Source organism: Sphingomonas jaspsi DSM 18422, from assembly GCF_000585415.1.
Classification (GTDB): Bacteria; Pseudomonadota; Alphaproteobacteria; order Sphingomonadales; family Sphingomonadaceae; genus Sphingomicrobium; species Sphingomicrobium jaspsi.
On record NZ_KK073876.1, the window covers coordinates 1,809,279 to 2,548,011 of the forward strand.

Consider the following 738,733-nt stretch of genomic DNA (forward strand, 5'->3'; position numbering starts at 1 on the left):
AGCCAAAGCCGGGCGCGGCGTCGGGGTTGTAGCCCTCCATCTCGATCACCCGATAGTCGACGTCGAGGTTGAAGTGCCTGACGTACCAATGGCCCATTTCGCCCATGGTGAGGCCGTGGCGCATGACCATCGGCCCGGCGCCGACGAAGCTTTCCCAGCCCGGCAACAGCAGCGTGCCTTCAACCGGGCGGCCGGCGGGATTGGGGCGGTCGAGCACCCAAACCGACTTGCCATGCTTGGCCGCTTCCTCGAGCAGGTAAAGCAGCGTCGTAACGAAGGTGTAGATGCGGCAGCCAAGGTCCTGCAGGTCGAACAGGAAGACGTCGGCCGACGACATCATCTGTGCCGTGGGGCGGCGCACCTCGCCATAAAGGCTGAACACCGGGATGCCGAGGCGGGGGTCCACCTCGTCCGGGGTTTCCATCATATTGTCCTGCTTGTCGCCCTTCAGGCCATGCTGTGGGCCCATGGCGGCCGACAGGTTGACGCCATCTAGAGCAGCGAGGGCGTCGAGGCTGTGGACGAGGTCGCGGGTGACCGAGGCCGGGTGCGCCAGCAGGCACACGCGCTTGCCCGCCAGCGGGGCGCGTAGCGCCTTGTCTTCGAGCAGGCGTTCAATCCCCAGCTTCATTCGGCACTCACTCCATCGAACAACAGGTTGCGGACCGCATCCGCGTGGAAATCGGGCTTGCCCGGCGCGAATCCGGTCGACCAGTAGCGGATCTGCCCGTCGGCCTCCTCGATGACAGCGGTCAGGCCGACATGGGCGGGATTGGGAAGTTCAGCGTCAATCTTCGCTTCGAGCGTGAAGCCTTGGGAATCGCTGGTAAAGGCGATTTCGACCGACGCCTCGGCGTTGGCCATGCCTTCGCGGTATCCATCGAAGCGATAAGCAGCCCATTCGCCCGATGGCGACAGGTTGAACTCGAGATAAGACGCCGCCTCGCCCGCCACAAACAGTTCGCAGCAGGTCGTGCGCCATAGGTTGTCGGCCCGGGCAGGCGTCGCGGGGGCCGGGATACGCAGCTTGGCCGGATCGCCATCGACCCGAAACCGCGCCACCGCCCCGCCAGGCACACGGCGAAGTTCGGCGTCGATCGACTGGACCGTGCCGGGCGGCGTATCGGGATGGCGGACGAGCAGCGTCATGGGTGGCCCGCTATCGCCCGCCAATCGGCCCCATGCAAGCGCCCACTTGGGCGAGACGCGATGGCCTGCTAAGGCCCCGCGCCATGACGTTTTCCTCTTCGCTCCTAAAGCTGCTCGACGAGCGCGGTTACATCCACCAGGCTACCGATGGTGCGGGCCTCGACGCGCTGGCGTCGAAGGAGATCGTGACCGGCTACATCGGCTTTGACGCCACGGCGCCGAGCCTTCATGTCGGCAGCCTGGTCCAGATCATGATGCTGCGCCGAATGCAGCAGGCGGGGCATAAGCCGATCGTGCTAATGGGCGGCGGGACGACCAAGGTCGGCGATCCCAGCGGCAAGGACGAAAGCCGCAAGATGCTGAGCGAGGCGGACATCAACGCCAACATCGCGTCGATCCGTCGGGTGTTCGAGGCATTCCTCACCTTCGGCGATGGGCCGACGGACGCCGTTCTGGTCAACAATGACGATTGGCTGTCGAAGCTGGGCTATATCGAGCTGCTGCGCACCGTCGGGCCGCATTTCACCATCAACCGGATGATGACGTTCGATTCGGTCAAGCTGCGCCTCGACCGCGAACAGCCGCTGACTTTCCTGGAATTCAATTACATGATCCTCCAGGCCTATGACTTTCGCGAGCTGGCGCTGCGGCAGGGCTGCCGGTTGCAGCTCGGCGGGTCGGACCAGTGGGGCAATATCGTCAACGGTATCGAACTCGCCCGCCGTATGGACGGCGCCGAGCTGTTTGGCGTCACGACGCCCCTCATCACCACGGCCGACGGCGGCAAGATGGGCAAGACCGCCAATGGCGCGGTGTGGCTGAATGCCGAGCAGCTGAGCCCGTACGATTATTGGCAATTCTGGCGGAATACGGCCGATGCCGATGTGGTGAAGTTCCTGAAGCTGTTCACCGATCTGCCGCTGGAGCGGATTGCCGAGCTGGGCGCGCTGGAAGGACAGGCGATCAACGAGGCGAAGGTGGTGCTGGCCAATGAGGCCACCGCCCTGCTTCACGGTCGCCAGGCGGCGGAGGCAGCGGCGGAAACCGCACGCAAGACGTTCGAGGAAGGCGCGGCGGGCGGCGATTTGCCGACTGTGGCGGCGCCCGCCGAGGGGCTGGGCGTGGTCGCGGCGCTGGTGGCGCTGGGATTTGCGTCGTCGAACAAGGAAGCGCGGCGCGGGATCGAACAGGGTGCGGTGCGGCTGAATGGCGAGAAGGTCGGCGATCCCCACGTAATGACGGAGGCGGGCGACAAGCTGAGCTTCGGCGCCAAGAAGCATGGGTTGGTCGTCGAAGGCTAACCGCTCCTGAGCAGCCCAACCGCCGCGTCGCGTTCGAAGAGGTAGAGGCAAAGGCGCGCGGCTTGGCCGCGTTCCGACGCCAGTCCGCCGTCGCGGTCGAGGAGCAGGCGGGCGTCACCCTGGGCGGCGGGGGCCAATTCGGCCACGTCTTCGGGGCTGGCGACGCGGAAGTTTTGTTCGCCTGACTGGCGGGTGCCCAAGATTTCGCCCGGGCCGCGCAGCTTCAGATCCTCCTCCGCGATGCGGAAGCCGTCGTTGGTCTCGCGCATCAGGGCAAGCCGCGCCCTGCCCGTCTCACTGAGCGTCGGCCCGCGCAGGAGGATGCAGCGGCTCGCCGCCGCGCCGCGTCCTACACGGCCCCGCAGCTGGTGAAGCTGGGCGAGGCCGAAGCGCTCGGCCCCTTCGACGATGATCAGCGAGGCGTTGGGGACGTCGACCCCCACTTCGATTACGGTGGTCGCGACCAGCACGCCGATGTCGCCGGCGGCGAATGACGTCATGACGGCGTCCTTTTCCGGCCCCTTCATCCGGCCGTGGACTAGGCCGACCTTGGTTTCCCCGAAGCGCTGGCGGAGGACGCGGGCGCGTTCTTCGGCGGCAGCGGCGTCTACCGCCTCGCTCTCCTCGACCAGCGGGCAAACCCAATAGGCCTGGCAACCGGCGGCGAGATGGCGGCCGAGGCCTTCGACGACATCACCCAATTTCTGGTCGCTGATCACCAGCGTTTCGATCGGGGTGCGACCCGGCGGCATCTCGTCGATCTGGCTGACATCCATTTCGCCATAATGAGTCAGCGTCAGGGTGCGCGGGATGGGCGTGGCGGTCATCGCCAGCAGGTGCGGCGGGCGTTCGGCCTTTTCGCTGAGCAACAGGCGCTGCGAGACGCCGAAGCGATGCTGTTCGTCGATGACGATCAGGCCGAGGCGCTGGTAGGCGACATGCTGCTGGAAGATGGCGTGGGTGCCGACGAGGATGTCGATGCTGCCGTCGGCGAGGCCCATCAGGACACTTTCGCGCGCCCGGCCCTTCTCGCGGCCGGTGAGGATGGCGACCGAGACGCCGATGGGTTCGCACTGACGCTGGAGGGTCGCGAAATGCTGGCGGGCGAGGATTTCGGTCGGCGCCAGCATCGCCGCCTGTGCGCCGGCTTCGACCGCTTCGAGCATCGAGAGGAGCGCGACCAGCGTCTTGCCCGATCCAACGTCGCCTTGCAGCAGGCGCAGCATCGGCTTGTCCTGCGCCATGTCGCCGCGGATTTCCTCGACCACGCGGCGCTGGGCGCCGGTCAACTGGTAGGGCAGCTTGAGCGCGCCCGTGAGGCGCCCATTGCCCTGCAGCGGCACCCCGCGCTTCCGCCGCGCTACCTGGCGCAGCAGCATCAGGGCGAGCTGGTTGGCGAAAATCTCGTCATAAGCGAGGCGCTTGCGGGCCGAGGTTGCGAGCGGGTCACTATGCGCTTCGGCCAGCGCGGATCGCCATGCAGGCCAGTGGTTCTTCGCGAGCAGCGACGGTTCGATCCACTCGGGCAAGTCCGGCGCACGCTCCAGCGCGGCCAGCGCCAATTCGCGCATGCGCTTGTTGGCGATGCCTTCGGTGAGGCCATAGACCGGCTCGCGGATGGCGATGTCGCCTGCTTTGTCAGTCTCGATCACCTCAGGATGGACGATTTGCAACTGGTCGCCCCATGCGTCGAGCTTGCCAATGACGGTGCGGCGCTCGCCTAGCGGCAGCTGCTTCTTTGCCCAGGCCGAATTGTTGAAAAAGGTCAGCGTTACCGTATTTTGCGTGGCGTCGCTGGCATAAATCCTGAGCGGCGCCCGGCCCGCCCCGGCTCGCAGGTCGAACGGCACGACCTCGAGGATGACCATCCGCCCGGTCAGCGCATGGCTGACGCTGTCGACCCGCATTCGCTCGATCATGCCGGTCGGCAGATGATAGGCCAGATCGACCGCCCGGGTGAGGTCGAGGCGCGCCAACGCCTTGGCGATGCCCGGCCCGACGCCCTTCAGCGCTTCCACTTCGGCGAACAGGGGATTGAGAATATCGGGCCGCATCGTCACCCCGACCCTAGCGCGGCGGACGCCAACTGCCTACATGGTCCGCGTGGCACCTGCGGCGATTTTCGCCGGCGGGCTTATCGCTGTTGGAGAAGACATTTTGGACGACGTCCTTCGCGCCCTGAAATATCGCGCTTGGCACCGCGGCACGCGTGAGGCGGACATGATGATCGGCGGCTTCTTCGACGCGCACCATGCCGGCTGGGGACCGCACGAGCGGGCGCTGTTCGCCGCGCTGCTGACCGAGACCGACGTCGACATCATGGCCTGGGCCATCGGAACCCAGCCAGTGCCCGAACGCTATCAGGGAGCCATGATGGACGCCCTCCAGAAACTCGATTTCATCCGCATCGCCAAATGAGCGACCTGTTCACCCGTATCCTGTCGGCCAAGGAGCCGCTGACCCTGTCGCGGGTGCCGGCGGGCTTCCTGCCGTGGCTGTCGGCCGACTTGGCGCGCGCCGTCCATGGCAACAGCAAGGGTGGGCGCGCGGTGATCATTGCCGCCGACGAGGCCGCGATGCGCTCGCTCGCCGATACGGTGCCGGTGTTCGCGCCGGAAGTGGAAGTGCTGAGCTTCCCGGCATGGGACTGCCTGCCCTACGACCGCGCATCCCCGGCATTGCGCGTCATGGCAGAGCGACTGGCGACGCTGGAGAAGCTACAGGCGCCCCGCAAAGGTCCGCAGCTGCTGATTACTACCGCCAATGCCGTCACCCAGCGCATTTTGACGCCGTTCCGCATCCGCCAGCTGACGCGGCGGCTGGCCGAGGGCGAGCGGATCGAGCGCGACCAACTGGTCGATCTGCTTGTCGCCAATGGCTACCAGCGGACTGACGCGGTGCACGACGCGGGCGAATTTGCGGTGCGCGGGTCGATCGTCGACCTGTTCCCCGCGGGCGAGGAGCAGGCGATCCGCCTCGACTTCTTTGGCGACGAGGTGGAGACGATGCGCCGCTTCGACCCCGCCGACCAGCGGACGGTGGGGCAAGCGGGTTCGTTCACGCTGATGCCCGCATCGGAGGCGCTGCTCGACGAGGACACGGTCAAGCGATTCCGCGCCCGCTATCGCGAACAATTTGGTGCCAACGCAACCGGCGATCCGCTCTACCAGGCGGTGAGCGACGGCCGGCGGCTGGCGGGGATGGAACATTGGCTGCCGCTGTTCGAAGAGAAGTTGTCGACGATCTTCGACAATTTGGGCGCCGACGACGTCATCCTGCGCGATTCCAACGCCGACCAGGCGCTGGAGGCACGGGCCGAGGCGATCGAGGATTATTTCGGCAATCGCGAGAAGGCGATGGTCGCCGAGCCGGGCAGCTATCGTCCGCTGGCGCCGTCCGCGCTTTACCTGTCGAAAAAGGAATGGCGGGAAGCCGTCGCGGCGCGGCCGATCCATTTCGCCAGCCATCATCCGGAGCCCGAAGCCGATCGCGTCATCGACCTCGGCGTCGACGGCCCGCGCGACTTCGCGCCAGAGCGGGCGCAGCAGGCCAATGTCTACGAGGCGGTCGTCAAACACGTCGCCAAGCTACGGAAGGACAAACGGAAAGTAATCTTGGCGAGCTACAGCGCAGGCGCCCGTGAACGCCTTGCCGGCTTGCTCGAAGACCATGAGCTGAAGTCGCTCAGCCAAGTGCGGACGTGGCAGGAAGCGCTGGGGTCGAAGAGCGAGGCGACGCTGATCGTCCTGCCGCTCGACCATGGGTTCACCGCGCCGGACGTCGCCGTGCTGACCGAACAGGACATGCTCGGCGACCGGCTGGTGCGCCGTAAGAAGCGCCGCAAGAGCGCCGACGCCTTCCTTGCCGAACTGGCGACGCTGACGCCCGGCGACCTCGTCGTCCACGCCGACCATGGCATTGGCCGCTATATCCGTCTGACATCGGTTGCGGTGGGCAAGGCGCCGCACGATTGCGTCCAGCTCGAATATGCCGGCGGCGACAAGCTTTACGTTCCAGTCGAAAACATCGAGGTGCTAAGCCGCTACGGCTCGTCCGACAGCGAGCGGGGGACCCTCGACCGCCTCGGCGGCGAGGCGTGGCAGCGGCGCAAGGCGCGGATGAAGGAGCGCATCCGCGAAATTGCGGGCGAGCTGATCAAGACCGCCGCCATCCGCGCCACCCGCCAGGGCCAGGTAGCGGAGCCCGACAGCGCCTTTCCCGCCTTCGTCGACCGCTTCCCCTACGAAGAAACGGACGACCAGGACCGGGCGATCGGCGAAGTGCTCGAGGATCTGGGCGCGGGCAAGCCGATGGACCGGCTGGTGTGCGGCGACGTCGGCTTCGGCAAGACCGAAGTGGCGTTGCGCGCCGCCTTCGTCGCGGCGATGGCCGGCATGCAAGTGGCGGTGATCGCACCGACCACCCTCCTCGCCCGCCAGCACTTCACCAACTTCACCGAGCGCTTCAAGGGCTTCCCGATCGAGGTCGGGCGCCTGTCTCGGCTGGTAACGACGAGCGAGGCCAAGGCGACCAAGGAAGGCATGGAAAAAGGCACCGTCGACATCGTTATCGGCACCCATGCGCTGCTGTCGAAGTCGGTCAAATTCAAGAAGCTGGGCCTCGTCATTGTCGATGAAGAGCAGCATTTCGGCGTGACCCATAAGGAACGACTGAAGACGCTGAAGGAGGACGTCCACGTCCTCACCCTGACGGCGACGCCGATCCCGCGCACGCTGCAGATGGCGATGTCGGGGCTGCGCGAGTTGTCGGTGATCCAGACACCGCCGGTCGATCGGCTTGCTGTCCGAACCTATGTCGCGCCGTGGGACCCGGTCGTGGTGCGCGAGGCGCTGCTGCGCGAACATTATCGTGGTGGGCAGAGCTTCTTCGTCGCCCCGCGCATCGCCGACTTGGGCGAACTCGAGGATTTCCTGCGCGAGGAAGTGCCCGAGGTGAAGTTCATCACCGCGCACGGCCAGATGGCGCCGAGCGAGGTCGAAGAGCGGATGAGCGCCTTTTACGACAAGAAATATGACGTGCTGCTGTCGACCACCATCGTCGAAAGCGGGCTCGACATTCCTAGCGCCAACACGCTGATCGTCCATCGTGCCGACCGCTTCGGTCTCGCCCAGCTTTACCAGCTTCGCGGCCGCGTCGGGAGGTCGAAGACCCGCGCATACGCCTATCTGACGACGCCGCCTGACCGCTCGCTGACCGAAACCGCCGACAAGCGGCTGCAGGTATTGGCCAATCTCGACAGCCTCGGCGCGGGATTCCAGCTTGCCAGCCACGACCTCGACATTCGCGGCGCCGGCAACCTGCTTGGCGACGAGCAATCGGGGCATATCAAGGAGGTCGGGTTCGAGCTCTACCAGTCGATGCTGGAAGAGGCGATCCTGGAGGTGAAGTCGGGCAAATCGGAAATAGACCGCGCCGAAGGCTTCAGCCCGCAGATCAACGTCGAGGCGGCGATCCTCATTTCCGAAGATTATGTCCCCGACCTCGACCTGCGCATGGGTCTGTACCGCCGCCTCGGCGAACTGGACGACCGGCAGGGTGTGGAAGCCTTCGCCGCGGAATTGATCGACCGCTTCGGTCCGTTGCCACAGGAAACCAAAAACCTGCTGCATATCGTTGAAACGAAGATCAATTGTAAGAAGGCCTGCATCGCCAAGCTGGACGTCGGTGCCAAGGGTGCCGTGGTCACCTTCGCCGAAAAGGGCTTCCCCGATCTGAAGGCGCTATTCGGCTATGTCGACCGGCTGAAGGGTGCGGCAAAGCTGCGCCCCGACAGCAAGCTGGTGATCAGCCGCGACTGGCCCAGCGGCGAAGCGCGGCTCAACGGCGCGTTGCAGATTTCGCGGGGGCTGATGCGGACGCTGGCGGCCGCCGACGCGAAGAAGGAAGTCGAACCGGCCTAGGCGGCCTGCGGCAGGTGCGCCGCGACGAAGCGGGCCAGTTCGACCTCGCCCAACGCCTTGGACCCAAGGAAGCCTTGGTAGGCGTCGCAGCCCCATTGGCGGAGCAGGACAAGCTGATCGGGGCTTTCGACGCCTTCGACGACGACCTTCAGGCCCAATTCCTGTGCTAGGCGGATCATCGCCTTGACGATGATGCGGTCGCGGCTGCCGCCGATCAAATGGGCGATCATCGCGCGATCGATCTTGATCGCGTCGAGCGGAAGCGAGGCGAGATAGGCAAGGCTGGAATAGCCGGTGCCGAAGTCGTCGATCGCGATCCGCACCCCGGCTGCGCGCAGTTGGGAAAGGCGGGCCGCGACAGCGGGCTGATCGCCGACCAGGCTGGTTTCCACGATTTCCGCCGTGATGCGCTGCGGCGCGATGCCGGCGTCACGCATTTCCGCCAATAGCCAGCGGTCGAACCCCACCCGCTCCAGATCCTGGGGCAACAGGTTGATTGACAGGGGTAACCGCGCGAGGTCGCCGGTCCAGCGCGCCGCGACGCCAAGCGCCTTGCGTTGCAAGGTGCGCGACAATCGTTCGGAGAGGCCCGCGGCCTCCGCACGTGCGAACAGCTGTTCGGCACAATCCGCGCCCGACCAGCGTGCCAGCGCCTCGACCCCGGTTACGACGCCGCTGGCGATGTCGATCTGGGGCTGGAAACGCAGCTGGATTTCGTCGCGCTGGATGGTGCGTTCGAGCGCGCGATCCCTGACGGGTGTCGCGGGCATCTGGATCCCCCGATCCGATGCCCGCTTGCCCCCGTGTACAGTGCGAAGCCACTCTCGCATGGCCCGGGCTTAGGCTTGGCCATCCCGATCACCAATCCGACACTTGTGGCTGTGCCGGATCGGGACAGTAGCGTTTGCGGCTGGAGCCATTATGTTGGGGAGCGTGAATATCGCCGGACAATCGCCTGTCCCCGCCGAGCGGGACCTTGGCCAACGCGGCATCGCGCTGGTTGCGTCGGGCACCGAGGCGGCCCTGGCCGCAGAGGCGCTGCTGCGCCGCCGCTACCGCTGGGCCGACGAAGCGGATGCGGAAGTACTGGTCGCGCTGGGCGGCGACGGCTTCATGCTGCAAACACTACACGCAATGCTGGAAGACGGGGACGCACGGCCCGTATTCGGCATGAACCGGGGCACGGTCGGTTTCCTGATGAACGAATGGCGACTTGATCGGCTCGCCGAGCGGATCGAGGGCGCGAAACATATCAAGGTCGCGCCATTGCAGATGGAAGCGACCACGATCCGTGGCGAGACCTGGACCCATCCGGCGATCAACGAGGTGTCGCTGCTGCGCGAAGCCCGTCAGACGGCCAAGATCGAAATAAGCGTGGATGGCCGCGTCGTTATGCCTGAGTTAGTCGCAGACGGAGTACTGGTGGCGACTCCAGCAGGTTCGACCGCTTACAACTTGTCTGCCCATGGCCCGATTCTGCCGCTTGCGGCCAAGATGCTGGCTTTGACCCCGATCAGTCCGTTCCGACCGCGCCGCTGGTCCGGCGCAATCCTGCCGGACGACGTTGCCGTCAATTTTCGCATCCTTGAAGCCGAAAAGCGGCCCGTTGCGGCCGTTGCCGACCAGTTTGAGGTGCGCGACGTCACTGAGGTCGCGGTCACGCTTGATAAGTCGCGTTCGCTGACCTTGCTGTTCGACCCGGAGCATGCGCTCGACGAGCGCATCGCGATGGAGCAATTTGCGACATAAGGGTGTTGCAACGTCCGACGGACGCGTTATAGGCGGCCTCGCTCCGGGAAACCGGAGCCGCTCCCCGATAGCTCAGCGGTAGAGCTCTCGACTGTTAATCGAGCGGCCGTTGGTTCGAATCCAACTCGGGGAGCCATTTTTCCTTCATCGGGAAATCGAGAACGGCAGGTCGCCTGACCTGCCTTTTTTCGTTGCGCTTATCGCGCCCAGCCCTCGCGACCGCCGAGGAAACGGCCGATGACGTCTTCTCGCTGCGCCTTGCCGTCGGGGTCGGCTGCGGTCTTGAACCGGCACAGGCCATCGCCCCAGTCGGACGTCCGCATGCGTACGGGCGGGTCGTCCATCGCCATGCATCTCAGGACTGCGTCAGCGACCTGGTCGGCGGTTTGGTAGACCCCTTCGCGCTCGGTGTCGCCGGATGCCGCCCTTTGTCGCGCCGATCCCAGATAACGTTGCAGTAGCGGGCCATAGGTTGGATCATCCATCCGCCCGCTCGCTTCGAAATCGGCGATCACCGACTTGGCGAAGTCGCTGATGATTCCGCCCGGTTCGACGACCGTGAAAGCGATGTTGAAGGCCGGGCCGACATAGCTTGCCAGCGCCTCGGTATAGCCTTCGATCGCGAATTTGGCCGCGCAGTAGATTTCGTTGAAGGGCTGACCGACCAGCCCGCCGACCGAACCGATGTTGACGATATGGCCCCGACCCTGCTCGCGCATCCCCGACAGGACCGCGCGAGTGCAGCGGATGACGCCCATGACATTGGTTTCGAAGATGCGCCGGGCATCCTCGTCGCTGGCCCATTCGGTAGTGCGAACCGAGCCGAAGCCGGCGTTGTTGACGAGGACGTCGATCCGCCCCGCCTCGGCCACGGCGGCTTCCACCGACTGCCGGTCGCTGACATCTAGCGGCAGCACCTCCAGCTCGACTCCCGCCCTCGTCGCCGCATCGTCGAGCGCACCGCGCTTGCCGAGATCGCGCATGGTGGCGACGACGCGATAGCCTGCCTGCGCCGCCTTCACCGCAAGGCTGAGGCCCAGCCCCGACGAACATCCTGTGATCAACACGGTCTTCATCGCGGCGGCTCCTGTTCCTGTAGTGGTGGCTTACCCCTCGACGGCGGCCATCAGGCTGGCGTTGCCGCCAGCGGCCGTTGTGTCGATACAGGTCACGCGTTCGGTGGCGAAGCGGGCGACATAGTGCGGACCGCCGGCCTTCGGACCGGTGCCGCTGAGCCCTTCCCCGCCGAACGGCTGGCTTTCGACGACCGCGCCGATCTGGTTGCGGTTGACGTAGAGGTTGCCGGCGCGGACGTGCCGCTCGACATAGACGCGCGTGGTGTCGATGCGGCTTTGCAGGCCGCACGTCAGGCCGTAGCCGGTCGAATTGATCGCCTCGATCACCTTGTCGAGCTGCCCCGACTTCCAGCGGATGACGTGAAGGATCGGGCCGAAATGTTCGCGGTCGAGCTCGTCGAGACTGTTGAGCCTGACCATCGTCGGCGCGACGAAATGGCCGCGCCGGGCGCTGTCGGGCAAGGCCAGCTGAGCAATGAGGCGAGACTTCTTGCGGAGCGCCGCGAGATGTTTGTCGAGCGCAGCCTTGGCCTCGACATCGATCACCGGCCCGACGTCGGTACGCAAATCGGAGGGATCGCCGACGGTCAGGGCCTGAAGTGCGCCAGCGATCATGTCAAGCATCCCGTCGGCGACGTCGTCCTGCACGAACAGGACGCGCAGGGCCGAGCAGCGTTGGCCCGCGCTCTGGAATGAAGAAGCGACGACATCGCGCGTAACCTGTTCAGGCAGCGCCGAGCTGTCGACGATCATCGCATTCTGGCCGCCGGTTTCGGCGATCAGCGGCACGATCGGGCCATCGCGGTTGGCAAGTGAACGATTGATGGCGCGAGCGGTCTCGGTCGATCCGGTGAACGCAACGCCAGCGATCAACGGGTGCGCGGTGAGCGCGGCCCCCGCCTTGCCGTCGCCCGGGACCATCTGGACGACATCGGCCGGAATTCCGGCTTCGTGCATCAATTCGATCGCGCGGGCCCCGATCAGCGGGGTCTGCTCGGCGGGCTTGGCGACAGCGCTGTTTCCGGCGGCCAGCGCGGCGGCGACGGGGCCGATAAAGATCGCCAGCGGGAAGTTCCACGGGCTGATGCAGGCCCAGACACCACGGCCGTGAAGGCGAAGCTCGTTAAGTTCGCCGGTTGGACCCGGGAGCGGGAGCGCGGTGGTGAAAAGGCGGCGGGCTTCGCTGGCGTAATAGCGGAGGAAGTCGACCGCCTCGCGCACTTCGAGCACCGCATCGACCGGGGTCTTTCCGGCTTCGCGAATGCACAGCGAAAAAAGCTCTTCGCGGTGGGTTTCGAACAGGTCGGCGGCGCGTTCGAGCAACGCGGCACGATCTTCGCCGCCCAAAAGGTCCCAACTGGCCTGAGCTTTGTGCGCGGCGCGGACAATCCGGTCGACGTCCTTTTCGCTCGCCCAGACAACGTCACCAACCTCGCGGCCGGTGTCGAATGGCGAGACGATGGTGCAACGATCACCGCTGCCGCCGCCCGTCGGCGCGGCCGACCAGCGCTTCGATTCCAGTCCTTTCAGACGGACCATCAGCGGCTCACGAACCAACGGGTCGCTGAGATCGACCCCTGCGCTATTCTTTCGCCCGCCGAAAATGGCGTCGGGCAGCGGGATGATCGGGTTGCGTTTGGGCTCCAGCGTCGCGAGCTGTGCGACCGGATCGCGGACCAGCTCGTCGACCGGCACGTCATCGTCCGCGATGCGATTAACGAAGCTGCTGTTGGCGCCATTTTCGAGCAAGCGGCGGACGAGATAGGCGAGTAGTTCCTTGTGGCTGCCGACCGGGGCGTAGATTCGGACCGGGGTCGGGATTTCGCCGATGCCCTGCTCGAGTTTGGCCAGCTCTTCGTAAAGCCCTTCGCCCATGCCGTGGAGCCGCTGGAATTCAAAGCCGGGCTGTCCTTTACGCGGGCCAGCCATTGCCTTCACCGCGCCGATCGTGTTGGCGTTGTGGGTGGCGAAAGCAGGGTAGATGCAATCGCTCGCCGCCAGCAACTTCTTTGCGCAGGCGAGGTAGCTGACGTCGGTCGCAACCTTGCGGGTGAAGACGGGATAGTCGCTGAGCCCCGCGACCTGCGCCATCTTGATCTCGCTGTCCCAATAGGCGCCCTTGACCAGGCGCACCATCAGCTTGCGGCGGTGGGTGCGGGCCAGTTCGACGACCCAGTCGACCATTGGCACGGCGCGCTTCGAATAGGCCTGCAGCGCAAGCCCGAAGCCGCCCCAGCCATTCGCGAACAGGCTGTCGTCGGCGACCAGCGCCTCGATCAGGTCCATCGACAGCTCGAGGCGATCCGCCTCTTCCGCGTCGATGGTGAAGTGGACGTCGGCCTTGCTGGCCTGCATGGCGAGATCGCGAAGGACCGGCAGGATCGCGGCCTTGGCCTCCTCGGCGTGGCTCCATTCATAGCGCGGATGGAGCGCGCTGAGCTTGACGGAGATGCCCGGCGCGGCCTTGAAGCCGCCCTTGGCCTTCTTGGCGATGACGCCCAGCGCATCGGCATAAGCCTTGGCATAGCGGGCAGCGTCGGCATGGGTCTTGGCCGCCTCGCCCAGCATGTCGAAGCTATGGCTCCAGCCCTTCGACTGTTCGGGCGCAGCGCGCTTCAGCGCTTCATCGATGGTGCGGCCGAAAACGAACTGCTTGCCAAGAATCTTCATCGCCTGGCTGACGGCGGTACGGATCACCGGCTCACCGAGACGACCTACAGCGCGGCCAAGGGCAGCGCGCCAATTGTCGGTCTTGTCGTTGGCCTCGTCGAGCACCTTGCCGGTGAGGAGCAGCGAAAAGGTCGCGGCATTGACGAAGGTCGATCGGCTTTCACCCATCTTTTCCGACCAGTCGGGACCGGACAATTTGTCGTGGATCAGATCGTCTGCGGTTTCGGCGTCGGGCACGCGCAGCAGCGCTTCGGCAAGGCACATCAGCGCGATGCCCTCGTCGCTGCCGAGGTCATAGGCCTGCAGGAACGCGTCGAGCCCCGCCGCCTTGTGCCCCCGCACCGCCTTTACCAGCGTCCGGGCGATCGCGGTTGCTTCCGACTGCTGCCTCGGCTCCAGCTTGGCCTGCTCGATGCGCAGGCGCACAAGGGCATTCTCGTCGGGACGGTAGGCCTGACGAAGCTCCGAACGGTCGATCATCGATGGGTCCTTCCGGGCGCTTAGGCGGCCTGCCCGTGACAATGCTTGTACTTACGGCCCGAACCGCAGGGGCACAGCGCGTTGCGGCTCTCCGGCGCCGGCACCGCCTGTCCGTCGTCGCCGGTCGGCATATCCGGTCGCGCGATCTGCATCGGCGGCAGGCTCGACATGACGCGGCCGGTAGCGGCGTCGATGTCCGCGCTGTTGTCGTCGCCCGACAAGGGGTCGATGTGCTGGGTAATGAAATCGGGCAGCGCAAAGTCGCTGGCTGCCATCATTGGCGGCTCTTCGATCTGGATACGGACGCGCATCAGCGTCTTGGTGACGTCCTCGCGGATCGCGACCAGCAAGCGTTCGAACAGGGCGAAGGCTTCCTGCTTATATTCGTCGATCGGCTTCTTCTGCGCGTAGCTGCGCAGGTGGATGACCTGGCGCAGTGCGTCGAGCGTCGCCAGATGCTCTTTCCAGTGATGGTCGAGGTTCTGCAGCAGGATCGACTTTTCGACTTGGATCCAGCGTTCCGGATCGACGCCCTCAAGCTTCGCATTGAAGCTTTCGTCCGCCAGCGCCTGCAAGCGTTCGACGAGAATGTCCTGTTCGACCGCCTCTTCCTGCAGCCACTCGTCGATCGGCGGCTGAAGGTCGAGGACGTCATCCACCGCTTCCTTGAAGCCGGCGACGTCCCACTGTTCGGGATAGGTGCCCGGCGGGCAGAAGGCAGCGACGAGGCCGACGATGGTTTCGGCGCGGAAATCCTCGACCACGTCCGAGACATGGTCGCTGTCCATGATTTCGGCGCGCTGTTCGTAGATCACCTTGCGCTGGTCGTTCATCACGTCGTCGAATTCGACGACCTGCTTGCGGATGTCGTAGTTGCGCGCTTCGACCTTCTTCTGCGCGGTTTCGATCGCCTTCGAAATCCACGGGGAGACGATTGCTTCGCCGTCCTCGAGATTCTTGTTCATCAGGCGCGCGAAAGCGGTCTGCGGGCCGAAGATGCGCAGCAGATCGTCGTCGAGGCTGAGGTAGAAACGCGAAAGGCCGGGGTCGCCCTGACGACCCGAACGGCCACGCAGCTGGTTGTCGATGCGGCGGCTTTCGTGGCGTTCGGTTCCGAGCACGAACAGGCCGCCGGCCTCAAGCACCTTTTGCTTTTCCGCCTCGATCTGCGCCTTGATGCGTTCGATCGCCGCGTCGCGTTCCGGCCCTTCGGGCATATCGCCGAGTTCGTCCTCGACCAAGAATTCAAGGTTGCCGCCGAGTTTGATGTCGGTGCCGCGACCCGCCATGTTGGTGGCGATGGTCACCGCGCCGAGCCGGCCGGCCTGCGCCACGATATGCGCTTCGCTTTCGTGGAAGCGGGCGTTGAGGACGCTGTGCTTGATGCCTTCCTTCTCGAGGAATTCGGCGAGCATTTCCGACTTTTCGATGCTGACCGTACCGACCAGCACCGGCTGGCCGATGTCCTGCCGATGCTTGATTTCTTTCGCAATAGCCGCGAACTTGTCATTGATATTCTTGTAGAATTCGTCGTCTTCGTCGATCCGCTTGACTGGCACGTGGGTCGGAATGGACACGACGTTCATGCGATAGATGTCGAAGAATTCGGGCGCCTCAGTCAGCGCGGTGCCGGTCATGCCCGACAGCTTCGGATACATGCGGAAATAATTCTGGAAGGTGATCGAGGCGAGGGTCTGGTTCTCCGGCTCGATCTGCACGCCTTCCTTCGCTTCCACCGCCTGGTGCAGGCCGTCCGACCAGCGGCGGCCGTCCATCATGCGGCCGGTGAACTCGTCGATGATGACGACCTTGCCGTCCTTGACGATGTAATCGATGTCCTTCTTGAACATCACATTGGCCTTGAGGGCCTGGTTGAGGTGGTGGACCACCTGCGTATTGGTGATGTCGTAAAGGTTGCGCCCTTCGATCAGGCCGGCAGCCTCGAGCATGCGCTCGGCCTTTTCGGTGCCTTCTTCGGTCAGGACGACGCTGCGCTGCTTTTCGTCCTTGTCGTAATCGCTTTCCACAAACTGCTTCACGATCGCGTCAACGCCCATGTAGAGCTCCGACTTGTCGTCGGTCGGGCCCGAAATGATCAGCGGCGTGCGCGCTTCGTCGATGAGGATCGAGTCCACTTCGTCGACGATGGCATAGTTGAACGGCCGCTGGACCATCTGCTCGCGCGAATACTTCATATTGTCGCGGAGGTAGTCGAAGCCGAGTTCGTTATTGGTGGCGTAGGTGATGTCGGCGTTGTACGCGTCGCGCCGCTCATGTTCCTGCAGGTTCGGGACGATCACGCCGGTCGTCAGGCCGAGGAAGCGATAGACCTGGCCCATCCATTCGGCGTCGCGCTTGGCAAGGTAGTCGTTGACGGTGACGACGTGGACGCCCTTTCCGGGCAGCGCGTTGAGGTAGGTTGCGAGCGTGGCGACCAGCGTCTTGCCTTCACCGGTGCGCATTTCGGCGATTTCGCCGCGGTGGAGCGCGATGCCGCCAATCATCTGCACGTCATAGTGGCGCTGGCCCAGCGTCCGCTTGGCCGCTTCGCGCACCGTGGCGAACGCTTCGGGAAGGATGTCGTCGAGGCTCGCACCGTCGGCCAGTCGATTGCGGAAAATATCGGTCTGCCCGCGCAGCTCCTCGTCGGTCATGGCCGAAATGGTCGGCTCATATCCATTGATGGTCTCAACGATACGGCGAAGCTTGGCGACGTAGCGATCGTTGGCCGAACCGAAGATGCTTTTGGCCAGAGTGGCGAGCATGTGCGAAAAATTCCTCAAAAACCGGGACGCGCGAAGGCGACGAAAAGGGTGCCGCACGCGCGTGCGCAAGACGGGGCGCGATGTAGGTTGCGCCCCGCCCTTCGTCAATCGAATCTAGGGCGTTACGCCCGGCCTAGATCTGCGCTTCCAACCATTGCTGGATCTGACCGCGCGGGGCGGCGCCGACTTTCTGCGCGACGGCTTCGCCGCCCTTGAACAGCAGCATGGTCGGGATACCGCGAACCCCATATTTGCCCGGCGTTTCAGGATTCTCGTCGATGTTGATCTTGGCGATTGTGACCTTTTCGCCAAGGTCGGCCGCAATTTCTTCAAGCGCGGGGGCGATCATCCGGCACGGGCCGCACCATTCCGCCCAGAAATCGACCAGGACGGGCTTGTCGCTGTTGAGGACATCGTCCTGAAAGCTCTGGTCGGTAACGGCTTTGGTGTTCTGGCCCATGATCGGGTACTCCTTCAGAATATTCACTTCGCCCCTTCATATGGGGAGGTTACGCGCCCGCTCAAGTCGGGATCGACATCAGGGACGGTCCCGCAGTGTAAAGCAACGCCGCCTCGATACGCCGGCCGGGAAAAATGACCCGCAAAGCTTCGACATAGGTTTCAATCTGCAGGCGATGCGACGGCGACACCTCATCCAGCGATCCCGGTACCTGCCGTCCGGTCTTGAAATCGATCACCCGCACGCTGTCTTCGCCAATGCACAGCCGATCGACTGTGCCGGCAATCACCCGCCCATCGGGCAAGGTTGCGGCGAGCGGCGCTTCCCCTAGCGATCCCGACCCGAACAGTGCGGCATAGCGAGGATCGGAGAGGATAGCGCAAACCGCGTCTGCCATGGATTGGCGCGCCGCGGCGTCGTCGACCCCTTGGCGCTCCAGCCAGCGCAGCGCGGCCTCATGCCGTTGGCCCTCCGCCACGGCCGGCAACCGTTCGAACAAGATGTGCAGCAACGTTCCCCGGCGTGCCGCTTCTCGCATCGCGGGGGTCGGTGGCGGCATGACGTCAAGGTCGGCGACGATTTGCGACGGCGCCAACGGGCGTGGCGGGCGCGCCTCGATAGGCGCCGGGGTGCGAAGCCAATCGGGCACGGCAATCGGTTCGACCGACGTCCGCGGGCGTCCCGATCGTGCGGTAATGCCGGCCCTGCCCTCCCATACGAGCGCCTGTCCCCAGCCCGCCACTTCCTGCGGGCTCGCCCCAAGCCGTTCCAGTGCCTGCGCCGCTTTACGGTGCCAGCTGCCTTCCGGGACGTCGCGCCTGGGCTTCACGCCGGCAATGACCAACCGCTCCGCGGCGCGGGTGAGGCCGACGTAGGCCAGCCGCCAATGTTCTTCGGCGTCGACCTGTCTCTGGGCATCGAGTGCCTGTCGCAACAACGGCGCGCATTCGTCCTTGCGCGGTCGCAGCAGCGGCACCGAACGGCCTTCGCCGACATCGAGGTCCATGATCGACGAGGTGCCGCCAACCTTGTCCGGATCGTGGGTTGCGTCGGCAAGGATGACTAGCGGTGCTTCCAGCCCCTTCGCGCCGTGGACGGTCATGACGCGAACCGCGTCGGCGGGCGCGCTGGGGTCGCGCTTCACTTCGACGTCGCCTTGCCCGAACCAGGCGATGAAGCGGTCGAGCGACGGCGTTTCTTCGCGTTCGAAGGCGAGCGCGCTGGCGACCAGTTCTTCGATCGGGTCGCGCGCCGCCTCTCCCAGTCGTCGCAGCAACTTGCGCCGCCCGTCGAGCGAGCCCGAAAGGATATTCTCCAGGTAGCGGGCCGGCGTCACATAATCCGCCTGCGCCAGCCATTCGCCTAAGATGGCGTGGGCTTCGGCAAATTCGCGCCGCTCGTCGCGGCGTCGCTGGAGCGCGCTCCACAAATTGCCCTCACGCTCGAAAGCAAGGTCGTAAAGCGTCTGCTGGTCCCAACCGATCAGCGGCGAGACCAGCACATTGGCAAGGTTGAGGTCGTCGAGCGGTTGTACGGCAAAACCGACCGCGGCCATCAGGTCCTTGACCGCCAGCGGCTTATGGAGGTGGAGGCGGTCGATGCCCGCCACCGGCACCCCCTGCGCATATAGCCGCGCGACGATCAGCGATGCGAGTTCGGTGCGGCTACGCACGAGGATCAGGATGTCGCCGGCACTTAACGGGCGCTTGGTGCTGGCGAGCGTTGGCGCGGCGTCGAGCCACGCCCGCACCTGCCTGGCGATCGCGTCGGCATAGAGGCGAGTGGGTTCGTCGATCGAACCCTCTTCCCCTTCATCGCCAGCCGCGTCTCGCAGCTTTTCATCCAGCGCCGGATCATAGGCCGGCCACCATTCGACCCGACCTGGTCGATGTGCATGAAACGGCTGATGGCGGTTGGGCGGAGCCGCAAGGCCCATGGCCTGGTGCCCGACTTCATCGATCAGCGCATCGACCGCTTCCAGGATCGCAGGCGACGATCGGAAACTGGCATCGATCGACAGGTCACGGAATTCCCTTGTGCGTGCCTCGACGGCGTCGGCCGCCTCGACCAACTCTTCGGCGCGACCTGAGATTACGCCCTTAAATCGTTCATATTCCTTTGGATTGGTCCCCTGGAATCCATAGATCGCTTGCTTGTAGTCGCCGACCATGAAAATCGTGCGCCAACGCTCCTCCGCCTCCGGATTGCCGCTGAAGAATTCGCCAGCAAGCGCGTCGACGATGGCCCATTGATCGGCATTGGTGTCCTGCGCCTCGTCGACGAGGATGTGGTCGGTGCGCTGGTCCAGCTTGTAGCGGACCCAATCGCCCATGCCCGGCTGGTCGAACAGCCGGCGCGTCCAGCGGATGAGGTCGTCGAAGTCCGCCACCCCCATCGCCCGCTTCGCCCGGTCGTAGGCGGCGGCAAAGGCTTGTCCCGCCCGCAGGCCGGCGGCCTGCAGCGCCGCAAAACGGCTGGCGCCCAAAATCATCCGAACCTTTTCGAGCCATTCGGCAAAGTCGGCGGCCAGATCGGCATAGTCGCAGTCGGCCGCGGTCTGCTTAGGCTTGATCTGGCAAAGCGTTCCCTTGGCCGTCACGATATCGGTATGCAGTTTGGTGAGAAGCGCTTCTCGATTGCCAGCTGAAACGGAAAGAAATTGCGACAGACGGTCGGCGATTCCGAAGCCCTTCTGCGTCCCCCACGCCTTGTTCGCCGCGATCAGACGTTCGAACAGAGAACGATCAATTACATGATCGGACAATTGCACGGCGGCGAATTCGTCCGCGCCGCCCGCAGGCAGCCCGAGATGGTCGAGGAGCAGCGCCTCGATGCCGTCCCGCGGCCCCAGTTCCGCCATTGCCTCATGTGCCCTGGCCGCAGCCATCAGATAGCGTTCCGCCCCTTCTTCGCCGAGCCGGAGGCTGAGCGCCGAAACGTCGCGCGTCAGGCCTTCGTCGCCCTGCGCTTCGGCGTCAGCCAGAAGCCGTGCCAGCGTTCGCCGGGCCAGTTCGGCCTCCGCACGTCCCTCGATCGGGCGGCATCCGGGCGTCACGCCCGCTTCGGCCGGGAAACTGGCCAGCAGCGTCTGGGCGAAGCTATGAATGGTCTGGATCCGGATGCCACCCCCCGGCGCCTCCAGCACGCGGGCGAACAGGCGACGGGCGCGCTGCACGGCGGGCGAACTGTCGTCCTCGACCAGCGCGAACAATTCCTTTTTCAGATCGGCGTCGGGCAGGCGCACCCAGTAGGCCAGCCGCTCCCCGATGCGGTTGGCCATTTCGGCCGCGCCGGCCCTGGTGAAGGTCAGACAGAGGATGGTCGATGGCGGCGTCCCGCGCAGCAGCAGGCGAAGGACGCGCGAGGTCAGGACATGGGTCTTTCCGGTGCCCGCCGAAGCCGACAGGGCGGCATGCACCGTCGGGTCGGACGCAGCCTCCTGCGCGCCTTCAAGCTGGTGAAAGGGTTTCAGGCGACGGCTCATGCCACTCTTCCCTTGCTCGCACGTTCGGCATAGGGACGAAGCGACAACCCTGACACGAGGACGACATGAGCGAAGGCGAACGCAAGGACGAGGAACGGAGCAAGAAGCTGGTCAAGGCCGGTGTGGCCGTAGGCATCGGCTCGGCCGCGATCGTCGCTGCGCTGCTCTACGCGTCGAAGATCAAGAAGCCCAAGAAGGGTGGCGGCGGGCCGCAGGCCTAGGTCACTCACGGCCATACCACTCCTCCAGCCGCATCAGCTGGTCATAGTCGTCGTAAGGCGCGTAAGCCGGGTTGAGCTTGGCCTCGAACGGCTTCGTGCCCAGCAGATAGTCTTGGGCAGCCTCTGAAAACTGGGCATGGGCGCGTTGGTCGAACGCTTCCGGGCCGTCGGCTTCGTCCGGCTTGGCGCGATATCCCAATTTGCCGTTGCGCTTGGCCATCGACCAATATTCATGCGCCCCGACGGGTCCCGTCACGTCCGCGAAGCCGCCTTGCGACGCGATTAGCGCAAGCAGGCCCAGCTGTAGCGAAAAGCCTTCCTGCACCGCCTTGTCGCGCGGCGCCTGGCCTGTCTTGTAATCGACGATCGCCAACCGCCCGTCCGCCAACCGGTCGATGCGGTCGACCTTGCCGAACAGGGTGACGCCCGCGATCTCGGCCCGGCCTGCCTGCTCGGCGACGATCGGCCGGCGCCCCGACGCAAGGTCGCTCGCCATCTCTGCAGCGATCCACTCCACCGCCTCGCGCAGGCGCGGGCCCCACAAGGCGCGCACCATCGGATGGATGGTCGGATCGGACAGCATCGATTCGAGCCGCGGCATCAGCCGTGCCGGGTCCGCGTCATCTTCCTTGAACCAGTCTTCTAAGACCTTGTGAACGGCCGTTCCCTTCCACGCCGCATGCTGTTCGGCGTCGACCGGCTCTTCCTTGCGCAGCTTGAGGATGGCCTTGGCGTAAAAGGCGAAAGGGTCCGCCTTCAACCGATCGAGGTCGGTCACCACGATCAGCTTGGGCCGTGCCGACACGGGCGGCGATGGACGTGGGCGACCGACGGGTTCAACCGTGGCGCTGGCGTCGATTGCCCGGGCAAGCCGCTCGAGGCGCTGGTTCCGGGTCATGCCGCCCGTCATCGCCTGGAGCCGCAGCCAGAAGCGCGATGCGATGGTCGGCGACCGGCTGTCCCGCCGCGCCCTTGTCAGCAAGACGCGTGGTGCACCGAGAGCACTCATGAAATCATGCGCGGCCAAGCCGGTCCGAAATTCCAGCCCGGGCAGGCCGAGCTCGCGCCGGATGCGCGGTGCCAGCCAAGGATCGGGCGACGGCAATGCGGGCCACACACCCTCGTTCATCCCGCCCAAGATCATCAGATCCGCTTTTTGCAGTCGCGCTTCCAGCAAGCCCCAGATGAAGATGCGGGGGTGGCCGCCATAGGGTCGGCGGACCGGCATCGCGTCCATCAACTGCCGCAGGATCGGGATGAGGTCATCCGGTCCCAGTCCGATCGCCCGCGCGTCGCGCGACTGTTCGAGGCTCGCGAGCAATTCGCCGGCCATGCGCCCGTCCGGACCGCGCCACGCAGCGTCACCGGCGATGGCCTGGGCCTGTTCGCGCAGCGCGGTCGCGAAATCGGCGAGCGAACCGCCAGCGAAGGGCATCGCGAGATTGACGATCGACGGCCTCAGCGCCTGCCAGCCCGCCAGCGACTGCGGACGCTTACGAGTTGCTGCATAAGCTGCGACATGCGCATCGAGTGCATCCAGTCCCGGCGCCGGGCGCGGTCCCCGCAGTGCGAGGTCGACGGCGCGCACCCGTTCCAGCCAGCCGAGGCGGTCCGCACCTTCGCCGCCTACCAAGGGATGTTTGAGCAGCGCCAGCAACGGCACCGGCGACAGCCCTTCGACCATCACCGCCGCCAGCGCGAGCAACAGCGTGCCTGCCGGCGCCGACGACAAGGGCTGGCCCGCGCTATCATCCGCCTCGATGTTCCAGCGCAAAAGATGGGCGGAAACCCGTGATGCCAAAGTGCGGTCAGGCGTAACGAGCGCCGCAGTGCGGCCGGGCGTTTCGACCGCCTCACGAAGCGCGATCGCGATTGCCTGCGCTTCGGCGGCCGGGTCGGGAAATTCGGCAACCTGCACTCCGGTCAGCCGGCGTTCGGGAGGGGGCAGCCAGTTCCACTCGTCCGAAAAGTCGGCGGCGACCATGGCATGGGCAATCGCCCGTCCGCGTACGGCGCTGGACGCGGCGCGCCCGCCCCAACGCCAAACCTCGACCTCGTGGCGGGAAACACCGATCCGGTCGAGCAAGCGCTTGAGATGGAACGCTGGATGCGTTTCTTCGCCTCGACCGTCTGCGTCCGGCCCCAGCGCGTCCCATTCCTCGCCGGCCAGGCTGCGCTCGTCCGGAACGGCGGGTAGCACGACCGCGCCTTGTGCCAGTCGGCATACGCTTCCCAGCACTGAGGCAATGGCTGGTGCCGACGTCGTGATGCCCGCGGCGATGGTGAAACCGCTGGGAGGTGCACCTTCCCACCGCCGCGCCAAGGCGTGAAGCAGGCGGCTGCGCCGGTCAGCGAGGTCGATGAGCCCCCGCTCCGCAAGGATCGACGGCCAGCGTTTCAGGAGAGCGTCGAACCGGTCGAGCGCCTGCTTCCAGTGGCCGGCCAACTCCACGGTTTCGTCCACGACGTCGCGCAGCCTGTCTGGATCGATTTCCTCGACCGCGAGCGCATCCATGGTACGCGCCAGTTCGGCGGCAAGGCGCAGCGCCTCCGCCGCATTTTCCCCTTCCCGCCTCAATAGGCCGGCAAGCAGCAGAAGTCGTTCGGCCGGATCGATCGCTGGAGGGACGTCGTCGCCCAGTTCGATCGGGTCGAGCGCGCCGCCGATGCGCTCGCCGATGTCGGGATCGCCGATCGCGATGAGGCGCGGCAGGACCAGTCCACCGCCGCTGACGCGCACGAATGCCTCGGTCAGCGTCCGGACGGCCCGGTTGTTGGGAAGAAGAATTCTCCCTTCGGCGAGCGCGAGCGGATCGCCGGCGAAGCTGTTGACCAGCCCGGTCACCAAGGCGTCGGCGAAACTTCGGTGACCCGGGATCGAAAAGACCAGCGGCGCATCCACCGATCGGCGCTGGAACAGTCCGCCCTCACTCATGGGCCAGGGCGTGCTCCGTTGCTCCGATCGCTGCTGGGGTCCCTACGTCGAACCAAAGGCCTTGATGGACCGCGCCGAAGCAGCGCCCTTCCTCGATCGCACGGTCCCACAGGATGTTGGTCGAAAACGGCCCCGAGGGCGCATCCCGAAGCAGGCGCTTCGACACGATCTGGATGCCCGTATAGACGAACGGCGCCACCCTCCCCGTCTTCCGACGGGTCAGTCGGCCGCCCGCATCCATATGGAAGTCGCCCTGGCCCTTGTGATTGCCCGCCCGCGCCTGCGGCACCAGCAGCAGCAGCGCATCCATCTCCTCGTCGCGCCATTGCGATGCCAGCAGTTTCAAGGCGTCGGACGGGCCGTCGACCCAGAAATTGTCGCTGTTCACGACCAGGAACGGATCGGCGTCGATCAGCGGTTCGGCACGGATCATGCCGCCCCCGGTTTCGAGCAGGAGGTCGCGCTCGTCACTCACCGCAACCTCGAAATCGCTTGCCTTCGCCTTGAGGTGGGCCTCCAGCGCGTCGGCGAGGTAATGGACGTTGACGACGATCCGCGGCACCCCCGCCGCCCGCAACCGTTCGAGCACATGATCGATCAGCGGTTTGCCCGCCAGCTCGACCAGCGGCTTGGGACGTGTTGCGGTGAGAGGGCGCATGCGTTTGCCCAGTCCTGCCGCCATCACCATTGCTACCTGCGGAACGTCAGCCTTGACGTCCGGGCGGAGTGACAGCGCACGGCCTTTCCTGGTCACGCCAGTTCGCCCTGCCAGATCGCGCTGCGCTTGGCAGCCGGCACCTGCCGGTCGAACCATGCCCGAACGGGCTCCAGTCCCGGCTGGGCGAGGTCGCGCTCCAGCAAGCCCCACATCCGCGGCTGGAACTGTTTATAGTTGGCCTTGCCGTCACGTTTCCACAGCCGGCAGAATACGCCGAGGATTCGCGTGTTGCGCTGGGCGGCTAGCGCCCAATAGGCACGCTCGAACCGTGTGTCCGACCCGGTTTCGGCGACGTAGCGGTCGATCATCTGCCGTTCGATATCGGGCGACACATCGCGCCGTGCATCCTCGAGGATGGAGACGACGTCATAGGCCGGATGACCGGCCAGCGCGTCCTGGAAATCGAGCAGGCCGAACCGCTCGACACCCGACCTCCCTTCGACCAACATGACGTTCTCGGCGTGATAGTCGCGAAGGACGGTGACCGGGCCAAGTCCGTCATTGGCCACCGGCTCCAGCACCGCGGTCCACGCCGAGCGCCAGCCTTCTCGGTCAAGTCCGTCAAGCCCGACGGCGGGCGCGTACCAGTCGAGGAACAGGTCTAGTTCGGTCAGCCATTCGGCGAGGCCATGCGGCGGCAGGCCCTTCATGGGCGAATGGCGGTGCAAATGAACCAGCACATCGATGGCGGTCGCGTAAAGGTCCGCTTCTGCCGAAGGGTCGGCATCCAGCGTCTCGCGCATCCGGGCATCGCCGAGGTCGTCGAGCAGGAGGAGGCCGTGTTCGAGGTCGTCGGCAAGGATGCGCGGCGCGACGAGCCCGGCCTGCTCCAGCCATCGGGACATGGCGACGAACGGTCGGGGATCCTCGTGCGGCGGCGGCGCATCCATCAGAACCGCGCAGCGGTCGTCCGCGACGACACGGAAATAACGGCGAAAGCTGGCGTCGCCGGCGAGCGGGAGGATGTGTGCGTCCTGCCACCCGGCACGAGCAAGAAAATCGGCGGCGGCGGCAGGAGGAATCATGGGAGAGGCCATCGTCCTTCCCATGCCGCAGGCACTGTTGCTGTCAAGCGGCGAGCGCCATCCTCGTCCACCGCAATCGACAGGGCGAGCGCTTCGGGCCATGAATGCGGCCCGGCCCTTTCAGGCCATTCGACGATCAGTACGCCAACGTCGGCCGCTTCATCGAGACCCAGTTCGTCAAGTTCCGACGGGTCTTCGAGCCTGTACAGGTCGACATGCCATACCGGTGGCTCCACCATCTCATACGGCTGGACGATCGCAAAGGTCGGGCTCGGGACCTCTCCTCGATGATCAAGACCGCTCAACAAGCCTCTGACAAGCGTGGTTTTTCCTGCAGACAATCCACCGGCCAGCGTGACGACATCGCCGGGGCGAAGCTGCTTCGCCAGCGCCTCGCCAACGGCCAACATGGCAGCCTCATCCGCGACGATCATCTGGGTGCCCGCGGAATGCTGATGGTGACAGCCGTGCCCTTGCCCGGCGCCGACACCAGTTCGACGGTTCCACCATGTGCCTCGATGAACTGACGCGTCAGCGGCAGGCCGAGGCCAAGGGCAGCATCGCTACCGCCCTGCCCCGACGAGCGGTGGAAGCGGGCGAATACCTGCGCCTGGTCCTCGACCGGAATACCGGGTCCGTCGTCGGTGACGGTAATGATGGCATATTCTTCATTTCCGGCTGCCCGCAGCTGGATGAGTCCATGTTCGTCGGTGAAATTGACCGCGTTGCGAAGGATATGTTCGATCGATTCCCGCAAGCGTCGAACGTCGCCGATCGCCGTGCCCGTCGACGGTTCGATCGCCACTTCCAGTGTCTGCTCCTTTTCCTCGGCGCGAGGACGGAAGGCCTCGGCAGCCGCCCGGCAGAGCCCACCCAAATCGACCCGCTCGCGCTCAAGGATGACGCCCCGCGTGTCGCCCTGCGTCAGGTCAAGGACATCGTCGATCAGCTTCGACAGACGCGCGACCGATTCCAGAATGGCGTTGACATAGTCGTTAGCGGCCGGCGCCAGCTTGCCGGCATAGCCTGCCGCCAGCATCTCGGCGAACCCGCCAATGGACGTGAGCGGCGTCCTGAGCTCGTAGCTCATGTTGGCGACGAAGTCGGTCTTGACCTTGTCCGCTTCTTCCAGCGCCGTCGCCCGTTCGCGCAGCGCGGCTTCGATCCGGGTGGAATCGGTCACGTCGATCATGGTGAACAGCGCGTTGCCGTCCGGCAGCGGCACGGCCGCGAATTCGAAATGCCGTCCGTCGGTCATGGAAATGCGACCCGTCCCGGATTGCCGCCCGCTCGTCGTCGACCGCACCAATTCGCGCACTTGCGCCGCAGCCGTAGGGTTGGACAGCCGCTTGGCCATGGCCGGGACCAGTTCGTCGACCCGCGGATGCTCGGCAAGCCAGGCTTCGTCGAGGTCCCACACCTCGCTGAATCGGCGATTCCACAGGTAAAGCCGACCGTCGGAAGCGAAAACGCTGATGATTTCAAACAGATTGTCGAACGTCGCTGCGCGCACGCGAAGCAGCGTGTCGCGCGCCGAGGCAAGACGGACCTGCTCGGTCCGGTCTTCGAAGATGAGGCGCAGGCCCCCGTCAGGCAAGGGCTGGCCCACGACGCGCAAATGGTCGCCGTTGGCCAGGATCCAGTCCTCTTCGATCGCTTCTTCGGGCGACGTGAACCAGCCTCTGCGTTCGGCCTTCCACGCGGGATAGTCGCGCGCTTCGGGTAGGCGATTCATTTCGCGCATCCGGTCGAGAATCCGGTCGAATTCGGGATTTTCCGCCAGCCATTCAGGGTCCAGCTGGGCCATGATCGCAAAGGGCTGGTTGAAGAAGGCGAGATGGCGATTGCTGTCGAACTGCGCCGCGCCGGCGGTCATTCGGTCGGCCAGTTCGCGCTGCGATTCCTGGTGCCGCGCCAGTTCGTTGCGCGCGTCTTCAAGGTCCTGGATGTCGATCGCGAAACCCGCCACCGCGCCCGTAGGCAGCGGGACGTCGACGATCCGCAGCATCCGCCGTTCCTGGCCGATCGTCGCCGGTTGCACCCGGACGTAGGGTCGACCGACTTCCAGCGCCCGCTCCGCCCCGCCGCGCGCGCCTTCATGACCCACCGCATCGATGAGCTCACTGCCGCGTTCAATGACCTCGGCCGCGTCATTGCCTTCCACCGCAGCCACAAAGGCCGAGTTCACCAGCCCGAGCGACAGGTCCGGACCGCGATACCACATCGGGAAAGGCGCATTCTCGATGAGCTGGGTCAGCGCATCGAGCGCCGCCTCGGTTTGCCCGAGCCGACGCGCCAGCTTCGACCGCTCGGCATCGGCGTCGCTGATATCGAACAGCCACAACAGGATGGTGCCGGGCTCCATCGGTGGCGGCGCGAGCGAGGCACGAACTTCGACGGCGCGATCGCGTCCGACCAGGCGAACCTGGCGACGCACCGTCGTGCCGCCCATGCGCAAATCGTTGAGCGCTGCCGCGACGGCATCAAGGTCTTCGCGCACAATCCCGCCGGTAGGCGACGATAATTCGCCCACCCGGGACGGAACGCGGTCAAGGCCAAGGTCGCGGACCAGCAGGTCGTCGGCTTCAACCGTGTCGTCGGACCGGATGACCAGCGGGCGGGCGGGCGACGTGTCGACCAATGTCTTGAGCAGGCGGGCGGCGCCGAGCACCGATTGCGCGCGACGAAGACGGCGCGCTGCCATGACGGCCATCGCCGCAGCGATGCCGACCCACAGGATCGCCACCACGATGATCGCAGCCGCCAGGTCAGCGCCAACCTTCACCGTTGATGTCCCCCGAACCGCATCGTCCAGTCATAGGGCTGGCGCTGGCAAGGCGTAAAGAGCGGATGGCTCGCGCGGACCAAAAGAAAAGCCGCCCTGCTTTCGCAGAGCGGCTCCCCTTTTTCCTGACGGAAACCGGATCAGTAGTTCAGTCGGACGCCGGCATAGTAGTAGCGGCCGTAGGTGTCGTACGGATCGCCACCGGCGGTGCCGAGCAGGCCGTACGGCGGCTTCTTGTCGAACACGTTGTCCGCACCGACGTAGAAGTTGAACTTCTTCGCGATGTCGAAGCCGATCCGGACGTTGTGATACAGCGCCGACGGATACCACTTGCGCGGGAACGCATCGTTGTTCTGCGGATCCAGCGTCGCCAGCTCGCCGGCGGTGCAGGTACGGCCTGACGAACCGGTGATGCCCGATGCCGGGCAGACGCCCGTGTACTGGTGCTGCTGCTCCCACGTACCAATGGTCTGCTTGCCGATGAAGCGGGCCGAGTAGGAGAAGTCCACCACGCCGAGGTCGTAGTTGGCCGAGAAGTTGGCCGCCCAACGCGGATCGCCAAGTTCGCTCATCTGACGGTTCGGAAGGTCCGGACGCGTCGGATCGGTGAAGTTGTCGAGGCGCAGCAGGTGGTTGGCGATGAGGCGCAACGACAGACGCTGACCGTTCGAGAACGAGTGGCGATACGACAGGTCGAAGTCGATGCCCTTGGTCTTCTGCGCGGCGAAGTTGACGCCGCCCGAGATGACCGCCGGTTCGACGAACAGGCCGGTGGCCGGATCACGATTGACGGTGGCGCAGAACGGATTGTTGATACCGCTCGCGCTGTCGTAGCACAGCGAGATGATCTGCTGGGCACCGAGCGCCGAGATCAGGCTGTCGACCTGGATCTTGTAATAGTCGATCGTGAAGTTGAGGCCCGGAATCCAGCGCGGTTCGATCACGACACCGAGCGTCAAGCTCTTGCCGCGTTCTTCGACCAGGGTCGGGTTGCCGCCCGAAAGGAAGCCGGTCGACGCAGTACGCGCCAAGCAGTTCCGCCACGGATCACCGACGTTGCCCGGAGCTGCAGAGCCGGCGCAGGCAGCGACGGTCGCAGCATTGTAGGTCGTCGGGACGCCGGCCGCGGCGCAGTTGGCGGCGCGGTTCGGGTTGGCCGTGATGTTCGCTTCATCGCACGGGTCGCCGATGAACGCGAAGTTCTGCGACTGCGGCGAATAAAGGTCCGACTGGGTCGGCGCACGAACCGAAACGGCCTTGGCGGCGCGGAAGCGGATATCGCGAACCGGCGCGTAAATGGCGTCGAGGTTCCACGCCCACACACGGCCGGTGTTGCTGTTGTACTTCGACACGCGCGCCGCACCGTGGACGCTCAGTTCTTCCGCGAACGGAAGCTTCTTGAGCAACGGCACGTCGAGTTCGCCGAAGGCTTCCTTGACGGTCAGGTTCGGCGGATTGAACGGCTGAATCGCGTTGAGGAAGGTCGCGCCGCTAGCGGTCAGATCGTCGAACGCGCTGTAGGCCTTTTCCTTGCGATATTCCGAACCGATCGCGAAGGCGATCGGGCCGCCCGGCAGTTCGAACAGCTGCGACAGGTCACCATTGAGGGTGAACAGCGCGTCGAACTCGGTCGCACGTTCCTTACGGTGGCCCGTCACGTTGACGTAATCGAGCGCCGCCTGGCTCGGCTGACCATAGCCGAAGACGTTGATCGGAACGCAGGCCGGGTCGTTGTTCGTCGGATCGGCATCGGCATTGATGCGGCAGGTCGGAACGCCGCCCACCAGGACCGAGTCGATCGCGAGGTTGAAGCCGGCGTAATCGTTGCCGTCCTGCGTGAAGAGCAGCAGGTTGTTCAGCGAGTCCAGCTTGGTCTTGAGCTTGCCGTAGTTCAGCGAGAAGTCGTAGTGCCAGTCTTCGTTAAACGTACCTTCGAAACCACCGACGATGCGGTAGGTTTCGCGAACATGCTTTTCACCGCGACCGCCGAAGTCGATGTTGAAGCGCGCAAGCGGGATCGACTGCGTGTTGGTGCGGCCCGCCAAACAGCGGCCGGTGGACTGCAGAACGCCCAGCGCTTGATCGGTCAGGAACGCGTTGTCGCACTTGATCGACGGACCGCCGAGCGTGCCGGGAACGCTGGTGAAGAAGCTCGGCTGACCTTCCTGAAGCGCGTGGACGTTCACATACTTCGCTTCGATGTAGGGAACGAACGCTTCGCTGACTTCATAGTGCGCGAGCAGGTTGACGTCCCAGCGCTGCAGGCCGGCAGCGAGCTGGCCGGTGTTGCGCAGGGTCGAGCCCTGGCCGCCGAGGATGTTGGCCGAACCGCCGGCTTCGTAGTTGCCCGCCGGAACGTCAACGAACAGGTTGCCGTTGGCATCGAAGCGCAGGTACTGGCCCACGCCGACGCGAGCCACGGTGCCGCCGTCCGAGATCGAACCGTTCTTGACGCCGCAGACGAAGGCGGTGTCGAAGATGCCGTCCGAACCGAAGGGTTCGCCGCCGGTCGGTTCGACCGTCTGGAACTGGCAGCGGCCCGAATAGGCACCGGTCAGGCCGTCACGATCGCGGAAGTAGAGCGGATCCGACTTGGCCCATTCGGCCGACACGGCGACGTTGCCGCGACCGCCATCGAAATTGCGGCCGAAGGTGGCCGACACGAACTTGTTGGCACGATCGCCGCGCGACGAAACACCGTCCTGCGCCTTGACCTGGAAGCCTTCGAAGTCGCGCTTCAGGACGAAGTTGACGACACCGGCGACGGCGTCCGAACCGTAAACGGCCGAGCTGCCGCCCGTCACCACGTCGACGCGTTCGAGCAGGTCGACCGGGATGGTGTTGGTATCAACCAGATAGTCGCCCGGGGTGGCCGTGATGTGGCGCTTGCCGTTGACCAGCACCAGCGTACGGGCGGTGCCGAGACCGCGAAGGTCGAGCAGGTTGAGGCCGGCGGTGCCGATGAAGCGGGTCGAGTTGCCCTGGCTAAAGGTGCTGCGGAGCGACGGAAGGTCGTTCAGCGCGTCACCCAGCGAGACGTCGCCGGTGTCGGTCAGCTCCTGGACCGAAACGGTGGTGACCGGAACCGACGAGTTCAGCGTCGGGCGCTGAATGCGGGTGCCGGTGACGGTGATCGCCTGGCCGTCGCTCGTCGGAGCGGCGGTCGTTTCGGCCGGCGCTTCCGTAGCCGCGGGCGGCGTGCAATTTTCCGTCTGGCCTTCGGCGCAAACGGGCGTTTCCGCGTCCTGCGCAAAAGCCGGCGCGGTGATGCCTACCGTCAGCGCAAGCGCCGAGGTCGACAGAATCCAAGTCGATCGAAAACTCATGTTCAAAACACCCCTGAGATGAAATGCTGAGCGTTCAATGGCGAACAAGGCGTCTCAAGGGAATTTCAAATTTGGTCAGCGAGTCATATTACATTCACATGTTGCGCAGATGACACAATAAGGGGTTACGCTCCGTTTTGAAGCGTAACCCCTTGAAACTGTCCGGTCTTTTAAGTCGCAGATGCGATCAGTAGCGGTAGTGATCCGGCTTGAATGGACCCTGCGGCGTCACGCCGATGTAGGCCGCCTGCTTGTCGGTCAGCTTGGTGAGCTTCACGCCCAGCTTTTCGAGGTGGAGGGCCGCGACCTTTTCGTCGAGGTGCTTGGGCAGGACATAGACCTCGTTCTTGTACTGATCCGATTTGGTCCACAGTTCGATCTGCGCCAGCGTTTGGTTGGTGAAGCTGGCCGACATCACGAAGCTGGGGTGACCCGTCGCGTTGCCGAGGTTCACCAGGCGGCCCTTCGACAGGATGATCAGGCGCTTGCCGTCCGGGAAGGTGACTTCGTCGACCTGCGGCTTGATTTCGTTCCACTTCATGTTGCTCAGCGCGCCGATCTGGATCTCGCTGTCGAAGTGGCCGATGTTGCAGACGATCGCCATGTCCTTCATCTCGCGCATATGGTCGAGCGTGATGACGTCGGCGTTGCCGGTCGCGGTGACGAAGATGTCGGCGCGCTTGGCGGCTTCTTCCATCGTCACGACTTCATAGCCTTCCATCGCCGCCTGCAGCGCGCAGATCGGATCGATTTCGGTGACCAGGACGCGCGCGCCGCCATTGCGGAGCGACGCGGCCGAGCCCTTGCCCACGTCGCCGAACCCGGCGACCGCGGCGACCTTACCGGCCAGCATCACGTCGGTGCCGCGACGGATCGCGTCGACCAGCGATTCCTTGCAACCGTAAAGGTTGTCGAACTTCGACTTGGTCACGCTGTCGTTGACGTTGATCGCCGGGAACGGGAGCTTGCCCTGCTTGGCAAGTTCATAAAGCCGATGGACGCCGGTGGTGGTTTCTTCCGAGACGCCCTTGATCGCGGCGACGGTCTTGGTCAGGTAGCCGGGACGTTCGGCCAGGAACTTCTTCAGCGTCGCGGCGAAGATTTCTTCTTCCTCGTTGGTCGGGGTGAACAGCGCTTCACCCGCTTCGACGCGCGCGCCCCAAAGCGCGAACATGGTGGCGTCGCCGCCGTCGTCGAGGATCATGTTGCAGGTCTGGCCGTCGCCGTCCTTTTCCCAGTCGAAGATGCGGACGACATAGTCCCAATATTCCTCAAGGGTCTCGCCCTTAACCGCGAACACCGGCACGCCCGACTTGGCGATGGCGGCGGCGGCATGGTCCTGGGTCGAGAAAATATTGCACGACGCCCAGCGCACGGTCGCGCCCAGCGCGGTCAGCGTTTCGATCAGCACCGCGGTCTGGATGGTCATGTGAAGCGAGCCGGTGATGCGCGCGCCCTTGAGCGGCTGCGACGCGCCATATTCCGCGCGGAGCGCCATCAGGCCCGGCATTTCGGTTTCGGCGATGTCGATTTCCTTGCGGCCGAAATCGGCGAGCGAAAGGTCCTTGACGATATAGTCGCGGGTCAGCGTGTCGGCGGTAGTGGCCACGGGGCGTTTCTCCAGTCAGGTGGGGGGCGAATTTTGTAGCCCCGATGTTGCGCCGCCCCCTACCCAAGGGCGTCCGCAAAAGCAATGTCAGGCCGCGCCCGACTGACCCGTCAACAGGCTGGGGTCGATGCCCTCTGATTTGAAGCCGGCTTCCCACCTGTCCTGGACCGGCGTGTCAAACAATATCCGCTCGCCGCCGCCGGCCGTGAACCAGCCGTGACGGGTCATTTCCTCATCGAGCTGGCCCGGACCCCACCCCGCATAGCCGAGCGCCGCCACCCATTGCGTCGGACCCCGCCCCTCTGCGATCGCTTTCAAGATGTCGATCGTACCGGACAAGGCACCGATGCCGGGCACCGCGATCGTGTCCTGGCCGCCCCAATCCGCCGAATGGAGGATGAAGCCCCTGCCCGGTTCGACCGGACCGCCGTGGAGGACGGGACGCTCCGGCGCCTCGCCGGGGTCGAGGTCGAGTTGTTCCAACAGTCCGCGAAAGCTGATCCCGGCCCGTTGGTGACCAATGCCGATGCCGAGTGCCCCGTCCTCGTCATGCGCGCACATGGCGATGACCGCGCGTTCGAAGCGCGGATCGCTCATGCCTGGCATTGCCAACAACAGTTTCCCTGTCAGGAAGGGCGGTTCGTCCATTACTTCCTAGATGCGCTTGCCTCTGACCCCGCACAAGCCTTGAGACTGTCACGCACCGCGCCTATCTCCCGCCTCAGCAAAAAGGAGACACGATATGACGATCAAGGTCGGCGACCGCATTCCGGACGTCCAGCTCACCCTCGCCACGCCGGAAGGCCCGGTGCCGGTCAAGTCCGGCGATTATTTCGCCGGCAAGAAGATCGCGCTGTTCGCCGTGCCGGGCGCCTACACCCCGACCTGTTCGGCCCGCCACCTGCCGAGCTACGTCGAAAAGGCGGGCGACCTCAAGGCCAAGGGCGTCGACGAAATCGTCGGCACCAGCGTCAACGACGCGTTCGTCATGGGTGCGTGGAACAAGGATCAGGGCAGCCAGGACATCACCATGCTGGCCGACGGCAACGGCGACTTTGCTGAAGCGCTGGGCCTGACCATGGACGGCAGCAAGTTTGGTATGGGCAAGCGCAGCCAGCGCTATTCGATGATCGTCAACGACGGCGTCGTCGAACAGCTCAACGTCGAAGCGCCGGGCGAATATGCCGCCTCCAGCGCCGAAACCATGCTGGGCCAGCTCTAAGCGTCAAAAAGATGTAAAGATGCGACGCACGGCGGGACCATTGCCGCCCGCCGTGCGTTACCCCTGCTGAACCCCCGTTTCAGTAAGGAGTAACCCCGATGGCTATCACCAAGACCACGCGTACCCCGCGCAAAACCACCACCGCCCGCAAGTCGACGTCGCGCAAGACGACGACGTCGACCGCCGCCACACAGACGCTCGCCACCAAGGCGACCAAGGCCGTCAAGGCGCGGCCGAAGACGACTGCGGCAGTCGCCACCGGCGCCCTCGCCGCCGTTGCCGCCGCCGGTGCAGCCTATTTCTTCACCAAGACCGAGACCGGCAAGAAGGCCGGCAAGGACATCAAGGCCAAGGCCAGCCGGATCAAGACCCGCGCCAAGGAAGGCGCTTCGGACCTCCGCGAAAAGGCCGGCGACGTCAGCGACAAGGTCAAGGACGGCCTGTCGGAAACCGGCCAGCGCATCAAGGACGCGGCGACCCGCGTCCGGACCCGCGACGGCGTCGCGGAAAAGTCGATGACCGAAATCGCCGAGGAGGCGCTGACGCTGAAGGAAACAGGTCGCAAGAGCCGCAAGCCGGTCGATCCGCTGATCGAGGACCAGGTCAAGGCCGGCGCAATCGCCTACTAAACCGCCAACCGGTCCTGACAAGAAAAAGGGAGCGAACCGCGAGGTCAGCTCCCTTTTGTCATGATGGCGGTGACGATTACCAGCCGCACTGCTTCCCTTCGTTCTGCTTCTTCAGCCACGCCTGTAGCGGGGCGAAATATTCGAGCATGGGCTTGCCCGAAATTTCGCGGCTGCCCGTGAACACCTGCAGCGCATCCGGCCACGGCTTCGACGCGCCCATCGCCAGCATCTGGTTAAGCCGCGCGCCGACTTCCTTGTTACCGTAGAAGCTGCAGCGATGCAGCGGGCCCTTCCACCCGGACATGTCGCAAGCGGCCTTGTAGAACTGGAACTGCAGAAGGCGGGCGAGGAAGTAGCGGGCGTAGGGCGTGTTGCCCGGGATATGGTATTTAGCGCCCGGATCGAAGTCCGCTTCGCTGCGCGCGACCGGCGGCGTGATACCCTGATACTGCTTCTTCAGGTCGACCCACGCGGACTCGTAGGTGGCCGGCGTGATCGACCCGTCGAACACGCCCCAGCGCCATTTGTCGACCATTAGCCCGAACGGCAGGAACGCAACCTTGTCCATCGCCTGACGCAGCAACAGTCCGGTGTCCTTGTCCGCGCTCGGAACCTTATTGGCGTCGAGCAGGCCGATCTGGACCAGGTACTGTGGCGTGATCGACAGCGCGATGAAATCGCCGATCGCTTCGTGGAAGCCATCGTTAGCGCCGTTGAGGTAGAGATAGGGCTGCTGGTTGTACGCGCGCTGGTAATAATTGTGACCCAGCTCGTGGTGGATGGTCACGAAGTCGTCGCTGTTGACCTTGGTGCACATCTTGATGCGCAGGTCGTTCTTGTTATCGACGTCCCAGGCCGAGGCGTGGCAAATGACTTCGCGGTCGCGCGGACGCGTGATCTGGCTGCGCTGCCAGAAACTCTCAGGAAGCGGCGCAAGGCCGAGCGACGTGTAAAAGCCCTCGCCCGCCTTCACCATCTTGACCGGGTCGTAGCCCTTTTTCGCCAGCAGCTCGCCCGTGTCGAAGCCGAGATCGCCGGAGCCCTTGGGCGCGACGATGTCGTAGATGTTGCCCCATTCCTGCGCCCACATATTGCCCAGCAGGTCGGCGCGGATCGGCCCGTTCGCCGGCTGGACGGCATTGCCGTACTTCTGGTTCAGCTTGGTCCGGGTGTAGCAGTGCAAATCCTTGTAAAGCGGCTCCACCTCGCTCCACAGCCGGTCGTACATCGCCGAAAACTGTTCGGGCGTCATGTCATACTGGCTGCGCCACATCGCACCGGTGTCGGGATAGCCGAGCTCCTTGGCGCCCGCATTGGCGATCTGGACCATGCGAGCATAGTCGGCCTTCATCGGACGTCCGACATTTTCGTGCCACGTCTTCCACATCTCGGCCAGCTCGGCCGGATTGCGGTTGGTGCCCATCGCGGCTTCGACATCGTCGCCGGTCAGCACCTTGCCATGCAGCGAGGCGCGGCCCTTGCCGTAGGTCGAATTGAGCTTGGTCGCGATGTCGTTGAGTTCGGCCGCCGCACCCGGCGTGGTCGGCGCGGCGAGGACCAGTGCGCCGCGCAAGATGTTGAGCTTGCGGGCCGTATCGAAATCGAGGCCCGGGATATTGGCATATTTGGCGGCTTCGCTGGCGTATTTGACACCCTTTTCGGTCCCGATCGTGCCGAAATAGGCGGCCAGGGCGTCCGTATCGTCGGTGATGTAGGTGCTGTTCACCCACTGCGCCTGCTGGCTGATGTTCGACAGAGCGAGCAGGTCGGCCTCTGCATCGGCAACGAACTTGCGCGCGTCGGCGACGGTCGGCTGCGCCGACGCCGGTGCCTGGATTTCCTCATTCTGCGCCGACGGAAGCGGCCCGACTTCCCGGTTTTGCGGGGTCGTGGCGCAGCTGGCCAGCGCGAGCGCGGCGAACGAGACGGATACAGCGAATTTCTTCAAGGCGGCGGCTCCCTGTCCTGACTTGTTTTTGTTGGGGGCGAGGAGTGAGACGAATGTTCCGCAACGTCAAGGCGTTGTCCCGCCTTCCGTCGAAAAGCTCAGGCCGACAGGAAGTCGGCGATCGCGCGGCCGAATTCCGCCTTGGTTACACTCGACATATGGGTCCCCGGCACCGGCGCGTAGGTTGCGTTCGGCAGCGCCTCCGCCAGCCTGGTCGCCGACCCATTGTCCTCGTCTTCGGTCCCGCACACCACCAGCGTCGGCATGGTGAACGCAGCGAGCCATTCCGGATGGGCATTTTCGAACGCGGCGAGTAGGTACCCGGCAGCAACCCGGTCGATCTTCATCGTCTTCATGAACTGAACGGTGAACCACCAGGGATCGCCGCGCGTCGAGGTGTCGAAGTTGGCAAGCGTATCGAGGAAAAAGTCCTTGCGGTGGATCCAGCCGAGCAGGCCTTCCAGTCCCGCCCCGCCAAGGAACGCGCGCCGTGGCCGCAGCCCCTCACCCACCGCCTGCACCGTCGTGCGCGCACCGAGCGAAAAGCCGCCAAGGTCGAAATCGGTGAGGCCAAGATGCGCAACCAGTTCGCGCAGGTCGCGGGCCAGCACGCCCTTGGGGTAATGGGCTGCTTCATGCGGTTTGCCGCTGAGGCCGTGGGCGCGCAGGTCGGGCATGATCACCCGGAAGCCGCGCGAAGCGATTTCCGCCGCCGCGCCGAACTTCACCCAGTTTACGTTGCTGTCGGAAAACAGGCCGTGGACGAGAATGACCGGCCGTCCCTCACCCACCTGCCGATAGGCCAGATCGATACCGTCCGATGCTGTCCAGTGGTGAACGTCCACGCTCATTGTTGCGGCGTGACCCCGGCCTCGGCCCAACGGTCGACCAGCCGCTGATATTCGTCGGACCGGTGACGTGGCAGGTCGGTGGTGTCTAGCCAAGGCTCGTTGACGCTCTCGGCCGCGAAATGGCTGCTCGGCTTGTAGGGGTAAGGATCGTCGAAGCTGCCGACCGTCAGGTCCATCTTCGTCGTATCCTTGTCGTAGCGGAAGCCTAGCGAGGTGCCGCATTCGCGGCAATAGGGCCGCTGAGCGATCGGGCTGGACCGGTACCAGTCGGGCTCGGTCGCCCAGCGCACATCGGACTGTTCGAAACCCTTCAGTGCCAGGCTCACGTTCCCGCTGGCGCGCTGGCACATGCGGCAATGGCACAGGTAGGCGTCGTCGTCGCGGACCACTGCCTCATAACGGATACGGCCGCACGCGCAGCCGCCACCGATCGTCTCTTCCACGTGCCTCTCCTTATGCGGCCTTCTGGAGGTGCCTCCGCCCGAGCAATTCCGCGATCTGGACCGCGTTGAGCGCGGCGCCCTTGCGCAGGTTGTCGCTGACGCACCACAGGTTGAGGCCGTTGTCGACCGTCGGGTCGTCGCGCACGCGGCTGACGAAGGTGGCATAATCGCCAACGCATTCGACCGGCGTGACATATCCGCCGTCCTCGCGCTTATCGACCAGCATCACGCCCGGCGCCTCGCGCAGGATCTTCTGCGCGTCCTCGGCCGACAACTCGCGCTCGAACTCGATGTTGATGCTTTCGCTATGACCGACGAACACCGGGACGCGGACGCAGGTTGCGGTGACCTTGATCTTGGGATCGAGGATCTTCTTGGTCTCGACCACCATCTTCCATTCTTCCTTGGTCGATCCGTCTTCCAGGAAGCTGTCGATATGCGGGATGACGTTGAAGGCGATCTGCTTGGTGAACTTCACCGGTTCGTTGGCGTCGCCGACGAAGATGTTGCGGCTCTGTTCGAACAACTCGTCCATGCCGGCCTTCCCCGCGCCCGACACCGACTGGTAGGTCGATACGACAACGCGCTTGATGCCCGCCGCCTCGTGCAGCGGCTTTAGCGCAACGACCATCTGCGCGGTCGAGCAGTTGGGGTTGGCGATGATGTTCTTGGCCTTGTAGCCGTCGATCGCGTGCGGGTTCACTTCGGGCACGATCAGCGGCACGTCCGGGTCCATCCGGAAAAGCGAGCTGTTGTCGATGACGGTGCAGCCCTGCCCGGCCGCGATCGGCACATATTTGCGCGAAATTTCGGAGCCCGCCGCGAACAACGCGATGTCGTATCCGGTGAAGTCGAAATGTTCGAGGTTCTTGACCTTCAGCGTATCGCCGCTGTCGCCGAAATCGATGAGGTCGCCGGTCGAGCGCGGGCTGGCCACCGCAGCGACCTCGGCATAGGGAAACTGGCGTTCGACCAGGATGTTCAGCAATTCCCGGCCCACATTGCCGGTCGCGCCAACGACGGCGACCCGATATCCGCTCATGTCCATTCTCCAGCGGCCGCGCATCGCGGCTCGATCTTGGTTGCAAATAGGCCTTCGGCAGGCGGCTGCAAGCCCCGCTCCGCCCGAATGTGAAAGAGGCGCCCGGATCGCTCCGGACGCCCCCTTTCGCATATTCGTTGGGGTGAAGCCCTTAAGCTTCGCCACCCTCGCTGCGATGTTCCTTGCGTTCGGCGATACGCGCCGACTTACCGCGGCGACCGCGCAGGTAGTAAAGCTTGGCACGACGCACCGCACCCTTGCGGACGACGGTGATCGAATCGACGTTCGGCGAGTAGAGCGGGAACACGCGTTCCACGCCTTCGCCGAAGGAAATCTTGCGGACGGTGAAGTTCGAGCTGACGCCCTTGTTCGAACGCGCGATGCACACGCCTTCGTACATCTGGACGCGGCTACGCTCACCTTCGACGACCTTCACGCCGACGCGCAGGGTGTCGCCCGGACGGAATTCCGGAATCTTCTTGTCCTTGATGAGCTCGGCGATCTGTTCCGCTTCGAGCGTCTGGATCAGGTTCATTATTCGTCTTCCCAATCTTCATGCCGCGCACCAGAGGGCGACGACCTCGTAGCGCCACCGTGGCGCTCCAACAGGTCCGGCCGCCGTAGCCGTGTATCTTCGACTGCCCTGGCATGACGCCATGCGGCAATCTTCGCATGATCCCCCGATCGCAGCACTTCGGGGATCGTGCGCCCTTCCCAGTCAACTGGTCGGGTGTAGTGCGGATATTCGAGGAGGCCGCTTTCGAAGCTCTCCTCCTCTCCGCTCGTCGGCGCGCCCATTACTCCGTCGAGCAGCCGAACGCAAGCATCGAGCAACACCATCGCGCCAAGCTCTCCGCCGGACAGGATATAGTCGCCGATCGAGACCTCTTCGACGCCACGTCCTTCGAAGATCCGCTCGTCGAATCCCTCGAAGCGGCCGCACAGGATGATCGCGCCCTCTCCCGCCGCCAGTTCGCGCACGCGGGCCTGCGTTAGCGGCTTGCCGCGGGGGGTCATCGCCAGGATCGGGCGACCGTCAGCGACCGCATCGATCGCCGACGCCAGCACGTCGCAGCGCAGCACCATCCCCGCCCCGCCGCCCGCCGGCGTGTCATCGACCGTGCGGTGCTTGTCGATGGCGTGGTCACGGATGTTGCGCGCCTCCAGCGCCCATTTCCCCTCAGCCAACGCGCGCCCTGCCAGGCTTTGGCCGAGCGTACCCGGAAACATGTCGGGGTAGAGCGTAAGGACAGTAGCGCGGAACGTCATGGGCAGCGCCCCTAGCGGATGCGGAACATCTTCGCCATGCCCGGCATTGGGCGATGCATGGACAAACCCCTCGATTGCCTGGTGATTGGCGGCGGCCCGGCAGGGCTGACCGCGGCGATCTACCTGTCGCGGTATCATCTCGACATTTTGGTGGTCGACGGCGGCAAGAGCCGCTGCGCGTGGATCCCGGAAAGCCACAACCATGCCGGCTTCCCCGACGGCATCAACGGCAAGGAATTGCTCAACCGCATGCGCGAGCAGGCGCAGCGATATGGCACCAAGATCGCGGACGGACAGGTCACGCGGTTGGAGAAGCGCGACGACGGCCTCTTTGAGGCCGAATGGGGTTCCGGGCCGGTTGTCGCGAAAACCGTCCTGTTGGCGACCGGCGTCACAAACCGACGCCCGCCGATGGACACTGCGATCCACGACGAAGCGATGGCGGTCGGGCAAATCCGCTATTGCCCTATCTGCGACGGCTATGAAGTCACCGACAAGGCGGTCGGCATCATCGGCACCGGCCCGGGCGGCGCCGGCGAGGCGCGCTTCGTTCGAGGCTACACTGCCGACATCATGCTGATCGCTCCGGACGGTGCTCATGACCTGTCCGACGACGACCGCGCCTCGCTAACCGAAGCGGGGGTCAGGATCGTCGACGGACCCATCGACGTCATCGAACCCGGCGACGGCGAAATCAGCGTCACCCTTTGCGATGGCAGCAGGCACAATTTCGCCAGCATCTATCCGGCGCTAGGCAGCGACACCCATGTCAGCCTGGCAGAAATGCTGGGTTGCAAGCTCAGCAAGGACCGATGCATCGTCACCGACGATCATCAGCGGACCAGCGTTGAAGGTGCCTATGCGGCAGGCGATGTCGTCAAAGGCCTCGACCAGATAAGCCATGCCATGGGTGAAGGCGGCGTGGCATCGACCACCATCCGCAACGACTTGGCGAAGGTCGAACCGATCCGCCGTTAGGCGAGGAAGGCCGGGTCGAGGACGATCCGGGCAGCGACCAGGTCGGCGATGCCGTCGCGATACGGGATCAGGGCGCGCTTGCCGTCGGTCTTTTCGACTTCGAGCAGGTCGCCCGCGCCGAAATTCTCGACTCCCACAACCGAGCCCACCGTATTGTCTTGGCTGTCGAAGCAGGTCAGCCCGATAAGGTCGGCGTAATAATATTCGCCCTCTTCGAGCGGGGGCAGCGCGTCGCGATCGACCTCGACCAGCTGGCCGCGCAGAGCCTCTGCGGCTTCACGACTGGCGACCCCGTCGAAGCGGGCAATAGCGGTCTTTCCGCCGTCGCGGACGGACAGGAGCTTCTTGCCGCTGCCGCCAACGAATAGATTTTTGTGAGCGGCGAGGCTGTCGACGCTGTCCGCGAACAGCTTCAGACGAACCTCGCCCTTCACCCCATGGGCGCCGGCGACCGCCGCGAGCGCGACGCGCTGTGCTTCGGTCACCGGCTCCGACATGGGATTACTCGGCCTTTTCGCCTTCTTCGGCTTCGCCTTCGGCCGGAGCCTGGGCGCTTTCGCCGGTCACTTCAGCGGCATCGTCGCCGGCATCGGCGTTCGGCGTCGCTTCGTTGGTTTCGGCTTCGGCGGCCGGGGCCTCTTCAGCGGCAGGAGCCTCTTCAGCGGCAGCTTCTTCGGCAACCGGAGCTTCTTCGGCAACCGGAGCTTCTTCAGCAGCCGGCGCTTCTTCCGCCGGGGCAGCAGCAGCTTCGGCGGCTTCCGCTTCGGCGGCGGCCTTGGCTTCTTCGGCTTCCGCCAGCTTCGAGGCCTTTTCTTCCGCACGGTCCTTGGCCTTCTGGCCCGGTTCCGCCTTCTGCGGGTTGTTCTTGGCGGTGCGTTCCTTCAAGCCGGCGGCGTCAAGGAAACGGGCAACGCGGTCCGACGGCTGGGCGCCGACCGACAGCCAATGCTTCACGCGATCGGCGTCGAGCTTCACGCGCTCGGGCGAATCCTTCGCCAGCAGCGGGTTGTAGGTGCCGACCTTCTCGATGAAACGGCCATCGCGCGCGTTGCGGCTGTCGGCCACGACGATGCGGTAATAGGGACGCTTCTTGCTGCCACCACGGGCCAGGCGAATTGCAACTGCCATAGTCTTCTTCCTTCGTTAAATCGGTGTGATACGCTTATTTCTTGCCGAACTTGTCGAAGCCCGGCGGGAGGTTGAACCCGGCGCCGCCAAGGCCCGGGAGACCGGGCATTCCACCCGGAGATTGTCCGCCGCCAGCGCCAAGGCCGCCCAGCATCTTTTCCATGCCGCCTGCGCCGCCCATCATCGCGGCGAGCTTGCCGAAACCGCCCATTTTCTTGAGCCGCTTCATGGCGGTTTCCATGTCCTTGTGCATCTTCAGCAGCTTGTTGACGTCTTGGACGGTCGTCCCGCTGCCCTTCGCCACGCGGATCTTGCGCTTGGCGTTGATGATGTCGGGTTTGGCGCGTTCCTTGGCGGTCATCGACGACATGATCGCCTCAAGCCGCAGCAGCGCCTTGTCGTCGACCGCGCCGGGCTTGGGCATGCCCTTCATTCCCGGCAGCATGTTGGCAAGCGCGCCGAGGCCGCCCATCCGCTTCATCTGCTGGATCTGCATGGCCAGGTCGTCGAGGTCGAACTTGCCCTTGGCCATTTTGGCCGCGAGCTTCTCCGCTTCCTCGATCTTGACCGTTTCGGCGGCGCGCTCGACGAGGCTGACCACGTCGCCCATGCCGAGGATACGTCCCGCGACCCGGCTCGGGTGGAAGGCTTCGAGCGCATCCATGCCTTCACCGACGCCGGCGAACTTGATCGGCTTGCCGGTGACCGCGCGCATCGACAGCGCCGCACCGCCGCGTGCATCGCCGTCCATGCGGGTCAGGATGACACCGCTAAGGTCGACCTCGCCGGCAAAGCCCTTTGCGACGTTGACCGCGTCCTGTCCGGTCAGGCTGTCGACGACCAGCAGCGTTTCGACCGGGCGCGACGCGGCGGCAACCGCCTTCATCTCGCTCATCAGCGCGTCATCGACGTGGAGGCGGCCCGCCGTGTCGAGCAGCAGCACGTCATAGCCCTGAAGCTTCGCCGCCTGCAGCGCGCGTTCCGCGATCTGGACCGGGGGCTGGCCGGCGATGATCGGCAGCGTGTCGACCTCGACCTGGCGGCCGAGCACCGCAAGCTGCTCCTGCGCCGCCGGGCGGGCGACGTCGAGCGAGGCCATCAGGACCTTCTTGCGCTCTTTTTCCTTGAGCCGCTTGGCCAGCTTGGCGGTGCTGGTGGTCTTGCCCGAGCCCTGCAGGCCGACCATCATCACGACGGCCGGCGGATTGACGTCGAGCATGAGCTCGGCGCCCTGCCCGTCCGTACCTTCACCGCCCAGCATTTCGACCAGCGCGTCGTTGACGATCTTGACGACCATCTGGCCAGGCGTGACCGACTTGATCACTTCCTGGCCGACCGCCCGCTCGGTCACCTTGTCGACGAACTCGCGGGCGACCGGCAGCGCGACGTCGGCTTCGAGCAGCGCCACGCGCACCTCGCGCATCGCCGAACGGACGTCGTCCTCCGACAACGCGCCGCGGCCGCGGAGCTTGTCGAATACGCCCGAAAGACGATCGCTAAGGCTGTCGAACATCCAAATTCCTTTAAACAACGGGCATGCAAAGACGGAAACGCCGACGGGCGAAACCTCGCCGGTCAGCGTGGACCTGATCTGGGCGATCTCAGTCCGTCATCGATGTCATGTCCGTAAAGACGTGGCGGCCCTTACGCGCAGCGCCGTGGAAGGTCAAGGTCGCGCATCGGAACGCTTGGTCGCCTTCGTGCGTCGTTACGCAGCGATGTCATTGTCATGACAACATTATTAATCCATAGGCCGCCGCCCATGCTGCAACGTACATCCAACGACGCCCGGTCGGTAAAGCCGCTCAACCGCATCCAGGAAAATCTGGTCGCGCGTAACGAGCGTCGCCTGCTGAACTATCTCTGCGAACGGCTGCCCGCATGGGTCATGCCGGATCATCTGACGGGCCTGGCCGTATTCGCCGCTTTCGTGATCGGCCTTGGCTACATCCTTAGCTGGTATGATCCCAACTGGCTGTGGATGTCGGTCGGCTTCTATTTCGTCCACTGGTTCGGCGACAGCCTCGACGGCAGCATTGCCCGTTATCGCAAGATCGAGCGGCCTCGCTTCGGCTACTTCATCGACCACAGCATGGACGCGCTTGGCACCATGATGATGCTCGTCGGGATGGGCATCGGACCATATGTCCGGCTCGACGTCGCCCTGTTTGCGTTGACCGGCTATTTCCTCCTGTCGATGCACACCTTCCTCGCAGCCCGCGTTCTGGGCGAAATGAAGCTGTCGTACATCGCAGCCGGTCCGACCGAACTTCGCATGCTCCTGATCGCCATGACCATCGCCATGTGGGCGACGGGTTGGCGGGAAATCGCACCGACCGACGTCACCCCGTTCGACTGGCTGGTCGGCGGCGTAGCGACGATCCTGACCCTGTTGTTCGTCGGTCAGACGGCGACGACCGCCCGCCGTATCCTGCGCGAAGGCGAAGCCCCCCGCGCCTGAGCGGCGCTTTCACCGGTAGCTGAATTCAGGCTTTGGGCTTGCCCGGACCGCGTGGGCTTTTTGGACCGTTGCCGCTCGGCCGCGGGCCGCGTCCTTCCCCCGGGCCACGCCGACCAGGCGAACGGCGAATGTCGCGACGATCGGTGGGGCCACGACGTTCGCGTTCCGGCACGCGGTCCAGCGGACGCGACTGCTGCATCGTGGCCTTGGGGCCGACGGCATAACCTTCCTTCAACAACTGGGTGAAGGCCGAGCGCACACTCTGCGCAATCGAGTCCTGCACCGCCTTGGGCAGGTCGGCGAAGGCGGTGTTCGGGTGTAGCGATTGCAGGTCGCGCAGCATGACGTTGGGCACGCCCCCCGAACCCTTCTTCACCGCTTCGATCGCGTCGGCGACCGCGGCGAAGATGATGGATTGCATGACGTCGGTGGCGGCTCGCTGCACTTGGAAACTCCATTGATCGGTGCCGAGAAAGTAGACTCGGCGCGTGACGCCTCCTAAGTCGGCGCGCGTGATGCGGCAATTCCACAAGATGCACGGGCTTGGAAACGACTTCGTCGTGCTGGACGGTCGCGTCGATCCGATCGTCATGACCGACGCACTCGCCAAAGCATTGAGCGACCGGCACACCGGCATCGGCTGCGATCAGTTGATCCTGTTGTCGAAAAGCGATGTCGCCGACCTTCGAATGGACATCTGGAACGCGGACGGGTCGGGCGCAGAGGCGTGCGGCAATGCCTTTCGCTGCGTCGTCAAGCTCGCCGGCGCTCACACCATCGAAACCGAAGGCGGTATCGTCGAAGGATCTCTCGGCGAAGACACGGTCGAAGTTACCCTGCCCGCGCCGAGCTTCGGTTGGGACCAAATTCCGCTCGCCTATCCGCTCGACACCGCCGAGCTGCCGATGGCGTGGGACGAGCTGAAGCATCCGATGGCGATCAATGTCGGCAACCCGCATATCGTATTCTTCGCCGACAAGGTCGACGAACGGCGCCTGCGCGAACTTGGCCCCGGCATCGAAACCGACCCGGTCTTCCCCGATCGCATCAACGTCAACGTCGCCCGTGTCGAAGACCACGGATCGCTGACCCTCCGCACCTGGGAGCGCGGCGCGGGGCTGACATTGGCGTGTGGAACCGGCGCCTGCGCCACCGCCGTCGCGGCAATCCGGCAGAAGAAGGCAGCGTCGCCGGTCACCGTCCACATGAAGGGCGGCGACCTCATCATCGACTGGGCGGAAGGCCAACCGATCCGCATGCGCGGCCCCGCGACCCACGTCTTTACGGGCACCATCGACCTTGAGGCTTTCGCCTGATGGGCGCGGAGACGATCACGCTCGGCTGTCGCCTCAATTTCGCCGAGAGCGAGGCGATGCGCGGGCTGGCAGGCGACGATGCGTTGATCGTCAACAGTTGCGCCGTGACCAACGAGGCGGTGCGCCAGACCCGACAGGCGATCCGCCGCGCCCATCGCGAGCGACCCGAACGCAAGATCATCGTCACTGGTTGCGCCGCGCAGCTCGACCCCACCAGCTTCGCGGCCATGCCCGAAGTGGCCAAGGTCATCGGCAATGCCGACAAATACCGCGCCGACGCTTTTGCGAGCGAAAACAGGGTCGTGCGCAGTGACGTCATGACGGCATCTCCACCGCCCGTCGCCGCCGGCTTCCTCGCCAGGGTTCGCAGTTTCGTTGCGGTACAGACGGGGTGCGACCATCGCTGCACCTTCTGTTCGATCTGGCAGGCGCGCGGGGCGAGCCGGTCGCTGCCTTATGAAGCGGTGCGCGAAGCGGTCGTGCGCGAACTGGACGCCGGCGCGAAGGAAATCGTCCTCACCGGCGTCGACATCACCAGTTTCGAAGGCGGTTTGGGTCCGCTGTGCCAGCGCCTGCTAGCCGACCTGTCGAGTCTCAAGCGTCTGCGCCTTTCCTCGCTCGACAGTATCGAGATCGACGACGCGCTGATGGAGCTGGTCGCGGGCGAACCGCGCCTGCTGCCCCACTTCCACCTCTCGCTGCAGGCCGGAGACGACCTCATCCTCAAGCGCATGAAACGCCGCCACAGCCGCGCCGACGCGGTCGCCACCGTCGCGGCGCTCAAGAAGGCACGGCCCGATGTCACCATCGGCGCCGACCTCATCGCCGGTTTTCCGACCGAAAGCGAAGCGGCGGCGCAGAATAGCCGCGACCTCATCCGCGACTGCGACATTGTCGCCGCGCACATCTTTCCCTTCTCGCCGCGCCCCGACACGCCCGCCGCGCGCATGCCGCAGCTGGAGCGCGAGACGGTCAAGGCCCGCGCCGCGCGCCTTCGCGAAATAGCCGCAGACCATCGCAACCGCTGGTTCGATAGCCTGGTCGGCACCCGCCAGAAGCTGCTGATCGAGAACAGCGAGAAGGGCCACGCCGATAATTTCGCCCCCGCCCTTGTCTCCGGATCGAAGCGGGGCGACATGGGTTCGGCATCCATCACCGGTCGCGACGGCGACCTCCTCATCGGGATTTTTGAATGAGTTGGCTTGAGCGCCTGACCGGCGGCTTCAAAAAGACGGCGGACCGGCTGGGCGAGAATATCAGCGGCCTCACCACCAAGGCCGCGCTCGACACGTCGACGCTCGACGATATCGAAGAAGCGCTGATCGCGTCCGATCTTGGCCCGGAAGCGTCGAAGCGCATCCGCGACGCCATCGCCGCTCGCCGCTACGAACAGCTCGACGAGCGCGGTTTGCGGACGATCCTTGCGGAGGAAATCGAGAAGATCCTCGCCCCGGTCGCCAAACCGCTCGACGTGTGGGGCTTTCCGCGCCCGCACGTCATCCTGGTGATCGGCGTCAACGGCAGCGGCAAGACCACCACCATCGGCAAGCTCGGCCATTTGCTCAAGGAACAGGACTATGGCGTGCTGCTCGCCGCCGGCGACACCTTCCGCGCCGCCGCGATCGAACAGCTCAAGATCTGGGGAGACCGCATCGGCGCGCCGGTGATCAGCGGCAAGGAAGGCGGCGATGCTGCCGGCATCGTGTTCGACGGGGTCAAGCAGGCCACTGCCACGGGCATCGACGCGCTGATCGTCGACACCGCGGGGCGCCTGCAGAACAAGGCGCATTTGATGGACGAGCTCAGCAAAGTCCGCCGCGTGCTCGGCCGCCTCAACCCCGAAGCGCCGCACGACGTCATCCTCGTCCTCGACGCGACCACGGGGCAAAATGCGCTCAACCAGATCGAGGTGTTCGCACGCGACGCTGGCGTCACCGGTCTCGTCATGACCAAGCTCGACGGCACCGCGCGCGGCGGGGTGCTGGTCGCGGCAGCGGAAAAGTTCGGCCTGCCGATCCATGCCATCGGCGTTGGCGAAGGCGTCAACGACCTGCGTCCCTTCGATCCCCGCGCGGTCGCCCGCGCCATTGCAGGACTTTCCGAATGACCGCGGCCCCGAACAGCGAACCCACCGGCCTGTCGCGCCTCGCCATCGATCTCGGCCCGTTGCTGGTATTTTTTGCGGTCAATTTTCTCGGCAGCGGTTTCGGCCCGGCCAAGATCTTCATCGCAACCGGCGCTTTCATGGCCGCGATGATCGTGGCGCTGGTCTATTCGGCGATCCGTTTCCGCTACGTGTCGCCGCTGCTTTTGTTTTCGGGCGTGATGGTCGTCATCCTCGGCGGCCTGACGATCTACCTGCACGACGAAACCTTCATCAAGATCAAGCCGACCATCTACTATGCGCTGGTCTCGGGCCTTCTCGCCTTCGGGCTTGCCACCGGCCGCAACCTGCTGAAGGCCGTGCTTGGCAGCACCTATCCCGGCCTCAGCGAAGCCGGCTGGCGCAAACTGACCGTCAACTGGGCGATTTTCTTCGCCGTGATGGCGATGGTCAACGAAGCGGTCTGGCGCAATACCAGCACCGACTTCTGGATCGGCTTCAAAATCTGGGGCGCCATTCCCGCCACGCTGTTGTTCGCAGCCGCCAACGTGCCGATGCTGCTCCGCCACGGCCTCAACGTCGACGACCCCCAACCCACCGAGCCGGGACCCATCGAATGAGCGATCCGATCATCCGCATTTCCAAGCTGCGCAAGGCCTATGCGGGTGGGACGGAGGCGCTGAAGGGCGTCGACCTCGACATTCGCAAGGGCGAGATCCTGGCCCTCCTTGGCCCCAACGGCGCGGGCAAGACGACGCTAATCTCAATCGTTTGCGGCATCGTCACGCCGACGTCGGGCGAGGTGCTGGTCGGCGGCCATGACAACCAGACGCACTTCAAGCAGGCACGCTCGCTGATCGGCCTTGTGCCGCAAGAATTGACCACTGACGCGTTCGAGAGCGTCTGGTCGACCGTCCGCTTCAGCCGCGGCCTGTTCGGCAAGCCCAGGGACGACAAGAAGGTCGAGGACATCCTTCGCCGCCTGACGCTGTGGGACAAGCGCAATGCGAAGATGATGGAACTGTCGGGCGGCATGAAGCGCCGCGTGATGATCGCCAAGGCCTTGAGCCATGAGCCCGACATCCTGTTCCTCGACGAGCCGACAGCAGGCGTCGACGTCGAATTGCGCCGCGACATGTGGGATTTGGTGCGCCAGCTGCGCGCCGACGGGACGACCATCATCCTGACCACCCATTATATCGAAGAGGCCGAAGAAATGGCCGACCGGGTCGGGGTCATCAACCGCGGCGAACTAGTCGCGCTGGGCGACAAGGCCGAGCTGATGGCGCAGATGGGCCAGAAAACGCTCAAGATCGCGCTCGAACCGCCGCTGGAGGCATTGCCGGCAGGCCTTGAGCAATGGGCGCCGGCGCTGGAAGATGACGGCCATACGCTCTGCTACCGCTTCGACAGCCACGCCGAAAATACCGGCATCGCTGGACTGATGCGCACACTCGACAGCCTCGGCATCGGCTACAAGGATCTCAGCACCCACCAGTCGAGCCTGGAGGACATCTTCGTCAAACTGGTCCATTCAGGCGTGGGAGAAGCGGCATGAACTGGACCGGCATCGGCGCCATCTACCGCTTCGAAATGGCGCGGTGGAAGCGGACTCTGTGGCAGAGCGTAGTCGCGCCCGTCATCACCACGTCGCTCTATTTCGTGGTGTTCGGCTCGGCCATCGGCGGGCGGATGAGCGCGATGGACGGCGTGCCATACGGCAGCTTCATCGTCCCCGGACTGATCCTCTTGTCGGTGCTCACCCAGTCGATCTTCAATGCCAGTTTCGGCATTTATTTTCCGAAGTTTACCGGCACTATCTATGAAATGCTCTCAGCACCGATTTCACCGATCGAGCTGGTGACCGCCTATGTCGGTGCGGCCGCCAGCAAGTCGGTTCTGCTGGCACTGATCACGCTGGCGACCGCCTTCCTGTTTGTGCCGGTGACGATCGCCCATCCGCTGCTGATGCTGCTGTTCCTGATCGCGATTTCGGTGGGCTTCTGCCTGCTTGGCTTCACCATCGGCATCTGGGCGAAGAACTTCGAACAGCTGCAGGTCATCCCGCTGCTGGTCGTCACCCCGCTGACCTTTCTCGGCGGCGTCTTCTACGCCACCAGCTCCATCCCCGAACCGTGGCGCACGGTGACGCATTTCAATCCCATCCTGCATCTGGTCTCGGGTTTCCGCTGGACCTTCTTCGAGCTCGCCGACGTGCCGCTGTGGTCGAGCCTGGCCGTCATGGCGGCGGCCATCGTCCTGCCGCTGTCGGCGATCATCTGGGTGTTCAAGACAGGATATCGGCTCAAAAACTAAGGGCGGCAGCCTTTCGGCCACCGCCCTGCAGTCTGGTCGGGATAAACCGGTTCAGCTTTGCTGGTCGGCCCGGCTGGCGCCCTCGCCGTCAAGGTTCTGGCCGACGAAGTCCCAGTTGATGACATTTTCGAGCACGCTCTTTAGATAGTTCGGGCGCGCGTTGCGATAGTCGATGTAATAGGCATGTTCCCACACATCGAGCGTTAGCAGCGGCTTCATGCCGTGAACGACAGGCGTATCGGCATCGTGGAGCGAGGTAATCTCCAGCTTGCCGTTGTTGAGGATCAGCCAGCCCCAGCCGCTGCCGAAATGGTTGGTGCTTTCGGTGGCCAGCTTTTCGAGCAGCGCCTCATGGCCGCCGAAATCGCTGTCAATCATGTCCTTGAGCTTGCCCGAGGGAGCGGTCGACCGCGCCGGCGCCAGGCACTGCCAGAAGAAGCTGTGGTTCCAGATCTGGGCGCTGTTGTTGAACAGGCCCTTGTCGCCGGTGTCTTTCGCCTTCTGGATCACCTCGACCAGCGACGCGCCTTCCAGACCCTTTTCGCCCAGCATGCCATTGGCCTTGTCGATATAGGCCTTGTGGTGCTTGCCGTGGTGATAGTCGAAGGTCTCGGCCGACATAAATTCGCCCAGGGCGTGCTTGGCAAAGGGAAGGTCAGGCAAGGTGAATGGCATCGAACAGCTCCTTCGTTGATAGGTTGCTTACCGAACGCCCCTAGGCCGTGAGCGTTGCAAGTCAACGACCGACCCGCGTCGCAAGGGCGATCAGGCAGGCGCGGTAAGCGACAGTTCGTGGCGTTTCATGGCGTGGCGAAGCTGGTCGTAGCTGAGGCCAAGCGCCGCAGCGGTCGCCCGCTGGTTGTAACGGTTGCGCGCCAGCGCATCCTCCAGCAACGCCTTCTCATAATCCGCGACGGCCGAACGGAAATCGCTGGTGGTGGTCGGAAACGACGATGCGGCCACGTTCAAAGGTGCTGGCGCGTCGTTCGGCGCAGACGGCATGCTAGTCGCCGTGGGGGCAGAGGTCGGCGCCATGCTGGCCATCGGTGCCCATGGCGATGCGAAGGGGTCGAACTGGATTTCGTCGATGGCCCGTTCGGGATCCTCCGCGCGGTAAACCGCACGCTCCACCACATTGCGCAGTTCGCGGACGTTGCCGGGCCATGGGTAGGCCTCCAGTGCGGCCATCGCGCGATCAGAAAAGCCCGGCCAGTTCGGCCAGTCCAATTCGACCGCCATCCGCCGTCCGAAATGCTCGGCCAGCAGCGAAATGTCTCCCTGCCGCTCGCGCATCGGCGGCAGCGTCACGACTTCGAACGACAGGCGGTCGAGAAGGTCGGCCCGGAACCGCCCCTGCTCGACCAGGGTAGGCAAATGCTCGTTGGTCGCCGCGACGATGCGCACGTCGACCTTGATCGGCTTCGACGCGCCGATGCGCGTCACCTCGCCATATTCGACGGCGCGGAGCAGGCGGTCCTGCGCCGGCGACGACAAGGTCGCCAGTTCGTCGAGGAACAGCGTACCGCCGTCGGCCTCCTCGAACCGTCCGTGCCGCGTCTTGGCCGCCCCGGTGAAGCTGCCGGCCTCGTGCCCGAACAGCTCCGCTTCGATCAGATTTTCCGGCAGTGCCGCGCAGTTCATCGTTACCAGCGGCCCCGACCAGCGCTGCGAAAGGTGGTGGAGGCGCTCGGCGATCAGTTCCTTGCCAGTCCCGCGCTCGCCGATCACCAGCACCGGTCGGTTGAGCGGCGCGGCGCGGCTCGCCCGCTCGACCGCGTCGAGAAAGGCGAGGCTTGATCCGACAAATTGATTGGACCGATCCATGGCCCAACATGTGGTGGCAAATCCCACCATCTGGCAAGATTTTTCACACCGCCGTTGGTCGAAAAATCCCTGATTTTCCGGTTTTTCGACCTATTTTTGTTTTTGGCACATTTGCTGCAGAAGGAATTGCGCAACAGGGCGTCCAGTTTGGAGTCATTGAATGGGTATCTTCTCCCGTACTCGGGACATCTTCGCAGCCAACATGACCGAGCTGCTCGACCGTGCCGAAGATCCGGCGCGGATGATCCGCATGATCATTCTCGAAATGGAAGAAACGCTGGTCGAAGTGCGTGCCTCGGCGGCCCGCTCGATCGCCGACAGCAAGGAAATGAAGCGCGCGCTAGTGCGCCTCGACGAGCTGCAGTCGAGCTGGACCGAAAAGGCTCAGCTGGCCTTGTCCAAGGACCGCGAGGACCTGGCCAAGGCCGCGCTGATCGAACGCCAGAAGGCGGCGGACATGGCGCAGGGCCTGAAGGTCGAACTGTCGTCGATCGAGGAAACGTTGAAGGGCTATGAAGTGGACATCGCCAAGCTTCAGGGCAAGCTGCGCGAAGCCCGCGCCCGCCAGAATGCCATCGCGTCGCGCATCGAAAGCGCCGTCACCCGCGCCCGCACCCGCGAAGTGCTGAACGGCAGCCGCACCGATGATGCCTTTTCGAAGTTCGAGCTGCTTGAGCGGCGTGCCGACTTCGCCGAAGGCCGCGCCGACGCACTCGGCATGACCGGGCCCAAGAGCCTGGAAGAGGAAATCGCAGAGCTCCGCGCGACCGAACAGGTCGACGCCGAGCTGGAGGCCATGAAGGCCGCGTTGAAAGCCAAGGGGGCTTAAGTGGACGAAAATCTGATTCCGTTATTTGCCATCGTCACGCTGTTCATCGGCCTGCCGTGGCTGGTGTTCCACTACATCACCAAGTGGAAGACCGCCGCCACCATCAGCAGCTCCGATGAGAAACTGCTCGACGAACTGCACGATGCCGCCCGCCGGCTCGACGATCGCCTCTGCTCGATCGAACGCATCATGACCGCCGAAAATCCCAACTGGCGCCAGCAGTGCCTGCCGCAAGAGCGCCAGCGCCTGCTGAGCGATGGAGAATAAACCGATGCCGCAGCCCGCAAGCCGCACCAAATTCTACCTCGACAAGCGTCACGGCAAGGTGATGGGCGTGTGCTCCGGCATCGCCAACTACACCGGGATGGACGTGTCGCTCGTCCGCATCATGGTGGTCGGCGCCGTGTTCATGAGCGGCGGCAGCATCCTTCCGCTCTACTTCATCGCCGGCTACATCGCCGACGACGAACCGCGCGAACTGGCGCTGGAGAATAAGGAAGACAAGGAATTCTGGCAGGGCGTACGCCAGTCGCCGGCCCGCACGGCCCGCGACATTCGCGGTCGCCTGCGGGAAATCGATCGCCGCCTGGGTGACATCGAAAGCTATGTCACCACCGAAAACCGTAGCCTCGCTCGGGAAATCGAAGAGCTTCGCTGAACATAAATTTTGTAATGGGGGAATGACCGATGGACCCGGAAATGGCCCAAGCGTTCGACTTTCTGCTGCGGATCCTGCCGATGGTGGTGATCATCGTCGGCCTGTCGATCGGCGGCTCGCTGCTGCACACTTGGCTCAAGATCAAGAATGGCTACCCGCTGCAGAATGCGTGGGGAATGGCCATCCATCCGAAGAAGGATGAGGAAACGGTCGAGCGCATTCGCCTGCTGACGACCGAAAATGCGCAGCTTCGCGCCGAGCTCGGCTCGGTCAAGGATCGGCTCGAAACGGTCGAGCGGATCGTCACCGACCAGCCGCTGCGCCTGGCAGCCGAGATCGACCAGCTCAAGATCGGCAAGGGAGGGAATGCCTGATGCAATTCGGTGATGTCGTCGCGCTGCTGATCGTCGTCCTGATTCCGACGGTGTTTCTGTCGTATATGGCCAAGCGCTTCTTCGCGTTCCGCGAGCGGCAGCTGGACGCCGAAACGACGCTGGCGGCGGAAAAGGCGGCGCAATATGCTACCGCCAACGCGGAGCTTGAAGCGCGCGTCAGAGTGCTGGAAAAGATCGTCACGGACGGCGGACTCGAAACCGCCGCCCAGATCGAGGCGCTGCGCGCGCCTCGCCTCACGGTTGGAGACAAGGTGCAGTGAACCCGTTTGAATTCGTCCTGGCGATCATCATCGTCGTCACGATCGGCAAGATCGTCCGTTATCGCATGGGCGACCGCGACGCCTTCCGCCGCGATATTCGCGTCCGTGGACCGGGCATCCACCTGCTCGACGACCGTGACGATCACCCGGCGGAAACCGAGCGACTGAAAGGCGAGGTCCAGCAGCTCAAGGACCGCATCAAGGTGCTGGAGCGGATCGCGGTCGAAAAGGAAGACACGCTGTCGCGCCAGATCGAAGAACTGCGCGACCGTTAAAGGGGGATTGATCGTGGATCTTGGACCGCTCGTTCCGATTGTCGCCATCCTGTCCGGCCTCGGATGGGGTGTGATCGGCCTTCAGAAACGCAAACTGACCATGTCGGCCAACGCCTCAAGCGAAGAAGCAGAGGGGCTTCGTGCTGAAAACCGCAAGCTGGCCGAGCGCATCGCCGTGCTCGAACGGATCGCCACCGACAAGCCGTCGCGGCTGTCTGCCGAAATCGACGGCTTGGCCAGCCTTCCGCCCAGGCGCGAAACGACCGAGTAGCGGTGACAGGCGCGCTCCGGCGCGCTAGGCGCTGGGGCGATGACTGCCTTACCAAGCCTTTCCGACCTGGCCGACGAATATGAGTTCCTCGACAGCGAGGAGCGTTACCGGCTTCTGATCGATCTCGGCCGCAAGCTGGAAGAGATGCCCGACGCGCTGAAGACCGACGCGACCAAGGTCCGCGGCTGTTCAGCATCGGTGTGGGTTTACCCCACCACCCTTCCCGACGGTCGGCTGCATTTCCTCGCCGACAGCAACGCCGCCATCACCAAGGGGGTGGTGGCGCTTGTGCTGGCAGCGGTGCAGGACAAGCCGGCCGCCGAGGTGGCGGAGATGGACGTCGCCGGGGCGCTGGCCCCGTTCGACCTCACCCGCGAGCTTTCGTCGAACCGGACGCAGGGCATTCCCAACATGATCGCGCTGGTCCGCGACACAGCGGCGCGGCTGGCGGCGTGAGCGAAAAGCTGTCTCCCGAGGCCGACGCCGCGCTGCGCGACGGGTTCGACCCCGACCTGTTCTTCAAGCTGGCCAGCAAGGTCGGTCACGGCAAGGCGCTGGGACTTCGCTTCCGGCGCACCGACGGCCCGTTCATCGAGCTGGAACTGCCGTGGCGCGAAGAGCTGGTGGGGGTCGCGGACAGCGGCTATCTGGCGTCGGGCGCGATCATCAGCCTGATGGATACCTGCGCGGGCTCGGCCGTGTGGATCGCGCTGGGCGGGTTCCGGCCGCTGGTGACGATCGACCTGCGGCTCGACTATTATCGCCCGGCGCTAAAGGGCGAGACGGTGATCGCGCGCTGCAGCTGCGACAAGCTGACCCGCCAGATCGCCTTCGTCAGCGGCTTCGCGCACACCGGCGACCCCGATCGGCCCGTTGCGCGCGCGACCGGCAGTTTCATGATCAACCCTTGACGGGCTTGCGTTCCTCGGCCGTTTTCAGGACCTCATAGGCAGCCTGGATCGCCTGGAAGCGCTTGGCCGCTTCCTCGTCGTCGCGATTGGTGTCGGGGTGGTTGGCCTTCGCAAGCTTGCGGTACGCAGCCTTGATCGCGACGAAGTCCGCGTCGCTCTCCAGTTCCAGCACCGACAACGCCCGCATCTCGTCGCGGCTGCGGGTGCCGTCCCCTGCCCCGCCCCAGGCATAGTGGGCGCTCTTGCGATAGGCCGACGCGCTGCTTTCCTCGTCGGCGGCGCGGCGGGCCGCTTCCTCGGCAGTGAGGCCGGCGAAGTAGTTCCAGTTCTTGTTATACTCGGCTGCATGGGCTTCGCAGAACATCCAGCGGTCGGGGCTGTTGGGCGCCTTGGGCGCGGGCCGGTCGCCCGGCTCGTTGCAGCCTTCGCGGTCGCACAGGCGAACCTGGGTCGCGGCACGACCCTTGGCGCCGTAGGGGCGCCAGCGGGGAAAACCCCAATCGTCGGTTCGCGTTTGCCGAGCCATCACTTCCTCAACTAGTGACGCGCGGCCCGGTTCGCCAGCGCGTTAGAGACAAAAAGAGCCAGGGGACCTGTAAGCCGGGTTCTGTCCACCGCTTTCGCGGATGGGCGACCATTCCTCTAGGATGCGGATTGCTCCGCATCTCAAGCGACCAACCCGGGTGCCGGGGCCGGAACAGGCCCATTTGGCACCCCTATTCGGTCTTGCACCCGGTGGGGTTTACCGTGCCGCGAATGTTGCCACCCGCGCGGTGCGCTCTTGCCGCACCCTTTCGACCTTACCCGCCCGAAGACAAGGCGGTTTGCTTTCTGTGGCACTTTCCCTCGCCACCGAAGTGGCGGCCGGGCGTTACCCGGCACCGTCGTTCCGTGGAGCCCGGACTTTCCTCGCCTCACCGAAATGAGCCGCGGTCGCCCGGTCCCCTGGCCGGGATGCATATAGCGATGCTTCTTAAGTTCACAAACTGCTCACGAACGGCGCGTTTTTGCGCGGTGTGCGTGAATTTAAGGCATTGGGTGCGTCGCGGTCGCAGAATCCCACAGAAACTTGAATCCGACAGATTGGAAGAGCCAAGCTAAAATAGTTGCAAACTGACTGTGCTGTAGGACAGCATAAATCGAATGCAATCAAACTAGCTTCTGCGACTAGACTAACAGAAAGTCTGCTATCTTAATACTTTCCTTCACGAACATTTAGGTAGCATAAGATATGGAACCGGATTTTTCCGATGCGAAGGCGCTCCTATCCAGGGCAAAGAGGCATTACAACGATTTCAATCAAGCTGTGCACGGAAAAGGGCTCTCCACGCTTTGGAAGCACAGCGAGTCCTTTGACCCTCGTTCTTTTGAATGGTACTATAGCTTAACGATAGATCGACAGCGATTGATCGAAGCAAAACCGACACTGGCCGACGCCGCCAACAATGTTGTTTCCGCACTTGACCACGTGATTTCGGCGGTCGCAAAGCCACTCAACGCCAAGCGAGACGGGCTATATTTCCCGCGCCCTTCTCCACTGTATTTTCAAAAGGATTTGAAGGGCATTTCAAAGCGAATTGGCATAAAGTTCGCTAACGTAATCGATATCGTTCATCGGACCAGGTATGAACGTGCGCATGTACAGGCCGCTCGCGAAATTGCGAATTCTGGGAAACACTGGGAACTTCCACTCGCAAACGGTTCGCTCGTTGCGGTAGCTTTGCATTTGCCGACAGGTCAGAGAATTATCTCACTCCCAGAACACGCCTTCAGGGATCAGACGTCGCACGAATATTACCGGGATCGAATTCGCTTGCCTAATGTGGCCCGCAGCATTGTAATCGGCCAACGCGTGGAAGGGTTATCTAAGGATTTGCCTGCCAGCCCCGACAGCATATTTCCTTGCGCGTTTCGCTACGTAGAAGCCATCATTGACGCCATGGAGCGAGCGGCCTTTGGAGGCATAATTATTAAACACGGGGGCAAAGCGGTTGATATTTGAGGCGTTTGGAGGGTCTAACTACCGATGGCCCTAAGCCGGCAAGATTACTGCGGCCTCGGCAGCAGAAGCGCCAGCAGCTTCGCTCGGCACTCCCCGTCGATGATGCCGTCGATGAGGTCCGGGCGGAATCGCCGCTGGAAGGCGATCACCGCCTTTTGCGGGTCGGTGACTTCATAGCCGAAGCGTTCCAGCGCGAGCAGGAAGCCGGCGTCGGTCCAATAAGGGTCCATCAGGTCTCGCGTCGGGCTCGGCAGCGCCAACCGGCGCTTGGCCAGTTCCCACCAGGGGAAGAGTTCGCCCGGGTCTTCCTTGCGGGTCGGCGCGATGTCGCTGTGGCCGACGATGTTGCCGCGGGTGATGCCGTGGCGGCTCTTGACGTCGTTGACGAGGCCCATCACCGCCGCGACCTGTTCATCCGGGAATGGCCGGTAGCCGAATTCATGGCCGGGATTGACGATTTCGATGCCGACACTGGCGCTGTTGACGTCGGTGATGCCGCGCCAATAGCTTTTGCCCGCGTGCCAGGCGCGCTTGTCCTCTTCGACCAGCTGGACGATCTGGCCATCTTCCAGCACGCAGTAATGGGCGGAAACCTTGGCCTCGTCGGAGGTCAGCCGTTGCAGCGCGCTCTCCGCATCGACCATGCCGGTGTAATGCAGCACGATCATCGAGACCGGCAGCTTGCGCTCGTCGAAATTGGGTGAAGGGCGCTGCGTCACGTCCATGGCGCTGTAGGGCCATGAAGCGCGGTCAGGGTCAAGCCCTAGCGGTCGCCCGTCGTTCGATCGGCTGTTCGGGCAGGCGGTAAAGCCCGCGCGCCGACGGATCGGCTTCGAAGCGGCGGGTCTGGCCGATGACCGTTTCCCCTGCCCCCATCATCAGCCAGCCGTCCGGCGCCATCGCGTCGGCGATCCGGTCGAACACCTGCGCCTTGCGCTCTCCATTGAGGTAGAGGAGCACGTTGCGGCACAGGACGATGTCGAATTCGCGCGGGTGCGGCGCGGGTTCGAGCAGGTTGTGGACCTGGAAGCGCAGGTTCTTGCGCAGCGGTTCGATCGCGCGCCAGCCGTCGGGGGTTTCTTCGAACCAGCGGATCATCTGGGCGATGCCGAGGCCGCGCTGCACTTCGAACTGGGTATACATGCCTTCGCGGGCGCGCTTGACGGCGGCTTCGCTGACGTCAGTGGCCATGATGTCGATCGTCCAGCCGGTCCAGCGCATTGGGTCTTCGGCGAACATCATGGCGAGCGAATAGGCTTCCTGGCCCGTCGAACAGCCGGCCGACCAGATGCGAATCTTGCGGCTGGCGGCGCGGCGCTGCTGGAGTTCGGGAAGCGCGGACTTGGCGAGCAGGTCGAACGGCGCGCGGTCGCGGAAGAAGTAGGTCTCGTTGTTCAAGAGGGCCTCCACCACCTGGCTGGCGAGCGCGGGTTCGCGGCCCATCACCAGGATCGTGATCAGTTCGTCGAGCGTCGGGATGCCGCGATCGCGCAGGATCGAGGCGAGCGCAGTCTCGATCCGCCAGCGACGGTTCATCGTCAGCTGTTGTCCGGTACGGGCTTCGAGCAGTCCGGCGAGGATCCGGCTGCTGCTGTCACTTACTTGCACAGGGCCTCCTGGACCATAGACGCTACGCGACGCGCGATCTTGTCGGGCGGAAGGATGGCGCTGGCGAGGCCAGCGTCGGCGATCGAGCGCGGCATCCCCCATACCGCGCTGCTCGCCTCATCCTGCGCGATGACCGCGCCGCCCTTCGCGACGAGACGCCGCGATCCTTCCAGCCCGTCGCGGCCCATGCCGGTCAGCACGATGCCCAGCGCGGACGAACCCAATACGTCGCCGGCCGACGCCAACATCGGATCGACCGAGGGCATGCAGCCGCTCGACGCCTTCACCTTCGACAGGCGGACGACCAGCTTGTCGCCGATCTGGTCGACGATGAGGTGCGCGTCGCCCGGCGCGACGACGATACGATCGGGAAGCAGGCGCATGCCGTCTTCCGCGACCAACGCGTCACGGCCGGCCGCGGTCGCCAGCTGACGGGCGAAGACCTGCATGAACGGCGGCGGCAGATGCTGGGTGACCAGGATCGGAACGCCGACCGTCGGCGGTAGCTGGTCGAAGAAGGTCGCCAGCGCGTGGATGCCGCCGGTCGAGGCGCCGATCGCGATCAGGCGGATGCTGCCGTCCGACAGAGGGCGCAGCGCCATCGGCCGGGGCTTATCAAGGGTCGTGCCCGCCTCCCGAGGGTTGGCGGCGAGTGCGCGAAGCTTGCCCAGCAACACTTCGGAAAAGCGGCCGTTGAACCGGCCGGTGCCGGGCTTGGGCAAGGTGTCGGCCGCTCCTAACGCGAGGGCGGCGACAGTTTCCTCCGCCCCTTCTTCGGCGAGCGAGGAGACGATCAGAACCTGCGCGCCGTTGGCGGCCTTGAGGATGCCAGGGATCGACTTCAAACCGCCTGCGCCCGGCATTTCCAGGTCGAGCAGGACGACATCGACCGACACATGACCCAGCGCGATGATCGCGTCTTCGGCAGTCCCGGCGACGCCGACGATCTCGAAATCCGGGTCGGTGTGGATCATGCGCGACAGAACCGCGCGCGCGACCATCGAGTCATCGACGATCATCAGCCTGATCGGCCGGCGCGATGCGCTGGCGGGCCCGGCATCGCCGGTCCGCTTCGAGGCGAGAGCGCCCTTCACGCGGATCCGGTCAGGCGACGCCGACGAGTTGCAGCTTGATGTGGAGCGTTTCGCGGTCGAACGGCTTCATCACATATTCGTCCGCCCCGGCTTCGAGGGCGGCGCGGATGTGCGCCATGTCGTTTTCGGTGGTGCAGAAGACGACCTTGGGCTGGTCCTCATGCCCGCGCTGGCGCAAAAGCTTGAGGAATTCCATGCCGCTCATCACGGGCATGTTCCAGTCCAGCAGGACGACGTCCGGCATCTTGGCTTCGCAACGGTCGAGCGCTTCCTTGCCGTCACCCGCCTCGTCCACCTGAAATTCCAGGGTTTCGAGAATGTGGCGAGCAACCTTGCGGATCACCTTGCTGTCATCGACGATAAGGCAGGTTTTCATAGACTCTTCCGTTTCCAATCTTGGGACGGTGTTAGCGGATAAGGGTAACCAAGGGCTTAAGCCGCGCGTGCTTCGACGGACGGGCCGGCAATCAATTTTTCGATGTCGACCAGCAGCAGCGGGCCTTCATCGGTCTCGACCATGCCTTGCGACACGCGTTCCCAGCCCTGCTCCATCGGCGCGCGCACAGGCGCTGGCTCGGACAGGGCTTCGAACACGTCTTCGACGACGTCGACGGTCAGCGCGTAATGATGACCTTCGATCTCAACCACCGCGGCTTCATGGATTCCGGCGCTGGTAAGGTCGGTGGTGCCGAGTTCGAGAGAACGGCGGCAGTCGATAACGGTGAGGACGCGGCTGCGCAGCGCACTCAAGCCCGCGATGTGCGCCGGGGCGCGCGGCACCGGGATCAGCGCTTCCAGTTCGACCACGCTTTCGACCGCGGCGGCGGGCAGCGCGACGCGGCTGCCGGCGATGGAGACGATCAACAGAAGCTCGTTCATCAGGCCCTCCCCGCGCCCGCGGCCTTGAGCGCAATCAACAGGCCCGCGCGGTCGTAACGATAGATACTGTCGGCGCCGTCGGCGGCGTCCGGGTTGGTGGCGAGACGCAGCACCTTCCCTGAGCGATCGCCTTCGACCTTGGTGCCGTCGGATACGATGGTGATATCGGCATCGGCCTCATCGCTCTCACCGATGACGGCATAGCCCGCGGCCTCGACGATCGGGCGCAGCATGTTCTGCATCCAGGCGTCGCCTTCGGGCATGCGGCAGATCATCGTCCGGCGCGGCGCGGCCGAAGCGCCGACATGTTCGGCGAACAGCCAGTGCGCGTCGATCAGCTCGGCCGGCTCGCCGCCGATCAGCGCCACGCCATGGACCTGGCCCGGAACATCGGCGGGAATGACCTTGTGGTCGAGGGTCATCAGGTCGATGACCTCGCGGAAGGCATAGCCGATTTCGTGGACGCCGTCGTTGATGCGGAAGACGCGGACCTTGTCGCCGAATTCGGCTTCGTCGCGTACGCCAGCCAGCGGCAGAATGGTCTCGCCCAGCTGGACGCGGAGCTGCCCCGCGGCGTTGCGGATCGCATCGCGCGAAACTTCCTCGATACGGTCGACCACGCCGAGGCGCAGCGCGCGCCGTTCGCCGCCCAGCGAGCGGAACAGCAGGACCGGGATTTCATTGTTGTTGGCCGCAACCGGCGCGTCGGCGATGCGCGAGCTGCGTTCGGTCGTGTCGAGCTTGACCCCGCCCACGGCGGCGATGCCGGCCGGGTCGAACAGCAGGATCGGGCTGCCGTCGTCGGCCAGCGTGGTGCCGGCGTAAAGGCCGGTCGCCATCACGGCTGGCGCGGCGGGCTTTACCACCAGCTCTTCATGATCGTGAATCCTGTCCACCGCGAGCGCATAGACGTCCGCGCCGGCCGGACGGAGGACGACCAGCGTGCGGTCGTTGTCGGCGACATCGCTCGGCACGCCGAGCACATCGGCAAGGGCCACTTCGGGGACACGGCGACCGCGGATGGTCGCGATCCCTGCCCCACCCACGACATCGAGCGTGACGCTGGTACCGTTGACCCGCACGATCTCTTCGATCGACGAGCGCGGGATGGCGAAATGCTGGCCGCCGATCGAAACGGTAAGCGCCGGAATGATGGTCAGGGTCAGCGGCACGCGCAGCGTCATCCTGGTGCCCTTGCCCGGGGTCGAATCCACCTCGACCACGCCGCCGATCTTTTCGACGTTGGAGCGGACCACGTCCATGCCGACGCCGCGGCCGGAAATGGCGGTGACCTGCTGGGCCGTCGAAAGGCCCGCTTCGAAGATCAGGGCCAATTGTTCGGAGCGCGACAGGCCTGCCGCCGTATCACGATCGATGACGCCGTTCGCGAGCGCCTTTTCGACCAGCCTTTGACCGTCGATGCCCTTGCCGTCATCGACGATGTCGATGAGGATCTGGTTGCCCGACTGGCGCGCCGACACGCTGAGCAGGCCAATTTCGCGCTTGCCCGCCTTCAACCGGTCGCCCGGCGCTTCGATGCCATGATCGACCGCGTTGCGGATGATGTGGGTCAGCGGATCGCGGATCATCTCGATCATCTCGCGGTCCAGTTCGACGTCACCGCCGTCGATGTCGACCATCACCTGCTTGCCCAGTTCGCTCGACAGGTCGCGGACCATGCGCGGCAGGGCAACGAAAAGGTTCTCGATGCGCTGCATGCGGGTGCGGGTGATGGCATCGCGCATTTCGGCGATGATGCCCGACAGCCGTTCGAAGGCGCCATCGACCGCGACGTCGCCGGTCGATTCGCGCAGGCGGCGGGCCAGCTCGTTGCGGGCCAGCACCATGTCGCTGACGCCCGACATCACGCGGTCGAGCAGTTCGACCGATAGGCGGATGGTGCGCGGCGCACCGCCGGCGTTGCGGGGGCCATTGTCGACGGCGACCGCGACGGTGGCGACCGGGGTCGCGCCGTCGACGCCGGGTTCGAGCGCGTCGATCAGCGGTTGGTCGTCGCCAACCGGCATATCCTCGCCCGCGTCGATCGCGGCGATCATGTCGCCGATGCGGTCGATGACGGCGAGTACGGCGCTGACCAGCGCGGGATCGGGCGAGCGACGGCCGGCGCGGCAATCGGCCAGCGCGTCTTCGGCAGCGTGGCTGAGCGCCTCAAGTCGGGGGAAATCGAAAAAGCCGCAATTGCCCTTCACCGTGTGGACAAAGCGGAAAATGCTGTCGAGGCGGGCGCGGTCGTCGGGCGATGCTTCCCAGGCGACAATTTCCCCGCCCAGGGCTTCGAGCATTTCCCGGCATTCGGCCACGAAATCGGCAATCAGGTCGTCCATTGGCGATAAGCCTTCGCGTTCAAACGTTCGCGGACTTCTATGACGCCAAGGAGTTAACGCCCCGTTATCTGTAACGCGGTGACTTTAATTGGGCAGCGTGACACCGATCAGCAGCACTTCATCGGCGGGATCGTTGAGCTGGATCGAACCACCCGCCTGACTCGCAAGGCTGTGGGCCAGCCATGCCCCGGCCGCGCGCGGTTCGACCTCGCCGCCGCTGTGGCCTTGCGCGATAACTTCGCGCAGCTTGGGGTCGAGCAGGATGCGCGGACCTTCGGCGCGGATGACCATTTCGAGCGCGCCGTCGCGTTGTTCCGCGCCGACGTCGAGCCGGCCGCCGCGAACCAGCGCGTCGCCGGCGATCATGCCGAGATTGAGCAGAAGCTTGACCGCGCCCTTGGCCATTTTCTCGTCCGTGACCATCCAGCCGAGGTCGATGCGCTTGTCGGCGCCGTAGAGGCCTTCGAGCGCGGTGCGTGCCTCGCGCGTATCGATTTCATCGCCGAACCCGCCGCCCGCACCGAAGGCGAGGCGGAAGAATTTGAGCTTGTTGGCGCTCGCCCGTGCGCTTTCGGACAAGAGCTCCATGCAACGTTCACGCATATCCGGGTCCTGCTCATCGGCGAGCAGTTCGATACCGTTGTTGAGTGCGCCCACCGGGGAAAGCAGGTCGTGACAGAGCCTGGAGCAGAGCAGGCTGGCAAGATCGATGGCGTCCATGGCGGATTTCCATGCTTGTTTGCGGCGCGCGAGGCAAGTGGCGCCGCCCATTGAAACGGTCCGCAGCCGTCCCATATCGAGCATAATGTCGGGGGGTCGTCAGATCGTTGAAGTTGCGCTGGGCGCGGAGCAGGCCGGATGGCGGCTCGACCGCGCGCTTGCCGCGCAGGTGCGGACGCTGTCCCGCGAACGGCTGAAGGTGCTGACCAAGGCCGGCGCCCTCACCCGCGACGGCGAAGCGGTGCGCGATCCGGCGATCAAGGTGAAGGGCGACGAGCATTTCACGCTTGCCATCCCCGATCCCACGCCCGCTCATAACAAGGCGCAGGATATCCCGCTGGTCATCGCGTACGAGGATGAGCATCTGCTGGTCGTCGACAAGCCCGCCGGGCTGGTGGTCCACCCGGCGGCGGGCAACCTCGACGGGACGCTGGTCAACGCCCTGCTCCACCATTGCGGCGGGTCGCTGAGCGGCATTGGCGGCGTGGCGCGACCGGGCATCGTCCACCGCATCGACAAGGATACGTCCGGGCTGCTGGTGGTCGCCAAGCATGACCTCGCCCATGAAGGGCTGGCCAAGCAATTCGCCGACCACAGCATCGATCGCCGCTACCTGGCGATCGTATCGGATGTCCCGCGCTTTGCCGAAGGCGTCGTCGATGCCCCCCTCGCCCGCTCGTCCTACGACCGCAAGAAGGTCGCGATCGTGCCGGAAGGGCGCGGCAAGCGCGCGGTAACGCACTGGAAGAAGCTGACTAACCTGAAGGGTGCAGCGCTGGTCGAGTGCCGGCTCGAGACCGGGCGAACCCACCAGGTGCGCGTTCACATGGCCTCGATCGGTCATCCGCTGGTCGGCGATCCGGTCTACGGACGGACCCGCAAGGCGCACAAGGAGTTGTTGAAAGAGCTGAAATTTCACCGCCAGGCACTGCACGCGGCCCATCTGGGCTTCGTCCATCCGGTCACGAAAAGCCGTTTGTCGTTCGACAGCGCCCTTCCGCCGGATATGCAGCAACTGTTCAAGAGACTTGGTGTATAAGGGATAACAGGGTAAGGGACGCCGCTTGTGCGCCACTCACCCACTGGGAGTGAACGAAACGATGGCGAATGCGACGAAGGTTGTGTCGATCCCCGCATCTGGCGGCGAAGACGGGCTCAACCGTTACCTGGCCGAGATCAAGAAATTCCCGATCCTGGCGCCGGAAGAAGAATATATGCTGGCCAAGAGGTGGCGTGAGCACAACGACACGGATGCCGCCGCGCGCCTCGTCAACTCCCACCTCCGCCTCGTCGCCAAGATCGCGATGGGGTACCGCGGCTATGGCCTGCCGGTCAGCGAACTGATCAGCGAAGGCAATATCGGCCTGATGCAGGGCGTGAAGAAGTTCGAGCCGGACCGGGGCTTCCGCCTCGCCACCTACGCCATGTGGTGGATCCGCGCCTCGATCCAGGAATTCATCCTGCGCAGCTGGAGCCTCGTGAAGATCGGCACCACCGCCGCGCAGAAGAAGCTGTTCTTCAACCTTCGCCGGATGAAGAACCAGATCGACGCGTTCGACGAAGGCGACCTGAAGCCGGAGCATGTCCGCAAGATCGCCAACGACCTCGGCGTGACCGAGGAAGAGGTGATCAGCATGAACCGCCGCATGGGAATGGGCGGCGATACGTCACTCAACGCCCCGCTGCGCGATACCGAAGGCGAAGGCCAATGGCAGGACTTCCTGGTCAGCGACGAGCCGCTGCAGGACGAACTGCTCGCCGATGACGAGGAACGCAAGGTCCGGCACGAATTGCTGCTGGAGGCGATGGACAGCCTCAACGACCGCGAAAAGCACATCCTGACCGAGCGCCGCCTCATCGACGAACCCAAGACGCTGGAAGACCTGAGCCAGGTCTATGGCGTGTCGCGCGAGCGCATCCGCCAGATCGAGGTGCGGGCGTTCGAAAAGCTGCAGGCCGCGCTGATCCGCCTGGCGGGCGAGCAAAGGCTGCTTCCGGCGGCCTGAACCCGCGCACTCTGCGGTCCTCCCCTCTGGACAGAGCGATTGCGATGCGCCAGCGTCGCAGCCTCTGTCGGAGGAAACGCGCATGGACAGTCTGACCACCGAAATCCTCGCCACCAGCAACCGGTGGATGCAGGCCTGGATCGACAAGGACGGGACGACGCTGGAAGCCATCCTCGCGCCCGATTTCGCGCTCGTATACGGCGACGCCGCGACCCATCGCTTCGAGCGCGCCGCCTGGCTGGAACTGGCGCTGGGCGACTATCATTGCCATTCCATCACCTACCATAACGTACGCGTGCGCCGCATCACGGCCGACGTCGTCGTCATGTCGTCGATCGCCGAGATCGACGCCGATATCATCGGCGAAGAGCGGACGGGCAAGCTGTTCATCGTCGACTTGTGGCGCCGCAACGCGGTGGGCTGGCAAGTCTGCGCCCGCTACACCTCACGCGCCGGGGCGATGGAAGCGAGCGTGAAGGCGCTGATCGACCATTAGGTCCATCCTCGCCTAACGCCTTCTAATCGATAAGCCGACAACGCCGGTGCGGTAAGTCTTCCGCGTCAGCTGCGTAATAACCTAGCGTGTGCGCTTCGGCCGTTATGATTGAAAAAGCGAAGCCCGCCGGCATGTTTACGCCCGCTTTGTTTATTCAGCCGAATTGTCATAGCGTTGCGAGGGGATGATAGGCGGCGGCAGCCGTCAATGCAGGGGGGGCGCGTGTTGACGAACGACCGGCAAGGCGGACTTGCACGATTTTCGGACCTTCATCGCTGGATGCTGATCCCGATGATCATCATGCAGCTGGGAATCTTCTACGATTATTGGGGCGATTTCAGTGACAACGCCTGGCCGGTCCATATCCATTATTGGACGGCGACGCTTTGGTACCTGTTCCTGATCGTTCAGCCCTACTTCGCCACCCATGGCCAAATGGCGCGTCACCGCACCTACGGTATCATCGGCATGTTCCTGGCTGGAGGCGTCGCGATGACGGCGCTGGCTTCGCTCAATCGCGACATGATCAGCGCGGAACGATCGGCACAGTCACCCGAACAGTTCGGACCGTTCGAGCCGTGGTTTTTCTATGGCGTTGCCGTCATCGAATTCGTGATGATGGCGTCCTTCATCGTCGCCGTCATCCAGGCCATACGCCATCGCAAGTCGCTGGCCGACCACAGCTGGTGGCTTCTCTCGACCGTGTTCATCATCATGATGCCGTCGCTGGGCCGCGGTCTCATCTTTGTCGATGCGGCATTTCTCGGTCGAACGGGACCGGAGGTCGCGACACAGCCTATCTACGCGACGAGCGCCATCATTATCCTGCTGATCCTGTGGGCGGCCCGACGGTATGGCCGGATCAACCATCCCGCGACCTGGCTCGCGATTGGCGTCAACATCCTCAACGTCGCGGTCGAGCCGATCGGTCGCACGCCGTGGATCCAGCATGCCTTGCAAGCGATCATAAAGGCCTGACGACAAACCGTTAGGGGCGCACGGCGCGCCCCCCTTGCATTCTCCCCTCAAGAGTCCGACGGTCGACGTTTGGAGAGCGCCAGCCGCCTCCCGCGCGACTCGCGCCCCCGCCTGAGATCGACGGAGGAAGGAGAGTCGCATGCCTCAATCAGCACAAGGAACCCTATCCAACGGCACGAGGGTCATCGCGCTGGTCGGACCGGCCGGCGCGGGCAAGACCAGTCTCGCCGAGGCGCTGCTGTACGCCAGCGGGACCATCGACCGGCAAGGGTCGGTCGCCAGCGGATCGAGCATCGGCGACAGCAGCGCGGAGGCGCGCCAGCGCGGCGGCTCAACCGAAACCAATCTCCTCCATTTCAGCTACCTCGGCGACAAGTTCGCGATCATCGATGCGCCCGGTTCGGTCGGGTTCGCGGCCGATGCGGCGCGCGGTATCGCGGTCGCCGACGTCGCCATCGTCGTGGTCGATCCCGATCCGGCCCGTGCGGCGCTCGCCGCCCCGGCGCTCAGGACGCTCGACGAGCTTGGCATCCCCCACCTCATTTTCGTCAACCGCATCGACCAGGCGCATGGCCAGATCCGCGACCTGCTGACGGCGCTGCAGCCGATGAGCGTATCGCCGCTGATCGCCCGCCAGATCCCGATCCGCGAAGGCGACAAGATTACCGGCTTCGTCGATCTGGCGCTGGAGCGCGCCTTCCATTACGAGCCGGGCAAGCCATCGACGCAAATCGACATTCCCGCCGACCTCGCCGACCGCGAGGCGAGCGAGCGCACCCATATGCTGGAGCAGCTGGCCGACCATGACGACAAGCTGCTCGAACAATTGCTGATGGACGAAACGCCCGAAGCCGGGACGATCTTCGCCGACCTGGCGCATGAGACCGCCGACAACCTAGGCGTGTCGGTGCTGTTCGGCTCGGCGCACAATGGCTGGGGCGTGCGGCGGCTTCTGAAGGCGCTGCGTCACGAAGCGCCGGGGCCGGACGCGACCGCAGCCCGGCTGGGCGTCGATGCCCCTGCCCTCCATGCCTTCAAAATCTATCACGGCGGGTCGGTCGGCCGCCTCGCCTACGCCCGCGCGCTTGGCGGGTCGATCAGGGAAGGTAGCGATTACAAGAGCAGCGGGGGCGACCATGGCCGGCTCGGCGCGCTGTTCGGCGTGCAAGGCGACAAGACCATCAAGACCAGCGAAGCCGCCAACGGCGACATCGTCGCCGCGGCCAAGGTAGACGCGGTGCGTTCAGGCGAATGGCTCGGCGCGGGCAAGCTGCCGCCCCCGGTCGACGTGGGCCATGTCAGCCGCAATTGCGCGCTGGCGATCGAACCGGCCGATCGCAAGGACGATGTGAAGCTGTCGGGCGCGCTTGCACGCCTGATCGAGGAAGACAGCAGCCTGCTCCTCGAACATGACGAGGCGGCGCATGAAATCCGCCTCAAAGGCGTCAACGACGAACATCTCAAGACCACGCTGGCCAAGCTGAAGCGCCGTTACGGCGTCGAGGTGAAGCATCGCGCGCCGACGATAGGTTACCGCGAAAGCATCCGCCGCCCGGTGACCCAGCACGGCCGCCACAAGAAGCAGTCGGGTGGGCACGGCCAGTTCGGCGACGTCATCATCGAGGTCGCGCCGCGGGGTCGCGGCGAAGGCTTCGCGTTCGGCGAGCGCATTCATGGCGGCTCGGTCCCGCGCCAATATATCCCGGCGGTCGAGGACGGGGTGAAGGAAGCGATGGCCAAGGGCCCGCTCGGTTTCCCCGTGGTCGACGTCGGGGTGACGCTGACCGACGGCAGCTATCATAGCGTCGACAGCAGCGAACTGGCGTTCCGGCTGGCGGGGCGCCTCGCGATGCAGGAAGCGTTGGCCGCCGCGCAGCCGCACCTGCTCGAGCCGGTGCACAAGCTGACCATCGTCACGCCGTCGGCTGCGACCAGTCGTGCCTCGTCGGCTGTTGCGGGCCGGCGCGGACAGATGCTGGGCATGGGCCCGCGCGACGGCTGGACGGGATGGGATCGGATCGAAGCGCTGATCCCTGAAGCGGAGCTCGACGGGCTGGAGGCGGAACTGAGATCCTTGAGCCAGGGCCTTGCGACCTACGAGGCCGAGTTCGACCATCTGGCCGAACTCAACGGCACGCTGGCCGACAAGGTGGTGAAACAGCGGGTGTCGGAACCCGCCTGAGGAGCGCACGACGCGCGGAGGGGAGCGCGGCCGCTAGAGCGTTTCGACGCACATCAGCGGCCGCCACCCCGGCGCGCCATGCTCTTCCCCGAAATCCTCCGGAAAGGGTTCGCCGGCATGGATGCCGCCCTGCACGAAAATGGCGGCGAAGCCCTGTGCGATCGCGCCAGCCATGTCGTTGCGCAGGCTGTCGCCGACCATGACGACGGTGTCGCGTGGCGGATTGCCGGCAAGGGCCAGGGCCGTATCGTAGATCGGCAGATGCGGCTTGCCATACCATGCCACGCGCCCGCCCATGGCTTCATATCGGTCGGCCAGCGCGCCCGGACACACGAAGCGTTCGCCGAGGTGGACCACGACCCGGTCGGGATTGAGGCAGTGGAACAGGACGTCGCGGTCGAGCCAGTCGTGCATGGCCGCTTCATAATCGTCGACCGAATGGTGCCATTCGTTGAGACCGGCCGCGGCCAGTTCGGTCCAGCCCGTATCGACCATCCGGACGCCGCGCACCTCCAGATCGGCCCGATCTTCGTCGGTGCCGAGGAAGCCGACGGGGCGCACAGGGTCGGTGAGCGCACGGATGCCGGCTTCGCCGCTCGACGTCACCGCGTGGAAGCTTTCGCGTGCAAGTCCCTTGGAAAGAAGGGCGCGTTCGACCCGTTCGGCCGGACGCGGCGCGTTGGTGACGAGCACCACCCGCCGTCCCTCGCCCGTCCAGCGCTCGAGGCGCTCGCGGACGCCGGGAAATAGCGCACCGCCCCCGTGCAGGACGCCCCAAACATCGCACAGGATGGTGGTGTAATGCGGATCGAGATCGTCGAGGGTCATGCTGGGCCAACTGCCCGCCCGGGCGCCCGGTTGCAAGCACCTCGCCTTGACCTCGCCTGCCCGAGCGGCTTGGGTGGTGCAAACGATAACCGGAGGGGCGCTTTGGCCAAGAAACTTACCCGCTACATCCTGTTTGCGCTGGTGCTGGGCGTCATCGCGGGTTGGGCGATCAATGCGTCGATCGACAATGGCACGCCCGAAAGCGCGGCGCAGCTGAAGCAGATCGCCGAATATCTTGGCATCATCACCACCCTGTTCCTGCGCCTCATCAAGATGATCATCGCGCCGCTGGTGTTCGCGACGCTGGTAGCGGGGATCGCGCATATGGGCGACACGGCGGCGCTCGGCCGCGTCGGCGCCAAGAGCCTGGCATGGTTCGTCGGCGCGACCATCGTGTCGCTGACGCTGGGGCTGGTGCTGGTCAATACGCTGCAGCCGGGCGTCGGCCTCGACCTTGCCCTTCCGCCGGTCGACGCAGCCAGCGGCATCGAAAAGAGCGCGTTCACGCTGAAGGAGTTTATCACCCACGTCGTGCCGTCGTCCGCGTTCGACGCCATGGCGAAGAATGAAATCCTGCAGATCGTCGTTTTCTCGATCTTCTTCGGCGTTGCGCTGACCGCGGTCGGCGACAAGGGCAAGCCGATCGTGGCGGGCGTCGAATCGCTGGTCCACGTCATGCTGCAGGTGACCGATTATGTGATGCGCGCCGCCCCGGTCGCGGTGTTCGCCGCGGTTACCGCCGCCATCGCCGAACAGGGCCCGGACATCATCCTGACCTTCGGCAAGTTCGTCGGCAGCTTCTACCTTGGCCTGCTGATCCTGTGGGCCTTGCTGATCGGTGCGGCGTTCCTGATCGTGGGCAAGCGCGCGAGCCATCTGGTGCGCTACATTCGCGACCCGATTGTGCTGGCGTTCTCGACCGCCTCGTCGGAAGCCGCCTATCCGCGCACACTGGAAGCGCTCGACCGCTTCGGCGTCCCGCCCCGCATCGCCAGCTTCGTTCTGCCGCTGGGCTATTCGTTCAACCTCGACGGGTCGATGATGTACATGACCTTCGCGACGATCTTCATCGCGCAGGCCTATGGCATCGACCTCAGCCTGACGCAGGAAATCACCATGCTGCTGGTGCTGATGATCACCAGCAAGGGCATGGCCGGGGTACCGCGCGCCAGCCTGGTGGTCATCGCCGCGACGATGGGAATGTTCAATATCCCCGAGGCCGGGCTGCTGCTGATCCTTGCGGTCGACCATTTCCTCGACATGGGCCGCAGCGCGACCAACGTCGTCGGCAATGCGGTCGCATCGGTCGCGGTGGCGAAGTGGGAAGGCACGCTCGACCCGATAGAGCCGGCCGACATCGAGCCGCCGCACGCGCCGAGCCATATGCCGCCGCTGCCCCCGGGCGCGGAAGATTCGCTGAAGCGCTAGACCGGCTGGTCGATGCTTTTCGGCGGCTCGCTGAAATAGCGCGGGCCGTTTGCGGTGATGTGGAAGCAGTCTTCGAGGCGAATGCCGAACTGGCCCGGGATGTAGATGCCGGGTTCGTTGGAAAAGCACATGCCGATGTCGAGCGGCGTCGTTTCGCCATGGACGAGGTTGACGGGCTCATGCCCTTCCATGCCGATGCCGTGGCCGGTGCGGTGCGACAGGCCGGGCAGCTTGTAACCCGGGCCGTAACCCCATGACGTGTAGGCAGCGCGGACGGCATCGTCGACGCTGCCCGCCGGGGCACCCACCTGCGCCGCCTTCATCGCGATCTTCTGGCCCATCGCCATCTGGTCCCACACCTTGCGCTGATGCGGCGTGGGGTCCGCGCCCCAGACGAAGCTGCGGGAAATGTCGGACTGGTAGCCGTGGACGGAGCAGCCGCAGTCGAACAGGACGTTGCTGCCCTTTGCCACGACCTGCGGCTTGTGGCTGCCATGGGGATAGGCGGTCGCTTCGCCGACTAGCACCAGCCCGCTGTCATAATCGCCCCCGAGCGCGCGATGCGCTGCGCCGATCAACGCGTCGATGTCGCCGGGGCTCATGCCCGCCTTCACCCGCGGCCAGGCGTGGCGGAAGGCAGCAATGGTGATGTCTGAAGCCGCCTGCATCAGCGCGAGTTCCGCCGCCGTCTTGCGCATGCGCGTGGCGCGCACGACCGGATTGGCGCTGACGATGCGGGCGGCGGGCATTTGCCGGGACAGTCGATCCTGGATCCAGAAGCGGTTGGTTTCCTCCATGGCGATCGAATGGCCGTCGACCTTACGTTCGCGCAGGAAATCGGCGACCAGTTTCAGCGGCTCCTCGTCCTCGTTCCATGTGCGGATTTCGGCGGGGATGTTGAGGCTTTCGCTCACCGACGGCTTCTCGAAGAAGGGGGTGACGATGATCGGATCGCCCTCGACCGGGATGACGGCAGCCGTGAGCCGTTCCGAGCGCCACCACTGGACGCCGGTGAGATAGTCGAGGCTCGGTCCGGCCTCGACCAGCACGGACCCGATGTTGTTCGCCGCCATCAGTTTGCGGACACGCGCCAGTCGGTCGAGCCGCTCCGCCGTGCCGATCGGTGGCGGCAACGTCATGGGCGTCAGGTCGCCCGCTTCGGCAATGGCGGCGCGGGCGATGCCGGTGAGGCTGACTGCGGTCATGGCGGCGGTTCCGGCGAGGAAATGACGGCGGGTTGCGTGCATGGCGATGGCCCCGTTGATCGAAAATGCGCCTCGCCTTGTTGCATGCCCCGCCTCGATAGGCCAGCAGGCGGAGATGCACGCGCCCAATGCCCCGGCGACGCGGCTCGGCCCGCGCGAAATCATCGTCCTGCTCGCCGGACTAATGGCGCTCAACAGCTTCGCCATCGACGCGATGCTGCCTGCCCTGCCCGATATCGGTCGCGATTTGGGGATCAGCGAGGAAAATCGGCGGCAGCTGGTGATTGTCGCCTATATGTTCGGCTTCGGCTCTACCCAGCTGATTTGGGGACCGCTGGCCGACCGCTTCGGACGTAAACCGATCCTGCTCAGCGGAATGGCGCTCTACGTCGCCTTCGCCCTGCTGTGCGGCATGGCGACGAGCTTCGAGTTGCTGGTCGCCGCGCGCTTCGCGATGGGCGCATCGTCGGCGGTGACGCGCGTGCTGGTGACCGCGATGGTCCGCGACCTGTTTGAAGGCGAGGAAATGGCGCGGATCATGAGCCTGACCTTCATGGTCTTCATGCTGATGCCGATGATCGCGCCGACGCTAGGCCAGGGCATTTTGCTGATCGGGACTTGGCGACTGATCTTCGCCTTCCTGGCCGGATGGGCATTTGTGGCCGGGCTGTGGGCGATGTGGCGACTGCCCGAGACGCTCCACCCCGAATATCGGCGATCGCTTGATATTCGTGAAATCGGAAAGGCGGTGCGTCGCGCGCTGACCGATCGGCTGAGCCTCGGCTACACGCTGGCGATGACCGCGACGTTCGGCGCGCTGGTCGCCTATATCGCCACGATCCAGCAGATCATCGGTGAAACGTTCGGACGCCCGGACGCCATCGGCTGGACCTTCGCGGCGATTGCCGTGCCGATGGCGATCGGCAGCTTCACCAACGCCAGCATCGTCCGTCGCTTCGGCGTCCGCGCGGTCTCGCACTGGGGCACCGTCGCCTTCCTGTCGCTGGCGCTCATTCACGCCGGAGTCGCGACGTTCATCGGCGAATCGCTCATCGCCTTCGTCGTGATGCAGGCGCTGACCAACGGGATGCTCGCCTTTACCTCGGCCAATTTTTCGACCTTGGCGATGAGCCGGATGGCGGATGTCGCGGGGACGGCATCATCGGTACAGGGCGTGATGGGAACAGTGCTGGGTGCACTGCTCGGCCTGGTCATCGGCCAGGCTTACGACGGCAGCGAACGCCCGTTCCTGTGGGGCATGGCCGCCAGCGCGGCGTTGGCGCTTTTCATCCTGCTGGTCGTCGAACGCGGGCGGTTGTTCGCCCGGCCCGATCGCGCCGCCAGCGCCTGACCTTCACGCGCGACCAAAGAAAAGGGGCGCCGGAGAACCGGCGCCCGCTGGGGAGTGATCGAAGACGAAGATTTATTCGGCGTCGTCGTCGGCCGACGGACCGACCATCAACGCTTCGCCCACCTCGTCCTTCTTGCCGCGGACCGAATTTTCGATACGCAGCGCAATCTCGGGATTTTCCTTGAGGTAGGTCTTGGCGTTCTCGCGGCCCTGCCCGATGCGGATCGAGTCGAAGCTGAACCATGCGCCCGATTTTTCCACAATCCCGGCCTTGACGCCGAGATCGAGGATTTCACCGACCTTGCTGACGCCTTCGCCGTACATGATGTCGAATTCGACCTGCTTGAACGGCGGCGCGACCTTGTTCTTGACGACCTTCACCCGGGTGGTGTTGCCGACGATATCGTCGCGATCCTTGATCTGCCCGGTGCGACGGATGTCGAGGCGCACGCTGGCGTAGAATTTCAGCGCATTGCCGCCGGTGGTGGTTTCCGGATTGCCGTACATCACGCCGATCTTCATGCGGACCTGGTTGATGAAGATCACCATGGTCTTCGAACGGCTGATCGAGCCGGTGAGCTTGCGCAGCGCCTGGCTCATCAGGCGAGCTTGCAGGCCGACGTGGCTGTCGCCCATCTCGCCTTCGATTTCGGCCCGCGGGACGAGCGCGGCGACCGAATCGACCACCAGCACGTCGATCGCATTCGACCGCACCAGCGTATCGACGATTTCGAGCGCCTGTTCGCCGGTATCGGGCTGCGACACGATGAGCTCGTCGATGTCGACGCCAAGCTTCTTGGCATAGACCGGGTCGAGCGCATGTTCGGCGTCGACGAAGGCCGCGGTCCCGCCATTCTTCTGCGCTTCGGCGATCGCGTGCAGCGCCAGCGTCGTCTTGCCCGAGCTTTCCGGTCCGTAGATTTCGATGATGCGGCCACGCGGCAGGCCGCCGACGCCGAGCGCGATGTCGAGCCCCAGCGAGCCGGTCGAAATCGTCTCGATCTCGATCTTCTCACGGCTGCCGAGCTTCATCGCGCTGCCCTTGCCGAACGCGCGGTCAATCTGCGCGAGCGCTGCTTCCAAAGCCTTTTGACGATCCGTGTTCACACCATCTCCACTGGTTCCGACGACTTTCAGCTGCGCTGCCATGGTCCTGTTCCCTTCGTCAATCGGGAGCCGAGCTTCCCCCTTGAATGACCAAGGCGTATCCTATTTGTTCCATGAGAACAAGAGGAGAACTTCTGCGAAATTTCAGGCGGCCGCGCCATCCAGGACTTCGGCGATCTTCGCGCTGACACGGTCGATCGTATAGGGCTTGTCGATCATCGGCGAATCGACGAATTCGGCCGGCGGGCGATCGACGAAGCCGCCGCTGGCCAGGATGAAGCTGATCCCCTGCTCCTTGAGCGCCGTGGCTACCGGCCACACGCTGTCGCCCTTCAAATTGACATCGAGAATCGCGAGGTCGAATCCACCCTGCTGCGCGTGCGCGCAGGCCGACGGCACGTCTTCGCAGATCGCAACCACCTCATGACCCAGCGACGAGAGGAAGTCCTCCAGCATCATCGCAATCAGCGGTTCGTCCTCGACGACCAAAATTTTACGCGGGCTACCCATGGCGACTGAATAAGCGCACGCGTTAAACCTGTGAAGAATTATTTCGCAGCGAGAACCTTCCGTACCGCTTCGGCCAATTCCTGCACCGAAAAGGGCTTGGGAAGGAAGGCGACGTTGGCGATGTCTATCGACTTGCGCAGCTGTTCCTCGGCATAGCCGGACATGAACAGGATCGGGATGTCAGGACGGGTCTTGCGCGCTTCGCGAACCATCGTCGGGCCATCCATCAGCGGCATGACCACGTCCGAAATCATCAGCGCGATCTCGTCGCCGCGGTCGATGACCTCAAGCGCTTCCTCGCCATTGGTGGCCGTCAGCACGGTATAGCCGTGCCGGGTGAGTGCCCGTTCGGCGACCGTTCGCACCATCGGCTCATCCTCGACCAGCAAAATGGTGCCGGTGCCCCACAGCTCGTTTTCGGGTTCCGGTACCCGGGCCTTGGGCGCTCTGGCCTCGGGATCCTCCTCGACGCGGTGGACCGGCAGGTAGATGGTAAAGCGCGTGCCGTCCCCCACCTTGCTGTCGGCGAAGATGTAGCCGCCGGACTGTTTGACGATGCCGTAGACGGTGGAGAGCCCGAGACCCGTTCCCTTGCCCACCTCCTTGGTGGTGAAGAATGGCTCGAACACCTTGCCGAGGATGCTGGGCGGGATGCCGCTTCCGGTGTCGCTGATCGAGATGGCGGAATAATCGGCCACGGGCAGGATTTCGCTGCCGAGGTCGGCAACCTGTTCGGCGCGAACCGCATAGGTGTGGATGGTCAGCGTGCCGCCGCCCTTTGCGGCCATGGCGTCGCGGGCATTGACGGCAAGGTTGACGATCACCTGTTCGAGCTGGCCCGGGTCGGCGCGGACCGAGCCGAGATCGCGCCCGTGCTTGACCACCAGTTCGACGGTCTCGCCGAGCAGGCGCTTCAGCAGGTGCGACACTTCGCTGACCACGTCGGGCAGCTGCAGCACCTGCGGCCGCAGCGTCTGCTGGCGCGAGAAGGCCAGCAGCTGGCGGGTCAGGCCGGCCGCACGGTTCGAGTTGGACTTGATCTGCTGGATATCGTCATAGTCGCTGTCGCCCGGCGTATGGCGCATCAGCATCAGGTCGCAATGGCCGATGATGGCGGTCAGGATGTTGTTGAAGTCGTGCGCGACGCCGCCGGCCAGCTGGCCCACGGCCTGCATCTTGGTCGCCTGCGCGATCTGCCGCTTGAGCTTGGCTTCCTCGCTATTGTCCTTGAGCAGGAGCAGCACGGCCGCTTCGCCGAGACCGCGCAGTCCGGCGACGGTCAGTGCCACCGGTTCGCCAGGTTGATGTTTCAGTCGCACCGGCAAATCGGCCGAGGTCGCGGGTCCGCGAACGCTGCGGCGAACAGAATCCGCGACGGCGGCCTTGTCTTCCTTGACGACCAGGTCGCCGGGGTATGACGGCATATCGCCGCCCCCAATTCCGCCGGCCGTCCGGAAGGTCTTGTTCATGGTCAGGAAGCGCCCGTCTCGGTCGACCAGCGCCAGCCCGATCGGCAGCATTTCCAGCAGCACCTGGACGTTGGAGGAGGTCGCGACCCCCGCGCCTTCCTGCGCCTCAAACAGCAACAGCGTGCCCGCGCCGGCGTCGGCTGCGGGATCGAGCGGGACGTGGACGCCGCGCAGCGCCCTTGCGCCCTCCCCTTCCGAAAGCAGTCGCAACGTGCCGTCTTCATTGGTCGCGACCATATCGGTAAAGCGCGGCGGTTCGGATCCCGGCCGGATATGGCCGAGTGCCCGGTCCGCGAATAGCTTGTTCGCCGCCAGCAGGCGCCCCTCGCCGTCGATCAGCACCGCCAGCACGCCAGCTGCCGCCAGCCGCTCGCCGGTCGCACCGGCGACGCGCTGGGCCGCGATCGTCAGGAAATCGGGCTGGTCGGCTTCGTCGAACCGCCACAGCAGCATGTCGCCGCGGGCGCCCGACCGTCGTACCCGGACGCGAAAACTCTTGCCGCCATGGTCCCAGCCGTCGCTGTCCGCTTCGCCGTCACGCCACGCATCGTCGCGCAGCCGCTCGATCGCCTGGCCGCCGGTCGCCGCGACCGCCTCGTCGCCGAATGCGGCGCGATAGGCAGGATTGACCGACAGCAGGACGCCCAGCCGATCGGTCAGGGCGGTCGCCGCATCGGCCATTCCGATCGACGCGCCGATCAGCGACAGGTCGGGAAGATAGACGGTCTCCGTCTCGACCGCCTTGGTGCCGCGCCGGTCGATGACGAACGCCGCGACCAGCATCGCCACGAACCCGGCGACGAACAGGCCGCCGTAGATCGGTTCACCAAGGATGAAGAAGAGCACTGCCCCGCTTGCCGCGGCCGCCGCGACCAGCGCCGGCACCAGCCAGCGCCAGCCCTTGTCGAGCGGCTCTTGGTCAAGCGAGGTCAGTTGCTCGTACAGCACTCCTTACCAGATACGCACCCGCTGCGTCGGCGCAAGATAAAGCTTCTGGCCGGGCTCGACGTTGTACGCCTTGTACCACTGGTCGAAGTTGCGGACGACCGACACGCGCTGTTCGGACGGCGAGTGCGGATCGGTCAGCAGGCGCTGGCGAAGATTGGCTTCGCGATAATTGCGCCGCCAGACCTGCGCCCAGCCGAGGTAGAAGCGCTGGTCGCCGGTCGTGCCGTCGATCACCGGCGCAGGCTGGCCGCCGAGCGAATGGACATAGGCGTCATAGGCTGCCGATAGGCCCGCAAGATCGCCGATGTTTTCGCCCATGGTGAAAGCGCCGTTGACGTGCGCACCCGGGAACACTTCGTAGGCGTCATATTGCGCGCCGAGCGCCTTGGTCGCTTCCTGGAACGCCTTCACATCTTCCGGCGTCCACCAGTCGCTGAGACGGCCGTATTCGTCATATTTCGAACCCTGGTCGTCGAAGTGGTGGCTGATTTCGTGGCCGATGACCGCGCCGATGCCGCCATAGTTGATCGCCGGGTCGGCATTGGGGTCGAAGAAGGGCGGCTGGAGGATCGCAGCTGGGAAGACGATCTCGTGCATGCCGAAGTTGGCGTATGCGTTGATCGTCATCGGGGTCATGCCCCATTCCCAGCGACGGATCGGCCCGCCGAGGCGGCTGACGCTGTCCTCATGGCCCCATTCGGCCGCCCGCATCGCGTTGCCCAGCGGATCGCCGCCGACGATGTTCAGCGCCGAATAGTTGTGCCACTGGTCGGGATAGCCGATCTTGGTCACGAAATTGGCCAGCTTGGCGCGGGCGCGAACCTTGGTTTCCGGCTTCATCCAGGTCAGCTGGTCGATACGGCGGCCCATCGCCGCCACGACATTCTTCACCAGCGCGTCAGCTGCCGCCTTGGTTTCCGGCGGATAATAACGCTGGACGTAGATCTTGCTGACGTCATCGGCCAGCGCACCGACGGTGAAGTTGACCGCACGCTTCCAGCGGGCTTCCTGCTGCGGCGTCCCCGACAGCGCGGTGCCGTAGAAGCTGAACGATTCCGCGTCGAACTTCGACGGCAGGACCGACGCATATTGGTCGAGCGAGCGGACCAGCAACTGATCCTTGAGCACGCCCAGCGGGGCCGCCTTGACCAGCTTGGCGATCCCGGTGATCGCCGACGGCTGCGCCACGTTCACCTCGGGCGCATTGATGCCCATGACCTTCAGCATGGTCGCGAAGTCATAACCAGGCGCCGACTGCTGCAGCTTGGCGAAGGACATAAGGTTGTAGGTCTTGGTCGCGTCGCGGCTGTCGACCTTGTTCCAATGCGCCTTCGCAATGCCGGTTTCGAAGTCGAGGATCGCCTTGGCACGGGCAGCCGCATTTGCCTCGCCCGCGAGCGTCAGGACGTTGGTCAGGTGTTGCAGATACTTGCCGCGCACATCGACGATCTTCGGATCGGTCGACAGATAATAGTCGCGGTCGGGCATGCCGATGCCCGATTGGAACAGGCCGGTTACATAGCGGTCCGGATTCTTGTCGTCCTGACCGACATAGAAGCCGAACGGCGAGCCGATGCCGATGCGGTCGGCGCGGCCGTAAAGGTCGGCGAGGCCGGCCTTGCTCTTGAGCCCGCGCACCTGGCTCAGCCAGGGTTCGAACGGCGCGAGGCCCTTGGCGTCGATCGACGCGGTGTCGAGGTAGCTGTTGTAGGCGAGGCCGATCTTGCTCGACGGGTCTTTGGCCATGTCCTCGATGATGGTGCGGGTCCGCTCCTTCGACAGGTCGTCGAGGACGGTGAACATGCCGTAGTTGGACTTGTCCGCGGGGATCGCAGTTTCCTTGGCCCAGGTGCCGTTGGCATATTGATAGAAATTGTCGCCAGGGCTGACGCTGGCGTCCATGCCGGCCTTGTCGAAGCCGAAGGTGCCGTACGTCGGCTTGGGGGCTTCGGGCGCCGGGGCGGGCGCTTCGGCGACGGCCGGTGCGACCGGCTCGGGCGCCGGGCTGGTGGCGCAGCCCGCCAGCATCGTGGTCGCAGCAAGAAGGCTCAGATATTTCCGCATATTGTCATCTCCCCTGACAAGAAACTGGGACGTAATTTTTCAGTCCACGCGCCCGTAGCGCTGACGCCATTTGCGGCCGACCCACCAGCGCCATCCGACAAGCGACACGATATAGCCGACCAACGCCAGCCCGAGCCCGATCATGAACAGACCGCTGACCAGCGCTGGCGCTGCGTCGGACAGCAACCAGCCCAGCCATGCGCCGATGCTGGCGTGGCTCTCGCTCAGCCGGGCGTAGGCGTCGAGGTCGGCATGGAAGCCCATGCGGTTGCCGATACCGATGGCGGCGATCAGAAAGAATGGCGTCGTCGCCGGGTTGGACAGGAACGTCATGGCGGCGGCGATCGGGATGTTGCCGCGCATCGGCATGCACAGCAGCGCAGCGCCGACGATCTGCAGCCCCGGGATCATCAGAAAAATGCCGACGAACAGGCCCGCGAATACGCCGCGCGGCACGGACCGGCGCGTGAAGCGCCACAGGTCGGATCGACGCACCCGATGGCCGAACGGGCGCAGCCAGCGGCTTTCCATCACCTCCTCGCGCGTCGGCGCGTGGCGGTCCATGAACCGGGTCCAGAAATTCGCTTCTTTAGCCATGCTGTCTCAAGAGGCGGCCCTGTTCCCGCTTCCAATCCCTTTCCTTGATGCTTTCGCGCTTGTCGTGCGCCTTCTTGCCCTTGGCCAGCGCCAGTTCGACCTTCGCCTTACCCGCCCCGTTAAAGTAAATCGACAAGGGAATGAGGGTGAGACCCTGGCGGGTGATAGCGCCCTGCAGCTTGGAAATTTCGCGCTTCTTAAGCAGCAGCCGCCGCTTGCGCCGCGGCTCGTGGTTCATCCAGCTGCCCTTGGCATATTGCGGGATGTTGGAATTGACGAGGAACACCTCCTCGTCCTCGACCATCGCATAGCTTTCGGCGATCGATCCTTCGCCGGTGCGAAGCGATTTCACCTCGGTGCCCTGAAGCTCGATCCCCACTTCGAACTTTTCCTCGACGAAATATTCGTAATAGGCGCGCCGGTTGTCGGCGACGACCTTCACCTTGTCGAACGTCTTGATCGCGCCCTTGCTCACGTCGGCCTCAGATCAGCCCGGCATGGGCTAGCGCGGCGTCGATCGTCCGCTTTGCCGCCTCGGACGGCCCGACCAGCGGGAGGCGCAGGTCGGTGGGAAAAAACGGGCGCAACCGGTTGAGCGCATATTTTGCCGGTCCCGGGGATGAATCGGCGAACATCGCCATGTGCAGCGGATAGAGCCGGTCCTGCAACTCGATCGCCTCTTCCATCCGGCCTTCGCGCATCGCACGCTGGAAATCGGCACAGAGCCGCGGCGCAACATTGGCCGTAACCGAGATACACCCGACACCGCCCATGGCGTTGAACCCCAGTGCGCTATTGTCCTCGCCCGACAACTGGCAAAAGTCGGGACCGCAGGCGAGGCGCTGGGCCGTCACGCGGCCAAGATCGCCGGTCGCATCCTTGATCCCGACAATAGTCGGCAATTTCGCGAGCTCGCCGAGCGTGGCGACGTCGATGCTGACCACGGTCCGTCCCGGCACGTTGTAAACGACGATCGGCAGGTCGGTCTCATTTGCGATTGCGGTGAAGTGCGCCATCAAGCCGGCCTGGCTGGGCTTGTTGTAGTAAGGCACGACGACCAGGGCGGCAGCCGCCCCGGCGGCCTTGGCGGCGTGAACGTGGGCGATGGCGGTGGCGGTGTCGTTTGACCCGCATCCGGCGATCACCGGGACGCGACCGGCTGCCGCTTCGACCGCGACCGCGAACAGGCGGTGCTGCTCGTCGCTGCTCAGCGTCGCGACTTCGCCCGTGGTGCCGCAAGGAACGATCGCATCGGTCCCTTCCTGGATCTGCCAGTCGATGAAATCGCGGAATATCGCTTCATCGACTCGGTTCGCCGCAAATGGCGTCACCAGCGCGGGTATCGAGCCAAAAAACATGTTCTATTCCTTCCCGGGAACCCGACCGCCAGCTTTTCTATTGGGATCGGGCGATGTTCAGGTGCTGATAAGGACTGGGGTGGCATGATGTCCAGCATGAGGAAGATCAGTATTTTTGTCCCTCTGCTTCTGGCGAGCACAACCGCTGCTTCCGGCCAGACCATCCAGTTGCCGCAAGGACCGACCGCGTCCGCCCTCCCCGCCAGTTCCAGCCAGATCGATTGGGCCATTTCGGACTGGCGCCGGCTGCGGTCGAGCGACGGATATGCGTTCGCCGACTATGCCCGCTTCGTCACCGCCAACCCCGGCTGGCCGGGCGAGAACGGCCTGCGCAAGGCAGCGGAGAAGCAGCTCCGGACCGGTGAAAATCCACGCACCGTGATCGACTTCTTCGCCGCCAAAAAACCGGAAAGCGGTAACGGCTGGGCGAGGCTCGCGGAATCCTATGCCGCCCTCGGGCGCCCTGCAGACGCAGCTTCAGCGCTGCGAGAGGCGTGGGGATCGGGTGATCTCAGCGCCTACGACGAGCAGGCGCTGTTCGGGCGCTTCGCCAACCAGCTGACCAGCGCGGATCACGACCGGCGCGTCGACGCGCTGCTGTTCGCCAAGAAGATCGACGATGCCCAGCGCATGCTGGCGTGGAGCAGCGCTGCCCGGCGTCCAACCTTCACCGCCCGCATTGCCCTTTATCGCCGCGCTTCCGACGGCGAAGCGCAATATCGTGCGGTCGCCGGACAGGTCGCGACCGACGCCGGACTGTTGATGGATCGGCTGCGCTATCTGCGCGATGCCGGCGACGATGCCGGCGCCCGCTGGCTGGCGGCCCGACCGCACCAGTTCACCTACAAGCCCGCCGACCCTGAGCGCTGGTACGACATGCTGGTCCTGCTGTCGAAGAGTGCGGTCGACGCGCGCGACTACCAGGCGGCCTACGACATCGCTCGCCAGGTCGACGACGCGTTCGCGCCCGGGACCGAAATCAGCGGCCAGAGCTATGCCGTCCGCGACGATTATACGACGCTGACCTGGACCGCTGCGACCGCCGCCTTCGAACGGCTCAACCGCCCCGCCGATGCGATGGTGTTGTTCGACAAATATGCCAAGGGCGGCAAGTCGCTGCAGGTCGCGACCAAGGGTTGGTACTGGGCGGGTCGCGCCGCCATCGCCGCCCGCAACTATCCGGAATCGACCGCGCATTTCGAAAAGGCCGCGGCCACGCCCGAACTCTTCTATGGCCAGCTGGCGCTTGAAAGGCTGGGGCGCATCGTCCCCGCTCCTGCCGGCACGCCGTCGCTGCTGGTGACGGACGCCCAGCGCAAGGCGTTTTACGACAACCGCCTGGTCCGGGCGACGCGGCAGCTGGGGCAGCAAGGCCGCTACAGCGAGCAAAGCCAGTTCGTCCGCGCCCTGTCGGAAAGCCTGAGCAGCGACGCCGACCGGCTGCTGGCGACCGAACTTGCGACCTACATCTACCGTCCGGACCTGTCGGTGTGGACGGCGCGGTCTGCGCGCAATAACGGCAGCGCCTTCTACTACCGGGCGGCTTTCCCGACCCATTCGGGCAATCTGCCGTCCGGCCGCTTATGGTCGGTCGTCCATGGCATCACGCGGCAGGAATCGAGCTTCGATAAGGCCATCGTCAGCCACGCCGGCGCGCGCGGAATGATGCAGCTCATGCCGGGAACGGCCAGCGAGCAGGCGAGCAAATCGGGCCTAGGCTATGATTTTTCGCGCCTGACCAGCGACCCCAATTACAACGTCATGCTGGGCAGCGCCTATTTCCAGCGGTTGCTCGCGATTTACGACGGCAGCTATCCACTGGCGATCGCCGCCTACAACGCCGGGCCGGGCAACGTCCGCAAGTGGATCAACGCCTATGGCGATCCGCGGGGAAACGTCGACATCGTTAGCTGGATCGAGAGGATTCCGTTCATGGAAACGCGCGGCTATGTCCAGCGCGTGCTCGAAAATACCGTCGTCTACGATCGGCTGAACCCGACGCTGCCGGGGCCGCAGCCGGTCCACATCAGCGCCTATCTGGGCAAGAGCGGTCGTCCCGGCTGATGAGCGAGGAAGGCGGCCGCCCGCCGCGGTTCATCACGCCATCGGGCTTCGCGAGGATCCGCGCGGAATATGAGCAATTGTTCGGGGTCGAGCGACCCAAGCTGGTCGACACCATCGCCTGGGCCGCTGGCAACGGCGACCGGTCGGAAAATGGCGACTATATCTACGGCCGCAAGCGATTGCGTGAGATCGACCGTCGGCTGTCCTACCTCGCCAAGGTGATGAAGCAGGCCAAGGTGGTCGACCCTTCACGGCAGGAACAACGCGACACGGTACGGTTCGGCGCGACCATCGAACTGGCCGACGAGGATGACGAGCGGCGGATCCTGACGCTTGTCGGAGAGGACGAGGCCGACGCAAGCGCCGGACAGATCAGCTGGGTCGCACCGATCGCACGCGCCTTCGTCGGGGCGCGGGTCGGCGACGAGCGCACTGTGCGACTGCCGGCGGGCGAAAAAAGCTATGAGGTGATGGCGATCCGTTACCCCGGCTGATCGGGGTTCAGCCCGCGCGGCTGTGGCGGAAAGGGATCACCGTCTCCCCATCCGCAGGGGGCGAGGTCGGCATCGCCTTTTCCAGCGCCGCAGCGAGCACGTCGAGCGATTGGATACTGGCACCAGCTTCGTCATTGCCATTGACGACCGTCCACGGCGCCCAGCGAGTGTCGGTCTGGGCGAAAATATCGTCGATGATGGCGATCAGGTCGTCGCGTCGGCTCATCGCCTCGGCCGCGCCCGGCGACAGCAGGTGGTGCATCCACGGATCCGATTGCCGTTCGCGCATCACCGCCGCTTGGCGGTCGGCGGTCATGTGGAAGAATAGTTTGACGATCAGCGTGCCATGATCGCGCTGTTGCGCTTCGAATTCGTTGATCTCGTCGCAGGCGCGGGCGAACTGCTTGTCGTCGAGTTTGCCGTCGAGGCGCATCTCGGCGATCCGCCGGTACCAGCTTGGATAGAAAATGGCGGTGTTACCGGCACCCGGGAGGTTGGCCCAGTAAGGCGCCAGCCAGTGACGATCCGAATCGTGGTTTGCCGTGCGGCCAACGCAGACCGTGTCCACGTTGCACGGGTCCCAGCTGCCGACCATCCGGCGAAGGGCGGTCTTCTTGCCAGACCCCACCCAGCCTTCGAGGATGATGATCACTCGCCGCCGATTGACGATCTGGCTCAGCTGCGACTGGGCAAGGCGAAGCCGCAGCGACCGCAAAGTCGCCTCGGCGTCACCAGCGAATGGCGCCCCCCATTCAAATCGCGTTAACGACGTCGGCACCGTTGCTGGTTAACCGAAGGCGGAACGCGCTTCAACCGCCCTCATCGCCAGGGTCAAGCGAATGCGTCCCGTTGTGGCACGGAGGCCGCGGGCCGCTTACGCCTTCTTCGGCTCGTTGTCGGCGACAACGCGGATCGACAGTTCGCGAAGCTGCTTCATCGTCACCGGTGCCGGCGCGTTCATCAGCAGGTCTTCGGCCTTCTGGTTCATCGGGAAGACGATGACTTCGCGGATGTTCGGTTCGTCGGCCAGCAGCATGACAATGCGGTCGATGCCCGGCGCCGAGCCGCCGTGCGGCGGCGCGCCGTACTTGAACGCGCCGATCATGCCCGGGAAATTCTCGTCGACCTGCTCCTTGGTGTAACCGGCGATTTCGAACGCCTTGTACATGATATCCGGGCGGTGGTTACGGATCGCGCCGGAGGACAGTTCGACGCCGTTGCAGACGATGTCATACTGCCACGCGAGGATGTCGAGCGGGTTCTTATTTTCCAGCGCTTCCATCCCGCCCTGCGGCATTGAGAAGGGGTTGTGGCTGAAGTCGACCTTCTTGTTGTCCTCGTCATATTCGAACATCGGGAAGTCGACGATCCAGCAGAAGCGGAACGCGCCTTCTTCGATCAGGCCCAGCTGATCGGCGACGCGGGTGCGGGCCAGCCCGGCGAGCTTCGCCGCCTGCGCTTCCGGACCGGCGGCGAAGAAGATGCCGTCGTCCGGGCCGATGCCGAGCTGTTCGGCGATCTTGTCCATGCCTTCGGTGCCGTGGTTCTTGGCGATGGGGCCGCCCCACTCGCCGCCCTTGCGGGTGGCGTAGCCGAGGCCGGCGAAGCCTTCGCCGCGCGCCCAGTCGTTCATGTCGTCGAAGAACTTGCGGCTTTTCTCGGCCGTGCCCGGCGCGGCGACCGCGCGGACTACCATGCCCTTTTCGACCATGCCGGCAAACAGGCCGAACCCCGAACCGACGAAGTGCTGTCCGACATCATGGACGATCAGCGGGTTGCGAAGGTCGGGCTTGTCGCTGCCATATTTCAGCATCGCCTCACGGTACGGGATGCGCGGATATTCGCCTGCGGGCGTGACGTATTTTTCGCCCGCGAATTCGGCGAACACGCCCGACAGCACCGGTTCGATCGCCGCGAAGACATCGTCCTGCGTGACAAAGCTCATTTCGAAGTCGAGCTGGTAGAATTCGCCCGGGCTACGGTCGGCGCGGGCGTCTTCGTCGCGGAAGCAGGGCGCGATCTGGAAATAGCGGTCAAAGCCCGCGACCATCAGCAGCTGCTTGAACATCTGCGGTGCCTGCGGCAGCGCGTAGAACTTGCCCGGATGGACGCGGCTGGGGACGAGATAGTCGCGCGCGCCTTCGGGCGACGACGCGGTCAGGATCGGCGTCTGGAACTCGGTGAAGCCCTGGTCGATCATCCGGCGACGGATCGAGCTGATGACCTTCGAGCGCAGAATGATGTTCGAGTGCAGCCGCTCGCGGCGCAGGTCGAGATAGCGATACTTGAGGCGGATTTCTTCCGGATAGTCCTGCTCGCCCGCCACCGGCATCGGGAGCTCGTCGGCCTTCGACTGGATTTCGACACTACGCGCGAACACTTCGATGTCGCCGGTCGGCAGCTTGGCGTTGGTGGTGCCTGCCGCGCGCGCTTTCACGTCGCCTTCGATGGTCACCACACTCTCGACTCGCAGCGATTCGAGGATCGGCAGCGCCGGGCTGTCGCTGTCGCAGACGATCTGGGTCAGGCCATAATGGTCGCGCAGGTCGACGAACAGCACGCCGCCATGGTCGCGCTTGCGGTGGATCCAGCCCGACAATTTGACGGTGGACCCGACGTCGCTGGAGCGAAGGTCGGCGCAGGTATGGGTGCGGTAGGCGTGCATGGGTGATGGCTCGTCGGACAAAAGTTGCTGCGATGCGGAAAAAATTCGCGCCGCCGCTTCGCCTCTAGCCTATCCCTTTGTCAAGGCGCATGGTTCCCGCTAAGGCCCCCGCGACACATGAAAATCCATCCGCTAATTACGTCGACCGACGACCTGACCGCCCTGATCTCCCGTCTTTCCACGCACGACTTCGTCGCGGTGGACACAGAGTTCATGCGCGAGAACACCTATTGGCCCGAACTGTGCCTGATCCAGATCGCATCGCCCGAAGAAGCCGCGGCGATCGATCCCAAGGCCGACGGCATCGACCTTGCGCCGCTACTCGACCTGCTGGTCGACAATGACGCTGTGCTGAAGGTTTTCCACGCCGGCGGGCAGGACCTGGAGATCATTCACAACCTGTCGGGCAAGGTCCCCTTTCCGCTGTTCGACACGCAGATCGCGGCGATGGCCTTGGGCTATGGCGAGCAGGTCGGCTATTCCTCGCTGGTCGAAAGCATGTTGGGGCACAGCCTCGACAAGGGCGCGCGCTTCACCGACTGGTCGCGCCGCCCGCTCGACAAGCGCCAGATCGACTATGCCATCGCCGACGTGACCCATCTGTCGGAAATCTTTCCCAAGCTGGTGAAGAAGCTGATCAAGACCGGACGCGGCGACTGGCTGGATGACGAGATGGAGCGGCTCGCCGATCCGTCGAGCTTCGCCTTCCCGCCCGAAGATGCCTGGAAGCGGTTGAAGCTGCCGAGCCGGAATCCGGCGGTGCTGGGTCGCCTGAAAGCCTTGGCCGGCTGGCGCGAGACCGAAGCGCGGCAGAAGAATTTGCCGCGCGGCCGCATCGTCAAGGACGACACGCTGAACGACCTCGCCGCTCATCCGCCCAGGACGCAGGACGATCTCGGCAAGGTTCGCGGCCTCTCGTCGGGATGGCGGAGCAACGATATCGGCGGGCGCATGATGGCCGCGCTGGAAAAGGCGCAGCCGCTGTCGGACGAGGACCTGCCGAGCCGCGAACCGCGCCGTCCGGGCCTGACCAAGGACGCGGCATTGGTCAGCGACCTGCTGAAGCTGCTGCTCAAGATCCGCGCCAAGGAAGCCGGCGTCGCCGCCCGCCTGATCGCCCGCTCCGACGACCTAGAAGCGTTGGCTGCCGGGGTCCGGGGCAATTTGCCGATCCTCAATGGCTGGCGCTTCGAGGAATTCGGCCGCGACGCGCTCGATCTCGTCGAAGGCCGCCTCGGCTTCGCGACCGAGAACGGCAAGCTCAAGATGAGCCGCATCGCCGACTGATCCCGCTCCGGCGTTCAGGAACCCGTCACCCGCATAGACCATTATGCTCCCGATACGATGTGGGAGATGATGATGCGTTTTCTGGCCCCTGCCCTTATGCTTCCCCTGGCCGCCTGCATGACCACGCCCGACGCGGTTCCGGCGCATGAAGGCGTGTGCAAGAATGACGGCCTGTCCGCGTTCGTCGGGCAGCCTGCCACCGCCGAGCTCGGCGGGCAGATGATGGCGAAATCCGGAGCCACCGCGCTGCGCTGGGTCGCCGACGGCATGATGGTGACGATGGATTATCGTTCCGACCGGATTACCGTTCACCTCACCAGGGACAATCGGGTCGAAAGCGTCGCCTGCGGCTAGGTGAAGCGAACTTCGGCTTCGCGGCCCATCGCCTTGCCGAGCTGGTTGAGCCGCCGCTCGACCGCGTCAGAATACAGCTCGCGCTGCCTGGTCGGCATGGCAAGGACGATCTTGCCCTTGCTAAGGCCGATATCGGTCTTGCGCAGCAACGCTTCGGTCCCGCCGCTGAGCCGCTGCGCGAGGCGAATGGCCTTGCCCCAGGCGCGCACCCGCTCGTCCTCACCGGGACGCAGCAGCGAGGCGAGCTTGAGGCTGAATTCGCCATCGTCGCCGAACGCGCTGGCCAGCGCCCGTCCCAGCACCGCGCGGCCATGCGAATCGATGCCGACCCAATTGCCATGCACCGCCATGTCGACGGCGCGATCGGCGCGGTAATCGGGATGCGCATTCCAGGCGATGTCGCCGAGCAGGCAGGCCGCCAGCCGCAGCCGCTGCAGGTCCGGGCTTTCATCCGGGAACAGCGGGTCGAGCCATTGGTCGAGCAGCGCGCCATGGTCGCCGAAGCGGCCCAGCCGCTCGCCCACCTCCAGCGCGGCGGCCAGCAGCGGGTCTTCGGCCCGGGTCGGCGCGTCGAGGTCGCGGTAAAGAAGACCTTCGCGCAGCCCGAATGCGGACACCAGGATGCGCTTGGGCCCGAGCACGTCGCTCATCGCTTCGAGGATATTGAGCGCGGTCGGCAGGGTCGGCAAGCGGCCCGAGGAAATGCCCGTCAGCGACTTCAGCTCGTCGGTCGGCAGCGTGTCGACGATGGCGCGAAGGTCGGCGATCCGTTCGGGCAGGATGCGGTGGTGGTGGACGATCGGCAGCGGGTGGCCGAGCGTCTTCATGTCGAGCAACGCCAGCGCGCGGAATGACCCGCCCACCAGATACAGGCCGTGCCCCCGTGCGGCGTCCTTCAGCAAAGACCCCTTGAGGCCATCCCTGATCGCCTTGTCGAGCTCGTTCGTCGTCGACTTTCCGACCCGCAGTACGCCCAGCGGCAGCGATACCCCGTCTCCGGCCGCGCCGCGTGCGACGCCGATGAGTTCGAGGCTGCCCCCACCAAGGTCGGCGACGATGCCGTTGGCCTTGGGAATGGCCGAGATGACGCCGAGCCCGGACAGTTCGGCCTCCTCTTCCCCCGACAGGATGCGAGGCTTGAGGCCTACCGACTTGATCTGCTTGAGGAAATCGGGGCCATTGGTCGCGTCGCGGACCGCCGCCGTGGCGACGGTGTGCAGCGTTTTGAGCCCCATCTCGCGGCCAAGCTGGCGGAAGCGGGCCAGCGCTTGCAGCGTCAGCTCCATCGACGCCTGTTCAAGCCTTCCGTCCTTGGCGAGGCCGCGGCCGAGCGCCGCCATCACCTTTTCGTTGAACAAGGTCGAGGGCACGCGCGGCGTCCCCCCATAGGCGACGAACCGCACCGAGTTGGACCCGATGTCGATGATGCCGGTGGGGGCAAATTTCTTGACCGCCATGCGTCAGCCCCGCTGCGTCAGGCGCAGCTTGGGCACTGCCTTGCCTTCCAGCGCCGCGCCGCGCCCGGACAGCGACGGGTTGGTCATGAAATAGCGGTGCAGGTTGAAATGACGGCGACCGGGCTTTTCACGGACGTAACTGCCATCGCTCTTCAGCGACCAGCTTTGCTCATTGTCGATCATGTTGGCGAGCATGATCTGGTCGAGCACCTGCGCATGGACGGTCGGATTTTCCACTGGGATCATATACTCGACACGGCGATCAAAGTTGCGTGGCATCCAGTCGGCAGAGCTGATGAACACCCGGGCCTTGCGGTGCGGCAGCCGCGCCCCATTGGCGAACACGAAGATGCGGCTATGCTCAAGGAAGCGGCCGATGACCGATTTCACGCGGATATTCGACGACATGCCCGCAACCCCCGGACGAAGGCAGCAGACGCCGCGAACGATAAGGTCGATCGATACGCCAGCCTCGCTCGCTTCGTACAATTTGGCGATCACCTTCGCGTCGACCAGCGAGTTCATCTTGGCCCAGATTGCCGACGGCTTGCCCTCTTTCGCGTTGGCGATTTCGGCATCGATCAGCGCCACGATTTTCGACCTGAGGTCGCGGGGGCTGAGCGTCAGCAGCTCAAGCCCCTTCGGCTGGACATAGCCCGTGACGAGGTTGAACAGCTTGGCCGCATCGCGCGCCGCGCGCCGCGAAGCCGTAAAATAGCTGAGGTCGGTGTAAATCTTCGCCGTGACCGGGTGGTAATTGCCGGTGCCGAAGTGACAGTAGGTGCGCATGATGCTGCCTTCGCGGCGGATGACCATCGACACCTTGGCGTGGGTCTTCAGCTCGACGAAGCCGTATATGACCTGCACCCCGGCGCGCTCCAGGCGGTTGGCCCACATCAGATTCTGCTCTTCGTCAAACCGCGCTTTCAGTTCGACAACCGCCGTGACCGACTTTCCCGCTTCGGCAGCCGCGACCAACGCATCGATGATCGCGGACTGCTTGCCCGCGCGATACAGCGTCTGCTTGATCGCGACGACGTCGGGGTCCTCTGCGGCCTGGCGCAGGAAGGCCACCACCACCTCGAAGCTTTCATAAGGGTGGTGGACGATAAAATCCTTCGCCCGGATCGCCGCGAAGCAGTCACCGTCATGTTCGAGGATGCGTTCGGGAAAGCGCGGCGTGTAGGGCGGGAATTTGAGGTCGGGCCGGTCGACGTCGACCAGTTGGTCGAGGGCGGCAACGCCGATGAAGCCAGCGCTTTCCGCGATGAGCGCCGAATCCGCTCTGAGGCCATCGCGCACCATCGCTTCCAAGTCGGGCGGCGTATCGGCGGAAAATTCGAGGCGGATGACCCGCCCGCGGCGGCGGCGCTTGATGGCGCTGCGGAAATAGCGGACGAGGTCTTCGGCATCCTCCTCGACCTCGATATCGCTGTCCCGCAGGACCCGGAAGACACCCGAGGCAACGCGTTCGAATCCGGGGAAAATCTGGTCAAAATAGGCTTGCACGACGGCTTCGATCGCGACCAGCCGGATGCGGCGTCCCGGCAAGCGCACGAAGCGCGGCAAGGTCGACGGTATCATCAGCAGTTCGATAACCCGGTCCGCCTTCCGGCCCTGTCGAAGGTCGAATACCAGGCTGAAGCCGCCATTGGGGATGAACGGAAACGGGTGCGACGGGTCGATTGCCTGCGGGGTGAGGACGGGCAGCACCTGCTCGCGGAAATGGTCGGCCAGCCAGACTTTCTCTTCCGCCGAAAGCTGGTCGGGCGTCACCACCTCTACGCCCTGTTCGGCCAGCGCCTGCTGCAGCACCATCCATTCGGCCTGTTGCGCCACGACCAGTGCATCGGCTTCGATGCTGATGGCGTCGAGTTGCTGCGTCGCGGTCATGCCGTCGACCGACAAATCTTCCACGCCCTGCAGCTGGTGCGCCTTGAGCCCGGCCACGCGCACCATGAAGAACTCGTCGAGGTTGTTGCCGCTGATCGACAGGAAGCGGAGGCGTTCCAGCAGCGGATGCGCGACATTGGTCGCTTCTTCCAGCACCCGCCGGTTGAACGCGAGCCAGCTCAGTTCGCGGTTGAAGAGCGTCGCGCCCGCCATGTCCCTCCCCTTAACCATCGATCATCCCGGCGTCGATCAGCGCCCGCCTGACCGTCGGCAGGGTAAGCCGCGCCCGTTCCGCGATGGCGAAACGGTCGATCCCCTCCACCACGCGCTCGGCCGCCCAGTAGCTACGTTCGATTCGTGACGAAATGAATTTGAGTGCCTCGTCGGGGATATGGAGCCCGCGATCGGCGAACAGCAGCGTGATGATGGCGCGGAACAATTCGTCATCGGGTTGGGCGATGCGCGCGATCGGGGTCACCGCCAAGCGGGTGCGAAGGTCGGGCAATGCGATGTCCCAGGCCGGGGGCACTTCGTCGACGATCATGACGAGCGGCTTGCCACTGTCCTGCGCCGCGTTCCAGGCGTGGAACAGCATCTCCTCGTCCTGCGTGTCGGCACGGTCGATAATTCGTCCCTCGGTGCGGTGCGCAAAGGATCGGGCGAGCAGCGATCGGCCCGAACGCGGCGGACCGGTCAGCAGTGTCGCCTTGACCGGCCACAGGCTGAGCTTCTGGAAATGGTCGAACGCCTCGCGGTTGGCGTTACCGACGATGAATCGGCTGTCGTCCTCCACTTGCGGCCAGTCGAGCGGAAGCGCGATCTGGTCCGCGTGGCGGCTCATGGGGTGGCCGCCGCGCCGCCGCGCGAGATGCGCATCAATCCGCCCTCATAATCGACGCTCCACCCCGCCGCCGAAAGCGCCGAGCGCAACGTAGCGGCATCGCCGCGATAGCTGACGACGAGGCGGCTGGTACCGCCGAGCGCAAGGCTGGCTTCGGTAACGCCTTCGACGCCCGGGAGCGAACGCAACGACGACGACGCGGCGTTGAGGGTCGCTGCATCGGGTGAGGCCACCAGCAGCTGGACCTGGGTCACCGCCAATTCGGTCGTCGGTTTTTCTTCCTCTTCCTCCTTCACCGGGACCGGCGGCAGGATGATGAGCGACGAATCGCCGCGAACAATGCCCGCATCGAATGCCTGCGCGAAGAGTTGGTCCATCTGCCGGACGCCTTCGGCCATCATTCGCGGCAGGTCGGCGCTGTCCTTGGCCGTAAGGTCGAAACTTCCCAGCATCTGGCCGTCAGGACCGAAGCGACCGGTGAAGTGGGCCTTGGCAGGCCCGCCCGGATAGAGGCGGTCGACCTTCACCTCGGCGATAAGCACGTTTGCGGCGCCGTAAAGGTCGAGCAGGTTACGCCAGCTGCTGCGGCTGGGCCGGCGCGCCTGCGCGGCGTTGACCAGCAGCGGATCGACACCAAGCCCGCTGACGCGAACATAATTGATTGGGCTTTGGGACGTGCGGAACTGCGCCCATGCGCGCTGCCAACCATTTTTCAATTCGACGCCGGTTGCCGCCCCGCCGCTGAAGGTGACCGGGATCACCAGCATCGGCGCAGAGCGGCGCACGTCGCCCGACACGCCGAGCAACTGACCCGCTAGGCTGCGGTCGAACAGCACGCCCAAGGTCGCGATATAGCGGTTGGGTCCGATCTGTTCCTTTTCGACCACGATCGAGCTGACGAGGCCATCAAGCGTCGAATCGCTGAGCGAGGGCGCCTGGCTGACCGGGCGCTTGTTCACCTGCGCCCAAAGTTTTTTGAACCCTTCGCGCTGCGCGATGCGCCAGCCGGCATAGCGCGCACTGTCGGCGTCGGCGCCGCCGACATCCACTTCGATTCCCGACACTTCCAGCGTTCCGCTGCTGTCGATCGGAAGGATCCCACGGTCCCCCGATTCCATCTGCGCAACGACCACCCCGCCCATGGCGGCGAGGGCAAGCAAGGCGGCGGCGACGGCGATCCTGGAACGGGAAAACTGCATTGCCTGCGCTTTTGGCGACAATGGCGTGGAATTCCAAGCGCGATATGGCTAGGCGGTGCGCCTATGACCGACGAGCCGAACAACAAGCCGCTCACCTACGCCGATGCCGGCGTCGATATCGCTGCCGGAAATGCACTGGTGAAGGCGATCGGCCCGCTCGCCAAATCGACCGCCCGACCCGGCGCCAACGCCGAACTCGGCGGGTTCGGCGGGTTCTTCGACCTGAAGGCCGCGGGCTATGACGACCCGCTTTTGGTCGCGGCCAACGACGGGGTCGGAACCAAGCTGAAGCTGGCCATCGACACCGGACGTCATGACGGCGTCGGCATCGATCTTGTCGCCATGTGCGTCAACGACCTTGTCGTCCAAGGTGCCGAACCTTTGTTCTTCCTCGACTATTACGCCACCGCGAAGCTCGACAACGACGTCGCGACCCGCGTCGTCGCCAGCATCGCGCACGGGTGCCGAATCGCCGGCTGCGCGCTGATTGGCGGCGAGACGGCGGAAATGCCCGGCATGTACGAGGCCGGCGACTATGACCTTGCCGGCTTCTGCGTCGGGGCAGTCGACCGGGCCAAGGTGCTGACGGGTTCGAAGGTGCAAGTCGGCGACGTGCTGCTCGGCCTCGCCAGCTCGGGTGTGCATAGCAACGGCTTCAGCCTCGTTCGCAAGCTGATCGAGCGCAACGGCTGGAAGCTGGACCGGCCCGCCCTGTTCGACCAGGATCATCTGCTCGGCGACCTGCTGCTCGAGCCGACCCGCATTTATGTGAAAAGCCTGCTGCCGCTGGTTCGCGACGGATCGATTGCGGCGCTGGCGCATATCACCGGCGGCGGCCTGCTCGAAAACATCCCGCGCGTGCTGCCCGACGGTTGTCATGCGCTGGTCGACGCCGACGCATGGCCCCTGCCCCGCCTGTTCGCCTTCCTGCAGGCGGGCGGGGCGATTGAACCGGGCGAGTTGGCGCGCACCTTCAACTGCGGCATCGGGATGGTCGCCGTCGTCCGCGCCGACGATGCCGACCGCGTCGCTGCGGCGCTCGAAGCGGCTGGCGAAACAGTCCGTCGCATCGGCACGATCGAGGCGGGCGAGAAGGGCTGCACCGTCAAGGGTAGCGCGGACAGCTGGAGCGCCCGCGACGACTGGTCCGCCACCCACCATGGATAAGGCGCGCGTCGCGGTCCTGATTTCGGGCCGCGGCTCGAACATGGCGGCGCTGATCTACGCCGGCCGCGCCGACGATTGCCCGTATGAAGTCGTACTAGTTAGCGGCGACAAGCCCGATGCGCTCGGCCTTTCGCTCGCCGCTGCCGAAGGGGTGAGGGTCGCGCGACTGGACGCCCGCGCGCTCGGCGCCGACTACTGGGAAAAACTGAACCGACAGCTTGCGCAGGCGAAGGTCGACCTGATCGCGCTCGCCGGCTTCATGAAGATCATCCCCGTCTCCTTCGTCGACAAATGGGCCGGCAGGATCGTCAACATCCATCCGTCGCTGCTGCCCAAGTACAAGGGTCTGCACACGCAGATGAAGGCCCTCGACAATGGCGACAGGGTCAGCGGCGCGACCGTCCACCTCGTGACCTCCGAACTCGACAGCGGCGAGATCCTCGGTCAGGTTGAGGTGGCGATCCTGCCGAGCGACACCGCGGAAAGCCTTGAAGACCGCGTCCTCATCGCCGAGCACCAGCTCTATCCGCGGATTCTCGCGCGCTACGCTTCCCGTCCGTACGACGCGGCATGGATCGAGCAACAGGTCGACGCCCTCGCCGCGCGCCTTCCCGAAGTGATCCGCAAGTCCAACCATGGTGCCCCGGGATGGGGCGTGGGAAATGAAAAAGCGGCCAAGAATTTTGCGATCATGGCCGATCATTTCCATGGTGAAGAATCGGTCGGCCTGCTGGTGCGTGCGAGTGGGCCGGATGAGATGAACGGCCTGATCGAAGCCCAGCCTGAGATCTATTTCTGGCCCAAATATTATGGCGCGAGCGGCTGGTTGGGCATCCGTCTAAGCCGCCGCGACGTGGACTGGGATCAGGTCGCCGACTGGCTGGAGCGCAGCTGGCGCAGCAGTGCTCCGCCTCGGTTGACCAAGCTGATGCGGATCGCCGATCAATTTTGAGCGAAACGAAGCCCCGCGCCATCTGGACGACGCGGGGCTCAATTGTCAGCAATTTCTACGATTTAGTTGGCGCGGGCCGAACTGCTGGCGTCAGCCGAGCCGCTGGCGCTCACCGAACCGGTGACGTTGCCGGCGAGGCCCGACGCCGTGTCGCGGGCCGCACCGACGGTCGAGGCGGCGCGGTCGCGAACGTTGGTGACCGCCCCCGCTGCCCGATCACGCGCGGCGCCGACCGCGGTCGTTGCACGGTCGCGAACATTGCCGACAGCCTGCGTCGCGCGGTCGCGCACGCCGCTTACCGTGCCGGCGATCTGGTCGGTGCCGATCAACTGCGCGCTGGCCGACCCGTTGCCGCTGGCCGAGCCGTCGACCGACGAGCTGCCCGCTAGGCCGACCGCCTGACCGAGGCCCGACGCGCTGGCCGCGCCGTTGGCGATGCTGCTGACCGACCCGGCAAGGCCGGCATTGGCGCTGGCGCTGCCGCTGCGCGTGTCGATCGACCGGTCGACCGACAAGGTGCCTCCGAGCGTGTTGCCAAGGCTGCCGGTGGCGCTGCCGAGGGTCGAATTCACCGCGCCGCCGAGCGTACCGCCGAGGCCGCCGCTGCCGCCCAGAAGCTGTGCCTGGGCGGGAGCGGCGGTGAGGGCCGAACCGGCGATCGCAAGCGCGAGAATGTTGGTCTTGAACATGGTCAATCTCCTTTTCCGATGGGTCGATTTGCAACCCGTCTGATTAGGAGAACGGCACCGGACCGCCGCTTCATCCCGGCCCGGAAAATTATTTTATGCCGACCGACCTGGGCGCAATGCGGCACGACTTGCAGATGATGCCGTTGCCGACCTTACCTTTGCCCGGCACCGCTTCGCCCATCAGTGCGCCGACGTTGCCCACGGCCGCAAGGCGCGCCGCTACAAGCGGGGACGCGAAGCTGGTGCCGCGTACGACGGTGTAGCCCTTGCCAGGCAAAGCGGCGGCGAGATCGGCGCCCGGCGCGGCAAAGTCGAGATGGGCGGCGCGCCCCGCTTCGCGCAACGCCCGGTCGCCGCCATCGACCGCCGTGACGGCGATGACCCCGGGGTAGGCCGCCGGATACTGCGGCGGAGCGGCGGGACCATCGTTACCGACCGCCGCGACCACCGCGATCCCCCGTGCCCTGACGGCGTCGATCGCGCGTTTCAGCACGGCATTTGCTGGTCCTACCAGGCTGATGTTAATGACCGAGGGCCGCTTCGACACGGCCCAGGCGAGCGCGCGGACGATAACGGTCGCCGAACCCGCCGCCGCATTGCCGCCATAGACGTCGCCGACGAACAGATTGGCGCCCTGCGCGGCGCCGCGAAACACCCCGTCGCTGCCGACCAGCAACGAGCCCACCGCCGTTCCGTGACCGGTCGGTTGGGCCGGACCTGCAAAGCCGCGCTGTTCGATCGAAGCGCGCGACAGGCTGGGATGACTGGCCATTCCGCCATCGATCATCGCGATCCGCGTCCCGGGCCGGAACGGTACCGCCGCCGCCAGCTTCCCGGCTACCGGGTCGAGCGCACCGCCGGCTGGCTCGTAGATATGGTCGAAATCGAACTGCACGCCCGGCGCAATCTTTGCCACGCGCTTCGCCGCGTCGCGCACATTCATGCCCTTGGGCGGCGTCATCGTGACCATGTGAATGCCAAGTCCGTCGGCCTGCTCGTCGCGCACGGTACGGAAACCGGCAGAAGCGAGCTGGTCGAGGTCAGCAGCCTGGGGATCGATCAGAACCAGCGCAGACCGCCGCACCGGTGCGCCGTCGGGGTCGCGGTCGAGCGTATCCCTGTTAGACCGAATGAAGCTGTCGATGCGCAGGCGGCGCAATTCCAGCAGGCTGGACGCGCTTGATACGGCGGTGCCCAAACTTGGTGCGACATGGTCGAGCGATACGACCGGCGCATCCGCGCCCGATGCCGACGGCGATCCCGTAATCGGTCCGGTGACCGGGCCGGTCACTGCACCCAGCGTGCGGTCGACGGCCCCGCCGACCGGCCCCAGCAGCCCGCCGGTGCCACCGATCAACTGCGCCGACAAGGGGGCCGCCGCCGCCAGCAACATCGCGCCCAACCCATATTTTCCAATCTTTGACATCATCGAACCTTTTTCTATGCGTTTGGGGATGAAACGTCGAACCCGCGCCGTTTCATCCCCATGAGGAGCAATGACCGTCCATTTTTCGTTCGATCGCGAGCTGGAAAAGGTGTGGCCGCGGCTGCGCCGCTTTGCGCATGCGCTAACTCGCGATCCGGCGGATGCCGACGACCTGTCGCAGGCTGCCGCGGAAAAGGCGTTCCGCTCGAGCTCTCAATTCCAGCCGGGCACGCGTTTCGACAGCTGGATTTTCCGGATTTGCCGGACGGTCTGGATCGACACGGCGCGCTCGCGCACTCGACGCAGCGAACACGAAGCGCCGCCCGAAGCTGGCGAGCTGATCGGTCACGATCCCCGGTCGGCGACCGATGCGGCGATCGACCTGAAGACCGCGATGGCGGCGATGCAGCGCCTGCCCGACGAACAGCGCGAAGTGGTCGCGCTCATCCTGATCGAAGGTTTCGGGTACCGCGAAGCCGCGGAGATTCTCGATCAGCCAATCGGTACGGTTTCAAGCCGGCTCGTGCGGGGACGAAAAGCCCTGCTGAATCTTCTCGGCGAGGATAATTGAGATGACTGAAGGAGAAGAATTCTTTGCCTGGCTCGACGGCGAGCTCGATGGCGAGGCGGCGGACCGTGTGGCAGCGCGCGTCGCCGGCAGTCCGGACCTGGCGAAGCGTGCCGAGCAGCATCGCGCGCTGACAGCAGGCCTTCGTGGTGCGTTCGCATCGGCGACGGCAGAAGCCTCCCCCCCGCCCCGCTTCGAGAGCGCCGATGTCATCGACTTCAGCCAGGCCAAAGGCAAAGCGGCGAAACACGCCTTTGGCGTTCCACAGTGGGCGGCCATTGCGGCGACGCTGGTGCTGGGTGTCGTCGGCGGGGCGATGGTGACCTCGCGAGACACGGGGCCGGTCGTCACCCGCGACGGTCAATTGTACGCGGCCGCCGCGCTGGACACCGCGCTCGACCGGCAGTTGGCGTCGACACAAGGCAGCGACGAAGCGATCCGCATCGGCCTGACCTTCAAGGACAAGTCGGGCGTGACCTGCCGCAGCTTTAGCGGTCAGGCTGGCGATGGTCTGGCTTGCCGCGAGGGTGGCGACTGGAAAGTCGAGGGACTATTCGCGCCGAAGCAGGCTGGCGGCGATTACCGGATGGCCGCGGGCGAAGATCCGCGCCTCGCCGCCCTGATCGACGACCGCATCGACGGCGAGCCACTGGACGCATCGTCCGAAGCGGAAGCCCGGCGGCGCGACTGGCGCTGAAACCAAGCCCCACCGCCGTGCCGAGCAATTGCTTGGCAAAGCGTCCGAAATGCAGTTAACGTGACCGTTAACAAGGCTGGGGGCGCCTTCGCATGAATGTAGAGCGGGAAGCGGCTGCGACGGCGACAGGTTCGCCCACCGTATTCCTGAGCTATGCCCGCGCCGACCAGGCCGTTGCCGAAAAGCTGATCGCCGCCCTGCAGGGCGAGGGATTCAGCGTCTGGTGGGACGGCCTTATCGGCGGCGGTCATGAATTTTCGGAGAAGATCGAGCAGGCGTTGGGCGCGGCCGGGGCCGTGGTAGTGCTGTGGTCCGAACAGTCCAAACGGTCGCAATGGGTGCGCGACGAGGCCGGCTTCGCGCGCGATCACAATCGCCTCGTCCCGGTATCGATCGACGGCGCCGAGGCACCGCTCGGTTTTCGCCAGATCAACCGTATCAACCTGAAAAGCTGGAACGGCAGGGCCGACGGCCGCGAATTCCAGCTTCTGTGCCAATCCATCCGCTCACTGGTCGACGGGCGGCCGCTCGAGCGAACGCTGCCGGGTCGAGGCCCGACGCTGTCGCGCCGCCATGCGCTGCTCGGCGGCGGTGCGCTGGCACTGGCGGCAGGCGCAGGCGGACTGTGGTGGCTGCGCGGAAGTCCCGCCAGTGCGACCAGCGTTGCGGTCATCCCGTTCCGGAACCTCAGCGGCGACCCGGGCCAGGACTATTTCTCCGAAGGTCTTGCCGAAGAACTGCGCACCACCCTTTCCCAGGCCGAACAATTGCAGGTCGCCGCGCAGGCGTCGTCCGATACGTTCAAGGATGGACAGGCCGATGCGAAAACCATGGCTCGTTCGCTAGGGGTCGGCTTCCTTGTCGAAGGAAGCGTCCGCCGTTCGCCCGAGACCATTCGTGTGGCCACTCGCATCGTCGACGGCAAGAGCGGGCTGGATCGCTGGTCGCAAACGTTCGACCGGCCGGCGAGCGACAGCCTGTCGGTGCAATCCGACATTGCCGCCTTCGTCGCGGACGCCGTGCTGGCCGATCTCGACAAGGGTCTGCGACCGTCGGAACGGATCGGCGGCACCAGGAAGTCGGACGCCTTCGACGCTTACCTGAAAGGCACCGCGCTCTACCGGCTGGCGGCCGGCAAGGACAGCGACATGGCGGCGCTGGCGGCGTTCGACCAGGCCGTTTCGATCGATCCCGATTACGCGGCTGCCCACGCGGCACGGTCGCGCGTGCTGACGGTCATCGCCAACAATTACGCATCGTCAGACCAAATCCCCGCCTACTACGCCAAGTCCATCGACGCCGCGCGTACCGCCATGCGGATCGCGCCGGACCTGGCCGAAGGATATTCGGCGCTGGGGTTCGCGCTGTTTAACGGGCAGCTCGACGCCAAGGCCGCTGCTGTGCCGTACCAGCGAAGTTACGAGCTGGGCTACGGCAACGCGGACATCCTGTCCGCCTATGCCAACTTTGCCGGTCGGACCGGCCGCTTCGACGAAGCCCGAGAGGCAATCGCCCGGGCCGCCCGGCTCGACCCGCTCAATGCGACCGTTTTCCGCAACGCCGGGCTGATCGAATATTCGGCGCGCAGTTTCGAGGCCGCGGCAAGCCAGTTCAGGACCGCGCTGAGCATCAATCCGAAATCGAGCAACGTCCATGGCGCGCTTGGCGACATCGCCCTGCTGGGCGGCGATTTGGATGCGGCGCTCAGCCACTACGAACAGGAACGGGACCCGGCCACGCGGCTTCGCGGCATCGCCATCGTGAAGCGCCGGCAGGCCGACGACGCCGGCGCCGACGCGGCAATGGCCGCGCTCGTCAGGGAAGGCGGCGAGACCGTTCATTACCAGCAGGCGCAAGTCATGGCCCAGTGGGGCCGGATCGACGATGCGCTCGCCCATCTCGAAAAGGCCCTGGCGCTGCGCGACGCCGGGCTGGTCCGGATTCTCAACGACCCGTTGCTGGACCCGGTCCGCAAGGAAGCGCGCTTCGTGGAAATAGAACGGAGAATGGGTTTCGTGTGATCAACTGAGGGAGGATTTGATGCTGAAGAAATTGATGATGGTTGCCGCCGCTGGGCTGGCGCTGGCTGCCGCAGGGTGCCGCAATGGCGATGACCGGGTTTCGGCCAAGAGCGCGGATACGGAGCAGGCAACCGACGCGGACGCAGCCATACCCGCGGCCAACGCGGTGGCCAGCGACCAGGCCGATCGCGGCGGTTGCGGCGATCCACGCGCGCAAGATTGCAACAACGCCGAAGGCCGCACCAACCCCGACGATCGGACGAACCCGGACGACCGCACCAATCCGGACGACCGGACGAACCCGGACGATCGCACGAACCCGGATGACCGTTAAGCGTCACGGATTGCGAATGTCGGGTGCGCTGCGCCTCTACACCGTCCTGCTCGCCCTTGCGGCATGGCCGGCAGAGGCGCAGTCCCCTTCTTTGCCACCGCAATGGCAGTGGCTGGCCGCTGACCTGTTCGACGAGGAGCCCGCACGGCTGGCCGATGGCTTGTCGGGGATGACGCCCGCGGAGCAGCAGATATTCAGCGACTGGCTCAAATCGCTCGACGACGACATGCGGACGCTGGTGGTCGATCGATGGCTGGGCAACGGCCCGGGCATCGGACGGCGCTTCCCCCGCCTTGTCGCCCAACTGGATGCCGGGGAGCGGAAGCGTCTAACCGAATCATTCTACCCTACGGCGCTATATTCGTCGCTGGTGCGCGTCGACCTGCTGTTCGCACTGATGAAGTCCAGGACCGGCACCCAGATGCTTGAGCAGCTGCGGGGTCTGTGGCGGCTGGATGACCGCAATTCTGCCGCCAATCCCAAGGATATCGAAGAGGCGAAACGATATTTCGAAGAGCTGGACCGCATCGAGCGATCGCTCGATCCCGAATTCGCCATCTTCCGCCGGCCCTTGCCGATGGTCACGGGCGGCGAATTCGCGACCTTGAAGGACGCACCGTTCCAGGCCGAAATCTTCAAATCCGGCGCCAGCGCCACGCCGCTAAATCCGCGGGAGCGTCGCGAGGAGATTGCCAATTACGGACGCTCCCTGGAATCGTTCGAACGATGGCACGAATGCGGCGGCGTGCTGATCGCGCCGCAATGGGTGCTGACCGCTGCCCATTGCATCCGCACGCCGCGCCTCGGCCCCTATCTCGACAATCGCCGGGTGCGGACGGGAACCGATAACGTCGACGAGGGCGGCACGACCTGGAAGATCGATGCCGTGGTCCGGCACGGCGGCTACGATGCCGCGCTGCGGGTCAACGATATCGCGCTGTTGCGGATCGTCGCTGACGCAAAGACGAAGCCGAAGCGTGCTGCCGGCGCGAGGCCCGCCGTGCTCGCATCATCGGCCGACCCACCGCTGAAAATAGGTGAAAAATTGATCGTGACCGGTTTCGGCGTGACAGGGGTCACGCCCGCCGGCAGTCGCTATCGCGACGCGCAGGGCAACCCCAAGACCGCATCGTCGCAGCTGATGCTCGGACAATTGCGATACCTTCCGCCGGAAAGATGCAACGCCAACGCGGCTTTCAAGGCTGCGAAGGCTGCCATTTCGGCGGGCCAGATCTGCGCCAGGGGAAATGAAGCAGCCGACGCTTGCCAGGGCGACAGCGGCGGTCCCCTCGTCCGCCACATAAAGGGTCGCAAAATCGTCGTCGGCCTAGTGTCGTACGGCCTCGGCTGCGGGATGGACGACATTCCAGGGGTTTATGTCGATCTTCGTGCCTATCGCGGTTGGATCGAGGGGGCGAAGGTGGCCGCCAAGCACGGGCAAATCGTCGAATGGTCATCCCCGACCGCGCGATAAGGAGACAAAAATGACCAAGGCAATGACGGCGCTGGCGGTTGTGATGGCCTGGTCCCTGTCGCCGGCAGGCGCGCACACGCCGCCTCCTGATCAAAAAGTCGATTTCCTGGCCGGTACGGTGCCACCCGAACCCAAGCCCGTTACCGACTGGCCGCAAGTCTATGCGGAGTTGGAGCAGAACGAACAAGCGCAATGGAACGTGCTTCGCGCCGGCATGAGCGAACAGGAGCAACTGGCGGTGCTGGGCGTCGCCCATGCGCTTCCACTGGGAGGACGCGGACAGTTGTTCGCGCGGATCCTGGCCGCACCGCCGGCGCAACAAAGGGCGTTCTTTATTTTTCTTGTCCAGCTCAGCCCCGACCAGATTGAGGCGGTGGCGGTAAGGTCGTTCGATTTCGAGCGAGGCACGCTGGCTTGGCTTCTGGAGATTTCGACACGCAAGACCCCAGAACATCTTCGGTTCATGCTGTTCGATGCGCAGCAGCCGGATGGGCCGAAGCTCGAGTGGCCGGAGCAGCGCGAGGTCAACCTCTACTGGGTTCAAGTCCCGGCCGTCACCAATGCCGAACTCGCCCCCGACGTCAGCGCGCCTTGGCAGGCGCAAATTTTCAAATCCGGGGCCAGCGCCTCGCCCCTGACCCTGCTCGAGATGCGGCGCGAACGCGACAATTATGGCGATACGCTGCAGGACTTCGAACGCTGGCATGAATGCGGCGGCGTGATTATCGCCGAAGGTTGGGTGCTGACCGCTGCCCATTGCATCAAGACCCCCCGGCTGGGCCCCTACCTCGACAACCGCCGCGTACGCACCGGCACGCAGGATATCGTCGAGGGCGGCACCACCTGGCGCATCGCAGGGGTCGTCAAACATGGCCGGTACGACACCAGTTCCAAGGTCAACGATATTGCCTTGCTGCGGTTGGCAGCCGACGAGCAGACCAACCGCGGCGCCAATGGCAAGGCGAGCGCGGCGCGGCTGCCCGCGCCGCAAGATCCGCCCCTTAAGCTCGGGGAGGCCTTGGTCATCACCGGTTGGGGCGTGACCGGCGAAACCGCACTCGGCAGTAAATATCTCGACCGCTTCGGCAAGCCCAAGCGCGCGTCTCCTTTCCTGATGATGGGGAAGCTCAAGAACGTCGGCTGGGACGCGTGCAACGGCAATGCGCTGTACAAGAAGGTCGGCAGCCAAGTCGGCAAGGGCCAGATTTGCGCCCTCGGCAGCGGGCGCGTGGATGCGTGCCAAGGCGACAGCGGCGGACCGCTGGTACGCGACGTGCGTGGCCGCAAGACCGTCGTCGGACTGGTGTCGTACGGCATGGGATGCGGGCTGGACGATACGCCGGGCGTCTACGTCGACCTTGGCGCCTATCTCGGCTGGATCGCGGCGGCCAAGCGGGCGATGAAGCCGGGCCAGATCATCGAGTGGCCGCCGAAACTCGCCGCCAGATAGAAAAAGGCCGCCGCAGTTGCCCGCGACGGCCTTCCCTCTCCCGGAATTTCCTCCCGGTGATTTGCGTAGGATTAACCTACGATCTCTTCAGGCTTGAAGAAATAAGCGATTTCGATCGCCGCATTCTCGTCGCTGTCCGACCCGTGGACGGTGTTTTCGCCGATCGACAGCGCGTGGGTCTTGCGGATGGTGCCTTCGGCGGCGTCGGCCGGGTTAGTGGCGCCCATGATGTCGCGGTTGCGGGCGACGGCGTCTTCGCCTTCGAGCACCTGCACGACGACCGGTTCGCTGATCATGAAGTCGACCAGCTCACCGAAGAAGGGACGCTCGCGGTGCACGGCGTAAAAGCCTTCGGCCTGTTCCTTGGTCATGTGGATGCGCTTCGACGCGACGACGCGCAGGCCGGCTTCTTCCAGCATCTTGGTGACCGCGCCGGTCAGGTTGCGGCGGGTGGCGTCGGGCTTGATGATCGAAAAGGTGCGGGTGACCGCCATGATGATGCTCCGAAATGTCAGGGTGAACTGTTGGCCGCGCCCCTAGCCGCGCCAGCCGATAAGCGCAAGGCTCACGCCTTTTTCACCCATTTGCCGCCGTCGAGCGCCCAGTAATTGCGCTCGACGCCTTCGCGCCCCGCGAGGAGCTTCCACGCCTGGCGTGCGCCTTCCAGTGTCGCTTCATCGAACAAGTAGAAGGCGCGGTCGAAATGGAGCGCCGCCTCTCGCCATTCGCCGTCGGCGATCAGCAGGTTGCGCGCGTCGTTAGGCGCGACCGTCGCGGTCGACAGCAGCACCGGCTGGGCCGCGTCATCGCTGCCGCCCGCCACGCCGTGCGGCAGGAAACTGGTCGGGTCCTGGTCCCATAATTGGCGGTCGAGCCGGGCCAGCGTCGCTTCGTCGTCCGCGACCACCAGCAACCGCTGGCCGTCGTCGAGCAGGCGCTGCGCGATGCGGGTGATGACGCCGTCGGGCGCCGCCGCGCCAAGCTGGTAGAAATCGACCCTCACGCCTCACCCTTCCCCTTGCCCGACCGTCGGCAGCGGTCCGAGCAATAGCGGACATTGTCCCAGTCGCGCTCCCACTTCTTGCGCCAGGCAAAAGAAAGCCCGCATGCGGCGCAGACCTTGGTGGGCAGGTCCGACTTGCGCCGCATGCGGGGCATGGGGTTGCTTACCGTTCGACGGTGTTGGCGATGTACTGGTCGAGCAGGCGCACGCCATAGCCGGTCGCGCCCTTGCCGTAGGTCGGCTTGTCCTTGTCGCCCCACGCCATGCCGGCAATGTCGAGGTGGGCCCAGGCGACGCCCTTGTCGACGAAGCGCTGGATGAACTGCGCCGCGGTGATCGACCCGGCTTCGCGCGGACCAATGTTCTTCATGTCGGCGATCGGCGAATCGATCAGGCGATCATAGGCTTCGCCCAGCGGCTGGCGCCACAGCTTGTCGCCGCTTTCATCGGCCGCCTTGAGCAGATTCTTGGCCAGCGTTTCGTCGTTGGCGAAGATGCCCGCATATTCATGGCCAAGCGTGATGACCATCGCGCCGGTCAGGGTCGCCAGGTCGATGATGATGTTCGGCTTGAACGTCGCCTGCGTCCAGGTGATAGCGTCGCACAGGACCAGCCGGCCTTCGGCGTCGGTGTTGAGCACTTCGATGGTCTGCCCGCTCATCGAAGTCACAACGTCGCCGGGGCGCTGCGCATTGCCGTCGGGCATGTTTTCGACGAGACCGCAGATACCGACGACATTGGCCTTGGCCTTGCGCGCGGCGAGCGCGAGCATCGCCCCCGACACCGCACCGGCGCCGCCCATGTCCCACTTCATCATTTCCATGCCGGGTCCGGGTTTCAGCGAGATGCCGCCAGTGTCGAAGGTCACGCCCTTACCGACGAAGGCGACCGGGGTCTCGCCCGGATTGCCGCCGTTCCACTTCATGACGAGCAGCTTTGGCTCGCGCACCGAACCCTGCGCGACGCCCAAGAGCGCACCCATGCCGAGCTTTGCCATTTCGGCCTGGCCCAGCACCTCGATTTCAAGGCCGGTGCCTTCGGCGTGCTTCTTCACGCGCTCGACGAAGGTTTCGGGGTAGATGATGTTGGCCGGCTCGGTGACCAGTTCCTTGGTCAGCTCGACGCCCTTCACGACCCCGGCGTAGCGCGCTTCAAAGCGTTCGGCCGCACCTTCGCCGCCGCCGACGATGGTAATTTCCTTCAGCGTCGGCTTCTGCTTGTCCTTCAGCTTGGTCCGGTAAACGTCATAGCGCCAGCTGCGCAGCGCGGCGGCAAATCCGACGCGTGCCGCCGCATCGGCATCGTAACCGAGGCCGGTGAGGTCGATCACCGCATGGCTTTCGCCCGACGTCTGGAGGCGTGCCGCAATCGCGCCGCCCAGCTTTTCGGCGGCATCCGCAGGCTTCGCGTCGGCCCCGGCCACCAGCAGCCGCGTCCCGGCAGCGAACGTTTCGACGATCGCGCTCGCTTCGCCCTCGAACCGTGAGCGGGCCAGCGCCTGTTCGACATCGGCCTTGGCGGCACCGAGGCCGGCAAGCGACTGACGATCCTTGCCCGGCACGACCAGGACCAGCGCATGATCACCCGCGGGACGGGCGGCGGCGAAGCTGATCTTCATGAAATACCCTTTGAAAAGACAGTGTGAGAAGCGATTGGCATCCCCCTTAGAAGCTGCGCGCGATCATGGCAAAGGGGCACATCGGCCCAAAGGCGGATTGCGGGTCCAAGCGCAAGGTGTATTAGGCGAGACGAACCAACACTTTCGACCGGGCGGGACGTTGCGCGCAGTTCGTACTTTCGGGATTTGTGTCACCGCGCTGCCGCTGGCCCTTGGCTGGGCCGCCGTGGCCGATGCGCAGCAGGCCGCTGCGACGGTCGCCACGCCTTCGGCGGACCCCGTCGTCGATTTTGCCGCCGACGAAGTGACCTACGACAGTGACACCGACGTCGTCACCGCCAATGGCGCGGTGCGCATGTCGCGCGACGGCAATTACCTGGCTGCCGACCAGGTGACCTGGGACCGAAAGTCGGGCGGCGTCGTGGCGACGGGCAACATCGTCGTCGTCAATCCGCAGGGCGACAAGCTGGTCGGCGACCGCATCGACCTCACCGACGACCTGAAGGACGGCACCATCCAGAACCTGCTGGTCGTCCTGAACAGCGGCGGCCGCATCGCGGCGGACAAAGGCGTTCGCAAGGGCACGGTCACGACGCTCGAAAATGCGGTCTACACCGCCTGCCCGGTGTGTAACGGCAAGAGCCCAAGCTGGAAGATCAGCGCCGTCCAGGTCAGCCAGGATTCGGCGACGGGACGGCTGAAGTTTCGCGGCGGCAGCATCAACATCCTCGGCCTCAAGCTGCCGCTCCTGCCGATCTTCTCGATCGGTGACGGATCGCAAAAAGGTGGCGTGACCGGTGCTCTGCTGCCCAGCCTGCGGCTCGACAGCAATAATGGTGTCGAATTGAGCGCACCCTATTACTGGCGCTTCGACCGCAACCGCGACCTGACCGTCACGCCCCACATTTACACGGCGACCCTGCCCGCGCTGGAGGCGCGCTGGCGCCACCTGACCGACAAGGGCGCCTACCAGCTGGGCGGCTTCATCACCTACGGCGATATCGAGGACAGCGACGTCCAGACGATTGCGTCCACCGCCAGCAAGAATCGCGGCTTCCGCGGATATTTCGAAGGTAACGGCCGTTTCCAGCTCGACCCCTATTGGTCGATTACCGGGTCCATGCGGCTAGCAACCGACAAGACCGTGGCGCGGCGTTACGACATCACGCGCGACGTCACGCTGCGCAACTTCGTCAACGTCGAACGGATCGATTTCGACAGCTATGTCTCGATCGCCGGCTGGGCGTTCCAGGGCTTGCGGTCGGAAGACGTCCAGCGCCAGATCCCGATCGCCCTGCCCGCAATCGACGCGCGGTTCCGCCTTTCAGACCCGATCGCAGGGGGCCGCCTGCAATTGCAGGTCAATAGCCTTGCGATCCTGCGCCGCGACGGTCAGGATACCCAGCGTGCCTTCGCCAGCGCCGAATGGAACCTGCGCAAGATCACCGGGCTTGGCCAGGAGCTTACGCTGACGGCCTTCGCCCGTGCCGACGCCTATCACACGCGGCAGGCCGAACTGACCGATGTCGCGGTCTATCGCGGCGAAAACGGCTGGCATTTCCGCACCATCGGCGCGCTTGCCGCCGACATGAAGTGGCCGTTGATCGGCGGGCTGTTCGGCGGCACCCAGCGACTGACGCCGCGCATCCAGCTGGTGCTGACGCCCGCCACCAAGAACCTGTCGATCCCCAACGAAGATGCGCGCGCGGTCGACCTTGAAGACAGCAACCTGTTCGCGCTCAACCGCTTCCCCGGATACGACCGATGGGAAGACGGTTCGCGGGTGACCTATGGCGTGGAATGGAATTTCGACCGGCCCAACTGGTCGGTGCAGGCCGTGGTCGGCCAAAGCTATCGCCTGACCCGCCGCGATTCGATTTTGCCCGACGGCACGGGGCTCAGCGACCGCTTCTCGGACATCGTCGGGCGAACCCGGATCCGCTTCGGCCGGTTCATCGACATCACGCACCGCTACCGCGTCGACAAGGACAATCTCGCCGTCCGCCGGAATGAACTCGACCTCACGATCGGCACCGACAAGACCTTCGCGCAGGTCGGCTACCTTCGACTCAACCGCGACATTTCGAACGCGATCGAGGATTTGCGCGACAAGGAAGAATTGCGGCTCGCGGGGCGCTGGCAGTTCCGCAAATATTGGTCGGTGTTCGGATCGACCGTCGTCGACCTCAGCGATGCGGCGGAAGACCCGCTCAGCCTGGCCGACGGCTACGAGCCGGTGCGCCATCGCTTGGGCGTCACCTACGAAGACGAATGCCTGGAGCTTGGCGTGGCGTGGAAGCGCGACTATGAACGGGTCGGGGCGTTCCGCAAGGGCAACACCTTTTCGATCACTTTCGGGTTGAAAGGGATCGGTCGCTAAGCTGGTGTTCAGCCAGCAATGCTAAGGACCCGATGGTTATTCTATTGGCGAACAAGGAAAAATTGGTGGCAGTGACGAAATCATTCTCTTCGGCGCGTTTCCTGCGTTCGGCCTCGCTCGTGGTGGGCGCGGCACTGGCATCTGCGGCCGTCGCACAGGGCGGCGCGGCTCCGCAGCCCGCCCCCAATTCCGCGGCGAACCTCAAGCTGCCGGAAAATCCGCAGCTGTTCGGCACGACCATGCCGTCGGTCGTCAAAGCCCGCGTCCTCGTCAATAACGAGGTGATCACGCAAACCGACGTCGATCAGCGCCTCGCCCTGATCGCCATTTCCAACGGCGGCGAAATTCCGGCCAATGAAATCGACGCGCTGCGTCAGCAGGTGCTGGCCAACCTGATCGACGAAACGCTGCAGATCCAGGCGGCCAAGGCCGAGGAAATCGAGATCAGCGATGCGGATATCGATCGCACGGTGCAGCGGGTTGCCGGCAATGTGAAGCAGACGCCGCAAGAGATGGCCGACTTCCTGAAGGCGCGCGGCAGCTCGATCCGTTCGATCCGTCGCCAGATCATGGGCGAAACCGCGTGGCGCCGGCTGCAGTCGAAAAAGATCGAAAGCGGCGTCAACGTCGGCGAAGAGGAAGTGAAGTCGATCATCGACAAGCTCAACGCGTCGAAGGGTTCGACCGAATATCGCGTCGGCGAAATCTTCCTTTCGTCGACCACCGCCAACGAACAGACGGCGCAGCAAAATGCCGCGCGCATCTTCCAGGCGCTGCAGCAGGGTGGCTCGTTCGTCGGCTATGCACGCCAATATTCGGAAGCGTCGACCGCTGCCGTTGGCGGCGACCTTGGCTGGGTTCGCCCGGAGCAGCTTCCCCAGGAACTGGCGAGTGCGATCGTGACGATGCAGCCGGGGCAATTGACCCCGCCGATCAAGGTTCCTGGCGGCTATTCGATCATCGCGGTCCAGGACAGCCGCAAGATCCTCACGCCCGATCCGCGCGACGCCGTCCTGTCGCTGAAGCAGGTGTCGATCAGCTTGCCAAAGGGTGCGACTCGCACCCAGGCGGAGCCGATCCTGGCCCGCTTCTCGACCAGCGTCGAGAACATCGGCGGCTGCGGCGGCGCGGAAAAACTGGCCTCGGATTTTGGCGGCGAAGTTGTTTCGTCCGACCAGGTGAAGATGCGCGACCTTCCCCCTGCCCTTCAGCAGATGATGGCGAACATGCAGGTCGGTCAGGCGACCCGTCCGTTCGGGTCGATCGAAGAAGGCGTTCGCACGCTGGTGCTTTGCGGGCGCGATGTAAGCGACCCGACGGCGCCGACGTACGAGCAGGTGATGAACCAGGTTACCGAAGAGCGCGTCAACATGCGCGCGCGCCGGTACCTCCGCGACCTTCGCCGCGACGCAATCATCGAGTTCCGCTAGGATTATCGGTCCGATGCGGCCGATACCGAGACCATTGGCGGTTTCCCTGGGCGATCCTGCTGGGATCGGTCCGGAGGTCGTCGGAAAGTGCTGGGACAATCGCGACCGGTTCGCCCTGCCGCCGTTCGTCGCGGTAGGCGATCCGCGCAGCCTGTCGGCGGTGTGGGACGGCCCCATCGCGACCATCGACGATCCCTCGGAAGCAGATAGCGCCTTCGACGTCGGCCTGCCGATCCTGCAGATTCCTGCGGCTGACGCGGACATGCCGGGTCGACCGTCGACGGCGGGCGCGCATTGCTCGCTGGATTCGCTCGAACTTGCGGTTGGGCTCGCCCGTTCCGGTTCGGCGTCGGCGGTAGTGACCGGACCGGTGTCGAAGGTCCAGCTATACCAGATCGGCTTCAGCCATCCCGGCCAGACAGAATTCGTCGCGGAACGCTGCGGCATCGACCCCGGCAATGTCGCGATGATGCTGGCCGGGCCGACCCTGCGCTGCGTGCCGGTGACGACCCACATTCCGCTCAACCGGGTTGCAGCGGCCCTCAGCAGCTCACTGATCGAGGCGCGGGGACGGACGACCCTTCGCGGCCTGCAGCGCAATTTTGGGATCGAAGACCCGGTGCTGGCCGTTTCGGGCCTCAATCCGCACGCCGGTGAAGGCGGCGCACTGGGACGCGAGGAAATTGACTTGGTCCAGCCGGCGATCGACGCTCTTCGCGCCGAGGGCTGGCGTATCACCGGTCCGCATCCCGCCGACAGCATGTTCCACCCGTCCGCGCGCAGCCGCTACGACGCGGCGCTATGCATGTATCATGACCAGGCGCTGATCCCGCTGAAGGCGCTGCATTTCGACGAAGGCGTCAACATGACGCTGGGCCTGCCGATCGTCCGCACGGCCCCCGATCATGGCACCGCGTTCGACATTGCCGGACAGGACGCAGCCGATCCACGCGCCATGGCGGCCGCCATTCGCATGGCTGCCACGGCCGCCGAAACGCGCCTGTTCGCCGCCGCATGAGCCAGCCGCCGGAGCCGCTGCGCGACGTTATCGCCCGTCACGGCTTGCAGGCGACCAAGGCACTCGGACAGAATTTCATCCTCGATCGCCAGCTGCTGTCGCGGATTGCCGCGATTCCCGGGATCGGCGACGGCGACCGGGTCTACGAGGTGGGACCGGGGCCAGGCGGCCTGACCCGCGCCATCCTCGACACCGGCGCGTCGCTGGTCGCGGTCGAGCGCGACCGCCGCTGCCTCCCTGCGCTGGCGGAACTGGAAGCAGAATCTGACGGCCGTCTGAAGGTCATTTCGGGCGACGCGCTCGACGTCGACGAAAAGGCCGAGATCGGCCGTGGCGGGCATATCGTCGCCAACCTGCCCTATAACGTCGGCACGCTGCTATTGCTGCGCTGGCTGGCGGGTGACTGGCCGCCCTTCTGGTCATCGCTGACGCTGATGTTCCAGCGCGAGGTGGCCGAACGGATCGTCGCCAAGCCGAACAGCGAACATTACGGCCGGCTGTCGGTTGCCGCGCAGTGGCGTGCGACCCCGCGGATCGCCATGGCGGTTCACCGCAGTGCCTTCACCCCGCCGCCCAAGGTCGCCTCGGCGATCGTGCACATCGTTCCCGCGCCGCAGCCCGACGGCGTCAACCCTCAGGTCCTCGAAACGGTCACTGCCGCCGCATTTGGTCAGCGGCGCAAGATGCTGCGATCAAGTCTTAAGTCCGTTCCCGGCGCACTCGACGCGCTGAACACCCTTGGGATCGACGCCGAACGCCGGGCCGAAACCTTGTCCGTCGACGAATTTGTCGCCCTTGCCCGCGCGCTAAGCCGGGACTGAGCTCAGTTCTTCTTCGGTGTGTCGCTCGGCTTGGCCGCGGCCATGGCCGGGCCGCGCGTGATCGCGGCGTTGAGGCTTGCAGCCTGCGGGCACGCCGCGTTTGCGCACAGCTTCTGGATCTTGGCCAGATTGTCCTTGGCCCGGGCGGTGGCGCCGGCTTCGACCATCGCTTCACCCTGGACGGACAGTGCATCGCGATCGGTCGGCTCAAGCAGCAGCGCCTTGTTGGTCAGCCGGATGGCCTGGCCGAACAGCTTCTGCTTCATCGCGACCTTGGCCATGGCGATGAAGGCGGCGCGGTTCTTGGGATCGACCGCCAGCGCGGTTTCCAGCGCGTCGTCGGCTTCCACATACTTGCCTTGCGAGAGCAGGGTTTCGCCCTGTTTCAGCAACTGGACCGAACGCGGCGCGATCTGGTCGTCGGGGCGTTGTCCGACGCCGGCCACGGACAGGGTCGACGCGGCAAGGCCGAGGCAAAGGAAGACAGGCGTAAGGCGCATCAATATCTCCAAACTTCGCGCGGCTCTAGCATGGCTTGGTGAGCCGCGCGACGAAAAAGCCGTCGGTACCGTCGTGCCCGGGGGTCAGCAGCCTGCCCGGTCCGTCGGCCCTTCCGCCTTCGAAGCCGACATCCTGCACCGACCAAGATGAATGGCGTCCTAAGAAATCTTCTGCCTGTCCGGCCCCTTCGCGGCGCAGGATCGAGCAGGTGGCATAAACGAGCGCGCCGCCCGGCTTGACCAGTGGCGCGGCGATATCGAGCAGTCGCGACTGGATGGCGGCGACGCGGTCGAGCCGCTCCGGCGTCAGTCGCCAGCGGCCTTCCGGATTGCGGCGCCAGGTACCCGACCCGCTGCACGGCGCGTCGACCAGCACGACATCGCATCGGCCATTGAGATCTGCGAGTTGTTCGGCCTCCCGCCCGCCATCCATGAGGCGGGTTTCGATGACCGCCCCCGCCCGCTCGGCACGGGGCGCGAGCTGCGAAAGGCGCGGGCGGCTGGTGTCGGTGGCGATAATGCCCGCGCCGGGGGACGCGGCGGCGATGGCGAGCGCCTTGCCCCCCGCGCCAGCACACAAATCGAGTATGAGGTCGCCGACCTTGCCGAGCGCGGCGAGCGCGATCAGCTGGCTGCCCTCGTCCTGGACTTCGACCAGGCCGGTTTCGAACAGCTCATGATCGTCGATCCGCGTGTCGGGCGGCAGACGCAGTCCCCAAGGGCTTAACCGAGTGAGCTCGGCGCCCGCGATTTCCCCTGCCGCTGCCTCACGACTGGTTCGCGCGATGTTGACGCGAAGGTCGAGCGGCGCGCGATCGAGCAAGGCCGCCCATTCGTCGGCTGCGACCAGCGGTGACAGTTCGGACTCAACCCATGACGGAAGCAACCGCGCCGCCGTCGGGACATCTCCATCGATTGCGGCCGGCCCATGCGACGATCCGTCGAAGCGCTCCGCTAGCTCTGCATCGTCCTGCGAAAGCCCGACCATCGCCGACCGCCCGTTCGCCGGGCGGTCGCCCGAACGACGGATGGCGCGATAGACGAGCTCGCGCACCGCACGTCGGTCCTTCGACCCCGCATAGCGGCGCGTCTTGAAATAACGCTGGACGATCGCGTCCGCGGGTGGACCATCGTCGCGCGCCGAGGCGATGACCTCGTCGAGAATCTCGATCGCCGCCTGAGCCCTCGCCGAGGGGGTCATGGCTTAGCGCGTCGGATAATTGGGCGCCTCGCGCGTGATCGCCACGTCGTGGACATGGCTTTCGCTGAGGCCCGCATTGGTGATGCGGACGAAGCGGGCGCGCTGCTGAAGCTCCTGAATCGTCGTCGAGCCGGTGTAGCCCATCGCCGCCTTCACCCCGCCGACCAACTGGTGAACGATGTCGCGGACATGACCCTTGTAAGGGACCTGGCCTTCGATGCCTTCGGGGACGAGCTTGAGCTGGTCCTTGATGTCCTGCTGGAAATAGCGGTCGGCCGAGCCGCGCGCCATCGCGCCGACGCTGCCCATGCCGCGATAGCTTTTGTAGGCGCGGCCTTGGTAGAGGAAGGTTTCGCCCGGCGCTTCCTCGGTCCCGGCGAGCAGCGAACCGACCATGACCGTCGACGCGCCCGCCGCGATCGCCTTGGCGATATCGCCAGACGTGCGGATCCCGCCGTCGGCGATGACCGGCACGCCCTTTTTCGCGGCCGCATTGGACGCGGCCATGATGGCGCTCAATTGCGGCACGCCGACGCCTGCGACGATGCGGGTGGTGCAGATCGACCCCGGGCCGATGCCGACCTTGATCGCGTCGGCGCCCGCGTCAGCCAGTGCTTCGGCGGCGGTGGCGGTCGCGACATTGCCGGCGACGACCTGGACCGCGTTGGACAGCTTCTTGACCCGTTCGACCTGCGCCGCGACCTCCTTGTTGTGGCCGTGCGCAGTGTCGATGACGATGCAGTCGCAGCCCGCGTCGATCAGCGCTTCGGCGCGCTCAAAGCCCTTGTCGCCCACGGTCGAGGCGGCGGCGACGCGCAGGCGCCCCTGGTCGTCCTTGGTGGCGTTGGGGCTGGCGACCGCCTTTTCAATATCCTTGACGGTGATCAGGCCGACGCAATGATGCGCGTCGTCGACCACCAGCAGTTTTTCGATCCGCCGCTGGTGCAGCAGGCGACGTGCCTCTTCCTGCCCCGTGCCGAGCGGCACGGTGGCGAGATTCTCGCTGGTCATCAGCTCGCGCACCGGCTGGCGCGGGTTTTCGGCGAAGCGGACGTCACGGTTGGTCAGGATCCCGACCAGTCGGCCCGAATTTTCGACCACCGGAATGCCGCTGATCCGGTTGGACTTCATCAGGTCGAGCGCTTCGGCCAGCGTCTGGTCGGGCGTCATGGTAATCGGGTTGACAACCATGCCGCTTTCGAACCGCTTGACGGCGCGAACCGCGGCGGCCTGTTCCTCGACCGTCAGGTTGCGGTGGAGGACACCGATGCCGCCCAGCTGGGCCAGCGCAATCGCCATGTCGGCTTCGGTCACCGTGTCCATCGCCGCGCTCAAGAGCGGGATGTTCAGCGGGATCGCCTTGGTCAGCAGGGTGCGGGTGTCGGCACCGCTCGGCAGCACGCTCGATTCAAGCGGCTGGAGCAGGACATCGTCGAAGGTGAGCCCGAGGGGGATTTCGTCGTGGAGAAGGTCGGCCATGCGCGCCTTTGGCAGGGTCGGCGCGATTCGCCAACCCCTAGCCGTGCCGTGCCAGCAGTCGCCGAGCCGCCTCGACGTGCATCCGCTCGATCATCTCGCCTTCGAAGCGCTCGGCCCCACCCGTGGCGGCGTCGACCAGCCGGCGCGCGCGGTCGAGCTCGGCAGAACTCGGCGCCCAGACGGCGTGAACCGGCGTGATCTGGCCCGGGTGGATCAGCGACTTGCCGTCGAAGCCCAGCGCCCTGCCCTCCTTCGCCTCGGCCGAAAGACCGTCGAGATCGTCGAGCCTGTTCCAGACGCCGTCGATCACCGGAACGCCTGCCGCCCGCGCGGCCAGCACGCTCATCTGCAGGGCCGCCGCAATCGGCGAACGATCAGCACCGAACTCGATGCCGATGTCGGCGCGCAAGTCGTTCGTGCCGACGATCAGCATGTCGGCAACCCTCGCGATGAACGGCGCTTCCAGCACCGCCGCCGCTTTCTCGATCATCGCCGCCACCGGCTTGCCGGTCCCACGCTTCAACGCCGCGACCTCCTCGGCGTTGAGCACGGCGGGGATGACCACCAGGTCGCAGTTCGACGCCGCTACGGCCTCGGCATCGGCCTGGTGCCATTCGGTCCGGCTGCCGTTGACGCGGATCGCGACCGGCATCGGCCAATCGCTTGCCACCGCATCGACCGCCGCAGCCCGGGCCGCCTCCTTGTCCTCCGGCTTCACCGCATCTTCGAGGTCGAGCACGACGAGGTCGGCATCGCTCGCACGCGCCTTGTCGATCGCGCTCGGATTGCTGGCGGGAAGGAACAGCACCGCCCGTCTATCGAAAAGCGACAGCGTCATACCGATTTTCCTTCCCCTTGCCGTTCCGGCTTTGCATCATGCCCCGCAGTGAAGGGGGATGTCGAATGACCGAATTTCTGGCCGGCCTTGTATTTCTTGTCCTGCTGATCGTGATGATGAGCGTCAAGATCGTGCGGCAGGGTTATCGCTACACCATCGAACGGTTCGGCAAGTTCGTGCGGGTCGCGGATCCCGGGCTCAACCTCGTCACGCCCTTCGTCTATCGGGTCGGTCACAAGATCAACATGATGGAGCAGGTGCTCGACATTCCGGGGCAGGAAATCATCACCAAGGACAATGCCATGGTGGCGGTCGACGGGGTGGTCTTCTTCCAGGTGCTCGACGCCGCCAAGGCCGCCTATGAGGTAAGCGACCTTTATTCGGCGATCATGGCGCTCTCGACCACCAACCTGCGTACCGTCATGGGCTCGATGGATCTCGACGAGACGCTGTCGAAGCGCGACGAGATCAACGCGCGGCTGCTCGCGGTGGTCGACCAGGCGACCGAGGCATGGGGCGTCAAGGTCACCCGCGTCGAATTGAAGGACATTCGCCCGCCGCGCGACATCAGCGACGCCATGGCCCGCCAGATGAAGGCGGAACGCGAAAAGCGCGCCGCGATCCTCGAAAGCGAAGGCATGCGCCAGTCGGAAATCCTCCGTGCAGAGGGGGAGAAGCAGGCCAAGATCCTGCAGGCCGAGGGCCTGAAGGAAGCCGCCTTCCGCGAAGCCGAGGCGCGCGAACGCGCCGCCATGGCCGAAGCCAACGCGACCAAGTCGGTCAGCGACGCGATCGAAGGCGGCAGCACGCAGGCGATCAACTACTTCATCGCCCAGAAATATGTCGAAGCGCTCGGCAAGTTCGCGACCTCGCCCAACGCCAAGACCATCCTGTTCCCGGTCGAAGCGACACAGCTGATCGGCACGCTCGGCGGGATCGGCGAGTTGGCCAAGGAAGTCCTGAACAAGGATGCCCCCACCCCCAAGGTGATCAAGTCGACCCCAAAGGCGGGCGAATAGGGAATGGGATTCGACCTCCACGACGGCTGGATTTGGGGCATCGTCGGCCTCGCACTGCTGATCGCGGAAATCGCCGCGCCGGGGTTCTTCCTGATTTTCCTTGGCGTCGCCGCCATCGCGACCGGGCTGTTCACCCTGCTGTTCGACCTCGGCCTTGCGCCGCAGTTGGTGCTGTTCGTCATTTACACCGCGCTCGCCATCCTCGCTGGCAAGCGCTGGTATGCCGAGCCCGGCCATCACGACCAGTCGATCAAGCTCAACGACCCTGCCCGCCGGTTGGTCGGCAAGGTGGTGACCGTGGTCGATCCGGTCGATGACCATGGCGGCCGCGTGAAGGTCGGCGACAGCGAATGGAGCGCGCGCGGCGGACCCGCCGCGGCCGGGGAGCGCGTGACGGTCCATGCCGTCGATGGAAATTGCCTGATCGTCGAGCGCGTCACCGCGCTGCCGTCGAACTAGCCGGGAGAGTGAATGTGCAGACCAATGTGATGACGCGCCGGCAGGCGCTGGGTGCCCTTTCGGTCGGGGTCGCGACCGTGGCGCTGCCGGGTTGCGCGGCGAACCTTGCCGCAGGGCCGTTGGCGTGGAGCGACGTCTCGGTCGGCGCGCTGCTCGATACCATTGCAAACAATCTACTGCGCCTCTCGCCCGAAAGTGCGACCGGCCTCGCGCTCGACATCGGCGCCAATGCCGACCTTCGCTCGAAACTGGCAGACCGCAGCCAGGCTGGGCAGGACCAAGTCGCCGCCACCCTCCGCAGCGACCTTGCCTCGATCGAGGCGATCGACCCCGCACCCCTGTCCCATTCGGTCCGCACCAGCGTCGAGGTCGTCAAATCGGCCTACCGCACCAGCCTGGAAGGGTTCGCCCTGCCTTATGGCGACGTCGCGGTCGGCAGCTGGCGCAACACGCCCTATGTCGTAATCCAGAACGTCGGCGCCTATCTCGACACGCCGCGCTTCCTCGACAGCGATCATCCGATCAAGACCGCGGCCGATGCAGAGGCCTATCTCGCCCGCCTCGACAGCCTCGCCGTCCAGCTTGGCGGAGAGCTTGGCCGCATCCAGGACGCACGGGGCAAGGGCCTCATCCCGCCCGCCTTCCTGCTCGACAAGGCGGACAAGCAGATCACCGCATCGCTGAAGGGCGCGATGGACGGCGGCGGTCTAGTCGAAAGCCTCGTCCGCCGTACCAAGGCGGCCGGGATTGCCAGCGATTGGGAGGCGCGCGCCTCGGCCATCGTCAAAGGCAAGATCGCGCCCGCGCTTGAGGCGCAGACCGCCGAACTTCGCCTCCAGCGCCGCAGCGCCACCAACGATGCCGGCATGTGGGCGCGGCCCGGCGGCGACGCCTTTTACGCCTGGGCGCTCAAGGCTTCGACCACCACGACCATGTCGCCGGACGAAATCCACCGGATGGGCCGCGAACAGCTTGCCGAGCTCCAGTCGCGGATGGACGTGATCCTGCGCAAGATCGGCTACACCAGCGGCTCGGTCGGGGAACGGATGAACGCGCTCGCCAAGGACCCGCGCTACAAGTTCAGCGAAGGCGATGCCGGGCGAGCCGAGATCATGGCCTATATCCAGACTTACCTAGCCCGCTGGCGCGGCCTGACGCCCAAGGCGTTCAACACGCTGGTGCCCGGCCATCTGGAGGTGAAGCGCCTGCCGCCCGAGGAAGAGCCCGGCGCACCCGGCGCCTATGGCGGCGCGGGGTCGCCCGACGGATCGATCCCCGGCAAGTTCTGGATCAACCTGCGCACCACCGACCTGCACAGCAAGTACAGCCTGCCCGATCTTGCCGCGCACGAAGCGATCCCGGGCCATGTCTGGCAGGGCGAATATGCCAACCGCCTGCCGCTGATCCGCACGCTGCTGTCGTTCAACGCCTATAGCGAAGGCTGGGCGCTCTACGCCGAACAGCTGATGGAAGAGCTTGGCGGCTACGACGATTTCGAAGTCGGCAAGCTCGGCTATCTCCAGTCGCTCGCCTTCCGCGCCTGCCGCCTGGTCGTCGACACCGGCCTCCACGCCAAGCGCTGGACCCGCGAACAGGGCGTTGCCTTCTTCGTCGAGCAGAACGGCTCCAACCCGCTCGAAGTCGCCTCCGAAGTAGACCGCTACTGCAGCTGGCCGGGCCAGGCCTGCGGCTACAAGGTCGGCCACAGCGAAATCAACCGCCAGCGCGACAAGGCGATCGCCGCGCTCGGTGCGCGCTACGACCTCAGGGCGTTCGACGACGCGGTGGTCCGCGGCGGCAACGTCCCGATGGATGTGCTGGCCAAGAATGTGGACGAGTATATCGCAAGCAGCCGCGGATAGCGTAAGCGGAGCGCAGCGAGCGTCGCTATCCAAGAGACTGCGAGCGCGGCCAGCCTGTGCGGCCCCGCCGCGACAGGACTGACGTCATGGGATTTACTCCCGTGACGGCGCTGGCGCGAATGTCTGCTTTCGACCCGTTGCGGTCATTAGGATTGGCCATCAGAACGGCGGTTGAACTGACGGAAAGCGATCCATGAAGGAACTAACGATCCCGCCCGCCGCGCAAACTGACGACGAAAGCTGGGAGCTACTCCGAGCGTGGGTGGCGGACAAAGGACTGCATTGCTCATTGACGGTCGGCGTTTATGAAGCCGAGGGTATTCCTGAAGAGCAAGCCTGGGGAACAATATTGGCCGAGGCCGCGCGCCATATCGCGGATGGCCTGTCATCGCTCGGCTTGCGGGACAGCGGAACGGCATTGAGCGAAATACGCCGCAACTTTGAGGCCGAATTGGATAAGCCGACGTCCAAATGGTCAGGAAGCTTAGTCCAATAGCTAACGTCCGCTTTCCACCCATAGCGGACGTTTAGCTTTTCGCTGTCCTACAGCACCCCCTCCATGCCACCCTCCCGGCTCGGCTCTTTGACCCTGTAGGATTCGCGTTCGCGCACTGCGCCACGGCCACCCGAACGCCATTTTCTTAAGTTCACGCAAACCGCCCAAAAAGACGCATTACGGGCGCAAATAGTGAACTTACGGCAGCGCAGCCACGTCCGGTTCCACCCAACCCCGCCGCGCTTCCACGCTGAACAACCGCTCGCGACTCCAGAACCTCAACGGCCAGTCGCGCTTGCCCATTGGGGAGTGCAGCAGCTCGTTGACCAGCTCGTGCAGCGGTTCGGTGCGGTCGGCTTCGCGCAGGAACAGGCGGATACCGGCGAGATAGGCCTTGGTGATGGTGTCGTGGTAGCCCTGGGTATCGTCGTTTACCCCGCCGACGCTTTCATTGTAGCGGCGGATGAGGCCGGGCAGTTCGGTGTCGAGGTCGACCTCAGGATGCTTCAGCAACAGATAGGTAGTGGCGGCTAGGTGCGCCTCATGCGTCCATTCCGTCTTGGGCAGGTCGGCATGGAGCAGCCCCTCGCCCACGCGGGCGACAGCTTCGTCGGTTTCGAAATGGCGTACGGGATAGTCGGTCATGTTGGATCGGGCTTTCTTGTGGGAAGCGCCCGATCCGTCAATGACCGGGCAATTCAGGCGTTAGCGGCCACTTGGGGACCGGCTTGTCGCACCCCCTCGTCCACATGCGGTGCGAACTCGGCGAAATTTTCGACGAACAGGTCGACCAGCTTGGCCGCCGTGGCGTCATATTCGGCCTTGTCCGCCCAGGTTTCGCGCGGGTCGAGGATGCTGTTGTCGACGCCCGGCACCGCGACCGGCACTTCGAAGCCGAAGTTCGGGTCCTTGCGGAATGCGACATCGTTCAGGCTGCCGTCGAGCGCGGCATTCAGCAGCGCGCGGGTTTCCTTGATCGGCATGCGCTTGCCGACGCCGTACTTGCCGCCGGTCCAGCCGGTGTTGACCAGCCAGCACTGCGCGCCGCCGTCGGCGATCCGCTTCTTGAGCAGATTGCCATAGACGCTCGGCGGGCGCGGCATGAAGGCGGCGCCGAAGCAGGTCGAGAAGGTCGCCGTCGGTTCAGTCACGCCGATTTCGGTGCCCGCAACCTTGGCGGTGTAACCCGAGAGGAAGTGGTACATCGCCTGGTCGGGCGTGAGGCGCGAGATGGGCGGCAGCACGCCGAACGCGTCGGCGGTCAGGAAGATGATCGTCGACGGCGGCGGGCCGAGGTTGTCATCGCTCGTGTTCGGGATGAACTCGATCGGATAGGCGCCGCGGGTGTTCTCGGTCTTGCTGGCGTCGGTGAAGTCGAGGTCGCGCGTCACCGGATCCATCGCGACATTCTCGAGGATCGTGCCGAACATCTTGGTGGTCGCGTAGATCTCTGGCTCGCCCTCGGCGCTGAGGTTGATCATCTTGGCGTAGCAGCCGCCTTCGAAGTTGAAGACCGCCGTGTCCGACCAGCCATGCTCGTCGTCGCCGATGAGGGTGCGGCTGGCGTCGGCCGACAGCGTCGTCTTGCCGGTGCCCGACAGGCCGAAGAAGATCGCGCTCTTGCCGTCCTTGCCGATGTTGGCGCTGCAGTGCATCGGCATGACGCCCTGCGCGGGCAGCAGGAAGTTCAAGAGGCCAAACACGCCCTTCTTCATCTCGCCCGAATATTCGGTGTTGCCGATCAGGATCATCTTTTCGGTGAAGTTGACCGCGATCACCGTGTCGCTGCGACAGCCGTGACGGGTCGGATCGGCCTTGAAGCTGGGCAGGTTGATGATGGTGTATTCGGGGACATAGCCCGCCAGTTCGCTCTCGTCCGGACGGACCAGCAGCGTGCGCACGAACAGGTTGTGCCACGCCATCTGGTTGATGACGCGGACGTTGACGCGATATTCCGGCTGGCTGCCGCCGTAGAGGTCGGCGACGTAGAGTTCGTCCTGGCCCTTCAGTTCAGCAAGGAAGTCGGCCTTCAGGGTTGCCCAATGTTCCGGGCTCATTTCCTGGTTGATCGGGCCCCAGTTGATCGTGCTTTCGGTAGTCGCATCGCGGACGACGAACTTGTCCTTGACGCTGCGACCCGTGAACTTGCCGGTGTCGACCAGCAGCGCGCCGTCCTTGGTCAGCTGCCCTTCGCCGCGGCGCACCGCATCCTCGACCAGCGGAGCCGTGGTGAGGTTCCAGTGGATCTTGGCACCGGTTTCAATTCCCTGTGCGCCCAACTGATGCGCGGGAATACGCTCGCTCACATTGATTCTCCCGAATTTTGAACGACCTAGGCCTTGTTTCGACCCATCGCCGCATACGTATGCGAAGGGCCTATACAGGGGGGCATGGCAACCGTCAAAGCGGCTCGTCGCACCCTTGTTTCTCTCGCCACGCATGGGTATCGCAGGCATGCATGAGGGAGCGGGCATGAGCCATGTGATCGCGCTCGTCGACGACGACCGCAACATCCTGACATCCGTGTCGATCGCCCTTCAGGCCGAGGGTTTCCTGACGCGCGTCTACACCGACGGCCTGACCGCGCTGAAGGCGTTTGGCGACAACCCGCCCGACCTTGGCGTGTTCGACATCAAGATGCCGCAGATGGACGGGATGGAGCTGCTGCGCAGGGTCCGCGAGACCAGCGCCATGCCGGTGATCTTCCTGACGTCGAAGGACGATGAGCTCGATGAAGCGCTCGGGCTCGCGATGGGTGCCGACGACTATATTTCCAAGCCCTTTTCCCAGCGATTGCTGATCGCCCGCATCCGCGCCCTGCTGCGCCGTCAGGAGCTGGCCAGCGGCAACGGCCCGTCTGCAGCCGGCGACGACAACGAGCAAAGCCGGCTGATCGAACGCGGTCGACTGGTCATGGATCCGGCACGTCACAAGGTGATCTGGGACGGAAAGGACGTGACCCTGACGGTCACCGAATTCCTGATCCTTGAGGCGCTGGCCCAGCGCCCGGGTGTCGTCAAATCCCGCAACCAGCTGCTGGATGTCGCCTATCAGGACGACGTCTATGTCGACGACCGGACCATCGACAGCCACATCAAGCGCATCCGGCGCAAATTCCGCGGAGCAGACCCTGAATTCGATGCAATCGAAACCCTTTATGGCGTCGGATACAAATTCGGTGAGGAGTGACGAAGCGGACCTTGCCCTGACCTGGTCGGGGCGCTGGACGCTGACCCACCGCATTCTTGCGGTGAACGTCATGACGATCGCGCTCGTCGCGCTGTCGATCGCCTATCTCGATCGATACCGTAACCGCCTGGAAAAGGAACGGGTGCACAGGGTCGAGGCCATTGCCGATATGGCGTCGACCGCCGCCGGGCGGCTGAAGTCCGCCGACCGTGGCGCACTGATTGCGGCCTTTTCCAAGCGTAACGGCAGTCGCATTAGGATTTACGGCGCAGACGGACGGCTGCTCAGCGACAGTTGGTCCGCGACCGGACCCACCTACCAGCTGCGCGATCCCGAGACCCAGCGGTGGCAAAAGGACGCGGCCCGTGCACTGGACCGGGCATTCGATGCGCTGGTGGGCGAAAAAACCCCGGACATGTTCGTCGAACCACAGGTCGACCGGGCACAGGCCTGGCCTGAGGTGGTCGCGGCCCGGACGGACGGGCTGACCAGCCAGGTTCGGGTCGCCCCCGAACTGACCCCCGTCTTTTCCGCTGCGGCGCCGATCGGCGACGGGTCGACCCTGTTCGTGACCGACAATGACCGCAGCTTCACAGCGAATGTGCGCAAGCAGCGGCGCAACCTTGGACTTGCACTGCTGATGATCGCGGGGCTGTCCGCCCTGCTGTCGCTGTTCCTTGCCCGCACGATTGCCCGGCCGCTGCGGCGCATCGCAGAAGCGGCCCACCGGGTCCGGCTCGGCCGCGCCCGCGAGGTCCGCGTGCCGCGGCTCCCCTCGCGTCAGGACGAGATCGGCCTGCTCGCGCGGTCGGTCAGCGACATGACCCATTCGTTGCGCAACCGCATCGACAATATCGAGGCCTTCGCAGCCGACGTGACGCACGAGCTGAAGAACCCGCTCGCTTCGCTTCGCAGCGCCGTCGACAGCCTGGAACGCGTCGACCAGCCGGAGCTGAAGGCGCAGCTGATCGACGTCGTCCGGCAGGACGTGCTGCGGCTCGACCGGCTGATCGGCGACATCGGCGAAGCGGCGCGTACCGATGCCGAACTGGCCCGCGCCAGTTTCGTGCCGGTCGATCTTGGCGACCTGATCGGCCAGCTGGTCAATGCGTGGGAAACCCGCCGTGAAACCGGCAATGTTCGCATCGCCTTTGCCCGCCCGCGCAAGGGCAGCGCGATCGTCATGGGGGAACCGGGGCGACTGGCCCGTGCGATCGACAATATCATCGACAATGCCGTCAGCTTTTCGCCGCCCGACGGGCTGGTCGAAGTGGTGGCGACCCATGTCGGCGACGAAATCCGCATTCGCATCGACGACGAGGGGCCCGGCGTTCCCAAGGAGCTTCGCGAAGCCATCTTCAACCGTTTCCACTCGGTCCGTCCAGATGCCAGCAGCTTCGGACGCCACTCCGGCCTGGGCCTCGCGATCGCCCGCGCGATTGTCGAGGGGCATGACGGCCAGATCGACGTCGCCGACCGCGACGACGCGCCGTCCGGCGCCCGCTTCACCATCACGCTGAAGGCGGCGGACCGCAAATGAGCAGCGATCGCCTGAGCAGCGAGAACGTCCACGCCACCACGGTCGCCAAGAATGGGCGCGCGGTGCTGATCAGCGGACCCTCGGGAAGCGGGAAATCGGACCTTGCGCTCCGCCTGTTCGATCGGGGTTTCCAGCTGGTCAGCGACGACCGCACGCTGCTTCGCAAGGACGGCGCGCGACTGGTGGCGAGCGCACCCCCGACGATCGAGGGTCGATTGGAAGTTCGCGGCATCGGCATCGTCGACGTCGACCATCTGTCCGAAGCGGTCGTCGCGCTGGTGGTGGAATTGTCCCGCGATATCGATCGCCTGCCCGAACAAGGCGCCCAACGCACGATCCGGGGGGTCAGCGTCCCGGTGGTCGCCATCGATGCCCAGACCGCGTCTGCGGCCGCGAAAGTCGAGCTCGCACTCGATCGCAGAGGCCTTGCACTCTGATGCCTCGCGCGCGGCCGTCTCTACCTCGCCTGTTGCTGGTCACCGGCATGTCCGGGGCCGGCAAGTCGACGGTGCTCGATGCCCTGGAGGACATGGGCTGGGACTGCGTCGACAATTTGCCGACCGCGCTGCTCAACGATTTCGTGCATGGTGAACGTGAAGCGCGGCAGAAGATGCCGGTCGCGGTCGGGATGGACGTTCGCAGTCGTGGATTCGATCCCGCCGCCCTGCCCGACCTGCTGAAGTCGGTCGAGGGCGTGACCCCGGAAATCCTTTACCTGGACTGTTCGGGCGCCGAATTGATGCGCCGCTATGACGAGACCCGGCGCCGTCACCCGCTCGCCCCCGATCGCCCTGCCGAAGACGGCATCGCCCGCGAACGCGGCGCGACCGCGCAGCTACGCCAGATCGCAGACACGGTGCTCGATACGACCGACCTTAAGCCCGCCGACCTGCGCGACGAACTCAGCCGCCGATATGGCGGTGAGGTCGACCAGCCGGTGGTGACGATCAGTAGTTTCGGCTTTGCCCGCGGCGTATCTCGCACCGCTGACCTGGTGTTCGACATGCGCTTCATCGCCAATCCCCACTGGGTGGACGATCTGCGCCCGCAGACAGGCCTCGATGCGCCGGTGCAGCGCTATGTCCAGGCCGACCCCGGCTGGACGCCGACGATGGAACAGATCGAGACCCTTCTATCCGATTTGATTCCCCGCTATTGGGCCGCCGGCAAAAGCTATCTGACGGTTGCATTCGGCTGCACCGGGGGTCGCCACCGGTCGGTGGCGGCAGCGGTCGAAATGGCGAAGAGGTTGCACGGAGCGGGTTTTTCCCCGATTATCCGTCACCGTGACCTTGCGTCGCCGCCGAGTGATACAGTTGAAGAGCTACCCGCTGGACTGGGGCGTGCGGGCGGAGATGAAGCGGGTGTGTGAATGATCGGATTGGTATTGGTGACTCATGGCCGACTCGCGGCCGAGTTCATCACCGCAATGGAGCATGTCGTCGGTCCCCAAGAGGCGATCGAGGGCATTTGCATCGACGCTGACGACGATATGGAAATGCGCCGCAAAGACATTGCGGAGGCGATCGGCCGCGTCGATCAGGGCAAGGGCGTCATCATCCTCACCGACCTGTTCGGCGGCACCCCGTCGAACCTGGCGATCAGCCTGATGAAGAGCGAAAATGTTGAGGTCATTGCCGGCGTCAACCTGCCGATGCTGATCCGCCTCGAAGGCGCGCGCAAGGCGATGACCGTTCGCGCCGCCGTCGCCGCCGCGCGGGAAGCGGGCCGCAAATATATCTCCGTCGCCTCCGAAATCCTCGGCGAGGCCGCTGCTTGAGCGGCTGTTCGAAGACCATCCTGATTACCAACCGTCGCGGGCTTCACGCCCGTGCGAGCGCCAAGTTCGTCAACGCGGTCGCCGCGATGCCGGCCAAGGTCGAGGTCGAAAAGGACGGCAACCGCGTCACCGGCACGTCGATTATGGGCCTGATGATGCTGGGCGCAGCGATGGGCGACACCATCACCATCCATTGCGACGGCGAGGGCTGCGCCGAAGCGCTCGAGCAGCTCGCCGCCATGGTCGAGGACAAATTCGGGGAAGATTGACCGGCGCAGACAAGCCGGGGGCTTGCCGAGCAGGGCAATCGCGACGAAGGAGCGTCAATGCCCCGCCAGATCACCAGCTTTTCCAACGATACCGTCAAACGCATCCGCGGCCTTCGCGACAAGAAGGTGCGCAAGGCCGAAGGCATGTTCCTGGCCGAAGGGCTGCGGATCATCGCCGAGGCACGCGATTGCGGGGTGCTGCCGATCGTCATCGCCTATGCCACGCAGCCCGGCGGCCCGCATCCGCTGGCGCAAGAGATCATCGCCGAGGCTGAAGCCAGGGGCGCCGACATCATCGAGACGACCCCCGACATTTTGTCGAAGATGAGCGGCAAGGATAATCCGCAGGCGATCCTCGGCGTCTATCGCCAGCCCGACACCGCGCTGTCGGCCATCGACCGGTCGTCGTCGCCGCTGTGGCTGGTCGCGCAGTCGTTGCGCGATCCGGGCAATATCGGCACCATCCTGCGCACCGGCGATGCGACCGCGGCGGGCGGGCTGATCCTGATCGACGACCACGCCGACCCCTTTTCGGTCGAAGCGGTGCGCGCATCGATGGGCGCGATCTTCACCCAGAAGGTCGCGACCGTGCGCTGGGACGAATTCGTCGCTTGGCTGCGCGAGGGTCCGGGTCAGTTGGTGGGGACCAGCCTCAACACGACGTCCGATTATCTCGATGCACGGTACGAACAGCCCTGCTTCCTGCTGGTCGGCAATGAAAGTCAGGGGCTGCCGGCCGAATATGAGGCGGAATGCGACCTGCTGGTGAAAATGCCGATGCTAGGCCGCGCCGACAGCCTAAATGCCGCCGTCGCCTGCGCCGTCATGGCCTACCAGATCCGCGCGAGTTGGCGGAACAACTGACTTTTTGAGCCGTTTTTTGCGGCATGAAAACGATCCTCGCGCTCGCCCCGCTCGCCGTCGCCCTTACCGCCTGTGTGGGCTATCCCGGCCGCTACGAATATCCGCAGGGACCTCAGGATTATCCGCCGCAGGGTCCGTACCAGCCCGCCCCCACCGGTCCGTACCAGCCGGCCGGCGACTATCGCGCCGTCGGGACCGAGCCCTTCTGGGACCTCAACATCGGCCGCGACTTGGTCTTCACCGATCGCGGCAACAATGTCGAAGTCCGGCAGCCGACCCCGCCGGTCCAGACCGGCTTTGCGGGCGAAATGTATAACACCCAGCGTATCCGCGTGAACATCGTCCACGCCGAATGCAGCGACGGGATGAGCGATCGCCGTTTCCCCGACCGGGTGCAGGTATGGGTCGACGGGCGCCAGTACAACGGCTGCGGCGCGCCGACGGGCTTTTACACGTCGGTCAACGAGCGCGGCGACCCGATCGCGCCCCTGCCGAGCGGCCCGGTGCCGCAGCTTAGCCAGACCAACTGGCGGGTGGTCGCGATCAACGGCCGCCAAACGCCGCAGCGCGACTTTTACCTGAACTTCCAGCCCGACCGCATCGGCGCCAAGTTCGGATGCAACACGCTGGGTGCCGGCTACAGCCAGAACGGCAATATGCTGACCGCGGGCGCGGTAATGGCGACGCGCATGGCCTGCCCGGACATGAGCTTCGAGGACGCCGGATCGCGGGTCATGGCGCTACCGATGACCATTAGCGCGAACGGCCCTCGGCTCACGCTGAGCAATGCCAACGGATCGATCGACCTCGTCCGCAGCTAAGCGGCGGCGTCATCCTCGTTGGCGCTGGGTTTTGGCGCGGCCAGCTTGGTGAGCGGGCGCGGGGCGGTTTCGACCATCGGCGGCGACGGCATGTCCTTCGCGCTGCCTGCGCCTAAGCCCTCGAAGCGTTTGGCCTGGGTCAGAACCTGGCTTTCGAAGCTGCCGACCATCTGGTTGTAAGCCGAATTGGCGGTGGCGAGGTTCTTGCCGACCTTCTCCATATGCTGCGCCATCGTCGCAAGGCGCGAGTGTAATTCCTTGCCAAGGCTGGCAATTTCGTCTGCGGCTTCGTTGAGCTTTTCTTGCCGCCATACACTGGCGACCGTACGTGCGATGGCGACGAGGTTGGTCGGGGTCGCCAGCAGCACCTTGCGTTCGAATGCCCACTCCCAAAGCAGATGATCCTGCTCCAGCGCGGCGGTCAGGAAATGCTCGCCCGGGATGAACATGACCACATAATCGGCCGCGTCGTCGAATTGCGACCAGTAGGATTTGGACCCCAATTGCTGGGCATGGTTGCGCATCGACGCGACATGGGCGCGAAGGTGGCCGGCGCGCCGTTCGTCATCAACCTCTTCCGATGCGTCGAGGAAGGCGTTCAATGAGCATTTGGCATCGATCACCAGCTTACGCCCGCCCGGCAGGTTGACGATGACGTCCGGCCGCAGCCGCCCGTCGTCGGTCGTTACGCTCACCTCGGTCTGGAAATCCGAATATTCCACCAGTCCAGCCTGTTCGAGCACATTGCGAAGGCTCTGCTCGCCCCAGCGCCCGCGCGCCTTGGGCGAAGAGCGTAGCGCATTGACCAGATTGCGGGTCTCGTCGCGCACCCGCCCCTGCCCTTCGCGTACCTGTTCGACTACTGCGCGAAGCCCCGCATAATGGTCGACGCGTTCCTTCTCGACCCGCTGCAGGCCCTCTTCATATCGCTTCAACGTCGTTTCGACCGGAGCCAATAGCTCTTTCAGTTTGGTCTCGCTCTGCTTGTCCGCTGCCGTGAACTTCTCGTTCGCCTTGTCGAGAAAGTCCTTCTGCGCCTTCTGAAGCAGCTGGTCACCGACCTCGCGCATCTGCGCGATCAAGGCGTCCTTCGATTCCGCCAGATCCTTCATCCGCGCTTCGAAGTTGCGCGCATCGGCCTGGAGCGTCGCCAGCTCGCGCGCCGCAACGTCGCCCGTCGAGCGGGCCTCGTCGCGTTCCTTCACCACCGCGTCGAGTTGCATACGCAGCGACTCCGCCATCGCCTTGCCCTGTTCGCCCCCACGCGCACCCAAGAGCCAGCCGATCGCGGCTCCAAGGCCCAGCGCCACCAGCCCGACGATGATTAACGACGCGTCCAACCTTGCCTCCCATACGCGGAACGAAAAGCGAACCTACGCGGCTTTATCCGGCTGCTCAAGCGGCAAATCGGCGCTTGCGGAACTTGGCGGCAAGTGCTTCGCTGACGTCACAACAGGAGAGAGCCAACCATGTCCATTCGCAAGATGATCGCCCTTCACCCCGACGTCGTGAAGGATGGCCATGTGAACCAGGCGCTGGGCGATGCCGTTCACCATGCCATGTATTGCGCGAAGATGGCGCTGGCCTGCGCCGACGCCTGCGTCGCCGAAAAGATGGACATGAGCGTCTGCTATCGCTTCTGCATCGATTGCGCCGATGTGTGCGAGGCGACCGCCCGGCTCGGCTCGCGGCGTACCGGTTATAACGAGCACCTGCTGGTCGAAATGCTCGAACTGTGTGCCCGCGCCTGCGACCAGTGCGCGGCCGAATGCGAAAAGCACGACCATGGCCATTGCAAGCTGTGTGCGCAGATCTGCCGCGAATGCGCCGCCGATTGCCGCCGCGCGGCCGAAAGCATCAATCCGACGAGTTAAGGCTAGGCCGCGTAGAGCGGGCTACATTGCGGCCTGATCCCGTCAGGCCGCGTAAAGCCCGCGCTCCCTGCGGGTCTTGGCAAGTTTCTTGAGCACCATGTCGCGCTTCAGCTTCGACAGATGGTCGATGAACAGCACGCCTTCGAGATGGTCCATCTCATGTTGCAGGCAGACCGCGAGGAGGCCGTCCATGTCTTCCTCGTGGCTCTTGCCGTTCTCGTCGAGCCAGCGGACGCGGATATGGTCGGGGCGCATTACCTCGGCATATTGGTCGGGAACCGACAGGCAGCCCTCGGTGTAGGGCAGCTTGCTGTCCGAGCTCTCAAGGATTTCGGGGTTGATGAAGACCCGCGGCTCCTTTTTCACCGGGCTTTCGGGATCGTCGGGATTTTCCGGTTCGTGGAGGTCCATCACCAGCAGGCGCTTGGGCACGCCGACCTGAACCGCGGCGAGGCCGATGCCCGGCGCATCGTACATCGTGTCGAACATGTCCGCGATCAGCGCGCGCAGTTCGTCGTCGACCTTTTCCACAGGGGTCGAAATCTGGCGCAGGACGGGATCCGGCGTCTCGTAAATCTTCATGATGGCCATGGGGGCCATCTAGTCGTTCAGCGGGTGGGGTTCAAGCGACGGGACGCCTCGCGCGCAGGGCCTGCGCCAATGTGCCTTCGTCGAGATAGTCGAGCTCACCACCCACCGGCAGGCCGTGCGCGAGCTGGGTGAGGCGCACCGGATATTTCTCCAGCCGTTCAGCCAGGTAATGGGCGGTAGTTTGGCCTTCGAGCGTGGCGTTCATCGCCAGCACGACCTCGTCGATTCCGCCGGCCGCGACGCGGGCGACCAGCTTGTCGATGCTGAGATCTTCGGGCCTAATTCCCTCCAGCGCTGAAAGACGCCCGCCAAGCACATGATATTTCCCGGGAAACAGGCGCGATCGGTCGAGCGCCCACAGGTCGGCGACTTCTTCCACCACGCACAGCATCCGCTCTTCCCGACGCGGGTCCTTGCAGATGGTGCAGGGGTCGGTCGTGTCGACATTGCCGCAGATCGAACAGGTCGACAGCGTGTCCGCCACCGCCTGCAATGCCGCCAGCAGCGGCTCGAGCGAGCTTTCCCGCTTCTTCATCAGGTGAAGCACCGCACGCCGCGCCGAACGCGGCCCGAGGCCGGGAAGCCGGCTCAGCGCCTGGGTCAGCGCTTCGATCTGGTGCGATGCCATGGGCCCGACATAAGGGGATTGGCGGTCGGCGCAAGCTTGCCCTAAGGCGCACATCATGCGGATCGTGTTCATGGGATCGCCCGACTTCGCCGTGCCGACGCTCGACGCGCTGGTCGAGGCGGGTCATGAGGTCGTGGCCGCATACACCCAGCCCCCGCGCCCCAAGGGCCGCGGCAAGGGCCTGCAGCCGACGGCGGTCGAGATTCGGGCGCGGACGTTGGGCATTGAGGTTCGCTCTCCCAAGTCGCTGAGGAGCGATGCCGAACAGCAGATGTTCATCGACCTGGACGCCGACGTGGCGGTGGTTGCAGCCTATGGCCTGATCCTGCCGCAGCCGATCCTCGATGCGCCGCGCTACGGCTGCCTCAACGTCCATGGTTCCATCTTGCCGCGCTGGCGGGGCGCCGCGCCGGTCCAGCGCGCGATCATGGCGGGCGATGACACCACCGGAGTGACCATCATGCAGATGGAAGCTGGGCTCGATACCGGCCCGATGATCCTCTGCAACGCGGTGGAAATCGGCCGCAAGAACGCTGCGCAACTTACGGAAGAACTTGCCCATTTGGGCGCGCGAATGATGGTAACGGTCATCAGCCGCGTCGCCATCTATCCGCGCGTTCCCCAGCCGGATGAAGGCGTCACCTATGCCGCCAAGATCAGCAAGGAAGAAGCAAGGATCGACTGGTCGCGTCCCGCAATGGACCTGCAGCGACATGTCCAAGGCCTGGCCCCCTTCCCCGGGGCCTGGTTCGAGGTGGCAGGTGAGCGGATCAAGCTGCTGGAGGCTGAAGCCGTGAACGGAAGCGGCGCACCGGGCGAAACGATCGACGATGCGCTTACCGTCGCTTGCGGAAGCGGTGCGCTCCGGGCCATCGCCGTCCAGCGCGCGGGCAAGGGCGCCATGCCGGCCTCCGAGCTGCTCCGCGGCTTCCCTATCGCCAAGGGCACCATGCTCGCATGACTCGCTGGCGCCTGACCGTGGAGTTTGACGGCGGCCCGTTCATGGGCTGGCAGCGGCAGGACCATGGACCCTCGGTCCAGGGCGCGCTGGAAGAAGCGTTGCAGCGCATGACGGGCGAAGAGGCGGCCGTCCATGCCGCGGGCCGCACCGACGCCGGCGTTCACGGCCTTGCCATGACGGCGCACTGCGATATCGCCAAGAATCTCACCGAACATCGCCTGCGCGAAGGGATCAACGCGCTGGTTCGCCCTCACCCAGTGAGCGTGCTTGCGGTCGCGCCGGTCGCGGATGACTGGCATGCCCGGTTCAGCTGCATCGGCCGCCGCTATCTCTACCGCATCCTCAACCGCCGCGCACCGCCCGCACTCGACATGGGCAAGGTCTGGCATGTGCCGGTCGCGCTCGACGCCGAGGCAATGGCCGAGGGCGCTCAGCACCTCGTCGGACGTCATGACTTCACCACCTTCCGCTCAGTCCATTGCCAGTCGGCGAGCCCGCTGAAGACGCTCGACAGCCTGACGGTTGAGCGCGTCGGCGAGGAAATCCATATTCGCGCCGCCGCCCGCAGCTTCCTGCATCACCAGGTGCGCTCGATGGTCGGCTGCCTCGGCTTGGTCGGGCGGGGCCGCTGGTCGCCGGACGACGTTCGCGACGCGCTCGAAGCGAAGGACCGCCAGCGGCTCGGCCTCAACGCGCCGCCCGAAGGCCTCTATTTCGTCGAGGCCATCTATCCCGGCGCTTGAACTCTGGCGTCATCATCCAAATCTGCTAGAGCCGCGCCGCCTTGGCGCCAGTGAAGGAGTGACGATCGTGTTGCGGACGATGATGAAGGGCAAGATCCACCGCGCGACGGTGACCCAGGCCGATCTTCATTATGTCGGATCGATCTCGATCGACCAGGACCTGATGGACGCCGCCGACCTGCTGGAAGGCGAACTGGTCGCGGTGGTCGACATCACCAACGGCGCGCGGCTGGAGACCTACTGCATCCCCGCCCCGCGCGGCAGCGGCATTATCGGCATAAACGGCGCCGCCGCCCATCTCGTCCATGAAGGCGACCTCGTCATCATCATGAATTATGCGATGTACGACGAGGAAGAGCTGAAGACCCGTGTCCCCCGCGTGGTGCATGTCGATGGCGCCAACCGCATCGTCGAGATCGGCAGCGACCCGGCCGAGCCCGTCCCCGGCGCGACCGACCAGAAGCGACCCGTCCCGGTCGCGTGACCGACTAGACCCAGCCAAGCGCCTTGCACAGCGAATAGACGCTGGTCAGCGTCAGGACCACGCCGACCGCGGTCAGGATCGTCTTGGGTTGGAGGCGCTTGGCCATGATCGCACCGAACGGCGCGGCGATCACCCCGCCGATCAGCAGGCCAATCGTCGCCAGCGCAAAATCAGCGATGCCCAGCTGGCTGATGAAGGTGATCGAAATGGTCAGCGTCAGGAAGAATTCCACGCTGTTCACGGTCCCGATGACCTTGCGCGGCTCCGCACCCTGGACGAGCAGGTTGGACGTCACCACCGGCCCCCAGCCGCCACCGCCCACCGCATCGAGAAAGCCACCGGCGAGCCCGAGCGGTTCGACCACCTTGGCGGGCTTCATCTTGGGCGGGTAGAAGAGGCCGCGGTACAACAGCCAAAGGCCTACGAGCGTCAGATAGCCTAGCACGAACGGCTTCACGACCGACCCGTCGATGTTGGACAGGAGGTACGCACCCGCCGCGCCCCCGATCACGCCGGGTATGAGCAGGCGCAGGAACAGCTTCAGGTCGACGTTGCGGTGCAGGGCATGGCTGATCCCCGAAATCGCCGTCGTGAAGGTTTCGACGATATGCACCCGCGCCGATGCCTGCGCTGGCGCGACGCCCAACACGCCGACCAGCAGGGTGTTGGTGATAACGCCAAAGGCCATGCCGAGCGCGCCGTCGATCGCCTGCGCGATGAAGCCGACACCGATGTAGGGCAGGATTTCCGCCAACGTGTCCGCATTCATCATGGCACCTCGTCAGGAGTGTCGAATCACGTCGGTAGAAATGTAGCGGTAAAGCCGAAGTGAACCGCCTGCTAGCGGCTTGGGCTTCTATTGAGCGCTGCGTCGAACCAGAACGGCGCTATTCCGTCGCTTCGAGCGCCTTGAATTCCTCGGCCGCCAGGAAGCGTTCGGCGTCGAGGGCGGCCATGCAGCCGGTGCCGGCCGCGGTCACGGCCTGGCGATAGATTTTGTCCATCACGTCGCCGCAGGCGAACACGCCGGGAATCGAGGTGCGGGTCGAGCCGGTTTCGACTTTGAGATAACCGTCCTCGTCCAGCTCGAGCTTGCCCGCGAACAATTCGGTCGCCGGCTTGTGGCCGATCGCAACGAATGCGCCGTCGCAGTCGAGGCGGCTGATCTCGCCGGTCTTCACGTTGCGGATGTCGAGGCCGACCAGCGTTTCGGGCTGGCCGCCGCCGACGAACTCGGCGACTTCGCTGTCCCACATCAACTTGATGTTGGGGTGCGCGAACAGCCGGTCCTGCAGGATTTTCTCCGCGCGCAGGGAATCGCGGCGGTGGATCAGCGTCACGTCATGGCTATGGTTGGTGAGGTAGAGCGCCTCTTCGACCGCGGTGTTGCCGCCGCCGATGACCGCGACCTTCTTGCCACGATAGAAGAAACCGTCGCAGGTCGCGCAGGCGCTCGCGCCCTTGCCCTTCATATGCTCTTCCGACGGAAGGCCGAGCCACTTGGCCTGCGCGCCGGTGGCGATGACCAGCGTGTCCGCATGATATTCGCCGCTGTCGCCCTTCAGCTTGAACGGGCGCGACGAGAAATCGACCTCGTTGATATGGTCCCACACCATCCTGGTGCCGACATGTTCGGCCTGGGCCTGCATCTCTTCCATCAGCCAAGGGCCTTGGATGACGTCGCGGAAGCCCGGATAATTTTCGACATCGGTGGTGGTGGTGAGCTGCCCGCCCGGCTGGATGCCCTGCACGACGATCGGCGACAGACCGGCGCGCGCGGCGTAGATGGCGGCGGTGAGGCCGGCGGGGCCCGAACCGAGGACGAGAAGGCGGGTCGACATGATGTTGCTCATGAGCAGCCACTTAGGGCCGCCCATGAGCATCTGCAACGTGACTCAGTCGATCTTGAGGCGCAGGAAGCCCATCGCTCCGTTGGGGTTGCCGCCATACAACGCTTTGAGGTCGTTCGGGACGAAGTTGAAGGCATAGAGACCGCCCACGCCGAACTTCAGATTCTGGGCGATGCGGAAGTCGCGCACCAGGCCGATGCTCGCCTTGGCGACCGAGTATGCCTTGTGATCGTCGAGCAATTCGCGATTTTCCGTCTGCTCAACGCGACCGAACGCGGTCCATTTCTTCCAGTTCACCGAGCTTTCCAAGGCCCAGGCATCGTCCTTGTGGTGCTCGACCGTCTTGCGGCCCCAAGCGATGGTCGTCGACCACCAGCCGTTTTCGAATGGCATGGTGAAAGTGCCGCTGGCCGACAGACGTTTCTGGTCCACGCCGGGCTCAAGCTGCTCAGGCTCCTTGAACTTGCCCCAGCTGGCCTGCAACGCGAGCGTGCGGGTCGGGTTCACGCTGACCCGGACCGCAGTCGAATCGAGCGGGCCAGTTTCGATGTTCCAGCGACGCTGATCTGGCTCGCGACCGTTGAAGCGGCTGATTTCGAGCTTGGCAGGACCGGCCACCACGCCTGCGGTGAGGACACCGAAACTGATGTGGGTGGAATCGAGCCAGTGATGGCTGATCGGTGCCTCGGGCGAGGTGCTGATCGACTGGCGATGCATGAAGGCGGGCGGGCCGAACGCGGGTTCGCCAGGCAAGCCCCCATAGAGGAATACTGACGCGTTCTTGCCGATCGGCTGCGAAATGCTGGCCGACAGTTCCATGAAGAAATCATGCGGGTGCTGGCGATCGACCAGATGCTCGACGCCGTCGGCCGTCTCCCCGCTCGCCAGAAGCAGCGGATAACCGTGCTTGCCCATCAGCGGGTCGGGGCTGACCATCGCCTTGAACTGTAGCGTGCCGTCACCCAGCGGCCGCCGCGCCATGCCCATGAGCATCCCAGCAACGAACGTCTTGGAGTCGCCGCGCGGGCCCTCCTGCCAATCGGTGACGAGATTGAGTTCGCCGTGAACCATGAAGGTCCAGTCCCCGCTCATCAGGTGGATGCCGCCATGCTGCGACGTGTCGGGCTGCCAGGCCGTGCCCGACGCCTCGCGCGCCATGGGGTAAGCGCCAAGCGCGCCGCCCATCGACATGTGCATACCGCTGTGGACGTCCGGATTTTCGATCGGTTCGGACGTCACGAGGATGCCGGGGTCCGACACCTCTTGGGTCTGGTCGTGATCCATCTGGCCATGATCCATGGGCATCGCGCCCATGTCGTCATGGCCGGAATGATTCTGGGCAGCGGCGGGCGCCGCGAGCATCGTCGCCGCGAGCAGCAGAGAAATACGGGTCATCGAGTTTGAACTTTCAAGCAAAAGCGCGCGACCGCATTACGCGTCGCGAAAGGATTTGGTTTCTCGGATGCTCAAAAGGATCGCGGAGGCGGCGGGTCGGCCGAAACGGATATTCCGGTCGGCGCCGGAGGGTGGAAATAAGCCACGACGGTCGCGCGCGGTACGCCATGATCCGCCACAGCACTGCTCATCAGGACTGGCAAGGCGGCATTGCAGCAACCGTCCTGCTGGACGGTCTTGCCGTGCTTGATCATCCCGTCATGCCCGGCATCGCTTCGGTCGCAGTGCGATACTCCGCGATCCGGCATTGCGGTCGCGGCCACGACAGGCGATCCGGCGATGCCGACGAGCGCCATCAGCAACAGTAGACCGGCAAGGAAATGGCGCACGGGGCGTCCTAAAGAAGGAAGTAAGGCGTCGGATCCACGACGGAGGGCACCGACCGCGATGTCCGGCACTCCGGCTCCTTGCGGCGGATTTGCTGCGTCTGGACCGTGGCCGAGGAAGCGCGCGGCTGCTGGGCCTGCTCGCCCTTCGAACAGGTCGAACGGCGCGGCGCTTCGGCAGCGATCGAGGCCGCCGGAACGGCCGCCGCGACGAGCAATCCAAGGATGATGCGCCCCTGCATGGCGCTCACTTAACGGTTTAACGGATGAACCGCAAATGAATCGCGACGAGCGGGGTCTCTAGACCAGTCGCGACTGCTTGACCGCGGCACCGATGAAGCCCGCGAACAGCGGATGCGGTTCGAACGGGCGACTCTTCAGTTCCGGGTGGAACTGGACGCCGATGAACCAGGGATGGTCCGGCCGCTCGACGATTTCGGGAAGCTCGCCGTCGGGCGACAGGCCCGAAAACACCAGACCGCCCTTTTCGAGCGCGTCGCGGTAGTGCGCGTTGACCTCGTAGCGATGGCGGTGCCGTTCGCTGATCTCGGTCGCGCCATAGACGGTTGCGACATGGCTGTTGCCCTTGAGCGCCGCCGTGTAGGCGCCCAATCGCATCGTGCCGCCCAAGTCTGTCGCCTCGGTCCGCTTCTGCAGGCCTTCCGAGCTCATCCATTCGGTGATGAGGCCGACGACCGGCTCCGACGTTTCGCCGAATTCGGTGGTCGACGCGCCTTCGATGCCCGCGGTATTCCGCGCACCCTCGATGCACGCCATCTGCATGCCGAGGCAGATGCCGAAGAAAGGCACCTCGCGTTCGCGGGCGAACTTGACCGAAGCGATCTTGCCTTCGCTGCCGCGCTCGCCGAAGCCGCCGGGGACGAGGATGCCGTGGAGCGGCTCCAGCTCGGCGGCTAGGTCGACATCGTTCTTTTCGAAGATTTCGGCATCGATCCAGCGGATGTTGACCTTCACCCGGTTGGCAAGACCGCCGTGGACCAGCGCTTCGCGCAGCGATTTATAGGCGTCGGGCAGGCCGACATATTTGCCGACGACGCCGATGGTGACTTCGCCTTCCGGATGGTCGACCCGGTCCATGATGTCGGTCCAGCGCGTCAGGTCAGGGTCCGGCGCATCGGTAATGCCGAAGACCTTGAGCACTTCGTCGTCGAGGCCTTCGTTATGATATTGCAGCGGCACGTCGTAGATCGAGCGGGCGTCCAGCGCCTGGATGACGGCCGATTCCGGCACGTTGCAGAATAGCGCGATCTTGGCGCGCTCTGCCTTCGGGATTTCGCGTTCCGCCCGGCACAGCAGGACGTCGGGCTGGATGCCGTAGCTCGTCATTTCGCGGACGCTGTGCTGGGTCGGCTTGGTCTTCAACTCACCCGCCGCTGCCAGATAGGGTACCAGCGTGGTGTGGACGAAACAGGCCTGGCCGCGGCCCAGCTCGTTCTTCAGCTGGCGGATGGCTTCGACGAAGGGCAGCGATTCGATGTCGCCGACCGTGCCGCCGATTTCGCAGATGACGAAGTCGAGGCCGTCCGTGTCCGCCTGCGCGAATTCCTTGATCGCGTTGGTAACGTGCGGGACCACCTGCACCGTCGCGCCCAAATAATCGCCGCGCCGTTCACGCGCGATGATGTCGCGGTAGATGCGACCCGAGGTGATGTTGTCGCTCTGGCGGGCCGACACGCCGGTGAAGCGTTCGTAGTGGCCGAGGTCGAGGTCGGTTTCCGCCCCGTCGTCGGTCACATAGACTTCGCCGTGCTGATAAGGCGACATCGTCCCAGGATCGACATTCAGATAAGGGTCGAACTTGCGAATGCGCACGGAAAAACCGCGTGCCTGAAGTAGCGCCCCGAGGGACGCCGCGAGAAGACCTTTGCCGAGGCTGGAGACCACGCCGCCGGTGATGAAAATATACCGCGCCATGGGAGTCGGGCCTTAGGGGCGAGCGCCTGCCCATGGCAAGCGCCCGAATCAAAAAAACTTGCGAAAACCACTTGGGCGTCGGCGCGGAACCGACGAACCGACCCGTTACTGCGCCAGTGGAACGGCCGGTGCCGTCTCGTTGCCGGTGGGTGCCGCAGGGGTGGCGGGCGCGGTTTGGACCGGCTGGTCCTTCACCAGCGACGTGTCGACGCTCGTCGATTCCCGCGTCACGCCGGCAATGGCGGCCAGCAGGATCGACAGGGTGATGAAGGCTGCGCCGAGGATGGCCGTCGCGCGGGTCAGGAAATCCGCCGCGCCGCGCGCCGTCATGAAGCCCGACGACGAACCGCCGACGCCAAGGCCGCCGCCTTCGCTGCGCTGCATCAGGATGGCGGTCACCAGCAACAGGGCGACGATCGCCTGGACGACAAGAAGGAATTTGAACATCGAAACCGCGATCCTGAATTGAAGTTTGGCGAGCCCTTAGCTTTTGCGGGCGGCTTCGACAATGGGAAGGAAGTCGGCGGCTTTCAATGACGCCCCGCCGACCAGCGCGCCATCGACGTCATCGACGCTGAAAATCTCGGCAGCATTGGAAGCCTTTACCGACCCGCCGTAAAGAATGCGCACCGCCCCGCCCGCCTCGCCATATGCGGCAATCAACCGGCCTCGAAGCGCTGCATGCATTTCGTGGATGTCGTCGATCGAGGGGATCTTCCCTGTGCCGATCGCCCAGATCGGCTCATAGGCGATCGAAAAGTCGGTCGGATCGCCGATCGATCCGGGGATCGAAGCGTCCAGCTGCGCGCTGACCGTCGACACCGCCTGCCCCGCTTCGCGGATCGCATCCGATTCTCCAACGCACAGGATCACGTCCAGGCCCGCTGCCAGCGCGGCCTCCGCCTTCCCGCGCACGTCGGCATCGCTTTCGCCCTGCGCCTGGCGGCGCTCGCTATGGCCGACGATCGTGAGCGTCGCTCCCGCATCCAACAGCATAGCCGCGGAAATGCAGCCGGTGTGTGCGCCTTTGTCGGCCTGGTGAACGTCTTGGCCACCGATTGCGAAATCCGCGTGGCGCCGCGCCGCACGTTCGATCAGGGTTGCAGGCAGGCACAGTGCGACGTCGCAGCCATCGCCCGCCCCCATCGCAATCTCCCCGATCGCATCCAGATCGGCTGCGGTGCCGTGCATCTTCCAATTTCCAGCTACCAGCATCCGCCGCGCCATCCGCTCTCTCCCCTTCGCTCTTGCCCGGTCGTGGCCTAGCAACGCACGCCAATTACGCCAAGGCGTTGAACCTTTCGCCGCCCGTCCCTAAAGCGGCTGCTCGAAATTCAATTGAGCGAGATTGCCCCATCATGTTCGCCGCCATGCGCCGCCTGTCCAAATCCAAGTTCGGGACCGCGATTTTCGTCGCCTTCCTGCTGACGATCCTCGCCTCATTCGCGTTGGCGGACATGAACAGCTTCGGAAACAAGGGCGCCAAATCCGGGGTGATCGCAGAGATTGGCGACGAACAGGTCACCGACCGCGACCTCAGCACTGCATCGAAGCAGGCACTTAACCAGCTCCGTCAGCAAAATCCCACTGCCGACTATTCGGCACTGGCCACCTACTTCGACGACATCGTCAATGGCCTGATCGATGAGCATACCATCGCAGCGTTCGCGGCCGACCATGGCTTCGTCCTGTCGAAGCGACTGGTCGACGCCGAAATCGCCTCCAATCCCAACACGCGCGGGCTGGACGGCAAGTTCAGCGAACAGGCCTATGCCGCCTTTCTGCAGCAGGCCCAGCTGACCGACGCCGACCTTCGTCGACTGATCAGCAGCTCGCTGATCCAGCGCCAGATCGTCGCGCCCGCAGCGATTAACTATAAGGTGCCGCTCGGCGTCGCGCGTCCTTACGCCTCGATGCTGCTGGAAAAGCGTGAGGGCGAGCTGGGACTCGTAGCGATTGATCAGTTCGCGGCCGGCCTCAATCCCAGCGACGGCGACCTTCAGGCCTATTATTCGGCCAACCGCCAACGCTACCAGATGCCCGAGCAGCGGGTGCTGAAATATGCCCCGATCACGCTTGAGACGGTCAAACCGTCCGCGCCGACCGACGCCGAAGTCACTGCCTATTACAACGCCAACAAGGCCAGCTACGCCGGCAATGAAAGCCGCGTGATCAGCCAGGCGGTGGTCCAGGACAAGGCGGTCGCCGACGGCATCGCCGCTCGTGCCCGCGGCGGCCAGTCGTTCGCCGCGGCCGCGGCGCCTGCCGGCCTGTCGGCGGAAGACATCAGCGTCGGTCCGCAAACCAAGGCGGCCTTCACCGGTCTCGCGACCGCGCCGGTTGCCAACGCCGCATTCGCGGCCAATGCCGGCGCGATCGTGGGACCGATCAAGTCCGATCTCGGCTGGCACGTCATCAAGGTCGAATCGATCAAGTCCGCTGCCGGAAAATCGGTGGAGCAGGCACGTAGCGAAATCGTCGCCAAGCTGGCCGCCGACAAGAAGAAGGCCGCACTGAGCGAGGCGGTCGGCAAGATCCAGGACGCCATCGACGACGGCTCAAGCTTCGACGAGGCGGCCAAGTCGCTCGGCCTGCCGGTGACTACCACGCCGATGATCGACAGCGGCGGCAAGGATCGCAAGAATCCCGCTTACGTCTTCCCGGCCGCGCTTCAACCGGCGCTCAAGACGGGCTTCGAACTGGTTGCCGGGGACGATCCGGACGTGGCGACGCTGCCCAACGATGCCGGCTTCGTCCTGGTCGGCGTAGACACCATCGCCGATGCTGCCCCCGCGCCGCTGGCCGACATCAAGGACCGCGTTCGCGCCGACTGGATCAAGTCGAAAGCGACCGATCGCGCCCGCGCCGTCGCCGCCGCCATCGCCGCCAAGGTCGCCAAGGGTATGTCGATGACCGACGCCGTCAAGCAGGCCGGCGTCCCGCTGCCGCCGGTGACGCCGGTCAATGCGGTCCGCATCCAGCTGAGCCAGGCCAACGCCGACGCGGTGACGGCGCTGCGCATGCTGTTCGCCCTGAGCCAGGGCAAGAGCCGTATGGTCGCCGATCCGCAGGGCCGCGGCTTCTTCATCGTCAAGACCAACAAGATCGTTCCGGGGGATTCGAGCAACCAGCCGAACCTCGTCGCCCAGACCGCTGCCGAATTTCAGCAAACGGCAGGCGAAGAACTGGCGCGCCAGTTCGTGACCGCCATGGCCGCCGACCAGAAGGTCAAGCGGAACGAGGAAGCGATCAAGGCCGCCAAGCAGCGGATTACCGGCACGGCCAAGTAAGGCGGGGCGGGCGATGACCCCGCCCCGGCTGCTGCTGGTCGACAATGTCGACAGCTTCACATTCATGCTGGCCGATTACCTGCGTGTCGCCGGCGCTGAGGTTGAGGTAGCCCGCAGCGACGCACTGTCGGTCGAGGAAGCACTGTCGCAAGGCGACGACGGCATCGTCATTTCCCCCGGACCCGGTTCGCCGGACGAGGCGGGCATCAGTGTCGCACTCGCTGCCGCTTGCATCGACCGGCAAAAGCCGTTGCTCGGCGTCTGCCTCGGCCATCAGGCGATCGCCCGTGCCTGTGGCCAGTCGGTGGCGCGCACAGCCCCGGTCCACGGGAAAGTGTCCGTAATACGCCACGACGGCACCGGCCTGTTCGCCGCCGTGCCGTCGCCGATGAACGTTACTCGCTACCATTCGCTAGCCGTGCCGTCGGTACAGCCGCCGCTGGTCGCGAATTGCTGGGGTCCGGACGGATCGATCATGGCCATGCGCCACGTGGATGCGCCGGTGCACGGCGTGCAGTTCCACCCCGAAAGCGTGGCCAGCGACCATGGGCATGCGCTGATCGCCAATTTCCTCGCCATCGTCGCCCAGTGCGCTTGACGCGGAATCGAATGTTTCCTACACGTTCTCCGTTCGTTCCGTAACGGAGGGGCCGATGCTCACCGCGAAGCAACATGAATTGCTCAATTTCATTCACCAGCGCCTTGGCGCCACCGGTGTGTCGCCAAGCTTCGACGAAATGCGCGAGGCATTGGACCTGAAGTCCAAGTCGGGGGTCCATCGCCTGATCAGCGCGCTGGAGGAGCGGCAATTCATTCGTCGCCTGCCCAACCGCGCCCGTGCACTCGAAGTTGTGAAGATGCCGGAGCTGGCGGCGGCTGCTCCGGCGCCCGCGCCGAGGCCTGTCGTGCCTGCGGTGGCCAACGATACGATCGAGATTCCACTCCACGGGAAGATCGCTGCGGGCACGCCGATCGAAGCGTTGCAGGGGCATGAAGGCTTCGCAGTACCAGCCGCATTGCTTGGCCCGGGCGAACATTATGCGCTTGAGGTGTCCGGCGACTCGATGGTCGAGGAAGGCATTCTCGACGGCGACTTCGCGCTCATCCGCAAGGCCGACACCGCACGCGACGGCGAGATTGTCGTGGCGTTGATCGACCAGGCGGAAGCGACACTCAAGACGTTCCGGCGCGAAGGGTCGATGATCCGCCTCGATCCGGCCAACCGTCACTACGAGGCGCAGCGCTATCGCCCTGACCAGGTTACCATCCAGGGCAAGCTCGCCGGACTGATCCGCCGTTATTGACTGAATCGCCACGGATGGTCGGCCAGCGCGTCGGCCACCGTGACGATGCCGGGTTCGGACCCCAGATAGATGGACACCCCGCCGGTGCGTTCCAGCGCAGCGCGGTCGAGTTTCGTCCAGCGCGGCCGGCACCCTTGCGGCAACCGCCGTTCCGCGATCACCAGGTCGGCATCGGCACAGGCGGCGGTCAAGGTTGCCCAGTCGATCCGGTCCTTGCTTCTGATGGCCAGGATCCGCCACGCCTTCCCCGCCTTGACCAGATCCGAAATACAGGCATCTCGACTGCATCTGGCCATCGACTGTTGGTCCAGCGCCAGCGGGTCGCCATCGAACGCGACGGCTTCGCTCATCATATCGCGGACGAAATCGCCACTACGATCGCGCAGCAGCACCGGCACGCCATCGTCTCGCACGAGCGCGAGATGTCGTCCGTCCCCAGTGACCAGCATGTCCGGGACGGGTGACAGTCCGGCTGCAATGGCGCCCGCTGCAAGCGCCAACAGCCCCCAGCACCGAACGGCCCCCTGCCAAAGCAGCAGCCACAGCCCGCCGCCGACCATCAGTCCAAACGCCCACGTCGGCACGGTCGGTACCATCGTCACCGCCCCAGGCGCGGACCCAACGACATGGGCAATGTACAGGACAAGGTGCAACGACCAGCCGCAAGCGGCCCACAGGGGGCCACCAAGCCCGACCGCATCGAACAGCAGGGCTGCCGCTTCCAGCGGCATGACGACAAATGTGGTGAGCGGGATGACGACTAGGTTCGCAGCGACCCCATAAAGCCCGGCCTTGTGAAAGTGGAACATGGCGAGCGGAAGCAGGGCAATTTCGACCACCAGGCCCGTTGCGATCAGTCCCGCCACGCTTCGCGCCAACCGGAATGCAACGCTCTCCTCACGCGGGCCCAGGTGACGGCGCGTCCACGGCAGGGCATGAAAGGCGATGATCGCGGTCACCGCCGCGAAACTTAGCTGAAAGCTTGCCCCGACCAGCGATTCCGGGCGGACCGCCATGACGACCAGCGCGCCCACCGCAACCAGCCGCAGGCTGATCGCCTCCCGCCCCATCGCCATCCCGGCCAGGACGAGCAACGCCGCAATGCAGCTTCTGACGGTCGGCACCTGCATGCCCGTCATGACGGTGTAGGCGATTCCCGCCGCCGCACCGAACCCGGCCGACACCAGCACCAGGTTGACGCGCAGGGCCAGCCGCTGGCTCAGCGCGAGCAGATGGAGCGAAAGGAACATCGCGGCGCCGACCACCGCGGCGATGTGAAGACCGCTGACCGACAGCAGATGGGCGAGGCCCGACCGCCGCATGGCGTCGGCATCATCCTCGCCGATGCCGCCTTGGTCACCGGTGGCCAGGGCCGTGGCAATGCCACCCGCGCCGCCGTCGAGCCGCGACTGGATATGCGCGGCGAGCCGGTGGCGCAGGGCATCGACATCGTCTGTCTGGGCCGGCGAAAGGATGACCGGCGGGTCGAGCGCACGACCCACGGCGCCGATACGCCGGAACCAAAGGTCGCGTGCAAAGTCGTGCGTCCCGGGCAGCATCATCGGTGGCGGCGGCTGCAAACGCGCGCGCACCGTTACCAAGGCCCCCTCGCCCAGCCCGGGCGCCGACTTGTCGTCGGCCACCGTGATCCTGATGCGTTCGGGCAGCCCGGGGGCAGCAAGTTGGAGGGTCAGTCGGATGTCTTTTTCGGCGGGACGCGGCTCGACCTCGACGACCCGCCCGCTGACGGTCAGCACTTGCGGATGATCGAGCCGCACCGCAGCCACCGCATCGGCGCGCCACCAGACCAGCGCCAGTCCTGCGAGCGCTGCCGCGCCACCCATGGACATGCATCGTCCAAGACGACGTCCCGGCAGGGTGAACCCGGCGACCGCGACGGCCGCCATCACCACGCCGGCAGCACGCCATTGCTGAGGCGAGCCCAAGGCGAACCAGCACGCGATGCCAAAGCCGAAGGCCGCGACGAACCATAATGGCAGCTGCGTCCGTTCGCCTTCCAGCAGCAGTTCGATACGCGCGCCGATGCGAGCGATTTTCGCAGGCAAAAAGGTGCCGTGCGCCGGTGGAAGCGGCGCGACCACTGTGTTAGGGGCGCTCGTCCATTCCATTCGGCCCAGACAGACAAGAGGAAAGCTCGCTTGAGCGCAAGCCGCAAAATCGAGGGCGTCGTCACCCGCTTCGCCCCCTCCCCTACGGGATATCTGCACATCGGCGGCGCCCGCACGGCGCTGTTCAACTGGCTGTTCGCTCGCCATCACGGCGGCAAGTACCTGCTGCGGATCGAGGATACCGACCGCGCGCGATCGACCGAACCGGCGATCGACGCGATTTTCGACGGCCTCAACTGGCTGGGCCTCGGCGGCGACGAGGAACCCGTGTTCCAGTTCGTGCGCACCCCGCGCCATGCCGAAGTGGCGCAGGCGCTGCTCGACAGCGGCAACGCCTATCGCTGCTACCTGACGCCCGAAGAGCTCCAGGCCCGACGCGAGAAGGCGCAGGCCGAACGCAAGCCCTTCCGCATCGACAGCGAATGGCGCGACCGGACGCCGGGCCCGGACGAGGAAGGCAAGCCCTTCGTCATCCGCATCAAGGCGCCCAAGGACGGCGAAACCGTCATCGAGGACATGGTCCAGGGCGCGGTTACCGTCCAGAACGCCGAGATCGACGATTTCGTCCTTCTGCGCAGCGACGGCACGCCGACCTATATGCTCGCGGTCGTGGTCGACGATCATGACATGGGCGTCACCCACATCATCCGCGGCGACGACCATCTCAACAACGCCTTCCGCCAGCTGACCATCATCAAGGCGATGGGCTGGCCGATCCCCGCCTATGGCCATGTGCCGCTGATCCACGGCCCCGACGGCGCCAAGCTATCGAAGCGCCATGGCGCGCTTGGCGTCGACGCCTATCGCGACGAGCTTGGCATCCTGCCCGAAGCGCTGTTCAATTATCTCCTGCGCCTCGGCTGGGGCCATGGCGACGACGAAATCATCAGCCGAGAGCAGGCGGTCGAATGGTTCGACATGGACCATGTCGGCAAGTCGCCGTCGCGGATGGATTACAAGAAGCTCGAAAATCTCAACGGTCATTATATCCGCGAGGCCGACGATGCGCGGCTCGCCGACCTCATCGCGCCCAAGCTCGGTATCGACGCAGCCGGCCGCGAATTGCTGCAGCGCGCCATGCCCGAACTGAAGGCCCGCGCACATGACCTGAACCAGCTTGCCGAGGGCGCGGAGTTCCTGTTCGCCGCCCGCCCGCTCTCCTTCGACGAGAAGGCGGCGGCCCTGCTGACCGACGAATCGCGCGGCCATCTGGCGACCGCTCATGCAGCGCTTTCCGCGCTCGAGAGTTGGACGCACGACAGCACCGATGCTGCAGTGCGAAAGGTTGCAGAAGACCACGAACTTAAGCTAGGCAAACTCGCCCAGCCGCTCCGTGCGGCGCTGACGGGCAAAACGACTTCGCCGGGCATTTTCGACGTGCTGGTCCTGCTGGGCCGCGACGAAAGCCTTGCCCGGATCGCCGACCAGATGCTTGGAGCCCATTGAATGACCGACAAGACCGCCACGCTCAGCCTTAACGGCAGCGACAACAGCTACCCGGTACTCGAAGGCTCGGTCGGTCCCGACGTCGTCGATATTCGCAAGCTTTATGGCCAGACCGGTGCCTTCACCTACGATCCGGGCTTCACCTCGACCGCATCGTGCCAGAGCGCCATCACATACATCGACGGCGACGAAGGCATCCTGCTTCACCGCGGCTATCCGATCGACCAGCTCGCCCAACATTCGAACTTCATGGAAGTCGCCTATCTGCTGCTCCACGGCGACCTGCCGAGCGGGGACGAACTTAAGGAATTCGATTACACCATCAGCCGTCACACGATGGTGCATGAGCAGCTGGCCGCTTTCTATCGCGGTTTCCGCCGCGACGCGCACCCGATGGCGATCATGTGCGGCGTGGTCGGCGCGCTGTCGTCCTTCTACCACGACAGCACCGACATCACCGATCCGCAGCAGCGTCTGATTGCTTCGCACCGCCTGATCGCCAAGATGCCGACGATCGCCGCGATGGCGCATAAATATTCGATCGGCCAGCCGTTCCTCTACCCGGACAATTCGCTCAGCTACACCGGCAACTTCCTGCGGATGACGTTCGGCGTCCCGGCCGAACCCTATGTGGTCAACCCGATCGTCGAAAAGGCGATGGACCGCATCTTCATCCTCCACGCGGACCATGAACAGAACGCCTCGACCTCGACCGTCCGCCTGGCCGGTTCATCGGGCGCCAATCCCTTCGCCTGCATCGCGGCGGGCATCGCCTGCCTGTGGGGCCCGGCGCATGGCGGCGCGAACGAAGCGGCGCTGAACATGCTGCGCGAAATCGGGGACGTGAAGCGGATCCCGGAATATATCGCCCGCGCCAAGGACAAGAACGATCCGTTCCGCCTGATGGGCTTCGGCCACCGCGTCTACAAGAATTTCGACCCGCGCGCGAAGGTCATGAAGCAGACCGCGGACGAGGTGCTGAAGGAACTGAACCTCACCGATCCGGTGCTCGACGTCGCCAAGGAGCTTGAGCATATCGCGCTCAACGATCCCTATTTCATCGAGAAGAAGCTCTACCCGAACGTCGACTTCTATTCGGGCGTGATCCTCAACGCGATCGGCTTCCCGACCGAAATGTTCACGGCGCTGTTCGCCCTTGCCCGCACCGTCGGCTGGGTCGCGCAGTGGAACGAGATGATTTCGGACCCCGAGCAGAAGATCGGCCGCCCGCGGCAGCTCTACGTCGGCGCCACGCAGCGCGACTATATTCCGGTCGGTGAGCGCTAGGCGCTAGAGGCGCGGCAGGCTCAAGGTGAAACGCGCCCCTTCGCCGGGGGCGCTCTCCAGCGTCACATCGCCGTCCATCGTGCGAGCGAGCCGGCGCGAAATGGCAAGACCCAGGCCCGCGCTGCCCGGTGCGGATCCCTGTTCATAGCGTTCGAAGATGCGTTGCTGGTCGCGGCGGTCTATGCCAGGCCCCTGATCGGCGACCGTGACCTGCGCCTTGCCGCCATCCTCGTCGAACACGATGGCGACGGTCCCGCCCTGCGGTGAATGGCGGACCGCATTACCTAGAATGTTGACCAGGATCTGGAGGATCGCGCGCGGTTCGCCCCGCGCATCGAGTGCGCCTTCATGCTCCTCAAGCTCAAATTCGACCCCGGACGCGGCGGCGTCGGCCGAGACGAGCGACACGGCCTCTCGCGACAAGGCGACGAGATCGACCTTGTCGGCGGCGACGGCGCCCGGGTCGTCGCTCATCGATCGCAGGACCGACAGCAGGTGACGGCCGGCCGCGGCGATATCGCTGGCGTAGGCGGCATAATCGCTGCGCAATGGACCATCGCTCCGGTCGACGATGCGCTCGGCGGCGGCGATGATCTGGTCGAGCGGACTGCGCAGCGCGGCGTCGAGGGCCGGGTCCGAAGGGGCTTCGTCGACCGGCAACGAAGCGGGTCCGCCGAGATCGACCTTGATGTCGAACCCTTCGAAACGACCGGCCTCATTCGCGACGACGGTTCCCGACAGGCGCAGTTCGTCGCGGCTGTCCGACCTCAGCCGCGCCAGCTGCCCGTCGAAATCCTGCCGCGCACCCAAGGCGCCGAGCAATGGCATCGTCCCGTCTTCGTCTTCGACCAACTGGATAGCACGGGTAAGCGGCCGACCAATCTGGGCGTCGGGGCCGAACAATCGGCTAAGTTCCGGGTCGATCGATTGGACGCGCAATTCGCCATCGACCCTGACCATCCGTGCTACTTGATCGCCCGCCGTTTCCGCAGTTTCGAGGTCCTTCCCACCGGCGATCAGCGTCAGGCGCGGTCCTGCGGCAGGGCGGGCCTGCCAGCCTTCGATCGAAATCGCTACGCCGTCGATGTCGGGCACCGCTCGCACCCAAAGGTCTAGGTCTTCGCTCGCCGACGCTGCGATGACCGACCGCGACAGCGGCACGCCAAGGCGCAACGCGGTTCGGACGATGGCGGCCAGTTGGGGCAGCGCGATCGGCCTTCCCATCGCCGACCCGGCTTCCTCCTGAAGTCGGCGCAGCGGCGGATCGGCCTCGACCAGCCGACCGTCGCGATCGGTGCGACCGGTCACGGGAACGGTGTCGGACGGCCTGCTAGCCATTGTCGCGGTCCATCTGCAGGCAAGCCTTGCGGTAATGGGGGTCGAGACGCAGCCAGTTGCGATACCGATCGACATCGGGTTCGCCCAACCGGTCGTACCGTTCGATCGCGCGCTCGGCACCATCCTCGCCGGGAAGTCGGTCGAAACTGGCGATGATCTGGGCGGCGGTGGTCCGATCGCACTGCGCGATCCTGGCGAGCAACATCGCGTCGCCCGCCATCGCCATGTCCCAGGCATCGTCAAAGCTGATGCCGCCGCGTCGAGCCATCAGCGCACACATCAGCGCAATATCGCGACTGGCGGCGATCTCCCTGATCTTGTCGTCGGTGGCGCGCCCGCCGGCATCGAGCGCGCGGGCCAGCGCCTCGACCTTGGCCTCGATTCGCCGTCCTTCGTCGTGCTGCGCCAGAAGGTCGCGCGCGGCGTCCGCCAAGGCCAGGTCTGCATCGGGGTCGAGCGCCTCCCTGAGGCAGGCCGCAACGGCATACACGATCGCAACGGCGTCCTCGCCGGAGAGGTCGTCGAATCCGATTCCCATGCGGCCGAAGCGGTCGGTTCGATGTCCACGCGAAATGGTCAGGTCCATCGCAGCGTCGGCAATAGATGCGTCCGCATCGCTGACTAGCGACGCTACAAGCCCGGAACTATCGCGCGCTTGGGTACCGGCGAGGCGCTGTTCGTCGCTCCGCCGCAGGAGAAGGCGGACGAATTCGTCCGACTGAAACGACGCCGACGACAACAGGCGGGCATAGAGCAGGTCGCGGTGGCCCTCGGCCCGTGCCGAAAGTATCGCCGGGATCGCCGACAGCAGCTCGTCGGCGATCTCGCCGACGATACCGCGCGCCATCGCGCCCATCAACGCCCGCTCTTCGTCAGTCAGGCGGTGATCCGGATCCAGGAAGAAATCGGCCCGGGCGGCGGACAGCCGCCGTCGTCCCGAGCGGGGTCGCGCGGGATCATGGGTATGGACCGCCGCTTTCGCAGCAGGAGGCCAGTCCACGGGCATCATGCACCCGCTATAAAACGGATGAGGTTAACGCGGGGTCAATTGCGCTCGACGCGATGCCGAAGCTGCTGGACGATGAAAAAGCTGGTTGCCGCGTAGAGCGCGACCAGCCCCAGGTAGACGTTCCACCATCCGGCAAGGGCGAATGGGACGGCCAACCAGGCCGCGTTTCGCCAGCTGAGCAGCCATTCGCCGCCGTTGACGGCCGCGCCGCCCCGTTCGATCCGGGTCGCTTCGGCAAAGGCCGTGGCGGAGAGTGCGCATACCAGTGCCCCCCAACCTGCCCCATGGCGCGCTTCGAACCAACCGAGCGCCAGCAGCGCAAGGCCGGCGAACGGCCAAAGCGCCCGCCGCGCGACCATCGATGTCGGCAGCGGTCGCAAGCGAAGGGTCGCAATTCTCTGTGCGATGAGGTCGATCGGCGTGGCGGCCACCGCCAGCCCGACGGCAGCCAAGCCCCAACCGCGCGTAAAGCAAAAGGCCGCCGCAAGAAGCATCGCGCCCGCAACACGCACCAGCCAGGCCGGACGCACCGATGTCTCCATTAGCCGTTCAGTCGCAAATTCTTCGACGATCGGGAGGATATAGCGCCCTGCAGCATCTTCCCTTGCCGTTCGCGACGCGACGATCAAGCGCCGCTCGAACCCGGCCATTTCGTCCAGGTTGGCGGCAAGGAACGGGCCTCTGCCCTCACCGCTAACGGCGGGAATGAAGCGAGCGCCCGCCTGGACCGCGCGCCGCAACAGCGTCGATTGCAAGTCCCAATCCCCCAGCATGGCTGCCGTCGCGCCGACCTGCGCCGCTTCCACCCGCGCCAGACCCGCCCAGCGGTGCTGACCGTCGATCCGTTCGAAACTCTGATGATTTTCGTCGTCGGGCACCGTAACGACGGCGCTTCCGGCGTCGCTGACCAGGCCGCCAAGGTCGTTCATGTCGGGCGCGATGCCGTCTGCCAGCATGATCAGTTCGGTGCCTACCTCGAACCGGCTCGCCGCCTCATTGCCGTCGCTCACCGGCACCAGCGCAATGCCTTCGCTGCGCAAGCGCTCAAGCGCATCGTTGAGCGCGACGGGAATTCGCTCGACCAGAAGGATGATCGGCGATGCCCCTGCGGCCGCAAGGCAGCGCGCCTGATATTCGACCAGCGTGCGCCCTGCGAGCGGCAACAAAGCCCGCAGTCCGCCTGCGTCATCTTCCTGATAGGCCCCGATCAGGGCGCCGATCGCCATTCGTCCGTCTTCCCCGCTGCGTCGCGTAACATGCCCCGCATCGCCATAGGACAGGCGGACGCGACATTTCCACCCCGACTGTGGCCGTTTGTCGCTTTCGCATGTCGGCAAAGTTGGTAAACTCCCCGATCATGACCAGCAGCCCCAACTACGCCCATCGTCAGCCCGACACCGTCGAACCGGACGCCATCCCGGTCATCGAGGGGGAAGAAATCATGGCCGGACCCTCGTTCGACCATCGCAGCTGGGACGAAACGCGGATCGAGGACGGCGTCGCGCCGGCGGGTGCGCGCATGGTGCTGGGTTGGGGCTTGGCGCTGCTCGCGCTGTTGTGGGTCGGCTACGCCGCATGGTCCGGCGGCCGGGCCCTGGGCAGCGAACCGCTGACCAGCCCGGCGATCGCGCAGTGGATCGCAATCCTCACCGGCCCGCTGGCGCTGCTTGGACTCGTCTGGCTGATGTTCGGTCGCACGCGTCGCAAGGAAGCCGAACGGTTCACCCGCTCGGTCGTCGCGATGCGGACGGAGGCGCGGAACCTGCAGGACGTATTGGGCGCCCTGTCGCGCCAGATCGAGGACAATCACACGGCGCTTGGCGTCATGGCCGGCGACCTGATGGGTCTTGGCGACCAGGCCGCATCGCGGCTCGGCTCGGTCACGGCAGACCTCAACGAAGGCTCGCGCAAGCTGGCCGAACATAGCGCCGCACTCGACCGGGCGGCGGAATCGGCGCGCAGCGACTTCGGCATCATGCTGGCCGACCTGCCGCAGGCCGAAGCGACCGCGATGCAGATGGCCGCGACCCTGCGGGACGCGGGCCGCACCGCGGTCGAACAGACGAGTGCTTTCCAGGCGCAGGTAGAATCGCTGTCGTCGCGGACGCGCGAAGCCGACCAGATCGTCACCCAGGCGACCGAACGGCTGCTCGCCGGCCTCGCCAACATCGACACTGCCTCGGCCAGCGCCACGGCGCGCATCAACGAGGCAGGCACGGAATCGAACGGCGTGGTCGACGCGCTACTCGCAAAGGCGGCCGATGCGCTGTCCGAAATCCGTAGCGGCATCGACGCCCAGTCGGCCGCCGTCAGCGCGCTGCTCAGCCAGAGCCATGCGGGGATAGGCCGCGCCGGGATCGACGCCGCCGAACAGCTGGGCGAACGTATCGCGGCCGCTGGCGCCGGCCTTGACGGCCTCAGCGCCCGCATCGCCGAGCAGGAACGCGCTTCCCAACGGCTGATGGCCGATCTCGAAACCGGGCTCGCCGCGCTCGACGACAAGTTCATGGACCTAGCCCGCACGGGCGACGACCGCGCCAGCCACGTCCAGGTTGCGCTGGGCCGCCTGCGTGGGGAACTGGAAGCGCTGACCGGCGCAACGGCGACCCAGGACAGCACGATCGAAGGACTCAGCCAGCGCACGTCGTTGCTGCGCGACGGGATCGACCAGCTCGGGATCGCCCTTCAGGGCCAGATGGCCGACGCGCTTGGCGATGCCGAAACGGGCGCCAATCGATTGCTCGCCGCTGCCGAAGCGGTCAGGCCGCATGTCGACGCCATACGCCAGTCGTCGTTCGAAGCCGCTGATCGCCTTGAACAGAGCGTCGGCGGGGTTTCGGCTCAGCAGGAACAGCTGGCCCAGCTGATGACCAGCATCGACCTCGGCGTCGGTCAGGCGGAACAGCGGCTGGCCGAACTGTCGGCCTCGATCGCCGCCGCCGGCGCGGAAGCGCAGCGGCTTCAGGGCGAAACCGGCCCGGCGCTCGTCGCGGCGCTGGTGCAGGTTCGCGAAACCGCCACCCATGCCGCCGAACGTGCCCGCGAAGCCATTTCACGGGTCATTCCCGAAAGCGCTGCCGAACTCAGCGAAGCGACCCGGGCCGCGCTCGAACAGGCGGTGCGCGACAGTGTCGAAGCCAAGCTGAAGGAACTCGACCAAGTGGCGGCGCGCGCTGTAGAGAACGCGCGCGAGGCATCGGATCGCCTGACCCACCAGATGCTGTCGATCGGCCAAAGCGCCGCCGCGCTGGAAGCCCATATCGAGCGCAGCCGCGAAGCGCAGCGCAAGGACAGCGGCGAAGAATTTGCCAAGCGTGTCTCGCTGCTGATGGATTCTATGAACAGCGCCGCGATCGACGTGCAGAAGATCCTCAGCGACGAAGTCGATGAAAAGGCGTGGCACGCCTATATGAAGGGCAATCGCGGGGTCTTCACCCGCCGCGCCGTGCGTTTGATCGGGGGGACGGAGACCCGCGCCATCGCCCAGCAGTTCGAGACCGACGCCGAATTCCAGGAATCGGTCAATCGCTACGTCCACGACTTTGAAGCGATGCTGCGCCGGGTGTTGGCGGAGCGCGATGGCGGCATGATTGCGGTCACGCTGATGTCGAGCGACATGGGCAAACTCTACGCCGCCCTGTCGCAGGCGATCGAACGCCGCCGCTAGTTGTAGAAATCGAGGCTGTCGACGGTTATCCAGCCGAAGCTGTAATTGGCGACGTAAAAAGCAGTCAGCAGCGCGCCGACCAGTGCCGCCTTCAGGAGGTGACGGCTGAGGTCAAACCGGTGCGGCGCGCTGTCGGCCTGCCCCGGTACCTTTGTCTCGCCGACTTCATCGCTGGTCCTGACGCCGAACGGCAGCATCAGGAAAGCGGTAAATACCCAGATCAGGAAATAGATGGCGAGGACCGACGTCCACTTCATCGGTCGGTCTCGACCAGCATGACGTCGACCACCGGCTTCTTGCCCGTCCAGAGGGTGGCGCAGCGGCGCACGGCAAGGCGTACGGCTTCACGCACTTTTTCGACATCCTTGCCCGGCTCATAGGCGCGGGCGGCGGCATCGGTCGCATCGGCCAGGAAGTCGGCGCGATCCTCTTCGACCGGGACGCCGAACGGACGCAGCACGGGCTCGCCGATCCGCTCGCCATTGCGACCGATCGGCACGGCGACGGCGATGAAGCCGTTATAGGCCATCTTGCGCCGCTCGTTGATCGTAGTGCCGTCGGCGGAAAGGATGACGTCGCCGTCCAGCACAAGACGGCCGGTGCGCTCGACCCCGATCCGCTCGGGCCCGTCGGGGGCCAGACGAATGATGTCGCCGTTGCGTTGGACGATGGCGCTCTTCACACCTTGCTCCAACCCGAAGCGCGCCTGTTCGCGCATATGCCGCATTTCGCCATGGACCGGCACCAATATGTCCGGGCGCATGTAGCGATACATTTCCGCCAGCTCGGGTCGACCCGGGTGGCCGGACACATGGACGTGCGCCTGCCGTTCCGTGACCGTGATGACGCCAAGGTCGCTGAGCGCATTCATGATCCGACCGATGGCGATCTCGTTGCCCGGGATCTGCTTCGAGGAGAAGATAACCGTGTCACCCTCGGTGAGCTTCAGCTCATGGGTGCCGCCCGAAATCCGCCCCAGCGCTGCGCGCGGTTCGCCCTGCCCGCCGGTGGCGATGATCAGCAATTCATGCTTGGGCAGCCGCATCGCATCGTCGAACCGCACCGTTTCAGGAAAGTCGCGCAGATAACCCGTCGCCTTTGCGACCTTCAAGATACGGTCGAGGCTGCGGCCCGCGACGCACACTTTTCGCCCCGCCTCCTGCGCCACCTTGCCGATGGTTTCGAGGCGGGCGGCATTGGAGGCGAAGGTCGTCACCAGTACTCGGCCCTGCGCCTTCTTCACCTGCTCCAGCAAGCCGGCATGGACGCTGCTCTCGCTGCCCGATGGCGCGTCCTGGAAGGTGTTGGTGCTGTCGCACACTAGCGCTAGCACGCCTTCGTCACCAATCGCCTTCAACGTCTGAGCGCTGCTCGGCTGGCCGAGCACGGGGTTCTCGTCGAGCTTCCAGTCGCCGGTGTGGAAGACGTTGCCGAACGGCGTCTCGATCAGCAGGCCGTTGCCTTCGGGGATCGAGTGGGCGAGCGGAACATAGGTGACGCGGAACGGCGCCAGGTCGATGCTGCCGCCGCGTTCGATCACCTTGAGCTGCACCTGCCCGGTCAGCCCTTCTTCCTCCAGCTTTCCCGCGATCAGGCCCGCGGTGAACGGTGTCGCGTAAAGCGGCACCTTCAGGTCGGCGGCAAGGTAGGGCAGCGCGCCGATATGATCTTCATGGCCGTGCGTCAGCACGATGCCGACAAGATCGTCCATTCGCTGTTCGATGAATTCGAGGTCGGGCAGGATCAGTTCGACGCCCGGATAATCGGTGTCGGCGAAGGTCAGCCCAAGGTCGGCCATCAGCCATTTGCCGCGGCAGCCATAAAGGTTGACGTTCATGCCGATCTCGCCCGACCCGCCGAGCGCGAGGAACAGCAGTTCTTCTCCCGGCGTCACTGGCGTGAACCCTCCGCCAGCATGGCGAGGCCCTGGATCGTCAGGTCGTCCTCGATCGCGTCGAACGCGTCGGTATGCTTGTCGAACAGGATTGCGAGACCGCCGGTGGCAATGACCTTCACCGACCCGCCGATTTCCTTCTTGAGCCGGTTGAGCAGGCCTTCGATCATCGCGATATATCCCCAATAGACGCCGATCAGCATCTGGCTTTCCGTGGTGCGCCCGATGACGCGGTCGTCGGCCGGTGCGGCGATGGCGATACGGGGCAGCTTGGCGGCGGCGCTGACCAATGCGTCCAGCGACAGGTTGATGCCCGGCGCGATAATGCCGCCGCGGTATGCGCCGTCCGGTCCCACCACGTCGAAGGTCGTCGCGGTCCCGAAGTCGACCACCACCAGGTCGCCTTCGTGCCGTGCATGGGCGGCAATAGCGTTGAGCGCGCGATCCGCGCCGACGCTGGACGGATCGGGCACGTCGAGCGAGATCGGCCAGGTTGCGGCCCCCTGCCCTGCGACCAGCGGCGACACGCCGAAGTATTTCTTCCCCAGCACGTCGAGGTTATGGAGCGTGCGCGGCACGACCGACCCGACGATGATCTGGGTAACGTCGCCGCGGCCATAGCCTTCGAGCTCCATCAGCTGGTGCAGCCAGACGGCATATTCGTCGCCGGTCCGGCGCGGGTCGGTAGCGATCCGCCAGCGCGTCTTGATCTCGCGCCCGTCGACCAGCGCGAAAACGAGGTTGGTGTTCCCGACATCGATGGCAAGCAGCATGGTCCTAGCCCCTAGCGGGGGCGCGGCGGGAACGCTAGCCTGACGACGGAACGGGGGCGGCGAAATGGCGACGGCTTGGGCAGCAGACCGACGGCAGTGGTTTTACCTGGGGCTGGCCCTGGCCGCGTACATCGCAATCGCGATCGGTTTTTCCACCACCTATTTCGGACCGATGGCGCGCGGTGAACTCGCGGTGCCGCCTATCGTCCATTGGCACGGCCTGAGCGCCTTTGCCTGGGTGACCCTGTTCGCCACTCAGGCCCTGCTCGGCAAGCGCGGCGACATAAGGCTGCACAGGCGACTGGGGTGGGCCGGCATTCCGGTCGCGGTGGCCGTGTGGGCGACGGGAATCCTCACCAACGTCTGGGCGGCACGACGTGACCTTCCGAGCCAGGGCGTCGTGGCCGAAACATCGTTCATGGGCACCGTGACCGGACTCAGCATGTTCTTACTCATGGTCGTTGCGGCGACAGTACTGCGCAAACGGCCCGCCGCGCACAAACGCCTGATGGCGCTGGCGACGATTGCCGTGATGTGGCCAGCGGTTTTTCGGTGGCGGCACCTGCTGCCACCCGTTGACCGGCCCGATATCCTGTTCGGCCTGTTAATTCCGAACATTCCGATCGTCATCGCCATGTTTCGCGATCGCATCCGCTACGGCCAAGTCCACCCGGTCTGGCTGGTTCTCGCGCCGATCTGGTTTGTCGAACAAAGTATCGAAACGATGGTCTTCGATACGAACTGGAGCGCGCCCATGGGGCATTGGCTGCTTTCAGCGCTGCCCTAGCCCAGACTGACGTCGCCTACGCGGACGATTTCCACTTTGCCGTCCGCCAAGCACAATCGCATCGCCCCGTCTTGCTCGAGCCCGTCGAAGATCCCGCTCGTCCGCTCGTCTGGGCCGCTATGCACAGTCAGGGGCGTACCGACGGGGTGCGCCTTGGCCTCCCACGCCTTGGCGAGCGCCGACGGCTCGGCCATGCGCCACGCGCCGAGCAGCCGGGCGAAGCTACCCGCGAGCAGTGGCGCGAACGCTTGAGGCGTCAGGTTGCACAGGTCGGACAGCGAGGCGGTTTTGCGACCCTCGACCTCAGGCTGGACGGCCATGTTGACCCCGAACCCCGCCACGACCCGGTCGCCCGACCGTTCGAGCAGGATACCCGCCAGCTTGGCATCGCCGCGCATCAGGTCGTTGGGCCATTTCAGGCTGAGCGGCGCCGCCGGTGCGGCATGTTCGACAGCTTCGATCAGCGCCAATCCCGCGACCAGCGCCAAGCTCGGCGCCTCGGGATCGCCGGGGCGCAACTGCACCAGCGTCGATCCAAAGAAATTGCCGTCGAGGCTCTGCCAATGGCGATTGTGCCGCCCCCGTCCCGCATCCTGCGCCAGCGCAACCAGCCAGTCGCCTTCCACCGCGTCCGTCCGGGCGAGCAGGTCGCTGTTGGTCGAGCCCGTGCGCTCGACGATGCGGATCTTGCTCAGAAGAGGCTGCCCGCCGCGGATTTGGTGAGGTCACCGAGCGGACCGATCAGCAAATAGCCGAGCGGACTGACGAATAGCGCGGCCAGCGCGATCAGCGCCGTTTCGAGGCCATGGTCGCCTTTGGCGTAGGGCTGCGCGGGGGCGTCGAAATACATCACCTTGACGATCTTCAGATAGTAGAAGGCGCCGATGACGGTCCCGAGGATGCCGAAGACGGCCAGCGGATAGAGACCTTCGGCCACCGCCGCCTGGAACACGACCAGCTTCGGCCAGAAACCGAACAGCGGCGGGATACCGGCGATGCTGAACATGAAGATGGCGAAAGCCGCCGCGAGCGCCGGCTGGCGCTGCGACAGTCCCGACAGGCTGGCGATTTCCTCGACCGGCTCGCCCTCTTCATTCTTCATGCGCAGGATGCAAAGGAAGGTGCCGAGCGTCATCACGACATAGACTGCCATGTAGAACAGCACTGCCGCCGCGCCTGCGGTGCCACCGGCGGCGAGGCCGATCAGCGCGAAGCCGACGTTGTTGATCGACGAATAGGCCATCAGACGCTTGATGTTGGTCTGACCCCACGCCGCGATGGCGCCGAGCGCGATCGAAGCGAGCGCCGCAAAGGTCATGATCTGGCGCCACGCTTCGGTCGCGGGACCCATCGCGTCAAGGCAGACGCGGGTCGACAGCAGCATCGCCGCGACCTTCGGGGCGGAGGCGAAGAAGGCAGTGACCGGGGTTGGGGCACCTTCATACACGTCGGGCGTCCACATGTGGAACGGTACCGCGCTGACCTTGAACGCCAAGCCCGCGAGCGTGAAGACGAGGCCAAACAGCAGGCCGATCGAATTCAGCCCGTCGCGCTGGAAGGCGGCGGCGATTCCGTCGAACTGGGTTGTGCCGGTGAACCCGTAAAGCAGTGAAATGCCGTAGAGCAGGATGCCCGAAGCCAGGCCGCCGAGAACGAAATATTTGAGGCCCGCTTCGGCCGACCGGTCGTCGGTGCGCCGATAGGACGCCAGCACATAGGCCGCGAGGCTGTTGAGTTCGAGGCCGACATAGAGCGTCATCAGGCTAGTCGCGCTGACCATCACGCTCATGCCGGTGGCGGCGAGGAGGACGAGGACCGGATATTCGGCGGCATGTTCGAAATCGCGTTCGAACCAGTTGTGCGCCATCAGGATCGCGACGGCGGCACAGCCGTAGATCAGCACCTTGCCGAACGCGCCGAACCCGTCGGCGGCGATAAGGCCACCGAACAGTGCGCCGGCTTGGCTGGGCGCGCCAATCAACGCGGCGCCCGCAGCGATGAGCAGCGCGATCGCGGCCCAGCTGGTGAGGCCCGCGGCGCGCTTTCCACCGAACGCCGCGACCATCATCAGCACGATCGAACCGACCGTCAGGATGGCTTCAGGAAGGATGGCGGCGAAATTCATCAGTGCGCTTCCCCATGATGGGCTTCAGCTTTTGGAGAGGGTTTGCCTGCGGTCAGGTGCGCGTCGCCGGCCAGCTTGGCGCGCTCGAGACGCTCCAGCAAGTGACCGACGTCGTTGCGCATCGGACGCAGGAAGGATTCGGGATAGACGCCCATCCACAAGGTTGCGGCGGCGATCGGGCCCAGCAGCCACAGCTCGCGCATGTCCATGTCGGGCATGGCCGCTGCGTCGGCATTCTTCGGCGTGCCGTAGCAAATGCGCCAGTAGAGGTAGAGCATGTAAGCCGCGCCGAGGATGATTCCGGTCGTCGCGACGATCGCCGCCCAGCTCGACGCCTCGTAGGTGCCCATCAGCGACAGGAATTCGCCGACGAAGTTGCTCAACCCCGGCAGGCCGACGCTCGCCATGGTGAAGAACAGGAAGAAAAAGGCGTATTTGGGCATGTTGTCGGCAAGCCCGCCGTACCGCGCGATCTCACGGGTATGCAGCCTGTCGTAGATAATGCCGACGCACAGGAATAGCGCGCCCGATACCAGGCCGTGCCCGAGCATGACCATCAGGCCACCTTCGATCCCCTGCCGATTGAAGGCGAACAGGCCGAAGGTGACGAACGCCATGTGCGCGACCGACGAATAGGCGATCAGCTTCTTCATGTCGTGCTGGACCAGCGCGATCAGCGAGGTGACAACCACCGCGATGCCGCTGAGCACGAATACGAACGGCATGAACTGGGCGGACGCTTCGGGGAACATTGGCAGGCTGAAGCGGACAAAGCCGTAGCCGCCCATCTTCAGCAACACGCCGGCCAGGATGACCGAACCCGCCGTCGGCGCCTGCACGTGCGCATCGGGAAGCCAGGTGTGGACCGGCCACATCGGCATCTTGACCGCGAAGCTGGCGAAGAAGGCCAGCCACAGCCACCATTGCAACGACGGATCGAAATCATAGGCCATGAGCGCCGGGATCGAGGTCGTCCCCGCCTTGCCGATCATCACCAGCATGGCGATCAGCATCAGCACCGAGCCGGCCAGCGTGTAGAGGAAGAATTTGTAGCTCGCCTTGATGCGGTCCGCGCCGCCCCAGATGCCGATGATCAGGTACATCGGGATAAGGCCGCCTTCGAAGAAGATGTAGAACAGCAGCAGGTCCTGCGCCGCAAAGACGCCGATCATCAGCGCCTCCATCAGCAGGAAGGCGGACATATATTCGGGCACGCGCTTGTCGATCGCGCGCCACGACGCGCCGATGCAGATCGGCATCAGGAACAGCGACAACATGATCAGCATCAGCGCGATGCCGTCGATGCCCAGCGCATAGGTGACGCCGCCGCCGAGGGGCACGCTTTCGGTGAACTGCCACTGCGCGCCGTTGGGGTCGAATGCGACCCACATCGCAATGCCGATCGCCAGGTTGGCGAGCGTGGCGATCAGCGCGGTCCAGCGCGCGCCGTTGGCGCCGACGAACAGCGATACGATGCCCGCCGCAAGGAGCGGGATCGCGATCAGGATGGAAAGGATCGGAAGACCGCTCATTTGACCCACCAGAAGACCCAGGTCGCCGCGCCGATCAGGCCGAGCAGCATCACCAGGGCATAGCTATAGACATAACCCGATTGCAGGCGGGTCGTGAGGCGATTGCCGACGGCCACCACCGTCGCCGCACCGTGCGGGCCGAAGCGGTCGATGGTCTGTTCGTCCCCGCGCTTCCAGAAGAAGCGGCCGAGCGCCAGCGACGGCTTCACGAACACCGCGTTGTAGAGCTCGTCGAAGTACCACTTGTGCATCAGGAACTTGTGGAGCTGCGGGAACATGGCGACGAACGCGGCCGGTGCGTCGGGCTTTGCGATATAGTTGCGGTAGGCGATTGCGAGACCGGTCAGCATGACGACCAGCGGCGCCAGCTTCACCCACAGCGGCACTTCATGGCTGGCGTGGGCCAGATGTTCGTTGAACACCAGGCTGCCCTTCCAGAATTCGGCCGCGCCTTCGGGCGACACGAAATAATGTTCGAAGCCGAAGCCTGCGAAGACCGCGCCCACCGAAAGCACGCCCAAGGGGATCAGCATCGACCACGGGCTTTCATGCGGATGGTAACCCGCCGTGCCTTCGACCGTGGCGTGACCATGGTCGTGCGCGCTGTCATGATCCGACGATGCTTGCCCTTCGTCTTCGTGATGGTGGTGAACGGCGTGCTGGATGTGCTCGCTACCCGCCCAGCGCGCCTTGCCGAAGAAGGTCAGGAACATCAGGCGCCAGCTGTAAAAGCTGGTCAGCAGCGCTGCAAACGCGCCGATGAAAAAGGCGATGTGGCCATGGACGCTGCCGCTGGCGAAGGCGTTCTCCAGGATCGCGTCCTTCGAATAGAAGCCGGCGAAGCCGAATACGCCCATGATGCCGACGCCGGTGATCGCCAGCGTGCCCGCCATCATCGCCCAGAAGGTCAGCGGGATTTCCTTACGCAGTGCGCCGTAATAGCGCATGTCCTGTTCGTGGTGCATCGCGTGGATGACCGAACCCGCGCCAAGGAACAGCAACGCCTTGAAGAAAGCGTGGGTGAACAGGTGGAACATCGCCGCGCCATAGGCACCGACGCCCGCCGCGAAGAACATGTAGCCGAGCTGCGAACAGGTCGAATAGGCGATCACGCGCTTGATGTCGTTCTGCACCGTGCCGACGGTCGCGGCGAACAGGCAGGTCGCGGCGCCCACATAGGTCACGACGGTCATCGCTGTGCCGCTGGTTTCGAACATCGGCGACAGGCGGCAGACCATGAAGACGCCGGCGGTGACCATGGTCGCGGCGTGGATGAGGGCGCTGACCGGGGTCGGGCCTTCCATCGCGTCCGGAAGCCAGGTGTGCAGGCCAAGCTGCGCCGACTTGCCCATCGCGCCGACGAACAGCAGCAGGCAGAGCAGCGTCATCGTATCGACGGTCATGCCGGCAAAGCCGATGGTCGATCCCGCCATCGACGGCGCGGCGGCGAGGATCGCCGGGATGCTGACGGTGCCGAACACCAGGAAGGTGCCGAAAATGCCGAGCGAGAAGCCGAAGTCGCCGACGCGGTTGACGACGAACGCCTTGAGCGCGGCGGCGTTGGCCGAGGGCTTGTGGTACCAGAAACCGATCAGCAGGTAGGACGCGAGGCCCACCCCTTCCCAGCCGAAGAACATCTGCACCAGGCTGTCGGCGGTCACCAGCATCAGCATGGCGAAGGTGAACAGCGACAGGTAGGCGAAGAAACGGGGCTGCGAGGGATCCTCGCTCATATAGCCCCAGCTGTAGAGGTGGACGAGGCTCGACACCGTCGTCACCACGACCAGCATCACCGCGGTCAGCGTGTCGACACGAAGCGCCCAGTTCACGTCGAGATTGCCCGACTTGATGAAGGTCAGCACGTCGACAACCTGCGGCGAGGCATGCCCGCCGACGAACGACAGGAAGATCGGCCAGCTAAGCGCACAGCTGGCGAACAGGGCGCCGGTCGTGATCGCCTTGGCCGGCACTTTGCCGATAATCCGACCGCCCAGCCCCGCGACGATTGCCGCCAACAGGGGAAGGAAGACGATAAGCTTGATCGACAGGTCCATCAGCCGCGCATCCGGTTGACATCATCGACCGCAATCGAACCGCGGCGACGGAAGAAAATGACAAGGATCGCCAGACCGATCGCGGCTTCGGCCGCAGCGACGGTGAGGACGAACATGGCGAACACCTGGCCGGTGAGGTCACCGAGGAAGGCGCTGAACGCGACCAGGTTGATGTTGACCGACAGCAGGATCAACTCGATCGCCATCAGCATCAGGATGATATTCTTGCGATTGAGGAAGATGCCCAGCACGCCGAGCGTGAAGAGGATCGCGGCGACCGCGAGATAATGAGTCAGGCCAATCACAGCTTCATCCCCTCACCCACCGCCGGGTTCAGATTCTTGATCGCTTCATTGGGGTCGCGGTCGACCTGGCGCGCGACATTCTGCCCGCGCACGTCGCCGCGACTTCGGTGGGTCAGCACGATCGCGCCGATCATCGCCACCAGCAGGATCAGGCCCGCCAGTTCGAACGGGAACAGGTAGCGGGTGTAAAGCAGTTCACCCAGCGCGACGATGTTGGGCTGGACCGGGCCGGCGGCGGTGGCAGGCGCGGTCACGGGGCCCGCCTTCCACGCCGACACCGCGACGATGATTTCCGACAGCAACACCAGCGCGATGATCAGGCCGAATGGCAGGTTGCGGGACACCCCTGCGCGCAGCGTCGCGAAATCGATGTTCAGCATCATGACGACGAACAGGAACAGCACCGCGACCGCGCCGACGTAGACGATGACCAGCAGCATGGCGATGAATTCGGCGCCGAGCAGAAGCATCAGGCCCGCCGCGTTGAAGAAAGCGACGATCAGCCACAGCACGCTGTGGACGGGGTTGCGCGCGAAGATCACCAGCAGCGCGGAGCCGATGGTCATCGTCGCGAACAGGTAGAAGGCGATGAGAGCGATCATGGAAGTGCGCGGCCCCTACCGATACGCCGCATCGGCGGCAAGATTGGCGGCGATCGCCTGTTCCCAGCGGTCGCCGTTGGCCAGCAGCTTGGCCTTGTCGTAAAGCAGTTCCTCGCGCGTTTCGGTCGCGAATTCGAGGTTCGGGCCTTCGACGATGGCATCGACTGGGCAGGCTTCCTGGCACAGGCCGCAATAGATGCACTTGACCATGTCGATGTCGTAACGGGTGGTGCGGCGGCTGCCGTCCTCACGCGGTTCGGCCTCGATGGTGATCGCCTGTGCCGGACAAATCGCCTCGCACAGCTTGCACGCGATGCAGCGTTCCTCGCCGTTGGGATAGCGGCGCAGCGCATGTTCACCGCGGAAACGGGGTGACTGCGGCACCTTCTCGTACGGGTAATTGATGGTCGCCTTGGGCTTGAAGAAATACTTCAAGGTCAGGACGTGCGCCTTCACAAATTCCCACAGGGTGAAGGCTTTGATGGTGCGCGCGATCATGCGGCCACTCCGTAGCGGGTCAGCATCAGCCAGCCCGAAATGAGGAAGACGAATAGCAGGCTCAGCGGCAGGAAGATTTTCCAGCCCAGCCGCATCAGCTGGTCGTAGCGGTAGCGCGGCACGGTCGCCTTCACCCAGCCGAACACGAAGAAGAAAAAGCACATCTTCGCGATCAGCCACATCCATCCAGTCGACCATCCCAAAACCGGGACGTGATAGAGCGGCGCCCAGTCGATCGGCGGCAGGAACCCGCCCCAGAACAGGATCGCGTTCAGCGCACACATCAGGATGACGTTGGCATATTCGCCGAGCCAGAAGAGCGCGAAGCTCATCGACGAATATTCGGTCTGGTGACCCGCGACCAGCTCGCTTTCCGCTTCAACCAGGTCGAAGGGGGTGCGGAAGGTTTCGGCCATCGCGCTGATCAGGAACACGATCGCCATTGGGAACAGCAGCGGGTTGAAGCCGAAGCCGTTGAAGATGCCCAGCACATTGCCCTTCTGCGCCATGACGATGTCGGTCATGTTGAAGCTGCCGGCATACAGCACGACACAGATCAGCACGAAGCCGATCGACACTTCATAGCTCACCATCTGCGCGGCGGCGCGGATCGCGGAGAAGAAGGGATATTTGGAGTTGGACGCCCAGCCGGCGAGGATCACGCCGTAAACGCCGAGCGAGCTTGCCGCGAGGATGTAGAGCAGGCCTACGTTGATATCGGTCAGCACCACGCCGACGTCGAACGGCACCACCGCCCACACGATCAACGCGACTGTGAAGGTGATGATCGGCGCAATCAGGAACAGCCCCTTGTTGGCGCTGGTCGGGATGATGGTTTCCTTGAGGAAGACCTTCAGCCCGTCGGCGAAGCTTTGCAGCAGGCCCCACGGCCCGACCACGTTCGGCCCGCGGCGGAGCGCAATGGCGGCCCAGATCTTGCGCTCGGCATAAATCACCATCGCCACCGCCAGCATCAGCGGCAGGGCGATGACAAGGATGCCGATGATGGTCGCGAGGAACCAGGCTCCTTCGAAGCCCATGCCCCAGCTTTGGAACAGCGCGGTCATTCCGCGGCCTCCATGAAGTCGATGCCCTTGACCAGTTCGTCCGAACAGCGACGCATGGTCGGGCTGGCGCGGCAGATCGCGTTGGTAAGGTAGAAGTCGGCGATCGGATAGCTGACGCCGCCCGAGGCCTTGGCATCGAGCTTCGGCGGGTTCCAGCCGAGGTCGAGCACCGCGCCCTCTTCCGCGCCAAGCGCCGGCGTATCGGCGATCATCGCCGCGCGGAGCTGGTCGAAGCGGTCGAACGGCAGCGGCTGGCCGATGAGGTCGCTGAGCGCCCGCAAAATCGTCCAATCCTCGCGCGCGTCGCCCGGCGGGAAGGTGGCGCGTTCGCTGCGCTGCACCCGGCCTTCGATGTTGACGAAGGTGCCGTGTTTTTCGCTATAGGCCGCGCCCGGCAGGACCAGGTCGGCCATCGCCGCGCCCTTGTCGCCATGGTGGCCGATATAGACCTTGAACGCGTCGGCGAAGGCATCGGCGGGAACTTCGTCCGCGCCGAGCAGCAGCACCAGTTCCGGCTTCGCCTTCCTGACGTCGGCAAGACCGCCCTTCTGTGCATAGCCGAGCAGCAGCCCCGCCATCCGCGCGGCGGCGGTGTGGAGGACGTTAAAGCCGTTCCAACCGTCCTTAATGAAGGCACCCGACGTGGCAATCGCCGCACCCAGCGCCCCGGCACCGAGCGCACCCGGACCGACGATCATCACCGGTCTGGCCGCGCCCTTGACCGCGTCGGCCGCCGCCTTGGGCAGCTTGCCGAGCAGCGACAGGTCATCGCCGAGCCATTCAACCGGATAGCCAAGGTCGACGTCGGGCCCGATCGCGAATACCTTGGCGCCGCGACGCTGCGCCTTGCGCAGGCGGGTGTTCACCAGCGGCGCTTCCCAGCGGACGTTCGAGCCCACCAGCAGGACCACGTCGGCATTTTCGATCTCGGCCAGCGGTGTGTTGAACCGCACCGCGCCAAGCGAGGTCACGTCATAATCGAGGCCGGTCTGGCGGCCTTCGAGCAGGCTCGACCCCGCGCCCGACAGCAGCGCCTTGGCGGCATACATCGTCTCGGCATCGAGCAGGTCGCCGGCGATCGCCGCGACCTTCGAACCGGCCTTCTTGAACTGCTTGGCGAAGGCGTCGAGCGCCTCGCCCCAGGTCGCTCCCTGCAACTTGCCTTTGACCCGCATCCACGGGCGGTCGAGGCGGCCACGGACCAGCGCGTCGACATTGTGGCGCGTTTTGTCGTGCGCCCATTCCTCGTTCACCGCGTCATTGATGCGCGGCAGGATGCGCATGACCTGGCGGCCGCGCACGTCCATGCGGATGTTGGTGCCGACCGCGTCCATCACGTCGATGCCCGGGACCTTCTTCAGTTCCCACGGCCGCGCTTCGAAGCTGTACGGACGGCTCAGCAGCGCGCCGACCGGGCACAGGTCGACCAGGTTGCCCGACAATTCGCTGGTCAGCGCCTTTTCGAGGTAGCTGGTAATCTGGCTGTCTTCGCCGCGGAACAGCATGCCCATTTCCGGCGTCCCCGCGACCTCTTCCGAGAAGCGGACGCAGCGGGTGCACTGGATGCAGCGGGTCATCGCCGTCTTGACGATCGGGCCCATATATTTGTCGTCGACCGCGCGCTTGTTCTCGTCGAAGCGCGAGCTACCGCGGCCATAGGCCATCGCCTGGTCCTGCAGGTCGCACTCGCCGCCCTGGTCGCAGATCGGGCAGTCGAGCGGGTGGTTGATGAGCAGGAACTCCATCACCCCTTCGCGCGCCTTCTTGACCATCGGCGTGTCGGTGCGGATCGTCTGGCCATCGGCCGCCGGAAGCGCGCACGACGCCTGCGGCTTGGGCGGCCCGGGGGCGACCTCGACCAGGCACATGCGGCAGTTGCCGGCGATGCTGAGGCGCTCGTGATAGCAGAAGCGCGGGATTTCCTTGCCCGCCAGCTCGCACGCCTGCAGGACGGTCGCGCCCTGCGGAACCTCGATCTCGACGCCGTCTACGGTAAGCTTCGGCATTAGTTCTGAGCTCCATCGCCCTTGGCCGGCTCACCGGCCCAGGTCACGCCCTTCGACGCCATTGCCAGCCGGTAATAGGCCAGCGCCAGGCTGCCGCGCAGCGACGCGCGGTCGAAGGAGAATTTCTTGTTCGCGGGCACGCATCCCGGAAGCACCGGTGCCAGCGCCTTCAGCGCAGCCAGTTCTTCGGGGCTGCCCGATTTGGTGTCGTACACGGCCCTGACGCCCGCCGGGTTGGCGCGCACGACGCATTCACCGATCTGCTGGCCCGCAATGGCGCCGACCTTGCGGTCATAGCCCTGCTGCTGCCGCGCGATCGCTTCGGCATCGAGCGGCTTGCCCTTCGCATCGACGGTTTCGACCGGCCAGGGTTGGCGATAGGCCAGCGTCGGCATTCCCTTCAGCGCTTCGGCGGCGACCGCGACGGCCGGATCGCGCTTGATCAGCGTTTCCGCCAACAGCGCGCGATAGATATTGGCCTCGAAGCGCAGCGCCCGGATGAAACCCGCAGCGCGGGTGCAGTCGGCCGAAACCAGCTTCGATCCGGTGCCGATCAGCAGCTTGCTGTCCCAGTCCTCGACGACCGCGGTCGACGCCAACTGCGGCGCGGCCTTGACCGAGCATTTGGCATAGCTCTCCATCGCCTCGCGCGTTTCGGCTTCGCTCAGCTGATAGCCGTCCTGCCGCGGCGGCCTCGCATCCGCGCTCGCCGCCAGACTCGCGACTACCATTAAAGATATCAGGCGGGTCACTGGGCAGACCCCTTTTGCGCATTGCCCACGACGCGGGGCGCGTGAGCCAGACGATACAGATTCATAGCGATTGTCCCGCGCACGGCCGATTTGTCGAGTTTGAACGACTGGCCGGCTTCGACGCACGGACCGAAGGACGGCGCTAACGCTGTGAACGCTGCACTTTCCTCGGGAGTCAGAATTTTGGAATTGATTAGCTGATAGCTGGCCACGGGATTGGATCGAACCACGCATTCACCGAACTTTGACAGGTAGATAGCTACCAGCGCTTTCTGGCGGTTGAGCGCCAGTTCTTCCAACTCCGCCGCGCTCGCTTTGCGTCGGGGACTGGGCAGATAATCGCCTTCGACTAAGGGCGCATGCTGTATCGGCCCAGCATCGGCGATATTCGGTGCCCCATTGGTGAATTCCTTACGGATCAACACATCGGCGAAGGTGTAACGCAACGTGTCGCCCGGAAACCGCATGAGACTTCCTGTAGAATCAGCAGCTTGGAGCAGGCACCATCCGTCCCCGATCTTCGGGAAGATTTTTCGTAGATCATCTTTCTCGTAGCGCGGTTTGAGGACAAACTCCTTGGTTAATTCAGGCTGTTTCTTGACCACGCACTCGCCAAAACCAGCCTGAATGCGCCGAGCTTGATCTGCCGCGAATTCTTTTGCGTCGACTGGCCGCGACAAGCGCGATCCGATCGGCGTTTCACGCGTGAATTCGTCTTCCTTAGGCGCCAACAAGGCTGCCGCGAGCATGAGAATTACAGGCGCCATCACTCTGCCGCCTCCTGCATGCCGTTACGCTCGGCGATGCGGCGTTCTAGCTCGGGGCGGAAGTGGCGGATGAGGCCCTGGATCGGCCAGGCGGCGGCGTCGCCCAGCGCGCAGATGGTGTGGCCCTCGACCTGCTTGGTGACGTCGTAGAGCTGGTCGATGGTCGCGACTTCGGCGTCGCCTTCCCGCAGGCGCTCCATCGTGCGCCACATCCAGCCGGTGCCTTCGCGGCACGGCGTGCACTGGCCGCAGCTTTCATGTTTGTAGAAGTAGCTGAGGCGCGAAATGGCGCGGACGATGTCAGTCGACTTGTCCATGACGATGACCGCCGCGGTGCCAAGGCCGGAGCCGAGCGCCTTCAACCCGTCGAAGTCCATCGGCGCGTCCCAGATCTGCGCGGCCGGGACCAGCGGCACCGAAGACCCCCCCGGGATGACGGCGAGCAGATTGTCCTTGCCGCCGCGAATGCCGCCGCAATGCTTCTCGATCAGCTCGCCAAACGGGATGCTCATCGCCTCTTCGACGACGCACGGCTTGTTCACATGGCCTGAAATCTGGAACAGCTTGGTGCCGGCGTTATTCTCGCGCCCAAAGCTCTTGAACCAGTCCGCGCCACGGCGAAGGATGGTCGGCGTAACGGCGATGCTTTCGACATTGTTGACCGTGGTCGGGCAGCCATAAAGGCCCGCACCGGCCGGGAACGGCGGCTTCAGGCGCGGCTGGCCCTTCTTGCCTTCGAGGCTCTCCAGCATCGCGGTTTCTTCGCCGCAGATGTAGGCGCCCGCGCCGCGATGGACGAAGACGTCGAAGTCATAACCCGACCCGCAGGCGTTCTTGCCGATCAGGCCCGCGTCATAGGCCTCGGCCACCGCCTTGCGCAGCGCCTCGGTCTCGCGGATGAATTCGCCGCGGACGTAGATGTAAGCCGCCCGCGCACGCATCGCGAAACCGGCGATCAGCGCGCCTTCGACCAGCTTGTGCGGGTCATGGCGCAGGATTTCGCGGTCCTTGCACGATCCGGGCTCGGATTCGTCGGCGTTGATGACCAGGAAGTTGGGGCGGCCCGGGGTCGGCGCCTTGGGCATGAAGCTCCATTTCATGCCGGTCGGGAAGCCCGCGCCGCCGCGGCCGCGCAGGCCCGACGCCTTGACGATCTCGATGATCTCGTCCTGGCCGGTCTTCAGCAGCTTGGCGGTATTGTCCCAATCGCCGCGCGCCTGCGCCGACTTCAGGTCCGCGCCCTGGAAGCCGTAGACGTTGGTGAAGATGCGATCCTTGTCGCTAAGTGACGTGATGCCGCTCATTTGATCCGCTTCCCGCCCAGCTTGTCCTGAGCCAGCATGACAAGACCGACCGCCACGGCGACGATCAGGCCCAGCCACAAGATTTTGAGCACCAGGCTCAACACGACGATCGCGAGGATCACGAGAATGACGAAAGCGATCACCACTGCCCCCGATAGTCGTAGTTGCGTTCGGCCATCTTCTTGAGCGTCGTCGGGCCACCCTCGGGGCAGCTCGTCTGGCGGGCGATCTGCGGGCCGGGCTTGGGCGATTTGCCCTCGGCCAGCGCGTCGAGGATCGCGCCCATGCTCTCTTCGGTCAGGTCTTCGAAATTGTCGTCGTTGATCTGGACCATCGGCGCGTTGGTGCAGGCACCAAGGCATTCGACCTCGGTCAGCGTGAACAGGCCGTCGCCGGTGGTGTGGCCCTTTTTGAGGCCGCGCTTGAAGCAGGCCGACAGCACATCGTCCGACCCGCGCAACATGCACGGCGTCGTGCCGCACACCTGCACATGGTACTTACCGACGGGCACGAGGTTGAACATGGTGTAGAAGGACGCGACCTCCTGCACCCGGACCGGCGGCATATCGAGCTCGCGCGCGACGAATTCGATCACCGGGATCGGCAGCCAGCCTTGAGTCCCTGTCATTTCGCCGACTTGCCGCTGGGCAAGGTCGAGGAACGGAATCGACGCCGACGCCTGCCGCCCCGCCGGATAGCGCGAGACGATATCCTTCGCGGCCTTGGCATTGGCCTCGGTCCAGGCGAACCCGCCCCACTCGGCGCGGAGTTCGGGCGTATCAGGGGCGAAATTGCGCTCAGCCATTAGCGGTCGCACTCCCCAAAGACGACGTCGATCGCGGACAGGACCGCGGTGGTGTCGGCGAGCATGTGACCCTTCATCATGAAATCCATCGCCTGCAGGTGGCTGAACGCGGTCGGCCGGATCTTGCAGCGATAGGGTTTGTTGGTGCCGTCGGCGACAAGGTAGACGCCGAATTCGCCCTTGGGGCTTTCGGTCGCGACATACACTTCGCCTTCGGGGACGTGATATCCCTCGGTGTAGAGCTTGAAGTGGTGGATCAGCGCTTCCATCGACTGCTTCATCTCCGCGCGCTTGGGCGGGAAGACCTTGCGGTCAGTGGTGCCGATCGAGCCTTCGGGCATGTCGCGCAGGCACTGGCGCATGATGCGCGCCGACTGGCGCACTTCTTCGACGCGGACCATGAAGCGGTCGTAGCAGTCGCCCTTGGTGCCGACCGGAATGTCGAATTCCATCCGGTCATAGACTTCGTAGGGCTGCGCGCGGCGGATGTCCCACGGAATGCCCGCGGCGCGGATCATCGGGCCGCTGAAGCCCCATGCCAGCGCGTCTTCCTTGCTGACGGTGCCGATGTCGACATTGCGCTGCTTGAAGATGCGGTTGTCGGCGACGAGGCTGATCGCATCCTCGAAAATCGTCGGGAATTTGTCGAGCCAGTCGGAAATCTGGACCAGCACCTTTTCCGGAATGTCCTGGTGAACGCCGCCGACGCGGAAGTAGTTGGCGTGCATGCGCGCGCCCGACACCGCCTCATAGAGCTGCAACGTGTCTTCGCGCACCTCGAACAGCCACAGGTTGGGCGTCATCGCGCCCACGTCCATGATGTGCGCGCCAAGGTTTAGCATATGGTTGGAGATGCGGGTCAGCTCCGCCATCAGCACGCGAATATACTGCGCGCGCAGCGGCACTTCGAGGCCGAGCAGCTTTTCGACCGCCAGCACGTAGCTGTGCTCCATGCACATCGGCGAGCAGTAATCGAGCCGGTCGAAATAGGGCAGCGCCTGCGCGTAGGTGCGATATTCGATCAGCTTTTCGGTGCCGCGGTGAAGCAGGCCGACGTGTGGATCGACGCGTTCGACGATCTCACCGTCCAGCTCCATGATCAGGCGCAGCACACCGTGCGCGGCCGGATGCTGCGGACCGAAATTGATGGTGTAGTTGGAAACGGTCTGGTCGCCGGCGGTGGGCTTATCACCCTGCGGCGCGCCGACCATGACGTCTAGCGTCGTCGTCATGCGTCACCCTTCTTCGGCTTGGCCGGTGATTTCTTCTTGGCGGCGGGCTTGGGCTCGGCGGTTGCCGTCGCCTTGCCGCCCGCGCTTTTCGCCTTGGCGGCGGCGGGCTTGCGGGCAGCCTTGGTCGCCGCCTGTTCGGCAGGCTTTCCGGCGCCGGTATCCGCCGGCTTTTCGGTCACCTTCTTGGTACCCGGCCCGGCTTCGGCCTTGACCGACGGCGTGCTCGGCGCAGGCGCAGGCGACGGCGCGCCCGGGGCCTGAGGGACCGCCTTCTCGTCGCCCGGCAGAACATATTCCGGTCCAGCCCACGGCATCAGGAAGTCGAAGCTGCGGAAGTCCTGCGGCAGCTGCACCGGCTCGTAGACCACGCGCTTTTCGGCTTCCGAATAGCGCAGCTCGACATAGCCGGTTTGCGGGAAGTCCTTGCGCAGCGGATAGCCTTCGAAGTTATAGTCGGTGAGGATGCGGCGCAGGTCCGGGTTGCCGCTGAAGATCACGCCGTAAAGGTCGAACACCTCGCGCTCCAGCCAGCCCGCAACCGGCCACAGGCCCGTCACGCTCGGCACCGGCGTGTCTTCGTCGGTCAGCACCTTGATGCGGATGCGGTGGTTATGGGTCACCGACAGCAGGTGGTAATTGACCTCGAACCGCTCTGGCCGCTGCGGATAGTCGACACCGGCGATTTCCATCAGCTGCTGGTAGCCGAATTCGTCGCGGGCAATGCGGCAAGCCTCGATCAACGCGTCGCGGGTGACCGTGAAGGTCAGTTCGCCGACATGCTCCTTGGTCGCGACATGGCCCTTGCCGATCGCGGCCGCAAAGGTCTTCGCGAAGCCGTCGCGCGCCTTGATGAGGGGGGCGGGACTGCTCATCGGTCGATCGTCCCTTCGCGGCGGATCTTCCGCTGCAGCTGCATGATGCCGTAAAGCAGCGCTTCCGCGGTCGGCGGGCAGCCCGGGACGTAGACGTCTACGGGCACGATGCGGTCGCAACCGCGAACTACCGAATAGCTGTAGTGGTAATAGCCGCCACCGTTGGCGCAGCTTCCCATCGAGATGACGTATTTGGGCTCGCTCATCTGATCATAGACCTTGCGCAGCGCCGGGGCCATCTTGTTGCACAGCGTCCCCGCGACGATCATCACGTCGCTCTGGCGCGGCGACGCGCGCGGCGCGACGCCGAAACGTTCGAGGTCGTAGCGCGGCATGTTGACGTGGATCATCTCGACCGCGCAGCAGGCAAGGCCGAAGGTCATCCACCACAGCGAACCGGTCCGCGCCCAGGTCACGACATCGTCGAGCTTGGCGACGATGAAGCCCTTTTCGTCGAGCTCGCGGCGCATCGCCTCGAACCGCGCCTGCTGTTCGGGCGACAGGTCGAGCGACGGCACCTCGTCGGGGCGCAGGCCGACGGTCGGGTCGCGGGTCACTAGGCCGGAATCCACAGGGCTCACTCCCATTCCAGCGCCCCCTTCTTCCACGCATAGGCAAGGCCGAGGCCCAGTTCGGCGAGGAACAGCATCATCGCCGACCAGCCAGCCCAGCCGGTGCCCATCAGGCTGACCGCCCAGGGATAGAGGAATGCCGCTTCAAGGTCGAAGACGATGAACAGGATCGCGACGAGGTAGAAGCGGACGTCGAACTGCGCGCGGCTGTCGTCGAACGCGGGGAAACCGCATTCATACTCGCTCAGTTTTTCGGCATCCGGCTTATGCGTTCCGGCAAGGCGGCTGACGATCATCGGCAGCACGACAAACGCCCCCGACAGCGCCAGTGCGACCATCAGGAACAACAGGATCGGCAGATATCCGGCGGCGACTTGGGCCAAAGGGGGACTCCCGACAGGGCTAAAAGGTTCGCGCCCCTCTAGGACGCCCGCCCAGTCTGGGCAAGCGCCAGAGGCGTGAAAATGACTCGCAAAATGCGCTTAGCGCAGCGACCCGGCGAGCAGCTTGTGAAGCTTGCTGTGAAGCTCACTGTTGGCGGCAAGATATTCGCGGCGGTCAAACATCCGGTCCTGTCCGCGATAGTCGCTGACGAAACCGCCCGCTTCGCGAACCAGCAGCGTGCCAGCGGCCGTGTCCCAGATGTCGAGATCGTCTTCCCAGAAGGCGTCGAGCCGGCCCGCCGCGACCCATGCGAAGTCGAGGGTCGCAGCGCCCATCCGGCGCACGCCCGACACTTCGGGGCCGATCGCACCATAGATGCGTGCCCAGGTCGAAACGTTGCCACGCCCGAAATGGGGCATGCCGGTGCCGATCAGCGCCTCGTCGAGGTGGCGGCGCGCCGACACGCGCAAACGGCGGTCATGGAGCCACGCCCCCCGGCCCTTTTCGGCCCAGAAGCTTTCGTCGGTGATCGGCTGGTAGGTCAGCGCGTGGGTGATTTCCGGGTCGCCGTTGGGCTTCTTGTCCTCGACCGCGATCGAAATGGCGAAGTGAGGGATGCCGTGCAGGAAGTTACTGGTGCCGTCCAAGGGGTCGACGATCCAGCGAGGCTTGTCGGGGTTGCCCTCGATGACGCCCGCTTCCTCGCTAACGATGGCCCAGTCGGGGCGCGCGTTGCGAAGCTCTTCGATGACCGTCTGCTCGGCGCGCTTGTCGGCCATCGACACAAAGTCGGCCGGACCCTTCTTCGACACCTGCAGCTGTTCGACTTCGCCGAAGTCGCGGCGCAGGCGCGGCGCCGCCTTGCGGGCGGCGCGGGTCATGACGGTAATGAGGCCGGAGTGCGAAACCATCAGTCGGCGCGGCGCACGTAGGTCTGTTCGTACACGTCGACGACGATGCGCGTTCCGCTCGCGATGTGCGGCGGGACCATGATGCGCACGCCATTGTCAAGAATGGCCGGCTTGTAGCTGGACGAAGCGGTCTGCCCCTTCACCACTGCGTCGGCTTCGACGATGGTGGCTTCGATCGTGTCGGGCAGCTGCACGCTGATCGGGCGCTCGTCATACAATTCCATCACAACGTCCATGCCGTCCTGAAGGAAGGCCGCAGCGTCACCCAGCAGGTCGCGGTCGAGCGTGATCTGCTCGTAAGTGTCCTTGTCCATGAAAGTCAGCTGCTCCCCGTCGGCGAACAGGAACTGGAAATCCTTGGTGTCGAGGCGCACGCGTTCGACCGTTTCGGCCGAGCGGAAGCGGACGTTGGTCTTGCGGCCGTCGATGAGGTTCTTCATCTCGACCTGCATATAGGCACCGCCCTTGCCGGGCTGGGTGTGCTGGATCTTCACGGCACGCCAGATGCCGCCTTCATATTCGATGATGTTACCGGGACGAATGTCCACGCCGCTGATCTTCATGATGATCCGCCTATATGCCTGAGAGATGAAAAAGAGCCGGGACGGGCCGCCCCGTCCGATACGCCGCGCCCCCTAGCGCGTCGCGGGCGTTCCCGCAAGCAGCGGATAGGGATTGATCGGCGTGCCCTGGTACCATTTTTCGCCCGGGTTCATACGGTTGATCGCGAAATGGAGGTGCGGCCCGTCGGGCGATGCGTTGCCGGTGTGACCCACGAAACCGACCGGCGCGCCGCGCCCGATCTTCTGCCCCTCGGCCAGCCCGTCGGCATAGCGCTGGAGATGTGCGTAATAGTAGGTCCACAGGCCGTCGTCGGAGCGAACGTAGGCGCTGACGCCGCCCCCGCCGTTGGAAAAATAGAGCTTCTCTACGGTGCCCGGCGCCGCGGCCACGACCGGGGTGCCTTCGGCGGCCATGATGTCGATCGCGTCATGGACGCGCGCACCGCCGGCACGCGCCTGGGTGAACGTATCGACCAGTTGGTCGGCTTTGATGCCCGCGACCGGTATCGCCAGACCGGCGGGACCAACCGTCACGCTTTCCGCTACCGTGACTGCGGGGGCGCTGGCGGGCTGGACGATAGCCTTGTCGCCCACCGGCTCCACCTTGCCGTCGCGACGGCTGCCGGTGATGCCCTGGTAGAAAATCCAGAAAGCGCTCACCAGCACGGCGGTGACGATGATGGTGCCAAGACTGCGAAACATGGCGAGCTTAGGCGACGAATTCTGCCTTGAAGCCGGGCTTCAGCATGCGCGACAGGCGCAGCACATCCCAATTGGTCATGCGAATGCAGCCGTGGCTTTCCGACCGGCCGATCGTCTGCGGCTCGGGCGTCCCGTGGATGCCGTAATGCTCCTTGGTAAGGTCGAGCCAGGCGACACCGACCGGACCGTTGGGGCCCGGTGGCAATTTCTGCTCCGCCTTGCTGTCGTCAACGTCCCAGAACAGGTCCGGCTGGTAGTGGAACGGCGGCAGGTAGGCGTAGGTCGTCGCCTTCCAATCGCCGAGCGGCAGCGGATCGTGACCTGAACCGGTCGTCACCGGAAACTGTCCCACCAGGACCTCGTCCTTGTTGTACACCTTCAGGAGGCCCTCCGACTTGTCGACGACGATATCATCGCCGATTGGCTGGTCCGCATCGATGTTCAGCTTCTTCATCAGCGCGGCATATTCGGGCTTCAGGTCGCCGGAATAATCGGTGCGGCTCGCAACGACGTTGGGCAGGCGCAGTGTCTGACCGATACCGATCAACGCGGTCGGGCCGTTGAGCGCAATGATCGTGCGGGGCGTCGTGTGATACCGCTCCGCCACCTCTTCCAGCATGTTGCGGTAGGACATGGCCTTAAGCTTGGCCTGAGCCTCGGGCTTCTTGGGGAAGGGATAGACGTAATCGCCGCTGATATCGTCGGCGGTCAGCTTGACCATCACCGACGCAGGCACCTGCTGCCCAGCCAGCAAGGCATCGAGCGTCCGTCGATCCAGCTTATCGGTCAACGGCAGGTTGCGCGACTTCTGGAAGCCGTGGAGCGCGGCCTTGTAGACCATGCCATCCTTGCCATCGATCACGCCTGACGAAAAACCGGCGCGCGAGAGCAGGACCTGCGCATGGAACACGCCGCCATTGATTTCCGAACCGGGCATACCGGGCTGTACCCATCCCTGGTCGCCAGTCGGCTTGGCATCGGTCGCGGCGGGCTTGGCGGAAACATCCTGCGCGTCGGTGGGCGCGCTGGCGAACATCAGGCTAGCGCCTGCTGCCAAGGCGATGGACAGCGAAAACAGCGATACGATCGGGTTACGCGGCACTGGGCATTCCTCCTGACTCGATTTGTCAGGGTGAACGCGGCGATCGGCGAATTGGTTTCCCTGCCGTTCCGAAGATGGCGATCACCCGGCCATGGCCTCGGCAAATTCGCGGACCGCCCGTGCCGGATCGTCAGTGGCCCACACCGCATTGCACACCGCGAGGAAGTCTGCCCCCGCCGCGACCAAAGGTGCGGCATTAACGGGCGTGATCCCGCCGATGGCGACGCATGGAATTTCGAACAATGAGGCCCACCAGCTCAGGATCGATGGATGCGGACGATGCTCGCTGGGCTTGGTCAGCGTATCGTAGAAGGCACCGAAGGCGACATAGTCGGCCCCCGCCTCCCCCGCTTCCATCGCCAGGTGACGGCTGGCGTGGCAGGTGACGCCGATCTGCTTCGACGGTCCCAGGATCGCACGCGCCTCTCGCGGGTCGCCGTCCTTCTGGCCCAAGTGGACGCCGTCGGCATCCAGCCGCTTGGCCATGCTGACGCTGTCATTGACGATGAACGCGACCTCATGATCGGCGCAGATGCGCTGCAGCGGTTCGGCAAGGCGCGCGAGTTCATGGCTGTCGGCGCCCTTCACCCTGAGCTGGAATGCCGCCACCCCGCCGTCCGCGACGGCCGCCTTCAGCCTGTCGGGAAATGCGCCGCCCACGTCCTGCGGGCTGATGAGATAGAGCTGGCAGGGATGCTGCCGCTCGGGCGGGGAGAAGGCGCTGAGATCGTCGGCGTCGTCGAACATGGGATCGTTCATGCCGCGCTCATTAGCGGAAGGACAGGCTTCGTCCAATGAAGACCTTTGCGATCCTCCCAGCCTTCGCGCTCGCCGCTTGCGCCGCGACGCTGCCGACGCCCAACCCGACCGGCACGCCGACGGCAGGTTTCCAGCAAACGGCCACCGTGGGCTCCTTGCAAGTCACACCGGTCGCGCTCGTCGAGGACAGCCGATGCCCGATAAATGCGCGCTGCGTCTGGGCGGGCCACCTGACGGTCCGGGCCGAAATCCGCGGCGGTCGATGGAAGCAGGTCAAAGACCTGACGCTATCTGCGCCCCAGCCGGTTGCCGACGGCCAGATCACGCTGGTCGACGCGCTGCCGCAGAAGGTCGCGGGTAAGCCGGCCAGTCTGGCCGACTATCGCTTCACCTTTTCCTTCAGCGGCGGACTTTAGCCGGCGACCGACGCAGCAGCGATCTCGTCGATCGCTTCGCCAAGCGTCGCGTCGAATTCGGCATCGCTCTGCTGCGCGCGCAGGTCGCTCAACAGCGCGCGGCTGAAACTCGCGATCATGCCGCGGTTCTTGGCCAGCTCGGCGCAAGCCTCGGCACGGCTGAAACCGCCCGACAGTGCGACGACCTTCAGCACCTTGGGATGATCGACCAGTGGTGCGAACAAATTGGCTTCGGCCGGGATTGACAGCTTGAGCATCACCGGCGCCGACACATCGTCCAGCGCCTTGAGGATTTCGTCGCGCAGGATCACGTCAGACTGCGCGCGGTCGGCGCTCTTGATGTTCACTTCCGGCTCGATGATCGGGACCATGCCATGGGCCAGCACCTGCTCGGCAACCTCGAACTGCTGGCGCACCGCCGCCGCAATGCCTTCCGGGTTGGCGGCATTGATGACCGAGCGTTCCTTGGTGCCGAACACGCCCAGCGCCTTCGACCGCGACAACAACGCGTCGAGACCGGGCATCGGCTTCATCAGCTGGACGCCATTGGCTTCGTCTTCCAGGCCCTTGTCGATCTTGATGAACGGCACGATGCCGCGGTCGATCAGCGCCTGCGGGACCGACACGCCGTCGACGCTGCCGTCCATCGTCCGTTCGAACAGGATCGCGCCGATCACCTTGCCGCTGGCGAAGCTGGGCGACTTGATGATGCGGCTGCGCATCTGGTGGATGAGGCCGAACATTTCCTCGTCGGTCGAATATTCGCTCGCGTCGACGCCGTACCCGGCCAGCGCCTTAGGCGTCGAACCACCCGACTGGTCGAGCGCGGCGATGAAGCCGTCGCCCTTGGCAATGGTCGCACGCATCTGGTCATGATCGAAGGCCATCTGATTCCCCGCAAATTGGTTCGGCATACGTATGCGAAGCGGCTCTAGCGGGCGGGACATTGGGGCGCAATTGCTGCTTGACGATCATGTGGGCTTGGCGGAGCTTGCCACGAACCGGGAGGAACTACGATGCTGCGTTTCAGCCCTTTCGTCTTGTCCGCCGCGCTGGCGATCGCCAGCTCCGCCTACGCCGCCGTGCCGAGCGTGGGCGCATCGGCCGCCGGCAATGTCTTCAACCTCGACAATGGGCAAAAACTGGCAGTCGACGACCTCAAGGGAATGGTCGTGGTAGTCACCTATTGGGCGGAAGGTTGCAAGGCGTGCGACGACCAAGTGAAACTGGTCGACTATTATGCGCGAAGGACGCCGAACGTCGGGCTGGTGGCACTCCTTGCCCCGGTTGACGTAACGGCGCCCGGCATCGTCCGCGGCGCGGCGCGCGGGACCAGCCTCTACCCCGTCCGGTCCGTCGGCGGCTGGCTGGAACCGATGGACGCGGCGCCGACGACCTATGTCATCGACCGCCGCGGCCAGGTCCGCTTTGCCGGCACCGGCGTCATGAGCATCGAAAAGCTGAACGAAGTGCTGATGCCGGTCATCCGGGAGCCGCAACCGCCGATGTGAGTGGGGTCAGGCGCCGAGCGCCCCGACCCCCGGCAACACGCGGCCTTCCATCCACTCCAGAAATGCCCCGCCCGCCGTCGACACAAAGGTGAAGTCATTGGCCACGCCGGCATGATTGAGCGCCGACACGGTATCGCCGCCGCCCGCGACCGAAACCAGGCTGCCGTCCTGGGTCAGCGCCGCCGCCGTGCGTGCCAGCGCGACCGTGGCCGTGTCGAACGGCGGGATTTCGAAGGCGCCGAGCGGACCGTTCCACACCAGCGTCCGGCACGTCTTGAGCGCATCGGCCAGCGCCTCGACCGCGGCAGGGCCGACGTCGAGGATCATTTCGTCCGCCGCGACTTCGTGGACGTTGCAGGTCCGCAGGCTCGGCGGATTGGCCGCGAATTCCCTGGAGACCACCACGTCATAGGGGAGGTGGATGGTGCAGCCCGCTTCGTCGGCGCGTTCGAAAATGGCTTCGGCTTCGCCGATCAAATCTTTCTCGCACAGCGACTTGCCGACATCGACCCCGCGCGCGGCAAGGAAGGTGTTGGCCATGCCGCCGCCGATGATCAGATGGTCGACCTTGCCGACCAGATGGCCCAGCACCGCCAGCTTGGTCGAGACCTTGGCCCCGCCGACGACGGCCGCCACCGGCCGCTCGGGCGAGCCCAGCGCGGCTTCGAGCGCCCTCAGCTCGGCTTCCATTGCGCGTCCCGCAAAGCTCGGCAGCAGATGGGCCACGCCTTCGGTCGACGCGTGGGCGCGGTGTGCGGCGGAAAAGGCGTCGTTGACATAATAGTCGCCGAGCGCCGCCATTCCCCGCGCCAGCGCCGGGTCGTTCTTTTCCTCGCCGACATGGAAGCGGGTGTTTTCCAGGATGCCGACCGAGCCCGGCAGCATGATCGACACCGCGCGTTCGGCTTCGGGTCCGGCGCAATCTTCGATGAAACGCACCGACTTGCCGGTCAGTTCGGTCAGCGGCTGGACCAGCAGAGCGGTCGACATATCGGGCCGCTTCTGCCCCTTGGGCCGGCCGAAGTGCGACAGAAGCAGCACCTTGGCGCCCTTGTCCGCCAGATCGACGATCGTCGGCACGGCAGCGCGCAGGCGCGTGTCGTCGCTGATCGCGCCATCGACCATCGGCACGTTGAGATCGACGCGCACCAGCACGCGCTTGCCACTGAGGTCGCCAGGCAGGTCGTCGAGCGTCTTGAAACTCATTCGTCAATCTCCACGGCGACGCCGATGCTGATCGGCCCGCCTTCCAAAACCCGGGTCGTCACCCCGCCCCGCCAGTCGGGCGTCAGGGCGGCGCGAAGCCCCTCCGCTACCGCTTCCATCCGGTCGCATGGATCGGTTTCGCCGGTCACTTCCAGCACCGCACCGCCCTCGATCCGGATCAGCGCCCCTTTGCGCCGGGGCAGCTTCACGCTCTCGGTCAAAAGGTTGGCGCGCCGGTCCCACCAGTCGAGCCAGGGCTTGCCTAGCTCGTTGGTGGCGGCCTGCCAGTCTTCCAGCGCCATGACGGTGACTTCGCGCTTGTTGCGACCCTGTTTGAGCGCGCCGCGAAAGTCACCGCAGACCCCGAACCCGGGGCGGATCTCGCCGACCTCGAGCGTCTCCATCGGCGCCTTGGGCCGCTGGCGACGCGCAATGCCGATGAGCCGCCCCATCGGATCAGATCAGCTTGGCGATTGCGCCCGCCGTATCGACCATGCGGTTCGAGAAACCCCATTCATTGTCGTACCAGCTGACGACGCGAACCAGCTTGCCGTCGATCACCGCGGTTTCGAGGCTGTCGACCGTGGAGCTGGCCGGCGCGCCGTTGAGGTCGATCGAAACGAGCGGTTCATCGGTGTAGTCGAGCACGCCCTTCAGCGCGCCCTTGGCCGCGTCATGGAGGAGCTTGTTCACTTCTTCCTTGGTCGTGTCGCGACCCGGGGTGAAGGTGAGGTCGACCAGGCTGACGTTCGGGGTCGGCACGCGCACCGCCGACCCGTCGAGCTTGCCCTTCAGTTCGGGCAGCACTTCGCCCACCGCGCGGGCCGCGCCGGTGGTGGTCGGGATCATCGACATCCCCGCCGCGCGCGCGCGGCGCATGTCGGAATGGATTTGGTCGAGGATCTTCTGGTCGTTGGTGTAGGCGTGGATGGTGGTCATCAGGCCGCGCTCGATGCCGATCGCATCGTTGAGGACCTTGGCCACCGGTGCCAGGCAATTGGTGGTGCACGACGCGTTCGACACGATCTTGTGATCGGCGGTCAGCTTGTCGTGGTTGACGCCATAAACGACGGTCAGGTCCGCGCCCTTGGCCGGGGCCGAGATAAGGACGCGCTTGGCACCCGCATCGAGATGTTTCTGGCCGCCTTCCTTGTCGGTGAAGAAGCCGGTGCATTCCAGCGCGATGTCGACGCCCATGGCGGCGTGCGGCAGCTTGGCCGGATCGCGTTCGGCGGTCACCTTGATGCGCTTGCCGTTGACGATCATTTCGTCGCCCTCAGCGCTGACGTCACCCGCGAACGGACCGTGGACGCTGTCGCGCTTGAACAGCATCGCATTGGCCTTGGCGTCGGCCAGGTCGTTGATCGCGACCAGCTCCAGGTCATGGTCGTCGCGGCTCAAAATGGCGCGGGCGACAAGACGTCCGATGCGGCCGAAGCCGTTGATGGCAACCTTGGTGGTCATGCGATTTCCCTTACCTTCATATGGTCGAGCACCTTGGCGGTGATCTTGTCAGCAGTGAGTCCGAAATAGTCGTAGAGCGCTTCCGCCGGGGCCGACGCGCCGAAGCGGTCGATGCCGCATTTGAGGCCGTGAAGGCCGGTGTAGCGTTCCCAGCCAAACGTCGTGCCGGCCTCGATCGACACGCGCAGGATCTCGCGGTTCGACACGTCGGGCAGGACGTCTTCACGGTAGGCGGCAGGCTGGGCGTCGAAGGCTTCGGTGCAGGGCATCGACACCACGTCCGCACCAATGCCCTTGGCTTCGAGCTGCTTGGCAACCTCTACCGCCAGGCTGACTTCGCTACCGGTGGCGATGAGGATGACCTTGCGCTGCCCCTCCGCCGCCTTGAGGCGATACCCACCCTTGGCCGACAGATTTTCGCCCGCCGCTTCGGTGCGGAGCGCGGGCAGGTTCTGGCGCGACAGCGCAAGCAGGCTCGGTCCGTCTTTATCGAGCGCATCGGCCCAGCATTCCGCCGTCTCGACCGCGTCGGCCGGACGATAGACATGAAGGCCCGGCATTGCGCGAAGGCTTTGCAGATGCTCGATCGGCTGGTGGGTCGGTCCGTCCTCGCCAAGACCGATCGAATCGTGAGTCATGACGTAGACCGCCTTGGCCTTTTCCAGGCTGCCGATGCGGATGGCGTTGCGGGCATAGTCGCTGAACACCAGGAAGGTGCCGCCGTAGGGCAGCACGCCGCCATGCAGCGCCATGCCGTTCATCGCCGCGACCATGCCGAATTCGCGGATGCCGTAGTGGATGTAGCGGCCGCCGTAATTGGCACCGTCCAGCACGCTGATGTTCTTGGTCATCGTGTTGTTGGACGGGGTGAGGTCCGCCGATCCGCCGATCGTTGCATCGATCGCGGCGTTGATCGCGTCCAGCGCCATTTCGGATGCCTTGCGGGTGGCGACGGTCGGCTTGTCCGCGATCAGCTTGTCGAGGTGCGGCCGCAGCCAGCCGGAGTCGAGCTTGCCGGCCGTGCGGTCGAGGAATTCGTCCCTCTTGCCACTCGCCTCAAGTCGCTTGGCCCAGGCCGCCCGCTCGGGCGCGCCGCGGGCGCCGGCCTGCTTCCAGGCGGCGGCAACGTCCTCGGGGATTTCGAACGGCGGCAGGTCCCATCCCAATTCCTTGCGCGCGGCGGCGACTTCGTCGGCACCGAGCGGCGAGCCGTGCGTCGCGGATGTGCCCTGCTTGTTCGGCGCACCGAAGCCGATGATGGTGCGGCAGCGGATCAGGCTGGGCTTCTGCTCTTCCTCCAGCGCCTCTTCGATCACCTTGGACACCTTGGCGCTGTCCATCCCGTCGCATTCGAAGGTCTGCCAGCCCATCGCCTCGTAACGGCCAAGGATATCCTCGTTGCGCGACAGGTCGGTGGGTCCGTCGATGGTGATCTTGTTGTCGTCCCACAACACAATCAGGCGACCCAGCTTCAGGTGCCCTGCGATCCCGGCGGCTTCGTGGTTGATGCCTTCCATGAGGCAGCCGTCGCCGGCGATGACATAGGTGCGATGATCGACCAGGTCGTCGCCGTAAACGGCGTTGAGGTGGCGTTCGGCGATCGCCATGCCCACGGCCATTGCTAGGCCCTGCCCGAGCGGACCGGTGGTCGCTTCGACGCCGGGCAATTCCTGACTTTCAGGGTGACCGGCGCACGGGCTGTGCAGCTGGCGGAAGTTGCGCATGTCTTCCATCGTCGGCCGCTCGTAACCGGTGAGGTTGAGCAGCGCGTAGATCAGCATCGATCCATGGCCGGCCGACAGCACGAACCGGTCGCGGTCGGGCCATTTGGGGTCCGCGGGATCAAATTTCAGATGCTTGGTGAACAGCGCGGTCGCGGCGTCGGCCATGCCCATCGGCATGCCCGGGTGACCGGAATTGGCGGCTTGAACGGCATCCATCGCCAGGGCGCGAATGGCATTGGCGAGTCGGCGTTGAGTCGGCATGGAATCTCCCATTGGCTCGGCCGCCCCATGGGACTCGGCGTGCCGATGGTTTGGTGCCTATTGTCGCTGGGTGGTGCCGCGTCAACCTCGGCGGTGCTTGCAGACGCAGCCCTTCTTGAATAATCCTGTCAGCGATGGACCCTAAAGTGCTGGAAAATGCGATGGAACGGGCCGAGCGGGCGCTGATGCGGATCGAGCGGTCGGTCGAACGCGGGTCGATGGCGCCGAGCGCCGGCGGCCGCGACGACGAACTTCGCGCCAAGGTCGCCGACGCCCTCGCCGAACTCGACGAGATCATCCGCGAGGCGGCGGTCTGATGGCCGAGGTCGAACTCACCATCGCCGGTCGCCCCTACCGCGTCGCCTGCCGCAACGGCGAAGAAGAAAATCTGATGAAGGCGGGCGTGCTTGTCGACCAGAAAAGCCGCGAGGCGCTGGCCGGTCTTGGCACGCTGAGCGAATCGCGGCAGCTGCTGTTCGCAGCGCTGCTGCTTGCCGACCAGCTGGTCGACGGTAAGGAGGTCGAGCTGCCGACCGGACCTGATCCCGAACTGGTCGAAAAGGCCGAGCGGTTGGCGGAACGGTTGGAATCGCTGGCCGATACCCTTGAGCAAGCCGAGCGGGACGCCTAAGTAGGTCGTGACGGGTACTGCCTCGCACGAGCCGCTAACTTCCCTGAGGCGATTATCTCCACTTGGGGGCTGTCCCTGCGGTGGCCCTGGCCATTGTACATGGTCCCCACCTGATGCTTTCGGCGTCAGAGGACTTTAAGGCAAACGACCATGGCGGTCCCGTCACTTTCCCCCTCCATGTCCAAGCCCGAGCTGCGGGCAGCAATGCGCGAGGCGCGCAAGGCCTTCCTGTTGGGGCTAACGACGCCCGAACGCGTGACGATGGAACGGTCGCTCCATGCCCAGTTGAAGCCACTGCTCGAGTCGGCGCAGGTCGTCGGCGCCTATCTTCCGGTCGGCAGCGAAATCGACCCGCTGGGCGCCGAGTTCGACATGGAAAAGACGGCCTTTCCTGCCTTTTCCAGCGACCCGGAGGGCAAGATTTTCCGTTTCCGCCTCGGCCCGCCGATAGCTGTCGGGCCGCACGGCATTCCCCAGCCGGGTCCGATGGATCCCGAGGTGTCGCCCGACCTTGTCCTTGTGCCCCTCATCGCGGTCGACGGACGCGGAACACGGCTTGGACAGGGTGGCGGGCACTACGACCGCGCGCTCGCCCGGCTGAAGGAACGCGGCTCGCGCTTCATCGGTCTCGGCTGGCCAATGCAGCGGATCGACTTCGATCTCCCGCTCGAATCGCACGATATCGCCCTCGACGGTTACGCGTCTCCGGCCGGGCTGGAGATGTTCCGGTGAGCGAGCCGAGCTGGCGCAAGCCAACCGGTATTTTTGGAATCCTTGCGTATATCGCGATCTGGGCGATTGTTGTCGCGTCGCTGTCCGGCACCGTCGGCAGCTGGCCGATCCTGCTTCAGGCGCTGTTCTACCTGGCGGCCGGGATTGTGTGGATCGCGCCGCTCAAACCTGTGCTCAAGTGGATGGAAACAGGACGTTTCACAGACTGAAACGAACCGTTCGTCGACGGTTCATTGAAAATGCTGTATTGGGGCACCAATTCACCTTTCCCCATGAGCATGAGCCTCGCCTTGAAGCCCTCGCGGCCGCTGAGCGCCTTTTCGCGCGAGATCGCCATTTCGGCGATGCTCGGCGTGGCGGCGATGACCGCGCTTGCTGGCGTCAGCGGCGCGACCCCGCGGCTTCCCGGCTTCATCGCCGGGGAAGAACAGGTCGCGCAGGCCGAAGTCCCCCCGGCGCCGCCGCCGATGATCGTGCGCGACGTCGCGCCGGACGAAGCGGTCAAGCTCAACGCCGCGATTCCCGTGGCCAACGTCGATTTGTCGCCCGCCGCGCCGTTCACGCTCGGCGTCGCCAGTGACGAGACCCGGGCCCGCGCGATCGAATGCCTGACCAGCGCCATCTATTATGAAGCCGCGCAGGAAAGCGAGGCCGGGCAGCGCGGCGTCGCGCAGGTGATCCTGAACCGCGTTCGCCATCCAGCCTTCCCCAACAGCGTTTGCGGCGTGGTTTATGAAGGCTCGACCCGATCGACGGGGTGCCAGTTCACCTTCACCTGCGACGGATCGATGAGCCGCGCGCCTGTCCCGGCATTGTGGAACCGCGCCCGGCGCGTTGCCGAGCAGGCACTGGCCGGTTCGGTCTACGCCCCCGTCGGCAACGCCACCCATTATCACGCCAACTATGTCTTGCCCTACTGGGCCTCCAGCTTGGTCAAGACGCACGTCGAAGGCGCGCACATCTTCTATCGCTGGGCCGGAAGCTGGGGACAGCCGGCAGCTTTCACGGACCGCTGGAGCGGGCGTGAGGCAAGCCCTGCCCTGCTGCGCCAGGCAGCCCTCAGCGCACCGCACAACGTCCGGCCGATCGTGGCGCCCAACAGCGGCGCTGCCGAGCTGGCGCAAGCCGGCGCTACCGTCACGAAGGAAGGCGGCCGCGTCCGCGTTCGCTTCACGCCCGAGGCGCGCGCTGCGGTCGAAAAGGTCGCCGTAGCGGCCAAGCCCTATGTCGAGGAAGTCAGCGCGTCGGACAATCTGCGTTACGCGCTTGGCGACAGCAACGCGTCGACATCGTCCGAACCGGCATTCGGCAGCAAATAAGCAATAAAAAAGCCGCCGGCAGCGATTGCGCGGCGACCTAAACCGATGCCAGTTTCGCATGTGGAAAATGGCGCGAGTGACGGGGCTCGAACCCGCGACCTCCGGCGTGACAGGCCGGCGCTCTAACCAACTGAGCTACACCCGCTCTTGTGCGGTGGCGGCCAACTAGGAGAGCCTCCGCAACCTGTCAACACGCTCAGTCGTCTTTTTCTTCATCCTCGCCGACATGGGTCAGCGTTCCATCCTCGAACAGGAAGCCGGCGATGTCGGGCGTGCCCGCGGCCGAGAAGATCTGCTTGATGATGATCAGCAGCGGGACTGCCAGCAACGCCCCGGTCGTCCCCCACACCCACGCCCAGAAGGACAGCGACACCAGGATCAGCAGGGGATTGATGGTCAAGCGCTTGCCGACGATGAACGGCGTGATCGCATTCGCCTCGACGACGTGCAGGCCGATGAAAATCGCGGGCGGTAGCACCGCGGCCCAGGGGTCGGCGAAGGTCATCAAACCCCCGATGCCCAGCAGCAACGCCGATGCGATCGGGCCAAGATAGGGAATGAAGTTCAGCACTGCGACGATACCGCCCCACATCAGCGGCGAATCCATGCCCAAGACCCACACCGTCACCGCCGTCAGCGCGCCCAGCGCGACATTGATGAGGCTGATCGTGCCGATGTAGGTCGAGGTGGAATCTACTACCTGCTGGATGACCCTGGCGGTCGTCAGCGCACCTTCGAAACTGCCGCGGCTGGTGATGGTGCGCTTGCGCATGCCGGTCCAGCCGCTGAGGAAGAAATAGATCACCAGCAGCGAGAAGAAGAGTTGGATCGCGGCGTGCGGGGCGGACGTGGTGATGATCCCGGCCAGCGAATTGGGCGTCTCGACCCTGACCGTCCGGCTCTTGTCGATGTCTTGGACGATGTGATTGACGATCCGGTCGATGAACTTCTGAAGGCTGGAATAGAGGTCGAGCACCGGGGCCAGCGCATCGGTGACGCGGTTGATACGCTGCGGGACTAGCGCGACCCAGTCGATGGCCGGGATGACGATCGCCGCGATGGCGAAGGCCACGATGCCGAGGAAGATGATGACGCACAGCAGCGCCGCCAGTCGCGACGGCAAGCCGCGCCGCTCGAACCATTCAAGCAGAGGGACGAGCGCGATGGCGATCACCATCGCCGCCGTCACGGGAAGGAAGAATTCGGCGCCTTCGCGCAGCGCAAACGGCATGGCGATGACCAGCCCGATGCCGCCGAGCAATGTCAGCGACGCAAGCAGGCGTATCCGCTTGATCTCCAGCGGGTTGTCGGCGGACGAATCGCGATTGTGATCGACGGGCACGGTCATGGCGGCGACTGTATCATCGCCGCCGTGCCGCGCTAGTCGATGCGCAGTTTCCCGAGATTATTTCGCGAACGAAAAGGCCTTGGGACTCGCGCCATATTTGTTCGGGATGCTGCTTCCCTGCTTGGTGAGCAGGACGAGCAGGTTGGCGAACAGCAAGAGCGTGACGCCGACGAAGCCAAGCTGGATGATCCGGCCAATGAACCCGCCGAAGATTACGACAAATGGCATCGCGAACAGCAGTGCGAACGGAAGAATCGCTTCACGGCCGCTGCGACCCACGTCGTGGAGCCGGCGGACGGTGACTGCAACCTGCGGCATGAACAGCAGCAGGCCGGTCAGGCCGGCGATCGGGCCCGGCATGGCACCGAAGCCGAACAGCAGGCTGTCGACCAGCCGCGCGACCATCTGGGCGAGGACGCAGAAAAAGAAGAAATACCAAAATTCCTGGCGCGACGCGCGGCCGTTGAATTCAAAATATTTACGAAGCGTCATCATGGCCGATTGAAACAGCGGCATGGCATCCCCCCCTAACTCAGACCCAACCGAGGCGGAGACTGCCTTAAACCACTCTATTCAACAAGAGATTAACGCCGCGCCGTCTATCGAGCGACTGCGAAGGCAGGTGCGCGCAATGCCCGAATATGTGGTGCCCCCGGTCGGACTCGAACCGACACTTCTTGCGAAACTCGATTTTGAGTCGAGCGCGTCTACCAATTCCGCCACAGGGGCCTGTGGAGCGAACGGCCTGCTAGCCGAGCTTGCTCCGGCTTGCAATCAGTTGCGCGGCGCCTGCCTTCGATAGCTTAGCGCCTCCGCGACATGGATGCGCCCCACTTCCTCATTACCAGCCAAGTCGGCGATCGTCCGTGCGACCTTGAGCACGCGGTGGTAGCCGCGTGCGCTCAGTCGCATTGCCGCCGCCGCGTCGGCCAGCAGCTTTCGACCCCGCTCATCCGGAGTCGCGACCGCGTCCAGCAATTCCCCGTCAGCCTCGGCATTGGTGCGCACACCATGCCCTCGATAGCGGTGCGACTGGATGGCGCGCGCCGCTGCTACGCGCGCCGCTACGATCTTGCTGTCCTCGGCCGGCGGCGGGAGCGTCAGGTCGGCGGCGCTAACGCCCTGCACTTCAACATGGAGGTCGATCCGGTCGAGCAGCGGGCCCGACACCTTGGCCTGATAGTCTGCAGCACAGCGAGGCGCCCGGGCGCAGGCCAGCGCCGGATCGCCGAGATGTCCGCATCGGCATGGGTTCATCGCCGCGACCAACTGGACCCGGGCCGGGAAAGTCACATGCATATTGGCGCGGGCGACGCTGACCGTCCCCGTTTCCAGCGGCTGGCGCAGCGAATCGAGCACCGCGCGCTGGAATTCGGGCAGTTCGTCGAGGAACAGCACGCCAAGGTGCGCGAGGCTGATTTCGCCCGGCCGGACCTTTAGTCCGCCACCGACCAGTGCCGGCATCGATGCGCTGTGGTGCGGCGCACGGAACGGACGACGTCGCATCATGCGTCCGCCTTCCAGTTCGCCCGCGACGCTGGCAACCATAGACACTTCCAGCGCCTCGGCCGGCTCGAGCGGCGGCAATATCCCCGGCAGGCACGACGCCAGCAGCGATTTGCCTGCCCCCGGCGGACCGTTCATCAACAGATTATGGCCGCCCGCCGCCGCGATCTCCAGCGCGCGCTTGGCGACCTCCTGCCCCTTCACCTGCTTGAGATCGGGGCCGCCCACTGCCGGCTCCGCCTCGCCCGGCTCCGGCGGGCGAAGCAATTGCGTGCCCTTCAGATGCGATAGCAGGGCCAGCAGGTCCGGCGCGGCTAAAACCTCCACATTGCCCGCCCAGGCCGCTTCCGCGCCTTGCGACGCCGGACAGATCAGGCCCATGCCTTGCGACGAGGCACGCAGCGCCGCCAGCAGCACGCCCGGCGAGGGTGCGATCCGGCCGTCCAGCCCCAACTCTCCCACGGCCACATAGTGCGCCAGGCTTTCGGCATCCGCCGCGCCAATGGCGGCCAGCAGGCCGAGCGCGATCGGCAAGTCGAAATGCGACCCTTCCTTGGGCAGGTCGGCGGGCGACAGATTGACGACGATCCGCTTGGGCGGCAGCGCCAGCCCGATGGCGTGGAGCGCCGCCCGCACCCGCTCGCGGCTCTCCGCCACCGCCTTTTCGGGCAGGCCGACGATGACGAATGCGGGAAGGCCGGCGGCAAGCTGAACCTGGACTTCGACGGGACGGGCTTCGAGGCCGAGATAGGCCACAGTGGCGAGGCAGGCGACCATCAGCGGCCACTCCATACGCAAACGAACAAACACCCCCCTAGCTTCGGCCCGCCGACCTTACCGTTCGTCGAACAAACCGCAAGCGGGCCTTGCCGGGGCCGCAAGGCGCAACCACATCGCTTGCATGATCAGTCGCGATCAGTGGCGGGCGTTCGAACAACAGCCCTGGATGCAGTCGGTGGAGTTTGCCGTCGGCATCCTGCTGATCATCGCTTCCCCGCTGGCCGGTGTCATACCGGGCCCAGGCGGCATCTTCGTGTTCGCCGCGGGTCTGGCGCTGGTTCTGCGCACATCGATGTGGGCCAAGCGCCGCTATGTCCATTTCAAGCGCTGGCAGCCGAAGGCGGGGCGCTGGGCCGACTGGGGATTGCGTCGCGAGAGCGCCAAACGCCGCGAAGCCATCGCCAAAGAGCGAAAATTGGCCGAAACCGCACTCGAAACGCCCGAATCGCGTTGACTTTGGCACCGCTCGACAGTATCGGCGCCCCCAACGACGGCCGCTTCGGCGGCCCTTTTCATTCGATTTTTGAAGGCATGAGCCATGAAGCGCACTTTCCAGCCCAGCAACCTCGTCCGCAAGCGCCGTCACGGCTTCCGCTCGCGCATGGCGACGGTCGGCGGTCGCAAGGTGCTGAACGCTCGCCGCGCCCGCGGCCGCAAGAAGCTCAGCGCTTAATTACCCTCACGAAGCGTAGCGACTTCCTTGCCGCCAACCGCGGCAAGCGCGCGCCCATGCCCGGCTTCGTGCTGCTCGTCCGCCCGCGCGAGGATGGCGACGACATGATGCGCGTCGGCTTCACCGTCACCAAGAAGATCGGCAATGCGGTCGTCCGCAATCGCATGAAACGCCGTTTCCGCGCGCTCGCCCGCGACCTGCTTCCCGATCATGGCATTGCCGGCGCCGATCATATCATCATCGGTCGATCGGGCGGCATCGAGCGCGATTTCGCCAAGCTCGCCGACGAACTGAAGCGCGCCCTCAAAAAGGTTGCGGCATGATCGCCAGGGCCATGATCCTGATAGCAAAAGCCTGGCAGAAAGGCCCAAGCCGCGTATTGCCGCCCAGCTGCCGTTTCCAACCCAGCTGTTCGGCCTATGCGATTACCGCCATTTCCCGCTATGGGGCGGCGAAAGGCGGCTGGCTCGCGCTGAAGCGAATCTTCCGTTGCCATCCCTGGGGGGGACAGGGTCCCGACCCAGTTCCTTAAATCGAAGGACGAATTTCATCGTGAACGACAATCGCAACATGATTTTGGCGATCGTGCTGAGCGCCCTTGTGCTGATCGGCTGGTCGGCACTGTCGGAGAAATTCTTCCCCACGCCCAAACCACCGGTCGCCAAGACCGCCGAGGCGCCCACGGTCGACGCAGCGCCCGCCCCTGCCGCTGCTCCAGCGCCCAAGCTGCAGGATGTGAAGACGGTGCTGGCCGCGGGCCGGCGCGTCGCTATCGACACGCCAAGCCTGAAGGGCTCTATCGATCTCAAGGGCGCGCGGTTCGACGATTTGCTGCTGGTCAAGCAGCGCGTCACCGCCGACAAGAATTCCGACCCGGTGCGACTGCTGTCGCCGGCCGGCGCCGCCGACAGCTATTTCGCGCAGTTCGGATGGACCGGACAGGGCGTCGCCACGCCCGATGCCAACAGCGTCTGGACCGCCAGCGCGCCGACCCTCACGCCATCCAGCCCCGTCACGCTCAGCTGGTCGAACGCGACCGGCCAGACCTTCCAGCTGATCGTGTCGGTCGACGAAGGATATCTGTTCACCGTCAAACAGCGCGTCGCAAATAGCGGCAGCGGTGCCGTCGCGGTGCGCAGCTACGGCCTCATCAGCCGCGCCGACAAGAGCAAGGACACGTCTAGTTGGACCAACCACGTCGGCCCGATTTCCTATCTGGACGCCAAGGCCGACTATAGCGTCGACTGGAAGACCCTTGACGAGAACAAGGCCGGGATCACCCGGGACAGCAAGGGCGGCTGGCTCGGTTTCACCGACAAATATTGGCTGACTGCGCTCGTCCCCGCCAACGGTGCGCCAGTCGAAGCGAGCCTGCGCAAGAGCGACAGTGGCGCCTACCAAGCCGACTATGCCGGCTCCAACGCCATCATCGCGTCGAGCCAGGCCGTCAGCAGCGAAACCCGCCTGTTCGCCGGTGCGAAGGAAAAGAAGTGGCTCGACACCTACGAGACCGCGGGCATCACCAAGCTGTCGAAGTCGATCGACTGGGGCTGGTTCGAATGGTTCATGCGCCCGATCTTCGGCCTACTGCAGTGGCTGTTCCACATGACCGGCAACTTCGGCGTCGCGATCATCTGCCTGACCTTCATCGTGCGCACGCTGATGTACCCGATCGCCGACCGCGGCTTCCGATCGATGGCCGACATGCGCCGCGTGCAACCGAAAATGAAGGCGATTCAGGAACGCTACAAGGACGACAAGCCGCGGCTGCAGCAGGAAATGCTGAAGCTGTATCAGGAGGAAAAGGTCAACCCGGCGTCGGGCTGCCTGCCGATCCTGCTGCAGATCCCCGTTTTCTATGCGCTCTACAAGGTGCTGATGGTCAGCGTGGAAATGCGCCACCAGCCGTTCGCCTTGTGGATCCACGACCTTAGCGCGCCCGACCCGCTGACCCCGGTCAACCTGTTCGGCCTGCTGCACTTCACGCCGCCGGCGTTCCTCGCCATCGGCGTCCTGCCGATCCTGCTGGGCATCACCATGTACATGCAGTTCAAGCTGAACCCGCAGCAGATGGACCCGGCGCAGCAGCAGATCTTCGGGATCATGCCGTGGATCCTGATGTTCGTCATGGCGCCGTTCGCAGCGGGCCTGCAGCTTTACTGGGTGGTGTCGAACATCCTCACCATCGCCCAGCAGAAGTGGCTCTACTACCGCTACGATCACAAGCTGAACCCGCCCGACGCGGTCAAAGCCAAATGACCGACGGGCCGGACAACATCGCCGGGCATGAACTGGCCGAGCGCGCGCGCAAGTTATTCGCGGGGCCGATCGACTTCCTGAAGTCGGCCCCGAAGCTTGAGCATCTGCCCGATCCGATCGCGCCGGAAATCGCCTTCGCGGGCCGCTCGAACGTGGGCAAGTCGTCGCTGATCAACGCGCTGACCAACCGCAACAAGCTGGCGCGCGCGTCGAATACGCCGGGGCGGACGCAGGAGCTTAATTATTTCGACGTCGGCCGCGACCCGCTCGTGTTCCGGCTGGTCGACATGCCCGGCTATGGTTTTGCCGAAGCGCCCAAGGACATGGTCAAGCGCTGGCGCTTCCTGATCAACGACTATCTTCGCGGGCGTCAGGTGCTGAAGCGCGCGCTGGTGCTGGTCGATAGTCGCCACGGCCTGAAGGATGTCGACCGGGATGTCATGAAGATGCTCGACGACGCGGCGGTCAGCTACCACCTCGTCCTTACCAAGGCCGACAAGGTGAAACCGACCGAGCTCGAGAAGACGCTGGAGAAGATCCGCGTCGAAGCAGCCAAACACCCGGCCGCGCACCCGCTGATCATTTCGACCTCGAGCGAGGAAGGCTGGGGCATCGCCGACCTTCGCACCGCCATCCTGGAGGCGGTCGAGCAGTGAAGCTGATCATCGGCAACCGCGCCTATTCCAGCTGGTCGATGCGCGGCTGGCTGGCGCTCAAGCATGCCGGGATCGAATTCGAAGAACTGGTCGTGCCGCTGTTCGACAGCGAATGGGACCAGCGCCGCGAGGGCGAGGAATTCGCCGCTTCATCGGGAAAGGTGCCGGTGCTGTGGAACGGCGACGACGTCGTGTGGGACAGCATGGCGATCGTCGAATTCTGCGCCGAGCGGTCCGAACCCGGCCGCTTCTGGCCGACCGACGAATGGGCGCGCGGCATGGCCCGATCAATGGCCGCCGAAATGCATTCAGGCTTCTCGCACCTGCGCCGCGAATTGCCGATGAACGTCCGCAAGAATTTCGGCAGCGTGCCGCTCTCGCCCGACGTTGAGGCCGACATCGTGCGCATCCTCAACCTGTGGGCGCAGGCCCGCGCGCGCCATGGCGGCAGCGGCGATTATCTGTTCGGCGAATGGAGCGCGGTCGACATCATGTTCGCGCCGGTCGTGACCCGTTTCGTCACCTATGGCGTTCCCGTGCCGCCCTTTGCCGGCGCCTATATGGAAGCGGTGCTCCACCGCGCCGACGTGGTCGAATGGATCGAACTGGCGCAGGAAGAACCTTGGGTCATCGACCAGGTCGAATATTCGCCCGACGGCTGACTGGCGGCTTACGGCAGGCGCTTTGCCGGATAGGGCGTCCCGTCCTTGTGGAAGTAGCCCGCGTCCTCGAATTTCATGTCGATGTCCGAATAGGACCCGCCCCCTGCCCGATTCCCCGCGCTGATGGCGATGAAGACGCAATCGTCCTGGCCGCGGTTTATCATATGGTGCCCGTCGGTCGCACCGGCCTTCCATGCCGCGACATCGCCGGCGCGCAGCAGCGTTTCGCCTCCGTCCTCGACCAGCACGGCTTCGCCGGAGATCATCACCACCAACTCGTCTTCCGCCTCATGCCAGTGGCGCTGGCTCGACCATGCGCCGGGTTTCAGAACGACATGACTCGCCCCAAGCTCGGTCAACCCGGCCAGCGGAGCGATCCGTTTCCACCACCGCCCTTGCACCGGCTCGTCGAACGGCGGCGGGTAACCCGTCGCGTTGGACGCTTCGACCGACTCAAGATCGACTTTCGGCATTGGCTGCTCCTTGCTAGGCCCATGCCATGACCCACGCCGTCGATCCTGTCGAGCTTGCCCGCGCGCTCATCGCCTGCCCCAGCGTCACGCCCGCCCGCGGCGCGGTGTTCGACGTGCTGGAAGCGGCGCTAACCCCGCTCGGCTTCACCTGCCACCGCTTCGTGATGGGCGAGGCTCCTGACGGCCCGACTGAAAATTTGGTCGCGCTGCGCATAGCAGGCAACGGGCCGCATTTCGGCTTCGCCGGTCACCTCGACGTCGTGCCGCCGGGCGACGGCTGGTCGAGCGATCCCTTTGATCCGGTGATCGAGGACGGTGTCCTCACCGGCCGAGGCGCGGTCGACATGAAGAGCAGCATCGCCGCCTTCGTCGCGGCACTGGCCGACGGCCTGCCGGCACACGGCACGCTATCGCTGCTCATCACCGGCGACGAGGAAGGCTATGCCACCTATGGCACCCCGCGGATCATCGACTGGCTCAACCAGCGCAATATTCGCCCCGACATGATCCTGATCGGCGAGCCGACCTCGGTCGACCGCCTCGGCGACACGGTGAAGGTCGGGCGGCGCGGGTCGGTCAACATGTGGATCGACGTGCCCGGCCACCAGGGCCATGTCGCCTACCCCCACCTCGCCGACAATCCGGTGCCCAAGCTGGCGCGGATCGTCGCAGCGCTGTCGGCGATACACCTCGACGATGGCACCGACCGTTTCCAGCCGTCCAACCTCGAATTCACCGGTATCGACACACCGACGCACGCCAGCAACGTCATTCCCGGCATGGCCACGGCCCAGCTCAACATCCGGTTCAACAACCTCCAGTCGGGCGAGGCTCTGGTGAAGATGGTCGAAGAGGTCGCCAGGCGCGAATGCCCCGAGGCGTCCGTTCGCGCCCGCATTTCGGGTGAAGCCTTCCTGACCCCGCCCGGACCGCTGTACGACGTGGTGGCCGACGCCATTCGCGAAGAAACCGGTATCGACACCGACCTGTCGACCAGCGGCGGCACCTCCGACGGGCGTTTCCTGATCAAGCTGTGCCCGGTGGTCGATTTCGGCTTGCCCAACGCATCGATGCACAAGGTCGGCGAACATGCCCGGGTGGAGGACATCCGCACCCTCGCCCGCATTTATCGCCGGGTTATCGACAAGGTCTTCGCCTAAGTCAGGCGACGTCGCGGGCGTGCCGGTCGCTGTTGCGGGTCCAGCTGAGATATTCGTCCTCGAACATCGGCTGGGCGAAGACGAAGCCCTGGACGGTGTCGCAGCCCATGGTGCGCAGGATATCGGCCTGGGCAACGGTCTCGACTGCCTCCGCCACCACTTCGGCGCCGATGCCCTTGACCAGCTGCACCACGGCCTGGACGACGACGCGTGCCTTCTCGCTGCTTTCAATGTCGGCGATCAGCGACGGGTCGAGCTTCACGCGGTCGAGTGGCATGCTGCGCAGCCGGGCGATGTTGGAATAGCCGGTACCGAAATCGTCGATCGCCACGCTGACGCCGTCACGGCGCAGGGAAGCAATCTCCTCCAGCACTTCCGGCGAACAATGCATCGCTGCGGTTTCGGTGAATTCGACTTCGACCAGCGACAAGGGAACCCCGGCCTGCTCGAACGTCGTGCGGAGGCGGACGAAAAAGTCGGACCGGTCGAGCTGGCGCGGGCTGACGTTGAAGGCCAGGCGACGCGTCACTCCGTCCCGCTGCCAAACCGACAGCATGGCGGCGACTTCGCTCATCACCCAGTCGCCCAGCTCGGTGATGATGCCGGTCTGTTCGGCGATGGGGATGAAGCTGGACGGCTGCCGCATCCCTTCATTGGGATGGTTCCAGCGCAGCAGCGCTTCGGCCGCGACGATCTCGCCGGTCGTCAGGCTTAATTGCGGTTGCAGCGCCAGCAGGAACTCACCGCGCTGGACGGCTTCGCCCAGCGCCGCTTCGGTGTCGATCTTGCGTTGATGTTCGCTGGCGAGTGCTTCGGAGAACAGGCAATAGCGCCCGCCCCCTGAACTTTTCGCCTGATACATCGCAATGTCGGCTGCGCGCATGAGCGATTCGATCGCCACGCCATGGTCGGGGCAAAGCGCAACGCCGACCGACGCACCGATGTCGATGCTGTGGCCATGAAGCTCGAACGGTTCGGAAATGGCGAGCGCGATCCGGCGCGCGACCCGCTCCGCGTCGGCCTGGGCCGCGACCTCCGGGAAGAAGATGGTGAACTCGTCACCCGCCAGGCGGGCGAGCAACGGGCGCGGACCGCCGCGGTCGTCGATTTCCGCCGTCACCACAACCCGCAGGCGGTTCGCGACCATGACCAGCAGCTGGTCGCCGCGCGCATGGCCCAGGCTATCGTTGACGTTCTTGAAGCGGTCGAGGTCGACGAACAGCATTGCCGCCATCTGACCGTCGCTGCGACCCGCCAGCAGCTTGTCAGCTTCGGCCCGGAAATTCAGCCGGTTGGGCAGCGACGTCACCGGGTCGTACATGCCCAGCGCATGGGCATTTTCAATCGATGCGCGAACCTCGGCGAACAAGGTGTCTACCGCAGTGGCCAGCTTGGGCAACTTTTCGCGAACAACGGCGGGGGTCGGGCTGGTCAGGTCGCCCTGCTCGACCGCCAGCAAACGATCGCCCAGCGCGGAGAGCGCACGCGCGCCCTCGCTGTTGGGTCGTTCGGACGCGATATAGGCGACCAGCAGGCAGAACAGCCCGGCCATGATCGACGCCACGACCTGCTGGTTGAAGGTGGTCAGATAGAGAAACGCCGACAGCGAAAAGATGAACGAGGCCAGGCCCGCGAACCCTGACAGGATCGCGTTGCTGACCTTCTGCGCCGTTTCTGCCGAAAGCTTCGAAATGGTCCTCAGCCCTTCCCCGCCCGATTGCGGCAGGGTCAGGCTTAAACAGGTGAGGTTAAAAAAAGGTGGAGGACTCAGCGGCGGCGGAGGATGATGTAGAGACTGCCCCCGCCTCCGTGGCGACGGTGCGCACCTCGTACCGCCGCGATGCTGTCGGCGTGGCGGCTGTGGGCCAGCCAATCGTTAACGACAGCACGGATTTTGCCTCGCTGGATGGGCGGCTCGCCGCGCCGTTCATGACCGGTTACCAGCAGGATCACGCGGTCGCCTGTCCCGATCGCCTGCTCCAGCATCCGGTCGATCGCGGCCCACGCCCGGTCGAGGCTGTGACCGTGCAGGTCGAGCACGCGGTCGATCTCGACCCGACCGGAACGGATCAAACGGTCCCAGCTGCCGTCGAGCGTCGCGTGCTGGATCGGGCGAACGACCGGCCTGGCCGGCTCCGGCGCTTTCGGCGCGGGAAGTCGGCCCCTGACGAGTTTCGCCGTCGGCATCTTGACCGGCGCCGACGGGGCTATGGGATGATAGTCGGGATCCTTGCGTTCGCGCGACAGCGGGCGGATGGTCGCGGTCACCTTGGACCACAGCGCCTCTTCGTCAGCGTTGAGTCGACGCACCGCTCGCCGCCAGCCGCGCCGCACTGCCTTTCGGCAGCAACAGCAATGCCTTGCCCTTGCTCGACAGCTTTCCGGCAAACGCCTTGGCGGCATCGCCAGCACCCCAATAGGTGTCGAAGCGGTTTGCGCCCTTGATCGCGCCGCCGGTATCCTGCGCCACCCATAGTCGCTGCCCGGCGAACGCGTCGAGCTGGAGGAAGACTGGGGCGCCTAGCGGCACGAAGGCGGGATCGATCGCGACGCTGACCTGCGGCACGACCGGCACGTTGAGTGCGCCGAGCGGACCACTGCCACCGAGTTCGCGGAAGAAAACGTAGCTGGGGTTTTCCCGCATCAGCGATTTTCCGCCGTCAGGCTGCGCCCGCATCCAGGCGATGATGCCGTCCATTGTCGCGCCGCCCTTCGGCAGCAACGCCCGATCGCGCAACAGCCGACCGATGGCGACATAGGGCTGGCCGTTCTGCTCGGCATAGCCGATCCGCATTACCTCGCCGTTGGGCCCGTGCAGTCGACCCGACCCCTGGACTTGCAGGAAGAAGAGGTCGATCGGGTCCGCGACCCAGGCGATGGGCGTTTCAGCGGACAGCGCCCCGTCCTCGATCTCAGCCCGCGTGAAATAGGGCAGGCAGGCGCCATCGGCATCCACGCGACCGCGGCCGCTGGTGCCGTCGGGCCGGGTACAGCGGACCAGGCTGGCGGGCTTGCCGTAGACGGGTACGTCGAAACCCGTTTGCCGCGTCCGGACGCCCGGAATTTCCGATTCGTAATAGCCGGTCGAAAAGGCGGCGCCGTCGCCGACTTGGACCCAATCGAACCGGTCGGCGAAAAAGCGTGCCGCGTCGGCGTCGGCGACACTGGTCGCCTCGGCGCAGACCGCGCGCCAGTCGGAAGGCTGGGTCAGACCGCTCCGATCGACTTTGGACTGCAGCGACGCGCAACTCGACCGGAAGGCGGATAGCGCGGGCGCGGCGGTTGCGACGTCAAACGCGGGGGCTTGGACCAGCGTGACACCGGCCTCGGCGGCCGTCGCAAATGTCGGGGTGGGCGCCGGTTCGGCTGGCGCTGCGACCGGCGGCGTTACGGCCACGGGCTGCTCGACGCTCGGCGGAGTTGTGGGGCGCGTAGCGCAAGCACTCAACAACAGGGCGGCGCCAAGCGCGACCCCGCGAAGGAACGCGCTCACTCTTCTTCGTCGGTCTCGACCAGGATCCAGTTGGGATCGTTGGTCGACAGGTCGCGGCGGAAGGTCCAGCGATCGCGGGTCTGGACCGCGTCGGACAGCGACCCAGCAACCACGTCGCCGTCGGCATTACGGGTCACGGCGGCGATATCCGCCTCGAACCGTACGGTGACCATGGCGACGCGATGCTCAAGCTCGGCGGCGACGATGACGGCCTGCTCGACCGCAACCAGCCGGTTGTCGATGGTCAGGCCCTGCTTCTTCTGTTCATCGATCGCCGCAGCGAACGTCTCGTAGACATGGCCGTCGACGTAGGGACGTAGCGCTGCTGCATCGCCCTTCCAGAAGGATTCGAGGATCAGGCGATAGGCCCCCTTGGCACCTTCGAGGAAGCGCGCCACGTCGAACGACGGATCGGCCGCAAGAATGGCGCGAACGCCGGCACCGGCGAGGGGCAGATAGGCATAGTCGTCGGGATCGGACACCGGACGAACCGCGGCAGGCACCGACTGGGGCGTCGGTTCGACGCGCTTGTCCAAGGCATCGGGCTCGGTCGGCTTCAGGATCGGCTGCTGCTCATGGCCCGTGCGTTCGCCCAGCACGCGGTACAGCTGCAGGCCGATGAAGAGCGCGACGAGCGCAAGGACGATAATGGCAGTCAACGACGATTCCCGTTCGGCTGAGGATGTTTCGACCCTAACATAATGCGCTTAACGCTTGGATTCAAAGGTCGCTCCATCCTGTTTTCGCGCCATTGCGCCGTTTAGGCTGGGCTGCTAGTCGCTCGGGCCGAACGGCGCGACCGGATTCCGGCCCGCGTGACCGCACCCAACGCTTTAATTTCCCGAGGATTTCATGGCCGAACAGGACCCGATTACCCCCGCTCCCGAAAACAATGGCGACGACGCGCCGCAGGCGGCGACCATCGCGCATTATGTGAAGGACCTGTCGGCGGAAAGCCCGTCGGCCCCGACCGTCTTTCAGTGGACGGAACAGGCCGCGATCGACGTCCAGTTCGGCATCAACGGCACCAAGGTCGCCGACGACGTCCACGAAGTCGTGATGAAGATCGACGTCAAGGCGACCTCGGCGCAGGGCACGCACTTCATCGTCGACCTCAGCTACGGCGGCCTGTTCGCCTTCCGCAACATTCCGGAAGAAGCGCTGCCGCCTTTCCTGCTGGCCGAAGCGCCGCGCCTGATGTTCCCGTTTGCGCGCCAGGTTGTCGCCAACGCCATCCAGCACATGGGCTTCCCGCCTCTGCTGCTTGAACCGGTCGACTTCGGTGCCGCCTTCGCGGCGCAGCTTGAAGCCGAACAGACCGCCCAGGCTGCCGACCAGCCGGGCGGCGCGGGCGAACCGCCCGTCGGCAACGCCTAACCGTCCGCCCCGGCTCATCGCATGGCCAAGCAGGGCATGAACCTGGTAAAGGCCACCGGCACGATCGGTGGCCTGACCCTCGTCAGTCGCGTCGCCGGCTTCGGCCGCGAAATGCTGATGAGCCGCGTGATGGGCGCAAGCTGGCAGGCGGACGCCTTTTTCATCGCGTTCCGCCTGCCCAACACCTTCCGCCGCCTGTTCGGCGAAGGCGCATTCAGCGCAGGCTTCGTGCCGCTCTACGCGCAGCGGCTCCAGGGGCCGGAAGGCGAAGAGGGCGCGAAGAAATTTTCCGAAGAGGTGCTGGCGGTATTCGCACCGACGCTGATCCTCTTCACCCTCTTCTTCCAGCTGATCATGCCGCTCTTCGTCGCGGCGATCAGCGGTTATCACGGTGAAAAGCTGGCGCTCGCCACCTTCCTCACCCGGATCACCTTCCCTTACCTGATCCTGATCAGCCTGGTGTCGCTGTTCAGCGGCATCTTGAACAGCCTGTCGCGTTTCACCGCGGCGGCCTTCGCACCGGCATTGCTCAACGTAGCGATGCTCGCGGCGCTGATCCTCGACCGACGCGGCGGCGAAGGCACGGCGACCACGCTGGCGATCGCGGTCACGCTCGGCGGCGTGCTCCAGCTCGGGCTGCTGATCCTTGCCTGCGCGCGTGCCGGTATCGTACTTAAATGGCGGCGTCCCCGCGTCACGCCCGGCGTGCGCCAGTTTGTGAAGGTCGTCATCCCCGCGACGCTTGGCGCGGGCGTCTACCAGATCAGCGCGTTCATCGACACCTTCTTCCTCGCCCGCATCGGCACCGGCGCCCAGAGCTATTTCAACTACGCCGACCGCCTCAACCAGCTTCCGCTCGGCGTGATCGGCGCGGCTGTGGGCACCGCCATCCTGCCGCAGGTCAGCCGCTTCATCGGTGCTGGCGATCCCAAGGAGGCCGCGCATGTCCAGGGCCGCGCGATGGAGCTTGCGATGCTGCTGTGCATCCCTGCCGCGGTCGCGCTGGCGATCACGGCAGGACCGCTTGCCAGTGCGCTGTTCCAGGGCGGGCGCTTCACCGCCGCCGACGCCCAGCTGACCGGCATCACCCTGTCGATCATCGTCATGGGCCTGCCCGCCTATGTGCTGGTAAAGGTGCTGACCCCGGGCTTTTACGCGCGCCAGGACACAGCGACGCCGGTCAAGACTGCGATTGTCACGCTGGTCGCCAACGTCGTCCTCAATTTCGTCCTCATCCACCTCTACGGCATCGCCGGCCTCGCCGCCGCAATGGCGAGCTGCGCCTGGCTCAACTGCCTGCTGCTCTACGTCATCCTGCACCGCCGCGGCCATTTCACGATCGAAGGCTGGCTGGCGACGCGCATCTTCAAGCAACTGCTTGCCGGCGCGGCGATGGGCGCGGTGCTGTGGCTGGTCCAGACCAGCCTGCCCGGCTTCTTCACCGGCAGCGCCGGGCACCGCCTGCTCGGCGTTGCGGCGCTCGTCGGTAGCGGCATGGCGGTTTACTTCCCGATGGTCTGGCTGATCGGCGGGATGGACAAGGAAGACATTAACGCGCTGCTCCGCCGGCGCGGCAAGAAGGGCAGCGATTCAGTATGACGCAGATGCGCGTGGTGTCGGGCATCCAGCCGACCGGCGATCTCCACCTCGGCAATTTGCTCGGCGCGATCCTGCGCTGGGAGAGGATGCAGCATGAGGCGCCCTGCCTGTTCTTCCTCGCCGACCTCCACTCGCTGAGCGATCACATCGATCCGGCCGTTCGTCTCGCCAATCGCCGCGAGATGGCCGCGGCGCTGGTCGCCAGCGGTATCGACACCGACAAGTCGATCCTGTTCGCCCAGTCCGACGTGCCCGCGCATGCCGAACTGTGCTGGATCCTCAACGGGACCGCTCGCATGGGCTGGCTCAATCGCATGACGCAGTGGAAGGACAAGGCGGGCAAGAACCGCGAAGCGGCTTCGGTCGCGCTGTTCGACTATCCGGTGCTGCAGGCGGCCGACATCCTGCTTTATCAGGCGACCCATGTCCCGGTGGGCGAGGATCAGAAGCAGCACATCGAACTCACCCGCGACATCGCGATCAAGTTCAACAATGATTTCGACACCGAGCTGTTCACCGTACCCCAACCCTTCATCGGCGGCGGGACCGCGGCGCGCGTGATGAGCCTTCGCGACGGCACCAGGAAGATGAGCAAGTCCGATCCGTCGGACATGAGCCGCATCAACCTGACCGACAGCGACGATGCGATTGCGCAGAAAATCCGCAAGGCCAAGACCGACCCCGAACCGCTGCCCGACGATCCCGCCCTGCTGGCCGACCGGCCCGAAGCGAAAAACCTCGTCGGCATCATGGCCGCGGTGACGGGGCGCGACGAAGCCGCCTTGCTCGCCGACCATGCCGGCCAGTTCGGACCGTTCAAGGCGGCGCTGGCCGATGCGCTGGTCGCCATGCTCCACCCGCTGCGCGACCGGCTCGACGAACTGCGCAAGGACGAGGCCGCAATCGACGCGATTCTCGAAAAGGGCGCTGCTAAAGCGGCCGATCTCGCCGCGCCGACTCTTGCCGGGGCCTACCGGGCAATCGGCCTTAAACGATAGGACGGGTCGGCCAGCCGACTCATTCGTTTCATCGTCTGTTCAGAACGTCTCGTGCTATACCCTTAACCCGTAAGGGGATTTCCGACTCGGAAAGGGTGTCACATGCGTTTTTCAAAGATCGCCGCTGCTATCATGCTGGGCGTTTCGGCGGTCGGGCTTAGCGCCTGCGCCACCGGCTTCCCGACCAAGGTTTCGCGTTATCAGGCGATGCCGGCGCCGCAGGGCCAGAGCTTCGTCGTCGTCCCGGCCGATGCTCGCAACATGGGCGGGCTCGAATTTTCGCGCTACGCCGACATGGTCGCGGCCGGCATGCAGGCGCAGGGCTATGCCCGCGCTCCGTCGATCGATCAGGCGACGATGGTCGTCCAGGTCGGCTACGGGGTCGACCAGGGTCGTACCGAATATGTCGAGGATCCGTTCTACTACAGCCGCCGCGACCCGTTCTGGACCGGCTATTACGGCCGTCCCTACTATTCGCGCTTCGGCTATCGCTCGCGCCTGTCGCCCTTTTACTACGGTTGGGACGACCCCTTCTGGTACTCGCCGTTCGATCAGTCGATCCGCAGCTACACCAGTTACAAGAGCGAGCTGACGATGAACATCCGTCGCAAGGCGGACAATGCGTCGCTGTTCGAAGGCCGTGCGCAGGCGCGGTCGACCGACGATAACCTTGCTCGGATCGTTCCGAACCTGGTCGAAGCGATGTTCACCGGCTTCCCGGGCCGTTCGGGCGAAACGGTGCGCATCACCGTGCCGCCGGCGCCCAAGCAGGCGAAGAACTAACCGAATCGAGAGCGGGGTTCTCGAAGGCCCGTCGGACCTGATCCGGCGGGCCTTTTCGTTTCAGGCCGGGGTCCGTTCCAGTTCGACCACTTCGAAGCGGTAGCTCGTCCAGCCCCGTTGCCGCGCCGCATCGCCGGTCGCCGCCTTCTTGCCGTTCGCCTCGGCCAGCGACTTGGTATGGCCCCAAAAGACCTCGGTCTTGCCGTTTTCCAGTTCGGCAACGATCCGCCAGTAATGGGTGAAGGCGGTCGCGGTCGGGCCGATCGTCTTCACATAGCCGTCGGGCATCGTCGCGGTGAGCAGATATTTGCGCGCCATGGCTCGCGCTTGGCGCAGAGGGCGTGCTAAAATCAATCCATGTTTCTGGACTGTCCCCAATGAGCGTCGCCTTCCGCCGCGAAAGTGACGACGAACATCTCGAACCCAAGTTCGAACTGCCGCTCCCGCACGGTCCCAACTTGGTCACGCCGCGCGGCCTACGCCTGATCGAAGAGCGCAATGCCGCGCTTGAAGCCGCCTTGGCTGCGACCGACGACGACGAAGTTCGAAAAGCCCTGCTACGCGACGCCCGCTACTGGCGACAGCGGCTGGCGAGTGCCGAGGTGGCACCGCGCCCGGTGGGCGACCGCGTTGCCATCGGCACGCGCGTCACGATCGAATTGAACGGCAATTCACGGACGGTCGAGATTGTCGGCCATGACGAAAGCGATCCTGAAACGGGCCGGATCGCCTTCACCGCTCCGCTCGCCCGCGCGCTGATGGGTGCGGAAGTGGACGATGAAGTGGACTTCGCCGGGTCTGCCGATCCGGTTCTGGTCACCGCCATCGAAGCGGTGGCACGCGACTAGAGAAAAGGCCCGCCCGGATCGCTCCGGACGGGCCTCTCGACCAGTTGGGGACTGGAACCTCCTGAAACCCCGGCCTGCCCCGTCTCGCGATGCCTTGGCGGCATCGCCGGACTGGTCAGCCTTCCAGCTGACGCGTCAACAGGCGGATGTCGGCATCCAGTTCCGAATCCGCGGCACGAAGCCGTTCGATCTGCTTGACCGCATGGATGACGGTGGTGTGGTCCCGGCCGCCGAAACGACGTCCGATGTCGGGCAGCGACTTGGGCGTCAGCTGCTTCGACAGGTACATCGCCACCTGCCTTGGCCGCGCGACTTCGCGGGCGCGGCGCGCCGATGTCATTTCCGCCTTGCGGATGCGGTAATGCTCGGCGACCTGGGTCTGGATCTCGTCGATCGAAATGCGGCGCTGGTTGGCGCGCAGCACATTGGCCAGCACTTCCTCGACGAAGGCAACGTCGATGGCGCGACCGGTCATCATCGCATAGGCGGCGATGCGGTTGAGCGCGCCTTCTAGTTCGCGCACCGAATTAGTGATCCGGCGGGCGAGGAATTCGATCACGGGGCGGGACATGTCGACGCCCGGCAGCGCCGCCAGCTTGGCGCTGATGATGTTGAGGCGCAGCTCATAGTCCGCCGCATTGATGTCGGCGACCAAGCCCCAACTGAGGCGCGACAGGATGCGCGGCGCGATGCCGTCGAGGTCTTGCGGCGCGCGGTCCGACGTAATCACCAGGCGGCGGCCCGCGGTGATGATCTCGTTCATCGTGTGGAAGAATTCTTCCTGCGTCGAATCCTTGCCGGCGATGAACTGGACGTCGTCGATCAGCAGCAGGTCGGCGCTGCGCAGCTTGGCCTTGAAGCCGAAGGTGTCGTTCTCGCGCAGGGCACGAATGAACTCGACCATGAATTTTTCCGCCGACATCGACACGACGCGCGCGGCCGAATTGTGCGCCAGGAAGGTCTGGCCGATGGCGTGCAGCAGGTGGGTTTTGCCGCGCCCCGTGCCGCCGTGGATGAACAGCGGGTTGAACGCGACCTTGTCGGCCGTCGCCAGCGTCTTGGCCGCCGTCGCGGCGACTTCATTCGCTTTGCCGATGATGAAATTGTCGAAGCTGTAGCGCGGATCGAAATTGGGCGCTTCGGGATTGCGAACCTGCGGCGCGGTCGGGACCGGCTCTTCTTCCAGGATCAGCAGCGGCGACGGCTTGGGCCCGTCGGGCGCGGCCATAATCCGGACCGAACGGACGATCGGCAGCACCGTGCGCCACGACAGCGCGATGCGGTCGCCGAAGTGATTCTGGACCCAGTCGGCCATGAACTGGCTGGGCATGACGATGTCGAGTTCACCCGATTCGCCGTCGAAGGCGCCGAGTTCCGCCGGCTTCAGCCAGCCGTCGAACGTGCGAACGCCGCAGTCACGGCGCAAATTGGCGCGGATGGTTTCCCAGGCGGCTTCCAGCGGCGCCGGAATGGCGTGATCCGCAGCATGAGTGCCGGCATCGGAAGCACACAAATTTTCCCGATTGCCCTGCACTGGCGCGCGCCTCCCAAACCTACAAGTTGCCTAGACACGAGAAGTCGTGACCCGCGACACGAGTCGCGCGTTACGGGATACTCTCCGTCTCTAGCCCCCCGGGGCGGAATCGCCGCCGGAAGTGTTTTTTGAAAGCTGGAGGCCGCGGTTTCAAGGCCCGATTTTTCATGAAAGCGAAATAAATAGGATTGACACCGAAAAGTCGCAAAAAGCTGCGCTTTCGGCAGATTTCCGCCAATTTCCGCTAGCGGCAAAAACGACTCACGAACGAATCGCGGGAATCGTTAGACTTTTTTCAGTCGCCAAAATGAAACGGGCCCCCAGTCGCCTGGAGGCCCGTCCCGAAACAGTACGTAAACGCGGTTTTAACCGAGCGAGGCGACCGCCTTGGTCAGGCGCGAGAACTTCCGCGCAACCGTGTTCTTGTGCATCACGCCACGCGCAACGCCGCGAGCCATTTCCGGCTGGGCCTTCTTCAGCGCTTCGGCGGCTTCGTCCTTCTTGCCGGCGGCGATCGCCGATTCGACGGCCTTCACGAAGGTCCGGATGCGGCTGACGCGGGCGCCGTTGATTTCCGCACGACGTTCGTTGCGGCGGATGCGCTTCTTGGCTTGCGGCGTGTTCGCCATCGTTGATCCTTACAAAAACTGGTCTCAATGAAAATGCGGCGCGAAACCCGTGGGGTCGCACCGGCGTGGCGTCCCCCTAGCGAAACGACCGATTCGCGTCAACCGTCGGCGCTATTTCTGGCACTTCTGACAGAAGAAGGTCGATCGCCCGCCCTGGACGATCCGCTTGACCGTGCCGTCGCATCCACGTCGGCACGGCTGCCCCTCGCGATCATAGACGTCGAACTGCTTGGAAAAATAGCCCAGTTCCCCGTCCGGCGCGGCAAAATCGCGAAGCGTCGAGCCACCGGCACGTATGGCGTCTTCGAGCACTGCCGGAATAGCCTCGGCCAGCGCATCGAGCTTCGGCCGGCTGACCCTGCCTCCTGCCTTGCGCGGATCGATCCGTGCCCGGAACAGCGCTTCGCAGACATAGATATTGCCAAGCCCGGCCACCACGCGCTGGTCGAGCAGGAGCAGCTTCACCGCAGCCGACCGCCCCGCCAGCCGGTCCTTGAGCCATTTGCCGTCAATCCACCCGCCCAGCGGCTCCGGTCCCAGCCCCGAAAAGCCGTCCCAGGTTGCCACGTCGGCCGTGGGTACCAGGTCGAGCGAGCCGAACCGCCGCGGGTCGTTCAGGGCGACCACCCGGCCCTCGTCGGTCTCGATCACCAGATGGTCGTGCTTCTCCATCTCGCTCGGATCGACGCGCCATCGCCCCGACATGCCGAGATGAAAGATCAGTGTGTCGCCGCGATCGGTAGCGATCAGCCCATATTTGGCGCGCCGCGACAGGCCGGTCACCTTCGCACCGGTCAGCCGCTGGCCGAGGTCCTGCGGAATCGATCGCCGCAAATCTTCGCGGCGCGGCTCAACGCGGGTCAGCGTGCGTCCTTCCAGCACTTGGGCCAGACCACGGACGGTAGTTTCGACTTCGGGAAGTTCGGGCATGATTGAACCGCATATGGCGCGGCTCGTTCTTCCCCGCTAGAGGCAGGGCCCATGGACAAGGTGAACTTCGGCGACCAGCTCGTCACGCCAGAGGAAAAGACCCGCCGCGTCGGCGGCGTCTTCAGCTCGGTGGCGCGCAACTACGATATCATGAACGACCTCATGTCGGGCGGCATGCACCGGCTGTGGAAGGACCGCTTCGTCGCCAAGGTGAAGCCGCGGCCCGGTGAGAAGATCCTCGACATGGCCGGCGGTACCGGCGACATCGCCTTCCGCATGGCCGCCAAGGGCGCGCACGTCACCGTCAGCGACATCAACCCCGACATGCTGGAAGTCGGCATGGATCGCGCAAAGAAGCGCGGGATCGACGGCCTCATCTGGCAGGTCGAAAATGCCGAGACGCTTACCTTCGCGGACGCCAGCTTCGACGCCTACACCATCGCCTTCGGCATCCGGAACGTCACCGACATTCCCGCTGCGCTGAAGGAAGCGCACCGCGTGCTGAAGCGCGGCGGCCGCTTTTACGTCCTGGAATTCTCGACCAGCGAATGGCCCGGCTTCGGCGAGCTTTACGACCGCTATTCGGAACATCTGATCCCCAAGATCGGCAAGGTCGTGGCCAAGGACGAGGACAGTTACCGCTACCTCGTCGAATCGATCCGCCGCTTCCCGCGCATGGAAGCGTTCCGGCAGATGATCGCCGACGCCGGCTTCAAATCGACCAGCGTCGAGCCCATCCTCGGCGGCCTCGTCGCCATCCATGGCGGGTGGAAGATCTGATTTGACCGCCACCGCCACCCATCTATTCCGCCTGCTGAAGTGGGGCCGGACGCTGGCGCGCCACGGTGCGCTGCAGGGGATCGAGCGCGATCCCATGACCCCGGCCAACGTCCGCCGCCTGTGCCGCATCGCCCGCTTTGGCCTCACCATGCCGGCGAACCCCAACTATGCGGCGGCGCTACACGACATCGGCCCGGCCGCGATCAAGCTCGGCCAGGCCTTGGCGACCCGCCCCGACCTCGTCGGCGAAGCGGCAGCGGCCAACCTCCTGCAGCTGCAGGATTCGCTTCCCCCCACCCCCTTCCCCGCCGTTCGCGTCCAGATCGAAAAGGCGCTCGAAGCGCCGATCGAAGCGCTGTTCAGCAAATTCGACGAAGAACCGGTGGGCTCGGCCTCCATCGCGCAGGTCTATCGCGCCACCACCACCGAAGGCCGCGAGGTCGCGGTCAAGGTGCTGCGCCCGGGGATCGAGGAAGAATTCGACAAGGCGCTGGAAACCTATGAATGGGCCGCCGCCCATGTCGAGCTCTTGGGCGGCGAGGCCGAGCGACTGCGCCCGCGCATGGTCATCGCCTATTTCAAGCAATGGGTCCGCCGCGAACTGGACTTTACGCGCGAAGCTGCATCGGCGTCGGAATTGCGCGACAATATGATCGCCGAGCCCAATTTCTACGTGCCCGAAATCGACTGGAGCCGCACCGCGCGCCGCGTCCTGACGCTCGAATGGCTCGACGGCATCAAGCTCACTAAGCGCGACGAACTCATCGCCGCCGGCCACGACCTGCAACAGCTCGCGTCCACCCTCGTTCGCGCCTTCCTTCGCCAGGCGGTGGTCGACGGCTATTTCCACGCCGACCTTCACCAGGGCAATCTCTTCGCACTGCCCGACGGGCGGCTGGCGGCGGTCGATTTCGGCATCATGGGCCGCATCAACCGCCAGGCGCGGCTGTGGCTCGCGGAAATCCTCTACGGCCTCATCACCGGCAATTACCGCCGCGTCGCCGAAATCCATTTCGAGGCGCAATACGTCCCCTCGCACCACAACGTCGACGAATTCGCGACCGCGCTGCGCGCGGTGGGCGAGCCGATACGCGGCCTGCCGGTCAAGCAGATCAGCGTCGGCCGCATGCTCGAAGGCCTGTTCGCCATCACCCGCGATTTCGACATGCAGACCCAGCCGCACCTGCTGCTGCTGCAAAAAACGATGGTGATGGAAGAAGGCGTCGCCACCGCACTCGATCCTGACCTCAACATGTGGGAAGCGGCCGAACCGTTCCTGAAGGACTGGCTGCGCACCGAACTGGGGCCGGAAGCCTATTACGCCGACAAGATCATCGATGTCGTCCGCGCGCTCAAGAAACTGCCGCACCTCATCGACAAGATCGACGCCCAATACCCCGAACCCGGCGCCGCCCCCCCGCCGCCCCCGCTGGCGGAGGTCGAAGTGCTGCAGCCCAAGCGCGGATTGGGAACGGCGGTGACCGTGCTGCTATCCGCCGCGGTCGGCGCGGCGGCGACATTGATGGCGGTGAACTGGTTCTAGCCTATCGTCCGCTATCGAACCATTGCGGTCATGAGCCGGCGGGCGAGATCAGGCGAAAAAGCGAACGCAATAACGAAGGTCGAGCGAGACGCTTAATCCGCCGTCCAAATTCGTCTGTGGTGTTACGCACAATTCCGACGCCTTTATGGTAGCGGAATGGGCTTTCCGTTTGCGCCGCCGCCCGGAGAGCGCGTTCGGCAAACTCTCGCGCATCGGCTTGATGCCCTAGCTCGCTCGCAATCAACGCGTTGATGCCGTTCCAGTGGTATCGATCAAGCGGAAACTGGTGGTCCAATGGTTGGAAGCGATTTGCAAGAACGTCGAGCGCGTAATCGTATTCACCTGACAGGCGCTTCTCAGCCACCAACTTGGGATAGTTGGTTCGTGCTGGCGAGATAAGCCCAGGATGGGACTCTTCCCAACTCAACGCTCGCTTATAGGACGCAATCGCTTCGTCGATTTTGCCGAGGCAACAATATGCTCGCGCTTGAGTGCAAAACGCCATTGGAACATCGAACTCGTCGCCAGTCTCGAAATACTCTCCAATGAGTGCGAGGGCGGCGTGAGGGTGGCTGTCGGTTATGTAATCGGCTTGGATGCGCAAATACTGGGGGCGTGAACTCCGCGACCTAGACAGCTTTTCACGAAACGCGGCTTCCGTAGCGGCGCTCCATCCTTTGTTACGATACCATTCATCCCGGCCCACGAAGCTGGCTTACCAACGGGTCTGGCATTGTCCAGAGAGACTATCCGCTAGTTACCTCTTTCCACCCGTAGCGGACATTCCACTTTTGGCTGTCCTACAGCATCCTGGCTATGCGACCATCGTTGTTCGGCTTTTTGACCTCGTAGAATTCGATTCCGCGCGACGGACATAGGGCTGTCTCGGGCCGATTTCTTAAATTCACGGATATCGCCCAAAACGGCGTATTGCGTGAGCCGATAGTGAAGTTAAGCGCGCGAAATCACCGCCCCAAAATCTGCTCGACCAGTTCCTTCAGCTTGCCGAAGCCTGCCAGCGCTATGCTGCCGGGACCGTCGGTCCCTGCCGGAACCCAGCCCTTGCCGAAGCCGAGCTTCGCCGCTTCCTTAAGCCGCAGCGCGGCATGGCCGACAGGGCGCACTTCGCCGCTCAGCGCGATTTCGCCCATCACCACGGCGTCCTGCGGCACCGGCTGTTCGCTCAAGGCTGAAATCAGCGCCGCCGCAACCGCAAGATCAGCGGCGGGGTCGTTCAGCCGATACCCACCCGCAATGTTGAGATAGACCTCGCAGGTCGCGAAGCTGAGGCCGCAGCGCGCTTCCAGCACCGCCAGCACCATCGCCAGCCGCCCGCTGTCCCAGCCCACCGCCGCCCGCCGCGGCGTCGCGCCGCTCGCCAGCCGCACCACTAGCGCCTGGATTTCGACCAAGACCGGTCTCGTCCCCTCCAGCGCAGGGAACACGCTGGTGCCGCTGACCGCCTCGCCGCGCTGGGTCAGGAACAGCGCCGACGGGTTGGGCACTTCCTTCAGGCCAGCCCCTTCCATCGCGAACACGCCGATCTCGTCGGTCCCGCCGAAGCGGTTCTTGGCGGCGCGCAGAATGCGATACTGGTGGCTGCGCTCGCCTTCGAAGCCCAGCACCGTGTCGACCATATGTTCGAGCACGCGCGGGCCGGCGATGTTGCCGTCCTTGGTGACATGGCCGACCAGCACCAGCGCGGTGCCGCGTTCCTTGGCAAAGCGCACCAGTTCCTGCGCTGAGGCCCGCACCTGGCTCACCGTTCCCGGCGCGCCTTCGATGAGGTCGCTGTGCATCGTCTGGATGCTATCGATGATCAGCAGGTCGGGCGCATCGCCGCCCACCGTGGTCAAAATATCCCGCACGCTGGTCGCCGCCGCCAGCCGCACCGATGCCCCGCCCAGCCCCAGACGGATCGCGCGCAGTCGCACCTGGTCCGCCGCCTCCTCGCCCGAGACATAGACCACCTGTCGGCCCAGATTGGCGACATTGGCCGCGACCTGCAGCAGCAGCGTCGACTTGCCGATGCCGGGGTCGCCACCCAGCAGCGTCGCGCTGCCGGGAACGATCCCGCCGCCCACCGCCCGGTCGAACTCGGCGATGCCGGTCTGCATCCGCTCGGGCAGCGCAACGGCGGCGTTGAGCCCGACCAGCTCGATCGCCCGGCCGCCGCCCTGCAAATTATGCTTCGCGGCAAACGGCGTCGCATTGGCCGCCGCCTCCTGCACCAGCGTGTTCCATTCCGCGCAGTCGGGGCACTGCCCCTGCCAGCGGTGGGTCTCCGACCCGCAGGCCTGACAAACATAACGCGTCTTGAGCTTCGCCATGGCCCTTGCGTATCAGAACAAAGAGAGAACTAAAAGACCGCTTCGGCCTTTCCGCCCATCATCTGTTGCCGCACCAGCGGGATCGGCGGGCCGCCGTAGCTCAGGAACTGGTCGTGGAACTGTTTCCACGCCTTCTGGCCACCCTTGTCGGCGGTCCAGTCGTCGCGCAGCTTGCGGATCATCAGCTTGCCCATGGTGTAGTTGAGGTAGCCCGGATCATAGGTGCCGCGGGCCGCCTGCTGCTTGGCATTGCCTTCGTCCTGGTAGCATTGGTCGCGGAACATCTCGAAGCTCTGCTGCTGCGTCATGCTGCCGGTGTGCATGCCGATCGACGACAGGAAGCGGCAATCGCGGAGCAGTGCGTTGCTCAATTGCCCGATCATCGTTTCATCGGTGCCGCCGCCGACCCCGGCCACGCGCATCATCTCTTCGGTGTAATGCGCCCAGCCCTCGGCGAAGGCATAGCCGACGAACACCCGCCCGAAGAAGCTCTTCGACCGGTTGGCATGAAGGAAGTTGAGGAAGTGGCCCGGCCATACCTCATGGATCGAGGTGAACAGCAGGTCGGCCTGTCCGGGGACGAAGCCGTCCTGCATCTCCTTCGACCAGCTGGGGTCGGGCGGCGCGATGTAATAGACCGACGGCAGGTTCTTCTCATACGGCCCGGGGATGTTGATGTAGGCGAAGTTCTGCCGGTTGTAGGGCGGCGCTTCCTCGACCTTGGCTTCTTCGGGTCCCGGAATGGTGACGAGGTCCTTGTCGACCAGGAACTGCTTCAGGCCCGCCAGCTGTTCGCGCGCCCCGGCGACCGCGCCGCCCTTGGGCTTGTTGGCATTCATCTTGGCCATGCAGTCCGGGATCGACGCGCCCGGCGCGTAGCGACCGCAGGCCTGGGTCAGCAGGTCCTGGTTGGACTTGAGATCCGCTTCGCCGATCTTCTGAAGTTCTTCGACCCGCGTCGTCACCATTTCAGTGTCGGCCAGCATCCGCTGATACTTCGCCTTGCCCAGCGCGAAGTCGGGCTTGGCGGCAGCGCGCTGGCCTTCGACCCACGCAACAGTATCCTGCATGGCTTTGACCGCACCGTCCGACGCCGCCTTCAGCGCCGCCTGGTCTTCGGGCGTTCCGACGCCCTTCCACGCGGCCATGCCATCCCCGGGGAAATATTCGGCGAAACCGCCGAACGCGCTCTTGGCATAATCGACGAAGCTCACCGCCATCGGCGCCTTGATGTTGGCGCGCATCTGCTCCGCCGCGCGGGGGATGTTCTGCAGGAACTTGATGTAGGCCTTCAGCCGCGTTTCCGGCGGCGCGTAGGGCACGGTGACATAAACCGACGGGTCGAAAGCGCCGAGGTAGCTGGCGGGGTTGTGGTGGAACTGGTCGGCGCCTTCCGGGTCGATCCAGAACAACTGACCTTTCGCGACGGCGATCAGATAGTCGCGTTCAAGCTGCTGGTCCTTGTCGAGGGTCGACGCATCGAACGCCTGCGCGTCGGCGATCACTTTCTTCAACCGCGCGACTTCGCCGTCGAGCGCGGCCTGGCTGAGGTCGGCGATCTGTCCGTCATATTCGTGCCGCCCCTGCGAAACGGCAAAACCCGGATTGGCCTTGAAGCTGGCTTCGATGAACTGGTCGACGAAGCCCTTCCACGATGTCGATGCCGCGCCGGCGACGGCGGTGACGCCATTTTCGTCCGCGCTGCCCACCTTGCAACCCGCTGTTGCCAGCGCCAGTGCCGCTACGCCGATCGTCAAAGCTGCGCGCATCGCCATTCCTTCCATCTGTCCATTGCCGGAGTCGGACGCGAAGCTATCCACGGGAATGGGCCTGTCTGCAATCCGCCCCGTGCGGATGGGTGCGTTGCGCATCGCAACCCAGCGGGCTAGTCGACTCGCGATGAGCCTGCTTCCCGAACCGCTGCGCCTTCCCGCCTTCCGGGCTTTCTGGGTAGCACGGCTGACCGCGACAATCGCGCAGATGGCGATGGTGATCGTCATCGGCTGGCAGGTTTACGACATCGCCCGCGAAACCATGGACATGAAGGCGGCCGCCCTGCGGCTGGGCCTGATCGGGGTGGTCCAGTTCGTGCCGCTGTTTGCGCTCAGCCTTGTCGCGGGATGGACGGCGGATCATGTCGACCGGCGGTGGGTTGGTCGTGCCGCGGTGGCGCTGGAACTGGTCTGCGCAGCGACCCTGGCGATCGCAGCCTGGACCGACCGGACGAGCCTGCCGATCCTCTACGCAGTCGCGGCGCTGCTCGGCGTCGCCCGGGCCTTTGCCGGCCCGTCGCTGGGTGCGCTCGCTCCGAACCTCGTCCCGCAGAAGATATTGCCGAATGCGATCGCCCTGTCCTCGATCGCCTGGCAAAGCGGCACGATCGTCGGGCCGGCGGTTGGCGGCTATCTCTACGCTTGGAGCCCGGCCGCCCCCTACGAGGCAAGTGCGATCCTGTTCGGCGTATCGCTGCTGTGCCTTTTTCTCATCGGGCCGGTACCACGCCCCGAACAGAAGCGGAGCGGCGGTCCCTGGTCGCAGATCGGCGAAGGATTGCGATACGTGCGCCAGAACCGCCTGGTGCTGGGCGCGATCAGCCTCGACCTGTTCGCCGTGTTGCTGGGGGGTGCGACGGCGATGCTGCCGATCTTCGCGCGCGATATCCTGCACGCCGGCCCGGAAGGCCTCGGTCACCTGCGAGCCGCGCCGGCCGTGGGCGCGACTCTGACCGCGCTGTGGTTCGCGTTCAAGCCGCTGAAGTCGAACGTCGGGGTGAAGATGCTGACCGCGGTCGGCGTCTTCGGTGTGGCGACGGTGGTGTTCGGCTTTTCACGTTGGATGCCGCTCAGTCTGCTGTGCCTGGCGCTGCTCGGCGCGGCCGACATGCTGAGCGTCTATGTCCGTCAGTCGCTGATCCAGATTTACACGCCCGACGCCATGCGCGGTCGGGTCGGCGCGGTGTCGACCCTGTTCATTTCCGCGTCCAACGAACTGGGGGAAGCCGAAAGCGGCTTCCTTGCGGCACTGGTCGGGCCGGTGGTGGCCGTCGTCGGCGGTGGGATCGGCGCGGTCGCGGTGGTATTGATCTGGGCGCGGATCTTCCCAGAACTGCGCAACGCGCGCACTTTCGACCCGCCGGTCGATAATCGCCAGAAGGAGGCCTGACCCATGAAAGCCGCCAATATCCTCGAAACGATCGGCGGCACGCCGCACATCCGCATCAACCGGCTGTTCGGTAACGCCGAGGTCTGGATCAAGTCGGAGCGGGCGAACCCGGGCGGATCGATCAAGGACCGTATCGCCCTGTCGATGGTCGAGGACGCCGAGCGATCGGGCAAGCTGAAGCCGGGCGGGGTCATCATCGAGCCGACGAGTGGCAACACGGGTATCGGCCTCGCCATGGTCGCGGCGGTCAAGGGCTATCGCCTGATCCTGGTCATGCCCGACAGCATGTCGATCGAGCGGCGCCGCCTGATGCTTGCCTATGGCGCCGAGTTCGATCTCACCCCGCGCGAAAAGGGGATGAAGGGCGCGATTGCGAGGGCCGAGGAGATCGCGGCAGGAACCGAAGGGTCGTGGATTCCGCAGCAGTTCGAAAATCCGGCCAATATCGAAGCCCACGTCCAGACGACGGCAGAAGAGATATTGGCCGACTTTCGCGACAGTCCGATCGACGCAGTGATTACCGGGGTCGGAACGGGCGGCCACATCACCGGCACAGCCAAGGTGCTGAAACGGGCCTGGCCGAAGCTCAAGGTCTTTGCCGTCGAACCGACGCTGTCCCCGGTCATTTCGGGCGGCGACCCCGCGCCACACCCGATCCAGGGGATCGGCGCAGGCTTCATTCCCGTTAACCTCGACACTTCACTCCTCGATGGGGTGATACAGGTCGACCCGGAGGATGCGCGCGAAATGGCACGACGCGCGGCCCGGGAAGAAGGCATGTTGGTCGGCATTTCTTCGGGCGCGACCCTGAGCGCGATCGCGCAGAAGTTGCCGGAACTGGACGAGAATTCGCGGATTCTGGGATTCAATTACGACACTGGCGAGCGCTATCTCTCGGTGCCCGGATTCCTTCCCGAAGAATAGGGTCAACGCGCCACTAACTGCGTCCGTTTGACCATCCGTTAACTCCTGCCGCGATATTGGGTACCGCGAGGGGATCTTTACGGATGCGCAAGGCTCGGTTTGCGATCAGCGGCGATGATGAAATCAACGACAGGGCATCGCTTTCCGAGGCCCTGACGTTCGACGTCCGCGCACCGGAAACGATCGATGACGAGCAGCTGGCGCTGCACCGTGTGGCAATGTTCGATCTCGCGCCGGCCCTGCTGTTCGCCACCCATCTGGTTTGGGGAACTGCGTGCCTTCTCCAGCATCCCGACTGCCTTAAGGAAAGCCTGAGCAGCAACCCGATCCTGCCGGTAGGATTGGCGCTGGTTGCCGATGCACTGATGTTTGCTGTGCTACGCGTTCGCGGCCGATTCAGCATCGCTCCTCACCTGCTCAGCCGCCTGCTGATGGGATACATCGCCATCGGCGGCGCACTGTGGATGGACTATGGTCTGATCCTTGCGCGCAACGACATGATCGGCGTGTCGTTCATTGCGCTGGCCTTTGGCGCCGGACTGGCTGCTGCCACCATCGTTTCGATTTCCTCGCCGCCCATCGCGATCGTCAATGCGCTCGTCGCCATGGCCGGCGCGCTAGCGGTTTCGCGCGCGCCGCAGGCGTTGTTCGGGATCGGCTTTCTCGGCCTCATCAATATCGCCTACAGCATCGCCAGCGCGCGAACGGTCATCGCCAACGCCCGCAAGCGGCTGCGACTGGAAGCGCAGGCGCGCAAGGCGCTGCATTTCGTCGACGAGTTCGAAAATTCTGGGCGCGGATGGTTCTGGGAAACCAACAGCGCAGGCACGCTTTCCTACGTCTCCCGCCAGCTAGCGGACGATTTCAAGGTCGAGCCAGAAGAACTGCTCGGTCGACAATTCACCGACCTGCTGTCCGTCGACACCAGCGGCGACAATATGCGCGAGGAGCGGACGCTGGGTTTCCACCTGTCAGCCCGCTTCCCGTTCAGCGACGTTATCGTACGCGCCGCCAGTGACGAGGACATCCACTGGACCCTGTCGGGCAACCCGGTGTTCGACGAGCAGGGTCGCTTCCTTGGTTTCCGCGGCATCGGCACCGACCTTACCGAACAGCGCCGCAGTGAGCAGGAAATCACCCGCCTCGCGCGGTTCGACAGCCTGACCGGCCTGCCCAACCGCGCGCTGATGCGCCAGACGCTGGATGAGGCGCTGCGCAACGCTGCCAACCGCCGCAAGGGCTGTTCGCTGTTCCTGATCGACCTCGACCGGTTCAAGAACGTCAACGACACGCTCGGCCATCCGGTCGGCGACGCGCTGTTGCGCCAGGTTGCCGACCGCCTGAAATCGGTGATGGGCGAGCATGGGCAGGTCGGCCGCCTGGGCGGTGATGAGTTCAAGGCCGTCCTGCCCGGGACGGTCGAGACCGGTTTGCTTGAATCGTTGGCACGGACGCTGATCGAGCAGGTTAGTCGCCCATACATGATCGAAGGGCATCGTGTGACGATAGGCGCGTCGGTCGGTATCGCCATCGGCGATCCGGGCCGTTCCTGCGCCGATAGCCTCGTCCGCAACGCCGACCTCGCGCTTTATGCCGCCAAGGCCGCGGGCCGGGGCAAGCACATGTTCTACCAGTCGTCGATGCATACCGAGGCGACTGACCGCCAGGTGCTCGAGAACGACCTTCGCCAAGCACTCGACCGAAACGAATTGTGGGTCGCCTATCAGCCCATCGTCCGGACGGCGGGCGAGGAAATTGCCGGTTTCGAAGCGCTGCTGCGTTGGAACCACCCGGTCCGCGGCCCGATTTCGCCCGAAAAATTCATTCCGCTCGCCGAGGAATGCGGCATGATCGGCAAGATCGGGCAGTTCGTCCTCGAAACCGCGATCGCCGAAGCGGCGCGTTGGCCCGAACCCCTGCGGGTCGCGGTAAATCTCTCGCCCATTCAATTCAACGATCCCAGCATCTGCGATCGCGTGGCCAGCGCGTTGACCGCCTACGGCTTGCAGCCCGCCCAGCTGGAGTTGGAGATCACGGAAAGCGTTTTCCTGGCCGACAATGACGCCACTGACGCCACGTTCAGCAAGCTCAAGGCGCTTGGTGTGCGCCTTGCGCTCGACGATTTCGGTACCGGCTATTCCTCGCTCGGCTATCTCCGCAAGGCGCCATTCGACAAGATCAAGATCGACCAGGGCTTCGTCCGCGGCGCGGCGTCGACGACCAAACGCAACAGCGCAATCATCCGCGCGATCGTCACGCTGGCCGAATCGCTGGGAATGGATACCACGGCCGAGGGTGTCGAAACCCATGACGACCTCGAGCTCATCCGTGAGCTCGGCGTCAGCCAGGTCCAAGGCTACATTTTCGGCAAGCCCGTGCCAGCCGAACAAGCCCGAGAGCTGGCGAACCGGGTCACCATGGAAGCCGACGGATTTTCTGCCCAGCGCGAGCCGCGCCATCGCCTGATGCGGCGCGCCATTGCCGCGGTAAACGGCCAGCCGACCGAGATTCGCCTGCGCAACATTTCCGCCATGGGCGCGCTCGTCGAGTGCCCCCATGTCGTCGCTCCGGGCACGATGATGACGATCGACATCGTCGGCGTCGGCCCGGTCATCGGCACGGTGCGCTGGGCGCAGTCAGGCAAGTTCGGCGTTCAGTTCACCGAACATTTCGACCTTGCGAGACTGGCACCCAAGAAAGAGCGGACCACCAGCCCAATGCTGTCGCCCTGGCACGTCGGCCAGCAGCGCAGCGCGAGCTAAGGCTTACGCGACCTCGAACGCTTCGACCGGCAGCGCCATGATGCTGTCGGCGCCGGCTTCCACCTTGCGGCGCAGCGCCGAGGCAGCGACCAGTTCGCGGTCGGCGAAGAAGCGCGCCGTGGCGATCTTGGTTTCGTGATAGGACTTGTCCTCGCCCGCCTCGTCCTTGAGGCGGCTTGAGACGCTGGCCATCTTGAGCCACATCCAGCCTAGCGACACCAAGCCCATCAGCTGCATGTAAGCGTAGGAACCGGCCCCGGCGTTGTTCGGATCGGCGAGGCCGTTCTGCGCCAGCCACATGGTCGCGGCCTGCAGGTGGCCAACCGCCTTTTCCAGCGGCTCGACGATACCGGCGGGGTCACCGGCGGCCTTGGCCTCGGCAATGTCGTTGGCGACCAGCTCGAAGAAGGCGCGGACCGACCGGCCACCGTTCGCACCAAGCTTGCGACCGACGAGGTCGAGCGCCTGGACACCATTGGTGCCTTCGTAGATCTGGGCGATGCGGGCGTCGCGGACGAACTGGTCCATGCCCCATTCGGCGATATAACCGTGGCCGCCATAGACCTGCTGCATGTTGACGGCGACCTCGAAGCCGCGATCGGTGAGATAGCCCTTGATGACCGGGGTCAGCAGGCTGATGAGGTCGTCGGCGGCCTGGCGTTCGGCCTCGTCCGGCGACTTGCGCGACAGGTCGACCTGCAGCGCGCCCCAGAGGATCAGCGCACGGGCGGCCTCGTTGAACGCCTTGGCCTCCATCAGCATGCGGCGGACGTCGGGGTGGACGAACAGGCTGTCGGCCTTGGCGTCCGGATCGCGGTTTTCGGGCTTGAGCGCCCGACCCTGCCTGCGGTCCTTGGCGTAAACGACCGCGTTCTGATAGGCGACCTCGCCCTGCGCCAAGCCCTGCAGGCCAACGCCGAGGCGCGCCGCGTTCATCATGATGAACATCGCCGCGAGTCCCTTTTCGGCCTCGCCCACCAGCCAGCCCTTGGCGCCATCATAGTTGAGGACGCAGGTCGCGTTGCCATGAATGCCCATCTTATGCTCGATCGAGCCGCAGCTGACCGCATTGCGGTCGCCCAGCGAGCCATCGTCGTTGACGAGGAACTTGGGCACCACGAACAGCGAGATGCCCTTCACATTGTCCGGCGCACCCTCGATCTTGGCGAGGACGAGGTGGATGATGTTTTCGGCCAGGTCGTGCTCGCCGGCCGAGATGAAGATCTTGGTGCCGGTGATCGAATAGCTACCGTCTCCATTGGGGACGGCCTTGGTCTTGAGCAGGCCAAGGTCGGTGCCGCAATGCGGTTCGGTAAGGTTCATGGTCCCGGTCCACTGACCCGAAATCATGTTGGGGACGTACTTCTGCTTCTGTTCGTCCGACCCCTTGACCAGCAGCGACGCCACCGCGCCCTGGGTCAGGCCGTTGTACATTTCGAAGGCGTGGTTGGATGAGCCCATATATTCGGCCACCGCGGTCGCGATCGCGCTCGGCAGGCCCTGCCCGCCATATTCGACCGGCGCGTGGAGCGTGGTCCAGCCGCCGGCGACGAACTGGTCCCAGGCCTCCTTGAAGCCCGGCGGCGTGGTCACCGACCCGTCGGGATGGCGGGTGCAGCCCTTCTGGTCGCCGACCTGGTTGAGCGGCGCGAGCACCTCTTCACAGAAGCGGCCGCCTTCGGTCAGGATGGCTTCGACGAGGTCGGGGGTGGCATCGCCGAACCCTGGCAGGTTCGAATAATTCTGGATGCCGACGATGTGGTTCAGGACATATTGCGTGTCGCGGACGGGGGCCTTGTAGGTCGGCATCGCTGTTACTTCTCCTGGTCGAGGGATTGGACGAGGCTGATGAAGCCTTCGAGTTCGGTGATAGTGGCGTCGATGTCGACGCGCTGGCGCTTCAGCTTGTCGACCTGCTCCTGGCAGCGTTCGACGGTCTTCAACCGCTGGGTACGGCGGCCGTCGCCGATGTCGTAAAGGTCGAGCAATTCCTTGATGTCGGACAGGCTGAGCCCCACGCGCTTGCCGCGCAGGATCCACGCAAGGCGCGCCCGATCGCGGTCGGAGTACAGGCGCTGGGTGCCGCGGCGCTCGGGATGGATCAGCGCTTCGTCCTCATAGAAGCGAAGCGCGCGGGCGGTGACGTCGAACTCGTCGCACAACTCACCGATCGAATAATGCTCTTTCGTTGCAAGCATGTCAGCCAGTTAGTTTACGTTCACGTAAAGGTCAATATAGAATGCGGCGGCTCGCCAGATAGGGCGACAAATTGATGACAGGCCTGTATAGGCCCGCTCATTGGCTCCCGGGGATTCGCGAAACGATGCTCACCACTCACCCGTTCGACGACGACAAGTTGCGGGAAGAATGCGGTATTTTCGGCATTTGGGGCGCGGATAACGCCTCGCAGTATGTCGCACTTGGCCTGCATGCGTTGCAGCACCGGGGGCAAGAAGCGGCGGGCATCGTCACCCAGGACGGCAGTCACTACCATGCCCATCGCGCCATGGGTCATGTGGCCGGCAACTTCGACAATGACGACATCATGGCGCAGCTGGCCGGCAAGGTCGCCATCGGGCACGTCCGCTATTCGACGACGGGCGAGACGGCGCTGCGCAACGTCCAGCCGCTGTTCGCCGAACTGGCCAGCGGCGGGTTCGCCGTCGCGCACAACGGCAATCTTTCCAACGCGATGGCGCTACGCGACCGACTGGTGAAGCGCGGCTCCATCTTCCAGTCGACCAGCGACACCGAGGTCATCATCCACCTCGTCGCGACGTCGCTTTACGATACCGTCCTTGATCGCCTCGTCGACGCGCTGAAGCAGGTCGAAGGCGCCTATTCGCTCCTGATCATCACCCCGCTCGGCCTCATCGCGTGCCGCGATCCGCTGGGCATTCGTCCGCTGGTGATGGGCGAATTGAACGGCGCGACCATCTTCGCGTCGGAAACGGTCGCGCTCGATACCGTCGGGGCGACCTATGTCCGCGACGTCGAACCGGGCGAGCTCGTCGTCGTCACCGACAAGGGAGCCCAGAGCTTCCGCCCGTTCAAGGCGATGAAGCCCCGCCCCTGCATCTTCGAACATGTCTATTTCAGCCGCCCAGACAGCGTCGCCGAAGGCAAGTCGGTCTATGAAGTCCGCAAGAACATCGGCGCCGAACTGTCGCGCGAAGCGCCGGTCGAAGCCGATTATGTCGTGCCGGTGCCGGACAGCGGCGTTCCCGCTGCGCTCGGCTTCAGCCAGGAAAGCGGCATCCCCTTCGAACTGGGCATCATCCGGTCGCACTATGTCGGCCGCACCTTCATCCAGCCGAGCCAGGACGGCCGCAAGACGGGCGTGAAGCTCAAGCACAACGCCAATAGCGCGCTGATCAAGGGCAAGCGCATCGTACTGATCGACGACAGCATCGTGCGCGGCACGACCTCGCTGAAAATCGTGCAGATGATGCGCGATGCCGGCGCCAGCGAAGTGCATATGCGCATCGCCAGCCCGCCGACCGCGCACAGCTGCTTTTACGGCGTCGACACACCCGAACGCTCAAAGCTGCTCGCCGCCAACATGGACGTTGCGGCGATGCGCGAGTTCATCCAGGCCGACAGCCTTGCGTTCATCAGCATCGACGGGCTGTACCGCGCGCTTGGCGAAGAACGTGACGCGGCCAGCCCGCAGCGCTGCGACGCCTGCTTCACCGGTCTTTATCCGACCACACTGACCGATTGTCCGGCAGGCGCCAACGACCTGGCGCAGGAACAGGCGATGGAATCCAGCCTGCCCGTGGCCGCCACCCGATAGGACAAGTTGCATGACGGAATCGAAGCCCCTTCAGGGAAAACTGGCGCTCGTCACGGGCGCCAGCCGCGGAATCGGTGCGGCCACCGCCGAGGCGCTCGCCGCGCAAGGCGCGCACGTCATTCTCGTCGCCCGCACCGCACAGTCGCTGGAGCAGGTCGAGGATCGTATTCATGAAGCGGGCGGCACCGCGACGATCGCCCCCATGGATATCAGCGAGCGCGATAATGTGGCGAAGCTGGCCGAGGCGATCGGCGGCCGCTGGGGCAGCCTGGACATCCTCATCCTTAACGCGGCGATGCTCGGTAGCCTGTCGCCGGTCGAACATCTTGACGCCAAGGAACTGGATCGGCTGTTCAAGATCAACGTGCTCGCCAACCAGGCGCTGATCGCGGCGTTCGACCCGATGCTCCGCCGCGCCGAGCGGGCCGACATTGTCGGCGTTACCTCGTCGGTCGGCAGCGAACCGCGCGCCTTTTGGGGCGGTTACGGCGCGTCGAAGGCAGCGCTCGAGAACCTGCTGCTGACCTACGCCGACGAGACCGCTCACGCCGGCCGGATCCGGGTTCACATCGTCGATCCGGGCGCAACCCGCACGCGCATGCGCCAGCTCGCGTTCCCGGGTGAAGAGCCGGCTAGCGTCAAGCCTCCCGAAACGGTTGCGTCGGCCATCGTCGCGCGCCTATCGTCCGACGTCCCCACGGGCGAAAGGACGAGGGTCGAGGCATGATCGTGTCGCTGCTGGTCACCGCGCAGATGATGGCGACCGTTCCCGAGCAGCTGAAACCCTATACGATCGACGAACCGATGGCGCGGCCCGACGCGGCCGCGCTGGTTTGGGCGGACGAGTTCGACGGACAGAAGCTCGATCGCAAGAAGTGGAAGTTCGACACCGCCCATAACAAGAGCGGCTGGTTCAACAACGAACGCCAATATTATGCCGCCAACCGCCGCGCCAATGCGCGGGTCGACAATGGTCTGCTGACGATCACCGCCCGCGCAGACGGCAGCGAAGTCAAGGACAACCCCGACTATGGCGGGCAGCGCTACACGTCCGCCCGGTTGCTGTCGAAGGCGAGCTGGACCTATGGCTATTATGAAATCCGCGCCAAGCTACCCTGCAGCCAGGGCATGTGGCCGGCGATCTGGATGCTTCCGCCCGATCTTCGAAAATGGCCCGAGGACGGCGAGATCGACATCATGGAACATGTCGGCAAGACCCCCGGCGACGTCTATGCGACGTTGCACGCCCTGAACTATGTCCACACCAAGAATACGCAGCGCGGTTCGATCCTGAAGGTGCCATCTGTGTGCACCGAATTTCACACCTACCAGCTCGACTGGCGTCCCGACGCCATTCGCATCGGGGTCGACGGGAAGGCCTTCATGCGCGTCGCCAACGACAAGCCCGCCGAGGGCAAGGCGGCGTGGCCGTTCGATCGGCCGTTTCGGCTGATCCTCAACCTCGCGACGGGGGGAGACTGGCCGGGGGCGGTCGACGACAGCGCGCTGCCCCAGCAATTCCAGATCGACTACGTTCGCATCTATCGCTGATCGTCAGATGGCGGCGAGTGCGGCCAGTGCTCGCGCGCGCGCGTCGCGGTGGTCGATGATCTTCTTGGGATAAGTCCCGCGTTTATCGTCGGGCGGGTCATGGATATCGGCGTCGGGCAGGTGCGCCAGTTCCGGGACCCATTCACGGATATAGTCGCCCGTGTCGAACTTCTCCGACTGGGTCAGCGGCGCCATGATGCGGCTGAACATGTTGCTGTCGATGCCCGTACCCGCGACCCACTGCCAGTTGGTCGCGTTGGAACCGTAGTCGGCATCGACAAGGCAGTCCCAGAACCAGGCCTCACCCTCACGCCAGTCGATCAGCAGGTGCTTGATGAGGAAGCTCGCGGCGATCATTCGCACGCGGTTGTGCATCCACCCGCTGACCCACAGCTGGCGCATGCCAGCATCTACGATGGGATAGCCAGTCATGCCTTGCTGCCACGCCTTGAGCTCCGAGGGGGCGGAGCGCCAGCGCAAGCTGTCGAAGCAGTCACGGGCATTGCGCCTGCCGTAATCCGGATATTGCAGGATCACATTTTGCGCATAGTCGCGCCAGCCGATCTCGCCGAGGAACGTGCCGACCGATCCGCCGAGTCTGGAAACCTTGTGCCACACCCGCCCCGGCGAAATTTCGCCGAAATGAAGGTGCGGGCTTAGCCGCGACGTCCCTTCCACCGCCGGCAGGTTGCGCTGCTGTTCGTAACGCGCGGCTTCGTCGACGAAGTCGTCCAGCCGTGCCAGCGCGCCCTCTTCGCCCGGCGTCCATTCCTTGGCGAAGCCGGTCGCCCAGTTGGGCTTGGTCGGCAGCAAATGCCAGTCATTCAGCGCGTCGCTTGTGGGCCATGTCTTTGGAGCGGCGATGGCTTGCGGACGCGGATGCGGTTCGTGGGGCGGCATGCGTTCGCTAAGCGCGCGCCAGAACGGCGTGTAGATTTTGTAGGGACTGCCGCTGCCGGTCGTCACGCTGCCCGGCGGTGCAAGATAGTTGCCGTCATGAAGGCAAAGATCGAGCGTCTTGGCCACCGCGCATTCTGCATTCAGCCACCAAGGTTCGTAATGGTGCAATGCATTGACACGCCGCGTGCCGACCTCATGGGCGAGGGCGGTAAGCACCTCGTCCGACTTCCCGCGCCGCAGGATCAGCCGCGATCCCTTGTCGCGCAACGCCTTGTCGAGGTTGTCCAGGCTGTGATGCAGCCACCAGCGCGATGCAGCGCCCATCTTCCGATGCTTGGGCGTTTCGTCGTCAAGGATGTAGACCGGGACAACCGGCCCCTCCGCTGCTGCGGCCGTCAGTGCCGCCTGATCGGAGAGCCGCAGGTCGCGGCGAAACCAGACGATGGTGGGCGAATCGGTCATCAGCAGGTGCGAACGGTCGACTGCCTCAAAAAGGTCCGTCGCGCGGCGCGTTCGCCGTAGCGCGCATCGCCGAAGGTGACGGTCGCGGTGCATCCCTTGTGCTCGACCTCGGCCGTCATCATGGTCGACCAGCCGACGAAACTCTTTAGCTTGGGGTCGCGCGCCGCAGCGATCACCGCCCGATCGTCAAGATTGTCCCGACCATGCGGTCCGACGGAGATCAGGCCGCCGCGCAGCGGATCGTAATAGGCGCGGCCGATGCCCCGCCCCTGCCGCCAGATTAACCCGCGCTCCCAGAAGCGGACCGGTGCCGGGCTGGCGAAGATGGCATCGGGCTGGGGTCCATCCAGCCGCGCCAGCACTGCTGACTTGGCCTGCTCGGAAATGACGATGTTGAGGCCGATATAGGCCAGCGCAAAGGCGATGGCAGCCTGCGGCACGCGCCGCCATTCCCGCCCTTGCTTCTCGCGCATCCGCGACCATGCAATCGCCAATGACAGGACCGTCCACAGCACAGCGTCGATGATGAACAGGGCATCGACATGATACCAGGCGGTGCTGAGCGGCGAGTAAAGCTGGACCGAATAGGTGGTCAGCATATCCAGCAGCGGATGGGTCAGCGTGCCGATGTAGGCGAGCGCGAGGAGCCAGCCGGGACGCATTGCCAATCCGGATCGAAAACGGGTTCCGCGCGCCACCTGCCAACGATCGAGCAAGAGGAGCAGGCCGGTAAGCAGCAGCGGCAGGATGATGACCCCGCCGACCAGCCCGTGGGTAAAACCACGGTGCATCGCCAGCGGCTCCCACGACGCCTTGCCGAAGAACACATCGATGTCGGGGGCATTGGCGCCCAGGATCAGCGCGGCGAGGCCCTTGCGGCTCTTCGTCTTGAGACCGGCCTGGCCGATGATCCATCCGGCGAAACTATGCGTCAGATTGTCCATCAGCGGGCCTTTGCGAACCAGATGGTATGATGCGGGCCCTTGCCGTTGGACCGCGCGCGGACGCCGACCTCGTCGACGCGGAAGCCGGCGGAGACCAGGCGGCGGGTGAAGGCGGGATCCTTGGCCGCGGACCAGATCGCGGCGACGCCCCCGGGTCGAAGCGCGCGCTTCAGCAGCGACAGGCCCGCTTCGTTGTAAAGCCGGTCATTCTCCGCGCGCACCAGCCCGTCGGGGCCATTGTCGACGTCGAGCAGGATGGCATCCCAACCGCCCTGTGCGATGCCGTTGGCGACATCGTCGATGACGATGTGGGTGCGCTTGTCGTCGAGGCTGCCGGCGGTCATGTCCGCCATTGGGCCGCGCGCCCAGTCGACGATTTCGGGCACCAGTTCGGCGACCACGACCTCGGCATCCTTTGGCAATGAACGCAGCGCGGCGCGAAGCGTGAAGCCCATGCCATAGCCGCCGATCAGCCAGCGCTGGCCCTTCTTCGGCCCCAGTCGTTCGGCGGTCATTGTCGCGAGCGCCTCTTCCGATCCGCTCATCCGGCTCGACATCAGCTCCTCGCGATCGACGAGGATCAAATGGTCGCCGCCGCGGCGGTAGAGGATCATCTCGCCGCCGCCGGGAATGCGGGCGGAGGCGATGCGCTCGCGCGGGATCACTCGGCCCGCGGCTCCTTCTCGACCTGCCAGGTCTGGCCTTGGCTGACGAGCTTTTGCAGGTCGGGAGTTTTGCCCGCCGAGGCGGCCTCGTTCTGCTCGACCACCGCATGATCGAAGGTTGGCGCCGGGTCCTCGTAGATTACGCCCAGCGCGACCGGGAAGCTGGCAATCGGCATGTCGACCAGCATGTGGGCGATGGCACGATTCTTCGGATTGTGGACGATGACCTCGTCGCTGTCGCCGTCGACGACCTTTAGGCTGAGCGTTTCGCTGTCGAGCGCGATGCCCTTGGCGCCGTTCGCGAACAGCATCTTCTCGCCCGCCTTCAGCCACAGCTGCTTTTCCGCCGCGACCGCCTTTTCGGTGAAGTTGGCGAACACGTCGTCGTTATAGACCACGCAATTCTGGTAGATTTCGACGAAGCTGGCGCCGCGGTGCGCGTGCGCTGCCTTCAGCACATCGACGAGGTTCTTGTGAACATCGATGCCGCGCGCCACGAAGCGCGCGCCAGCGCCGAGCGCGAAGGCGCAGGGGTTGGCCGGGCGATCGACCGAGCCGAACGGGGTCGACGGGCTGCGCGTTCCGACATGCGACGTCGGCGAATATTGGCCCTTGGTGAGGCCGTAGATCTCGTTGTTGAACAGCAACAGCTGGCAATCGAGGTTGCGGCGCAGAAGGTGCATCGTGTGATTGCCACCGATGCTGAGTGCGTCGCCGTCGCCGGTGACGATCCACACGTCGAGCTCGGGATTGGCGAGCTTGGTGCCCGTCGCGATCGCGCAGGCGCGGCCGTGGATGGTGTGGAAACCGTAGCTCGCCATATAATAGGGAAAACGGCTGGAACAGCCGATGCCGCTGATGAACACCGTCTTGGCGAGCGACGCCTCAAGATCGGGCATGGTCCGCTGGACGGCCTTCAGGATGGCATAATCGCCGCAGCCCGGACACCAGCGCACTTCCTGGTCCGATGCCCAGTCCTTGGCGGTGAGTTTGGTGACTTCGTTCATTTGCCGAAAAATCCGTTGATCCAGAGGAACAGGAAAACGACCACGACCAGCATGCCGATCAGCGGCCAGGCGTTGATGGGTTTGGGATCCGGCTCGCTCATGCCAAAGCCTCGTCGATCGCCGCATCGATCTCGGCGATGCGGAAGGGCTGGCCGCTGACCTTGTTGAGTGGTTTGGCGTCGACCAGGAATTGGTCGCGGAGCAGCGTTTTCAGCTGGCCGGTGTTCATTTCCGGAACGAGGATGCGCTCATAGCCGCGCAGCAGTTCGCCGAGGTTCTTCGGGAAGGGCGCGATGTGGCGGATGTGAATGTGGGCGACGTCCTTGCCCGCGGCGCGCGCCCGGCGCACCGCCTGGTGGATCGGGCCGAAGGTCGATCCCCATCCCACCACGGCAAGCTTGCCGCTGCCGTTGCCGATGGAAACGTCCTGGTCGGGGATGCTTTCAGCAATGCCTGCCACCTTGGCCGCGCGCAGGCGGGTCATTTCGGCATGGGCTTCGGGCGAATAGTCGATGTTGCCGGTGCCCGGCTGCTTTTCGATACCGCCAATCCGGTGCTCGAGACCCGGCGTGCCCGGCTTGATCCACGGGCGGGCCAGGTCGCCGTTGCGATCGAACGGCCGAACGCCGCTACCTTCGGCCGCGAATTCGACCGGAAACGCCTTATAGTCGCCCATATCCGGCACCTTCCACGGCTCGGCCGCATTGGCGATATAGCCGTCGGTCAGAAGCATCACGGGAGTCATGTAGCGAATCGCGATGCGGCACGCCTCGATCGCGCAATCGAAGGCGTCGGCGGGCGAGCGCGCAGCGATGACCGGGATCGGCGCATCGCCGTTGCGGCCGTAGACTGCCTGGTAAAGGTCGGACTGTTCGGTCTTGGTCGGAAGGCCGGTCGACGGCCCGCCGCGCTGCGAATTGACGATGACCAGCGGCATTTCGGTCATCACCGCAAGGCCCATCGCCTCGCCCTTCAGCGCAATACCCGGGCCAGACGAGCTGGTGACGCCCAACTGCCCTGCGTAGCTGGCGCCGATGGCCGAGCAGATCGCCGCAATCTCGTCCTCCGCCTGGAACGTGGTGATGCCATATTCCTTGAGGCGCGAGAGATGGTGGAGGATCGCCGAGGCGGGCGTGATCGGGTAACCGCCGAAGAACATCTTCAAGCCCGCCAGCTGCGCACCCGCAACCAGCCCCACCGACAGTGATTCCGCGCCGGTCACCGTCCGGTAAAGGCCGGGCTCCGCGGGTGCGGCATCCATGTGCATCTGACGGATCTGGCCGCCGATCTCGATCGTTTCGCCATAGGCGTGGCCGGCGTTGAGCGCGGCGATATTGGCTTCGGCCAGCTCGGGCTTCTTGGCGAACTTGGCCTTGAGCCAATTGATGACCGGCGCGCGCTTGCGATCGAACATCCACAGCGCCAGGCCCAGCGTCCACATATTCTTGCAGCGCAGCGCTTCCTTGTTGCCGAGGCCATATTCCTTGACTGCTTCGACCGTCAGCTGGCTGATGTTGAACTTGATCAGCTGCCAGCGACCGAGGCTGCCGTCTTCCAGCGGATTGGCTTCATACCCCGCCTTGGCAAGGTTGCGCTGAGTGAATTCGCCTTCGTCGGCGATGATCAGGCCGCCGTCGCGGAGCGCCTTGACGTTGACCTTCAGCGCCGCCGGATTCATCGCCACAAGCACGTCGGGCGCATCGCCGGCGGTTTCGATCGCGGTCGAGCCGAAATTGATCTGGAAAGCCGACACGCCGAAGGTCGTGCCTTGCGGCGCGCGGATTTCGGCCGGGAAGTCGGGGAAGGTCGCCAGGTCGTTGCCCGCCAGCGCGGTCGACAAGGTGAACTGGCCGCCGGTCAGTTGCATGCCGTCGCCGCTGTCGCCTGCGAACCGCACCACCATCGCCTCGCGCGGCGGATGGGCGTGGGCTTCTTCGGGGGTCAGCAGATGGGTTGCCGACTGGGTCATGGGCGTCCTTCGGTCGAATGAGTCAGGGTTTCACCCCTGCCCTTACGACCGTGAGGGGAGCGTTGGAAGATGCTATATCGCCTCGCGACGGCCTCAGGCGGCCAGCGTCTCGAGCTGTTCGCTGACGTCGAGCCAGTCTGCCTCGGCCACCTCAAGCTCTTTCGCCACCTCGCCGCGCCGCTTCGACAATTCGCCCATCGTCAGCTTCGCCCACTCCTTTGCCGCCTTGGCAGGCTCGGCCATGGCAAGGTCGATCGCCGCCAGTTTCGCGGCCAGTCGCTGGGTCCGGCTTTCCGCATCGGCGACCTGCTTCTTCAGCGCCTTGGCACTTTCGCCATTGTCGTTGCGGCTGGCCTTATGGCCCTTGGTCTTGGCGTCGGCCTTGGGCTGGTTCCGCCCCAGAACGAAGTCGATGTAATCGTCGATGCTGCCGTCATAGTCGACCGCCTTGCCGTCATCGACCAGCACCAACCGGTCGGCGGTCAGTTCGACCATGTGGCGGTCGTGGCTGATCAAGATGACCGCGCCGTCGTAGCCGTTCAGCGCCTGGACCAACGCCTCACGCGCGTCGACGTCGAGGTGGTTGGTCGGCTCGTCGAGGATGATGAGGTGCGGCGCGTCGCGCGTGATCAGCGCAAGCGCCAGCCGCGCCCGCTCGCCGCCCGACAGCTTGGCTACCTTGGTCGTCGCCTTGTCGCCGGAGAAGCCGAAGCGGCCGAGCTGGGCGCGGACCGCGGCGGGCGTCTTGCCCTCCATCGCGCGGCTCATATGCTCCAGCGGCGTGTCGTCGCCCGACAATTCCTCGACCTGATACTGGGTGAAGTAACCGACCTTCATCTTGCCTGATGCGTGTATCGCGCCGTCCATCGTCGGCAGCTGCGCGGCGAGCAGGCGCGCCAGCGTGGTCTTGCCGTTGCCGTTGCGGCCCAGCAGCGCGACCCGGTCGTCGGGATCGATGCGCAGGTTGAGGCGGGTCAGGATCGGCTTGGCCTCGGTGTAACCCACCGCGGCCATGTCGAGGGTGATCAACGGCGGGCGCAGCTCCGAAGGCGACGGGAAATCGAACGCCAGGCTGGGATCTTCGGCCATCGCCGCGATCGGCTGCATCTTGGCCAGCATCTTTGCGCGGCTCTGGGCCTGCTTGGCGGTCGAGGCACGGGCCGAGTTGCGGGCGATATAATCCTGCAGCCGCGCTCGCTGCGCGTCCTGCGAGGCCTTGGCGGCGGCCAGCTGGGCCGCGCGTTCGGCGCGTTGCCGTTCGAACTGGTCGTAATTGCCGGCATAGGCGACCACCCCGCCGCGCTCAACGTGCAGGATGGTGTCGACGACATTGTTGAGAAGGTCGCGCTCGTGGCTGATGACGATCATCGTCCCGCGATAGTCCTTGAGGAAATTCTCCAGCCACAGCGTCGCTTCAAGGTCGAGGTGGTTCGACGGTTCGTCGAGCAGCAGCACGTCGGGCGCGGAGAACAGCAGCGCGGCCAGCGCCACGCGCATCTTCCATCCGCCCGAATAGCTGTCGAGCGGACGGCCCTGCATCTCCTCGTCGAAGCCGAGACCGAGCAGGATCTGCGAGGCGCGCGCATCGGCGGTGTAGGCGTCGATCGCCAGCAGCCGCTCGTAAACATCGCCGAGCCGTTCGGGGTCGGTGTTGGCGCATTCCGCCTCGGCCATCAGCGCGGCGCGTTCCTCGTCGGCGGCCAGCACGGTTTCGAACGGCGTCGCGGTGCCCGACGGCGCTTCCTGCGCGATATAGCCCAGCCGCGTCTTCTTCGGCATCTCGATCTCGCCCTCGTCGGCTTCGAGCTGGCCGATGATGACCTTCATCAGCGTCGACTTGCCCGCGCCGTTACGCCCGATCAGCCCGACCTTGCTGCCAGGGGTGATCGTCGCGCTCGCGCGTTCGAGGATCGTGCGCCCGCCAAGGCGCACCGTGATACCGTTGATGCTCAGCATGGGCGGCCGCCTACACGCATATTGTGACCAAGGCGAGGCGGATTTGAGCAAAGCTTAGTGCAGCGACCGGCGATGTGGACATGCACAAGGCGCAGCCATATCCCAACCATCGTGAAGCCAAAAATCCTATCGACCCTGGTCGGTTACGATCGCCGGCAATTTGCATCCGACGCGGTCGCCGGCGTGACCGTGGCATTGGTCGCCCTGCCGCTCAGTATCGCGATTGCGATCGGATCGGGCGCGCCGCCCGTTGCTGGCTTGGTGACTGCAGCGGTGGCCGGCTTTCTAATCTCCTTACTTGGCGGAAGCCGGGTTCAGATCGGAGGTCCGACGGGTGCCTTCATTGTCGTCGTCTATGCCGTCATCCATCGCCATGGGCTGGCGGGGCTGGCAACTGCCACGATGATGGCTGGTGCTCTACTCCTGCTCGCGGGCTTTCTTCGCGCCGGGCGGCTCATCCGCTTCATTCCAGATGCGGTAATTGAAGGCTTCACGTTGGGCATCGCGGTGGTCATTGGGATCTCCCAGATCAGGGACCTTGCGGGGCTGCAGACCGGTCCTTTGGACGCTGACTTCATCCCTAAAATCCAGGGGCTGTGGGCGGCACGCTCAAGCGCCGATCCGGCGGCGATCACACTGGGACTGGCGTCCATTGCGGCGCTGCTTCTGTTTCGCAAATGGATGCCCAGATTCCCGGCCCCGCTTCTGGTCATTGCGATGGCAAGCATCGCAGCACTGTGGATGCTACCGGGAATTTCTACGGTCGCTGCACGCTATGGCGCGATCGAAAACGGGGTTCCGCCACTGCAACTGCCCGATCTGCGGCTGCATACGATGATCGCGTTGCTGCCCTCGGCGCTGACAATCGCACTGCTGGCCGGAATCGAGTCCCTGCTATCCGCCATCGTCGCGGACAGGATGATCGGATCGTCCCACCGCTCGAATGCGGAATTGATCGCGCAAGGTGCCGCCAATGTCGTTTCTCCGCTTTTCGGCGGGCTTCCCGCGACTGGGGCAATCGCGCGAACCGCGACCAATGTGCAGGCTGGGGGACGTACGCCCATGGCGGGCGTAATACACGCTCTGTTGATCCTCATCGTACTTCTGGTTGCGGCCCCCCTTGCCAACAATCTGGCGCTTCCGGCCTTGGCGGCATTGCTCATGGTAACAGCGTGGAACATGAGCGAACCGCACCGTTGGGCCGAGCGGATAGCGCTTCCGAAATCCAGGTTAGCCCTATTGTTCGGCACTGCGGTCCTGACTGTTGCGGTCGATCTAACGGCAGCAATCGCGATTGGCACCGCGGCGGGGCTGGCCATGCGATATTGGGACGGCCGCGCTGCACCAGGCGACTGGCACACGCCGCAAAGCCGCGATAACGAGGACGAATGACCATCGACCATCTCTACCGCCGCGGGGTCGGCGTGATGCTGATCAACGAGCATCGCCATGTCTGGGTCGGCCAGCGCCTCGATAATCGCGCGGATGCGTGGCAGATGCCGCAGGGCGGGCTCGACGATGGCGAGGAGCCGTGGGATGGCGCGCTGCGCGAATTGGAAGAAGAAACCGGCATCGGCTCGCACTTGGTCGAGCTGGTGGCCGAACTGCCGCAGCAACTGCGCTACGACATTCCGGACGAGATTGCGGCCAAGCTGTGGAAGGGCCGATGGAAGGGACAGTTGCAGGACTGGTATCTCGCCCGCTTCCTCGGCAGCGACGCCGACGTCGACATCGCAACCGAACACCCCGAATTTTCAGAATGGAGGTGGGTCGAATCGCACCGCCTTCCCGACCTCATCGTTCCATTCAAACGCGACATGTACCGCGCCATCGTCGACGGTTTCGCCGACTGGCTTTAGTCGCCGAGCCGCGCTAGGAGCGGCGCATAATGGAGGGGCTGAGCAATCTTGAGCGCGCCTGCGTCGAACAGGCGATCGCGCAGCAGGACGACATGCTGCGCCTGACCCAGCTGTGGGCGCTGATCAACAGCGGCTCGCGCAACCTCGCCGGCCTCGCCGCGATGGAAGGCGAGCTGGCCGACGCCTTTGCCGCGCTGCCCGGTACCCTCAGCTTCCCCGACCCCACGCCGGTCGACGCCATCGACGCGGCGGGCAAGAGTTTTGAAGTCCCGCACGGTCGCAACCTGCGCCTGACCGTCCGCCCCGACGCTCCGCTGCAGCTACTGTTCACGGGGCATATGGATACGGTCTTTCCCGTCGATCACGCTTTCCAGGACCTGACCTGGTTGGAGCCCGGCGCGGTGCTCAATGGCCCCGGCGTCGCCGACATGAAGGGCGGGATCGCGGTCATGCTGGCGGCTTTGAAATCGATCGAGGCCAGCCCTGTCGCCAGCCAGATCGGCTATGACGTCGTCATCAACAGCGACGAGGAGGTCGGCTCGCTCGGCTCGGCGGCGCTGATCGCCGAGGCGGCCCGCGGCAAGCGCGCGGCGCTGACCTACGAACCCTCGGCGCTGCCCGATGGAACCTTGGCCGGTGCGCGTCCGGGCAGCGGCAATTTCAGCTTCACCGTCCACGGCCGCTCCGCCCATGCCGGGCGCAACCCGCAGGACGGGCGCAATGCCGTCATCGCCGCCGCCGACCTGGCGCTGCGTTTGAAAGCGGCGATGGACGGCGGCCTGTCGGTGAACCCCGCCAAGATCGACGGCGGCAGTCCTAACAATGTGGTCCCCGACATGGCGGTGCTGCGCGTCAACATGCGCCCCACCACGCTGGAAGACCAGGCGCGCGCCGAAGCGCTGATCCGTGACAGCGTCGCAGCGGTCAGTGCCGCCCACGACGTCCATATCCACGTCCACGGCCATTTCGCACGCCCGCCCAAGCCGATGACTCCCGCCATCGAGCATCTGTTCGGCGTGGTGAAAAAGGCCGGCGAGGATCTCGGCCAATCGATCGGCTGGAAATCGACCGGCGGGGTTTGCGACGGAAACAATATCGCCGCCTGCGGCGTGCCGGTCATCGACACGATGGGCGTACGCGGCGGCAGCATCCATTCGATGGAGGAATATCTGATTGTCGAAAGCCTGGGCGAACGTGCCGCCCTGTCCGCGCTGACCATCCTGCGTCTTGCGGGAGAACGCGCGTGACCTTTCGCATTCGTGCTGCCACGCCCAAGGACGTCGGCGCTCTCTATGAAATGGCCAAGCTGACCGGCGGCGGCTTCACCAACCTGCCGGCCGACAAGGACACGCTGGAAGCCAAGCTTCACCGCTCCGAAGCGGGTTTCAGCCGTGAGGGCGACAACCCCGGCGACGACCTTTACGTCTTCATGCTCGAAAATGTGGAGACGAAGCAGATCCGCGGCACCTGCCAGGTGTTCGGCGCGGTCGGCACTGACCGGCCGTTCTACAGCTACCTGATTTCCACGCTGACACAGAAAAGCGAGGAACTGGGCGGTCGCATCTTTCGCAACCAGACGCTCAACCTCACCACTGACCTTGAAGGGTCGAGCGAGGTCGGCGGACTGTTCCTCCACCCCCATGAGCGTGCCGGCGGCCTCGGGATGCTTCTGGCCCGTTCGCGCTATCTGTTCATCAAACAGCACCGCCCGCGCTTCGGCGATACCGTGCTGGCCGAACTGCGCGGCGTGATGGACCAGGCCGGCCATTCGCCCTTCTGGGACGCCATCGGCGGGCGCTTCTTCGGCATGACCTTCCCGGAAGCGGACGAATTCAATGCCGTCCACGGCACGCAGTTCATCGCCGACCTTTTCCCCAAGACGCCGATCTACATCTCGATGCTCCCGGAAAGCGCGCAGAATGTCATCGGCCAGCCGCACCCCACCGGTCGCGCAGCGCTGAAGATGCTGGAAAATGAGAATTTCGTCTGGGACAGCTATGTCGACATCTTCGACGGCGGCCCGACCGTCACGTGCAACACCGACCGTATCAAGACGGTGCAGGAATCGGAATGGAAGCTCGTTGGCGGCACGTCGAGCGGAGGACAGACCATGATGCTCGCGACCGGCACTTATCATGACTTCCGGGTCTGCTACGCCCAGGTCCAGACATCGTCCAACGGCGAACTTTTGCTCGACGATCAAGCCATGCGCACGCTCGACCTAGGTGCTGGCGACCGGGTGCTGGTGGTGTCGCGATGAGCATTGTCGAAATCAACTTCGACGGCCTGATCGGCCCTAGTCACAACTATGCGGGCCTCAGCCTGGGCAACCTCGCCTCGGCGAAGAATGCGGGTCATATTTCGCAGCCGCGGGCGGCCGCGCTGCAGGGCCTCGAAAAGATGCGGGCCAATTTGCATCTCGGCCTGACCCAGGGCCTGTTCCTGCCGCAGCCCCGCCCGGCCGACGCCTGGCTGGCAGAGGTTGGCACGACCATTATGGAAGCCGATCCCGCCATCGCCGCCAACGCAATGAGCGCGTCGTCGATGTGGGCCGCCAATGCCGCGACCGTCAGTCCCGCCCCCGACACCGCCGACGGCAAGTGCCACCTCACCGTCGCCAACCTGCGCACGATGCCCCATCGCAGCCACGAATGGGTCGCGACGCTGGCACAGCTTCGGCTTGCCTTCGCCTCGTCGGCCTTCGCCGTGCACGGTCCGGTGCCGCCGGCGTTCGGGGACGAAGGCGCGGCGAACCACATGCGCCTTGCGCCGTCGCACGGCGAAGCGGGCGTCGAAGTCTTCGTCTACGGCGTCAGCGGCGGCCCCTTCCCCGCCCGCCAGCATGTCGAAGCGTCCAAAGCCATTGCCCGCCTCCACCAGCTCGGCGACCGCGCCATCTTCGCCGCGCAGAGCGAAGAAGCGATCGCAGCCGGCGCCTTTCACAACGATGTCGTCGCCGTCGCCAACGGTCCCGTGCTGTTCGCTCATGAAAAAGCGTTTGAAGATAAGGCGCCGCTGCTGGCCGCACTCGATGCGCGCGTGCCCGGTTTCGAGCTGGTCGAAGTGCCGGACGCCGAGGTGTCGCTGGCGGACGCGATCAAGAGCTATCTGTTCAATTCGCAGCTGCTGACCTTGCCGGGCGGCGAGATGGCACTGGTCTGCCCGACCGAATGCGCGGAAACGCCAAGCGTCAAAGCCTGGATCGATCGGCACCTCGCCTCAAACGGCGCGATCCGACGGGTGGAGTTCGTCGACGTGCGCCAGTCGATGGCAAACGGCGGCGGCCCCGCCTGCCTGCGCCTTCGCGTCCAGTGCGACCCGGCCGACGTCGACCCGCGCTTCCTCGTCGACGACGCCAAGCTCGATCGTCTGGCGGCGGTTGTCGGTGCGCATTGGCCGGAGGAAATCGATGGCCGGGAACTGCAGAGCGAGACGCTGGTCGCCACCATCCGCAAGGCCCGCTTGGCCGTTATCGACGCGTTAAATCTGAATGAATTAACGTCGAGTTAATTTACAGTTAACCATCTCTGGAAACAGAAAAATCGCGGAACTCCGCCACTGGCACGGCGTTTGCTTAACCAATGGCGATGTTGCGGAAAATTGGCAGACTGTTTGTCATCAAGACGCGTTTCGAGGCGTTCGCGGTGACCTATGCCATCGCCGTGGGATCAGTGGAGCGGGGGCTCCACTATATGCAGCAGCTTCCCGGCTATAACGGTTACATCCTGTTTGCTGCCTGCCTCGGCGTGCCCTTCATCGCCGGCGCCAAATTGCTCGACAGCGTGCGTGGCGAAAAGGTCAAACCGCAGCCGCAGCGACTAAACGGCCCGGTCCGCCGTCACCAGCGACCGCGCCCGATCAGTCGTAGTCGACCCACTGGTTCCCGTTGGCAGAGCGGTTCAGCGTTACGGTTGAAACGTCACACAGATTGACGCCGCTGTAGGTAACGGTTTGTCCGTCACCCAGTTTTGCCTGGATGTCGAAGGCGCAATCGGGGTCTTGGAAAGTAATGGTGGTACGCCCGCCGTTGGAAGCCCCGTTGCCAAGCGGCCTCCAGCTGCTCGTGCCGGCCCTGCGAACCGAAACGGAACTGATCGCCGCGCCCGTCTTGTTGACCAGCACGAAATTGCCTGCTCCGGCGAATGCCGGCGCCGACAGCGATGCGATGCCGAGGAAGAGCGGAACCCACAGAGTTTTTGTCATTGCCGCAACATATGGAAACATCGTCGAAAAATGAAGATGGCGCGCGCCCGCCCCGCTCGTCGGACGCGCGCCCTTTTCGCCTATGCGGCGAAAGCGGCTGGATGAGACGGGCTGGACCGCCGCAAGATGATGGCTTCGGCCGGCTGCCGAAAGCTTTCGGCAAGCGGCAGGGCCGTCGCGCAGAAGCCGCATTCGGCGAGCATGCGCCCGACATACCAGTGCGTCCTTCCGCAACCAGGGCAGTGATTGACCTCATTCTCCCGGTAAACGGCGTGGTATCCGCGCTTCGCGGGATCGTATCCGTTCATCGACCTCAGCATCGCCGTGCCTCCTTTCCCGGATAAACGTGCGACGAGTCGTTAGGTTTCGACGATAAACGGATTCGATTCCGATGTCACGGCCGTGCCACGCTGTGTCCCGCGGGGGGACGGGCAACCCGCTGTGGATATTAACCATCACTTTACCTTTTCCGCGCAGAGTTGCCGGGCCGAGTAGAAGTGACCGGGAGATGCGGGGATGGAGTCCAACCAGCGTTTTTACCTGCGCCGAGCAGCCGAGGAGCGCACGGCCGCGCTGCGTTCGGTCACGCCGCAGGCCCGCGAATGGCATAGCAAGCTGGCATTGGATTTTGCGCGCCGTGCCAATGAATGCGGGGCGATCGTAGCCACCGCTTGACGCCTGCCCCGCTGATCGGCCCCCGAGCGAGATAGTCGCTAGCCCAGTTGTTAAATTCGTGTTAATTACCTGCCGTCCGGGTAAGGCCGACGATCGCCGACGCTTGCGTGTCGTGTTGCGATTCCCGCCCTGCCCATCGCTTGAGGCCCGATTTTTCGGGTCAGATTTAAGGGGGTAAATCATGAAACGCATCGCCATTGCGCTGTTGGGTGCGACCATGCTCGCGACGCCGGCAGCGGCTCGCGACAAGAGCCTGTATCTGGGCATCGAAGGCGGCCTGATGTGGCCGAAGGACAGCAAGTTCGACTACGACCCGGCACAGGGCACGTCGATCAACAACTTCTTCGTCATCGACCACAACATGGGCTACGACGTCGATGCCCTGTTCGGCTATGACGGGGGCATGGTCCGCGCCGAACTCGAATTCGGCTACAAGCGGGCCACGCACAACGAATATTCGCTGACCGTCAACAATGAAGGCCTGCAGACCATCTCCGCCGATGGCGATGGCAGCACCCGTTATGTGTCGATCATGACCAACCTGCTGCTCGACGTCGGCAAGGACGATGGGTTCAGCTTCTATGCCGGCCCGGGTGCCGGGTTCGCGTGGGGCAAATACCGCTTCAACACGGGCGAGGGATCGGCCTCGTTCAAGGACGGCGGCGTTGCCTGGCAGCTGATCGCCGGCGCGCGCTATGCGGTGTCGCCGAACATCGATATCGGGCTGAAGTATCGCTATTTCGTGCCGAGCAAGGCTACGGAGAGCGACAGCGGCAACAAGCTTGAAGGCCGCTTCAAGTCGCACTCGCTGCTCGCCAGCTTGATCTACAACTTCTACACGCCGCCGCCGCCGCCACCGCCGCCGCCGTCGCTGCCGCCGGCCCCGCCGCCGCCGCCGACGCAGACCTGCCCGGACGGTTCGGTGATCCTGGCGAGCGACGCCTGTCCGCCGCCGCCGCCGCCGCCACCGCCACCGCCGCCGCCGCCGGAACCGGAACGCGGCTAACCAACCCCTCCCTGACTATCAGGGACGCGAGCGGCCCGGGAGAAATCTCGGGCCGCTTTGCATTTTGCAGGCGCGGACGAAACTGCTCGGGTTGAGCTCCGGAACCAGGATATTTTACCGATTTGGGAAAATGGCGCGCCCGGAACGATTCGAACGTCCGACCCTCAGATTCGTAGTCTGATGCTCTATCCAGCTGAGCTACGGGCGCGTGCCGGGGGGTCCATTAGGCGGGGGAGCGAAGCGTGGCAACCCCAAAACGCGCCTTTTTACGCCCATTGCGCGGTTGCGGGCAGCATCCTAGACCCGGGGCCATGATCCGCACGTCATCGATCGCCCTCCTGACCCTGCTTTCGGCCTGCGCAGCGACATCCGGTCCGGAGCCGAGCCTGGCCCGTCGTCCGGCCGAGAGCATCGACCCCCGCGTGCCCGTACCGGGCGAAATTCCGGCAGGAACGGTCGATGCGGCGCTGGCGGCGCAGCTCGCGGCGGCGATTCAGGCCGCCCGTGGCGGCGTCGACGAATTCGACCGCCGCGCTGGCGAGGCCGAGCGGTTGGCTGCGGCAGCCGGTCCGATGGCCAGCGAAAGCTGGGTCGCGGCGCAACAGAGCCTGTCCCGACTGGTCGAGCAGCAAGGCGTTACGGCGCGAGCAGCGGCGGACGTCGACGCGCTGGCCGCAACGCGACTTCAGACGACCAAATGGCTGACACCCGCCGATCAGAGCGCCGTCCGCTCGGCGCAGGAGACGATCGCGGCAATTGCGGATCCGCAACTGGCGACCATCGATCGCCTGCGCAACCAGCTTACCCGCTAGGCGAGTGCAGCGGCCCTCGCGGCAGGCCAGCGTTTGGCATCGATCGACCAGACGATCGCCGGATTCAGCTCGGGTCCGAACCGAGTGTCGGTGAAATCCAGATCTTCGCGACGGACCATGCCCAACCGGATCATCAGCCCCTGGCTATCGGTGTTGGCGGGAATGGTCATCGCGATTACTTCAGGATAGCCGAACCGCCCGAACGCCAGATCGAGGCTGGCGATCGCCGCCTCCTTGGCGATCCCCCTGCCCCATGCGCTTTCCCGCAGCCGCCAGCCAATTTCCGGCGTGCCCAACAGATCTCCCGATCCCGGCGCGTTGACCCGCTTCAGGCCGCAGAAACCAAGGATCTCGCCCGTTGCCTTGTCTTCGACGATCCAGAAAGTGTGGCCGAAATCGCGGGTGAAGCCGGCAATGCGATCATAGGCCGCAGACCACCCCTCCCAATCCTGAACGCCGCCGAGGTGCTTCATGACCGGCGGGGTATTCATGATGTCGTAGAAGGCCTGCTTGTCGCTCTCGCGCCAGTCGCGCAGCAAAAGTCGATCCGTTTCCGTCGCAACACTCATACCCGCTCCCGTCGCGCCAAGAAATAGAGGCCGGCGCCTGCCAATGCCAGCAATCCCACCAATTGCCATTCCTTCGTGGTCGTTTGGGTCATCGCCCAAAGGCATAGCAATGCCCCGATAACCGGCAGGACGACCCGACGGAGCCAGCCCCGCCTGGTGCCGAACAGGCGGTCGAGCCTTGGCGCGGCGGCAATGCAACCAAGGTAGGCGAACAAGCGGGCCAATGCGCTCACGACCGCCAGGAAAACAAATGTCCCGCTCAGCGCCAGCGCCATTGCAGACAGGCCGTAGAGCAGGATCGACCAGAGCGGAGTCCCGAAGCGTGGGGACAGTGTCGCGAATATCGGCGGGATCATCCGCTCGTCCGCCATGCCCACGGTCAGGCGGCTGTTGGCGAGGATTGCCGACGCCTGGTTGCCGAAGATCGAGAGGATGATGGTCGCCGCCATTACGCCCGCCAACACCGGCCCGCCAACCAGCGTAGCGAGGTCGACCAGCGGGGTCTCGCTCGGCGGCAGCTGTGCCGCGTCGTAGGCCCACTGCACCAGCGCATAGAGCGCGGTAATCACAAGGACGGTGCCGACCAGGGCAATAGGGATGATGCGCCTTGGATCGCGCGCTTCGGAAGCCGGAACCGTTGCCGTCTCGAATGCCGTGAAAGCGTAGATGGCGACGAGGGCAACGCCCTCCACCGCTGACAAATGCGGCAAGGTCGGCGCGGGCCCAGTGCCGAACGCCGCCAAGGCCCAGAACGACACGACCAGCAGCGGCAGCACTTTCAGCACGGTAATCGCGCCGATTGCGGCCAGCGCGCGCCTTACCCCGATGATGTTGAGCATGATCAGCGTAGCAAACAGCAGGATGATCAGGACGCTGCGTCCTAGCGGCTCACCGGCCCACGGGAAGAACAGTGTAAGCGTCGTTGCCAGTACCGTTGCGTTGGCGGCGATCGACGCGATCCGCGCGACATAGGCCAGCCAACCCACCACGAAACCCGTCAACGGTCCGAAGGCATGGCCGACATAAAGCAGCGGCCCGCCGGATCGGTCGAAGTGCCGCGCGCAATCGCCGAACGACAGGGCGATGCAGGCCATGCCGAGACCGGCAAACAGAAGCAGCAACGGTGCGAAGCTGCCAACCGCCGCCTGCAATGTGCCGGGAAGCGCGAAAATCCCGGTCCCGATCATGCCGTTGGCGGCAATCAGGATGATCCCGACAATTCCGATGGTGCGCGCCGGCGCCTCCCTGGCACCGGTCGACGTCACCCTGCGATCAGTTTGGCAGCAAGCGGCGCGTGATAGGTGAGGACGCCCGATGCCCCGGCCCGCTTGAAGCCCAGCAGCGTTTCGAGGACCAGCGCGTCGCGATCGCCCGCGCCGGCCGCTGCTGCGGCTTCGATCATCGCATATTCGCCGCTCACCTGGTACGCGAAGGTCGGTACGCCAAAAGCCTCCTTCACCCTCGACACGACGTCGAGGTAGGGCAAGCCTGGCTTCACCATCACCATGTCGGCACCTTCGGCGAGGTCCATCTCGACCTCACGCAGCGCCTCTTCGATGTTGGCCGGGTTCATCTGGTAACCGCGCTTGTCGCCCTTTAGCAGCCCGCGCGAGCCCACTGCGTCGCGGAACGGGCCATAGAAAGCCGACGCATATTTCGCCGCATAGGCCATGATCGCGACATTGCGATGCCCTTCACGTTCCAGCACGTCGCGGATCGCCCCGACCCGCCCGTCCATCATGTCCGACGGCGCAACGATGTCCGCCCCCGCTTCGGCCTGCACCAGTGCCTGCCGGACCAGCACGTCGACGGTCTCGTCATTAAGAACGTAACCGGCATCATCGGTCAGCCCGTCATGGCCGTGCGCGGTGTAGGGGTCGAGCGCGACGTCGGTCAGGATACCGACGTCGGGCACCGCATCCTTGATCGCGCGGATGGCGCGGCAGATGAGGTTGTCTACATTGACCGCCTCTTCCGCCGTGACGCTGCGCCGATCGCTTGGCGTGTTGGGGAAAAGCGCGATCACGGGAATGCCAAGGTCGCGTGCTTCGCGCGCCTTGTCGGCCAACCGATCGACGCTCCATCGCGACACGCCGGGCAATGACCCGATCGGTTGCTCGTCCCCGCTGCCGTCGCAAATGAACAGCGGCCAGATGAGGTCGGAAGGATGCAGGCGATGTTCCTGCAACATCTCGCGCATCCAGGAGGTCGCGCGGCCGCGGCGCATGCGCATGGCGGGATAAGGGGCGTAGCTCATGCCGCTTACCTAGCCGACATCGGGGATGGAAAGAAAGCGATGCTGACGGGTTAAGGCCGCCATGGACAATGCATTGCCGAAACAGGCCATCCTCGTGGTCAACGCCATGAGCCGACGGGGAGCCGACGTATTCGAAGATGCACGCGACAAGCTCGTCGCGGCTGGCGTGGACCTGCTCGAGGCGCACGCGGTGACCGAGCCCGAGAAGATGGACGGCACGATCAAGGACGCGATCGCCAAGGCGCCGATGGTGATCGTGGGCGGCGGCGACGGATCGCTGTCGACCAACGTCGATTTCTTTGTGGGCAAGGACACGGTGTTCGCGGTACTCCCGCTCGGCACCGCCAACAGCTTCGCCAGGACGCTGACGATCGGCACCGACCTTGATGCTGCCATCGACGTCATTGCCAACGGTCGGCGCAAGCGCATCGACCTCGGCGTGATCGACGGCGACTATTTCGCCAATGCCGCGGCTCTCGGGCTGTCGCCGATGATCGCCGACACCGTCCCGCACAAGCTGAAACGCTATCTCGGCATGGTCGGCTATCTGATCTGGGCAGTGCGTTGCGCCTTCAAGTTCCGCCCGTTCCGACTGCGCGTGACGACCGAGGACGGTGCCGTGCACAAGGTATGGGCGACCGAAGCGCGGATCGCGAACGGCCGCTATCATGGCGGCGTCGAACTGGTCGAGGACCAGCGCATCGACAGCGGCGACATCGTCATCCAGGCCGTGACCGGCAAGAGCCTGCTCGGCCTGGCATGGAGCTGGTTCGCGACTCTGTTCAAGCTTAGCGGACGAGAGCGCACGACGACCGAATGGCGAGGCCGCAAGCTGCTGCTCGAAGCGAGGCCGCGCCAGAAGATCAGCATCGACGGCGAAATCGCGGCGAAGACGCCCGTCACGGTCGAAGTTGCCCGCGGCGCGATCGAGGTCGCCGCGCCAAGGGATTGACCTCATCGGCCTGGCGCGCTTCCATCGCGGCTCCGGGTCAGGAGTGCCGATGCGCAGTGTTGCCTTCCTTTTTCTTACGGCGGCCCTCACCCAACAAGGCGTCGCCCAAGAAACGAAGAGGTTGCCCGGACCATGGGTGCCGGCGCCGGGGATCCGCACAATGCCCTTGTGGCCGGGCCAGCCACCCGACACGCCCGCAGGTCCTTTGCCGAAGGAATCAGTGCTGGTCGCCGCCACGCCTGAGGCGCTTACCGGTGGTAAATCCGTCGCCGCGTTCGACGTCACTATCCCGACCATGTCGGTCTACCCGCCGCAGGGTAAAAGCAACGGGATCGGAATGCTGGTCTTTCCGGGCGGCGGGTTCAAGGCTGTGGTGCTTACGCTTCAGGGTACCGAAATCTGCAGTTGGCTCACCGCGCGTGGCTACACCTGCCTGCTGGTCAAATACCGTGTGCCCAAGACCGGCCATCATTATGAAGAGGCCTGCGATTGCGGCGTGGAACCGGACCGACCGCGTGCGCTGCAAGATGCCCAGCGCGCTGTGCGCGTTGCCCGCGCCAAGGCCCGCGAGCTCGGCATCGACGCGGACAAGATCGGGGTGATGGGGTTTTCGGCCGGCGGTTACCTTGCTGTCCAGCTCAGCAACATCATGACCCCTGCCTATGCACCAATGGATGCCATCGATCGCTTGAGCAGCAGGCCGTACGTCGCGGTAGCGATGTATTCCGGCCATCTGTGTCGGCCGGGCGGGAAGCTCGATCCCGGCATCCAAGTGACGAGGGCGACGACCCCGACGTTCCTGGCGCAGGCGTGGGACGATCCGGTCGACGAGGTCTGCAACGCTACCGTCTACGCCGATGCCCTCGCCAAGGCCGGCGTTCCGGCAGAGGTCCATTTGTTTGCCAAGGGCGGGCATGCGTTCGCGCTGCGCAAGCGCGATGTCGCACTGAAAGATTGGCCGGATCTGGTCATGCGCTGGCTGGCGCGGCGGGGCGTCGGGCCCAAGACAGTCGCTGCCGCCCGATAGGACAGCGGTCCCCGCCTCCACCTGCTAGCAAAGCCTAGAAGCGGAACTCATATTCCAGGTTGAGCCGCAGCTGCCCGTTCGCATCGTCTCGGGCATCGCCGAGGGCGAAGAGGTAGCCGGTTTCGATTTCCAGCTCGCCGGGTCCGAAATGCTCGATTTCCGCCTTGACGATCGGACCGGCGAAATGTTCGCCGCCGAGGCGGAAGCTTCGGGCCGAGCCGAAGTCGCCGAACGCTGCGCCACCGAGGCGGATCTCATCGAACGCTTCCCAATCGGCTGATAGGGCGTAGCCGAATTCGACCGGCTCTCCCCCGCCCAACGACTTTTCGGCGATGAGGTTGAGGCGACCGTCGAACGGGCCGCGCTTATGCTGCAGCAGCAGCTTGGTTTCGACCTTGTCGTTTCCATCGCGCACCGCTTCATATTCGCCGTACAGCCCGACATCGAGGCCGAGCGGTTCGATCCGAGCGACGTTGACGACGCTTTCAAGTGCAATAGCTTCAAGCTTCCGTGAGCCGCCAGGCTCACGCTCGAATTCCGCCAGCACGGCGCCATAGACATGGTCGGTAAAGCCGTGCGCAAATTCCAGCACCAGTCCGTCCTCGCCCTTATCGGGCCCGCCGGTCAGGCGGCCGTAACGCGCCTCGACTTCGCTGACTCCCTTCTCGACGGTGGCGGGATATACTTTTTCGCCGACGCCAGGCGCGGCAGTTGCAGATGGCGAGATGGCGAACGCCCCCAGCGCCGCAAGGACAGTGAACTTTTGCATGGCTGCCACTTATCGCGACCGTTTCGCATTAACAACTAAAAAATGCGAAACGTTCGCAACAAGGTCAGCTGAGCCGAGCCAAGGCAGCGGAGAGCCGCTCCGCCTCCGCCGAACGGGCGTCATGGTCCGCACGGGCCTTCTCCACGGCCTCGGGCTTGGCCCGTGCCGTGAAATTCGGATTGCCCAGTCGCGCGGCGAGGCTGTCCCGCTCCTTCACCGCTGCTTCGACGGCCTTGGCAAGGCGCGAGCGTTCGGCGTCCAAATCGATGGCCCCTTCCAGCGGGAAGGCAACCGCCGATCCGCCAGCCAGGATCTGCGCCGAGCTTGGCGGGGCGCTGTCCACCAGCTGCGGCGCGCCAACCTTGGCCATGCGCGCAAGTGTCGCCTGGTTGGCAGACAGACGGTCCGCCAGTGCCGCGTCGCCCAGAACGTAAGGGATAAGGGTCGCGGTCCACGGGATATTCAGTTCCGATCGGACCGCTCGAACCGCTTCGATCACCTCAACCAGCCCGCCGATTTCCGCCTTCGCCATTGCATCGACCGACGCTTCCGGCGCCGGCCATTTCGCGACGATCAGGTCATAGGGTCGCTCGCCCATCGCGTGCCACAGCTCTTCGGTGACGAAGGGCATGAAGGGGTGGAGCATGACCAGGATCTGGTCGAACGCCCAGGCCGCGACCTGCTTGGTTTCCTCGTCCCACGCGCCCTTCACCAGCTCGACATACCAGTCGCAGAAGGTGCCCCAGGTAAAGTGGTAGATGGCATCCGCCATGCCGTCGAAGCGCAGCTCGTCGAAGGCCTTGTTGAGCTTCGCCAGCGTTTCGACCACCTCGCCAATGATCCAGCGGTTGACCGGCAGCTTGGCTTCCGGAGCGGCAATGCTCGTCGAGGCTCCCACGCCATTGCCCTGCAGGAAGCGCGCGGCATTCCACAGCTTGGTCGCGAAATTGCGATAGCCCTCTACCCGCTTTTCATCGAGCTTGATGTCGCGGCCCTGGCTTTCCATCGCCGCCAGCGTGAAGCGCAGCGCGTCGGCGCCATATTTGTCGATCAGGCCCAGCGGGTCGACGACATTGCCCTTCGACTTGGACATTTTCGCGCCCTTGTCGTCACGGACAAGGCCGTGGAGATAGAGCGTCTTCCACGGCTTTTCGCCCATGAATTCGAAGCCCTGCATCGCCATCCGCGCATCCCAGAAGAACAGGATGTCGAAGCCGGAGATGAGCACGTCGTTCGGGTAATGACGCTCGAGGTCGTGCGTCTGCTCGGGCCAGCCGAGCGTCCCGAACGGCCACAGCGCGGAGCTGAACCAGGTGTCGAGGACGCTCGGGTCACGTGCCAAGCGCACGGCGCCGTCCGGATCAACCCCAATAGCGCCTTTCTCAAATTCCACGAATCTTATGGCCGTGGCAGGAAGCTTGGCTTTGTAGAATTCCAGTGCCTTTTCAGCGACTTCTTGTTCCGTTTCTCCCACGAACCACTGAAACTCATTTAGGGGCGTGAGAACCTGGCCACTCCCATCCACGTGTTCAATAATCGGTCCAGCCCACGCCGGGATGCGATGGCCCCACCACAGCTGGCGCGACACGCACCACGGCTGGATATTCTCGAGCCAATTGTACCAAGTCTTCTTCCACGTCTCCGGCACCACCGCGATGTCGCCCGAGCGGACGGCCTCAAGCGGCTTTTCGGCCAGCGTCTTGGCATCGACATACCATTGGTCGGTAAGCCACGGTTCGATCACAACGCCCGATCGGTCGCCGTAGGGCGTCGCGATGGTGCGGTCTTCGACCTTGACCAGCGCGCCTTCCGCCTCGAGCCGCGCGACCACTTCCTTGCGCGCGTCGAAGCGGTCCATGCCGAGGAGGTCGGAGGGAATGAGCCCGTCGGCGGTCTGGCAAACCCTGGCGTCGGCCGAGAGCATATTGAGCATCTCGGCGGCCTTGAAGCCCGCGCGCTTGCCGACTTCGAAGTCGTTGAAGTCGTGCCCCGGCGTGATCTTCACCGCGCCCGAACCCAGTTCCGGATCGGCATGTTCGTCGGCGATGATCGGGATGAGGCGGCCGGTGATCGGCTGCTTCAGCATCTGGCCGATCTTCGCCTTGTAGCGCTCGTCCTCCGGATGCACCGCGACCGCCATGTCGGCCAGCATCGTTTCCGGCCGCGTCGTCGCGACCTCGATGAAGCCGCTGCCGTCCGCGAAGGGGTAGCGCAGCGTCCAGAACTTGCCCGCGGTGTCCTTGGTCTCGACCTCAAGGTCGGAAATGGCGGTCTGGAACTTGGGGTCCCAGTTCACCAGCCTTTTGTCGCGATAGAGCAGCCCGCGCTTGTGCAGCTCGACGAACACCTTGAGGACGGCCTTCGAAAAGCCCTCGTCCATGGTGAAACGTTCGTTCGACCAGTCGCACGAGGCGCCAAGGCGGCGGAGCTGGCGGGTGATCTGGCCGCCGCTCTCTTCCTTCCACTCCCACACCTTGGCGACGAAGTCGTCGCGGCTGAAGTCGGTGCGCTGCTGCTGGCGTTCGTTCAGTTGCCGCTCGACCACCATCTGCGTCGCGATGCCGGCATGGTCGGTGCCGACCACCCACAGGCTGTCCTTGCCTTCCATCCGCGCGCGACGGATGAGGATGTCCTGCAACGTATTGTCGAGCGCATGGCCGATGTGGAGCGAGCCAGTGACGTTAGGCGGCGGCATGACGATGGTGTAGGGCACGGCGTCGGGGCGTTCCGGGCGGAACAGCCCCTCGCCTTCCCAATGGTCATACCATTTGGCTTCGATGGGGCCCGGTTCGAACGTCTTGGCAAGCTCGGTCATGCAAGTGCGCCTACCGTCAGGCGCACCGCACTGCAACATGCCTCAAACAATCACTTGTCGAGGTAGGTGCCCATCCAGTCGAAGACCTCGCCGTACCAGCGGATCGAATTCTGCGGCTTGAGCACCCAGTGGTTCTCGTCCGGGAACACGATCAGCTTGGAGGGAATGCCCTTGCGCTGCAGCGCGGTGAAGCTGGCGATGCCCTGCGTGTAGGGGATACGGAAGTCCTTCTCGCCCGTGATGACCAGCATCGGCGTCTTCCACTTGGCGACGTGGTTGACCGGATTCCAGCGTTCGAACGCCGCCGGGTCCTCGTAATAGGTCTTGCCGCCATGCTCCCATTCGTCGAACCACAGTTCTTCGGTCTCGTAAGCCATGGCGCGGGCGTCGAACACGCCGTCATGCTGGACCAGGCACTTGAAGCGGTCGGACCAGTTGCCGGCGATCCAGTTCATCATATAGCCGCCATAGCTGGCGCCCAATGCGCAGGCATTTTCCGCGTCGAGGCTGGCATCGTTGGCGGTCGCGAAGGCGAGGCCCTTTTGCAGGTCTTCCAGCGGCCAGCCGCCCCAATTGTTGCGGATCGCGTCGGTGAAGGCCTGGCCGTAGCCGGTCGAGCCGTGGAAATCGACGCTGACCACCGCATAGCCCGGCGACGAAATCAGGCGCGGGTTCCAGCGGTAGGACCAGCCGTTGCCGAAGCTGCCCTGCGGCCCGCCATGGACGACGAAGGCGATCGGCAGCTTGCCATTCGCGCCTTGCGGCTTCAGCTTGAAGCCCCATACCTTGTCGCCATTGGCACCGGCGAAACTGAACTTCTCGAACGTCACCGGGTCGAGCTGCGCAAGAAGGTCGCGGTTGACCGCGGTCAGCTGGGTCACCTTGCCCTTGGCAGTGACCCGATACAGGTCGTCGGGCGCCATGACGCTGTTTTGGGTGAAGATGGCACCACCATCGGCGGTTGGGACGACGTTGCCGGCGTGACCGTTGCCGGTCAGGCGCGTCACCTTGCCGGTCGCAATGTCGACGCGGAACACGGGCGCTTCCATCACGTCGTCGGCAGTGACGAGGATCGACTTGCCGTCCTTGCTCCACGCGATCGATCCGACCGAGCGGTCCCAATTGGCCGTCACCGCCCTAGTCGTTCCGCTTGCGAGGTCACGGACCTTCAGCACCTGGCGATCGGCTTCGTAGCCGGCGCGCGCCATCGAGAAATAGGCAAGGCTGCGACCGTCGGGCGACAGGGTCGGCAAATTGTCAGTACCGTCATTGTCGTCGGTCAGGTTGGTCGGCTGGGCCGAGCCGTCGGCCTGCGCCGCAAAAATATCGAGGTTGGTCGAGGTCGATTCGATCCGGCCGGCTTCGCGCAGCGCGAAATAGACGGTCTGACCGTCGGCTGAAATGTCGACCTCCTCGCCGCCGCCGAACGGCTTTGACGGCGTATCGCCGACGAGGGTGCCCGTGACTCGCTGGCCAACGCCCTGCAACTTGCCGTTCACCAGCGGAAAGCTGAAGATCCGGCTCTTTACGCCCGGTTCGGCCCAAGTGTCCCAGTGGCGAACGAACAGCTGGTCGTATTCGCGGGCCGACCCGCCTTGCGCTGCCGGGAAGCTGGTCGCGGTGCAGGCTAGGTCGGGACAATCTTTGGTGTCTGCCCAAACGATCACGCGGCTGCCGTTGGCGGCGACCTTGAAGCCTGACACGTCGGCGCCGAATTCGGAGACCTGAACGGCTGCGCCACCGAGCGGCATGCGGAAAAGCTGGTCATGATCGCCAGCCGGCGCGAGGAACCAGATCGCGCCGTCCGCGCCGAACGCCGCGTCGTGGCCCTTGGCCGGGAAACCGGCGAGCGGCTGCGGCGCAGCCGCTTTGGCTTTCAGGTCGAGGATGTAGGTCGGGTTGCTGCGCTTGTTCGCGGCAAGGTCGGTCTGCGAAATGGTGAAGATGGCGTAGCGGCCATCGGGCGATACGCTGGGCGACCCCATGCGGTGCATCATGTGCATGTCAGTCGCCGTCATCGGGCGGGCGACGGCGATGGAGGGAGCAAAGGCGGCGGCCGCGACGCTGGCGGCGAGCAGGAGGTGCTTCGTCATGGTCGCGATTGCTAGCAACCGCGAAGGCTGGTGGAAAGCCTAGACCGGGCGACCCGTGATGCGGTGGATTTCGCGCTTCACATGTTCGTCGACGATGCGCGGCAAATTCTGGTCCAGCCATTCCTTCAGGACCGGGCGCAGCATGTCGCGCAGCATTTCTTCCAGCGGATTGGCCTGGGGCTGCGGCGGCGCGGTCGCCGCGACACTGGCGAGTTGCTCCAGCGCGTGGCGGCTGGTGTCGGCCACCTCTTCTTCCATTAGCGGCGGGCCCAAGTCGACGACCGGCTCTTCCACCTCGGCGACCATGTCGTCCAGCTCGAGCACATCTTCCTCGACCGGCACTTGCTGTTCGGCCGCAGGCACCGCGGCGGCAGACGTGCGAATCTCTTTTTCTTCGGCGATCACGCGTTTGATCGACGCCAAAATATCTTCCATCGAAGGTTCGCGAGGGCCAGCCATGACCCGTCTATTACCTATCGCGGCTGGGAAACCAAGACCTGCGGCTGTTCTTCCGGCCGAACCGTGCTGGTCGACTTGGGCGCACTCTGACGTTCGCCTGCCCAGTCGTTCCAATTGTTGGCGACGCGGCGGTAGTTGCCAAGCGGATCGTACAGCGGACCGCCATCAAGGCCGAGGTCGTCGGCTTCGGCCTGGCCCATGGCGTTCAACAGCTGGAAGCCGGCGACATATTGGTCTCGTCGCGCGGTCACGAGCGCGACCTGCGAGCTCAGTAATTCCTGTTCGGCGTTGAGCACTTCGAGGATGGTGCGCGTGCCGACGCTGTTTTCGGCGCGGGCGCCCTGCAGCGCCAGTTCGTTGGCCTTCACGCCCACCTCGTTCGACTTGATCGCGCTGGTGGCCGATTCGTAGGCGGCGAAAGCGGAACGGGTCGTAGCGACGACGGCGCGCTCTGTACCGACGCGCTGCTCGAGCGCCTGGCCTTCGAGAGCCTGCGACTGGCGGATGCGCGCTGCAGGCAGGCCACCCTGGTAAAGCGGAACGCGCGCCTGCACGCCCACGCTGGTCGCGGTACCGCTGCGCGGCGCGCCAAGCGTGTCGCCGCTCAGCGTGTTGACATAATCGCCCGACACGACGCCCGACACGGTCGGCAGCCGCGACGCGCGCGTTGCATTGACGTCGTAGCGCGCAGCCTCGGCCTGGCGGGTCACCGCGATCAGGTCCGGATTGTTCGCCAGTGCGATCTGGACGGCCTCGTCGGCCGACTTGGGCAGCGGCGGCAAGGGCGGCGGCGGCGCCAGCGTGCCCGGCTCCTTGCCGATCACGCGCCGGTAATTTTCTTCGCTGGCCGTCAGGCGACCCTGCGCCGAGGCAAGGTTTGCCCGGCCGACCGACAGGCGGGCTTCGGACTGGGCGACGTCGGTGCGGGTAAGGTCGCCGATTTCGAACCGGTCCTTGGTCGCTTCGAGGTTGGTCGACAGCACCTTGATCTGGTTGTTGTTGAGCTCGACGATCGCCCGGTCGCGGATCACGTCCATATAGGCGGCGACCGCATCGGTGAAAACATCGCCCTCGACCGCGCGAAGCGTGGCCCGGCCGGCTTCGACGCGGGTCTTGGCGGCCTGGATACCGTTGCGAACGCTGCCCCCGTTGAACAGCGGCACGCTAAGGTCGACGCCGCCCGTGAGGTACGGACCCTTGCTGCCGATGCGCGCCAGCGATCCGCTGCGGGTAAGGTCGCGGCTGACGCCGATCGACCCGGTGACCTGGGGCCGACCGGCCGCCCGCGCGACGGCGACGCCGGCATCGGTGCCGGTCAGGGCTTCACGCTGTGCGTTCAGCGTCGGGTTGGCATTGTACGTCGACACCAGCGCCTCGCGAAGCGTGTCGGCGGACGCCGTTCCCGCCGCGAGGGCGGCGATCAGCGCGGCGGTAAGCGCTCTACGGGCGGGTTGACGCATCACGGGCAAATTCTCCGAAACGATTAGAAGGTGAAGGCCTTGGGCCGTTCGAAACCGGGCAAGCGTCCGACGTCGGCATCGACGATAGTCGCCAGACCGACGCTGCCATGGACCTTGCGGCCGACGACCAGGCGGCTAACGCCGCGATCGACCAATGCCGCCGCAACGCGACCGCCTTCGACCAGTTGCTCCAGCAGGGTGTCGGGCAGTTGCTCGACGGCGCCGTCCAGAAGGATGAAGTCATATGGCGCGGCCTTGGCATGACCTTTGGCCAAGTCGCCCTTCGCGACCTCGATACCGGCATCCTTGGCTACACCGACCAGCGATTCATCCGTCTCGATCGCAACCACATTGAGGCCGATCGCCGACAGCAAGGCCGCCGAATAACCAGTGCCGGCTCCGACAACCAGCGCCTTTTCGCCCGCGACGGGCGCGGCCTCGCTCAACAGGCGGCCGAGCGCGGCCGGGGGCATCATCGACCGGTCAGCACCGATCTTCAGCGGGCGGTCGAAATAGGCGAAGTCGCGGCTTCCCGCGGGAACGAACCGTTCGCGTTCGACGCTGGCCATCGCGGCCAGGACGCCGCGGTCGGTTACGCCTTGCGGCCTGAGCTGGCTGTCGATCATCGCCCGGCGTGCAACTGCGAAATCCTGCATCGATCCCTCGTCAATCAATAACTGTTATATGGCACTAATACAGTGCCGCTTCAAGAGGTCCTTACTTGGTGAGGCCTCGTCCGCCAAGCAAGGGAGGGCCACCATTTGTCGAATCGACGAGTTGACAAGCGGGGGGATGAACCGCCAAAGGCCCTCCCGCGAGGCCCGATGGCGGAGTGGTGACGCAGAGGACTGCAAATCCTTGCACGCCGGTTCGATTCCGGCTCGGGCCTCCACTCCTTTTCTGAAAATCAGACGTCGAGCAGGGCCTGGTGGACAGCCGCTGCACAGTCGCGCCCTTCGCGGATCGCCCATACGACCAGCGACTGGCCGCGCCGCGCGTCGCCGCATGCGAACACCCGCGGATGGTTGGTCGAATAGACGATCGACCCGGCCGGCTGTGCCCCTTCCGCAAACTCGAGCGACGCCGCCTGTTTCGGGAAGGTCGTTCCGGTGAAGCCCATCGCAAGCAGGACGAGATCGGCGGGAATGTCGAATTCGGAACCGGCGACCGGTTCAGGCCGTCCCGCCTTCCAGTCAAGGCGGGTACAACGCAGACGCTCGACTTTGCCCTGTCCTTCGAAGGAGGCGGTCATGACAGCGAAATCGCGGTTGCAGCCCTCCTCTTGGCTACTCGAGGTGCGCAGCCGTAGGGGCCAGTTCGGCCAGGTCAGCGCCTTGTCTTCGCGCTCCGGCGGTTGCGGCATGATTTCAAGCTGCGTTACCGACGCTGCGCCTTGCCGATTGGCGGTGCCGACGCAGTCCGACCCGGTATCGCCGCCGCCGATCACGACGACATGCTTGCCGCGCGCGTGGATTTCACCTTGTCCGGCATCGTCGTCGGCAAGACCGGCCACACGGCGATTTTGCTGGGTCAGATAATCCATCGCGAAATGGACGCCCGGCAAGTCGCGGCCCGGAATGGCCAGATCGCGCGGCTGTTCGGCGCCGACCGCGATCACCACCATTTCGTAATCGTCGAGCAGCCGTTCCAGCGGCAGGTCCGTACCCACCCCGACGTTGGTACGGAACAGCACGCCTTCGCGCTCCATCTGCTTTACGCGACGGTCTATCAGCTTCTTGTCGAGCTTGAAGTCGGGAATGCCGTACCTCAGCAAGCCGCCTACGCGGTCGGCCTTTTCGAATACCGTCGGGTTATGCCCCTTGCGCGCCAGCTGCTGCGCACATGCAAGGCCGGCGGGACCAGACCCGACGATGGCGACACGCCTGCCCGTACCCCTGGCGGCCAGCCGCGGCTCAACCCAGCCCTCGCGGAAGGCGCGGTCCACGATTTCGCATTCGATCGTCTTGATGGTCACCGGCTGGTCGTCGAGATTCAGCGTACAGGCTGCTTCGCATGGTGCCGGACAAACCCGGCCGGTGAATTCGGGAAAATTGTTGGTTGCGTGCAATTGCTCGTTCGCCGCGCGCCAGTCCGCTTCCGAGACCATCTCGTTCCATGCGGGAATGAGGTTGTTGAGCGGACAGGCCGAATGACAGAATGGTATGCCGCAATCCATGCAGCGCTCGGCCTGCCGCGACACGGTTTCAGGCGGCAGCGGCTCGACGAACTCGTCCCAGCCGCGGACGCGTTCCGCGACCGGCCGGTAGGACCGCTCGCGCCGTTCGATGTCGAGGAAGCCCGTGGGATTGACCATCGCCGCTATTCCGCCGCCAGCATGCCGCTGTCGAGGACGCGGCGATATTCGTGGGGCATGACCTGAACGAATTGCCCCGATGCCGACGGCCAGTCGTCGAGGATCGCGGCCGCGCGGGCGCTGCCGGTCAGCTCGGCATGCCGCTCGATCAGCGATTTCAGCAGCCCTAAATCGTCGACTGCCTCCAATGCGACGCCTTCCAGATTGGCGAGCGAATCGAGCGTTCGGCCGGGGTCCCAGACAAGGGCGATCCCGCCGGACATCCCGGCCGCGAAATTGCGGCCGACGTCGCCCAGCACCACGACCATACCGCCCGTCATATATTCGCAGCCGTGGTCGCCGGTCCCTTCGACGACAGCGGTTGCCCCGGAATTGCGCACCGCGAACCGTTCCCCCGCGACCCCGGCGAAATAGGCTTCGCCGTCCGTGGCGCCATAAAGGCAGGTATTGCCGACGACGATATTGTCGGCCGCGTCGCGCGTCACCCAATCGGGCTGGCGGACGATCAACCGGCCACCGCTCAGCCCCTTGCCGACATAATCGTTGCCGTCTCCGACCAGATCGAGCGTCAGGCCGCGCGCCAGGAAGGCGCCGAAGCTCTGCCCCGCCGACCCCGTCAGGCGCATCGTCACCGACCCGTCCGTCAGGCCGGCCCCGCCGAACCGCCGCGCCACTTCGCCCGAGGCATAGGCGCCGACCGACCGGTCTGCATTGCCGACGCGGTCTTCGATCAGCACCGGCAACGCGCCGTCCAAAGCGGCCACGATCCGGTCGTCGAGCCGCTGTTCGTTCGGTTCGCGGAGCGAGCGCACGAAGCGCCGCGGCGCCGAAGGATCGACGACCCGCAGCAGCCGCGACAGGTCGGTCGCTCCCGCCTTCCCGCGATCGACAATGCGGGGTTTGAGCAGGTCGGCCCGGCCGACCATTTCGTCCACCGTGCGCAGGCCCAGCCCCGCCATGATCTCGCGCAGCTCCTCGGCAACGAAGAAGAAATAGTTGATCACATGTTCGGGCGTGCCGACGAATTTTTCGCGCAGGCGCGGATCCTGTGTCGCGATGCCGACCGGGCAGGTGTTGAGATGGCATTTGCGCATCATGATGCAGCCCGCCGCAATCAGCGGCGCCGTCGCGAAGCCGAATTCGTCGGCGCCCAGCATGGCGGCCACCGCCACGTCGTGCCCGGTCCGTAGACCGCCGTCCGCCTGCACCACCACCCGGTCGCGCAGGCCGTTCAGCATCAAGGTCTGCTGGGTTTCGGCAAGGCCGACTTCCCACGGCGAACCCGCGTGAGTCAGCGACGTCAACGGCGAAGCGCCGGTGCCGCCCTCATAACCGGAAATGGTGAGATGATCGGCCAGGCACTTAACGACGCCCGCTGCCACCGTGCCGACGCCTGCTTCGGCCACGAGCTTGACCGACACGCGAGCGCCCGGATTGACGCTTCGAACGTCAAAAATCAGCTGAGCAAGGTCTTCAATCGAATAGATGTCATGGTGCGGCGGCGGGGAAATAAGGCCGACTCCCGGGGTCGAGTGGCGCACCGCGGCGATATAGCGGTCGACCTTGTGGCCCGGCAGCTGACCGCCCTCTCCCGGCTTGGCGCCCTGCGCGATCTTGATCTGAACATCGTCGGCATTGACCAGATATTCGGCCGTCACGCCGAACCGGCCAGAGGCGACCTGCTTGATGCTCGATCGTTCGTCGGTCACGAACCGGTCGGGGTCCTCGCCGCCCTCGCCGGTGTTCGACTTTCCACCGATGCGGTTCATCGCTTTCGCGAGCGTGGTGTGCGCTTCGCGGCTGATCGACCCGAAGCTCATCGCGCCGGTCGCGAACCGCCGGACGATGGCGGAAGCCGGCTCGACTTCCTCCAACTGCACGGGCGGTCCGGCGGGCACGAACTCCAGCATGCCGCGCAGGGTCAGCAAGCGACGGCTCTGGGCATTCATCTCGTCGGCGAATGCGCGATATTTTTCGGGAAGGTGGGCACGAACCGCGTGCTGCAGGTTGGAGATTGTGGCCGGGGTCCATGCATGGTCTTCCCCGCCCGACCGGAAGGCGTACAGGCCGCCGACGTCGAGGCGGCGCAGGTTCGCCGCGTGCGCGGCGCGATGACGCGCAGCGCTTTCCTCGGCGATTTCGGCAAGGCCGCAACCTTCGATGTTGCTCGTCGTACCGGTGAAGTATCGGTCGACGAACTTCGAATGAAGGCCCACCGCATCGAAAATCTGCGCGCCGCAATAGGATTGGAAGGTCGAAATGCCCATCTTCGACATGACCTTCAGCATGCCCTTGCCGATGGCCTTGATGTAGTTCGCCTGCGCCTTTTCCGGATCCTGCCGGACCTTGCCCTTGGCGCACAGGTCGTCGATCACGTCGAACGCCAGCCACGGGTTGATCGCCTCGGCACCATAACCCGCCAGCACGCAGAAATGATGCACTTCGCGCGCTTCGCCGGTTTCCACGACCAGCCCGGTCTGCATCCTCAGGCCTTGGCGGATCAGGTGGTGGTGCACCGCCCCCACGGCCAGCGCCGCCGGTACGGGAATACGCCCTGGCCCTTCGCGCCGATCGGACAGGATCAGCACATTGACGTCCGCCAGCACCGCCTCGGTCGCTTCCCAGCACAGGCGCTGGAGCGCGGCCTCCATCGATTGTGAGTCGCCGCCGCTAGGCCAGGTCGCGTCGAGCGTCGCAGTCCGGAACGCGCCGTCGAGCGTGTCGTGGATCGAGCGGATCTTCTCCAGATCCTCGTTGGTGAGGATCGGCTGCGTCACCTCGAGCCGCTTGTGATTGCCCGCGTTGCGGCCCAGCAGGTTGGGACGCGGTCCGATCATCGACACCAGGCTCATCACCAGATGTTCGCGGATCGGGTCGATCGGCGGGTTGGTCACCTGCGCGAAATTCTGCTTGAAATAATCGTAGAGCAGCCGGGGCCGTGCCGACAGCACCGCCAGCGGGGTGTCAGTCCCCATTGATCCCACCGGATCGTCGGACTGCGACGCCATCGGCGCCAGGAACAGTTTCAGGTCTTCGTCGGTGTAGCCGAAGCTCAACTGCGTCCGGCGGAACACGTCATCGTCGGGCGGTCGCCGAATGGGATTCGATCCGGCCGGCAGGTCTTTCAAGTTGAACTGCGTCTCGCGTAGCCATTCGCCATAGGGTTCGGCTTCGGCCAGTTCGGCCTTGACCTCTTCGTCCTCGACGATGCGCTGCTTTTCGAAATCGATCAACAGCATCTTGCCAGGCTGCAACCGCCACTTGCGGACGATCTTCTCTTCCGGGATCGGCAGCACGCCGGATTCGGACGCCATCACGACGAGGTCGTCGTCGGTCACCACGAAACGCGCCGGCCGCAGCCCGTTGCGATCGAGAGTCGCGCCGATCTGGCGGCCGTCGGTGAAGGCGATCGCCGCCGGACCGTCCCAAGGCTCCATCAGCGCAGCATGATATTCGTAGAAGGCGCGCCTTTGCGCATTCATGATCGGGTTGCCGGCCCACGCCTCTGGGATCAGCAGCATCATCGCATGCGGCAGCGAATAGCCGCCCGCGACCAGCAGCTCGAGCGCGTTGTCGAGGCAGGCAGTGTCCGACTGACCGTGCGGGATGATCGGCCACATCTTGTCGAGGTCGGCCCCGAGCAGAGACGATTCGAGCGTGCGCCGCCGCGCATTCATCCAGTTCACATTGCCGCGAACCGTGTTGATCTCGCCATTGTGCGCGATGAAGCGGTACGGATGGGCCAGCCGCCAGCTAGGGAAGGTGTTGGTCGAAAAGCGCTGGTGGACCATCGCCAGCGCGGTCGTGGTCAGGGGGTTGCACAGGTCGAGATAGAATTCCCCGACCTGGTGGGGCAGCAGCATCCCCTTATAGACCAGCGTTCGCGTGGAAAAGCTGGCAATGTAGAATTCGCCGAGACCGGGAAGGTTCTTCGTCCGCGAAAGCTCGTCGAGCGGGTTCAGCGTTTGCTTGCGCACCGCCAGCAATTTGCGCTCGAACGCATCCTGGCTTTTTGTGTCGGGACCACGCGCGACGATCGCCTGCCGAATGACGGGAACCGACGGCAGTACGGTCGGGCCCAGCATGCTGTCGTCAACCGGCACGTCACGCCAGCCGAGCATGAGCTGCCCTTCTTTGGCCACGAACCGCTCGAGCCGTTCTTCGGCAACCGCCCGGCTTTCCGCATCGCGCGGCAGGAAGCACATCGCCACCGCATATTCACCGAGCGGGGGAAGATTGACTCCAGCCCCCTCCGCCCAATGGCGTAACAGGTCGTCTGGAAGCTGGATCAGGCACCCGGCGCCATCGCCGAGGTCCGGGTCGGCCCCCACCCCGCCGCGATGCAGCAGGCTCGACAGGATCTGCAGGCCTTGCCCGATGATCGCGTGCGACCGCTCGCCTTTCACATGGGCGACGAAGCCCATCCCGCAACTGTCATGCTCACGGGAGGGATCGTATAGCCCCTGTGCCTGCGGTGTACCGATCAAAGGTCTCCTTGTTCCGCTGCAGGTGCGATGCCGCACTGCAGCAAGACTGACGACTCGATACGCGTGACGCAAGACTAATAATGGCGCCCTTCAAGGTCGTAGCGAAAAGCGCATTGGCGTGTCCAATTCGCAACGACCCGACCCGTCGCGATGAGCCACGTTGAACGTGGGCGTTACGGCGGCTAAGTCGCGCGGCATGAAACACTTCGTCCTCGCCAGCGCCTTGATCCTGTCCGCCTGCTCGCAGCAGGAAGCGAGGCCCGACATAAAGGTCGAAGACGTTTGGGCCCGCGCTGTTGCGCCGGGCCAGGACAGCGGCGCGGCCTATATGACCATCCGCAACGACGGCGGCGCGAACGATCGGTTGAATGACATCAAGGTATCGGTCGCCCCGATGACCATGATCCATCAAACCCGCACCGAAAACGGTGTAAGCTCAATGGACAAGGCCGACGATCTCGTGATTCCGGCGCATGGCACACTCGAACTCAAGCCGGGCGGTATCCACGCCATGATGATGGGACTGAAAGTCCCGCTGCAACCCGGCGATCGCTTTTTCGTCGACCTGACGTTCGACAAGTCGGGCCACCAGACCGTTTCAGGCAAGGTCGTCGCTGCGGGTGAGCGCTGATGCTGGCCAGGATCAGGATCGCCTTGTGGGCCTTGGTCGGCGTGGCCGCGCTGGCCGGAATCTGGCTGGCCATGCAGAAGCCCCGGCCTGCTCCACCCAGTGCGGACAACCAGATGCCGGTGCAGTCGATTGGCGGACCCTTCATCCTGACCGGTTCCGACGGCAAGCCGTTCGATTCCCGCAGCCTTGAAGGAAAGCCATATGCGATCTTTTTCGGATTTACCCATTGCCCGGACGTGTGCCCAACGACCCTGTCGCGGCTGGTGAAGCTGCGCCGACAACTGGGCAAAGGCGACGACGCGCTGCGCATCCTGTTTGTGACGGTCGACCCGGATCGCGACGGGCCGGCGGAAGTCGGCGCCTATTCCGCGCTATTCGCGACCCCCATTATCGGTCTCACCGGAACGCCGGCGAGCATCGATAAAGTAAAGAAACAATTCGGAATTTTTTCAGAAAAGGTCGGTCAGGGCGAAAACTATTCGATCAACCATACCGCCACCGTGTTCCTGATAGATTCAAAGGGTGGGTTCGTGTCAACTATCAGTCCCGAAGAAAAGGATGATGTGGCAAGCGAGAAGATCAAACGTGTTGTTGCGTAATTGCCACGCATTGTAGACCTAATGCGTCAGGGGCGGAACTTTTCCTTGAGTTGCGTGACGTAAAGATTATCTGACCGCGGCCCGCCAGTCCTGGCGGGCTTTTTCATGTCATGAGGTAATTTGTGAACCGTATCATTTTCGCGGCCGTTGCCGCGACCGCCATCGCGACCCCGGCTTTCGCCCAGGACGCGTCGTCGACCAGCTTTGAAGGTGCGCGCATCGGCGCGAACATCGGCTTCGCCGACGATCACATTTTCGGCACCGAATCGTTCACCTACGGCGTCGAAGCCGGCTACGACTTCAACCTCGGCGGCGCAGTCGCTGGCGCGACGGTCGAACTGCAGGACAGCAAGGATCTCGACCGCGAGATCGCCCTGACCGGTCGCGTCGGTGCCAAGGTCGGCTCGAACGCGCTGGTTTACGGCGTTGCCGGCTATTCGAACCTGAAGGCTTACGGCTACAAGTTCGACGGCTTCCGTCTCGGCGCGGGCGTCGAATTCGCCCCGACCAAGAACATGTTCGTCAAGGTCGAGCAGCGCTACGGCAACTACGAAGCCGGCGTTGACCTGTGGCAGAGCGTCGTGGGCGTGGGCGTCCGCTTCTAAGCGGTCCACGTTCCCAAACAAGAAGGGCGGTCCGAACGGGCCGCCCTTTTTTATTGCTCGAGTTCCTCGACCCTGCGGAGCAGCCGTTCCAGCGCATCAACCGATTCCCGTTCATCGAGCGTCGGCGCGTGACCGACCGCCGGGACGGTGACCAGCTCGGCCATTGCGCCGATTTCTTCCTTCATCCGCTCGGCAGTCGCTTCGGACAGAAGGTCGCTCAATTCGCCGCGCAGGATCGTTACCGGCTTTCCGCGCAAGCCCTGCAGCAACGGCCAGGCGTTCATCGGCTCGCCCGCGCGGGCGGCATTGAAGTTGTCGACGATGCGCATGTCGTAGTCGAACCGGACCTTGCCGCCGTCCTCACAACAAACGCGCCGGGCGAAGCGTGCCCAGTCGTCCGGACCCCAGCGGGGGAAAATGTCATGGTTGCGGGCCGCCAGTTCGTTCACCGCTTCGTCCCAGTCGGCAAAGCGAACGTCCTTGCCGACGTAGGCGGCAATCCGGTCGAGGCCCGCCTTGTCGATTTCTGGTCCGACGTCGTTGAGCAGCGCGCTGGCAATCCGGTCGCCGTCGGTCGCGGCCATCAGCATGGTGACGATGCCGCCGAGCGACGTACCGACGAACACCGCATCGGCGATCCCCAGCTGGTCGAGCAGCTTCAGCAGATCGGCGGCATAGTGATGCGGGCTATAGCGACTGCTGTCGGGATCATGATCGCTGCTGCCGCGGCCGCGAAGATCGACGCAGATCACCCGCCAGTCGCCCGCATGGCGGTCGGCAACCCCCTCGAAGTCGCGCGCGTTGCGGGTAAGGCCCGGGATGCACAGGATGGGCGGCTTTTCCAGCGGCCCCGCATAATCGCGATAGTGAAGCTTCAGGCCCTCGGCACTGGTCCAATAACGGTCGGTCCATTCGGCCATCTACGCTTCCCCCGAACTCTCCCCTCCCCTATCGCGGGACAATGGACGCCCCGCAACCCTATCGTGCCGAGCCCGCAATCCTCAGTCTGGGCGAAGAGTTCTTCGATGAAGTCGACCCGACGCGATTTCCGAAGGCGATCCCGCGATTCCTGAACCGGCGCTGGGCCGACCGCGTCGGCCTCGGCGAGATGGACTGGGAGCGGAATTTCGCGCGGTTCGAGCCGCTCGCCGACAATCTGACGCGACCGCTGGCGCTGCGTTATCACGGGCATCAGTTCCGGACCTACAATCCTGACATCGGCGATGGCCGCGGCTTCCTTTTCGCCCAGCTTCGCGACGATCGGGGCCGCTTGCTCGACCTCGGCACCAAGGGCAGCGGCACGACACCCTATAGCCGCCGCGGCGACGGACGATTGACCCTGAAGGGCGGGGTTCGTGAAGTGCTGGCCACCGAAATGCTGGAAGCGTTGGGAGTCAACACGTCAAAGAGCTTCGCCCTGTTCGAAACCGGCGAACAACTGATGCGCAACGACGAGCCGTCTCCGACGCGGTCGGCCGTCCTCACCCGTCTTAGCCATGGTCATATCCGCATCGGCACTTTCCAGCGCCTGGCCTATTTCGAAAATGCCGCCGGAATCGCGAGCCTCGCGCGTTATGTGCTCGACAAGCTTTACGGCGAAACGCCCCCTGCTGCTGATGCCGACCTCGCCGCCCGCCTGCTCGACCTTGTCTGCGAACGGACCGCAACGCTGGCGGCAAGCTATGTCGCGTCGGGCTTCGTCCACGGCGTGCTCAACAGCGACAACATCAACGTTACGGGCGAGAGCTTTGATTATGGCCCGTGGCGGTTCGCTGCCGAGTGGGACGAAACGTTCACCGCCGCCTATTTCGACGAGTGGGGCCTTTACGCGTTCGGGCGCCAGCCGGAAGCGATTCACTGGGATGTCGCGCAGCTGGCGGGGTGCCTGGCCATGATCGGCGATGCGCCAGCGCTTGCTGACACGCTAGGCGGCTGGCCGAGCCGCTTCGAAGCTGCACTGATCGATCGCCTGCTGTGGCGCCTTGGGGTAGCGCGTGTCGACAATGCCGACGACCGACTGCTGGTAGGCGCCATACTGAAGGTACTGCGCAGCCGGAGGGTCGGAATAGATCGCTTTTTCTTCGACTGGCGCGGGGGCCGGGTCCCGACTGGCGAGGCTTATGACGATGAGGCCTTCTTGGCATTGCGCAAGGCCTTGGCGGGACGTGAGCGCCCGATCGTCCACCCCTATTGGACCGATGCTCAGCCCTGTTCCATGCTGATCGACGAGGTGGAGGCTATCTGGTCGGCCATCACCGACAACGACGATTGGCAACCGTTCGAGTCCAAGATCGATGCAATTCGCCGTTTCGGCCACGCCATGGCGGCAGACGCAGTGGGTTGATTTTCCGCCCGATTAGTGGGAGCGGCTCTCGCTCTCGCTCGGGAGTCTCCATGTCCGACCACCTTGTATCGTTCGACCCTGCAACCGGCGCCGAAATTTGGTCTGCACCTGTCGGCGACGCGGCGGCCGAGGTTGCCGCTGCGCGCGAAGCCTGGCCGGAGTGGGCTGCCCACAGCGTCGCCTATAGAATCGAAACGATGCGCCGCTTCGCCAATGTGGTGAAGGCCAGGGAAGAAGAGTTCGCCGACCTGATTTCGCGCGAGACCGGCAAGCCGTTCTGGGAGGCGAAGACCGAGGTCGCGTCGGTGATCGGCAAGGTGGAAATCTCGATCAAGGCCTATGGCGAGCGCACGCCGATGAGCCGCCTGGAAGCGGCCATGGGTAATCGCGTCGCAGTGCGCCACAAGCCGCACGGCGTGCTGGCGGTGCTCGGTCCGTACAATTTCCCGGCCCATCTGCCCAATGGTCATATCGTCCCTGCCCTGATCGCCGGCAATGCGGTCGTGTTCAAGCCGAGCGAAAAGACCCCCGCTTCGGGCGCCTATCTGGTCAAATGTTTCCATGAGGCCGGGGTCCCCGAAGGCGTCATCCGCCTTCTGGTCGGCGGCCCCAACGAGGGCAAGGCGCTGGCCGCCGAAGACGGCATCGACGGACTGCTGTTCACCGGATCGGCGCGCGGCGGCATGTCGCTGCATCGCCAGTTCGCCGAAGCGCCGCACAAGATCCTGGCGCTGGAGTTGGGCGGCAACAACCCGATGGTCGCCTGGAATACGCCCGACCTGCAGGCGGCGGCAGCGATTATCACCCAGTCGGCCTTCCTGTCGGCGGGCCAGCGCTGCACCTGCGCGAGGCGGTTGATCGTTGAGGACGGCAAGCATGAGGCGCTCGTCGGCGAAGTCTTGAAATTGATGGACCGCATCATCGTGGATCACCCCTTCGCCGATCCCCAGCCGTTCATGGGCCCGGTGATCGACACCGGCGCGGCCGACCATGTGCAAAGCCAGTATATGGAATTGATGATGAAGGGCGGTAAACCGATCCGCCGTCTGGACCGTCCCTATGAGGAACGGCCCTATCTGACCCCCGCCCTGATCGATGTGACCGACGTCAAGGATCGCCCGGACGACGAGATTTTCGGTCCGGTGCTGCAGCTTATCCGCGTCAAGGGTTTCGACGCCGCGATCGACGAGGCGAACAACACGCGTTTCGGCCTCGCTGCCAGCGTCCTGACCAAGGAGCCCGAGCTATACGATCGCTTCTGGGCGAATGTGCGGGCGGGCGTCATCAATTGGAACAAACCAACCAACGGCGCGCCCTCTTCCGCACCGTTCGGCGGCGTCGGCATGAGCGGCAACCACCGGCCCAGCGCTTACTATGCCGCGGACTACTGCGCCTACCCGGTGACCAGTGTAGAAGCGGAAGCGGTACGCGGCGGCATCACCGAAGGATTGCGTCCGGCCTATGTGCCGAGCGACGGCTGACCCGACAAAAGGTCGCTTCGACCTGTTCGACAGCTGAGGCCCCTCGCCAACCGCGTCGTCTAGGTTCATGCGCCGCTGCGGCGCTCCGGGCGGAGGGAACGACGTGACATCGAAGGCCAAGACCGGACTGCGAACATTGCCGGTCGTTGGCGGGCCGGACAATCCAGCGTCTTGGCGCCAGCTGCCGCAACGGGCATTTTATTATGCCATAACATGGCCCTTCCTGCTGAAGAGCCTGAGCGGCGGATCGCCCGCAGATCGCAAGCGGCTGATCGAGCGACTGGCGCTTCCGGCGGAATCGCTGCCCAATCTCGGCGGCTGGAAGGCTGATTCCCTGTTCCTCAACCGCATCATCGACTGGGTCGAGGCGCTTCAGCCGAAGAGTGTCGTCGAACTGGGTGCCGGCGCTTCGACCCTAGTCACGGCGCGGGCGCTGTCCCGCAACGGGGGCGGCTCCCTAATCAGCTTCGACCAGCATGCGCCGTTCGTCGAGGCGACACGCCAATGGCTGGCCGAAAATGGCATCGAGTCCGACTTGCGTCATGCGCCGCTGGTGCGCACGTCATCGACATGGCCCGGCCCCTGGTACGACCTGCACGACCTGCCCGACCAAATCGACCTATTGATCGTCGACGGACCGCCGTGGAGCCTCCATCCCTATGTGCGCGGCCAGGCCGAAGTCCTGTTCGACCGCATTCCCGTCGGCGGTGCGATTCTGCTCGACGACGCCTTCCGGCCGGGCGAGCGGATCATCGCGTCGCGCTGGAAAAAGGCGTGGCCGAATTTCGACTTTACGCTGCTGCCCGGCGGCGCGAAAGGCACGCTGCAGGGCGTTCGTCGCCGCTAACCGATCCTAGCCGCGCATCTCCGGCAGATAATCGCTGTCGATCGCGTCGCTGAACTTGGTGATGCGGGCATCGAAGCGCATGCGGACGGTGCCGGTGGCCCCGTGCCGCTGCTTGGCGACGATGAGGTCGGCGCGGCCGTAGATGCGCTGCATCTCTTCCTGCCAGGTGGCGAAGTCGGGGTGGTCCTCTTCCGGCTTCTTCGCGGCGAGATAATAGTCGCCGCGGAACACGAACCACACCATGTCGGCGTCCTGTTCGATCGAGCCCGATTCACGAAGGTCGCTGAGCTGGGGCCTCTTGTCCTCGCGCTGTTCGACGGCACGGCTGAGCTGCGACAGCGCCATCACCGGCAGGTCGAGTTCTTTCGCCAGCTGCTTGAGGCCGCGGCTGATTTCGGAGATTTCCTGCACGCGGTTGTCGCCCGCGCTGCCCTTGCCGGTGCCCTGCAGCAGCTGGAGATAGTCGACCACGACGAAGCCGATGCCCTTCTGCCGCTTCAGCCGCCGCGCGCGGGCGCGCAAGCTGGCGATGGTCAGGCCCGGCGTATCGTCGATGTAGAGCGGCAGGTTGGCGAGTTCGCCCGAGGCGCGGGCGAGCTGGCGGAATTCCTGCTGGCTGATCTTGCCCATGCGCAAATTTTCGGAGGAGATGCCCGACTGTTCGGCCAGGATACGCGTCGCCAGCTGGTCGGCCGACATTTCCAGGCTGAAGAAGGCGGTCGGCGCGCCCGCCGACTTGGACGGTTCGATCCCGTCCTCCATGTCGCGGACGTAACGCTGGGCGGCGGCGAAGGCCATGTTGGTGGCGAGCGAGGTCTTGCCCATGCCCGGACGGCCGGCAAGGACGATGAGATCGCTTTTGTGCAGGCCGCCGATCTTGGCGTTGACGCCGTCGAGGCCGGTGGTGACGCCCGACAGATGGCCGCCGGAATTGAGCGCCTTTTCCGCCTGTTCGAGCGCGAGACGGGTGGCCTCGCCGAAGCTTTTGACCTTGCCCTCGTTGCCGCCCTCTTCGGCGACGCGATACAGTTCGCTCTCGGCTTTTTCGATCTGGGACAGCGGGGCGACGTCCTCCGACGTGTCGAGCGCCCCTTCGACCAGGTCGCGGCCGACGCCCACGAGCGCACGGAGCAGCGCCAGGTCGTAGATCTGCTGGGCGAAATCGCGCGCGCCGATGACCGCCGCGCCGGAGCCGGTCAGCTGGGCCAAATAAGCCGCCCCACCCACTTCCTTCATGGCCTCGTCATCGCTGAACAGCGGGCGCAGCGTGACCGGGTTGGCGACCATATTCTTGTCGGTCATGCGCAGGATGGATTCGTAGATCCGGCCATGCAGCGGTTCGAAGAAATGGTGCGGCTTGAGCCGGATTTGGACGTCTTCGACCAGCCGGTTGTCGATCATCAACGCGCCCAGCAGCGCCGCCTCCGCTTCGATATTCTGCGGGAGCTTCTGCGGTTCCGGGGTCGCGGCCCCGGACTCATTGATTCGAACGACTTCGGCCATGCCGTCTGCTATTCCTTCGCGGGCGGGTGATGTCACCCGCGCAAATGTGTCACAGGGCGAACAAAGCTAGCACGTTTGTGGATAGTTTTGGGAGCGAATTTGCCGCCCCCTTGGATGGTCGACGGTCGATCCATCCACAGAAAATCGTGAGGCCGATTGAAGGCAGAGCCCCGCCCCGCTAGCCCATCCCCATGAGCATTCTTTCCGACCGCTGGATTCGCGAACAGGCCCTCAACCACGGCATGATCGAACCGTTCGTCGAGGCGCAGCGGCGTGATGGCTGCATCAGCTATGGCCTGTCGTCCTACGGCTACGACGCGCGCGTCGCGGACGAGTTCAAGATTTTTACCAATGTCGACAGCGCGGTGGTCGATCCCAAGGATTTCGCCGCGAACAGCTTCGTCGATCGCCAGACCGACGTCTGCATCATCCCGCCCAACAGCTTCGCGCTGGCGCGGACGGTCGAATATTTCCGGGTGCCCGAAGACGTGCTGGTCATCTGCCTCGGCAAATCGACCTATGCGCGGTGCGGGATCATCGTGAACGTGACCCCGCTGGAGCCCGGCTGGGAAGGCCATGTGACGCTGGAATTTTCCAACACCACGCCGCTGCCCGCCAAGATCTACGCCAACGAAGGCGCGTGCCAGTTCCTGTTCCTGCAGGGGAATGAGCGGTGCGAAACCAGCTACAAGGACCGCGCCGGCAAATATATGGGCCAGAAAGGCGTAACCTTACCCCGTCTCTAACGAAAAGCCCCGGCGCAAACCGGGGCTTCTGCGTCATTGGTGAGACAGCGCCTCAGGTCGCGTCGTGTACCTCGGCCATCGGCCCATTCTTCTTGATCGAGTCGATCGCATTTTGGGCGGATGCCTTGGTCTTGTAGGTTTCCGTCCAGAAGATCTTTTCGCCGTTATATTCGAAGCTGGCGATATATTCGCCGTTCGACGAATTCTTGATCACGAACTTATGGGCCATGGTCAGGTCTCCCCATTGGTGAGGAGGCCAGCCTAGCCGTCAACTGCCGAGTCGCCTACCCGCCATTCTTCATCTGTTGTTCGCTGTCGCCGAGCAGCTTGGACTGGCCGCCGATGATGATATCGCACCAGTCGGCAAAGGCCTTGGCGATGGTCTGGACCAGCTTCTTCAGGTCGCCGTCCTTCAGCAGGCCATCGTCGCCGAACTTGTCGTCGCCGACCTGGCCCAGATAGGCTTCGGGCTGCTGCATCACCGGCATGTCGAGAAATACGCAGCATTGGCGCAGCGCATGGTTGGCCAGCGCGCCGCCGAGCGCGCCGGGCGATACGGTGATGATGGCAGCAGGCTTCTTGGCCCAGGCGCTGCCGCCGTAGGGTCGCGAACCGACGTCGATGGCGTTCTTCAGCGCACCGGGCATCGACCGATTATATTCAGGCGTCACGAACAGCACCCCGTCAGCCCCCTTCACCGCATCGCGGAAGCTGGACCATGCCGCGGGACGGTCATCGCCGTCGAGGTCGGGATTGTAGAGCGGCAGGTCGCCGATCTCGACGATTTCGCAGTCAAGCCGGTCGTGAAGCGCGCAGAGCGAACGCGCGACCTTGCGATTGATGGAACCGTCGCGCAGCGAGCCGACGATGATTGCGATCTTGTGATTTGCCATACTGCGCAAATGCCTGAGCGCAGCTTTGGTTGCCGTCCGGCGCGAAACCCCTTTGCGCGCCGGACGATGTGCGGGCGATCAGCGCGATGCTTCCTCGACCTGTTCCCACTGCTTCTTGGTGAAGCAGACCCGCTGTTCCAGCCGCGAGCCGGTGCGCGGCAGATATTTGCAGATCTTGCGGTCTTCCTTGGCCGGCTTGACCTGCTCCGTCTGTTCCTTGTCGTCCTGCGCATAGGCATTGGCGGGCACCGCAACCAGCAGCGAGACGGCAAGGGTCGAAAAGGCGATGGATTTCATAAATTCCTCCTCGACATCCCGTGCCGAAGAAGATCGTCCATCCCGCTGGTCCGCGCCAGATACCGTTCGTCGAACCGCAGAGGCCCGGCGCATGTTGGTCGATCAGATCAGCGCTTCTTGCTGCCTTGGTGGCGGATGTTGGCCGGGCGACCCCGACGCTGGGTGGTCGGCGGACGACGCGTCCGGTCGCGGCGCGGGCCGGCGTAGCGACCTTCGGGCAGTTCGAAGCGGAGGGCGCCGGAGGCCGGGTTAGCTTCGGCCAGTTTGAGCTCCAGCTTCTGGCCCATACGGTAAGTCTCGCCGGTCTCGTCGCCGATCAGCGACTGACTGGCCTCGTCGTAGCGAAAATATTCGTTGCCGAGGATCGCGGCCGGGACGAGGCCGTCGCCGCCCAAATCCGCGACCGTTGCGAAGAAACCGAACGGCTGCACGCCGGTGATCCGGCAGCGCAGGATCTGGCCGACCTTGTCCGCCAGGAACGCCGCGACGTAGCGGTCGATCGTCTCCCGCTCCGCCTCCATCGCGCGCCGTTCGAGGGTGGAAATGAGTTCGCCGATCTCCGAGAAGCTGGTTGCGTCCTCGGGTGGCAGGCCGCCGTCGCCGAGGCCGTAGGCGCTGACCAGCGAGCGGTGGACGAGCAGGTCCGCATAGCGGCGGATAGGCGAAGTAAAGTGCGCATAGCTCGCCAGCGACAGCCCGAAGTGGCCGAGCGTGTCGGGCGAATAGCGCGCCTGCATCTGCGTGCGCAGCAGCTGCTCCATGATTTCGGGCCGCGCCTCATGATCCTTGCCGATGCGTTCGATGATGCGGTTGAAGGTCGCCGGGCGAACGACCTGGCCGAGCGCAAATTCGACGTCGAAGGTGGCGAGATAGTCCTTCAGCGCCACCAGTTTCTCGCGGCCCGGACCCTCGTGGACACGGTACATGACCGGCGCCTTCTTCTTTTCCAGCGCCTTGGCTGCCGCGACGTTGGCGGCGATCATATAATCCTCGACCAGCCGGTGCGCATCGAGCCGCTCGCGCGGCGCGACCGACAGGATGCGGCCCTTTTCGTCGAGCACCACGCGGCGCTCTGGCAGGTCTAGCTCGAGCGGTTCGCGCTTTTCGCGCGCAGCCAGCAGGGCGCGCCAGCATTCCCACAGCGGCTTCAGGGCTTTTTCGACGAGCTCGCCCTCGACCCTGCCAGGTTCGCCATCGACGGCGGCCTGCGCATTCTCGTATGCAATGTTTGCCGCGACGCAAATCTTGGCGCGCGAGAATCGCCAGCTTTTGAGCGCGCCGTCCTTGCCGACATGAAGATGGCAGGCCAGCGCCGCGCGGGGTTCGCCCTGCTTCAACGAGCAGATCTCGGACGAAAGCTCGTGCGGCAGCATCGGCACGACGCGGTCGGGGAAATAGACGCTGTTGCCGCGAGCCCGCGCCTCCTTGTCGAGCGCGCTGCCGGGGCGGACGTAGAAGCTGACGTCGGCGATGGCGACGATCGCATCCCAGCCGTCGCCGTCCTCGCGCGGGGCGGCCCAGATCGCATCGTCATGGTCGCGCGCGTCCTCCGGGTCGATGGCGACGATCGGGAGATGCGTCAGGTCTTCGCGCGTTCCGAGCGGTTGCTGCGATACTTTCTTCGCTTCGGCGATGGCTTCGTCGCGGAAAGCGTCGCGCAGGCCGTGCTTGTGGATGGCGATGAGGCTGAAGCTGCGCGGGGCGAAGGGGTCGCCAAGAATGGCGTCGACGCGGGCGCTGACCTTGGGCGGGCGGCCCGAGGGTTCGGCGAGGACGAGGTCGCCGACCTCTGCACCCTTCAGGTCGGAAATCGGCAGTTCGCGCCGCTCGCGCTTGTCGACGGGGGTGAGGTAATGCTTGTCCCCTTCCCGCCGCACCACGCCGAGGATCATCGCGGCGCTGCGCTCCAGCTTCTTCATCACCGTCGCGACATGGCCCTTCCCGCGCTCTTCGGTGCGGGCGAGGATGCGGTCGTTGAGGGTGAGCGCGCTGCGCCGCCCGCGTTCGAGGACGCGCAGGCGCGGTGGCGGCGTGTCGGCGTGCCAGCTTTCCGGCGTCGCCCAGACCTCGCCATCGTCGGTCGAGACGACGCGGAGCACGGTGACCTTGGGGACGCCGCCCATCTTGTGGAAGGCACGGCCGGGGGCGCTGTCGATCAGCCCTTCGTCGGCCATGTCTTTGAGCAGCGCCTTGAGCGCGATCTTCTCATTACCCTTGAGGCCGAAGGCGCGCGCAATCTCGCGCTTGCCCGCGGGCTGGTCGCTGCTGGCGATGAAGTCGAGGACCTGTTTGGCGGTCGGCAGGCCCGGCTTGGGCCGATTGGTGGGGCGTTTCACTCCTTGGGCTTTGCCACGACCGGCCGGTAAGCGCCACCCGGCACCGCGCTGGCGACCGGGCTTTCATAGCCGTCGGCGCTGACCGAGGAGACGCCGAACACCCAGTCGTCGACGCGGATGTGGAGCAAGACAGCTTTTCGGCATGGTTCTTTGAGTGAAGACGGATGGTAGGTCGCGATAGGGCAGGTTTCATCGACGGGTTTTTCGTACTGCCAATTCGCCGAATCCGTGCGACGCCAGCGAACAAGAAAGTGATCAGCCATGTTGGCGGAGGACCAATTAATCGTCGTATCCGTGCTCACGCCCCCCTCCACCGTCGGCTCCGGCGGCGGCGGGGCGCTGGCGATGGCGGCCAGCGCCGCGACGTTGAGGCGGGTGACTTTGCGGAGGTAGGGGAAGTCCATCGCCGCGACAGTGTCGCCATAAACAACGCCCTTTTCGGTGCGCAGGTCCTGGTGCTGCTGGTCGTAATTCTCGACCGCGACCGAAAGGCGGACGGCGGGGAAGCCGGCGTTCAAGAATTCCGTATGGTCGCCGCCTCGGCCGAAACGGTCGTTGCGCCACACCTGCATCACGTCGAGACCAATCTCGGGGATGCGCTCGGCCAGACGGTCGAGGAAGCGGGAGATGTTGCGCGACGGGCTGTCATTCTCGCCGCCAAGGCTGCGGACGTCGGCGCGGATCTGGTCCCCGCCCTGCCAGCGCAGCCCTTCGGAAAAAACCCGGACGGTCTTGTCGTCGCACACACCGTCGCTGCCGCAGCTATTGCCGATGATGTCGTTGTTGAGATTGGCGATGACGTTCCACCTCTGCGCCGCCGCATAGTCCGCGAGGATCTTGCCGCCGTGGAGCCCCTGCTCTTCCCCGCTCAGCACGCCGTAGACGATGGTTCCGGCGAATTTGAACTTCGACAGCACGCGAGCCGCCTCGATCGTCGCGGCGGTGCCGCTGCCGTCATCGTTGGCGCCCGGGGCGTCCCTGGTGAAATCCATCGGATCGCTCACGCGGCTGTCGATGTGGCCGGTGATAATGACCATGTCGTTGGGCCGCTCGGTCCCGCGCTGGATGGCGACGATGTTGCAAACCTTGGTCGGGGTCGGGATGCGTTTGCCCGTGACCGTGTCGCAGGTGCGGATGGTTTCCAGCCCCAGCGTCCTAAACTCGCCTTCGGCATAATTCCACGCTGCGCCGATGCCGCGCTTGGGGTCGGTCTGCGACGATAGCGTGTGGCGGGTGCCGAAGCTCACCAGCTTTTCGACCGTCGCCTTCATCCGCGCCTCGTCGACGAAGCGGGTGAGGCCGGTCAGCCGCTCGTCGACCGAGGTCGGCGGCGGGACGGCGGCGGCGGAGGTGGAGGCGAGGGCGAGAAGGAGGACTGCGCGCTTCATTTCATCATCGTGGCACGAAGCCGGTGCTCGCGCCAGAGGATGACGAGGCCCGAGGCGATGATAATCGGCGCCCCAATCCAGGTCCAGTGCGAGGGCAGCTGGCCGAACTGCACGATCCCCAGGATCGTCGCCCAGACGAGCGAGGTATAGTCCATCGGCATGACCAGCGCGACCGGTGCGAACCGCAGCGCGGCGGTCAGCGTCAGCTGCGCAACCCCGCCGACAAGCGCCATCCCGCCGAGGATCGCGAAGGTGGTCGCGTCATGCGCGCTGCCGGCGAACGGCATGGCGAGACCCAGCGGCACGAGGCTCGACACCGCAAACCAGAAGGCAGTCGTCGCGGCGGCCTCGGTAGCCCCCAACCGGCGAATGACGATGGTGACGGCAGCGGTCAGCAAGGCCGCAACCATCGCCACCGCACCGCCCATCAACGGAATGTGCCCGCTGCCCGGCTGGACCACGACCAGCACGCCGACGAAGCCGACCAGCACCGCACCCCAGCGCCATTTGCCGGTCGGCTCGCCAAGCAGCAGCGCGGCGAGAATGACCGAGAAGATCGGCACCGAGAATCCGATGGCCGTGGCTTCTGCGAGCGGCAACAATGCGAAGGACAGGAAATTCATGCCCATCGCTGTCAAACCGACCGCCATTCGGCTGACATGTGCCTTTACGCGCCTGGTCCTGAGCGACGCGAAGCCGGGTCCGAAGGCCACCCAGGCGGTTGCACAGAGCGCGGTGCCGATCTGTCGGTAGAACAGGCTTTCGATGACGTTGACGCCGCGCTGCGCCGCCAGCTTTACCCCCGCGAACATCAGCGCGAGCAGCAGCGCCGTCACCAGCCGCAGCCCCATACCGAGCAGCGGCTGCTGTTCGACCGGCTTGTCGGTATCGTATCGCGCGGTGTCGGCCATCGGCGAGCGGCCTAGCAGCTTCGACCGGCGGCGGTAAGGGGCCATTGTGTTAGCTTAGCAATACACTTAAATTGCGCGGCATGTTGAGCCTTATCCTTGCCGCTTCGCTCGCCTCGTCCGCTGCGCCCGACGGGCTGATCCGCCATTACGTCCGTTCCAATCGCGACGGCAGCGAGGCGGAGAACATCGTTCACTTCCGCCCCAGCCGAGAGAATGTTGCGGTCTATAAATGGTCGAGCAAATGCACGACCGCCGCCTATGTCACCGCGCAGATGGATACGGCGGCATGGGAGCCGAAGGCGCTCGACGCAGGCAAGGTCGCCAAGGACGGCAGCCAGGCGAAATTCGGGCGGATCGACCTCGACCCTGCCACGCGCACCCTGTCGGCCTGGGCCGACCTGCCGCCCGGCCGGATGAGCGACACGACCACCCTGCCCCAAGGCATGCCGTGGTTCCTGTTCGATTACGACCTCGGCGACCTCAACGCTTATTTGCAAGAGGTGAAGCCCGAGACCGACCTTATGTTCGCCTTCGCGCTGATCTGGCCGGAAAGCGCGGACTTCCTGACGCACATGGCGACCATCCATGCCGCGCATCGGGGGATCGAGGATCATGACGGTCGGCCTGCGCGCCGCTTCGACCTGCACTTCATCTCAGGCAAGGACGGCAGAGGGACCTTGTGGACCGACCCGGTGACCGGCGCGATCCTCGAGGCCGAAGCGAGCGTGCCCAACCATCCCGGCATGAGCGACTTTCGCCTCAAGCTGGAACGAACCCAGCTCGGCGGGCAGGAAGCGTGGGAGAAATTGCTGAAGGCGCATTACGGCAATTGTCCCGCCTAGGCGCCATCCCCGCCTAGCCAATACCTTCGCGAGCGATTAGGGAACGGCCAAACAAATCCAGAAGAGGCCCCTTCCCATGCGCAGCATTGCCCACTTCATCAACGGTTCCTCCCATGTCGACGCGCCACGCAGCGGGCAGGTCTGGAACCCCAGCCATGGTGAAGTGCAGGCCGAGGTCGGCCTTGGCACGCTGGCCACGCTCGACAAGGCGGTCGATGCCGCGAAGGCCGCGCAGCCGGCGTGGGCCGCGACCAACCCGCAGCGCCGCGCCCGCGTCATGTTCAAGTTCAAGGAACTGCTCGAGCAGAACATGGACAGCTTGGCCGAACTGCTCGCGTCCGAGCATGGCAAGGTCATTGCCGACGCCAAGGGCGACATCCAGCGCGGCCTCGAAGTCATCGAATATTGCTGCGGCATCCCGCAGGCACTGAAGGGCGAATATACGCAGGGCGCCGGCCCGGGCATTGACGTCTATTCGATGCGCCAGCCGCTAGGCATCGGCGCGGGCATCACCCCGTTCAACTTCCCGGCGATGATCCCGATGTGGATGTTCGGCATGGCGATCGCCTGCGGCAACGCCTTCATCCTGAAGCCGTCGGAACGCGACCCGTCGGTGCCGGTGCGCCTCGCTGAACTGATGAAGGAAGCGGGCCTTCCCGACGGCGTGCTGAACGTCGTCCATGGCGACAAGGAAATGGTCGACGCGATCCTCGATCATAAGGACATCGCCGGCATCAGCTTCGTCGGTTCGTCCGACATTGCGCAATATATCTACTCGCGCGGCACCGCGAACGGGAAGCGGGTGCAGGCGTTCGGCGGCGCCAAGAACCATGGCATCGTCCTGCCCGACGCCGATCTCGACCAGGTCGTCAACGACCTTACCGGCGCGGCGTTCGGGTCGGCGGGCGAGCGCTGCATGGCCCTGCCGGTCGTCGTTCCGGTCGGCGAAGACACCGCCGACGCTTTGCGCGAAAAGCTGCTCCCCGCGATTGCCGCGCTGAAGGTCGGAATTTCGACCGACGCCGATGCGCATTACGGCCCGGTCGTCACGCAGGCGCACAAGGACCGCGTCGAAAGCTACATCCAGATGGGCGTCGACGAAGGCGCCGAGCTGGTCGTCGACGGCCGCGGCTTCACGCTCCAAGGCCATGAAAAAGGCTTCTTCGTCGGGCCGACGCTGTTCGACCGCGTCACGCCCGATATGCGCACTTACAAGGAAGAGATTTTCGGCCCGGTGCTGCAGATCGTCCGCGCCGCCAATTTCGAAGAGGCGGTGCGCCTGCCGAGCGAGCATGAATATGGCAACGGCGTCGCCATCTTCACCCGCAACGGCCACGCGGCGCGCGAATTCGTCAGCCGCGTCAACGTCGGCATGGTCGGCGTCAACGTGCCGATCCCTGTGCCGGTCAGCTACCACAGCTTCGGCGGGTGGAAGCGCAGCGGCTTCGGCGACATCGGCCAATACGGCCAAGAAGGCCTGCGCTTCTGGACCAAGACCAAGGTCGTGACCCAGCGCTGGCCCGACGGCACCGCGGCGGGCGATCACAAGGAAGCGTTCATCATCCCGACGATGGGGTGATGGGGTCGACGATCGAAACGCGTAATCTGGTCCGACCTTAGGTTAGCAGGGGGTCGGTGATGCTTGGGTTGACACTGGCGGCAACGATCGCAGCGGCGAGCACGCCCAGGGTCGTTTGCGGGGAGCAGACGGCTTATGTTCTCGGTCCCGGAGAGACCCTCAAGAAGGTAGCGCTCGGAATCCACATCGGCACCGCGGAAATCCAGACGCCGCGCGGCTGGCTCATCATTCGCGACGGACATTCTTGGGCTACCAGAGCGCGGTTCGACGAAGAAGTTGTGCTTCGATCGGGCGTCCGGATTGCCATGCGGCGGGAAGACGGCGGCGCGCCCCGCTACGCCGTGTTCGGTCCACTCGATGAGACCAAGTGGGGTGGCCAGATCAACCGGAAAGAGCATCTGGTGGCGTGGATCGAAGGAAGCGCCCTGCGCGGAAGCCATATGGACGATTCCATGCTGGAGCGGATCCGTATTGTGCCGCTGGATCGCAGCCACTGCATCTTCAATCTCAACTATGGGTGGGACCAGATCCTGCTGGACGAACCGCCTGCCGCCACCAGCCAGAAGGATTGAACTGCGTGAAACTCGCCTACGCCGCCCTGCTCGTCACCGACTACGACGAAGCCATCGCCTTCTATTGCGGCGCGATGGGCTTCCGCCTCGTCGAGGACAGCGACCTCGGCGATGGCAAGCGCTGGGTGGTGATCGAAGGCGACGGCGGCGGCGGCGGCGCGCTCCTCCTCGCAAAGGCGAAGAAGCCGGCGGAGCTGGCCGCCGTCGGCAACCAGTTCGGTGGCCGCGTCGGCCTGTTCGCCCACACCGAAGACTTCGCCGCCAGCCATGCCGCGATCGCCGCAGCCGGCGGCACCTTTGAGGAGGAGCCGCGCCACGAGCCATACGGCACGGTGGCTGTCTTCCGCGACCCGTGGGGCAATCGATGGGACCTTATCCAGCGGCGTTGAACCGTGCATCCAAACTGCCCGGACCGCGTTGGCCCTTTATGATCAAACGGACTGTCACCGCGACGCTCGCCCTTGCCCTCCTCGCCGCCTGTCAGAAGGGGGAAGAACCGCTTGCCATCGACGAAGGCAATAATATTGCCGACACCGATGTAGAAACGCTGCCGCCGAGCGAGGATGGGGGCAATGCTACCGACACCACCAACAGCACCGCGACCACCGACAAGAACGCGATCCCGACCATCCCGGCCCAATATCATGGCCGCTGGGGAATGAATGCAAACGATTGCGACCCCAAGAAGGCCGACATCGCCAAGGGCCTGATCGAAATCGACCCGCTGACGCTGCGCTTCTACGAGGCGACGGCCACGCTGGCCGGACAGCGCCCCGCCATCGCGACCAGCTATTCCGCCAACTTCAACTTCGTCGGCGAAGGAATGAAGTGGGATAAGGTCGAGACGCTGACCATTACCGGAGACACGCTGAAGCGCGAGGACAAAGACGGCAGCTTCACCTACAAGCGCTGCGCCTAAGCTGCATCTGGCGGGGGTCGTTTTGCAGTGCTAGGGGCCTTGCCCATGCAGCAATTCGACCTCAGCGACGACCAGCGCCAGATCCAGGAGATGGCGCAGAAATTCACCGCCGACGCCATCACGCCCTTCGCGGCGGAATGGGACGAAAAGCATATCTTCCCGAAAGAGACGATCCAGCAGGCGGCAGAGCTTGGCTTCGGGTCGATCTACGTCAGCGAAGAGTCGGGCGGGATTGGGCTTGGACGGCTCGAGGCGGCATTGATCATGGAGGCGATGGCCTATGGGTGCCCCTCGACCAGCGCCTTCATCTCGATCCACAATATGGCGAGCTGGATGATCGACCGCTTCGGATCGCAGGATCTGAAGGAAAAGTACCTCCCCTCGCTGATCCCGATGGAGCGGATCGCGTCCTACTGCCTGACCGAACCGTCGAGCGGGTCGGACGCGGCGGCGCTGAAGACGAAAGCGGTGCGCGACGGCGACCATTATGTCGTCAGCGGCAGCAAGGCCTTCATCTCGGGCGGTGGCGAGAACGAGATTTATGTCACCATGGTCCGCACCGGCGACGAAGGGCCCAAGGGCATCAGCTGCCTGGTGATCGAAAAGGACATGCCGGGCGTATCGTTCGGCGCGAACGAAAAGAAGCTCGGCTGGCATTCGCAGCCGACCGCGCAGGTCAATTTCGACGAAGTGCGCGTGCCGGTGTCGAACCGCGTCGGCGGCGAAGGCGAAGGCTTCCGCATCGCGATGATGGGCCTCGACGGCGGCCGCCTCAACATCGGCGCCTGCTCGCTGGGCGGGGCGCAGCGCTGCCTCGACGAAGCCATCAACTACACCAAGGAGCGCAAGCAGTTCGGCAAGGCGATCGTCGATTTCCAGAACACCCAGTTCATGCTGGCCGACATGGAAACCGAGCTGCAGGCCGCGCGCTACCTGCTCTATGTTGCGGCCGCCAAGGTCACGGCCAACGCGCCCGACAAGAGCAAGTTCGCGGCGATGGCCAAGCGCCTTGCCACCGACACCGGCAGCAGCGTCGTCGACCGCGCGCTGCAGCTGCACGGCGGCTACGGATACCTGCAGGATTACCCGATCGAGCGCTTCTGGCGCGACCTTCGCGTCCATTCGATCCTCGAAGGCACCAACCAGGTCATGCGCATGATCGTCGGCCGCGAACTGACGCGCCAGTAGGATGATGGACGCCATTGCCAAGCAGATGCGCGAGGCCGCCGAGAAAATGATGACCGGCGGTATCAAGCCCACCCTGCCCTTCGATCCCTTCGCCATCGCCCAGGCGACCGGAGAAGTCGCGATGAGCCTGGCGATGCGGCCGCAGGACCTGATGCAGGTTCAGGTCGAAGCCGCCAAGCAATGGGGCGACTTCTGGATTGGCGCGATGTCGGGTCGGCTGAGCGAAAAGCCGCGAGACCGCCGCTTTGCCTCAGCTGAATGGCAAGACGACGCCTATTATCGCAGCGTTCGCGATGCCTATCTGCTCGCCTCCAAGCAGCTGCGGGACGTGGTTTCCCTCGGCGATGGCGACGACAGTGCGCTGGCCATGACGCGCTTCCTCCTGGATCAGTACCTCAACGCCATTTCGCCCGCCAACTACGCCTTCACCAACCCGGACGTGGTGAAACGGATCAAGGAAACCGGCGGCGCGAACCTGGTGCAGGGCTTTGCCAACCTGCTGGAGGATATTTTGAGCGGCAAGGGCATCGTCCGCCGCCGCACCGACCCGAAGGCGTTCGAGAAAGGCGTGACCATCGCCGCGACGCCGGGCGAGGTGGTTTACCAGAACGACCTGTTCCAGCTGATCCAGTACACGCCGACCACCGACAAGGTCGCGGCCGAGCCGCTGCTCTACGTCCCGCCGCTGGTCAACCGCTTCTACATGATCGACCTGACGCCGAGGCAGAGCTTCGTGAAGTGGCTGGTTGAGCAGGGTCGCACCGTGTTCGTCATCAGCTGGGTCAACCCGGGCGCCAGGCACAAGGACAAGGACGTCGATGCCTATGTCCTTGAAGGCATCGTCGAGGCGATCGAGGTGGTCCGCAACCGCACGCGGGTCTCGCCCGACCTGTTTAGCTTCTGCCTTGGCGGAACGCTGGTCGCCCTGGCACTGGCCTACCTCGCCGCAGCCAAACGCGAGAAGGAGGTCAATTCGGCCACGCTGATCGGCAGCCTCGTCGACTTTTCCGACATGCGCGACTGGTCTGCGTTCGTCCATGAAGGGCATCTGGAAGCCCTCGAGGATCATCTCGAAGGTCAGGGCTATATCGACAGCGTCGAGCTGCAGCGCCTGTTCGCCGCAATGCGCGCCAACGACCTCATCTGGTCTAGCGTAGTGGACCACTACCTCCTCGACCGCGAGGCGCCGGCAAGCGACCTGCTTTATTGGTTCGAGGATGGCGCGCGGATTCCGGCAGCCTTCCTAAAGAGCTACAACCGCGACCTACTGCTCAACAACCGGCTGAAAGACGCGGCGGGCTTTACCGTCGGCGGGGTCAATATCGACTTGGCCGCCATCAAGACGCCGATGATGGTGATCGCGCTCAAGGACGATCATGTCAGCGCTTGGGACGCCGTCTATCGCGGCGCGCGGGACCTCGGCGCCGACTTCATCCTTGGCGGCAGCGGGCATAACGCCGGCGTCATCAACCCGCCGGAGCGGATGAAGCACGGTTATTGGACCGGCCCCAAGCCTGACGGCGAGGCCGAGCAATGGCTGGACAAGGCGATCAAGCACGAGGGCAGCTGGTGGCCGCACTGGACCGGATGGCTCGACGGCAAGGGCAGCGGCAAGACCGTTTCCGCCCGCAAGATCGACGATGGCATCGAGCCCGCTCCCGGTTCCTACGCGAAGATGCCCTGATAACATGGATATGATGACCGAGACCGCTACCGAAACGCGCGACGTCCTGACCTACAAGGAGGGGCTCGCCGGACGCCTGCGCCTCAACCGGCCCAAGGCGCTGCACAGCCTGAACCGCCAGATGGTGCGCGACATGTCCGCCGCGCTTCACGAATGGCGCGACGATCCTGACGTGCGCATCATCCTGATCGACCATGCCGACGGTCGGGGGTTCTGCGCGGGCGGCGACGTGGTCACGATCAGCCAGGACGTCGATGGGCATGAGGCTGCGGCGCGCGCCTTCTTCTTCGACGAATATCGGCTCAATCACCTCGAATATACCTACCCCAAGCCGGGGGTGGCCTTCATGGACGGGGTGACGATGGGCGGCGGCGTCGGCATCGCCTGTCCCTGCCGCTTTCGCGTCGCGACCGAGCGCACCGTGCTGGCGATGCCCGAGACGACGATCGGCATTTTCCCCGACGTCGGCGGTGGGCGCTACCTGTCGCGACTGCGCGGGCGCCTGGCCCAGTTCCTCGCGCTCACCGGTGCGAGACTGGACGGGGCGGAGTGCCTCAAGCTCCGGCTGGCGACCCACTACATTCCGTCCGACCGGCTAGAGCTGGCCAAGGAGCGGATCATGGCCCAGCCGTTCCGCACCCAGGCGATTCTCGACGAACTGAGCGAGGACGATGTCCCGCCCGCCCGCATTACCGGCAACCTCGCCAAGATCGACCGCTATTTCGCGAGCGACAGGCTGGAGGATATCCTCGATGCGCTCGACGAAGGCGCGGCGGAGGGTGACGAATGGGCGGCCAAGGAAGCCGACACCATCCGCAAGAAATCGCCGATGGCCTGCAAGGTCAGCCTGAAGCTGCTGCAGGAAAGCCCCTACCAGCTGCATTTCGTCGACGAGATGCGGATGGAATATGGGATCATGGTCCGCATCATCCACCACCCCGATTTCAAGGAAGGGGTGCGCGCGCTGCTGATCGACAAGGACAACAAGCCGGACTGGAACTCGTCCAACCCCGTGTCGATCGGCGACCGCGACGTCGCCGCCTTTTTCGAGCCGCTTCCGGTCGAGGAAGAATGGCGCCCGTTCGATTATTGAGAGGTCACGCATGAGCTACGAAACCATCCTGGTCGAACAGAAAGGCGCGGTGACGCTGGTCACCCTGAACCGCCCGCAGGCGCTGAACGCGCTCAATTCGACAGTGCTGAAAGAGCTGATCGACGCCTTCGCCGCCTATGACGCCGACGCCTCGCAGCGCTGCCTGGTGCTGACCGGCAGCGAGAAGGCGTTCGCGGCGGGTGCGGACATCAAGGAAATGCAGAGCCAAGGCTTTGCCGACATGTATGCGTCGGACTTCTTCAAGGGCTGGGAAAAGGTCACCGCGACCCGCAAGCCGTGGATCGCCGCGGTCAATGGTTATGCGCTGGGTGGCGGCTGCGAAGTGGCGATGATGGCCGACTTCATCATCGCCGGCGACAACGCCAAGTTCGGCCAGCCCGAAATCAAGCTGGGCGTGACGCCGGGCATGGGCGGGTCGCAGCGGCTGGCCCATGCGGTGGGCAAGGCCAAGGCGATGGAAATGTGCCTGACCGGCCGGATGATGGATGCGGCGGAAGCGGAACGTTCGGGCCTTGCCGCCCGCGTCGTGCCCGCCGCCGACCTCGTCGCCGAAGCGCTGAAGACCGCCGAAGCGATCGCGGGCATGGCCCCGCTCGCCGCAATCGCCAACAAGGAAATGGTCAACGCCGCCTTCGACATGGGCCTGACGCAGGGCATCAACTTCGAACGCCGACTGTTCCACGGCCTGTTCGGCACGCAGGACCAGAAGGAAGGCATGACCGCCTTCGTCGAAAAGCGCCCGGGCAACTGGACGGGCAAGTGAGGGAGTAGGACGCATGGCCAAGATCGCCTTCATCGGACTGGGCAATATGGGCGGCGGGATGGCCGCGAACCTGGCCAAGGCGGGGCATGACGTCGTCGCCTTCGACCTCGCCGAAGCCGCGCTGGAGCGGGCCAAGGCCAATGGCTGCACCATCGCCGACAGCGCAGAGGCGGCGGTCGAGGGTGTCGATGCGGTCGTCACCATGCTGCCGGCTGGCAAGCATGTCGCAGGCGTCTACCGCGACAGCGTGCTGGGCAAGGCCCCCAAAAGCGCCATCCTGATGGATTGTTCGACCATCGACGTCGCCACTGCCAAGCAGGTCGCCGATGAAGCCGCCTTTGCGGGATACGCGATGGTCGATGCACCGGTGTCGGGCGGCATCGCGGCAGCCGAGGGCGGGACGCTGACCTTCATGGTCGGCGGCAGCGACGAAGGCTTCGTCAAGGCGCAGCCCTATCTGGAGAAGATGGGCAAGGCGGTGATCCACGCCGGCGACGCGGGCGCGGGACAGGCGGCAAAGATCGTCAACAACATGCTGCTCGGCGCGACCATGGCGGCGACCTGCGAAGCATTCGTGCTGGCACAGAAGCTGGGGCTCAATCCGCAGACCTTCTACGACATTTCGTCCAAGGCGAGCGGCCAGAGCTGGTCGATGACCAGCTATTGCCCGGTTCCCGGCGTGGGGCCCGAGACTCCTGCCGACCGCGGTTACGAAGGCGGCTTCGCGGCGGCGCTGATGCTGAAGGATCTGAAGCTGGCGATGGAGGCCGCGCAGGCGGCCGGTGCCTACACCCCGATGGGCGGGGAGGCCGAAGAGCTGTACCAGCGCTTCGTCGACCGCGGCGGCGCCAACAAGGATTTTTCCGCGCTCATCCAGATGATCGACGACAGCTGGACGCCGCCGGCTTGATCGCGGACGCCTGAAGGACCACATCGCACCCATGCTGATCGAAATCGAAAAGACGCCCAACCCGGCGACCCGCAAGTTCCTGCCCGGCAAGACCGTGATGGAAAGCGGCGGCCGCGACTTCGCCTCGCCCGAAGCGGCGGAGGCGAGCCCGCTGGCCGAGGCGATCTTCGCCACAGGCATGGTGGACGGCGTCTATTTCGGCCGCGACTTCATCAGCGTTTCCGCCGCCCCGACCGTCGAATGGGACCAGCTAGAGCCCGAAGTGCTGACGCTGCTGCTCGACCATTTCATGCTCGACGCGCCGTTGTTCCGACAGGGCACGGCGGCGGGGATCGAGGTTGCGCCGGACGAGCCGCTATCGATCGAGGAAGACCCCGAGGACGCCGACATCATCGACCAGATCAAGGATTTGCTCGAAACCCGCGTCCAGCCGGCGGTCGCCAACGACGGCGGCAGCATCGTCTATCGCGGCTACCGCGACGGCAAGCTCTATGTCGAGATGCAGGGCGCCTGTTCGGGCTGCCCCAGCTCCACGATCACGCTGAAGCGCGGGATCGAAAGCCTCATCAAACATTATGTCCCCGAGGTCGAGACCGTCGAAGCGGTCTGACCGCTAGCCGACAATTTTGTACTTGAAGCGCGGAACGCTCCGTGCCTTCATTCGCTCGACTGTCATCGGGAAGGAGACCCCGTTGATCCTTGCGCTCGACACCTCGACTGCCGCCTGCACCGCCGCCCTGCTCGATCCGGACGGTTCGATCATCGCTGCGCGCGACATCGAAATTGGGCGCGGGCATGCCGAGCGGCTGGTGCCGATGATCGAAGATATGTTGAGCGGTCATGTGCCGACGCGGATCATCGTCGGTGTGGGACCCGGTAGCTTCACCGGCCTTCGCGTTGGCATTGCCGCTGCGCATGGCATGGCGATCGGCTGGAGCGTGCCGCTGACCGGCATGAACAGCCTCGCCCTGCTCGTCGCCGGTTCACCCGACGAAGACGGCAAGGTGGCTGCAGCGGTCAGCGGCGGCCATGGCGAATTGTTCGTCCAGACCTTCGACCGGCACAAGCTCAATACCCACGGTCCGGTGATGAACCTGCGACCTGACGAAGCCGCCGCGATCACCGACGCGCCGGTCGTGGTCGGCAGCGGCGCCGAAGCGCTGGTCGCGGCGCGGGGACGTGGGCAAGCGCTGCCGCTGTTTCCCTCGGCGTCGAACGCGATGAAACTGCCGCCGCTGCTACGCTCGCTCGACTGCAAGCCTATCTACGCCCGCGCACCCGACGCCAAACCAAAGGCTGCTGCCTGATGGTCAGCGCGCCCGACATGATCCTGCTCCGCGCCGGGCATGTCGAGGATTTGGATGCCGTGATGGCGATCATGAACCGGTCTTTCGACCCCTGCTTCGGCGAAGCCTGGACGCGCTCTCAGTGCAGCGGGATTCTGCCCATGCCGGGTGTTACGCTGACCATCGCCGCCCTGGACGGCGCGCCGGTCGGGTTCGCGCTTGCCCGGACGGTGCTGGACGAATCCGAACTGCTGTTGCTGGCTGTCGACCCGGACCATCATGGTCGGGGTGCTGGGAAGGCGCTGCTCGAACATTTCACAGGGCACAGTCGGAGCCTGGGGGCGCGTCACATCCACCTTGAAGTACGCGACGGAAATACGGCCATCCGGCTCTACCAACAGGCAGGGTACGAATTGGTCGGGCGACGCCGCGACTATTACAAGGCTCAGGATGGGCAGCGTTACGATGCGCTGACCATGTCGATACCTTCTCGAGCAGATTGACCTTCTTTTCTCCGAAATCATTTGATTACAAAGTAAATATCGGTAGCGTGACAGTTACTGGCGCGTAACTTTGCCATGTATGCGGAGATGAATTGCTCGGGAATATTAACTATGGACAACAACCAGACCGATGATCTGCTGATCACGCTCACCGCGGATATCGTCGCGGCGCATGTCGGCAACAACAGCGTGGCGGTGAATGACCTGCCTATGCTGATCCAGAATGTGCACGGTGCCCTTGCCGGCATCACCGGATCGGGCCCGGCCGCCGAAGCCAAACCCGAACCCAAGGTGCCCATTCGCTCGTCGATCAAGCCGGACTATATCGTCTGCCTTGAAGACGGGAAGAAGCTGAAGATGCTGAAGCGGCATCTGATGACCCATTATCAGATGACGCCTGACCAGTACCGGCAGAAATGGGGCCTTGCCGCCGACTATCCGATGGTCGCCCCCAACTATGCCGAACAGCGCCGCTCGCTCGCCAAGGCGATCGGTCTGGGCACCAAGCGCCGCAAGACGACGCGCAAGGCGAAGTAAGCTTCGCCTTCGCGCCAAATCTGCTTGATCCCCCGATCAACGACGGATTTTTCAGGGGAGGCGTTCATCGCCTCCCCTTTTCATTTCGCGACTTCGTCCCTAGTCTTTTGCTCATGCATCGCACCATCGACATCGAACAGCTTTGTGCCGACAAGGGTCTGCGCATCACCGAACAGCGCAAGACCATCGCCAAGGTGCTGGGCGAAAGCGAAGATCATCCCGATGTCGAAACGCTGCACGCGCGTGCAGCGGCGGTCGACCCCAATATTTCGATCGCGACCGTGTATCGCACCGTTCGCCTGTTCGAAGAGGCTGGCATCCTGGAGCGGCATGAGTTCGGTGATGGGCGTTCGCGCTATGAAGCGGCATCGGAGAGCCATCACGATCATCTGATCAACGTCGAGACCGGCGAGGTCATCGAGTTCGTCGACGAGGAGCTGGAAGAATTGCAGCGGCGGATTGCGCAGCGCCTGGGCTTCCGCCTGGTCGACCATCGCATGGAGCTGTACGGCGTCCGTGTCGAACGCGACAACTAAGGTCCCCTCGCACCGTTGGCGGGCCTATGCCCGGATCGCCGCGCTGGCAGGTTGGCTGGCGCTGTGCTTGCCGCTGCACCTCGTCGCCAAATGGCTGACCGGAACCAGCCGCTGGCCACGGCGGTTCCTCGCGGGCGTCGCGCGGATCGTTGGCGTACGGCCGAACGTCGAAGGCCGACCCTTGTGTTCCGGCAGTTTCGTCATTGCCAACCATGTCACCTGGCTCGACATCGTCGTCATGGCGGGAACTACGGGCGCTGCGTTCGTGTCGAAGGCGGAGGTAAAGAAGGTGCCGCTGATCGGCTGGCTCGCCGACCAGAACCGCACCGTCTATGTCGACCGTTCGGCCCGCAGCGAATCCCACGACCAGATCCGCCGCATCGGCGAAGCGCTGAGCCGCGGCCAACCGCTGGCAGTGTTCCCCGAAGGAACGACGAGCGACGGCAAGCGGCTGCTGCCCTTCCGAACGACGCTGCTTCATGCGGTGGCGCCGCCACCGGAGGGCGCGGTGGTTCGTCCGGTGGCGCTCGACTACCATGAGGCGACCGAAGAAATCGCCTGGGTGGGCGGCGAGCCGGGCGTCGAAAATGCCATGCGCGTTCTGGGGCGGCGCGGGTCGTTCCGCATGACGGTGAAGCTGCTCGACCCCCTGCCCCCGCACCACAATCGCAAGATTTTGGCGCAGCAGGCACATGCCGCGATCGCCGCCGCGCTCCCTTCCGTCCATGGGAGTTCGGCCCTATAGGCTGCCGCGAAATGACTGATCTTCCCAAGACTTACCGCGTCAAAAGCTTCGGCTGCCAGATGAACGTCTATGACGGCGAGCGCATGGCCGAGCTGCTCGGCGCCCAAGGCATGACCGCCGCCGCCGAGGGCGAAGACGCCGATCTCGTCGTGCTCAATACCTGCCACATTCGCGAGAAGGCGGCGGAGAAGGCTTATTCGGACGTCGGCCGCCTCAAGCGCGAGGACGGCAGCAAGCCGGTGATTGCGCTGGCCGGCTGCGTCGCGCAGGCCGAAGGCGCGGAAGCGAAGAACCGGTCGAAATTGATCGACTTGGTGGTCGGCCCGCAGGCCTATCACCGCCTGCCCGACATGGTCGCCGAGGTCGCGGCGGGCCAGCGCCCGGTCGATACCGACATGCCGGCGATTTCCAAGTTCGGCGCCCTCCCTGCCCGCAAGCGCAGTGGGCCCAGTGCTTTCCTGACGGTGCAGGAAGGCTGCGACAAATTCTGCACCTATTGCGTCGTGCCCTACACTCGCGGCGCCGAGATCAGCCGGCCGTTCTCCGATGTCGTCGCCGAAGCGCAGGCGCTGGTCGAAGGCGGCGCGAAAGAGCTCACGCTGCTCGGCCAGAACGTCAATGCGTACGACGGCGGTCTCGACACGCTGATCCGCGAGATTGCCCGGATCGATGGGCTGGAGCGGATTCGCTACACGACCAGCCACCCCAACGACATGACCGACGGCCTCATCGCCGCCCATGCCGAAGTCGACAAGCTGATGCCCTACCTGCACCTGCCAGTTCAGTCGGGTTCGGACAAAATATTGAAAGCGATGAATCGCAGCCACAGTGCCGACAGCTATCTGAAAGTGCTGGATAAAATGCGCGTCGCGCGGCCCGACATCGCCATTTCCGGCGACTTCATCGTCGGCTTCCCGGGCGAAACCGAAAAAGATTTCGAAGACACGCTCGCCATCGTCGATGCGGTCGGATACGCTTCGGCGTACAGTTTCAAATACAGCCCGCGGCCCGGTACCCCGGCCGCGACGATGGAAGGAGCGGTGGCACAAGAGGTGATGGACGAGCGGCTGCAACGCCTACACGCTCGACTTGCCGAGCACAGCCTCGCCTTCAACCGCGCCACCATTGGCAAATCCACCCGAATCCTGATCGACCGCAAGGGTCGCCTGCCCGGCCAGATGATCGGCAAGTCGCCTTGGCTGCAGTCGGTCTTCGTCGAAACCGACGCCAAGATCGGCGATCTCGTCGATGTCGAGATCACGCATGCGCTGCCCAATTCGATGGGCGGCATCCTCCAGAGAGAGAAAGTCACCACCTGATGGGAAAACGCCCCGACCTCCGCGCTGTCGATACGCCCGACCGGGCCCGGCTGGAGATGGAGTTCGAACAGCCCTACCTGTTGGGGCCGCTCTTCGGGGATTATGACCGTCACCTGGTGATGATCGAGGACCGCCTCGGCGTGCACATCGCCGCGCGCGGCAACCGCGTGATGATCGAGGGCGAAGCCGAATCGGCGGCCCGCGCCCGCGAAGTGCTGATGGGTCTCTACGACCGGCTCGACCAGGGCCAGGACGTCGACACGGCGGCGGTCGAGGCGGTGATCGGCATGGCCAACCAGCCCTTGTTCGACGGGATCGTCAGCGAAGAAGTGGGTCATGCGCCCAAGGTGATGATCCGCACGCGCAAGAAGACCATCGTTCCGCGCAGCCTGGTCCAGACGCGTTACATGGAAGCGCTGGCCCGCGACGACATGATTTTTGCGCTGGGACCGGCGGGCACCGGCAAGACCTATCTGGCGGTGGCGCAGGCGGTGCAGATGCTGATCACCGGTCAGGTCGATCGCCTCATCCTGTCGCGCCCCGCAGTCGAGGCGGGCGAGCGGCTGGGCTTCCTGCCCGGCGACATGAAGGAGAAGGTCGATCCCTATCTCCGCCCGCTCTACGATGCGTTGTACGACATGCTGCCCAACGAACAGGTCGAGCGTCGGCTGGCCTCGGGCGAAATCGAAATCGCGCCGATCGCCTTCATGCGCGGCCGCACGCTGAGCGATGCCTTCATCATCCTCGACGAGGCGCAGAACACCACGCCGCAGCAGATGAAGATGTTCCTCACCCGCTTCGGCATGAACAGCCGCATGGTCGTGTGCGGCGATCCCAATCAGACCGACCTTCCCAACGGCGTCCAGTCGGGCCTCAACGATGCGGTGCAGAAGCTGGAGGGCATTCCCAAATTGTCGATGGTCCGCTTCAGCGCGGCCGATGTCGTGCGTCACCCACTGGTCGGACGTATCGTGGAGGCCTATGAGGGCCCCGCAACATGACCCTCGACATCATCCTCGACGCCGATCCGGAGTGGGACAGTAGCATCGACTGGGCGGACCTCGCCCGGTCGGCTGCCACCTCCGCCATCGCCGAAAGCGCCTTTCCGCAACTGAGCGCAGCCGCCCGGCCGGTCGAACTGTCGATCCGGCTCGCAGGCAATGACGAGGTGCATGAACTCAACCGCCAGTGGCGCGACAAGGACAGGCCCACCAACGTCCTGTCCTTTCCCATGGCCGAGGCCGATGAAATCGACGACGCGCTGACGCCCGGGCCGGAACTGATGCTCGGCGACATCATTCTGGCTCATGGGGTGTGCGCCGAGGAGGCCGCCGACAAGGCCATTCCCATCCAGCAGCACGCCGCGCACCTGATGGTGCACGGGACGCTGCATTTGCTAGGTTACGATCACATGGACGACGACAGCGCCACCGACATGGAAGCGCGAGAGACGAGGGCCCTGGCCCGCATCGGCATTTCCGATCCCTACAGAGATCGCGACTGATGGCGACCCGGCACGACGACGAAGGCGGATCGCGATTATGGCGCGGCATGCGCGCGCTGATCTTCGGCGAGGAAGAATCGACGCTGCGCGACCAGATCGAAGAGGCGATCGACGAGGCGGACAGCGAGCCGCAAAAGCGCGGCGACCTCTCCCCGCTCGAGCGCCAGATGCTGCGAAACCTGCTGCATTTCGGCGACCGCACCGCGGCCGACATTTCGGTGACGCGCGGCGACATTATCTCGGTCAGCCGGGAGGTCAGCTTCGACGAGCTGGTCGCCGCCTTTGCCGATGCCGAGCATAGTCGCCTGCCGGTGACCGGCGACGACCTCGACGACATTATCGGCATGATTCACATCAAGGATGTGTTCAAGGCCCAGCACGACGCGTCGCGCCCGCGGACGATCGAGGGGCTGCTGCGCAACCCGCTGTTCGTTCCGGAAAGCATGGGCGTGCTCGACCTGCTGGCCCGCATGCGGACCGAGCGCGTCCATTTGGCGATCGTGGTCGACGAATTCGGCGGGACCGAAGGCCTCGTCACCATCGAAGACGTGGTCGAGGAAATCGTCGGCGAGATTGAGGACGAGCATGACGAACTCGAAGCCGCCGGCCTCAAATTGCTCGACGACGGCCTGTGGGAGGCCGAAGCGCGCACCGAATTGGACGAGATCGCCCGCGATGTCGACGCGCGCCTGATCGCCGAAGACGACGAGGTCGACACCATCGGCGGCCTGGCCTTCCTCCTTGCCGGCCGCATCATGGAGCCGGGCGAATCCGTTGAGCATCCCTCAGGCTGGAAGATCGAGAGTGTCGAAGCGGATGCCAAACGGATGATCCGGCTCAGACTGTACGCGCCCGAACCGGCGGTCGAAAGCGAAGCGGACTGAAACCAGCGGGCGCTGCGTCCGTTATAGGCGCATGGTTCGTAAGCTTGCCCTCATGGCGTCCGTCGCCACCCTCGCCGCCTGTCACTCCGCCTCCACCTTCGATTTCGCGCAAACACAAGGGCCAGACCCAGTACTGGTCGCGCCCAACAAGACGTTGCTGCCCGAAGTAAACGTTGCCGACGCCAAGGGCTGGCCACAGGGCAAGACGCCTACGGCCGCCGAAGGGCTGCAGGTCAACGCCTTTGCCGAAGACCTGCCGCATCCGCGATCGTTGATCATGCTGCCGAACGGCGATGTCTTGGTTGCGCTGACGGATGCACCAGGGACGGATCATACCGGCGGGGCGATCAAGGGTACGATTCAGGACATCCTGATGCGCAAGGCGGGCTCGCATTCGGGCAGCCCGGACAAGATCATGCTGTTGCGCGACGCCAATGGCGACGGGGTCGCGGAGACCAAATTGGTTTTGCTCGACCGTTACCTGATGAGCCCGTTCGGCATGGCCTACGCCAACGGCGAGCTATTCGTTGCCAACGCCGATGGCCTCATCGCGGTGCCGTTCAAGCCGGGCGACACCAGCATTTCGGCCACACCGCGGCTGGTCACCCAGCTGCCGTCCGGCTACAACCATCACTGGACAAAGGCGCTGCTCGCCAGCCCCGACGGTAGGGCGATGTATGTAGGAATCGGTTCGAACTCCAACATCGGCGAGAACGGGCTAGAAATGGAAAAGGGTCGCGCCGCCGTTTGGCGGGTCGACGCGAAGACCGGCGACTACAAGATCGTCGCCAGCGGTCTGCGCAATCCAACTGCGCTGGCCTGGCACCCTGGAAGCAGCGAATTGTGGCTGGTCGCCAACGAACGCGACGAGCTCGGCAACGACCTCGTCCCCGATTATCTCACCCACGTTACGCCCGGCGCTTTCTACGGATGGCCGTGGAGCTATTACGGCCAGCATGTCGATGCACGGGTGAAACCCGCAAACCCCGATATGGTCGCCAAGGCAATCGCGCCTGACTATGCGCTCGGCAGTCACGTGGCGCCACTCGGCCTTGCGTTTTCGACCGGGGCCAAGCTGGGCGAGCGCTTCGCCAACGGCGCGTTCATCGGCGAGCATGGATCGTGGAACCGCAAGCCGTGGAGCGGATACCAGGTCGCCTTCGTCCCGTTCAGCGGCGCGCGGCCCGACCTCAAGGCCAAGCCGATCCCGATCCTGACCGGGTTTCGCGTCGACGACACGGCTTACGGTCGTCCCGTCAACGTGATTGTCGCCAAGGACGGCAGCCTGCTGGTCGCCGACGATGTCGGGAACAAGATTTGGCGGGTCAGCGCCGCGCCTTGACACCACCCCCTCGTCAACCGCGCCAAGCCATGCTTAAGAGGCGCGGCATGTCAGATCCCATCGCCCGTCGGCCCCACGCGCTCATAGCCCTTGCGATCGGCCTAGCATCCGCCGCAGCTTTCCAGCCGCTGGCCTGGTGGCCGCTCATGCCGATTGCCATCGCCGCACTGGCCTTGCTGATCGACCAGGCGCCGACGTTTCGAAGGGCCATGCTGCTGGGTTGGCTGTTCGGCGTCGGCCAATTCACCGTGGGCCTCAACTGGATCGCCACCGCCTTCACCTTCCAGGCAGCGATGCCGGCGTGGCTGGGATGGGTCGCCGTCGCGCTGCTCAGCCTGTACCTCGCCGTCTACCCAATGATGGCGGCGGGCGTTGCGTGGCGGGTCGGCAAAGGCAGGCCGCTGGCGCTGGTCCTCGCCCTGGGCGGTGCATGGGCGATTGCCGAATGGCTTCGCAGCGTCGTGTTCACCGGGTTTCCGTGGAACCCGGTCGGTGCGGCGCTGATCGACACGCCGGTGGCCGCGGCACTGCCCTACATCGGCACCTACGGCCTGTCCCTGCTCACGGTGATCGGCGGCGGGCTCATCTGGCTCGCGATCCGTCGCAATTGGCGAAGCGCTGCAATTGCTGCGGTGCCTCTCGCGCTTGCCAGCATATTGCCGTCCACAACGCTTGCGCCGCTCACCCAACCGCGCCCGATCCGCATCGTCCAGCCCAACATAGGACAGGATGTGAAGTGGGATCCGGGCTTCGAGCGGATGGCGCTGGGCAAGCTGGGCCGTCTGTCGACACCCCGCGACGATCGGCAGGAACTGGTATTTTGGCCGGAAGCGGCCGTGACCTTCCCGCTTAGCGACAATCGACCCGAAGCCGCCCCCTTTGTGCAGGAAACCCGGCGCGATATTGCCACCAAACTTAGCGGACGCGACCTGCTGATGACGGGCGGACTGACCTTACGGTCGAGTGACGGGGAAACGGTCGATCGCGCGGCGAACAGCGTATTCATCCTTGGCGACGACGGCCAATTCGTCGGCCGCTACGACAAGTCGCATTTGGTGCCCTATGGCGAATATCTTCCGATGCGGCCGATCCTTTCGGCCATCGGCCTGTCGCGGCTAGCGCCAGGCGACAGTGATTTCCAGCCCGGTCCGGGACCCGGGACGCTCGAGCTGCCTGAGGGCTGGGGCAAGGCCGGCTTCCAGGTCTGCTACGAAATCATCTTCTCCGGCCGTGTGGTCGACCGCGACAACCGCCCCGACTTCATCTTCAACCCGTCGAACGACGCATGGTTTGGACGCTGGGGCCCGCCGCAGCACCTTGCCCAGGCGCGGATGCGCGCGGCCGAGGAAGGGCTGCCGATCATTCGTTCGACTCCGACCGGGATCAGTGCGCTGGTCGACGCGCATGGCGAGGTCGTCGACCAGCTGCCGTGGCGCAAGGCCGGCATCATCTGGTCGTCGATCCCGCCCAAGGCTGCGCAGGTCACGCCCTTCGGTCGGCTTGGCAACGTCATCCCCAACCTATTGGGCTTGCTGTTCGTCGCGGCGGCGATTGCCATTGCGGGGCGCCGTCGCTACAGCGCGATATAAGGATTTCTTTATATCCTGAAATTCCGCCGTTTTTAGCCAAGGATTGAACGTCTCTCCATGCGCAGCTCCTATCTTTTCACGTCCGAGTCTGTTTCCGAAGGCCACCCCGACAAGGTTGCCGACCAGATCAGCGACGCGATCGTCGACCTGTTCCTGTCGAAGGACCCGGAAGCACGCGTGGCGTGCGAAACCATGACCACCACCAACCGCGTCGTCCTTGCTGGCGAAATCCGCGGCCAGGGCATCATGGACACCGAGGGCAACTGGGCTCCGGGCATCCGCGAGGAAATCGAGCGCGCGGTGCGCAACACGGTCAAGAAGATCGGCTATGAGCAGGACGGCTTCCACTGGGACCGCCTCGACTTTTCGAACCACCTCCACCCGCAGTCGGCGCATATTGCGCAGGGCGTGGACGCGGGCGGCGACAAGGACGAAGGCGCGGGCGACCAGGGCATCATGTTCGGCTTCGCCTGCGACGAGACGCCCGACCTGATGCCGGCGACCCTCGATTACAGCCACAAAATCCTGCAGCGCATGGCCGACGACCGTCATTCGGGCGCGGCGCCGTTCCTTGAGCCCGACGCCAAGAGCCAGGTCACGCTGCGCTTCGAAAACGGCAAGCCGGTCAAGGCGACGGCGATCGTCGTGTCGACCCAGCATGCCAAGGGTTACGACCAGGGCGAGAAGGAAGCCGAACTTCATGCCTATGTGAAGCGGGTCATCGCCGACGTGCTTCCGGCGGAGCTGCTGGGCAATGAGACCGTCTATCACATCAACCCGACGGGCAGTTTCGAAATCGGCGGTCCGGACGGCGACGCTGGTATCACCGGCCGCAAGATCATCGTCGACACCTATGGCGGTGCTGCGCCGCACGGCGGCGGCGCGTTCAGCGGCAAGGATCCGACCAAGGTCGACCGTTCGGCGGCTTATGCCGCGCGCTACCTCGCCAAGAACATCGTCGCGGCCGGCCTCGCCCGTCGCTGCACCATCCAGCTAGCCTACGCCATCGGCGTCTCCGAGCCGCTGTCGCTGTACGTCGACACGCACGGCACCGGCACCGTCGGCGACGACGCGATCGAAGCGGCGATCGGCAGGATCGACAAGCTGGGCAAGCTGACCCCGCGCGGCATCCGTACCCATCTGAAGCTCAACAAGCCGATCTATTCGGCGACTGCCGCCTATGGCCACTTCGGCCGCAAGCCCGAAGGCGACCTGTTCCCGTGGGAAAAGACCGATCTGGTCGAGGACCTGAAATCGGCCATCGCCGCCTGATCTTTCGACATTTCGCCCAAAAGGCCGCCGACCCTCAGGGTTGGCGGCCTTTTTTTTCGCCTGAACCGGTAAATTCGCGCCAAACGCACACGCTGCCGCCTGCGTGCGGCCAACGGTTCATCGTTAATGCGGCCGTTTATGGTTAACTGGCCATTCCCGTTGTCTTCTATTCATGAAACCCATCCCATCGTTGGCCCGTTGCACAGTGCGACCAACGATAAAGGAGTTTGTTTCATGCGGAGGACCATGCTGGCGCTCGCCGCCGCTACCCTCACCATTCCGGCGGTTCCGACCGTCAGCTTCGCCCACAACAGCGGTTACTATAACGGCCGCATGTGGCAGGATTCGCAGGGCCGCTGGCGCTGCAAGCGTTCGAACGGAACGACCGGCCTAATCGTCGGCGCTGCCGGTGGTGCGCTGATCGGCCGCGCGATCGATACGCGTGGCGAACGCGCCACCGGTACAATCATCGGTGCTGCAGCCGGTGCGCTGATCGGTCGCCAGATCGACCGCAGCCGCGTGCGCTGCCGCTAGAGTTTATCAGTTCGGCCGGCGCCAACCTCCCACCCCCTGATCGGCGCCGGCCACCCCCTTCCGAATTGCTGTGTTGACACAATAACACAGTTGAGGCATCCTCCCGCGACAGGGAGGTATTCGCCTAATGTATAGTCAAAACGATCTCGACGAGGCGGTCTCGGCAGGGGCCATCAGCCCCGAAGCCGCCACCGCCCTTCGCAGCTTCGTCGAAAGCCAGCGCGCACTGCCCGGCGTCGACGAAGAACATTTCCGGCTGATTACCGGCTTCAACGACATCTTCGTTGCGATCGCCAGCGCGATCCTGCTGTTCGCAGTGGGCTGGATCGGGCAGTCGATCGGCCAGTCGCTGGGCATGACGATCGAAACCGCTGGGCCGAGCCCGCTCGCCCCGCTGTTCATCGCTGCCACGGCGTGGGGCCTGGCCCTTTTCTTCACGGCCAAGCGGCGCATGGCGCTGCCGTCGATCATGCTGCTGCTGGCCTTTGTCGGCGGCATCTTCCTGACCGGCCTGTTCGGCATCATCACCGCAGTCGGCGAACAATCGGTCGACGCCAACGAATGGATGCCCGGCATTATCGGTTCGGTGGCGGCGATCGTCGCGGTCGCCGCAGCCTGGGTGCACTGGCGCACGTTCAAGGTTCCGATCACCGTCGCGGCAGGCGCCGGCGCGGTCTGCGTATTCATCGTCGGCCTGATCGCCGCGGTGATCGGCAAGACCGAGGGTATCGAAAACACCCTGCTCGGCTTCGTTCTGGCGCTCGGCATCGGGGTTTTCCTGTTTGCCATGCGCTGGGATTCGTCCGACCCTGCCCGCGTCACGCGTCGCAGCGACGTTGCCTTCTGGCTCCACCTGCTGGCCGCGCCGATGATCGTGCATCCGGTGTTCACCTTGCTCGGCCTCAACGACGGCAATGCGACCGTCGGCGAAGGGCTGGTGGTGATCGCGCTCTACGTCGTGCTCGGGATCGCGGCGCTTGCCATCGACCGGCGTGCGCTGCTCGTCTCGGCACTGGCCTATGTGCTCTACGCGCTCAGCGAGTTGTTCAAGCAGGTCGGCGCGGTCGAACTCAACATTGCGCTCACGGCGCTGGTGATCGGTTCGGCCCTGCTGCTCCTGTCGGCCTTTTGGCACCAGGCACGGCGCGTCGTGGTCGGGCTCATGCCGGCGGCGATCCGATCGCACCTGCCCGATCTCGACCGGCTGGCGCCTATTGCCCAACCAGCCGCATAAGGCGGCGCTCCAGCGGGGCCAGGACATTCTGCAGGTCGTGGCCCCGCTTCAGCACCACACCATGTTCCGACACCAGCACATACGCCCCCTGCTTCGTCCGAAGCAGGGGGTGTTTTTCGATCCGGACCTCAGGCCGTTCGGCCGTGCGGCGGAAGGCCGCGAGAACCGCCGCCTGCGGGCCGAAGGTCAAACCGTAGTCACGCCAATGCCCTGCCGCGACCATCCGTCCATAGAGGTCGAGGATCCGTTGCAGTTCCTGACGGTCGAAGGTGGCGAGCGGCTGCCGATCCCGCGGCTGCGGAAACGGCGTGACGACGCTCAAGCGCTTTTGCTCCGCGGTGCGGGCGACGCTTTACGCACGGCGCGAAGCTCGGCGATTTCCCGTTCGAGCTCGCACAGGCGGGCCAAAACCGGATCTGCGATCTCGCTGCACGGCGTACCATAGGGAACGAACCCCGCCTTCACGTCGGTCGCGTCGACCAGCACGGCCTTGGCGGGGATACCGACCATCGTGGCCTCCGGCGCAACTTCCTTGGTCACGACCGAATTGGCGCCTATCCGCGCGCCCTCACCCACCAGGATCGGTCCGAGCACTTGGGCACCCGACCCGATCACCACATTGTCGGCAATGGTCGGATGGCGCTTGCCGGGAATGCCGTCGCTGGGGTTGGTCCCGCCCAGCGTTACGCACTGGTAGATGGTGACATTATCGCCGATTTCGGCGGTCTCGCCGATCACGGTGAAGCCATGGTCGATGAAAAAGCCCTTCCCGATTTTCGCACCTGGATGGATGTCGATCGCGGTCAGCAGGCGGGCGAGATGATTGACCAGGCGCGCGAGGAAATAGAGCTGGCCGCCGAACAGCCAGTGCGCCACCCGGTGGAAGGCAAGCGCCCACACGCCGGGATAGGTCAGGACTTCCCACTTGGAACGCGCGGCCGGATCACGGGATTTGATCGAGTCCAGATAATCGCTCAGTGCGCGAAACATAGGGTTCCTTAAACAGCCTTGGCTGCCAATTTATGCTCGCTTGACCGCAATTGCCAGATGTCCCGCCTCATTACCGCTCGATCCTCGCTTGCGCGGCCCTTGATGCTTGGGCACAAGCCGCCTGACTGGGCAGTTGGGGGGCGAGGCCATTTTCGCGGGATATAATCCTCTTTATTCGGTGGCAGGCCTGCTGGTCGGCATGCTGGTCGGCATGACGGGCGTGGGCGGCGGGTCGCTGATGACCCCGCTGCTGGTGCTGCTGTTCGGGTTCCACCCCGCGACCGCCGTCGGCACCGACCTGCTCTATGCGTCGGTGACCAAGACGGTCGGCACGGCCATCCACCATCCGAAAAAGACGGTCGACTGGCGGGTGGTCGGCCTGCTGGCCAGCGGAAGTGTTCCGGCCGCCATCATCACCTTGTTCGTCATGTCGCGCGTCGGCACACTCGAAGAACATGCGGTGGGCGTGCTCAGCCTGTTGCTGGGCATCATGCTGCTGCTGACCGGTATCGCCATCCTGTTCCAGCGGCGCATCGTGACGACGATGCAGCACGAGACCGAGCATGTGTCGAGCCGCAACGTTACGCGCCTGACGGTCGTGCTGGGCGCCGCGCTCGGCATCCTGGTGTCGCTGACATCGGTCGGCGCGGGTGCGCTCGGCACGACGGCGCTGCTGATCCTTTATCCTCGCTATCCGGTGGCGCGCATTGCTGGCAGCGACATTGCCCATGCCGTGCCGCTGACGCTGATCGCGGGCATCGGTCACTGGATGTACGGGGCGGTCGATTTCAGCCTGATGGGTTCGCTGCTGGTCGGCTCGATTCCGGGCATCATCATCGGCAGCCTGCTGGCGACCAAGGTGTCGGATCGCGTTCTTCGCCCGGTGCTGGCCGTCACCTTGCTGATCGTCGGCGCCCGGCTGGTCATGCCCTGACGCCATCTGGCGTTGATTGCTTGAAGCGATTAAGGTCAATCCGACTAATCGGATGAGACGATGATCGTACACCTGCCCACCCTGAAGCAGCTCCAATACCTCGTCGCGCTTCGCAAGCACGGCCACTTCGGCAAGGCCGCCAATGCCTGCTTCGTCACCCAATCGACCCTGTCGGCGGGGATCCGGGAGTTGGAGACGCTGCTCGGCGTCACCTTGGTCGAGCGCACGCGCCGGGTTACCCGCTTCACGCCGCTTGGACAGAAAATCGCCGACAAGGGCGAACGCATCCTGCGCGAGGCGGAGGAATTGGCCGACATGGCAAGGGCCGAAGGCAAGCCGCTGACCGGCGACCTTCGCATGGGCGTCATCCCGACGATCGCCCCGTTTGTGCTGCCGACGATGCTGCCGCGCCTGCGCGACGAATATCCGCGCCTGCGCCTGTTTCTGCGCGAAGAGACCAGCCAGGCGGCCTGCGAGGCACTGCATCGCGGGCAGCTGGACTGCGTCCTGCTCGCCCTTCCGTTCGCCTGCGGCGATGTGGACCATGCCGACCTGTTCGACGACGACCTGCTGGTGGCTTACCCGAGCGGCGAAGCCCCGCCTTCCGCGGTCACGGCGGCGGAAATCGACGAGGGACGGCTGCTGCTGCTCGAAGACGGGCACTGTCTGAAAGATCACGCCTTGTCGGCCTGCAACCGGCCCGACCTTCGCGCCCGCGCGCAGATGATGGGAACGTCGCTGCATACGTTGGTGCAGATGGTCAGCAACGGGCTGGGCGTCACCTTCGTGCCCCAGATGGCGGTCGACGCCGGCCTTCTCGACGGCACCAAGGTCGAGGCGCGTCGGCTGGAAGAGCCACGCGGGTCGCGCCGGATCGTGCTGGCGTGGCGCAAATCAAGTCCGCGCGAGGACGAGTTCAGAATGCTTGCGGCGTCGCTCAAGGCTGCGCCGCCGGTTCAGGCCGCCGCTTCCCGCTAGGAGGAGAAGCGGCGGCCCATCGGGGGGCTGGTTAAGCCTGGATGCCCTTGCCGAGGTCGAAACGGTCGGCGTTCATGACCTTGGTCCAGGCCTTGACGAAGTCCTTTACGAACTTCTCTTCATGACCGCGTTCGGCATAGACTTCGGCGACCGCGCGCAGTTCGCTGTTCGACCCGAACACAAGGTCGGCCCGCGTAGCGCGCCACGTCTCGCCGCCGCCCTTGCGGTCGGTGGCGACATATTCTTCGTCGTCGCTGCCATCGACCGCCTTCCAGACATTGGTCATGTCGAGCAGGTTGACGAAGAAGTCGTTGGTCAACTGGCCCGACCGCTTGGTGAAGTGGCCGTGGCCGCGTTCGCCATGGTTGGCGCCAAGCACGCGCAGGCCGCCGATCAGCACCGTCATTTCCGGTACGCTAAGGCCAAGCAGCGAGGCCCGGTCGAGCATCAGCTCTTCGGTCTTCACGCTCAGCTTCTTGGGCAGGTAGTTGCGGAAGGCGTCGGCCTGCGGCTCCATCCATTCGAAGCTTTCGACGTCGGTCTGTTCCTGCGACGCGTCCCCGCGACCGCCGACGAACGGCACCGCGATATTGTAGCCCGCGTCCTTGATCGCCCTTTCAAGGCCGACCACGCCGCCGAGGACGATCGTATCCGCCATCGACAGGTTGCCGCGCAGGCCATCGAGCGTGTCGAGCACCTTGGCCAGCGCTGCCGGCTCGTTGACGTCCCAATCCTTCTGCGGCGCAAGGCGGATACGCGCGCCGTTGGCGCCGCCACGGTGGTCGGACTTGCGATAGGTCGACGCCGACGCCCATGCCGTCTTGACCAGCTGGCTGACGGTCAGGCCGCTGTTCGCGATCTTCTCCTTCACCGCCGCGACGTCGGCATCCGACGGCTTGGTGCCGGCCGGGATCGGATCCTGCCAGATGAGGTCTTCGGCCGGGACTTCCGGGCCGAGGTAACGGATCTTCGGACCCATGTCGCGGTGGGTCAGCTTGAACCATGCGCGGGCGAAGGCGTCCTTGAACGCTTCATGGTCGTTGCGGAACTTCTCGCTGATCGCGCGGAATTCCGGGTCCACCTTCAACGCCATGTCCGCGGTCGTCATCATCGTCGGGACCTTCTTCGACGGGTCCCAGGCCGCGGGGGCCATATCTTCTTCTTTCTGGTTGATCGGCTGCCACTGCTGCGCACCGGCGGGCGACCGAACAAGCTCATAATCATAATCGAGCAGGAGGCGGAAATAGTTGGCGCTCCATTCGGTCGGGGTATTCACCCAAGACCCTTCGATGCCGCTGGTGACGGTATGTTCGCCGATCCCGCCGCTCTCGTGGGTCGAAACCCAGCCGAAGCCCTGCGCGGCAAGATCGCCACCGGCCGGCGCAGCGCCGAGCAGCGACGCATCGCCATTGCCATGCGCCTTGCCGAAGGTGTGCCCGCCCGCCGTCAGCGCAACGGTTTCTTCCGAATTCATCGCCATGCGTTCGAAGGTCGCGCGCATGTCGCGGGCCGACTGCAGCGGATCGGGGTTGCCGCCCGGCCCTTCCGGGTTGACGTAGATCAGGCCCATCTGGATCGCGGCGAGTGGGCCTTCGAGCGCTTCCATGCCCTTGTCGAGGTCGATGCGGGTCTGGACGCCTTCGTTGACCCACTTGTCCTCGCTGCCCCAGTAGATGTCGCGCTCGGGCTCGAACACGTCGGCGCGGCCGCCGCCGAAGCCGAACACCGGACCGCCCATGCTTTCGATCGCGACGTTGCCGGCCAGGATGAACAGGTCGGCCCAGCTGATCTTGTTGCCGTACTTCTGCTTGATCGGCCACAGCAGGCGACGGGCCTTGTCGAGGTTCCCGTTGTCCGGCCAGCTATCGAGCGGCGCGAAGCGCTGCTGACCGCTGTTTGCACCGCCGCGTCCATCAGCGGTGCGATAGGTACCGGCCGCGTGCCACGCCATGCGGATGAAGAAGGGACCATAATGACCATAGTCGGCCGGCCACCAGGGCTGGCTGTCGGTCATGAGCGCCGTCAGGTCGGCCTTCAGCGCATCATAATCGAGCGACTTGAACGCTTCCGCATAGTCGAAATCGTCGCCCATCGGGTTGCTCGAACCGTTGGGATTGAGGATTTCGGTCGCCAGCATGTCCGGCCACCAATCGCGGTTGGTGCGGCCTAGCAAGCTGCGGGCGGCGCCGTGCATCGGGCATTTGCCCATATCGCCAGTCTTTGCGTCCATGAGTCGTCGATCCTTCCTGAGGGGGTTTCACAACGACGCTAGGCTGGTCTGCTGATTGACGGAAACGACTAAACTTGGTCAGGCTGAACGAGAAAAGCGATTAACGCTCAGTCCATATGCTTGAGGCCGATCCGCAGGTAGTCGTAGCCCGTGATCAGCGTCAGCGCCGCGGCGGCCCACAGGCTGACGAGGCCGGTGACATGAACCCAGTGCTGCGCGGGCAGCGCGCCGCCCAGGATCAGTGCCCCCAGTGCGGTCAACTGGAAGGTCGTCTTCCATTTGGCGAGCTTGCTGACCGGCACGGAGACATTCAACGGTCCCAGGAATTCGCGCAGGCCCGACACGATGATTTCGCGCAGCAGGATGACCAGCGCGGGAATGATGCTGAAGTCCTGCAGGATCGGCGGTTCGCCGTTGGCCTTGCGCGAGGCCATCAGCATCACGATGACCGCCGCTACCATGATCTTGTCGGCGATGGGATCGAGGAATTGCCCCAGCCGCGAGATCTGCCCCTGCGCACGCGCCAGATAACCGTCGAAATAGTCTGTAATCCCGACGACGCAGTACAGCACATAGGTGACGGCATAATCGACCGGGGTCGGCTTCCACAGCAGGAAGACAAGGATCGGCACCGCCAGGATTCGCGACAGGGTCAGCAGGTTGGGCAGCGTCAGCATCTTGCGCCAACCGCTATTGCATTGGTGTTCGCTTCGCCAGTCCCATATTTGACGGCTTGCGGGGACTGTCCCAGCCGCTATTCAGGTCCAGCAATCATGCAGGACAGCGCCCACCTTTTACGCACCCGGCGGTTCCTGCCGCTGTTCGTGACCCAGTTTCTGGGGGCCTTCAACGACAATCTGTTCCGCACGTCGATGGTGATGCTGGTCATCTACGGCATCTATCGCGACGCGACCCAAGAAGCGACCTTCAGCGCAATTGCAGGCGGGCTGTTCATCCTGCCCTTCTTCCTGCTGTCGGCGCTTTCGGGTCAGCTGGCGGATTCGACCGACAAGGCGCGGATTGTCAGGATCGTGAAGAGCGCCGAAATCCTGATCATGCTGTTCGGCGCGGCGGGCCTGCTATGGCACAGTGTGCCCCTGCTGCTGCTCGCGCTGGCGGCAATGGGGGTCCATTCGACCTTCTTTGGCCCGATCAAATACGCCATCCTGCCCCAGCATCTCGACGGTGACGAAGTTCTGGCTGGGACCGGGCTGGTCGAAGCCGGGACCTATGTGGCCATCCTCGGCGGTACGATCGTCGGCGGCATCTTGGTGGTAGAGGACGCGGGCGGATTCCATGCCCAATATGCCGCGCTCGGCGTTCTGATCGTGTCGTTGCTCGGCCGGGTGGCCGGTCAATTCGTCCCGTCCGCACCGCCCGCCGGGGACGCGCCGCCGCTCAAGATGGACTGGCACATCCTTCGCGCGTCGATCAGCCTGGTCAATGCGACGCTGCACATCCCGCGGCTGTTCCTCGCGATCATTTCCATCAGCTTCTTCTGGGCGATGGGCGCCGTGCTGGCGGCGCAATTCCCGCCGCTGGTCAAAAACGCCATCGGCGCGGACCAGACCGTCGCCACCTTATTCCTCGGCACCTTCTCGATCGGCGTCGCAATCGGATCGGTGGCGGTCAACCGCTTGCTGAAGGGCAGCGTATCCGCGCGCTTTTCGCCCGCCAGCGCGTTGGCGATGGGACTGTTCGTGCTCGACCTGTTCCGCCGCGTGAAAGGATGGCCTGCGCCCGAAGCCGAACTGCGCGACCTCCATGCTTTCCTCGACATGCCCAATGCCTGGATGATTGTGCTCGACCTGCTCGGCGTGGCGATTGCCGGCGGGATGTTCGTGGTGCCACTCTATGCCTTCCTCACGACGACCGTCCCCAAGTCGGAAACGGCTCGCACGGTCGCGGCCAACAACATCGTCAATTCGGGCTTCATGGTCGCGGCGACGCTGGTGCTGACCGGGTCTCTCCAATTTGGCATCACCGTCGCCGATACGCTGCTGATCGTGGCGATCGCCAGCGTGATGAGCGCGTGGTTGGCGTGGAAACTCCACCTCGCCTGCGACTGAGGCTATCCGGGCCTTAAGCCAGGTAGATGGTCATGAACAGGAAGCCGCCGATGAAGGTGGTCACGAACAGGCGCGTGTCGTCGCCGATCTGCTTCACCTGCTCGATGGTACCCAGCACATAGCGGCGACCCCGGCCGAAAATCGGCCTGCGCAGCGACGGGAATGGGACCGGGTACGTCTTCATGGCTTATGCTTAATGCTGTTTTAACTTCTCCTACAACGGCCTTTTGCACGCAAACGATCCGCCCGTCCCATGGCGGGACAGGCGCGGTTGGACAGCGATGGGATTAGCCTAGCGGCGGCGTACGCGCTGCGGTTGCGGCGTCTCGGCCGGTCGTTCTGCCCGGGTCCTGAGCAGCTCGGTCGCCTGCTCGGCAGTCATCGGCTTGCCGAAGTACCAGCCCTGGCCGATCGCGCAGCCGTAACCGGCCAGCGCGGCGTGAGTGCGGGCATCGGCGATGCCTTCGACGATGACCGGCACCTTGAGCGCCTCGGCGAGGGTCGACACTGCCCGGACGATTGCCGCGCTTTCCGGCTGTTCGTCGAGCGTCGACACGAAACAGCGATCGATCTTGATGTAATCGAACGGCAAGGCCCTGAGATGCGACAGCGACGAGAAGCCGGTACCGAAATCGTCGAGCGCGAGACGCACGCCCTGGTTTTTGAGGCTGGTGACGATCGATCGGGCCAGTTCGAGATCGCTGAACAGTGAGCTTTCGGTAATTTCGACCACGAGGCGATCGGCGGGAAAGCCCGCCTCGGTCAAAAGTCGCACGATGCGCTGTGCCAGCCACCCGTCGCCGAGCTGACGCGGCGAGATGTTGACCGACAGCTGGATGGCCGGGTCCCACGATGCCGCCTGGCGCATTGCGGCGAGCATCACCTGTTCCGACAGGCGACCGATCAATCCATATTCCTCGGCGATGGGGATGAACACGTCTGGCCCGATCTGGCCACCCAGCGGATGCTGCCAGCGCGCCAGCACCTCGAACCCGACGATGCCGCCGGTCAGCAAGTCGACCTGCGGTTCGAAGTGCGGAACGAATTGCCCATGCTCGAGACCGTGACGGATCCCCTGCTCGAGCTCGCTGTGCGCGATCATTGCGCGCTCCATGCTGTCGTCGAACCAGATCGGCCGGACCGAACAGGTGGATCGGGCATGGTCGAGCGCAATGTCGGCGCGGCGAAGGTGATCGCGGACCTGGCCGAGGTCGGGGTCAGACCAGGTGATCCCGATGAACGCCCCAACCTGGATCATCTTGTCGTCCACAAGGATTGGGCGGGTAAGCGATCGCAGGATGCGTTCGGCACTGGACACGACGCTAGCGTCCTGGTCGCCATCGCAGGGCATGGCGATCGCGAATTCATCGCCGGACAGTCGTGCCACAATCGCTTCCGGCCCCGCACCTTCGACCAGCGTTTCGGCCATCGCGCGGATGACCTTGTCGCCAACGTCATAGCCATGGCGGTCGTTGACTGCCTTGAAGCGGTTGAGCTGGATCGACATCACCGCGAGGTGGCGACCGTCGCTGCGCGCACCCGCGCGCATCGCCTCGCCCTCGTCGGCAAAGCCCTTGCGGTTCAGAAGACCGGTCAGCGCATCGGTCGAGGCGATCAGTGCCGCCCGCGCCTCGCTGTCGCGGCGCATGCTCGCTTCGTGCAGCAGGTCGCCGTAGCGACGCCAGCCGAATAGGATCAGCGCGACGTTGAGCGTGAGCGCGGTCGCCGCAATCTTGGCTTCGGCGCCGAGCCGGCCGCCCGCCGAGGTGATGCGGATGAAGAAGTCGCTGCCGTTCCAGATCAGCATCGCCACCGCGGCGACGAGAATTGCGAGCACGAACCAGTCGGTTCGCGCCGCGCGGGGCACGGACTGGCTCCGTCGGCCAGAGAAGAAAGACGCTACAAACTTGCCCACCAGAAGCGGGCTAGTTCAAACTGCTTAATAAATTGCTGAAATCAGCCGCGTTTAATCTTTGGTGCGGACGGTGGGACTCGAACCCACACTCCCTTGCGGGAAGAAGATTTTAAGTCTCCAGCGTCTACCATTTCGCCACGTCCGCTTATTCGATCATGGCCGGGCCGTGTTTAGCCTCAGGCGTCGCCGCCCAGGTTTAACCGCTCGCGCATTTCCTTGCCCGGCTTGAAGTAGGGCACGCGCTTCGCATCCACGTCGACCGGCTCGCCAGTACGCGGGTTGCGACCGACGCGGGCGTCGCGCTGGCGGGTCGAAAAGGCGCCGAAACCGCGCAGCTCGACGCGGCCGCCCTTGGCCAGCTGGTCGGTGATGGAATCGAACAGGGCGCTCACGACATTTTCGACCTCGCGCTGGGTGAGATCGGGAAAGTCGTTGCACAGTTTTTGCACCAGTTCGGAACGGATCATCGAAGTCCCCGCGTGAATCAATTTGTTGGACGCCCCCCGGCGTATCGACGCTTGCCTATCAGCGACTTTCCCAAAGGAAAAGGGCGCAGATGCAAAACGCATCCACGCCCTTCGTTCCTGTGCCCCAAAGGACACTTAAGCCATTGGAAGCAATTTACTTCTTCTTGGCTTCCTTTTCCTTCAGCGCGGCGCCGAGGATGTCGCCGAGCGACGCACCCGAGTCCGAGCTGCCGTACTGGGCAACGGCCTGCTTCTCTTCGGCGATCTGCATCGCCTTGATCGAGAAGTTCGGCTTCTTCGACCGGTCGAAGCCGGTGACCATCGCGTCGAACTTCTGGCCGACCTGGAAGCGTTCCGGACGCTGTTCGTCGCGGTCGCGGCCAAGATCGGTGCGCTTGAGGAAGCCGGTTGCGCCGTCGTCGCCGACCTGCACTTCGAGGCCGCCGTCGCGGACTTCGAGGACGGTGACGGTGACGACATCGCCCTTGTTGACGCCCGCGCCGCCCGAGGCCGCAGCGGCCGAAACGCCACCGCGCTCAAGCTGCTTCATGCCAAGGCTGATGCGTTCCTTTTCGACGTCGACGTCGAGGACAACCGCCTTGACGGTTTCGCCCTTGTGATGAAGCGCCAGCGCCTCTTCACCCGACACGCCCCAGGCGATGTCCGACATGTGGACCATGCCGTCGACGTCGCCCGGAAGACCGATGAACAGGCCGAATTCGGTGGCGTTCTTGACTTCGCCTTCGACTTCGGTGCCGACCGGGTGCTTCTCGGCGAAGTCCGACCACGGGTTGGCCTGGGCCTGCTTGAGGCCCAGCGAAATGCGACGCTTTTCTTCGTCGACTTCGAGGATCTTGACTTCGACTTCCTGCGAAGTGCTGACGATCTTGCCCGGGTGGACGTTCTTCTTGGTCCAGCTCATTTCCGAAACGTGGACCAGGCCTTCGATGCCCGGTTCGAGTTCGACGAACGCACCATATTCGGTGATGTTCGTGACGCGGCCGGTGAAGGTGCCTTCGATCGGGTACTTGGCAGCGGCGCCTTCCCACGGATCCGATTCAAGCTGCTTCATCCCGAGCGAGATGCGCTGGGTGTCGCGGTTGATGCGGATGATCTGGACCTTCACGGTGTCGCCGATGGCGATCACTTCGCTCGGGTGGTTGACGCGCTTGTAGCTGATGTCGGTGACATGCAGCAGGCCGTCGATGCCGCCGAGGTCGACGAACGCACCGTAGTCGGTGATGTTCTTGACGACGCCGTCGATCACCTGGCCTTCTTCAAGGCTCTGGATCAGGCCCGAACGCTGTTCGGCGCGGGTTTCTTCGAGAATGGCGCGGCGCGACACGACGATGTTGCCGCGGCGACGGTCCATCTTCAGGATCTGGAACGGCTGGGCGATGTCCATCAGCGGCGCGACGTCGCGGACCGGGCGGATGTCGACCTGCGAACCGGGCAGGAAGGCCACGGCGCCGCCGAGGTCGACGGTGAAGCCGCCCTTGACGCGGCCGAAGATCACGCCGTCGACGCGGTTGCCGGCTTCGAATTCCTTTTCAAGATTGTCCCATGCGGCTTCGCGGCGAGCGCGGTCGCGGCTGAGCATGGCTTCGCCATTGGCGTTTTCGACGCGGTCGACATAGACTTCGACTTCGTCACCGACCTTGAGATCGGCCTTCTGGCCCGGCGCGGCGAATTCGCGCAGCGCGACGCGGCCTTCCGACTTCAGGCCGACGTCGATGACGGCGAGGTCGTTTTCGATGGCGGTGACGGTACCCTTGACCACGCGGCCTTCGAAGGCCTCGTTTTCACCACCAAGTTGTTCGTTGAGCATCGCCGCGAAATCGTCGCGGCTCGGAAATGCCGTAGTGGCCATGCAATAATGACTTTCAAAAATCGGGCAGGCCGCCAGCCGGACCACCATGGTCGGCTTACCATCTGGCGGGCTTGGAAAACCCATGTTCCGCCCCTCTGGCCCCATGCCGGAAAGGCATCCAACTGAAGGTCGACCAACGGCTGCCCCCATGCGAAAAGTGCGACATGGGCCCGGCCTTGCGGCCCAGGCCGAACATGCGCGCTCGCGTGGTTGCGGGCATCCGCGAGCGATAACCCCTCGCCGGACGGGCGCGCCTATAAGCCAAGGGGGCGCAAAGGGCAAGTTTGCCGCCTTCACGCCAAGCGGCTAGACACAGCTGCGATGAAGGCCCTGCGCGATCCCGACTGTATCCTGGAAGCCGGCCTGCGCGCGATCCGCGAGCAATATCGCCTTCCGACCGACTTTCCCGCCGATGCGCTGGCGGAGGCGAAGGCGGCGGCCGGCAAGGCGCCGACCGACCATCGCGACCTCACCGCCCTGCCCTTCGTCACCCTCGACCCGGCCAGCTCGATGGACCTCGACCAGGCCTTCGCGATCGAGACCGACGGTGCGGACATGGTGCTGCGCTACGCCATCGCCGACGTCGCCTGGTTCGTGGCCGATGGCGGGCCGATGGACCGCGAAGCTTGGGTGCGCGGTACCTCGCAATATCTGCCCGACGGCAAGGTCAGCCTTTATCCACCGATCCTCAGTGAAGGCGCGGCAAGCCTGCTGCCCGACCAGGACCGGCCGGCAGTGGTCTTCACCGTGCGCATCGCCCCCGACGGCAAGGTCAAGCTGGATGGCGTCGAACGCTGCGTCGTCCGCAGCCGGGCGAAGCTCGCCTATGACGGCGTCACCCCCAACCAATTGCCGCAAGGCTTCGACGAGATCGCACGCCGCATCGAAGCGGCCGAGGCGGCGCGCGGTGCGTCGCGGCTCGACCCGCCCGAGCAGGAGGTCGTCCGCGACAACGGCCATTACAAGCTCGAAATGCGGCCGCAAACCAAGGCGGAGCTTCAGAACGCAGCCCTCAGCCTCGCCACCAACATGGCCGTCGCGGACCTGCTGTACGCCCATCACACTGGGCTGTTCCGCACCATGGGCGGGCCCGGCGACTGGGCCATCCGCCGCCTGCGCCATACCGCCAAGGCGCTCGGCATCGATTGGCCGAAGAAGCGCGGGCTCGAAGAAATGGAAGCATCGCTCGACCAGCATGATCCCAGGCAGGCCGCACTGGTCCTTGCCATCCGCCGCTCCAGCCCCGGCGCACTGTACGAGCCCTTCAAGGAAGGCGTGAAGCCGTGGCACAGCGCGATGGCAGCGACCTACGTCCACGCAACCGCGCCGCTCCGACGCCTCGCCGACCGCTACGTCGTGATGGCTGCACTGGCCGTGGCCAATGGCGAACCCGTGCCGGAATCGGTCACCGCCGCCTTCGCCAAGCTGCCCGACGTAATGGCCAAGGCCGACGGGCTCGGCGGACAGATCGAACGAGCGGCGGTGGATCTCGCCGAGACGGTCGTGCTCGAGCCCATGACCGGCAAGACGTTCGACGCGGTGGTGACCGACATCGACGACCGGGGTGCACGGATCCAGCTATGCGGCGAACCCGTCGTCGCGCGGGTGAAGACCGACGGACTGGCGCCGGGCGACCGGATCGAAGTCCGGCTCGACGCTGCCGATCCGCAGACACGCCAGCTGGCTTTTTCGACCGTCGCGACGCGCTGAAATTTGGCCGTGACGCCGCCGCGTCGGCGGCATAATCTTGCCGGTATGACGGGGGACATTCGCGCGCGCCGCGTGGCGCTTTTCATGATGGCAGCCGGGGCACTGGCAGCGATCGCCATCGCCTGCGGCGGCGACTGGAGCTACGAGAGCAAGTGGGCGCCGCAGAACGGCATCGCCATGCTCAGCCCGTCGAACGATACCCGCAGCAACCTCATCCTGCTGATGGCCGACCGGTCGGGAACGGAGGTCGCACAGCCCGCCAAGATGACCGGCTGGATCCCCATCGAAATGTCATGGGATGCGTTCAAGGACCGACTGTTCCCGGCGCCGCCGGCCGAAAGCGATGCGACAGAGCAGGCGACCGGCGCGCAACCCTATGTGCCGGGTAGCGACTATGGCTCGTCGAGCAACTACGGACTCTGCTACGCCAGCCAACCCGCTACTGACCAGTTCGTCGATGCCGTGACGAAGGATCGGGCCGTTCCCGCTAGGGAAGCGACTATCCTTGTCGCTACCCGCAAATCCCTCGCGGCGGCCTGCGACAAGGCCAAGACCCTCTCCCTCGACCTTGGCGGTGTGACCTCCCCCGCCGGCCGTGGCTATGCGGCGTACCTTGAGGGCAGCCGCCTGTTCTACGCAGAGCAGTTCGACGAGGCCGCAGCGCACTTCGCTCGCGCCGCCGACGGAAAAGCCGGTTGGGCCAGCGAGACCGGGCGTTACATGATCTTCCGCAACGGCCTGCTCGCGGCGATCGACAAGAACCTCGATGAATATGGCAGCCTCGACGTCCCGCTGAACAAGGACCGGGCGGCGCTCGACGCTGCCGATGCAGCGCGGCTGGCCTATCTTCGGGTCTTTCCGAACGGACGCTACGCCGCGTCGGCGACCGGGCTTTCCCGCCGAGTTGCATGGCTGCGCGGCGACGAAGCGGCGATGAGTGGTGCCTATGCCGCCCTGCTCCGCGACAGCAGCCGGCGCGGCGCCCTTCCCAACCTCGACGTCATCACCGAAATCGACCGACGCCTGTTCCCGGCGAAAAGCGTTTCGCGCATGACCGATCCGGTCCTGCTTGCGGTTGCCGATCTCAAACGGCTGCGCGCGGCGGAATTCTGGGACACTGATCGGCAGGCTGTCGGTCCTTTGCTGACCCGCGCCGACCTCGAAAAGCAGCGGCCCGTGTTTGCGGCCGAGCCGGAGCTTTATTCCTACCTGCTCGCGGCCGAAGCCTTTTTCGGGCGCAACAAGCCGGCCGAGGTGCTGGCCCTCATTCCGGACTCGGCGCACCAGCAACGCTTCAGCTACCTGCAATTCAGCCGACAGATGCTTCGCGGCCTTGCACTGACGGCGGTCAAGGACCGCAACGCCCGCGTCTTCTGGGTCAGCCTGCTGCCCGGCGCCACTCAGCCCTACCAGCGCGGCGCAGTCGAGCTTGCCATCTACAAATTCGACCATGACGCGGGGGTCGCGGGTCGGCTGCTAGAAAGCGGCAGCCCGATCGCCCACCCGCTTCTGAGAAGCCGGATCATCGAAATCGACGCCAACGCCGCTGAGCTGCGCCGTCTGGTCAAGGACGGCAAGACCCGCGGCGAGCGGGAGATCGCGCTGTACATGCTGGTCGGAAACGACCTGCACTACGGCCAGTACCGCGATTTCCTCGCCGACCAGCTGCTGATTGCGCCCGCGCTCAAGAACCGCCCGGCAAAGCGCGGCGACATCAATTGGACGACCGAAAGCTACGACGCGCAATGGACGACCGAGATGGGTGAACCGCCGATCGAGGAGTTTGCCATCGATGCAGGTGCCACCAAGGGCTGCCCGACCCTGCGCACCACCGTCGGCGCGCTGGCGGCCAATCCCGGTGCCATCCGGCCTCTGCTCTGCCTCGCCGAATTCCGCCGCGGCGGGTACGACAGCTGGGACGAGCATTATGATCGCAACACCGGCAGCTATGTCGCCAACCGACGCTCCGGATATGCCGGCCAGCCGCTGACCCGCGCGCGCATTTACCAGCTGGTGATGGACAGCCCGGCGGCCAGCGACGACGACAAGGCCTTCGCGCTCAACCGGGCCATCCGCTGCTACGAGCCGAGCGGCAACAATGATTGCGGCGGCGACGTCGTCCCGAAGGCGACGCGCAAGGCGTGGTTCCAGCGGCTGAAGACCCGTTTCGGCAACAGCATCTGGGCCAAGGAGCTCAAATATTATTGGTAGGCTGTTGTGGGTTGCGCTGGCGGCGCTGGCCATGGCGGGGTGCGGAAAAGCCGATCCGGACCGTGTCGAGGCCGCCCGCTACGACAGCGTCTGGCTGTGGGCAGGCGTCCGCCCGACCGACGCGGTGCGCAAGGCATCGACGGTTTACATCCTCGATGGGGAAATTCGCGGACGGCCCGCCCGCTTCGCGCCTCTACGAATCGCAATGCCCAAGGCGCCGAATCCGCACCTCTGGCTAGTCGTCAGAACCGACACGCTGGACTGGCCTGCGGGTGCACATTCCGACATCGTGGCCCGCCTCGATCGCTGGGCTGCTGCGGGCAACAGGGTCGACGGCCTGCAGGTCGATTTCGATGCGGCCACGAGGGGGCTCGACGGCTATGCCGATTTCCTCTCCCGGTTGCGCTCGGCGCTGCCTCGCCGCTACAAATTGTCGATCACCGGCCTGATGGACTGGAGCGCCAACGGCGACCCGGCGGCGCTAAAGCGCCTCGGCGGGATCGTCGACGAGGTCGTGATCCAGACCTACCAAGGACGCACGACCATCCCCGGCTACGAAGCCTATTTCCGGCGGATGAAAGGATTCCCATTGCCGTTCAAAGTTGGGCTGGTCGACAACGGCCGGTGGCATGAGCCGGCAGGGTTGGCCGACGAGCCGAATTTTCGTGGCTACGTCGTTTTCCTGCTGAACGACCGCTAGGCGATCGCAAGGCGCGCATCGACCAGCGCGATCGCGGCCGCGATCGCCGCGTCAACGCCCAGCTCGCTAGTGTCCAGCAGGTCGGCATCGTCAGCCTGCACCAGCGGCGCCGAATCGCGGCCGGCGTCGCGGGCGTCGCGGGCGCGGATGTCGAGCAATACGTCGTCGTAATGCGCCGGCATGCCCCGACCTTCCAGCTCGGCCAGCCGGCGGCGCGCGCGCACCTCGGCGGACGCGGTGACGAACAGCTTAGCGGTCGCGTTGGGAGCGATCACCGTCCCGATGTCGCGGCCGTCGAGCACCGCGCCGCCATCCTGCGCCGCAAACTGACGCTGCCGTTGGAGCAGGGCCGCGCGGACCGCGGGATAGGCAGAGATACGGCTGGCGAGCGAGCCGACGACTTCGCTGCGCAATTCTTCGTCGCCCATGTCGATTTGCGCCAGGCCATCCACCGCGCGCAGCGCCTCGAACTCGCTGGCCGCGTCGCCGCCGAAACGGAACAGGCTGAGCGCCACCGCCCGGTAGAGCAGGCCAGTGTCCATGTGCGGCAGGTCGTAGTGGCGGGCCAGCGCCTTGGCGATGGTGCCCTTACCGCTGGCGGCGGGGCCGTCGACGGCGATGACGAGGGGAACGGTACGGCTGGCCATGACGCCGTCGCTTTGACAGGGCCTTGCACCTATGGCAAGGCGCGCCCACTTTGCGGGCCAAGCGTTCCGCTAACCTCAAGATTCTCATGGAGTGAAGACCCGATGGTCAAACCCGAATGGGGCACCAAGCGCACCTGCCCCAAGTGCTCGACCCGCTTTTACGACCTCACCAAGGACGAACCGGTCACCTGCATCGAATGCGGTAACCAGTGGCATCCGGAACCAGTGCTTAAGTCCAAGCAGCCGCTTCCCTACGAAGCGGTGCAGGCCGACAAGCCGGTCAAGGACGATGAAGACCTCGGCGCCGATGATCTGGCGATCGACGAAGACGAAGAGCCGAGCGCGGACGACGAAGTCGACCTGTCGACCGGCGACGACGACCTGGGCGTTGCGACCGGCGACGAGGACGAAGAAAACTAAGATCCCACCGGTCATCGGCCGCACATCATTCAGACCCGCTCCTGTCTTGGCAGGGGCGGGTTTTTGTTTAATCTGCGTTAGCCTTTGTCGCGGGGGGGAAGTGCGTATGGCGACCACGTCCATCGATTCGATTCCGATTGAGCCGGACGCTTCGTCCGATCGACCTTGGATATTGCCGAAAATCCCTGACCGGTTGTGGCCGACGATCCGCGTCATCTGGCTGACGATAATCGCAGCCTCGATCATCGCCAATGTCGTTGGCGGCATGCGCTTTTACGAGCGTCAATCGCTTCGCCCATTCAGTCACCTGGGACTCGGCTGGACTGCCATCGACGGCAAGGTCACCCTGATGAGCGGTTCGACGAAGGAAGCGGTTCGGGAGGGTATCAAGGAAGGCCAGCGGATCGTGGCCATCGACGGCCGCCCGATTAGTGACAATCTCGCCGACATCGACGCCATCCAGCAGGCGCTTGTTCGCCCGGAAGGCGCCACCATCACGCTGACCACGGTCGATAACAAAGGGGTTAGGGCCAACCACCGCCTGACGCGGCTGGAGGCCAATATGGACGAAGCGACGTCGGTTACCGGGCTCAGTTCAAGGACTTACCAGATCATCGACAGCGCCACGGCGCTTCTGCCGGCCTTCGCGCTGCTGACCGCCGCAGCGCTGCTGTTCCGCAGCCGTCGAAAGGAAACGATCGTCGTCTTGCTGGCATGTACCTTCGCGCTGATGGCAAGCAGCACCGCCGCGGCCAACCTTGCCTACACCAACCAGACCTTGATTTTCGTATTGAACCGCTTGCTCAGTCCGCTGTGGGTTTTCGGCCTATTCCTGGCTATCGTGGTGTTTCCCGACGGTGCCGTCCGCGGCAAGTTGGCCAAATTATCGATCGTCCTTGTGATCGTGGCGCTGGCACTAGATCAATCGCCATGGCGCGATTTTTTTCAGCCGGTTCTCTTGCTTAGCGCCGCGCTGCCGCTTGTCGTGCTCTGGCGACGGCGGCAGAGTCTCGCCAACGACCAAAGTCAGCTGCAGGTCCGCGCGGCCATGTTCGGGCTGCTGACGGGCTTCGGCATGATCTTTGTCGGCATGATCCTATGGCTTATCGGCGGTGCCGACCGCAGTCACACTGCCTTCGCGATCCTGGTCAACCTGGCGTCGCAAATTGCCTTTGCGCTGGGGATGATCGTGATGGCGATGGGGCTGGTCGTCAGCATCCTTCGCTATCGCCTATACGACGTAGACACCATCATCAGCCGGTCGGCCGCCTATGGCGCAATGACCGTCGGCTTCATCGCCGTCTTCGCTGGTGTCGAAAAGCTCGCCGAAATCGCCAGCGAAGAATATTTCGGTGAGGAAATGCGGATGATTTCTGGCGCCGGCGCGGCCGCGATCGCCGCGGCCATCATCGCGCCGATGCACAACCGCATCCACCATTGGGCGGAACGGAAGTTTCACTCGACTCTGCAGTTACTCCGTGTCGAGCTGCCCGCTGTGGTGGACGATCTGCGCGAGACCGCCACGCTAAAGGAACTTGGCGATGCGGTCGTCACCCGGCTCAGCAACGGCGTTCGCGCGACCGGCTGCGAATTGCGGGTGGGCGGAAGCGTCGTGGCCAACAGCGGCCATGATTGTTCGACCTATGAATATGCCGTGCCGCTTACCGCTGCCGGAAGCGGCAGTCCCGTCGGCGAGCTGGTATTGGGGCCGCGCCCCGATGGGTCGGGGTACAACAAGGACGAGCGCGAAGCGCTTAGCGCCTTTTCGTCGCCGATCGGGCGCGCGGTCGACGTGGTGTGCCGCCGCGAAGCCAAGGAACAGGCGCTCGATGATCGCATCGCCCGACTGGAGCGGGCGATCGCCAAAGCAACGGGGATGAAAAAAGGCGCGTCCGGAAAATAGGTGGTTGGCAGACGCCAAAGCATCCCCTAAAGGCGCCTCCGGAACGGGGCCGTAGCTCAGCTGGGAGAGCGTCGCAATGGCATTGCGAAGGTCAGGGGTTCGATCCCCCTCGGCTCCACCATTCCTTTCAAAAGCCCGCCATCCGGCGGGCTTTTTCTTTTCACGGTCACTCGCGATCGAGCGTGTAACCTTCCGTCCCAACGCCCCGAACCCGCTGCCGAGCGGCGCGAAAATTCGCCGTAAGCCATGATGGACAGTCCATCAAAAATGCGAGAGCATCGGCTGGCCGGACGAGGGGAAGTCCATGACGGTTGAGACGCATTCCGACGACGTGCCGCCTGCCGCAACAGCGGTTCCCGCGCCGTCGCCCCCCACTGACCGGGTAGAACCCAAAGGCGGCGACCTCGTTCGCCGTCATCGCCTATCGACGCGGCTGTGGCACTGGACCAATGTAGTTGCGCTGTTCATCCTGTTGATGAGCGGGCTGATGATCTTCAACGCCCATCCTCGCCTCTATTGGGGCGAGTATGGGGCCAATTTCGATCATCCCTGGCTGATGATCGGATCACAGGGCGACGAAGGCTATGTCCGGGTCGGGTCGGTGAAGGTCGACACCACCGGCGTCCTCGGCGTGTGGACGGACAAGGCGGGCAAGGTGCAACACCGTGCCTTCCCCTATTGGATAACCATCCCTTCGGAATATAGCCTGGCCGACGCCCGGCTGTGGCACTTCGCCTTCGCCTGGATCCTGGCGGTACCGCTGACGATCTACATGCTCTGGTCGCTGTTCAATCGCCATATCGTCCGCGACCTCAGGATAAGGCTTGATGAGGTCCGCCCGTCGCACCTGTGGCACGACATCAAGGAACATGCGCGCCTGCGCTTTCCCACCGGCGCTGAGGCGTTGAACTACAACATCCTGCAAAAGCTGTCCTACGTCGGCGTCTTGTTCGTGCTGCTGCCGCTGGTCATCCTGACCGGGCTGACCATGTCGCCTAACCTCAACGCCGGAATGACGCCGCTGCTCGACCTGTTCGGGGGGCGCCAGTCGGCGCGCTCGCTCCACTTCATCGCGGCAATGCTGCTCACCGGCTTTTTCGGCGTACATATCCTGATGGTGATCCTCGCCGGCCCGATCAACGAAGTCCGGTCGATGATCACCGGCCGCTATCGCCTCCCTAAGGAAAGGAACTGACGGTCATGGACGATACGATCCTTCCGCGCCGCCAATTCCTGGCCGGGCTGACCGCAGGGGCCGGCGGCTTGATCCTGACCGGCTGCGACAAATTCAACGCCAATCCGGACTTCCGCGAAGCGCTGCGCTTCGGCGACCAGCTGCATTACCGCAGCCAGCGACTGATTACCGGCCGCAACGAACTGGCCCGCGAATATCGGCCCGACCAGATGTCCCCGGTGTTTCGCGCCAACGGCAACATCAATCCCGGCGGCGACGAATATCAGGCTCATGTTGCCAATCGCTTCGCCGACTGGCGGCTGGTGGTCGATGGGCTGGTCGCACGCCCCCTGCGCCTCAGCCTAGCGCAGCTGCAGTCGATGCCGACCCGCGAACAGACCACACGCCACGATTGCGTCGAAGGATGGTCGGCGATCGGCAAATGGGCCGGACCCCAATTGTCGCGCCTGCTCGACGCCGCCCGGCTTTCCCCGCGGGCACGGTTCATCGTCTTCCACTGCGCCGACCGTATGGGCGCCAATCCCTATTATGAATCGATCGACCTGGTCGATGCCTTCCATCCGCAGACGATCCTCGCCTGGCGGATGAACGGCCAGATGCTGCCGGTCCAGCATGGCGCCCCGATCCGCTTAAGGGTCGAGCGGCAGCTGGGCTACAAACAGGCCAAATATGTCATGCGGATCGAAGCGCGCGAGCGGCTCGACGATCTCTACGGCGGCAAGGGCGGCGCGTGGGAAGACCGCGCCGACTATCACTGGTACGCCGGGATCTAGCCCAGCTCGCCGGTGAGGTGGATGGCCACCTCGTCGCCCTCCCCGACCTCACTGTCTTCCGGCACTTCGATCAACGCGTTCGACCAGCCCAGCACTTTCTGAAGCCCGCTGTCCTGGTCGGCGAAGGCCGACGCGAACAGCTGTCCGCCTTCGACCCAGGCCTTGGCCCGCGCGAACAGGCGGCGATTGCCCGACGACAATGCGCCGCCGATCAGCCGACCTGACAAGGGCGACGCATCGCGCCCGCCGCCGGTCATTGCGGTCAGCAGCGCGTTCAGGAACAGGTGGGCGCAAACAAACGCCGAGGCCGGATTGCCGGGAAGCCCGAGGATCATTTGCGATCCGCGCGCCGCGAACCAGCAGGGTTTCCCGGGTTGCACCCGCACCTTTTCGAACACCAGCTCGTATCCGAGCGCGCGGGCCGCCGGGCGCAGATGATCGCGCTCGCCGACCGATGCACCGCCGATGGCCACGATCAGGTCGGATTGTTCTGACAACCGCTCGATCGCCGTCTCGATTGCCACGGCATCGTCGCCCAGCCGGACGGAGGGCAGCGCGTCGCCGTTCCATTGGCTGCACAGCGCGGTGATCATGGGCGTGGCGCTGTCGATGGTACGCCCGGCCGACATGGGCTGCCCCGGCTCCACCAGCTCATTCCCGCTGGCGACGATCGCAACGCGAGCGCGACGACGGACACGCAGGCTTGCCCGATTGGCAGCAGCGGCGAGCGCCAGTGCGGCCGGCGTCAGTAAGCTCCCCGCATCCAGCAAGCGTTCGCCCATGTCGAAATCGGCCCCTGCGCGCCGCATGAACCGGCCGCCCGGCGAGCGTTCGACGATGGTCAGTCGATCGCCATCAATCCGGTAATTTTCCAGCGGGACGATGGTCCGGGCCCGGCCCGGAACGACAGCACCGGTCGCTACGCGGATCGCCGCCCCGTCGTCCAGCGTCAGGGCATCGGCGTCGTCACCGGCGTGGATCGTGCCGACGATATGATAGACCTGGCCCGGTTCGGCCCCATCGGACGCGATGGCGACGCCGTCCATCATCGATCGCGGATCGGGTGGCTGACGATGCGTCGCGATCACGTCCTCGGCAAGCACACGGCCCAACGCTTGGTTTAGGCCGACCTCCTCGATATCGAGCGTCCCGGCTCGCGCCTTGAGGATCGCGACCGCCTCATCGAACGCGATCAATCGGCGCGCTCCCAATCGCCGCTGCGTCCGCCCTGCTTGGCGTCCAGCCGGACGGCATCGATCACCATGCTACGGTCAACCGCCTTCACCATGTCGTAAACGGTCAGCGCGGCCACGCTGACCGCAGTCAGCGCCTCCATCTCCACGCCCGTGCGGCCGCTGCAGGCCGCTTCGGCCTCGATCCGGACCGCTGACGCGGCGGCATCGGGCCACACCCGCAGTTTCACCGACGTCAGCGGCAATGGATGACACAATGGGATAAGGTCGGCCGTCTTCTTTGCTGCCATGATGCCGGCAAGCTCGGCGATGCGGCAGACGTCGCCCTTGCTCCCGCCATTGGCCACAGCCTCCATGCCGGCCGCACTCATGCGCACCATCCCGCTGGCGCGGGCAACCCGATCGGTGATCGGCTTGGCGCCGACGTCGACCATGCGCGGGCGTCCGTCGCGATCGATATGGGTGAGATCGCTCATCGTTCGGACAGCCGCGGCATGATCTCGACGAAATTGCAGGGTCGCGTCGATCGGTCGAGCTGTTTGGACAGCAGCTTGGTCCACCCGTCGCGCACCGCCCCGCCCGATCCCGGGAAGCAGAATACCAGGGTCGACTTGACGATCCCGGCACAGGCGCGCGACTGCAAGGTCGACAGGCCGATGCTGTCGAAGCTGATCGCGTGCCAGACGGCCGGAAAGCCGTCGATCACCTTGTCGAACAGCGGCAACACCGCCTCCGGCGTGACGTCGCGGCCGGTCAGGCCGGTTCCGCCGGTGGACACGATGACGTCGACGGCGGGGTCCGCAGCCCATGCCATGACCGCCTCGCGAATGGCCTCGATGGAATCCGGGACGATCCGCTTGGCCGCCAGGCGGTGGCCATCGGCCTCGACCGCCCCGGCCAGATAGGCACCTGACGTGTCGCTCGCCTCGTCGCGCGTATCGCTGATCGTCAGCACCGCGATCCCCACCTTTTCTTCGCTCACGCCCGCTCCTTCCACTGATCCACCGCCTGGCGATCGGACGCTACTGGTTCAACCCAGCGCATGCCGTGAGCGGTTTCTTCCTTTTTCCATAACGGCGCTTCGGTCTTCAGCCGGTCGACCAGCTCCTCAAGCCCGGACATTGCCGCGCGCCTGTGGTCTGACGCGGTGGCGGCAAAGACGATCGGATCGCCCGGCGTCATCCGCCCTACCCGGTGGACGACCATTGCGCCCGACAGGCCGTGGCGGCTGGACACGCCCGCCGTCATGGCCTCGATCTCGCGCTCGGTGAAGCCGGGATAATGCTCCAGGGTCAGCGCGACGACCCCATCGTCGGCACGAACGGTGCCGACGAAGACGGCCGTCGCCCCCGCCCGGACAGTCCGATGGAATTCGTCCAGCAATGCAGACGGATCGATCGGTTCGGCGCTGATCCGGATCATCCGCCGCTCATCGGCGGCAGGAACGCCACTTCGTCGTCAGGCTGGATGACGATGTCCGCGCGCACGATCTGCTGGTTGACCGCCATGTTGATGCCGGGCGCCGCCAATTGCGGAAGCTGCGCCTCGATCGCGAGTCGAAATGCGTCGGACCCGACCGGCGTGTCGGGCATGTCGGCCTCCAGCCCCGCAAGCCGACCGAAGAACAGTATCTTCGTCACAGCGCCTATCCGCCGGTCGCGGCCATCGGCCGGGCGACGGCGGCGGGCCCGCTGGCCGCGATGCGGAAATCATGTTCGCGCGGCTTGCGCGCGATAAGCTCGCGGATCGCGCCTTCCAGCGCCCGGTCGTCGCCATGTTCGCGCAGGGCGGCTTTCAGGTCGACCGCCTCGTCGCGTCCCAGGCAGGCGTGCAGCTGTCCGCTGGCATCGACCCGCACCCGGTTGCAGCCGTCGCAGAACTTGGCCGACAGTGGGGTGATGAAGCCAACCATCGCACCCGATGACGTTATCGCATAGCGGGCCGGGCCGCCGGTCCGGTGCGCGACGTCGGCCAGCGGCATCGTCCGCTCGATCGCCGCGCGGGCGACCGGCATCGGCACATGCTGCGACAGCCGGTCCGCGCCAATGTCGCCGACCGGCATGACTTCGATCAGGGTCACCGCCATCCCCCGGCCGTGCGCCCATCCGACGAGTTCGGGAAGATGGTCCAGATTGTCGTCGCGCAGGACCACCGTGTTGATCTTGACGGCTATGCCTGCGGCACGGGCTGCGTCGATCCCGCGGATCACCGCGCCAAGGTCGCCGCCACGGGTAATCTTGTGGAACCGATCGCGGTCGAGATGGTCGAGCGAGACGTTGATCCGCCTGATGCCCGCCTTGGCCAGCGTGTCGACATGCCGTTCCAGTTGCGACCCGTTTGTCGTCAGCGTCAGTTCGGCAAGCCCGCCCGATCGCAGGTGCCGGCCGAGCGATCGGATCAGCTCGTCGGCGCCCTTGCGCACCAGCGGTTCGCCGCCGGTCAGCCGCAGCTTGGTCACGCCAAGCCCGATAAAGGTCGAGGCAAGGCGGTCGAGTTCGCCGATCGTCAACTGCTCGACGCGCGGCGCAAAGGTCGCATGTTCGGGAAGGCAGTAGGTGCAGCGGAAATCGCAGCGATCGGTCAGCGACAGCCGTAGATAGTCGATGCGGCGGCCAAAGGTGTCGATCATCGCGCCCGAAGCGCCCGACGTGCCCGACGCACCACCTGTAACCGGATCAGCCATGTCGTGCGTACATTGCCTTGTCGCCTTACCTACCGCAATGCTTGCTATTCGAAACCGACCGGTGCGCGGTTACGCCCGAAGGGGGAATGATCGATGTTCGTCGTGTTGCTGGGCCTGGCCTTTTTCGCCACTGCGTTGCTCTATGCGTCGGTCGGTTTCGGCGGCGGGTCGACCTACAATGCGTTGCTGCTGCTGGCCGACCTGCCGGTCGCAGTGGTGCCGGTGCTGGCGCTGGCGTGCAATATCGTCGTCGTCGCGGTCGGCGCCAACCGGTTCCGGCAGGCCGGGTCGCTGGACTGGGATCGTTTCTGGCCATTTGCGGTGGCGTCTATCCCGGCCGCCTGGATCGGCGGGTTCATCCATGTCCCGGCCTGGCTGTTCGTCGCGTTGCTGGCCCTGTGCCTTACGCTCGCTGGGCTTTTGTTGATTTGGCCGTCGCTGTGGCGCGATCGGGCACCCCGAACCGCTACCACCAGCGTGACGGCTGACGCCGCTTGCGGTGCGCTGCTAGGCCTTGTCGCAGGCGTTACAGGGATCGGTGGCGGCATCTACCTGTCGCCCGTCTTGCATTTTCGCAATTGGGGGTCGGCGCGGCTGATCGCGGGCACGTCGGCGGCGTTCATCCTGGTCAATTCGATCAGCGGCCTGGCCGGGCAAATCGCTAAGCTAGGCGCTGGCAGAAGCTCCCAAATGCTGTTCGACCATTGGCCTCTGCTGCCAGCGGTCTTGGCGGGGGGCCTGATAGGCTCTCAACTCGGCAGCCAGATCATCCCCGAACGTTACCTCCGGACGATGACCGGCCTCCTTATCCTGTACGTCGCCGTCCGCCTTGGCCTTCGCTTTCCGACCGACTGGGCAGCGCGGTAAAAAAGGGGAGGCCTGCCGAAGCAAACCTCCCCTTCCCCCGATCAACGCTGGCCGACGCGCGGAGATGACAAACGTCAGGCCAACGAAGCTGGTGCCGGCCGGCTTAGCCGGCCTGTCCCTTGTCGCGCGCCAAACCAGCGTCGAACGGGGTGTTCAAAGCCGATTTGGTCGGCATTCCGGGGTCGAGCGGCGACCCGATCAAAGCACTGGTGATGCCGGCCCCCAAACCAACGGCCATCAGTGCCATCGAAGCCTTCCGCTGCAACATTGTCCGCTCACTCCGTTGCGCCGACCCCGGTGCCGGCGACCATTTCTTTCTAGGCGTGCCGGCCAGGCACATCCTGACGGCATGATGGTTTTTCACTGTTCCAGAATCTTTTCATAATTGGCCGATCGACCGGACAGGCAAAGACCGGCGCCTGTTCGGACGCCGGCCCTTGGTGACCGCAAATGTGGCGCGTAACGCTCACAGCCCGATCACGACCCGTTCGAAAAACACTGCCGGGAAACCCTTGAATTCGCTCCGCTTGAACGGCCGGAAGCCGATCTTTTCCGCGACGCGGATCGACGCGATATTGTCGGCGCTGACGATGCAGACCGTCCGCGTGGCGCCCAGCACCCGCTCGACCCAGGTGACCGCGCCGGCCACCGCCTCGGTCGCCAGTCCCTCATTCTGGCGCCCCTTGACGATCGTCCAGCACGCTTCGGGCGCCCAGTCGAAATGCCCGCCCAGGTTGCGGTTGAACTGGCCGAAGCCGACTTCGCCGACAAACTCGTCCGTTTCACGGTCGAACACCGCGAAGGGTCCGTAACCGAGTAGGTGCCAATGACCGACCTGGCGCAGGAAGCGCGTCCACGCTTCGTCGCTGCCCATCGCGCTCTTGTGCGAATAGGCGAGCGCCGACGGGTCGCACATCATCGCCTCGAAGTCCTTGAAATCATCCATTTCCATCGGGCGCAGGCGCAAGCGGCGCGTTTCGACAACCGGTCCGCGGATCGCGATCAGCTCGTCGAACGGGCGGCCGGACAATGGCGACACACAGTGAAAGGTGGCTGGCTGCTCGACCGGTCGGGTCGTGGTTGCGGCATCGAACAGGAACGCCGTGCTTGCAGCGTCATCGTGCCTGACCAGATCGTACAACATGGATTGCCCTTCATGGTGTCTGCCGGGAAACGTCCTCGGCATCCTCCATTTACGCCGGGCGGGGTGTCACATCCTGACCGCAGGCTGATTAGATTCTGAAAAGAATCGCGCCCGGATCGCAGAATTTGGCCGTTCCCCGTTGCGGCTAGGGCCGATTTGCATCATGGATCGGACAGAGGGGCACCCGGACCAGCCGGGGCAAAAATTATCGGGCGTAGGGGAACGTGGATGCCGGACCACGGGTCCGCGCCGGCCAGGGTAAGGGTCGGCGTATATATATTGGACCGCGACGACGAGCGGCTGGTTGGGCCATCCGGTCCGATCAAGCTGGGCAACAAGGCATTTCGTCTGCTGAACATGCTGGTCGACCATGGCGGCCGCCTCGTCACCAAGGACGCGATCTTCTCGTCGGTGTGGGACGGTACCTTCGTGTCCGAATCCGCGCTGACATCGACGATCAAGGAATTGCGCCGCGCGCTCGGCGACCTGTCGAAGACGCCGAGCTATATCGAAAGCGTCTATGGCCGCGGCTACCGCCTGATCGCCGACATTGGCGAGGCCGACGATGCACCGATCGCGACGCCGACTACGCCTGCGAAGGGCAAGCCGAGCGTGAAGGTGTCCGATCTCAGCGACGACCCGCCGGTCATCATCGTGTCCGAATTCAACGATGCCGCCGTTCGCCAGTCCTTGCCCTACCTCGGCGAAGGGCTGCGCGAGGAGATTTTGTCGAGCCTTGCCCAGTTCCGCGACATTCAGCTCGTCGCCAACTCGCAGTTCGACGAGCGCAATCCGCAAGTTGCGGCGCCGGAACGCAGCTATCACCTGACCGCGACGCTTCTTCCGGACCGCGACAGCGCCAAGATCATCGCCCGGACCAAGCGGGTGTCGGACGGACGGGTCTTGTGGGCCGAAAACATGTCGCTGGCCAACATGGGTAACGCCGAAGGCGTCGACCGCATCGTCAAGCGGATCGCCGGCTCGCTTCTTCCGGCGGTCGACCAGGACCTTATAAGCGGGGTCGCCCGACACGGCGCCAACCTGTTCGACCGCTACCTGATCGTGAAGCGGGGCGTGTTGAGCGTGCGCACCTATGAAGACGCCAAACGGTCGGTCGACGACCTTGAGGCGATCATCGCGGAGCGTCCGGATTTCGGTCTGCCCTATGCGCAGCTCGTCCGCTTCTACAACACCGACTATTTCTTCACCTCGTTCGGGGCGAGCGACAAAGCCTTGCGGGCCAGGGCACTGAAGATGGCGAGGGCCGGCTTCGCCACCGACCCAAGTCACAGCATGAACTATCTGACGATCGGCTTTTGCAATCTCTATGCTGGCAAGTTCGCCGAAGCGAAGGAGATGCTGGAACAGGCGTTCGAACGAAATCCCTACAGCGCCGAACGCGCCAACCAGGTCGCGACCGGGATGGTCTATCTCGGCGAATTCGACCGCGCCCGGCAATTGTTCGCGCTGAGCCACGAATTGCAGCCGTGGAGCGATAACGACAATCTGGAGCAGGAAGGGCGCCTTCACCTTCTGGAAGGCAACGACCAGGCCGCCAGCGCGGCTTTCGCGGCGGTGACCGAGCCGCTGTTTTGGGGCCGCTTCTATCAGTCGCTGAGCGACATGGAGCTGGGTCTACCGGAAGCGCCGGCCATGTTCCGGCGGTGGCGCGAGCGCGTCGAAAGCAACTGGCACGACGGATCGCACCCGGACAGTGACATGATCATGGCGATGATCCGCAGCCACCATCCGTTCGACAACGGCTATGGCGCACGCCTGTTCGAACTGGCCGAAAAGGCGCTCAATCGAGACTGAGTTCGGTCTTCAGGTCGCGCAGGAAATTGGTTTGGGGAACGTGCAGGCGACGCGGCGGATGACCGTCCGCGAGCGCGGCCGAGACGGCCAGTTCGGCATCCAGCTGCTTCAGCGGGACATGCAGATCCGTTACTTGCGAAGCAATGGCGGCCTTAAGCCCTTCTTCCTCGAATAGCCGTTTCAGCAGCGGCCAGTCGCGGTCGACATAGTGGACGTCCATCGCTGCCGCGCGCAGCCGCCGGGCCATCCCGGCATCGAACAGTCCCAGCCGAACCGCCTTCAGCAACGTCGCGCGGACTTCGACTAAGGGGACGCTTGCCGCGGCCCAATTCATCGATTCGGGACCGTGAATGAGCGCCACCTCGTCGTCGCCCGTCAGCAGTCCGTCGCGATAGGCCCGATAGATGGCGCCAACGCCTTCCATCCCGTACATGTCGAGCTCCGCCGCCCGCAGCGCCCCCATGCTCGACGCGCCGATCAGGCGGATCCCGGCCGCCATCGCCACCAGCAATTCCTTGTGCCACGGCGACGGACGATGATCGAAATATCCGTCGATCAGGCAGATGGTGGCGAAACCACCGTGGACGATCCGCAATATGTCCCCGGTCGCAGCCGGCGGAAACCAGTGGAGGCCGGGATGCGTCGGCCGGCAACCTTGCTGCCACGAGGGTCCGGCGAAGACGGCGATGTTGCGGGTCATGCCGCCACCCGGCGTCGTCGACGCCGCGCGGCCAGCCCGCACGCGATGACGCGCACGGCATGAAAGGGCCCGACCTGCCCCAAATCGATTACGACCACGGGGCCAAGTCCCGCCGCTGCGATCCGGTCGACCATCTCGTTAACGCTGGCAGGGCCATGCGAAATGGCGTCGAAAGACTTGCCGTCCATGCCAACCGGCAGAGGCATGGCGAACGCAACGCGCAGCGCGTCCTGGCGAAGCGCATATTGCGACGGCGGCAGGTCGTCACGCGATCCGGCGATATAGGCGGCGCGCCCCTGGATGGTTTCGGCAATGGCACGAAACAGCGCGACCTCCGGGTCGGGATGGGCGCTGTGGCCGTGGATGGCGCGAAACGGCGCGGCGCTTTTGCCGGAATCGCCCAGTTCGGCGGCGATTACCGGCGTGCCCGTAAGCGATGGAAGCGTGTAGCAGCGAAGCGAAGCGCCGACCGACTGGAGCCGCTCGCGCCAGAAATCGAGCCACTCGAGCCCCGCGCGGTCGAGGTCGATCTGATCCCCGATCCGGTCGATCATCGACGTCGACTTCCATTCGGTCACGGCATCGCGTTCGATCAACTCCAGCATCGCCGAAGCGATCGCCTCGTCACGCGAACTGCCGACAGCCACGCCATTGCTCGACCGGTCGATGGGCGTGCCCAGCATGCGGGTGAAATCCATCGAAATACAGGCAAAGGGAACGGCAACCTCGCGGCCGCGCCAATCCGGGGCCACTACCCAGTCGATTTGACGGCTAGGATCGATCGCTATCGCATCGTCCTTGGCGAAGTCGCCGATGGCGGGCGCTCGGACGGATGGCGACAGCGCTTCGAAACCGCAGGTCAGGACGGGTGCATCATAATGCTCCCCGCAATGCGCCTCCCACGCTTCGAGCACTGCGCCAAGGCGGGCACCCTCATCGGTGAGCGCCTTGCCCTGATGCACGGAAAGCGAACGTCCCATCGGCCGGATCGCCTGCCAGCAGGGCAGTCCGATCCGGTCGAGCCGCGTGACATCGGCGATGCGGGTGATTTGCGCGTGCGCGACGACCTCGGCCACCGCGCCGCGCAATTCCTCGGCAGTTTTCAGTCGACCGCTCGATCGCGGTCCCGGCAGCACCTTATTCGGTGGCGAAATTGACGGCGGCAAAATCGGAGTCGGTGACTTCGACCGCTGCGTAGCGGGCTGATTCGTCGACCGCCGCAAACTTCTTCGCTACCTCTGCAGCGCCCTCTTCCTGGTGCTTGTTGCCCTTCGACTTGGACGCGTCGTAGGCCAGCAGCGGACCGGTGGTCATGTAATAGGTCTCGCCGACCTGGATGATAAAACGACGATTGGCCATAGCCCGAGCACTCCCCACTAACCTCTCCGCACCTACCGCCATAGCGGTTCATTAACGCTCAGGAAAGCGCGGAAAAGCGGACAAAAAGAAAACGGCGGCGCCTTTCGGCACCGCCGCTTCCTTTGGCTAATCCAACAATTAGTCGAGTTCGTTCGACACGTTGTTGAAGGTGTTGCCGAGGTTGTTACCAATGCTCGACATCGCGGCAATCGCGGCAACGGCGATGAGGGCGGCAATCAGGCCGTATTCAATCGCGGTCGCACCCTTGTTGTTCTTGATCAGCTTCAGAATCTTCGCCATTTCTGGTCTCCTTCAGGCTCCACAAAGGGGATCCACTTTTCCCCACCTTGGCACTCGAAGGTGCCTCGGTTGCCGTCAGGATTACGTCCACAAGGGTTGAAAAAGACTTAAAGCCGCAGGTTTCTTTTCGTTAACCGCGATTTTTTTTGGCCCGCCCTATTTGCCCTTGCTGAGCCCGTCGATGAAGTCGGCGACGTTGCGAAGGATATCGGCCCCTTCCGTCCACTCGGCCGGAATGGGGCTTTCTCGCTTGTCGGGCTCGGGCAGGCGCTGCGGAATCCGGAACTGGCTGGGCAATGCCGGTCCGCGCCGACCGTCGATGGCGACTGCCGATCCCATGAACTGGCGCCAGATGTTGGCGGGGGCGGTGCCGCCGGTGATCTTGCCGAGCGACTGGTTGTCGTCGCGCCCGACCCAAACGCCGACCACCAGGTCCCCGGCAAAGCCGATGAAGAGCGCGTCGCGGTTGTTCTGCGTCGTCCCGGTCTTGCCGAAGGTTGTGGTGGAGATGGCGGCCCGGCGACCCGTCCCGCGGTTGGCTGATGCCCATAGAAGGTCGAGCATGGGTGCGCGGTCGCGGGCATCGTCGAGCCGCCCGCCACGGGCGAACATCGCACCCAACCCTCCGCCGTCGTCGCTCGCCTGCGGCGGCAGGCCCGTCGGCTTTACCGGGTAACGACCACCAGCAACCGCCGCATAGGCTGCGGTCAGTTCGAGCAGGTTCACGCCTGACGCGCCGAGCGACAGGCTGGGCTGGTTCGACAAAGGTGACGAAATGCCGAGGTCGCGCGCCGCACGGATGACGTTCTGCCGCCCGACCTGTTCGGCCAGTCGCACCGTCGCCGCATTGCTCGACCGTTCGAAGGCTTCGCGCAGGGTGATACGTCCGCGATAGACGCCGTCGCTGTTGCGCGGCGACCAACCGTCGATGGTGATCGGCGTGTCGTCGATGATGCTGTCCGGCGTGTAACCCGCGCGCATTGCGGCGAGATAGACAAACAGCTTGAAGGCGCTGCCCGGCTGGCGCAGCGCCTGCGTCGCCCGGTTGAACGGGCTCTTGGCATAGTTGCGGCCGCCGACCATCGCGACCACGCGCCCGTCCGGCCGCATTGCGACGAGCGCGGCCTGCGCATCCCCGATCGAAGCGCCCGCCACCGCGCGCACGGCGATGCGCTGCAGATCCGCATCGAGCGTCGTCGGTACCCTCACCTCACCATAGTCGGCGTCGAATGCGGCACTGGCCTGCGGGGCGACCCAGTCGGCGAAATAGGTTCCGGTCGGCACGTCCGCATTGACGCCTACCGGGCGTGCGGACGCCGTGTCGCGCGCCTTCTGCTGGCTGATGTAGCCATTGTCGGCCATTTCCTGCAGCACCAGGCGGCTGCGCTTCTGGGCCCCCGCCAGGTTATGCGTCGGCGCCAGCCGCGAGGGCGCCTGCACCATTCCGGCCAGCATCGCCGACTGGGCGAGCGTAAGCCGCTCAGGCTCCCGATCGAAATAATGGCGAGACGCGGCGCGGAGGCCGTAGACGCCGTCACCGAAATAGACGCTGCTGAGATAGCGCGACAGGATCTCGTCCTTGGTCAGCCACCCTTCCAGCCAGAAGGCGATGATCACCTCCTGCGCCTTGCGCTTGAAGCTGCGGTCGGAGGACAGGAAGCTGGTCTTGGCCAGCTGCTGGGTGATCGTGCTGCCGCCTTGGCGCACGCCGCCGGCCTGCACGTTGGTCACCAATGCCCGCCCTATCGACCGCAGATCGATGCCCCAGTGGCTGCGGAAGCGGCGGTCCTCGATGGCGATGAAGGCATTGGCGGTCAGGGGGTTGAGCTTGGCGACCTCGACCGGCTGGTCCTTGACCGCGCCGCGACGGGCGATCGACTGTCCTTCCGCGCTGACCAGCAACATGGCCGGATCGTCCAGCGGCTCGAGCGCGCGGCTCAGCGGTGCGGTGAATATCAGCCACAGCAGGGTCACCAGCACCAGCACGCCGGTGATGTTCAGCGCCAGGCGCAGCTTGCGCCAGCGCGGCTTCGGCGGCGCGTCCGGCGTCGGCTGCGGGGGCGTCGGTGGCGGCGCGAACGGGTCCGGCAATTCCTCAATGTTGGCGCCGCCCCGCTGCCAGACTCCGTGACCTTCGGTCATTCCTCTCCAACGCCCTCGCCGTCGCCTACTGACTTACAAAGGTAAGACAGCTGAGGGCAAATATCCAGTGGTTGATGAACCGCGCATTTAGGGACATGGTCCGCGGCCATGGCTACCTTCGTCCTGCCCCGCTGGCGCGCCTTGTCGCTGCTCCTGGCAACGATGGTTGCCGGGTGCAGCGGCAATGGCGACGAGCTTGCCAAGGTCGGGGTGATCGGCGACCAGCCGGCCCTCGTCGAGACTGTCGAAGCGCCGCTGACGGTCGGCGAGGCGCTGGTCAGGTCGAACATGGCGCAGGGCCTGGTCCGGTTCGACGCACGCGGCCAGGTCGTCCCGGGACTTGCCGAACGCTGGAACGTCAGCGACGACGGGCTGAGCTATATTTTCCGCCTGCAGACGGGTGAATGGCCCGACGGTCGCAAGCTGAAGGCGCAGGAAGTCGCGAAAATCCTTTCGCGCCAGCTTCGCGAGGCCAGTCGCAACCCGCTGAAAGACACGCTCGGCGCGGTAAAGGACGTCGTAGCGATGACCGACCGCGTCATCGAGATCCGCCTCGGCGCACCGCGACCCAATCTGCTGCAGTTACTTGCCCAGCCCGAACTTGGCCTTGTTCGCGCCTCGGTGGGAACCGGCCCCTTCTTCCCGATCAGGCGCGATGCATCACCCGATTACGATCCGGCCAAAAGCCTGTTGATCGAACATCGCATCAGGATTCCCGACGCCAAGGACGTTCGCGAGCAGGCGCTGATCACCGGCGCCCCCGCCTTTTCGCTGATCTCTCAGTTCAACGACGGCAAGCTCGATGTCGTGATCGGCGGCACGTTCGACGATCTGCCCTTGCTGCAGCGGGCCAACTCGCCGCGTGGATCGATCCGCTACGATCCGGTCGCGGGACTGTTCGGCCTCCTCCCGAACAGCCGGTCGACACTGATGCGCGACCGCGAATTGCGCAGGCTGGTCGCGCGCGCGATCGACCGGCAGGCGATCGTCGCGATGATGAACGTTCCGGGCCTGCAACCGCGCGCGACGATCCTCCAGCCGGGCCTTGAAGGCGTCAGGGACGTGGTCCAGCCCGACTGGGTCGGCCAGCCCGTTGGCCAGCGGCGCGCGCAGCTTATCGCCGAAGCCAACCGCATGTTCGGTTCGGTCGAGCGACCGGTCGTGCGCATCGAAATGCCGCAAGGGCCTGGCGGCGAGGCCGTCATTCGCCAGATCGCGCGCGATCTCGAGCCGCTGGGCCTCAAAGTCGGCCGTGCCGCTACGCCCGCGACGGCCGACCTGCTGTGGATCGACGAGGTCGCGCCGTCCAGCAGCCCGGCATGGTTCCTGCGGCGCTTCCGCTGCGCCGTCACGTCGGTCTGCCTTGAGGATGTCGAAACGGTGCTCGCGGCGGCTCGCGCCACGCCGGTCGCCAGGGACCGCGCGGCGCTGTTCCAGGCGGTGGCGACGCAAATGGACGAAGCGCAGCTGTTCATTCCGGTCGCCGCCCCAGTCCGCTGGTCGCTGGTCCGCTCGGGCATCGACGGTTTCATTGAAAACCCGTTTGGACGCCATACCTTAGTCGGCCTGAAGAACCGTCGCGCACGGGAGGACGAGTAAAGTGGTCACGACCGAACGCCTGAAGAAGCAGTTGCCGCCGATGGACAGCGATCCGGCATCCGTCCGCCAGCGGATCGAAGCGATGGAAAAGCTGCTGGAGCGGATGTTCGTCATCCCCGGGATCAACAAGCCGGTCGGCCTCGACGTTTTGCTCGACCTCATCCCCGGCGTCGGCACGGTGTCGGCCGCGGCGCTCGGCAGCTACATCGCCTGGGAAGCGCGAAACCTTGGCATGTCCAAGTGGCACTTGGTGCGCATGGGCGGCAACATCGGGTTCGACATGCTGCTCGGCGCGATCCCGTTCGTCGGCGCGGTGCCGGACTTCTTCTTCCGGTCCAACACCCGCAACCTCAGGATCATCAAGCGCCACCTCGACAAGCATCACCCGCACACCAAGGTGGTCGAGGCGGGCGCGCGCCCGCTCTAGTCGCGAACGATCGGCTTGCCGACGTCCCCCTGCCCCACGGTGCGCCCGGCCATGTCAAGCATCCGGTCGAGCGGCTTCCTCGCCGCGTCCATCAGTTCGGGCGACAGCTCGATCCGCGGTTCAAGATCGCGCAGCGCGACGTAGAGCTTTTCGAGCGTGTTGAGCGCCATATAGGGGCACATATTGCAGTTGCAGTTGCCGTCGCCGCCCGGCACGCCGATGAACGTCTTGTCGGGCGCGGCCTTTTCCATCTGGTGAATGATGTGCGGTTCGGTCGCGACCAGGATGACCTTGGCCGGCGAATTGATCGCGAAGTCGAGGATTGCCTTGGTCGATCCGACCAGATCGGCATGATCGACGATGTGCGGCGGGCATTCGGGATGGGCCGCGACCGGCGCGTCGGGATATTGCGCCTTGAGCTTCAACAGCTCGGTCTCGCTGAACGCCTGATGGACGATGCAGATGCCCGGCCACAACAGCATGTCACGCCCGAAGGTCCGCGACAGATAGCCGCCAAGATGCCGGTCGGGCCCGAAGATGATCTTCTGGTCCTTCGGGATCTGGTCGAGGATCACCTGCGCCGATGACGAGGTGACGATGATGTCGCTGAGCGCTTTCACCTCGGCGGAACAGTTGATGTAGGTGAGCGCGATATGGTCTGGGTGCGCCGCGCGGAACGCCTTGAACTCTTCGGGCGGGCAGCTGTCTTCCAGGCTGCAGCCGGCGTCCATGTCGGGAAGGATGACCGTCTTCTGCGGGCTCAGGATCTTGGCGGTTTCGGCCATGAAGCGCACGCCGCAAAAGGCGATGACGTCGGCATCGGTCGCCGCCGCCTTGCGCGACAGGTCAAGGCTGTCGCCGACGAAGTCGGCGAGGTCCTGGATTTCCGGTTTCTGGTAATAATGCGCCAGGATGACCGCGTTGCGCTCCTCCTTCAGCCGCTTGATCTCGGCGAGGAGGTCGAGGCCCTTGAGGCTCTGGGTCTGGGCGGTCACTGGTCACTCTCCCTGTCAGGCGTCGTCATGCGCGCCCGACAGGGAGATATGAGGTAGATCAACCTGCCGCAACCGCCTGCGCAAGATTGATGAAGGCGGGAAGGTAGGTCAGCGCCGAAATCAGCGCGTGCGATCCGAGCAGCGCGATCAGCACGACCTTGGTCGCCGGATGAACCGCGCCCATGACCTTGCGGTCGTGACGCGCGAGGATCCACACCATCAGCAGCTGAATGCCCGCAATCAGCCACTCGCCCATCTCACCGCCGATAAGCGGCATCGGGACCAGGCGACCCAGCGCGGGTTCGCTGATCAAGATCATCGAGCCCAGCATCAACCGGCGGTGCCATTCGGTCTGCTTGCGACGAGCGATGGCAAAAGCGACCATCGCCCCGAACGTCGCCGCACCGACCTGCGTGATCGCCAGGAATTGCGCTGGCGAGAAGAAGGGCGGGACGATGCCGATGCGAATGGCGGTGATGCCGGTGTAGCTCGCCATCGCGACCACAGCGACGGACAAGGCGACGCTGACCCAGCCGAGCGTGCGATGCAGGGCAATATTGCCGCTCTGGACCAGCACATTTTGCAGGACGAACATCGCCAGCCAGCTGACCATTACCGCGGCGTGCAGGTGGATGAACAGCGGTGCGCCGCGGAAATTGACGAAACCGCGCAGCTGGAACTGAATGAAACCGAACATGATGAAGACGACCAGCGCGATCGCGTAGCGCGTGAAAAACCGCTGGTCGGCCATGAAACCGCGCCCGGCCGTCACAGCCGTCGCGTGCCCATCTAAATGGGTTGCCATAAGATTTGCCCCCTAATTGGCGTTATGAAGGGCCCGTCCCCGGCATGTGGGCCATGGCGGCGCCACTATCATTAACCATCCCGAAAATCGAATCGCCGTTCGACGAACGTCAGCGGTTTTCCGACAAAACCTCGTTCACGCTGCGGCTATGGTCGAGCGGTTCAGTGACCGGCGACACGTCGGTGGCATATCGCGCCACGACCTTCGCATCCTTAATTCCCGCGGCGACCAGCGGCAGCGAAAAGCTGCGTTCCACCGCCTGCCGTCCCGCCTCGCGCGCTAGCCGCATCGGCACGCCGGCGCTCGCCTGCTGGCGCAGGTCCGACACGGCGCGGTCGCGATTGGCTCGGTCGAGCACGCTGTCGGCGTCGGTGACGGCGCTCAGCACCCCGCCCTCGCCATATTCTCGCGCGGCCTTCAGGTCGACTTCAGGCCCGGCGATCTCGATTTCGGGAAGCGTGACATTCAGCGTCTTGGTCGCCTCGTCCCAGCGAACGTCATCGGCTTCCAGCTTCGACAGGTCGAGCTCGTAGCGCACGTCGCCTGGCAGGACGAGCGTCCGTTCGGCACTGACCAGCCCGCCGAACCGCTCCTGCCGGCTCGAAACCACGGACACGTAACGGGCGACGAATGGCACCAGCCGGTTCTGCGCGCGCATCGATTGCAGCGCCGATGACGCGACGGTTTCGGCATTCGGTCCGCCGCCGAAAATCCATTTGCCGACATTGACCGCCCCGCCGACCAACAGGCCGAGGATTAGCGCGACGACGATCGCGCCGATCGCCAGCGGCTTGTTGAAGGTCATTCGCTGCGGCTGATCATCCATGTCTCACCCTCCGCTTCCTCAACGAGCCCGCGGCGTTTGAGATCCATCAGATGTGCCAGCACCGAACCGCCGGCGGCGGGGATCAGTCGCGGGTCGAGCCCGGGATACGCACCCGCGACGATCGCGTCGATGGTCCCGGCCCCCTCTCCCACCAGCCGCAGGATCTGCCGCTCGCGCTGCATGCGATGACCGATCATTCCCCGCACCAGCTGGTTCGGCTTTTGGATCGCCGGCCCATGCGCCGGATAATAGATGCGGTCGTCGCGCTGCCGCAGCTTGTCGAGGCTCAGCATATAGTCGCCCATGTCGCCGTCCGGCGGCACCACCACCGTCGTCGACCAGCCCATGACATGATCCCCGGTGAACAGCGCGCCGCGACAGGCGAAGCAGAGATGATTGGAGGTGTGCCCGGGCGTCGCCACGGCCTCCAGCGCCTCGCCGCCCGCCAGTTCGATCCGCTCGCCATCGGCCAGGATGCGATCGGGCCGATAGTCGCCATCGAACGCGGCATCCGCCCGTGGCCCGACCGCTTCCAGCGTCAGCGGCGCACAGCCGACGATGGGCGCGCCGGTCCGCGCCTTCAGCGCACGGCTGGCGGGCGAATGGTCGCGGTGGGTGTGGGTGCAGGCGATGGCGACGATCGGCCGTCCGGCTGCCGCCGCGACGATCGCATCGACATGCTCAGGCATATCGGGACCGGGATCGATGACCACAAGCACGTCCGTCCCGATGAGATAGGTCTGCGTCCCGAAGTATGTGTAGGGCGACGGATTGCGCGCGAGCAGCCGGGCGATACCGGGCTCAAGCTCTTCCAAGATGGCGTAAGGGGCGTCCACGACAGCCTCCCTGCCACGGACGCCCCCGCCACGCAAAGCGCCATCGGGGTATATGATGGCGCGTCTCGCGCCGCTTGGAGCCTTGTTACCAGCGATCGCCGCGGTCGAGTTTGTCCAGCTTGCTGTCGATATCGGCGAGCGACTGCTCGGCCTTGCGAAGCTCGGCCTTCATCTTTTCCGGGTCGATCGATTCCAGCGCCTCGCGCTTGATCTTTTCGACGTCCATCTTCTCGATGTCGGCCAGTGAGGCGCGGACCTGCGCCTTGATCTGCTCGGGATCGACCCCGCCCCGGCGCATCTCGGCAGCGTTGGCGTCGATTTCGCGCAAGGCGGCAGCGACTTCGGCGCGGGCCTTGGCCATTTCCTTTTCGAAGTCGCCGTTGCGGAATTGCTCCATGTCGCGGCGGGCGTTGGCGAGATCGCGTTCCATCTGCGCCTGCCCCTGGGCCAGTTCAACGCGAGCCTTGGCGGTTTCCTCCCGGATGCGCTGGCGTTCGGCCGGGCTAAGCTCGGTCCAGCGCTTGGTCTTGCCGTCGATGCGGACGCTGTCGTTGCCGATGAAGCTGATGTCGGCATGCCCGGCCGTCACACCCGGTGCTTCGGGCGCTTCGGGGGCTGCGGGGGCTTCCGGCGCCGACGCCAGCGCGGCAGCCGCAATCGGCGCCAACGGGGCGCTCGGCGCCGAAGGGGCGACGGGCGCGGTCGGCGCGCTCGGCGCGGCGACATCGACATAGTCGATCGCACGGGTCGCGGTCAGCGGCAGGGCGAGCGCGGCCACGGCGACGATGGCGACGGTCGCGCCGATCCGGCGGGACTTGGGGGTATTGTTCAACATGGACTTAAGCCTCCTGTGCAGGGTTTTCTTCTGATCGAGCGCGCTGGCCAGCAGCAGCGCCCGCCCCGAAGCGGCCTTGGCGATCGCCCGGCCATAGTCGGCACGGTCGCTGGGCATCGCCTTGTCCAGGACCCGGGCATCGCAGGCAGCTTCCTGGTCGAACCGGAACGCTGCGTACGACCACCAGGCAAGTGGGTTGAACCACTGGAGGCTGAGGAGGACGAAGGCAAAACTGTTTGTGTAAAGGTCGAGATGGCGGTGGTGCGCCAGTTCATGGTCGAGCGCCAGGCAGCGCTCGCGCTCGTCGAAGCGGCGCTCGAAATCGGCCGGAAGCGCAATGACACGGTCGATCAGGCCGAAGGCAAGCGGGCCGGCAACGGCATGCGTCTTGACCAGCCGGATGCTGCCGATCCGCGCTAGCTGCACCGATCCCTTGAGGATGTCGGCGCGTTGGACGCGATATTCGAACAGGCCACGCAGCAGCAGTCCGGCGGCGATGCCGAGCCAGATCGTCATCAGGATCGTCGGCCATCCACCGAGCGCATCGACCAGCGTGCGTTCGACCGGTGTCACAGCACTCAGCAGTTGCGGTTCCACCGCCAGCGGGGTCAACAACGGCGTGCTGTCGACGTTGACCGGCTGCAGCGCCGGCACCGTTCGCGTGACCGTTTCGGTGAGGGTCGGCATCAGCGCGCGGGCCGCAGGAAGCAGCCACAGCGCATAGGCCGCGCGCGAACCGAACTTCTCGCGCACTGGCTGGCGCAGGATCAGCACCAGCAGCATCAGCACGGAGGTGGCGAACAGCGTATCGACCAGCCAGTCGGTCATGACTTCAGCTCCTTCAACAGGGCCTCGAGCGCGGCGATGTCGTCGTCATCCAGCGCATCCTCCTGGGCGAGGTGCGCGACCAGCGGCGATAGACGGCCGCCGAACAACCGTTCGACAAACCGCTTCGATTCCGGCCCAACATAGGCCTCGCGCGGAAAGGCGGCCGAATAGAGGAAACGGCGACCATCCTCGCGATGCTCAAGCGCTCCCTTGGCTACCAGTCGCGACAGCATTGTCTTGACCGTCGGAAGCGACCAACCGCGCGCGGCATCGATCCCTTCGGCAATGTCGGTGGCGGTCATCGGCGCGGATGCCGCCCACACCACTTCCATCACGTCCAGTTCGGCGTCGCTGATACGCTTGTCGAGACTCGGTTTGACCATTGCCTGCCCTTTCGATGACAGGTGTAATCGTTATGACTACAGTTGTAAACATCCGTTGGTCGAAAGCGACGAACGGCGGAAATTGTGTCGGAAATTTTGACAAGAGAGGGCTACAGGCAGACCCGCCCAGGATTATTTATGGCAGTTTTCTGTCACTAAATCGATTTGGCACGTCCGTTGCAAAATAGAGTGGGTCCACTTGGTTCCACACCAAATCCAAGGGGCGGCAACAGGCGGTTTTCTGGTCCCCCTGTCGCCGCCCCTTTCGATTTTCCGGCAAACGCACATACGAAAAAGGCGGCCCGACCGGACCGCCTCTCACGTCACCGAAAATGGAGTGCTTACGCCGCGACCAGCTGTCGCAACTCGCCGCTTTCGAACATTTCCATCATGATGTCGCTGCCGCCGACGAATTCGCCCTTCACATAAAGCTGCGGGATCGTCGGCCAGTCGGAATATTCCTTGATGCCCTGGCGGATCTCCGGGTCCTGCAGCACATCGACCGTTTCATAGGTCGCACCGAGGTGGTCGAGGATCGCCACCGCGCGGCTCGAAAAGCCGCACTGCGGGAACAGCGCGCTGCCCTTCATGAACAGCACCACGTCATTGTTCTTCACCAGCGCGTCGATGCGCTCATTTGCATTGCTCATTCATGGTCTCCGCTCGGCACTGCCGTTTCCAATTGCAGTGCATGAAGTTCGCCCCCCATGCGGCCGCCCAGCGCCTTGTACACCAACTGGTGCTGGCGCACGCGGTTCATCCCGGCGAAAGCAGCGCTGACGACACGGGCAGCATAATGGTCGCCGTCCCCGGCCAGGTCGCGAATTTCGACCCGGGCGTCGGGAATGGCGGCGACGATCAGCGCTTCGATGTCCTGTGCCGCCATCGGCATCAGTTGCTGGCCTCGATGATCTGGCGCCGCGCCTCCACCAGCTTGTGGCCGAGATTCTCGCGGATCGTCGCTTCGTCGGTGTCGACGCCGGCGCTGGTCAGGTCGCCCAGCACCTTGCGGATGACATCCTCGTCGCCTGCATGTTCGAAATCGGCGCGCACAACGTCCGAGGCATAGGCATTGGCCTCGACGTCGCTCAGGCCCATCTTGTCCGCGGCCCAAAGGCCCAACAGCTTGTTGCGGCGGGCGATGATGCGGAACTGCATTTCCTCGTCATGGGCGAACTTGGCTTCGAAGGCGCGTTCGCGATCGTCGAACTGGGTCATCGGTCATCCCTTTGTTTGCGTTTGACCGCCAGATAGGCGCGAGGCCTGCATCACGCAACGAAAAGCGGGCCCGTGCTGACCACACGGACCCGCATTTTTGAAAGGTCATGCCTGCCTTCTCAAGCGGCGATCATCACCTGCGACCCGACGTCGGTGATCGAAAACAGCTTTTGGGCGAAGGCTACCGGGAGGCGGATACAGCCATGCGACGCCGCATAGCCGGGATTATGACCGGCATGGAGCGCGATGCCATATTCGTCGAGGCGCTGCATGAACGGCATCGGCGCATTGTCGTACGTGCGGCTGTGGTGCATCCGCTTCTTTTCCAGCACGGGGAAGATGCCGGTCGGGGTAACCTTGCCTTCCTTGGCGGTCGATACGGCGGCCGCACCGACCAGGGTGCCGCTGCGATACACATAGGCCATCTGGTCGGAGATGCTGACGATCACATTGACGTCGCCGGGGGTCGAACCCTGGTCGTCCCACAGGAAACGGTTGGGCTTGATTTCAGCGGTCCCGAACTTGACCATCATGTCTTCACGGGCCTGCTGGGCGGCATCGGCGGCTTGGGCACGGGCTTCGGGCGTTTCGATCGTGGCGGCAGCGACGGTCGGCATCAAGGCACAACACGCCGCAGCCAGCGCGAGGGCTAGCTTGTTCATTTTGCGGCTCTTTTTCAAAGTTTTGGTTCGAACGGAAAGCGCTGTGGAAGCAAAGAAGTTCCGTGAATTACGCTACCGTAACGAACGCCTATGCCGCGCGCTCTCCGCAATCGGCCGTTGACGGGGGAACGACTAACGGCGGCACTTTCGACGCAGGAACGGCCTCGCTGAACAGATAGCCCTGACCCAGCCTGCAGCCCAGCGCCCACAGGAAGTCGCGCTGCGCCCCCGTTTCGATCCCCTCTGCCACCACGTCGATCTTCAGCGCCTGTCCGAGCCCGATCAGCGCGTCGACGATCGCGCCGTCGCCGGCGTCGATCTGGAGGTCACGGATGAAGGTGCGATCGATCTTGATGATCGCGACCGGGAACTGCTTGAGATGCGACAGCGACGCGAAGCCCGTCCCGAAATCGTCTAGCGCGAGCAGGATGCCGCGGTTGGCAAGCGTGCGGAAGGTCCGTTCGACATGTTCGGCACCGCGGCCGAGCAACACGCTTTCGGTAACCTCGACCTGGATCAGCGAGGGATCGATCCGCATCAGGTCAAGCCGCGCCAACAACCGTTCGGCATAATCGCCGCGCCGCAACTCGGCTGCCGACGCATTGATCGCGACATGGCCGAAGTCGACGCCCGCACGGCGCCAGCGGACGATATCTTCCAGCACCTGCTCGATCATCTTGTCGCTGATCGCCGAAGCCAGCGCGCTATCTTCAAAAGCTGCTGCCAGCACGTCCGGGCCGATCGGCTCCCCGTCCGGCGGGCAGATGCGCAAAAGCGCCTCGAAGCCGAGCACGCGGCCGTCCTCCAGTGACACCTTGGGCTGGTAGAAGGGCCGGATATTGTCCTGGGCCAGTGCCTGGTTAGCGGCCGACATCATCTCGCGCCGGCCGATCAGGCTGTTCCACATCTTGGGGTGATAGATACGGCAGACGCCCTTGCCGGTCGCCTTGGATTCATACAGAGCAAGGTCGGCATGCTTGAGGATGGTGACCGCGCTATCCTTGGCCTTGCGGATCGCGCCGCCGATGCTGGCCCGGACCTGGATATTCTGCGACCCGTGAACGCAGGGCATATCGAAGCGGTGCAGCAGGCGGCGGCAAAAGGCCTCCAGCCGCTGGTCGTCCGAATAATCGGCCAACAACAACGCGAACTCGTCGCCGCCCAGTCGCGCCATGATGTCCTGCGGCCCGATGGCGGAACGGACGCGATCGGCAAAAGCGAGCAGCACCGCGTCGCCCGCGTCATGGCCCAGGCTGTCGTTGATCAGCTTGAAATCGTCGACGTCGAGCAACACCAGCGCGAATGGGACCGGATCGAGATGTCCGCGCCGGATCCACTCGTCGAGCGACTTCTGGAAAAAGGCACGGTTGGGCAGCCCGGTGAGGCCGTCGTGAAAGGCCAGTCGCGCGGCCTCCCCTTCGGCCGACGCAAGATCCTGCGCGGTCTGGCGAAGCCGCCGACCGATCACGGTGACGTAGATCGCCAGGATGAGGATCATCAGCGCGGTGAACGGCCAAAGGCGGCTCAGGATTCGCGTCCCCGGCAGCTCGGGCTTCCAGATGAGATAACCCATCGACGCACCCCATTCGGTGCGCAGCGAAATGCTGTGTTCGCCCGGACCCGGATTGTCGGTTTCGGAAAAGCGCGGATCGGCGATCAGCTGGCGGGCGCTGAGCTGGTCGAGGAAATTGCTGTCGAGATATCGAATGCTGACCAGGATCGGCCAGCCGCCGCGCGGCTTCACATAGCCTTGGGTCGCAGGCACGATCAGCATCGCGCTGACCGCCGCTGGGCGACCGCCCACTTCGACCAGGTGGGAATCATGTTTGGACCGCGACGTGGTCTGGACGGTGCTGCCATGCGCCAATTGGCGACCCGTGCTACGATCGTGGATGCCGACGGGCTCGACCGTGCGGCCGCGCAGGCTTTCGATCAGGTGGCCGATCTCGCTGTGACGCGCGCCGTATCGGCCCGGGCTGACGACCTGCCCCTTGATATCGGCGTAGATCGGCTTGTCGTAGCCGTCGAGGATGTAGGTCTCGTCATGGCCGAACAACTGGTTCAGATAGCCGCCGACATTCCATTCGAGCCACTGGACGTCAGGTTTGACCGCGACCGCCTGCTGCGCGGATTCGTCCCAGACCGCGACCGTTTCCTGCTGCAGCGCCAGTTCGTCGACGCTGCTTTCCATGGCATGTTCGGCAAGTTGGGCCTGCCGCTCGACCGACACGACGTCGGATTCATGCGCCGCCCACAAGGCGCCGCCCACGGCAAGGCAGATCGTCGCCAGAACCACCGCAAGGATGGTCTTGCTGATCGAAACATTGATTGTCCGGTCGGCCCCCGACGTATGGGTCGTCGGCCGACGAATATCCCACGCCATCGGGCGCGATTAACTTACAAAGCCTAACGTCCGGTAAATTCCGCACCCATTAACGCGTATTAAACGGGCCGTTAGTCGAGCGTGATTACCACTTTGCCGATGACGTTACGGTTCGCCAGCGAAGCGATGCCTTCGCCGCCCTGGGCGAGCGGGTAGCTGGCGCTGATTCGCGGCGCAATCTTGCCCTGCTCCCACAGCCGGAACAGCTCGGCGACATGCGCGGCATTCGCCTTGGGATCGCGCGCCGCAAAGGCGCCCCAGAAGACCCCGCTAACATCGCAGCTTTTGAGCAGCGTCAGGTTGAGCGGAAGCTTGGGAATGCCGGCCGGGAAGCCGACAACCAGATAACGGCCCTCCCACGCGATGGACCGCAGGGCGGGTTCAGCATAGTCGCCGCCAACCGGGTCGTAGATGACGTTGGCGCCATCGGGCCCGACCGCATCCTTGAACAATTGCGCCAGTGCCTTGCTGCCGTCCTTGTCGAACGGGCCGCGCGGATAGACGACGACATCGTCCGCGCCCGCCGCCTTGGCCGCTGCAGCCTTTTCCTCGCTCGACACTGCCGCGACCACGCGCGCGCCGCGGGCCTTTCCAAGTTCGACCGCCGCCAGTCCGACGCCGCCGGCCGCGCCGAGAACGAGCAGCGTATCGCCCTCCTTCAGATGCCCGCGATCGTACAGCGCATGGATCGAAGTGGCATAGGTCAACAGCAGCGCCGCGCCTTCCTCGAAGCTTCGGCCATCCGGCAGGCGGTAGGCGGTGCGGGCGTTGATGACGACCTTTTCCGCCATGCCGCCCCAGCCCGGCACCGCGATCAGACGGTCACCGACGCTCCAGCCTTCGACTCCTTCGCCGACCGCCTCGACCTCGCCTGCGATCTCACCGCCCGGCGCGAACGGGCGTGCCGGCTTGAACTGATATTTGTCCTCGATGATCAGCGTATCGGGAAAATTGACCGCTGCCGCGCGCACGCTAACCAGCAATTCGCCCTTCCCCGCCACCGGATCGGGCAGCTCATCCAGCGTCAGCGTCTCGGGCCCGCCCGGCGAATGGCTCAAAAGCGCCTTCACTTGGCCGCCTTCGGAAAGGCCGGCAGCTTGGCGATGTCGGCCGGTTCGTGCTGGATGATGACCTTGGCGCCGAGATTTTTGGCCAGCTTTTCGAAGCGGTCCATTGATGCCAGCGTGTCGGCGCGGTCGGTGTTGAACGGCGGGACGCCTTTTTTCAGCCGCGCCTCGGTCGAATGATAGAGGTCGCCGGTCAGCAGCACCGGACCCGACGCCAGCCGGACCAGCAGCGAAAGATGGTTCGGCGTATGCCCTGGCGTTCTCAGCACGACGACCCGACCGTCGCCGAATACGTCGAAATCGCTGCCGCCGACCGTCGTGACATTCTTGTCGCCGTTCGACCGCCACGGTCCGAACGGATCGCCTTCTCCCTTGGTCCCGTCATAATCGCCCTTGCCGACAACCAGCTTCGCGCCGCCGAAATCCGCCGCCTGGCCGGTGTGGTCGCTGTGCATATGGCTGATCCCGACGACCGAGATGTCGGCCGGCTTCAGCCCGAGCTCCGCAAGCTGCTCGACCACCGTCTTGTCGAGCCCGCCGACGATGGCTCCCATGTCCTTTTTCTGACCCTTGAGCGCCGCGGGAAGGCCAGTGTCCCACAACATCGCCTTGTCGCCGTGGCGGATCAGGTAGCAGCTGTCGGTCACCCTGCGCGGGCCAGGCTTGTAGTCATGCGCGTCGGAGAAGAAGGCGTCGAAGTCCTTGATCAGGATCGAGCCGCAATCGAGCCGGGTGAGGCTGATCGACACCGTCCCATGGGCCTGGCTGGGTGCGACCGGGGTGTTTTGCGCGGCGGCGGGCAGCGCCAGCGCGCTGGCGGCCAGCAGGACATATTTCAGCATTTCTGACTTCCTCCTCACTCGATCCCACGCGCCTTGGCGTCGGCAACGACGTCCGCTGCCGTCATTCCGGCATAGGCCTCGCGCTTCAGCTTGTCGGGATCCTTGGTCGAATAGCGGTTGCCCGGCGGCGACTTGAGCGCAGCATCGAACAGCAGCCGATCGGCGATCGGCAGTTCGCGCCGCGCCTGTTCGGCGCTCCGGGCAAAGGTCTCACGGCTCGTGCCGTCGAGTACGGTCGGCGCCTCGCTGCACGCGGCAAGCGCCGCAAGTGACAGCAGGGTCGCCAAGCGCATCATTCGGTGTAATGCGCCGTCGTCTTGGCCCGCACATCCTCGGCGGTGACGCCCGGCGCCAGCTCGATCAGCTTGTACGGTGAGCCATGGTCCGGCCGCTGGAACACCGCCAGATCGGTAATGATCATGTCGACGACATTCTTGCCGGTCAGCGGCAAGGTGCAGTCGGGGATGAACTTGGGGCTGCCGTCCTTGGCATTATGCTCCATCACGACGATGATTTTCTTGACCCCGGCGACCAGGTCCATCGCCCCGCCCATGCCCTTGATCATCTTGCCCGGGATCATCCAGTTGGCGATGTCGCCCTTCTCAGAAACTTCCATCGCGCCGAGCACGGTCAGGTCGATATGCCCGCCGCGGATCATCGCGAAGCTGTCGCTACTCGAGAAATAGGACGAGCTGTCGAGTTCGCTGATCGTCTGCTTGCCGGCGTTGATCAGGTCAGCGTCGACCTCGTCCGGATAGGGAAACGGCCCAATGCCGAGCATCCCGTTTTCGGACTGCAGCGTCACCTCCATCCCGTCCGGGATATTGTTGGCCACCAAGGTCGGGATACCGATGCCGAGGTTGACGTAGTAACCGTCACGAAGTTCCTTCGCGGCGCGCGCGGCCATCTGGTTGCGGTCCCAGGCCATTATGCGCGCTCCCTCGTCGTCACGAATTCGATCCTCTTGTCGTAGGGCGAACCGTTGATCAGGCGCTTCACGTAGATCGACGGCAGATGGATGGCGTCGGGATCGAGGTCGCCGACAGCGACGATCTCCTCGACTTCGGCGACGCAAATCTTGCCGCAGGTCGCAGCTGGCGCGTTGAAGTTGCGCGCGGTTTTGCGGAAGACGAGGTTGCCCGCCTCGTCGGCTTTCCACCCCTTGATGATGCTGAGATCCGCGCGGATGCCGCGTTCAAGGATGTAATCCTCGCCGTCGAAGCTCTTCACTTCCTTGCCCTCGGCAACCTTCGTGCCGACGCCGGTCTTGGTGTAGAAGCCCGGGATGCCCGCGCCCCCGGCACGCATCCGTTCGGCCAACGTACCCTGCGGGCAGAATTCGACCTCAAGCTCGCCGGCCAGATACTGCCGCTCGAACTCCTTATTCTCGCCGACGTAGGACGAGATCATCTTCTTCACTTGCCGCGTACGCAGCAGCTTGCCGAGGCCTTCATTGTCGATGCCCGCATTGTTCGACGCGATGGTGAGGTCCTTGACGCCCGACGCAACGATCGCGTCGATCAACCGCTCGGGAATGCCGCACAGGCCGAAGCCCCCCGCGGCAATCGTCATGCCGTCGAACAGCAGCCCGTCGAGCGCCGCCGCTGCATCCGCGTAGATCTTGTTGGCCAAGGCTTATCCCCGAAGCTTTGACAGCACGCCCTGAAGCTGCATCGCGTTCGACATATCGCCTTCGACCTTCAGCTTGCCGGTCATGAACGCGGTCATCCCGTCGAGCTGGCCGTCGGCCATCGCCTGCCAGTCGGCCCACGAAATCTTGATCGTGGTGTCGGCCGCGCCGTCGCCTTCGGTCACCTGGCTGTTCGCGCCGTCGAGCATGATCGCGCCATCGCTGCCGAAGTCGAGCTTGACGGTCTTGCCCGGCAGCCATGCTTGAGCGTCGTTCATCTTCGCGGCGAGTTCGGATTTGGTCATGAGCACTTCCTCTCTGTTTCGCCGTCTGCGCTAGCGAAGCCCGGCAGGCCGGGCAAGCGCTGACGTCAAGGAAGCGGCAGCGAGATGCTCACGCGGAAGCCGTCTGCTGAGGGCCGTGCATGGATGGTCCCTTTGAGGCTGGCCACCAACCGGCGCGTCAGCTTGCTGCCGAAGCCGCTGCTGGTCGCGATCTCAGCGGGCGTTCCGCCTTGTTCCTGCCATTCGATCACCAATTGCGGCGGAACCCAGTCACGCCGCGTGATCCACAGCACATCCAGCCCCGATCCTCCGGGGCCCAGCCCGCCATATTTGCAGGCGTTGGTGACGAGTTCGTGGACGACCATGCCCAACGGCACGGCGACGTCGGCGTCGATCGGGACATCCGGCCCGTCTATGCGGACTGACTTGTCGCTGAAGAAGGGTTGCAGCTCGCGGGCGAAGACGTCCCTGACGGTCACCTGCTCATCGCTGTCGCCGATCATGGCGTGCACCCGCGACAGGCTCGTCAGCCGGGCCGAGAAATTGGCCTCGAAATCGGCGAGCGTCGTGCTGGAGGCGACCGACGTGCGGGCCAAGGCCTGCGCCGTCGCAAGGCTGTTCTTGATCCGGTGGTGAAGTTCGCGGGTCAACAACTGACTCCGTGCGCGCTCACCCCGCTCCTCGGTCACGTCCCGCGATACCGCCACCAGGCAGAGGATCTCCCCCTGATGACCACGTATAGGCGACAGGGTGATGTCCCAAGTCCGAAGCGAACCATCGCCCCGTTCGCGCGCCCCTTCGAAACTATAGCGTTCGCCGCCGCTGGAACGGACCAGCGCCGCATCGATCATATTCCACAGTTCGATCGGCCAAAAGTCGTGCCAGGGCTTGCCACGGACGTCGTCGAGCCGATCGACTCCCAGCGCATCGCGGCAGCTTTCGCTTGCGAACGACACCGTGCCATCCAGTTCGATGATCTTGATGCAATCGCTGGTGGCGTCGAGCACCGACCCGAGGAAATCGTCGGTCGAGCGCAGCTGGTCCTGCATCGCCATGATGTCGGTGATGTCGATGTTGATCCCGATCAGTCGAGAAGGCCGCCCGTCATCGTCGAGCATGACCCGACCGCGATCCTGTATCCAGCGGATCGCCCCGTCGCCCCGGACGATGCGGAACCGATGATCGACATCCTCGCCGATCATCGTGGTCAGTCCGACCACGCGCTGCACCTCTGGCAGGTCGTCGGGGTGGATCGCCGAAATCCACTGGTCGAACGTCACCTCCGACGCCGGGTCGTAACCGTACATGACATAGGTCGATGGCGACCAGCGATTGGTCATCGTCCTGAAATCGACCGAGTAAGCGGCCACGCCGCCAGCGATCTGCGCCAGATGGAACCAGGTCTGCGCATCGAGCAGCGACTGTTCGACGACCCGGCGCTGCGCCATGGAGTCGAGCAACGCCTTCAGCAGGTCGCCCTCGCCAAGCGGGTCCGCCCGCGCCGTCCGCAGATCGGACAGCTCGGCCTCCAACTCTGCGATCCGCCGCTCAAGGGACTCGTTAACACTCACGGCGGCGAATTGTGACGGATTCGCAATCAATATCAAGACGAAGCTTGGCGAACCGCACCCCCGCCCCTATCTGGCCAGCCATGAGCTACGATACCGACCTAAAACTCTTCATCGACGGTGCCTGGCAGAGCGGCGAAGGCCGCGACCTGTTCCCGGTCGTCAATCCCGCTACCGCCCAAACCATCGCCGAAGTGCCGCTGGCGACCGAGGCCGATCTCGACGCCGCCTTGGCCGCCGCCGAGCGCGCTTATCCGCTGTGGCGCGCGACCGACGTCGAAAAGCGTAGCGCCATCCTCAAGAAAGCCGGTGCGTTGCTCAAGGAACGCGCCGAAAGTATCGGCCGCCTGCTGACCCAGGAACAGGGCAAGCCCTTCGCTGAAGCCAAGTCTGAAGTGCTTGGCGCGGCGCAAATGTTCGATTGGTACGCCGAAGAGATAAAGCGCGACTATGGCCGCGTGCTCGTCCGCCCGACCGGCAGCCGCTCGATCGTCGTGCACCAGCCGGTTGGCGTCGTCGCCACCTTCACCCCGTGGAATTTCCCGATCTACCTGCTGGCGAAGAAGGTTGCGGCCGCGCTCGCCGCGGGCTGCAGCGTCATTTCCAAGCCACCGGAAGAAACCCCGGGCTGCACCGGCGCGGTCGCCAAGGCGCTCGACGACGCCGGCCTGCCCAAGGGCGTATTCCAGCTGGTCCACGGCGTGCCGGACATGGTCAGCCGCCATCTGATCGGCTCGCCGATCGTGCGCAAGGTCAGCTTCACCGGCTCGGTCCCGGTCGGCAAGCATCTGATGAAGATCGCTGCCGACGGCGTGAAGCGGCTGACGCTCGAACTCGGCGGCCATGCGCCGGTGCTGATCTTCGACGATTGCGACCTTGAAAAGACGCTCGACATGGTCGTGCCGCAGAAGTTCCGCAACGCCGGGCAGGTCTGTGTGTCGCCGACCCGCTTCTACGTTCAGGACGGCATTTACGACCGCTTCGTGCAGGGCTTCGCCGACCGCACCGACAAGGTGGTGATGGGCAACGGCATGGACGATGCGACCCGCATGGGCCCGCTCGCCAATGCCCGCCGTCCCGACGCGATCGACAGCCTCGTGCGCGACGCTGAGGCCAAGGGCGCCCGCATCCTGTCGGGCGGCCAGCGCGGCAACGACGGCTTCTTCTTCCAGCCGACCCTACTTGCCGACGTTCCGCTTGAAGCCGACATCATGTCGAACGAGCCGTTCGGCCCGGTCGCGGTCGCGCGTCCGTTCAAGGATTTCGACGAAGCGATCGAACAGGCCAACCGCCTGCCCTTCGGTCTCGCAGCCTTCGCCTTCACCGAAAACGGCCGCCGCGCCAACCTGCTCGGCGACGCGATCGAGGCGGGTATGATCGGCATCAACAGCTTCGCCATTTCCGGCGCCGACACCCCGTTCGGCGGGGTGAAGGATTCGGGCTTCGGCAGCGAGGGCGGCAAGGAAGGCCTCGAAACCTACCAGGTCGTCAAGGCCATCCACCAGGCGTGACGCGGCGATCGGGGTCGGGCTTAGCGGCCGACCCCGTCCGTCAACCGTCGATGTCCCAGCCCAGCGCGATGCGCCCGGCAAAGTCCTTCTGCGGTTTTTCCTGCAGCGGATGGAAGCGTGCGGCCTGGATGTCGCGGAAGGCGCGTTCCAGACCGGACTTCCGGTAGAAAGCCAGCCCACCGGCCACTTCCATCGCCTTGGTGACACAGGCGATGGCGCTATCCGCGCACAGCGTACGGCATATCATTGCTTCGTTAGTGGTCTCGGGCCCCGGCGTGCCGGTCTCGGCCAGTTCGACCATGCGACGATGCGCCAGTCGCGCGGCCTGCAGGTGATTGTCCATCTCGCCGACATTCTGCGCGAGCAGCGAGTCGTGGGGACGGTTCTTGACCAACTCCACCGCCCTGTTCCGCGCACCTTCGGCGACCCCGAGATAGGCTGCATAGATCGGCGCAAAGGCGATCATGCTGATGATGTGGAACAGCATGTGCCATTTGCCCTGCGGCCGCTTGCCGGCGATGCCTGCGTCGGGAATGAACACGCCGTCGAACACCACATCGTTCGATCCCGTGCCGCGCATCCCCAGCGCCTTCCATGTCGGCTCGATGGTCACGCCCTCGCCCTTCAGCGGGGCACCGAAATGAAGCACCGTCGGCCCATCGATGGGGTCGTCGTACACCGCGCTGGTGTTCATGATGTTGCCGGTGACCGACCCGCTGGCGAACGCCTTGCGAGCGGTAAGACGGTAACCGCCGTCGACCTTTTCCATCGTGCCGGCGCTATTCAACCAGTCCGACCCGCCGCTCGACACCAGCTTGAGGTCTTCGTCGGCGATCCGCTTCAGCAGGGCGTCCATCGGCGCTCCCTGATGTTCGCGCCGCCACGCAGCGACCGCGACGATGTGGCTGTGCATCGCTGCGGCCAACGCGGTCGAGCCGCAGCCTGCGCCGATGATGCGCAATGCGTCGCAAATCTCGCCGACGCTGGCACCGCCGCCGCCGAGTTCGATCGGCACCAGCGCCTTGAAGAAGCCGGCATCGGTCAGTGCCGCGAAGCCTTCTTCGACGAAGCTATCCTCGGCATCGTGCCGCGCATTGTGCGCCGCAATCGCCGCAGCAATTTCTTCCGCCTTGGCGGTCCAGTCGGTCTGCGCCCCGGTGCGTTCCATGACGGCCAGCATAATCCATTCCCTTCGCTCTGACGAACTTGATGGGCAATGATTACAAGCAAGCGAGATTCCCGCTCCAGTTCAGGAAATGAATCGCCCCGGTACAGAAACTGAATTAGCCTGCCTTTCGACATGAGCCTATGGAGGCGGCGATGGTCGAACGCAGCTACAAGCAATTCTGCCCGGTCGCGATGGCGGCGGAGATTTTGTGCACTCGATGGACAGTGCTGGTACTGCGCGAATTGCTGGCTGGCTCGACCCGCTTCAACGATCTCCGCCGCGGCCTGCCTCGCATGTCACCCGCGCTCCTGTCCCAACGGCTGAAGGAACTGGAAGAAGCCGCCATCGTCGAGAAAGTGCCGGTCGTTGGGGAGCCCGGGGTACAAGCCTATGCGCTGACCCGCGCCGGCGCTGAACTCCAGCCCCTGATCGAAGGGTTCGGCAAGTGGGGCCAACGCTGGATCTCCAGCCGAGTCTCGTTACAGCAGCTCGATGCGTCGCTGCTGATGTGGGACATGCGGCGAAACCTCAACTTCGACCCCTTCCCGACCGATCGCCGCGTCATCCAGTTCCAATATCCCGATGCGCCCAGGAACGAACGCAGCTGGTGGCTGATCCTTGCGCCCCAATGCCCGGTCGACCTGTGCAGCATCGATCCGGGATACGACGTGGACCTGTATGTCAGCTCCTCGCTCGAGGCGATGACCGCTATCTGGATGGGACACGACAATGTCCGGGATGCGCGCAACCATGACCGCCTGCTGCTGACCGGCGACGACCAGCTTGCAAGCTCGATGGAGCATTGGCTGAAGTGCAGTCCCTTCGCCAAGGAAGAACCGCAGGTCGCTTAAGCCCCCTCCCCAACGCGCCGCTTCCCCGCTAAAGGCCGCGCCATGACCTTACGCACCGGCGGCCAGATCCTAGTCGACCAGCTCAAGCTCCAGGGCTGCGAGCGCATTTTCACCGTTCCCGGCGAAAGCTTCCTTGCCGTGCTCGACGCGCTGCATGACGCGGAAACGATCGAGACAGTGGTTTGTAGGCAGGAAGGCGGCGTCGCTTACATGGCCGACGCCGACGGCAAGATGACCGGCAAGCCCGGCGTCGCCTTCGTTACCCGCGGCCCCGGCGCGACCAATGCATCAGCGGGCGTCCATGTCGCCTTCCAGGATTCGACCCCGATGATCCTGTTCGTCGGCGATCTCGACCGTGCCGACCGCGACCGCGAAGGCTTTCAGGAAATCGACATGGCGGCTTTTTTCGGGCCTGTCGCCAAATGGGCGGCGCGGATCGACGATGCCCGCCGCATCCCCGAATATGTCGCTCGCGCCTATCGCGTCGCGACCAGCGGTCGGCCCGGCCCCGTGGTGCTGGCCATTCCCGAAGACATGCTGCGCGACGAGGTCGAGGCGCTCGACCGTCCCGCCATTCCGCCGATCAATCAGCCGCCCTGCGCGGGCGCGATGGAGGCGATGTTCGGCCTGCTGAAAGACGCCACCAACCCGGTCGCGATCATCGGCGGCGCGGGCTGGAATACCGCCGCGGCCCATTTCTTCGAAACCTTCGCCGCCCGCTACGGCATTCCAACAGCCGCCGCCTTCCGCCGCCAGGACGCGATGGACAATGAATGCCGCGTCTATGCCGGCCAGCTCGGCTATGGTCCCAACCCAAGGTTGCAGCAGCGCATCCGCGATGCCGACCTGCTGCTGGTCGTCGGCGCGCGCCTCGGTGAAAGCACGACCGACGGCTACAAGCTGATCACCCCCGATCACCCCGACCAGATCCTGATCCACGTCCACCCCGATCCCAACGAGCTCGGCCGGGTCTACAAGACCGAACTGCCGATCTGCGCCGAGATGGACGAGTTCGCCGAAATGGCTGCCGACTGGCACGATCCTGAGCTGGTACCGTTCAGGGACGGCGAGGAATCGCATCGCGAGTGGCTGCAGTGGTCGGAACCTGCACCGCGAGACGGGGTTAAGCTCGACCTTGGCCCATGCGTCAAGGCAATGCGCGACCTTCTGCCTGCCGACACCATCATCTGCAACGGCGCGGGCAATTTCTCCGGCTGGTGGCACCGCTACTGGCACTATGGCCCGACGCCGACCCAGCTTGCCCCGACCAGCGGGACGATGGGATATGGCCTGCCCGCCGCGGTCGCCGCCGCCATCCGGTTCAAGGATCGGCCGGTGGTTTGCGTCGCCGGCGACGGTGATTTCCTGATGAACGGGCAGGAATTGGCGACGGCGTCGCAATATGGTGCCGATTTACTCGTGATTATCGTCGACAATGGCGCCTATGGCACCATCCGGATGCACCAGGAGCGGGATTATCCGGCGCGGCTTAGCGCAACCAGCCTCGCCAATCCGGACTTCGCCAAGCTGGCCGAAGCATTCGGGGGCTGGGCCGAGCGGGTCGAGAAGACTGAGGACTTCGAAGTGGCGCTGAAGCGGGCGATGGAGCGCAAGGGCATCCGCCTGCTCCATTGCATCACCGACGTGAACGTGATCACCAACCAGACGACGATCGAAAAATTGCGCGCACGCTAGCGTCCGTTGGGTTGAAACAAGATCGAGGGCCACCCGTCGCCGATCGCTACTTTTTTCGATGCGTCGTCGGCCGCTGTCTTCTTGGTCCCGACCACCACCAGTTCGGCAGCGTCGCCGAAATTCCCGCGCCTCTTCGGGTCGAATCGATCTAGTCGGGTCCGTTGGTGCATCGTCCTTACCTCCGGTATTTCAAAGCGTTGCGTCGGAATTCGTTGCGGGCGATCAGGTCCGCAATGGACATATGAAAAGGGCCGCCCCGAAGGACGGCCCTCACATCGATCGAAATGACGATCGCTTAGAATTCGTTGCCGGCAGCGTCTTCAAGGTCGCCCTTGACGTATTGCGCTTCGCCCTTTTCTTCCTGCAGCTTCCCTTCGGTTTCCAGCTCCGGATTGTTGGTCGCGTCGCCGATGACCTGCTTGGTGTTGCCAATGGCTTCGTTGGTCATGCCTTTGACGTTTTCCTTGAACTCACCCATTTCAACTCTCCTTTTCACTGGGGCCTTATGGGTGGGAAACGAAGCGCGTCGGCGGCCGTTGCTCAACTCGTCGCTAAGCAGGTAATTTCGTCGCGCTAGATGAGTCCGGCTAGCGGGCTGGAGGGATCGGCGTAGCGGCGCTTCTGCATGCGCCCGGCAAGATAAGCCTCGCGCCCGGCCTCGACCGCCAGCTTCATGGCGCGGGCCATGCGGATCGGGTCCTTGGCTTCTGCGATGGCGGTATTCATCAGAACCCCGTCGCAGCCCAATTCCATCGCCACCGCCGCGTCGCTTGCGGTCCCGACACCGGCATCGACCAGGACCGGCACCTTCGCGCCCTCGACAATCAGACGGATGGTGACCAGGTTCTGGATACCGAGGCCCGACCCGATCGGCGCACCCAGCGGCATAATCGCCACCGCACCGGCGTCCTCAAGCTGCTTGGCAGCGATGGGATCGTCGACGCAATAGACCATGGGCAAGAAGCCCTCGTTGGCCAGCACCTCGGTCGCGCGCAGCGTTTCCTTCATGTTGGGATAAAGCGTGCGCGCCTCGCCCAGCACTTCAAGTTTGACCAGATCCCATCCCCCCGCCTCGCGCGCCAGGCGCAGCGTGCGGATCGCGTCTTCCGCAGTAAAGCATCCCGCGGTGTTGGGCAGGTAGGTCGTTTTCTTCGGGTCGATATAGTCCATCAGCACCGGCTGTGACGGGTCGGAAATGTTGACCCGCCGCACGGCCACCGTGACGATTTCCGCGCCGCTCGCTTCCAGCGCCGCGGCGTTCTGCGCGAAATCCTTATATTTGCCGGTGCCGACGATCAGCCGCGAGGAAAAGGTCCGACCGGCAACGGTCCATGTGTCACTCAACTGCTCAACCTCCGCCAACGAAATGGACGATTTCGAACTTGTCCCCGTCCTTCACCTCAACCTCGGCCAGCGTCGATCGCGGGACGATGGCAAGGTTACGTTCGACCGCCACCTTGGTCGGATCGAGCCCGAACTGGGCGATCATCCCGGAAATGGTGGTTCCCGCTTCGAACTGTCGGGTTTCGCCATTGATGGTGACGGTAAGACTCATGGGCTGGTCAGCTTTCGCTTCACGGACGGGACGAGTGCCCATATAGGGGCTCGCCATGGCGACGCCACCGCTGATCTTCGTCCTCAACGGGCCGAACCTCAATTTGCTCGGGACTCGCGAGCCCCACATCTACGGCACCGACACCCTAGACGACATTGCTGCCCGGCTGATGTCGGAGGCCGAGCTGATCGGCGTGTCGCTCGACATCCGCCAGTCGAATCACGAAGGGCATCTGATCGACTGGCTGCACGAGGCGGCGGCGGTCGGTGCAAAGGCGGTGATCATCAACCCCGGCGGCTACAGCCACACGTCGGTCGCACTGCACGACGCGGTAAAGGCGGTCCCGACTCCGGTGATCGAGGTTCATTTGAGCGACCCCGAAACGCGCGAGGCCTTCCGCCACATCGACCTCGTCGCGCTCGCCGCGACCATGGTCATCAAGGGCGAAGGCGCGCGTGGCTATTCGCTGGCACTGGACGCGGCGGCCCGGCTCTGACACAGGGCGCCCCTACGTTTTTCGCGGAGATTGAAAATCATGGCCGATCACAAGGAAGGACATTCGATGCGGGTCGACACCGCCCTGGTGCGCGAACTCGCCGAACTGCTTTCCAGCAATGACCTGAGCGAAATCGAGGTCGAAGACGGCGATCGCAAGATCAAGGTGAAGCGCGGCGGCCAGCAGGTCGTCAGCTACGCCCCCGCGCCCGCTGCGGCCCCCGCGCCCGCCGCTGCACCGGCGCCGAGCGCGCCCCAGCCCGCCGCCGAAGCCGCGCCTGCCGCAGCCCCTGCCGATGCGGTCAAGTCTCCGATGGTCGGCACCGCCTATCTCTCGCCTGAACCCGGCGCCAAGCCGTTCATCGCGGTCGGACAGCCCGTGAAGCAGGGCGACACGCTGATGATCATCGAGGCGATGAAGGTGATGAACCCGATCACCGCGCCCAAGGCCGGCACGATCAGCCAGATCCTGATCGGCGACAACCAGCCGGTCGAGTTCGACCAGCCGCTGGTCGTCATCGGGTAATCGAACGATGGCTATCCAGAAGCTGCTGATCGCCAACCGCGGCGAGATTGCGCTGCGCATCCACCGCGCCTGCCACGAAATGGGCATCAAGACGGTCGCGGTGCATTCGACCGCCGACGCCGACGCGATGCACGTGCGCCTCGCCGACGAAGCGGTCTGCATCGGCCCGCCGGCGGCCAAGGACAGCTACCTCAACATTGCCAACATCATCTCGGCGGCGGAAATCACCCACGCCGACGCGGTCCATCCGGGTTACGGCTTCCTCAGCGAAAACGCGCAGTTCGCGGAGATCGTCGAGAGCCACAATCTCATTTGGGTCGGCCCGAAGCCCGAGCATATCCGCATCATGGGCGACAAGATCGAAGCCAAGCGCACCGCCGCGGCCCTCGGCCTGCCGCTCGTTCCCGGCTCGCCCGGCCCGCTCGACAGCGTCGACGAAGCCAAGGCGCTGGCCAAGGACATCGGCTACCCGGTCCTGATCAAGGCCGCATCGGGCGGCGGCGGACGCGGCATGAAGGTCGTGCCCGACGAGGACCAGCTGGAAAGCCTGATGGGCCAGGCAGCGTCGGAGGCCAAGGCCGCCTTCGGCGATGCCACCGTCTATATGGAAAAATATCTCGGCGACCCGCGTCACATCGAATTCCAGGTGTTCGGCGACGGCAATGGCGAGGCGATCCACGTCGGCGAGCGCGACTGTTCGATCCAGCGCCGTCACCAGAAAGTGATCGAGGAAGCCCCCTCACCCGTCATCAGCGCGGAACAGCGCGCGCACATGGGCGAGGTCGTCCGCAAGGCGATGGCCGATATGGGCTATCGCGGCGCCGGCACGATCGAATTCCTGTACGAGAATGGCGAATTCTATTTCATCGAGATGAACACCCGCCTGCAGGTCGAACATCCGGTGACCGAAATGATCAGCGGCCTCGACCTCGTCCGCGAACAAATTCGCGTTGCGCAGGGCGACGGGCTGTCGGTGCGCCAGGAAGATATCCAGCTTCACGGCCACGCCATCGAATGCCGCATCAACGCCGAGGACCCGAAGACCTTCGCGCCGTCGCCGGGACTCGTGAAAAATTATGTCGCGCCCGGCGGCATGCATGTCCGCGTCGATAGCGGCATGTACGCCGGCTATAAGGTGCCGCCCTATTACGACAGCATGATCGGCAAGCTCATCGTCTATGGCCGCACCCGCGAAGGCTGCATCCTGCGCCTGAAGCGCGCGCTCGAAGAGTTCGTCGTGGACGGCATGAAGACCACGGTGCCGCTCCACCAGGCGATCATCCGCACGGAAGCGTTCCAGAAGGGCGACTATACAATCAAGTGGCTCGAGCAGTGGCTCGAGGCGCAAGACGGCGAATGACCCGCCTGTCGCCCAGGCTGGCGACGGAAGAATATGGCTTTGCGACGCTCGAGCCCGGCCGCGACGTGCCGCCGGGGCTGGTGCCGCTCGCCACCTTTGCCGAGGATGAGGGGCTTAGCCTTGTCGCACCGGTAGCATCGCTGGATGCGGCGGGCGTTACATGCCAGCGCGGTTTCGCCCGTATCAGCTTGGGCCTTACCAGCGCGCTGGAGGGTGTCGGGCTAACCGCTGCCGTTTCCGCGGCACTCGCGTACGCGGACATCAGCTGCAACATGATCGCCGCCTATCACCACGATCATCTGTTCGTGCCGTGGGAGCGGCGCGACGAGGCTTTTGGGATCGTGGGCGCCGTCGATATTTAGGGCTGCGGCCTTTGCCCGGCCCGTGTTAGCGTAAGTGAAAACAAGGGGGAGGGCATGATGATCGTCATGACGATGGCCGCGCTGGCCATGGTGTCCGCGGCACCCGAACGCATCGGACAGCCGATGCTCGACGGCAAGCCCCTGCCCTTTTCCGAGGCCGTGCGCGTAGGCGATATGCTGTACCTGTCGGGACAGATCGGCCGCACGCCCGACGGCAAGCTGCCAGCCGGGATCGAGGCGCAGGCGCGGCAAACGATGGACAATATCGGGGCGACGTTGGCCAAGGCAGGGGCCGGCTGGAACGACGTCGTCAAATGCACCGTCATGCTCGACGACATGAAGGATTGGCCCGCGTTCAATGCGGTCTATGCTACCTACTTCAAAGACAAGAAATTCCCCGCTCGTAGCGCCTTCGACGCTGACGGCCTTGTGCTCGGTGCACTGGTCGAGGTCGAATGCTTCGCCGTCGTCCGGAAAGGCAACTGACATGGCGACCGCCGCGAAGCGCGTAGGCGACGGTGCGATCGGCTTGACCATCCTCCTGTCGGCGATGGTCTTGCTCAACTACGTCGATCGAGGGGCGCTGGGGATTGCCGCCCCGAAACTGAAAGAAGAATTGGGACTGGACGCGACCAGCTTCGGGCTGGCCGTGTCGGCCTTTGCCTGGATCTATGCCCCGGCCCAATTTGCGGTCGGCTGGATGATCAGCCGCGTTTGCGTCTATCGGCTGGTCGCGATCGGGCTGCTGGTCTGGGCGCTGGCCACAACCTTCACCGGGATTGTGACGGGCCTGGCCGCGCTGGTCGCGATGCGGGTTTTGCTGGGAATCGGGGAGGGCGTCGCCTTTCCTTCGGTCTCGGCGATCATTGCTCGCCACGTCCCATCGCACCGGCGCGGTCTCGCCAATTCCGTCGTCAGCGCGTCGCTGGCTTACGGGCCGGCACTCGGCACCTTTGCCGGCGGGATTATCCTTGCGACGCTGGGCTGGCGGCCGATCTTTCTCATCTTCGGCCTTGTGACCGTCGTATGGCTGCTGCCTTGGCTGGTCGCGTCCAAGCCGCATTGGCGAAGCTCCGATCCGGTCAGCGAGCGGGCGACGATGATGGCAGTGATGAAGCAGCCAGCTGCGTGGATCGTCGGCCTCGGTCATTTTGCCAACACCTACGGCTTCTACTTCCTGCTCGCGTGGTTGCCACTGTTCCTCGTGTCCACGCGCGGGTTGTCGATCCTGCTGATGACCGAGATGCTCACCGTGCTTTACCTGGTCCAGGGAACGGCTGCGCTGTTCGTCGGCTGGCTGAGCGACCGTCTCTCCCACCGTTATGACGAGAGCCGCGTCCGTCGGTCGCTGATGGCCGCCGGGCACATCATCGGTGGTATTGCGATCATTGGCATCGGCAATTCGACGACGACCGAGGCCCTGATGGGTTGGCTGCTGTTGGCCGGCATCGCGGCGTCGCCCGGAGGATCGCAATGCTACGCCATCGCACAAATGTACGCGGGCAAGCGCGCGTCGGGGCCGTTCGTGGGCATTATGAACGGCATCGGCAATACCAGCGGCATCATCGGCCCCATCCTGACCGGCGTGCTGGTCGATCGGTTCGGCTATCATCCCGCCTTTCAAGTGGCGGCCGCCATATCGATCATTGGCGGGCTCTGGTGGTGGTTCGCACTTCCCCGAATTCGTCCGCTATTCGACGCCGATGCTTCCTCTAGTATCTAGAAATAGCGGTCGGACGACGGCATGTATGGCCGCATGAAAGCCACCATCTACCACAACCCGAAATGCGGCACGTCGCGCAAGACGCTGGCCATCCTCGAAGAAGCCGGTGCCGACGTCACCGTCATCGAATATTTGAAGACACCGCCCAGCCGCGACGAGCTGAAGCGCCTCTATGCCCGCGCCGGGATGACCGCGCACGACGGCCTTCGCGCCAAGGAAGATCTCGCCGCCGAACTCGGCCTGCGGGACGAAGGCGTCAGCGAAGACAGGATCCTCGACGCGATGATGGAACATCCGATCCTCATCAACCGGCCGCTGGTCGAAACCGAAAAGGGCGTGAAGCTCTGCCGCCCGCAGGAAGAAGTGCACGCACTGCTGTGAGCGGACCGCTCGACCCGCGGATGTTGCTGCGCGGCTATGCCGCGGGCATCTTCCCGATGTCCGACGCGCGCGACGCCGACGATATCTTCTGGGTCGAACCGCGCGAGCGCGCGATCCTGCCGCTGGATGCTTTCCACTGCTCGCGCTCGCTCGCCAAAAGACTGAGGTCGGGCCGGTTTCGGTTGACCTGCGACACCGCCTTTCACGATGTCATCCTCGCCTGCGCCGACCGTGACGAGACATGGATCAACGACAGCATCGAGCGGGCGGTCATGGGCCTGTACGCGTCAGGCCATGCCCATTCGATCGAATGCTGGGAAAAGGATCGACTGGTCGGCGGCCTCTATGGCGTGAAGCTGGGACGGGCCTTTTTCGGCGAATCCATGTTCAGCAGGTCGACCGATGCTTCGAAGGTCGCGCTCGCCTGGCTGGTCGCACGGCTTCGCGTCGGCCATTACACGCTGCTCGACTGCCAGTTCATGACCGATCATCTGGCGTCGCTCGGCGCCAAAACTGTCAGCCGCGAGACTTATGCCGGATTGCTCGGCGCCTCATTGTCGTCGGCGGTCGGCGGGGCTGGATTGTCCGAAGGTTCGGTCGCTTCCGGTTCGGCAGCGTCGGGCGAAGCGGCATTGCCACCGCCCGATTTCGGCGCGCTCGACCGGTTGCTGGACGCGGCCGGGGCGTCGGGCGCCGCCGGTCCAGCCGGCCACTTCATCTCGCAGCTTTTGGGCCAGACGTCGTAGGTTGGGTCCTCGACGACGTTCAGCGACGGGCTTTCCTTGTAGAGCCAGCCCGAAAAGCGTCGGTACCATTTATTATCGGGACGGCGAACATCGACCTGGACGAAGGCGCCGGTCAGCTTCTCCGCTTCCCAAGGCGCCGCGGTTTCGCAGGCACGCAGCCTTACGACCACGTCCTTCACGCGGATGGCCTGACCCGGCTTGAGCCGCAGATCCTTGACGATGCCATTCCGCTTGTTGAGCAGGCCGATAACCGCGATCCGCTCGGCCATCGGCGTAACGCCGGGCTGGTTGGCGCTCGCCCGCGGAACGTCGGTCGTCACCGCCCGGTTGCCGTCGACGTCATTCTCCTGACCGCCACCAAGGCGATCACAGCCGCCAAGCGCGAAAAGGCCGAGCGCGGCGAGAGGCAGGACGAAGCGCACGTTTATTCGGGCTTCCACGCCTCGTAATCGCCCGTCGCCGGCGCGCGACGCCCGCTGCGCGCCAGCGAACCGCTGGGCCGATAGGTTCGCTCGGTGCCGGTAAGGTTGGGCTGGGGCGCCTGTTCGAACGGCCGGCGCGGCGGAAGTGACTTTTCGGGGATCTCGTCGATCGTGCCGCGCAGCCACGCATTCCAGCCCGGAGGAACCCGGCTTGAATCGTTGTTGCCGTCGTAGATCACCCAGCGGCGGGTCGGATCCTTGCGATGCTGGAAATAGATATTGCCCGCATCGTCGCGACCCATTTCCTCGCCATGACGACGCGAAAAGAAGGTCGTGCCCCAGGAGGCACCGTTCCACCAGGTGAAGGCATTTGCGAAAAGTCCCATGGGTTCGCGCCTTTGCCGCTTTAGGCCGCCAGTGGCAAGCCGGTCATTTGCCCCAACTGACCTTGTCGCCCGCCTTGATGCCCAGTTCGGCGGATTCGCCGCCATTGATCTCCAGCACGGCCGCGACGTCGCCGTCCGAATAAATCGGTTCAAGCGACATCGGGACCGCATTTTCCGCGATGTTGGCGATGCTGCCGTCCTTGCGCACGAAAATGAGGTCGAGCGGGATATAGGTGTTCTTCATCCAGAAACTGGCGATCCGCACTTCATCGAAAGGGAAGATCATGCCGTGATCGCGCGCCATTTCCTGACGATACATCAGGCCGGTCTGCTGTTCCTGCGGGCTGGCGGCGACTTCGACGGTGAAGCGATGCGTCTTGCCGCTCGACACGATGGTCAGCGGAACCTGCTCAAGACCGGCGGGCGACTGGCCGAGCGACGCGCTGCTCCCCGGGGCGGCGCTGCAGGCGGCGGTGGTCATGAGGAGGCCGGCGGCGAGCGCCTGCGCGATCAGGCGCCCTGCAATGCGACTGCGGTCAGGCCCTTGCGACCGTCCGCGATCCGCGCCGACAAACGCTGACCCGGCTCCAAGTCCCCGATCTGCGCTTCGCGGACCGTTTCCATGTGGACGAAAATATCCTCGCCCGAATCGAAGGATCCCACTCGATTGAGGAAACCGTAGCCCTTGACGCGATTGAACCATTTGACCTCCACCGGCTCATACTCGCCGGCGGCGTCGATCAACGCCTGCCGGTCTGCCCGTTCGGCGGCAGAATGGACCGGGCGGGCCGGAATCGGCAAGGCCGTTGACAGGTCGATCGACAAAATTCTGCGCGCCTGCATACCGCGATCCTGATGCTCGGCGATGCATTCGACTGTCGCGCCTTCGGGCAGCGAGCGACGCCCATGTTCCTTCAGAACGCTGAAGTGGATCAGCACGTCGCCGTCGCAATCGTCGGACACGAGGAAGCCGAAGCCGCGCGTGGCATCGAACCACTTCACGCGACCGGTGCAGGTCTGGCCTTCGGGCGAGTCATTGGCGGCCATGACCGCACTTTCCTCCACGAAGTCCCCCTGAGTCGTTTCGGCACTCAAACGCTTCACGATGATGGCATTACCATAGGCACCAGTGTCGTCCAAGCGACATAATGGTAATTATTCCAGTTCTAACCGATGTTTAAGGGATCGATATCGGCGCCCGGTGCCATGTCGACGATCTTACGCGAAAGATCGAAGGCGTGACCGGCGCGGATCATGGCGGCGAGCGCCTTCTCCTTGCCCGGTCGATCAGCCTCGAAAAGCGCGTAAGGGCCCAGCCGTTTGCGGCGGGCGTAGCGCAGGGCGGACGACACCGCGTCTTCCTCGGTATGGCGGTCGGCCTCGTCGCGGTCCGCCTCGCCGATGCCGGCTTGGTGCAAGGCCTGGCTAACGCGCCTCGCGCCATATCCCCGCGTGCCGAGCGACCGCGCCTTGCTGAGTGCGAACATGCGGTCGTCGACATAGCCGAGCTCACAAAACCGCTCGACCAGTCGCTCAATGTCCGCCGGACGTTCGTCTTCCCACCCGCGCTCTGCAATCTTCCGCTTGAGATATTGCGCCAGTTTCGTCCGGCTCGTCGCGAAGCGTTCGACGTAGCGAAGCGCGATCGATTGCAGTGCTGCGGCATCCAGCGGCGGCCTTGGTTTGCGCGATGGTCGTCCGGTCATGGCCATGTTTGTGCCACACTCAGCCAGCATCACGCAAAGCGGCCCGGCAACGACCGGGCGCGGCTGGCCTGTGCGCGCTGGCAAAAATGGATAAACGGACGGAAAGCAAAAGCGTGATCGACGGCAACGCGACGGAAACCTTGACCCGCGACGAGACGCTGGCGCCGGAAGGCTATACGCCGACCCTGGACGCCCATCCGCGCCGGATCGCCGACTTTGCCACGCTCGGTGAAGCGCTCGATTATGCCGCCAAGGGCAAGCGCGGCTACAATTTTCACGACGCCCGCGGCACGCTGCAGCGCGCGTACCCGTTTTCCGAACTTCGCGACGACGCGATCGCCAACGCCTATCGCTTCGCCGGCCTTGGCCTGAACAAGGGCGACCGCGTCGCCATGGTCGCGGAAACCGGCGCCGAGTTCGCCGCCGCCTTCTTCGGCGCGGTCTACGCCGCCCTGTGGCCGGTACCGCTGCCCCTGCCGACCAGCTTTGGCGGGCGAGAAGCCTATGTCGACCAGCTGGTCGTCATGCTGAAGAGCTGCGATCCGCAACTGTTCGTCTATCCCCCCGAACTCGCCGAATATTGCGAGGAAGCCGCGGCGAAGCTCGACATTCCGGCGCGCAATTGGGACACGCTGCCCGACCTCGCCGCCACGCCCGTCGACCTGCCGACGGCCGGCACTGACGAGATCGGCTACCTCCAGTACAGCTCGGGCTCGACCCGCTTCCCGCACGGCGTCGCGGTAACCCATCGCGCTCTGCTCGACAACCTTCATGCCCATGGCGTCGGCCTGCAGGTGCAGGACAGCGACCGCTGCGTCAGCTGGCTCCCTTGGTATCACGACATGGGCCTGGTCGGCTGCATGTTGTCGCCGATGGCGCTGCAGCTCAGCGCCGACTATTTGAAGACCGAAGACTTCGCGCGCCGCCCGTTGGCCTGGCTAGACATGATCAGCCGCAATCCCGGCACCTCGGTCAGCTATTCGCCGACCTTCGGCTACGACATCTGTTCGCGCCGCATGAGCAGCGTCACCAAGGCGTCGGAACGCTTCGACCTGTCGCGCTGGCGTGTCGCGGGCAATGGCGCCGACATGATCCGCCCGGACGTGATGCAGGCATTCGTCGACAGCTTCGCCGATGCCGGCTTCGCCGCAGGCGCCTTCTGCCCCAGCTACGGACTTGCCGAAGCCACGCTGGCGGTATCGCTGATGCCGCCGGGCGAAGGCATCCGCCTCGAACTGGTCGAGGAAAGCGAATTGTCGGGCGCCGGTACGCCGGAACAGGAGCGCCCGCGCCGCTACCGCGCGATCGTCAACTGCGGGAAGCCGGTGAAGGGCATGGAAATCGAGATCCGCGGCAATGACGGCGAGCTTCTCGCCGACCGGTCGATCGGCAAGGTCTGGGTCCGCGGCAGCAGCGTGATGGTCGGCTATTACCGCGACCCTGAAGCGACCGACGCCTGCATGGTCGGCGGTTGGCTCGACACCGGCGACATGGGTTACATGTCGAAGGGCTACATCTTCATCGTCGGCCGCGCCAAGGACATGATCATCATCAACGGCAAGAACCATTGGCCGCAGGACATCGAATGGGCCGTGGAGCAGCTGCCGGGCTTCAAGCAGGGCGACATCGCTGCCTTCGCGATCACCGGCCCGAGTGGCGAGGAAACGCCGGCCGTGCTGGTGCATTGCCGCGTCAGCGACGCCGAGGAACGCACAAAGCTGCGCGACGACATCAAGGAACGCGTCCGCGCGATTACCGGCCTGTCGCCAATCGTCGAACTGGTCCCGCCCCGCACCCTGCCCCGCACCTCGTCGGGCAAGCTGGCGCGGTCGAAGGCGCGCAACCTCTATTTGTCGGGCGAGATCGTGCCCTTCGAAATCGCCGCCTAAACCGGCTTGCGCTTCCGTTCCGCGCCGTATAGTCGGCGCGTCGGCCTAGGGGTGTAGCTCAGTTGGTAGAGCATCGGTCTCCAAAACCGAGGGTCGTGGGTTCGAGTCCCTCCGCCCCTGCCAGGCCGCAGATCGAGAAGTCGGACCAGCAAACCAGGTGTTGATGAACGCGATCCGGCCGTCCGCTCCCCTCAACATCATCGCGCGCCTGCCATTCGCCAGGCGTTTGGCGCTTCGCCTGTACAATCGCTGGTGCATGACGGTCCGGCCGCACAGCCGCGCGCGGACATGGTTCGGCGCAAGCATGGACTGCGACGTCCGGGACATGATCCAGGCCACCATCATCCACCTCGGCAGCTGGGAACCGCGCCTGTCCGCCATCCTTCCATGCCTGATCGACGAGGGCGACGTCGTGGCCGATGTCGGCGCCAATATCGGATACTATACGCTGCTTTTTTCGAAGGCGGTCGGACCAGACGGCAAAGTCGTGGCGATCGAAGCCCTGCCCCGCCTGGCCGAGCGGATCCGCGGCCACATCGCCCTTAACGGCGCGGCGAACATCGAGGTCCAGGCAGTCGCGCTGTCCGACCGATCGGGAACCGTCACCATCCATGAGGCGGCCGATACCAACATCGGTATGACGACGATCGTCCCCGAACGAGGCATCAAGGCCAGCGGCGAAGTCGCTTGCCGGCGCCTGCAAGACCTGTTGTCGCCGGACGATCGCCAGCGCCTGACGCTGATCAAGATCGACATCGAAGGCGCCGAGCCCCCGGTCATGCGCGACCTGATCGACCACCTGCCGCTTTATTCGCGTCATCCGGCCATCGCCGTGGAAGTCAGCCCCAGCCCGTCATGGGCCGCGCTGTTCGACCGGTTGCGGGCCGAAGGCTATCGCGCGTTCGACCTCCATAACGACTATGACTGGCTGGCCTTGATCGACGAGCCGTCCCGGTCGCCGAGCGAGATCGATCGCCTGCCCGAGCGGCAGGCGGACATATTGTTCGTGCGGGACGAAGCGCAACTCGGCAGGATCCTCGCGCTTTAGCCGAAGGCGGGTTGGCCCGGGAATGACGGGTCGAGACTGGAAACCCCGGGCGCGCGATCTCGCCAACCATGCCCTTGCCATCTAGGGGCCTCGCCGCTACATCGCGGACCCATGCGGACATGGGAAACGTCTTCCCCCGGCCCCGGCAAGACCGGCGCGGGGTAAGGGGCCTATCCTAAAAGCCGCCGTTCGATACGAAGGAAGCACAGACGTGGCAAAGGTTTCACCCGGCCAGTTCATCAGGGAAGTCCGCACCGAAGCGCGCAAGGTGGTGTGGCCGACGATGAAGGAAACGCGGATCACCGCGATCATGGTCGTCATCATGACCACCATTCTTGCCCTGTTCTTCTTCGGGGTCGATTCGGCGCTGGCCGCGATCGTCAAATTCCTGCTCGGCCTGCTCGGCTAAGCCGCAACACACGCTAGGATCATCATGTCCCGCTGGTACATCATCCACGCTTATTCGGGGTTCGAGAACAAGGTTCGCGAATCCATCCTGTCGGAAGCCAAGCGCCTTGGCCTGGAAAGCCTGGTCGAAGCGGTCGAGGTCCCGACCGAAACCGTTACCGAGATCAAGCGCGGCAAGAAGGTCCAGAGCGAACGCAAGTTCATGCCGGGCTATGTGCTGGCCAAGCTAGGCATGAACGACGACGTCTATCACCTGGTCAAAAACACGCCCAAGGTGACCGGCTTCCTGGGGCCCAACGGCAAGCCGCAGGCGATCCCGGACGCGCAGGCCAACCGCATGCTCGACACCAAGGACGAAACCGCCGCTGCCGCGCCCAAGACCAAGGTCAAGGTCGATTATGAAATCGGCGATGCGGTCAAGGTGCTGGACGGCCCATTCGCCAGCTTCAACGGCGTCGTCGAAGAACTCGACTTCGACCGCGCCCGCGTCAAGGTCAGCGTATCCATCTTCGGCCGCGCCACGCCGGTCGAACTGGAATTCGAGCAGGTCGAGCGAGTCAAGTAAGCGCGCTTCCCGGCAAGCGATTGAGGGCTGTCCATTGCGGGCAGCCCTTTTCGTTTGGGCGAGGCTCCCATAGGCTCGCGCGATGAACGCAATCGACCAATGGCACCGCATTGCCCTGACGCGCGATGCCGCACTTCTCCACGACTTGCTCGACCCTGATGCGGTGTTCGAAAGCCCGGTGGTGCACAGCCCGCAGCGGGGGCGCGAGGTCTGCATGGCCTATCTGTTGGGCGCGATGCAGGTGATCGGCGGTGACAAGTTCCGCTACACCGGCGAATGGCGCAATGCGGGCGGCGCGGTGCTGGAGTTCGAGAGCGAGATCGACGGCATATCGGTCAATGGCGTCGACATCGTCCGCTGCACCGACGACGGCCAGCGCATCGTCCATTTCAAGGTGATGATCCGGCCGCTGAAGGCGATCGAGATCGTCCACCGCAAGATGGGCGAGATGCTGGCAAAGGCAGGCGATCGCTAACGCGAGGCGCGGTCGAAGACGAAGGCGTAAAGGTCCGCCATTTCGGATCGCTGCACGCCTGCTGCCGTGCCCATGCCATGACCCATTTCCGATTCCGCGCGCAGCCAGATTTTGCCCGGAAACAGCCGCTCGAAGCGGGCGACATATTTGCTATTCTGCCACAATTCGACGCGGCGGTCGTTGAGGCCGACGCTGACAAGCGTATCGACGGGATTCTTGGCCGAGAGCAGCATATTGTAGCTGTCCATCGCCAGCAGGCCGCGATAGCCGTCGGCGGTGCGCGGATCGCCCACTTCGTCGAACTGATTGGCGCCATTGTCTGCTGCTTCGATGCGCAGCGGATTGAGGAGCGCGCTCAGCAGAGCTTGCCCCGAGAATAGGTCAGGCCGCTTCAGCACAGCTGGACCGACCAGGGCGCCGCCCATGCTGGCGCCTATGGCCATGGGTCCGCGCGCCGTGCTGATCTTCTTGTCACGGAGCCATTGGGCGCAGGCGTGGAAATCCTCATGGCCGCGCGGCTTGTTAAGGCCGCGGCCAGCCTGATGCCAGGCCGCGCCCTTTTCCCCGCCGCCGCGAACGCCGCAGATCGCAAAGGCGCCACCTTCGGCGATAAAGGGCAGCGAGTCCCGGCCAAGGCCTGGCCTGATCATGGACTGGCCGTAGCCGCCATAGGCCATGAGTGCGGTCGGCCAGCCGCCCTGCGGGCGATCCTTGCCATGCAGGACAACGATGGGGACCCGGGTGCCGTCGGCGCTGACCGCTTCGCCCTCTTCCACCATGATGTCGCGCGCTTCAGCCGGGGTGGGCGTGGCGAAGCCCGTGTCGATCAGGCGCCCGCCGCGGAGCAGGTAGCCACCGGTTTCGCGGTTCCAACTCGACAGGCCAAAGCTGAAGCCGTTGCCGCTGTTGTCCGGTACGATGCCGAACAGGTCGCCGCTGGCCATGGGCAGCGCGATCTTACGGCCGGGCCCGTTGCCCTGCGTGTAATAATAGACACCGACCGTGCCTGCCGATTTGGTCTTCACATAAAGGTCTCGGCTGTCGGCGTGGAGGCTGTCCAACAGTTCGTCCGGCCGGTCCGTTCGCAGCGTCCGCGCCGGACCCAGCGATGCGTCGGCACGGATCGGCTGGACCTGAAGGACCGTGCGATCGCCTTGCTGCTTCAAGGTGTAGAAGCGATCACCGAGGACCGCGGCATCCAGTATCTTGTCCGACAGCGTAACGACCTGCCGCCACTTGAGGCGGTCGGTTCCGAGTGCCGCGACCGGGCCAAGCCACAGCTTTTCTTCAGACCGTGCGGCGGAGCCATAGCCAAGGGCCCAGCGCGCGCCAGGCGCGAACGCGATCAATCCCGCTTCCTCGGGGATGAACCCGGGCGCGTGACCGACACCGAACAGCGGCGTGCCTGGCCCAGAGGCGCCGACCGTCTTCAGATAGGCGATGTCGCCGAACATCGGGTCGGGATAGGCGCCCGGCGCGGACATTCTGTTGTAGACGTAACGGCGGTTGTCGAGCCAGGTCGCGCGATCTTCACCCCATACGGTTTCGACCCGTTCGAGCCGCCGCGGGGTCGCGTCGGTCGTCCAGATTTCGATCGCGCCGGCTTCGCTTCCGCCCTTGTAGCGGTTGAACGCGACGAGCTTCCCGTCGGGCGACAGCGAAATATTGCCGGCCAGTTCGCCGGACTTGTCCTTGTTGGGATCGAACAGCAGCCGCTCCATCCCGCCGCGCAGCAAGTAGAGCCGAGAGAATTGGTCGCCGGGGTGGCGTCGCGTGACGATGGCGGTCGGTCCAGACGATACATATCCGCGGAACTGGACCACGTCGGCCGCCAGCCGCTCGGCGCGGGCCAGCAGTGCGGCACGTTTGGGCAAAGATTCCAGCATCGGCCGCGCCTTTGCGTCGCGTTCGAGCGACCATTGTTTCAACGCCTCGGCATTGGCCTTGTCTTCCATCCAGCGGTCGTCATCGACCGCGGTGATTCCGAAGCGGGTTTCGGTAACAGGCTGATTTGCGGGAACCGGCGCGGCAACGGCGGCCGCAACCATGAAAAGGAACGACATGGGAAACTCCCCCCTTTTACACAGCGCCCCGGCAAGCGCGCTGATCGAAGGCTTGTCCAACTCGGCCGAAAAAGCAACATGGCCTAGGCACTTGCAGCGACGGCGGCGGTCCTTGCCATCTGACTTGTCGGCAATGGGTCCGGCGGTGTAACAAATCGCCTACGAATCCATGCCTTCCATCGATCCATTCTCCGCTCGCCCCGGTTTTGAACACGGTCATCTCGCAGCCATTGTTGAGTCCAGTAGCGACGCGATCATCTCGAAAGACCTCGACGGCATCATCCGCAGCTGGAACCGCGCCGCGGAGCGCATTTTCGGTTGGAAGCAGGAGGAGATCGTCGGCCAGTCGATCCGCACGTTGATCCCTGCCGACTGCCAGAACGAAGAAGACGATATCCTTTCGCGTGTTCGCAAAGGTGAGTTGGTGCCGAAATTCGAGACCGTCCGCTTGCACAAGGATGGCTCGACCCTGGCGGTCGCAATTACGGTATCCCCCATTCGCAGCGACGAAGGCGCGATCGTCGGCGCATCCAAGATCGCTCATCCCATAAAGCATGAAGTCGAATTCCGTCGGACGTTGCAGGAAAGCGAGGCACGCTTCCGCGCACTCGCGGACAACATTCCGCAATTGGCATGGATGGCCGATTCCGAAGGCTGGATCTTCTGGTACAACAAGCGCTGGTTCGACTACACTGGGACCGATCTTGCCGCGATGGAAGGCTGGGGGTGGAAAAAGGTCCACCATCCCGACCATATCGACCGCGTCGTGGCGCGCATCCAGCAGTGTTTCGACACCGGCGAGGAGTGGGAAGACACTTTCCCGCTGCGCGGTGCAGACGGCAGTTTTCGCTGGTTCCTGAGCCGGGCCAAGCCGATCTTCGACGCCGACGGCAGGGTTCGCCTTTGGTTCGGGACCAACACCGACATCACCCAGCAACGCGAGCATGAGCAACAGATCGACCTGCTGATGGGCGAGGTTAATCACCGCAGCAAGAATATCCTGGCGTTAATCCAGGCGATCCTCCACCGCACCGGCCGCCATATCGACCCCGATTTCGTGCGCGATTTTGAACGGCGAATTGCCGCCTTGGCGGCCAACCAGGACCTGCTGATCCGACGCGGCTGGTCGGGGGTCGCGATGGGCGATCTGGTTCGATCGCAGCTGTCGGCCTACGAAGAATTGTTCGACGAACGCATCATCTTTTCGGGTCCCGAAGGAATGGTCCTGCGCCCGTCCGCCGCCGAGGCGCTCGGCCTTGCGATCCACGAACTCGGAACGAACGCCGTCAAATATGGCGCATTGTCCAACGACAAAGGCCGACTGTATGTGGAATGGGCGGTCGGCGGGACCGAGGCCGACCCCCGCTTCCGCCTCAGCTGGCGCGAAATTGGCGGGCCGCCGGTGAAGCCACCGTCCCGCAAGGGCTTCGGCTCCGTCCTGACCTCCCGGAACGTCGAGCGATCCATGTCTGCAACGGTGACCCAGGAGTTCAAGCCTAAGGGGCTTGTTTGGAGTTTCGACGCTCCGCTCGCTCAAGTCGATTTGCCTGATCAGATTCCACAGGAATGAGCGCTGCACTGTTGGGGTACCGCCCGCCCCGGAGCGCCTTGCATTTGCTGGCGAATCTGGTAGAGGCGCGCCCTTCCAAGACATTTGTCGTGGGATTGCGGGAGGTTCGTTCGCGAGCCGCTTGTACCGCTAAACTTGAACGGGATGCGCGCCGCAAGGGGCAAGTCCCACTAAAGAGTGAGAAAAATGGCTAAGAAAATCACGGGCTATATCAAGCTCCAGGTGCCGGCTGGCACCGCCAATCCGTCGCCGCCGATCGGCCCGGCCCTGGGCCAGCGCGGCGTCAACATCATGGAATTCTGCAAGGCCTTCAACGCCGCGACGCAGGACCTTGAAAAGCAGATGCCGATCCCGACGATCATCACCGTCTATGCGGATCGCAGCTTCTCGTTCGTCACCAAGACCCCGCCGGCGTCGTTCCTTCTGAAGAAGGCCGCAAAGCTGAAGTCGGGTTCGAAGGAGCCGGGCAAGGTTTCGGCGGGCACCATCAAGCGCTCGCAGCTCGCGGAAATCGCGGAAATGAAGATGAAGGATCTCTCGGCGAACGACATCGACGCCGCGACCAAGATCATCGAAGGCTCGGCCCGCGCGATGGGCCTCCAGGTTGTGGAGGGCTAAGACCATGGCAAAGCTGACCAAGAAGCAGAAGAGCCTCGACGGCAAGGTCCAGGCCGACAAGCTGTACGGCGTCGACGAAGCGCTGGGTCTCGTGAAGAGCCTCGCCACGTCGAAGTTCGACGAAAGCGTCGAAGTCGCCATCAACCTCGGCGTCGACCCGCGCCACGCCGACCAGATGGTCCGCGGCGTCGTCAACCTGCCCAAGGGCACCGGCAAGACCGTCAAGGTCGCCGTGTTCGCCAAGGGCGCCAAGGCCGACGAAGCGACCGCCGCCGGTGCCGACCGCGTCGGTGCCGAAGACCTGATGGAAGCGATGCAGAACGGCGAGACCAACTATGACCGCGTCATCGCGACGCCGGACATGATGGGTGTCGTCGGCCGCCTCGGCAAGGTGCTGGGCCCCAAGGGCCTGATGCCGAACCCGAAGCTGGGCACCGTCACCATGGACGTGACCAAGGCGGTCACCGACGCCAAGGCGGGCCAGATCGAATTCCGCGTCGAAAAGGCCGGCATCATCCACGCCGGCATCGGCAAGGCGAGCTTCCCGGAAGCCGATCTCAAGGCCAATTTCGACGCGTTCGTGGACGCGATCGTCAAGGCCAAGCCGACCGGCGCCAAGGGCAAATATGTCCGCAAGATCGCGCTCAGCTCGACCATGGGCCCGGGCGTCAAGATCGACATCGCGGAAGTCGCCGGCGCCTAAGCGTCACGACAGCCTGAAGAACGGGAAGGCCGGGGCGGAAACGCTCCGGCCTTTTCTTGTCACGGGCCTGCGCTACAGTGCCGCGATGGAAAATATCGGCGGCGACCTCACCTTCATGACTCCTCAGCCGATTGCGGCCGAGCATCTGGCCGCAATGCGGGCAGACGGGGAGGAGCGCCGCTATCGCGCGGGCGACATGGTCTGCGAGATCGGCGAGCGGATGGACCGCTTCATCTACATCCTCTCCGGCGACGTCGAGGTGGTCGATCCCTACACGGGCGGTCGGCTGCTTCCGTTCACCATACGCGACGGACAATTCCTGGGGGAAATCGCCTTCCTCAACGCCGGCCGCTGGACATTGGGCATGCGCGCCTGCGCCGACACGCTGACCCTCGAGGTTCCGCGCGTCGCGATGCTGGAATTGATGGCGGATGTCCCCGAATTGTCCGACCACATCCTGTCGGTCTTTGCCGCGCGGCGGCGGCGAACCTTCGAGGAAGGCCGCAGCTCATTGAAGCTGATCGGCGCCGACCTCGATCCGGCCGTGCAGCGGGTCGCCTCCTTCCTGTCGCGCAACCGTATTCCCTTCCAGTCCTACGACCTTGACGGGACCGACGACGAAAGCGCGTCGCTGTGCCGTCTTTCGGGTCATGGTCCGGCAGTGGTCTTCGGCACCGATCGGATCATCGAGGACCCATCCCCGCGCAAGGTTGCCAGCCTACTCGGGCTCGACCTCGACGCGGCGATCGACGAGACGCTCGACCTCATCATCGTCGGCAGCGGTCCGGCGGGGGTCGCGGCCGCCGTCTATGCCGGGTCCGAGGGGCTTAGCGCGCTGGTCATCGAGGATACGGCGATCGGCGGCCAGGCCGGGACGTCGAGCCGGATCGAAAACTACATGGGCTTCCCGACGGGCATCTCGGGCGCCGACCTCGTCTATCGCGGCCAGATCCAGGCGATGAAGTTCGGCACCCGCTTCGCCATGCCGCGGCGGGTGTCCGCGCTGACCCGCAACGACGACGGCAGCTTTTGCGTGACGCTGGACGACGAGCAGACGGTCTGCGCCCGCGCGGTACTGGTCGCCGCGGGCGTGCAATATCGCCGCCTGCCGCTCGACCGGCTGCAGGAATATGAGGGCGCCGGCGTCTATTATGCCGCGACCGAGATGGAAGCGCGCTTCTGCGCACGGACTGAGGCCGTCGTTGTCGGTGGCGGCAACTCGGCCGGTCAGGCGGCGATGTATCTGTCGCGCGCCGCGCACCACGTCCATGTGCTGGTGCGCGGCGACAGCCTGGCGGAATCGATGTCGGCTTACCTTAGTCACCGTCTGGACGCCGATCCGCGTATCACCATCCATTATCGCAGCCAGGTCAGCGCGCTGCATGGCGACGAGCGGCTGCGCCAGGTGACGATCCGCAGCGACAAGTACGAGCGCACGATCGATTGTTCCGCGCTGTTCATCATGGTCGGGGCCGCGCCCAATACCGAGTGGCTGTCGGGGCTGGTCGAACTCGATGCCAAGGGTTTCATTCCGACCGGCCGCGACGCCGGCGGCGACAGCAGCTTCGCGACCTCGCACCCGGGCATCTACGCGGTGGGCGATGTCCGCTCGGGCTCGGTCAAGCGCGTAGCGTCGGCGGTCGGCGAAGGATCGGTCGTGGTGTCGGCAATCTGGTCCTATCTGGACAGGACGGCCCGCGAGGCAGAAAGTCGGCCGGAGGGGGCATTGCAAGGAGTCGCGTAATGCGCCTGATCTCTCTCGCCCTGCTAGCGGCCATCGCCGCACCGGCCGCCGCCCAGCCCGTCGCGATCGACGTCCACCTGTCCAACTTCAAGTTCGAACCCAAGACGATCGAGCTGAAGGCGGGACAGGATTATATCCTTACCCTGATCAACGACGGCAGCGGCGGTCACAGCTTCTCCGCCAAAGAGTTTTTCGCCGCCGCCAGCGTCGATGCCGCCGACGGGGTGCTGATTCAGAAGGGCGCCATCGAAATAAAGGGCGGCGACCGACGCGCCGTCCATTTCAGGGCGCCCGCCGCCGGCACCTACAGCCTCAAGTGCAGCCATGCCTTCCACAGCGGATTCGGCATGAAGGGCGAAATTGTGGTGCGTTAAGCACCGCAGGCGCTTGACTTTTTGCACTGCAACAGTAGTGGAGCCCCCGACCGTCGCCTTCGGGTGGCGTTCTCGTCCGAGACAGTCGCTGGAGCTTGCTCCTTAATTCGCGGCCTAGACGGGGAAAAGGAATTCATAAGACGGCGACGCCATTTCGTGCGTTTCCGCGCTTTCGATCCATCCCCCGGACATCTCGGAGTTGTGGGCTCGCCCGCAGCTCCAAAACCCTTGCCGGATGGTCCGGCATGGGAATGACTAGGAGTATGGCATGGATCGTTCGCAAAAGGCTGATCTGGTTGCCGAGCTGAAGGATGTCTTCGCCGAAACGGGCGTTGTGGTTATTACCCGCAACCTCGGTCTTTCGGTGGCGCAGTCGTCTGACCTGCGCTCGAAGATGCGTGATGCCGGTGCCCAGTTCAAAGTTGCGAAGAACCGGCTTGCCAAGATTGCACTCGAGGGTTCCGACTACAGCCCGCTCAGCGACCTCCTCACGGGGCCGACTGCGCTGGCGACGTCGTCGGATCCGGTCGCGGCCGCCAAGGTCGCGGTCGAGTTTGCCAAGACCACCGATCGATTCGAAATCGTCGGCGGTGCGATGGGCACGACCCTTCTCGATGTGAATGGCGTCAAGGCGCTGGCCGAGCTTCCGTCGCTCGACCAGCTGCGCGGCACTCTCGTGGGCCTCATCCAGGCGCCCGCGACCAAGATTGCCCGTATCGCCAAGGAGCCGGGTGGCCAGCTGGCGCGCGTTCTCGCCGCCAAGGCCGCAGCTTAAGTTCTTATACCAACGCACGAAACTTACGGACCAGTTGGTCCACTAGGAGACTAAAATGGCTGACCTCAACAAGATCGTCGACGACCTGTCGGCTCTGACCGTCCTCGAAGCGGCTGAACTCGCCAAGCTTCTCGAAGAAAAGTGGGGCGTTTCGGCCGCCGCTGCCGTCGCCGTTGCCGGCCCGGCCGCCGGTGCCGCTGCCCCGGCTGCTGAAGAGCAGACCGAGTTCGACGTGATCCTCACCGGCGACGGTGGCAAGAAGATCAACGTCATCAAGGAAGTCCGCGCCATCACCGGCCTGGGCCTCGGCGAAGCCAAGACCCTCGTTGAATCGGCTCCGAAGGCCCTCAAGGAAGGCGTCAACAAGGACGAAGCCGAAAAGATCAAGAAGCAGATCGAAGAAGCCGGCGGCACCGTCGAGCTCAAGTAAGCTTCTGCATCGATTTCACGGATGTCTTGAAGCGTCCGTGGATGGGAAGGGGCGACCTCGCAAGAGGTCGCCCTTTTTCTTTGGCGCCGAAAATCGACGCACCCTATTCCGGTTTCGCTTGCCGCCCCTCGCCCCCGCGCTACGATATTGGAATCGGGGGAATGAGACGTGTCTGTCGTTGAGTACAACTTTCCGTTCGCGGTAGCCTTTGCGGTCCTGCTGCTGATCGCTGTCGCGCAGGTCATCGGCCTTGGCGACCTGATCGGCGATGCGGACCATGATGTCGACGCCGGTTATGCCGACGCCGGCGCGCTGGAGGGTCTGGCGAGCCTGCTGGGGATCGGACGAGTGCCCTTCCTCATCTGGCTTTCGATCCTGTTGCTGATGTTCAGCGGGATCGGCGTTACCGGACAATTTTTGCTCGACTCGATCCTTGGGTCGATGATGCAGCCGACCCCGGCCGCCCTTCTCGCCGCCTTTCCGGCAGTGATCACGACCGCAATAGTATCGCGCCTGCTCGCGCCCATCATTCCGCGTGACGAGACCACGGCCGTGGGTATTGAAACGCTGGTCGGCAAGCGCGGGACGGTCGACATCGGGACCGCGCGTCGCGGCTGCCCGGCCCGCGTCATCGTTCGCGATGCCTACGCACAACCGCATAATGTGATGGTCGAACCGCACGACGACGGAGCCGAATTCGTCGCCGGTGAAGAGGTGCTGCTGGTGCGCCTCGAGGACGGCCTATTTTACGCCATCAGCACGGCGGACCGGCGGCTCGGCCCGGTCGACTGATTGATCAATGGAGTCTGCAATGAACGAGTTGGTACCGATTGCCATTTGGGGCGGCGGAGGTTTCCTCGTCCTGATCGTGCTCGGCTGGTCGCTGGCCAAGCTGTACGTCCGAGCCACGAAGGAAGTCGGCTTCGTCCGCACCGGTTTCGGCGGGGAAAAAGTCGTGATGAACGGGGGCGCTTTGGTGCTGCCGGTGCTGCACGAGACCATGCCGGTCAACATGAATACTGTCAGACTGGCGGTTGAGCGCAAGAATCAGGACGCGCTGATCACGCTCGACCGGCTGCGGATCGACGTGAAGGCGGAATTCTACGTTCGCGTGAAGCCCGATGCCGGCTCGATCGCCATGGCCGCCCAGACGCTCGGCCAGCGCACGATGCAGCCGGAAATGCTGAAGGACCTGGTCGAAGGCAAGTTCGTCGATGCGTTGCGCTCGGTCGCGGCGGGGATGACGATGAACCAGCTGCACGAACAGCGCGCCGACTTCGTCCAGAAGGTGCAGCAGGTGTCGTCGTCGGATCTGGCGATGAACGGGCTGGAGCTGGAATCGGTTTCGCTGACCGGCCTCGACCAGACGTCGATCGAGCATTTCAACGCCAACAACGCGTTTGACGCGGAGGGCCTGACCAAGCTCACCGAGCAGATCGAACTGCGCAAGAAGGCGCGCAACGACATCGAAAAGGACACACGCGTCCAGATGGAGACCAAGAACCTCGAAGCCGACAAGAAGAGCTTCGAGATCAGCCGCGACAATGAATTCGCCCGGCTGGAACAGGAGCGCGAGATCGAGACCCGGCGTGCGGCACAGGCGGCCGAGGTTGCGCGCGAACAGGCCCAGCGCAACCAGGAGGCTGAAGCCGCCCGGATCGAGGCGCAGCGGGTGATCGACGCACAGAAGATCGAGGCCGAACGCGCAATTCAGGAAGCGACCATCGCGCAGCAGCAGGCGGTCGAAATCGCGCGGCAGGAACAGCAGATCGCGGTCCAGAACAAGAGCCGCGAGGAAAGCCAGGCCAAGGCCGAAGCCGATGCCGCCCGCGCCAAGGCGGTTTCGGCCGAGGAAGGCGTCACGACCGCCCGCGATACCGAAGTCGCCGAACGCGAAAAGCGCATCGAACTGATCGAGGCGGCCAAGATCGCAGAACGCGAAGCCATCCGCATCAAGGTCGAGGCGGAAGCCGAAAAGGATGCGGCGACCAACCGCGCCGAGGCGGCCAAGCTGGAAGCACAGGGGCAGGCGGACGCCGAAAAGCTGCGCGCCGAAGCCGCGCGTGTCCGCTTCGAGGTCGAGGCGGCGGGCCAGAAGGCAATCAACGAGGCGGCGAACCTGCTGTCCTCGTCGCAGATCAGCCTGAAGTTCAAGATGGCGCTGCTCGAAGTCCTGCCCGAGGTGGTGCGCGAGAGCGCCAAGCCGCTGGAAGCGATCGATTCGATCAAGATCGTGCAAGTCGACGGTCTCAACGGGCGCGGCGGCGGCGGCGAAGGCGCGGCCCCACCGACGGGCCAGGGCGGACTGGCGCAGGACGCGGTTGCCGCCGCCCTCGCCTATCGCGCCCAGGCGCCGATGATCGACGGACTGATGAAGGAACTTGGGCTCCACGGCGGCACGCTAAACGGGATGACCGAAAGCGCGCCAACGCTTGAGCTGGACCATGAGGGCGAAGCGAGGCCGGCCAAGGTTGCCAAGGCGAAGAAGGCGGATGAAAAACCAACGCAGGCCGACGCCGCGACCGGCGACTAAGGGGTCCTAGCACATCGTTTGACGGGGGCGGTGCAGCGATGTGCCGCCCCTCTTTTGCGCTAAAGGCCCAGCAGCCGTTTCAGCAGATCGATGTCGAGCGCTTCGCTGGGCCCGAACCAGACAACGTTCTCGGTATGATCGGCCAGGTCGTCGCCGGTCGAAGCATGCGCAAAGACGGTCAGCCCGCCACGGGCGACGCTAAGGAAGGTTGCGACCTCGCCGAAGCGATTGGCGGGCACCGTCAGCTGGACGCTGCCGCGCGGATGCGGACCGACCGGCTTCAGGTGGAAATGTCCCACCGCCACGCCGAACCGTCGCTGGACCTCGGCGGCGAGCATCCTGGCCCTTTCGACCTCTTCCGGGTCGTAATAAATGTGCGCGTGGAAATCGCGGATCGTCACGTCGGCCATCACAAGGCCTCCTTTCATGCCCAATCTGGCGCGGACCAGGGAACGATCAAGGCGGAACATCATTGATACCGCGCGCCAATCCGCCCTTCCCCCTTGCGTGCTGTCGGATTCGCGCTATATCCAACCCATCCAAACATATCGGCTCCGCCGCACCATAAGGTGTGCCCGGGGCTTTTCCTGTCCCCGCCGGGACACGGGCCGAAAGCGCAACGGTTCGCACGTATGGCGGGAAATTAACGGGAAACGCGCCACCGACAACCACAGGGCACGCGTGCCTCGACGCATGCCCCGAGCGCAGGGAAGCAGATGGCTACCAAGAGCAAAGACGTGCCGACCATGGCCCGCAGCACCAAGCAGCGCCGCATTCGCAAGATTTTCGGCAACATCCACGAAATCAGCGAAATGCCGAACCTCATCGAGGTCCAGCGCGATTCCTACGAGCAGTTCCTGCGCTCCGATCCGTCGATCGGCTATGTTTCCGGCCTCGAAAAGACGCTGCGCAGCGTCTTCCCGATCCAGGACTTCGCCGGCACCGCGCATCTCGACTTCGACCATTATGTGCTCGAGGAACCCAAGTTCGACACCGACGAGTGCCGCCAGCGCGGACTGACCTATGCCGCGCCGATGCGCGTGACGCTGCGCCTCACCTCCTTCGAAATCGATCCCGACACCGAGGCCAAGTCGGTCATCGATATCAAGGAACAGGACGTTTACATGGGCGACATGCCGCTCATGACCCAGAACGGCACCTTCATCGTCAACGGCACCGAGCGCGTCATCGTGTCGCAGATGCACCGTTCGCCGGGCGTCCTGTTCGACCATGACCGCGGAAAGACCCACGCGTCCGGCAAGTACCTGTTCGCCGCGCGCGTCATTCCGTACCGGGGTTCGTGGCTCGACTTCGAATTCGACGCCAAGGACATCGTCAACGTCCGTATCGACCGCAAGCGCAAGCTGCCGGTCACCGCGCTGCTGCACGCGCTGGGCCTGTCGAGCGAGGAAATCCTTAACACCTTCTACAACCGCCTGACCTATGTCCGCGGCAAGAACGGCTGGCAGATCCCCTACACGCCCGAAGGCTGGCGCGGCCAGAAGCCGAACCACGACGTGGTCGACGCCGACAGCGGCGAAGTGATCTTCAAGGCGCACGAAAAGATCAGCCCGCGCAAGGCGAACGTCGCCGGCAAGGACGGCCTCAAGAACGTCATCATCCCGACCGAAGAAATCTTCGGCCGCTTTTCGGCCTATGACCTCATCAACGAGAAGACGGGCGAAATCTACGTCGAAGCCGGTGACGAAATCTCGGCCGAAAACCTCGAAAAGCTGGACAAGGCCGGCGTCGACCGCCTCGAACTGCTCGACATCGACTACATCAACACGGGCCCCTGGATCCGCAACACGCTGAAGGCCGACAAGTCGGAAGACGGCGATAGTGCGCTGGCCGATATCTATCGCGTCATGCGCCCCGGCGAACCGCCGACGCGCGAAACCGCTGACGCGCTGTTCTACGGCCTGTTCTTCGATCCGGAACGCTACGACCTGTCGGCCGTCGGCCGCGTCAAGCTCAACATGCGCCTTGGTCTCGACGCCGAGGACACCGTCACCACCCTGCGCCGCGAAGACATCATCGCGGTCGTCCAGGAGCTGGTGAACCTGAAGGACGGCAAGGGCGAAATCGACGATATCGACAACCTCGCCAACCGCCGCGTCCGTTCGGTCGGCGAATTGCTGGAAAACCAGTATCGCGTCGGCCTGCTGCGCATGGAGCGCGCGGTCAAGGAGCGCATGAGCAGCGTCGATGTGTCGACCGTCATGCCGAACGACCTCATCAACGCCAAGCCGGCGGTCGCCGCGGTCCGTGAATTCTTCGGCAGCAGCCAGCTGTCGCAGTTCATGGACCAGACCAACCCGCTGTCGGAAGTCACCCACAAGCGCCGCGTGTCGGCGCTTGGGCCGGGCGGTCTCACCCGTGAACGCGCAGGCTTTGAAGTCCGCGACGTCCACCCGACCCACTATGGCCGTATCTGCCCGATCGAAACGCCGGAAGGCCCGAACATCGGTCTGATCAACAGCCTCGCGTCGTTCAGCCGCGTCAACAAGTACGGCTTCATCGAAACCCCGTACCGCAAGGTCGTCGACAACAAGGTGACCGACGAGGTCGTCTACCTGTCGGCCATGGAAGAAGCCAAGCACACCATCGCGCAGGCGAACGCCGAGCTCGATGCCAAGGGCGGCTTCGTCGAGGAAATCGTCTCGAGCCGCCGCAACGGCGACTTCCTGATGGCCCCGCGCGACACCATCACCCTGATGGACGTCAGTCCCAAGCAGCTGGTGTCGGTCGCGGCCTCGCTCATTCCGTTCCTGGAAAACGACGACGCCAACCGCGCGCTGATGGGCTCGAACATGCAGCGCCAGGCCGTTCCGCTGATCCAGGCCGATGCGCCGCTGGTCGGCACCGGCATGGAAGAAACGGTTGCGCGTGACTCGGGCGCGGCCATCGCGGCCCGCCGTCCGGGCGTGATCGACCAGGTCGACGCCACCCGTATCGTCGTGCGTGTCACCGGCGACCTTCGTCCGGGCGAAAGCGGCGTCGACATCTACACGCTGCAGAAGTTCCAGCGTTCGAACCAGTCGACCTGCATCAACCAGCGTCCATTGGTGAAGGTGGGCGACACGGTCGACGCCGGCGAAATCATCGCCGACGGTCCCTCGACCCAATTCGGCGAACTGGCGCTCGGCCGCAACGTGCTCGTCGCGTTCATGCCGTGGAACGGCTACAACTACGAAGACTCTATCCTGATCAGCGAACGCATCGTGAAGGACGACGTCTTCACCTCGATCCACATCGAGGAATTCGAAGTCGCCGCCCGCGACACCAAGCTTGGGCCGGAAGACATCACCCGCGACATCCCGAACGTCGGCGAGGAAGCGCTTCGCAACCTCGACGAAGCGGGCATCGTCTACATCGGCGCCGAAGTCGAACCGGGCGACATCCTGGTCGGCAAGATCACGCCGAAGGGCGAAAGCCCGATGACGCCGGAAGAAAAGCTGCTCCGCGCCATCTTCGGTGAAAAGGCCAGCGACGTGCGCGACACCTCGCTCCGCCTGCCGCCGGGCGTCAGCGGCACGATCGTCGACGTCCGCGTCTTCAACCGTCACGGCATCGACATCGACGACCGTACGCGTGCGATCCAGACGGAAGAGAAGGAACGCCTGCGCAAGGACGCGAACGACGAAAAGGGCATCCTCAATCGCGCCACCTATGCGCGTCTGTCGGAAATGCTGATCGGCCAAGTCGCGACCGCGGTGCCCAAGGGCGTAAAGAAGGGCGAAACCCTGTCCGCCGAAACGCTGGACGGCGTTGAAAAGGCCGACTGGTGGAAGATCGCCGTCAAGGACGACGACCGCCAGGCCGACCTCGAAGCCCTGAAGGCGCAGTATGACGAGGCCGTCGCGGCCATCAACCGCCGCTTCGAAGACCGCGTCCAGAAGGTCGAGGCCGGTGACGAGCTCGCCCCGGGCGTGCTCAAGATGGTCAAGGTGTTCGTCGCGGTGAAGCGCAAGCTGCAGCCGGGCGACAAGATGGCCGGCCGTCACGGCAATAAGGGCGTCATCAGCCGCATCCTGCCGATCGAGGACATGCCGTTCCTCGAAGACGGGACGCACGCCGACATCGTCCTCAACCCGCTGGGCGTGCCGTCGCGCATGAACGTCGGGCAGATCTTCGAAACGCATCTCGGCTGGGCCGCGCGCGGCCTCGGCAAGCAGATCGGCGAAATGCTCGAAGACATGCATGCCAAGGGCGGCGAACTGGCCGGCAAGGACGTCAAGGAAATCCGAGCCAAGCTGAAGGACGTCTATGGCGATGCCTATTCGAAGGACATCGACGACCGCACGGACGAGCAGGTCATGGACCTGGCCGCCAACCTGGTCGGCGGTATCCCGATGGGCACCCCGGTGTTCGACGGTGCCCGCGAAGCCGACGTTTCGGAAGCACTGGCCAATGCGGGTCTCGACACCTCTGGCCAGTCGACCCTGTACGATGGCCGCACCGGCGAACCGTTCGACCGCAAGGTCACGCTGGGCGTCATCTACATGCTGAAGCTGCACCACCTGGTCGACGACAAGATCCACGCGCGTTCGATCGGCCCGTACAGCCTCGTCACCCAGCAGCCGCTGGGCGGCAAGGCGCAGTTTGGCGGCCAGCGTTTCGGCGAAATGGAAGTCTGGGCCCTGCAGGCCTACGGCGCCGCCTACACGCTGCAGGAAATGCTGACCGTGAAGTCGGACGACGTGGTCGGCCGTACCAAGGTCTACGAAGCGATCGTCAAGGGCGACGACACGTTCGAGGCAGGCATTCCGGAGAGCTTCAACGTGCTCGTCAAGGAAATGCGCAGCCTCGGCCTCAACGTCGAGCTCGACAGCCACGACGCCGAGGGTGACGAACCCGCCGCGATCGCCGCCGAGTAAGCCACTGGATATTCCTTCCCTCCTGCTGATGCAGGAGGGGGTTGGAGATTGAAGAAATGAACGAACTGACCAACTTCGCGAACCCGGTGGCCAAGCCGGAGACTTTCGACCAGATCAAGATCGGCATCGCCTCGCCGGACAAGATCCGCTCGTGGAGCTTCGGCGAGATCAAGAAGCCGGAAACGATCAACTATCGCACGTTCAAGCCCGAACGCGACGGCTTGTTCTGCGCGCGCATCTTCGGTCCGATCAAGGATTACGAATGCCTGTGCGGCAAGTACAAACGCATGAAGTACAAGGGCATCGTCTGCGAAAAGTGCGGCGTCGAAGTGACCGTGTCGAAGGTCCGCCGCGAACGCATGGGCCATATCGAACTGGCCGCGCCGGTCGCGCACATCTGGTTCCTGAAGTCGCTGCCGAGCCGCATCGGCCTGCTGCTCGACATGCAGCTGAAGCAGCTTGAGCGCATCCTTTACTTCGAATCCTATGTCGTGATCGAGCCGGGCCTGACCGCGCTCGAAAAGTACCAGCTTTTGTCGGAAGACGAGCTGCTGAGCGCTCAGGACGAATATGGCGAAGACGCTTTCTCGGCCGGCATCGGCGCGGAAGCGGTCAAGGTCATGCTGATGGACCTCGACCTCGAAGGCGAACGCCAGGCGCTGCTCGACGAGCTGGCCGTGACCAAGTCGGAACTGAAGCCGAAGAAGATCATCAAGCGGTTGAAGGTCGTCGAGAGCTTCCTTGAATCCGGCAACCGCCCGGAATGGATGATCCTCGACGTCGTTCCGGTCATCCCGCCCGAACTGCGCCCGCTGGTTCCGCTCGATGGCGGCCGCTTCGCGACGTCGGATCTCAACGACCTGTATCGCCGCGTCATCAACCGTAACAACCGCCTGAAGCGCCTGATGGAGCTGCGCGCGCCGGACATCATCGTCCGCAACGAAAAGCGCATGCTGCAGGAAGCCGTCGATGCGCTGTTTGACAACGGCCGCCGCGGTCGCACCATCACCGGTGCCAACAAGCGTCCGCTGAAGTCCTTGAGCGACATGCTGAAGGGCAAGCAGGGCCGCTTCCGTCAGAACCTGCTCGGCAAGCGCGTCGACTATTCGGGCCGTTCGGTCATCGTGACCGGTCCGGAACTGAAGCTGCACCAATGCGGCCTGCCGAAGAAGATGGCCTTGGAACTGTTCAAGCCGTTCATCTACTCGCGCCTCGACGCCAAGGGTCTGTCGATGACCCTCAAGCAGGCGAAGAAGTGGGTCGAAAAGGAACGCAAGGAAGTCTGGGACATCCTCGACGAAGTCATTCGCGAGCACCCGGTCCTGCTGAACCGCGCCCCGACGCTCCACCGCCTCGGCATCCAGGCGTTCGAACCGGTGCTGATCGAAGGCAAGGCGATCCAGCTTCACCCGCTGGTCTGCTCGGCCTTCAACGCCGACTTCGACGGTGACCAGATGGCCGTCCACGTTCCGCTGAGCCTCGAGGCCCAGCTGGAAGCGCGCGTGCTGATGATGTCGACCAACAACATCCTTTCGCCCGCCAACGGCAAGCCGATCATCGTGCCGTCGCAGGACATGGTGCTGGGTCTCTATTACCTCTCGATGGAGAAGGAAGGCGAACCCGGCGAAGGCTCGATCCTGGCCGACATGCAGGAAGTCCACCAGGCGCTCGCCGCCGGTGGCGTCACCCTGCACACCAAGATCGTCAGCCGCGTCCCGCAGACGGACGAGGCCGGCAACCAGTATATGAAGCGGTTCGAAACCACCCCGGGCCGCATGCTGCTGGGCGAGACGCTGCCGAAGTCGCACAAGGTGCCCTTCGAAACCGTCAACCGCCTGCTGACCAAGAAGGACATCGGCGACGTCATCGACGAAGTCTATCGTCACACCGGTCAGAAGGAGACCGTCCTGTTCGCCGACGCGATCATGGCGCTGGGTTTCCGCCACGCGTTCAAGGCCGGCATCAGCTTCGGCAAGGACGACATGGTCATTCCGGAATCGAAGGAAGCACTGGTCGACGAGACCCGCGCCCTCGTGAAGGACTATGAGCAGCAGTATCAGGACGGCCTGATCACGCAGCAGGAAAAGTACAACAAGGTGATCGACGCCTGGTCGCGTTGCGGCGACCGTGTTGCGACCGAGATGATGAAGGAAATCTCGGCCGTGAAGAAGGGCGACGACGGCCGCGAGCTTCCGACCAATGCCATCTACATGATGGCCCATTCGGGTGCCCGTGGTTCGCAGGCGCAGATCAAGCAGCTCGCCGGTATGCGCGGCCTGATGGCCAAGCCGTCGGGCGAGATCATCGAAACGCCGATCATCTCGAACTTCAAGGAAGGCCTCACCGTCCTTGAATACTTCAACTCGACCCACGGCGCCCGTAAGGGTCTTGCCGACACCGCGCTCAAGACGGCAAACTCGGGTTATCTGACCCGCCGCCTGGTCGACGTGTCGCAGGATGCGGTGATCATCGAGGAAGATTGCGGCACCGACCGCAAGCTGGAAATGCGCGCCATCGTCCAGGGCGGTGCGGTCATCGCCAGCCTCGCCGATCGCGTGCTGGGCCGCACCACCGCGGAAGACGTCGTCGATCCCAAGACCAATGACATCATCATCGCCGAGGGGACGCTGCTCGACGAACCGATGGTCGCCAAGCTCGAGGAAATCGGCCTGCAGGGCATCAAGATCCGCTCGCCGCTGGTCTGTGCCTCGAAGCAGGGCGTGTGCGCCAAGTGCTACGGTCGCGACTTGGCCCGCGGTACCCCGGTCAACATCGGTGAAGCGGTCGGCGTCATCGCCGCCCAGTCGATCGGTGAACCGGGTACGCAGCTGACTATGCGTACCTTCCACATCGGCGGCGCCGCGCAGCTCAACGAGCAGTCGAACCTGGAAAGCCCGGTCGACGGTACGATCGAACTGCGCGACATGCCGACGATCACCGATCCGCGCGGCCGCCATGTGTCGCTGTCGCGTTCGGGCGAAATCGCCATCCTCGACATGGATGGCCGCGAGCTCAGCACGCACCGTATCCCGTACGGCGCGCACCTGCTGGTCGAAAGCGGCCACATCGTCAGCCGTGGCGACCGCATCGCGGAATGGGACCCTTCGTTCAGCCCGGTCATCACCGAAAAGGCCGGTACGGTGAAGTTCCAGGACCTCATCGAAAACCGCACGCTGACCGAAGAAACCGACGAATCGACCGGTATCTCGCAGCGCAAGGTGATCGACGATCTCGCCAAGTCGAAGAAGGAAGACCTGCGTCCGCGCCTCACCCTGCTGGGTGACGATGCGGCCGAGGCGGGCGTTTATCGCCTGGCCCCGGGTGCGGTCATCTCGATCGAAGACGGTGCGAGCGTCCAGGCCGGTGAAGTGTTGGCGCGTATGCCGCGTGAAGCCGCCAAGACCCGCGACATCACCGGCGGTCTGCCGCGCGTCGCCGAACTGTTCGAAGCCCGCACGCCCAAGGACAAGGCGATCATCGCTCGCGTCTCCGGCCGTGTGCAGTTCCTCAAGGACTATAAGGCCAAGCGCAAGATTGCGATCGTTCCGGAAGACGGTTCGGATCCGCATGAAGAGCTGGTGCCCAAGTCGCGCGTCATCGACGTGCAGGAAGGCGACTATGTGAAGCGTGGCGACAATCTGGTGGGCGGTTCGCCCGACCCGCACGACATTCTCGAAGCCCTCGGTGTCGAGGCGCTGGCGGAATATCTCGTCGCGGAAATCCAGGAAGTCTATCGCTTGCAGGGCGTGAAGATCAACGACAAGCACATCGAGGTGATCGTTCGCCAGATGCTGCAGAAGGTCGAGATCACCGACGACGGCGACACGACGCTCCTCAAGGGCGAACAGGTCGACCGCGAGGAAATGGACGAGGTCAATGCCAAGCTCGGCAAGGGTCAGCGTCCGGCACAGGGCAAGCCGGTCCTGCTGGGCATCACCAAGGCGTCGCTGCAGACCCGCAGCTTCATCTCGGCCGCCTCGTTCCAGGAAACGACCCGCGTCCTCACCGAAGCATCGGTGCAGGGCAAGGTCGACATCCTGAACGGCCTCAAGGAAAACGTGATCGTCGGCCGGCTCATCCCGGCGGGTACCGGTGCGGGCATGAACCGCCTGCGCGTGGCCGCCTCGTCGCGTGACGCGTCGCTCCGCGCCCAGCAGCGCAAGCTGCAGGAAGCGCTGATCGCGCCGAACTCGGCCGCCGAAGAGCATGCCGCCGAACTGGCCCAGAACCCGCGCGATGCGTCGGCCGGTGGCCACGATCCGCTCGGCGACGTCGTGGCCTCCGGCCACGGCACCGACGAGGATGCCGGGGATTATCTCAACGAAGCTGAAGCCAGCACCGAAGAGTAAGTCGCCGAGCGTAAAGGCAGAAGAAGGCCGTCGCCCGACCCGGGCGGCGGCTTTTTTTTGCGTGTTGCGCCGGGCGGGCCCGCAATCCAATGTCATCACGATGTCCAGCGTCGAATGCGCCCCCGCGCCATCTTCTCCTGCTTCGCCGACTTTGTTCGAACGAATGCGCTTCGCCGGCAAATGGCGCGACTATCAGCAGCGCGTGATCGATGAGTTCGAACGTTTGATTTGCGACGACCGCATCCACGTCGTGGCGGCACCGGGTTCGGGAAAAACGATATTGGGCCTCGAGCTGATAAGGCGGATCGGTCGGCCCGCGATTGTGCTGGCGCCGACGGTCGCCGTGCGCAATCAGTGGATCGAGCGCCTAGTCCCGATGTTCCTTCGCGAGAAGCCAACGGCGGCCGAGGCCTCGACCCACCTGGTTCGATCGTCGACGCTCACTTGCGCCACCTACCAAGCCCTTTACGCCTTGTGGTCCGACCCCGATCCGTCGCGCTTTACGCAATTCGTCGAGCAGCCGTCGGCGGCGGGTCCGGTCACGTTGCTGCTCGACGAATGTCACCATCTTCGGCGCGAGTGGTGGCATGCGCTGCAAACCCTGATCGACCGATTACCCGGCGTGACGGTGGTCGCTTTGACGGCAACACCGCCCTACGATGCACCATATGCGGAATGGATCCGCTATCAGAAAGCATGCGGTCCAATCGATCTTGAGATCGGCGTGCCAGAACTGGTCCGCAACGGCGACCTTTGTCCGCACCAGGACTATGTTCATTTTTCCGAGCCGGAGCAGCCGACCATCGACTTGTTGCAGCGCCGAAGGGACACGATCGGCGAACTGCTGCGGGCAATCCGATCCGACGAGCAATTGATCGACGATCTGCTTCGTCACCCGTGGCTGGTCGTTCCGGAAGCCCATGTAGAAGCGATCCTTGACGCCCCTGAATTACTTTCGGCGATCCTTGTACTGATCGCGTCCAGCAGCAGGCCCCTGCCCGCTGCTCCGCTCAAGCTGCTGGGCGTTCGCGCCGATGAATTGCCGGTCGCTTCTGCCTTCTGGACCGCCACGCTGCTTGACGCGATCCTGTTCAGCCACAGCGAAATATTCCCGGCGGCTGCCGAACGATTGAAATCGTGGAAGCCGTTCCTTGCCGAACATGGACTTATCGAAGGCCAGCACGTTTGCCTGGGTGAAACGCGCTCAACCTTCAGCCTGATGGCGGGCAGCATCGCCAAACTAGGCAGCATCGTTGACATCGCGCGCGCCGAATTTGCCAATCTAGGCACGGATTTGCGCCTGGTTATCCTGACAGACCATGTGCGCACAGACGAATTTCCACGATCATTCACCCCGAACTACCGACCGTCGAAAATCGGCGTCGTGCCGATCTTCGACGCACTCCGCCGCAGCTCCATCAACGGCCTTAGGATCGCAGTGCTTAGCGGGAAGCTGGTCCTCATTCCGACCGACGCCGCTGCTGCCTTGGTGGGGGCATGTGAGAAGCGGGGGCTATCTCCTGCGGTGGTTCGCCGGACCTCGCTGCCTGGCTTGGCCTCCATCGTGCAGCTAGATTTCGAGGGTGCGGCTGACGGTTGTGCCGTCGAAATAATTACCGACTTGTTCGAGGCGGGCCATATCAACGTGCTGGTCGGTACACAGGCGCTACTCGGCGAAGGGTGGGACGCGCCGTCGGTTAACAGCCTAGTCCTGGCCAGCAACAGCGCCGCCTACATGCTGTCGAACCAGATGCGCGGCCGCGCTATCCGCATCGATCCCGAGCGGCCCGCGAAAGTGTCGAACATTTGGCACCTGGCGACGGTGGACCAACTCGCCCCGGTCGAAATCGCCGATCGGTTTGAATGGGGCAGCATGAACGAGCCAACCCTCATCCGTTCGGACTGGGAATTGCTGCAGCGGCGATTCGCGGCCTTCGAAGGGATCCCCAATCACGGTGACCCAAACATCCGTTCGGGTTTCGAACGGTTGGGAATGGACGGTAACGACATCGAAGCTGCCAATCGGGCGACGCTGGCGCTGGCGGCCGATCGACCGGCGATCGCTAGGCGATGGCACCAAGCGATCGGCGCTGCCACCCTGCGTTCCCATGTCCGCGAAATCGCGCAGGCGAATTACGATCCGCGTCACCTTTCATGGCGCGACACGCTACGCTGGCTGGCGGCCAGCGGGGCAAGTGGTGGTGCAATGGTCGCCGCGCATGAGGGACTACGCGTGGCACCTTCGTCCGACACTGCGCATCTTGCTGCGGCGGTGGCGATCGCATTCGGGATTTATGCCTTTCCTCGGTTTGCGAAAGCGTCGTGGTTGGCAATCAGGCATCGCACGCTGGAATCAAGCGTCGCCGAAGTCGGTAAAGTTGTGCTTTCGGGCTTGGCCGAGGCCGACCAGTTCAGTTTCGGGGATATCGAAACGGCCAAAGTCATAGGTGTGCGAAACCTATCCGGTGAGGTCGATATTTATGTCGATGGGCTCAATCGTGCGGAAGAGCGGATGGTTCTGGACGCGGTTGGCGAGGTATTGGGTCCGGTCGCAAACCCGCGCTATCTGCTGGAACGGCGCAGCGGCTGGGGACCTTGGCGGCGCCTCGATTATCATGCGGTTCCTGCAAGTATCGCCCAACGGAAGGAATGGGCCGAAGCCTTTCACCGCCTGTGGAAGCGGCACGTCGGGCCATCGACGCTGCTGTTTACACGTACCGTCGATGGGCGGCGCGCCTTGCTGCGCGCACGCGGCCAATCTCTTGCGGCAGGGTTTCAGCGTCGAGTCGATCGGCGATCAGCTTGGATGTAGACTACAAAAAAGCCCCGCGCGGCTCGATCCGGCGGGGCTCTTTCTCTGGCGTTTCGCTGGGTTTAGCAGCGGCCGCCATTAATGGTGTTTTCGGTGCAGTTTGCCGCCGACTTTAAATCGTCGCCGGCACCGCGGACCGTGTTGCACGCGGCCAGCACGACCATCAGGCCGATGACGGCGGCGGGCATCAATTTGCGGACCATGAATATCGCTCCATTATTTGAATGACGCGATAACCATGGCCCGCCAACGAAGCCGTTGTCTAGCCGAAACGGATTAGCAGTTGCCGCCGTTGATCGTGTTTTCGGTGCAATTGGCGACCGACTTCACGTCTTCGCCCGCGCCGCGGACCGTGTTGCAGGCGGTGATGGCGACCGCGCTGGCGATCAGGAACATGGTGGTAACCTTGCGAAGCATAATGTCCTCCTATCTGATGGCCAACGAACGCAGCAATCGCGTGAAGGTGCCATCACGGCGGCGAAATGTTCGCCGATTGCGATTTTCAGCGCTCACCACCCTTCCGATTGCCAGCCGATCCAGTTGGTGTATTATCATAGCATGACAGTACGTTGGCTTATCGCGGCGCTAGCCGTTTCCGTCGCCACGCCCGGCGCGGCATTCGACAAGGCGGTGTGGAAGGCGGATTATGCGCGGCTCAAGGTTGCGCTGGCGCAGAATTACGCCAATTTCGACTGGCAAGTCGATCATCGCGGCATCAATCTGAAGGGTGCCGACAGCTTCATCACCGACATGCTGGACAAGGCCGAGGACGACACGGCCGCGACGCTGGCGATCGTGAAGCTGGTCGAGGCGTTCGACGATCCGCACCTCGACCTGCGGGCCGGACCGCCGGCGGCCGATGCGCAAGCCGTTCCGTCATCGAGCATGGTGGCTGGGCCGGATGCGCCGGCCAGCGGATGCGATGCCGCCGGTTACCGAGACGGTCGGGCCGCCACCCGCCTGCCCTACCCTTCGGCGCCGGGCTGGATCGAGGTCAGTGCCGCGCCGTTCCAGGCCGGGCTGATCGGCGACATCGGCATCATCCGCATTCCGGCCTTCGGGGAAGATCAATATCGAACGGCCTGCACCGCGGTCGCCAAGACCGGAACGAGCGAGCGCGACCTGCAGCTGGCAACGAGGGCAGCGCTCAACCGCCAGCTGATCGGCCTTGTCCACAGCTTGCAGCAACGCGGCATGAAGCGGTTGGTCATCGACATCAGCCGCAACGGTGGCGGCAGCGAGTGGAGCAGCGAGGCGATCACCATCTTCGCCCCCGGCACCCTCACCCGCAACGAGCCCCGCCGCGTCGGCCCGAGCTGCGACCGCTCGTCACTGTGGCGGGGCGAGAAGCCCGGCTGCACCGCCTATCAGGACGGAATCCGCAAGGAAACCACCGCCGCATCGCCCGGCGAGAATGCGTGGAGCGGACCGCTGGCCATTCTCGCCGACCATCGCACCGCATCGGCTGCGGAAGAATTTATCACCTGGGCACGCGACAACCGCCGCGCGGTGATGGGCGGGGAACGGACGTCCGGCGCGGGCTGCGGCTATATGGACGGTGGGTCGGCCTTCGCGTTCCGCGCCGTCTCGATGCACCTGATGATCCCGAACTGCAGTCGCTTCACCCGCGACGGCATCAATGAAATCGAAGGCCAGCAGCCCGACCTCGTCATCGATTGGCCGACGCTCAGGCCAGAGATGGTCAAGCCGACGCTCGATTAAATTGTTCGCAATCAAGCCGCGCTAGGCGGGCTTGCGGGTGCGTTTGCCGCGCGCCTTGGGGGCGGCGGATTGCAGGAAATCGACGATCGCCTCGACCGCCGCATCCGGTGCCTCCTCGTGCGCCAGGTGGCCGAGATCGCCGAGCATTTGCAGTTCGGCGTTGGACAAGGCACCGGCGGCGCGCTTCACTGGCGACAGGCCTACGGCCCGGTCACCCGCCGAATGAACGAGCAAAACAGGATTTGCGATGGTCGGAAATGTGCGCTCAAGTTCGTCGAGGTCCCAGCCCGCCATCATCTGCAACGCACCGCTGCAATGGACGTCGTTGCCGAACAGGGTTTCGTAGCAGCGCAGGCCTGCGGCATCGATCGCCGATCCCGTCGCTTTGCGCAGGAAGCGATCGGTTTCGCCCGGCACCCTCGCCCGGGCAGCGAACAGGCGCGAAACGAAAGGATTGAGGAAGAACAGTCGTGCCATGGCGGGAAACAATTGCCGGGCCACGCCTTCGAACGGGATGAGCGCAGGATTGAAACCGATGACCGGCAGCGAGGGGTGCGCCCGGCCCCAACCCATGGCGATGGCAGCACCCGCGGAGTGACCGACCAGCGCGCATGGCTCCATCGACACATTGTGACACAGATCATCGATCGCCGCGACCATGCCCGGCAGCGTCAGGCCGCGCCGCGGCCTGCCAGTCGTGAAGCCGTGGCCCGGAAGGTCCGGCGCGATCACGGTGAACCGATCGGCCAGTCGCGGCATGACATCGCGCCAGCTATGCGATGATGCGCCGGTGCCGTGAAGCAGCAATACCGCCGGGCCAGAACCCATCTGCTGGATGTGCCAACGAATGCCGCCGACCTCGACGAAACGGCTCTGGTCGCGATGCGGCCAGTTTCGACCGTCGACATTCCAATTGAGCGGTGCGCCCATGCGGTGCGACTAGCGGGCCTGGGCCGAGCGCACTGCCTGGCCGATCGCGTCCGCCCGCCCCTGCGGCAGCGGAATGCAACGCGCGCCCATAGCCGTCGCCAGTTCGGCCGCCGCCGGACGGGGCCGCAAGGAGATGTCGATCAGCAAGGTATCGATGCCTGACCTGGCAACCGATTTGGCCGCCGCCAGCGCGTCGGCGCCGGCGCGAACCCGGTCTCCGCTGCCGTCCAGCGCGACATTGGCGCTTCCGTCGGTCAGCAATACCAGCAACGGGCTGCGTCCCCTGCCGACACTTTGTTCGCCGACAGCGCGGGCCAGGCCGATCCCTGCCGCCAGCGGCGTACCACCGCCGCCGGGCAGGTCGGACAGGGCCCGCCGCGCGCGGGTCAGCGACCGTGTCGGCGGAAGGATGAGGTCCGCCCCCGTCCCGCGAAACGCGACCAGCGCCACTTCGCTGCGGGTGACATAGGCCTGCGCCAGCAACCGCTCGACGGCGCCCTTCGCTTCGGCCAGCCGTGCATGCGCCGCCGACCCCGACGCGTCGACGCAAAAGATCGTCACCGCCACTGATCGCTCCTCGAAGCGACGGACCCTGAGATCGGATTTTCGTACCTGCAGCCGGGCATCGCTATCGGGCCGTTCCTGCCGCCGCAGAGCCTGCCATGGTGCCGCAGCGCGCAGCGTGTCGATCAGCGCCAGCCGGGCACCGAGCCGGGGCGAACCCGGACGGCTTGGCAAAGGCCGGCCCCGGCTGGCCGACCGTGCCCGCCTGCCACTCCCGCCCGCCTTGCCGCGACGATTTGCATGCCCGTCGGCGAGTTGCTTGAGCAGATTCGCCGGGATCAGCGCCGCGGCAGCAGCGACGCTGAGGTCTTGGGCGTCCAGCGTGTCGGACTGCCTCGACGATTCTTGCTCGTCGGACGATGGCGGTGATGTCGCGTCCTCCGGCGGTGCCTGGGGAATGCGGGTAGCGCGCGGTCCCAGCACCAGACGCCCCGCCGTCAGCAGGTCGATCTCTTCAGCCGTCGTGCGGCCATGCAGGGCGGCATTGGCCCGGGCGGCAATTTCACTGAAGGCGAGCGATCGCAGCGCATCGACCCCCAGCGCCTTCGCCAGTTCGACAAGTGTTCTTCGTTGGTCGCCATCCAGCAATTCGACCTCGTCGAGGCGGAGCGGGTCGCCACGCGCTTCCGTTCGATCGTCCGGCATTGCACCACCAAGGTCGATGTCGAATGCGACGCGGTCGAGCAGTGCGGCGGGCGGTCGCCCGTCATCGGCTGCGCTGTCGTCGAACATCAGCAGCACGGCGCCTTCCCGTTCGCTTCGGTTATCGAGAAACTGGGCCAGCGGTCCGGCGATCGCAGGCGCCATCCGCTCTGCCATCGGCACCTCGATCACGCCGCCTGCCGCTTCGCCGAGGAGTCCCGATGCCCACACCGGCTTTGCGGCGGCCAGGCTCGCCACCAGGTCGATCCCTCCATGAAGCCGTTCGGGATCGAGGTTTGGCGGCAAGCGTCGCAACGGCATGGCGGCCGGGAAGGATTGTCGCGCGTCTTCGACCAGCTGCTCGCGCAAAGGCCATCCGCCGTGAAGGCAGGCCCCGCCAAGAGCTGGCGCAATCGCAAGCAGTTGGAGCGCAAGCCGGGCGTCGTCCGACGGAGACGCCTTGGCCGCGATATCGGTCACCCGAACAGCTCGTCGATCGCGCGGGTGATGCGGGCCGTCGAGCCCGTCTCGTCGAGCACGTCTCGACGCAGGCGATGACGCAGCGCCATCGGCGCAACGGCGATGACATGCTGACGCCTTACCGCCTTCGCGCCCTGCAGCGCGGCGAGGGCACGGGCGGCGCGCATCAACGTCAGCTCGCCGCGCAGGCCGTCGGCCCCCACGGCGCTGCACAGGCGCGCGGCATCGGCCAAGACTTCGTCGGGAACCGCCATGTCGGGAAGTTTCTTCTGACCCCGCGCGATTTGCTTGAGGACCTGCTGCTCGTCCGAGGCGCACGAGTTCGCAAAGGCTTCTGCATCCTGTTCGAATGCCGCGCAGCGGCGCATGATCTCGACCCGCTGACCGATGTCTTGCGGGGTCCTTACCTCGACCGACACGCCGAACCGATCGAGCAGCTGCGGACGGAGTTCGCCTTCCTCCGGATTGCCGCTGCCCACGAGAACGAAACTCGAGCGGTGGCGCACCGACAGCCCTTCGCGCTCGACCACATTTTCGCGCGATGCGGCGACGTCGAGCAGCAGGTCGACGATATGGTCTTCGAGCAGGTTGATCTCGTCGACGTAAAGGAAACCGCGATGGGCCTTGGCCAGCAATCCCGGTTCATAGCTTTTCTCGCCGGACCGCAGCGCCTTTTCCAGGTCGAGCGATCCCACCACCCGGTCCTCGGTCGCACCGAGCGGAAGGTCGACGAACGGCACGGCCTGCTTGCGGCTTTTTGTCGACGTGCACGGGTCTGGGCAGCTGCCCTGCTGGCCGGGTGCACAGCCGTAGCGGCAGTCAGCCACTACATCGATTGGTGGAAGCAGCCCGGCCAGCGCACGGGCGGCGGTGGACTTTCCGGTACCGCGGTCGCCGAAGACCATCACCCCGCCGATCGCCGGATCGACCGCCGCGATCAGCAACGCCAGCTTCATTTCGTCCTGGCCGACTATGGCGGAGAAGGGAAAGCGGACCATCTGTCAATCAATGTGGACAAGTAAGCGCGTCCAGTCCAGCGCGAATTCAGCTGGGCTGGTCGTGCAGAAGCCGCTTCTTGACCAATGTGGTGACCAGCCAGATCAGCCCCATCAACGGAACGACCAGAATGGCGAGCAGCACGTCCTTGCCGATTCCCAATGCGCCTTCCGGCAAGCCTTTCAGCACGTAGGCGATCAACCCGAGCAGATAATAGCTGAGCGCGACCACCGACAACCCTTCGACCAGCTGCTGCAACCGCACCTGCATCGACACGCTGCGCTCCATCGATCGAAGCAGCTGCGCATTCTGGTTCTCGATGCGCGTTTCGATCCGGGCGCGGAGCAGCGATGACAATTGTTCCGCCCGGACGGCAAGCCGCGTCACCCGGTGCGTGGTTGAAAGACAGGTGTTGATCGCGGGCCGAAAACGCCGCTGGGTAAAGTCCGCGAGCGATGCGAACCCGTCGATCGGGCGGCCGTCGACTTGCTCGAGCCTTTCTTCCACCAGCTGGGCATAGGCCTTGGTCGCGTCCATGCGGAAGTCGATGGCGGTCGAGATAGTGGCAAGTTCGAGCGAGAGGACGGTGAGCGAATCCAGCAGCGCGTCGTCACGCTCGTCGCTGTCCGCGACCCTTGCCGCCAGGGTGCGCAACCGGTCTTCAGCAGCGTCGAGCTGGGGCCAGTAGCGTTGCGCGATGGGGAGGCCCAGCAGCGCGCGGTTGCGATAGTTTCCCAGCTCCTGAAGGCGCTGGACCTGCCGCGTCACGTCGCGTCGGTCGGCTCCGTTTGCAGCGAGCAGCAACCGACCGAAGCCGTCATCCTTCAGGCGGAAGTCGGACCACATGCGAATGGCTCCACCGATATGGCAGGACACGAGTTCGTCGGTGTTGAGGTAAAGCGCGGGCAACAGCTTTTCCGCGTCCGCGTCGGTGGCTGCGATCCAGATGCGCGTGCTGCGCACGACGTCGCCCGGCAATGATTCGGCCCAGCGGATCGCTTTGGCCAGCGGCGGGTTGCGGAACGGATCCACAAAATCGTCACCGTTCGCATTCGTGCAGAACAGGCTGAAGCTGCTGCCCTCGCTGTGCCGTTCCCAGGCGAAGCGAATTCCCGGGCCAAGCTCGCCCTCCAGATGCGAAGGGTTGTCCGAGACCGCCTCGGGATTGCTGCGCGGCAGGAGCAACTCCCGCTCTGCCGAGCGTTCCGCCGCGTCGAGCAACAATATCCATTGCACGATAAGGCAGGGCACCGGCAGCAACGGCCAGCGCCGCAAATGCATTTCGCCGACAGCCCGCCGACGCAAGTCATGGTCGCGCATGACACCTGCCTTTCAGGCCAATCTGCCGGACGGATAGCATTGTTGGCAGATAGCGTCGGCCCTCCGTCCATTGCAGCTTTGCAACACTATTGGGCGGCAACGCATATTTTGACTTTCGCGCGGCACCAACCCAAGCATCGGACGTTGCCACCCTTACGAGTCGTTTTCCGGAAAAGTTCGTGGAGAGGAAAGGTAAATTCCTATGAGGACCTACTGGCGCATTTTCGGCGTTGCTGCAGCGACCACCCTCCTTGCCGCATGTGGCGGCGGGGGAAGCGAACAACAAGCATCCACCAACACCAGTGAAACGCCCGCCGCGACCGACGCCAATGCGACGGCCGCGCCTGCCGCACCGGCCGCCACCCCCGCGGCTGCGCCGACGGCGGATTCCACCGATACCATCGACGGCACCAAGCTGGCCGACCTCACCGGCGACGCCGCGCACGGCAAGGTAATCTTCACCCAGTGCCAAGCCTGTCACGCGATCGAAGAAGGCGTGAACAAAATCGGTCCGTCGCTGGCCGGCGTCGTCGGACGCCACTCGGGTTCTGTCGCCGGCTATGCCTACTCGGCGGCCAACAAGAACAGCGGCATCACTTGGACGCCTGAAAAGCTCTATCAGTATCTCGAAAACCCGCAGCGCGTGGTTCCGGGTACGAAGATGGCCTTCGCTGGCCTGTCCAAGGGGCAGGATCGTGCCGACGTGATTGCCTACCTCAAGACCGGCGGCAAATAAGCCTCGGGCAGCAGGAAAAGTAAGGGCGTGGACCGTGCGGTCCGCGCCCTTTCCTTTTGCGCTCAGGCGGCGACGGCCCGCCGCGCCAGTTCGCATTGCGACCAGATATCGCTGAGGGCGTCGATCAGCCGTTCGATGTCGCCGTCGCTGTGCACGGGCGACGGCGTGATGCGGAGTCGCTCGGTCCCGCGGGGCACGGTCGGGTAATTGATCGGCTGCACATAGATGCCATGGTTGTCCATCAGCCAGTCGCTGATCCGCTTTGCCTTGTGCGCATCGCCGACCATCACCGGAATGATGTGGCTGGGGTTGGGCAAGTGGGGGATGCCCAGCATGTCCAGCTTGCGCCGCACGGTCGCGACCCGGTCACGCTGCGATTCCCGCTCGACGTTGCTTTCCTTCAAATGGCGGATGCTTGCGCAGGCGCCAGCCGCCACGGCCGGCGGCAGCGCGGTCGAGAAAATGAATCCGCTGGCGAATGTCCGGACGAAGTCGACCAGGTCGGCCGATGCGGCGATGTAGCCGCCCATCACGCCGAAAGCCTTGCCGAGCGTCCCTTCGATCACCGTGATGCGGTCCATCAACCCTTCGCGTTCGGCGACGCCGCCGCCGCGAGGCCCGTACAGACCGACCGCATGAACTTCGTCGATATAACTCATCGCGCCATGTTTTTCGCAGACGTCGAGGATCTCTGCGATCGGGGCGATGTCGCCGTCCATCGAATAGACGCTTTCGAACGCGACCAGCTTGGGCACGTCGGGGCCATATTCGGACAACTGGCGGTCGAGGTCCGCAGGGTCGTTGTGCGCCCAGATCCTCCGCTCCGCGCGCGAATGGCGAATGCCTTCGATCATCGAGGCATGGTTGAGCGCGTCGGAGAAAACCACGCAGCCCGGAATGCGCGAACAAAGCGTGCCGAGGCCCGCCCAGTTGGAGACATAGCCCGAGGTGAACAGCAACGCCGCTTCCTTGCCGTGAAGGTCGGCGAGCTCGCGTTCGAGCAGGACATGGTGATGGTTGGTGCCGGAGATGTTGCGCGTACCCCCCGCCCCCGCGCCGCACTGATCGAGCACCTTGTGCATCGCGTCGATGACCACCGGATGCTGACCCATGCCGAGATAGTCGTTCGAACACCATACCGTGACGGGCCGCGTTTCGCCGTCGACGTAGCGGGTGGCCGCGGGAAAGGCGCCGCGATGGCGTTCTATCTCGGTGAAGACACGGTACCGGCCTTCTTCGCGGACGGCGTCCAGTTCTTCGCGGAAATAGCGTTCGAAATCCATGTCAGCGGTCCTCTTCCGTCGCGAATGTATCGAATGATTTTCTGCCCGCCCGGGGCAGCGCCCAGCCCCACAAGGCGCCGTCGCGGAACGGCAGGGCCAGGAAAAGATGTTCAAGCGCGCCAAGCGCCGCCAGCGCGAACAGCAGGCTGGCGCCGATCGCGTCGCCGCTGCCCGGCGGCGATCGGTAGGCGGCCGAGCCGAGCCATACTGCCAGCCACACCGTCGCGACCGTCGAAAGCGGCAACAGCAGGCCGAGCCGGTTGGGGCCGTAATAGCTTTTGAGATAGGCGAGATGCGGCGGCAGGATGTCGGTTGCCGTATTCGGAACGCCGGAAAAAATGTTGAGCTTCGTGCTGAGCCTGAGGCCGTAGAGCAGCGCGAAGGTCATCGCCGCGATCTGGTTGGCCGCATTCCAGCTGAGCGAGATGAGCAGCAATGCGGTCAGCGCCAGCGCGATTTCATGATGCGCCAACGTCGAGGCGGCTTGGGAAAAGCGGTCCCAGCCGGTTGCGCCGCTACCGCACGGCTGGCGACGCGGACCGGTGACAGCGCCGGTCAGGAAGCCAACTTCATGCCACGACCAGACCATGATCGCCCCGATGAACGAGGCGTAGACGGCCGTCGCGCCGGTCGACTGTATCGCGACGAAGACGGTGCACAGGCCCAATATTCCGACGACCCCGGCCGCCATCAGGCTGCGCGGAAAGGTTTCGCGTTCGCGATTGTCGAGCCAGGCGATGAGGCCCGTGGCGAAAAACCAGATCGCAACGGTCAGCAGGACCGGCAGGATATGGCCGCTCCAGCTTACCACGCCGGTTGCAGCCTGATGCTCTGCGGCAGTTCATTCTTGCGCGTCGGCTGGAAGTAGAGGCGGACGAGGCCGGCCGCGACGCCCGCCAGCCCGGTCACGCGCTTCACCGCACCGCCGATGCCGCCCTGACCCTTGCCCTCCTCGATCCGGCGAGACGCGGCGAGCAGCCGGTCCATGTTGCGGCGGAAGCGCGGATCTTCGATGTCCAGTTCGACCGGAAAAACCTGGCGGCAGATCTGATTGCAGATGGCAAAGACGCGATAGTCGTAATCGGTGGGATCGAGCCCCAGCGCGGCGTGGAACACCGGCCGTGCATGGTCCCGCACATACATGGTCGCATAGACAGACAGCAGGAAGAAGCGCACCCACAGCCTGTTCAATCCGGTGAGCAGCTTCGGATCCGACCGCATCAGCATCGCGAACGCCTCGCCATGCTTGAACTCGTCGTTGCACCAATTTTCGAACCATTGGAAAATCGGGTGGAAACGCTGTTCGGGATGGGCAGCGAGATGCCGGTAGATGGTGATGTACCGAGCGTAGCCGATCTTTTCCGACAGATAGACCGCGTAGAAAATGAACTTCGGCTTGAAGAAGGTATATTTCTTCGTCCTCGTCAGGAAGCTGAGGTCGATACCGATCCCTGCATCCTTCAGCGTTTCGTTGATGAAGCCGGCATGTCGGCTTTCGTCCCGGGCGAGCAGCTTGAACAATTGCTTCACGTCCGGGTTTTTCGCCCGCCGGGCAATTTCGGCGTAGAGGATGCAGCCCGAAAATTCCGACGTCAGCGAACTGACCAGAAAGTCGGTGAATTCGGCGCGCAGTCCAGGCTCCAGCGCTTCAATGACCCCATCGAAACTCGCGTCCCTGCGAAAATGATATTTGTTCGGGTCGGCCAGCATGTCGGCGATCAACCGATCCCATTCGGCCCGGACCGGCGACACGTCGACCGCGTCCAGTTTCTTGAAATCGGTCGTGTAGAACCGCGGGCTCAGCACCGTGTCCTGATTCGCCATCGCCTGGGTATCGGGCTTTGCGGCAATCGCGGCATGGGCGTTCATTTGAGCCTCCCTGATGTGAAGCTGACCTCGTAGAGTTCGCCGAGGTCGAAATAGGCGGCGATCTTGGTCCAGGCGCGCTGCAGCGGTCCGGCGCGCGTAACCGTTGCCATGCGATCGAAGATCACGCTCTCGCCAAAGCGGACCTGCACCGGGTCGCCGTGCACGCGGACGCGGTCGCCGGGATAGATAGGGATGTCGCCGTCGAGTTCGACATGGGCGTGGAAATGCTCCTCGCTCTGCTCGATCGCGATACGGCAGGGTATGTCGAACCGGCGGTTCATGCGGTGGCGCCCTTCGGCAGCAACCTGGCAAAGGCGGCGCGATTGTCCGGACCGAAGCTTCCCAGCTCGATCGTCCGTCCGGTGGCGCGGTCGGTCAGCGACAGTGCGCCGTCCTGCCACAGCGCAAGTTCGAACGGCGGTTCTGCACCGATGCCGCGCATGCGGCGGTCGCGCGCAAGTCCGCGCAGCACGCCGCGGATGAAGCCGCCGCCGTCCTTTTCGCCGACCACCGTCAGCACGTCCGCTCCGCTCGACGCGTCGACGATCCGGACGGAACCGTCGGGCTGGTCCCTGAACGACAGCAGGCGGCTTTCGACCTCGGCAACATGCGCATCGGCGCGTTCGACGCCGGGCACGGCCGATCGCGGTGCCAGTCCCAGCTGGACCGACGCGGCGAGCATCAAGGAGAAGACGACCAGGCTACCGGCCATGATCAGCGCCGGCCGCGGAACGGTGTTGGCATGGTCGTGGGCAAGGCTCATGCCGCCGCCTCCTGCAGCCCGGCCGACGCCGAGGTCATGGGCTGGTCCGCCCGCTCGATCGGGCCGATTGCGGCCGATGCGCGGGCCAGCAAGGCCGCGACGCGCTGCGCGTCCGGCAAGGCACGCAGCATCGGCTGCGGCGCGCCGAATTTGAACGGACGCGCATGCGGCCACAGCATGGCGTAACCGATACGCCTCGGCCCGGTCAGCGTCAGCGCGATATCGCCCGCATCGCCCGCCAGCTGACGCAGGTCGGCCGCGCCGACATGGCTGAGCGGAAGGTTGATGCACTTGTTCAGTGCCACGCCGATCCTGAGCACAATCCGGCGGTTGGTGAGCGTATAGACGGTGGTGCGCGCGACCAGGAACGCGAACAGGTTGAGCAGGCCAATCAGGACCATGCCCGCCACCGCCGTCGCCGCCGCGCCGAGCAGGCTTCCCTGCGTAAGAGCAAGCAGGGTCAGCAGCGCGAAATAGCCACCGACCCAGCGTCCGAACAGCGCGCTTCGCACGAACAGACGTCGGTCGGGCGCGCCCTGCCAGATGATCCGCTCGCCCGCCGGCAGGTCGCCGGGCAGGCCGCGGATCGGTTCATGATCATATTCGGTCATACCAGCGGCCCCATCCGGTCGGCATTGGCGTACAGGTAACCGGTGCCGAAATAGGCGACGATCCGCTCTTCCTCGTTGCGGGTAATCTGGTCCGCGGCCGCGGGCTTGGGCGCGGCGGCGAAATCGGCCGCGTTGATCGCGTCGACGACCACCCGGTCGCGCTTGACGACGGCCATCGCCATCGGTGCAAGCACGCTTCCGCCGCCGGTGTCGACCGCCAGGTAGCGGATGATATGTTCCGCGCGGTCGACCCACAGGTCGGACACGGTCCCGGCCTTGGCGCCGTCTGCGCCATACACCGGAAGGCCGCGCGGATCGACGCTGCGGCTGGCGACATGGATGCCGTCGGCACTGCCGATGGGGACGATGCGCGGATTGCCGTGCGCATCTTGGTCAGGCCATTTTGCGCGCTCGGCGAATGCTCCTGGGCCGACGCCAGCGAAGAAAGGATTGCCGAGCGGCACATAGGGCGCGCCACCGAAATTTTCATAGCGCTCGGCGGAAATGTCCACCGGCTCGCGGCCCTTGGTCGGGGCGGTCACCGTGCCGCGCCCGAACGGCAGGGCGAATGACTTTGTGCTGGCGCTGTGCAGCGGCCCGCCGACGGTTTCGATCGCGCCCGTCAGCTCGTCTTCGAGCGGATAGCCTTCGCGCCGATCTTCGCGGCGTAGCCAGAACACGAGGCAAAGGAAAAACAGCGCGAAGGCGTAAAGCGCCAGCGCGGCGAGATCGATCGTCCCCACAATGTAGCCGTCATTCATCACAACTTCCTTTCCCGATGCTCAGGTGGGAAACTGGGTAAGGCCGAAGCGGCCTGCACTACCGAAGGCCGCGCCGTCACGGACGCGTCCGACCAGGGGGCCGAGCGCCACGATGGCGACCAGCAACAAGATGATTTCAAGCCCGTAGACCGCGCCGTAACCGGTCGCCCGGCTGGCCAGGATCGCGCCCAGCGATCCGCCAAGCGCGGCATTCGACACGAGGTCGCGCAAGATGCCGCCAAGGGCGATGGCGAGGCCCGCCGCGCTGGCCTGCACCGCACCCCATGCGCCGAGTGCGAGACCTGCCGCACTGCGCGTCGACAGCGACATGGCTTCGACCAATGTTCCGACCGAAAAGAGGCCGACGCCGAGGCCGATGGCCAAAGCGCCGACACCGACAAGCGCCGGTTGGCCGAGCGGTGCGGCGAAGATGACCGTCAGGAAGGCGCCGATCCCGCTCAACAGGCCGAACCCGGCGATCCGCAGCGGATCGGTGCCGCCATCGAGGAATCGGGCGGCAAAGGCGAAACCGCCGAGAGTGCCGAGCGCCCAGGCACCGGTCAGCCCAGTGGTTTGCCCGACTGACAGGCCCAGGACTTCGCCGCCATAGGGTTCGAGCAGCGCGTCCTGCATGGCAAAGGCGGCCGCGCCGAGGCCGATGGCGGTCAGCAGCCGCTTGACTCGCGGCAGCGCAACGAAGTCGCGCCACGCGTCGCCAAACAACGGTGCCTCTTCGGCTTCCATCAGCGGCTGCCGCGCTTCCTGCTTCCACAGGGCGATGACGTTGATGACGAAGGTCAGCGCCGCTGCACCCTGGACGATCTGGACGAGGCGGGTCGGGCTGAAGTCGGCGAGCAGGCGGCCGATGACGAATGCCGCGATCATCATGCCGACCAGCAGCATGACGTAAAGCAACGCGACCGCACGGGGCCGTTTGTCGCCGGGCGCGAGGTCGGTTGCCAGCGCGAGGCCCGCGGTCTGGGTGGTGTGGAAGCCGGCGCCGGTCAGGATGAAGGCCAGTCCGCTCGCCCCTGCGCCAACCGCAAAGGTATCGGCCGCTCCCATCAGCAGCAGCGCAAAGGGCATGATCGCGAGCCCGCCGAACTGCATCATCGTACCGAACCAGATGTAAGGCACCCTCCGCCAGCCGAGCAGGGACCGGTGCGTATCGGATTTGTAGCCGACCAGCGCGCGGAACGGCGCGAACAGCAGGGGCATCGCGATCATCAACGCAACCAGCCAGGTCGGCAGGCCCAGCTCGACGATCATCACGCGGTTGAGCGTGCCGTTCAGCAGCACCATCGCCATGCCGACGCTGACCTGGAACAGCGACAGGCGCAGCAGGCGCGACAGGGGCAGCTCGGCGCTCGCCGCGTCCGCGAACGGCAGCCAGGCGGTCGCCACCCGGCTCCATTTCGCAGAAAGGCGGGCGCTCGACGCCATCAGCGCCTCACCAGTTCGAACGCGTGCGACATGTAGAAGCCGGTCGTCACGCGATGGTCGCGCTGCACCCGCCATTCGGACAGGCTCGACAGCCGCTCGCGCAGCCGCACCTCGCTGACCGGGACGATTGCAGGCGACCGGTTGCCGCGCGGGAATAGCTTGCCGACATTGTGCATGGCGGTCAGCAGGGGCGTCTTGGGCGCGAAGGTGAACAGCAGCGATTTGCGGCAGCGACGGGCGAGCTTGGCAATCGCGTCGACCATATCGTCTGGCGAATAATGGATCAGGGAATCCATCGCCACGACATGGTCGAATTCGCCCAGCGCCGAGTCGAGCATGTCGCCGACCTTCCAGTCGATCTTGCCATGACCGAGGAACGACGGCGCCCGTTCGCGCGCAATGTCGACGAGCCCGCTGGCGACGTCGACGGCGGTCACTTCTGCGCCGCGGCACGCCGCATCGACGCTGAGTGCGCCGGTGCCGCACCCGGCATCGAGCAACGTCGATCGGCAAAGTTCCGGCGGCAACCAGCCGAGCAGCGTGTTGCGCATGTCCTCGCGCCCGGCGCGGACGGTGGCGCGGATGCCGCTGACCTTCACGTCGGAGGTCAGGTCGATCCAGGCCTTGCGCGCCGTGCTGTCGAAATAGGTCGCCAGCCGGTCGCGGCGATGGTGGTAGCTGGTGTCAGCCCGGCTCGCCATCATTCGAACCCCAGGAAATCGAAGATGTCGCGGTCCTTCATTGGGCGCGCTTCGACGGGATCGACGCCGGCATAAAGCAGCTCAGCGAGGCGCACATATTCTTCCTGCGCCGCCTTCACCTCGGGCGAGTCATCCATTTCGAACAGGGTGCATTTCTTCAGCCGCGAGCGGCGGATGGCGTCGACGTCCTTGAAATGGGCCAGCCGCCGCATGCCGATCGCATCGCTGAAGCGGTCGATCTCGTCGGTCTGGGCGGACCGGTTGGCAATGACACCCGCCAGCCGCACGTCGTAATTCTTGGCCTTGGCGCCGATCGCGGCGACGATCCGGTTCATCGCGAAGATGCTGTCGAAGTCGTTGGCGGCAACGACCAGCGCGCGCTCGGCATGCTGCAAGGGCGCGGCGAACCCGCCGCACACCACGTCGCCCAAGACGTCGAAGATGACGACATCGGTGTCTTCGAGCAGGTGGTGCTGCTTGAGCAGTTTGACGGTCTGGCCGACGACGTAACCGCCGCAGCCCGTACCGGCCGGCGGCCCGCCCGCCTCAACGCACATCACGCCGTTATAGCCTTCGAACATATAGTCTTCGGGCCGCAGTTCCTCGCTGTGGAATTCGACGGTTTCGAGCACGTCGATCACCGTCGGCATCAGCTTTTTGGTCAGCGTGAAGGTGCTGTCGTGCTTGGGATCGCAGCCGATCTGCAGGACGCGATGACCGAGCTTGGAAAAAGCGGCGGAGAGATTGGACGAAGTGGTCGACTTGCCGATCCCGCCCTTGCCGTAAACCGCGAATACCTTGGCGCCCTTGATCTTGTCGTTGGGGTCGAGCTTGACCTGGACCGACCCTTCGCCGTCGGCCGGCGCGAAGGTGGTGCTGGGATTGATCAGGTTCATCGCTTGCTCCTCATTCCGCCGCGATCACGCCTTCGAGGCGATCTTCGAGGTCGTCGCTCGCCAGCCGCAGGGCGGCGAGCGTTGCTTCATCGGGTTCCCACAGATGCCGGTCGCATGCTTCGAGCAGGCGGTTGGCGACGCGCGCCGAACTCACCGGGTTGAGCGCGGCCAGCCGCTGGCGCATCTCGGCATCGAGCACGAAGGTCTCGCTGATCTTCTGGTAGACCCAGGGCGCGACCTGGCCAGTCGTGGCGGACCAGCCCATGGTGTTGGTGACGTGGCCTTCGATGTGGCGGACGCCTTCGAAGCCGTGGCGAAGCATCCCTTCATACCATTTCGGATTGAGCGTGCGGGTACGGGTTTCGAGGTCGATCTGTTCGGCCAGCGTGCGCACCGCGGTCGTGCCCTGCGTCGCGTCGAGGATGTAGATCGGCGCTTCCTTGCCGCCCCGCGCCCGGGCCACGGAACGGCTGATTCCGCCCAGCCCGTCGACATATTGGTCTAGGTCGGTGATGCCGACTTCGACGCTTTCGAGGTTCTGGTAGGTGAATTCGACATCGGCGAGGGCGCTGCGCAAAAGTTCGCGCTGCTGCACCGGATTGCCGCGCACGCCATAGGCAAAGCCCTTGTGGGTTTCGAAGGCGTTGGCGAGCTCGTCGGGGTCGGTCCAAACGCCGCCGTCGATCAGCATGTTGACGTTGGCGCCATAAGCACCTTCGGCGTTGGAAAAGACGCGCAAGGCGGCGGTTTCGAGGTCGCAATCATGGGCGGCCTGGTGCGCCAGGCTGTGCTTGCGGACGAAGTTTGCTTCGACCGGTTCGTCAGCATTCGACGCCAGCCAGGCGGCCTCTGCGATCATGCGCGTCTGGAGCGGCAGCAAGTCGCGGAAGATGCCCGAAAGGGTCACAACGACATCGATCCGCGGGCGCCCGAGTTCAGCCAGCGGGATGAGTTCTGCCCCGGCGAGGCGACCATAGCCGTCGAACCGCGGACGGGCGCCGATCAGCGTGAGCGCCTGGGCGATCTGGACGCCTTCGCTCTTCATGTTGTCGGTGCCCCACAGCACCATCGCCAGGCTTTCGGGGAAAGACTGGCCACTGGCGAGGTGGCGGGCGATCAGGCTTTCGGCCTGCACCCGGCCCTGATCGAACGCAAAGCGGCTCGGGATACGGAACGGGTCGAAACCGTGGATGTTGCGGCCGGTCGGCAGAACGTCCGGGTTTGCAAGGACATCGCCCCCCGCCACCGGCTTCACATAGCCGCCGTCGAGCGCGTGTATCAGCGCACCCAGTTCGTCGCACTGGTCGAGCTTGCGTTCGATCTCGGCGCGGTCGGCGTCCGGATCTGCGCCCACCATGGCATCGACGAGGCCCGCCCGCTCGCTGCCCTGCGGCGACTGGCCGAAGACATGAAGACCGTGCGGGATCAGTGTGCGCTCCAGCTCGTAGAGATGCTCGCCAAGCGCCGCGACATCGCTGCCGTCGATGTCGAGTGCGGCACATTGCTCGGCGATCAGCCCGGCCAGCGCCTCGCGCTCAGTGCCGTCCGGTGTGCTGCGCCAGCGCTCGACGCTGGCCTTCAGATCCGCGAAGCCCTTGTAAAGTCCGGCCTGCGCCAGCGGCGGAGTCAGATAGCTGATCAGCGTCGCCGCCGACCGCCGCTTTGCGAGGATTCCTTCCGACGGATTGTTCGACGCGTAGAGATAATAGTTCGGCAGGTCGCCGAGCAGTCGTTCGGGCCAGCAATCGCCCGACAGGCCAGCCTGCTTGCCCGGCATGAATTCCAGCGCGCCGTGCGTGCCGAAATGCAGCACGGCGTGAGCGCCGAAGTCGTGGCGGATCCAGCGGTAGAAGGCGGCGAAAGCGTGTGTCGGAGCGAAGTCGCCTTCGAACAGGAGGCGCATCGGATCGCCTTCGTAACCGAAGGCGGGCTGGATACCGACGAACACATTCCCGAGCCGTGCGCCCAGAACATGGATATGGCTGCCGCTGCTTTGCTGGCGACCTGGCGCCGGACCCCATTGCGCTTCGATCGCGGCGAGGTGCGGTTCGCGGCGGACATGGTCGTCGGCGGCGATCGAGGCGGCGACATTGGCGTCCATGCCGTAGCGATCGGCATTGCCGCGAAGGATCGTGTCACGCAGTGCATCGACGCTGTCGGGCACGTCGACCGAATAGCCTTCCGCCGCCAACCTCGTCAGCGTTGCGTGAAGCGATTCAAAGACTGCCAGGTGAGCCGCGGTGCCCGTGGCGCCGCTGTTGGGCGGGAAGTTGAACAGCACTACCGCGAGCTTGCGCTGTGCCCTTTCAGCGCGGCGCAGGGCGATCAGCTTGACGGTCTTTGCCGCCAGCGCATCCGCCCGTTCCGGATCGCCGTGCATCGCCCGCAGCGACCCGCCTTCACGATCGCTGCGGCCGCCAAAGACGCTTGGACAGATCGAACCGTCGAGCTCTGGGAGCGACACCATCATCGTCGTTTCAAGCGGCAGCAACCCCTGCCGCCGCTCGCGCCATTCCTCGATCGTCTGGAATTCGATGGCGTGCGCCGCGATGTAGGGCAGGTCCAGGGCCGCCAGCGTCGCGACCGACGCTTCGCTGTCATTGTAGGCCGGGCCGCCGACCAGCGAGAAACCGGTCAGGTTGACGATCGCATCGACCTGCGGGCGGCCGTTGGCGACGAAAAATTTGTCGATCGCCGGGCGGGCATCGAGGCCGCTGGCAAAGGCTGGAATGACGTTCAGCCCGGCGCGCTCCATCGCCGCGATGACGCCGTCGTAATGGGCGGCATCGTAGCCGAGCAGGTATGACCGCAGCATCAGCAAGCCGACCGTGCCGTTGGCGCCCTTGCGGCGCGGCAGCAGGCGCAGGCTTTCCGACATGCGCTGGTCGGTGCGCGGGTGGTAGACGCCCATTTCGGGATATTCGATCGGTGTGTCGGCCGGGGTTGCACCGCGCCGCGACAGCCGCTCGCCGTCGGCATAGCGGTCGACCAGTGCGCGCACCATCGCCACCACATTGGCTTCCGATCCCGCCAGCCAATATTGCAGCGTCAGGAAATAGGCGCGGACGTCCTGCGCAGTGCCTGGGATGAAGCGCAGGATCTTGGGCAGGCGGCGCAGCATCCGCATCTGCCCCGCGCCCGAATTCATCCCCGGCTTCTTCGACCCGCGCAATTTCTTGAGCAGCGCCAGCGGACCCTTGGCGGGCGCGTCCATACGGTAGTTGCCGAGGCGGGTGAGGCGGACGATATCGCTCGCCGCCATCAGACCGATCATCGCGTCGCAGCCGTCCCGTCGCGCCTCAAGCGCGGGAAGAATGCTACGCACATGATCGTCGAGGAACAGCATCGTCGCGATGACGATGTCCGCCCCGGCAACATCTTTCCTCGTCGCCTCAAGGTTCGCGCTGTCGCGATCCCAGTCGGCGGCGGCATGGAGGCAAAGGTGGATATTGTCGCGCGACAGCGTCGCGTTGGCGCGGTCCACCGCCCCTTTCAGGTGATTGTCCAGCGTCACGATGACGACGCGGACCGGGGGGAGCCGACTAGCGGGCATAATGCGCCTTGGCATCGTAAAGGGTGACGAGGTCGATTTGCGCGCGGCCCTCGGCGGCGGCGAACAATTCAGTGTTCCGCCGCGCCTTACCGCGCACGAAGAAAGGAATTTTGCGGAGTTCGCGCTCGGCCTCGTCGGTCCAGCCGGCGGTGCTGGGCGTTACCACTTCGACAACCGGCTCAGCCTTGCGCGGCGCATGCGCGGCAAGGTGCGATGCGCCTGCGTCATCCGAAAATTCGAAATCGTCGCGGAACATCGTCAGCAGATGTTCTTCCAGCCCCATCACCAGCGGGTGGACCCAGGTGTCGAAGATCACATTGGCGCCTTCGAAACCCATTTGCGGGCTATGGCGAGCGGGAAAATCCTGCACATGGACCGGCGCGGAGATAACTGCGCATGGCAGGCCCAGCCGCTTTGCGATGTGCCGTTCCATCTGGGTGCCCAGCACCAGTTCGGGCGAGGCGGAAGCGATGGCGTCTTCGACCGCCAGATGGTCGTCGGTGATCAGCGGCTCGACGCCGTAGCGCGCCGCAGCCTCGCGCAGTTCGCGGGCGAATTCGCGGTTGTAACAACCCAGCCCGCAGACCTCGAAACCGAGTTCTTCACTGGCGATGCGCGCGGCCGCGACGGCATGGGTCGCGTCGCCGAAGATGAAGACGCGCTTGCCCGTAAGATAAGTGGAATCGACCGACCGGCTCCACCACGGCAGGCGTGACGACACGTCGGCCAGTGCAGGTTCGGGATCGACGTCCGCCAGGGCCGCGACTTCGCGGATGAAATCGCAGGTTGCGCCGACGCCGATGGGGACGGTGCGCACGCTCGGCTGACGGAATGTCCGCTCCAGCCAGCGCGCTGCCTCCCCGCCGATTTCGGGATAAAGGACGATGTTGAAATCCGCCGCACCCAGCCGCGAGATGTCGGCAGGCGAAGCGCCAAGCGGCGCAACGACATTCACGTCGATGCCAAGTCCGTCGAGCAGCCTCGTCACTTCGATCACATCGTCACGATGACGGAAACCAAGCGCGCTGGGTCCGAGAAGATTGGCGAGCGGGCGACGGCCCTCCGTCGGCGCCGGCCCTATCGCCGGATCGGCCAGCTTGCGAACGATCTGGTAGAAGCTTTCCGCTGCGCCCCAATTTTCCTTGCGCTGGTAGCTCGGCAATTCAAGCGGGATGACCGGGCACGACAGGTCCATCGCTTCGGCGAGACCGGCCGGATCGTCCTGGATCAGTTCGGCGGTGCAGGACGCGCCGACCATCAGCGCCTGCGGCTGGAACCGCTTGATCGCGTCGCGTGCCGCGTCCTGGAAAAGCGTTGCGGTGTCGCTGCCAAGGTCGCGCGCCTGGAAGGTGGTGTAGGTGACCGGTGGCCGCTTGCCGCGCCGTTCGATCATCGTGAACAACAGGTCGGCATAGGTATCGCCCTGCGGCGCGTGCAGGACGTAATGCATGCCCTCCATCGCGGTCGCCACGCGCATCGCCCCGACGTGGGGCGGTCCTTCGTAGGTCCATACGGAGAGCTGCATCGCCTAAACCCTCAACACATCGCGACGACGCAGGGGCCGCGCGAACAGTTCGGCCAGGTCGCCTGCCTGGTCGAAACCGTGGATCGGGGAAAAGACGAGCTCGATCGCCCATTTGGTGCTGAGCCCCTCGGCCTCCAGCGGATTGGCGAGGCCGAGGCCGCATACGGTAAGGTCGGGCCGGTCGACGCGGACCCGGTCGAGCTGGCGGTCGACATGCTGGCCTTCGCTGAGCAGGGTATCCGTCGGCAGCAGATCGATCTCGCGCCCGACCAGTTGACGGTTGAGATAAGGCGTCCCGACTTCGACCGGGATCATGCCAAGCTCGGTCGACAGGAAGCGCGCCAGCGGCACCTCGAGCTGCGAGTCGGGCAGGAAACTGATGCGCTTACCTGCCAGCCGTTCGCGCGAGCGCTCAATCGCTCGCTTGGCGCGTTCGCGGCCAGGCGCGACGACGCGGTTGAACTCCATCTCGTCGACGCCGAACGCGTCTGCCGCCGCGCGCAGCCAGGCAGTCGTGCCTTCTGCGCCGAACGGGAACAGTGCGTCGATCCGCCGCGCCCCGCGATCGTCGAGCGCCGCGGCGGTCGCCGTCAAGAACGGCTGCGCCAGGAGGTAGCGTGTGTTCGGCCCGATGGCGGGCAGGTCGTGTGCGCGTCGGGCGGGAAGGCTTGCTATGCGATCGATACCCAGTTCGGCGAAAAGACGGAGGAACTGGTCTTCGACGATGTCGGGCAGGCAGCCGACGAGAAGGAGATCGGCAGGCGCGTCCGATGCGGCAGCAGGCATGTCCGGGACCAGCGCGGCAAGGCACGCATCCTCGCCCTCGGTGAAGGTCGTTTCGATGCCGCTGCCCGAATAGTTGACGATGCGGACATCGGGGGCGAACTGCGCGCCGAGACGGTGCGCCGCGCGGGCCAGGTCCAGCTTGATCACTTCCGACGGGCAGGAGCCGACCAAAAACAGCGTGCGGATGTCGGGACGACGGTCGAGCAGACGGCGGACGACGCGGTCCAGCTCTTCGTTGCAATCCGCCATGCCGGCGAGGTCGCGTTCCTCGATGATCGCCGTCGCGAAGCGCGGTTCGGCGAAGATCATGACGCCCGCTGCCGATTGCAGCAGGTGGGCGCAGGTGCGCGATCCTACGACGAGGAAAAACGCATCCTGCATCTTTCGATGCAGCCAGATGATTCCGGTAAGGCCGCAAAAGACTTCGCGTTGCCCCCGCTCGCGCAGCACCGGCGCGCAGTCGGCGCCGGGCGCTACGACGGGGATCGCGGCACTCATCCCGCCGCCGCCAATCGATCAGGCGACTGCAACCGGGCGGCACGAAGCTTGAGCAGGAATTGTCCGGCATTGACGACATAGGCGGCGTAACCCGCCAGTGCGACCAGCATCCGTTGTTCGACACTGCCCAGACCGCCGAACAGCATCGCCAGATAAGCGGTGTGCAGCGCCAGCACGAGCATCGAAAAAACGTCTTCCCAGAAGAAAGGTCGCGCGAACAGCCACTGGCCGAAGACCTTCTTTTCCCAGATCGAGCCGGTGACCATGATCGTGTAAAGTGCGATCGTCTTGGCGACGATCGACAGGTCGGCAGCCGCCGCGCCCTCGCCAGTAGCAAGAAACCGCAGGACGAGCGTCAGGCTGGTCAGGAAGATCGCGAATTGCAGGGGGGCCAATATTCCCTGAACTAACGTCCAGGGCGACTCGTCACGCCGCCGGCGCTCGTCGGGCGTGTAAAGCGCCGCTGAGCGCCTGCCCGTCCCGCTCTTATCAAGAGCGAGCGCTGGTTCGGCGTCGATTCTTCTCATGGCTCGCGTGTTCCTCCGCTCGCTTGAGAAGGGAGCCTACGCCCCTGCATGACAAAGTGTCAATCTGTCTTGACGTTAGGTTGAATTGACGCTGCTGTTTGCAAGTGTCGTATTTTGTGCGTAACGTTTCACCCTTGGGGGCAGAGTCGCAACCTTAAGAAGTCCGGCCAATCCCTCATCTGACGCAATCCGCGCCGCTACCAGACCAGGAGAGTCTGAATGGCATCGGTTATTGGCGTAGACAGTTCGACGCCGCGCTCGGGATGGGATGGACGAAAACGCGCTGTTGGGGGCCGCGCAAAGTCACGTGCCAGGAACCCCGGCCCTCGTCCCGCAGAACTCGACATGCTGGTGGAAGGCGAGATCATTCCGCGCCTGTTGTTCGCGCATCGCAATGCCGGTCAGCGCAACGCAGCGGACGGTCGTGCCAGCCTGTCGCCCGCAGATGCGCAGGCCTTCGCTCGCCTGCCCCTCAGCCTCGAAGCGGACGAGCTGCTCGAAGTGGTCATGCGGCATATAGACCGGGGCGTCAGCCCGGGTACCATTTTCCTCGACCTGCTGGCGCCGTCGGCGCGCGAACTCGGCCGCTTGTGGGAAGAAGACATTTGCAGCTTCGTCGACGTGACGATGGGCCTTTGGCGGTTGCAGGAAGTGATGCGCGAAGTGTCCTGGCAGGCGCCGCCAGCCAGCTCGGGCGGCCTTCATTCACGGACCGCACTATTCTCCACGATGCCGGGTGAGCAGCACAGTTTTGGCACGCTGATGATCAACGAGCTGTTTTCCCGGTCCGGCTGGCAATCGGAGGCGATGATCGAGCCGACCGCCAAGGAACTGCTGGCGGCAGTGGGATCGCGGCCCTTCGACCTGGTCGGATTGACCGTCACTTGCGATTGCCCTAGCGGCGAGCTCGGCAGGCTGATCAAGGCCATTCGCAGCGTCTCGCACAACCCCATGGTCCGCGTGATGATCGGCGGACGTGCAGTGTCGGCGAACCTCGCCATCGTCCACGGAGCCGGCGCGGACGGAACGGCGGATGATGCTCAGTCGGCACTGGTGTTCGCCGACAGTCTCGTCAAAGAGGCCCAACGGCTGACAGCAATCGCCCGTTAGGCGGAGGAAGCGTTGGACACGGTTGGTCGCAATATTGCCGAGAAACGGCCGTTTCGGCATTTCGGCGCCGTGGTCGAAACGCTGGGCGCGAACGAAGCCGCCCTGCTCGCCATGGCGGCAGGTGACATCACGCTGCTGCTGAACGCCGGTGGACGGATCGTCGACGCGTCCGCGAACAGCAGCGACTTTCCCGAACTCGACGACTGGATCGGATCGGAATGGGCGGCGACGGCGACCGTCGAAAGTCGCCCCAAGATCGCCGAAATGATCGCCGCTGCGCGCAAGGGCGAAGGCCAGCGCTGGCGCCAGATCAACCACCCCACCCGCCGCGGCGACATTCCGGTGCGCTACCTGCTGATCGGCCTGTCCGGCGGCGGCGCGATGATCGCCATCGGCCGCGACATGCGCGATTCCGCGGTGCTGCAGCAGCGGTTGCTGCAGGCCCAGCAATCGCTTGAGCGCGACTATCTGCGACTGCGCCAGGCCGAAACGCGATACCGCCTGTTGTTCGACCTGTCGTCCGAACCGGTGATCATCATCGACGGCGAAACGCATCGCATTCGTGAAGCCAACCCGGCCGCCTACAGCCTGCTCAACGCCCGACCCGGCGCGCTTGCCGGGGCCAAATTCACCGGCATGGTTGCCAAGGCGTCGCGCGACCCGCTGATCGCCTTCCTTGGTGCTGCGCTCAGCGCAAATTCGGTCTCTCCGACCACGGTAAAGCTGGCAGGGTCGAACCAGAACCTGTCGGTCAGCGCGACCGGTTTTCGCCAGCAGGGCGGACAGCATCTGCTGATCCGGCTGGCAGAGCCCGATCGCAAGCGCGACGCCCGCGATCACGCCCTGCTCGACGTGCTCGACCATATGCCCGACGCCTTCGTCCTGACCGACGAGGATATGAAGATCGTGGCGGCCAATGCCGCCTTCGTCGAACTGGTGCAGGCCGCCAGCGCCGACCAGCTCCGCGGTCGGTCGCTGGCTGATTTCCTCGGCCGGCCAGGCGTCGATGTCGAGTTGATCGAGAGCCAATTGGCCCGTCACGGCGAAGTGCGAAACGTCGGGACCGTGATCCGGCTTCGCGATGCCGCGGACGAGGAGCAGGTCGAAGTATCGGCGGTCCGTTCGGGCGGCGAAGAAGCCTATTACGGCTTTTCGATCCGCCAGATCGGTCGACGCCTGCGCGACCTGCCGCCAGCGACGCAGGACCTGCCGCGCTCGGTCGAGCAATTGACCGAACTGGTCGGACGAATGTCGCTGAAGGACATCGTTCGGGAAAGTACCGACCTCATCGAACGCCTGTGCATCGAAGCGGCGCTTTCCTACACGTCCGACAACCGCGCGTCCGCGGCCGAGATACTCGGTCTCAGTCGTCAAAGCCTGTATGCGAAATTGCATCGATACGGGCTGGGCAATCTGCTCAACGAAGCGGACTGAATTTCGGCGCCAACAGCACTGTCAAATTCGATTGACGGCATAGACTGTCAGGCATAGCCTCAATGCATGGCGCGATTGGCTCTACCGCTTGACGCAGCGCCGCCCCCGGCGGTGCGCGATGTCGTCGAGCTTCTGAAGCCGATCACCTGGTTTCCCCCGATGTGGGCGTTCATGTGCGGTGTGGTGTCTTCGGGCGCGTCGTGGCAAGGACGATGGACGTTCTTGCTGGCCGGCGTGATGCTCACCGGTCCCCTGGTCTGCGGGACCAGCCAGGCAGTCAATGACTGGTTCGACCGCCACGTCGACGCCATCAACGAGCCGCATCGCCCCATTCCCTCCGGCCGAGTCGCGGGACGCTGGGGCTTGTGGGTCGCCATCGCGGGCAGCCTTTTGTCCCTCGCGGTTGCGGTCGCGGTCGGACCGTGGGTCGCGCTAGCAACCATCGTCGGCCTGGCCTGTGCCTGGGGCTACAGCGCGCCACCATTCCGCTGGAAAACGAGCGGGTGGATCGGTCCTGCAGTGGTAGCGCTGACCTACGAAGGCCTCAGCTGGTTTACCGGTGCCGCGGTCATGGCAGGCGCGCTGCCCGATCTCCGCATCCTCATCGTCCTGGCGCTCTACAGCGCCGGCGCGCACGGGATCATGACGCTCAACGATTTCAAGGCCGTCGAAGGCGACCGGGCCACAGGTCTTCGCTCGCTGCCGGTCACGTTGGGAATCGCCCGGGCGGGACGACTTGCCTGCGCCGTCATGGCGTTGCCCCAGCTGGCGGTAATTGCCTTGCTGTTGCGGTGGGGCATGACCTTGTCGGCAGCTGCGGTGGGCGTGCTGCTCCTGGCCCAACTGTCGCTCATGCCGCGCTTGCTGCGCGATCCGGCCCGCTTCGCGCCCTGGTATGGCGCGACCGGCGTGTCGCTTTACGTGCTGGGCATGCTGGCTTCGGCCGTCGGGCTGGGAGGGCATTGGTGAGCCGCGAGGGTCTCGGCTGGGCGACCATTGCGCGGCTTGGCGTCGTGCAGGCGTCGATCGGGGCGATCGTGATGCTTGCGACCTCCCTGCTCAACCGGGTGATGGTGGTCGAATATCATATGGCCGCCGCCATCCCCGCCGGGCTCGTCGCCTGGCACTATGCCGTGCAGCTGTCGCGGCCCATCTGGGGCCACGGGTCCGATCGCGGTCGTCGGCGGACGCCGTGGGTCGTTGGCGGCATGGCGATCCTTGGTATTGGCGCGCTGCTGGCGGTAGACGCCACGATCCTGCACGATCGGTGGGCAACGGCGGCGACGCTGCTGTCGATCCTGGCGTTCACCATGATCGGCGCGGGCGTGGGCGCTTCGGGCACATCGGTTCTTGCGCTGCTGGCGACGGGGGTCGCGCCCGAGCGGCGCGCGGCGGCAGCAGCGCTGACATGGATCATGATGGTGGCGGGTATCGTCGTCGCCGCCGGGACCGCGGGTGCCTTGCTCGATCCATTTTCACCTTCGCGGCTGGCGCTGGTCGCTGGCGGGGTTGTCGCATGCGCCGTTGCGCTGTCGACCCTTGCCATGATCGGCCTCGAACGGCGCATGCCCGAGGCCGCTGTCGTCACTGGCGAAGCGCCCGCGCCTTCGTTTGCCGAAGCCGTCCGCGACACCTTCGACGATCCGGAGGCCCGCCGTTTCACCCTGTTCATCTTCCTGTCGATGCTGGCTTACAGCATGCAGGATCTGATCCTCGAGCCATTCGCCGGCCTGATCTTCGCCATGACGCCGGCCCAGTCGACCAGCCTGTCCGGCATCCAGCACGGCGGCGTGCTGGCGGGCATGATCCTGTGCGGGATCGGCGGGAGCGCCTTTTTCGGACGACGGCCCGGCGAGCTGCGGCCGTGGATCATGGTCGGCTGCCTCGCCTCGGCAATAGCGCTGGCAGGGTTGGCGAGCGCGGCGGCGACTGGGTCTGGCTGGCCGCTTGAAGCCAATGTCTTCCTGCTCGGCATGAGTAACGGCGTCTTCGCCGTGTCCGCCATTGGCGCGATGATGGGCCTGGCGGGCGCCGGCGACGGGCGCAGCGAAGGCATCCGGATGGGCGTCTGGGGCGCTGCGCAGGCGATCGCCTTCGGTCTTGGCGGGCTGTCAGGTGCACTTGGCGTCGATCTGTTGCGCAGCGCGATCGGCCATGACGGGGCCGCCTTCCAAATCATTTTCGGGGCAGAGGCGACACTGTTCCTGGCAGCGGCGGTCGTCGCCGTCCGCGTCACACGCCGAACCCCCTCAGTCAGGTTGGCACGAACATGAGCAATTATGATTTCGACGTCGTCGTTGTCGGCGGCGGCCCCTGCGGATCGACCGCGGCCTGGGACCTCGCCAAAGCGGGACGCCGTGTCCTCCTTCTTGATCGGGCGGGGCGGATCAAGCCGTGCGGCGGCGCTGTCCCACCCAAGTTGCTGGAGGAGTTCGACGTGCCGACCAGCCTGCTGGTCGCACAAGCCCGCTCGGCCCGGATGATCGCGCCATCGGATCGCAAGGTCGACATGCCGGTGGGCGCAATCGGATTTGTCGGCATGGTCGACCGCGACATCTTCGACGAATGGCTTCGCAGCAGGGCCGAAAAGGCCGGAGCGGTACGGCGCACCGGCACCTTCGACCATATCGAGCGCGCGTCGGGGCGCCCAACCTACGTCTGCTACCGCGACGGCCGCGGCGGGGCGACGCATCGGGTCAGCACCCGGTTGGTGATCGGGGCGGACGGTGCCCGCTCCGCCGTCGCCCGGCAGAATATCGACGGCGCCGATCGAATGCCCTGCGTCTTTGCCTACCATGAAGTCATCAAGTCGCCGCCGAGCACCGAACAGGGCTTCGACGCGTCGCGCTGCGATGTGTTCTACCAGGGCAAGCTGTCGCCCGACTTCTATGCCTGGATCTTTCCCCATGGGGATACGTCGAGCGTCGGCGTCGGCAGCGCCAACAAGGGGTTTTCACTGCGCGGCGCCGTATCGCAAATGCGCGGCGACCTCGGGCTTGAAGAATGTGAAACGGTGCGCTGCGAAGGCGCGCCGATCCCGCTGAAACCGCTCAAGCGATGGGATAACGGCCGCGACGTGCTGGTGGCGGGCGATGCAGCGGGTGTCGTTGCGCCGGCATCGGGCGAAGGCATTTATTACGCCATGTCCGCCGGGCGGACGTCGGCGCAGGCTGCCGAGCGCTTCCTCGAAACGGGCAATGCGAAGGCGCTGGCCGGTGCCCGCCGCAAATTCATGAAGTCGCATGGCCGCGTTTTCTGGATCCTGCGGATGATGCAATATTTCTGGTATTCGAGCGACAAGCGACGGGAGCGTTTCGTCGACATGTGCGCCGACCGCGACGTTCAGCGGCTGACCTGGCAGGCCTATATGCACAAGCGGCTGGTGCGCGCGCAGCCGCTGGCCCATGTCCGCATCTTCGTGAAGGACATGGCGCATCTGCTCGGCCTGAAAGCCATGCCTCAATGAAGCAGAGCTGGTTGCTGCCAGTACTGGTTGCGGCGATTTTCGCGCTGGGGGTCGCCTTCCTGGGCGGGACGATTACCGACCTCGGAAGCTGGTACGAGGCGCTGCGCAAGCCCGACTGGACGCCGCCGGGTCCCGCCTTCGGGCTGATATGGACGGTGGTTTTCGCCAGTACGGCGCTGGCCGGCGTCACGGCATGGCGCAAGTCGCCGACGACCCGATCGTCCGACGTGCTGATCGGGCTGTTTGCGCTCAACGGCTTCCTCAACATCCTCTGGAGCCTGATCTTCTTCCGTATCCAGCGACCCGACTGGGCGTTCGGCGAGCTTCTGCTGCTTTGGCTGTCGATCGCGGCGCTGTTGGTGGCGTGCTGGCGGCGTTCGACCGTCGCAGGCTTGCTGATGCTGCCCTACCTCGCTTGGGTTACCATCGCCGGTGCGCTCAACTGGCAGGTGATCGTGCTGAACGGTCCATTCGGTTGATGCCGGCTTGAGCGGGTTTTTCAGCAGCGGGCACGCCGTCGACGTCGTGCTGCTCGTCCTTTTGGTGGAAGCGATCGTCCTTGCCGCGCGCGGATGGCGGGTGGTCGACGTCGCCACCATGCTGTTGCCGGCCGCATTGATGCTGATCGCATTGCGCGGCGCGCTGACCGGCGCGAGCTGGCCGGCGATGGCAATCCCGCTGGCTGCATCATTCCCCATCCACCTGGCGGACCTTCGCCGACGCGCCCGGGGGTGCGCGTCGGCGAACGACTGACGGCCTAGCGGGCGCCGGCCGGCTTGGCCCCAGCCTCGATCGGCGGCGGTGCCGGCATCGGCGCAGCAGCTTGCTGGTACGCTCCCTTGCGCAGTGACGGATAATCCTTGGACATGGCAACGCCGCCAAGTGGCTTGTTCTGACCCTGGTGGCAGGTTGCGCAGTTGATCTTGAACGGATCGCCCGCCTCGCCCTTGCGGTTGGCGGGCAGGACCCCGGCGAGCGGAGTAAGGTAATGGCCGTTCAGGTCGCGAACCATCCGCACACCATACCAGGCGGTCTGCCGCGGCGGATTGCTGGTCGCCCAGCTTTGGAACGACTGGGCATTGTGGCAGTAGGTGCAGTTCACCCCCAGCGCCGACGTGATGTGCGCCATCATCGCATAGGTCGCCTCGGTCTGCTTGACGCTGACCCGGTCGGCCGGGGTCGGCCGAGCGGTCTTTGACACGACACGAATATCTTCCGGTGCGGCCAAGCCTTGGAGATAGCTGGCCAGTGCAGCATTAGGCAGCGAGGAATAGGCCGAGTTCGACACCGGATTGTTCTGCCCGTGACGATTGCCGACGATGGAGGTCGGATCGGCCGCCGGCAGCGTCCAATGTTCGGTCGGGATATGCTGCCCGCGATGGCAGGTATAGCAGGTCACGCCGGTCTGGCCGACATGGTTGGTCCAGCCCTGGTTGATCGCGCGGGTCATCTGCAGCATGCGGCGGGCGACGACCTTGGTATAGAGTTCGTCCGAGGCCATGTTGGCCGGGTTGTGGCAATAGTTGCAGCCTTCCTTGGGCGCGACCCACTGGGTGATCGAGGCCATGGTGTAGCTGAGCTGTTCGTCCGACAGATCGCCCAGCACCTGCAAATTCTTGTACTGACCCGGCGCGGGCATCGCCCCGGTTTCGGGCGGCGGTGCATAAGGGGGCGCCGGCACGTCCGCGGCGACCGCGGAGGCCGCATCCTTGATCGTGTCCATCCCGGTCCCGCGATAGCCGTTCTGGGTCGCCTCCTTCGGTTTCAGGTCGCAGGCGGTGACCGTCAGCGGCAGCGCTGCGATCAGCGCGATGGCAAATGCCCTGGTCATTGTCCGACACTCCCCAGGCCGGCGGGATCGACGACCCCGGTTGCGGGATAGGACGGCGCATAATGATGCAGCTGCGCCCACAGATACCAATTGTCGACCACCGTCCCGGTCAGCAGGATGCCGATCCCGCCGGTCAGCGTCGTCAGCACCGCGAACCACCACGCCCAGCGATGGATCGATTCCATCGTCGCGTTGAAGCCCATGGTCCAGCGCCAGAACAGTGCCGCGCGTTCGGAGGCCGTACCGCGATCGGTGATCTGCTCGATTTCGCGCTCACCGCCGTAGCGACCGACCGCGAGGATCGTCGCACCGTGCATCGCGAACAACAGGGTTGACCCGTACAGGAACGCGATCGAAAGCGCGTGGAACGGGTTGTAGAACAGGTTGCCGTACCGGATCGAAAAAGCCGCGGTCCAATCGAGGTGGGGGAAGATGCCGAACGGCACGCTTTCCGCCCAGCTTCCCATCAGCATCGGCCGGATGAAACCGATCACCACCATCAGCCAGATCGCCGACAGGAAAGCCCATGCGACATGCGTTCCCATGCCCAGCGCGCGGGCGCGGCGATAGGTGCGCAGCCACCAAAGCAGGACGGACGTCGTCATGCAGAAGCCGGCGATCTGCCACCAGCCGCCTTCGGCCAATGGCACGAACAGCTGGAAGCCCCATTTCGGCGCCGGCGGCTCAAGCGCCAGCCACGGCAGCATGCGGACGAACTGGATCGGGTTCCAGTTGACCGACGCCAGCATGTTGAGCCCGATGATCTCGAACGCCAGGAAGCCGAACATGAGCGAGGCGACGCCGAGGAAGCCGAGGTAGATCGGCCCGATCTGCGCCTGGCCGATGATGCCGGCAAGGTGGCTGAAGCTGGTGCCGCTGGTGCGGGTATCGCCCGCCGGCAACGGAACGCCCATTTCCGGCGCGGTCCGGAGCTGCACTTGGGTGAAGATGTTCTGATAGGCCATCGCTCAGCGCTCCTTCACGACCAGATCGGCAGGTTGAGCCACCAGGTCCACCATTCGGGCCAACCCTTGGTCCACAGCGGACCGCTGATGATGATGCACACCGCGCTCCAGAACCCGGCGTTCAGCGCGAGCAGCAGGCCGAGGCGGTGGATGCCCAGCGTACCGATCGAATAGCCGATGAGGTCGCGGAAGAAAGTGTCCTCATATTCCGGCGTCTTCACCTCGCCCGGCGTGCCGTCCGGATTTGCCGGTGGGTTGACCGCAGACAGGACCAGCGATCCGTGCAGCGCCAGCGCGAGGGTGGTGGTGAAGAAGAAACTCACCGCCAGCATGTGCGCCGGATTATAGTGGAAGTGCAGATACTGGTATCCGGTGTTCGACACCCAGTCGAGGTGACTGAAGATGCCGTACGGGAAACCGAAATGCCATGCGCCCAGCAGGAACGGTCGGATCACGACCAGCGAGAAATAGGCGAAGATGGCGAAGCCGAAGGCGACGGGCACATGATAGCCCATGCCCAGCTTGCGGCAGATTTCCACCTCTCTCAGCGCCCACGATATGAAGCTGATCAGGGCACAGATGGTGATGATCTGCCAGAAGCCCCCTTCCCTCAACGGCGCCAGGCCCAGGCCATATTCGATGTTGGGCGGCGCGATCGAGATCAGCCAGGGATTCCACGTCGGCCCAAGCGAGGCCGCGTAGAAGATCAGCGCCGTCCCGAGGGAGGCAGCGATCGCGGTTACGACACCGAAGAAGCCAACGTAGAAGGGGCCGACCCAGAAGTCGAACAGGTCGCCTCCGATCAACGTGCCTCCGCGCACGCGGTATTTCCGCTCGAAGCTGAGCAGCGCCATAGCTTTATCCTCCCCCGTCGCAAGCCGACGGGATGACTAATGTCGTCCACTGATCGCCGGAGGCGGCGGCCCTGGGGCCACCGCCTCTCGCACAAGTCTTGATCAGGCTGCCGGCGGAGCCGCCGGCGCAGCCGCAGGGGCCACCGCCTGATGCGGACCATCGAGCCAGTTGTACCTGTCCGTGCTGAGCAGGATGAAGTGAATCAGCAGCGCGAGAACGAACAGGAAGACGAACAACGCCACCAGCGCTCTACGCGGATCGAAAATGAGCCACATTCTCCACATGGGTTTATTCCTTATCTAAGGTCGCTAGGCGCCGACCGTCGCCGGTCGGGGACGCGTCGCGAGATATTGATCAGAGCCAGGGCTTCCACATCCAGACGAGGATGTGCGCTACCACGGCAACGGCCGTGAAGCCGATGAAGCTGGTCATGAACAGCTTGTGGAATTCCTTGGCTTCTTCGGGCGTGAGATAGGTTCTCAGGCTGAAGCGGTCGTCATGCGGTGTTGGATCGGTCATAGGTCCTGCTCCAATCTTGCTCTGTTGTGCGAGAGACGGCTGGCGCCTCCCGGCGGTATCCTTCCGGACAAGCCCGGAAAGATGGCGGAGCCCGGCTGGCGGGCAATCTGGTGAAATCGGCTCATGCCGACGCGCCTTCGAGCATGGCGTCGGCGAGGCAGTCGGCCGTGACGCGATCCTCGCCCGTCATGCGGGCGATGCGTTCGGCGGCGTCGCGGAGGCGCTTGGCTGCGGAAATGCGCACCAGCACCGGCTGCGCATCGACCAGCGCGTCGAGCTTGGCCTTCGCCTCGGCATCCCATGGCAGTTCGCGAAGCATGCGCGAGGGCGTCGGGTCGACCTGGTCGAGCTGGGTCGACAGCGGGATGATGTTGAACAGCGCGTCGAACAGCGCGTTGCATACTTCCTGGATCAGGTAGGTGGCGCCGGCATAGCCCATGAACGGCGTGCCGGTATGGCGGCGGATCGCGGCGCCCGGGAAGCTGGCGGGGATGTAGATGCTGCGCGCCCCGCATTCGGCGAGGTACATGCGCTCATTATAACTGCCGAAAACGACCAGCGGCGGCTGGGCGTGGATCGCGGCGCGCACGGCCTGGTTGTCGGGCTTGACCCCGGCGCTGCGCGAGAAGCTGAACAGGCACGGCAGGCCCATGTCGTCTTCGAGGAAGTGGCGGATGCCGCGGGCGTAAGTTTCGTTGGCGACGATGCCGAAGTTGGCGGTCGCGAAAAAGTCCTGCGTGACGCTGCGCCACAGATCCCACAGCGGCTTGATGGTGGTGTGTTTTTCCTTCTCGATGAAGGGCTCGGGATCGAGGCCGAGCGCGTCGCCGAGTGCGCGCAGGAACTTGGTCGTGCTGTCGAGCCCGACGGGCGCCTGGAAATAGGGCCGCTCAAGCGTTTCGCACAGCTTGCGCCCATATTCGCGGTAGAGGCAGACATTGGCTTCCGCGTCCGCCAGGCGGCGCACGTCGGCAAGATGGCTGCCGAGCGGGAAGGCCATGTTTACTTCGGCCCCGATCCCTTCGACCAGCCGCCGGATTTCGGCGAGATCGGACGCCATGTTGAACATGCCGTAAGCCGGGCCGATTATGTTGACGCGCGGCTTCTCGCCCTCTTTGCGCGGCTTCAGGTCGGGGACGTTCTTCGGGCCGAACTCGGTCCACAGCCAGGCCAGCGCGCGATCCGCCGACTGCCACTGGTCCTCGTCGATGGTGCGCGGCAGGAAGCGCTTGATGTTGGTGCCTTCGGGCGTCACCCCGCCGCCGATCATCTCGGCGATCGATCCGGTGACGACGACGGCGGGCAGTTCCGGGTCAAGGGTCTTCCAGGCGCGCTTCATGGCGCCTTCGGTACCGGTCTTGCCCAGTTCCTCTTCGCCGAGCCCGGTAACGACGATCGGCAGCTCATGCGGCGGAAGGCCGTCGGTGTAGTGCAGCACCGACGTCACCGGCAGATTCTCGCAGCCGACCGGACCGTCGATAATAACCTGCAGCCCCTTGACCGCGGTGAACACATAGACCGCGCCCCAGTAACCGCCCGCGCGATCATGATCGAGGACCAGCGTCATGAGCCCACCGCCTCGGCAGCCTTGCGCGCGGCCTCGTTGAGCGCGGCATATTTCTTCTTGAATTGCGGCCGGTCTTCCGGCGTCTCCTCCCAGATTCCGCTGGAATAGTCGCGGCCGACGCCTTCGAAGAATTCGGTCATCCGGTCGAACCGCGCCTTGTTCGCGATGGCGGCGTTGATCACCATCGCCAGGCTGCCCGCGCCCGCCGGCCCCATCAGCGGGCGGGCCGAAATCAGGTTGGTGAAGTAAAGCGCCGGAATGCCCTGGCTCTTGGCATGCTGCACCACCGGGGTGGTGCCGATCGCGAGGTCGGGCCGATATTCCTCGACCGCCGCAATGTCCTGCTCCAGGCTGGAGCGATAATTTACGCGAATGCCCTTCGCTTCGAGCCATTCGCGGTCCGGATCCGACCAGCGCGTGCGCGGACAGGCAGTGCCGACATAGGGCACCTCCGCCCCGCTTTCGACCAGCAGCCGCGCAACCAGCAGTTCAGAGCCTTCGTAACCGCTGACGGTCACGCGCCCGCGGACAGGGTTGGCGGCCAGCGCGCCGCGGATCGCCGCCACGAAGCGGTCCTTGGCTGTATCGACTTGCGATTGTTTGATACCGCACGCCGCGCCCACCGCGTCGAGCCAGGCCGCCGTCCCCTCCGCTCCGACCGGAGCGGAACCGATGACGCTTCGTCCGGCAGCCTCGAACTCCCGAACCGATGCCGTGTAGAAGGGATGGATGGCAGCGACTGCCGCGCAGTCGAGCGCCGAATAAAGCTCGCGCCATTCGCGGGTCGGGACGACCGGTCCGGCGGCAAGACCCAGCGGATCGAGCATCTGGCCGATGCCGACCGGGTCCGCGGGGAACATTTCGCCGAGGAGCGTGATCGTCGGACGATCCGGGCGCTGGGCGGGCACAGCGACCGGCCCCTGTTCGACTTCCTGCCGCGCGTAAGCCAGCATCGCACCTGCCAAGACGTCCTTCGCTTCGGCATGGGTCGGGATGCCGAAGCCGGGAACGTCGATGCCGATGATGCGCACGCCGTTGATCTGCTTCTTGAGCAGCCGCAGCGGGACGCCGCTGGCCGTCGGCACGCACAGGTTGGTGACCACGATCGCGTCGTAGAGCGCGGGATCGGCGAGATCCTCGACCGCCTCCTTGATGTCTTCGAACAGCTTGCCGGTAACCAGCGTTTCCGAATTGAAGGGCACGTAGCCCACGGTGCGCCGCGCGCCGTAGAAATGGGACGTGAAGGTCAGCCCGTAAACGCAGCAGGCCGACCCCGACAGGACGGTCGCCGTGCGGCGCATCCGAAGGCCGACGCGCAAGCTGCCGAACGCGGGGCACATCGACTGGGGCTGGTCGTGCGGACCTTGCGGATAGTCGGCGGCATAACGGTCGAGGATTTCGCTCTTGCCCGCCTTGCGCGCGGCATCGCGCATCGTATCGGCACCGCCGTGGCAGCCGCCACCAGCGCTGCCCGGATCGACATCGATCCGGTCCGGCTGGCGGCCCACATCGGGTGCCAAGTCTGTCACCGATCAAATCTCGTCATAAATGACCTCGAGCGAAGGTTTTTCGGCGTAGCTTCCGCCGCGCATGTCGGCCTGCGTTGCGGGCACAAGCTGGACGTCGCCGCCGGTCTGGTCGGGCGAAAAGAGGCCCAGCAATCCATCCTGGTCGAGCGGTCGCGGCTGGCGCGGCGGCGCGCCGGCGACGTTCATTGCCAATTCTTCGAACAGGCTGCCCCACTCGCCGTCGGGCGTGCCGATGATCTGGTAGTTGGCCGACTTGCGGCGGATATCCTCGTTGGCCGGGATCGCGCACAACACCGGGATGTCGACCGCCTCGGCGAAGGCCTGCGCCTCGCCGGTGCCGTCGTCCTTGTTGACGATCATCCCAGCCACGCCGACGTTCCCGCCCATCTTGCGGAAATATTCGACCGCCTTGCAGACGTTGTTGGCGACGTAGAGCGATTGCAGGTCGTTCGATCCAACGACGATCACCTTCTGGCACATGTCGCGGGCAATCGGCAGGCCGAAGCCGCCGCACACCACGTCACCGAGGAAGTCGAGCAGGACATAGTCGAAGCCCCATTCGTGGAAGCCCAGCTTCTCCATCAGCTCGAAGCCGTGGATGATACCGCGCCCGCCGCAGCCGCGACCGACCTCGGGCCCGCCCAGTTCCATCGCGAACACGCCGTCGCGCTGGAAGCAGACGTCCTCGATCGTCACTTCCTCGCCCGCCAGCTTCTTGCGCGACGAGGTTTCGATGATCGTCGGGCAGCTCTTGCCGCCGAACAGCAGGCTGGTGGTATCGGACTTGGGGTCGCAGCCGATCAGCAGGACCCGCTTGCCCTGCTGCGCCATCATGTAGCTGAGATTTGAAAGGGCGAAGGATTTGCCCGACCCGCCCTTGCCGTAGATGGCGATGATCTGGGTGTCCTTGGTGACCTCGCCCGTCGGAACCGGATCGGGTTCCTGTGCCGCCTCGTCACGAAGGCTCTGGATATCGAGCATGCTCATGCGACGTCACTCCAGTCGAGGACCATCTTGAGGCAGTCCGGTTCGAAAAAGGCCGCCGGATAGGCGGCTTCGGCGTCCGATGCGGGACGGATGTCGGTGATGAGGCCGTCGAAGCTGAGCGCGTCGGAATCGATGAGCCCGCGCACCGCCTGAAGGTCGGCCGGCGTCCATTCGGCCGCGACCCGCAACCGCGCTTCCCGCATGAATGCAGGCGGGAAAGCGAAGCCGACGCGCCCGGCATAAAAGCCTGCCAGCGCGATTTCCCCGCCATGTGCCAGCCGCGCGACGAGATCGTCGAAGCCATCCGCGTTGCCGCTGACGTCGACGATGGCACCGTAATTGCGACGCGGATCGTCGCAAGGTGCCACGACGGCATAACCGGACGCGCCGGCGCGGCGCGCGGGATTGATATCCCAGACGGTCGGCGCGGGAGCACCGGTCGCAATCGTCAGCCGCGCTAGCAACCGGCCCAGAACACCGTGCCCGACGATCAGTTCGGGGACCTGGCCGCTGTTCAGGATATGCATCGCAGTCGCGGCCAGCGCGAGCAGCGTACCATCTTCGCCAAGCGACTCGGGTACCGGGTGGGCGCGCGATGACGGAATGACGACTCGCTGCGATGTGCCGCCGAACAGGCCGCGCGCTTCGGTGTAACAGGATGCGCCGGGAACGAAGACCCAGTCGCCGATGCGATGCTCGGCATCCTCGCCGGCGTCGACCACCCGACCGACCGATTCATACCCCGGGACCAGCGGGTAGCCCATGCCCGGAAACTGCGGCATCTCCCCGGTCCAGAACAGCTTTTCGGTCCCGGTGCTGATCCCGCTCCAGCGGACGTCGACGACCACGTCGTCAGGGCCGACCGAGGTCAGCGCGAGTTGCCGCAGCGACAATCGCTTGGGTGCTTCAAGTATGACCGCAAGTGCGTCCATCGCCTTGGTCATCCCTCCCGGCCTGTTGGCCGAACCAGGCATCGAAAATGATGCTCAGGCCCAGTGTCACTGTAGACTGTCGTCGTGAAGTGTCAATCCAGACTGACAATTAAACGTGTCAACGCGTGGCGACGATGAGGGATGCGATGAGCGGCTGCGCAGTCGGACGGAAGCTGGCGCGAGCGAACCCCGCCCGCTTCAGCAGCTGGAGTATTTCCGCCGGACGCCGGGGCCGGCCGGATCGCATCGCCCAGAGGTACCAGCCGAAATAGGCGTCCCCCATCGCCTCGGCACCGGACGTTCCGGCCATCGGCTCGGCGATCAGCAGCCGCTGGCCCGACATAAGGGACAAGGCGATGCGCTGTAGCAGGGCCGCTGCGCGATCGTCGTCATGATCGTGCAGGATGCGGATGAGCGTGACGCAGTCATAGTCCTGCGGAAGCGGATCGACGAAGAAGTTGCCGGCATGGAAAGTCGTTGTGCTTTGGGCTGCGCCTGCGACGACGGATGGCAGGTCGAACACGCCAATGCGCATTGACGGATAGGCGGCGCTCACGCACTTTGCGAACGTGCCGGTTCCGCCGCCCATATCCAGCACTGCGGCATGACGTCCAAAGTCGTAGGCGTCGAGGACCTGCTCGACGACCATCGACTGGGTCGCGGCCATCAGCCGGGAATAAGGATCGGCCCGGCCCTGCGGTTCCAGGTCGGGTCGCTCCGCGGCCGCATAGTGCCAATAGTCCGACAGACCGGTCGGCGTCTTGCGATCGTCACGCAGGAGCCGAACCGGATCCTCAAGGTCGGCATAGAGCAGGCGATGATGGCGGATCATCGCCTGGATGCCGCGATCGGCCTGCAGCACGGCACCTTGCGCGCCGAGCATCCACCATCCGTCGTCAAGCCGATCGACCAGCCCAAGCGCGGCACAGGCGCGAAGCAGCCGCTCCGCAGCAAGCGCTCCCATTCCCAGCCGATCGGCGAGGTCACCCGTGGTCGCCGCCCCCCCAACGAGTTGGTCGAGCAAGCCGCTCTCGACCGAGGCGAGTAGCGTTTGCGAATAGGTAAAACCCGCGACGAGGTCGAACAGCCGGGTCGCTCGGTTCCGCGCTACGCGGCTGACGATCGGCATTCGCGACGCCCAGCGACGGAAGGCGGGATTCGCCATTAACCGGTTGCGCCAGCCGCGCCAGCGCACCGCCCAGCCGCCCGATGCGGCTTGTCCCGATCCGGGTTTGGACAGGTTCATATGTCAATTGAAATGGACAGATGCTATCCAACAGTCAATTGAGTCCAGCCGAGGGAGGCAGCCGTTGGAGACGCGAATCGCGGTCATTGGCGCGGGAATCGGCGGGCTCGCCAGCGCCGCGCTGCTTGCTGCCCAGGGCCATCGCGTGACCGTCTTCGAAAAGTCAGAGCATGTCGGGGGAAAGGTCCGCCGCATCGGCGTAGACGGCGTCCAAGTCGACGGCGGACCCACGGTATTCACGCTACGGGACGTGTTCGACGAGCTTTTCCACCGCTGCGGGTCGAGCCTCGATGACGAAGTCACGGTGCGGCCGGCCTCCATTTTGGCGCGGCACGCCTGGGACAGAAACGGATCCCTCGACCTTCACGCAGATCCGCGACGCAGCGAGGAGGCGATCGGCGACTTTGCCGGTGCGGCGGCAGCAGCCGGCTACCGCTCGTTCCGCCGGGAAGCCGCGCGGATTTACCGCATCCTCGACAACAGCATGCTTCGCGGCAGCAAAGTGTCCTGGCCCCTGCCGTTGATGTGGCGGATCGGTCTTTGGCGGGTCGGCGACCTGATCGCCATCCGCCCCTACGAAAGCCTGTGGAAGGTGCTGGGCGAACATTTCGCCGATCCCCGGCTGCGCCAGCTGTTCGCACGCTATTCGACCTATTGCGGGTCATCGCCTTTCTCGACGCCGGCGACGCTGATGCTGGTCGCTCATGTCGAAGCGCAGGGTGTGTGGCTGATCGATGGCGGGATGAGCGCTCTCGCCGCCGCGCTCCAGCGGCTCGGGCAACGAAACGGCGCCCGGTTCCGGTTCGGCCAAGGCGTAGCGCGCATCGACATCGGCCGGAGTCGGGCCAGCGGGCTGACGCTGGACAACGGTGAACGGTTCGAAGCGGATGCAATCATCTGCAACGCCGACCCTGCGTCGCTGGCGGACGGGCGCTTCGGCGAAGCAGCGCGCCGCGCGTGCCGTGCGGTTCCGCCCAAACGACGGTCGCTGTCGGCGCTGGTATGGACCGCCCATGCCGACACCGCCGGGTTCGATATGTCCCGGCACAATGTGTTCTTTTCGCCCGACTATGCGCGCGAATTCGCGGACATCGCGGGCAGTCACCCACCACGTGATCCCAGCGTCTATGTCTGCGCCCAGGCCCGGGACGGCAGCGGCCGTACCGCGCACGGGCGCGAGCGATTGCAGGTCATCGTCAACGCCCCGGCCAACGGCGACACCCATGATTATTCCGACGAGGAGAGAGCGCGATGCACAATGGCCATGAGGCGCAGCCTGTCCCGCTGCGGGCTGGAGCTGGAGGATCCGTTCCCGCATTCGCTCACGACCCCGAACGAATTCAATCAGCTTTTGCCCTCGACCGGCGGAGCGATCTATGGACGGGCCTCGCACGGCTGGGCGGCGTCCTTCCTCCGGCAGGGAACGCGGACCCGGATCCCTGGGCTCTACTGCGCGGGTGGAAGCACCCACCCCGGAGCGGGCGTGCCGATGGCGGCCTTGTCGGGGCGGCTCGCCGCCCACGCCGTGATGCGCGACCTCGCTTCGATGCGCCGGTTCCATCCGGTGGTTACGCCTGGTGGTATGTCGACGCGATCAGCGACGACGGGCGCAACGGGCTGACCATCATCGCTTTTCTGGGCAGCGTCTTTTCGCCTTATTACAAAAGCAGCGGTCGCCACGATCCGCTCGATCATGCGGCGCTCAACGTCGCGCTATACGGTCCCGGCGCGCGCTGGACGATGACCGAACGACCGCATGCTGCGGTCGCTCAGGAACGCGACCAGCTGGCGATCGGACCAAGCGCGATTCGCTGGGTCGGCGACGCGCTGGAGATCGACATCGAAGAGCGTGACAAACGCCTTGGCATCCCATGGCAGCGCCGCGTCCAAGGCAAGATCCGGGTCATCCCTGAGGCGCTCAACGCCAGGAGCTTCGCACTCGACGCCGACGCGCGCCACCGCTGGCACTGCATCGCGCCCCGCGCCAGGATCGAGGTCGAGATGATCGAACCGGCCGTGCGCTGGCGCGGAAGCGCCTATCTCGACAGCAATTTCGGTGGGGAATCGCTCGAAGACGGTTTTCGCGTGTGGCACTGGTCGCGCGCGCATCATCGGCGGGGTGCCACCGTCTTCTACGAAGGTATCCGCCGCGACGGATCGCCCTTCGCCAGCGGCCTGCGCTTCAATTCTTCCGGCACGGCGGAGGAAATCGACCTGCCGCTGGTTGCCCCCCTGCCCGACACGCTGTGGCAAATGGAGCGGCAGACGCGTGCCGACCGGGGACAGGCGCGGGTAATCCGAACGTGGGAGGATGCGCCCTTCTATGCCCGATCGACGGTCGAGGCGCGGCTGGACGGCGAACCGGTCATTGCCGTGCAGGAAAGCCTGAGCCTCGATCGGTTCCGATCGCCGATCGTCCAGTTCATGCTGCCTTATCGAATGCCTCGAGCGCGCTAGATCGCGACCGGCGCCGCAATGTGCGGGTGCGGGTCGTAGCCTTCGAACGAAAAATCTTCGGGCTCATAATCGAACAGCGACTGGCCGCGGTCCTTCATGACCAGCCGGGGCAGCGGCCGGGGATCGCGGGCAAGCTGCGTGCGAGCCTGCTCAAGGTGGTTCGAATAAAGGTGCACGTCGCCGCCGGTCCAGACGAACGTTCCCGGCTCAAGCCCGCATTCGCGCGCCAGCATGTGGGTCAGCAGCGCGTAGGAGGCGATGTTGAACGGCACGCCGAGGAAAAAATCAGCGCTGCGCTGGTAAAGCTGCAGGTTGAGCCTGCCTGCCGCGACCTGCGTTTGGAACAGGCAGTGGCACGGGGCCAGCGCCATCTTGTGGATTTCGCCCGGGTTCCAGGCCGTTACGATCTGGCGGCGTGAACCGGGATCGCGCCGGATGAGGTCGACGAGTTCCCTGATCTGGTCGATATGGCGGCCGTCGGCGCTTTCCCAGTCGCGCCACTGCTTGCCATAGACCGGACCAAGATCGCCGTTTTCGTCGGCCCATTCGTCCCAGATGCTGACCTTGCGGTCCTTCAGCCAGCCGATGTTGGTGTCGCCGTTGAGAAACCAGAGCAGCTCGACGATGATCGATCGCAGGTGGAGCTTCTTCGTGGTCACCAGCGGAAAACCCTTGGCCAGATCGAACCGCATCTGAGCACCGAACAGGCTCAAGGTGCCGGTTCCGGTTCGGTCCATCTGTTCGACCCCATGGTCGAGAATCTGCTGCATCAGGTCAAGATATTGGCGCATGGCCCCACCCTAGCCTGCGCGCTTCGATCGTCCAGCGATTCCCTCCGTTTTGGATCGTCAATTCGGATGCGGTTGGCGTGGCAGGAGTACTTCGATGGGAATAACGTTCCCGAATGCAGTTTCAGCGTGTCGAACCCCCCGCGCTCCTCGACGGCTTCGCTTCGGCGACGGCGTTCTTTTCGTCCTGTTTCGAGGGCGTCGGGAGTGCGCGGGAGCGGTTGGTGGTCGCGCATGTCGACCATGAAGCGCGCTGCATCGGCCTTACCGAACTGGACGGCGACGCCGACCAGGTCGACGTCCCGTTACGGCAGATATTGGGCGAAGCGATCGAGCTGGGGAGCGCCGCCTTGGTGCTGGCCCACAACCACCCCAGCGGCGACACGACCCCCAGCCAGGCCGACTGCGCCGTAACCCGGCGACTGGCGGTCGCCGGCGAAGCGATGGACCTCTCGATCCTCGATCACCTGATCTTCGGTCGCAACGGCGATTGCCGCAGCATGCGGCAGATGGGCCTGCTCTAGGCCGTTTTTCCGTCGCGGCAGGGCTTGATGTCCTTCGCCGACGGCTTCGGCTTGGCGATGCGGAAGGCGCTGAAATAGGCCTCAAGGCCTTCCATCGGCTGGAAGCTGACTTCCTCAAGTCCGAGCGCGGCCAGTTCGCAGCGGAGCTCTGCCGGCGGCATTCCATGGCGACGTACCGGGCGGTCGGCGTCGACCACGATCACCAGCCCGTGCGGTTTCAACCCATCGCGCAGGTGCCAAAGGAATTCATAAGGCTGGGTCACCTCATGATACATGTGGACCATGAAGATGCGGTCGAAGCTGTTCGGCGGCAGCAAGGGATCCGCCGGTCGCCCCAGCCGCACCGTGACATTGTCGAGTCCTTCACGCTGGACCCGTTGCGCCAGGCGGTCCCGGGTTTCCGGCACGATATCCTGCGCCAGCACGCGCCCCTTGGCGCCTACCAGAGGCGACAGGCGAACCGTGTAATAGCCTTCGCCGGCGCCGATGTCGGCGACCGACATGCCCGGTTGGATCCCGGCCAGGCGCATGACCTCTTCGGCCTCGCCGGCCCGGTCGCGGGCGTCTTCGGTTGAAAAGCGATCGGACACGATCGGCGCGACGTCGCGCTTCGCATCGGGAAAACCGCTGTCCGGCGCCGCCGCGTCACACGACGCGAGCGCGAGCAGCGACAAGGCCGCGATCGCCCTAGTCGACATCCTCGACGTCCACCTTCTCGCCCGTCACGCGCTGCGACAGGGCCGCGGCCATGAAGCGGTCGAGATCGCCGTCGAGTACGTCGCCCGGCGCGGTCGACGTGACCCCGGTGCGCAGGTCCTTGACCAGCTGGTAGGGCTGCAGGACGTAGCTGCGGATCTGGTGGCCCCAGCCGATGTCCGTCTTGGTGGCCGCCGTGGCATTGGCTTCGGCTTCGCGGCGCTGCAATTCGGCCTCGTAGAGACGCGCCTTCAGCTGCTTCATCGCCTCGGCCTTGTTCTTGTGCTGTGAACGCTGGCTTTGCGACTGGACGACGATGTTGGTCGGCAAGTGGGTGATGCGCACCGCGCTGTCGGTGGTGTTGATGTGCTGCCCACCGGCACCCGACGCGCGGTAGGTGTCGATGCGCAGGTCGCTTTCGACGATTTCGATGTCGATGTCGTCGTCGACTTCGGGATAGACCCAGACCGACGCAAAGCTGGTGTGCCGCCGCGCTGAACTGTCGTAGGGCGAGATGCGGACGAGCCGGTGGACGCCGCCTTCGACCTTCAGATTGCCATAGGCATTCTCGCCCTTGATCAGCAGCGTCGCGGACTTGATGCCCGCTTGTTCGCCGGCATGATGGTCGATCATTTCGACCTTCATCCCATGGCGTTCGCCCCAGCGACTGTACATGCGCATCAACATGCCGGCCCAGTCGTTTGACTCGGTGCCGCCTGCGCCGGCGTTAATTTCGACATAACTGTTGTTGGCGTCGGCCTCGCCCGCCAGAAGCGCCGCGACCTTGTCGCGCTCGGCCCGATCGGCGAGCTCGGCCAGACTGGCGACGCCGTCGTCGACCAGGCCCTCATCGCCCTCCATCTCGGCCATTTCGATGAGCTCGACGGTGTCCTTCAGCTCGGTCTCGATCTTCTGCGTCGCGCCGATCGCTTCTTCCAGCCGACGGCGCTCGCGCATCACTTCCTGCGCGCCCTTGGGATCGTCCCACAGCGTCGGGTCTTCCACCTTGGCGTTCAGCTCAGCCAGCCGCCGATGCGCCTTGTCCCAATCGAGGAACCGGCGGAGCAGTTGGGTCGCCGCGTTGATCTGGTCGATATGTGCTTGCGCTTCGGCGCGCATGACGATGACTTTCGAAAGATGGTTCAGGCAGGTGCTTCGCGACCCCGCCTAGTAAATCCCGCCCTGCTTTTGCAAGAATTCCCCGCTGTCGGCCGGTTGCTGCGGCTTCGGCGCGGACGGTGCGCGCTTCGGCTTGGCCGTCGCGACGGTAGCGGTCTTGGCGGCCGCGTCCAACTCCTCCTCCACGCCCTGGCGGAAGCTGCGCCGCGGCTCGGTTTCCGGCTGGAACGCCTCCCAGATCACCGACGACTTGGGATCGACCGTGGTCGGGAAGCTGCCGAACACCCGTTTTCCGGTCACGCGGTCGATGCGCACCATGCGGATGCCGGGCGGCGCGACGAACGGGATTTTGGGCATGTCCTTGAAGGCGACCTGCGCGAACTGCTTGAAGATCGGCGCAGCAATACGCCCGCCCTGCGCATAGCCGCCCATCGATCGCGGCTGGTCATAGCCCATGTATACGCCAGCGACGACTTCGGGGGTCCCGCCAACGAACCAGACGTTGGTCGGGCCGCTGGTGGTGCCGGTCTTCCCGAACAGCGGGCGGTCAAGATCGCGAAGCACAACCGCGGTGCCGCGTTCGATGACGCCTTCCATGATGTGGACCATCTGGTAGGCCGCCTGCGGGTCGAGCAGCTGCTTGGAGCGCGACGGCGGACGCGGCATGGCCTTGCCGTCCCAGTCGGCCGCGTTGCACGCACCGCCATTGTCGGCGCGCATCACCTGGCAGCGATTGTCGGTGCGATAGATGACCTTGCCCGCACGGTCCTGGACGAAATCGATCAGCGTCGGCGCCACGGAGCGGCCGTGGTTGGCCAGGATGGCATAGGCGTTGGTCAGCCGCTGGACGGTGGTTTCACCGGCGCCAAGCGCGATCGACAGATAATTGGGATAATCGCCGACCCCCAGCTCCTTGGCGGTCGCGACGACCTTGTCCATGCCGGTCTGGCTGGCGGCGCGGATGGTCATCAGGTTGCGGGACTGTTCGACACCCCAGCGCATCGTCTTGGGACCGCTATATTTGCCGTCGAAGTTCTTGAAGCATTTGTTGCCCAGCGACGCGCCCTGCCAGACGCAGAAAGGCTCGTCGACCAGGATCGTCGCCGGTGTCAGGCCGTTTTCCAGCGCCGTGACATAAACGACCGGCTTGAAGGCAGAGCCCGGCTGGCGCAGCGCCTGGGTCGTGCGGTTGTAGGACGAACCGATGACGTCGAAACCGCCCTGCATCGCCAGCACGCGGCCGGTATTCACTTCTTCCGCGACGAATCCTCCGCCGATTTCCGGAATTGAGCGCAGCGCATAGCTGTTGGTGCCCAACTGCTTGACGATGATGATCATGCCGGGCTTCAGGAAGCCGAAGGCCGCGCCGCCGACCCCCCGCTTGGGCTGGACGGCCGCCGAAGCCGGCAGCACGCCCGTCTTGCCGTCGGGGAAACCGATTTGGGCTTCATTTCCCGCCTTGGACAGGACGACAGCCTTCTTCCAGTCCTTGAAGCCAGTGCCCAACGCTGCGATGCGCAGACGGTTGGCCCAGTCGCCGTCGACCGGGATCGTGAGGCCGGTGTCGCGCCAGCCGCGTCCGCCGTCGAACTGGGCGAGGCCTTCACGCAGCGCCTCTGCCGCGGCATCCTGCATCACGGGGTTCATCGACGAGCGGACCCACAAGCCGCCGCCATAGACGCTGTTGGGACCCGCGTCGGGATTTTCGCCGAAGCGCTTCATCAGGTCGCGGCGGACCTCTTCCATGAAATAGCCGCCCTGGTCGCGGAACTTGGTGCTGGCGCCATAGCGAATGGTGCCAAGCGGCGCAGCGGTCGCCTGATCGCGTTGTGCCGCGGTGATGTAGCCGTTGTTGGCCATTTCCCGCAGCACATAGTTGCGCCGTGCCAATGCCTTGGCCGTCGCGCGCAACGGATCGTAATTGCTCGGCGCCTTTGGCAGCACCGCAAGATAGGCCGCTTCCGGCAGGGTCAGTTCGTCGACGTCCTTGTCGAAATAGGCGCGGCTGGCCGCCTGGACGCCATAAGCATTGCGTCCGAGGAATATGCTGTTGAGGTAGAGCTCGAGAATCTGCTCCTTGCTCAATGCCTCTTCGAGCCGGAACGCGAGAATCGCCTCGCGAATCTTGCGGCTGATGGCGTAGCTGTCATCCTGCAGCAGGCCCTTGGCGACCTGCTGGGTGATGGTCGAACCGCCGCGCGCGCGGCCACCCGTCACCGATTTTCGCGAATAGTCGAAAACCGCGCCGACAAGGCCCGGATAGTCGATGCCGCCATGGCTGAAAAACGTCTTGTCCTCGGCCGACACGAACGCCTGGACGACCAGCGGCGGATATTCGTCATAGGCCAGCTCGACGCGCCGTTCGCGGGCGAAGGTCTGCACCGGATTGCCGTCATAACCGCGAACGTTGGTCGGCAGGGGCAACTGGTAGGACAGCAGCTTGTCGTTGCTAGGCAGTCCCCACGAAAATGCGGTCCACACGACCGCGAACAGGGCAAGGCCCGCCGCGGCAACATAGATCATTACCCGCACCCACTTACGCTCGAACCAATGGCCGTAGCGCTGGCGGATGCGCTCGTTCAGCGCGACGAAGTCGGGAATCTGGACTGCGGACACATTCATGGTTCGACCCTGCGTCTAGACGCTTCGGCGCGACAGGGAAAGCGGCTCATCGCCGATTGGCGCGGGCGGCGAGGTCGGCTTCGATAGCCTGTGCAAGGGCAAGGACGAGCGGCTTTCGACCTTCCGCAGTGCGCAGTCGCGCCTCGTCCGCAGCATTGCTGATATAGCCCGCTTCGACCAGCACGCCCGGAACCTCACTGCGTCTCAACACCCAGAAGCCCGCAAACTGGTGCGGTCGCGGGCGAAGGTCGACCGGCCCCTTGGCTTGCCGCACGACCCGCTCCGCCAGGCCGGCCGACGCCTCCATCTGTTCGCGCAAGGCAAGGTCCGACAGCAAGGATCGCACGACGTCATTGCCTTCGCTCGTCAACGCACCGTCGACGCCATTTTCGCTTTTCGCGAAGCGCGCCGCCTCGGTGCTCGAAGCGATGTCGGACAGGGAATAGACGGTTACGCCCTTGGCGGCGGGATTGGGGGCGCTGTCCATGTGGATGGACACGAAGAGGCCAGCCTGGAGTCGCCGCGCAATTTCCGCCCGCTGTTCGAGGGTGAGATAGCGATCGTCCTCGCGGGTCATCGCCACCCGCAGGCGGCCGCGTTGCTCCAGCAGGTCCGCCACTTCCCGCGCCATGGCCAGCGTCAATTGCTTCTCTACGACCGACCCGGACTGGCCGGCCGCGCCAGGATCCTTGCCGCCATGGCCGGCGTCGATGACGACGATCGGACGACCGGGCATTTTGGCTTCCCGTATGCGGACATTGGCTACCGGGGCCTCGACATCGATGGCCAGTCCACCGGTGCGCGCTTCGCCGACCAGAACCCGGTCCTGCCGGCCGGTCGAGCTCGAACGCGGCCAAAGCGCCAGCGCAAGGCCCGCCACGACCAGCGTGGTAGCCAGCAACACCATGACTGCGACGCGCGTCCTTCGTTCCATCGGAGCCAGCCTAGCGAGCCTTCGCGCCATCCGCCATGCCGATCGAAATGCGCCGGTGGTGGCCGCCAAAGCGGTTGCGGGCCGTTCATGGCGGTGCTAACCGGACCTGTCCGTCCGGTCATCGGTCGGTCACGACGCCGCCATCCATTAGCAAGGAAAGGCGGTCCAACAGGTTGATGCTGCATGATGTCACAAGACGCCCGATCGACGCTCATTATCGAGCGTGATCGCGTGTCCCTCGCGACGATGATCGCGACGGCTCGAGCAGCAGACGCAATTTCCGCACAATCCGCCACCGCCCGACAAGCGGCGGCCATCTATGTCGCGCGCACCCGCCCCACGAAGGGCCTGCGCGCCCGGAGAATTTTCAATGTCCATGCGCATGCTGATCGACGCGCGCCACCCGGAGGAAACCCGGGTCGCCGTCGCCAAGGGAACACGGATCGAGGAATTTGATTTCGAATCCTCGGAGCACAAACAGCTCAAAGGCAATATCTATCTCGCCAAGGTAACCCGTGTCGAACCGTCGCTTCAGGCGGCGTTCGTCGAATATGGCGGCAATCGTCACGGCTTCCTCGCCTTCAGCGAAATCCACCCGGATTATTACCAGATCCCCAAGGCCGATCGTGAGGCGCTGCTTCGCGAAGAGGCCGAACATGCGGCCGAGGAAGAACGGCTTCGCGCCGAGGCCGAGGACGCGGTCCTCGACCCGCATCACGACGACGACGGCACCGACGATCGCCCCGAAGAACCCGAAGGCGACGACGAGGACGGCGAAAACGGCAATGGTGGTGCGACCGAGGTCGGCACCGGCTCGTCGCGCTCGCCGGTCGACGAAAGCGCCGCCGAAGAGCTTCGCAAGAAGCGTCAGGCGCTGCGTCGCCGCTACAAGATCCAGGACGTCATCCAGCGCCGCCAGGTGCTGCTGGTCCAGGTCGTCAAGGAAGAGCGCGGCAACAAGGGCGCCGCGCTGACCACCTACCTGTCGCTGGCCGGGCGTTACTGCGTACTGATGCCCAACACGTCGCACGGCGGCGGGATCAGCCGCAAGATTTCCAACGGTGCCGACCGTAAGCGGCTGAAGTCGATCATCGGCGATCTTAACCTGCCGTCGACGATGGGCCTGATCGTCCGCACCGCGGGCCTCCAGCGCACCAAGACCGAGATCAAGCGCGATTTCGACTATCTTGCCCGCCTGTGGGACGAAATCCGCGAAAAGACGCTGGCGAGCGCCGCCCCGGCCCTAGTCTATCGCGACAGCGACCTGGTGAAGCGCGCCATCCGCGACCTCTATAACCGCGATATCGACGAAGTGATCGTGGAAGGCGAGGACGGCTACAAGGCCGCGCGCGGCTTTATGAAGCTGCTGATGCCCAGCCATGTGAAGCGCGTGACCCATTATGCCGACGCCACCCCGCTGTTCCAGCGGTTCGGGGTCGAGGACCAGTTGTCGGCCATGTACCAGCCGGTCGTCCAGTTGAAGAGCGGCGGCTACCTCGTCATCAACCCGACCGAGGCGTTGGTCAGCATCGACATCAACTCGGGTCGTTCGACCCGCGAGCATAATATCGAGCAGACCGCCTTCGCGACCAACATCGAAGCGGCGCATGAAATCGCCCGCCAGCTGCGTCTGCGCGACATGGCAGGCCTCGTCGTCATCGACTTCATCGACATGGAACAGAACAGCCATGTTCGGAAGGTCGAAAAAGCGATGAAGGAGGCGCTGAAGAACGACCGCGCCCGCATCCAGGTCGGCCGCATCTCCAGCTTTGGCCTGATGGAAATGAGCCGCCAGCGCCTGCGAACCGGCGTGCTCGAAGCGTCGACCAAGGCCTGCCCCCATTGCGAAGGCACCGGCCTGATGCGCACCGCATCCTCGTCGGGCCTCAGCGCGCTGCGCATCATCGAACAGGAAGCTGCGCGCGGTCGCGGCGATCGCATCACGCTGCGCGCCGGCCGCGAAGCTGCCATCTACGTCCTCAACAAAAAGCGCGGCGAACTCGCGGAGATCGAGGAAATGTACGGCGTGTCGGTCGAAATCCTGATCGACGAGGCGTTCGAAGGCGCCAAGATGAGCGTCGACAGCAGCGGCGGCCGTCCGGTTCCCAAGATTCGTCCGGCTATCGCTCCGATCGAGGAAGATGATGACATCGCCGACGTCGACGACGAAATCGAAGACGAAGACGAAGAGCAGGAAGACCAGCGCGAGCAGCGCGCCCCGCGCGGCGACCGTGCCGAGGGCGACGATGACCGCGGATCGAGGCGTCGGCGTCGGCGTCGGCGCGGCGGTCGCGGTCGCAACCGTCGCGATGAGGAAGGCACCGATCAGCGTGACGCGACTGATGCCGCCGATTCCGACGAAGGCAGTGATACTGCTACGGAGACTGGCGAGGCTGACGAATCCCGCGAGGACGGTGAAAAATCACGTTCCCGTCGCGGTCGTCGCGGTGGTCGCAACCGGCGTCGTGGCGAGGACCGCGCCGAGCAGGCGACCGACGCGGTAGACGCCGAGATCCCGGCTGGGCCGGTTGTGGAGGAAGCACCGGTCGAAGCCGCCCCTGCCGAGGAGGAAAAGCCCAAGGCCCGCCGCCGCCCCCGCGCCCGCAAGACCGCCGAGGAGGGCACCGAGCCTGCTGCGGCGGCACCGGTCGAAGAAGTGCCGGCACCTGCTGCGGATGCAGAGGAAAAGCCGAAGCGCCGGACCCGCGCGAAGAAGGCAGCGGCGACCGAAGAACCCGTTGTCGAGGCTGCGGCCCCGGAAACCGAGACGCCGGCGGCTGAAAAGCCGAAGGCCAAGACCCGGTCACGCGCCAAGAAGACTGAAACGGCTGTTTCCGCCCCCGCGGACGAATCGCCGGGTGCCGATCTTGCGACGGCTACGTCCGCGTCCGACGAGACCGCCGAAGCAGACGGCGGTGAGCCGCGTCGGGGTTGGTGGCAGCGGACCTTCGGTTAAGCGATGATGGCGGCGTGGCCAGCGACGGACACGCCGCCTTTCATCTGTCGTTCAGCCATTTGGTGGGACAGCGGGGCATGACCCGCCAATTGATGCGTGGCGCGCGCCTTGCTGCGGCCTTCCTTCTGCTGTTCGTGGCCATGGCAAGGCCAGCGATGGCCCAGTCGCTGTTGCGCGATAGCGAAACCGAACTGCTGTTTCGCGACGTCAGCAAGCCGCTGATCGAAGCCGCGGGCCTCGATCCCAACAGCGTCCGGGTCGTCCTGCTCAACGATCCCAGCATCAACGCCTTCGTGTCGCAGGGCCAGACGGTCTACATCCACAGCGGCCTCGTCGCCGCCGCCGACAACGTCAATCAGTTGCAGGCGGTGATCGCACACGAACTGGGCCACGTCGCCGGCGGCCATTCGATCCGCATCTACGAAGGCACCGGCCGCGCCACGGCGATTTCCATCCTCAGCCTGGTGCTCGGCGCGGCGGCGATGGCGGCCGGGGCGGGCGATGCCGGGGTCGGCATCATGCAGGCCGGCCAGCAGGCCGCGCTCGGCAGCCTCCTCGCCTTCAGCCGGGCGCAGGAATCAAGCGCCGACCTTGCCGGCGCATCCTATCTTTCGAAAGCCGGGATCACCGGTCGCGGCAGCCTGGAATTTTTCAAGAAGCTGCAGAACCAGGAATTCCGCCTCGCCGTCTATGCCAAGGACAGCTACGACCGCACCCACCCTTTGTCGTCGGAGCGTATTTCGACGCTGACCGAAATCTACAAGAAGGACCCGGCCTGGAACAAGCCGATCGACGCGGCGCTGGACACGCGTTTCCAGCGGGTGAAGGCCAAGCTGGTCGGCTATGTCACGCCCGACCAGGCCGTGCTGCGCTACCCTCAAACCGACCAGACCGTGCCGGCCCATTATGCGCGCGCCTATGCCTACCACCTCGGTGCCTATCCCGACAAAGCCAATGCCGAGGCGGATGCCTTGCTGAAGGTCGCGCCCGACGATCCCTTCTTCCTTGAGCTGAAGGGCCAGATCCTGCTCGAAGGCGGGCATCCGGCAGAGGCGATTGCGCCGCTGCGCAAGGCGGTGGCCCATGCGCCCGACCAGCCGATGATCGCGGTGATGCTGGGCCATGCCCTGATCGCGACCGAGGATCGATCCAATTTCGCCGAGGCCAAGAAGGTTTTGAAGGCCGCCGTCAACCGCGACAACGACAATCCGTTCGCCTGGCTGCAGCTTGGCATCGTCTACGACCGCGAAGGCGACGCGGCCCGCGCGGCGCTGGCCACCGCCGAGCGCAGCAACCTGGAAGGCAATGACAAGATCGCCCTCACCAGCGCGCGCATGGCAATGGCCGGGTTACCAGCCGGATCGCCGGACTTTATCCGCGCGCAAGATATCGCCATGGTGTCGGAAGAAGCCGTTAAAAAGGACAAGAAGCACCGTGACCGAGACGACAACCACTAAGCCGTCGTTCGCCCCCGCCCTGCTGTCGGGCATCGTCGGGGCGGTCCTGGGCGGCGCACTCGTTCTGGTGGCCGCACCGAAGCTGGTTGGCGAACGTATCGTCCGCAGCGCGCTGACCGACCATCCCGAACTGCTGATGGAAGGCGGCGAGGCGCTGCGATCGCAGCAGTTCGCCCAATCGCTGGCGCCCATCCGCGCGTCGCTCGAAAAGCCCTATTTTTCGAGCTGGAAGGGCAGTGCGCAGCCCAAGGTCGTGATGACCTATTTCTACGATTATGCCTGCGGTTACTGCCGGCAGAGCAACCCGGATATCGAACGGCTGCTGAAGGAAAACAGCGACCTGCGCGTCGTCTACCGCGAATGGCCGATCCTCAGCCAGGCCAGTGAATATGCCGCGCGCGTATCGCTGGAAGCGTCGAAGGCCGGTCGCTTCGCCCAATATCATGATGCGCTGTACGCCGCCGGCCAGCTGACCCCCGAAAATATCGCCGCCGCCGCCAAGGCTGCCGGTGTCGCGCCCATGCCGACCGCCGATCCCGGCGTCGATGCAGAAATCCGCGGCAACTACGCCATGGCCCAGCAGCTCGGCGCGACCGGCACGCCGCTGTTCGTCATCGGCAACCAGGTCCATAACGCCGCGATCGGTTACGACGGGCTCAAGAAAGCGGTCGAGGAAGCGCGCAAGCGCAGCTGATCAGCGCGCGGCTTGGGCGACCTAACCTTCGCTGCGGCCCTTGAAGCCCTGCGCGATCACATACCATTCGCTTGAATCCTTGCGGCTGGCGGGCGGCTTGGCGTGCTTGACGGTCGTGAAGTGGCGTTTGAGCTCGGCAACGAGATTGTTGTCCGCGCCCCCCGCCAGTACCTTGGCGACATAGGATCCACCCGGGCGCAGCACTTCGGTTGCGAACAGCATGCCTGCCTCGACCAGCGCCATCGTCCGCAGGTGATCGGTCTGCTGGTGGCCGACCGTGTTCGCCGCCATATCCGACATGACGAGATCGGCATGATCGAGGCCGAGCGCCGCGCGCAACCGGTCGGGCGCATCGTCGTCCATGAAGTCCATCTGCAGGATTTCGACGCCGTCGATCGGGTCGGTTGGCAACAGGTCGATTCCCGCGATCTTCGCCGACGGTGACTTGCGGCGTACCACCTGGCTCCACCCGCCCGGCGCGATGCCGAGATCGACGACCCCCTTCACGCCCTTGAGGAAGCCGTATTTCTCGTCGAGTTCGATCAGCTTGTAGGCCGCGCGGCTGCGATAGCCTTCGGCCTTTGCCTTCTTCACATAAGGATCGTTGAGCTGCCGTTCGAGCCAGCGGGTTGAGCTGACCTTGCGCCCCTTGGCGGTGCGCACGCGCTGGCGCGGGCCGCTCCCGCCGCTCACAGCTGGTACCCGTCGCGCGCCATCAGCGAGCGTAAAATGCCTTCGCGGATGCCGCGGTCGGCGATGCCCAGCGTTTCGGCGGGCCAGATGTCGAGGATCGCTTCCAGGATCGCGCAGCCCGCCACCACCATGTCGGCGCGATCCGCCCCGATGCACGGCAGGCGCGTCCGTTCGCCATAGTCCATCTCCGCAATCATCGTCGCGATCGAGCGCATGTCGTGGACCGGGACATGCAGGCCGTCGACCAGCCTGCGGTCGTAGGTCGGCAGCGCTAGGTGAACGCTCGCCAGGGTCGTCACCGTCCCGCTGGTGCCAAGCAGCCGGATGTTGTCGCGCTCGGGCGGCAGCATTTCGACGAACCGGGCGAAGCTGCGGAAGACTCGTTCGCGCATCCGGTGGTAGGCCGCGACCCGGTCCTTGCCCTCGATCGCGTCCTTGCCTTCGCTTTCGGTCAGCGACACCACGCCCCAGGGCGCCGACCACCAGGCGCGGATGCGCGGCGCGACCTCGCCCTGCTCGATCAGCACCAGTTCGGTCGATCCCCCGCCGATGTCGAAGATCAGCGCCGGTCCGTCGCCCGGCTCCAGCAGCTTGTGGCAGCCGAGAACCGCCAGCCGCGCTTCTTCCTGCGGCGAGATGATTTCCAAGGCGATGCCCGTCTCGCGGCGGACACGTTCGGCAAATTTGCGGCCATTCACCGCGCGGCGGCAGGCTTCGGTCGCAACCGACCGGGCCAACGTGACGTGCCGACGGCGCAACTTGTCCGCGCAGATGCCGAGCGCCTCAACCGCCCGGTCCATCGACCCTTCGCTGAGCTTGCCGCTGGTCGACAGGCCCTCGCCCAACCGGACGATACGGGAAAAGGCATCGATGACCGTGAACCCCCCGTCGGACGGGCGAGCGATGAGCAGGCGGCAATTGTTGGTGCCAAGATCGAGCGCGCCGTAAACGTCGCGAGGGCCATTCCGGCCGATGGGGGCCTTACCCCGGTCCGCGGGCCCTGACGACTTCTGGCCCGGGACATTGGCGACATCCTGCGCCATATCCCCAAATTCCATTCTATCCTTCACCGTCCGCGCCATAGCGAGCGGCTGACTTGGGTCGAACTTAGCCTGAATGGACCCGACGGCGCAACCTTGACCGATGGGAGCATAAAGCGACCGGCGGCGTTGACAGGGCACGCAGGGCTTTCTAATGGCCCACCCGTCCGATCGGTGCCCGATCGTCTAATGGTAAGACTACGGACTCTGACTCCGTCAATCGTGGTTCGAATCCACGTCGGGCATCCAATTTCCCAGATTTTGAACCTTTGCCGACGAAGCGAGTTGGCAAGTCGCGTCCGGTGCCGTTAAGCCGGACGGGTTCGCCTGTCGCGTCGCGCGGATCGGTACTTTTTCCGAAAGCTGGTGGGGTGGCATGGGCAAGCGGCCGATAATTCTGCTGATGGCGGGTGCGATGGGCTGGTCTACGCCCGCCCTTGCCGAACAGCCTGTGGCGATCAGCTGGTCCGCCGCCGACCTGCGTTTCACCAAATCGTCGGCCGAGGCGCGCGCGGCCGAGCACCAGGCCGCGGCGGCAGACCTCACCGCCCAATCGCTGGCCACACTGCGCCGCCCGAACATCGACCTGTCGGCGCAACTGGTCCGCTATCAAAAGACGCTGTCGGTCGACGTCAGCTCCTTGAAAGACCAGACGCAGGGCAATCTCGACGCCTATCTCGGCGGCCTGCCGGGCCAGTTTCCGGCAGATTTGCAGGGCATCGTCCAGCAGGTCACCGACCGGATCGAGCAGGCGCTGCCGGGCCTGCTGCTGCCGATCCCCGACACGCTGAAATATCAGGCGCGCGAAACGCTGTTCCGCCCGACGATCACGGCCTTCATGCCGCTATACACCGGCGGCGCGATCCCGGCGCTGCAGAAAGGTGCCGGTGCTGCCGCTGTGGCGGCGCGCGCCAAGGCCGATGCTGACGTCAATCTGGCCCGCGTAAATCTGGCCCGCGCCTATTTCGGACAAACGCTGGCCGAGGGGCTGGAACGCACCGCCGAATCCAGCCTGGCGGCGATGGACCGCCATCTGTTCAACGCCGACGCTTTCTATCGCAACGGCGTGCTGCCCAAGGCCCGCGTGCTGGAAGTCCAGGTCGCGCGCGATGCCGCCGCCCGCAACCTTGAGCGCGCGCGGATCGACCGGCAGCGGGCCGACGACGCGCTGCAACGCATCCTTGAAATGGATGCCCCGGTCGAAGCCGCGACGCCGATGTTCGTCCACAGCAAGCCCCTGCTTCCCGTCGCCGACTACGTTGCCAGCGCGACGGGCGGCAGCCCGCGCGTCAAGGAAGCGGAAGCGACCGCCAAGGTCGCCAAGGCGGGAGTCGGACTCACCCGTTCCAGGCTGTTGCCGCAGGCCTATGCCTTCGGCGAATATTCGCTCGACCGAAAATCCGCCGCGCCGACCGAACCGGACTGGATCGCGGGCATTGGCGTGCGCTGGACGCTGTTGTCGTCGGTCGACCGGCGCAAGGCGCTGGCGGCCGCGAAAGAGCGTGAAAACGCCGCCCGCGACGGCACCGAGGTCGCGAAAAAGCTGGTGGCGACCGAAGTCAGCGACGCCTGGGCCCTGGCCGAAACCGCGCGGCGCAGTTTCCTGTCGCTCGAAAGCTCGACCGCGGCCGCGCAGGAAAATCTGCGCGTGGCGGAAATTGCATTCCGCGAAGGCGAAGGCACCGCCGCTTCAGTGATCGACGCGCGCGCTGCCTTGACCGCGGTGGAAACCCAGCGCCTCGCCGCCGCGTACGAATATGACGTCGCACTGGCAGCGTTGATGGCGGCCAGCGGGCGGATGCAGGACTATGACGCAGCGGTGGCAACCGCGGACCGGAGGATCGGGGGATGAGCGAAGAGGTTGCGGCGGCTACGGGCCAACGGCGCTGGTTGTGGGTGGTGGTCGCCGCGGTGGCTGCCTTGCTGGCGGTCGGATTGTGGCTTTCCAGCCGCCCGTCGACCCCGCGGCTGCAGGGTGAGGTCGAGGCGCGCGAAGTCAACGTTGCCAGCCGTATTGCGGGCACCGCAGGCCAACCTACGGTCAAGGAAGGCGATCGCGTCGCCGCGGGCCAGCTGCTGCTGACCCTGACCGCCCCGGCGGTCGACGCGCTGCAGCAACAGACCAATGCCACGCTGGAAACGGCGCGGGCGATCGAACAGGCTGCCAACAGCGGCGTACGGCCGGAAGACATTGCCTCGCTCAGCGCAATCTCGAAGTCCGCCGATGCGCAGGCGCGGTTGGCTGCGGTGTCGGCCCGGCGCGCGGACAATCTCTATGCGGAAGGCGTGATCGCCGCGCAGCGGCGCGACGAGGCACGAGCGCTGGCGGCAAGCACCGCGGCGCAGGCGACGGCCGCGCGGCTGCAATATCAAAAAGCTGCCGCCGGCGCGCGCGACGAGACCCGGCGTGCGGCGGCTGCACAGGTGGAATTTGCCGGTGGCGGCACCAAGCTGAGCGCCGCAATGCAGGCCGACCGCGAGATACGTGCGCCGGTCGCGGGCGAAATCGCCAAGGCGCTGATCGAGCCGGGCGAAGTCGTCGCGCCCGCCATCCCCCTGTTCCAGATCGTCGACGTCGACCGTCCGTGGGTCCGCTTGTCGGTCGGCGAAAGCGACATGACGGCGCTGCGCCAGGGCAGCACCATCAATGGCAGCATCCCGGCGCTCGGCCTTGATGGCGTGCCGTTCATGGTGAAGAGCATCGCCGCGCAGGGCGAATATGCGACCCGCAAGGCAACCCGCCAATCGAGCGGCTTCGACGAGCGCAGCTTCGAACTGAAGCTGGAGCCGGCGCGACCCGTCAAGGGGCTGCGGCCCGGCATGAGCGTCCTGTTCGACCGCATCCGATGAGCGCATTTGGCCGGGCCCTGTCGGCCGAGATCGACCATCTCGCTCGCGACCGGTGGGACCAGGCACTGCTGGTTTTGATGCCGCTGATCCTGCTCGGCCTGATGGCGGCGATGCTGCTCAGCGGGGTTCCGCGCGACCTTCCCATCGCGATCGTCGGCGGCGGCGAAACGCCCCTCGCCCGACGCTTCGTCCAAGCCATCAACGATTCCTCCGCGGTCGCCGTCGTCGCCCGGTCGCCAAGCGAGGCCGCGGGGTTGTCCCTCGTGCGGCAGGGGCGGATCGTCGCTTTCGTCGAACTGCCTGACGACATTCGACCCAATAAGTCGGCGACGGTCCGGATCAGCTACAATGCGGCCTATCTGTCGACCGGCGGGATTGCCGAATCCGCCATTTCCAAAGCGCTGGGATCGGCCGCCGTCCAGGCCATCGCCGACGCTGGCGGGGTCGGCGGCGTGACCGCGCTTCGCCTGCCCGACGCTCCGGTCTCGATCTCGATCCTGGCCAATCCCGAAGCCAGCTTCGAATGGTACCTGCAGGCGCTCGTCGACCCGGCCGTGCTGCATTTGCTGATCGCCTGTGCGACTGCGATGGCGATGGGCCGGGCCCTGACCGGCAAGTCGCTGAGCGAATGGCGCGCGCAGACCGGCGGCGGGGTCGGTGCGCTGGCCGGGAAAATGGCACCTTATGTCGCGATCGGCACGGCATGGGGCGCTGCGTGGCTGATCTGGATCGCCGGCATTCGCGGCTGGCAACCGGTCGGCAGCCTTGCCCTCATCCTGTTCGGGCAGGCCGTATTGATGGCCGCGACGGCGGCGATTTCCGCCCTGCTGGTCATCGCTAGCCGCGAAACCAGCAATGCCCTCGCGGTCTGCGCGGTCTATGCGGGGTCAGCCCTTGCCTATTCGGGCGGCAGCCTGCCCGTCCAAGGCGGCTCGCTGTTCGCGCGCGGGTGGAGCGGGTTCCTGCCCTTCACCCATTATCTCGACCTGCAGATGGACCAATGGCTCGGCGCGCCCGTCCAAGTGGCGATCCGCCAATTGCTGATCCTGTCGGTTTACATCGTCATTCCGCTAGCGTTGAGCGCCCTGCTGATGCGCCGGGAGCGGGTCTCATGAACGGCTTCCTGACCGGATTTCGCGATGCGATGACCGAGGTCTTCACGACCCGCTCGCTGTTATCGACGATGGTCGTCGCCGTGCTTTTTTACGGCTTCTACTATCCCGCGCCCTACCGTCACCAAGGCGTGGTCGACATTCCCGTGGTGGTGGTCGACGATGAAGACAGCGCAGCCACCCGAACGCTCGTCCGGGCGCTCGACGACAGCCGCGAGGTCGCGGTGGTGGCCCGGCTTGCCGACACGGCCGCCGCCGAACAGGCGGTGCGCGATCGCCGCGCGGAAGGCATCGTCCATATCGACGATGGGCTGACGCGCCGACTGCTCACAGGCAGCGGAACCGGGGGCGTGGCGGTCACCGTCAACGGCTCCTACCTGCTGCGCGCACGCGGCATCGCGGTGGCGGTCCAGAAGGCGGTCGAAAATGTCGCCGACGACCAGCTTGGCCCGGCGCTCAAATCGCTCGCCGATCGCAACCTGCCGAAAATCGAGGTGCGGCCGCTGTTCAATCCTACCACCGGCTATGCCGACTATATCTTCCCGGCCGTGTCGGTGATCATCCTGCAGCAGACGCTGTTGTTCGGCGCGGCGATGCTCGCGGGTCGCCGGCGTGCGGACGGCAGATTGCAGCAGCGCTGGAGCTGCTATTCGGGCACGCTGGCCGCATTGGCGCTGATCGGCTGTTTCGCCAGCCTCTTCTACTTCGGTCTGGTGTTCTGGATCGAGGATATGCCGCGCGGCGGAAACGTTCCGGCGCTGTTCGTGGCGGTGCCCGTTTTTTCGGTCGCGGTCGCCGCGCTGGGGCTGCTGATCGGCAGTTTCCTCGATGAAGGGGACCGGGCGATGGAACTGCTGGTGCCGACGTCGGTCGTGCTGTTCTTCCTGACCGGAACCGCCTGGCCGACCCAGATGATGCCGGCATGGGTCCAGGTCGTCGCCACGCTGTCACCCGCCACGCACGGCGTGCCACTGTTCGTCGGCCTCAACCAGATGGGTGCCAGCCTGGCCGAAGTCGCCAAACCGCTGATGGGCCTCGCAGCGCTAGCCCTCGCCTACGGCGTAGCCGCAGGGTGGCGGCTGTCGCGCATGCCGCTTGCCTCGCCGCGTTCCGGGGCGCATCAGGGGGCGGCACCAACGATCGAAAGCGCGCCATGAAGGTCATCGGCAGTTTCGTCAGCCCCTATGTCCGCAAGGTGCTGGCGGTGATGGAATTGAAGGGCATCGACTATGAGGTCGATCCCATCACGCCCTTTTTCGGCAACGACGAATTCGAACGCCTGAGCCCGCTTCGCCGCATCCCCGTCCTGATCGACGGCGACCTCGTTCTTTCCGACAGCTCGGTGATCTGCGCCTATCTGGAGGACGTCCAGCCGAACCCCGCGACTCTCCCCGCCGATATCGCAGCGCGGGCACGCGCCCGGTGGTTCGAGGAATATGCCGACACGCGCCTCGGCGACGTCTTCATCTGGGGCCTGTTCTACCCTCGCTTCGTCCATCCGATGGTGTGGGGTGAACCGTGCGACCAGGCGCGGATCGACCATAGCCTCGCCGTCGAAATTCCCCGTGAGCTCGACTATCTCGAGCGCGAATTGCCGTCAGCCGGGTGGATCTGCGGCGATTACGGCCTCGCCGACATCGCGGTCGCCAGTTTCTTCCGCAACGCGGCCTATGCGGGCTTCACGGTCGATGCCGCGCGCTGGCCGACGGTGCACGCTTTCGTCGAAAGTGCGCTGGCCCATCCGGTGATGGAGAAGCTCGGCGGCTACGAAAAAATCCAGCTGTCGACCACGATTTCGGGTCGGCGGCAGGCCTTGATCGATGCGGGCGTCCGACTGACCGCGAACACGATGGCCCAGCGCACACCCGCGAAGGGCGTCATGAGGCTTTGATCACTGGACCGACTGGGTACCCGCGATCCAATGTTCGAACCGCGTCTTCAACGACCTCTTTGAGGGAATGAAACCCGGCTCGTCGTCGCCCGGCATATGGTCGGGCTGGTCGTAGAGCGTGAGGTTGAGCGGCATCTTCGGGCGGAGCGCCTCGCGGCCGCGCATGATGTCTTCCGCGGCCGCCAGGCTGCGGTGGATATCGTCGGCGGTGAACGGCTTCATCAGGCAGCCGAGCGCGAGGTCGGGCATCGGGAAGTCCGGCGCGCGGCCCGTGACGAAGAAGCAGGGGATGTCGAAATCGCCGAGGCGGACCGCCACCGAAAAGCCGGTCGTACCGCGCGACAGCTTGAGGTCAACCAGCGCGAGATCGGGCTTGTTGGTTTCGGCCGCCTCGACCGCGCCTTCCAGGTCTTCGACCGTCGCGACGACGCGGTAGCGCGGATTGTCTTCGACCAGATATTTCAGAGTCGTCGCCAGTTGGCTGTCGTCTTCGACGATCAGGATCTTCAACACGACAAAAGGCCTCCCCTCACCTCATGCGGATAATCCAACATTCGCAAAGGGATGCTGCGCCCAAAAGAAGTCGGCGCGAATCCCCCTTGAACGTGGTTAACGTTCAAGGGAGCGGCGACTGCGGTGAACGGAAGGAAATCAGGCGCGGTAAAAGATATGCGCGCCGATTTTCTCGACCTTGGTCAGGTTGCGGCGCCATTTCGGCGCGACATAGTCGGCGTGGTACCACATCACGTCCGACGGCAGCGCGGCCATAAGTTTCTTCGACGCGATCCGCGCGACCGCCTGCGCCCGGGCCCACGCTTCGCAATTGGGGTCGATGCGCGGGAAGCGGCCCGCGCGCACGAAACTGAACTGCGCCTTCTGCTTGACCACCCCGCACCAGCTGGTCGGATATTGGGCGCTGCTGGCGCGGTTCATCACCACATTGGCGACCGCCAGCTGGCCCTGAAGGCTTTCGCCCATCGCTTCGAAATAGACCGCGGTCGCAAGGCACTGTGCCTGCTCGTCCAGCGGATCGCCCTGCTTGTTGGCTTCGACCAGCTGGTCGAGCGTCGGTGCCGGTGCGCTCACCGCGTCGGCGACCGAATCCACGGTCTGGTTGACCGACGTCGCGACCGCGCGGACGATCGGCAGGTTGTTGGCCAGCGTCTGTCCCATCGCAGCGCTCGAGCCCAGGCCGACCACAAGGGCAACGGCAGCCAGCGACTTCGCGCCGGCACGCAACAAATTGTTCAATCTTCTCTCTAACCAAGGCGGCCGACCGACCGACAGGGGGAGGCGCCATCAATGGCGCCTGCACCGTCTGCGGCAGAGTACGTCCGTCTAGCCCCGGGATCGGGCCATCCCACCTCCTGGAACGCTCGTCGATCCGCTCGCTCGTTTAAATTGCTGCGGTGCACATAAAAGGGACTGACAATCGTGCAAGTAAAGCAGGGACGAACCGAACCCATCGCGGGACGAACGACGGGAACCGATTGATTTTCCGCAATATTGGCCGCCCTTCACCACGTGCTTGAGCTAATTGCCGCGCTGCGCCATATCGCCACTTCGCAACGCAAAAGGGATGATCGATGGCCTATTGGCTGATGCGCTCCGAGCCAGACGTTTATGGCTGGAACGACCTGGTGAAGGACGGCGGGACCGAATGGGACGGGGTGCGCAACTATACCGCGCGCAATTTCCTGAAAGAGATGAAGGCCGGAGACCTCGCCTTCTTCTACCACTCGAACACCGAAAAGGCGGCGGTCGGGGTGATGGAAGTGGTGCGGGAATGGCAACCCGACGGCGAACCCAACGCCAAGGGCGAGCGCATCTGGGCCAGCGTCCGCGTCGAACCGCGCGACCCGCTGGCGAAGCCGGTGACGCTGGAAGCGATCAAGGCCGAACCACGTCTCGAAAAGCTGGAAATGCTGCGCCAGTCGCGGCTCAGCGTGACGCCGGTGCGTTCCGACGAGTGGGCGGTGATCCTCGACATGGCGGGACGTTGACCGCAGCCGTTTAACTTCACTATCGGCTCACGAAATGCGCCTTTTTCGGCCGTTTGCGTGAACTTAGTCCACGCGCAGCCTGTCCGGAGGATAGGCGAGCATGGACACCGCGACTTTTCACGGTCGTGACGTCGATCGCGCGAGCGACATCGGGAAAGTTCGACGGGTTCAAAGGAGCCGTCGATGACGGTGACACAAGATCAGCGCTGTAGGACAGCGAAAAGCGGACAGTCCGCTATGGGTGGAAATCGGACATTAGCAAATGCCCACATGCAGCCCGGCGGGTTACATGCCTCCGGCTAGACCTATGAGCAGAAGTCCGAACATCGAAAGAGAACCTGCTAGGGCAGGTATCCCCAATAGACCCTTAGCGGGTAAGGCGCTTTGGAAGTCGGCCTTTGCCTTTAGAAAACAGTAGACGACGTTCCACGCAAGCAAGAGCCAAGCAACTATCAGAAGGGCTGTCATAGCCCGATGCTACGGGCGCTATCGAATGGCCGCAATGGGTCGTTTGCCGACGTTGATCTCGGCTTACCGTCCAGTGGGAATGTCCAAAAGGGGCGGCCCACCAAGTCCTGATCAGCCTTAGCGCCGCGGCGGGCCCTTGCGGGGGCCTTTGCGGATCGGCGGGCGGTTCTTCATCGGGTGGGGGCGCGGGCCGCGGGGGCGATCGCCGCCCTGGTCGGCGGGCGGCGGGCCGTCGGTCTGGTCGATCATCAGGCCTTCGTCCTCAGGCGCGATGACGGCCTTGCTGAGCGCTTTCCTGAACGCCGGGACCGAGCGCGCCGCGACTTCGAAATAGCTTTCGCTCGCCGCGATGCGGATGGCGCCGATGTCCTGGCGCGTCAGGTGGCCGTAGCGGCAGATCAGCGGCAGCAGCCAGCGCGCTTCGGCGCGGTGGCGGCGGCCGGCGTTGATGCGGAACCAGGTCGACCCTTCGAAGCCCGGACGCGGACCGGCGTCGCGCTGCGGCGCGTCGCGGCCACCGCTGACCAGGATGTCTTCGGGCGCGGGCAGGTCGGTCTTCAAGGTGCGGACGAGCGCGGCGGCGATTTCCGCCGGGGTCAGCGTCGCCATCAGCTGGTCGGCGAAGGCGCGATCGTCATCGTCCATCTCGACCGGCTGGGTCAGCTGTTCGAGCAGGCGGGCGCGGTCGCGGCTGCGGATTTCCTCGGGCAGCGGCGGGTCGATCCATTCGGGCGTGATCTTGGCCTGGCGCAGCAGCGCTTCGACATTGCGACGACGGCGGAACGGCACCAGCAGGACGGCGGTGCCCTTGCGGCCCGCGCGGCCGGTGCGGCCCGAGCGGTGCTGCAGCGCTTCCGGATCGCGCGGCAGTTCGACGTGGATGACGAGGCCGACCGAGGGAAGGTCGATGCCGCGCGCAGCGACGTCGGTGGCGACGCAGACGCGGGCACGACCGTCGCGGAGCGCCTGCAGCGCATTGTTGCGTTCCGACTGGCTATGTTCGCCCGACAGCGCGACGACCTGGAAGCCGCGCTCGTTAAGCAGCGCGTGAAGGCGGCGGACCGCGTCGCGGGTGGCGCAGAACAGGATCGCGGTTTCGGCTTCGTGGAAGCGCAGCAGGTTGACGACCGCATGTTCGATGTCGGTCGGGTTCACGCTCACGCATTGGTAGGCGATGTCGGCGTGGCTTTCGCCCTGCGCGATGGTTTCGATGCGCAGCGAATCCTTCTGGTAGCGCTTGGCCAGCGCCTGGATCGGGCGCGGCATGGTCGCCGAGAACAGCAAGGTGCGGCGGCCTTCCGGCGTCGCATCGAGGATTTCCTCCAGCTCTTCGCGGAAGCCCATGTCGAGCATCTCGTCGGCTTCATCGAGCACAACCACGCGCAGCTCGCTAAGATCGAGCGCGCCGCGCTCAAGATGGTCGCGCAGGCGCCCCGGGGTGCCGACGACGATATGCGCCCCGCCCTGCAGCGCGCGGCGTTCCTTCATCGGGTCCATGCCGCCGACGCAGGTGACGATGCGCGCGCCGGCCTTGGCGTAAAGCCATTGCAGTTCCTTGCCGACCTGCAGCGCCAGTTCTCGCGTCGGGGCGATGACCAGGCCCAGCGGCAGATGGCTCCACGGCACCCGCTCGCCCTCGATCAGCTGGCCCGCCATGGCGAGGCCGAAGGCGACCGTCTTGCCCGACCCGGTCTTGGCCGACACGACGAGATCACGGCCGTGCGCCTCTTCCTCGACCACCGCCGACTGGACGGTGGTGAGCGTGTCATAGCCGCGCTCGTCGAGGGCGGCGGCAAGGGTCGGGTGGACGTTGGGGTTGGTCATAAAATTCATTTCTTCAAATGGCGTTGCCGCCACGGGGAGTAAATCCCCGTGACGTCGATCGGTTCTCGTTTCACTCGGCCGTCGTCCGGCCTTGCGCGTCTCTTCGCGCTGCTCCGGCGGCCCTTCGTGCCGGCGTCGCTACGCTCGGCGCGCTACGGCTTACGCGTTCTCGAGCTTGCGCGATTCCCGCTTACGCTCGTGCGGATCAAGGTGACGCTTGCGCAGGCGAACGACCTTCGGGGTCACTTCGACAAGCTCGTCGTCCTGAATATAAGCGATGGCCTGTTCCAGGCTCATCTTGCGCGGCGGGGTCAGGCGAATGCCTTCGTCCTTGCCCGACGCGCGGAAGTTGGTCAGCTGCTTGGACTTGAGCGGATTGACCTCAAGATCCTGCGGCTTGGCATTTTCGCCGATGATCATGCCCTGGTAGAGCATGTCGCCGGGCGAGATGAACAGCACGCCGCGATCTTCCAGCGCGTTGAGCGCATAGGCGACCGCCGCGCCCTGCTCCATCGAGATCAGCGCGCCATTCTGGCGACCGTCGATCTTGCCCTTGTGCGGACCGTATTTTTCGAACAGCCGGTTCATGATGCCGGTGCCGCGAGTGTCCGACAGGAATTCGCCGTGATAGCCGATCAGGCCGCGCGACGGGGCGCTGAAGGTCAGGCGGGTCTTGCCGCCGCCCGACGGGCGCATGTCGGTCATTTCCGCCTTGCGCATCGCCATCTTGTCGATGACCGTGCCCGAAAATTCGTCATCGACGTCGACGACGACGGTTTCATAGGGCTCTTCGCGGCCGTCGGGACCGTCGCGGAACAGCACGCGCGGACGCGAGATGCCGAGTTCGAACCCTTCGCGGCGCAGCGTTTCGATAAGCACGCCAAGCTGGAGTTCACCGCGACCGGCGACTTCGAACGCTTCGCCGCCGGCGGTTTCGCTGACGCGGATCGCGACATTGCCTTCGGCTTCACGCTCCAGGCGTTCGCGGATCACGCGGCTCTGCACCTTGTCGCCGTCCTTGCCGGCGAAGGGCGAATCGTTGACCGCGAAGGTCATCGACAGCGTCGGCGGGTCGATTTCGCGGGCGTGGAGCGGTTCGCTGATCTGCGGGGTGCCGATGGTGTTCGACACGGTCGCCTTTATCAGGCCGGCGATGGCGACGATGTCACCCGCCTTGGCCGACTGCACCGGCACGCGCTCAAGGCCTTCGAACGCGAACAGCTTCGACACGCGGCCGTCTTCGACGACCTTGCCGTTGACGTCCATCGCGCGGATGGGATCGTTGACGTTGAGCGTGCCGCTTTCGATGCGGCCGGTCAGGATACGGCCGAGGAAGTTGTCGCGATCGAGCAAAGTCGCCAGCATCTTGAACTCGGCTTCGGTGTCGAGGCCGGGATCGGGCACATGGCCGACGATGGTTTCGAACAGCGGGGTGAGGTCGCCGTCGCGGACCGTGTCTTCCTTGCCGGCATAGCCCGCGCGGCCCGAGGCGTAGAGCACCGGGAAATCGAGCTGGTCGTCGTTGGCGTCGAGGTTGAGGAACAGTTCGAACACTTCGTCCAGCACTTCGGCCGGGCGCGCGTCGGGGCGGTCGATCTTGTTGACGACGACGATCGGACGCAGGCCGAGGCCAAGCGCCTTACCGGTCACGAACTTGGTCTGCGGCATCGGGCCTTCGGCGGCGTCGACCAGCAGGATGACGCCGTCGACCATGCTGAGGATGCGCTCCACCTCCGCGCCGAAGTCGGCGTGGCCGGGGGTATCCACGATGTTGATGTGCGTGCCGTTCCATTCGACGCTGGTGCACTTTGCGAGAATCGTGATCCCGCGTTCCTTTTCGAGATCGTTCGAATCCATCGCGCGTTCTTCGACGCGCTGGTTTTCGCGGAAGGTGCCCGATTGGCGGAAAAGCTGGTCGACGAGCGTGGTTTTGCCATGATCGACGTGCGCGATGATCGCGACGTTACGCAGGTTCATTATCGATGTCCGTGAATTAGAGTTGGCGCGCCCCTACAGCAAAGCGCGCGATGCTGCAATGCAGCGACGGCCGATTAGCGCGGCAGGCGTTCCAATATTTCGATCCCGCGTTCCAGCGCGCGCAGCTCGCTCGACGCCAGTTTTGCGAGGCGGCCCTGGAGGCTGCCGTCGGCGGCGGCTGGCTGCTGCATCAGGCGGCGTCCCTCGTCCGTCAGGCGCAGCTGGAGGCGGCGGCGGTTTTCGGGGTCTGCCTGTCGTTCGACCAGACCCTGTCGCACCAGCGCGTCGATTGCGCGGCTGACCGCGGGTGCGCCGCGCCCGACATGGTCGGCGACCTGGTTGAGCGTTGCCGGCGCCCTGGCGTCGACGGCGGCGAGGAGGTCGCGCTGCTGGCCCATCGCCTTGGCGGCCGCGGTGTCGCCGCCGAGCTGTTCGACCAGTCTTGCGAAGCGCGACGCTATGGTCGCCGGTGTTGCGTTCCCCCACATGAAGTTGAAGCTATCAAAGTTTTCGCATTTGGCAAATTTGTGAGCTAGCAAGAGTCATGAGCCAGCGCACCGCCCTGCCCCGTACCGTCTGGATCCTGGGGATCGTCAGCCTGCTGATGGACCTGTCGAGCGAGATTTATCACGCGCTGTTGCCGGCGTTCCTGACGGTCACGCTGGGCCTGCCGGTGGCGGCGATGGGCGCGCTGGACGGGGTTGCCGAAGCGACCGCCAACATGGCCAAGCTGGTCAGCGGGCGGCTGAGCGACCGGCAGGCCAAGCGAAAGCCGTGGGTCCTGCTGGGCTATGGCATGGCAGCGCTGTCGAAGCCGCTGTTCCCGCTGGCGCAGGGCGTCATCCCGGTGCTCGGCGCGCGGTTCGTGGACCGGATCGGCAAAGGGATCAGGGGAGCACCGCGCGACGCCATGATCGCCGACGAAACGCCGCCCGAACTGCGCGGCGCGGCCTATGGCCTCAGGCAATCGCTCGACACCGTCGGCGGATTCCTGGCGCCGATCCTGGCGGTCGGGCTGATGATCTGGCTGGCGAACGACATCCGGACGGTGTTCTGGATCGCGGTGGTGCCGGCGATCCTGTCCTTCCTGTTCGCCGCGACGATGCTGCACGAAACCGCGACCGGGCAGCCCATGCCGAAGGCGAAAATGGCGTTCGCCGGATTTCGGCGCTTAAGCGAACCGGTCAAGCGGCTGCTCGGCATCGGCTTCCTGTTCGGGGTCGCGCGCTTTTCGGAAAGCTTCCTCATTCTGAAGGCGATGGACGTGGGCCTGAGCGCACAATGGTCGCCGCTGGTGCTGGCGCTGTTCAGCCTCGCCTACCTACTGCTCGCTTATCCGGCAGGCGCGCTTAGCGACAAGGTATCGCCGCGCACCCTGCTGCTGGCGGGGATCGGTGTCCTGATCGGGGCCAATATGTTGCTGGCCGAAGCGACCAGCATCTGGGTGGTCGCGATCGGCGTGGTGCTATGGGGCGCGCACATGGCGCTGACCCAGGGCATCTTCAGCCGGATGATCGCCGACGCCGCCCCTGACGATCAGCGCGCGACGAGTTTCGGCGCATTCTTTTTCGTCAGCGGCATTGCCGCGCTGATCGCGAGCCTGGCCGCGGGCCTGTTGTGGGATCGAGACGGGCCCGCGATGACCTTCATGGCGTCGAGCGGCGCGGCAGCGATCGCAGGCGCGATGCTGTTCCTGCTGCCCGACAAGGCGCTGAAGACCGACTAGCGTCGGAAGGGCGGCATCCGTCCCGCAGTTGCGTCGCGGTCGACGAACATATGCTTGAGCGCCCCGCCGACGTGAAGCACGAACAGGCCGATCATGGCGAAGGCCAGCGGTTCGTGCACCTCGCCGATGTCCGGGGTCGGAATGGTCGGGAATTTGAGGCCGCCGACGAGGTCGGTCATCGCGCCGCCCTTCGACACCAGCATCAGGCCGGTGAGCGGAAGCGCGAACAGCAGGACGTAGAACAGGCGGTGCGTCCAAGTCGACACCGTCTGTTCCCACTGCGGCATCGTCGCCGGATAAGCGGGCGGCGGGTTCTTCAACCGCACCGCCAGCCGCACGATTGCCAGCAGCAGCAGCGCGACGCCCACCGACTTGTGGAGCGTGAACAATTGCGCCCGTTCCGGGCTGCCCTTCGGATAGTCGCCGAATTCGAACCCAAGGTAGACCTGCCAGATGATCAGCGCGGCACTGAGCCAGTGGATAGCGGCCGTCGCGGTTGAGTAGCGCCCCATCTTGTCGTCGGCGGTCAGGATGTCGTCGGCCATATTTGGTCACTCCACTGGGATCGGGATCAATCCCATTTGTTACCTGTCGCGCGCCACGCCGCAAGTCCCAGCCCGGCAGCCCCGGCAACGGCACCCGCGAAGGCCACCGCGAGGATGAGCCACTCACCCCATTGCGGCCATGGGTCATCGCCGAACAGGAACAGCCAAGCGACCCCCGCCGCGCCGCCGCCAAAGGTGATCAGCCCCGCCCAGCCGCCAATCCCGGCGGCCAGGGCGGTTAGCAGGATGCGAAGCCAGCGCGGCATCGGTTAGCGGGTGAACTTCTCGCCCTTGGCGGCCTTGTCGAGCAACAGCTGGCTGAAGCTGAAGTCGCTGCCCATGCGCGCTTCCTGCGCCTTCAGGCCGTCGACGATCTTCTGCAGCCCTTCGGTGTCGGCCCAGAACATCGGGCCGCCGCGGTAGACCGGCCAGCCATAGCCGTAGATCCAGACGACATCGATGTCGGACGCGCGCTGGGCCATGCCCTCTTCGAGGATTTTCGCGCCCTCGTTGACCATGGTGTAGAGCGTGCGCTGGACGATTTCCTCGTCGCTGATCTCGCGGCGCTCGATCCCCTTCTTGGCCGAGAAGTCCTCGATGATCTGCTGTACGACCGGCGAGGGCGTCGGGCGACGCTTGTCGTCATAATCGTAGAAGCCAGCGCCCTTCTTCTGGCCCCAGCGGTCGATCGCGCAAAGCGCGTCGCGCAGCGTTTCGATGCGGGTCGGGTCGCGATGCCAGCCGATGTCGACACCGGCCAGATCGCCCATCTGGAACGGGCCCATCGGCATGCCGAAATCGACATGAACCTTGTCGATCTGCGCCGGGGTCGCGCCTTCCAGCAGCAGCTTTTCCGCCTCGCGGTGGCGCGGGATCAGCATGCGGTTGCCGATGAAGCCGTAGCAAACGCCCGCGACCACGGCGACCTTCTTGATCCGCTTGGCGAGCTGCATCGCGGTGACCAGCACGTCGTCGGCGGTCTTGGCGCCGCGGACGACTTCCAGCAGCTTCATCACGTTGGCGGGCGAGAAGAAGTGCAGGCCGACCACGTCCTGTGGGCGGCTGGTGACCGCTGCGATCTCGTCGATGTTGAGGTAGCTGGTGTTGGAGGCAAGGATCGCGCCCTGCTTCACCGTGGCGTCGAGCTTGGTGAAGATTTCCTTCTTCACATCCATATTTTCATAGACCGCTTCGATGACGAGGTCGCAGTCCGCGAGCGCGCCGAAGTCGAGCGTGGGCGACAGCAGTCCCATCGCGCCTTCGACCTGCTCGGTCGTGAAGCGGCCCTTGGCAGCGCTCGCTTCGTAATTCTTGCGGATGACGCCGGTGCCGCGATCCAAGGCTTCCTGCGCCATTTCGACGATGGTCACGGGGATGCCGGCCGACAGGAAGTTCATGGCGATGCCGCCGCCCATCGTGCCCGCGCCGAGCACACCCACCTTGTTGATGGCGCGCGGCTTCACGTCGTCGGCGATGCCGTCGATCTTCGACGCCTTGCGCTCGGCGAAGAAGAAATATTGCTGCGCCTTGGCCTGGATACCGCTCATCAGTTCCATGAACTTGGTGCGTTCGACGTTGACGCCCTCAGCGTACGGCAGCTTGGTAGCGGCCTCGATGCACTGGATGTTGGCTTCCGGGGCGTCGAAACCCTTGAACTTGCGCGCGTTGGCCTTGCGGAAATCGTCGAACACCGAAGGATCAACGCTGCTGACCTTGTCCTGCTTGGCTGACGAAATCGGCAGCGGGCGGATGTCCTTCACCTCTTCAGCAAAAGCGACGGCATGCTGCAGCAGGTCGCCTTCGATGATGCGGTCGATAAGGCCCGCGGCCGACGCTTCCTTGGCGCTAATCATCTTGCCGGTGGTGGCCATTTCGAGCGCCAGCGGGACGCCCGCGACGCGCGGCAGGCGCTGCGTGCCGCCTGCGCCGGGGAGGATGCCGAGCTTCACTTCCGGAACGCCGAATTTCGCGGTCGGCACGGCGACGCGGTAGTGCGAGGCCAGCGCCACTTCGAGCCCGCCGCCGAGCGCGGTGCCGTGGATCGCCGAAACGACCGGCTTCGAGCAGCCTTCGATGATGTCGACGACGGTCGGAAGCATCTGTTCAAACGCCTTGGGCGTGCCGAATTCGCTGACGTCGGCGCCGGCGAAGAAGGTCTGGCCGACGCAGGTGATTACCACCGCCTTGACCGCGTCATTGGCCTCCGCCTCCGCGATAGCGGCGACCAGGCCCTGGCGCACCGCCAGGCCGAGCGCGTTCACCGGCGGGTTGTTGCTGGTCACGACCAGGATGTCGTGGTGAAGCTGGGTGGAGATGGGGCTGTCGGTCATATTACTCTCCGAAAAATCAGATAGCCGTGCGGCCATAGGCTTGAAGGTTGACGGGGTGCGTCGAGGACAGGCCGCCGTCGACGACCAACGCATGGCCGTTGACGTAGCTGGACTCGTCCGACGCGAGGAACAGGGCGGCGTTGGCGATTTCGATCGGCTGTCCGCCGCGTTTCAAAGGATTGAGGTGGCCGAGCTTGTCCTCCTGCCCCTTGGCGCGGGCGCGGTCGTAGACGAATTCGGTCATGCCGGTTTCGATGAGGCCGGGGCAGATGGCGTTGACGCGGATGTTGCTGCCGGTGAGCTGCTGCGCGCCCAAGCGGACGAGGTTGATCACCGCCGCCTTGGACGCGGTGTAGGCCGGGCCGCCCGCGCCGCTGCGCAGGCCGGCGACGCTGGCGGTGGCGATGATCGAGCCGCCACCACGCGGTTTGATGGCGGGGGCAGCGTGCTTGATGGCGAGGCCGACGCTGGTGACGTTGACACGCAGGATTTCCGCCCAGTCTTCCTCGGTCTGCTCGAAGATAGAAGCGAGGCCGCCGCTGATCCCGGCATTGGCGTAAAAGATATCGAGGCCGCCGTGCTGCGCCACCGTGTCGGCGACCAGCTGTTCGATGTCGGCCTCGCGCGCGGCGTCGCAGGTGACGTCGGCGCCCTTCAGGTCCGCGCCCACCACAGCCGCGCCTTCGCGGCGGAACAGGTCGACGGTGGCCTTGCCGATGCCGCTACCGGCGCCGGTGACGATGGCGATCTTGCCCGCCAACCTCACAGGCCGACCCCGATGGTGCTGCCGCCGTCGACGATCATCGCCTGGCCGGTCATGAAGGTCGACGCATCGCTGGCGAGGTAGACCGCCGCGCCGGCGATCTCGCGCGGTTCGCCGATGCGGCGAAGCGGGGTGCCGCGCGTGACCATCTTCAGCGTGTCGGGATTTTCCCATAGCGCGCGGGCGAAGTCGGTCTTCACCAGCCCCGGCGCGATGCAATTCACGCGCACGCCCTTCGGCCCGAATTCAGCGGCGAGGTTGCGCGCCAGCTGAAAGTCGGCGGCCTTGGAGATGTTGTACGCGCCGATCACGGTCGAACTGGTCAGCCCGCCGATCGACGACACGATGACGATCGAGCCCTTCTCGCGCTCCAGCATTTCCGGCGCGACCATCGAAATCAGCCAGTGATTGGCGATGACGTTGTTTTCCAGGATCTTGCGGAACTGGTCGTCCTCGATCCCCGCCATCGGGCCATAATAGGGGTTGGACGCGGCGTTGCAGACGAGGATGTCGATGCGCCCCAGTTGACGGCGGGTTTCGTCGACGAGATGCTGTAGCGCTTCCTTGGCCGAGATGTTGGCGGCGATGGCGACGGCGGTGCCTTCGCCATGCTTCGCGTTGATCTCTGCCGCCGTTTCGTCGCAGGCGTCCTGCTTGCGGCTGGATATAACCACCTTCGCGCCCTGTTCGGCCATCGCCTCGGCGATCGCCTTGCCGATCCCGCGCGAGGAGCCGGTGATGATGGCGACGCGGCCGGTGAGGTCGAACAGGCTCATGCCAGCGCCTCGGCGTGCTTGGCATATTCGATCAGCGCGATGGCGCGGTTATGCACTTCGTCCGGGCCATCGGCGAAACGCAGGGTTCGGATGCCGGCCCAGCTCGCCGCCAGCGGCGTGTCCTGCGAAACGCCCGCGCCGCCGAACGACTGGATCGCGTCGTCGATCACCTGCAGCGCCATGCGCGGCGCCTTGACCTTGATCATCGCGATCTCGGCCTTGGCCGCCTTGTTGCCGACCTTGTCCATCATGTCGGCGGCCTTGAGGCACAGCAGCCGCGTGCAATCGATTTCGATCCGCGCTTCGGCGACGCGCTGTTCCCACACGCTATGGTCGGCGATGCGCTTGCCGAAGGCGACGCGCGATTGCAGGCGCTTGACCATCAGTTCCAGCGCTTCCTCCGCCGCGCCGATGGTGCGCATGCAATGGTGGATGCGGCCCGGACCCAGGCGGCCCTGCGCGATTTCGAACCCGCGGCCTTCGCCGAGCAACATGTTCGAGACCGGGATACGGACGTCCTTCAATTCGATTTCCATGTGACCGTGCGGCGCGTCGTCGTAGCCATAGACGCTGAGGAAGCGCTTGATGGTGATGCCCTTGGCGTCCATCGGCATCAACACCATCGATTGCTGCTGGTGCTTGCGCGCTTCGGTATCGGTCTTGCCCATCAGGATGGCGACCTTGCAGCGCGGATCGCCCGCGCCCGACGACCACCATTTGCGCCCGTTGATGACATAGTCGTCGCCGTCGCGGTCGATGCGGCATTCGATGTTGGTCGCGTCCGAGCTGGCCACGCCCGGCTCGGTCATCAGGAAGGCCGAGCGGATCTCACCGCGCATCAGCGGCGCGAGCCACTGGTCCTTTTGCTCGCGGGTGCCATAGCGATGCAGCACTTCCATATTGCCGGTGTCGGGCGCGGAGCAGTTGAAGACCTCCGCCGACCACAGGATGCGGCCCATTTCCTCGGCGCACAGCGCATATTCGAGATTGGTGAGCTGCTCGCCCTCGAACGGAAAGCTTTCGTCTACATGCTGGAGTGCGCCGCCGGGCGGCATGAACAGGTTCCACAGGCCGGCCTTCTTGGCGACCGGCTTCAAATCCTCGATCAGCGAAATCGGCTGCCAGCGGTCGCCCTCGTCGATCTGCTTTTTATAGTCCGCGACTCGCGGGCGGACATGCTCGTCGATGAAGGCCTTCACGCGGCTTTTGAAAAAAGCCTGCCGTTCCGTAAGGTCAAAGTCCAACCATCCACTCCCTGTTTGCGGCTGCGATCGGTCTCGCTTGAAAACCGGCTAGGACGGCGGCGCGCGAAGGGCAAGGGCAAGGCGGGTGGAACGGGTTTGGCAAACGACGGTTGAAGGATGATGCGCCGCCAAATCCCGATCCTCGCCGCCTTCCTGATGACCAGCGCCTGCCAGGTAAACCAGCAGGCCAACGACAATATGGTGGTCGAAGACACGGAGGGCGGCAACGCGCTGCCCGCAAACGACGCCATGGCGTCAGCCAATTTCGTCGACCCCAACGTCCCTCCCCCACCGCACATGGACCCGGATGCCCCGCCCCCCGCCGCCGAGAATACGGCTCAGGGTGCGGTGCGGAGAGCGTTGGAATATTGCGACGCGCTGGCCACCCGGCGCTTCGGCGATGCGTATCGGCTGTGGAGCGATAACGGACGGGCGAGCGGGCTGACCGAGGCCGAATTCACCGCCAAGTCCGCCGATGTGAAGGTCAGTGACTGTCAGTTCGGCGAGACCGGACCCATGGAAGGCGCGGCTGGGTCGATCTACATCGAAGTCCCGACCACCATTCGCGGTACGACCAAGGCCGGCCGGCCGCTCCGCATCGAAGGGCCGATCATCCTGCGCCGCGTCAACGACGTGGATGGGTCGACGGCCGAGCAACGGCGATGGCATATCGCCCGGGCCGAATTCCCCAACCTGTAAGGACGCTAGGGAAAGCCGCGCTTTTCCAGTTGCCATTGACGACCTTTCCCGACGGGCCAACATTGGCGCCTGAGGAGAGGATTCGATGAGCGATCTTGAGGCATTCCGCGCCAACACCCGCGCCTGGCTGGACGCCAACTGCCCGCCCGAAATGCGCGAGCCGATGAAGGGCGAAAAGGACATTTGCTGGGGCGGCCGTCACTTCACCTTCCAGAACGAAGCGCAGAAGCGCTGGATGGAGGTGATGGCGGAGCGCGGCTGGACCGTCCCCGACTGGCCGAAGAAATATGGCGGCGGCGGACTTTCGCCGGCGGAATCGAAGATCCTCAAAGAAGAGATGGCGTCGCTCGGCTGTCGCCCGCCGCTGACCAGCTTCGGCATCTCGATGCTCGGCCCGGCGCTGCTGAAGTACGGCAACGAAGCGCAGAAGAAGAAGTATCTCACCGAGATCGCGCGCGGTGAGATCCGCTGGTGCCAGGGCTATTCGGAACCCGGCGCGGGCAGCGACCTTGCCGGCCTTGCGACCAAGGCGGAAGACAAGGGCGACCATTACCTCGTCAACGGCCAGAAGGTGTGGACCAGCTATGCCGACCAGGCCGACTGGATCTTCTGCCTCGTCCGCACCTCGACCGAGTCCAAGCATGGCGGCATCAGTTTCCTGCTTTTCGACATGGAAAGCGAAGGGGTTTCGACCAAGCCGATCCTGCTGATCAGCGGCTACAGCCCCTTCTGCGAGACCTTCTTCGACGATGTGAAGGTGCCCAAGGACCAGTTGGTCCATGAAGAAAACAAGGGCTGGGACGTCGCCAAATATCTCCTCGGCCACGAACGCGAGATGATCAGCGAAATGGGCCTTGGCGGCGGCGCGGGCAGTTCGACGCTGGGCACCGCGCTTGGCGGGGTCGACGACCCCTATCTCAAGGCCGAGATCGCCGCGTTCGATGTCGATGCCCTGGCCTTCGCGGCGATGAGCGAGCGCTTCATCGACCAGCTGAAGGCGGGCGAGGCGCACCCCGCCCTCCCTTCGATGATGAAATATGCCGGGACCGAGCTGAACAAGAAGCGGCACGAGCTGGTGATGGCCGGCGGCGGGTCGAACGCGCTGGAGTGGGACAGCGAACGCTCGCGCGGCGGCAAGGCGGCGCGCGACTGGCTGCGCACCAAGGCCAATTCGATTGAGGGCGGGACGAGCGAAGTCCAGCTCGGCATCGTCGCCAAGCACATCCTTCGCCTGCCGGGAGCGTAAGATATGATGACCCTGACCGACGACCAGCGGATGCTGGCCGATACCGTCGCCCCCTTCATGGCCGACGAAGGCGCGATTTCAAAGCAGCTGCGCCACTGGCGCGACATCGGCTGCAAGGACGGCTTTGGTCATGGGCTGTGGAAGCAGCTGGCCGAACTCGGCCTGACCGGGATCATCGTTCCGGAAGCGCAAGGCGGCGCGGGGCTGGGCCAGGTCGAGGCCAACCTCGTGCTCGAAGAGATTGGCAGGAACCTCACCCCCTCGCCGTTTTTGACGACCGCGGTTGCAGCGGTGCGGGCGCTCGAAGGCTCGGCGCAGGCCGACCGCTGGTTCCCGGGCATCGTCGCGGGCGACACGGTCGCGGCGCTGGCGATCGACGAAGGTCCGCACCATGCCCCGGCGGCGGTGGCGCTGGAAGCCAAGCGGTCGGGCAACGGCTTTTCGCTCAGCGGTGCCAAGCAGTTCGTCGTCCATGGCGCCAGCGCCGACGTCATCCTGGTTGCCGCCCGCACGGCCGGGTCGGCCGGTGAGACCGACGGGATCACGCTGTTCGCCGTTCCGAAGGACGCGGCGGGCATGACGGTAGAGAATGTTGCGTTGACCGACGCGAGCAAGGCCGCGCGCCTGACATTCGACGGCTGTGCGGTCGATGCCGACGCGGTCGTGGGCGAGGTCGATGGCGGCTGGGCGCCGCTGTCGCGCGCGCTCAATGCCGGGCGCGCAGGCGCGGCGGCGGAGTTGGTCGGCGTCGCGGCGGGATCGGCCGAGATGACCTTCGACTATTTGAAGCAGCGCAAGCAGTTCGGCCGGCTGATCGGCGAGTTCCAAGCGCTGCAGCACCGCGCCGCGCACCTGTATGGCGAAATCGAGATCGCCCGGGCGGCGGCGCTGAAGGCGGCGCAGCTGCTCGACGCAGGCGACACCAAGGCCGAGTTAATGGTCGCGGTGGCCAAGGCCAAGGCGGGCAAGGTCGCGCGCCTGTCGGTGCAGGAAGGCGTGCAGATGCACGGCGGCATCGGCATGACCGACGAACATGACATCGGCTTCTACATGAAGCGGCAGGCGGTGCTGGACGAACTGTTCGGCAGCCCGCGCTTCCATTCCGCCGAGGTGGCGAGGCTCAGCGGCTATTAAGGCCGTTCGAGCAGGAAATTGATGCGCGCGGCGGCGATCGGCTTGGCGCGGTCGCGCTGCCAGGCGACGGCCTCGACATTGGCGATGCGGTTGCCCAGCCGTTCGACAATCGCTTCGGCATAAGTGTCGGTCGGGGTCCCGCCGCGCATATAGTCGACGGTGACGGTCGTCGGTTTCTTGACCACCGCCGGGTCGCCGATCGCCCGTTCGAGCGAACTGAAGGCGGCGAATTCCAGCAAGCCCGCGATCGCGCCGCCGTGGAGGAAGCCGGGACGGCCGACCACATCGTCGTGAAACGGCATCAGGTAGCGAACGGAATTGCCCAGGTCTTCGATCCGGAGGTCGAGCAGGCGGGCATAGGGCGGAAGGTCAGTCACGCCACCGCCCTAGCGGACGATGGGCGGCGCGTCAGCCCTTGGTCTTGTAGCCGCAGATGATGCCGAGGACGAAGGACGTGAACAGGGCAAGCGACACCCGGCCGTTCGGGTCCGACCAGTGGAAATAGTCCGCCCCCCATCCGAACAGGGCGACAAACATCATTGCGGCCAGTGCGACCATCGAAACCCCCACTCCGGCCGAACGAGATTCGACCGGGACGCATGCTGGCAGCCGATGGTAAATAAAGCGTGAAGCTTGCCCGCCGGGCAATTGGTCGCCATAGGGGCGCCAAACCTGCCCCAGCGAAAGGCCGACCCATGAAAGCGCGTGTGTTCGTGACCCTCAAGAACGGCGTCCTCGACCCGCAGGGAAAGGCGATCCATCACGCGCTGGAAGGCCTTGGATTCGGCGGCGTGAATGACGTCCGCGCAGGCAAGCTGATCGAGCTCGACCTCGCCGACGGAACCAGCGACAGCGACATCGAAGAAATGTGCCGCAAGCTGCTGGCCAACACGGTCATCGAAAATTTCAAGATCGAACGGGCCGCCTGATGCAGGCCGCGGTCATCGTCTTCCCCGGTTCCAACTGCGACCGCGACCTTGCCGTCGCCATCCGAGACGTAACCGGCAAGGCGCCGGCAATGGTCTGGCATCGCGAGAGCGAGCTTCCCGCGGGCACCGACCTCATCGCTATTCCCGGCGGATTTTCCTACGGCGACTATCTTCGGTCTGGCGCGATGGCCGCGCGATCGCCGATCATGAAGGCGGTGGTCGAAGCGGCCGGCAAGGGCGTTCCCGTGCTGGGCATCTGCAACGGCTTCCAGGTGCTGACCGAAACCGGCCTGCTGCCCGGCGCGCTGATGCGCAATGCGGGGCTGCATTTCGTCTGCCGCACGGTCGGCCTGAAGGTCGAAAACAGCCAGTCGATTTTCACCGCGCGCTACCAATCGGGCGAACAGATCGGCATCCCGGTCGCGCACCACGACGGCAATTTCCAGGCCGACGCCGAAACGCTTGACCGGCTGGAAGGCGACGGCCGGGTCGCGTTCCGCTACACCGAACAGGTCAACGGATCGGCCCGCGACATTGCCGGCGTGCTCAATGCACAGGGCAATGTGCTGGGCATGATGCCGCACCCCGAACGGGTGATCGAAAATGCGCACGGATCGACTGACGGCCGCCGCCTGTTCGAAGGTTTGCTCGAAGCCGTCGCCTAACGGGCGGTCCGTGCCGGGCGGTCGCTCGACAGGCGAAGCAGCGTGCCATTGTGATCTTCGACGATCAGGACCGATCCATCGGCCAGCTCCAGCAATGCCACCGGCGCCCCCTGGGGACGTAGGCCGGTCACTGCCTTCCAGCCGCTGACGATGTCGCGCAGGGCGCCGATCGGACGGCCGCTGCGATCGATCGGCAGGCTGACCAGTCGATGCCCCGCGGCGCGATATCCATGGAAGGCGATCAGCAATTTGCCCTTCAGGCCGCGTAGCCGCTCGCCGCGATAGACCAGCATCGAAAGCGGCGCGGCATGGGGCGGAAGCAGCATCGCGGGCGCATCGAACCGCTTGCAGTCCGCCTTCGGGAATTCGGGGCTGGGCCGGCCTAGGTCAAAGCAATAAGGCCAGTCGAACCGGCTGCCGCGATGCACGCGGAGCAGGACGTCGTGGGGAAAGCGCGCGTCCGCCAGCTTCGGGTCCGCCTGGTCGATCGCGTCGCGCCCGTTGCTCGCCGCCAGGATCGTGCCGTAGGGGGCCTCGGCCAGCGCGAGCGTATTCCGCATGCCGGTCGCGAAGACGGCGGCGCTTGGGGCATCGACCGGCAGGGGCTGGCCTTTGGCAATGTACAGATGGCTCGCGCGTGGCGGCCGCCCAGACAACTCGGCGCAGGGCCTGTCGGGAGGCGGACGCGCGCCGCCCCTGCCCTCGCAATTGTCGCTGGCCGAGCCGATGCTGACCAGCAGGCCGCCCTTCCGGTCGAGGAGCAGGCCCGGGAGGTTGTGGCGGCCGTCGCTGGGAATGCCGGTCATCAGCGTTACCATGGCGGCCGCGGGATCTGCGGCCTTGGGATCGATCCGCACCACCTTTCCCGCCAATGCCACGATCAGCCTGCCCCGCGCGTCGGCGACGATTGCGCCCGGCCGGTCCAGCCGGTCGATCACCACGCTGGCGACCCGCTCGCCGGGACTAAGCCGCAGCAGCCGACCATGGCCCGGCTCCCACGACCCCAGATCGGTGATGAAGAGGTCCTCCCCTACCGCGGCGACGCCGCGCGGAAAGCCCAGGCCAGCGGCGACCAGTCCGACGCAGCTACCCTTCGACGTCAGCAGTGAAACCCTGGGATAGCCGTCGCACCGGCCGTCGGCGGCATATGGCGCCTCTGACGACAAAAGCGCGGCGAGCAGGAGCAGCAGGACTGGACGCAACATCATCGGAAACCCCCTGCCCCGCAACTACGCCGGACGCGATGGTCCGGGCAACGGCCTTCGCGCCCTTTCCCGGCCAGCGGTTCAGCCTTGCGGCAACCAATGACGATCAATAGGGCAGGCCTGTGCGCGCCCGTAGCTCAGCTGGATAGAGCACGTGCCTTCTAAGCATGAGGCCGCAGGTTCGAATCCTGCCGGGCGCGCCATTTCCCTCCGGCGATTCCAGCTTGGTGTGATGACCGATGGCGCTGACCTCGGCCAGCAACAGGTCGCCAGACCGCGGCCGGCGATCGACGATCAGCGTGCGCGCCTTGCGCAGGTCAGCACGTCGCGTTGCGAAAGATTGCTTGGCGAGCCTCAGGCGTTCCTGACCGACCGGGACGATCGAATAGTCCGGCTGGCCGATCACCGACAATTTCGGTCCGTTGGTCCTGGTCATCTCAAGCTTGCGATCCCGATAGGCAATGAACTGCTTCTACAGGGGCGCGGGGGCGGCGACTACGGCCCGCTTGGCCACCTAGGAAGGCATAATGGCACGTCGATCACTGTCTATCGGTTAACGACGAAGAATGCACGACGTGCGCCAACGGAACCAATCGGCCAGTCGAGCGCTGGAGAAGCAGCGTCCCTCGTTACGGCGCTGACATGAAGTGTCCCGGTTGGCGGACGTGTGGGGTGGTCGTCCTTGGTTCCAGTGTCTGAAAGCCGTTTCAATCGCGCGACTTATGCCGTGCTCGGTGCGGCGTTCCTTCTGCTCGCAATTGCCTTCGCGGCGGCTGTCAGCCTGTCGCGTATCGCTACGTCGGCGGGCGACCGGGTCGAACATACCTTCGAAGTCATATCGACCATATCGTTGCTGGAAACGGACATCGAGCGGTCGGAAACCGCCGTTCGCGGATGGTTGCTTGCGCCAGAACCGCAACGCCTGGCCAACTACAAGAAATTTTCTTCCCGCATCGCCCCGACACTGGAGGCGGCGGAATCTCTGGTGGCCGACAACCGAAAGCAAGTCCGCGCGATCCAGAATTTGAAGCCCGACTTGATCGAGGAAGTCGAAACGCTCGACGCCATCGTCGCGCTTGCCGAACGCGGCGACCGCCAAGGTGCGCTACGGCTTTTCCTCGATACGGCCAACAAGTTCAACGTTACGACAATCCGCAACGAAACCGACGCGATGCGGGCCGAGGAACGGCGATTGCTCACTCAGCGTCGGGCGGCGGAAGGCCGGGCGCTGCGCAACTTCGCGCTGGTGGTCGCCATCACTGCCGGCCTGCTCGCGGCGGTCGCGATCGGGGTGTTCTTCCTGGTACGACGGTACACGTCGACCATCCTCGCCAGCCGGGCCCGGCTTCACCTGCTCAACACCAACCTTGAAGGCGCGGTGGCGGAACGAACCTCGGACCTCAAGCGCGCCAACGACGAGATCCAGCGCTTTGCCTATGTCGTCAGCCACGACCTGCGATCGCCGCTCGTCAACGTGATGGGGTTCACGGCCGAACTGGAGCGGGCCGACAAGGTCGTCAGCGACTTCATCGGCAAGGTCGAGGAAGCGCAGCCCGACCTGGTGACGCAGGACGTGACCTACGCCGCCCGCGAAGACCTGCCCGAAGCAATCGGCTTCATCCGTTCGTCGACGCAGAAGATGGACCGGCTGATTAACGCCATCCTCGACCTGTCGCGGCAGGGACGGCGGGTGCTGACGCCGGAGCATCTGCCGATGGAGCGGATTTTGCAGGACATCGCTGACAGCCTTGCCACGCAAAGCGACCTTCGGGGTGCAACCATCACTATCGAGACGCCCCTGCCCGATCTTCGCCACGATCGACTAGCGGTCGAGCAGATTTTCCAAAACCTGATGGAAAATGCGACCAAATATTTGTCGCCCGACCGCCCCGGCCAGATCGTCGTGCGCGGTCGCCGCGAGGGTAAGCGGGCGATCTACGAGGTCGAGGATAATGGGCGTGGCATTGCGCCCGAGGATCATGAGCGCGTGTTCGAATTGTTCCGTCGGTCAGGCCAGCAGGATCAGAAGGGCGAAGGAATCGGGCTCGCTAATGTCCGCGCACTGGCCTACCGCCTTGGCGGCACGGTAACGGTTCGGTCGACCTTAAGCGAAGGTTCAACCTTTGTCGTTGATTTGCCGACGGAATTTTCTGGGGAGGACAAGGAATGAACGCGCAGCATCCGGTCAGCATCGTGATGATCGAGGACGATGAGGGCCATGCCCGGCTGATCGAAAAGAATATCCGCCGCGCGGGGATTTCGAATTCGCTGCGCCATTTTACCGATGGCACCAGCGGTCTCGACTATCTGTTCAACGCGCCGGAAGGTCCGGCACATAACGGCCCCGCGCTCGTGCTCCTCGACCTCAACCTGCCGGACATGAGCGGGACCGACATCCTCGCCAAGATCAAGGGCGACGAGAAATTGCACCGCGTTCCCGTCGTCGTGCTCACCACGACTGACGACAAGAATGAAATCCAGCGCTGCTACGACCTCGGCTGCAACGTCTACATCACCAAGCCGGTCAATTACGAAAGCTTCGCCGACGCGATCCGCCAACTGGGGCTGTTCCTGTCGGTGATCCAGGTGCCGAGCAACGACGCCTGATGAAAGAGCCGCGTACCATCCTGTATATCGATGATGACGCCGGCCTGCGCAGGCTGGTGGACAAGCTGTTGTCGCGTCGCGGCCATACGGTCGTCACGGCCGAGGACGGCGCGGCGGGCGTCGCCAAGGCCCGCGAAGGCAATTTCGATATCATTGCCGTCGACCATTATATGCCGGGCATGGACGGGCTGCAGACGCTGGCCGCATTGCGTGAGCTGCCTGACTGTCCGCCAGTGGTTTATGTCACCGGGTCCGAAGAGAGCCAGATCGCCGTCGCGGCGCTGAAGGCGGGCGCCTACGAATATGTGGTCAAGACGATTGGCGACGATTTCGTCGACCTGCTCGAGCAGGCCTTCACACTCGCGCTCGCCCGCGTCCGGCTGGAACGGGAAAAGCGCGAGGCGGAGGACAAGCTTAAGGCTGCCAACGAGCGGCTCGAAGCCTTGCTGCGCGAGGTCAACCACCGCGTCGCCAACTCGCTGCAGCTGGTGTCGACCTTCGTCCATATGCAGGCGCGCGGGCTGGACAATGCCGGCGCCCGCGAGGCGCTCGAAGATACCCAGCGGCGGATCGACGCCATCGCCCAAGTCCATCGCAAGCTCTATGCCAGCGGCGATGTCGAGCAGGTGGCGATGGACGAATATCTGGCCGCCATCGTCGAGGAACTGCAGGAAACCTGGTCGACCCCGACTGCCCCGCGATCGATCCAGCTTCGAGCCGAGCCGCTGCAGCTTCATCCCGACAAGGCGGTGTCGCTGGGCGTGATCGTCAACGAACTGGTCTCCAACGCGTGCAAATACGCCTACGACCCGGCCGTTCCGGGTGAGATCAGGGTCGAACTCAGCCGCGCCAACGACCAGCAATTTTCCCTGCTGGTCGAAGACGATGGCTGCGGAATCAAGGACGGCGATGCGCCCAAGGGCAGCGGCTTAGGGTCGAAGCTGGTCCTCGCCATGGCCAAGTCGCTTGCCGCGACGTTGGACTATGACAAGGCTCACACCGGCGTCCGCGCGCGCGTCGTGGCCGCGATCTAGCTGCCCCGCGCCGGCGCGCCTGGCCCAACCCCGACGCAATCCGCGACCTTGAGCGGGGGCGGCGCATCGGCCCGAAGCGCAATCCGATCGGTCATCGTCACCAGCTTGCGCAGGTACATGTCAGTATAGACGGTCTGGCAAGCGCGGCTGAGGTGGGACAGTTCGGGCAATACCCATGGCTGCGGCCCGAAATCGTCGGCATGGATGCCCTTCACTTTTGCCTGGGCAAGGATCTGCTCCCAGCCTTTTGATTTGGGGATGCGCGCTTCCTCGTTGACCCTCAGGCGTGCGGCTGATGGCGGACGCAGAAAGATAACTTCCCCGCCGCGCGCCCGGATCGCGGCGACCGCCGCGACCGTTTCCTTCAACGTCTTGGGCACATCGAATGGCGGTTCGCCCGGTTCGGCCTTGAAATCGCCCCATGCATGGATCGCGTGCCCCTGGATCAGCGGATTGGTTTCGACCCGATCCCACATCGTATATTGGCGCCGCTGGTCTTCGGTGCTGATCTTCCACACTTCCTCGTAAGGGCCACGAGCGCCCGCGCGCTGGTTTCGATCAAGGCGATGGATCAGGACGCTCAGGCGGTAATCCTTCGATGGGAACGCTAACGACTTTTCGAGCAGGTCGCCGAGCCACAGCCGCGTCCGCTGCGACGGCAGCCGCGTCTTTTCAGGCTCCTTAAGGTACAATCCGGCAAACCCCGCTGGACCGAAGTAGGGCGTGTCGGCCATCCCGACCAGCACCAGTCCGTTGACCGACGGATCCTTGGCCAAATCCTGCAGCAGCACCAGCGCGCTTGAGCCAACGACGCCAAGCTGCACCGGGTCCTTGCCGGTGAGCGCCTTGAACCGCGCCAGGTCGGTGTCGAACATCAGGCGGCTGTCGCTGACCATCACGACCTTGTCCTTGCCCCCGGCGGTCAGGCGGTTCGCTTCCCAGCGGGCGATGCTGTCGTCGACGTCGCCCGCAACCAGCCCGAGCGAGCGCATCTTCATTTCCCAGCCGATCGTCAGCAGGACGACGGCGATGGCCGCGACCAGCGCCATCATGCCCCACGGTCGGTCGGGAATGTCGCGCGTCGGCACCGGCTGTGCTTGCCCCGGACGGTCGGACGCGGTGAGGCGAAGACCCGCGGGCAGCGCGCCTTCGTGGATGGCGTCAGAAGGCGAAGTAGATGAAGGCATTGCCTTGCCCCTGCTCGATGATCACCGCGAACAGCATCGCGGCCCATGCGGTGGTGAGCGCCCAGGCCGGGGTGCGCTCGACGACGGCTTCGATGGTGGTCGACCGCATTGCCCAGTGCGTGCCGACGATGCCCGCGACGACCAGCAAAGCGCAGATCATCGGCACCATCGCCACCAGCGGTTTTCCGCCCGGCGCATGGCCAGCCATCGCGCCGAGGATCGTCCAGGCCTCCTTGAAGCTGTCGGCGCGGAAAAAGACCCAGGTCACGTCGATCAGCAGGAAGGTCAGCAGCATTACGGCGATCAGGCTGGCGCCCGACGGCTTGAACCCGCCGAAACGACCCTTCAGCCAGCGTTCGACTGACAGATAAAGGCCGTGCAGCCCGCCCCAGGCGACGAAGGTCCAGTTGGCACCGTGCCACAGGCCGCCAAGCAGCATCGTCCCCATCAGCGCCATGTAGGTGCGCGCCGGGCCGTGGCGGTTGCCGCCGAGCGGGATGTAGAGATAATCGCGCAGCCATGCCGACAGGGTGATGTGCCAACGCCGCCAGAAGTCGGAGAAGCCCGCTGCCGCATAGGGAAAGCGGAAGTTGTCGGGCATGGCGAAGCCGAGCGTCAGCGCCACCCCGATGGCGGTCGTCGAATAGCCGGCGAAGTCGCAAAAGATCTGGCCCGCAAAGGCCAGCGTCGCGACCCAGGCATCGAGCGGAAGGGGCGCCATCGGTCCACGCGGATCGTACACCGCCTCCACCACCGGGGCGAGGAAACCGTCGGCCAGCACCACCTTCTGGAAAAGCCCGACCGTCATCAGGAACAGGCCGAACAGCAGCATGGTGCGCGTCGCGCGCTTCGCTTCGGCGAACTGCGGCACCAGTTCGGTCGGGCGCATGATCGGACCCGCCACCAGGTGCGGGAAGAAGGTCACGAACAGCGCATAGTCGAGGAAATGTTCAGCCGGCTTCGCGCGCTTGAGATAGACGTCGAGGGTGTAGCTCAGGGTCGCGAAGGTGTAGAAGCTGATGCCGACCGGCAGGACGATATTATATTTGGCCGGAACATATTCGATGCCAATGCTGGCCGCGAGCGCGACGAAATTGTCGAGCAGGAACTGGCCATATTTGAAGAAGGCCAGCATGCCGAGGTTCACCACCAGCGAGGCGATGAGCCAGAAGCGGCGGACCGACTTTTTCTCCGACCGGATCATAGTCTGCGCGGCCCACCAATCGACAACGGTCGATGCCCACAGCAGCAGGACGAAGGGCGGATTCCAGGCCGCGTAGAAAATGTAGCTGGCGACTAGCAGGAATAGCTTGCGGCCCGTCCACGGCAACCGCAGCTGCCACACCGCCAGCACGATGGCGAAGAAGACGATGAACGTCAGCGAATTGAAAATCATTGCCCGCGTGACCCACGCAGGAACCGAGCGTAACGCATCCGACAGCCCCCTGTCTCGTGATGACGCGACTCGCCCGCCTCCGCCGCGGACCGGGCAACGTTAACCGAGTTTAATGGGAATGCCAGCCGTCAGGCGGCAGGCCATGTCTCGAGGACTTCAACGAAGCGGCTGAGCCAGGCGTTGGTCTGATGCCCGTCGACGACGCGATGGTCGATGGTCAGCGTGACATAGGCCATCGGGCGAATGAGGATTGCGTCCTGACCGCCCACCGTCCGCACGACCACGCGCTTTTCCAGCTTGCCGACGCCGAGGATCGCCGCCTGTCCCGCGTGGAGGATGATGGGGCTGGCGAGCAGGCTGCCCGACACGCCATGGTTGGAAATGGTGAAGCTGCCGCCGCTGACGTCCGCGCCGGTCAGTTGCCCCGCCCGGGCGCGGCTGGTGAGATCGTCGAGCTTGCGGCCGATGTCTTCGAGGCTGAGCGAACCTGCATCCTTGACCACCGGGACGACCAACCCCTTGTCGCCAAGCGCGGTGCCGACGCCGACGTTGATCGTCGGCGATACCGCGATGCGGTCGTCTTCCCAGCGGCCGTTGATGGCCGGGGCGACCGCCATCGCTTCGGCCGCCGCCTTGATGAGGTAGGCGGTGTAGCTGAGCTTCACCCCCTTGGCCGCAAGCGCTGCCTTGTGCGCGGCGATGGCGCTGAAATCGGCTTCGAACAGCGCGGTGACGTGCGGCGCCTCGCTGACCGCGCGGACCATATTCTCGGCGATCTTGAGCCGCATCCGGTCGTGCGGAATGTCGGCGCCCTCGAAATGACGCGGCTGCGCGGTGGTCGGTTCACCGACATGCGTCACCGTCGCCATTTCGACGAAGCGGTCGACGTCGTCACGGGTGATACGCCCGTCGCGCCCGGTACCGGTGATGCGCGATGGGTCGATGTCGTGCTGCAGGATCGCGCGCTTGACCGCCGGCGACAGGCGCAACTCGCGCGCTGCGTCGGCATCGACCTTCGGCGATTCGACCTTGGGCGCTTCCGCAACAGACTTCGCTTCCGCCACCCGCTGCGCGGCGCCCTGCGGGTCGATCCGCGCCAACACTGCGCCCGGCAAGGCTTCGTCGTCCGTCGTCAGCAGCACTTCGGCCAGCACGCCTGCGGCGGGTGACGGTACCTCCTGCGTGACCTTGTCGGTTTCCAGCTCGACCAGCGGATCGTTGACCGCGACCGCCTCGCCGATCTTTTTCAGCCAGGCGCGGACGACCGCCTTGGTGCCTTCCTGCTCGTCGGGAACGCGGACGTCGATCATGCTCTTAAAACCCCACCAGCCGGTCGATTTCGGCCCGGATTTTCTCGACGCTCGGAACCGCCCAGTCGAGCAGCTTGGGGTGATGCGGGCTCGGAATATCGGGCATCGTCACGCGCGCGACCGGCGCGTCGAGGTCGAGGAAGGCTTCGTCCGCGACCACCGCCGCGATCTCCGCGCCGAAACCTCCGGTGCGAAGGTCTTCGTGGACGATCAGGCAACGCCGCGTCTTGCGTACGCTGTCGAGCACCATGTCGCGATCCCACGGGTTGAGCGTGCGCAGGTCGATGACGTCCGCGCTGATACCGTCGACCGCCGCTTCGCAGCGCGGAACCATCGCGCCCCAAGTGACGATGGTTATCCTGTCGCCTTCGCGCGTCTTCTTGGCTTTGCCGAACGGCACGACAAAGTCGTCGCCCGGCCACGGCCGCCGCGCCCAGCTGTCGTCGAGCATCGCGCGATGTTCGAAGAACAGCACCGGGTCGTGACCGCGCAAGGACATGCGCAGCAGCCCGACCGCGTCCTCGGCGTTCGACGGCACCGCGACCTTCCAGCCGGGATTGTGGACGAACTGCACCTCGTTGGTCTGGCTGTGCCACGGGTCGCCGCATTTGAAGAAGCCGCCGGGCACGCGCAGCACCATCGGTGCGGCGAAGCGGTTAGCGGTGCGCCAGCGCATCGTGCCGCAATCGTTGATCTGCTCGGTCGCAGGCTCGGCATATTTGCGGAACTGGATTTCGGGGACCGGCAGCAGCCCGGCCAGTGCCATGCCGACCGCGCGGCCGACGATGCCTTCTTCATTGAGCGAGGTGTCGAACACGCGATCGACGCCATATTTGTCCTGCAGGCCGAGCGTCACGGCATGGACGCCGCCCTTCGGCCCGACATCCTCGCCGAACACGCACATCTTCGGGTTCGCGGCCAGTTCCTGGTCGAGCACGCGGCGGATGGCGGTGACCATGTTGATGCGCTGGCCGTCGGGCCGCGCTTCTTCGGTCGTGCCGTCGAGGCTCAGCCCCGCCTGCCCGCCGACACCGGCATGGGCGCCCTCGAAAAAGACGTTGGCCGTGACCTTGTCGGGAGACGAGACGCCGCGCGCTTCAGCTTCGGCGCGAGCGGCCTCCACCTCATGATCGACGCGCGTTTCAAGCTCATCCCATGCCATGCCGCCCAGCTGACGCTGCTCGACAAAGGCCTTGAGCTTGGGCAGCGGGTCGCGCGCCCATTCGGCCTCGATCTGATCGGGCGACTTGTAGGTCTGGGTGTCCTGGTAGCTATGGCCTTCGAGCCGCGGGACGGTAAGGCGGATCAGCGCCGGCCCCTTGCGCCCGCGCACATGCGCCACCGCTTCGCCGATCAGCCGCGCCGCTTCATCCGGTTCGGTGCCGTCCCCATTCCAGATCGCGAGGTTCTTGAAGCTGGCGAGGTTGGCGGCAATGTCGCGGCCCGGCGTCTGGTAATCCGAGGTGGTCGAGATGCCGTAGCCATTGTCCTCGATGTAAAACAACAGTGGCAATTGTTGCGTCGTGGCAATTGTTAGCGCCGACCAAAATCCGCCGGTAGCGCAGCTCGCGTCGCCGCCGAGCACCACCGCGATAGCGCCCTCATCGCGCTCGCCCAGCACCTTGGCCTTGTACGTGATCGCCTGCGCCCAGCCGGCCGACGGCGCATATTGCGCGCCCACCCCGCCGCACATCGGCAGCGCATGGGCACCGCCGGGATTGGGGTAGTTGAAAACCACGCCGATATCGCGACCGTCGGAATAACCGCCTTCGCGCCCCATGCCCGAACCGAGCGCGTCAGCCAGCGGCACGCCCAGCGCCAGCAGCATCGGGCGCGAACGATAATAGCCGCAGGCGGCATCGCCGTCGCGCAGGTGCAGGCCGAGGATAATCTGGGCCATGTCGTGGCCGCGCGCCGAAAATTGGTAGAGCACCTTCTTTTCGGGAACGAGCACCTGCTCTTCCAGCGCATCGAGCGCCCGGCTGGTCAGCACCAACCTGGAAACGTCCCGCCAGTCGAGATCGGCCTTCGGTCTAAAGTCCGCGTCGGCCACGTTGATTAGTCCCCGAGCACCGAGACGATGGCGGCGATGAAGCGGTCGATGTCGCGATCGGCCATGCCAAGCACGTTGAACCGGCCGCTGTCAGCCATGTAGATTGCGTCGCTGTCGCGCAGCGCCCGCACTTGGCTCACTTCCAGCGGCAGCATCGAAAACATGCCATACTGCTGGCCAATGTAGGCAAGGCGCGGATCGGCCTCTGCGATCCTGGAGCGGACGCGATTGACGCGGTCCCGCATCTCGCCAAGCTCGGCCTGCCAGTCGGCTGCAAGCGCTTCGTCTTCGAGCACCAGCCGAATCGCGGCCGCACCATGATCGGGCGGCATCGACCACATCGCCCGGGCGATCTGCGACACATGGTCCATCGCCAGCTTGGTCGTGGCGGCGCGCGCCGTCTTGACCCACAGCGATCCGACGCGGTCGCGATAAACGCCGAAATTCTTGTCGTTGCTGTGCGCAATGATGACTTCGTCGCAGGCGTCGAGCAGCAGGCGGATACCTTCGGCATCCTCGTGCCAGCCCCGGCCAAGACCCTGATAGGCGAGGTCGACCATCGGCAGCAGCCCGCGCTGGGCGACGACCCGAGTGACGTCGCGCCACTGGTCGATGTCGAGGTCGGCGCCGGTCGGATTATGGCAGCAGCCATGCAGCAGCACCACATCGCCGGCCCTGGCACCGTCGAGCATCGTCAGCATCTCGTCGAAGCGGATGCGGTGACTGTCGCGGTCGTAGAAACCGTAGCGGACGATCTCGAGCCCGGCGGTCTCGATCACCGGGATATGGTTGGGCCAGGTCGGGGTCCCGACCAGCACCCGGGCACCCGGGTTGGCGGCGGCGATTAGTTTGAACGCGAGACTAAGCGCACCGCAACCGCCCGGCGTCTGCAGACCCATGATCCGATCATCGCCGGCATGATGGCCCAGCACCCACGGACGCAGAAGTTCGGCAAACCGGACATCGCCCTTACCGCCCAAATAGCTTTTGGTTTCCTGCGTCTCCCACAACCGAAGTTCGGCAGCCTTCAGCGCGCGCAAGATGGGCGTGCGTCCCTCGCCGTCGCGATAGACGCCGACGCCGACATCGATCTTGGTCGGCCGCGTATCGGCATTGGCCGCCGCGATCAGTGCGAGCAGCGAATCGCTCTCGATCGGCCCAAGCTTTTCAAGGAGTTGGGCGCCCCCGCCCGAGGTGGTGTTGGTCGGACTATCCAGCATGGGCGCCGGACTAGCCGATTAGGGCGCAACAGTCACGCATCATAGTCGAGCGCGACATCGTCGCCGACCGGGACCGACTGGCAGGTCAGCACATAGCCCGCCGCGATTTCCTCGTCGGTGAGGCCATATCGCGCCGCCATCTCGACCTTCCCGCGCATCACCTTGGCACGGCAGGTGGCGCAGACGCCGGCCTTGCAGGCGAAGGGGGCCGGCAGCCCCGCCTCGCGCGCGCTGTCGAGGATGTTCTTTCCATCGAACTCGACCTTGCGGGTGCGGCCGTCGAGGGTGACGCTCATGGTCAGGCCCTTCGCCTCTTCTTGTGCCGCCTGCATCGCAGCCGCTGCCGCCGCCGATGGCCGGCCCGCGGTGAAGCGTTCGATGTGGATGCGGTCCTTGGCCACACCCTTGTCGACCAGCGCCGCTTCCGCGGCATCCATCATCGGCCCGGGGCCACAGATGAACCAGCCGTCGATGTCGGACGGATCGGCGACGAAGGCGTCGATCGCGGCGTCGCAGGTGTCGCGGTCGAGCATGCCGTTCAACAGCTCGAAATCGCCCTCTTCGTCGCTCAGGAAATGATAGAGGTCGAACCGCCCCATGTAGCGGTCCTTAAGGTCGGCGAGCGCCTCGAGGAAGATCACCGACTGACTGTCGCGGTTGCCATAGAACAAAGTGAATCGGCTGTCGGGTTCGGTGCTCAGCGCAGTGCGGATGAGGCTCATCACGGGCGTGATGCCGCTGCCACCCGCGAAGCCGACGTAGCGGCGCGACGCGGCAGGGTCGAAATCGGTGGTGAAGCTGCCATGCGGCGTCATGACGTCGAGCGTGTCACCGGACTTCAGACTATCGCCGACCCAGTTGGAGAATACGCCGCCCGCGATCCGCTTCACGGTGACTTTCAACTCGCCGTCCGACGGCGCGACGCACAGCGAATAGTTGCGCCGCACTTCCTCGCCTCCGATGTCGGCGCGCAGCGTTAGATGCTGGCCCGCCTTGAAGTTGAAGGCGTCGGCAAGCTCAGCCGGAACCTCGAAGCGGATCGAATTGGCGTCCTCGGTCTCGGGGACGATTTCCGCCACCTTCAGCGCATGGAAATGCTCGGCCATCTTACCAGGTCGCATCCGGGTAAGTGCGCGGCAGATACTGCATCACCGCCAGCAGGTGCCCGAGATGCTCGCTATGGTGGCCGCGACGGCCGCCCAGGATCGGTCGCTGGTCCGGCGGCGCGCACAGCTGCGCTTCGTCGAGCACCTTGCCGATCGCGGCGCGATAGTCGTCGTAAAAGCTCATCGGATCGATCGCGACGCCGCGTTCGATCAGCCCGCACAGCACCTCGTCGACCTCGAACAGTTCGGGGACGAAGCGCCAGCACCAGTCGAGCCCGTCGCGCATGCGCTGCGCGCTTTCCTCCGTCCCGTCGCCGAGGCGGATGGTCCAGTCGGCGGCGAGCTCGCGGTGATAGGCGACTTCCTTGACGCCTTTGGCCGCGACGGCGGCGATGCCTTCATGACTCGACGCCTGAAGTCTTTCGTAAAGCATATGCTGCCAGGTCGAAAACAGCAGCTGGCGCGCGATGGTTTGCGCGAAATCGCCATTGGGCTGCTCGACAAGAATGCAGTTCTTGTAATCGAGCACGTCGCGGTGGAACGCCAGCTTGTCGGCATCACCCGCCAGCCCGAGCAGGTTGGTCCCCTGCCCGATCAGGTCGAGCGCGAGATTGGCAAGGCTGAGGTCAACCTCCAGCGCCGGAGCGTGTCCGCACCATTCGCTGAGCCGCTGGCCGAGGACCAACGCATCGTCGCCAAGCCGGCAGAGATAATCGAACAGCGGCGGGTCGTCGTGCTGGACGGCGGGCGCGTCGAACGCGCCATGGTCGCTCGCGGTCGCCGCCTTGCGTTCGACGTCTTTCTCGATGGTCGGAAGGCTCGGCATCAGATGTGCTTCACCACGTCCGGGATGTCGTAGAAGGTCGGGTGGCGATAGACCTTGTCGGCCGCCGGCTCGAACGTTGGGCCGCTATCGGCCGGGTCGGAGGCGACAATGTCGGTCGACTTCACCACCCACAGCGACACGCCTTCCATGCGCCGCGTGTAAGTGTCGCGCGCATGCTTCAGTGCCATTTCCGGGTCGGGTGCATGGACGCTACCCGCGTGGCGGTGGCTGAGCCCGCCCTTGGAGCGCACGAACACTTCCCACAGCGGCCAGTCGTGACCGGACATAGTCTTTCCCCTCTTCAACCGTCGGTCAGGCCGCGGCGCGCTTCCTGCGCTTTTCTTCATAGGCGGCGGCGGCATCGCGGACCCAGGCGCCATTGTCCCAGGCGTCGCGGCGCGCTTTCATCCGTTCCTTGGCGACCGGGCCTTCACCGCGGACGACCGCGTAAAATTCTTCCCAGTCGACCTCGCCGAAATCGTAGCCGCCTTTGGCCTCGTTCCACGCCAGCGCCTCATCCGGGACGGTGAGGCCGAGATATTCGGCCTGCGGAACGGTGATGTCGACGAACTTCTGCCTGAGCTCGTCATTGGTCTCACGCTTGATCCGCCAGCGCATCGAGCGCGCGGTGTTGGGCGAATCCTCGTCCGGCGGGCCGAACATCATCAGCGACGGCCACCACCAGCGGTTGAGCGCGTCCTGCGCCATCCGCTTCTGCTCCGGCGTGCCCTGGGCAAGGAACATCATCGCCTCATAGCCCTGGCGCTGGTGGAAACTTTCTTCCTTGCACACGCGGATCATGGCGCGGGCATAGGGACCGTAACTGGTGCGCTGCAGCGGCACCTGGTTCATGATGGCGGCGCCATCGACCAGCCAGCCGATGGCGGCAATGTCCGCCCAGGTCAGCGTCGGATAGTTGAAGATGGTGCTGTACTTGGCCTTGCCGCTGTGCAGCGCCTCGACCATTTCCTCGCGGCTGGTACCGAGCGTTTCCGCCGCGCAATAAAGGTAGAGGCCGTGGCCGCCCTCGTCCTGCACCTTGGCAAGCAGGATCGCCTTGCGGCGCAGCGACGGCGCGCGGGTAATCCAATTGCCTTCGGGCAGCATGCCGACGATTTCGCTGTGCGCATGCTGGCTGATCTGCCGCACAAGCGTCTTGCGATAGGCTTCGGGCATCCAGTCCTTGGGCTCGATGAACTCGTCGGCGGCAACGCGCGCCTCGAAGGCCTCGAGGAGCGCCGGATCCTCGGCGGTCTCGATAGGCTGGACGGACTTGTTGAGCTCGGTCGTATACATGGGGGCGATGTAGCGATTTAACGCCCCCGCTTCAAACCCCGAGCGTCACTGATAGTCGGCCGTCACCTGCAGAGTGCCGCTGTACACGCCGTCGGCCGTGGTCGGGCTGACCGTGATCGACCCGCCAACCCCGAAGTCCGATCCCGGGAAGCCGGAATTGGTCAGCGTGAAATTGGACGGCACGATCGGCGTGAAGACGAGCACATTGCCCGCTGCGTTGGTCAGGTTGACCGGGGCGGCCGTCACGCGAACGACCTGCTGGTTCGACCCTTGGGCATTGAAAATCGCGGGCTTCGGCGTTCCAGAGCAAATCAACGGCGCCGGACAGGTGACGACACCGGTGGTGCTGATCGACATGGTCACAGCGCTGCCCGATGACGGGAGCAGTATCTGCCCGAAGTCGAAATCCTGCTTGGCAGCAAGCGTCAGCGTTTTGAGCAGGGTAGCCTTGACCGTTACGTTGGTTGTCGCCGCCGCAGCGGGCATTGGGGCCGCGAACACGGCAACAGCCGCAATCGCTGCAAGGCGTGTCTTGAAGGTGGGGTGGATCACCATTGAACTCCGGCAAATTCATCCAATCCGGACCGGAATAGCTCCGCATGGTGAAAAAGCCGTTAACTACGAGCAGCGTCGAAATCGTCGCGCGCACGCTCGACCTTGGCCAGGTTCTGCTCCGCCCAGCGCCATACTCCGCAGAAACTTTCGCCGAGCCCGTGGCCGAGGTCGGTCAGGCAGTAATCGACATGTGGCGGGATAACGGGATGAACGGTGCGCCTGACCAGGCCGTCGCGCTCCATCGCCCTCAGCGTCTGGGTCAGCATCTTCTGGCTAACCTTGGGGATGGCCCGCGATAATTGGGTAAAGCGCAGCGTGCCGGCCTCGGACAATTCCTCGATCACCAGCATGGTCCATTTGTCGGCAACGCGCCCAATTAGATCGTGCACGAGCGCCTCGACGCGAGGATCGACGTGGGAGTAGGCGGGGCTGTCGGACATCACACTCTCTTTTCGGTAAGTATAAATCTTTTGGGTGCCTTCTTTCGAACGGGTAGCACGGAACTAAATCACCTGTCTCCCCTTACCCACGCATCCCTTGGAGACAGACATGAAGACTAGCGGAAACACCATTCTCGTCACCGGCGGCGGGTCCGGCATCGGCCGGGCCTTGGCGCGCCGATGGCACGACGCCGGCAACACCGTCATCGTCGCCGGCCGGCGGCTGGACGCGCTGGAAGAAACCATCGCGGGTCGCGACAAGATGCATGCCATCGTACTCGACGTTGAATCGCCCGACGCGATCAAGGAATTCGCTCGCGATTTGCTTGCCGACCATCCCGACCTCAATGTGCTGGTCAACAACGCCGGCATCATGCGGCGCGAAGACCCGACGGCAGCGCGCGACCTTGGCGATGCCGAAGCGACCATCGTCACCAACCTGCTCGGACCCATCCGCCTCACCGACGCGCTGGTCGACCACCTCAAGCAGCAAGCCGACGCGGCGATCGTGAACGTGACCTCCGGGCTGGCGTTCGTGCCGCTGCCCGCCACCGCGACATATTCGGCGACCAAAGCGGCCATGCACAGCTACACCCAGTCTCTGCGCGAGCAGCTGCGTGGACAGATCGAGGTCATCGAGCTCGCGCCGCCCGGTGTGCAGACCGATCTTACGCCCGGCCAGGCAACGCGCGAGGGTTACCAGCCGCTGGACGAGTTCGCTGACGAGGTGATGAACTTGTTCGCCCAGCAGCCGACGCCGCCGGAAATTCTCGTCGAGCGCGTCAAATTCCTGCGCTTTGCCGAGCGTGACGGAACCGTGCAGCAGGCGCTCGACGCCTTCCGCGCCTATTAAAGCCGCTTGGCCTGCCCGCGCCCCGCTTGCTAAGCGGCGCGGGCAGAAAGGCGGCGCGCATGACTTACGAGACCATCCTGTTCGAGGCGACGGACGGCGTTGCCCGGATTACGCTCAACCGGCCCGACCGACTCAACAGCTTCACCCGCGCCATGCATGCGGAGTTGCGCGACGCGCTGGCCAAGCTTGGTGAGGCCAGAGTGGTAATCCTGACCGGCGCGGGGCGCGGTTTCTGCGCGGGGCAGGACCTTAACGACCGGGCGGTGAGTGCAGATGCGGGGCCGACCGACCTTGGATCGACCGTCGAAGAATGCTGGAACCCGCTCGTCCGGACGATCGCCGCCTTGCCGCAGCCGGTCATCGCCAAGGTCAATGGCGTCGCCGCCGGCGCTGGTGCCAGCATCGCGCTGGCCTGCGACATCGTCATCGCCGCCTCGACCGCGAAATTCATCCAGAGCTTTTCCGCACTCGGCCTCGTACCCGATACGGGCGGCAGCTGGCACCTCACCCGCCACTTGGGCCAGGCGCGGGCGATGGGCCTGGCGCTGACCGGCGAACCGCTGGACGCCGAAAAGGCTGCCGAATGGGGCCTGATCTGGAAATGTGTAGGCGGCGAATGGCTCGATGCCGAAGTCGACCAGCTGGCGACCAAGCTGGCGTCGCTGCCCCCGCTCGGCCTTGCCGCGATCAAGTCGATGGTCCGCACCAGCTGGGACCGCAGTCTCGATGAGGAGCTCGACCTGCAGCGCGACGAAATGCGCCGCCTCGGCTACACCGACGATTATCGCGAAGGCGTCGCCGCTTTCCTCGAAAAGCGGCCCGCGACCTTCAAGGGCCGCTAGGACAGCAGGAACAGCAATGCCACCCCGCTCATGACGGCGGTCGAGGCCCAGCCGAGCGCCTTTAAAATCGGCGATATGGTAAGTCTGCCCATCACCTTGGGGTTCGACGCCAGCAGCATCAGCAGCAGCATCAACGGCGGCGCGAGCAGGCCGTTGACCACTGCCGTCCAGTAGAGCGCCTTCATCGGATCGATTCCGATCAAGTTTAGCGCCACCCCGCCGATCGTCGCGACCATGATGACGGCGTAGAAACCCTTGGCCTCCCCCGGCTTCTTGTCCAGCCCCTCGCACCAGCCCATCGTTTCGCTGACCGCATAGGCAGCGCTGCCTGCCAGTACCGGGATCGCGAGCAGGCCAGTGCCGATGATGCCGCACGCGAACAGCGCGAACGCGAGGTCGCCCGCGACCGGCCGCAGCGCCTCCGCTGCCTGCGCCGCCGATTGAATGTCGGTCACGCCGCTCTGGTGAAGCGTTGCTGCCGTCGCCAGCACGATCGCCAACGCCACGCCGTGTGAAAAGGCCATGCCGACCAGCGTGTCGGTACGGATCTGCTTCAAGGAGCGCTGCGAGCGGGCGAGGCCGAGGCGACGCAGCGGGCTGGTGTGATGGGCGTGCTGTTCCTCCACCTCTTGCCCGGCCTGCCAAAAGAAAAGATAGGGACTGATGGTCGTTCCGAACACCGCGACCAGCGCCATCGCCTCTTCGCGGGTGAAGGAGAAGCTGGGAACGACGAGGTCGTGCAGCGCCAGCGGCCAATCGACCTTGGCGACCAGCAGCACACCGACATAGGCGAAAAGCGACAGCGTCGCCCATTTTAGGAGGTGCGCATAGCGGGCATAGCTGATCCAGATTTCCAGCCCCGCGCAAAGGAGGCCGAACGCCAAGGTGAAGGCGATCGCGGGGCCGGGCACCAGCATTGCCACAACCGCCCCCATGGCGCCAAGATCGGCGCCGAGATTGATGATGTTGGCGACCAGCAGCAGCAGCACCGCGCCCTGCAGGACCGCGCGCGGGTAATGGTCTTTCAGGTTGGCGGCGATGCCCTTGCCCGTGACCGCCCCCACCTCGCCGCAGATCAGCTGCGTCGCTGCCAGGAACGGATAGGCGAAGGGCATGGTCCAGCCGAGCTTGTAGCCGAACTCCGCGCCGACCTGGCTGTAGGTACCGATGCCGCTGGGGTCGTCGTCCGCCGCGCCGGTGACCAGCCCGGGGCCGAGGACTTCGAAGACCGATCGTTTTTCCTTCGCCTTGCGCTCGGTCATGGTCGCTCCTCGCCCGCCGACATGGCTGCCACCGCAAAAGGGCTTGGGCAAGTGGGCCCGCAGTCGTAAGCAGCGTGCCATGAAGACCCAGCAGCTGTTGAACTATGCCCGCGACCAATGGATCGCCGGCAGCGGAACCCTCGCCGACATTCATAGCGCGATCGACGGATCGCTCGTCACCCGCACCGGCAGCGGCGGGCTCGATTTCGGCGCGATGCTCGACCATGCGCGGACCGTCGGCGGCCCGGCGCTGCGCAAGATGACGTTCCATGAGCGGGCGCGGATGCTGAAGGGGCTCGGCCTCGCGATCATGGAACGCAAGGAAGAGCTTTACGCGCTCAACCCGCTAACCGGTGCGACGCGCAAGGACGGCTGGATCGATATCGAGGGCGGGGCGATGACGCTGCTCAGCTTCTCGTCCAAGGGGCGTCGCGAACTGCCCGACGCGCATGTGCTGCTCGACGGCGAACTCGAACAGCTCAGCAAGGGCGGCAGCTTCGTCGGCCAGCATATCTACACGCCGCTGCAGGGCGCGGCGGTGCATATCAACGCGTTCAATTTCCCGGTTTGGGGGATGCTGGAAAAGCTGGCACCGACGCTGCTCGCGGGTGTTCCGGCGATCGTGAAGCCCGCGACCTCGACCGCTTATCTGTGCGAAGCGGCATTCCGGGTGATGATCGACACCGGGCTGCTTCCCGACGGTGCGGTGCAGTTGATCGTCGGCGGAGTCGGCGACCTGTTCGATCATCTGACCGGGCAGGATGTGGTCAGCTTCACCGGCTCCGCCTCGACCGCCGCCAAGCTGCGCAACCACCCGACCCTATTGCGCGAAAGCGTCCGCTTCGTCGCCGAACAGGACAGCCTCAACGCCTCGCTGCTCGGCCCCGACGCCGCGCCGGGCACGCCCGAATTCGACCTTTTCGTGAAAGAGGTGGTCAATGAAATGACGGTCAAGGCGGGGCAGAAGTGCACCGCCATCCGCCGCGCCATGGCGCCCGCCCAGCATCTCGACGCGGTCGAGGCGGCGATCCGCGACAGGCTCGCGACCATGACCGTTGGCGACCCGCGCGAGGACGGCAGCCGCGTCGGTGCGCTGGTGTCATGCAGTCAGCGCGAAGATGTCCGCGGCCAGATCAAGAAACTCGTCGCCGCCGGTGCGCGCGTCGTGGCTGGGGAGCCCGACAAGGACATCGGCATCGAAGGCGGGGCCTTCATGACCCCCACCCTGCTGCGCGCCGACGATCCGTGGGGCGCCAGCGCGGTCCACGACGTCGAAGCATTCGGCCCGGTCAGCACCATCATGCCCTACAGGGACATGGCCGACGCCATCGCGCTCGCCAATCGCGGCATGGGCAGCCTCGCGTTGTCGCTGTTCACCTATTCAGCGGACGCGGCACGTGAGTTCATCCAGGGCGCCGCCGCCTTCCACGGCCGCATGCTCGTTCTCAACCGCGACAACGCGAAGGAATCGACCGGCCATGGCAGCCCCCTGCCCGTCCTTGTCCACGGCGGACCCGGCCGCGCCGGCGGCAGCGAGGAAATGGGCGGCATCCGCGGGGTGAAGCATTACATGCAGCGCACCGCGATCCAGTCGACGCCGACCATGATCGCCGCGATCAGCGAGCAATATATTCCTGGCGGGCCGAAATGCTTCCTCGACGCCCACCCCTTCCGCAAGCGGATGAGCGAGCTCAACATCGGCGACACGCTCAAGACCAAGAGCCGCACCGTCACTATCGAGGACATCGAGCATTTCGCCCATTTCACCGGCGACACTTTCTACGCCCATATGGACGAGGAAGCGGCCAAGGCATCGCCGATCTTCGAAGGGCGGGTCGCGCACGGCTACCTGATTCTGAGCTTTGCCGCCGGCCTGTTCGTCGATCCCGATCCCGGCCCCGTCCTGGCCAACACCGGGCTTGAGAATCTCCGCTTCCTGACCCCACTTTATCCGGGCGACAGCATGCGGGTCGAACTCACCGTCCGTTCGAAATCGCTCAAGAGCGAGGAAACCGGCGTCGTTCGCTGGGCGGTCGAGATCTTCAACCAGAAGGACGAACTGGTCGCGACCTACGACCTCCTGACCGAGAACGTGCCCTAGGAACCGGAACGCGACTCTAGCGCCATTCGTTGATGCACCGTTCCAATTCAAAAGGGAGAGCGGGCATGGCCCAGATTCGCGACTTGATGACCAGCAATATTGAAACGCTTGGCCCGGACGCCACGGCGCAGGAAGCGGCCACCGCGATGCGGCGCGCCGATACCGGCTCGATCCCGGTGGTCGAGGGAAATCGCGTGGTCGGCCTGATCACCGACCGCGATATCGCCATCAGGGCGGTTGCCGAAGGTCGCGGACCCGATTGTTCGATACGCGACCTGATGAGCGCCGACCCGGTCTGCGCCTATGAAAGCGACGACGTCGAGTCCATCGCGCAGCGGATGGCCGAAGCGCAGGTACGTCGCCTACCGGTGGTCGACCAGAATGAGCAATTGATCGGCATGATCAGCCTCGGCGACCTGAGCCGCGAAGGCAAGGAGCAGGCCGCGTCCGAAGCGCTGCAGGGCGTATCGGCCGACACCAACGCGCTGCTCGACGCCTGACCACATTCCACCTGCAAACAAAAAGGCCCGGGAAGCGATTCCCGGGCCTTGTTGCGTTCGGCACGCTGATGAGCGCGGCTTAGAGCCCGGCGATGGCCTGGTCGACCAGAGCCTTATCCGATTTGGCGTCGGACTGCTCCGCGATGAGCTTCGCAGCGGCAGCGGTCGCGGCGCGGGCGGTACGGGCGCGAAGTTCGTCGACGGCGGCGCGTTCTTCCGCCGCAATCTTGGCTTCCGCCATCGCCTGGCGGCGTTCGACCAGCGCCTTGGCGTCGACTTCGGCCTTGGCGACGATGGCTTCGGCGTCGGTCTTGGCGCGGGCGAGCATCGCCTGCGCTTCCTCGCCGGCGGCCTGCGCCTTGGCTTCATATTCGGCCTTCAGCGCTTCGGCATCCTTGCGCAGCGATTCGGCTTCCGCCAGCTGCTCGCGAATGGCGTCGATCTTCTTGTCGAGGCTCTTGCCGATCGCGCCCGGCACCTTCTTCCAGATGAGAAGAACGATAACCAAGGTCATCGCGAAGGCGACGACGAACGGCGCGGTCGCAAAGCCGGCGATCGACGGTTCGGCGTGATGCCCTTCAGCGGGCACTTCGACGTGCGTGGTGGGCTCAGCCATTGGCCAGTTCCTTGGTCACGGCAGCCTTGGCCGCCGCTTCGGTGACGTTGAGGCCCGACACGCGGGCGACCAGCGCCTGCGCAGCATCGGCAGCAACGCCTTCGATTTCGGCCAGCGCGGCGGCGCGGGCTTCGGCGATCTTGGCGGTCGCCTTGTCGATCTTGGTGGCGATCGCCTTGTCGGCCTTGGCCACCGACTTTTCGGTCGCCTTGGCGGCTTCGGCCTTGGCGTCGGCAGCGGCCTTGGCCGCTTCGGCGCGCGCCTTGTCCATCGCCGCGCGATAATCTTCCTCCAGCGCGTCGGCATGCTGCCGGGCGCTTTCGGCGACCTTGAGGTCGGCTGCGATCTTGGCATCGCGCTCGTCGACCGTCTTCTGGATCTTGGGCAGCATGCCCATCCCGATGACGGTGAAAATCAAGCCGAAGAAGATCGCCAGCCAGAATAGCTGCGATGCGTAGACTTCACCCAGTTGGGCAATCTGCGGCATGGCCGACCCCTAAAGTCCTGTCAGTTCGTGATCTGCGAATTCGAAGCGGTTAGGCGACGAACAGCAGGATCATGGCAACGACGAACGCCAGCAGGCCGAGAAGTTCGGCGGCGGCGAAGCCGATGAAGAGGCGGCCCTGCTGGCCGTCAGCGGCCGCCGGGTTGCGCAGCGCGCTTTCGAGGAACGAGCCGAAAACGTTGCCGACGCCGATGGCGGCCATGCCGACACCGATGGCAGCCAGACCGGCACCGAGAAGCTTCGCAGCAGTTGCGTCCATGTTCAAAACTCCCTTGGGTAACTGTTAAAACGCTTAGTGAAGGTTGATCGCGTCGTTGAGGTACAGCGACGTGAGCAAGGCGAAAACATAGGCCTGGATGGCACTCACCAGGATTTCGAGCAGGGTGATGCCGATCATCAGCGCGAAGCTGAGGAACGACACGACCGGACCCAGCACCGACGCCGAATTGGCGCCGTTGATGACGAAACCGGCAAGCACTTCCATCAGGATGTGACCGGCGGTGATGGCGACGAACAGTCGCAGGCCGAGGCTGAACGGGCGCATCAGGAAACTGATGAGCTCGATCGGCGCGATCGCGGCGGCCATCGGGCCTTTCACGCCGTGCGGCACGAACAGGCTGAAGAAGTGGAAGCCATGCTTGGCGAAGCCGACGATCAGCACGATCGCGAAGGTCGCGAGCGCAAGGACGCCGGTGATGGTGAGGTGGCTGGTGACCGCAAACGGGTGCGCCCCGACCAGCGCCACCGGCAGCATGCCGAGCAGGTTGGCGAACAGGATGAACATGAACAGCGAGAAGACCCACGGCGTGAACTTGCGTCCGGCCGGGCCGATGTTGGTGTCCATCAAATTGGTGATGAAGCCGGTGAAGCCTTCGACGGCCATCTGCCAGCGGCCCGGAACCAGGTCGCGCTTCATGCCGCCGAGCATGAACAGCCAGATGGCAAGGAAGGTCAGCGCCATCCACAGCGCCGAGTTGGTGAAGGCGATATTGTGACCGGCAACGGTCCAGTCCTGACCGAACAGCGGTTCGATCTTGAACTGGTGCATCGGATCGATTTTGCCCGATTCTGCGGCCACTATCTTGTCCCTCTAGTCCAAACGCCCGGACGGCCTCAGGGCCGCCGGTTCACCAGCTTGAAGATGCTCCAGAAGGCGCCGACGACCCCAAGGACCATCATCACCACCAGAAGCACATGCCCCGTTCCCAGCCAGCGGTCGAACAGCCAGCCGAACAAAGCACCGCCCAGAAGGCCGCCGAGCAAGGTCGAAAGCACGCGGTTGCCGAGCTGTTCGCTCGCATCCGCCTTTGGTGCTTCGCCCTTTCGTTCCGCTTCCTTCGCCTGCACTCTCGCGAGCCGCTCTTCGAGCGAATCGAGCCGTGCATCCTGCGGAGACTGCGGAACCTGCCCGGTCTCGTCTTCAGCCATGGTCCGTCTCCTCATGCTAAGCGCCAACCCGTTGAAAAGCTGGGCGCGAAGGGTGTGGAACATGGCGGCCGACAAGCCCGCCAAGGCGCCGCCCCTTTATGAAGGGGGCGGTTCCAAGTCAACCGCTGTCGCGCCCTGAAACGGGCTTATTGGGTGCAATAGGCCGGGACCGGTGCCGCCTGCCCTGCGTCGCGGCGGCGCCAGCCGCCCGACTGGGTGAAATAAAGCTCGCCAATCGCAACACGCGAGAGCGTCGTGCAAGCGGCCGTAAGTCCCACTTCCTGTGGCGACACGCCCTTGCGTGCTGCGAGCGACGAATAGAGCGAACGACGCTTGATGTTGATGGCCGCGACTTGCCGACGGACGCTATCGCCGGGGTCGCCGACGATCCCCAGATAGCCGTCGAACCGCTCGCCGACCGTGCCACCGCTGCGCGCCGCCGCCACCGGGTCCTGCGCATGGCCCGATACCGCGGTCGCTGCCGCCGTCGCGGCCAACGCCACCCAGATGATTCGCGTCACTGTTTGGGCGCCTGTTGCGGGAATGCGTCGGGATTCTGGTTGATCAGGTCCTCGACGTCCTTCTGCAGTCGGACGACCACTTCCTGGCGGATGGTGACGTTGAGGTTGATTTCGATCGGCTTGTCCGGCGTGTCGACGCTGATGCAGCCGGCCAGCGGCACGGCAAGGCTCGCGGCGCCGGCGAAGGCGATCAATCGTTGGCGGGTCATCGGCTTCTCCCTCATGGGTTGGGTTTCGGCTTGGTGGATACATCGACCTTCTGGTCGACCGGGGTCTGGGTCTGCTGCTGGCTTTCTTCGCGGCGGCGGGTTTCGACGACGATGCCGGGCACCTCGTCGAGCGGGCGCGGCAGCGCCGGGCTGATGACGTCGGTCGCGTCGTTGAAGCTCTTGGCGGTCGCGATCAGGGCACGGAAGGGCCCCTTGATGCTGACGTTGAACTTGAACGGGATCTTGTTGACCGACTTCAGGAAGCGCTGCGTGCTGGTGTTGCCCAGCCCGACCTGGTCAATTGTCAGCCGCGTCGCGAACTCGCCGTCGAGATAGCCGTCGAGGCGGATGATCATCGACTTGAAGCGAAGGTCGCGCAATGCGTCGAACGCCAGCCCTCCGAACATGCCCAGGTTCGCGCGATTGACGACGCCGTTGTAAGACAGCGTGCCCCCGTCCTCGCGGCTGTCGAGGCGCCCGCCGACGATCCGACCGCCTTCGTCATCGAAGATCATCGGCAGCACGCCGTCGAAGATGCCGGTCGCCTGGATTTCCTTGAAGCCCATCGAATCGACGAACTGCTTGGCGTCGAGCCCGACCACTTCGAAGGTCAGTCGCTTGGGCGCGTCGCGGCCGAAGTTGAGGATGGTTTCCTGCAAAATCAGGCGCCCGCCCATGAACGGCCATTCGCCGCGTTCGATCTTGACGAGGTTCTCCGGCAGCAGCTGGTAACGCACGACGCCGTCTTCGACGAGGATACCCGGGTTGACCGATTCCAGTGTCAGCGTCTGGCCCGGATCGGTGGTTAGACCGAGCAGGTCGCTGAAATGGATGGTGCCCTTCATCCCGGTCACCGGACCGAATGGCGCCGCGAAATTGAGGTTGCCGGTCGTGAAGTCGCCGGTCGACACGACCTTTCCGTCTCCGTTCCACGCAATGTGTCCCTGTCCGCTGACAGTGCCCACGACCAGCGCGACCACACCTTCGGTCAGGCGGGTCAATTCTTCCGGCTGCAGGCCCTTTCCGAAATTGATGCCGGGCACGTCGAGGCGGGCGCTGCCGTCGCCGCTGCGCAGATTGTGGTCGATTACCACGTTGCTGACCAATGCACCGCTGTACGGATGCTTAAGGCCGCCGGTAGCGTGAATCTTGGAATTTGCCAGCGAGAAGCGGACATTGTCGCTACGCAGCGGATAGAATTTTGGCGGATCCGCAGCGTCCGACAGGGTGAGCCCGCCGTCGATGTCGAGGTCGCCATTGTGCACCCGCCAGTTCCCGGACGCGTCGCTGACCTTCAACGGTACCTTGCCGATCAGCGCGTCGGCGCCGCTGAACCGGCCGTTGGTGCCGGACCCGGCGAAGCGGCCGCTGACGCTGGCCGCGTTGATCAGCACGGGCGCGTCGGGCTTGCCCATCCGCACCTTGGCCCGATCGATCAGGAAGCCGCTGCCGATCGCGAAGCGCGCCCTGGTCGCATCAAGTGCGAACGGCGAATTGCCGAGGCGACCGCGCAAGGCCACCGGCCCGCGGGAGGCGAGCGAGACTGCCAACTGGCCGCCTGCGCCCTTGCGGACGATCGCTCCGTCGGTCGCGCAAAGCGGCACCCGGCTGGGCCCAAGACGCAGCGATCCGGCCTGCAAACTTGTGAAGCGCGCGTCGATGCAGCCTTCACCGAAGCGCAGCGCACCGCCCCGCCCGAAACGCCCCTGAATCGGTAGCCGCAGCCCGGTGATCCGCCCACCGTCAAACGGCCCGTCCACGACCGCAACGGTGCTGACGTCGGTCCAGCCGTCGCGGCGACCCGCGAAGCGCACGGGAGCCAAGGCCAGACGTGCGCTGCCGGCCGAATAGGGCGCGATGTCGGCGGTACCATTCAACGGCGCGCCGCTACGCGATTGGGACAGGCGCACACCGGCGGTCGGAAGACCGCCGCCCCGCGTTTCGACCATGCCGTCAATGCGCAAGCGACTGTCGGGCCAATAATAGGTGATTCCGTCGCCGCCACTGACGCGGATGGACGCGCCGCTCGTGGTCGTGGCGTCGGCACGCTCGATGCGGACACCGCCGCCGCCGCGCCCGTTGACGAGGCGCAGGCTGCCGCTGGCATCGACGCTGCGTGCGGCGCGATCGACGCCGACGGCTATGGCGCGCAAGATCGGCGTCAACGGCGTCCCGCCGATCGAACGGAGCGGGTCGGTAATCGTCGCGACCAGGCCCGAGCGGATCGCGACGCGCTCGACGCGATAATCGCTGACCAGTGCCAGCCTGCCCTTTGTCGCATCGAGGCGGTAGCGGCCGTCGAGCCGGGTACGCTGGGACAGGACGTCGCCCAGTCGCGCCTGCTGCGCTGCCAAGTCGACACCACCTGCTAGATCGGGCGGCCGGCCGGCAAAGGTCAGGTTGGAGATGACGCCGGACAGACCATTGTCGCCGGCAGTCGCCGCGGCCAGCGACATGCGGGCCTTGCCCTTCACCTGGTCGAACGCCTCGGCGAAGTTGGCATCGAGTTCGACCCGCGGCTGGACGAACGCAAGGCGGCTGGACGGGCAAGCGAAGCGCTGTGCGGCGACAGGCCCTTTAACGTCGGGCCGCCGGGCCGTAACGCCGATCGCGACATAGGCACGCACGACGTCGATCGAACATGCGCCCATTCGCAGAGCGGGCGCCGACGCGGCCAGCCGTCCCTTGAACCCGCCTGAAAGATTTCCCCGCCCTTCCAGCGCGAAGCCGACGGGGCCGTAGGGGCTGCGCAGTGCGATGGTCGAGTCCTTGAGATCGACCGACAGGTTGGGCAGCGTGAACGGCTTGCCGCTGGGCGGCGGGAGCAGCTTGTCGATGTCGCCGAACGTGACCTTGCGCCCGACCACCGCAGCATTCAGGCGCACACCGCGCGCCGCGACCCGATAGACCTGCACGCTGCCGTCGACCTTGATCCGGATCTGCACCACCGCTTTGCGGACGGTAAGGTCGGGATGGGCCGGATCGCCGATGACGAGGTTGCTGATTTCCTGCGTCCTGAGGCCGACCCGGTCGAGCGTGTAGGTGGCGCGAACGCCCCGCTTGGCCATTTCGTCAGCCAGAATGCGATTGGCGATGGGCTTGCGCGACAGCCAGGCCACGGTGGCAGCCGCAAGGATGACGGCGAGCAAAGCGACGAAGACCCAGCCGACGACGCGGGCGGTGCGCGACGCGCGCGTCCGCGCGGCTTCCGGCGGAGATGCCGATAATCGTCCGCCATCCTCGTTGCGCCACGCCACCATCGGCTGATTAACCCGTCGCGTTGAAAGCCGTTCCACCAACGACATGAACAGCCGTTGCATGATGCCGTCGCCTTGCCTAGCCTCGACGACGCTCGGTCAACGCCTCGTCAAGGGGAGGAGTGGCATTTGGCCGACCAATCGACCGGCGCATCCGGTCACCGCGCGCGTTTGCGCCAGCGCCTGTTCGACGGCGGCGGAACGGCGCTGCTCGATCACGAACTGGTCGAATATCTGCTGGCGCTGGCCATCCCGCGGCGCGACACCAAGGAACAGGCAAGGCAGCTAATCGCCCGGTTCGGCGGCATCGGCCCGCTTCTGGGCGCGGACGCGGAGGTCCTCAGGCGCGAAGGCCTGACCGACGGCGTGATCGGCGCCTTGAAGATCGCCGAAGCGACCGCGCTGCGCCTGCTGGAGACCCGCGTCGAAGGGCGCCCGATACTGTCCAGCTGGGATGCGCTGGGCGACTATCTGCAGGCGGCGATGGGTCATTCGGCGGTCGAGGAAGTGCGCATCCTGTTCCTCAATGCCCGCAACATGCTCATCGCCAACGAGGCAATGTGGCGGGGCAGCGTCGACGAGGCTTCGGTCCATGTCCGCGAAGTCATCGCCCGCGCGATCGCCCTTGGCGCGACCGCGATCATCATCGTCCACAATCACCCCAGCGGCGACCCGTCACCGAGCCAACAGGACATCCGCCTGACCCGCGACCTGATTGACGCGGGCCGCCATATGAAGATCATGGTCCACGACCATGTCATCGTCGGCAGCCAGGGCCGGTCGAGCATGAAGGCGATGGGACTGATCTAAGGGGGGGTAGAGTGGACGTCGCATTACATGCGGTTGGGCAGGCGATGAGCTGGGCCGTGGGTGCGGCGACCGTTTGGGCGCTGTTGTTTTGGTTGGCCAAGTCCAATGCGGGCATGTGGAGCCAAGTGGCGGCGCGCTATTCCGGCGTGTCGCGGGAAGCCCGCGTTGGCCGTAAAGTCCCGGAGACGATTGTCATTGCCGAGCGCGGCCCGGCCGACCGGACCTGGGTCGCGAGACTGCGCTACCGCCAATATGCCACAACTATCCTGTCGGTGCATGATGACGGTATCGCCCTCACCCAAATCCCGCCGTTCGGCGCCTTCTGCAGGCCGCTGTTCCTGCCGTTCGTCGAGATGGAGCTGGCACCCACCGACTGGATGCTGTGGCGCGAGCCAATGGCGATCCGGATGCATGAATTGCCGACGACCGACATCATCTTGGGCCGTGATACGATCCGCTGGATTCGCAGCCAGACGGACGTGTTCCCTTTTGGCTTGGACTAGGCCTGTCAGGCCCGCTGAGCGCGACCCGTACGTGCCGGAAGCAGCTTGAGCTTTCGGGCTGCATAGACCGGCACGATCACCGACAGGGCGATGCCGCCGAGCGAACAGGCCGCCAGGTAGATCGCCATGGCCGTACCGCCCGAGGTGTAGACGCCGTAGAGCACCGGCGCGGCAAGGACGAAGCCGCGAACCTCGTTCGCCACGATCGCGAAAATGCCTGCTTTCACGAGCCAGGTGCCAAGCATCGAGAGAAATTCGGTCATGGCGACTCGTTTAGCCGAAATGGGTTAGCGAACCGTTGATGCCGTCGGATTGCCCTTGACGCCCACCCCTGCTAGCGGCGCGGCCATGGTTCCTCGCTATTCCCGCCCCGCCATGACCGCCATCTGGTCCGCCGAAAACCGCTACCGCATTTGGTGGGCGATCGAAGTCTTTGCCGCCGAAGCGATGGGCAAGATCGGCATGATCCCGGCCGACGACGCCGCGACCATCCGCAAGGCCTATGACGCCAATGTGCTGGGCGAAATCGATGTCCCAGCAATCGACGCGATCGAGGCGGTGACCAAGCATGACGTCATCGCCTTCCTTACCTGGGCGGGCGAGAAATTGGGGCCGGAACGGCGCTGGCTGCACCAGGGCATGACGTCGAGCGACGTGCTCGACACCAGCCTTGCGGTCCAGCTGAAGCAAAGCGCCGACCTGCTGCTCGAAGACATCGACGCGCTGCTCGAAGTGTTGAAGCGCCGCGCTTACGAACATAAGCTGACCCCGACCATCGGCCGCAGCCACGGCATCCATGCCGAACCGGTGACCTTCGGCCTCAAGCTGGCGCAGGCCTATGCAGAGTTCGACCGCAACCGCGCCCGCCTGAAGGCCGCGCGTGACGACATCGCCACTTGCGCCATCTCGGGCGCTGTCGGCACCTTCGCCAACATCGACCCGGCGATCGAGGAGCATGTCGCCAAGGAACTGGGCCTGACGCCGGAACCGACCAGCACGCAGGTAATCCCGCGCGACCGGCACGCCCATTTCTTCGCCATCCTCGGTGTCATCGCCAGTTCGATCGAGCGGCTCGCCGTCGAGGTGCGCCACCTGCAGCGCACCGAGGTGCTCGAGGCCGAGGAATATTTCTCCCCTGGCCAGAAGGGCTCGTCGGCGATGCCGCACAAGCGCAACCCTGTGCTGACCGAAAACCTCACCGGCCTCGCCCGCGTCGTGCGCAGCGCGGTGGTCCCGGCGATGGAGAATGTCGCGCTGTGGCATGAGCGCGATATTTCACATTCGTCGGTCGAGCGTTTCATCGGCCCCGACGCTTGCATCACGCTCGACTTCGCGCTGGCCCGCCTCACCGGCGTCATCGACAAACTCTTGGTCTATCCCGACCGGATGCAGCGAAACATGGATCGAATGGGCGGGCTCATCCATTCTCAGCGCGTGCTCCTCGCCCTTACTCAAGCCGGTCTAAGCCGCGAAGACAGCTATGCGCTGGTCCAGCGCAACGCCATGAAGGTGTGGGAGAGCGACGGCCAACTCCAGCTGCTCGACCTGCTAAAGGCCGACCCGCAGGTGACCGACAAGCTCGGCGTCGAGCAGCTCGAAGACTTGTTCGATCTCGGCTATCACCTCAAGCGAGTGGACACGATCTTCGGACGCGTGTTCGGGGCTTGAGCGCCCGCGCCTATCTTCGCGCATTGACGCGCGACGCGCACGACCGGGTAGACGCGCTGTTTACCGACCATGATTTGTCCAACCCAGATCATTACCGCCGCTTCCTGACCGTCCAGGCGGCCGCCTATCTGCCCATCGAGGCCGCGCTCGACGCGGCCGGGGTGCATCGATTGATCGACGATTGGGCGGAGCGACGGCGCGGCGACCTGCTTCGCGCCGACCTCGCCAACCTTGGCATGGACGTGCCGGAGCCGGTCTTGCCGCCGCGGCTCGCCGATGACGCGGCCATTGCGGGAGCGGCCTACGTCCTCGAGGGTTCAAGGCTGGGCGGTGCCCTGCTAAAGCGGCAACTGTTGCCAGATGTCCCCCAGCAATTCCTAAATGCGCCTGCAGCGCACGGCGCTTGGGCGCAATTCGTTGCGGCCGTTGAACGAATTCTTTATTCGGACGTTCGTCAGGAGTCGGCGGGGAAGGCAGCCATCGCAACCTTTGCATGTTTCGAAGAAGCGGCCCGATCGCGAGTGTAGGTGGTGAGTTGATGAATTGGACCGATCCGCAACAGTCGGTGGACCTTACCAATTGCGACCGCGAACCGATCCACCTACTCGGCGCAATCCAGCCGATCGGATTTCTGCTCGCCGTTTCGACCGATTGGATCATTTCCCGCGCGTCGGCCAATATCGAACAGTTCTTCGGCCGCAGCCATGACTCGCTGATCGGCCGTCCGGCGTCCGAAATCATCACCGGCGACGCCATCCACGCGCTTCGCAATCGGCTCGCGCTCCTGCGCGGCGCCGATGCGGTCGAGCGCCTTTTCCGCTGCGCACTGGCTGGCGACGACAAATATTACGACGTCGCGATCCACACATCTGGCGCCCATGTCATCATCGAGGGCGAACCGTCGACTGAGCATAATTACGGCGATGCCACCGGCACCGTCCGCGGCATGATCGGTCGGCTCGACAGTGCGGCCACCCTTAGCGCTTTTTTCAACGAGGGTGCCCGCCAGGTTCGCGCATTGACCGGGTTCGACCGGGTAATGGTCTACAAGTTCGACCAGGACGGCAGCGGCGAGGTCGTGTCCGAAAGCGCCAAGAGCGGGATCGGCAGTTTCCTTGGCCTCCATTATCCCGCCACGGATATCCCCAAGCAAGCGCGCGAATTGTACAAGCGCAACCTGCTGCGCGTTATCACCGATATCGACGCGGAGCCGGTGCCGATCCTTCCCGTCCTCGACGAACTCAAACAGCCGATCGACCTGTCACTGTCCGTGCTCCGATCGGTCTCTCCGATCCACATCGAATATCTGCGCAACATGGGCGTGCGCGCGTCGATGTCGGTATCGATCATCGTCGCCGGGGAATTGTGGGGTCTGGTCGCTTGTCACCACTACAGCCCGCGCTGTCCCAGCTTCGAACGGCGGTCGGTGGCCGAGCTGTTCGCACAGATGTTCGCGATGCGGATCGAAAGTCGCGAGCGGCAGGAAGTGGTCGAATATGAGCGACGCGCCCGTGACATCTCGGACCAGCTGCTCGGGGCGGTCGCGAGCGACGATACGCTCCTCCGCGATCCCAATTGGCTGAGCGAAATCCTGACCAATGCCATCCCCGCCGACGGCGTCGGTGTCTGGATCAACGGCAATTATGCCTTTTCGGGGCAGACGCCCGATACCCCCGGTTTCGCCGAACTCGTGCAGAAGCTTTACGGAACGGCTGCTGGCCGCGTGTTCGCCACCGACCGCATTGCCGATCTGGTGCCGGGTGCCGGCCGGTATGCCAGCAAGGCGGCCGGGATGCTGGCGATCCCGATCAGTCGCACCCCGCGCGACTATGTCGTGCTGTTCCGGCAGGAGATCATCCGCTCGGTCCGCTGGGCCGGCGATCCGCACAAGCCCGTCGAATTGGGCCCCAACGGCCCGCGCCTTACCCCCCGCCAGAGCTTTGAAGAGTGGAAGGAGCTGGTCGAGGGCCGTTCGACGCGCTTCACGCCGTCCGAACTGCGCGTCGCCGAAACGCTGCGCGCCACCCTTATCGAAGTCGTCCTGCGCATGTCGGACGAGGCCAGCCTCGAACGGCAGGCGGCAAGCGATCGGCAGGAATTGCTGATCGCCGAACTTAACCACCGCGTACGCAATATCCTGTCGCTGATCCGCGGACTCATTCGCCAGTCGCGGCCCGAAGAGGGCACGCCCATCGAGGATTTCGTCAAGACCATCGACCAGCGCGTCCATGCGCTCGCCCGAGCACACAACCAGATCACCGACGACCACTGGGGCCCGGCACCGCTGAAAGCGCTGATCGACGCCGAAGCGGCGGCCTTCCTGACGACCCAGAAGGACCGCATATCGACGCAGGGCAAGCCGGTACTGCTCAATCCTCAGGCCTATTCGACCATTGCGCTGGTCATTCACGAGTTGGTCACGAACAGTGCCAAATATGGCGGCCTCAGCGACAGCGGACGGGTCGACATCAGTTGGCAAAAGGACAACGTCGGCGCCCTGGTCATCGAATGGACAGAACATGACGGACCGACGGTGAAGCCGCCGACCCGGAAGGGCTTCGGCACTACCATCATCGAACACAGCGTTCCTTATGACCTGGGTGGTAGTGCCGACGTCGATTTCGATCCGGAAGGCCTGAAAGCCCGCTTCGTCATTCCGGCAAGGCATATCGCCGATACGCCGCTAACCGAAATGCCCTCGATCACCGCAGCGCCGCTGCCGCAGACTCACGTACCCGTGAATAGCGATCTGCTGCTCGAACAAAGGATCCTGCTGGTCGAAGACAGCCTAATTATCGCGCTGGATGCCGAGGACATTCTGAAGCGCTTGGGTGCGAAAGCCGTCTTTACCGACGCCACGGTCGCCGGCGCAATTTCGACCATCGAGACGGAACGGCCGACGATGGCCGTCCTCGATATCAACCTGGGCGACGCCAACAGCTTCCCGATCGCCGATCGGTTGAACGATCTCGGAATCCCGTTCCTGTTCGCGACCGGTTACGGCGAGCAGTCGAAGCTGCCTGAACGCCACATGTCACGAATCGTTATCCAGAAGCCCTACACGCTGGCGACGATGACCCGCCGCCTGCCCGAGTTGTTCGACGACACGCACAACGCCTAGGCGTCGAAGAATTCCTTCAGCCGACTGAAGAAGCCCTTCGAGGCGGGGCATTCGTCCCCGGTCTCGGTCTCGCGGAATTGTTCGAGGATCGCCTTCTGCTCCTTGCTGAGCTTGGTCGGCGTTTCGACCAGGATGCGCACCATCATGTCGCCGCGGCCGCGACCATTGATGATGCTCATTCCCGCCCCGCGATGGCGCAGCGTTTCGCCCGACTGGATGCCGGCCGGGATCTTGATGTCGATCTTTTCGCCGTCGATGCCGGGAATGGCGATGTTGCCGCCCAGCGCCGCAGCGGTGAAGCTGATGGGCGCTTCCGCAATCAGCGTCGTGCCGTCGCGCTGGAAAATGGCGTGGCGCTTCAAATGAACGAACAGGTAGAGGTCGCCTGCCGCCGCGCCGCGCACCCCGGCCTCGCCTTCACCGGCAACGCGGATGCGAGTGCCTTCGTCGACGCCGGCCGGGATATTGACGCTGAGCTTGCGGTTCTTGAGCGCACGCCCTTCACCGTCGCAGGTCGGGCAAGGATCGGCGACCGTTTCGCCCGACCCGCCGCACGACGGACAACCGCGTTCGACCACGAAAAAGCCTTGCTGCGCGCGGACCTTGCCCGCCCCGCCGCAGGTGCCGCAGGTCTTGGGTGCGCTATTGCCCTTCGATCCCGTCGCATTGCAGCTTTCACAGCCGGCCAGCGCCTGCACGGCGATGGTCTTTTCGACGCCCTGGAACGCCTCTTCCAGCGTCAGTTCGAGGTCGTAACGTAGGTCGCTGCCGCGGGCCGCGCTCTGGCGCTGGGCGCGCGGGTCCATGAATTCGCCGAAAATCGACGAGAAAATATCGGAAAAGCCTTCGAAGCCCTGGCCTTGCCCGAACGGGTTGCCCCCGCCCCCGCCCTGCTGGAAGGCGGCATGGCCGAACCGGTCGTACGCCGCGCGCTTCTGCGGGTCCTTGAGGCAGTCATAGGCCTCGTTCAGCGCCTTGAACTTGGCTTCCTTGTCCGTGCAGCCGCCATGCCGGTCGGGATGGCAGTCCATCGCGGCTTTGCGGAAGGCAGCCTTGATCGTCTTGTCGTCGGCGCCGCGATCGACGCCGAGCAGTTCATAATAATCGGTTTGAGTGGCCATCAGCGGTCATCCCCACGCATGACAAGCGGCACCGGCCGTTTCCAGCCGATGCCGCGATTTGCCATGACCCTTAGGCCTTCTTGTCTTCGTCGACTTCCGAAAATTCGGCGTCGACCACTTCTTCCTCGGCCGGCTTGGCGTCGGCTTCCGCGCTCTGCGTGGTCGCGTCGGCACCTTCGGCCTGCGTCTTCTCGTAGATCGCCTGGCCCATCTTCATCGCCGACTGCGCCAACGCTTCCGACTTGGCCTTGATCGCGTCGAGGTCGTCGCCTTCCGCCGCCGTCTTGGCTTCGGCCAGCAGGCCCTCGATCTCGCTCTTCAGCGAGGCGTCGATCTTGTCGCCATGCTCTTTCAGCTGCTGTTCGGTGGTGTGGATCAGGCTCTGCGCCTGGTTCTTGGCTTCCACACCCTCGCGGCGCTTCTTGTCCTCTTCGGCGAACTGCTCGGCTTCCTTGACCATCTTGTCGATGTCGGCGTCCGAAAGACCGCCCGAGGCCTGGATGCGAATCTGCTGTTCCTTGCCGGTGCCCTTGTCCTTGGCACTGACATTAACGAGCCCGTTGGCATCGATGTCGAAGGTGACTTCGATCTGCGGCACGCCGCGCGGCGCCGGCGGAATGCCGACGAGGTCGAACTGGCCGAGGATCTTGTTGTCCGCAGCCATTTCGCGCTCGCCCTGGAAGACGCGGATGGTCACCGCATTCTGGTTGTCGTCCGCGGTCGAGAAAGTCTGGCTCTTCTTGGTCGGAATGGTCGTGTTGCGGTCGATCATCCGGGTGAAGACACCGCCCAGCGTTTCGATGCCGAGCGACAGCGGCGTCACGTCGAGCAGCAGCACGTCCTTCACATCGCCCTGCAGCACGCCAGCCTGAATCGCCGCGCCCATGGCGACGACTTCGTCCGGGTTGACGCCGGTGTGCGGGTCCTTGCCGAAGAACGACTTCACGACTTCGCGCACCTTGGGCATGCGGGTCATGCCGCCGACCAGCACGACATCGTCGATCTTCGACGCGTCGATGCCGGCGTCCTTCAGCGCCTTCTTGCACGGCTCAAGCGTGCGCTTGATGAGGTCGTCGACCATCTTTTCAAGGTCGGCGCGGGTAATGGTTTCGACGAGGTGCAGCGGCGTCGTCGCCCCGCCTTCCATGCGCGCGGTGATGAACGGCTGGTTGATTTCGGTGGTCGCGGCGCTCGACAGTTCGATCTTCGCCTTTTCCGCCGCTTCCTTGAGGCGCTGCAGCGCAAGGCGATCGGTCTTGAGGTCGATGCCTTCCTTCGCCTTGAACTTGTCGGCGAGATATTCGACGATCTTGGCGTCGAAGTCTTCGCCGCCGAGGAAGGTGTCGCCATTGGTCGACTTCACTTCGAACACGCCGTCGCCGATCTCGAGGATCGACACGTCGAAGGTGCCGCCGCCAAGGTCATAAACCGCGATGGTCTTGCCGTCGTTCTTGTCTAGGCCATAGGCGAGCGCAGCCGCAGTCGGCTCGTTGATGATGCGCAGCACTTCAAGACCCGCGATTTGGCCGGCGTCCTTGGTCGCCTGACGCTGCGCGTCGTTGAAGTAAGCCGGAACGGTGATGACCGCCTGGGTGACGGTTTCGCCGAGATAGGCCTCGGCGGTTTCCTTCATCTTCTGCAGCGTGAAGGCGCTGATCTGCGACGGCGAATAATCCTTGCCGCCGGCTTCGACCCACGCATCGCCGTTCTGGCCCTTGACGATCTTGTAGGGCACCAATTCGGTGTCCTTCTTGGTAATCGGATCGTCGAAGCGGCGGCCGATCAGGCGCTTCACCGCGAAAATGGTGTTGTCGGGGTTGGTGACCGCCTGGCGCTTGGCCGGCTGGCCGATCAGGCGCTCGCCATCCTTGGTGAAGGCGACGACCGACGGGGTGGTGCGCGCGCCTTCGCTATTTTCAATGACCTTCGGCGCGCCGCCTTCCATCACGGCGACGCAGCTGTTGGTCGTACCCAGATCGATCCCGATCACTTTTGCCATAACTTATGCCCTCTAAATGCCCTCTGGCCCGCGCGTTCAACGCAAGCCCGAAATTCGATTATGAAGGCGATATAGGGGCCGCTTTTGCAGCGACAAGGGCAACAATGTGCCCTTACGGCATCACCATCCCGCCGTTGACGTGCAGTGTCTGGCCGGTGACATATCCGGCCTCGTCCGACGCGAGATAAACTACCGCCGCACCGATGTCGTCGCCGGTGCCCATCGCGCCCATCGGAATCTTGGCGAAAATGCCTTCCTTCTGGGCATCGGTGAGCGCGTCGGTCATCGCCGAGACCATGAAGCCCGGGGCGACGCAGTTGACGGTGATGTTGCGGCTGGCGACTTCCTGCGCGAACGCCTTGGACATGCCGATCAGGCCGGCCTTCGACGCGACGTAATTGGCCTGGCCCGGATTGCCGGTGACGCCGACCACGCTGGTGACGTTGATGATGCGGCCGTGACGCGCCTTCATCATCGGCTTCATCGCCGCGCGCATGATGCGGAAGGCGGCTTCGAGGTTGACCTTGAGGACGTCGGCGAATTCTTCGTCCTTCATCCGCATCGCGAGGTTGTCGCGGGTGATGCCGGCATTGTTGACGATGATGTCGAGCTTGCCGCCCAACGCCTCGACCGCGCGTGGCACGAGCTGGTCGACGTCGGCGGCATCGCTGAGGTTGCAGACCAGCGTCACATGATCGCCGCCCAGTTCCTTGGCGAAGGCGTCGAGCTTGGCCGCATTCGATCCCGACAGCGCAAGCTTCGCGCCGCGCGCCGCGAGCGCCTTGGCGATGGCCGATCCAAGGCCGCCCGAAGCGCCTGTCACGAGCGCGGTCTTTCCGGTCAAATCAAACATCAGAGTTCCTTCGCGAAAGCTTCGATATCATCCATCGAGACGAGGCTGACGGTCGTCGCGTCGGGCGCGATCTTCTTGATCATGGGCCCGAGCACCTTGCCGCCGACTTCGACGAATTGAGTGACACCCGCGTTGGCCATGGCGGAGACGCTTTCGCGCCAGCGCACCCGGCCGATGATCTGGGCGACCAGCTGGTCGCGGATGGTGGCGGCGTCGCGGGTCGGTGCAGCGGTGACATTGGCGAACAGCGTCACCGCCGGATCGGCCATGGCTGCCGCCGCCAACGCCTCGGCCATGCGGTCGGCGGCGGGCTGCATCAGGCTGCAGTGGAAGGGTGCGGAGACCGGAAGCGACACGGCGCGCTTGGCACCCATTTCCTTGGCGCGCTCGACCACGCGGGCGATGGCGCCCGCATGGCCCGACAGGACAACCTGGGTCGGGTCATTGTCGTTGGCGACCTCGCACACTTCGCCCTCGGCGCAGGCGGCAGCGATCTGTTCGGCCAGTGCAATATCGACACCCAGCAACGCGGCCATCGCACCGACGCCAACCGGCACCGCGGCCTGCATCGCGTCGCCGCGAATGCGCAGCAGCTTGGCGGTTTCGGCCAGCCCGAACGTTCCCGCCGCCGCCAGCGCGCTATATTCGCCAAGGCTGTGTCCGGCGACATATTCGGCCTTTGATGGCAGGTCGATGCCGAGCGTCCGAAGCACAGCAATGCAATGCGCCATGATCGCTGGCTGGGCGTTGGCGGTGAGGCGCAGATCCTCGTCCGGGCCTTCGCTCATCAGCTTGAACAGGTGCTGGCCGAGCGCCTCGTCGACTTCACCGAACACGTCGCGCGCGGCGCGGCTCGCGCCCGCCAGCGCCTGGCCCATGCCAACCGACTGGCTGCCCTGACCCGGAAATACAAAAGCGCGCATCGCTCTCCCCTATTTGCTTGGTGGCGCGGTTAGGCCCGTCGTCCGCGATTGCCAAGCCCGCACTTTGCTGCAAAGCCCCTGGCTTATGACCGACGAACCCTTGCCGCCGCCCAATCCCGCCAACCAGCGCCTCGGCCGCTTCATGAGCCTGGCGATGGTCGTCGGCACCGTCATCGGGTCGGGCATCTACCTGTTGCCCTCGACCCTTGCGCCCTATGGGCCGAACCTGGTGTGGGCCTTCCTGCTGACGGGCTTTGGAACGATGTGCCTGGCGCTGGTGCTGGCGAAACTGTCGGCGCAAATGCCTGGCGGGCCTTTCGCCTATGTCGGCAAGGCGTTCGGCGACGTGACAGCGTCGGTGACGATGTGGAGTTACTTGGTCTCGCAATGGACCGCGGTTGCCGCGGTCGCCATCGCCGTATCGGGGGCCATCGGTTTCGTCGTACCTTGGGCCAGCAGCGGATCGGGCATCATCGTCACGTCGCTCGCCGTCATTGCGATCCTGCTGGCGGTCAACCTCAGCGGCGTTCGGAAGGCGGGCAATCTTCAGGTAGTGACCACCCTTATCAAGGTGATCCCGCTGCTCGCCGTCATCTTGCTGGTCCTCGGCCGGTTTACGACAGGGACCCCGACGGAAAGCCTCGATCCGGTCCCGGTCACCATCGGCGGCGTGACGGCGGCAGCGGCGCTCATGCTATTCTCGCTGACCGGCTTCGAAGCCGCCACGGTCACGGCCAACGTTACCGAAGATGCGACCCACACGGTGCCGACCGCAACCATCGTCGGCACGGGTTTCACCGCCATCATCTACCTCGCCGCGACCGTCGCCACCCTGTGGCTGCTGCCGAGCGCTGTCGCCGCCAAGTCGAGCGCCCCTTTTGCCGACGCCATCGCGCCGTTGCTGGGCGATGCCGCGGGTGCACTCGTCGCGGCGATCGCGGCGGTCAGCGCCTTTGGCACGTGCAACGCCCTGCTGCTGCTGTCGGGCGAAGTCGCACGGTCGATCGCCACCGCTGGCGACATGCCGCCGATGTTCGCCAAGGTGAACCGCAACGGCGTGCCCGTTGGCTCGCTCTGCACCGGCGCGGCCATCGCCTCGTTGCTGGTGCTGGCCAGTGCGTCGGAAAGCTTCGTTCCGATTTACGTCTTCATCTCGCTCTTGTCGGCGGTGTCGAGCCTGATACTCTATCTCGCCTGCGCTGGTGCCGCGCTGAAGCTGCGGTCGGGCGCCCTGATCGTTGCGCTGCTCGCCTTCGCCTATTCGATCGCAATGTTCGTCGGCGCGGGGATGGAAGCGACGCTGTGGGGTATCGCCCTTGCCCTCGTCGCCATCCCGATCCGCTGGATCAGCCGGCGCGTTTGGCCCAGCCCGGCGGCGGCGGACTAGGCTTCCGCGCTTCGGGAATGAAGGTCCGGACCTTTGCCGCGAAGCTGCGCAGGCTGACCTCGCTGACGCCCAGCGGACCGGCTTCGTAGGATGGGCTCTGCATGCCTTCCTGCACCCGGCTGATCAGCTCGGTATCCTCGGCATTGACGCGGCGGTTAATGCGCCAGTTGAGGTAGCGCGCCACCTTCATCTCGCGGCGCCAAGGATAATCAGGGGCGTCGGGTAGCGCATAGCTGATTTCGCGGATGACGCTGGTGGTCGGACCGGTTGGCAGCCACTGCATGAAATCGACCTGGTCGGGGTAGATGTCGAAGGCGACGCAGGGGAACAGCTTGTAATAGAGCCACTTTCTCTGGTGCGTGTCGGGCAGATGGTCGGCGCGGGGCAGCAGGCGCTGGTAGGCGCGTTCGCTGGGGTTGCTGCTCTCGTCTTCCCGAAGTTCGCCTTCCATCCGGTCGACCCATTCGTTCGCCTCGACCGAATAGCTGCGGCCGAACAGGCGTGTCAGGCCCGGATGGCCGATCGGGATGTGGAGGTGGTCGCTGTAATTGTCGGCGATGGTCTTCCAGTTAAGCGCGCGCGGGCGGTTCACCACCTGCCCCGTCGCGCGCAGATCCTCGAACCGATAAGGCGCGACCTCATGGTCGTAGGGCGCCATCATCTCGGCGACGCTCGGCAGTCCGTCTTCCAGCCTGACGAACAGGAAACCGCGCCACCGTTCGAGCGCGACCGGCTTCAGGCCGAGCTGGTCGGTCTGGAGGTCGGGATATTCATGGCGATGCGGCACGCCGACCAGCTTGCCGTCGCGGGCGTAGCTCCAGGCATGGTAGGGGCAGGTCAGCACCTTGGCGCAGCCGCCCGTCCCGTCGACCAGCCGCGACCCGCGATGGCGGCAGACGTTGGAAAAAGCGCGCACCTCGCGATCGTCCCCGCGCATGACGATGATGCTCTCGCCGAGGTAATCGAGGCTGCGCCATTCGCCGGCTTCCGCGATTTCGCTTTCATGGCAGACCACCTGCGGCGACGCGCGGAGGAAGGCCGCCTTCTCCGCCTCGAAGAATTCGGGATCGTGATAGAGCCAGCCGGGCAGGCTCATCCCCGCCAGTTCGTCAGGAATCGGTGCTACTGTCTTCAATCGCGTCGCCATGGGACAAGGGCTTGCCATTTCCGGCCTTTTCCGGCAATGGGCCGCCAGCCGCGACCGGACTCCGCTCGCGGCTTGATTGCTTTGAGACGATAGCCGGAGGGGCGTTCGCATGGTGCGGCGTCAGCGATCGGCCAACATAGGTGCATGGATTATGCCGCTTTACGAGCATATTTTCCTCGCGCGTCAGGACCTGGCCCAAGCCCAGGTCGATGCGATCGCGGAAAATGCGACGAAGATCATCACCGACAACGGTGGTAAGGTCGTCAAGACCGAAACCTGGGGCCTCAAGAGCCTCGCCTACAAGATCCAGAAGAACCGCAAGGCGCATTATGTCATGATGGACATCGATGCCCCGGCCGCGGCGCTTGCGGAACTCGAACGCCAGACCGGCATCAACGAAGACGTCATCCGTTACATGACCATCCGCGTCGACGAACTCGAAAAGGGTCCGTCGGTGATGATGCGCAAGTCGGAACGCGCCGAGCGTGGCGACCGTGGTGACCGTGGCGGCGATCGTGGCGAACGTCGCTCGCGCCGCGAAGAAGTGGAGGCTTAATCCATGGCCCGTCCGTTTTTCCGCCGCCGCAAGAGCTGCCCGTTCTCGGCCAAGGATGCCCCGCGCATCGATTATAAGGACACGCGCCTGCTGCAGGGCTTCGTGTCCGAACGCGGCAAGATCGTGCCGTCCCGTATCACCGCCGTGTCGGCGAAGAAGCAGCGCGAGCTGGCCAAGGCGATCAAGCGCGCCCGCCACATCGGCCTTCTGCCGTACGTCGTGAAGTAAGGAGCAGACACCATGGAAGTCATCCTGCTCGAACGCGTCGAAAAGCTCGGCCAGATCGGTGACGTCGTCACCGTGAAGAACGGCTTTGCGCGCAACTACCTCCTTCCCAACAAGAAGGCTCTCCGCGCCAACGAAGCCAACAAGAAGGTCTTCGAAGCCAACCGCGCCAAGATCGAAGCGGACAACGTTTCGAAGCGCAGCGAAGCTGAAAAGGCTTCGGGCGGCATCGAAGGCAAGACCGTTGTCCTCATCCGCCAGGCGTCGAACACCGGCCAGCTTTACGGTTCGGTTTCGGCCCGCGACCTCGCCGAAGCGCTGGTCGAAGACGGCGTGAAGGTGGCCAAGAGCCAGATCGCGATCAAGGCCCCGATCAAGACCATCGGCATGCACGAAGTGAAGGTCGTCCTTCACCCGGAAGTCAGCGTCACGGTCAAGGCCAACGTCGCTCGTTCGCCGGAAGAAGCCGAACTGCAGGCGCAGGGCGTCGACGTAATGGCGTCGATGTTCGAACGCGACGAAGCCGGCTTCACCGAGGAATATGATCCCAACGCCGAACCGGGCGCGACGGCCGAAGTCGCCGCCGACGAAGGCGCGGAAGAAGCTGCGATCGACGGCCAGGACGCTTAAGCGTTCAAGCCGACCGCTACGGTCAAAGGACGGGGTCGCCGGGGAAACTCGGCGGCCCCGTTTCATTTGGGTGACACGGCTCGTCGCAAAGACCTCATGGCATTTCCGGCTCGGTTGGCCGATCGTTTCGGCGGCGAACGACGCTTCGTCGCAAACGCCGCTGCACCGCCGGAACGCCAGTCGCGCCAAGACATTCAAGCCATGGGAGCAAGGGGCCAGTAGAGAAGGATTCGGACCATGGAAAATTACGAACAGAAGAACCCGGAACTCGACCAGACCAAGGCGCAGCCGGAACAGGCCCAGCAGCAACAGCAGCCCGAAACGGGCGAAAGCCAGTCCTTCGAAACCGGCCAGGCCGATTATGGCAGCGCGGGCGACTTGGCGGTCGAACAGCGCCAGGATTCGGAAAGCGGCGACACGCTGCGCCAGCCGGAAACCGGCGAAGCGCAGGACAGCTTCATCGGCAGCCAGTCGGACGACGACAGCAGCGAAGATCTGATCGAGCGCGACGCCGAATAAGCGTCACCTCGCGACATGACATGGGCCGCGTCCGCCGCTGCGGGCGCGGCCATTTGTTCAGGCAGGCTGGGCGAACAGGGCGGTTTCGCGTTCGACCATCTTGGCAAAGCTCGGCCGCGACAGGATGGCGTCGAGGTAGGCGGCAAGTTTGGGAAAGCGGTTCGCGTCGACCGCGAGGCCGAGATGCTTCATGTTGACGAACGGGCTGGCCACCGAAATGTCTGCGATCGTCAGCCGGCCACCGACGAGATAGCCGCTGTCGGGGATCACGCCCTCCAGATAGTCGAGCAATGGCGGCAGTTCATCGCGCTCGGCGATGTCGGCGGCTGCAAGGTCGCCCTCACGACCCAGGAAGCGCGGTGCGACGATGCGGTTGAAGAACATCTTCGCCGCGCAGGACGTGAACAGCGTGTCCGACCATTCATCGAACCAGATCGCCGTGCCGCGCTCGCGCGGGTCGGACGGGATCAGCGCGGGCTCGGGATATTTGGCTTCGAGATAGTGGATGATCGCTGACGAATCCGCGACGCTGTAATCGCCGTCGACGAGGGCCGGCATCTTCTTGGCCGGACTGGCCGCGACGAACGCCGGATCCAGCGGGCCCGGCAGGCCGGTCGGTCGCACCTCCAACTCGATCCCCTTTTCGGCGGCGTATGCCGCGACCTTGCGGACGAAGGGGGAAATGCTGACACCGTAGAGGATCATCGCGGCTATCCTGTTATTTCCCGTTGCTCATAGCAACCCAAATGCGTCGCGCCTAGCGGATGCGGTAATAGTCGGCGACGCGGTCGAGCGCGATGGTGAGGACCAGCTTGCCGGCGCGCGCGGGCCAGCCGAGCGCGCTTTCGGCATCGCGCATCCCCTCGCCCGCGCAAACGATGCGCCACAGTATGTCGCTGAGGCCCGGGCCCGCTTCGGCCACGGCGTCGTTGAAGCGGCGCTTGGCATCGATCTGCGAACCGCCGAGGTCGGGGCCGAGGCTGGCCCCGCCGCGCGACCTGGCCACCGGCGCCGCGCTCCACGACATGGTGACGCGCGGATCGAGCTGGGCCCGTTCCCAATCGGCGCGAAGCCGTTCGCCCGCCTCATATTGGCGGCGGGACACATGACCACGCGCAAGCAGCCAGCCGAGCGGACTTTCGGCCGCGTTGACCGTGACCGTCCGCGGGGCAGCCCGGCCCGGTTTCCGGCCCACTACGCCATCTTCGAGCCGGCGTTCTTCCAACAACCGCTTCGCACCACCCGTCATGTCCTTCTCCCGATCGAGTCGGTCAGGGCTTGCCACATGGGGAAATCTGTAGGACAGAGTAAAACCGATTTGGTTCATGGGGGCAACGTTGATTACTCGCGTTCGTGAAGTGCGCCGGGCGCGCGGAATGACTTTGCAGGATGTCGCCGACGCCTGCGACCCGCCGACGACGCCGCAGACGATCGGTCGACTCGAAACGGGGACGAGGACGGTATCGGTCGGCTGGCTTAACCGCATCGCCGCTGCATTGAAGGTCGATGCCGCCGACTTGGTCGATCACCCCGACAAGGCCGAGCTACCGGTCGCGGCAGTCCTTGGCAGCGGCGGCGCGGTCGCGCCGCGCAAGACCGCGATCGTCGTTCCTCCGCGCCCTGACGGCGGCCTCATTGCCATGACGGTGTCGGCCAGCGTAGGCGACTATCGCGCCGGCGACGAAATCTGGTGCGAGCGGCTGGAGCCCGAGGCCTATGCCCGCGCTCTCAACCGAGACGTCCTCGTCCCCCGCCCCGCCGGTCGCTTCCTGTTCGGCCGCCTGATCGGGCGCGAAGACGGCAAGCTCCACATCCTTCCACCCGGCGCAGGCGGCCGCCAGCATGTCGTGACGGACCCGGCGTGGGCGGCAATGGCTGTGCGACTGGTCCGGGCGTTGTAAGTCGTCCGACATGGGGCTGCTTGATCTAATTTTGGACATCTTGGCCTTCCCCTATCCGCGTGGCGGCCGTTTCCACCGATCACAACGGATCGGTTGTATCATCGGCCTGCTGGGTGGCGCGCTAGTAGGGGGCCTTGCGGCGCTGATCGCCATCGGCACCAAATAGCCAAACCGCGAAAAGCTATCCAACTCAACCTTGCCCTTCGCGCCGTGTCGTGGCATCGGCGCGCCTTCCGCGAACGCGCGGGCGCTTAGCTCAGTTGGTAGAGCATCTCGTTTACACCGAGAGGGTCGGCGGTTCGAGCCCGTCAGCGCCCACCACGCGACGAAGCGCGGCCGGACGATGGTGGCATCCGACCGCGCTGTCGCCAGCTCCTATCCCTATCGACGCGCGACCGCGATGCGGATCGACATCGGCCCCGACGCCGTTCCGTTCAACGCTGCCAGCTGCGCAGCCTCGATCACCTTGGCGATCTGAGGGCGCGCATCCCGCCACGCTGTCCGTTGGCAACTATACTCCGCCCAATCGAGCGGGTTTGGCCCGGTCGCTTCAAGGCAGACCCCGCGCACCGCAGTGCCGACCCGTTGATGGAACTGCTTGGCACCTTGCGCCGTCGTCAGGTTGAGGTCGTCGAACCGGACCCGGCGACTGATGGTGTTTTCATCAGGTTGCGCGGTGACCACCGCCAGGTTCGGATCCCGTTCCGGCTCCGCCGCCGTCAATCCGCTCGACGCCAGCAAGGCTGCCGCCGCGATCGAAAGTCGAATATGCATGTCATTACCCCCTAGAAGGTGCGGGCTGCCCCGACAGGCGGGACAGCCCTGCCCATCGATCGATCACCGGGCGGCGATCATGATGGCGACCGGTGCGATGTTCGTCGTTCCGTTGGCCGCCAGTTCCTGCGCCCGCTGGATCGCAAGCTTCATCTGCGGCCGTGCGCCGCTCCAGGCGAAGCTGCGGCAACGCTGCATCTCGATCGACGCGCTGTCGTGGCCGGTGCAAACGTAGCGCACGGCACCGCTCACCCGATAGAAGAGCGTTTTTTCACCAGCCTTGGATGCCAGGTTGAGGTCGGCGTAGCTGACCCGGCGGGTCGGAAGGAATTCGTCCGGCTGTGCCCGCACGATGACCGGCTCGTCCGATTGGCCGGCAGCCTGCGCTACCCCAGTCCCGCTCACGCAAGCCGACACGACGCACAATGCAGTAATGATTTTCATGGCCTTGGCCCCTTTTTGATTGCCCCCGATGGGCGAGCAAGGGGATGTCAAAGGACCGGTGGTGACGCGCTTTCTTTTCGGTCAATCGGGCGAACGGGTCTGTCGGACGGACCATTGTTCGACGAAATGGCACGCGGTGCGTCGGCAGGGCCCCCGATGAGTCGGTTGATCTCGCCGGCGCGCCCTTTCGCGATCCGATGGGTCGATCCGTCGGCCAGTTGGACGAACCAGCGACGACCTTCGCTGAATAGCCTGCGGATGCTCTGGGTGTTGACCAGGGTCGACCGGTGAATCTGGACGAACGGCAAGCCGGCAAGCCGCTCGGCGATCGAATGTAGCGTGGCGTGAATGAGGGTCGCCTCGCCGTCGATGCACACGCGAACGTAATCGCCTTCGGCCGACAGCCACTGGGCACGGTCGAGGTCGACGCGGCGCATGCCATGGGCTGACTGAGCCCAAATCTGGCGCGACTCCTCTTCGTGGCACACGACATGGCGCGACACGAAATTGCTTTCGAAATGGCTGATCAGCCGCCGCGCGGGATCGATGACGTTGATGACGAAGTCATGGAAAGCGGCGAGGTTGGGTAATTCCGCCTCGATCAGGAAATCGCTCGGCCCCTCCAGTTCGGCGCAGTGCCGAACCTGAGGAAGCGACATCAACATTAGCTTGAAGTCTTCAAGGCACGACCGCTTGGCCTGACGTTCGAAGGTAAAGCTGACAATGACGTCCAGCTGCGATGGCATGACCGTACGAACCATGGACCGAGCGCCCCCTAGTTCCGTTTCCCATCTCCGCAATACTGAACGTCCGGAGCTTCGATTCGGCTTGCCGCCAGTCCCAACCCGGCGACCGCACCTTTAACGTTCACAAATCGTTTACCACAGCGGACGTCGCGTTGAAAGCGGCCGGCGCAACGCCCACCGGTTTCCCAAGCACAATTGGGGCGCCAGTTGTGGGCAGTTGCGACGCCGTCCGTGATTTTGCCTAGCCCAGAGCCGCCGGCCCGACTTGGGCAAAATAGCTGCGCATCGCCCCGCTGGCGGCCGGCGCAAGCTCGACGAACACCCGGCGGCCGTCATGCGGGTCGGCCCGCCGCCGAAACAGGCCGGAATCGGTCATCGTCTTGATCCAGCGCAGCGCGGTCGTCGGCGGAACGGCCGCCGCAATGCACAGGGACGAAACCGGCACGCGATGCTGAGCGATTTCGGCCTGGAAGAGGTCGAGCAGCATGTCCCAGGCCGGATCGGCGAAAAGCTCGGCATCGAAAAAGCGGGCGCGCAGGCGACGGGCGCGGATGACCGCGCGCACCTGTTCGCCGCTGACCTTCGCGTCGCTGCCGCCGCTTGCCGGCGTAGGCAATTCGACGGTCGAGGAACCGGGCCCGCTCGACAAGCGCGCCAACGTCGCGGCAATCCGGCCGACCTCGTCGCTCAACTGGCGCAGGCGCACCGCGCTCGGCTCGGCGGACACGTCATGTACTGTGGCTTGCCCACTGCGCTGCGCCGTAACCAGCGAAAGCGTCGCGACACGTTCCACCGGATCGGGTTCGACCAGCAGTTCGACCGCGCGATTGCCGATGGCCGCCACTATCGGGTCGATTGCCGTCGCAGGTGCGGACACGATGACGGGAAAGCGGCTTTCCAACAGCGTGTTGCCGACCAATTCTTCGAACGCGGGCGCCTTGTCCGCGTCCACCTCAATCCACACCGCGGACGCACTGCCTTGCAGGGCTAGACGATCGGCAGCGTCGGCCACCGCTACAGGAACGGTTCGCCAGCCGGCGGCGCCGATGACGCCTGTGGCATGGTTCAATGCCCGATCGCTCGACGCGATGACCAGAACAGGCGGCAAGTCGGACGCCGAAGCAGACGATGGCAGGTAGGACAAAGGCACGGTCATACAGACACCTCGCGGCGTGACGATAGAACCGAGCAGGAGGTTGTTAGCCACGGAAGCGGACCAATGTCAGCCCCCTGAAGCATCCATTGCGGACCGGTTCGCAAATGCTTGGAAACCTGCTTGCGCTATCGGACCTTCAACCATGCCCGATAATCAAAGTTTGCGCGCGACGAGCCGGTCGATCTGGCTCGCCGAACTGGCGGCTGCCCTTGCTGACGCTCATCGCCTGGTGGTCAAACAGGCCCAGTGGGACGCCGGCAGCGCGGAAAATGCCGCCCTTCGCAATCGATTGCTAGCAGCGATGGCTGAGGTCGACGCGCTACGCCGCGGGCTCCCGAAATCGTCGGCACCATTAAATCCGAAAAGGACCGATCGTCGCGTTCGGCGACCGCTTTCGCGCTAGGCGCGATCGACCGACATGAAGGGTGCGATCGCGGGTGCGGGCCATCCGCCGGTCGCGCAAAATCCCGAATTGAGGAATTTGGGCTTGCCGTACAGAAGCGGCTGCCCATCGAGACCATCGACGCGACCGCCGGCAGCCAGCAGCACCGCATGGCCCGCCGCCGTGTCCCATTCGCTGGTCGGCGACAGGCGTGGATAGATGTCGGCCTTCCCTTCGGCGACGATGCAGAATTTTAGGCTGGAGCCGATGGAAACATAGTCGTCGCCGGCGCGGACGGCCGCCAGATAGTCGGCCGTGCGCTGCGAGAAATGCGACTTGGATGCGACCGCTGTCGGCCGATCCGACGTAGGACGAGTGGCAATCGCTACGCGCTTGCCGCTTTCCTCCAGGAACGCCTCGGCACCGACGATACCGCCCCAAAGCTTGTCGCAAGCGGGCTGGTAGACCACGCCCAGACGCGGGTTCCCGCCATCGATGAGTCCGATGTTGACCGTATAGTCATCGCCGCCGCGAATGAATTCCTTCGTCCCGTCGAGCGGATCGACGAGGAAATAGGTTTCGCCATGTTCAGGGATGCGACCGGCCGCAACCTCTTCCTCGGCAATGATCGGGATAGCGGGGGCGGCCGCGGCCAGCGCGTCGAGGATCAACCGTTCCGCTGCTCGGTCGCAGATGGTGACCGGAGACTCATCTCCCTTGGCTTCGACCTCGAAACCCTTGGCGACCAGTTTCAATATTTCCGCCCCGGCGTCGCGCGCGGCGACGACCAAGGCTTCAAGCAACGCGGCGTCGTCCATCAACGCGGGGCCATGCGGATGCCGCCGTCGAGGCGGATCGCTTCGGCATTCAGATAGACGTTTTCGACGATGAACACCGCCAAGCGGCCATATTCTTCGGCCATGCCGAGGCGCTTCGGGAAAGGCACCTGCGCGCCCAGCGCATCCTGCACCTGCGGCGGCATCATCGCCACCATCGGCGTCTTGAACACGCCCGGAAGGATGGTGTTGACGCGCACCCCGTCGTTCATCAGGTCGCGCGCGATCGGCAGGGCCATGCCCAACACCCCGCCCTTCGACGCCGAATAGGCGGCCTGGCCGATCTGCCCGTCCTGCGCCGCGACCGACGCGGTGTTGATAATCACGCCGCGCTCGCCATCGGCGTTCATCGGCTCCGCCCCGACCATGCCGTAGGCCGAGTGCGCGATGCAGCGGAAAGTGCCGACAAGGTTGATGCCGATCGCCAGTTCGAACTGGTGCATCGGATATTTCTTGAGCTCACCGGTGGCCTTGTCCTTGCCGACCGTCTTCACCGCATTGGCGACGCCCGCACAGTTGACGAGAATACGTTCCTGACCGTGCGCCGCGCGCGCCTTTTCAAAGGCGGCCGCGACCTTTTCATCGCTGGTCACATCGACTTCGCAGAAGATGCCGCCCAGTTCGGCAGCGACCTTCTCACCGCGCTCGACGTCGCGGTCGAAGATGGCGACCTTGGCGCCCTTCGCGGCCAGCGCGCGAGCGGTCGCTTCGCCCAGGCCCGATGCGCCACCGGTGACGACCGCCGGGGTTCCGTTGATGTCCATGAAATCCTCTCCCTATCGCGCGAATTGCTTGGCGTGCCCTTCCAACAATCTGCGCCAGAGCGCAACCGTCACTGCGGGGGCGCGAGAACCGCGCAGGCGACGCGCGCGCCGCTGTTGCCGCTGGGATCGGTTTTGAGGTCGTCGGCATCGGCGTGGATCACCAGCGATGTGCCGTCGGCGTCCTTGAAACTGTAAGGAAGCGAATTCACCAGCCCGGCCTGCGTTTCCTTGTCGGTGAAAACGATAAGGTTGCCCCAGTCGCCGACGTGCCCGCCCCCCGGCGAAAGCTGGCCGTGCTTCATATGGGTCGGGTTCCAGTGGCCGCCTGCGCTTTTGAAATCCGGCGGATCGCAGCGACCGATTTCGTGGAAATGCATGCCGTGGTTGCCGCCCGAGACGAAGCCTGGGCGAAGGTGCAAGGCAATCTGGCTCCTGCCTTGAGCCTCCCAGCTGTCGACATAGCCGATTTCGACGCCGCGCGTGTCGATCAGCAGCGAGCGGGTGGTGCCGGGCGTAAGGTGGGGCGCGGTGGCGCAACCGGCGACGAGCAGCGCGGCCAACGGCATGATGGTCATCAACTTGTGCATCGGGGAAACCCTCCTCGATGCGACCAACGGTCAGGCCTCGGCTTGTATCCGCGCAAGAACGCTGTCGACCGCGACCTGCGCGCCTGCGCTGGCGTTGAGTTCGGCGACGGTGCCGTCGAAGGGTGCGGTCAGGCCATGCTCCATCTTCATCGCTTCGAGGGTGAGCAGGCGCTGGCCCTTCATGACCTTGTCGCCCGCCGCGACTTCGACGCTGGTCACCTTTCCCGGCATCGGCGCGATGATGTCGCCGTCATGCGCACCGCCACCGACGGTGGCGCTGAAGCGAGGCCATGAGATTCGATAAGTCTGCCCCTTAATGACCACGAACTGAGAATCCGGCTCGCTATCTTCGCGAAAGCCATATTCGAACCGATCCCCCGGGGCGGTCGCTTTGAATTCAAACTCCTCGACGCGACCATTCACCGCCATATGCTGATGAGCTTGAGGTTGGGCATTCATTCGGAAGCCCGCCAGAAATGGCATTTTTGGATCGTATCCGGTCGAGGCTCGTGCTGCCCAAAGCAATGCATCGCTTAGAGTACGCGCCGATGGCGGCGTCGAGGAAACCAGTTCGTCTTCATGCCGCCCGATGAAGCCGGTATCGAGCACCGCGGATCGAAATTCTTCGCTTCCGAGCGCGTTCAATAAAAAGGACGCGTTTGTGCGGACCGGGAATACGAAGACCCCCGAGAGAACCTCACCAAGACTTTCGATTGCCTCATCTCTGTCGGCGCCTTTCGCGACGAGCTTGGCGATCATCGGGTCGTAGAAGGGCGAGATTTCGTCTCCTTCTTCGACGCCGGTCTCGATCCGGCCGTCGCCGCCTAGGTTGAAATGCTCAAGCCGACCGGTCGACGGCAGGAACCCCTTCGCGGGGTCCTCCGCATATAGCCGCGCCTCGATGGCGTGGCCGTTGATGGACAATTCGTCCTGCGTGAGCGGCAGCGGCTCCCCGCTCGCGACACGCAGCTGCCATTCGACCAGATCCTGTCCGGTGATCTCTTCGGTGACCGGATGTTCGACTTGCAGGCGGGTGTTCATTTCCATGAACCAGATCCGGTCGGCGCGCAGGCCTTCGCTCGCGTCGGCGATGAATTCGATTGTGCCGGCGCCCTCGTAGTTCACCGCCTGCGCGGCGCGGACGGCGGCGCCGCAGACGGCTTCGCGGGTCGCTTCGTCCATGCCCGGCGCGGGGGCTTCCTCGATCACCTTCTGGTGGCGGCGCTGCAGCGAGCAATCGCGTTCGAACAGATGCACGACATTGCCATGACTGTCGCCGAACACCTGCACCTCAATATGGCGCGGGCTTTCGATCCATTTTTCGATGAGAACGACATTGTTGCCGAACGAGGAGGCGGCTTCACGCTGGCAGCTTTCGAGCGCATCGGCGAAGTCCTCGGCGCGGTCGACCTTGCGCATCCCCTTGCCGCCGCCGCCCGCGACCGCCTTGATCAGCACCGGATAGCCGATGCCGGCGGCCTCTTCGGCAAGGTAGGCGGGGTCCTGGTTGTCGCCCATGTAGCCGGGGGTCACCGGCACCCCGGCGTCGGCCATCAACTTCTTGGCCGCGTCCTTCAGGCCCATGGCAGTGATGCTGGCCGGCTTCGGCCCGACCCAGACGAGCGCCGCGTCGATCACCGACTGCGCAAACTCGGCATTTTCGCTTAGGAAGCCGTAGCCCGGATGAATTGCCTCAGCGCCCGTCGCCTTCGCCGCGGCGATGATCTTGTCGCCGACGAGATAGCTCTCACGTGCTGCCGACGGGCCGATGTGCACCGCCTCGTCGGCCATGCGGACGTGCAGCGCCTTGGCGTCGGCATCCGAATAGACCGCGACGGTGCGGATCCCCATCTTGCGCGCGGTGCGGATGATGCGGCAGGCGATCTCGCCGCGGTTGGCGATGAGCAGCGACTGGATCATTGGCCGGGGCATCCCGTCACGCGCGAGGAAAAGGTGACGTTCATGACTTTCCACGCCCCATCCTGCCGAACCATGTCGAAATGATCGTAGCCGCAGGCGACGACCTTGCCGCCCTGTTCGATCGTGAAGGGCGCCCACACCAGCGCGACGTCGCCGTCGATTTCGACCGCGGGGTTGGTAATGCTTTCCTTGAAGCCGTTGCCCGGTTTCATCCGCGCGACCCATTCCGCCCAGCTTGACCGGCGCACGCCGCTGAACCCGCTCGCCAGCGTGCCGACCGCCGTCACGCGCCCATCGGGATAAACCAGCCGCAGGACAGCGGCGCTATCCTGCGCTTCGAACGCGCGGAAAGCCTCGTAGATCGGCGCGAGGACCGCCGCTTCCTCGAACTGCGGCGCGGGGATCGGGCCCGCTGGCGGAAGCTTCTCCGGCGACTGGAGCGCAAGGGCGGCGAGGATCAGGCTGGCGGTCATCGGGCGGCCTCCATAGCACGCATCGGCTCTTCCGCTTCCATCGGCCTTAAGCCCAGCTTGGCGAACAGCGCCGCGTCCTTGCTGTCGCCGGCGTTGGCGGTGGTGAGCAGCTTGTCACCGGTGAAGATGCTGTTGGCGCCGGCAAGGAAGCAGAGCGCCTGGGTCGCCTCGCTCATGCTTTCGCGGCCCGCGCTGAGGCGCACCATCGATTTCGGCATGGTGATGCGCGCGACCGCGACAGTGCGGACGAATTCGATGTCGTCGATCATCCGCTCGCCCGCGAACATGTCGCCCAGCACCGTGCCCTTGACCGGCACCAGCGCGTTGACCGGCAAGCTCTCGGGATGGCGCGGCAGGGTCGCGAGCGCGTGGATGAAGCCGACCCGGTCGGCGCGGCTTTCGCCCATGCCGACGATGCCGCCGCAGCACACGCTGATCCCCGCCTGCCGCACTTCCTCCAGCGTATCCAGCCGCTCGGCGAAGGTGCGGGTGGTGATGATGTCGCCATAATGTTCGGGCGAGGTGTCGATGTTGTGGTTGTAATAGTCGAGGCCCGCGTCCTTCAGCGCCCGCGCCTGATCGCCGCTCAGCATGCCGAGCGTCATGCAGGTTTCGAGGCCCATCACCTTCACGCCCGCGACCATGTCGCAGACAGCGGCCATGTCGCGGTCCTTGGGGCTACGCCACGCCGCGCCCATGCAGAAACGCTGCGAGCCCGCCGCCTTGGCCTCCGCCGCCGCCGCGAGCACCGCGTCGACGTCCATCAGCTTCTCGGCCTTCAGCCCGCTGTCGGCGTGCGCGGATTGCGAGCAATAGCCGCAGTCCTCGGGGCACCCGCCGGTCTTGATCGACAGCAGGGTGCAAAGCTGCACCTCCGCGTGCGCATGGTGCGCGCGATGCACCTCCGCCGCGCGGAACACGAGGTCGGTGAAAGGAAGGTCGAAGAGGTCCGCGATCTCTGCGCGGGTCCAGTCGGTGCGGGTCATGGTCGTCATTACATCCTAAAAACGCCGAACTGCGGCTTCTCAGGTATCGGTGCATTCAGACACGCCGCGAACGCCAGCCCCAGCACATCCCGCGTCTGCGCCGGGTCGATGATGCCGTCGTCCCACAGGCGGGCGGTGGCGTGCCACGGGTTGCCCTGCGCTTCATAATCCTCGCGGATCGGTTGCTTGAAGGCTTCGGCCTGTTCGGGAGTCCATGTCTCGGCGTCGCGGTGGACGGTGGCCAGAACGCTGGCCGCCTGCTCGCCGCCCATCACGCTGATGCGGCTGTTGGGCCAAGTGAACAGGAAGCGTGGCGAATAGGCGCGGCCGCACATGCCGTAATTGCCCGCGCCGAAGCTGCCGCCGATGAGGATGGTGACCTTCGGCACCGACGCAGTGGCAACGGCGGTAACCAGCTTGGCGCCATGCTTGGCGATGCCTTCCGCCTCATATTTGCCGCCGACCATGAAGCCCGAAATGTTCTGCAGGAACAGCAGCGGGATGCGGCGCTGGCAGGCCAGTTCGATGAAGTGCGCGCCCTTCACCGCGCTTTCGCTGAACAGCACGCCGTTGTTGGCGAGGATCGCGACCGGCATACCCCAGATGTGGGCGAAGCCGCAGACCAGGCTCGGCCCATAGTGCGCCTTGAATTCGTGGAACTCGCTGCCGTCGACCAGCCGGGCGATCACCTCATGCACGTCATAGGGCGCGCGCACGTCCTCGGGGATGATCGAGTAAAGCTCTTCGGCGTCATAAAGCGGCGGGCGCGGTTCGCGGGTTTCGATTTGCGCCCCCGCTTCGCCGCCCAGATGCGAGACGATGTCGCGAACGATGGTCAGCGCATGTTCGTCATTCTCGGCGAGGTGGTCGACCACGCCCGACTTCTTGGCGTGGAGGTCGCCGCCGCCCAGGTCCTCGGCGCTGATGACTTCGCCCGTCGCCGCCTTCACCAATGGCGGGCCGGCGAGGAAGATGGTGCCCTGGTTGCGGACGATCACGCTCTCGTCGCTCATCGCCGGCACGTAAGCACCGCCGGCGGTGCAGCTGCCCATGACGCACGCGATCTGCGGGATGCCGAGCGAGCTCATTTGCGCCTGGTTGAAGAAGATGCGGCCGAAATGTTCACGGTCGGGGAAGACCTCGGCCTGGTGCGGCAGGTTCGCCCCGCCGCTGTCGACCAGGTAGATGCACGGCAGCCGGTTCTCCCGCGCGATTTCCTGCGCGCGGAGGTGCTTCTTCACCGTCATCGGGTAATAGGTGCCGCCCTTCACCGTGGCGTCGTTGCAAACGATCATCGCCTGGCGGCCCGACACGCGCCCGATCCCCGCGATCATGCCCGCGCCCGGCACTTCGCCGTCATAGAGGTCGCAAGCGGCCAGCTGGCCGATTTCGAGGAAGGGCGAGCCGGGATCGAGCAGCCGTTCGACGCGGTCGCGGGGCAGCAGCTTGCCGCGCGAGACATGGCGCTCGCGGCTCTTTTCGTTGCCGCCGAGCGCGGCGGTCGCGACGTCGGCGCGCAGTTTCTCGGCAAGCGCGCGATTGTGCGCCGCCCTCGCCTTCGCCTCGGGTCCGGTGAGGTCGATCTTGCTGTCCAGCCGCGGTGCGCTCATGCCTGTATCGCTATCCCTGTTGTGTCCCGCCGCCTAGCCCGCCCGGCGCCGCTTGCAAAGCCGTCACCTGTACGACGCCCACCGATTTGGGCCGACTCCGCTCCCACTGCTATTGCGCGGTGACATAAGCCTAGGAGGACGACATGACCTACTGGCGACTGACCGGACGCGAACTGGTCAATTGCAGTTGTGATTATGGCTGCAACTGCCAATTCGGCGGTCTGCCCGACAAGGGCCATTGCCACGCCGCCTTTTCGATGGTGATCGACAGCGGCAAGCATGGAGACACCGACCTTTCCGGCCTGCACATCGGCGCAGTGTTCAAATGGCCCGGGCCGATCCACGAGGGCAGGGGGGAGGCTGCGGCGTTCGTCGACGAGCGTGCCAGTGACGCCCAGCGTGAAGCGCTGCTGAAGATCATGACCGGGCAGGACACCGATCCCTTCGCCACCGTCTTCGCCGTCTTCGCGACCACCATTGAAAGGATGCACGAGCCGCAATTCGTACCGGCCGACATGACCGTCGACATCGACGGCCGTCGCGGCAAATCGGTGTTCGGCGACCAACTGGAAATTACCGGCGAGCCGATCAGGAGCCCGGTCGACGGGCGTGAAATCCGCGCTCGCATCGACCTGCCCGACGGGTTCGAATATACGCTGGCGGAAATCGGTTCGGCATCGAGCGAGGCCAGCCGACCGATGGAGTTGAGACTGGCCAACAGCTACGCCCAGTTCGCGCATATCGACCTCGACAGCCACGGTATCGTCCGCGCCTGATGCGCCACCTCGCCGAAGCCGCGCTGAAGCGGCACCGTCTGGTCACGCTGTCGGGTTTGGCGGCCCTGACCGTGTTGGCATGGGTCTGGATATGGCTCGGCGCCGGAATGGAACGCGCGACACCGGCACCGATGCCCGACATGGCGATGCCGGTTTCGTGGGACCTGCCACGCTTTGCACTCACGCTGTCGATGTGGTGGGTGATGATGGTGGCGATGATGACACCATCGGCTGCGCCCGTCGTGCTTCTCTACGCCCGCGCCGCGGCAGATCGCGACGTGAAGGGCCTTCACAGTGCGGCATTCTTTGCGGGCTACCTCCTGGCATGGCTCTGTTTCTCGCTGGCGGCCGCCAGCCTGCAGGTCGCACTCGCAAAATTAGGGTGGAGCGACGAGATGGCGATGCGGCTGGCCAGCGGCCGGATTAGCGGCGTCCTGCTTATCGCTGCTGGCCTCTACCAGCTCAGTGCGCTCAAGGACGCTTGCCTGTCGCGCTGCCGCCAGCCGGCCCAGCTGCTGTCCCGCCTTTACCGGCCGGGGATCGCGGGCGCGCTGCGCATGGGACTGATCCACGGTGCGATCTGCGTGGGATGCTGCTGGCTTTTGATGCTGCTGCTGTTCGTCGGCGGGGTGATGAACCTGCTGTGGGTTGCAGGCCTGACGCTGCTGGTGGCGGCCGAAAAGCTGCTGCCCTACGGATCATGGCTGGCGAAGCTGGCCGGCATGACCGCGATCGGCTGGGGCTTTGCGATGCTGATGGGCTTTTGATCCTGCCAGCGGCGCCGTTTATCGAAAGTCGGGTGCGCCGCGCGCGCGACCTCGCCAATCCGCTGCATCAATAGGCGGACCGGCAATAGCCAGCCGCAAAGCGTTCCAGCGGAGACCATCGATGAAGACCAGCAAGACCATGATCGCCCTGATGGCGAGTGTCAGCCTCGCGCTCGGCACCGCCGCGTGCAGCAAGGGCGGGACCGACACCGAAGTGGCGGCCGCGTCGAACCCCGCGGGCATCAACCTCGCCGCGATGGACAAGTCCGCCAAGCCGGGTGACGACTTCTATTCCTACGCCAACGGCAACTGGCAGAAGACCACCGAAATTCCCGCCGACCGCAGCAATGTCGGCGCCTTCTACACCGCCCAGAAAGAGCTGGAAAAGCGCAGCGACGATCTGTTCGCAGGGCTCGCCAAGAGCGACGCTAAGGCTGGCAGCGACGAGCGCCGCCTGGCCGATTATGCCAAGGCCTTCCTCGACCAGCCGGGCATCGACCAGCGCTCGCTGCCGTCGCTGAAGGCCGACATCGCAAAATATGAAGCGATCGCCGACAAGACCGCGCTGGCCGCCGCGATCGGCGGGACGGTCCGCGCCGACGTCGATCCGCTGAACGCGACCGACCTGCAGACCGAAAATCTGTTCGGCATCTTCGTCACTTCGTCGCTGACCGACCCGTCGAAGAATGTCCCCTACCTGATGCAGGGCGGCATCGGCCTTCCCGACCGCGACTATTATCTATCGGCCGAACCGGAAATGGCGAAGATCCGTGCCGCCTATAAACCGTTCATTGCCAAGATGCTGGCCAGCGCCGGGTTGGACAAGGCCGACGAGCGCGCCGCGCGGATCCTTGCGCTTGAAACCAAGATCGCACAGGCCCACGCGTCGATCGTCGAGACCGAAGACGCCGGCAAGGTCCAGACCTGGAAGCAATCCGACTTCGCCGCAAAGGCGCCGGGCCTCGACTGGAACGCCTTCTTCGGCGCTGCCCAGCTGTCGACCGTTCCCGAAATCGCCGTGTGGCAGGTCGAGCCGGCGAAGAAGCTGTCCGCGCTGGTCGCCAGCGAACCGCTCGACGCGTGGAAGGACTGGCTGGCGTTCCACCAGATCATCCAGTCGGGCCCGGTCCTGCCGACCCAGATGCACGCCGACGACTTCGCCTTCTTCGGCACCACGCTCAATGGCCAGCCGACCGAGCAAGCGCGGGCCAAGCAGCTGCAGCGCGTGGTAAACGAACAGCTCGGCGATGCGATGGGCCAGCTCTACGTCGCCAAATATTTCCCGGCATCGTCCAAGGAAGCGATCGGGAAGATGGTCGACAATATCAAGGCCGCCTTCGACAAGCGGATCGCCGCGCTGCCGTGGATGGCGGATCCGACCAAGGCCGAGGCGCGCAAGAAGGTCACATCGATGCACGTCGGCATCGGCTACCCCGACAGCTGGCGCGATTATTCGTCGCTCGAGATCAAGCCCGACGATGCCTATGGCAACTACCATCGTGCCCAGCTGGCCGAATATCGCCACCAGATCGCGAAGCTAGAGCAGGCGCCGGACAAGAATGAATGGTGGATGGTGCCGCAGATCGTCAACGCGGTGAACCTGCCGGCGCAGAATGCGCTCAACTTCCCCGCCGGCATCCTGCAGCCGCCCTTCTTCACCCCGGGCAGCGACGCCGCTGCGAATTACGGCGCAATCGGCGCGGTGATCGGGCACGAGATCAGCCACGGTTTCGACAATTTGGGTTCGACCTTCGATGCCGATGGCCGGATGCGCAACTGGTGGACCCCTGCCGACCTCACCAAGTTCAACGCCGCGGGCCAAGCGCTGGTCGATCAGTATAATGGCTATGAAGCGCTGCCGGGCCTGAAGCTCAACGGCCGCCAGACGCTGGCCGAGAACATCGCCGACGTTGCGGGCCTCGCTGCCGCCTACGATGCCTATCGCGCTTCGCTGAACGGCAAGGAAGCGCCGGTGATCGACGGGCTGACGGGCGATCAGCGCTTCTTCATCGCCTATGCGCAAACCTGGGCAACGAAGTTCCGCGACGCCGCCCTGCGTGGCCGCGTTGCGACCGACGGCCACTCGCCCGGCAACTTCCGCGCGCTGACCGTCCGCAACATCGACGCCTGGTACAAGGCGTTCGACGTCAAGCCCGGCGACAAGCTCTACCTCGCGCCGGAAAAGCGCGTGAAGGTGTGGTGAGTCCGAGCGCCGAGCGTAGCGAAGCGGTCGGCAATCCGACCGCTAGCAGCGCGAAGAGACAGCGAGGGCCGGCCGACCGGCGCGAAGCGACCGGATCGACGTCACGGGATTAACTCCCGTGACGGCCTAGCGCGCATTGCGGCGTCCTCTCCTTATAATTAGCCACGCCAGCCCCGCCGCCGCGACAACATCGTAAGCCCCACAAAAGGCTGGCCACCAATCGGGCGCGCCAGGCGCGGCCAGATAGTCGTGCCTCAGCAGGTCGAACAGGCCATGCAGCGCCAACCCCGCCGCGACAAACCATAAGCTCCTTCGAAATCCGATTGCCGCCAGTGCGGCAAACAGGGCGAAGAAAGCGATCTCCAACTTGAGCCCATTCCCCCCGCCCATTACCGCGAACAGGACGTACATCGACCCCACGACCGTCAGTACCGCGGCGTAGAAGGAACGATCCCGGTCGTAGCCGACCACATGCGCGAACACGCCGACCGCGACCGCCAGCGTAGCGCCAACCACCAGAGCCAGGTTCATCGCCCCTAATCCCGCTCCCCGCCATGTGCGGGCTGGTCTTCCTCGGCCTCCAGCCGATCCCGCAGGAAGCCGATCAGCTCCTCCCGCTCATGCTGGGTCATCTTGGCAGTGCGATGCCTCGCAGTACCGCTCATGAGGCCGAGGTCTTTCTTCGTCTTTCCCTCGCCGGTCATGAACATGTGCATCAGCTCGGCGTCATTATAGGTTCCGACGATGTCGAGGTTGGGGCTGAAATCCTCATAGCCCTGAAGCTCGCTATTATGGCACTCCGCGCAGACCGTTTGCGCGATATAATGGCCGAGCGGATGCCGGCCGCCGTAATCGGACAGCGCGTTGGCGCGGAACCGCGCGGCCATCTGCTTGGCGGGGAGGAAATCCGCATCGGGTGATTTGTCAGCCCACACGGTGCCCAGTCGAACCGGCGGCGTTTCTTTCCCGGCTTTGGGCACGGTGCGCAGGTAAGCGGTCAGCGCGGCGACGTCGGCATCGCTGAGATACTGGAAGGTCTCAATCGGCATGAACACCAGCGCGCGGCCGTCATGCACCTCGCCCTTGCGCAGGAAGTCGGCGAACTGGGCGTCGTTGTAATTGGCCATGCGCAGGGTGATGTTGGACGCCCACATATCGCCTTGGGCCTTGTCGCCGGGCGTCACGTTTTCGCCCTGAAGATTTTCGCCGTGGCAGCCCTTGCAGCCGAGGATGAAGCTCAGCCGCTCGCCATGTGCCACCTTGGCCGTGGGATCGGTCGTGGTCGCACCGTCATAGGTGATCGCGGCGGGCTTGGTCGGCTCTTCCGCCGCCACTTCCTTACGCTGATGACAGGCCGTCAGGCTGGTCATCGCCAGCAGCAAACCCAAAACGCGCATAGAAGCCCCCGTCCTCGCAGGGTCGGAGGCTTAACATGGATTTGGCTGAAGGCCTAAGCGCCGATAATCTCGCGCCCGATCAGCATGCGGCGGATTTCGTTCGTTCCTGCGCCGATGTCGAGCAGCTTGGCGTCGCGCATGTAGCGTTCGACCGGCCAGTCCTTGGTGTAGCCTGCGCCGCCCAGCGCCTGGACGGCTTCGCCCGCGACCTTGAACGCGCTTTCGGATGCCAGCAGGATCGCACCCGCCGCGTCGAAGCGGGTGGTCTTGCCCGCGTCGCAGGCCTTGGCGACCTGGTAGACGTAGGCGCGGGCGCTGTTCAGCGCGACATACATGTCGGCGATCTTGGCCTGCATCAGCTGGAAGCTGCCGATGGGCTTGCCGAATTGCTTGCGCTCGCGGACATAAGGGATGACGACGTCGAGGCAGGCCTGCATGATGCCGAGCTGGATGCCGGCAAGCACGGTGCGCTCATAATCCAGCCCGCTCATCAGCACCGCGACCCCGCCATTTTCCGGGCCCATGATCTGTTCGGCGGGGACAAAGCAGTCGTTGAACACCAGCTCGGCGGTCGGCGATCCGCGCATCCCGCACTTGTCGATCTTCTGCCCGATCGAAAAGCCTTCCATGCCCTTTTCGATGAGGAAGGTGGTGATGCCGCGGCTGCCTTCGCCGGTCTTGGCGTAGACCACCAGCGTGTCGGCGTGGGTGGCGTTGGTGATCCAGAATTTGGTGCCGTTGAGGACGTAACCGTTGCCCGATTTCTCGGCCTTCAGCTTCATCGACACGACGTCGCTGCCCGCGCTCGCCTCGCTCATCGCCAGCGATCCGACATGTTCGCCGCTGATCAGCTTGGGGAGGTATTTCGCCTTCTGCTCCGGATTGGCCCAACGCCGGATCTGGTTGACGCACAGGTTCGAATGCGCGCCGTAGCTGAGGCCGACCGAAGCCGAGGCCCGCGCTACCTCTTCCTGCGCCACGACATGTTCGAGATAGCCGAGGCCGAGGCCGCCCCATTCTTCCTCGACGGTAATGCCGTGGAGGCCAAGCTCGCCCATCTGCGGCCACAACTCGACCGGGAAGCGGTCCTTCTCGTCGATCTCGGCAGCAAGCGGCAGGATCTTGTCGGTGGCGAAGCGCTGGGTCGTGTCGCGGATGGCATCGGCCATCTCGCCCAGGTTGAAATCCATGCCCGGCATATCGCTCATCGAAACTCTCTCCTGTTTGCCGGCGCGCCTAGCATCGGCGGGGTCGGACAGACAAGTTAGGGATTGGGTGGATCATTCGGCGGCGAAGCCCCGCTGGAGCGGATCAGCGACCGTCCGAGAAGCATCAGTCCGATGCCGCCCGCCAAGGGAATACCACCGAAAAGCGCGACGATCGGAAAAACGCTGAAATCGATCTGAGACACGTTGCTCACCCCGGCGAAAAAGACGGCGGCCGAGCAAAGTCCGCTTGCGCCGGCGATCAACAGTCCAATTGCGAACAGGATGCCGCCCAGCAATTTGCTCATGCGTCATTCCCTCCCGATCAGATGCGCCCGCCCGGACCGCGGGCGACGCGGCGACCCAATATCACGAGCCCAACCCCAATTAGCAAAGAAGGCACGAAGGCGCTGAGGATGTCGACGAGGCCCCTGATGGTGAAATTGGTAGCCGTCAGGTCCAGCAGGAACAACGCCGAACAAATCCCGCTAAGACCGGCAATCAGCACACCCGCCGCGACAAGGATGCCACCGAGGAGTTTCCTCATTCGGCTACCCCTGCCCGTGCTCTGCCCCGCCGCAGCACGTCCGCCCCCTCCGCGCCATCGCGGTAGAAGGTGTTGTAGGTGTCGAACGGAATGATTTGCCCCTCACCCGTGACGAAATGGACGCAGCTGCGCTTCACCGTGCCGAGGTCGAAATTGTAACGGTCGAGGAATTGCAGGATGACGACGCGGAAGCTGTCGGCATAGCTCAATTGCTCCGGCACCATCGCCTGCGGCAGGCAGCAGAGCAGGCCCGCCAGCTTCTCCTCGGTATTGGCCTGCGCGGTGGCGAGCGACAGCAGGTCCAGAATGCGTTCGCGCAGGGCGGGATAGGCTTCGTAGCTGATCGTGTTCGGCCCGTTCAGCATCAGTTCGCGCGGCAGCAGGCTGGTGATCGGCGTCACCTTGTCACCGTCGCGCAGGCCATAGGCGATACAGATCTGGTCGGGGTTGCACGGCAGCGGGATGAGGTCGTCGAGGGCGAAGGCTTTCGACTTCGCCACCTCGCGGCGGATTTGCGCCAAGACGATGCGGTTGGCCTTGGCGTCGAAGCCTTCGTTTCGCCCCGCATCCTGCACCGGCTGGAAGGTGACGCCGCGCACGCATTTCCAGGTCAGGGCATGGTCGACGATGGCCGCGACTTCCTTATCGTTGACCCCGCGCTTCACCACCGCGACCAGCGTGGTCGACAGGCCGACCCGTTCCAACGCTTCGAGCGCGGCCTGGCGGATGCGCGAGAGCTTGGCGCCGCGCAGGTTGACCAGCGCGTCGTCGTTGAGGCTGTCGAACTGGAGATAAACTTCGAGGCGGGGCGCATAGGTCGCCAGCCGCTCGACGAACTCGGGTTCCTGCGCGATGCGGACGCCGTTGGTGTTGATCATGACATGGCGGATCGGCCGCCGCTTCACCGCGTCGAGGATGTCGAAGAATTGCGGGTGGATGGTCGGCTCGCCGCCCGACAATTGCAGCAGGTCGGGCTCGCCCTCGCTCGCGACCAGCGCGTCGAGCATCGCCTCGATCTCGGCCAGCGGGCGGTGGCTGCCATGGAGGTCCTGCGCGGATGCGAAACAGACCGGGCAGGCCAGGTTACAGGCCTGGTTGACCTCGATCAGCGCGAGGCAGCTATGCTGTTCATGGTCGGGGCACAGGCCGCAATCGAACGGGCAGCCGGCCTCGGTCCGGGTCTGGGCGGTGAGCGGTCGGTCGCCCGGCTTCAGCCAATCCTGCTGCGAACGCCAATAGGCGACGTCGTCGCTGATCAGCGTTTTCTGCACGCCATGGTCGCGGCAGCGCTTGAGGTAGAACACGCCGCCCGCCTCGACGATGACCTTGGCGGGGACCAGTTCGAGGCAGGTCTCGCACAAGCTCGTCGTCTGGTGATGGAAGATGTAGGGCGCTGCCTTGCGTTCCGCCGCTATGTCAGGCGGGTTGTCGATCGCGTCCGCTTCGGTTCCACCAACATAGTCCATAGACAACCAGCCCCATCATCAACAGGTGGAAGAGATTAAGCGGCCCCACCAACGGCGGATAGGGCTTCAGAAACTCCCACGCGAACCGCTGGGCAGCATAGAAGATAATCATCGCGTGGAAAGCGTGATGGGTGGCCCAGTTCATGCCCGCCAAACGCGCACGGACATAGGTGATCGCGAAGACGGCCATCGACACGCCTTCGTATAGCTGGACCGGATGGCGACCGATTCCGTCGCCAAGGTCGACCGCCCACGGCAGGCCGGTCGGCACGCCATAGGTCGCATCGGCGAGCCCGGTGAAAAAGCAGCCCAGCCGACCCACCGCGATGCCCACCGCGATCGGCAGGACGAAGGCACCGCCGGTCGATACCGTGATGCCGCGCCGCCATTTCCACAGCTCGACCCCGGCAATCCCGCCCGCAAGCGCGCCGGCAACGCTGTGCGACGGCGCGGCGACCAGCATCCGCAGCGAATTGGCGCTGCCCAGCAGCCACGCCCCCGCAAGCGCCCCGACGGCAAGACTGATGAAGTAACTGGTGTCGGTAATCCGGGACAAGCGTTCGGCCTCGGCGGGCCAGCGCCGATGCTGCAAGCGCGCGGCCAGCGCCGCTGCCAGCCAAGCGCAAAGGTCGCCGACATAATGGGCCCACAGGGCCGTCGGGACATGGATCATGAGGTCAGGGCTTGGGGGGAGCGGCCGTCGCTGCCGGGTCGGCAGGCGGCGGCACAATCAGCGGATGCGCCGCGCCCCGATGGCAGGTGTAGCAGGTTACCGCCGGATTGTTCATGTCGACCTCGAACTTCTGGTTGAGGTCGTGGGTCACCCGCATCATCCAGCGCGCCATTTCCTTTTCACGCTTGGCGTCAGATGCGAAGTTCAGGCCCGCTCCGTTCGACGCCGGCGCATGGCAATAAGCGCAATTCACCCCCAGGGCGGACGACATGTTGCGCATGATGCCGATCAGTTGTTCGCGCGGCATGTCGGGCGGCAGCGCCTGAAGGTTCCTTGCTTTCCACGAAGACGGCGGCGGGGGTGGCGGCACGTCCGCGTTGGCCGCGCCATGACCGACGGCGATCGCCAACGTCGCGGCCGCGGCGGCGAATAGCAGCTTGCTCGACAGGGCCCTGTTCATGCCCCGCAGCCTCCACCCGCGAGCGGGCTTCGTCAATGGCGAATTGAACGCGGGCCCGCCCACGCCTATGTCGCCAGCAACCTCATTCATCCGGAGTCATCCATGTCCGCCGATCCGATCGTCATCCTGTCCTACGCCCGCACGCCGATGGGCAGCTTCCAGGGAAGCCTGTCCGGCGCCACCGCGCCGCAGCTGGGCGCGACGGCGGTCAAGGCGGCGGTCGAACGCGCCGGCATCGACGGCGATCTGGTCGAGAAAATCTACATGGGCTGCGTCCTGCCCGCCGGCCTCGGCCAGGCCCCGGCGCGTCAGGCGGCGCTGTTCGCCGGCCTCCCCCGTTCGGTCGAAGCGACCACGGTCAACAAGATGTGCGGATCGGGCATGCAGGCGGCGATCATGGCCGCCGACACGCTGGCGGCGGGCAGCGCCGACGTCGTCATCGCGGGCGGCATGGAATCGATGACCAACGCCCCATACCTCAGCCACAAGCATCGCGGCGGCGCACGCATCGGCCATGATGTGCTGAAGGACCATATGTTCCTCGACGGGCTGGAAGACGCCTATGAGCCGGGCCGGCTGATGGGCAGCTTCGCCGAGGAAGCGAGCACCGAATATCAGTTCACCCGCGAAGCGCAGGACGGTTACGCGATCGAAAGCCTTTCGCGAGCCAACGCCGCGATCCAGTCGGGCGCGTTCAAGAAGGAAATCGCGCCCGTCACCATTTCGGGCCGCAAGGGCGACGAGATCGTCGACACCGACGAACAGCCGGGCAAGGCCAATCCGGGCAAGATCCCGACGCTGAAGCCCGCCTTCGCCAAGGACGGCACCATTACCGCCGCGAACGCCTCGTCGATTTCGGATGGCGCCGCCGCGCTGGTGCTGACCCGCCAAAGCGTCGCCGACAGGCTGGGCGTGAAGCCGGTGGCGCGGATCGTGTCGCATGCCGCCCACGCCCACGAACCTGCCAAGTTCACTACCGCTCCCGTTCCCGCGCTGCAGAAGGCGATGGCCAAGGCTGGCTGGAGCAAGGACGACATCGACCTGTTCGAAGTCAACGAAGCCTTCGCCTGCGTCGCGATGATCGCGATGAAGGACCTCGGCATCGATCACGCCAAGATCAACGTCAACGGCGGCGCGACCGCACTCGGCCACCCGATCGGCGCAAGCGGCGCACGCATCCTCGCGACCCTGCTCGGCGCGCTCGAGACCCGCGGCCTGAAGCGCGGCATCGCCAGCCTGTGCATCGGCGGCGGCGAAGCCACCGCGATGGCAGTCGAGCTGGTCGACTGACGCGTCAGGGGTGCTGCAGCATCCCCCGGCGCCACGCCACCCAATAGGCCGCGACCAGGATCAGGCCGTAGCATCCAGCAAGGAATGCCAGCGGCGTGAACATTGGGGCGTAGGCCAGATGCGACAGCGCGGCCCATGAACCGAAAACGGTCAGGATCAGTATCATCCCGACCTCGGACGCCTGCGCCCCGACGACGCGCCGGAATTCATCGGTTGTTCGCTGCATCCGGCGCCAGACGACGGCCATGACGACCGTGGCCAGAACGAGTACCGCCAACGCACCGGCCGGCGCAATCATGCCGTTGGCGCCGCCGACCGCCAGCGCAACGAGGGACAGGCCGACCAACAGGCAGGCCAGCGCCGACATCGTGAGATAGCCCCGGTCGTCACGCAGCTCATCCTCGTCGGCAACGTTCAACAGCTTCGACCCGGTCGACGGGTTGAGCGTGCCTAGTCCGACGAACAGCGCCATCAGCGAATAAATCAGACCTACACCGATCGCGACGACCTGGTCGATTTCCGGTCGCCCGCCAAGGCCTTGTTCGAGGCCCCGCATGGCCAACATCATGCCTGCCCCGCCGGCCAGCCCACCAAGCACCAGCTGGATCAGCATCTTCACGGTTCGCGACTTGCGCGCGGCAGGGTCGAGGGTTCGTAGGCCGGTCATGCGTTGGGTTCCCATTGATCGAGGAAAAGGTCGGTCACGGGCACTGCAAAAATCTTCGCCATTCGCAGCGCCAGTGGGAGGCTGGGATCATATTTGTCGGTCTCGACTGCGTTGACCGTCTGGCGCGAAACGCCGAGCCGGCGGGCAAGCTCGCCCTGGCTCCAGCCTTTCGCTTCCCGATAATCGCGGATCCGATTCTCCATGCGTGAATCATGTGTAAAGAGTTCTTGACTGTCAAGAGCTCTTTACAGGACGTCGTCGACGAATGAAATTTCTGCTATGACGCGGGCCTCAACGAAAACAGGGAGAGAGATATGCGTGTCGTGATGACCTCACTGGCCGTGCTGGCGCTGATGGCGTGCAGCAAGCCTGCCGACGCACCGGCCAACGACATCAACTCCGACATGGCCGACACCAATGCGACAATGATGGACGCGAACGCGACCGCGGCGGCCACGCCGGCGGCGCTGGCGGACATCAAGTCGACGTCGTGGGAGTTCACGGACAAGGATGGCCAGGCAATCCAGGAATCGGTCGACGAAAACGGCAACTACGTCGCCGTATCGGGCACCAAGCATATCGACCATGGGACCGCCATAATGAAGGACGGCAAAGCCTGCTTCACCAGCGCCATGACCAAGGAAGGCGAAGTCTGCTGGACGGACCCGATGGCGGCCATCGGCAATTCGGGTGAAACCACCAGCGACAAGGGCGAAAAGCTGACCGTCAAGCGCGTCGAATATAAAGCGCTGACCATGTAGCGGACGAGGCGTCGGGCGCGGGTCAACCCGCGTCCGGCGGCTTGCTATTCGACGGTTTCGCCGTCGCTGGTGCCCCAGATTTCGCCCTGCGCCACATAGCCCTCGCGGGCGCCGAACTGGATATGACACCAGTCGCCGTCGCAATGGTCGATACGACCGACCGCGCCGGCTTCAACACGATAGCGGATCGGTGCGCCGCTATTGGGACGGACGCGGACGTTGCGCGGGTCACCATCCTTGATGACCGCTGTGCGGCGGTCGCTGAGCAGCGTCACCAGCATCCAGCCCTGTGCGCCTTCCATATCCTCGATCTTGCGCCAGTTTTCGTGACGCTGGAGCACGCGGACGGGAAGGTCGCGCCGCTTGTAGAGCCAGACGCCCGGATAGTTACGCCCCGGCCCGGTGCGGGTCATCGCCTCGCCACTGGCGATCGACGCCCAATAAGGCACCGGGCGGTCTTGCGCCGCAGCGGTGGCAGCGACGACGATCAGCGATGCAGCGATCAGCCCCCGCACCGCGATCAGGCCCCAGTCAGGATCCGGTCGACCAGCTGCTTCACGGTCGGCACGAACCCGTTCGAATAGAAAGGATCCTGCTTGAACCGGAACGCGGCATGGCCGGCGAACATGAGGTTCTGCTCGACATCGCCGCCATGGGCGATGTCCTGCAGCGTCTTCTGGATGCAGAAGCTGCGCGGGTCGGCGAGGCGGCCGGTGCTGTTCTTCTCATTATCCGCCCAGCTTGAAAAGCTGCACTGCGACAGGCAGCCCATGCAGTCGGCCTGGTCCTTGCGGATCTCCTTGAATTCCTCCGGCGTGACGAAGATCAGCGTGTCGTCCGGCGTCTTCATCGCTTCGGTATAGCCCGCGCCAAACCATTCGCGGGCGTGCTGAAGGTCGCCCTTCGTGACCCAGAAATTCTTCTTGGTGCCGACGCCGACGTCGAGTTCGAACGCATGGTCGCCGATCGCTTCCTTGGTGAAGGCGAGCTGGCGTTCGCTGCGTGCTTCGAGGTTGCGCAGGAACGGGTTGCGCACGGCCGACGAATAGAAACCGGTCGGCGAAAAGCGGTGGAGCAGGACGTCGCCTTCCTCCAGCGTCATCAGCCGCGCCTTCCATGCGGGCGGGATCGGGCTTTCCTGCGTCAGCAGCGGCCGGGTGCCGAACTGGAACATGATCGAGCCCAGTTCGGGATTGTCGATCCAGTCGTTCCATTCGTCGAGCCGCCAAACGCCGCCTGCCATGACGATCGGCACTTCGTCCGAAATGCCGCCTTCGCGCATGGTTTCGCGCAATTCCTTGACGCGCGGATAAGGGTCCTGCGGTGCACGCGGATCTTCAGCATTCGACAGGCCGTTGTGCCCGCCCGCCAGCCACGGGTCTTCGTAAACCACCGCGCCGAGCAGGTGCGCGACCTTCGAATAGGCGCGCTTCCATAGCGCGCGGAAGGCGCGGCCGGAGCTGACGATGGGCAGGTAGTGGACGTTATATTGCGCCGCGATTTCGCTGAGCTTGTAGGGCATGCCCGCGCCGCAGGTGACACCGGTTACCATGCCCTTGGTACGTTCCAGAACGCCGTGCAGCACGCGCTGCGCACCGCCCATTTCCCATAGCACGTTGATGTTGATCGCGCCCTTGCCGCCGGCCATGTCGAAGGCCTTCTTGACCTGCGCGACGGCGCCGTCGATCGCATATTGGATCAGCTCTTCATGGCGACCGCGGCGGGTCATTTCGCGGTAGATTTGCGGGACGATGCGGCCGTCGGGGTCATAGCTGTCGGCGTTGACCGCGCTGACCGTGCCGATGCCGCCCGCAGCAGCCCAGGCGCCGCTCGACGCGTGGTTGGTTGCCGATACGCCCTTGCCGCCCTCGACCAGCGGCCAGACTTCGCGGCCGCCATACAGGATGGGCTTCAAACCCTTGAACAATTGCCTCTCCGTTCTTGTCTTGCGGCCCCTATAGGACGGTCGAACCGCTTTTGCTCGCAGAAATTTCGCTTACGCCGTCAGCACATAGTCGAGGCCGATGTCGACCGCCGGAGCAGACTGGGTGATGCGGCCGACGCTGATATAATCGACGCCGGTTTCGGCGATGGCGCGGATAGTGTCGAGGTTGACCCCGCCCGACGCTTCGAGCGGCACCCGACCTGCCACCAGCGCAACGGCCTCGCGCAATGTGTCGGGTTCCATATTGTCGAGCAGGAAGCGTTCCGCCCCCGCCTCAAGCGCCGGTTCGATCTGCGCGATCCGGTCGACCTCGACTTGGATCTGCAACCCGCTGTCATAGGCCTTGGCGCGCCGCACCGCCTCGGCCACGTCGCCCGCGACGCCGACATGATTGTCCTTGATCAGCAGGCCGTCATCCATCCGCATGCGGTGGTTCTGCGCCCCGCCCATCCGCGCCGCATATTTTTCGAGCAGGCGCAGGCCCGGGATGGTCTTGCGCGTATCGAGCAGCACCGCTCCGGTGCCCTCGATTGTCTCGACATAGCGCCGCGTCAACGTGGCGATTCCGGACAGGTGCTGCAGCGTGTTGAGCGCCGATCGCTCCGCCGCCAGCATCGCCCGCGCATTGCCCTCCAGCTTGAGCAAGACGGTGCCCCCCTCGACCTTGTCGCCGTCCTGCACGCGCTTCTCGATCCGCACTTCACGGTCGAGCGCGCGGAAAAAGGCGATGGCGAGGTGGATGCCCGCCACAACGATCGGTTCGCGGCAGTTCATCTCGGCGACGAAGCGCTGCTCGGCGCCGATGGTGGCCTTTGACGTGACATCGCCCCCGGTGCCCAGATCCTCGGCCAGCACCCGCTGGACGAAATCGCGCAGGTCGAATTGCGGAAGTTCGAGCGCAACCATTTCCGGCGTATCCATCGCGCCACCATCTCCCCTGTTTGACGTCACTGCCCTAGGCCGGGACAGGAAGCGTGCACAAGGCTTCAGGCGTCGGCCTGCGCCAATTCGCGACCGTTTTCGGTCTGCCAGTCGCCCGCCTGGCGCAGGAACCGCTGGCGGTGCGCATCCGCAAAGCCGCTGCCGTCCCACGCCTGGATCGCCACCGACACGTCATGGCTGGCCGCAATGTCGATGAGGTTGAAGCTCTGTTCTTCGTCACGCAGTCTGGTCGAGGTCGCCGTCCCCGCCTGGATCACAAGGGCATTGCCCGCGCCCGTAACCAAATCGTCGGCCCGGTGGGTGGACGCGCGGTGATTGTGACCGGCCAGCAGCAGGTCGACCCCCGCATCGGCGACGGCCGCCAGTGCCATCTCCTGCCGCCCGACCGCTTTGCCCAGTTCAGGGCCATCGCCGACCGGCAGCGCGAACAACGGATGGTGGGTGACGAGCACGCGGGGCTTGTCGTCGGGATGGTGGCGAAACGTGTCGCGGATGTAGGCGACCTGCTCTTCATTCACCCGCCCGTCCTTGAAGGTCAGCGACCGCGCCGTGTTGATGCCAAGAACGGCGGCTTTGGGCAGGTCGTGATAGGGGCAAAGCGTCTCGTCGATATAGCGTTTGTACCGGGTCAGCGGCGACAGGAAGCGGCGCAGCACGTCGTAAAGGGGTATGTCGTGGTTGCCGGGCACGCCCAGCACTTCATGACCCGCCTTGCCGAGCCGGGTCAGGAATTCGCAGGCCTCCTGAAATTGTTCGGTCCTTGCGCGCTGGGTGAAATCGCCGCTGATGACGACGAGGTCGGGCTTTACAGCGTCGATGCGTTCCTCGACCTTGTCGACGAGTCGCGGGTCATGCGCACCGAAGTGAAGGTCGGACAGATGGATGATCTTGGTCATGCCCGGTTCAACGCCCCGCCATTGCATTCGCTCCCCTCTGCTTTCATGGAAAGGCGATGGACCGCACCGAAGCCAATAGCGGCACCCGCGAGGTGTCGGATCGCCTGAAGTTCGACGTTGCCGCGCTCGAAGCCTGGATGAACGACCATGTCGGCGGGTTCGAAGGCCCGCTGAATCTCAGCCAGTTCAAGGGCGGCCAATCCAACCCGACCTACAAGCTGGAAGCCGGCAACGGCCGCGCATACGTCCTCAGGCGCAAGCCGCCGGGCAAGCTGCTGCCCGGCGCCCATGCGGTCGACCGCGAGGCGCGCGTCATGTCCGCATTGGGCCGCGAGGGCTTCCCGGTGCCCAAGGTGCACGGTCTATGTGAGGACGAGAGCGTCATCGGCACCCCCTTCTTCGTCATGGACATGGTCGAAGGGCGGATCGTGTGGGAAGCGCATTTTCCCGGCCTCGCCCCCGAGGAGCGCGCCGCCCACTTCGACGCGATGAACGCGACCATCGCGCAACTGCACAATGTCGATCCGGTCGCAGCCGGGCTCGGCGATTACGGCAAGGCGTCGGCCTTCGTCGAACGGCAGGTGAAGCGCTGGTCGAAGCAATATCTGGAAGACACCGAGGCGGGTCGAATCCCGGCAATGACCGCGCTGGTCGACTGGCTGGGTAAGCATATGCCGCCCGACAGCGGCGAAAGCCGCGTCGTCCATGGCGACTATCGCTGCGACAATATGATCTTCGCCCCTTCCGCCCCGCGCGTGCAGGCCGTACTCGACTGGGAGCTATCCACGCTCGGCGATCCGGCGGCGGACTTCGTCTACCACCTTGCCATGTACCGCATGCCGGCGCGCATCTTCACCGGGCTGGCCGGCATCGACATCCGCGACCTCGGCATCCCGAGCGAAGAGGAATACGTCGCCGCCTATTGCCGCCGCACCGGCCGCGACCATCTGCCCAACCTCGATTACCTGATGGTGTTCGTGATGTTCCGCCTCGCGGCGATCCTGCACGGCATCAAGGGGCGCGTGGTGCGCGGCAACGCCAGCAGCGCCCACGCCGCCGCCATGGTCGAGCGCCTCGAACCGCTGGCGGAACTGGCGCTCGAACAGGCGAAGAAGGCCAGGCTCTAGCCCCTACTTCGTCGGAAAGCCGCGGCGCTTCAGCAGCGCGTTGACGTCCGGGTCGCGGCCGCGGAACTGGCGATAGGCCTCGGCCCGGTCGGTCTCGTTGCCCGTCGACAGCAGGATGATGCGGAACCGGTCGGCGATCGTCCGATTGAACGGATCGCCCGTCTCCTCGAAGGCCGCCCAGGTGTCGGCGTCCATCGTTTCCGACCACAGGTAGCTGTAATAGCCTGCCGAATAGGCGTCGGAACTGAACAAGTGTCCGAACTGCGGGAGGCGATGGCGCATCACCATTTCCTTCGGCATGCCCAGCTTCTTCAGCGCATCGCGCTCGAACGCGTCCGGATCGACCACGCCGTCGGGCTGTGTGTGCAGCATCATGTCGACCAGCGCGGACGACAGATATTCGACCGTGGCGAACCCCTGGTTGAACGTCTCCGAAGCCTCGATCTTCTTGACCAGCGCGGCAGGCATCGGCGCGCCGGTCTTGTAGTGCTTGGCAAATCGTTCGAGCACCGGGCGCGTCAGCAGCCAATTCTCGTTCACCTGGCTCGGATATTCGACGAAGTCGCGCTGCGACCCGCCGAGCGAGGGATAGTTCACGTCGACCAGCAGATAATGGATCGCGTGACCGAATTCGTGGAAAAGCGTCGACGCGTCATCGAGCGTGATCAGCACCGGTTCGCCCGGCGCGGGCTTGATGAAATTGTTGTTGTTCGACGCCAGCACGATGTCGTCGCCGAGCAGCCGTGCGCGGCTGCGATAGGTCGTCATCCACGCGCCCGAGCGCTTGCCCTCGCGGGCGTAGGTGTCGAGGTAATAAAGGCCGACCACCTTGCCGGTCTTGGCGTTGGTCACCTCGAAGGTGCGGACGTCCGGGTTGAACACCGGCACCTTGCCCGTATTCTCGGTGAACTTGAGGTCGTAGAGCTGCTCGGCCGACCACATCATCCCCTGCACAAGATTGTCGAGCACGAAATAGGGTTTGATCTCGTCCTGGCTGAGGTCGTACTTCGCCTTGCGGACCTTCTCCTGGTAATAGCGATAGTCCCACGGCTCGACCGTCGTGACGCCGTCCTTCTTCGCGATCGGCTTCATGTCCGCCACTTCCTGGTGGACGCGTTCGACCGCCGAGGGCCAGACCTTCATCATCAGGTCCATCGCCCGCGCCGGGGTCTTGGCCATCGTGTCCTGCATTCGCAGGTCGGCATGGGTGGCATAGCCAAGCAGGTGGGCACGGTCGGCGCGCAGCTTCACGATCTGCGCGATCAGCGCGTTGTTGTCGTTGGCGTTACCGTTGTCGCCGCGATTGACGAAGGCGTTCCACACCTTCTGGCGAAGCGCACGATCGCTGGCGAAGCTCAGTACCGGATCGGCGGCCGAGCGGGTGTTGCGGATGGCATAAGTGCCGGCGGGCAGCCCCTTGTCCTTGGCCAGCGCCGCGGCGGCCGCCTTCACGTCGGCGGGAACGCCCGCCATTTCGGCTTCGGTAGCGGTAGTGTAGGTCGCCTCGTCCGCCAGCAGATGGGCATTGAAGTCGGAGAAGGCTTCCTCAAGCTTCTGGTTGATCGCGGTAACCTGGGCCTTTTGGTCTGGGTTGAGCTTGGCGCCGCGACGCACGAAGCCTTCATAGGTGCGGGTCAGCAGACGGTCCTGGACAGCCGTCAGGCCGAGCTCGCCGCGCCGCTCGTAGAGATATTCGACCCGCTGAAAGAGGTCGGCGTTGAGGTTCACCTTGTCGTTGGCCGCCGACAGCTTGGGCGACCATTCCTTGACCAGAGCCTGCACGTCGGGCGTGGCGAGGTTCGATTGGTAGACACCGAGGATATTCTGGATGCGGTCGAGCCGCTGACCGGTCTTTTCCATCGCGACGATGGTGTTGTCGAACGTCGGCGTGTCCTTGTTGGCCGCGATCGCATCGTTTTCCGCCAGATATTCATCGATGGCGAACTGCAGCGCCTCGGGGAAATGCGCGACCTTGACCTTGTCCCACGGCGGCACCCCGTCATAAGGCCCGGTCCAGTCGGCAAGCAGCACATTGTCGGGCACGGGCTTCACAACCTCCTGCGGAACAGCGGCGGGCGCGGCGGCCGTCGCTTGCGGCACCGGCCCGGTGGTCGTGCAGGCGGCGAGCGAAAGAGCAGCGGCGCTGCCCAGCAGAACGTTTTTCAAGGCTATTTCTCCGTAACCCGAATGGATTTTTGCGGGGGGAGCATAGGAAGCGAGCGGAGCAAAAGGCAAATCGCCCGACCAACGGGCGGCTGCGCTCGACCAAAGACCTAGAGGAAATCCGGCGCCAGCAGCATCAGCACGCGGACGTCGATCGCGACGCCCTCGGCACGCTTGGCCGCCACGAACGCCGCGACCCCGTCCTTGGGTACCAAGTGGGTGACGATCTGTTCGTCATCGACCCCGCCGCCCTCGCCGACCTTGGTCAGACCGCGCGCCCGGACCAGCGAAAAGCTTTCGCTGACCATGCCGGGCGACGAGTAGAAGTCGCCCAGTTCCTCGACCGACGCGGGCCGGTAGCCGGTTTCCTCGACCAGTTCGCGGCCCGCCGCCTGCTCGACGCTGTCGGGCCCATCGCCGTCGCCGATCAGCCCGGCGGGCAGTTCGATGCAATTGCGGCCCAGCGGAACGCGATATTGTTCGACCAGCACCCAATGATCGTCGACGTCGGCCAGGATGACCGCCGCGCGGATACCTCGCGAACGAGCGACATATTCCCACTGTCCCTGCTTCAGCGCAGTGATGAAGCGCCCAGTCCAGACGGTCTCGACCGGCTCATGTTCGTCGCGGTGGCTCATAGCTCGATGAGCTTGTCGGGGATTTCGTTGACGTCGTTGTCGGCGCGCGGGAAATGCTGGGCCAGCACATCGCCGATAATCGCCACCGCTGCGACGATTCCATCGCCGGGACGACCCTGCTTCACCTCGACCAGCAGCGCCTTCATCGCCTCGCCCCAAGTCTCGTCCGTCGTCACCTTGGTAATGGCCTCGTCGCCGATGATCTCGGCACGACGCTCGCCCATCGACAGGTAGATAAGGATGCCGGTGCGGCCCGCCGTGCGGCTTTCGGCAGAGGTACGGAAGAGTTCGACCGCGCGTCGGCGCACGCGTCGCGCCTTGGTCGAGCGCGGGGTCAACGCCAGCCTGAGCGGCATCCACTTCATGATGAACAACGCCACCAGGAACTTGGCGAGCGCGATGAACAGGACCCACGTCAGCGCCTGCTGCAAGCTCGGCTCGCCCGCCCATGGCAGCAGCTTTTGGTACCACCAGACCAGGCAATTGGGCACAGCCGCCAACACCGCCAACGCCGCGAACATAGCCAGCACTGCATAATGAAGCCCGACATCATGATATCGGTCGCTGAGGTCGGTCGTGACCGCGATGATCTCGCCGGCGCTCTTTTCTTCAGCCGCCGCAATCGCGGCGCTGACCCTGGCATGATCCTCTGCCGTCAGTTTCAGCATTACCATCCCCCCGAAGCGCCGCCGCCGCCGAACGATCCACCGCCGCCGCCGAAGCCACCGCCACCGCCACCGCCGCCCCAGCCGCCGCCACCACCGAAACCGCCGCCACCGCGGCGACCGCTACGGCTGATCGCATCTAGACCCCACAGAACGATCCACGGGTCGATCCCGCCGCTGCGGCGGTATCGACGCCCGCTGACGCCGCGCGCGATCGAGCTGATGATGACGAAGAAGACGATGACGATGAGAATCACCGGGATCGGGTTGACGTCGTCAGCGCGGCTGCGCTCGGCTGCGCTCGCGGTGGAGGCGCGCTTGGCGGCCTCTTCGGGCGACATTTTCATCGTCTCGACGATGCGATCCGACCCGGCGACGATGCCCCCGCCCATATCGCCGGCACGGAAACGCGGCAGAATGTCTTCGCGGATGATGATGCTCGACACCGCGTCGGTCAGGAAGACGCGCGCACCGTAACCCGTCTCGATGCGCACCTTCTTCTCGTTCGGCGCGACGAGGAGGATGACGCCGTCATCCTTATCCTTTTGTCCGATGCCCCACGTCCGCCCAAGACGGTAGCCATAATCCTCAATCGGCCGCCCTTCGAGGCTGCTGACTGTCGCGACCACGAACTGCCGACCGGTCGCCGCTTCCAGCGCCTCGGATTTCGAGGTGATGTCGACCACCTGTGCAGGCGTGAGAAGATGCGCCTGATCGACGACCCGCCCGGTAAGCTGGGGAAAGGTCTGGGCAGCCGCGGGCATGGCGGCGCACAGCACCGCCAGCCACAGGCCGGCAAGGTAGCGGATCACTTCAGCTCGCGGTGTTGAAGTCGACCTTCGGCGCGTCCTGCGCGCCCGCCGCCGCTTCGAACGGTACCTTGGGCTTGGCCCCGTAGAACACCTTGGCGCCGATCGCGTCGGGGAAGGTGCGGATGCGGGTGTTATAGCTCTGCACCGCCTCGTTATAGTCGCGGCGGGCAACCAGGATCGAATTTTCGGTTCCTTCGATCTGCGATTGCAGCGTCAGGAAATTCTGGTTCGACTTCAGCTCGGGATAGGCTTCCTGCAAACGCTGCAGCGGGATGATAGCCTGCGTAAGGCGGCTCTGCGCGTCGTTGAAGGCACGGACCTTAGCCGGATCGTCGAGATCTTCGGCACGAAGCGTCACCTTGCCGGCATCGGCGCGCGCCTGCGTGACCTGGATGAGCACGCTGCTTTCCTGCTTGGCGTAGCCCTTCACGGTTTCCACCAGATTGGGGATCAAATCGCTGCGGCGCTGATATTCGCTCTGCAAATTGCCCCACTTGGCGTTCACATTTTCCTCGGCCGTCGGGACCGAGTTGAGGCCGCAGCCGGCAAGGCTGGCGGCAGCGACCGGAGCGAGAAGGGCAAGACGAACTGACTTCATCACGGCGGGAACCCCCAAAGAAAGCGGGACAAGCTGCCCGCGAAGAGCGAATCTAGGGATGGCCGCGGGGGGTTTCAATCGAATCCGGATAGAGTCAGGATGACCGTCCCACCAAATTAGTCGGGGGATCGCATGCTTTCTGAATTCAAAGCCTTCATTGCCAAGGGAAATGTCCTGGACCTCGCCGTCGCCGTCATCATCGGCGCGGCTTTCGGAAAAATCGTCACCAGCCTTACCGAAGACGTCATCATGCCGTTGATCGGCTGGCTGTTCGGGGGCGTCGATTTTTCGAGCCACTTCGTCCGGCTCGGCGAGGTGCCAGCAGGCTTCAAAGGCGATCCGACCAAATATGCCGACCTCAAGGCAGCGGGCGTGGCGATGCTCGGCTGGGGTGAATTCCTGACCCAGATCATCAATTTCCTGATCCTGGCCTTCATCATCTTCCTGCTGGTGCGTCAGGCCAACAAGATCATCGGCGCGCGCGAGGAAGCGCCGGCGGGTCCGAGCGAAGTCGAGCTGCTCACCGAAATCCGCGACGAACTTCGCAAACGCTAAAACGCAAAAAAGGGGCGGCATCGCTGCCGCCCCTTCCTGCCAATCGGTCCGCTTACTTGGGCATCCCGTTGTAACCGGCTTCCTTGCGCAAAGCCGCGCCATCGAGCAGCGCGCCGTCAAGCACCACCTTGTCGACATGGCGAAGATTGCCGACGTCGGCTTCGACATCGCCGTCGACCAGCAGCAGATCCGCTTCCTTGCCGACCGCAATCGAACCGGTGCGGCGGTCGGCCTTGACGTTTTTCGCCGGGCCGAGCGTCGCCGTGTAGAGCGCCTCGGCCGGGGTCATGCCGCCCTTCACATAGAGCTCCAGCTCATGGAGCAACTCCATGCCCTGCCCGTCCGTCCCGGCGACGATCGGCACCCCCGCCTTGCGCAGCACGCCGACATAATCGACCATATGATCGAAGCTCTTCGTCACCTGATCGCGGGTGACGCCGTCGGGAAGCGGCAGGCCGCCGGCACGGAAACCGCGCTCGACCGCGGGCGGGACCGTCCCGACATAGGAGGTATAGGCCGGGCTGATCTTGCCCGCCTCGTTGGTCAGCACGCTTTCGACAACCACCAGCGTCGGATCGACGACGATCTTGCGCTTGGCCAGCGTGGCGATGGTCGACTTCATCGGCTCGGCGTTGAAGTCGACATCCTTGAAATACATGCCGGGGCCCATCATCCGCAGCGTCGTATTCGACTTGGCGACCACATCCGCCGGCATCGCCTGCATGGTCGCGAAATAGATATGCGTGATCTCGTCATAGCCGGCATTGACCGCGTCCAGCGTGCGCATGCCCGCCGGGATATGGCCATGAACATGGAGGCCGAGCTGGTGGGCCAGCTTGGCCGCCGGCGGGATCCACGCCGGGTCCATCGAGGTGTAGAATTTCACCCCGGTCATGCCCGCCGCCTTGATCTTGCGGACGGCGGCCAGCGTGTCGGCCAGGCTCTTGACCGCTATGCTGCCCTGCGCCGCCAGCGGCCCCGCCTTGTCGACGATGACCGAGGTAAAGCCTTCGGGCGCCAGCAGCGTGCCGTTGAGGCGGCGGCGCTTCTGGCTCTGTGCCAGTTCGATCGTGCCGCCCGGGTTTCGGAAGCTGGTAACCCCCAGCGCCAACTCATTGAGCGCGCCGAAATCGTCGCTCATGTGCATGTGGCTGTCCCACAGTCCGGGAAGCAGCGTCTTACCCGTCCCGTCGATGACCCGCGCGCCTGCTGCAAGCTTGGGAAGCGCGGTGCCGACGCTGACGATGCGGCCGGCGCGGACGACGACATTTTGGCCCGTCAGGAAGCGCTGCTGATCCGCGTCGTACAGCTTCACATTCCTGAACAGGATCGGACGGCGCGCGGCGGGAGTGAGGAACTTGCGCGCGGTGGCCGGGGCCATCGCCGCGATCGCCGCGTCCTGCGCCGCCTGCATCGCATCGAGGTTTTTCTCATAGCCCGCCGGCATGAAGCCAAGGCCGCCAACCGAACCGAACAGCGATTTGTCGAGGTTAAGCCAGATCGGCTGCGGCTGCTGGCCGATGCCGTTGATGAAATAGAGCTGGATTGTCTTGTCGCCGCCCGGGCCGCTGACTTTCAAATTGCGCGATGCGGTCATGGCGCCATGCCCGCTGGGCAGAAGGTCGAGTCCTGAGGGTCCTTTTTCCAGCAGAGCCTTGATCGCGACATCGCTGCCGCTGAACGTCCCGCCGCTGGAGAAATAATATTTACCTTCAGCCTGGTCGCTATGACCCTCGTCGACCGGGCTTTTCCAGTTGGCGGTGTTGCCGCTCAGCGAATAGGTTTCGGCGGCATCGCCGCTCGGCGTGACGCCGCGGATAACGCGCGAGACGACGTTGCCGTTCGCGTCGAGCTTCGCGACCTCGTCGACCTCGAAGATCAGCCCGCGAAGGAGAATGGATTCGCGATAGGCGCGCGATCCGTCGGGCAGCGTCCAGCGCCATTCGTCGCCATGTTTGCCTGCTTGGCTGACGATGACGAAGTGATCGGCATTGGCCGGCGGGACCAGCAACTTTTCTTTGGGTACGGGTGCGGCTGACAACGCGGCAGGTGACACGGCAAGGCTCAGCGCCAGCAGGAAACGACGGATGGTCATGGATTGCGACTCCCCTGTTCGAAGGCGCGCACCCTGCGCTTGCCGTCGCGACGCTGCAAGGACGGCTTCGACCAATCGACCGGGGGCGGAAAATCAGGAAAAGTGGGAGGCTTCTGTTGCCCGGTGCCTCCCAAACCGCTGGAATCCCCTTCTGTTGCCCGGTGGGGTCCGACCGCGCTTAAGCTTTGTAACCTAATGTCCGTGAGGACGTCAGTTACGCGGCAATCGCAAGAGCCTCGTTATCGTTGGCACTTGTGTGAATGAGCCGTCACGGTGGCATCCATACCGATCGGCAACCCGGCCTTTATTGCACTCGTCGATCCTGTTTCGCCCCCATCAGCAACGGTGGAAAAGCCGCCGCTGGTGGTGGAGGCGCCGGGGTACTGCCCCCCGGGTCCGAAATGCCTATTCCACCAGATAGTCTACCGACATAGCCAGTTGCCTGACCCGCCCAAGATAGGGACGCGGACAGATTCGGGCAAGGCGTTGACAAAATGTCGTCGGGACGGAACCGTTACGGCGGCGGTTGCGTTCCAACCGCTCATGCCCTGTGCCAACCATTTGGCGCGAGGCAGGATTAACAAGGGGATTTTTTGATGAAAAAGCTTCCGTTTGCCCTCGTTGGCGCCGCCGCTCTCGCTCTCACCGCCTGTGGCGGTCAGGGTGACGACGCCCTCGCCGACAACGTCGAAGACAATTACGAAGCCGCTGCCGACAACCTCGAAGCGGCCGCCGACAACACCGCCAACGCCGCTGAAGCCGACGCCCTGGAAAACCAGGCCGACGCGCTCGAAGCAGAAGGCGAAAAGAAGGCTGACGCGATCGACGACGCCGACGTCAAGGCCGGCAACGTCACCGCGATGTAATTCGCATAGCCACACCCGATCCGGGGGTGGACATGGAAGGGTCGGCGCTTTCGGGCTGCCGGCCCTTTTTTGTTGGCATGCAATGACCTAGGTCCAGAGGCATGAGCGATGCGATCCCTGCCGCAACCCTGATCAGCTGGCGAGACCTGCCGTCAGGCCCCGAAATCCTTGTCGTTCAACGCGCGGCGACCATGGCCTTCGCTGCAGGCGCGATCGTATTCCCGGGCGGGCGTGTCGACGAGGCAGACCGGGCGCTGGCCGCCGCCCTTGGCCGCCCGGAGGATGCCGCCAAGGTCACCGCCATTCGGGAGACGCTGGAAGAAAGCGCGATCCCGACGGGGATAAGCGGTGTCCGCAGTCCCGACATGGCCGCTAGCCTCCAAGCCGAACTCAGCGGCGGGCGTGACTTCGCTGAACTGCTTTCGAGCCACGAATTGACCCTTGATCTAGACCTAATGCTGCCGTTCGCGCGCTGGATGCCGTCGTTCAAGCAGCCGCGGAAGTTCGACACCCATTTCTACCTCGCGCCCGCGCTGCATGGCGAATGGACGCCGATTCCCCAAGCGGGTGAATGCGTGGCGGCCCGCTGGGACTCGCCGGCGAGGCTGGTGGAACGCGTCGCAAGCGGCGAGGACAGCGCCATTTTCCCGACCAAGCGCAACCTCGAACGCCTTGCGCAGCATCGCAACTTCGCCGACGCCGCCGCCGATGCGCGGTCGCACAGCACCGACACTATCATTCCTTGGGTGGAAGAGATCGACGGCGAGCCGCACGTCCGCATCCCCGATGATCGCGGCTATCCCGTCAGGTGGGAACCGCTGTCGACGGCGTTTCGCGCCTGAAACGAATCGCGAGAGAATCGATTGCGCAAAGAAAAGGGGCCCGCGGCGATGCCGGGGCCCCTCTCTACGCCGGTCGCGCGATGCGCGACGCAGGCGATTAGCTGAGGTGCTTGGACAGGTGCTTGTTCATTTCGAACATGGTGCACTTGTCGGTGCCGAAGACCTTCTTCAGCTTGTCGTCAGCAAGAATTTCCCGCTTGTTTTGCGGGTTTTGCAGATTGTTCTTGCGAATATGGTCCCATACCTTGGACACGACTTCGCTACGCGGCAGCGGGTCCGAACCGACGATGGCGGCGAGATCCGCCGACGGCTTCACCGGGCGGGCAAGACCGCCACCTGCTTTACGACCCGTAGTATTTGCCATGAGGCCCTCCTGTTTGTTCTGACAGGGACTAGAGCGCGTTTCCCCCTCTCACGCAAGAGGGCGACGCAGAGGAAATGGGTTAATTTGAAGATAGGGTAAATGGGACGACCTTATTGGCCGCGTCGTGGCCGATATCCGCCGCTCCGCCAAAGTCGACTCCCCGACTCCCGCACCAATAGGGAACGATCGTTTCGGGACCGTGGCCGAAGGGCGGATCGTTATCCGGAATATCGCTCATCCGCCCCAGCCTTACGCGGCGGCATTTGCGCACGGCGGCACTGCCGACGACATGGAACATCGTCCGGTCGATCCGATAATCATGCTCGGCGACATCTTCGATGAGGAGGTCGGCATTGCTAAAGTCGGGCTCGATCGACGTTCCGAGAAGGCTCGACAGGACGGTAAGGTTAAACGCCAGCGCGCGGCGTCCCTGCTCTAGACCCGGCTCAAGCGTCGAAGGATCGCGCCGGACCAGCCAGTCGAGCGCGCGATGCAACGCCGCGTCCCCGCCCTGCCTCAGGCCGTCCTGCACCAGCGGCCCGTGCGCGACCTTCAGACCGGCACGGTCGAAAGCTGCGAGCAGAAAGCCGCTGTCGCTATACCCCATATAGGTCTTGCTGCGGGCCGCCGGCGGTAGATCGGCCGCTGCCGCCTCCGCGATCCGGTTGCTGCCATAGCCACCGCGCGCGAACCACACCGCGTCATAGCTGCCATCGGCCATCACCTCGCGCAGCGCTGCCAGCCGCGCCGCGTCCGGACCGGCGAAATGGCCTTCCGACAGGAAGCATTGGTCGTGGATCGCCAGCGTGCAATCGCCGCGGGCGGCCGCGATCGCCAGCGCCATTTCGGCGGCTTCGGGCTTCAACGTGCAGCTTGGCGCGACAACGGCAATCTTCATCGCGTGGGAGATTTGCACATGGCGGCCCGCCCCGCTAGCGCCAGCAGGACATGAGCGAACAATATTTCTTCTGTGGAATCGGCGGCAGCGGCATGCTCCCGCTGGCGGCAATCCTTCGCGCCCAGGGCGCGCGCGTATCGGGCAGCGACCGCTCGCTCGACGCCGGCCGGCTGGCCTCGAAATTCGAATATCTGAAGTCGCTCGGCATCGGCCTTCATGCGCAGGACGGCAGCGGTCTTGGAGAAGGCATGACGCTGGTCACCTCCGCGGCGGTCGAGGACATCATCCCCGATGTCGTCCGCGCCCGGGAACTCGGCCTCACGCATGTCACCCGCCCGCAATTGCTCGCCCAGCTGCTCAACGCCGCGCACAAGAGCGTCGCCATCGGCGGCACGTCGGGAAAGTCGACGGTCACCGGCATGATCGGCTGGATCCTCCACGCGCTTCATCGCCAGCCGACGGTGATGAACGGCGCGGTGATGAAGAATTTCGTCTCCCCCGCCTCGCCCTTCGCCTCGGCGCTGGTCGGCGATCCGGAGCTGTTCGTCAGCGAAGTCGACGAGAGCGACGGGTCGATCGCCCTCTATCGCCCGACCGTTGCGGTGCTCGGCAACATCAGCCTCGATCATCATTCGATGGATGAGTTACGCGCGCTGTTCGGCGGCTTCCTCGCGCGCGCCGACAAGGCGGTGGTCAACCTCGACGATCCCGAAGTCCGCGCCATGGCCGACGTCATCCGCGATCCCATCGGCTTCGGCTTCGACAGCCCGGGCGCGACGCTCAAGGGCCGCAACCTCGAATTGCTGCCCGACGGCGTGAAATTCACCGTCGCCACCAATGGCGACCAATATGACGTCGAATTGGCCGTTCCAGGCCGCCACAATGCGATGAACGCGCTTGCCGCCTTGGGCGCGGTCCATGCGCTCGGCCTGCCGCTGGGCGACGCCGCCGCCGCCCTGTCACGATTTGCCGGCCTTAAGCGCCGCCTCGAAACCGTCGGCACGGCGGGCGGCGTGACCGTCATCGACGATTTCGGGCACAACCCGGACAAGATCGCCGCGACGCTGGCGACGCTGACCGCGCAGCCGGGCCGGCTGCTCGTCATGTTCCAGCCGCACGGATATGGCCCCATCGCCAAGATGGGCGAGGAACTGGCGGAAACCTTCGCCGCCGGCCTTCGCGAAGGCGATCGGCTCTACCTGCCCGACCCCGTCTACCACGGCGGAACCGTCGACCGGACGCGCGGCAGCGAATGGCTGGCAGAGGCAATCCGGGCGGCGGGCGGCGACGTCCAGCACATCGCCCAGCGCGCCGACATCGGCGCGGCCCTGCTGGCCGAAGCGCTGCCGGGCGACCGCATCGCCATTCTCGGCGCGCGCGACGATACGCTCAGCGACTTCGCGGCCGAGCTGGTAGGTCAGCTGGCCTGAGCCGCCGCCTGTTCCTCGATCTCGACGGAGTCCTCGCCGACTTCGACGGCGGGGTGAGGCGCCTGTTCGGCGTGTCTGCAGAAGAATATCAGGCGCGGCGCGGCAAGGGCGCCTTCTGGGGCCGCCTCGCCAAGACGCCGGACTTCTACAACTCGCTCGACCTGCTTCCCGACGCGCGCCTGTTGTTCGACACGGTCGCACATCTCTCGCCAATCATCCTTACCGGGCTCCCTGTGGGCAAATGGGCGGAGCCGCAGAAGCGCGCCTGGGTCGATCGTCACTTCCCAGGCACGCCGGTCATCACCGGTTTCGCCCGCGACAAGCACAAGCATGGGTCACCCGGCGACGTGCTGGTCGACGATACGCTTAAGTTGGCGACGGCGTGGGAAGACATGGGTGGCCATTTCGTCCACCACGAAAAAGCGGAGCGCAGCATTGCCGCGCTCCGCCACTATTTCGAACTCTGAAACGTCTTAAGCCGCTTCGGCCTGATCGATCTTTTCGACCCATTCCGGCCAGAACACCGGTTCGCGGCTCGACCAGCCCGGCGCGGTCGCCGCGCTTTCGCTGATCGACTGCAGCAGCTGGCGCCGCTGTTCCGGGTGAAGATGCGGCAGCGATGCGGCTGCACAGAATGCAGCGGGAAGCCAGGGACGCACGGCGGCACCCAGCAGGCGCTCGTAGAGGAAGCGGAAGGCGTTGAAATTCGGCAGGCGGTCCTGTCCAAGATCGAAGGCGGCGAGCGTGACCAAGGTCCCCAGGAACGGATCGATCATGTCGAGCCCGCTGTCGTCGGGGATCTGCATGCGCAGGTGGTCGAGCTGCTTGTAGAAGCGCCCCTGCGCACTGATTGAAGCGCCCTCGATCTCGTCACGGGCCCAGGTTTCCATCGGGTCGGTGCGGCCATAGGCAACATCGAGCGAACGGCGGATATAGCGCTGCGTCGCCTTCGGGAAGGAGGCGAACTCCTTCATCTCCGATATCAGCAACGCGCCACCGGCGGGTTGGCTAGTCCTGGTCGACATGAACCCAAACTCCTTTTGCCTCGGATGGGATCATGCCGCTGATTTGGTTGCAAAACGCTTAACCACGGTCCCACCCCCCGTTCAGATTGAATCAGAGGGGAGTCACCGCGGCAACATGAAATCTTCACAGTGGCGTCATTGTTTGAAGCGACTGTGGCCCAGCGGGCACGCTGCAGTTTAGTCGTTACGTGCCCGCCTGTTTTTCAAAGGCTTATTCGGGGAAGCCCGACGACGGGACGGGCTCGCTGCTGTTGCCCGGCTGCGCCGCCGCGCTGGGATCAGACGCGTCCATCGATTCGTCGCTGCCCAGATCGGCCTTGGCATCTTCGTTGTGAGGTTCCTTGCGAACCTTGATCTCAAGCTCGCGGCTGGGATCGGCCGACAGGGTCGCCTCGGGGGTCATGGTCTCACTCGTCATGGCTTTATGCTCCTGAAAGGATGTGCTGTCCCAACCCCCGGCCGACGCTGCCGTTCCGCGCGATGCGCCCAACTGTTCGACGGGCGGATGGAACCGCTCTGCCAACAGCCGGGCAGCGGATTGCACGAAAATGTCATTTTTCGCATGGAGGGCGGTAATGCCGACCACCACCATCACGTCCCGACCTGCGCTGTTCGCCGACTGGCGCCTTGCCGCTCAGTCGATCGTCGCCTTCTGGATGTTCTACCTTGTGACCGTGCTGCTGCGCGGTTTGCTGGGGCCCGACGCGGTCAGCGCGATGAACGACCGTGTCATCAACGCGATCGTCGGGATCGGCCTAACCGCGCTCATCTATCTGGCGCTGCGCACCTTTGCGCGCGACGGCAGCATCCGGCGCATGGCGTTCGTCGCCGCCCTCGCCTCGCTACCCGCTGCGGTCATCCTGTCGGCCCTGTCGATCAAGCTGGCCATCGCCACCCCGATGACCGAGCAGCAGCAGATCACGACCCAGGAAGGGGTCGCGATCGTGCAACGCGGCAACAATGTCCGCATCGTCCAGGGCGACGGCAACGAACTGGAAGTGAACCTGCCGCCGGTCGAACAGATCATCGGCTCCAAGATGCCGCGCCTCATCGCCGACGGGACGGTGACCTGGTACTTCCTGTTCGCCGCCTGGTGCGCCTTTTTTATCGCCATGACCGAACAGAAGCGCACGCGGGCCGCGGAAGCACGGGTCGCCGCGGCCGAAACAGCCGCCCATGCGGCGCAGGTCCGCGCGTTGCGGTACCAGGTCAATCCGCACTTCCTGTTCAACACGCTGAACAGCCTTTCGTCGCTGGTCATGTCGGGTCGGTCGGATCGGGCCGAAGACATGTTGATGGCGCTCAGCACCTTTTTCCGCACGTCGCTGTCGATCGACCCCAGCGCGGACGTCAGCCTGGCCGAGGAAATCAGCCTTCAGCGACTGTACCTCGACATCGAAAAGGTCCGCTTTCCGGAACGGCTGAAGGTCAGCATCGACATTCCCAAGGAGCTCGAAGACGCGCGCGTCCCCGCGCTCATCCTGCAGCCGCTGGTCGAAAATGCGATCAAATATGGCGTCTCGACGACCACTTCACAGGTCGACCTCATCATCCGCGCCCGTCCGCTCGACGGCGGCCGGATGCAGCTGGACGTGACCAATCGCATCGCCGGCACGGATCCGGCGACGACGCCAACCCGACCGACCCATGAAGGAACCGGCACGGGTCTCAGCAACGTCTGCCAGCGCCTTGCCGCCCACTTCGGCGCGGACGCCGACTGCCGTTTCGGACCCATCCCGGGCGGCTATACCGTTTCCCTTGCATTGCCGGTGAGCGACGATGACTGACGAGACCATGCTCAATATCCTCATCGCTGACGACGAACCGCTGGCTGCCGAACGGCTGCAGATGCTGCTGGCGCGAGTGGACGGGGTTAATCTGGTCGGCACGGCGCATGATGGCGAGAGCGCGGTCAGGATGGCGGAGGCCTTGCAGCCCGATCTGGTCCTGCTCGACATTGCCATGCCGGGTCTCGACGGGATCGAGGTCGCGCGCGCCCTGTCGCGTCATTCGCCTGCGGTGTCGGTGATCTTCGTCACGGCCTTCGACCAGTTCGCGGTTGCCGCGTTCGACGTCGAAGCGGTCGATTATTTGATGAAGCCGGTCGACGCCGCCCGGCTGGCTCGCGCGATCGAGCGTGCCCGCGACCATGTCGCCCGCCGCGGCGACGAACCGGCAAGGACCGAAGGCGACGAAGCGCCGGGCTGGCTGGAAGAATTCTGGGCGTCCGACCTAAGCGGCCTGGTTCGCATCGCATCGCGCGACATCGACCGCGTGACAGCGGAACGTGACTATATGCGCCTCCACGTCGGCCATCGCAGCTGGCTGATCCACCATTCGATGACCGCACTTGAAGAAGGTCTCAACCCGGAGCTGTTCGTGCGCCTGCACCGCTCCGCAATCGTGCGCCGCGACTTCATCACGGGGTTCAGCCGCAACGTCTCGGGCCGCTGGATCGCGCGCCTGGCCGACGGCAGTGAACAGCCGGTGGGTCGCCTCTATTCCGATCAGGTCAGGACGATCGCCGGCCGCTGACTGCCGCCGCCATTGCCGTTGCCAGCCTTGAACAAGGTTGCGACGCGATGGGTCGGGATGTCAGGGGTCTACCGCATCGCGCCGCAGCCCCTGTAGGCCACGACGCGACCGCGATTTCATTACGGCCTCGACAAAGACGCTCGATGACTCGACCGGTCGACGAACCGGGGTCATCTGCCGTTCAGCTTCGGGTTCGTTTCGCTACCGCCCCGGTCACCGCCACGTCGTGCACGACGTTGCCCAGCGTACGGACGATGTCGGGCAGCACCTCGACCGCGATGAGGATCGCGAGCGGTTCGATAGGTACGCCCATCACCAATGCGATAGGCGCGATCGATGTGACGAAGCTGAGGGCGCCGGGCAGGCTGACCGCCCAGTAGCTGGCGACCGATGCCACCGCCACGCCCGCCGCCAGCGCGTATGGCGGCAGCGGCGTCTGGGTCCAGTAAGCGACGTAAATGGCCACCGCGATGTTCATCGCCGGGCCGGTCGCCCGAAACAGCGCGACGGCCAACGGCAGGCCGACATCGATGTTGCGTTCGGACACGCCGAGACGGCGGGCGGCGGCGACCATGGCCGGCAGCGATGCGAGGCTCGACTGGGTAGAAATCGCCACGGCCTGCGGCGCGATCATCGCCCTGAAGAATTGTACCGGCCCCCAACCCGCGCCGAAAATGGCGATCAAATAGCCGACCGCCATGACGATGACGCCGACGCTGGCCACCAGCACGATGTAATGCGCCAGGGCGCTGAAGGCGGCACCGCCGGCACCTGCGCCAACCGCAAAGGCCAGGCCGAAAACCCCGATCGGCGCCAGGCTCAACACCCAGCCGATCATCACCAGCATGGCCTGTTCGATCGCCTTGAAAAAACGCGTCACCGTGGTGCGCCCATCGGCTTCGATGCGGGTCAGGGCAAAGGCGAACAACGCTGTGAATAGCACCAGCGGCAAGATCTGGTCGCCGGCGGCAGCAGCAAAGGGATTGGTCGGCAACAGGCCGCCGAGGAAATCCTCCAGCTTGGGAACGGAGGCAGCCGTTCCGCTGCGATCGATCCCTGCCAGCCCCGCGCGCAACGCTTCGGCCGCGCTGTCGGGAAGCGGGAAAAGTCGCAGCAATGTCGTCATCGCCAATGCGCCGATGATCGCCGAAAGGGTCAAAACGCCTACGAACCACAGGAAGCTGCGGCCTGCGATGCCGCCTGCCCGCGCGGCATCCGCGCCGCCGCCGATCCCCGTGACGAGCAGGGCGATGATCAACGGCACGACCGTCATTTTCAGCGCGTCGAGCCAGATCCCGCCGACCGTCGAGGCGACGCGGACCGCGGGCTCACGCAGCCCGTCTCCCAATCCAGTTGCGACGACGCCAAGCAGCAGCCCGCCGATCAGGGCGAGCAGGATCCACCAGGTGGCACGGGTCGAGCCGGAACGGCCGGCGTTCACCTCGTCGCTCATCGCGGCTTGCGAAACTTGAAGATGAAGCGGTCGGTCTTGCCGCGGATACTTTCGTCGAACACATTCTTGCTGTGATCGTCGGCCGGGTTGCGAAGCAGGTCACTTTCGGCCTCGAGCACGAAGCCCGCTCGCTCAAAATCCGCCCTGACCACCGCCGGATCGATCCGGTGCAGGTCGTCGACCACCTTGCGGGTGTCGCCGCCCGGATTGGCCGCATGGTCGATGATCCCGACGATGCCGCCCGGCTTCATTGAATTGTAGATCGCCGCGACCCAGCGCTGCGGATCCATTACCGGGATCTTGTTCTTCTCGCTCGACCAATAGGTGTCGTGGTAATCGAGGTTCATCAGCAGGAAATCGTAGGCGCCCGCCGACAGCACCGGCGATTCGAACGGGCTGTAGGTGAAGACCACGTTGGGATGCTTGGCGGTGAAATCAGCGACCGCCGCCTTGCGCTTGTCGTTGGTGAACTGGGTCGGGTTCCAGATGACGATGGTACCGTCGGGACCGACCGCCGGTGCGGTGATTTCGGCCCAGTAGAGGTTTGAGCCGAAAAGGTCGGCGACCCGCATCCCTTTCTCAAGCCCAAGGAAGGTCAGCACCTCGACCGGCTTGCGGCTGGCGTCGAGCTTTACGTTCGCTTCGCTGCGGTCGGCGACGGCTGCCACCGTGGTCGCAACGTCGGCCGGTGAGGCGGTCGCCGGAAGCGGCGCCACGATCAAGGCCGCGAGGGCAACGAAATTCCATGCGCGCATCGTCATGTCCTTTTCTGGTCCCGCCCTGCTTAGGGGGCGAACCGGTCCGGTGCCAAGCCACATCTGGCGCATGACCCGTCATAAGGCCGCTAACCTTTTGCTAAGCGGATTTTCGGCAACAGACACTACGAATTTCGGCCGCGATGTCCGAGACGCATTGAACGTGGCTGCAATCGACTTAAGAAAAGCGGCGGGGAGTCAGGGGGACAATCAATGAATTTGCTTATTGCCGCGGCAGCGCTGCAAGCCGCGGCCAGTATCCAGCCGCAGTCCGAACCAGCGCCGGCTGCCGTAACGACCGCGGCGGTCGACGCGGTTCAACCGTCTACCGTCAAGCTGACGGCCTTGACCCCGGTTCGCATCACTGTGGATCAGGCGCTCGCGTCCAACGCTGTCACGATCGGGCAGGAGTTCGACATCGAACTGGCGATCCCGATCGATCTCGGTAACGGCTACGCGGTTCCGGCCGGGACCAAGGGCCGCGGCTGGGTTATCCACGCGTCCAAGGCCCGCATGGGCGGAAAGCCAGGCGAACTGCTGCTCGGCGCGCGCTACCTCAAGCTCGGCGATGTCGAAATCCCGCTTCGCTCGATGAAACTCGGCAGTCCGCAAGGCAAGGACAACACCGGCCTGTCGATGGGGCTCGTCGCGGCCGTCGGCGTCGCCGGCATGTTCGTCAGCGGCGGCCAAGCCCGCGTGCAAAGCGGCATGGACGCGGTTGCAAAGATCGCCGCCGACGTCGAAGTCCCGACCGCCCTTCTCCAGAAGGCCACGCCCGTCGGCGCCGCCGTCGTGGCGACCCTGGCGCCCGCCGAACCGGCCGCGCCGGTCACTCCAGCATCTGCTCAACCCGTCCAACCCGAAAAGTCGAAGGACCAGTAATTATGAAGAAATCGATGTTGATGTTTGCCGCTGCCGCGGTCGTCCTGGCCGCCCCGTCGGCCGCCGTAGCCGGTGGCGCCAAGGCCCCCGCGACCATCCCCGCCCCGAAGCCCGGCATGGGCCAGGTCGTGTTCTTCCGCCCCGGCGGCATGGGCGGTGCGGTCAAGTGCACCGTCCGCGAAGACGGCAAGATGGTCGGCCGCGTCAGCGGCAACCGCTACTGGGTGATCGACGCCGCGCCGGGCACGCACACCTACACCGCCAAGTCGGAAGCCACCGACACCGTCAACGTCCAGGTCGAACCGGACGAAACCACCTTCGTGAAGTGCAAGATTTCGATGGGCATCATGGTCGGCCGGCCGAACCTGTCGCCGTCGACCCAGGAAGAATGGGACAAGGCAGCCGCGAAGCTTGAGCCGATGGAGGCCGCCAAGCTGGCGGAAGAAATGGCCAAGGATCAGGCCGAACTGGCCGCCAAGGCCGCAGCCAAGTAATTTCCGTACCGAGTCGGGGGGCGGTTGCACGGCGTGCGACCGCCCCCTTCCCTTTGCGTTAGAACCGCCCGCAGTCGCTAGGCGCTTTGCCGCCAGCGAACAGGCGATCGGCCCAGTCGATCGTCGCTGCAGCAGTCAGCTTGCCGCTGGTGATATGACCGTCGCCCTTGATGTCGATCCAGTGAACGCGGTTGCCGTTCTGGCAAAGGCGCCGCGCGTAAGCGCGGGTCACGGCGGGCGCGACCAGATCGTCCTTTGGATCCTGGGAGATGATGAGCGGCACGCCAATATTGGCGGTGGTCGGGCTGTTGCGCCGGGCAAGACTGGCCCAGGGCTGGTGAAGGCCGAGGTTCAGATTTTTCCAGCGATTCTGGACCGTCAGGATGCCGAGGACCGTCCGGAGCTTTGGCTTGCTGTGCAATTCGATACACTTGTCCGCCAGCCTGGACATGATGCCTTGGGTCTGGCGGTTGCCGAACGTATCGAGCGGCGCGCCGTAATGCCTGTTCCAGCTATAGCCGATGTAGGACAGGAAGAAGGCCCGTACGGTCTTGTTTCCAGCCTGCATCATATTGTCCAGCAGCGTTGTCGGCGGGGCTGCGGCCGATGCGCCGACGATGTCGAGGTCGGGCGCATATTGGTGTGCGCGCTGCGCGGTCCATAGTGCCGCGTGGCCGCCCTGACTTTCGCCGAACACCGCGAACCGTTTGCCCGCGGCCGCGCCCGGGATCGCTCCAGCCGCCCGGACACTGTCCAGCACTGCGCGTGCCGTGTCGGCACCCACCAGAAAGGGATGGTCACCCGCCGATCCCAAGCCGACATAATCCGGCGCCACGACGACATAGCCGCGCTTGACGGCATCAAGGCCCGGGGACGCATTCCAGAAGTTGGAGCTTTGCGAGGGCGCGCATTTTTCCGTGACGCCCCAAGTGCCATGGGTCCAGGCCAGCACCTTGCGCGGTTCGCGGGGCAGCGCTTCGCGTGGAGCAACTACCATGCCGCTGGCCTGGACCGGGCGGCTGCTTCCATCCGTCGTCCAATATCTGATTCGCCACGCCTGCATCCCAGCCGGCGTCTCAGTAACGGGATCGGCGGCGATCAGTTCGCCCGGCCGCTGCGCGGTTAGCACTGCGGGTTGGGCGACGAGGGCAACGGCGGCAACAGCGGAAAGCATCGAACGCATCGGACGGCCTCCTGGCTACGAGTTCCACCCTAGCCTCTCCTTTGGCAGTGTCGAGCCGCTACGGATTTTGGACAAGGCGAAGCAGGCTGCCATCCGGGTCGACCAGATAGGCAATGCGCATCCCGCTATGCTGCAATTTTGGCCGCGTGACGCGCGGCTGGCCTGTGTCGCGGTCGGGGATACCCGCAGCGATGCAATTGGAATGAAATGTGTCAAGGTCGTCGAGTCTCAGACAAGCGCCGAAGCTGCTCTGCAGCGGATCGAGGTCAGCGTAAGGGAAAAACTCGAGCCACAATCCGCCGCGCTCCAGGATCATCCAGCCGGAGTCGCGATAGACGCGCGAAAAGCCGAGCTTCCCGTAAAAATCTTCCGATGAGTCGAAATCCCGAGCTGGTAGGTTGGGCGTAGCGCGATCGGTCAAGGCAGTCCTCCGTATCGACCACCCTATCTGCCCGCGAGATGTGCGCCAGCGCGAAAAGCGAGCCCGACGAAATTGCCGGACAAAGCGGCCCGAGAGTCCGAAAATGGCGGAGGGCGGGTCGGCGCCATGGTGCCGTCGAGCACAAAAGAAATGGGGGCCGGCATCGCTGCCAGCCCCCATCTGCGCCGAGACCAGATTGCCGGTGTTCGTCAGCTTGGTGACCCGGGGGTCTCCTGCTCCTCGATCCTTGCTCACCGTCTCAGGCGTCGCTTCCGAAACAGGATCCCAATCCGAAGACGGGTTCCGGCCCTTCCGCGGCCCTTCTTGGGTCGGTCCCTCCGTGCGCGCCGCCTGCTCCCGGGGGAGCCGCGTTTCGCGCTGGATGAGTCCAACTCTTCCGGCGCCTCTTCCGGCGGTCCGACTTGGAACCGAGGTTCCTCCTCATCGCCATCCGGTGGAGATCGGGTCTTCCGTTCCTGCCGCTCCTTCGTCCCGTTGCCGGTCCTTCCGGTGAGGCGGGGACTTCCGTCCCGATCACAGGTGTATTGATGACTCGAATTTGTGAGTCGCGAAAGGGGAAAAACCGAGTCTTTGCCTGTGGATAACGGGGATATGGCGCATAAGTCGCGATTCTTTCGCCGGGATTCCACCCAAGATGTCGATTCGCGCGCCGCTATTATCCAAGTCGACTACCCGTTCAAGCATTTGCGAATTGTTCTTCGCGGACTCGATTGACCAAAATATCGCTGAGTCGGATGGCGATCGCCGCCGCCACCGCGCCGGCAATAAGGTCGATAAGGTAGTGGTTCCCTTCGATCGGCGTCGCCGCCAGCATTAGCGCGCTCATCGTTCCTACCAGGAGTTGGAGCTTGCGATGGCCCCGGGCCGCCCAGGTGAACAATATAGCGCTGGCGGCGTGAACGCTGGGGAAGCTGACCATGCCCGCCAGCGTGGCGAAGCTGATGGATCTTACGCTGCCGTCCCGCAGTCCATTGATGATTGCGGCCTGGCCCCCGGTTAGCGGGTGATAGGGCACGGATTGCACGCCATAGAATGCGATGGGGTCGACCGCCGGGGCGAACAGAAAGCCGACGAGCGCGATCACGATGACGATGGCGTAGGCAAGAATGAAATGCCGACCTTGTCGCCCATGTCCGCGCATGGCGAGGGACACAAACAGGACCAGCGGTATCAAGAAGATGAATTGGTAGCAGATCGTAGAAATCAGCTGCAGCCAGGGCCTGTCCGCGACCGCACGATAACCGGCGAGCCAGTCGAATCCGATGAGGGAGTCCGCCGCAGCGAGCCAGGGATCGGCCAACGCCGCGCCAAGCGTTGCCAGCGGATAGGTTGCGATGCAGGTCAGGGTCGCAAGAAGGCTGAACATGGCCATCAGCTCGATGGCTTCTACCATCCTGCGCTGCAGCGGCCGGTTCAGCCAAGGCCGCAGCGCCGACAACAGCGCAAAGATGGAACAGATCGCGGCGACCGTGCGAAAGCCCGACCAGTGGATCGAAAAACCGCTCAGGTCGAGCGCCACACCGGTAAACAAAGCGAGGCCGACGATGAAGCCCCACAGGACGGGCCGCAGCAGGCAGCCTTCCTGCTCTGGCAACGAACTATAGTTGAGGGCTTCGGCTGAAATACTCGCCATTACAATACTCGACCAATATACGCGGCACGGGTGTCTCTAAATCAATATATCGACACCAAATCAATCGCGAAGCGCGGGCGGACCGATCAACCGAAGGTTGCCGTTTCGTTCCTACGATCCTACCTCCCGAGTCGTGCCCGAGTCCCCTGCCATCCCTGATGAACCCGCATATCTGCGCGGCCTGAACCCGCCGCAGCGCGATGCCGTGCTGACGACCGAAGGGCCGGTGCTGATGCTGGCGGGTGCGGGTACGGGCAAGACGGCCGCGCTCACCACCCGCCTCGCCCACCTTGTCGCCACCCGCCGCGCCTGGCCGAGCGAGATCCTCGCCGTCACCTTCACCAACAAGGCCGCGCGTGAGATGAAGGAGCGCATTTCGCAGATCAGCGGCGGCGCGATCGAGGGAATGCCCTGGCTCGGAACCTTCCACTCGGTCGCCGCACGGATGCTGCGCGCGCATGCCGAGCTGGTCGGGCTGCAGTCGAACTTCACCATCCTCGACACCGACGATGTGTTGCGGCTGCTCAAGCAGCTCATCCAGGCCGCCGACCTCGACGAAAAGCGCTGGCCCGCCCGCCAGCTCGCCGGCGTCATCGACGGGTGGAAGAACAAGGGCTGGACCCCCGCCCACATCAGCGCGGCGGAAAGCGAGGCCTTCGCCAACGGGCGCGGCGCCGAACTCTACGTCCAGTACCAGGAGCGCCTGCGCGCGCTCAACGCCTGTGATTTCGGCGACCTGCTGCTGCACATGCTGACCATATTCAAGGCGCACAAGGACGTCCTCGACCACTATCGCCAGCGCTACAAATATATCCTGGTCGACGAATATCAGGACACCAACGCCAGCCAGTATGAGTGGCTGCGCCTGCTCGCCGAGCCGCGCCGCAACATCTGCGTCGTGGGCGACGACGACCAGTCGATCTATTCGTGGCGCGGGGCCGAGGTCGCCAACATCCTGCGCTTCGAGAAAGACTTCCCTGGCGCCAAGGTCATCCGGCTGGAACAGAATTACCGCTCAACCCCGCACATCCTCGGCGCGGCCGGCGGCCTCATCGCCAACAACAGCGGCCGCCTCGGCAAGCAGCTGTGGACCGAGCTGGACGCGGGCGAGAAGGTCAAGGTGATCGGCGTCTGGGACGGCCCCGAAGAAGCCCGCCGCGTCGGCGAGGAAATCGAGGCCCACGTCCGCCGCGGCGGCTCGCTCAACGATTGCGCCATCCTCGTCCGCGCCCAGTTCCAGACCCGCGAGTTCGAAGAGCGCTTCATCGCCATCGGCCTCGCCTACCAGATCGTCGGCGGCTACCGCTTCTACGAACGCGCCGAAATCCGCGATGCGCTGGCCTACCTCCGCCTCGTCGCGCAGCCCGCCGACGACCTCGCCTTCGACCGCATCGTCAACCAGCCCAAGCGCGGGCTTGGCGACAAGGCGCTCGCCACCATCCACGACTTCGCGCGCCGCACCGGCCAGTCGCTGCTGATGGCGGGCGCGCAGATGCTCGACAGCGACGAGTTGCGCCCGGCCGCGCGCAACAGCCTCGCCCGCTTCATCGGCGACGTGGCGCGCTGGCGGCAGATGGCCGCAGACCTCCCCGCCCCCGAACTCGCCCGCATCCTCTTGGACGAAAGCGGCTACACCGCCATGCTCCAGGCCGATCGCTCGGCAGAAAGCGCCGGCCGCCTCGAAAACCTCGCCGAATTGACGCGCGCGATGGAAGAGTATGAGACGCTCGGCGACTTCCTCGAACATGTCAGCCTGGTCATGGACAATGACGCGCAGAAGGGCGGCGAGCAGGTCACCATCATGACTATCCATGCCGCCAAGGGCCTGGAATTCCCGATCGTGTTCCTCGCCGGCTGGGAAGAAGGCGTCTTCCCTTCGCAGCGCGCGCTCGACGAAGGCGGGCTCGCTTCCCTCGAAGAGGAACGCCGCCTCGCCTATGTCGCGATCACGCGCGCGCGCGAACTGGCGACCATCCTCCACGCCGCCAACCGCCGCATCTACGGCCAGTGGACCAGCTCCATCCCCTCGCGCTTCGTCGGCGAATTGCCCGACGAGCATATCGAGAGCGAGACGACCATGAGCGGCGGCGAAAGCCTGTGGCGCGCGCAGTGGAGCGAACATGGCGACCCCTTCGCCCACCTCGCCGCCGCCCGCGGCGACCGCGCCTCGACGCGGGGTGCGGGGTGGCAGCGCGCGCAGGGCCGCTTCAACGCCCAGCCCCAGCGCGTCATCGAAGCCCGCGCCAGCGCGGTCTCGCTAGGCAATAAGGGTCGCGACGACCTTAGCGTCGGCATGCGCGTGTTCCACGGCAAGTTCGGCTATGGCGAAATCGTCGAGATCGAAGGCAACAAGCTGGAGATTGACTTCGAAAAAGCAGGGCGGAAGCGGGTGCTGGATAGTTTTGTGTCGCTGCCGGATTGATGCCCCAAGTCGGCAAGCCTCCGCAGCCCTCAAGGCCCTTCGATCCGATCGAGCGCGTCGCAAACCGGCTGGTCGGGTCCGCCTTCTCGCCGCATCGCCACGATACCTACACCGTCGCCTTGACCGTCGCTGGCGTCCAGGCGTTCAATTACCGTGGCGCGACGCGACATTCATTGCCCGGCCAAGTCCTGATCCTCCATCCTGATGAAATTCATGATGGGCACAGCTGCGACGAAAACGGCTTTCGATATTGGGCGGCCTATGTCCCGCCGACGCATATTCAGGCCGTGCTTGGCGGTGCAGCGCTGCCGTTTGTCGGTAATGGCGTGTCGACCAATTCCGCCTTGATTGCGGCAGCGATAAACATCGTCGTCGAGTGCGCGGGCATCGAGGATGCGGCCGCCTATGAAGATGCCCTTTACGATCTCGCGCAGGCCATGAACGATGCAGCCGGCAAGACGGCCAATGCTCACGCCGCCAACCGTCTGGCCGTGATCCAGGCGCAGGAATTCATCGAAGGCGCCGTGGTTTCCGGTGTGCGACTTGAACAGCTAGAGCAGGTGACCGGCTTTGACCGCTGGCAACTCTCGCGTGATTTCCGGGCCATACTTGGCACCAGCCCCTATCGTTACCTGCAGCACCGGCGGATCGATCTTGCCAAGCGACTGTTGCGCGGGGGCGCGACGCTGGCGGATGCGGCCCATGGCGCCGGATTCGCGGATCAGAGCCATTTCGGCCGCACCTTTCGCAAGGCGGTCGGCCTTTCGCCAGGGGAATGGCTGCGCTCCGACCTGTTCCGCACGATCATTCTATAGCTGTCGTCAGCGAGCAGTAAGTTCGCGCAGCATGACCCAGACCATTTTTTCGGACGAGCCGGCCAAAGGCTGGATACCGCCCAGCATCGCTGCCCCTTTTATCGGCATTTTCATCCTGGTGATCAGCATGTTGCCGGGCGATCTGCTGCTCGAGAATTTTGGCTTTACCGACTCGAGAGGTGAGCCACTCGGGCCGTTGGGCTTTTGCCTGATGCTGGCGTCATTCGTGGCCATGGGGCTTGGCGTCTTTGCCTGGGTTCGCTGGGTCGAAAAGCGAAGCTTGGCCAGCATCGGCCTTCGCGGAAAAGGACGACTAAGGAAATTCCTGACCGGTTTAGCCCTGGGCATTGTCATGATGGGTGCCGTGGTGACAGCGATCGCGCTTTCAGGCGGATATCGCGTCGAGGACCTTTTTCCGGCTTTCGCCAGTCCTGCCGCGCTTGGCTGGATTGCATTACTGCTTGCGGGCTTCACGATTCAAGCCAGCATCGAGGAAATCTTTTTCCGCGGCTGGATGTTCTCGACCATCATGCGGCGTTGGAATCCGACTGCCGCCTTCGTCTTGACGTCCGCCGCATTCACCTTCGTCCATTTTTCGCCAAGGACGCCGCTGTTGCCCTTGGTCATGACCTTCACCTTTTCGATCTTTGCCTGCGCTTGGGCGCGTCGTTCGGCTTCGATCTGGGGTGTGATGGGCTGGCATACCGGCTGGAACTGGTTTGGCGGCACTGGTTTTGATGTGCCGATTACCGGCCTCGACAGCGGCCTGCCGGCTTTGGTGGTCAAAATGGTGCCGGTCGGGCCCGCCTGGCTCACGGGTGCTGGCGACGGGCCTGAGGGCAGCGTGTTTACGCTTGCGATGCTGACCGTGGCCTGCGTGGTCCTTTTGGCACCCGCAAGGCCGCGCCATGGGCTCGGCATGGAGCCGGCCCCTGCCGGGCAGGAACCTTAGGCTCTGGCACCGTGCTAACCGGGAGGAACAAGCCGTCCGGCACTAAGGGCCGCTAGATCGTCGCCGTCTGGCGTCGCGAAACGCTCCCTTGTCCTCGGTGCCTCATGGGGGCTATCCATAGGTCGTGGACGCGTACGGCGATTATTATGCGACTCTTCGGGTGGCGGCCGATGCCGATGGGCCGGCGCTGCGCCGCGCCTATCGCGAGTTGATGCGCCGCTATCACCCCGACGTTACCGTCGATGCCGATGCCGAACAGCGCTGCCGCGCGATCAACGAAGCTTATGCCTGCCTGCGCGATCCGGCACAGCGCGCGCTGTACGATCGCCAGCGCATCGCCCGTCGCCACCGGCGCGGCCACGCCACGTCGCGGGTGCATTCGACCCGCCCGGTGCACCCTGCCAACGCCGCCTATGCCGCGCTGGCCGAAGAGGAACTGGCGAAGCAGAGCCGGCTCGACAAGTCGGTCGCCATCGGCCTTGGGATTTTGGTCACCATCCTGACCTTCGCCGCGACGTCCGCGGTCGACCTTCCGCCCCGCGCCGCCGATCCGGGCACGGTCACACAGGTCCAGGTGCGGCCCGATACCGCTCGCCGCTAAATCCGCCGGGACACATTTGGGCACCCGACCGTTTGGATGGGTCAGGAGTTTTTGACCGTTGCCCGAAACCAGACGATTGCTCGACCAAGCGGAAAGCGACCTTACATCTGCCCGCAACGCGCTGCGTGAAAGCGACCTGCGCTTCCGCACGCTCGCCGATGCCTTTCCGCACATGGTCTGGTCGACGCTGCCCGACGGCTTCCACGACTATTACAATGCGCGCTGGTACGAATTCACCGGCGTCCCCGAAGGGTCGACCGACGGCGAAGAGTGGAACGGCATGTTCCACCCTGACGATCAAGACCGGGCCTGGGCGCGCTGGCGCCATTCACTAACGACCGGCGAGCCTTACGAGATCGAATATCGGCTGCGCCACCGCAGCGGCGACTATCGCTGGGTGCTGGGCCGCGCGATGCCGATGCACGACGCGAACGGGAATATCGTTCGATGGATGGGGACCTGCACCGACATCCACGAGCAGAAGGAAACCGCCGAGCAGAACGAGATATTGAGCCGCGAGCTTAGCCACCGAATCAAGAACATCTTTTCGGTGATCGGCGGCCTCGTCGGCCTGTCCGCCCGCCGCGCGCCGGAGCACAAGGACTTTGCCGCCGCGCTGCAGGATCGCATATCGGCGCTGGGCCGGGCGCACGAACTGGTCAGGCCGCACAGCGAACGGTCGCAGATGCAGATCGAGGCCGAAAGCCTCATGGGCCTTATCCACGAAGTGCTCGCGCCCTATCCCGCGACGGCCGAGGGCCGCGTCGAGATTTCCGGCGACAATGTGCGCATCGACGATCGCGGGGCCACGCCACTAGCACTCATGATCCATGAACTTGCGACCAATGCGCACAAATATGGCGCCCTATCGCGCGACGACGGGCGGGTGAACGTCACGTCCAAATTGGTCGGCGAGCAGGTGGCGATCGAGTGGAAGGAAAGCGGCGGGCCAACCATCGCGAAGCAACCGACGCACGAAGGCTTTGGGACGAAGCTCGTCGACCTCAGCATCGTGAAGCAGCTGGGCGGCCACCTTAGCCGCGAATGGCCGGCAGAGGGCCTCGTTACGCGTGCGGAGATCCCGCTCCGATCACTCGCAAGGTAGCGATCAGGCGAACAGCTTGAGCGCGGTGGGCGGGGAAACGGGTTCGCCGGCCGCACTGCCGATCGCGTAGCGCACGGCGGCCATCAGGGTCGCGTCATCGGTCGGCTTGGTGAGGACCCCAATGGTGCCGTCGACGCCGTCCGGAATTTGTCCCGGATTGGCGGTGATGAAGATTACCCGCGTGCCTTTCGACGACAGCCGCATCCCGATTTGCGGTCCGGTCAACCCGTCGCGCAGGTTGAGGTCGACCAGCGCGAGGTCGATCGACGAATCGAAATATTGCGCCGCGGTGTCGAGGTCCGGTGCGATGTCGACGCAGGTAAATCCTTCGTGCTCGAGGATATCCTTCATGTTCCAGGCGACCAGCGCCTCGTCCTCGACGATCAAGATATTGGCGGTCATGCTTCTTCGCGAAAATGGTTGGAATATCGACTGTTAAACCTGTCCGGCTTTCATGGGTTCCCGCAAAAATCCTCGCGAAAGATTTCCTCTGTCTCAGTGTGGTGAAGAAGACATGGAACCTGGGATAGATCGGGCGCTATTCTGCTTTCAATTCAGGACGATGCCATGCCCACTGCCATCCTCACCCGAATGATCTTGCCCGAGCATACCTGCCCGTTCGGCGTCCGCGCCAAGGCGCTGCTCGAGCAAGCAGGCTATGCGGTCGACGACCGCCACCTCACGACGCGCGAAGACGTCGATGCCTTCATGGACGCGCATGGCCTTTCGACCACCCCGTTGATCGAAATCGAAGGCAAGCCCATCGGCGGATGTGACGACCTTGAAGCGTGGTTGGCCACCGAGCCCGCTTGACCCACCCCACGACGCCCGACGGTCGCTATTTCGTCGTGCGCGGGCGGCTGTGGCGCTGTTCCAATCCGACGTTGCCGGAAGGCCGGCGGCGGGCGCTGGTCGACGACCTCATGGCTGCACGCTCGGCGATTGGGACGGCACTGCGGTGTGGCGACAAGGCGGCGGAACGGCAGGCCCGCGCCCGCGTCCACTCCGCCAAGATTGCTCTCGGCGAGCGCGGCGACCCTTGGTGGGACGACGGCACCCCCGATTACAACCGACACATGGCGAAAAATTCGCCCTATGCTGACTGGTATGCGTCGCTGGACGGCGACCGCTAGGCCGAGCCGCTACTCGCCGTCGCTGGTCAGCGCCATCACGTCGATGAAACGCCCGCGGGCATCATAGCGGCAGCTGAATTTCTTGATGCCTTCGTTGCCCTTGTCGACCGTGCCGTCGACGTGGGTCGTTCCGCCCTTGCCGCGCAGCAGCTTGCCCGTGGTGACATAGATCGGCTTGGTGCCATACATGGCCGACACCTCTCCGCGGCAATAGGCCTTGCGATTTCCCGGCGCCACCGGTGCGCTCGATGCTGCCGTAAGCGCAAGCAACGATGCGGAGAGGACGGCGATCTTTGCGATGGAAAGCGACATGGACTCGACTCCTTCTTCAGTGAGCCCATGCTACGCCCGAAAGCCAGATCCGCAAAAGACCGCATGCGTCGAGAAAGGCACGTGAAGGGCGCCCTCGACTCTTTTCCCGTTTGTCGTCAATGTCCTGCCGTCACCGGCGTTGGGGGGCTCGGGCCGTGTCGGACATTTTCGTCAGCTACAAGAAGGATGACCGCGCGATCGCGGAACGGCTGGTCGCCGCATTGCGCGCTACCGGCAAGGATGTGTGGTGGGACGATGCGCTGACCCCGCACGAAGCGTGGGACGCGATGATCGAACGGCAGATCGCCGCCGCCCGCGTCGTCATCGTCCTGTGGAGCCCGCGATCGGTTCATTCGGACTGGGTCCGTAGCGAAGCCCATTATGCGCAGGACCATCACAAGATGGTGCCGGTCATGGTCGAGCATTGCTCGATCCCGCTTGCTTTCATGTTGCGCCAGGCGGTGGACCTCAGCGACGGCCGGTTCGACGACAGCAATCCGAACTGGACGAAGCTGCTCGCCTGGATCGGCGCGGTGCAGGCGGGCGATGCCGACGCCATTCCGGAAGGCAATCCGGTACCTGCCCCCGTCGCGGCCGCCGCAGCGGTGCCGGCCAAGACGTCGAGCGGCGAGCGCTGGCTTGGGCCCGCCAAGGGCCCGAAAATGTGGGCGCTGGCAGTAGTGCTGGTGGGCCTGATTGCAGTCGGTGCGTTCTTTGCGGGCGGCTCGATGAGCTTTGGAAAATCGGCCCAGCCTGACGTCTACGTCGACGCCTTCACCGTCGCGCAGGACAAGGATCTTCCGGGCAGCTTTTCCCAGGCCTTCGCGGACGAAATGAACGCGCACCTTAGCGCGGCCTCACGGATCACCCCGCTCGACGGGGACGGCCAACGCCATGCCGACGCCTACCAGATGAGCGGCAACATCCGCACCGGCGAAGGAAAATATATCCTGGTCGCGAAGGTCTTTGCGCCGGGCATCACCGCGCCGGTCCTGAGCCCGCGCATCGAGGTTCCGCTGGACGAGAAGACGACGGCCGCCAAGCAACTCGCGACCAATGCCGCGGGCATGCTGCGCTGCATTGCCACCGCCAGCGACAGCAGCGGCTCGCAGATCACCGTCCTGCCCGAAAAGGCGATTCGGCCCTGGGCGCAATATTGCCAGATGGTCTACGGCGACACCTACGACAGCGCGACGATCCAGGGCTACCTCAAGGCGACCGTCGATGCGGCGCCCGACTTCGCCAACGGCTGGTCCAACCTGGCGGAGGAGATGATCACCAACATCCTCCAGAAGCCGCAGGACGCCGACCGCCTCCGCGGCGAGTTTCGCCAGACCTATGAAAAGGCGCTGAACATCGACCCCGACAATCAGAAGGGACTGATCCTCAAGGCCATCGACCTGCTGGGGATCGCCGGGCGCGATGGCCAGCCGTCACTTTTCGTGCCCTTGGGCAATTTCCCGGAATTCGAGCGACTGGCGCTTCGGGCAAACAACGTCCGGGCGAGCGACTGCGGCTGCGAAGCGATCATTTACGGACAGACGCTGGAGATGTTCGGTCAGGTGGAAGACTCGTTGACCTATACCCGTAAGGTCATTGCCAACGATCCGTCCAATTTGCGCGCACAGAGCCGGTTGGCCGTGGCTCTCTATTCGCTGGGCCGAAAGGAGGAAGGACGGCAGGCGCTGGACATGGCCCTGAAGAACTGGCCGGACTCCAAGAGACTGGTCCAGACGACGGCGGCCTTGGCGGTCGCGGACCGCGACTGGGCTAAAGCCGCTGAATTTTTGGGCAAGGCACGTGAATTTCCCAGTCGCAATGAATTGATCCAATTGCTGACGGCATTGAAGAACGGTGACACCGCCGGCGCCGAAGGTGCCGCAAAAACCACGGCGGCCGCCCTTAACAACAGCGATTTCATTCCCGGCATTACGGCAATGGCGCTCGCGGCCAGCGGACACGACGCTGACCTGATGCCCAATGTGCAGCGGCTGGTGAACCGTTACGGCGCCAACAACTTGGACGTCGCATGGCTGCCGGGGATGCAGGGGCTGCGGTCTAGGCCCGAGTTTTTGGAACTGGCCAAACGCGCAAATCTGTTCGGATATTGGCGGCAGCCCAACCATCGGCCGGACGTCTGTGAAGGATCCAACCCCGAGGCGTTCTGCAAACTGATCTAGTATCTGGTCGCTAGTGCGCGATAGACGCGATATTCGCCGTCTTCGGTGACGCTTTCTTGCGACCCATGGACCAGTTGGCCTGGAGCCTGACCTGCGGATTGGGGACGCACCACACTTCGCCGCCTTCGTCCATGCCGGTTACCCAGAGCAGGTTATGCTCAGGGCCGTAATCGATCACCGCAAAGGCCATACCGCTGCCGCGGTCGACGATGTGGACGGGGATGGGCGGGTCTAACTGGGTGAAGCACATGCACAGCTAAACCATTGAGGCGACGCTGCGTTCCCGGCGGATGCTCAGGCCAGCGTGCGCCGCTGCGTTTCCCGGATCCAAGGCATGATCGACGACCAGGCCAGTTCTTCCATCAGTTCGATCCCGGCCAGTCGTTCCCGCTGCCACACGACCACGCCGCTCGGCATGTTCAGGCCGTCGATGAACAGGCTGACGAAGGTGTCGCGCGCGGGCAGGCCGTCGCCCTCGATCTGCAGGCCTTGTGCACTGATGTTTCGAAGGGTCGCTGCGGCTAGGTTGGGACCCCATTTCACGCCGACATGGCAGCGAAGCTCGACCCGCGGCATCTTGCGCCGTTCGCTGGTCTGGGCGACCAGCTTGCGATTGAGCAGTGCCATCATGTCGATCGGCTGCTTGAAGCGCACGCCCGCCTCATCGCCCACCGTCCACGCTATCGTGCCGGCGGCGCGTTGGCCGGTCACCAGCTCGATCGCGATCTCGCCGCCGACAGCGCGCGACGCGGCGCCCCTGATCGTGGCGCCGAGGGGGGAAATCTTGCTGATGGCACAGGATCGCGCCTCCCCGCCTTCGTACACGGTGACAGGATCGAGCGCGCCGAGCCGGTCCGCCGGAAGCGAATCCGCGGGCCACGGCACATCGGCCGTCATGACGAACGTGGTGACTGAAGGGCGCTCGGCCATCATCCCTCCGGCGTGGACGGGCGAAAGCCTTGCGCGCCAAGGCCTAAAGAGTTGCTAACGCGCGTCGGGATTTTCGTCGAAAAGCCATTTGGCCGTCAGGGCGCCGATTGCCGCTCCGACGAGCTGGGCAGCGATGAACGCGGGAACGTCGATCGGCGCGATGCCGGCAAAGCTGTCGCTCAGGCTGCGGACGATCGTGATCGCCGGATTGGCGAAACTGGTCGAGCTGGTGAACCAATAGGCCGACACGATGTACAGGGCAACCGACGGGGCGACCCATTCCTTGCGGTGCCTGACGGTGCCGATGATGGTGAGGATAAGACCGAAGGTAGCAACCAACTCGCCGCTCCATTGGCCGATGCCGGCGCGCAATTTGGTCGAGGTCTGCAGGATCGGCAGGTCGAACATCAGGTGGACGGCAAATGCGCCTAGCAGGCCGCCGATAAGCTGCGCCGCGACATAGGGAACAAGCTCCCCCCAGGCCAATTCGCCGCGGGACGCCATGACGCCACTTACGGCGGGATTGAAATGTGCCCCGCTGATCGGCCCGAGCATGGAGATCAGCACGAACAGCATCGCGCCGGTCGCCAAGGTGTTGGCCAGCAGCGCTACGGCAACGTTTCCGCCGCTGAGGGTCTCGGCCATTACGCCCGACCCGATCACTGCTGAGAACAGGAAGAAGCTGCCCACGGCCTCCGCCGCCAGTCGCCGCGCGAGGCTCATTGGCTCGCCGCCTGTTCGACGACCAGGATTCGGGCCTCACCCTTGGGATGGGCAACATGCTCGTCGCCCTCCTCCATCCACACACCCTTGCCGGCGGTCAGTGAGACGATCTCGACCGGCGCGTCGGGCCCGGCGCGGACATGCATGTCCACTTCGCCAGCCAGGACGAGGAACAGTTCCGGCCCGTCATTGCGATGCCAGCGAAACGCGGAGTTGATCCAGCGGAACTTGACCGCCGCATCTTCAATGCCGGTAAAGGTGGGTCCGCTCCAGTCGGTCGGCCCGGCAAGCGCGCTCGTGTCGATAATCTTCACGGGATCAGCCTCCGCAGCTCGGCGCGCAGCACTGGCCGGCGGCGGCGTTCAGCGAAACGGCATCGAGCGCCGGGCTGTCGCCATAGACGGTGGCCTCGCCGCTGGTGTGAAAGGTTTCCCACACGACGCCGTCGGGGTCGCTGATCCAGCTCTTCTCGCTCTTGGCATAGCAGCAGGTCGTGGCACCTTCTTCCAGCACCGGCCGGCCCGCGTCCTTAAGCATCCCGTAGACCTGCTGCAGCTCTTCGGTCGTTTCGGCCTGGATACCGAGATGTTCGATCCCCTTCACCGCGTGGTGGCCCGACGAGATGGCGAAATTGACGCGCGGATCGTCGAGCATCCACTTGGCATAGTCGTGCTTGGTGACGGTCGGCGCTACGCCGAACAGCGTGGAATAAAAGGCGATCGACTGGTCGAGGTCGGTCACGCCGACGTGAACGTGGAATCGTTTCATGCGCATTCTCCTCGGGGTTCGGAAGGAACCGCGCACCCTTCGCCCGCGCAGCAATTTTCCATGAGGTAAGCGACCAGCCGGTCCATCGCGGCGTAGTCGGCGGTGTAAATCAGCGAACGGCCGTCGCGGCGTTGGGCGATGAGACCCGCCTTCTGCAGCTGGGCGAGATGAAATGAGAGCGACGAGTTGGGCACCCCCAGCCGATCAGCGATCCGGCCTGCTGACATGCCGGAGCGCCCGGCCTGCACCAACAGGCGGAACAGGTCCAAGCGATGCTCCTGGGCCAATGCCCCCAATGCCTCGACGGCTTCGTTCTTCACCAAGACAGACCGCCTTTCATTTCGATATCAGTGGAAATATCCTACGTTCGTTTGGCGCGCAAGATATTTCGACCTTTGTCGAAATGACGACCGATCAAGGTGGAGCTGGCTTCCAGTCAAGGTGACGCGCCGACGTCTCCGTCTATCGACATGTCGATCATCGAACATTGTCAGGGGGAACCATGCTTCGTCTGTTGAGAGCCTTCATTCTGTCGCTGTCGCTACTGTATGCGATGCCCGCGACGGCGCAGTCGGCCTGCGCGTCGACATTCCAAAAGTCGGGCAACCCGATCCTGGGCCTGAAATTCCGCGCGAGCGAGAGCGTCCGCGATCTAAGCGCGGCCAATGCCATCAACCAGCTGAAGGGGATCATGACGGGCCGCGGCTACGACATCATCCTGGCCGAACCCGAAGCAGGATCGATGCTGGCCGAACAGCCCTTGAGCGGCAAGGCCCGCGCCATCCCGTTCGAAATCAACGCCGTCGCCCAGAACGGCGTCGCCACCGTGACGATCGAGGCAAAGATGAAGGCCGCGATGTTCACCAAGGAAGCCGATGCCAAGACCGAAATCTGCACCATCCTGGGCATGATGAAGGGTGGCAAGGCCGGCCTGGCACTCGCCGTCGCCGGTGCTCGCGGTGGCAATCTCGGCAATGGCGCGCCGGTCGCGATCAGCGCCCTGGAATTTTCGCACCAGATCAGCAAGGACGCCGAACGCAACGCGGCAGCCATCCCGCTCCGCTACAAGGGCAAGGTGTTCACGCTGAGCGGCACGGTCGACTATGTCATGCGCGACGGCCAATATTTGCGCGTGGCCTTCCAGATTCCCCAGCCCTGGAACGAACTGATCCAGCTGCCCAATGCAGCCAAGTTCAAGACCGACCTAAGCTGCCTGATGGCGCCCGGAACCGGTGTCTACGCGCTTCAGTTGAAGCCCGGCAAATCGGTCAAGCTGACCGGGACCTTCTACGAATATCGCGAGATCAATCCGGCCGCATGGTTCAAGGACTGCCGTCCGGAACGCTGAATTGAGGCAGGGCGTCCGGTAGACGGGCGCCCTGCCACCATTTCGTCAGACCCTAATAATTGTAGCCGGGTCGATAGTAGCGCGCGGCCTGGTCGGCCCTCGCCCGCTGGTTCATCGAACATTTGCGGTCGGCGCTGACGCGGTTGCCGTAGCGGTTGTAATAGACGTCGCAGCCGTCGCGGAAACGGATGTGCAGGCCGCCGTCATAGGACGGCAGAAGGTTGATGTCGTTCCATTGCCCGCCCGGATACCAGCCGCCGCCGCCGGGATAATAGCCGCTCTGGCGGCGCCAGTTGGCGTGAGCGTTGTCGGCAAGGCTGCGCTGACGGCTGTTGCAGCCGCCGTCGCTGCGCAAGTGGCGGCCGAGTTGGTCGTAATAAACCCGGCAATTGTCGGCGAAGCGGACGCGGTCCCAGCGGATGTCCGTGATGCGGGAATCGCCGCCACCGATACCGCCGTTGGGATAGTTGGGACGATATCCGCCGCCGACATAACTGCGGATCGCGTAATCGGCCTGGTTGCGCTGGGCGTAGCTACAGCTGCGGTCGGCGAACTGGAAACGGCCGTTGCCATTGTAATGGACGGTGCAGGGTCCACCGAATTCGACGTTGAGGTCGCCATTGTTCTGGCGAACCACGCGCTGGGCGGATGCGGGTGAGGCAATGGCGGTAACTGCGATGGCAGCGACGATCAGGCCGGTTCGAGCTAGTCTCATTGGCTTCTCCTCGGTTCGACTGGGCGAATCCTTTGTTCGCGATGCACAGCGAACGACTCGCTGACCCGGTCGATGATAACCTCAACCGCAGCGATATCTAACCGAAGGGCTTTTCCGCTACTTAGTCGTCCCGGACGCTCAGCCCCGGCTATCGCCGCTGCCGCTGTGCGCGTCTTCCGGCTGCGCGGATGCGGCGCCCTTGGCACTCAGCTCCATCCAGTCGCGGAACGGCAGGCCGTAAAGCATGTCCATGACCTCGAACTCCAGCCCGCCGGGCTGCGACGTATTGCTGTTCCACAGCGCCACGACGCCGCTTTTGAGCTTGGGATCGAACAGGATCAGCGAGCGATAGCCCTCCACCCCGCCGCGATGGCCGACGATGTGGTGTCCGGCATAGTCGTAACTGCGCCAGCCGAGGCCGTACATCGGGTCATGCAAGCGTTCCAGGAACTTGCGCATGCGCCCGCGCTCGTTGGGCGTCGCCACGATCGGCTGATGGATGGTGTCGAGCAGGCGTGCATCGAGGACGTCGGGCCGTGTCCCCATCTGCGCCAGCATCCACAGCGCCATGTCCTTGATGTTGCTGTTGACGCCGCCCGCGGCGGGCACGCGATAGTAATTGTCGTTCACGGTCAGGACGCGGCGACCGACCGAATGCGGCTTGGCCCAGCTCTTCGCCTTCAGCAGCCCGTCCATCGTCACCGACGCCGACGTCATGCCCAGCGGCTGGAACAGCGCACGCACGACCTCGTCCTGGTAGCGTACGCCGGTCACCTTGGCGACGATCTCGCTAGCCGAATCGTAGGCGACGTTCTGGTAACTCCAGCAGGTGCCGGGCCGGCAGGTGCTGTTCAGCGTCTGGAGGCTGGAGCGCAGGACCGTCACGTCCTGCCCTTCCTCAAGCTTGTTGTCGAAGGCGTTGCGGTAAAGCCCAAGGCGGTGGCTCAGGGCGTCGGCGACGGTCGCCACCCGCTCATTGCCGCCAGGCAGCTTGAGCGAAGGCGCGACGGTGTAGATCGGCTGGTTGAGGCTGAGCTTATTCTGTTCGGCGAGCTTGGCGACCATCGTCGAGGCGACGCCTTTCGACACTGAAGCCCAGCGGAAAACGGTTTCCGGCGAAACCTTGTCGCCGCTGCCTTCCTCCGTCTCGCCGTAGCCGCGCAGGAAGGTGATCCGGCCGTTTTCGACGATGCCGACGGCAAGCCCGACCATCGACGGCTTTTCCGCCATCAGCTCGAAACGACGGTCGAGCGAGGCATAGTCGATCCGCTTGCGATTGGCGGGCTCCACGGTCGACAGAAGCGCGACGGCGCGCGTGTTGATCGCTTGGCCCTGGCTGGCCGCGCTCGACGATTCATGTTTGAAAGGCTGGAAGAGCAGCGTCGCCGCCGCAATCGTGCCGAGGGCACCCAAACCGAGCTTTGTCCGAAAATTCAACGCCTTCACGTCCTCCCCGGATTCGCCATGACCGAGCCATTCGCTGCGCTCAACGTCCCTTTCGTGCGCTTGCGGCGAAGCGATTCAGGGCTGCGGCGAACGGCGATGCTAGCCAGTTCGGACAACCCGGCCTAAAGGCATGGAACGCGGGGAGTGACCATGCAGTTTCTGAAAACACTGTTCTGGATCGTCGTGGCCGTGTCGATCGCCATTTTTGCGAGCAACAATTGGTCCGATGTGACGCTTAACCTGTGGGCCGAACTGCAGGCCGACATCAAATTGCCTGTCCTGCTCGCGATCCTGTTCCTGCTTGGCTTCCTGCCGACCTACTTCGTGATGCGGGGCAGGATCTGGGCGTTGCAGCGCAAGCTGATTTTGGCCGAACGCCCGGTGGTGGCGGCCCCACCCGCGCCCGTTGCCCATGAGCCGCAAGAGGAACAAGCCGAATGACCAGCCCCATCTATGTCGCGATCGACACGCCCGACATGGACAAGGCCCGGGCCATCGCCAAGGCGGTCGCGCGCCATGCCGGGGGCATCAAACTGGGCCTGGAATTCTTCAATCACAACGGCCGCGCCGGGGTGATGGAACTGGCCGATCTGGGGCTGCCGGTATTCCTCGACCTGAAGCTCCACGACATCCCCAACACCGTCGCCAAGGCCATCCAGGCCCTGAGCCCGCTGACCCCTGCCGTGCTGACGATCCATGCGTCGGGCGGGCGCGCCATGATGGAAGATGCCAAGGCCGCAGCGCCTTTGGGAACCAAAGTTGTCGGCGTCACCATGCTGACCAGCCTCGACGAAAGCGACCTCGCCGCGACCGGCGTCAAGGGCAGCCCGCACGACCATGTCGAACGGCTGGCCGCACTGGCCAAGGAAGCGGGCCTCGACGGCATCGTCTGTTCAGGCAATGAAGTGGCGGCGGCGCGCAAGGCGTGGCGCGACGGCTTCTTCGTTGTCCCCGGCATCCGCCCCGCCGATGCCAGCGTCGGCGACCAGAAGCGCGTGATGACCCCGCGTAGCGCGATGGACGCGGGCGCATCGATCCTGGTCATCGGACGCCCCATCACCCAGGCCGAGGATCCCGCCGATGCCGTAAGGGCAATCTCGGCGACGCTGTAGACTTCGCGCGGCTGGACGACTAACCCCCCCGCGCCGAACCTTTGAGGGATTGATATTCGATGAGCTGGCTGAGCCGAGTCCGCAATGGCATCCAGTCGCTGACCAAGCGGCAGAGCGAGGACAATTTGTGGCACAAGTGCCGCAAGTGCGCGACGATGGTGTTCACCAAGGAATGGGCGGAAAACGACTATGTCTGCCCGCGCTGCGACCATCATGACCGGGTCGGACCCAAGGTCCGCTTCGACGCCCTGTTCGACAGCAAGCGCTATGAGGAATTGCCGAGCCCCGAAGTTCGCGAAGACCCGCTGAAGTTCCGCGACACCAAGCGCTACACCGACCGTATCAAGGCCGCCCGCGCCGCGACCGACGAGCGCGACGCGCTGATCAACGCCTTCGGCAAGATCGATGGCAAGGCCGCGGTCGTCGGCGTGCAGGACTTTGCTTTCATGGGGGGATCGATGGGCGTGGCGGTCGGCGCCGCCTTCGTCAAGGGCGTCGAAAAGGCGATCCAGCTGAAATGCCCCTACATCCTGTTCACCGCAGCCGGCGGCGCGCGCATGCAGGAAGGCATTTTGTCGCTGATGCAGATGCCCCGCACCACCGTGGCACTGGCGCAGCTGCGCGAAGCGGGCCTGCCCTACATCGTCGTGTTGACAGACCCCACCACCGGCGGCGTTACCGCCAGCTACGCCATGCTGGGCGACGTCCAGATTGCCGAGCCCGGCGCGCTCATCGGCTTTGCCGGCCAGCGCGTGATCGAACAGACGATCCGTGAAAAGCTGCCCGAGGGCTTCCAGCGCGCCGAATATCTCCTCGAGCATGGCATGATCGACATGGTCGTCCACCGCCACAAACTGAAGGAAGAGCTGGCGCGGCTGATCGATTACCTCACGCCCGACACCGGCAAGGGGAAGAAGGCGGCCTGATGGCCGACTTCGCGAGGTCCGCCGACCCGCGTGTGCAAGCGGAGCTCGACCGGCTGCACAAGATCGGCCCGGGCGCGGACGTCCTCGGCCTCGATCGGATATCGCGTCTGCTGGAGCGGCTCGGGCGGCAGCAGGACCGGTTGCCGCCGGTTTTCCATGTGGCCGGAACCAACGGCAAGGGATCGACCTGCGCCTTCCTGCGCGCGATGCTGGAGGCGGCGGGCTACCGCGTCCATGTCTTCACCAGTCCGCACCTCGTCCGCTTCAACGAGCGCATCCGCATCGCGGGAAAGCTGGTTGAGGATAGCGAACTGGCCGACCTGCTGGCCGAAGTGCGCGAGGCGGGCGCGGATATCGGCCCCAGCTTTTTCGAAGCGACCACCGCGGCCGCCTTCCTCGCCTTTGCGCGCCATCCGGCCGATGCCTGCATTATCGAAGTCGGCCTCGGCGGCAGGCTCGACGCGACCAATGTCATCGAACGGCCGCTTGTGACCGGCATCGCCAGCCTCGGCATCGATCACCGCCAGTTCCTCGGCGACACCTTGGGCGAGATTGCAAGGGAGAAAGCGGGCATCGCCAAGCCCGGCGTGCCGATGGTGACTCTGGCGTATGAGCCAGAAGCCGAAGCCGCGATCGATGCGCGGCTCGCCGCTGTCAATGTCGAGCGAGTCAGGCTCGGCGAACAGTGGCAGGCCGCGCCCTCCCACACCGGCTTTCATTTCCGCGACCAGCATGGCGCGCTCGACCTGCCTCACCCCGGCCTTCCCGGCGATCACCAGATGCTGAATGCCGGGCTGGCGCTGGCGATGCTGCGGCGCCAGGCCGCTCTTCCGGTCAGTGACGCAGCGGCCCGCCAGGGCATCGCCGCGGCCCGCTGGCCCGCGCGGCTTCAGCGTCTGACAAGCGGTAAACTGGTCGACCGTCTGCCGCGCGGGATCGAAGTCATTCTCGACGGTGCCCACAACCGCAATGCTGCCGAGGCGGTCGCCAAGGCGTTGCGCGGTGGCGGACCAATCAACATCGTCACCGGCATTCTGCGCAACCGCGGAACCGATGAGGTGCTCGCGCCCTTCGCCGGGATGGCCAAACGCCTGCTGGCCGTCCCGCTTTCTGGCCACGACCATCACGACCCGCGCGACATCATCTGGCAAGCCGGCGAGATGTTGGGCGTCAAGGGCGGCTCGCCCGCCGACAACGTCGGACAAGCGTTCGACTGGCTCGCCGGGTTGATGGCCAAAGACGGCGTCGAGCCCGGCGAACGGGTGCTCATCGTCGGGTCACTCTATCTGGCTGGTGCCGTCCTCGAAGCGAACGGCACCCTGCCCGATTAGGCCTCTTCCTTCCTTGCGTCGCCTTCGCCTTCGATGCCCGCCGTGCCAATCGAACTGTCGACCAAACCCATCCGCATCATGATCCAGAACAGGATGATGCCCGGCACCGCAGCCGCTGTCGTCAGCAGGTAGAAGTTGAAATAGCCGAAGGTGTCGATCATCGAACCGGCGGTGGTGCCCGTGAGGAACCGCCCAACGATGCTCGCCGCCGCCGAGATCAGCGCATATTGCGCAGCCGTGAAGCGCAGGTCGCACAATGCCGAGAAATAGGCGACGACGCAGACTCCGCCGATCCCGCTGGCGATGTTCTCGAACCCGATCGCACCGGCCATGCCCAGATTGGAATGGCCACCCAGCGACAACAGCGCGAAGCTGAAGTTGCTGACAGCCATCAGGATCAGGCTGACCAGCACCGACCGCTTCATGCCCATTCGGGTGTACATCATGCCGCCGATGAAGATGCCGACAAGATAGGCCCAGAAGCCCACTCCGACGTCCCACAGCGCGATTTCGTCATTTGTGAATTTCAGGTCGTCGAACAGCAAGCGGAAGGTGAGGTTCGCCAGCGTGTCGCCGATCTTGTGGAGCAGGATGAACAGCAGGACGAGGAACGCACCCTTGCGTTTGAAAAATTCCACAAACGGCTTCCACACTGCTTCGACGGTCCGGGCCAAGCCGGGCTTGCCCTTGGCCTCGCGGTGCCGGACGGGTTCGCCGAACAATAGTGCCGCGAGCATCGCCGGAAGGGCCAGCGCGGCGCAGGCCAGGTAGGCCGCCTGCCAGTCGTAGCGCGCCGCGACGACCAGGGCCAAAGCGCCCGCCCCGGCCGACCCGATGCGCCAGCCATATTGGCTCATGCCCGACCCGACGCCCAACTGACGCGGCTCCAATGCCTCGATGCGGAAGGCGTCGATGACGATATCGAAGCTGGCGCCGGCCACCCCGACGAGGATCGCGGCGAACACTACGGCTTCGATGCCGTCCTTCGCCGGATCCACCAGCGCCAGATGGGCGACCGCAGCCATGACCGCGACACCTGTTACCAGCATCCAGCTGACCCGCTGTCCTAGCCGACCGAGCACGGGCAGGCGCACGCCGTCGATGATCCATGCCCAGAGGAATTTGAAGTTGTAGGCAAGGAACACCAGCGTGAACGCGGTGATGGTCGATTTGTCGATCCCGTCCTGCTTCAGGCGGGTGGTTAGCGTCGCGCCGATCATGGCGTAAGGAAATCCGGACGAAATTCCGAGGAAGAGCGCTGCGAGCGGCGCCTTTTCAAGATAGGGCCTGACCCCGTCCACCCAGCTCGTCTTGCGGCCGGCTGCCAACTCGCTCACACCATTTCTCCCCACGGATATTTTGCCGTCGAGCCTAGCAGCGCCCACAGTTTGCGGAAGGGGGGAAACGCATCGCTCCAGCGACGAAATGAATCTTTTCGTCCTTGTTTTGAAACTTAATCTGGCGCAAGTTTCACTCTATGGACATTGCCCGGCTCCCCCGCCGGCCGACGCCCGGACAGCGCGCGCTTGCGGAGAGGCTCGCGATCGGTCCGGCGGCCACAGGCGCTACGGTCGAAACGCTTTCCGCCCGGGTCTATCTCGACGAGGACCGCTATGCCGCCGAACAGCGTGCGCTGTTCGATCGGTTGCCGCTGCCGATCGCCCCGAGCGCCCTGCTGCCCAACATCAACGAAGCGGTGGCGCATGACGGATACGGCCTGCCGCTGATCGTCAGCCGCGATTCTGGGGGCAAGGCGCATGTTCTGGCCAATGTCTGCCGCCATCGCGGCACGCGCCTGTTGTCGACCGCCGACGTCGTGCCGGCCAGCCGCATCGTCTGCCCCTATCACGCCTGGGCCTACAAGCCTGACGGGGCGCTCGCCGCCATGCCCCGCGCCGACTGCTTCCCCGGCTTCGACAAGGCCGCGCACGGCCTGGTCGAATTTCCCTGCGTGGAGGCGGGCGGGATGATCTGGTTCGCCAAGGATAAGGCCGCGGATTTCACCGACGCGCTGGCCCTCGCGCCCGACTTCGACGCCTTCGGGATGGACGAGCTCTACCTGTTCGAACGACGCACCCATGACGTTCCGGCCAACTGGAAACTTATCATGGACGCGTTCAACGAAAGCTATCACGTCCAGCGGCTGCACGCGTCGAGCATCGCCCAGTTCTTCGCCGACGGAATCACCGCGATCGACCGGGTCGGGCGGCACAACCGGATCGTCGTCGGACGCTCGGACTATCTCCATGACATCGATCGCGACGACTGGGCGGCGCTGCGACGCGCGGTCACCTACACCTACCAGCTGCTGCCATCGACGGTGATGATCGTCAGCCCCGACTATATCAATCTGCTGGTGATGATGCCGCAGGCGGTCGGCCGGACACTGGTCGAGGATTATATGCTGATTCCGGAAAAGCCGATGACCAACGAAGCCGAGGCGCACTGGCGGCGGAGCTGGGAATTGCTCGACGGTCAGACCTTCGGCGAAGAAGATTTCGGCGCGGCGGCGCAATGCCACCTTGGACTCGCATCGGGCCTAGTCCCGGAAACGGTACTGGGGACGCTGGAGGAAGGCATCGCCGATTTCCACCGGCGGATGGACGAGGAAATTCAGGCGGTCGTCGGGACGTAAAGCGTCAGGCCCTTGGGCGGCTTTGGCAGCTCGCCTCCCAGATGCCGGTCGATCGCGTCGAGCGCGGTCCGCAATTGCTTGTGCGAATAGGGTTTCAGCAGCACACCTAGCGCCAGCGCCTCGGCGCCTTCCGGTTCGCGCCCCGTCACGAACAGTAGGGGAATGCCCCGTTCCTTGGCGATCCGGGCCAGGTCGATCCCGGTTCGCTGGCCCGTCAATCGAACGTCAGACAGGATAAGGTCGACGCCGTCCTCATGATCGAGTAGGGGCACCGCCTCCGCCACGCGGTCGACGGTGCCGACCACTTCATAGCCCGCGGCGGAGAGCATCTGTTCGTTGTCGAACGCGGTCAGTGGCTCATCCTCGACGATGAGGATGCGCTTGACGTTGCGTGTGCGCTTGCCGAACAACATGAATGACGCCTCGAAGGGATTTCGACGATTATGACTGCGCAACGAACCAAGCGGCCCCCGGTGCCACGCGTCAAGCGCGAGTTCGATAAAAAGGTCAAAAAGGGCCCTCAAACGCCCCGCGGCCCCAAGCCGGGACCGGCGCGCGAGGACGGTCCGCAACGCATCGCCAAGCTGCTGGCCCGCGCCGGCGTGGCATCGCGCCGCGATGTCGAACGGATGATCGCCGACGGTCGCATCGCGCTCGACGGCAAGGTGCTGGAAACGCCCGCGACCCTGCTCGAAAACCTCAACGGGGTGACGGTGGACGGCCAGCCGGTCAAGCCGCCGACGGCCGCGCGCCTCTATTGCTTCTACAAGCCGGCCGGCTGCCTGACCGCCGCGCGCGATCCCAAGGGCCGCCCGACGATTTACGACAAGCTTCCCGCCGGGCTGCCCCGGCTGATGCCCGTCGGTCGTCTCGACTTCATGACCGAAGGCCTGCTGCTTCTGACCAACGACGGGGAGCTGAAGCGTCAGCTCGAACTGCCGAGCACCGGCGTCGTCCGTACCTACCGCGCCCGCGCGTTTGGCGACATCACCCAGGCGCAACTGGAAGAGCTGGCCGAGGGCGTCGAGATCGACGGCATCCGCTACGGATCGATCGACGCCAATCTGGAGCGGCGCACGGGACGCAACTGCTGGATCATGCTGTCGCTGACCGAAGGTAAGAACCGGGAAGTGCGCAACGTACTCGCCCACCTCGGCCTACAGGTGTCGCGCCTGATCCGCGTCAGCTACGGCCCGTTCAGCGTCGAAGGGCTGGAGCCGGGCGCGATCGGCGAAATCCAGCGCGAGCAATTGTTCCAGTTCCGCCGGACGCTGAAGTAATGCGGATCATCGCCGGCGAATGGCGCGGGCGAAAACTGGTCGCGCCGCAGGGCCAGACCACCCGCCCGACCGCCGACCGCACGCGCGAGACGATGTTCTCGATGCTCAACAGTCGATTGGGCGGATTTGAGGGATTGCGCGTAGCCGACCTATACGCGGGCAGTGGCGCGCTGGGGCTGGAAGCCTTGTCGCGCGGTGCCGCAGAGGCAGTGTTCGTGGAAAATGAGCGTAGCGCCATCAAAGCCATCGAAGCCAACATCGCCAGCCTCGGCGCAAAGGGCACTTCGGTACGGGCGACGTCCGCGTCGGCCCTGCCCGTCGCGCAAAGCTTCGACCTGATCTTCGCCGATCCGCCTTATGCGACGGGATCGGGCACCGCGGCGGCGGCGGCAGTGGCCAAGGCCGGATGGCTCGGCCGCGGCGGGTGGATGGCGGTGGAAACGCACAAGGGCGAGGCCGTGGCCCCGCCCGATGGCTGGCAAATCGATGCGGAACGCGACGTTGGCCGCGCCCGCATCACCCTGCTCTACTTCGCCTGATCTTTCTTCAGCGACGCGCCGAATTCGTTGATCAGCCGCTGGCCGATCGCGGCCGCGGCTGCCTTGCCGGCGGCCTTGACTGCATCCCGGTTCGACGACTTGGCCGCCTGCTTGCCGCTTTTCGAAGCGACACCGGCTTCCGCGATCGCGGCCACTGCAGCCATCGCGCCCACCGCGAGGAGGTCGCCCACCAGCGGATTCTCGGCGAGTTGGCTCAGCTTTTCGAAGCCGTCGTGCTTGTGCTTCTTGCCGTCCTTCTTGCCCTTCTTGCTGTCGCCCTTGGCCTTCACCTTGATGGTGATGCCGGCGTCCGCCTTGGCCGACTTCTTCTTTTTGTCGCCGTCTGCCTTTTTCGCCATGGGAAGCTCCTGCCTGTCTCGAAAGTGATATAATCGCATAACACAGCGGCAACAAGGCCGTTCCCTTGCGTCGTCGCGTTTCAGCGATTAGCCGCGCGGCCATGACCGCACATAAGGAAGGCGACCCCACCACCCTCAACCGGCTGTACGGCCGGTCGAGCAGCCACAAGCTCAGGCAGGGTCAGCAGGAACTGATCGACAAGTTGCTCCCGGCCATTTCGGTGCCGGAGGAAGGCGAAATCACGTCCGCCGTCCTGTTCGGCGACGACCGCCCGCTCCATTTCGAAATTGGCTTCGGCGGGGGCGAGCACCTGGCGCACCGCGCCGACCTTCTGCCCGACCATGGCTTCATCGGCTGCGAGCCATTCCTCAACGGCGTCGCACAGGCGCTGACCCACATCCGCGACGAGCGGCTGGCCAATGTCCGCATCTGGATGGGCGATGCACTCGACGTGCTGCGGCAGGTGCCCGACGGGGCGCTCACCATGCTCTACCTGCTGCATCCCGACCCCTGGCCCAAGGCGCGGCATGCCAAGCGACGGATGATGAATGACGGGCCGGTCGACCTGTTTGCGGCCAAGCTGAAACCCGGCGGCGAGTTTCGCGTCGCGACCGACGATCCGACCTACCTCGACTGGCTGCTGATGATCATGGCCCGTCACACCGACCAGTTCGAATGGGTCAACAACAAGCCGGGCCAATGGCTCGACTATCCATCAGGCTGGATCGAGACCCGCTACGCCGCCAAGGCGCGGCGACAGGGCAGGACACCGCATCAATTTCGCTATCGCCGAGTCTGACCCTTGCCTTTCAGGCCGCCATGCCTAGCTAGGCGTCCATGAGCTTTGCCCCCGACGTCCTCGCCGCCATCGGCAATACGCCGCTGATCAAACTGAAGCGCGCGTCGAAGGAAACGGGCTGCACCATCCTGGGCAAGGCCGAATTCATGAACCCGGGCGGGTCGGTGAAGGATCGCGCGGCCAAGGGCATCGTCCTCGACGCGATCGAAAAAGGCCTGCTGCGCCCCGGCGGGACGATCGTCGACGGCACGGCGGGCAACACCGGCATCGGCCTTACCGTGGTCGGCAATGCGCTGGGCATGAAAACGGTCATCGTCATCCCCGAAACGCAGAGCCAGGAAAAGAAGGACACGCTGCGTGCGCTGGGCGCCCAGCTGGTCGAGGTTCCTGCGGTCGCTTACAAGAACCCGAATAATTATGTGAAGATCGGCGGACGGCTGGCGGAGCGGATCGCCCGCGAGAACCCCAACGGCGCGATCTGGGCCAACCAGTTCGACAATGTCGCCAACCGCGAGGCGCACATTCGCACCACCGGCCCCGAAATCTGGGCGCAGACCGACGGCAAGGTCGACGGTTGGGTCAGCGCGGTCGGAACCGGCGGAACATTGGTCGGCACCGCCATGGCGCTAAAAGAGCGCAATCCTGCGATCCAGGTCGCCATCGCCGACGTCGCGGGCGCGGCGCTCTTCAGCTATTACACGACCGGCGAATTGAAGGCCGAGGGTAGTTCGATCACCGAGGGGATCGGCCAGGGTCGCATAACCGCCAACCTCGAAGGCTTTACGCCCGACCATGCCTTCCGCATCGAGGACCAGCAGGCGCTCGACATAGCCTTCGCGCTGATCGAGGAGGAAGGCCTGTCGCTCGGCCTGTCGAGCGCGGTCAATATCGCCGGCGCGATGGCCCTCGCCCGCGAAATGGGGCCGGGTCACACCATCGTCACCATGCTGTGCGACGGCGCGGCCCGTTACCAGTCGCGGCTGTTCAATCCCGAATTTCTGGCGTCGAAGGGGCTGCGCGTGCCCGCGCTCCTTGAACGCAAGACCAGCATCCAGCCGGATTTTCTTCCGGTCGAATAAGAGGAGAAGACAAGATGACCCTGTCCATCGGCAGCATTGCCCCGGACTTTACCGCCGACACCACCACCGGCCCGATCTCGTTCCACGACTGGATCGGTGACAGCTGGGCGATCCTCTTTTCTCACCCTAAGGCCTTCACCCCGGTCTGCACGACCGAGCTCGGCTACATGGCCGGCCTCGCCGACGAATTTGCCAAGCGCAACACCAAGATCATCGGCCTTAGCGTCGACACGTCGGATGATAACAAGCGCTGGCTTCCGGACATCGAGGAAGTCAGCGGCAACAAGGTCGATTATCCGGTGATCGGCGACAGCGACCTCAACGTCGCCAAGCTCTATAACATGCTGCCCGCCGATAGCGGCGACAGCGCGTCGGGCCGCACCGCCGCCAACAATGCGACCGTGCGCACCGTCTACATCATCGGCCCGGACAAGAAGATCCGTGCCATGCTGCTCTATCCGATGAGCTCGGGCCGCAACTTCGACGAAGTGCTTCGCCTGCTCGACAGCGTCCAGCTGACCGAGAACAAGGGCGTCGCTACCCCGGTCAACTGGCGCCCGGGCGACAGCGTCATCATTCCGCCGTCGGTCAGCGACGAGGATGCCAAGGCGAAATATCCGAACGGCTGGGAAACGGTGAAGCCCTACCTGCGCCGTATCCCGCAACCGCAGGACTAATATCGCCAAGGGGGCGCTTGCCAAATCGGGCGGGGCGGTCGATGCAGGGGGCCGCCCTCCCCCCAGGAGCATCGTTTGCGCCCCGTTTCCCTGCTTTCCGTCGCGACCGCCGTCCCGCCGCATCGCGTCCGTCAGGACGAGGCGAAAGCCTTGGCGCGGACCATGTTTAAAGGTCGGCTCGCCCTGTTCGACCGCCTGTCGGGCGTATTCGACAATGCGCTGATCGACGAGCGGCAGATCGTCGCGCCGGTCGACTGGTATCTCCAGCCCCGCGGTTGGAAAGAGCGCACCGACCTCTACACCGCCGCCACCGAGGCGCTGTTCGAACAGGCCGCCCGCAAGGCGCTTGAGGCGGCGCACGTCTCTGCCGACGCGATCGACGGCGTGGTGTTCGTCTCGACGACTGGCATCTCTACCCCCAGCATCGACGCGCGGGTCAGTCCTCGACTTGGACTGCGTCCCGATTGCCGCAGGATACCGCTGTTCGGGCTCGGCTGCGCCGGCGGCATCTCCGGTCTCGCTACCGCGGCCCGCCTTGCAGCCGCCGACCCCGGCAGCCACTGGCTGTTCGTCACGGTCGAAACCTGCTCAATCTCGATCCGCCTCGATAGCGACGATCCGGCCGCCATCGTGGCCACCGCCATCTTTGGAGACGGAGCGGCCGCCGCCGTGATCTCGACCGATGGCGAGGGACTCGCGACCATCACCGGCGCGGGCGAGAAAATGTGGCCCGATACGCTGGGCATCATGGGCTGGCGGGTCGAAGATCCCGGCCTCGCCGTCATCTTCGACCGGGCCATCCCGCCCTTCGTCGAGGCGGAACTGGCCGAAGCGGTCGACGGCATCCTCGCTGCCAACGGTCGCGGCCGCGCCGACATCGCCCGTTTTTGCTGCCATCCAGGCGGCGCCAAGGTGGTCGACGCCATCGAAACGGCGCTTTCGCTCGACGAAGGCACGCTCGACCTCGAACGGCAGGTGCTGGCGGACCATGGCAATATGAGTGCGCCGACGGTGCTGTTCGTGCTCGAGCAGCTTTTGGCGCGCGGCTTGCCCGGCACGGTGATGGCGACCGCCTTCGGACCGGGCTTCACCTGCGCAGGACTGTTGATCGAACCATGACCGAGCTGTGGCCGCACATCGCTATCCTGGGCTTCGTGACCTTCCAGCGCCTCACCGAGCTGCCGGTCGCACGTCGCAACACCGCGCGCTTGCTGGCGGAAGGCGGGCGTGAAGTCGCGCCCGGCCATTATCCGCTGATCGTGGCGCTGCATGCGTCGTGGCTGCTCGCCTTGTGGGTGCTGGCGCCCGGGCGAGCGATCAGCCTGCCCCTGCTCGGCCTGTTCTTCGTCATCGAACTCGGCCGTATCTGGGTCCTGCGCACCCTCGGCCCGCGCTGGACCACGCGGATCATCGTGGTGCCGCGCGAAAAGCTGGTCGCCAAGGGGCCCTATCGCTTCGTCGATCACCCCAACTATGCAGTGGTCGTCGCGGAAATCGCGGTGCTGCCGCTAGTGTTCGGCTTGTGGCAGGTCGCGCTGCTCTTTTCGGTGCTCAATGCGGCGATCCTGTTCGTGCGCATCCGCGCCGAAAACAGGGCGCTGGGCCGCTAGATAGACTCTCCTTGCGACTCTCGGGCAAGCCGCCTATATGGCCCTTACTTTCCTCGACATCGCAAGGTGCCTGAGGCTGGAACCACCCGGTTCCGGCAGCGAAAGCCTTTGGAGATTTATGACCGACACCGCAGCCATCGCGACCCTGATCGAACCCACCGTCAAGGAACTGGGATTCGAACTGGTGCGCGTGGCGATGATCGGCGGGACGTCGGACCCGACGCTGCAGGTCATGGCCGAACGGCCCGACACGCGCCAGCTGGTGCTGGCCGACTGCGAAGCGCTGAGCCGCGCGATCGACCCGATTCTGGAAGAGGCCGACCCGATCGAGCATGCCTATCGCCTCGAAGTCTCCTCGCCCGGCATCGACCGGCCGCTGACCCGCCGCGCCGACTATGCCGACTGGGCAGGTCATGAAGCCCGCGTCAAACTGGCCGAGCCGCAGGACGGCGCCAAGCAGATCAGCGGCGACATCGTCGGCATCGACGGCGACACGGTCACCATCGCGACGCCCAAGGGCGAACGCGCAGTCCAGTTCACCAACATCGCGTCGGCGAAGCTTTTGCTGACCGACAAGCTCATCAACGCCACCGCGCCGCTCAGCTCCGACGGCGCCGATTTGATCAAGACGGAAGGTTGATTTTCATGGCTACGTCTCCTGCTGCCGCGACCGCCAACAAGGCCGAGCTGCTCGCCATCGCCGATGCGGTCGCGCGTGAGAAGCTGATCGACAAGGGCATCGTCATCGAGGCGATGGAAGACGCGATCCAGCGCGCCGCCCGCGCCCGATACGGCGCTGAAAACGACATCCGTGCCAAGCTCGACCCGAACAGCGGCGACCTTCGCCTGTGGCGCGTCCTCGAAGTCGTCGAAGAAGTCGACGATCACTTCAAGCAGGTCGACGTCAAGGGCGCCGAAAAGCTGCAGAAGGGTGCCCAGCTGGGCGACTTCATCGTCGACCCGCTGCCCCCGATCGAATTCGGCCGCATCGCCGCCCAGGCCGCCAAGCAGGTCATCTTCCAGAAGGTCCGCGACGCCGAGCGCGAGCGCCAGTATGAAGAGTTCAAGGACCGCGCCGGCGAAGTGATCACCGGCGTGGTCAAGCGCGTCGAATTCGGCCATGTCGTGGTCGACCTCGGCCGCGCCGAAGGCGTCATTCGCCGCGACCAGCAGATCCCGCGCGAAATGGTTCGCGTCGGCGACCGCATCCGCAGCCTGATCATGCGCGTCCAGCGCGAAACCCGCGGCCCGCAGATCTTCCTCAGCCGCGCCCACCCCGACTTCATGAAGAAGCTGTTCGCGCAGGAAGTGCCGGAAATCTACGACGGCATCATCGAGATCAAGGCCGCCGCCCGCGACCCGGGTTCGCGCGCCAAGATCGGCGTCATCAGCTATGACAGCTCGATCGACCCGGTCGGCGCCTGCGTCGGCATGAAGGGCAGCCGCGTCCAGGCGGTCGTCCAGGAACTGCAGGGCGAAAAGATCGACATCATCCCGTGGTCGGAAGACACCGCGACCTTCGTCGTCAACGCGCTGCAGCCCGCGACCGTCGCCCGCGTCGTCATCGACGAGGAAGAAAGCCGCATCGAAGTGGTCGTTCCCGACGACCAGCTGAGCCTCGCCATCGGCCGTCGCGGCCAGAATGTCCGCCTCGCCTCGCAGCTGACCGCCTCGCAGATCGACATCCTGACCGAAGCCGACGCCAGCGAGAAGCGGCAGAAGGAATTCGTCGAGCGGTCGGAAATGTTCCAGAACGAACTCGACGTCGACGAAACGCTGGCCCAGCTGCTGGTGGCCGAGGGCTTCACCGCGCTGGAAGAAGTGGCCTATGTCGAACTCGACGAAATCGCGTCGATCGAAGGCCTCGACGACGAAATCGCCGGCGAATTGCAGAGCCGCGCCACGGAAGCGCTGGAACGCCGCGAAGCTGCATCGCGCGACGAACGCCGCGCACTGGGCGTCGAGGACGCGCTGGCCGAGCTGCCCTACCTCACCGAAGCGATGCTGGTGACGCTGGGCAAGGCGGGCATCAAGACGCTCGACGACCTCGCCGACCTCGCCACCGACGAGCTGATCCAGAAGAAGCGCAACGAACCGCGCCGCCGCGCCGAAAACAGCAACCGGTCGGAAGACAAGGGCGGGGTGCTCGCCGAATATGGCCTGAACGAAGAGCAGGGCAACGAGATCATCATGGCTGCCCGTGCGCACTGGTTCACCGACGAGGAGGCCGCCGATGCGGACTCCGCACAATGAGGCCGTAGGCTCCGACATCGCTGACGAAGGTGCGGGTCCGGAACGGACCTGCATCCTCACCCGCGTCACGCGTCCCAAGGACGCGCTGATCCGCCTCGCGCTGGGGCCGGACGGCCAGGTCGCGCCCGACGTGCGCGCCAAGGCCCCGGGCCGCGGTGCCTGGATCGGCGTCGGCCGCGCCGAACTCGATGCGGCCAACGCCAAGGGCAAGCTCAAGGGCGCGCTACAACGCGCATTCAAGACGCAGGACGTCACCGTTCCCGCCGACATTGGCGAAAAGGTCGAAGCGGCGCTCAAGGCGCAGGCACTGGACCGCCTCGGCCTGGAAGCGCGCGGCGGCACGCTTCTCAACGGCGCGGAGAAGATCGAAGTCGCCTGCCGCCAGGGCAAGGTGCACCTGCTGATCCACGCCGCCGATGCCGGCGAGGACGGCAATCGCAAGCTCGACCAGGCCCTAAGGGTCGGGGCGCGCGTGGGCGGCGGTGAACCGCAGGGCTTGGTTTTTCCGGAGGGGCGCACCATCTTGTCGATGGCGCTCGGCCGCAAAAATGTGGTACATATCGCGCTAATCGACGGGGGTGCTGCAAAGCGCGTCCGCCATGCCATCGACCGGTGGCAAGCTTTCATTGATCCCGCTGCTGGGTTAGACGGCCGCAACGCCGAGCGCCCCGATGCGGCTGTTACGCAAGAAGACGAAGGAAACGCATGACCGACCAGAGCGACAAGCCCAAGCTTGGAACCCGGCCTCCGCTGGGCCTGAAGCGCACGGTCGAGACCGGCAAGGTGAAGCAGAGCTTCAGCCATGGCCGCTCGAACACCGTGGTCGTGGAGGTCAAGAAGCGCCGCATCCTCGGCAAGCCGGGCGAAGCCCCGGCCGCAGCCGAACCCGTGCAGGAAGTTGCACCGGCGCCGGCGCCCGCCGCGCCCGCACCCGCCCCGAAGGCGCCGCCGCAGCGCAAGCTGACCGAGGCCGAACAGATCGCCAAGCGCAAGGAAGACCTCGAACGCTTCCAGCGCGAAGCGGAAGAAGCGCGCATGGCCGCGCTCGAAGACGCGCGTCGCCGCGAAGAGCGCAGCAAGGTCGAGCAGAGCGAGGACGAGAAGCGCCGCGCCGAAGAGAACCGCAAGGCCGAAGAAGAAGCCGCCGCCGCCGCCGAGCGTGAAGCCGCCGAAGCCGCCAAGCGCGCCGCCGAGGAAGCGGCCAAGCCGGCCCCTGCCCCCGCCGCCAAGGTCGATGACGCCGAAGCGCCGCGCCGCACCGGTGCCCATGCCGGCCATCATGCGCCCAAGCGCGTCGAGACCGCTCGCCCGGCCCCGGGCCGTGGCCGCGACGACCGCCGCCATGCCGGCAAGCTGACCGTCAGCCGCGCGCTGACCGGCGACAGCGACCGTGCGCGCAGCCTCGCCGCGCTCCGCCGCGCCCGCGAAAAGGAAAAGCGCAGCCACATGTCGTCGGGTCCGCGCGAAAAGCAGGTCCGCGACGTGATCGTGCCGGAAGCGATCACCGTCGGCGAACTGGCCAACCGCATGGCCGAAAAGGGCGCCGACCTGGTGAAGGCGCTGTTCAAGATGGGCATGATGGTGACGGTCAACCAGACCATCGACCAGGACACCGCCGAACTGCTTGTGACCGAATTCGGCCACAACATCCAGCGCGTCAGCGACAGCGATATCGATCTCGACACCACCACCGACGTCGATGCCGAAGACACGCTTCAGCCGCGCCCGCCGGTCGTCACCATCATGGGCCACGTCGACCACGGCAAGACCTCGCTGCTCGACGCCATTCGCGGCGCCTCGGTGCAGTCGGGCGAAGCCGGCGGCATCACCCAGCACATCGGCGCTTACCAGGTGCAGCTGAAGGACAAGTCGAAGGTCACCTTCCTCGACACGCCGGGCCACGAAGCCTTCACCGAAATGCGCGCCCGCGGTGCCAATGTCACCGACATCGTCGTGCTGGTGGTGGCGGCTGATGACGGCCTGAAGCCGCAGACGATCGAAGCGATCAACCACACCAAGGCGGCCGGCGTGCCGATGATCGTGGCGATCAACAAAGTCGACAAGCCCGAAGCCAAGCCGCAGAAGGTCCGCGAGGAGTTGCTGCAGCACGAAATCATCGTCGAAGACATGGGTGGCGACGTCCAGGACGTCGAAGTGTCGGCCAAGGAAAAGACCAACCTCGACAAGCTGATCGACGCGATCAACCTTCAGGCCGAGATCCTGGAGCTGAAAGCCAACCCCGACCGCGCCGCCGAAGGCACGGTGGTCGAAGCCAAGCTCGACAAGGGTCGCGGGCCCGTAGCGACCGTGCTGGTCCAGCGCGGCACGCTCAACGTCGGCGACGTCATCGTCGTCGGCGCGGCGTCGGGCAAGGTCCGCGCGCTGCTCGACGATCATGGCAAGCAGGTGAAGTCGGCGGGTCCCTCGGTCCCGGTCGAAGTGCTCGGCCTTTCCGCCGTGCCGTCGGCAGGCGACCAGCTGAGCGTCGTCGAAAACGAAGGCCGCGCCCGCGAAGTGGCGGCCTACCGCCAGGGCGTGCTCGACAAGAAGCGCACCACGGCGGCGCCGCTGACGCTGGAAAACATGTTCGCCAACAAGGCCTCGACCACCATCGAATTCCCGATGATCATCAAGGCCGACGTGCAGGGTTCGGTCGAAGCGATCGTCAATGCGGTGAACAAGATTTCGACCGACGAAATCCGCGTCCGCGTGCTCCATTCGGGCGTCGGCGCGATCACCGAAAGCGATGTCACGCTCGCCGCCTCGACCGGCGCACCGATCATCGGTTTCAACGTCCGCCCGAACGCGAACGCCCGCACCGCGGCCGAACGCAACAAGGTCGAATTCCGCTACTACGACGTCATCTACCACCTCACCGACTGGGTGAAGGGCGCGATGGCGGGCGAGCTGGGTCCGGAAATCATCGAAAACGTCGTCGGTCGCGCCAAGGTCCAGGAAGTCTTCCCGGCCGGCAAGAAGGACAAGGCGGCGGGCCTGCTGGTGCTCGAGGGCCTCATCAAGAAGGGCCTTCACGCGCGCCTTACCCGCGAGGATGTCATCGTGTCGAAGACCACCATCTCCTCGCTGCGTCGTTTCAAGGACGACGTCGCGCAGGTCGTGGCGGGCATGGAATGCGGCGTGCTGCTGGCCGACACCAACGACATCAAGGCGGGCGACATGCTCGAAGTCTTTGAGGTCGAGGAACGCGCCCGCACGCTGTAATGGGTGACGGCTATCGGGACGTTCGGCCGGCAGGGGAAAAGCGCCGTTTCTGGGGCTGCCTTGCCGCGATCGTCCTGGCCTTCTTCCTGTTGGCCTGTGGCATGCTGCGATTCTGGGTTTGGATGGTGAACAACTGATGCGTCGCAACGAAACACCTGAAGGCAAGTCGGTTCGCCTGCTGCGCGTGGGCGAGCAGGTGCGCCATGCCATTTCGGACGTGCTGATGCGCGGCGACGTGCATGACGCGACCCTCCAGTCGCACCTCGTCAGCATCACCGAAGTACGCATGTCGCCCGACCTGCGCCACGCCACCGTCTTCGTGAAGCCGCTGCTCGGCCAGGACGAGGAGGTGGTGCTCAAGGCGCTGCGCACCAACACCGCCTATCTACAGGGCGAAGTAGCACGGCGGGTGAACACCAAATACGCCGCGAAGCTCAAATTCCTCGCCGACGAAAGCTTCGACGAAGGCAGCAAGATCGACACGATCCTGCGCAGCGACCATGTCGCGCAGGACCTCGGCGCGGACGTCGAGGAATAGGCTCGGATGTGGGGGTGCGCGCGTTTCTTCATCGCCTCCGCAGCCCTTACGGCGCCGGCAATCGGCCAGGACGAAGCGCCTCCATTCGTCCTGCCCAGCTTGATTGCGGAGGCAGACCATCCGGAGCAGTTCGTCCCTGACGGGTGGCGCTTGTTCAAGCTGACATATGGCGATTTGAATCGCGACGGCCGCCATGATGCTGCGATCCTGATGCGGGCCACCGATCCTTCGTTGATCGAGGCCACCGACAGTGAATATTATCCGACTGACGACACAAACCCATTCCTGCTGGTAATCGCGTTCGCTGAGGACGGTGGATATCGCCGCATCGCTACCCATCATCATCTACTTCCAGACTTGCTCGCACCAATCCACGGCGATGACGCGGCGGAAGTGACCATCTCGCGGAATGTCATGTCGCTGACACTTGGCCAGTTACGCGGCCACGAAATTTATCGCTTCCGCTGGGACGGAAGGAAGCTCGCCGAAATCGGCTACGAATGTTCGTGGGTTAGCGGAGCGGAAGGCCACACCGGGTCCTTGTCGGCCAATTATCTGACCCACCGCGCCCGGGTGGGTGAAGGCAATATCCAGGATGGCGAAGCCTACCGTTGGGTCAAATTGAAGCCATTGCCGCTCAAGGCGATCGACGATGGCGCTCTAGGCGAAGATCACGGAAAGCAGGTCAACGGAAAGATCCTACCGTGTTGACCGCGGTTACCCTCGCCGCGCCGATGACCGGCGACGGCGTCCGCGCCGAGACCTGGACCGAAGCGCATCGCGAGCCCTTGAAGGCCGCCTGCGCCGAAGACCGTGCGATCTGGGAATTATACGCGACCAACTATGGCCCTGACGGGTTCGACGCGAGCTTCGACAAGGTCATGGCCCTGCCGTGGGTGCGTTTCGCCATCTATGACGATGCTGATGAGCTGGTAGGCATGAGCTGCTTCCTCAATATCGACGAGGCGCGTGGCGTGCTCGAGATCGGCAACACCTACTACCGTCCCAAATATCGCGGGACCGGCATCAACCGGCGCATCAAGGATATGATGATGGCCCGTGCCTTCGCGTGCGGATACCGCCGCATCGAATATCGCGTCGACGCCCGCAACCAGCGGTCTCAGGCGGCGATGGTCAAGCTCGGCGCGGTGCGCGAAGGCGTGATGCGCGCCGACCGCATCACCTGGACTGGCCATGTCCGCGACACGGTGCTCTTTTCCATCTTGAAGGACGAATGGCCGCCTGCTCAAACCTGACGCGATGGCCAAGCTTTATTTTTATTATGCCGCGATGAATGCGGGCAAATCGACCACGCTACTGCAGGCCGATTTCAACTATCGCGAGCGCGGCATGGAAACGATGCTGTGGACTGCGGCGCTCGACGACCGGGCCGGCGCTGGCCGGATCGCGTCGCGGCTCGATATCGGCGCAGAGGCGCATCGCTACAGCCCCGACATGAGCCTATTCGACGCGGTGGTGCAGGAGTTGCTGAAGCGTAAGCTCGACTGCCTGCTGATCGACGAGGCGCAGTTTTTGACCCGCGACCATGTGCTGCAGCTGTGCCGCATCACCGACGAATTGAAGATCCCGGTTCTCTGCTACGGCCTGCGCACCGATTTCCAGGGGCAGCTATTCCCCGGCTCGGCCGCGTTGCTCGCGCTCAGCGACAACCTCATCGAGCTTAAGGCCGTGTGCGAATGCGGGCGCAAGGCGACGATGAACCTGCGCGTCGATGCCGAAGGCTATGCGGTCGCGGCGGGGGCGCAGACCGAAATCGGCGGCAACGACCGCTATGTCGCGCTGTGCCGCAAGCATTTCTTCGAACGGCTCCGCGAAGGCGAAGCGCGGCAGATGCACCTCGATATCCCGCGCTGACTGGCCGGAGCATTGACATCCTCGCCCTGTCCCCGAGACAAGGCTGCGACGCATTGACCTGCTCGCCCTGTCCCCCGGACAGGGCTGCGACGGTCAATCGTCGTCGTCGTCCTCGACCAGCAGGTTGGGGTCGTCGCGGACCGGCAGATAGCGCCACCAAAGAAGGACGTTGAGCGCCAGCGCGCTGAGCTGCATCGCGCCGGCCCCGGCGACCATCGCCAGCGGCTTGCCGCTGCGCATGGCCAGCACCACCGCCACCGCCGCCGTCACCGCCGCGAACAGCGCGAAGCCGCCCCGCTTGTGGGGCATATAGGGCTCCAGCCGGCTGTGATATTTCAGGCCTCGGCCGGTCCGCGCGGCGAAGTTTCCGAACGGACCGAACACGGCCAGCAGGTTCTTGGTCAGCCGATAGGTGATCATCCGCCGCGTACCGACGACCGTATTCCGCGCCAGCTCGGCAAAGGTCACCGGGTCGTCGCTGCCGCGCTGCGCCGCAGGCACCTCGCGGTGGAACAGGAAAATGATCAACGACCCCAGATATTCGCGCAGCCCGAACGCAATGGCGTAGCCGAGCGGTCCGCCGCCCTTCAGCCAGACGACGCCCGCAACGGCCAGCATCGCCCCGGTGGTATAGAGGCGGAACAACCTGTGGTGTGCGCGCAAGTCCACCGTCCGGTACAGGCGCGCCGGCAGTCCCGCCGACACCAGCGGCAGCATCATGGCCACCAGCCGCTGGTCGATCTGGACGAGCAACAGCGACAAAAGCGCCAGCTGAACCGCCATCGACAGGAACACCGCGCCCTGTACCAGCGCGCCCTTGCGGATAGCCTGCCGCCGGACGGGCTTCGCCTGGTGCCAGCGACGGCGGATCGCGGTCACCGTGTTCATCTGGTTGAACATGTAGACCGCGCGCATAAGCACGGTCGCTGCCAATAGGCGCGCGGCATCGGCATGGCCCACCGCCAGCGCCGCCAGCCCCCAGAAGGACAGGGTGAACGCCATCGGCAGATATTCGCGGCCCGTGAGATAGAGCGCCTTCTTGCCGACCTTCTTCGCCTTCTTGCCCACGCGCTTGCGCCTGGGCTTCTGGGGATTCGGATCGGAAGGGGGCGGTTGGTCGGCCATCGGCGTGATGACGCGGCTTATGGCCAAGCACTCGTTGCTTGTCCATCTGGCCTTGTCTATCGGCCCACATCATGCCCCTTTCCGGTTGGATCATCCTCGACAAGCCCTACGGCCTCGGCTCGACGCAGGCCGTGAGCGCAATAAAGCGCGCGCTGCGCGAGGCGGGTGAGCCCAAGACCAAGGTCGGCCATGGCGGGACGCTCGACCCGCTGGCGACCGGCGTGCTGCCGATCGCGCTGGGCGAAGCGACCAAGCTGGCGGGCCGGATGCTCGATGCGACCAAGGCCTATGACTTCACGATCCGCTTCGGCGAACAGACCGATACGCTGGACGTCGAAGGCAAGGTCGTCGCGACCAGCGACGTCCTTCCCCATCAGGCGGCGGTCGAGGCGATCCTTCCGCGCTTCACCGGCCCCATCGACCAGGTACCGCCCGCCTACTCCGCACTGAAGGTCGACGGACAGCGTGCCTACGACCTCGCCCGAGCTGGCGAGGAGGTGGAGCTCAAGACCCGGTCGGTCACGATCCATGCCCTGTCTCTGCTGTCGTTCGACGGTCGTGATGCCACCCTGTCCGCGACGGTCAGCAAAGGCACCTACATCCGATCGCTTGCACGGGACATCGCGCTGGCTCTTGGCAGTGTCGGCCATGTCACCATGTTGCGGCGGACCAAGGCGGGTCCCTTCGCCCTCAATCAGGCGATTTCACTGGACTTTCTGGGTGAAGCCGCTAAGGCGCGCGACTTGACGAGGACGGTGCTCCCGCTCGACGCGGGGCTGGACGACATCCCGGCCCTCCCCGTCACCCCCGACCAGGCCCGGCTGCTCCGACACGGGCAGGCGCTGTTCGGGATCCCCGCAACCCCGGGGCTTTTGTTGGCACGAGACGGCGAAACGCCGGTCGCGCTGGTCGAAAGCGACGGGGTCACGATCAAGGTCGTGCGCGGGTTCAACCTTTGAAACGAATAGGAGTTGTCCGATGTCGATTACTGCTGAGAAGAAGGCCGAACTGATCAAGGAACACGCCCGCCAGGACGGCGATACGGGTTCGCCCGAAGTCCAGGTCGCGATCCTGACCAGCCGCATCCAGACGCTGACCGAGCACTTCAAGACCCACGCGAAGGACAACCATTCGCGCCGCGGTCTGCTGATGCTGGTCAACAAGCGCCGCAGCCTGCTTGACTATTTGAAGCGTGAAGACGCTTCGCGCTACACCGACCTCATCACGAAGCTCGGCCTGCGCAAGTAAGCAAAGTTTCACGAAGGGCGCCCATCGCGGCGCCCTTCGACTATTTCGGACCCCTCGCAATTCGGCGGGGCGTTTGAAGGGGCAGGAACGAACGCCCCGAACCGCGATGGGCCGGATAGCCCATCACCTAGATGACCCCGCCGGCATCCGGCCTGCGGGACGAAGGAAATCAAATGTTCGATATCAAAACCGTAGAAATCGATCTTGGCGGCAAGACCCTCAAGCTCGAAACGGGCCGCGTTGCCCGTCAGGCCAATGGCAGTGTCATGGCCACCATGGGCGAAACCGTCGTCCTTTGCGCGGTCACCGCCGCCAAGAATGTGAAGCCGGGGCAGGACTTCTTCCCGCTGACCGTCCACTACCAGGAAAAATTCTCGGCCGCCGGCCGTATCCCGGGTGGCTTCTTCAAGCGTGAGCGCGGCGCGACCGAAAAGGAAACGCTGACCAGCCGCCTGATCGACCGTCCGATCCGCCCGCTGTTCCCGGAAGGCTTCTACAACGAAGTCCTCGTGATCGCGCAGGTGCTGTCGTACGACGGCGAGAACGAGCCCGACATCGTCGCCATGTGCGCCGCGTCGGCTGCGCTGTGCCTTTCGGGCGTTCCCTTCATGGGCCCGATCGGCGCCGCGCGCGTCGGTTACAAGGATGGCGAATACATCCTCAACCCGACCAACACCGAAGTCGCCGAAGGTGACCTCGACCTGGTTGTCGCCGGCACCCTCGACGCCGTGATGATGGTCGAATCCGAAGCCAAGGAACTGTCGGAAGACACGATGCTTGGCGCGGTCATGTTCGCCCACGCCGCGTCGAAGAAGATCTGCGAAGGCATCATCAAGCTGGCCGAACAGGCCGCCAAGGATCCGTGGGACCTCGCCACCAGCGACGCCAAGGACCAGGCCAAGAAAAAGCTGAAGGACATCATCGGCGCCGACGTCGAAGCCGCCTACAAGCTGACCGACAAGTCGGCCCGTTCGTCGGCCCTCAACGCCGCCCGCGACAAGGCCAAGGAAGCCTTTGCCGACGCCGATCCGCAGGAACAGCTGTCGGCCGCCAAGGCGGTCAAGAGCCTGGAAGCCGACATCGTGCGCACCGCCATCCTCAAGGAAGGTCGCCGCATCGACGGTCGCGACACCAAGACCGTGCGTCCGATCGAAGCCATCGTCGGCTTCCTGCCGCGCGCCCATGGTTCGGCGCTGTTCACCCGCGGTGAAACGCAGGCGATCTGCACCACCACGCTGGGCACCAAGGACGCCGAGCAGATGATCGACGGCCTCGAAGGCCTGTCGTACTCGCGCTTCATGCTGCACTACAACTTCCCGCCCTATTCGGTCGGTGAAGTGGGCCGCTTCGGCGCGCCCGGCCGCCGCGAAGTCGGCCACGGCAAGCTGGCGTGGCGTGCGCTGCACCCGATGTTGCCGGATGCGGAAGAGTTTCCGTACACGATCCGCGTCCTGTCGGACATCACCGAGAGCAATGGCTCCTCGTCGATGGCCACCGTCTGCGGTGGTTCGCTGTCGATGATGGACGCCGGCGTTCCGCTGAAGCGTCCGGTCGCCGGCATCGCCATGGGCCTGATCCTCGAAGGCAAGGATTTCGCGGTCATCAGCGACATCCTGGGCGACGAAGATCACCTGGGCGACATGGACTTCAAGGTTGCGGGCACGTCCGAAGGCATCACCACGATGCAGATGGACATCAAGGTCGCCGGCATCACCGAGGAGATCATGAAGGTTGCGCTGGCGCAGGCCAAGGACGGCCGCGCGCATATCCTCGGCGAAATGGCCAAGGCGCTCGACCACACCCGTGAAGAACTGTCGGCCCACGCGCCGCGGATCGAAACGATGCAGATCGCCAAGGACAAGATCCGCGAAGTGATCGGCACCGGCGGCAAGGTCATTCGCGAAATCGTCGCGACGACCGGCGCCAAGGTCGACATCGACGACGAAGGCCTGATCAAGATCAGCTCGTCGGACCTGTCGCAGATCGAAGCCGCCCGCAACTGGATCACCGGCATCGTCGCTGAACCGGAAGTCGGCGCGATCTACACCGGCAAGGTCGCCAACATTGTCGATTTCGGCGCGTTCGTGACCTTCATGCCGGGCAAGGACGGCCTCGTCCACGTTTCGGAAATCAAGAACGAGCGCGTGGAAAAGGTCAGCGACGTCCTGACCGAAGGCCAGGAAGTGAAGGTCAAGCTGCTGGAAGTTGACCAGCGCGGCAAGGTTCGCCTGTCGATGCGCGTCGTCGACCAGGAAACCGGCGCCGAGCTGGAAGACACCCGCCCGCCGCGCGAACCGCGTGAAGGCGGCGATCGTGATCGGGGCCCCCGCGGCGATCGTGGCGATCGCGGCCCGCGCCGTGACCGTGGCGACCGCGGCGACCGTGGTCGTGGCCCGCGCGGCGAAGGCCGTGGCGACCGTGGCCCGCGCCGCGAGCGTCGCGAAGGCGGCGATGACGGCCCCGCGCCCGAATTCGCACCCGCCTTCCTGACCGGCGACAGTGACGACTAAAGTCGTCTGTCACCGTCTTTGGGACGCGTGAAGATTGAAGGGCCCCCGGCAACGGGGGCCCTTTTTTCTCAGGGGCCTTGACGTTTCCATGTTGCGACGCAACATTCGTACGCGATGACGACCTTTCGCCCTTCCGCCCATGCTATCGCCTGTTGTTGGCGCTGTAGGCATAATGCGGCGGCGCGATGGCGCGGCTTGGACTAGGTTGCGCCTGGCGACCTGACATCCGGACCGAACCCCGAACGACCCGCCGCCACCGGCGGGTTTTTTTGTGCCCGCGTTACGGGTCGGGCGGTCAGTGAAAGTGCCGAGCGATCCGCCCCCTTCCACCGACGACCCCCCAAACCGACGTCACGAAAAAAGGAACCCAATATGCGAACCGCTCGATCCTCTATCCTGCAAGTCTCCGTGATCGCCGTCGCGACCGCCTTGCTTGCCACGCCCGCCGCCGCAACGGACGGATATTTTCTCCACGGCGTCGGCGCCAAGGCGAAGGGCACAGGCGGCGTTGCCATCGCCCTTCCGCAGGAGGCGACCAGCATTGCCACCAACCCTGCCCTCGCCACCCAGCTCGGCCATCGCGCCGACCTTGGCATCGACATTTTCGTGCCTGATCGCGGAGCAACCATCAGCGGCAACCAGTTCGGCCTGAACGGCAGCTACAGCGGCAATGGCGCCAATCCCTTCGTGCTTGGCGACGTGGCCTATGTCCGCCCGATCTCTGACCGGGTGTCCGCGGGCATCGCCATTTATGCTAACGGCGGCATGAATACCGTCTACAAGCGCAATCCCTTCGCCTCGCTCGGCGCCACCGGAAAGGCTGGCGTCGACCTTAAGCAGGCGTTCATCACGCCGACCATCGCGGTCGAGGTCGCCGACGGTCAGAGCCTTGGCGTGTCGGCGGTCGCGGTCGTCCAGACGTTTCGCGCTTATGGCATTGCGCCCTTTTCGGGCGCGTCCCTGGATCCGGCCAATTTCACCAATCGCGGAAACGACTGGTCGACCGGCTTCGGCTTCAAGGTCGGCTATTACGGTCGCCTGAGCGACCAGTTGTCCGTCGGCGCCTTTTACCAGTCCAAAATCCGGGCATCCCGCTTCGACAAATATGCCGGCCTGTTCGAAGATCGCGGTGATTTCGACGTGCCGGCTTCGTTCGGCGTCGGCGTGGCAGTCAAGCCCACGAAGCGGCTGACCGTCGGCGTGGACTATCGCCGCATCCAATATTCCGGGGTGGGTTCGGTCGGAAACTCGATCGCGCTGCTGTTCGAGGGTCGGCCGCTGGGCCAGAAAGGCGGCCCGGGTTTCGGCTGGCGCGACATTAACGTCTATAAGGTTGGGGCGGTTTGGGACGTCAACGATCGGCTGACGCTTCGGGCCGGCTACGGCCGCTCCGGCAATCCCGTTCCGAAGGGTGAAACCCTGTTCAACATCCTTGCGCCCGGCATCGTCCAGGATCACCTCACGATCGGGGTCACGCACAAGGTCAGCGACCGGGTAGAGTTGAGCGCCCACGCCCTTCGCGCCTTTCGCAATAGCCAGGAAGGCCGCGGGTCGATCCCTGCCAGCTTTGGCGGCGGCGAAGCCGATATTTCGCTGGCCGAAACGTCGTTCGGACTCGGCCTGGGATTGAAATTCTAAAGGCTGCTAGCCCCCATAATGCTCGGTGCCGTCGTGGCTGTGGCTGTCGATCCCGATCGCCTTGTAGAAGGGACAATGGCCCGCCACGGCCGTACCGAAAAATACGATTGCCAACGCCCCAAGCACCCACGCCATCGGGCCTTCGATGAATCCCATGGCAATGACGAACACGATGACCATCGCGATCAGCAGTCTCGCGATGCGGTCTCCAGCGGCAACATTCTTGATCATAGACGCCTCCCGTATGCCGGGCCGGCGGGTACAGGGCGCCGACCACTCGGCGCTGGCGGGCATTCGGCAACCCGTCGCGTCGCCCGCAGAATAACCTAACACAGGTTATAGTTCAAATTGGACCGACCTACGGGCACCCCGCGGTCAGGCAGCGTTGGCGCTTTTCCAGAGCATGTAGGCGGCGACCACGAAAATCAGGCCGGCGAAGACCTGGGACAGGCGCCCCTTGCTCGATAGGCTCTTCGCCGCCCGCGTTCCCAGGAGCGATCCAACGAGCCCTCCGGCGACGAAAACCCCGGCCAGCAACCAGTCGACCAGCCCAGAGATTGCATAATTGAGCGCGGTCGTCAGTCCGAAGGCGGTGACCGCGACCAGGCTGGTCCCGACCGCGTTGATCATCGGCATGCGCGTCGATCCGATCAGGCCCGGGACGATGAGAAAGCCGCCGCCGATTCCAAAAAAGCCGCTGAACGCCCCGGTCGCAAGCCCGTAGCCTGCCACCTTGGGCGCATTTCCCCGGTTGAGATGCGCGTCGGCGTCACCCCCCTCTTCCTTCCGGCGAAGCATCAGCACGCCGACGACAATCATCACGATCGCGAACAGGAACAATAGGCGTTGCCCGTCGAATGCCTTGCCCGCCGTCGATCCGGCGAACGCACCGAGGACGCCTGCTGCGGCGTAGGCAAGACCGATCGACCATTTGACGGTGCCGGTCCGGGCATGATTGAACAGCCCGAGCAGCGCATTGGCGGCAACCGCCAGCGCGCTGGTTCCAATGGCGACGTGCGGGCTTTTGACCCCGACCAAATAGACCATCAGCGGCACCGCCAAGATCGAACCGCCACCGCCCACCAGCCCGAGGCTGAAGCCGACGATCGCGCCCGATCCGGCGCCGAGGATATAATGGAAGAGATCGATCGCCGGCGTCAGAGCCCCCGCTCCAGCCGCTCGTGCATCGCACTGATGTCATAGCCTGCGGTGGCCGCCATGCGGATTACCTCGTCGGTCGACAGCCGGTCGCGCGCGGCAAGTGCCCAAAGCTGGGTCGAGCGCGTCCCGGTGCGACAGAAGGCGAGGACCGGCTTGTCGAAGCCCGTTACGGCGTCGCGGAAAGCAAGCGCCTGATCGTCGCTCATCTGGCCCGGCGCGATCGGAATATAGGCCGTCGCCAGTCCCGCCGCCTTCGCGGCCTGCTCGATTGCTGCCCAGTCAGGCTGATCCGCACCTTCGCCGTCGGGGCGGTTGCCGACGATCGCCTTGAACCCCATCGCCTGGATTGCGGCGACGTCGTCCGCGCTGATCTGGTCGGACACCGACACGTTGGGAGTAAGGGTTCTGATGTCCATGGATCAGCCTTTCGTTCGTTCGATCGTCAAATAATGGAGCGCCATCCCCGCGATCATTGCCGCGATGAAGGGCAGGACCTTGGCGGGCACGAGCGCAAGCGACGCGACCGCAGGCCCGGGACAAATGCCGGCGATCCCCCAGCCGATGCCGAAGAGGATGGCACCGGCGATCAGTTTCCCGTCCAGGTCGGTGCGATCGGGCAAACTCCATGTCTCTGCAAAAACAGGCCGTCCCATCCCGCGCTGAATCCGCCAGGCGAAGGCCATCACGATCAACGCACCGCCCATGACGAACGCCAGCGTCGGGTCCCAGTCGCCGAACAGGTCGAGAAAGTGGCGGACGCGCTGCGGGTTGACCATCCCGCCAACGGTGAGTCCTGCGCCGAACAGCGTGCCCGACACCAGCGGCGGCAGAAGTCGTCGAAGCGCGCTCACAGGGCCACCCCCGCGGCGCGAAGGATCGCGACGGTCGCAATGCCGGATGCCATGAAGGTCGCCGTCGCGACCAGCGAGCGCTGCGACAGTCGGCTGACGCCGCACACGCCATGACCACTGGTGCACCCGCTGCCGAGCCTAGTGCCGAAGCCGACCAGCAGGCCGGCGACGATCACCGCCGGAAGCGGCACATAATCGAGGGGCCCGACCTTGCCACCAAGCAATGCAGCCACCAGCGCGCCGACGGGAAGTCCTACCAGGAACATCCAGGCGCTGGAGCGCGACATGGTGCCGCCGCCGAGCCCAAGCCCGCGCGCGGCAATGCCGGAGACGCCCGCGATCCGGCCCGCACCGAGCAGCATGATCGCCCCGGCCAAACCGATCAGGACGCCGCCGACCAACCCGCCCAGCTGATCGGCCATCGGGAACCATGGAAGACTCACAGCGCGTTCACCGGAATCTTGATGTAGCTCACCCCATTGTCCTCGGGGTCCGGAAGCCGCCCGCCGCGAATGTTGAGCTGCACCGACGGCATGATCAGCGCTGGCATCGACAATGTCTTGTCGCGCGCCGTCCGCATCGCCACGAAGTCGTCTTCGCTGACGCCGTCATGGACATGGACGTTGCCGTCGCGCTGCAGGCCGACGGTGCTTTCCCAGGCATAATCGTCCCGGCCCGGCGCCTTGTAGTCGTGGCACATGAACAGCCGCGTTTCGCGCGGAAGATCGAGCAGTCGGCGGATCGATTGATAAAGCTCGCGCGCGCAGCCGCCCGGGAAATCGGTGCGGGCGGTGCCGTAATCGGGCATGAACATCGTATCGCCGACGAAGGCGGCGTCGCCGACGACATAGGCCATGTCGGCCGGCGTATGGCCCGGCACATGCAACGCCACCGCTTCAAGCGTGCCGATCCGGAAACGCTCCCCGTCGGCGAACAGATGGTCGAACTGCGATCCGTCGCGCTGGAAATCGGTCCCGGCGTTGAACACCTTCCCGAATACCTCCTGCACCCGGACGATATCCTTGCCGATGGCCAACTTCCCGCCCAGCTTCTCCTGCAGGTAAGGCGCTGCCGAAATATGGTCGGCATGGGCATGGGTCTCGATCACCCAAGCGACCTTCAGGCCCTTGGTCGTGACATAATCGACGATAAGGTCGGCGGAGCGGAAACCGGTGCGGCCCGACGCCTGGTCGTAATCGAGCACCGAATCAATAATGGCGGCTTCGCCCGTCGCCGCGTCATGGACGACGTAGCTCACCGTATAAGTCGCCTCGTCGAAGAAACCGGCGATGGTCGGACGATTCGCCGGATCGGCAATCGCGGCTTCGACGACCGCTGTTGCGCCGTCGAGCGCAAGGTCGGCGGACATGGCTACTCTCCTTAGGTCCCGGCTCACGGCCTTCGATTGATTGACATATAGGACGGGGCGTCCCCGCACGAAAGGCTGCCCCGCAAGCCGGCATCCATTAACGGCGGACCGGTATTTTCGAGAAAATCCTTACCGCGACGCCGCGTTTGACGTAGGACATCGGCCATGTCCCGGCCGACGACGCTGTACGAAAAAATCTGGGCCAGCCATCAGGTTGCACCAGTCCATGGCAACGACTGGCTGCTGTACATCGACCGGCACCTGCTCCACGAATTGACCAGCCCGCAGGCGTTCGACGGCCTTCGCCACGCGGGGCGGACGGTGCGTCGCCCGGAACTGACGCTGGCAGTGCCTGACCACAACGTCCCCACCCTTCATCGATCGCTTGGCACAGCCGGAATTGCCGATCCGGAAAGCCGCCTGCAAGTCGAGGCGCTTGAGCGCAATTGCGCAGAGTTCGGCATTACGCACATTCCGCTGACCCACCCTTCTCAGGGGATCGTCCATATCGTCGGGCCCGAGCTGGGCCTCACCCTGCCGGGCATGACCGTGGTATGCGGCGACAGCCATACATCGACCCATGGCGCGTTCGGCGCGCTGGCTTTCGGCATCGGCACCAGTGAAGTCGAACATGTCCTTGCGACCCAGACGCTGGTCCAGTCCAAGGCCAGAACCATGCGCATCCGTGTCGACGGCCGGCTTGGTCGCGGCGTCACGCCCAAGGACATCATCCTGGCGATCATCGGCCAAATCGGCACGGCCGGCGCCACCGGTCATGTCATCGAATATGCGGGAGAAGCGATCGAGGCGCTGGACATGGCCGGTCGCATGACGATCTGCAACATGTCGATCGAAGCTGGTGCCCGCGCCGGGCTGATTGCGCCCGATGAGAAAACGTTCGCCTGGCTCGAAGGCCGTGCACTCGTTCCGCAGGGCGCTGCGTTCGACGCTGCGTGCGGGATGTGGCGGACGCTGCGATCCGACCCCCAGGCAAGATTCGATCGCGACATTTCGATCGACGCGTCATCCATTGCGCCGATGGTCAGCTGGGGCACCAATCCCGAAGCCGTCACCACCGTCGAAGGCCATGTTCCCGATCCGGACCGTATCGAGGATGCCTCGCGCCGCGAGCAGGTGGAGCGGATGCTCGCCTACATGGACCTGTCGCCGCGTCAGCCGATCGCCGGGCTGCCGATCGACCAGGTATTCATCGGCAGCTGCACCAACGCGCGGCTGGAGGACCTGCGCGCTGCCGCGGCCGTCGTCGACGGTGGCCGGGTGGCAGGCCACGTCAAGGCGCTGGTGGTGCCGGGTTCGGGCCGGGTCAAGCTGGCCGCCGAAGCCGAAGGCCTGGACCGCATCTTCACCGACGCCGGTTTCGAATGGCGCGATGCGGGCTGTTCGATGTGCCTTGGCCTCAACGAAGACCGGTTGGCGCCGGGCAAGCGCTGCGCTTCCACCTCCAACCGCAATTTTGAGGGGCGGCAGGGACCGGGAGGTCGCACGCACCTGATGTCGCCGGCCATGGCGGCAGCAGCGGCCATTGCCGGGCGGATCGTCGATGTCAGGAGCTTCCGGCCATGACGCCCTTCACGACACTGATCGGGATCGCCGCACCGCTGCCGATCGCCAATGTCGATACCGACCAGATCATTCCGAGCCGCTACCTGAAGGGGGTGACGCGCAACGGGCTGGGCGAGGGCCTGCTGGCACCGCTCCGTTACGACGAGGATGGTGCCGAGCGACCCGAGTTCATCCTCAATCGTCCCCCATGGCGAAACGCGAAGATTCTTGTCGCCCGCGACAATTTCGGCTGCGGGTCGAGCCGCGAACATGCGCCTTGGGCACTGGCAGGCTTCGGCATCGGCGCGATCCTGGCCCCCAGTTTCGCCGACATTTTCTACAACAATTCGATCAAGAACGGCCTGTTGCCTGCGATCCTTGAGGCAGAGGCGATCGAACGATTGTTGGCGCTGGTCGCCGACCCGCAATCCGCGACGCTGAGCGTCGATCTCACGCGGCGCGTCGTCACCGACGTCGCGGGCCGCGAATATCGCTTCGACATTTCCGACGACCGCCGCGATGCCCTGTTGAGCGGGCTCGACGATATCGGTCGTTCGCTGGCAGCGATCGAGGCCATCGACACGTTCGAACGGCGGCACCTGGCGCAGGTGCCGCCTATCCCGTCCTGGCCCGAACTAGAAAGCCGTCTGGGCTAGAACTTCACCCCGACTTCTACCCCGACCTGCCGCCGCGTGCCCGGCGACAGGAAGGATCCGCCGAATTCGATCGCCGGGATGACTTCGGCAAGCCACTTCTTGTCGAGCGCATTGTCGGCGAAGGCGGTCACGCTCCAGCGGTCGGTTTCCAGTCCCAGCCGCAAGTTGAGGACCCCGAACTTGTCGCGCCGGTTGACGTCATATTTGGCGTTACCGACGAACGCCGGAAGCCCCAGCGCGCTGATCGGCAACAGGGCCGAGAACAGCGTGGGCCGCTCGTCGCCCTGGACCGTGTGGAACCAGGTCGGGCCGGTGATACGATAATCGGCCCGGGCGACGAGGTTGGCGAAGCTGCCCAGCCGCTGCGTCAACTGCGTCCCGAGGTTGATCGTGTAATCGGCGGTGTAGGGCGACTTGTTGCCGACCGTGTAGGGACGCGAACGGTTCTTCTTGATCTCGCTGTCGGTGACGTTGACCGATCCGAAGATGCTCCAGCCCGGCAGCGGCTTGGCGTTGAGGTTCAGTTCCACCCCCTTAACGTCGACCCGGTCGATGTTCGACACGACGCGCAGAAGGCCGAAGCTGCCGACGAAGAATTCGAAGAACTGCATGTCGGTGATGCGGGTGTAATAGCCGGCAAGGTCGTAGGTCAGCTTGCCGTTCAGGAAGCTGCCCTTGATGCCTGCTTCAAACGCGCTCGACCGTTCCTTGCGGAACTGGTCGTCGATCGACACGACATCCCCCGCCGTCGGGCCCAGCGCATTGTTGTTGAAGTTGGCGTCGATGATTGCCGAGGAGCCACTGTTGTTGAACCCGCCCGATTTGAAGCCGATGCCCCAGTTGGCATAGATGTTGGTCGTGCTGTTGGGGCGGAAACTGACGTTGATCTTGGGCTCCAGCTGACGGAACGTCTTTTTCTGGTCGGGGATCGCGCCGCTGACCTGCCCGGGATTGAGCGGGCCGCCAAGGATCGGGTCGGTGACCAGCGGTACCCGGTTCGACACCTGGCGCGCTTCGATGTCGTAGCGCAGCGCAAGCCCGAGCTTGAATTGGTCGCTGGGCTTCCAGTCGACCGATCCGAAACCGGCGTAGACGTTGGTCGTGAAGCGATCGGCGAACAGCTGGCTGGTGGGATTGGAGGTCGAGGGATCATTGTACAGGTTCCTGATCACCCCTGACCCCAGATCCGCGCCGAGCGACACGGCGACCAGCCGGTTGATGTGCAGATAGTATGCGCCCAGCTGCCATTGGACCGGCGACGCCGTATCCGACGCCAGTCGCACTTCCGCGCTCCAGTCGGTCTGGTTGCGGACCTGATACTGGGTGCCGTCGCACGTGGTCGGGGAATAGGGTCCGAAGGTCGATCCGTTGGCTGGCGCGAAGATGAAGGGCACCGGGATTTGCCCGATGAACCCGGGCTGGTTGACCGGGAATCCGGTCAGTGCCGCCGTCGATGCGAAGCAGGCGTTGGACACGGCGGTGTTAGTCGGGTTGGCGGGGACACCCAACGCAGGGGCGATATAGCGCGCGAAGTCGGCCGACGTACCGTCTGCGACCAAATTCTGTTTCACATTCGAATAGAGCGCCCAGGCGGTCAGCTTGGTGGCGCCGAAATCATGTTCCAGCTTGGCCGACGCTTCGTACGTCTTCTGGTCGTTGGTCGGCCTGATGTTGCTGTAGAAGTTGAACGGATGGTCGTTGACGTCTTCGTAGAAGGCCGGATTGACCGCCGCGAAGTTAGGCAGGTGGAAGGCGGCGTTGAAGGCAATCGACGCACCGTCGAAGCGGGCGAAACGGGCCTTGAAGTCCAGTTCCGTATTGGGTCCGGCCTGCACCACCAGCCGCCCGTCGATGCCGTAGATCTTGCTGTCGTCGACGCAGTGACAATCGAGGAAGAAGTTGCGGTAGAAGCCATCGCTTTTCTTGTAATTGGCCGAAATGACGATGCCGGCATCGTTGCTGATCGGCCCTGCCGCATAGCCGCGCAGCGCCCATGTGCCCTGCTCGGCGAACGTGCCCGTGACTGCGCCGGTCATACGGTCGCCGGGCTTGATGGTGCTGAGCACGATCGCGCCGGCAGCCGCGTTGCGACCGTAAAGCGCGCCCTGCGGCCCTTTCAGGATTTCGACCTGGCGAAGCGTTCCCTGCACTTCGTTGAGCTGGGCCGTGTTGGTCTTGAGGATGCCGTCGACGACAAGCGCGACCGAACTTTCCGCGTCGCGCGCGCCGTTGATGCCGCGAATGTTGATCTGGGTGTCGCCACTTTCCGCCGTCCCGGTGACGATGGTCACGCCCGGGGTCAGCGCGACGAAATTTTCGGCCTTCACCACGCCGGTCTTGGCCAGCGTGTCGGCCGACAGCACCGTCACCGATGCCGGAACGTCAAGCAACCGTTCGTTCTGGCGACGCGCCGTCACGATGATGTCGGCAGGCGATTCGTCGGCCGGCGGCTGGGCTGCCGGTGCCGGTTCGGAAGGCGCGGCGTCCTGCGCGAAGGCCGGCGTTGCAACGATTGCGATCCCTGCGCAGCCCGCGATCAGGCCCGCCCGTCTTGCCACCCTGTTCATTCCTCCAGCCCTCCTGAAACGGCGGGTGCCCTGCCTCAGACCAGCACGTTGGCCCCGCTCATGTAGACGTAAACCTCTTGGAAGCGGCCCTCGCGGATCCGCCAGAAATTGGTGTTGAACAGGCGCGTGACGCTGCCGTCCGCTGCGGTCAGCACGGCTTCGAAGCAGGCCGATATCCGGCCATTCGCCTCGTCTACCGTGCAAGTGAAATCCTTGTGGACGATGGTGTCGTAGGCGCCGAAGAAATCGACGAACATGCGCCGGATGGCATCCTTGCCGGCATGCCGCGTGAAGCTGGACTGGACGCAGAACAAGGCTTCGTCGTTGAAGCAGGCCAGCGTCTCGTCGAGCCGCTTGGCATCGACATTGCCGAAATAGGTCTTGGTCGCCAGCTCGACCAGCTCGTCGCGGGACAAAGTGGGCTCATACTGCATCAGGCGTCTCCCGGCTGCAGCAGGTTGGTCCCGCTCATGTAGACGTAGACCCGGTGGAACAGCCGGTCCTTCAGGTAGAAACGATTGCAGTTTTCATAGCGCAGCTCGCTTCCGCCCTGCGGCGTGATCAGCACCGTGAATTGCGAATTGATACTGTTTGTCGCCGGGTCGCCGGTATGGACGAAATTGCCGTGCCAAATGTCGCTGAAGTCGGTGAAGAGCTTCCGGAACATGGCGGCAATGCCCTCGTCACGGCCCTGGTGGACGGTCATCGACGTCACTTCGGTCAACGTTGCGTCGGGAGTGAAGCAGTTGAGGACCTGGGTCAGGTTCTTGTTGTCGACGCCGTCGAAGTAGCGCTTGGTGACGATGTCGACATAGAAGGGATAGGGCAGCGGCGTTTGACCCGGCCCGGCTTCGTTCCAGCTCATGCCCAACCTCTCCTGATATCCGCATCCTTGCCCACTTCGGGCGAAGGAAAGGCTTTCTTGCTGTGGGTGAGGCCAAGCCCGATCAGAAGCTCGAGCTGCTTGTAGGCAACCTGGCCCGGGTTGATCACCGGCACGCTGAGTTCGCGGGACAGATAGGCCGCGGACTGGTGCATGGTCGTGGACCCGAGCACGATGACGTCCGCGCCGTCTTCGGCAATCGCCGCTTCGGCCTCGGCCTTCAGCTTGGCGAAAATGACTTCTTCCTTGCCTGCCAGCAGCTCGGTGACGTCGGGCCGCGTCTTGATAGAGCGCAGCGAAGCGACACGGTCCCACCAGCCATAATCGGTCAGCGTCTTTTCGTAGAGCGGGAACCATTCGTCCCACATGGTCAGCACGGTGAAGTGCTTGCCCAGCATCATCGCCGTCGCGAACGCAGCCTCGCCCGGGCCGACCACCGGAATGGACAGGCGGGAACGCAGGGCGCGCAGCCCGCTGTCGCTGACCGTATCGATCAGCACGCCGGCATAGCCTTCCTCTTCCGCCGAGATGCCGGCCTGGAACACACTCCATTCCATCAGCAGCATGTCATGGTAGCTGTCGCCGAGCGCCGCCCCCCATTTGATCGCAGCGAATTCGGGCTGAAAACCGGGCGCGACGAAATCGGCCGGAAGCTGGGCAGCGCGATTGGCGACGCCCGCGTCGTCCATCGGGATGGGGACGATCACCTTGATGCGCTTCATGCCGGTCGCGAAGCCCCTTTCGATTCGACGGTGTAATGTATACAAAACGATAGCGTCAAGGCAGTTGCCGATGATGGGGAAGTCGCTATGGACAGGGGCATGTCACGCGCATCCGACCGGGCCTATTCCGAAATCCGCAGCCTGATCCTGTCGGGTGACGTTCCGCCCGGTGCTCCGCTTCGCGAAGAACAGCTGGCGGAACTTTGCGGCGTGTCGCGAACACCTGTCCGCGACGCGCTCCGGCGCCTGGAGGCTGAACTTTATGTCGTGCGCAGCGAGAGCCAGCGCACATTCGTTGCCGAATGGAGCCGGGAAGACGTCAACGAGATGTTCGCGTTGCGGGCGATGCTGGAAGCCCATGCCGCCCGCCGCGCCGCGGAACGCATGGACCCGGACCACCTCGCCGCGCTCGAGCGGTGTCACCGGGAAATGGAGAAGGCGGTCTTCCAACGCGTGCCGGACGTCGTAGCTTTCCTCGACCGAAACCGTGACTTCCATGCCGCGATTATCGAAACCGCCAGTTCGCCGCGCCTAACGGCAACGCTGGCGACCCTTGTCGAACAGCCGATCGTTCGGCGCACCGCAATGCATTATGGCCGCGAGCAGCTGGAGCAATCGGTCAACGAACATCGCGAACTGCTTCGCGCCTTCACCGCCCGCGACGGCGAATGGGCGCATGCGGTGATGACCGGTCACATCCGCCGCGCTTTCCACGCCTTTACCGCGAGTTGGGATCAGGTCAGCGAAGCGAAATAGTCGCGCATTTGCGCCGCGGTCACGATGTCCGCATATTTGGCACCGAGGTCGAACAGATTGGCCTCGTGAATGCGTTCGTCACGATCGCCGCATGCATCGCGCACGACCAACGGCGCAAAGCCGTGGCACAGCGCGTCGAGCGCGCTGGCCCGCACGCAACCCGACGTCGTAAGGCCTGTGACCACAACCGTGTCGACGCCCATGGCATGAAGTCGATCGGCCAGGTCGGTCCCGAAAAATGCGCTGGGGAATTGCTTGGTGACGACGATGTCGCCGTCCATCGGCGCCAGTTCCTCGGTGAAGTTGCCGAGCGGATTGCCGACCTCCCAGCAGGCCAGTCCGGCAATCTTCTGGCGAAACAGGCGTGCCGGCTCGGCCTGGCGATCGCGCGGATATTCAACCCGCGTGAAGACCAGCGGGATGCCGTGTGCGCGGGCGTCGTCGGCAAGCCGCGCCGCTTCGGCGCGAGCCGATTCCACCGGCGCGCGAAGCGGCGACCCGTCCTCGAAATAACCGCGAGCAAAATCGACCAAGAGAAGGGCCGGGCGGCGCCCCCAGGGCAGGCTGCCGCCGAAACCGCTGGCGGCGTAGTCGCTGTCGATGTCGTCGCCGTGCGCGCTCATCCGTCCTGCCTGATGATTTCCCGGGCGCTATACAAGCCCCATCCGCATTTGTATACAAACCGCATGAATCGTTCGATCGAGATCGTCGAGGTATCGCCGCGCGACGGGCTGCAGAACGAAAAGGTCGCCCTTTCAACCACCGACAAGCTGGCGCTGATCGACCGGCTGATCGCCGTCGGTGCGAAGCGGATCGAAGTGGCCAGCTTCGTCAATCCCCGCCGTGTCCCACAGATGGCCGATGCGGAAGCGGTTATAGCGGGACTGCCGTCGGCGCCCGGCGTCACCTTCATCGGCCTGACCCTCAATGAACGGGGCGTCGACCGGGCCGCGGCGGCGAATGCCGCGTCCCCGCGCGGCCTTGACCAGGTAGGCTGCGTCCTGGTGGCAACCGACAGCTTCGGCATCGCCAACCAGGGCCAGACGGTTGCCGAAGGACTCGCCGCCAACCGCGCAATGATCGCCGCGGCGACCGCCGCCGGCATGTCGGCGCAAGTGACGATCTCGGGGAGCTTCGGTTGCCCGTTCGAAGGCGAAGTCGCGGAAGATCACGTCCTCGGCCTGGCGGAAGAGATGGCCGCGGCGGGCGCCGTCGAGATCGCCTTTGCCGACACCATCGGCGTTGCCGTGCCCGCGCAAGTGGGAAGCATGATCGCAGAAGCGCGCAAGCGGCTGGGCGACCGGTTTCCGATCCGCGTCCACCTCCACGACACGCGCGGGATGGCACCGGCCAACGCCTGGGCTGCCTGGCAGGAAGGTTGCCCAACGTTCGACAGCGCGCTCGGCGGCCTCGGCGGCTGTCCCTTCGCGCCCAATTCGGCCGGCAACCTGGCGACGGAAGAGCTGATCTATCTGTTCAAGCGGACCGGGATCGACACCGGTCTCGACCTCGACAAGGCAGTATCCGCCAACCGCTGGCTGTCCGAACGGATGGGCAAACCCCTGCCCAGCCGGGTCGGCCGCGCTGGCGACTTCATCCCCCAACCGCAATCACGGCAGGAGTGCGCATGAGTTATCGTCTGGGCGTCGACGTCGGAGGCACCTTCACCGACCTGCTCGTGATCGACGAGGCGAGCGGGCGCACATGGCGCGACAAGGTGCCGTCGACCCCTCACGACCCCTCGGAGGCGGTCGTCGCCGGAACCAAGGCGGTCTGCGCCAAGGCCGGGGTGGACCCAAAATCGCTCGCGCTTTTCCTGCATGGCACCACGGTCGCGACCAACGCGGTGCTGGAGCTGAAGATCGCCAAGGTTGGGCTGATTGTCACAGAGGGCTATCGCCACATCTTGCAGATCGCGCGAAGCCTCGTGCCCGGCGGGCTTGCCGCGTGGATCGTGTGGCCGAAGCCCGAGCCGATGGCCCCGCTGGAAGCGACGATCGAGGCTCATGAACGCATCGGGGCGGATGGTGCAATCGTTCGTGCGCTCGACGAGACGGCGCTGCGGCAGAGTCTGAAGCGTCTAGCAGATGAGAAGGTCGAGGCGGTGACCGTCTGCCTGATCAATAGCTATCTCAACGACGCGCACGAGCGGCGCGTCGCCGAAATCGTCGCCGAGGAGATGCCGGGTATTCCGGTCAGCGTTTCGGCCGACATCCTGCCGGAAATGCAGGAATATGAGCGGGCGCTGACTACCGTTGCCAACAGCGCGGTAAGGCCGACCGTCTCGCGCTATGTCGGCAACCTCGAAAACGAACTGCGCAATCTGGGCAGCGAGGCCAAGCTGAGCCTGCTCCGCTCCGACGGCGGCCTGATGAGCGCCGAAAAGAGCCGCACCGCGCCGGTCAATTTGTTGATGAGCGGGCCGGCGGGCGGTGTCGCGGGCGCCGTGTTCGTTGCCAAGAGTGCGGGCATCCCCAACGTCCTGACGCTCGACATGGGTGGCACCTCGACCGACGTCGCGCTGATCGAAAATTACCAGCCGCGCCTCCGCCGAGAGACCAGCGTTGCGCACCTTACGGTTCGCGCATCGTCGCTGGACGTGAAGACGGTCGGGGCCGGCGGCGGTTCGATCGCATCGGTCCCCGAACTGACGAAGGCGCTGCGAGTCGGTCCGCAATCGGCGGGCGCGGTGCCGGGCCCTGCGGCCTATGGCCGCGGCGGCGAAGAGCCGACGGTGACCGACGCCAACGTTGTCCTCGGCTACCTCCCCGAAAACCTGCTCGGCGGCAGCTTCCGGCTTGACCGGGAAGCATCCAAGCGCGCGGTGCAGAAGGTCGCCGACGCGCTGGGCCTGTCGCTGATGGACGCGGCTGCCGGGATCATTTCGATCGTCAACGAAACCATGTTCGGCGCCCTGCGGCTGGTGTCGGTCCAGCAGGGCTACGACCCGCGCGATTTCGCGCTGATGGCGTTCGGCGGGGCCGGGCCGCTTCATGGCAATGCCATGGGCATTCTGATGGGCAGCTGGCCGGTGATCATTCCGCCCTCTCCCGGCGTGCTCTGCGCCTATGGCGACGCGACCACGCGCCTGCGCGTCGATGCGCAGCGCAGCTTCAACAAGCTAGTCCCGCAAACCAGCGACGCGGAAGTGCAGGCGGTGATCGACGAGATCATCGGCCAGGTGACGGCCGAACTGGAAGCGGAAGGCGTTCCGGGCGCGGAACAGGAACATCGTGTCGAAATCGACGTGCGATATTCGGGCCAGGCGTTCGAGGTGCCGCTGACCCTTCCGACCGGCGGCACCGTCGCCGACCTTGTCGGCCGCTTCAACGCGGAGCACCTGCGGCTGTTCACCTTCAACCTGCCGGTACCGCAGGAACTGGTGAATATTCGAGTCGTCGCGCTCGGCAAGGCGGCCAACGTCAGCGCCGAAACCATCGAGAAGGGCAGCGGCGATCCGTCAGCCGCAAAGCTTTACGACCACAAGCTGTATATGGACGGGCGGGAGCAGGACGCCGTGATCTACGACCGCGCCAAGCTTCGCTCGGGCGACGTGGTGCGCGGACCTGCGATCATCACGGAGATGGATTCGACCACGCTGGTCCACAGCGGCCACGCGGCCAAGGTCGACGATTACGGCAACATCCTCATCAACCCGGAGGCACGCTGATGCCCGCGCGGATCATCCAGACCAACGAAACGCCGTTCGCCAAGGTCAGCATCGACCCGGTGACGCTGGACATCATCGAAAATGCGCTGCGCAATGCGCGCATCGAAATGGACGCAACGCTGGTGCGCACTGCCATGTCGCCTGGCATCCGCGAACAGGGCGACGCCTTCCCGCTGATCGCCGACCCCGCAGGCAAGATGATCGTCGGCCAGTTCGGCAGCTTCATCGACGGCTTCTTGCGCGGCTTCGACGGGACGATCGAGGAAGGCGACATGATCTTCCTCAGCGACCCCTATAGCTGCGAAGGGGCGATCAGCCATTCGAACGACTGGCTGGTGCTGTTGCCGGTGTTCCGCGGTGGGCGCCTCGTCGCCTGGACCGCGATGTTCGGGCACCAGAGCGACATCGGCGGCAAGGTCGCCGGGTCGATGCCGATCGACGCCCGCGCCATCTTCGAGGAAGGCGTGCGCATTCCGCCGGTCAAGATCTACGCCAAGGGCGTCTATAACGAAGATCTGATCAAGCTGGTGATGCACCAGACGCGCAAGCCCGACTGGTGCGCGGCGGATTTGAACGCGCTGATCGCCTCCTGCCGCGTCGCTGCGCGCCGGGTTGACGAAATGTGCGCCCGCTTCGGCGAGGACATCTATATCGCCGCGACGCAGGCCCTGCTCGACCGCAATTACCGTGCGATGAAGGCGTTGATCGAAAGTTCGGTCAGCACTGACCCGGTCAGCTTCGAGGATTATGTCTGCGACGACGGGGTCGGATACGGCCCCTACAAGATCGCCTGCACGATGCACCGCGAGGGATCGAAAGTGGTGCTCGATTTCACCGGTACCGACCCGCAATCAGCCGCGTCGATCAACTTCTATCTCAACGAAAACATGTTCAAGATGTTCTTCGGCATCTACATGATCATGGTCTTCGATCCGCAGATCATGTTCAACGATGGCTTCTACGACCTCATCGAAGTCCGCATTCCCGAAGGCTCGCTGCTGAAACCGCGATATCCGGCCGCGCTGTCGGGCCGAACCCACGCCCTAGGCCGCATCTTCGACATTCTGGGCGGCCTGCTCGGCCAGCGCACCCCCGAGTTCCTCTGCGCGGCCGGCTTCAGTTCCTCGCCCCACCTCATGTATTCGGGCCGCGACAAGAAGGGCGACTGGTTCCAGCTGTTCCAGATCGGGTTCGGCGGCATTCCCGGGAAACCGTTTGGCGACGGCCCCGACGGCCATTCGCTGTGGCCGGGCTTTACAAACGTCCCCAACGAATTCCTTGAGCGCTATTTCCCTCTGCGGATCGAGCGATACGAGGCGCTGGCCGACAGCGGCGGTGCGGGCAAGTTCCGCGGCGGCAACGGCATCCTGATGAGCTACCGCTTCCTCGCCAGCGGCACCGTATCGATCCACGACGACCGCTGGTTCACCTACCCTTGGGGCGTCAACGGCGGCTTGCCCGGCCAGCGCGCGCGCAAGGTGCTGGAGAAGGTCGACGGCACGCAGACGGTCGTCCCGAACAAGCAGGACAGCCTCGACGTCGAGGAAGGCGATATCCTCCACTTCATCACGTGGGGCGGCGGCGGCTGGGGCGATCCGCTGGAGCGCGATCCGGCGCTGGTTGCCAAGGAAATCCGGCAGGGGCTGGTCAGCTCGGACGGGGCCCGCCTGTACGGCGTGGTGGCCGATGCGGAAGGCAATCTCGACACGGCGGCAACCGACGCGCTGCGCGCCAAGATGCGCACCGAAGGTGGCCGCAACGAGCTGTTCGATCGCGGCGGGACGATCGAGGAATTACGCGCCCGTTGCCTCGAAGAAACCGGCCTTCCCGCCCCCAAACCGCCAGTTTGGCACCATGTCGAAGACGTGGCGGCGGAATGACCCTGGCATCCGAAAACCGCGGCCCGTTGGCCGACATTCGTGTGGTCGAAATGGGTCAGCTCATTGCCGGCCCCTTCTGCGGCCAATTGCTCGGCGACATGGGCGCGGAAGTCATCAAGATCGAACCGCCCGCCGGCCCCAATGGCAAGGGCGGCGACCCGATGCGCGATTGGGGCCGCGGCGACTATCCGCTGTGGTGGGAAGTGGTCGCGCGCAACAAGAAGAGCGTCAGCGCCAACCTGCGCGATCCCGAAGGCCAGGCGCTGGCGCGGAAGCTGATCGGGACAGCCGACATATTGATCGAAAATTTCCGGCCCGGGACGCTGGAGAAATGGAATCTCGCGCCGGCCGACTTGATGGCCGAAAATCCCGGCCTGATCGTCGTTCGCGTGTCCGGCTACGGTCAGGATGGCCCCTATTCCGACCGCGCCGGGTTCGGCGGGATCGGTGAAGCCATGGGCGGCTGGCGCGCTATCGTCGGCGATCCCGACCGCCCGCCAAGCCGCATGGGCGTTTCCATCGGCGACAGCCTTGCCGCCACCTACGGATGCATGGGTGCGCTCGCCGCCCTCCACCATCGCGACCGGACCGGCGAAGGCCAGATCGTCGACAGTGCGCTTTATGAAGCGGTGTTGCAGGTGATGGAAAGCCTCGTCCCCGAATATGTCGCGTCGGGCTACGTCCGCCAACGGTCGGGCAGCAAGCTGCCGGGCATCGCGCCGTCGAACGTCTACCGCTGCAAGGACGGCGAACTTCTGATCGGCGCCAACCAGGACAGCGTCTTTGCCCGGCTGTGCGAAGCGATGGGCGAGCCCGAGCTGGCGCAGGATCCGCGCTACGTCGACCACCTGTCGCGCGGCCGCAACCAGGACGAACTGGATGCCCGGATCGAGGATTGGACCAAGTCCCTGACGGTCGCCGAGGTGGAAGAATTGATGACCCGCCACGCCATTCCCGCCGGCCGGATATATACGCCGGCCGACATGCTGGCCGATCCGCATTTTGCCGCGCGGGACGCCATCATCGATGTGCCCCACCCCCGTTGGTCGGGCCTGAAGATGCAAAACGCCTTCCCGAAACTGTCCCGCACGCCGGGCGGCGTTCGCCGAATCGCACCGCAGGAAATCGGGCAGGACAATGCGGAAGTCTACGGGTCGATCGGGCTTGGCCCCGACGAGCTAGACAGCCTGCACGCGCGCGCTGTCATCTGACGGATCGGCGCCGCAGGTGCGCTAGACCGCGGGCGACGCGGGCCTCAATCGTTCAACCACTCCGCCGCGATCTGACCATGGTGCCCTTCCGGCGCGAGCGCCGCGCGGAGCGCTTCAAGCAAGGGCGGCAGCGCCTGGGTGAAGGCGTAGGGTGGGTTAACGATGAACAGGCCCGCGCCGTTGTAGATTCCGGGCTGCTCGGCATCGTACAGCCAATGCTCGATCGTCAGGAATTTCGGGATGCCGAGCCTGCGCATCTGTTGCTTCCAGCGCAGATGCGTCTCGCGGTCCTTCAACGGATACCAGATCACCGTTACGCCATGCGCCCATTTGCAATGGGCGGCAGCGAGCGTTGCCGTGATCCGTGCGCGCTCGTCGGTCTGCTCGAACGGCGGATCGACCACGACAACGCCGCGCGGGGTCCTCGTCGGTAACATCGCCAGCCAAAGCTCATAGGCATCGCGCTGATGCACGGCGGCCGACGTACCGCGCATCGCGGCGCGCAGTGCAACCACATCTTCGACATGTTTTTCGTTGAGGATCAGCACGTCCTGTGGCCGCAGGAGCTGCGCCAAAATGCGCGGCGAGCCCGGGTAGAGGCGCGGCCCCTCCCCGTCATTCACCGCTTTCACCGCCTCGCGATAGTCGTCGAGCAAGGGATTTGAATCGGCGAAGGCACGAAGAACGCCCTGTTCGGCCTCGCCCGTGCGCTGCGCCTTGTCGTCGTTGAGATCGTAGAGGCCGCATCCGGCATGGGTATCGATCAACGTCAGCGCACTTGGCTTCTGCTGCAAGGCGCGAACCAGGGCGATCAGAAGGCTGTGCTTGACGACATCGGCGCTGTTGCCGGCGTGAAAGGAGTGGCGATAGTTCATCGGACTTCAGCGTTGGTTTGACGTGCCTATAGCCGAGCTTGCGCCCGCGCCTAGACGGCGATTTCCGCAAACTGGCCCGGCGCGATCCCCGCCACGGTCCAGTCGCCGATCGACCAGCGCACCAGCCTCAGCGTCGGCAAGCCGACCGCCGCGGTCATCCGGCGCACCTGCCGGTTGCGTCCTTCGCGAATGGTCATCCTGAGCCAGCGGTCGGGGATCGACTTGCGCTGACGGATCGGCGGGTCGCGCGGCCACAGCGGCGGCTCCGCAATGCACTCGACGTCCGCCGGCAGGCTCATCCCGTCCTTCAAAAGGACGCCTTTGCGCAGGCGATCCAGCTGCGCTTCCTCTGGCTCACCCTCGACCTGTACGAGATAGGATTTGGGCAGTTTGAACCGCGGGTCGGCGATGTGTGCCTGCAGCCGTCCGTCGTTGCAGAGCAGCAGCAGCCCCTCGCTGTCCCGGTCAAGCCGCCCGGCGGGATAGACGCCTTTCACCGCAATATAGTCGGAAAGCGTCGATCGGACCGTGGGCGAACCACGGTCGGTGAATTGCGACAGGACCCCATAAGGTTTGTTGAACAGGATCAGCCGGGCCATCGAGCGGGCATATCGCCGGTTCGCGCAATTGTCTTGAGGCTCTGCCGAAACCCGTGAGATTGACCCGAGTCTTGCCGGCGCTGGCGGATACTCCACGCTGCCCAGCACCTGCCGGAATCTGATGTTGGTCATTACGCTTGCATGTTTTGGCAAGCACGCCGAGGGCATAATAAGTTGGATCGGCGAGAGCATTCATTTTGACGCAACCTGCCCCCACCACATTGGCCAGATCCGCTTCCAGTCTGCTGTTGGTGAGCGCGGCCATCATTGCCTTCGCCGGCAATTCGCTGATCGCGCGGGCAGCATTGGGGTCGGACCGCATTGGGCCCGCGGATTTCACCCTGCTGCGGCTGGCCTCGGGCGCCTTGGTCCTTTTTCCCTTCATCCAGCGACGGCCCAACATCAACGATCTTCCGAGCGCAATCGCCCTCCTTGCCTATATGCTCGGCTTCTCGCTTGCATACAGGGCGCTTCCGGCGGCGACGGGCGCGCTGATCCTGTTCGCCTTTGTCCAGGTTACGATCGTTTTCGGGGGAATTGCCAAGGGCGACAGCTTATCCGGTCGTGCCGTCTTCGGTTTGGCTGTCGCGCTATCAGGCATCGCCTGGCTGCTCGCCCCCGACGCGTCGCTACCTTCGCTCGTACCGACGGTCATGATGGCTGGCGCGGGGGTGGCCTGGGGATTTTACACGCTGGCCGGCCGGGCCGGAGGCAATCCGACAGCTCGTACGGCGCGCAACTTCGCGTTGGCGTCGGTGTTGGCCGCCCCGCTGCTGATTGTCGATGGCCCGGTCCCGACCAATTCCGGAATTGCACTCGCAGTTCTCGCCGGCGTCGTAACTTCGGCCTTGGGTTATGTGCTTTGGTACCGAGTGGCGCCCCGATTGCCGTTGGCAACGGTGGCTGCAGTGCAACTCGCAACACCGATCGCTGCTGCCTTGGGCGCAGCCGTCCTTCTCGCAGAGCCCCTGAGCCTAAGGTTTGCCGTTGCCGCCGCGGCGGTCCTTGGCGGGATCGCGCTGACGTTCAAACGCAGATAGGTCAAAGGTCTAGGGGAGCTCGCCTGTAGAGCGAGCCCCCCTTCCTTCCGGTTGTCAGCCGATGGCGCCTAGCGCCAGCAGGTCCCGAACTAGCGATCCAACCATGATGACTTGCGTCACCAGGACGAGGATCCCTGTCGCCACAGCGGCGCGTTGATCCTTGCCGAACCAGCGAAGCGTCGTTTTCATTGCCGCCTCCATTAGGCGAACAGCGGGGCTGCTTCCGCAACCCGCCGCGCCGCGTTGGGAGACAGGGCCTCCAGGGTGGCAATGAAACGCTCGTGCACCATGCCAGACCCGACATAGGTCCAGCGGGCGGCCTGGTGCTGCTGCGCGATGATGGCGTCGCGATCGGCGTAGGTCTTGCCGGTCAGCTTTTCGAGCGCTTCCATGTTGAAGATCGCCTGCTGCCCCAGACCATTGTCGAGGAAGCCGCCGATTTCGAAGAACTCGTCCATCGCCTTGTCGATCTCGGCTTCGCTGCGCCCTTCGGCCAGCGCTTCGACGATCAGCGTGTCGAGCTTGGCGTGCTGGGCTTCTTCCATCCAGTGGTTGCGCATCAGGCTCTTGAACAGCGGGTCGAGATCGCCGTCGTCGCGGATCGAACCGAGATAGTGCTGCTGCGTCATCCATTCGATCATCAGGATGACGAGGCCGACGCTGAGCGGATCATGCTTCAGCACTTCTGCACCGATCGCTTCCGACGGGCCGATCATTTCGCATTCGACCGGGAAGCCGCGCGTGAACGCTTCATGGAAGCGCTTGAACAGATGGATGTGCTTGGCTTCTTCTGCGGCGAAGTTGAGGATCGCCCGGACGCGCCAATCGTCGCCGGCCAAGTGCGGCCTGGCATGATCGAGCACAAACGGCAGGATGAATTCTTCGACCACGCCGAAGATGCACAGATACTGGTGTGCGCTGATCTGATTAAGCAGGCGCTGCTCGTCGGTGGTGAGCGAAGTCAGCTGCTTGGTGCGGGCCAGGCTTTCGGGCATGAAATTGCGCGAAAATTCGAGTTCCTGGTCGGCGCGAAGCACGTCGTCCAGCTTCCAGTTGGCGCGCAGCGAGCTGCCCAGAACCGCTTCATAGTTGAAATCGTGATACATGATGTTCCCCTTCGTCTTGATTGACGGGGGTAAAGATGCCGTTGGGGAGCGCCCCGAACATCGGCGCGATTCCCTATTTTGCATTTCGACCTTCCCTATTTTTCACGGCTGTTTTTCCCTATTCAGGAGCGATGTTGCTGCTTGAACGCCAGCATGAGCTCGACCTGTTGAACGACGCGATCGCCGCGGCGCTCGACGGACGCGGCACGATTGCGTTCGTGGTCGGGGAAGCAGGCATCGGAAAAACCAGCCTCGTTTCGGAATTCGCGTCCGAAACTGCCGTTGAAGGCAGAGTACGCGTCCTTCGAAGCGCCTTTGAGGACTTATCCGCACCCGAAGCGCTCGGTCTTTTGCGCGAGATCGGCTTGGTAGACCCTGCCGCGCTCGACGGCGCCATCGATGGCGAATCGCGGCTGGCACTTTTCGCAGAGGTGCTTGCCCGCCTGACGACGCAGCCCACCTTGTTGATCGTCGAAGACCTGCATTGGGCGGACGACGCCAGCATGGACCTGATCCGTTACCTCGGTCGGCGCGTGGGCGACTGGCCGTTGATGATGCTGGTGACCAGCCGCAACGAGGAAGCGGGCGCACGTGGGCGGCTGCAACGGGCCCTTGCAGACATCCCGGCCGAGCATCGCACCCGCATCGACCTCGCCAGACTTTCCGCCGAAGCCGTTTTTGACTGGGCCAGCCGCCTCGGCAAGGATTCGACCGGGTTGCACAACGTCAGTGGCGGCAATCCCCTTCTGGTCAACGAGCTGCTCGCGGCGGACGGGGCTTCGGCGATGATCGACGATCTCGTCATCGCCCGTGCCGAAGCGCTGAGCCCGGAAGGGCGCGACGTGCTCGATCGCTGCTCGACCGTTCCAAGGCAGGTATCGTTCGAACTGGCCGATCGCCTAGGCCTCGCCGATTCCGGCGTTGCGGAATGCCTGTCGGCAGGGCTTCTGGTCGAGCGGCCTGATGCGCTCGCCTTCCGGCACGAGTTGACCAGACGCGCTGTCGAACAGGCTTTATCGCCGATGCGCCGACGTCGCCTCCACCGTGAAATATTGGCCCTGCTCGAAGACATGGGAGCTAGCGCCGCTCGCTTGCTCCACCATGCGCATGCGGCAGGCGAATGGGACGCGGTCAAGGTGCTGGCACCGGCCGCCGCACGCCAGGCATCGGCACTCGGGTCACATCGCGAAGCGGAAGCCGCGTGGCGCATGCTGCTTCAGTCGGAACATCAGTTGGACGATGCCGAACTCGCCGCATGCCTGCAGGGATTGGCATACGAGTGCCACCTTAATGGGAAGGCTGGCGAGTCCGTGGAAATGGTCGACCGGGCCATTGAGCTCCACGCGCGACGAGGAGATTTGCGCAACCAAGGCGATTGCCTGCGCTGGAAATCCCGGTTCCTGTTCGTCGATGGTCGCTTCAACGACGCCAAAAAATTCGTCGAGCTGGCTTGCGAAGCGCTTGAGCCGCTCGGCCCCGGGGTAGAGCTGGCGATGGCCTATTCGTCGAGCAGCCAGCTGGCGATGCTGGAAGATCTTGCCGACCATGCCATCGAATGGGGCGAAAAGGCCCGGGATATGGCGCGCGCGCTCGGCCAGCATGACATCGAAGCCCACGCCCTCAACAATATCGGCGCAGCGTTGCATACGCGCGATCCCGGCCGCAGCGTAGAGATGTTGAAGCAGAGCCAGGCGCTTTGCCTGAAGCACGGACTCCAGGAAGAATATTGTCGCGCCCTGACCAATCATTATTCGACGCTTTGCCTGTCGCGTCAGCCGCATGAATCCATTTCGGTTGCTGCACGCTGTATCGACTATACCGTCCACAACGATATCGACCTGTTTCTTCGGTATTCGCTTGGCTATACGGCAATGGCCGAGGTCATGATCGGCGAATGGGATGCTGCGAAGGGCCATGCTGAACGAGCCATCGCCGACGGCGAAGGAACGCGGCTGAGCCGCAATCCCGCGGTACGTGCCGCATGCCAACTCGCCATCCGCTGTGGCGATGATGCCATGCCGTTCCTGGGCGAATTGTCAGAACATGTTGCGCTTGGCCGCGAGCGGCAGCGCTTCCAGGCGTTCGTCCTGCTTGCCGCGGAATATGGTTGGACAACAGGCGACCCGTCCTTTGCGCCGGACAGGCTTCTGGAAGAAGCTTGGGCCGGACAGGTCGCCGATACCGAGCCTTGGGAGCTGGCCGACCTCTGGTTTTGGCGGCGGAAAATGACCGGGTCGGACGATCTGCCGGCCTTCGGTCCATTACCGGCCCCATATGCGATGCTGCGGGAAGGGAACATCGCAGGGGCGGCCGTCGAGACAGAGCGACGCGGCCTGGCATTTCTTACCGCGTTGTTTCTTGCCGAAGGCGACGAGGATCAGTCGCAGCGATCCTTGCGCATGCTCGACCGGCTGGGAGCAACGGCCACAATGGATAGAATTCGCGCCGACCTTAATGCTCGCGGCATTCGCGCCGGGACTCGCGGACCGCGCAAGTCGACCCGTGAAAATTCGCACGGTATCACCAAGCGCGAACTCGACGTCCTCACCCTGATCGACCAAGGGCTGACGAATAAGGACATCGGCGAAAAACTTTTCGTGTCAGCCAAGACGGTCGATCACCATGTATCGTCCCTGCTCGCAAAGCTTGGCGCGCGCAATCGCTCCGAGGCAGCCGCCAAGGGGCGGGCTTCGGGTTTATTTTGAGTTTGGCGTAGGATCAGGGAAAAGGCTCCGAAGGGCTCGCATCGCCGCGGGCTGGTAGATTGTTCCATGACCTTCGTCTTTAAGCGGCACGTATCGGGCCCTCACACCCGAATCCGGCTTGGCACGAACTGCCGCGACAATCTTGTCGACCCCGGCCTTCATCGCCCCGCCTTCGTTCCCGACGGTAATCCACAAGAGTCGGCTTGGCTTTGCGTGGCTTTTCAGCAGGACCGGCGCATCGTTCGCCAACCTGCTTCGGTCCCACCACAAGCTGGGGCTGATCGCGACGTAAAGGTCGAACGACCTAGGTTCGCGCAACATGGTCTCGACGACGAACAGGCCGGCCAACGATTCACCCATCAAGGCATCGGTCCCGTCGGTCCGGTAGGTGGCATCGACGTTGGGCTTGAGCTCGTCGACCAGGAAGCGGCGAAATCGCTCTGCGGACCCGCTCGTCGGGAAATCGCGCCGTTCCGCCGGATCGGAGGATGGGGAGGTGAATTCGGCCTTGCGGTCCTTGCTCTCGATGCCGATCACGATCATCGGCTTGTTGCCGCCACCCCACCGCGATCCGCGCTGGACCATGGCGGCGACATTGGCGAAATCCTGGAACCCGCCGCCGCCATCGAGGAGGTAGAGCACAGGGTAGCGGCGCGACGATTGTGCAGGATCGGCGTAGTCGTCCGGAAGCAGGACGTTGATCCGCCGCTTGTCCGCCATAACCGTCGACGTCAGCGCGTAGCCGTCGCCGATGGTCACTGGCCCGGTCGGTTCCAGCTTTGCAGGCGCAAGAGCGGCGAGCAGGGCAAGATACAGGATCGCCGTCATCTGCTCAGTCTCCCTTGGCCGTGAACCGGCCCTCGAATATCTTGACGCAGCGACCCGACAGCCTTGCACATATGTCGCTTCCGTCGCGCCAGGCATCGACCGAGATGTCGCAAGGCCGGCCCATTTGCTCACCCTGTCGGATCTCAAGGCTGAGGGTTGCGCCCATATCCAAATCGAGCAGCATGGCGGCAAGCGTTGCACTGGCACTGCCGGTACCAGGGTCCTCATCGGTTCCTTCGAGCGGGGCGAACATGCGCGACCGGACTACCGTGCCGGTGCGAGAATAGCAGTAGATGGAAGCCCTGCCGGTCGGGCTTACGACCGTGCGGCGCAATGCCTCGATCGCCGTCCGGTCGGGCGTGGCTCGGGATAACGCATCGGCAGACAATTCGGCGAAGATGAATTCCACGCCGGTGGATGCCACCCGGGGCAAATGTGCGCTCGTCAGCACGTCCGGGGTGTCGAGCCCAAGGCACGCCGCCAACTGCGATGCGGAAAATATTTGGCCCAGCATCAGTGGTTGCGGCGCGACGATCGACGCGCTCCCCACCGTCCGGCCGTCACCGTTGCCGATGGCGGCGCGCACCACGCCGGAGGCAACTTCGATCGTCAAGGCCGACCGGTCCGCCCCAAACCTGTCGGCCAGCACGGTCGCGGCGCCGATGGTCGGATGACCGGCAAAAGGAAGCTCTGCGGTGCGATTGAAGATGCGCAATTGCGCGTCGTTGGCGGGATCGTCCGGCGGCAAGATGAAGCAGGTCTCGCTGTAGTTCATTTCGCGCGCGAGCAATTGCATCATGCTATCGTCCAGCCCGCTCGCATCCGGAAAAACGGCAAGCGGATTGCCGCGAAAAGGCGTGTCGGTGAACACGTCCAGCGTGACGTACGAATAACCTGCGGCGACCGCGTCGACGTCGATCATCGGACGGCTGTCACCAGCGACTTCACCGCGTCCACGATCGCCGCTGGCTGGTCGATTTCGATATTATGTCCGCTGTCGGGCACAGTGCGCTGAACGCCGGTGAGGGATAGGCGGGCGCTTTGCTGATGCAGCAAGCGCCAGGTTTCGAAGCCCGCGCGGTCGACTGGGTCGGCTGCGTCGTAATCGCCGTGCGTGAGAACGATCATGGGCAGTTTCCCGAACGATCCCGGCTGGAATAACGAACGATAGGTCGCGTCGCTGCCGTCGTCCCCGTAGATGCTCCAGCGGATTTCCGACGCCTGCGCCTCTTGATAGGCGGAAAGCGGCTGGAGCCGAGCTCGCTCCTTGGCCACCGCGTCACCCAGTTTCGGGCGCACGGGATCGGTGCAGCGACGATATTTGACCGCGTCGTTCACCAGCAGGCCTGACTTCGCCCACTCCACGCAGGTGGCATAGCGCGACTGCAGAAACAGCAGCCCCTGTTGATCCGACAATTCGATGTCAGCCGTCATCACCCGCCCGTAATGCTTGAGCAGAAAGGCATGCGAGCGCTCCTCCGGCCGTTCCTCCGACGGGTCGACCAGCAACAGGCCCTGGACTTTCTTGGGGTGTAGGGCCGTGTAAAGCTTGGCGTTGAACCCGCCCAGCGAATGACCGACGAGGATCAGCTTGCCGCCAAGTTTCGCCGCGTCGATCAGCGCGTCCATGTCATCGACGATGGCCTTGGGTGTTCGGGCGAGCGGTGCAGGATCGCTGTAGCCAAGCCCGGCGCGATCGTAGGAACAGACCCGCGCCGACGATTCCAGCGCGGGCTGAACCAAGCCCCAGATCGCTGACCAATCGCTGCCGCCCGCCTCCAGCAGGACGGTAACGCGTCCGCTTCCCGTGCAGAACAGGTTCAGCTTGCGGCCGCCGATGTCGACCATTTCATGCGGACGGGCGAATTCATCCAGCGGCGTTGCGGCAGCGGTCGCGGACGCGGCCAGCAGCCCGGCAAGGGCCATCCACCCCATACGGATCACAGCTCGACCGCCTGAACGGCCGTTGCGATATCGCCGGTATTGGGTGTTCCATTGGGGTCGAGGAGGATGAGCTTGACCTCGCCTCGCCGGGCGGCGGGACGATGTTCGACCCCCGCCGGCACGACCAGCAGGTCGCCGGCCTTTGCGGTCACGGTGCGATCGCGAAAATCCATGTCGAATTCGCCCTCGATGATCAGGAATAGTTCGTCGGTCTCATCATGCTTGTGCCAGACCCATTCGCCGAGCGTCTTGCACAGGCGCACTTCGTTATCGTTGTACCTGGCAACGATCTGGGGCGACCAGTGCGCGTCGAATGCGGCAAATTTGTCGGCAATGTTGATCGGCGTGGGTGATTGGGCGGTCATGATCGGTCCTCACCAATGGATGAGCCCCAATCATGCGTGACCGGCCCGACGCGGCCAGTCGGCGGCGCGCCAGATTTCGTGGATCATTCGCCAATCGGTCGGCGGCCGCCTTCGCTGAACCGCGCCGCGCTGATTTTCCCATCGATCACGTCGTAGACGCCGACCACTTCGACATCCTCAAGCCGGCCGTCGGCGCCGGTGCGGAACACCCGTTCCTGGTCGACCACCACCGACCCTGCGGAAGAGCGATGGATGAGGAGGGCAGACAGGCGCTGGTCAGCGAAGCGGCGACGATGACGTTCCGCGATCGCTTCTTTGCCACATGCCAGGATGGTCCCGTCGGCGGCGCGTATGACCGCATCGTCTGCCCAGCAAGCGAGAAATGCGTCGAGGTCGCGGCGGTTGTAGGCGTCCAGTTGCCGTTCGACGCAAGCGGCTGCGCCGTTCGCTTCCTGCTGCTCGAACGACCGGACAACCGACGCCATGTCGAGCGCGCCGTCGCCCCGCCGCTCGCGGTCCGCGAACAGGGTCAGGCTGTCGTCGAGCAGCGGCGTCATTGCGCCAGCGCCGCGTGCAGCCTCTGCCACCAATCGGCAGTTCATATGCACGTCCCGGATGGCCGCTTGCGGGGTAAAGTCGGCCGCGACGATCTTGTCGGACTTGCCAGTGGAGACCGCGCTGGCCATCGGTCCGGCGGCAATCACGTCGCGCAGCAGGCCGGGCTCGATGCCCAACCGTTCGCCGAGGTGGAACGCCTCGGCCAACCCGGCGACGGTCGTGATCAGGAACAAGTTGACGGCCAGCTTGAGCGTCAGCGCGCCCGGGATGGCGCCGGCGTCGAAGCTGGCGCTGCACATCGGTTCGACCAGCGAGCGGACGGACCGACGCTGCGCTTCGGATCCGCCCGCGACCATGGCCACCAGCTGTCCCTGTTCGGCGGGCGCGCGGGACCCGGAAACCGGGGCTTCGACATAGGCCCCGCCAGCCGATGTTACCGCGGTTTCGCGATCGAGCGAGCGCTGCGGCGCCCCGGTACCCATGTTCACAACCAGCTTGCCCGACAGACCTAAGCGCGATCCGCCGCCTTCCATTTCCAGCACCGCGTCGGCGGCATCGTCATTGGCCAGCATCAGCAAGACGATGTCGTTGGCGGCGAACAGTTCTGTGTTGGTAGCGGCAATCCTCGCGCCGCGCTCGCGGAACGGTGCGAGCTTGGCCGGGTCGCGGGTCCACAGCATCGGGTCGACCCCGGCGTCGATCAAACGGGACGCCATCGGACCGCCCATCTTTCCGAGCCCCGCCATCCCGACCCTCGGGGTTGACGATCCGCCGCTCACCCCAGCAGCCTGTCACGGAAATAGGCGACTACTGCATCGCGCGCGGCGGCGGTGGGCTCGCCGGCCGCATCGATCAGGTGGGCGGTAAAGACGCTGTGGGGCGTGGGCACGAAATTGGCCGTGAACGGGGGCACATCCGAATTGGCGCTGTCATCGGCCAGGACGTGCGGCTTAAAATGCGGGCCGAGTGCCTCGGCATAGGCAGCGAAGCGCTCGGCTCGGCAGAAATGGTCGCCGGCGAAGCGATAGGCAGGGATTTCAATGTCGTCGCGCTCGATCCGCTGACGGACGGCCTCGAGCTCCTGCGCTGAGGCCTCGATCCCCGCCGGATTGTCGAGCGGCAATGCCGGTTGCGCCAGCACGGCCGCGATAACCGAGGGTTCGAGCAACAGCGTGACGGCGAAATTGCCGGTGAAACACATGCCGATCGCGCCGACCCCCCGGCCGCCGCATTCGTGGTGCGCCTCCCGGGCCAAGGCGCGCAGCCAATTGGCGACGGGGCTCGACTGTCCGCCGCCCAAGGCACGAAATTCGGCGCTGATGCAGGCGGCACGGAAGATGGTCGCGGCCTCCTCGGCGTCGGGAACGGCCCCGTCGCGACCGAATAGCGACGGAAGATAAACTGTCAGCCCGGCATCGCGGACCCAACGCGCGAAGCGGATGACCTGCGGACCGACACCCGGCATTTCGGCCATGACGAGGACCGCCGGGCCGCTGCCCGAGACATAGACCGTCTTTTCCTTGCCTTCGAATGTGCAACGTCGCGCGTCAAAATCTGCAAGGTCGTCATCACGCCAGACCATATTGACATCCCACAATGTTGAGTGGCGCTTAGCTTCCTGCCAACAGCCCGCCCCGCCAGCGCGGATCACGCCAAATTTCGCGGCGAACCGGTCATGGCTCAAGCCGCCAGCGGCAACGCCCGTGCGCGGACATCGCGCGGCCGAACGCCGGTCAGGCGCCGAATGAGGGTGCGCAACGTCGATGCCTCGGCATAGCCGACCTGGATCGCAATTTCCTCGAACGGAAGGCGCGTGGTTTCGAGCAGTTCGATCGCCCGTTCGACCCTGATCTTCTGGAGCAGCCCGACCGGCGACAGGCCGGTCGACCGTTGCACATGGCGGGCAAAGGTGCGCGGCGACATGGCGGCGCGCGATGCGAGGTCGTTGACGCCGACCCCGTCTTCAAGCCGCGTCATCGCCCATGCCACCGCGTCGGCAATCCGGTCGTCGGTCGCGGCCATCATCGTCACAGCCATATAGGGTGTCTGCGACCGCCGCTCGTCGAGCAGCATGATCCTGACGCAGCCGTCGGCAACCTGCGCCCCGGCATAGCGGGCAACCAGCCCGACCATCACATCCATCTGCGCCATGGCCGCGCCGGCCGTAATGAAGGGTCCGTCGCTCGCGACCACATCGCGCGTGTCGAGCGAGACCTGCGGAAACAGCTTCTGGAACAGCGGAGCCAGCCACCAGGACGTCGTCGCCCTTCGTCCGTCCAGCAAACCCGACTTGGCAAGCAGCAGGGTGCCGGTACAGCTGCTCGCGATACGCGCGCCGGTCGCGCCGACCCGACGGATATGCTCGGAAGCGGACTTCACATCTTCGTCATCCAGGCGGGCGGCAATGTCGTCGGCCTTGGTTAACCCCTGCGCCGGGACGATCAGCAGATCGGCCGGCAGGTTGGCCGGCGCTGGGTTGGTAACGAACGGGCTGAAACAGTCCTTCCCGTCACCCCATAACCTTACCGCAAAGGGCAAAGGCCGTCCCGCGCGCCGGGCCTGATTGTTGGCCACCGTCAGGACGTCGAGCGTGATCGCAGTGCTCGACGCCATCGCACCCTCCAATACCAGCACTTCCACAATGGTCATGGCGAATCATCCACGTTTGATGTCTTTTTCGCCACTGGCTTCGCTGTCTTCGCGGCCCCAGTCAATCGTCATGAGTGTGCATGCATCGCTGGCCCCAAACCTGGACGTGGGCTCGCCGTTCGTGGAATTGCGCGGCGCCTTCGTCGCGACGACGAGGGCGTCCGGACCATGGTCGCCGGGTCATTGCCACGGCGGCGCAGTCGCGGCGCTTGCAGTTCGCGCGGCCGCTGGTGTCGCAACTCGCGCGACGATGGCCTTGGCCCGGTTGACGATCGACCTGCTCGCGCCGGTCCCGGTAGGCAAGCCGATCCTGCCCCGCATCCGCGTCGACAAGGACGGCAGCAAGCTGCAGCGGCTGGTTGTTGCGCTGGATGTCGATGGCCGCACGATGGCCATCGCCAGCCTGCTTCGCGTTCGCACGACCGGCTGCCCCCCATACCGCGCGAAGGTCGACTGGGTTGACGAAACGGCTGCGGAAATCGGCACGCTCGGCGGATTCTCCGGCCAGTTCGAAACCGTGTCGGAACAGGGCGGGATCGGGATGGTCGGGCCGGGACGGGTCTGGTTCCGGATGCGCGCACCGCTGGTCGAGGGCGGCCCCTATATCGCGGAAGAGGCGGCAGCCGCGATCGCCGACTTCACCAGCGCGATCGGCATGAGCCGACCCTATCAGCTTTATGAATTCCCTTCGGTCGACCTCAGCGTCGGCCTGTCGCGCGCGCCGCTCGGCGAGTGGATCCGTATCGATGCATTCAACAGCGACGGCGATGAGGGCCGCGCCGCCTGCTATTCGACCTTGTCAGACTGCTACGGTCCCTTTGCCCATGTGGTTCAGACCAGCTTTGTCGAGCGCCGGTCGTGAGCGATAGAGTGAAGCTTCCGATCGTCGCTTCGAAGGTGCTGCCCCGCACCGGCAGCAACTATCCCGCACCGTTCGCCGAGCGCGTGGCTGGCCGCGAAAAACGCGCGCTTGGCGGCCTGTTTGGGATCACGGCATTCGGGGTCAACCTGACGACCCTGCCGCCCGGCGCGCAGTCGGCGCTGCGCCACCGCCACACGGTCCAGGAGGAATTCGTCTTCATCCTGTCCGGCGAAGTGACGCTCCTGCACGATGATGGCGAAACATTGTGTACCGAAGGCATGTGCGTCGGTTTCGTGCCCGGCGGCACCGCCCATTGCCTCGTCAATCGGTCTGAGGCTGATGCGACTTATCTGGAAGTTGGCGACCGCCGCCCGGGCGATCGCGGCGACTATCCCGACGACGACCTCGTTGCCATTCACGACGGTGTCGGCTGGACCTTCACCCATCGCGATGGGACACCCTATCAATGAATCTTGCACCGCCATTCGAAGCCTTTGCGCATGAATGGATCAACGCCTTCAATAGCCATGAACTTGACCGGATCATCGCCCTGTATGCCGATGATGTCCGCCTGACCTCGCCGCTTTACCTCCGTTATACCGCGGGTGCTTCGGCCACGGTGCAAGGCATTGAGCCGCTACGTAGCTATTTCGGTTCCGCGCTGCAGCGTTATCCCGACCTTCGCTTTACCCTGCTTGACGTCGCGACGGGTGTCGACGGGCCATGTATCCGCTATCACAGCAACGTCGGCGACCATGTGGCAATGGAAGCGTTCTCGCTCGACCGCGAAAGACGGATAGTCCGGGTTTGGTGCCACTATGTCTGAGACGCCAACCGACGCCGGTCCGCTATCGGGTCGGGACCGCATTCTCGCCCTGTCCATTGTCCTCATCTGGGCGTCAAATTTTGTCGCCTTACGCTGGGGACTCGACCAGATGTCGCCGCTGGCGCTATGCTTCTGGCGGTTCCTCCTCTCGTTTTTCCCCGCCTGCCTGTTCGTTCGCATTCCAAGGGTGGACTGGAAACTCGCGATCGGGTTCGGCGTGCTCACCGGCCTTGGACAATTCGGGGCGCTCGCAGCCGCGATCCAGGGCCATATCAGCGCGGGGCTGGCCTCGGCCCTCGTCCAGATCCAGGCGGTCATCAATGTCGCGCTCGCCGGCTTCATCCTGCACGAGCGGGTGACGCGGGCCCAGATCGCCGGCTGCCTGTTGTCGCTGGTTGGCTTAGGCATTTTCATGGTCCGGCCCGAGGCGAATGCGACACCGCTCGGGCTGCTGCTGGTTGTCATCGCCGCGGTTTCGTGGGCGACGTGCAACGCATTGATCAAGGCCGGCGGGTACCGCGGAGACCTGCTGCAATTCCTGGTCTGGACCAGCCCGATCGCCATGCTGTCGCTCGGCGCGCTCGAACTGCTGGTCGACGGCCCCCGGCAAATGCTGATTCCACTCACGCATCCGACGATGAACCTCTGGGCGATCATTGCGTGGCAGGCCTTCGCCAACACACTCTACGGTTATGCCGTGTGGAATTTCCTGATCCGCCGATACTCGCTCGGCCGCATCGGGCCCCTCACCTTGCTGGTGCCCATCGTGGCCATGGCGTTGACCGCGATGTTGTTGGGCGAACGCGTGTCGCAGGTGCAACTGCTGGCCGCGCTGACGATCCTTTCGGGGGTAGCAGTCCCTGTGGTCGCTCCACGTCTACTGAAAGCCGGGAGCGTCCAAGTTGCGCTGCCGCGTTCCTAGGGCTTTACCCGGTGCACCCGTCACGCCCCCACATGCAAAACGATCGGCTAATTCGTTGATTTGTCGGACGGCGCGGTGGTGGAGCTGAGGGGAATCGAACCCCTGACCTCTGCAGTGCGATTGCAGCGCTCTCCCATCTGAGCTACAGCCCCGCGCCCGTCGGACGAGCGCCCCAATAGCGACGCTTTTCGTCATGCGCAACGCCCTTGGCGACACCTTTTTCACCTTGGCCCTGCCCGGCAACCGCTCGTCGAACCTTAAGGAACGCGCGCGTTGCGCGAGCGGTTGAGCCCACACCAAGAGGTTCCTAGCCCGTTGCCCTGCGCAGCGGCTTACCTGGCCCGGTCGCCATCCCCTTTTGGCGGCCGGGCCTTTTGTTTGCGCGTCCAAGCGCCTAATCGCGTAGCGAAACGAAACGGGAGAGATTCGATGGCCAAAGCCTGGCACCTGATGCAGCGTCCCAACGGCATGCCGACCACGAGCGACGTCGCGCTCAAGGACACCGAGCTTGCGCCGCTAAGCGACGGGATGGTCCATGTCCGCAACCGCTGGCTGTCGGTCGATCCTTACATGCGCGGCCGCATGAACGACGTGAAAAGCTATGTCCCCGCCTTCGGAATCGACGAGCCGATGACCGGCGGCGCGATCGGCGAAGTCGTCGAAAGCCGCGACCCGTCGCTGCACCCGGGCGACATGGTCCTGCACATGGCCGGATGGCGGGACGAGGTGGTCGAGCCGGCTAAGCATTTCAACAAGCTGCCGCCCATCCCCGGCGTCGAACCGCAGGCCTTCCTTGGCAACCTCGGCCTGACTGGCGGCACGGCCTATTTCGGCCTGCTCGAAGCCGCCAGCGCCAAGGAAGGCGATGTCGTGTTCGTCTCCGCGGCGGCGGGCGCGGTCGGTTCTGCCGTGGTCCAGATCGCCAAGGCCAAGGGCATGAAGGTCATCGGTTCGGCCGGCGGCAAGGATAAATGCGACTTCGTCTATTCGCTCGGCGCCGACGCCGTGGTCGATTACAAGGCCGGGCCGGTGCTTAAGCAGCTTGCCGCCGCGGCGCAGGCGATCGAGGCCAAGGGCATCGACGTCTATTTCGACAATGTCGGCGGCGAACATCTCGACGCCGCGCTGGCGCTGGGCAACCAGAATGCGCGTTTCGCGATCTGCGGCATGATCGAGGGCTACAACACGGGCGAGCCGACCAAGCTGCGCTACCTGATGCGCCTGATCGCCATGCGCATCCGCATGCAGGGCTTCATCTACACCGACTATATGGGCCAGATGGGCGATTTCTACCGCGACATGGGCGCGATGATCGCCACCGGCCAAGTCAAGTCGCGCGACACGGTGGTCGACGGCCTCGACCAGACCTTCGACGCGTTCCTTGGCCTGTTCAGCGGCAAGAACACGGGCAAGATGCTGGTGCGCCTGTAATCCGGCGAGCAAAGCGGACAGGGCTGCTTCACGGAATTACTCCGAGGCGGGGGGCCTAACCGTGGATCCATTGCGGACATTCGGGCGTGTAGATTACCAGAGTGCGATGAACAGACGTTGGGCGTTTTATCTTTCCCTTGCCGCCTTCTTACTGGCCACGATTTATGTTCTGGCAGCCCCCGCGCCCTCGCTGCCAAGTGCTGTGGCGAATGGCGTCTATTCAAATGACTGCTGCGGATCTGTTCGACTTAGCGACGGCACCATGTCCTTCCGAAGCGGTAGCATCACGTATAAGGTCGAACGAGATAAGGTGGGTGCCTATATTTTGCCCGAGGCGCTAGTGGATGTTGAGCCGCATCATGGGCTGCAAGTCGGGAAGCAAAGCCACCCGTTGATGCTCCGGCTCGACGACGAGGCGCATCCGGGAAGCTTAACCATAATTGGTAGTGACAACGTCGAATATCGCTTCACGCGCCAATGACTGCCGCACCACACAGAAGGCCCCGTCACGGGAATAGTCGCTTCGCGCTGCTCCAGCGACGCTGACGCGTCAGCGTCGCTACGCTCGGCGGCTCAGCGCGTATAGTTGCACGCGCCCGGGTTTCCGCTCTTGAGCCCGCGCTGCAGCGCTTCCATCCGCTGCGCACTCGAGCCGTGCGTGAAGCTGTCGGGGACCACGCGGCCCTGCATCTGCTTTTGCAGCGTGTCGTCGCCGATGGCTTCGGCGGCGCGCATGCCTTCTTCGACGTCGCCCGGTTCCAGCAGCAGCTGGCCGTTGGCGTCCTTGGCATTGGCCGCCCACACACCGGCGTAGCAGTCGGCCTGCAGTTCGACGCCGACCTGAAGCTGGTTGCCGCTCACCTTGTCGGAGCGCGCTTGCGCGCTGCCCACCTGGTCGAGCGTGCCCTCCAAGTCCTGCACATGGTGGCCGACCTCATGCGCGATCACATAGGCCTGGGCGAAATCGCCGGGCGCCTGGAAACGCTGCGACAGTTCCTGGAAGAAGGCGGGGTCGATGTAGATCTGCTTGTCGGTCGGGCAGTAGAACGGACCCATCGCCGCCTGCGCCGCGCCGCATCCCGACTGGTTGTAATCGCTGTAGGCGACCAGCCGCGTGGGGGTATACTGGGCGCCCGCCTTCTTGAAGATGTCACCCCATACCTGCTCAGTCGAGCCCAAAACTTCGCGCATGAACTTGCCGGTGTTGGGGTCGAGCTGCGAGGGACCCTCCTTCATCGATCCGCCGCCGAGCCCGCCGCCGAGCGAGCTGAGCGCGCAATAGCCAAGGCCGAGGATGAGCAGGCCGACGAGGCCGAAGCGCGACAGAACGAACTGCGCCAACAGGCCGAACAACCCGCCGCCCGCTCCGCCGAGCGACAGCCCGCCGCCGCCCGACTGGCCGGTCCGGTCTTCGAAGTTGCCACTTTCGGGTGCATCGCCAAGCCGCATCGAACGTTCCTCTTTCCCTGTTCGCCCTAACAATGCGCCGGGGCCGTAACGGTTGCAATCTTTCGGCACGTGGGCAAAGCCTTCGCGCCTGCAGCGAAAAGGGTGTTTCCATGTTCCTCAAGGGTAAGTCCGCCATCGTGACCGGTTCCACCTCGGGCATCGGCCTCGCCTATGCCAAGGCGCTGGCCACCGAGGGCGCGAGCGTGATGATCAACGGTTTCGGCGACGAAGCGGCCATCGAGGCGGAGCGCAAGGAACTGGAAACGCTGTCGGGCGCGAAGGCGCTCTACGACGCAGCCGACATGTCGAAGCCTGAACAGATCGCCGCAATGGTCGAGCGCTGCCATGCCGAACTGGGCGGGCCCGACATCGTCATCAACAATGCCGGCATCCAGCACGTCAGCGCGATCGAGGATTTCCCGCCCGAAAAATATGACGCGATCATCGCGATCAACATGTCGTCGGTCTGGCACCTGTGCCGCGCCGCGGTGCCACACATGAAGGCGGCCAAATGGGGCCGCATCATTTCGACCGCTTCGGCGCACAGCCTGGTCGCTTCACCCAACAAAAGCGCTTACGTCATGGCCAAGCATGGCGTTGCCGGCCTGACCAAGACGCTGGCGCTGGAGGTCGCGCGCGACGGGATCACGGTCAACTGTATTTCGCCCGGCTATGTCTGGACGCCGTTGGTCGAAAACCAGATTCCCGACACGATGAAGACCCGCGGCCTGACGAGGGATCAGGTGATCAACGACGTCCTGCTCGCCGCCCAGCCGACCAAGGAATTCGTCACGCCCGAGCAAGTCGCCGCGCTGGCGCTGTTCCTGTGCCGCGACGAGGCGAAATCCGTCACTGGCGCAAACCTGTCGATGGATGGCGGCTGGACGGCCGCCTGAGCCATTGCATGTGCGACGGGCATCGCTACGCTCGGCGGATATGAGACCGATCCTCATCGCCGCGCTTGCGACACTAAGCGCCTGTTCGACCGTTCCCGGAACTGCACCGCGCCCGACGGGCGACTGGCGATCCACGGTGACCGATGCGGATCGAAGCCGGCTCGCGGGGTGGCGCACGGCCTTTACCCGCGCGCTGGACCAGGCGCGCAAGTCCGGACATGGCGCGGAAATCGATGCCGAAGGCGCGTTGCTGAAACCGGATGCCGCCCTTGGGCCGACCCCGATTCCGAACGGGACCTACCGTTGCCGCACGATCAAGGTCGGCGCGAAGAGCGAGGGCATGCTGGACTATATCGCTTATCCTGCCTTCAATTGCCGCATCCAGCAGGAACGTAATCTTCAAGGCTTCGCCAAGCTCAGCGGATCGCAGCGCCAGGTCGGCCTCATCTTCCCCGACAGCGCGATCCGTCAGGCATTTCTCGGCACGCTCGAACTCGGCGACGAAGCGCGGCCCATGCAATATGGCGTCGACCCGGACCGCGACGTCGCCGGCTGGGTCGAACGCGTCGGCGATAACCGCTGGCGCCTGATCATGCCCTACCCCCGCTTCGAATCGACGCTCGACGTCCTCGAGCTTGTCCCCGCAAATTAGGAGCCGTCCATGACCCGCAGCCTCATCGCCCTCCTCGCCGCCACGACCATCGCCGCGCCCGTGTTTGCCGCGGGCGTCGATACGGCGGTCAAGGTAGACATGCCGCAGCTGATGACCCTCTATCGCGACCTCCACGCCAGTCCCGAACTGTCGATGGAGGAAGTGAAGACGTCGGCCAAGCTGGCGGTGGAAATGCGCAAGCTCGGCTTCACCGTGACCGAGAAGGTCGGCAAGACCGGGGTCGTTTCGGTGCTGAAGAACGGTGCAGGCCCGACCCTGCTCATTCGCGCCGACATGGACGGGCTGCCGGTGGTCGAACAGACCAACCTGCCCTTCGCGTCCAAGGTACGGACCACCGCCCGCAGCGGGGTCGAGACTGGCGTCATGCACGCCTGCGGCCATGACACCCACATGACCAGCTTCATCGGGACCGCCCGCCAGCTTGCGGTGCGCAAAGGTGAATGGTCGGGCACGCTTGTGATGGTGCTGCAGCCTGGCGAGGAAACCGGCGAAGGCGCACTGGCGATGCTCAACGACGGCCTTTATTCGCGCTTCCCCAAGCCCGACACGTCCATCGCTTTCCACGATGCCGCCAACCTGCCCGCAGGGACGATCGGCGTGACGCCGGGCTATGCGCTGGCCAACGTCGACAGCGTCGACCTTACCGTCCACGGCATCGGCGGGCACGGCGCCTATCCCCAGACGACCAGGGATCCGATCGTGCTGGCCTCGAAAATCGTCATGGCGCTGCAAACGCTGGTCAGCCGCGAGGTCGATCCCCAATCGCCCGCCGTCGTCACCGTCGGCAGTTTCCAGGCCGGGGCCAAGCACAACATCATCTCCGACGAGGCGCGGCTGCTGATCACGGTCCGCAGCTACACGCCCGAGGTGCGCAAGCAGTTGATCGACGGCATCAAGCGCATCGCGCGCGGCGAGGCCATCGCGTCGGGCCTGCCCGACGACAAGTTGCCGACCGTGGTGGTCCATGACGAAATGTTCACCCCGTCGACCTTCAACACCGAAGCGCTGGCGAACCATGCGCTCGACCTGTTCGCCGCCAAGTTCGGCAAGGACCGGGTGGTGAAGGCCAAGCCGGTGATGGGCGGCGAGGATTTCAGCCGCTTCTGGATGGCCGACGAAAGCAAGCAGAGCCTGATTTTCTGGGTCGGCGGCGTGCCCCAGGCGAAGTGGGACGCGGTCAAAGGCGATCCTTCCAAGCTCCCCTCGCTGCACTCGCCGTTCTGGGCCCCCGACGCCGAAAAGGTCATCTCGACCGCGACCGAAGCCATGACGACACTGGCGCTGGATGTGCTGAAGAAGGGTTGAGGCCCAGATAATCAAAACCCCTTCCAGATCGAGCACAGCCGCCCGGCCGATACGGCGTGGGCATTGAACCCATAACCCTATCCGATTGGTCGCCCCTCACCGCGACCGGCATATTCCCCTCACATTTTGAGGAGGAATTTCCATGGCGGATCCCGTTAGTTCCAACCTGCTTCGCCGCGCCTTTGCCATTTCGGTGCTGATGAGCGCGGCCGCTGCGACTGCCCAGGTCCCTGCACCTGCCGCGCCGACCGCCGCTGCCACCGCGCAGGGTGTGCTGCGGTCGGGCAGCGCCCATTCGGTCGACGACACCGTCGCCCGCATCAAATCCGCGGTCGAAGCCAAGGGCATTCGCTATTTTGCCGCAATCGACCAGAAGGCGCTGGGCGACGGCGCCAACCTGTCGATCCGCAAGTCGACGCTGGTCCTGTTCGGCAACCCGCCGCTTGGCGTCCAGTTCATCCAGTCCAATCCCTATGCCGGTCTCGACTGGCCGGTGCGGATGCTGGTGCGCGAGACCGAGGACGGATCGACCGAGATCGCCTGGACCGACTTCGCCTTCGTCGGTCGCCGTTACGGCATCACCGACAAGGATGTCCAACTGAAGATGGCGAGCGAAGTCGCCGCCACCATTGCCGCCGAGGCCGGTCAATAGCATGATGCCCGCCATGCCCCCCATCCCGCTCCTGCTGCTCGGCATCGCCTGTGCGGGACTGATGGGCTATGCGATCCAGCGCGGCGCGACGTGCATGGTCGCCGCGATGGACGAGCTGGTATCGAAGCGGAAAGCGACGCGGCTGATCGCACTGGTCGAGGCCGCGGCCATCGTGGCGGGCGGCCTCGCCCTCGCCCGCCTGGACGGCCATTTGGCGATGGAGCCGGTAACCTATGCCATCACCGCGTCGACCGTCGCCGGGGGCGTGCTGCTCGGTCTCGGCGCTTTTTGGGCCGGCGCTTGCGTGTTCGGCGCGATCGCGCGGCTGGGGTCGGGGCAGTGGGCCTATGCCTTGGTGCCGACCGGATTCTTCCTCGGCTGCCTGATCGCAGGACCTGTCCTCCGCGCAGCCCCGGCGATGGCCAGCAATGGCATGTCGCCGGTATTTGTCGCCGCGTCATGGCTCACCGTTCCGCTCGGCCTGTTGTTGCTCTGGCGTGCGGCCAAGGCCTATGGCCATGCGCGCAGCGGCCAATTGGCCAGCTATGTCTGGTCGCCTCACGTCGCGACCGCGGTCATCGGCCTCACCTTCGTGATCCTGCTGCTGGCAGTCGGGCCGTGGAGCTACACCGAATATCTCGCATCCGCCGCGCGCGGCATGTCGAGCGGTGCCAGCTGGAAAGGCCTCTTGTTTGTCGCCCTGCTCGGCGGCGCGATCGTCGGCGGATGGACGGCCGGGCGTTTGAAAGCGATCGTTCCGACCCCCGCCGACCTCGCCCGCTGCCTCGGCGGCGGAGCGCTGATGGGGGCCGGTAGTGTCCTCATTCCCGGCAGCAACGACGGGCTGATCCTGATCGGCACGCCACTTCTTCACCTTTACGCGTGGGTCGCTCTCGGGGTGATGGCACTGACCATCGTCGTCGCGATGCTGATTCAGCGCCGTGCGAAAAGCGTGGCGGGAGTGAAACAAAAGGCGTAATCCGCGCGAACGCGCTGTGAGGGGGCGCATGACATGGAGATGCAGCAGGTCCGATATTTCCTCGCCGTCGCGCGGACGCTCAACTTCACGCGCGCTGCGGAAGAATGCCATGTCACCCAGCCCGCCCTCACCCGCGCCATCAAGCAGCTGGAGGAGGAACTTGGCGGCGAGCTGATCCGCCGGGAAGGGCGCAACAGTCATCTGACGGACCTCGGCAACCGGATGCTGCCGCTGCTCAACCAGTGTTACGACAGCGCGCTCACTGCCAAGCGGCTCGCCGACAAGGTCAAGCGCGGCGACATCAGCTGCCTTGCCGTGGCGGTTTCGCAAACGCTCGACCTCGACCTGTTGATGGGGCCGCTGGGCGAGATGCAGCGCGGATTTCCTGGCCTTCAGCTCAAGCTGCGCCGCGGCAATGGTGCGCAAATCCTGGAGATGCTCAAGAACGGCGACGTCGAGCTCGCCATCGGCGGTCCGCTCGGCGACACGTGGGAAAGAATCGACAGCTGGCCGATGTTCACCGAGGCCTTCGATCTGGTGGTCTGCGCGGACCATGAACTGGCACGGCAAAACTGCCCCGACCTCGACGTGGAGTTGGTCCGGGAATCGCGTTTCCTGCATTACGCAGGAAGCGACCCGGCGGAGCTCAGTCCCGATGTAATCTCGTCGCGCGGGTTGCCATATGACGGCTCCCACGAAGTGGATTCCGTGCGCGACCTCGAAGCCTTGATCGTGGCCAGCTTCGGCCTAGCGATCATGCCGGCGAGCGCGATGAAGTCGCCGCGCGTGCGGCACATTCCCTGCTCTGCGCTCGACCTCAAGCGCACCGTCGCCATCTACAGTGTAGCCGGCCGCGAACGGTCGAAGGAAGCGGGCGCGTTACTCAACCTGCTGAGATCGACCGACTGGTCCGACCGCCTAGTCGCTGCGAACCGTAGCCTCGCGGACCAGGTCCACGCCGCGTAGCAGGTCGTCCAGCTCCATCCGCTTGCGATAATCGGGATCGACGTGGCGGGCGGCGATAATGCCGTCCTGTCGCACGACGAACACCGCCGGGATCGGCAGAATCCAGTCGGTCCCGCCCTGGTAGAGCGGAATGTCCCAGCCGGCGCCCTCGATCATGCTCGACATCTGCTGGTCGACCCACACCACGAGGTTCATCGACAGCGCATAGCCCGCACCGACGTCCGACAGGATCGGAAAATGGCCACCCGCCTCCTGCTGCAATTTTCGGGTATATTGCTGGGTCTCGGCCGAAATGCCGACGATCTGCGCAGGTGCCGCGCGATCCTCGATCTCGGCCAGCCCGGCCATGTTGAGCCGGCAATAGGGACACCAGTGGCCGCGGTGGAAGGCCAGCACGACCGGCCCTTTTTCCAGCAGGCTGTCGAGGCTGACGAAACGTCCATTCTGGTCGGGCATGGTGAAGCGCGGCATCGGCTCCCCCACCTGCGGCGCGTTCGACCCGGCCTTTGCGGCGTCCAGCCTTCCGACGAAATTGTCGACCTGAACCGCAAAGGGCGGGGCGCGATCGCGAACCAGGTCGGCGATCATCTGCAACCGGTCGGACAATGACGTGCCCTTGCCGCGGCACTGCTGCACCGCATCTTCAAGTGCCTGGACCATCGGGTGGGTCATAGATGCTTCTACCACATTGAGGCGTTGGAATTAAGCGAGAGCGCGGACCGCAGCGACAAGATCGTCCATATCCATGCGTCGACGATAGTCGCGGTCGATGTGTCGCGTGCGGACGATACCCTTTGCGTCGAGGACAAAGACCGCCGGGACCGGCATCACCCAGTCGGTTCCGCCCTGGTAGCTGGGCACATCCCAGCCGACCGACGCAATGATTTGCGCAAGCGCCGGATCGATCCACACTGCCAGCCCCAGCTGAAGGGCGTACCCTGCCGACACATCGGTCAGGAAGGGGAAGTCGGCCTTGGCGAGATCGCGCAGGCCCCGCGTGTAGCGCTGCGTCTCGGTCGAGATGGTGACGATCCGCGCCGGGGCGATCCGGTCCGACACTTCGGCCAGGCCCATCATGTTGAGCCGGCAGTAGGGGCACCAGTGTCCGCGGTGGAAGGCGATGACGAGCGGGGTTTCGCCCGTCAGCTCCTCCAGCCGGACGAAATGCCCGTCATGATCGGGCAGAGTGAAGGACGGCATCGCCTGCCCTTCCACCGGCGCCGCGTCCCCCGTCCGGACGATGTCCAGCCGCCGCACGAAATCGTCGACCAGCGCTGTATATTCGGGACGGTGGATGCGCGCTGCTTCCGCCACCATTTCCAGTCGCCGCGTCATGGTCGCGCCGGTGGCGATGGCACGCAGATAGGCCTGCTCGACCGGCGACGGGTTGACGTTCATGCGATCATCATCCTGCCGCGATGCCTCTCCATCAGGCCTTGGCCGCCGAGGTTTCGACCATTTCGCCGCCGCATGCTTCATGCAGCACCAGGCCTTCGAGCGGGTCGATCGGGTCGCGCCATGGGCCCTTGTCGAGCGTGTCCATGGTGTGACGATAGCCTGCTTCGCGGCGTTGGCGAATGCCTTCCGGCGAAAAGTCGATGTCCTTGCTATGATCCTCATACTCCAGCGCGGGCGCCAGCAGGCGGACGACATGCATGCGGGTCGTGCAGCCATATCCGCTCATTTCCTTCAGCCGGTTACCGGCGAGCTTGTGGTCCGGCACCAGAGCGGACAGCTCGGCAATGATGTGGCGGAGCTTGTGCAGTTGGCGCTGGCGCTTGATCTGCTGGTGCGAGCGGCTGGAATATTGAAGGTCCTTCTGGCGGTTCATCACCTCCCAGATCGATCGCGGTTCGGGGCCATGGGGGTTCCAGATATGGACCGCGAACACCATCGAGTTGAGCCGCGGATTGTCGTCGAACACCACCTCGACGGGCGTGTTCGACAGAATGCCGCCATCCCAATAAAGCTCGCCGTCGATGCGCACGGCCGGAAAGGCAGGGGGCAGTGCACCCGACGCCATGACATGGCGCAGGTCTAACGTCATGTCGCGGCTGTCGAAGTAGACCATCTCGCTCGACCGCACGCTCGATGCGCCGACGGTAAGGCGAACGTCGCCGCTGTTGAGCTGGTCGAGGTCGATGAGGTCGGACAGCGTCTTTTCCAGCCGGTCGACTGAATAATAGCCCGCCGCGTCGGGTCCGAGTGGGAAGTGCGGGCTGAGAAAGGCCTTGGGGTTGGGTTCGAAGAAACCCGGCACGCCGGTCGATACCGCAACAGCATTACGCGCCGCGGAGGAAATCCAGTCTGGCATTAATGATGAGAAGAACTGCTTCTGTTCGACCCGCCGCCAAAATTCGCACAGCCGGTCCATGCGCTCGCCCTTAGGCGATCCGGCGATAATCGCGCTATTGATCGCGCCGATCGACGTGCCGACGACCCAGTCGGGCTCCACCCCTGCTTCGGCCAGCGCTTCATAGACGCCGACCTGATAGGCGCCGAGCGCGCCCCCGCCTTGCAGCACCAGAACGGTCTGGCCGCATTCTTTCACTTCCTGGGCAATGTTGCGCATGGTGCGTCTCCTATTCGGCGGGCTGCTGCGCCGCCGACGATTGATATTCGCCGGTGATGAGCCGGGCGTGACGAGCGAAGGTGAGATAATTCCAGGCCAGTGAGGCGCCGACAGCGAGACGGTTGCGGAAGCCGACCAGAAAGTAGACGTGAGCTACTGACCACAGCAGCCAGGCGGGGAGACCGGTGATCCGCAGCCGACCAAAGTCGATGACCGCGCGCCGCCGCCCGATGGTCGCGAGATTGCCGAAGTGGCGGTAATGAAACGGGCCGGTGTAGCGCCCGCGAAGATCGTTGATGATGCGCGTCGCGACATACCGGCCCTGCTGTTTGGCCACCGGTGCGATGCCAGGAAGCGGCCTGCCATCAGGGCCTATGTAGTGAGCAGTATCGCCGACGACATAGATGCCGGGCGCGTCGAGCAGGTCGCATGCCTGCCCGACCTTGACCCGTCCGGCGGGATCGCGGTCGGCCTGCAGCCACTGCGCCGCAGACGAAGCCTGGACGCCGGCCGCCCAGACGACGGTTTTAGCGGCAATCTGGGTAGCGCCGACAGCAAGAGCGGCTTCGTCGATCGCGGTGACCGCTTGGCCGAGTATCACCTCTACCCCCAGTTCCTCCAGCGACACCTTTGCGGCAGCGGACAGATCGTCCGGAAATGCGGGCAGCAGTCTAGGACCGGCCTCGACTAATATTACGCGCGAGCAATGCGGCGTGATGTGGCGGAATTCTTCCGACACCGAACGACGTGCCAGCTCGGCGATGGCCCCGGCCATTTCGATCCCGGTCGGGCCGCCGCCGATAACCACGAACGTCAGCAGCGCCTTGCGCGCCGCTTCGTCGGTTTCGGTCTCCGCATGTTCAAGCGCGAGCAGGATTTTGCGCCTGACCTCGGTGGCATCCTCTATCGATTTGAGGCCAGGCGCATGGTCCGACCAATGGTCGCGACCGAAATAGCTGTGCCGCGCGCCGGTCGCGACGATCAGATAGTCGAAGCGCTCGGACCGACCCGAAGCGAAACGGGCAGTCCGCGCGTGTTTGTCCACGTCGACCACCTGATCCAGCAGGACGCGGACATTTTTAAACGGGGCCATGATGCTGCGGATCGGGCGCGCGATGTCGGCCGGCGACAGGGCGGCCGTGGCGACCTGGTAAAGCAGAGGCTGGAAAATGTGATGATTGCGCCGGTCGACCAGGGTCACGTCGACCGGCGCACGGGCGAGCCTCCGCGCGGCGGTCAGCCCGCCGAAACCCGCGCCGATAATCAGGACGTGCGGACGGCGACCGTTCATTTGCGTTTCAGCGATTCCAGCTCCGCCAGCACGCCCGATCTTGGGGGAGTGCAACGGGCAATGGGATAGAGGCCGATGCATTCGGTGCGTCGGCCCACCATCGGCATGATCGCGGCGAGGTCGCGGCGGATGTCGCCGAAGGGCGAATGAGGGAGCGGCGCGATCATTGGGCGACCCACCCGCCGTCGACGCTCAGCGCGGTGCCGTTGATCGACGCGCCCATGTCGGATGCGAGGAACACAGCGAGCGCGCCGAGCTCCTCGACCGTCGCGAACTTCTTGCTCGGTTGGGCGGCGAGGAGGACGTTTTCGATCACCTCTTCGCGGCTGATGCCGCGCGCCTTGGCAGTGTCGTCGATCTGCTTTTCGACCAACGGCGTCCACACATATCCGGGGCAGATGGCATTGCAGGTAACGCCCTCCCTGGCCGCTTCGAGGCCTACCGTTTTCGTGAGACCCAGCACACCGTGCTTGGCGGCGACATAGGCGCTCTTGAAGGGTGAGGCGACCAGCGCATGGGCCGAGGCAACGTTGATGATCCGCCCTCTTCCGCGCGCTTTCATGCCGGGCAGCGCGGCGCGGATCGTGTGGAATGTCGCCGACAGGTTGAGCGCGATGATCGCATCCCATTTATCGACCGGGAACTCCTCGATTGGCGAGACATGCTGGATACCGGCATTGTTGACGAGGATATCGACGCGGCCAAAGCGGTCGAGGGTGTTCGACACCAGGCCGCTGGCCTGCACAGGGTCCATCAGGTTCGCGCCATCGTAGACCGCGCTATGCCCCAGCCCTTCGCATTCGCTGCACAGCCGGTCGATCTCGCGCTGGTCGGCGATACCGTTGATGACGACGCTGGCGCCGCCCGCAGCAAAGGCGCGGGCGATGCCCAGCCCGATGCCGCTGGTCGATCCGGTGACGATCGCCACCTGGCCATCGAGCGGCCGGTCCGCAGTCGCCCTGGTCTGTGTGGTGGGCATGTCCATCATGAAAAGCCTCCTCTTGGATGGCTCCTATTCTGGCGATGCGGGCGGTCCGGCTGAAATGCCGTTCGGTGCTGGGTGCCATGCCCGAAAGTTATGCGTCCCCTCTCTCACCGAGAGCGGTCGACCATCACCGTTCGGCATGGACTCCATGACGACATGAGATTGGGCGGCGTGGTCCGCTTTTCCTATTCTTGCATGGCGTCGCAGGGCCGGGCCTGGCTCCTCGCGACAAGGGAAAAAGGATCCCGCGTCCATCCCCACGGCCCGGCCCGCGACATTCGGATTTCGAACGCCCAAGACTGACAAACCAAGGAATGGAACGCTTTATGACCAACTTGCTCAAGATCGCCCCGCTCGCCCTGGCCGCCACCACGGCCCTTGCCGCCCCCGCCTTTGCCGGCCAGTGCGCCGCCGAAGGCACCAATGCGCTGGCGAATGCGCCGACCATGCCCAAGGGCGTCACCGACACGGTGATCGGCTCGATCGACCTCAAGAATGAAATCGGCGTCGACGGCCGCCTGCTCCGCACCCGTCGTCTGGTTGTACAGCCGGGCGGCATCGTTCCGCTGCACAGCCACGTCGACCGGCCGGCGCTGATTGTAACCGTCAGCGGCGCGATCACCGAATACCGCTCCAACTGCACCAAGCCGATCGAACATAAGGCCGGTGACATCAGCCGCGAGGCGGACGGGATCTCCCACTATTGGGTGAACCACGGAAATGTCCCCGCCGTGCTGCTGTCCTCGGACGTGTTCCACGGGATGTGAACCGTTCGGGCCGGTACGCCCTCGATCGTCGCTCCCTGCCGGCCCGACCTTGGCGCCCCGCCTCCGCCCCCCGGCGGGGCGCCATCCTGACACGAACCGGGGGAATTGAAGAGAGGTCAGCTCCTATGAATACGCTTAGCAAAGTCGCCTCGATGGCCGTTCTAGCTTCCTTGAGCGCCGCCGTCGCCCACGCCGGTCCCGCGGCCCCGCAGCCGGGCAAGGACAAGTGCTTCGGCGTTTCGCTCGCCGGCAAGAACGACTGCGCCGCGGGTGCGGGCACGACCTGCGCCGGCACGTCGCATAAGGACTATCAGGGCAACGCTTGGAAATATGTTGCCAAGGGCACCTGCACGGCGATCAAGACGCCCAAGGGCAACGGGTCGCTGACCCCGATCGCGAGCCGATAAGCCATGACTCCCTCTGCCGGCATCGGTTTCAAGGCCGACCATCTGGCGGACGCGCTAACCGTGTCGGCGGAGGGAATGTGGTTCGAAGTCCATGCCGAAAATTACATGGTCGATGGCGGGCCAAGGCTGGCGGTACTCGATACCCTCGCCGCTCGCTTCCCGCTTTCGATCCACGGGGTCGGGATGTCGCTGGCCAGTCCGGAGGCGCCCGATCCCGACCATCTCGACGCGCTGAAGCGCCTTGTCGACCGCACTAGGCCCGCGCTGGTTTCCGAACATCTCGCCTGGTCGCGATTCAACGGACGCTATTACCCCGACCTGCTGCCGATGCCGCGCACCACTTGTCTTCTGACCCAGCTGACGAGCAACATCGCGGCCGTTCAGGACAGGCTCGACCGCGCGATCCTGATCGAAAATCCGTCCCATTATCTCGATATCGCCGACCATGACTGGGGCGAGACCGATTTCCTGGTCGAGCTGTGCCGCCGTTCTGGCTGCGGCCTGCTGGTCGACGTCAACAATGTCGTCGTCGGATCGCACAACCTCGGCTTCTCCGCCGAAGACTGGCTCGCCGCGCTGCCGGGCGCGTTGATCGGCGAAATCCACCTTGCCGGCCACAGCGCCGACGAAAAACTGCCCCTGCTGATCGACAGCCATGACGCGCCGGTCGACGAAAAGGTCTGGGCACTGTTCGAACGGCTGATCGCCCGCATCGGGCCCAAGCCGACGCTGATCGAGCGCGACGCCAACATCCCGCCCTTCGCCGAGTTGATGGCCGAACGCGACCGCGCGCAGGCCGTCCTGGAGCGGGAGCCGGCTTATGCGTGACCTCATTGCCTTCCAACAGGAACTTGCGTCCGCCATCGAAGGCTCGACCAACAGCCCGGCCGATATTTACCGCAACACGGTAATGCTGGGCGCAGTCCAGGCGCTGGCCGATAATTATCCCGTCGTGCGCAGGCTGGTCGGCAGCGAGATGTTTGGCGCGATGGCGGTCGACCACTCGACCTGCTGCCCACCGCGTTCGCCGATCATGGCGCACTATGGCGCCCGGTTCAGCGACTGGATCGGCGACCAGCCGTTCGCCGTAGACATCCCCTACCTTGCCGATGTCGCCAGGATCGAGCGTCTCTATGGCAAGGCGCTGTTCGCGGCGGACGAACCCGTAGCGACGGCAAAGGATTTCCAGGACGTCGGCGACTGGACTCAGATGCGAATCCGGCTTCATCCGGCGACCCAATTCGATTGGCTGACGTCCCCGGCGATGACCATCTGGCTGGCGCACCAGCGCCACGCGGAGCCCGAGATTACAGCCACTTGGACTGCCGAAGGCGCGCTTTTCACCCGGCCCGCATCCAGCGTCGAGGCGATGTCCATCGATCGCGCCGGCCACCGTTTCCTGTTCGGCCTTCGCCTCGGCGAAACTGCCGGCACGGCGGCCCTGGCCGCGGCCGCCCTTTATCCGGATGCCGACATCGGCGCCCTGTTCGCAATGCTCGTTCACGCTGGCGCGTTCGCCGCGCCCCCGTCACGGAGGAATTAATGTCGACCAATGCCACCATGCTTCCAATCCAGCCGAACGGCAGCCTGTATCACCGCTTTGCCAGCATCGCGGCGACGCTGTTGCCCCGCGACCTCATCCTACTGGTTCAGCGAGTGGGCATCGCCTCGATCTTTTTCCTGTCGGGGCGGACCAAGGTCGATGGGCTGCTGACCGTCAACGATACAGCGTTCGAGCTGTTCAGGACCGATTACGCGCTGCCGCTGGTGAAGCCGGAAATAGCCGCCTACGCCGCGACTTATTCCGAACATTTGTTCCCGGTCCTGCTGGTGCTGGGCTTATTCAGCCGCTTCGCCGCGCTGGCGCTGCTCGGCATGACGACGGTCATCGAAGTGTTCGTTTATCCGGACGCCTGGCCGACGCACCTCAGCTGGGCCGGCCTGCTGCTGCCGATCATTGCGATGGGACCGGGGAAATTCTCGCTCGACCGACTGATCGGGCTGGAGCGCTAGGCGCCTATTCGGCCGCCCACAGCTCCGACTTTTCGACAATGTCGAGCTCGCGGATCAACGCGTCCACGCTGTGGGTCAATTCGGGCAGCAAATCATATTGATGGCGGGCGCCGCGATAGGCCTCAACCATCAATATGGCGTCGAGCAGGATCGGGACGACGAGGCTTTCCGGATCGTCGAGATCAACGATCGACTGCAGTTTTTCCAGCGCCTTCCGACGCGCCTTTTCGGGGTCGGACAATACCGTCGTGCGGCCGATCAACCAGCCCATGAATCGCTCCTTTTCGAATAGGAACGGATGGTAGCGCGAACCCGTCGGCACGGGCAGTTCGCCCGGCCCCGCCAGCCCCTCGCTTCGGCGATACCGCTGCGCGTTAACTGCTGGCGGCGTTCAGCCGTTCGATCTGCCCAGCGTCCAGTTCAAGCGTCAGTGCGGCGATCAATTGCTCCGCCTGTACGAGGCTGGTGGCACTGGCGATCGGTGCGCCGATGCCATCCTGCGCCTTGGTCCATGCAAGCGCGACCGTGGCCATCGCCGCCCCGGTTTCCGCCGCCACCTCTTCGAGCGCGGCAAGCACGGCATTGCCCTTGGGGCTGCCGATATATTCGATATTGCGCCCGCCGCGGACCGACTTGCCGATATCGTCCTGCGAGCGATATTTACCGGTCAGGAAGCCGTTGGCGAGGCTGTAGAACGGGAAGAAGGACAGCCCTCGGGCGACCACCACGTCCTGTAGCGCACCTTCATATTTTCCGCGCTCGACCAGATTGTACCAGCCCTGCACCGCGGTCGCCGCCGGATAGCCGCCTGCCGCCGCGGCCGCGAGCGCCTCTTCGATCCGCGCGGGTTCGAAATTGCTGAGGCCGGTGTCGCGGATCTTGCCCGCCAGGCGCAATTCTTCGAAGGCGCCAAGGCTGTCGGCCAGCGGCACCTCGGGATTGTCGCGGTGCTGGTAATAAAGGTCGATCGTCTCGATCCCGAGCCGCTGGAGTGAGGCGTCGGCGGAGCGCGCGATCACTGCCGGGTGGAGCGAGGCGACATATTCTTGGCCGGTAACGTTGCTGTTGTAGTCCTTCTTGTCTTCCAGCCGACCGTCGAGGAATCCGACCTTGGTGGCGATGATGACCTTGTCGCGCTTCGCCGGATCGCGCTTCAGCCAGTTGCCGATGACTGTCTCGCTTTCGCCGCCGACATGACCCGGCGCCCAGGCCGAATAGACGTCGGCGGTGTCGATCATGGTGCCCCCGGCGTCGACGAACGCGTCGAGGATGCGGAAGCTGGTCGCTTCGTCCGCTGTCCAGCCGAACACATTTCCGCCCAGCGCCACCGGCGCGACGGCCTTGCCCGCAATTGTCAAATGCCTGCTCCCTTTTCGAACCATTCCGCCGCTTCGCGAACGCGCTGGGCATGTTCGGGGCGGGTCACAAGGACCGCGTCCTGCGTGGCGACGATGACCAGGCCGTCGACGCCGATCGCTGCGATTTTCGGGCCGCTGCTGCGCACCAGAAGGTTTCGCGAGTCCAATACGAGCACCCCATCTGGAACGCTGTTGCCGTCGACATCCCGCGCCGCCGCGTCGAGCAGTGCCTGCCAGCTGCCGATGTCAGACCAGCCCATATCGACCGGGACGACCGATACAGCATCGCTATGTTCCATCACCGCATAGTCGATCGATCGCGCCGGCGACTGGGCGAAGCTTTCCTCGTCCAGCAAAATTTCCTGACCGCTCCGCCGGCTATTCGATACGGATGCCAGCGCAGCGGCCAGGATGTCCGGCGCATGCCGCGCCAGTTCATGTTTCCAAGTAGACGCGAGCGCGAGGAAGATGCCGGCATTCCAATAATGACCGCCATCCGCGATCATCGCTTGGGCCGTTTCGACGTCCGGCTTTTCGACAAAGCGGATCACCGGCCTAGGCCCCTCACCCGCTCCTGCCTCGATATAGCCATAGCCGGTGGCGGGGTGATCCGGCGTCACGCCGAAGGTGACGATCCGCCCCTCCAGCGCAACGGCGATCGCCGCGTCGATCGCCCGATGGAAGGCACCCGCATCCGAAATATGATGGTCGCTGGGGCAGATCAGCAGCAAATCACCGTCGTCCGCGACGCCGGCCGCTACCGCGATCGCCGCCGCGCTGTCGCGCCGTACGGGTTCCATCACCAATGTGGCACGGTCCGGCAGCACCGCTGACAGGGCATCGCGCTGGTCGCGATTGGCGAGCACCATGGGCGCTGCGAACCCCTGATCGAACCGGCGCAGCGTCTGTTCGAACAATGTTTCGTTGCCCAGCAGGGGCAGCAGGTGCTTGGGCGTCCGCGATCGCGACAGTGGCCAGAGCCGGGTGCCGGACCCGCCGGCAAGAATGACCGGCCGAACCGGCCGCGCGTCCACAAGGTTCATGACCGGCACCATGAAGGAAGGCCCGGCAGGACGCCAGCCGTTCGATTCACCATTCGTTTGTAAAGTTTTGCGACACCTTGGGCATGTCGGTCCATTTTACAGTCGAGGGTGCGTGCAGAGCTTGATCGCCTTCTGGACCTATTGCCTCGCCGCGGCCATGTTTGCCGCGCTGACGCTATGGGAATTGCGCCGCGGGCTTGGCGAAGACCAGCAGCGCTTGCTGCTGGCCGCCTTTGCGCTCACCGCCTGCTGGGCGTGGCTGACAGCGGTCGCGCCGACATCGATTCTTGCCGGCTATTCGGAGTCTGCCCGCAACCTCGTCTGGATCGGCGTCCTTTATCGGCTGGCCGAGGTGGACAGCGACGAACGGCAACGCGGTGTCAAACCGGTCTATGTGGCGGTGGCGGGTGTGCTGGGTCTTCAACTCATCGTCGACGCCCTGCCCATCTTCCTCGATGCGGCAACATTCCAGGCCAGCCACGCGCTGGCGATAACGGCGATCATCCTGCGCCTGACGGCAGCGGCCGGCGCGTTGGTCCTGGTGCACAATGTGTACGGCCAGGCTGCACCATCGGACCGCGCCGGAATCCGCTTCGCAATGCTCGCGCTGGCGGGGATCTGGGCCTACGATCTTAACCTCTACACCGTCGCCTATTTCGACCTTGGTGCCGCGCGCAGCCTGTTCGACTGGCGCGGCTTGGTGATGGCGCTCGCCGCGCCAATGTTCGTCATCGGATCGGGCCGCCGCGATGCGTGGCGCATCCGCCTGTCGCGCGCCGCGACCTTCCAGAGCCTCTCCCTCCTCGGGCTGGCGGGCTATTTCGTGGTAATGGCGGTGCTGGCGTCGGCGCTGCGCGAAAGCGGCTTCGACTGGACCCGCGGCCTGCTGATCACCCTGCTCGTGTGCATGACCCTTGCCGCGCTGATCCTGCTGCCGTCGCGGCGGGCGCGCGCCTGGCTCAAAGTCAAGGTCAGCAAGCATCTGTTCGAACATCGTTACGACTATCGAACCGAATGGCTGCGCTTCGCCGAAACACTGGGCGCCAGCGGCCCGACCGCGCGGCCGATCGGCGAGCGCATCATCAAGGCCTTCGCCGACATCCTCGACGCGCCGGGCGGAATCCTGCTGATCGCCGACGATCATGGCGCGATCGAACCGGCGGCAAACTGGAACTGGTCGGGCAGCGCCAATCCGGGCGCGGCGATCCCCAGCGAACAGTCGATCGCTTTTTGGTTGGCGATGGGGGCCGAAGGCCGCATCATCGACTTCGACGCCCATCAGGGCGGCTGGGCAGATCCGCGCGAGAAGCTCATCGGCCTGCCGCGGCAGCTCGTCGAGGAGGAGCAGGCGTGGACCGGCGTTCCGCTGATCCATGACGATCGGCTGATCGGCCTCGTCCTCCTGTCCTCCCCCGATTATCGTCGTCCCCTCGATTGGGAGGATTTCGACCTGCTGCGCACCGCAGGTCGGCAAGCCGCGAGCAGCCTTGCCGAGCAACTGAGCCAGCAGGCGCTGGCCAATGCGCAGCGGTTCGAAGACTTCAATCGCCGCTTCGCCTTCATCCTGCACGACGTGAAGAACCTCGTCAGCCAGCTCTCCCTGCTTGCACGGAACGCCGAACGTCATGCCGACAACCCCGAATTCCGCGTCGACATGGTCGCGACCTTGAAAGGGTCGGTCGACAAGATGAACGACCTTCTCGCCCGACTGGCTCCGACCGCCGACCAGCGCCCCGCCAAGCCGGAGCCGACCGCCCTGCGGCCGGTGGTCGCCTCGGCCGTGGCCGGCAAGCGCGGCGACCATGATGTCCGGTTGATCGGCGACGGCAACCAGTGGGTCCGCGCCGATCCGTTGCTGCTGGAACAGGCAATCGGCCATTTGGTCCAGAATGCCATCGACGCATCGACCCCGCTGCAGCCGGTCACGGTCCGGATGGAGGGCAGCGCGGACGAAGCGACGATCACCATCACCGACCAGGGGACGGGCATGGATGCCGATTTCATCCGCAACCGCCTGTTCCAGCCCTTCGCATCGACCAAAGAGGGCGGCTTCGGCGTTGGCGCGTTCGAAGCACGTAGCCTCGTCTCCGCCATGGGCGGGCGTTTGTCGGTGGAATCCCGGCCCGGGAAGGGCAGCCAGTTCATCATCACCTTGCCGGTCGCCGCCGCGACCGACCAACTGCATCGGAAAAGCGCATGACCGAGAAAAGCGAGCTTCCCGTCCTGCTGATCGTCGAGGACGACGTCGGCCTGCAACGGCAGCTGAAATGGGCCTATGAAGGCTATCAGGTCGTGATCGCGGGCAACCGCGCGGAAGCCGTCGACCTGCTGCGCCTGCACGAGCCGCGCGTGGTGACGTTGGACCTCGGCCTGCCGCCCGACCCCGACGGCACCAGCGAAGGCTTCGCGACCCTGTCCGAAATCCTGGCGCTCAAGCCCGACACCAAGGTCATCGTCGCATCGGGCCATGGCGCCCGCGAAAGCGCGCTGAAGGCGATCGCACTCGGCGCCTACGACTTCTACAAGAAACCGGTCGACATCGACGAGCTCGGCCTGATCGTCGCCCGCGCCTTCCGCCTGTGGCAGATCGAGGACGAGAACCGCACCCTCGAAGCGCGCGGCGGCGGCGGCGCGACGGTGCTCGGCTCGATCATCTCCACCAGCCCAGAAATGGCGCGCGTTGCGCGTACGATCGAACGGGTCGCGTCGGCCGACGTTTCGGTCATGCTGCTGGGCGCCAGCGGCACCGGCAAGGAATTGCTGGCACGGTCGGTCCACGACCTCAGCCCGCGAAAAGGCGGCGAGTTCGTCGCGATCAACTGTGCCGCCATCCCTGAAAACCTGCTCGAAGCCGAATTGTTCGGTTATGAGCGTGGCGCCTTCACCGGCGCAGTGAAGACCACGCCCGGTAAGATCGAGCAGGCACAGGGCGGAACGCTGTTCCTCGACGAAGTCGGCGACATTCCCCTGCCGCTGCAGGTCAAGTTGCTGCGCTTCCTGCAGGAACGGGTGATCGAGCGGATCGGCGGCCGCGCACCGATCAACGTCGACACGCGCATCGTCTGCGCCACCCACCAGAATCTCGACGAGATGATCTCGGCGGGTAGTTTCCGCGACGATCTATACTACCGCCTGGCGGAAATCGTGGTGCACATTCCGTCGCTGGCCGACCGGTCCGGCGACGCGGTCCTGCTCGCCCGTCATTTCGTCAATCGCTATGCGCGGGAGATGAACCCCAAGGTCCAGGGCCTGGCGCCAGACGCAGCGGAAGCGATCGACGCCTATGCCTGGCCCGGCAATGTCCGCGAACTGGAAAACCGGGTTAAACGGGCCGTCATCATGGCCGACGGGAAGCTGATCGGCGCAGTCGATCTCGACCTGCCGACGGTCCGGCAAAGCGCCGGCGATGCCGTACCGATCAACCTGCGCGCCGCGCGCGAAGTTGCCGACCGGCGCGCCATCCATCAGGCGCTGACGCGCACCGAATATAATATCTCGAGCGCGGCCAAGCTGCTGGGGATCAGCCGCCCGACCCTTTACGACCTGATGAAGCAATATCAGCTAGGGAGCTGAACGCTCGTTAACTTTTCGTTTGCCACGGCTCGGTCGGATGTGTTCGCATCCGCCCGGCTGGACCGACGCGCGGGGATGACAGACCGTCGGGCGGCCGTTTTGGCGTCATGCCGGGGGCGCTTTACTCGACAGGGGAGTGTGAAGCCATGAACCGGATGATGACCGCGGCGGTTGCCGTCGCAATAATGACGCTTGGCGGATGCAAGCAGCACGACGGATCGAACGAGACCGCAGCGGGCGCGGCGGCCGCAGCCGCGACCAGTATCGACGGAACCTGGAAAGCCGATCTCGCCTCGGTGAAATTCGAAAACAAGCCCGAAGAATGGTCGATCAAGGACGGGCTTTACAACTGCCCAACCTGCCTGCCGACCCCGTACAAGGATTTCAAGGCCGACGGCGCGTTCCACCCGGTCGCCGACCGGCCGACGTTCGACAATCTTTCGATCACCGTCGCCGACGACAAGACCGTGAAAATGGTGCGCCAGAAAGCGGGCAAGGAAGTCGGTCACAACGAAATGTCGGTATCGGCAGACGGCAAGACCCTGACCAACAACTGGACGGCACTGAACAACGCGAACGGTAAGGAAACCAGCGGTTCGGCCATGTTCAGTCGTGTCGGCGATGCCCCGGCCGGCGCTCACGCGGTGTCGGGCCAATGGGCGGTCAACCAGGCCGCCAATATCTCGCCGGAGGCGCTTACCGCGACCTACAAATTGGAAGGCGACGTGCTGAACGCCACGTTCGGAACCGGCGAATCCTACAGCGCGAAGCTGGATGGCAGCGACACGCCGGTTAAGGGCGACGCGGCCGGTGGGACGGTTGCGGTTGTTCGGGAAGGTGCCGGTTACAAGCTGACGGGTAAGGTCGGCGGCAAGACGACCGACCTGGTCACTTTCACGCCAGCGAGTGACGGAACGATGGACGTAACGTCGATCGACCCGCGCGACAACAGCAAGGTCAGCTACAAGCTGGTACGACAGTAAGCCAGTACGCGAACGTGGGCCCGGCGAACGTCGGGCCCGCCCGTGATCATTGCGGCATTTCTACGTGGCCGCCGAAGCCGAAGCGCATCGCGCTCAGCAGCTGGTCGGCATAGCTTTCCTCGACCCGGCTGCGGTAGCGGGCGAATAGGGACGCGGCGAGCACGTCGACTGGAACCGCTTCCTCCATCGCCGCGTCGATCGTCCAGCGGCCCTCGCCGCTGTCCGCCACGCGGCCGGAAAATTTGGACAACTGCTGATCTTCGGCGAGCGCGATCGAAATAAGGTCGAGCAGCCACGACGAGATTACGCTGCCGCGCCGCCACACCTCTGCGATATCGCTGAGATTGAGGTCATATTGCGTGGCCAGCCCTTCCTTCGCGCGCTGTTTCAGCACGTCGAAGCCTTCGGCATAGGCCTGCATCATCCCATATTCGATGCCGTTGTGGACCATCTTGGTGAAGTGGCCCGATCCGGCCGGACCGCAGTGGACATAGCCCTGCTCGGCCTTCCACTCGCCGTCCGACTGCGGGCGCTTGGTCCGCGCAACGGTCCCCATTCCGGGTGCCAGCGCCTTGAAGACGGGGTCAAGATGATCGACCTGTTCCTTGGGTCCGCCGATCATCATGCAATAACCGCGTTCCAAGCCCCATACGCCGCCCGATACGCCGACATCGACGAAATGGAGCTGCTTTTCGGCGAGCCACTTGGCGCGTTCGAGGTCGTGCTTCCAGAAGCTGTTGCCTCCATCGATGACGATATCGCCGGGTTTGGCGACGTCGGCGATCTGGCGCATCGCCTTGTCGGTGATTTCGCCCGCGGGCAGCATGATCCAATAGATGGCCGGGGAATTGAGCTTGGCGGCGACATCGCCCAACGATGCCGCGCCCGTCGCGCCCTCGCCGACCAGATTTGCTACCGCCTCGGCATTGAGGTCGTAGGCGACGATCTCGTGGCCCGCCTTCATCAGCCTGCGCGCCATATTGCCGCCCATGCGGCCGAGTCCGATCATCGCCAGTTTCATGCGCTACTCCTCTATCGGACCGACAACGTGCCGACCCCGAAACGGTTCAGCCTAGTAAGCGCGCGCCACCGCAAATTCGACCGCTTCGATCATCGCCGACTTGGCGCGACTGGCCGGAAAGGCGGCCAGCGCGTCGATCGCCCGCCGACCGTAAAGGCGCGCACGCTCCATCGTGTCAGCCAGCGCGCCGGTCGAGCGAATGAGCCGCGTGGCATGGGCAAGGTCGTCGTCGCTGGTCCGATCGCCCTGCATGGCGGCCTTCCAGAAGGCGCGGTCCTCTTCGCTGCCGCGGGCATGGGCGAGGATCACGGGCAACGTGACCTTGCCGTCGCGAAAATCGTCGCCGCGGCCCTTGCCCATGGTCGCTTCGTCGCTGGCATAATCGATCGCGTCGTCGACTAGCTGGAAGGCGATGCCCAGATTGCGGCCATAGGCGTCCAGCGACTCTTCGGCTTCATCACCGGCTTCGGCGACCACCGGCGAAATGCGGCAGGCGGCAGCGAACAGGGCGGCGGTCTTGGCGTCGATGATCTTGAGGTAATGGTCTTCGGTCGTTTCCACCCGGCGCTGCGCGGTCAGCTGGTCGACCTCGCCCTCCGCGATCACGGCGGAGGCGTGGCTCAGGATCTTGAGCACCTTCAGGCTGCCGTCCTCGACCATCAGCTCGAAGCTGCGCGAGAAGAGGAAGTCGCCGACCAGCACGCTCGCCGGATTACCCCAGATGAGGTTGGCGGCGCGCTTGCCGCGGCGCATTTCGCTGCCGTCGACGACATCGTCGTGAAGCAACGTCGCCGTGTGAATGAATTCGACCGCGGCGGCGAGTTTATGATGGCGCGTCCCGGGGTAGTCGAGCAGCGCGGCGCTGGCGAGCGTCAGCATCGGTCGCATCCGCTTGCCGCCGCCGGCAATGAGGTGCCCGGCCAGTTCGGGGATCATCGCCACCTTCGACTGCATGCGGTCGAGGATCACGGCATTGACCGCGTTCATGTCCTCGGCCGTCAGGGCGATGATCGGGTCGAGCGAAGGCGGGCGCTTGTCGCCCAGCGGATGAATCGTGGCGGTCACGGCCGCCGCCCTAGACTGGCGGCGGCCATTTTTCCAGCCATGCCGGTTACCAGACGTGCACCCGCTGTTCGGGCGGAAGGTAGAGCGCGTCGCCCGGCTTGACGTCGAACGCCTTGTACCATTCGTCCATGTTGCGGACGACGCCATTGACGCGGAATTTGGCGGGCGAGTGCGGATCGCTGAGCAGCCGCTCGCGGATCGCCCCTTCGCGATATTTGGTCTGCCAGCTGTAGCCATAGGCGATGAAGAAACGCTGGTCGCCGGTCAGGCCGCCGACGACCGGCGGTTCGCCATGTTCGGCGACATAGCGGCGGTAGGCGGCATAGGCGACTTCCAGCCCGCCCAAGTCGCCGAGGTTCTCGCCCAGCGTCAGCTGCCCCTTGATGTGCGTGCCCGGGATGGGTTCGTAGCTGTCGTACTGCTTCACCAGTGCCTGCGCATGCTGGTCGTACAGCTTCGCGCTTTCGGCGGTCCACCAGTCGCGCAACTTGCCGCTGCCATCGAACTGGCGGCCCTGGTCGTCGAAGCCGTGGCCGATTTCATGGCCGATGGTCGCGCCAATCGAGCCATAGTTGGCTGCCGGGTCGGCATTCGGATCGAAATAGGGCGGCTGGAGGATCGCGGCCGGGAAGGTGATCTGGTTCTGGGTCGGATCATAATAGGCGTTGTTGGTCTGCGGCAGCATGTCCCACAGTGTCCGGTCGACCGGCTTTTCCATTCGCTTGAGGCTGAGGTCCCAGTCGAACTGTTCCGAACGGATGGCGTTGCCGAACAGGTCGCCGCGATCCACTTTCAGCGAGGAATAGTCGATGTAGTTCGCCGGATGGCCGGTGCGCGGGTCGAAGGCATCGAGCTTGGCCAGCGCCTCCTTCTTGGTTGCCGCGTCCATCCAGCTGCTCTGGTCGATCTTGTCCTTCAGCGCGGCACGGATGTTGGCGATCAGTTCGCCCATCTGCCGGTCGCTTTCGGCCGGATAGTGGCGCTGGACATAGATTTGGCCGACGGCCTCACCCAAGGCGCCATTGACCATGTCCACGCCGCGCTTCCACCGGTCGCGCTGGGTCGGGACGTCGCGGAGCGTGCGCGAATAGAAATCGAACCGCGCCTGATCGAACGCCTTGGGCAGGGTGGCGGCATGATCGCTGATGAAGTGGAAGGTTAGGTAATCCTTCCACGTCTGAAGCGGGATTGCGGCGAACAGCTTGGCTTCGGCCTGCACCGCAGATTTTTCGCCGATGATGACCCCGTCGACCTTGGTCAGCCCGGATCGGTCGAGCATCCGGTTCCAGTCGATTTGCGGCGCGAACTTGGCCAGTTGGGCGCGGGTCATCGGGTTGTAGCTCTTCTGGACGTCCCGCTGCTGTTCGGGGGTCCAGTGCACCTTTGCGATGGCGGTTTCGAGCGCGAAGATCCGGGCCGCGCGAGCAGGCGCAGCGGGTACGCCGGCGAGCGTCAGCATCTTGGTTACATAGGCACGATACGCCTTGCGAAACGCGTCATATTTGGCGCCCTGCAGCAGGTAATAGTCGCGGCCGGGCATGCCGAGGCCGCCCTGACCGATATAGACGGCGTAATGCGTCGGGTCTTTGAGGTCGGGGAAGATGGCGGCGCCGATCGGCGACTGATACCCGGTGGCGGCGAACAGGTCGATCAGCCCGGTCCTGCTCTTCACCGCAGCGATGCGCGCGAGATAGGGCCGCAGGGGGCGGGTTCCCAGCGCGTCCACCCGCGCTTCGTCCATCCAGCTGGCATAATAATCACCGACCTGCTGACCGATCGGTCCGGCTTCGGCCGGGTTCTTGGCCATGTCCTCCACGATGGCATGGACATCGCGGTCGATCTGGTCGTTGAGCACGCTGTCGATGCCGACGAACGTGCGGTCCGCAGCGATGTCGGTCCGCTTCGCCCAGCCGCCGTTGACGTAGCTCCAGAAATCGTCGCCCGGCTTCACCGACGCGTCGGCGGCGCTGAGATCGACGCCCCACGGTGCGAAGACGGGCTTGCCGGTCTGGGCGGCGAGCGGGGTCGAAAACAGGGCGGTAGCAGCAAGCAACAGCAGGGCCGTACGACGCATCGACAAAATCCTCTTCATGATGTTGGGCGGAGATGTAGCGGACCGGAGTAACTCGCCTAGCGGGTTTCGACGAACGAACGGGTCAACCGGCCTGCATCGCCAGTGGCAGCGACAAGGTAACAAGCAAGCCGCCGAGATCTTCGCTTTCGGCCAGCTCGACGCGTCCGCCGTAGATTTCGGCAACGTCGCGAACGATCGCGAGGCCAAGGCCGGTACCGGGCTTGCCGGTCGTATCGAGCCGCTTGCCGCGAACGAACAGTTCGTCGCGCTGCGCCTGGGGAATGCCCGGCCCGTCGTCCTCCACCAATATTTGGGCGAAGCCCTTCGCGGCAGGCTCGACCGTCACGAACACGCGCCCGCCGCCATATTTCGCAGCGTTTTCGATGAGGTTGCCGAGCATCTCGTCGAGGTCCTGCCGTTCTACCCGGACCTGGACCTCCTTGTCGCCGGCAATATCGATCGTCACTTGGTCGTAGAGGCGCGACACGGCCCGTTCGACCGCGCACACGCTTTCCCAGACCGTCGCGCGGGCCTGCGCCGACGCGCGGCGACCGATGGCGCGGGCACGGGCGAGATGGTGGTCGACCTGTCGCCGCATCACCGCCGCTTCGCGAATGACCGTATCATCGAGATCGGGTGCGTGGGCGGTAGCCGCATTGGTAATGACCGTAAGCGGCGTCTTGAGCGCGTGCGCGAGATTTCCCGCATGCCGCCGCGCCTCTTCGGCCTGCGCCTCGCTGTGCGCCAGCAGCTCGTTGATTTCCTCCACCAGCGGCTCGACCTCGCGCGGGAAATCCTCGGAAATCCGGGTCTGCACGCCGTCGCGGATCGCCGCGACTTCGCGACGCACCTTGCGCAAGGGCCACAGGCCGTAAGTCGCCTGCAACCCCGCCATCAGGATCAGCCCGACGCCGAGGATCGCGAAGCTCCAGATCAGCGTCCGGCGAAGATCGCGGATTTGTCCGTCGATGGCGTCGCGCGACTGCGCCACCTGATATCGCCAGCGCACCTTCGATCCGGGCAGGATCACATCGCGCTCGAGGACGCGGAGCGGCTCGTCAGCGAATTCCGCGCTGTTATATTTGTGCAGTTCCTTCAGGTCCTGGTGCGCCTGGTCGACCTTCAGCCGGCGGTCCCACAGCGAACGCGACGGGAACGTCTCCTGTCCATTCCCACTGATCTGGAAGTAGGCACCCGAATATGCTTCCAGAAACCGCTGGTCGGCCGGCGGGCGGGTGAAGATGACTTCACCGTCCGCGCCGATTTCCGACGCAGCAATCATTCCGTTCAGAACATAGTTCAACTGCTGGTCGAAATTGTCGACGATCGAACGCGACAAGACGCGGTCGAGGGCAAAACCGCCGATCAGCAGGAGTAGACCGATCCATAGCGCCGCCGCCCCGATCATACGGCGGGTCAGCGATCCTCCACGGCGTCCCCTGACTTCAGCCGCCGCCTTGTCGGTGGCGGCGTCGGTCAAGCGGCGGGATCCTCAAGGCTGTAGCCGAGGCCGCGGATGGTGGTGATCGTATCGGGACCCAGTTTCTTGCGGATGCGGGTCACGAACACTTCGATCGTGTTCGAGTCCCGGTCGAAATCCTGGTCGTAGATATGCTCGATCAGCTCGGTGCGGCTGACGACCTTGCCCTTGTGGTGCATCAGGTAGCTCAACAGCTTATATTCCTGTGCCGTAAGCTTAACCGGCTCGCCCGCCTTGCTGACGCGCCCCGAGCGGGTGTCGAGGCGGATGTCGCCGGCGATCAACTCGCTCGATGCATTGCCCGACGCGCGGCGGATAAGGGCGCGCAGGCGGGCGATCAATTCTTCGGTCTGGAACGGCTTGGCGAGGTAATCGTCTGCGCCGGCGTCGAGTCCTGCCACCTTGTCCGACCAGCTGTCGCGCGCGGTTAGCACCAGGACCGGCATCTTCTTGCCTTCCTTGCGCCAGCGGTCGAGCACCGTCAGCCCGTCGACTTCGGGCAGGCCCAGATCGAGCACCACGGCGTCATAATCTTCGGTCGAGCCGAGATAATGGCCATCCTCCCCGTCGGTCGCGAGGTCCACGGCATAGCCTGCCCCTTCCAGCGTCGAGCGAAGCTGGCGGCCGAGGTTGGGTTCGTCTTCGACGATCAAAACGCGCATGCGAATATGTCCTTATTCGATCTTTTGCCTACTCAACACGCACGAAGCTGAACGGTTGCTTGGCCGGAACGAAGGTGGGACGCAAGGGCGCAGAATGCGCGTCGGCGGGTCAGTCGCCCGACTTGCCGACGATGCGGCCGGTTTCGGCGTCGACGTCGACCCAGATCACCCGGCCGTTCTGCATGAACTTGAGGCGATAGGTGCCGCCGCGAATTTCCGGGCCGAGATAGTCGGCGCCGGGAAGCGCGGGCTTCACCCGCCGTTCGATCATCGGCAACGGCATCGAACGGCCTTCCTGGGTCGCACGGAAAGCGCGATCCTGGTCGCGCGGGCGATCGATCCACGCCATCTGCACGCCATGGGGCGAGGCAAGCGCGGGGGTGGCGACCGCGGCGGAGGCGGCGCAAAGCGTGATTACAAGGGTACGAAACAGGCTCATCGGCATAAACTTCCTAGTGCCGCGACTCCTAAGCGCAATCCATTGAACGAGTTATGAATGCCCCTGTTGCCGCCCGTTCATCGCCGAATGGTGACGTAGCGCCGATGCTACGCTAGGGGGCGGGGCAATGGCACCCCCTATTCTTTCCTACGAAAATCTCGGCCTGGTCCAGGGCGAAGGCTGGCTGTTCAAGGGCCTCGACATCTTCGTCGGGCCGAAGGACCGGCTGGCGCTGATCGGCCGCAACGGCGCGGGCAAGACGACCCTGCTGAAATGCCTGGCCGGCACGGTCGACACCGACGAGGGCGAGCGCAAGATCGTGCCGGGCACGCGCGTGGTCTTGCTGGAGCAGGACCCCGACATCGGCGGCCATGCCACGCTGGAAGATTGGGTCTTGGCAGGCGAGGACGCGCCTGCGGCGCACGAAGCCGCCGCCATCGCCGACCAGATCGGCATCGACCTTGGCCGTGACACGCAGACCGCCAGCGGCGGCGAGCGGCGGCGGGCAGCGATCGTTCGCGCGCTGGCGCAGGATCCCGACGTGCTGCTGCTCGACGAGCCGACCAACCATCTCGATCTCGGAGCAATCGACTGGCTGGAAGATTGGCTGAACCGCTTTCGCGGCGCCTTCATCGTCATCAGTCACGACCGCACCTTCCTCACCCGCCTGACCAAGAGCTGCCTGTGGCTCGACCGTGGCACCATCCGCCGTGCCGAAATCGGCTTCGGCGGATTCGATGCGTGGACCGAGCGTGTTTATGAAGAAGAGCAGCGCGCCGCCGAAAAGCTCGACGCCAAGCTGGCGATCGAACTCCACTGGCTGCATCGCGGGGTCACCGCCCGCCGCCGCCGCAACCAGGGTCGCCTCGCCAAGCTGAATGAAATGCGGGCCCAGCGCGCCGCGATGCTGGGGCCGACCGGTCCGGCCAAGCTTGCGCTGGCCAAAGACGATGTGAAGACCAAGACGGTGATCGATGCGGAAAGAGTGTCCAAGGCGTTCGCGGACCGCCCGATCATCACGGACTTCACCCTGCGCATCCAGCGCGGTGACCGCATCGGGCTGGTCGGCGCCAACGGCACCGGCAAGACCACGCTGCTGAAGCTGCTGACCAAGGAACTGGCACCCGACAGCGGCACTGTCACTCATGCCAAGACCTTGAGCGGCATCGTCATCGACCAGCAGCGCAAGCTGATGGAACCGACCCGCCGCGTACGCGACGTGCTAGCGGAAGGCGGCGACTGGATCGAGGTGCGCGGGGTCAAGAAGCACATCAAGGGCTATCTCAAGGAGTTTCTGTTCGCGCCCGAACTGACCGAAGCGCCGATCGCCAGCCTGTCGGGCGGCGAGCGGTCGCGGCTGCTGTTAGCCCGCGAATTCGCCCGCGAATCCAATTTGCTGGTGCTGGACGAGCCGACCAACGATCTCGACCTCGAAACGCTCGACCTCTTGCAGGAAGTCATCGCGGACTATGAAGGCACGGTCCTGATCGTCAGCCACGACCGCGACTTCCTCGACAAGACGGTGACGGTGACGCTCGGCCTCGACGGGTCGGGCAAGGTCGATATCGTCGCAGGGGGCTATGAGGATTGGGCCAAGCGCCGCCGCGAGGTGAAGCCGGCGGCGAAGAAAGCTGCGCCGGCAGCGCCGAAGGCCGACGCCCCCGCTCCTGCCCAGCCGCGCGCCAAGCTCAGCTACAAGGACCAGCGCGACCTCGACCGCCTGCCGGGCGAGATCGAGCGGCTGGAAACGGAAATGGCGGCGATCGAAGAGGCGCTGCACGATCCGGCGCTCTATGCGAAAAACCCCGACCGCTTCGCCAAGCTGACTTCCGAGCTCGATGCCAAGCGCGCCGAAAAGGACGCGGCGGAGGAGCGCTGGCTGGAAGTCGCCGAGATGGCTGAGGGGCTTGTCCGGGGGACAAGCTGACCGAAGCCATTGCGGATGGCCTCGCTAGGGCCTGAGACTTGCGCCCTGACGCCAAGGCGTTAGGGCGACAGGCATGAGCAAGGCCGACATCGCATCGTTGAAGCTGCTGGACGAGCGGCTGCGTTTCCTTTCCGCCTGGACAATCCACCATGCCAACCATGTCCGCGACAGTGCCGACGGGCTGAAGGTCGGCGGGCACCAGGCGAGCTGCGCGTCGATGACCGCAATCATGGCCGCGCTCTATTTTCACGCCCTGGGGCCGAACGACCGGGTCGCGGTGAAGCCGCATGCCGGGCCGGTGCTGCACGCGATCCATTACCTGCTTGGCAGCCAGACGCTGGAGCAGTTGAAGAATTTTCGCGGCTTCGGCGGCATGCAAAGCTACCCCAGCCGCACTAAGGATCGCATCCCGGTCGATTTTTCCACCGGATCGGTCGGTCTCGGCGTCGCGATCACCGCCTTCGCAAGCCTCGTCCAGGACTATCTCACCGCGCACGGCCTGATGGCCGAAGAGGACCGCGGCCGCTTCGTCGCACTGATCGGCGATGCCGAACTCGACGAGGGTAATATCTACGAGGCGATCATTGAGGGCGCCAAGCACGACATCCGCAATTGCTGGTGGATCGTCGACTATAATCGCCAGAGCCTCGACGCGACCACCGAAGAGCGGATGTTCGACCGCTTCGACGATATTTTTGCGACCTGCGGCTGGCGGGTGGTGACGCTGAAGAATGGCGCCTTGCAGCGCGCCGTTTTCGCTCGGCCGGGCGGCAAGGCGATCGAAACGTGGATCGCCCAATGCCCCAACGCCGATTATGCCGCCCTCACCTATCAGGGTGGCGCAGCCTGGCGTGCGCGGCTCAACGCCGATCTCGCCGGCGACAAGGCAGCGCTCAAGATCGTCGCCGATCATGACGACGACGCCCTTGCCCGGCTGATGACCAACCTCGGCGGTCACTGCCTGGAGACGCTAACCGAAGCGTTCGACGCCGCGCAGGACGACGTACCGACCTTCTTCATCGCCTACACGATCAAGGGCTATGGCTTGCCGTTCGCCGGCCACAAGGACAATCACGCCGGCCTGATGAACCCGAGCCAGATGGCCGCCCTGCGCAATTCGATGAACATTGCCGAGGGCGAAGAATGGCAGCCCTTGGCAGGCCTGGGCGGCAATGAACGGCCCGGCGTCGAGCGGCTTGTCGCTTCCAGTCGCATTCTGCGCGAAAAGCGACCACGCAGCTTCGGCAAGATCGAAATCCCGGCGATCCCCGCGCCCGAGGGCGCCGAGCAATCGACCCAGGCCGCGTTCGGCCGCATCCTGCTCGACCTTGCCAAGTCCGGCGCGCCGCTGGCCGACCGCATCGTCACAACGTCGCCGGACGTGACCGTGTCGACTAACCTCGGCGGGTTCGTGAACCAGCGCGGCCTGTTCAAGCGCAGGGCCATGGAAGACGTTTTCGCCAAGGCAAAGATTCCGTCGGCGCAAAAATGGTTCGCCACAAATCAGGGCCAACACATCGAGCTGGGCATCGCCGAATCCAACCTTTTCCTGATGTTGGCGGCGCTCGGCCTCAGCGGCGACCTGTTTGGCGAACGACTGGTGCCGATCGGAACGCTGTACGACCCGTTCATCGCGCGCGGCCTCGATAGCCTCAACTACGCCTGCTACCAGGACGCCCGTTTCCTGCTCGTCGCGACGCCGTCGGGCATTACGCTGGGGCGGGAAGGCGGTGCGCACCAGTCGATCAACCCGCCGCTGATCGCGCTTGGCCAGCCGGGTCTGCGCCACTACGAACCGGCGTTTGCGGACGAGCTGGCCGTGATGATGCAGGAGGCATTCCGCCTGATCGACGCGCCCGATGGCGAGAGCACTTATCTTCGCCTGTCGACCCGCTCGATCCAGCAGGTCGCCCGCGCGGAGGACAGCTGGAAGAATGGCGCGCTCAAGGGCGCCTATTGGCTGAAGCAGCCTACCCCCGGCGCGGAAGCGGCGATCGTCGCGATGGGCGCGTTGATGCCCGAAGCGCTCGCGGCGTGGGAAGAACTCAGTGCCGATATTCCCGGCCTCGGCCTGTTGTCGGTGACCTCCCCCGACCTGCTCCACCGTGGCTGGACCGCCGCTCAGGCCGGCCGCTGGACGGGCAGGTCCGAACCATCACACATCGAAACCTTGCTGTCCGACCTCGCGCCGCGTGCGGGCCTGGTCACGATATGTGACGCCGCGCCGGCATCGCTGAGCTGGCTCGGCGGGGTGCTGGGACAGCGCGTCGCGCCGCTTGGGGTCGAACGCTTCGGCCAGACCGGGAACCTGCCCGATCTCTATGCCGCCTACCGGCTCGACGGGGCAGCGATTACCGAGGCGGCGGCGGAAATCCTGCTCACATCTTCTTAACGCCAGCGGATTACCACCGGAGTCGTGAACCGCTCCGTGCCCGAAATCGAACGCCTGCTCGCCGCCGAGCTTGATCATGCTCGCGACATGCTGGTGATGATGGGCGACGAACTGGCGCTGGACGAAGAGCTGGTCGCCGAGCACGGCCTGGCCATCCAGGCGATCGATATCGTCGGCCAGATGCTGGGACATATCGCAAATGTCGTCCGCGCAGAGGATCGCGACACTGCCGTTGACCGCATCGGCATGTGCGAATTGCGCGCCAAGCTCGGCGGCGCTTGAGGCTCGCCCGCCGCTGGCCTAGAGCGAGCGGATGGCAGGACGTTATTTCGACGAATGGCAGGTGGGCGATCATATCGTTCATGCCATCACCCGCACGGTGACCGAGACCGACAATCTCCTCATCTCCACCCTCACCCACAATCCGCAGCCGCTGCACCTCGACCATGAAGCGGCCAAGGGCACCGAATTCGGCAAGCCGCTGGTCAACAGCTGCTTCACCTTCAGCCTGACGGTGGGCGTGTCGGTCGCCGATACGACGCTCGGCACGCTGGTCGCCAACCTTGGTTATGACGCAGTGAAGTTCCCCAAACCCGTATTCGTCGGCGATACGCTGACCTGTGAAAGCGAAGTCGTGGCCCTGCGTGAAAGCGGCTCGCGGCCCAACGCCGGGATCGTGACTTGGGAGCATCGCGCGAAGAACCAGCGCGGCGAGACGGTCTGCACCTTCACCCGCACCGCCCTCCTCCAGAAGAAGAGCGCATGAGCGAGGTGCCCGCGCCGCGAAGCTGGCTGTTCGTCCCCGCCGACAGTGAAAAGAAGGTCGCCAAGGCCATCGCATCGGAAGCCGACGCGGTCATCTTCGACCTAGAAGACAGCGTCGCGCCCGATCGCAAGAAGGCGGCACGCGAGCTGTTGAAAGAGTTGGGCGCACGCGAAGGCGGGCCCCGCTGGTGGGTCCGCATCAACCCGATCGGCAGCGAGTTTCACAAAGACGACCTCAGCGTCCTCAAGCTTCCCGACATCGAGGGCATCGTTCTTCCCAAGGCGGAAAGCGGTGCCGACGTCATCCACCTGTCGCACTCGACCGGCGGCATACCGATCCACGCCATCGTCACCGAAACCGCCGCCAGCCTATTCGGCCTTTTGAGCTACCGCGACATGAAGTCACCGCTGGTCGCGATGAGCTGGGGCGCGGAAGATTTGTCGGCCGCCCTCGGCGCGTCGAGCAAATATGACGCCGACGGCTCCTTGAGCTTCACTTACCGCATGGCGCGGTCGCTGTGCCTTGCCGGTGCGGTGGCGGCGGGCGTCCAGCCGGTCGATGGCGTCTTTGCCGACTTCCGCGACGAAGCCGGGCTGATCGCCGAAGCGCAGGCCGCCGCGCGCGAAGGCTTCACCGGCAAGCTCGCCATTCACCCGGCGCAGGTCGGGCCGATCAACGCCGCCTTTACGCCGAGCGACGAGGAAGTCGCGCATGCGCAGGCCATCGTCGATGCCTTCGCGGCCGAGCCGTCTGCAGGCGTGCTGTCGGTCGGCGGGAAAATGGTAGATCGGCCGCATCTGATTCAGGCGGAGCGCGTTCTAGCTAGAGCAAGATAAAGCGGAGGAGCATGGGATGAGCACGACGACACAGGCCTGGGGCGTGACCGACAACCAGGCGCCGGTCGCGCCGATGAGCATCGAGCGCCGCGACCTTCGCCCCGAAGACGTCGCGATCAAGATCAGCCACTGCGGCATCTGCCACAGCGATCTCCACTTCGCGCACAACGACTGGGGCATGAGCCTCTACCCGATGGTGCCGGGTCATGAGATCGTCGGCACGGTGACCGCCGTCGGTTCGAGCGTCAGCCGCCACAAGGTCGGCGACCGGGTCGCGGTCGGCTGCCTCGTCGACAGCTGCCTCGAATGCCAGCCCTGCACCCATGGCGACGAGCACTTTTGCGTGAAGATGCCGACCTTCACTTACTCCGCCCCCGAACGGCAGGGCGATGGCATTACCCAAGGCGGCTATTCCGAAGGGATCGTCGTCCGCGAAGAATTCGTCTGCAAGGTGCCTGACGGGCTCGACATGGCCAAGGCCGCGCCGCTGATGTGCGCGGGCATCACCACCTATTCGCCGCTCAAGCAGTGGGGCGTGAAGGCGGGCGACAAGGTTGCCGTCGCTGGCCTTGGCGGGCTCGGCCACATGGCGGTGAAGCTGGCGACTGCGATGGGCGCGGAGGTTACCGTGCTGACTACGTCGCCAAGCAAGGCGGACGCCGCCCGCGCGATCGGGGCTAAGGACGTCCTCGTCTCGACTGACGAAGGCCAGATGCGCTCGGCCGCCGGGCGCTTCTCTCTGATCATCGACACCATCCCGGTGAAGCATGACGTTCAGCCCTACCTCGGCCTTCTCGCCCCTAGGGGCCAGTTGGTCATCGTCGGCCAGATCGGGCCGCTGCCCGAGCTCAACACCTTCGGCATCGTGTTCGGTAACAAGGCGCTGGCGGGATCGCAGATAGGCGGCATCGCGGAAACGCAGGAAATGCTCGATTTTTGCGCCAAGCATGGCGTGACGCCGGAAATCGAGGTCATCACGCCGGACCAGATCAACGATGCTTGGGACAAATTGTCGCGCGGTGACACGCCCCATCGCTTCGTGATCGAAATCGCCGCAGCTTGAGCCTGCTGCTGGCTCTAGCGCTTGCCGCCGCCCCGGCCGCGGCCGGTTTCGATCCGGTTGAATTTTTTCGCGGTCGGACCAAGGGCGATGGCAAGCTGAAGGTGATTTTCCAGGCGACCAAGTCGATCAATGTCGAGAGCGTCGGCACGGCTGGCCCCGACGGGACGCTGGTGTTGAAGCAGATTGTCGCCGAACAGGGCAAGCCGCCGCGCACCCGGTTCTGGCAGCTGCGCAATGAAGGTGCTGGCCGCTATTCGGGGACGCTGACCGACGCGGTGGGCCCGGTCAAAATCGAAACCGTAAAGGGGCGGATCCACATTCGTTACCGTTCGAAGGATCATCTGGATTTCGAACAGTGGCTGACGCCGGCCGGGCCCAAGCAGGTTGAAAATCGGATGCGCGTAAAGCGCTTCGGCGTGACGGTCGCGCACGTATCGGAAACGATCACCAAGCTCGACTGAGCCTTGCGCCGTGCGCGACCCGCGCTACGCTTGCGGCCAAAAAGGGATCAAGAGCGGATGTCCGAACATAAAGACTGGTCGATGGCCCGCGTCATCACGGCGTCGTCGGCCGGCACAGCCTTCGAATGGTATGACTTTTTCATCTTCGGTTCGCTGACGCCGGTCATCGCCAAAGTCTTTCTGGCCGGGCTCGATCCGACCGGGGCGCTGGTCGCGGCATTGGCGCTGTTCGCGGTCGGCTTCGCGTTCCGTCCCCTCGGCGCGATCATTTTCGGCGCGATGGGCGACAGGGTCGGGCGCAAGGCGACCTTCCTTACCACCGTCAGCCTGATGGGCGGAGCGACCTTCGCCATCGGCCTGCTGCCGACCTATGCGCAGGTAGGCGTGCTGGCACCCGTCCTGCTGATCCTTCTCCGCATCGCGCAAGGCGTAGCGCTCGGCGGCGAATATGGCGGGGCGGCCATCTATGTCGCCGAACATGCCACCGACCATAAGCGGGGCGAGGCGACGGGGTGGATCCAGTCGTCGGCGTCGTTCGGGCTGCTGGCCGCGCTGCTGGTCATCTTTGCGACGCGCACCGCGATCGGCACCGAGGCATTCGACGCGTGGGGCTGGCGCATCCCGTTCCTCGTGTCGATCATCCTGCTCGGCATTTCGGTGTGGATGCGACTGAAGCTGAGCGAGAGCCCTCATTTCGCCAAGTTAAAGGAAGAGGGCGCGACCAGCGCGGCGCCCTTGAAGGAAAGCTTCGCCACCCGCGACAGCCTGCGCCGGGTGCTCATCGCCTTCTTCGGGATCATGTGCGCGCAGGGCGCGGTCTGGTACTTCACCTTCTTTTACATGCAGGTGTTCCTCGAAAAATCGCTCGGGCTGCCCGGTGCGACGAAGGACATGCTGCTGATCGCGATGACGCTGGCCAGCGCACCGCTCTACGTCTTCTTCGGCTGGCTCAGCGACCGGATCGGTCGCAAGCCGGTGCTGCTGGGCGGCATGTTGTTGGCGCTGGCGCTCTATTTCCCGGGCTCGCACCTCATCGCCCGCGCCACTAATCCCGCGCTGGTAGCCGCGCAGCAATCGACGCCGGTGGTGATCAGGACCGACCTGTCAACCTGTTCGTCCCAGTTCGATCCGACCGGCACCGCGAAGTTCACCAGCGCCTGCGACCTAGCCAAGGCGCATCTGATCACCCGCGGTGTTGCCTATTCAACCGCAGCGTCAGCCGACGGCGCGACGACCGTGGCGGCCGGTGACAGGTCGGTTCCGGTTGAATCAGGCGAGGGCGTGGCCGACCTCAAGGCGCACAAAGCAGCCATCGCCGAAGCCATCAACGCCGAACTGGCCGGTGCCGGGTATCCGGTTGGGGCCGACCCCAAGACGATCGACTATTCGATGCTGCTCGCCGTGCTGTTTGGCTTCGTGGTGGCGGCGACGGCACTTTACGGGCCGCAGGCAGCCGCTTTGGTCGAGATGTTCCCGACCCGCATCCGCTACACGGCGATGAGCCTGCCTTACCATGTCGGCACGGGCTGGGTGGGCGGCTTCTTGCCCGTGACCAGCTTCGCCATCGTCGCTGCGACCGGCAATATCTATTCCGGGCTTTGGTATGCGGTCGGATTTACGGCGCTGTCGGCGCTCGTCACCCTGCTGTTCGTTCGCGAATCCCACGGCAAGCCTCTCGACCAGGTCTGATTTCGCGCGAAAGGCGTTGCATTCCGCCGCCGTCCGACCCAGCCTCCGTTGCGTTAGTCAAAGGGGGTTGTCATGCGTCACGCATCCTTGCTCGTCTTCGGTCTCTTGTCGTCTGTATCCGTCCGCGCTGCAGATGCCCCAATTCCTCCGGTGGCGGCCAAAAAGCCGCACACAGTAACCGCGCCCCACGGCGCACAGCGACAGGACGAATATTACTGGCTGCGCGACGACACGCGGAAGAATGAGGAGATGCTCGGCTACCTGAAAGCCGAAAACGCCTACACCGACGGGTGGATGGCGCCACTGGCACCGCTCAAGGATCGGCTGCTCAAGGAATATGTCGCTCGCATTAAGCAGGACGACGACAGCGTGCCGGTCCTCGACCGCGGCTATTATTATTACAGCAGATTTTCCAAAGGTGCCGACTACCCGGTCATCGCACGCCGCAAAGGCAGCATGAGGGCGCCTGAACAGGTGCTGTTCGACCAGCCTAAGATGGCCGAGGGAACGACCTACTTCTCGATCGGCGATTATGAGGTGAGCGACGACAATCGCATCGCGGCTTACGCGGAGGACAACGTCGGCCGCCGCCAATATGTCATCCGCTTCAAGGACATCGCAACCGGCAAGTTGCTGAGCGACGAGATCGCCAATGCCGAACCGAATATCGTCTGGCTGGCCGATAATAAGACCGTCTATTACGTCGAAAAGGATCCGGTGACGTTGCTCTCGAAACGGATCAAATCGCATCGGCTGGGGACGCCGGCGAGCGACGACAAGCTGGTCTACGAAGAAAAGGACGACAGCTTCTACATCTCGCTGGTTCGCACCACCGGTCGCAAGTACGTCTGCGTGATGGCCTCGGCGACGGTGATGAGCGAACAGCGCTGCACATCGGCATCGGTACCGAGCGACCTCGTTCCACTGTCGCCGCGCCGCAAAGATCATCTTTATTGGGGCGACGAGGCGGGCGATCGGTGGGTGGTCCGCAGCAACAAGGACAGCGCCAACTACCAGCTATACCGCTTTGCCGTCACCGACCTTGGCAAGGGCGAGGCCGACTGGGCGGCGATGACCCCGGCGTCGAAATCCGACTTCATCGACGATTTCGCAGCCTTCGACGACCATGTCGCGATCGCCGAGCGCAGCGGCGGCAACAAGCGCATCCGGGTCCTGACCGATGCCGGCAAATCCACGGTCATCGGTGCCAGCGAACCGGCCTTCACCATGATGCTGACCGGAAATCGCAGCGAACACAGCGACTGGGTCCGGTACGGCTATGCGTCCCTCGTCCAACCTGCCCAGACCATCGAATATAATGTGCGCACCGGCGCAAAGCGCGTGCTGAAGACGCAGCCGACCCCAGGTTACGACCCCAAGTCCTATGTCAGCGAACGACTTTGGATCGACGCGCGCGACGGGACCAAGGTGCCGGTCAGCCTGGTCTACAAGAAGGGCTTCAAGAAGGACGGCAGCGCCGCCATGCTGCAATATGCCTATGGCAGCTATGGCGCGTCGACCGACCCGGCGTATAGTACGACGGTAACCAGCCTGCTCGACCGGGGCATGGTCTATGCCATCGCCCACATCCGCGGCGGTCAGGACTTGGGTCGCCAATGGTATGACGACGGGCACCTGCAAAAGAAGATCAACAGCTTCACCGATTTCATCGACGTGACCCGTGCCTTGGTATCGCAGGGATACGCCGCCAAGGACCGTGTCGCAGCCATGGGCGGCAGTGCCGGCGGACTGCTGATGGGCGGCGTCACCAACATGGCGCCGCAAGACTATAAGGTCGTCATCAACCTGGTGCCCTTCGTCGACGTGCTGACGACCATGCTCGACCCCAGCATACCGCTCACCACCAACGAATATGACGAATGGGGCAACCCCGAACGCGCCGCCGACTATGCGTGGATGGCCGCTTACAGCCCTTACGACAACATCAAGCGGCAGGCTTATCCCTCGATCTGGGTCGGAACCGGCCTGTGGGACAGCCAGGTGCAATATTACGAACCCACCAAATATGTCGCCCGGTTGCGCGCGACGAAGACCGACAGCAATCCCTTGCTGTTCCGCGTCAACATGGATTCAGGCCATGGCGGCAAGTCCGGCCGGTTCCGTCGCTATGAGGAGCAGGCCGAATATGGCGCCTTCATGCTGAACCAACTCGGCATCAACAAATAGGCAGCGATACGGCGGTCTTTGCGCCGCCGGGCGCCTAATCTGCCAAAAAGAAAACCCCGGGAGTCGCCTTCCCGGGGTTCCTTTTGCTTGGCCTTTCGACCGCGCTGCAGCTTAGCCGCGTTCCGGCTCCGGCGGAGGCGGCGGCGGCGGCGGCGGCGGCGGCGGCGGCGGACACGCGTCGGTCGCCAGGATCACCGAACCGTCCGGGCAGGTCTGCGTAGCAGGCGGCGGCGGCGGCGGCGGCGGCGGCGGCGGCGGCGGAGGCGGCGGCGGCGGCGCGAAGTTGTAGATCAGGCTCGCGAGCAGCGAGTGCGACCGGAACTTGCTGTCCAGGCTTTCGCGCGGACCGATGTCATAGCTGACATTGCCGCGGTTGAAGAGTCGGTACTTCAGTCCGAGATCGACATTGGCGCTGATCGCGCGGCGAACGCCGGCGATAACCTGCCAAGCGAAACCGCTGTCGCTGTCGCTGACCTGGCCGGCAACGGCCGAGTCAATGCGGGTCTTGACGCTGGCGAGGCCGACGCCGCCGCCAACATAACCGCTCCAGCCGTCGTCGTCACCGAAGTCGAGCAGGCCGTTGACCATCGCCGACAGGGCGCGGACGCTGCCGTCAGCCTGTTCGACAACGCCGGCATTGGTGTTGAGGAACGCTGCCGAGAAGGTTGCGTCGTCGAGGCTGGCACGCTTCCAGCCCAGTTCGCCTTCGAGGCGGAAACCGCCGAAGTCGTAACCGGCGAGGACGTCGACGTCGACGCCCGTCGAATAGTTCAGGATCACGGCATCGTCGATCGCAGTGCCGCCACCGATGTTGTAGTCGTGATGGGTGTCTTCGACGATCATGCCGCCGGCTTCAACACCAACATACCACGACTTGTCGCGAGCAGCCGCCGGCGACGCGATCGCCGCCACTGCTGCCGCAGCCAAAAGATAATTGCGCATTCTAATCCCCTTTAAAGACGCGAGGCGTCAGCTTCCTAACACAAGATTTCGCCTTAGGTTGCCTGTTCAGCATAGTGTCAGCGTCACAAATGTAAAAGCGTTGCGCAAATGCAACATTCCGTTTCCGCCCGGGCCAAAGCCAGTTAGGGGGTTGAACGTCCGGTGCGATTGACGCGATATGGGACAGTAGCTTGAAAGGGCGAGAAAAACCGTGAAATCGTCAACCGTTAGTCGCGTAATCCTGGCCGCCGCCATGAGTGCCACTCTGGCCGTGCCCTCCCCTGCTCTTGCGAAAAAGAAAGCGCCGCCGCCACCGCCGCCCGCCCCCGTTTATGTGCCGTCGACGCCGATCGACCGCTTCTATTCGGCGCGCAAGGACGCGATGCTGTGGATGGGCAGCCGCGAGGCGCAAGTCGCTCTAGTCGAGTTGCTGCGTGATTCCCCGATCGACGGTTTCACCCGCGGGCCGCAGCTAGCGACGGAAATCGAGGCCAAGATCGCGGCGGCACAGGGCGGCGATGCCGCAGCAGCCAAGGTCGCCGACCGGGCGATGTCGCAAGCGCTGGTCGACTATGTCCAGTCGCTCTACCAGCCGATCGCCGGCATGGAATATGGCGACAATTGGGTACGCCCGCGCGCTCCCACGGGTGAATCGATCCTCGCCCTCGCCGCTCGTGCGCCGGTTCTCGCCGACCATGTGAAGACGGTATGGAATATCAATCCGATCTACGCCCAGCTCCGTCAGGCGGCGCTGGCCGAGGCGAAGCTGGCTAACGGCGGTCAATCGTCGCTGCTGGCGACCAACCTGTCGCGCGCGCGGTTCAAGTCGCCGTCGGATCGCTACGTCGTCGTCGACATCGTGTCGCAGCGCCTATGGATGTACCAGGCCGGTCAGCCGGTCGGCAGCATGAAGGTCGTCGTCGGCAAGAATGAAATCGACAAGATGACCGGCAAGAACCTGCAGACGCCGATGATCGCCAGCGTGATGTATTACACGGTGCACAACCCCTATTGGCACGTGCCCGATCACCTGGTGAAGAACATCGCCAAGGGTGTCGTCAGCTTCGGCGTCAACGCGATCAAGGGGCGATACGAAGTCGTCAGCGCCTGGGCCAACGACGCCGTTGTGCTCGATCCCAACACGGTCGACTGGAAGGCCGCGGCCGCCGGTCAGATCTTCCCCAAGCTTCGTCAGCGTCCGTCGGGCGACAATTCGATGGGCAAGATGAAATTCCCGTTCGTGAACAGCGAAGGCATCTTCCTGCACGACACCGAGCATAAGGAATATTTCGCCAAGTCCGACCGCTCGCTCAGCAACGGCTGCGTCCGTCTCGAACAGGCGGCGCGTCTCGGCGAATGGCTCAACCAGGGCAAACTGGTGGCGCCGGCGGGCGGAACCGAGGCTGCGGTCCCCTTCCCGCAGGGTGTCCCGGTCTACATCACTTATCTGACTGCGCGTCCCGAAGACGGGAAGATCGCCTATGCCAAGGATATCTACGGCTGGGATCGGGCCCCGCGCCAGGTTGCCGCTGCTGCGGCGGCGACAACCAGCAGCACTCAATAAGTCCGTCTGAACACCCGGGTCGACCAGGGGGCGAGCGTCATGCTCGTCCCCTTTTTGATGTCCAGCGTCGCCCCGTCCCTTTCTGACCAGCTACCGGGTTGCGGCAGTTCACCAAGGGTTACGGTACGCGGCTCTGCGCTGTAGTTCTGGACCACCAGTACCGCGTCGCCATCCTTCGAGCGGACGAAGCTGAAGACCTTCTGCGCATCGCTGTTCTTCACCTGAACCATCCGCGCGCCCCATGGCGCATTGTCGAGCGCATGGTGCCGGTCGCGGAAAGCGATCCAGTCGGCGATCAGCGCGCCGTTGGGGTGCGCCTTCCAGACGATCGGGTCCTTCTCGAAGAACTTCAGCCGCTTGTCGTTCCCGGCCTCCTGCCCGTTGTAGATGAGCGGGACGCCTTCGCTGGTGAACAATAGCGCGAAGGCGTTGGGTAGCGCGGGACCCATCCGTTCGAATTCGGTCCCCGACCAGGCGTTTTCATCATGGTTCGAGGTGAAGATCATGCGCTGCGCGCCGGTCGGCCACGCACTCTCATTCTCGCTGTAGAAGCCATAAAGCGCGCCGGTATCCGCCTCGCCCTTGCCGATCTTCTGCAGCGCTTCGGCCCAGGCCCAGCCGTAGCTTGCGTCGAACGAGGTCATGTGGAGGTCGCGGTGATTGAATTCGCCGAGCATCCAGACGGGCTTGATGCGATTGAGGTCGCGCCGCACCTGGTTCCAGAAGTCGGGCGGGACGTAGCCGGCAACGTCGGCGCGGAAGCCGTCTACGCCGACGTCCCGCACCCAATAGGCCATCGCCCCTGCCATCTCGCGGCGAAGACCCGCCTTCGAATAATCGAGATCGATGATGTCCGACCAGTCCCACCACGGGGTCGACACATGGTCCCCCTTCCAGTCGTGGACGTACCAGTCCGGGTGCTGGGTCACCCACTTATGATCCCAGGCCGTATGATTGGCGACCCAGTCGAGGATTACATGCATTCCTTGGGCATGGGCCGCGTCAACGAAGGCCCTTAGGTCGGCGGTCGTGCCAAGCTCGGGATTGACCGCGCGATAGTCGCGCACGCTGTAGGGACTGCCCATCGTCCCCTTGCGGTTCTTTTCGCCAATCGGGTGGATGGGCATCAGCCACAAAATATCGACCCCCATCGACTTCAGCCGCGGGATTTGCGCGGTCGCGGCCTTCAGCGTGCCGTCCGGCGTGAACTGGCGGGTATTGATCTGGTAGATGACGGCCTGCCGCGACCAGGCCGGATGCTTGATCCCTTCGAAGCTTGCCGGCGCATAGGGGTCGGCGGGCTTCGTATGGGCCGCAACCGGCGCGAACAGCAACGATGCGGCAACGAGGGATCTGAGCATTACACTACCTTTCGAACTGGGCGGCCTTCCGCGCACGCTCGCCAACCTTGGCCATGTCACGCTCGCCCGCCGGAACCAGCCAGCTCCCGCCGACGCAAAGCACCGCCGGATGCGCCAGCCATTGCGACACCGTATCCTCGCGGATCCCGCCGGTGGGACAAAAGCGGACATCGCCGAACGGGCCGGCTAGCGCTTTGAGCGCATTCAATCCACCCGCGGCTTCCGCGGGGAAGAATTTGAACCGGTCGAGGCCGAGATCGAGCCCGCGCATGATGTCGCCGGCGTTGGCGATCCCGGGCAGGAACGGCACGCCGCTGGCGATGGCGGCCTTGCCAAGGCCTTCGGTAAGGCCAGGCGACACGATAAACTGCGATCCGGCGTCGATCGCCTCGCCCAGCATTTTCTCGTTGAGCACAGTGCCAGCGCCGACGATGGCACCATCGACCTTGCTCATCGCGCGAATGCAATCCAGCGCGTTGGGCGTGCGCAGCGTGATTTCGAGCACCGGCAGCCCCGCCTCGACCAGCGTTTCCGCTAGAGCGACCGGGTCGATCCCCTCTTCCATCACCAGCACCGGAATGACCGGAGCGGTGCGCATCACCGTTTCGATATCGCTCATGCAAACTCCTTGGCGAAGGCGGCGGCGGCGCCATAGAGGCCCGGCTCGGGATAGGTTACCAGTTTCACCGGGATCGCCTCCATTCGACGTTCGAAACGGCCCTTGGCGATGAAGCGGTCGGCAAAGCCCGAGGTCGCGAAGCGATCACGGATACGGTAGCCGAGCCCGCCAGCGATCACCACGGCATTGGCGCCGTGCGCCAGCGCCTGGTCGCCCGCGACCGCACCCAGCGACAGGAAAAAGCGGTCAAGCGCCGCGCCGGCAAGCGGGTCGCTACCGTCAAGCGCGGCCGCCCACAGCGCCTTGTCGTCGACATGGGCCACGGCCTTGCCTTCGATCGCGGCCAGCGCATTGTAGATGTTGAACAATCCCGAACCGCAGGCGATCCGCTCGACCGACACGCGGCGGTAGACGCGGCGCAGCGACTGCAGGATCTGGTCTTCCAGGGCGTCGAGCGGCGCGAAGTCGACATGCCCGCCTTCGGTTTCGATGACATGATATTCGTGCGCCGGAAGCTTCAGCAGCTGCGCCACCCCAAGCCCGGTTCCGGGCCCCACAATGCTGGTAAGGCCGGTTTCGGGAAGCGGTCCGTCGGGGCCGCACAGGTGCAGGAAATGTTCGTCGTCGAGCTGCGCCACGGCATGGGCCACCGCCCCGAAATCGTTGACGATCTTGTACTGGGTAACGCCCAGTTTCTCCTGCATCAGCGCGGGACGGATGACCCATGGGTTGTTGGTCAGCTTCAGGACATCGCCGCCGACCGGGCCGGCAAAGGCGATGCCGATGGCATCGGGTTCGGGACCGGGATTGCGGGCGCAAAAATCCTGCCAGGCCAGCTGGAAGCTCGCATGGTCGGCGGTTTTCAACACCACCGGCTCGCCAAGCGACACGACCTTGCCGCCGTCGATGTCGGCCAGTGCGAAGCGGGCGTGCGTGCCGCCGATGTCGGCGACGGCGATGGTGCGGCTCATAACATTCCGTCCATTCCGGCGAGCATGGCGGATCCGCCATGTTCGGCATTGTCAGCGCCGTGGCGCATGAAGGCGAATAGTTCGCGGCCCGTGCCGATATGCGGCGGCGGCGGCGGTACGGGCTCGCGGCTGTCAAGGTCGGCGTGAACCTGCAGCGTTCCCGAATGGCCGCACAGCTTGATCATATCGCCGTCGCGGACCTTGGACAGCGGTCCGCCGCCGAGCGCTTCGCTGCAGCAGTGGATCGCCGCCGGGACCTTGCCGCTGGCGCCCGACATGCGCCCGTCCGTGACCAAAGCGACCCTGAACCCCTTGTCCTGCAACACGCCGAGCGGCGGGGTCAGCTTGTGCAGTTCTGGCATGCCGTTGGCGCGTGGGCCCTGGAAGCGCACCACCACCACCACGTCGCGGTCAAGCTCTCCCGCCTTGAAGGCGTCGACCACCTGGTTCTGGTCGTGGAACACCCGGCAGGGCGCCTCGATCGTCCAGCGCTCGCGGTCGACGGCGCTGGTCTTGAAGATGGCGCGGCCGAGGTTGCCCTTGACCAGCTTCATGCCCCCATCGGGAAGGAACGGGTCGCTGGCAGGCCGCAGCATGTCGGGGTTGGACGATTGCGTGACCCCGTCCCAACGCAGCGCATCGCCGTCCAGTGACGGCCGCGAGGCGAACGCGGCGAATTCGTCCGCCCCGGCGGCGAGGATGTCGCCGTGCAGCAGGCCATGTTCGACCAAGGTATGTGCGACAAACTCCATCCCGCCCGCATGGTGAAAATCGTTCGTATCGCCCGAACCATTTGGGTACACTCGGGCAATCAGCGGCACGGCATCGCTCAGCCGGTCGATGTCTTCCCAGTCGATGACAATGCCCGCCGCCCGCGCGATGGCGGGGATATGGATGGCATGGTTGGTCGACCCGCCGGTCGCCAGCAGCCCGACGGTCGCGTTGACGATGGCGCGTTCGTCGACAACCAGGCCCAACGGCCGCTCGCGCTTGGCAGACAGGTCGGCGATGCGGTGGACCGCGGCGCGGGTCAGTGCCTGGCGCAGCGGTGTGCCCGGATTGACGAAGGCGCTGCCCGGGACATGCAGCCCCATCAGCTCCATCATCATCTGGTTCGAATTGGCGGTGCCGTAGAAGGTGCAGGTGCCCGCGCCGTGATAGCTGGCGGCTTCGGCGGCGAGCAGTTCTTCCTTGGTCGCCTTGCCTTCCGCGAACAGTTGGCGGACCCGCTGCTTCTCCTTGTTGGCCAGACCGGACGGCATCGGACCGGCGGGGACCAGCAACGCGGGCAAATGACCGAAGCGAAGCGCGCCGATCAAAAGGCCCGGCACGATCTTGTCGCAGATGCCGAGCATCGCCACGCCGTCGAACATGCCATGGCTGAGCGCCACTGCCGTCGACAGGGCGATGACGTCGCGGCTGAACAGCGACAGCTCCATCCCCGACTGGCCTTGGGTCACCCCGTCGCACATCGCCGGGACCCCGCCCGCGACCTGCGCCGTGGCGCCGACCTCGCGCGCCCAGACCTTCATCTGTTCGGGGTAGCGATAATAGGGCTGGTGCGCCGACAACATGTCGTTGAAGGCCGTGACGATGCCGATGTTCGGCCCGCGCATGCCGCGGATCGCCTCCTTGTCCTCGCCCGCCGCGGCGAAGCCGTGGGCGAAGTTGCCGCAACTCATTCGCGGGCGGCTGATCCCGCGTTCGGCCTCGTCGGCGATCAGCTTCAGGTAGGTGCTGCGGCTCGGCTTCGACCGTTCGATGATGCGGTCGGTGACAGCCGCGACTTTGGGGTCGAGCCGCGCCATCACGGAGCCCAGTGAATGTCGATCGGCTGTTCGGCCTCGGCCAGCACGCGGCCGATCGGCAGCTTGGACGACTGCCCGTCCTCGATTGCGCCTTCCAGCAGGTCGCGCTTGGCCTGGCCGGTGATGGTAATGAGGATGGTTCGGGCCGACAGGATCGCCGAGCGGGTCAGCGTAACGCGCGCAACCGGTGCTTCCGGCGGCAGCGGATCGGGCATGACGCCGATCGCGTTGCGGCCCTTGGGCGCATTCAGCGCCTCATCGAGGTCGGGTCCCGCGAAGATCGACGCCGTATGCCCGTCATTGCCCATGCCGAGCCAGACCAGGTCGGGCGGCCATTTAAGATCTTTCAATCGGGCGTCGGCCGAATTGCCGGCGAGCTTGTAATCGTCGATGTCGCCGGTGATCGGCACCACCCGCGCACCGACCGGCAGGAAGGTCTGCGCAATCATCCGCACGTTCGAACGCTCGTCGGTCATCGGCACCAGCCGCTCGTCGCCGGGGATGATGGTGACTTTTTTCCAGTTGATCTTGGCCTTCACCAGCCGATCGAAAATCGGCTTGGGCGTATTGCCGCCGGGCAGCGCGATCAGGGCTTCCCCGCGCGCATCGAGAGCAGATTCGATGATGAAGCCGATATCGCCCGCGACGGCATCGGCCATCTCGTCGAGCGTATCATAGTCCCAGAATTCAGCTTCAATCATGCCAGCTAACTCCATCCCTTTCTGTCAGCGCGATGGCGGCCGACGGCCCCCAGCTTCCCGCGCTATATGTCCTTGGCGCCAGGCCGGCCTCTTCCCAGGCGGCACGAATGCCGTCGACCCAGGTCCATTGCGCCTCGACCTCGTCACGGCGCACGAACAGCGTCGGATTGCCTTCGATCAGGTCGAGCAGCAGCCGTTCATAGGCGATCCGGCGACGATGATCGGCAAAGGCGTTGGCCATGCCGACGTCAAGCGGCATTTCGCGCAGACGAACGCCGTCACGGTCGAGGCCCGGCGTCTTGGCCATCATCATCAGGCGGATATCTTCATCGGGCTGGATCGAAATGACCAGCTTGTTGGGGCTGGTCTTGGCCCCTCGCGCCGAGAAAATGTTGAAGGGCACGCATTTGAACTGGATGTAGATTTCGGTCTTGCGGGTCGGCATGCGCTTGCCGGTGCGAAGGTAAAACGGCACCCCTGCCCAGCGCCAATTGTCGACATGGGCCTTCAGCGCGACGAAGGTTTCGGTCGTCGACGGCTTGCCGAGTTCTTCAAGATAGCCCTTGGCGGGCTGGCCGTCCGACGCCCCCGCACCATATTGACCGGTCACGACATGGTTGCCGACGTCGCTCGCGCCGATCTTGCGCAGCGAGCGCAGCACCTTGACCTTTTCGTCGCGGATCGCGGTCGCGTCGAAATCGGTCGGCGGCTCCATCGCCACCAGTGCCAGCAGCTGCAGCATATGGTTCTGGACCATGTCACGCATCGCGCCCGCGCCGTCGTAATAGCCGGCACGGCCTTCCAGCCCTACCGTTTCGGCGACGGTGATCTGAACATGGTCGATATGCGCGGAATTCCACAGCGGCTCGAACATCGAATTGGCGAAGCGCAGCGCCAGGAGGTTCTGGACGGTTTCCTTGCCCAGATAATGGTCGATGCGGAAGGTCCGGTTTTCGGGGAAGGCCTTGGCCACCGCGTCGTTGATTTCGCGGCTGCTTTCCAGATCGCTGCCCAGCGGCTTTTCGAGCGCCAGCCTGACATTGTCGCAGGTCAGGCCGACCCGCTCTAGCCCATCGATGATCGGTTCGAACAGCGATGGCGCCGTCGACAGAAAGATGGCGAGGCCTTGCGAGCAGTCGATCCGCTTCGACAATTCGTCGAAATGGTCGGGGACCGACGCGTCCAGCGTGACGTAGCTGAGGCGTTTTGCGAACTCCGCGGCCTTGGCCTCGTCATAGAAGTCCGACGGCACATGTTCCTTAAGCGCTTCGAGCGCGGATTGCCGAAAGCCTTCGTCGTCGAGCTCGCTTCGCGCCGTGCCGACGATCTTGAGGCCGTCGGGCAGTAGGCCATCGGCATGCAGCCCATAGAGCGAAGGAAGGAGCATGCGGTGCGACAGGTCTCCGGTCGCACCAAACAGCAGCAGGGTCTGTACCTTGTCGGCGATCATGCATTCTCCCTAGCCGCAACGGAGGCGGCTTGCGAAGTGGTCAGGCGGACAATTTCGCCAATGCATCCGTATGCATCGGATAATTGAGTGCGCAACCGTGAACGAAGCGGGCCATTTCGTCCATGTCAGCCGTGCGAATATTGGGTTCGACCGGTCGAAGCTTGGCGGGGTCTGGAAAACTCCCGTAGCCAGCGAGCAGGCAATGCCAGCTGACGGCGCTGTAGCAGCCGTCGATCTTGCGGCGCTTCACTTCGGCCGCGACGTCCTGGCCGGTAAACCAGGCCGTGAAGATCGCCTTCAGGTCGTCGGACAGATGGTCGTGGCCGGTGGCATCGCGCCAATAGTCGGTGTCGCGGCGCTGAGCGGCGCGATAATGGCAGGCGATATAGTCGCGAATTCCGTCGTAGCGCCAGGCTATGCGCGCGTTGAAGTCGTCGCGGATCTTGGCAGTGACGCCGCCGCCATCGACCGCGTCGAGGAATCCTTCGACCGTCGCCATGACGATGTGGAGCGCGGTCGCCTCCAGCGGTTCGATGAACCCCTGCGCCAGGCCGATCGCAAGGCAGTTGCGGACCCAGCTGCGTTCGACCCGCCCGACGCGCATCTTCAAGTGCCGCGCTTCAACATCCGGTCCGGCATCGACATGGGCACGCAGCTCGGCCTCCGCCTCCTCCGGCGTGATGTAGCGAGAGGAATAAACGTAGCCGTTGCCCGTTCGGCTGGTCAGCGGAATATGCCAAGCCCAGCCCGCCGACAGCGCCGTGGCACGGGTCGCGACCTCCGGTCCTTCTGGACTGACGGGCGTGGGCATTACGACTGCGCTGTCGTTGAACAGATTGTCGGCGAAGCTGATATGCGGTTCGCCTAGCGCGCCTTCGATCAGTGCGGCGCGGAAGCCGCTTGCGTCGACGAAAAGGTCGCCCGTGATGCGCCGTCCGTCATCGGCCACCAACGCCGCGATGTCGCCGTCCACAAGCTCGACGTCGGCAATCGTCGCTTCGAAGCGCTCGACGCCGCGCGCCGTCGCCACCTCACGCAGATAGTCGCCGACGAGGTAGCTATCGAAGTGGTAGCCATATGTCGTCTCGAATGGGAAATTGACCGGGGTCAGCGGCGCCCGGCGCTGATCCGCCAGAACGGTCGGGACGAACCACAGATCCGGATGAGCCGGCACGTCGCGCCCATTTCGGCGCAGCAAGGCATGGTGGAAGAATTGCGGAACGCTATGACCGTCCAGCGCGGTTGGAAAGGGATGGAAGTAGCGTTCGTAGCCGGGCAGGTCTGACCAGCCGACGAATTCGATCCCCGTCTTGTAGGTCGCGTTGCAGCGCGGCATCCAGTCCGCTTCGGCGATGCCCATCGTGTCGAAGAAATGCTTCAGCTGCGGGGTCGACCCCTCGCCGACGCCGATGATCCCGATGTCCTTCGATTCGACGAGCGTGACCCGCGTCCCGCGCGTCCCCCAGCGCTGGTTGAACAGCATTGCCGCCATCCACCCGGCGGTCCCCCCGCCGAGGATGACGACCTGTCCCGGATGCGTCATTTGCGGCGGGGCGCGGCCAGCCTGATCGCAAAGCCTCCGCCCGGCGCCATGTCCAGCGTCAGTCGGTCGCCGGCCCTGACCGTTTTCGTTTCGCGCACCATGTCCTTGCCCTTCGCACCGGCTTCGGCGGTTGGCCCGTCGCGCCAGATCGACGCGACATAGGAGGTGCCGGGCTTCAGGAAATCAAGCGCCAGCGTCACGCTGCGCCGGGTTTCGTTGGTGATGCCGCCCAGATACCAGTCGGCCGAATTGCGGTCCATGCGCGCGACGACGGCATAGTTGCCGATCTCGCCTGCGATCACCCGGCTCTGGTCCCAGTCGACCGGCACCTGCTTGATGAAGTCGAACGCGACCGGGCTGGCCTCGTAATTTTCCTGCAGGTCGGCAGCCATCTGCACCGGCGAATAGATGACGACATAATAGGCCAGCTGGCGGGCCAGCGTCGACTGGATGTCGGTGTTGCCGCGGCCCTTCAGGCTGACGATCCCGGGCGTATAATCCATCGGCCCCGCCAGCATCCGGGTGAACAGCAGTTCGGTCTGGTAGTGCGGCGGGTTCTTGGGCACGCCCCAAGCGTCATATTCGGTCCCGCGCTGTCCTTCGCGGCTGATCCAGTTGGGGTAGGTGCGCCTCAGGCCCGTATCCTTGATCGGTTCATGGGCGTTGATCATGATGTGGCGCTTGGCGGCTTCCTCGACCACTTTCAGATGGTGGCGCGCCATGACCTGGCTTTCATGCCAGGTGAACTGGATGGAGCCGTCCGCCGCGCGTGCCTGAACGCCGCCGGCGTCGGCGACATAGCCGGTCTTTACCGCATCGACGCCAAGGCCTTTGAGGTAATCGAACCCGGCGCCCATCTCGTCCTCATAATGGGCGATGTTGGCGCTGGTTTCGTGATGGCCGATGATGTGGACGCCCTTCTTTCTGGCGTAGGCGGCGATCCTCGGGAAATCATAATCGGGATAGGGCTTGGTGAAGCTGAAGTCCCAGCCGTTGGCGAACCAGTCGCCGTCCCAGCCGACGTTCCATCCTTCGACCAGCATGCCGGGGATGCCGTTCTTTGACGCAAAGTCGATCAGCTTCATCGCATTGGCGGTCGTCGCGCCATGCTTCGGCCCCGACGCCCAGCTTTGCGTGTCGAGGTGCATGCCCCACCAGATGCCGACATATTTGCGGGGCTTCACCCAGCTGACGTCGCCCAGCTTGTTGGGCTCGTTGAGGTTGAGGATGAGGTTACGCGCATTGTAGAGCGACGGCGCATCGGCGGCAATGGTCAGCATCCGCCAAGGCGTGGCGAACGCACCCGCGCGGCTTACCTTCGCACCACTCGACGAAGGGGTCAGCACGGCCTTCAGCAGCGTGCCCCCGGCCCGCGCGACGTTCATGCCCGAATAGTCGACCAGCGCCGCTTCGTGGATCGACAGGTGCGTACCGTCGGCGAGCACCATGGTCAGCGGGGTCTGGCCGGTGCCGATGCCGCTGATCGGGGTCGACTGGTAGAGATATTCTTCGCGGTTGCTTTCGAACGCCGGCGCCCACCACGCCTTGCCGTCCTGCGCAATGTTGAACTGGGTCAGCTCCTCGGCGATATTCCAGGCCGCCCCGTCGCCGCGCGCCGGCAGGCGATAGCGGAACCCGACGCCTTGGTCGTAAGCGCGGAATTCGAGCGTCAGTTTGCGCTTGAGGCCGGTCTTTTCCTGCAGGTCGACGTCAAGTTCGCGATAGTGGTTGCGGATCGTGCGATCCTCGCCCCACGGCGTGGTCCATGTGTCGTCATGGTCGCTCGTCCGCTGCCCAGCCAGCGCGAAATTGCGCAGCATCTGCGGCTGGTCTGTGAACAGGAAGCCGAGCTGGCTGTCGCCGACCACCGCCTTGCCCGCGCGATCGACCCGATACTGGATCCGGCCTTCACCGTTCAGCGACACGGTGACCGACAGCGATCCGTCGGGCGACTGAACCTTCGCCTCCTGCGCCGCGGCCGGCGTGGCAAGCAACAGGGCGGAGGCGAGTGCAAGCAGCCGGATCAACATAGGGCGACATATCCTGACGCAGGGGGAAGGGCTTCGGCCGAAGGATCGGCGGACCCTGTAGCCAGCAGCAGGCTGCCGCCCGCTACCGGATTGGCGATCGTATCGCGCGACAGGTTGAACACGCAGCGCAGTCGCTGTCCGCCTGCTTCGCGTTCGAACGCGACGATGCTTGGGTGATCCCCGTCCACCAACCGAATACTGCCCTCGCGCAGGGCTGGATGCTGGTGGCGCAGCGCAATGACCCTGCGCGTCCAGTTGAGGATCGAGCCGGCGTCGGCGTCCTGGTGCGCGACATTGACCTTCAAATGCGCCGGATCGACCGGCAGCCAGGGCCGGTCGCTGCCGAAACCGCCGTCCGCAGCGTCGGTCCACGGCATCGGCGTGCGTGCACCGTCACGGCCCAGCGTCTGCGGCCAATTGGCGATCGCTTCGGGGTCCTGCAGGAATTCGAACGGGACGTGCGCCTGCGGCAAGCCCAGTTCCTCGCCCTGATAGATGATGGCATTGCCGCGCAGCGACGCCAGCAGCAGCATCGCGACGCGGACGAAGGAATCCCGCTCCGCTTCCGGCCACCAGCGCGAGGCGAAACGCGGCGCGTCATGGTTGGAAAATGCCCAGCTCGGCCAGCCCTCGCCCTCGCCGCCCGGCCAGTTGCGGATGGCGTCGCGCACGACATCGGGCGTCAACTGTTCGGCATAGAGATAGTCGAAACCGTAGGCGCTGTTCAGCCGCGCGTCGCCGGCAGTGTAGAGCTTCATTTCCTGCGGCGCCTGTTCGCCGCCGACCTCTGCCAGGCTGAACGCCGCGTCGTAGCGGTTCATCAGCGCCCGCACCCGTTCGATGAAGCCGGGAATGTCGGCGTGGCTCTGGTTGTGGAAATGATGCTGGAAATCGAACGGACGCGTCCGCTTCGCCGGGTTGGCGACCGGCGGATTATCGGTCAGCGCCGGGTCGTGCATCGCGAAATTGAGCGCGTCGAGGCGGAAGCCGTCGACGCCGCGGTCGAGCCAGAACTTCGCGACGCCGAGCAGCGCGTCCTGCACCTCGCGGTTGTGGACGTGAAGCTGCGGCTGCTCCTTCAGGAAATTGTGGAGATAATATTGCTCGCGCCGCGCGTCCCAAGTCCATGCCGGTCCGCCGAACACCGACTGCCAGTTACTGGGCGGCGATCCGTCCGGCTTGGGGTCCGCCCACACATACCAGTCAGCCTTGGCATTGTCGCGCGACGAGCGGCTTTCGCGGAACCACGGATGTTCGTCGCTGGTGTGGCTGTAGACCTGGTCGATGATGACCTTGAGGCCCAGTGCATGGGCTTTGGCAACAAGCGCATCGAAATCGGCCAGCGTGCCGAAGATCGGATCGACGTCGCAATAGTCGGCGACGTCATAGCCGAAATCCTTCATCGGCGAGGTGAAGAAGGGCGATACCCACACCCCGTCGCAGCCAAGACTGGCGATATGATCGAGCCGCTCGGTCGCACCCTTAAGGTCGCCGATCCCGTCGCCGTTGGAGTCCGCATAGCTGCGCGGATAAAGCTGGTAGATGACCGCGCCCTTCCACCACGGGCTTGTCGCGGTGTTGGCAACCGGCCGCGTCATGGCGAGGTCCGCGCTCATTTCGCCGCGCATACCGCATAGGCGAGCGGGGCAAGGGTCACGCGAACGCTGCCGGGCGCACTGGCGGTCGTCGCGCACTGGCCGGCGAGCGCGGTAAATTCGCGGCTGGCGACGTCGACTTCGACGTTTTGGGAAATGGGCTTGGTCGAGGTGTTGAACAGCAACAGATACTCCTTGCCCGTGTCTGGATCGAAGCGGGACACGGCGAACAGGCCGGGCTCTTCCGCGGCAAAGCGCGTCTTCTGCAAACCACGGCGGAGCGCGAGCGATTCCGACCGGATCCGCGAAAGCAGCGCGATCGTCCGGTACAGTGGGTGATTGGTGTCCCAATTGGCATCGGCGGTCGTCTTGCCCGTGCCGATCAGCTTGTTGTCGTTATAGACCGCGACCTTGGACGGGAACATGTCCTCGCGCGCCGCCTGGTCGCCGCCGTCGCTGACGAAGCCCTGTTCGTCGCCGTAGTAGATGGTGGGCACGCCGCGCAGCGTCAGCATCATTGCATGGCCGAGCATCACCCGGTCGAGTTGCTCGTCGGCGTCGGCCTTGGGCGATCCCATCCGGACGAACATCGAAAAGCGCCCTGCGTCATGGTTGCCGAGGAACGTCGGGTTGGTCTGCGCGGTCTTTTCGCCCTGCTCATACAGCGCGTCCATCGCAAAAAGGCGCGCCAGTTCGGACGGCGCCGCATTGCCGCCGACGGTGTCGACCATCGCCCGGGCGAAGGGGAAGTCGAGCACGTTCGGCATCTTGTCGACCCGATTGCGCAGCGCGGTGCGACCCGGCTCCATCACATCCGTGAAATTCTCGCCGAAGATGGTGAAATTGGGAATCCCGCGCTGCTTGGCGTGCGCTACAATTGCCGGCGCCCACTGCGCCCAGAATTCCGGATTGACGTGCTGCTGGGTATCGACCCGGAAGCCGTCGATGCCGAAATCGTCGATCCACTTGGCGTAGATGTCGATCAGGCCGCGCACCACGCGCGGATTTTCCGTCGCCAAATCGTCCAGCCCGACGAAGTCGCCCATGGTCGAGCTCTCGCCCTTGAACGCGCTGTTGCCGCGGTTGTGGTAGTAGATCGGGTCGTTAAGCCATTCCGGCTTCTTCACATGCGCTTCGGCCTTTGGCACGCGCACGGTGAAGGCGTAGTTGGGATCGGTCAGCTTGGCCCAATTGTCGACGCTGGCGTCGGCATCGCCGTTGAACCCGGGATTGATCGGGGCGCCATCGACCCCGCCCTTGCGCTGGTAAGGATAGTCGGCACGGCTGCGATAATCGCACTGGCCCTTATCGACGCATTCGACGGGCTGGATGACGTCGGCGGTGTGATTGGCGATGATGTCCATATAGACCTTCATCCCGCGCGCATGGGCGGCGTCTACGAAGGCCTTGAAATCGGCGTTGGTGCCAAGATGTGGGTCGACCGAGGTAAAGTCGGTGATCCAGTAGCCATGATAGCCGGCGCTCTCGTCGCCCTTGGGCCCTTGCACCACCTTGTTCTTGAAGATTGGGGTCAGCCAGATGGCCGTCACGCCCATCCCCTGGATATAGTCGAGCCGGCTGGTCAGGCCTTTGAGATCGCCGCCGTGGAAATAGCCCTTCGCGGCAGGATCGTAGCCGGTCTTGAGCCGGTCGCCCTTTTGCCCGCCCCGATCATTCTTCACGTCGCCATTCTCGAACCGGTCGGGCATGACGAAATAGATGATTTCGTCCTGCGGCAGACGCGCGCGGGTATCGGCGATCGGGACCGCCGAACGGCCTGATGCACTCAACGATCCCACTACCGCTGCGCCGATCAGGAACCCGACCGCCAGCCTTGGCCAATAACGCGCCATCACCTAGCTCCTTTTACTGCGGCAGCGGCCCGTCCGCTCTGGACATGTTCGATCCACTGTTCGTGGGTCGGCAGCGTCGCGGCGCGCTGACGGTAGCTTTCGGCCAGGCTAGACAGGAACAGCCCCAGTTCCTTGCCGTCGATCCCGCGCGCCAGCGGGCTGTAGGATCGTGGCTCGAGCCCCTGCCCGACCATGACCTGCGTCCACCCTTCTTCGGTGAACAGTTCGCCGTCGTCCTTCACCACCGCACCCGATTCCTCGAACATACCGATCTTTTCGACGAGGGAATCCGGCAGGGTCATCGACCGGCAATAGTCCCAGAACGGCTGACCTTCACGCTGGTTGACGGTGTAGTGGAGGATTAGGAAGTCGCGGATCTGCTGCCATTCCATCGCGATCTGGCGATTGAAGGCGTCGCGCACCTTCTGTTCGGAATTGGACGACGGCATCATTTTCAGGAAGCGCGAAATCGCGGTCTGAATGAGGTGCAGGCTGGTCGATTCCAGCGGCTCCATGAAGCCCGCCGCCAGACCCAGCGCCAGGCAATTGTGCGACCAGGCTTCCTTGCGGCGACCGGTGGTGAACTTGATCGGACGCGGATCGCCCAGCGGCTTGCCGTCCAGATTGTCAAGCAGGATCGATGTCGCTTCGTCGTCCGACAGATAGTCGGCGCAGTAGACATGGCCGTTGCCGGTGCGATGCTGCAACGGGATGCGCCACTGCCACCCGGCCTGGCGGGCGGTCGACCTTGTATAGGGGTGCAGCGGGTCCGCCCGTTCGCAGGGGACCGCCAGCGCGCGGTTGCAGGGCAGCCAATGCGACCAGTCGTCGAACGGGACACCCAGCGTCTCGCCGAGCAGCACGGACCGAAAGCCGGTGCAGTCGATGAAGAAATCGCCCTCGACACGGCGGTCGCCGTCCAGCACCAGCGCGCTGATATCGCCGCTGTCGGCGTCGCGCTCGACCGACTGGATCACCGCATTGAGGCGCGTGACGCCTCGCGCTTCGGCCATCTTGCGCAAATAGGCGGCGTAGAGCGTCGCGTCGAAATGATAGGCGTAGACGAGGTCGCGCACTGAACTGGGCGAATGACCCAGACCGATCATCCGGTCGGCCCGCGCCGCGACATCGTTGAAATTGTAGACGCCGAGCTCGTCGGCGGTGCCGTCGAACCGGCCTTTCAGCCACAGGTCGCGGAACGGCAGGATGCCGACCGCGCGGCCGAGCAGGCCGAAGCCATGGATGTAGCCATGGCCTTCTTCGCGCCAGCCGACGAATTCGATGCCCAGCTTGAAGCTGGCATTGGTTTCCCTGAGGAACTCCGCTTCGGGGATACCGAGCGCATTGTTGAAGTGGTGAATTTGCGGGATCGTCGCTTCGCCGACCCCCACCGTCCCGATCATATCCGATTCGATCAGGGTAATCGTCGCGGCACCGCCCAGAAATCGCGACAGTGCTGCTGCTGCCATCCAGCCTGCGGAGCCGCCGCCGGCGATGACGATATGTTGGGTGCTGGGAGCGTTCATCCGCCTACTTTGACCGATAAGGGCAAGCGGTAAAGCGCATTCCCGGCGGCGCGGGGGCACCGCCGAGAACCGCTATTCACATTTAACCGCGTTCCGGTTCCGGCGCCGGAGGCGGCGGCGGGGGCGGAGGCGGCGGCGGCGGACAGCTGTCGGTCGCCAGGATCACCGAACCGTCGGCGCAGGTCTGGGTAGCCGGCGGCGGCGGGGGCGGCGGCGGGACGACCGCCGGAGCCGGAGCCGGAGCAGGCCGTTCCGCACCGAACTTGTAGGTGAAGCCCGCAACCCAGCGACGACCGAAGGTCTGATAGCGCAGGAACGCGATATCATCCTGCGACGCGTTACCGTCGACCGTGGCGAGACGTTCGTTGGTCAGGTTCTGGCCCTGCAGGTAGACCGAAAGGCCGCGCAGCGACGAATTGTCCGGGAAGTCGTAACCCACCTGTGCGTCGAAGATGGTTTCATCGAGCACGAACTGCGGCGAGTCATCACCCTTATAGTCGCGGAATTCGCCCTTGAACCCATCGCGGTAGCGCATGCTGCCGCGGAGGCTGAAGCCAGACTTTTCGTAGTAGGCGGTCAGGTTGCCGACCCACTTCGAATAGCCCGGGATGACGTCCATCTGGCCGGCGAAGTTGCGTACCTTGGTCTTGGTGTAGCTAAGACCGCCGGTGATGCCGAACCCGTCGAGAGCGGGCGTGAACACTTCGAACGGAAGCGTGCCGGCCACTTCGAAGCCGTACAGCTTGCCGCCCTTGGTGTTGGCTAGCGTGTTCAGCGTACCGATGTTGCTGATCGGCGGAATACCCGATGGCGGCGGCAGATCGCTGTAGTCAAACTCGATCGTTCCGCGAGAAATGTAGCGGGTGATCTTTTTGTAGAAGGTCTGCAGCGAAATGTAGCCCTTCGAGCCGAAATACTTCTCGATGTTGAAGTCGATGGCATTGGCCATGTACGGCTTGATATAGGGGTTGCCGCCACTGCCGGTGATGATGAAACCCTGACCGACATTGGTGCCGTAATCGAGGTTCGACGCCATATCGGGCAGACGGGCGCGCATCATTTCGCGGGCCAGCGCCAGACGGAACACCAGCCCGCTCGGCTGGCGCAGCGCCAGGTTCAGGCTGGGCAGATATTCCCAATATTTGATGCCGACGTCGGTATCGATCTTGCTGCCGTCGGCGAGGAACGAGATGCCCTTCGACGATTGGTTGGTGTGGACAGCTTGGATACCGATGTTGCCGGTCAGGTCGCTCGATCCCAGCGTGGCCTTGATGTTGGCCATCACATAGGGCGTCCAGACCTTTTCGCTAATCTTGTACGGGCGCTTCAGCACGTCGTTCGACAAGTTCGCGTCATACACTAGCGTCCCGTTGTCGAGCAGCACGCGCGGGTCGTAGGCGACAATCGGGCCGATGCCGCGCATGAAGTCGATCGTACCGACCAGTGCATCGGCCGGAATGGCGATCGAACATGGCGTGTTAACGACTGTGCCACTGCCGGTCAGGCAGGTGCCGGTGCCGCCCGGAACGAGGAAGCCTTCGGCGACCTTGAGCTGCTTCGAACGGTCGGCATAGCTGACGCCCGCCTTGATCGCGCTGATGAAACCGCTGTCGATGTCGCGTTCGATTTCGGCACGCGCCTGCTTGATGTCGTCGCGGGTTTCGCGAACGGCGTCATAACCGGCCTGCACGCGGGTCCAACCCCAGCCTTGGGTGTCGGTAAGGACAAGCTGCGAAGGATCGCCGAAATCGACCGGTCCATTCAGCGTGAATTCCGGACCGTGATCCGTCCAGTCATAGCTGATCGCCGTCGCCGGGCCGGCACCGCTGTAGCCGGTGCCGATCGTCGATTCGAGACGATGGTCGGTACGGTCGGTACGCGACCAAGCCAGGTCGATCATGCCCTTCCAGCCGTTGTGGCCGTCGAACTTGGTGTTCCAGCCCACCGAGTAGAGGTCGGCGTCGCGGTCGTTGGCATAGCCTTCGATGATCGGGTGGATGCCGTTCCAGGTACCTTGGGTCAGGAACCCGTTTTCAGTCGTCGTTCCGACCAGATTGTTGCCCGGCCATTCGATGCCGCGCTGGTTCACATGGTCCTTGAAGTTCGAATAGAAGCCGTCCCAGGTCATCATGACCGAGTCAGACACTTCCGCTTGCAGCGTGCCCATCAGGCCGAGACGCTTCAGCGAGCTGGCTTCGAACCACTGCTTGATGCCGTCGGGCTTGTAGGTGTCGGTGCCGTTATACTTGCTGAAGCCCCAGGCCTGGAAGTCCTTCGTCTGGTAAGGCTCGTCGGTATAGGATGCCGACAGCGCGACGCCGACGCGGTCGTCGGCGAACTGGTCGACATAGGTCGCGAACGCGCGCCAGCCCTTGTTCTTGGCGTCGGGCATCAGCTTGTCGCCGATGTAGGTGCCACGGGCGCCGACCGCGATCACGCGCTTCTTTGCGTCGAGCGGGCGAATGGTGCGCAGGTCGACGGTGCCGACCAGGCCCTGCGGAACGAGGTCCGCGGCCGGGCTCTTGTACACCACGACCTGGTTCATGACTTCCGACGGAAACTGGTCGAATTCGACCGAGCGGCTGTCGTTGGTGGTGGTCTGCTCGCGGCCATTGAGCGTGGTAACCGAGAAGTCCGGACCGAAGCCGCGGATCGAGATGATGCTGGCGCGGCCCTGGGTGCGCTGCGCGGCGAGACCCGGGAGGCGGGCGATCGATTCAGCGATCGAGTTGTCGGGCAGCTTGCCGATGTCTTCGGCGCTGACCGATTCGACGATCTGGTCCTCGCGCTTCTTGGTGTTCACCGCGCTTTGCAGCGAGGCGCGGAAGCCGGTGACGATAATGTCCTTGGCGTCGTCATCCTTGGTCGCCGTGTCGGCGGTCGCGTCGGCGGCCGGCGCGGCATCCTGCGCAAAGGCGGGGCTGGCCATGAAGCCCAGCGCGAAGCCAACCGCAGTCGTCGCGTAAAGCGAACGTGCAAATTTGGAAGTCATATACCCCTATCCCCTCAGTGTGTCGGCGACCTGTTAGCCTGCCGCATCCAGCGTCTGGATTACCCAAAGACTTACGCACGTGTGGCCCCCGGAGTCAGCTAGCCGACGGTGCTATACATACGTATTCACCTGTTCTACGAAGGCGTTAGCCACGGCTGCGTGGCGGAAATGCAACGGACTTTTCGACGCCCAGTGACCCAGCGCCGGCCTACCAGTTTTGACATTGCCGCGCTCGCCGGCGTCTCCCAGCCGACGGTCAGTCGCGCGCTGTCCGGCAACCCGTCGGTCAGCGAGGAAACGCGCGCCAAGGTCCTCGCTGCGGCGCGCGAGCTCAACTATACCGTCGACAAGAATGCGTCGGGCCTGCGCCGCCGCCAGTCGAAGACGATCGCGCTGCTGTTCTTCGAAGACCCGACGCCCGACGACACGCTGATCAACCCCTTCTACCTGTCCATGCTCGGTTCCCTCACGCGAGCGTGCGCGCGCGCGGGCTATGATCTGCTGATCAGCTTCCAGCAGCTCAGCGGCGACTGGCACGTCGATTATGAAGACAGCCGCAAGGCCGACGGGATCATCCTGCTCGGCTATGGCGACTATCTCGAAGCGCTGCCGCGGCTCGAACAGCTGGTCGATCAGGGTACCCATTTCGTGCGCTGGGGCGCGGCACGCGCCGGACAGGTCGGCACGACCGTCGGATCGGACAATGAGCGCGGCGGCTATCTTGCCGGCCAGCATTTGCTGGAGCGCGGCCACAAGGAAATCGCGTTCCTCGGAACGGCGACGCATGCCACCCCCGAATATCTCGAACGCTATCGCGGTTTCCGCCGTGCGCTCGAGGAAGCAGGTATCGACCATCGGCTGTCGATCGACGCCACCGCGTCGGAGGAATCGGGCCGCGACGCCATTCGCCAGCTGCGCGAAAGCGGCGCGACGTTCGACGCCATCTTCGCCATCAACGATCTGACCGCGATCGGTGCGATGCGAGCGCTGCACGACGAAGGGCTGGTTGTTCCCGATGACGTCGCCATCGTCGGCTTTGACGACCTGGCCGCGGCGCGGCTGGCCGAACCGGCGATCACCACCATTGCGCAGGACACCAAGCGCGCTGGCGACGCGCTGGTTGAAACGCTGATCGCCAAGATCGAGGAGCACGCCCCCGACAGCGTGCTGCTGCCCGTCGAACTGGTCGTCCGCGCGTCGAGCTGAGCCGCGCCTTGCATTCGTATGCACAAGGCCAGGCGTTGACTTGACCGCCATTCCTGCCAGCGTTCGCCGACAACGGGCGACAGACCCGGCGGGAGAGGAACATGGCGACGAACGAAAAGCCGCGGCAAAGCATCGCGGGCTTGTGGAATATCAGCTTCGGCTTTTTCGGGATCCAGATCGGCTTCGCGCTGCAGAACAGCAATATGAGCCGCATCTTCCAGACGCTCGGTTCCTCGCTCGACGATTTGCCCGCCCTTTGGGTGGCCGCGCCGCTGACCGGCCTGCTGGTCCAGCCGGTGATCGGCTACATGAGCGACCGGACCTGGCTCGGAAAGCTGGGACGTCGCCGTCCCTATTTCCTTGCCGGTGCGATCCTCGCCTCGCTGGCGCTGTTGTTGATGCCTTTGGCACCGGTGTTGCTGATGGCGGCGACGCTGCTGTGGATGCTCGACGCCAGCCTCAACATCTCGATGGAGCCGTTCCGCGCTTTCGTCGGCGACATGTTGCGCAAAGACCAGCACACCGCCGGCTATGCGGTGCAAACCGCCTTCATCGGCGCCGGCGCGGTGTGCGGGTCGATCTTCCCTTGGCTGCTCGATCATCTGGGGGTCGCCAACGAGGCTGCGCCGGGGGTCATTCCCGACACGGTCAAATACAGCTTCTGGGCGGGCGGGGTCGCGCTGTTCGCGGCGGTTATGTGGACCATCCTCACCACCCGCGAATACAGCCCCGAGGAAATGCGCAGCTTCGGCGAGGAAGCCGAAGACGCCGACAATTCACCCACCATCCGCGCGCTGGCCGCGCGCAGCTACGGCGCCAGCGCGATCTGGATCGCCGCAGGGCTTATCGTCGCGCTGTCGGTGGCGCCCCTCCAGCTTGAAAAAGAGGTCTACCTGCTTGGCGGGCTGCTCATCGCCTACGGCCTCGCTTCCCTTATCGCGATCTCGATGGCCAAGAAGGGCGGCTCGTCCAATATGCTGTCGAGCATCGTCGGCGACTTTTCCGGCATGCCCGACATCATGAAGAAACTCGCGGTGACCCAATTCTTCAGCTGGTCGGCACTGTTCATCATGTGGATCAACACCACCCCGGTCGTGGCGCAATATTTCTTCGGATCGGCCGACGCCGACAGCGCCGCCTATCAGGAAGGCGGCAATTGGGTGGGCGTCCTGTTCGCCGTCTACAACGGCGTCGCGGCGATCGCCGCCCTCACCCTCCTGCCCTTCCTCGCCAAGCGGGTCGGCAAGGTGAAGACGCATATGATCTGCCTGCTCGCCGGCGCGCTCGGCTACGCCAGCTTCTTCCTGTTCAAGGACCCGCAGCACCTGCTGATCGCGGAAATCGGCGTCGGCATCGCTTGGGCCTCGATCTTGGCCATGCCCTACGCCATCCTCGCGTCGAGCCTGCCGCAGGCCAAGCTTGGCATCTACATGGGCCTGTTCAACGTCTTCATCGTCGTGCCGCAGCTGCTGGTGGCAACGGTGATGGGGTCGATCATGAAGGCCTTTTTCCCCGACCAGCCGATCTACACCATGGCCTTCGCCGCCGCGGTGATGGCGCTAGCAGCGCTGGCGATGCTGCGGATCAGGGAAGACGTCCCGGCCTGAGACGTGTCGCGAAAAATCGGAAAGGCCATGTCCGGTTTCGCTTGCGTGGGCCAACAGAAGGCGTAGATTCACAAGCAATCGAGATTGACTGAGGAGACGGGTTAGCGGCGTAAAAAGTTTCTGCTTGCAGATTGTGGCGATCGGCTCTTCCACAAGGCCGTCGACCGTCGCGATTTCGGCCGTTGCTTCGTCGTCCCCGTCAGCGGGTTTTCCCGCTCTCGTCGACCCCGAACTCTCCCGAACATCTTAGCGAATAACTGCCGCGGCAACTCGTGCGCCCGCGCGCCCGCTCCCCATGGGTCTCGAGATCCTTTGAACAGGGAGTATGAAACATGAGCTATGTCACCACCGAACGCCGCCCGATGCTGGGCCGACTTTTCAACGGCGGCCTGCGCCGCAAATTCAGCCGGAGCGTCATCGCCTTCCCGATACTTGCGGGCGCGGCGGCGCTGCTGATGACCACCAGCTTCGCCCGGGTCGAACCCGGCAACGTCGGCATCCGCGTCAACAATATCGCGGGCGGCGTCCGGCCGAACTCGCTTGGCGTGGGCTGGTACTTCGCGCCTCCGGGAACGCACATCTACGAATATCCGGTGTTCACGCGGACCTATACCTGGACGTCCTCGTCGACCGAGCAGAGCCCGATCGACGAAAGCTTCAACTTCCAGGACAGGAATGGCCTGTCGCTGAAGGCCGACGTGGCGGTGAGCTATCACGTCGACCCGGCGAAGGCGTCGATCCTGTTCCAGCGTTACCGCACGGACATGGACCAGATCATCGCCGGGCCGCTGCGCAACGCGATCCGCAACGCCATCGTAGAGCGCGCCGCCCAACTCGGCGTCGAGCAAATCTACGGCGATCACAAGGCGGAACTGATCGCGACGGCACAGAAAAAGGTCGAAGCCTTTTTCGCGCCAGTCGGGTTGCAGGTCGAGCAAATCTACTGGGCCGGCAACATCGTCGTTCCCCCGCAGGTGCTCGACCAGATCAACGCGAAGATCGCCAACGAACAGGCGGCGCTCGCGGCACAGGCCAATGTCGCAACGGCGCAAGCCAATGCGGAGGCGCGCATCGCCAAAGCGAAGGGCGATGCGGAGGCGATCCAGGTCGAGGCGCAGGCGATCCGGACCAACCCGGAAATCGTCAAGCTGCGCGCGGTCGAGCGTTGGGACGGCAGGTTGCCGACCTACACCGGCGCGGGGCCGATGCCGTTCATCGATGTGAAGTAAGGCCTAAGAAGGGGCGCCGTCGTAAATCCGGCGGCGCCCTTTACCGTTCGAACCGTCCGGTATCGCTCTGGACATAGCCGAACCAGGCCGCGATCGGGGCGCCGTTGACGTCGGTGGCGGGACGGAACCGGGCCCGCTGCAGGATCAGGCTGCAGGTCCATTGATCGGCCGCGGCATTGCCGAAACTGCGCATGACGTCGCACTGACTGACCCGCCCGTCGGGCTGCACCCGGACGCGCACGAAGATGCGGCCGCCCTTTGGCCAGGCCCGCTGGATTTCGATCGGATAATCGCGGTTGGTGATGCCCTTTACCAGGCGCACGCCGCTGCCGCCGCTGCCGCCACCGCCGGTGCCATTGCCCGATCCGCCGCTGCCCGTGCCGTTACCGACGCCGCCGGCGCCGGTCCCGGGCCCCGGCACATTGCTGGCGCCCTGCGTCTTGTCCCCGCCGGTGTTGGGGGTCTTGCTGACCGGCATCGGCTGCGGCACCGGCAGCGGGATGCGCGGTTCGGGGTCCTTGACCTCGGTCGCTTTGCTCTTGACGTTCTTGGCCGAGGCGGCGCCTTCCTGTTCCTTGGGCTTGGCCTTTTCGGGCTGCTGCACGACCACCGGCGGTTCGGGCGGAGGCGGCGGCGGTTCGGTGACGTCGAACATCTGGACGACCTCTTCCGGCAGCGCTTCGCGAACCGTGCCCGACAGGTTCACCAGCGCGAACGCCAGCCCGACATGCACGAGCAGGACGAGCGCAAGCGTGATGAGTTTGTCGCGGCGGGAGGCTTTGGGCTGATACATTGGCGAAACGAACGCGGCAGGCCGCGTTGGGTTTCGCGTCAGATCGTCAGGCAGATATATTTGATTTCGAGATAATCCTCGATGCCATATTTAGAGCCTTCGCGGCCAAGCCCCGACTGCTTGACCCCGCCGAACGGCGCAACCTCGGTCGAGAGGATGCCCGAATTGACGCAGACCATGCCGCTTTCGATCGCCTCCGCCACACGCCACACGCGGCTGAGGTTGGTCGAATAGAAGTAGGAAGCGAGGCCGAATTCGGTGTCGTTGGCCATGGCGATCGCCTGCTCTTCGGTGTCGAACTTCACTACCGGGGCGAGCGGGCCGAAGGTCTCCTCACGCGCCACCGCCATGTCCTGCGTCACGTCGGCGATGACGGTCGGCTCGAAGAAGGTGCCGCCCAGCTCGTGGCGGTGTCCGCCGGTGATGAGGGTGGCGCCCTTCGACAGCGCGTCGGCGATATGCTCCTCGACCTTTTCGATCGCATGTTTGTCGATCAGCGGGCCCTGCTGCACGCCCTCTTCCAGCCCGTTGCCGACCTTCAGTGCATCGGCCGCCTTGGCCAATTTGTCGACGAATTCGTCATATACGCCGGCCTGCACGTACAGCCGGTTGGTACAAACGCAGGTCTGGCCTGAATTGCGATATTTGGACGCAATGGCGCCCGCCACGGCTGCGTCGACGTCGGCGTCGTCAAACACGATGAAAGGCGCATTGCCGCCGAGTTCCAGGCTCAGCTTCTTGATGGTTTCGGCGCTCTGCTTCATCAGCAGCCGTCCGACTTCGGTCGATCCGGTGAAGCTTAACTTGCGGACGATGGGGCTGGATGTCATCTCCCCGCCGATGTCGCCCGACCCGCCGGTCAGCACGTTGAAGATGCCCTTGGGAATGCCCGCTTCCTCGGCCAGCACCGCCAGCGCCAGCGCCGAAAAGGGCGTCTGGGTCGCGGGCTTCAGCACCATCGGGCAGCCCGCCGCCAGCGCAGGCCCGGCCTTGCGGGTGATCATCGCGTTCGGGAAATTCCATGGCGTGATGGCGCAGGCGACGCCGATCGGCTGCTTCAGCACGACGATGCGCTTGTCGTTCATGTGGCCGGGAATGACGTCGCCGTAGATTCGTTTTCCTTCTTCGGCGAACCATTCGATGAAGCTGGCGCCATAGGCGATTTCGCCACGGCTTTCGGTCAGGCTCTTGCCCTGCTCCATGGTCAGGATGCGCGCCAGCTCCTCCTGATTCGCCATCATCAGGTCGAACCATTTGCGCAGGATCGTCGCGCGCTCCTTTGCGGTCTTGGCGCGCCATTCGGGCCAAGCCCGCTCTGCCGCCTCGATCGCCCGCCGCGTTTCCGCTGCACCGCACTTCGGGACGGTGCCCAGTTTCTCGCCGGTCGCGGGGTTAGTGACGTCGAGTGTCTCCCCGTTATCCGCGTCGACCCACTGGCCGTCGATATAGCATTGTTGGCGGAGCAGCTTGGACGCGGTCATGGGGTGTTCCTTCAGGCGATGGCGCGCAGGGCCGGCATCGCTTCGTCGAGCGAACGGCAGATGATGTCGACCAGATCGTCGATCTGGGCACGGGTGATGATCAGCGGCGGCGACATCACGATGGTATCGCGGATGGCGCGGACCATCAGGCCGTTGTCGATGCAGTGGTCGCGGACGATAGGACCGGCATTGCCCTCGCTGCCGCCGAAGCGTTCGTTGGTGCCCTGCTTGGACACGATTTCGACCGCCCCGAGCAGGCCAATCGACCGCGTTTCGCCGACCAGCGGATGGTCGTTGAGGCGCGCCAGCGCTTCCGCGAGATAGGGCCCGACATCGTCGCGCACGCGGCCGACCAGCCCTTCGCGTTCGATGATGTCGATGTTGCGATGCGCGACCGCTGCCGACACCGGGTGCCCCGAATAGGTAAAGCCGTGTATGAAGTCGCCGCCGGTCTTCAGCACTTCGACGATGTCGCTCGACACGGCGGTTGCGCTGATCGGGAGGTAGCCCGACGAGAGGCCCTTGGCCATCGGCACCAGGTCGGGGGTGAAGCCCAGGCGCTGGTGGCCGAACCATTCGCCCGTCCGGCCATAGCCGCAGATGACTTCGTCAGCGACGAGCAGGATGCCGTACTTGCGGCAGATTGCCTCGACCGCCTGCCAGTAACCGTCGGGCGGGATGATTACGCCGCCCGCGCCCTGCACCGGCTCGCCGATGAAGGCGGCGACATTTTCCGGGCCGACTTCGAGGATTTTTTCCTCGATCGCGGCGGCGCATTGCTGGCCGAATTCATAAGGATCGGTGCCGAAGCCCTCACCGAAGTGATAGGGCTGGCGGACATGCTCGATGCCGGGGATGGGGAGGTCGCCCTGGACGTGCATGAACTTCATGCCGCCGAGGCTGACACCCGCGACGGTGGAGCCATGATAGGCGTTCCAGCGGCTGATGAAGACAGTGCGCTTGGGCTCGCCCTTCACCTTCCAATAATGGCGCACCATCCGGAAAACGGTGTCGTTGGCTTCGCTGCCCGACCCGTTGAAGAATATGTGCTGCAGCTTGCCGCCTGTGATGCCGGCAATGCGGTCTGCCAGCATGACCGTCGGCGGCGTCGCGGTCTTGAAGAAGGTGTTGTAGAAGGGCAGCTCGAGCATCTGCTCATAGGCGACGTCGGCCAGTTCCTTGCGGCCATAGCCGACGTTGACGCACCACAGGCCCGCCATGCCGTCGAGGATGCGGTTGCCGTCGCCGTCGTGGATGTAGCAGCCGTCGGCATGGGTGACGATGCGGCTGCCGCCCATATCCTCGATCAGCTTATAATCCTGCTGCGCGGGAAGATGGTGCGCGACGTCGAGGCGCTTGAGTTCGGCGATGTCGTAATTGCGGGCCATGAGATGTTCCAATGTCAGTAAAGGTCGGGACGCGGTTGAGGTTCCGGCCCGATCAGGGCGAAAAGCCGATCCGCGCCAGGAAGCGGTTGGTGCGCGTAATCCTCATCGCTCCAGCTCCCCGCGCAGCGCCCGGCCGAGCAGTTTGAAGAAGGCCTGGCTATCTGGGTTGCGGTCGGTGTCCCATTCGGGATGCCATTGCACGGCGACCACGGGCGCGTCGTTGATGCGGGCGGAATAGGCTTCGACCAGTCCGTCGGGTGCACGCGCTTCGATGGTCAGCGGATCGGCGAGCTTGCCGATGCCCTGGTAATGCACCGAATTGACCGTCGCTTCGTCCTTCCCCAACGCGCGGGCGAGCATTCCGCCCTCGGAGAAGTGCACGGGGTGGAGATGATCGAACATCTCGTCGAATTTCGCCCCGTCGGGCGCGTGATGGCGGATCAGCTCGTCGCTGGCCGATGTGTCGCGACGCAGGCTGCCGCCAAGCGCGACATTGATTTCCTGGAAACCGCGGCAGATGCCGAAGACGGGACGCTTGAGGTCCACCATCTGGCCGACCATCGACAGCGCAATCTCGTCGCGGCTGGGGTCGAACGGGCCGTCCCCGCCCTCGTCGGCGTAACGCTTGCCCTCGACGTTCGACGGGCTGCCGGTCAGCAAGATGCCGTCGAGCCGCGGCGCGACCTCGGCGGCAGTCATCAGGTCGGGCAGCGACGGGATGATCAGCGCGGCGACATCGGCGTGGGTCATTGCCGCGCGAATATAGCGCTCCATCACCGCCTGGGCCGGTTCGACCCCGACGATGCGGTTGCAGGCAATGATCCCCAGGACGGGTCGGGTCATGATCTCAGTGCTTAATCATCACGTGGCGCGTCGTCATATAATGTTCGAGGCAGTAGATGGACAGGTCGCTGCCATAACCCGACGACTTGACCCCGCCGTGGGGCATCTCGGTGACGTTGACCGAATGGGTATTGATCCACGTCACGCCATATTCGAGCTTGGCCGAAAATTCCGCCGCCTTGCCGACGTCGCGGGTCCACACCGACGAGGCGAGGCCATAGTCGCAGTCGTTGGCCCAGTTGAGCGCCTGCGCATCGTCGGCGAATTTGGTCACCGACACGACCGGGCCGAACACTTCCTTCTGGACGATCTCGTCCTGGTGCCGCGCCCCGGCGATGAGGGTCGGCGAGTAATAGAAACCGGCGCGGTCGGGCGCCGAGCCGCCGGTGACGATTTCGGCCGGCGTATCGGCAGCGGCGCGGGCGACGAAGCCATCGACGCGGTCGCGCTGTCGGGCGGTGATCAGCGGGCCCAGCGCGGTGCCAGGGACCGAGGGATCGCCCATCTCGATCTTTTCGATCGCGGCCTGCAGGTCGGCGACCAGCCGGTCGTGGATATCGGCATGGGCGTAGATCCGGCACGCGGCGGTGCAGTCCTGCCCGGCATTGTAGAAGCCGCCCTCGGCAATCGCTTCGACCGCCGCCGCGATGTCGGCGTCGGCGAGCACGATCACCGGCGCCTTACCGCCCAGTTCGAAATGGGTCCGCTTGATGGTCGGCGCCACCGCCTCCAGAATCTTGCGGCCCGTCGCGACGTCGCCGGTCAGCGAGACCATCCGCACGCGTGGATGCTGGACCAGCCGCGCGCCGACGTTGGCGCCGTTGCCGGTGACGACGTTGACCACGCCTTCGGGCAGGAACTCGGCGCACACCTCGGCCAGCTTGAGCGCGGTCAGCGGGGTATGCTCGGACGGCTTCAACACCACCGTATTGCCCGCCGCGATGACCGGCGCGATCTTCCAGCTGGCCATCATCAGCGGATAGTTCCACGGCGCGATGCCGACGCACACGCCCAAGGGGTCGCGGCGCAACATCGAGGTGAAGCCCTGCCGATATTCGCCCGCCGGAACGCCCGGCACGGTCCGGGCCGCGCCGGCGAAGAAGCGGAACACGTCAACGGTGTTGCCGACATCGACCGCCTTGGCGGTGCCGATCGGCTTGCCGCAATTGAGCATTTCCAGCTGGGCGAATTCGTCCGCCATCTCTTCGATCCGGTCGGCGATCTTCAGCATCCTGAGCGATCGTTCCTTGGGCGGCATCTTCGACCAGATCGCGAACGCCTTTTCCGCCGCCGCGACCGATGCGTCGACCTGCGCCCGGCTGGCGCTGGCGAGGCTGGCGATTTCCTCGCCCGTCGCAGGGTTGAACACCGGCTCGGGCGCTTCGTCCCCACCGACCGAATGACCCGCAATGAACTGGCCCCGGATATCGAGCATGTCTTGGTCTCGCTATATGAGTGTCACGGTCACGCTATGCCTGCCGGCGCCGGCGCGAAAATATGAAATCAAACGGTCAGCCTATCGGAAAAGCCGATAGCGCTCGCCTCAACTCAAGAGCACGATCGGGCTGTCGGCGCGCCAGTGCATCGACACCCGGTCGTCCCACGTGAAATGATCCTGGTCGCGGCGGGAGAGGTTCGAGCGCGAAACCCGCAGCCGGGCGCCGCCGTCGAGCTGGATATCGTACAGCGTGCAATCGCCAAGATAGCTCATCCCCTTGATGACCCCGCGGGCGAAATTATGCTCGTCGGGCGCATCTTCGGCCGCCGCGCGGACCGCCTTCCCCTGCCCCGGGACGTGCAGGTAGATTTTCTCCGGCCGCAGCGCGACCCACACCTGGCTGCCATGCGCGCCGGTGACGCCATGGTTGAGGTAGACCTTGCCCAGGCCCGGGCAATCGACCGCTGCCCGGTCAGGCTCGTCGATGGTCAGCGTTCCTTCGAACATGTTCACCGAGCCCACGAAGTCGGCGACGAACCGGTTGGCGGGAAATTCGTAGAGGTCGGCCGGCGGTGCCAGCTGAGCCACTTCGCCCTTGTTCATCACCGCGACCCGGGTCGCCAGCGACAAGGCTTCATCCTGGTCGTGAGTCACCGTCACGAAGGTGATGCCGACCTTTTCCTGCAGGTCGGCGAGTTCGAACTGCATTTGCGCGCGCAGCTTGGCGTCGAGCGCCGACAAGGGCTCGTCGAGCAGCAGCACCTTTGGCCGCATGACGAGGCTGCGGGCGAGCGCGACACGCTGGCGCTGGCCGCCCGAGAGCTGGTCGGGCTTGCGTTCGCCCAGACCGTCGAGCTTCACCAGCTCGAGCGCTTCGGCCACGCGGCTGCGGATGTCGTCGCTGCCCACCCCGGCGATCTTCAAACCGTAGCCGACGTTCTGCGCGACGGTCATGTGCGGGAACACGGCGTAGGACTGGAACACCATGTTGATCGGCCGTTTGTTCGGCGGGACGTTGGCCATATCCTGCCCGTCGATCAGGATCTGCCCTTCGGTCGGCACTTCGAAACCGGCGATCATGCGCAAGAGCGTCGTCTTGCCGCAGCCCGACGGGCCGAGCAGGACGAAGAACTCGCCCGGCACGATATCCAGGCTGACATTGTCGACGGCGGTCATGTTGCCGAAGCGTTTGGTGACGTTGCGGATCGAAATGATCGGTTCGGACATGGATCAATGGCCCTGCGTCATCGCGCCCATCTGCTTTTCCATGCGCAGCGCGATCGTGGTGAGAATGACGGTGAGGAGGATCAGCAGGGTCGAGACCGCATTGACCTCCGGCGTTACCGAGAAGCGGACCATCGAATAGACCTTCACCGGGAAGGTGATGGTGTTCGGCCCGGACGTGAAGAAGGTGATGACGAAATCGTCGAGACTGAGCGTGAAGGCGAGCAGCGCCCCGGCGATCAGGCCCGGCTTCATGTGCGGCAACAGGACGTCGCGGAACGCCTGCCATTCGCCGGCACCGAGATCCTTTGCCGCCTCCTCCTGCTCGCGGTTGAAGCTGGCAAGCCGCGCCCGCACAACCATCGTCACGAACGGGAAGCAGAAGGTGATGTGCGAAATGATGATCGCACCCAGGCTCAGCGGCCAGGGCAGTTCGGTCGGATAGCCGACCTTGGCGAAGAAGATCAGCATCGCGACGCCCATGCAGATTTCCGGGACCACGATGGGCAGTGCCATCGCCCCTTCGACCGGCGCTTTTCCGGGGAAGCGGAAGCGCCACAGCATCACCGCCGCGAGCGCGCCGATGACCAGGCTGACGACCGTGCTGATCGCGGCGATGGTCAGCGAATTGCCGAGTGCTTCCATCAGACTGCCGTTATCGAGCGCCTTCTTATAATATTTGGTGGTGAAGCCCATCCAGACGATGTTGCGGCGGCTGTCGTTGAAGCTGAACGCCATCAGCGTCAGCAGCGGCGCGTAGAGGAAGAACAAGGTCAGCCCGACCCACAGGCGGAGCCAGGTTCGGCGGGTATATTCCAGCGGCGCGATCGGCGTGCGGTTGGATCGACCGAACATCATACCCGTCCTTCCGTACGCTTGGTCTTCAGCGCCTGCAGCGCGATGATGATGAAGGTCGCATACATGAGCAGGAAGGACAGCGCCGCGCCGAACGGCCAGTCGTTGGCACGCTTGAACTGGCGCTCGATGACGTTGGCGATCATCTGGCTGTCAGGCCCGCCGAGCAGGTCGGGCGTGAGGTATGCGCCGAGGGCGGGCACGAAGGTGATGATGAGGCCGGAAATGATGCCCGGCAGCGCCAGCGGGGCGACGATGTTGAGCAGGGTGCGCGTATGTCCGGCGCCCAGATCGAGGCTCGCTTCGATGAGCGATTTGTCGAGCCGGTCGAGCGCTGCATAGAGCGGCAGGACCATGAAGGGCAGGTGGACGTAGACGAGGCCCAGCACGACCGCGAAATTATTGTAGAGCAGGTGCATCGGCTCATAGGCCTGCGGCGGCCCCATGCCGACCAGCGTCATCAGCGACCCGAACTTGTCGTGCAGCCAGCCGATCGACTGGTTGGCATAGCCCTCGGTCCTCAGAACCGCCATCAACGCGTAAGTGCGCACCAGCAGGTTGGTCCAGAAGGGCAGCATGATGCCCAGCAGCAGCCAAGGTTTCCACTTGTCGGTCGCGAACACGATCGCCAGCGCGACGGGAAATCCGACGAACAGGCAGATCAACGTGGTCAGCGCGGCGACCCCGACCGACTTGGCGAAGATGGTGAGGTAAAGCGGCTCGATCGCCCGCGCATAGTTGGCGAAGGTGCCCGAGATCTTGATCTCGGTGAGCCCGGCATTAGTGCCGAAGCTGTACAGCCAGACGATCCCCATCGGGATGATGAAGAACAGTAGCAGCCATCCGATCGGTACGCTCGCGATGGTCGCGAACATGGATCGGTTCTGTTTCCAGTCCTGCATCATCCCTCCGGTCGGGGGTTCAAACCCGGGTCAGGTTCAGGCGGCGCGGATGCGGGTGAAGGCTTCTTCGTACAGCGGCTGCAGCTTTTCGTTGTACGAGGCATATTCGCACTTCGCGAGCTGGTCCGCCGGCGGGAAGATCACCGGGTTGTTCTTGTAATCGTCGGGCATCAGCGCCTTGGCCGCCGCGTTCGGCGTCGGATAGAGGATGGTCTTGCTGATTTCCGCGCCGGCCTTGGCATCGAGCAGATAGTTGATGAAGGCATGAGCGTTCTTCGGGTGCGGCGCGCCCTTGGGAATGCACAGCGTATCGCTGTTCAGCTGGCTGCCTTCCTTGGGCAGGACGAACCCGACGTCCTTGTCCTCGGTCATCAGCTGGGCGATGTCGCCATTATATTCCATCACCAGGTCGACGTCGCCCGACGCCAGCAGATCCTGGCCATTGTCTTCGTGGAAGGTTTTGATGTTGGGCTTCTGCTTGATCAGCATCGCCTCGACTTCCTTGATGATCTCCGGCGTGATCGCATTGACCGAATAGCCCTTATATTTGGCGCCGAGGCGGATGACGTCGCCCGCTTCCGACAGCAGCGCGATGCGGCCTTTATACTGGTCGCTGTCGTAAAGGACGCTCCAGCTGTCCGGCGGCGTCGCCACCTTCGACTTGCGATAACCGATCCCCAGCGTCAGCCAGGTGTAGGGCATCGAATATTTGCGGCCCGGATCGTAAGCGACGTCGACGAAGGTCGGGTCGAGATTCTTCATGTTGGGGATGAGGCTGTGGTCGAGCGGTTCGATCAGCTGCGACTGGATCATGCGTTCGACGAAGTCGTTCGACGGCACGATGACGTCGAAGCCCGGGTTGCCGGCGCGCAGCTTGGCGAACAATTCGTCGTTGGTCGCGAACAGGCTCATGTTCACATCGATGCCGCTCGCGTCCTTGAAATCCTCGAGCGTCGTTTCGCCGATGTAGGTGTCCCAGTTGTAGAAGTTGAGCTTGGGCTCTTCACCGGTCCCGGCGCCACCGCCTTTGCTTGCTTCCTTCGAGCAGGCCGCAAGGCCTCCGAAGCTGATGCCGATTGCGGCAACGCCAAGACCTTGCAACAGCGAACGGCGACCCAGTCGACGACCCATGATTTCCGGACGGTCGGTCATATGCCTGCTCTCCCCTTTGTACTTGCGACTCCTGATGGCGGAAACGCAGGCTAGGCGCTGCGTAGCGGGTCGCAAGTCTTATCGGCGTAACAAAAGCCCCTATCGCGCGACGCGCCAGTCTATTATTCAACCCGAGGGGTATCGAAAAAACCGATGAACATCACTTTCCGCCAGATTCGCTACTTCATCGCCGTCGCCGAGGCGCGGTCGGTGTCGGGCGGATCCAGTGCGGTGGGCATATCGCAATCGGCGGTGACCGACGCGATCCGCACGCTGGAACTGGAAACCGGCGTCACGTTGTTCCACCGCCATCCCAAAGGCGTGACCCTGACGCGCGAAGGCCATCAGTTCCTGCGGCACGCGCGCTCCATCATCGGCGCGATCGCCGACATGGCCGGCGGTGTCGGGCGCGACAAGGACCATACCGAAGGCAAGATTCGCATTGGTGTGACGCCGGTCGTCACCGGCTATTTCCTGTCAGACCAGATCGCCCGTTTCCACCGGCTGTTTCCCAAGATCGAGATCCAGCTGGTCGAGGACCGCCGCGCCTATATCGAACATCTGCTGGTCAACGGCGAACTCGACCTCGGCCTGTTGATGGTGTCCAATCTCGAACAGCGCGCGGCGATCGATCATGAGGTGCTGATCCGGTCTGAATGCCGCGCCTGGATGGCGCCGTCGCATGCGCTGGCCGACGTCGATGGACTGGCGCTAGCGGACCTTGAGAACGAACCGATTGTGGCGCTAGCGCTCGACGAGCTCGACGGCCTCGTCGACGGCATCTGGTCCAAGTTCGACCATCCGCCTCGCGTCGCCTATCGCACCAGTTCGATGGAAGGCGTGCGCAGCCTCGTCGGCACCGGCGCGGGCATCGCGCTGCTACCCGACCTCGTCTACCGGCCGTGGAGCCTGGAAGGCGACCGCGTGATCGCCAAGCGCACGCGTGAAACGCTGCCGACGGTCGACATCGGCATCGCCTGGCGCCGCCTCACCCGCCACAGCGAGGCGGTCAACCTGTTCATGGAAACGGTGCACCAGAACCGCCGCTAGGCGTTGTTCAAATACCAGGCGTAGTCGAGCTCGGTCACCTCGGCCATGAAGCGCGCCATCTCGACCTCTTTCACCGTGCAATAGTGGGTGACGAAACGGTCGCCGAGATAGTCGCGCAGCGTGGCGCTATTCTTGAACGCCTCGATCGCCGCGGCCCAATGGTTGGGCAGGCGCGTGTCCTTGGGTGCCTGTTCATAGCCGTTGCCGACGATGGCGGGGCCGGGATCGATCTTGTTCACCATGCCATGGTGCATCGCCGCCAATACCGCCGCGACGGCTAGGTAGGGATTGGCGTCGGCGCCGCACACGCGATGCTCGACATGGCGTGACGGCGGCGGACCCGCCGGCACCCGCAAGCTGACTGTGCGATTGTTGACCCCCCAGGTCGGCGCGACGGGTGCATAGCTGTTGGCCTTGAAACGGCGGAAGCTGTTCGCGTTGGGCGCGAAGATCGCCATGCTGTCGGCGAGCAGCGCCTTCATCCCGCCGATGGCATTGCGGAGCAGCGGTGAGCCTTCGGGATCGTCGCTGGCGAACGCATTATTACCGTCCTTGTCGGCCATCGATACGTGGAGGTGCATCCCGCTGCCCGCCTGCTCGGCGAAGGGCTTGGCCATGAAGCTGGCGACCATGCCATGCTTGGCCGCGACGCCCTTCACGATCCGCTTATACATGACGCCATCGTCGGCCGCGCGCATGGCGTCGGCCTTGTGGCGCAGCGTCAGTTCGAACTGGCCCGGCGCATATTCGCTGATGCCCGATTCGAGCGGGATGTTTTGCGCGTCGCAGGCGGCGTAGAGGTCGTCGAAGAAGGGCTTGAAGTCCTCCAGTTCGCGCAAGGAATAGACGTCGTTGCCATTGGGCTTCTCGCCGGTGGTGAGGCCGCGCGCGATGACGGGGCGACCGTTCTCCATTTCGAACAGATAGAATTCCAGCTCGACCGCGACGACAGGCGTCAGGCCTTCCTCCGCCAGCTTGTCGATAACCCGACCCAGCACATGGCGCGGGTCGAGGTCGTTGGGCGTACCGTCGAGTTCGTAATAGCTGGTCGTGAACTGCGCGGCATTGTCGCCCAGCCACGGCGTGCGGACCAAAGTGCCCGGAATGGGGCGGCACAGCCGGTCGGCGTCGCCGTCTTCCCAGACAAGGCCCGTCTCCTCGCAATCCTGCCCCATGATGTCGACCACCAGCACCGATCCCGGCAGGAAGCGGCCGTTTTCATAGACGCCCAGCACCTCATGCTGGCGCAGCCGCTTGCCGCGCGGGACGCCCGACATGTTGGTGAAGATGATGTCGATCGCATCGATGTCCGGATTGTCGGCGAAGAAGGCTTCGGACTCCGATCTGTCGGCGATCTTGTTCGATGCATGGGGCGGCTTGGTCATATCCTATCCGATCAGCGTCTGGAGGCATTCGTCAAGCACCTCGGCCAGCCGGTCGACCTGCTCAGGGCGGGTCGCGGGGCTGACGAGGGTCATGTTGTGGAACGGCGCGATCAGCACGCCGCGGTTGATAAGGAACAGGTGCAGCGCATGTTCGAGCGGCCCCTGCATCGCGGCGCGCGCCTCGGTGCCGTTGCGCGCGGCCTTATCCGAACAGATGAATTCGCCGCGCGATCCAATGTGGGTGACGTGCCAGTCGAGGCCGTTAGCGGCGATCACCGCCTTCACCTTCTGCGCCAGCGTTTCGGCCAGCGGCAGCATGTGCGCATAAGCGGCAGGCGTCATCACTTGCGTCAGGCAGGCGCGCATCGCAGCGAGTGCCAGCGCATTGGCCGACAGCGTCGTGCCGATGCCCGAATGGCCCGTTTCCCCTTGGGCGCGGACATGCTCCATCCGCTCGGCAACGTCGGCGGAAAAACCATAGACCGCGCACGGTACCCCGCCCGCGACCGGCTTGCCGAGCACGAACAGGTCGGGGATCGGGCCGTAGGTGCCGGTGTGACCGCCGTATCCGGTGGAGATGGTGTGGGTCTCGTCGAACACCAGCAGCGTGCCGTGGCGGGTGCAAAGCTCGCGCGCCGCTTCGAGATAGCCATCGTCGGGCAGCACCATGCCGACATTGGTCATCGCCGGTTCCATCAGCAGGCAGGCGACGTCGCCCGGCGCGAGCGCGGCTTCGAGCGCGGCGAGGTCGTTGAATTCGATCACCCGCGTATGCTCGCGCACGTCATAGACCTGCCCGACCAGGCTGCGGCGGAGCATGGGCACGCCGTCGCGCAGGTCGACGAACACATCATCGACCGCGCCATGGTAGCAGCCGTTGAAGATCAGGATCTGGTCGCGCCCCGTGATCCCGCGGCACCAGCGGATCACCGCGCGGTTGGCCTCACTCGCGCTCGACGTCACTTGCCAGAAAGGCAGCTTAAAGCGCTTCGCCAATTCGTCAGCGACCACCACCGCGTCGTCGGTCGGCAGCATATAAGTGAGGCCGCGCGAGGCTTGGCGAGCGATCGCGTCGGCGACCGGCGCGGGCGAATGGCCGAACATCGACCCGGTATCGCCCAGGCAAAAATCGTCAAAGCGGTGCCCGTCGACATCCCACAGCTCCGCGCCTTCCGCCCGCTCCGCGAACAGCGGGAACGGCGTGCCCCAATCGAGCATCCAGTGGAACGGGACGCCGCGATGCCAATGGTTCGCGGCCTTGGCGGCCAGCGCGGCGCTGTTCGGATTGCGCTGGGCGAACAGCGCGCGCTCGGCCGTCAGCATGGCGTCGATCGATGCGGGCGAAATCATAGGCGGTCCTTCAGCGCGAACCATAGCATGCCCGCGACGTAGAGCGGATGGCGCAGCAACGGCCCTCCTGGAAAGGGCTTGTTCGGCAGCGACGCGAACAGGTCGAAACGCTCCGCCGTCCCGCGCATCGCACCGGCGATCAGTTCGCCCGCCAAGGTCGTCAGCAGCACGCCATGTCCTGACCAGCCATGTGCGAAGAAGCTGTTCCCGATGCGGCCGAAGTGCGGCAGCCGGTTCATCGTCACGCCGACGAGACCGCCCCAGGCATAGTCGATCTTGACCCCTTCCAGTTGCGGGAACACGCCTTCCAGATACGGCCGGACGAACCCCGCAACGTCGTGCGGCGGGCGCGGCGAATATTTCTCGCCGCCGCCGAAGATCAGGCGGTGGTCGCCACTCGGCCGGTAATAGTTGAGCACGAACTTGCTGTCCGACACCGCCGCGCCCGTTGGAAACAGCGTCTTTATCCGAGCCTCGCCCAACGGTTCGGTCGCGACATTGTAATTGGCGACCGGCATCGTCATCCGCGCCAGCTCGGGCGAGATCGATTCCATGAAGGCGTCGCAGGCGAGCACCGCATATTTCGCGGTCACCGTGCCGCGCTCAGTCTCGGCCCTAACCGGCGTCCCATGGTCTACCCTAAGGACTGGCGTGCACTCGTGGATTTCGACCCCGGCTGCCAATGAGGCCTTGGCCAGCCCCAGCGCATAGTTGAGCGGATGGAGATGGCCGCCATTCCGGTCATACAGACCGCCATGGTAGCGATCGCTGGCGACGTGCGCGCCGACATCGGCCCGCTCGACGATCTCGGCGCCTTCAAAGTCGACCAGGCGTTCGAGGATCGCCAATTCACGCCGCATCTCGTCGAGGTGCGCGGGCTTCGCCGCAGCCTGGAAATGGCCGACGCGATGGTCGCATTCGATGCCGTGCAGCGCAATCCGGCCGCGCACGCGGTCAACCGCCGAATTGGCAAGGCGAAGCAATTGCCGGGCGCGATCCTCGCCTAATTTGTCGACCAGATCGGGCGCACCCCAGCGAAGCCCCGGGATCATCTGTCCGCCGTTGCGCCCCGACGCGCCCCAGCCGATGCGATGCGCTTCGAGCAGGATCACCTTGAAGCCGGCTTCCGCCGCGTGAAGCGCCGCCGACAGTCCGGTGAACCCGCCGCCGATCACCACCACGTCGGTCGATCGATCGCCCGTAAGGGCCGGTTGCGGCGGAAAAGGATTGGCGGTCGCCGCATAAAGCGACGGCGCGTGGGCGGCCATGGCTACACCTTCAGCAGAAGATGTTCGCGCTCCCACGAGCTGATGACCGACTGGTAGGCGTAAAGCTCGGCTTCCTTGATCGCGTAGAAAACGTCGAAGAAATCCTCGCCCAGCTGCTGCTTCACCGGCTTGCAGTTGCGGAAGCGGTCGAGCGCCCCTTCCAGGGTTCGCGGCAGGGTGCGCGCGCGGTTGTAGGCGTTGCCGGCGATGCTCTTGGGCGGCTGCATCCGCTCGATCATGCCGACATAGCCGCAGATCAGCGACGTCGCTATCGCCAGATAGGGGTTGGCGTCTGCCCCGGCGAGCCGGTTTTCGACGCGGCGGTTGGCGGGGTCCGATACCGGGATACGGATACCGCAGCTGCGGTTGTCGGAACCCCATTGGACGTTGACCGGCGCCGACGTGTCGGGCCGCATCCGGCGGTAGCTGTTGACGTTAGGTGCGAACAGCGGGGTCACTTGCGGCAACAGGCGGACCAGCCCGGCGATATGGCTGCGGAACAGCGCACTGTCGCGGCCATTGGGGGTGGAAAAGACGTTGCGGCCATTGTCGGCGTCGACGATCGACTGGTGGATATGCATCGCGCTGCCCGGCTGGTCCGACATCGGCTTGGCCAGGAAGGTGGCATAGACGCCATGGTCGAGCGCAACCTGGCGCACGATCCGCTTGAACAGCAGCACTTCATCGGCCAGCGCCAGCGGATCGCCGTGGAGGAAATTCACCTCCAGCTGCGCCGCGCCCGATTCATGGATCATCGTGTCGATGTTGAGGTTCGCGCGCTCGCAGAAATCATAGATATGCTCGATGATGTCCTCGAACTCGCCGAGCGCTTCGAGGCCGAACGGCTGGCTCGCCGTTTCGGCGCGGCCCGAACGTCCGGTCGGCGGCACCAGCGGGAAATCGGGGTCGAGATTCTTCGAAACGAGGTAGAATTCCAGCTCCGGCGCGATGACCGGCTTCCACCCCTTCTTGGCGTAAAGCGCCAAAACGGACTTCAATACCTCGCGCGGCGCGATGCGGACCGGCGTGCCATCGGCCTTGATGGCGTCGGCGATGACATAGGCGGTCGGCGTCGTGTAACCCGGCGCTTCGCGGATCGTCGAAGGATCGGGGACCAGCATATAGTCCGGATCGAAATCCGGAACGATGTCGTCCACGCCGTCGGGATATTCGCCCATGACGGTGACGATGAACACGCTGCTGGGAATCCTCAGCGTGCGGTCTGCGAAGCTCTTGATGAACTTGTTGGCCGGCAGCACCTTGCCGCGCTGGATCCCGTTCATGTCCGGGATGATGCATTCGACCTCGGCGATGCCGCGTTCGTTGATCCAGGCTGCTAGGTCGATACTCATGGGAAGATCCTTACGCTGCGGACGGCGTTTCCGCCATCCGCAGCGCCGGTGTCATTAGAAGCCGAAGGTCAGCCGGCCGACGAACGTCGCCTTGCCGAGCGGCGTGAACGCGCGCGCGGTGTCGACATAGTCGAGCGTCGCGGTGAAGCCCTTGCCGAGGTCGACGTCCGCGCCGACCAGCCAGTCGCGCTTCTTGTCGGCGAAGGCGCCGTCTTCGAGGCCGAAGCTGGCGTGCAACGTCACCGGCGAATCCTTGATCGGCATTTCGCCCGACACATAATAGTATCGGTTGGATGTGTTGCCGATATTGTCCTGGCTGGGCGCGAAGGCCGCACCGACGCGAACCTCGCCCTCGCCGATCGAATAGCCCGCCGAGGCGTATAATTCGAAATAGTTGAAGTCGCCGTTGCCCGGGTAAAGATAATAGACCCCGCCGACGTCGAAGTTGATCGGACCCGCATCGCCCGACCAGCCGGCCGACAGGTCGAGTTCGGCCTCGTCCGCCTTGCCGTCATCCAGATCGACGTTCGACACCCAGGCGACGCCATAGAAGCCGGATTTGTGCGACACCGACAGTTCACCGGTCACTTCCGGGTCCTTGCCCGACAGCGAGATGCCGCGGAAACGGTAATCGGTGTGGACGCCGACCTCGGCGTCGATTTCCCACGGACCGGTCGATTCTTCGTCGGCCGCCGCGGTTTCGACCGCCTGTGGCTGGCTGGCCGGTGCGGCGTCCTGCGCCTCGGCAGCCGTGGCGATCATCGAAAGAGGCAGTAAGGCGGCAGTCGCCAGCAATCCGAACTTCATGTCGTCACCCCCATTGTCTCCGGCACCGACGGCGTGAAGCCCTCCACGCTGTCGCGGTGCGCCTGTGACAGCATCATGACGGCTAATCCCGAAACCGCTAGGAGAATAAATCACGCATATGGCTATCGGCTTTTCCGATAGCGGCGTTGGCCCGCTTTCGAATAGCGATGGCCCGCATGGTTGATTAGGTTCGCGCCCAGCAAACGCCAAGGAGCGACATGGCCCCGTCCAACGACCTTTCCAACTTCTGGATGCCCTTTACCGACAACCGCGGGTTCAAGGCGCACCCGCGCCAGTTCGTGGCGGCCAAGGAGATGCATTATGTCGCCGCCGACGGGCATCAGGTGCTCGACGCGACCGGCGGCCTGTGGTGCTGCAATGCCGGGCATGGCCGCGACCAGATCGTCGAGGCGGTGCGGCAGGCCGCTGGCGAGCTCGACTATGGCCCGACCTTCCAGCTCGCCCACCCCCGCGCCTTCGAAGCGGCGTCGGCCATCGCCGGGATTATGCCCGACGGGCTCAACCGCATCTTCTTCACCAACAGCGGGTCGGAATCGGTCGATACCGCCTTGAAGATCGCGCTCGCCTACCAGCGAGCGCGGGGACAAGGCAGCCGCACCCGCCTGATCGGGCGCGAGCGTGGCTACCATGGCGTGGGCTTCGGCGGCATCTCCGTTGGCGGGATCGTCAACAATCGCCGCCAGTTCGGCACATTGCTGGCGGGCGTCGACCATTTGCGTCACACCCACGACCTTTCCCGCAACGCCTTCAGCCGGGGCCTTCCCCAACATGGCGCAGAGCTTGCCGACGACCTGGAGCGGATCGTCGCGCTGCATGGCGCCGACACCATCGCCGCGGTCATCGTCGAGCCGGTGGCGGGATCGACCGGGGTGCTGATCCCGCCGGTCGGCTACCTCAAGCGCCTGCGCGAACTGTGCGACAAGCATGACATCTTGCTGATCTTCGACGAGGTCATCACCGGCTTCGGCCGCGTTGGCACGGCGACTGCGTCGGAACGCTTCGGCGTCACCCCCGACATGATCACCATGGCCAAGGGCCTGACCAACGCCGCGGTGCCGATGGGCGCGGTCGCGGCCAAGCGTCACATCTACGACACCATTGTGGACAACGCCCCGGCGGGCATCGAACTGTTCCATGGCTACACCTATTCTGGCCATCCGCTGGCCGCCGCCGCCGCCGTTGCCTCGATCGACCTCTACCGGGAGGAAGGGCTGTTCCAGCGGGCGATCGAGCTTGAGGACTATTGGGCAGACGCGGTCCACGCACTGCGCGGCAAGCCGCACGTCATCGACTGCCGCAACATCGGCCTCATCGGCGGGATCGAGTTGGAGCCCCGCCCCGGCGCGCCGACCAGGCGGGCGATGGAGCTGTTCCACAAGGCGTTCGACGCCGGGCTGCTGATCCGCGTCACCGGCGACATCATCGCGCTGTCGCCGCCGCTGATCCTCGAAAAGAGCCACATCGACGAGATTTTCGGCAAGCTCGGCGACCTGCTCGCCACCATCGACTAAGGACAGAAGCCATGGCGACCAACGCAGACTGGCAGGCGCGGCGCGAGGCGGCGGTGCCGCGCGGCGTGTCGACCATGCACCCGCGCTTCATCGAGCGCGCCCGGAACGCCGAAATGTGGGACGTCGAGGGCAAGCGCTACATCGACTTCGCCAGCGGCATCGCGGTGCTCAACACCGGCCACAACCACCCCAGGGTGATCGACGCGGTGAAGCGGCAGATGGACGCCTTCAGCCACACCTCGTTCCAGGTGAATCCCTACAAGCCTTATGTCGAACTGGCCGAACGGCTGAACGCCATCTCGCCGACCGGCCAGCCGTCGAAGACCATCTTCGTCACCACCGGCGCCGAGGCGGTCGAGAATGCGGTGAAGATTGCTCGTGCCCATACCAAGCGAAAGGCGATCATCGCCTTCAAGGGCGGCTTCCATGGCCGTACGATGATGGGCATGGCGCTGACCGGAAAGGTGCAGCCCTATAAGGCCGGCTTCGGCCCCTTCCCCGGCGATGTGTGGCACGTCCCCTTCCCCATCGCCTACCATGGCGTCAGCGAGGCGATGAGCCTTGACGCGCTGGATTCGCTGTTCAAGGCCGACGTCGACCCCGCCGATGTCGCCGCGATCATCCTTGAACCGGTGCAGGGTGAAGGCGGCTTCTACCAGGCGCCTGCCCGTTTCCTGCAATCGCTCCGGTCGCTCTGCGACATGCATGGCATGCTGCTGATCGCCGACGAGATCCAGTCGGGCTTTGCTCGCACCGGCCGTATGTTCGGCATCGAGCATAGCGGCGTCCGCCCCGACCTCATCACCATCGCCAAGTCGATGGCGGGCGGCTTCGCCATCGCCGGGGTGACGGGCCGCGCCGACATCATGGACGCCGCCAATCCGGGCGGGCTCGGCGGCACCTATGGCGGGCCGCCGATGGCCTGCGCGGCGGGCCTCGCAGTGCTCGACGTGATCGAGGAAGAAGGACTTTGCGCCCGCGCCGACGCGATCGGGACGGAGATCAAGGAACGGCTGGAGGGCTTGAAGCGGCAGAACTCGCTCGACTGTATCGGCGATGTTCGTGGCCCGGGCGCGATGATCGCACTGGAACTGGTCAAGGGCGGCAACGCCGACGCGCCCGATCCCGACCTCACCCGCCAGCTCGTGCTCGATTGTGCCGATGACGGGCTGATCCTGTTGAGCTGCGGCATCCGCGGCAACGTCATCCGCTTCCTGTGCCCGCTGACCATCGGCGATGCGCTGCTCGACGAAGGCCTCGATATCCTGACCCGCAACCTCACCCGCCTCGCGGGCTAAAGGCCAAGGTCGCTCAGGCCCGGGTGGTCGTCGGGACGTCGCCCGAGTGGCCAGTGAAACAGCCGCTCCTCCTCACGTATCGGCATTTCGTTGATGCTGGCGATGCGCCGCTCCATCAGGCCGTCCTCGGCGAACTGCCAATTCTCGTTGCCATAGGCGCGATGCCATTGTCCGCTGTCGTCGCGATATTCGTAGGCGAAGCGGACAGCGATGCGGTTACCGGCATAGGTCCACAATTCCTTGATCAGCCGATAGTCCAACTCGCGCCGCCACTTGCCGGCAAGGAAGGCTTCGATTTCCGCGCGGCCCGTCGGGAAGTCGACCCGGTTCCGCCAAGCGCAATCCTCGGTGTAGGCCAGCGCGACCCGCGCCGGATCGCGGCTGTTCCAGCCGTCTTCGGCGGCGCGGACCTTCTGCTTTGCCGTCTCCTCGGTGAAGGGCGGCAGCGGCGGGCGGCTCACTTCGTTTCTCCATATTTGGCGCGCAGCTCGGCCAGTTCGCTCTTCAGTCGCTCGATCTCCTCGTCACGCTCGGCAAGCGCTGAGGACACGAGGTCGGCGTCGAACTTGACCGGAATATGCTGCGGGCAATTGATGTCCCAGGCGGCGATTTCGAACAGGATCGCCGCTTCGGGGCGCGCCTTGTAATCGTCGGGCATCAGCCGCGCGATCAGGTCGGCATCATGGCTGAAGCGGGCCCGCCCCCAGACCTTGATCCGCGCCTTGCGCGCATAGTCCATCAGGAACAGGAAGGCCTTGTCATTGTCGCGCAGGTTGCCGTCGGACACATATTGGCGATTGCCACTGTAGTCCGCGAAGCCCAGCGTCCGCTCGTCGATCACGCGGATGAAGCCGCGCGGGCCGCCACGGTGCTGGATATAGGGCTGGCCGTCGGCATTGACGGTGCCGAGATAGGCGGTGTTGGTCGCGGCGAGCATGGCGATCAGCCGCTCGTCGATCTCCGTGCGGAACCCGCCGCCGGCTTCCATCCGGGCATAGGCCTCGCGCGATCCGCGCTCCTGCTGCAGCGCCTTGACGGTCGGGGTGAAGGCGATGTCGCTGCTGGGCTGGGGCATGGTGGGCTCCTTCTACTCGCTCTGTATCACAGATGATGGCGGGGTGCCCGGACGCCGGGAGGGCCAGCGGCGTCCGGGCTGGGGGGCTATTTGACCTTGCGGCCCATGAAGTCGCGGATGTGACCCGCGATTTCGCCCGCCTTGGTCTCGAGCGCGAAGTGACCCGCGTCGATCAGGTGGATTTCCGCCTTGGGCAGGTCCTGCTTGAACGCCTCTGCGCCGGCGAGGGTGAAGATCGGGTCATTCTTGCCCCACACTACCAGCGTTGGAACCTGGTGCTTGCGGAACGCCTCGTGGAAGGTCGGATAAAGGTCGACGTTGGTCTGGTAATTGGCGAACAGGTCGAGCTGAATCTCGCGATTGCCGGGTCGGTCGAGGATCGCCTGGTCATTCTCGATCGCGTCCGGATTGACGAGGTCGGCAGGCACGCCTTCGCTATACTGGAAGGTCGTGATCTGGCGGGTGAGAAAAGCTGCCGCGCCTTCGCGGGTTTCGGCATTGTCCTTGGCCCACAGCGCCTTGATCGGCGCCCACAGCGGCGACAGGCCCGATTCATAGGCGTTGCCGTTCTGGACGATCATCGCGGTGACCCGCTCAGGTTGGCGCGAGACGAAGCGCAGGCCGATCGGCGCGCCATAATCCTGGATGTAGACCGCGAACTTGTCGACGCCGACGGTGCGGGTGAACTTGTCGACCGTCTGATAGAGATTGTCGAAGGTGTAGGCATAGTCGGCCGGTGTCGGCTGGCTCGAATGGCCGAAACCCGGATAGTCCGGCGCGACGACATGATATTTGTCGGCCAGCAGCGGAATGAGGTCGCGGAACATGTGGCTCGACGACGGGAAGCCGTGGAGCAGGAGGATCGTCGGCTTCTTCGGGTCGCCCGCTTCACGGTAGAAGATGTCGAGCCCATCGACTTTGACGGTGCGATAATGGATCGGCGTCGCGGGGATCGAATAATGGGCATTGGCGGCCGGCGACGTTGGCGCCGCGGCGGCAGGCGAAGCGATGACGGCAGCGCTGGCCAGCAGCGGCAGAATGAACGTGCGGATCATGGGAAGTTCCTTGCGATCGTGGGGGTAACCGGCGGCGGTGATCGCCGCCGATCGGGGAAGCTCAGGCGGCCTGGCGAGCGTCGACACGGGGGAAGTCGATCTCGGTCTTCAACGCCTCGTTGACGTAGTTGGTGAAGACGTTGAGCGCGACATGGCCGACGATTTCGAGCACTTCGCCATCCGAGTAGCCGGCGTCGCGCAGAGCGGCGATGTCGCCATCGTCGATCTGCCCGCGCTGCGTCGCGACCTTGGCGGCGAAGCGCACCGCGGCATCGGCAACCGGGTCGTTCGAAGCGCCCGAACGGTTGGCGGTGATTTCGGCGGCATCCAGCTTGGCGAGGTTGAGGCCGATGTAGGTGTGGGCCGACAGGCAATAATTGCAGCCGTTCACCTCGGCGACGGCCAGCGCGATGCGTTCGCGGGTGGCCGGGGCGAGCTTGCCTCTGCCGAGCGCACCGGAAAAGCCGAGATAGGCTTCGAGCGTCGCAGGGCTGTTGGCGATGAGGCGAAACATGTTGGGGACGGTGCCAAGCCGCTTCTGCACGCCGGCCAGCAGGGGCTGGGCAGCGGCGGGGGCCTGGTCGACGGTCGGGGTCGGGATACGGGACATGCGTTGGGTTCCTTCATTGACGGACGGTGTTGCCGTGCCGTCGATCTAGGCCCTTCCAAATCCCGTGATTAGACGGTAGTTCTGCAATCCACCCTTCCATAAAATGGAAAGACTAGTGGACCGGTTCGAAGCGATGCGAACGTTGTTGGCCGCAGTCGACGGGGGCAGCCTGTCGGCCGCGTCGCGCGCGCTTCATGTTCCGCTGGCGACGGTCAGTCGGCGCGTGTCGGACCTTGAGGCCCGGCTTGGCGCGCAGCTGCTCGTCCGCACCAGCCGCCGCCTTCAGCTGACCGAAGAGGGCGCAGCCTATATCGCCGCCGCGCGCCGCATCCTCGACGAACTGGACGAAGCCGAACGGACGGTGTCGGGAGAGTATCGCGCCCCGCGCGGAGAACTGGCGGTGACGGCGCCGATCATGTTCGGAAAGCTCCACGTCGCGCCGATCGTCCATGACTTCCTTGCCGCCTATCCCGACGTCAGCGTCCGGCTGATCCTGCTGGATGGGGTCATCGACATCGTCGAGGCGCATATCGACCTGGCGCTGCGGATCGGACACCTGCCCGACTCCGCGCTGGTCGCGCGGCGCCTGGGTGAGGTGCGCTGGATGTTTTGCGCCAATCCCGACTATCTCGACCGCCGGGGTACGCCGGCGCACCCGGCCGAGCTCGCGGACCACAGCTGCATCGCGTTCGAAGGCCTGCAGCGATACCGCGACTGGCCCTATGCCGATGGTGGCCAGACCAAGACTGTGTCGATCAAGTCGCGTTTTTCGGTCAACACGGCCGACGCTGTGGTTGGAGCGGCCGCGGCTGGCCTCGGTGTTGCGCGGATCATGTCCTACCAGGCGGCTCAGACGATCGTCAGCGGCGCAACCCGTCCGATCCTCGACGAATATTGGCCGGCAGCGATGCCGGTTCACCTGCTCTATGGCGCCCGCCAGCAGCAACCGCTGAAGCTGCGCGCATTCCTCGATTTCGTGACGCCGCGCCTGCAGGCGCGACTGGCCGAGATCGGCGCAGGCTGCGGCCTCGCTTGAGGCGTTGTCGGTATAGTTGGTGGCGGTGCTGTCAGACTAACTCGCACTATTCTCTGTTTGGACAGGGCTCGGTCTTTGAGGAGCGGGTTCAGCCCATGAGCGACTGCCACTCGGCCAAGGCCGTCGAGCGGAGTTGCTTGTAGGTCTGTCGGTCGATGAGGTGGCGTTCGGTATTGAAGTGGTTGTGCACGTTGGCATGGACGGAGGCGAACTTCTGTAATGTCTTCATCCTTCGAAACCTCAGCATCGATCGTTCCCGTCGTCGGAATGAGAGGTGGCTGTTCTCCACCCGGTTGTTGGCCCAGCGGCCGATCTCCTGTTTGCTAGTATTGCCGAGCTCGGTCATGGCCGCTCGGTAGGAACGGAGGCCGTCGGTGGTGACGACTTCGGGTCGGCCATAGCGCTTCATCGTCTTCTTCATGACCGTCAGCGCGGCTGCCTTGTCGCGGGTCTCAGTGACAAAGCTTTCGAGGATCTCGCCCTCATGATCGACCGCGCGCCACAGGTAGTGGGTCTCGCCATTGATCTTCACGACCATCTCGTCGAGGTGCCAGCGCCACTGCCGAAAGCCGCGCATTTGGCTGGCCCGCTGGCGGCGGATATCCGCAGCGAACATCGGGCCGAAGCGGTTCCACCAATAGCGCACCGTCTCATGGGCAATGTCGATACCACGTTCGTGCAGCAGGTCTTCGACGTTCCTTAAGGACAGTGGGTATTTCACATACATCATCACCGCCAAGCGGATCACCTCCGGCGAGGTCTTGAAATAGCGAAACGGTGAAGCGGGTACGCGGGGACGAGCCATGGCCCTGCTCTACTCAGCGATCCTTACCGGTTGGTGCATTTGTTCTGACAGAGCCTGCTAGCTGTGAAGTCGTAGGTTCAGTTGCGGAGGCCGAAGATCGAATTGGCACAATGACCCGCGGTCCAGAGAATGTTTTCACCGGATGGGTGAGGAAGGCGAAGACAAAATCAGGTGAAAGGGCACCTTCGGAAAAACCGAAAACTGCTGGAAAAGTTGAAAAAGCGGTTACTCCCATTAGCCCTACCGCGGCCGAGATCGCAGCGGAAAAACACCGCGCCGTTGAAGAACGCAACCGAGCGGCTCGAGCGCAGTATGAAGCCGATCTCGCCGAGCAGCGGCGTAAAGTCGATGAATTCAATCGCCTCACAGCGGAAATGAATCGCAAGAAGGCAGAACAGCAGGCTGCCGCACAACAAGCGCTTGATAGCCATGCAGCGCAAATGGCGAGGCATCAGCATGAAGTGAGCGACTACAAAGGCAAGCTCGCCCAGCAGGGTAATGAAGCGCCGGGATCGGGCGGTCTGCGCCAGGTAACGTCCGCGATCGTGGACAGCCGGGAAGCAGCGATGGCGGCCTTGATGAGGCTGCCTGTGGGTTCGTTGACTAACGTCCAATGCGGCGAGGTAAAAATGTACTCGCCGCCCAAATGGACCTGCTGGGGCTTTTATCAGTCCGACACGAAGCCCTCAGACGCCAGCGCTCAGTAACTTCGCCGCCTAAGGTATGCTTTGCATCGAAACTTGCCGTAGCTTCGGTCTAAAAGCCTGGAGGCAACAAGCGGCCTATTCCTGCCACTAGCGGTTCAAGGTTGCGCGGCGGCAGTCAATCTGGAAGCATGGTCTTATGCGTAGCCAATTTGTTTTTGCATTCGCACTCACGACCGCGGCCGTCGCATCAGCCGAAACGCTAGTTCCATCCAACATGCAGGGGACTTGGGGAAAGCACGGTCGCTGTGACGTACTCGCTGACCGGCTAACGATTACTGGTGAGAAAGCCGGTTGGGGAAAGGGGCCGTTTCAACGCGTCACATATGATACGCAGTCCGGCGCTGTGTATTGGGCTGAAGAAGGTGTAGTGGACAACTTCGTCATTGGAAGGACTCCCAATTCGCTGGTGCATAATACGCAGGGCTTCCACATGCCCGGCGAGGAAGGCTACACGCGATGCGGAGCGAGCTGGAGGCGAGTGCACTGGCCGCCTCGCTAATGGCGGCTTTCCACCCATTGCGGTCATTCGGAGGGCCCGATCGACCCGCCTCGGATGGCGGCGAACGTCTGCTATGGTGGAAAGCTGCCGTTGGTGGGCCATGCAATCGATGGTGATGGAACTCGCTACGCAAGTTTAATGTCCGGACGAGGGGTCAACCCCCATCGGCGCCTGTGCATCCCGCTCCAGTGCTGCGTCGAGCTGGGCGGGATCAAACACGAGCATTCGCGTCGATCCGGGGCTGTTTACGTAGATATAGGCTGCCGTGCGGCGATAGCCGGTGTGGCTCACCGCAAGTATCTCTTCTTCGTCGATCTCTACGTCGTAGGTGCCAGCAGGCAGTTCGCCGACATCACTGTTCAAGCTGAACGGACTGCGGAAGGTGATCGTCGACTTAGTTGTCCGCATGCGATTTGTGTCCTGCGACAATCGGCATCGAATTCCGGCTTCCGACCGGCCCGGTTGATCGCTTCGCGGCAGCAATTGCGTCTTTCAAGTTTGAATAGCGATAACCACCCCAGTCGAATACTGTCAGCTGCACCGGCACGATGCCGTAACGCTGCAACTCGTCCGGCGGAGGCGATGGAAGCGGGGCGAACGGTCCGCCTTCATTTTCCCAAACGTCGACTTGCACGTTCAGAAGTGATTGAGCTGATTTTGCGCTTGTCACTTTATCGGCCTGACGCGACGCCATCTCCTCCTTAGAAGTGAAGAACATGCGAAAGTGGCGCAGCGGGGACATGATTTCCTCAAGTAAAGGCGACAAGCAGACCCGCTGCCACGATCATCATGGTCAGCGTTGCGGGCCACATAATCTGGGCCCAGGTTGCTCGAAAGGTGTGGGGGATCATTCTTAAGATCCTTGATTACGGCGAACGGACGGAGGTTTCCCTCCG

General features: G+C 64.7%; 729 protein-coding genes, 12 tRNA genes, 2 other RNA genes and 3 pseudogenes (1 of these 746 running past the window's edge). 331 read left to right on the forward strand and 415 right to left on the reverse strand.

What is annotated here, in order from left to right; genetic code table 11:
• A protein-coding gene (locus G570_RS09300) for an exo-beta-N-acetylmuramidase NamZ family protein (RefSeq protein WP_037501578.1) crosses the window boundary here: on the reverse strand, window positions 1–631 show its 5' portion. Its footprint begins 575 nt before the window's first position; the window shows 631 of its 1,206 coding nt (coding positions 1–631); its start codon is at window positions 629–631; its stop codon lies beyond the left edge, outside the window.
• Entirely contained in the window at window positions 628–1,149 is a 522-nt protein-coding gene (locus G570_RS09305) for a DOMON-like domain-containing protein (RefSeq protein ID WP_037501581.1), read from the reverse strand. Before G570_RS09305 ends, G570_RS09300 begins: the two co-directional genes overlap by 4 nt.
• A gap of 83 nt (window positions 1,150–1,232) precedes the next feature.
• On the opposite strand from G570_RS09305, the gene tyrS reads away from it, so the two are divergent.
• The gene (gene tyrS / locus G570_RS09310; RefSeq protein ID WP_037501583.1) at window positions 1,233–2,450 is read left to right on the forward strand and encodes a tyrosine--tRNA ligase; all 1,218 of its coding nucleotides are present in this window, start codon (window positions 1,233–1,235) and stop codon (window positions 2,448–2,450) included.
• Here the strand turns inward: tyrS and recG are convergent.
• Complete coding sequence (recG, locus tag G570_RS09315; RefSeq protein WP_037501585.1) at window positions 2,447–4,504, reverse strand: ATP-dependent DNA helicase RecG; 2,058 nt, start codon at window positions 4,502–4,504, stop codon at window positions 2,447–2,449. The two genes, tyrS and recG, sit on opposite strands and share 4 nt — an antisense overlap.
• A 103-nt stretch (window positions 4,505–4,607) precedes the next feature.
• On the opposite strand from recG, the gene G570_RS09320 reads away from it, so the two are divergent.
• On the forward strand, window positions 4,608–4,868 hold the full coding sequence (locus G570_RS09320) for an FAD assembly factor SdhE (RefSeq protein ID WP_245600276.1): 261 nt from the start codon (window positions 4,608–4,610) through the stop codon (window positions 4,866–4,868).
• Window positions 4,865–8,371, forward strand: coding sequence for a transcription-repair coupling factor (mfd, locus tag G570_RS09325; RefSeq protein WP_051504242.1), 3,507 nt, complete (start codon window positions 4,865–4,867; stop codon window positions 8,369–8,371). The genes G570_RS09320 and mfd overlap by 4 nt, the downstream gene beginning before the upstream one ends.
• On the opposite strand, the gene G570_RS09330 is transcribed toward mfd, so the two are convergent.
• Window positions 8,368–9,141, reverse strand: a complete 774-nt coding sequence (locus G570_RS09330) for an EAL domain-containing protein (RefSeq protein ID WP_051504243.1) — start codon at window positions 9,139–9,141, stop codon at window positions 8,368–8,370. The genes mfd and G570_RS09330 overlap by 4 nt on opposite strands.
• A 103-nt stretch (window positions 9,142–9,244) precedes the next feature.
• Here G570_RS09330 and G570_RS09335 point away from each other — a divergent pair, with 103 nt between their 5' ends.
• Both G570_RS09335 and G570_RS09340 read left to right on the forward strand, forming a co-directional pair.
• Entirely contained in the window at window positions 9,245–10,120 is an 876-nt protein-coding gene (locus G570_RS09335; protein WP_245600277.1) for an NAD kinase, read from the forward strand.
• 61 nt (window positions 10,121–10,181) lie between these two features.
• Window positions 10,182–10,256 (forward strand) — tRNA-Asn (locus G570_RS09340).
• Between the two features lie 61 nt (window positions 10,257–10,317).
• Here the strand turns inward: G570_RS09340 and G570_RS09345 are convergent.
• From G570_RS09345 to addA, 5 genes are all read right to left on the reverse strand, one after another.
• Complete coding sequence (locus tag G570_RS09345; protein ID WP_037501587.1) at window positions 10,318–11,196, reverse strand: SDR family oxidoreductase; 879 nt, start codon at window positions 11,194–11,196, stop codon at window positions 10,318–10,320.
• Between the two features lie 30 nt (window positions 11,197–11,226).
• Window positions 11,227–14,346, reverse strand: a complete 3,120-nt coding sequence (gene putA, locus G570_RS09350) for a bifunctional proline dehydrogenase/L-glutamate gamma-semialdehyde dehydrogenase PutA (RefSeq protein WP_037501589.1) — start codon at window positions 14,344–14,346, stop codon at window positions 11,227–11,229.
• A gap of 20 nt (window positions 14,347–14,366) precedes the next feature.
• On the reverse strand, window positions 14,367–17,111 hold the full coding sequence (secA, locus tag G570_RS09355; protein WP_037501591.1) for a preprotein translocase subunit SecA: 2,745 nt from the start codon (window positions 17,109–17,111) through the stop codon (window positions 14,367–14,369).
• 133 nt (window positions 17,112–17,244) lie between these two features.
• Window positions 17,245–17,571 carry a thioredoxin TrxA gene (trxA, locus tag G570_RS09360; protein ID WP_037501595.1) on the reverse strand — a complete coding sequence of 109 codons (327 nt, stop codon included), beginning with the start codon at window positions 17,569–17,571 and terminating at the stop codon, window positions 17,245–17,247.
• A gap of 61 nt (window positions 17,572–17,632) precedes the next feature.
• The gene (gene addA, locus G570_RS09365) at window positions 17,633–21,055 is read right to left on the reverse strand and encodes a double-strand break repair helicase AddA (RefSeq protein ID WP_051504245.1); all 3,423 of its coding nucleotides are present in this window, start codon (window positions 21,053–21,055) and stop codon (window positions 17,633–17,635) included.
• Window positions 21,056–21,120: 65 nt separating this feature from the next.
• Between addA and G570_RS13740 the strand changes: the two genes are divergently transcribed.
• On the forward strand, window positions 21,121–21,276 hold the full coding sequence (locus tag G570_RS13740; protein WP_156930412.1) for a hypothetical protein: 156 nt from the start codon (window positions 21,121–21,123) through the stop codon (window positions 21,274–21,276).
• Between the two features lies 1 nt (window position 21,277).
• Here G570_RS13740 and addB read toward each other — a convergent pair whose 3' ends face one another.
• The 8 genes from addB to G570_RS09405 all read right to left on the reverse strand — a co-directional run bounded on the left by addB (window position 21,278) and on the right by G570_RS09405 (window position 34,322).
• Entirely contained in the window at window positions 21,278–24,211 is a 2,934-nt protein-coding gene (gene addB, locus G570_RS09370) for a double-strand break repair protein AddB (protein WP_051504246.1), read from the reverse strand.
• Window positions 24,204–24,899: a nucleotidyltransferase family protein gene (locus G570_RS09375; protein ID WP_245600328.1), complete on the reverse strand. Its 696-nt coding sequence runs from the start codon at window positions 24,897–24,899 to the stop codon at window positions 24,204–24,206. The genes addB and G570_RS09375 overlap by 8 nt, the downstream gene beginning before the upstream one ends.
• A 62-nt stretch (window positions 24,900–24,961) precedes the next feature.
• Entirely contained in the window at window positions 24,962–25,966 is a 1,005-nt protein-coding gene (locus G570_RS09380; RefSeq protein ID WP_425423560.1) for an aminoglycoside phosphotransferase family protein, read from the reverse strand.
• A complete protein-coding gene (gene tsaE, locus G570_RS09385; RefSeq protein WP_037501605.1) occupies window positions 25,951–26,388 on the reverse strand; it encodes a tRNA (adenosine(37)-N6)-threonylcarbamoyltransferase complex ATPase subunit type 1 TsaE in 438 nt (145 codons plus the stop codon). Before tsaE ends, G570_RS09380 begins: the two co-directional genes overlap by 16 nt.
• Entirely contained in the window at window positions 26,385–28,739 is a 2,355-nt protein-coding gene (locus G570_RS09390) for a sensor histidine kinase (RefSeq protein ID WP_245600278.1), read from the reverse strand. Before G570_RS09390 ends, tsaE begins: the two co-directional genes overlap by 4 nt.
• Before the next feature lie 140 nt (window positions 28,740–28,879).
• Window positions 28,880–32,065 carry a TonB-dependent receptor domain-containing protein gene (locus G570_RS09395; RefSeq protein ID WP_037501608.1) on the reverse strand — a complete coding sequence of 1,062 codons (3,186 nt, stop codon included), beginning with the start codon at window positions 32,063–32,065 and terminating at the stop codon, window positions 28,880–28,882.
• A gap of 187 nt (window positions 32,066–32,252) precedes the next feature.
• Window positions 32,253–33,674 (reverse strand): adenosylhomocysteinase, encoded by a 1,422-nt coding sequence (gene ahcY / locus G570_RS09400; protein ID WP_037501611.1) that lies wholly within the window; start codon window positions 33,672–33,674, stop codon window positions 32,253–32,255.
• 87 nt (window positions 33,675–33,761) lie between these two features.
• On the reverse strand, window positions 33,762–34,322 hold the full coding sequence (locus tag G570_RS09405; protein WP_037501614.1) for a YqgE/AlgH family protein: 561 nt from the start codon (window positions 34,320–34,322) through the stop codon (window positions 33,762–33,764).
• A 94-nt stretch (window positions 34,323–34,416) separates the two neighbouring features.
• Between G570_RS09405 and G570_RS09410 the strand changes: the two genes are divergently transcribed.
• Both G570_RS09410 and G570_RS09415 read left to right on the forward strand, forming a co-directional pair.
• The gene (locus tag G570_RS09410) at window positions 34,417–34,896 is read left to right on the forward strand and encodes a peroxiredoxin (RefSeq protein WP_037501617.1); all 480 of its coding nucleotides are present in this window, start codon (window positions 34,417–34,419) and stop codon (window positions 34,894–34,896) included.
• A 98-nt stretch (window positions 34,897–34,994) separates the two neighbouring features.
• Window positions 34,995–35,525, forward strand: coding sequence for a hypothetical protein (locus tag G570_RS09415; protein WP_037501621.1), 531 nt, complete (start codon window positions 34,995–34,997; stop codon window positions 35,523–35,525).
• A 76-nt stretch (window positions 35,526–35,601) separates the two neighbouring features.
• On the opposite strand, the gene G570_RS09420 is transcribed toward G570_RS09415, so the two are convergent.
• The 6 genes from G570_RS09420 to trmD all read right to left on the reverse strand — a co-directional run bounded on the left by G570_RS09420 (window position 35,602) and on the right by trmD (window position 41,078).
• Window positions 35,602–37,473, reverse strand: a complete 1,872-nt coding sequence (locus tag G570_RS09420) for a M2 family metallopeptidase (RefSeq protein WP_037501623.1) — start codon at window positions 37,471–37,473, stop codon at window positions 35,602–35,604.
• Window positions 37,474–37,571: 98 nt separating this feature from the next.
• On the reverse strand, window positions 37,572–38,324 hold the full coding sequence (locus G570_RS09425) for an alpha/beta fold hydrolase (RefSeq protein ID WP_037501627.1): 753 nt from the start codon (window positions 38,322–38,324) through the stop codon (window positions 37,572–37,574).
• Window positions 38,321–38,767 (reverse strand): GFA family protein, encoded by a 447-nt coding sequence (locus tag G570_RS09430; RefSeq protein ID WP_037501629.1) that lies wholly within the window; start codon window positions 38,765–38,767, stop codon window positions 38,321–38,323. Before G570_RS09430 ends, G570_RS09425 begins: the two co-directional genes overlap by 4 nt.
• 10 nt (window positions 38,768–38,777) lie before the next feature.
• Window positions 38,778–39,809, reverse strand: a complete 1,032-nt coding sequence (locus G570_RS09435) for an aspartate-semialdehyde dehydrogenase (RefSeq protein WP_037504052.1) — start codon at window positions 39,807–39,809, stop codon at window positions 38,778–38,780.
• Between the two features lie 151 nt (window positions 39,810–39,960).
• Window positions 39,961–40,344: a 50S ribosomal protein L19 gene (gene rplS, locus G570_RS09440; protein ID WP_037501632.1), complete on the reverse strand. Its 384-nt coding sequence runs from the start codon at window positions 40,342–40,344 to the stop codon at window positions 39,961–39,963.
• The gene (gene trmD, locus G570_RS09445) at window positions 40,344–41,078 is read right to left on the reverse strand and encodes a tRNA (guanosine(37)-N1)-methyltransferase TrmD (RefSeq protein WP_037501635.1); all 735 of its coding nucleotides are present in this window, start codon (window positions 41,076–41,078) and stop codon (window positions 40,344–40,346) included. The genes rplS and trmD overlap by 1 nt, the downstream gene beginning before the upstream one ends.
• A 57-nt stretch (window positions 41,079–41,135) precedes the next feature.
• Between trmD and G570_RS09450 the strand changes: the two genes are divergently transcribed.
• The gene (locus G570_RS09450; protein ID WP_037504053.1) at window positions 41,136–42,056 is read left to right on the forward strand and encodes an NAD(P)/FAD-dependent oxidoreductase; all 921 of its coding nucleotides are present in this window, start codon (window positions 41,136–41,138) and stop codon (window positions 42,054–42,056) included.
• Here G570_RS09450 and rimM read toward each other — a convergent pair.
• From rimM to ffh, 3 genes and pseudogenes are all read right to left on the reverse strand, one after another.
• Window positions 42,053–42,553 carry a ribosome maturation factor RimM gene (rimM, locus tag G570_RS09455; RefSeq protein WP_245600279.1) on the reverse strand — a complete coding sequence of 167 codons (501 nt, stop codon included), beginning with the start codon at window positions 42,551–42,553 and terminating at the stop codon, window positions 42,053–42,055. The two genes, G570_RS09450 and rimM, sit on opposite strands and share 4 nt — an antisense overlap.
• A gap of 145 nt (window positions 42,554–42,698) precedes the next feature.
• Window positions 42,699–43,184: pseudogene (gene rpsP / locus G570_RS09460) on the reverse strand (30S ribosomal protein S16); the annotation flags it as partial.
• Between the two features lie 34 nt (window positions 43,185–43,218).
• Window positions 43,219–44,697: a signal recognition particle protein gene (gene ffh / locus G570_RS09465; protein ID WP_174377469.1), complete on the reverse strand. Its 1,479-nt coding sequence runs from the start codon at window positions 44,695–44,697 to the stop codon at window positions 43,219–43,221.
• A 249-nt stretch (window positions 44,698–44,946) separates the two neighbouring features.
• Between ffh and G570_RS09470 the strand changes: the two genes are divergently transcribed.
• Complete coding sequence (locus G570_RS09470; RefSeq protein ID WP_037501641.1) at window positions 44,947–45,645, forward strand: CDP-alcohol phosphatidyltransferase family protein; 699 nt, start codon at window positions 44,947–44,949, stop codon at window positions 45,643–45,645.
• A 25-nt stretch (window positions 45,646–45,670) separates the two neighbouring features.
• Here the strand turns inward: G570_RS09470 and G570_RS13225 are convergent, their stop codons facing one another.
• Window positions 45,671–46,090, reverse strand: a complete 420-nt coding sequence (locus G570_RS13225; protein WP_051504247.1) for a hypothetical protein — start codon at window positions 46,088–46,090, stop codon at window positions 45,671–45,673.
• A gap of 67 nt (window positions 46,091–46,157) precedes the next feature.
• Here G570_RS13225 and dapF point away from each other — a divergent pair, with 67 nt between their 5' ends.
• From dapF to G570_RS09505, 6 genes are read left to right on the forward strand one after another with little or no spacing between them, the layout of a single operon-like run.
• Window positions 46,158–46,961, forward strand: coding sequence for a diaminopimelate epimerase (gene dapF / locus G570_RS09480; protein ID WP_156930472.1), 804 nt, complete (start codon window positions 46,158–46,160; stop codon window positions 46,959–46,961).
• Complete coding sequence (locus tag G570_RS09485) at window positions 46,958–48,157, forward strand: MiaB/RimO family radical SAM methylthiotransferase (protein WP_037501647.1); 1,200 nt, start codon at window positions 46,958–46,960, stop codon at window positions 48,155–48,157. Before dapF ends, G570_RS09485 begins: the two co-directional genes overlap by 4 nt.
• Window positions 48,154–49,068: a signal recognition particle-docking protein FtsY gene (ftsY, locus tag G570_RS09490; RefSeq protein ID WP_037501650.1), complete on the forward strand. Its 915-nt coding sequence runs from the start codon at window positions 48,154–48,156 to the stop codon at window positions 49,066–49,068. The genes G570_RS09485 and ftsY overlap by 4 nt, the downstream gene beginning before the upstream one ends.
• The gene (locus tag G570_RS09495; protein ID WP_037501653.1) at window positions 49,065–49,685 is read left to right on the forward strand and encodes a septation protein A; all 621 of its coding nucleotides are present in this window, start codon (window positions 49,065–49,067) and stop codon (window positions 49,683–49,685) included. The genes ftsY and G570_RS09495 overlap by 4 nt, the downstream gene beginning before the upstream one ends.
• Window positions 49,682–50,623, forward strand: coding sequence for an ABC transporter ATP-binding protein (locus G570_RS09500; RefSeq protein WP_037501656.1), 942 nt, complete (start codon window positions 49,682–49,684; stop codon window positions 50,621–50,623). Before G570_RS09495 ends, G570_RS09500 begins: the two co-directional genes overlap by 4 nt.
• Window positions 50,620–51,381 (forward strand): ABC transporter permease, encoded by a 762-nt coding sequence (locus G570_RS09505; protein WP_037501660.1) that lies wholly within the window; start codon window positions 50,620–50,622, stop codon window positions 51,379–51,381. The genes G570_RS09500 and G570_RS09505 overlap by 4 nt, the downstream gene beginning before the upstream one ends.
• A gap of 51 nt (window positions 51,382–51,432) precedes the next feature.
• Here the strand turns inward: G570_RS09505 and G570_RS09510 are convergent, their stop codons facing one another.
• Window positions 51,433–52,056, reverse strand: a complete 624-nt coding sequence (locus G570_RS09510) for a superoxide dismutase (protein ID WP_037501663.1) — start codon at window positions 52,054–52,056, stop codon at window positions 51,433–51,435.
• A gap of 90 nt (window positions 52,057–52,146) precedes the next feature.
• Window positions 52,147–53,205: a phage shock protein operon transcriptional activator gene (pspF, locus tag G570_RS09515; protein WP_037501665.1), complete on the reverse strand. Its 1,059-nt coding sequence runs from the start codon at window positions 53,203–53,205 to the stop codon at window positions 52,147–52,149.
• A 160-nt stretch (window positions 53,206–53,365) separates the two neighbouring features.
• Between pspF and pspA the strand changes: the two genes are divergently transcribed.
• Genes pspA through G570_RS09560 form a run of 9 tightly spaced genes read left to right on the forward strand, consistent with a single transcriptional unit; the run spans window position 53,366 to window position 56,804 of the window.
• Complete coding sequence (pspA, locus tag G570_RS09520) at window positions 53,366–54,034, forward strand: phage shock protein PspA (protein ID WP_037501669.1); 669 nt, start codon at window positions 53,366–53,368, stop codon at window positions 54,032–54,034.
• Entirely contained in the window at window positions 54,035–54,301 is a 267-nt protein-coding gene (gene pspB / locus G570_RS13745; RefSeq protein WP_037501672.1) for an envelope stress response membrane protein PspB, read from the forward strand.
• 4 nt (window positions 54,302–54,305) lie between these two features.
• Window positions 54,306–54,692 carry an envelope stress response membrane protein PspC gene (pspC, locus tag G570_RS13750; protein ID WP_037501675.1) on the forward strand — a complete coding sequence of 129 codons (387 nt, stop codon included), beginning with the start codon at window positions 54,306–54,308 and terminating at the stop codon, window positions 54,690–54,692.
• Window positions 54,693–54,721: 29 nt separating this feature from the next.
• On the forward strand, window positions 54,722–55,066 hold the full coding sequence (locus G570_RS09535; RefSeq protein ID WP_037501678.1) for a hypothetical protein: 345 nt from the start codon (window positions 54,722–54,724) through the stop codon (window positions 55,064–55,066).
• Window positions 55,066–55,347, forward strand: a complete 282-nt coding sequence (locus G570_RS09540) for a hypothetical protein (RefSeq protein WP_037501681.1) — start codon at window positions 55,066–55,068, stop codon at window positions 55,345–55,347. Before G570_RS09535 ends, G570_RS09540 begins: the two co-directional genes overlap by 1 nt.
• A complete protein-coding gene (locus G570_RS09545) occupies window positions 55,344–55,622 on the forward strand; it encodes a hypothetical protein (RefSeq protein ID WP_037501684.1) in 279 nt (92 codons plus the stop codon). The genes G570_RS09540 and G570_RS09545 overlap by 4 nt, the downstream gene beginning before the upstream one ends.
• Window positions 55,623–55,635: 13 nt before the next feature.
• Window positions 55,636–55,893 (forward strand): hypothetical protein, encoded by a 258-nt coding sequence (locus G570_RS09550; RefSeq protein WP_037501687.1) that lies wholly within the window; start codon window positions 55,636–55,638, stop codon window positions 55,891–55,893.
• A gap of 39 nt (window positions 55,894–55,932) precedes the next feature.
• Window positions 55,933–56,349, forward strand: coding sequence for a SufE family protein (locus G570_RS09555; protein ID WP_037501691.1), 417 nt, complete (start codon window positions 55,933–55,935; stop codon window positions 56,347–56,349).
• Window positions 56,346–56,804 carry a PaaI family thioesterase gene (locus G570_RS09560; protein WP_245600280.1) on the forward strand — a complete coding sequence of 153 codons (459 nt, stop codon included), beginning with the start codon at window positions 56,346–56,348 and terminating at the stop codon, window positions 56,802–56,804. Before G570_RS09555 ends, G570_RS09560 begins: the two co-directional genes overlap by 4 nt.
• On the opposite strand, the gene G570_RS09565 is transcribed toward G570_RS09560, so the two are convergent.
• Together G570_RS09565 and rnpB are read right to left on the reverse strand one after the other, a co-directional pair.
• A complete protein-coding gene (locus G570_RS09565) occupies window positions 56,794–57,330 on the reverse strand; it encodes a J domain-containing protein (RefSeq protein ID WP_037501693.1) in 537 nt (178 codons plus the stop codon). The two genes, G570_RS09560 and G570_RS09565, sit on opposite strands and share 11 nt — an antisense overlap.
• Window positions 57,331–57,384: 54 nt before the next feature.
• An RNA gene (gene rnpB, locus G570_RS13285) (RNase P RNA component class A) lies at window positions 57,385–57,753 on the reverse strand.
• Between the two features lie 282 nt (window positions 57,754–58,035).
• Between rnpB and G570_RS13755 the strand changes: the two genes are divergently transcribed.
• Entirely contained in the window at window positions 58,036–58,806 is a 771-nt protein-coding gene (locus tag G570_RS13755) for a hypothetical protein (RefSeq protein ID WP_156930414.1), read from the forward strand.
• Between the two features lie 44 nt (window positions 58,807–58,850).
• Here the strand turns inward: G570_RS13755 and G570_RS09570 are convergent, their stop codons facing one another.
• From G570_RS09570 to G570_RS09600, 7 genes are all read right to left on the reverse strand, one after another.
• The gene (locus G570_RS09570; protein WP_037501694.1) at window positions 58,851–59,531 is read right to left on the reverse strand and encodes an N-acetylmuramoyl-L-alanine amidase; all 681 of its coding nucleotides are present in this window, start codon (window positions 59,529–59,531) and stop codon (window positions 58,851–58,853) included.
• 31 nt (window positions 59,532–59,562) lie between these two features.
• Window positions 59,563–60,414 carry a CheR family methyltransferase gene (locus G570_RS09575; RefSeq protein ID WP_037501695.1) on the reverse strand — a complete coding sequence of 284 codons (852 nt, stop codon included), beginning with the start codon at window positions 60,412–60,414 and terminating at the stop codon, window positions 59,563–59,565.
• Window positions 60,405–61,508: a chemotaxis-specific protein-glutamate methyltransferase CheB gene (cheB, locus tag G570_RS09580; RefSeq protein ID WP_245600281.1), complete on the reverse strand. Its 1,104-nt coding sequence runs from the start codon at window positions 61,506–61,508 to the stop codon at window positions 60,405–60,407. The genes G570_RS09575 and cheB overlap by 10 nt, the downstream gene beginning before the upstream one ends.
• A 10-nt stretch (window positions 61,509–61,518) precedes the next feature.
• Entirely contained in the window at window positions 61,519–61,884 is a 366-nt protein-coding gene (locus G570_RS09585; RefSeq protein WP_037501696.1) for a response regulator, read from the reverse strand.
• A 56-nt stretch (window positions 61,885–61,940) separates the two neighbouring features.
• Window positions 61,941–62,387, reverse strand: coding sequence for a chemotaxis protein CheW (locus tag G570_RS09590; protein WP_037501698.1), 447 nt, complete (start codon window positions 62,385–62,387; stop codon window positions 61,941–61,943).
• Window positions 62,387–64,732 carry a chemotaxis protein CheA gene (locus G570_RS09595; protein ID WP_037501700.1) on the reverse strand — a complete coding sequence of 782 codons (2,346 nt, stop codon included), beginning with the start codon at window positions 64,730–64,732 and terminating at the stop codon, window positions 62,387–62,389. The genes G570_RS09590 and G570_RS09595 overlap by 1 nt, the downstream gene beginning before the upstream one ends.
• 84 nt (window positions 64,733–64,816) lie before the next feature.
• A complete protein-coding gene (locus tag G570_RS09600) occupies window positions 64,817–65,452 on the reverse strand; it encodes a histidine phosphotransferase family protein (protein WP_037501702.1) in 636 nt (211 codons plus the stop codon).
• A gap of 85 nt (window positions 65,453–65,537) precedes the next feature.
• Here G570_RS09600 and G570_RS09605 point away from each other — a divergent pair, with 85 nt between their 5' ends.
• The 5 genes from G570_RS09605 to G570_RS09625 all read left to right on the forward strand — a co-directional run bounded on the left by G570_RS09605 (window position 65,538) and on the right by G570_RS09625 (window position 71,114).
• Window positions 65,538–66,491 (forward strand): RluA family pseudouridine synthase, encoded by a 954-nt coding sequence (locus G570_RS09605; RefSeq protein ID WP_037501703.1) that lies wholly within the window; start codon window positions 65,538–65,540, stop codon window positions 66,489–66,491.
• A gap of 61 nt (window positions 66,492–66,552) precedes the next feature.
• Entirely contained in the window at window positions 66,553–67,458 is a 906-nt protein-coding gene (gene rpoH / locus G570_RS09610; RefSeq protein WP_037504059.1) for an RNA polymerase sigma factor RpoH, read from the forward strand.
• Window positions 67,459–67,540: 82 nt separating this feature from the next.
• Window positions 67,541–67,954: a nuclear transport factor 2 family protein gene (locus G570_RS09615; RefSeq protein WP_037501705.1), complete on the forward strand. Its 414-nt coding sequence runs from the start codon at window positions 67,541–67,543 to the stop codon at window positions 67,952–67,954.
• A 222-nt stretch (window positions 67,955–68,176) separates the two neighbouring features.
• Window positions 68,177–68,932, forward strand: coding sequence for a hypothetical protein (locus tag G570_RS09620; RefSeq protein WP_218915882.1), 756 nt, complete (start codon window positions 68,177–68,179; stop codon window positions 68,930–68,932).
• A 139-nt stretch (window positions 68,933–69,071) separates the two neighbouring features.
• The gene (locus tag G570_RS09625) at window positions 69,072–71,114 is read left to right on the forward strand and encodes an elongation factor G (protein WP_037501709.1); all 2,043 of its coding nucleotides are present in this window, start codon (window positions 69,072–69,074) and stop codon (window positions 71,112–71,114) included.
• A gap of 33 nt (window positions 71,115–71,147) precedes the next feature.
• Here G570_RS09625 and G570_RS09630 read toward each other — a convergent pair whose 3' ends face one another.
• On the reverse strand, window positions 71,148–71,942 hold the full coding sequence (locus G570_RS09630) for a TIGR01459 family HAD-type hydrolase (protein WP_051504251.1): 795 nt from the start codon (window positions 71,940–71,942) through the stop codon (window positions 71,148–71,150).
• A gap of 102 nt (window positions 71,943–72,044) precedes the next feature.
• On the opposite strand from G570_RS09630, the gene G570_RS09635 reads away from it, so the two are divergent.
• Window positions 72,045–73,370, forward strand: a complete 1,326-nt coding sequence (locus G570_RS09635; protein WP_037501712.1) for a dicarboxylate/amino acid:cation symporter — start codon at window positions 72,045–72,047, stop codon at window positions 73,368–73,370.
• On the opposite strand, the gene G570_RS09640 is transcribed toward G570_RS09635, so the two are convergent.
• On the reverse strand, window positions 73,367–74,617 hold the full coding sequence (locus G570_RS09640) for a M24 family metallopeptidase (RefSeq protein ID WP_037501714.1): 1,251 nt from the start codon (window positions 74,615–74,617) through the stop codon (window positions 73,367–73,369). The two genes, G570_RS09635 and G570_RS09640, sit on opposite strands and share 4 nt — an antisense overlap.
• Window positions 74,618–74,690: 73 nt before the next feature.
• Here G570_RS09640 and G570_RS09645 point away from each other — a divergent pair, with 73 nt between their 5' ends.
• Window positions 74,691–75,926 carry a multidrug effflux MFS transporter gene (locus G570_RS09645; protein WP_037504061.1) on the forward strand — a complete coding sequence of 412 codons (1,236 nt, stop codon included), beginning with the start codon at window positions 74,691–74,693 and terminating at the stop codon, window positions 75,924–75,926.
• 72 nt (window positions 75,927–75,998) lie between these two features.
• Here the strand turns inward: G570_RS09645 and recA are convergent, their stop codons facing one another.
• From recA to dapA, 7 genes are all read right to left on the reverse strand, one after another.
• Window positions 75,999–77,075: a recombinase RecA gene (gene recA, locus G570_RS09650; RefSeq protein WP_037501716.1), complete on the reverse strand. Its 1,077-nt coding sequence runs from the start codon at window positions 77,073–77,075 to the stop codon at window positions 75,999–76,001.
• Window positions 77,076–77,177: 102 nt separating this feature from the next.
• Window positions 77,178–77,543: a response regulator gene (locus G570_RS09655; RefSeq protein WP_037501719.1), complete on the reverse strand. Its 366-nt coding sequence runs from the start codon at window positions 77,541–77,543 to the stop codon at window positions 77,178–77,180.
• Window positions 77,544–77,581: 38 nt separating this feature from the next.
• Window positions 77,582–79,957, reverse strand: a complete 2,376-nt coding sequence (locus tag G570_RS09660; RefSeq protein WP_245600330.1) for a hybrid sensor histidine kinase/response regulator — start codon at window positions 79,955–79,957, stop codon at window positions 77,582–77,584.
• 6 nt (window positions 79,958–79,963) lie between these two features.
• Complete coding sequence (locus tag G570_RS09665) at window positions 79,964–82,024, reverse strand: M13 family metallopeptidase (protein ID WP_037501721.1); 2,061 nt, start codon at window positions 82,022–82,024, stop codon at window positions 79,964–79,966.
• 39 nt (window positions 82,025–82,063) lie between these two features.
• Window positions 82,064–82,621, reverse strand: a complete 558-nt coding sequence (locus G570_RS09670; RefSeq protein WP_051504254.1) for a DUF2062 domain-containing protein — start codon at window positions 82,619–82,621, stop codon at window positions 82,064–82,066.
• A complete protein-coding gene (smpB, locus tag G570_RS09675) occupies window positions 82,614–83,096 on the reverse strand; it encodes an SsrA-binding protein SmpB (protein ID WP_037501722.1) in 483 nt (160 codons plus the stop codon). Before smpB ends, G570_RS09670 begins: the two co-directional genes overlap by 8 nt.
• A gap of 7 nt (window positions 83,097–83,103) precedes the next feature.
• Window positions 83,104–83,979, reverse strand: coding sequence for a 4-hydroxy-tetrahydrodipicolinate synthase (gene dapA / locus G570_RS09680; RefSeq protein WP_037501723.1), 876 nt, complete (start codon window positions 83,977–83,979; stop codon window positions 83,104–83,106).
• Between the two features lie 84 nt (window positions 83,980–84,063).
• Between dapA and G570_RS09685 the strand changes: the two genes are divergently transcribed.
• On the forward strand, window positions 84,064–86,043 hold the full coding sequence (locus G570_RS09685; RefSeq protein ID WP_051504255.1) for a lytic transglycosylase domain-containing protein: 1,980 nt from the start codon (window positions 84,064–84,066) through the stop codon (window positions 86,041–86,043).
• Entirely contained in the window at window positions 86,043–86,537 is a 495-nt protein-coding gene (greB, locus tag G570_RS09690; protein WP_037501724.1) for a transcription elongation factor GreB, read from the forward strand. Before G570_RS09685 ends, greB begins: the two co-directional genes overlap by 1 nt.
• A gap of 7 nt (window positions 86,538–86,544) precedes the next feature.
• On the opposite strand, the gene G570_RS09695 is transcribed toward greB, so the two are convergent.
• A complete protein-coding gene (locus G570_RS09695) occupies window positions 86,545–87,315 on the reverse strand; it encodes a polyphosphate kinase 2 family protein (protein WP_084607653.1) in 771 nt (256 codons plus the stop codon).
• Window positions 87,316–87,411: 96 nt separating this feature from the next.
• Window positions 87,412–89,202, reverse strand: a complete 1,791-nt coding sequence (aspS, locus tag G570_RS09700) for an aspartate--tRNA ligase (RefSeq protein ID WP_037501726.1) — start codon at window positions 89,200–89,202, stop codon at window positions 87,412–87,414.
• 117 nt (window positions 89,203–89,319) lie between these two features.
• Between aspS and rnd the strand changes: the two genes are divergently transcribed.
• Both rnd and G570_RS09710 read left to right on the forward strand, forming a co-directional pair.
• Entirely contained in the window at window positions 89,320–90,489 is a 1,170-nt protein-coding gene (rnd, locus tag G570_RS09705; RefSeq protein ID WP_037501729.1) for a ribonuclease D, read from the forward strand.
• A gap of 117 nt (window positions 90,490–90,606) precedes the next feature.
• A complete protein-coding gene (locus G570_RS09710) occupies window positions 90,607–90,843 on the forward strand; it encodes an I78 family peptidase inhibitor (protein WP_245600282.1) in 237 nt (78 codons plus the stop codon).
• Here G570_RS09710 and G570_RS09715 read toward each other — a convergent pair.
• The 4 genes from G570_RS09715 to G570_RS09730 are packed head-to-tail and all read right to left on the reverse strand — an operon-like array spanning window position 90,840 to window position 96,233.
• Window positions 90,840–92,300: a Ppx/GppA family phosphatase gene (locus G570_RS09715; RefSeq protein ID WP_037501732.1), complete on the reverse strand. Its 1,461-nt coding sequence runs from the start codon at window positions 92,298–92,300 to the stop codon at window positions 90,840–90,842. The genes G570_RS09710 and G570_RS09715 overlap by 4 nt on opposite strands.
• Before the next feature lie 3 nt (window positions 92,301–92,303).
• On the reverse strand, window positions 92,304–94,406 hold the full coding sequence (locus tag G570_RS09720) for an RNA degradosome polyphosphate kinase (RefSeq protein ID WP_037501735.1): 2,103 nt from the start codon (window positions 94,404–94,406) through the stop codon (window positions 92,304–92,306).
• A 10-nt stretch (window positions 94,407–94,416) separates the two neighbouring features.
• Entirely contained in the window at window positions 94,417–95,034 is a 618-nt protein-coding gene (locus tag G570_RS09725) for an HdaA/DnaA family protein (RefSeq protein WP_037501738.1), read from the reverse strand.
• Entirely contained in the window at window positions 95,031–96,233 is a 1,203-nt protein-coding gene (locus G570_RS09730) for a hypothetical protein (RefSeq protein ID WP_051504262.1), read from the reverse strand. The genes G570_RS09725 and G570_RS09730 overlap by 4 nt, the downstream gene beginning before the upstream one ends.
• A gap of 63 nt (window positions 96,234–96,296) precedes the next feature.
• On the opposite strand from G570_RS09730, the gene purM reads away from it, so the two are divergent.
• Both purM and purN read left to right on the forward strand, forming a co-directional pair.
• Window positions 96,297–97,400, forward strand: a complete 1,104-nt coding sequence (gene purM, locus G570_RS09735) for a phosphoribosylformylglycinamidine cyclo-ligase (protein ID WP_037501743.1) — start codon at window positions 96,297–96,299, stop codon at window positions 97,398–97,400.
• Window positions 97,393–98,352, forward strand: coding sequence for a phosphoribosylglycinamide formyltransferase (gene purN / locus G570_RS09740; protein WP_037501746.1), 960 nt, complete (start codon window positions 97,393–97,395; stop codon window positions 98,350–98,352). Before purM ends, purN begins: the two co-directional genes overlap by 8 nt.
• Before the next feature lie 62 nt (window positions 98,353–98,414).
• On the opposite strand, the gene G570_RS09745 is transcribed toward purN, so the two are convergent.
• On the reverse strand, window positions 98,415–99,041 hold the full coding sequence (locus G570_RS09745; protein WP_037501749.1) for a hypothetical protein: 627 nt from the start codon (window positions 99,039–99,041) through the stop codon (window positions 98,415–98,417).
• 88 nt (window positions 99,042–99,129) lie between these two features.
• On the reverse strand, window positions 99,130–100,470 hold the full coding sequence (locus G570_RS09750) for a S8 family serine peptidase (RefSeq protein ID WP_156930415.1): 1,341 nt from the start codon (window positions 100,468–100,470) through the stop codon (window positions 99,130–99,132).
• A 67-nt stretch (window positions 100,471–100,537) separates the two neighbouring features.
• On the opposite strand from G570_RS09750, the gene G570_RS09755 reads away from it, so the two are divergent.
• From G570_RS09755 to G570_RS09780, 6 genes are all read left to right on the forward strand, one after another.
• Window positions 100,538–101,038 carry an RNA polymerase sigma factor gene (locus tag G570_RS09755; protein WP_037501752.1) on the forward strand — a complete coding sequence of 167 codons (501 nt, stop codon included), beginning with the start codon at window positions 100,538–100,540 and terminating at the stop codon, window positions 101,036–101,038.
• 1 nt (window position 101,039) lies between these two features.
• Complete coding sequence (locus G570_RS09760; RefSeq protein ID WP_037501754.1) at window positions 101,040–101,732, forward strand: anti-sigma factor; 693 nt, start codon at window positions 101,040–101,042, stop codon at window positions 101,730–101,732.
• A gap of 92 nt (window positions 101,733–101,824) precedes the next feature.
• Window positions 101,825–103,753: a TIR domain-containing protein gene (locus G570_RS09765; RefSeq protein WP_037501758.1), complete on the forward strand. Its 1,929-nt coding sequence runs from the start codon at window positions 101,825–101,827 to the stop codon at window positions 103,751–103,753.
• A gap of 19 nt (window positions 103,754–103,772) precedes the next feature.
• Window positions 103,773–104,087, forward strand: a complete 315-nt coding sequence (locus G570_RS13870) for a hypothetical protein (RefSeq protein ID WP_037501762.1) — start codon at window positions 103,773–103,775, stop codon at window positions 104,085–104,087.
• Window positions 104,077–105,561 carry a serine protease gene (locus tag G570_RS09775; protein ID WP_169731750.1) on the forward strand — a complete coding sequence of 495 codons (1,485 nt, stop codon included), beginning with the start codon at window positions 104,077–104,079 and terminating at the stop codon, window positions 105,559–105,561. Before G570_RS13870 ends, G570_RS09775 begins: the two co-directional genes overlap by 11 nt.
• Window positions 105,562–105,571: 10 nt before the next feature.
• Window positions 105,572–107,011 (forward strand): serine protease, encoded by a 1,440-nt coding sequence (locus tag G570_RS09780; RefSeq protein WP_037501768.1) that lies wholly within the window; start codon window positions 105,572–105,574, stop codon window positions 107,009–107,011.
• 71 nt (window positions 107,012–107,082) lie between these two features.
• On the opposite strand, the gene ndk is transcribed toward G570_RS09780, so the two are convergent.
• From ndk to G570_RS09795, 4 genes are all read right to left on the reverse strand, one after another.
• Window positions 107,083–107,505, reverse strand: coding sequence for a nucleoside-diphosphate kinase (gene ndk, locus G570_RS09785; protein WP_037501771.1), 423 nt, complete (start codon window positions 107,503–107,505; stop codon window positions 107,083–107,085).
• Window positions 107,506–107,576: 71 nt separating this feature from the next.
• Window positions 107,577–108,014: a DNA polymerase III subunit chi gene (locus tag G570_RS09790; protein ID WP_037501774.1), complete on the reverse strand. Its 438-nt coding sequence runs from the start codon at window positions 108,012–108,014 to the stop codon at window positions 107,577–107,579.
• Window positions 108,011–108,169 (reverse strand): DUF2256 domain-containing protein, encoded by a 159-nt coding sequence (locus G570_RS13455; protein WP_084607657.1) that lies wholly within the window; start codon window positions 108,167–108,169, stop codon window positions 108,011–108,013. Before G570_RS13455 ends, G570_RS09790 begins: the two co-directional genes overlap by 4 nt.
• A gap of 8 nt (window positions 108,170–108,177) precedes the next feature.
• Window positions 108,178–109,632 (reverse strand): leucyl aminopeptidase, encoded by a 1,455-nt coding sequence (locus tag G570_RS09795; RefSeq protein ID WP_037501777.1) that lies wholly within the window; start codon window positions 109,630–109,632, stop codon window positions 108,178–108,180.
• Between the two features lie 160 nt (window positions 109,633–109,792).
• On the opposite strand from G570_RS09795, the gene G570_RS09800 reads away from it, so the two are divergent.
• The 4 genes from G570_RS09800 to rsmA all read left to right on the forward strand — a co-directional run bounded on the left by G570_RS09800 (window position 109,793) and on the right by rsmA (window position 115,281).
• Window positions 109,793–112,012: an LPS-assembly protein LptD gene (locus G570_RS09800; protein WP_037501780.1), complete on the forward strand. Its 2,220-nt coding sequence runs from the start codon at window positions 109,793–109,795 to the stop codon at window positions 112,010–112,012.
• 65 nt (window positions 112,013–112,077) lie between these two features.
• Complete coding sequence (locus G570_RS09805) at window positions 112,078–113,442, forward strand: peptidylprolyl isomerase (protein WP_245600283.1); 1,365 nt, start codon at window positions 112,078–112,080, stop codon at window positions 113,440–113,442.
• A 13-nt stretch (window positions 113,443–113,455) separates the two neighbouring features.
• The gene (gene pdxA / locus G570_RS09810; RefSeq protein WP_037501786.1) at window positions 113,456–114,460 is read left to right on the forward strand and encodes a 4-hydroxythreonine-4-phosphate dehydrogenase PdxA; all 1,005 of its coding nucleotides are present in this window, start codon (window positions 113,456–113,458) and stop codon (window positions 114,458–114,460) included.
• A complete protein-coding gene (gene rsmA / locus G570_RS09815; RefSeq protein WP_037501788.1) occupies window positions 114,457–115,281 on the forward strand; it encodes a 16S rRNA (adenine(1518)-N(6)/adenine(1519)-N(6))-dimethyltransferase RsmA in 825 nt (274 codons plus the stop codon). The genes pdxA and rsmA overlap by 4 nt, the downstream gene beginning before the upstream one ends.
• Window positions 115,282–115,283: 2 nt before the next feature.
• On the opposite strand, the gene G570_RS09820 is transcribed toward rsmA, so the two are convergent.
• The 4 genes from G570_RS09820 to G570_RS09835 are packed head-to-tail and all read right to left on the reverse strand — an operon-like array spanning window position 115,284 to window position 119,299.
• Window positions 115,284–115,781 carry a tetratricopeptide repeat protein gene (locus tag G570_RS09820; protein ID WP_037501791.1) on the reverse strand — a complete coding sequence of 166 codons (498 nt, stop codon included), beginning with the start codon at window positions 115,779–115,781 and terminating at the stop codon, window positions 115,284–115,286.
• Between the two features lie 25 nt (window positions 115,782–115,806).
• Window positions 115,807–116,982, reverse strand: a complete 1,176-nt coding sequence (locus tag G570_RS09825) for an RsmB/NOP family class I SAM-dependent RNA methyltransferase (RefSeq protein ID WP_037501794.1) — start codon at window positions 116,980–116,982, stop codon at window positions 115,807–115,809.
• A 3-nt stretch (window positions 116,983–116,985) separates the two neighbouring features.
• Window positions 116,986–118,461, reverse strand: a complete 1,476-nt coding sequence (guaB, locus tag G570_RS09830; protein WP_037501798.1) for an IMP dehydrogenase — start codon at window positions 118,459–118,461, stop codon at window positions 116,986–116,988.
• Window positions 118,462–118,498: 37 nt separating this feature from the next.
• On the reverse strand, window positions 118,499–119,299 hold the full coding sequence (locus G570_RS09835; RefSeq protein WP_037501801.1) for an HpcH/HpaI aldolase/citrate lyase family protein: 801 nt from the start codon (window positions 119,297–119,299) through the stop codon (window positions 118,499–118,501).
• 65 nt (window positions 119,300–119,364) lie between these two features.
• Between G570_RS09835 and G570_RS09840 the strand changes: the two genes are divergently transcribed.
• The 4 genes from G570_RS09840 (at window position 119,365) to G570_RS13460 (ending at window position 123,135) form a co-directional block, all read left to right on the forward strand.
• Window positions 119,365–120,318, forward strand: a complete 954-nt coding sequence (locus G570_RS09840) for an SPFH domain-containing protein (protein WP_037501804.1) — start codon at window positions 119,365–119,367, stop codon at window positions 120,316–120,318.
• 3 nt (window positions 120,319–120,321) lie between these two features.
• Window positions 120,322–120,777 carry an NfeD family protein gene (locus G570_RS09845; protein ID WP_037501807.1) on the forward strand — a complete coding sequence of 152 codons (456 nt, stop codon included), beginning with the start codon at window positions 120,322–120,324 and terminating at the stop codon, window positions 120,775–120,777.
• Between the two features lie 29 nt (window positions 120,778–120,806).
• Window positions 120,807–122,639 carry a DUF885 domain-containing protein gene (locus G570_RS09850; protein ID WP_037501810.1) on the forward strand — a complete coding sequence of 611 codons (1,833 nt, stop codon included), beginning with the start codon at window positions 120,807–120,809 and terminating at the stop codon, window positions 122,637–122,639.
• 193 nt (window positions 122,640–122,832) lie between these two features.
• On the forward strand, window positions 122,833–123,135 hold the full coding sequence (locus G570_RS13460; protein ID WP_084607659.1) for a DUF5076 domain-containing protein: 303 nt from the start codon (window positions 122,833–122,835) through the stop codon (window positions 123,133–123,135).
• A gap of 198 nt (window positions 123,136–123,333) precedes the next feature.
• Here G570_RS13460 and G570_RS09855 read toward each other — a convergent pair whose 3' ends face one another.
• Window positions 123,334–123,780, reverse strand: a complete 447-nt coding sequence (locus tag G570_RS09855) for a hypothetical protein (RefSeq protein WP_037501814.1) — start codon at window positions 123,778–123,780, stop codon at window positions 123,334–123,336.
• A 53-nt stretch (window positions 123,781–123,833) separates the two neighbouring features.
• Complete coding sequence (locus tag G570_RS09860; protein WP_037501816.1) at window positions 123,834–125,441, reverse strand: phosphoenolpyruvate carboxykinase; 1,608 nt, start codon at window positions 125,439–125,441, stop codon at window positions 123,834–123,836.
• Between the two features lie 166 nt (window positions 125,442–125,607).
• Between G570_RS09860 and G570_RS09865 the strand changes: the two genes are divergently transcribed.
• Genes G570_RS09865 through G570_RS09900 form a run of 8 tightly spaced genes read left to right on the forward strand, consistent with a single transcriptional unit; the run spans window position 125,608 to window position 131,598 of the window.
• A complete protein-coding gene (locus G570_RS09865) occupies window positions 125,608–126,324 on the forward strand; it encodes a response regulator transcription factor (RefSeq protein ID WP_037504068.1) in 717 nt (238 codons plus the stop codon).
• Window positions 126,293–127,864, forward strand: a complete 1,572-nt coding sequence (locus G570_RS09870; protein WP_037501819.1) for a sensor histidine kinase — start codon at window positions 126,293–126,295, stop codon at window positions 127,862–127,864. The genes G570_RS09865 and G570_RS09870 overlap by 32 nt, the downstream gene beginning before the upstream one ends.
• Window positions 127,861–128,301, forward strand: coding sequence for an HPr kinase/phosphorylase (locus tag G570_RS09875; RefSeq protein WP_037501822.1), 441 nt, complete (start codon window positions 127,861–127,863; stop codon window positions 128,299–128,301). The genes G570_RS09870 and G570_RS09875 overlap by 4 nt, the downstream gene beginning before the upstream one ends.
• Window positions 128,301–129,236: an RNase adapter RapZ gene (gene rapZ / locus G570_RS09880; protein ID WP_037501825.1), complete on the forward strand. Its 936-nt coding sequence runs from the start codon at window positions 128,301–128,303 to the stop codon at window positions 129,234–129,236. The genes G570_RS09875 and rapZ overlap by 1 nt, the downstream gene beginning before the upstream one ends.
• Window positions 129,237–129,644 carry a PTS sugar transporter subunit IIA gene (locus G570_RS09885; RefSeq protein WP_037501828.1) on the forward strand — a complete coding sequence of 136 codons (408 nt, stop codon included), beginning with the start codon at window positions 129,237–129,239 and terminating at the stop codon, window positions 129,642–129,644.
• A complete protein-coding gene (locus G570_RS09890) occupies window positions 129,641–129,913 on the forward strand; it encodes an HPr family phosphocarrier protein (protein WP_037501830.1) in 273 nt (90 codons plus the stop codon). Before G570_RS09885 ends, G570_RS09890 begins: the two co-directional genes overlap by 4 nt.
• Window positions 129,914–129,970: 57 nt before the next feature.
• Window positions 129,971–130,777 carry a TrmH family RNA methyltransferase gene (locus G570_RS09895; protein WP_037501833.1) on the forward strand — a complete coding sequence of 269 codons (807 nt, stop codon included), beginning with the start codon at window positions 129,971–129,973 and terminating at the stop codon, window positions 130,775–130,777.
• 23 nt (window positions 130,778–130,800) lie between these two features.
• The gene (locus G570_RS09900; RefSeq protein ID WP_037501836.1) at window positions 130,801–131,598 is read left to right on the forward strand and encodes an META domain-containing protein; all 798 of its coding nucleotides are present in this window, start codon (window positions 130,801–130,803) and stop codon (window positions 131,596–131,598) included.
• Here G570_RS09900 and G570_RS09905 read toward each other — a convergent pair.
• Window positions 131,595–132,938, reverse strand: a complete 1,344-nt coding sequence (locus tag G570_RS09905; RefSeq protein WP_037501839.1) for a DNA recombination protein RmuC — start codon at window positions 132,936–132,938, stop codon at window positions 131,595–131,597. The two genes, G570_RS09900 and G570_RS09905, sit on opposite strands and share 4 nt — an antisense overlap.
• Window positions 132,939–133,067: 129 nt before the next feature.
• Between G570_RS09905 and G570_RS09910 the strand changes: the two genes are divergently transcribed.
• Window positions 133,068–133,472, forward strand: a complete 405-nt coding sequence (locus tag G570_RS09910; protein ID WP_037501841.1) for a four-helix bundle copper-binding protein — start codon at window positions 133,068–133,070, stop codon at window positions 133,470–133,472.
• Window positions 133,473–133,514: 42 nt separating this feature from the next.
• Here the strand turns inward: G570_RS09910 and def are convergent, their stop codons facing one another.
• A complete protein-coding gene (gene def, locus G570_RS09915; RefSeq protein WP_037501843.1) occupies window positions 133,515–134,063 on the reverse strand; it encodes a peptide deformylase in 549 nt (182 codons plus the stop codon).
• Window positions 134,064–134,094: 31 nt separating this feature from the next.
• On the reverse strand, window positions 134,095–134,691 hold the full coding sequence (recR, locus tag G570_RS09920) for a recombination mediator RecR (RefSeq protein WP_037501846.1): 597 nt from the start codon (window positions 134,689–134,691) through the stop codon (window positions 134,095–134,097).
• A 55-nt stretch (window positions 134,692–134,746) separates the two neighbouring features.
• Here recR and fmt point away from each other — a divergent pair, with 55 nt between their 5' ends.
• The 3 genes from fmt to panD all read left to right on the forward strand — a co-directional run bounded on the left by fmt (window position 134,747) and on the right by panD (window position 136,879).
• On the forward strand, window positions 134,747–135,652 hold the full coding sequence (fmt, locus tag G570_RS09925; RefSeq protein ID WP_037501849.1) for a methionyl-tRNA formyltransferase: 906 nt from the start codon (window positions 134,747–134,749) through the stop codon (window positions 135,650–135,652).
• Window positions 135,649–136,395 carry a tRNA pseudouridine(38-40) synthase TruA gene (gene truA / locus G570_RS09930; protein ID WP_037501852.1) on the forward strand — a complete coding sequence of 249 codons (747 nt, stop codon included), beginning with the start codon at window positions 135,649–135,651 and terminating at the stop codon, window positions 136,393–136,395. The genes fmt and truA overlap by 4 nt, the downstream gene beginning before the upstream one ends.
• A 67-nt stretch (window positions 136,396–136,462) precedes the next feature.
• Complete coding sequence (gene panD, locus G570_RS09935; RefSeq protein ID WP_037504069.1) at window positions 136,463–136,879, forward strand: aspartate 1-decarboxylase; 417 nt, start codon at window positions 136,463–136,465, stop codon at window positions 136,877–136,879.
• Window positions 136,880–136,883: 4 nt separating this feature from the next.
• Here the strand turns inward: panD and G570_RS09940 are convergent, their stop codons facing one another.
• From G570_RS09940 to tpiA, 8 genes are all read right to left on the reverse strand, one after another.
• Complete coding sequence (locus tag G570_RS09940; RefSeq protein WP_037501854.1) at window positions 136,884–137,651, reverse strand: sulfite exporter TauE/SafE family protein; 768 nt, start codon at window positions 137,649–137,651, stop codon at window positions 136,884–136,886.
• Between the two features lie 115 nt (window positions 137,652–137,766).
• Complete coding sequence (gene trxB, locus G570_RS09945; RefSeq protein ID WP_051504569.1) at window positions 137,767–138,732, reverse strand: thioredoxin-disulfide reductase; 966 nt, start codon at window positions 138,730–138,732, stop codon at window positions 137,767–137,769.
• A gap of 42 nt (window positions 138,733–138,774) precedes the next feature.
• A complete protein-coding gene (locus G570_RS09950) occupies window positions 138,775–140,124 on the reverse strand; it encodes a hypothetical protein (RefSeq protein WP_037501857.1) in 1,350 nt (449 codons plus the stop codon).
• A 71-nt stretch (window positions 140,125–140,195) separates the two neighbouring features.
• Window positions 140,196–140,513 carry a hypothetical protein gene (locus G570_RS09955; protein WP_156930416.1) on the reverse strand — a complete coding sequence of 106 codons (318 nt, stop codon included), beginning with the start codon at window positions 140,511–140,513 and terminating at the stop codon, window positions 140,196–140,198.
• Between the two features lie 8 nt (window positions 140,514–140,521).
• A complete protein-coding gene (locus G570_RS09960) occupies window positions 140,522–140,761 on the reverse strand; it encodes a hypothetical protein (protein ID WP_156930417.1) in 240 nt (79 codons plus the stop codon).
• A gap of 49 nt (window positions 140,762–140,810) precedes the next feature.
• Window positions 140,811–142,445 carry a CTP synthase gene (locus tag G570_RS09965; RefSeq protein WP_037501866.1) on the reverse strand — a complete coding sequence of 545 codons (1,635 nt, stop codon included), beginning with the start codon at window positions 142,443–142,445 and terminating at the stop codon, window positions 140,811–140,813.
• 105 nt (window positions 142,446–142,550) lie between these two features.
• Complete coding sequence (secG, locus tag G570_RS09970; protein WP_037501869.1) at window positions 142,551–142,892, reverse strand: preprotein translocase subunit SecG; 342 nt, start codon at window positions 142,890–142,892, stop codon at window positions 142,551–142,553.
• A 36-nt stretch (window positions 142,893–142,928) separates the two neighbouring features.
• On the reverse strand, window positions 142,929–143,672 hold the full coding sequence (gene tpiA / locus G570_RS09975; RefSeq protein WP_037501872.1) for a triose-phosphate isomerase: 744 nt from the start codon (window positions 143,670–143,672) through the stop codon (window positions 142,929–142,931).
• A 131-nt stretch (window positions 143,673–143,803) separates the two neighbouring features.
• Here tpiA and G570_RS09980 point away from each other — a divergent pair, with 131 nt between their 5' ends.
• The 3 genes from G570_RS09980 to lexA are packed head-to-tail and all read left to right on the forward strand — an operon-like array spanning window position 143,804 to window position 147,039.
• A complete protein-coding gene (locus G570_RS09980; protein WP_037501875.1) occupies window positions 143,804–145,735 on the forward strand; it encodes a peptidylprolyl isomerase in 1,932 nt (643 codons plus the stop codon).
• Between the two features lie 13 nt (window positions 145,736–145,748).
• Window positions 145,749–146,333, forward strand: a complete 585-nt coding sequence (locus tag G570_RS09985; protein ID WP_037501877.1) for an anthranilate synthase component II — start codon at window positions 145,749–145,751, stop codon at window positions 146,331–146,333.
• Between the two features lie 55 nt (window positions 146,334–146,388).
• Window positions 146,389–147,039 carry a transcriptional repressor LexA gene (lexA, locus tag G570_RS09990; RefSeq protein WP_037501880.1) on the forward strand — a complete coding sequence of 217 codons (651 nt, stop codon included), beginning with the start codon at window positions 146,389–146,391 and terminating at the stop codon, window positions 147,037–147,039.
• On the opposite strand, the gene G570_RS09995 is transcribed toward lexA, so the two are convergent.
• Window positions 147,033–149,168, reverse strand: coding sequence for a ComEC/Rec2 family competence protein (locus G570_RS09995; RefSeq protein ID WP_084607660.1), 2,136 nt, complete (start codon window positions 149,166–149,168; stop codon window positions 147,033–147,035). The two genes, lexA and G570_RS09995, sit on opposite strands and share 7 nt — an antisense overlap.
• Before the next feature lie 30 nt (window positions 149,169–149,198).
• Between G570_RS09995 and gltX the strand changes: the two genes are divergently transcribed.
• Entirely contained in the window at window positions 149,199–150,614 is a 1,416-nt protein-coding gene (gene gltX / locus G570_RS10000; protein WP_037501883.1) for a glutamate--tRNA ligase, read from the forward strand.
• Window positions 150,615–151,901 (forward strand): citrate synthase, encoded by a 1,287-nt coding sequence (locus tag G570_RS10005; protein ID WP_037501886.1) that lies wholly within the window; start codon window positions 150,615–150,617, stop codon window positions 151,899–151,901.
• A 3-nt stretch (window positions 151,902–151,904) separates the two neighbouring features.
• Here the strand turns inward: G570_RS10005 and G570_RS10010 are convergent, their stop codons facing one another.
• From G570_RS10010 to G570_RS10020, 3 genes are read right to left on the reverse strand one after another with little or no spacing between them, the layout of a single operon-like run.
• Window positions 151,905–153,239, reverse strand: coding sequence for a sensor histidine kinase (locus G570_RS10010; protein ID WP_037501889.1), 1,335 nt, complete (start codon window positions 153,237–153,239; stop codon window positions 151,905–151,907).
• Window positions 153,232–154,239, reverse strand: coding sequence for a DUF2336 domain-containing protein (locus G570_RS13875; RefSeq protein ID WP_169731751.1), 1,008 nt, complete (start codon window positions 154,237–154,239; stop codon window positions 153,232–153,234). Before G570_RS13875 ends, G570_RS10010 begins: the two co-directional genes overlap by 8 nt.
• A 44-nt stretch (window positions 154,240–154,283) precedes the next feature.
• A complete protein-coding gene (locus G570_RS10020) occupies window positions 154,284–155,474 on the reverse strand; it encodes a hypothetical protein (RefSeq protein ID WP_037501893.1) in 1,191 nt (396 codons plus the stop codon).
• Between the two features lie 131 nt (window positions 155,475–155,605).
• On the opposite strand from G570_RS10020, the gene G570_RS10025 reads away from it, so the two are divergent.
• Window positions 155,606–157,915, forward strand: coding sequence for a coiled-coil domain-containing protein (locus tag G570_RS10025; RefSeq protein ID WP_156930418.1), 2,310 nt, complete (start codon window positions 155,606–155,608; stop codon window positions 157,913–157,915).
• On the opposite strand, the gene G570_RS10030 is transcribed toward G570_RS10025, so the two are convergent.
• From G570_RS10030 to G570_RS10040, 3 genes are read right to left on the reverse strand one after another with little or no spacing between them, the layout of a single operon-like run.
• Window positions 157,912–158,172, reverse strand: a complete 261-nt coding sequence (locus G570_RS10030; RefSeq protein ID WP_037501899.1) for a DUF1467 family protein — start codon at window positions 158,170–158,172, stop codon at window positions 157,912–157,914. The genes G570_RS10025 and G570_RS10030 overlap by 4 nt on opposite strands.
• The gene (locus tag G570_RS10035; protein ID WP_037501902.1) at window positions 158,169–159,809 is read right to left on the reverse strand and encodes a ribonuclease J; all 1,641 of its coding nucleotides are present in this window, start codon (window positions 159,807–159,809) and stop codon (window positions 158,169–158,171) included. The genes G570_RS10030 and G570_RS10035 overlap by 4 nt, the downstream gene beginning before the upstream one ends.
• Window positions 159,806–160,582, reverse strand: a complete 777-nt coding sequence (locus G570_RS10040) for a type III pantothenate kinase (RefSeq protein ID WP_037501905.1) — start codon at window positions 160,580–160,582, stop codon at window positions 159,806–159,808. The genes G570_RS10035 and G570_RS10040 overlap by 4 nt, the downstream gene beginning before the upstream one ends.
• Window positions 160,583–160,646: 64 nt before the next feature.
• Here G570_RS10040 and G570_RS10045 point away from each other — a divergent pair, with 64 nt between their 5' ends.
• Complete coding sequence (locus tag G570_RS10045; RefSeq protein WP_037501908.1) at window positions 160,647–161,369, forward strand: hypothetical protein; 723 nt, start codon at window positions 160,647–160,649, stop codon at window positions 161,367–161,369.
• Here the strand turns inward: G570_RS10045 and G570_RS10050 are convergent.
• The 23 genes from G570_RS10050 to thiE all read right to left on the reverse strand — a co-directional run bounded on the left by G570_RS10050 (window position 161,366) and on the right by thiE (window position 182,283).
• A complete protein-coding gene (locus G570_RS10050) occupies window positions 161,366–162,085 on the reverse strand; it encodes a biotin--[acetyl-CoA-carboxylase] ligase (protein WP_342665244.1) in 720 nt (239 codons plus the stop codon). The two genes, G570_RS10045 and G570_RS10050, sit on opposite strands and share 4 nt — an antisense overlap.
• The gene (nuoN, locus tag G570_RS10055; RefSeq protein ID WP_037501913.1) at window positions 162,061–163,494 is read right to left on the reverse strand and encodes an NADH-quinone oxidoreductase subunit NuoN; all 1,434 of its coding nucleotides are present in this window, start codon (window positions 163,492–163,494) and stop codon (window positions 162,061–162,063) included. Before nuoN ends, G570_RS10050 begins: the two co-directional genes overlap by 25 nt.
• Entirely contained in the window at window positions 163,494–165,026 is a 1,533-nt protein-coding gene (locus tag G570_RS10060) for an NADH-quinone oxidoreductase subunit M (RefSeq protein WP_037501916.1), read from the reverse strand. The genes nuoN and G570_RS10060 overlap by 1 nt, the downstream gene beginning before the upstream one ends.
• Window positions 165,023–167,080 (reverse strand): NADH-quinone oxidoreductase subunit L, encoded by a 2,058-nt coding sequence (nuoL, locus tag G570_RS10065; RefSeq protein WP_037501918.1) that lies wholly within the window; start codon window positions 167,078–167,080, stop codon window positions 165,023–165,025. Before nuoL ends, G570_RS10060 begins: the two co-directional genes overlap by 4 nt.
• Window positions 167,080–167,385 (reverse strand): NADH-quinone oxidoreductase subunit NuoK, encoded by a 306-nt coding sequence (gene nuoK, locus G570_RS10070; protein WP_037501921.1) that lies wholly within the window; start codon window positions 167,383–167,385, stop codon window positions 167,080–167,082. The genes nuoL and nuoK overlap by 1 nt, the downstream gene beginning before the upstream one ends.
• Window positions 167,382–167,987 carry an NADH-quinone oxidoreductase subunit J gene (locus G570_RS10075; protein WP_037501924.1) on the reverse strand — a complete coding sequence of 202 codons (606 nt, stop codon included), beginning with the start codon at window positions 167,985–167,987 and terminating at the stop codon, window positions 167,382–167,384. The genes nuoK and G570_RS10075 overlap by 4 nt, the downstream gene beginning before the upstream one ends.
• Before the next feature lie 15 nt (window positions 167,988–168,002).
• Window positions 168,003–168,485 (reverse strand): NADH-quinone oxidoreductase subunit NuoI, encoded by a 483-nt coding sequence (gene nuoI / locus G570_RS10080; RefSeq protein ID WP_037501927.1) that lies wholly within the window; start codon window positions 168,483–168,485, stop codon window positions 168,003–168,005.
• Complete coding sequence (gene nuoH, locus G570_RS10085; protein ID WP_037501930.1) at window positions 168,482–169,552, reverse strand: NADH-quinone oxidoreductase subunit NuoH; 1,071 nt, start codon at window positions 169,550–169,552, stop codon at window positions 168,482–168,484. The genes nuoI and nuoH overlap by 4 nt, the downstream gene beginning before the upstream one ends.
• Window positions 169,549–171,558 (reverse strand): NADH-quinone oxidoreductase subunit NuoG, encoded by a 2,010-nt coding sequence (gene nuoG, locus G570_RS10090; protein ID WP_037501932.1) that lies wholly within the window; start codon window positions 171,556–171,558, stop codon window positions 169,549–169,551. The genes nuoH and nuoG overlap by 4 nt, the downstream gene beginning before the upstream one ends.
• Window positions 171,558–172,310, reverse strand: coding sequence for a hypothetical protein (locus tag G570_RS13230; RefSeq protein WP_156930419.1), 753 nt, complete (start codon window positions 172,308–172,310; stop codon window positions 171,558–171,560). The genes nuoG and G570_RS13230 overlap by 1 nt, the downstream gene beginning before the upstream one ends.
• A complete protein-coding gene (locus G570_RS13235; protein ID WP_156930420.1) occupies window positions 172,307–173,080 on the reverse strand; it encodes a hypothetical protein in 774 nt (257 codons plus the stop codon). Before G570_RS13235 ends, G570_RS13230 begins: the two co-directional genes overlap by 4 nt.
• Window positions 173,077–174,381, reverse strand: a complete 1,305-nt coding sequence (gene nuoF / locus G570_RS10105) for an NADH-quinone oxidoreductase subunit NuoF (protein WP_037501935.1) — start codon at window positions 174,379–174,381, stop codon at window positions 173,077–173,079. The genes G570_RS13235 and nuoF overlap by 4 nt, the downstream gene beginning before the upstream one ends.
• Entirely contained in the window at window positions 174,378–174,524 is a 147-nt protein-coding gene (locus tag G570_RS13760; protein WP_156930421.1) for a hypothetical protein, read from the reverse strand. The genes nuoF and G570_RS13760 overlap by 4 nt, the downstream gene beginning before the upstream one ends.
• Window positions 174,521–175,186: a complex I 24 kDa subunit family protein gene (locus tag G570_RS10110; RefSeq protein WP_037501938.1), complete on the reverse strand. Its 666-nt coding sequence runs from the start codon at window positions 175,184–175,186 to the stop codon at window positions 174,521–174,523. The genes G570_RS13760 and G570_RS10110 overlap by 4 nt, the downstream gene beginning before the upstream one ends.
• Window positions 175,186–176,418, reverse strand: coding sequence for an NADH-quinone oxidoreductase subunit D (locus G570_RS10115; protein WP_037501940.1), 1,233 nt, complete (start codon window positions 176,416–176,418; stop codon window positions 175,186–175,188). Before G570_RS10115 ends, G570_RS10110 begins: the two co-directional genes overlap by 1 nt.
• A complete protein-coding gene (locus G570_RS10120) occupies window positions 176,415–177,290 on the reverse strand; it encodes an NADH-quinone oxidoreductase subunit C (protein ID WP_037501943.1) in 876 nt (291 codons plus the stop codon). Before G570_RS10120 ends, G570_RS10115 begins: the two co-directional genes overlap by 4 nt.
• Window positions 177,287–177,760: a NuoB/complex I 20 kDa subunit family protein gene (locus G570_RS10125; protein ID WP_156930473.1), complete on the reverse strand. Its 474-nt coding sequence runs from the start codon at window positions 177,758–177,760 to the stop codon at window positions 177,287–177,289. Before G570_RS10125 ends, G570_RS10120 begins: the two co-directional genes overlap by 4 nt.
• Before the next feature lie 107 nt (window positions 177,761–177,867).
• On the reverse strand, window positions 177,868–178,200 hold the full coding sequence (gene ndhC / locus G570_RS10130; protein WP_051504572.1) for an NADH-quinone oxidoreductase subunit A: 333 nt from the start codon (window positions 178,198–178,200) through the stop codon (window positions 177,868–177,870).
• A 144-nt stretch (window positions 178,201–178,344) separates the two neighbouring features.
• Complete coding sequence (locus tag G570_RS10135; protein ID WP_037501949.1) at window positions 178,345–179,157, reverse strand: inositol monophosphatase family protein; 813 nt, start codon at window positions 179,155–179,157, stop codon at window positions 178,345–178,347.
• Window positions 179,157–179,720, reverse strand: coding sequence for an elongation factor P (gene efp / locus G570_RS10140; protein WP_037501952.1), 564 nt, complete (start codon window positions 179,718–179,720; stop codon window positions 179,157–179,159). The genes G570_RS10135 and efp overlap by 1 nt, the downstream gene beginning before the upstream one ends.
• Window positions 179,721–179,792: 72 nt before the next feature.
• Window positions 179,793–180,422 (reverse strand): M23 family metallopeptidase, encoded by a 630-nt coding sequence (locus tag G570_RS10145; protein WP_051504267.1) that lies wholly within the window; start codon window positions 180,420–180,422, stop codon window positions 179,793–179,795.
• A 7-nt stretch (window positions 180,423–180,429) separates the two neighbouring features.
• Window positions 180,430–181,524, reverse strand: coding sequence for a L,D-transpeptidase family protein (locus G570_RS10150; RefSeq protein WP_245600285.1), 1,095 nt, complete (start codon window positions 181,522–181,524; stop codon window positions 180,430–180,432).
• Between the two features lie 81 nt (window positions 181,525–181,605).
• Window positions 181,606–182,283, reverse strand: a complete 678-nt coding sequence (gene thiE, locus G570_RS10155) for a thiamine phosphate synthase (protein WP_037501955.1) — start codon at window positions 182,281–182,283, stop codon at window positions 181,606–181,608.
• A gap of 35 nt (window positions 182,284–182,318) precedes the next feature.
• Here thiE and G570_RS10160 point away from each other — a divergent pair, with 35 nt between their 5' ends.
• A complete protein-coding gene (locus tag G570_RS10160; protein WP_051504268.1) occupies window positions 182,319–182,699 on the forward strand; it encodes a hypothetical protein in 381 nt (126 codons plus the stop codon).
• Here G570_RS10160 and G570_RS10165 read toward each other — a convergent pair.
• A complete protein-coding gene (locus G570_RS10165) occupies window positions 182,696–183,565 on the reverse strand; it encodes a fructose bisphosphate aldolase (RefSeq protein ID WP_245600286.1) in 870 nt (289 codons plus the stop codon). The genes G570_RS10160 and G570_RS10165 overlap by 4 nt on opposite strands.
• Window positions 183,566–183,715: 150 nt before the next feature.
• Here G570_RS10165 and G570_RS10170 point away from each other — a divergent pair, with 150 nt between their 5' ends.
• Window positions 183,716–184,210 carry a TlpA family protein disulfide reductase gene (locus tag G570_RS10170; RefSeq protein WP_037501958.1) on the forward strand — a complete coding sequence of 165 codons (495 nt, stop codon included), beginning with the start codon at window positions 183,716–183,718 and terminating at the stop codon, window positions 184,208–184,210.
• 6 nt (window positions 184,211–184,216) lie between these two features.
• Here G570_RS10170 and G570_RS10175 read toward each other — a convergent pair whose 3' ends face one another.
• From G570_RS10175 to tkt, 4 genes are read right to left on the reverse strand one after another with little or no spacing between them, the layout of a single operon-like run.
• The gene (locus tag G570_RS10175; RefSeq protein WP_037501961.1) at window positions 184,217–185,416 is read right to left on the reverse strand and encodes a phosphoglycerate kinase; all 1,200 of its coding nucleotides are present in this window, start codon (window positions 185,414–185,416) and stop codon (window positions 184,217–184,219) included.
• The gene (locus tag G570_RS10180; protein WP_037501964.1) at window positions 185,413–185,868 is read right to left on the reverse strand and encodes an MOSC domain-containing protein; all 456 of its coding nucleotides are present in this window, start codon (window positions 185,866–185,868) and stop codon (window positions 185,413–185,415) included. Before G570_RS10180 ends, G570_RS10175 begins: the two co-directional genes overlap by 4 nt.
• 4 nt (window positions 185,869–185,872) lie before the next feature.
• The gene (gene gap, locus G570_RS10185) at window positions 185,873–186,880 is read right to left on the reverse strand and encodes a type I glyceraldehyde-3-phosphate dehydrogenase (RefSeq protein WP_037501967.1); all 1,008 of its coding nucleotides are present in this window, start codon (window positions 186,878–186,880) and stop codon (window positions 185,873–185,875) included.
• Window positions 186,877–188,865, reverse strand: a complete 1,989-nt coding sequence (tkt, locus tag G570_RS10190; protein WP_037501970.1) for a transketolase — start codon at window positions 188,863–188,865, stop codon at window positions 186,877–186,879. Before tkt ends, gap begins: the two co-directional genes overlap by 4 nt.
• A 134-nt stretch (window positions 188,866–188,999) precedes the next feature.
• On the opposite strand from tkt, the gene G570_RS10195 reads away from it, so the two are divergent.
• From G570_RS10195 to G570_RS13245, 5 genes are all read left to right on the forward strand, one after another.
• Window positions 189,000–189,182: a hypothetical protein gene (locus G570_RS10195; RefSeq protein WP_037501973.1), complete on the forward strand. Its 183-nt coding sequence runs from the start codon at window positions 189,000–189,002 to the stop codon at window positions 189,180–189,182.
• Complete coding sequence (locus tag G570_RS10200) at window positions 189,182–189,496, forward strand: cell division protein ZapA (protein ID WP_037501976.1); 315 nt, start codon at window positions 189,182–189,184, stop codon at window positions 189,494–189,496. The genes G570_RS10195 and G570_RS10200 overlap by 1 nt, the downstream gene beginning before the upstream one ends.
• 177 nt (window positions 189,497–189,673) lie before the next feature.
• A complete protein-coding gene (locus G570_RS13240) occupies window positions 189,674–190,228 on the forward strand; it encodes a 5-formyltetrahydrofolate cyclo-ligase (RefSeq protein ID WP_169731752.1) in 555 nt (184 codons plus the stop codon).
• The gene (locus tag G570_RS10210; protein WP_037501979.1) at window positions 190,225–190,437 is read left to right on the forward strand and encodes a DUF2842 domain-containing protein; all 213 of its coding nucleotides are present in this window, start codon (window positions 190,225–190,227) and stop codon (window positions 190,435–190,437) included. The genes G570_RS13240 and G570_RS10210 overlap by 4 nt, the downstream gene beginning before the upstream one ends.
• 69 nt (window positions 190,438–190,506) lie before the next feature.
• Window positions 190,507–191,547, forward strand: a complete 1,041-nt coding sequence (locus tag G570_RS13245; protein ID WP_245600287.1) for a cell wall hydrolase — start codon at window positions 190,507–190,509, stop codon at window positions 191,545–191,547.
• 68 nt (window positions 191,548–191,615) lie between these two features.
• Here the strand turns inward: G570_RS13245 and G570_RS10220 are convergent.
• The 5 genes from G570_RS10220 to G570_RS10240 all read right to left on the reverse strand — a co-directional run bounded on the left by G570_RS10220 (window position 191,616) and on the right by G570_RS10240 (window position 195,178).
• Window positions 191,616–191,692, reverse strand: a tRNA-Asp gene (locus tag G570_RS10220).
• 51 nt (window positions 191,693–191,743) lie between these two features.
• Window positions 191,744–192,895 carry an AI-2E family transporter gene (locus tag G570_RS10225; protein WP_037501982.1) on the reverse strand — a complete coding sequence of 384 codons (1,152 nt, stop codon included), beginning with the start codon at window positions 192,893–192,895 and terminating at the stop codon, window positions 191,744–191,746.
• 57 nt (window positions 192,896–192,952) lie between these two features.
• A complete protein-coding gene (locus G570_RS10230) occupies window positions 192,953–193,411 on the reverse strand; it encodes a DUF805 domain-containing protein (protein ID WP_051504274.1) in 459 nt (152 codons plus the stop codon).
• A gap of 128 nt (window positions 193,412–193,539) precedes the next feature.
• A tRNA-Leu gene (locus G570_RS10235) sits at window positions 193,540–193,624 on the reverse strand.
• Window positions 193,625–193,669: 45 nt separating this feature from the next.
• Complete coding sequence (locus tag G570_RS10240; protein WP_037504082.1) at window positions 193,670–195,178, reverse strand: YifB family Mg chelatase-like AAA ATPase; 1,509 nt, start codon at window positions 195,176–195,178, stop codon at window positions 193,670–193,672.
• A gap of 124 nt (window positions 195,179–195,302) precedes the next feature.
• On the opposite strand from G570_RS10240, the gene G570_RS10245 reads away from it, so the two are divergent.
• From G570_RS10245 to G570_RS10270, 7 genes are all read left to right on the forward strand, one after another.
• Window positions 195,303–195,635: a hypothetical protein gene (locus tag G570_RS10245; protein ID WP_245600288.1), complete on the forward strand. Its 333-nt coding sequence runs from the start codon at window positions 195,303–195,305 to the stop codon at window positions 195,633–195,635.
• Between the two features lie 84 nt (window positions 195,636–195,719).
• Entirely contained in the window at window positions 195,720–195,854 is a 135-nt protein-coding gene (gene rpmH, locus G570_RS10250) for a 50S ribosomal protein L34 (RefSeq protein WP_037504084.1), read from the forward strand.
• A complete protein-coding gene (rnpA, locus tag G570_RS10255) occupies window positions 195,854–196,177 on the forward strand; it encodes a ribonuclease P protein component (protein WP_037504085.1) in 324 nt (107 codons plus the stop codon). The genes rpmH and rnpA overlap by 1 nt, the downstream gene beginning before the upstream one ends.
• Window positions 196,174–196,386, forward strand: coding sequence for a membrane protein insertion efficiency factor YidD (yidD, locus tag G570_RS13465; RefSeq protein ID WP_084607665.1), 213 nt, complete (start codon window positions 196,174–196,176; stop codon window positions 196,384–196,386). The genes rnpA and yidD overlap by 4 nt, the downstream gene beginning before the upstream one ends.
• Window positions 196,387–196,406: 20 nt before the next feature.
• On the forward strand, window positions 196,407–198,113 hold the full coding sequence (gene yidC / locus G570_RS10260; protein ID WP_037501985.1) for a membrane protein insertase YidC: 1,707 nt from the start codon (window positions 196,407–196,409) through the stop codon (window positions 198,111–198,113).
• Complete coding sequence (gene yihA, locus G570_RS10265) at window positions 198,110–198,769, forward strand: ribosome biogenesis GTP-binding protein YihA/YsxC (protein ID WP_051504277.1); 660 nt, start codon at window positions 198,110–198,112, stop codon at window positions 198,767–198,769. Before yidC ends, yihA begins: the two co-directional genes overlap by 4 nt.
• The gene (locus G570_RS10270; RefSeq protein WP_037501988.1) at window positions 198,766–199,431 is read left to right on the forward strand and encodes a glutathione S-transferase family protein; all 666 of its coding nucleotides are present in this window, start codon (window positions 198,766–198,768) and stop codon (window positions 199,429–199,431) included. The genes yihA and G570_RS10270 overlap by 4 nt, the downstream gene beginning before the upstream one ends.
• Before the next feature lie 8 nt (window positions 199,432–199,439).
• Here the strand turns inward: G570_RS10270 and G570_RS10275 are convergent, their stop codons facing one another.
• Window positions 199,440–199,904: a cupin domain-containing protein gene (locus G570_RS10275; protein WP_037501992.1), complete on the reverse strand. Its 465-nt coding sequence runs from the start codon at window positions 199,902–199,904 to the stop codon at window positions 199,440–199,442.
• A 26-nt stretch (window positions 199,905–199,930) separates the two neighbouring features.
• On the opposite strand from G570_RS10275, the gene dapE reads away from it, so the two are divergent.
• On the forward strand, window positions 199,931–201,064 hold the full coding sequence (dapE, locus tag G570_RS10280; protein ID WP_037501995.1) for a succinyl-diaminopimelate desuccinylase: 1,134 nt from the start codon (window positions 199,931–199,933) through the stop codon (window positions 201,062–201,064).
• A gap of 1 nt (window position 201,065) precedes the next feature.
• Here the strand turns inward: dapE and G570_RS10285 are convergent, their stop codons facing one another.
• From G570_RS10285 to G570_RS10300, 4 genes are all read right to left on the reverse strand, one after another.
• Window positions 201,066–202,616: a putative bifunctional diguanylate cyclase/phosphodiesterase gene (locus G570_RS10285; RefSeq protein WP_156930422.1), complete on the reverse strand. Its 1,551-nt coding sequence runs from the start codon at window positions 202,614–202,616 to the stop codon at window positions 201,066–201,068.
• A 215-nt stretch (window positions 202,617–202,831) separates the two neighbouring features.
• On the reverse strand, window positions 202,832–203,374 hold the full coding sequence (locus tag G570_RS10290; RefSeq protein WP_051504577.1) for a Smr/MutS family protein: 543 nt from the start codon (window positions 203,372–203,374) through the stop codon (window positions 202,832–202,834).
• Window positions 203,355–204,461 (reverse strand): murein transglycosylase A, encoded by a 1,107-nt coding sequence (mltA, locus tag G570_RS10295; protein ID WP_245600289.1) that lies wholly within the window; start codon window positions 204,459–204,461, stop codon window positions 203,355–203,357. Before mltA ends, G570_RS10290 begins: the two co-directional genes overlap by 20 nt.
• 92 nt (window positions 204,462–204,553) lie before the next feature.
• Window positions 204,554–205,216: a Tim44/TimA family putative adaptor protein gene (locus G570_RS10300; protein ID WP_037502006.1), complete on the reverse strand. Its 663-nt coding sequence runs from the start codon at window positions 205,214–205,216 to the stop codon at window positions 204,554–204,556.
• A 193-nt stretch (window positions 205,217–205,409) separates the two neighbouring features.
• Between G570_RS10300 and secB the strand changes: the two genes are divergently transcribed.
• From secB to G570_RS10320, 4 genes are all read left to right on the forward strand, one after another.
• Window positions 205,410–205,934, forward strand: a complete 525-nt coding sequence (gene secB / locus G570_RS10305; RefSeq protein ID WP_037502009.1) for a protein-export chaperone SecB — start codon at window positions 205,410–205,412, stop codon at window positions 205,932–205,934.
• A gap of 21 nt (window positions 205,935–205,955) precedes the next feature.
• A complete protein-coding gene (murJ, locus tag G570_RS10310) occupies window positions 205,956–207,533 on the forward strand; it encodes a murein biosynthesis integral membrane protein MurJ (RefSeq protein WP_245600290.1) in 1,578 nt (525 codons plus the stop codon).
• A gap of 5 nt (window positions 207,534–207,538) precedes the next feature.
• Window positions 207,539–208,531, forward strand: a complete 993-nt coding sequence (gene trpS / locus G570_RS10315) for a tryptophan--tRNA ligase (RefSeq protein ID WP_037504089.1) — start codon at window positions 207,539–207,541, stop codon at window positions 208,529–208,531.
• Between the two features lie 102 nt (window positions 208,532–208,633).
• Window positions 208,634–209,314 (forward strand): DUF4136 domain-containing protein, encoded by a 681-nt coding sequence (locus G570_RS10320; protein ID WP_051504281.1) that lies wholly within the window; start codon window positions 208,634–208,636, stop codon window positions 209,312–209,314.
• Window positions 209,315–209,374: 60 nt separating this feature from the next.
• Here G570_RS10320 and G570_RS10325 read toward each other — a convergent pair whose 3' ends face one another.
• Window positions 209,375–209,632, reverse strand: coding sequence for a hypothetical protein (locus G570_RS10325; protein WP_037502013.1), 258 nt, complete (start codon window positions 209,630–209,632; stop codon window positions 209,375–209,377).
• A gap of 59 nt (window positions 209,633–209,691) precedes the next feature.
• Here G570_RS10325 and G570_RS10330 point away from each other — a divergent pair, with 59 nt between their 5' ends.
• Entirely contained in the window at window positions 209,692–210,162 is a 471-nt protein-coding gene (locus tag G570_RS10330; RefSeq protein ID WP_037502016.1) for a GreA/GreB family elongation factor, read from the forward strand.
• Between the two features lie 115 nt (window positions 210,163–210,277).
• Here the strand turns inward: G570_RS10330 and dnaA are convergent, their stop codons facing one another.
• From dnaA to mutM, 3 genes are all read right to left on the reverse strand, one after another.
• A complete protein-coding gene (gene dnaA / locus G570_RS10335; protein WP_051504579.1) occupies window positions 210,278–211,675 on the reverse strand; it encodes a chromosomal replication initiator protein DnaA in 1,398 nt (465 codons plus the stop codon).
• 386 nt (window positions 211,676–212,061) lie between these two features.
• Window positions 212,062–212,325: a 30S ribosomal protein S20 gene (gene rpsT / locus G570_RS10340; protein WP_037502020.1), complete on the reverse strand. Its 264-nt coding sequence runs from the start codon at window positions 212,323–212,325 to the stop codon at window positions 212,062–212,064.
• A 111-nt stretch (window positions 212,326–212,436) separates the two neighbouring features.
• A complete protein-coding gene (mutM, locus tag G570_RS10345; protein WP_037502023.1) occupies window positions 212,437–213,255 on the reverse strand; it encodes a bifunctional DNA-formamidopyrimidine glycosylase/DNA-(apurinic or apyrimidinic site) lyase in 819 nt (272 codons plus the stop codon).
• A 51-nt stretch (window positions 213,256–213,306) separates the two neighbouring features.
• Here mutM and G570_RS10350 point away from each other — a divergent pair, with 51 nt between their 5' ends.
• Both G570_RS10350 and ubiB read left to right on the forward strand, forming a co-directional pair.
• Window positions 213,307–214,035 (forward strand): class I SAM-dependent methyltransferase, encoded by a 729-nt coding sequence (locus tag G570_RS10350; RefSeq protein ID WP_037502026.1) that lies wholly within the window; start codon window positions 213,307–213,309, stop codon window positions 214,033–214,035.
• Between the two features lies 1 nt (window position 214,036).
• The gene (gene ubiB / locus G570_RS10355) at window positions 214,037–215,578 is read left to right on the forward strand and encodes a 2-polyprenylphenol 6-hydroxylase (protein ID WP_037502029.1); all 1,542 of its coding nucleotides are present in this window, start codon (window positions 214,037–214,039) and stop codon (window positions 215,576–215,578) included.
• Between the two features lie 28 nt (window positions 215,579–215,606).
• Here ubiB and G570_RS13765 read toward each other — a convergent pair whose 3' ends face one another.
• From G570_RS13765 to G570_RS10365, 3 genes are all read right to left on the reverse strand, one after another.
• Entirely contained in the window at window positions 215,607–216,284 is a 678-nt protein-coding gene (locus tag G570_RS13765; RefSeq protein ID WP_156930424.1) for a tetratricopeptide repeat protein, read from the reverse strand.
• 259 nt (window positions 216,285–216,543) lie between these two features.
• A complete protein-coding gene (gene radA, locus G570_RS10360; protein ID WP_037502031.1) occupies window positions 216,544–217,908 on the reverse strand; it encodes a DNA repair protein RadA in 1,365 nt (454 codons plus the stop codon).
• Between the two features lie 29 nt (window positions 217,909–217,937).
• Window positions 217,938–219,677 (reverse strand): DUF885 domain-containing protein, encoded by a 1,740-nt coding sequence (locus G570_RS10365; protein ID WP_037504092.1) that lies wholly within the window; start codon window positions 219,675–219,677, stop codon window positions 217,938–217,940.
• 130 nt (window positions 219,678–219,807) lie between these two features.
• Between G570_RS10365 and G570_RS10370 the strand changes: the two genes are divergently transcribed.
• The 3 genes from G570_RS10370 to G570_RS10380 all read left to right on the forward strand — a co-directional run bounded on the left by G570_RS10370 (window position 219,808) and on the right by G570_RS10380 (window position 224,756).
• Entirely contained in the window at window positions 219,808–221,070 is a 1,263-nt protein-coding gene (locus tag G570_RS10370; RefSeq protein ID WP_037502034.1) for an MFS transporter, read from the forward strand.
• Between the two features lie 3 nt (window positions 221,071–221,073).
• Window positions 221,074–221,994 (forward strand): cysteine synthase A, encoded by a 921-nt coding sequence (gene cysK / locus G570_RS10375; protein WP_037502037.1) that lies wholly within the window; start codon window positions 221,074–221,076, stop codon window positions 221,992–221,994.
• An 83-nt stretch (window positions 221,995–222,077) separates the two neighbouring features.
• Window positions 222,078–224,756, forward strand: coding sequence for a putative bifunctional diguanylate cyclase/phosphodiesterase (locus G570_RS10380; RefSeq protein WP_051504283.1), 2,679 nt, complete (start codon window positions 222,078–222,080; stop codon window positions 224,754–224,756).
• A 3-nt stretch (window positions 224,757–224,759) separates the two neighbouring features.
• On the opposite strand, the gene G570_RS10385 is transcribed toward G570_RS10380, so the two are convergent.
• Entirely contained in the window at window positions 224,760–226,565 is a 1,806-nt protein-coding gene (locus G570_RS10385) for an acyl-CoA dehydrogenase C-terminal domain-containing protein (RefSeq protein ID WP_037502040.1), read from the reverse strand.
• Window positions 226,566–226,570: 5 nt separating this feature from the next.
• Window positions 226,571–226,954 carry a MerR family transcriptional regulator gene (locus tag G570_RS10390; protein WP_037502043.1) on the reverse strand — a complete coding sequence of 128 codons (384 nt, stop codon included), beginning with the start codon at window positions 226,952–226,954 and terminating at the stop codon, window positions 226,571–226,573.
• A 125-nt stretch (window positions 226,955–227,079) separates the two neighbouring features.
• Between G570_RS10390 and purF the strand changes: the two genes are divergently transcribed.
• Genes purF through G570_RS10405 form a run of 3 tightly spaced genes read left to right on the forward strand, consistent with a single transcriptional unit; the run spans window position 227,080 to window position 230,103 of the window.
• On the forward strand, window positions 227,080–228,552 hold the full coding sequence (gene purF / locus G570_RS10395; protein ID WP_084607667.1) for an amidophosphoribosyltransferase: 1,473 nt from the start codon (window positions 227,080–227,082) through the stop codon (window positions 228,550–228,552).
• Window positions 228,553–228,562: 10 nt separating this feature from the next.
• The gene (locus G570_RS10400; protein WP_037502046.1) at window positions 228,563–229,279 is read left to right on the forward strand and encodes an SDR family NAD(P)-dependent oxidoreductase; all 717 of its coding nucleotides are present in this window, start codon (window positions 228,563–228,565) and stop codon (window positions 229,277–229,279) included.
• Complete coding sequence (locus G570_RS10405; RefSeq protein WP_037502049.1) at window positions 229,276–230,103, forward strand: glycoside hydrolase family 16 protein; 828 nt, start codon at window positions 229,276–229,278, stop codon at window positions 230,101–230,103. The genes G570_RS10400 and G570_RS10405 overlap by 4 nt, the downstream gene beginning before the upstream one ends.
• A gap of 3 nt (window positions 230,104–230,106) precedes the next feature.
• Here the strand turns inward: G570_RS10405 and G570_RS10410 are convergent, their stop codons facing one another.
• The 6 genes from G570_RS10410 to G570_RS10435 form a co-directional block, all read right to left on the reverse strand.
• Window positions 230,107–231,465 carry a cryptochrome/photolyase family protein gene (locus G570_RS10410; protein ID WP_037502053.1) on the reverse strand — a complete coding sequence of 453 codons (1,359 nt, stop codon included), beginning with the start codon at window positions 231,463–231,465 and terminating at the stop codon, window positions 230,107–230,109.
• The gene (locus tag G570_RS10415; protein WP_051504285.1) at window positions 231,465–232,409 is read right to left on the reverse strand and encodes a metal-dependent hydrolase; all 945 of its coding nucleotides are present in this window, start codon (window positions 232,407–232,409) and stop codon (window positions 231,465–231,467) included. Before G570_RS10415 ends, G570_RS10410 begins: the two co-directional genes overlap by 1 nt.
• Window positions 232,409–233,074, reverse strand: coding sequence for a spermidine synthase (locus G570_RS10420; RefSeq protein WP_037502056.1), 666 nt, complete (start codon window positions 233,072–233,074; stop codon window positions 232,409–232,411). Before G570_RS10420 ends, G570_RS10415 begins: the two co-directional genes overlap by 1 nt.
• Window positions 233,071–234,081, reverse strand: coding sequence for a 2-oxoacid:ferredoxin oxidoreductase subunit beta (locus G570_RS10425; protein ID WP_037502059.1), 1,011 nt, complete (start codon window positions 234,079–234,081; stop codon window positions 233,071–233,073). Before G570_RS10425 ends, G570_RS10420 begins: the two co-directional genes overlap by 4 nt.
• Before the next feature lie 97 nt (window positions 234,082–234,178).
• Window positions 234,179–236,050: a 2-oxoacid:acceptor oxidoreductase subunit alpha gene (locus tag G570_RS10430; RefSeq protein ID WP_037502061.1), complete on the reverse strand. Its 1,872-nt coding sequence runs from the start codon at window positions 236,048–236,050 to the stop codon at window positions 234,179–234,181.
• A gap of 93 nt (window positions 236,051–236,143) precedes the next feature.
• The gene (locus G570_RS10435) at window positions 236,144–238,006 is read right to left on the reverse strand and encodes an ABC-F family ATP-binding cassette domain-containing protein (RefSeq protein ID WP_037502064.1); all 1,863 of its coding nucleotides are present in this window, start codon (window positions 238,004–238,006) and stop codon (window positions 236,144–236,146) included.
• A gap of 111 nt (window positions 238,007–238,117) precedes the next feature.
• Between G570_RS10435 and G570_RS10440 the strand changes: the two genes are divergently transcribed.
• From G570_RS10440 to G570_RS10460, 5 genes are read left to right on the forward strand one after another with little or no spacing between them, the layout of a single operon-like run.
• A complete protein-coding gene (locus G570_RS10440; RefSeq protein WP_037504096.1) occupies window positions 238,118–239,398 on the forward strand; it encodes a SulP family inorganic anion transporter in 1,281 nt (426 codons plus the stop codon).
• Window positions 239,395–239,865 (forward strand): RNA pyrophosphohydrolase, encoded by a 471-nt coding sequence (locus G570_RS10445; RefSeq protein WP_037502067.1) that lies wholly within the window; start codon window positions 239,395–239,397, stop codon window positions 239,863–239,865. Before G570_RS10440 ends, G570_RS10445 begins: the two co-directional genes overlap by 4 nt.
• 29 nt (window positions 239,866–239,894) lie before the next feature.
• Window positions 239,895–241,112, forward strand: a complete 1,218-nt coding sequence (locus G570_RS10450; RefSeq protein ID WP_037502070.1) for a hydrolase — start codon at window positions 239,895–239,897, stop codon at window positions 241,110–241,112.
• On the forward strand, window positions 241,109–242,125 hold the full coding sequence (locus G570_RS10455; RefSeq protein ID WP_037502074.1) for an arginine N-succinyltransferase: 1,017 nt from the start codon (window positions 241,109–241,111) through the stop codon (window positions 242,123–242,125). Before G570_RS10450 ends, G570_RS10455 begins: the two co-directional genes overlap by 4 nt.
• Entirely contained in the window at window positions 242,122–243,375 is a 1,254-nt protein-coding gene (locus tag G570_RS10460; RefSeq protein WP_037502076.1) for an N-succinylarginine dihydrolase, read from the forward strand. Before G570_RS10455 ends, G570_RS10460 begins: the two co-directional genes overlap by 4 nt.
• 348 nt (window positions 243,376–243,723) lie before the next feature.
• Here G570_RS10460 and G570_RS13770 read toward each other — a convergent pair whose 3' ends face one another.
• Window positions 243,724–244,260 (reverse strand): hypothetical protein, encoded by a 537-nt coding sequence (locus G570_RS13770; RefSeq protein ID WP_037502078.1) that lies wholly within the window; start codon window positions 244,258–244,260, stop codon window positions 243,724–243,726.
• Between the two features lie 324 nt (window positions 244,261–244,584).
• Between G570_RS13770 and G570_RS13775 the strand changes: the two genes are divergently transcribed.
• Together G570_RS13775 and G570_RS10470 are read left to right on the forward strand one after the other, a co-directional pair.
• Window positions 244,585–244,743, forward strand: a complete 159-nt coding sequence (locus G570_RS13775; protein ID WP_156930425.1) for a hypothetical protein — start codon at window positions 244,585–244,587, stop codon at window positions 244,741–244,743.
• A gap of 181 nt (window positions 244,744–244,924) precedes the next feature.
• Window positions 244,925–245,749, forward strand: a complete 825-nt coding sequence (locus G570_RS10470) for an outer membrane protein (RefSeq protein WP_051504286.1) — start codon at window positions 244,925–244,927, stop codon at window positions 245,747–245,749.
• 131 nt (window positions 245,750–245,880) lie between these two features.
• On the opposite strand, the gene G570_RS10475 is transcribed toward G570_RS10470, so the two are convergent.
• Window positions 245,881–245,957: transfer RNA gene (locus G570_RS10475), tRNA-Arg, on the reverse strand.
• Between the two features lie 103 nt (window positions 245,958–246,060).
• On the opposite strand from G570_RS10475, the gene G570_RS10480 reads away from it, so the two are divergent.
• On the forward strand, window positions 246,061–246,561 hold the full coding sequence (locus G570_RS10480) for a hypothetical protein (protein WP_051504288.1): 501 nt from the start codon (window positions 246,061–246,063) through the stop codon (window positions 246,559–246,561).
• Here G570_RS10480 and G570_RS10485 read toward each other — a convergent pair.
• From G570_RS10485 to hemB, 3 genes are read right to left on the reverse strand one after another with little or no spacing between them, the layout of a single operon-like run.
• Window positions 246,558–247,130, reverse strand: a complete 573-nt coding sequence (locus tag G570_RS10485; RefSeq protein WP_037502080.1) for a GNAT family N-acetyltransferase — start codon at window positions 247,128–247,130, stop codon at window positions 246,558–246,560. The two genes, G570_RS10480 and G570_RS10485, sit on opposite strands and share 4 nt — an antisense overlap.
• Window positions 247,127–248,395, reverse strand: a complete 1,269-nt coding sequence (locus G570_RS10490; RefSeq protein WP_051504289.1) for an APC family permease — start codon at window positions 248,393–248,395, stop codon at window positions 247,127–247,129. The genes G570_RS10485 and G570_RS10490 overlap by 4 nt, the downstream gene beginning before the upstream one ends.
• A complete protein-coding gene (hemB, locus tag G570_RS10495; RefSeq protein ID WP_037502082.1) occupies window positions 248,392–249,387 on the reverse strand; it encodes a porphobilinogen synthase in 996 nt (331 codons plus the stop codon). The genes G570_RS10490 and hemB overlap by 4 nt, the downstream gene beginning before the upstream one ends.
• 61 nt (window positions 249,388–249,448) lie before the next feature.
• On the opposite strand from hemB, the gene G570_RS10500 reads away from it, so the two are divergent.
• A complete protein-coding gene (locus tag G570_RS10500) occupies window positions 249,449–250,339 on the forward strand; it encodes a diacylglycerol/lipid kinase family protein (RefSeq protein WP_037502085.1) in 891 nt (296 codons plus the stop codon).
• A 205-nt stretch (window positions 250,340–250,544) separates the two neighbouring features.
• A complete protein-coding gene (locus tag G570_RS10505; protein ID WP_218915883.1) occupies window positions 250,545–251,366 on the forward strand; it encodes an alpha/beta hydrolase in 822 nt (273 codons plus the stop codon).
• 34 nt (window positions 251,367–251,400) lie between these two features.
• Here G570_RS10505 and G570_RS10510 read toward each other — a convergent pair whose 3' ends face one another.
• The 6 genes from G570_RS10510 to G570_RS10535 all read right to left on the reverse strand — a co-directional run bounded on the left by G570_RS10510 (window position 251,401) and on the right by G570_RS10535 (window position 259,636).
• Window positions 251,401–252,135, reverse strand: coding sequence for a hypothetical protein (locus tag G570_RS10510; protein WP_156930426.1), 735 nt, complete (start codon window positions 252,133–252,135; stop codon window positions 251,401–251,403).
• Between the two features lie 64 nt (window positions 252,136–252,199).
• Complete coding sequence (locus tag G570_RS10515; protein WP_037502091.1) at window positions 252,200–254,950, reverse strand: valine--tRNA ligase; 2,751 nt, start codon at window positions 254,948–254,950, stop codon at window positions 252,200–252,202.
• Between the two features lie 50 nt (window positions 254,951–255,000).
• Window positions 255,001–257,043 (reverse strand): S9 family peptidase, encoded by a 2,043-nt coding sequence (locus G570_RS10520; RefSeq protein ID WP_037502094.1) that lies wholly within the window; start codon window positions 257,041–257,043, stop codon window positions 255,001–255,003.
• Between the two features lie 39 nt (window positions 257,044–257,082).
• Complete coding sequence (locus G570_RS10525) at window positions 257,083–257,478, reverse strand: PopZ family protein (RefSeq protein ID WP_051504291.1); 396 nt, start codon at window positions 257,476–257,478, stop codon at window positions 257,083–257,085.
• A gap of 38 nt (window positions 257,479–257,516) precedes the next feature.
• Window positions 257,517–258,962 carry a TolC family outer membrane protein gene (locus tag G570_RS10530; protein WP_051504292.1) on the reverse strand — a complete coding sequence of 482 codons (1,446 nt, stop codon included), beginning with the start codon at window positions 258,960–258,962 and terminating at the stop codon, window positions 257,517–257,519.
• 23 nt (window positions 258,963–258,985) lie between these two features.
• Window positions 258,986–259,636, reverse strand: coding sequence for a protein-L-isoaspartate O-methyltransferase family protein (locus G570_RS10535; RefSeq protein ID WP_051504294.1), 651 nt, complete (start codon window positions 259,634–259,636; stop codon window positions 258,986–258,988).
• Between the two features lie 144 nt (window positions 259,637–259,780).
• Between G570_RS10535 and G570_RS10540 the strand changes: the two genes are divergently transcribed.
• A tRNA-Cys gene (locus G570_RS10540) sits at window positions 259,781–259,854 on the forward strand.
• 15 nt (window positions 259,855–259,869) lie between these two features.
• Here the strand turns inward: G570_RS10540 and G570_RS10545 are convergent.
• Together G570_RS10545 and gltB are read right to left on the reverse strand one after the other, a co-directional pair.
• Window positions 259,870–261,276: a glutamate synthase subunit beta gene (locus G570_RS10545; RefSeq protein WP_037502103.1), complete on the reverse strand. Its 1,407-nt coding sequence runs from the start codon at window positions 261,274–261,276 to the stop codon at window positions 259,870–259,872.
• A 5-nt stretch (window positions 261,277–261,281) separates the two neighbouring features.
• Window positions 261,282–265,763, reverse strand: a complete 4,482-nt coding sequence (gene gltB, locus G570_RS10550; protein ID WP_483852537.1) for a glutamate synthase large subunit — start codon at window positions 265,761–265,763, stop codon at window positions 261,282–261,284.
• A gap of 196 nt (window positions 265,764–265,959) precedes the next feature.
• On the opposite strand from gltB, the gene G570_RS10555 reads away from it, so the two are divergent.
• The 3 genes from G570_RS10555 (at window position 265,960) to G570_RS10565 (ending at window position 267,598) form a co-directional block, all read left to right on the forward strand.
• The gene (locus tag G570_RS10555; protein WP_051504296.1) at window positions 265,960–266,394 is read left to right on the forward strand and encodes a copper chaperone PCu(A)C; all 435 of its coding nucleotides are present in this window, start codon (window positions 265,960–265,962) and stop codon (window positions 266,392–266,394) included.
• The gene (locus G570_RS10560; protein WP_037502106.1) at window positions 266,394–266,993 is read left to right on the forward strand and encodes an SCO family protein; all 600 of its coding nucleotides are present in this window, start codon (window positions 266,394–266,396) and stop codon (window positions 266,991–266,993) included. The genes G570_RS10555 and G570_RS10560 overlap by 1 nt, the downstream gene beginning before the upstream one ends.
• Before the next feature lie 122 nt (window positions 266,994–267,115).
• Window positions 267,116–267,598, forward strand: coding sequence for an outer membrane protein (locus G570_RS10565; protein WP_037502108.1), 483 nt, complete (start codon window positions 267,116–267,118; stop codon window positions 267,596–267,598).
• Between the two features lie 50 nt (window positions 267,599–267,648).
• Here G570_RS10565 and G570_RS10570 read toward each other — a convergent pair whose 3' ends face one another.
• Window positions 267,649–268,518, reverse strand: coding sequence for an alpha/beta fold hydrolase (locus G570_RS10570; protein WP_037502110.1), 870 nt, complete (start codon window positions 268,516–268,518; stop codon window positions 267,649–267,651).
• Between the two features lie 41 nt (window positions 268,519–268,559).
• Here G570_RS10570 and G570_RS10575 point away from each other — a divergent pair, with 41 nt between their 5' ends.
• The 3 genes from G570_RS10575 to G570_RS10585 all read left to right on the forward strand — a co-directional run bounded on the left by G570_RS10575 (window position 268,560) and on the right by G570_RS10585 (window position 272,270).
• Window positions 268,560–269,942, forward strand: coding sequence for a protein adenylyltransferase SelO family protein (locus G570_RS10575; RefSeq protein WP_037502113.1), 1,383 nt, complete (start codon window positions 268,560–268,562; stop codon window positions 269,940–269,942).
• A gap of 50 nt (window positions 269,943–269,992) precedes the next feature.
• Window positions 269,993–271,423: a succinylglutamate-semialdehyde dehydrogenase gene (gene astD, locus G570_RS10580; protein WP_037502115.1), complete on the forward strand. Its 1,431-nt coding sequence runs from the start codon at window positions 269,993–269,995 to the stop codon at window positions 271,421–271,423.
• 103 nt (window positions 271,424–271,526) lie between these two features.
• On the forward strand, window positions 271,527–272,270 hold the full coding sequence (locus tag G570_RS10585; protein WP_051504297.1) for a class I SAM-dependent methyltransferase: 744 nt from the start codon (window positions 271,527–271,529) through the stop codon (window positions 272,268–272,270).
• 6 nt (window positions 272,271–272,276) lie between these two features.
• Here G570_RS10585 and G570_RS10590 read toward each other — a convergent pair whose 3' ends face one another.
• A complete protein-coding gene (locus G570_RS10590; protein WP_037502118.1) occupies window positions 272,277–273,773 on the reverse strand; it encodes a replicative DNA helicase in 1,497 nt (498 codons plus the stop codon).
• 191 nt (window positions 273,774–273,964) lie between these two features.
• Here G570_RS10590 and dcd point away from each other — a divergent pair, with 191 nt between their 5' ends.
• Window positions 273,965–274,519, forward strand: coding sequence for a dCTP deaminase (gene dcd / locus G570_RS10595; protein ID WP_037502120.1), 555 nt, complete (start codon window positions 273,965–273,967; stop codon window positions 274,517–274,519).
• A gap of 52 nt (window positions 274,520–274,571) precedes the next feature.
• Here dcd and G570_RS13485 read toward each other — a convergent pair whose 3' ends face one another.
• The 6 genes from G570_RS13485 to G570_RS10620 form a co-directional block, all read right to left on the reverse strand.
• A complete protein-coding gene (locus G570_RS13485; RefSeq protein WP_084607671.1) occupies window positions 274,572–274,748 on the reverse strand; it encodes a YegP family protein in 177 nt (58 codons plus the stop codon).
• A 55-nt stretch (window positions 274,749–274,803) separates the two neighbouring features.
• Window positions 274,804–275,412 (reverse strand): NADPH-dependent FMN reductase, encoded by a 609-nt coding sequence (locus tag G570_RS10600; RefSeq protein ID WP_051504300.1) that lies wholly within the window; start codon window positions 275,410–275,412, stop codon window positions 274,804–274,806.
• 78 nt (window positions 275,413–275,490) lie between these two features.
• Window positions 275,491–275,709 (reverse strand): hypothetical protein, encoded by a 219-nt coding sequence (locus tag G570_RS10605; RefSeq protein WP_037502122.1) that lies wholly within the window; start codon window positions 275,707–275,709, stop codon window positions 275,491–275,493.
• A gap of 107 nt (window positions 275,710–275,816) precedes the next feature.
• On the reverse strand, window positions 275,817–278,045 hold the full coding sequence (gene rnr / locus G570_RS10610; protein ID WP_037502125.1) for a ribonuclease R: 2,229 nt from the start codon (window positions 278,043–278,045) through the stop codon (window positions 275,817–275,819).
• Entirely contained in the window at window positions 278,042–279,433 is a 1,392-nt protein-coding gene (locus tag G570_RS10615) for a M28 family peptidase (protein WP_037502127.1), read from the reverse strand. The genes rnr and G570_RS10615 overlap by 4 nt, the downstream gene beginning before the upstream one ends.
• On the reverse strand, window positions 279,430–280,389 hold the full coding sequence (locus G570_RS10620; protein ID WP_342665235.1) for a DMT family transporter: 960 nt from the start codon (window positions 280,387–280,389) through the stop codon (window positions 279,430–279,432). Before G570_RS10620 ends, G570_RS10615 begins: the two co-directional genes overlap by 4 nt.
• A gap of 35 nt (window positions 280,390–280,424) precedes the next feature.
• On the opposite strand from G570_RS10620, the gene G570_RS10625 reads away from it, so the two are divergent.
• The 25 genes from G570_RS10625 (at window position 280,425) to G570_RS10745 (ending at window position 303,200) form a co-directional block, all read left to right on the forward strand.
• A complete protein-coding gene (locus G570_RS10625) occupies window positions 280,425–281,186 on the forward strand; it encodes a hypothetical protein (RefSeq protein WP_037502129.1) in 762 nt (253 codons plus the stop codon).
• Between the two features lie 76 nt (window positions 281,187–281,262).
• Window positions 281,263–282,765 (forward strand): CoA-acylating methylmalonate-semialdehyde dehydrogenase, encoded by a 1,503-nt coding sequence (locus G570_RS10630; protein ID WP_037502131.1) that lies wholly within the window; start codon window positions 281,263–281,265, stop codon window positions 282,763–282,765.
• A 59-nt stretch (window positions 282,766–282,824) separates the two neighbouring features.
• Window positions 282,825–283,337, forward strand: a complete 513-nt coding sequence (locus tag G570_RS10635; protein WP_037502134.1) for a hypothetical protein — start codon at window positions 282,825–282,827, stop codon at window positions 283,335–283,337.
• Window positions 283,338–283,342: 5 nt separating this feature from the next.
• The gene (locus G570_RS10640; protein ID WP_037502136.1) at window positions 283,343–283,726 is read left to right on the forward strand and encodes a VOC family protein; all 384 of its coding nucleotides are present in this window, start codon (window positions 283,343–283,345) and stop codon (window positions 283,724–283,726) included.
• Between the two features lie 38 nt (window positions 283,727–283,764).
• Entirely contained in the window at window positions 283,765–284,256 is a 492-nt protein-coding gene (locus G570_RS13250) for a hypothetical protein (RefSeq protein ID WP_051504302.1), read from the forward strand.
• A 45-nt stretch (window positions 284,257–284,301) separates the two neighbouring features.
• A complete protein-coding gene (locus G570_RS10650) occupies window positions 284,302–285,444 on the forward strand; it encodes an acyl-CoA dehydrogenase family protein (protein ID WP_037502140.1) in 1,143 nt (380 codons plus the stop codon).
• A gap of 1 nt (window position 285,445) precedes the next feature.
• Window positions 285,446–287,128 carry a PHA/PHB synthase family protein gene (locus G570_RS10655; protein ID WP_051504303.1) on the forward strand — a complete coding sequence of 561 codons (1,683 nt, stop codon included), beginning with the start codon at window positions 285,446–285,448 and terminating at the stop codon, window positions 287,126–287,128.
• A 13-nt stretch (window positions 287,129–287,141) separates the two neighbouring features.
• Window positions 287,142–288,221: an enoyl-CoA hydratase/isomerase family protein gene (locus tag G570_RS10660; protein ID WP_037504109.1), complete on the forward strand. Its 1,080-nt coding sequence runs from the start codon at window positions 287,142–287,144 to the stop codon at window positions 288,219–288,221.
• 10 nt (window positions 288,222–288,231) lie between these two features.
• Window positions 288,232–289,005, forward strand: a complete 774-nt coding sequence (locus tag G570_RS10665; RefSeq protein WP_037502142.1) for an enoyl-CoA hydratase — start codon at window positions 288,232–288,234, stop codon at window positions 289,003–289,005.
• A 13-nt stretch (window positions 289,006–289,018) separates the two neighbouring features.
• Window positions 289,019–289,915 (forward strand): 3-hydroxyisobutyrate dehydrogenase, encoded by an 897-nt coding sequence (mmsB, locus tag G570_RS10670; RefSeq protein WP_037502145.1) that lies wholly within the window; start codon window positions 289,019–289,021, stop codon window positions 289,913–289,915.
• A gap of 31 nt (window positions 289,916–289,946) precedes the next feature.
• Window positions 289,947–290,525, forward strand: a complete 579-nt coding sequence (locus G570_RS10675) for a NifU family protein (protein WP_037502147.1) — start codon at window positions 289,947–289,949, stop codon at window positions 290,523–290,525.
• A gap of 82 nt (window positions 290,526–290,607) precedes the next feature.
• On the forward strand, window positions 290,608–291,222 hold the full coding sequence (gene tsaB, locus G570_RS10680; protein WP_037504110.1) for a tRNA (adenosine(37)-N6)-threonylcarbamoyltransferase complex dimerization subunit type 1 TsaB: 615 nt from the start codon (window positions 290,608–290,610) through the stop codon (window positions 291,220–291,222).
• Entirely contained in the window at window positions 291,222–291,704 is a 483-nt protein-coding gene (gene rimI, locus G570_RS10685; RefSeq protein WP_051504305.1) for a ribosomal protein S18-alanine N-acetyltransferase, read from the forward strand. Before tsaB ends, rimI begins: the two co-directional genes overlap by 1 nt.
• 111 nt (window positions 291,705–291,815) lie before the next feature.
• The gene (locus G570_RS10690; RefSeq protein WP_037502150.1) at window positions 291,816–292,241 is read left to right on the forward strand and encodes a Ros/MucR family transcriptional regulator; all 426 of its coding nucleotides are present in this window, start codon (window positions 291,816–291,818) and stop codon (window positions 292,239–292,241) included.
• 113 nt (window positions 292,242–292,354) lie between these two features.
• Entirely contained in the window at window positions 292,355–292,777 is a 423-nt protein-coding gene (locus G570_RS10695; protein WP_037502153.1) for a Fur family transcriptional regulator, read from the forward strand.
• The gene (locus G570_RS10700; RefSeq protein ID WP_051504307.1) at window positions 292,758–293,522 is read left to right on the forward strand and encodes a lysophospholipid acyltransferase family protein; all 765 of its coding nucleotides are present in this window, start codon (window positions 292,758–292,760) and stop codon (window positions 293,520–293,522) included. Before G570_RS10695 ends, G570_RS10700 begins: the two co-directional genes overlap by 20 nt.
• Window positions 293,523–293,533: 11 nt before the next feature.
• Complete coding sequence (miaB, locus tag G570_RS10705) at window positions 293,534–294,841, forward strand: tRNA (N6-isopentenyl adenosine(37)-C2)-methylthiotransferase MiaB (protein WP_037502156.1); 1,308 nt, start codon at window positions 293,534–293,536, stop codon at window positions 294,839–294,841.
• Window positions 294,841–295,842, forward strand: coding sequence for a PhoH family protein (locus G570_RS10710; RefSeq protein ID WP_037502159.1), 1,002 nt, complete (start codon window positions 294,841–294,843; stop codon window positions 295,840–295,842). The genes miaB and G570_RS10710 overlap by 1 nt, the downstream gene beginning before the upstream one ends.
• Entirely contained in the window at window positions 295,839–296,345 is a 507-nt protein-coding gene (gene ybeY / locus G570_RS10715; protein ID WP_037502163.1) for an rRNA maturation RNase YbeY, read from the forward strand. Before G570_RS10710 ends, ybeY begins: the two co-directional genes overlap by 4 nt.
• Complete coding sequence (locus G570_RS10720) at window positions 296,345–297,229, forward strand: hemolysin family protein (protein WP_037502166.1); 885 nt, start codon at window positions 296,345–296,347, stop codon at window positions 297,227–297,229. The genes ybeY and G570_RS10720 overlap by 1 nt, the downstream gene beginning before the upstream one ends.
• Window positions 297,230–297,260: 31 nt before the next feature.
• Window positions 297,261–298,571, forward strand: coding sequence for a PQQ-dependent sugar dehydrogenase (locus tag G570_RS10725; RefSeq protein WP_037502169.1), 1,311 nt, complete (start codon window positions 297,261–297,263; stop codon window positions 298,569–298,571).
• Window positions 298,572–298,618: 47 nt separating this feature from the next.
• The gene (lnt, locus tag G570_RS10730; RefSeq protein WP_037502172.1) at window positions 298,619–300,160 is read left to right on the forward strand and encodes an apolipoprotein N-acyltransferase; all 1,542 of its coding nucleotides are present in this window, start codon (window positions 298,619–298,621) and stop codon (window positions 300,158–300,160) included.
• A gap of 57 nt (window positions 300,161–300,217) precedes the next feature.
• Window positions 300,218–301,432 (forward strand): methionine adenosyltransferase, encoded by a 1,215-nt coding sequence (metK, locus tag G570_RS10735; protein ID WP_037502175.1) that lies wholly within the window; start codon window positions 300,218–300,220, stop codon window positions 301,430–301,432.
• A 234-nt stretch (window positions 301,433–301,666) separates the two neighbouring features.
• The gene (locus G570_RS10740; protein WP_037502178.1) at window positions 301,667–301,966 is read left to right on the forward strand and encodes a glycine zipper 2TM domain-containing protein; all 300 of its coding nucleotides are present in this window, start codon (window positions 301,667–301,669) and stop codon (window positions 301,964–301,966) included.
• 127 nt (window positions 301,967–302,093) lie between these two features.
• On the forward strand, window positions 302,094–303,200 hold the full coding sequence (locus tag G570_RS10745; protein ID WP_037502181.1) for a hypothetical protein: 1,107 nt from the start codon (window positions 302,094–302,096) through the stop codon (window positions 303,198–303,200).
• Here G570_RS10745 and G570_RS10750 read toward each other — a convergent pair.
• Together G570_RS10750 and epsC are read right to left on the reverse strand one after the other, a co-directional pair.
• Window positions 303,178–303,522 carry a DUF2794 domain-containing protein gene (locus tag G570_RS10750; protein WP_037502184.1) on the reverse strand — a complete coding sequence of 115 codons (345 nt, stop codon included), beginning with the start codon at window positions 303,520–303,522 and terminating at the stop codon, window positions 303,178–303,180. The genes G570_RS10745 and G570_RS10750 overlap by 23 nt on opposite strands.
• A complete protein-coding gene (gene epsC / locus G570_RS10755; protein ID WP_037502187.1) occupies window positions 303,519–304,190 on the reverse strand; it encodes a serine O-acetyltransferase EpsC in 672 nt (223 codons plus the stop codon). The genes G570_RS10750 and epsC overlap by 4 nt, the downstream gene beginning before the upstream one ends.
• A 133-nt stretch (window positions 304,191–304,323) precedes the next feature.
• On the opposite strand from epsC, the gene G570_RS10760 reads away from it, so the two are divergent.
• Both G570_RS10760 and G570_RS10765 read left to right on the forward strand, forming a co-directional pair.
• A complete protein-coding gene (locus tag G570_RS10760) occupies window positions 304,324–305,124 on the forward strand; it encodes a sulfite exporter TauE/SafE family protein (RefSeq protein ID WP_281169514.1) in 801 nt (266 codons plus the stop codon).
• Between the two features lie 60 nt (window positions 305,125–305,184).
• A complete protein-coding gene (locus tag G570_RS10765) occupies window positions 305,185–306,102 on the forward strand; it encodes a hydrogen peroxide-inducible genes activator (RefSeq protein ID WP_037502190.1) in 918 nt (305 codons plus the stop codon).
• 31 nt (window positions 306,103–306,133) lie between these two features.
• Here G570_RS10765 and katG read toward each other — a convergent pair whose 3' ends face one another.
• Both katG and pgsA read right to left on the reverse strand, forming a co-directional pair.
• The gene (gene katG, locus G570_RS10770; RefSeq protein ID WP_037502193.1) at window positions 306,134–308,332 is read right to left on the reverse strand and encodes a catalase/peroxidase HPI; all 2,199 of its coding nucleotides are present in this window, start codon (window positions 308,330–308,332) and stop codon (window positions 306,134–306,136) included.
• 107 nt (window positions 308,333–308,439) lie between these two features.
• Window positions 308,440–309,009 carry a CDP-diacylglycerol--glycerol-3-phosphate 3-phosphatidyltransferase gene (gene pgsA, locus G570_RS10775; RefSeq protein WP_037502197.1) on the reverse strand — a complete coding sequence of 190 codons (570 nt, stop codon included), beginning with the start codon at window positions 309,007–309,009 and terminating at the stop codon, window positions 308,440–308,442.
• Window positions 309,010–309,105: 96 nt separating this feature from the next.
• On the opposite strand from pgsA, the gene G570_RS10780 reads away from it, so the two are divergent.
• The gene (locus tag G570_RS10780; protein WP_037502200.1) at window positions 309,106–310,401 is read left to right on the forward strand and encodes an MFS transporter; all 1,296 of its coding nucleotides are present in this window, start codon (window positions 309,106–309,108) and stop codon (window positions 310,399–310,401) included.
• Between the two features lie 13 nt (window positions 310,402–310,414).
• Here the strand turns inward: G570_RS10780 and G570_RS13780 are convergent, their stop codons facing one another.
• The 5 genes from G570_RS13780 to rpsA all read right to left on the reverse strand — a co-directional run bounded on the left by G570_RS13780 (window position 310,415) and on the right by rpsA (window position 314,653).
• A complete protein-coding gene (locus G570_RS13780) occupies window positions 310,415–310,585 on the reverse strand; it encodes a hypothetical protein (RefSeq protein ID WP_156930427.1) in 171 nt (56 codons plus the stop codon).
• 108 nt (window positions 310,586–310,693) lie between these two features.
• A complete protein-coding gene (locus tag G570_RS10785; RefSeq protein WP_051504308.1) occupies window positions 310,694–312,268 on the reverse strand; it encodes a putative bifunctional diguanylate cyclase/phosphodiesterase in 1,575 nt (524 codons plus the stop codon).
• A gap of 107 nt (window positions 312,269–312,375) precedes the next feature.
• Window positions 312,376–312,461, reverse strand: a tRNA-Leu gene (locus tag G570_RS10790).
• Between the two features lie 31 nt (window positions 312,462–312,492).
• Window positions 312,493–312,783, reverse strand: coding sequence for an integration host factor subunit beta (locus G570_RS10795; RefSeq protein WP_037502203.1), 291 nt, complete (start codon window positions 312,781–312,783; stop codon window positions 312,493–312,495).
• 154 nt (window positions 312,784–312,937) lie between these two features.
• Entirely contained in the window at window positions 312,938–314,653 is a 1,716-nt protein-coding gene (gene rpsA, locus G570_RS10800; RefSeq protein WP_037504115.1) for a 30S ribosomal protein S1, read from the reverse strand.
• Window positions 314,654–314,974: 321 nt separating this feature from the next.
• Here rpsA and G570_RS10805 point away from each other — a divergent pair, with 321 nt between their 5' ends.
• From G570_RS10805 to G570_RS10815, 3 genes are all read left to right on the forward strand, one after another.
• A complete protein-coding gene (locus G570_RS10805; RefSeq protein ID WP_037502204.1) occupies window positions 314,975–316,363 on the forward strand; it encodes an RNB domain-containing ribonuclease in 1,389 nt (462 codons plus the stop codon).
• A 72-nt stretch (window positions 316,364–316,435) separates the two neighbouring features.
• On the forward strand, window positions 316,436–318,574 hold the full coding sequence (locus G570_RS10810) for a PA5441 family protein (RefSeq protein WP_156930428.1): 2,139 nt from the start codon (window positions 316,436–316,438) through the stop codon (window positions 318,572–318,574).
• A 4-nt stretch (window positions 318,575–318,578) separates the two neighbouring features.
• A complete protein-coding gene (locus G570_RS10815; protein ID WP_245600291.1) occupies window positions 318,579–319,274 on the forward strand; it encodes a DUF3142 domain-containing protein in 696 nt (231 codons plus the stop codon).
• Here G570_RS10815 and cmk read toward each other — a convergent pair.
• Window positions 319,271–319,921 (reverse strand): (d)CMP kinase, encoded by a 651-nt coding sequence (gene cmk, locus G570_RS10820; protein ID WP_037502210.1) that lies wholly within the window; start codon window positions 319,919–319,921, stop codon window positions 319,271–319,273. The genes G570_RS10815 and cmk overlap by 4 nt on opposite strands.
• A 102-nt stretch (window positions 319,922–320,023) precedes the next feature.
• Here cmk and G570_RS10825 point away from each other — a divergent pair, with 102 nt between their 5' ends.
• From G570_RS10825 to G570_RS10845, 5 genes are all read left to right on the forward strand, one after another.
• Entirely contained in the window at window positions 320,024–320,341 is a 318-nt protein-coding gene (locus G570_RS10825; protein WP_037502214.1) for an FYDLN acid domain-containing protein, read from the forward strand.
• A gap of 172 nt (window positions 320,342–320,513) precedes the next feature.
• Window positions 320,514–322,244, forward strand: a complete 1,731-nt coding sequence (locus G570_RS10830; protein WP_156930429.1) for a S41 family peptidase — start codon at window positions 320,514–320,516, stop codon at window positions 322,242–322,244.
• 45 nt (window positions 322,245–322,289) lie between these two features.
• A tRNA-Ala gene (locus tag G570_RS10835) sits at window positions 322,290–322,365 on the forward strand.
• A 183-nt stretch (window positions 322,366–322,548) separates the two neighbouring features.
• A complete protein-coding gene (locus G570_RS10840) occupies window positions 322,549–323,439 on the forward strand; it encodes a cytochrome b/b6 domain-containing protein (RefSeq protein WP_037502219.1) in 891 nt (296 codons plus the stop codon).
• A 5-nt stretch (window positions 323,440–323,444) separates the two neighbouring features.
• Window positions 323,445–324,212: a molybdopterin-dependent oxidoreductase gene (locus G570_RS10845; protein WP_037502222.1), complete on the forward strand. Its 768-nt coding sequence runs from the start codon at window positions 323,445–323,447 to the stop codon at window positions 324,210–324,212.
• Here the strand turns inward: G570_RS10845 and G570_RS10850 are convergent.
• From G570_RS10850 to moaA, 6 genes are read right to left on the reverse strand one after another with little or no spacing between them, the layout of a single operon-like run.
• Window positions 324,209–325,408, reverse strand: a complete 1,200-nt coding sequence (locus G570_RS10850; protein WP_037502225.1) for a molybdopterin molybdotransferase MoeA — start codon at window positions 325,406–325,408, stop codon at window positions 324,209–324,211. The two genes, G570_RS10845 and G570_RS10850, sit on opposite strands and share 4 nt — an antisense overlap.
• Window positions 325,405–325,881, reverse strand: coding sequence for a cyclic pyranopterin monophosphate synthase MoaC (gene moaC, locus G570_RS10855; RefSeq protein ID WP_037502228.1), 477 nt, complete (start codon window positions 325,879–325,881; stop codon window positions 325,405–325,407). Before moaC ends, G570_RS10850 begins: the two co-directional genes overlap by 4 nt.
• Window positions 325,878–326,387, reverse strand: a complete 510-nt coding sequence (gene moaB, locus G570_RS10860) for a molybdenum cofactor biosynthesis protein B (RefSeq protein ID WP_245600292.1) — start codon at window positions 326,385–326,387, stop codon at window positions 325,878–325,880. The genes moaC and moaB overlap by 4 nt, the downstream gene beginning before the upstream one ends.
• On the reverse strand, window positions 326,384–326,827 hold the full coding sequence (locus G570_RS10865) for a molybdenum cofactor biosynthesis protein MoaE (RefSeq protein ID WP_037502234.1): 444 nt from the start codon (window positions 326,825–326,827) through the stop codon (window positions 326,384–326,386). Before G570_RS10865 ends, moaB begins: the two co-directional genes overlap by 4 nt.
• Window positions 326,824–327,045: a MoaD/ThiS family protein gene (locus G570_RS10870; protein ID WP_037502237.1), complete on the reverse strand. Its 222-nt coding sequence runs from the start codon at window positions 327,043–327,045 to the stop codon at window positions 326,824–326,826. Before G570_RS10870 ends, G570_RS10865 begins: the two co-directional genes overlap by 4 nt.
• 5 nt (window positions 327,046–327,050) lie before the next feature.
• Window positions 327,051–328,088, reverse strand: a complete 1,038-nt coding sequence (gene moaA, locus G570_RS10875) for a GTP 3',8-cyclase MoaA (protein WP_037502240.1) — start codon at window positions 328,086–328,088, stop codon at window positions 327,051–327,053.
• Window positions 328,089–328,181: 93 nt separating this feature from the next.
• Here moaA and G570_RS10880 point away from each other — a divergent pair, with 93 nt between their 5' ends.
• Complete coding sequence (locus G570_RS10880; protein ID WP_037502243.1) at window positions 328,182–328,955, forward strand: sulfite exporter TauE/SafE family protein; 774 nt, start codon at window positions 328,182–328,184, stop codon at window positions 328,953–328,955.
• A 103-nt stretch (window positions 328,956–329,058) separates the two neighbouring features.
• Here G570_RS10880 and G570_RS13785 read toward each other — a convergent pair whose 3' ends face one another.
• Both G570_RS13785 and G570_RS10890 read right to left on the reverse strand, forming a co-directional pair.
• Complete coding sequence (locus tag G570_RS13785) at window positions 329,059–329,223, reverse strand: hypothetical protein (RefSeq protein ID WP_169731753.1); 165 nt, start codon at window positions 329,221–329,223, stop codon at window positions 329,059–329,061.
• Between the two features lie 198 nt (window positions 329,224–329,421).
• Window positions 329,422–330,099: a GNAT family N-acetyltransferase gene (locus G570_RS10890; RefSeq protein ID WP_051504310.1), complete on the reverse strand. Its 678-nt coding sequence runs from the start codon at window positions 330,097–330,099 to the stop codon at window positions 329,422–329,424.
• Window positions 330,100–330,378: 279 nt separating this feature from the next.
• Here G570_RS10890 and G570_RS10895 point away from each other — a divergent pair, with 279 nt between their 5' ends.
• Window positions 330,379–331,914 (forward strand): winged helix-turn-helix domain-containing protein, encoded by a 1,536-nt coding sequence (locus tag G570_RS10895; RefSeq protein WP_037502249.1) that lies wholly within the window; start codon window positions 330,379–330,381, stop codon window positions 331,912–331,914.
• Here G570_RS10895 and G570_RS10900 read toward each other — a convergent pair.
• The 5 genes from G570_RS10900 to G570_RS10920 all read right to left on the reverse strand — a co-directional run bounded on the left by G570_RS10900 (window position 331,901) and on the right by G570_RS10920 (window position 336,415).
• A complete protein-coding gene (locus tag G570_RS10900; protein WP_156930431.1) occupies window positions 331,901–332,614 on the reverse strand; it encodes a TfuA-like protein in 714 nt (237 codons plus the stop codon). The genes G570_RS10895 and G570_RS10900 overlap by 14 nt on opposite strands.
• Complete coding sequence (locus G570_RS10905) at window positions 332,611–333,750, reverse strand: YcaO-like family protein (RefSeq protein ID WP_037502252.1); 1,140 nt, start codon at window positions 333,748–333,750, stop codon at window positions 332,611–332,613. Before G570_RS10905 ends, G570_RS10900 begins: the two co-directional genes overlap by 4 nt.
• 1 nt (window position 333,751) lies before the next feature.
• A complete protein-coding gene (locus tag G570_RS10910) occupies window positions 333,752–333,973 on the reverse strand; it encodes a hypothetical protein (RefSeq protein WP_037502255.1) in 222 nt (73 codons plus the stop codon).
• A 138-nt stretch (window positions 333,974–334,111) separates the two neighbouring features.
• The gene (locus G570_RS10915) at window positions 334,112–334,273 is read right to left on the reverse strand and encodes a Flp family type IVb pilin (protein WP_037502258.1); all 162 of its coding nucleotides are present in this window, start codon (window positions 334,271–334,273) and stop codon (window positions 334,112–334,114) included.
• 156 nt (window positions 334,274–334,429) lie between these two features.
• Window positions 334,430–336,415: a transglycosylase domain-containing protein gene (locus G570_RS10920; RefSeq protein WP_084607676.1), complete on the reverse strand. Its 1,986-nt coding sequence runs from the start codon at window positions 336,413–336,415 to the stop codon at window positions 334,430–334,432.
• A 108-nt stretch (window positions 336,416–336,523) separates the two neighbouring features.
• Here G570_RS10920 and G570_RS10925 point away from each other — a divergent pair, with 108 nt between their 5' ends.
• On the forward strand, window positions 336,524–338,014 hold the full coding sequence (locus G570_RS10925) for an ABC transporter substrate-binding protein (RefSeq protein ID WP_037502260.1): 1,491 nt from the start codon (window positions 336,524–336,526) through the stop codon (window positions 338,012–338,014).
• A 40-nt stretch (window positions 338,015–338,054) separates the two neighbouring features.
• Window positions 338,055–338,441 carry a DUF4112 domain-containing protein gene (locus G570_RS10930; RefSeq protein ID WP_051504583.1) on the forward strand — a complete coding sequence of 129 codons (387 nt, stop codon included), beginning with the start codon at window positions 338,055–338,057 and terminating at the stop codon, window positions 338,439–338,441.
• Here G570_RS10930 and nadA read toward each other — a convergent pair.
• The 18 genes from nadA to G570_RS11020 all read right to left on the reverse strand — a co-directional run bounded on the left by nadA (window position 338,438) and on the right by G570_RS11020 (window position 353,606).
• Window positions 338,438–339,436, reverse strand: a complete 999-nt coding sequence (nadA, locus tag G570_RS10935; protein ID WP_037502266.1) for a quinolinate synthase NadA — start codon at window positions 339,434–339,436, stop codon at window positions 338,438–338,440. The genes G570_RS10930 and nadA overlap by 4 nt on opposite strands.
• 58 nt (window positions 339,437–339,494) lie before the next feature.
• Window positions 339,495–340,187: a hypothetical protein gene (locus G570_RS10940; RefSeq protein ID WP_037504120.1), complete on the reverse strand. Its 693-nt coding sequence runs from the start codon at window positions 340,185–340,187 to the stop codon at window positions 339,495–339,497.
• 163 nt (window positions 340,188–340,350) lie between these two features.
• Window positions 340,351–341,067, reverse strand: coding sequence for a DUF4230 domain-containing protein (locus G570_RS10945; protein WP_156930432.1), 717 nt, complete (start codon window positions 341,065–341,067; stop codon window positions 340,351–340,353).
• Window positions 341,043–341,903, reverse strand: coding sequence for an MBL fold metallo-hydrolase (locus G570_RS10950; RefSeq protein ID WP_037502270.1), 861 nt, complete (start codon window positions 341,901–341,903; stop codon window positions 341,043–341,045). Before G570_RS10950 ends, G570_RS10945 begins: the two co-directional genes overlap by 25 nt.
• 85 nt (window positions 341,904–341,988) lie before the next feature.
• Window positions 341,989–343,566 carry a M56 family metallopeptidase gene (locus G570_RS10955; protein ID WP_051504357.1) on the reverse strand — a complete coding sequence of 526 codons (1,578 nt, stop codon included), beginning with the start codon at window positions 343,564–343,566 and terminating at the stop codon, window positions 341,989–341,991.
• Window positions 343,563–343,949, reverse strand: coding sequence for a BlaI/MecI/CopY family transcriptional regulator (locus G570_RS10960; protein ID WP_037502273.1), 387 nt, complete (start codon window positions 343,947–343,949; stop codon window positions 343,563–343,565). Before G570_RS10960 ends, G570_RS10955 begins: the two co-directional genes overlap by 4 nt.
• A gap of 341 nt (window positions 343,950–344,290) precedes the next feature.
• Entirely contained in the window at window positions 344,291–344,599 is a 309-nt protein-coding gene (grxD, locus tag G570_RS10965) for a Grx4 family monothiol glutaredoxin (RefSeq protein ID WP_037502276.1), read from the reverse strand.
• On the reverse strand, window positions 344,596–344,841 hold the full coding sequence (locus tag G570_RS10970) for a BolA family protein (RefSeq protein WP_037502279.1): 246 nt from the start codon (window positions 344,839–344,841) through the stop codon (window positions 344,596–344,598). The genes grxD and G570_RS10970 overlap by 4 nt, the downstream gene beginning before the upstream one ends.
• Entirely contained in the window at window positions 344,841–345,167 is a 327-nt protein-coding gene (locus G570_RS10975; protein ID WP_037502283.1) for a DUF1476 domain-containing protein, read from the reverse strand. Before G570_RS10975 ends, G570_RS10970 begins: the two co-directional genes overlap by 1 nt.
• Before the next feature lie 119 nt (window positions 345,168–345,286).
• Complete coding sequence (locus G570_RS10980) at window positions 345,287–345,829, reverse strand: L,D-transpeptidase family protein (RefSeq protein ID WP_051504359.1); 543 nt, start codon at window positions 345,827–345,829, stop codon at window positions 345,287–345,289.
• Between the two features lie 88 nt (window positions 345,830–345,917).
• On the reverse strand, window positions 345,918–348,212 hold the full coding sequence (locus G570_RS13255; RefSeq protein ID WP_051504361.1) for a bifunctional diguanylate cyclase/phosphodiesterase: 2,295 nt from the start codon (window positions 348,210–348,212) through the stop codon (window positions 345,918–345,920).
• 71 nt (window positions 348,213–348,283) lie between these two features.
• Window positions 348,284–349,282 carry an NADPH:quinone oxidoreductase family protein gene (locus tag G570_RS10990; protein WP_037502286.1) on the reverse strand — a complete coding sequence of 333 codons (999 nt, stop codon included), beginning with the start codon at window positions 349,280–349,282 and terminating at the stop codon, window positions 348,284–348,286.
• A complete protein-coding gene (locus G570_RS10995) occupies window positions 349,279–350,121 on the reverse strand; it encodes an N-acyl homoserine lactonase family protein (protein ID WP_174377471.1) in 843 nt (280 codons plus the stop codon). Before G570_RS10995 ends, G570_RS10990 begins: the two co-directional genes overlap by 4 nt.
• 14 nt (window positions 350,122–350,135) lie before the next feature.
• Window positions 350,136–350,417 (reverse strand): hypothetical protein, encoded by a 282-nt coding sequence (locus tag G570_RS11000; RefSeq protein WP_037502289.1) that lies wholly within the window; start codon window positions 350,415–350,417, stop codon window positions 350,136–350,138.
• Window positions 350,414–351,049, reverse strand: coding sequence for a 3-oxoacid CoA-transferase subunit B (locus tag G570_RS11005; protein WP_037502291.1), 636 nt, complete (start codon window positions 351,047–351,049; stop codon window positions 350,414–350,416). The genes G570_RS11000 and G570_RS11005 overlap by 4 nt, the downstream gene beginning before the upstream one ends.
• Window positions 351,049–351,753, reverse strand: a complete 705-nt coding sequence (locus G570_RS11010; protein WP_037502294.1) for a CoA transferase subunit A — start codon at window positions 351,751–351,753, stop codon at window positions 351,049–351,051. Before G570_RS11010 ends, G570_RS11005 begins: the two co-directional genes overlap by 1 nt.
• Window positions 351,754–351,756: 3 nt before the next feature.
• Complete coding sequence (locus tag G570_RS11015; protein ID WP_037502297.1) at window positions 351,757–352,056, reverse strand: SCP2 sterol-binding domain-containing protein; 300 nt, start codon at window positions 352,054–352,056, stop codon at window positions 351,757–351,759.
• A 65-nt stretch (window positions 352,057–352,121) separates the two neighbouring features.
• Window positions 352,122–353,606, reverse strand: coding sequence for a sensor histidine kinase (locus tag G570_RS11020; RefSeq protein WP_156930433.1), 1,485 nt, complete (start codon window positions 353,604–353,606; stop codon window positions 352,122–352,124).
• Window positions 353,607–353,686: 80 nt separating this feature from the next.
• Between G570_RS11020 and G570_RS11025 the strand changes: the two genes are divergently transcribed.
• Window positions 353,687–355,114 carry an NAD-dependent succinate-semialdehyde dehydrogenase gene (locus G570_RS11025; protein WP_037502303.1) on the forward strand — a complete coding sequence of 476 codons (1,428 nt, stop codon included), beginning with the start codon at window positions 353,687–353,689 and terminating at the stop codon, window positions 355,112–355,114.
• Between the two features lie 40 nt (window positions 355,115–355,154).
• Here G570_RS11025 and G570_RS11030 read toward each other — a convergent pair whose 3' ends face one another.
• Window positions 355,155–356,294 carry an acyl-CoA dehydrogenase family protein gene (locus tag G570_RS11030; RefSeq protein WP_037502306.1) on the reverse strand — a complete coding sequence of 380 codons (1,140 nt, stop codon included), beginning with the start codon at window positions 356,292–356,294 and terminating at the stop codon, window positions 355,155–355,157.
• Between the two features lie 140 nt (window positions 356,295–356,434).
• Between G570_RS11030 and G570_RS11035 the strand changes: the two genes are divergently transcribed.
• Entirely contained in the window at window positions 356,435–357,133 is a 699-nt protein-coding gene (locus tag G570_RS11035) for a winged helix-turn-helix transcriptional regulator (protein WP_037504125.1), read from the forward strand.
• A gap of 42 nt (window positions 357,134–357,175) precedes the next feature.
• On the forward strand, window positions 357,176–358,828 hold the full coding sequence (locus tag G570_RS11040) for a thiamine pyrophosphate-binding protein (protein WP_037502309.1): 1,653 nt from the start codon (window positions 357,176–357,178) through the stop codon (window positions 358,826–358,828).
• Window positions 358,829–359,123: 295 nt separating this feature from the next.
• Here G570_RS11040 and G570_RS11045 read toward each other — a convergent pair whose 3' ends face one another.
• Both G570_RS11045 and thiS read right to left on the reverse strand, forming a co-directional pair.
• Window positions 359,124–359,306 carry a CsbD family protein gene (locus G570_RS11045; RefSeq protein WP_037502312.1) on the reverse strand — a complete coding sequence of 61 codons (183 nt, stop codon included), beginning with the start codon at window positions 359,304–359,306 and terminating at the stop codon, window positions 359,124–359,126.
• A gap of 95 nt (window positions 359,307–359,401) precedes the next feature.
• A pseudogene (gene thiS, locus G570_RS11050) lies at window positions 359,402–360,317 on the reverse strand (sulfur carrier protein ThiS).
• A 121-nt stretch (window positions 360,318–360,438) separates the two neighbouring features.
• Between thiS and G570_RS11060 the strand changes: the two are divergent.
• The 8 genes from G570_RS11060 to aat are packed head-to-tail and all read left to right on the forward strand — an operon-like array spanning window position 360,439 to window position 365,976.
• Window positions 360,439–360,879 carry a type II 3-dehydroquinate dehydratase gene (locus tag G570_RS11060; protein ID WP_037502316.1) on the forward strand — a complete coding sequence of 147 codons (441 nt, stop codon included), beginning with the start codon at window positions 360,439–360,441 and terminating at the stop codon, window positions 360,877–360,879.
• A 39-nt stretch (window positions 360,880–360,918) separates the two neighbouring features.
• Entirely contained in the window at window positions 360,919–361,404 is a 486-nt protein-coding gene (gene accB, locus G570_RS11065) for an acetyl-CoA carboxylase biotin carboxyl carrier protein (protein WP_245600294.1), read from the forward strand.
• A gap of 7 nt (window positions 361,405–361,411) precedes the next feature.
• The gene (gene accC / locus G570_RS11070) at window positions 361,412–362,764 is read left to right on the forward strand and encodes an acetyl-CoA carboxylase biotin carboxylase subunit (protein WP_037502319.1); all 1,353 of its coding nucleotides are present in this window, start codon (window positions 361,412–361,414) and stop codon (window positions 362,762–362,764) included.
• Window positions 362,761–363,126 carry an ACT domain-containing protein gene (locus tag G570_RS11075; protein ID WP_037502322.1) on the forward strand — a complete coding sequence of 122 codons (366 nt, stop codon included), beginning with the start codon at window positions 362,761–362,763 and terminating at the stop codon, window positions 363,124–363,126. Before accC ends, G570_RS11075 begins: the two co-directional genes overlap by 4 nt.
• Before the next feature lie 54 nt (window positions 363,127–363,180).
• Window positions 363,181–363,612 carry a Rid family hydrolase gene (locus G570_RS11080; RefSeq protein WP_037502324.1) on the forward strand — a complete coding sequence of 144 codons (432 nt, stop codon included), beginning with the start codon at window positions 363,181–363,183 and terminating at the stop codon, window positions 363,610–363,612.
• Between the two features lies 1 nt (window position 363,613).
• Window positions 363,614–364,849 carry an MFS transporter gene (locus G570_RS11085; protein ID WP_037502327.1) on the forward strand — a complete coding sequence of 412 codons (1,236 nt, stop codon included), beginning with the start codon at window positions 363,614–363,616 and terminating at the stop codon, window positions 364,847–364,849.
• A gap of 33 nt (window positions 364,850–364,882) precedes the next feature.
• Window positions 364,883–365,230, forward strand: a complete 348-nt coding sequence (gene arsC / locus G570_RS13935; protein WP_037504128.1) for an arsenate reductase (glutaredoxin) — start codon at window positions 364,883–364,885, stop codon at window positions 365,228–365,230.
• Between the two features lie 20 nt (window positions 365,231–365,250).
• The gene (aat, locus tag G570_RS11095; protein ID WP_037504129.1) at window positions 365,251–365,976 is read left to right on the forward strand and encodes a leucyl/phenylalanyl-tRNA--protein transferase; all 726 of its coding nucleotides are present in this window, start codon (window positions 365,251–365,253) and stop codon (window positions 365,974–365,976) included.
• A 35-nt stretch (window positions 365,977–366,011) separates the two neighbouring features.
• On the opposite strand, the pseudogene G570_RS13490 reads toward aat, so the two are convergent.
• The 5 genes and pseudogenes from G570_RS13490 to G570_RS11115 all read right to left on the reverse strand — a co-directional run.
• Window positions 366,012–366,245 (reverse strand): annotated as a pseudogene (locus G570_RS13490) (DUF2155 domain-containing protein); the annotation flags it as partial.
• A 155-nt stretch (window positions 366,246–366,400) separates the two neighbouring features.
• Window positions 366,401–366,784: an NADH:ubiquinone oxidoreductase subunit NDUFA12 gene (locus G570_RS11100; RefSeq protein WP_037502330.1), complete on the reverse strand. Its 384-nt coding sequence runs from the start codon at window positions 366,782–366,784 to the stop codon at window positions 366,401–366,403.
• Window positions 366,785–366,827: 43 nt separating this feature from the next.
• The gene (locus G570_RS11105) at window positions 366,828–367,265 is read right to left on the reverse strand and encodes a DUF192 domain-containing protein (RefSeq protein ID WP_051504363.1); all 438 of its coding nucleotides are present in this window, start codon (window positions 367,263–367,265) and stop codon (window positions 366,828–366,830) included.
• Between the two features lie 29 nt (window positions 367,266–367,294).
• Window positions 367,295–367,888 carry a cold shock domain-containing protein gene (locus tag G570_RS11110; protein WP_037504131.1) on the reverse strand — a complete coding sequence of 198 codons (594 nt, stop codon included), beginning with the start codon at window positions 367,886–367,888 and terminating at the stop codon, window positions 367,295–367,297.
• A gap of 62 nt (window positions 367,889–367,950) precedes the next feature.
• On the reverse strand, window positions 367,951–368,490 hold the full coding sequence (locus G570_RS11115) for a regulatory protein RecX (protein WP_084607765.1): 540 nt from the start codon (window positions 368,488–368,490) through the stop codon (window positions 367,951–367,953).
• An 86-nt stretch (window positions 368,491–368,576) separates the two neighbouring features.
• On the opposite strand from G570_RS11115, the gene G570_RS11120 reads away from it, so the two are divergent.
• The 6 genes from G570_RS11120 (at window position 368,577) to G570_RS11145 (ending at window position 372,875) form a co-directional block, all read left to right on the forward strand.
• Window positions 368,577–370,379 carry a fatty acyl-AMP ligase gene (locus tag G570_RS11120; RefSeq protein WP_084607680.1) on the forward strand — a complete coding sequence of 601 codons (1,803 nt, stop codon included), beginning with the start codon at window positions 368,577–368,579 and terminating at the stop codon, window positions 370,377–370,379.
• Window positions 370,380–370,426: 47 nt separating this feature from the next.
• Window positions 370,427–370,502 (forward strand) — tRNA-Trp (locus tag G570_RS11125).
• Between the two features lie 40 nt (window positions 370,503–370,542).
• A complete protein-coding gene (locus G570_RS13260; protein ID WP_051504366.1) occupies window positions 370,543–371,427 on the forward strand; it encodes an FkbM family methyltransferase in 885 nt (294 codons plus the stop codon).
• 211 nt (window positions 371,428–371,638) lie between these two features.
• Window positions 371,639–371,836 carry a preprotein translocase subunit SecE gene (secE, locus tag G570_RS11135; protein WP_037502338.1) on the forward strand — a complete coding sequence of 66 codons (198 nt, stop codon included), beginning with the start codon at window positions 371,639–371,641 and terminating at the stop codon, window positions 371,834–371,836.
• 24 nt (window positions 371,837–371,860) lie between these two features.
• Entirely contained in the window at window positions 371,861–372,400 is a 540-nt protein-coding gene (gene nusG / locus G570_RS11140; protein ID WP_037502341.1) for a transcription termination/antitermination protein NusG, read from the forward strand.
• Window positions 372,401–372,482: 82 nt separating this feature from the next.
• Window positions 372,483–372,875 (forward strand): nuclear transport factor 2 family protein, encoded by a 393-nt coding sequence (locus tag G570_RS11145; RefSeq protein WP_037502344.1) that lies wholly within the window; start codon window positions 372,483–372,485, stop codon window positions 372,873–372,875.
• Here G570_RS11145 and G570_RS11150 read toward each other — a convergent pair.
• On the reverse strand, window positions 372,872–374,938 hold the full coding sequence (locus tag G570_RS11150; protein ID WP_037502347.1) for a prolyl oligopeptidase family serine peptidase: 2,067 nt from the start codon (window positions 374,936–374,938) through the stop codon (window positions 372,872–372,874). The genes G570_RS11145 and G570_RS11150 overlap by 4 nt on opposite strands.
• Window positions 374,939–375,107: 169 nt before the next feature.
• On the opposite strand from G570_RS11150, the gene G570_RS11155 reads away from it, so the two are divergent.
• From G570_RS11155 to G570_RS11195, 9 genes are all read left to right on the forward strand, one after another.
• Complete coding sequence (locus tag G570_RS11155) at window positions 375,108–376,508, forward strand: sensor histidine kinase (protein ID WP_051504367.1); 1,401 nt, start codon at window positions 375,108–375,110, stop codon at window positions 376,506–376,508.
• A gap of 186 nt (window positions 376,509–376,694) precedes the next feature.
• A complete protein-coding gene (gene rplK, locus G570_RS11160; RefSeq protein WP_037502350.1) occupies window positions 376,695–377,126 on the forward strand; it encodes a 50S ribosomal protein L11 in 432 nt (143 codons plus the stop codon).
• Window positions 377,127–377,130: 4 nt separating this feature from the next.
• On the forward strand, window positions 377,131–377,829 hold the full coding sequence (rplA, locus tag G570_RS11165) for a 50S ribosomal protein L1 (protein ID WP_037502353.1): 699 nt from the start codon (window positions 377,131–377,133) through the stop codon (window positions 377,827–377,829).
• Between the two features lie 85 nt (window positions 377,830–377,914).
• On the forward strand, window positions 377,915–379,573 hold the full coding sequence (locus tag G570_RS11170; RefSeq protein WP_037502356.1) for an FAD-dependent oxidoreductase: 1,659 nt from the start codon (window positions 377,915–377,917) through the stop codon (window positions 379,571–379,573).
• Window positions 379,573–379,947 carry a cupredoxin domain-containing protein gene (locus G570_RS11175; RefSeq protein ID WP_037502358.1) on the forward strand — a complete coding sequence of 125 codons (375 nt, stop codon included), beginning with the start codon at window positions 379,573–379,575 and terminating at the stop codon, window positions 379,945–379,947. The genes G570_RS11170 and G570_RS11175 overlap by 1 nt, the downstream gene beginning before the upstream one ends.
• Before the next feature lie 268 nt (window positions 379,948–380,215).
• Window positions 380,216–380,722 carry a 50S ribosomal protein L10 gene (gene rplJ / locus G570_RS11180; protein WP_037502361.1) on the forward strand — a complete coding sequence of 169 codons (507 nt, stop codon included), beginning with the start codon at window positions 380,216–380,218 and terminating at the stop codon, window positions 380,720–380,722.
• 55 nt (window positions 380,723–380,777) lie between these two features.
• Window positions 380,778–381,152: a 50S ribosomal protein L7/L12 gene (rplL, locus tag G570_RS11185; protein WP_037502364.1), complete on the forward strand. Its 375-nt coding sequence runs from the start codon at window positions 380,778–380,780 to the stop codon at window positions 381,150–381,152.
• A gap of 168 nt (window positions 381,153–381,320) precedes the next feature.
• A complete protein-coding gene (locus tag G570_RS11190; RefSeq protein ID WP_037502367.1) occupies window positions 381,321–381,944 on the forward strand; it encodes an OB-fold-containig protein in 624 nt (207 codons plus the stop codon).
• A gap of 19 nt (window positions 381,945–381,963) precedes the next feature.
• Complete coding sequence (locus tag G570_RS11195) at window positions 381,964–383,685, forward strand: flotillin family protein (protein WP_084607681.1); 1,722 nt, start codon at window positions 381,964–381,966, stop codon at window positions 383,683–383,685.
• Between the two features lie 59 nt (window positions 383,686–383,744).
• Here G570_RS11195 and G570_RS11200 read toward each other — a convergent pair whose 3' ends face one another.
• Window positions 383,745–384,095 (reverse strand): DOPA 4,5-dioxygenase family protein, encoded by a 351-nt coding sequence (locus tag G570_RS11200; RefSeq protein ID WP_037504136.1) that lies wholly within the window; start codon window positions 384,093–384,095, stop codon window positions 383,745–383,747.
• Window positions 384,096–384,401: 306 nt separating this feature from the next.
• Between G570_RS11200 and rpoB the strand changes: the two genes are divergently transcribed.
• The 3 genes from rpoB (at window position 384,402) to G570_RS11215 (ending at window position 395,726) form a co-directional block, all read left to right on the forward strand.
• Window positions 384,402–388,565, forward strand: coding sequence for a DNA-directed RNA polymerase subunit beta (gene rpoB / locus G570_RS11205; RefSeq protein ID WP_037502370.1), 4,164 nt, complete (start codon window positions 384,402–384,404; stop codon window positions 388,563–388,565).
• Between the two features lie 56 nt (window positions 388,566–388,621).
• Window positions 388,622–392,914 (forward strand): DNA-directed RNA polymerase subunit beta', encoded by a 4,293-nt coding sequence (rpoC, locus tag G570_RS11210; protein WP_037504137.1) that lies wholly within the window; start codon window positions 388,622–388,624, stop codon window positions 392,912–392,914.
• 100 nt (window positions 392,915–393,014) lie between these two features.
• Window positions 393,015–395,726 carry a DEAD/DEAH box helicase family protein gene (locus G570_RS11215; protein WP_169731754.1) on the forward strand — a complete coding sequence of 904 codons (2,712 nt, stop codon included), beginning with the start codon at window positions 393,015–393,017 and terminating at the stop codon, window positions 395,724–395,726.
• A gap of 62 nt (window positions 395,727–395,788) precedes the next feature.
• On the opposite strand, the gene G570_RS13885 is transcribed toward G570_RS11215, so the two are convergent.
• Window positions 395,789–395,929, reverse strand: a complete 141-nt coding sequence (locus G570_RS13885; RefSeq protein WP_169731755.1) for a hypothetical protein — start codon at window positions 395,927–395,929, stop codon at window positions 395,789–395,791.
• Window positions 395,930–396,002: 73 nt separating this feature from the next.
• Window positions 396,003–396,143 (reverse strand): entericidin EcnAB, encoded by a 141-nt coding sequence (locus tag G570_RS13790; RefSeq protein ID WP_156930436.1) that lies wholly within the window; start codon window positions 396,141–396,143, stop codon window positions 396,003–396,005.
• Between the two features lie 141 nt (window positions 396,144–396,284).
• Here G570_RS13790 and G570_RS11220 point away from each other — a divergent pair, with 141 nt between their 5' ends.
• Window positions 396,285–397,448 (forward strand): S41 family peptidase, encoded by a 1,164-nt coding sequence (locus G570_RS11220; protein WP_051504369.1) that lies wholly within the window; start codon window positions 396,285–396,287, stop codon window positions 397,446–397,448.
• A gap of 21 nt (window positions 397,449–397,469) precedes the next feature.
• Here G570_RS11220 and bchO read toward each other — a convergent pair whose 3' ends face one another.
• From bchO to G570_RS11240, 4 genes are read right to left on the reverse strand one after another with little or no spacing between them, the layout of a single operon-like run.
• Window positions 397,470–398,378 carry an alpha/beta fold hydrolase BchO gene (gene bchO / locus G570_RS11225; protein ID WP_037502378.1) on the reverse strand — a complete coding sequence of 303 codons (909 nt, stop codon included), beginning with the start codon at window positions 398,376–398,378 and terminating at the stop codon, window positions 397,470–397,472.
• A gap of 9 nt (window positions 398,379–398,387) precedes the next feature.
• On the reverse strand, window positions 398,388–400,064 hold the full coding sequence (locus G570_RS11230; protein WP_051504371.1) for a VWA domain-containing protein: 1,677 nt from the start codon (window positions 400,062–400,064) through the stop codon (window positions 398,388–398,390).
• The gene (bchI, locus tag G570_RS11235; RefSeq protein WP_037502380.1) at window positions 400,061–401,062 is read right to left on the reverse strand and encodes a magnesium chelatase ATPase subunit I; all 1,002 of its coding nucleotides are present in this window, start codon (window positions 401,060–401,062) and stop codon (window positions 400,061–400,063) included. Before bchI ends, G570_RS11230 begins: the two co-directional genes overlap by 4 nt.
• 46 nt (window positions 401,063–401,108) lie before the next feature.
• Window positions 401,109–402,380, reverse strand: a complete 1,272-nt coding sequence (locus G570_RS11240; protein ID WP_037502381.1) for a DUF3422 domain-containing protein — start codon at window positions 402,378–402,380, stop codon at window positions 401,109–401,111.
• Window positions 402,381–402,582: 202 nt separating this feature from the next.
• On the opposite strand from G570_RS11240, the gene G570_RS11245 reads away from it, so the two are divergent.
• Window positions 402,583–403,116: a c-type cytochrome gene (locus G570_RS11245; RefSeq protein ID WP_037502384.1), complete on the forward strand. Its 534-nt coding sequence runs from the start codon at window positions 402,583–402,585 to the stop codon at window positions 403,114–403,116.
• Window positions 403,117–403,178: 62 nt separating this feature from the next.
• On the opposite strand, the gene hemA is transcribed toward G570_RS11245, so the two are convergent.
• The 14 genes from hemA to bchF are packed head-to-tail and all read right to left on the reverse strand — an operon-like array spanning window position 403,179 to window position 418,332.
• Window positions 403,179–404,399, reverse strand: coding sequence for a 5-aminolevulinate synthase (gene hemA, locus G570_RS11250; protein ID WP_037502386.1), 1,221 nt, complete (start codon window positions 404,397–404,399; stop codon window positions 403,179–403,181).
• Between the two features lies 1 nt (window position 404,400).
• The gene (gene puhE / locus G570_RS11255) at window positions 404,401–405,210 is read right to left on the reverse strand and encodes a putative photosynthetic complex assembly protein PuhE (protein WP_037502389.1); all 810 of its coding nucleotides are present in this window, start codon (window positions 405,208–405,210) and stop codon (window positions 404,401–404,403) included.
• Window positions 405,204–406,268, reverse strand: coding sequence for a magnesium-protoporphyrin IX monomethyl ester (oxidative) cyclase (acsF, locus tag G570_RS11260; RefSeq protein ID WP_037502391.1), 1,065 nt, complete (start codon window positions 406,266–406,268; stop codon window positions 405,204–405,206). Before acsF ends, puhE begins: the two co-directional genes overlap by 7 nt.
• Complete coding sequence (locus G570_RS11265; protein WP_037502393.1) at window positions 406,265–406,549, reverse strand: hypothetical protein; 285 nt, start codon at window positions 406,547–406,549, stop codon at window positions 406,265–406,267. The genes acsF and G570_RS11265 overlap by 4 nt, the downstream gene beginning before the upstream one ends.
• The gene (gene puhC, locus G570_RS11270) at window positions 406,546–407,031 is read right to left on the reverse strand and encodes a photosynthetic complex assembly protein PuhC (RefSeq protein WP_037502395.1); all 486 of its coding nucleotides are present in this window, start codon (window positions 407,029–407,031) and stop codon (window positions 406,546–406,548) included. The genes G570_RS11265 and puhC overlap by 4 nt, the downstream gene beginning before the upstream one ends.
• The gene (puhB, locus tag G570_RS11275; RefSeq protein ID WP_037502396.1) at window positions 407,028–407,642 is read right to left on the reverse strand and encodes a photosynthetic complex putative assembly protein PuhB; all 615 of its coding nucleotides are present in this window, start codon (window positions 407,640–407,642) and stop codon (window positions 407,028–407,030) included. The genes puhC and puhB overlap by 4 nt, the downstream gene beginning before the upstream one ends.
• Window positions 407,639–408,403: a photosynthetic reaction center subunit H gene (puhA, locus tag G570_RS11280; protein WP_037502399.1), complete on the reverse strand. Its 765-nt coding sequence runs from the start codon at window positions 408,401–408,403 to the stop codon at window positions 407,639–407,641. The genes puhB and puhA overlap by 4 nt, the downstream gene beginning before the upstream one ends.
• 21 nt (window positions 408,404–408,424) lie before the next feature.
• On the reverse strand, window positions 408,425–409,807 hold the full coding sequence (locus G570_RS11285; RefSeq protein WP_342665239.1) for a BCD family MFS transporter: 1,383 nt from the start codon (window positions 409,805–409,807) through the stop codon (window positions 408,425–408,427).
• A 38-nt stretch (window positions 409,808–409,845) separates the two neighbouring features.
• A complete protein-coding gene (gene bchM, locus G570_RS11290; protein ID WP_037502404.1) occupies window positions 409,846–410,547 on the reverse strand; it encodes a magnesium protoporphyrin IX methyltransferase in 702 nt (233 codons plus the stop codon).
• Window positions 410,547–411,443, reverse strand: coding sequence for a ferredoxin:protochlorophyllide reductase (ATP-dependent) iron-sulfur ATP-binding protein (gene bchL / locus G570_RS11295; protein ID WP_037502406.1), 897 nt, complete (start codon window positions 411,441–411,443; stop codon window positions 410,547–410,549). Before bchL ends, bchM begins: the two co-directional genes overlap by 1 nt.
• 10 nt (window positions 411,444–411,453) lie before the next feature.
• A complete protein-coding gene (locus G570_RS11300) occupies window positions 411,454–414,996 on the reverse strand; it encodes a magnesium chelatase subunit H (protein ID WP_084607683.1) in 3,543 nt (1,180 codons plus the stop codon).
• Complete coding sequence (gene bchB / locus G570_RS11305; RefSeq protein WP_037502410.1) at window positions 414,986–416,521, reverse strand: ferredoxin:protochlorophyllide reductase (ATP-dependent) subunit B; 1,536 nt, start codon at window positions 416,519–416,521, stop codon at window positions 414,986–414,988. Before bchB ends, G570_RS11300 begins: the two co-directional genes overlap by 11 nt.
• Window positions 416,522–416,524: 3 nt before the next feature.
• The gene (locus G570_RS11310; protein WP_037502412.1) at window positions 416,525–417,805 is read right to left on the reverse strand and encodes a ferredoxin:protochlorophyllide reductase (ATP-dependent) subunit N; all 1,281 of its coding nucleotides are present in this window, start codon (window positions 417,803–417,805) and stop codon (window positions 416,525–416,527) included.
• Entirely contained in the window at window positions 417,802–418,332 is a 531-nt protein-coding gene (gene bchF, locus G570_RS11315) for a 2-vinyl bacteriochlorophyllide hydratase (RefSeq protein ID WP_037502414.1), read from the reverse strand. Before bchF ends, G570_RS11310 begins: the two co-directional genes overlap by 4 nt.
• 345 nt (window positions 418,333–418,677) lie before the next feature.
• Here bchF and G570_RS11320 point away from each other — a divergent pair, with 345 nt between their 5' ends.
• The 7 genes from G570_RS11320 (at window position 418,678) to G570_RS11350 (ending at window position 425,095) form a co-directional block, all read left to right on the forward strand.
• On the forward strand, window positions 418,678–419,442 hold the full coding sequence (locus tag G570_RS11320) for a cobalamin B12-binding domain-containing protein (RefSeq protein ID WP_245600295.1): 765 nt from the start codon (window positions 418,678–418,680) through the stop codon (window positions 419,440–419,442).
• A gap of 69 nt (window positions 419,443–419,511) precedes the next feature.
• A complete protein-coding gene (ppsR, locus tag G570_RS11325) occupies window positions 419,512–420,876 on the forward strand; it encodes a transcriptional regulator PpsR (RefSeq protein WP_245600296.1) in 1,365 nt (454 codons plus the stop codon).
• 66 nt (window positions 420,877–420,942) lie between these two features.
• A complete protein-coding gene (chlG, locus tag G570_RS11330) occupies window positions 420,943–421,845 on the forward strand; it encodes a chlorophyll synthase ChlG (RefSeq protein ID WP_037502416.1) in 903 nt (300 codons plus the stop codon).
• The gene (locus G570_RS11335; protein ID WP_037502418.1) at window positions 421,842–423,149 is read left to right on the forward strand and encodes a BCD family MFS transporter; all 1,308 of its coding nucleotides are present in this window, start codon (window positions 421,842–421,844) and stop codon (window positions 423,147–423,149) included. Before chlG ends, G570_RS11335 begins: the two co-directional genes overlap by 4 nt.
• On the forward strand, window positions 423,146–424,342 hold the full coding sequence (locus G570_RS11340) for a geranylgeranyl diphosphate reductase (protein WP_037502420.1): 1,197 nt from the start codon (window positions 423,146–423,148) through the stop codon (window positions 424,340–424,342). The genes G570_RS11335 and G570_RS11340 overlap by 4 nt, the downstream gene beginning before the upstream one ends.
• A complete protein-coding gene (locus tag G570_RS11345) occupies window positions 424,339–424,821 on the forward strand; it encodes a TspO/MBR family protein (RefSeq protein WP_037502422.1) in 483 nt (160 codons plus the stop codon). The genes G570_RS11340 and G570_RS11345 overlap by 4 nt, the downstream gene beginning before the upstream one ends.
• A 7-nt stretch (window positions 424,822–424,828) precedes the next feature.
• Window positions 424,829–425,095: a hypothetical protein gene (locus G570_RS11350; RefSeq protein ID WP_174377472.1), complete on the forward strand. Its 267-nt coding sequence runs from the start codon at window positions 424,829–424,831 to the stop codon at window positions 425,093–425,095.
• A gap of 4 nt (window positions 425,096–425,099) precedes the next feature.
• Here G570_RS11350 and pufC read toward each other — a convergent pair whose 3' ends face one another.
• From pufC to G570_RS11395, 10 genes are all read right to left on the reverse strand, one after another.
• Window positions 425,100–426,173, reverse strand: coding sequence for a photosynthetic reaction center cytochrome PufC (gene pufC / locus G570_RS11355; RefSeq protein ID WP_051504374.1), 1,074 nt, complete (start codon window positions 426,171–426,173; stop codon window positions 425,100–425,102).
• The gene (gene pufM, locus G570_RS11360) at window positions 426,170–427,138 is read right to left on the reverse strand and encodes a photosynthetic reaction center subunit M (RefSeq protein ID WP_037502424.1); all 969 of its coding nucleotides are present in this window, start codon (window positions 427,136–427,138) and stop codon (window positions 426,170–426,172) included. The genes pufC and pufM overlap by 4 nt, the downstream gene beginning before the upstream one ends.
• A 14-nt stretch (window positions 427,139–427,152) precedes the next feature.
• Window positions 427,153–427,992, reverse strand: a complete 840-nt coding sequence (pufL, locus tag G570_RS11365) for a photosynthetic reaction center subunit L (protein ID WP_037502425.1) — start codon at window positions 427,990–427,992, stop codon at window positions 427,153–427,155.
• Window positions 427,993–428,094: 102 nt separating this feature from the next.
• Window positions 428,095–428,277 carry a light-harvesting antenna LH1, alpha subunit gene (pufA, locus tag G570_RS11370; RefSeq protein ID WP_037502427.1) on the reverse strand — a complete coding sequence of 61 codons (183 nt, stop codon included), beginning with the start codon at window positions 428,275–428,277 and terminating at the stop codon, window positions 428,095–428,097.
• 70 nt (window positions 428,278–428,347) lie between these two features.
• Entirely contained in the window at window positions 428,348–428,512 is a 165-nt protein-coding gene (gene pufB, locus G570_RS13495; RefSeq protein WP_084607684.1) for a light-harvesting antenna LH1, beta subunit, read from the reverse strand.
• A gap of 121 nt (window positions 428,513–428,633) precedes the next feature.
• Window positions 428,634–430,079 (reverse strand): chlorophyllide a reductase subunit Z, encoded by a 1,446-nt coding sequence (bchZ, locus tag G570_RS11375; RefSeq protein WP_037502429.1) that lies wholly within the window; start codon window positions 430,077–430,079, stop codon window positions 428,634–428,636.
• Window positions 430,076–431,512: a chlorophyllide a reductase subunit Y gene (gene bchY / locus G570_RS11380; RefSeq protein ID WP_174377478.1), complete on the reverse strand. Its 1,437-nt coding sequence runs from the start codon at window positions 431,510–431,512 to the stop codon at window positions 430,076–430,078. The genes bchZ and bchY overlap by 4 nt, the downstream gene beginning before the upstream one ends.
• Window positions 431,513–431,611: 99 nt before the next feature.
• Entirely contained in the window at window positions 431,612–432,595 is a 984-nt protein-coding gene (locus tag G570_RS11385; protein WP_037502432.1) for a chlorophyllide a reductase iron protein subunit X, read from the reverse strand.
• Entirely contained in the window at window positions 432,592–433,527 is a 936-nt protein-coding gene (gene bchC / locus G570_RS11390) for a chlorophyll synthesis pathway protein BchC (RefSeq protein ID WP_037504143.1), read from the reverse strand. The genes G570_RS11385 and bchC overlap by 4 nt, the downstream gene beginning before the upstream one ends.
• A gap of 118 nt (window positions 433,528–433,645) precedes the next feature.
• Window positions 433,646–434,773: a methyltransferase gene (locus G570_RS11395; RefSeq protein ID WP_084607685.1), complete on the reverse strand. Its 1,128-nt coding sequence runs from the start codon at window positions 434,771–434,773 to the stop codon at window positions 433,646–433,648.
• Window positions 434,774–434,837: 64 nt separating this feature from the next.
• Here G570_RS11395 and crtD point away from each other — a divergent pair, with 64 nt between their 5' ends.
• Complete coding sequence (crtD, locus tag G570_RS11400; protein WP_037502433.1) at window positions 434,838–436,394, forward strand: 1-hydroxycarotenoid 3,4-desaturase CrtD; 1,557 nt, start codon at window positions 434,838–434,840, stop codon at window positions 436,392–436,394.
• A 119-nt stretch (window positions 436,395–436,513) separates the two neighbouring features.
• Complete coding sequence (locus G570_RS11405; RefSeq protein WP_037502435.1) at window positions 436,514–437,230, forward strand: hydroxyneurosporene dehydrogenase; 717 nt, start codon at window positions 436,514–436,516, stop codon at window positions 437,228–437,230.
• Here the strand turns inward: G570_RS11405 and G570_RS11410 are convergent.
• The gene (locus G570_RS11410) at window positions 437,227–438,021 is read right to left on the reverse strand and encodes a thymidylate synthase (RefSeq protein ID WP_037502438.1); all 795 of its coding nucleotides are present in this window, start codon (window positions 438,019–438,021) and stop codon (window positions 437,227–437,229) included. The two genes, G570_RS11405 and G570_RS11410, sit on opposite strands and share 4 nt — an antisense overlap.
• A 113-nt stretch (window positions 438,022–438,134) precedes the next feature.
• On the opposite strand from G570_RS11410, the gene G570_RS11415 reads away from it, so the two are divergent.
• Window positions 438,135–438,542: a JAB domain-containing protein gene (locus G570_RS11415; RefSeq protein WP_051504378.1), complete on the forward strand. Its 408-nt coding sequence runs from the start codon at window positions 438,135–438,137 to the stop codon at window positions 438,540–438,542.
• Here G570_RS11415 and G570_RS11420 read toward each other — a convergent pair.
• The 4 genes from G570_RS11420 to G570_RS11435 are packed head-to-tail and all read right to left on the reverse strand — an operon-like array spanning window position 438,539 to window position 443,913.
• Complete coding sequence (locus tag G570_RS11420) at window positions 438,539–439,240, reverse strand: class I SAM-dependent methyltransferase (RefSeq protein WP_037502440.1); 702 nt, start codon at window positions 439,238–439,240, stop codon at window positions 438,539–438,541. The two genes, G570_RS11415 and G570_RS11420, sit on opposite strands and share 4 nt — an antisense overlap.
• A complete protein-coding gene (gene prfB, locus G570_RS11425; RefSeq protein ID WP_037502443.1) occupies window positions 439,230–440,357 on the reverse strand; it encodes a peptide chain release factor 2 in 1,128 nt (375 codons plus the stop codon). The genes G570_RS11420 and prfB overlap by 11 nt, the downstream gene beginning before the upstream one ends.
• A gap of 48 nt (window positions 440,358–440,405) precedes the next feature.
• Window positions 440,406–442,979, reverse strand: a complete 2,574-nt coding sequence (locus G570_RS11430; RefSeq protein WP_425423563.1) for a penicillin-binding protein 1A — start codon at window positions 442,977–442,979, stop codon at window positions 440,406–440,408.
• A gap of 46 nt (window positions 442,980–443,025) precedes the next feature.
• Window positions 443,026–443,913 carry an N-acetylmuramoyl-L-alanine amidase family protein gene (locus G570_RS11435; protein WP_051504380.1) on the reverse strand — a complete coding sequence of 296 codons (888 nt, stop codon included), beginning with the start codon at window positions 443,911–443,913 and terminating at the stop codon, window positions 443,026–443,028.
• A 370-nt stretch (window positions 443,914–444,283) separates the two neighbouring features.
• Between G570_RS11435 and G570_RS11440 the strand changes: the two genes are divergently transcribed.
• The 3 genes from G570_RS11440 (at window position 444,284) to G570_RS11450 (ending at window position 449,020) form a co-directional block, all read left to right on the forward strand.
• Entirely contained in the window at window positions 444,284–446,869 is a 2,586-nt protein-coding gene (locus G570_RS11440) for an Rne/Rng family ribonuclease (protein WP_037502446.1), read from the forward strand.
• Window positions 446,870–446,946: 77 nt separating this feature from the next.
• Complete coding sequence (locus G570_RS11445; RefSeq protein WP_156930437.1) at window positions 446,947–448,326, forward strand: M48 family metalloprotease; 1,380 nt, start codon at window positions 446,947–446,949, stop codon at window positions 448,324–448,326.
• A complete protein-coding gene (locus G570_RS11450; protein ID WP_037502449.1) occupies window positions 448,304–449,020 on the forward strand; it encodes a DsbA family protein in 717 nt (238 codons plus the stop codon). Before G570_RS11445 ends, G570_RS11450 begins: the two co-directional genes overlap by 23 nt.
• A 21-nt stretch (window positions 449,021–449,041) precedes the next feature.
• Here the strand turns inward: G570_RS11450 and G570_RS11455 are convergent, their stop codons facing one another.
• Window positions 449,042–449,713, reverse strand: coding sequence for an RlmE family RNA methyltransferase (locus tag G570_RS11455; RefSeq protein ID WP_037502452.1), 672 nt, complete (start codon window positions 449,711–449,713; stop codon window positions 449,042–449,044).
• A complete protein-coding gene (locus G570_RS11460) occupies window positions 449,710–450,756 on the reverse strand; it encodes a Ppx/GppA phosphatase family protein (RefSeq protein ID WP_037502454.1) in 1,047 nt (348 codons plus the stop codon). The genes G570_RS11455 and G570_RS11460 overlap by 4 nt, the downstream gene beginning before the upstream one ends.
• Window positions 450,757–450,928: 172 nt before the next feature.
• Here G570_RS11460 and G570_RS11465 point away from each other — a divergent pair.
• The 6 genes from G570_RS11465 (at window position 450,929) to G570_RS11490 (ending at window position 456,606) form a co-directional block, all read left to right on the forward strand.
• A tRNA-Gln gene (locus G570_RS11465) sits at window positions 450,929–451,002 on the forward strand.
• Between the two features lie 127 nt (window positions 451,003–451,129).
• Window positions 451,130–452,605 carry a TolC family protein gene (locus G570_RS11470; protein WP_037502457.1) on the forward strand — a complete coding sequence of 492 codons (1,476 nt, stop codon included), beginning with the start codon at window positions 451,130–451,132 and terminating at the stop codon, window positions 452,603–452,605.
• The gene (locus G570_RS11475) at window positions 452,602–453,603 is read left to right on the forward strand and encodes an HlyD family secretion protein (RefSeq protein ID WP_037502459.1); all 1,002 of its coding nucleotides are present in this window, start codon (window positions 452,602–452,604) and stop codon (window positions 453,601–453,603) included. The genes G570_RS11470 and G570_RS11475 overlap by 4 nt, the downstream gene beginning before the upstream one ends.
• Window positions 453,600–454,718, forward strand: a complete 1,119-nt coding sequence (locus G570_RS11480) for an ABC transporter permease (protein WP_037502463.1) — start codon at window positions 453,600–453,602, stop codon at window positions 454,716–454,718. Before G570_RS11475 ends, G570_RS11480 begins: the two co-directional genes overlap by 4 nt.
• Window positions 454,715–455,872, forward strand: a complete 1,158-nt coding sequence (locus G570_RS11485) for an ABC transporter permease (protein ID WP_051504382.1) — start codon at window positions 454,715–454,717, stop codon at window positions 455,870–455,872. The genes G570_RS11480 and G570_RS11485 overlap by 4 nt, the downstream gene beginning before the upstream one ends.
• On the forward strand, window positions 455,869–456,606 hold the full coding sequence (locus G570_RS11490; protein ID WP_037502465.1) for a glutathione S-transferase family protein: 738 nt from the start codon (window positions 455,869–455,871) through the stop codon (window positions 456,604–456,606). The genes G570_RS11485 and G570_RS11490 overlap by 4 nt, the downstream gene beginning before the upstream one ends.
• Here G570_RS11490 and G570_RS11495 read toward each other — a convergent pair whose 3' ends face one another.
• Window positions 456,607–457,119: a response regulator gene (locus G570_RS11495; protein WP_084607687.1), complete on the reverse strand. Its 513-nt coding sequence runs from the start codon at window positions 457,117–457,119 to the stop codon at window positions 456,607–456,609.
• A gap of 138 nt (window positions 457,120–457,257) precedes the next feature.
• Entirely contained in the window at window positions 457,258–457,857 is a 600-nt protein-coding gene (locus G570_RS11500; RefSeq protein WP_051504384.1) for a cell wall hydrolase, read from the reverse strand.
• Between the two features lie 335 nt (window positions 457,858–458,192).
• Here G570_RS11500 and G570_RS11505 point away from each other — a divergent pair, with 335 nt between their 5' ends.
• Window positions 458,193–458,609 (forward strand): EVE domain-containing protein, encoded by a 417-nt coding sequence (locus G570_RS11505; protein WP_037502470.1) that lies wholly within the window; start codon window positions 458,193–458,195, stop codon window positions 458,607–458,609.
• A 585-nt stretch (window positions 458,610–459,194) separates the two neighbouring features.
• Here G570_RS11505 and G570_RS11515 read toward each other — a convergent pair.
• The 3 genes from G570_RS11515 to G570_RS11525 form a co-directional block, all read right to left on the reverse strand.
• Complete coding sequence (locus G570_RS11515) at window positions 459,195–460,901, reverse strand: DEAD/DEAH box helicase (RefSeq protein ID WP_037504150.1); 1,707 nt, start codon at window positions 460,899–460,901, stop codon at window positions 459,195–459,197.
• Window positions 460,902–461,060: 159 nt separating this feature from the next.
• Window positions 461,061–462,878: a translational GTPase TypA gene (gene typA / locus G570_RS11520; protein WP_037502475.1), complete on the reverse strand. Its 1,818-nt coding sequence runs from the start codon at window positions 462,876–462,878 to the stop codon at window positions 461,061–461,063.
• A gap of 74 nt (window positions 462,879–462,952) precedes the next feature.
• Window positions 462,953–463,366, reverse strand: coding sequence for a MarR family winged helix-turn-helix transcriptional regulator (locus G570_RS11525; protein ID WP_051504386.1), 414 nt, complete (start codon window positions 463,364–463,366; stop codon window positions 462,953–462,955).
• Between the two features lie 56 nt (window positions 463,367–463,422).
• Here G570_RS11525 and G570_RS11530 point away from each other — a divergent pair, with 56 nt between their 5' ends.
• Window positions 463,423–464,604: an MFS transporter gene (locus G570_RS11530; protein ID WP_037502477.1), complete on the forward strand. Its 1,182-nt coding sequence runs from the start codon at window positions 463,423–463,425 to the stop codon at window positions 464,602–464,604.
• On the opposite strand, the gene G570_RS11535 is transcribed toward G570_RS11530, so the two are convergent.
• From G570_RS11535 to G570_RS11560, 6 genes are read right to left on the reverse strand one after another with little or no spacing between them, the layout of a single operon-like run.
• Entirely contained in the window at window positions 464,601–465,149 is a 549-nt protein-coding gene (locus tag G570_RS11535) for a cytochrome b (protein WP_051504388.1), read from the reverse strand. The genes G570_RS11530 and G570_RS11535 overlap by 4 nt on opposite strands.
• A gap of 26 nt (window positions 465,150–465,175) precedes the next feature.
• Window positions 465,176–465,415: a hypothetical protein gene (locus G570_RS11540; RefSeq protein ID WP_037502479.1), complete on the reverse strand. Its 240-nt coding sequence runs from the start codon at window positions 465,413–465,415 to the stop codon at window positions 465,176–465,178.
• Window positions 465,416–465,418: 3 nt separating this feature from the next.
• A complete protein-coding gene (locus G570_RS11545) occupies window positions 465,419–467,479 on the reverse strand; it encodes a 3-hydroxyacyl-CoA dehydrogenase NAD-binding domain-containing protein (protein WP_037502482.1) in 2,061 nt (686 codons plus the stop codon).
• A gap of 16 nt (window positions 467,480–467,495) precedes the next feature.
• The gene (locus G570_RS11550) at window positions 467,496–468,245 is read right to left on the reverse strand and encodes an SDR family NAD(P)-dependent oxidoreductase (RefSeq protein ID WP_037502483.1); all 750 of its coding nucleotides are present in this window, start codon (window positions 468,243–468,245) and stop codon (window positions 467,496–467,498) included.
• Window positions 468,242–469,018, reverse strand: a complete 777-nt coding sequence (locus G570_RS11555; RefSeq protein ID WP_037502486.1) for an SDR family oxidoreductase — start codon at window positions 469,016–469,018, stop codon at window positions 468,242–468,244. Before G570_RS11555 ends, G570_RS11550 begins: the two co-directional genes overlap by 4 nt.
• Window positions 469,015–470,262, reverse strand: a complete 1,248-nt coding sequence (locus G570_RS11560) for an acyl-CoA dehydrogenase family protein (protein ID WP_037502488.1) — start codon at window positions 470,260–470,262, stop codon at window positions 469,015–469,017. Before G570_RS11560 ends, G570_RS11555 begins: the two co-directional genes overlap by 4 nt.
• Window positions 470,263–470,382: 120 nt before the next feature.
• On the opposite strand from G570_RS11560, the gene G570_RS11565 reads away from it, so the two are divergent.
• The 3 genes from G570_RS11565 to G570_RS11575 all read left to right on the forward strand — a co-directional run bounded on the left by G570_RS11565 (window position 470,383) and on the right by G570_RS11575 (window position 473,341).
• The gene (locus tag G570_RS11565) at window positions 470,383–470,961 is read left to right on the forward strand and encodes a hypothetical protein (RefSeq protein ID WP_169731756.1); all 579 of its coding nucleotides are present in this window, start codon (window positions 470,383–470,385) and stop codon (window positions 470,959–470,961) included.
• Window positions 470,962–471,046: 85 nt separating this feature from the next.
• Window positions 471,047–472,207 carry an acyl-CoA dehydrogenase family protein gene (locus G570_RS11570; protein WP_037502491.1) on the forward strand — a complete coding sequence of 387 codons (1,161 nt, stop codon included), beginning with the start codon at window positions 471,047–471,049 and terminating at the stop codon, window positions 472,205–472,207.
• Window positions 472,208–472,213: 6 nt separating this feature from the next.
• Window positions 472,214–473,341: an acyl-CoA dehydrogenase family protein gene (locus tag G570_RS11575; protein ID WP_037504154.1), complete on the forward strand. Its 1,128-nt coding sequence runs from the start codon at window positions 472,214–472,216 to the stop codon at window positions 473,339–473,341.
• Here the strand turns inward: G570_RS11575 and G570_RS11580 are convergent.
• Together G570_RS11580 and G570_RS14090 are read right to left on the reverse strand one after the other, a co-directional pair.
• The gene (locus G570_RS11580) at window positions 473,338–473,718 is read right to left on the reverse strand and encodes a PaaI family thioesterase (protein WP_037502494.1); all 381 of its coding nucleotides are present in this window, start codon (window positions 473,716–473,718) and stop codon (window positions 473,338–473,340) included. The genes G570_RS11575 and G570_RS11580 overlap by 4 nt on opposite strands.
• 31 nt (window positions 473,719–473,749) lie before the next feature.
• On the reverse strand, window positions 473,750–473,881 hold the full coding sequence (locus tag G570_RS14090) for a hypothetical protein (RefSeq protein ID WP_281169515.1): 132 nt from the start codon (window positions 473,879–473,881) through the stop codon (window positions 473,750–473,752).
• 155 nt (window positions 473,882–474,036) lie between these two features.
• Here G570_RS14090 and purS point away from each other — a divergent pair, with 155 nt between their 5' ends.
• A complete protein-coding gene (gene purS, locus G570_RS11585; RefSeq protein ID WP_037502497.1) occupies window positions 474,037–474,270 on the forward strand; it encodes a phosphoribosylformylglycinamidine synthase subunit PurS in 234 nt (77 codons plus the stop codon).
• Window positions 474,270–474,935: a phosphoribosylformylglycinamidine synthase subunit PurQ gene (purQ, locus tag G570_RS11590; RefSeq protein WP_037502500.1), complete on the forward strand. Its 666-nt coding sequence runs from the start codon at window positions 474,270–474,272 to the stop codon at window positions 474,933–474,935. Before purS ends, purQ begins: the two co-directional genes overlap by 1 nt.
• On the opposite strand, the gene G570_RS11595 is transcribed toward purQ, so the two are convergent.
• Entirely contained in the window at window positions 474,932–476,143 is a 1,212-nt protein-coding gene (locus G570_RS11595) for a PQQ-dependent sugar dehydrogenase (RefSeq protein ID WP_051504390.1), read from the reverse strand. The genes purQ and G570_RS11595 overlap by 4 nt on opposite strands.
• 123 nt (window positions 476,144–476,266) lie before the next feature.
• Between G570_RS11595 and G570_RS11600 the strand changes: the two genes are divergently transcribed.
• The 4 genes from G570_RS11600 to G570_RS11615 all read left to right on the forward strand — a co-directional run bounded on the left by G570_RS11600 (window position 476,267) and on the right by G570_RS11615 (window position 479,781).
• Window positions 476,267–476,343, forward strand: a tRNA-Arg gene (locus G570_RS11600).
• A gap of 488 nt (window positions 476,344–476,831) precedes the next feature.
• Window positions 476,832–478,310, forward strand: a complete 1,479-nt coding sequence (locus tag G570_RS11605) for a sensor histidine kinase (RefSeq protein ID WP_245600297.1) — start codon at window positions 476,832–476,834, stop codon at window positions 478,308–478,310.
• Entirely contained in the window at window positions 478,307–478,747 is a 441-nt protein-coding gene (locus G570_RS11610) for a response regulator (protein ID WP_037502506.1), read from the forward strand. Before G570_RS11605 ends, G570_RS11610 begins: the two co-directional genes overlap by 4 nt.
• The gene (locus tag G570_RS11615; protein ID WP_037502508.1) at window positions 478,747–479,781 is read left to right on the forward strand and encodes a sensor histidine kinase; all 1,035 of its coding nucleotides are present in this window, start codon (window positions 478,747–478,749) and stop codon (window positions 479,779–479,781) included. The genes G570_RS11610 and G570_RS11615 overlap by 1 nt, the downstream gene beginning before the upstream one ends.
• Here G570_RS11615 and G570_RS11620 read toward each other — a convergent pair.
• The 11 genes from G570_RS11620 to G570_RS11670 all read right to left on the reverse strand — a co-directional run bounded on the left by G570_RS11620 (window position 479,778) and on the right by G570_RS11670 (window position 491,170).
• A complete protein-coding gene (locus G570_RS11620; RefSeq protein WP_156930439.1) occupies window positions 479,778–480,968 on the reverse strand; it encodes a hypothetical protein in 1,191 nt (396 codons plus the stop codon). The two genes, G570_RS11615 and G570_RS11620, sit on opposite strands and share 4 nt — an antisense overlap.
• The gene (locus G570_RS11625; protein WP_037502515.1) at window positions 480,943–482,364 is read right to left on the reverse strand and encodes an MBOAT family O-acyltransferase; all 1,422 of its coding nucleotides are present in this window, start codon (window positions 482,362–482,364) and stop codon (window positions 480,943–480,945) included. Before G570_RS11625 ends, G570_RS11620 begins: the two co-directional genes overlap by 26 nt.
• 128 nt (window positions 482,365–482,492) lie before the next feature.
• Complete coding sequence (locus G570_RS11630) at window positions 482,493–483,674, reverse strand: dihydrolipoamide acetyltransferase family protein (protein ID WP_037502519.1); 1,182 nt, start codon at window positions 483,672–483,674, stop codon at window positions 482,493–482,495.
• 4 nt (window positions 483,675–483,678) lie between these two features.
• On the reverse strand, window positions 483,679–485,727 hold the full coding sequence (locus G570_RS11635) for an alpha-ketoacid dehydrogenase subunit alpha/beta (RefSeq protein WP_037502522.1): 2,049 nt from the start codon (window positions 485,725–485,727) through the stop codon (window positions 483,679–483,681).
• 5 nt (window positions 485,728–485,732) lie between these two features.
• The gene (locus G570_RS11640) at window positions 485,733–486,947 is read right to left on the reverse strand and encodes an amino acid aminotransferase (protein ID WP_051504396.1); all 1,215 of its coding nucleotides are present in this window, start codon (window positions 486,945–486,947) and stop codon (window positions 485,733–485,735) included.
• 32 nt (window positions 486,948–486,979) lie between these two features.
• Window positions 486,980–488,068: a 1,2-phenylacetyl-CoA epoxidase subunit PaaE gene (gene paaE / locus G570_RS11645; protein ID WP_245600298.1), complete on the reverse strand. Its 1,089-nt coding sequence runs from the start codon at window positions 488,066–488,068 to the stop codon at window positions 486,980–486,982.
• Window positions 488,055–488,879, reverse strand: a complete 825-nt coding sequence (gene paaC, locus G570_RS11650) for a 1,2-phenylacetyl-CoA epoxidase subunit PaaC (protein WP_084607688.1) — start codon at window positions 488,877–488,879, stop codon at window positions 488,055–488,057. Before paaC ends, paaE begins: the two co-directional genes overlap by 14 nt.
• Window positions 488,879–489,166 carry a 1,2-phenylacetyl-CoA epoxidase subunit PaaB gene (gene paaB / locus G570_RS11655; protein ID WP_037502529.1) on the reverse strand — a complete coding sequence of 96 codons (288 nt, stop codon included), beginning with the start codon at window positions 489,164–489,166 and terminating at the stop codon, window positions 488,879–488,881. Before paaB ends, paaC begins: the two co-directional genes overlap by 1 nt.
• 25 nt (window positions 489,167–489,191) lie before the next feature.
• Window positions 489,192–490,175, reverse strand: coding sequence for a 1,2-phenylacetyl-CoA epoxidase subunit PaaA (gene paaA / locus G570_RS11660; protein ID WP_037502532.1), 984 nt, complete (start codon window positions 490,173–490,175; stop codon window positions 489,192–489,194).
• Between the two features lie 45 nt (window positions 490,176–490,220).
• Entirely contained in the window at window positions 490,221–490,661 is a 441-nt protein-coding gene (locus G570_RS11665) for a DUF4402 domain-containing protein (protein WP_169731757.1), read from the reverse strand.
• Between the two features lie 128 nt (window positions 490,662–490,789).
• Window positions 490,790–491,170 carry a winged helix-turn-helix transcriptional regulator gene (locus G570_RS11670; RefSeq protein WP_037502535.1) on the reverse strand — a complete coding sequence of 127 codons (381 nt, stop codon included), beginning with the start codon at window positions 491,168–491,170 and terminating at the stop codon, window positions 490,790–490,792.
• A 109-nt stretch (window positions 491,171–491,279) separates the two neighbouring features.
• On the opposite strand from G570_RS11670, the gene G570_RS11675 reads away from it, so the two are divergent.
• Together G570_RS11675 and paaG are read left to right on the forward strand one after the other, a co-directional pair.
• Entirely contained in the window at window positions 491,280–492,023 is a 744-nt protein-coding gene (locus G570_RS11675) for an SDR family oxidoreductase (RefSeq protein WP_037502538.1), read from the forward strand.
• Window positions 492,024–492,082: 59 nt separating this feature from the next.
• Window positions 492,083–492,865: a 2-(1,2-epoxy-1,2-dihydrophenyl)acetyl-CoA isomerase PaaG gene (paaG, locus tag G570_RS11680; protein ID WP_037502541.1), complete on the forward strand. Its 783-nt coding sequence runs from the start codon at window positions 492,083–492,085 to the stop codon at window positions 492,863–492,865.
• Here the strand turns inward: paaG and G570_RS11685 are convergent.
• The gene (locus G570_RS11685) at window positions 492,862–494,127 is read right to left on the reverse strand and encodes an NRAMP family divalent metal transporter (RefSeq protein WP_037502543.1); all 1,266 of its coding nucleotides are present in this window, start codon (window positions 494,125–494,127) and stop codon (window positions 492,862–492,864) included. The genes paaG and G570_RS11685 overlap by 4 nt on opposite strands.
• Window positions 494,128–494,206: 79 nt before the next feature.
• On the opposite strand from G570_RS11685, the gene paaZ reads away from it, so the two are divergent.
• A complete protein-coding gene (gene paaZ, locus G570_RS11690; protein WP_037502546.1) occupies window positions 494,207–496,228 on the forward strand; it encodes a phenylacetic acid degradation bifunctional protein PaaZ in 2,022 nt (673 codons plus the stop codon).
• Window positions 496,229–496,293: 65 nt separating this feature from the next.
• Window positions 496,294–496,728, forward strand: a complete 435-nt coding sequence (locus G570_RS11695) for a CBS domain-containing protein (RefSeq protein ID WP_037502549.1) — start codon at window positions 496,294–496,296, stop codon at window positions 496,726–496,728.
• Between the two features lie 79 nt (window positions 496,729–496,807).
• On the opposite strand, the gene G570_RS11700 is transcribed toward G570_RS11695, so the two are convergent.
• The 8 genes from G570_RS11700 to G570_RS11735 all read right to left on the reverse strand — a co-directional run bounded on the left by G570_RS11700 (window position 496,808) and on the right by G570_RS11735 (window position 503,327).
• Window positions 496,808–497,344, reverse strand: a complete 537-nt coding sequence (locus G570_RS11700; protein ID WP_037502552.1) for a F0F1 ATP synthase subunit B family protein — start codon at window positions 497,342–497,344, stop codon at window positions 496,808–496,810.
• Window positions 497,337–497,831, reverse strand: coding sequence for a F0F1 ATP synthase subunit B family protein (locus tag G570_RS11705; protein WP_037502555.1), 495 nt, complete (start codon window positions 497,829–497,831; stop codon window positions 497,337–497,339). Before G570_RS11705 ends, G570_RS11700 begins: the two co-directional genes overlap by 8 nt.
• Before the next feature lie 49 nt (window positions 497,832–497,880).
• Window positions 497,881–498,108, reverse strand: coding sequence for a F0F1 ATP synthase subunit C (locus G570_RS11710; RefSeq protein ID WP_037502558.1), 228 nt, complete (start codon window positions 498,106–498,108; stop codon window positions 497,881–497,883).
• 33 nt (window positions 498,109–498,141) lie between these two features.
• Window positions 498,142–498,927 (reverse strand): F0F1 ATP synthase subunit A, encoded by a 786-nt coding sequence (locus G570_RS11715; RefSeq protein WP_037502561.1) that lies wholly within the window; start codon window positions 498,925–498,927, stop codon window positions 498,142–498,144.
• Window positions 498,928–498,962: 35 nt separating this feature from the next.
• Entirely contained in the window at window positions 498,963–499,277 is a 315-nt protein-coding gene (locus G570_RS11720) for an AtpZ/AtpI family protein (protein WP_037502564.1), read from the reverse strand.
• A 146-nt stretch (window positions 499,278–499,423) separates the two neighbouring features.
• Window positions 499,424–499,798 (reverse strand): YdbL family probable chaperone protein, encoded by a 375-nt coding sequence (locus G570_RS11725; RefSeq protein WP_051504399.1) that lies wholly within the window; start codon window positions 499,796–499,798, stop codon window positions 499,424–499,426.
• Window positions 499,795–500,007, reverse strand: a complete 213-nt coding sequence (locus G570_RS11730) for a YnbE family lipoprotein (RefSeq protein WP_051504591.1) — start codon at window positions 500,005–500,007, stop codon at window positions 499,795–499,797. The genes G570_RS11725 and G570_RS11730 overlap by 4 nt, the downstream gene beginning before the upstream one ends.
• A gap of 11 nt (window positions 500,008–500,018) precedes the next feature.
• Window positions 500,019–503,327 carry an intermembrane phospholipid transport protein YdbH family protein gene (locus G570_RS11735; protein ID WP_084607690.1) on the reverse strand — a complete coding sequence of 1,103 codons (3,309 nt, stop codon included), beginning with the start codon at window positions 503,325–503,327 and terminating at the stop codon, window positions 500,019–500,021.
• Window positions 503,328–503,393: 66 nt separating this feature from the next.
• On the opposite strand from G570_RS11735, the gene radC reads away from it, so the two are divergent.
• Window positions 503,394–504,074, forward strand: a complete 681-nt coding sequence (radC, locus tag G570_RS11740) for a RadC family protein (RefSeq protein ID WP_037502570.1) — start codon at window positions 503,394–503,396, stop codon at window positions 504,072–504,074.
• Window positions 504,075–504,118: 44 nt separating this feature from the next.
• Window positions 504,119–504,577: a hypothetical protein gene (locus G570_RS11745; protein ID WP_037502573.1), complete on the forward strand. Its 459-nt coding sequence runs from the start codon at window positions 504,119–504,121 to the stop codon at window positions 504,575–504,577.
• Between the two features lie 5 nt (window positions 504,578–504,582).
• Here G570_RS11745 and G570_RS11750 read toward each other — a convergent pair whose 3' ends face one another.
• Window positions 504,583–504,840: a hypothetical protein gene (locus G570_RS11750; protein ID WP_037502575.1), complete on the reverse strand. Its 258-nt coding sequence runs from the start codon at window positions 504,838–504,840 to the stop codon at window positions 504,583–504,585.
• A gap of 85 nt (window positions 504,841–504,925) precedes the next feature.
• Here G570_RS11750 and purB point away from each other — a divergent pair, with 85 nt between their 5' ends.
• The 3 genes from purB to G570_RS11765 are packed head-to-tail and all read left to right on the forward strand — an operon-like array spanning window position 504,926 to window position 509,366.
• Window positions 504,926–506,245, forward strand: a complete 1,320-nt coding sequence (purB, locus tag G570_RS11755) for an adenylosuccinate lyase (RefSeq protein WP_084607691.1) — start codon at window positions 504,926–504,928, stop codon at window positions 506,243–506,245.
• On the forward strand, window positions 506,242–506,772 hold the full coding sequence (locus G570_RS11760; RefSeq protein ID WP_037502581.1) for a biliverdin-producing heme oxygenase: 531 nt from the start codon (window positions 506,242–506,244) through the stop codon (window positions 506,770–506,772). Before purB ends, G570_RS11760 begins: the two co-directional genes overlap by 4 nt.
• Before the next feature lie 11 nt (window positions 506,773–506,783).
• Window positions 506,784–509,366 carry an HWE histidine kinase domain-containing protein gene (locus G570_RS11765; RefSeq protein WP_037504161.1) on the forward strand — a complete coding sequence of 861 codons (2,583 nt, stop codon included), beginning with the start codon at window positions 506,784–506,786 and terminating at the stop codon, window positions 509,364–509,366.
• Here the strand turns inward: G570_RS11765 and dnaJ are convergent.
• The 4 genes from dnaJ to fabD all read right to left on the reverse strand — a co-directional run bounded on the left by dnaJ (window position 509,363) and on the right by fabD (window position 514,262).
• Entirely contained in the window at window positions 509,363–510,487 is a 1,125-nt protein-coding gene (dnaJ, locus tag G570_RS11770; protein ID WP_037502584.1) for a molecular chaperone DnaJ, read from the reverse strand. The genes G570_RS11765 and dnaJ overlap by 4 nt on opposite strands.
• 70 nt (window positions 510,488–510,557) lie before the next feature.
• Window positions 510,558–512,486, reverse strand: coding sequence for a molecular chaperone DnaK (gene dnaK / locus G570_RS11775; protein ID WP_037502586.1), 1,929 nt, complete (start codon window positions 512,484–512,486; stop codon window positions 510,558–510,560).
• Between the two features lie 112 nt (window positions 512,487–512,598).
• A complete protein-coding gene (fabG, locus tag G570_RS11780; protein WP_037502589.1) occupies window positions 512,599–513,339 on the reverse strand; it encodes a 3-oxoacyl-[acyl-carrier-protein] reductase in 741 nt (246 codons plus the stop codon).
• Window positions 513,339–514,262 (reverse strand): ACP S-malonyltransferase, encoded by a 924-nt coding sequence (gene fabD / locus G570_RS11785; protein ID WP_037502592.1) that lies wholly within the window; start codon window positions 514,260–514,262, stop codon window positions 513,339–513,341. Before fabD ends, fabG begins: the two co-directional genes overlap by 1 nt.
• An 85-nt stretch (window positions 514,263–514,347) precedes the next feature.
• On the opposite strand from fabD, the gene G570_RS11790 reads away from it, so the two are divergent.
• Window positions 514,348–515,649 (forward strand): APC family permease, encoded by a 1,302-nt coding sequence (locus tag G570_RS11790; protein ID WP_051504403.1) that lies wholly within the window; start codon window positions 514,348–514,350, stop codon window positions 515,647–515,649.
• Here the strand turns inward: G570_RS11790 and G570_RS11795 are convergent.
• Entirely contained in the window at window positions 515,609–516,796 is a 1,188-nt protein-coding gene (locus G570_RS11795) for an aromatic ring-hydroxylating oxygenase subunit alpha (protein ID WP_037502595.1), read from the reverse strand. The genes G570_RS11790 and G570_RS11795 overlap by 41 nt on opposite strands.
• Window positions 516,797–516,947: 151 nt before the next feature.
• Between G570_RS11795 and rpsF the strand changes: the two genes are divergently transcribed.
• From rpsF to G570_RS11815, 4 genes are all read left to right on the forward strand, one after another.
• Window positions 516,948–517,352 (forward strand): 30S ribosomal protein S6, encoded by a 405-nt coding sequence (rpsF, locus tag G570_RS11800; protein WP_037504163.1) that lies wholly within the window; start codon window positions 516,948–516,950, stop codon window positions 517,350–517,352.
• 3 nt (window positions 517,353–517,355) lie between these two features.
• Window positions 517,356–517,580, forward strand: a complete 225-nt coding sequence (gene rpsR, locus G570_RS11805) for a 30S ribosomal protein S18 (protein ID WP_037502598.1) — start codon at window positions 517,356–517,358, stop codon at window positions 517,578–517,580.
• Window positions 517,581–517,592: 12 nt separating this feature from the next.
• A complete protein-coding gene (rplI, locus tag G570_RS11810) occupies window positions 517,593–518,207 on the forward strand; it encodes a 50S ribosomal protein L9 (protein WP_037502601.1) in 615 nt (204 codons plus the stop codon).
• Between the two features lie 237 nt (window positions 518,208–518,444).
• Window positions 518,445–518,726: a hypothetical protein gene (locus tag G570_RS11815; protein WP_037502605.1), complete on the forward strand. Its 282-nt coding sequence runs from the start codon at window positions 518,445–518,447 to the stop codon at window positions 518,724–518,726.
• Window positions 518,727–518,783: 57 nt separating this feature from the next.
• On the opposite strand, the gene G570_RS11820 is transcribed toward G570_RS11815, so the two are convergent.
• Window positions 518,784–519,431, reverse strand: a complete 648-nt coding sequence (locus tag G570_RS11820) for a glutathione S-transferase family protein (RefSeq protein WP_037502608.1) — start codon at window positions 519,429–519,431, stop codon at window positions 518,784–518,786.
• Between the two features lie 52 nt (window positions 519,432–519,483).
• Window positions 519,484–519,975: a DUF6456 domain-containing protein gene (locus tag G570_RS11825; RefSeq protein ID WP_084607692.1), complete on the reverse strand. Its 492-nt coding sequence runs from the start codon at window positions 519,973–519,975 to the stop codon at window positions 519,484–519,486.
• Between the two features lie 88 nt (window positions 519,976–520,063).
• Here G570_RS11825 and G570_RS11830 point away from each other — a divergent pair, with 88 nt between their 5' ends.
• The 3 genes from G570_RS11830 (at window position 520,064) to G570_RS11835 (ending at window position 520,948) form a co-directional block, all read left to right on the forward strand.
• On the forward strand, window positions 520,064–520,627 hold the full coding sequence (locus G570_RS11830) for a helix-turn-helix domain-containing protein (RefSeq protein WP_037504165.1): 564 nt from the start codon (window positions 520,064–520,066) through the stop codon (window positions 520,625–520,627).
• A gap of 10 nt (window positions 520,628–520,637) precedes the next feature.
• Entirely contained in the window at window positions 520,638–520,793 is a 156-nt protein-coding gene (locus tag G570_RS13795) for a hypothetical protein (protein ID WP_156930441.1), read from the forward strand.
• 79 nt (window positions 520,794–520,872) lie between these two features.
• A tRNA-Val gene (locus G570_RS11835) sits at window positions 520,873–520,948 on the forward strand.
• 60 nt (window positions 520,949–521,008) lie between these two features.
• Here G570_RS11835 and G570_RS11840 read toward each other — a convergent pair.
• The 11 genes from G570_RS11840 to G570_RS11895 form a co-directional block, all read right to left on the reverse strand.
• The gene (locus tag G570_RS11840; RefSeq protein ID WP_037502611.1) at window positions 521,009–521,401 is read right to left on the reverse strand and encodes a UrcA family protein; all 393 of its coding nucleotides are present in this window, start codon (window positions 521,399–521,401) and stop codon (window positions 521,009–521,011) included.
• 63 nt (window positions 521,402–521,464) lie between these two features.
• The gene (locus G570_RS11845) at window positions 521,465–521,845 is read right to left on the reverse strand and encodes a UrcA family protein (RefSeq protein WP_084607693.1); all 381 of its coding nucleotides are present in this window, start codon (window positions 521,843–521,845) and stop codon (window positions 521,465–521,467) included.
• A 47-nt stretch (window positions 521,846–521,892) separates the two neighbouring features.
• Window positions 521,893–522,606, reverse strand: a complete 714-nt coding sequence (locus G570_RS11850) for a LytTR family transcriptional regulator DNA-binding domain-containing protein (RefSeq protein ID WP_084607694.1) — start codon at window positions 522,604–522,606, stop codon at window positions 521,893–521,895.
• A gap of 226 nt (window positions 522,607–522,832) precedes the next feature.
• On the reverse strand, window positions 522,833–523,699 hold the full coding sequence (locus G570_RS11855) for a helix-turn-helix domain-containing protein (RefSeq protein WP_051504405.1): 867 nt from the start codon (window positions 523,697–523,699) through the stop codon (window positions 522,833–522,835).
• Window positions 523,700–524,146: 447 nt separating this feature from the next.
• Complete coding sequence (gene cysQ, locus G570_RS11865; RefSeq protein ID WP_051504407.1) at window positions 524,147–524,947, reverse strand: 3'(2'),5'-bisphosphate nucleotidase CysQ; 801 nt, start codon at window positions 524,945–524,947, stop codon at window positions 524,147–524,149.
• Window positions 524,947–525,729 carry an SDR family NAD(P)-dependent oxidoreductase gene (locus tag G570_RS11870; RefSeq protein WP_037502623.1) on the reverse strand — a complete coding sequence of 261 codons (783 nt, stop codon included), beginning with the start codon at window positions 525,727–525,729 and terminating at the stop codon, window positions 524,947–524,949. The genes cysQ and G570_RS11870 overlap by 1 nt, the downstream gene beginning before the upstream one ends.
• A 68-nt stretch (window positions 525,730–525,797) precedes the next feature.
• Window positions 525,798–526,316 (reverse strand): superoxide dismutase family protein, encoded by a 519-nt coding sequence (locus G570_RS11875; protein ID WP_037502625.1) that lies wholly within the window; start codon window positions 526,314–526,316, stop codon window positions 525,798–525,800.
• Between the two features lie 30 nt (window positions 526,317–526,346).
• A complete protein-coding gene (locus tag G570_RS11880) occupies window positions 526,347–528,236 on the reverse strand; it encodes an acetyl/propionyl/methylcrotonyl-CoA carboxylase subunit alpha (protein WP_037502627.1) in 1,890 nt (629 codons plus the stop codon).
• Window positions 528,233–528,709 (reverse strand): nuclear transport factor 2 family protein, encoded by a 477-nt coding sequence (locus G570_RS11885; RefSeq protein ID WP_037502631.1) that lies wholly within the window; start codon window positions 528,707–528,709, stop codon window positions 528,233–528,235. Before G570_RS11885 ends, G570_RS11880 begins: the two co-directional genes overlap by 4 nt.
• Window positions 528,706–529,704 (reverse strand): biotin synthase BioB, encoded by a 999-nt coding sequence (bioB, locus tag G570_RS11890; RefSeq protein ID WP_037502634.1) that lies wholly within the window; start codon window positions 529,702–529,704, stop codon window positions 528,706–528,708. The genes G570_RS11885 and bioB overlap by 4 nt, the downstream gene beginning before the upstream one ends.
• Complete coding sequence (locus G570_RS11895; RefSeq protein ID WP_037502638.1) at window positions 529,704–531,305, reverse strand: carboxyl transferase domain-containing protein; 1,602 nt, start codon at window positions 531,303–531,305, stop codon at window positions 529,704–529,706. The genes bioB and G570_RS11895 overlap by 1 nt, the downstream gene beginning before the upstream one ends.
• Before the next feature lie 143 nt (window positions 531,306–531,448).
• On the opposite strand from G570_RS11895, the gene G570_RS11900 reads away from it, so the two are divergent.
• The 3 genes from G570_RS11900 to G570_RS11910 all read left to right on the forward strand — a co-directional run bounded on the left by G570_RS11900 (window position 531,449) and on the right by G570_RS11910 (window position 535,051).
• Window positions 531,449–532,081, forward strand: a complete 633-nt coding sequence (locus G570_RS11900; protein ID WP_037502641.1) for a DUF1326 domain-containing protein — start codon at window positions 531,449–531,451, stop codon at window positions 532,079–532,081.
• Window positions 532,081–532,848, forward strand: coding sequence for a DUF2182 domain-containing protein (locus tag G570_RS11905; RefSeq protein ID WP_037502644.1), 768 nt, complete (start codon window positions 532,081–532,083; stop codon window positions 532,846–532,848). Before G570_RS11900 ends, G570_RS11905 begins: the two co-directional genes overlap by 1 nt.
• Before the next feature lie 121 nt (window positions 532,849–532,969).
• The gene (locus tag G570_RS11910; protein WP_037502647.1) at window positions 532,970–535,051 is read left to right on the forward strand and encodes a M13 family metallopeptidase; all 2,082 of its coding nucleotides are present in this window, start codon (window positions 532,970–532,972) and stop codon (window positions 535,049–535,051) included.
• 126 nt (window positions 535,052–535,177) lie between these two features.
• Here the strand turns inward: G570_RS11910 and G570_RS11915 are convergent, their stop codons facing one another.
• The 8 genes from G570_RS11915 to G570_RS13270 form a co-directional block, all read right to left on the reverse strand.
• Window positions 535,178–535,582, reverse strand: coding sequence for a DUF6010 family protein (locus G570_RS11915; protein WP_037502650.1), 405 nt, complete (start codon window positions 535,580–535,582; stop codon window positions 535,178–535,180).
• A 5-nt stretch (window positions 535,583–535,587) separates the two neighbouring features.
• Window positions 535,588–536,448: a c-type cytochrome gene (locus tag G570_RS13265; RefSeq protein ID WP_051504408.1), complete on the reverse strand. Its 861-nt coding sequence runs from the start codon at window positions 536,446–536,448 to the stop codon at window positions 535,588–535,590.
• A 53-nt stretch (window positions 536,449–536,501) separates the two neighbouring features.
• Complete coding sequence (locus G570_RS11925; protein WP_037504169.1) at window positions 536,502–537,647, reverse strand: isovaleryl-CoA dehydrogenase; 1,146 nt, start codon at window positions 537,645–537,647, stop codon at window positions 536,502–536,504.
• A gap of 65 nt (window positions 537,648–537,712) precedes the next feature.
• Window positions 537,713–537,961 carry a hypothetical protein gene (locus G570_RS11930; RefSeq protein ID WP_051504410.1) on the reverse strand — a complete coding sequence of 83 codons (249 nt, stop codon included), beginning with the start codon at window positions 537,959–537,961 and terminating at the stop codon, window positions 537,713–537,715.
• Window positions 537,962–537,978: 17 nt separating this feature from the next.
• A complete protein-coding gene (locus G570_RS11935) occupies window positions 537,979–538,200 on the reverse strand; it encodes a hypothetical protein (protein WP_037502653.1) in 222 nt (73 codons plus the stop codon).
• On the reverse strand, window positions 538,197–539,666 hold the full coding sequence (locus G570_RS11940) for a radical SAM protein (protein ID WP_084607695.1): 1,470 nt from the start codon (window positions 539,664–539,666) through the stop codon (window positions 538,197–538,199). Before G570_RS11940 ends, G570_RS11935 begins: the two co-directional genes overlap by 4 nt.
• Window positions 539,617–540,339, reverse strand: a complete 723-nt coding sequence (locus G570_RS11945; RefSeq protein WP_084607696.1) for a prolipoprotein diacylglyceryl transferase family protein — start codon at window positions 540,337–540,339, stop codon at window positions 539,617–539,619. The genes G570_RS11940 and G570_RS11945 overlap by 50 nt, the downstream gene beginning before the upstream one ends.
• Window positions 540,340–540,343: 4 nt before the next feature.
• Window positions 540,344–540,799 carry a c-type cytochrome gene (locus G570_RS13270; protein WP_051504412.1) on the reverse strand — a complete coding sequence of 152 codons (456 nt, stop codon included), beginning with the start codon at window positions 540,797–540,799 and terminating at the stop codon, window positions 540,344–540,346.
• A gap of 102 nt (window positions 540,800–540,901) precedes the next feature.
• Between G570_RS13270 and G570_RS11955 the strand changes: the two genes are divergently transcribed.
• Window positions 540,902–542,089 (forward strand): acetyl-CoA C-acyltransferase, encoded by a 1,188-nt coding sequence (locus G570_RS11955; RefSeq protein WP_037502656.1) that lies wholly within the window; start codon window positions 540,902–540,904, stop codon window positions 542,087–542,089.
• Between the two features lie 4 nt (window positions 542,090–542,093).
• On the opposite strand, the gene G570_RS11960 is transcribed toward G570_RS11955, so the two are convergent.
• A complete protein-coding gene (locus tag G570_RS11960; RefSeq protein ID WP_037502659.1) occupies window positions 542,094–542,756 on the reverse strand; it encodes a hypothetical protein in 663 nt (220 codons plus the stop codon).
• On the reverse strand, window positions 542,753–542,959 hold the full coding sequence (locus tag G570_RS11965) for a helix-turn-helix transcriptional regulator (protein WP_037502662.1): 207 nt from the start codon (window positions 542,957–542,959) through the stop codon (window positions 542,753–542,755). The genes G570_RS11960 and G570_RS11965 overlap by 4 nt, the downstream gene beginning before the upstream one ends.
• Before the next feature lie 111 nt (window positions 542,960–543,070).
• Here G570_RS11965 and G570_RS11970 point away from each other — a divergent pair, with 111 nt between their 5' ends.
• Entirely contained in the window at window positions 543,071–543,517 is a 447-nt protein-coding gene (locus tag G570_RS11970; protein ID WP_037502665.1) for a hypothetical protein, read from the forward strand.
• 44 nt (window positions 543,518–543,561) lie between these two features.
• Here the strand turns inward: G570_RS11970 and G570_RS11975 are convergent, their stop codons facing one another.
• The 4 genes from G570_RS11975 to G570_RS11990 all read right to left on the reverse strand — a co-directional run bounded on the left by G570_RS11975 (window position 543,562) and on the right by G570_RS11990 (window position 547,300).
• On the reverse strand, window positions 543,562–544,032 hold the full coding sequence (locus G570_RS11975; protein WP_037502667.1) for an SH3 domain-containing protein: 471 nt from the start codon (window positions 544,030–544,032) through the stop codon (window positions 543,562–543,564).
• A gap of 5 nt (window positions 544,033–544,037) precedes the next feature.
• Window positions 544,038–545,444, reverse strand: coding sequence for an NAD(P)H-dependent flavin oxidoreductase (locus G570_RS11980; protein ID WP_037502670.1), 1,407 nt, complete (start codon window positions 545,442–545,444; stop codon window positions 544,038–544,040).
• Between the two features lie 69 nt (window positions 545,445–545,513).
• Entirely contained in the window at window positions 545,514–546,383 is an 870-nt protein-coding gene (gene nadC / locus G570_RS11985; protein ID WP_156930442.1) for a carboxylating nicotinate-nucleotide diphosphorylase, read from the reverse strand.
• 65 nt (window positions 546,384–546,448) lie between these two features.
• Complete coding sequence (locus G570_RS11990) at window positions 546,449–547,300, reverse strand: metallophosphoesterase family protein (protein WP_037504175.1); 852 nt, start codon at window positions 547,298–547,300, stop codon at window positions 546,449–546,451.
• 56 nt (window positions 547,301–547,356) lie between these two features.
• Here G570_RS11990 and G570_RS11995 point away from each other — a divergent pair, with 56 nt between their 5' ends.
• Window positions 547,357–548,427 (forward strand): phosphotransferase family protein, encoded by a 1,071-nt coding sequence (locus tag G570_RS11995; protein ID WP_037502672.1) that lies wholly within the window; start codon window positions 547,357–547,359, stop codon window positions 548,425–548,427.
• A gap of 3 nt (window positions 548,428–548,430) precedes the next feature.
• On the opposite strand, the gene G570_RS12000 is transcribed toward G570_RS11995, so the two are convergent.
• The 5 genes from G570_RS12000 to G570_RS12020 all read right to left on the reverse strand — a co-directional run bounded on the left by G570_RS12000 (window position 548,431) and on the right by G570_RS12020 (window position 553,303).
• Entirely contained in the window at window positions 548,431–550,593 is a 2,163-nt protein-coding gene (locus G570_RS12000; protein ID WP_037502675.1) for a M3 family metallopeptidase, read from the reverse strand.
• A gap of 107 nt (window positions 550,594–550,700) precedes the next feature.
• Window positions 550,701–551,228 (reverse strand): NUDIX hydrolase, encoded by a 528-nt coding sequence (locus G570_RS12005; RefSeq protein WP_037502678.1) that lies wholly within the window; start codon window positions 551,226–551,228, stop codon window positions 550,701–550,703.
• Window positions 551,225–551,896, reverse strand: a complete 672-nt coding sequence (locus tag G570_RS12010) for a TPM domain-containing protein (protein WP_245600299.1) — start codon at window positions 551,894–551,896, stop codon at window positions 551,225–551,227. Before G570_RS12010 ends, G570_RS12005 begins: the two co-directional genes overlap by 4 nt.
• Window positions 551,896–552,705, reverse strand: a complete 810-nt coding sequence (locus G570_RS12015; protein ID WP_037502684.1) for a TPM domain-containing protein — start codon at window positions 552,703–552,705, stop codon at window positions 551,896–551,898. The genes G570_RS12010 and G570_RS12015 overlap by 1 nt, the downstream gene beginning before the upstream one ends.
• 1 nt (window position 552,706) lies before the next feature.
• Entirely contained in the window at window positions 552,707–553,303 is a 597-nt protein-coding gene (locus G570_RS12020) for a LemA family protein (protein WP_037502687.1), read from the reverse strand.
• A gap of 132 nt (window positions 553,304–553,435) precedes the next feature.
• On the opposite strand from G570_RS12020, the gene mscL reads away from it, so the two are divergent.
• Complete coding sequence (mscL, locus tag G570_RS12025; RefSeq protein WP_037502690.1) at window positions 553,436–553,858, forward strand: large conductance mechanosensitive channel protein MscL; 423 nt, start codon at window positions 553,436–553,438, stop codon at window positions 553,856–553,858.
• 52 nt (window positions 553,859–553,910) lie between these two features.
• Here mscL and G570_RS12030 read toward each other — a convergent pair whose 3' ends face one another.
• Together G570_RS12030 and ssrA are read right to left on the reverse strand one after the other, a co-directional pair.
• Complete coding sequence (locus tag G570_RS12030) at window positions 553,911–555,953, reverse strand: amidohydrolase family protein (RefSeq protein WP_245600300.1); 2,043 nt, start codon at window positions 555,951–555,953, stop codon at window positions 553,911–553,913.
• Between the two features lie 140 nt (window positions 555,954–556,093).
• Window positions 556,094–556,439, reverse strand: a transfer-messenger RNA (tmRNA) gene (gene ssrA, locus G570_RS13500).
• Window positions 556,440–556,549: 110 nt separating this feature from the next.
• On the opposite strand from ssrA, the gene G570_RS12035 reads away from it, so the two are divergent.
• Window positions 556,550–556,819 carry a hypothetical protein gene (locus G570_RS12035; protein ID WP_037502693.1) on the forward strand — a complete coding sequence of 90 codons (270 nt, stop codon included), beginning with the start codon at window positions 556,550–556,552 and terminating at the stop codon, window positions 556,817–556,819.
• 101 nt (window positions 556,820–556,920) lie between these two features.
• Window positions 556,921–557,661 (forward strand): NUDIX hydrolase, encoded by a 741-nt coding sequence (locus G570_RS12040; RefSeq protein WP_037502695.1) that lies wholly within the window; start codon window positions 556,921–556,923, stop codon window positions 557,659–557,661.
• A 97-nt stretch (window positions 557,662–557,758) separates the two neighbouring features.
• On the opposite strand, the gene G570_RS12045 is transcribed toward G570_RS12040, so the two are convergent.
• Together G570_RS12045 and G570_RS12050 are read right to left on the reverse strand one after the other, a co-directional pair.
• On the reverse strand, window positions 557,759–558,025 hold the full coding sequence (locus tag G570_RS12045; RefSeq protein ID WP_037502698.1) for an SWIB/MDM2 domain-containing protein: 267 nt from the start codon (window positions 558,023–558,025) through the stop codon (window positions 557,759–557,761).
• Between the two features lie 79 nt (window positions 558,026–558,104).
• Window positions 558,105–558,923 (reverse strand): LD-carboxypeptidase, encoded by an 819-nt coding sequence (locus G570_RS12050; RefSeq protein ID WP_037502700.1) that lies wholly within the window; start codon window positions 558,921–558,923, stop codon window positions 558,105–558,107.
• Window positions 558,924–558,973: 50 nt separating this feature from the next.
• Between G570_RS12050 and G570_RS12055 the strand changes: the two genes are divergently transcribed.
• Together G570_RS12055 and G570_RS13890 are read left to right on the forward strand one after the other, a co-directional pair.
• Window positions 558,974–560,353: a UDP-N-acetylmuramate--L-alanine ligase gene (locus tag G570_RS12055; RefSeq protein WP_037502703.1), complete on the forward strand. Its 1,380-nt coding sequence runs from the start codon at window positions 558,974–558,976 to the stop codon at window positions 560,351–560,353.
• 53 nt (window positions 560,354–560,406) lie between these two features.
• Window positions 560,407–560,820: a 5' nucleotidase, NT5C type gene (locus G570_RS13890; protein ID WP_169731707.1), complete on the forward strand. Its 414-nt coding sequence runs from the start codon at window positions 560,407–560,409 to the stop codon at window positions 560,818–560,820.
• A 6-nt stretch (window positions 560,821–560,826) separates the two neighbouring features.
• Here the strand turns inward: G570_RS13890 and G570_RS12065 are convergent, their stop codons facing one another.
• Together G570_RS12065 and G570_RS13505 are read right to left on the reverse strand one after the other, a co-directional pair.
• Window positions 560,827–561,378 carry a hypothetical protein gene (locus tag G570_RS12065; RefSeq protein ID WP_037502707.1) on the reverse strand — a complete coding sequence of 184 codons (552 nt, stop codon included), beginning with the start codon at window positions 561,376–561,378 and terminating at the stop codon, window positions 560,827–560,829.
• A gap of 211 nt (window positions 561,379–561,589) precedes the next feature.
• Window positions 561,590–561,796: a hypothetical protein gene (locus G570_RS13505; protein WP_156930443.1), complete on the reverse strand. Its 207-nt coding sequence runs from the start codon at window positions 561,794–561,796 to the stop codon at window positions 561,590–561,592.
• A 157-nt stretch (window positions 561,797–561,953) separates the two neighbouring features.
• On the opposite strand from G570_RS13505, the gene G570_RS12075 reads away from it, so the two are divergent.
• Both G570_RS12075 and G570_RS12080 read left to right on the forward strand, forming a co-directional pair.
• A complete protein-coding gene (locus tag G570_RS12075; protein ID WP_051504414.1) occupies window positions 561,954–563,165 on the forward strand; it encodes a sensor histidine kinase in 1,212 nt (403 codons plus the stop codon).
• Window positions 563,158–563,913, forward strand: coding sequence for a LytR/AlgR family response regulator transcription factor (locus tag G570_RS12080; protein WP_084607700.1), 756 nt, complete (start codon window positions 563,158–563,160; stop codon window positions 563,911–563,913). Before G570_RS12075 ends, G570_RS12080 begins: the two co-directional genes overlap by 8 nt.
• 181 nt (window positions 563,914–564,094) lie before the next feature.
• Here G570_RS12080 and G570_RS12085 read toward each other — a convergent pair whose 3' ends face one another.
• Together G570_RS12085 and G570_RS12090 are read right to left on the reverse strand one after the other, a co-directional pair.
• Window positions 564,095–565,366, reverse strand: a complete 1,272-nt coding sequence (locus G570_RS12085) for a dicarboxylate/amino acid:cation symporter (protein WP_037502712.1) — start codon at window positions 565,364–565,366, stop codon at window positions 564,095–564,097.
• The gene (locus G570_RS12090) at window positions 565,363–566,121 is read right to left on the reverse strand and encodes a class I SAM-dependent methyltransferase (protein ID WP_037504180.1); all 759 of its coding nucleotides are present in this window, start codon (window positions 566,119–566,121) and stop codon (window positions 565,363–565,365) included. Before G570_RS12090 ends, G570_RS12085 begins: the two co-directional genes overlap by 4 nt.
• A gap of 213 nt (window positions 566,122–566,334) precedes the next feature.
• Here G570_RS12090 and G570_RS12095 point away from each other — a divergent pair, with 213 nt between their 5' ends.
• Window positions 566,335–567,003, forward strand: a complete 669-nt coding sequence (locus G570_RS12095) for a hypothetical protein (protein ID WP_037502715.1) — start codon at window positions 566,335–566,337, stop codon at window positions 567,001–567,003.
• Between the two features lie 2 nt (window positions 567,004–567,005).
• Window positions 567,006–567,497 carry a DUF2846 domain-containing protein gene (locus G570_RS12100; protein ID WP_037502718.1) on the forward strand — a complete coding sequence of 164 codons (492 nt, stop codon included), beginning with the start codon at window positions 567,006–567,008 and terminating at the stop codon, window positions 567,495–567,497.
• A 58-nt stretch (window positions 567,498–567,555) separates the two neighbouring features.
• Here the strand turns inward: G570_RS12100 and G570_RS12105 are convergent, their stop codons facing one another.
• The 3 genes from G570_RS12105 to G570_RS12115 form a co-directional block, all read right to left on the reverse strand.
• Window positions 567,556–568,680, reverse strand: coding sequence for a lipase family protein (locus G570_RS12105; RefSeq protein ID WP_037502721.1), 1,125 nt, complete (start codon window positions 568,678–568,680; stop codon window positions 567,556–567,558).
• Window positions 568,681–568,738: 58 nt separating this feature from the next.
• Window positions 568,739–569,101, reverse strand: a complete 363-nt coding sequence (locus tag G570_RS12110; RefSeq protein WP_037502724.1) for a bleomycin resistance protein — start codon at window positions 569,099–569,101, stop codon at window positions 568,739–568,741.
• Window positions 569,102–569,798: 697 nt separating this feature from the next.
• Window positions 569,799–570,755, reverse strand: coding sequence for a phosphatase PAP2 family protein (locus G570_RS12115; RefSeq protein WP_037502727.1), 957 nt, complete (start codon window positions 570,753–570,755; stop codon window positions 569,799–569,801).
• 133 nt (window positions 570,756–570,888) lie between these two features.
• Here G570_RS12115 and G570_RS12120 point away from each other — a divergent pair, with 133 nt between their 5' ends.
• The 5 genes from G570_RS12120 to G570_RS12140 all read left to right on the forward strand — a co-directional run bounded on the left by G570_RS12120 (window position 570,889) and on the right by G570_RS12140 (window position 576,650).
• On the forward strand, window positions 570,889–573,177 hold the full coding sequence (locus tag G570_RS12120) for an ATP-dependent helicase (RefSeq protein WP_037502730.1): 2,289 nt from the start codon (window positions 570,889–570,891) through the stop codon (window positions 573,175–573,177).
• Complete coding sequence (locus G570_RS12125) at window positions 573,177–573,992, forward strand: AraC family transcriptional regulator (RefSeq protein WP_037502734.1); 816 nt, start codon at window positions 573,177–573,179, stop codon at window positions 573,990–573,992. The genes G570_RS12120 and G570_RS12125 overlap by 1 nt, the downstream gene beginning before the upstream one ends.
• A gap of 31 nt (window positions 573,993–574,023) precedes the next feature.
• Window positions 574,024–574,944, forward strand: a complete 921-nt coding sequence (locus G570_RS12130; RefSeq protein WP_051504416.1) for a CPBP family intramembrane glutamic endopeptidase — start codon at window positions 574,024–574,026, stop codon at window positions 574,942–574,944.
• Window positions 574,945–575,068: 124 nt separating this feature from the next.
• On the forward strand, window positions 575,069–575,545 hold the full coding sequence (locus G570_RS12135) for a J domain-containing protein (protein ID WP_037502737.1): 477 nt from the start codon (window positions 575,069–575,071) through the stop codon (window positions 575,543–575,545).
• Window positions 575,546–575,603: 58 nt separating this feature from the next.
• On the forward strand, window positions 575,604–576,650 hold the full coding sequence (locus tag G570_RS12140) for a PAS domain-containing protein (RefSeq protein ID WP_084607702.1): 1,047 nt from the start codon (window positions 575,604–575,606) through the stop codon (window positions 576,648–576,650).
• 3 nt (window positions 576,651–576,653) lie between these two features.
• On the opposite strand, the gene G570_RS12145 is transcribed toward G570_RS12140, so the two are convergent.
• Entirely contained in the window at window positions 576,654–577,052 is a 399-nt protein-coding gene (locus G570_RS12145; protein ID WP_037502739.1) for a response regulator, read from the reverse strand.
• A 165-nt stretch (window positions 577,053–577,217) separates the two neighbouring features.
• Between G570_RS12145 and G570_RS12150 the strand changes: the two genes are divergently transcribed.
• Both G570_RS12150 and G570_RS12155 read left to right on the forward strand, forming a co-directional pair.
• Window positions 577,218–577,463: a glutaredoxin family protein gene (locus G570_RS12150; protein ID WP_037502741.1), complete on the forward strand. Its 246-nt coding sequence runs from the start codon at window positions 577,218–577,220 to the stop codon at window positions 577,461–577,463.
• Window positions 577,460–577,783 carry a hypothetical protein gene (locus G570_RS12155; protein WP_037502744.1) on the forward strand — a complete coding sequence of 108 codons (324 nt, stop codon included), beginning with the start codon at window positions 577,460–577,462 and terminating at the stop codon, window positions 577,781–577,783. The genes G570_RS12150 and G570_RS12155 overlap by 4 nt, the downstream gene beginning before the upstream one ends.
• A gap of 9 nt (window positions 577,784–577,792) precedes the next feature.
• On the opposite strand, the gene G570_RS12160 is transcribed toward G570_RS12155, so the two are convergent.
• Window positions 577,793–578,095, reverse strand: a complete 303-nt coding sequence (locus G570_RS12160) for a hypothetical protein (RefSeq protein WP_051504419.1) — start codon at window positions 578,093–578,095, stop codon at window positions 577,793–577,795.
• Between the two features lie 155 nt (window positions 578,096–578,250).
• Here G570_RS12160 and G570_RS12165 point away from each other — a divergent pair, with 155 nt between their 5' ends.
• Window positions 578,251–580,275, forward strand: coding sequence for a toll/interleukin-1 receptor domain-containing protein (locus tag G570_RS12165; protein WP_037502747.1), 2,025 nt, complete (start codon window positions 578,251–578,253; stop codon window positions 580,273–580,275).
• Window positions 580,276–580,285: 10 nt separating this feature from the next.
• Here the strand turns inward: G570_RS12165 and G570_RS12170 are convergent, their stop codons facing one another.
• Genes G570_RS12170 through G570_RS12195 form a run of 6 tightly spaced genes read right to left on the reverse strand, consistent with a single transcriptional unit; the run spans window position 580,286 to window position 583,019 of the window.
• Window positions 580,286–580,525: a hypothetical protein gene (locus tag G570_RS12170; protein ID WP_037502749.1), complete on the reverse strand. Its 240-nt coding sequence runs from the start codon at window positions 580,523–580,525 to the stop codon at window positions 580,286–580,288.
• A 44-nt stretch (window positions 580,526–580,569) separates the two neighbouring features.
• The gene (locus G570_RS12175; RefSeq protein WP_169731758.1) at window positions 580,570–581,205 is read right to left on the reverse strand and encodes a PilZ domain-containing protein; all 636 of its coding nucleotides are present in this window, start codon (window positions 581,203–581,205) and stop codon (window positions 580,570–580,572) included.
• Between the two features lie 54 nt (window positions 581,206–581,259).
• Window positions 581,260–581,928 (reverse strand): aquaporin, encoded by a 669-nt coding sequence (locus G570_RS12180; RefSeq protein WP_037502755.1) that lies wholly within the window; start codon window positions 581,926–581,928, stop codon window positions 581,260–581,262.
• Window positions 581,925–582,242 carry a cupin domain-containing protein gene (locus G570_RS12185; RefSeq protein ID WP_037502757.1) on the reverse strand — a complete coding sequence of 106 codons (318 nt, stop codon included), beginning with the start codon at window positions 582,240–582,242 and terminating at the stop codon, window positions 581,925–581,927. Before G570_RS12185 ends, G570_RS12180 begins: the two co-directional genes overlap by 4 nt.
• A gap of 4 nt (window positions 582,243–582,246) precedes the next feature.
• Entirely contained in the window at window positions 582,247–582,696 is a 450-nt protein-coding gene (locus G570_RS12190; RefSeq protein WP_037502759.1) for an ArsI/CadI family heavy metal resistance metalloenzyme, read from the reverse strand.
• Window positions 582,693–583,019 (reverse strand): ArsR/SmtB family transcription factor, encoded by a 327-nt coding sequence (locus tag G570_RS12195; RefSeq protein WP_037502760.1) that lies wholly within the window; start codon window positions 583,017–583,019, stop codon window positions 582,693–582,695. Before G570_RS12195 ends, G570_RS12190 begins: the two co-directional genes overlap by 4 nt.
• A gap of 179 nt (window positions 583,020–583,198) precedes the next feature.
• Here G570_RS12195 and G570_RS12200 point away from each other — a divergent pair, with 179 nt between their 5' ends.
• Window positions 583,199–584,044 (forward strand): hypothetical protein, encoded by an 846-nt coding sequence (locus G570_RS12200; protein WP_037502762.1) that lies wholly within the window; start codon window positions 583,199–583,201, stop codon window positions 584,042–584,044.
• Between the two features lie 52 nt (window positions 584,045–584,096).
• Here G570_RS12200 and G570_RS12205 read toward each other — a convergent pair whose 3' ends face one another.
• Window positions 584,097–584,759: a hypothetical protein gene (locus tag G570_RS12205; protein ID WP_156930445.1), complete on the reverse strand. Its 663-nt coding sequence runs from the start codon at window positions 584,757–584,759 to the stop codon at window positions 584,097–584,099.
• 138 nt (window positions 584,760–584,897) lie between these two features.
• Window positions 584,898–586,196, reverse strand: a complete 1,299-nt coding sequence (locus G570_RS12210; protein WP_156930446.1) for a serine hydrolase domain-containing protein — start codon at window positions 586,194–586,196, stop codon at window positions 584,898–584,900.
• A gap of 159 nt (window positions 586,197–586,355) precedes the next feature.
• Between G570_RS12210 and G570_RS12215 the strand changes: the two genes are divergently transcribed.
• Genes G570_RS12215 through G570_RS12230 form a run of 4 tightly spaced genes read left to right on the forward strand, consistent with a single transcriptional unit; the run spans window position 586,356 to window position 589,574 of the window.
• Window positions 586,356–586,646, forward strand: a complete 291-nt coding sequence (locus G570_RS12215) for a LapA family protein (protein WP_037502768.1) — start codon at window positions 586,356–586,358, stop codon at window positions 586,644–586,646.
• Window positions 586,643–587,317, forward strand: coding sequence for an orotidine-5'-phosphate decarboxylase (gene pyrF, locus G570_RS12220; protein ID WP_037502770.1), 675 nt, complete (start codon window positions 586,643–586,645; stop codon window positions 587,315–587,317). The genes G570_RS12215 and pyrF overlap by 4 nt, the downstream gene beginning before the upstream one ends.
• 59 nt (window positions 587,318–587,376) lie before the next feature.
• Complete coding sequence (accD, locus tag G570_RS12225) at window positions 587,377–588,243, forward strand: acetyl-CoA carboxylase, carboxyltransferase subunit beta (RefSeq protein WP_037502773.1); 867 nt, start codon at window positions 587,377–587,379, stop codon at window positions 588,241–588,243.
• On the forward strand, window positions 588,243–589,574 hold the full coding sequence (locus tag G570_RS12230; protein WP_037502776.1) for a bifunctional folylpolyglutamate synthase/dihydrofolate synthase: 1,332 nt from the start codon (window positions 588,243–588,245) through the stop codon (window positions 589,572–589,574). Before accD ends, G570_RS12230 begins: the two co-directional genes overlap by 1 nt.
• Here the strand turns inward: G570_RS12230 and G570_RS12235 are convergent.
• Complete coding sequence (locus G570_RS12235) at window positions 589,571–590,911, reverse strand: AmpG family muropeptide MFS transporter (RefSeq protein ID WP_037502779.1); 1,341 nt, start codon at window positions 590,909–590,911, stop codon at window positions 589,571–589,573. The genes G570_RS12230 and G570_RS12235 overlap by 4 nt on opposite strands.
• 140 nt (window positions 590,912–591,051) lie before the next feature.
• On the opposite strand from G570_RS12235, the gene G570_RS12240 reads away from it, so the two are divergent.
• Entirely contained in the window at window positions 591,052–592,209 is a 1,158-nt protein-coding gene (locus G570_RS12240) for an aromatic ring-hydroxylating oxygenase subunit alpha (protein ID WP_037502782.1), read from the forward strand.
• Here the strand turns inward: G570_RS12240 and G570_RS12245 are convergent.
• Window positions 592,188–592,622, reverse strand: coding sequence for a response regulator (locus G570_RS12245; protein ID WP_037502785.1), 435 nt, complete (start codon window positions 592,620–592,622; stop codon window positions 592,188–592,190). The two genes, G570_RS12240 and G570_RS12245, sit on opposite strands and share 22 nt — an antisense overlap.
• Window positions 592,623–592,652: 30 nt before the next feature.
• On the opposite strand from G570_RS12245, the gene G570_RS12250 reads away from it, so the two are divergent.
• Entirely contained in the window at window positions 592,653–593,489 is an 837-nt protein-coding gene (locus tag G570_RS12250; RefSeq protein WP_084607704.1) for a pseudouridine synthase, read from the forward strand.
• The gene (gene rsmD, locus G570_RS12255; protein WP_037502789.1) at window positions 593,489–594,028 is read left to right on the forward strand and encodes a 16S rRNA (guanine(966)-N(2))-methyltransferase RsmD; all 540 of its coding nucleotides are present in this window, start codon (window positions 593,489–593,491) and stop codon (window positions 594,026–594,028) included. The genes G570_RS12250 and rsmD overlap by 1 nt, the downstream gene beginning before the upstream one ends.
• Here the strand turns inward: rsmD and G570_RS12260 are convergent.
• Entirely contained in the window at window positions 594,016–594,387 is a 372-nt protein-coding gene (locus tag G570_RS12260; RefSeq protein WP_037502792.1) for a hypothetical protein, read from the reverse strand. The genes rsmD and G570_RS12260 overlap by 13 nt on opposite strands.
• 101 nt (window positions 594,388–594,488) lie before the next feature.
• On the opposite strand from G570_RS12260, the gene trmB reads away from it, so the two are divergent.
• The 13 genes from trmB (at window position 594,489) to G570_RS12325 (ending at window position 606,441) form a co-directional block, all read left to right on the forward strand.
• Window positions 594,489–595,187, forward strand: a complete 699-nt coding sequence (trmB, locus tag G570_RS12265; protein ID WP_037502796.1) for a tRNA (guanine(46)-N(7))-methyltransferase TrmB — start codon at window positions 594,489–594,491, stop codon at window positions 595,185–595,187.
• 38 nt (window positions 595,188–595,225) lie between these two features.
• Window positions 595,226–596,266: a cysteine synthase A gene (locus G570_RS12270; RefSeq protein WP_037502799.1), complete on the forward strand. Its 1,041-nt coding sequence runs from the start codon at window positions 595,226–595,228 to the stop codon at window positions 596,264–596,266.
• A 14-nt stretch (window positions 596,267–596,280) separates the two neighbouring features.
• Entirely contained in the window at window positions 596,281–596,943 is a 663-nt protein-coding gene (locus tag G570_RS12275) for a peroxiredoxin (RefSeq protein ID WP_037502802.1), read from the forward strand.
• Between the two features lie 162 nt (window positions 596,944–597,105).
• Window positions 597,106–598,062 carry a type III polyketide synthase gene (locus G570_RS12280; RefSeq protein ID WP_084607775.1) on the forward strand — a complete coding sequence of 319 codons (957 nt, stop codon included), beginning with the start codon at window positions 597,106–597,108 and terminating at the stop codon, window positions 598,060–598,062.
• Window positions 598,059–598,553 (forward strand): isoprenylcysteine carboxyl methyltransferase family protein, encoded by a 495-nt coding sequence (locus tag G570_RS12285; protein WP_037502807.1) that lies wholly within the window; start codon window positions 598,059–598,061, stop codon window positions 598,551–598,553. The genes G570_RS12280 and G570_RS12285 overlap by 4 nt, the downstream gene beginning before the upstream one ends.
• A 118-nt stretch (window positions 598,554–598,671) precedes the next feature.
• Complete coding sequence (gene rimP / locus G570_RS12290) at window positions 598,672–599,193, forward strand: ribosome maturation protein RimP (RefSeq protein WP_037502810.1); 522 nt, start codon at window positions 598,672–598,674, stop codon at window positions 599,191–599,193.
• Window positions 599,194–599,198: 5 nt separating this feature from the next.
• Entirely contained in the window at window positions 599,199–600,806 is a 1,608-nt protein-coding gene (nusA, locus tag G570_RS12295) for a transcription termination factor NusA (protein WP_037502813.1), read from the forward strand.
• Window positions 600,787–601,515, forward strand: coding sequence for a DUF448 domain-containing protein (locus tag G570_RS12300; protein WP_051504422.1), 729 nt, complete (start codon window positions 600,787–600,789; stop codon window positions 601,513–601,515). Before nusA ends, G570_RS12300 begins: the two co-directional genes overlap by 20 nt.
• Window positions 601,512–604,028, forward strand: a complete 2,517-nt coding sequence (gene infB, locus G570_RS12305) for a translation initiation factor IF-2 (protein WP_037502816.1) — start codon at window positions 601,512–601,514, stop codon at window positions 604,026–604,028. The genes G570_RS12300 and infB overlap by 4 nt, the downstream gene beginning before the upstream one ends.
• Window positions 604,029–604,164: 136 nt before the next feature.
• On the forward strand, window positions 604,165–604,566 hold the full coding sequence (gene rbfA, locus G570_RS12310) for a 30S ribosome-binding factor RbfA (protein WP_037502820.1): 402 nt from the start codon (window positions 604,165–604,167) through the stop codon (window positions 604,564–604,566).
• Window positions 604,567–604,716: 150 nt separating this feature from the next.
• Window positions 604,717–605,277, forward strand: coding sequence for a hypothetical protein (locus tag G570_RS12315; protein WP_156930447.1), 561 nt, complete (start codon window positions 604,717–604,719; stop codon window positions 605,275–605,277).
• Window positions 605,271–605,822, forward strand: coding sequence for a GNAT family N-acetyltransferase (locus G570_RS12320; protein WP_425423567.1), 552 nt, complete (start codon window positions 605,271–605,273; stop codon window positions 605,820–605,822). The genes G570_RS12315 and G570_RS12320 overlap by 7 nt, the downstream gene beginning before the upstream one ends.
• Before the next feature lie 4 nt (window positions 605,823–605,826).
• Window positions 605,827–606,441 carry a thymidine kinase gene (locus G570_RS12325; RefSeq protein WP_037502826.1) on the forward strand — a complete coding sequence of 205 codons (615 nt, stop codon included), beginning with the start codon at window positions 605,827–605,829 and terminating at the stop codon, window positions 606,439–606,441.
• A 93-nt stretch (window positions 606,442–606,534) separates the two neighbouring features.
• Here the strand turns inward: G570_RS12325 and G570_RS12330 are convergent, their stop codons facing one another.
• Window positions 606,535–607,509: a hypothetical protein gene (locus tag G570_RS12330; protein ID WP_156930448.1), complete on the reverse strand. Its 975-nt coding sequence runs from the start codon at window positions 607,507–607,509 to the stop codon at window positions 606,535–606,537.
• 128 nt (window positions 607,510–607,637) lie between these two features.
• Between G570_RS12330 and truB the strand changes: the two genes are divergently transcribed.
• The 4 genes from truB (at window position 607,638) to G570_RS12350 (ending at window position 612,962) form a co-directional block, all read left to right on the forward strand.
• Window positions 607,638–608,525, forward strand: a complete 888-nt coding sequence (gene truB, locus G570_RS12335; protein WP_037502832.1) for a tRNA pseudouridine(55) synthase TruB — start codon at window positions 607,638–607,640, stop codon at window positions 608,523–608,525.
• A gap of 19 nt (window positions 608,526–608,544) precedes the next feature.
• On the forward strand, window positions 608,545–608,814 hold the full coding sequence (gene rpsO, locus G570_RS12340; protein WP_037502835.1) for a 30S ribosomal protein S15: 270 nt from the start codon (window positions 608,545–608,547) through the stop codon (window positions 608,812–608,814).
• A gap of 173 nt (window positions 608,815–608,987) precedes the next feature.
• Entirely contained in the window at window positions 608,988–611,324 is a 2,337-nt protein-coding gene (pnp, locus tag G570_RS12345; RefSeq protein ID WP_037504187.1) for a polyribonucleotide nucleotidyltransferase, read from the forward strand.
• Window positions 611,325–611,696: 372 nt separating this feature from the next.
• Window positions 611,697–612,962 carry an OmpP1/FadL family transporter gene (locus G570_RS12350; RefSeq protein WP_084607705.1) on the forward strand — a complete coding sequence of 422 codons (1,266 nt, stop codon included), beginning with the start codon at window positions 611,697–611,699 and terminating at the stop codon, window positions 612,960–612,962.
• Window positions 612,963–612,968: 6 nt separating this feature from the next.
• On the opposite strand, the gene G570_RS12355 is transcribed toward G570_RS12350, so the two are convergent.
• From G570_RS12355 to G570_RS12380, 6 genes are all read right to left on the reverse strand, one after another.
• Window positions 612,969–613,193: a YgaP family membrane protein gene (locus G570_RS12355; protein ID WP_051504424.1), complete on the reverse strand. Its 225-nt coding sequence runs from the start codon at window positions 613,191–613,193 to the stop codon at window positions 612,969–612,971.
• Between the two features lie 144 nt (window positions 613,194–613,337).
• Window positions 613,338–614,111: a sulfite exporter TauE/SafE family protein gene (locus G570_RS12360; RefSeq protein WP_084607707.1), complete on the reverse strand. Its 774-nt coding sequence runs from the start codon at window positions 614,109–614,111 to the stop codon at window positions 613,338–613,340.
• An 8-nt stretch (window positions 614,112–614,119) separates the two neighbouring features.
• Window positions 614,120–614,539 (reverse strand): protein tyrosine phosphatase family protein, encoded by a 420-nt coding sequence (locus G570_RS12365; protein ID WP_037502842.1) that lies wholly within the window; start codon window positions 614,537–614,539, stop codon window positions 614,120–614,122.
• 3 nt (window positions 614,540–614,542) lie between these two features.
• A complete protein-coding gene (locus G570_RS12370; protein WP_037502844.1) occupies window positions 614,543–614,974 on the reverse strand; it encodes a DUF6691 family protein in 432 nt (143 codons plus the stop codon).
• Window positions 614,971–615,396, reverse strand: coding sequence for a YeeE/YedE family protein (locus tag G570_RS12375; RefSeq protein WP_084607708.1), 426 nt, complete (start codon window positions 615,394–615,396; stop codon window positions 614,971–614,973). The genes G570_RS12370 and G570_RS12375 overlap by 4 nt, the downstream gene beginning before the upstream one ends.
• A 17-nt stretch (window positions 615,397–615,413) precedes the next feature.
• Window positions 615,414–616,343, reverse strand: a complete 930-nt coding sequence (locus G570_RS12380) for an MBL fold metallo-hydrolase (protein WP_037502850.1) — start codon at window positions 616,341–616,343, stop codon at window positions 615,414–615,416.
• Window positions 616,344–616,508: 165 nt separating this feature from the next.
• Between G570_RS12380 and leuC the strand changes: the two genes are divergently transcribed.
• Together leuC and leuD are read left to right on the forward strand one after the other, a co-directional pair.
• Entirely contained in the window at window positions 616,509–617,927 is a 1,419-nt protein-coding gene (gene leuC, locus G570_RS12385) for a 3-isopropylmalate dehydratase large subunit (RefSeq protein WP_037502852.1), read from the forward strand.
• Window positions 617,924–618,562 (forward strand): 3-isopropylmalate dehydratase small subunit, encoded by a 639-nt coding sequence (gene leuD / locus G570_RS12390; RefSeq protein WP_051504426.1) that lies wholly within the window; start codon window positions 617,924–617,926, stop codon window positions 618,560–618,562. Before leuC ends, leuD begins: the two co-directional genes overlap by 4 nt.
• Here the strand turns inward: leuD and G570_RS12395 are convergent.
• From G570_RS12395 to G570_RS12410, 4 genes are read right to left on the reverse strand one after another with little or no spacing between them, the layout of a single operon-like run.
• Window positions 618,559–621,129, reverse strand: coding sequence for a TonB-dependent receptor (locus G570_RS12395; protein WP_051504427.1), 2,571 nt, complete (start codon window positions 621,127–621,129; stop codon window positions 618,559–618,561). The genes leuD and G570_RS12395 overlap by 4 nt on opposite strands.
• Before the next feature lie 35 nt (window positions 621,130–621,164).
• Window positions 621,165–621,563 (reverse strand): nuclear transport factor 2 family protein, encoded by a 399-nt coding sequence (locus tag G570_RS12400; protein ID WP_037502854.1) that lies wholly within the window; start codon window positions 621,561–621,563, stop codon window positions 621,165–621,167.
• On the reverse strand, window positions 621,563–621,994 hold the full coding sequence (locus tag G570_RS12405) for a nuclear transport factor 2 family protein (protein WP_037502855.1): 432 nt from the start codon (window positions 621,992–621,994) through the stop codon (window positions 621,563–621,565). The genes G570_RS12400 and G570_RS12405 overlap by 1 nt, the downstream gene beginning before the upstream one ends.
• Window positions 621,991–622,734: an aspartate/glutamate racemase family protein gene (locus G570_RS12410; protein WP_037502856.1), complete on the reverse strand. Its 744-nt coding sequence runs from the start codon at window positions 622,732–622,734 to the stop codon at window positions 621,991–621,993. The genes G570_RS12405 and G570_RS12410 overlap by 4 nt, the downstream gene beginning before the upstream one ends.
• 99 nt (window positions 622,735–622,833) lie before the next feature.
• Here G570_RS12410 and G570_RS12415 point away from each other — a divergent pair, with 99 nt between their 5' ends.
• Complete coding sequence (locus tag G570_RS12415; RefSeq protein ID WP_051504595.1) at window positions 622,834–623,490, forward strand: GntR family transcriptional regulator; 657 nt, start codon at window positions 622,834–622,836, stop codon at window positions 623,488–623,490.
• Here G570_RS12415 and G570_RS12420 read toward each other — a convergent pair.
• Window positions 623,469–624,113 carry an isochorismatase family protein gene (locus tag G570_RS12420; RefSeq protein WP_037502857.1) on the reverse strand — a complete coding sequence of 215 codons (645 nt, stop codon included), beginning with the start codon at window positions 624,111–624,113 and terminating at the stop codon, window positions 623,469–623,471. The genes G570_RS12415 and G570_RS12420 overlap by 22 nt on opposite strands.
• 63 nt (window positions 624,114–624,176) lie before the next feature.
• Between G570_RS12420 and G570_RS12425 the strand changes: the two genes are divergently transcribed.
• Genes G570_RS12425 through G570_RS12440 form a run of 4 tightly spaced genes read left to right on the forward strand, consistent with a single transcriptional unit; the run spans window position 624,177 to window position 630,251 of the window.
• The gene (locus G570_RS12425; protein ID WP_037502898.1) at window positions 624,177–625,121 is read left to right on the forward strand and encodes a hydroxymethylglutaryl-CoA lyase; all 945 of its coding nucleotides are present in this window, start codon (window positions 624,177–624,179) and stop codon (window positions 625,119–625,121) included.
• On the forward strand, window positions 625,118–627,160 hold the full coding sequence (locus G570_RS12430; protein ID WP_037502901.1) for a hydantoinase/oxoprolinase family protein: 2,043 nt from the start codon (window positions 625,118–625,120) through the stop codon (window positions 627,158–627,160). The genes G570_RS12425 and G570_RS12430 overlap by 4 nt, the downstream gene beginning before the upstream one ends.
• Window positions 627,160–629,040, forward strand: coding sequence for a hydantoinase B/oxoprolinase family protein (locus tag G570_RS12435; RefSeq protein WP_037502904.1), 1,881 nt, complete (start codon window positions 627,160–627,162; stop codon window positions 629,038–629,040). The genes G570_RS12430 and G570_RS12435 overlap by 1 nt, the downstream gene beginning before the upstream one ends.
• The gene (locus G570_RS12440) at window positions 629,037–630,251 is read left to right on the forward strand and encodes a CaiB/BaiF CoA transferase family protein (RefSeq protein ID WP_037502907.1); all 1,215 of its coding nucleotides are present in this window, start codon (window positions 629,037–629,039) and stop codon (window positions 630,249–630,251) included. The genes G570_RS12435 and G570_RS12440 overlap by 4 nt, the downstream gene beginning before the upstream one ends.
• A gap of 44 nt (window positions 630,252–630,295) precedes the next feature.
• Here G570_RS12440 and G570_RS12445 read toward each other — a convergent pair whose 3' ends face one another.
• Together G570_RS12445 and G570_RS12450 are read right to left on the reverse strand one after the other, a co-directional pair.
• Window positions 630,296–631,126, reverse strand: a complete 831-nt coding sequence (locus tag G570_RS12445; protein WP_037502910.1) for a 23S rRNA (adenine(2030)-N(6))-methyltransferase RlmJ — start codon at window positions 631,124–631,126, stop codon at window positions 630,296–630,298.
• A gap of 50 nt (window positions 631,127–631,176) precedes the next feature.
• On the reverse strand, window positions 631,177–631,725 hold the full coding sequence (locus tag G570_RS12450; protein WP_037502914.1) for a pseudouridine synthase: 549 nt from the start codon (window positions 631,723–631,725) through the stop codon (window positions 631,177–631,179).
• 251 nt (window positions 631,726–631,976) lie between these two features.
• Between G570_RS12450 and G570_RS12455 the strand changes: the two genes are divergently transcribed.
• Entirely contained in the window at window positions 631,977–632,765 is a 789-nt protein-coding gene (locus G570_RS12455; protein ID WP_037504193.1) for a DMT family transporter, read from the forward strand.
• Window positions 632,766–632,819: 54 nt separating this feature from the next.
• Here the strand turns inward: G570_RS12455 and G570_RS14095 are convergent, their stop codons facing one another.
• Both G570_RS14095 and G570_RS12460 read right to left on the reverse strand, forming a co-directional pair.
• Complete coding sequence (locus G570_RS14095) at window positions 632,820–632,954, reverse strand: hypothetical protein (protein ID WP_281169520.1); 135 nt, start codon at window positions 632,952–632,954, stop codon at window positions 632,820–632,822.
• Between the two features lie 11 nt (window positions 632,955–632,965).
• Window positions 632,966–633,871 carry a diiron oxygenase gene (locus G570_RS12460; protein WP_037502916.1) on the reverse strand — a complete coding sequence of 302 codons (906 nt, stop codon included), beginning with the start codon at window positions 633,869–633,871 and terminating at the stop codon, window positions 632,966–632,968.
• Between the two features lie 131 nt (window positions 633,872–634,002).
• Here G570_RS12460 and G570_RS12465 point away from each other — a divergent pair, with 131 nt between their 5' ends.
• On the forward strand, window positions 634,003–636,576 hold the full coding sequence (locus G570_RS12465) for a helix-turn-helix transcriptional regulator (RefSeq protein ID WP_037502918.1): 2,574 nt from the start codon (window positions 634,003–634,005) through the stop codon (window positions 636,574–636,576).
• Here G570_RS12465 and G570_RS12470 read toward each other — a convergent pair.
• The 7 genes from G570_RS12470 to G570_RS12500 form a co-directional block, all read right to left on the reverse strand.
• Complete coding sequence (locus tag G570_RS12470) at window positions 636,568–637,404, reverse strand: alpha/beta hydrolase (protein ID WP_037502920.1); 837 nt, start codon at window positions 637,402–637,404, stop codon at window positions 636,568–636,570. The genes G570_RS12465 and G570_RS12470 overlap by 9 nt on opposite strands.
• Window positions 637,405–637,408: 4 nt before the next feature.
• Window positions 637,409–638,326 carry a PhzF family phenazine biosynthesis protein gene (locus G570_RS12475; RefSeq protein WP_037502924.1) on the reverse strand — a complete coding sequence of 306 codons (918 nt, stop codon included), beginning with the start codon at window positions 638,324–638,326 and terminating at the stop codon, window positions 637,409–637,411.
• The gene (locus tag G570_RS12480; RefSeq protein ID WP_084607712.1) at window positions 638,323–639,339 is read right to left on the reverse strand and encodes an alpha/beta hydrolase; all 1,017 of its coding nucleotides are present in this window, start codon (window positions 639,337–639,339) and stop codon (window positions 638,323–638,325) included. The genes G570_RS12475 and G570_RS12480 overlap by 4 nt, the downstream gene beginning before the upstream one ends.
• 5 nt (window positions 639,340–639,344) lie before the next feature.
• Window positions 639,345–639,713, reverse strand: a complete 369-nt coding sequence (locus G570_RS12485) for a cupin domain-containing protein (protein ID WP_037502930.1) — start codon at window positions 639,711–639,713, stop codon at window positions 639,345–639,347.
• 83 nt (window positions 639,714–639,796) lie between these two features.
• Window positions 639,797–641,017, reverse strand: coding sequence for an NAD(P)-binding domain-containing protein (locus G570_RS12490; protein ID WP_084607713.1), 1,221 nt, complete (start codon window positions 641,015–641,017; stop codon window positions 639,797–639,799).
• A 29-nt stretch (window positions 641,018–641,046) separates the two neighbouring features.
• Window positions 641,047–641,853: a dienelactone hydrolase family protein gene (locus G570_RS12495; RefSeq protein ID WP_037502933.1), complete on the reverse strand. Its 807-nt coding sequence runs from the start codon at window positions 641,851–641,853 to the stop codon at window positions 641,047–641,049.
• Between the two features lie 98 nt (window positions 641,854–641,951).
• Window positions 641,952–642,920: a GlxA family transcriptional regulator gene (locus G570_RS12500; RefSeq protein WP_037502936.1), complete on the reverse strand. Its 969-nt coding sequence runs from the start codon at window positions 642,918–642,920 to the stop codon at window positions 641,952–641,954.
• A 70-nt stretch (window positions 642,921–642,990) separates the two neighbouring features.
• On the opposite strand from G570_RS12500, the gene G570_RS13275 reads away from it, so the two are divergent.
• The 4 genes from G570_RS13275 to G570_RS12525 are packed head-to-tail and all read left to right on the forward strand — an operon-like array spanning window position 642,991 to window position 645,530.
• Window positions 642,991–643,782 carry an acyl-CoA thioesterase domain-containing protein gene (locus G570_RS13275; RefSeq protein ID WP_051504428.1) on the forward strand — a complete coding sequence of 264 codons (792 nt, stop codon included), beginning with the start codon at window positions 642,991–642,993 and terminating at the stop codon, window positions 643,780–643,782.
• Between the two features lie 8 nt (window positions 643,783–643,790).
• Window positions 643,791–644,252 carry a cupin domain-containing protein gene (locus G570_RS12515; RefSeq protein ID WP_245600303.1) on the forward strand — a complete coding sequence of 154 codons (462 nt, stop codon included), beginning with the start codon at window positions 643,791–643,793 and terminating at the stop codon, window positions 644,250–644,252.
• The gene (locus tag G570_RS12520; RefSeq protein WP_037502952.1) at window positions 644,249–644,608 is read left to right on the forward strand and encodes a nuclear transport factor 2 family protein; all 360 of its coding nucleotides are present in this window, start codon (window positions 644,249–644,251) and stop codon (window positions 644,606–644,608) included. Before G570_RS12515 ends, G570_RS12520 begins: the two co-directional genes overlap by 4 nt.
• Window positions 644,601–645,530: an EamA family transporter gene (locus tag G570_RS12525; protein ID WP_084607715.1), complete on the forward strand. Its 930-nt coding sequence runs from the start codon at window positions 644,601–644,603 to the stop codon at window positions 645,528–645,530. The genes G570_RS12520 and G570_RS12525 overlap by 8 nt, the downstream gene beginning before the upstream one ends.
• Window positions 645,531–645,606: 76 nt before the next feature.
• On the opposite strand, the gene G570_RS12530 is transcribed toward G570_RS12525, so the two are convergent.
• Window positions 645,607–645,682, reverse strand: a tRNA-Ala gene (locus G570_RS12530).
• Window positions 645,683–645,959: 277 nt separating this feature from the next.
• Here G570_RS12530 and G570_RS12535 point away from each other — a divergent pair.
• Both G570_RS12535 and G570_RS13800 read left to right on the forward strand, forming a co-directional pair.
• Window positions 645,960–646,961 carry an NADP-dependent oxidoreductase gene (locus G570_RS12535; RefSeq protein ID WP_084607716.1) on the forward strand — a complete coding sequence of 334 codons (1,002 nt, stop codon included), beginning with the start codon at window positions 645,960–645,962 and terminating at the stop codon, window positions 646,959–646,961.
• 106 nt (window positions 646,962–647,067) lie between these two features.
• On the forward strand, window positions 647,068–647,442 hold the full coding sequence (locus G570_RS13800) for a hypothetical protein (protein ID WP_156930451.1): 375 nt from the start codon (window positions 647,068–647,070) through the stop codon (window positions 647,440–647,442).
• A gap of 92 nt (window positions 647,443–647,534) precedes the next feature.
• Here G570_RS13800 and ypfJ read toward each other — a convergent pair whose 3' ends face one another.
• A complete protein-coding gene (gene ypfJ / locus G570_RS12540; RefSeq protein WP_037502955.1) occupies window positions 647,535–648,410 on the reverse strand; it encodes a KPN_02809 family neutral zinc metallopeptidase in 876 nt (291 codons plus the stop codon).
• A gap of 110 nt (window positions 648,411–648,520) precedes the next feature.
• Between ypfJ and G570_RS12545 the strand changes: the two genes are divergently transcribed.
• The 6 genes from G570_RS12545 to G570_RS12570 all read left to right on the forward strand — a co-directional run bounded on the left by G570_RS12545 (window position 648,521) and on the right by G570_RS12570 (window position 653,881).
• Window positions 648,521–649,306, forward strand: coding sequence for a 3-hydroxybutyrate dehydrogenase (locus G570_RS12545; RefSeq protein ID WP_037502961.1), 786 nt, complete (start codon window positions 648,521–648,523; stop codon window positions 649,304–649,306).
• Window positions 649,307–649,346: 40 nt separating this feature from the next.
• Complete coding sequence (locus G570_RS12550; protein WP_037502963.1) at window positions 649,347–649,958, forward strand: DUF4893 domain-containing protein; 612 nt, start codon at window positions 649,347–649,349, stop codon at window positions 649,956–649,958.
• Between the two features lie 9 nt (window positions 649,959–649,967).
• Window positions 649,968–651,284: an amidohydrolase gene (locus tag G570_RS12555; RefSeq protein ID WP_037502966.1), complete on the forward strand. Its 1,317-nt coding sequence runs from the start codon at window positions 649,968–649,970 to the stop codon at window positions 651,282–651,284.
• A gap of 142 nt (window positions 651,285–651,426) precedes the next feature.
• The gene (locus tag G570_RS12560; protein ID WP_037502969.1) at window positions 651,427–651,936 is read left to right on the forward strand and encodes a DUF302 domain-containing protein; all 510 of its coding nucleotides are present in this window, start codon (window positions 651,427–651,429) and stop codon (window positions 651,934–651,936) included.
• 13 nt (window positions 651,937–651,949) lie between these two features.
• Window positions 651,950–652,915 (forward strand): YeeE/YedE thiosulfate transporter family protein, encoded by a 966-nt coding sequence (locus G570_RS12565; RefSeq protein WP_037504197.1) that lies wholly within the window; start codon window positions 651,950–651,952, stop codon window positions 652,913–652,915.
• Window positions 652,916–652,948: 33 nt separating this feature from the next.
• Window positions 652,949–653,881: a LysR family transcriptional regulator gene (locus G570_RS12570; protein ID WP_051504436.1), complete on the forward strand. Its 933-nt coding sequence runs from the start codon at window positions 652,949–652,951 to the stop codon at window positions 653,879–653,881.
• Here the strand turns inward: G570_RS12570 and G570_RS12575 are convergent.
• The 6 genes from G570_RS12575 to G570_RS12595 are packed head-to-tail and all read right to left on the reverse strand — an operon-like array spanning window position 653,834 to window position 658,729.
• Entirely contained in the window at window positions 653,834–654,553 is a 720-nt protein-coding gene (locus G570_RS12575; protein ID WP_037502971.1) for a peroxiredoxin-like family protein, read from the reverse strand. The genes G570_RS12570 and G570_RS12575 overlap by 48 nt on opposite strands.
• A 30-nt stretch (window positions 654,554–654,583) precedes the next feature.
• Entirely contained in the window at window positions 654,584–655,279 is a 696-nt protein-coding gene (locus G570_RS12580; protein WP_037502974.1) for a redoxin domain-containing protein, read from the reverse strand.
• A gap of 31 nt (window positions 655,280–655,310) precedes the next feature.
• Window positions 655,311–656,453, reverse strand: coding sequence for a patatin-like phospholipase family protein (locus G570_RS12585; protein WP_037502976.1), 1,143 nt, complete (start codon window positions 656,451–656,453; stop codon window positions 655,311–655,313).
• A gap of 10 nt (window positions 656,454–656,463) precedes the next feature.
• Window positions 656,464–657,744: an NAD(P)/FAD-dependent oxidoreductase gene (locus tag G570_RS12590; protein ID WP_037502978.1), complete on the reverse strand. Its 1,281-nt coding sequence runs from the start codon at window positions 657,742–657,744 to the stop codon at window positions 656,464–656,466.
• Window positions 657,741–657,911 (reverse strand): hypothetical protein, encoded by a 171-nt coding sequence (locus G570_RS13805; protein WP_156930452.1) that lies wholly within the window; start codon window positions 657,909–657,911, stop codon window positions 657,741–657,743. Before G570_RS13805 ends, G570_RS12590 begins: the two co-directional genes overlap by 4 nt.
• Window positions 657,908–658,729 (reverse strand): 3-hydroxybutyrate dehydrogenase, encoded by an 822-nt coding sequence (locus G570_RS12595; RefSeq protein WP_051504598.1) that lies wholly within the window; start codon window positions 658,727–658,729, stop codon window positions 657,908–657,910. Before G570_RS12595 ends, G570_RS13805 begins: the two co-directional genes overlap by 4 nt.
• A gap of 326 nt (window positions 658,730–659,055) precedes the next feature.
• Between G570_RS12595 and G570_RS12600 the strand changes: the two genes are divergently transcribed.
• The 5 genes from G570_RS12600 (at window position 659,056) to G570_RS12620 (ending at window position 661,916) form a co-directional block, all read left to right on the forward strand.
• A complete protein-coding gene (locus tag G570_RS12600; RefSeq protein WP_084607778.1) occupies window positions 659,056–659,496 on the forward strand; it encodes a cupin domain-containing protein in 441 nt (146 codons plus the stop codon).
• Between the two features lie 125 nt (window positions 659,497–659,621).
• Window positions 659,622–659,903, forward strand: a complete 282-nt coding sequence (locus G570_RS12605) for a BufA1 family periplasmic bufferin-type metallophore (protein ID WP_037502992.1) — start codon at window positions 659,622–659,624, stop codon at window positions 659,901–659,903.
• A 3-nt stretch (window positions 659,904–659,906) separates the two neighbouring features.
• Window positions 659,907–660,731 (forward strand): MNIO family bufferin maturase, encoded by an 825-nt coding sequence (bufB, locus tag G570_RS12610; protein ID WP_037502993.1) that lies wholly within the window; start codon window positions 659,907–659,909, stop codon window positions 660,729–660,731.
• Window positions 660,724–661,446 (forward strand): HvfC/BufC N-terminal domain-containing protein, encoded by a 723-nt coding sequence (locus G570_RS12615; RefSeq protein WP_051504437.1) that lies wholly within the window; start codon window positions 660,724–660,726, stop codon window positions 661,444–661,446. The genes bufB and G570_RS12615 overlap by 8 nt, the downstream gene beginning before the upstream one ends.
• 17 nt (window positions 661,447–661,463) lie before the next feature.
• A complete protein-coding gene (locus G570_RS12620; RefSeq protein ID WP_037504201.1) occupies window positions 661,464–661,916 on the forward strand; it encodes a DoxX family protein in 453 nt (150 codons plus the stop codon).
• A gap of 4 nt (window positions 661,917–661,920) precedes the next feature.
• Here the strand turns inward: G570_RS12620 and G570_RS12625 are convergent, their stop codons facing one another.
• The 3 genes from G570_RS12625 to G570_RS12635 all read right to left on the reverse strand — a co-directional run bounded on the left by G570_RS12625 (window position 661,921) and on the right by G570_RS12635 (window position 664,317).
• Complete coding sequence (locus tag G570_RS12625; protein WP_037502995.1) at window positions 661,921–662,187, reverse strand: hypothetical protein; 267 nt, start codon at window positions 662,185–662,187, stop codon at window positions 661,921–661,923.
• 103 nt (window positions 662,188–662,290) lie between these two features.
• On the reverse strand, window positions 662,291–663,298 hold the full coding sequence (locus G570_RS12630; RefSeq protein WP_037503002.1) for an aldo/keto reductase: 1,008 nt from the start codon (window positions 663,296–663,298) through the stop codon (window positions 662,291–662,293).
• Window positions 663,271–664,317, reverse strand: a complete 1,047-nt coding sequence (locus G570_RS12635) for a mannose-1-phosphate guanylyltransferase (RefSeq protein ID WP_037504202.1) — start codon at window positions 664,315–664,317, stop codon at window positions 663,271–663,273. The genes G570_RS12630 and G570_RS12635 overlap by 28 nt, the downstream gene beginning before the upstream one ends.
• Before the next feature lie 112 nt (window positions 664,318–664,429).
• On the opposite strand from G570_RS12635, the gene prsK reads away from it, so the two are divergent.
• The 3 genes from prsK to G570_RS12650 all read left to right on the forward strand — a co-directional run bounded on the left by prsK (window position 664,430) and on the right by G570_RS12650 (window position 668,873).
• Window positions 664,430–666,517 carry an XrtA/PEP-CTERM system histidine kinase PrsK gene (prsK, locus tag G570_RS12640; RefSeq protein ID WP_037503005.1) on the forward strand — a complete coding sequence of 696 codons (2,088 nt, stop codon included), beginning with the start codon at window positions 664,430–664,432 and terminating at the stop codon, window positions 666,515–666,517.
• Complete coding sequence (prsR, locus tag G570_RS12645; protein ID WP_037503009.1) at window positions 666,514–667,890, forward strand: PEP-CTERM-box response regulator transcription factor; 1,377 nt, start codon at window positions 666,514–666,516, stop codon at window positions 667,888–667,890. The genes prsK and prsR overlap by 4 nt, the downstream gene beginning before the upstream one ends.
• Before the next feature lie 146 nt (window positions 667,891–668,036).
• Entirely contained in the window at window positions 668,037–668,873 is an 837-nt protein-coding gene (locus G570_RS12650; protein WP_051504442.1) for a hypothetical protein, read from the forward strand.
• A gap of 46 nt (window positions 668,874–668,919) precedes the next feature.
• Here the strand turns inward: G570_RS12650 and gnd are convergent, their stop codons facing one another.
• From gnd to G570_RS12680, 6 genes are all read right to left on the reverse strand, one after another.
• Complete coding sequence (gene gnd / locus G570_RS12655; protein WP_037503013.1) at window positions 668,920–669,894, reverse strand: phosphogluconate dehydrogenase (NAD(+)-dependent, decarboxylating); 975 nt, start codon at window positions 669,892–669,894, stop codon at window positions 668,920–668,922.
• Window positions 669,895–669,945: 51 nt separating this feature from the next.
• Window positions 669,946–670,959, reverse strand: a complete 1,014-nt coding sequence (locus tag G570_RS12660) for a polyprenyl synthetase family protein (protein WP_037503015.1) — start codon at window positions 670,957–670,959, stop codon at window positions 669,946–669,948.
• Window positions 670,960–671,005: 46 nt separating this feature from the next.
• Entirely contained in the window at window positions 671,006–673,033 is a 2,028-nt protein-coding gene (locus tag G570_RS12665; protein ID WP_037503022.1) for a M13 family metallopeptidase, read from the reverse strand.
• Window positions 673,034–673,115: 82 nt separating this feature from the next.
• A complete protein-coding gene (locus G570_RS12670; protein WP_051504600.1) occupies window positions 673,116–674,441 on the reverse strand; it encodes a sensor histidine kinase in 1,326 nt (441 codons plus the stop codon).
• Window positions 674,442–674,509: 68 nt separating this feature from the next.
• Complete coding sequence (locus tag G570_RS12675; RefSeq protein ID WP_037503028.1) at window positions 674,510–675,175, reverse strand: response regulator transcription factor; 666 nt, start codon at window positions 675,173–675,175, stop codon at window positions 674,510–674,512.
• Window positions 675,176–675,284: 109 nt separating this feature from the next.
• Complete coding sequence (locus G570_RS12680; protein ID WP_245600304.1) at window positions 675,285–675,614, reverse strand: hypothetical protein; 330 nt, start codon at window positions 675,612–675,614, stop codon at window positions 675,285–675,287.
• Between the two features lie 127 nt (window positions 675,615–675,741).
• Between G570_RS12680 and G570_RS12685 the strand changes: the two genes are divergently transcribed.
• The 9 genes from G570_RS12685 (at window position 675,742) to G570_RS12725 (ending at window position 686,935) form a co-directional block, all read left to right on the forward strand.
• Window positions 675,742–677,541, forward strand: a complete 1,800-nt coding sequence (locus G570_RS12685) for an ABC-F family ATP-binding cassette domain-containing protein (RefSeq protein WP_037503034.1) — start codon at window positions 675,742–675,744, stop codon at window positions 677,539–677,541.
• Window positions 677,542–677,614: 73 nt separating this feature from the next.
• Window positions 677,615–679,933 (forward strand): transketolase, encoded by a 2,319-nt coding sequence (locus G570_RS12690; RefSeq protein WP_037503036.1) that lies wholly within the window; start codon window positions 677,615–677,617, stop codon window positions 679,931–679,933.
• Between the two features lie 24 nt (window positions 679,934–679,957).
• Window positions 679,958–680,215 carry a hypothetical protein gene (locus tag G570_RS12695; protein ID WP_037503039.1) on the forward strand — a complete coding sequence of 86 codons (258 nt, stop codon included), beginning with the start codon at window positions 679,958–679,960 and terminating at the stop codon, window positions 680,213–680,215.
• A 31-nt stretch (window positions 680,216–680,246) separates the two neighbouring features.
• The gene (locus tag G570_RS12700; protein ID WP_037503042.1) at window positions 680,247–680,699 is read left to right on the forward strand and encodes a MaoC family dehydratase; all 453 of its coding nucleotides are present in this window, start codon (window positions 680,247–680,249) and stop codon (window positions 680,697–680,699) included.
• Entirely contained in the window at window positions 680,696–681,535 is an 840-nt protein-coding gene (locus tag G570_RS12705; RefSeq protein WP_037503045.1) for an HpcH/HpaI aldolase/citrate lyase family protein, read from the forward strand. The genes G570_RS12700 and G570_RS12705 overlap by 4 nt, the downstream gene beginning before the upstream one ends.
• A 16-nt stretch (window positions 681,536–681,551) precedes the next feature.
• Window positions 681,552–682,598 (forward strand): NAD(P)-dependent alcohol dehydrogenase, encoded by a 1,047-nt coding sequence (locus tag G570_RS12710; RefSeq protein WP_051504444.1) that lies wholly within the window; start codon window positions 681,552–681,554, stop codon window positions 682,596–682,598.
• Complete coding sequence (locus tag G570_RS12715) at window positions 682,595–683,059, forward strand: DUF3833 family protein (protein ID WP_051504446.1); 465 nt, start codon at window positions 682,595–682,597, stop codon at window positions 683,057–683,059. Before G570_RS12710 ends, G570_RS12715 begins: the two co-directional genes overlap by 4 nt.
• Window positions 683,060–683,116: 57 nt before the next feature.
• Window positions 683,117–684,748 carry an MFS transporter gene (locus tag G570_RS12720; RefSeq protein WP_037503051.1) on the forward strand — a complete coding sequence of 544 codons (1,632 nt, stop codon included), beginning with the start codon at window positions 683,117–683,119 and terminating at the stop codon, window positions 684,746–684,748.
• A 150-nt stretch (window positions 684,749–684,898) separates the two neighbouring features.
• Window positions 684,899–686,935, forward strand: a complete 2,037-nt coding sequence (locus tag G570_RS12725) for a S9 family peptidase (RefSeq protein ID WP_245600305.1) — start codon at window positions 684,899–684,901, stop codon at window positions 686,933–686,935.
• 111 nt (window positions 686,936–687,046) lie between these two features.
• Here G570_RS12725 and G570_RS12730 read toward each other — a convergent pair whose 3' ends face one another.
• Complete coding sequence (locus G570_RS12730) at window positions 687,047–687,877, reverse strand: outer membrane protein (RefSeq protein ID WP_051504448.1); 831 nt, start codon at window positions 687,875–687,877, stop codon at window positions 687,047–687,049.
• A gap of 253 nt (window positions 687,878–688,130) precedes the next feature.
• Between G570_RS12730 and G570_RS13280 the strand changes: the two genes are divergently transcribed.
• A complete protein-coding gene (locus G570_RS13280; protein WP_084607719.1) occupies window positions 688,131–689,441 on the forward strand; it encodes a L,D-transpeptidase family protein in 1,311 nt (436 codons plus the stop codon).
• On the opposite strand, the gene G570_RS12740 is transcribed toward G570_RS13280, so the two are convergent.
• The 12 genes from G570_RS12740 to G570_RS12795 form a co-directional block, all read right to left on the reverse strand.
• The gene (locus G570_RS12740) at window positions 689,435–690,802 is read right to left on the reverse strand and encodes an alpha-amylase family glycosyl hydrolase (protein ID WP_037503055.1); all 1,368 of its coding nucleotides are present in this window, start codon (window positions 690,800–690,802) and stop codon (window positions 689,435–689,437) included. The genes G570_RS13280 and G570_RS12740 overlap by 7 nt on opposite strands.
• Window positions 690,803–690,806: 4 nt before the next feature.
• Window positions 690,807–691,421, reverse strand: coding sequence for a bifunctional 4-hydroxy-2-oxoglutarate aldolase/2-dehydro-3-deoxy-phosphogluconate aldolase (eda, locus tag G570_RS12745; RefSeq protein ID WP_037503058.1), 615 nt, complete (start codon window positions 691,419–691,421; stop codon window positions 690,807–690,809).
• On the reverse strand, window positions 691,418–692,392 hold the full coding sequence (locus tag G570_RS12750) for a glucokinase (RefSeq protein ID WP_037503060.1): 975 nt from the start codon (window positions 692,390–692,392) through the stop codon (window positions 691,418–691,420). The genes eda and G570_RS12750 overlap by 4 nt, the downstream gene beginning before the upstream one ends.
• On the reverse strand, window positions 692,389–694,200 hold the full coding sequence (gene edd / locus G570_RS12755; protein ID WP_037503063.1) for a phosphogluconate dehydratase: 1,812 nt from the start codon (window positions 694,198–694,200) through the stop codon (window positions 692,389–692,391). The genes G570_RS12750 and edd overlap by 4 nt, the downstream gene beginning before the upstream one ends.
• A complete protein-coding gene (gene pgl / locus G570_RS12760; RefSeq protein ID WP_037503066.1) occupies window positions 694,200–694,901 on the reverse strand; it encodes a 6-phosphogluconolactonase in 702 nt (233 codons plus the stop codon). Before pgl ends, edd begins: the two co-directional genes overlap by 1 nt.
• Complete coding sequence (gene zwf, locus G570_RS12765) at window positions 694,894–696,348, reverse strand: glucose-6-phosphate dehydrogenase (RefSeq protein ID WP_425423573.1); 1,455 nt, start codon at window positions 696,346–696,348, stop codon at window positions 694,894–694,896. The genes pgl and zwf overlap by 8 nt, the downstream gene beginning before the upstream one ends.
• Before the next feature lie 43 nt (window positions 696,349–696,391).
• Window positions 696,392–697,894 carry a tryptophan halogenase family protein gene (locus tag G570_RS12770; RefSeq protein WP_037503072.1) on the reverse strand — a complete coding sequence of 501 codons (1,503 nt, stop codon included), beginning with the start codon at window positions 697,892–697,894 and terminating at the stop codon, window positions 696,392–696,394.
• Window positions 697,891–699,924, reverse strand: a complete 2,034-nt coding sequence (locus tag G570_RS12775; RefSeq protein ID WP_037503076.1) for a glycoside hydrolase family 97 protein — start codon at window positions 699,922–699,924, stop codon at window positions 697,891–697,893. The genes G570_RS12770 and G570_RS12775 overlap by 4 nt, the downstream gene beginning before the upstream one ends.
• Window positions 699,918–701,540 (reverse strand): alpha-amylase family glycosyl hydrolase, encoded by a 1,623-nt coding sequence (locus G570_RS12780; RefSeq protein ID WP_051504601.1) that lies wholly within the window; start codon window positions 701,538–701,540, stop codon window positions 699,918–699,920. Before G570_RS12780 ends, G570_RS12775 begins: the two co-directional genes overlap by 7 nt.
• Window positions 701,537–703,372, reverse strand: a complete 1,836-nt coding sequence (locus tag G570_RS12785) for an alpha-amylase family glycosyl hydrolase (protein WP_084607720.1) — start codon at window positions 703,370–703,372, stop codon at window positions 701,537–701,539. The genes G570_RS12780 and G570_RS12785 overlap by 4 nt, the downstream gene beginning before the upstream one ends.
• On the reverse strand, window positions 703,372–704,898 hold the full coding sequence (locus tag G570_RS12790; RefSeq protein WP_037503083.1) for a tryptophan halogenase family protein: 1,527 nt from the start codon (window positions 704,896–704,898) through the stop codon (window positions 703,372–703,374). The genes G570_RS12785 and G570_RS12790 overlap by 1 nt, the downstream gene beginning before the upstream one ends.
• An 82-nt stretch (window positions 704,899–704,980) precedes the next feature.
• Complete coding sequence (locus tag G570_RS12795) at window positions 704,981–707,890, reverse strand: TonB-dependent receptor (RefSeq protein ID WP_051504451.1); 2,910 nt, start codon at window positions 707,888–707,890, stop codon at window positions 704,981–704,983.
• A gap of 168 nt (window positions 707,891–708,058) precedes the next feature.
• Between G570_RS12795 and G570_RS12800 the strand changes: the two genes are divergently transcribed.
• The 3 genes from G570_RS12800 (at window position 708,059) to G570_RS12810 (ending at window position 711,932) form a co-directional block, all read left to right on the forward strand.
• A complete protein-coding gene (locus tag G570_RS12800; RefSeq protein WP_037504211.1) occupies window positions 708,059–709,096 on the forward strand; it encodes a LacI family DNA-binding transcriptional regulator in 1,038 nt (345 codons plus the stop codon).
• Between the two features lie 101 nt (window positions 709,097–709,197).
• Complete coding sequence (locus G570_RS12805) at window positions 709,198–710,703, forward strand: MFS transporter (protein WP_037503085.1); 1,506 nt, start codon at window positions 709,198–709,200, stop codon at window positions 710,701–710,703.
• A 332-nt stretch (window positions 710,704–711,035) separates the two neighbouring features.
• Window positions 711,036–711,932: an SPFH domain-containing protein gene (locus G570_RS12810; RefSeq protein WP_245600307.1), complete on the forward strand. Its 897-nt coding sequence runs from the start codon at window positions 711,036–711,038 to the stop codon at window positions 711,930–711,932.
• Window positions 711,933–711,972: 40 nt separating this feature from the next.
• Here G570_RS12810 and G570_RS13910 read toward each other — a convergent pair whose 3' ends face one another.
• From G570_RS13910 to G570_RS12855, 9 genes are all read right to left on the reverse strand, one after another.
• Window positions 711,973–712,725: an energy transducer TonB gene (locus tag G570_RS13910; RefSeq protein WP_051504453.1), complete on the reverse strand. Its 753-nt coding sequence runs from the start codon at window positions 712,723–712,725 to the stop codon at window positions 711,973–711,975.
• A 38-nt stretch (window positions 712,726–712,763) separates the two neighbouring features.
• Window positions 712,764–714,206 (reverse strand): NADP-dependent succinate-semialdehyde dehydrogenase, encoded by a 1,443-nt coding sequence (gene gabD, locus G570_RS12820; RefSeq protein WP_037503088.1) that lies wholly within the window; start codon window positions 714,204–714,206, stop codon window positions 712,764–712,766.
• Window positions 714,207–714,217: 11 nt separating this feature from the next.
• Window positions 714,218–715,594 carry an aspartate aminotransferase family protein gene (locus G570_RS12825; RefSeq protein ID WP_037503091.1) on the reverse strand — a complete coding sequence of 459 codons (1,377 nt, stop codon included), beginning with the start codon at window positions 715,592–715,594 and terminating at the stop codon, window positions 714,218–714,220.
• Between the two features lie 102 nt (window positions 715,595–715,696).
• A complete protein-coding gene (locus G570_RS12830; RefSeq protein WP_037503093.1) occupies window positions 715,697–716,437 on the reverse strand; it encodes a gamma-glutamyl-gamma-aminobutyrate hydrolase family protein in 741 nt (246 codons plus the stop codon).
• Between the two features lie 4 nt (window positions 716,438–716,441).
• Window positions 716,442–717,872: a gamma-aminobutyraldehyde dehydrogenase gene (locus G570_RS12835; RefSeq protein WP_051504455.1), complete on the reverse strand. Its 1,431-nt coding sequence runs from the start codon at window positions 717,870–717,872 to the stop codon at window positions 716,442–716,444.
• A gap of 108 nt (window positions 717,873–717,980) precedes the next feature.
• Window positions 717,981–719,102: an ABC transporter ATP-binding protein gene (locus G570_RS12840; protein ID WP_037503094.1), complete on the reverse strand. Its 1,122-nt coding sequence runs from the start codon at window positions 719,100–719,102 to the stop codon at window positions 717,981–717,983.
• 3 nt (window positions 719,103–719,105) lie between these two features.
• A complete protein-coding gene (locus G570_RS12845) occupies window positions 719,106–719,954 on the reverse strand; it encodes an ABC transporter permease (RefSeq protein WP_037504215.1) in 849 nt (282 codons plus the stop codon).
• On the reverse strand, window positions 719,954–720,829 hold the full coding sequence (locus tag G570_RS12850) for an ABC transporter permease (RefSeq protein ID WP_245600308.1): 876 nt from the start codon (window positions 720,827–720,829) through the stop codon (window positions 719,954–719,956). The genes G570_RS12845 and G570_RS12850 overlap by 1 nt, the downstream gene beginning before the upstream one ends.
• Window positions 720,830–720,892: 63 nt before the next feature.
• The gene (locus G570_RS12855) at window positions 720,893–722,008 is read right to left on the reverse strand and encodes an ABC transporter substrate-binding protein (RefSeq protein ID WP_037503100.1); all 1,116 of its coding nucleotides are present in this window, start codon (window positions 722,006–722,008) and stop codon (window positions 720,893–720,895) included.
• Window positions 722,009–722,161: 153 nt separating this feature from the next.
• On the opposite strand from G570_RS12855, the gene G570_RS12860 reads away from it, so the two are divergent.
• Window positions 722,162–723,058, forward strand: coding sequence for a LysR family transcriptional regulator (locus tag G570_RS12860; RefSeq protein WP_037503102.1), 897 nt, complete (start codon window positions 722,162–722,164; stop codon window positions 723,056–723,058).
• Here G570_RS12860 and G570_RS12865 read toward each other — a convergent pair.
• From G570_RS12865 to G570_RS12885, 5 genes are read right to left on the reverse strand one after another with little or no spacing between them, the layout of a single operon-like run.
• A complete protein-coding gene (locus tag G570_RS12865; protein ID WP_037503105.1) occupies window positions 723,055–724,443 on the reverse strand; it encodes a glutamine synthetase family protein in 1,389 nt (462 codons plus the stop codon). The two genes, G570_RS12860 and G570_RS12865, sit on opposite strands and share 4 nt — an antisense overlap.
• Before the next feature lie 3 nt (window positions 724,444–724,446).
• The gene (locus G570_RS12870) at window positions 724,447–725,793 is read right to left on the reverse strand and encodes an aspartate aminotransferase family protein (protein ID WP_037503108.1); all 1,347 of its coding nucleotides are present in this window, start codon (window positions 725,791–725,793) and stop codon (window positions 724,447–724,449) included.
• The gene (locus tag G570_RS12875) at window positions 725,790–727,061 is read right to left on the reverse strand and encodes an NAD(P)/FAD-dependent oxidoreductase (protein WP_037503110.1); all 1,272 of its coding nucleotides are present in this window, start codon (window positions 727,059–727,061) and stop codon (window positions 725,790–725,792) included. The genes G570_RS12870 and G570_RS12875 overlap by 4 nt, the downstream gene beginning before the upstream one ends.
• A gap of 2 nt (window positions 727,062–727,063) precedes the next feature.
• The gene (locus G570_RS12880) at window positions 727,064–728,413 is read right to left on the reverse strand and encodes a glutamine synthetase family protein (RefSeq protein ID WP_037503113.1); all 1,350 of its coding nucleotides are present in this window, start codon (window positions 728,411–728,413) and stop codon (window positions 727,064–727,066) included.
• 54 nt (window positions 728,414–728,467) lie between these two features.
• On the reverse strand, window positions 728,468–729,220 hold the full coding sequence (locus G570_RS12885) for a TorF family putative porin (protein ID WP_051504456.1): 753 nt from the start codon (window positions 729,218–729,220) through the stop codon (window positions 728,468–728,470).
• Window positions 729,221–729,438: 218 nt separating this feature from the next.
• On the opposite strand from G570_RS12885, the gene aptA reads away from it, so the two are divergent.
• Both aptA and gabT read left to right on the forward strand, forming a co-directional pair.
• Window positions 729,439–730,752 (forward strand): omega-aminotransferase AptA, encoded by a 1,314-nt coding sequence (gene aptA / locus G570_RS12890; protein ID WP_037503116.1) that lies wholly within the window; start codon window positions 729,439–729,441, stop codon window positions 730,750–730,752.
• Between the two features lie 11 nt (window positions 730,753–730,763).
• Window positions 730,764–732,050, forward strand: a complete 1,287-nt coding sequence (gabT, locus tag G570_RS12895; RefSeq protein ID WP_037503119.1) for a 4-aminobutyrate--2-oxoglutarate transaminase — start codon at window positions 730,764–730,766, stop codon at window positions 732,048–732,050.
• Here the strand turns inward: gabT and G570_RS12900 are convergent.
• The 4 genes from G570_RS12900 to G570_RS12915 form a co-directional block, all read right to left on the reverse strand.
• Window positions 732,047–732,511: a nuclear transport factor 2 family protein gene (locus G570_RS12900; RefSeq protein WP_037503122.1), complete on the reverse strand. Its 465-nt coding sequence runs from the start codon at window positions 732,509–732,511 to the stop codon at window positions 732,047–732,049. The genes gabT and G570_RS12900 overlap by 4 nt on opposite strands.
• A complete protein-coding gene (locus G570_RS12905; protein ID WP_037503125.1) occupies window positions 732,508–733,125 on the reverse strand; it encodes a pyridoxamine 5'-phosphate oxidase family protein in 618 nt (205 codons plus the stop codon). The genes G570_RS12900 and G570_RS12905 overlap by 4 nt, the downstream gene beginning before the upstream one ends.
• Before the next feature lie 86 nt (window positions 733,126–733,211).
• Window positions 733,212–734,180, reverse strand: a complete 969-nt coding sequence (locus tag G570_RS12910; protein ID WP_037504217.1) for an alpha/beta fold hydrolase — start codon at window positions 734,178–734,180, stop codon at window positions 733,212–733,214.
• Window positions 734,181–734,241: 61 nt separating this feature from the next.
• On the reverse strand, window positions 734,242–734,790 hold the full coding sequence (locus G570_RS12915) for a carboxymuconolactone decarboxylase family protein (protein WP_037503128.1): 549 nt from the start codon (window positions 734,788–734,790) through the stop codon (window positions 734,242–734,244).
• A 115-nt stretch (window positions 734,791–734,905) separates the two neighbouring features.
• Between G570_RS12915 and G570_RS12920 the strand changes: the two genes are divergently transcribed.
• Window positions 734,906–735,826: a LysR family transcriptional regulator gene (locus G570_RS12920; protein ID WP_037503131.1), complete on the forward strand. Its 921-nt coding sequence runs from the start codon at window positions 734,906–734,908 to the stop codon at window positions 735,824–735,826.
• An 88-nt stretch (window positions 735,827–735,914) separates the two neighbouring features.
• Here G570_RS12920 and G570_RS12925 read toward each other — a convergent pair whose 3' ends face one another.
• A complete protein-coding gene (locus tag G570_RS12925; protein WP_037503136.1) occupies window positions 735,915–736,631 on the reverse strand; it encodes an IS6 family transposase in 717 nt (238 codons plus the stop codon).
• Window positions 736,632–736,741: 110 nt separating this feature from the next.
• On the opposite strand from G570_RS12925, the gene G570_RS13810 reads away from it, so the two are divergent.
• On the forward strand, window positions 736,742–737,338 hold the full coding sequence (locus tag G570_RS13810) for a hypothetical protein (RefSeq protein WP_156930453.1): 597 nt from the start codon (window positions 736,742–736,744) through the stop codon (window positions 737,336–737,338).
• Between the two features lie 634 nt (window positions 737,339–737,972).
• Here the strand turns inward: G570_RS13810 and G570_RS12940 are convergent.
• Complete coding sequence (locus G570_RS12940) at window positions 737,973–738,245, reverse strand: hypothetical protein (RefSeq protein ID WP_037503146.1); 273 nt, start codon at window positions 738,243–738,245, stop codon at window positions 737,973–737,975.
• Window positions 738,232–738,555, reverse strand: coding sequence for a hypothetical protein (locus G570_RS12945; RefSeq protein ID WP_156930454.1), 324 nt, complete (start codon window positions 738,553–738,555; stop codon window positions 738,232–738,234). The genes G570_RS12940 and G570_RS12945 overlap by 14 nt, the downstream gene beginning before the upstream one ends.
• Window positions 738,556–738,733: the final 178 nt, after the last annotated feature.

Bases quoted from the DNA above. Each gene is read 5' to 3' on its own strand.
- puhB (WP_037502396.1), bottom strand. From the start codon at position 407,642: ATGACCGAATATGATCATGAACCGATCCGCGGCCTGCCCGGCGACCTG.
- G570_RS12535 (WP_084607716.1), top strand. From the start codon at position 645,960: ATGGCCAAAGCCTGGCACCTGATGCAGCGTCCCAACGGCATGCCGACC.
- G570_RS10780 (WP_037502200.1), top strand. From the start codon at position 309,106: ATGCAGGACAGCGCCCACCTTTTACGCACCCGGCGGTTCCTGCCGCTG.
- G570_RS12260 (WP_037502792.1), bottom strand. From the start codon at position 594,387: ATGGCGAAAAAGGCAGACGGCGACAAAAAGAAGAAGTCGGCCAAGGCG.
- G570_RS11310 (WP_037502412.1), bottom strand. From the start codon at position 417,805: ATGAGTGCCGCGATCCCCGTCGTAGCGCCCGGCGCCGACTGCGCGCCG.
- G570_RS11875 (WP_037502625.1), bottom strand. From the start codon at position 526,316: ATGCACAAGTTGATGACCATCATGCCGTTGGCCGCGCTGCTCGTCGCC.
- G570_RS09595 (WP_037501700.1), bottom strand. From the start codon at position 64,732: ATGGACGACCTGATTGCCGATTTCGTGGCCGAATGCCGGGAAATGCTC.
- G570_RS11040 (WP_037502309.1), top strand. From the start codon at position 357,176: ATGACCTTACGCACCGGCGGCCAGATCCTAGTCGACCAGCTCAAGCTC.
- G570_RS11750 (WP_037502575.1), bottom strand. From the start codon at position 504,840: ATGACCGAATTTCTCTCGATGCTTGGCACCTGGCTCGTGAAAGCAGGC.
- G570_RS12090 (WP_037504180.1), bottom strand. From the start codon at position 566,121: ATGCGCGCATGGAATTTCGTTGCCCTCGCGGCCTTGATCGTGGCGCCG.
- fabG (WP_037502589.1), bottom strand. From the start codon at position 513,339: ATGTTTGATTTGACCGGAAAGACCGCGCTCGTGACAGGCGCTTCGGGC.
- G570_RS11525 (WP_051504386.1), bottom strand. From the start codon at position 463,366: ATGTGGGGGAACGCAACACCGGCGACCATAGCGTCGCGCTTCGCAAGA.
- G570_RS12525 (WP_084607715.1), top strand. From the start codon at position 644,601: ATGTCTGAGACGCCAACCGACGCCGGTCCGCTATCGGGTCGGGACCGC.
- rimP (WP_037502810.1), top strand. From the start codon at position 598,672: ATGACCGACACCGCAGCCATCGCGACCCTGATCGAACCCACCGTCAAG.
- G570_RS09900 (WP_037501836.1), top strand. From the start codon at position 130,801: ATGAAAACGATCCTCGCGCTCGCCCCGCTCGCCGTCGCCCTTACCGCC.
- aat (WP_037504129.1), top strand. From the start codon at position 365,251: ATGTTGCTGCGCGGCTATGCCGCGGGCATCTTCCCGATGTCCGACGCG.
- prsR (WP_037503009.1), top strand. From the start codon at position 666,514: ATGACCGAGAAAAGCGAGCTTCCCGTCCTGCTGATCGTCGAGGACGAC.
- addB (WP_051504246.1), bottom strand. From the start codon at position 24,211: ATGAGTGAGGGCGGACTGTTCCAGCGCCGATCGGTGGATGCGCCGCTG.
- astD (WP_037502115.1), top strand. From the start codon at position 269,993: ATGTCCGACCACCTTGTATCGTTCGACCCTGCAACCGGCGCCGAAATT.
- rpoC (WP_037504137.1), top strand. From the start codon at position 388,622: ATGAACGAACTGACCAACTTCGCGAACCCGGTGGCCAAGCCGGAGACT.
- G570_RS12620 (WP_037504201.1), top strand. From the start codon at position 661,464: ATGCTTCCAATCCAGCCGAACGGCAGCCTGTATCACCGCTTTGCCAGC.
- G570_RS13255 (WP_051504361.1), bottom strand. From the start codon at position 348,212: ATGGCGTGGGATATTCGTCGGCCGACGACCCATACGTCGGGGGCCGAC.
- G570_RS10510 (WP_156930426.1), bottom strand. From the start codon at position 252,135: ATGCAAAAGTTCACTGTCCTTGCGGCGCTGGGGGCGTTCGCCATCTCG.
- aptA (WP_037503116.1), top strand. From the start codon at position 729,439: ATGGCCCCGTCCAACGACCTTTCCAACTTCTGGATGCCCTTTACCGAC.
- G570_RS10845 (WP_037502222.1), top strand. From the start codon at position 323,445: ATGGACGATACGATCCTTCCGCGCCGCCAATTCCTGGCCGGGCTGACC.
- bchF (WP_037502414.1), bottom strand. From the start codon at position 418,332: ATGAGAAGAATCGACGCCGAACCAGCGCTCGCTCTTGATAAGAGCGGG.
- G570_RS09640 (WP_037501714.1), bottom strand. From the start codon at position 74,617: ATGCACGCAACCCGCCGTCATTTCCTCGCCGGAACCGCCGCCATGACC.
- G570_RS12160 (WP_051504419.1), bottom strand. From the start codon at position 578,095: ATGTCGCTTTCCATCGCAAAGATCGCCGTCCTCTCCGCATCGTTGCTT.
- G570_RS11705 (WP_037502555.1), bottom strand. From the start codon at position 497,831: ATGCCGCAGATTGCCCAACTGGGTGAAGTCTACGCATCGCAGCTATTC.
- aspS (WP_037501726.1), bottom strand. From the start codon at position 89,202: ATGCACGCCTACCGCACCCATACCTGCGCCGACCTTCGCTCCAGCGAC.
- G570_RS11925 (WP_037504169.1), bottom strand. From the start codon at position 537,647: ATGCCGGGCATGGATTTCAACCTGGGCGAGATGGCCGATGCCATCCGC.
- G570_RS09780 (WP_037501768.1), top strand. From the start codon at position 105,572: ATGACCAAGGCAATGACGGCGCTGGCGGTTGTGATGGCCTGGTCCCTG.
- G570_RS11060 (WP_037502316.1), top strand. From the start codon at position 360,439: ATGGCGACGCCACCGCTGATCTTCGTCCTCAACGGGCCGAACCTCAAT.
- G570_RS13245 (WP_245600287.1), top strand. From the start codon at position 190,507: ATGAGCCTCGCCTTGAAGCCCTCGCGGCCGCTGAGCGCCTTTTCGCGC.
- G570_RS10320 (WP_051504281.1), top strand. From the start codon at position 208,634: ATGCGTTTTTCAAAGATCGCCGCTGCTATCATGCTGGGCGTTTCGGCG.
- G570_RS11085 (WP_037502327.1), top strand. From the start codon at position 363,614: ATGGCGACCGCCGCGAAGCGCGTAGGCGACGGTGCGATCGGCTTGACC.
- G570_RS11340 (WP_037502420.1), top strand. From the start codon at position 423,146: ATGAGCAATTATGATTTCGACGTCGTCGTTGTCGGCGGCGGCCCCTGC.
- rplS (WP_037501632.1), bottom strand. From the start codon at position 40,344: ATGAACCTGATCCAGACGCTCGAAGCGGAACAGATCGCCGAGCTCATC.
- G570_RS12945 (WP_156930454.1), bottom strand. From the start codon at position 738,555: ATGTTCTTCACTTCTAAGGAGGAGATGGCGTCGCGTCAGGCCGATAAA.
- G570_RS09615 (WP_037501705.1), top strand. From the start codon at position 67,541: ATGGACAGTCTGACCACCGAAATCCTCGCCACCAGCAACCGGTGGATG.
- G570_RS12865 (WP_037503105.1), bottom strand. From the start codon at position 724,443: ATGACCAAGCCGCCCCATGCATCGAACAAGATCGCCGACAGATCGGAG.
- G570_RS09835 (WP_037501801.1), bottom strand. From the start codon at position 119,299: ATGACGCTGTCGCTTTTCGATAGACGGGCGGTGCTGTTCCTTCCCGCC.
- G570_RS09855 (WP_037501814.1), bottom strand. From the start codon at position 123,780: ATGACCGACTATCCCGTACGCCATTTCGAAACCGACGAAGCTGTCGCC.
- pufM (WP_037502424.1), bottom strand. From the start codon at position 427,138: ATGGCCTATCAGAACATCTTCACCCAAGTGCAGCTCCGGACCGCGCCG.
- pdxA (WP_037501786.1), top strand. From the start codon at position 113,456: ATGCGGCCGATACCGAGACCATTGGCGGTTTCCCTGGGCGATCCTGCT.
- G570_RS12625 (WP_037502995.1), bottom strand. From the start codon at position 662,187: ATGGGCTGGTTGATCGGCCGCACGACGGTATTGTCCGACCCCGAAAAG.
- G570_RS12190 (WP_037502759.1), bottom strand. From the start codon at position 582,696: ATGAAACGATTCCACGTTCACGTCGGCGTGACCGACCTCGACCAGTCG.
- pufC (WP_051504374.1), bottom strand. From the start codon at position 426,173: ATGACCAGGGCATTTGCCATCGCGCTGATCGCAGCGCTGCCGCTGACG.
- G570_RS09760 (WP_037501754.1), top strand. From the start codon at position 101,040: ATGACTGAAGGAGAAGAATTCTTTGCCTGGCTCGACGGCGAGCTCGAT.
- G570_RS11395 (WP_084607685.1), bottom strand. From the start codon at position 434,773: ATGAACCTGTCCAAACCCGGATCGGGACAAGCCGCATCGGGCGGCTGG.
- rpsO (WP_037502835.1), top strand. From the start codon at position 608,545: ATGTCGATTACTGCTGAGAAGAAGGCCGAACTGATCAAGGAACACGCC.
- pufB (WP_084607684.1), bottom strand. From the start codon at position 428,512: ATGACCGATCCAACACCGCATGACGACCGCTTCAGCCTGAGAACCTAT.
- purQ (WP_037502500.1), top strand. From the start codon at position 474,270: ATGCAGGCCGCGGTCATCGTCTTCCCCGGTTCCAACTGCGACCGCGAC.
- G570_RS12635 (WP_037504202.1), bottom strand. From the start codon at position 664,317: ATGAACCTTGTGGACGCGCGGCCGGTTCGGCCGGTCATTCTTGCCGGC.
- G570_RS10520 (WP_037502094.1), bottom strand. From the start codon at position 257,043: ATGACGAAGCACCTCCTGCTCGCCGCCAGCGTCGCGGCCGCCGCCTTT.
- G570_RS10460 (WP_037502076.1), top strand. From the start codon at position 242,122: ATGAGCATTGTCGAAATCAACTTCGACGGCCTGATCGGCCCTAGTCAC.
- G570_RS10930 (WP_051504583.1), top strand. From the start codon at position 338,055: ATGGACAGCGATCCGGCATCCGTCCGCCAGCGGATCGAAGCGATGGAA.
- G570_RS12545 (WP_037502961.1), top strand. From the start codon at position 648,521: ATGTTCCTCAAGGGTAAGTCCGCCATCGTGACCGGTTCCACCTCGGGC.
- G570_RS09755 (WP_037501752.1), top strand. From the start codon at position 100,538: ATGACCGTCCATTTTTCGTTCGATCGCGAGCTGGAAAAGGTGTGGCCG.
- G570_RS12810 (WP_245600307.1), top strand. From the start codon at position 711,036: ATGAGCTATGTCACCACCGAACGCCGCCCGATGCTGGGCCGACTTTTC.
- G570_RS13485 (WP_084607671.1), bottom strand. From the start codon at position 274,748: ATGGCCCATAAGTTCGTGATCAAGAATTCGTCGAACGGCGAATATATC.
- purF (WP_084607667.1), top strand. From the start codon at position 227,080: ATGCTCACCACTCACCCGTTCGACGACGACAAGTTGCGGGAAGAATGC.
- G570_RS11460 (WP_037502454.1), bottom strand. From the start codon at position 450,756: ATGGCGCAGGATGTCGCCAATGTCCCGGGCCAGAAGTCGTCAGGGCCC.
- ffh (WP_174377469.1), bottom strand. From the start codon at position 44,697: ATGTTCGACAGCCTTAGCGATCGTCTTTCGGGCGTATTCGACAAGCTC.
- G570_RS11100 (WP_037502330.1), bottom strand. From the start codon at position 366,784: ATGGGACTTTTCGCAAATGCCTTCACCTGGTGGAACGGTGCCTCCTGG.
- paaC (WP_084607688.1), bottom strand. From the start codon at position 488,879: ATGCCGAGCCTTCCGACCATCGAGAAAGACGTCGAACGCAAGGCGGCG.
- G570_RS12285 (WP_037502807.1), top strand. From the start codon at position 598,059: ATGACCGAGCTGTGGCCGCACATCGCTATCCTGGGCTTCGTGACCTTC.
- leuC (WP_037502852.1), top strand. From the start codon at position 616,509: ATGTCCCGGCCGACGACGCTGTACGAAAAAATCTGGGCCAGCCATCAG.
- G570_RS12665 (WP_037503022.1), bottom strand. From the start codon at position 673,033: ATGCGTCGTACGGCCCTGCTGTTGCTTGCTGCTACCGCCCTGTTTTCG.
- G570_RS12465 (WP_037502918.1), top strand. From the start codon at position 634,003: ATGTTGCTGCTTGAACGCCAGCATGAGCTCGACCTGTTGAACGACGCG.
- G570_RS12375 (WP_084607708.1), bottom strand. From the start codon at position 615,396: ATGGCCGATCAGCTGGGCGGGTTGGTCGGCGGCGTCCTGATCGGTTTG.
- G570_RS12800 (WP_037504211.1), top strand. From the start codon at position 708,059: ATGCAACGGACTTTTCGACGCCCAGTGACCCAGCGCCGGCCTACCAGT.
- G570_RS10370 (WP_037502034.1), top strand. From the start codon at position 219,808: ATGAGCCTGCTTCCCGAACCGCTGCGCCTTCCCGCCTTCCGGGCTTTC.
- G570_RS13785 (WP_169731753.1), bottom strand. From the start codon at position 329,223: ATGTTGCAGCGGAAGGCTTCGATGGCACTGATGGCCGTTGGTTTGGGG.
- G570_RS12350 (WP_084607705.1), top strand. From the start codon at position 611,697: ATGCGAACCGCTCGATCCTCTATCCTGCAAGTCTCCGTGATCGCCGTC.
- G570_RS10200 (WP_037501976.1), top strand. From the start codon at position 189,182: ATGGCCGAGGTCGAACTCACCATCGCCGGTCGCCCCTACCGCGTCGCC.
- G570_RS11790 (WP_051504403.1), top strand. From the start codon at position 514,348: ATGACCGACGAACCCTTGCCGCCGCCCAATCCCGCCAACCAGCGCCTC.
- G570_RS10635 (WP_037502134.1), top strand. From the start codon at position 282,825: ATGCTTGGGTTGACACTGGCGGCAACGATCGCAGCGGCGAGCACGCCC.
- G570_RS11960 (WP_037502659.1), bottom strand. From the start codon at position 542,756: ATGACCGGCCTACGAACCCTCGACCCTGCCGCGCGCAAGTCGCGAACC.
- G570_RS12910 (WP_037504217.1), bottom strand. From the start codon at position 734,180: ATGATCCGCACGTTCATTCTGCCGCTGCTGGCCAGCGCTGCCGTCATC.
- rnd (WP_037501729.1), top strand. From the start codon at position 89,320: ATGAAAATCCATCCGCTAATTACGTCGACCGACGACCTGACCGCCCTG.
- G570_RS12010 (WP_245600299.1), bottom strand. From the start codon at position 551,896: ATGCTGAAACTGACGGCAGAGGATCATGCCAGGGTCAGCGCCGCGATT.
- G570_RS11505 (WP_037502470.1), top strand. From the start codon at position 458,193: ATGGCCTATTGGCTGATGCGCTCCGAGCCAGACGTTTATGGCTGGAAC.
- mutM (WP_037502023.1), bottom strand. From the start codon at position 213,255: ATGCCCGAACTTCCCGAAGTCGAAACTACCGTCCGTGGTCTGGCCCAA.
- G570_RS10425 (WP_037502059.1), bottom strand. From the start codon at position 234,081: ATGAACGAAGTCACCAAACTCACCGCCAAGGACTGGGCATCGGACCAG.
- eda (WP_037503058.1), bottom strand. From the start codon at position 691,421: ATGAGCGATATCGAAACGGTGATGCGCACCGCTCCGGTCATTCCGGTG.
- accD (WP_037502773.1), top strand. From the start codon at position 587,377: ATGAGCTGGCTGAGCCGAGTCCGCAATGGCATCCAGTCGCTGACCAAG.
- G570_RS12925 (WP_037503136.1), bottom strand. From the start codon at position 736,631: ATGGCTCGTCCCCGCGTACCCGCTTCACCGTTTCGCTATTTCAAGACC.
- gnd (WP_037503013.1), bottom strand. From the start codon at position 669,894: ATGAAACTGGCGATGATCGGACTCGGCCGCATGGGCGGCAATATGGCG.
- G570_RS12415 (WP_051504595.1), top strand. From the start codon at position 622,834: ATGTCACGCGCATCCGACCGGGCCTATTCCGAAATCCGCAGCCTGATC.
- G570_RS10920 (WP_084607676.1), bottom strand. From the start codon at position 336,415: ATGACCGAAGGTCACGGAGTCTGGCAGCGGGGCGGCGCCAACATTGAG.
- G570_RS11555 (WP_037502486.1), bottom strand. From the start codon at position 469,018: ATGAGCCTGTTCGACCTCACCGGCCGCGTCGCCATCATCACCGGCTCC.
- G570_RS13800 (WP_156930451.1), top strand. From the start codon at position 647,068: ATGAACAGACGTTGGGCGTTTTATCTTTCCCTTGCCGCCTTCTTACTG.
- G570_RS12180 (WP_037502755.1), bottom strand. From the start codon at position 581,928: ATGAGCCTCGCGCGGCGACTGGCGGCGGAGGCCGTGGGCAGCTTCTTC.
- G570_RS09995 (WP_084607660.1), bottom strand. From the start codon at position 149,168: ATGGAATGGACGAGCGCCCCTAACACAGTGGTCGCGCCGCTTCCACCG.
- pnp (WP_037504187.1), top strand. From the start codon at position 608,988: ATGTTCGATATCAAAACCGTAGAAATCGATCTTGGCGGCAAGACCCTC.
- G570_RS09950 (WP_037501857.1), bottom strand. From the start codon at position 140,124: ATGACCCGTATTTCTCTGCTGCTCGCGGCGACGATGCTCGCGGCGCCC.
- G570_RS12430 (WP_037502901.1), top strand. From the start codon at position 625,118: ATGAGTTATCGTCTGGGCGTCGACGTCGGAGGCACCTTCACCGACCTG.
- G570_RS11615 (WP_037502508.1), top strand. From the start codon at position 478,747: ATGAAAGAGCCGCGTACCATCCTGTATATCGATGATGACGCCGGCCTG.
- G570_RS12875 (WP_037503110.1), bottom strand. From the start codon at position 727,061: ATGGCCGCCCACGCGCCGTCGCTTTATGCGGCGACCGCCAATCCTTTT.
- bchL (WP_037502406.1), bottom strand. From the start codon at position 411,443: ATGAACCTGATCAATCCCAGCACCACCTTCGCGCCGGCCGACGGCGAA.
- G570_RS11700 (WP_037502552.1), bottom strand. From the start codon at position 497,344: ATGGCTGAGCCCACCACGCACGTCGAAGTGCCCGCTGAAGGGCATCAC.
- cysK (WP_037502037.1), top strand. From the start codon at position 221,074: ATGAAAGCCGCCAATATCCTCGAAACGATCGGCGGCACGCCGCACATC.
- G570_RS12445 (WP_037502910.1), bottom strand. From the start codon at position 631,126: ATGAACTATCGCCACTCCTTTCACGCCGGCAACAGCGCCGATGTCGTC.
- moaC (WP_037502228.1), bottom strand. From the start codon at position 325,881: ATGAGCGATCTCACCCATATCGATCGCGACGGACGCCCGCGCATGGTC.
- G570_RS09745 (WP_037501749.1), bottom strand. From the start codon at position 99,041: ATGTTCAAGACCAACATTCTCGCGCTTGCGATCGCCGGTTCGGCCCTC.
- G570_RS12475 (WP_037502924.1), bottom strand. From the start codon at position 638,326: ATGATCGACGTCGACGCGGTCGCCGCAGGTTATTCGTACGTCACGCTG.
- G570_RS09570 (WP_037501694.1), bottom strand. From the start codon at position 59,531: ATGGACGTGACGCAGCGCCCTTCACCCAATTTCGACGAGCGCAAGCTG.
- G570_RS12750 (WP_037503060.1), bottom strand. From the start codon at position 692,392: ATGAGCCGCACCATCGCCGTCGCCGACATCGGCGGCACGCACGCCCGC.
- nuoF (WP_037501935.1), bottom strand. From the start codon at position 174,381: ATGAGCGGCATCACGTCACTTAGCGACAAGGATCGCATCTTCACCAAC.
- G570_RS11445 (WP_156930437.1), top strand. From the start codon at position 446,947: ATGACCCGCCAATTGATGCGTGGCGCGCGCCTTGCTGCGGCCTTCCTT.
- G570_RS10115 (WP_037501940.1), bottom strand. From the start codon at position 176,418: ATGACGACGACGCTAGACGTCATGGTCGGCGCGCCGCAGGGTGATAAG.
- pspF (WP_037501665.1), bottom strand. From the start codon at position 53,205: ATGGATCGGTCCAATCAATTTGTCGGATCAAGCCTCGCCTTTCTCGAC.
- G570_RS12200 (WP_037502762.1), top strand. From the start codon at position 583,199: ATGCTTCGTCTGTTGAGAGCCTTCATTCTGTCGCTGTCGCTACTGTAT.
- pufA (WP_037502427.1), bottom strand. From the start codon at position 428,277: ATGTGGAGAATGTGGCTCATTTTCGATCCGCGTAGAGCGCTGGTGGCG.
- G570_RS09425 (WP_037501627.1), bottom strand. From the start codon at position 38,324: ATGAGCGTGGACGTTCACCACTGGACAGCATCGGACGGTATCGATCTG.
- G570_RS11915 (WP_037502650.1), bottom strand. From the start codon at position 535,582: ATGAACCTGGCTCTGGTGGTTGGCGCTACGCTGGCGGTCGCGGTCGGC.
- G570_RS12685 (WP_037503034.1), top strand. From the start codon at position 675,742: ATGGCACCCCCTATTCTTTCCTACGAAAATCTCGGCCTGGTCCAGGGC.
- G570_RS12850 (WP_245600308.1), bottom strand. From the start codon at position 720,829: ATGTTCGCGACCATCGCGAGCGTACCGATCGGATGGCTGCTACTGTTC.
- G570_RS12270 (WP_037502799.1), top strand. From the start codon at position 595,226: ATGAGCTTTGCCCCCGACGTCCTCGCCGCCATCGGCAATACGCCGCTG.
- G570_RS10695 (WP_037502153.1), top strand. From the start codon at position 292,355: ATGCATCGCACCATCGACATCGAACAGCTTTGTGCCGACAAGGGTCTG.
- rplK (WP_037502350.1), top strand. From the start codon at position 376,695: ATGGCTAAGAAAATCACGGGCTATATCAAGCTCCAGGTGCCGGCTGGC.
- recA (WP_037501716.1), bottom strand. From the start codon at position 77,075: ATGGCAGCGCAGCTGAAAGTCGTCGGAACCAGTGGAGATGGTGTGAAC.
- mfd (WP_051504242.1), top strand. From the start codon at position 4,865: ATGAGCGACCTGTTCACCCGTATCCTGTCGGCCAAGGAGCCGCTGACC.
- G570_RS09625 (WP_037501709.1), top strand. From the start codon at position 69,072: ATGCCTCAATCAGCACAAGGAACCCTATCCAACGGCACGAGGGTCATC.
- G570_RS12840 (WP_037503094.1), bottom strand. From the start codon at position 719,102: ATGTCCGAACCGATCATTTCGATCCGCAACGTCACCAAACGCTTCGGC.
- G570_RS10675 (WP_037502147.1), top strand. From the start codon at position 289,947: ATGCTGATCGAAATCGAAAAGACGCCCAACCCGGCGACCCGCAAGTTC.
- G570_RS11385 (WP_037502432.1), bottom strand. From the start codon at position 432,595: ATGAGCATGCTCGATATCCAGAGCCTTCGTGACGAGGCGGCACAGGAA.
- G570_RS12485 (WP_037502930.1), bottom strand. From the start codon at position 639,713: ATGACCGCCCAATCACCCACGCCGATCAACATTGCCGACAAATTTGCC.
- tpiA (WP_037501872.1), bottom strand. From the start codon at position 143,672: ATGGCGCGGCGGATGCTGGTAGCTGGAAATTGGAAGATGCACGGCACC.
- ndhC (WP_051504572.1), bottom strand. From the start codon at position 178,200: ATGGTCGCACTGGCGCTGTCGGGGGCGTTTGTCGTGCTGCCGATGATC.
- trxB (WP_051504569.1), bottom strand. From the start codon at position 138,732: ATGAGCAACATCATGTCGACCCGCCTTCTCGTCCTCGGTTCGGGCCCC.
- G570_RS12670 (WP_051504600.1), bottom strand. From the start codon at position 674,441: ATGATCGGGGCGGCGGCGCTATGGATCGGTCTACTCCTGCTGATCGGC.
- G570_RS12410 (WP_037502856.1), bottom strand. From the start codon at position 622,734: ATGAAGCGCATCAAGGTGATCGTCCCCATCCCGATGGACGACGCGGGC.
- G570_RS09985 (WP_037501877.1), top strand. From the start codon at position 145,749: ATGACCCCGCCCCGGCTGCTGCTGGTCGACAATGTCGACAGCTTCACA.
- G570_RS10620 (WP_342665235.1), bottom strand. From the start codon at position 280,389: ATGGCCCCTTACCGCCGCCGGTCGAAGCTGCTAGGCCGCTCGCCGATG.
- G570_RS09965 (WP_037501866.1), bottom strand. From the start codon at position 142,445: ATGGCGCGGTATATTTTCATCACCGGCGGCGTGGTCTCCAGCCTCGGC.
- G570_RS12575 (WP_037502971.1), bottom strand. From the start codon at position 654,553: ATGACCCACCCGATGGTCCAGGCACTTGAAGATGCGGTGCAGCAGTGC.
- recG (WP_037501585.1), bottom strand. From the start codon at position 4,504: ATGCGGCCCGATATTCTCAATCCCCTGTTCGCCGAAGTGGAAGCGCTG.
- G570_RS12790 (WP_037503083.1), bottom strand. From the start codon at position 704,898: ATGAACGCTCCCAGCACCCAACATATCGTCATCGCCGGCGGCGGCTCC.
- G570_RS09415 (WP_037501621.1), top strand. From the start codon at position 34,995: ATGGCTATCACCAAGACCACGCGTACCCCGCGCAAAACCACCACCGCC.
- G570_RS10385 (WP_037502040.1), bottom strand. From the start codon at position 226,565: ATGCCGACCTACAAGGCCCCCGTCCGCGACACGCAATATGTCCTGAAC.
- G570_RS09795 (WP_037501777.1), bottom strand. From the start codon at position 109,632: ATGAAGATCAGCTTCGCCGCCGCCCGTCCCGCGGGTGATCATGCGCTG.
- G570_RS10160 (WP_051504268.1), top strand. From the start codon at position 182,319: ATGAAGACCTTTGCGATCCTCCCAGCCTTCGCGCTCGCCGCTTGCGCC.
- G570_RS11030 (WP_037502306.1), bottom strand. From the start codon at position 356,294: ATGCTGGCCGTCATGGAACGCACCGGGGCGCAGACCGACTGGACCGCC.
- cmk (WP_037502210.1), bottom strand. From the start codon at position 319,921: ATGGCCAGCCGTACCGTTCCCCTCGTCATCGCCGTCGACGGCCCCGCC.
- nuoH (WP_037501930.1), bottom strand. From the start codon at position 169,552: ATGACCGCGCTGTTCCAAAGCTGGGGCATGGGCTTCGAAGGAGCCTGG.
- G570_RS12940 (WP_037503146.1), bottom strand. From the start codon at position 738,245: ATGCGGACAACTAAGTCGACGATCACCTTCCGCAGTCCGTTCAGCTTG.
- G570_RS09895 (WP_037501833.1), top strand. From the start codon at position 129,971: ATGCCCCGCCAGATCACCAGCTTTTCCAACGATACCGTCAAACGCATC.
- G570_RS09375 (WP_245600328.1), bottom strand. From the start codon at position 24,899: ATGGTGATGGCGGCAGGACTGGGCAAACGCATGCGCCCTCTCACCGCA.
- murJ (WP_245600290.1), top strand. From the start codon at position 205,956: ATGGCCAAGCAGGGCATGAACCTGGTAAAGGCCACCGGCACGATCGGT.
- acsF (WP_037502391.1), bottom strand. From the start codon at position 406,268: ATGAACGCCCATGCCGCGATTGCCGCAAAGCCCGATACCCAGGCGATG.
- accC (WP_037502319.1), top strand. From the start codon at position 361,412: ATGGCTATCCAGAAGCTGCTGATCGCCAACCGCGGCGAGATTGCGCTG.
- G570_RS11675 (WP_037502538.1), top strand. From the start codon at position 491,280: ATGAAGACTAGCGGAAACACCATTCTCGTCACCGGCGGCGGGTCCGGC.
- G570_RS12675 (WP_037503028.1), bottom strand. From the start codon at position 675,175: ATGCGCGTTTTGATCGTCGAAGACGAACCCAACCTCGGCCGCCAGCTT.
- G570_RS12065 (WP_037502707.1), bottom strand. From the start codon at position 561,378: ATGTCGACCAGGACTAGCCAACCCGCCGGTGGCGCGTTGCTGATATCG.
- pgsA (WP_037502197.1), bottom strand. From the start codon at position 309,009: ATGCTGACGCTGCCCAACCTGCTGACCCTGTCGCGAATCCTGGCGGTG.
- G570_RS11490 (WP_037502465.1), top strand. From the start codon at position 455,869: ATGAAGGTCATCGGCAGTTTCGTCAGCCCCTATGTCCGCAAGGTGCTG.
- G570_RS12630 (WP_037503002.1), bottom strand. From the start codon at position 663,298: ATGGTTCGAAAAGGGAGCAGGCATTTGACAATTGCGGGCAAGGCCGTC.
- typA (WP_037502475.1), bottom strand. From the start codon at position 462,878: ATGAACCTGCGTAACGTCGCGATCATCGCGCACGTCGATCATGGCAAA.
- G570_RS11405 (WP_037502435.1), top strand. From the start codon at position 436,514: ATGACCGAACGACCGCATGCTGCGGTCGCTCAGGAACGCGACCAGCTG.
- G570_RS12555 (WP_037502966.1), top strand. From the start codon at position 649,968: ATGACCCGCAGCCTCATCGCCCTCCTCGCCGCCACGACCATCGCCGCG.
- rapZ (WP_037501825.1), top strand. From the start codon at position 128,301: ATGCCTCGCGCGCGGCCGTCTCTACCTCGCCTGTTGCTGGTCACCGGC.
- rplL (WP_037502364.1), top strand. From the start codon at position 380,778: ATGGCTGACCTCAACAAGATCGTCGACGACCTGTCGGCTCTGACCGTC.
- G570_RS11105 (WP_051504363.1), bottom strand. From the start codon at position 367,265: ATGACCACCGCCGCCTGCAGCGCCGCCCCGGGGAGCAGCGCGTCGCTC.
- G570_RS09405 (WP_037501614.1), bottom strand. From the start codon at position 34,322: ATGGACGAACCGCCCTTCCTGACAGGGAAACTGTTGTTGGCAATGCCA.
- G570_RS12700 (WP_037503042.1), top strand. From the start codon at position 680,247: ATGGCAGGACGTTATTTCGACGAATGGCAGGTGGGCGATCATATCGTT.
- G570_RS12275 (WP_037502802.1), top strand. From the start codon at position 596,281: ATGACCCTGTCCATCGGCAGCATTGCCCCGGACTTTACCGCCGACACC.
- efp (WP_037501952.1), bottom strand. From the start codon at position 179,720: ATGAAGATCAGCGGCGTGGACATTCGTCCCGGTAACATCATCGAATAT.
- G570_RS11470 (WP_037502457.1), top strand. From the start codon at position 451,130: ATGGGCAAGCGGCCGATAATTCTGCTGATGGCGGGTGCGATGGGCTGG.
- G570_RS13455 (WP_084607657.1), bottom strand. From the start codon at position 108,169: ATGCCCCGCATGCGGCGCAAGTCGGACCTGCCCACCAAGGTCTGCGCC.
- G570_RS10330 (WP_037502016.1), top strand. From the start codon at position 209,692: ATGAGCGTCGCCTTCCGCCGCGAAAGTGACGACGAACATCTCGAACCC.
- G570_RS09535 (WP_037501678.1), top strand. From the start codon at position 54,722: ATGGACCCGGAAATGGCCCAAGCGTTCGACTTTCTGCTGCGGATCCTG.
- G570_RS11175 (WP_037502358.1), top strand. From the start codon at position 379,573: ATGCGCCTGATCTCTCTCGCCCTGCTAGCGGCCATCGCCGCACCGGCC.
- G570_RS09495 (WP_037501653.1), top strand. From the start codon at position 49,065: ATGACCGCGGCCCCGAACAGCGAACCCACCGGCCTGTCGCGCCTCGCC.
- G570_RS11025 (WP_037502303.1), top strand. From the start codon at position 353,687: ATGAGCTACGATACCGACCTAAAACTCTTCATCGACGGTGCCTGGCAG.
- G570_RS10435 (WP_037502064.1), bottom strand. From the start codon at position 238,006: ATGCTGAGCATCAACGGTATCACGGTGCGCCTTGGCGGGCGCACGATC.
- nusG (WP_037502341.1), top strand. From the start codon at position 371,861: ATGTCCCGCTGGTACATCATCCACGCTTATTCGGGGTTCGAGAACAAG.
- G570_RS13755 (WP_156930414.1), top strand. From the start codon at position 58,036: ATGGAACCGGATTTTTCCGATGCGAAGGCGCTCCTATCCAGGGCAAAG.
- G570_RS11015 (WP_037502297.1), bottom strand. From the start codon at position 352,056: ATGACCAAATCCGAACTCGCCGCGAAGATGAACGACGCTCAAGCATGG.
- G570_RS10430 (WP_037502061.1), bottom strand. From the start codon at position 236,050: ATGACCCAGTCGGCAACCCATCTGCTGACCCCCGAAGAAGCCCACGCC.
- purS (WP_037502497.1), top strand. From the start codon at position 474,037: ATGAAAGCGCGTGTGTTCGTGACCCTCAAGAACGGCGTCCTCGACCCG.
- G570_RS09910 (WP_037501841.1), top strand. From the start codon at position 133,068: ATGTCCATTCGCAAGATGATCGCCCTTCACCCCGACGTCGTGAAGGAT.
- G570_RS10900 (WP_156930431.1), bottom strand. From the start codon at position 332,614: ATGACCCGCAACATCGCCGTCTTCGCCGGACCCTCGTGGCAGCAAGGT.
- G570_RS10690 (WP_037502150.1), top strand. From the start codon at position 291,816: ATGGACAACAACCAGACCGATGATCTGCTGATCACGCTCACCGCGGAT.
- G570_RS12240 (WP_037502782.1), top strand. From the start codon at position 591,052: ATGGACATTGCCCGGCTCCCCCGCCGGCCGACGCCCGGACAGCGCGCG.
- purN (WP_037501746.1), top strand. From the start codon at position 97,393: ATGGATAAGGCGCGCGTCGCGGTCCTGATTTCGGGCCGCGGCTCGAAC.
- trmB (WP_037502796.1), top strand. From the start codon at position 594,489: ATGACCGCACATAAGGAAGGCGACCCCACCACCCTCAACCGGCTGTAC.
- G570_RS12805 (WP_037503085.1), top strand. From the start codon at position 709,198: ATGGCGACGAACGAAAAGCCGCGGCAAAGCATCGCGGGCTTGTGGAAT.
- pyrF (WP_037502770.1), top strand. From the start codon at position 586,643: ATGACCAGCCCCATCTATGTCGCGATCGACACGCCCGACATGGACAAG.
- G570_RS12915 (WP_037503128.1), bottom strand. From the start codon at position 734,790: ATGTCCCGTATCCCGACCCCGACCGTCGACCAGGCCCCCGCCGCTGCC.
- G570_RS10575 (WP_037502113.1), top strand. From the start codon at position 268,560: ATGGACGCCCCGCAACCCTATCGTGCCGAGCCCGCAATCCTCAGTCTG.
- G570_RS13885 (WP_169731755.1), bottom strand. From the start codon at position 395,929: ATGGTCCGCAAATTGATGCCCGCCGCCGTCATCGGCCTGATGGTCGTG.
- G570_RS09435 (WP_037504052.1), bottom strand. From the start codon at position 39,809: ATGAGCGGATATCGGGTCGCCGTCGTTGGCGCGACCGGCAATGTGGGC.
- G570_RS12710 (WP_051504444.1), top strand. From the start codon at position 681,552: ATGAGCACGACGACACAGGCCTGGGGCGTGACCGACAACCAGGCGCCG.
- G570_RS10995 (WP_174377471.1), bottom strand. From the start codon at position 350,121: ATGCTGAAATATGTCCTGCTGGCCGCCAGCGCGCTGGCGCTGCCCGCC.
- bchZ (WP_037502429.1), bottom strand. From the start codon at position 430,079: ATGACGCTGGTCCTCGATCATGATCGCGCGGGCGGTTACTGGGGCGCG.
- G570_RS10525 (WP_051504291.1), bottom strand. From the start codon at position 257,478: ATGGAAGATATTTTGGCGTCGATCAAACGCGTGATCGCCGAAGAAAAA.
- G570_RS10600 (WP_051504300.1), bottom strand. From the start codon at position 275,412: ATGGCAAATCACAAGATCGCAATCATCGTCGGCTCGCTGCGCGACGGT.
- G570_RS12085 (WP_037502712.1), bottom strand. From the start codon at position 565,366: ATGAGCGACGAGGTGAACGCCGGCCGTTCCGGCTCGACCCGTGCCACC.
- G570_RS11000 (WP_037502289.1), bottom strand. From the start codon at position 350,417: ATGATGCGCTTGGCGACCCTGCTGTCACTTGCGGCGCTTGCCGCGTGC.
- G570_RS09685 (WP_051504255.1), top strand. From the start codon at position 84,064: ATGATGTCCAGCATGAGGAAGATCAGTATTTTTGTCCCTCTGCTTCTG.
- G570_RS11120 (WP_084607680.1), top strand. From the start codon at position 368,577: ATGGATAAACGGACGGAAAGCAAAAGCGTGATCGACGGCAACGCGACG.
- G570_RS14095 (WP_281169520.1), bottom strand. From the start codon at position 632,954: ATGAAAACGACGCTTCGCTGGTTCGGCAAGGATCAACGCGCCGCTGTG.
- G570_RS11265 (WP_037502393.1), bottom strand. From the start codon at position 406,549: ATGAACCGCCGGTTCGACATACCCTGCCGTATCGCGATCGAGCAGAGC.
- G570_RS11435 (WP_051504380.1), bottom strand. From the start codon at position 443,913: ATGGAACGAAGGACGCGCGTCGCAGTCATGGTGTTGCTGGCTACCACG.
- G570_RS12280 (WP_084607775.1), top strand. From the start codon at position 597,106: ATGTTTAAAGGTCGGCTCGCCCTGTTCGACCGCCTGTCGGGCGTATTC.
- G570_RS13240 (WP_169731752.1), top strand. From the start codon at position 189,674: ATGTCCAAGCCCGAGCTGCGGGCAGCAATGCGCGAGGCGCGCAAGGCC.
- G570_RS13250 (WP_051504302.1), top strand. From the start codon at position 283,765: ATGATCAAACGGACTGTCACCGCGACGCTCGCCCTTGCCCTCCTCGCC.
- G570_RS12365 (WP_037502842.1), bottom strand. From the start codon at position 614,539: ATGGACATCAGAACCCTTACTCCCAACGTGTCGGTGTCCGACCAGATC.
- G570_RS11155 (WP_051504367.1), top strand. From the start codon at position 375,108: ATGCCTTCCATCGATCCATTCTCCGCTCGCCCCGGTTTTGAACACGGT.
- G570_RS12770 (WP_037503072.1), bottom strand. From the start codon at position 697,894: ATGACGCATCCGGGACAGGTCGTCATCCTCGGCGGGGGGACCGCCGGG.
- G570_RS12100 (WP_037502718.1), top strand. From the start codon at position 567,006: ATGAAGAAATCGATGTTGATGTTTGCCGCTGCCGCGGTCGTCCTGGCC.
- G570_RS12480 (WP_084607712.1), bottom strand. From the start codon at position 639,339: ATGGGGTGGATGGCCCTTGCCGGGCTGCTGGCCGCGTCCGCGACCGCT.
- hemB (WP_037502082.1), bottom strand. From the start codon at position 249,387: ATGAGCTACGCCCCTTATCCCGCCATGCGCATGCGCCGCGGCCGCGCG.
- G570_RS10110 (WP_037501938.1), bottom strand. From the start codon at position 175,186: ATGGCTGAGCGCAATTTCGCCCCTGATACGCCCGAACTCCGCGCCGAG.
- secB (WP_037502009.1), top strand. From the start codon at position 205,410: ATGGCCGAACAGGACCCGATTACCCCCGCTCCCGAAAACAATGGCGAC.
- G570_RS10625 (WP_037502129.1), top strand. From the start codon at position 280,425: ATGTTGAGCCTTATCCTTGCCGCTTCGCTCGCCTCGTCCGCTGCGCCC.
- G570_RS11935 (WP_037502653.1), bottom strand. From the start codon at position 538,200: ATGAGGAAACTCCTCGGTGGCATCCTTGTCGCGGCGGGTGTGCTGATT.
- G570_RS11195 (WP_084607681.1), top strand. From the start codon at position 381,964: ATGAACGAGTTGGTACCGATTGCCATTTGGGGCGGCGGAGGTTTCCTC.
- G570_RS09980 (WP_037501875.1), top strand. From the start codon at position 143,804: ATGTTCGCCGCCATGCGCCGCCTGTCCAAATCCAAGTTCGGGACCGCG.
- G570_RS12825 (WP_037503091.1), bottom strand. From the start codon at position 715,594: ATGGCCCGCAATTACGACATCGCCGAACTCAAGCGCCTCGACGTCGCG.
- G570_RS12690 (WP_037503036.1), top strand. From the start codon at position 677,615: ATGAGCAAGGCCGACATCGCATCGTTGAAGCTGCTGGACGAGCGGCTG.
- G570_RS09845 (WP_037501807.1), top strand. From the start codon at position 120,322: ATGGGATTCGACCTCCACGACGGCTGGATTTGGGGCATCGTCGGCCTC.
- def (WP_037501843.1), bottom strand. From the start codon at position 134,063: ATGGCCATCATGAAGATTTACGAGACGCCGGATCCCGTCCTGCGCCAG.
- G570_RS11145 (WP_037502344.1), top strand. From the start codon at position 372,483: ATGAACGCAATCGACCAATGGCACCGCATTGCCCTGACGCGCGATGCC.
- G570_RS09865 (WP_037504068.1), top strand. From the start codon at position 125,608: ATGAGCCATGTGATCGCGCTCGTCGACGACGACCGCAACATCCTGACA.
- prfB (WP_037502443.1), bottom strand. From the start codon at position 440,357: ATGCGCGCCGAAGCGCAAGCACATATCGACCAGATCAACGCGGCGACC.
- G570_RS10145 (WP_051504267.1), bottom strand. From the start codon at position 180,422: ATGTTTCGCAGTCTTGGCACCATCATCGTCACCGCCGTGCTGGTGAGC.
- G570_RS12870 (WP_037503108.1), bottom strand. From the start codon at position 725,793: ATGATTTCGCCCGCATCGATCGACGCCATGCTGACGGCCGAGCGCGCG.
- G570_RS12775 (WP_037503076.1), bottom strand. From the start codon at position 699,924: ATGTTGATCCGGCTGCTTGCACTCGCCTCCGCCCTGTTGCTTGCCACG.
- G570_RS11150 (WP_037502347.1), bottom strand. From the start codon at position 374,938: ATGTCGTTCCTTTTCATGGTTGCGGCCGCCGTTGCCGCGCCGGTTCCC.
- bchO (WP_037502378.1), bottom strand. From the start codon at position 398,378: ATGGGCGCACCGCTCAATTGGAATGTCGACGGTCGAAACTGGCCGCAT.
- G570_RS11545 (WP_037502482.1), bottom strand. From the start codon at position 467,479: ATGACCGACAGCCCCATCTCCACCCAGCTTCACCACGACATCCTGGTC.
- G570_RS10825 (WP_037502214.1), top strand. From the start codon at position 320,024: ATGGTCAAACCCGAATGGGGCACCAAGCGCACCTGCCCCAAGTGCTCG.
- G570_RS12780 (WP_051504601.1), bottom strand. From the start codon at position 701,540: ATGAGCGCGGACCTCGCCATGACGCGGCCGGTTGCCAACACCGCGACA.
- G570_RS09885 (WP_037501828.1), top strand. From the start codon at position 129,237: ATGATCGGATTGGTATTGGTGACTCATGGCCGACTCGCGGCCGAGTTC.
- G570_RS10400 (WP_037502046.1), top strand. From the start codon at position 228,563: ATGACGGAATCGAAGCCCCTTCAGGGAAAACTGGCGCTCGTCACGGGC.
- G570_RS11610 (WP_037502506.1), top strand. From the start codon at position 478,307: ATGAACGCGCAGCATCCGGTCAGCATCGTGATGATCGAGGACGATGAG.
- G570_RS11530 (WP_037502477.1), top strand. From the start codon at position 463,423: ATGAGCCAGCGCACCGCCCTGCCCCGTACCGTCTGGATCCTGGGGATC.
- dnaK (WP_037502586.1), bottom strand. From the start codon at position 512,486: ATGGCAAAAGTGATCGGGATCGATCTGGGTACGACCAACAGCTGCGTC.
- tyrS (WP_037501583.1), top strand. From the start codon at position 1,233: ATGACGTTTTCCTCTTCGCTCCTAAAGCTGCTCGACGAGCGCGGTTAC.
- pufL (WP_037502425.1), bottom strand. From the start codon at position 427,992: ATGGCGCTGCTCAGCTTCGAGCGGAAATACCGCGTGCGCGGAGGCACG.
- G570_RS12585 (WP_037502976.1), bottom strand. From the start codon at position 656,453: ATGCGCAACATTGCCCAGGAAGTGAAAGAATGCGGCCAGACCGTTCTG.
- G570_RS12605 (WP_037502992.1), top strand. From the start codon at position 659,622: ATGAATACGCTTAGCAAAGTCGCCTCGATGGCCGTTCTAGCTTCCTTG.
- G570_RS09600 (WP_037501702.1), bottom strand. From the start codon at position 65,452: ATGGACGCCATCGATCTTGCCAGCCTGCTCTGCTCCAGGCTCTGTCAC.
- G570_RS12905 (WP_037503125.1), bottom strand. From the start codon at position 733,125: ATGCCCCAGCCCAGCAGCGACATCGCCTTCACCCCGACCGTCAAGGCG.
- G570_RS10350 (WP_037502026.1), top strand. From the start codon at position 213,307: ATGGACAAGGTGAACTTCGGCGACCAGCTCGTCACGCCAGAGGAAAAG.
- G570_RS13280 (WP_084607719.1), top strand. From the start codon at position 688,131: ATGAGTGCCACTCTGGCCGTGCCCTCCCCTGCTCTTGCGAAAAAGAAA.
- G570_RS12500 (WP_037502936.1), bottom strand. From the start codon at position 642,920: ATGACCATTGTGGAAGTGCTGGTATTGGAGGGTGCGATGGCGTCGAGC.
- rplI (WP_037502601.1), top strand. From the start codon at position 517,593: ATGGAAGTCATCCTGCTCGAACGCGTCGAAAAGCTCGGCCAGATCGGT.
- G570_RS13795 (WP_156930441.1), top strand. From the start codon at position 520,638: ATGGGGCTGCTTGATCTAATTTTGGACATCTTGGCCTTCCCCTATCCG.
- G570_RS12095 (WP_037502715.1), top strand. From the start codon at position 566,335: ATGAATTTGCTTATTGCCGCGGCAGCGCTGCAAGCCGCGGCCAGTATC.
- G570_RS12570 (WP_051504436.1), top strand. From the start codon at position 652,949: ATGGAGATGCAGCAGGTCCGATATTTCCTCGCCGTCGCGCGGACGCTC.
- G570_RS11475 (WP_037502459.1), top strand. From the start codon at position 452,602: ATGAGCGAAGAGGTTGCGGCGGCTACGGGCCAACGGCGCTGGTTGTGG.
- pspC (WP_037501675.1), top strand. From the start codon at position 54,306: ATGCCGCAGCCCGCAAGCCGCACCAAATTCTACCTCGACAAGCGTCAC.
- G570_RS12400 (WP_037502854.1), bottom strand. From the start codon at position 621,563: ATGCAGTATGAGCCCACTTTGTCCCGCGACGAGCTGGTCGAGCTGGCG.
- bchC (WP_037504143.1), bottom strand. From the start codon at position 433,527: ATGGACGCACTTGCGGTCATACTTGAAGCACCCAAGCGATTGTCGCTG.
- G570_RS12885 (WP_051504456.1), bottom strand. From the start codon at position 729,220: ATGAAGTTCGGATTGCTGGCGACTGCCGCCTTACTGCCTCTTTCGATG.
- G570_RS11595 (WP_051504390.1), bottom strand. From the start codon at position 476,143: ATGATGTTGCGTCCAGTCCTGCTGCTCCTGCTCGCCGCGCTTTTGTCG.
- G570_RS12105 (WP_037502721.1), bottom strand. From the start codon at position 568,680: ATGCGTTCGATGCTTTCCGCTGTTGCCGCCGTTGCCCTCGTCGCCCAA.
- infB (WP_037502816.1), top strand. From the start codon at position 601,512: ATGACCGACCAGAGCGACAAGCCCAAGCTTGGAACCCGGCCTCCGCTG.
- dapA (WP_037501723.1), bottom strand. From the start codon at position 83,979: ATGTTTTTTGGCTCGATACCCGCGCTGGTGACGCCATTTGCGGCGAAC.
- G570_RS11215 (WP_169731754.1), top strand. From the start codon at position 393,015: ATGTCCAGCGTCGAATGCGCCCCCGCGCCATCTTCTCCTGCTTCGCCG.
- G570_RS10630 (WP_037502131.1), top strand. From the start codon at position 281,263: ATGCGCAGCATTGCCCACTTCATCAACGGTTCCTCCCATGTCGACGCG.
- G570_RS09590 (WP_037501698.1), bottom strand. From the start codon at position 62,387: ATGAACGAGCTTCTGTTGATCGTCTCCATCGCCGGCAGCCGCGTCGCG.
- G570_RS11640 (WP_051504396.1), bottom strand. From the start codon at position 486,947: ATGCTGGATAGTCCGACCAACACCACCTCGGGCGGGGGCGCCCAACTC.
- G570_RS09505 (WP_037501660.1), top strand. From the start codon at position 50,620: ATGAACTGGACCGGCATCGGCGCCATCTACCGCTTCGAAATGGCGCGG.
- rpmH (WP_037504084.1), top strand. From the start codon at position 195,720: ATGAAGCGCACTTTCCAGCCCAGCAACCTCGTCCGCAAGCGCCGTCAC.
- G570_RS10805 (WP_037502204.1), top strand. From the start codon at position 314,975: ATGAAGGCCCTGCGCGATCCCGACTGTATCCTGGAAGCCGGCCTGCGC.
- grxD (WP_037502276.1), bottom strand. From the start codon at position 344,599: ATGAGCAATGCAAATGAGCGCATCGACGCGCTGGTGAAGAACAATGAC.
- G570_RS10605 (WP_037502122.1), bottom strand. From the start codon at position 275,709: ATGAAATCCATCGCCTTTTCGACCCTTGCCGTCTCGCTGCTGGTTGCG.
- G570_RS09750 (WP_156930415.1), bottom strand. From the start codon at position 100,470: ATGATGTCAAAGATTGGAAAATATGGGTTGGGCGCGATGTTGCTGGCG.
- G570_RS13460 (WP_084607659.1), top strand. From the start codon at position 122,833: ATGAAGGAACTAACGATCCCGCCCGCCGCGCAAACTGACGACGAAAGC.
- rimM (WP_245600279.1), bottom strand. From the start codon at position 42,553: ATGTCGGAGCCGGTGACCGAAGCACAGCGCGTCGCGCTCGCGGCGGTC.
- G570_RS09775 (WP_169731750.1), top strand. From the start codon at position 104,077: ATGACCGTTAAGCGTCACGGATTGCGAATGTCGGGTGCGCTGCGCCTC.
- G570_RS11115 (WP_084607765.1), bottom strand. From the start codon at position 368,490: ATGACCGGACGACCATCGCGCAAACCAAGGCCGCCGCTGGATGCCGCA.
- G570_RS12075 (WP_051504414.1), top strand. From the start codon at position 561,954: ATGCCGACCACCACCATCACGTCCCGACCTGCGCTGTTCGCCGACTGG.
- G570_RS09665 (WP_037501721.1), bottom strand. From the start codon at position 82,024: ATGCGGAAATATCTGAGCCTTCTTGCTGCGACCACGATGCTGGCGGGC.
- G570_RS09870 (WP_037501819.1), top strand. From the start codon at position 126,293: ATGGCGTCGGATACAAATTCGGTGAGGAGTGACGAAGCGGACCTTGCC.
- G570_RS11945 (WP_084607696.1), bottom strand. From the start codon at position 540,339: ATGATCCATGTCCCGACGGCCCTGTGGGCCCATTATGTCGGCGACCTT.
- chlG (WP_037502416.1), top strand. From the start codon at position 420,943: ATGGCGCGATTGGCTCTACCGCTTGACGCAGCGCCGCCCCCGGCGGTG.
- G570_RS10125 (WP_156930473.1), bottom strand. From the start codon at position 177,760: ATGCGCCGCGAGCTCGACGAAAAGGGCTTCATCGTCGCCAAGCTCGAC.
- G570_RS09725 (WP_037501738.1), bottom strand. From the start codon at position 95,034: ATGAGCCGCCACGCGGACCAGATCGCGCTTCCGCTCGACTGGCCGCAA.
- G570_RS10470 (WP_051504286.1), top strand. From the start codon at position 244,925: ATGAAACGCATCGCCATTGCGCTGTTGGGTGCGACCATGCTCGCGACG.
- G570_RS10180 (WP_037501964.1), bottom strand. From the start codon at position 185,868: ATGGGGCGGCTCATCGGCATTGCGCGTCGCCAGCGGCCCAAGGCGCCG.
- G570_RS11695 (WP_037502549.1), top strand. From the start codon at position 496,294: ATGGCCCAGATTCGCGACTTGATGACCAGCAATATTGAAACGCTTGGC.
- G570_RS10225 (WP_037501982.1), bottom strand. From the start codon at position 192,895: ATGACCGTGCCCGTCGATCACAATCGCGATTCGTCCGCCGACAACCCG.
- arsC (WP_037504128.1), top strand. From the start codon at position 364,883: ATGAAAGCCACCATCTACCACAACCCGAAATGCGGCACGTCGCGCAAG.
- G570_RS10485 (WP_037502080.1), bottom strand. From the start codon at position 247,130: ATGAGTGTTGCGACGGAAACGGATCGACTTTTGCTGCGCGACTGGCGC.
- G570_RS12215 (WP_037502768.1), top strand. From the start codon at position 586,356: ATGCAGTTTCTGAAAACACTGTTCTGGATCGTCGTGGCCGTGTCGATC.
- G570_RS10405 (WP_037502049.1), top strand. From the start codon at position 229,276: ATGATCGTGTCGCTGCTGGTCACCGCGCAGATGATGGCGACCGTTCCC.
- G570_RS11900 (WP_037502641.1), top strand. From the start codon at position 531,449: ATGACCTACTGGCGACTGACCGGACGCGAACTGGTCAATTGCAGTTGT.
- G570_RS10135 (WP_037501949.1), bottom strand. From the start codon at position 179,157: ATGGTTTCGCACTCCGGCCTCATTACCGTCATGACCCGCGCCGCCCGC.
- G570_RS12680 (WP_245600304.1), bottom strand. From the start codon at position 675,614: ATGAGCCTGTTTCGTACCCTTGTAATCACGCTTTGCGCCGCCTCCGCC.
- G570_RS12250 (WP_084607704.1), top strand. From the start codon at position 592,653: ATGACTGCGCAACGAACCAAGCGGCCCCCGGTGCCACGCGTCAAGCGC.
- G570_RS10020 (WP_037501893.1), bottom strand. From the start codon at position 155,474: ATGGCGATCGGCGCCCTGATCGGGGCCTATCAGGAAGATGACGCAGGC.
- G570_RS09710 (WP_245600282.1), top strand. From the start codon at position 90,607: ATGACCACGCCCGACGCGGTTCCGGCGCATGAAGGCGTGTGCAAGAAT.
- G570_RS10230 (WP_051504274.1), bottom strand. From the start codon at position 193,411: ATGCCGCTGTTTCAATCGGCCATGATGACGCTTCGTAAATATTTTGAA.
- G570_RS09585 (WP_037501696.1), bottom strand. From the start codon at position 61,884: ATGAAAACCTGCCTTATCGTCGATGACAGCAAGGTGATCCGCAAGGTT.
- G570_RS10880 (WP_037502243.1), top strand. From the start codon at position 328,182: ATGTTCGTCGTGTTGCTGGGCCTGGCCTTTTTCGCCACTGCGTTGCTC.
- G570_RS13270 (WP_051504412.1), bottom strand. From the start codon at position 540,799: ATGAACAGGGCCCTGTCGAGCAAGCTGCTATTCGCCGCCGCGGCCGCG.
- G570_RS13775 (WP_156930425.1), top strand. From the start codon at position 244,585: ATGGAGTCCAACCAGCGTTTTTACCTGCGCCGAGCAGCCGAGGAGCGC.
- G570_RS11850 (WP_084607694.1), bottom strand. From the start codon at position 522,606: ATGGTTCGTACGGTCATGCCATCGCAGCTGGACGTCATTGTCAGCTTT.
- G570_RS10665 (WP_037502142.1), top strand. From the start codon at position 288,232: ATGAGCTACGAAACCATCCTGGTCGAACAGAAAGGCGCGGTGACGCTG.
- G570_RS10650 (WP_037502140.1), top strand. From the start codon at position 284,302: ATGCAGCAATTCGACCTCAGCGACGACCAGCGCCAGATCCAGGAGATG.
- G570_RS12130 (WP_051504416.1), top strand. From the start codon at position 574,024: ATGACCCAGACCATTTTTTCGGACGAGCCGGCCAAAGGCTGGATACCG.
- bioB (WP_037502634.1), bottom strand. From the start codon at position 529,704: ATGACGACCATGACCCGCACCGACTGGACCCGCGCAGAGATCGCGGAC.
- G570_RS11970 (WP_037502665.1), top strand. From the start codon at position 543,071: ATGCGTGTCGTGATGACCTCACTGGCCGTGCTGGCGCTGATGGCGTGC.
- G570_RS09395 (WP_037501608.1), bottom strand. From the start codon at position 32,065: ATGAGTTTTCGATCGACTTGGATTCTGTCGACCTCGGCGCTTGCGCTG.
- fmt (WP_037501849.1), top strand. From the start codon at position 134,747: ATGCGGATCGTGTTCATGGGATCGCCCGACTTCGCCGTGCCGACGCTC.
- G570_RS11080 (WP_037502324.1), top strand. From the start codon at position 363,181: ATGATGATCGTCATGACGATGGCCGCGCTGGCCATGGTGTCCGCGGCA.
- ypfJ (WP_037502955.1), bottom strand. From the start codon at position 648,410: ATGCGGCTTGGCGATGCACCCGAAAGTGGCAACTTCGAAGACCGGACC.
- G570_RS12580 (WP_037502974.1), bottom strand. From the start codon at position 655,279: ATGAACGTCAACCCGTCGCCGGTCGAGCAGGCCTATCTGCGTGCCATC.
- G570_RS12855 (WP_037503100.1), bottom strand. From the start codon at position 722,008: ATGACCGACCGTCCGGAAATCATGGGTCGTCGACTGGGTCGCCGTTCG.
- gap (WP_037501967.1), bottom strand. From the start codon at position 186,880: ATGACCACCAAGGTTGCCATCAACGGCTTCGGCCGCATCGGACGTCTT.
- G570_RS09410 (WP_037501617.1), top strand. From the start codon at position 34,417: ATGACGATCAAGGTCGGCGACCGCATTCCGGACGTCCAGCTCACCCTC.
- G570_RS12550 (WP_037502963.1), top strand. From the start codon at position 649,347: ATGAGACCGATCCTCATCGCCGCGCTTGCGACACTAAGCGCCTGTTCG.
- G570_RS11480 (WP_037502463.1), top strand. From the start codon at position 453,600: ATGAGCGCATTTGGCCGGGCCCTGTCGGCCGAGATCGACCATCTCGCT.
- G570_RS12425 (WP_037502898.1), top strand. From the start codon at position 624,177: ATGAATCGTTCGATCGAGATCGTCGAGGTATCGCCGCGCGACGGGCTG.
- metK (WP_037502175.1), top strand. From the start codon at position 300,218: ATGCGCAGCTCCTATCTTTTCACGTCCGAGTCTGTTTCCGAAGGCCAC.
- puhA (WP_037502399.1), bottom strand. From the start codon at position 408,403: ATGAATGACGGCTACATTGTGGGGACGATCGATCTCGCCGCGCTGGCG.
- G570_RS11170 (WP_037502356.1), top strand. From the start codon at position 377,915: ATGGAAAATATCGGCGGCGACCTCACCTTCATGACTCCTCAGCCGATT.
- G570_RS09565 (WP_037501693.1), bottom strand. From the start codon at position 57,330: ATGGCTCGGCAAACGCGAACCGACGATTGGGGTTTTCCCCGCTGGCGC.
- ybeY (WP_037502163.1), top strand. From the start codon at position 295,839: ATGACCCTCGACATCATCCTCGACGCCGATCCGGAGTGGGACAGTAGC.
- G570_RS10970 (WP_037502279.1), bottom strand. From the start codon at position 344,841: ATGCCGATGGCGGCACAGGACATCGAAGCGCTGATCGTCGCCGCCATT.
- gabT (WP_037503119.1), top strand. From the start codon at position 730,764: ATGGCGACCAACGCAGACTGGCAGGCGCGGCGCGAGGCGGCGGTGCCG.
- G570_RS12150 (WP_037502741.1), top strand. From the start codon at position 577,218: ATGCCCACTGCCATCCTCACCCGAATGATCTTGCCCGAGCATACCTGC.
- G570_RS10745 (WP_037502181.1), top strand. From the start codon at position 302,094: ATGTATAGTCAAAACGATCTCGACGAGGCGGTCTCGGCAGGGGCCATC.
- rpoB (WP_037502370.1), top strand. From the start codon at position 384,402: ATGGCTACCAAGAGCAAAGACGTGCCGACCATGGCCCGCAGCACCAAG.
- G570_RS11825 (WP_084607692.1), bottom strand. From the start codon at position 519,975: ATGACGGGTGGTGCGAAGCGGTTGTTGGAAGAACGCCGGCTCGAAGAT.
- nuoL (WP_037501918.1), bottom strand. From the start codon at position 167,080: ATGGACCTGTCGATCAAGCTTATCGTCTTCCTTCCCCTGTTGGCGGCA.
- G570_RS12470 (WP_037502920.1), bottom strand. From the start codon at position 637,404: ATGACGGCGATCCTGTATCTTGCCCTGCTCGCCGCTCTTGCGCCTGCA.
- G570_RS11200 (WP_037504136.1), bottom strand. From the start codon at position 384,095: ATGGCCGACGTGACGATCCGCGATTTCCACGCGCACATTTATTACGAC.
- bchB (WP_037502410.1), bottom strand. From the start codon at position 416,521: ATGCAGCTCTCCGTATGGACCTACGAAGGACCGCCCCACGTCGGGGCG.
- G570_RS09730 (WP_051504262.1), bottom strand. From the start codon at position 96,233: ATGCAGTTTTCCCGTTCCAGGATCGCCGTCGCCGCCGCCTTGCTTGCC.
- G570_RS10720 (WP_037502166.1), top strand. From the start codon at position 296,345: ATGGCGACCCGGCACGACGACGAAGGCGGATCGCGATTATGGCGCGGC.
- G570_RS10765 (WP_037502190.1), top strand. From the start codon at position 305,185: ATGATCGTACACCTGCCCACCCTGAAGCAGCTCCAATACCTCGTCGCG.
- G570_RS10075 (WP_037501924.1), bottom strand. From the start codon at position 167,987: ATGATCGCTCTCATCGCCTTCTACCTGTTCGCGACGATGACCATCGGC.
- lnt (WP_037502172.1), top strand. From the start codon at position 298,619: ATGTCAGATCCCATCGCCCGTCGGCCCCACGCGCTCATAGCCCTTGCG.
- G570_RS12785 (WP_084607720.1), bottom strand. From the start codon at position 703,372: ATGGCGCGTTATTGGCCAAGGCTGGCGGTCGGGTTCCTGATCGGCGCA.
- dcd (WP_037502120.1), top strand. From the start codon at position 273,965: ATGAGCATTCTTTCCGACCGCTGGATTCGCGAACAGGCCCTCAACCAC.
- G570_RS09850 (WP_037501810.1), top strand. From the start codon at position 120,807: ATGACGCGCCGGCAGGCGCTGGGTGCCCTTTCGGTCGGGGTCGCGACC.
- G570_RS09500 (WP_037501656.1), top strand. From the start codon at position 49,682: ATGAGCGATCCGATCATCCGCATTTCCAAGCTGCGCAAGGCCTATGCG.
- G570_RS11570 (WP_037502491.1), top strand. From the start codon at position 471,047: ATGAGCGATCTTGAGGCATTCCGCGCCAACACCCGCGCCTGGCTGGAC.
- G570_RS11630 (WP_037502519.1), bottom strand. From the start codon at position 483,674: ATGATCGACGTCCGCGTTCCCGACGAGCAGGAAGGCACCAAGGCGGTC.
- G570_RS11730 (WP_051504591.1), bottom strand. From the start codon at position 500,007: ATGACCCGCCAACGATTGATCGCCTTCGCCGGCGCCGCGAGCCTTGCC.
- G570_RS10325 (WP_037502013.1), bottom strand. From the start codon at position 209,632: ATGGCGCGCAAATATCTGCTCACCGCGACGATGCCCGACGGCTATGTG.
- recR (WP_037501846.1), bottom strand. From the start codon at position 134,691: ATGGCATCGCACCAGATCGAAGCGCTGACCCAGGCGCTGAGCCGGCTT.
- G570_RS10725 (WP_037502169.1), top strand. From the start codon at position 297,261: ATGGTTCGTAAGCTTGCCCTCATGGCGTCCGTCGCCACCCTCGCCGCC.
- G570_RS10450 (WP_037502070.1), top strand. From the start codon at position 239,895: ATGGAGGGGCTGAGCAATCTTGAGCGCGCCTGCGTCGAACAGGCGATC.
- G570_RS09540 (WP_037501681.1), top strand. From the start codon at position 55,066: ATGCAATTCGGTGATGTCGTCGCGCTGCTGATCGTCGTCCTGATTCCG.
- pspA (WP_037501669.1), top strand. From the start codon at position 53,366: ATGGGTATCTTCTCCCGTACTCGGGACATCTTCGCAGCCAACATGACC.
- dapE (WP_037501995.1), top strand. From the start codon at position 199,931: ATGACCCACGCCGTCGATCCTGTCGAGCTTGCCCGCGCGCTCATCGCC.
- G570_RS12005 (WP_037502678.1), bottom strand. From the start codon at position 551,228: ATGAGCCACCGCGACGAACATGAGCCGGTCGAGACCGTCTGGACTGGG.
- G570_RS10500 (WP_037502085.1), top strand. From the start codon at position 249,449: ATGGACAATGCATTGCCGAAACAGGCCATCCTCGTGGTCAACGCCATG.
- rbfA (WP_037502820.1), top strand. From the start codon at position 604,165: ATGCGTCGCAACGAAACACCTGAAGGCAAGTCGGTTCGCCTGCTGCGC.
- G570_RS12520 (WP_037502952.1), top strand. From the start codon at position 644,249: ATGAATCTTGCACCGCCATTCGAAGCCTTTGCGCATGAATGGATCAAC.
- G570_RS11685 (WP_037502543.1), bottom strand. From the start codon at position 494,127: ATGACCGAGCGCAAGGCGAAGGAAAAACGATCGGTCTTCGAAGTCCTC.
- trxA (WP_037501595.1), bottom strand. From the start codon at position 17,571: ATGGGCCAGAACACCAAAGCCGTTACCGACCAGAGCTTTCAGGACGAT.
- G570_RS12040 (WP_037502695.1), top strand. From the start codon at position 556,921: ATGAGCGATGCGATCCCTGCCGCAACCCTGATCAGCTGGCGAGACCTG.
- G570_RS12490 (WP_084607713.1), bottom strand. From the start codon at position 641,017: ATGGCGGGGCTCGGAAAGATGGGCGGTCCGATGGCGTCCCGTTTGATC.
- G570_RS10530 (WP_051504292.1), bottom strand. From the start codon at position 258,962: ATGCGTCAACCCGCCCGTAGAGCGCTTACCGCCGCGCTGATCGCCGCC.
- rpsT (WP_037502020.1), bottom strand. From the start codon at position 212,325: ATGGCGAACACGCCGCAAGCCAAGAAGCGCATCCGCCGCAACGAACGT.
- G570_RS10840 (WP_037502219.1), top strand. From the start codon at position 322,549: ATGACGGTTGAGACGCATTCCGACGACGTGCCGCCTGCCGCAACAGCG.
- G570_RS11515 (WP_037504150.1), bottom strand. From the start codon at position 460,901: ATGACCAACCCCAACGTCCACCCGACCCTTGCCGCCGCCCTCGACGAG.
- G570_RS09605 (WP_037501703.1), top strand. From the start codon at position 65,538: ATGTCGGGGGGTCGTCAGATCGTTGAAGTTGCGCTGGGCGCGGAGCAG.
- purM (WP_037501743.1), top strand. From the start codon at position 96,297: ATGACCGACGAGCCGAACAACAAGCCGCTCACCTACGCCGATGCCGGC.
- G570_RS10415 (WP_051504285.1), bottom strand. From the start codon at position 232,409: ATGGACAATCTGACGCATAGTTTCGCCGGATGGATCATCGGCCAGGCC.
- thiE (WP_037501955.1), bottom strand. From the start codon at position 182,283: ATGAACGATCCCATGTTCGACGACGCCGACGATCTCAGCGCCTTCTCC.
- G570_RS09450 (WP_037504053.1), top strand. From the start codon at position 41,136: ATGGACAAACCCCTCGATTGCCTGGTGATTGGCGGCGGCCCGGCAGGG.
- G570_RS12740 (WP_037503055.1), bottom strand. From the start codon at position 690,802: ATGCTCAGATCCCTCGTTGCCGCATCGTTGCTGTTCGCGCCGGTTGCG.
- dnaJ (WP_037502584.1), bottom strand. From the start codon at position 510,487: ATGGCCACTCAAACCGATTATTATGAACTGCTCGGCGTCGATCGCGGC.
- G570_RS10915 (WP_037502258.1), bottom strand. From the start codon at position 334,273: ATGGCGAAGATTCTGAAGCTGATCAAGAACAACAAGGGTGCGACCGCG.
- G570_RS09820 (WP_037501791.1), bottom strand. From the start codon at position 115,781: ATGCGCCTTACGCCTGTCTTCCTTTGCCTCGGCCTTGCCGCGTCGACC.
- G570_RS12845 (WP_037504215.1), bottom strand. From the start codon at position 719,954: ATGTTCGGTCGATCCAACCGCACGCCGATCGCGCCGCTGGAATATACC.
- G570_RS10240 (WP_037504082.1), bottom strand. From the start codon at position 195,178: ATGGTCGCCTGCCTCGCCACTGTGGCCTATCTCGGCCTCGAAGCCCGT.
- G570_RS14090 (WP_281169515.1), bottom strand. From the start codon at position 473,881: ATGATGTTTGTCGCCCTGTTCGGATGGGGGGCGGACTATTTCCACTGG.
- G570_RS12835 (WP_051504455.1), bottom strand. From the start codon at position 717,872: ATGCTCGATATCCGGGGCCAGTTCATTGCGGGTCATTCGGTCGGTGGG.
- G570_RS10555 (WP_051504296.1), top strand. From the start codon at position 265,960: ATGAAACACTTCGTCCTCGCCAGCGCCTTGATCCTGTCCGCCTGCTCG.
- G570_RS10165 (WP_245600286.1), bottom strand. From the start codon at position 183,565: ATGCGTGCGACCATTGCCAAGGGCGACGGCTTCATCGCCGCGCTCGAC.
- G570_RS10380 (WP_051504283.1), top strand. From the start codon at position 222,078: ATGCGCAAGGCTCGGTTTGCGATCAGCGGCGATGATGAAATCAACGAC.
- G570_RS11245 (WP_037502384.1), top strand. From the start codon at position 402,583: ATGAGGACCTACTGGCGCATTTTCGGCGTTGCTGCAGCGACCACCCTC.
- ndk (WP_037501771.1), bottom strand. From the start codon at position 107,505: ATGGCGGTCACCCGCACCTTTTCGATCATCAAGCCCGACGCCACCCGC.
- G570_RS10040 (WP_037501905.1), bottom strand. From the start codon at position 160,582: ATGCTGCTTGCCATCGATGTCGGGAACACCAACCTCGTTTTCGCGCTG.
- G570_RS11485 (WP_051504382.1), top strand. From the start codon at position 454,715: ATGAACGGCTTCCTGACCGGATTTCGCGATGCGATGACCGAGGTCTTC.
- G570_RS10955 (WP_051504357.1), bottom strand. From the start codon at position 343,566: ATGACCGACTGGCTGGTCGATACGCTGTTCGCCACCTCCGTGCTGATG.
- secA (WP_037501591.1), bottom strand. From the start codon at position 17,111: ATGCTCGCCACTCTGGCCAAAAGCATCTTCGGTTCGGCCAACGATCGC.
- bchY (WP_174377478.1), bottom strand. From the start codon at position 431,512: ATGCGCGATGCCGCGCGCAAGGCGGGCAAGAGCGAAATCCTCGACCGT.
- G570_RS12045 (WP_037502698.1), bottom strand. From the start codon at position 558,025: ATGGCAAATACTACGGGTCGTAAAGCAGGTGGCGGTCTTGCCCGCCCG.
- G570_RS12230 (WP_037502776.1), top strand. From the start codon at position 588,243: ATGGCCGACTTCGCGAGGTCCGCCGACCCGCGTGTGCAAGCGGAGCTC.
- G570_RS13740 (WP_156930412.1), top strand. From the start codon at position 21,121: ATGAGCGAAGGCGAACGCAAGGACGAGGAACGGAGCAAGAAGCTGGTC.
- radA (WP_037502031.1), bottom strand. From the start codon at position 217,908: ATGGCGAAGCTCAAGACGCGTTATGTTTGTCAGGCCTGCGGGTCGGAG.
- rimI (WP_051504305.1), top strand. From the start codon at position 291,222: ATGGTCAGCGCGCCCGACATGATCCTGCTCCGCGCCGGGCATGTCGAG.
- katG (WP_037502193.1), bottom strand. From the start codon at position 308,332: ATGGACGCAAAGACTGGCGATATGGGCAAATGCCCGATGCACGGCGCC.
- G570_RS10570 (WP_037502110.1), bottom strand. From the start codon at position 268,518: ATGGCCGAATGGACCGACCGTTATTGGACCAGTGCCGAGGGCCTGAAG.
- G570_RS10795 (WP_037502203.1), bottom strand. From the start codon at position 312,783: ATGATCCGTTCCGAACTGGTGCAAAAACTGTGCAACGACTTTCCCGAT.
- G570_RS10945 (WP_156930432.1), bottom strand. From the start codon at position 341,067: ATGGATGATCAGCCGCAGCGAATGACCTTCAACAAGCCGCTGGCGATC.
- rplA (WP_037502353.1), top strand. From the start codon at position 377,131: ATGGCAAAGCTGACCAAGAAGCAGAAGAGCCTCGACGGCAAGGTCCAG.
- paaZ (WP_037502546.1), top strand. From the start codon at position 494,207: ATGAAGACCCAGCAGCTGTTGAACTATGCCCGCGACCAATGGATCGCC.
- G570_RS10245 (WP_245600288.1), top strand. From the start codon at position 195,303: ATGATCAGTCGCGATCAGTGGCGGGCGTTCGAACAACAGCCCTGGATG.
- G570_RS12355 (WP_051504424.1), bottom strand. From the start codon at position 613,193: ATGATCAAGAATGTTGCCGCTGGAGACCGCATCGCGAGACTGCTGATC.
- G570_RS09825 (WP_037501794.1), bottom strand. From the start codon at position 116,982: ATGACCCCCTCGGCGAGGGCTCAGGCGGCGATCGAGATTCTCGACGAG.
- G570_RS11880 (WP_037502627.1), bottom strand. From the start codon at position 528,236: ATGATCCAGTCGCTGCTCATCGCCAACCGCGGCGAGATCGCCTGCCGC.
- G570_RS11670 (WP_037502535.1), bottom strand. From the start codon at position 491,170: ATGTCCGACAGCCCCGCCTACTCCCACGTCGATCCTCGCGTCGAGGCG.
- G570_RS11840 (WP_037502611.1), bottom strand. From the start codon at position 521,401: ATGCATATTCGACTTTCGATCGCGGCGGCAGCCTTGCTGGCGTCGAGC.
- moaA (WP_037502240.1), bottom strand. From the start codon at position 328,088: ATGGCTGATCCGGTTACAGGTGGTGCGTCGGGCACGTCGGGCGCTTCG.
- G570_RS10060 (WP_037501916.1), bottom strand. From the start codon at position 165,026: ATGAGCGGTCTTCCGATCCTTTCCATCCTGATCGCGATCCCGCTCCTT.
- paaG (WP_037502541.1), top strand. From the start codon at position 492,083: ATGACTTACGAGACCATCCTGTTCGAGGCGACGGACGGCGTTGCCCGG.
- G570_RS12600 (WP_084607778.1), top strand. From the start codon at position 659,056: ATGACCAACTTGCTCAAGATCGCCCCGCTCGCCCTGGCCGCCACCACG.
- G570_RS10515 (WP_037502091.1), bottom strand. From the start codon at position 254,950: ATGACCGAGCTTGCCAAGACGTTCGAACCGGGCCCCATCGAAGCCAAA.
- G570_RS11620 (WP_156930439.1), bottom strand. From the start codon at position 480,968: ATGCCTTCATCTACTTCGCCTTCTGACGCCATCCACGAAGGCGCGCTG.
- G570_RS11440 (WP_037502446.1), top strand. From the start codon at position 444,284: ATGTCCATGCGCATGCTGATCGACGCGCGCCACCCGGAGGAAACCCGG.
- G570_RS10910 (WP_037502255.1), bottom strand. From the start codon at position 333,973: ATGGCCAATCGTCGTTTTATCATCCAGGTCGGCGAGACCTATTACATG.
- G570_RS11815 (WP_037502605.1), top strand. From the start codon at position 518,445: ATGGAAAATTACGAACAGAAGAACCCGGAACTCGACCAGACCAAGGCG.
- cysQ (WP_051504407.1), bottom strand. From the start codon at position 524,947: ATGGACGACGCCGCGTTGCTTGAAGCCTTGGTCGTCGCCGCGCGCGAC.
- G570_RS13870 (WP_037501762.1), top strand. From the start codon at position 103,773: ATGCTGAAGAAATTGATGATGGTTGCCGCCGCTGGGCTGGCGCTGGCT.
- G570_RS11420 (WP_037502440.1), bottom strand. From the start codon at position 439,240: ATGTCGACTAGGGCGATCGCGGCCTTGTCGCTGCTCGCGCTCGCGTCG.
- edd (WP_037503063.1), bottom strand. From the start codon at position 694,200: ATGGCGCGGCTCGACCCCAAAGTCGCGGCTGTCACCGACCGCATCATC.
- G570_RS09715 (WP_037501732.1), bottom strand. From the start codon at position 92,300: ATGGCGGTCAAGAAATTTGCCCCCACCGGCATCATCGACATCGGGTCC.
- G570_RS13780 (WP_156930427.1), bottom strand. From the start codon at position 310,585: ATGAAGACGTACCCGGTCCCATTCCCGTCGCTGCGCAGGCCGATTTTC.
- bchI (WP_037502380.1), bottom strand. From the start codon at position 401,062: ATGGTCCGCTTTCCCTTCTCCGCCATAGTCGGCCAGGACGAAATGAAG.
- G570_RS12170 (WP_037502749.1), bottom strand. From the start codon at position 580,525: ATGTGCTTCACCCAGTTAGACCCGCCCATCCCCGTCCACATCGTCGAC.
- bufB (WP_037502993.1), top strand. From the start codon at position 659,907: ATGACTCCCTCTGCCGGCATCGGTTTCAAGGCCGACCATCTGGCGGAC.
- G570_RS09510 (WP_037501663.1), bottom strand. From the start codon at position 52,056: ATGCCATTCACCTTGCCTGACCTTCCCTTTGCCAAGCACGCCCTGGGC.
- G570_RS09555 (WP_037501691.1), top strand. From the start codon at position 55,933: ATGACTGCCTTACCAAGCCTTTCCGACCTGGCCGACGAATATGAGTTC.
- leuD (WP_051504426.1), top strand. From the start codon at position 617,924: ATGACGCCCTTCACGACACTGATCGGGATCGCCGCACCGCTGCCGATC.
- gabD (WP_037503088.1), bottom strand. From the start codon at position 714,206: ATGACCGCGTCCAAGCTGCTCCGCCAACAATGCTATATCGACGGCCAG.
- G570_RS12450 (WP_037502914.1), bottom strand. From the start codon at position 631,725: ATGGCCCGGCTGATCCTGTTCAACAAACCTTATGGGGTCCTGTCGCAA.
- G570_RS11565 (WP_169731756.1), top strand. From the start codon at position 470,383: ATGCGCCGCCAAATCCCGATCCTCGCCGCCTTCCTGATGACCAGCGCC.
- G570_RS11795 (WP_037502595.1), bottom strand. From the start codon at position 516,796: ATGGCGACGCGATTGAAGACAGTAGCACCGATTCCTGACGAACTGGCG.
- G570_RS09765 (WP_037501758.1), top strand. From the start codon at position 101,825: ATGAATGTAGAGCGGGAAGCGGCTGCGACGGCGACAGGTTCGCCCACC.
- G570_RS11995 (WP_037502672.1), top strand. From the start codon at position 547,357: ATGGACCGCACCGAAGCCAATAGCGGCACCCGCGAGGTGTCGGATCGC.
- nuoN (WP_037501913.1), bottom strand. From the start codon at position 163,494: ATGAATTTCGCCGCCATCCTTCCTGAAGCCATCCTGACGGTCGGTTCG.
- G570_RS12435 (WP_037502904.1), top strand. From the start codon at position 627,160: ATGCCCGCGCGGATCATCCAGACCAACGAAACGCCGTTCGCCAAGGTC.
- G570_RS11535 (WP_051504388.1), bottom strand. From the start codon at position 465,149: ATGGCCGACGACATCCTGACCGCCGACGACAAGATGGGGCGCTACTCA.
- G570_RS10195 (WP_037501973.1), top strand. From the start codon at position 189,000: ATGGACCCTAAAGTGCTGGAAAATGCGATGGAACGGGCCGAGCGGGCG.
- G570_RS12325 (WP_037502826.1), top strand. From the start codon at position 605,827: ATGGCCAAGCTTTATTTTTATTATGCCGCGATGAATGCGGGCAAATCG.
- G570_RS10480 (WP_051504288.1), top strand. From the start codon at position 246,061: ATGATCCGCACGTCATCGATCGCCCTCCTGACCCTGCTTTCGGCCTGC.
- G570_RS10590 (WP_037502118.1), bottom strand. From the start codon at position 273,773: ATGGCCGAAGTCGTTCGAATCAATGAGTCCGGGGCCGCGACCCCGGAA.
- G570_RS11885 (WP_037502631.1), bottom strand. From the start codon at position 528,709: ATGACCGCCAGCCTGATCCTCGCCGCCCTTGCGCTCCAGTCGCCGGAG.
- G570_RS11540 (WP_037502479.1), bottom strand. From the start codon at position 465,415: ATGCCGCGCTGGCTTCGCATCCTGCTAACCGCCCTGGCCGCCGGGATT.
- G570_RS12650 (WP_051504442.1), top strand. From the start codon at position 668,037: ATGAACCGGATGATGACCGCGGCGGTTGCCGTCGCAATAATGACGCTT.
- G570_RS10960 (WP_037502273.1), bottom strand. From the start codon at position 343,949: ATGGTCAAACCGAGTCTCGACAAGCGTATCAGCGACGCCGAACTGGAC.
- yidD (WP_084607665.1), top strand. From the start codon at position 196,174: ATGATCGCCAGGGCCATGATCCTGATAGCAAAAGCCTGGCAGAAAGGC.
- G570_RS11005 (WP_037502291.1), bottom strand. From the start codon at position 351,049: ATGGCCTGGGACCGCAACCAGATGGCCGCGCGCGCCGCGAAGGAACTT.
- G570_RS11035 (WP_037504125.1), top strand. From the start codon at position 356,435: ATGGTCGAACGCAGCTACAAGCAATTCTGCCCGGTCGCGATGGCGGCG.
- G570_RS12050 (WP_037502700.1), bottom strand. From the start codon at position 558,923: ATGAAGATTGCCGTTGTCGCGCCAAGCTGCACGTTGAAGCCCGAAGCC.
- truB (WP_037502832.1), top strand. From the start codon at position 607,638: ATGCCCCTTTCCGGTTGGATCATCCTCGACAAGCCCTACGGCCTCGGC.
- nusA (WP_037502813.1), top strand. From the start codon at position 599,199: ATGGCTACGTCTCCTGCTGCCGCGACCGCCAACAAGGCCGAGCTGCTC.
- G570_RS12795 (WP_051504451.1), bottom strand. From the start codon at position 707,890: ATGACTTCCAAATTTGCACGTTCGCTTTACGCGACGACTGCGGTTGGC.
- G570_RS12705 (WP_037503045.1), top strand. From the start codon at position 680,696: ATGAGCGAGGTGCCCGCGCCGCGAAGCTGGCTGTTCGTCCCCGCCGAC.
- G570_RS12730 (WP_051504448.1), bottom strand. From the start codon at position 687,877: ATGCGCAATTATCTTTTGGCTGCGGCAGCAGTGGCGGCGATCGCGTCG.
- G570_RS09645 (WP_037504061.1), top strand. From the start codon at position 74,691: ATGCACGCGCCCAATGCCCCGGCGACGCGGCTCGGCCCGCGCGAAATC.
- paaE (WP_245600298.1), bottom strand. From the start codon at position 488,068: ATGCGACCTGGTAAGATGGCCGAGCATTTCCATGCGCTGAAGGTGGCG.
- G570_RS11895 (WP_037502638.1), bottom strand. From the start codon at position 531,305: ATGAGCGCACCGCGGCTGGACAGCAAGATCGACCTCACCGGACCCGAG.
- G570_RS09470 (WP_037501641.1), top strand. From the start codon at position 44,947: ATGCTGCAACGTACATCCAACGACGCCCGGTCGGTAAAGCCGCTCAAC.
- G570_RS13770 (WP_037502078.1), bottom strand. From the start codon at position 244,260: ATGCGGCTTCTGCGCGACGGCCCTGCCGCTTGCCGAAAGCTTTCGGCA.
- tkt (WP_037501970.1), bottom strand. From the start codon at position 188,865: ATGCCGACTCAACGCCGACTCGCCAATGCCATTCGCGCCCTGGCGATG.
- hemA (WP_037502386.1), bottom strand. From the start codon at position 404,399: ATGGATTTCGAACGCTATTTCCGCGAAGAACTGGACGCCGTCCGCGAA.
- nuoG (WP_037501932.1), bottom strand. From the start codon at position 171,558: ATGCCGAAGCTTACCGTAGACGGCGTCGAGATCGAGGTTCCGCAGGGC.
- rsmA (WP_037501788.1), top strand. From the start codon at position 114,457: ATGAGCCAGCCGCCGGAGCCGCTGCGCGACGTTATCGCCCGTCACGGC.
- G570_RS10710 (WP_037502159.1), top strand. From the start codon at position 294,841: ATGGGAAAACGCCCCGACCTCCGCGCTGTCGATACGCCCGACCGGGCC.
- mscL (WP_037502690.1), top strand. From the start codon at position 553,436: ATGCTTTCTGAATTCAAAGCCTTCATTGCCAAGGGAAATGTCCTGGAC.
- G570_RS12030 (WP_245600300.1), bottom strand. From the start codon at position 555,953: ATGACCATCCGTCGTTTCCTGCTGGCGCTGAGCCTTGCCGTGTCACCT.
- G570_RS09670 (WP_051504254.1), bottom strand. From the start codon at position 82,621: ATGGCTAAAGAAGCGAATTTCTGGACCCGGTTCATGGACCGCCACGCG.
- G570_RS11820 (WP_037502608.1), bottom strand. From the start codon at position 519,431: ATGATCCTCTACGGTGTCAGCATTTCCCCCTTCGTCCGCAAGGTCGCG.
- G570_RS12395 (WP_051504427.1), bottom strand. From the start codon at position 621,129: ATGAACAGGGTGGCAAGACGGGCGGGCCTGATCGCGGGCTGCGCAGGG.
- G570_RS12860 (WP_037503102.1), top strand. From the start codon at position 722,162: ATGAACATCACTTTCCGCCAGATTCGCTACTTCATCGCCGTCGCCGAG.
- purB (WP_084607691.1), top strand. From the start codon at position 504,926: ATGGTTCCTCGCTATTCCCGCCCCGCCATGACCGCCATCTGGTCCGCC.
- G570_RS11765 (WP_037504161.1), top strand. From the start codon at position 506,784: ATGAATTGGACCGATCCGCAACAGTCGGTGGACCTTACCAATTGCGAC.
- rpsR (WP_037502598.1), top strand. From the start codon at position 517,356: ATGGCCCGTCCGTTTTTCCGCCGCCGCAAGAGCTGCCCGTTCTCGGCC.
- pgl (WP_037503066.1), bottom strand. From the start codon at position 694,901: ATGATTGAAGCTGAATTCTGGGACTATGATACGCTCGACGAGATGGCC.
- fabD (WP_037502592.1), bottom strand. From the start codon at position 514,262: ATGCGCGCTTTTGTATTTCCGGGTCAGGGCAGCCAGTCGGTTGGCATG.
- G570_RS12495 (WP_037502933.1), bottom strand. From the start codon at position 641,853: ATGGTCTGGCGTGATGACGACCTTGCAGATTTTGACGCGCGACGTTGC.
- G570_RS10980 (WP_051504359.1), bottom strand. From the start codon at position 345,829: ATGAACAAGCTAGCCCTCGCGCTGGCTGCGGCGTGTTGTGCCTTGATG.
- G570_RS10615 (WP_037502127.1), bottom strand. From the start codon at position 279,433: ATGAAGCGCGCAGTCCTCCTTCTCGCCCTCGCCTCCACCTCCGCCGCC.
- G570_RS10545 (WP_037502103.1), bottom strand. From the start codon at position 261,276: ATGGTCAATCCCACGGGCTTCCTCGACATCGAACGGCGCGAGCGGTCC.
- G570_RS10275 (WP_037501992.1), bottom strand. From the start codon at position 199,904: ATGCCGAAAGTCGATCTTGAGTCGGTCGAAGCGTCCAACGCGACGGGT.
- G570_RS11220 (WP_051504369.1), top strand. From the start codon at position 396,285: ATGACAGTACGTTGGCTTATCGCGGCGCTAGCCGTTTCCGTCGCCACG.
- G570_RS12055 (WP_037502703.1), top strand. From the start codon at position 558,974: ATGAGCGAACAATATTTCTTCTGTGGAATCGGCGGCAGCGGCATGCTC.
- bchM (WP_037502404.1), bottom strand. From the start codon at position 410,547: ATGGCGAGCCGGGCTGACACCAGCTACCACCATCGCCGCGACCGGCTG.
- G570_RS11710 (WP_037502558.1), bottom strand. From the start codon at position 498,108: ATGGACGCAACTGCTGCGAAGCTTCTCGGTGCCGGTCTGGCTGCCATC.
- truA (WP_037501852.1), top strand. From the start codon at position 135,649: ATGACTCGCTGGCGCCTGACCGTGGAGTTTGACGGCGGCCCGTTCATG.
- accB (WP_245600294.1), top strand. From the start codon at position 360,919: ATGGCCGATCACAAGGAAGGACATTCGATGCGGGTCGACACCGCCCTG.
- guaB (WP_037501798.1), bottom strand. From the start codon at position 118,461: ATGGCCGACCTTCTCCACGACGAAATCCCCCTCGGGCTCACCTTCGAC.
- G570_RS12460 (WP_037502916.1), bottom strand. From the start codon at position 633,871: ATGTATCACGATTTCAACTATGAAGCGGTTCTGGGCAGCTCGCTGCGC.
- rpoH (WP_037504059.1), top strand. From the start codon at position 66,553: ATGGCGAATGCGACGAAGGTTGTGTCGATCCCCGCATCTGGCGGCGAA.
- G570_RS11300 (WP_084607683.1), bottom strand. From the start codon at position 414,996: ATGCCCGCTAGTCGGCTCCCCCCGGTCCGCGTCGTCATCGTGACGCTG.
- G570_RS11045 (WP_037502312.1), bottom strand. From the start codon at position 359,306: ATGGGTGAGTTCAAGGAAAACGTCAAAGGCATGACCAACGAAGCCATT.
- G570_RS10560 (WP_037502106.1), top strand. From the start codon at position 266,394: ATGCTGGCCAGGATCAGGATCGCCTTGTGGGCCTTGGTCGGCGTGGCC.
- G570_RS10005 (WP_037501886.1), top strand. From the start codon at position 150,615: ATGACCGACAAGACCGCCACGCTCAGCCTTAACGGCAGCGACAACAGC.
- G570_RS13790 (WP_156930436.1), bottom strand. From the start codon at position 396,143: ATGCTTCGCAAGGTTACCACCATGTTCCTGATCGCCAGCGCGGTCGCC.
- G570_RS09720 (WP_037501735.1), bottom strand. From the start codon at position 94,406: ATGGCGGGCGCGACGCTCTTCAACCGCGAACTGAGCTGGCTCGCGTTC.
- tsaE (WP_037501605.1), bottom strand. From the start codon at position 26,388: ATGATCGTCGCGGATGAGGCTGCCATGTTGGCCGTTGGCGAGGCGCTG.
- G570_RS12565 (WP_037504197.1), top strand. From the start codon at position 651,950: ATGCCCCCCATCCCGCTCCTGCTGCTCGGCATCGCCTGTGCGGGACTG.
- G570_RS12615 (WP_051504437.1), top strand. From the start codon at position 660,724: ATGCGTGACCTCATTGCCTTCCAACAGGAACTTGCGTCCGCCATCGAA.
- G570_RS11990 (WP_037504175.1), bottom strand. From the start codon at position 547,300: ATGACCAAGATCATCCATCTGTCCGACCTTCACTTCGGTGCGCATGAC.
- G570_RS09380 (WP_425423560.1), bottom strand. From the start codon at position 25,966: ATGGCCTCTCCCATGATTCCTCCTGCCGCCGCCGCCGATTTTCTTGCT.
- G570_RS11870 (WP_037502623.1), bottom strand. From the start codon at position 525,729: ATGGACATCAACGGAACCCCGGCGGTCGTCACCGGTGGCGCATCGGGC.
- G570_RS11745 (WP_037502573.1), top strand. From the start codon at position 504,119: ATGAGCTGGGCCGTGGGTGCGGCGACCGTTTGGGCGCTGTTGTTTTGG.
- trmD (WP_037501635.1), bottom strand. From the start codon at position 41,078: ATGACGTTCCGCGCTACTGTCCTTACGCTCTACCCCGACATGTTTCCG.
- secG (WP_037501869.1), bottom strand. From the start codon at position 142,892: ATGTTCAAATTCCTTCTTGTCGTCCAGGCGATCGTCGCCCTGTTGCTG.
- paaA (WP_037502532.1), bottom strand. From the start codon at position 490,175: ATGTATACGACCGAGCTCAACAAGTCCGTCCAGCCTATCGAGACCGCC.
- G570_RS12300 (WP_051504422.1), top strand. From the start codon at position 600,787: ATGCGGACTCCGCACAATGAGGCCGTAGGCTCCGACATCGCTGACGAA.
- G570_RS12880 (WP_037503113.1), bottom strand. From the start codon at position 728,413: ATGAGTATCGACCTAGCAGCCTGGATCAACGAACGCGGCATCGCCGAG.
- G570_RS09875 (WP_037501822.1), top strand. From the start codon at position 127,861: ATGAGCAGCGATCGCCTGAGCAGCGAGAACGTCCACGCCACCACGGTC.
- G570_RS10170 (WP_037501958.1), top strand. From the start codon at position 183,716: ATGCTGCGTTTCAGCCCTTTCGTCTTGTCCGCCGCGCTGGCGATCGCC.
- rplJ (WP_037502361.1), top strand. From the start codon at position 380,216: ATGGATCGTTCGCAAAAGGCTGATCTGGTTGCCGAGCTGAAGGATGTC.
- G570_RS12590 (WP_037502978.1), bottom strand. From the start codon at position 657,744: ATGAACGGTCGCCGTCCGCACGTCCTGATTATCGGCGCGGGTTTCGGC.
- greB (WP_037501724.1), top strand. From the start codon at position 86,043: ATGAGCGAGGAAGGCGGCCGCCCGCCGCGGTTCATCACGCCATCGGGC.
- G570_RS13805 (WP_156930452.1), bottom strand. From the start codon at position 657,911: ATGATCGCGCCGCTCCCTCATTCGCCCTTCGGCGACATCCGCCGCGAC.
- puhC (WP_037502395.1), bottom strand. From the start codon at position 407,031: ATGAGCCTTGCCCACGACCATGCCAACACCGTTCCGCGGCCGGCGCTG.
- G570_RS10445 (WP_037502067.1), top strand. From the start codon at position 239,395: ATGACCATCGACCATCTCTACCGCCGCGGGGTCGGCGTGATGCTGATC.
- G570_RS12115 (WP_037502727.1), bottom strand. From the start codon at position 570,755: ATGGCGAGTATTTCAGCCGAAGCCCTCAACTATAGTTCGTTGCCAGAG.
- G570_RS13910 (WP_051504453.1), bottom strand. From the start codon at position 712,725: ATGTATCAGCCCAAAGCCTCCCGCCGCGACAAACTCATCACGCTTGCG.
- G570_RS11415 (WP_051504378.1), top strand. From the start codon at position 438,135: ATGCAGTTTCAGCGTGTCGAACCCCCCGCGCTCCTCGACGGCTTCGCT.
- G570_RS09940 (WP_037501854.1), bottom strand. From the start codon at position 137,651: ATGATGAATGCGGACACGTTGGCGGAAATCCTGCCCTACATCGGTGTC.
- G570_RS10410 (WP_037502053.1), bottom strand. From the start codon at position 231,465: ATGACCGATTCGCCCACCATCGTCTGGTTTCGCCGCGACCTGCGGCTC.
- G570_RS12420 (WP_037502857.1), bottom strand. From the start codon at position 624,113: ATGAGCGCGCACGGCGACGACATCGACAGCGACTACGCCGCCAGCGGT.
- mmsB (WP_037502145.1), top strand. From the start codon at position 289,019: ATGGCCAAGATCGCCTTCATCGGACTGGGCAATATGGGCGGCGGGATG.
- G570_RS11955 (WP_037502656.1), top strand. From the start codon at position 540,902: ATGTCCGCCGATCCGATCGTCATCCTGTCCTACGCCCGCACGCCGATG.
- G570_RS10175 (WP_037501961.1), bottom strand. From the start codon at position 185,416: ATGAGTTTCAAGACGCTCGACGACCTGCCTGGCGACCTCAGTGGCAAG.
- G570_RS11845 (WP_084607693.1), bottom strand. From the start codon at position 521,845: ATGAAAATCATTACTGCATTGTGCGTCGTGTCGGCTTGCGTGAGCGGG.
- G570_RS10975 (WP_037502283.1), bottom strand. From the start codon at position 345,167: ATGACCCAGTTCGACGATCGCGAACGCGCCTTCGAAGCCAAGTTCGCC.
- G570_RS09330 (WP_051504243.1), bottom strand. From the start codon at position 9,141: ATGCCCGCGACACCCGTCAGGGATCGCGCGCTCGAACGCACCATCCAG.
- G570_RS10390 (WP_037502043.1), bottom strand. From the start codon at position 226,954: ATGCTTGCAACGAAAGAGCATTATTCGATCGGTGAGTTGTGCGACGAG.
- trpS (WP_037504089.1), top strand. From the start codon at position 207,539: ATGCGCGTGGTGTCGGGCATCCAGCCGACCGGCGATCTCCACCTCGGC.
- G570_RS11930 (WP_051504410.1), bottom strand. From the start codon at position 537,961: ATGAGCAAATTGCTGGGCGGCATCCTGTTCGCAATTGGACTGTTGATC.
- G570_RS13260 (WP_051504366.1), top strand. From the start codon at position 370,543: ATGAACGCGATCCGGCCGTCCGCTCCCCTCAACATCATCGCGCGCCTG.
- G570_RS13505 (WP_156930443.1), bottom strand. From the start codon at position 561,796: ATGACGAGTGAGACCATGACCCCCGAGGCGACCCTGTCGGCCGATCCC.
- G570_RS11410 (WP_037502438.1), bottom strand. From the start codon at position 438,021: ATGCGCCAATATCTTGACCTGATGCAGCAGATTCTCGACCATGGGGTC.
- G570_RS11965 (WP_037502662.1), bottom strand. From the start codon at position 542,959: ATGGAGAATCGGATCCGCGATTATCGGGAAGCGAAAGGCTGGAGCCAG.
- G570_RS13810 (WP_156930453.1), top strand. From the start codon at position 736,742: ATGACCCGCGGTCCAGAGAATGTTTTCACCGGATGGGTGAGGAAGGCG.
- miaB (WP_037502156.1), top strand. From the start codon at position 293,534: ATGACTGATCTTCCCAAGACTTACCGCGTCAAAAGCTTCGGCTGCCAG.
- G570_RS10940 (WP_037504120.1), bottom strand. From the start codon at position 340,187: ATGGCCGACCAGCGGTTTTTCACGCGCTACGCGATCGCGCTGGTCGTC.
- G570_RS12405 (WP_037502855.1), bottom strand. From the start codon at position 621,994: ATGAGCTGGAACGAAGCCGGGCCGGGTCAAACGCCGCTGCCCTATCCC.
- G570_RS12175 (WP_169731758.1), bottom strand. From the start codon at position 581,205: ATGGCCGAGCGCCCTTCAGTCACCACGTTCGTCATGACGGCCGATGTG.
- nuoI (WP_037501927.1), bottom strand. From the start codon at position 168,485: ATGATCGCGCGCACCATCAAAGCCTTCACCCTGTGGGAATTTGTGAAG.
- G570_RS09840 (WP_037501804.1), top strand. From the start codon at position 119,365: ATGACCGAATTTCTGGCCGGCCTTGTATTTCTTGTCCTGCTGATCGTG.
- G570_RS11240 (WP_037502381.1), bottom strand. From the start codon at position 402,380: ATGCGCGACCATGACTTGCGTCGGCGGGCTGTCGGCGAAATGCATTTG.
- G570_RS12440 (WP_037502907.1), top strand. From the start codon at position 629,037: ATGACCCTGGCATCCGAAAACCGCGGCCCGTTGGCCGACATTCGTGTG.
- G570_RS10865 (WP_037502234.1), bottom strand. From the start codon at position 326,827: ATGATCCGGATCAGCGCCGAACCGATCGATCCGTCTGCATTGCTGGAC.
- G570_RS11075 (WP_037502322.1), top strand. From the start codon at position 362,761: ATGACCCGCCTGTCGCCCAGGCTGGCGACGGAAGAATATGGCTTTGCG.
- G570_RS09655 (WP_037501719.1), bottom strand. From the start codon at position 77,543: ATGGGTAGCCCGCGTAAAATTTTGGTCGTCGAGGACGAACCGCTGATT.
- G570_RS13275 (WP_051504428.1), top strand. From the start codon at position 642,991: ATGAGTGTGCATGCATCGCTGGCCCCAAACCTGGACGTGGGCTCGCCG.
- G570_RS12125 (WP_037502734.1), top strand. From the start codon at position 573,177: ATGCCCCAAGTCGGCAAGCCTCCGCAGCCCTCAAGGCCCTTCGATCCG.
- G570_RS12720 (WP_037503051.1), top strand. From the start codon at position 683,117: ATGTCCGAACATAAAGACTGGTCGATGGCCCGCGTCATCACGGCGTCG.
- G570_RS09305 (WP_037501581.1), bottom strand. From the start codon at position 1,149: ATGACGCTGCTCGTCCGCCATCCCGATACGCCGCCCGGCACGGTCCAG.
- G570_RS12830 (WP_037503093.1), bottom strand. From the start codon at position 716,437: ATGACCCGACCCGTCCTGGGGATCATTGCCTGCAACCGCATCGTCGGG.
- epsC (WP_037502187.1), bottom strand. From the start codon at position 304,190: ATGTTTCGCGCACTGAGCGATTATCTGGACTCGATCAAATCCCGTGAT.
- G570_RS13265 (WP_051504408.1), bottom strand. From the start codon at position 536,448: ATGCGCGTTTTGGGTTTGCTGCTGGCGATGACCAGCCTGACGGCCTGT.
- G570_RS11665 (WP_169731757.1), bottom strand. From the start codon at position 490,661: ATGCCCGCTGCGGCGGCGACAACCAACGTAACGGTCAAGGCTACCCTG.
- G570_RS10010 (WP_037501889.1), bottom strand. From the start codon at position 153,239: ATGGCTAGCAGGCCGTCCGACACCGTTCCCGTGACCGGTCGCACCGAT.
- G570_RS12205 (WP_156930445.1), bottom strand. From the start codon at position 584,759: ATGAGACTAGCTCGAACCGGCCTGATCGTCGCTGCCATCGCAGTTACC.
- G570_RS12145 (WP_037502739.1), bottom strand. From the start codon at position 577,052: ATGACCGCCAATATCTTGATCGTCGAGGACGAGGCGCTGGTCGCCTGG.
- G570_RS10740 (WP_037502178.1), top strand. From the start codon at position 301,667: ATGCGGAGGACCATGCTGGCGCTCGCCGCCGCTACCCTCACCATTCCG.
- G570_RS10925 (WP_037502260.1), top strand. From the start codon at position 336,524: ATGGCTACCTTCGTCCTGCCCCGCTGGCGCGCCTTGTCGCTGCTCCTG.
- paaB (WP_037502529.1), bottom strand. From the start codon at position 489,166: ATGTCCGGTCACGACTGGCCGCTGTGGGAAGTGTTCGTGCGCTCCAAG.
- yihA (WP_051504277.1), top strand. From the start codon at position 198,110: ATGACCGACGGGCCGGACAACATCGCCGGGCATGAACTGGCCGAGCGC.
- G570_RS12560 (WP_037502969.1), top strand. From the start codon at position 651,427: ATGGCGGATCCCGTTAGTTCCAACCTGCTTCGCCGCGCCTTTGCCATT.
- G570_RS11625 (WP_037502515.1), bottom strand. From the start codon at position 482,364: ATGATTTTCAATTCGCTGACGTTCATCGTCTTCTTCGCCATCGTGCTG.
- G570_RS10655 (WP_051504303.1), top strand. From the start codon at position 285,446: ATGATGGACGCCATTGCCAAGCAGATGCGCGAGGCCGCCGAGAAAATG.
- lexA (WP_037501880.1), top strand. From the start codon at position 146,389: ATGCTCACCGCGAAGCAACATGAATTGCTCAATTTCATTCACCAGCGC.
- G570_RS12020 (WP_037502687.1), bottom strand. From the start codon at position 553,303: ATGAAGTCAGTTCGTCTTGCCCTTCTCGCTCCGGTCGCTGCCGCCAGC.
- G570_RS11735 (WP_084607690.1), bottom strand. From the start codon at position 503,327: ATGCAACGGCTGTTCATGTCGTTGGTGGAACGGCTTTCAACGCGACGG.
- G570_RS11345 (WP_037502422.1), top strand. From the start codon at position 424,339: ATGAAGCAGAGCTGGTTGCTGCCAGTACTGGTTGCGGCGATTTTCGCG.
- G570_RS12035 (WP_037502693.1), top strand. From the start codon at position 556,550: ATGAAAAAGCTTCCGTTTGCCCTCGTTGGCGCCGCCGCTCTCGCTCTC.
- G570_RS11720 (WP_037502564.1), bottom strand. From the start codon at position 499,277: ATGGCTGAAGACGAGACCGGGCAGGTTCCGCAGTCTCCGCAGGATGCA.
- G570_RS12380 (WP_037502850.1), bottom strand. From the start codon at position 616,343: ATGTCCGCCGACCTTGCGCTCGACGGCGCAACAGCGGTCGTCGAAGCC.
- G570_RS11910 (WP_037502647.1), top strand. From the start codon at position 532,970: ATGAAGACCAGCAAGACCATGATCGCCCTGATGGCGAGTGTCAGCCTC.
- G570_RS12245 (WP_037502785.1), bottom strand. From the start codon at position 592,622: ATGTTGTTCGGCAAGCGCACACGCAACGTCAAGCGCATCCTCATCGTC.
- G570_RS10890 (WP_051504310.1), bottom strand. From the start codon at position 330,099: ATGTTGTACGATCTGGTCAGGCACGATGACGCTGCAAGCACGGCGTTC.
- G570_RS11940 (WP_084607695.1), bottom strand. From the start codon at position 539,666: ATGGACTATGTTGGTGGAACCGAAGCGGACGCGATCGACAACCCGCCT.
- ftsY (WP_037501650.1), top strand. From the start codon at position 48,154: ATGAGTTGGCTTGAGCGCCTGACCGGCGGCTTCAAAAAGACGGCGGAC.
- G570_RS11320 (WP_245600295.1), top strand. From the start codon at position 418,678: ATGCTGGTGGAAGGCGAGATCATTCCGCGCCTGTTGTTCGCGCATCGC.
- G570_RS11575 (WP_037504154.1), top strand. From the start codon at position 472,214: ATGACCCTGACCGACGACCAGCGGATGCTGGCCGATACCGTCGCCCCC.
- G570_RS12595 (WP_051504598.1), bottom strand. From the start codon at position 658,729: ATGGACATGCCCACCACACAGACCAGGGCGACTGCGGACCGGCCGCTC.
- putA (WP_037501589.1), bottom strand. From the start codon at position 14,346: ATGATCGACCGTTCGGAGCTTCGTCAGGCCTACCGTCCCGACGAGAAT.
- G570_RS10660 (WP_037504109.1), top strand. From the start codon at position 287,142: ATGACCGAGACCGCTACCGAAACGCGCGACGTCCTGACCTACAAGGAG.
- G570_RS09630 (WP_051504251.1), bottom strand. From the start codon at position 71,942: ATGACCCTCGACGATCTCGATCCGCATTACACCACCATCCTGTGCGAT.
- G570_RS11905 (WP_037502644.1), top strand. From the start codon at position 532,081: ATGCGCCACCTCGCCGAAGCCGCGCTGAAGCGGCACCGTCTGGTCACG.
- G570_RS10030 (WP_037501899.1), bottom strand. From the start codon at position 158,172: ATGAAGTGGACGTCGGTCCTCGCCATCTATTTCCTGATCTGGGTATTT.
- G570_RS11430 (WP_425423563.1), bottom strand. From the start codon at position 442,979: ATGAATGTGTCCGCAGTCCAGATTCCCGACTTCGTCGCGCTGAACGAG.
- G570_RS10120 (WP_037501943.1), bottom strand. From the start codon at position 177,290: ATGAGCAGTCCCGCCCCCCTCATCAAGGCGCGCGACGGCTTCGCGAAG.
- rpsF (WP_037504163.1), top strand. From the start codon at position 516,948: ATGCCGCTTTACGAGCATATTTTCCTCGCGCGTCAGGACCTGGCCCAA.
- rsmD (WP_037502789.1), top strand. From the start codon at position 593,489: ATGCGGATCATCGCCGGCGAATGGCGCGGGCGAAAACTGGTCGCGCCG.
- G570_RS10365 (WP_037504092.1), bottom strand. From the start codon at position 219,677: ATGCGCGCAGCTTTGACGATCGGCGTAGCGGCACTGGCGCTGGCAACA.
- addA (WP_051504245.1), bottom strand. From the start codon at position 21,055: ATGAGCCGTCGCCTGAAACCCTTTCACCAGCTTGAAGGCGCGCAGGAG.
- G570_RS10025 (WP_156930418.1), top strand. From the start codon at position 155,606: ATGACCAGCAGCCCCAACTACGCCCATCGTCAGCCCGACACCGTCGAA.
- G570_RS09345 (WP_037501587.1), bottom strand. From the start codon at position 11,196: ATGAAGACCGTGTTGATCACAGGATGTTCGTCGGGGCTGGGCCTCAGC.
- G570_RS10045 (WP_037501908.1), top strand. From the start codon at position 160,647: ATGGCGACGGCTTGGGCAGCAGACCGACGGCAGTGGTTTTACCTGGGG.
- nadC (WP_156930442.1), bottom strand. From the start codon at position 546,383: ATGGATACGCCGGAAATGGTTGCGCTCGAACTTCCGCAATTCGACCTG.
- G570_RS10285 (WP_156930422.1), bottom strand. From the start codon at position 202,616: ATGGCCGGGCTGTTCTGCCTGCTGGTCGCCTATATCGCGTCCGAACGA.
- G570_RS12080 (WP_084607700.1), top strand. From the start codon at position 563,158: ATGACTGACGAGACCATGCTCAATATCCTCATCGCTGACGACGAACCG.
- rpsA (WP_037504115.1), bottom strand. From the start codon at position 314,653: ATGGCCACTACGGCATTTCCGAGCCGCGACGATTTCGCGGCGATGCTC.